This window comes from Paenibacillus sp. FSL R7-0302 (assembly GCF_038006885.1).
In the GTDB taxonomy this organism is placed as follows: domain Bacteria; phylum Bacillota; class Bacilli; order Paenibacillales; family Paenibacillaceae; genus Paenibacillus_AQ.
The window spans coordinates 2,017,737-2,940,482 of record NZ_JBBOWB010000001.1 but is presented as its reverse complement, the minus strand read 5'-3'; the positions used below and the strand labels follow the sequence as shown (position 1 = coordinate 2,940,482).

Annotated in this window: 835 protein-coding genes, 1 tRNA gene, 5 pseudogenes, 2 riboswitches and 1 other annotated feature (1 of these 844 cut by a window edge); of the genes and pseudogenes, 347 read left to right on the top strand and 494 right to left on the bottom strand. The window is 52.1% G+C overall.

Features of this window, described 5'->3' with window-relative positions; all coding sequences use genetic code 11:
* The first annotated feature begins 4 nt into the window (after positions 1-4).
* From MKY96_RS12800 to MKY96_RS12780, 5 genes are all read left to right on the top strand, one after another.
* On the top strand, positions 5-1,792 hold the full coding sequence (locus MKY96_RS12800; RefSeq protein WP_340940839.1) for a cache domain-containing sensor histidine kinase: 1,788 nt from the start codon (positions 5-7) through the stop codon (positions 1,790-1,792).
* A 1-nt stretch (position 1,793) separates the two neighbouring features.
* Positions 1,794-3,395: a response regulator gene (locus tag MKY96_RS12795; protein WP_340940837.1), complete on the top strand. Its 1,602-nt coding sequence runs from the start codon at positions 1,794-1,796 to the stop codon at positions 3,393-3,395.
* An 11-nt stretch (positions 3,396-3,406) separates the two neighbouring features.
* On the top strand, positions 3,407-6,217 hold the full coding sequence (locus tag MKY96_RS12790) for a glycoside hydrolase family 2 TIM barrel-domain containing protein (RefSeq protein ID WP_340940835.1): 2,811 nt from the start codon (positions 3,407-3,409) through the stop codon (positions 6,215-6,217).
* A 361-nt stretch (positions 6,218-6,578) separates the two neighbouring features.
* Complete coding sequence (locus MKY96_RS12785; protein ID WP_340940833.1) at positions 6,579-7,985, top strand: transposase; 1,407 nt, start codon at positions 6,579-6,581, stop codon at positions 7,983-7,985.
* A 318-nt stretch (positions 7,986-8,303) separates the two neighbouring features.
* The gene (locus MKY96_RS12780) at positions 8,304-9,710 is read left to right on the top strand and encodes a transposase (protein WP_340940833.1); all 1,407 of its coding nucleotides are present in this window, start codon (positions 8,304-8,306) and stop codon (positions 9,708-9,710) included.
* A gap of 136 nt (positions 9,711-9,846) precedes the next feature.
* Here the strand turns inward: MKY96_RS12780 and MKY96_RS12775 are convergent, their stop codons facing one another.
* Positions 9,847-10,749: a LysR family transcriptional regulator gene (locus MKY96_RS12775; RefSeq protein ID WP_340940830.1), complete on the bottom strand. Its 903-nt coding sequence runs from the start codon at positions 10,747-10,749 to the stop codon at positions 9,847-9,849.
* Positions 10,750-10,906: 157 nt separating this feature from the next.
* On the opposite strand from MKY96_RS12775, the gene MKY96_RS12770 reads away from it, so the two are divergent.
* From MKY96_RS12770 to MKY96_RS12730, 9 genes are all read left to right on the top strand, one after another.
* Entirely contained in the window at positions 10,907-11,701 is a 795-nt protein-coding gene (locus tag MKY96_RS12770; protein ID WP_340940829.1) for an SDR family oxidoreductase, read from the top strand.
* 407 nt (positions 11,702-12,108) lie between these two features.
* Positions 12,109-12,816: a response regulator transcription factor gene (locus MKY96_RS12765; protein WP_340940828.1), complete on the top strand. Its 708-nt coding sequence runs from the start codon at positions 12,109-12,111 to the stop codon at positions 12,814-12,816.
* Positions 12,794-14,218 carry a sensor histidine kinase gene (locus tag MKY96_RS12760; RefSeq protein WP_340940827.1) on the top strand — a complete coding sequence of 475 codons (1,425 nt, stop codon included), beginning with the start codon at positions 12,794-12,796 and terminating at the stop codon, positions 14,216-14,218. Before MKY96_RS12765 ends, MKY96_RS12760 begins: the two co-directional genes overlap by 23 nt.
* Before the next feature lie 24 nt (positions 14,219-14,242).
* On the top strand, positions 14,243-14,830 hold the full coding sequence (locus MKY96_RS12755; protein WP_340940825.1) for an AAA family ATPase: 588 nt from the start codon (positions 14,243-14,245) through the stop codon (positions 14,828-14,830).
* 130 nt (positions 14,831-14,960) lie between these two features.
* Positions 14,961-16,034 (top strand): hypothetical protein, encoded by a 1,074-nt coding sequence (locus tag MKY96_RS12750; protein ID WP_340940823.1) that lies wholly within the window; start codon positions 14,961-14,963, stop codon positions 16,032-16,034.
* A 188-nt stretch (positions 16,035-16,222) separates the two neighbouring features.
* Positions 16,223-16,567, top strand: a complete 345-nt coding sequence (locus MKY96_RS12745) for a YojF family protein (protein ID WP_340940821.1) — start codon at positions 16,223-16,225, stop codon at positions 16,565-16,567.
* A gap of 23 nt (positions 16,568-16,590) precedes the next feature.
* On the top strand, positions 16,591-17,307 hold the full coding sequence (gene bshB2, locus MKY96_RS12740; RefSeq protein ID WP_340940820.1) for a bacillithiol biosynthesis deacetylase BshB2: 717 nt from the start codon (positions 16,591-16,593) through the stop codon (positions 17,305-17,307).
* Between the two features lie 42 nt (positions 17,308-17,349).
* On the top strand, positions 17,350-17,892 hold the full coding sequence (locus MKY96_RS12735) for a GNAT family N-acetyltransferase (RefSeq protein ID WP_445671481.1): 543 nt from the start codon (positions 17,350-17,352) through the stop codon (positions 17,890-17,892).
* A gap of 266 nt (positions 17,893-18,158) precedes the next feature.
* The gene (locus MKY96_RS12730; RefSeq protein WP_340940818.1) at positions 18,159-18,467 is read left to right on the top strand and encodes a hypothetical protein; all 309 of its coding nucleotides are present in this window, start codon (positions 18,159-18,161) and stop codon (positions 18,465-18,467) included.
* Positions 18,468-18,607: 140 nt separating this feature from the next.
* Here MKY96_RS12730 and MKY96_RS12725 read toward each other — a convergent pair whose 3' ends face one another.
* Complete coding sequence (locus MKY96_RS12725; protein ID WP_340940817.1) at positions 18,608-20,005, bottom strand: MFS transporter; 1,398 nt, start codon at positions 20,003-20,005, stop codon at positions 18,608-18,610.
* 111 nt (positions 20,006-20,116) lie between these two features.
* On the opposite strand from MKY96_RS12725, the gene MKY96_RS12720 reads away from it, so the two are divergent.
* The 3 genes and pseudogenes from MKY96_RS12720 (at position 20,117) to MKY96_RS12710 (ending at position 22,337) form a co-directional block, all read left to right on the top strand.
* The gene (locus MKY96_RS12720) at positions 20,117-20,989 is read left to right on the top strand and encodes a LysR family transcriptional regulator (protein ID WP_340940816.1); all 873 of its coding nucleotides are present in this window, start codon (positions 20,117-20,119) and stop codon (positions 20,987-20,989) included.
* A 22-nt stretch (positions 20,990-21,011) separates the two neighbouring features.
* Positions 21,012-21,698, top strand: a complete 687-nt coding sequence (gene bshB2 / locus MKY96_RS12715; RefSeq protein ID WP_340940815.1) for a bacillithiol biosynthesis deacetylase BshB2 — start codon at positions 21,012-21,014, stop codon at positions 21,696-21,698.
* Positions 21,699-21,726: 28 nt separating this feature from the next.
* Positions 21,727-22,337, top strand: a pseudogene (locus tag MKY96_RS12710) (sugar O-acetyltransferase).
* Positions 22,338-22,375: 38 nt separating this feature from the next.
* Here the strand turns inward: MKY96_RS12710 and MKY96_RS12705 are convergent.
* From MKY96_RS12705 to MKY96_RS12695, 3 genes are read right to left on the bottom strand one after another with little or no spacing between them, the layout of a single operon-like run.
* On the bottom strand, positions 22,376-23,074 hold the full coding sequence (locus MKY96_RS12705; protein ID WP_340940813.1) for a LutC/YkgG family protein: 699 nt from the start codon (positions 23,072-23,074) through the stop codon (positions 22,376-22,378).
* Complete coding sequence (locus MKY96_RS12700; protein WP_340940811.1) at positions 23,071-24,498, bottom strand: LutB/LldF family L-lactate oxidation iron-sulfur protein; 1,428 nt, start codon at positions 24,496-24,498, stop codon at positions 23,071-23,073. The genes MKY96_RS12705 and MKY96_RS12700 overlap by 4 nt, the downstream gene beginning before the upstream one ends.
* Positions 24,495-25,232, bottom strand: coding sequence for a (Fe-S)-binding protein (locus tag MKY96_RS12695; protein WP_340940810.1), 738 nt, complete (start codon positions 25,230-25,232; stop codon positions 24,495-24,497). The genes MKY96_RS12700 and MKY96_RS12695 overlap by 4 nt, the downstream gene beginning before the upstream one ends.
* 191 nt (positions 25,233-25,423) lie before the next feature.
* Between MKY96_RS12695 and aldA the strand changes: the two genes are divergently transcribed.
* From aldA to MKY96_RS12655, 8 genes are all read left to right on the top strand, one after another.
* Complete coding sequence (gene aldA / locus MKY96_RS12690; RefSeq protein WP_340940808.1) at positions 25,424-26,869, top strand: aldehyde dehydrogenase; 1,446 nt, start codon at positions 25,424-25,426, stop codon at positions 26,867-26,869.
* Between the two features lie 278 nt (positions 26,870-27,147).
* Positions 27,148-29,793, top strand: coding sequence for a glycoside hydrolase family 2 protein (locus tag MKY96_RS12685; RefSeq protein ID WP_340940806.1), 2,646 nt, complete (start codon positions 27,148-27,150; stop codon positions 29,791-29,793).
* Positions 29,786-31,891: an alpha/beta hydrolase family protein gene (locus MKY96_RS12680; protein WP_340940804.1), complete on the top strand. Its 2,106-nt coding sequence runs from the start codon at positions 29,786-29,788 to the stop codon at positions 31,889-31,891. The genes MKY96_RS12685 and MKY96_RS12680 overlap by 8 nt, the downstream gene beginning before the upstream one ends.
* A 141-nt stretch (positions 31,892-32,032) precedes the next feature.
* A complete protein-coding gene (locus tag MKY96_RS12675) occupies positions 32,033-32,965 on the top strand; it encodes a carbohydrate ABC transporter permease (protein WP_340940803.1) in 933 nt (310 codons plus the stop codon).
* A 5-nt stretch (positions 32,966-32,970) separates the two neighbouring features.
* On the top strand, positions 32,971-33,855 hold the full coding sequence (locus MKY96_RS12670) for a carbohydrate ABC transporter permease (protein WP_340940801.1): 885 nt from the start codon (positions 32,971-32,973) through the stop codon (positions 33,853-33,855).
* Between the two features lie 139 nt (positions 33,856-33,994).
* Positions 33,995-35,422: an ABC transporter substrate-binding protein gene (locus tag MKY96_RS12665; protein WP_340940800.1), complete on the top strand. Its 1,428-nt coding sequence runs from the start codon at positions 33,995-33,997 to the stop codon at positions 35,420-35,422.
* Between the two features lie 79 nt (positions 35,423-35,501).
* Positions 35,502-37,964 (top strand): alpha-L-rhamnosidase-related protein, encoded by a 2,463-nt coding sequence (locus MKY96_RS12660; protein WP_340940799.1) that lies wholly within the window; start codon positions 35,502-35,504, stop codon positions 37,962-37,964.
* 50 nt (positions 37,965-38,014) lie between these two features.
* Positions 38,015-39,010 (top strand): cache domain-containing protein, encoded by a 996-nt coding sequence (locus tag MKY96_RS12655; protein WP_340940798.1) that lies wholly within the window; start codon positions 38,015-38,017, stop codon positions 39,008-39,010.
* Positions 39,011-39,088: 78 nt separating this feature from the next.
* Here the strand turns inward: MKY96_RS12655 and MKY96_RS12650 are convergent, their stop codons facing one another.
* Complete coding sequence (locus MKY96_RS12650) at positions 39,089-40,855, bottom strand: cache domain-containing sensor histidine kinase (protein WP_340940797.1); 1,767 nt, start codon at positions 40,853-40,855, stop codon at positions 39,089-39,091.
* Complete coding sequence (locus MKY96_RS12645) at positions 40,848-42,092, bottom strand: response regulator (RefSeq protein ID WP_340940795.1); 1,245 nt, start codon at positions 42,090-42,092, stop codon at positions 40,848-40,850. The genes MKY96_RS12650 and MKY96_RS12645 overlap by 8 nt, the downstream gene beginning before the upstream one ends.
* A gap of 310 nt (positions 42,093-42,402) precedes the next feature.
* Here MKY96_RS12645 and MKY96_RS12640 point away from each other — a divergent pair, with 310 nt between their 5' ends.
* The 14 genes from MKY96_RS12640 (at position 42,403) to MKY96_RS12575 (ending at position 62,886) form a co-directional block, all read left to right on the top strand.
* Positions 42,403-44,583 (top strand): beta-galactosidase, encoded by a 2,181-nt coding sequence (locus MKY96_RS12640; RefSeq protein ID WP_340940794.1) that lies wholly within the window; start codon positions 42,403-42,405, stop codon positions 44,581-44,583.
* A 69-nt stretch (positions 44,584-44,652) separates the two neighbouring features.
* Positions 44,653-46,818: a GH92 family glycosyl hydrolase gene (locus tag MKY96_RS12635; protein ID WP_340940793.1), complete on the top strand. Its 2,166-nt coding sequence runs from the start codon at positions 44,653-44,655 to the stop codon at positions 46,816-46,818.
* Positions 46,819-46,881: 63 nt separating this feature from the next.
* A complete protein-coding gene (locus MKY96_RS12630) occupies positions 46,882-47,988 on the top strand; it encodes a peptidylprolyl isomerase (RefSeq protein ID WP_340940791.1) in 1,107 nt (368 codons plus the stop codon).
* 25 nt (positions 47,989-48,013) lie between these two features.
* Complete coding sequence (locus MKY96_RS12625) at positions 48,014-52,963, top strand: S-layer homology domain-containing protein (RefSeq protein WP_340940790.1); 4,950 nt, start codon at positions 48,014-48,016, stop codon at positions 52,961-52,963.
* A gap of 185 nt (positions 52,964-53,148) precedes the next feature.
* Entirely contained in the window at positions 53,149-53,523 is a 375-nt protein-coding gene (locus MKY96_RS12620; protein ID WP_340940789.1) for a BlaI/MecI/CopY family transcriptional regulator, read from the top strand.
* Between the two features lie 3 nt (positions 53,524-53,526).
* On the top strand, positions 53,527-54,969 hold the full coding sequence (locus MKY96_RS12615; protein WP_340944545.1) for a M56 family metallopeptidase: 1,443 nt from the start codon (positions 53,527-53,529) through the stop codon (positions 54,967-54,969).
* Between the two features lie 225 nt (positions 54,970-55,194).
* Positions 55,195-55,899 carry a class I SAM-dependent methyltransferase gene (locus tag MKY96_RS12610; RefSeq protein ID WP_340940788.1) on the top strand — a complete coding sequence of 235 codons (705 nt, stop codon included), beginning with the start codon at positions 55,195-55,197 and terminating at the stop codon, positions 55,897-55,899.
* Positions 55,900-56,238: 339 nt separating this feature from the next.
* A complete protein-coding gene (locus MKY96_RS12605) occupies positions 56,239-57,477 on the top strand; it encodes an FprA family A-type flavoprotein (RefSeq protein ID WP_340940786.1) in 1,239 nt (412 codons plus the stop codon).
* A gap of 16 nt (positions 57,478-57,493) precedes the next feature.
* On the top strand, positions 57,494-58,705 hold the full coding sequence (locus MKY96_RS12600; protein WP_340940784.1) for an NAD(P)/FAD-dependent oxidoreductase: 1,212 nt from the start codon (positions 57,494-57,496) through the stop codon (positions 58,703-58,705).
* Positions 58,706-58,736: 31 nt separating this feature from the next.
* Positions 58,737-58,919 (top strand): rubredoxin, encoded by a 183-nt coding sequence (rd, locus tag MKY96_RS12595; protein ID WP_076075525.1) that lies wholly within the window; start codon positions 58,737-58,739, stop codon positions 58,917-58,919.
* Between the two features lie 40 nt (positions 58,920-58,959).
* Positions 58,960-59,670, top strand: a complete 711-nt coding sequence (locus MKY96_RS12590) for a Crp/Fnr family transcriptional regulator (protein ID WP_340940782.1) — start codon at positions 58,960-58,962, stop codon at positions 59,668-59,670.
* Positions 59,671-59,833: 163 nt separating this feature from the next.
* Positions 59,834-60,925, top strand: a complete 1,092-nt coding sequence (locus tag MKY96_RS12585; protein ID WP_340940781.1) for a PRK06851 family protein — start codon at positions 59,834-59,836, stop codon at positions 60,923-60,925.
* A gap of 234 nt (positions 60,926-61,159) precedes the next feature.
* Entirely contained in the window at positions 61,160-61,930 is a 771-nt protein-coding gene (locus MKY96_RS12580; protein WP_340940780.1) for an endonuclease/exonuclease/phosphatase family protein, read from the top strand.
* Between the two features lie 44 nt (positions 61,931-61,974).
* Positions 61,975-62,886 (top strand): glycerophosphodiester phosphodiesterase family protein, encoded by a 912-nt coding sequence (locus MKY96_RS12575; protein WP_340940779.1) that lies wholly within the window; start codon positions 61,975-61,977, stop codon positions 62,884-62,886.
* 207 nt (positions 62,887-63,093) lie between these two features.
* Here the strand turns inward: MKY96_RS12575 and MKY96_RS12570 are convergent, their stop codons facing one another.
* Entirely contained in the window at positions 63,094-64,269 is a 1,176-nt protein-coding gene (locus MKY96_RS12570; protein WP_340940778.1) for a serine hydrolase domain-containing protein, read from the bottom strand.
* Between the two features lie 209 nt (positions 64,270-64,478).
* Between MKY96_RS12570 and MKY96_RS12565 the strand changes: the two genes are divergently transcribed.
* Both MKY96_RS12565 and MKY96_RS12560 read left to right on the top strand, forming a co-directional pair.
* A complete protein-coding gene (locus MKY96_RS12565; protein WP_340940777.1) occupies positions 64,479-68,009 on the top strand; it encodes a glycosyl hydrolase 53 family protein in 3,531 nt (1,176 codons plus the stop codon).
* 149 nt (positions 68,010-68,158) lie between these two features.
* Positions 68,159-68,383, top strand: a complete 225-nt coding sequence (locus MKY96_RS12560) for a hypothetical protein (protein ID WP_340940776.1) — start codon at positions 68,159-68,161, stop codon at positions 68,381-68,383.
* On the opposite strand, the gene MKY96_RS12555 is transcribed toward MKY96_RS12560, so the two are convergent.
* Positions 68,340-69,302, bottom strand: coding sequence for a helix-turn-helix transcriptional regulator (locus tag MKY96_RS12555; protein WP_340940775.1), 963 nt, complete (start codon positions 69,300-69,302; stop codon positions 68,340-68,342). The genes MKY96_RS12560 and MKY96_RS12555 overlap by 44 nt on opposite strands.
* Before the next feature lie 97 nt (positions 69,303-69,399).
* On the opposite strand from MKY96_RS12555, the gene MKY96_RS12550 reads away from it, so the two are divergent.
* Complete coding sequence (locus tag MKY96_RS12550) at positions 69,400-69,885, top strand: GyrI-like domain-containing protein (RefSeq protein WP_340940774.1); 486 nt, start codon at positions 69,400-69,402, stop codon at positions 69,883-69,885.
* Between the two features lie 26 nt (positions 69,886-69,911).
* Entirely contained in the window at positions 69,912-70,376 is a 465-nt protein-coding gene (locus MKY96_RS12545) for a phage tail protein (RefSeq protein ID WP_340940773.1), read from the top strand.
* Between the two features lie 116 nt (positions 70,377-70,492).
* Here MKY96_RS12545 and MKY96_RS12540 read toward each other — a convergent pair whose 3' ends face one another.
* Together MKY96_RS12540 and MKY96_RS12535 are read right to left on the bottom strand one after the other, a co-directional pair.
* Complete coding sequence (locus MKY96_RS12540; protein ID WP_340940772.1) at positions 70,493-71,743, bottom strand: MFS transporter; 1,251 nt, start codon at positions 71,741-71,743, stop codon at positions 70,493-70,495.
* Positions 71,740-72,576, bottom strand: a complete 837-nt coding sequence (locus MKY96_RS12535) for a TrmB family transcriptional regulator (protein ID WP_340940770.1) — start codon at positions 72,574-72,576, stop codon at positions 71,740-71,742. Before MKY96_RS12535 ends, MKY96_RS12540 begins: the two co-directional genes overlap by 4 nt.
* Before the next feature lie 232 nt (positions 72,577-72,808).
* On the opposite strand from MKY96_RS12535, the gene MKY96_RS12530 reads away from it, so the two are divergent.
* The 5 genes from MKY96_RS12530 (at position 72,809) to MKY96_RS12510 (ending at position 83,818) form a co-directional block, all read left to right on the top strand.
* A complete protein-coding gene (locus tag MKY96_RS12530; protein ID WP_340940768.1) occupies positions 72,809-73,432 on the top strand; it encodes a lysozyme inhibitor LprI family protein in 624 nt (207 codons plus the stop codon).
* 489 nt (positions 73,433-73,921) lie between these two features.
* On the top strand, positions 73,922-79,561 hold the full coding sequence (locus MKY96_RS12525; RefSeq protein ID WP_340940767.1) for a rhamnogalacturonan lyase family protein: 5,640 nt from the start codon (positions 73,922-73,924) through the stop codon (positions 79,559-79,561).
* 631 nt (positions 79,562-80,192) lie between these two features.
* Positions 80,193-81,464 (top strand): BNR-4 repeat-containing protein, encoded by a 1,272-nt coding sequence (locus MKY96_RS12520; RefSeq protein ID WP_340940765.1) that lies wholly within the window; start codon positions 80,193-80,195, stop codon positions 81,462-81,464.
* A gap of 192 nt (positions 81,465-81,656) precedes the next feature.
* A complete protein-coding gene (locus MKY96_RS12515) occupies positions 81,657-82,430 on the top strand; it encodes an ABC transporter ATP-binding protein (protein WP_340940763.1) in 774 nt (257 codons plus the stop codon).
* Positions 82,431-82,561: 131 nt separating this feature from the next.
* Positions 82,562-83,818 carry a peptidase G2 autoproteolytic cleavage domain-containing protein gene (locus MKY96_RS12510; protein WP_340940762.1) on the top strand — a complete coding sequence of 419 codons (1,257 nt, stop codon included), beginning with the start codon at positions 82,562-82,564 and terminating at the stop codon, positions 83,816-83,818.
* 107 nt (positions 83,819-83,925) lie between these two features.
* Here the strand turns inward: MKY96_RS12510 and MKY96_RS12505 are convergent, their stop codons facing one another.
* Positions 83,926-85,224, bottom strand: a complete 1,299-nt coding sequence (locus MKY96_RS12505) for an alpha-glucosidase/alpha-galactosidase (RefSeq protein WP_340940760.1) — start codon at positions 85,222-85,224, stop codon at positions 83,926-83,928.
* A 181-nt stretch (positions 85,225-85,405) separates the two neighbouring features.
* Here MKY96_RS12505 and MKY96_RS12500 point away from each other — a divergent pair, with 181 nt between their 5' ends.
* From MKY96_RS12500 to MKY96_RS12435, 14 genes are all read left to right on the top strand, one after another.
* Positions 85,406-86,302 carry a helix-turn-helix domain-containing protein gene (locus MKY96_RS12500; protein WP_340940758.1) on the top strand — a complete coding sequence of 299 codons (897 nt, stop codon included), beginning with the start codon at positions 85,406-85,408 and terminating at the stop codon, positions 86,300-86,302.
* On the top strand, positions 86,299-87,048 hold the full coding sequence (locus MKY96_RS12495; RefSeq protein ID WP_340940757.1) for an AIR synthase related protein: 750 nt from the start codon (positions 86,299-86,301) through the stop codon (positions 87,046-87,048). Before MKY96_RS12500 ends, MKY96_RS12495 begins: the two co-directional genes overlap by 4 nt.
* Before the next feature lie 1,360 nt (positions 87,049-88,408).
* On the top strand, positions 88,409-89,371 hold the full coding sequence (locus MKY96_RS12490; RefSeq protein ID WP_340940756.1) for an NAD(P)/FAD-dependent oxidoreductase: 963 nt from the start codon (positions 88,409-88,411) through the stop codon (positions 89,369-89,371).
* 74 nt (positions 89,372-89,445) lie between these two features.
* Positions 89,446-90,870, top strand: coding sequence for a spore germination protein (locus MKY96_RS12485; RefSeq protein WP_340940755.1), 1,425 nt, complete (start codon positions 89,446-89,448; stop codon positions 90,868-90,870).
* Between the two features lie 34 nt (positions 90,871-90,904).
* The gene (locus tag MKY96_RS12480; protein WP_340940754.1) at positions 90,905-92,008 is read left to right on the top strand and encodes a GerAB/ArcD/ProY family transporter; all 1,104 of its coding nucleotides are present in this window, start codon (positions 90,905-90,907) and stop codon (positions 92,006-92,008) included.
* 18 nt (positions 92,009-92,026) lie between these two features.
* Entirely contained in the window at positions 92,027-93,205 is a 1,179-nt protein-coding gene (locus MKY96_RS12475; protein ID WP_340940753.1) for a Ger(x)C family spore germination protein, read from the top strand.
* Positions 93,206-93,251: 46 nt separating this feature from the next.
* On the top strand, positions 93,252-93,470 hold the full coding sequence (locus MKY96_RS12470; RefSeq protein ID WP_340940752.1) for a hypothetical protein: 219 nt from the start codon (positions 93,252-93,254) through the stop codon (positions 93,468-93,470).
* Positions 93,471-93,607: 137 nt separating this feature from the next.
* Positions 93,608-94,558: an ABC transporter permease gene (locus MKY96_RS12465; protein WP_340940751.1), complete on the top strand. Its 951-nt coding sequence runs from the start codon at positions 93,608-93,610 to the stop codon at positions 94,556-94,558.
* Positions 94,552-95,457 (top strand): carbohydrate ABC transporter permease, encoded by a 906-nt coding sequence (locus MKY96_RS12460; RefSeq protein WP_340940750.1) that lies wholly within the window; start codon positions 94,552-94,554, stop codon positions 95,455-95,457. Before MKY96_RS12465 ends, MKY96_RS12460 begins: the two co-directional genes overlap by 7 nt.
* A gap of 97 nt (positions 95,458-95,554) precedes the next feature.
* Positions 95,555-97,177: an extracellular solute-binding protein gene (locus tag MKY96_RS12455; RefSeq protein WP_340940749.1), complete on the top strand. Its 1,623-nt coding sequence runs from the start codon at positions 95,555-95,557 to the stop codon at positions 97,175-97,177.
* Between the two features lie 102 nt (positions 97,178-97,279).
* Positions 97,280-98,746, top strand: coding sequence for a response regulator transcription factor (locus tag MKY96_RS12450; RefSeq protein ID WP_340940747.1), 1,467 nt, complete (start codon positions 97,280-97,282; stop codon positions 98,744-98,746).
* A 140-nt stretch (positions 98,747-98,886) separates the two neighbouring features.
* Positions 98,887-100,554 carry a sensor histidine kinase gene (locus tag MKY96_RS12445; protein ID WP_340940746.1) on the top strand — a complete coding sequence of 556 codons (1,668 nt, stop codon included), beginning with the start codon at positions 98,887-98,889 and terminating at the stop codon, positions 100,552-100,554.
* 428 nt (positions 100,555-100,982) lie between these two features.
* Positions 100,983-104,105, top strand: a complete 3,123-nt coding sequence (locus tag MKY96_RS12440) for a family 43 glycosylhydrolase (RefSeq protein ID WP_340940745.1) — start codon at positions 100,983-100,985, stop codon at positions 104,103-104,105.
* Between the two features lie 20 nt (positions 104,106-104,125).
* A complete protein-coding gene (locus MKY96_RS12435) occupies positions 104,126-105,838 on the top strand; it encodes a hypothetical protein (RefSeq protein WP_340940743.1) in 1,713 nt (570 codons plus the stop codon).
* Positions 105,839-105,930: 92 nt separating this feature from the next.
* On the opposite strand, the gene MKY96_RS12430 is transcribed toward MKY96_RS12435, so the two are convergent.
* From MKY96_RS12430 to MKY96_RS12420, 3 genes are all read right to left on the bottom strand, one after another.
* Positions 105,931-107,073 carry an alpha/beta hydrolase gene (locus MKY96_RS12430; RefSeq protein WP_340944544.1) on the bottom strand — a complete coding sequence of 381 codons (1,143 nt, stop codon included), beginning with the start codon at positions 107,071-107,073 and terminating at the stop codon, positions 105,931-105,933.
* A gap of 18 nt (positions 107,074-107,091) precedes the next feature.
* A complete protein-coding gene (locus MKY96_RS12425) occupies positions 107,092-107,751 on the bottom strand; it encodes a TetR/AcrR family transcriptional regulator (protein WP_340940741.1) in 660 nt (219 codons plus the stop codon).
* A gap of 142 nt (positions 107,752-107,893) precedes the next feature.
* Entirely contained in the window at positions 107,894-108,871 is a 978-nt protein-coding gene (locus MKY96_RS12420) for a biotin--[acetyl-CoA-carboxylase] ligase (protein WP_340940740.1), read from the bottom strand.
* Positions 108,872-109,097: 226 nt separating this feature from the next.
* Between MKY96_RS12420 and MKY96_RS12415 the strand changes: the two genes are divergently transcribed.
* The 30 genes from MKY96_RS12415 to MKY96_RS12270 all read left to right on the top strand — a co-directional run bounded on the left by MKY96_RS12415 (position 109,098) and on the right by MKY96_RS12270 (position 144,175).
* Positions 109,098-109,649 (top strand): biotin transporter BioY, encoded by a 552-nt coding sequence (locus tag MKY96_RS12415; protein WP_340940739.1) that lies wholly within the window; start codon positions 109,098-109,100, stop codon positions 109,647-109,649.
* A gap of 7 nt (positions 109,650-109,656) precedes the next feature.
* Positions 109,657-111,147 carry a class I adenylate-forming enzyme family protein gene (locus tag MKY96_RS12410; protein WP_340940737.1) on the top strand — a complete coding sequence of 497 codons (1,491 nt, stop codon included), beginning with the start codon at positions 109,657-109,659 and terminating at the stop codon, positions 111,145-111,147.
* Positions 111,144-111,986 (top strand): ATP-binding cassette domain-containing protein, encoded by an 843-nt coding sequence (locus MKY96_RS12405; RefSeq protein WP_340940736.1) that lies wholly within the window; start codon positions 111,144-111,146, stop codon positions 111,984-111,986. The genes MKY96_RS12410 and MKY96_RS12405 overlap by 4 nt, the downstream gene beginning before the upstream one ends.
* Positions 111,938-112,810, top strand: coding sequence for an ATP-binding cassette domain-containing protein (locus MKY96_RS12400; protein ID WP_340940735.1), 873 nt, complete (start codon positions 111,938-111,940; stop codon positions 112,808-112,810). Before MKY96_RS12405 ends, MKY96_RS12400 begins: the two co-directional genes overlap by 49 nt.
* Positions 112,811-112,814: 4 nt before the next feature.
* Positions 112,815-113,567 (top strand): energy-coupling factor transporter transmembrane component T family protein, encoded by a 753-nt coding sequence (locus tag MKY96_RS12395; RefSeq protein WP_340940734.1) that lies wholly within the window; start codon positions 112,815-112,817, stop codon positions 113,565-113,567.
* Between the two features lie 11 nt (positions 113,568-113,578).
* Positions 113,579-114,778, top strand: coding sequence for a phosphoenolpyruvate hydrolase family protein (locus tag MKY96_RS12390; RefSeq protein WP_340940733.1), 1,200 nt, complete (start codon positions 113,579-113,581; stop codon positions 114,776-114,778).
* Positions 114,779-114,852: 74 nt separating this feature from the next.
* Positions 114,853-116,070: a Tm-1-like ATP-binding domain-containing protein gene (locus MKY96_RS12385; protein ID WP_340940732.1), complete on the top strand. Its 1,218-nt coding sequence runs from the start codon at positions 114,853-114,855 to the stop codon at positions 116,068-116,070.
* A 25-nt stretch (positions 116,071-116,095) separates the two neighbouring features.
* Complete coding sequence (locus tag MKY96_RS12380; RefSeq protein ID WP_209990660.1) at positions 116,096-116,926, top strand: phosphoenolpyruvate hydrolase family protein; 831 nt, start codon at positions 116,096-116,098, stop codon at positions 116,924-116,926.
* Positions 116,927-117,113: 187 nt separating this feature from the next.
* Positions 117,114-118,505 carry an erythromycin esterase family protein gene (locus MKY96_RS12375; protein WP_340940731.1) on the top strand — a complete coding sequence of 464 codons (1,392 nt, stop codon included), beginning with the start codon at positions 117,114-117,116 and terminating at the stop codon, positions 118,503-118,505.
* A gap of 333 nt (positions 118,506-118,838) precedes the next feature.
* A complete protein-coding gene (locus MKY96_RS12370; RefSeq protein WP_340940730.1) occupies positions 118,839-120,161 on the top strand; it encodes an ABC transporter substrate-binding protein in 1,323 nt (440 codons plus the stop codon).
* A gap of 133 nt (positions 120,162-120,294) precedes the next feature.
* Positions 120,295-121,176, top strand: coding sequence for a carbohydrate ABC transporter permease (locus tag MKY96_RS12365; protein ID WP_076075377.1), 882 nt, complete (start codon positions 120,295-120,297; stop codon positions 121,174-121,176).
* The gene (locus MKY96_RS12360) at positions 121,176-121,994 is read left to right on the top strand and encodes a carbohydrate ABC transporter permease (protein WP_081751222.1); all 819 of its coding nucleotides are present in this window, start codon (positions 121,176-121,178) and stop codon (positions 121,992-121,994) included. The genes MKY96_RS12365 and MKY96_RS12360 overlap by 1 nt, the downstream gene beginning before the upstream one ends.
* A gap of 18 nt (positions 121,995-122,012) precedes the next feature.
* Positions 122,013-123,749 carry a protein O-GlcNAcase gene (locus MKY96_RS12355; RefSeq protein ID WP_340940729.1) on the top strand — a complete coding sequence of 579 codons (1,737 nt, stop codon included), beginning with the start codon at positions 122,013-122,015 and terminating at the stop codon, positions 123,747-123,749.
* The gene (locus MKY96_RS12350) at positions 123,742-125,271 is read left to right on the top strand and encodes a DUF4127 family protein (protein WP_340940727.1); all 1,530 of its coding nucleotides are present in this window, start codon (positions 123,742-123,744) and stop codon (positions 125,269-125,271) included. The genes MKY96_RS12355 and MKY96_RS12350 overlap by 8 nt, the downstream gene beginning before the upstream one ends.
* Before the next feature lie 378 nt (positions 125,272-125,649).
* Positions 125,650-126,357, top strand: a complete 708-nt coding sequence (locus tag MKY96_RS12345; RefSeq protein ID WP_340944543.1) for an N-acetylmannosamine-6-phosphate 2-epimerase — start codon at positions 125,650-125,652, stop codon at positions 126,355-126,357.
* Positions 126,344-127,177: a MurR/RpiR family transcriptional regulator gene (locus MKY96_RS12340; RefSeq protein WP_076075369.1), complete on the top strand. Its 834-nt coding sequence runs from the start codon at positions 126,344-126,346 to the stop codon at positions 127,175-127,177. Before MKY96_RS12345 ends, MKY96_RS12340 begins: the two co-directional genes overlap by 14 nt.
* Before the next feature lie 140 nt (positions 127,178-127,317).
* The gene (locus MKY96_RS12335; protein ID WP_340940725.1) at positions 127,318-127,467 is read left to right on the top strand and encodes a hypothetical protein; all 150 of its coding nucleotides are present in this window, start codon (positions 127,318-127,320) and stop codon (positions 127,465-127,467) included.
* 362 nt (positions 127,468-127,829) lie between these two features.
* A complete protein-coding gene (locus MKY96_RS12330; RefSeq protein ID WP_340940723.1) occupies positions 127,830-128,747 on the top strand; it encodes an ROK family protein in 918 nt (305 codons plus the stop codon).
* Between the two features lie 27 nt (positions 128,748-128,774).
* Positions 128,775-130,361 carry an FAD-dependent oxidoreductase gene (locus MKY96_RS12325; protein WP_340940722.1) on the top strand — a complete coding sequence of 529 codons (1,587 nt, stop codon included), beginning with the start codon at positions 128,775-128,777 and terminating at the stop codon, positions 130,359-130,361.
* 217 nt (positions 130,362-130,578) lie between these two features.
* Positions 130,579-132,135, top strand: coding sequence for a stalk domain-containing protein (locus tag MKY96_RS12320; RefSeq protein ID WP_340940720.1), 1,557 nt, complete (start codon positions 130,579-130,581; stop codon positions 132,133-132,135).
* Between the two features lie 192 nt (positions 132,136-132,327).
* A complete protein-coding gene (locus MKY96_RS12315) occupies positions 132,328-133,860 on the top strand; it encodes a methyl-accepting chemotaxis protein (protein ID WP_340940719.1) in 1,533 nt (510 codons plus the stop codon).
* A 176-nt stretch (positions 133,861-134,036) separates the two neighbouring features.
* Positions 134,037-134,534 carry a DinB family protein gene (locus MKY96_RS12310; protein WP_340940717.1) on the top strand — a complete coding sequence of 166 codons (498 nt, stop codon included), beginning with the start codon at positions 134,037-134,039 and terminating at the stop codon, positions 134,532-134,534.
* A gap of 166 nt (positions 134,535-134,700) precedes the next feature.
* Positions 134,701-135,378 carry an MBL fold metallo-hydrolase gene (locus MKY96_RS12305; protein ID WP_036726939.1) on the top strand — a complete coding sequence of 226 codons (678 nt, stop codon included), beginning with the start codon at positions 134,701-134,703 and terminating at the stop codon, positions 135,376-135,378.
* 29 nt (positions 135,379-135,407) lie between these two features.
* Complete coding sequence (locus tag MKY96_RS12300; RefSeq protein WP_340940715.1) at positions 135,408-136,373, top strand: acyltransferase domain-containing protein; 966 nt, start codon at positions 135,408-135,410, stop codon at positions 136,371-136,373.
* A 143-nt stretch (positions 136,374-136,516) separates the two neighbouring features.
* The gene (locus MKY96_RS12295) at positions 136,517-138,337 is read left to right on the top strand and encodes a sensor histidine kinase (RefSeq protein WP_340940713.1); all 1,821 of its coding nucleotides are present in this window, start codon (positions 136,517-136,519) and stop codon (positions 138,335-138,337) included.
* On the top strand, positions 138,334-139,179 hold the full coding sequence (locus MKY96_RS12290; RefSeq protein ID WP_340940711.1) for a response regulator transcription factor: 846 nt from the start codon (positions 138,334-138,336) through the stop codon (positions 139,177-139,179). Before MKY96_RS12295 ends, MKY96_RS12290 begins: the two co-directional genes overlap by 4 nt.
* Before the next feature lie 255 nt (positions 139,180-139,434).
* The gene (locus MKY96_RS12285) at positions 139,435-140,730 is read left to right on the top strand and encodes an ABC transporter substrate-binding protein (RefSeq protein WP_340940709.1); all 1,296 of its coding nucleotides are present in this window, start codon (positions 139,435-139,437) and stop codon (positions 140,728-140,730) included.
* A gap of 85 nt (positions 140,731-140,815) precedes the next feature.
* Positions 140,816-141,700 carry a carbohydrate ABC transporter permease gene (locus MKY96_RS12280; protein ID WP_340940705.1) on the top strand — a complete coding sequence of 295 codons (885 nt, stop codon included), beginning with the start codon at positions 140,816-140,818 and terminating at the stop codon, positions 141,698-141,700.
* A 12-nt stretch (positions 141,701-141,712) separates the two neighbouring features.
* Entirely contained in the window at positions 141,713-142,540 is an 828-nt protein-coding gene (locus tag MKY96_RS12275; protein ID WP_340940701.1) for a carbohydrate ABC transporter permease, read from the top strand.
* A gap of 24 nt (positions 142,541-142,564) precedes the next feature.
* Positions 142,565-144,175: a bifunctional metallophosphatase/5'-nucleotidase gene (locus MKY96_RS12270; RefSeq protein ID WP_340944541.1), complete on the top strand. Its 1,611-nt coding sequence runs from the start codon at positions 142,565-142,567 to the stop codon at positions 144,173-144,175.
* Between the two features lie 363 nt (positions 144,176-144,538).
* Here the strand turns inward: MKY96_RS12270 and MKY96_RS12265 are convergent, their stop codons facing one another.
* Positions 144,539-145,471 (bottom strand): IS3 family transposase, encoded by a 933-nt coding sequence (locus MKY96_RS12265; RefSeq protein WP_340940700.1) that lies wholly within the window; start codon positions 145,469-145,471, stop codon positions 144,539-144,541.
* Between the two features lie 5 nt (positions 145,472-145,476).
* A complete protein-coding gene (locus MKY96_RS12260; RefSeq protein ID WP_340940699.1) occupies positions 145,477-145,791 on the bottom strand; it encodes a helix-turn-helix domain-containing protein in 315 nt (104 codons plus the stop codon).
* 429 nt (positions 145,792-146,220) lie between these two features.
* On the opposite strand from MKY96_RS12260, the gene MKY96_RS12255 reads away from it, so the two are divergent.
* The 9 genes from MKY96_RS12255 to MKY96_RS12215 all read left to right on the top strand — a co-directional run bounded on the left by MKY96_RS12255 (position 146,221) and on the right by MKY96_RS12215 (position 155,853).
* Positions 146,221-146,649: a GntR family transcriptional regulator gene (locus MKY96_RS12255; protein WP_445671480.1), complete on the top strand. Its 429-nt coding sequence runs from the start codon at positions 146,221-146,223 to the stop codon at positions 146,647-146,649.
* A complete protein-coding gene (locus tag MKY96_RS12250) occupies positions 146,642-147,331 on the top strand; it encodes an ABC transporter ATP-binding protein (RefSeq protein ID WP_340940695.1) in 690 nt (229 codons plus the stop codon). The genes MKY96_RS12255 and MKY96_RS12250 overlap by 8 nt, the downstream gene beginning before the upstream one ends.
* Positions 147,328-148,140, top strand: coding sequence for a hypothetical protein (locus MKY96_RS12245; protein WP_340940694.1), 813 nt, complete (start codon positions 147,328-147,330; stop codon positions 148,138-148,140). The genes MKY96_RS12250 and MKY96_RS12245 overlap by 4 nt, the downstream gene beginning before the upstream one ends.
* A gap of 14 nt (positions 148,141-148,154) precedes the next feature.
* Entirely contained in the window at positions 148,155-149,417 is a 1,263-nt protein-coding gene (locus MKY96_RS12240; protein WP_340940692.1) for a hypothetical protein, read from the top strand.
* 119 nt (positions 149,418-149,536) lie between these two features.
* A complete protein-coding gene (locus MKY96_RS12235; protein WP_340940690.1) occupies positions 149,537-150,526 on the top strand; it encodes an alpha/beta hydrolase in 990 nt (329 codons plus the stop codon).
* A gap of 256 nt (positions 150,527-150,782) precedes the next feature.
* Complete coding sequence (locus tag MKY96_RS12230; RefSeq protein ID WP_340940689.1) at positions 150,783-152,276, top strand: N-acetylmuramoyl-L-alanine amidase; 1,494 nt, start codon at positions 150,783-150,785, stop codon at positions 152,274-152,276.
* Between the two features lie 126 nt (positions 152,277-152,402).
* The gene (locus MKY96_RS12225; RefSeq protein ID WP_340940687.1) at positions 152,403-153,647 is read left to right on the top strand and encodes an MFS transporter; all 1,245 of its coding nucleotides are present in this window, start codon (positions 152,403-152,405) and stop codon (positions 153,645-153,647) included.
* A gap of 265 nt (positions 153,648-153,912) precedes the next feature.
* The gene (locus tag MKY96_RS12220) at positions 153,913-154,797 is read left to right on the top strand and encodes a CPBP family glutamic-type intramembrane protease (RefSeq protein ID WP_340940684.1); all 885 of its coding nucleotides are present in this window, start codon (positions 153,913-153,915) and stop codon (positions 154,795-154,797) included.
* Between the two features lie 300 nt (positions 154,798-155,097).
* Entirely contained in the window at positions 155,098-155,853 is a 756-nt protein-coding gene (locus MKY96_RS12215; RefSeq protein ID WP_340940683.1) for a MerR family transcriptional regulator, read from the top strand.
* A gap of 43 nt (positions 155,854-155,896) precedes the next feature.
* On the opposite strand, the gene MKY96_RS12210 is transcribed toward MKY96_RS12215, so the two are convergent.
* Entirely contained in the window at positions 155,897-158,188 is a 2,292-nt protein-coding gene (locus MKY96_RS12210; protein ID WP_340940681.1) for a helix-turn-helix transcriptional regulator, read from the bottom strand.
* Between the two features lie 261 nt (positions 158,189-158,449).
* Here MKY96_RS12210 and MKY96_RS12205 point away from each other — a divergent pair, with 261 nt between their 5' ends.
* From MKY96_RS12205 to MKY96_RS12025, 37 genes are all read left to right on the top strand, one after another.
* Positions 158,450-159,418 (top strand): ABC transporter permease, encoded by a 969-nt coding sequence (locus MKY96_RS12205; protein WP_209870926.1) that lies wholly within the window; start codon positions 158,450-158,452, stop codon positions 159,416-159,418.
* A 15-nt stretch (positions 159,419-159,433) separates the two neighbouring features.
* Positions 159,434-160,303 (top strand): carbohydrate ABC transporter permease, encoded by an 870-nt coding sequence (locus tag MKY96_RS12200; protein ID WP_340940680.1) that lies wholly within the window; start codon positions 159,434-159,436, stop codon positions 160,301-160,303.
* A 43-nt stretch (positions 160,304-160,346) separates the two neighbouring features.
* A complete protein-coding gene (locus MKY96_RS12195) occupies positions 160,347-161,915 on the top strand; it encodes an extracellular solute-binding protein (protein ID WP_340940679.1) in 1,569 nt (522 codons plus the stop codon).
* A gap of 85 nt (positions 161,916-162,000) precedes the next feature.
* A complete protein-coding gene (locus MKY96_RS12190) occupies positions 162,001-165,051 on the top strand; it encodes a CBM96 family carbohydrate-binding protein (protein ID WP_340940678.1) in 3,051 nt (1,016 codons plus the stop codon).
* A gap of 153 nt (positions 165,052-165,204) precedes the next feature.
* Positions 165,205-165,981 (top strand): 6-phosphogluconolactonase, encoded by a 777-nt coding sequence (locus MKY96_RS12185; protein ID WP_340940677.1) that lies wholly within the window; start codon positions 165,205-165,207, stop codon positions 165,979-165,981.
* A complete protein-coding gene (locus tag MKY96_RS12180; RefSeq protein WP_340940676.1) occupies positions 165,978-167,141 on the top strand; it encodes an N-acetylglucosamine-6-phosphate deacetylase in 1,164 nt (387 codons plus the stop codon). Before MKY96_RS12185 ends, MKY96_RS12180 begins: the two co-directional genes overlap by 4 nt.
* Before the next feature lie 503 nt (positions 167,142-167,644).
* Positions 167,645-169,534 carry a DUF4838 domain-containing protein gene (locus tag MKY96_RS12175; RefSeq protein WP_340940675.1) on the top strand — a complete coding sequence of 630 codons (1,890 nt, stop codon included), beginning with the start codon at positions 167,645-167,647 and terminating at the stop codon, positions 169,532-169,534.
* Between the two features lie 30 nt (positions 169,535-169,564).
* Positions 169,565-171,124 (top strand): glycoside hydrolase family 3 protein, encoded by a 1,560-nt coding sequence (locus MKY96_RS12170; protein ID WP_340940674.1) that lies wholly within the window; start codon positions 169,565-169,567, stop codon positions 171,122-171,124.
* 173 nt (positions 171,125-171,297) lie between these two features.
* Complete coding sequence (locus MKY96_RS12165) at positions 171,298-173,175, top strand: beta-L-arabinofuranosidase domain-containing protein (protein ID WP_340940672.1); 1,878 nt, start codon at positions 171,298-171,300, stop codon at positions 173,173-173,175.
* A 157-nt stretch (positions 173,176-173,332) separates the two neighbouring features.
* The gene (locus MKY96_RS12160; protein WP_340940671.1) at positions 173,333-173,947 is read left to right on the top strand and encodes a TetR/AcrR family transcriptional regulator; all 615 of its coding nucleotides are present in this window, start codon (positions 173,333-173,335) and stop codon (positions 173,945-173,947) included.
* A gap of 20 nt (positions 173,948-173,967) precedes the next feature.
* Positions 173,968-174,720: a (S)-benzoin forming benzil reductase gene (locus MKY96_RS12155; RefSeq protein WP_340940669.1), complete on the top strand. Its 753-nt coding sequence runs from the start codon at positions 173,968-173,970 to the stop codon at positions 174,718-174,720.
* A gap of 653 nt (positions 174,721-175,373) precedes the next feature.
* The gene (locus tag MKY96_RS12150; protein ID WP_340940667.1) at positions 175,374-176,783 is read left to right on the top strand and encodes a transcriptional regulator; all 1,410 of its coding nucleotides are present in this window, start codon (positions 175,374-175,376) and stop codon (positions 176,781-176,783) included.
* 208 nt (positions 176,784-176,991) lie between these two features.
* The gene (locus tag MKY96_RS12145; protein ID WP_340940665.1) at positions 176,992-177,207 is read left to right on the top strand and encodes an aspartyl-phosphate phosphatase Spo0E family protein; all 216 of its coding nucleotides are present in this window, start codon (positions 176,992-176,994) and stop codon (positions 177,205-177,207) included.
* The gene (locus MKY96_RS12140; RefSeq protein WP_340940663.1) at positions 177,182-177,859 is read left to right on the top strand and encodes a response regulator transcription factor; all 678 of its coding nucleotides are present in this window, start codon (positions 177,182-177,184) and stop codon (positions 177,857-177,859) included. The genes MKY96_RS12145 and MKY96_RS12140 overlap by 26 nt, the downstream gene beginning before the upstream one ends.
* A 29-nt stretch (positions 177,860-177,888) precedes the next feature.
* Complete coding sequence (locus MKY96_RS12135) at positions 177,889-178,866, top strand: sensor histidine kinase (protein WP_340940661.1); 978 nt, start codon at positions 177,889-177,891, stop codon at positions 178,864-178,866.
* Positions 178,867-178,957: 91 nt separating this feature from the next.
* The gene (locus tag MKY96_RS12130) at positions 178,958-179,671 is read left to right on the top strand and encodes an ABC transporter ATP-binding protein (RefSeq protein ID WP_340940659.1); all 714 of its coding nucleotides are present in this window, start codon (positions 178,958-178,960) and stop codon (positions 179,669-179,671) included.
* Positions 179,668-180,453 (top strand): ABC transporter permease, encoded by a 786-nt coding sequence (locus tag MKY96_RS12125; protein WP_340940658.1) that lies wholly within the window; start codon positions 179,668-179,670, stop codon positions 180,451-180,453. The genes MKY96_RS12130 and MKY96_RS12125 overlap by 4 nt, the downstream gene beginning before the upstream one ends.
* Positions 180,450-181,199, top strand: coding sequence for an ABC transporter permease (locus MKY96_RS12120; RefSeq protein WP_340940656.1), 750 nt, complete (start codon positions 180,450-180,452; stop codon positions 181,197-181,199). The genes MKY96_RS12125 and MKY96_RS12120 overlap by 4 nt, the downstream gene beginning before the upstream one ends.
* A 157-nt stretch (positions 181,200-181,356) precedes the next feature.
* Positions 181,357-182,586: a sensor histidine kinase gene (locus MKY96_RS12115; RefSeq protein ID WP_340940655.1), complete on the top strand. Its 1,230-nt coding sequence runs from the start codon at positions 181,357-181,359 to the stop codon at positions 182,584-182,586.
* Positions 182,576-183,223, top strand: coding sequence for a response regulator transcription factor (locus MKY96_RS12110; RefSeq protein WP_340940654.1), 648 nt, complete (start codon positions 182,576-182,578; stop codon positions 183,221-183,223). Before MKY96_RS12115 ends, MKY96_RS12110 begins: the two co-directional genes overlap by 11 nt.
* A gap of 114 nt (positions 183,224-183,337) precedes the next feature.
* Complete coding sequence (locus tag MKY96_RS12105; RefSeq protein ID WP_340940652.1) at positions 183,338-184,639, top strand: alpha/beta hydrolase; 1,302 nt, start codon at positions 183,338-183,340, stop codon at positions 184,637-184,639.
* Positions 184,640-184,958: 319 nt separating this feature from the next.
* Positions 184,959-187,205, top strand: a complete 2,247-nt coding sequence (locus MKY96_RS12100; RefSeq protein ID WP_340940650.1) for a hypothetical protein — start codon at positions 184,959-184,961, stop codon at positions 187,203-187,205.
* Between the two features lie 279 nt (positions 187,206-187,484).
* Positions 187,485-189,209, top strand: a complete 1,725-nt coding sequence (locus MKY96_RS12095; RefSeq protein WP_340940647.1) for an ABC transporter permease — start codon at positions 187,485-187,487, stop codon at positions 189,207-189,209.
* A 9-nt stretch (positions 189,210-189,218) separates the two neighbouring features.
* A complete protein-coding gene (locus MKY96_RS12090) occupies positions 189,219-190,502 on the top strand; it encodes an ABC transporter ATP-binding protein (protein WP_340940644.1) in 1,284 nt (427 codons plus the stop codon).
* A complete protein-coding gene (locus MKY96_RS12085) occupies positions 190,495-190,887 on the top strand; it encodes a GNAT family N-acetyltransferase (protein WP_340940642.1) in 393 nt (130 codons plus the stop codon). Before MKY96_RS12090 ends, MKY96_RS12085 begins: the two co-directional genes overlap by 8 nt.
* Before the next feature lie 179 nt (positions 190,888-191,066).
* Positions 191,067-192,656, top strand: a complete 1,590-nt coding sequence (locus MKY96_RS12080; RefSeq protein WP_340940641.1) for an ABC transporter ATP-binding protein — start codon at positions 191,067-191,069, stop codon at positions 192,654-192,656.
* Between the two features lie 150 nt (positions 192,657-192,806).
* A complete protein-coding gene (locus MKY96_RS12075) occupies positions 192,807-193,553 on the top strand; it encodes an SDR family NAD(P)-dependent oxidoreductase (RefSeq protein ID WP_340940639.1) in 747 nt (248 codons plus the stop codon).
* Between the two features lie 43 nt (positions 193,554-193,596).
* The gene (locus MKY96_RS12070; protein ID WP_340940638.1) at positions 193,597-193,944 is read left to right on the top strand and encodes a winged helix-turn-helix transcriptional regulator; all 348 of its coding nucleotides are present in this window, start codon (positions 193,597-193,599) and stop codon (positions 193,942-193,944) included.
* 155 nt (positions 193,945-194,099) lie between these two features.
* Positions 194,100-194,936, top strand: coding sequence for a class I SAM-dependent methyltransferase (locus tag MKY96_RS12065; RefSeq protein ID WP_340940636.1), 837 nt, complete (start codon positions 194,100-194,102; stop codon positions 194,934-194,936).
* A 116-nt stretch (positions 194,937-195,052) separates the two neighbouring features.
* Positions 195,053-196,063, top strand: a complete 1,011-nt coding sequence (locus MKY96_RS12060) for a hypothetical protein (RefSeq protein ID WP_340940635.1) — start codon at positions 195,053-195,055, stop codon at positions 196,061-196,063.
* 167 nt (positions 196,064-196,230) lie between these two features.
* Positions 196,231-196,815 (top strand): GNAT family N-acetyltransferase, encoded by a 585-nt coding sequence (locus MKY96_RS12055; protein WP_340940634.1) that lies wholly within the window; start codon positions 196,231-196,233, stop codon positions 196,813-196,815.
* A gap of 172 nt (positions 196,816-196,987) precedes the next feature.
* Positions 196,988-197,176, top strand: a complete 189-nt coding sequence (locus MKY96_RS12050; protein WP_340753538.1) for a hypothetical protein — start codon at positions 196,988-196,990, stop codon at positions 197,174-197,176.
* Positions 197,177-197,289: 113 nt separating this feature from the next.
* On the top strand, positions 197,290-198,846 hold the full coding sequence (locus MKY96_RS12045) for a glycine betaine uptake BCCT transporter (RefSeq protein ID WP_340940631.1): 1,557 nt from the start codon (positions 197,290-197,292) through the stop codon (positions 198,844-198,846).
* Between the two features lie 135 nt (positions 198,847-198,981).
* Positions 198,982-199,734: an ABC transporter ATP-binding protein gene (locus MKY96_RS12040; protein ID WP_340940629.1), complete on the top strand. Its 753-nt coding sequence runs from the start codon at positions 198,982-198,984 to the stop codon at positions 199,732-199,734.
* Positions 199,718-201,322, top strand: coding sequence for a hypothetical protein (locus MKY96_RS12035; RefSeq protein WP_340940626.1), 1,605 nt, complete (start codon positions 199,718-199,720; stop codon positions 201,320-201,322). Before MKY96_RS12040 ends, MKY96_RS12035 begins: the two co-directional genes overlap by 17 nt.
* Positions 201,323-201,499: 177 nt before the next feature.
* Positions 201,500-202,963, top strand: coding sequence for an alpha/beta hydrolase family protein (locus MKY96_RS12030; RefSeq protein WP_340940624.1), 1,464 nt, complete (start codon positions 201,500-201,502; stop codon positions 202,961-202,963).
* A gap of 103 nt (positions 202,964-203,066) precedes the next feature.
* Positions 203,067-203,234: a hypothetical protein gene (locus tag MKY96_RS12025; protein ID WP_340940621.1), complete on the top strand. Its 168-nt coding sequence runs from the start codon at positions 203,067-203,069 to the stop codon at positions 203,232-203,234.
* Here the strand turns inward: MKY96_RS12025 and MKY96_RS12020 are convergent.
* Positions 203,231-204,130 (bottom strand): AraC family transcriptional regulator, encoded by a 900-nt coding sequence (locus tag MKY96_RS12020; RefSeq protein WP_340940619.1) that lies wholly within the window; start codon positions 204,128-204,130, stop codon positions 203,231-203,233. The two genes, MKY96_RS12025 and MKY96_RS12020, sit on opposite strands and share 4 nt — an antisense overlap.
* Before the next feature lie 262 nt (positions 204,131-204,392).
* On the opposite strand from MKY96_RS12020, the gene MKY96_RS12015 reads away from it, so the two are divergent.
* The 6 genes from MKY96_RS12015 to MKY96_RS11990 all read left to right on the top strand — a co-directional run bounded on the left by MKY96_RS12015 (position 204,393) and on the right by MKY96_RS11990 (position 211,211).
* Positions 204,393-205,814, top strand: coding sequence for an MDR family MFS transporter (locus MKY96_RS12015; protein ID WP_340940618.1), 1,422 nt, complete (start codon positions 204,393-204,395; stop codon positions 205,812-205,814).
* 33 nt (positions 205,815-205,847) lie between these two features.
* Positions 205,848-207,020 carry an FAD-dependent oxidoreductase gene (locus MKY96_RS12010; RefSeq protein WP_340940615.1) on the top strand — a complete coding sequence of 391 codons (1,173 nt, stop codon included), beginning with the start codon at positions 205,848-205,850 and terminating at the stop codon, positions 207,018-207,020.
* A 54-nt stretch (positions 207,021-207,074) separates the two neighbouring features.
* Positions 207,075-207,761, top strand: coding sequence for a TetR/AcrR family transcriptional regulator (locus MKY96_RS12005; RefSeq protein ID WP_340940613.1), 687 nt, complete (start codon positions 207,075-207,077; stop codon positions 207,759-207,761).
* A 37-nt stretch (positions 207,762-207,798) separates the two neighbouring features.
* Positions 207,799-208,224: an SRPBCC family protein gene (locus tag MKY96_RS12000; RefSeq protein ID WP_340944539.1), complete on the top strand. Its 426-nt coding sequence runs from the start codon at positions 207,799-207,801 to the stop codon at positions 208,222-208,224.
* 163 nt (positions 208,225-208,387) lie between these two features.
* Positions 208,388-208,954 (top strand): dihydrofolate reductase family protein, encoded by a 567-nt coding sequence (locus MKY96_RS11995; RefSeq protein WP_340940611.1) that lies wholly within the window; start codon positions 208,388-208,390, stop codon positions 208,952-208,954.
* Positions 208,944-211,211 carry an excinuclease ABC subunit UvrA gene (locus tag MKY96_RS11990; protein WP_340940609.1) on the top strand — a complete coding sequence of 756 codons (2,268 nt, stop codon included), beginning with the start codon at positions 208,944-208,946 and terminating at the stop codon, positions 211,209-211,211. Before MKY96_RS11995 ends, MKY96_RS11990 begins: the two co-directional genes overlap by 11 nt.
* A gap of 8 nt (positions 211,212-211,219) precedes the next feature.
* Here the strand turns inward: MKY96_RS11990 and MKY96_RS11985 are convergent, their stop codons facing one another.
* Positions 211,220-212,983 (bottom strand): sensor histidine kinase, encoded by a 1,764-nt coding sequence (locus tag MKY96_RS11985; protein WP_340940607.1) that lies wholly within the window; start codon positions 212,981-212,983, stop codon positions 211,220-211,222.
* The gene (locus MKY96_RS11980; protein WP_340940606.1) at positions 212,980-213,705 is read right to left on the bottom strand and encodes a response regulator transcription factor; all 726 of its coding nucleotides are present in this window, start codon (positions 213,703-213,705) and stop codon (positions 212,980-212,982) included. The genes MKY96_RS11985 and MKY96_RS11980 overlap by 4 nt, the downstream gene beginning before the upstream one ends.
* A gap of 209 nt (positions 213,706-213,914) precedes the next feature.
* Between MKY96_RS11980 and MKY96_RS11975 the strand changes: the two genes are divergently transcribed.
* Positions 213,915-214,955 carry a M23 family metallopeptidase gene (locus MKY96_RS11975; protein ID WP_340940605.1) on the top strand — a complete coding sequence of 347 codons (1,041 nt, stop codon included), beginning with the start codon at positions 213,915-213,917 and terminating at the stop codon, positions 214,953-214,955.
* Positions 214,956-214,960: 5 nt separating this feature from the next.
* Here the strand turns inward: MKY96_RS11975 and MKY96_RS11970 are convergent, their stop codons facing one another.
* Positions 214,961-215,935, bottom strand: a complete 975-nt coding sequence (locus MKY96_RS11970; RefSeq protein ID WP_340940603.1) for an MBL fold metallo-hydrolase — start codon at positions 215,933-215,935, stop codon at positions 214,961-214,963.
* A gap of 185 nt (positions 215,936-216,120) precedes the next feature.
* On the opposite strand from MKY96_RS11970, the gene MKY96_RS11965 reads away from it, so the two are divergent.
* The 10 genes from MKY96_RS11965 to MKY96_RS11920 are packed head-to-tail and all read left to right on the top strand — an operon-like array spanning position 216,121 to position 225,211.
* Entirely contained in the window at positions 216,121-216,531 is a 411-nt protein-coding gene (locus MKY96_RS11965) for a PaaI family thioesterase (protein ID WP_340940602.1), read from the top strand.
* Between the two features lie 38 nt (positions 216,532-216,569).
* Positions 216,570-218,132, top strand: a complete 1,563-nt coding sequence (locus MKY96_RS11960) for a class I adenylate-forming enzyme family protein (protein ID WP_340940600.1) — start codon at positions 216,570-216,572, stop codon at positions 218,130-218,132.
* Positions 218,129-219,109 (top strand): zinc-binding dehydrogenase, encoded by a 981-nt coding sequence (locus MKY96_RS11955; RefSeq protein WP_340940599.1) that lies wholly within the window; start codon positions 218,129-218,131, stop codon positions 219,107-219,109. The genes MKY96_RS11960 and MKY96_RS11955 overlap by 4 nt, the downstream gene beginning before the upstream one ends.
* Before the next feature lie 23 nt (positions 219,110-219,132).
* Positions 219,133-219,960 carry a VOC family protein gene (locus MKY96_RS11950; protein ID WP_340940597.1) on the top strand — a complete coding sequence of 276 codons (828 nt, stop codon included), beginning with the start codon at positions 219,133-219,135 and terminating at the stop codon, positions 219,958-219,960.
* Positions 219,961-219,996: 36 nt separating this feature from the next.
* Entirely contained in the window at positions 219,997-220,794 is a 798-nt protein-coding gene (locus MKY96_RS11945) for an ABC transporter permease (protein WP_340940594.1), read from the top strand.
* A gap of 37 nt (positions 220,795-220,831) precedes the next feature.
* Positions 220,832-221,971: an ABC transporter substrate-binding protein gene (locus tag MKY96_RS11940; protein WP_340940593.1), complete on the top strand. Its 1,140-nt coding sequence runs from the start codon at positions 220,832-220,834 to the stop codon at positions 221,969-221,971.
* 28 nt (positions 221,972-221,999) lie between these two features.
* A complete protein-coding gene (locus tag MKY96_RS11935) occupies positions 222,000-222,779 on the top strand; it encodes an ABC transporter ATP-binding protein (RefSeq protein WP_340940592.1) in 780 nt (259 codons plus the stop codon).
* 44 nt (positions 222,780-222,823) lie between these two features.
* Positions 222,824-223,516 carry an SDR family oxidoreductase gene (locus MKY96_RS11930; RefSeq protein ID WP_340940591.1) on the top strand — a complete coding sequence of 231 codons (693 nt, stop codon included), beginning with the start codon at positions 222,824-222,826 and terminating at the stop codon, positions 223,514-223,516.
* 40 nt (positions 223,517-223,556) lie between these two features.
* On the top strand, positions 223,557-224,012 hold the full coding sequence (locus MKY96_RS11925; protein ID WP_340940590.1) for a MarR family winged helix-turn-helix transcriptional regulator: 456 nt from the start codon (positions 223,557-223,559) through the stop codon (positions 224,010-224,012).
* Between the two features lie 41 nt (positions 224,013-224,053).
* Entirely contained in the window at positions 224,054-225,211 is a 1,158-nt protein-coding gene (locus MKY96_RS11920) for an amidohydrolase (RefSeq protein ID WP_340940589.1), read from the top strand.
* A 430-nt stretch (positions 225,212-225,641) separates the two neighbouring features.
* On the opposite strand, the gene MKY96_RS11915 is transcribed toward MKY96_RS11920, so the two are convergent.
* Positions 225,642-226,058, bottom strand: a complete 417-nt coding sequence (locus tag MKY96_RS11915) for a VOC family protein (protein ID WP_340940588.1) — start codon at positions 226,056-226,058, stop codon at positions 225,642-225,644.
* 170 nt (positions 226,059-226,228) lie between these two features.
* Between MKY96_RS11915 and MKY96_RS11910 the strand changes: the two genes are divergently transcribed.
* Positions 226,229-226,897 carry an MBL fold metallo-hydrolase gene (locus tag MKY96_RS11910; RefSeq protein WP_340940586.1) on the top strand — a complete coding sequence of 223 codons (669 nt, stop codon included), beginning with the start codon at positions 226,229-226,231 and terminating at the stop codon, positions 226,895-226,897.
* 118 nt (positions 226,898-227,015) lie between these two features.
* On the top strand, positions 227,016-227,792 hold the full coding sequence (locus MKY96_RS11905; RefSeq protein WP_340940585.1) for a type I 3-dehydroquinate dehydratase: 777 nt from the start codon (positions 227,016-227,018) through the stop codon (positions 227,790-227,792).
* Here MKY96_RS11905 and MKY96_RS11900 read toward each other — a convergent pair.
* Entirely contained in the window at positions 227,781-228,665 is an 885-nt protein-coding gene (locus tag MKY96_RS11900; protein ID WP_340940584.1) for a LysR family transcriptional regulator, read from the bottom strand. The genes MKY96_RS11905 and MKY96_RS11900 overlap by 12 nt on opposite strands.
* 266 nt (positions 228,666-228,931) lie before the next feature.
* Between MKY96_RS11900 and MKY96_RS11895 the strand changes: the two genes are divergently transcribed.
* From MKY96_RS11895 to MKY96_RS11865, 7 genes are read left to right on the top strand one after another with little or no spacing between them, the layout of a single operon-like run.
* Entirely contained in the window at positions 228,932-229,222 is a 291-nt protein-coding gene (locus MKY96_RS11895) for a putative quinol monooxygenase (protein ID WP_340940583.1), read from the top strand.
* Between the two features lie 37 nt (positions 229,223-229,259).
* On the top strand, positions 229,260-230,150 hold the full coding sequence (locus MKY96_RS11890) for a sugar phosphate isomerase/epimerase family protein (RefSeq protein WP_340940582.1): 891 nt from the start codon (positions 229,260-229,262) through the stop codon (positions 230,148-230,150).
* Entirely contained in the window at positions 230,147-231,166 is a 1,020-nt protein-coding gene (locus MKY96_RS11885) for a zinc-dependent alcohol dehydrogenase (RefSeq protein ID WP_340940581.1), read from the top strand. The genes MKY96_RS11890 and MKY96_RS11885 overlap by 4 nt, the downstream gene beginning before the upstream one ends.
* Before the next feature lie 57 nt (positions 231,167-231,223).
* Positions 231,224-232,132, top strand: a complete 909-nt coding sequence (locus MKY96_RS11880; protein WP_340940579.1) for a Nif3-like dinuclear metal center hexameric protein — start codon at positions 231,224-231,226, stop codon at positions 232,130-232,132.
* Between the two features lie 37 nt (positions 232,133-232,169).
* Positions 232,170-233,201, top strand: a complete 1,032-nt coding sequence (locus tag MKY96_RS11875) for a tripartite tricarboxylate transporter substrate binding protein (protein WP_340940578.1) — start codon at positions 232,170-232,172, stop codon at positions 233,199-233,201.
* A complete protein-coding gene (locus tag MKY96_RS11870; RefSeq protein WP_340940577.1) occupies positions 233,140-233,712 on the top strand; it encodes a tripartite tricarboxylate transporter TctB family protein in 573 nt (190 codons plus the stop codon). The genes MKY96_RS11875 and MKY96_RS11870 overlap by 62 nt, the downstream gene beginning before the upstream one ends.
* 18 nt (positions 233,713-233,730) lie before the next feature.
* On the top strand, positions 233,731-235,251 hold the full coding sequence (locus tag MKY96_RS11865; protein WP_340940576.1) for a tripartite tricarboxylate transporter permease: 1,521 nt from the start codon (positions 233,731-233,733) through the stop codon (positions 235,249-235,251).
* Positions 235,252-235,373: 122 nt separating this feature from the next.
* Here the strand turns inward: MKY96_RS11865 and MKY96_RS11860 are convergent, their stop codons facing one another.
* Entirely contained in the window at positions 235,374-236,978 is a 1,605-nt protein-coding gene (locus MKY96_RS11860) for a M4 family metallopeptidase (protein WP_340940574.1), read from the bottom strand.
* Between the two features lie 350 nt (positions 236,979-237,328).
* Positions 237,329-237,572 (top strand) — a binding site (T-box leader).
* Between the two features lie 73 nt (positions 237,573-237,645).
* Here MKY96_RS11860 and MKY96_RS11855 point away from each other — a divergent pair.
* Together MKY96_RS11855 and MKY96_RS11850 are read left to right on the top strand one after the other, a co-directional pair.
* The gene (locus MKY96_RS11855; protein ID WP_340940571.1) at positions 237,646-239,511 is read left to right on the top strand and encodes an alanine--tRNA ligase; all 1,866 of its coding nucleotides are present in this window, start codon (positions 237,646-237,648) and stop codon (positions 239,509-239,511) included.
* A 229-nt stretch (positions 239,512-239,740) separates the two neighbouring features.
* Positions 239,741-240,280, top strand: a complete 540-nt coding sequence (locus MKY96_RS11850) for a hypothetical protein (protein ID WP_340940570.1) — start codon at positions 239,741-239,743, stop codon at positions 240,278-240,280.
* A 361-nt stretch (positions 240,281-240,641) separates the two neighbouring features.
* Here the strand turns inward: MKY96_RS11850 and MKY96_RS11845 are convergent, their stop codons facing one another.
* On the bottom strand, positions 240,642-241,271 hold the full coding sequence (locus MKY96_RS11845) for a FadR/GntR family transcriptional regulator (RefSeq protein WP_340940568.1): 630 nt from the start codon (positions 241,269-241,271) through the stop codon (positions 240,642-240,644).
* A 261-nt stretch (positions 241,272-241,532) separates the two neighbouring features.
* Here MKY96_RS11845 and MKY96_RS11840 point away from each other — a divergent pair, with 261 nt between their 5' ends.
* The 9 genes from MKY96_RS11840 (at position 241,533) to MKY96_RS11800 (ending at position 252,138) form a co-directional block, all read left to right on the top strand.
* Complete coding sequence (locus tag MKY96_RS11840) at positions 241,533-242,489, top strand: sugar kinase (RefSeq protein WP_340940567.1); 957 nt, start codon at positions 241,533-241,535, stop codon at positions 242,487-242,489.
* A 30-nt stretch (positions 242,490-242,519) separates the two neighbouring features.
* Complete coding sequence (locus tag MKY96_RS11835) at positions 242,520-243,191, top strand: bifunctional 4-hydroxy-2-oxoglutarate aldolase/2-dehydro-3-deoxy-phosphogluconate aldolase (RefSeq protein WP_340940565.1); 672 nt, start codon at positions 242,520-242,522, stop codon at positions 243,189-243,191.
* Positions 243,188-244,336 carry a galactonate dehydratase gene (gene dgoD, locus MKY96_RS11830; protein WP_340940563.1) on the top strand — a complete coding sequence of 383 codons (1,149 nt, stop codon included), beginning with the start codon at positions 243,188-243,190 and terminating at the stop codon, positions 244,334-244,336. Before MKY96_RS11835 ends, dgoD begins: the two co-directional genes overlap by 4 nt.
* Before the next feature lie 148 nt (positions 244,337-244,484).
* Positions 244,485-244,940 carry a GNAT family N-acetyltransferase gene (locus MKY96_RS11825; protein WP_340940562.1) on the top strand — a complete coding sequence of 152 codons (456 nt, stop codon included), beginning with the start codon at positions 244,485-244,487 and terminating at the stop codon, positions 244,938-244,940.
* Between the two features lie 114 nt (positions 244,941-245,054).
* Positions 245,055-245,639 (top strand): TetR/AcrR family transcriptional regulator, encoded by a 585-nt coding sequence (locus MKY96_RS11820; RefSeq protein WP_340940561.1) that lies wholly within the window; start codon positions 245,055-245,057, stop codon positions 245,637-245,639.
* Between the two features lie 169 nt (positions 245,640-245,808).
* Positions 245,809-247,746 (top strand): bile acid Fe-S flavoenzyme BaiCD, encoded by a 1,938-nt coding sequence (gene baiCD / locus MKY96_RS11815; RefSeq protein WP_340940560.1) that lies wholly within the window; start codon positions 245,809-245,811, stop codon positions 247,744-247,746.
* A 205-nt stretch (positions 247,747-247,951) separates the two neighbouring features.
* Complete coding sequence (locus MKY96_RS11810) at positions 247,952-249,118, top strand: sensor histidine kinase (RefSeq protein ID WP_340940559.1); 1,167 nt, start codon at positions 247,952-247,954, stop codon at positions 249,116-249,118.
* An 11-nt stretch (positions 249,119-249,129) separates the two neighbouring features.
* The gene (locus tag MKY96_RS11805; protein WP_340940557.1) at positions 249,130-249,783 is read left to right on the top strand and encodes a response regulator transcription factor; all 654 of its coding nucleotides are present in this window, start codon (positions 249,130-249,132) and stop codon (positions 249,781-249,783) included.
* 168 nt (positions 249,784-249,951) lie between these two features.
* Positions 249,952-252,138: an MMPL family transporter gene (locus MKY96_RS11800; RefSeq protein ID WP_340940556.1), complete on the top strand. Its 2,187-nt coding sequence runs from the start codon at positions 249,952-249,954 to the stop codon at positions 252,136-252,138.
* A gap of 17 nt (positions 252,139-252,155) precedes the next feature.
* Here MKY96_RS11800 and MKY96_RS11795 read toward each other — a convergent pair whose 3' ends face one another.
* Positions 252,156-252,716 carry a TetR/AcrR family transcriptional regulator gene (locus MKY96_RS11795; RefSeq protein ID WP_340940555.1) on the bottom strand — a complete coding sequence of 187 codons (561 nt, stop codon included), beginning with the start codon at positions 252,714-252,716 and terminating at the stop codon, positions 252,156-252,158.
* Positions 252,717-252,888: 172 nt separating this feature from the next.
* Here MKY96_RS11795 and MKY96_RS11790 point away from each other — a divergent pair, with 172 nt between their 5' ends.
* The 5 genes from MKY96_RS11790 (at position 252,889) to MKY96_RS11770 (ending at position 262,278) form a co-directional block, all read left to right on the top strand.
* Positions 252,889-254,406, top strand: coding sequence for an NAD-dependent epimerase/dehydratase family protein (locus MKY96_RS11790; RefSeq protein WP_340940554.1), 1,518 nt, complete (start codon positions 252,889-252,891; stop codon positions 254,404-254,406).
* 90 nt (positions 254,407-254,496) lie between these two features.
* Positions 254,497-255,591 carry a helix-turn-helix domain-containing protein gene (locus tag MKY96_RS11785; protein ID WP_340940553.1) on the top strand — a complete coding sequence of 365 codons (1,095 nt, stop codon included), beginning with the start codon at positions 254,497-254,499 and terminating at the stop codon, positions 255,589-255,591.
* A 171-nt stretch (positions 255,592-255,762) separates the two neighbouring features.
* A complete protein-coding gene (locus tag MKY96_RS11780) occupies positions 255,763-257,238 on the top strand; it encodes an MFS transporter (RefSeq protein WP_340940552.1) in 1,476 nt (491 codons plus the stop codon).
* 45 nt (positions 257,239-257,283) lie between these two features.
* Entirely contained in the window at positions 257,284-259,653 is a 2,370-nt protein-coding gene (locus tag MKY96_RS11775; protein WP_340940550.1) for a glycoside hydrolase family 3 C-terminal domain-containing protein, read from the top strand.
* A 33-nt stretch (positions 259,654-259,686) separates the two neighbouring features.
* Positions 259,687-262,278 carry a family 78 glycoside hydrolase catalytic domain gene (locus MKY96_RS11770; protein WP_340940548.1) on the top strand — a complete coding sequence of 864 codons (2,592 nt, stop codon included), beginning with the start codon at positions 259,687-259,689 and terminating at the stop codon, positions 262,276-262,278.
* A gap of 216 nt (positions 262,279-262,494) precedes the next feature.
* Here MKY96_RS11770 and MKY96_RS11765 read toward each other — a convergent pair whose 3' ends face one another.
* Together MKY96_RS11765 and MKY96_RS11760 are read right to left on the bottom strand one after the other, a co-directional pair.
* Entirely contained in the window at positions 262,495-263,346 is an 852-nt protein-coding gene (locus tag MKY96_RS11765; protein WP_340940547.1) for an oxidoreductase, read from the bottom strand.
* Positions 263,347-263,427: 81 nt separating this feature from the next.
* On the bottom strand, positions 263,428-263,796 hold the full coding sequence (locus MKY96_RS11760; protein ID WP_340940545.1) for a MerR family transcriptional regulator: 369 nt from the start codon (positions 263,794-263,796) through the stop codon (positions 263,428-263,430).
* 269 nt (positions 263,797-264,065) lie between these two features.
* On the opposite strand from MKY96_RS11760, the gene MKY96_RS11755 reads away from it, so the two are divergent.
* From MKY96_RS11755 to MKY96_RS11710, 10 genes and pseudogenes are all read left to right on the top strand, one after another.
* Entirely contained in the window at positions 264,066-264,299 is a 234-nt protein-coding gene (locus MKY96_RS11755) for a DinB family protein (protein ID WP_340940542.1), read from the top strand.
* A 227-nt stretch (positions 264,300-264,526) separates the two neighbouring features.
* Positions 264,527-264,945 (top strand): annotated as a pseudogene (arsC, locus tag MKY96_RS11750) (arsenate reductase (thioredoxin)).
* Between the two features lie 179 nt (positions 264,946-265,124).
* Positions 265,125-266,075: an aldo/keto reductase gene (locus tag MKY96_RS11745; protein ID WP_340940539.1), complete on the top strand. Its 951-nt coding sequence runs from the start codon at positions 265,125-265,127 to the stop codon at positions 266,073-266,075.
* A 16-nt stretch (positions 266,076-266,091) separates the two neighbouring features.
* On the top strand, positions 266,092-266,478 hold the full coding sequence (locus MKY96_RS11740; RefSeq protein WP_340940538.1) for a MerR family transcriptional regulator: 387 nt from the start codon (positions 266,092-266,094) through the stop codon (positions 266,476-266,478).
* A 244-nt stretch (positions 266,479-266,722) separates the two neighbouring features.
* On the top strand, positions 266,723-267,688 hold the full coding sequence (locus MKY96_RS11735; protein ID WP_445671436.1) for an ABC transporter permease: 966 nt from the start codon (positions 266,723-266,725) through the stop codon (positions 267,686-267,688).
* A 13-nt stretch (positions 267,689-267,701) separates the two neighbouring features.
* On the top strand, positions 267,702-268,583 hold the full coding sequence (locus MKY96_RS11730) for a carbohydrate ABC transporter permease (protein WP_340940535.1): 882 nt from the start codon (positions 267,702-267,704) through the stop codon (positions 268,581-268,583).
* Positions 268,584-268,621: 38 nt separating this feature from the next.
* Positions 268,622-270,115 (top strand): extracellular solute-binding protein, encoded by a 1,494-nt coding sequence (locus MKY96_RS11725; protein ID WP_340940533.1) that lies wholly within the window; start codon positions 268,622-268,624, stop codon positions 270,113-270,115.
* A 60-nt stretch (positions 270,116-270,175) separates the two neighbouring features.
* Complete coding sequence (locus MKY96_RS11720; RefSeq protein ID WP_340940531.1) at positions 270,176-272,029, top strand: sensor histidine kinase; 1,854 nt, start codon at positions 270,176-270,178, stop codon at positions 272,027-272,029.
* Entirely contained in the window at positions 272,010-273,638 is a 1,629-nt protein-coding gene (locus tag MKY96_RS11715; protein WP_340940530.1) for a response regulator, read from the top strand. The genes MKY96_RS11720 and MKY96_RS11715 overlap by 20 nt, the downstream gene beginning before the upstream one ends.
* Positions 273,639-273,679: 41 nt before the next feature.
* Positions 273,680-275,029 (top strand): FAD-dependent oxidoreductase, encoded by a 1,350-nt coding sequence (locus MKY96_RS11710; protein ID WP_340940529.1) that lies wholly within the window; start codon positions 273,680-273,682, stop codon positions 275,027-275,029.
* Positions 275,030-275,113: 84 nt separating this feature from the next.
* On the opposite strand, the gene MKY96_RS11705 is transcribed toward MKY96_RS11710, so the two are convergent.
* Positions 275,114-275,857: a suppressor of fused domain protein gene (locus MKY96_RS11705; RefSeq protein WP_340940526.1), complete on the bottom strand. Its 744-nt coding sequence runs from the start codon at positions 275,855-275,857 to the stop codon at positions 275,114-275,116.
* A 424-nt stretch (positions 275,858-276,281) separates the two neighbouring features.
* Between MKY96_RS11705 and MKY96_RS11700 the strand changes: the two genes are divergently transcribed.
* From MKY96_RS11700 to MKY96_RS11585, 24 genes and pseudogenes are all read left to right on the top strand, one after another.
* Entirely contained in the window at positions 276,282-277,646 is a 1,365-nt protein-coding gene (locus tag MKY96_RS11700; protein WP_340944535.1) for an MFS transporter, read from the top strand.
* A gap of 69 nt (positions 277,647-277,715) precedes the next feature.
* On the top strand, positions 277,716-278,942 hold the full coding sequence (locus MKY96_RS11695; protein WP_340940525.1) for a macrolide family glycosyltransferase: 1,227 nt from the start codon (positions 277,716-277,718) through the stop codon (positions 278,940-278,942).
* Between the two features lie 56 nt (positions 278,943-278,998).
* Positions 278,999-279,445 carry a DUF4259 domain-containing protein gene (locus MKY96_RS11690; protein ID WP_340940524.1) on the top strand — a complete coding sequence of 149 codons (447 nt, stop codon included), beginning with the start codon at positions 278,999-279,001 and terminating at the stop codon, positions 279,443-279,445.
* 346 nt (positions 279,446-279,791) lie between these two features.
* The gene (locus MKY96_RS11685) at positions 279,792-280,325 is read left to right on the top strand and encodes a 3'-5' exonuclease (protein ID WP_340940523.1); all 534 of its coding nucleotides are present in this window, start codon (positions 279,792-279,794) and stop codon (positions 280,323-280,325) included.
* A gap of 267 nt (positions 280,326-280,592) precedes the next feature.
* Positions 280,593-285,920 carry a sugar-binding protein gene (locus tag MKY96_RS11680; protein WP_340940521.1) on the top strand — a complete coding sequence of 1,776 codons (5,328 nt, stop codon included), beginning with the start codon at positions 280,593-280,595 and terminating at the stop codon, positions 285,918-285,920.
* Positions 285,921-286,186: 266 nt separating this feature from the next.
* The gene (locus MKY96_RS11675) at positions 286,187-287,335 is read left to right on the top strand and encodes an AMP-binding protein (protein ID WP_340940518.1); all 1,149 of its coding nucleotides are present in this window, start codon (positions 286,187-286,189) and stop codon (positions 287,333-287,335) included.
* On the top strand, positions 287,328-287,609 hold the full coding sequence (locus tag MKY96_RS11670; RefSeq protein WP_340940516.1) for a phosphopantetheine-binding protein: 282 nt from the start codon (positions 287,328-287,330) through the stop codon (positions 287,607-287,609). The genes MKY96_RS11675 and MKY96_RS11670 overlap by 8 nt, the downstream gene beginning before the upstream one ends.
* Positions 287,610-287,632: 23 nt before the next feature.
* Positions 287,633-287,908: an acyl carrier protein gene (locus tag MKY96_RS11665; RefSeq protein ID WP_340940515.1), complete on the top strand. Its 276-nt coding sequence runs from the start codon at positions 287,633-287,635 to the stop codon at positions 287,906-287,908.
* A 1-nt stretch (position 287,909) separates the two neighbouring features.
* A complete protein-coding gene (locus tag MKY96_RS11660) occupies positions 287,910-288,869 on the top strand; it encodes a DUF6005 family protein (RefSeq protein WP_340940514.1) in 960 nt (319 codons plus the stop codon).
* Entirely contained in the window at positions 288,820-290,193 is a 1,374-nt protein-coding gene (locus MKY96_RS11655) for a glycosyltransferase family 4 protein (protein ID WP_340940513.1), read from the top strand. The genes MKY96_RS11660 and MKY96_RS11655 overlap by 50 nt, the downstream gene beginning before the upstream one ends.
* The gene (locus MKY96_RS11650) at positions 290,180-291,976 is read left to right on the top strand and encodes an ABC transporter ATP-binding protein (RefSeq protein WP_340940510.1); all 1,797 of its coding nucleotides are present in this window, start codon (positions 290,180-290,182) and stop codon (positions 291,974-291,976) included. The genes MKY96_RS11655 and MKY96_RS11650 overlap by 14 nt, the downstream gene beginning before the upstream one ends.
* Positions 291,973-293,517: a class I adenylate-forming enzyme family protein gene (locus tag MKY96_RS11645; protein ID WP_340940508.1), complete on the top strand. Its 1,545-nt coding sequence runs from the start codon at positions 291,973-291,975 to the stop codon at positions 293,515-293,517. Before MKY96_RS11650 ends, MKY96_RS11645 begins: the two co-directional genes overlap by 4 nt.
* Entirely contained in the window at positions 293,501-293,758 is a 258-nt protein-coding gene (locus MKY96_RS11640) for an acyl carrier protein (protein ID WP_340940506.1), read from the top strand. Before MKY96_RS11645 ends, MKY96_RS11640 begins: the two co-directional genes overlap by 17 nt.
* A complete protein-coding gene (locus MKY96_RS11635; RefSeq protein ID WP_340940505.1) occupies positions 293,755-294,897 on the top strand; it encodes a hypothetical protein in 1,143 nt (380 codons plus the stop codon). The genes MKY96_RS11640 and MKY96_RS11635 overlap by 4 nt, the downstream gene beginning before the upstream one ends.
* Positions 294,898-294,914: 17 nt before the next feature.
* Positions 294,915-295,907, top strand: coding sequence for a hypothetical protein (locus MKY96_RS11630; protein ID WP_340940504.1), 993 nt, complete (start codon positions 294,915-294,917; stop codon positions 295,905-295,907).
* On the top strand, positions 295,897-296,763 hold the full coding sequence (locus MKY96_RS11625; protein WP_340944533.1) for a sugar phosphate isomerase/epimerase family protein: 867 nt from the start codon (positions 295,897-295,899) through the stop codon (positions 296,761-296,763). The genes MKY96_RS11630 and MKY96_RS11625 overlap by 11 nt, the downstream gene beginning before the upstream one ends.
* On the top strand, positions 296,763-298,049 hold the full coding sequence (locus MKY96_RS11620) for an ATP-grasp domain-containing protein (RefSeq protein ID WP_340940502.1): 1,287 nt from the start codon (positions 296,763-296,765) through the stop codon (positions 298,047-298,049). Before MKY96_RS11625 ends, MKY96_RS11620 begins: the two co-directional genes overlap by 1 nt.
* Before the next feature lie 2 nt (positions 298,050-298,051).
* Entirely contained in the window at positions 298,052-299,317 is a 1,266-nt protein-coding gene (locus tag MKY96_RS11615) for a hypothetical protein (RefSeq protein ID WP_340940500.1), read from the top strand.
* 30 nt (positions 299,318-299,347) lie between these two features.
* A complete protein-coding gene (locus MKY96_RS11610) occupies positions 299,348-300,403 on the top strand; it encodes a hypothetical protein (protein WP_340940499.1) in 1,056 nt (351 codons plus the stop codon).
* Positions 300,404-300,528: 125 nt separating this feature from the next.
* Positions 300,529-301,287, top strand: a pseudogene (locus MKY96_RS11605) (IS4 family transposase); the annotation flags it as partial.
* A 132-nt stretch (positions 301,288-301,419) separates the two neighbouring features.
* The gene (locus MKY96_RS11600) at positions 301,420-302,271 is read left to right on the top strand and encodes a hypothetical protein (protein WP_076074982.1); all 852 of its coding nucleotides are present in this window, start codon (positions 301,420-301,422) and stop codon (positions 302,269-302,271) included.
* 1 nt (position 302,272) lies between these two features.
* Complete coding sequence (locus MKY96_RS11595) at positions 302,273-303,751, top strand: hypothetical protein (protein WP_340940498.1); 1,479 nt, start codon at positions 302,273-302,275, stop codon at positions 303,749-303,751.
* A 308-nt stretch (positions 303,752-304,059) separates the two neighbouring features.
* Complete coding sequence (locus MKY96_RS11590) at positions 304,060-304,572, top strand: hypothetical protein (RefSeq protein ID WP_340940497.1); 513 nt, start codon at positions 304,060-304,062, stop codon at positions 304,570-304,572.
* Between the two features lie 975 nt (positions 304,573-305,547).
* On the top strand, positions 305,548-306,123 hold the full coding sequence (locus MKY96_RS11585) for a dihydrofolate reductase family protein (protein ID WP_340940495.1): 576 nt from the start codon (positions 305,548-305,550) through the stop codon (positions 306,121-306,123).
* A gap of 254 nt (positions 306,124-306,377) precedes the next feature.
* Here the strand turns inward: MKY96_RS11585 and MKY96_RS33910 are convergent, their stop codons facing one another.
* The 4 genes and pseudogenes from MKY96_RS33910 to MKY96_RS11570 all read right to left on the bottom strand — a co-directional run bounded on the left by MKY96_RS33910 (position 306,378) and on the right by MKY96_RS11570 (position 311,676).
* Positions 306,378-307,595, bottom strand: coding sequence for a response regulator (locus MKY96_RS33910; protein ID WP_445671479.1), 1,218 nt, complete (start codon positions 307,593-307,595; stop codon positions 306,378-306,380).
* Positions 307,596-307,838: 243 nt separating this feature from the next.
* Positions 307,839-308,990 (bottom strand): annotated as a pseudogene (locus tag MKY96_RS33905) (CHASE3 domain-containing protein); the annotation flags it as partial.
* A gap of 294 nt (positions 308,991-309,284) precedes the next feature.
* Positions 309,285-309,758: a C40 family peptidase gene (locus tag MKY96_RS11575; protein ID WP_340940494.1), complete on the bottom strand. Its 474-nt coding sequence runs from the start codon at positions 309,756-309,758 to the stop codon at positions 309,285-309,287.
* A gap of 124 nt (positions 309,759-309,882) precedes the next feature.
* Positions 309,883-311,676 (bottom strand): glycoside hydrolase family 2 protein, encoded by a 1,794-nt coding sequence (locus MKY96_RS11570; protein ID WP_340940492.1) that lies wholly within the window; start codon positions 311,674-311,676, stop codon positions 309,883-309,885.
* Positions 311,677-311,806: 130 nt separating this feature from the next.
* Here MKY96_RS11570 and MKY96_RS11565 point away from each other — a divergent pair, with 130 nt between their 5' ends.
* The gene (locus MKY96_RS11565) at positions 311,807-312,586 is read left to right on the top strand and encodes a helix-turn-helix domain-containing protein (RefSeq protein WP_340940491.1); all 780 of its coding nucleotides are present in this window, start codon (positions 311,807-311,809) and stop codon (positions 312,584-312,586) included.
* A 23-nt stretch (positions 312,587-312,609) separates the two neighbouring features.
* Here the strand turns inward: MKY96_RS11565 and MKY96_RS11560 are convergent, their stop codons facing one another.
* Both MKY96_RS11560 and MKY96_RS11555 read right to left on the bottom strand, forming a co-directional pair.
* Complete coding sequence (locus tag MKY96_RS11560) at positions 312,610-313,167, bottom strand: GNAT family N-acetyltransferase (RefSeq protein WP_340940490.1); 558 nt, start codon at positions 313,165-313,167, stop codon at positions 312,610-312,612.
* Positions 313,168-313,455: 288 nt separating this feature from the next.
* Positions 313,456-313,659, bottom strand: a complete 204-nt coding sequence (locus MKY96_RS11555) for a hypothetical protein (protein WP_340940489.1) — start codon at positions 313,657-313,659, stop codon at positions 313,456-313,458.
* Between the two features lie 174 nt (positions 313,660-313,833).
* Here MKY96_RS11555 and MKY96_RS11550 point away from each other — a divergent pair, with 174 nt between their 5' ends.
* A complete protein-coding gene (locus tag MKY96_RS11550; protein WP_340940487.1) occupies positions 313,834-314,415 on the top strand; it encodes a TetR/AcrR family transcriptional regulator in 582 nt (193 codons plus the stop codon).
* Here MKY96_RS11550 and MKY96_RS11545 read toward each other — a convergent pair.
* The gene (locus MKY96_RS11545) at positions 314,412-315,365 is read right to left on the bottom strand and encodes an NADP-dependent oxidoreductase (protein ID WP_340940486.1); all 954 of its coding nucleotides are present in this window, start codon (positions 315,363-315,365) and stop codon (positions 314,412-314,414) included. The genes MKY96_RS11550 and MKY96_RS11545 overlap by 4 nt on opposite strands.
* 204 nt (positions 315,366-315,569) lie before the next feature.
* On the opposite strand from MKY96_RS11545, the gene MKY96_RS11540 reads away from it, so the two are divergent.
* Positions 315,570-315,932, top strand: coding sequence for a ribosomal protein L7/L12 (locus tag MKY96_RS11540; RefSeq protein ID WP_340940483.1), 363 nt, complete (start codon positions 315,570-315,572; stop codon positions 315,930-315,932).
* Between the two features lie 97 nt (positions 315,933-316,029).
* On the opposite strand, the gene MKY96_RS11535 is transcribed toward MKY96_RS11540, so the two are convergent.
* The 5 genes from MKY96_RS11535 to MKY96_RS11515 form a co-directional block, all read right to left on the bottom strand.
* The gene (locus tag MKY96_RS11535) at positions 316,030-316,668 is read right to left on the bottom strand and encodes an ABC-2 transporter permease (RefSeq protein ID WP_340940481.1); all 639 of its coding nucleotides are present in this window, start codon (positions 316,666-316,668) and stop codon (positions 316,030-316,032) included.
* Positions 316,661-317,530, bottom strand: a complete 870-nt coding sequence (locus tag MKY96_RS11530) for an ABC transporter ATP-binding protein (protein WP_340940478.1) — start codon at positions 317,528-317,530, stop codon at positions 316,661-316,663. The genes MKY96_RS11535 and MKY96_RS11530 overlap by 8 nt, the downstream gene beginning before the upstream one ends.
* Complete coding sequence (locus tag MKY96_RS11525; RefSeq protein ID WP_340940476.1) at positions 317,527-317,907, bottom strand: GntR family transcriptional regulator; 381 nt, start codon at positions 317,905-317,907, stop codon at positions 317,527-317,529. The genes MKY96_RS11530 and MKY96_RS11525 overlap by 4 nt, the downstream gene beginning before the upstream one ends.
* Positions 317,908-318,007: 100 nt before the next feature.
* The gene (locus MKY96_RS11520) at positions 318,008-318,688 is read right to left on the bottom strand and encodes a succinylglutamate desuccinylase/aspartoacylase family protein (protein WP_340940475.1); all 681 of its coding nucleotides are present in this window, start codon (positions 318,686-318,688) and stop codon (positions 318,008-318,010) included.
* Positions 318,689-318,955: 267 nt separating this feature from the next.
* Positions 318,956-321,502: a diguanylate cyclase domain-containing protein gene (locus MKY96_RS11515; RefSeq protein WP_340940474.1), complete on the bottom strand. Its 2,547-nt coding sequence runs from the start codon at positions 321,500-321,502 to the stop codon at positions 318,956-318,958.
* 212 nt (positions 321,503-321,714) lie between these two features.
* Here MKY96_RS11515 and MKY96_RS11510 point away from each other — a divergent pair, with 212 nt between their 5' ends.
* Positions 321,715-321,837: a hypothetical protein gene (locus MKY96_RS11510; protein ID WP_340940472.1), complete on the top strand. Its 123-nt coding sequence runs from the start codon at positions 321,715-321,717 to the stop codon at positions 321,835-321,837.
* 216 nt (positions 321,838-322,053) lie between these two features.
* Here MKY96_RS11510 and MKY96_RS11505 read toward each other — a convergent pair whose 3' ends face one another.
* Positions 322,054-322,581 carry a GrpB family protein gene (locus MKY96_RS11505; RefSeq protein WP_340940471.1) on the bottom strand — a complete coding sequence of 176 codons (528 nt, stop codon included), beginning with the start codon at positions 322,579-322,581 and terminating at the stop codon, positions 322,054-322,056.
* Between the two features lie 96 nt (positions 322,582-322,677).
* On the opposite strand from MKY96_RS11505, the gene MKY96_RS11500 reads away from it, so the two are divergent.
* The 4 genes from MKY96_RS11500 (at position 322,678) to MKY96_RS11485 (ending at position 324,980) form a co-directional block, all read left to right on the top strand.
* Positions 322,678-322,848, top strand: coding sequence for a hypothetical protein (locus MKY96_RS11500; protein ID WP_200869561.1), 171 nt, complete (start codon positions 322,678-322,680; stop codon positions 322,846-322,848).
* Between the two features lie 147 nt (positions 322,849-322,995).
* A complete protein-coding gene (gene murI / locus MKY96_RS11495) occupies positions 322,996-323,811 on the top strand; it encodes a glutamate racemase (RefSeq protein ID WP_340940469.1) in 816 nt (271 codons plus the stop codon).
* A 17-nt stretch (positions 323,812-323,828) separates the two neighbouring features.
* Entirely contained in the window at positions 323,829-324,581 is a 753-nt protein-coding gene (locus MKY96_RS11490; RefSeq protein ID WP_340940468.1) for a GNAT family N-acetyltransferase, read from the top strand.
* Between the two features lie 30 nt (positions 324,582-324,611).
* Positions 324,612-324,980: a DUF4190 domain-containing protein gene (locus MKY96_RS11485; RefSeq protein WP_340940467.1), complete on the top strand. Its 369-nt coding sequence runs from the start codon at positions 324,612-324,614 to the stop codon at positions 324,978-324,980.
* A 371-nt stretch (positions 324,981-325,351) separates the two neighbouring features.
* On the opposite strand, the gene MKY96_RS11480 is transcribed toward MKY96_RS11485, so the two are convergent.
* The 17 genes from MKY96_RS11480 to MKY96_RS11400 form a co-directional block, all read right to left on the bottom strand.
* Positions 325,352-326,554 carry a response regulator gene (locus MKY96_RS11480; protein WP_340940466.1) on the bottom strand — a complete coding sequence of 401 codons (1,203 nt, stop codon included), beginning with the start codon at positions 326,552-326,554 and terminating at the stop codon, positions 325,352-325,354.
* A complete protein-coding gene (locus MKY96_RS11475) occupies positions 326,551-328,338 on the bottom strand; it encodes a cache domain-containing sensor histidine kinase (RefSeq protein ID WP_445671435.1) in 1,788 nt (595 codons plus the stop codon). Before MKY96_RS11475 ends, MKY96_RS11480 begins: the two co-directional genes overlap by 4 nt.
* Positions 328,339-328,429: 91 nt before the next feature.
* Positions 328,430-329,254, bottom strand: a complete 825-nt coding sequence (locus tag MKY96_RS11470; protein ID WP_340940463.1) for a carbohydrate ABC transporter permease — start codon at positions 329,252-329,254, stop codon at positions 328,430-328,432.
* An 18-nt stretch (positions 329,255-329,272) separates the two neighbouring features.
* A complete protein-coding gene (locus MKY96_RS11465) occupies positions 329,273-330,163 on the bottom strand; it encodes a carbohydrate ABC transporter permease (protein WP_340940461.1) in 891 nt (296 codons plus the stop codon).
* A gap of 195 nt (positions 330,164-330,358) precedes the next feature.
* Positions 330,359-331,735, bottom strand: coding sequence for an extracellular solute-binding protein (locus MKY96_RS11460; protein ID WP_340940459.1), 1,377 nt, complete (start codon positions 331,733-331,735; stop codon positions 330,359-330,361).
* A gap of 93 nt (positions 331,736-331,828) precedes the next feature.
* On the bottom strand, positions 331,829-332,290 hold the full coding sequence (locus tag MKY96_RS11455) for a GNAT family N-acetyltransferase (RefSeq protein ID WP_340940457.1): 462 nt from the start codon (positions 332,288-332,290) through the stop codon (positions 331,829-331,831).
* 213 nt (positions 332,291-332,503) lie between these two features.
* The gene (locus MKY96_RS11450) at positions 332,504-333,133 is read right to left on the bottom strand and encodes a hypothetical protein (RefSeq protein WP_340940456.1); all 630 of its coding nucleotides are present in this window, start codon (positions 333,131-333,133) and stop codon (positions 332,504-332,506) included.
* 156 nt (positions 333,134-333,289) lie between these two features.
* On the bottom strand, positions 333,290-335,491 hold the full coding sequence (locus MKY96_RS11445) for a DEAD/DEAH box helicase (protein WP_340940455.1): 2,202 nt from the start codon (positions 335,489-335,491) through the stop codon (positions 333,290-333,292).
* Positions 335,488-336,807: an ATP-binding protein gene (locus MKY96_RS11440; protein WP_076085734.1), complete on the bottom strand. Its 1,320-nt coding sequence runs from the start codon at positions 336,805-336,807 to the stop codon at positions 335,488-335,490. Before MKY96_RS11440 ends, MKY96_RS11445 begins: the two co-directional genes overlap by 4 nt.
* 10 nt (positions 336,808-336,817) lie before the next feature.
* Positions 336,818-338,590 carry a TerB N-terminal domain-containing protein gene (locus tag MKY96_RS11435; protein ID WP_340940453.1) on the bottom strand — a complete coding sequence of 591 codons (1,773 nt, stop codon included), beginning with the start codon at positions 338,588-338,590 and terminating at the stop codon, positions 336,818-336,820.
* A 609-nt stretch (positions 338,591-339,199) separates the two neighbouring features.
* On the bottom strand, positions 339,200-340,819 hold the full coding sequence (locus MKY96_RS11430) for a response regulator (protein WP_340940451.1): 1,620 nt from the start codon (positions 340,817-340,819) through the stop codon (positions 339,200-339,202).
* Positions 340,816-342,630: a sensor histidine kinase gene (locus MKY96_RS11425; RefSeq protein ID WP_340940449.1), complete on the bottom strand. Its 1,815-nt coding sequence runs from the start codon at positions 342,628-342,630 to the stop codon at positions 340,816-340,818. The genes MKY96_RS11430 and MKY96_RS11425 overlap by 4 nt, the downstream gene beginning before the upstream one ends.
* A gap of 30 nt (positions 342,631-342,660) precedes the next feature.
* Positions 342,661-343,509, bottom strand: a complete 849-nt coding sequence (locus tag MKY96_RS11420; RefSeq protein ID WP_340940447.1) for a carbohydrate ABC transporter permease — start codon at positions 343,507-343,509, stop codon at positions 342,661-342,663.
* A 3-nt stretch (positions 343,510-343,512) separates the two neighbouring features.
* Positions 343,513-344,421: a carbohydrate ABC transporter permease gene (locus MKY96_RS11415; protein ID WP_340944530.1), complete on the bottom strand. Its 909-nt coding sequence runs from the start codon at positions 344,419-344,421 to the stop codon at positions 343,513-343,515.
* A 61-nt stretch (positions 344,422-344,482) separates the two neighbouring features.
* The gene (locus tag MKY96_RS11410) at positions 344,483-345,826 is read right to left on the bottom strand and encodes an ABC transporter substrate-binding protein (RefSeq protein ID WP_340940444.1); all 1,344 of its coding nucleotides are present in this window, start codon (positions 345,824-345,826) and stop codon (positions 344,483-344,485) included.
* 187 nt (positions 345,827-346,013) lie between these two features.
* Entirely contained in the window at positions 346,014-347,231 is a 1,218-nt protein-coding gene (locus MKY96_RS11405; protein ID WP_340940442.1) for an MFS transporter, read from the bottom strand.
* Positions 347,232-347,313: 82 nt separating this feature from the next.
* Entirely contained in the window at positions 347,314-348,081 is a 768-nt protein-coding gene (locus MKY96_RS11400) for a DUF1836 domain-containing protein (protein WP_340940441.1), read from the bottom strand.
* Between the two features lie 115 nt (positions 348,082-348,196).
* Here MKY96_RS11400 and MKY96_RS11395 point away from each other — a divergent pair, with 115 nt between their 5' ends.
* A complete protein-coding gene (locus MKY96_RS11395; protein ID WP_340940439.1) occupies positions 348,197-349,519 on the top strand; it encodes a hemolysin family protein in 1,323 nt (440 codons plus the stop codon).
* A gap of 302 nt (positions 349,520-349,821) precedes the next feature.
* Here the strand turns inward: MKY96_RS11395 and MKY96_RS11390 are convergent, their stop codons facing one another.
* The 4 genes from MKY96_RS11390 to MKY96_RS11380 all read right to left on the bottom strand — a co-directional run bounded on the left by MKY96_RS11390 (position 349,822) and on the right by MKY96_RS11380 (position 352,299).
* The gene (locus MKY96_RS11390; protein WP_445671478.1) at positions 349,822-350,775 is read right to left on the bottom strand and encodes an IS3 family transposase; all 954 of its coding nucleotides are present in this window, start codon (positions 350,773-350,775) and stop codon (positions 349,822-349,824) included.
* Positions 350,697-350,999: a transposase gene (locus tag MKY96_RS33900; RefSeq protein ID WP_445671425.1), complete on the bottom strand. Its 303-nt coding sequence runs from the start codon at positions 350,997-350,999 to the stop codon at positions 350,697-350,699. The genes MKY96_RS11390 and MKY96_RS33900 overlap by 79 nt, the downstream gene beginning before the upstream one ends.
* Before the next feature lie 353 nt (positions 351,000-351,352).
* Positions 351,353-351,859, bottom strand: a complete 507-nt coding sequence (locus MKY96_RS11385) for a GNAT family N-acetyltransferase (protein WP_340940438.1) — start codon at positions 351,857-351,859, stop codon at positions 351,353-351,355.
* Positions 351,860-351,939: 80 nt separating this feature from the next.
* Positions 351,940-352,299 (bottom strand): VOC family protein, encoded by a 360-nt coding sequence (locus MKY96_RS11380; RefSeq protein ID WP_340940436.1) that lies wholly within the window; start codon positions 352,297-352,299, stop codon positions 351,940-351,942.
* Positions 352,300-352,447: 148 nt separating this feature from the next.
* Here MKY96_RS11380 and MKY96_RS11375 point away from each other — a divergent pair, with 148 nt between their 5' ends.
* Positions 352,448-353,800, top strand: a complete 1,353-nt coding sequence (locus MKY96_RS11375; RefSeq protein WP_445671434.1) for a TrkH family potassium uptake protein — start codon at positions 352,448-352,450, stop codon at positions 353,798-353,800.
* A 328-nt stretch (positions 353,801-354,128) separates the two neighbouring features.
* On the opposite strand, the gene MKY96_RS11370 is transcribed toward MKY96_RS11375, so the two are convergent.
* Positions 354,129-354,410: a hypothetical protein gene (locus MKY96_RS11370; RefSeq protein WP_340940432.1), complete on the bottom strand. Its 282-nt coding sequence runs from the start codon at positions 354,408-354,410 to the stop codon at positions 354,129-354,131.
* 162 nt (positions 354,411-354,572) lie between these two features.
* Between MKY96_RS11370 and MKY96_RS11365 the strand changes: the two genes are divergently transcribed.
* The 4 genes from MKY96_RS11365 (at position 354,573) to MKY96_RS11350 (ending at position 357,781) form a co-directional block, all read left to right on the top strand.
* Positions 354,573-355,817 carry an aminopeptidase gene (locus MKY96_RS11365; RefSeq protein WP_340940431.1) on the top strand — a complete coding sequence of 415 codons (1,245 nt, stop codon included), beginning with the start codon at positions 354,573-354,575 and terminating at the stop codon, positions 355,815-355,817.
* 51 nt (positions 355,818-355,868) lie between these two features.
* A complete protein-coding gene (locus MKY96_RS11360) occupies positions 355,869-357,098 on the top strand; it encodes an aminopeptidase (protein ID WP_340944529.1) in 1,230 nt (409 codons plus the stop codon).
* Between the two features lie 128 nt (positions 357,099-357,226).
* Positions 357,227-357,505, top strand: coding sequence for a hypothetical protein (locus tag MKY96_RS11355; RefSeq protein ID WP_340940429.1), 279 nt, complete (start codon positions 357,227-357,229; stop codon positions 357,503-357,505).
* A 99-nt stretch (positions 357,506-357,604) separates the two neighbouring features.
* Positions 357,605-357,781 carry a hypothetical protein gene (locus tag MKY96_RS11350; RefSeq protein WP_155991496.1) on the top strand — a complete coding sequence of 59 codons (177 nt, stop codon included), beginning with the start codon at positions 357,605-357,607 and terminating at the stop codon, positions 357,779-357,781.
* Between the two features lie 159 nt (positions 357,782-357,940).
* Here MKY96_RS11350 and MKY96_RS11345 read toward each other — a convergent pair whose 3' ends face one another.
* The 5 genes from MKY96_RS11345 to MKY96_RS11330 form a co-directional block, all read right to left on the bottom strand.
* Positions 357,941-358,633, bottom strand: a complete 693-nt coding sequence (locus MKY96_RS11345; RefSeq protein WP_340940428.1) for an AlkZ-related protein — start codon at positions 358,631-358,633, stop codon at positions 357,941-357,943.
* 88 nt (positions 358,634-358,721) lie between these two features.
* On the bottom strand, positions 358,722-359,006 hold the full coding sequence (locus MKY96_RS11340; RefSeq protein ID WP_340940427.1) for a hypothetical protein: 285 nt from the start codon (positions 359,004-359,006) through the stop codon (positions 358,722-358,724).
* A gap of 23 nt (positions 359,007-359,029) precedes the next feature.
* Positions 359,030-359,389 carry a HesB/IscA family protein gene (locus MKY96_RS11335; protein ID WP_340940425.1) on the bottom strand — a complete coding sequence of 120 codons (360 nt, stop codon included), beginning with the start codon at positions 359,387-359,389 and terminating at the stop codon, positions 359,030-359,032.
* A gap of 29 nt (positions 359,390-359,418) precedes the next feature.
* Positions 359,419-359,751: a winged helix-turn-helix transcriptional regulator gene (locus MKY96_RS33895; protein WP_445671433.1), complete on the bottom strand. Its 333-nt coding sequence runs from the start codon at positions 359,749-359,751 to the stop codon at positions 359,419-359,421.
* Positions 359,708-361,114 carry an MFS transporter gene (locus tag MKY96_RS11330; RefSeq protein WP_340940423.1) on the bottom strand — a complete coding sequence of 469 codons (1,407 nt, stop codon included), beginning with the start codon at positions 361,112-361,114 and terminating at the stop codon, positions 359,708-359,710. Before MKY96_RS11330 ends, MKY96_RS33895 begins: the two co-directional genes overlap by 44 nt.
* 167 nt (positions 361,115-361,281) lie before the next feature.
* On the opposite strand from MKY96_RS11330, the gene MKY96_RS11325 reads away from it, so the two are divergent.
* On the top strand, positions 361,282-361,941 hold the full coding sequence (locus tag MKY96_RS11325) for a helix-turn-helix transcriptional regulator (protein ID WP_340940422.1): 660 nt from the start codon (positions 361,282-361,284) through the stop codon (positions 361,939-361,941).
* Positions 361,942-361,978: 37 nt separating this feature from the next.
* Here MKY96_RS11325 and MKY96_RS11320 read toward each other — a convergent pair whose 3' ends face one another.
* The 6 genes from MKY96_RS11320 to MKY96_RS11295 form a co-directional block, all read right to left on the bottom strand.
* Positions 361,979-362,563, bottom strand: a complete 585-nt coding sequence (locus MKY96_RS11320) for a TetR/AcrR family transcriptional regulator (protein ID WP_340940421.1) — start codon at positions 362,561-362,563, stop codon at positions 361,979-361,981.
* On the bottom strand, positions 362,556-363,284 hold the full coding sequence (locus tag MKY96_RS11315) for an MBL fold metallo-hydrolase (RefSeq protein WP_340940419.1): 729 nt from the start codon (positions 363,282-363,284) through the stop codon (positions 362,556-362,558). The genes MKY96_RS11320 and MKY96_RS11315 overlap by 8 nt, the downstream gene beginning before the upstream one ends.
* A gap of 301 nt (positions 363,285-363,585) precedes the next feature.
* Positions 363,586-364,362 (bottom strand): phosphate ABC transporter ATP-binding protein PstB, encoded by a 777-nt coding sequence (gene pstB / locus MKY96_RS11310; protein WP_076079259.1) that lies wholly within the window; start codon positions 364,360-364,362, stop codon positions 363,586-363,588.
* Positions 364,363-364,413: 51 nt separating this feature from the next.
* Positions 364,414-365,310, bottom strand: coding sequence for a phosphate ABC transporter permease PstA (gene pstA, locus MKY96_RS11305; RefSeq protein WP_340753431.1), 897 nt, complete (start codon positions 365,308-365,310; stop codon positions 364,414-364,416).
* Positions 365,307-366,140 (bottom strand): phosphate ABC transporter permease subunit PstC, encoded by an 834-nt coding sequence (gene pstC / locus MKY96_RS11300; protein WP_442792645.1) that lies wholly within the window; start codon positions 366,138-366,140, stop codon positions 365,307-365,309. The genes pstA and pstC overlap by 4 nt, the downstream gene beginning before the upstream one ends.
* 165 nt (positions 366,141-366,305) lie before the next feature.
* Positions 366,306-367,253: a phosphate ABC transporter substrate-binding protein PstS family protein gene (locus MKY96_RS11295; RefSeq protein WP_340940417.1), complete on the bottom strand. Its 948-nt coding sequence runs from the start codon at positions 367,251-367,253 to the stop codon at positions 366,306-366,308.
* 259 nt (positions 367,254-367,512) lie between these two features.
* Here MKY96_RS11295 and MKY96_RS11290 point away from each other — a divergent pair, with 259 nt between their 5' ends.
* Entirely contained in the window at positions 367,513-368,430 is a 918-nt protein-coding gene (locus MKY96_RS11290; protein WP_340940416.1) for a LysR family transcriptional regulator, read from the top strand.
* 37 nt (positions 368,431-368,467) lie between these two features.
* On the opposite strand, the gene MKY96_RS11285 is transcribed toward MKY96_RS11290, so the two are convergent.
* From MKY96_RS11285 to MKY96_RS11250, 8 genes are all read right to left on the bottom strand, one after another.
* Positions 368,468-369,304, bottom strand: coding sequence for a class I SAM-dependent methyltransferase (locus MKY96_RS11285; protein WP_340940414.1), 837 nt, complete (start codon positions 369,302-369,304; stop codon positions 368,468-368,470).
* A gap of 73 nt (positions 369,305-369,377) precedes the next feature.
* A complete protein-coding gene (locus MKY96_RS11280; RefSeq protein WP_340940413.1) occupies positions 369,378-370,292 on the bottom strand; it encodes a DMT family transporter in 915 nt (304 codons plus the stop codon).
* Positions 370,293-370,493: 201 nt separating this feature from the next.
* On the bottom strand, positions 370,494-371,312 hold the full coding sequence (locus MKY96_RS11275) for a VanW family protein (protein ID WP_340940412.1): 819 nt from the start codon (positions 371,310-371,312) through the stop codon (positions 370,494-370,496).
* A 168-nt stretch (positions 371,313-371,480) separates the two neighbouring features.
* Positions 371,481-372,203 carry a 7-carboxy-7-deazaguanine synthase QueE gene (gene queE / locus MKY96_RS11270; RefSeq protein WP_340940410.1) on the bottom strand — a complete coding sequence of 241 codons (723 nt, stop codon included), beginning with the start codon at positions 372,201-372,203 and terminating at the stop codon, positions 371,481-371,483.
* The gene (locus tag MKY96_RS11265; protein WP_340940409.1) at positions 372,196-372,678 is read right to left on the bottom strand and encodes a 6-pyruvoyl trahydropterin synthase family protein; all 483 of its coding nucleotides are present in this window, start codon (positions 372,676-372,678) and stop codon (positions 372,196-372,198) included. Before MKY96_RS11265 ends, queE begins: the two co-directional genes overlap by 8 nt.
* Positions 372,678-373,343: a 7-cyano-7-deazaguanine synthase QueC gene (gene queC / locus MKY96_RS11260; RefSeq protein WP_340940408.1), complete on the bottom strand. Its 666-nt coding sequence runs from the start codon at positions 373,341-373,343 to the stop codon at positions 372,678-372,680. The genes MKY96_RS11265 and queC overlap by 1 nt, the downstream gene beginning before the upstream one ends.
* A gap of 45 nt (positions 373,344-373,388) precedes the next feature.
* Positions 373,389-373,889 (bottom strand): preQ(1) synthase, encoded by a 501-nt coding sequence (gene queF, locus MKY96_RS11255; RefSeq protein ID WP_340940406.1) that lies wholly within the window; start codon positions 373,887-373,889, stop codon positions 373,389-373,391.
* A gap of 82 nt (positions 373,890-373,971) precedes the next feature.
* A riboswitch (PreQ1 riboswitch) is annotated at positions 373,972-374,015 on the bottom strand.
* 72 nt (positions 374,016-374,087) lie between these two features.
* Entirely contained in the window at positions 374,088-374,828 is a 741-nt protein-coding gene (locus MKY96_RS11250) for a ZIP family metal transporter (RefSeq protein WP_340940405.1), read from the bottom strand.
* A 174-nt stretch (positions 374,829-375,002) separates the two neighbouring features.
* Here MKY96_RS11250 and MKY96_RS11245 point away from each other — a divergent pair, with 174 nt between their 5' ends.
* A complete protein-coding gene (locus MKY96_RS11245; RefSeq protein ID WP_340940404.1) occupies positions 375,003-375,338 on the top strand; it encodes a hypothetical protein in 336 nt (111 codons plus the stop codon).
* Between the two features lie 96 nt (positions 375,339-375,434).
* On the opposite strand, the gene murB is transcribed toward MKY96_RS11245, so the two are convergent.
* From murB to MKY96_RS11160, 17 genes are all read right to left on the bottom strand, one after another.
* Positions 375,435-376,349 carry a UDP-N-acetylmuramate dehydrogenase gene (gene murB, locus MKY96_RS11240; RefSeq protein WP_340940402.1) on the bottom strand — a complete coding sequence of 305 codons (915 nt, stop codon included), beginning with the start codon at positions 376,347-376,349 and terminating at the stop codon, positions 375,435-375,437.
* Positions 376,350-376,516: 167 nt separating this feature from the next.
* Positions 376,517-377,326: a (2Fe-2S)-binding protein gene (locus MKY96_RS11235; RefSeq protein ID WP_340940400.1), complete on the bottom strand. Its 810-nt coding sequence runs from the start codon at positions 377,324-377,326 to the stop codon at positions 376,517-376,519.
* 43 nt (positions 377,327-377,369) lie between these two features.
* Positions 377,370-378,176 (bottom strand): ABC transporter ATP-binding protein, encoded by an 807-nt coding sequence (locus MKY96_RS11230; protein ID WP_340940398.1) that lies wholly within the window; start codon positions 378,174-378,176, stop codon positions 377,370-377,372.
* Positions 378,177-378,218: 42 nt separating this feature from the next.
* Positions 378,219-379,253, bottom strand: coding sequence for a FecCD family ABC transporter permease (locus MKY96_RS11225; RefSeq protein ID WP_339257239.1), 1,035 nt, complete (start codon positions 379,251-379,253; stop codon positions 378,219-378,221).
* Complete coding sequence (locus MKY96_RS11220) at positions 379,250-380,311, bottom strand: FecCD family ABC transporter permease (RefSeq protein ID WP_339257241.1); 1,062 nt, start codon at positions 380,309-380,311, stop codon at positions 379,250-379,252. Before MKY96_RS11220 ends, MKY96_RS11225 begins: the two co-directional genes overlap by 4 nt.
* 151 nt (positions 380,312-380,462) lie before the next feature.
* Positions 380,463-381,488, bottom strand: a complete 1,026-nt coding sequence (locus MKY96_RS11215) for an ABC transporter substrate-binding protein (protein WP_339257243.1) — start codon at positions 381,486-381,488, stop codon at positions 380,463-380,465.
* A 174-nt stretch (positions 381,489-381,662) separates the two neighbouring features.
* Positions 381,663-383,480, bottom strand: coding sequence for an APC family permease (locus MKY96_RS11210; protein ID WP_209873826.1), 1,818 nt, complete (start codon positions 383,478-383,480; stop codon positions 381,663-381,665).
* Between the two features lie 128 nt (positions 383,481-383,608).
* Positions 383,609-383,768: riboswitch (cyclic di-AMP (ydaO/yuaA leader) on the bottom strand.
* A gap of 226 nt (positions 383,769-383,994) precedes the next feature.
* Positions 383,995-384,429 carry a disulfide oxidoreductase gene (locus MKY96_RS11205; protein ID WP_339257246.1) on the bottom strand — a complete coding sequence of 145 codons (435 nt, stop codon included), beginning with the start codon at positions 384,427-384,429 and terminating at the stop codon, positions 383,995-383,997.
* Positions 384,426-385,190 carry a DsbA family protein gene (locus tag MKY96_RS11200; protein WP_340940395.1) on the bottom strand — a complete coding sequence of 255 codons (765 nt, stop codon included), beginning with the start codon at positions 385,188-385,190 and terminating at the stop codon, positions 384,426-384,428. The genes MKY96_RS11205 and MKY96_RS11200 overlap by 4 nt, the downstream gene beginning before the upstream one ends.
* A gap of 93 nt (positions 385,191-385,283) precedes the next feature.
* Complete coding sequence (locus MKY96_RS11195; RefSeq protein ID WP_340940394.1) at positions 385,284-387,203, bottom strand: sensor histidine kinase; 1,920 nt, start codon at positions 387,201-387,203, stop codon at positions 385,284-385,286.
* 161 nt (positions 387,204-387,364) lie between these two features.
* Positions 387,365-388,681, bottom strand: a complete 1,317-nt coding sequence (locus MKY96_RS11190) for a hemolysin family protein (RefSeq protein ID WP_340940392.1) — start codon at positions 388,679-388,681, stop codon at positions 387,365-387,367.
* Positions 388,682-388,996: 315 nt separating this feature from the next.
* Entirely contained in the window at positions 388,997-389,398 is a 402-nt protein-coding gene (gerQ, locus tag MKY96_RS11185) for a spore coat protein GerQ (RefSeq protein ID WP_340944527.1), read from the bottom strand.
* A 147-nt stretch (positions 389,399-389,545) separates the two neighbouring features.
* Positions 389,546-389,968 (bottom strand): cell wall hydrolase, encoded by a 423-nt coding sequence (locus MKY96_RS11180; protein WP_340940390.1) that lies wholly within the window; start codon positions 389,966-389,968, stop codon positions 389,546-389,548.
* A 239-nt stretch (positions 389,969-390,207) separates the two neighbouring features.
* On the bottom strand, positions 390,208-390,606 hold the full coding sequence (locus MKY96_RS11175; protein WP_036695387.1) for a DUF2500 domain-containing protein: 399 nt from the start codon (positions 390,604-390,606) through the stop codon (positions 390,208-390,210).
* 174 nt (positions 390,607-390,780) lie between these two features.
* Entirely contained in the window at positions 390,781-390,957 is a 177-nt protein-coding gene (locus tag MKY96_RS11170) for a hypothetical protein (RefSeq protein WP_179090460.1), read from the bottom strand.
* Positions 390,958-391,186: 229 nt separating this feature from the next.
* Positions 391,187-392,434, bottom strand: a complete 1,248-nt coding sequence (locus MKY96_RS11165) for a WD40/YVTN/BNR-like repeat-containing protein (protein ID WP_340940386.1) — start codon at positions 392,432-392,434, stop codon at positions 391,187-391,189.
* A gap of 85 nt (positions 392,435-392,519) precedes the next feature.
* On the bottom strand, positions 392,520-393,905 hold the full coding sequence (locus MKY96_RS11160) for an APC family permease (RefSeq protein WP_340940383.1): 1,386 nt from the start codon (positions 393,903-393,905) through the stop codon (positions 392,520-392,522).
* A gap of 199 nt (positions 393,906-394,104) precedes the next feature.
* Here MKY96_RS11160 and MKY96_RS11155 point away from each other — a divergent pair, with 199 nt between their 5' ends.
* Positions 394,105-395,028 carry an L-lactate dehydrogenase gene (locus tag MKY96_RS11155; protein WP_340940382.1) on the top strand — a complete coding sequence of 308 codons (924 nt, stop codon included), beginning with the start codon at positions 394,105-394,107 and terminating at the stop codon, positions 395,026-395,028.
* A 282-nt stretch (positions 395,029-395,310) separates the two neighbouring features.
* On the opposite strand, the gene MKY96_RS11150 is transcribed toward MKY96_RS11155, so the two are convergent.
* Positions 395,311-396,240: a tyrosine-type recombinase/integrase gene (locus tag MKY96_RS11150; RefSeq protein ID WP_340940380.1), complete on the bottom strand. Its 930-nt coding sequence runs from the start codon at positions 396,238-396,240 to the stop codon at positions 395,311-395,313.
* Positions 396,241-396,275: 35 nt separating this feature from the next.
* Positions 396,276-397,187, bottom strand: a complete 912-nt coding sequence (locus tag MKY96_RS11145; protein ID WP_340940377.1) for a LysR family transcriptional regulator — start codon at positions 397,185-397,187, stop codon at positions 396,276-396,278.
* A gap of 120 nt (positions 397,188-397,307) precedes the next feature.
* On the opposite strand from MKY96_RS11145, the gene MKY96_RS11140 reads away from it, so the two are divergent.
* Positions 397,308-398,582 (top strand): APC family permease, encoded by a 1,275-nt coding sequence (locus MKY96_RS11140; protein WP_340940374.1) that lies wholly within the window; start codon positions 397,308-397,310, stop codon positions 398,580-398,582.
* Between the two features lie 663 nt (positions 398,583-399,245).
* On the opposite strand, the gene MKY96_RS11135 is transcribed toward MKY96_RS11140, so the two are convergent.
* Both MKY96_RS11135 and MKY96_RS11130 read right to left on the bottom strand, forming a co-directional pair.
* Positions 399,246-400,622, bottom strand: a complete 1,377-nt coding sequence (locus tag MKY96_RS11135) for a DUF4179 domain-containing protein (protein WP_340940372.1) — start codon at positions 400,620-400,622, stop codon at positions 399,246-399,248.
* The gene (locus MKY96_RS11130) at positions 400,619-401,155 is read right to left on the bottom strand and encodes an RNA polymerase sigma factor (RefSeq protein ID WP_340940370.1); all 537 of its coding nucleotides are present in this window, start codon (positions 401,153-401,155) and stop codon (positions 400,619-400,621) included. Before MKY96_RS11130 ends, MKY96_RS11135 begins: the two co-directional genes overlap by 4 nt.
* Before the next feature lie 137 nt (positions 401,156-401,292).
* Here MKY96_RS11130 and MKY96_RS11125 point away from each other — a divergent pair, with 137 nt between their 5' ends.
* Complete coding sequence (locus tag MKY96_RS11125) at positions 401,293-402,243, top strand: alpha/beta hydrolase (RefSeq protein WP_340940368.1); 951 nt, start codon at positions 401,293-401,295, stop codon at positions 402,241-402,243.
* A 140-nt stretch (positions 402,244-402,383) separates the two neighbouring features.
* On the opposite strand, the gene MKY96_RS11120 is transcribed toward MKY96_RS11125, so the two are convergent.
* Together MKY96_RS11120 and MKY96_RS11115 are read right to left on the bottom strand one after the other, a co-directional pair.
* Positions 402,384-402,740, bottom strand: a complete 357-nt coding sequence (locus MKY96_RS11120) for a hypothetical protein (RefSeq protein WP_051478104.1) — start codon at positions 402,738-402,740, stop codon at positions 402,384-402,386.
* A gap of 121 nt (positions 402,741-402,861) precedes the next feature.
* Complete coding sequence (locus tag MKY96_RS11115) at positions 402,862-404,082, bottom strand: aminotransferase class I/II-fold pyridoxal phosphate-dependent enzyme (RefSeq protein ID WP_340940367.1); 1,221 nt, start codon at positions 404,080-404,082, stop codon at positions 402,862-402,864.
* Between the two features lie 319 nt (positions 404,083-404,401).
* Here MKY96_RS11115 and MKY96_RS11110 point away from each other — a divergent pair, with 319 nt between their 5' ends.
* Positions 404,402-404,575: a hypothetical protein gene (locus tag MKY96_RS11110; protein ID WP_340940365.1), complete on the top strand. Its 174-nt coding sequence runs from the start codon at positions 404,402-404,404 to the stop codon at positions 404,573-404,575.
* A gap of 72 nt (positions 404,576-404,647) precedes the next feature.
* Here MKY96_RS11110 and MKY96_RS11105 read toward each other — a convergent pair whose 3' ends face one another.
* Positions 404,648-406,432, bottom strand: coding sequence for an ABC transporter substrate-binding protein (locus tag MKY96_RS11105; RefSeq protein ID WP_340940364.1), 1,785 nt, complete (start codon positions 406,430-406,432; stop codon positions 404,648-404,650).
* 145 nt (positions 406,433-406,577) lie between these two features.
* On the opposite strand from MKY96_RS11105, the gene MKY96_RS11100 reads away from it, so the two are divergent.
* A complete protein-coding gene (locus tag MKY96_RS11100) occupies positions 406,578-407,819 on the top strand; it encodes an MDR family MFS transporter (protein WP_340940362.1) in 1,242 nt (413 codons plus the stop codon).
* A gap of 413 nt (positions 407,820-408,232) precedes the next feature.
* Here the strand turns inward: MKY96_RS11100 and MKY96_RS11095 are convergent, their stop codons facing one another.
* From MKY96_RS11095 to MKY96_RS11060, 8 genes are all read right to left on the bottom strand, one after another.
* Entirely contained in the window at positions 408,233-409,582 is a 1,350-nt protein-coding gene (locus MKY96_RS11095; RefSeq protein ID WP_340940361.1) for an FAD-dependent oxidoreductase, read from the bottom strand.
* A 13-nt stretch (positions 409,583-409,595) separates the two neighbouring features.
* The gene (locus MKY96_RS11090; protein WP_340940360.1) at positions 409,596-410,444 is read right to left on the bottom strand and encodes a carbohydrate ABC transporter permease; all 849 of its coding nucleotides are present in this window, start codon (positions 410,442-410,444) and stop codon (positions 409,596-409,598) included.
* The gene (locus MKY96_RS11085; protein ID WP_340940359.1) at positions 410,428-411,342 is read right to left on the bottom strand and encodes a carbohydrate ABC transporter permease; all 915 of its coding nucleotides are present in this window, start codon (positions 411,340-411,342) and stop codon (positions 410,428-410,430) included. The genes MKY96_RS11090 and MKY96_RS11085 overlap by 17 nt, the downstream gene beginning before the upstream one ends.
* Positions 411,343-411,360: 18 nt before the next feature.
* On the bottom strand, positions 411,361-412,053 hold the full coding sequence (locus tag MKY96_RS11080) for a hypothetical protein (protein WP_340940358.1): 693 nt from the start codon (positions 412,051-412,053) through the stop codon (positions 411,361-411,363).
* Positions 412,054-412,139: 86 nt separating this feature from the next.
* Positions 412,140-413,429, bottom strand: a complete 1,290-nt coding sequence (locus tag MKY96_RS11075) for an ABC transporter substrate-binding protein (RefSeq protein WP_340940357.1) — start codon at positions 413,427-413,429, stop codon at positions 412,140-412,142.
* Positions 413,430-413,559: 130 nt separating this feature from the next.
* Positions 413,560-414,327 carry a response regulator transcription factor gene (locus MKY96_RS11070; protein WP_340940356.1) on the bottom strand — a complete coding sequence of 256 codons (768 nt, stop codon included), beginning with the start codon at positions 414,325-414,327 and terminating at the stop codon, positions 413,560-413,562.
* Positions 414,320-416,110: a cache domain-containing sensor histidine kinase gene (locus tag MKY96_RS11065; protein ID WP_340940355.1), complete on the bottom strand. Its 1,791-nt coding sequence runs from the start codon at positions 416,108-416,110 to the stop codon at positions 414,320-414,322. The genes MKY96_RS11070 and MKY96_RS11065 overlap by 8 nt, the downstream gene beginning before the upstream one ends.
* Before the next feature lie 243 nt (positions 416,111-416,353).
* On the bottom strand, positions 416,354-417,310 hold the full coding sequence (locus MKY96_RS11060; protein ID WP_340940353.1) for a helix-turn-helix transcriptional regulator: 957 nt from the start codon (positions 417,308-417,310) through the stop codon (positions 416,354-416,356).
* Positions 417,311-417,426: 116 nt separating this feature from the next.
* Between MKY96_RS11060 and MKY96_RS11055 the strand changes: the two genes are divergently transcribed.
* Positions 417,427-418,374, top strand: a complete 948-nt coding sequence (locus MKY96_RS11055; protein WP_340940351.1) for a Gfo/Idh/MocA family protein — start codon at positions 417,427-417,429, stop codon at positions 418,372-418,374.
* Between the two features lie 528 nt (positions 418,375-418,902).
* Here MKY96_RS11055 and MKY96_RS11050 read toward each other — a convergent pair.
* From MKY96_RS11050 to MKY96_RS11030, 5 genes are all read right to left on the bottom strand, one after another.
* The gene (locus tag MKY96_RS11050) at positions 418,903-419,391 is read right to left on the bottom strand and encodes a flavodoxin domain-containing protein (RefSeq protein WP_340940350.1); all 489 of its coding nucleotides are present in this window, start codon (positions 419,389-419,391) and stop codon (positions 418,903-418,905) included.
* Positions 419,392-419,402: 11 nt separating this feature from the next.
* Entirely contained in the window at positions 419,403-420,302 is a 900-nt protein-coding gene (locus MKY96_RS11045; RefSeq protein ID WP_340940349.1) for a hypothetical protein, read from the bottom strand.
* A 1-nt stretch (position 420,303) separates the two neighbouring features.
* Positions 420,304-420,936, bottom strand: a complete 633-nt coding sequence (locus MKY96_RS11040; RefSeq protein WP_340940348.1) for a TetR/AcrR family transcriptional regulator — start codon at positions 420,934-420,936, stop codon at positions 420,304-420,306.
* 189 nt (positions 420,937-421,125) lie between these two features.
* Positions 421,126-422,148 carry a hypothetical protein gene (locus tag MKY96_RS11035; RefSeq protein WP_340940347.1) on the bottom strand — a complete coding sequence of 341 codons (1,023 nt, stop codon included), beginning with the start codon at positions 422,146-422,148 and terminating at the stop codon, positions 421,126-421,128.
* A gap of 72 nt (positions 422,149-422,220) precedes the next feature.
* Positions 422,221-422,730, bottom strand: coding sequence for a GNAT family N-acetyltransferase (locus tag MKY96_RS11030; protein ID WP_340940346.1), 510 nt, complete (start codon positions 422,728-422,730; stop codon positions 422,221-422,223).
* A gap of 135 nt (positions 422,731-422,865) precedes the next feature.
* Between MKY96_RS11030 and xerS the strand changes: the two genes are divergently transcribed.
* From xerS to map (MKY96_RS11010), 4 genes are all read left to right on the top strand, one after another.
* A complete protein-coding gene (gene xerS, locus MKY96_RS11025) occupies positions 422,866-423,960 on the top strand; it encodes a tyrosine recombinase XerS (RefSeq protein ID WP_340944526.1) in 1,095 nt (364 codons plus the stop codon).
* Positions 423,961-424,008: 48 nt separating this feature from the next.
* Positions 424,009-424,875, top strand: coding sequence for a pentapeptide repeat-containing protein (locus MKY96_RS11020; protein ID WP_340940345.1), 867 nt, complete (start codon positions 424,009-424,011; stop codon positions 424,873-424,875).
* Between the two features lie 142 nt (positions 424,876-425,017).
* On the top strand, positions 425,018-425,644 hold the full coding sequence (locus MKY96_RS11015; protein ID WP_340940344.1) for a TetR/AcrR family transcriptional regulator: 627 nt from the start codon (positions 425,018-425,020) through the stop codon (positions 425,642-425,644).
* 43 nt (positions 425,645-425,687) lie between these two features.
* Positions 425,688-426,437 (top strand): type I methionyl aminopeptidase, encoded by a 750-nt coding sequence (gene map, locus MKY96_RS11010; protein WP_340940343.1) that lies wholly within the window; start codon positions 425,688-425,690, stop codon positions 426,435-426,437.
* Between the two features lie 637 nt (positions 426,438-427,074).
* Here the strand turns inward: map (MKY96_RS11010) and MKY96_RS11005 are convergent.
* From MKY96_RS11005 to MKY96_RS10970, 8 genes are all read right to left on the bottom strand, one after another.
* Positions 427,075-428,421 carry a molybdopterin molybdotransferase MoeA gene (locus MKY96_RS11005; protein WP_340940342.1) on the bottom strand — a complete coding sequence of 449 codons (1,347 nt, stop codon included), beginning with the start codon at positions 428,419-428,421 and terminating at the stop codon, positions 427,075-427,077.
* 172 nt (positions 428,422-428,593) lie between these two features.
* A complete protein-coding gene (locus MKY96_RS11000) occupies positions 428,594-429,100 on the bottom strand; it encodes a DUF4178 domain-containing protein (protein WP_036695414.1) in 507 nt (168 codons plus the stop codon).
* Between the two features lie 41 nt (positions 429,101-429,141).
* Complete coding sequence (locus MKY96_RS10995; protein ID WP_036726501.1) at positions 429,142-429,552, bottom strand: DUF350 domain-containing protein; 411 nt, start codon at positions 429,550-429,552, stop codon at positions 429,142-429,144.
* Positions 429,553-429,678: 126 nt separating this feature from the next.
* The gene (locus MKY96_RS10990; RefSeq protein ID WP_340753376.1) at positions 429,679-430,347 is read right to left on the bottom strand and encodes a PspA/IM30 family protein; all 669 of its coding nucleotides are present in this window, start codon (positions 430,345-430,347) and stop codon (positions 429,679-429,681) included.
* A 68-nt stretch (positions 430,348-430,415) separates the two neighbouring features.
* A complete protein-coding gene (gene lpdD, locus MKY96_RS10985; protein ID WP_340940341.1) occupies positions 430,416-430,766 on the bottom strand; it encodes a prenylated flavin chaperone LpdD in 351 nt (116 codons plus the stop codon).
* Between the two features lie 87 nt (positions 430,767-430,853).
* Positions 430,854-431,786, bottom strand: coding sequence for a dihydroorotate dehydrogenase (locus tag MKY96_RS10980; protein WP_340753374.1), 933 nt, complete (start codon positions 431,784-431,786; stop codon positions 430,854-430,856).
* Positions 431,779-432,483, bottom strand: a complete 705-nt coding sequence (locus MKY96_RS10975) for a dihydroorotate dehydrogenase electron transfer subunit (RefSeq protein ID WP_340940340.1) — start codon at positions 432,481-432,483, stop codon at positions 431,779-431,781. The genes MKY96_RS10980 and MKY96_RS10975 overlap by 8 nt, the downstream gene beginning before the upstream one ends.
* Before the next feature lie 86 nt (positions 432,484-432,569).
* Positions 432,570-433,610, bottom strand: a complete 1,041-nt coding sequence (locus tag MKY96_RS10970; RefSeq protein WP_340940339.1) for an NADH:flavin oxidoreductase/NADH oxidase — start codon at positions 433,608-433,610, stop codon at positions 432,570-432,572.
* 173 nt (positions 433,611-433,783) lie between these two features.
* Here MKY96_RS10970 and MKY96_RS10965 point away from each other — a divergent pair, with 173 nt between their 5' ends.
* A complete protein-coding gene (locus tag MKY96_RS10965; protein ID WP_340940338.1) occupies positions 433,784-434,680 on the top strand; it encodes a polysaccharide deacetylase family protein in 897 nt (298 codons plus the stop codon).
* A 116-nt stretch (positions 434,681-434,796) separates the two neighbouring features.
* Here the strand turns inward: MKY96_RS10965 and MKY96_RS10960 are convergent, their stop codons facing one another.
* The gene (locus tag MKY96_RS10960) at positions 434,797-435,465 is read right to left on the bottom strand and encodes a 3D domain-containing protein (protein WP_340940337.1); all 669 of its coding nucleotides are present in this window, start codon (positions 435,463-435,465) and stop codon (positions 434,797-434,799) included.
* A gap of 299 nt (positions 435,466-435,764) precedes the next feature.
* Here MKY96_RS10960 and ppk1 point away from each other — a divergent pair, with 299 nt between their 5' ends.
* Positions 435,765-437,885, top strand: coding sequence for a polyphosphate kinase 1 (ppk1, locus tag MKY96_RS10955; protein ID WP_340940336.1), 2,121 nt, complete (start codon positions 435,765-435,767; stop codon positions 437,883-437,885).
* Here ppk1 and MKY96_RS10950 read toward each other — a convergent pair.
* The 4 genes from MKY96_RS10950 to MKY96_RS10935 all read right to left on the bottom strand — a co-directional run bounded on the left by MKY96_RS10950 (position 437,833) and on the right by MKY96_RS10935 (position 441,797).
* Positions 437,833-439,359, bottom strand: a complete 1,527-nt coding sequence (locus MKY96_RS10950) for a Ppx/GppA phosphatase family protein (protein WP_340940334.1) — start codon at positions 439,357-439,359, stop codon at positions 437,833-437,835. The genes ppk1 and MKY96_RS10950 overlap by 53 nt on opposite strands.
* 109 nt (positions 439,360-439,468) lie before the next feature.
* On the bottom strand, positions 439,469-440,191 hold the full coding sequence (locus tag MKY96_RS10945) for an amino acid ABC transporter ATP-binding protein (protein WP_340940333.1): 723 nt from the start codon (positions 440,189-440,191) through the stop codon (positions 439,469-439,471).
* Positions 440,178-440,837, bottom strand: coding sequence for an amino acid ABC transporter permease (locus MKY96_RS10940; RefSeq protein WP_340940332.1), 660 nt, complete (start codon positions 440,835-440,837; stop codon positions 440,178-440,180). The genes MKY96_RS10945 and MKY96_RS10940 overlap by 14 nt, the downstream gene beginning before the upstream one ends.
* A gap of 135 nt (positions 440,838-440,972) precedes the next feature.
* Positions 440,973-441,797 (bottom strand): transporter substrate-binding domain-containing protein, encoded by an 825-nt coding sequence (locus MKY96_RS10935; RefSeq protein ID WP_209873716.1) that lies wholly within the window; start codon positions 441,795-441,797, stop codon positions 440,973-440,975.
* Between the two features lie 283 nt (positions 441,798-442,080).
* Here MKY96_RS10935 and MKY96_RS10930 point away from each other — a divergent pair, with 283 nt between their 5' ends.
* Positions 442,081-443,844: an alpha-glycosidase gene (locus MKY96_RS10930; RefSeq protein ID WP_340940329.1), complete on the top strand. Its 1,764-nt coding sequence runs from the start codon at positions 442,081-442,083 to the stop codon at positions 443,842-443,844.
* Positions 443,837-444,208, top strand: coding sequence for a nuclear transport factor 2 family protein (locus MKY96_RS10925; protein ID WP_340940327.1), 372 nt, complete (start codon positions 443,837-443,839; stop codon positions 444,206-444,208). The genes MKY96_RS10930 and MKY96_RS10925 overlap by 8 nt, the downstream gene beginning before the upstream one ends.
* Before the next feature lie 81 nt (positions 444,209-444,289).
* Here MKY96_RS10925 and glgA read toward each other — a convergent pair whose 3' ends face one another.
* On the bottom strand, positions 444,290-445,726 hold the full coding sequence (gene glgA / locus MKY96_RS10920; RefSeq protein ID WP_340940325.1) for a glycogen synthase GlgA: 1,437 nt from the start codon (positions 445,724-445,726) through the stop codon (positions 444,290-444,292).
* A 46-nt stretch (positions 445,727-445,772) separates the two neighbouring features.
* On the bottom strand, positions 445,773-447,689 hold the full coding sequence (gene glgB / locus MKY96_RS10915; protein ID WP_340940323.1) for a 1,4-alpha-glucan branching protein GlgB: 1,917 nt from the start codon (positions 447,687-447,689) through the stop codon (positions 445,773-445,775).
* A 216-nt stretch (positions 447,690-447,905) separates the two neighbouring features.
* Here glgB and MKY96_RS10910 point away from each other — a divergent pair, with 216 nt between their 5' ends.
* Positions 447,906-449,129 carry a glucose-1-phosphate adenylyltransferase gene (locus tag MKY96_RS10910; RefSeq protein WP_340940322.1) on the top strand — a complete coding sequence of 408 codons (1,224 nt, stop codon included), beginning with the start codon at positions 447,906-447,908 and terminating at the stop codon, positions 449,127-449,129.
* A gap of 100 nt (positions 449,130-449,229) precedes the next feature.
* Here the strand turns inward: MKY96_RS10910 and MKY96_RS10905 are convergent, their stop codons facing one another.
* From MKY96_RS10905 to MKY96_RS10885, 5 genes are all read right to left on the bottom strand, one after another.
* Complete coding sequence (locus MKY96_RS10905; protein WP_340944525.1) at positions 449,230-450,663, bottom strand: sensor histidine kinase; 1,434 nt, start codon at positions 450,661-450,663, stop codon at positions 449,230-449,232.
* Complete coding sequence (locus MKY96_RS10900) at positions 450,660-451,358, bottom strand: response regulator transcription factor (protein ID WP_339314724.1); 699 nt, start codon at positions 451,356-451,358, stop codon at positions 450,660-450,662. Before MKY96_RS10900 ends, MKY96_RS10905 begins: the two co-directional genes overlap by 4 nt.
* Positions 451,351-452,658 carry a hypothetical protein gene (locus MKY96_RS10895; protein ID WP_340940320.1) on the bottom strand — a complete coding sequence of 436 codons (1,308 nt, stop codon included), beginning with the start codon at positions 452,656-452,658 and terminating at the stop codon, positions 451,351-451,353. The genes MKY96_RS10900 and MKY96_RS10895 overlap by 8 nt, the downstream gene beginning before the upstream one ends.
* 33 nt (positions 452,659-452,691) lie before the next feature.
* A complete protein-coding gene (locus MKY96_RS10890; RefSeq protein ID WP_036726471.1) occupies positions 452,692-453,417 on the bottom strand; it encodes a phosphonate ABC transporter ATP-binding protein in 726 nt (241 codons plus the stop codon).
* An 89-nt stretch (positions 453,418-453,506) separates the two neighbouring features.
* Positions 453,507-454,667, bottom strand: coding sequence for an MFS transporter (locus MKY96_RS10885; RefSeq protein WP_340944522.1), 1,161 nt, complete (start codon positions 454,665-454,667; stop codon positions 453,507-453,509).
* A 160-nt stretch (positions 454,668-454,827) separates the two neighbouring features.
* Here MKY96_RS10885 and MKY96_RS10880 point away from each other — a divergent pair, with 160 nt between their 5' ends.
* The 3 genes from MKY96_RS10880 (at position 454,828) to MKY96_RS10870 (ending at position 457,369) form a co-directional block, all read left to right on the top strand.
* The gene (locus MKY96_RS10880; RefSeq protein ID WP_340940319.1) at positions 454,828-455,745 is read left to right on the top strand and encodes an ArsR/SmtB family transcription factor; all 918 of its coding nucleotides are present in this window, start codon (positions 454,828-454,830) and stop codon (positions 455,743-455,745) included.
* A gap of 24 nt (positions 455,746-455,769) precedes the next feature.
* Entirely contained in the window at positions 455,770-456,522 is a 753-nt protein-coding gene (locus MKY96_RS10875) for an HAD family hydrolase (protein ID WP_340940318.1), read from the top strand.
* A 109-nt stretch (positions 456,523-456,631) separates the two neighbouring features.
* Positions 456,632-457,369 carry a DsbA family protein gene (locus MKY96_RS10870; protein WP_209873688.1) on the top strand — a complete coding sequence of 246 codons (738 nt, stop codon included), beginning with the start codon at positions 456,632-456,634 and terminating at the stop codon, positions 457,367-457,369.
* Positions 457,370-457,453: 84 nt separating this feature from the next.
* On the opposite strand, the gene MKY96_RS10865 is transcribed toward MKY96_RS10870, so the two are convergent.
* From MKY96_RS10865 to MKY96_RS10855, 3 genes are all read right to left on the bottom strand, one after another.
* Entirely contained in the window at positions 457,454-459,733 is a 2,280-nt protein-coding gene (locus tag MKY96_RS10865; protein ID WP_340940315.1) for a type IA DNA topoisomerase, read from the bottom strand.
* A 103-nt stretch (positions 459,734-459,836) separates the two neighbouring features.
* A complete protein-coding gene (locus MKY96_RS10860; RefSeq protein WP_340940313.1) occupies positions 459,837-460,250 on the bottom strand; it encodes a hypothetical protein in 414 nt (137 codons plus the stop codon).
* 64 nt (positions 460,251-460,314) lie between these two features.
* A complete protein-coding gene (locus tag MKY96_RS10855) occupies positions 460,315-462,045 on the bottom strand; it encodes a proline--tRNA ligase (protein WP_340940312.1) in 1,731 nt (576 codons plus the stop codon).
* A gap of 523 nt (positions 462,046-462,568) precedes the next feature.
* Here MKY96_RS10855 and MKY96_RS10850 point away from each other — a divergent pair.
* Entirely contained in the window at positions 462,569-464,569 is a 2,001-nt protein-coding gene (locus MKY96_RS10850; protein WP_340940311.1) for a methyl-accepting chemotaxis protein, read from the top strand.
* A gap of 115 nt (positions 464,570-464,684) precedes the next feature.
* On the opposite strand, the gene MKY96_RS10845 is transcribed toward MKY96_RS10850, so the two are convergent.
* From MKY96_RS10845 to pdhA, 7 genes are all read right to left on the bottom strand, one after another.
* Positions 464,685-466,172 (bottom strand): glutamate synthase subunit beta, encoded by a 1,488-nt coding sequence (locus MKY96_RS10845; RefSeq protein ID WP_340940310.1) that lies wholly within the window; start codon positions 466,170-466,172, stop codon positions 464,685-464,687.
* A 156-nt stretch (positions 466,173-466,328) separates the two neighbouring features.
* Positions 466,329-466,820 carry a dihydrofolate reductase gene (locus tag MKY96_RS10840; protein ID WP_339309993.1) on the bottom strand — a complete coding sequence of 164 codons (492 nt, stop codon included), beginning with the start codon at positions 466,818-466,820 and terminating at the stop codon, positions 466,329-466,331.
* Entirely contained in the window at positions 466,817-467,611 is a 795-nt protein-coding gene (gene thyA, locus MKY96_RS10835; protein WP_340940307.1) for a thymidylate synthase, read from the bottom strand. The genes MKY96_RS10840 and thyA overlap by 4 nt, the downstream gene beginning before the upstream one ends.
* Positions 467,612-467,861: 250 nt before the next feature.
* Positions 467,862-469,274, bottom strand: coding sequence for a dihydrolipoyl dehydrogenase (lpdA, locus tag MKY96_RS10830; RefSeq protein WP_076079331.1), 1,413 nt, complete (start codon positions 469,272-469,274; stop codon positions 467,862-467,864).
* A gap of 3 nt (positions 469,275-469,277) precedes the next feature.
* Positions 469,278-470,930: a 2-oxo acid dehydrogenase subunit E2 gene (locus tag MKY96_RS10825; RefSeq protein ID WP_340940306.1), complete on the bottom strand. Its 1,653-nt coding sequence runs from the start codon at positions 470,928-470,930 to the stop codon at positions 469,278-469,280.
* A 106-nt stretch (positions 470,931-471,036) separates the two neighbouring features.
* A complete protein-coding gene (locus tag MKY96_RS10820; RefSeq protein WP_036726449.1) occupies positions 471,037-472,014 on the bottom strand; it encodes an alpha-ketoacid dehydrogenase subunit beta in 978 nt (325 codons plus the stop codon).
* Positions 472,015-472,029: 15 nt separating this feature from the next.
* Positions 472,030-473,097 (bottom strand): pyruvate dehydrogenase (acetyl-transferring) E1 component subunit alpha, encoded by a 1,068-nt coding sequence (gene pdhA / locus MKY96_RS10815; RefSeq protein WP_340753349.1) that lies wholly within the window; start codon positions 473,095-473,097, stop codon positions 472,030-472,032.
* A gap of 265 nt (positions 473,098-473,362) precedes the next feature.
* Between pdhA and MKY96_RS10810 the strand changes: the two genes are divergently transcribed.
* Positions 473,363-474,094, top strand: coding sequence for an alpha/beta hydrolase (locus MKY96_RS10810; RefSeq protein WP_076079333.1), 732 nt, complete (start codon positions 473,363-473,365; stop codon positions 474,092-474,094).
* A 135-nt stretch (positions 474,095-474,229) separates the two neighbouring features.
* Here MKY96_RS10810 and MKY96_RS10805 read toward each other — a convergent pair whose 3' ends face one another.
* On the bottom strand, positions 474,230-474,703 hold the full coding sequence (locus MKY96_RS10805; protein WP_340944521.1) for a low molecular weight protein-tyrosine-phosphatase: 474 nt from the start codon (positions 474,701-474,703) through the stop codon (positions 474,230-474,232).
* A 165-nt stretch (positions 474,704-474,868) separates the two neighbouring features.
* Between MKY96_RS10805 and MKY96_RS10800 the strand changes: the two genes are divergently transcribed.
* Positions 474,869-475,510 (top strand): thiamine diphosphokinase, encoded by a 642-nt coding sequence (locus tag MKY96_RS10800; protein ID WP_340944519.1) that lies wholly within the window; start codon positions 474,869-474,871, stop codon positions 475,508-475,510.
* A 281-nt stretch (positions 475,511-475,791) separates the two neighbouring features.
* Positions 475,792-476,331 carry a C40 family peptidase gene (locus MKY96_RS10795; RefSeq protein ID WP_340940304.1) on the top strand — a complete coding sequence of 180 codons (540 nt, stop codon included), beginning with the start codon at positions 475,792-475,794 and terminating at the stop codon, positions 476,329-476,331.
* A 76-nt stretch (positions 476,332-476,407) separates the two neighbouring features.
* On the opposite strand, the gene MKY96_RS10790 is transcribed toward MKY96_RS10795, so the two are convergent.
* The 18 genes from MKY96_RS10790 to MKY96_RS10705 form a co-directional block, all read right to left on the bottom strand.
* Positions 476,408-477,166, bottom strand: a complete 759-nt coding sequence (locus tag MKY96_RS10790; RefSeq protein ID WP_340940302.1) for a winged helix-turn-helix domain-containing protein — start codon at positions 477,164-477,166, stop codon at positions 476,408-476,410.
* A gap of 133 nt (positions 477,167-477,299) precedes the next feature.
* Positions 477,300-477,605 carry a Dabb family protein gene (locus tag MKY96_RS10785; protein WP_340940301.1) on the bottom strand — a complete coding sequence of 102 codons (306 nt, stop codon included), beginning with the start codon at positions 477,603-477,605 and terminating at the stop codon, positions 477,300-477,302.
* 16 nt (positions 477,606-477,621) lie between these two features.
* Entirely contained in the window at positions 477,622-478,665 is a 1,044-nt protein-coding gene (locus MKY96_RS10780) for a ThiF family adenylyltransferase (RefSeq protein ID WP_340940300.1), read from the bottom strand.
* A 79-nt stretch (positions 478,666-478,744) separates the two neighbouring features.
* A complete protein-coding gene (locus MKY96_RS10775) occupies positions 478,745-480,304 on the bottom strand; it encodes an ABC-F family ATP-binding cassette domain-containing protein (protein WP_340940299.1) in 1,560 nt (519 codons plus the stop codon).
* Between the two features lie 145 nt (positions 480,305-480,449).
* Complete coding sequence (locus MKY96_RS10770) at positions 480,450-481,970, bottom strand: serine/threonine protein kinase (RefSeq protein WP_340940298.1); 1,521 nt, start codon at positions 481,968-481,970, stop codon at positions 480,450-480,452.
* A gap of 127 nt (positions 481,971-482,097) precedes the next feature.
* The gene (locus MKY96_RS10765; RefSeq protein ID WP_340940297.1) at positions 482,098-483,135 is read right to left on the bottom strand and encodes an SAM-dependent methyltransferase; all 1,038 of its coding nucleotides are present in this window, start codon (positions 483,133-483,135) and stop codon (positions 482,098-482,100) included.
* Complete coding sequence (locus tag MKY96_RS10760) at positions 483,132-483,914, bottom strand: ABC transporter ATP-binding protein (protein ID WP_340940296.1); 783 nt, start codon at positions 483,912-483,914, stop codon at positions 483,132-483,134. Before MKY96_RS10760 ends, MKY96_RS10765 begins: the two co-directional genes overlap by 4 nt.
* Positions 483,914-484,237 carry a thioredoxin family protein gene (locus MKY96_RS10755; protein ID WP_340940295.1) on the bottom strand — a complete coding sequence of 108 codons (324 nt, stop codon included), beginning with the start codon at positions 484,235-484,237 and terminating at the stop codon, positions 483,914-483,916. The genes MKY96_RS10760 and MKY96_RS10755 overlap by 1 nt, the downstream gene beginning before the upstream one ends.
* 2 nt (positions 484,238-484,239) lie before the next feature.
* Positions 484,240-485,091 (bottom strand): deoxyribonuclease IV, encoded by an 852-nt coding sequence (locus MKY96_RS10750; RefSeq protein WP_340940293.1) that lies wholly within the window; start codon positions 485,089-485,091, stop codon positions 484,240-484,242.
* Entirely contained in the window at positions 485,081-485,896 is an 816-nt protein-coding gene (locus tag MKY96_RS10745) for an Fpg/Nei family DNA glycosylase (protein WP_340940291.1), read from the bottom strand. The genes MKY96_RS10750 and MKY96_RS10745 overlap by 11 nt, the downstream gene beginning before the upstream one ends.
* A gap of 45 nt (positions 485,897-485,941) precedes the next feature.
* On the bottom strand, positions 485,942-486,730 hold the full coding sequence (locus MKY96_RS10740; RefSeq protein WP_340940290.1) for a TIGR01457 family HAD-type hydrolase: 789 nt from the start codon (positions 486,728-486,730) through the stop codon (positions 485,942-485,944).
* A 293-nt stretch (positions 486,731-487,023) separates the two neighbouring features.
* Positions 487,024-487,974 carry a ribonuclease Z gene (rnz, locus tag MKY96_RS10735; RefSeq protein WP_340940288.1) on the bottom strand — a complete coding sequence of 317 codons (951 nt, stop codon included), beginning with the start codon at positions 487,972-487,974 and terminating at the stop codon, positions 487,024-487,026.
* A gap of 184 nt (positions 487,975-488,158) precedes the next feature.
* On the bottom strand, positions 488,159-491,536 hold the full coding sequence (gene metH / locus MKY96_RS10730) for a methionine synthase (RefSeq protein WP_445671432.1): 3,378 nt from the start codon (positions 491,534-491,536) through the stop codon (positions 488,159-488,161).
* 169 nt (positions 491,537-491,705) lie between these two features.
* Complete coding sequence (locus MKY96_RS10725; RefSeq protein ID WP_340940285.1) at positions 491,706-492,086, bottom strand: FixH family protein; 381 nt, start codon at positions 492,084-492,086, stop codon at positions 491,706-491,708.
* Positions 492,087-492,598: 512 nt separating this feature from the next.
* A complete protein-coding gene (locus tag MKY96_RS10720; protein ID WP_340940284.1) occupies positions 492,599-493,384 on the bottom strand; it encodes an HAD family hydrolase in 786 nt (261 codons plus the stop codon).
* 35 nt (positions 493,385-493,419) lie between these two features.
* Positions 493,420-493,947 (bottom strand): hypothetical protein, encoded by a 528-nt coding sequence (locus tag MKY96_RS10715; RefSeq protein WP_036695464.1) that lies wholly within the window; start codon positions 493,945-493,947, stop codon positions 493,420-493,422.
* 47 nt (positions 493,948-493,994) lie between these two features.
* Entirely contained in the window at positions 493,995-494,204 is a 210-nt protein-coding gene (locus MKY96_RS10710; RefSeq protein WP_036695465.1) for a DUF896 domain-containing protein, read from the bottom strand.
* Positions 494,205-494,313: 109 nt separating this feature from the next.
* Positions 494,314-494,730 (bottom strand): LysM peptidoglycan-binding domain-containing protein, encoded by a 417-nt coding sequence (locus tag MKY96_RS10705; protein WP_340940283.1) that lies wholly within the window; start codon positions 494,728-494,730, stop codon positions 494,314-494,316.
* A gap of 197 nt (positions 494,731-494,927) precedes the next feature.
* Here MKY96_RS10705 and lexA point away from each other — a divergent pair, with 197 nt between their 5' ends.
* Both lexA and MKY96_RS10695 read left to right on the top strand, forming a co-directional pair.
* Positions 494,928-495,554: a transcriptional repressor LexA gene (gene lexA, locus MKY96_RS10700; protein ID WP_036695466.1), complete on the top strand. Its 627-nt coding sequence runs from the start codon at positions 494,928-494,930 to the stop codon at positions 495,552-495,554.
* A 187-nt stretch (positions 495,555-495,741) separates the two neighbouring features.
* A complete protein-coding gene (locus MKY96_RS10695) occupies positions 495,742-496,080 on the top strand; it encodes a L,D-transpeptidase (protein ID WP_076079347.1) in 339 nt (112 codons plus the stop codon).
* Between the two features lie 79 nt (positions 496,081-496,159).
* Here the strand turns inward: MKY96_RS10695 and MKY96_RS10690 are convergent, their stop codons facing one another.
* The 4 genes from MKY96_RS10690 to MKY96_RS10675 all read right to left on the bottom strand — a co-directional run bounded on the left by MKY96_RS10690 (position 496,160) and on the right by MKY96_RS10675 (position 497,426).
* Positions 496,160-496,378, bottom strand: a complete 219-nt coding sequence (locus MKY96_RS10690) for a hypothetical protein (protein WP_036695468.1) — start codon at positions 496,376-496,378, stop codon at positions 496,160-496,162.
* A gap of 111 nt (positions 496,379-496,489) precedes the next feature.
* Positions 496,490-496,711, bottom strand: coding sequence for a hypothetical protein (locus MKY96_RS10685; RefSeq protein WP_036695469.1), 222 nt, complete (start codon positions 496,709-496,711; stop codon positions 496,490-496,492).
* A gap of 91 nt (positions 496,712-496,802) precedes the next feature.
* A complete protein-coding gene (locus MKY96_RS10680) occupies positions 496,803-497,162 on the bottom strand; it encodes a hypothetical protein (RefSeq protein WP_340940282.1) in 360 nt (119 codons plus the stop codon).
* Between the two features lie 15 nt (positions 497,163-497,177).
* Positions 497,178-497,426 (bottom strand): hypothetical protein, encoded by a 249-nt coding sequence (locus MKY96_RS10675; RefSeq protein WP_340940280.1) that lies wholly within the window; start codon positions 497,424-497,426, stop codon positions 497,178-497,180.
* Positions 497,427-497,640: 214 nt separating this feature from the next.
* Here MKY96_RS10675 and MKY96_RS10670 point away from each other — a divergent pair, with 214 nt between their 5' ends.
* From MKY96_RS10670 to MKY96_RS10660, 3 genes are all read left to right on the top strand, one after another.
* Positions 497,641-497,766, top strand: coding sequence for a hypothetical protein (locus tag MKY96_RS10670; RefSeq protein WP_340940277.1), 126 nt, complete (start codon positions 497,641-497,643; stop codon positions 497,764-497,766).
* A 363-nt stretch (positions 497,767-498,129) separates the two neighbouring features.
* A complete protein-coding gene (locus MKY96_RS10665; RefSeq protein WP_340940275.1) occupies positions 498,130-498,717 on the top strand; it encodes a GNAT family N-acetyltransferase in 588 nt (195 codons plus the stop codon).
* 739 nt (positions 498,718-499,456) lie between these two features.
* Positions 499,457-499,774, top strand: coding sequence for a hypothetical protein (locus tag MKY96_RS10660; RefSeq protein ID WP_340940273.1), 318 nt, complete (start codon positions 499,457-499,459; stop codon positions 499,772-499,774).
* 484 nt (positions 499,775-500,258) lie between these two features.
* On the opposite strand, the gene glnA is transcribed toward MKY96_RS10660, so the two are convergent.
* The 16 genes and pseudogenes from glnA to MKY96_RS10580 form a co-directional block, all read right to left on the bottom strand.
* Positions 500,259-501,587, bottom strand: a complete 1,329-nt coding sequence (glnA, locus tag MKY96_RS10655; protein WP_036724635.1) for a type I glutamate--ammonia ligase — start codon at positions 501,585-501,587, stop codon at positions 500,259-500,261.
* Between the two features lie 29 nt (positions 501,588-501,616).
* Positions 501,617-502,027, bottom strand: coding sequence for a MerR family transcriptional regulator (locus MKY96_RS10650; protein ID WP_019910684.1), 411 nt, complete (start codon positions 502,025-502,027; stop codon positions 501,617-501,619).
* A 276-nt stretch (positions 502,028-502,303) separates the two neighbouring features.
* Positions 502,304-502,837 (bottom strand): AAA family ATPase, encoded by a 534-nt coding sequence (locus tag MKY96_RS10645; protein WP_076079351.1) that lies wholly within the window; start codon positions 502,835-502,837, stop codon positions 502,304-502,306.
* Between the two features lie 28 nt (positions 502,838-502,865).
* Positions 502,866-504,119, bottom strand: coding sequence for a methionine gamma-lyase family protein (locus tag MKY96_RS10640; protein ID WP_340940271.1), 1,254 nt, complete (start codon positions 504,117-504,119; stop codon positions 502,866-502,868).
* A 202-nt stretch (positions 504,120-504,321) separates the two neighbouring features.
* The gene (hflX, locus tag MKY96_RS10635) at positions 504,322-505,611 is read right to left on the bottom strand and encodes a GTPase HflX (RefSeq protein ID WP_340940269.1); all 1,290 of its coding nucleotides are present in this window, start codon (positions 505,609-505,611) and stop codon (positions 504,322-504,324) included.
* A gap of 32 nt (positions 505,612-505,643) precedes the next feature.
* Complete coding sequence (locus MKY96_RS10630; RefSeq protein ID WP_209880048.1) at positions 505,644-506,618, bottom strand: AAA family ATPase; 975 nt, start codon at positions 506,616-506,618, stop codon at positions 505,644-505,646.
* 90 nt (positions 506,619-506,708) lie between these two features.
* Entirely contained in the window at positions 506,709-507,365 is a 657-nt protein-coding gene (locus MKY96_RS10625; RefSeq protein ID WP_340940267.1) for a YdcF family protein, read from the bottom strand.
* A gap of 3 nt (positions 507,366-507,368) precedes the next feature.
* Positions 507,369-507,923 (bottom strand): DUF402 domain-containing protein, encoded by a 555-nt coding sequence (locus tag MKY96_RS10620; protein ID WP_076079356.1) that lies wholly within the window; start codon positions 507,921-507,923, stop codon positions 507,369-507,371.
* A gap of 158 nt (positions 507,924-508,081) precedes the next feature.
* Positions 508,082-510,733 (bottom strand): transglycosylase domain-containing protein, encoded by a 2,652-nt coding sequence (locus tag MKY96_RS10615; protein WP_340940264.1) that lies wholly within the window; start codon positions 510,731-510,733, stop codon positions 508,082-508,084.
* A 139-nt stretch (positions 510,734-510,872) separates the two neighbouring features.
* The gene (hfq, locus tag MKY96_RS10610) at positions 510,873-511,112 is read right to left on the bottom strand and encodes an RNA chaperone Hfq (RefSeq protein WP_036724623.1); all 240 of its coding nucleotides are present in this window, start codon (positions 511,110-511,112) and stop codon (positions 510,873-510,875) included.
* Positions 511,113-511,131: 19 nt separating this feature from the next.
* The gene (miaA, locus tag MKY96_RS10605) at positions 511,132-512,112 is read right to left on the bottom strand and encodes a tRNA (adenosine(37)-N6)-dimethylallyltransferase MiaA (RefSeq protein ID WP_340940260.1); all 981 of its coding nucleotides are present in this window, start codon (positions 512,110-512,112) and stop codon (positions 511,132-511,134) included.
* Positions 512,102-512,881 (bottom strand): class I SAM-dependent methyltransferase, encoded by a 780-nt coding sequence (locus MKY96_RS10600; protein WP_340940257.1) that lies wholly within the window; start codon positions 512,879-512,881, stop codon positions 512,102-512,104. The genes miaA and MKY96_RS10600 overlap by 11 nt, the downstream gene beginning before the upstream one ends.
* 41 nt (positions 512,882-512,922) lie before the next feature.
* The gene (gene mutL, locus MKY96_RS10595; RefSeq protein ID WP_340940256.1) at positions 512,923-515,028 is read right to left on the bottom strand and encodes a DNA mismatch repair endonuclease MutL; all 2,106 of its coding nucleotides are present in this window, start codon (positions 515,026-515,028) and stop codon (positions 512,923-512,925) included.
* Between the two features lie 846 nt (positions 515,029-515,874).
* The gene (gene mutS, locus MKY96_RS10590) at positions 515,875-518,733 is read right to left on the bottom strand and encodes a DNA mismatch repair protein MutS (protein WP_340940255.1); all 2,859 of its coding nucleotides are present in this window, start codon (positions 518,731-518,733) and stop codon (positions 515,875-515,877) included.
* A gap of 1,552 nt (positions 518,734-520,285) precedes the next feature.
* Positions 520,286-521,091 (bottom strand): annotated as a pseudogene (locus MKY96_RS10585) (putative amidoligase domain-containing protein).
* A gap of 583 nt (positions 521,092-521,674) precedes the next feature.
* The gene (locus tag MKY96_RS10580) at positions 521,675-521,863 is read right to left on the bottom strand and encodes a hypothetical protein (protein ID WP_340940254.1); all 189 of its coding nucleotides are present in this window, start codon (positions 521,861-521,863) and stop codon (positions 521,675-521,677) included.
* Here MKY96_RS10580 and MKY96_RS10575 point away from each other — a divergent pair.
* Positions 521,862-522,014: a hypothetical protein gene (locus tag MKY96_RS10575; protein WP_340940252.1), complete on the top strand. Its 153-nt coding sequence runs from the start codon at positions 521,862-521,864 to the stop codon at positions 522,012-522,014. The genes MKY96_RS10580 and MKY96_RS10575 overlap by 2 nt on opposite strands.
* 366 nt (positions 522,015-522,380) lie before the next feature.
* On the opposite strand, the gene MKY96_RS10570 is transcribed toward MKY96_RS10575, so the two are convergent.
* From MKY96_RS10570 to MKY96_RS10545, 6 genes are all read right to left on the bottom strand, one after another.
* On the bottom strand, positions 522,381-522,938 hold the full coding sequence (locus MKY96_RS10570; RefSeq protein WP_076085230.1) for an outer spore coat protein CotE: 558 nt from the start codon (positions 522,936-522,938) through the stop codon (positions 522,381-522,383).
* 260 nt (positions 522,939-523,198) lie between these two features.
* A complete protein-coding gene (locus MKY96_RS10565) occupies positions 523,199-524,218 on the bottom strand; it encodes an HD-GYP domain-containing protein (RefSeq protein WP_036699042.1) in 1,020 nt (339 codons plus the stop codon).
* Positions 524,219-524,354: 136 nt separating this feature from the next.
* Positions 524,355-525,344, bottom strand: coding sequence for an aromatic acid exporter family protein (locus MKY96_RS10560; RefSeq protein ID WP_340940250.1), 990 nt, complete (start codon positions 525,342-525,344; stop codon positions 524,355-524,357).
* Positions 525,345-525,439: 95 nt separating this feature from the next.
* The gene (locus MKY96_RS10555; protein WP_445322071.1) at positions 525,440-526,192 is read right to left on the bottom strand and encodes an ABC transporter permease; all 753 of its coding nucleotides are present in this window, start codon (positions 526,190-526,192) and stop codon (positions 525,440-525,442) included.
* Positions 526,193-526,272: 80 nt separating this feature from the next.
* The gene (locus tag MKY96_RS10550) at positions 526,273-527,052 is read right to left on the bottom strand and encodes an ABC transporter ATP-binding protein (protein WP_340940249.1); all 780 of its coding nucleotides are present in this window, start codon (positions 527,050-527,052) and stop codon (positions 526,273-526,275) included.
* 14 nt (positions 527,053-527,066) lie between these two features.
* On the bottom strand, positions 527,067-528,077 hold the full coding sequence (locus MKY96_RS10545) for an ABC transporter substrate-binding protein (protein ID WP_340940248.1): 1,011 nt from the start codon (positions 528,075-528,077) through the stop codon (positions 527,067-527,069).
* Between the two features lie 82 nt (positions 528,078-528,159).
* On the opposite strand from MKY96_RS10545, the gene MKY96_RS10540 reads away from it, so the two are divergent.
* Positions 528,160-528,309 (top strand): hypothetical protein, encoded by a 150-nt coding sequence (locus tag MKY96_RS10540; RefSeq protein ID WP_340940247.1) that lies wholly within the window; start codon positions 528,160-528,162, stop codon positions 528,307-528,309.
* Here MKY96_RS10540 and MKY96_RS10535 read toward each other — a convergent pair.
* Positions 528,306-528,950: a hypothetical protein gene (locus MKY96_RS10535; RefSeq protein ID WP_340940245.1), complete on the bottom strand. Its 645-nt coding sequence runs from the start codon at positions 528,948-528,950 to the stop codon at positions 528,306-528,308. The two genes, MKY96_RS10540 and MKY96_RS10535, sit on opposite strands and share 4 nt — an antisense overlap.
* Positions 528,951-529,134: 184 nt before the next feature.
* Between MKY96_RS10535 and MKY96_RS10530 the strand changes: the two genes are divergently transcribed.
* Complete coding sequence (locus tag MKY96_RS10530; protein WP_036699054.1) at positions 529,135-529,374, top strand: hypothetical protein; 240 nt, start codon at positions 529,135-529,137, stop codon at positions 529,372-529,374.
* Between the two features lie 141 nt (positions 529,375-529,515).
* On the opposite strand, the gene MKY96_RS10525 is transcribed toward MKY96_RS10530, so the two are convergent.
* Positions 529,516-529,653: a hypothetical protein gene (locus MKY96_RS10525; protein ID WP_179090468.1), complete on the bottom strand. Its 138-nt coding sequence runs from the start codon at positions 529,651-529,653 to the stop codon at positions 529,516-529,518.
* 327 nt (positions 529,654-529,980) lie between these two features.
* Between MKY96_RS10525 and MKY96_RS10520 the strand changes: the two genes are divergently transcribed.
* Positions 529,981-530,607 carry an FMN-dependent NADH-azoreductase gene (locus MKY96_RS10520; RefSeq protein ID WP_340940244.1) on the top strand — a complete coding sequence of 209 codons (627 nt, stop codon included), beginning with the start codon at positions 529,981-529,983 and terminating at the stop codon, positions 530,605-530,607.
* 524 nt (positions 530,608-531,131) lie between these two features.
* Here MKY96_RS10520 and rsgA read toward each other — a convergent pair.
* The 5 genes from rsgA to MKY96_RS10495 all read right to left on the bottom strand — a co-directional run bounded on the left by rsgA (position 531,132) and on the right by MKY96_RS10495 (position 534,771).
* Complete coding sequence (rsgA, locus tag MKY96_RS10515) at positions 531,132-532,235, bottom strand: ribosome small subunit-dependent GTPase A (protein WP_340940243.1); 1,104 nt, start codon at positions 532,233-532,235, stop codon at positions 531,132-531,134.
* Between the two features lie 40 nt (positions 532,236-532,275).
* Complete coding sequence (locus tag MKY96_RS10510; RefSeq protein WP_340940242.1) at positions 532,276-532,563, bottom strand: hypothetical protein; 288 nt, start codon at positions 532,561-532,563, stop codon at positions 532,276-532,278.
* Between the two features lie 194 nt (positions 532,564-532,757).
* A complete protein-coding gene (locus tag MKY96_RS10505; protein WP_340940240.1) occupies positions 532,758-533,429 on the bottom strand; it encodes an HAD family hydrolase in 672 nt (223 codons plus the stop codon).
* A gap of 158 nt (positions 533,430-533,587) precedes the next feature.
* On the bottom strand, positions 533,588-534,055 hold the full coding sequence (locus MKY96_RS10500; protein ID WP_076085209.1) for a DUF3939 domain-containing protein: 468 nt from the start codon (positions 534,053-534,055) through the stop codon (positions 533,588-533,590).
* A 119-nt stretch (positions 534,056-534,174) separates the two neighbouring features.
* Complete coding sequence (locus MKY96_RS10495; protein ID WP_340940239.1) at positions 534,175-534,771, bottom strand: DUF2087 domain-containing protein; 597 nt, start codon at positions 534,769-534,771, stop codon at positions 534,175-534,177.
* Positions 534,772-534,969: 198 nt separating this feature from the next.
* Between MKY96_RS10495 and MKY96_RS10490 the strand changes: the two genes are divergently transcribed.
* Both MKY96_RS10490 and MKY96_RS10485 read left to right on the top strand, forming a co-directional pair.
* Positions 534,970-535,956, top strand: coding sequence for a YpdA family putative bacillithiol disulfide reductase (locus tag MKY96_RS10490; protein ID WP_340940238.1), 987 nt, complete (start codon positions 534,970-534,972; stop codon positions 535,954-535,956).
* A 20-nt stretch (positions 535,957-535,976) separates the two neighbouring features.
* Positions 535,977-536,420: a DUF441 domain-containing protein gene (locus tag MKY96_RS10485; RefSeq protein ID WP_340940236.1), complete on the top strand. Its 444-nt coding sequence runs from the start codon at positions 535,977-535,979 to the stop codon at positions 536,418-536,420.
* A gap of 105 nt (positions 536,421-536,525) precedes the next feature.
* On the opposite strand, the gene MKY96_RS10480 is transcribed toward MKY96_RS10485, so the two are convergent.
* Positions 536,526-538,274: an ABC transporter ATP-binding protein gene (locus MKY96_RS10480; protein ID WP_340940234.1), complete on the bottom strand. Its 1,749-nt coding sequence runs from the start codon at positions 538,272-538,274 to the stop codon at positions 536,526-536,528.
* A 119-nt stretch (positions 538,275-538,393) separates the two neighbouring features.
* Between MKY96_RS10480 and MKY96_RS10475 the strand changes: the two genes are divergently transcribed.
* Entirely contained in the window at positions 538,394-538,909 is a 516-nt protein-coding gene (locus tag MKY96_RS10475; protein WP_076085194.1) for an ADP-heptose synthase, read from the top strand.
* Between the two features lie 133 nt (positions 538,910-539,042).
* On the opposite strand, the gene MKY96_RS10470 is transcribed toward MKY96_RS10475, so the two are convergent.
* On the bottom strand, positions 539,043-539,345 hold the full coding sequence (locus MKY96_RS10470; protein WP_339310032.1) for a HesB/YadR/YfhF family protein: 303 nt from the start codon (positions 539,343-539,345) through the stop codon (positions 539,043-539,045).
* 519 nt (positions 539,346-539,864) lie between these two features.
* On the opposite strand from MKY96_RS10470, the gene MKY96_RS10465 reads away from it, so the two are divergent.
* From MKY96_RS10465 to MKY96_RS10455, 3 genes are all read left to right on the top strand, one after another.
* Positions 539,865-541,613 (top strand): ABC transporter ATP-binding protein, encoded by a 1,749-nt coding sequence (locus tag MKY96_RS10465; protein WP_340940232.1) that lies wholly within the window; start codon positions 539,865-539,867, stop codon positions 541,611-541,613.
* A 22-nt stretch (positions 541,614-541,635) separates the two neighbouring features.
* The gene (locus MKY96_RS10460; protein WP_340940231.1) at positions 541,636-543,729 is read left to right on the top strand and encodes an ABC transporter ATP-binding protein; all 2,094 of its coding nucleotides are present in this window, start codon (positions 541,636-541,638) and stop codon (positions 543,727-543,729) included.
* Positions 543,730-543,912: 183 nt separating this feature from the next.
* Positions 543,913-545,232, top strand: coding sequence for a winged helix DNA-binding domain-containing protein (locus MKY96_RS10455; RefSeq protein WP_340940230.1), 1,320 nt, complete (start codon positions 543,913-543,915; stop codon positions 545,230-545,232).
* A gap of 378 nt (positions 545,233-545,610) precedes the next feature.
* Here MKY96_RS10455 and MKY96_RS10450 read toward each other — a convergent pair whose 3' ends face one another.
* The 5 genes from MKY96_RS10450 to MKY96_RS10430 all read right to left on the bottom strand — a co-directional run bounded on the left by MKY96_RS10450 (position 545,611) and on the right by MKY96_RS10430 (position 549,626).
* Positions 545,611-546,075, bottom strand: coding sequence for a hypothetical protein (locus tag MKY96_RS10450; protein ID WP_339310040.1), 465 nt, complete (start codon positions 546,073-546,075; stop codon positions 545,611-545,613).
* 249 nt (positions 546,076-546,324) lie between these two features.
* Complete coding sequence (locus MKY96_RS10445) at positions 546,325-547,011, bottom strand: hypothetical protein (protein WP_340940228.1); 687 nt, start codon at positions 547,009-547,011, stop codon at positions 546,325-546,327.
* Between the two features lie 20 nt (positions 547,012-547,031).
* Positions 547,032-547,976: an ABC transporter ATP-binding protein gene (locus tag MKY96_RS10440; RefSeq protein WP_340940226.1), complete on the bottom strand. Its 945-nt coding sequence runs from the start codon at positions 547,974-547,976 to the stop codon at positions 547,032-547,034.
* Positions 547,977-548,181: 205 nt separating this feature from the next.
* Positions 548,182-548,529, bottom strand: coding sequence for a four-helix bundle copper-binding protein (locus MKY96_RS10435; protein WP_340940225.1), 348 nt, complete (start codon positions 548,527-548,529; stop codon positions 548,182-548,184).
* Positions 548,530-548,624: 95 nt separating this feature from the next.
* Complete coding sequence (locus tag MKY96_RS10430) at positions 548,625-549,626, bottom strand: CobW family GTP-binding protein (RefSeq protein ID WP_340940224.1); 1,002 nt, start codon at positions 549,624-549,626, stop codon at positions 548,625-548,627.
* Positions 549,627-549,808: 182 nt separating this feature from the next.
* Here MKY96_RS10430 and MKY96_RS10425 point away from each other — a divergent pair, with 182 nt between their 5' ends.
* Together MKY96_RS10425 and MKY96_RS10420 are read left to right on the top strand one after the other, a co-directional pair.
* On the top strand, positions 549,809-550,324 hold the full coding sequence (locus MKY96_RS10425) for a molybdopterin-binding protein (protein ID WP_143803890.1): 516 nt from the start codon (positions 549,809-549,811) through the stop codon (positions 550,322-550,324).
* Between the two features lie 109 nt (positions 550,325-550,433).
* Complete coding sequence (locus MKY96_RS10420; protein WP_081751113.1) at positions 550,434-550,649, top strand: hypothetical protein; 216 nt, start codon at positions 550,434-550,436, stop codon at positions 550,647-550,649.
* Between the two features lie 106 nt (positions 550,650-550,755).
* Here the strand turns inward: MKY96_RS10420 and MKY96_RS10415 are convergent, their stop codons facing one another.
* From MKY96_RS10415 to miaB, 11 genes are all read right to left on the bottom strand, one after another.
* Positions 550,756-551,355, bottom strand: a complete 600-nt coding sequence (locus MKY96_RS10415) for a DUF1349 domain-containing protein (protein ID WP_340940223.1) — start codon at positions 551,353-551,355, stop codon at positions 550,756-550,758.
* A complete protein-coding gene (locus MKY96_RS10410; protein WP_340940222.1) occupies positions 551,355-552,077 on the bottom strand; it encodes an MFS transporter in 723 nt (240 codons plus the stop codon). The genes MKY96_RS10415 and MKY96_RS10410 overlap by 1 nt, the downstream gene beginning before the upstream one ends.
* Positions 552,017-552,355, bottom strand: coding sequence for a hypothetical protein (locus MKY96_RS10405; protein WP_340940220.1), 339 nt, complete (start codon positions 552,353-552,355; stop codon positions 552,017-552,019). Before MKY96_RS10405 ends, MKY96_RS10410 begins: the two co-directional genes overlap by 61 nt.
* A gap of 247 nt (positions 552,356-552,602) precedes the next feature.
* Positions 552,603-554,909, bottom strand: coding sequence for a thiamine pyrophosphate-dependent enzyme (locus MKY96_RS10400; protein WP_036724568.1), 2,307 nt, complete (start codon positions 554,907-554,909; stop codon positions 552,603-552,605).
* Positions 554,910-554,935: 26 nt separating this feature from the next.
* Positions 554,936-555,946, bottom strand: coding sequence for a 2-oxoacid:acceptor oxidoreductase family protein (locus MKY96_RS10395; RefSeq protein ID WP_036724606.1), 1,011 nt, complete (start codon positions 555,944-555,946; stop codon positions 554,936-554,938).
* A gap of 395 nt (positions 555,947-556,341) precedes the next feature.
* The gene (locus MKY96_RS10390; RefSeq protein WP_340940219.1) at positions 556,342-557,571 is read right to left on the bottom strand and encodes a glycosyl hydrolase family 8; all 1,230 of its coding nucleotides are present in this window, start codon (positions 557,569-557,571) and stop codon (positions 556,342-556,344) included.
* A gap of 356 nt (positions 557,572-557,927) precedes the next feature.
* Positions 557,928-559,379, bottom strand: coding sequence for a nicotinate phosphoribosyltransferase (locus MKY96_RS10385; RefSeq protein WP_340940218.1), 1,452 nt, complete (start codon positions 559,377-559,379; stop codon positions 557,928-557,930).
* A gap of 18 nt (positions 559,380-559,397) precedes the next feature.
* Entirely contained in the window at positions 559,398-559,946 is a 549-nt protein-coding gene (locus tag MKY96_RS10380; RefSeq protein WP_340940217.1) for a cysteine hydrolase family protein, read from the bottom strand.
* Between the two features lie 48 nt (positions 559,947-559,994).
* Complete coding sequence (locus tag MKY96_RS10375; protein WP_036699096.1) at positions 559,995-560,765, bottom strand: NUDIX domain-containing protein; 771 nt, start codon at positions 560,763-560,765, stop codon at positions 559,995-559,997.
* A 142-nt stretch (positions 560,766-560,907) separates the two neighbouring features.
* On the bottom strand, positions 560,908-561,360 hold the full coding sequence (locus MKY96_RS10370; protein WP_076086829.1) for a RicAFT regulatory complex protein RicA family protein: 453 nt from the start codon (positions 561,358-561,360) through the stop codon (positions 560,908-560,910).
* A 24-nt stretch (positions 561,361-561,384) separates the two neighbouring features.
* Positions 561,385-562,935 carry a tRNA (N6-isopentenyl adenosine(37)-C2)-methylthiotransferase MiaB gene (gene miaB, locus MKY96_RS10365; RefSeq protein ID WP_340940216.1) on the bottom strand — a complete coding sequence of 517 codons (1,551 nt, stop codon included), beginning with the start codon at positions 562,933-562,935 and terminating at the stop codon, positions 561,385-561,387.
* 175 nt (positions 562,936-563,110) lie between these two features.
* Here miaB and MKY96_RS10360 point away from each other — a divergent pair, with 175 nt between their 5' ends.
* The gene (locus tag MKY96_RS10360) at positions 563,111-563,896 is read left to right on the top strand and encodes a MerR family transcriptional regulator (protein WP_340940215.1); all 786 of its coding nucleotides are present in this window, start codon (positions 563,111-563,113) and stop codon (positions 563,894-563,896) included.
* A complete protein-coding gene (locus MKY96_RS10355) occupies positions 563,889-564,365 on the top strand; it encodes a hypothetical protein (protein WP_340940214.1) in 477 nt (158 codons plus the stop codon). Before MKY96_RS10360 ends, MKY96_RS10355 begins: the two co-directional genes overlap by 8 nt.
* Positions 564,366-564,477: 112 nt before the next feature.
* Here the strand turns inward: MKY96_RS10355 and MKY96_RS10350 are convergent, their stop codons facing one another.
* From MKY96_RS10350 to MKY96_RS10315, 8 genes are all read right to left on the bottom strand, one after another.
* A complete protein-coding gene (locus MKY96_RS10350) occupies positions 564,478-564,717 on the bottom strand; it encodes a hypothetical protein (RefSeq protein ID WP_340940213.1) in 240 nt (79 codons plus the stop codon).
* A gap of 241 nt (positions 564,718-564,958) precedes the next feature.
* A complete protein-coding gene (locus MKY96_RS10345) occupies positions 564,959-565,198 on the bottom strand; it encodes a hypothetical protein (RefSeq protein WP_340940210.1) in 240 nt (79 codons plus the stop codon).
* Between the two features lie 176 nt (positions 565,199-565,374).
* A complete protein-coding gene (locus MKY96_RS10340) occupies positions 565,375-566,580 on the bottom strand; it encodes a BclA C-terminal domain-containing protein (RefSeq protein ID WP_340940208.1) in 1,206 nt (401 codons plus the stop codon).
* A 223-nt stretch (positions 566,581-566,803) separates the two neighbouring features.
* Positions 566,804-567,898: an NADH:flavin oxidoreductase gene (locus MKY96_RS10335; RefSeq protein ID WP_340940206.1), complete on the bottom strand. Its 1,095-nt coding sequence runs from the start codon at positions 567,896-567,898 to the stop codon at positions 566,804-566,806.
* A 117-nt stretch (positions 567,899-568,015) separates the two neighbouring features.
* Positions 568,016-568,861: a rhamnulose-1-phosphate aldolase gene (gene rhaD, locus MKY96_RS10330; RefSeq protein ID WP_340940204.1), complete on the bottom strand. Its 846-nt coding sequence runs from the start codon at positions 568,859-568,861 to the stop codon at positions 568,016-568,018.
* Between the two features lie 87 nt (positions 568,862-568,948).
* Entirely contained in the window at positions 568,949-570,205 is a 1,257-nt protein-coding gene (gene rhaA, locus MKY96_RS10325; protein ID WP_340940202.1) for an L-rhamnose isomerase, read from the bottom strand.
* An 11-nt stretch (positions 570,206-570,216) separates the two neighbouring features.
* On the bottom strand, positions 570,217-571,692 hold the full coding sequence (gene rhaB / locus MKY96_RS10320; protein ID WP_340940201.1) for a rhamnulokinase: 1,476 nt from the start codon (positions 571,690-571,692) through the stop codon (positions 570,217-570,219).
* Between the two features lie 29 nt (positions 571,693-571,721).
* Complete coding sequence (locus MKY96_RS10315) at positions 571,722-572,873, bottom strand: iron-containing alcohol dehydrogenase (protein WP_340940200.1); 1,152 nt, start codon at positions 572,871-572,873, stop codon at positions 571,722-571,724.
* Between the two features lie 264 nt (positions 572,874-573,137).
* On the opposite strand from MKY96_RS10315, the gene MKY96_RS10310 reads away from it, so the two are divergent.
* Positions 573,138-573,893 carry a DeoR/GlpR family DNA-binding transcription regulator gene (locus MKY96_RS10310; protein WP_340940199.1) on the top strand — a complete coding sequence of 252 codons (756 nt, stop codon included), beginning with the start codon at positions 573,138-573,140 and terminating at the stop codon, positions 573,891-573,893.
* A gap of 39 nt (positions 573,894-573,932) precedes the next feature.
* The gene (locus MKY96_RS10305; RefSeq protein WP_340940197.1) at positions 573,933-574,988 is read left to right on the top strand and encodes an ankyrin repeat domain-containing protein; all 1,056 of its coding nucleotides are present in this window, start codon (positions 573,933-573,935) and stop codon (positions 574,986-574,988) included.
* A gap of 31 nt (positions 574,989-575,019) precedes the next feature.
* On the opposite strand, the gene MKY96_RS10300 is transcribed toward MKY96_RS10305, so the two are convergent.
* From MKY96_RS10300 to MKY96_RS10260, 9 genes are all read right to left on the bottom strand, one after another.
* Entirely contained in the window at positions 575,020-576,312 is a 1,293-nt protein-coding gene (locus tag MKY96_RS10300; RefSeq protein ID WP_340940196.1) for an L-cysteine desulfidase family protein, read from the bottom strand.
* Positions 576,313-576,412: 100 nt separating this feature from the next.
* Complete coding sequence (locus tag MKY96_RS10295; protein ID WP_340940194.1) at positions 576,413-576,631, bottom strand: hypothetical protein; 219 nt, start codon at positions 576,629-576,631, stop codon at positions 576,413-576,415.
* A gap of 80 nt (positions 576,632-576,711) precedes the next feature.
* On the bottom strand, positions 576,712-576,951 hold the full coding sequence (locus MKY96_RS10290; RefSeq protein WP_340940191.1) for a hypothetical protein: 240 nt from the start codon (positions 576,949-576,951) through the stop codon (positions 576,712-576,714).
* Positions 576,952-577,503: 552 nt separating this feature from the next.
* On the bottom strand, positions 577,504-577,680 hold the full coding sequence (locus MKY96_RS10285; protein WP_340940189.1) for a hypothetical protein: 177 nt from the start codon (positions 577,678-577,680) through the stop codon (positions 577,504-577,506).
* A gap of 166 nt (positions 577,681-577,846) precedes the next feature.
* Positions 577,847-578,740: a phosphogluconate dehydrogenase (NAD(+)-dependent, decarboxylating) gene (gnd, locus tag MKY96_RS10280; protein ID WP_340940187.1), complete on the bottom strand. Its 894-nt coding sequence runs from the start codon at positions 578,738-578,740 to the stop codon at positions 577,847-577,849.
* Positions 578,741-578,808: 68 nt separating this feature from the next.
* Positions 578,809-580,347 (bottom strand): glucose-6-phosphate dehydrogenase, encoded by a 1,539-nt coding sequence (gene zwf / locus MKY96_RS10275; protein WP_340940186.1) that lies wholly within the window; start codon positions 580,345-580,347, stop codon positions 578,809-578,811.
* 189 nt (positions 580,348-580,536) lie between these two features.
* A complete protein-coding gene (locus MKY96_RS10270) occupies positions 580,537-580,767 on the bottom strand; it encodes a hypothetical protein (RefSeq protein WP_340940184.1) in 231 nt (76 codons plus the stop codon).
* A 6-nt stretch (positions 580,768-580,773) separates the two neighbouring features.
* Positions 580,774-581,997, bottom strand: coding sequence for a Ger(x)C family spore germination protein (locus MKY96_RS10265; RefSeq protein ID WP_340940182.1), 1,224 nt, complete (start codon positions 581,995-581,997; stop codon positions 580,774-580,776).
* A gap of 1 nt (position 581,998) precedes the next feature.
* Positions 581,999-583,507, bottom strand: a complete 1,509-nt coding sequence (locus MKY96_RS10260; protein ID WP_340940180.1) for a spore germination protein — start codon at positions 583,505-583,507, stop codon at positions 581,999-582,001.
* Between the two features lie 177 nt (positions 583,508-583,684).
* On the opposite strand from MKY96_RS10260, the gene MKY96_RS10255 reads away from it, so the two are divergent.
* Positions 583,685-584,785, top strand: coding sequence for a GerAB/ArcD/ProY family transporter (locus MKY96_RS10255; protein WP_340940177.1), 1,101 nt, complete (start codon positions 583,685-583,687; stop codon positions 584,783-584,785).
* Between the two features lie 9 nt (positions 584,786-584,794).
* Here the strand turns inward: MKY96_RS10255 and MKY96_RS10250 are convergent, their stop codons facing one another.
* Positions 584,795-586,402: a glycoside hydrolase family 43 protein gene (locus MKY96_RS10250; protein WP_340940176.1), complete on the bottom strand. Its 1,608-nt coding sequence runs from the start codon at positions 586,400-586,402 to the stop codon at positions 584,795-584,797.
* A 162-nt stretch (positions 586,403-586,564) separates the two neighbouring features.
* Here MKY96_RS10250 and MKY96_RS10245 point away from each other — a divergent pair, with 162 nt between their 5' ends.
* Positions 586,565-587,425 carry an AraC family transcriptional regulator gene (locus tag MKY96_RS10245; RefSeq protein ID WP_340940174.1) on the top strand — a complete coding sequence of 287 codons (861 nt, stop codon included), beginning with the start codon at positions 586,565-586,567 and terminating at the stop codon, positions 587,423-587,425.
* A gap of 102 nt (positions 587,426-587,527) precedes the next feature.
* A complete protein-coding gene (locus MKY96_RS10240) occupies positions 587,528-588,634 on the top strand; it encodes a glycoside hydrolase family 88 protein (RefSeq protein ID WP_340940172.1) in 1,107 nt (368 codons plus the stop codon).
* Positions 588,635-588,898: 264 nt separating this feature from the next.
* Here MKY96_RS10240 and MKY96_RS10235 read toward each other — a convergent pair whose 3' ends face one another.
* Positions 588,899-591,016 carry a glycoside hydrolase family 52 protein gene (locus MKY96_RS10235; RefSeq protein ID WP_340940170.1) on the bottom strand — a complete coding sequence of 706 codons (2,118 nt, stop codon included), beginning with the start codon at positions 591,014-591,016 and terminating at the stop codon, positions 588,899-588,901.
* Between the two features lie 176 nt (positions 591,017-591,192).
* On the opposite strand from MKY96_RS10235, the gene MKY96_RS10230 reads away from it, so the two are divergent.
* A complete protein-coding gene (locus MKY96_RS10230) occupies positions 591,193-592,179 on the top strand; it encodes an AraC family transcriptional regulator (protein WP_340940168.1) in 987 nt (328 codons plus the stop codon).
* A 45-nt stretch (positions 592,180-592,224) separates the two neighbouring features.
* On the opposite strand, the gene MKY96_RS10225 is transcribed toward MKY96_RS10230, so the two are convergent.
* From MKY96_RS10225 to MKY96_RS10200, 6 genes are all read right to left on the bottom strand, one after another.
* Positions 592,225-593,055, bottom strand: a complete 831-nt coding sequence (locus MKY96_RS10225; protein ID WP_425355134.1) for a carbohydrate ABC transporter permease — start codon at positions 593,053-593,055, stop codon at positions 592,225-592,227.
* A 7-nt stretch (positions 593,056-593,062) separates the two neighbouring features.
* On the bottom strand, positions 593,063-594,001 hold the full coding sequence (locus MKY96_RS10220; protein ID WP_340940167.1) for a carbohydrate ABC transporter permease: 939 nt from the start codon (positions 593,999-594,001) through the stop codon (positions 593,063-593,065).
* 82 nt (positions 594,002-594,083) lie between these two features.
* Positions 594,084-595,436: an ABC transporter substrate-binding protein gene (locus MKY96_RS10215; RefSeq protein WP_340940166.1), complete on the bottom strand. Its 1,353-nt coding sequence runs from the start codon at positions 595,434-595,436 to the stop codon at positions 594,084-594,086.
* A gap of 240 nt (positions 595,437-595,676) precedes the next feature.
* The gene (locus MKY96_RS10210) at positions 595,677-597,002 is read right to left on the bottom strand and encodes an ABC transporter substrate-binding protein (RefSeq protein ID WP_340940165.1); all 1,326 of its coding nucleotides are present in this window, start codon (positions 597,000-597,002) and stop codon (positions 595,677-595,679) included.
* Between the two features lie 37 nt (positions 597,003-597,039).
* On the bottom strand, positions 597,040-598,815 hold the full coding sequence (locus MKY96_RS10205; RefSeq protein ID WP_340940164.1) for a cache domain-containing sensor histidine kinase: 1,776 nt from the start codon (positions 598,813-598,815) through the stop codon (positions 597,040-597,042).
* Between the two features lie 21 nt (positions 598,816-598,836).
* Positions 598,837-600,435 carry a response regulator transcription factor gene (locus tag MKY96_RS10200; protein ID WP_340940163.1) on the bottom strand — a complete coding sequence of 533 codons (1,599 nt, stop codon included), beginning with the start codon at positions 600,433-600,435 and terminating at the stop codon, positions 598,837-598,839.
* A gap of 234 nt (positions 600,436-600,669) precedes the next feature.
* Between MKY96_RS10200 and MKY96_RS10195 the strand changes: the two genes are divergently transcribed.
* Both MKY96_RS10195 and MKY96_RS10190 read left to right on the top strand, forming a co-directional pair.
* A complete protein-coding gene (locus MKY96_RS10195; protein ID WP_340940160.1) occupies positions 600,670-601,422 on the top strand; it encodes a YdcF family protein in 753 nt (250 codons plus the stop codon).
* 60 nt (positions 601,423-601,482) lie between these two features.
* Positions 601,483-602,298, top strand: a complete 816-nt coding sequence (locus MKY96_RS10190; RefSeq protein ID WP_340940157.1) for an aminoglycoside phosphotransferase family protein — start codon at positions 601,483-601,485, stop codon at positions 602,296-602,298.
* A gap of 46 nt (positions 602,299-602,344) precedes the next feature.
* Here MKY96_RS10190 and ybaK read toward each other — a convergent pair whose 3' ends face one another.
* The 4 genes from ybaK to MKY96_RS10170 form a co-directional block, all read right to left on the bottom strand.
* Complete coding sequence (gene ybaK, locus MKY96_RS10185; RefSeq protein WP_340940156.1) at positions 602,345-602,821, bottom strand: Cys-tRNA(Pro) deacylase; 477 nt, start codon at positions 602,819-602,821, stop codon at positions 602,345-602,347.
* A 12-nt stretch (positions 602,822-602,833) separates the two neighbouring features.
* On the bottom strand, positions 602,834-603,106 hold the full coding sequence (locus MKY96_RS10180) for a YolD-like family protein (protein ID WP_340940155.1): 273 nt from the start codon (positions 603,104-603,106) through the stop codon (positions 602,834-602,836).
* A gap of 85 nt (positions 603,107-603,191) precedes the next feature.
* Positions 603,192-604,616 carry an aspartate ammonia-lyase gene (aspA, locus tag MKY96_RS10175; RefSeq protein WP_340940152.1) on the bottom strand — a complete coding sequence of 475 codons (1,425 nt, stop codon included), beginning with the start codon at positions 604,614-604,616 and terminating at the stop codon, positions 603,192-603,194.
* 239 nt (positions 604,617-604,855) lie between these two features.
* A complete protein-coding gene (locus MKY96_RS10170) occupies positions 604,856-606,529 on the bottom strand; it encodes a hypothetical protein (RefSeq protein WP_340940150.1) in 1,674 nt (557 codons plus the stop codon).
* A 224-nt stretch (positions 606,530-606,753) separates the two neighbouring features.
* Between MKY96_RS10170 and kduI the strand changes: the two genes are divergently transcribed.
* Genes kduI through kduD form a run of 3 tightly spaced genes read left to right on the top strand, consistent with a single transcriptional unit; the run spans position 606,754 to position 609,171 of the window.
* Positions 606,754-607,587, top strand: coding sequence for a 5-dehydro-4-deoxy-D-glucuronate isomerase (gene kduI, locus MKY96_RS10165; protein ID WP_340940149.1), 834 nt, complete (start codon positions 606,754-606,756; stop codon positions 607,585-607,587).
* A 34-nt stretch (positions 607,588-607,621) separates the two neighbouring features.
* Entirely contained in the window at positions 607,622-608,377 is a 756-nt protein-coding gene (locus MKY96_RS10160; RefSeq protein ID WP_340940148.1) for a DeoR/GlpR family DNA-binding transcription regulator, read from the top strand.
* 38 nt (positions 608,378-608,415) lie between these two features.
* On the top strand, positions 608,416-609,171 hold the full coding sequence (kduD, locus tag MKY96_RS10155; RefSeq protein ID WP_340940147.1) for a 2-dehydro-3-deoxy-D-gluconate 5-dehydrogenase KduD: 756 nt from the start codon (positions 608,416-608,418) through the stop codon (positions 609,169-609,171).
* A 65-nt stretch (positions 609,172-609,236) separates the two neighbouring features.
* On the opposite strand, the gene MKY96_RS10150 is transcribed toward kduD, so the two are convergent.
* Both MKY96_RS10150 and MKY96_RS10145 read right to left on the bottom strand, forming a co-directional pair.
* Positions 609,237-610,661 carry a hypothetical protein gene (locus tag MKY96_RS10150; protein ID WP_340940146.1) on the bottom strand — a complete coding sequence of 475 codons (1,425 nt, stop codon included), beginning with the start codon at positions 610,659-610,661 and terminating at the stop codon, positions 609,237-609,239.
* Entirely contained in the window at positions 610,658-611,407 is a 750-nt protein-coding gene (locus MKY96_RS10145; RefSeq protein ID WP_340940144.1) for an ABC transporter ATP-binding protein, read from the bottom strand. The genes MKY96_RS10150 and MKY96_RS10145 overlap by 4 nt, the downstream gene beginning before the upstream one ends.
* A gap of 169 nt (positions 611,408-611,576) precedes the next feature.
* Here MKY96_RS10145 and MKY96_RS10140 point away from each other — a divergent pair, with 169 nt between their 5' ends.
* Genes MKY96_RS10140 through MKY96_RS10130 form a run of 3 tightly spaced genes read left to right on the top strand, consistent with a single transcriptional unit; the run spans position 611,577 to position 612,901 of the window.
* Entirely contained in the window at positions 611,577-611,798 is a 222-nt protein-coding gene (locus MKY96_RS10140) for a helix-turn-helix transcriptional regulator (protein WP_340940141.1), read from the top strand.
* Positions 611,785-612,237, top strand: a complete 453-nt coding sequence (locus tag MKY96_RS10135; RefSeq protein ID WP_340940139.1) for a hypothetical protein — start codon at positions 611,785-611,787, stop codon at positions 612,235-612,237. The genes MKY96_RS10140 and MKY96_RS10135 overlap by 14 nt, the downstream gene beginning before the upstream one ends.
* 28 nt (positions 612,238-612,265) lie before the next feature.
* Positions 612,266-612,901, top strand: coding sequence for an NUDIX hydrolase (locus MKY96_RS10130; protein WP_340940138.1), 636 nt, complete (start codon positions 612,266-612,268; stop codon positions 612,899-612,901).
* Between the two features lie 106 nt (positions 612,902-613,007).
* Here MKY96_RS10130 and MKY96_RS10125 read toward each other — a convergent pair whose 3' ends face one another.
* Positions 613,008-615,086 carry a beta-galactosidase gene (locus MKY96_RS10125; protein ID WP_340940137.1) on the bottom strand — a complete coding sequence of 693 codons (2,079 nt, stop codon included), beginning with the start codon at positions 615,084-615,086 and terminating at the stop codon, positions 613,008-613,010.
* A gap of 190 nt (positions 615,087-615,276) precedes the next feature.
* Here MKY96_RS10125 and MKY96_RS10120 point away from each other — a divergent pair, with 190 nt between their 5' ends.
* On the top strand, positions 615,277-616,149 hold the full coding sequence (locus tag MKY96_RS10120) for an AraC family transcriptional regulator (protein WP_340940135.1): 873 nt from the start codon (positions 615,277-615,279) through the stop codon (positions 616,147-616,149).
* A 173-nt stretch (positions 616,150-616,322) separates the two neighbouring features.
* Here the strand turns inward: MKY96_RS10120 and MKY96_RS10115 are convergent, their stop codons facing one another.
* Positions 616,323-618,062 carry an ABC transporter ATP-binding protein gene (locus MKY96_RS10115; protein WP_340940134.1) on the bottom strand — a complete coding sequence of 580 codons (1,740 nt, stop codon included), beginning with the start codon at positions 618,060-618,062 and terminating at the stop codon, positions 616,323-616,325.
* The gene (locus MKY96_RS10110; protein WP_445671431.1) at positions 618,059-619,804 is read right to left on the bottom strand and encodes an ABC transporter ATP-binding protein; all 1,746 of its coding nucleotides are present in this window, start codon (positions 619,802-619,804) and stop codon (positions 618,059-618,061) included. The genes MKY96_RS10115 and MKY96_RS10110 overlap by 4 nt, the downstream gene beginning before the upstream one ends.
* A 155-nt stretch (positions 619,805-619,959) precedes the next feature.
* On the opposite strand from MKY96_RS10110, the gene MKY96_RS10105 reads away from it, so the two are divergent.
* Positions 619,960-620,829 carry a LysR family transcriptional regulator gene (locus MKY96_RS10105; RefSeq protein ID WP_076078711.1) on the top strand — a complete coding sequence of 290 codons (870 nt, stop codon included), beginning with the start codon at positions 619,960-619,962 and terminating at the stop codon, positions 620,827-620,829.
* Positions 620,830-620,995: 166 nt separating this feature from the next.
* On the opposite strand, the gene htpG is transcribed toward MKY96_RS10105, so the two are convergent.
* A complete protein-coding gene (htpG, locus tag MKY96_RS10100) occupies positions 620,996-622,879 on the bottom strand; it encodes a molecular chaperone HtpG (protein WP_340940132.1) in 1,884 nt (627 codons plus the stop codon).
* Between the two features lie 221 nt (positions 622,880-623,100).
* On the opposite strand from htpG, the gene MKY96_RS10095 reads away from it, so the two are divergent.
* Both MKY96_RS10095 and MKY96_RS10090 read left to right on the top strand, forming a co-directional pair.
* The gene (locus MKY96_RS10095) at positions 623,101-623,328 is read left to right on the top strand and encodes an AraC family transcriptional regulator (protein ID WP_340940131.1); all 228 of its coding nucleotides are present in this window, start codon (positions 623,101-623,103) and stop codon (positions 623,326-623,328) included.
* Between the two features lie 119 nt (positions 623,329-623,447).
* A complete protein-coding gene (locus MKY96_RS10090) occupies positions 623,448-623,711 on the top strand; it encodes a hypothetical protein (RefSeq protein WP_340940130.1) in 264 nt (87 codons plus the stop codon).
* A 152-nt stretch (positions 623,712-623,863) separates the two neighbouring features.
* On the opposite strand, the gene MKY96_RS10085 is transcribed toward MKY96_RS10090, so the two are convergent.
* Positions 623,864-624,760 carry a LysR family transcriptional regulator gene (locus tag MKY96_RS10085; protein WP_340940129.1) on the bottom strand — a complete coding sequence of 299 codons (897 nt, stop codon included), beginning with the start codon at positions 624,758-624,760 and terminating at the stop codon, positions 623,864-623,866.
* A 119-nt stretch (positions 624,761-624,879) separates the two neighbouring features.
* Here MKY96_RS10085 and dapA (MKY96_RS10080) point away from each other — a divergent pair, with 119 nt between their 5' ends.
* A complete protein-coding gene (dapA, locus tag MKY96_RS10080; protein WP_340940128.1) occupies positions 624,880-625,785 on the top strand; it encodes a 4-hydroxy-tetrahydrodipicolinate synthase in 906 nt (301 codons plus the stop codon).
* Between the two features lie 112 nt (positions 625,786-625,897).
* On the opposite strand, the gene MKY96_RS10075 is transcribed toward dapA (MKY96_RS10080), so the two are convergent.
* The 19 genes from MKY96_RS10075 to sleB form a co-directional block, all read right to left on the bottom strand.
* Positions 625,898-627,427, bottom strand: coding sequence for a DEAD/DEAH box helicase (locus tag MKY96_RS10075; protein WP_340940127.1), 1,530 nt, complete (start codon positions 627,425-627,427; stop codon positions 625,898-625,900).
* Between the two features lie 220 nt (positions 627,428-627,647).
* Entirely contained in the window at positions 627,648-628,220 is a 573-nt protein-coding gene (gene pduL, locus MKY96_RS10070) for a phosphate propanoyltransferase (RefSeq protein WP_036692683.1), read from the bottom strand.
* Positions 628,221-628,381: 161 nt separating this feature from the next.
* Complete coding sequence (locus tag MKY96_RS10065; protein WP_340940125.1) at positions 628,382-629,368, bottom strand: dipeptidase; 987 nt, start codon at positions 629,366-629,368, stop codon at positions 628,382-628,384.
* A 159-nt stretch (positions 629,369-629,527) separates the two neighbouring features.
* Positions 629,528-629,788: a stage V sporulation protein S gene (locus MKY96_RS10060; protein ID WP_019910496.1), complete on the bottom strand. Its 261-nt coding sequence runs from the start codon at positions 629,786-629,788 to the stop codon at positions 629,528-629,530.
* Between the two features lie 204 nt (positions 629,789-629,992).
* The gene (locus MKY96_RS10055; RefSeq protein WP_036724768.1) at positions 629,993-630,787 is read right to left on the bottom strand and encodes a TIGR00282 family metallophosphoesterase; all 795 of its coding nucleotides are present in this window, start codon (positions 630,785-630,787) and stop codon (positions 629,993-629,995) included.
* A 224-nt stretch (positions 630,788-631,011) separates the two neighbouring features.
* Complete coding sequence (gene rny / locus MKY96_RS10050) at positions 631,012-632,553, bottom strand: ribonuclease Y (RefSeq protein WP_036724766.1); 1,542 nt, start codon at positions 632,551-632,553, stop codon at positions 631,012-631,014.
* Between the two features lie 309 nt (positions 632,554-632,862).
* Positions 632,863-633,600 (bottom strand): regulatory protein RecX, encoded by a 738-nt coding sequence (locus tag MKY96_RS10045; RefSeq protein ID WP_340940123.1) that lies wholly within the window; start codon positions 633,598-633,600, stop codon positions 632,863-632,865.
* A 116-nt stretch (positions 633,601-633,716) separates the two neighbouring features.
* Positions 633,717-634,781 carry a recombinase RecA gene (recA, locus tag MKY96_RS10040; RefSeq protein WP_076078685.1) on the bottom strand — a complete coding sequence of 355 codons (1,065 nt, stop codon included), beginning with the start codon at positions 634,779-634,781 and terminating at the stop codon, positions 633,717-633,719.
* Between the two features lie 297 nt (positions 634,782-635,078).
* A complete protein-coding gene (locus MKY96_RS10035; RefSeq protein ID WP_340940122.1) occupies positions 635,079-636,368 on the bottom strand; it encodes a competence/damage-inducible protein A in 1,290 nt (429 codons plus the stop codon).
* A 59-nt stretch (positions 636,369-636,427) separates the two neighbouring features.
* Positions 636,428-637,015, bottom strand: a complete 588-nt coding sequence (gene pgsA / locus MKY96_RS10030) for a CDP-diacylglycerol--glycerol-3-phosphate 3-phosphatidyltransferase (protein ID WP_036724758.1) — start codon at positions 637,013-637,015, stop codon at positions 636,428-636,430.
* A gap of 149 nt (positions 637,016-637,164) precedes the next feature.
* Positions 637,165-637,656: a YajQ family cyclic di-GMP-binding protein gene (locus MKY96_RS10025; RefSeq protein ID WP_036724757.1), complete on the bottom strand. Its 492-nt coding sequence runs from the start codon at positions 637,654-637,656 to the stop codon at positions 637,165-637,167.
* A 231-nt stretch (positions 637,657-637,887) separates the two neighbouring features.
* Entirely contained in the window at positions 637,888-638,049 is a 162-nt protein-coding gene (locus MKY96_RS10020; protein ID WP_179090467.1) for a hypothetical protein, read from the bottom strand.
* An 83-nt stretch (positions 638,050-638,132) separates the two neighbouring features.
* The gene (locus tag MKY96_RS10015; protein ID WP_340940121.1) at positions 638,133-639,080 is read right to left on the bottom strand and encodes a RodZ domain-containing protein; all 948 of its coding nucleotides are present in this window, start codon (positions 639,078-639,080) and stop codon (positions 638,133-638,135) included.
* A 48-nt stretch (positions 639,081-639,128) separates the two neighbouring features.
* Positions 639,129-639,911 (bottom strand): DUF3388 domain-containing protein, encoded by a 783-nt coding sequence (locus MKY96_RS10010; RefSeq protein ID WP_036724755.1) that lies wholly within the window; start codon positions 639,909-639,911, stop codon positions 639,129-639,131.
* 132 nt (positions 639,912-640,043) lie between these two features.
* Positions 640,044-640,304, bottom strand: coding sequence for a DUF3243 domain-containing protein (locus MKY96_RS10005; RefSeq protein ID WP_036692667.1), 261 nt, complete (start codon positions 640,302-640,304; stop codon positions 640,044-640,046).
* Between the two features lie 132 nt (positions 640,305-640,436).
* The gene (gene ymfI / locus MKY96_RS10000; protein WP_036724753.1) at positions 640,437-641,204 is read right to left on the bottom strand and encodes an elongation factor P 5-aminopentanone reductase; all 768 of its coding nucleotides are present in this window, start codon (positions 641,202-641,204) and stop codon (positions 640,437-640,439) included.
* Positions 641,204-642,484, bottom strand: coding sequence for an EF-P 5-aminopentanol modification-associated protein YfmH (gene yfmH, locus MKY96_RS09995; protein WP_340940120.1), 1,281 nt, complete (start codon positions 642,482-642,484; stop codon positions 641,204-641,206). Before yfmH ends, ymfI begins: the two co-directional genes overlap by 1 nt.
* A 2-nt stretch (positions 642,485-642,486) precedes the next feature.
* The gene (gene yfmF, locus MKY96_RS09990; protein ID WP_445671430.1) at positions 642,487-643,767 is read right to left on the bottom strand and encodes an EF-P 5-aminopentanol modification-associated protein YfmF; all 1,281 of its coding nucleotides are present in this window, start codon (positions 643,765-643,767) and stop codon (positions 642,487-642,489) included.
* A gap of 145 nt (positions 643,768-643,912) precedes the next feature.
* Positions 643,913-644,764, bottom strand: a complete 852-nt coding sequence (gene sleB / locus MKY96_RS09985) for a spore cortex-lytic enzyme (protein WP_340940119.1) — start codon at positions 644,762-644,764, stop codon at positions 643,913-643,915.
* A gap of 172 nt (positions 644,765-644,936) precedes the next feature.
* Between sleB and MKY96_RS09980 the strand changes: the two genes are divergently transcribed.
* Positions 644,937-646,913: an AraC family transcriptional regulator gene (locus MKY96_RS09980; RefSeq protein ID WP_340940118.1), complete on the top strand. Its 1,977-nt coding sequence runs from the start codon at positions 644,937-644,939 to the stop codon at positions 646,911-646,913.
* Positions 646,914-646,982: 69 nt separating this feature from the next.
* Here MKY96_RS09980 and MKY96_RS09975 read toward each other — a convergent pair whose 3' ends face one another.
* From MKY96_RS09975 to MKY96_RS09585, 79 genes are all read right to left on the bottom strand, one after another.
* Positions 646,983-649,655, bottom strand: a complete 2,673-nt coding sequence (locus MKY96_RS09975; protein WP_340940117.1) for an FtsK/SpoIIIE family DNA translocase — start codon at positions 649,653-649,655, stop codon at positions 646,983-646,985.
* 97 nt (positions 649,656-649,752) lie between these two features.
* A complete protein-coding gene (locus MKY96_RS09970; RefSeq protein WP_340940116.1) occupies positions 649,753-649,968 on the bottom strand; it encodes a YlzJ-like family protein in 216 nt (71 codons plus the stop codon).
* The gene (locus MKY96_RS09965; RefSeq protein WP_340940115.1) at positions 649,965-650,759 is read right to left on the bottom strand and encodes a ClpP family protease; all 795 of its coding nucleotides are present in this window, start codon (positions 650,757-650,759) and stop codon (positions 649,965-649,967) included. The genes MKY96_RS09970 and MKY96_RS09965 overlap by 4 nt, the downstream gene beginning before the upstream one ends.
* A 181-nt stretch (positions 650,760-650,940) precedes the next feature.
* Positions 650,941-651,960, bottom strand: coding sequence for an anti sigma factor C-terminal domain-containing protein (locus MKY96_RS09960; RefSeq protein WP_340940114.1), 1,020 nt, complete (start codon positions 651,958-651,960; stop codon positions 650,941-650,943).
* Entirely contained in the window at positions 651,957-652,454 is a 498-nt protein-coding gene (locus tag MKY96_RS09955; protein ID WP_340940113.1) for an RNA polymerase sigma factor, read from the bottom strand. The genes MKY96_RS09960 and MKY96_RS09955 overlap by 4 nt, the downstream gene beginning before the upstream one ends.
* 153 nt (positions 652,455-652,607) lie before the next feature.
* A complete protein-coding gene (locus tag MKY96_RS09950) occupies positions 652,608-654,293 on the bottom strand; it encodes a ribonuclease J (RefSeq protein ID WP_036724742.1) in 1,686 nt (561 codons plus the stop codon).
* 624 nt (positions 654,294-654,917) lie between these two features.
* Positions 654,918-655,793 (bottom strand): 4-hydroxy-tetrahydrodipicolinate synthase, encoded by an 876-nt coding sequence (gene dapA / locus MKY96_RS09945; protein WP_340940112.1) that lies wholly within the window; start codon positions 655,791-655,793, stop codon positions 654,918-654,920.
* 16 nt (positions 655,794-655,809) lie between these two features.
* Positions 655,810-657,030, bottom strand: coding sequence for an aspartate kinase (gene dapG, locus MKY96_RS09940; RefSeq protein ID WP_036692638.1), 1,221 nt, complete (start codon positions 657,028-657,030; stop codon positions 655,810-655,812).
* 218 nt (positions 657,031-657,248) lie between these two features.
* Positions 657,249-657,845, bottom strand: coding sequence for a dipicolinate synthase subunit B (locus MKY96_RS09935; protein ID WP_340940111.1), 597 nt, complete (start codon positions 657,843-657,845; stop codon positions 657,249-657,251).
* Positions 657,846-658,742, bottom strand: coding sequence for a dipicolinate synthase subunit DpsA (gene dpsA, locus MKY96_RS09930; RefSeq protein WP_340940110.1), 897 nt, complete (start codon positions 658,740-658,742; stop codon positions 657,846-657,848).
* A 199-nt stretch (positions 658,743-658,941) separates the two neighbouring features.
* Complete coding sequence (gene dut, locus MKY96_RS09925) at positions 658,942-659,394, bottom strand: dUTP diphosphatase (protein WP_036724736.1); 453 nt, start codon at positions 659,392-659,394, stop codon at positions 658,942-658,944.
* Positions 659,366-660,631, bottom strand: coding sequence for a M16 family metallopeptidase (locus MKY96_RS09920; protein WP_340940109.1), 1,266 nt, complete (start codon positions 660,629-660,631; stop codon positions 659,366-659,368). The genes dut and MKY96_RS09920 overlap by 29 nt, the downstream gene beginning before the upstream one ends.
* 79 nt (positions 660,632-660,710) lie before the next feature.
* Complete coding sequence (locus MKY96_RS09915; RefSeq protein ID WP_340940107.1) at positions 660,711-661,697, bottom strand: polysaccharide deacetylase family protein; 987 nt, start codon at positions 661,695-661,697, stop codon at positions 660,711-660,713.
* A gap of 263 nt (positions 661,698-661,960) precedes the next feature.
* On the bottom strand, positions 661,961-664,063 hold the full coding sequence (gene pnp / locus MKY96_RS09910) for a polyribonucleotide nucleotidyltransferase (RefSeq protein ID WP_340940105.1): 2,103 nt from the start codon (positions 664,061-664,063) through the stop codon (positions 661,961-661,963).
* Between the two features lie 224 nt (positions 664,064-664,287).
* Positions 664,288-664,557, bottom strand: a complete 270-nt coding sequence (gene rpsO / locus MKY96_RS09905; RefSeq protein WP_019910460.1) for a 30S ribosomal protein S15 — start codon at positions 664,555-664,557, stop codon at positions 664,288-664,290.
* A gap of 149 nt (positions 664,558-664,706) precedes the next feature.
* Positions 664,707-665,654: a bifunctional riboflavin kinase/FAD synthetase gene (locus MKY96_RS09900; protein ID WP_340940104.1), complete on the bottom strand. Its 948-nt coding sequence runs from the start codon at positions 665,652-665,654 to the stop codon at positions 664,707-664,709.
* Between the two features lie 36 nt (positions 665,655-665,690).
* Entirely contained in the window at positions 665,691-666,605 is a 915-nt protein-coding gene (truB, locus tag MKY96_RS09895; protein WP_340940103.1) for a tRNA pseudouridine(55) synthase TruB, read from the bottom strand.
* Positions 666,602-667,579: a DHH family phosphoesterase gene (locus MKY96_RS09890; RefSeq protein WP_340940102.1), complete on the bottom strand. Its 978-nt coding sequence runs from the start codon at positions 667,577-667,579 to the stop codon at positions 666,602-666,604. Before MKY96_RS09890 ends, truB begins: the two co-directional genes overlap by 4 nt.
* A gap of 26 nt (positions 667,580-667,605) precedes the next feature.
* Positions 667,606-667,953 (bottom strand): 30S ribosome-binding factor RbfA, encoded by a 348-nt coding sequence (gene rbfA / locus MKY96_RS09885; RefSeq protein ID WP_036692621.1) that lies wholly within the window; start codon positions 667,951-667,953, stop codon positions 667,606-667,608.
* Positions 667,954-667,971: 18 nt separating this feature from the next.
* Positions 667,972-670,629 carry a translation initiation factor IF-2 gene (infB, locus tag MKY96_RS09880; protein WP_340944514.1) on the bottom strand — a complete coding sequence of 886 codons (2,658 nt, stop codon included), beginning with the start codon at positions 670,627-670,629 and terminating at the stop codon, positions 667,972-667,974.
* Positions 670,622-670,945 carry a YlxQ family RNA-binding protein gene (locus MKY96_RS09875; protein WP_036724725.1) on the bottom strand — a complete coding sequence of 108 codons (324 nt, stop codon included), beginning with the start codon at positions 670,943-670,945 and terminating at the stop codon, positions 670,622-670,624. The genes infB and MKY96_RS09875 overlap by 8 nt, the downstream gene beginning before the upstream one ends.
* Positions 670,938-671,246: an RNase P modulator RnpM gene (gene rnpM / locus MKY96_RS09870; RefSeq protein WP_036692616.1), complete on the bottom strand. Its 309-nt coding sequence runs from the start codon at positions 671,244-671,246 to the stop codon at positions 670,938-670,940. Before rnpM ends, MKY96_RS09875 begins: the two co-directional genes overlap by 8 nt.
* Positions 671,247-671,276: 30 nt before the next feature.
* Positions 671,277-672,374 (bottom strand): transcription termination factor NusA, encoded by a 1,098-nt coding sequence (nusA, locus tag MKY96_RS09865; protein WP_036692613.1) that lies wholly within the window; start codon positions 672,372-672,374, stop codon positions 671,277-671,279.
* A gap of 26 nt (positions 672,375-672,400) precedes the next feature.
* The gene (rimP, locus tag MKY96_RS09860) at positions 672,401-672,868 is read right to left on the bottom strand and encodes a ribosome maturation factor RimP (protein ID WP_340940101.1); all 468 of its coding nucleotides are present in this window, start codon (positions 672,866-672,868) and stop codon (positions 672,401-672,403) included.
* 191 nt (positions 672,869-673,059) lie between these two features.
* Positions 673,060-677,391: a PolC-type DNA polymerase III gene (locus MKY96_RS09855; protein WP_340940100.1), complete on the bottom strand. Its 4,332-nt coding sequence runs from the start codon at positions 677,389-677,391 to the stop codon at positions 673,060-673,062.
* Positions 677,392-677,556: 165 nt separating this feature from the next.
* Positions 677,557-679,005 carry a proline--tRNA ligase gene (proS, locus tag MKY96_RS09850; RefSeq protein WP_036724718.1) on the bottom strand — a complete coding sequence of 483 codons (1,449 nt, stop codon included), beginning with the start codon at positions 679,003-679,005 and terminating at the stop codon, positions 677,557-677,559.
* 94 nt (positions 679,006-679,099) lie between these two features.
* Positions 679,100-680,374, bottom strand: a complete 1,275-nt coding sequence (gene rseP / locus MKY96_RS09845) for an RIP metalloprotease RseP (RefSeq protein WP_076078643.1) — start codon at positions 680,372-680,374, stop codon at positions 679,100-679,102.
* Between the two features lie 147 nt (positions 680,375-680,521).
* On the bottom strand, positions 680,522-681,661 hold the full coding sequence (locus tag MKY96_RS09840; protein WP_036724716.1) for a 1-deoxy-D-xylulose-5-phosphate reductoisomerase: 1,140 nt from the start codon (positions 681,659-681,661) through the stop codon (positions 680,522-680,524).
* Positions 681,662-681,684: 23 nt separating this feature from the next.
* Positions 681,685-682,488, bottom strand: a complete 804-nt coding sequence (locus tag MKY96_RS09835) for a phosphatidate cytidylyltransferase (RefSeq protein WP_340940099.1) — start codon at positions 682,486-682,488, stop codon at positions 681,685-681,687.
* Positions 682,489-682,508: 20 nt separating this feature from the next.
* A complete protein-coding gene (locus tag MKY96_RS09830) occupies positions 682,509-683,276 on the bottom strand; it encodes an isoprenyl transferase (protein ID WP_340940097.1) in 768 nt (255 codons plus the stop codon).
* A gap of 78 nt (positions 683,277-683,354) precedes the next feature.
* The gene (frr, locus tag MKY96_RS09825; RefSeq protein WP_036724711.1) at positions 683,355-683,909 is read right to left on the bottom strand and encodes a ribosome recycling factor; all 555 of its coding nucleotides are present in this window, start codon (positions 683,907-683,909) and stop codon (positions 683,355-683,357) included.
* Positions 683,910-684,638, bottom strand: coding sequence for a UMP kinase (pyrH, locus tag MKY96_RS09820; RefSeq protein ID WP_076078638.1), 729 nt, complete (start codon positions 684,636-684,638; stop codon positions 683,910-683,912). It lies immediately after the preceding gene.
* 102 nt (positions 684,639-684,740) lie between these two features.
* On the bottom strand, positions 684,741-685,391 hold the full coding sequence (gene tsf / locus MKY96_RS09815; RefSeq protein WP_036724710.1) for a translation elongation factor Ts: 651 nt from the start codon (positions 685,389-685,391) through the stop codon (positions 684,741-684,743).
* Between the two features lie 145 nt (positions 685,392-685,536).
* Entirely contained in the window at positions 685,537-686,238 is a 702-nt protein-coding gene (gene rpsB, locus MKY96_RS09810; protein WP_036692565.1) for a 30S ribosomal protein S2, read from the bottom strand.
* 161 nt (positions 686,239-686,399) lie between these two features.
* Positions 686,400-687,002 carry a hypothetical protein gene (locus MKY96_RS09805; protein WP_340940096.1) on the bottom strand — a complete coding sequence of 201 codons (603 nt, stop codon included), beginning with the start codon at positions 687,000-687,002 and terminating at the stop codon, positions 686,400-686,402.
* Entirely contained in the window at positions 686,999-687,571 is a 573-nt protein-coding gene (locus MKY96_RS09800; protein ID WP_340940094.1) for a hypothetical protein, read from the bottom strand. The genes MKY96_RS09805 and MKY96_RS09800 overlap by 4 nt, the downstream gene beginning before the upstream one ends.
* A gap of 68 nt (positions 687,572-687,639) precedes the next feature.
* Positions 687,640-687,948: a hypothetical protein gene (locus tag MKY96_RS09795; protein WP_340940093.1), complete on the bottom strand. Its 309-nt coding sequence runs from the start codon at positions 687,946-687,948 to the stop codon at positions 687,640-687,642.
* 69 nt (positions 687,949-688,017) lie between these two features.
* Positions 688,018-689,421: a DUF342 domain-containing protein gene (locus MKY96_RS09790; RefSeq protein WP_340940092.1), complete on the bottom strand. Its 1,404-nt coding sequence runs from the start codon at positions 689,419-689,421 to the stop codon at positions 688,018-688,020.
* 30 nt (positions 689,422-689,451) lie between these two features.
* Positions 689,452-690,240 carry a FliA/WhiG family RNA polymerase sigma factor gene (locus tag MKY96_RS09785; protein ID WP_339310136.1) on the bottom strand — a complete coding sequence of 263 codons (789 nt, stop codon included), beginning with the start codon at positions 690,238-690,240 and terminating at the stop codon, positions 689,452-689,454.
* 78 nt (positions 690,241-690,318) lie between these two features.
* A complete protein-coding gene (locus tag MKY96_RS09780) occupies positions 690,319-690,729 on the bottom strand; it encodes a hypothetical protein (protein ID WP_340940091.1) in 411 nt (136 codons plus the stop codon).
* A gap of 2 nt (positions 690,730-690,731) precedes the next feature.
* Positions 690,732-691,229, bottom strand: a complete 498-nt coding sequence (locus MKY96_RS09775; protein WP_036724701.1) for a chemotaxis protein CheD — start codon at positions 691,227-691,229, stop codon at positions 690,732-690,734.
* Complete coding sequence (locus MKY96_RS09770; RefSeq protein WP_339310138.1) at positions 691,222-691,848, bottom strand: chemotaxis protein CheC; 627 nt, start codon at positions 691,846-691,848, stop codon at positions 691,222-691,224. The genes MKY96_RS09775 and MKY96_RS09770 overlap by 8 nt, the downstream gene beginning before the upstream one ends.
* 3 nt (positions 691,849-691,851) lie before the next feature.
* Positions 691,852-692,313: a chemotaxis protein CheW gene (locus MKY96_RS09765; protein ID WP_036692546.1), complete on the bottom strand. Its 462-nt coding sequence runs from the start codon at positions 692,311-692,313 to the stop codon at positions 691,852-691,854.
* 27 nt (positions 692,314-692,340) lie between these two features.
* Positions 692,341-694,431, bottom strand: coding sequence for a chemotaxis protein CheA (locus MKY96_RS09760; RefSeq protein ID WP_339310139.1), 2,091 nt, complete (start codon positions 694,429-694,431; stop codon positions 692,341-692,343).
* Positions 694,432-694,465: 34 nt separating this feature from the next.
* Positions 694,466-695,857 carry a protein-glutamate methylesterase/protein-glutamine glutaminase gene (locus MKY96_RS09755; protein ID WP_340940089.1) on the bottom strand — a complete coding sequence of 464 codons (1,392 nt, stop codon included), beginning with the start codon at positions 695,855-695,857 and terminating at the stop codon, positions 694,466-694,468.
* Between the two features lie 35 nt (positions 695,858-695,892).
* Complete coding sequence (locus MKY96_RS09750) at positions 695,893-696,774, bottom strand: MinD/ParA family protein (protein ID WP_036692542.1); 882 nt, start codon at positions 696,772-696,774, stop codon at positions 695,893-695,895.
* Positions 696,771-698,189 (bottom strand): flagellar biosynthesis protein FlhF, encoded by a 1,419-nt coding sequence (gene flhF, locus MKY96_RS09745; RefSeq protein ID WP_340940088.1) that lies wholly within the window; start codon positions 698,187-698,189, stop codon positions 696,771-696,773. Before flhF ends, MKY96_RS09750 begins: the two co-directional genes overlap by 4 nt.
* Entirely contained in the window at positions 698,186-700,219 is a 2,034-nt protein-coding gene (gene flhA / locus MKY96_RS09740; protein WP_340940086.1) for a flagellar biosynthesis protein FlhA, read from the bottom strand. The genes flhF and flhA overlap by 4 nt, the downstream gene beginning before the upstream one ends.
* A gap of 20 nt (positions 700,220-700,239) precedes the next feature.
* Entirely contained in the window at positions 700,240-701,334 is a 1,095-nt protein-coding gene (gene flhB, locus MKY96_RS09735) for a flagellar biosynthesis protein FlhB (protein ID WP_339310144.1), read from the bottom strand.
* A gap of 22 nt (positions 701,335-701,356) precedes the next feature.
* Complete coding sequence (gene fliR / locus MKY96_RS09730) at positions 701,357-702,148, bottom strand: flagellar biosynthetic protein FliR (protein ID WP_339310146.1); 792 nt, start codon at positions 702,146-702,148, stop codon at positions 701,357-701,359.
* A gap of 4 nt (positions 702,149-702,152) precedes the next feature.
* Complete coding sequence (gene fliQ / locus MKY96_RS09725) at positions 702,153-702,422, bottom strand: flagellar biosynthesis protein FliQ (protein ID WP_036692523.1); 270 nt, start codon at positions 702,420-702,422, stop codon at positions 702,153-702,155.
* A gap of 22 nt (positions 702,423-702,444) precedes the next feature.
* Positions 702,445-703,209 carry a flagellar type III secretion system pore protein FliP gene (gene fliP, locus MKY96_RS09720; protein ID WP_036692519.1) on the bottom strand — a complete coding sequence of 255 codons (765 nt, stop codon included), beginning with the start codon at positions 703,207-703,209 and terminating at the stop codon, positions 702,445-702,447.
* Positions 703,206-703,736, bottom strand: a complete 531-nt coding sequence (locus MKY96_RS09715) for a flagellar biosynthetic protein FliO (protein ID WP_339310149.1) — start codon at positions 703,734-703,736, stop codon at positions 703,206-703,208. Before MKY96_RS09715 ends, fliP begins: the two co-directional genes overlap by 4 nt.
* Before the next feature lie 9 nt (positions 703,737-703,745).
* Positions 703,746-704,111, bottom strand: coding sequence for a response regulator (locus MKY96_RS09710; protein ID WP_036692515.1), 366 nt, complete (start codon positions 704,109-704,111; stop codon positions 703,746-703,748).
* 26 nt (positions 704,112-704,137) lie between these two features.
* A complete protein-coding gene (gene fliY, locus MKY96_RS09705; protein WP_340940082.1) occupies positions 704,138-705,472 on the bottom strand; it encodes a flagellar motor switch phosphatase FliY in 1,335 nt (444 codons plus the stop codon).
* On the bottom strand, positions 705,462-706,460 hold the full coding sequence (gene fliM, locus MKY96_RS09700) for a flagellar motor switch protein FliM (RefSeq protein ID WP_036692509.1): 999 nt from the start codon (positions 706,458-706,460) through the stop codon (positions 705,462-705,464). Before fliM ends, fliY begins: the two co-directional genes overlap by 11 nt.
* Before the next feature lie 39 nt (positions 706,461-706,499).
* Positions 706,500-706,967, bottom strand: a complete 468-nt coding sequence (locus MKY96_RS09695; RefSeq protein WP_340940080.1) for a flagellar basal body-associated FliL family protein — start codon at positions 706,965-706,967, stop codon at positions 706,500-706,502.
* Positions 706,964-707,188: a flagellar FlbD family protein gene (locus MKY96_RS09690; protein WP_036724671.1), complete on the bottom strand. Its 225-nt coding sequence runs from the start codon at positions 707,186-707,188 to the stop codon at positions 706,964-706,966. Before MKY96_RS09690 ends, MKY96_RS09695 begins: the two co-directional genes overlap by 4 nt.
* A gap of 111 nt (positions 707,189-707,299) precedes the next feature.
* A complete protein-coding gene (gene flgG, locus MKY96_RS09685; protein ID WP_340940079.1) occupies positions 707,300-708,118 on the bottom strand; it encodes a flagellar basal body rod protein FlgG in 819 nt (272 codons plus the stop codon).
* Between the two features lie 123 nt (positions 708,119-708,241).
* On the bottom strand, positions 708,242-708,625 hold the full coding sequence (locus MKY96_RS09680; protein WP_076158282.1) for a TIGR02530 family flagellar biosynthesis protein: 384 nt from the start codon (positions 708,623-708,625) through the stop codon (positions 708,242-708,244).
* Positions 708,622-709,155 (bottom strand): flagellar hook assembly protein FlgD, encoded by a 534-nt coding sequence (flgD, locus tag MKY96_RS09675; protein WP_340940075.1) that lies wholly within the window; start codon positions 709,153-709,155, stop codon positions 708,622-708,624. The genes MKY96_RS09680 and flgD overlap by 4 nt, the downstream gene beginning before the upstream one ends.
* A gap of 27 nt (positions 709,156-709,182) precedes the next feature.
* A complete protein-coding gene (locus tag MKY96_RS09670) occupies positions 709,183-710,655 on the bottom strand; it encodes a flagellar hook-length control protein FliK (RefSeq protein ID WP_340940073.1) in 1,473 nt (490 codons plus the stop codon).
* Positions 710,656-710,677: 22 nt separating this feature from the next.
* Complete coding sequence (locus MKY96_RS09665; RefSeq protein WP_340940071.1) at positions 710,678-711,556, bottom strand: MotE family protein; 879 nt, start codon at positions 711,554-711,556, stop codon at positions 710,678-710,680.
* 87 nt (positions 711,557-711,643) lie between these two features.
* Positions 711,644-712,087 carry a flagellar export protein FliJ gene (gene fliJ, locus MKY96_RS09660; RefSeq protein WP_340940068.1) on the bottom strand — a complete coding sequence of 148 codons (444 nt, stop codon included), beginning with the start codon at positions 712,085-712,087 and terminating at the stop codon, positions 711,644-711,646.
* Positions 712,088-712,093: 6 nt separating this feature from the next.
* A complete protein-coding gene (gene fliI / locus MKY96_RS09655) occupies positions 712,094-713,407 on the bottom strand; it encodes a flagellar protein export ATPase FliI (protein ID WP_036692488.1) in 1,314 nt (437 codons plus the stop codon).
* Positions 713,400-714,248: a FliH/SctL family protein gene (locus tag MKY96_RS09650; protein WP_340944512.1), complete on the bottom strand. Its 849-nt coding sequence runs from the start codon at positions 714,246-714,248 to the stop codon at positions 713,400-713,402. The genes fliI and MKY96_RS09650 overlap by 8 nt, the downstream gene beginning before the upstream one ends.
* Positions 714,241-715,257 carry a flagellar motor switch protein FliG gene (gene fliG / locus MKY96_RS09645; protein WP_036692485.1) on the bottom strand — a complete coding sequence of 339 codons (1,017 nt, stop codon included), beginning with the start codon at positions 715,255-715,257 and terminating at the stop codon, positions 714,241-714,243. Before fliG ends, MKY96_RS09650 begins: the two co-directional genes overlap by 8 nt.
* Positions 715,258-715,261: 4 nt before the next feature.
* Positions 715,262-716,851 (bottom strand): flagellar basal-body MS-ring/collar protein FliF, encoded by a 1,590-nt coding sequence (fliF, locus tag MKY96_RS09640; RefSeq protein ID WP_339310157.1) that lies wholly within the window; start codon positions 716,849-716,851, stop codon positions 715,262-715,264.
* 34 nt (positions 716,852-716,885) lie between these two features.
* Positions 716,886-717,194 carry a flagellar hook-basal body complex protein FliE gene (gene fliE / locus MKY96_RS09635; protein WP_036724654.1) on the bottom strand — a complete coding sequence of 103 codons (309 nt, stop codon included), beginning with the start codon at positions 717,192-717,194 and terminating at the stop codon, positions 716,886-716,888.
* Between the two features lie 29 nt (positions 717,195-717,223).
* Positions 717,224-717,670 carry a flagellar basal body rod protein FlgC gene (gene flgC, locus MKY96_RS09630; RefSeq protein WP_036692480.1) on the bottom strand — a complete coding sequence of 149 codons (447 nt, stop codon included), beginning with the start codon at positions 717,668-717,670 and terminating at the stop codon, positions 717,224-717,226.
* Positions 717,671-717,676: 6 nt separating this feature from the next.
* Entirely contained in the window at positions 717,677-718,084 is a 408-nt protein-coding gene (flgB, locus tag MKY96_RS09625; RefSeq protein WP_036724652.1) for a flagellar basal body rod protein FlgB, read from the bottom strand.
* 376 nt (positions 718,085-718,460) lie between these two features.
* Complete coding sequence (hslU, locus tag MKY96_RS09620; protein ID WP_036724651.1) at positions 718,461-719,861, bottom strand: ATP-dependent protease ATPase subunit HslU; 1,401 nt, start codon at positions 719,859-719,861, stop codon at positions 718,461-718,463.
* A gap of 33 nt (positions 719,862-719,894) precedes the next feature.
* Positions 719,895-720,437, bottom strand: a complete 543-nt coding sequence (gene hslV / locus MKY96_RS09615) for an ATP-dependent protease subunit HslV (protein ID WP_036724650.1) — start codon at positions 720,435-720,437, stop codon at positions 719,895-719,897.
* A gap of 40 nt (positions 720,438-720,477) precedes the next feature.
* The gene (gene trmFO / locus MKY96_RS09610; RefSeq protein WP_340940067.1) at positions 720,478-721,866 is read right to left on the bottom strand and encodes an FADH(2)-oxidizing methylenetetrahydrofolate--tRNA-(uracil(54)-C(5))-methyltransferase TrmFO; all 1,389 of its coding nucleotides are present in this window, start codon (positions 721,864-721,866) and stop codon (positions 720,478-720,480) included.
* A gap of 23 nt (positions 721,867-721,889) precedes the next feature.
* Positions 721,890-723,986: a type I DNA topoisomerase gene (gene topA, locus MKY96_RS09605; RefSeq protein WP_340940066.1), complete on the bottom strand. Its 2,097-nt coding sequence runs from the start codon at positions 723,984-723,986 to the stop codon at positions 721,890-721,892.
* Positions 723,987-724,085: 99 nt separating this feature from the next.
* Positions 724,086-725,204: a DNA-processing protein DprA gene (dprA, locus tag MKY96_RS09600; protein WP_340940064.1), complete on the bottom strand. Its 1,119-nt coding sequence runs from the start codon at positions 725,202-725,204 to the stop codon at positions 724,086-724,088.
* 199 nt (positions 725,205-725,403) lie between these two features.
* Positions 725,404-726,333 carry a succinate--CoA ligase subunit alpha gene (gene sucD, locus MKY96_RS09595; RefSeq protein ID WP_036692470.1) on the bottom strand — a complete coding sequence of 310 codons (930 nt, stop codon included), beginning with the start codon at positions 726,331-726,333 and terminating at the stop codon, positions 725,404-725,406.
* Between the two features lie 35 nt (positions 726,334-726,368).
* On the bottom strand, positions 726,369-727,526 hold the full coding sequence (gene sucC, locus MKY96_RS09590; RefSeq protein WP_340940063.1) for an ADP-forming succinate--CoA ligase subunit beta: 1,158 nt from the start codon (positions 727,524-727,526) through the stop codon (positions 726,369-726,371).
* Positions 727,527-727,938: 412 nt separating this feature from the next.
* Positions 727,939-728,409 carry a MarR family winged helix-turn-helix transcriptional regulator gene (locus tag MKY96_RS09585; RefSeq protein ID WP_340940061.1) on the bottom strand — a complete coding sequence of 157 codons (471 nt, stop codon included), beginning with the start codon at positions 728,407-728,409 and terminating at the stop codon, positions 727,939-727,941.
* A gap of 148 nt (positions 728,410-728,557) precedes the next feature.
* Here MKY96_RS09585 and MKY96_RS09580 point away from each other — a divergent pair, with 148 nt between their 5' ends.
* Positions 728,558-728,986, top strand: a complete 429-nt coding sequence (locus MKY96_RS09580; RefSeq protein WP_340940059.1) for an organic hydroperoxide resistance protein — start codon at positions 728,558-728,560, stop codon at positions 728,984-728,986.
* 103 nt (positions 728,987-729,089) lie between these two features.
* Here the strand turns inward: MKY96_RS09580 and MKY96_RS09575 are convergent, their stop codons facing one another.
* From MKY96_RS09575 to MKY96_RS09525, 11 genes are all read right to left on the bottom strand, one after another.
* A complete protein-coding gene (locus tag MKY96_RS09575; RefSeq protein WP_340940058.1) occupies positions 729,090-730,787 on the bottom strand; it encodes a YifB family Mg chelatase-like AAA ATPase in 1,698 nt (565 codons plus the stop codon).
* A gap of 210 nt (positions 730,788-730,997) precedes the next feature.
* On the bottom strand, positions 730,998-731,507 hold the full coding sequence (locus tag MKY96_RS09570; RefSeq protein ID WP_340940056.1) for a phosphoesterase: 510 nt from the start codon (positions 731,505-731,507) through the stop codon (positions 730,998-731,000).
* A gap of 33 nt (positions 731,508-731,540) precedes the next feature.
* On the bottom strand, positions 731,541-731,759 hold the full coding sequence (locus MKY96_RS09565; protein WP_340940053.1) for a hypothetical protein: 219 nt from the start codon (positions 731,757-731,759) through the stop codon (positions 731,541-731,543).
* 331 nt (positions 731,760-732,090) lie between these two features.
* Positions 732,091-732,477, bottom strand: a complete 387-nt coding sequence (locus tag MKY96_RS09560; RefSeq protein ID WP_340940051.1) for a YraN family protein — start codon at positions 732,475-732,477, stop codon at positions 732,091-732,093.
* Complete coding sequence (locus tag MKY96_RS09555; protein WP_036692460.1) at positions 732,474-732,776, bottom strand: EscU/YscU/HrcU family type III secretion system export apparatus switch protein; 303 nt, start codon at positions 732,774-732,776, stop codon at positions 732,474-732,476. The genes MKY96_RS09560 and MKY96_RS09555 overlap by 4 nt, the downstream gene beginning before the upstream one ends.
* On the bottom strand, positions 732,773-735,028 hold the full coding sequence (locus tag MKY96_RS09550; RefSeq protein WP_340940050.1) for a DNA ligase: 2,256 nt from the start codon (positions 735,026-735,028) through the stop codon (positions 732,773-732,775). The genes MKY96_RS09555 and MKY96_RS09550 overlap by 4 nt, the downstream gene beginning before the upstream one ends.
* 167 nt (positions 735,029-735,195) lie before the next feature.
* Entirely contained in the window at positions 735,196-735,828 is a 633-nt protein-coding gene (locus MKY96_RS09545; RefSeq protein WP_340940049.1) for a ribonuclease HII, read from the bottom strand.
* A gap of 349 nt (positions 735,829-736,177) precedes the next feature.
* Positions 736,178-737,041, bottom strand: coding sequence for a ribosome biogenesis GTPase YlqF (ylqF, locus tag MKY96_RS09540; RefSeq protein ID WP_340940047.1), 864 nt, complete (start codon positions 737,039-737,041; stop codon positions 736,178-736,180).
* 38 nt (positions 737,042-737,079) lie between these two features.
* Positions 737,080-737,700: a signal peptidase I gene (gene lepB / locus MKY96_RS09535; RefSeq protein ID WP_036733573.1), complete on the bottom strand. Its 621-nt coding sequence runs from the start codon at positions 737,698-737,700 to the stop codon at positions 737,080-737,082.
* A gap of 256 nt (positions 737,701-737,956) precedes the next feature.
* Complete coding sequence (rplS, locus tag MKY96_RS09530; protein ID WP_173133107.1) at positions 737,957-738,301, bottom strand: 50S ribosomal protein L19; 345 nt, start codon at positions 738,299-738,301, stop codon at positions 737,957-737,959.
* A 146-nt stretch (positions 738,302-738,447) separates the two neighbouring features.
* Positions 738,448-738,741, bottom strand: coding sequence for a hypothetical protein (locus tag MKY96_RS09525; RefSeq protein ID WP_340940046.1), 294 nt, complete (start codon positions 738,739-738,741; stop codon positions 738,448-738,450).
* A 279-nt stretch (positions 738,742-739,020) separates the two neighbouring features.
* On the opposite strand from MKY96_RS09525, the gene MKY96_RS09520 reads away from it, so the two are divergent.
* Positions 739,021-739,968, top strand: a complete 948-nt coding sequence (locus tag MKY96_RS09520) for a hypothetical protein (protein ID WP_340940044.1) — start codon at positions 739,021-739,023, stop codon at positions 739,966-739,968.
* A 75-nt stretch (positions 739,969-740,043) separates the two neighbouring features.
* Here MKY96_RS09520 and MKY96_RS09515 read toward each other — a convergent pair whose 3' ends face one another.
* Positions 740,044-740,301, bottom strand: coding sequence for a hypothetical protein (locus tag MKY96_RS09515; protein ID WP_076078592.1), 258 nt, complete (start codon positions 740,299-740,301; stop codon positions 740,044-740,046).
* 228 nt (positions 740,302-740,529) lie between these two features.
* Here MKY96_RS09515 and MKY96_RS09510 point away from each other — a divergent pair, with 228 nt between their 5' ends.
* Complete coding sequence (locus MKY96_RS09510) at positions 740,530-740,724, top strand: hypothetical protein (protein ID WP_340940043.1); 195 nt, start codon at positions 740,530-740,532, stop codon at positions 740,722-740,724.
* 102 nt (positions 740,725-740,826) lie between these two features.
* Here the strand turns inward: MKY96_RS09510 and MKY96_RS09505 are convergent.
* The 10 genes from MKY96_RS09505 to MKY96_RS09460 form a co-directional block, all read right to left on the bottom strand.
* A tRNA-Pro gene (locus tag MKY96_RS09505) sits at positions 740,827-740,900 on the bottom strand.
* Between the two features lie 548 nt (positions 740,901-741,448).
* On the bottom strand, positions 741,449-741,574 hold the full coding sequence (locus MKY96_RS09500; RefSeq protein WP_268748501.1) for a hypothetical protein: 126 nt from the start codon (positions 741,572-741,574) through the stop codon (positions 741,449-741,451).
* Positions 741,575-741,821: 247 nt separating this feature from the next.
* Entirely contained in the window at positions 741,822-742,622 is an 801-nt protein-coding gene (gene trmD / locus MKY96_RS09495; RefSeq protein WP_340944511.1) for a tRNA (guanosine(37)-N1)-methyltransferase TrmD, read from the bottom strand.
* On the bottom strand, positions 742,622-743,146 hold the full coding sequence (gene rimM, locus MKY96_RS09490; protein ID WP_340940041.1) for a ribosome maturation factor RimM: 525 nt from the start codon (positions 743,144-743,146) through the stop codon (positions 742,622-742,624). The genes trmD and rimM overlap by 1 nt, the downstream gene beginning before the upstream one ends.
* A gap of 104 nt (positions 743,147-743,250) precedes the next feature.
* Positions 743,251-743,481, bottom strand: a complete 231-nt coding sequence (locus MKY96_RS09485) for a KH domain-containing protein (protein ID WP_020432321.1) — start codon at positions 743,479-743,481, stop codon at positions 743,251-743,253.
* Positions 743,482-743,503: 22 nt separating this feature from the next.
* Entirely contained in the window at positions 743,504-743,776 is a 273-nt protein-coding gene (gene rpsP, locus MKY96_RS09480) for a 30S ribosomal protein S16 (protein ID WP_036701203.1), read from the bottom strand.
* Positions 743,777-744,120: 344 nt separating this feature from the next.
* Complete coding sequence (gene ffh, locus MKY96_RS09475) at positions 744,121-745,512, bottom strand: signal recognition particle protein (protein ID WP_036701200.1); 1,392 nt, start codon at positions 745,510-745,512, stop codon at positions 744,121-744,123.
* Positions 745,513-745,533: 21 nt separating this feature from the next.
* Entirely contained in the window at positions 745,534-745,890 is a 357-nt protein-coding gene (locus tag MKY96_RS09470; protein ID WP_036733556.1) for a putative DNA-binding protein, read from the bottom strand.
* 170 nt (positions 745,891-746,060) lie between these two features.
* Positions 746,061-746,708 carry a PAQR family membrane homeostasis protein TrhA gene (trhA, locus tag MKY96_RS09465; protein WP_340753144.1) on the bottom strand — a complete coding sequence of 216 codons (648 nt, stop codon included), beginning with the start codon at positions 746,706-746,708 and terminating at the stop codon, positions 746,061-746,063.
* 159 nt (positions 746,709-746,867) lie between these two features.
* Positions 746,868-748,385 carry a carboxypeptidase M32 gene (locus tag MKY96_RS09460; protein WP_340940039.1) on the bottom strand — a complete coding sequence of 506 codons (1,518 nt, stop codon included), beginning with the start codon at positions 748,383-748,385 and terminating at the stop codon, positions 746,868-746,870.
* Positions 748,386-748,616: 231 nt separating this feature from the next.
* On the opposite strand from MKY96_RS09460, the gene MKY96_RS09455 reads away from it, so the two are divergent.
* The 3 genes from MKY96_RS09455 to MKY96_RS09445 all read left to right on the top strand — a co-directional run bounded on the left by MKY96_RS09455 (position 748,617) and on the right by MKY96_RS09445 (position 750,103).
* Positions 748,617-749,180 (top strand): beta-class carbonic anhydrase, encoded by a 564-nt coding sequence (locus MKY96_RS09455; RefSeq protein ID WP_036733547.1) that lies wholly within the window; start codon positions 748,617-748,619, stop codon positions 749,178-749,180.
* A 201-nt stretch (positions 749,181-749,381) separates the two neighbouring features.
* Positions 749,382-749,816: a hypothetical protein gene (locus MKY96_RS09450; protein ID WP_340940038.1), complete on the top strand. Its 435-nt coding sequence runs from the start codon at positions 749,382-749,384 to the stop codon at positions 749,814-749,816.
* A gap of 20 nt (positions 749,817-749,836) precedes the next feature.
* On the top strand, positions 749,837-750,103 hold the full coding sequence (locus tag MKY96_RS09445; protein WP_340940036.1) for a YxcD family protein: 267 nt from the start codon (positions 749,837-749,839) through the stop codon (positions 750,101-750,103).
* 121 nt (positions 750,104-750,224) lie between these two features.
* Here the strand turns inward: MKY96_RS09445 and MKY96_RS09440 are convergent, their stop codons facing one another.
* Genes MKY96_RS09440 through MKY96_RS09430 form a run of 3 tightly spaced genes read right to left on the bottom strand, consistent with a single transcriptional unit; the run spans position 750,225 to position 753,632 of the window.
* Entirely contained in the window at positions 750,225-751,184 is a 960-nt protein-coding gene (locus tag MKY96_RS09440; RefSeq protein ID WP_340944509.1) for a pectinesterase family protein, read from the bottom strand.
* Between the two features lie 47 nt (positions 751,185-751,231).
* The gene (locus MKY96_RS09435; protein ID WP_340940035.1) at positions 751,232-752,734 is read right to left on the bottom strand and encodes an extracellular solute-binding protein; all 1,503 of its coding nucleotides are present in this window, start codon (positions 752,732-752,734) and stop codon (positions 751,232-751,234) included.
* A gap of 40 nt (positions 752,735-752,774) precedes the next feature.
* Positions 752,775-753,632, bottom strand: a complete 858-nt coding sequence (locus MKY96_RS09430; RefSeq protein ID WP_445322072.1) for an ABC transporter permease — start codon at positions 753,630-753,632, stop codon at positions 752,775-752,777.
* Positions 753,633-754,012: 380 nt separating this feature from the next.
* On the opposite strand from MKY96_RS09430, the gene MKY96_RS09425 reads away from it, so the two are divergent.
* Positions 754,013-754,897 (top strand): carbohydrate ABC transporter permease, encoded by an 885-nt coding sequence (locus MKY96_RS09425; RefSeq protein ID WP_340940032.1) that lies wholly within the window; start codon positions 754,013-754,015, stop codon positions 754,895-754,897.
* 132 nt (positions 754,898-755,029) lie between these two features.
* Here MKY96_RS09425 and MKY96_RS09420 read toward each other — a convergent pair whose 3' ends face one another.
* The 3 genes from MKY96_RS09420 to MKY96_RS09410 form a co-directional block, all read right to left on the bottom strand.
* Positions 755,030-757,285 carry an AraC family transcriptional regulator gene (locus MKY96_RS09420; RefSeq protein WP_340940031.1) on the bottom strand — a complete coding sequence of 752 codons (2,256 nt, stop codon included), beginning with the start codon at positions 757,283-757,285 and terminating at the stop codon, positions 755,030-755,032.
* A gap of 181 nt (positions 757,286-757,466) precedes the next feature.
* Positions 757,467-757,835 carry a hypothetical protein gene (locus MKY96_RS09415; protein WP_340753135.1) on the bottom strand — a complete coding sequence of 123 codons (369 nt, stop codon included), beginning with the start codon at positions 757,833-757,835 and terminating at the stop codon, positions 757,467-757,469.
* 180 nt (positions 757,836-758,015) lie between these two features.
* Positions 758,016-758,855 carry a DegV family protein gene (locus tag MKY96_RS09410; protein WP_340940029.1) on the bottom strand — a complete coding sequence of 280 codons (840 nt, stop codon included), beginning with the start codon at positions 758,853-758,855 and terminating at the stop codon, positions 758,016-758,018.
* A gap of 151 nt (positions 758,856-759,006) precedes the next feature.
* On the opposite strand from MKY96_RS09410, the gene MKY96_RS09405 reads away from it, so the two are divergent.
* A complete protein-coding gene (locus MKY96_RS09405; protein ID WP_340940027.1) occupies positions 759,007-759,234 on the top strand; it encodes a hypothetical protein in 228 nt (75 codons plus the stop codon).
* A gap of 184 nt (positions 759,235-759,418) precedes the next feature.
* Here the strand turns inward: MKY96_RS09405 and MKY96_RS09400 are convergent, their stop codons facing one another.
* The gene (locus MKY96_RS09400) at positions 759,419-760,288 is read right to left on the bottom strand and encodes a phosphotransferase family protein (protein WP_340940025.1); all 870 of its coding nucleotides are present in this window, start codon (positions 760,286-760,288) and stop codon (positions 759,419-759,421) included.
* Positions 760,289-760,434: 146 nt separating this feature from the next.
* On the opposite strand from MKY96_RS09400, the gene MKY96_RS09395 reads away from it, so the two are divergent.
* Positions 760,435-761,244 (top strand): alpha/beta fold hydrolase, encoded by an 810-nt coding sequence (locus MKY96_RS09395; protein WP_340940024.1) that lies wholly within the window; start codon positions 760,435-760,437, stop codon positions 761,242-761,244.
* A gap of 101 nt (positions 761,245-761,345) precedes the next feature.
* Here the strand turns inward: MKY96_RS09395 and MKY96_RS09390 are convergent, their stop codons facing one another.
* Positions 761,346-762,032: a metal-dependent hydrolase gene (locus MKY96_RS09390; RefSeq protein WP_340940022.1), complete on the bottom strand. Its 687-nt coding sequence runs from the start codon at positions 762,030-762,032 to the stop codon at positions 761,346-761,348.
* A gap of 225 nt (positions 762,033-762,257) precedes the next feature.
* On the opposite strand from MKY96_RS09390, the gene MKY96_RS09385 reads away from it, so the two are divergent.
* A complete protein-coding gene (locus MKY96_RS09385; RefSeq protein ID WP_235192109.1) occupies positions 762,258-763,025 on the top strand; it encodes a PaaX family transcriptional regulator C-terminal domain-containing protein in 768 nt (255 codons plus the stop codon).
* 48 nt (positions 763,026-763,073) lie between these two features.
* Here the strand turns inward: MKY96_RS09385 and MKY96_RS09380 are convergent, their stop codons facing one another.
* Both MKY96_RS09380 and MKY96_RS09375 read right to left on the bottom strand, forming a co-directional pair.
* Positions 763,074-765,176, bottom strand: coding sequence for a thioredoxin domain-containing protein (locus MKY96_RS09380; protein WP_445671429.1), 2,103 nt, complete (start codon positions 765,174-765,176; stop codon positions 763,074-763,076).
* Positions 765,177-765,345: 169 nt separating this feature from the next.
* On the bottom strand, positions 765,346-767,121 hold the full coding sequence (locus tag MKY96_RS09375) for a copper amine oxidase N-terminal domain-containing protein (protein ID WP_340940020.1): 1,776 nt from the start codon (positions 767,119-767,121) through the stop codon (positions 765,346-765,348).
* Positions 767,122-767,423: 302 nt separating this feature from the next.
* On the opposite strand from MKY96_RS09375, the gene MKY96_RS09370 reads away from it, so the two are divergent.
* Together MKY96_RS09370 and MKY96_RS09365 are read left to right on the top strand one after the other, a co-directional pair.
* Positions 767,424-767,642: a helix-turn-helix domain-containing protein gene (locus tag MKY96_RS09370; RefSeq protein WP_076160374.1), complete on the top strand. Its 219-nt coding sequence runs from the start codon at positions 767,424-767,426 to the stop codon at positions 767,640-767,642.
* 68 nt (positions 767,643-767,710) lie between these two features.
* A complete protein-coding gene (locus MKY96_RS09365; protein WP_340940018.1) occupies positions 767,711-768,028 on the top strand; it encodes a hypothetical protein in 318 nt (105 codons plus the stop codon).
* A gap of 23 nt (positions 768,029-768,051) precedes the next feature.
* Here MKY96_RS09365 and MKY96_RS09360 read toward each other — a convergent pair whose 3' ends face one another.
* The 7 genes from MKY96_RS09360 to MKY96_RS09330 form a co-directional block, all read right to left on the bottom strand.
* Positions 768,052-768,615 carry a DUF4304 domain-containing protein gene (locus MKY96_RS09360; RefSeq protein WP_340940016.1) on the bottom strand — a complete coding sequence of 188 codons (564 nt, stop codon included), beginning with the start codon at positions 768,613-768,615 and terminating at the stop codon, positions 768,052-768,054.
* 64 nt (positions 768,616-768,679) lie between these two features.
* Positions 768,680-770,074, bottom strand: coding sequence for an ADP-ribosylglycohydrolase family protein (locus MKY96_RS09355; RefSeq protein ID WP_340940012.1), 1,395 nt, complete (start codon positions 770,072-770,074; stop codon positions 768,680-768,682).
* A gap of 1 nt (position 770,075) precedes the next feature.
* The gene (locus tag MKY96_RS09350) at positions 770,076-770,714 is read right to left on the bottom strand and encodes a hypothetical protein (protein ID WP_340940010.1); all 639 of its coding nucleotides are present in this window, start codon (positions 770,712-770,714) and stop codon (positions 770,076-770,078) included.
* A 3-nt stretch (positions 770,715-770,717) separates the two neighbouring features.
* Positions 770,718-771,131, bottom strand: coding sequence for a hypothetical protein (locus MKY96_RS09345; protein WP_340940009.1), 414 nt, complete (start codon positions 771,129-771,131; stop codon positions 770,718-770,720).
* Between the two features lie 18 nt (positions 771,132-771,149).
* Positions 771,150-771,479, bottom strand: a complete 330-nt coding sequence (locus MKY96_RS09340) for a hypothetical protein (protein WP_340944507.1) — start codon at positions 771,477-771,479, stop codon at positions 771,150-771,152.
* 32 nt (positions 771,480-771,511) lie between these two features.
* Positions 771,512-772,225, bottom strand: coding sequence for a hypothetical protein (locus MKY96_RS09335; protein WP_340940008.1), 714 nt, complete (start codon positions 772,223-772,225; stop codon positions 771,512-771,514).
* Between the two features lie 26 nt (positions 772,226-772,251).
* Positions 772,252-773,172: a helix-turn-helix transcriptional regulator gene (locus MKY96_RS09330; RefSeq protein ID WP_340940007.1), complete on the bottom strand. Its 921-nt coding sequence runs from the start codon at positions 773,170-773,172 to the stop codon at positions 772,252-772,254.
* Positions 773,173-773,277: 105 nt separating this feature from the next.
* Between MKY96_RS09330 and MKY96_RS09325 the strand changes: the two genes are divergently transcribed.
* Complete coding sequence (locus MKY96_RS09325) at positions 773,278-773,760, top strand: GyrI-like domain-containing protein (RefSeq protein WP_340940006.1); 483 nt, start codon at positions 773,278-773,280, stop codon at positions 773,758-773,760.
* 129 nt (positions 773,761-773,889) lie between these two features.
* Here the strand turns inward: MKY96_RS09325 and MKY96_RS09320 are convergent, their stop codons facing one another.
* The 4 genes from MKY96_RS09320 to MKY96_RS09305 all read right to left on the bottom strand — a co-directional run bounded on the left by MKY96_RS09320 (position 773,890) and on the right by MKY96_RS09305 (position 778,251).
* The gene (locus MKY96_RS09320; RefSeq protein ID WP_340940005.1) at positions 773,890-774,750 is read right to left on the bottom strand and encodes a DUF1648 domain-containing protein; all 861 of its coding nucleotides are present in this window, start codon (positions 774,748-774,750) and stop codon (positions 773,890-773,892) included.
* Positions 774,751-774,966: 216 nt separating this feature from the next.
* Positions 774,967-775,893 carry a hypothetical protein gene (locus MKY96_RS09315; RefSeq protein ID WP_340940004.1) on the bottom strand — a complete coding sequence of 309 codons (927 nt, stop codon included), beginning with the start codon at positions 775,891-775,893 and terminating at the stop codon, positions 774,967-774,969.
* A 129-nt stretch (positions 775,894-776,022) separates the two neighbouring features.
* Entirely contained in the window at positions 776,023-776,715 is a 693-nt protein-coding gene (locus MKY96_RS09310; protein ID WP_340940001.1) for a metallophosphoesterase family protein, read from the bottom strand.
* 54 nt (positions 776,716-776,769) lie between these two features.
* Positions 776,770-778,251, bottom strand: coding sequence for a serine hydrolase domain-containing protein (locus MKY96_RS09305; RefSeq protein ID WP_340939999.1), 1,482 nt, complete (start codon positions 778,249-778,251; stop codon positions 776,770-776,772).
* A gap of 241 nt (positions 778,252-778,492) precedes the next feature.
* On the opposite strand from MKY96_RS09305, the gene MKY96_RS09300 reads away from it, so the two are divergent.
* The 3 genes from MKY96_RS09300 to MKY96_RS09290 all read left to right on the top strand — a co-directional run bounded on the left by MKY96_RS09300 (position 778,493) and on the right by MKY96_RS09290 (position 781,123).
* Positions 778,493-780,343, top strand: coding sequence for a hypothetical protein (locus MKY96_RS09300; RefSeq protein ID WP_340939997.1), 1,851 nt, complete (start codon positions 778,493-778,495; stop codon positions 780,341-780,343).
* A 106-nt stretch (positions 780,344-780,449) separates the two neighbouring features.
* A complete protein-coding gene (locus MKY96_RS09295; RefSeq protein WP_036733455.1) occupies positions 780,450-780,770 on the top strand; it encodes a MazG nucleotide pyrophosphohydrolase domain-containing protein in 321 nt (106 codons plus the stop codon).
* A gap of 32 nt (positions 780,771-780,802) precedes the next feature.
* Positions 780,803-781,123 (top strand): VOC family protein, encoded by a 321-nt coding sequence (locus MKY96_RS09290; protein ID WP_340939995.1) that lies wholly within the window; start codon positions 780,803-780,805, stop codon positions 781,121-781,123.
* Between the two features lie 3 nt (positions 781,124-781,126).
* Here MKY96_RS09290 and MKY96_RS09285 read toward each other — a convergent pair whose 3' ends face one another.
* From MKY96_RS09285 to MKY96_RS09260, 6 genes are all read right to left on the bottom strand, one after another.
* The gene (locus tag MKY96_RS09285; RefSeq protein WP_340939994.1) at positions 781,127-781,534 is read right to left on the bottom strand and encodes a VOC family protein; all 408 of its coding nucleotides are present in this window, start codon (positions 781,532-781,534) and stop codon (positions 781,127-781,129) included.
* Between the two features lie 411 nt (positions 781,535-781,945).
* Positions 781,946-782,851 (bottom strand): restriction endonuclease, encoded by a 906-nt coding sequence (locus MKY96_RS09280; RefSeq protein ID WP_340939992.1) that lies wholly within the window; start codon positions 782,849-782,851, stop codon positions 781,946-781,948.
* 26 nt (positions 782,852-782,877) lie between these two features.
* Positions 782,878-784,056: a hypothetical protein gene (locus MKY96_RS09275; protein ID WP_340939991.1), complete on the bottom strand. Its 1,179-nt coding sequence runs from the start codon at positions 784,054-784,056 to the stop codon at positions 782,878-782,880.
* Between the two features lie 263 nt (positions 784,057-784,319).
* A complete protein-coding gene (locus MKY96_RS09270; protein ID WP_340939990.1) occupies positions 784,320-785,015 on the bottom strand; it encodes a hypothetical protein in 696 nt (231 codons plus the stop codon).
* A gap of 298 nt (positions 785,016-785,313) precedes the next feature.
* Positions 785,314-785,598, bottom strand: coding sequence for a DUF6809 family protein (locus MKY96_RS09265; protein WP_340944506.1), 285 nt, complete (start codon positions 785,596-785,598; stop codon positions 785,314-785,316).
* Positions 785,599-785,858: 260 nt separating this feature from the next.
* Positions 785,859-787,145: an amidohydrolase gene (locus tag MKY96_RS09260; RefSeq protein WP_340939989.1), complete on the bottom strand. Its 1,287-nt coding sequence runs from the start codon at positions 787,143-787,145 to the stop codon at positions 785,859-785,861.
* A 78-nt stretch (positions 787,146-787,223) separates the two neighbouring features.
* On the opposite strand from MKY96_RS09260, the gene MKY96_RS09255 reads away from it, so the two are divergent.
* Positions 787,224-788,219, top strand: a complete 996-nt coding sequence (locus tag MKY96_RS09255; RefSeq protein ID WP_340939986.1) for a MerR family transcriptional regulator — start codon at positions 787,224-787,226, stop codon at positions 788,217-788,219.
* 62 nt (positions 788,220-788,281) lie between these two features.
* Here the strand turns inward: MKY96_RS09255 and MKY96_RS09250 are convergent, their stop codons facing one another.
* Positions 788,282-789,010 carry an SDR family oxidoreductase gene (locus tag MKY96_RS09250; protein WP_340939985.1) on the bottom strand — a complete coding sequence of 243 codons (729 nt, stop codon included), beginning with the start codon at positions 789,008-789,010 and terminating at the stop codon, positions 788,282-788,284.
* 133 nt (positions 789,011-789,143) lie between these two features.
* Positions 789,144-790,040, bottom strand: coding sequence for a helix-turn-helix domain-containing protein (locus tag MKY96_RS09245; RefSeq protein WP_340939983.1), 897 nt, complete (start codon positions 790,038-790,040; stop codon positions 789,144-789,146).
* A 276-nt stretch (positions 790,041-790,316) separates the two neighbouring features.
* Between MKY96_RS09245 and MKY96_RS09240 the strand changes: the two genes are divergently transcribed.
* Positions 790,317-790,670: a hypothetical protein gene (locus MKY96_RS09240; protein ID WP_340939981.1), complete on the top strand. Its 354-nt coding sequence runs from the start codon at positions 790,317-790,319 to the stop codon at positions 790,668-790,670.
* A gap of 253 nt (positions 790,671-790,923) precedes the next feature.
* Positions 790,924-791,829 carry a serine protease gene (locus tag MKY96_RS09235; protein ID WP_340939979.1) on the top strand — a complete coding sequence of 302 codons (906 nt, stop codon included), beginning with the start codon at positions 790,924-790,926 and terminating at the stop codon, positions 791,827-791,829.
* A 93-nt stretch (positions 791,830-791,922) separates the two neighbouring features.
* On the opposite strand, the gene MKY96_RS09230 is transcribed toward MKY96_RS09235, so the two are convergent.
* Together MKY96_RS09230 and MKY96_RS09225 are read right to left on the bottom strand one after the other, a co-directional pair.
* Entirely contained in the window at positions 791,923-792,054 is a 132-nt protein-coding gene (locus MKY96_RS09230) for a hypothetical protein (RefSeq protein WP_340939977.1), read from the bottom strand.
* 161 nt (positions 792,055-792,215) lie between these two features.
* Positions 792,216-792,794 (bottom strand): TetR/AcrR family transcriptional regulator, encoded by a 579-nt coding sequence (locus MKY96_RS09225; protein ID WP_340939975.1) that lies wholly within the window; start codon positions 792,792-792,794, stop codon positions 792,216-792,218.
* 169 nt (positions 792,795-792,963) lie between these two features.
* Here MKY96_RS09225 and MKY96_RS09220 point away from each other — a divergent pair, with 169 nt between their 5' ends.
* Complete coding sequence (locus MKY96_RS09220) at positions 792,964-793,950, top strand: NADP-dependent oxidoreductase (RefSeq protein WP_340939973.1); 987 nt, start codon at positions 792,964-792,966, stop codon at positions 793,948-793,950.
* A gap of 39 nt (positions 793,951-793,989) precedes the next feature.
* On the opposite strand, the gene MKY96_RS09215 is transcribed toward MKY96_RS09220, so the two are convergent.
* Genes MKY96_RS09215 through MKY96_RS09205 form a run of 3 tightly spaced genes read right to left on the bottom strand, consistent with a single transcriptional unit; the run spans position 793,990 to position 795,882 of the window.
* Positions 793,990-794,466 carry a DUF6756 family protein gene (locus MKY96_RS09215; protein WP_340939972.1) on the bottom strand — a complete coding sequence of 159 codons (477 nt, stop codon included), beginning with the start codon at positions 794,464-794,466 and terminating at the stop codon, positions 793,990-793,992.
* A gap of 60 nt (positions 794,467-794,526) precedes the next feature.
* Positions 794,527-795,144 (bottom strand): CPBP family intramembrane glutamic endopeptidase, encoded by a 618-nt coding sequence (locus MKY96_RS09210; RefSeq protein WP_340939971.1) that lies wholly within the window; start codon positions 795,142-795,144, stop codon positions 794,527-794,529.
* A gap of 30 nt (positions 795,145-795,174) precedes the next feature.
* Positions 795,175-795,882, bottom strand: a complete 708-nt coding sequence (locus tag MKY96_RS09205; protein ID WP_340939970.1) for a MerR family DNA-binding transcriptional regulator — start codon at positions 795,880-795,882, stop codon at positions 795,175-795,177.
* 150 nt (positions 795,883-796,032) lie between these two features.
* On the opposite strand from MKY96_RS09205, the gene MKY96_RS09200 reads away from it, so the two are divergent.
* The gene (locus MKY96_RS09200; protein ID WP_340939969.1) at positions 796,033-796,911 is read left to right on the top strand and encodes an alpha/beta fold hydrolase; all 879 of its coding nucleotides are present in this window, start codon (positions 796,033-796,035) and stop codon (positions 796,909-796,911) included.
* Between the two features lie 504 nt (positions 796,912-797,415).
* Here MKY96_RS09200 and MKY96_RS09195 read toward each other — a convergent pair.
* Together MKY96_RS09195 and MKY96_RS09190 are read right to left on the bottom strand one after the other, a co-directional pair.
* Positions 797,416-798,642, bottom strand: a complete 1,227-nt coding sequence (locus tag MKY96_RS09195; RefSeq protein WP_340939967.1) for a glycoside hydrolase family 5 protein — start codon at positions 798,640-798,642, stop codon at positions 797,416-797,418.
* Between the two features lie 577 nt (positions 798,643-799,219).
* The gene (locus tag MKY96_RS09190) at positions 799,220-801,799 is read right to left on the bottom strand and encodes a glycosyl hydrolase (RefSeq protein WP_340939966.1); all 2,580 of its coding nucleotides are present in this window, start codon (positions 801,797-801,799) and stop codon (positions 799,220-799,222) included.
* Between the two features lie 196 nt (positions 801,800-801,995).
* Between MKY96_RS09190 and MKY96_RS09185 the strand changes: the two genes are divergently transcribed.
* The gene (locus MKY96_RS09185; protein ID WP_340939964.1) at positions 801,996-802,133 is read left to right on the top strand and encodes a hypothetical protein; all 138 of its coding nucleotides are present in this window, start codon (positions 801,996-801,998) and stop codon (positions 802,131-802,133) included.
* Positions 802,134-802,274: 141 nt separating this feature from the next.
* Here MKY96_RS09185 and MKY96_RS09180 read toward each other — a convergent pair whose 3' ends face one another.
* The 7 genes from MKY96_RS09180 to MKY96_RS09150 all read right to left on the bottom strand — a co-directional run bounded on the left by MKY96_RS09180 (position 802,275) and on the right by MKY96_RS09150 (position 810,004).
* Positions 802,275-802,832 (bottom strand): hypothetical protein, encoded by a 558-nt coding sequence (locus MKY96_RS09180; protein ID WP_340939963.1) that lies wholly within the window; start codon positions 802,830-802,832, stop codon positions 802,275-802,277.
* Positions 802,833-802,949: 117 nt separating this feature from the next.
* Positions 802,950-804,347, bottom strand: a complete 1,398-nt coding sequence (locus tag MKY96_RS09175; RefSeq protein ID WP_340939961.1) for a M56 family metallopeptidase — start codon at positions 804,345-804,347, stop codon at positions 802,950-802,952.
* Positions 804,348-804,373: 26 nt separating this feature from the next.
* Positions 804,374-804,733: a BlaI/MecI/CopY family transcriptional regulator gene (locus tag MKY96_RS09170; protein ID WP_340939960.1), complete on the bottom strand. Its 360-nt coding sequence runs from the start codon at positions 804,731-804,733 to the stop codon at positions 804,374-804,376.
* Between the two features lie 107 nt (positions 804,734-804,840).
* Positions 804,841-806,601, bottom strand: a complete 1,761-nt coding sequence (locus tag MKY96_RS09165; protein ID WP_340939959.1) for an ABC transporter ATP-binding protein — start codon at positions 806,599-806,601, stop codon at positions 804,841-804,843.
* Entirely contained in the window at positions 806,598-808,340 is a 1,743-nt protein-coding gene (locus tag MKY96_RS09160; protein ID WP_340939958.1) for an ABC transporter ATP-binding protein, read from the bottom strand. The genes MKY96_RS09165 and MKY96_RS09160 overlap by 4 nt, the downstream gene beginning before the upstream one ends.
* A 281-nt stretch (positions 808,341-808,621) precedes the next feature.
* A complete protein-coding gene (locus tag MKY96_RS09155) occupies positions 808,622-809,716 on the bottom strand; it encodes a radical SAM/SPASM domain-containing protein (RefSeq protein WP_340939957.1) in 1,095 nt (364 codons plus the stop codon).
* A 9-nt stretch (positions 809,717-809,725) separates the two neighbouring features.
* Complete coding sequence (locus tag MKY96_RS09150) at positions 809,726-810,004, bottom strand: PqqD family protein (protein WP_340939956.1); 279 nt, start codon at positions 810,002-810,004, stop codon at positions 809,726-809,728.
* A gap of 243 nt (positions 810,005-810,247) precedes the next feature.
* Here MKY96_RS09150 and MKY96_RS09145 point away from each other — a divergent pair, with 243 nt between their 5' ends.
* Together MKY96_RS09145 and MKY96_RS09140 are read left to right on the top strand one after the other, a co-directional pair.
* Positions 810,248-811,000, top strand: coding sequence for a LytR/AlgR family response regulator transcription factor (locus MKY96_RS09145; protein ID WP_340939954.1), 753 nt, complete (start codon positions 810,248-810,250; stop codon positions 810,998-811,000).
* Positions 811,001-811,002: 2 nt separating this feature from the next.
* Positions 811,003-811,701 carry a sensor histidine kinase gene (locus MKY96_RS09140; RefSeq protein ID WP_340939952.1) on the top strand — a complete coding sequence of 233 codons (699 nt, stop codon included), beginning with the start codon at positions 811,003-811,005 and terminating at the stop codon, positions 811,699-811,701.
* Between the two features lie 51 nt (positions 811,702-811,752).
* Here the strand turns inward: MKY96_RS09140 and MKY96_RS09135 are convergent, their stop codons facing one another.
* A complete protein-coding gene (locus MKY96_RS09135; RefSeq protein WP_340939951.1) occupies positions 811,753-812,916 on the bottom strand; it encodes an MFS transporter in 1,164 nt (387 codons plus the stop codon).
* A gap of 130 nt (positions 812,917-813,046) precedes the next feature.
* On the opposite strand from MKY96_RS09135, the gene MKY96_RS09130 reads away from it, so the two are divergent.
* The gene (locus MKY96_RS09130; RefSeq protein WP_340939950.1) at positions 813,047-813,964 is read left to right on the top strand and encodes a LysR family transcriptional regulator; all 918 of its coding nucleotides are present in this window, start codon (positions 813,047-813,049) and stop codon (positions 813,962-813,964) included.
* 30 nt (positions 813,965-813,994) lie between these two features.
* On the top strand, positions 813,995-814,834 hold the full coding sequence (locus tag MKY96_RS09125) for an Rpn family recombination-promoting nuclease/putative transposase (RefSeq protein ID WP_340939948.1): 840 nt from the start codon (positions 813,995-813,997) through the stop codon (positions 814,832-814,834).
* A gap of 102 nt (positions 814,835-814,936) precedes the next feature.
* Here the strand turns inward: MKY96_RS09125 and MKY96_RS09120 are convergent, their stop codons facing one another.
* From MKY96_RS09120 to murQ, 5 genes are all read right to left on the bottom strand, one after another.
* Positions 814,937-815,788 (bottom strand): MurR/RpiR family transcriptional regulator, encoded by an 852-nt coding sequence (locus MKY96_RS09120; RefSeq protein ID WP_340939946.1) that lies wholly within the window; start codon positions 815,786-815,788, stop codon positions 814,937-814,939.
* A gap of 61 nt (positions 815,789-815,849) precedes the next feature.
* Positions 815,850-816,155, bottom strand: a complete 306-nt coding sequence (locus MKY96_RS09115; RefSeq protein WP_340944504.1) for a DUF871 domain-containing protein — start codon at positions 816,153-816,155, stop codon at positions 815,850-815,852.
* 21 nt (positions 816,156-816,176) lie between these two features.
* Entirely contained in the window at positions 816,177-816,902 is a 726-nt protein-coding gene (locus tag MKY96_RS09110) for a MupG family TIM beta-alpha barrel fold protein (RefSeq protein ID WP_340939945.1), read from the bottom strand.
* A gap of 28 nt (positions 816,903-816,930) precedes the next feature.
* Entirely contained in the window at positions 816,931-818,349 is a 1,419-nt protein-coding gene (locus tag MKY96_RS09105; protein ID WP_340939944.1) for a PTS transporter subunit EIIC, read from the bottom strand.
* A 26-nt stretch (positions 818,350-818,375) separates the two neighbouring features.
* Positions 818,376-819,263 (bottom strand): N-acetylmuramic acid 6-phosphate etherase, encoded by an 888-nt coding sequence (gene murQ, locus MKY96_RS09100; protein ID WP_340939943.1) that lies wholly within the window; start codon positions 819,261-819,263, stop codon positions 818,376-818,378.
* A 296-nt stretch (positions 819,264-819,559) separates the two neighbouring features.
* Between murQ and MKY96_RS09095 the strand changes: the two genes are divergently transcribed.
* Together MKY96_RS09095 and MKY96_RS09090 are read left to right on the top strand one after the other, a co-directional pair.
* Positions 819,560-819,850: a helix-turn-helix transcriptional regulator gene (locus MKY96_RS09095; protein ID WP_340939942.1), complete on the top strand. Its 291-nt coding sequence runs from the start codon at positions 819,560-819,562 to the stop codon at positions 819,848-819,850.
* Between the two features lie 86 nt (positions 819,851-819,936).
* Positions 819,937-820,071 (top strand): hypothetical protein, encoded by a 135-nt coding sequence (locus MKY96_RS09090; RefSeq protein ID WP_340939941.1) that lies wholly within the window; start codon positions 819,937-819,939, stop codon positions 820,069-820,071.
* 22 nt (positions 820,072-820,093) lie between these two features.
* Here the strand turns inward: MKY96_RS09090 and MKY96_RS09085 are convergent, their stop codons facing one another.
* Both MKY96_RS09085 and MKY96_RS09080 read right to left on the bottom strand, forming a co-directional pair.
* Positions 820,094-820,453, bottom strand: a complete 360-nt coding sequence (locus MKY96_RS09085; RefSeq protein WP_340939940.1) for a hypothetical protein — start codon at positions 820,451-820,453, stop codon at positions 820,094-820,096.
* 210 nt (positions 820,454-820,663) lie between these two features.
* Positions 820,664-821,581, bottom strand: a complete 918-nt coding sequence (locus MKY96_RS09080) for a hypothetical protein (protein WP_340939939.1) — start codon at positions 821,579-821,581, stop codon at positions 820,664-820,666.
* Positions 821,582-821,720: 139 nt separating this feature from the next.
* Between MKY96_RS09080 and MKY96_RS09075 the strand changes: the two genes are divergently transcribed.
* A complete protein-coding gene (locus tag MKY96_RS09075) occupies positions 821,721-822,086 on the top strand; it encodes a GNAT family N-acetyltransferase (protein WP_340939938.1) in 366 nt (121 codons plus the stop codon).
* Here the strand turns inward: MKY96_RS09075 and MKY96_RS09070 are convergent.
* The gene (locus MKY96_RS09070; RefSeq protein WP_340939937.1) at positions 822,038-823,630 is read right to left on the bottom strand and encodes a PucR family transcriptional regulator; all 1,593 of its coding nucleotides are present in this window, start codon (positions 823,628-823,630) and stop codon (positions 822,038-822,040) included. The two genes, MKY96_RS09075 and MKY96_RS09070, sit on opposite strands and share 49 nt — an antisense overlap.
* A 132-nt stretch (positions 823,631-823,762) precedes the next feature.
* On the opposite strand from MKY96_RS09070, the gene MKY96_RS09065 reads away from it, so the two are divergent.
* Positions 823,763-824,548, top strand: coding sequence for an acetoacetate decarboxylase family protein (locus MKY96_RS09065; RefSeq protein WP_340939935.1), 786 nt, complete (start codon positions 823,763-823,765; stop codon positions 824,546-824,548).
* A 13-nt stretch (positions 824,549-824,561) separates the two neighbouring features.
* Positions 824,562-825,326, top strand: a complete 765-nt coding sequence (locus MKY96_RS09060; protein ID WP_340939933.1) for an SDR family NAD(P)-dependent oxidoreductase — start codon at positions 824,562-824,564, stop codon at positions 825,324-825,326.
* 93 nt (positions 825,327-825,419) lie between these two features.
* Here MKY96_RS09060 and MKY96_RS09055 read toward each other — a convergent pair whose 3' ends face one another.
* Positions 825,420-826,037 carry an HAD family hydrolase gene (locus MKY96_RS09055; protein WP_340939932.1) on the bottom strand — a complete coding sequence of 206 codons (618 nt, stop codon included), beginning with the start codon at positions 826,035-826,037 and terminating at the stop codon, positions 825,420-825,422.
* Between the two features lie 353 nt (positions 826,038-826,390).
* Between MKY96_RS09055 and MKY96_RS09050 the strand changes: the two genes are divergently transcribed.
* On the top strand, positions 826,391-827,506 hold the full coding sequence (locus MKY96_RS09050; RefSeq protein ID WP_340939930.1) for an amidase domain-containing protein: 1,116 nt from the start codon (positions 826,391-826,393) through the stop codon (positions 827,504-827,506).
* Positions 827,507-827,558: 52 nt separating this feature from the next.
* Here the strand turns inward: MKY96_RS09050 and MKY96_RS09045 are convergent, their stop codons facing one another.
* From MKY96_RS09045 to MKY96_RS09025, 5 genes are all read right to left on the bottom strand, one after another.
* Positions 827,559-827,939, bottom strand: coding sequence for a hypothetical protein (locus tag MKY96_RS09045; RefSeq protein ID WP_340939929.1), 381 nt, complete (start codon positions 827,937-827,939; stop codon positions 827,559-827,561).
* A gap of 195 nt (positions 827,940-828,134) precedes the next feature.
* Positions 828,135-828,380 (bottom strand): hypothetical protein, encoded by a 246-nt coding sequence (locus MKY96_RS09040; RefSeq protein ID WP_340939927.1) that lies wholly within the window; start codon positions 828,378-828,380, stop codon positions 828,135-828,137.
* A gap of 21 nt (positions 828,381-828,401) precedes the next feature.
* Positions 828,402-829,013, bottom strand: coding sequence for a pyridoxamine 5'-phosphate oxidase family protein (locus MKY96_RS09035; protein WP_445671428.1), 612 nt, complete (start codon positions 829,011-829,013; stop codon positions 828,402-828,404).
* Between the two features lie 62 nt (positions 829,014-829,075).
* Positions 829,076-829,468: a VOC family protein gene (locus MKY96_RS09030; RefSeq protein WP_340939924.1), complete on the bottom strand. Its 393-nt coding sequence runs from the start codon at positions 829,466-829,468 to the stop codon at positions 829,076-829,078.
* 36 nt (positions 829,469-829,504) lie between these two features.
* Positions 829,505-829,969 (bottom strand): hypothetical protein, encoded by a 465-nt coding sequence (locus tag MKY96_RS09025; RefSeq protein ID WP_340939922.1) that lies wholly within the window; start codon positions 829,967-829,969, stop codon positions 829,505-829,507.
* 368 nt (positions 829,970-830,337) lie between these two features.
* Between MKY96_RS09025 and MKY96_RS09020 the strand changes: the two genes are divergently transcribed.
* Entirely contained in the window at positions 830,338-830,709 is a 372-nt protein-coding gene (locus MKY96_RS09020) for an iron chaperone (protein WP_340939919.1), read from the top strand.
* Positions 830,710-830,776: 67 nt separating this feature from the next.
* Here MKY96_RS09020 and MKY96_RS09015 read toward each other — a convergent pair whose 3' ends face one another.
* The 4 genes from MKY96_RS09015 to MKY96_RS09000 form a co-directional block, all read right to left on the bottom strand.
* A complete protein-coding gene (locus MKY96_RS09015; RefSeq protein WP_340939918.1) occupies positions 830,777-831,274 on the bottom strand; it encodes a YcxB family protein in 498 nt (165 codons plus the stop codon).
* Positions 831,275-831,348: 74 nt separating this feature from the next.
* Positions 831,349-832,272 (bottom strand): DUF7638 domain-containing protein, encoded by a 924-nt coding sequence (locus tag MKY96_RS09010; RefSeq protein WP_340939916.1) that lies wholly within the window; start codon positions 832,270-832,272, stop codon positions 831,349-831,351.
* A gap of 16 nt (positions 832,273-832,288) precedes the next feature.
* Positions 832,289-833,467, bottom strand: coding sequence for a PTS transporter subunit EIIC (locus MKY96_RS09005; RefSeq protein ID WP_340944503.1), 1,179 nt, complete (start codon positions 833,465-833,467; stop codon positions 832,289-832,291).
* Between the two features lie 62 nt (positions 833,468-833,529).
* Positions 833,530-835,086, bottom strand: coding sequence for an ABC-F family ATP-binding cassette domain-containing protein (locus MKY96_RS09000; protein WP_036733209.1), 1,557 nt, complete (start codon positions 835,084-835,086; stop codon positions 833,530-833,532).
* 735 nt (positions 835,087-835,821) lie between these two features.
* On the opposite strand from MKY96_RS09000, the gene MKY96_RS08995 reads away from it, so the two are divergent.
* From MKY96_RS08995 to MKY96_RS08975, 5 genes are all read left to right on the top strand, one after another.
* Positions 835,822-836,460, top strand: a complete 639-nt coding sequence (locus MKY96_RS08995; RefSeq protein ID WP_340939915.1) for a hypothetical protein — start codon at positions 835,822-835,824, stop codon at positions 836,458-836,460.
* Positions 836,461-836,725: 265 nt separating this feature from the next.
* A complete protein-coding gene (locus MKY96_RS08990) occupies positions 836,726-837,445 on the top strand; it encodes a hypothetical protein (RefSeq protein WP_340939914.1) in 720 nt (239 codons plus the stop codon).
* A 31-nt stretch (positions 837,446-837,476) separates the two neighbouring features.
* The gene (locus MKY96_RS08985; RefSeq protein WP_340939913.1) at positions 837,477-837,899 is read left to right on the top strand and encodes a hypothetical protein; all 423 of its coding nucleotides are present in this window, start codon (positions 837,477-837,479) and stop codon (positions 837,897-837,899) included.
* 155 nt (positions 837,900-838,054) lie between these two features.
* The gene (locus MKY96_RS08980; protein ID WP_340939912.1) at positions 838,055-838,438 is read left to right on the top strand and encodes a hypothetical protein; all 384 of its coding nucleotides are present in this window, start codon (positions 838,055-838,057) and stop codon (positions 838,436-838,438) included.
* An 86-nt stretch (positions 838,439-838,524) separates the two neighbouring features.
* A complete protein-coding gene (locus tag MKY96_RS08975) occupies positions 838,525-839,049 on the top strand; it encodes a GNAT family N-acetyltransferase (RefSeq protein WP_340944501.1) in 525 nt (174 codons plus the stop codon).
* Positions 839,050-839,141: 92 nt separating this feature from the next.
* On the opposite strand, the gene MKY96_RS08970 is transcribed toward MKY96_RS08975, so the two are convergent.
* The 5 genes from MKY96_RS08970 to MKY96_RS08950 form a co-directional block, all read right to left on the bottom strand.
* Positions 839,142-839,954, bottom strand: a complete 813-nt coding sequence (locus MKY96_RS08970) for an ABC transporter permease (protein WP_036733200.1) — start codon at positions 839,952-839,954, stop codon at positions 839,142-839,144.
* On the bottom strand, positions 839,951-840,973 hold the full coding sequence (locus MKY96_RS08965) for an ATP-binding cassette domain-containing protein (protein WP_340939910.1): 1,023 nt from the start codon (positions 840,971-840,973) through the stop codon (positions 839,951-839,953). Before MKY96_RS08965 ends, MKY96_RS08970 begins: the two co-directional genes overlap by 4 nt.
* 182 nt (positions 840,974-841,155) lie before the next feature.
* Positions 841,156-841,674, bottom strand: coding sequence for a hypothetical protein (locus MKY96_RS08960; RefSeq protein ID WP_340939909.1), 519 nt, complete (start codon positions 841,672-841,674; stop codon positions 841,156-841,158).
* A gap of 142 nt (positions 841,675-841,816) precedes the next feature.
* Complete coding sequence (locus MKY96_RS08955) at positions 841,817-842,437, bottom strand: immunity protein Imm33 domain-containing protein (RefSeq protein ID WP_340939908.1); 621 nt, start codon at positions 842,435-842,437, stop codon at positions 841,817-841,819.
* A 107-nt stretch (positions 842,438-842,544) separates the two neighbouring features.
* Positions 842,545-843,426, bottom strand: coding sequence for an AraC family transcriptional regulator (locus MKY96_RS08950; RefSeq protein WP_340939907.1), 882 nt, complete (start codon positions 843,424-843,426; stop codon positions 842,545-842,547).
* A 192-nt stretch (positions 843,427-843,618) separates the two neighbouring features.
* On the opposite strand from MKY96_RS08950, the gene MKY96_RS08945 reads away from it, so the two are divergent.
* Entirely contained in the window at positions 843,619-844,152 is a 534-nt protein-coding gene (locus MKY96_RS08945) for a CDP-alcohol phosphatidyltransferase family protein (RefSeq protein WP_340939906.1), read from the top strand.
* Here MKY96_RS08945 and MKY96_RS08940 read toward each other — a convergent pair whose 3' ends face one another.
* The 7 genes from MKY96_RS08940 to MKY96_RS08910 form a co-directional block, all read right to left on the bottom strand.
* Positions 844,153-844,665 carry a DNA topology modulation protein gene (locus MKY96_RS08940; RefSeq protein ID WP_340939905.1) on the bottom strand — a complete coding sequence of 171 codons (513 nt, stop codon included), beginning with the start codon at positions 844,663-844,665 and terminating at the stop codon, positions 844,153-844,155.
* A gap of 38 nt (positions 844,666-844,703) precedes the next feature.
* Positions 844,704-845,444: an N-acetylmuramoyl-L-alanine amidase family protein gene (locus tag MKY96_RS08935; RefSeq protein WP_340939904.1), complete on the bottom strand. Its 741-nt coding sequence runs from the start codon at positions 845,442-845,444 to the stop codon at positions 844,704-844,706.
* Positions 845,445-845,522: 78 nt separating this feature from the next.
* Positions 845,523-845,879, bottom strand: a complete 357-nt coding sequence (locus MKY96_RS08930) for a DMT family transporter (protein ID WP_340939902.1) — start codon at positions 845,877-845,879, stop codon at positions 845,523-845,525.
* A gap of 2 nt (positions 845,880-845,881) precedes the next feature.
* Positions 845,882-846,205 (bottom strand): DMT family transporter, encoded by a 324-nt coding sequence (locus MKY96_RS08925; protein WP_340939901.1) that lies wholly within the window; start codon positions 846,203-846,205, stop codon positions 845,882-845,884.
* A gap of 13 nt (positions 846,206-846,218) precedes the next feature.
* Positions 846,219-846,752 (bottom strand): TetR/AcrR family transcriptional regulator, encoded by a 534-nt coding sequence (locus MKY96_RS08920; RefSeq protein ID WP_340939900.1) that lies wholly within the window; start codon positions 846,750-846,752, stop codon positions 846,219-846,221.
* A 131-nt stretch (positions 846,753-846,883) separates the two neighbouring features.
* On the bottom strand, positions 846,884-848,020 hold the full coding sequence (locus MKY96_RS08915; protein WP_340939898.1) for a GDSL-type esterase/lipase family protein: 1,137 nt from the start codon (positions 848,018-848,020) through the stop codon (positions 846,884-846,886).
* Positions 848,017-848,271 carry a hypothetical protein gene (locus MKY96_RS08910; RefSeq protein WP_340939897.1) on the bottom strand — a complete coding sequence of 85 codons (255 nt, stop codon included), beginning with the start codon at positions 848,269-848,271 and terminating at the stop codon, positions 848,017-848,019. The genes MKY96_RS08915 and MKY96_RS08910 overlap by 4 nt, the downstream gene beginning before the upstream one ends.
* A gap of 180 nt (positions 848,272-848,451) precedes the next feature.
* Between MKY96_RS08910 and MKY96_RS08905 the strand changes: the two genes are divergently transcribed.
* On the top strand, positions 848,452-850,332 hold the full coding sequence (locus MKY96_RS08905; protein ID WP_340939896.1) for an LTA synthase family protein: 1,881 nt from the start codon (positions 848,452-848,454) through the stop codon (positions 850,330-850,332).
* 88 nt (positions 850,333-850,420) lie between these two features.
* Here MKY96_RS08905 and MKY96_RS08900 read toward each other — a convergent pair whose 3' ends face one another.
* Positions 850,421-851,296: an alpha/beta fold hydrolase gene (locus tag MKY96_RS08900; RefSeq protein WP_340939894.1), complete on the bottom strand. Its 876-nt coding sequence runs from the start codon at positions 851,294-851,296 to the stop codon at positions 850,421-850,423.
* Between the two features lie 170 nt (positions 851,297-851,466).
* Here MKY96_RS08900 and MKY96_RS08895 point away from each other — a divergent pair, with 170 nt between their 5' ends.
* Positions 851,467-852,264 carry a lipase family protein gene (locus MKY96_RS08895; protein WP_340939892.1) on the top strand — a complete coding sequence of 266 codons (798 nt, stop codon included), beginning with the start codon at positions 851,467-851,469 and terminating at the stop codon, positions 852,262-852,264.
* Positions 852,265-852,288: 24 nt separating this feature from the next.
* Here the strand turns inward: MKY96_RS08895 and MKY96_RS08890 are convergent, their stop codons facing one another.
* The 7 genes from MKY96_RS08890 to MKY96_RS08860 all read right to left on the bottom strand — a co-directional run bounded on the left by MKY96_RS08890 (position 852,289) and on the right by MKY96_RS08860 (position 860,884).
* Entirely contained in the window at positions 852,289-854,046 is a 1,758-nt protein-coding gene (locus tag MKY96_RS08890; RefSeq protein WP_340939890.1) for a glycoside hydrolase family 2 protein, read from the bottom strand.
* A 153-nt stretch (positions 854,047-854,199) separates the two neighbouring features.
* Entirely contained in the window at positions 854,200-855,123 is a 924-nt protein-coding gene (locus MKY96_RS08885; RefSeq protein WP_340939888.1) for an ArsR/SmtB family transcription factor, read from the bottom strand.
* Between the two features lie 293 nt (positions 855,124-855,416).
* Positions 855,417-856,142 carry an MOSC domain-containing protein gene (locus MKY96_RS08880; RefSeq protein ID WP_340939887.1) on the bottom strand — a complete coding sequence of 242 codons (726 nt, stop codon included), beginning with the start codon at positions 856,140-856,142 and terminating at the stop codon, positions 855,417-855,419.
* A gap of 257 nt (positions 856,143-856,399) precedes the next feature.
* The gene (locus tag MKY96_RS08875; protein WP_340939886.1) at positions 856,400-858,343 is read right to left on the bottom strand and encodes an ABC transporter permease; all 1,944 of its coding nucleotides are present in this window, start codon (positions 858,341-858,343) and stop codon (positions 856,400-856,402) included.
* Positions 858,340-859,095 carry an ABC transporter ATP-binding protein gene (locus tag MKY96_RS08870; RefSeq protein WP_340753012.1) on the bottom strand — a complete coding sequence of 252 codons (756 nt, stop codon included), beginning with the start codon at positions 859,093-859,095 and terminating at the stop codon, positions 858,340-858,342. Before MKY96_RS08870 ends, MKY96_RS08875 begins: the two co-directional genes overlap by 4 nt.
* A 98-nt stretch (positions 859,096-859,193) precedes the next feature.
* Positions 859,194-860,198 carry a sensor histidine kinase gene (locus tag MKY96_RS08865; protein ID WP_340939883.1) on the bottom strand — a complete coding sequence of 335 codons (1,005 nt, stop codon included), beginning with the start codon at positions 860,196-860,198 and terminating at the stop codon, positions 859,194-859,196.
* Positions 860,195-860,884 carry a response regulator transcription factor gene (locus tag MKY96_RS08860; RefSeq protein ID WP_340939881.1) on the bottom strand — a complete coding sequence of 230 codons (690 nt, stop codon included), beginning with the start codon at positions 860,882-860,884 and terminating at the stop codon, positions 860,195-860,197. The genes MKY96_RS08865 and MKY96_RS08860 overlap by 4 nt, the downstream gene beginning before the upstream one ends.
* A 131-nt stretch (positions 860,885-861,015) precedes the next feature.
* Here MKY96_RS08860 and MKY96_RS08855 point away from each other — a divergent pair, with 131 nt between their 5' ends.
* From MKY96_RS08855 to MKY96_RS08845, 3 genes are all read left to right on the top strand, one after another.
* Positions 861,016-861,264 (top strand): DUF6199 family natural product biosynthesis protein, encoded by a 249-nt coding sequence (locus MKY96_RS08855; RefSeq protein ID WP_340939879.1) that lies wholly within the window; start codon positions 861,016-861,018, stop codon positions 861,262-861,264.
* A gap of 83 nt (positions 861,265-861,347) precedes the next feature.
* Positions 861,348-861,929, top strand: coding sequence for a LysE family translocator (locus MKY96_RS08850; RefSeq protein WP_340939877.1), 582 nt, complete (start codon positions 861,348-861,350; stop codon positions 861,927-861,929).
* A gap of 16 nt (positions 861,930-861,945) precedes the next feature.
* The gene (locus MKY96_RS08845) at positions 861,946-862,722 is read left to right on the top strand and encodes an AraC family transcriptional regulator (RefSeq protein WP_340939875.1); all 777 of its coding nucleotides are present in this window, start codon (positions 861,946-861,948) and stop codon (positions 862,720-862,722) included.
* Between the two features lie 101 nt (positions 862,723-862,823).
* Here the strand turns inward: MKY96_RS08845 and MKY96_RS08840 are convergent, their stop codons facing one another.
* The 5 genes from MKY96_RS08840 to MKY96_RS08820 form a co-directional block, all read right to left on the bottom strand.
* Entirely contained in the window at positions 862,824-868,343 is a 5,520-nt protein-coding gene (locus MKY96_RS08840) for an S-layer homology domain-containing protein (protein ID WP_340939873.1), read from the bottom strand.
* A 159-nt stretch (positions 868,344-868,502) separates the two neighbouring features.
* Positions 868,503-868,658 carry a hypothetical protein gene (locus MKY96_RS08835; RefSeq protein ID WP_340939871.1) on the bottom strand — a complete coding sequence of 52 codons (156 nt, stop codon included), beginning with the start codon at positions 868,656-868,658 and terminating at the stop codon, positions 868,503-868,505.
* A gap of 346 nt (positions 868,659-869,004) precedes the next feature.
* Positions 869,005-869,685, bottom strand: coding sequence for a hypothetical protein (locus MKY96_RS08830; protein ID WP_340939868.1), 681 nt, complete (start codon positions 869,683-869,685; stop codon positions 869,005-869,007).
* Between the two features lie 183 nt (positions 869,686-869,868).
* The gene (locus MKY96_RS08825) at positions 869,869-870,423 is read right to left on the bottom strand and encodes a hypothetical protein (protein WP_340939866.1); all 555 of its coding nucleotides are present in this window, start codon (positions 870,421-870,423) and stop codon (positions 869,869-869,871) included.
* 101 nt (positions 870,424-870,524) lie between these two features.
* On the bottom strand, positions 870,525-870,809 hold the full coding sequence (locus MKY96_RS08820) for a hypothetical protein (protein ID WP_340939865.1): 285 nt from the start codon (positions 870,807-870,809) through the stop codon (positions 870,525-870,527).
* 449 nt (positions 870,810-871,258) lie between these two features.
* On the opposite strand from MKY96_RS08820, the gene MKY96_RS08815 reads away from it, so the two are divergent.
* Entirely contained in the window at positions 871,259-872,206 is a 948-nt protein-coding gene (locus MKY96_RS08815; RefSeq protein ID WP_340939860.1) for a serine hydrolase domain-containing protein, read from the top strand.
* Here MKY96_RS08815 and MKY96_RS08810 read toward each other — a convergent pair.
* The 5 genes from MKY96_RS08810 to MKY96_RS08790 all read right to left on the bottom strand — a co-directional run bounded on the left by MKY96_RS08810 (position 872,199) and on the right by MKY96_RS08790 (position 877,952).
* Complete coding sequence (locus tag MKY96_RS08810; protein WP_340939858.1) at positions 872,199-873,272, bottom strand: GerAB/ArcD/ProY family transporter; 1,074 nt, start codon at positions 873,270-873,272, stop codon at positions 872,199-872,201. The two genes, MKY96_RS08815 and MKY96_RS08810, sit on opposite strands and share 8 nt — an antisense overlap.
* A gap of 35 nt (positions 873,273-873,307) precedes the next feature.
* Positions 873,308-873,532, bottom strand: a complete 225-nt coding sequence (locus tag MKY96_RS08805) for a hypothetical protein (RefSeq protein ID WP_340939855.1) — start codon at positions 873,530-873,532, stop codon at positions 873,308-873,310.
* Positions 873,529-874,731: a Ger(x)C family spore germination protein gene (locus MKY96_RS08800; RefSeq protein WP_340939852.1), complete on the bottom strand. Its 1,203-nt coding sequence runs from the start codon at positions 874,729-874,731 to the stop codon at positions 873,529-873,531. Before MKY96_RS08800 ends, MKY96_RS08805 begins: the two co-directional genes overlap by 4 nt.
* A 2-nt stretch (positions 874,732-874,733) precedes the next feature.
* Positions 874,734-876,233 (bottom strand): spore germination protein, encoded by a 1,500-nt coding sequence (locus tag MKY96_RS08795; protein WP_340939848.1) that lies wholly within the window; start codon positions 876,231-876,233, stop codon positions 874,734-874,736.
* 960 nt (positions 876,234-877,193) lie between these two features.
* Positions 877,194-877,952, bottom strand: a complete 759-nt coding sequence (locus MKY96_RS08790; protein ID WP_340939846.1) for a CPBP family intramembrane glutamic endopeptidase — start codon at positions 877,950-877,952, stop codon at positions 877,194-877,196.
* A gap of 167 nt (positions 877,953-878,119) precedes the next feature.
* Here MKY96_RS08790 and MKY96_RS08785 point away from each other — a divergent pair, with 167 nt between their 5' ends.
* On the top strand, positions 878,120-878,488 hold the full coding sequence (locus tag MKY96_RS08785; RefSeq protein ID WP_340939843.1) for a hypothetical protein: 369 nt from the start codon (positions 878,120-878,122) through the stop codon (positions 878,486-878,488).
* A 134-nt stretch (positions 878,489-878,622) separates the two neighbouring features.
* On the opposite strand, the gene MKY96_RS08780 is transcribed toward MKY96_RS08785, so the two are convergent.
* From MKY96_RS08780 to MKY96_RS08770, 3 genes are read right to left on the bottom strand one after another with little or no spacing between them, the layout of a single operon-like run.
* Positions 878,623-880,617, bottom strand: a complete 1,995-nt coding sequence (locus tag MKY96_RS08780; RefSeq protein WP_340939839.1) for a chemotaxis protein CheA — start codon at positions 880,615-880,617, stop codon at positions 878,623-878,625.
* A gap of 15 nt (positions 880,618-880,632) precedes the next feature.
* Positions 880,633-881,058, bottom strand: a complete 426-nt coding sequence (locus MKY96_RS08775; RefSeq protein ID WP_036700854.1) for a chemotaxis protein CheW — start codon at positions 881,056-881,058, stop codon at positions 880,633-880,635.
* A gap of 23 nt (positions 881,059-881,081) precedes the next feature.
* A complete protein-coding gene (locus MKY96_RS08770; protein WP_340939836.1) occupies positions 881,082-882,671 on the bottom strand; it encodes a methyl-accepting chemotaxis protein in 1,590 nt (529 codons plus the stop codon).
* A 307-nt stretch (positions 882,672-882,978) separates the two neighbouring features.
* Between MKY96_RS08770 and MKY96_RS08765 the strand changes: the two genes are divergently transcribed.
* Positions 882,979-884,316, top strand: a complete 1,338-nt coding sequence (locus MKY96_RS08765; RefSeq protein WP_340939833.1) for an MFS transporter — start codon at positions 882,979-882,981, stop codon at positions 884,314-884,316.
* Positions 884,317-884,542: 226 nt separating this feature from the next.
* Positions 884,543-885,298 carry a PIG-L deacetylase family protein gene (locus tag MKY96_RS08760; protein ID WP_340939831.1) on the top strand — a complete coding sequence of 252 codons (756 nt, stop codon included), beginning with the start codon at positions 884,543-884,545 and terminating at the stop codon, positions 885,296-885,298.
* Between the two features lie 439 nt (positions 885,299-885,737).
* Here MKY96_RS08760 and MKY96_RS08755 read toward each other — a convergent pair whose 3' ends face one another.
* A complete protein-coding gene (locus MKY96_RS08755; protein ID WP_340939829.1) occupies positions 885,738-886,568 on the bottom strand; it encodes a GNAT family N-acetyltransferase in 831 nt (276 codons plus the stop codon).
* Positions 886,569-886,705: 137 nt separating this feature from the next.
* Here MKY96_RS08755 and MKY96_RS08750 point away from each other — a divergent pair, with 137 nt between their 5' ends.
* The gene (locus MKY96_RS08750; RefSeq protein ID WP_340939827.1) at positions 886,706-887,743 is read left to right on the top strand and encodes an asparaginase; all 1,038 of its coding nucleotides are present in this window, start codon (positions 886,706-886,708) and stop codon (positions 887,741-887,743) included.
* On the opposite strand, the gene MKY96_RS08745 is transcribed toward MKY96_RS08750, so the two are convergent.
* Together MKY96_RS08745 and MKY96_RS08740 are read right to left on the bottom strand one after the other, a co-directional pair.
* Complete coding sequence (locus MKY96_RS08745; protein ID WP_340939826.1) at positions 887,740-889,119, bottom strand: sensor histidine kinase; 1,380 nt, start codon at positions 889,117-889,119, stop codon at positions 887,740-887,742. The two genes, MKY96_RS08750 and MKY96_RS08745, sit on opposite strands and share 4 nt — an antisense overlap.
* 29 nt (positions 889,120-889,148) lie before the next feature.
* A complete protein-coding gene (locus MKY96_RS08740) occupies positions 889,149-889,856 on the bottom strand; it encodes a response regulator transcription factor (protein WP_340939824.1) in 708 nt (235 codons plus the stop codon).
* 157 nt (positions 889,857-890,013) lie between these two features.
* Between MKY96_RS08740 and MKY96_RS08735 the strand changes: the two genes are divergently transcribed.
* Complete coding sequence (locus MKY96_RS08735) at positions 890,014-890,685, top strand: hypothetical protein (protein WP_340939822.1); 672 nt, start codon at positions 890,014-890,016, stop codon at positions 890,683-890,685.
* A gap of 96 nt (positions 890,686-890,781) precedes the next feature.
* Here MKY96_RS08735 and MKY96_RS08730 read toward each other — a convergent pair whose 3' ends face one another.
* From MKY96_RS08730 to MKY96_RS08715, 4 genes are all read right to left on the bottom strand, one after another.
* On the bottom strand, positions 890,782-891,423 hold the full coding sequence (locus MKY96_RS08730) for a cupin domain-containing protein (RefSeq protein ID WP_340939821.1): 642 nt from the start codon (positions 891,421-891,423) through the stop codon (positions 890,782-890,784).
* Between the two features lie 105 nt (positions 891,424-891,528).
* On the bottom strand, positions 891,529-892,395 hold the full coding sequence (locus tag MKY96_RS08725; RefSeq protein ID WP_340939819.1) for a methyl-accepting chemotaxis protein: 867 nt from the start codon (positions 892,393-892,395) through the stop codon (positions 891,529-891,531).
* A 64-nt stretch (positions 892,396-892,459) separates the two neighbouring features.
* A complete protein-coding gene (locus MKY96_RS08720; RefSeq protein ID WP_340939818.1) occupies positions 892,460-897,883 on the bottom strand; it encodes a diguanylate cyclase in 5,424 nt (1,807 codons plus the stop codon).
* A 12-nt stretch (positions 897,884-897,895) separates the two neighbouring features.
* Entirely contained in the window at positions 897,896-899,062 is a 1,167-nt protein-coding gene (locus MKY96_RS08715) for a small-conductance mechanosensitive channel (protein WP_340939817.1), read from the bottom strand.
* A gap of 350 nt (positions 899,063-899,412) precedes the next feature.
* Between MKY96_RS08715 and MKY96_RS08710 the strand changes: the two genes are divergently transcribed.
* Positions 899,413-899,838, top strand: coding sequence for a VOC family protein (locus MKY96_RS08710; RefSeq protein WP_340939816.1), 426 nt, complete (start codon positions 899,413-899,415; stop codon positions 899,836-899,838).
* 213 nt (positions 899,839-900,051) lie between these two features.
* A complete protein-coding gene (locus MKY96_RS08705) occupies positions 900,052-900,456 on the top strand; it encodes a CBS domain-containing protein (protein WP_340939815.1) in 405 nt (134 codons plus the stop codon).
* Positions 900,457-900,546: 90 nt separating this feature from the next.
* Here the strand turns inward: MKY96_RS08705 and map (MKY96_RS08700) are convergent, their stop codons facing one another.
* The 10 genes from map (MKY96_RS08700) to MKY96_RS08655 form a co-directional block, all read right to left on the bottom strand.
* Complete coding sequence (gene map, locus MKY96_RS08700; protein ID WP_036733023.1) at positions 900,547-901,293, bottom strand: type I methionyl aminopeptidase; 747 nt, start codon at positions 901,291-901,293, stop codon at positions 900,547-900,549.
* Between the two features lie 212 nt (positions 901,294-901,505).
* Positions 901,506-902,594, bottom strand: coding sequence for an RNA-guided endonuclease InsQ/TnpB family protein (locus tag MKY96_RS08695; RefSeq protein ID WP_340939813.1), 1,089 nt, complete (start codon positions 902,592-902,594; stop codon positions 901,506-901,508).
* Entirely contained in the window at positions 902,566-902,964 is a 399-nt protein-coding gene (gene tnpA, locus MKY96_RS08690) for an IS200/IS605 family transposase (protein WP_340752970.1), read from the bottom strand. The genes MKY96_RS08695 and tnpA overlap by 29 nt, the downstream gene beginning before the upstream one ends.
* A 253-nt stretch (positions 902,965-903,217) precedes the next feature.
* Positions 903,218-904,933, bottom strand: coding sequence for an assimilatory sulfite reductase (NADPH) hemoprotein subunit (cysI, locus tag MKY96_RS08685; protein WP_340939811.1), 1,716 nt, complete (start codon positions 904,931-904,933; stop codon positions 903,218-903,220).
* A gap of 33 nt (positions 904,934-904,966) precedes the next feature.
* Positions 904,967-906,820 carry an assimilatory sulfite reductase (NADPH) flavoprotein subunit gene (locus tag MKY96_RS08680; protein ID WP_340944500.1) on the bottom strand — a complete coding sequence of 618 codons (1,854 nt, stop codon included), beginning with the start codon at positions 906,818-906,820 and terminating at the stop codon, positions 904,967-904,969.
* A gap of 250 nt (positions 906,821-907,070) precedes the next feature.
* Entirely contained in the window at positions 907,071-907,535 is a 465-nt protein-coding gene (gene lspA, locus MKY96_RS08675) for a signal peptidase II (protein ID WP_340939810.1), read from the bottom strand.
* A 262-nt stretch (positions 907,536-907,797) separates the two neighbouring features.
* The gene (locus MKY96_RS08670; protein WP_340752967.1) at positions 907,798-908,772 is read right to left on the bottom strand and encodes an aldo/keto reductase; all 975 of its coding nucleotides are present in this window, start codon (positions 908,770-908,772) and stop codon (positions 907,798-907,800) included.
* Positions 908,773-909,501: 729 nt separating this feature from the next.
* Entirely contained in the window at positions 909,502-912,789 is a 3,288-nt protein-coding gene (locus MKY96_RS08665) for an ATP-binding protein (protein ID WP_340939809.1), read from the bottom strand.
* Entirely contained in the window at positions 912,776-913,147 is a 372-nt protein-coding gene (locus MKY96_RS08660) for a response regulator transcription factor (protein WP_076079258.1), read from the bottom strand. Before MKY96_RS08660 ends, MKY96_RS08665 begins: the two co-directional genes overlap by 14 nt.
* A 49-nt stretch (positions 913,148-913,196) precedes the next feature.
* A complete protein-coding gene (locus MKY96_RS08655) occupies positions 913,197-914,831 on the bottom strand; it encodes a GGDEF domain-containing response regulator (protein WP_340939808.1) in 1,635 nt (544 codons plus the stop codon).
* A gap of 234 nt (positions 914,832-915,065) precedes the next feature.
* Between MKY96_RS08655 and MKY96_RS08650 the strand changes: the two genes are divergently transcribed.
* Positions 915,066-915,335 (top strand): ACT domain-containing protein, encoded by a 270-nt coding sequence (locus MKY96_RS08650; RefSeq protein WP_036700808.1) that lies wholly within the window; start codon positions 915,066-915,068, stop codon positions 915,333-915,335.
* Between the two features lie 23 nt (positions 915,336-915,358).
* Positions 915,359-916,717 carry a PFL family protein gene (locus MKY96_RS08645; RefSeq protein WP_445322016.1) on the top strand — a complete coding sequence of 453 codons (1,359 nt, stop codon included), beginning with the start codon at positions 915,359-915,361 and terminating at the stop codon, positions 916,715-916,717.
* Between the two features lie 125 nt (positions 916,718-916,842).
* Here the strand turns inward: MKY96_RS08645 and MKY96_RS08640 are convergent, their stop codons facing one another.
* The 3 genes from MKY96_RS08640 to MKY96_RS08630 form a co-directional block, all read right to left on the bottom strand.
* A complete protein-coding gene (locus tag MKY96_RS08640; protein ID WP_340944498.1) occupies positions 916,843-917,739 on the bottom strand; it encodes a sigma-70 family RNA polymerase sigma factor in 897 nt (298 codons plus the stop codon).
* Positions 917,740-917,834: 95 nt separating this feature from the next.
* Positions 917,835-918,281 (bottom strand): carboxymuconolactone decarboxylase family protein, encoded by a 447-nt coding sequence (locus MKY96_RS08635; RefSeq protein WP_340939807.1) that lies wholly within the window; start codon positions 918,279-918,281, stop codon positions 917,835-917,837.
* Between the two features lie 206 nt (positions 918,282-918,487).
* Positions 918,488-919,942, bottom strand: coding sequence for an MFS transporter (locus MKY96_RS08630; RefSeq protein ID WP_340939805.1), 1,455 nt, complete (start codon positions 919,940-919,942; stop codon positions 918,488-918,490).
* A gap of 167 nt (positions 919,943-920,109) precedes the next feature.
* Between MKY96_RS08630 and MKY96_RS08625 the strand changes: the two genes are divergently transcribed.
* Positions 920,110-920,592 (top strand): MarR family winged helix-turn-helix transcriptional regulator, encoded by a 483-nt coding sequence (locus MKY96_RS08625; RefSeq protein WP_340939804.1) that lies wholly within the window; start codon positions 920,110-920,112, stop codon positions 920,590-920,592.
* 9 nt (positions 920,593-920,601) lie between these two features.
* Here the strand turns inward: MKY96_RS08625 and MKY96_RS08620 are convergent, their stop codons facing one another.
* Positions 920,602-922,080: a response regulator transcription factor gene (locus MKY96_RS08620; protein ID WP_340939803.1), complete on the bottom strand. Its 1,479-nt coding sequence runs from the start codon at positions 922,078-922,080 to the stop codon at positions 920,602-920,604.
* A gap of 337 nt (positions 922,081-922,417) precedes the next feature.
* A protein-coding gene (locus MKY96_RS08615) for an SMP-30/gluconolactonase/LRE family protein (protein WP_340939802.1) crosses the window boundary here: on the bottom strand, positions 922,418-922,746 show its final stretch. Its footprint extends 547 nt past the window's final position; 329 of the gene's 876 nt are visible here — the last part of the coding sequence; its start codon lies beyond the right edge, outside the window; it ends in the stop codon at positions 922,418-922,420.

Genomic DNA, 922,746 nt, shown 5'->3' with positions numbered 1-922,746 from the left:
CCATATGATCAAACAGAGCATAGAGAAAGCAATTATTCGTATGACCCGGTCCATGAACCTGAGAGGCAAAATTGTCCTGTTCTACGGCCTGATTGTATTCCTTCCGACGGTCCTGCTTGCAGCGGGAGCAGGCTACCTGATGCTGCAGACCGTCCGGGCCAATTATATTCTGACCATCAGGGAAGCGGTACGCCAGAGTGCGCAGAGCATTGAGTTCCGCAAGCAGAGCTATGACCTTCTAGCCACTAGGACAGCGACAGATGGTGAATTGATCTCAAGAATAACGCGGGATTATACGGATATCACAGAACAGCTTGGCACCGTCAATTACGTGGACAGATCCTTCCTGTTTACCAGCAAATACCTTCCGGGTATCGAGAACTTCCGCATCTACCATACCAATGATACGCTGGTGCAGGATGGCGGCCTATTGTGGAAGCCAGAGGGGCGGATGCTGTCCGGACAGCGTGAGCAAGACTGGTATGCAGAGCGGCTATCTTCTCCGGATAATCTGGTATGGACCAATGCCAAGGATGACAGGAACAAGCTTGTCGTATCCCACAAAATCCTAGACAGCAACGGGGAGGTACACGGGCTGGTCTATCTGCTGCTGGATTATAAAAGCGTGTTCGCGGAATCCTTCGACCATCCCTTTGACGGCGCCGGGGAAATGTATATCGTTGACGGCAGTGAACGCATCATCGCCTCCTCAGAACCGTCGGAGATTGCTACTTCGTTATCCTCCTCCTCGTTAAGTGAATACTGGGGCAGCGCTGACGGAACTACCCGGACGAACAACGGAACGGTACTGATTACACAGGAGATCAAATCCGGCTGGCGGGTTGGCGCACTCGTGCATCTGGACCGCCTGGAGGAGCAGTCCAGACGGATTCTGTATTATATCGCAGCGGGAATTGCGTTCTTCCTGCTGCTGTCAATTTTCCTGATTATGGTTGTCCTGAAGAATATCATCTGGCGGATCCGCAAGCTGGGGAACCGGATGACAGATATATCCGAAGGATACTTCGAAGTAAAGGTGAAGAACCGTGACAAGGATGAGCTGGGGGAGCTGGAGGTACTGTTTAACTCCATGTCCGGGCGGCTCGGGAAGCTGGTTGAAGAGCATACGGAAGCGCTGCTTAAGGAGCGTGAGCAATCCTTCCGGGCGCTGCAGGCACAGATTAATCCGCATTTCATCTATAATTCGCTCAGTCTGATCCGCTGGCGGGCGCTGGATCTGCAGGACGAGCTGCAAATCCGCACGATAGATGCGCTGACGACTTTTTACCGGCTGGCACTGGGCAATCAGGTCAATGTTACCCGGCTGCGCGATGAGCTGGAACATGTGAAGGCGTATATAGATATCCAGCAGCTCCGCTACCCAGGCCAAGTGTCGGTGGAATGGGAGGTGGAACCAGAGATCCTTAATCTCTATACCATCAAGCTGATCCTCCAGCCGATTGTAGAGAACTGTTATCTGCATGGCGTCATTACAGCCAGGGAGCATGCCTTTATTCAGATTACGGCTGAACGCAGAGGGGATGAGGTGCGCATCCAGGTGTTTGATAACGGGCAGGGGATTGGCCGGGAGAAGCTCGAAGAGATACGCGCCGGTACCTACAGGGGCAGCAGGAACGGGTTCGGCATGAACAATATCAGGGACCGTCTGGCGCTATATTTCGGCACCCAAGGCCGCCTTGAAATCGCCAGCGCAGAAGACGAATGGACGGCGGTAACCATCCACATTCCGGTCTGCATAGAACGTCCCGAGCTGAAGAGGAAGGAGGGGTAACATGCGTGCATTGATTGTTGACGATGAGCCTATGCAGATTCAAGGCCTGCTCAAGCATGTCCGCTGGGAGGCGCTTGGCTACACGACTCCGCTGACCGCCCGTTCCGGGATGGAAGCGCTCGCGGTATTGCAGGAGTACAAGGTGGATGTGCTCATTACCGATGTGGCGATGCCCGGGATGACCGGAATCGAGCTGCTCGCCAGAATCCAGGCTGATTATCCGCAGCAGTCCATGCAGACGGTAATCATCAGCGGCTTCGATGAATTTGAATTCGTGCAGGAGGCGATTCAGCTTGGGGCTAAGGCCTATGTGCTGAAGCCGGTCAAGACGCAGGAGCTGGAACAGAAGCTGGAGGCTCTCCGGGCAGCAGCTGAGAAGAAACAACGGCTGGAGCAGGAAACAGCCCTGCTCAGAGAGAAGGTTACAGAGAGCCGGGAAGTGCTGTTGGAGCGCTTCATTAAAGATCTGACCGGAGGCTGGATTCACAGTGATGAGCTGCTGGATTCATGGCGGCGTCTGCTGGATCTTCCGGCAGGCGAGTGGCAGGCGACATTGTTCCTGTTCGACTGTGACAGTCTGTACCTGCATCATAGCCATGATGCCAAGGAGCAGATTCTGCTGGGTGAAGCATTGCAGAATGCGGTGAAGCTTGGGCTGGACGGGTTCTCCGGCGCTTATATCGGGAAAGCGGGAGCAGGCGAGACTGCGGTGCTGGTGCTGGAAGCGGTTCCGCAGGTGCGGGCCAGGCTGGAGAAGCAGTTAAGGTTCATTCAGGAAGTGCTTCAGGAGCAATATGATGCTTCCGTTACGGTCGGGGTCAGCAGAGAGGCCTGCGGCTGGACGGAAATTCCGCTCCTGTATAAAGAGGTACGGCATATGATTGCCGATGCACGGCTGGCCGGATACGGGCAGATTGTCTATTGTGACCGGCATCTGATGAACGAATACCAAGACTTCCGGCTGCGTGAGGAGTATATTCCGGAGATCGTCAGGCTGCTGGAGCTTGGGGAGAACGGCAAGGCGTCGGCTTATGCAAGCCATGCTTTTGAGATGATGCTGGCCGGAGAGCCTATCTCCTTCTCTTACGTGCAGGCGTTCGGCATGGGACTGCTCAGCGAGCTGGCACGCAAGCTTAAGCGGAATCAGGATACGGATACCGAAACGAACATTCTGATGTGGCAGCGCTTAATTGACTGCACCGGAGTGGAGGAAGTGCGGAAGACTGTTCTGGAATATCTCGTCTATTATACACAGCATAAGCAGAAGGAGCAGACTGCACAGCAGCATCATCTGATCCGGCAGGTCCGGCAGCATCTGGCCGATCATCTGCAGGAGAATCTGACGGTGAAGCAGCTGGCTGAGCTGTATCATCTGAATTCAAGTTATTTAAGTGTGCTGTTCAAAAAAGAAACCGGCCAGACGATCTCCGAATATGTCCAGGAAACGCGGATGAATAAGGCCAAGGAGCTGCTCCGCGATCCTGGCATTAAGGTCTATGAAGTGGCGGAGCAGGTAGGTTTTCAGACGGCGGCCTATTTCACCTTCCTCTTCAAGAAGACCACCGGTACCACCCCGCAAGAGTATAGAGATTACCATTATTAGGAGTGATAATTGTGCTGTCAAAGATCAGCCTTGAAGGCGAATGGAAGCTGCAGCTGGAAGAGAAGGGTAAGGGACTGGTATTACCTTTTACCGATGCAATCATGCTGCCGGGAACTACGTCCCATGCCCGTAAAGGGCCGAAGAACAACGAAATTCTCGCAGGTGCACTAACGGATGAATATCTGTTCGAAGGACCGGTCTGGTACTCCAGAGAAGTTGTGATTCCAGAAGAGCTGGCGGGTAAGCGCTGCTGCTTATATCTGGAACGCACCCGGTTAACCACCCTCTGGGTGGACGGCGATGAGATCGGCAGCCGTGACAGCTTGAACACTGCGCATGTATATGAGCTGCCGGAGCTGCAGCCCGGGAGTCATACGCTTACGATCCGGGTGAACAACACCGGCTATCCGACCAAAGGCGGGCATATGACCTCGCCGGACACCCAGACCAACTGGAACGGGATTACCGGCCGGATGGAGCTGCAGTTCTATGGGGAAGCCCGGATTAACGGCATCCGGCTGAAGTCTGATCTGTCTGCACGTTCGGTGCGGATCTCGGCAACGCTGGAGAGCATGCAAGGTGCCACACTCGCGGTATCTGCCAATAGCTTCAATAGTGAGACAACACATTCCGTAGAGGAAGAGGAATATGTCATCGCACCGGGTCCGTTCACTATAGATTATGTCCTTGGTCCCGAGGCGCTGCTGTGGAGTGAATTCGCTCCCAATCTATATACCGTCAGCCTTGTGCTCAAGGGCAGCGATGGAATTCCCGTTGACCGGCAGGAGGTGATCTTTGGGTTCAAGTCATTCCGGGCCGAAGGCGATAAGTTCACCATTAACGGCGAGCAGACCTTCCTGCGCGGCAAGCATGACGGCCTGATCTTCCCACTCACTGGTTATGCTCCGACCGATGTGGAGGAATGGGTACGAATTCTGGGGCTCTCCAAGTCTTATGGGATCAATCATTACCGCTTCCACACCTGCTGCCCGCCGGAAGCTGCGTTCACCGCTGCGGATCTGCTCGGAATCTATATGCAGCCGGAGCTGCCGTTCTGGGGCACGATTACAGTAGAGACAGATGAAGGGCATAATCAGGCGGAGCAGGACTATCTGATCAGCGAAGGATATGCCATCCTGCGGGAATTCGGCAATCATCCTTCCTTCGTCATGATGTCGCTAGGCAATGAGTTATGGGGCAGCAAGGAGCGGATTGATTCATTCCTGAAGGACTACAAGGCATTCGATGACCGGCCGTTATACACCCAAGGCTCCAATAACCATCAATGGGTGCCGGAGGTGCTGGAGCATGACGATTTCTTCAGCGGTGTGCGCATCACGCGCGACCGGCTGTTCAGAGGCTCCTATGCGATGTGCGATGCTCCGCTCGGCCATGTCCAGACCTCGCTGCCAAGTACAATGAAGGATTATGACGACCAGATTGTTCCGCCGGATTTCCTGAATGGAGAGGGTGAGGCTGAGGCAACAGGCGGTGAAATTCAGATCCAGTACGGGACCGAAGCCAAGACTGTGCAGGCTGGCGGTGAATCCGGTGAATGGATACCGCAGGTTCCGGTAATTTCGCATGAGATTGGACAATATGCTACGTTTCCTAATTTCACGGAGATTGAGAAATATACGGGCCCGCTCAAAGCGGAGAATTTCATCCTCTTCCGCGAACGGCTGGAGAGCAAGGGGCTTGGCCATCTGGCCGATGCATACTTCAAAAGCTCAGGCCAGCTCGCTGTCGCTTGCTACAAGGAAGAACTAGAGGCTGCCTTCCGTTCCCGCCGGCTTGCAGGCTTCCAGCTTCTGGATCTCCAAGATTTCAGCGGCCAAGGCACAGCGCTGGTAGGTGTTCTGGATGCCTTCATGGATTCCAAGGGGCTAATTAGCCCGGAAGAGTGGCGAACCTTCTGTAATGATGCCGTGCTGCTGGCAAGATTCCCCAAGTATAACTACGGCGCAGGTGAGACCTTCGAGGCCCATGTGGAGCTGAGCTGCTTCCGCAGCGGCATGCCGGAATCCATCGAGCTGCACTGGGAGCTTGCGGTAGAAGGGGGAGTTCGGACAACGGGCTCAGCCGGAGCCTTTATTCCTGCCGGAACCCATTACATTGACATATGCGATCTGGCGGTTGAGCTTCCGGCGGTTGACCGGATGAGCCGTGCGGAGCTTGCGCTCCGGGTCCAAGGAACGGATATCCGTAAGAGCTACGACTTGTGGATATATCCTGAGCTGAGTGATAACCCGCTTGAAGTTGAAGGTATCCATGTATTCACAGAGCTGTCTGAGCAGGCAGTCTCCCTGCTGGAACAAGGCGGCAACGTGCTGCTGATGCCGGAGCCGGAATCGGTTCAGAACGGAATCGAAGGCTACTATTGTACAGATTTCTGGTGCTACCCGATGTTCCGCTCGATCTCGGAGAGCATGAACCGGCCGGTTCCAATTGGTACGATGGGCCTGTTGATCGATAACGGGCATCCGGTACTGCGCGATTTCCCGAGTGAAGCGCACTCCACCTACCCTTGGTGGACTATCGCCCAGCATTCCAAATCGCTGATCATGGATGAGGCGGACCGCAGTTGGAATCCCATCGTACAGACGATCGATAATTTCGAGCGTAATCATAAGCTAAGTTTCCTCACGGAGTGCCGGGTGGGCAACGGTAACCTGCTGCTGTGTGCACTGGATGCCGCTAAGGTGAGCGGAACCCCTGAAGGCAGACAATTCCTGACCAGTATAGCCGGTTATATTAATTCTGCTGATTTCCAGCCGCAGTATCAGGCAACGGTTGAAGAGCTTCGGACTTTGATTCGTTAAAATGACCTAATAGAGCTGCCCCCTACCGTGAAGCGGTGGCTTGGGGCGGCTCTTTATTTTTGATATTTCGCCAGAATCCATAGGCTTCGCGCTATAAATTGTAGGCCGGAACGATAGTAACTGCATTTTGTACAATGGAATGCTGTAAAAAAGGCTTTGAAATAGAATCTATTGTATTCTGGAGACAATTTCATAATTCAAAACCCTTGCTATACCTGGTTTTTTTGAGCATAGAAAAAGGAGTACCTCCCCAAATTCTCGAAGTTATAGGCGACGAAACCAACACCCGAGAAGAAAAGAGGTAATCCCCATCTATTCTATTCGACAAGAAGAACTGTTTTCCTTCGAGGAATTGCTCCAAATGAGTCCAGAAGATAAATACAGCCAAATCTTTGAACACTTACATTTAGCTCCAGTTCTGTTCGCACTAGGGAAAAAGAACCATCGCGGACGGCCTGAAAAATTAAACGTACCTGCCATGATCTACTCGCTGCTGATTGCAAAAATGGAGAACATCGAGTTTGTCTCTGCCCTGGTCCGGCGACTGAATCATAGCAACGAATTTCGAGTCCAGTGCCGGTTCACCGGCTCGGATAACATTCCAAGTCAGGCCTCCTATTCCCGTTTGATTCATGCGCTGGAGCAAACGGGAATGCTGGAACAACTTCAGGATCGCCTAGTCACGTCTGCCCTAGAAGAAGGCTTTGTGAGCGGAACCCATCTGGCTGTGGATTCCTCCATGGTCGAGGCTTGGGATTGCCAATTTAGCGAATCGGCCTCCAAGCGTCGTGCAGCTCGCCGGGGGCAAAAGGAAGGCGAAGCTTCGGTGGCCGAGCAAATTCAGCTCGAACATCCCGAGCCTGAGCCTAAGGTGGCGAACGAGCCGCTGAAGAAACCCAGATATAGCAAGCCCGGCCGTCCATCCCAGGCGGAAAAGGAACGTCGGCGCGAGGAAATGGAAGCCTATGAACAAAGTCTCGGACCGTTCCAGAAAACCATTGAAGCGATGTTGCCGTACCCGTACGATGAACTACTGACCGCGTTGCCCCGGCATGCTGCGCGTTGTGACAAGAAAAATACGAAGGGCCGAATGACCAGCTATTACGGGTTCAAGGCGAATCTGCTGGTCGACACGGACAGCCAGTATATCCTCAGCGGCCTCTTTAGTTCGGCCAATCCGAATGACCAGCGTATGGCGGTCGTCCTTCTCAAAGGCCTGCTCCTGAAGTTTCCGATGCTAAAGGTCAAGCATATCTTGGGCGACAAGGGGTACGATTGCGCGGCGGTCTACCAGCTGATTCATTCGCTCGGCGCCTATCCTGCGATTTCCCTGATTCACCACAAAGACCCGCCTGCGGGAATGAATCTGGATTACACGCCGGTGTGCGCTCAAGGGCATGCGTACCGTTACGACAGTTTTGATGCCAAATATGAGACCCTGAAGTACACCCGGCCTAGTGAATGCAAAGGCTGTGCGCTTTCCGGTACCGAATGCCAAAAAGTGTTTAAAATTCGAATCCAAACGGATTTGCGTTTACACACCTATCCCGCCAGAGGTAGCGAAAGTTTTACAACACTGTACAAGAAGCGTACGGCCGTGGAGCGTGTATTTGCCTATCTCAAAGAGTATTTCGGGATGAAGCGCACACGCCACCGCGGTGTCCGGGCAAGTGTCGATTTCCAGCTCAGTACGCTCGCGTACAATTTGAGTAAGTTTGCGTTAGACAAATTGAACCAGCAGTTGAGGAATTCCCAGCAAATCGCCTGATTTTTTAAAAATGTGACCTTAGATTTTGGCCTAATCTTGCTATTTAACAAATTGAATTATGAAATTGACTCTTCTGTACAATTGAATATTGAAAAAAGGCCCTTTTTCGCCCAAAACCCAACATTCTACTGTATGAAAGAGACAATTTCATAATTCAAAACCCTTGCTATACCTGGTTTTTTTGAGCATAGAAAAAGGAGTACCTCCCCAAATTCTCGAAGTTATAGGCGACGAAACCAACACCCGAGAAGAAAAGAGGTAATCCCCATCTATTCTATTCGACAAGAAGAACTGTTTTCCTTCGAGGAATTGCTCCAAATGAGTCCAGAAGATAAATACAGCCAAATCTTTGAACACTTACATTTAGCTCCAGTTCTGTTCGCACTAGGGAAAAAGAACCATCGCGGACGGCCTGAAAAATTAAACGTACCTGCCATGATCTACTCGCTGCTGATTGCAAAAATGGAGAACATCGAGTTTGTCTCTGCCCTGGTCCGGCGACTGAATCATAGCAACGAATTTCGAGTCCAGTGCCGGTTCACCGGCTCGGATAACATTCCAAGTCAGGCCTCCTATTCCCGTTTGATTCATGCGCTGGAGCAAACGGGAATGCTGGAACAACTTCAGGATCGCCTAGTCACGTCTGCCCTAGAAGAAGGCTTTGTGAGCGGAACCCATCTGGCTGTGGATTCCTCCATGGTCGAGGCTTGGGATTGCCAATTTAGCGAATCGGCCTCCAAGCGTCGTGCAGCTCGCCGGGGGCAAAAGGAAGGCGAAGCTTCGGTGGCCGAGCAAATTCAGCTCGAACATCCCGAGCCTGAGCCTAAGGTGGCGAACGAGCCGCTGAAGAAACCCAGATATAGCAAGCCCGGCCGTCCATCCCAGGCGGAAAAGGAACGTCGGCGCGAGGAAATGGAAGCCTATGAACAAAGTCTCGGACCGTTCCAGAAAACCATTGAAGCGATGTTGCCGTACCCGTACGATGAACTACTGACCGCGTTGCCCCGGCATGCTGCGCGTTGTGACAAGAAAAATACGAAGGGCCGAATGACCAGCTATTACGGGTTCAAGGCGAATCTGCTGGTCGACACGGACAGCCAGTATATCCTCAGCGGCCTCTTTAGTTCGGCCAATCCGAATGACCAGCGTATGGCGGTCGTCCTTCTCAAAGGCCTGCTCCTGAAGTTTCCGATGCTAAAGGTCAAGCATATCTTGGGCGACAAGGGGTACGATTGCGCGGCGGTCTACCAGCTGATTCATTCGCTCGGCGCCTATCCTGCGATTTCCCTGATTCACCACAAAGACCCGCCTGCGGGAATGAATCTGGATTACACGCCGGTGTGCGCTCAAGGGCATGCGTACCGTTACGACAGTTTTGATGCCAAATATGAGACCCTGAAGTACACCCGGCCTAGTGAATGCAAAGGCTGTGCGCTTTCCGGTACCGAATGCCAAAAAGTGTTTAAAATTCGAATCCAAACGGATTTGCGTTTACACACCTATCCCGCCAGAGGTAGCGAAAGTTTTACAACACTGTACAAGAAGCGTACGGCCGTGGAGCGTGTATTTGCCTATCTCAAAGAGTATTTCGGGATGAAGCGCACACGCCACCGCGGTGTCCGGGCAAGTGTCGATTTCCAGCTCAGTACGCTCGCGTACAATTTGAGTAAGTTTGCGTTAGACAAATTGAACCAGCAGTTGAGGAATTCCCAGCAAATCGCCTGATTTTTTAAAAATGTGACCTTAGATTTTGGCCTAATCTTGCTATTTAACAAATTGAATTATGAAATTGACTCTGAAATACAATAGAATCTCAATTTACGGTCAGCTATGCGTTTTCTATTGCAGAAAATACAATCAGCTACTTCAATTTAGGTGCAGTCTCCCGAATATACTCCATGAATCTTCTGGCTGCGGGGGACAGATAATGGTCCCGGCGCCATTGCAGGCCCACCTCCCATTCCCAGCCCGGTTCCTGGATGGGAATCCAGACCAGACCGTCAAGCATCAGTCCCAGCGTCTGCGGAAGCACAGAGACGCCGAGTCCGGCTTTGATGAACCCTGCCACAGTAATCAGATCCTCAGCATAATAGGTAGAGGCCAGCTCGAAGGTAGAGGCCAGCTCGAAATTAGTATTTTGGAAGAGTGAGGTGATGGTGTGCTTGAGTCCGCAATTCGTCTTCAGTCCTACAAATGGCTCACCCGACAGCTCGAACAGACTCAGCGAGGAACGCGAGGCGAACCGGTGGGAACTGGAGACCACAATATAAATCGGTAATCTGCGAAACACCATCCATTCCTTATTCTCCGCCGTAGTCTCTTTGGACGTAATCAGCATATCTGAGGTCCCGTTATCCAGCGCTTCGTCAATGTCCCCGTGATTCCCCTGATACAGATCGAACCGCACCTTCGGATGGTCTGACTGATAGTCTCTGATGAGCGATGGGATCAGGTCCACCCCAAGAATATTCAGATAAGACAGATGAACGGTTCCGCTCTCCGCATTGGACGACTCCTCAATCTCCCGCACCCCATTCCTGATATTGCGCAGCGCTTCTTCGACCCGTGAACTGAACATAACCCCATAGCGGTTCAACTGGACATTGCGGCCCTTACGCTCAAATAAAGGAACCCCCAGCTCACTTTCCAGTTTGGAAATGGCATGGCTCAGGGCAGGCTGCGTAATTCGCAGCGCTTTGGATGCAGAGGTCATATGCTCAAGCCGGGCTACGTTCAGAAAATACTCCAATTGTGTAAGCTCCATGCAGACAGCCTCCTTATATATTACTATTATTAATGAATTTAATGAAAATAATAAATTAGACGCTCATATTAATCAAGTCTAATATATAGATATAGACCTTAGATGGCTCGACTTCCAGCCTAACCTGAGGAATCCTTAATGAAAAGAGGCTGTAACGATGGCTATAACTTATGCAAGTCCGCTGACAGAGTACGAAGGTAAAAGAATCCTGGTAACAGGCGGTACCAAGGGAATGGGACAGGCAATCGCTGCCCGGTTCACAGCGGCAGGAGCTGAAGTTATGACTACTGCCCGGACACTTCCGAAGGAAGGGCCCGCTTCGGATTTGTTCGTCCAGGCCGATCTGTCCACTCCTGAAGGCGTGGAGCGAGTCATTGCAGCAGTCAAGGCCCGGTTCGGGCGGCTCGACATTCTGGTGAATAACGCTGGCGGCAGCTCAACACCAGCTGGAGGATTTCTCGCAGCATCCGATGAACACTGGATGGATGCGCTGAACTTGAACCTGCTGGCAGCCGTCCGGCTGGACCGGGGGCTGATTCCTCTGATGCTGAAGCAGGGCAAGGGTGTAATTATCCATATCTCTTCGATTCAAAGAGTGCTGCCGCTGATTGAATCGACCATCCCCTATGCAGCCGCCAAAGCCGCATTAAGCAATTACAGCAAAAGCCTGTCCAAGGAGTTCTCTCCCCAGGGTATCCGGGTAAACCGCGTAGCCCCGGGCTTCATTCAAACTACAGCAGCCGAAGCCTTCTTGAATAATATTGCGGAGGTGACAGGCAGTGTGGAAAGTGCGCTGCAGTCGGTAATGGACGCGCTGGGCGGCATTCCCATCGGCCGTCCCGGCTTCCCAGAGGAGGTGGGCGAGCTGGTAGCCTTCCTCGCTTCCGACCGGGCAGCATCCATCACGGGTGCCGAGTACGTGATTGACGGGGGAACCGTACCTACGGTGTAAGGTGAAGCTAACCCTCACCGGTAATTGTTGCTTAAGTGATCCTCTCCCTAATAGAACAGTCGGTTCAGCCATTTATTGGCTGTACAGCTGTTCTTTTTGTATTGTTCGGTTATTGTTTTTTACGAAAAGCAAAAAGAAGCGGAGGGGGAATTTGGAACTGGAGGAGCGAATGCGACCGCCTTTGTGTTTGGATTTCTACCGCGAGAAGCGGTTATATTCAGGAAATCCAAACACAACAGCGGCCGGAAGTCCAAATGTTCACCGCAGCGACGACCAGGCTTCGAGTTATAATGTCAGTTGTAATAATTCTTTATCTTTTCTTTAGATTTGGTTTAGACTGGATTAAGAATGGCAGGCTATAGTTACAAAGAGCGCGGCTTGCATGACAAGATAGAGGGGGATTCACCATGTATACCATTCTCATAGCCGATGACGAATCGGAGATTGTTGAGCTTCTGCAGCTGTATCTGGAGAAGGAATATAACATTTTGACGGCAGAGAACGGAATCGAAGCCTTGAAGCTGATGCAGAATAACAAGATTGACCTGGCGATACTGGATATTATGATGCCGGGGATGGACGGACTGCAGCTGCTGAAGCGGATTCGGGAGCACGAGCATTTCCCTGTACTGTTCCTGTCCGCCAAGAGCCAGTATCATGACAAAATCCTGGGGCTTGAGCTCGGAGCGGACGACTATATCGCTAAACCTTTCAATCCGCTGGAGATTGTGGCGCGTGCCGGGGCCATGCTGCGGCGGGTGCATCAGTTCGATGCCAAGGCAGCGGAGGAGGAGAAGCCGAATGAGCAGATTGTGCTCGGCAGGCTGACACTGGACCGGAGCACCTGTCAGGTTGAGGTGGCCGGGGAGGCCGTCGCTCTGACTTCTACCGAATACAAAATCCTGGAGCTGCTGATGCAGCAGCCGGGCCGTGTGTTTACACGCAAGAAGATATATGAGACTGTCTGGGAAGATTTCTACGTCTACGAGGACAACAGCATTATGGTGCACATCAGCAACATCCGCGACAAGATCGAACGAGATTCCAAGAGACCGGAATACCTGAAGACGATCAGGGGATTGGGGTACAAAATTGAAGCACCCGTGGAAAAGTAGAGATAACCGCCCGCTGCAGACGTCGCTGACCATCGACTTCCTGCTGTTCAACTGCATGCTGCTGATGCTGGTGTTAGTGGTCTACCTGTTCGTACAAAAGGATATCGCCCAAGTCATCCGGGACCGGATGACGCCAGATCCCAATCTGTCCGTGGAGGCCGGGACGTACCGGGAGGAGCTGGGCCAGGGGCCGGAGAGTGAGCGTCTGCTGAAGAGCGGAGGCTGGCTGGAGCTGCTGGATTCCGGCAAGCGGGTGATTCAGGTCATTGGTGAGAAGCAGGATGATATTCAAGCTTATGAAGAGGACATGCTGTATCTGGGACTGGAGAACCGCAGCGACCAGCCCTTTTACTATTCCATCACGAGTGTTACGGAGCAAGACAGCGGGGCAGCCTGGATGTTGCTTAAGATTCCCCGCGATGTAATTAATATCTCCATTAACAACGAGTTTTTGGTCTCCTATCTGAATCATTCAGTGTTCTTTTATGTATTCCTGGTCAGCGGGTTAATTCTGTTGCTGATTTTTGTCTACAGCTATTGGGTCTCCAGACGGATCAAGAAGCCGCTGCGGGTGCTGAATCTAGGCTTGAACCGTATGATGGAAGGGCATTACAACACCCGGATCGCCCTCTATGCGGAGACGGAGTTCCTGCGGATTGGCCACAGCTTCAACTATATGGCTGATGTGATCGAGAAGACCACCGAGGAGAAGCGCCTGGCTGAGAAAAGCAAGCAGCGGCTGATGGTCGATCTGTCGCATGACCTGAAGACTCCGATTACCAGCATCCAAGGGTATGCGCAGGCCCTTATCGAAGGACGCGTGACCGACCCGGAGCGGCAGACCAAATATTTGAATTACATCTACACCAAGTCCGTGCAGGTCACCAAGCTCATTACGCATATGCTGGATCTGCTTAAGCTGGACTCACCGGATTTCATCCTGCGTATAGAGCGCCTTGAGCTGGGCGACCATCTGCGGGAGATTATTGCTGACACCTACGGCGAGATTGAGCAAAAAGACTTCGAGCTTCACCTGCAGGTGCCCGAAGAAGAGGTCTATGCCCGTTATGATCCCGAGCTGTTCGCCAGTGTCATCAACAACCTGATCGGCAATGCGCTGGCCTACAATCCCGAAGGGACGCGCATCCGGGTATCTGTGATTCCCGAGGACACGCAGATCAGGATCGAAATTGCGGACAATGGAGTTGGTATTCCGAAGGAGCTGTGGTCTACAATCTTTGATCCGTTTGTTCGCGGTGATGAGGCGCGGACAACGGCCAGCGGAGGAACTGGACTGGGCTTATCCATCGCCAAGAAGAATGTGGAGAAGATGGAGGGCACGCTGCTGCTGGAGAGCAGGGAAGGGGAGCCGACGGTATTTGTGATCCGTATCCCGAAGTAAGTATTTTTATGATGAGGTGCTAAAATGATCGTTTGGATAAATGGAGCCTACGGCTCCGGCAAATCGACTTGTACCTATGAATTAAACAAAAGACTGCCTAATTCATTTGTATATGATCCTGAGAACATAGGCTATTTTATCCGTAAAAATATACCTCTCGACTTACATGAACCCAATTTTCAAGATCATATTCAATGGCGGATATTTAATTATGAGATGTTGAAATATTTGTCTTCAGCCCACCAGGGTACTATTCTTGTACCTATGACATTGATCAAGCGTCAATATTATGATGAAATAATTGGTCGCCTAATTATGGACGGAATACAGGTAAATCATTTCATTCTCTATGCTGAAAAGGAAACTATTGAGAGACGACTCAAGAAACGGCTTGAACGGGGGACCTGGGCAAAGTCACAGATTGAACAATGCATATATGCTTTTAATCATATTATTACAGAAGAAAAAATAACAACTGACGATAAGGGCATTGATCAACTGGTTGAGGAAATAGCATATCGATGTAATCTGGACTTAATTAAGGATAGCAGAGGTGTTTTCAAGAAAATAATGGATAGATATACAACAACCTTAAAGCAAATAAAATTCTAAGACATTCTCTGCCGCTTAGTCCGTGTAAATAGAGGAAATAATTAACTTCTTGTCGAATGTACTGATCTGGAAGATTCCGGCACCTTGCCGGGACACCTAACTTACATCGGGGGAAGGAATTAGAACATCTATGAAAAAACTTGCATTACTGCTCACCACTCTGCTGCTTGCGCTCGGACTGGTCTATCCGGGAGGCGCCGGACAGGCAGCGGCCGCAGCCGCACCGGCGTACAAGGAGATTGCTACATTTGTCGAAGGCAACCTTCTTATTTCGCCAGTTAAATCTGTACTTGTGAACGGCTCTGCCTATGTACCGGTTAAGCTGGCCGGGCAGATTCCCGGTTTCACTGTGGCGGCAGATGCTACTGGCGTAACGCTCACAGGCAGCAAAGGAAGTACCAAGCTGAACAAGGATAACTCCATCTTGTATAAGAACACCAACTACGTGGCCTTCAAAACCCTTCTGAAGCTCGGAGCGATCGACGGCAAATATGCCTCCAGCGCCATAGCGTTGTTCGTCTGGAGCACAGAGGATGGCAAAAATAAGAGCAACAGTATGCTCTACGCCATCAGCAAGCTGCCAGGTACCATGGGTATTGTGCTAGGCAAAAAGGTTTATTTATATGGGCACCCGGGAAGCCATTGGGTGAAAAGTGTACAGTACGTTGATGATTACAACCAGAGCTTTGTGATGCAAAATGAAGCCGGAGCCGAGTGGGTCCTGGACTTGAACGATTTTGTGGACAATACCATGTACACTATGGAGAATATTGATTATTTGAAGTATTACTATAATGGACAAACGGTGTGGACCCGGAACGCCAAGATTAGTGATAGTCCGTTCAAAAACTTTGAAAAAACGACCATCGCTAACTTCCGCTCCAATCCTGTAAACGGGAATTTAGAGATGATCATCCGCCGGGCCAACGGACAGGAGATTCCGGTGGAGATTGATCCAACTGCGGGTGATTATGGTGATTACGTCGAAGACATCTTATATTTCAAGAATCCGCAAACGGCCTTCAAGATCAGCGATAAAATGTGGAAGGCCATCCGTGAAGAGCGGGCGGTCAGCGGCATGACGATCACAGAGCTTCTGCTCTCCTGGGGAGACCCGGACGAGGTTTATGACGGGTATGTAGTGTACGGCAACCAATATGTCTATTTCATCAATGATAAGGTCTTCTCTATAGTTAATTTGTAATTCAGCGTGGAAAAGCGGCTTCCCGTCAGCGGGCCTGCACAAGGAATTCACAGAATTCCTTATGCAGGCTCTTTTTCTGTTGCTTGGACAGGTTAGCAGGTGTAACTGTTCCAGTTTGGAGCTTCAGTGATTTCATGTATAATGAATGAACTGGAACCAGCTATTCTTTTACACTCTAGGAGGACATTATGCAGCTCATTAAGCCCCAGGCCATTCAGACTCGAATCGACAATTTCGTCTCTGAGGATCTATATATCCATCTTGAACTTACTAACGGAGCTTACGCCAGCCATTTCGACAGCTCTCGTGCTCCGGGCTCGGTGTTCATCAGCAATGCCGAGATCCGTTACACCCACGGCTCCATCTCAGGGACAGGACCTTACCGGGTCGGCCTGAAGACGGAGCAAGGCTGGATTTACGCCGAAGGACTTACCCATGTGGATGAGCACGATACGGAGCGGCTGATTCTGGCCGGGCATGACAGTCAGGGCAAGCTGATTGTGGCGTTGCAGCTTAGCCGGAGCCCTTTTTAATGATACTGGAGGAGTAAGCAGACATGAGTAATAAATCTATGGACCATGAAAGAATTCTGGTGGTGCTTCCCCATCCCGACGACGAGGCCTACTTCGTATCCGGGACACTGGCGATGTATATCGCAGCAGGTGCAGAGGTGACCTATGCCTGCCTGACACTGGGAGAGATGGGCCGGAACATGGGCGTTCCGCTGATTGCAAACCGCACGACCCTGCCGGCCATCCGCCAAGCGGAGCTCGAAGCTTCCTGTAAGGCCATTGGAATTCAAGACCTGAGGATGCTGGGCTTCCATGACAAAATGATTGAGTTCGAAGACCCGGCGCTTCTGGATCAGCGGATTGCATCGCTCATGAAGGAGCTTGCGCCGTCGCTGGTTATTACGTTCTACGCCGGATATAGCGTGCACCCGGATCATGATGCCACCGGTGCTGCGGTGATCCGTACCATTGCCCGGCTGCCCGCAGCGGAACGTCCGGTTGTACATAGTGTGGCTTTCTCGAACGGCCATCAGCAGCGGATTGGAGCAGCCGATGTAGTCATCGATGTTACGCCTTTTATCACTGTCAAAATCAACTCCATTCTGGCGCACCGCACCCAGTTCCAGGCAGATAAAGTGCTTGGCGGCCTTAAACCCGCCGATCCGGCAATCTGCGGCAAGTACGGTACGGAACGCTTCTGGACCTATCCGTTCCCGGAATGCAAGGAACAGCCGGAGGAAGCGGCATTGTGCTGTAAGTGAACAATTATAATGTATACTATTGAGCGGATTGGAGATATTCAGATGACAGAACAACGGGTATACATCCGGTTCCCCGAGGCGGGAGATGCCGCAGAGCTGACGGAGATGTATTTGCGTAACCGTAAATTTTTTGAAGAGCATTCGCCTGACATTGGTGAGGAATTCTATACCGTAGAGTATCAGCGCGAGCGGATTGCACAATATGAAGAGGATCGGGCAGCAGACGAGCGCTACGACTTCCTGGTCATTCACAAGGCAGACCGGCGGATCATCGGCAGTGTCAGTCTGTCTTTTGTGGTGCGGGGACCGCTGCAGAGCTGTATGATCGGGTACAGCCTGGACAAGGATTATAATGGTAAAGGTTATATGACGGAGGCGGTGCAGCAGGTCGTGCGCTATGCCTTCGAGGAGCTGAAGTTCCACCGGATTACGGGGGAAGCCTCACCGGATAATCCCGGCTCCATCCGTGTGCTGGAGCATGCAGGCTTCCACAAGGAAGGCATTGCCCGGCTGAACGTGAAGATCCGCGGGGTGTGGAAGGACCATCAGATTCTCGCGATTATCAACCCGGCCGATATTAGTTAATGGAGTTAACACACGGATTATTATATAGATTGAACAAAAAAATTAAGTTAAAGGAAAAGTGGCGGAGGGGAATTTTGGAACTGGAGGAGCGGTAGCGTCCGCCTTTGTCTGCGGATTTCAACCGTTAAAAACGGGATGAATTAAGAAATCTGCAGACAACAGCGGCCGGAGGTCCAAAACTTCTCTGGAGTCACGGCTAATCCTAAAACCTGAAAATCAATAGTTCAATTTATTAGCTTAAATATTAACATTGTGGAGGATCACCAATGAGCCAGCGTTTACGAATTACCCGTTCCATGCAGGAAGAGAATGCAGAGCAGGCGCTAACCCTAGAGGAATGCAAGAAATACTTTGCCGATAAATCCGGCTTCAGCTATTCACAGGTCTACACTGTACAGGGTGCGGAGAGTACGATGTCGATCGAGGGGGATTTTTTCATGTGGAGTCATGAGGGCGCGGAGTACCCGTTCCGGCTGTATATGGGCGATCTGTACGTGGCCTTGTCCATGGAGGCGATTGTGCCTGTGATTCTTGAGATTGCCACGGACCTGCGGGCCGATGTGGTGGAGGGGTAGGGAACCAGAATGAATACATATCAGAACAGAATATGAGAGCTTCACACTCTGCTGACCCGCTTTATGGAGAATGGACCGTTTACCGGATTGCAGGGATCGTTAGTAATAATGAGAATTCAGATCCGTCTTCCAGAGGCTCCCTAGCGGTCATCAAGACTGTGATAGGAGCCTTTGGTTAGTGATCGCCGCCGGGACATGAACACCAGGCACAGGGCAATCCCGGTAAGGACGATCCCCAGAAAGCGGAATCCGCTGAAGCTGAACCGGTCGCCCATGATGATTCCAATCAGCAGGGAGGACAGGATCGTCCCGAAGTATCTGGACGTACTGAATAAGCCGGAGGCTACCCCGATGATCTCTTTCGGCGAGTTGTTGAACAAGGCCGCTTGCATGGCGACATTGTTCAGTCCGTTGCTGATTCCAAAGGCAGCCAGGGCCAGTATAATGCCCATTAAAGGCGATGCCGGATTCAGCATCACGATCCACACCGACCCGACGGTCATAAGGATGGCTGAGACTGCCTGAGCAGGCCGGGGACCTGAGGCGTTGATCCATCTTCCGGCGATTGGAGACACGGCGAGCGAGCATAGACCCAGGCTTAACATCAGTAGCCCCGTGTGGAATTCACTGACCTGACGAACGAGCTGCAAATAAGAAGGAAGACCGAAGAAGACGGAATAGAATAACAGATTAACCAGCATAAATTCAATATTGACCCGGATCAGCCCCGGATACCTGGCGAAGGTACGCAGAGGAATGAAGGGCATCGCTGCTCTTAACTCATGTCTTACGAAGACCGCAAGCAGGATGAGCCCGGACAGGCCGATGATTACATTGAATAGGGAGACATGACCGGAGGACTTGGCGGACAGCAATTGCGCAAGCACAGCCACCAGCCCCGTGGCGAACAGCAGAATGCCTGGCACATCTATCCGGTTCATCCATTGCCGCAGGGACGGCTTGGGTAATGCGGCTGTGGACGGCTTGTCTTGCGGGATGGTCCTCCAGGCTAACAGGAAGCTCGCCGTTACGAACGGCAGGTTGATGTAGAAGATGGAAGACCAGCCCCACACATGGATCAAGACCCCGCCGATGAACGGTCCTGCCGCTGCCGCTCCCGATGTAAACATGGACAGCACGGACAGAGCGGAAGCCTGCTTGTCTGTAATATTCACCCGGATGATCGCCATCCCGACCGCGACTACCATACTGGTTCCAATGGCTTGGACAATCCGCAGAACGATGAGTCCCCCGAAGCCCGCAGACCAAGGCGCGAGCAGGGAGGCTGCAAAGACGATCACCAGTCCGGCCAGGAAAATCCTCCTGCGGCCGAAGATGTCGCTGGCTCTGCCCATGACAGGCTGAGCAATAGCGCTGCCAATATAGAATGAAAAAATAATCCAGGAGACAACGGTGAACTCAAGCTTGAATGCTTGCTGCAGCCTGGGAATCGCCACAGCCACCATCGAAGAGTTAAGCGGGTTAAGCATCATTCCCAGCCCAACGGATATCATTAACCACCAGCTGCGTGCATTCATTGTTATTCCCCCTCAAGTACTGTACAGTTATCGTACAGGATAAGAGTTATTTACTCCAACGCATTTCATGTTATGATTTCATAGACTTGAGGGAATGAATGGAGGCGGGATATGGAGCTTCTTCAATTACAGTATTTCATCGCGGTTGCCCGCCTGGAGCATATGACCGAGGCCGCACACAAGCTGCATGTTACCCAATCCTCCCTGAGCAAGACCATTCAACGGCTGGAGGAGGATCTCGGAGCTTCATTGTTCGACCGGAGCGGGAGGAAGCTGCGGTTAAACGAGCCGGGACGCAGATTTCTTCAGCGTGCAGAGAAGGCGCTGTTTGAATTGGAGCAGGGGAAGCAGGAGCTTAAGGACCTGTCCAGCCTGGAGTCCGGCACCCTTGAATTAGCAGTAACCACCGCAAGCACATTGCCCGCTATCCTCCGGGCGTTTCGCCTCAAGCAGCCGGACATCCATTTTCACGTGCAAATGCTGCCTATGCAGGAGATGATTACTCTTCTACAGAGAGGAGAAGTTGATTTCTGCTTGTCCTCTCCTCCGGTAAGAGGGGAGGATATTGAATGTCAGGTGGTCTGTAACGATCACATTTACCTTGCCGTTCCAGCCGCTCACCCTCTTGCAACCCGCAAGAGCCTCTCTTTGAGAGAGCTTAAGAATGAGTGGTTTGTGGGTGTCAAACAAGGCTATGGGATTCGTGATTTGGTGGATTCCGTCTGCCAGGCTTCAGGCTTCATGCCGCGCTATGTGTATGAGGGAGACGAACCGGCCCGCTTGATTGACCTGGTGGAAGCCGGGATCGGCCTGGCCTTCATACCGGGTACGGCGAGGAATGCGCACGATCATATCCGTCTGATTCCGCTGGAAGACGAGGGGCTGGTCAGGGAAATCGCCTTGTTGTGGCATAAGAACCGCTATATTTCACAGGCGGGCTTGATTTTCCGTGAGGTTGTTATCGAGTATTTCGCTAAGCTATAATGTCACCGGGAGGAATGAACCTATGAACCGTACACAGCATATAGAACATCCGCGCATTCTGGTGGTGTTCCCGCATCCTGACGATGAAGCCTTTGCTGCCGCAGGCACACTGGCACAGTATATAGATCGAGGCGCCGAAGTGACCTATGCCTGCCTGACGCTGGGGGAGATGGGGCGTAATATGGGGATTCCTCCGTTCGCGAACCGGGTTACGCTGCCAGAGATCCGCAGGGAGGAGCTGCGTGCTTCCTGCCAAGCAATTGGGATACAGGACTTAAGGATGCTGGGCTTCCATGATAAAATGATCGAGTTCGACGACCCGCGCCTGCTGGAGGATACGATGCTGTCCTTACTCCGCGAGCTGACTCCGTCCCTCGTGATCACGTTCTATCCCGGCTACAGCGTGCATCCTGACCACGATGCCACCGGAGCGGCGGTCATCCGGGCGGTCCGGCAGCTGCCGCCTGCGGAGCGGCCGGTTGTTCACTGCGTCGCCTTCGCCATCGGCCATGAGGAGCACATCGGCCTCCCGGATGTGCATGTCGATGTCACCGCATACCTGGACAAGAAGATGGCTTCTATCCAGGCACACCGTTCCCAATACCAGGCGGCGGAGCTGGTCGGTAACCAGGAGCTGACGGCGGAGGATATTCAGCTCCGCTTCGGGCAGGAAGCCTTCTGGACCTACCCCATGAACACACAACACTAAGAGAAGGCAGGAATCACCTATGAATCTAATGAATCAAAAAGATAGAATGCTCGCAGGATTGCCCTATAAAGCGTGGCTGGACGGATTAACCGAAGAGCGGACAGCCGCCAGGCTGCTGGTTCACCAGCTCAATTCACTTTCTCCAGACGCTCATGAGGAGAGAGACGGGCTGATCCGCAGGCTTTTGGGCAAGACGGGGGAGCTTGTGCATATTGAGACTCCCTTCCGCTGCGATTATGGATCGAATATCACTGTAGGGAATAATTTCTATGCCAATTTCAACTGTACGATTCTCGATGTAGGCAAGGTGGTCATCGGCGAGAATGTTATGTTCGCTCCGAATGTATCGCTTTACACAGCGGGCCATCCATCCATCCCGATTCCCGGAATTCAGGCTATGAATACGGGATTGCCATCACCATCGGCAACAATGTGTGGATCGGCGGCAATGTCATTGTGAATCCGGGCGTAACCATCGGGAACAACGTAGTCATCGGGGCAGGCAGTGTGGTGACCAAGGATATCCCCGATAATGTGATCGCCGTAGGCAGCCCGTGCAGAATTGTCCGTGAGATCACGGAGGAGGACCGGAAATATTATTACAAGGATAGAGAGTTTGACGTCACGGACTACGTGTAGAATCGCTGCTATACCGTCCTTAAGGGACAGAATTCGTTCTAAATAAGCACATAAGTAGCCCTCAGCGGTCCATGCACCCCGACCACCAGCTTCATTTCAATATCTGCGGAATTGGAGGGACCGGAGATGAAATTAATCGATGAACCCACCGGTTCTCCCGCCTGAATTCTACGGTTAAACGCTGCGGCGGCATCCGTTGAGCGAAGCACCAGCCGTTCACGTTCAATCACCGCAATATAATGGGCGGGGAGGAAATGGAGCGACCGTCCCTGATCGGGGCGGCTCTCCACCACAACCGTTCCAGATTCCGCAAGTGCGCAGTCGGCGAAGACAATGGCTGTATTCGCCGATTCAGCACGCCTGATATTCTCCGCCCGTCCCGCCGCTTCCTCCCATACGGCAGCATCCGGAAAGGCCAGCCCGTACTCCCTGAACCGGGGATCACCGGAAGTCATCACGTTCCCGCCGCCATTTGCCTCTAACAGATCATCTAACGTTCTCTGCAGCAGCTCCCGCGTCGTTTCGATTACCTGAGTGTGGATGAAGAAGCATTGCTCCTTAAGCATCTCTACAAGATCCTCCTGGGTAAGCGCGCCGTAGCTGTCAGGAATGAACTCCTGGATCGCAGGCCGCTGAACCTCTGACTTCCGTGCCCGGCCCAGTTTGGCGGCAATGGTATTCAGAAAAGCCTCCTTATTCGTATTCATCTTCATATTCGTGTTCGCGGATGCTGTCATTGCTCTGCCCCTCCTTTGCGCTTCTCCAACCACACCCGGAAGCTGTCCTGCGGCTTGACGGGCTGCTTCAGGTCGCGCGAATGAATCCACCCCTGAATAATTGCCGGCCCCCGTACAATACGTCCGTGCTTGCTCATGATCCGGCTGGCGGAATGAGCTAGTCTGAGGGTTTTGCCGAACAAGGCAGGGGAGGAGAGCAGCTTGGCGGCTGCCTTCATCTGGAATCGGTCAGCAGCGCCGGTTCTCTTCTGCTTCACTATGTTCTGACGGTGCATAATGAGCTGCTCATGCAGCGGGATTTTTACTGGGCAGACATCGGTACACGCCCCGCAGAGACTGGACGCATACGGAAGCTCCTTATAATCGTCATAACCGCCAAGCAGCGGGGTTATGACTGCCCCAATCGGCCCCGGATAGATCGAGCCGTAAGCATGACCGCCGATATGACGGTAGACCGGACAGACATTCAGACAGGCACCGCAGCGGATACACTGTAAGGCTTCGTTGAATTCACTCCCGAGAATATCGGAGCGGCCGTTATCGACGACCACCAGATGGAATTCCTCCGGCCCGTCGGTCTCACCCGCCGCTGAGGGACCCATGACCGTGATATAGCTGGTCAGCTTCTGGCCGACAGCACTGCGGCAGAGCAGATTATCCAGGATCTCCATTTCCTCCAGGGTCGGCACAATCCGCTCCATGCCCATAACTGCGATATGCGTCTTGGGGATCGCAGCGGTGAGATCTCCGTTCCCTTCATTCGTGACGAGATTAATTGCGCCCAGGTTGGCGATGGCGAAATTACAGCCCGTAATCCCGACCTCCGCATCCAGGAACTTCTGGCGCAGGACGGTGCGGGCGAACCCGGCCAGTTTCTCCGGCGTCTCGTCGCCGGTATATCCGAGCTTCTCTGCGAAGACGCGTCTGATCTGCTCCCGGTCTTTATGCAGTGCAGGGGCTACGATATGGGAGGGAGGGTCCCAGTCATCCATTTGCAGAATGTACTCTCCCAGATCGGTCTCAATCAGCTCGCAACCGGCTTCAAGCAGCACACGGTTCAGTTCAATCTCCTCAGTAACCATGGACTTGGATTTGACGATTCGCGTCGCCTGCTTGCGTACAATAACATCCCGTATATAACTGCTGGCCTCTTCCTTGGTTGCGGCAAAATAGATATGTCCGCCTTGCCGCTCAATATTATCCGCAAGCTGCTCCAGATAAAAATCCAGATTCGCCAGCGTATGCTGACGGATAAGCTGGCCGACCGACCGCCACTTCTCCCAATCTCCTAATGCGGTAGCCGCGGTCAGCCGCCTAGTCTTAAGGCTGTCCTGTGCCGCCCCCACGGCACTGCGCATGAAGGAATCCCCAAGGCCCTCCGAGGTCCGCTCGCTGAAGTTACGTGAATCCGTTTGCAGGCTCAAGTCAGTTCCCCCCTTTGCGTATGCTGGTTCAGCACCTCTGCAATATGCATCACCCGTACCGGCTCACCCTTGCGGGACAGGCGCCCGCCGATGTTCATCAGGCAGCCCATATCTGCACTGATCAGGATATTCGCTCCGGTATCCAGCACACAGCCGCATTTCTCATCGGCCATCTGCCCGGAGATTTCAGGCATCTTCACTGCAAAAGTTCCGCCGAATCCGCAGCAGTTGTCGCTGTTCTTAAGCGGCTCAAGCTTCAGTCCCTTCACCTGCTCCAGCAGCTGGAAGGGAGTCTCCTTCTCGCCCAGCAGCCTCGTCATATGGCAGGAGCGGTGGTAGGTGGCCGTACCTTCGAGCGTGGCACCGACATCAGTGACACCCAGCACTTTTACAATGAACTGGGTGAGTTCATACGATTTTTCTTTTAGCGCAACCGCTTTCAATTCCCAGTCCGGGTCACCGCTGAAGATCTTCGGATATTCATGAAACATAGCGATGCAGGAACCGGACGGACCTACAACATAATCCGAAGCCTCGAAGGCCAGCATCATGTTCTGCATAGCAAGCTTAGATTCCTGCAAGTAACCGCTGTTGTACGTAGGCTGGCCGCAGCAGACCTGTGAAGCGGGGTAATCAATCTCGCAGCCGAGCCGCTCTAGCACCTCCACCATGGCAATACCGGCGTTCGGAGCCATAAGATCTACCAGACAAGTGGAAAAAATACTGACTCGCACTCCCATCCCTCCCATCAATGAAAACTTATACTCACAGCTTAACTCAACAAGTCAATGAAAAACAACACAAAAACAAATAAAAAATGTGAAACTTATTGACAATAAATATTGATAGCGTTTACACTATGGGTGGGTAATTGGAGAAATGGAATAATCTACAATGGGATAATCTACCTTGAGGGGGATGAACAGTGACCAAGCATTTGATGTATATCAACGGCCAATTTACGGAATCCGAAGGCAAAGAGTGGATGGAAGTGACCAATCCGGCAACCGATGAAGTCATCTCACAGGTTCCTAAGGCAACCAGAAATGATGTTATACGTGCCATTGATGCAGCGGAGCAGGCCCAGGCAGCGTGGGAGGAGACTCCGGCGGTAGAGCGCGGCAAGTATTTGCATGCGATTGCTGACGGCATTCGGGCAGAGGCGGACAGCATCGCCAGGCTGATCTCGGAGGAAGTCGGCAAGACCCTGGAATTATCCACCGTAGAGGTTCATTTCACTGCGGATTATTTGGACTATATGGCGGAATGGGCACGGCGTTATGAAGGGGAGATCGTGCAGAGCGACCGTGATAATGAGCATATTTTTGTATTCAAAAGAGCGATTGGCGTCACCACGGGCATTCTGCCCTGGAACTTCCCGTTCTTCCTGATCGCGAGGAAAATGGCCCCGGCGCTCATCACCGGCAACACGATTGTCGTGAAGCCCAGCGCGGAATCTCCAAACAATGCCATGGCGTTCAGCCGGATCGTGGATCAGGCCGGATTGCCTAAGGGGGTATTCAACCTTATTACTGGCAGAGGTACGGAAGTGGGCAACGAGCTGTCCAGTAATGCCAAGGTAGGCATGGTTAGTCTTACAGGCAGCGTACCGGCAGGGCAGAAGGTTATGGAGGCGGCGGCTGAGAATATCATCAAGGTCAGCTTGGAGCTGGGCGGTAAAGCGCCTGCTATCGTAATGAAGGATGCCGACCTGGAGCTGGCTGTTCAGGCGATTGTGGCTTCCCGGGTCATTAATACAGGTCAGGTCTGCAACTGTGCGGAGCGTGTCTATGTCCATGAAGAGATCAAGGAGGAGTTCACCACTCGGCTGGTTGAAGCGATGAAGGCCGTGAAGTACGGAGACCCGCTTAAGGACACGGACATCCAGATGGGACCGCTCATCAACAAGGCGGCGCAGGAATCGGTGCAGCAGAAGGTGGACCGGGCCGTTCAGGAAGGGGCTAAGATTGCCCTGGGCGGTAAAAAGGTAGAAGGAACCGGCAGCTTCTTCGAGCCGACAGTGATCACAGATGCTACGAATGAGATGGAGATTGTGCAGGATGAGATTTTCGGTCCGGTCATCCCCGTCATTTCATTCTCTACCCTGGATGAGGCGATTGCCCTCGCGAATGACAGTGAGTTCGGCTTAACCTCATCGCTATATACGCAGAATCTGAATGTTGCCATGAAAGTCATCAAGCGGCTGAAATACGGGGAGACGTACATCAACCGCGAGAATTTCGAAGCGATGCAGGGCTTCCATGCAGGCTGGAGAAAATCGGGCATCGGCGGCGCTGACGGCAAGCACGGCTTGAACGAGTACCTGCAGACGCATGTCGTCTACCTGCAGTATGATAAGTCGGTTAACTGAGTGACTTCATAATTAACGCATATAAGAGAAATGCTCCCATGCAGTTTGGGAGCATTTTTTTGTGTGAAGGTAAGAAGTTATAGGTTTGTCCGCAATTGAGCAGATTCACAAACGATTTCACAGATTTGGGGGCCTTCGGATTCGGGAACCCGGTGCTATCATTGGTAATGAAACGGTGAGCATTGTGGATTGTAAGCGCATTAACGGGCTGGCGCCAGAGCCGTTCTTGGCTATACACAGCGCCACATTATCAGGGTTTGGGGGGGACGGGAGAAGCTATGAAGGAAATTCTGCTGAATGAAATGAACTGGGAAGTCAAAGGATACTGGCCTTGGGTGCCGCTGAAGGGTACAAGTATGGAGCTTGGCCAGGAATTAATGGGGGTCACCGGCTGGATGCCGGCAACGGTGCCGGGGGGAGTTCATTACGATCTCTACAGACAGGGCTTGATTGCCAATCCCTATGAAGACTTGAACAGCTTGAGCTGCGAATGGGTAGAGAATCGCTGGTGGGTGTACCGTACGACCTTGCAGCAACCAGAGTTGAAGGGGGCGAGAGTGGAGCTGGTCTTCCAGGGACTCGATTATGAAGCAGCGGTATACGCTGATCATATCCTGCTTGGGGAGCATACGGGAATGTTTGAGCCGGCTGTGTTTGATGTCACAGAGCTGCTCTCCGTCCGGGAGAACCTTGAAATTTCCGTGCTTCTGAAGCAGGCGCCCGATGAAATGGGGCAAATCGGCAAAACCTCGGCCACCTTCACGCAAAAGAGCCGTTTCAATTATAAGTGGGATTTCTCTACCCGGCTGGTTAACGTTGGAATCTGGGATGATGTGTTGCTAAGGATACATGAGGATTACTCGTGGGGCGAAATGTCCATCACAACCGATGCTGAGTTTGAAGAGGACGGCAGCACTCAGGTTACTGGCAGGATTGAAATACAGGCAGCCGTCCCATCCTTGGCTGGAGTTGAATCTGCCCGGAAACTGACGGCGAATATCACCTGCTCTGATCCCGGAGGTAATCTGCTGCTGATGCAGACGCATCCCGTCTGTGCTGGAGCGATGCTCAAGACCGCGCTGGATATCCCTGAACCGGAGCTATGGTATCCGAACGGTTACGGAGCGCAGCCGCTCTACAGCCTTGAACTGAAGCTGCTGGATGAAGCCGGGGAGGAGCTGGATACGCGGGTTATAAGAACCGGAATCCGCAAGCTTGATTATATCCGCAACGTTGACAGTCCTGACAATGCTCTGCCCTACACGGTGGTAATCAACCGCCGCAGGATCTACATGAAAGGGGTGAATATGACCCCTCTGGACCATCTCTACGGAAATGTATCCGTTGAACAGTATCAGCTGATGGTCCGTTTAATGAGAGCGGCTCATGTTAATCTTGTCCGGGTATGGGGCGGCGGGATCATTGAGAAGCAGGTCTTCTATGACCTATGCGATGCGAACGGCATTATGGTCTGGCAGGAATTCATCCAGTCGAGCTCGGGAATTGACAATATTCCTTCCAAGCAGCCGGAGTTCCTTGAACTGCTGCGCAGGTCCGCCCGCTCAGCACTCAAGGCGAAGCGCAATCATGTCGCCATGACGATATGGAGCGGCGGCAATGAGTTAATGAGCGAGCCGAATAAGCCTTCGGACTTAAGCGATTCCAATCTGGCGATGCTGAAGGAACTGGTCGAGCAGTATGATCCGCAGCGGCTGTTCCTTCCAACCTCGGCTTCGGGTCCGGTGGAGTATATTACCGAGACTAAGGGCCAGGGACATGATGTTCATGGTCACTGGAAGTACATGGGTAACCCGTATCACTACGAGTTATACGGCAGCAACGACAATCTGCTGCACAGTGAATTCGGGGCAGACGGGCTGAGCTCACTCAAGAGTCTGGAGAAGTTCCTGGGGGCAGACAGCCGCCAGCCGGTCTCCATGGAGAATAGTGCAGTCTGGAGACATCACGGGGAGTGGTGGGATACGCTGAGCCGGGATGAAGAAATATTCGGCAGCCTGACGGATCTGGCACAATTCTCCGCCTGCAGCCAGTGGATTCAGGCGGAGGGCATCCGCTTCGTGCTGGAGGCCAACCGGCGGCGCAAGTTCCGGAACAGCGGAAGTATTGTCTGGCAGCTCAACGAACCCTGGCCGAACGTGTCCTGTACCAATCTGGTCGATTATTATGGTGAACCGAAGATGGCCTACCACTGGATGAAGATAGCCTTCCGTCCACTGCATGTATCGCTGGACTACCGGAGTCTGCTGCTTACACCCGGTACCGGTTTCCACGGAGATGTATATGTACATGGCTGGGAAGGGGACAGGTTTGAAGCGGATGCGGAGGTCTTGGATGCTGCGGGCCGGAGCTTGCACCGGCAAAAATTCGTAATCCGAGGAGACAGAGACCGGGCAGTCTGCGCCGGGAGCCTGAATTTCACAGTACCTGAGCAGGAGGACCGGTTATATTTCGTCAGATTGTCCTTCGTGAACTGTGAAGAAGAACCGCAGCAGAATGTATATGTATTCTCTACCGCCAGGCAGCATCTGTACGCATCAGCGTTAACGCTTACAGGCGGCAATCTTCAGGTACGCCAGGAGAATAGATGGCTGCCCGCTGTTACTGGAGAGCCGAATCTGCAAGCCAGCTTCACGGTAGCTAATACAGGCAGTGAAGCGTTGCTGCATGTACATGCTGAAGAGGAGGGGAACCGCTACTGGCTGGAAGCAGACGAGCAGTTCCTGACCTTGTTCCCGGGTGAGGCAAGAACGGTGACGGTGACCTGTACGCCGAAGCAGGCGGGAGGATTCCTGGCAGGGGAGAATCACAGCATCTCCGATGACCTGCCGGATATTCAATTCAAATCGTTCCTGAGTGCCCAGGGCACAAGCAAACCGGATGGAGGACAGGAGAATCATGAGTAAACCATTGTGTTTTGTACCAGGGCCATTCGTACCGCTAAGCCGGTACGTTCAAGCCGGCGGGCATGAGCCCGTCACCATTCCGGTAAGCCGGGCAGTGGCGGAGTATTTAAGACGGCATCACTCCATTCTGAAGCTGGCCTGTCAGCGCAGCGGCGAGGTGACCTACCTTAACGCAAAGTGGTCCACCCTGTATGAAGATACCGTTGAAGTTGAAGCTGAATCAGCAGGGAACAGCAATACAGCTGAAGGCGTGTTCGTACTTGTCAGCCCGCTGCTTACCAATATGTTTCCAGTCGTATCGCACTGGGATAACCATTCAGCAGAGGGAGGAGGCAGGTTCCGCTATGGAGGAACAGACGGCATTGGAAAGCTGCGCATGGACGAAGCGGGGGAGCAGGTTATTTCCGAGCATGTAAGGCTATATAACAGCGACGCGGACAGCCCTTATGTATATAACACTGAAGATTATGAGCTGTTTGGGGAAGGTGAAGCGGAGAAAACACTGAAAACTCCCCAATTCGAGCACTACATCGGGGACCGCTACAGTCTCTATGCAGTCGATGATTTGGTTGCGGTATCCTTGAGTGACCGTATGCTCAAGACCTTCGGATATCCTGTGGTCTTCATTAATGAATCCAGAGAAGAAGGGGCACTGGTAGATGATGCACCTGTATTCCAGCTGATCAGCAACAGTCTGCTGGTTTCGGAGAACCGCCATAGCCTGGCTTCCTATCTTCTCCCGCCTTATTGGAATCGGGCGAACGCCAAGAGGTATCCGCTGCTGTTCAATGGTTATTACGACGCCAATGAGAACACCTTCAGTACCGTGGGACCTTCCTTTCTGGAGATCATAGGCAAGACGCTGGCCAGCACGGGCCAGGGAGTGGTTGGCATTCTCTGGAACGGGGGAGGCTACATCGGAAGCCGTTCCCTGCAAGGCTCAATCTATGGAGGGATCGGGGCGGCAATTGCCAGAGCCCGGGACCACTATGGCGGTGATGCAGACCAGGTAGTGGCAGTAGGAGGTTCACGCGGCGGATTGACAGCACTGCTGGCCGGAGGCAACCCGCACCGGCTGCCTTACCGGGTACGTTACACACTATGCTATGCACCGCCGCTGATTCTTAACGGACTTACCCGTGAGTATGCGGAAGGCGCCTGCCCGCTGATCTGGCATGTAGCAGAGGTGGACACCGGTTACCGCGATATCTGGAAGGATAACTGGAGGCATCCGGAGACCGGCAGTACCGCAATTGAGACTCTTCTGTGGACACTTACAGGCGAAAGTGACCCTGGCCGTCTGAAGGAAACTGCCGGACTGGAATCCGAGTTCTTCCTGTCGGGGCTGAAGGCGGGCGGTACGAAGCTGCTGATCAACCACGGGACACATGATGCCTTCACTCTGAGCCGGTTCAGCTTTGCTTTTGCCGCACAGGTCCGAAGCTATGGCATTCCGCTGCGTCATGAGATTGGCTACCGTTTCGGCCATAACAACTGTACGGATCTTTACGAACAGGCAGCCCTATGCCTGAAGGCTCTGCTGCAGGATCAGGAGCTTGACTTCACCGGGACGGTGCATTACCGCAGACGCAGTCCGGCTGCAGGGGAATGGGAACAGGCTGAACGGTTCAGTCCGGCCCATCAGCCGGTTTTTCTGGAGGCACCGAAGTTAGTACCCGCAGGCAGTCCGGTAGCTTGGACACTGTATGGAGAGCAAGGCATGGAATACCGGCTGGAGCTGGAGAGCCTGGATCAGCAGGCATGGGAACAGAACAAGCAAGTGATCATAAACAAGCGCATCACCCTTGCGTCCGGGGTATTGCCGGACAAGCGGCATCCCCTTGAAGTCTGCTCATGGCAGGAGGGGATAAGCCCATCCACTGACGGATTAAGTGCAGGTTATTATCTGTACGGGCTAACCTACAGGCTGAGGGGCGAACTGGACTGGACCGAAGTCTCACCTTCTCGGGTGCCGCAGCCGGGTGTAGAGCCGCAGTCGCTTCTCCGCATTCTGGAGGAACAGCCTAATCCGGCTAGCGAGGCCTTCCGCGCGGAAGCGGCTGTGCTGTGCATCAGCTCCGGGCTGTCTGAAGCCTGAGTAATACGTAGCTTTACAAACGCTTTCGCAGGGTTACCGGATTTCAGGTTTCAGGAGGAAGCGCTATCATTTAGGTATAACACCGATACAACGCCTGACCCGAGTGAATCAATAGCTTCGGGAGGAAGGAAGGACAGGAGCATGATTGGAAGAATCACTGAACCACAGCCTTTTATGGCTAAGAAGAAGAACGGGAATCCTGTGCGGCGTCTGCTCAGAGATTGGTCATCCTGGATACTGATAGTGCCAACAGTGTTTGTCTTTTTCTTTTTTTCCTGGCAACCGCTCGTCAAAGGGATTGTGCTCTCTTTTTTCAACACCGAGGGTTATAATGCCGTTAGTTTTGCCGGACTGCAGAACTACAAGGATGTGATTCAGAATTCGGCATTTCAGCAGACGCTGACCAATTCATTTATGTATGTGATCTGGTCGCTGCTGATCGGCTTTGCCGTCCCGATTGTAGTCGCTGTTGTGATTAATGAACTCAGACACGGGAAGTCATTTTTCCGTTTTTCCGTCTTTTTTCCAAGTATGGTTCCCGGTATTGCCGCTTCAATGTTATGGATGTTCCTGTTTGAGCCCGGAGAAGGCGGTCTGCTGAATAGTATGCTCAGTGCCTTGGGCTTCCCGGTACAGCAGTGGCTCCAGGACCCGAAGATGACCATTATGCTGATTATATTCACAATCACCTGGCGGAATTTCGGAGGGACGGTGCTGCTCTATCTGGCAAGCCTTCAGAGCATCAATCATGATCTGTATGAAGCAGCTTCGATCGACGGGGCCAATGTATGGCGGCGCTTCAGAAGCATTACCCTTCCGCAAATCTCCAGCATGATCGGACTGATGATGATTCTGCAGATCAGCGGGGTATTTCAGATCTTCAATGAACCGCTGGTCATGACTGAGGGCGGACCGAATAATGCCTCAATGACGTTGATGCTCCAAAGCTATTATTATGCGTTCCGGAGTTTTGAAGCAGGCCATTCCATGGCGCTGGGGGTTATTACTTTTCTTATCCTGATGGTGCTTACCGTTATTTATTTCAGGCTGGATAAGAAATTGAACAGGGAGTAGAAGCCATGAAAACAAATGAAGCTTACGGCATTATCGGCAATATTGAATACAGATCACCCTGGGTGCGACTGCTCTACTGGAGCTTGTTCCTTCTGATGCTTGCGCTCGCCGCCGTCTGTATCCTGCCTCCCGTCTGGATTATGGTCTCAAGCCTGAAGGACATTAAGGAGTTCTATGCGATTCCGCCTACCTTGATTCCCCGCACCTTTGATATCAGCAAGCTGTGGGAGACCTGGCAGGAGTTCAATTTTCTCAGTTACTATCTGAATACCGCTTACCTGGCTGCCGGTTCTGTACTGTTCTGTCTTACCTTTAACGGGCTGGCCGGGTATTTCTTCTCCAAGCTGAAGCCGCGCGGGAGCGCGCTCTTGTTCGTGCTGATTGTATGGACGATGATGGTTCCGAATACGGTGGGAATGGTGCCGCTGTTCAAGAACCTGATTGATTTTCCGCTGCTGCATGTGAATCTGACCAATACCTTCTGGCCGATGTGGTTCATGGCTGCTGTGAATCCGGTGGTGATTCTGATCTTCAAGAACTTCTTCGACTCTATTCCACAGGCACTGCTGGAAGCGGCCAAGATAGACGGAGCGAGCACCATCGGCATCTTTATCCGGGTGATCCTTCCGCTCAGCGGCCCGGTCATGGCTACGATTACGATCCTTACGATGAATAGTGTATGGCAGGATTTCTTCTGGCCCTTCATGGTACTGAAGGATAAATCGACCTGGTCGGTCATTGTGGCCATCTATAATTTGAAAGCGACATTACCGCAGGACATTCAGTTTATTGCCCTGACGTTTGCTATTCTGCCGCCGATTCTGCTGTTTATTTTTTTCCAAAGGTACATTATGAACGGGCAAGCCTTCGGCGGCAGCATCAAAGGTTAATGTCACCCGATCACAAACCATTTCACAGTTTTGCCCCGTAGGGCGCTCTAAAGGGCGCATGGTAAGATGATCTCAGAATTAAAGAAAGCGCTTTACAAAATGCAGAATTGCTATAAGAATAATTCTAGGGGGAATTACATTGAGAATGGCACACACCAAGAAACTAACCGCAACACTGGCGCTCACACTGCTGCTTACTGCCGGACTGGCCGGCTGCGGCGGCTCCAATGAAGGGAAAACAGGCGGGAGCGGAAATGCAGCAGCCGGCAAACAGGTTACGATTAAGGTCAGTAACTGGCCGAAGCCGAATGAGGAAGCCAAGATCGCCCAGTATGAACAGCTCATGGCGAAGATGAAAACTAATTATCCGAACATTACGGTGGATAAGGATGAATGGGGCTACGACGTCAGCTCGTTCCTGCCTAAAGCTGCGAGCGGGCAGCTTCCAACGGTATATGAGACCTTTTTCACCGAAACAAGCAAAATCATCAAAGCTAATTACGCAGCGGATATCACGGACATGATGAAGAAGTATGGATATGACAAGGCCATTAACCCGGATCTTCTAAAAATGGTGACCAAGGACGGCAAGTATTACGGGATTCCGAAGGACGGCTATGTCATCGGCATGCTCTACAATGTGAATCTTTTCAAGGAAGCGGGCCTTCTGGATGATAAGGGGATTCCGAAGTTCCCCAAAACATATGAGGAGCTGGCGGAAACTGCGCAGATCATCAAGCAAAAGACCGGCAAAGCCGGAATGTTCCTGCCGACGAAGAGCGGCCAGGGCGGCTGGATGTTCATGAATATTGCCTGGGCTTACGGTGCGGAATTCGAGAAGCAGGTTGACGGTAAATGGAAGGCTGTATTCAATTCTCCCGAGGCGGCTGCAGCTCTGCAATATGTTAAGGATTTGAAATGGAAATACAATGTGCTGCCGGATAACAATCTGGTGGATGTGACCAATGACATGTTCCGTATGCTCGGCACCGATCAGGTTGCCATGAGCTTCGGCACCAACGACTGGCCTCCGGTCATCCAGCAGCAGACCAAGATGTCCAAGGACAATATTGCCATGTCAGCACTGCCTGTAGGACCGATTGGACAACCTGTTACCCTGCTGGGGGGCGGCCTGTATATGTTCTCGCCGAATGTAACACCAGAGCAGATTGATGCCGGATTCAAATGGCTGAAGACCTACGGGTTCACACCAGAATCATCAGAGGAGGCTCTGACCGGCTGGGATATCGAGAAGAAGACACTCAGCGATCAGGGATTGATCGTCGGCCCTTACGGGCTGCGGATCTGGACCGATGAGAAGCGTATAGGTGAGGAACAGAAAATTCTCGACAAATACAACAACGTGAATCTGGACATGTTCCGTGATTATATGGACAACGGCAGCAAGGGGATGCGGGCGGAGGAACCCGTCAATGCCCAGGAATTGTATCAGAAGCTGGATGTCGTGCTGCAATCCGTGCTAACAGATAAGAATGCAGATCCGCAGAAGATCCTGGACAAGGCGGCTGAAGAATTCCAGCGGGATTATCTCGATAAGGTAAAATAAAACGCAGTCAAACACCGGCGCCGTCCTTCTGAAGGGCGGCGATGCCGTTTATATGAAGGTGAAGGGAGATAGGGATAACATGGCAGCAAAAGAATGGGGAGACTGGAGCGCCCGCTGGATCTGGCTGCAGGAAGAGCAAGAAACTACGGACAGGGAAGCGCGGCATGAGCGGGTATATTTCCGCAGAGTGTTTGAGCTGCCAGCCGGTACCGGGAAGGCTTACAGTATGAATGTGGCCATTACCGCAGACAGCCGCTACAGGCTGTTCGTCAATGGGCAGCGCCAATGGGCCGGTCCTTGCAAGGGCCATGAACATGTACACTATTATGAGGAATACAGCCTGGAGGGCGTCCTGCAGCCGGGAATCAATGTGATTGCTGTTACTGTGGTTCATTATGCCGGGACCGCTCCCTTTGAAATGGGGGAAGACGGTCCTTTATCGGTATGGCGTTCAGAGCAAGGCGGTCTGCTTGTAGAAGCGGAGATTACAGCGGACGGGCAGCTTGTGCAGGAACTGCCTACAGATACCTCCTGGAAATGTATCCGGGATCACGGCTACCGGCTCCGCCCGTTTCCGATGATGCGCTGGATGGGCGGATTGGAGGAGACCGCAGGGGACACAGCACTCCGGGACTGGATGCTGCCGGAATATGATGACAGTGCCTGGAGTGCTGCCCGGGTGGTGCAGCCGGTAAGGGATGAATACGGTCAATTAACCCCCTGGCAGCTGGCCCGGCGTCCGGTTCCGCTGCTCTATGAGCAGGAACAATGCTTCCTGAAGCTGATGCGCAGCAGCTGCGGGGAGGGGGATGCCCTCTTCACGGCCGGGCATAGCCTGGAGCTGAAGAATGGAGCCGGATGCACTTCCTCTTCTATTGTAGTGCCTGCTCAAGGTGTACTTGTCCAGGCGGGAGAGCAGCTCTGGCTGGAGCTGGATGCAGCCGAGCTGACGACAGGTTATCCGCAGCTTAAGCTCCAGGGTGGCGGAGGCAGCCTCATTACACTCCAATACGCCGAATGCTACGAAGAAGAGACAGGGGATGAGGAAATCCGCCGCAAAGCCGTCCGCGATGAGATGAGGGAGCAGGTATTGCGGGGCGGTTACGACAGCTACCGGCCAGCCGGTTACGGTACAGAAGACCAGCCCGAAGTATATGAGCCTTTCTGGTTCCGTACCTTCCGTTATGTGAGGCTGGAGGTTCATGCCGGACACGAACCGCTGAGGATAACCGGACTCAGCTACAGGGAGACCGGTTATCCGCTCCAGCTGCAAGGAAGCTTTCACTGCTCGGATGAACGGTATAACCGCCTCTGGGAGCTGAGTGTGCGGACGCTCAGGCGCTGTATGCACGAGACCTATGAGGACACTCCCTATTATGAACAGCTGCAATACACTATGGATACCAAGCTGATGATGGAATTTACGTACCTGCTGTCAGGAGACGACAGGCTGGCCCGCAGGGCTATGGAGGATTACAGAGCCTCACAGCTGCCAAGCGGGATGCTGCAAAGCCGCTACCCCTCAGTGCTGCCCCAGGTCATTCCTTCCTTCTCTCTGTACTGGATCGGAATGATACATGATCACTACAGGTCCTTCAGGGATGTGGCTCTGGTGAAGCATTACCGGCCAGCCATGCTCTCAGTGCTGGATTGGTTCGATCAGCGGCTGACTCCGCAAGGACTGGTCGACCGGACTCCGCGCCAGTACTGGAATTATTACGACTGGGTAGAAGAATGGCCGCTCGGCGCACCGGATTGCACGAATCAGGCACCTGCCACCCTTATGAGTCTAATGTATGCTTTTACGCTGGGGCAAGCGGCTGAGCTGCTGGAAGCCAGCGGCTGGACACAGATTGCCGTTGAACTGCGCCAGCGCAAAGCCGCAGTCAACGCTGCGGTATTGGACAACTGCCGCCAAGCGGACGGTCCGTTCTTCCGCGACAGCCCGGAGGCAGGACCAGAGATACAGCTTAGCCAGCACACGCAGGTCTGGGCAGTGCTGGCCGGAACTGTGTCTGCTGCGGAAGGAGAGACTCTGCTGCAAACGGTACTGACCCATACGCCGATGGCTAAGCTCTCACTGCCGATGAGCTATTATCTGTTCCGCGCGCTGGAGCTTAGCGGAATGTATGACCAGTCTTTCGGGCTATGGGCACGCTGGTTGAAGCAGCTGGAGCTGGGGCTGACCACGCTTCCCGAGATCGACTCTGCCGACACCAGAAGCGACTGCCATGCCTGGAGCGCACTGCCGATTACTGAATTCACCAGAGGAATATTGGGGGTCCGGCAGGAAAATGATGGCATCGTCTTGCAGCCTCATTGCGGAGGGCTGCAAGACGCCAGCGGAGCCGTAAGCACAGAGCTGGGGCTTATATCCGTGAGCTGGGAGATCACTAGCGAGGCAGAGATTGAAGTGTTCCACTTGGAAGCCGTCTGGACAGCCGGCTCAGCCATTACTGTTATTCTGCCGAATGGAGAGGTACAGAAGACGGATGCCGGTTTGCTTGAAGTAGAGATCGACATTAGCGGCTTTAACTGCTAGTCTTATTTCAGCTCAGTACACTCTAACACCGGAAGGGGATGGGGAAACCTATGTTCAGATCGTTCGGCCGCAACATCCGCCTCGTCCTGGTGTTGTTCATTACGGTCTATATCTCTGCTTCAAGCTTCATTCTGTTCCGCAATATGGAGCACCGGAGCCTGGATATGCTCAGGCAGTTGTCCGTCCAGTACACCGGCCAGCAGCATAAGAATACACTGCTGTTCATGAACTGGCTGGAAGAGACCTCCAAGCTGATCTCCAATAACCAGGTGGTACAACAAGCGCTGAAGAAACCAGCGTATGACGGGGCCATCTCACCGATACTGGAAGGGATACGTTCTTCCAGCAGTGATATACTCGGCATTTACATTTGGGGGGAAGCAGGCGCAGCTTATTCTTCCAGCAATGTGTCGGGGCTGCTCCCGTTCACCGAGATCAAGAAGGACCCGGGAATGAAGCAATTCCTGGGAGATCGTGAGCAGACCTTACGCTGGACGGTCCTGAACCGGGAACAGCTGATGAATGCGCCTACGGATCTGCGTGACCGTCTGCTGCTTGAAGTGAAAATTCAGGATGCGGGAGGACGGGTCCTTGGTCTGCTCTCCCTTGAAGTGGAGATTGGCAAGCTGTACAGCTTCTACCTGTCAGACAAGAATTCGATCTACGGGGAGAATGAGGTCTACCTGCTGAAGGGGAACGGGGAGCTGCTGAAGGCAGCGGATATGCCCCTGATACGTCTTAAGGAAATCGGAGCAGCGCTGGCCACACCGGGGAAAAGCAGCCTGAATGAAACGGGCTTAAAGGAGCGCGAAACAGCAGACGGCCTAATTCTGCTCTATCCGCTGCCCGACTCAGAGGATCAGATTGTCACCTATATCTCTGCTGACGGCATGAACGCAGAGCTGCGGGCGTTCAAATATATCATGCTGGCATTGAACACCGCAGTATTCCTATTGTTCTGGCTGCTGATTTCTATGCTGAGCGGCAGTATTGTCAATCCGTTGAACCAGCTATATCTGAAAATCAATTCAACAATGAAAGAGTAAGCCCTTTGTTTTTGAGCAGGATTCAACTTAAGCGCGCTTGGGTGGATGTTGATCCTGCTTAAACACACTGCCCTGATCTCATCTGGACAATTCCTTCTTCAAGCTGATGGTCACGGTGGTGCCTTGCCCGGGAGTGCTGGAGATACTAAGCCCATATTGGGGACCATATTCCAGCTTAATGCGTTCGTCCACATTACGCAGACCGTAGCCGCTCTGGAACAGCACATCCTCTTTGGCCTGGCTGAGTGTTGCCCCATTTGCGAATCCGACTCCGTCATCCGTCACGGTGAACCGGATCTCTTCCCCCCGAAGCTCCCCCTTAATCCAGATTCGGCCTGCGCCGCGCTTCTCGCTGATGCCATGTTTGATCGCATTCTCTGCAATAGGCTGGAGAATCAGCTTCAATATGCGGACGCCTTGCAAGGATTCATCAATCTCATATTCCACTCCGAACTTATCCGGGAACCGCATTTGTTCGACCGTCACGAAGCTCTGCACCAGACGGATTTCCTCTTCGACCGTGACGAACTTGTCCCCTTTATGCAGGCTGATCCGAAAAAAAGTGGCCAATGAGGAAATCAGCCGCTCAATGTCCGGCTGCTTCTTCAGCCGGGCAATCCAGGCAATCGCATCCAAGGTGTTGTATAGGAAATGGGGGTTAATCTGCGATTGCAGCGCAGTTAGTTCGGCCTTGCGCTGCTTTTCCTTCTCCTCATCCTTTTCCAGCATCAGTTGGCTGATCCGTTCCACCATTTGGTAATAGCTGTTCTCCAGTTGGCTAATCTCATCTACTTGTCCCCGTTGGTCATAGACAGCGGCCAGATCTTTTTTGCCGAAGAGCCCCAGCTTCTTCTTCAATTTCAGCAGCGGACGGGTAATTTGCGCTGCCAGATAGAAGGACAGCAGGAGCAGCACGATGAAGGTTACGCTGGCGAACAGGAGCGCATTGCGGTTGCCCTTGACGATTCCCGCGAACAGCTTGTGGCTGGAGATCACGCTGGTGAATTCCCAGCTAACCCCAAGGGACTCCAGCCGGGGATTCAGCGGATAGGTCGCAATGATATAAGTGTTGCCATTCTCCGACCAAGTGCGGTAGCCTTCTTCCTTACCCGGACGAAGCGGTGCGCTCTCCTCCAGGAAATTGCCCAGAAGCCGTTTGTCAGGGTGGGAAATAATCCGGTTGCCGGACGTCAGGAAGGAGTAGCCGATGCCTGTGAAGCTGGAGGAATACAGTGCCGCCAAGGCGGACTCTCTGACATAAATAATCACGACACCGATATTCTGCCCCGTATTGAAGTTGCGGAACTGCTGTCCGAAGGGAATGTAGGCATTGCCTTCGCCATCCCGTTTGATCTCACCAACCACAGGCATACTGCTCTCTTGAATACGCTTGATGAACAGGGCTTCAGGAACCTCCAGCATCTGCTGCTTGGTCTGATAAGAATAGAGTACATTGTCATTGGTCTGGATGATAACATTGCCTGCCAAGAAGTTATCGGCCAGCATATCGTCAATAATGGCTCCGATTCGCGATTCCTTGTCTGCAGCCGGGAGGTGGTCATTATTGATGATCTGATAGATGTCACTGTTCACCAGAAACCGCAGGAACAGCATCTGGATGTCATCAGCCATCAGCTCCACGCTCAGTCCAATCTGGCGCTGCGTCTGAACGACATGACGGTACAAGTCTTTTTGCAGATAGGTATAGGAGTAGAAATTGAAAATAACCAGCATCAGCACCAGATGCAGAGACAGGCCCGCTAACAATACAATCACAATCCGGCCCTTGATCTTGAACCGCCGCAGCCGGGAATTCATCCATTTCTCCAAATGTAGCTTAACCATAGGTTTTCGCATATTCACTTGGCGGGATACCGGTCATTTTCTTGAAGATCTGACTGAAATACTTGGAATCGGTAAAGCCGACCTGATTACCCACCTCATAGACCCGGTACATCGGATTACGCAGCATACGCTTGGCTTCCTCGATGCGGTATTCCGTCAGACACTCGTAGAAGGTCTTATTCAGATCCTTGCGGAACAGATGCATCAGATGGGTCGGACTCACGAATACCGCCGAAGCGACCCGCTCAACGGTAATATTCCCGGCATAATGCTCACGGATAAAAGCGAGTGCTTCCCTGATTTCACGCCGGCAGCGCGCTCCGGCTTCTTCCCCGGCATACAGCACACGTTCAACACCTGTCAAAGCCCGCTGTGCGGCAAGAACAGCCTGCCGGTATGAGTCTGCGATCCTGTACCAATCTTCTGTAGGCTTGCCTATACCTATACTGAGCGGCTGCCCGAAGTGCTGCTGGCTCCATTCGGACAGCTGTTTGCCCAAGCTGCGGGCATAGTCAATGGCATGTACTAACTCTCTGGTCCGAAGTACCATAACCCACTCCAGATGGCTGTCCCGGAAGAGGCAGAGCTGCTCCAAAGAATGCGCTTCCATCAAGACTGCTGCGGCATCCTCCAATGCTCTCGTTCCCTCCGCACTGCTCTCTAGGCCATTGTCAGGAGGGAAGGCGAGAGATAGAGGAAGGATAGCCTCTCCGGGTTCGAGCTGAAGATTCAACAGCTTTAACTTACCGGCTACAAATTCCTCATCATGCAATTGCCCGTGCAGCAGATCCTGCCAGAATTGCTTGGAGATCGAAGCGATTTCCCCGTTCAGCTGTGAGTACCGCTTGGAATGCAGCTTCTTCTCCAGAATTTCATTTCCGACACAGCGAACCGTATCAGCGAGTTCTTCTATATTGATGGGCTTCAGTAAATAGGTGGAAGCGCCATAACGCAGAGCTGCCTGCGCATATTGAAATTCATCATAACCGCTAAGAACGACAATGCCCACCAGCATGTCCTGTTCGCGGATTTTCTCTATAAGCTCCAGACCATTCATGAACGGCATGCGGATATCGGTGATAATCACATCCGGACGGTGCTGCAGGGCGAGCGCCAGGCCTTCTTCGCCATTGCTGGCTTCTCCAATGATCTCAACGCCGTATTCTGCCCAATCAATAGTTTGTGTGATGCCCATGCGTACCAGGTATTCGTCATCGACTACAAGCGCTTTCAACATTAGCTTCACCCCGTAGTAGTTTTCTGTGTCTTACAGTCATTATAAACGTGAATTGTCTTTTAGAGGAGCAGTAAATAATCAGGTGGTCAGGATCACAAACGATATCGCAGCATCTTACCCCCACGGTTCTGCCTATTAACGTCCGTATAGCGGCGACTGGTTCCATTTAAACAGGTTCGCAAACCGTTTCATAGGATTCTATCCTAACTTTCGTAAAATACACTGTGATAGACTTTAAGCGTGAATAAGCAGTAAGCGCTTTTATAAGTGGAAGATCATCGAAATTGAACGCTGTAGGAGGAGTTTCTTCATGCAAGATCCATTTATTCCATTCGGGTTTCAATATTACCGTTCCCCAACCCCCTTCCGGGATCAATGGGAGCAAGACCTCGGCAATATTGCCGGGCAGGGGTTCAATTGTGTGAAGTATTGGGTCCAGTGGCGCTCCAGTGTCTCCAGGGAAGGGACATTCGTGTTCGATGATATTCAGGAGCTGATGGATATAGCTCACCGGAATGGGCTCAAGGTCATTTTGAATGTGATTTTCGATGTAGCTCCGGCCTGGTTCTATAGAAAATATCCGGATTCCAAAATGGTCACGGCCGACGGTTCCATTCTGGAGCCAAGAGCGATTAACTGCCGCCAGATTGGCGGAGCACCCGGACCTTGCTATCATCATGCGCCAGCCGCTGCGGAGAAGGCACGCTTTCTGGAGGAGACCGTCAAGGCCTTCAAGGATCATCCGGCGCTCTGGGTCTGGGATTTGTGGAATGAGCCGGAGCTGACTACGGGGATTAAGCGTAAGCTGTCTTTTGACAACCAGGTCTGTTATTGCAGGCATTCGCTGCCCGCATTTCATGAATGGCTGATCCACAAATATGGTTCTCTGGAAGCGCTCAACGAATCGTGGCAGCGGACTTACGGGGGCTGGGAGGAAGTGGAGGCACCGCGGGGCCAGGGCATCTTCAACGATCTGGTAGACTGGCGGCTGTTCATGTCGGACACCCTGACAGAGGAGCTGCGGAGCCGGGTACAAATAGTGAAGTCGCTGGATGTGCAGCATCCGGTTATGGCCCATACGGTACCTGCGCCAATCTTCAATATGATTACGGCTGGTTCGGATGATTTCAAGCTGGCAGAGCCCTGTGATCTGACAGGCAACAGCCTGGGGTCTTCGGCGTGGTCGGCTGATCTGCTGATCTCGGCGGCCAAAGGCAAACCGATTATTAACTCGGAAATTCACGCGCTGCCGGGCAATACAGCGATGAAGCCGCGCCAGCCGGATCTTCTGGAGATGAAACGGCATATTCTGACCCCGCTTGCCCGCGGCATCACCGGATATCTATTTTGGCAATACAGGCCTGAGATATTGGGTCAGGAAGCCCCGGCCTGGGGCAGTGTCTATCTGGACGGCAGCGCAGCGCCCTGGTACAGGGACATGGCACAGCTTAACAAGCTGGTACAGAGCAATAAGCGGGAGCTGATGCTGGCCAAACGCCGCGGGGACGGGATTGCCATTCTGTTCAGCCCGGAGAATCAGATTGCCAACTTCGCAGCGCATGATCATCTGGATACCTACAACGACTCCATACAAGGCGCCCATAAGCTGCTGCATGAGCTTAATTATAAAGTAGAGTTCCTGCATGAGTCTGATATTACAGAGGAGTCTCTGAAGCCATACCGCTGCCTGTGGATGCCTTATCCGCTCTACCTGAACCGCAAATTGTGCGCCATCCTGCGTGGGTGGGTCGAGAACGGCGGGATTCTGATCTCGGAATGCTCCTTCGGTGCTCTTCAGGCAGAGAATGGCTGTCACAGCTATAACGTTCCGGGATATGGATTCGATCAAGTGTTCGGCGTCCGCGAGACCTGGATTCACTCCGCCGAGAATCTGGATCACAGCTATCATCAGGTGGCCTTCGAATCCCGGACGGCGATCCCGCTGCGGAATGTGATGGGGCATAGCGGGGAAGAGGAGCCTGCCGCAGGCGGTCTGGCTCATGGTTCCTACTACAAATCAGATATTGAGTTGGAAGGACATGTGAAGGTACTGGCCCAATTTACCGAAGACCTCATGCCTGCCTTAACCTGTGCTGATTACGGCAGCGGACGGGCTGTATGGTTAGGCACCTTGCTTGCAGCTGCCTATTGGAAGGATAAACATCCCGGTACGCTTCAACTGGTACGGGAGCTACTGCAGCAGGAGCTGAAGCTGGAGACTTATGTGCAGGCCAGCGGTAAAGTCCGTGCCGATCTGTCTGAATGGGGCGAAGGTGAAGGAACAGACCGGGGTGCGTTTCTATATGTGCATAATGAAGGGAAAGAGGACATCGCGACTGAAATTAAGCTGTGTGCTGTGTATACCTCAGCCGAACCCTGGTTTACCGGCGGACACGCCGATATTCGGCCGGCGGATCAGAAGGAGCCTTCAACAACCCGTCTGAGTGTACGGATACAGGCCGGGGATGTTCAGGTATTCCGCTTAGCTTAAGACGGCAGAGCGTATTACCGGATATTATAGAGCCGGCCGGTGAGATCCGGCCGAAGGGAGTGTATTGGTGTGAAGTTAGTAGATTATGTTAATCCCATGCAGGGAACAGAATCGGATTTCCGGTATTCCAACGGCAACACGCTGCCGCTTACAGCGATGCCGTTCGGTATGGCAGCCTGGTGTCCGCAAACCCATGAAGCGGGCGGCACCTGGTTCTTCCATCCCCGCCACCGCCACCTGGAGGGTATCCGACTGACCCATCAGCCCAGTCCCTGGATCGGGGACTACGGACATCTGACACTGCTGCCGCAGACAGGGCCGCTGCTGCTCAGCCCCGGCGCACGCTCCTCCTCCTTCAAACCGGAGGAGATGCAGGTAGCCCCCCATTATTTAAGCGTTTCCTTGCAGCGTTACCGGACCCGGCTGGAGTTGACACCGACCGAGCGCTGTGCGGCGCTGAGAATAACTTATGATGAGCCGCACCAGAACAGGCTGATTATAGCGCCCCTGAAGGGGGAGTCACATTTTGTCTTCCAGCCGGAGATGCGCAGAATTACCGGCTATACCAGAGGCCATACCGCCGGGGTACCCGATAACTTCGCCATGTATTTCGTCTTCCAGTTCGATACAGACCTGATCATGGAGGAGTCGGGCATCTTCAATGGAGATTATCAGCAGTTAGGGACGTATGAGGGAACCGGAGAACGGCTCGGTGCCTATGCAGGATTAGCCCTGCCAGCATCCGGCATTGCAGGGGTTAAGTGCGGCACCTCCTTCATCAGCGGGGAGCAGGCTCTGCTGAATCTGGAACGGGAGACCGGTGAGCGCAGCTTCGGGGAGATCTTAAGCACAGCAGAGGCAAGCTGGGAAGAACGGCTCAGCCGGATTACTGTTGAAAGCACAGATGAAGAGAATCTCCGCACCTTTTACAGCTGCATGTACAGGGTCTGCCTGTTCCCCAGAACATGGCATGAATATAACGAGCAGAGCGAACAGATCCATTACAGCCCATTTAACGGCGGCATTTGCCAAGGTCCAATGTATTCAGATATCGGTCTGTGGGATGTATACCGTACGAGCCTCCCGCTGTACAGCGTTCTGTTCCCAACTCTACTGGGCGAGATTATGCAGGCGTGGACGCTGGCTTATGAAGAGAACGGCTGGCTGCCGAAGTGGCTGTCTCCGGGTGAACGCAGTGCGATGCCTGGGACACTGATTGATGCGGCAGCTGCGGATGCCATCGTCAAGGGAATCGGAGGCTTCAATGCGGAGCTGCTATATGCGGGCCTGCTGAAGCACGCGGACCATCCGGCTGCGGATGAGAGACTGGGCAGACGCGGACTTGAATTATATTTGCAGCATGGCTATCTGCCGCATGACCGGTTCCATGAAAGTGTGAGCAATACACTGGATTATGTATACGGGGATTTCTGTATTGCCCAGATTGCCAGGACACTTGGCAAGATGGACGACTATGAGCGCTTCATGAGCCGTGCGCAGAATTACAAGCGGTTATTTGATCCGGAAGTCGGATTCATGAGAGGCCGTAACGAGGACGGCACCTGGCAAGAGGCCTTTGATCCGCTGCAATGGGGCGATCCCTTCTGTGAAGGCGGTGCCTGGCAGGGGAGCTGGGCGGTCCCCCATGACTTCCCGGGGCTGGCCGGACTGATGGGAGGAGAGCAGGCATTCGTCCGCAAGCTGGACCAGCTAATGGCTGAAGAACCGGTATTCAAAGTAGGCTCCTATGGACAGGAAATTCATGAAATGTCGGAGATGGCTTCGGCCGGACTCGGGCAATTTGCCATCAGCAATCAGCCCAGCTTTCATATCCCTTATCTATTCTCCAGACTCGGAGCACTGCCCAAAACACAGTACTGGGTCCGCAAAACCATGGCCGGACTGTTCAGCAGCAGGATGGACGGGTTGCCCGGCGATGAGGATAACGGCAGCATGGGGGCCTGGTATATTTGGAGTGCCCTCGGCCTGTATCCGCTAAGTCCCGGAATTCCTGAGTATGTACTCGGCAGCCCTCTGTTTGACAAGGTTACGATCAAGCTAGAAAATGGGCGGCAATGGGTCATTGAAGCGGAGAATAATAGCCCCTCCAATATATATAGTGCATCGGTTCACTGGAACAATACGCCGTGGGAGGATCACTCCTTGCCTCATAACGAGATTATGAGAGGCGGAGTCTTAAGCTTCAGTATGTATCCGGGGCCTGCCCCGCTATAAGAACCAGGCGAGGCAGTCGGTGTTGAAAGCGCTTAACATTAATGCGGAGAGGAGAGATTAACAATGGCTCAAAGGTTTCATTCCAAATGGAAAACGCTTGCCGCTATGCTGGCTGCATTGACCGCCGGAAGTCTGATAATGATTGGGGCAATGAGCATGAATACGCCCGGGGAAGCACCTCCGCTTCTTATCGTCAATGGTCAGGAGACTTCAACCGCGGAGTTCAACTGGCATCTTCAGCTGAACCGGGCGCTTACTGCCGATTACTTCATGCAGACTTATAATGCCGGTTATTCTGAGGACTTCTGGTTGACCGATTATTCCGGCGAGATTCCGTTGCAACGATGGATCAGGGACGCTCAGACTCAGCTATTGACCAAGCAAGCAGAGCTGCAGCTTGCAGAGGAAGCTGGAGTGATATCAGACATCAGCTTTGAGGCATTCCTGATTGGAATGGAGCGCGAGAATATACGGCGGAGTCAGGCGGCAGTGAACAAGGAGGTGGTGTATGGTCCTAAGCATCTGGATGGACAGGCTTACTACAGCTATTACATGAGCAATCTTGAGGATGCAACGATTGATGCGATGCGCCGCAATGGCTCTATCGTCATCACTGCTGAACAGGAGAGGCTGGAATACGAAGCCAATTTGGCCGCGAAATATTCCAGACAGGGAACTACCCGTGTGGAATGGGTGACGCTGCCTTACGGACCGGAATCAGAATACAAAGATCAGAGCGGGGCCATGGACAGAATGAAAGAGCTCCAGGCAGCAGTAACAGCGGGAAGGGAATCTACCGGAACAGAGCTTACTGGAACAACTCTCCGTGAACAGGCAGAAGAGTTGGGAGTATATACCCGCGAGCTAACAGTTACCAGCACCTCACGGCGGACAGCAGCTCTGGAGAATCCGTTGGTATTACTTGCTGCGGAACAGCTTGCACAGGGACAGATGAGCAGCTTGATTGTGGAGAATGGGGCTGTCCACCTCCTGTACTGCCTGTCCGAAGCTGACCCGGAAGCTCTGCCGCTCGATCAAGTCAAGGATCGGATTGCACAGGAGCTGGCACAGCAGAAGTTCCGAGCTCTTGTGGATCACAAGCGGTCCGAAGCCGTTGTGGAATGGAATAACCAGATGGCTGAGGATCTGGCACGGCAGGCGATTCAATAACAATTCGAGGAGGAATAACGCAATAATGTTGAAAAAACTGACAATAACCATACTTGCGCTGGTGATGATCTGCACGGCGATGCTCCCCGCAATGGGCGTTTCTGCCCATACCGAAGAGACGGTGACCAATGAGTTCTCGACCCTTCCGGCAGGCGAGTTGCGCTCGGAGAATTGGGTGATTGACAGCAGCAATCCTCAGTTTTTCAGCGGAGATGCTGACAGGATGGTCAGAACCTCCACCGATACCGGATATGCAGTCTATCAGATGACAGGCGTCCAGTCGTTCTCGCTTCAAACGTATTATTTCTCCGGCTCAACCGCCGTAGTGAAGTTCTATGGATCAGCGGATGCGGCAGACTGGACGGAGCTTCCGGCCGTCAATGACAGTCCGGCAGCGACCGCCTCGGGCTGGTACGGAACCATGTATACACCATCAGGTGCATTGCCGGATAGTGTAAATTACCTGAAGATTGAAGTCAGCGGCGATCTCGATACCTGGATGACGCAGCTCGGAAGCCTTAAGCTCTCCAATGTATCCATAGCTCCGCTAACGGTGAACGATGAGCTGGACGATGTCTCACAGCTCTCTGCATACAGCGATAACTGGACCATGGATACAAGCAATCCCGATTATTTTGGCGGAGATGCTTCCCGGGCGGTAAGAACGGCAGAATCCGCTGAATTTATCGTATACCATCTGCATAACCTGCAGTCCTTCAAAGCCCGCCTGCATTCCTTTGCCGGCTCCAGCGGAAGCATCAGGTTCTACGGTTCGGCGGATGCCTCGGCCTGGGCGGAGCTGCCCGCTGTTCAAGATGCTCCCCAGTCCACGGGTGATGGAGCTTGGACAGGGAGCAATTATACGCCTGCAGAGGTTATTCCACCTGGTATTCATTATCTGAAAATCGAACTAAGCGGTGATTCCGCCCCCTGGCAAATGCAGCTAGGCTCGGTCTCCTTATCCAATAGAACGCAGGGAGGCGGCGGTAGCAGTGGCGGAGACGGGGATTATTACGTCGATGCCCTTACAGGCAGCGACAGTAATGACGGGCGAACACCGGAGACGGCGTGGAAGACATTTAGCGTGGTCAATCAGACTACCTTTGAGGCCGGTGACCGGATCTTGCTGAAGAAGGGCGGCATCTGGAACGAACAATTATATCCCAAAGGCAGCGGAACGGACGAGAAATTGATCACTATCGGTGCATATGGCACCGGAAGCAAGCCGGTTATTAATGGCGGAGGTATGGCTGGCGGGGCCGTGTATTTACGCAATGCCTCGAATTGGATGATCCGGGATCTGGAGGTTACCAACTATGCCTCCGAGAGGGGAACGGTCTACCGTGAAGGTATTATGGTAGAGAACGCCAATGGAGGAATCTTAAGAAATATACACATTAAGGATAACTATGTGCATGATGTATCCAGCAGCTTCCGCTATCCTACCGTATCCGGGGCTGAAGGTGGCCCACATGCATTCGGTGGCATCTCCGTATATGTAGGAGGAACAACGGGTACAGACAAGTTCGACGGAGTATGGATCGAAGGCAACACGGTGGAACGGATCGGTCGTACCGGGATTGTGGTATGGGATCAGCGGTTCAACGGAACGGACTATGCTACGGTCAATGTCACCATCCGCGGGAATTATGTCAAGCAGGCGGACAGCGACGGCATTCTTACCTTTGGTGTGAATGGGGGATTGATTGAACATAACATTGCAGAGGAGGGGGGGAACTATTCCGAGGAGGGTGAATTTAACGGCTCCGCCGCGATCTGGCCGACCCGGGGCCGGAATAACGTTGTACAGTTCAATGAGTCCTTCAATACGAACAAGCCGGAGGGCGACGGGCAGGGCTTCAATCTGGATATTGATACCATAGACAGTGTGGTTCAATACAATTACAGCCATGGCAACAAAGGCGGATTCATGCTTTTCGTTGATGCGCGCTTGACTCCGGGGGTGCTGACAGGCTCCTCTAATAATGTGGTACGCTACAATATCAGCCAAAATGATCTGACGCATACCTTTAACTTCGCAGGCGGGGTTACGCCGGATACACAAATCTATAATAATACGATCTATATCGGAGCAGGGCAGAACACCAGAATTATCGACCATGAATGGGATGACGGCGGCAATATCAACGCTCCCTATTCCTTCAAGAATAATCTGGTCTACAACCTTGGACAGGGAGGGTATAATCTGCCGGGAGTGAATGGCACCTTCGATCATAATCTGCTGTATGGCAATCACCCTGCAAGCGAGCCGGAGAACGCTAATTCCATCACAGCGAATCCGCTGCTTGTTGCCCAAGGCAGCGGCGGCACCGGCTGGAATACGGTGGACGGCTACAAGCTGAGAGACAACTCGCCTGCACTCGGAGCGGGAGCTGTTATTGCAGACAATGGCGGACTGGATTACTGGGGCAATGCCGTATCAGCGGATGCTCCGCCGAATATCGGAGCATATAACGGTCCCGGACTTGATCCGGCAACGCTGCCTGAAGCACCAGTAGATGATCTGCGGCTGTATTATGAAGGCCTGAAGATTGTACCGCATATTAAGGATGGAAGCAGCGGTGATCTATCGCTTCAGCTTCAATTCACGAATAGTTCCACCGCAGATCCTCTGGTCATTAAGAAGATTACCTGGACTGTAGGTGAAGGCAAAGATCAGATTAGCGGCAGCGAATCGCAGTTGTCCGGGATCGCACCGGGCAACAAATTCCCTTATTCCATTCCACTGCCGGGATTCGCTGAAGGCGTTAAGTATCCGCTGGAGCTGACGGTTGATCTGGAGGGTTACGAGGATGTCCACATTAAGCGGAATATAGATATTAACCGGATGCCGAATCAGTCGGATACAAGCAGTCCGGCGCTGATTGATCTTGCGGACGGAACGCCTCTACTGACGGGTTACAATGGTGTTGATGATATCAGTGGAACTGCGCAGCTGCGCTGGGATAAAGATCAGTTATATTTGACAGCCGATATCCGTGATGATGTATTCACTCATAAGGCTTCCGGGATTAATATCTGGCAGAATGACAGCATCCAGTTCAGCCTTGCTCCCGGTGTGCCGGGAGACAGCCAGTCCTGGTATGAATATGGGATCTCTCAGACGCCGGAGGGGCCGCAAATTTACCGCTGGTTGTCCATGAAGGGGGCAGCCACCGGAGTGTTGACCACAGGAACGCTCAAGGTGACCAGAGATGAGCAGAATAAGGTAACCTCATATGCCCTGGCACTGCCCTGGAGCGAAGTGAGCCCCGTCCGGCCAGCGGCGGGTGAAGTCTTAAGCTTCTCGATGCTGGTCAATGACAATGACGGAGCAGGCCGCAAGGGTTATATCGAATGGGGCTCAGGCATTGGCGGTGTGAAGGACCCGACTCTCTTCCGCACCTTTCAGCTGATGAATACCGGCAAGGGCGAAGAGCCGGAGCTGAGCAGCAATGCCGCTTTGAGCCGGTTGAGTATTGACGGTACAGATATTTCAGGGTTCGGGCAGGATAAACTGGATTACACCATCAACCTTCCTTTTTCCAAGACTGAGGTGATTGTAACAGGGACACCTGCTCATGCCGGGGCGACAGTGACAGTAACAGGCGGGAGCGGGCTTAAGGTAGGAGACAACAGGATTGATGTCAAAGTTACTGCTGCCGATGGAGCTACTTCCAAGACTTACACTGTACATGTGGTTCGGAGCGGTGATAACGCGGGGACGGATACGCCTGAACCTACGCCCGGCAGCAATAACGGCAACAATAATAACAATAATAACAGTGGCGGCAGTGAAGGTACTCCCGGCACAGTAGGTGGTGAGATCATTACTCATTCACCGGGACTCCTTCAGGTACAAGCTGAACCGGGAGCTGATGGAATCAGTCACGCACAGCTTCGGGACGGAGAGATCCGGCAAGCCATGGATGGTGTGCAGAGCGGAGCACTGGTGCTTAAGCTGGCAGCGGAGAATGCTATGTTCAAAGGAAGTGCTTTTCAACTACCGGTTAAAGAGCTCAAGGATCATGTAACCTCGCTTACAGTACAAGCTGGCGGAGTGACCCTAACGATTCCCGTGGCTTCTCTGATGGATAGTATTCCGGAGGATTCCCGGCAGCTGGAGCTTTCCGTTCATATTGCAGATGCTTCACAGCAGCCTGCGGCCATGATTAAGAAATGGACAACATATTCCATGCACCGGATCTCTCTGGCCGTGGACGGACAGCAAATTGAAAGGTTAAGTCGCTCTGCATCCATGAAGGTATCCATTGCACACAACTTGAAGCCGGGAGAAGCGCAGCATCAAGCTATCGCCTATTCCATTACTGGTGGAGGGCAAACCGAAGTGGTTAAGCATTCTAAATATGTATCAGGAGCAGGCAGCGTTACGTTTACAACACAGAACTTTGGCCTCTATGGCACTGCAAATGCAGATGTTCACTTCTCCGATACGGATTCAAGTAACTCCATCATTCTGGAGGCATTGGCTGCCCGTGACCTGGTTCGCGGTACAGGAGAGGGCAAATATGAACCTGACCGGCAAATCACCAGGGCAGAATTCATTCAGCTGCTGGTGTCCGCTCTGGAGCTTCAAGGCGGGAATAATCAAGGGATTTTCAAGGATGTCACTCCAGGGGCATGGTATTACCAAGCAGTTATGACGGCTCAGGCCGCAGGTGTTGTTAATGGGCGCAGTGAGAGCTTCTTCGGTGCAATGGAGCCGGTTACCCGCCAGGAGATCGCTGTTATGCTGTTCCGCGCTATGCGTCTGAACGGACCGCAGCCGGAGACTTCTGGCCCTGCCGCAGCCTTTACGGATCACAAGCAAATCGGAGCGTACGCTCTGGAGCCGGTTAACTATCTGCGGCAGACCGGTATCATCAATGGTTATGGTGACGGTACTTATAAACCGCAGGGTTTGACCACGCGTGAAGAGGCTGCAGCGGTAATATACAGAATCATGGGATTGTGATTTCATTCTAGTGGAGGCTGCCGGGATTTCCCGGCGGTCTTTTACTGCTTCAGTTCAATTTGATAAGCTCTAGACGGATGGCAGCTATACATTTGACTAACCACTACATTATGTAGTAGATTATAACTACTACGTAGTGTAGTAATAATGTTATGGACGCATAACGAAATGAAGAGGTGTTCACGGTGAGCAAGATTCACAAGCTATCGGATACAGAATTAGAGCTAATGGAAGCCATTTGGGCGAGTACGCCGCCAGTAACTTCAACGGAGCTGCTGAACCAGTTTGCGCACAAGGGACGTGACTGGAAGGCGCAGACGATCTCCACCTTTCTGTCACGGTTAGTGGATAAAGGGTTTCTGACTGCCACCAGGCATGGCCGGTTAAACAAATATACCCCGGTGATTTCGCCTGAAGAGTATAAGCTGGTCGAGACTCAGCATGTCCTGGACGGGCTGTATCAGGGCTCTGTCAAGAATCTGATCTCAGCCATGTACGATGGCGACAAGCTGTCGGACCAGGATATTGATGAGCTGAAGCACTGGTTCTCGGAAAAGTAGGTGATGACGATGAAGACCTTACTCGATATTCTAATCCCGCTAACCGTTGCCGGAAGCGTAGTTACACTCAGCATTCAGGCACTGGGGAGGTTCTCCCCCGGACATTTCCCGGCCCGATGGCGTTACGGACTCATTAAGCTGTCCTTAGTCTTTTATTTGATCCCTATAGCTCTGATCCTGCCGTGGTTATCCCAACACCTAAGCGCACCGCGCGTAGCCACAAGTGTACAGAATCCCCAAAGTGGGGGGCTAACCGGGTATGTAGCGGAATCTCTGCAGCCTGCTCTAGCCCTTTCCGAAAGTGCCGCATATATCCTGTTAGGGATCTGGGCAGCGGGAGCCATCATTTTTGCCGCCTGGCAAGGATATGCGTACCGCAGGTTTACCAGAGTACTTAAGCGTAACCGTACCATGGTACCGGAGAATAGTGAGCCAGCCAGCATGCTAAAGAGCATCAAGGAGGAGCTTGGCCTCACATGTAGCGTGAAGCTCGCGTACAGTTCTGTCGCACGCAGTCCTTTTCTGGCCGGTCTATGGAGACCGTCGATCTATTTGCCTATACAGAGTCATCCCAATCTGGATATGGAGATGGTCCTGCGCCATGAATTGGTTCATCTGAAGCGGAAGGATCTGTGGATCAAGGCTGCACTGCTTGCAGTCCGTACATTACATTGGTACAACCCGCTAGTTCACACCGTTCGTCATGAGCTTCATACCTGGAGCGAGCTGACCTGTGACCAGGAAGTGGTGCAAGAGATGTCTCATGCCGACCGCAAACGTTACGGCGGGACAATTCTGAATGTCATGGCAGGGCCCACCAGTCAACCCGGAGCTTTCTACGCCTTATTATCCGGTGACGGCAAACAATTACAAAGGAGATTAACCCATATGCTTAACGTCAAAAAACTAAACAGACAGACCCTCTTCCTATCGGTTACCGCAGCCCTGTTAATTGCAGGGATCGGCACCTCTACGGCGGCATTGGCCTCCAAGATGACACCGCAAGTAGTCGCCGACTCGGAGTATACTTCTTCTGATAATGCCGCTTCCGAAATTGCGGCTTCTACAGTGCCTGAAAGTAAAATAACCGAGCCAGCCAAAGGTTCTGGAACCCAGCCTGCCGAGAGCAGCACCATCCCCGCCCAGGAGTATAAAGCAGGACAACTTGTTGCTGGGCCAGCTGAATCAGCTGATTCTGTAACGGTTCCCGCTGAGCAGTCTCCAGGATCTGCTCAAGCAGAAATAATTGCCCAGCCGCTGCCTGAGCTTGTAGCAGCCCCTGAGGAAAGTGCTCCAGTAACAGTACCGAAAGCAAGCGCAGCCCAATCGGATTCCGGGCTTGCCCCTGCGCCGGTCCCTGCCCAGGAAGAGGCCATCGCAGAGGCGCTTCCGGAGCTAGTGCCGGCTCCGGCTCCTGCTGAAAGTGTTCCCGCGCCTGCCAAGTAACATAAGACATTCAGTGTAATTTGATGCGAATTAATATTAACAAGGACAGGAGCAGTTCCCATGTGGGGCTGCTCTTGTTTTATGCTATTACCTGTTCTATCTAGGTGATGAAGGGTTGTGATGTGATTTGCTGCTGACTAAGTTTACAGAGATATGTTACAATTCTCTCGGCTGCGCTCCTTGGAATCTTCTCGGACGGAGCATTTGAAGTTTGGGGGCGGACAAATGGACAGGTTAACCAGGATCAGATCCGAAGAGAAGATATATCATGATCAATGTTATGATAGCAGCAAGCTATTTGAGCCAGGCTCCTGGCTGCATAGACCCGTTACTACAGTCATTAATCTTATCAATCAATATAAGGATCAAGAATACATAAATGTACTGGATCTGGGAGCTGGAGTTGGCCGGAACAGCATTCCGATCGCCGAATCGATTAAGCATAGGAACGGAACAGTTGTATGTGTAGACCTGCTGGAATCAGCCATAGCGAAGCTGAAGAGTTACAGTCAGCAATTCGGTGTCGAGCCTTACATTGTACCCATTTTATCTGATATCGAGCACTTCTCTATTGAGCCAAATGATTATGATGTGATCATCGCTGTATCCTCACTGGAACACCTGAGCTCGGCACAGGTACTGGAGCAGAAACTGAGTGAAATGAATGCCGGGACAAGAGCAGGCGGGGCGAACTGTATTATAATCGCATCCAATATCCGTGAAGTGGTGCTAGAGAATGAGCATGAGCTTGATCCTATGTTTGAATTGAATCTGTCTACTGAAAGTATGACCGAACTGTTGAATCGGCAGTTTGGCGGATGGGAGACAGAGCAGCTGACCGTGAAATCCTTAGCGTTTGAGATTAACAGAAACGGGCAGCCCGTCAAGCTGACCTCTGATTGTATAACCTTTGTTGCCAGAAAAGGCTGATCTTATAGAGATCGGCTTTTTTTGATAGCGATGGAGATAAGGTACTTGATGTGCCAACCTTGTCAGGCAAACACTATTTAAATTGAACTTGAAAATATACGAAAACCTACAAGTACGAACTAGATAGCAGTTGCTTAAATCCACTTAAATTAGATTTCCACCCCCGTCTGTGACCACACGCACCACATCTTCTATGAATTAGGCTACATTAAGAGTATACCTAATGAAAGGTTTCACAAACTTCCGAAATTTGATTTGAATCCTCCTTTTGCAGCGGCTGGCGTAATAGAATGAGGTTGCTGATAAGGATTATCAATCAAATATTGGAGGCTAACACTAATGAGTACACAAACCAGACAAATCGCTGAAGACATCCACTGGGTAGGCAAAATAGACGACCGTCAAGTTCCGTTCCACCGCCTGATTCTCGCCAAAGGAACCACTTATAATTCCTATCTCCTCAAAACCGGCAAGCCGACCGTAATCGATACTGTGGATATGGAATTCGGCCGCGAATATGCCGAGTGTCTCGCCGGAATGATTGATCTTATGGATATTCATTACATCGTTATTAACCATACCGAGCCTGACCACTCCGGCGGACTGGCGGCACTGGCGGCACAGGCTCTGAATGCTACGATTGTCTGCACCGAGATCGCTGTGCCGGAGCTGCAGGAGATGTATAAGCTGCACAGCCGCAACTTCCTGGTGGTGAAGGACGGAGACACCCTGGATATCGGCGGCAAAACCCTGCTGTTCAAAGAAACGCCGTACCTCCACACCGCAGAGACGATGATTACGTACTGTGTGGAAGACAAGATCCTGTTCCCTTGCGATATTTTCAGTACACATGTAGCAGTCAATGAATTGTTCAGCGATGAAGCAGGCTTCGATATCACTGAAGATTACAAAGGCTATTATGCAGCCATTATCCATCCGCACAGAAGATATGTAAGAACGCTGCTGGAAGCGGTGAAGGATCTGGAGATCCGCATGATTGCACCCTCCCACGGATTCCTGATCCGCGAGGACATTCCTAAGTTCATCGGGCTGTATGCCACCATGAGCCGGGAGACTACCCAGGGCAAGAAGGCTGTCATTGTCTACACCACCATCAAGAACAGCACGAAAAAGATGGCCGCGATCATTGAGAATTGCCTGAAGGAGAACAATATTGAGACCGAAGTCTGGAACGCAGATAAAAGCAGCACCGCAGACATCCTCCACAGCATCGAATCGGCAGACGCCGTCTTCATCGGCAGCTCCACGAAGTATGCAGACATGATCGGGAACCTGGAGGAAGTGCTGAAGGGCATGCAGGAGATGAACCTGGAAGGTAAGCTTGCCACGGCGTTTGGCTCCTACGGCTGGAGCGGAGAAGCGATCGAGGTGATTCAGGATTACCTGAACGGAACGAACATGATTGTACAGAGCACCTCTGAGGTGATCAAAACCACCGGCATGACCCATGTGGAGTTCCCCGTCCGGGTGAGATTCTCTCCAAGAGAGCCTGAGAAGGTCCAGAAGATTAAGCATGCAACCGAATTTGTCTCGGATCTGCTGCTCAGTTCAATCTAGGGAGGAGGAAGCGAACATGACGAAGCATTATGTAATTGTTGGCGGCGGTGTAACCGCCGTCCATGCCGCCAAAGCGATCCGCGATCAGGACACGGACTCGGAAATCTCCATCCTCGGGGAAGAGAGCGGCCTGCCGTACAACCGGATCAAGCTGACCAAGGGCCTGTTCACCGATCTGCATAGCGAGAAGGTTCTGATCAAGAAGGAGAAATGGTACCGCGATAACCGCATTACTGTGCATTCGTCCACCCGCATCGTGTCCATCCACCCGGAGCGCCAGACGGTAGAGACAGAGAGCGGCCAGTGTGTGGAATACCATAAGCTGCTGCTCTGCATGGGGGCGAAGAACCGTGCATTAACCATCCAGGGTGCCGGACTTGCCAACGTACACAGCATCCGGGAGCTGGCTGACGCAGACCGGCTGAAGGACAGTCTTAAGGAAGGCAGCCGCGTAACCGTCATCGGCGGAGGGGTGCAGGGGATTGAGACCGCTTGGGCGCTTCACGAAGCAGGGTATACGGTAACTGTGGTTGAATACGCACCTGCCCTGATGGGCAGACAGCTCGACAGCTACTCTTCCAAGCATCTGCAAGAAACCCTTGAACAATCCGGGGTGAAGGTGATTCTTCAAGCGGGTGTGGCTTCCATAGAGGGGACAGAGGTTGTCACTGGGGTTACGCTGAATGACGGCACGAGCTTCCCGTGTGACCATGTGGTCTACTCCATTGGGATTGTTCCGAATACTGCTCTGGTTGACGGCTCGAAGATTGAGGTCCGCAGCGGCATTATTGTGGATGAATATCTGCAGACGAGTGCTCCGGATATCTATGCAGCGGGTGACGTTGCCGAGTTCGGCGGGCTGGTGGAAGGCCTGTGGGGCGGAGCGATGGAACAGGGCAGGATTGCAGGGAGCAATATGGCCGAAGCCCGGAGTGTATACCGCAGAGTGGTTCCGGTGACCTTGTTCAATGCGTTCGGGGTGTCGTTGTTCTCCATCGGCAACACCGATGAGCGGAATTGCGATGAGTCGGTATGCGGTGAAGAGAACGGGGCGTATACACGGATTTTTGTGAAGGATCATGTCATTGTCGGGGTGTTGTCCTGGCAGGGCGCTGCGGCTTCGCTGGCTTACAAGGCGGCTGTTGAGCAGGGCGTCCGGCTGAGCGGGAGTGCTGACGGCAAGAGCATCGAAGACATTATAGCGGAAACGCAGTCTGTTCTGAACTGATTAACTACTAAGAATATAGGAGATGAGTATGATGAAAAAGTATATCTGTACCCCTTGCGGCTACATCTACAACCCGGCGGTAGGCGATCCCGATGAGGATGTAGCTGCCGGAACAGCGTTCGAGGATCTGCCGGAAGATTGGGTCTGTCCGGTCTGCGGTGAGGACACCAGCCATTTCGTACCCGTTGAGGAAAAGAACACAATTGCTCATTAGTGGATTAAGGCTTCACATTTCACATTACAGGGGGAACGGTATGAAAGAGCATTCCTGCCAGCACGCCGCAGAACCTTGTACACGCAAGGTACCGATTTTTGCCGCGCTGACTGATGAGGATCTTACCCGGATCAGCGCGATGATTAAGCACCGCAAATTCACCAAGGGCCAGCCGCTAATTCTCGAAGGCGCGCCGTCCGATACGCTGTACATTATTCAGCAGGGACATGTGAAGTTATCCAAGATTACGCCCGAAGGAAAGGAGCAGATTCTGCATATCCTGACGAACGGGGATTTCTTCGGGGAACTCAGTATCTTCAACAGCGACGAGCTTAGCAACTTCAGTGCGTATGCGCTGAAAGACACCAATATCTGCCTGCTGACCCGCAGCGATATGGAGCAGTTAATGACCGAGAATCCTGACATCTCCCTGCGCTTGCTCAAAAGCTTAACCAAACGGCTCGCCCACACCGAGAATCTGGCGCAGAGTCTGGCGACCAAAGACCCGGAAATCCGGATCGCGTATATGATCATGGAGCTGAGCGAGAAATACGGCAAGCCGCGCGGCGGACGCGTACATATCGACCTCCCGCTGTCCCGCGAAGAGCTGGCCAGTTATGTCGGAGTGACCCGCGAGACCATCAGCCGGAAGTTCTCCCGATTCGAGGACTCCGGTCTGATCAAGCTGATCGGCAACAAGCAGATGGTGGTCATGGACCCGGCGGGTGTGGAGCGGTTCATGGGAATATAAGGGGAGTAAAATATAGAATAAGCGGCATTTCTGTCATTTGATGATGGGGATGCCGCTTTCACGTGGACTGGACGTAATTCCCGCGCCAGGCACCTTACAAATACCTCACGCATATTGTATGGTTATAAGCCTACCAGGCGACAACGGGAAAGGAAGTGGGTGTATGGCTGCGAAGATTTTAAGATATTTTGCAGACGGCAATACGGCTCTCGGCTTCTACAGTTTGTTCGAATCGAATCTTCAAGGGCTCCGGCGGATATTCATACTGAAAGGCGGTCCCGGTACCGGGAAATCCTCCCTGATGAGAGCAATCGGTACGGAATGGGCGGAGCGGGGATACGATATTGAGCTGATCCATTGTTCATCCGATAAGGATTCCATTGACGGGGTGATTATTCCGGCGCTTGGCGCGGGCATTGTTGACGGGACTGCGCCCCATGTGATCGAACTCAAGGCTCCCGGAGCGGCGCGAGAATACGTGAACCTGGGCGAAGCGTGGGACTCGGCAGCACTTACCAGCCAAAGGGAGAGCATTAAGGAGATCAATCAGAAGGTTGCTGGTGCCTATGCGGCGGCGTACAGCAGATTTGCGGAGGCCCTGAGCATTCATGACGAATGGGAAAAGATTTACTTCGGGCATATGGACTTCGGTAAGGCGGATCAATTAACGGCCCTGATGCTGGAACAGCTGTTTGGTGAAGCTCATCTTCAGAGAAGCGCTGACGTCAAGCACCGGTTTCTGGGCGCAGCAACGCCTGCAGGAGCAGTTGATTTTGTCCCTAATCTGACCGAAGGGCTGTCCAGACGCTTCTTCCTCAAAGGCCGGGCCGGAACAGGCAAATCAACGATACTCCGCAAAATCGCCGCCGAAGCGGAGAAGAGGGGCTTTGATACGGAAATCTATCATTGCGGATTTGATCCCCACAGTCTGGATATGGTCATTGTGCGTGAGCTTGGTTTTGCCATCTTTGACAGCACCAGCCCGCATGAATATGACCCGGAGCGGGAAGGAGACGTAATCATCGATACGTATGAAGCCATTGTTGCACCGGGAACAGATGAACGCCTCGCCGGGCCGCTAGAGGAAGTAAGCGCACAATATAAAGCCACAATGAAAACGGCGATAGCTGCACTGGCAGAGGCCAAGGTGCACCGGGATGAATTAAAGGAAATTTATATTGCCGCGATGGATTTTAGCGTGGTGAATGCCGCCAGAAACCGGATATCTGCTGAACTGGATAGTATGCGGGAGTAGCGTTTAATAGGATCTGAGCCAGTCTCGGGGCTTATCCTGCGGAGGTATTTGCTATCCGCAGGGTAAGGCCTTTTTCCGCTTAACCGGATTCTTTAACAAACGGATATGGCTGCAGGCCCGTGTGGTGCGCTCCTGCCGGTTGACGCGTTCTTCATCAAGGTATAAACTTATAACCTTAAATATGTAACCAGAGATCATTAAAAACGTTTACATTCCAAAGGGGAGAGAATATCAATGACTACTTACGAAGTGGCTTCCTTTAATATCCGCCTTGACAATCCGGCAGACGGAGAGAACCGCTGGGCGTTACGCAAGGAGCATATGCTGCGCCTGATCAGGCATTACCGCTGGGACGTCTTCGGACTGCAGGAGGCGCGGGGCAATCAGCTGAAATACCTGGCGTCACTTGAGGATTATGAGGTGGAAGGCATCAGCCGTGATCATGATCCTGATAGTGAGCACTGCCCGGTTTTTTATAACAAGTCGGTATTCACCAAAGAAGACGGAGGCACCTTCTGGCTGTCGGAAACGCCGGAAGTTCCTTCCAAGTCCTGGGACTCAGCGTACAACCGGATCTGCACCTGGGTGAGGCTGCAGGACACAAGAAACGGGAACCGGATTCACTTTGTGAATACCCATCTGGACCATATCAGCGAGGAAGCCAGATACCGCGGTGCGCTGATGATTCTGGACTGGATTCGTAATCAGGGCGGGGATCTTCCGATTGTACTGACAGGGGATTTCAATGCCATACCGGACGAACGATGCTACCGGGAGATTACAGCGCAGCTGACTGATACCCGCAGGGCGGCTGAGGCACATTATGGCCCTTGGGGTACATTCACCGATTTTCGCTACGATATTCCATGGGATGAGCTGATGGAGATCGATTATATTTTTACGGACAAGCAGGTGAAAGTACTGAAGACTCGGACAGTAACCGACAGCTTCGACCGGAAATACCCTTCGGATCATTATCCTGTTACAGCAACTTTGGAAATCTGACGGGCGAAGCCCGGATATAATCACACACAAATGGGGACAACGGCATGATGAGGATCTTCAGACATAAGGGTTATTTTATCGGAGTGCATATTGTATTGTGTATATCCTTGTTCTCCACACTATATGCGTACTCTCCGGTCATCCGGGTGAAGGTGAAGGAGATCATCGAACCGGCAGACAAAGTCTATACGATTGCCCACCGCGGCGCGTCCGGTTATGCTCCTGAGAACACGATACCGGCCTTCGAGCTGGCGCGTGAGATGAATGCCGACTCGATTGAGCTCGATATCCATCTGACCAAAGACCTGATTCCGGTTGTGATTCATGACGAGACGGTTAACCGTACTACGAGCGGCAAGGGCTTCGTGAAGAATATGACCCTGGAGCAGATCAAGCAGCTCGATGCAGGCACCTGGTTCAATCAGGACTACCCGATGTTCGCCAGAGATCTCTATATTGGGCTTACCGTCCCCACGCTTGCAGAAGTATTCGAGAGGTTCGGCAAGGACATGAACTATGTGATCGAGATCAAGGAGCCTGCCCCGAAGTTCGGGATAGAAGCGATCCTGAATGAAACGATATTGAAATATGATCTCGCCAAAAGAGTATCCGTTCACTCCTTCAGCGCAGCCAGTCTGCGGGAGCTTCATGCGATCAACCCGGATATTCCGCTATATCAGCTGGTATGGAATGATTATGCGGCTACGAGGGTGACTCAGTCCTATCTCGATACTGTGAAGACCTATGCCGTAGGCATCAGTCCGAATTTCCAGGGAATCAGCGCGGCTTATGTAGCTCAGGTGAAGAGAGCCGGGCTCAAGATCATCCCGTACACGGTGAACTACCAGCTTAATATGGATAAAGCCTATTCTTGGGGAGTAGACGGAGTGCATACGAATTATCCCGACCGCTTCCTTGAAGTGATTGCCGCCAACAGGGCAAATGCCAAATGGTAGGAGTGGCGGCTGGGGGGGGGACAGACCGCTCATTTACTATAAAAGGCCAGAAGAAGGGTCCAGTTCTTGTCCGATACCCGGATATGAACTGGACCCTTAGCGAAATATAAGAATTTATAGGTTGCACACGATAAATTATCCTTCTATTTCTCGCTGAAACGGTACCGTCCTTTAAAAGGACGGCAATGCCGTTTCCACTTGTTGTGCTTAAAATGCGCTTAACACGATATTCCGCAGCTTGCGCGTAATGGGCAGGGTACCGGCATCCTTCTTCTGGATCATGAACAGGATGGTCAGACGTTCCAGCGGACAATTGGCAAAATAAGCGCCCAGCCAGCCGTCCCAGCCGTATTCACCCAGGCCGCCAAGCCCACCGGCTTGACCGGGATCGGTCAGGATGCGCATCTGATTGCCATAGCTGTAGCCTTGCAGCGAATGCCACGGATTGAAGCCTTGCTGCTGCCAGCTGGTCAAGCTGGCCGAGGTCATAAACTGAACGGTGCGGGGCTTCAGCAGCTCCACTCCGTTCAAGCTGCCCTGATTGATCAGCATGGTGGTGAATTTGGCGGCATCCTCAATGGTCGAGACCAGCCCGGCTCCGCCTGCTTCATAAGCTGCCTCCCGGTCCATATGATGGTTAACGCCCAGGTGACTTGCCGAATACCGGGTCAAGCCGCCTTCGCCGTCATCCTGGTAGACGCAGGCAAGCCGGTCTCTCTTGTCTTCGGGCAGCCAGAAGCCGGTATCCTTCATTTGCAACGGACCGAAGATCTCCTGCTGCAGGAATTCGCCGTACCGCATGCCGCTGACGACTTCAACTAATGCACCGAGGACATCCGCAGAGGTGCCATACTGCCAGGATGATCCCGGCTGGAAGGACAGCGGGCCTTCGCCCAGCCGATTGGCGAATTCCTGTGTGCTCATCGGATTATCGCCCAGCAGACGGCTGTCGAGTTCCCGGAACAATGCCTCCGTATACTGACCCGCCAGGTCTTCTCCGCCGTAGACCAGACCAGAGGTCATGTTCAGCAGGTCATTAATATCAACCTCCCGGCTCACGGGCACAAGCTCGCCGTTCTTCTCTACCTTCTGATTTTTGAATCCGGGTATGTACTGGCTGACCGGATCGAACAGGTCGATCTCCCCGCGCTCCAGGAGCAGCATAACGGCTGCGGCGGTAACCGGCTTTGTCATCGAGTATAGCCGGAAGATCGAATCCCTGGACATCTTGCGTCCAGCTTCAATATCGGCATAGCCGTCTTCGTGATACCAGCTTTCTTGTCCATCCTGAAGCACCATGAAGTTCGCACCGGCGATTTCCTTATTGGCAATGCTTGCGCTTAGCGCTTTGGTAATTAGGCGGGTTGTGTTTGAATCCAGCATCTCTAGGTCTCCTTTGGTATGAACCGTTATCTATATTCCAGGGGGAATAGCATTTCGCATAGAGAATATTATACGTCTTTCAGAGTGGAATGTAAGCGCATTTCAGTGAAAAAATTGAATAAGTATAGGTTTTCGTTGCTTCGCTTAATTCAATGTTACCTTTCTGGTCGTCTATACTAACGGTGAGACTATCACAGGGAGGTAATATTTTGAAACAGAGAACAAGATGGCTTGCGGCGGTTCTTACTTTTACAATGCTAATCATGTCGCTGACTGCACTTGGATTACCGGCACAAGCTGGAGCGGTTCCTATTCCGCAATCCTTCGCCAAGGGCGCAGATGTCAGCTGGCTGCCGCAAATGGAGGCTGAGGGCTACAAATTCTATAACGATCAGGGAGACGAAGAGGACCTGCTCCAGATTCTGAAGGATCACGGAATCGATTCGATCCGTCTCCGGGCTTTCGTCCATCCATCCGATGATCCGATCAACGGGCATAACAGCACCGAAGAGATGGTTATGCTGGCCTCCCGTGTAAGCGCTCTCGGATTCAGGGTAATGGTCGATCTGCACTACAGTGATTCCTGGGCCGATCCCGGGAAGCAGGTTACTCCGGCAGCCTGGGAGAGCGATAATCTGGAGCAGCTCAAAGCACATGTCTCAGAGTACACCACAGAGGTCATGCAGGCGCTGAAGGACGCGGGGGTAACCCCCGAATGGGTGCAGATTGGCAATGAGATTAATAACGGGATGATGCACCCGCTGGGCAGCTATAGTAATACGGCGAATCTGGTGCAATTGATTCAGGCGGGATCACATGCGGCCAAGGCTGTTTTTCCTGAGACCAAAATCATTATTCACAGAGCCAACGGGGCAGACACCGGTGTAGATCCGTTCTATGCAGGTCTGGTCGAAGCGGGGCTTACGGACAGCGATTATGACATCATCGGGTTATCGTATTACCCGGATTCGATCTTCACTTCTTCGATTAATGAATTGTCCTCCAATATGAACCTTTTGGCTGCAAAATATGGCAAAGAAGTCATGGTCGTTGAGGTTGGCGGCGATGTGAGCAAGAATGTGGATAATGTATACAACATGCTAGTTGCTGTGCAGGATGGCGTGAAGGCTGTACCTGGAGGCCAGGGAACAGGTGTGTTCTATTGGGCACCCGAGGGCGTCTACTTCGGTTATGGGCTGTCTGCCTGGAAACCGGACGGAACGCCTTCCTTCGCGATGGATGCTTTTATTGACGGTGCTTCGGCAATCAACCGGGTACCAGTTCAGTCGGTAAAAGTAGAGAAGCAGACCGCTATCCTAGAAGTAGGCGGAACCGGCAGCGTCAAGGCAACGATCAGCCCGGGGAATGCAACCTATAAGGGGCTAATCTTCACCAGCTCTGATGAAGCCATTGTCAAGGTAGACAAGTATAAAGGAACGATCTCCGGGCTATCTGCGGGCACCTCTACAGTAACAGCGGTTACGTATGACGGCGGATTTACAGATTCAACGGAGATTACAGTCTCGCCAAGCACAAGCTTCATTCAGAATCCCGGCTTCGAGGACGGGCTGAACGGCTGGACCGTAAGCGGCGACAGCGCGGCGGTCAATGTGGAGTCGGATGCCCATTCCGGTTCGGCTGCACTGCACTACTGGAGCTCAGGGGCTGCGGAATTCCAAATCTCCCAGACGGTCACAGGACTAGAGAATGGAACCTATCAGCTATCCGCATGGGTCTCGGGTAACGGCGGGGAAGAGACCGCTGAGATTTTTGCGGGCAATCAGAAGCAGCAGTTCGTCAACACAGGCTGGCAGCAATGGAGTAATCCAACCATCGATACCGTTGAGGTTACAGATGGAACGCTGACACTAGGCGCTAATCTGAAATCTGCGGGAGACAAGTGGGGGAATATTGATGACTTCAAGCTGGTCAAAAAAGCCGGAGCCGTCAGCACCGATCATCTAACGGTCAACGGCGCTAAGTCCGACTGGTATCTGAGCGGTTCCAAGCCTGCTACCTTCGGTGACAGCAATGCTTCAGGCGGCTTCGATTACGGGGATGACAAGCCGATTAACTTCAACCTTACTCATGAAATGACCGGACTTGCGCCCGGAACCTATACCCTCCAGGCCAAAATCTTCGGGGACAAGGGTGAACCTTCTCCCGGTTCGGTAATGTATGTGATCTCCGAGGGACAGACGTATTCGGTGCCTGTTACCTATTCAGGCAGCGCCTGGCTGAAGCCCCGGACTCTGACGCTAAAGCATGTGCACATCGGGGAAGACGGCAGCGCATCGCTGGGCTTCAAGGTCATCACGGACTCGGATAATCATTACGGCTATCTGCAAGAGGTGACCTTCGTGCGCAATAGCACAACTACACCTGAGGTTCCTGGTGAACCAGGTGAACCGAGTGAACCAGTAACACCTCCAGTAACGGAGCCTGTAACACCCCCGGTAACAGAGCCGGTGACACCTCCGGTAACGGAACCGGGAACAAGCCCGGAAGAGAATCCTGTACCAAGTCCGGCAGCCAGCCCGGCACCAAGCCCGACTACGGCACCAGGAACGGACTCCGGTTCAGGCTGGACAGCACCGCTGGCAACAGCTCAAGCGTCAGCTACACCGCCAGCCACGCCGCAGCCGGAGATTCTGACTGTAACTGAGCCGAAGGTGAATGCACAGAACCAGATTGTGATCCCACTGGCTGAGGGTCAGAGCGAAGTAAGAATACCCGCTGACGCCGCGGCTCTTAAGGGAATAGCCGGCCTGAAGGTGGAAGGCAAGACGGTGGCTGTAGAGATTCCAGGCAAGGTTGTTGAGCAGCTTCAAGCGTTGGCAGGACAGCAGCAGAAGGGCTCGATGATCTCTGTCGTGCTTGAGCCATGGTCCCCAGAGCAGAAGACGGCCTGGACACTTCAGGCTAATACCAAGAGTGAGGCTGAACTGAGAACAGCCGGAGAAATGTTCAATCTCAGGCTGTCTGTGCTGAATCAGCAGGGAGTGAAGACTCCGCTGGTCTCGTTCGCGGAACCTGTTACGCTTCGCTTGAAGGTTCAGGAGAACGGGAACCCGATGCTTGCAGGTGTCTATGCGGCCGCAGACGATGGAACGCTTGAATATGCAGGCGGAACCTGGGAACAGTCCGTATTGACTGCACAGGTACGGCAATCCGGCAATTATGCTGTACTGGAGTATGACAAGAGCTTTGCAGATGTGAGTCCGGCGGATTGGGCCTACTCAGTGATTAAAGAGATGGCTGCCAAGCATATTATCGAGGGCGACCGGGAAGGACGCTTCGCACCGAAGAGAGAAGTGACCCGGGCCGAATTCGTTACGATGCTTGTCCGTGCCCTTGGGCTGAAGGCGGAAGGCCTGAGTTCGTTCGCTGACGTAGACAGCAGCAAGTGGTATGCGGGCGATGTCGCGGCTGCTTTTGCAGCCGGAATCGTGAAGGGCGATGCGGCCGGCCGGTTCGCAGCAGAAGCGCCGGTCACGCGCCAAGAGATGGCGGCGCTGCTTGTGAGAGCCTACGAGCTGCGTTCTGGAAGCAAGGCTCCGGCAGGTTCCTTGCCAGCTTTTGCCGATGCCGCCAAGATTGACAGCTGGGCTAAGGAGGCCGTGAGTGCCGCCGGTTCACTAGGCATCATTACAGGGACTCCGGGCGGATTCCTCAAGCCCCAGGCCAATGCGACGCGTGCAGAGTGTGCGAAGGTATTGAGTTTGCTGCTTAATCTGTAAGCAAGAGGATAAGAGTATATGTAGAAGTAGAAGTAGAAGTAGAAGTATAGCAGCGATCTTCCTGTAATGGGGGCGCTGCTCTTTTTACTGGCATGGGATAGTATGGTTGAGAAGGAGCTGGGCCAAGTATAATCGGAAAACCGATCACATTGGGCAGCAAGAAGGCAAACGGGCGCAGTGTAATCGGAAAACCGATCACAATGGGCAGCTGGAAGGCGAACGGGCGAAATGTAGTCGGAAAACCGATCACATTGGGCAGCTGGAAGGCGAACGGGCGAAATGTAATCGGAAAACCGATCACATTGGGCAGCTGGAAGGCGAGTCTGCTTCCTAAGCGTGGAACAGGCCGGTTCGCGCTTGCAGCTCTTTTCTAACTTCATCGGGCATTTCCTTCATCTTAAGGTCATCACCCAGGAACAACAGCCAGTTTGTGACTTCCTTCAGCTCCTCCGTGCGGTTCACCTCGACTTCCATTTTCAGGATAGCGGTAGTTTGGTAGGGGTTAGTATAGGACAGCGCCACCCTGAACGGGTGATATTTCCGGTATTGGGCAATGGCCCGGGGACCGAGCTCCAGGACAAGGTTGTTCTTTACCTGCTGCTTGCTTAGCTTCTCCTTGATTTTTTTCGCGCTCAGTCGTTTGGACTCCGGGTAGGGGATGACATCAGTAAGCAGGTCAACCGGGATGATCCGTTTTCTGGACTCGTTCAGGTCGAAGCACTCGATGAGCCACAGGCTTTTCTCCTGATAGAGACGCAGTAGATACACAGAATAGGACTTGTTCGTCTGTTCTTCCTGACAGGTAATTTGCAGATAACGGTCCGCCAGCAGGAGCCGGATCAGCTTGTCCAGCATAGGGTGGGGGAGATCGGACAGGTCCAGCAGATCAGGATTGCCCGGGTGGGTGCCCTCAAACAGCAGGATCTGATTGAGTAGAACAAGCTCCTCCTGCTGATTCTCCGAGATGAGCGCCAGCAATTTCTCCGTCAGCGACTGGCGGCTCCTGAGATAAGGAAGCTGGCCGTTTCTGGTCGCCATGAATGCAATGAACAGCGCTTTGACCTCGTTATCCGTGAACCGGACCACCGGAAGGATAGAGTTGCGCATAACGGAATACCCGCCATCCCGGCCCACCTCAGCGACCAGCGGCATTCCGAGCGCCTCAATCTCCCGGATATCCCGCTGAGCGGTTGAACGCGAAATATTGAATTCCCGCATGATTTCCGTCAGCGTAAAATGGGCACGATTGTTAATGTACCGCATGATGATGTTGATCCGTTCTACTTTTTTCATGGCGGCTCCTAAACAGGTTCATTTTTTGACATGATTCAAGGTTATCATATACATAGCAGGTGAGGAACACAAATAGGAATAAAGGCGGGATATAACAATGGCAGGGTATACTATTGCAGAGAAAGACAGCTTTACGGTGATCGGGCTGGGGGTCGAGCTGAAGAGTGATTACACGGATTATGCCGGGATTTATAAGGAGAAAGCGGATTTTTGGCAGGCGGTCAGTGAAGATGGCAGGCTCGGCTTGTTAAAAGGGATTGCGGCGAATAACTATGTGTTTGTGGTGAACGAAGCGGTGAACGGCAAGATGATGCATTACGCCGGGGTGATGGCAGCCGCAGGTGCACAGATTCCGCAGGAAGCCCGGGTGATTCAATTCCCTAAGGGGGAATACCTCGTAGTGGCAGGCGAAGGAGCGACAACGGAGGAATTAAGCAATACCGTGACGGGCGTGGCCTTCGGACAAGCCTTGCCGCAAGCAGAAGGATACGCGTACGTAGGAGGGCCGAATGCGGCTGTGGAGATGGGCAGCCGGGATCGCTCGCTGTATGGTGAAATGTGGATTCCTGTCGTCAGAAACTAAAGTAATGTAATGGAGGATAACTAACTATGGCATATACAGTTGATTTCAAAGAGGTGTCTGTGCAAGGTCTGGAGTCGTCGCCTGTTGCTGAGGCGCTGGCAGGACTGCGTGCGAATGAAGCGCGTTATTTCATGAACAAGTATAAGCATGAATTCACAGTCGTTCCGGCCAGTGAAAGCCAGGAGACGCTGGATTACGTGAACGGGATTCTGAGCAAGGAGCGGGGCCTTGAGTTTGCTGCCAAGCCACTCCAAACGTCGCAGTTCCAGGTGGAGAATATCCGGTTCGCCTACGTTTTCTATGAGGATGGTCTTGCGCTTAACGTGATGTACACAGTGGATGATCCCAAGAAGCGGGCAGTCGGATTCAAGCTCTCGGAGGGGATGGAGATTCCGAAGGAGCTGGAGGACAAGTTCAAGTTCGCGCGGCAGAAGTCGAAGCTGGCCGGTACGATCCGGGGATCATTTTTTGTGATTAAGGGAGAGTACTAATAAAAATCCCCACAAAGTGAAGTTTAAGCTTCGGAGTTTACTCGGGTACTTTGCTGGACCGCAAAACATATAAGTACTTAAAGAGGGGCTGCCAACTGGCAGCCCCTTATGGCCGTTCAGATCTCCTCCGCTGTATACGTCTTTTGGGTGCGGAGGACCGGGAAGAACCGGTACATCCAGAGCACGGTAATAATCAGGGTGCCAACTCCGCCGATCACTGTTGCGGGCACGGCCCCGACCAGCCCGGCCATGGTGCCAGACTCGAATTCGCCAAGCTGGTTCGAGGTGCCGATGAATAACGAATTCACTGCGTTCACCCGGCCCTGCATCTCCTGCGGCGTGTTGACCTGCACCAGTGTCGAGCGGATAACGACACTCACGACATCCGAGCCGCCGATCAGAACGAGCGCGAACAGGGACAGCCAGAAGCTGTGGGAGATGCCGAACAGCATCGTGGCCAAAGCGAACACGACCAGTGAGGCGAACAGCATCCGGCCGATGGCGCGTTCTACCGAGTAGCGGGTCAGGATCAGCGAGACGATGATCGCGCCCACCGCCGGGGCGGAACGCAGCAGGCCAAGACCGAGCGAGCCGGTCTTCAGAATATCCTCGGCGAAGATCGGCAGCAGTGCCGTGGCCCCGCCAAGCAAGACAGCGAACAGGTCCAGCGAGATTGTACCCAGGATAATCTTGCGGGCGAAGACAAACCGCAGGCCGCTGAGGAAGGTGTCCATGCTGACTGCGTCCAGCTTTTTGACGAAATGAACAGTCTTGACGAAGAAAATCAGCACAGTCGATACCAGCAGCGCGGCAAGTGAGGCGATATAAGCGGCAGCCGTACCCCAGACCACGAGAACACCCCCGAGGGACGGGCCGACGATCATCGCCGTCTGCATCGCAGACGCGGACCAGGCCGCTGCCTTCGGCAACTGCTCGCGGTCCACGATATCGGGGACCAGCGCCGCCGAGGCCGGACTCTCGAAGGTACGGCACGCGCCAAGGACTGCTGCGGCTGCCAGCAGGTGGACTGCGCTGAGCCAGTCTTCGATGCTTCCGAGGACGAGCAGCAGCACGATGAGGCACTCTGTAAGCTGGCACAGGAACACAATGGTTCGGCGGTCATAGCGGTCTGCCGTCTGTCCGGCAGGCAATGTCAGCAGCAGCATGGGCAGGAATTGGGCCAGCCCGACCAGTCCAAGCTGGTAGGCGCTGCCGGTCAGCGCATACATCTGCCAGCCAATTGCCACCGATAGCATCTGGAAGGCACTGGTGGAGAAGATCCGCGCGATCCATAGGCGCAGGAACGAGCGGTTATGCAGTACAGACGAGCGTGGAGTATTCCTATCCGGTGTATTCAAAGTATTCAAAGGGTGTCATCCTCCAAGCGATCAGAATCGGTTTCAGATGCGGGCTCCGGCTTTCGCCCGCGCATCTCAGGGTGTTCCTGGAATATTAAGGAGTAATTCTTGCCGTAACGCGCCTCCAGCTCCTGGGCGAAATCCTGCTCTATGCGCATCATCACGACATCGTGATAATAAGACGTCTGAAGCACATCCAGCACAGCCGGATGGTTGCTCTCCAGCGCCGAAGCCTGCGAATGGCGGGTGAAGCTGCCCAGAAGCGAGGTCTCCTTATCCAGCAGGAGCGAGAAGTTCCGGGCGGCCTTCGGCCCGCCTGCCGGAACACTATGCACAGTGACACGCGACAGCGCTGTAGGTATGTCACCTATCACCATCAGGTGAACGGCAATGCCCCGTTCTTCGGCGGCAAGCAGTGTGTCTTCTATCCGGTGCAGATCCTCCGCCCAGATATCTGCCAGAATCTCTGCGCTGGCATTGGCAGCAAGCCGCTTTACCGCCAGATCCACCTGCGCGTCTCCCTTCCAGTTGCTGAAGAAGGGCGGTGCGGCAGGCAGGTGGGTCAGCACGTTCTCCAGCAGACGGGCGGTGCGCTCAAATTCTGCCTGAAGCAGCTTGACGACCTGCCGGACCGGAATTGCAGCGAAGGTAACCGGCTCGCCTTCGACTGTCCGGCAGACTCCTTTATCTACCAGACTGCGCAGCGCGGCATATACATTGGACCGGGACACGGACACCTGCTTGGCGACCTCATAGCCCGAGGAGGGGGGCTGGCCGTGCAGCGCCAGGTAGCAGCGGGCTTCCAGATCGGATAAGCCGAGCTTGCGTAATGCTTCAATCATGGGTGAACCGCCTTTCTCTTAATGAATAATGCTTCGTTGTATGTAGAAGTATTTCAAAATACTACTCCGATCCTAAAGGGCTGTCAAGCAGCAATATCCGGCCATCCGCAGCACCGAGCTTCTCACAAAAATGATTACAGTCGGGTGAAATCAGGTAATAACTCTCAAGACGGCTTTAAAAGCCGATATGCAAGAGAGTCTCGACTATAAACCAATGACAGGATGAGGACTTATGCGAAAAGCAATTCTGACTACCATGCTCATCTCCAGTCTGTTAATGGCTGGCTGCGGCAATAACGAGGCGGCAAATGGCGGTACAGCAGCTACTCCAGAGACCGGACAGGCAGCGACGGCAAGCCCGGAGGTTACACCCGAGGTCACGCCGGAACCGGCAGCTGAGGCTACCGCAGAGCCCGCACCGGAAGCTACGGCACAGGCACCAGCGCAGACGACCGCACCGGAAGCCACGCCGAAGGCCAGTGCGGCGGCGGGGGATTCGCAGCGGCAGACGTATTTTGACAAGCTGGATAAGATTGAAGAGGGCCTTGGCGATCTGAAGGCAATGTCAGACAGCGGGGTCATGACTGATATGAAGGAGGCCGCCTCCAAGGAGCATGAGCGCTGGGACAAGGCGCTGAATGAAATCTACCAGGAGCTTAAAGTGCAGCTTCCCGAGGCTGATATGGCAAAACTGAAAGATGAGCAGCTAAGCTGGATTAAGGAACGCGATAAAGCAGCAGAGGAAGCTGCTGCCAAGTATAAAGGCGGAACGATGGAGGGGCTGGAATACGCGGCTACCTTGGCCTCAGTGACGAAGGAACGTTGTTATAAGCTGGTTGAGCTGTATATGAAGTAATCAAAAAGCGCAGTGACTCTCGTAAGGAGGGCCGCTGCGCTCTTTTTTTGACCATTTGTATGACTGAAGAATTGATAAGTGTATTCTGTACAATTAAAAACCGCAAAAAGGAGGGATTTCGTCTTCTAACTGTAGTCTGTACAACTAAATCTGCCCGAATGGCGTAGAATCAGGTATAGAAGAAAGTTTAATTGTACGAAATGCAGATAGGCGGATATTAGGCGGTAAATTATACGATTTAGTTGTACGAAATGCACTACACATGCACATATTGGAACTCTTCGTGCCCGTTATAACAGTCGATTCTAGGCTGAAAGTGCTTTTTTTTGAGCAGAACGGATCCCTATTATTTGTTACGCTCCATATGAATGTTACCAGGAAAGGAGGCGGGGGCGCTCAAGCTCAAGCTGGAAGACAACTAGGAGAGCATCTGCACAAGTTTCCCCTGATTTCTAAATTGATTTTAGAATACTAGGAGGAGTTAAGCCCATGGGTAGAAAAAAGAGGTCTGTTCAGAAAACATTGCTCACATTCTTATTATCCTGTCTGCTGGTCTTACCGCTTGCTCTCCCGCCCGCACCGGCACATGCAGCTTCTACCGGAAATCATCCCGCCCGTCAGGCAGAATATCTGGAACGTGGCTTGGTGGCAGTTCTGACGGATGGCGGCGTGTTTGTGAGCTGGAGGTACTTGAATACGGATTCAGATGAAATCGCTTACAATGTCTATAAGAACGGGATGAAGGTGAACGCGGCACCCATTGTAAACTCCACGAATTATGTGGACACATCGGGTGCGGACAGCTCGCAATATCAGATTTCTACGATTGTTGCGGGGAAGGAGGAAATGCAGCCCGGGCGGGCGGCGGTGTGGCATAACGATTATCTGCCGATTCCGCTGGATAAACCTGCCGATGGCCGGACCAAGGACGGGGGGACGTATTCCTATTATGCCGGGGATGCCTCCGTTGGCGATCTGGATGGGGACGGGGAGTATGAGATTGTTTTTTTGTGGAGCCCCAGCAATTCGAAGGATAATTCACAAGCCGGTTATACCGGGAACGTCTACATCGATGCGGTCAAAATGGATGGCACCAAGCTCTGGCGCATTGACCTGGGCGTGAACATCCGGGCCGGGGCGCATTATACGCAGCTTATGGTGTATGACCTGGACGGCAACGGCAAAGCTGAGGTCGTGGTCAAGACAGCGGACGGCACCAAAGACGGGCAAGGCACAGTCATCGGCGACGGAACCAAGGATTACCGAAATGACGGCGGATATATCCTGGACGGGCCGGAATATCTGACGCTGTTCGATGGCCAGACCGGCGCTGCGGTGTCCACCGTGGACTATGATCCGCCAAGAGGCAATGTAAGCGCGTGGGGAGACGGATATGGCAACCGTGTAGACCGGTTCCTGGCCGGGATTGCTTACCTGGACGGCGCGAAGCCAAGCGTTGTGATGGCCCGTGGCTACTATACAAGAACAACGCTTACCGCATACGATTACACGAATGGCGCGTTGGTGAAGCGCTGGAACTTCGACACGAACGAAGCTGGCGCACAATATGAAGCACAGGGTAATCACAACCTGAGTGTGCTGGATGCAGACGGTGACGGCCGGGATGAGATCATGTATGGTGCGCTGGCGATTGACGATGACGGCACACTGCTCTACAGCACCGGACTTGGACATGGAGATGCGATGCACGCAGGGAAGCTTAATCCGAACCTGGAAGGGTACCAGGTCGTCAGTGTGCATGAGCATAAAGATGCTGCTCACGGGCTGGAGATGCGCGATGCGGCAACAGGTGAGATTCTCTGGGGGCAATTTACCGGAAAAGACACCGGGCGGGGAATGTCCGCAGATATCGATCCGGAGCATCCCGGCTACGAGTCTTGGGCGTCCACGATTGTGAACGGGCAGATGGACCCGTTATCCCGCGGCTACGCAGCTGACGGACAAGTGATCTATGAGCAGAATGAAGTGCCGCGAAGCGCGAATTTCGCCATCTGGTGGGATGGGGATCTCCAGCGGGAGCTGTTTGACCACGACTGGAACAACACTACAGCACAAGGCATTCCGCTGATTTATAAGTGGGATTACCGGAATAAGCAGCTGAAGGAGATTTTTCGGGCGGCGGGTACACTGACCAATAATCATACCAAAGGCAATCCGGCCCTTCAGGCAGATCTGCTGGGCGATTGGCGCGAGGAGCTGCTGCTGCGCAGTGAAGATAGCACGGAGTACAGACTCTATACCACTACGATTCCTACAACCTACAGAATTCCGACACTTATGCAAGATCCGGTGTACCGGCTGGGGATCGCCTGGCAGAATGTGGCATACAACCAGCCGCCGCATACGGGCTTCTATCTGGGAACGGAGGCCACCGCTTTTCCCAAAGCCAATCTGACACTGACCGGTGCGCCGCAACCGCTGGAGCAGGTCTACCACTTCGGGTTCGGTACAGAGCCACCAGCCGGAACAACTTCTGTGCAGGCTACGCCATACACGGAGGGAACAGGATATGGTTTCGAGAGCATAAGCGGAATCACCCTGGGCGCGGGCCACGCTTCTCTGCCGGAGAACACCAAGTTTGCGGTGGACCTGCCGGATGCCAATTACAAGGTGACGCTCAAGCTGGGCAGCGGAGACAGAGATTCAAGTGTAGGGGTCAAATCTGAATTTGTGCAAAAGCTGGCGCAAACCCAAATCCATGCCGGCACACCACTGCTCTATTCCTATGACATTGCGGTGGTGGACGGCCAGTTAGAGTTTATTTTCTCCGGCACGGCAGCCGATGTGCAGGAGATTAAGATCGGGAAATACCCGCAGAAGGTCCCGGGAAGCGGAACAACCATCTATATGGCTGGCGACTCGACGATGCAGTCCTACAGCGGAATGCAGGCTCCGCAGGAAGGCTGGGGCCAGCAATTCAGTAAATACTTCAGCAGCGGAATAACGGTCCAGAATGATGCCATCGGCGGCAGAAGCAGCAAGTCGTTCATGGTGGATGGCCGTCTGGATAGTATCCTGCAGCGGATCAGACCGGGCGATTATTTCTTCATCTCCTTCGGCCACAACGATGCCAGCGCGGGTATTCCTGACCGTTATGCCTCTCCGGCAGATTATGCAGCGTACTTGACCCGCTACGTGAACGGAGCGAAGCAGCGCGGGGCCACTCCGGTTCTGTTAACGCCGGTAGGACGCAGGGACTTCAATACGGTCACTCAGGAATTCAACGTAAGCTTTCCGGAATATGTGAAGGCGGCAAAAGAAACAGCGGCTGCGCTGAACGTGCCGCTGATCGATCTGAGCCAGCTCAGCATTTCGGAGTATAACCTTGTCGGGTTGGCGGCTACGGAGAAGCTTTTCCTCTATGCTAATCCAGGGGAGTATCCGAAGTACCCGAACGGGGTCAGCGATAATACCCATTTCAGCACCTATGGCGCGCAGGTCATTGCCGGTCTGGTAGCGGGCGCAGTGAAGGAAATGAATCTCAGCATATCCCCGTTCGTGATTGATCCCGGTATTACCGGGCCGGAGCCAGAGCCGGAGGTGCAGCAATATGCGGAGGACTTCGAGGGTGATCCGGCCGCAGTACAATATTCGATGGTGAATGCTACGGGCACTGCCGGAACTATGGCGGGCACGGTGACAGAAGAGAACGGGAACAAGGTATTGTCTGTGACGGGCTCCGGCTCCGGCAACCGCGCCAAGGTATTCCGCCTCTTCGATGCGGTGAACGGCGATATTGTGAAAGTCGATTTCAACTGGCATTCCGGCAATGTGGGCGCTGTCCCGTCGGAGGGGCATCTGACTCTTCAGGATGCGAATGAGAACCAGATTTTCACTCTGTTCACCAAGACTGGAGCGGCAAGCCCGAATACGAACATTCATTATTTCACCGGCCCGTACACACCAGACTATGGTACCGGCACCACTGCCATTCCAGGGGGCGGAACCGCTACGACTATTCCTAAGAATCAGTGGGTGAATGTCAAGCTGAAGATTGATTTTACCGGAAAAACCCTTGATCTCACCTTGACCAGTCTCGCTAACCCGAGTGTCACCCAGACGATCCGCGATATTCCGCTGAGTCCGGGGGGCTATGACAATAACGTCAGGGGCTTAAGGTTCCTGGGTACGCGAAAAGGAGGAGGAGGCACGCTGAACTGGACCACCCAGATCGACAACGTGAAGATTGAGGGTACGAAGCTTCCGGTGGAGGCAGGCGATATGGCGGCATTGATTGCGCTGCATCAGGAGGTGAAGGCGATTGATCTGGCACCGTATACGGAGGCTTCAGCAGCAGTGGTGCATAGAGCCTTGAACGCTGCCGAGGCGCTGATCGGGACAGCGGCCACGCAGGCGCAGATCAATCATGCGGTGAATATGCTGACTGTTGCACGCGACTCACTGACTCGTGAGCCTGCTGGGGATATTAGCGCGTATTCCTTTGATTTTGGCTCGGGCAGTGCAGCAGACGGCTATACGAAGGTGGATGCCAAAAGGGCCTACGTGGAAGGGAACGCCTACGGGTTCGCCGACACCGCGCTGGTACAGGACGAGAACCGGGGAACCGGCAACCCGCTGACAGAGGACTTCACCCGTGTAAACGGGACCTCTTTCGTAGTGGAGATGAAGCCGGCGAATTACCGTGTAACGATGACCATCGGGGATGCGCAAGAAGTGACCCAGACGGGTGTTACGGTGGAGCAAATGAACAAGCTGCCGGCCACCACCATCCCCGCAGGGGAATTCAAGGAAGTGACGTATGATATCGCCCTGATCGATGGTGTATTTAACTTCAGCTTCTCCGGCAGTACACCGAAGATCAATGCGCTGAGAATTGAGCGCCTGCCGGAGCAGGGAGCGGCCGATAAGCCAACTCTCTATCTGGCGAGTGATTCCACAGTGGCCAATTATGCGGAGAGCTACCGTCCGCAGGCGGGGTGGGGCGAGACGTTGGGCCGTTATTTTGACCCGGAGAAGATCGGTATTGATAACCGGGCAGTCGGCGGCCTAAGCAGCAAAACCTTTCTGAACAGCGGATATCTCAATGATATTCTGCTCGGTATTCATGAAGGGGATTATCTGTTCATGCAGTGGTCGCATAATGATTCCACGCCGTCCCGGCCGGAACGTTATCTTACCCCGGAGCAGTTCAAGGTGTACTTGAAGGATTACATTAACGGTGCTGTGCAGAGAGGTGCGATTCCAGTACTGGTTACACCAGTGAACCGTAGGGATTTCAGCGGAGAGGTACTGAACAAGAGCTTCCCGGCATATGTGCAGGCGATGAAGGAAACGGCGCAGGAGACGGGTACTCTGCTGATCGATCTGAATCAGGCAAGCTGGGAGTATTTTCAGGAGCTGGGTACAGAGGGGACCAAGTCCATCTTCATGTGGACGGGTACCACTGAGGATAATACACATCTGCAGATGAACGGTGCCATTAAGGTCTCAGAGCTGGTGGCGGGGCTGGTGAAGGAGTTGAACATTCCGCTGTCGGCATGGGTCACCTTGGGTATACCGCTCGCGGACGGCGCTCCAGGCATGCCGGAGCTATCGGATAATAACGGGCATGATACGGGGCTGCGGGATGGCGATTATACAATTACGATGAATCTCTGGTGGGGGAATAACGGTACCCGCTTCAAGCTCTTCGAGAACGGCGAAATGATCGAAGAAGGCGCTCTGACAGACCAGTCGCCGTCGGCCCAGTCGGTGCAGATCGATATTACCGGCAGACAGAATGGAGCTTATGTCTATACGCTGGAACTCAGCAACCCGCACGGTTCGGTGACAAGTGCACCCTTAACAGTAACGGTCACCGATGCCTCTCCGGGGCAGGCAGTGTTATCGGGCGATAACTGGGACGAAGACGGCAGCTATTCGGTTACGATGAATATGTGGTGGGGGACGAATGCGGCGGAATACCAGCTGTACGAGAATGGCGAATTGGTCGATACCCAGACTCTACAGGCGCATACCCCGGATGCCCAGTCCGCAGTCACGGCAATCTCCGGCAAAACCCCCGGAACCTATGAATATGAAGCCGTCCTGCTCAACGCGGCAGGCGAGTCCAGATCCGCGAAGATGACGGTAACGGTGGGGGAGTGAGCGGCTGGCTGAAGAGTGGATGATGCGCTTGATGGTTTGAAATTTCTGCTGGAAAAGCCCGGGAAACCGGGCTTTTCGTGCTGCATGAGATACATTTCATAGCTTGGGCAGAATGTGGCTGGAGGCTAGCCATGAAGTGCATTAATACCCCTGAATTTACCGAATATGAGCCAAATGAGCCAATGGAGTGCATTAATACCCTTGAATTGAGCGAAAGTAGGCGGCGAGCGTAAATGAAGTGCATTAGTACCTCTGAATTCAGTGAATGCGGGTCAGACGGGAAACTGTAGTGCACTAGTGCACCTGAGCTACAGCAATCTTGCAATTGTACAGTAACATTCCTTTTGGCAGCGTGCTATTCTTGGGCCAGCAACATTAGCAGTAGAGCACGAAGCAGCACATATCACATTAGTTCCGAACCTAGCACACGGCAGTAACCAGCTCACTAATATCAGTACATTTGTTCAAAAGGGAGGCGGGGCTGAAGAAAAATGTATGCGTTTACACTCAAGCGAGTTTGGATTCAATTTTTATTCGCTTAAGCTCCATTCAGCAGGCAGGTAATACGTTCACATTGCTACCCTGTATCTATTTATGTGCGTAAGGTCATGAGATGAAGGAGGCTTAATAAATGAAGCAGATCAAACATTGGATGCTGGCTCTAATTATGACACTGCTGCTGACTGTAGTGCCTGCGGGGGCTGGGAGCGCGGCGGCTGTGCTGGAGGAGGTGCCTTTTCCGATGGATTCCAGCAATCAGGCGGGTTGGTGGTCCCCTATTGCCACTTATGGGCTTGGCTATGAGTATGCCTATATGGCCTATAACGCCCCAGGATCGATACCCGGTAAGCATACAGTAGCTATTGCAAGAAGAGACAACGACGGGGGATGGAGCAAGCTTCCACTCATGGATGGGACAACCCCTGCGGAATATCTGGACGATCTCGGGCATAACCAGCCTTCTATGGCGAGAGACGGAAGCGGGCGGTTCCACGTATTTGCTTCTATGCACAGCAATGCCTGGCGCTATTACCGCTCAGATACCGTGGGCGGGATTCCGCAGAATCACTCGGACGAGCTGCCCGCAGGCATGACGGTAACCTATCCGGTTGTGACGACTGCTCCGAATGGAGATCTGTATTTGCTGGTGCGTGCTGACAAAGACCCCGCCGGCAAAAGAGAGGCCGTTCTGCTGCGCTGGAACAATTCCGATTCCGTATGGACTCAGGTCAAAATCATTGCGGCGCACCTCAACCGGTCTGTCTATCCCGATGACCTAGTCTTTGATGCGAACGGCGATCTGCATATCTTGTTCGAGTGGGCGTACTTCGCAGCCAGCCCGCTGCGCCATCAGTTGTCCTATCTGAAGTACAGCCCGTCCACGGGTGTATTCAGCAAAGCCGACGGAACTCCGGTCACAGCACCGGTCTCCCTGACTACTGCGGACATCGTGCAGCCAATGGCTCCAAGCGAAGCCTATGTGCAGAGCGGCAGTGACTCCGGCGGTCCGGGCGTACAGAGCGCTAAGATGACGCTTGACTCTGCGGGTCGTCCCGTAATCGCTTACCGTTACCGTGAGGAGGGCAGCACAAGCTTTGCGGTGAAGCAGGCCACATACGGTGCAGGCGGCTGGAACTTACAGACCGTCTATAACGCTGCTCCCACGAATGCGGCGATCGATGTGACCTGGACCGGTACAGGAGCAAGAGTCTATTATGTCAAAAGCAGCGGAACTGACCGTGCGTTCATGGCAGTGAACAGCGGCGGAGGCTGGACCGAGACCTCGCTTGCACCGGGTATCCCGGTTGAACGGCTGGCGGTAGACCGCAGCCCGAAGGGGATTGATACCTTGTATCTGGTAGACGTAACGAACCTGAAGTTATACTACGGACGAAATAACTAGGCCAGGTAAGGGGATTTACACAACATAACTATCTACAAAAGAAAGAACCCGGACATTCGACATTCGTCCGGGTTCTTTCGTATTGCATATATACATACACGCGCTTGATCCCGTACAGCAGGAAGCGCAGAATACATTGTGCTGCTATAATGATCGAAGAAGACTATTGCAGGCAAGGAGGAGCAACGGAACATGATTATATCGCTTGAAAATGTATCCTGGCGGCGTGAGCAGACGATGATTCTGCAAGATATGAATTGGCAGGTGGAGAAGGGACAGCACTGGTGCATAGTCGGTCTGAACGGATCAGGCAAGACGACGATGCTGAATGTCGTGAACGGCTATATCTGGCCGACCCAGGGTCAGGTGGAGGTGCTGGGCCACCGCTTCGGTGATGTGGACCTGAGAGAGCTGCGCAAGCGGATCGGCTGGGTCAGCACCTCTTTGCAGCAGAAGCTGTACGGCCATCAGACGGCGCTGAACATCATTCTGAGTGGCAAGTTCGCCACGATCGGGCTATACGACAAGACGGAAGAAGAGGACCTGAAGCAGGCAGCGGAGCTGCTGGAATTCCTGGATTGCTCGGTCCTGGCATCGCGCACTTATGATACCCTGTCGCAGGGACAACGCCAGAAGATTCTCATTGCACGCGCACTGATCGCCAATCCCGAGCTGCTCATTCTGGATGAGCCTTGTACGGGACTTGATATTTTTGCGCGGGAGCAGCTGCTGCAGATGATCGAGAAGATCACCAAGCAGGAAGGCGGCCCCACCTTGCTCTATGTGACCCATCATATCGAGGAAATTACGCCGTGCTTCACGCATACCCTGCTGGTTAAGAAGGGGGAAATCTATAAAGCTGACGAGACGACGGAGTGCCTGAAGTCAGAGGTGCTCAGCGATTTCTTCGATACCCCGGTTGAGGTGCAGGAGCATCATAACCGGAGATGGCTTACGTTGGGTTGAATAAGAGGCGTTGCAGGCATCCATCACAAATAGTGTTTTGTACCCGGGAGACATGCCGTGTCCATTCCATCAAGTCCGCAATATTGTGTAGGGTAGGACCATAAAAACCACAATATTAGGAGGAATGGCTTATGGCAGATGAAGGATGCAATCAGACCGCTTCCGGAGCTTGCTCACATGCAGAGGGAAACTCCACGACCGCCAGCGGGTTTGCTTCTCACGCTGAGGGCTATGAGACAACAGCCAGCGCTTCTGCGGCACATGCGGAAGGCTACCAGACCATTGCATTTTTGGACACGGCCCATGCCGAAGGGAATGGGACACTTGCTACAGCACCAGCCGCACATGCGGAAGGCTACAAGACCTATGCAATCAGTGACGCTGCCCATGCTGAGGGAGGTTTAACTGTTGCTTCCGCACCTCAATCTCACGCTGAGGGTGCTCAGACGACTGCTTCGGGTGTGGCTTCACACGCAGAGGGCAATCAGAGTACTGCAAGTGGAGAATATTCCCATTCCGAAGGCTACCTGACTGTAGCAGCTGGTGATGCTGCTCATGCAGAAGGCTTCTCAAGTCTGGCCAATGGGCTTTCTTCTCATGCGGAAGGTTCCTTCACTGAGGCCAATGGAACCTTTTCCCATGCAGAAGGTTTGTCTACAATTGCAGGTGCTCAGAACTCTCATGCTGAAGGGAACAGTACGGTTGTTCTTCCAGATCACCTTGATGCTCATATTATGGGTGTTTTTGGTGAAACACTGTTTCCTGCATCTTGGCATTTAGCCAATGGTAATCCATCCACATCTAGCTTGGCTGCTGCGCTTGAGGGGTCAACCGGAAATTTATACCTTCAAGGCACGGTAATGAATTTTGGGGCGGATTATGCCGAAATGTTTGAAACGGTAGATGGATTGCCGATAGAGCCGGGTTATTTTGTGACCACGGATGGGGAGCGGGTAAGAAAAGCAACGCCAGCAGACAAATATATCTTGGGGGTGGTGAGTGCTACCCCTTCTGTCCTTGGAGATGCAAGTCCCTTGAACTGGAAAGGCAAATACGAGAGGGATGAATGGGGCAGGGTTAGATATGAAGACCGGGAAGTGAAGGCGGTGACAGACAGCAAGGGCAAAGTTCTGGCGCCTGCGTATACTGTGAAAGCTGCTGTGATTAATTCCCAATTCGACTCTTCCCAGACTTATGTCTCACGGATTGGCCGTCCGGAATGGGTGGCTGTAGGAACCATGGGCAAGCTTCTGGTCCGGGATAATGGAACCTGTCAGGTGAACGGATATTGTATGCCTGATGAGAACGGAGTGGCGACTGCTTCTGCCGAAGGGTACCGCGTTCTTGCGAGAACCGCACCGGATCAGATTAGAATTTATGTGAAATAAATGGTTCTGCAAGCGGGCGCAGCTCAAAAATATAAAGCAGCGATTCTCCTGTTAACGGAGGATCGCTGCTTTTGTTATGGAGGTATGCCTAAAATATAGCCTGGAATTTATTGATACTTCGGCAGCCAGTCACCATGAGCCGCGATCAGATCGTCGCACATGCTGACAATGTCGTCCATCGACAGCTCGGCGGCGGTGTGCGGGTCCAGCATGGCGGCGTGGTAGATATGATCCTTTTTGCGAGTCATAGCGGCTTCTATGGTCAGGAGCTGGGTGTTAATGTTGGTCCGGTTCAGCGCTGCGCACTGCGGCGGCAGATCGCCTACAAAGGTTGGCGTTACGCCGCTTCTGTCTACCAGACAAGGCACCTCGACACAGGCTTCACGCGGCAGATTGGTGATCAGGCCCGTGTTCATCACATTACCGCCGATCTTGAACGGTACATCCGTCTCCATGGCTTCCAGGATGTAAGAGGCATATTCATGGGAACGCTCATGCGTCAGATCCTGATTGTTCACCAGCTCCCCGCGCATCTGCTCCCACTGCTTAATCTGTTCCACGCAGCGGCGCGGATATTCATCCAGCGGAATCTGGAAGCGTTCGATCAGCTCCGGGTAGTTCCGCTTGATGAAGTACGGATGATACTCGGCATTGTGCTCGGAGGATTCCGTAATATAGTAGCCGAATTTCAGCATCATCTCATAGCGGACCATATCGTAGTGAGGCTCAAGCTGCTTCTCGGCCGCACGCCGTTTGATCTCCGGGTACAGGTCCTCGCCGTCTTTGGTGACTTCAAGCAGCCAGGCCATGTGGTTGATGCCGGCGATTTTGGCTTGAACCCCTGTCTTGTCAATGCCGAGGTGGTCGAATAATCCAGGAATACACTGCTGAACGCTGTGGCAGAGTCCAATGGTATTCACCCCGCCGTAAGTGTTCATGACATTCGTCAGAACAGCCATCGGGTTCGTATAGTTCAGGAATAGCGCATCCGGGCAGACCTCACGGATATCCGCTGCAAAATCCAGCATAACCGGAATGGTACGCAGATTGCGGAAGATGCCGCCGATCCCTACCGTGTCCGCAATGGTCTGGCGCAGGCCGTATTTCTTGGGAATCTCAAAATCCGTAATCGTACAAGGATCGTACCCGCCGACCTGAATGGCGTTCACCACATATTTGGCCCCGCGCAGCGCTTCCTTGCGGTCAGTATACGTATTGACGGTACAAGTGCTGCCGCTGCTTTTCTTCAGATTCTGGAGCATGCTCGCCGAGTCGTTCAAGCGCTGAAGATCGATATCATATAGGGCAAGCTCGAAGCCCTGCAGAGCGGGCGTAGCCATGATATCTCCGAGGACGTTTTTGGCGAATACTGTACTTCCGGCACCGATAAATGTAACTTTAGACATAAGAGTCTAACCTCCTGTGGGTTGCTGAAAATGCTTCTGTCCTTCAATGATTTTGAAGGAACGTCTGGCAGAAATATGAGGTTTCAGAAGCTTTTTTCGCTTGTTTCTTCTATAATCACTATAGAATAGAACCGAAGGCCCGCCTATGGAGAAAGACAAGATAGATATGGAGGAATGTTGCATGAATCCGGATCATTACGAGTTCACTCTGGCCATTAACCTCACACCGGAGGAGCAGGATTTGTCAGTGCTGTTCAGCGGCGAGGGGAGACCGCTTCCCGGACATACGATTGGACCGTCCGTACATGATTTCTATTTAATACATACCGTTCTGGAGGGCGGAGGCCTGTTCGAGTGCGGGACGTTCGCGGCGGAGTGCCGGGCGGGAGACACCTTCGTGATTATCCCCGGGTCATTGTTCAGCTATAAGGCCGACCTGGACACTCCATGGCATTATGCGTGGGTTGCATTGCAGGGCATTGGGGTACTGGATCTCCTCAGAGCTGTCGGGATCACCAAGGATCAGCCCTTTATCCGTTCCGGCGAAGGTAACGCCGCTGAGCTGCATAGCTTGTATGAACGTATCCGGCAGGCGTTCAAGCAATCTGCGTATCCGCGGCTGGAGAGTCTGGAGGCGTCGGGCTGGGCAAGGCTGCTGCTGCATCAGTTAGGGCGGAATAATCTTGCAGCCTTGCCGCCGAATCCGTCCGGGATGCCGGAGATGATCGACCGGCAGATCGACCAGGCGATCCGCTGGATTACACTGCAATACCATCAGCAGATCAGCATCGATCACCTCGCGTCCTCGCTCGGCTATCACCGGGTTCATTTATCCAAGGCGTTCAAGCAGCGGACCGGAATGTCACCGAAGCAGTATCTGCTCAAAGTCAGAATGGACAAGGCCAAGGAACTGCTCGCAAGCCCGCTGACCATTGAACAGGTGGCCTCTTCCGTCGGCTTCAATGACGCCTTGTATTTCTCCAAGCAATTCCGCAAAGCTACCGGCATGCCGCCGAGCGAGTACCGGGCAGGACTCAGGAACGGGAATGAAAAAGAGACAGGGGGATCAAACATATGAAACCGCAAGTTCAGCGAATCCGGGATCTGACCATAGTACGAAGAGAGGGAGGGCGCTTGCTGGTCATCGGCTGCGATTCCAGCGCCAGCATCGGGAATAAGCCGATGGATGCGGTGAAGACACCCCCTGCTGTTGCAGGCTATTATGCTGCCAGAGTTGCAGTAATGGAGGTGCTGTCTGTGGGGGCGGAGATCTTAACGGTCATCGATACCTTAGCGGTAGAGAAGGAGCCTACAGGGAAGGAGATTATAAGGGGCATCCGCAAGCTGCTTCAGGAAGCCGGACTGAATGCCGCCCATGTGAACGGCAGCACCGAGGATAATTTCGTGACCTGTCAGACCGGTATCGGAATCACTGTGATTGGTGAGGTGGATGAGACGCAGTTGAAGGTAGGGTGTTCACAGAGCGGAGACTGTATTGTGATGCTGGGCGAACCGCTGGTCGGAAGCGCTGTTCTGGAGCAGGAAGCAAGCCAGTGTACCCTCCGTCAGCTCCAGCTTCTGGCCGCTGCTCCTGAAGTCCATGACATTCACCCGGTCGGCTCGAAGGGAGCAGGGTATGAAGCGGAGCTGCTCGCGGAGTTGAACGGCTGCGGCTTCCAGCCGGTGCCTGGAATAGCGGATAAGCTACAGTCATCCGGTGGGCCGGCGACAGCGGTGATTTTTGCGGCTGAGGAACGTAGCCTCAGAGAGCTTCAGTCCAGAATAGGCGGAAGGATGGAATTGATCGGTTATTTGCAGGATTGAACAGCCTGCGGAAGGTGAATACAGCGCTAACAAAACGGCTTTGATTGAGCCAGATATGGCTTGCCGGTGAACAAATGAAACGTATCTTAATTTCCTGCTTTCTGCGGGATTAAGTGCAAAAACAGGCCCATACGTTCCACAGTAAGTGGAGGAAATCCAACTAGTAGAGCAACAGGTTTAAATTAGTGAAAACCGTTTTTTGCAGCGCCCCGAGTAGCGTACCCACTCATAGGCGATAGGCTTAATTGTATTTTGTACAACTAAAACGCCTGGTTTGCTCCCCAGTATACGTTTAGCTGTATTTCGTACACTTAAAATCCCCGCTTTCCCGAGTTTCCACCCGTTGGGGCAGATTTAGTTGTACAGATTACAGCTATAGGGGACAAGCCTTCTTTTTCACTGTTTTTAAGTGTACATTCTGCAACTATCCCTGAATGTCTACTTGGAACTACACGCCATAAAGCACTGCATGGTTGAACTGCATTAAAACTGTAGGAATGAGTCTCTGAGTTCTCCCCTTGACTAAAAGTAACTACATTCCAAGACGTGCGCGCATTAGTTGAAGCTCTCCCGCCAACCCAATGTTCTGTTGCACCAAATAACCAACTGATTGTATTTACTGCAATGGAAGCCTCATATTTTGCTGTGAAATGGGATTCTACTGTATTTCGTACAGCAGAAAGTTGCATTTCAGGTGAAAAATAGCCATTGCTCGAGATTCAACTGTACAGAATACAATAGAGCCTAGGTGATAGCCATTTTTACAGCATTCTATTGTACAAAATGCAATTGCTATTGTTCTAGCTAGTACAGCATCAGATGTTTAGCTACAAGAATGAAGCCTTCGCGTGATAAGGTCTGATCATTGTCATATTCACAAGATTAGCTCTGATGATGTACTAGCTTCGCTCCCGCAATGCACACATCTCGGGCTCATCCGCTATCCTAGCGCCAAGAAGCGGCCGAATTGACATCTTTCAAATTCAAAGTTATTATAGACACACATAGTCCCTAATTAGGGCGATGCAGATATGTATTACAGATTGTTGATGCAGATTGGACGATGTATATGTGCAATACAGATTAGCAATACAGATTAGCGATGCAGATGAGCGATAGAACTGAGCGATGGAGAAGAGGAGGAAGTGTTTAATTTTTTGAAATATAAGAATTTATATGTTGCACACGATAAATTATCCTTCTATTTCTCGCTGAAACGGTACCGTCCTTTAAAAGGACGGCAAAGCCGTTTCCACTTGCGGAAATAAAAGACTACAGAAGTCCCTAATATCCGCAAACAACCCCGTCGTCACCCGCCTATACCGAACTCACCACAACCACACACAAGGAGGATTTACAAATGAAGAACCTGGAAAATACTGATGCCGCAAATGAACTTAATGCTGATGCCGCAAATGCAGATGTAATAATTATCGGAGGAGGGCCTGCCGGGCTTAATGCTTCGCTGATGCTGGGCCGTGCACGCAAACGGACGATTGTTATAGATGCCGGGCAGCCGCGCAATGCGGTCACCCGGGAAGCCCATGGCTTCCTGACCCGGGACGGGATCGCTCCATTCGAACTCCGGCGGATTGCCATAGAACAGCTTGGCGCTTATCCATCCGTTTCACATATTGAAGATACAGTAGTGTGCATTACCGGGGAGGATGGGGCCTTCCTGCTGGAGACCGCTTCAGGGCTTAAGCTGACCAGCAAGAAGCTGCTGTTCGCCGCAGGCATGAAGGACCGCAGGCTGGACATTCCGGGGCTGACCGAGGTCTACGGGAAGAGCGCCTTTGTCTGCCCGTATTGCGATGGCTGGGAATTAAGAGATCAGCCGCTGGTAGTCATCAGCAGAGGAGCAGCACTCATGCATCTGGCTCCGTTGTTATATGGGTGGACTAAGCAATTTGCGGTCTGCACGAATGGACCCGATGAGCTGACAGAAGCAGAACGCGCAGAATTGCGTGCTCATGCTATTCCGTTATTCGATACTCCTATTCGCGAGATTGCATCAGATGAAGGCATGGTTAACCATGTGAAGCTTATGGATGGAACAGAAATTCCGTGTACAGGCATCTTCTTCAAGCCGGAGTTGGTTCCGGGAACGGATCTGCCGCATTCCCTGGGCTGCCGGATATCCGAGCAGGGTATTCTTGAAGTCGGCGAGACCGGTCAGACCAGCGTGCCCGGAATCTACGCCGCAGGGGATGCCGCCTCCATGATGCATCAATCCATCGCTGCTGCCGCATCAGGCGCGCTGGCCGCTGCGGCACTGAATGGTGAGCTGAACCGGGAAGCCTGGAAGGCTGGGCTTGCATAATTCTTCCCCCAATAGCACAGGATAACATGACTATGAATATGAAATTCAAAGGGTAGAGCAGGGAGGGAGTACAGATGAATACTGCAACGGAAGCAGAACCGGAGACCCAGCTGACCCGGCGGCTGGCAGAGAATGAACAGGTGCTGCGCGGAGTGTTTGCGGGCTGTGAGGATGTGGTGTTCCATCCGTTCCAGACGGTTCATCGTACTTCCGCGCTCTGTGTGTATTGTACAGGATTATGTGATACGGAACGGCTGGAGCAGCAATTGCTGGCACCTCTGGAGCAGACCGGCCTTGCAGTTGAACCGGCTGTGGAAGGGTCTGCTGAGGTTCCGGTCGCCTCGATTCACCAGATTATGACCGTAGAACAAGCCGTTACAGCGATCCTGGACGGCGAAGCTGTGCTGTTGATGGACGGCCTGGCTTCGGGTAAAGGCTATCCGCTATACAAGGTGCCCACCCGGACCCCCGAAGAACCGGCGGCTGAATCCACTGTCCGCGGTGCCCGTGACGGATTCACGGAAGCTCTGGCTATGAATCAGTCTTTATTGCGTATGCGGCTTAAGACGCCGGCGCTGAAGCTGCACTCCAAGACTATTGGCGAGTATAGCCATACGAAGGTCACCCTCGCTTATGTGGAAGGAATTATTCAGCCGGGACTGGTCACTGAAGTCAATAAACGGCTAAGCCGCCTGAAAATCAAGGATGTGCTGGAGAGCCAGTATATTGAGCAGGGCATCATTGACCAGCCCTATTCGCCGTTTCCGCAGATGATTGCCACGGAGCGCCCGGATGTGGTGGTATCCAATCTGCTGGAGGGCCGGTTTGCGCTGCTGATTGACGGGACTCCCTTCAGTCTGATTGCCCCGGTCAATATGTTCTCCATGCTGCAATCCCCCGAGGATTACTACGAGAACATTTACATGAGTATTTTTGTCCGCTGGCTCAGATACATCTTCTATGCTCTGTCGCTCCTGCTCCCCTCGGCTTACGTCGCCATTACCACCTTCCATCAGGAGATGATCCCCACCGTGCTGCTGCTGAGTATTGCGCGGGCGAGAGAGGAGATTCCTTTTCCGGCCCTGGTGGAAGCGCTCATTATGGAGATAGCCTTCGAGGCGCTGCGGGAGGCAGGCGTCCGGCTGCCGAAGCAGATAGGTTCCGCCGTCAGTATCGTGGGCGCGCTGATTATAGGCCAGGCTGCTACCACTGCTGGAATTGTCTCTGCACCGATGATCATTATCGTGGCCATCACAGGCATCGCTTCCTTCATGGTTCCGCGTTATTCCGCCAGTATCGCAACCCGTCTGCTGCGCTTCCCCATGATGATTCTGGCAGGCACGCTGGGGCTGATCGGCGTCATGCTCGGCATCATCCTGGTGGTCATTCATCTCAGCAGTCTGCGTTCGTTCGGCAGGCCCTATCTGTCACCGGCAGCTCCGACGTTCAGCAAGGGCTTGAAGGATGTATTGTGGATCTCGCAGCCGCGGAGCAAATGACGGCAGCCGGAGTTCACCAGAGAAGAGGATTCTTATGTTGACTGACAAAGGGAAAATATCTGTTACCCAGCTGGCCTTTCTTGTTTTCCCCTCGATTCTTGCCACCGCTATCCTGTCTGTTCCCGGGATCACCATGCATTATGCAGGACATGATATGTGGTTATCGCCCATCCTGGGCTCGCTGATTGGAGTAACGGTTATAGGGATCTCGCTTGGACTGAACCGTCTTTATCCCGGCAAGACCATTATGCAGTCCAGTCTGCTGATCGCCGGGTGGCTGCCGGGCAAGGTGATCGGGCTGGGTTTTCTGCTCTTTCTGCCCCATTTGAACGGCCTGATTATTCTGGAATACGGCGAGTTCATTGTGAATAATGCACTTCCCAGAACGCCCCTGCTTGTCATTATGGGGTCTATGGTTGCAGTCTGCGCAATTAATGTGAGACTGGGCATTGAGGTGGTCAGCCGGACTGCACAGGTGTTCGTTACGCTGCTGGTGGTGATGCTCTGCCTGATCTTTGTGCTTCTGATCCGGGAGCTCCGGCCTAGCGAGCTGCTTCCGTTCATGGAGAATGGGCTGGTGCCTCCCATTAAGGGCGCGGTGGCCCCGGCGGCATGGTTCAGCGAATATATTGTGCTGGCCTTCCTGCTGCCCTACGTCAACAGCAAGAAACATCTGGGCCGGACGATGCTCGTCTCGCTGGTCGCAACAACACTGGCCATGACCGTGACCAATCTGTTCTGCCTGCTGCTGATGGGAGATCTGACGGACAGCTTTGCTTTTCCGGTGATGATTGCTGCACGTTACATTACGATTGCCGATTTCTTGCAGCATATTGAGGCTCTCATTATTGCGATCTGGATCTTCGGGATCTTTGTCAAAATCTCTGTCTTTCTCTACATCTTCGCCACCTCAGCCGCCGAATGGTTCGGGCTGGACGATTATAGACCGCTGGTGATTCCGCTCGCCTTCGTAAGCATGGTGTTCTCTTACTGGGTAGTGACCGGCGCTGCGGGTGTGGCTGCGCTTATCAGCGCTTCGGCTAACATATACACAATGATGTTCCTGGTGGGGCTTCCCGCCGCAATCTATGGACTGGCCCTGCTGAAGAAGGGGCTGAAGCGTCTGAGCAGAGGATGATCATAAGGAGGGAGGGCAATGCGGGGCTTCAGAGCCATGATTATGCTTCTGCTGAGCAGTATACTGCTCAGCGGATGCTGGGACCGGACGGAGATTAATGACCTGGCGATCGTGCTCGCCACCGGCGTGGATTATAAGGACGGCCAGGCGCAATTGACGGCCCAGATCTTCATTCCGCGTAAAGGAGGCGGCGGCTCAGAGAGCGGCGGGGCAGGCGAAGGCGCAAGCGGAGTCACCATGACCCGCACAGCTGAAGGAGTGAACATTGCGGAAGCCTTGAACCGGCTGCAGCGGAAGGTCGCCCGCCATATGTTCTGGGGCCAATGTGAGGTGATTGTAATCAGTGAAGAGGCAGGGAAGCAGGGGCTGCGCGAATTTGTTGATTTCTTCCTTCGTTATCCGCAGTTCCGCGAACATGCGTATATCTTCTCCAGCAAGGATTCCGCCAAGAATATTCTTGCCCTGCTGGACCCGCTGGAGCGCAGCTCCTCCGAATCCCTCCGGGAAATGGCAAATATGAACCTCGGCACGCGTGTGACCCTGCTGGAATTGTCCCAATCCCTCCAAGGGGCCAGCGGTTCGGCCATCCTAACCCGTATCCTGATTGCTCCCCCGGAACCGAATGATGGTCCGAATGCGACGACTCCCTCACTCAAAGGGTTAAGCCTGTATAAGCAGGGCCGTTATACACTTACTGTCAAAGAACCGGTAAGCCTTGGAGTACTGCTCATGATTAATGAGCTTAATAATATTATTATGCCGGTAGCTCTGGAGGGGGAGGAGGGCTCCTTCTCGATTCTGTCTAAACAAATCACCACCATGCCGACTCCAAGCATCGTCAACGGGGAATGGATGATGAAGATCCGGATTGTGGCGAGTGGAGAGGTGGTCCTGAATACAACCGATGCCAACCTGACTGATCCGTCGAAGGTGATGGCGCTGAAGAAGGCGTGGGAGAAGAGGCTCAAGGAGGCTGCTTATCAGGCACTCCACATGTCGCAACAGGAGCAGAAGACCGACTTTTTCAGATTCGCCGATGCCTTCCGCAGACATTACCCGCAGCAGTGGAAGGCGAAGAAGGAGCAGTGGGAGGCTATGTACCCCGGGCTGCAGGTGGAGGTCTCCGTCAAGACGAGTATTACCGGGAACGGAAGAGCAACCGGACCCCAAGGCATACCGGAGCAATCGGCCAACTGACGGAGGGTATGCCTGAATTCCAGCAACCATACAAGGATGTGGTAGCATGAAAATGGCAATGATCCTAACGATTCTGCTGCTGTCTGCCGGGATCATTATTTTTGAATTCCGGGGCAGTAAGGACAAGAAAGCCAGAAAGGTTATAGCAGGCATTACGTTTGCGGCGGCGGGGCTTACCATTCTTCTTTTATTTCAACCAGGCCTGCCGGGTCCTACAGAACTGGTGAAGCTGTTGTTCGGCAGAATCGATCTGATTATGAAATGAAGCTTAAGGCAGCTCCTCCGGGGGCTGTCTTTTAAGTTTTTACCAAATTCATTTAAGCGATTACATTTTCTTATCTCCCCGGCTGACTATAATGAAAAACAGGAGAGCTCCTTAATACAGCCGGAGGGATGGGAGAAATGAAAGCGGTTTTAGACAATCAGCAAGATCAGATCGGATTAGTCCGAAGACATACCTTTTGGCTCAGAATCAGGAGGGACGCCCTGCTTTATGTCCTGTTGCTGCTGCCTTTGCTGTACATTGCCATTTTTAAATATGCACCGATTTACGGCTTGATTATGGCCTTTCAGGATTACAATATTTTTAAGGGCACGAGCGGAAGCGAGTGGGTCGGTCTCGATGTGTTCCGCTTTATTTTTCAGCAAGACAGTTTCTATCGTGCCCTCAAAAATACGCTGGTCCTCAATGTGCTGGATTTAGTGGCAGGCTTCCCGGCCCCGATTATCCTGGCGATTCTGCTTAACGAGGTCCGTATGGCAAGGTTCAAGAAATTAACGCAGACGATTCTCTATCTGCCGCACTTCATGTCCTGGGTAATTATCGGCGGGATTGTCTACCTGATGTTCTCGAACAGCGGGATGGTTAATCTTTTCCTGGATAGTCTGGGCCTGGCGAAGATTGAATTCCTGTCACAGAAGGCCCCATGGCTGGCTACTTATATTACTGTAGGGGTATGGCAGAATATCGGTTGGGGCACGATTATTTATCTGGCGGCCATCACCGGAATTAACAAGGAGCTGTATGAAGCGTCCGATATGGACGGCTGCAGCAGACTCCGCAAAATGTGGCATATTACACTGCCGGGCATTAAATCTACGATCAATATTCTGCTGATCCTCCAGATTGGCCGAATGGTATCGATCGGGTTCGACCGCCCGTTTGTGATGGGGAATTCACTGGTCAGCGAATATTCCGATGTCATCAGTACCTTTGTGTACAGAGTGGGCATCAGCTCGGGAGACTTCTCCCAGGCAACAGCCGTTGGACTGTTCCAGTCTGTGGTAGGGCTGACTCTGCTGATTGGTGCCAACTATATTGCGAAGAAATTGGGTGAGGATGGGATATGGTGAAAGCGTCAGGGATTATACGAACAAGACGGATTGGCCGGAAAACAAGTGTGGCAGATATCGCGATTATCGTCTTTATTGTGGCCTTGTCGTTCACCTGCATTGTTCCATTCTTATATATGATAGCGCTATCATTTAGCTCCAACGAAGCGATTATCTCGCAAAAGGTAGCGTTATGGCCGGTTGACTTCACGCTTGAGACGTATAAGACGATTTTGAGCGATGTCGACATGCTGTACACGCTTGGCTACAGTATTGTGCTTACGATTTTTTACACGGCGGTGTGTATGTTCCTGACCATCTGCGCAGCTTACCCGTTAACGAAGAGACGGCTGTGGGGCAGAAACTTTATTCTGTCGGCTCTCGTCTTCACCATGTATTTCAGCGGCGGTCTGATTCCCTCCTACATTCTGGTCAAGAACCTGGGGATGATGGATACGGTATGGAGTCTGGTGCTGCCGGGCGCGATGAGCGTATTCAACCTGATTATCCTGAAGACCTTCTTCAGCTCTCTTCCCGAGAGTCTGGAGGAATCGGCGTCGATTGACGGGTGCTCGGATCTGGGGATTCTCCTGCGGATTGTACTGCCTCTCTCGTTGCCTTCGATTGCCACCTTAAGCCTGTTCTATGCGGTAGACCGGTGGAACGGATTCCAGGACGCGCTATTCTATATCACCAAAAAAGAGCTTTATCCCATGCAGCTTAAGCTGTACCAGATCATCTCAGCCAACCAGCAGCTGGACAGCCAGCAGGGCGGCGAAGGCAGTGTCGGCTCGTTCATTGTGCCGGAGTCGCTGAAGGCTGCAAGCGTCATGTTCACCACCATTCCGATTCTGCTGATCTATCCCAAACTGCAGAAGTATTTCGTTGACGGTGTAATGACGGGCGCGATCAAGGGCTAAAGCGGGTATACTCCGGGGAAAGGAGGGGGGCCGGCTGGCGAAAGTTGAAGCGGCCGGGGCAAGGAAGCTATAATCTGGATTACTATCATGATAAGGTATGAAAGGGTGGTATACCGTGAAGACAGGCATCAAGAAAATATCGGCCGTTCTGTTCAGCACCGTGCTGCTGACAGGCGTTGCAGCAGGCTGCGGAGGCAATGACAAAGAGAGTAAAGAGTCCGCCGCGCCGGAGTCGTCAAATGCAGCAAAGTCCCCTTCTGATCCTCCTGCCAAACTGACGGTAGAGGTGTTCGACAGAGGGGTTCAGGGCCAGCCGGATTTGAATAATAATACCTGGACGAAATACGTCAATGAGCACTTCGGCAAGCCCAATAACGCCATTGTTGAATATGTACCGGTTCCCCGGTCCCAGGAGGTTGATAAGCTGAACGTATTAATGGCTGCGGGCCAGGCTCCGGACATCTCGTTCACCTATGACGGGGCACTGGTCACCCGCTTTGCCAAAAGCGATGGCCTCCACACGCTCGACGAGCTGCTTGAGAGCCAAGGCCAGCAATTGAAGGCATATCTCGGAGAGAACGTTCTGTCTTACGGCCAATATAACGGCAAGCAGGTATCGATCCCGGGCAAGCGCACCCTGCTCGCCTGGAACGGGATGTTCATCCGTAAGGATTGGCTCGACAAGCTGGGAATGCCGCTCCCGACCAATAGGGATGAGCTCTACAATACGCTGGTGGCCTTCCGCGACAAGAACCCGGGCAATGTGAACGGCGTCATTCCCTGGGCAACGGCGGCAGCCGGCATGAACTATACCTTCGGCAACCTGGTTCAATCCTTCTGGGGTCAGATGTCAGAGGAGGAATTCGTCACCACGCCGAACTGGCTGAAGCCGGGCAACAAGGACGCCTACAAGTGGCTGAATAAGCTGTATAATGAGAAGCTGATCAGCCCGGATTTTGCCCTGGACAAAACCACCAAGCAGGCGGATGCCGATGTCACCAACGGCAAGGTAGGCTTCTATGCCGCCAACTGGGATTATCCGATGACCCAGAAAATCCGTGAACCGCTGAAGCAAAATGCGCCGGACGCCAACTATATTCCGATTGATACCTTCAAAAATGCCGAAGGCAAATACATCAAAGAGGTATATAATGAGAATGGAATATTCTCCTTCATCCCTAAAAGCAGCAAGAACGCAGAGCTGGCTATAAAATATCTGAACTGGATGGCGGACCCGGAAGTGATGTTCTTCCTGCAGTTCGGTGAAGAAGGCGTTAACCATACGCTGAAAGACGGCATCCCGCAAGGGATTTCACAGACCGGCGAGAATATGATGACGAGTAATTTGAATATGGACTATACCGTGATTGTGAACGGCGCTGAGCTGGGCGATACGGAGAAGAACGTCAAAACCTATGCCGCAGCCCTGGCCTCCGGGGATAAGCAGTATGAGGCCCTCGCTATGGAATCCTACAAAATCAACACGACAGACGGCTATTCATCCTTCTATTACGGGGTGCCAAACGAAGCTAATATCAAATACGGCAAGACGCTGGGCGATATGAACAAGCAGATGATTGACCGGCTGGTGGTGGCCAAGGAGGCCGAGTTCGACGCCTTATACGAGAAGCTGGTGAAGGAATATATGGATGCCGGCGGTAAAGCGGTTCAAGATGAGAATGTGAAGAACTACAGGGAAGTTAAAGCGAATACCAAATAAGTCTTGAAATACGGATAAACCACGAGGATGATTATAAGTGGTTTATCCGCATTTCGTTTACGGGGTAAGCCCAGATGAATTCACAGGTTCAGGAGGATATCCATGTACAAGGTCATTATTGTAGATGATGAGTCGTGGGCGATTAGAGGGATCAGCAATGCCTTTGACTGGGAGCAGTATGGCTTTGAAATCTCGGGACAGTTCACAAGTGCGTACAAGGCGTGGGAGGCCATCGCCTCGCAGGAGCCGGATTTGGTAGTTACGGATATCCGGATGCCGGAGATTTCCGGACTCGATCTGATGAAGCGGGCCAAAGCACATGGAATAGATACTGAATTCGTCATTATCAGCGGGTATGCGGAATTTGAATACGCCCAGGAAGCGCTGCGCTTCGGGGCACTCGATTATTTCCTGAAGCCGCTTGATGTGGATATGGCCGATACGTTCCTGGAGAAGCTCGCCTTGCACTTCTCCCGGCGAAGTGCTGCGCGCAACCACCTCTTGCTGGATGCGCTTACCTCGGCAGATGAAGAAGAGATCAGGCGCTACCTTCCTGCCGGCTCGAATGCCGGGTGCTGCCGGGTGCTTGCCTTTCACTATGAGGAAGACAGGCCGAAGCCCGCCGGACTGCTGAAGCTGGACGGGCTGCCGGTTCGGCTGCTGGAAGTGGAGACCGGAACGAGCACCCTGCTGGCTGTTCTGATGACAGAACAAAAGAGTGAGCTGGAAGGAATCACGGAGGAATGGCCAGCTGGCGCCAGCAGTCCGGCGCTTCCTGTTGTGGGGATCAGCAGCATCGGCAGCGGGCTTAAGCAGATCAGCAAGCTGATCAAGGAAGCGGATCTCGCGGCCTCCAGAGTATTTGTGGATGAGGTTTCCGGCGCCGTTCACTATAGTCCGAAGCTTCATCTGGTGAAGCCCTGTATAGATGAGCTGCAGACTATAGTTCATGGGAATCAATATGACAGCATCGAGACATACACTCTTGGTTTGCAGGAATACTTCAGGCTTCATGAGCTGGGAATGAGCGAGGTTGTCTACTTATGGAATCAGGCTGTCGGACTTCTGATCAGCGCCTATCCGGAGGAACTCAGGGACATGGAGCTGGAATTCCTGAATTATGCCGAGCTGAAGGAGCGGTTCGAGGACCTGGAGTCGCTGTGCAGCTTCCTGCATGACGTTCTTACCGTGCTCCGGCAAGGGAATAGCCGTGCTTTGCAGGAAGGGGATATTCTATCCTGCTTCAACCGGATGGTCGCCTATATTGACCGTAATTATGAGCAGAAGCTGTATCTGAAGGAGCTGTCGGTCCAATTTTTCATCAATCAGGTGTATTGCTGTCAACTGTTCAAGAAGAATCTGGGCAAAACCTTCTCTGAATACGTGGCTGAGCTGAGGATCAGGAAAGCCCGCGGGCTTTTGAAGCAGACAGATCTGTCCATTGAGAACATTGCCATCCAGTCCGGGTATGTAGATTACTATTATTTCAATAAGGTGTTCAAGAAGCACTGCGGGATGACGCCCGCCAAATTCAGAAAAAGGGAAGCCGAACGGAGCAGCAGGCCATGAAGACCCGCAAGGTGAAATTGAAGCATCAGCTATGGCTATTCTTCTGTTGCTCTATTGTTATATTCACGATTATGGAATTTTACTTTTTCTATAGTTTCTCTAATCTTACGCAAAAGAGAGCTGTTACTTACAGCAACCAGATGATAGAGCAGACCCGCCGCAAAATTGATTCGGTGTTCAATGATATCCGGGTCAGCACCGGCTTTGCGGTCAACAACAAGCTGATTCAGGAATTCACTCTAGCGGATGATGATTACAAAAGAGCGTTCGACAGCGCACCCTATGCACTGGATCTGATGGAATATATGCGGTCCTTCAATTCGTATGTGAACGGAATCATGGTCAATGACCTCCAGGGTAGACGGCTCTCCAGCGAGGATTCTGCAAGCGGCGATATTTTTTATATTAATCCGTATGAGACCTTTATCCGCCCGTACAAGAACGATCCTGCGCTCCGGCAAAAGGGGAAGTTCACTGCCATTCTGAGAGATGACCGGACAGGGACAGAACAGTTCTTCTATATCGCACCCATTGTGGAGTCCATCGGAGGCGTCCACTTCTCACAGATTACGGGTTACTGCATGGTGATGGTCAATATGGACAAAATGCAGGGGCTGGTGGCGAATACGGAATTAACGCAGAACTCCACCTTGTATATTCTGAATAACCGGGACGAGGTGGTGGCATCCACCAATTCCTATGCGCGGGGCAATGTGATCAAAGATGTGCTGTCCATGGATAAGAACCAATTGCTGAACGGGGTAAAAGCAACGATCGGCGGCCAGGAGGTTCTCGTCCAGGTGAAGGGGCTGGAGCAGGCTGACGGATGGCGTGTGGTCAGTATGATCCCGGTGCAGGAGCTGACTGCCGACATGATCCCCATGCGGAAGGTTAGCATTATCGTGGGGATTGGCATTATTGTCAGCATGATACTAACCGGCAGTTTTTTCATGAGTAATCTGATGCGTCCCCTGATGGGACTGGTCATGGACATGAAGAAGGTGGCAGGGCGGGATAGGGGCTTCCGGATTAAAGTCCGGTTCACGAACGAGGTAGGCCTGCTGGCCCAGGATATTAACCGGATGATGGACGAGATGGACGAAATGACCCGCGAGATGTTCAATACCCAGGCCAGACTATACGAATCCGAGCTGAGCCAGAAGCAGGCGGAGTTCTCTGCCCTGCAGAGCCAGATTAATCCACACTTCCTGTATAATACGCTGAATTGTATCAGCAGCATCGGACTGGAGTACGGAAGCCGGGAGATTGCGCAGATTACGTACTGCATGTCCAAGATCTTCCGCTACAGCATCAAGAAGGATGATCTTGTGCAGATCCGGGAAGAGGTGGACTGCATTCAGGCCTATATGAAGATCATCCTGATCCGCTACGAGAATAAATTCTCTCTGGCGCTTGATGTGGAGGAGGGCTTGCTGGAGCTGCAGACGCCCAAGATGATCCTCCAGCCCATCGTGGAGAATTCGGTCTATCACGGGCTGGAGCGGATGGATCAGGGCGGACAGCTTCAGATTACAGGGAGCTTGGATGAGCGCGGGGATGTATGCTTCTGTATTACGGATACCGGCAGGGGAATGGAGCCGGAGGAGCTGGCCGCCCTTCAGGCCAAGCTTGGACTGGAGCATAAGGAGCTTGCCCTGACCGGGCAGTCGGCGCAGGGCATCGGGCTGCTGAATATTCATAACCGGCTCCGCCATCTGTTCGGAGAAGGCTACGGACTTACCGTTGACAGCCGGCTGGGCTATGGGACAACCGTGAACGTGAAGATTCCGAAGCTGCCAGGGGGCTGAAATAGCAAGTGAGTGTGAGTAATGAGGGGCATTAGTGCCCCTCTTTGGCGTACGCTCTCCCTGGGGGCAGGCGGAAGGGGAAACAGTTGGATTTAGTCCACCTGCTGATGGAGATATGGCCCGCTTGGGCGCAGTAGTTGGATAAACAACACTTAATCAAGCGCTATTTACTTAAAGTGCCTGAATCCGTGAGCAGCAGTTGCCCTTTTTCCACTTGTTCCCCGGTTATCTTCAATAGTCGGGAAATTAAGCTACGTTTATCCAATTGTTTGTTTACCGGGCCTGGGCTTGTCGTCAAGCTGTAAGTATTTACAACTAAAACGGTTACAAAAACATTTTAAGATAGTACATTTTTTTAATGCTTCCCGGAAGGTATTATGAGTACGCTAGCCGGAGTCACCATTCAAGCGAAAAGGAGATGAGAAAAAATGAAAGCGGTTAAATTCGCCGGGGAAGAAGTGCAATTGTCCAAGAAAGGCTTCAAAGCTCTGCTGCTAAGTCTCGTAGTACTGCTCATGCTGCCGCAGTGGGGAGGGAGCGCTGCTGCGGAAGAACCGGGGCCGGTCCAGCCGGAACCGGTAGTGGCTGTACAAGGAGGGAAGAACGTGAATGACTTCTACAATGTCATTATGCAGACAGGGGCCGATCCCTGGGTATACAAGCACACGGACGGCTATTATTACAACACCTTTGTTAATGCCAGCGGAGTGATGATCCGCAGGTCGAAGACCATCACCGGCATTGAAGCAGGCGAACGGAGTCTGGCTTGGTCGCCGGTTAAGGGAACCATGTACAGCTCCAATGTGTGGGCGCCGGAGATGCATTACCTCAAAGATACGGACGGCCAGTACAAATGGTATATCTACGTTGCAGCCGATAACGGAACCAATGCTAACCACCGTATGTATGTGATGGAGAATACCAGTGCCGATCCGATGACCGGAAGCTGGACCTTCAAGGGCAAAATTACCGATGCCACGGACCGCTGGGCCATTGACGGCACTGTGCTGACGATCGGTAACCAGCACTACTTCATCTGGTCCGGCTGGGAGGACACTGATGGCAGCTTTCAGAATCTGTACATCGCCAGAATGAGCAATCCATGGACGATCAGCTCGCAGCGCGTGCTCCTGTCTACACCGGAGTATGACTGGGAGACCTCCCCCGGCCGGATTAATGAAGGCCCGCAGATTACGATCAAGGGGAACAAGATCAATCTGGTCTACTCCGCCAACGGAAGCTGGACAGACAGCTATAGTCTCGGCTTGATCACCGCCAGCACCAGCGCCGATCTGATGAATCCCGCTTCCTGGACCAAGCGTGATCAGCCGCTCTTCTCCAGCGCGAACGGTGTCTATGGCCCGGGCCATCACAGTATCGTGACTTCACCGGACGGGACCGAGGACTGGATCATCTACCATTCCGCCCGCTGGCCGGGCTCAGGCTGGACCCGCAATGTACGCGCGCAGAAGTTCTCCTGGAACACAGACAACACGCCGAACCTGGGAGAGCCCGTTAATCCGAACAATCCGATAGCAATCCCATCAGGCGAGCCGGCCCGAATTCGTTATGAAGCCGAAGAAGCTCTGCTTGTAAAAGATCCGGCGGGCACTTCGTCCCCGGCGGTCCGGCGCGAAAGCTCCGCCTCCGGCGGGATGAAGATTACCAACCTCGCGAACGCCAACGACTATGCCCAGTTCAGTGTCGATGTGCCGCAGGCGGGCTTCTATGTTCTGTCCGTGCGTAACAGCAACGGCTCAGCGAATGCGGGGGAAGCCTCCCATATCCTGTCGGTCAACGGCGAGCCGGGAGCGTCGATGAACATTGTCTATTCCGGCGCGAACCGCTGGGGAGCCTCCACGGCGAAGATCTATCTTCAGCAGGGAGACAATGTTCTCCGCTTCACCAAGGGGAACAATCTGGCCGACATCGACAGCCTTGATCTATCCCGGCTGAATAGCTCGGAGCTGCTGTTCGGGACTCCCGGATATACGCTGGGTCTTAACGAGATCCGCAGCCTGCCCCTCTATACAGTAACAGGCACTACTTATTCTGCTGTCGCGGCAGGCGTGGTCCTGAGCTCGTCCGATACGAACGTAGCCATGATTCAAGCAGGGAATCAGGTGAAGGCCGCCGGGGCAGGAAGTGCAACAATTACTGCCGCCTACAACGGCCGGACTGCTACCGTGGCAGTTAACGTCAAGGCAGATCCCAGAACGGTACAGTCCTTGGCACTCACCGGACCAGAGGCTGTGCTGAACAGTGGACAGACCAGCTCCCCGCTGCGGGCAACAGCCCATTACAACAATTATGAGGTTCAGGATGTAACCGGGAGTGCGCAGTACACCAGCAGCAATCCAGGAGTGGCGGCCATCGACCCGGCCACCCATACAGTAAGTGCTGTTCAACCGGGCACGGCGCTAATTACTGCGTCATACGGGGGCAAGCAAGCCACCTACCGCGTAACGGTTATTGCCGCTTCAGATGCCGTTCAAGTCACTACAACACTGAAGACGCCTTCAGGAGTGGTTCCCGCGCTTCCGGGCGTGGTGAATGCTGTCTACCATAACCAGCCGGTGCAGGCCGAGGTTGTCGGCGGTGAGCTCGCAGGGCTGGACTTCAGTACCATTTGCACGGTTCAGGTACCGGTGACCCTCAAGATGGGCGGCCAGGAGTTCTCTTCCACGATTTCTGTAGAGGTTGTGCCGGGTTATGGCCTGGATGAGCTCGTGAATCAGCTTCGCAGCAAGCTGGATAATTTCTCCTATCCGCTTGGAAGCGGGGCAGGCAATTATAGCGCAGCCAAGTATGCTGACTTCGTTGCTGCCGTGGATCATGCGGAGGGGCTGGCCGGTAATGCAGAGCTGACGCAGGCGCAGTTCAATGCAGAACTGAATGCGCTGGCTGAAGCGGAAGCCGCCCTGCTGAATTCGCTGAATACGACACAGAACGGTATAACCTATAAGGCATACCGGGATTTCTCCGGCGATACGACCGGCAAATATCCCTATGGCATTACAGCACAGGATCTGACGAATGGTGCTGCCGCTGCGGTCCGGGAGGAAGCCGGCAACAAATTCCTGCGGCTGACCACAACCGCGGTAGCGGGCAAAGCCAACCTGTTCCTGCCTTATGCGGGAGAGGTTAATGCTGAGGGGAATCAGCGCATTGTCATCGAGTATCGTGTCCGGTTAAACAGCAACTTCCAGTATGCCAACGGCGCCATGGTGAGAAATGACAGCGGTACCGGCAACTACTCTATGGTGACGGCGTTTGATTCGGGTAAAATCCTGGTGCAAAACGGCGGCTCCAACAAGGTCAAAGTGAGAGACTTCACGCTGGGCACATGGTATACCATTAAAATGGTCGCGAACTGGGATGCCAAGACGTACAGTGTCTATATCAACAATGAATCTGTTCCGGCCGCTACAGATTTCGCCTTCCGCCATACCGGCGGCAGCACACTGACCGGACAGCTGTTCGGCGTTGACGGCTATGCGAACGCGTCTATCGACTTTGATGATTTCAAGGTCAGTGTTACCGGAGAATAAGCAGCGGAGGGAAAGACAACATGTCAAGTCAAGCTTACGAAAAGTTCACGCCGTTACACAATGCCAAGCTCGTTCTTGGTTATCTGACCTCTATGGTGGATGAGCAGGAAGACAATCTTCCATATTGGCTTGTATTGCCGCATAAGAAGCCAGCCGAAGCTGCCCATTGCCGGGTGGATGATGCGGAGCTGGTCGGCTCCTGGTATGAGGCGATAGACGCAGTGCGCAAAATGCTGAAGACGGAGGAAGGTGCTCAGGTGCAGCAATCCTTTTACCGTCATCTCATGAAGTCCTGGGGGGAGCACGGCCTGCGCTTTCATGAGCCTTATCCGTGGACGCATACGAACCATAGTTCTTTTCACGAAATGGGCTATATTCTTCCTGCGCTGAACCGGATGCTGGAGAACAATCCCGGGGATGAAGAGGCGGAGAAGAGGGCGGCCGGGCTGGTGAGGGGAATGCGCTCCCTGGTAATTGAGCGGAAGGTCCGGACCTTCTGGTCGGGGGATTATGAGGAGCAGGAGCCCCTGTACGAATTCCCCAATGATGTGTACCTGAAGGACGGCGGCTTCGATCTGTCCAGACATACCGGGCGGGGGGAGCAGGCGATCCGCAATGCCATTATCCTGCATTCTCTGGTGCGCAGATATGAAATCACCGGAGATGAGGCGGCGCTGGATCTCGCTACAGGCATCGCCAATCACCTGCTCGGACCTTCGCGCTATTTCAATTACAGGATGGAATTCTTCGGCCATGTCCATTCCGCAGGCTGGGTAGCTTCCGGTCTGGTGCGGTTGGGCCGGGTTACAGGCAAGGAGCGGTATATTAGCGCAGGCAAAGGAATCTATGACTATATCCGCAGCCTGTCCTCCTCCTTCGGCTGGGTGCCTGAGTATGCCCAGTGGCATCCGCCGCATGAGGAGCATTGTGAGACCTGCTGCATTAAGGATATGATTGAATGCGCGAATGAGCTGATTCTGGCCGGGTATGAGGAATATTGGGAGGATATGACCCTGTTTGCGCGGAACCAGCTGGTGGAGAATCAGCTTAAGGTATCTTCCTACGTAGTCACAGACAACACCCGGCCTGACGAAGCAGGCATAACCTACAGGGAGATTGATACAAGAATGATCGGAGGCTTCACCGGAGGCTCGCTCGTGAATTCCATGTCGTTATCCAAATTCCGTTCCATTGCGGGCTGCTGCGTCGGCATGGCTCCGGTGGCCCTGGAGATCGTATGGAACCGGGCGGTGGAATTCCATGACGGAACGGTAATCGTCAATATGCCGGTGGATAAGGAAACGGAGGAGGCTGCCGTCACCATGAGCTATCCCGACCGGGGCTATATGTCCATTACAGCCAAGCAGCCGTGCGATGTTGCAGTACGGGTCTATGACTGGATGGGACAGAACCTCAGCATGAAGATTAACGGAGCCTTGTGCACACCCGAGAGGGAAGGAAATCTGCTTGTTATCCGTAGTATAGGAGCAGGGGACACTGTAGAGCTGGAGCATCAGCTGGAAACGCTGACTGTGAAGGAGACAGTGCGCGGTGAGGAATACAAGGTATACTGGAGAGGCTGTGATGTCGTGGATATCTCTCCCAGAGGAGAGCACTTGCGGCTGTATCAGCGGGATTTGTGCATTCCGAAAGTGTATCCCACGCCGGAAGATGTTCATTTCACCGGAGCGGCGAATTACGGGCCTACCCAGCAAGCACAGGGGAGTAAGTGATTTCAGCACTGGAGCATTAAGCCGCAATTGAAAAACCGCACCCCACAGGCGTTGCTTGCGGGGTGCGGTCTATTGGCGCGTATTTGCAGGGCTCATTTGTTCCTGGTCTTCTTGACCAAGTCCACGCCATCATATGCCAGACTGTCCACACTTGCCGACTTCTGCCGTATATAATGATCAAAGAAAGTTCTCGTATAATCTGTAACCACATTTCGCATCTCCATCGCATCCCGTTCGCCTCTGAGTACTTCATTAGCACTGGTGAAAACAATGTCGCAGTAATCTAAATGCGCAACCCGGTCAACAGAGAAATAATAGGTTTCCCTGCTATTGTTAGCACCAATGACCGCATTCATGTTGTAGTTGGGTTCACGATACAGCAGGAGGAAGGGCTTCTTAAGGTCGCTGTCCAGAAGACCGAACGCACCGCTATCCAAGCCAATTCCGCAGGTGAACCGGTCGTCATCCCGGCAGACCATCGCCGTCGTAAGCCCTCCATAAGAATGCCCGACGATACCCATGCCGGTGTCAAAGAGCAGTCTGCCATTAAAGATAGAATCCAGCTCTCCAGCGTCCAGTTTATACAGATGATCGGCTACAAACCGTATATCTTCCGCCTGTACTTCACTATACTCTGTTACCTTGGCAATTACCGGGAGTGCAAGCACGTTACGGCACATCTGAACGGCTGTATCATCGTCAGGCCGCATTTCCATTTTACCAGCCAGCGCCTGCATCTCCGGATCTTCAGACAACGCTATGATAGCATCCGAAAAACCCATGGATACATTATACAGACGTCCGTCTTTACGCTTATACATTGTACTATTTGGATGGCCGATGCTTACCACAACATATCCCAGGCTGGCCAAGTCTGTACAGAGCACTGTGCCCCATTCCGGTGAACCGCCCCCGCCGCAAACATAGAATAACACCGGATAGCGCTTGTCCTTTGCGGAGAGAGCAAGATCGTCGTAACACCGGGTCTTGAACTCTATAGAGAAATAACCCCCTGTAAGATACCCGGTAACCAGTGGCTGATCCTTTAACATCTCGTAGACTTCAGGAAACATGTATGCTGATGTAGCTTTATCTTCGCTGCTGTCGGACGGATAGTACACGAACACCGTCAGTTCTCTTATGGAATGATCCGATGCTGTGTACTCCAAATCCATCTGGGTACGACCAACGGTATAGCTGCCAACAGGTGCAGGAAAAACCTCATAAGTCTTCATATGCTTGTTCATACACTTCTACTCCTTTGCTTTTTTAATATCGCTAACCAGCTCGGAATATTTATGATCTTCAAGCAGACCATGACCCATAAAGTCAGCAAAGTATTTGCTAAGTTTATGCTGCATCTGAGAATCCTTAATACCGAATTCCCTGTAAAACATGACTAAATTAAACTGCATAGATTCGAACATAAATGAAATCAGGTCGTCGTCAATATCAGGCCGGAGATATCCGTCAACCCTCAGCCGCCGTATAATGTCCTTGATCAAGGGGAAGGACTCGCCCTTTAGCACGTTCAGATATACTTTCAGCAGTATGTCCTCGGGAATGTGTAAAAAAGTTTCAGTAAGCTTGATCTCCAGCTCATTCAGCGGCTCGGCCGCAGTGCCATTCACGTTACCAAATAAGCCGGTAAGGAAAGAGCGGAAAAGGGAATCCTCAGTACTGTTACTAAAATACGCAGCTCTTTTCCGGGTCACATTACGGATTAAGTGACAATACAGGTCATCTTTGTCTTCAAAATAACGGTAGAAGGTTCCGGGGTGCATGGACAAGCTATCCAGAACCATCTTCATCGATATATCCTCATAAAGATGATCCACAAAAAGCTGCATAGCCCTGTCCGATATTTCCTCGCGCCTTGCTTCATCCAATCGAAAGAACGTATTTTTCGGCATCGCTTCCTCCTTTAATACGGGGTGTGAACTCATTCACACTATATCGATAATTGATTCACATGTCAAATATCAGGGCTGGAACAACGGCATATTAAAAAACCACAACCCGCATGTAACTCTTGCGAATTGTGGCTTCTAAGCGTTAGAGCAGAATACGAACTTCGCCGCTGGACAGATATTCCTCATCACCATTCGGATACCGGACCTTCAAGCGGCAGTCATTGTCGATACCGACAGCGGTGGCCTCCTGCTGCTGATTCTCCTTAATGACCATGACCGTCTTGCCCAGAGACATCATGCGCTGCCGGTAGTCCGGCAGGAACAGCCGGTCCTTGAGCTGATCATAAAAGCCTAAGAAACGGTTCAGCACTTCAGCGGCAAGCCGGTTGCGCAGATCGCCTGGAGGCTTGTCCTCCTTGTATACAGAGGTTGCAATCTCAGACAGTCCGGCGGGGAAGCCCGCTGCGGGCAGTGCCACATTGATCCCAATCCCGAGTACGGCATAATCCAGCCACTCATTCTCCAGGGACAGGGAAGCCTCGGTGAGGATTCCGCACACCTTTTTACCGTTCATGAAGACATCATTCACCCATTTGATCTGCGTGCTGAGGCCGGACACACTCTCGATAGCCAGAGCGACCGCAACGGCAGCAGAGGTAGTCAGAAGCGTAGCATCCGCCGCCGACAGCCGGGGACGCAGCAGAATGCTCATATAGATGCCCGTCCCCGCAGGGGAAAAGAAAGGCCGGCCTTTCCGGCCCCGCCCGGCGGTCTGCTCTTCCGAGAGGATGACTTTGCCCTCCGCTTCTCCGCCGGAAGCCAGCACCTTCACCAGCTCGTTCGTGGAAGCCACGCTCTTGAAAACTTCAAGCCGCAGCGTTTGCCCCCTGGCATTCAGGTATTTGGCGACTGCGGCGGCGGACAGAATGTCCGTCTGGGGGGAGAGGGAATATCCCTTATTGGTGACGGCCTGAATGGAATAGCCGTCACTCTGCAGCGCTTTGATGGCCTTCCACACTGCGCTGCGCGTCACGGATAACCGCCCGGCGATGTCCTCGCCGGAGAAGTATTCACCCTTATTGCTATCCAGTAAGGCCAGGATATGTTCTTTGACTGTCATGCCTATAACCCTCCACAAGTATAACGTTCCGATCTCATCTCTATAAGTATATTAACATGCTTAGGATCATTAGAAAAATCAGGCATACTCACATCTCAATTGTGAACCAGAAAATAATTAGTGGTTTACAATAGAGTCATCCTCCACTATAATTCAGCTTGTTGGCCGGACTCCCTGACCGGAAGGCCGCCCAATTCCTGTATCTTATCTTGTGGAGGTTATTGAATTGAGAATCAAAGAGTTGGTCTATGCGGCCTTATTCGCCGCGCTTATCGCGGTGCTGGGCTTGATTCCGCCCGTATCGCTAGGCATTATTCCTGTACCTGTCACTGCCCAGACGCTTGGCGTCATGCTGGCCGGCTGTTTTCTGGGCTGGCGGACAGGCGCACTCAGCCTGATTATTTTCCTTATCCTTATCGCGTTAGGCTTGCCGGTATTACCAGGCGGACGCGGCGGGCTGGCCATACTCGTCGGACCGACAGCAGGCTATCTGTTCAGCTGGCCGCTGGCCGCCGGGCTGATCGGCTGGTTCGCTGAAGCGGTCTGGCCGAAGCTCCGGGCCTGGAAGCTGTTCGCCGTTAATCTGATCTTTGGCGTTCTGCTGGTGAATCTGATCGGTGCTTTTGCCATGGCCTGGATCACGAACACTCCGCTCTGGACCGGACTTGCCGGATCTGCGGCTTTTCTGCCCGGAGATCTGATCAAGGCTCTGCTGGCCGCCGTCATCACCATGCAGCTCCGGGCGTTCAGTCCGGTTGAGGAGAAGAGGGGGGCGTGAGATTCCGGTGAATCTGGCAGAATACATTCTGGAACGTGCCGCACTCGTCCCTCACCGCATCGCAATTTCAGATGGACACGAAGAACGTACCTATAAGCAGCTCACGAAGCGGGTTCAGCAGGTTGCCAGCAGTCTGCGGTATGACGGATACACGAATCAGACCGTTGCGGTTCTGTCCGGTAACCGGATGGAATTCGCCGAATTTGTCCTGGGTGCCATCTATGCAGGCTGCACTCCCGTGCTGCTGGACCCGAAATGGTCTCCAGCAGAGCTGGAGCAGGTCATCCGGCAATGCGCTCCCGCGCTGATTGTCAGTGAAGCAGGCTTCGCGGCTGATCTGAGCCATGATTACAGTGAAATTCCCCAGCTATATTTCGGCAGGAAACAGACCTCCGGCAGCTATGAGGCTTGGGTGGCAGGCTTCGGGCCGGAGGCTGAAGCCGCAGATAGCCCGGAGCTGCTGTTCATCGGGTATACCTCCGGCACTACAGGTATCCCGAAGGGGTATATGCGGACCCATCAGTCGTGGTTCAGCAGCTTGGAGGCTACAGAGAAGGCGTTCAGCCTGAACCGGATGCAGCATGTGCTTGCGCCCGGGCCGTTCGTGCATTCGCTGTCGCTGTTCGCCCTGCTGCAATCCCTGTACAGCAGAGCCACGTTCCATCTCCTTCCGGAATTCGATGCAGAGCGCGTACTCACTCTGTGCTCCCGTGTACCGGATATGATTCTGTTCGTTGTGCCCGCTATGACCGAGGCGTTATTGCGCCATGCGGAGTCAAGCAACGCCGGGGTTTCCATCCAGGCCTTGATTAGCTCCGGCGGCAAATGGCCTGTGTCTTCTATACCTAAGTGCCGCGAGAGGTTCAATGGGGTTAGGCTCTATGAGTATTACGGCTCCTCTGAAGCCAGCTACATCAGCTATCTGGAGCTTACCGGAGCGGAGCCGCAGGACTCTCTGGGCCAGCCGTTCAGCGGTGTAGAGCTAATGATCTGCGATGAACAGTTCCGCGAGGTTCCTCAAGGCACTGTGGGGGAGCTATACATCCGCAGCGATATGATCTTCTCCGGGTATCATCTCCTGCCGGAGGAGACGGCGCGGGTATTCCGGGACGGCTGGCTGCGTACAGGGGATTACGTATATCAGGACCGGCAGATGCATCTGCGCCTGGCCGGGCGCGCGGGCAGCATGATCAAGAGCGGGGGGCTCAAGGTGTTCCCGGAAGAAGTGGAAGCAGTGCTGCTTCGCCATCCGGATATCCGGGAAGCGATGGTGTTCGGCATACCGGATGAACGCTGGGGGGAGCAGGTAACGTTACTGATACAGTGGCAGGGCCGGGAACGGCTTACACTCGATGAGATCAGGAAGTATTGCCGGCCCTATCTGGCCAGCTATAAGCTGCCTAAGAAGCTGATTAACGTCGAGGAATTCAGCTACACCGGTTCCGGCAAAATCGCCCGCCAACTCATGAAGAGCCGCGCGGTAGAGGGGTTGACATGATGAAGGCCGTGCAGGAAGAAGCTTCGCCCATGCTCGCTTTTGACCAGGTAGATTTCGCTTACCGGAGAGGGCAGCCGGTGCTCCGTCAGCTCAGCTTTGACATTCGCCAAGGCGAATTCGTTGCCATCATCGGCGCGAATGGCAGCGGTAAATCCACCATCGCCAAGCTAATGAACGGATTGCTGCTGCCAAGAGCCGGAGAGGTGAGGCTGGGAGCGCTGAGTACCTCGAACCGCCAGAATCTCATAAGCATCCGTGAGCAGGCCGGACTGGTCTTCCAGAATCCTGACGATCAGTTCATTACGGCTTCCGTGCTGGATGAGGTGGTCTTCGGGCTGGAGAATCTGCGTGTCCCGAGAACTGCAATGCTCAGCCGGGCAACCCGTGCACTGCAAGCCGTTCATATGGAACACTATATGGACGCCGCTTCGCATCAGCTGTCGGGCGGGCAGAAGCAGCGGGTTGCCGTGGCAGCTGTTCTGGCAATGGAGCCCTCCATCCTCATCCTGGATGAAGCCACCTCCATGCTTGATCCGCAGGCCAGGCAAGACCTTCTCCAGGTGATGCGCACGCTTCATCGGCAAGGGCTGACGATCATCCACATTACACATCATATGGATGAGGTACTGCCTTCTGGCCGCGTGCTGTTGCTCAGCCAGGGAGAGCTGGCTTTTGACGGGACGCCCTCCAGCTTGTTCAGCAGTGTAAGCATGACAGAGCATCAGCTTGCGCCACCTTTTGCCGTAAGATTATTTCAGACGCTTGGGCTGGACGCCCAGCTGCACGCAGAATGGAAGGAGACGGTCAGAAGCTTATGGTCTACGCATTGCAGGATGTAAGTGTAAGGCTGAACGGGCGGGAGATTCTTGAAGCCGTAAGCTGCACGCTTCAGGAGGGGAAGTGGATTTCGGTGATCGGTCAGTCCGGGGCCGGCAAATCCACCCTCGCCAAGGTATTAAAAGGGCTGCTGCCGGTCAGCAAAGGCGAATATACGTATCGCGGGCAGCCGTTGCCAAAGGATCAGCAAGGCAGACTGAAGGCTGTGCCGCACATCGGTTATGTCTTTCAGTATCCGGAGCAGCAGCTATTTGCGGCAACTGTGAATCAGGAGCTGGCTTTTGCGCTAAGAATGAAGGGGGAATCCCGGGCGAACGTGGTGCAGGCGATAAGTCAGATTATGGAGCAGATGGGTTTACCCGCAGCTCTGCTTCAGCAGCATCCCTTGCAGCTCAGCGGGGGGCTTAAGCGGCTTGTGGCTATCGCTTCTGTGCTCTTGGCCGGGCCGGAGCTGCTTATTCTGGATGAACCAACCGCAGGACTTGATCCCGCGAACAAGAACGACTTGCTCAGGAGGCTAAAAAGATGGCAGGAGGAGAACAGGCGGACCGTGCTGTTCCTGTCCCATCAGCTGGAGGATGTTGCCGAATACTCGGATGAGGTGATGATTATGGGACAGGGCCGCTTGTTAGGATATTGGGAGGTAAATGAACTGTTCCTGAAGCATGCGGAGCATATGGAACAAGCCGGTCTGCCTGTGCCGGAGCCGATTCAGCTCTTGAGAATCATCGGGGAATGTTCTGGAGCGAAGCCGCAGCCTGCAAGCTGCAGGGAAGCGGAGATTTTTCGAACGGTGAGTGCTATCTGGCAGGCAAAGGGTCTCTGAAGCGATGACGGATACAATTATACTCGGGCAGTATGTCCCCTCAGACTCTGTCATCCACCGGCTTGATCCGCGAACGAAGCTGCTCCTCCTTGTTGCCTTTACAATGGGCAGTATGCACCTCCAGGCGCCCTCTGGATATATTGCAGCGACAGTCCTCACCGGGGGGCAGGTCCTATTCTCAAGAATTCCTCTTCGTATGCTCTTACGGGCATTGCGGCCGATTCTGTTCATCCTGCTGCTGCCCATGCTCTATCATCTCCTGTTCAACCAGGAAGGACTCAGGAACGAGCTCTTCGCACTGTGGCGGATTCTGCTCCTGGTCTCGCTTGCTCTCATCCTGACATTAACGACGAAACCGCTCGATCTGGCCAAAGGTCTGGAACAGCTCTTCAAGCCGTTAACCCGTCTGGGCGTTCCGGTAGAAGCGCTGGCCTTGACGGTCATGCTGGCTATTCGTTTTATCCCCACCATTACCCAGGAGCTGGACCGCATTCTTGTGGCACAACAGGCCAGAGGGTATGATATCAAGGATACCAAAGGCCTTAACCGGATACAGGCGTACATCCAATTAGTGATTCCGCTGCTCGTCACCAACCTTGCGCGGGCGGAGCAGCTGGCGATGACGATTGAGGCAAGGGCTTACGGGAACGGGAAGGGACGGACTTCCTATCGGGTGCTGAAATATGCACGTACGGATTATGCAGCAGGCGGGATTATGCTTGTGTATGTTCTGCTGGGAATTCTGCTAGAGAGATGAGGAGATAGAGCTTGAACAGAACAGCCATACTGGAGCGGCTTCAGTCAGAGCTGCACGAAGGGAACCATATTATCGGTGTCTCTACAGGCACGGGAATTACAGCCAAGGTTGCCGCTGATAGCGGAGCTGACTTCATTCTAATGCTGAACTCCGGCAAGTTCCGGCAGATGGGGAGAAGCTCGCTGGCGGGGTTCCTGCCCTTCTGCAACAGCAATGAGATGGTAATGGATTTTGCCTCGAAGGAGATTGTGCCGCTGGTTAGAGACACTCCGGTGCTGTTCGGGCTGAATGCGAATGATCCAACGAGAGAGATGTCCCTTTATATAGAAGAGATCAAGAACAGAGGCTTCGCGGGAGTGAATAATTATCCGACAGTCGGCTTGATCGACGGGGCATTCAGAGAGGCATTGGAGGAAGACGGCATCAGCTATGACAGGGAGGTGGAGGCAATAGGTCTGGCTCATCAGCAGGAGCTGTTCACGGTTGCTTTCGTCTTCGACGAAGCCCAAGGCGTCCAGATGGCCGAAGCGGGGGCGGATGTGATCTGTGTGCATCTCGGCCTGACCGTGGGCGGATTGCTGGGGGCGCGAAAAGTGGTCTCCCTGGAAGCTGCCAAGGCGAAGGCGCTGCGTATTCTCGCTGCCTGCGGTGAGGTTAAGCCTGAAGTCATTAAGATGATCTACGGCGGCCCGGTCAAGACTCCGGTTGATGTCCAGTATATGTACAGCAGCAACACGCAGATTATGGGCTACATTGGCGGCTCTGCCTTTGAACGGATTCCCTCCGAGAAGTCCATTACGGCCATTACCCGCGATTTCAAGCGCCTGGGCAAGCTGGATGAGGATGATCTCATGGTCAAAATGCTCAGCGGCATCACCCGGCATTACGATTACGTAGAATTCGTCAAAGAGTATGTCGCCCAGAACTACAGCGAGGAAGTAGTGTTCGCGGATCTGGCCAAGGTGGCGCATGTATCGCGCAGTTATTTGAGCAGCTTGTTCAAAAAGGAAGTCGGGTGCAGCTTCCAGAACTATCTGGTCGGCTTCCGTATGCAAAAGGCTGCCATACTGCTCCAAGCCCCGCACCTGCAATTATCCGAGGTGTCCGCAATGGTCGGCTATCCCGACTATGCCCAGTTCAGCAGAATGTTCAAAAAGCTCATGGGCTGCTCGCCCAAGCAGTACAAATCTAACCTAAACACAAAAACATAGGACATAAAAGCGTTTTCATCCATAAAAATGCCCGGTATGATGAATCTATGATTCGTATACGAGGAGGCCACAGAATGAAGACGATCGCCATAGCTGGAACGTTTGATACGAAGGGTGAGGAGTACCTGTACATCAAGAAGCTTGCAGAGGAGCTGGGCCTCAGAGCCCTGATGATCCATACCGGTGTATTCGAGCCAGCCTTTCAACCCGATGTGTCTAACCGGGAGGTCGCAGCCGCCGCAGGGATAGAGCTGGACGAGCTTGCCGCGAAGAAGGACCGGGCGTTAGCTACAGAAGTGTTGTCCAAAGGACTAGAGCAGCTCGTTCCCCGGTTATACCATGAGGGGAAATTTGACGGCATTATCTCCTTCGGGGGTACCGGCGGAACTTCACTGGTTGCCCCTGCGATGAGAGCCTTGCCAATTGGCGTACCGAAGGTGCTGGTATCGACAGTAGCATCAGGAAATACGGCTCCTTATGTCGGGACCAGCGATATTATGATGATTCCGTCTGTCGTGGATGTCTCAGGCCTCAATTCGATCTCGACCAGGATCTTCAGCAATGCGATGTTTGCCATCGCGGGCATGCTCCTGTTCGAAGCAGACTATGAACCGGAGAAAAAGCCGCTGGTCGCAGCCACCATGTTCGGAGTAACCACGCCGTGTGTGACTGAAGCGCGCAAATACCTGGAGGAGCGCGGCTACGAGGTGCTGGTATTCCATGCTACCGGAATCGGCGGACAATCGATGGAGGCGCTGATCGAAGCGGGCTTCATTGAAGGGGTGCTGGACTTAACCACCACCGAATGGGCAGATGAGCTGATCGGCGGCGTCTTGAACGCAGGACCGCACCGCCTGGAGGCCGCAGGCCGCAACCGCATTCCGCAGGTCGTCTCGGTAGGCGCCCTGGATATGTGCAACTTCGGCCCCGCAGATACTGTACCGGAGAAGTTCAAGGATCGCAAATTCTATCATCATAACCCGACCGTTACGCTGATGCGGACGACCGTGGAGGAGAATGAACAGCTCGGCAGGAAGCTGGCCGAGAAGCTCAATAGGGCAACGGAGAGTACGGTGCTTATGCTGCCGCTTGGCGGTATTTCGGCGATTGATGTGGAGGGTCAGCCCTTCTACGGCCCTGAAGAGGACCGGATGCTGTTCGATACTCTGCGCCGGCAGGTGGACCGCTCAAGAGTTGAACTGATTGAAATGGACGAGGCGATCAACGATCCGGCCTTTGCCGGGGCAGCAGCCCGGAAGCTGATTGACCTGATGCAGGCCGCGAAGGCCTGAACCCCACACTAAGGAGGAGCTACTAATGAATAAGCAGACCAGAGCTGAGATTATGGATAGATTCAAGCAAGAGGTGAAGGCGGGCAAGATTCTTCTCGGTGTCGGGGCAGGCACGGGGATTACCGCCAAGAGCAGTGAGGCAGGTGGAGCGGATATGCTGATTGTCTACAATTCCGGCCGTTACAGAATGGCGGGACGCGGTTCGCTGGCAGGCTTGCTGTCTTATGGAGACGCCAATCAGATTGTGGTGGAGATGGGCTCGGAGGTGCTGCCTGTCGTCAAGGATACGCCCGTTCTGGCAGGGGTATGCGGCACCGACCCGTTCCGGGTGATGGAGGTATTCCTGAAGCAGCTGAAGGAGCAGGGCTTCAGCGGTGTGCAGAATTTCCCAACAGTTGGGCTGATCGATGGCGTATTCCGCCAGAATCTGGAGGAGACAGGGATGGGCTACGGCCTTGAGGTCGAAATGATCCGTATCGCCCATGAGCTGGATATGCTGACCACCCCGTATGTGTTCGACCCTGAACAGGCACGGGCCATGGCAGAGGCGGGCGCTGATATTCTGGTCGCCCACATGGGCCTCACTACCAAGGGCACCATCGGCGCAGTAACCGCGTTGACACTGGACGATTGTGTAGAGCGAATCGAGGCGATTATCGAAGCCGGACGGGCGGTCAACCCGGAGATTATGATTATCTGCCACGGCGGCCCGATTGCCGAGCCGGAGGATGCGGCTTATGTCATTCAGCGGACCAAGGGCATCCACGGATTCTTCGGCGCATCAAGCATCGAGCGCTTCGCCGCGGAGCAGGGAATTACCCGCCAGACCGAGTCGTTCAAAGCAATTCAGCAATAAGCGCAGGCGTACGGCATTACAGCCCTTGATACTTTCAAGGGCTTTTTTGGGGTTCAACCGTATGCAAAAAACCGAATACATTGGGCCACAGCTGTCCGGCTTTAAACTAATTTTAAACAGGGCAGTACGCTCGATTTAACCTTCACCTGATAAGCTGATGTACATATACAAAGGGAGGGTTAACATCATGAATCCATTGCTTCGCAAAGCAGTTTTGTCAGCAGTCTTGTGCAGTTTCACTCTAATTACCGTTAGGGGAGCTGTGCATGCGGAAGGGGCGCCTGCAGCTGACGTTAAGAGTACGATGTCCGCAGAGGCCGGCTGGAAGGATAACGTCCGGGCTACTTCGAACATCATCACAACTGTTAAGGCTGAGAAGGGCGACACTTATTCCGATCTGGCGTTTCTTCAGCCGATTCTGGCGGATAAACGGATTGTGAGCCTGGGCGAAGCCTCGCATGGAGCCGCCGAATATAACACGGTGAAGGTCCGGCTGATTAAGTACCTGCATGAGAAGCTCGGATATAACGTCATCGCCTTCGAGTCCAACCTGGCGGATGCTGCCGCAGCGTATACGCAGGTGCAGCAGCTGAAGCCGCAGCAATTGATGGAGAACTCCATCTACGGCGTATGGCAGGTAGAAGAGAATCTGCCGCTGTTCGAGTACATAGCGGAGCAGAGCCGTACAGATCATCCGCTGATGCTGACCGGGTTTGACTCCCAAGCCACCACGGACTTTTTTATTACATTTATTGAACAATGGTTTGCCGGGGTGGACTCTTCTAAAGCAAAAGCGTTTACCCGGACGGAAGAATGGTATTTGAAGCTTAATATGATTGATGATATCGGAGAGTTTACAGCCCAGAAGGATGCAATCAAGAGCAAATATATGATTTTCCAGGCATTCGTGAAAGAGCATAAAGCTTCATTAAGCAAAGTCTATCCCAAACAACCCAAGCTGGTGCCGACTCTTGAGCGTGTGCTCCAGAACAGGATCGATATGCTGGATTATTACCATCCTCATATTGTACAGCTGCTGGCCGGGACAGACCCGGATAAGCACGTTAAGCAGGGGAGCTATGAGAGAGATCGCGTGATGGCAGGGAATGTGGCTTGGCTCGCAAACACAGCCTATCCGGGGGAAAAGATTATTCTGTGGGGACACAACTACCATATCCGCAAACACAATTCTACGATGATTACCGAGCATAATGGATTCGGTTATGATCAGACACCCTATCCTACGATGGGGGAGCTGCTGCCTTGGTCCCTGAAGCAAGATAACTATGTGATCGGATTATATGCTTATGAAGGAAGTGCGCACAAGAACAACGGTAAGGTGGAGCAGATTATGCCGCATGACAAGGGAAGTCTAGAAGAGATTATGGGTGCAGGAGCAGGCGCTGCGCAGTTTATTAACTTAAGAGATAACACGTTAAGCGCCTCCACGGAATGGATGTACACCCCGCGTACTGCCAAGGCATGGGGAGTCCTCGATGAGACAATGATCCCGCGCGAACAATATGACGGAGTATTGCTCATCCAGCAGCTTCACCCTTCCACACCGGTAAAAGATTAGCTCTCGCAGCAGATAATGGCTTCTATATTAGCGGGCTGGTGAATACAACATTACCGGCGCGATGGTGATGGGCGTAACCGATGTGGTGGTGTAATCTATTCTATTATATTCTATGCACAGCCTCCGCTTGCCGGGAAGATGCTTCCGGTGTTGGCGGGGGCTATTTTGCGGGCATAAAAAAGAAAAATTATTTCTTTTTTTAATTTATTTTAGGAAAAATACTTCATTTAATTAAAATTTCTGCTATACTCATTGCAAAGAGGGAGCAATAAGTCAGGAATCCTGACGCGGGAAGGGCGCTCGCCTTACACTTAATCTGAGGGGGAATGTGGTGTGGGAACTAACAGAAAGGGCTTCACAGTATCGCTGCTGCTGACCATGTCTATGCTGCTTGCGGCTTGCGGAGGAAATGGCAATACGAAGGGGACACCGGATGCCGGAAGCACCGGAGAACCCGGCACGGGCGCTGAAGCTACAGCTGCGGCGGAGCCGGTGAAGCTTGAATTCTGGACGATTGCACTTCAGCCGACGTTCAACGATTACTTCAATAATCTGATCACTCAGTATGAGAGCAGTCACCCCGGAGTAACGGTGGAGTGGAAGGACTATCCCTATGACGCCATCTCGCAGCGGCTGTTGACCAGCACGGCCAGCGGCAAGAGCCCGGATGTCGTGAATCTGAACACCGAGTTCGCCAGCCAGCTAGGCAGCAAGGGAGCGCTGCTGAATCTGAGCGAGTATCTGACGGATGAGCAGGCGAAGAGTTATTTCGAGGGCATTTATAATTCCACTGTATTCGATGGCAAGGCTTATGCACTTCCCTGGTATACTGGCACCGAGGTGCTGTTCATGAACAAGAAGCTGGTGGAAAAGGCGGGCCTCGACCCGGCCAGTCCGCCGCAGACCCGTGAGGAGCTGGTGGAGTGGGCGCGTCAGGTTCATGAGAAGACCGGAGCAGCCGGGTATGCCCAGCAGCTGGTCTCCAAGCTGTTCCCCATCGACGGCATCTCAATCCTGAATGAGGACAAGACAGCCGCTGCCTTCAATACGCCGGAAGCAGAGGCGATGATTATCCAGATGCGCGACCTGATGAAGGAAGGGGTAGTGCTGAAGGAGGACGCGGATTTCAGCAAGCAGATTCAGTATTTCTCCGGTGAGCAGGTAGCCTTCCAGTTGTCCGGGCCAACGTTCATCAACTTCATCAAGACCTCTGCGCCGGATGTCTATAAGAATACCATTGCGGTCCCGCTGCCGACAGGCAAGGCGAACCTGCGTCTCTCCAATTCGATGAATCTGGTCGTGCCGCAGAAGTCGAAGAACCCGCAGCAGGCGGTGGAATTCGCTGCCTTCCTTACGAATGCCGAGAACCAGACAGCCTTCTCCAAGGCCGCCAACACGCTGCCATCGAGCAAGGCGTCCATTCAGGATCCGTTCTTCACCGAGTCTGACGGCTCTCTGGAAGCTGAAGCGAAGGTGGCTTCCTCGCAGAGTCTGGATAAGGCTACCGATTACATGGTCGGCGTTCCAAGCGCCGCAGATATCAACTCTGCGCTGGCGCGGGGATTGCAGGAGATTCTGATGAACGGCGCGGATATCAAGGAGACGCTGAACAAGGTGGAGAAGGAAGTCAATACTATTATCAGTCAGGGCTCCTAAGCTGCTGAAGCATAGCTGGATGGGGGGGATTACTCCCCAATGAATAGATAATCGGTCCCCGCAAAGTACCTGAGTCAACAGCGAAGCGAAAGCCTCACTTTGCGGGGGATTGAAGGAGAGGGAGGTGTAGCGGGTGTACAAGGGGTTTCGGTCTGAATCTTTTACCGCATGGGCGTTTATGGCGCCGGGGCTGCTGTTTCTGGCGGTGTTTACCTTTTGGCCGATTATTTACGGCATACCACTCTCGTTGACAGATTATTCTGTCATTACAGAGACGAATTATGTAGGTCTGGATAACTTCACCCGGGCCTTCCAGGATCATAATTTCCTGATTTCACTGTGGAATTCACTGGTATATGTGCTGATTGTGCCGGTGATCCAGATCATTTCGATCTTAATGGCGATTCTGGTCAACAGCCGGATTCCTGGAGTCAAAATGTTCCGGGCCGCCTACTATATACCGGTCGTGACCTCTATGGTTGCGGTGGCGCTGATCTGGAGCTGGCTGCTCGGCAATAACGGAGTTGTCAATTACCTGCTGCTGAAGGCAGGGATTATCAGTGAGCAGGTCTCCTGGCTATCGACGAGCAGCACGGCGCTGTATGTTCTAATGTTCATTACGATGTGGAAGGGCCTCGGCTATTACATGATGCTCTATCTGGCCGGGCTTCAAGGCATTCCTGCAGATCTGTATGAGGCCGCAAGAGTGGATGGTGCAGGGCCGCTGCGGCTGATTGTACATGTGACGCTGCCGCTGCTGCGCCCGCATATTCTGTTCTGCACGCTGATCTCTGTGATGGGTGCGATCCGGGTGTTCGATGAGGTCTACATTCTGACCAAGGGCGGACCGGGGACGTCTACATTAACTTCAAGCGTCTATATTTTTCAAAAAGGGCTGGAGCAGTTCAACTTCGGCTATGCCTCGGCGCTCGGGCTGATCGTCAGTGTGATGGTGGGAGCGCTTAGTGTACTCGTATTCAGACTGAACCGGAAAGGCGGGGTGAATTCCTATTGATGCCGCGTAGCTTGCGTGTTCTAATCACTTATCTGCTGCTGATCCTGCTTGCCCTGTTCATGATGGGGCCGTTCCTGTGGCTGCTCAGTGTCTCGCTGATGCCGGGGCGCAACGTGTTTGCGAACCCGCCGGCCATTCTGCCCACCTTTATTGCGTTCGACAACTATGTGCAGGTGTGGAACTTCATGAATTTTCCGCGTTACATTCTGAATACGGTCATCATCACGCTGCTGGGAGTCGTGTTCAACATTATTCTATCCTGTCTGACGGCGTATCCGCTGGCAGCCTTCCGGTTCAAAGGCCGGAACCTGGTCTTCACGCTGCTGATCTCGACCATGATTATTCCGTCGGCAACCGCTATGATTGTGCATTATCTGACGATTCAGGCTTTTCAGCTGGGCAATACGTTCTTCGGCGTTGTTCTTCCGGCAGCGGTGTCCGTGTTCAATATCTTCCTGATGCGGCAGACGTTCCTGGGCATTCCGGCAGACATTCGGGATTCGGGTAAAATGGACGGGGCTTCCGAGCTGCGCATCTTCATTCAACTGGTCATGCCGCTCGTCAAGCCGGGGATTGCGGTGATTGGATTACTGGAGGTCATGGCGTTCTGGAACAACTTCCTGTGGCCGATTGTCGTCCTGGAGGACCCGGAGAAGTATCCGCTCGCTGCGGCGCTTACGTATCTGAACGGGCAATTCTCCTATAACTTCGGCTGGATTGCCGCCGGAACCATGATCTCGGTGCTGCCGATCATCCTCGTGTTCCTGTTCACGCAGAAGTATTATATGGAAGGGATTGCCGGCGCGATAAAAGGCTAACTAAGGAGGCATAACTCAATGGGAATTTCGTTACGGGACTGCCAATATCTGTTCCGCGACTATTATACGCAAGGGAAAGAGCTGGTGGTAGAGGGCCCGCAGCTGCGCTGTGAGCTGGCTTCGCGGTATGCGATGAATCAGGATGTAAACGGGCTGCTTACTGAAGGCGTAGGAATTGTAATTCTGGAGCCAGCCGGACCGGGCGTAGCCACCGCCGATAAGGGGAATGCGCAGCTGATGCTGGAGTATGACGGCGGGCTTGCTGCGGACGGATACCGCCTGGTGATTGGAGAAGATGCCAAGCTTGTTGTTGCTGCGTCTAACCGGCGGGGGCTGAAGTACGGGCTGGATGCGCTGACAATGCTCCTGACCGTGGAGGAGGATTGCTGCCGCCTGCCGGTGGTTACGGTGGAGGATGAGCCGTCTTTTCCGGTGCGTGGAATTATTGAAGGGTTCTATGGCGTGCCTTGGAGCTTCGCGGACCGGATGGATTCGGTCAGATATATGAGCGGGCACCGGATGAACGCCTTCATGTACGCGCCGAAGGATGATCCGTATCACCGGGAGCTGTGGCGTGAGCCGTATCCGGACGACATTTTCGCCGGGATTCATGACCTTAAGCAGGAATGCGACAAGCATCTGGTGGATTTCTACTATTGTATTAGCCCGGGCAATGATCTGGAATTCCGCAGCAAGGAGGACTTCGCTAGGCTGGAAGAGAAGCTGGCCGCGATGATCGCGATTGGAGTGCGGCATTTCGCCCTGCTGATGGATGACATAGATTATGTGCTCCAAGGCGACAACAAGCAGTTCCTGGAGCGCTCCGGGACCGCCCATGCCTATGTGACGAACCGGATCTATGATTACTTAGCCGGATGTCTGCCGCACTTCACCCTGGCTATGTGTCCTTCGGAATACTGGTCGTATTGGAATACGGAGTACAAAAAGGATATCCGGGAGCAGCTTCATCCCGCTGTCAAAGTGTTCTGGACCGGCTATTTCGTCTTCGCTCCGGAAATTGGCCGGGGGCATGCGGAGGATAATTACAGTTTTTACGGGCATGAGCTGTGGCTGTGGGACAATATTCCGGTGAATGACTGCGATAAGGACCGGCTGTTCCTTGATCCGGTGCGCGGGCGCAGCTCCCGGCTCGGCAATTACGGGCATACAGCGGTCGTTGCCAATCCGATGAATCAGTGGGAATGCTCCAAGATCACGCTTCACACGATGGCCCATTATATGTGGAACAGCGAGCGTTACATGCCGGAGCTGTCCTGGGAGCTGTCCGTGCGCGAATTCGCCGGAGCGCTTGCGGAGGACATGATGTTCTTCTGCCGCCAAAATCTGAACAGCCGCCTGTATTCCGGCGGCTACCCGGAGCTGGACGATGCGCTGGAGGAGCGCGATCTGGAGCGGCTGGATGCTTATTTCAGCAGGCTGGAGCAGACTGCGGTACGGCTAGGCAGCTTAGACAATGCCAAGTTCATAGAAGAGGCGGGCCCGTGGCTGCGCCGGGCCATAGCGGATGCTGCGCTGTGGCGGGCTGTGCGCAGACAACTGGAGAATACGCAGGAGCCGCTGGCTGGGAAAGATGTGCTTAAGTGCCTGGAACGCTGCCGCAGTTATGGTGTACGGCTCGGCAGTGATCCGGCCGTGCGTGCGGCTGAGGCGCTGGGGATCGGGCTGCCTGAGATGGAGAAGGAGACCACAGCTGAGATGAAGGCAGAGACAAAGGAGGGGGACCAGTATGTCTAAGCACCATAAGCTGATTCTGGTTCCGCTGGATGAGCGGCCCTGCAATTATGAATTTCCTTATCTGCTGGCTCAGGGAACAGATTATACAGTAGAACGTCCGCCTGCCGGGATTATGGGCCTGAAGAAGCGCCCTGGAGATGTGGAGCAGCTGTGGTCGTGGTTCGAGTCTGCCTGCGAAGGGGCGGACGGTGCGGTGGTCGCGCTGGATACGCTGCTCTACGGCGGCATTATTCCCTCGCGGCTGCACCAGCTGGAGCTTGAAGTGCTGGCTGCACGCCTGGAGCGGCTGCGGGAGATCAGGCGGCGTTATCCGCAGCTGAAGCTGTATGCATTCCAGCTGATTATGCGTTGTCCGCAGTACTCGCTCTCGGATGAGGAGCCGGATTATTATGCCGACTGGGGCAGGGAGCTCTTCCGCAAGGGCTTCATCGGCCACCGGCTGGAGCTGGGCATCGCCACCGATGAGGAGATTCGTGAGCTGGCCGATATCGATCTCCGGCTCCCGCCAGAGGTGCTGCAGGATTATCTTAGCCGCCGGGCGATTAATATTGAAGCGAACAAGCAGGCGCTGGAGCTGGTCCGGGACGGGGTGATCGACTTCATGATTGTGCCGCAGGATGATTCCGCGCCGTATGGGCATACCGCCAAGGATCAGGAGAAGGTTCGCTCTCGGATCACAGCGCTTGATCTGGAGCTTAAGGTCTATATGTATCCGGGAGCAGATGAGGTAGGCTGCACGCTGCTTGCCCGGATGCTGAACAATTCCGAAGGACGGAGGCCGCTGATCTACCCGCGTTTGTCCGCTGTGCAGGGGGCATTCGTGACGCCGCTGTTCGAGGACCGCTTTTTCTATGAGACGCTGAAATATCAGATTCTGGCCGCCGGGGGGCTGATCGCATCCAGTGCTGCCGAGGCAGACCTGGTTCTGCTGGTCAGTACGCCGGGTGAGACGATGGAGGAGGCGGTGTCGCAGAAGCATGCTTTTCACAGTTATGACGTATACCGGAACCTGATGGAACTTGTAGAGTACGGGGAGTATCTGCTTCTTGACCGGAAGATACCGGTGGCTGTAGCAGATGTGGGGTATGCCAATGGCGGTGACCAGAAGCTGGTTAAGATGCTGCGGCAGAAGAACCTCCTGTTCGATCTGGCCGGATATGCAGCCTGGAATACCAGCTCCAATTCGCTTGGAACCGTAATCTCGCAGGCGATGATCTATCTGATCTACGGACGTACACAAGGACATCTGGATTTCCTGGCGCTCCGCTATGCCGAGGATGTATGCTATTGTTCAGTAGTGCGCGGAGAGCTCAGTGAAGGACCCGTGCAGGAGATGGGGTATGGCAAATATGAGCTGGACGGACCGCGCGGCCGTGTGGCTGCCCGTGTACAGGAACGGCTGAGTGAGGAGCTGACTGTACGGATCGACAGTCCATCGGGAAGCGTTAAGATTACCGACTGCTATATGCCATGGAACCGGATGTTCGAGGTGGGCTTAACTGTGCAGTATGTGCCATCGTGAGGGCAGGTTGGCTCTATCCATTGAATGGTTCATTTACAATTGAAGCGAACATTCAGAGATAGGTGTATTCTGTGCAATTAAAAACAATGAAATAGAAGGATATACTCCTCTAAATGTAGTCTGTACAACTAAATTTCCCAAATGAGCCAAAACACAGGCGCTGCAGGCATTTTAAATGTACAAAATACAGCTAAACGGATCATAGGCCGAACATCAGATGATTTAATTGTACAGAATGCACTTAAGCATATCGCGTGTACCTTACACGGGGCATCGCAAGCCCTTGGCATGCGGCTGGTTACAGTAATTCTTACTAGTTGAATTCTGATGTTGTACTTGTTCAATGGATATAGAATATAAGGAGAGAGGGTGGGGACCCTGAGCAAAAATATACTGGAAAAACTGCATCTGGGGCTGATTGTATCCTGCCAGGCGCTGCCTGACGAGCCGCTGCACGGGCCGGAGATTATGGCCCGGATGGCGGTGGCGGCAGCGGAAGGCGGGGCCATCGCCATCCGGGCGAACGGGGCGGCAGATGTGCGGGCGATCAAGCAGGCAGTTGCGCTGCCGGTGATCGGTATCGTGAAGCGCAATTACCCGGATTCGGACGTCTATATTACCCCTACGCTTAGAGAGACTGAGGAGTTGCTGGAGGCGGGGGCGGATATTATAGCTTTTGACGGGACCCGGCAGACCCGGCCGGGGAATTGTACACTGGAGCAGATCATAGACCTGCTCACGGCAAGCCCGGCGGCTTCCATGGCGGATATCTCCACTCTGGAGGAAGCGCTATACGCTGAGTCGCTTGGAGTCAGCTGCGTCTCAACCACCTTGTCGGGATATACACCGTATTCCCGCCAGCAGGAAGGGCCGAATCTGGAGCTGCTGGAGCAGGCTGCACAGCAGCTTAAGATTCCGGTGATTGCCGAAGGCCGGATCAGCCAGCCCGCCCAAGTGGAGGCAGCACTGGACCTGGGGGCCTATGCGGTGGTGGTAGGCTCCGCAATTACCCGGCCGCAGCTGATCACCCGGCCGTTCGCAGCAGCGGCGAGAAAAGTGAGGATGAACCGTAATGGAAATGAATGACCGGATCAACACGTATTACCCGTCCATGACCAAGTCTGAGCAAAAGGTAGCCCGGTGTGTGCTTGAGCATCCGGATAATCTGATCTATCTGTCTGTGACTGAGCTGGCGGATTTTGCCGGAACGGGCGAGACCACGGTGATGCGCTTCTGCCGCAAAATCGGCTTCAAGGGCTATCAGGATTTCAAGCTGATGCTGGCCCAGGGCCTGCCGAAGCGGCAGACTCTGGCGGATGGCGAGCAGGGGGCAGGCGGAGGGGATTACGCCGACCACCTGTATGACTTAATGGTGGGTGTATTGCAATCGAGCCTGGGCATGCTGGACCGGGAGCAGCTGCAGCAGGCGGTAGACGCTCTGGATCAGGCCCGGTATGTCCAGTTCTTCGGCGTAGGCTCTTCCGGGATCACGGCACTGGACGCCAAGAACCGCTTCCTGCGGATCGGGCGGCGTGTCGAAGCCAATTCCGACAGCCATATTCAGTCGATGATGGCGGTGACGATGGGAGCGGGCGATGTGGCATTTGGCATCAGTGTATCAGGCAGCACACTGGATACGAATGACATGCTGATGAAGGCCAAGCAGAACGGAGCCAAAGTCATTGCCATGACTAACTATGCCAAGTCTCCGATTGCTTCCATTGCCGACATTGTGCTGCTGACGGCCGGGAAGGAATCCCCGCTGGAAGGCGGCTCTGTAGGGGCTAAGGTCTCCCAGCTGTTCATTATCGACCTGCTCTGCCAGGGACTGGAGCAGCTCCATGCCGAAGAGACCAAGAGGATGAAGGAGGTGACCGCCCGGGCGGTCATTGACCGGATTTACTAGGTTGCGGGGGAAATGAAGCGGTAGGGAGAAATGAAACGACTGGGAGAAATGAAGGGATAGTGAATTATGCATTACATTCCGGTTAAGGGAACAGCGTGGGTGATATAGGGGGCGTTGAGTTCGTCTGTCGAGGTAGGGGTATGAGAAAGAGGCGTGCAGGCGGAAAACCGAACACATTGGAGCCTGGGGCGGCGTGTTGGTCGAATGTAATCGAAAAACCGATTACAATGCGCTCGCGAGAGGGCGGACGGCGGAATGTAATCGGAAAACCGATTACAATGCACTCGTGAGAGGGCGGACGGTCAGATGTAATCGGAAAACCGATTACAATGCACTCGTGAGAGGGCAGACGGCCAGATGTAATCGGAAAACCGATTACAATGCACTCGTGAGAGGGCGGACGGCCAGATGTAATCGAAAAACCGATTACAATGCGCTCGCGAGAGGGCAGATGGTCAGATGTAATCTGAAAACCGATTATAAGTGTATTGTTACTCAGGGATTATGCTCTATGCCGTCAGATAGCAGGCGAATGGAGATATATGAGGTGTCACTTATGAGCTGAAACTTAAGCCCTAAAACGGTACCTATCCTACAAGGATGGCAGCGCCGTTTCCGTGTGGTACAGACGCAGTAGTTGGAGGTGGTGCGAATGCGGCAAGTCATAGGTGTGGACATCGGGGGGACAGGCATCAAGGGGCTTGTGACCGATGAAGCGGGAACGATTCTGGCGGAAGCCGGGCGAGACACGGAGGCCCGGCTGGGCCGGGAGGTTATTCTCGGCCAGCTCCACAGTCTGGTGGAGGAACTGCTGGCTGGTCATCCTGCGGTGGAAGCGCTGGGGATTGGCTCGGCGGGCAGGGTGAATGCGGATACGGGCGAGGTGGTCTACGCCACCGATAATCTGCCCGGCTGGCAGGGGATGCAGCTTACGCAGTGGGCAACGGCTGCGTTCGGACGGCCTGCGGCGGCCGATAACGATGCCAACGCGGCGCTGCTGGGCGAGGCCTGGCTGGGCGCGGGACGCGGCAGGGCGAGCCTGGTCATGCTGACCCTGGGCACCGGGGTCGGCGGGGCTAATCTGGCGGAAGGCCGGCTGCTGCGCGGAGCCGCCTGGAGCGGTGGCGACTGGGGGCACAGCGTGCTGGTGCCGGGAGGTCGCCCCTGTAATTGCGGCAAGCGCGGCTGCGCGGAGCAATATGTGTCCGGCCAGGCGCTGCTGCGGCTGGCACGGGAGGAGACCGGCCGGGCGTATGCGCACGGGCGGGAGATTATGGCGGCGGCGGAGCAGCGCGACGCGTCAGCGCTGGCGGTGCTGGAGCGCTTCACAGCGGATCTTGCGCTGGTGACAGCTAACATCGGGGCGGCGGTAGACCCCGAGCTGATTATTATCGGCGGCGGGGTCGTTCAGAGCCGCGCGGTCTGGTGGCCGCTGCTGGCCGGGCAGGCGGGCGGCAGTTTGGCCGCCCGGATCGTGCCAGCAGAGCTGGGCAACCGGGCAGGCTGCTTCGGCGCGGCCCGGCTGGCTCTGGAACGGCTGCGCCGGGACGAAGGCGAAAGACAGATCTAACTGCTGAGGCAGGGAGGAGATGGAGAGATGGCTGGCGAACAGGAGAAGCGTTCGGATGTAGTAATTATCGGCGGCGGACTTGGAGGAACGGCGGCGGCGCTGGCCGCAGCCAAAGCCGGGCTGCGGGTGCTTATGACAGAGGAGACGGACTGGCTGGGCGGGCAATTGACCTCCCAGGCCGTGCCGCCGGATGAGCACCGCTGGATTGAGGAATCGGGCAGTACCGCGTCTTACCGGGAGTTCCGCAGCAGAGTCAGGGAGTATTACAGGCGGAATTATCCGCTTACAGAAGATTCCAGGAGCAATCCTATACTGAATCCCGGCAACGGTTGGGTCAGCCGGCTGGCACATGAGCCGAAGGTAGCACTGGCTGTTCTGCAGGAGATGCTTGCCCCGTATGTGAATACCGGGCGGATTGAGGTGCTCTATCATACGGTGCCAGTCGCGGCCGATACGGAAGGGGATTATGTTACTGGAGTCACCGTTCGGCAGGGAACAGGCAGTGACCTGATCAGGCTGCGGGGAGCCTACTATCTGGATGCCACGGAGTGTGGCGATCTGCTGCCGCTGGCCGGAGTGGAGCATGTCAGCGGCGCTGAAGCCCGCAGTGAGACAGGGGAGCCGCACGCCCTGGAAGCCGCAGACCCGCTCGACATGCAGTCGATTACCCACGTGGCGGCGGTGGACTATGTGCCGGATGGAGACTATACAATCCCGCGTCCAAGAGATTATGATTACTGGCGCGAATATGTCCCATCGTTCTCGCAGTATCCGATCTTAAGCTGGTTCGCTTCGGATGCAGACGATACTAGCAAGCTGAAGCAGTTCACGATGTTCCCGAATGAGCAAGGGATTGTCTCCCTGTGGGATTACCGGCGGATCGTAGACCCGGCCATCTGGACGGAGCCGCTGAATGACGGCGAAGTCACCCTGCTGAACTGGGCACTGAACGATTACTATGCCGGGTCAATTATCGGCGTATCGCCGGAGGAACGGAAGCGGCACCTGGAGGGGGCGAGACAGCTTACCCTCTCACTCGTGTATTGGCTCCAGACCGAAGCGCCCCGCCTGGACGGCGGGCAGGGCTATCCGGGCGTGCGCCTGCGCGGAGATGTGCTCGGCACAGAAGATGGGCTGGCCAAGGCCCCCTATATCCGGGAATCCCGGCGCATCCGCGGATTGTACACGATAGCAGAGCAGGATGTGAGCAAGGAGCTGCGCGGACCAGCCGGGCCTAAGCGTTATGAGGATAGCGTAGGGGTAGGCAGCTATCATCTGGATCTTCATCCCACGACAGTGAGCCAGCGTACCTTTTATATCCCGAACCATCCTTATGAGATTCCTCTCGGATCATTGATCCCGGTACGGGTCAAGAACCTGCTCCCGGCTTGCAAGAACATATCCATGACCCAGATTGCGAACGGCTGCTACCGCCTGCATCCCACAGAATGGAATATCGGCGAAGCGGCGGGCACCCTCGCGGCCTATGCCAGCAGGCAGCAGGTCGAACCATCGGCAGTCAGGGAATCAGCGGAACATCTAAGGGCCTATCAGCAGCAATTGATTGCGCTCGGTGTTCAGCTGCACTGGACCCCGGAGGAGCTGGAGGTGTAAGCGCACCTTCTCCGGTAATTCAATCTATCTCAATAGTCTATAATCTCACATTCAAGGTAAGGTGCCTCGTCAGCGGGGTGCCTTTTTGGGTGTGGTCTTCTTAGTAGATGATACCTGTCAAAGGATACTTTGTAGAGTAATCCCTTATACTCTTTAAAGGAAATGGTAGACAAATGTCGAATCAAGTCACTATGACATTTCAAGGAGTGAATTTATTTTGTGTAAGATAATCAAACTTGTATCCACCACTGTACTCGCTTTCCTGCTATGCTTCGTTTCTATTCCATCCGTATTTGCAGAAGCCGCACTAATCTCAGACAAGAATCTGGAACAGGCAATTCGTGCCGAGCTGAAGAAGCCGGCCGCTCCCCTTACCAAAGAAGATCTGCAGACCTTAACCTCCCTCTATCCTAGTGATCCTGAGCAGAAAATTAACAGTCTTAGCGGACTGGAGCACGCTGTTAATATAAAAAGCTTAATGCTCCCAGGGCTGGGCATTACCAACATTGAGCCCCTTCAAAATCTACATAAAATTACCTTCCTGGCTCTGAATGACAATCAGATCACTGGGCTTGAACCGCTGCAAGCACTATCCCAACTGAAGCAGCTTAATCTCGATGCAAACAACATAGAGAAGCTTGATGCACTAGCAGGGTTAACTAATTTGAAAGACTTGTTAGTCAGCAACAACGAGCTGAAGGACCTGTCGCCCATTCAATCGTTGGTCAAGCTGAATTGGTTAATGATCAGCGATAACCAGATCCAGTCGCTTGAACCGCTAAGAAATCACCCGGAACTGGAGCATCTGTACTTTGATAATAATCTGGTCGAGGACATTAGCGTCTTAACCACTCTTCCGAAGCTTAAGGAGGTTTCAATCAGCAATAATCCTCTGAATGCAGGAGCAAAGAAAATTCTGACCGAGCTCGCTGCCAAAGGCGTCGAAGTGCTTGATGAAGATACCCAAGAAGCCACACCGCCTGCAAATCCTGACGAAATCATGGTGCAGTTAAATGGCGAGAGTATTAAATTCCAAGCTCCACCCATCCGGCAAAATGGATCTGTAATGGTTCCATTCCGCACTATTTTTGAAAAATTGGGACTGAAGGTTGAATGGGATTCCACAACGCAAACAATCAGAGGAAGCAAACCCGGTACGCTGATCAAGCTTAAACTGGGTTCAACTACTGCTGAGATTAATGGCAATCAGAAAAAACTGACCGTAGCTCCTGCTAACATCAAAGGCAGCACTTACGTTCCATTGCGTTTCATCGGCGAAGCCGTGGATGCGAAGGTGAACTGGCTCGCGGAGATTCAAACCGCCATAATATCTACTAAGCAGCCTTTTACAACGAAGGATAAAAAAATCCAAGTCACAGGCTATAGTGATTGGAGTGACGTAACTTCTTCTGGAGAGAATGCAGTAGATCACCAGTTGCTCTTAATCTCACCCGAGAAGATTATGCTGGTTATTAGCCATTATAGTAAGAGTGCGTTAGATATGAACTTCGAACAATATATTAGCTTTGTCAAAAAAGATATAACGGACAAGAATACATCGAAAATCACGGAACAGTCCGTAAAGGCAGGAAAAATCAATGCGAAGCAGTTAACCTATACTTTGAGCGATGCAGATGAAAAACTCATTTTTCAAATGATTCTATTCGAGAAAAACAATGAAATCTATACCCTGCTATCAGCTTTTCCAGCAAAGATTAGTCAACAAGCCAAGGCGGAATTCAATGAAATATTGAAAAGCATACAAGTGAACTAACTCAACCGGAAACCGGGAAACGTTTAGTCAAATAACAGCGGCAGTCTGAGGCTTTTTGTCAAGTCTTATTCTGCCGCTGTTTTATATTAAATTTTAAATATAAATTTATATATTAAATCTCATACGTGTTATATACTCATTCTAGTCTTCCCGATGCAGTTGACACCACTAGATGAGGAGAAATGAAATTATATGTCCATTCTGAACAAATTCAAAGGAATTACCCCCGCAGGTGCGCCCCCCCAAACAGACCATCAGCTGATCGGACTATTAAAAAACTATGTGGAGCGGGCTGAACGGGGGGAAGAAGCGTTATCCGATACATCTTATGATGCAGCCCCAGGTGAACTGCAAGCATTGTTAACGCGACTAACGTCCGTGATACATAAGCGTGAGGACTATTACAAGGTTCGGTTGGAGATGATCACTGAAGCGATTGAGATCTCCCTGTGGGAAATGGATGTGTATGAGGGGGATCCGGTGAATCCGCTCAATGAGTTCAGGTGGACCGATGAGCTGCGCCGGATGATCGGCTATACGGATGAGCATGATTTCCCCAATGTGCTGGAGAGCTGGTCCAATTGCCTTCATCCCGAGGATAAAGAGGGCGTACTGCAGCTGTTCGCAGATCATATGCTGGACCGGACGGGCACGATCAAATACGACATTGAATACCGGCTCAAGACAAAAGCAGGCGAGTACAAATGGTTCCAGGCGACGGGCACAACCGTACGTGCCGCTGACGGATCACCTATTATGGTAGCCGGAGCTTTGCTGGATATTCATGATAAAAAAATCAAGCAGGACGAGCTGGGCGCCCTGGTGGTCCGCTATGATCTGGTGAACCGCGCCCTGGTGGAAGCACCTTGGGATATGGTGGTTATCGCAGGCGATCCGGTCAACCCGGATAATGAGTTCTGGTGGTCGGAGCAATTCCGCAGAACGATTGGTTTTGAAGGCGAGCATGATTTCCCGAACCTGTTAAGCAGCTGGAGCAACCAGCTACACCCCGAGGATCTTCAGCCCACGCTGGACGCCTTCGCCAATCATCTGAATGATTACACCGGGCAGACGGACTATACAGTGAACTACCGCTTGCGCTCCAAAAATGGCGAGTATCGCTGGTATCACGCAGGCGGTGAAACGATCCGGGACAAGCAGGGTATCCCTCTGCGGGTAGCAGGAACGATTCGTGATATTACGCAGGAAATCAATAAAGAGGATACAATTAGGCGGGTAAACCTGCAGATGGAAGGCTTGCTGACTGCGATTAACGAGATTGTTCACGGGATTGTATCGGTAACAGAGCAGGCACAGGATATCGCCGAAGTCCAGGAGCAATCCTACAAGGCTGCAGTAGATGTGAAAGAAAAAACGAATGAAACCAAAGAAATCACCAAATTCATCAGCGAGGTCTCGAATCAGACCAGTCTGCTCGGGCTGAATGCTTCCATTGAAGCTGCTCATGCGGGGGAGTATGGCCGGGGCTTCTCTATTGTGGCAAGTGAGGTGCGCAAGCTTGCAGACCACAGCAAGATGGCTTCGAATAATATTGAGAAAACTACGCAGGAGATGAATGACCGCATCGATCATATTATCAGCACCATTAACGGCATGTCCAGCTTGACCGAAGCACAGGCTGCTTTGACACAAGAGGTCAATGCTTCTGTAGAAGAAGTAAGCAGAATGTCGGAGGAGCTGTTAGGTATTCTGCGTACTTTATAAGCGTTAACTGGAATGGAACACCATAGCCTGAGATCAAAAAGCGGAACGGAGCTTCAAGCGTTTCGCTTTTTGTGCTGCAAATTAGATTCGATATCAGCATTGACAAATCGTTAGAATCCGGCTATATTTGGTTTCCATAAATTATATTTCGCGCAATTAATAGGAGGAGCATACTGATGTCCGAATCCAATCATGCTTTTGGTCAAGCGCTGGTGAAATCTCTGGTGGGAGAGCGCGGGCATATTCCGATCGCCCGGGCCTTGCCGGATCTGACACTGGAGCTTGCAGTTTATACAATAGAAGGAATTCCTTACTCCATCTATCAATTGGTGAAGCATATGGGCTACTGGCAGGACTTCATGCTGACCCATCTGGAGGGCGGCCGCCCGCAGCCGCCTGCAAGTGCACAGGAGAGCTGGCCTGCGGAGAAGGCTCCAGCAGATGAGGCGCAGCTTCAAGAAGCGATTACACATCTGCTGGAAGGGGTCGATAAGGCGGTTGCCATTGCTCAGACCGTCCAGCTTAACGAGGCGTTAGCCCATTTTCCAGGGGAGACCAAGGGTGGCCTCCTGCGCAACATTGCCTCTCATAACTCCTACCATCTGGGGGAGATTGTTCTGCTCCGCCGTCTGCAAGGGGCTTGGCCTCCGCCAGGGGGCGGATATCCTGCTTAAAGAGAATAATCCGAAATGTGGAAAAGTCTGCAATCTCAGGTTGCAGACTTTTTGGTATGGAAGCAATAACATTCATTGACAGTTCGTGAAAAAGTAGATGATAATTTAGTAGATTCATCCTGTAAATTATGGTAATTAGATCTATCAAATCTTCAAGGAGGCGGGCATGGAAGCAACCTATGATCTGTTTACGATTAAAACGCATTGCATGAATTTTTTGAACTACGCTTATCTCGGTATTGACAAGACTTCCCGCAAAGCTTTTGTAGTTGATCCATCCTGGGATGTATCGCAGATGATCCGTATTCTGGATTCGCATGAGGCCACAGTCACGGCTGTTCTGCTGACCCACTCTCATTTTGATCATACCAATATGGTGAAGAAGCTTGAACTGCTCTACCGTCCCACTGTCTACATCTCCAAAACCGAGGCAGATTACTATAAATACCGCTGCAACCGGCTCCGAACCGTCGAAGACATGGACCTCATTCGTATCGGTGATTCACGGATTACCTGTCTTGTGACGCCCGGCCATACGCAGGGAAGTGTCTGTTACTGGGGGCAAGACCATCTGTTCTCCGGGGATACGGTATTTATTGAAGGCTGCGGCTTATGCGACAGTAGCGGAGGCTCGGCTGAGGATATGTTCAACAGCATCCACCGGCTCATCCGGCTGATTCCTCCCAGCACCCGGGTATACCCGGGACATTCCTTCGGCGATCCGCCAGGCAAAGAGATGAGCTATCTCTACAAAAATAATCTGTATTTCCAGATTGATGATATCAATCATTTTGTGAAATTCAGGAACCGTAAGAATAATGCCCGGCTGCTTGATTTCAAATAAGCCGCTCTACAATCAGGGGGGGGACGGAAATGCACTGCGAAATCGTATTTATGTTCTCCGGGCAAGGCTCGCAATATAATAAAATGGGGCTTGAATTGTTCGGGAAGCAGCCGGTATTCCGGCAATCGATGGAACGCCTGGACCGGATTGTTCATCAGCTGACCGGCAAGAGCGTGATCCAAGAGCTGTATCAGAACTCACGAGGTAAGGGCGCCAGCTTCGATAATATTGTCTTTTCCCATCCTGCAATCTTCATGGTGCAATACGCGCTCGTGGAGACTCTGGAGGCTGAGGGAATAACCCCACGCTACACGCTGGGAGTCAGTCTCGGGGAGTATGTTGCGCTGGCGGTGGCTAAGGTGCTGACGCCTGAACAGGTGCTGGAGCTGATTGTGACGCAAGTACGGCTGCTAGAGGATACCTGCGACAACGGCGCGATGATTGCTGTTCTGGATCATGTGCAGCTCTATCACCGGAACGCCGAGCTGAACACCCGCTCCGAGCTGATCGCTGTGAATTTCGACAAGCACTTCACCATCGCCTGCAGAAGCGGGCATACCGGCGAAATCCAGCAGTTCCTCAGAGCACAGGGTGTAGCCAGTCTGAAGCTGCCTGTGAACTACGCCTTCCATTCCGCATTCATCGATGAACTGGAGAAGCCTTACCGTACATATATGCAAAAGATCGATTACAAGACACCTGCTCCGGGAGTGACACTGGTATCGGCCATGACCGGGGAAAATGTGCAGACGGTGGATGAATCCTTCCTGTGGGATGTGGTGAGGAAGCCGATGAATTTCCGCAGAGCCCTGGAGGGTCTGACTGCCGGCGGGCCGCGGCTGCTGCTCGATCTGAGCCCGTCGGGTACCCTGGAGAACTTCAGCAAGTATATTCTCGGCAAGCCGCTGGCCCATATGGTCCGCTCAGTGATTACGCCGATGGCCAGCGAGCTGAAGAAGCTGAATGAGATTGTGAATGCTACCTTAGAAGTCTGAGGAAGCCAAATCCCCGCAAGCAGAGGTTCTCTAAGTTATGGAGAGCCGCTGCTTTTCTGTTGTTGTAATTTGTGTATAATACATGTACAACCATACATATAACGGAGGGAACGATGAAGCGGTTCATGCCATATCCATCCCTCTTGAAGAGGTTAAGGGCGCATATGCCCTTTCTATTCAGCGGAAGTATGCCGCTGCGGCGGAAGATTCTGCTAAGCAACCTCCTGATTGTCCTGCTGGCACTGGTGATTTTCATGGTCAGCATTCAGCGGATTGTCTTCAATCAGACCCTGGAGAGAACCACGGCAAGCTCACAGCAGGAAGTGAGACTGGTCAAGCAGTCGATGGAGACGGTGTTCCAGTCGGTCCAGAATTTCACCAAGTTCGTGCTGATCAATCAGGACACCCAGAAGCTGCTCAGCAGCGATATCGGTGCCGGCAATGATGTTGCTGCACTGAAGTCCATCTACAATACACTGGCAGCGATGCTAGTAACCGAGCCCAATATTGATTCCGTAATTATAGAATCCTTGAGCGGCAATCTCTATTACACCTCCAATCTGACCGGCGTGACCCGGGAGAGTCTGGGGATCTACCCCAAAGCGGAGATCGATGCAGCCAGAGGCGGGGCAGTCTGGGCAGATTCGCTGAAGCCTGCCTTTTTGTCCGGGATGAAGCATAAGAATATGATCAGTGTGGGCAGGGTCATTAAGAGCATGGAGAAGGGGACCCCGCTTGGCTATATCTATGTCAACATTGACGAGCGGACACTTGCCCGCCTCTATCATAATGAACAGAACCCGGAGAGCGCTACGCTGGTCATTAACCGGTATGGAAGAATCATCTCTGCGAATGAAGCCTCAAGGGTGAACCAGCCGGTCCCGGAGGAATCCCTGACGGATTGGGTCAAGTCCATCTCACAAGGGACCAGGACCCAGGAGATCGCCGGAGACCGTTATTTAGTATCCATGCAGAGTCTCGCTCCCTATGACTGGAAGGTAGTCCAGCTGGTGACGATATCGGAGCTAACCTACGGATACTGGAAAATCGCCCTGCTGCTGGTCGGGTTCGGCCTGATCAGCATCCTGTCGGCAGTGCTTCTGTCTATTCTGTTCGCCCGCCGGCTGACCCGGCCTCTCAGCCAGCTTAGTGAGGTAATTGTCGAGGTGGGCAGCGGGAATCTGGAACGGCGCGCCGCCGCCGATTCTGAGGATGAGGTCGGGCGGCTCGGAGCTACCTTCAATGAAATGGTGGAGCGCATCCAGGGCTTGATGGTTCAGGTGGAGACAGAAGAGCAGACTAAGCGGCTGCTGGAGCTGCGGCTGCTCTATTCGCAGATCAAGCCGCATTTCCTATACAATACACTGGATACGATCCGTGCAATGGCGGTGATGTCGGGGGCGAAGGACATCAGCAAGATGCTGAAGGCGCTGGGTGAGTTCTACCGGATATCACTTAGCAACGGACAGGAACTGATTACGGTGGCCCAGGAGCAGAAGCATCTGGAGAGCTACCTGTATATTCAGCAGATCCGTTTCCCTAAGCTGAACTACCGGATAGGGTTCGAGCCGGGGCTGGAGTCCTGCCTGGTGCCGACCATGCTGCTTCAGCCGCTGGTCGAGAATGCGATCCACCATGGCATTAGAGGGATGGCGGACGGAGGCTGGTGTGAAATTACCTGCGAAGCGGAAACCACGAATGGACAGAGCCTTCTCTGCTTCACTGTCCGCGACAACGGCAAAGGCATGAGCGAAGAGCAGCAGCGGAGGATCTGGTCCGGGCATGACAGTGCAGACAGGTACAGCTTCGGACTCCGAAATATTCAAGACCGCATCCGCCTGCGGTTCAGCGGAGCCTATGGAATCCTACTAACCTCTGAGCCGGGCAAGGGCGTAGAAGTGAAGCTGCGCTTGCCGCTGCTTAAGCAGACGAACGAACAGGAAGAGGGGACAGTCAGACTATGAGTACAGCACCGATAGCCCGCGTCCTGATTGTGGATGACGAATATTATTTCAGGCAGCTCCTGATCCGTCTGGTGGACTGGGAGGCCGCCGGGTTCGAGGTGGCCGCAGAAGCGGATGACGGCACGGCCGCATTGCAGATCATCGGGGATCAGCCGATTGATCTTATCATTACGGATATTGAGATGCCGAATATGAACGGGCTTGATTTCATTCAGGAGGTCCGGAAGCTGAATTCGGCGGCCAAGCTGATTTTCATCACCAGCTATGATAATTTCTCATATGCCCAGCAGGCCATATCGCTTGGAGCGGACCATTACCTGCTGAAGCCCGTGGATGAGGATGCTGTCGAACAGGCCCTCCGCACGATCCGGACGCAGCTGACGGAGAAGTGGGAGGCCGAGCGCTACATCAACCGGCTCAGAATCAAAGCCGGGGATGTGCAGGAGCCGCAGGCAGGCGATGTCCGTACGCCGAAGCGGCAGAGCAGCGGCACTGCCTTAATCGGCAAGACCATTGCCTATGTGACGGAGCATTATGCTGAGGACACATTGTCACTCCAGAGTACGGCCAGCGCCCTGTTTGTGAATCCCAGCTATTTAAGCCATGCGTTCAAGAAGGAGACCGGCGAGTCTTTTGTGGAATATGTGACGAACGTCCGTCTTGGCGAGGCCATGAAGCTGCTCAGCCAGGGGGCCTCCGGGGAGGAAGCCCCGGCACCCAAGATTGCGACGATTGCCCGGCAGGTGGGCTATAAAGACCCGTTCTATTTCAGCAAATGCTTCAAGAAACGCTACGGAATGACTCCGAATACCGTATACGGCGGTTCCTATTCGGATACTTAAAGAGCAGCTATACTTAGAGTCCGGTGTTTTGCAGCCGGGCTTTTTCGTTTGAATAACTTTTCACTGATTAAAGTTAACCCTGTGTAAAGCTGCCGTTAACATGGGAACGCCCCGTAAATTGAGTGTAAAGTTACCTAACACACCTAAAAATTTTACTGTTAGAACCAATATATCTCCATTCGTACACGGCGGTTCACTTGTTAAGATGATACCTGTAAGTCAAAACCCGAAATATTGAAAGGTGGTCCAACACAAATGTTCGGAAAAAAGCTTGGGGTAGTTGCTGCATCCATCGCGCTTAGCAGTGTAGTGCTTAGTGCTTGCGGAGGAGCTAACGGTAACGAAGAGGCAACTCAGAATCAGGATGCGAAAGCGGCGGAAGGCAAGGAATCTGTCTCCTTATGGATGTTCGATGCAGATCCGATGTATCAGGCTGCTGCTGAGGCTACCGCAGCGGAAGTCGGCGTGGATTTGAATTATGAGTACATACAGGATGAGACCTACAAGACCAAAATCAGTGTTGCGCTGGCTGCCAATGAGCTGCCGGATGTCTTCCAGCAGCATGCCGGGAAGTCCTACCGGACACCTGTTCTGCAATCCAAAACGGTAGCTCCTCTGAACGATACCCTGGATTCTACGGGACTTGGCGCGAAATTTCTGGACAACCAGCTGGTGAAGGAGGAAGACGGCAATATCTATTCCGTTCCTTCCAACATCAGTACAACCCTGGTCTTCTACTATAACAAAAAGCTGATGAGCGATCTCGGCGCTACGCCTCCGGCAACCTGGGACGATCTTCAGGCGCTTGTAACCAAGGCCGATGATAAAGGGATCATCCCGATCGCCCTGGGCGGCAAGGAAAGATGGCAAGGCGATCTGCTGTACAACCTGCTCGTAGCGCGCCAGGACGTTAACGCCTTCGACAACGCGCTTAAGGGCGATGCGAAGTTTACAGATGCTCCATTTGTAGATGCAGCGAAGCAAGTAGCCACCCTGGTAAGCAGCAATGCCTTCCAGAAGGGCTTCCTCGGCTCGGCTTACCTGGATGCCCAGGAGCTGTTCAAGAACGACAAGGCTCTGATCTGGATTGACGGCAGCTTCAACTTCGGCGCGCTGTCGAAGGCCATGGGCGATAATCTCGGATATATCGCTTTCCCGAAGACTGGTGCAGAGGATGTCTACAGTGCAACGATCGGCTTCCAGAACTCGGCGGCTCCTTACTCCTTGTTCGTGAACAACAGCTCCAAGCATCTCGACAAAGCCAAGGAATTCGCAATTAAGCTGTCCCTTAAGCTCAATGATGAGTTCGTACGCAAAGGCCTGCCAGGCTATGCTGCCAGCGAAGTGAAATCGGAGTCGCAGAATGAGCAGCTCTCCGCTTATGCTTCCGATATCAGCAAAACAGCCAAAACTCAAGCGATGTGGTTCGGCCTGCTGTCGGCAGATACAGGTCAGGAATACCGCGATATGACGCAGCAGCTCTATGGCGGCAATCTGACGCCTGAGGAATACACGGCCCAGCTGGAAACCTTGCTCCGTTCGGCAGAGTAAGACAGGTTTTACAAATATAATAGGGGAAAGGCGATGCAGTCTCATGGACCGCATCGCTTTTCTGCACTCTGATAGGTGGATAGTGATGGAAAGAGCGCTCTCGGATAAGAAATTAATCGCTTTGTTTCTAGTACCCGGCTTAACCGTGTTTCTGGTCTTCTACTTCGTGCCGATCCTCATGACGGCGTATTACAGCTTCCAGAAGTGGGACGGAATTAACCCAATGGCCTTCGTAGGCCTGGATAATTACACCAAGATGTTCACCGCAGATAAAAGCTTTTGGAAGGCGGTATGGAACAGTGTGGCCTTCCTGCTGACGGGCGTGTTCGTCCAGCTTCCGCTCTCGTTCGGCCTGGCGCTGCTGGTCTCCCGCAAAATGAAGGGACGCAAATGGTTCCGCAATATTTACTTTTTCCCGGTGGTTATGTCAACGACGATGGTCAGTCTGCTGTGGGTCAAAATCTACGATCCGAACATCGGAATGCTGAACACGCTGCTGGAAGCCGCTCACCTCGGCAGTTGGGCTCAGGCCTGGCTTGGAGATACCAAGACGGCACTCTTGTCAGTCCTGATCGTAACGACCTGGCATTATGTAGGCTATAACATGCTGATCCTGTTTGCCGGTATCCAGGGTATCTCAGAGCAGTACTATGAGGCCGCGAAGCTGGACGGAGCTGTCGGCTGGAAGGCCGTCCGTTATATCACGCTTCCGTTATTGTCTGATGTGCTGCGGATCTGTGTCGTGCTGAACGTGATTTATGCGCTCAAGACTTTTGAAAGTGTGTATGTGATGACGAATGGCGGACCGCTGCATTCCACGACCATGATTGCCCTGAAAATGTTCCAGGAAGCGTTCCTGAAGCAGAACTTCGGCTACGGCAGCGCACTTGCCGTGTTCATGGTGCTGGAGTGCCTGATTATTGCTTGGGTGCTCAATAAAGTGCTGACCCGTGAAAAAATTGAATATTAAGGAGGACCGGACATGCTGAAGAGTACCAAAAACACTGGCATCTATCTACTGATGGGCCTCATTGCCGTCCTCCAGTTGTTCCCGCTCTACTGGCTTGTGGTAAGTGCATTTAAGGATAATTCGGAGATTATCGGCGGAGTGGTCTGGGCGCTGCCCACAGAATGGCGGTTTAGCAATTTCACAGAGGCCTGGGTAAGCGCCAAGGTGAATCAATACTTTTTCAACAGTGTATCTGTTACGCTGATTACCCTCTTGTGCGTGCTGCTGTTCGCTTCAATGATGGCTTATGCGCTGACACGGATGAGATTCAAATATAACGGTCTGATTCTGTTCATTCTGCTTATGGGGGTCATGGTGCCGATTCATGCTACGCTGATCCCGCTGTTCATGATCCTGAAGAATCTCGGCCTTCTCAGCTCGCGGCTGTCGATTATTCTACCGTACATCGCTGTGAATCTGCCGATTGGTGTCTATATGCTGTCGGCGTTCCTGCGGAGTATGCCGAAGGAGCTGGAGGAGGCTGCGTTCATCGACGGCTGCGGGGTGGTGAAGTCCTTCTTCAAGGTCGTGCTGCCGCTGCTGAAGCCGCCGCTGGCCTCGGTTGCCATCTTCGTGTTCCTCGCCGTATGGAATGAGCTGCTGATGGCGGCAACCTTCATCCAGAAGGAGACGCTGCGGACGCTGCCGCTCGGGCTGATGAACTTCAGCGGGCAATACAGCATTAGCTGGGGACCGCTGGCCGCAGCCATGGTGATCTCTACGCTGCCGATTCTGCTCGCTTATGTGCTGTTCAGCGACCAGATGGAGAAGAGCTTCACCGCAGGCGCAATTCTGAAATGAAGAGACGGAAGAAGGGTGAACGAGATGATGGAACCGGCAGCAAGCCGTAACCTGCGCAAGATCGTGATTATCGCAACCTCGGATGTTCATGGCAATCTGTGGGGGTACCGTTACGAGGACGGACTTGATACCGTAAATGACGGGCTCGCCAGAGTAGCCGCATATGTCCGGGAGCTTAGAGAGAGCGGGACGGAGGTTCTGCTGATCGATAATGGAGACATTTTCCAGGGGAATATGCTGACTGACGATGTCTACAATAAGCGGCCGGAGGACAAGCATCCGGTCGCGTCAGCACTTAATGCCATGGGCTATGCTGCGCTGACTTTGGGCAACCATGAGTTTAACTTCGGCCTTGGCCTGATTGAACGAATCAAGCAGGAGCTGAGCTTCTCGGTGCTCGCTGCGAATGTCTGGGACGCAGAAGGCAGACCCTTCGCAGAGCCATATGTGATCCTTGAGCAGCAAGGTATCCGGATTGCGGTCATCGGCCTGACGAATCCCAACGTTCCGCGCTGGGATGGAAGCAAGGTTGAAGGCTTACGATTCGGACATATGGCCGAAACCGCGCAGACTATTGCGGCCTCGCTACGCACGGAAGGGAAGGCGGACCTGATTGTGATCAGCGCCCATGCGGGCATGGTTGCAGAGTTCGATGAAGAGGGCGGCTCGGATGCCGCCGGACGGATTGCGGAGCTGGTTCCTGAAGCAGATGTGCTGCTGGTCGGCCATATGCATATTACCGTGAACCAGCGGATTGGGAGTACGGTCATTGGAGGACCGCGTGACCGGGGAAGGGAAGTTGTACGCTTCGACCTGACGGTTGAGGTAGATGGCGGACAACCCAAGGTTGTGAGCCGCGAGGTCACGGTGGTAGACATGAGCGGCTGGGCGCCGGACCCGGAATTGCGCAAGCTGATCGCAGGGGCGCATGAAGAGACCCTCCGGTTCATCGCCGAAGGCGGCGGAGGCTCTTCGATAGAGGGGGAGGGCGGCATTCTGGGCTATGCGGCCGCCGATTTCCAGCCTGAAGAGACTGCTGCCGGTCTGCCGGCGGGGCGTGTGCAGGATACGGCGGTCATTACCTTGATCCAGCGGGCCATGCTGGAGGCCAGCGGAGCGGATGTTGCCGCCACCAGCCTGTTCAACGACAAGGCGGATCTGAAGCAGGGACCGCTGACGTATGCAGATGTCTACCGCATTTATCCTTTTGACAATGTGCTGTATGTGGTTACCGTCACCGGCAAGGAGCTGAAGGCTTATACGGAAGCTTCCGCTGCCCATTTCCGGCAGTGGCAGCCCGGGGATACGGAGATTGCCGCCGATCCCGAGGTGCCGAGCTACCTCTACGATATGTTCGCCGGGATTAATTATCAGATCGATATCTCGCAGCCTGTTGGCCAGCGGATCATCCATCTGGCCTACCGGGGCAGAACGCTTGCCGATACAGATACGTTGCAGCTTGCTGTCAACAATTACCGGTATAGCAGCATGTTGAAGGCTTCGGGATTGGTCAGCGCCGTCAAGCACTGGGAGTCGGACTGCAGCGTCCGCGAGTTGCTGGTCCATTACATCCGGGAGCGCCAGACGATCATACCGGAGGTCGATCATAACTGGTCTATTGTGGGGATGGATTGAAAAGAGCAGCACCTCTCATTGATGAATGGTCAATGAGGGGGCTGTTCTTTTTTTATTGTATAGGAAGCTATAGTTTCCTTCTGCTGTGGAAAAGGTGTGTGTAAATTTGTGGATACGAGTTCTTTGAAAGATTCGTAGAAGGACTTTGATGCTGAATGTGACTGAAGGCTGAGGGTATGCTTACAACCGAATACAATGGGCTGTTACAGTGGAATATGGACCCAATGTATGTGAAAAACAGCATACATTGTACTCGCAAGCAGGCATATGGACCAATGTATGTGAAAAACAGTATACATTCGGTGCGACCCCCTTATCCCGGAGTCCTCCATATAAAATCAGCACTTGTCGTACATATGCTCTTTATTTCGCTTTTTCTCTCGGCCAGAAGAAGCGGGAGCGGTCTTCTAGAGTCTGGACCCACTCCGCAAAGGTAGCTGGCGGCATGTTCCGAAGGCTCGTATGCATTCTGCGATTGTTGTAAAAGTCCATGTACCGGTCCACTGCTTCATAGGCCTCTTCGAACGTGTCGAAGGCCTCTTTGCGGAACAAATCCCGATCAATATTACTGTGGAACGATTCAATAAAAGCATTGAAATCCGGCGTTCGAGGCGGAATACGTTCATGGGTCATTTCCCAGCTTTCACACATGTCGCCAAACAGGTGGCTGACGAACTGTGGACCGTTGTCGGTGCGGATCACCGGGCGTGCGCTGTCAGGGGCGCAGTGTTGCTCCATGGCGCGTCCCAGCGTCTGGCAGGCGTGCTTGGCCTCACACGACGATCCTCGGTGGTAGCCGACGATAACACGGGTAAACACATCGATAATGCTCAGGACAAAGAAATGCCGGTCACGGCCCGCCACGTACCCGTACTTAATGTCCATCTGCCAGAGCTGGCCCGCCCCGGTAATGACTCGGTTCTCCGGCAGCTTCCGGGGGTGCTTAAAGCGCTTGTGGCGCTGCGGCTGCAGGATATCCAGCGCCTGACACAGCCGATAGCTTTTCTTGTGATTGAGCCTCAGCCCGTGCTGGTTCCATAAGCACTTGGCCAGAAGTTTGTATCCGTACACATGCTCTTCTCCAGTGATTAATTCCAGCAGCCATTCCTGGATTTCCTCGTCGCTAATCTTCTCTCCAGACTCGGTCAGGGAATAGCCGGGTACGGGTCTTCCGCGCCCCTGGGATACGGCCTGTGCAACCTGCTTCTTGCGTTTCTTACGGTCGTAATACGTAGACTCTGCTAGCCCCACGAGACGTAGTACCAACGCTGCGGTATTCCCCTGCTTAATGAACATGTCGGCTACCTCGATTTTTTCGGATAAGCAGGGGTTGGCTTTTTTAGCAGTTCACGTAGAATCTCGATCTCTAACTCCTTTTCGCCGAGGATCTTGACGGCCTTCTCGTATTTCTGCTCCACTTCCAGGAGGCGCTTCAGTTCCTCCACCTGCTCCTGGGGATACGGATGATCTTGTTCCCCATGGGTCTCTCGGTAGTCCCTCACCCACTGATTCACCGTCGATGGGGTCACCCCATACTTTCGGGCAACCACCGCTGCCTTAATGCCTGACAACACCTCTTGCGCAGCCTTCTCTCTTGTTCCTGTTAAGTGTCCCATACCGTTCATCCTCCTCCTATATCTAGTCTACATTTTTGTGGGGGAGGACTCCAACTTCTTTAGGGGGCTGTGGAGCATTGTGCTCGCAAGCAGGCATATGGACCAATGTATGTGAAAAACAGTATACATTGTGTTCGCAAGCAGGCACACAGCCTGAATATATGTGAAAAACAGCATACATTATACTCGCAAGCAGGCATACGACCTGAATGTATGTGAAAAACAGCATACATTGTGTTCGCGCGAAGGTAATCTTATTCATCCTTTAGGATGATTTTTTTCTGTTCACTTATTTTCAGATATTAACCAACTATTGACAATCTGATGTATTAACACCATAATACACCTTATAGTGTATTAACCACTTAGTACATACACTTGTGAGTATAAGGGGTGTCAATATTGAACACAGTCAACCAATGGGCAGGTATCTCCTTCAATAGCCGTGATCCTGTTTATTCTCAAGTCGTTCGCCTTTTCAAAGAAAAGATCGTAACCGGTGTTATTCAGTCTGGACAGACCATACCTTCCAGAAGGGAGCTGGCAGCCCAGTTAAAGATAAACCCAAATACGGCTCAGCGGGCATATAAAGAAATGGAAGATCAGGGATTGATTGTAACAGAGGGTAACTCCCCCAGCCGCGTTACTTTGGATCTGGATGTATTGGCACAGATCCGGGCGGAGCTGCTCGGCTCAGCCGTTGAGGCCTTCGTGGCTTCCATTCGTAACATTGATGTTCCTCTTAACGAGCTGCTGCATGTGGTTCAACAGGTATATACAAAGGCGCAAACGGAAATCAGTCAGAAATCCCCGGAAGATTCTTGTGATAGTGTAAGAGGAGGAAAGAACGATGATTGAACTTATACGTGTTAGCCAAAAATACAGAACCAGACAGGTTCTTAAAAATGTCTCATTCACTGCCGCGAAGGGAGAAATCACTTGTCTGATCGGGGTTAATGGAGTGGGTAAATCCACTGTACTAAAAACGTTAATGGGGCTTACACCGATTCAGGGAGGAAGCATTCTGATTGATGGCGAGCCAATTAGCCAGGGTACTTATGAACAGATATCCTATATCCCGGACCATTTGGCAATTCCGGCATCCATGAAGCTCTCTGATGCACTTCGGTTCATGGAAGACTTTTATAGCAGTTGGAACATAGGGAGGGCGAACGAACTTATGAGTTTCTTCGATCTTGATTATAAGGAACGGGCGGGACGCTTGTCGAAAGGAACCGCCGCCAAGTTCAATCTGGTACTCGGCTTGGCTCAGGATTCCGATTATGTGATTATGGACGAGCCCTTTGCCGGGATTGACTTGTTCAACCGGGAGAGAATCGCAGAGGTGTTATCCAGTGAACTGGTCGGTAACCGCGGTGTACTCCTGACGACACACGAAGTGAGAGAGATCGAGCATCTTATCGACAAAGCTGTTTTGCTGCGTGATGGAGCTGTAGCCCGTAGTTTTGAATGCGAACAGATCCGAATTGAGGAGAACAAATCTGTCGTTGACATCATGAAGGAGGTCCTCCTCCCTTGAATCGATATCTTAAGCTTGTCCATCTGGAAGTTCACCGCTTCCAATATGCTATCTTCAGCCTGATGTTTTTGACGGCTACTATTCAAATTATCGGACTTGTGTATACTACCCGGCATAGAGTTAGAGGCTGGAAAGAAGCAGCCCGCCTCACAGAGCATTCTCCACGAAACTTTTCATTTGCCGATATCATCGGAGATTCTCAGTTCTTGTTCACGATACCTGTTTTAATCAGCCTTATCGTATTGGGATTGTATGTCTTTGGAATTTGGTACCGTGACTGGTTTGGTAGAGATAAGTTTGCCTACCGGTTGTTCACCCTGCCGACGGCAAGACGACACGTATACATGGCCAAAGCCACTGCAATCTTCATATTTGTCTTTGCTATGGTTTCAATCCAAGTGCTGCTGCTGCTGCTCGAACGCCAGTTATTTGACTGGATGGTTCCCTCCGAATATAGGATGTCCTCGTTGCTGGCTGAAGCGGTAGCCTCTAACCTGGTTTTTGTACAATACTTGCTGCCGCCAGACGGAATGCAATTTATCATCTATTACGGAACAGGGATTCTGGCTGTCTTTGTGATCTTTACGGCAATATTACTTGAGCGAAGCTACCATCTGGCCGGTGTAATCTATGCAATCTTGTATGTTGCTTCATGCGCGGCGGTAATCGGATTCGCATTCTCCCTACATCCGTATGTGTATTTCTATCCCCGGGAGATAACAGTCATCCGTTTGTGCATTTATATTGTTGTCATGAGCCTTACACTCACGCTTGGCTTCAGGCTCGTCTCGAAGAAGATCACCGTTTAGGGAGTGAATGACTAGTGAAACGTTACACGATTACGGGCGCGCTTGTTCTGTTAATAGTGGCTTCGCTTGGAACTTATTATGCTTATGGGGCAGAGTTGCGCCTGCCGGAATATCAGTTGCAGACACTGGAGGGGGATTCGGCCGAAGCTGCCCCTGTGAATCTGATTGGGAGCTATGTGGGCGGGAAAGGCTCTTATGCCATTGAAGTGTCCGCATCGGGCAGCAAGAGAGTTGGGCAGACATTCCGGGATCAATGGATGACAAGCAAAGGTCCTTCAGATGTGCAGACTTATTCAGAGTTCAATGCGCTGTATGAGGAGCATTCAGGATTTATGAGAGGGAAGAAGGGGACGAGCGGCTATTACCGGGATCAAGACACACTCATTTTTGCCAAGTCGGCTTCTATCGGTTCAACTAACTTGAAACAGGAGGGCAAGATTCGCTGGAACATCGATGTGCTGGATCTGGCCACGCGAAAGCAAGTCCATTATACGGATGAGCAACCCTATTCCGCACAATACGCCAGCGTGGAAGACGTACAGAAGGCTGGGTCAGAAATTCATGTACTTACTAACGTTAACAAGGTGAACCAAGATCATGAGATAATCGATAACGTGTATAATGCTCAGACGGGTTCACCGATCCGCAGTGTCAAACTGCCCTTAGGCACACCCTCCGGAAAGGATCGCGGGCTGGAGATACGGATCATCACTGAAGCAAAGCAGACAGCAGCCAACAGCAGAGTGCTATTTCTGGTGAAAGAGATCGGCAAGATCTGGACTGATGGTACACCAGCGGCAACCGACACTTTTCCTGTTGTGTTCTCTAAAAGACTTTTTGAATACCAATATGCTTCTGGAGAAGTGAATGAATTGCCGCTAGCTGCCAAGAGGGAAGAAGAACGAGCGCCAGGGCCTTGGACCCATTATATCCTGGAGGGAGATACGCTCACTACACTTCACATAGCAGAGGAGGCGGTGACACTCAACCGCTATGACCTGTCAACCAAGACGGATCACCCCCAAGTGACTATAAATGCGAGCCAACTCGGCAAGGGGAAAATCAGTCAAGCCCAGGCGGCGAACGGCCGGGTGTATCTGCTGCTGCAAACCGGGAGCGGTGTTATCAGCAACAACAGCATGCCAATTACAGCGGTAGCTGACATAACTGACGGCCATATTCTCTACAAAGGTATACCTGCGCTGGTCAAAGCCAATGGGAGACCCGTTAACCAGTTGGATGATGTCAGCTTATTGAATATAAGTATTACGCGATAAAGTATCCCCCTGTTCATACTCCGTTCATATTCCCGTCACGAAGAGGACATCTTAAGCAGGTACACTCTACCTATACCGCTAAGGCGAATCTACAGATAGAAGAACAGGAGAAGATGGACATGGCAGGAACCGCTGAAATAAATAAACCTGAAAAGGGACGCAAGAAACGGAAATTATGGTTGAAAATATTAGGTGGCATTATCGGAGTGCTCGTGCTGTTCATAGGCATCACCTTTATTGTTAATGTTATCAGTACCGGAATCGAGAAGAAGAAGATCGAATCGTACGGGCAGTACGTTAATGTAGAAGGCAAAAAGATGAATGTGCTGATTCAAGGCAGCGGGGAACAGACCATAGTTCTGCTGCCGGGGCAAGGAACCGCTTCGCCTGTGCTTGATTTCAAGCCGCTGATAGATCAATTGACGCCTTCGTACAAAGTCGTAGCCATAGAGCCTTTCGGCTATGGCCTGAGCGATGGGACAGATAAAGAAAGAACGACAGAGAATATTATCAGTGAAATTCATGAAGCTGTGCAGCAGCTCGGGCTGAAGCGTTACATTCTGATGGGACATTCCATTACAGGACTCTACTCCGTGTCTTATGTGAATGCTTATCCGGATGAGGTTCAAGCCTTCGTAGGGATTGACAGTAGTGTGCCCAATCAGCCAGGCATGGATGTGAAATTGCCGCTGAAGGCCATGAAGTTTGCCAAGGATTCTGGTGTGATGCGGCTGCTCCAAAAATTGGGCGGAGATTCGTTTAAATCGCTTGACTATGATGAGCATACCAAAGAGCAGATGAAACTGATCACCAATGTACACGGCAATAACTCCACACTGATGAATGAACTCAGCCACCTTGGCTCCAATTTCAAAAATGCCGAAAAGCTGACATACCCGCAGGATTTGCCGGTATTGCTGTTCGCGCAATCCAATAACGAGCGGAACAAGCAGTGGATTCCGCTGCATGAGGAGCAGGCGAAGCAGTCTGCACAGGGTAAATTGATCCCGATGGTAGGCTCCCATTACTTGCACCATACGAAGTACAAAGAAATCGCCGAGGAATTCAAGGAATACATGAAGACCGTTCAATTGAAGCAAGCGAAGTAGGGAGAATGGAATAATATAGTGCGGCGCCCCTAGGGGTGCCGTTTTTTTGTAGAAAGATAAGAATTTATATGCTTCGCGCTATAATTATCCTTCTATTTCTTGCTGAAACGGTACCGTCCTTTAAAAGGACGGCAAAGCCGTTTCCACTTGATATAACTAATTATAAATACTCAATTTCGCAACCTATTCCAATTACTGGAGTCTAATTTAAGAATCAGCAATTCTACAAATTAGATGAAATGGATGAGATGCAAGTATGAAAAAATGCAATTGGTTCCTCCTGTTCGCCGTCCTATTCTTATGCTTCCCGCTCAGCGGGCAGGCCAGTGCCGCCGTGAAGACAAGTCCGACCATCATACTGGACGGGCAAGCCATTCCTATGCAAAAGAAAGACAAGGTTGAATTGATTAACGGCAGTGTGATGGTTCCCTTGCGGATCATTGCGGAGAATATGGGAATGGGGGTCCTCTGGAATCAACAGGTTGGAACCGTAACCATCCCTAAGGAATCTGGCAGCATAGTGCTGACGATTGGCCAAAAGAAAGCCCTCATCGATGGGGCTTCCCATTCGCTGGCCACCGCTCCCCGGAACCGTAACGGAACCACGCTGGTGCCGCTGCGATTCATCAGCGAAGCCATGGGTGTCCAGGTGAGCTGGGACAACAGCCGCAAGGTGGTGGGCTTGACTTCAGCTCCGCTTGCGCCGGTGCCGCCGGTTTCACCGGCGGCTCCAGAGCCGGCTGTCACTCCCGCTCCGGTCAGCCCTGAAGGCCCGGAACAGCCGGTGACCCTGCCCGCCCCAGCCGCGGCGGCTTCCACCGTCCATAGTCTCAGCTTCAGCGATGACCGCCTGATGCTTGCTTTTACCGGCAATGTCCAGCCGTCTGTACATACCGGAAACGAACCTCTGCAGATTGTGGTGGAGCTGCCCCGAACGGCCTTTTCCGCAGATTTCTTACAGACGGTGTCATGGGATAGCCGCACCCAATCGGGCGAGCAGACTGTTACCGGCGTTCCCAATGTCAATAAGCTGTATTACGGACTTTCGGGAACGGACGCCGCCACCGTGCGGATTGTGATTGCGCTCTCAACGGATATGAAGTATACCAGCTACATCGAGGAGGATGCCGCCTCCCGGCTCCTGGTCGTCGACCTGAGCTCTGCCACAGCCGAGCTGCCTCCGGTAGAGCCGGTTCAGCCGGGCAACGGGAAGAAAACCGTTGTTATTGATGCCGGCCATGGGGCTGCGGACCCGGGAACGATCGGCATTACGAAGAAGCTGGAGAAAGATTTTAACCTTAGCGTCGCCTTGAAGATAGAGCGTCTGCTGCTGCAGGAGCCGGCGTTCAATGTGGTGATGACTCGCCGCGACGATACCTATCCGCCCAACAAGCGACGGGCAGAGATGGCCAACGAGCTGCAGGCCGATGCCTTTGTCTCCATCCATGGCAATTCTGCCACGGGGATGCCCAATGTCCGGGGAACCGAAACCTACTACTACAGTCAGGAGAGTAAAGCCTTCGCCGGTATCATGCATAAGCACCTGCAAGGGACCACCGGCTTTCCGGACCGCAAGGTTAAATACAACAAATATATCGTCTTGAAATATTCCAATATGCCAGCTACGCTGCTGGAGGTTGGTTTCTTATCCAATGCCGTCGAGGAAGCCATCCTGTTCTCCGACGATTTCCAGAACCGGGTAGCGGCTGCTATCGTAGCGGGCCTGAAGGAATATTTTGGGGTCGCTTGACCCCGTCTGCTCCTGCATTTATAGCTTTCAAGATCGCGGTCCGCTCCTTATAATATAGAGAGTGAGAGGAGAACCCCGCCTTAAGAAGCTGAGCGTATTTTGTAAATAAACAGGAGGTTGAGAAGATTGAATCCGCATGAACAAAGCGCGAATACGCCTAGCTTGTTCCGTAATCGCTTTCTGCAGACGATTCTGTTATCCAGCGTGCTGCTGCAGATCGGGATCTGGGTGCGTAATTTTGCTATTCTGCTCTATGTTGCGGAGAGGACCAACAATGATCCCTACGCCATTTCGCTGATCAGTGTAGCTGAATTTGCACCTATCTTTGTATTTTCCTTCATTGGAGGAACCTTTGCGGACCGGTGGCGGCCGAAGCGGACGATGATCTGGTGTGATTCCCTGTCAGCGGTATCGGTATTCGCCGTTCTGCTCAGCATTCACTTCGGTTCGTGGGAATCCGTGTATCTGGTCGCGTTCATCTCGGCCATTCTGTCGCAGTTCTCCCAGCCTTCGAGCATGCGGTTATTTAAGTTCCATGTGCCGGAGGAGCAGCTGCAGCAAGGGATGGCACTCTTCCAGTCGCTGATGGCCATCTTCATGGTTCTCGGACCGATGCTAGGTACTTTCGTATACAGCACCTTCGGCCTTGAGATCTCCATTGCCGTAATGGGCGTTGCTTTTCTGCTGTCGGCACTCGTGCTTATCCGTCTGCCGGAGGATCATATGGAAGCCGGGACAGTTGCCGAGAAGGGGCAATTCCGTAAGGACTTCACCGAAGGCTTCCGGTATGTCTGGCAGAGCCAGGTGCTGCGGATGCTCGGACTTGCGTTTGTACTGGCCGGACTTGCTGTGGGTGTATCCCAGGCACTGAATCTGTTCATCGTCACAGAGCAGCTTGGCCGAAGCAAGGAGTTCCTGCAATACATGCTGATGGTCAACGGTGCAGCCATGCTGATCGGGGGAGGGCTCGTGGCCGCTTTCGCCAAAAAGGTTCCGCCCCAGCTGCTGCTCGCCATGGGGATGCTGGCAGGTGCCGTATGTACCACTATCGTCGGGTTCTCAACAAGCGTTCCGCTCACGCTGACCGTGCAGTTCCTGAACGGGCTGATGTTCCCGTGCATTCATATCGGAATCAGTACCATGATTCTGAGGTGGTCGCACAGCGCTATTGTCGGCCGGGTCAACGGTGTGCTGAATCCGATGTTTGTCGGGATGATGGTCGTGTCCATGTCGTTCGCAGGTGCGTTGAAAAGCGCCTTCTCCCTGAGTACCATTTATGGCGGGGCTGGCATACTGTTCCTCCTAGGCGCCTTAATGATGCTTCCCATCATGAATCAAAAAGCGCCGGAGCAGGCACAGGCTGTGCAATAACATAAATATATGATCTAAACAGATAGAACACTTCTGCTCGTTAACTGAAACCATATCCCCTGAAAAGCCGCTGGTTAGCGGCTTTTTGTCGTTATACCAGACAAGTAGGTTAGAGCTCCACGCATGGGCATGACTAGGGGCGTGATGTACGGTTAGAGGAGCGGCGGAAACAGCTGAATTTGGATTTCCCTATGCTCAAAGATAATCCCAGGCTTGACCCTGACGTATACTGGAGGGTTTACAATGGCAGCAGGAGGGATGCACAATGGATAGAATAACATCATCTGCAAAGCACAACGATGGCCGGGAATCATCCGGGAGATGGCTGGCGATTACAGCGCTTGGATGGTTGGCCATGACGCTGGGGCTGTTCACCGCCACGGTTGCCGGGAACGCTGTGCGGGCCTCCGGCGGGGCGGACAACACCATTTCTGTCGTCCAGGCTATGACCGCAGCGCTGCTCATTGTACCTGCCGTTTATCTCATTCAGCGCCGGTTCCGGCTGACCGCCAAGCTGCTGCCATTGACTCCGGCCGCATTCCTGCATTTGCTGGGCGGCGGCGCATCTGCCTTGCTGATGGGGGGAATAGGCTTAATGATTACTGGGGCGCTGGGCTGGACCACCATTATTGCCTGGCATTTCTCCGTGGACCTGTTGCTGGCAGTAGCCTTCAGTACATGTATCGCTTTTCTGTACGAGGCGATGCCGGAGGAATTGTCGATGAGAGGAATCGTATACAGCGGCTTGCGGCTGCGGCTGCCTGCCTATGCTGCATATGGCGCTCAGGTGCTGCTGTTTGTACTGGTGCCGGTCACTGTAAACCAGCTGCAAGCCTGGAGCGGACAGGGCCGCGGAAATAGCATTAATGCAGAATATGTGATTATGCTGCTCTGCTTCGGCACGGTGCTTCAGCTATGGCGCAGCTTGACCGGATCGCTGTGGGCTTCCATCGGCTTTCACCTGGCGTATCTGGCAATGGCGCGGTTTGTCATTCTGCAGAGAGATCAGAGTTTACTAACGTACAATGAGCTGGAGGCAGGGACAGGCCCGGTTGTCATCCAGTTCGGAGTTGTGATTGTCGGCACCGCAGGACTGCTGTTACTGTTCAACCTGTGGCGCCGGCGTCGCCGGCGGACAGCCTCTCAGTAATAAACGATCATTCGGCATTGGCATGGCCGGATGAATTACTGTGCCAAACCTTCTATATAAGAAGCATTCAAGAAATTAACAAAAAAGCAAAAGAAGCGGAGGGGAAATTTGGAACTGCAGGAGCGTCAGCGACCGCCTTTAGGTTTGGATTTCTACCGCATTCAGCGGTATAAATCAGGAAATCCAAACCTAACAGCGGCCGGAAGTCCAAATGTTCACCGCAGTGACGATAAAGCTTCAAGTTTAGCTCTTAAGTGCTTCTTATGTAGCCAATAATATACCTATTTTGGAGGGAAGCCGATGTATACTGTAGGGCAATTGTCCAAGCTTACTGGTGTTTCTGTCCGCACCTTGCATTATTATGAGAAGCTGGGCCTGCTCCAGCCGGACAGGAAGACCGGCAACCAGTACCGATCTTATAGTGAGAATGATATTTTAAGGCTGCAGAAGATCGCTGTGCTGAAACACATGCATTTTAAACTGAGTGAGATCAAGATTATCCTCGACAACGGTGAAGTAGCTCACAATGATGTTGCCGTATGGAGCCGGGCCCTTACGCAGCAGATGGCCTTCGTGAAGCAGCAGCAGGACAAATTGCAAGCGGTAGAGCATTTGCTCTATTCTACCCTATACGCCATGCGGGCAAGCGAACAAGTAAATATAGACGAGATGCTTGAATTTATCCGTGAGCTTGAACAGCCTCCGCAAGGCAAAGCACTACGGCAGCAGTATTTCTCACCAGAGGAACTCGAGCTGCTGCCGATCAACGATGTAAGCAATCCGCTGACTATGGAGTGGGCCGATATTCTCAGGCGGGTTAAGGGACTGCTGGCAGAGCCGCCCGATTCACCGGCAGCGCAGCAGCTTGCGTCCTCTATTATAGAATACGCCGATACAATGTTTGGCGGAGATGAGCAGCTCATCCAGAAATATTGGGACTACATTACTCCGCAGGAGGGCCAGAATACGCGAGTGTACGGGATGACCACCGAAGTCATGCAATATATGGATGCGGTTATCCGCATTTATCTGGGTGAGGAAGATCCCCGCCCTTAATCGTTGTTCCATGAAGCGTGCCACCATCCGGGGCACGCTTGTTTCATTCCTCCCCCGCCACCGAACCCAGCTCCTGATTATCCCCGCCAGCCCGCTTACGGTACTCACCCGGGGTCAGGCCGGAGGCACGCTTGAACATGCGGATGAACGAGTTCACGTTCTGGTAGCCGACCTGAAGTGCGATATCCTGGATGCGCAGGTCGATGTTCATCAGCAGCTCCTTGGCCCGTTCGATCCGCAGCGTGTTGAGATATTCGCTGAAGTTAATGCCGGTCTTCTCCTTGAAGATGCTCGACAGATAGCCGGAGGTCAGATTCAGCTTGTCGGCTACAATGTTCAGATTGATATCCTCACCGTAATGCTTCTCCAGATACTCCAGCACGAAGCTGATGACCGGGTCCCGGGCCTCCGAGCCGCTGCGGATCGCCGCAAGCACCGGTGTCACCAGCTCCCGGAGCCATTCACTATACTGGTGCGTGGAATAGAAGGCGGCGAACGGCTCACCGGACAGGGCCGCGACCAGCCCCATTTCAAGCTCCGGCAGATTCAGCTTCATGACGGTCTTGCTTGTCTGTTCTGCCACCCCCGCAGCAAAAGCCCGGAAATCCTCCGCAGCGGCATCCTTATTCGACAGTTGCTCCAGTTGGCGGTCTATCCAGCCGAAGACCGCCTCTTCGCTGCCGGACTGCAGCAGGTTATGCAGCTCTTCCCCATGGGTGACCTTCAGATGAAACGTTTTGGCCGACGAGGCCCGCGGCTCCACGATGATCTGTGTCTCCCCGTTCAGTCTGCGTTCCTTCAGCAGCTCCGACAGGTTGTGGTAAGCATCGGTGAACGGGGTTTCCCACGAATACACCGGGCTGACCGCTATCGTGAGGTAGAGGGAACGCTCCTCTGCCAGCAGCTCCTGGAGTGTACCCAGCACCTGAAGTATGCCGCTCTGCGGACCGGGATCGAAAAGCAGCAGCAAGAGCAGATCCTGCTCCGGCTGCAAGGCGACGTTCTCGGATTCCTCCCCGGTGAACAGGCGCTGAATCAGCTGCCATAAGGCCAGCGTATGCTTCTCCGGATCCTCCGGGAGGCGGGTGAAGCTGAGCTTGAACAGGATGGAGGCATACGGCCGTTCGGAATGCAGCGCATCCTCCAGTTCGCTCAGACTTGCGTTCAGCGGAATGTTTTTCACCTTATGGGTATACGCATACTGGCGGACCAGCGAATTCTTGTGCGCCAGATCGTTCTGGATGAACCGGTTGTTCTCCAGGATGGAGCTTAGTCGGTCGCCGATAATGGCGAACTCCTTGACGCTGCTCACCTTGCCGGGGGCGCTGCCCGATTTGCGGTCGAACGCGGCGATCAGGCGCTGGAGCGGCTGGTTCAGCCGGTAGCTGAACAGGAGGGAGAACAGTAGGCTGACCAGAACCGCAGCAGCGAGCAGAACCGCGAGCAGCAGCCGCATGCCGCGCAGCCCGCTCGCGATGGCGGCAACCTCGGTGACCCGGACGTAGGTGAAGCCGGTCTGCGCCCCTTTTTGATAGAAATAATAGTTGTCCCCGATCCGCTCATGTGAGCTTGTAGTAACGGCATATTCCAGCGCTGGCAGCTCCGTCTCTGCGGTGGAGAAGAGCAGCCGGTCCTGCGCATCCATTATATAGAAGGGATTCTTCCCGGCATCCCCGTACGCCTGCTCCAGCCGCTGCGGATTCAGCATCACAATGCCGTAGACCTCTTCATAAGGAATCGCCTTGATCATGACCGGCATCAGCCGCCCGAGCGCACGCGAGGAGCTCATTGTTGTTTCCGTAAAAGAAGCAGCAGGGAGGACCTTCAGATACTGGTTGTCCATGGTCTGGCCGCTCCAGAAGTCCGCCGGATACTCCCCGCTGTAATAATATTTGCCGAACATGTCGGCCGCGGTACTCAGCCCCTCTTTCTCAAGAACATAGTCCTCCGCCTTGAAGTACAGAATGAAATTCTCAATATGCAGAAAAGGATTCCCGTACAGCGTCATCAGATCCGACTTGACCTCACTGAGAATATCATACCGCCGGTTCTCCTTCAGATGGCTGAGAATGCCCAGGTTGGCTGTCCACGTATCCGACTGGGTCAGCGCCAGAATCATATTCTGCGTCAGCCGGAAGTGATTCTCGTACCCTTCCACCGTCTGCTTCAGGCTCTGCTCGTTCTGCCGGACCACCTCCTGATAGACCTTCCCGCTAAGATATAGATGAGAGAACAGATTGAATGAAGCCAGCAGCAGGATGACGCTCAGGAAGCTGAGCATGAGCTTAACGAACAGGCCGCTAAGGGCAAATTGGCTGGTAAGCGGTCTCTTCATATGTATTCCCCCTTCAGGTGCAGCCGCTTGGTTATCGTTTTATCCTATCATAGCGGCCCAAAGCTGACACGCACAATATGCACTTTTGCTGATTTATACGCTATTCTAGGGAAATACGCAAATAAGGCGAAAAGATATATAACATGCTGATAGCGCTTCCCAAAGACTTGCCGCTATAATTCGGAGACAAACCCCGGAAACAGAGGGGAAGTTAGCTGACATTCAGCGAGCTGCATCATTAAGAACAAGAGGGGAATGCCTATGGCTCAAACGAGTGTAGTACAAGACAACTTGCGAAAGGAAATGAAAGATCCTTACCGGCGTCAAGGGCGTCTGCTGCGGACCTGGAACCATAACAAAACGCTATGGCTGCTGTTCCTGCCGTGCCTGCTGTACTATCTGATTTTCCGGTATGCGCCGATGTTCGGCCTCGTCATTACGTTTAAGGATTATAATCTGTTTAAAGGAATCTGGGCCAGCGATTGGGTGGGGCTGAAGTATTACCGGATGTTTTTTGAGAATCCTGACTTTTGGCCGCTGATGAAGAACACCCTGCTCCTGGGTCTGTACAAGCTGGTGTTCGGTTTCCCTGCCCCGGTGATTCTGGCCATTCTGCTGAATGAAGTCCGTAAGGCCGCGTTCAAAAAGTTCGTGCAGACGGTCAGCTATCTGCCGCATTTCATCTCAAATGTCATTGTGGCGAGCATGGTCATTATGTTCCTGTCGCCGACAGGCGGCCTGATTAACAATCTGCTGGGCACGTTCGGGATCGGACCGGTTAACTTCATGAATGAGCCGGGGATGTTCCGGGGGATCTATGTCCTCTCGGAGATCTGGCAGCATATCGGCTGGGAGACCATCATCTATCTGGCGGCATTAACGGCGATTGATCCCCAGCTCTATGAAGCAGCCGACATGGACGGGGCTAGCCGGATGCGCAAAATATGGCATGTCACGCTGCCCGGCATCTCACCGGCGATTGTCATCACGCTGATTCTGAATATCGGCAAGGTGCTGGAGATTGGCTTCGAGAAGGTGTTCCTCATGCAGAACCCGGCGATCTACGATACGGCCGACATCATCAGCACGTACGTATATCGGGTCGGGATGGAGCAGGGGAACTTCAGCTATGGCGCTTCGATCGACCTGTTCATGGGCATCATCAGCCTGATCTTCATCTATAGCGCCAATTACATCAGCCGCCGGGTCAGCGAGACAAGTCTATGGTAGAGAAGAGGTGTGGTGATGAGATCACCGAGAATATCCTTGTTTAATGTTGTCAGCACGTTCTTTCTGCTGATCGTTGTGGTGATTACGCTCTATCCGTTCCTGCACATGCTGGCGGTGTCTCTGAGCAGCGATATCAATGTCATCAAGAACACGGTATCGTTCTGGCCCAAGGGCTTCAATGTGAAGATGTACGAGCTGGTGCTTGGAGACCCGAAGATCTGGACGGCATATAAAAACACGCTGATCTACACTGTGCTCGGCACGCTGATCTCGCTGGTGGTTACGTCAACCGGGGCTTACGCGCTCTCCCGCCGGGATATGGCGCTGCGTAAGACCTTCACAATGCTGATCGTCGTGACGATGTTCTTCAGCGGCGGGATGATCCCGACCTTCCTCGTGGTCCGCTCCCTGAATATGGTGGATACTGTATGGGGCATGGTCCTGCCGGGCGCGGTCAGCACCTGGAATCTGATTCTGATGCGCACCTTCTTCTCGGGCATTCCCAAGGAGCTGGAGGAATCCGGGCGCATCGACGGGTTGAATGATATCGGGATATTCATGCGTATTATCATTCCGCTGTCGAAGGCTTCCTTCGCCACTATTGCTTTATTTTACGCAGTGGGCATGTGGAATAACTTCATCTATCCGCTCCTGTATCTGCGCACCCCGGATTTGTTCCCGCTCCAGGTGCTGCTCCGCAATCTGGTGCTGGCGGGCAGCGCAAGCTCGGGGGATGTGACCGGGATCGGTGGAGACAACCAGGTCGTTGAAGAGTCACTCAAATATGCAACGATTATGGTCTCTACGCTGCCGATACTCACGGTATATCCGTTTGTTCAGAAGTATTTTGTCAAAGGCGCCATGATCGGTGCAGTGAAGGGCTGAACCGGCCCTGAACCATAACTACTACTTAAGGGAGAGATGAGGAATGAACAAATGGAAGTCTGTAATGCTGCCCCTCGCGGCAGCGGCAATACTGGTGAGCGGCTGCAGCGGGGGCAATAACAATTCCGCTTCGCCTGCGGCTACGGCTGCACCTGGAGGAGAAGCTTCTCCGGCCGCTTCGGAAGCGAAGCAGGCCCACACCTTCACCGCCCTGCTGGACAACAATGCCACCTTCCCATATTCCAAGGACTGGCCGGTCTGGGGCTGGATCAAGGATCAGACCGGCGTCACTCTGGAGGTGCAGACACCTTCCGGGAAGCTGGCTGAAGCGTTGAACCTGGCGGTGGCTTCCAATGCGCTGCCGGATCTGATGTATATGCCCAACCGCAAGGAATCGAACAAATTCGGCCAGCAAGGCGCACTCGTAGACCTGATGGAATACATGGACAAGCTGCCGAATCTGACCGCCTGGATGAAGCAATACCCGGATGAGGCGAAGGCCGCACTCTCCGCTGACGGCAAAATGTTTATGTTCCCGAACCAGGGCTTCGGAGAGACGAACCGGATGATCTGGATGTACCGCCAGGATGTTTTTGAGAAGGAGGGCATTCAGGCCCCCAAGACTTATGATGAGCTGCATACGGCTCTGAAGACGCTCAAGACGAAATACCCGGACAGCTACCCGCTGTCGCTCCGTTACGGACAGATCCCCGATGAGATGAACACGAATATGACGGTCAACTATGGAACAGGCGAAGGGGCGTACTACGATTTTGATACAAAAGAATGGCGCTATGGGCCGACAGAGGACAGCTACAAGGAAATGGTAGGCATGTGGAAGCAGTTCTACGATGAAGGGCTGATTCCGCCGGACTTCCTCTCGCTGCAGACCAAGCAGTGGCAGGACATGGTGTCTACCGGCAAGTCTTTTGTAACCGTGGATTATATCAGCCGTGTGGACTTCTTCAATAATGCGATGCGCAAGGAGAATCCTGAATTCAATATGCAGTTCTTGGCTCCTCCCGCAGGGCTTGAGGGCGGCAAACAGCTGAATCCTTACTTCCATTACATGGAGGGCGGTCTGACGGTTGCTTCGACCTCCAAGAATATCGAGGATATCATGGCATACATGGACTTCTTCTATTCGGAGGACGGCCGGACGCTCAGCAGCTGGGGTGTGGAAGGTGAGACGTATGTGAAGGAAGGCGATACGATCAAGTTCAAGCCGGAATATACCGATGTGATTGAGATGCGGAAGCAGACGGGACTTCAGACCAGCGGAACGTATACGTGGATTGACTTCAACGCCCATCTGTCCCTGTTCTCGGATGACCTGAAGCACGCTTATGAAGAGGCTGTCAAATACGATCCGGCCAACATGCAGCCGCGTCCGGCCTTCACCGAGAAGGAGAATGAAGTCATCTCGATCACCGGACAGGCGATCAAGAAGCACCGCGATGAGAGCTTCGCCAAGTTCGTGACCGGTTCCCGTAAGCTGGCGGACTGGGATAAGTATGTCGAGGAGATTAACAATCTCGGAGTAGACAAGCTGCTGGCGACATATAAGGAAGCTTACGACCGCGTTCAGAATATTCAATTAGGCAGCAAGTAACCGGGTGCGGACCGCAAAGAAGAACCGCTGAAGCACAGGCTAGGCAATCAGGGTATTCGCTTGACCATTAAAGGAGGCGGCGCTTATGAAGCAAAGGCTGCAAGGTTCTGGTAAACGGCTTGGATGGATATTGCCCTTGATCGGTCTGATTATTGTGATAATGGCAGTTCCGGGCACTGCCCGGGCCGCAGGCACCATTACACTGGATGAACCGCCCGGGGGATATGTATCCTCCGGCGGGCCGGTGGAGATCAGCGGCACCTATACCGGACTGTATGATGTCCGGTTGTATGTGAACGGGACAGCGCAGTTCGAGGTGCTGCTGGATGACCCGGACGGGGATGACAGCGGCAGCTGGTCTTACACCCTCGACACCTCACGTTACAACGGTTCGGTGGAGCTGGTGGCCCGCGGGCTGGATACTTCCACCCGCTACGGGGTGTGGAGTCCGTCCGTCACCCTTGAGGTGAACAACCCCACAGGCGTTGCGCCAGTGGTGACGATTACCGGCCCGGACGAAGGAATTGCTGTGACCGGACAGGTGGCGGTAACCGTTCAGGCAGAATCGATTACGCCGGTCTCGGCCGTGCAGGTCCGGGTGAACCGGGGACCGTGGCAGCAGGCCGCTTATAACGGCACGGAATATGTATATGCCTGGAATACGGCGGGCATCGGTGACCGCACGATCAGCCTGGAGGCCCGGGCCACGAATGCTCCCGGACGCTACGGCTACAGCCCGACCGTCTATGCGCAGGTCGGTGCGGGCACGCATGAGCCGGCGCTTCCTCTGCCGGATCAGGACCGGGCCATGTGGATCTGGGAGCCGGAGAGCTATAAGCTGCTGCTGAATCCGGGCTCGCGGGAGGTGCTGGAGTCCTTCGTTACGGACACCGCAACCTTCGGATCAGAGCCGGTGACGACGCTGTATCTGGCTGTGGGCAACTACGCGGGCTACCGGGCGCTGGAGGAGCAGGAGGATGAGCTGCGCTCCTTCATGCGCTGGGCGCATGCGCGGAATTTAAGCGTCCATGCCCTTGTCGCAGGCGGAACCTCCCCGGCTTATATGGGTGCTTATGAGCGCTACCATAGTCATGCCGTACGGGAGATCGAGCAGATTATTAACTACAATCTTGCGGCGGATGCGGATGAGAAGTTCGATGGAATCAATGTGGACATCGAGCCGTATATCTCCCCGGACTTCAAAGACCCGAGCAAGTTTCTGCAAAAGGAGTACCTGGATGGCCTGCGCAAAATGATTGACCGCCGGGATACAGCCGGTATCCGGCTGCCCTTCGGCCCTGCTGTCCCTAAATGGTATGATTCCTCCGAGCAGGGGGCGAATATCCAGTGGAACGGCACGACGAAATGGCTGTCCGAGCATATCCAGGATATCTCCGATTACATCTCGATCATGGATTACCGCGATTCCGCAGACGGAACCGCAGGCATCATTGCCGGCGCAGCTGGAGAGCTGACTTATGCCGAGGCGATCGGCAAGCCGAATTCCGTAGTCATCGGGGTAGAGACGCTGGACATTGCGAACAGCGGTGACCCGGAGACCATCACCTTCCAGGAGGAAGGCCGCAGCCACATGGAAGCAGAGCTGGACAAGGTCTATGCCGCTTCCGGGCAGAGCAGCGCCTTCGGCGGAATCGCTGTCCATCACTATGATTCCTACCGGGCCCTGCCTTCGTATTGGGGACCAGGCGGTGTCATCTGGACAGCACCGGAGGATCAAGAAGCACCGTCTGCACCTGCGGGCACTCCGTCCGCCGTTGCCAGCGGCTATCAGAGCATAAGGCTGAATTACGGAATCGCTACTGACAACTTTGAGGTAGACCGCTACATTATCTACCGCAGCACGGTCTCCGGCTTCACGCCAACCTCTGCGAATATTGCCGGTCTCGCCCGGGGCCTGAATTACCAGGACAAGGGACTGCTCCCGGATACCACTTATTACTACCGCATCGCCGCCCGTGATCTGGCGGGTAATATCGGGCCGCTCTCCAGCGAAGTGTCTGCGGTCACCGGTAGCACAGCGCTGAAGCCGATGATCGTGACAGATATGCAGCTATCATATACTGGAACCGCTGCGGCAGCTTCCATGAAAGTGCGTGACTATACCACAGGGGCGGTACTCGCAGGGGCGGCTATAGAAGGACGGTTCACCTATTCAGCAGGCCGTTACGCGGCGGCAGTAACAGGTGCGGACGGTCGGGCAGCCTTCACTTCGGAGGCTATTCCGTCGGGGCGTCAAGCCGGATTCGAGCCGAGGAGAGTTCAGGCTGCCGGATATTATTATGCCAGCGCCCATGACCTGCCACACACTACGGCGTTGCTGCCGCACGGCGGACTCAGCGGATTAACGCTGTCGGCAGGAGAGTGGGACAAGCCTTTCGCTTCGGGTGATAAGGCCTATACCTTAACTGTCAGCAGCAACGTAACGGCGCTGCAGGTCACACCGGTTACCGCCAAGGCCTCGGATGCAGTGCTTGTAAATGGAATGCCAGTGGCATCGGGAACAGCCGCATCCGTTACGATCGGTTCAGAGCCTGCGGATGTGCCGGTCCTGGTGTACCACGAAGACGGAACCGCAGATCTCTATCTGCTGAATATCGAGAGAAGTGCTCCGGCAGATCCGGTGATCCCGGTCACCATGGATGCCTATGTCCATGAACATGAGCCCTCAACTAATTACGGGCAGGAGCCTGTGCTGGAGGTTGCCGATCTTCCAAATGCACAGGGAGGAGGAGATCGCATTGCCTTCATGAAGGCGGAACTGAATCTCTCTGGAACAGAGGTGCAGTCCGTAACGCTTAATGTCTATGTTACCGCTGCTCCAGTTTCTCCGGTTACACTTGCACTAAAGGGCTACACCGGAGCGCAATGGACCGAGAGCGGCATCACCTGGAATAACCGGCCCGTCAGCGGCGGAACGAATCTCGGAACGGTCCGGGTTACCGGGGCCGGCTGGTACAGCGCGGATGTGACCGCTTATGTTATCGCGGCAGCTGCGGCTGGACTTACGCCGACCTTTCAGTGGAGCGATCCTAATACTACGGGAATCGTTGTAACGCTGGCCAGTTCTGAGAATTCGGATAACAAGCCATATTTGATGGTGAGTAGCGGGTTGTAACCGAGTGGATGCGCTAAGCAGAGCGTGACTGGAAGAGTAGAACTGGATGAGTTTAGTGAAAGAGAGTAACGAGAAGATCGTAATTGGATGAGTGTAACAAGCAGGGGCGGCCCCCGTCCCTGCCACAACCCAATAAGGAGGGATGACGTAGCTATGAATGAAAGTATGGCTCCGGCAGATGAGCATCAGGTGGAACGTATGCGTGTTCTGGTTTATCACCACCGCAGTGAGATGGGAGCGGCGGCGGCAGGAGCAGTTGGGCAGCGAATCAGAGACTTGCAGGGGAATTCCCAGGCTCCGGTTCGCATTGTATTTGCCGCAGCTCCGTCACAGAATGAGCTGTATGAGGGGCTGGTGCAGGAGCAGGGAATTGATTGGTCCCGGGTGCATGCTTTTCATATGGATGAATATATCGGCCTGACGGAAGACGCGCCACAGCGCTTCGGGAACTACTTGCAGGAACGGCTGTTCAGCAGAGTCAATCCCGGACGGATCGAGCTGCTGGGCCGGACGGGCAATATTGAAGAGGAGTGCCGGAGATACGCAGCGCTGTTGAATGAAGCTCCTATTGATATCGTCTGTCTCGGCATCGGGGAGAACGGGCATATTGCGTTCAATGATCCGCCTGTAGCCGATTTCGCCGATCCGCTTCTTGTTAAAGCGGTCGAATTGGACGAAGCCTGCCGGACGCAGCAGGTGAATGACGGCTGCTTCGCCAGCCTGGACGATGTACCTACTCATGCGCTGACGCTGACCGTCCCCGCCTTGATGGCAGGACATCACCTGTTCGCCATTGTTCCCGGCACGGCCAAGCAAGCCGCATTGCAAGCGGCGCTTCATGGCCCGCTCAGTACCGTGTGCCCGGCGAGCATCCTACGGACCCATCCCGCCATTGAGCTGTTCACGGACCGGGAAGCCTTCGGCTCATGAACGGTGTGATCTCGGGAAGACATTACAGAACCGGCCTGCCGCTTGAGGTCCACGTTAACGGTGGCGTTATTGAAGCGGTTCATACGCTGGCCGAGAGTCCGCATATGGCAGATTGGCCCTGGCTTGCGCCGGGGCTGGTCGATTTGCAGGTGAACGGCGGCTGGGGACTTGACTTCAATACGCTGCCGCTTGCGCCGGAGACTGTAGCCGGACTCTCGCGCCGCCTGCTGGCCCGGGGAGTCACCTCTTATTGCCCGACCCTGATCACCAATGGGCCGGACCAGCTCGCCCAGGCAGCATCCGTGATTGCTGAAGCCATGCGGACACAGCCGGATATCGCCGGGCTGATTGCAGGCATCCATCTGGAGGGGCCATTCTTGTCCCCAGAGGACGGTCCGCGCGGGGCGCATCCTCTGGAGCATATCTGCCCGCCCGATTGGGAGGCCTTCTGCCGCTGGCAGGAGGCGGCGGAGGGGCTGATCCGGATCATTACCGTGTCCCCCGAATGGCCGGGAGCCGCAGCCTTCATCTCCAGATGCACCGCTTCCGGCGTCAGGGTCTCCATCGGACATACGGCGGCCTCACCGGAGCAGATCCGGCAAGCAGTGGCCGCAGGCGCGGTGATGTCCACGCATCTGGGCAACGGCACGCATCTCACGCTCCCGCGCCATCCCCATTATCTGTGGGAGCAGCTGGCTGCCGATGAGCTGTATGGCTGCATGATTGCCGACGGCTGTCATCTGCCGGATGCGCTGCTGAAGGTGATTCTGCGGGTGAAGCAGCGCCGGGCGATTCTGGTCAGCGATGCCGTCTCGCTGAGCGGCATGGCGCCGGGTGCCTACCGGCTGCATATCGGCGGCGATGTGGTGCTGACGCCGGAAGGGCGGCTGCATCTGGCCGGCCATCCGCAGCTGCTGGCCGGATCGGCCATGATGCTGGCGGACCAGGTGGCCTACCTGGCCCGGGCCGGGCTGGCACCGCTGGAGGAGGCGCTCGACTGTGCCTCTCTTCACCCGGCCGGGCTGCTGGGGCTCCCGCAGGCTGCCGGGCTTACCGCAGGTGCGCCTGCGGATCTGATCGGCTTCCGCAGGGACGGCGGAGCGATGGATATTCAGGCGGTGTGGAAGAGCGGCCGGATTACAGCGGCTGGTAAGGATTAGGAGGGCATCAGAATTAAAGAACTGATGCCATTTCATTAACGCGATAGGGCAGAACGTTGCATTCGTCGCGAACAACCACCGACCATTTTCGGACCGGGCGCGGCGTGTTGACCAAATGTAGTCGAAAAACCAACCACAATCGGACCAGAGGCGGCACGCGAGCCAAATGTAGTCGAAAAACCGATTACATTGCGACCGGGAGCGGCGCGTGAGCCAAATGTAATCGAAATACCGATTACATTCGGACCGAGGACGGCGCATAGGCCAATTGTAATCGAAAAACCGATTACATTCGGACCGGGGACGGCGCCATAGGCCAATTGTAATCGAAAAACCGATTACATTCGGACCGGGGACGGCGCGCTGGCCAATTGTAATCGAACATTCGGACCGAGGACGGCGCATTGGCCCAATGTAGTTGAAAAACCGACCACAATTGGACCAGAGGCGGCGCGTAGACCAATGTAGTTGAAAACCTGACGTTGTAAGAGGAGGAGAGTGCGATGCTTAGCTTAATACCCGAGCCGAAGCAGGTGAGGATTACAGACAAGAAGCCATGGCAGGCAGGCGGGGAAGTCCGTCTGCAACTGGCTATGGAAGTGGAAGACCCCCGGCTGGTGCTTCATTGCCGGCGGGCTTTTCCCGGCCGGGAAATCACCACGGCCTACCCCGGAGCAGGCGAGAGATACTCGCTGCTGATTGAGGAGATTGTGAGAATCGAGGGAACCGAGGGGACTGAGAGCACTTCAGCGCAGGCATCGCCTGGAGAAGCCAGCCTGAATAACGGCAAAGGTTCGACTTCTAAGCCTGCTGAGGCCGACCTGTCCGTGCTGAAGGGCCGGGCAGAAGGCTACATTCTGGAGGTTAGCGCAAGCGGTGCAGCGATCCGCGCCCTGGACGCTGCCGGACTCTATTACGGCTTGCAGACACTGCTGCAATTGCAGAGTCTGCATGGCGGTGGCGATATTCCGGCGTTGTCCATTACCGATTGGCCCGATACGGAGCTTCGGGTGATGAACTTCGATCTGCGCCAGACCTTCTCGAAGCCGGAGCGGCTAATCCAATACCTGGCGGAGTTCTCCCGCTACAAGACGAACGCGGTGCTCATTGAATACGAGGATAAGTTCCCGTTCAGCATACACCGGGAATTCACCCATCCGCAGCACGCGCTTAGCCGGGAACAGCTGGAAGCGCTCCAGGCTGCGGCCCATGAGCATTACATCGAGATTATTCCGCTGCAGCAGAGCTTCGGCCACTTGGAGTATGTACTACGCCATGATGCCTGGAAGCATCTGCGGGAGACCGAAGAATCCACCGGCGAGATTTGCCCGTCCCATCCGCAGACGTATGAACTAATCACAGGCCTGCTTGGAGAGATGATGGATGCCCATCCTGAATCACGTTATATTCATCTGGGTTGTGACGAGGTGTACAGCCTGTGCGAATGTGAAGCGTGCCGGAAGGAATTCGGCGGCGTACGGGAACGGGCCTTCATCTCCTTCCTGAACCGCCTGATAGAATTCACGGCCAGCCGGGGACGCCAGCCGATCTTCTGGCATGACATGCTGGACAAATGCCCGCCCGAAGAGCTGGCGAAGCTTGATCCGCGAAGCGCAGCGATGATCTGGATCTATAACGGCCGCAACATACAAGAGGAAGTAACTTCTCTAACCAATAAGTTCAGGGCACTGGGCATTGAGGTGATGGGTGCTCCTGCGGTCCGCAGCTTCGACTGGGCGGAGCATCAGAACTACCCGGTCATTGATAACCGGACCGACAATCTGCTGCAGTGGGCAGAGACCGCCGAGAAGCTGGATATCCGCTGTATGGTCGCTACGAACTGGACCGGGCCGTTCAGCCTTGGCGTTCCTTATGGCGTATTCGAGACCACCTGGTATCCGATGCTGCTTCATGCCGATCTCTCCTGGAACCGGCGGGCAGATGCTGGTATGTTCATCGACCGCTTCCTGGAGCTGTTCCATGGTATAACTCCAGAGACGGGGCATGCGCGGCTGGGAAATTACCAATTAGAGGATTACTACGATATCATCTGGAAGCTAAGGGAGCATGTGCAGAGGAACAAGGATTACGCCGGGCTAATCGCAATTATGCATGATTTCGAGGTAGCAACCGACCGCTCCAGGGCGATTCACAAGTATGCCTACCGCTGGGAGCTGTACCCGGGCGACAGCGCGGAATGGCGCTCGCTGCGGAATAATTACACGCGCAACCACAACGGGCGGGAAGCCGTCCGGCCCCGGATGCTGGAGGCTCTTATGCAGTATCAGCCCCGCGATATGGCCGAGCATTTCGTGCGATCCCGGTTCTATCTGCATGATTATCTGGAACGGACGCTCTATCAGGAGCTGGGCCTTGTCCACAGCGAGAGTTAGCAAACAAACCGACAGGAGGATGGAACAGATATGCAGCTGAATGAAGTGAATTCACCACAAGCTCCGGCAGCCATGAGTCTGGAGGACAAAATATCCCTGATGTGTGTGGTCGGAACCCCCTCCACAGCAGCAGAGCCTGACTTCCGTCAACGGATGTCTCAGAACCGGTTCGGGGGGATCGGCTTGTTCCCCCATAATGTTAAGGATGAGCAGCAGACGCTGAAGCTGATGGCGGAGGTGCAGGCCATTGCCGGAGACTCCGGCATTCCGCAGCCTTACTATGTATCGATTGATGAGGAGGGCGGCACGCTCTCCAAGTTCAAGACCTTCTATCCATACATTCCCGGTAACCGTGCTGCCGGATTAAGCCTGGATGCTGAGACCGCCTATCTCCAGGGTAAAATCATCGGCAGCCAGCTCCACGCGCTCGGCATCCCGATGAACTGGGCGCCAGTGCTGGATGTGAATACGAATATTGACAATCCGGTTGTCGGGGTGCGCTCGTTCGGCGAAGACCCTGAAGTGGTGGCAGGCTTCGGCAAGGCATATATCCGCGGAATGCATGAGGCAGGCGTGGCGGTCACGGCCAAGCATTTCCCCGGCCATGGACAAGTCAGCGGGGATTCCCACGTTGTCCTGCCAGAGTGCGAACTCACAATGGAGGAATTAATGAACGGGCCGCTGTTGCCATTTATCGCTGCCATCGAAGCCGGGGCCGATTCAATCATGATGGGACATCTCGTATTTCCTAACATTCCCGAGTCGGCAGGACTGCCTGCTTCACTGAGCCCCTTCTTTGCCGGAGACTTACTGCGCAGCAGGCTGGGCTTCGAGGGTATCATCTGCACGGACGATATTGAGATGGGCGCGATCAAGAAGAATTTCAACCCGGATGAGGTGGGCGTACTGGCTGTGCTGGCCGGCAATGACATGATTCTGATGTGTCATACGCCGGAATTCCAAGAGCGGGTCATCGCTGGCATCCGAAAAGCTGTGCTGGACGGCGTCATCGAAGAGTCCAGAATTGACGAATCGGTCAACCGCCTCCACCGCCTCTATGGGAAATTCCAGCAATACCAGGCGGCAGCCCGGCCTATTCCGCGGGAGGGCTGGAAGGAGGAGGCCCTGCAATATGCACGCCGCACGGTCAAGATCAGCCGCGATCCGCAGCAATTGCTGCCACTGTCTCCATCGCGCCCATATCTGCTGATCTTACCGCGCCAGGAGCAGCTGACCATCGCCGACAACTCCGGCGGCAATGATATCGCTCTGTCCGCGCTGCTGGAAGCCCGGGGCATGTCCGTACAGGTAGAGTATTGCAGTATGAAGCCTGAAGCTGCGGAGATTGCAGACTTGTGTGCCAAGGCTGCCGGACATACCGTGATTCAGGGAACACTGAATGCCCATCTGTTCAGCGGACAGCTTCAGCTTGCTGAGCAGCTTGCCGCCGCCGGACCGCTGCTGAACCTGGTGCTGCGTAACCCGTATGACGATGCTTACCTGCCGCAGAACGCCGGAAGCATTCTGCTGTGCTCCACCTCCGATTATTCGCTTCAGGCTCTAGCGGAAGTGTTGGTTAGACAGGCTTAATAACTCACTCAAGAGCAGACTCTCATGCCATACATGAGGTCTGCTTTCATTTGTGTTGATAGAATAACTCGGTATGGATCAATTTTATCGTTGTATCCATCATTGGTTTGCGGGACGGGCTGCTTTATAATTTCATTGTGCAAGCAATGTCATTCCATTAAGGGGCTGCAGCAATGAGAGAACTGAAGGGCAAACAGGTCATTCTTCAAGATCATGATTTGAGACGCAGAGAAGAGGCCAACCGCCGGTATCTGATGAAACTGACAAATGACAATCTCCTCTTTAACTATAAGGTGGAAGCAGGAAGATATGACGGCAGGGAGATTCCAGCGGATGCGCACGGGGGCTGGGAGACGCCGGTCTGCCAGATCCGCGGACATTTCCTGGGACACTGGCTGTCTGCGGCAGCGATTCGGTATCACGAGACCGGGGATCTGGAGATCAAGGTGAAGGCCGATCTCATCCTGGACGAGCTGGCTGAATGCCAGAAGGACAACGGAGGACAATGGGCCGCACCGATTCCCGAGAAATATCTGCACTGGGTGGCCCAAGGCAGGGCAATCTGGGCACCGCAATATAACATTCATAAGCTATTTATGGGTCTTGTCGATATGCATCATTTCACCGGGAGCCGTAAGGCGCTTGACATCGCGGACCGATTCGCCGACTGGTTCGTCGATTGGAGCAGTACCTTCACCAGAGAGAAGTTCGATGACATTCTGGATATGGAGACAGGCGGTATGCTGGAAGCTTGGGCTGATCTGCTGGAGCTGACCGGGAACGATAAATACACTGTTTTGCTGGAACGGTATTACCGCAGCCGACTGTTCCGTCCGTTATTGGAGAATAAAGACCCGCTGACCAACATGCACGCCAACACGACCATTCCCGAGGTACTCGGCTGCGCCAGAGCTTACGAGGTCACCGGCGAGCAGCGCTGGATGGATATTGTCACGGCTTACTGGAAATGTGCGGTCACAGAGCGGGGAATGCTGGCTACCGGCGGCAATACGGCGGGTGAAGTATGGATGCCGAAGATGAAGATCAAGGCCCGCCTTGGAGATAAGAATCAGGAGCACTGTACCGTGTATAACATGATCCGTTTGGCAGAATTTCTTTTCCGGCACACTTCGAATCCGGCCTATGCGCAATTTATCGAATATAATATGTACAACGGAATTATGGCGCAGGCCTATCACCAGGAATACCATCTGACCGGCAACAAGCACAGTGATCCGGCAACCGGACTGCTCACGTACTTCCTGCCGATGAAGGCCGGGCTGCGGAAGGACTGGAGTACGGAGACGGATAGTTTCTTCTGTTGTCACGGAACAATGGTCCAGGCCAATGCGGCGCTCAACAGAGGCATCTATTATCAGGAGCAGAACGATATCTATGTCTGCCAGTATTTCCGTTCGGAGCTGACCACCGGGATCCTCGGAGAGAGCGTGCAGATTCAGCAATCCCAGGATCATATGAGCGGAAGCATGCTGAACTCCTCGAACACGGCCGGGCAGCAGGAGCTGAATGAGATTACAGCCCTGCACGAGAACATGCCGGATTACAGAAAATATGACTTCACCGTCCATACCGCCTCTGCCCGTGAATTCGCCATCCATCTGCGGATTCCAGACTGGATCATGTCAGAAGCCGTGATCTATGTGAACGGCGAGCTGCACGGGAAGTCTGCGGATCACTCCGCCTTCTACACGATACTGCGGAACTGGCAGGACGGCGACCGGATCAGCATCATTCTGCCCGTAGGCATCCGGTTCATCCCTCTGCCCGACGACGAGCAGACCGGCGCGTTCCGCTATGGCCCGGAAGTACTGGCTGGCATCACCGAGAACGAGCGGATTCTATATACTCCGTTAGGGGATGCAGCAGGTGAAATCATCATGGAGAATGAACGGGAGTGGGGGAGCTGGCGTTATTTCTTCAAGACCACCCGTCAGAACCCGGGCATTCAGCTCAGAAGAATCCGCGATATCGGATACGAGCCTTATCAGGTGTATTTCCCCGTAGAATCCCCCCACAAAGCCGGGTTTTAGCTTCGATGTCTATTCAAATAAGCATAGGCGATATTTAGTAGAACAACCACTTGCATCCTTGCAGGTGGTTATTTTATGTGTAAATATATTTTTTGAACGATCGGTCGTTAAATTATTGACATTTCATTAGGTTAATCCTTATAATGACATTAATTCAATGGAAGGGAGCCTGAGGGTTATCAAGAAAAGAGAGATTACATCCAGTCATATCATCCAGGCAGCATTTGAGCTTTTTGCTGAGTATGGAATAGAGAAAACGAGTTTGGGCTTGATTTCCAAGAAGGTGGGGATCACCAAATCCTCTATTTATTATCATTTTGCGACAAAAGAAGAGCTGATCAGCCGGACCTTTGAGCATATTTTCCGGGATCATCATTTTACAGCTTACTTTGATACGGTATCCGTTGACAAAGACGATTTTGCAGAAACATTAATTAACGGCGGACTAAACATGCTGCCAAGCAGCGACGCAGAGTATCGTTCAACATTAAGGGTACTTAGCGAGTTCACGATGCTGGCCGAGCGTGATGAGCAATTTAGAGCTCCGCTATTGAAAATTCAACAGGATTTTGTTAACGGTTTTGTTCAACTTTTATCCAAGGGCGCTGAGTTCGGGCTTATTGCACCTTCAACAGCCGGGGTTAGCGCTACAATTCTTGCCCTCCTTATCGATAATTTATCCAGATGCAAGATGATGAAGATGGACCTCGACTATGAGCTGATTTGGGAAGAGGCTGTCCGAAGAATGATACTTCGTGAAGATCACCAATAACCTACAGGGGGCAGATACACTTGAAACATATTATTATTACAGGTACATCCAGAGGAATCGGTGAATCCTTGGCGAATCAATTAATCGACCCGTCCCACCATCTGATATGTATATCCAGAACGGCTAACCAAGGACTCATGGAGCGTGCGAAGCAACTGGATTGTCAAATGGATTATTTCCATTATGATTTAACGGATATTAGGGGTATCGATCAGCTTTGTGAAGATGTTTTCAGCCGAATTGATCTTCCTTCCAGCGATGAAGCCGTCTATCTGATCAATAATGCCGCCATGTTGACTCCTGTAAGCCCGATTGAGCGGTTAGAAACGGAGCAGATCCTAGAGAACCTGCATTTGAATCTGTTAGCACCGATGGTAATCACCTCCAACTTTTTACAGCTTACTAAGCATATGAATGTGGACAAAAGAATCCTGAATATCTCCTCAGCTTCTGCAAAGTACATATTACCTTCACAAAGCGCCTACAGTACTGCCAAAGCTGGTTTAGACTCTTTTACCAAGTGTATAGACATAGAACAGAAGCTGGCTGCCTATCCGGCAAAAGCAGCAGCAGTATATCCCGGCATGATCGATACAAGCTTGCAATCGGAATTACGGTCTGTATCCACTGAGCTGTTCCCCTATGTGAATGAATTCATTCAGCTATCTGAAGAAGGGAAGCTGCAATCGCCGGAATACACGGCGTCTAAATTAATTGAGATTCTTGTCAGTGAAGATTTCGGAAAGACTGTTCTTATTGAAACCATCATTTAATGTTGAGAGAGAAGTGAGCACGGCCGCAGCCTGGATGTCATGATCTTCTTCCTGGATGCGTTATATTCATAACAAATAAAGAAAAACCACCGATGAAGGGCTATCCCTTATCCGGTGGTTTTTTGCAGATAAACGAACTCCTGCCATGACCCGCCTACAAAAAGTAGATCAAATGGAAATTCAATTGCCATTTTTGTGCGCATCTGCACGTTGATTAGAGTATTTCCATTCATCTACTTCACGGGGATCAACACCACACAAGTGACTGATTAGAAGCGCCAATGTAACGTTCGGGAGTACAACACCGTACTCAATATTCTGGTAGTTGCGCAAGGTGCATTTCATGGTGTCATTAATCTGATGTACGATGGATTCTTGGGTATACCCTGCGGCTTTCCGTGCATCCTTTATCCTCAAAATGCAATATCTCCCTCAACTTTTCGGTATGTTTTTATGATAGGGGAGGAAACAAGTTAATTTAACGATTTATAATACACGAAATATATTGCGTAATTTGTTTTTCGGTATATAATAATAGATGTAAACGGGATAAATAGTAAAATATACCTTTGTATTGACCACCGTTTGATTCAAGCTTAGTATCAACTACACGTATGCTTTTCATCCTATTTTATGGAAGGAGGTGTATTGGTTTGGGATCGGTCAATTCGATTCGGGAAGAACTGCTCGCGTATATGAACAGAAATCAAATGATACATTCACATTTTTCGGAGTTATCAGGTATCAATTCAGGTACACTCAGCCGGATTTTAAAAGGCAACCATCCAATCTCTATGGCACAACTTGTTGCAATTACTGCTGGAATGAAGCTGCCGGAAGACTATTTTTTTGAATACTATGTAGATGAATGCTTTTCTTTTGTAGTGTCCATGCGGCGGATACGACCCTTTATTTTCCGGTGTGCAGAGCTGGCTCGTTTGGATTGTCTTGAACAGATTGTGAACCGTCTGCTGGAGGATCTATCATATGCAGCTGTGCTTTTTGAATTCGCTGAACTTTTTTATCGGGATAATAAACGCCATGCTGCAAGGATATTGTATCAGGGTGTGAGTGCAGCCGAAAAGTATCAGCATTCCGAACGGTTAGCATTATGCCAGTACCGTATATTTCAGATTGAATTAGAAGAACAACAGGATCTGGAGGAGAAGTTACGTGCAGCCACTCAATTTGAGTTGTATGTCAACCGCTTAGACGCAGCCGATCAGCTCGATGCATTAAAAGAACTCATGCATATTTATGGTCTGGTACACAAGTGGAAGAGAGTGGATGAACTCGCTAAGGAAATGCACCGGATTGCATCCGTTCACTACGAGCTGGAAGGCCGCCGGTCAGACACAATAGAAGAAGGGTTGAAGTATCCTGAGCGTCCTTTTTACTATTATATCCTATATGCATACTTAGCCAGATCTACTGCCAGCGAAGAGTGCGGCGACTACAAGAGGGCATTATCCTTTGTGAAATTGTATGCAAATGGTGAACGCTGGGTTCAGGAGAACGATGAAGAATCCCGGCAGATCATTGCACAATTTACGGAATGGGCCGTGGCTAACACCTATCTGTACCGGTTAATGTCCGGAGATTTGGATGTAATACATGAGTACGCAGACTATATAGCTATTCAAGAGGATGAGATATTTGTGGCATTGCGTTATATGGTTCAAGCGGCGAATGTATTTAAGCTTAATATCGACAGTATCTTAGAGCGGTTCGCGGCATACATACCTTATGAATCCAACAAGACAGATTTTGGCGGTTACAAGCAGGCCATCCTGCAAGAGAGCTATGCGCAATTCCTCATCGAGCTGGCAATCTATCTTGTCAATCAAAGGAAGAGTATTGAGAACGCTCTAAACACTGTACTGAAAGGCTTGGAAATATCAATTACGATCAATAGCAGCCGAAATATGATTGCTTGTATGACTCTTTTTGAGCAGTATAGGGATTTCGCGGATCAGGAACTGCAGGAAAGATTCAAAAATCTATCAAGTGAGGTGTATCGGCTCAATGCGAAAAAAAGTCTTGTTCTTCTTGACGCTCTGTAGCGTTTCAGTTGTAATTTCTACGACGTTAACCTTGGTGACTACACTGGGACATGGTTGGGGAACTTAATCATTTTCGCGAAAATATACAGGGGTGCTCCTGACATTTCGGGGGCGCCTTTTTTGTGATGCTCTGAAGTTATTTTGTGCAATGTAAAAGATATCCTATTATCTGTCATAAAACCCTAAGATAGCATAAAGGGAGGATTCTATGGTGAACAGAAATATGCTCGTGCAGGTCCGGATTGAACGTGCCCGGAACCGGCTTCACTTTCTGGCGGAGAAACATCATGATCTTCAGCATCCTGCGGTCCTTAAGCAATCCATGGTATTGGATGAATTGATTAACCAGTATAATATGAAGGGAGAGCAGCAGAGATTAATAGAGAGCAGGAAATCACTTGAGAACAAACATACTTTATATTGAAGATAATGAGAAAATCGGCACTTGGGTCAAAGAGGAGCTGGAGCAGCGGGGATATTCGGTACAATGGCTGCAATCCGGTGAGGGTGCCGAGGCTGAGGTTACGCAGGTTGATGTCGTGATTCTGGATATCATGCTACCGGGCTTAGATGGATTCACTATAGGGAAACGGTTAAAAAAGGCGGCACCCGCCGTTCCAGTGCTGCTGTTGACCGCCCGGACCTCCATAGACGATAAGGTAGAAGGCTTACAATTCGCGGATGACTATCTAACGAAGCCCTTCCATACCGATGAATTAGTGGCCAGACTGGAGGTATTAATCCGCCGCAGCGGCGGAGTTCCTTCGGACCGTATTACACTGGGCACTCATATCGAAGTGGATATGAAGCTCCAGACCCTCTACGACAAGCGTACAGGAGAAGAGATTATATTGACAGGGAAGCAGCATCAGATCCTGATGTATTTCCTGCGCCATCCGAATCAGGTTCTGCCGAAGGAACAGCTCTATGAAGCCGTCTGGGAGGAAGCCTATATCCCTGGCGACAAGACCTTGCTGGTACATCTCCACCGGCTGCGGCACAAGCTGGAACGTGACCCGGAGGCCCCGGAGATTATTGAGACGCTGAAGGGAATCGGCTACCGGGTGAAGCTATGAAGCAGCCCCGCTCCTTGTTCCGGCATTTTTTGAAGCTGCACTTTCTGTTCATCCTGCTTCCGCCTCTTGTGCTGATGGTCTTCTCATCGTTCTTCGGAACTACCGGGTCTGAGGCAAGGTTCAATACGCTGAATCTGTTCTACATTACAGTACTTCTGTTCACTTGTATCATTGTGGCGTTCGTTGTTCTATCGTGGCTGTTCTTCTGGAGACTCCGCAAGCGTCTGACCCGCTTACAAGAAGCAATGTCCGCTGCTCCCGCTGCTGCGGATTCTTCGCCTGAGCCTGTCCTGATTCAAATGGACCGTATGGATGAAATAGACCAGTTAGGCGGTTCCTTCAACCGGATGATCCGGCAGCTGGAAGACAGCCGCAGGCGGGAGCGGGAAGAGGCCGGGCTGCGGCAACGGCTCATTGCCAACATGTCCCACGACCTGCGGACACCACTGACCATCATGCGGGGACATGTCACCCGGCTGAACAAAGAACCTATGAGTCCAGAAGGACAGAGCTCCTTAGCCGAGATCAACCAGACCATTACCCGGACCGGAGAACTGATGGATGATTTGCTCTCGTATACCTTGCTTACCTCGGGAAAATATCCCTTCGAGCCTGCCCCCACAGACATGGGACGCCTGGTAAGAGCCTCGGTTGCTGCGTGGTATCCGGTTTTTGAAGAACACGGCATTCAGGTCGATGTTGATTTACCGGCAGAGGAGACCTTCCACTGGACAGCAGATCCTGGGTGGATGACCCGGGTGCTGGATAATCTGTTTCAGAATATCATCCGCCATGCAGCGGACGGGAAATATGCTTGGATCGCTGTGGATGTGCAGCAGGAACGGATTCTTGTCGCTGACCGAGGCCCGGGTATGGATCATTCCGCATACGGCGGCGGGGCGGGAATAGGACTATCGACCGTACAACACATGCTGAATACAATGAACCTGAAGGCCGTATTCAACTCAAGCGGACAGGGGACGAGGGTAGTCATTAGCAGAATGTAACCTGAAATTAACCCGGAAGTAAACAGCCTGCCCACCGGGATGTAACCTTGCAGCTGTATACTTAGCACCATAACGAAAGGATGTGTTATGGTTGCTTACCATCAATAACTTAGTCAAACGCCGCGGTACGCAGGAGATTCTATCGGGGATCACCTTCGAAGCCAGACCGGGAAGGGTCACGGGATTCCTGGGACCCAACGGGGCCGGCAAAAGCTCTACACTCCGTATCCTGCTCGGACTGGATCATGCCACCTCCGGAAGCGCCTTGATTCATGGCAAGCCCTTCGCAGAATTGCAGCATCCGCTGGCCGCCGTAGGTGCCGCACTGGACGGTTCTGGAGCTCACCCGATGCGGACAGGACGGGCACATCTGCGCTGGATCGCTTGCGCCGCCGGTCTGCCCCGTTCACGTGTCGATGAGGTGCTGGATATTGTCGGTCTTACCACGGCAGCGGGCACTAGAGTCAAGCGATATTCTCTCGGCATGGGGAGAAGACTGGGAATCGCAGCAGCGCTGCTTGCAGACCCGGAGATTCTGATTCTGGATGAACCTGTGAACGGGCTCGACCCGGAAGGCATCCGCTGGATCCGGACATTTCTGCGTAAGCGGGCAGAGGCCGGGAATACGGTGCTGCTCTCCAGTCATCTTATGGGGGAGCTTGAAGAGACGGTGGACGATGTGGTGATTATTAAGCAGGGGAGAATTGTCGCAGACGGCACCTTGCAGGAGGTAACCGGCAGTCATTCCACGCTGGAGGATGCCTTCTTCGCCCTGACCTCTGAACAGGCAGGTGATGCCTGGTGAAGGCATTCCATGCGGAAATCTCGAAATTGCTCTCGCTGCCGGGAATCTGGCTCGCCCTGCTTATTGGAGCATTGGCTCCTGCGGTGGTGGCAGCCATCGATAGTCTGGCCCAGAAGGAGGACATTCTGGCTGGCGTCAGCACACGGCTCCCGGAGGTTGGTTATATCGGGTTAGGCTTTGGTATACAGGGCGTTATTATCCTTGGCGTGCTTGCAGTCAGCAGCGAGTTCCGGACAGAGAGCAGTGAAGGGGCCGGAGGGCAGCAGATTTCCACAAGTCTGATGGTTGTGTCATCGCGGCTTCAGTTGTTTCTGGTAAAAGCAGTCGCTGTATCTGTTATCAGCATCCTCCTGTGTATCCTTGCTGTGATTCTGATTGTGCCAACCACACGCTATATATTAGGTGACTATGCCCCGCTACTTGAATGGACCCGGCTTGCCGGTGCCGTCTGCTACTGGACCTTCACTGCACTGTTGGCCTTCGGGCTGACGCTGCTGACGAAGCAGGGCATGATCCCGCTTACCGTGCTCATGATTAATTCATCGCTGGTATCCTTCAGTGTCCTGCTGGCCAAGGTGACGAAGCTGGCATTCTATTTGCCGGACCGGGCCGGCTTAGAGATGTTTATGTTTACGAAGGACGGCGTAGCGCCCGCGGCTACAGGCAGTGTGTTCGACAGCTATCACACCCCGGTTACCGGCGGTTTGATCATGTTTGCCTGGGTAGCCGTGCTGCTTGGGACTGCAGCCATTGTCTTCCATAGGAGGGATGTGGCGGCATGAGTGTCTCATCCGGCAGGAAGACTATACGAGTCCTTAGAGCTGAACTGGACAAGCTGATGACATTGCCATGGACATGGACTGCTGTTACGGTTACATTTCTTGTTCATCTTCTTTTGACTGCGGCCTTCACTTCCGCCTCTCTGCAGGAAGGAGCCGCAGCGCCCGAAATCCTGAATACAGGACTTGCCTCGATGAGCTATCTTCAGGCAGGGTTCATTATTCTGGGGATCTTAGCGGCTTGCTCCGAGTATACGGGCGGACAGATCCGCACAACGTTAACGGTAATCCCCTGGCGCGGGCGCCAATTATTCATGAAGCATCTGGCACTCACCTTGATTACGATTCCCGCCGCACTTATCCTTACGGCCTCTGGTGTCTTATATGCGGGCTGGAGGCTGGGCGGTCATGCAGCAGGGGTTGAACCTCATGAAATCATACAAGCATTGCTGGGGGCAACGGGCTATCTGACCTTGACCACACTGCTTAGCGCGGCGATAGGGGCTTTATTAAGAAGAACCCTTCCGGCCCTTGTGATTCTGCTTGGCTATTATTTCATTATCAGTCCGTGGTCGCGTGGGCTTCTGCCGGCTTACTTCCCGGATACGGCTGGACGCTACATGTACCTGCCGCCTTCCTCTGGCGAACTGAATATCCTTACACCTGTGCAGGGGGCCGGTATTGTAATGATCTGGACAATGTCCCTTGTGGCAATAGCGATTGTATTCTACCGTATACGGGATGCCTGAGGCTAAGCGGAGGGTCACGAGGGTGACGGGCTGGACTTAAAGACGTTAAGTATATTACCATAGAGGCAATGAGTCATGAGACGGTACAAGAATGTACCGTTTTTTGGCGTCCAGGAAGATTGTATTACACCAAAGTACCCGACAGAGGTGATCCCGCATGAATGATGTACGACCGGATCGGCCAGATTCCGGCACCCGGCCGGAGCTCCAGCAGGTACTGCGCGATTCCCGTCTGCCTGCGTTAATCTGGGTGATTCTGATTTACGGATCGGCCCTCTATTCTCAGCTTCCGCGGATTGCCGCGTGGTCTGAACTGAATCTCTTTACCGCGCTCATTCTGATCCACCTGCTGCTGCACGGGTATGCCGGATCGATTGCCGCCCGGACGCCCTGGCTGTATTTCGTGGCACAAGGCTTCATCGTCTGGTGCTGCGCGTTAGCGTTGCCTAGTGCGGATTCTATTATCGTGGTCAGCTTATTGACAGCCCTGGCCGGGCAAAGTATAGGGGTGTATCCGCAGCGTATGAAGGTGCTCCGGGTATGTATCTTTTACGGGATTTTGTTTACGGCTTCCCTGATCTGGCGCGGAACGACCGGGGATTTGCCGTCCATTCTGCCTACCCTCTTGTTCATCCTGCTCTTCGTCATCGGCTATGCCTCTTTATTCTATAAGCAGGTCCGGGTCAAATTGCGGACCCAGTTGTTCCTGCACGAATTGGAGCGGGCACACCGGAAGGTGGAGGAACTGACCCTGGCGAATGAACGCCAGCGGATGGCCCGTGATTTGCATGATACCCTGGCCCAGGGACTGGCCGGTCTTATCATGCAGCTCGATGCGGTGGATGCGCATCTGGAGAACCATAACAGCCAGCGCGCCCACGAGATCGTCAGGCTGTCACAGTCCCAGGCCAAACGCACGCTTGCCGAGGCGAGAAGCGCCATTGACGACCTGCGTTCATCCGGGGCCGAGGTCATGGATCTTGCGGAAGCGGTGCAGAAGGAGGCGGAACAATTCTCGCATATGACAGGAATCCGGGTCTCCACCCGGTTGCCGCTTCCCCATCCGGTGGTCCCGAAGCTGATCCTTGAGCATAGCTTACATATCCTCCGGGAAGGCCTGGCCAATACAGCCAAGCATGCGCAGGCTACAAGCGCCCAGATCACCGTTTCTGCAAGCGGCAAGGAAATCGGGCTTACACTGACGGACAACGGGATAGGGTTCGACACCCGGCTGATCAGGGAAGCCTCCGGCAGCTACGGCCTGATGGGACTCTATGAACGGGCCCGGATTATTGGCGGGGAGCTTGACATTACCAGCGGGCAGCAGGGAACCCGGGTCTCTGTCCGAATTCCACTACATCAGGAGGACACCACCTATGACCATTAAGATTCTGATTGCAGACGACCATCTGGTGGTCCGGGAGGGACTGAAGCTGATCCTTGAGACCAATCCGAAGTATGCGGTAGTTGCCGAAGCCTCGAGCGGGGTAGAGGTGCTCCGGCAGGTGGAAGCCTGCAAGCCGGACCTGATCCTGCTGGATTTGAACATGCCCGAAATGGACGGCTTAGCAGCCATGACTGCACTCCGAGCACAGGGCATCGATATTCCGGTTATTATTCTGACCACCTACAACGAGGATGAAATGATGATCCGCGGGCTGGAGTTAGGAGCCAAAGGTTATTTGCTGAAGGACATGGGCCGGGAGATGATCTTCCGCTCCATGGATGCAGCGATGCGGGGCGAGACACTCCTGCTCCCGGAAATCTCTGAGAAGGTATTCGCCGCAAGGACGTCCGGTAAGAACAAGGCCCCATCCTCCGTGAAGACCATGCTTACAGACAAAGAGCTGATGGTGCTTCAAGCAGTGGCCCGCGGGTCCCGAAGTAAGGAGATCGGCTCCGATATGGGCATCTCCGAGCGGACAGTGAAGGCTCATTTAACCAGCATTTACAATAAATTAGGGGTAGATTCAAGGCCGCAGGCTGTCGCCGTCGCCGTGGAGCGCGGAATTCTGCTGTTATGACGGGCGCTTCGCCCGGATTGCCCGATCGTACATAAGGGGGCTGCCCTTTTGTACGATTTTTTATTTTTCTCCTCCGGTTATGATAGTTCCATCACTGATATTGGAGGAGAGACAATGATGAAACCACTCAAAATGCTTCTAGCCGCAGCGCTCCCGCTGACCCTGCTGTCTGCCTGCGGTAACAATAGTGAAACTGCCGCACCCGTGGAGTCTCCGAAGACGGAGGCCGTTAGCACTACTGCACCTGCCACTTCTGCGCAGCCGGAGGCTACCAGCATCACCGCACCTATGGAATTCCCGAAGCCGATCGGAAAATATACCGTCGGACGTACACAGATGGACTTCAAGTACACCGCATCTGACCAGTCGGAAAGAGACCTGACGGCGTTATTCTTCTATCCGGCCGACAGCAATGAAGGCAAGCCCGCCGCTGAATATGCCTTTCCCGAGTTTCAGGCTCTGAGGGATGAGCTTCTGGTGAAACTGGGCGCTCCGGCAGGGGCAGAGGTACTGTTCAATCCCAACTTCAAAACATGGGTTTACGAGGATTTGGCCTTGTCAGGTAAAGAGAAACAATATCCGGTGATATTCTATGTTCACGGTGCAGGCGCATACCCGCAGCAAGGCACTCTGTATGCTCAAGACCTCGCAAGCTCCGGCTATATTGTCGTATCCATCGGGCATCCGGGAAGCGGAGTGTACAAGCTCAAGGATGGACGAACGGCCGGCATGTCTGAGAGCTTCATGGACGACTTGGTGAAATACGGCATGGAAGCAGCCACCCTGACGACACCCCAATTAGTGACCGAGAAGCTCGGGGAAGAAGAGGCCCTCAAGACTTCCCGCCAATTAACTTCGGCACCTGAAGCTGTGAAATTCGCCAAGTATGCCAATCTGCAGAGTGAGGATGTCAGTTCGGTTGCAGATCGTCTATATGAGCTGAATACCGGGGACATCGAGTCCATGTTCAAAAACAAACTGCAGCTTGATCCCGGCATTGGGATATTCGGACATTCCTTCGGCGGAACTACAGCTGCTCTTGTCAGCCGGGACGATGACCGCTTTGTCGGCGCAGTTAACCTGGACGGCAACATGCTAGGGGCCTTGGACAGCGACCTGAAGAAGCCCTTCCTGCAGCTCGGCACCGTGCTTGCCTATAATACGAACGCCTTCCTGCTGGAATCCAACAGCCGGGACACCTACTTTGCCATTATTGATAATGTAGTTCATGCGGATTTCTCCGACTCCTTATTTACCGCTACAGGTACATCCGCCAGAGGAACCCGCGACGCCCTGGATCAGCGCAATATTATTACCACGTACACCAAGGCGTTTTTTGACAACTATTTGTTGAAGCAGGCCACGGACCTTGACAGCCTCACCTTTGACGGGGTAGAGATGATTAAGAAGCCTTAAATAGAGGGCTTGAAGAGGGCTTGAAAAGATCTATAACAGGTTTTATTGAAGGATGCCATGAGCAGTGGCGTCCTTTTGTGCGTTCTTGAGCAAATGGATAATCATGACGAAGCAGTCCCTCCCGGCGGTGACAAACACAGCATGATCTCAACAAGATCTTTGCAGTATAAAGACTCTCTCCCGATTCATGCTTGAATCTTAAGGTGAAGGGTATGTAAGATGATGTGTATCCAGGGCGTATTTACGCCGATTACGCTACAGACGTTTCAGTTTACGACGTATTTACGCAGCTTGAAACATGCAGAGGAGCGAGAAGCGGATGAGAAAATCATTTATATCCTTATTTATTCTAATATTCTGGATTCCTGCAGTGATCCTTGGCTTCCTGGTCTGGAACGATTATTCCGGGTCAGTCCGCAGTACAGCGGATCGCCTGCTCCCTGTCAAGGCGCTGTACTATCTGGACCAGGGCAAGAAGGTGCTTGCCCTCACAGACAGCAGCAACGGGTTAATGGCGACGCTGTATGATACAGGCACTCATAAGGCTGAGCAGGAGATCGAGCTGCGCTCCGACATCCACCGGCAGCGGCTGGTCTCTTATCAGGCCGGTAAGCTGGTGATCGCAACCAAGGATACAACAGGCCTGCAGGTGAATGTTATCGATCCGGCGGGGGGCACGAAAGAGCTGGTACAGGGAAGCTTTAATCTCCCGACATTTCTGAGCTCGGATGGACATGAATGGCGGGGCCGGTTACTGTTCGCGGGAGCGGACAAAAGCTCGGCGGTCCATGTGGCGGAGGTCAGCCAGGCGCAGCTACACTACGTGAATCTGAACGGATCAGCCGCTCTTCCCGCACGGCCGGTCTCGATTCGGGAAGCCTCCTTCAGCTTCCAGGATGGTTATTCCCTCCCTGTCTATGAAGTAGGACTTAAGGATGGGCGCACCGCCTATGCTTCGTCCCTCTTCGGTAAGGACGGCACACCGCTCCTTGCACTGAAAGGAGAGCAAGAGAGTGCGCCCGAAGCTCTGAAGCGGATAGGGCAGGAGTTCGCCGGGCCATTCGGACTGGACATTACCCGGCTACTGAGGGTAGGCTCCGAATATCCAAAGCAGGTGCAATATTACAACGGGGCTGCGGGTGAATGGGGAGAGCCCGTCAAGACGCCGGAGCCGGTCTATCAGGCCAGGCTTTTCCCGCTGAACGACCAGGAGACGCTGATTGCCGGGTCCACCGCTGAAGACGAGATCAAGGGTACCTTACGCGGGTATTTGTATCATGAGCAGACCGGGGAATTCACGAATGTCACTGCCGCGCTTGAGACCTTATCCTACGATAAGCTGCAAGATCCGAAGCTGAGCTTTTATAAAGAAGCCAACAATGATACACTGTACTATTCAAGTCCTGACTCATTAGGAGGCTGGCTGCAGGTGAAGGAAGGGCTAAGCGGCCAGATCACCGCCGGGGAGCTGCAGCAGTGGCAGATGGCCGCCGGAGAGGACCAAATATCTGCTGCGACCTTCAAGAACTATGTGCTGCAGTGGAATGCATTGGTCGTGAACTGGGTGATCTGGCTCTTTATTCCCTTACTGATGGTAACGGGAATGGTCTTACTGCCACGGTTATTCACCCGTAACCGGCGGCGGAAGCTGGCCGAGGGGGTTCTGATTCAAGGCACGGTTATCAATCTGACCGAGACCGGAATGCTGGTCAACGAACAGCCGCAGGTCCGGCTCACCGTCCGTTTTACGGACCAGGGCCAGAGTAAGGAAGTGCAGATCCGTCAGGTCATCTCTTATCTGAACCCTATCCGCCCGGGGGATAAGGTGATGATCAGCTATAACCGGGGCAAGCATAAGGCGATCCTGGTGCGGGACAGCGAGCTTAAGGATCAGCCACCTCCCCGGATCATTCAAGATGCGGTACTACGGCAGATTGAGTCCTGTGGACCCGTGAACCGCGGGGAAGCACTGCTGCTGCATTTTGAAGCAGCCGGTCAAACCTACAGTGTACCTGTAGTGCAGCCCTCCGGCTTCGTCTACCGTGCCGGAGAACGGGCAGATCTGATCGTTAGGGACAGCATAGTCAGATTGTTGCGGTATGGTCCAGCGGAGCGGAGGGACCAGGCCAGTCAGCTCACCTTAGAGGCTGAAATTACAAGCATTCAGAAGTTCCCGGTGAAGCTTGCCGGCCAGCAGCTGCTGCTGCTTGAGATTGTGATGATGCACGGACAGGAACGTCTGCGCAAGGTGAACAGCCAGTTCGTGCCGGAGCATCTGGAAGTCTCCGTAGGTGCGGTGGTTCCGGTGAGTGCCAAGCCGGAGGAGATTGCAGAGCAAACGCGGCTGCTGCAAGGTAAGCAAGGCAGTGCGAGAGTGCGGTCCGTAGACTACCGGGGAACAACCGGCGACCGGCCGCTCGCCACCATCACCGTGGAACGCGGCGGACAGAGCTACCGGATCAGGCAATCCATAGAACCGGTGTATGGCGTTGAAGCTGGCGATGAAGTATGGGTCGCCTATGATGAGCGGACCGGGGAAGCCACAATTGTTAATTACGCCACGTAAGCACAGTCAAGGATTGGTAAATTCATTTAACGAAGGGAGGGAACTGGAGATGGACAGCAGAAGCCGAATAAGCAATCTTACGAACCTATGGTCGTGGTTAAGCAGGAAGCACCCCCTTCCCCCATTGCAGTATAGGTCTATTGTATTCAGTCTGTTTTCAGGCCCCCTGAATGACTGAATCGGAATAGCCTTGCAGCTCTCGTGAATGAAGGAATGTGTAGCTCTCCCTGCTGATGCAGAGGAGAGTTTTTTATTTGGAGCAGATTGGAGTTGTAGACGATGCAATTGAATTATTTCAATAACGGGAACCAGCGCAGACCCTTCGGCTGGGCGGATATTCTCGTCATATCCTTGTTGTTATCCATCCTGTATGCCGCGGCAAAGTTAGGCTCAGGGATGCAGGTGCCTTTAGATCCAGAGGAGCTGTCCTCGCTCAGTCTGGACCCTAAGTGGCTGCCTTACTATGCAGGCCGCTCGCTCCTGCGCATGTTTATCGCTTTTGCAGCATCCTTGATCTTCACCTTTGTGTACGGCCGCATTGCGGCGTATAACCGGACAGCCGAGAAATTCATGATTCCCGCCATTGATATCCTGCAATCCGTTCCGGTGCTTGGATTTCTTTCGGCCACTGTCCTGGCTTTTATGGCCTTGTTTCCGGGGAGCCTGCTGGGGGTGGAAATGGCTTCAATCTTCGCTATTTTCACCAGTCAGGTCTGGAACATGACACTCAGCTACTATCATTCCCTTAAGACGATCCCGCGCGATCTGAAGGAGGCTGCCGCAATGAATCAATTGGGCAGATGGCATCGTTTCACGAAGCTGGAAGCGCCATTCTCGATGATCGGCCTGGTCTGGAACAGCATGATGTCGTTTGGCGGAGGCTGGTTCTTTCTGGCGGCCAGTGAATCGATCAGCGTGCTGAACCAGGATCTGCATTTACCCGGCATCGGGACGTACATGGCCTTGGCCGCAGATGAAGGTAATATTAAGGCCTTGATCTATGCGATCCTGGCGATGGTGGTGCTGATTGTGATGGTGGACCAGTTCTTCTGGCGTCCGGTTATTGCCTGGAGCCAGAAATTCAAGAATGAACAGACAGAAGCAGGCGAGGCGCCAACCTCATGGGTGTTGGAGCTTCTGAAGCGGGCCGGATTTGTTCATGCTCTGAACCGTAAGCTGCGCGGTGGGGTTCATGACGGATTCTTGCGGCTCTCCGCCACAAGCTCACAAGTGAAATTGCCGCATGTCCCGTCACGGGTCAAGACAATCTTCAAATGGCTAATCTTGCTTGCGGCCGCTGTACTTATGCTCCGATATTTGTATTCGGGGATTCTGGAGATTGCCCGCTTAAGCTGGAGCGAGCTGATTCATGTGGTATTCCTCGGTCTGCTGACCGGGTTACGCGTTGTCGTTTCGACACTTCTGGCTGTAATCTGGACGCTGCCTGTCGGGGTGTTCATTGGAACGAGTCCCCGGCTGTCACGAATTGTTCAGCCTGTTGTGCAGGTGTTGTCTTCTTTTCCGGCGAACATGGCATTTCCGGTATTCACGATTCTGTACTTGAAGTTCGGGATCTCGATGGAGATTGGGGCAATTCCGCTGATGATGCTGGGCACACAATGGTATGTATTATTTAATGTGATTGCCGGTGCGATGGCCATTCCTTCCGATCTTAAGGAAGCTGCGGTAACTTTGAAATTGACACGCTGGCAGACTTGGAAAAAACTAATTCTCCCCGCCGTCTTTCCATTTCTTGTAACCGGCTGTATTACGGCAAGCGGAGGCGCCTGGAACGCCAGCATTGTCTCGGAAATTGTATCGTGGAAGGATCAGGATCTTCAAGCAGCCGGGTTAGGTACGTACATCGCTGAAGCCACTACGAACGGCAATTGGCCGCAGATCATCTGGGGAATATTCGTCATGTGCCTGCTCGTTGTAATTGTGAACCGCCTGGTATGGCGCAAGCTGTATGCATTAGCCGAAAATAAATATCACTTGGACTAGAGGTGCCCTATGATGAACAAAACTCTGATTGAGTTAAAGCAGATCAGCAAACGTTATGATCAGCCGAAGCAGGCAAATGTGAGCATTATGGAGGATATTAATATCAAGATTAAGGAGGGAGAGCTGGTATCTATCCTGGGACCTTCAGGTTCAGGGAAATCGACTCTTCTGCGCATCATTGCAGGTCTTGTCCCTCCTTCACAAGGCTCGGTGCTCTATAATGGACGCGAGATTGCCGGTACTAATCCGGGTGTGGGGATGGTATTCCAATCATTTGCATTGTTTCCTTGGCTTACAGTCCTGGAGAATGTGAAGCTGGGCCTGGAGAACAAACCGTTACGCGAAGCCGACAAAATGCGTAAAGCCCTCTCGGTCATCGATATGATTGGGCTTGACGGATTTGAAGGGGCGTACCCCAAAGAATTGTCCGGAGGGATGCGCCAGCGTGTCGGTATCGGCCGGGCGCTCGTTATGGAGCCGGATATTCTCCTGATGGATGAGCCGTTCTCCGCCCTTGACGTATTGACCGCAGAGAACTTGAAGCGCGACCTGCTGGAATTATGGACGGAGAAGCAAATCCCTACCAAATGCATCATTATGGTCACCCACAGTATTGAGGAAGCCGTCTATATGTCGGACCGGGCTATCGTCCTCTCCAGGGACCCTGCCCGTGTAATCTCCGATATTCCCATTCCCATGCCGCACTGGAGGGATAAACAAGATCCGCAGTTCACATCGCTTGTGGACCAAATCTATTCCATACTGACCCAAAGGGAAGTGAAGCCTGCCGGTCCGGCCGAAGAAAAGCAAAATACCATCGAGAAAATACCACCGGTTCCGGCTGGCGCCCTGACAGGCTTCATTGAACTGATTGACGATCTGGGTCAACAAGTGGACTTGTACAAGCTGGCCGATCAATTAAGTCTGAAACTGGAAGATTTCCTGCCCATCGTCGAGGCGGTGGAAATGCTGCAATTTGCAACGGTTCTGCATGGAGATATCGAGTTGACAGAGCCAGGACGCCAGTTTGCCAATGCAAGTGTTCTCTCCCGGAAAGAAATTTTTAAAGACCAGGTGCTGGAGCATGTTCCCATCATGGAGAAAATCATCTGGATTCTGCAATCGAAATCAAATAATAAAATGGAAGGGGCCTTTTTCGTGGAGATTTTCGAAAAGCATTTTGAGACGGAGGAAGCCGCACTTCAACTGGATATCCTAATCGACTGGGGCCGGTACGCGGAACTGATTGCCTACGACAAAAAAGCAAAGGTGTTGTATCTGGAAAATGATTGAAATCAACCTGGACATTCGGGCGGAGGAAGTTCCTGGTCTAAGAGAAGCCGTGGGCTGGGCAAGAAGAGACTTTGACTATCCCGCCCTGTTTCAGCGGTGCAATTTCTGGGCGGGAGCCAGAGATCACGCAGGCAGACTCATTGCCTTTGGCTACGTTGCCGGAACCGGCCTGGAGCACGGGTATATGGAGGACATTATCATCCATCCAGAGTATCAGAGGCGCGGAGTGGGGCAGCAGCTTGTTAAGGAGCTATTGAATGAGTCTATTCGATGCGGATTGACCATAGTAACCCTCACTTATAGCCGTGAGCATAAGGAATTCTATGAAAAGTGCGGATTCTCCTCTACAGCGGCCGGGATCTGGCGGGCGGAGGAAGGAAAGTAATGCATACAAGAACTGAGAAGCCAGCGAACCCTTATGAACGCTGGCTTTTTGGCGACCGTAAACCGACAGTAATTCTATAATATGTAAGGTGATTTACTATCATTAGGCAGGTTAATTCCATCTTCCCGATCCGGTATGATTACATAAGCTCTGCTCTTTGAAGGAGGTTCTGTGGGCTTATGAATCCGACCCGTACGCTGATTAAGGAAATACTGTCTAATAGTAAGGGTATCCTTGCTATGATTCTATTCTTCAATATAGTAGCCGCATTCGTCTCGACTCTTCAGCCCCTCCTGTTCAAAGACTTATTCGACGACATCCTGCCAGACAAGCAGATCGGGACGGCTGCATTCTATATGCTCCTGCTTATTCTAATTCCCGTAATCTACGCCGCCTTAAACAGCGTCACCTCTTATTACAATAATGAGCTGGGCAACCATTTATCCAAGAATCTGCGCCTGCGGCTGTTCTCTGACGTACTCCAGACCCGGCCAAGAGATGTGGACAGCATCGGCAAGGGGGAAATCATCAATCGGATCACCTTGCAGGTGGGGATGCTGTGTGAAATTTTCGTGGTAGACACCCTGATGTCCATAGTCTCGAATGCTATTCTGCTGATCGCGACCCTGTGGATCATGTTCTCGATGAGTACCGAGCTTACACTCGCGGCCATCCTCTCATTCCCTCTATGTATGTACGGCTTCAAGCGCTTCAGGAGCAAGACAGAGCGCCTGGATAAGCAGTATCATGGTATTTTGGATAAGGGCATGAATTATTTGAATATCATTTCCATCATTACGGGCATCATTTACGGCTACAGTCTGTTCCTGATTCTGCGAGGCCGCATCTCACCAGGCACATTGCTGGCCTTCATTGTGATTCTTCCAAGGCTGTATAGCATTTTCAAGTCACTGTTGACGCTGAACATCGATAGGAGCCGGATGACGGTCATTATTAACAACCTGAATGACATCCTTGAACTGGAGAAGGTCGGATCGGGAGCTAACGCTCCTGACTATGGCCGCGTCCCCCTCCTGCAGATGAGGAATGTCTCGTACCGGTACGCTCCGGCAGATTCTTTTGGGATCACTGACTTTAATCTGGACATTCAGCCAGGAACCTTCGTGGGGATTGTTGGATTAAGCGGCTCAGGGAAATCTACGATATTCGAGCTGATTCACAGGTTCATAGAGCCGGATGAAGGGGAGATCTCCCTGGACGGCGTTCCGATCCAAGAACTGGACATTCATGAACTAAGACGATATGTCGGCTATTCCCCGCAAAAGGGAGTGTTATGGAACAAGTCCATTCTCGACAACATCATTTACCCGCTGCAGAAGGAAGACATGAATGAAGAGACATGGCAGAAATTCAGCACTGCTGTTGAGCTTGCACATGTGGACCCATTTGTTCTAACCATGCCTGAGCAATATGACAAGAAGGTGGAGGGCCACGGAGACAATCTCTCCGGTGGCGAGATCCAGCGGATTCTATTAGCTAGAGCCTTCATGGGTGAGCCCCGTATCCTGATGCTGGATGAGTACACCTCGGCCCTGGACGCCTTGACGGAGAGTGACCTGAACGACACCCTGCTGAGCCTGAAGGGGAAGCAAACGATTCTGGTAATCGCACACCGGTTATCCACCGTGAAGAATGCAGATGTCATCCTGGTCGTGGATAAGGGCCGTATTGTAGAGCAGGGCAGCCCAGCCGAATTACTGGCCCAAGAGGGAATGTATTACAAGATGGTGGAGAAGCAGAGAATTTAGCGCTTCAGCAGCATAATCCAGCCTTAGGCCGCCTCAATTATCACCTTTTGGTGACTATATCACAAAAAAGTGGGTACTGTTTTTCTTGTAACTTTTCCCCCATACTAGCGTTCATAGCAACTACAAACCACAAAAGGAGTGTATAATAGTATGGGCAGATTTGACGGGAAGGTAGCAGTTGTAACCGGAGGAACAAGCGGCATCGGGCTTGCGGCGGCACAGCAGTTCGTAGAAGAAGGGGCTTACGTGTTCATCACAGGACGCAGACAACGCGAGCTGGATGAAGCCGTACAACAGATCGGTAAGAATGTTACAGGCGTTCAAGGTGACATCTCAAAGCTGGAAGATCTGGATACCTTGTTCGACACTGTACAGCGGGAAAAGGGGCACTTGGACATTCTTTTTGCCAATGCCGGACTTGGGTCGTTCCTGCCGTTAGGCGAAATTACGGAAGCACATTACTACAAGACTTTTGATGTCAACGTCAAAGGAACTATTTTCACTGTACAAAAGGCATTACCCTTATTCCCTAACCAAAAAGGTTCCATTATCCTGACAGGCTCTACGACCGGATCAATGGGGGTCCCAGCGTTCAGTATCTACGGCGCTTCCAAGGCAGCGATCCGACAGCTCGTCCGCAACTGGATTCTGGATACGAAAGGGACGGAGATTCGGATGAATGTCCTTAGTCCGGGTTCGGTCGTCACACCGGCGTACGATGAATTATTTGGCTCCGAACTTGAGAATTACCTCGAACAGGCCAAAATAGATATCCCGCTCGGCAGAGTTGGACAGGTAGAAGAGATCGCAAATGCTGTCATGTTCCTGGCCTCTAATGAGAGCAGCTATTTGAACGGCATTGAATTATTCGTAGACGGCGGAGTGGCTCAAATCTAAATCGCTTAACGTTTTGTATCAACTCGGGAGATGATGGATTGTTATGAAAATCTTTCACTGTGAACTGGAAGTTACACTAGAGGTGATCGGAGGGAAGTGGAAGGGGCTTGTTCTGTACTATTTAATCAAAGGACCCAAGCGGACAGGGGAGCTTAAACGGCTTGTTCATAATATCTCGCAAAAGATGCTGATCCAAACGCTCCGGGAACTGGAGACAGACGGATTAATCCGCAGAACCATGTACAATCAAGTACCGCCTAAGGTGGAATACTCAACGACAGAGCTGGGCCAATCCCTCGAACCGGTTTTGAAACTGCTGTGTAACTGGGGAGAGAATTACGCAGAACAATCCTACGCTCCGGGTGAGATTGAGATTTTAAATTTGGAATGAGCATGGGAAATTTAGGATGCCAAATGAGCCGAGGCTTAGTATAATAGGTGCAGACGGATTCCAAGGAGGAGGTGGTTGTATGAGTGCAGGCGATATTAGCGACATTAGCGGCATTACTCCGATGTTCCAATTGAATATGAAAAGGAGAGGCTTTCATGAGCTACAACCCCGAAATCCCGAGAACCCGGTATGACACCTATGGTGACCGTGAATGGACACGGCTTACGAAGGATGGTCCAGGCGAGCTTTTGTATCAGGTGCATCTGGATATTCTTCAGCGTTACACTAAGCCTACAGATACAGTGCTAGAGATTGGCGCAGGTTCAGGCAGGTATACTAAGGACCTCGCGACCATGTGTTCCGAGTTGACCGTTGCTGATCTATCGAGCCATCAGATAGAATTCAATCAATCCAAAATGCAAGAGCTGTCCCTGATGGATAGAATCAAGGCGTACCATGTGTTAGATGTGCTAGATATGAGTGTATTTGAAGAGGCTTCGTTCGACACTGTGGTATGTATCGGCGGTGTAATTAATTATCTCTTGGACAAAGAGACGGAAGGTATCCGTGAGCTGCTGCGGGTATTGAAGCCAGGCGGTATACTGGTGGTCGGTTCCATGAGCTTCATTGGCTCTTCGCTGTATTATCTGGATGGCATCCGGTATGAGAAGGAACAGTTCGGGATTGAGGCTACCCGGTGGATCATGAACACAGGGATTCAAGATGAAGAACATTATCCCGTGCCCAGCAAGCATTACATCCACATGATGAGAAGCTCTGAATTAGATGCTTTATTTGCCCTTTTTCCGGTTAATATTCTGGAGAGAAGCTCTGCCGGACTATATACGCAAGCGGGAGACGCTGCCTTGGAGAATGCCCGTAACGATCCGGAATTCTGGAAGCTCATGATCAAAAAAGAAATTGCGTTCACCAAATTACCAGGCACCCTGGACTGCGGAATGAATATCATCTACGTGGTGCGCAAGTTATAATCGCTGCCGCTGAATAAGCATGGCTTGGTCGAAATCCCGTCTGCCACAAACAGGCGGGACTTTTTGTATATCCGAAGGAACGGGGGATCACGGGAATGGGAGTATGGACTAGCTCAATGAATGGTGCACCTTGGACCAAAAGTAAAATGAGTACAGCGGTGAAACAATTGCGCGAGCGGGCGCTTATTTCGTACGTCATTGATATAGACAAGCCTCAGGATCTGCAGGAATTAGATCAGCATGTGTTTGCCGAACGCCCGGATCTGGTCTTGTCGATTAGCCAAGCGGACAAGAACGGACGATATACCAAGGAATTGCTGCAGACGATTGCGGAGTTACAGCACATTACGGCCTTGCAGCTCAACCTGAATCATAGCATTGATCTGAGTGTTCTCGGAACGCTGGAGCGGTTGCAGTATCTATCCATTACGGCCAAAAAGCCGGTGGACCTTAGCTTCCTCGCAAGCTTCAAGCAGCTGCAATATCTCTCTGTCCATGGGAAATTTCATGACTTAACGCCGATTGGCGAAGCTTCCAGCCTGGATACTTTAATCTTGCGGACTACGATTCATGAGCTGGAATTTGTCCGCCGGTTACCGAAGCTGCTGTGCCTCTTCATTCACGACTCCATCTTGAAAGGGTCATTGGATGCTCTTGCAGACGTTACCGTCCCCATGCTGAGTCTGGCGGCTATCCGCAACTTAACGAAGGTGGATGCCCTGGAGTCCATGAGCAATCTTACATACCTGCACTTATCCTTGCCGAAGCTAGAGGCTTTGTGTGACTTTTCGAATATGCCGGGTCTCATACAGCTTGAACTCGATCAGATGAAATCCCTGGAGGATATTGACCCTTTATGGACCGCAACGCAGCTTGAAATGTTACAGCTAAGAGAGATTTCAGCAGCCGTGACCGCTAAGGAGTTAGAGCCTTTGACCGCAATGAAGCATCTGAAGCAGGTGGACTTCCAGTTCCTTGATCTCAAAAAAGGAAGGATCGCAGCCTTACGTGAGTCGTTTGCGCAGGCAGGCAAAATCCATCTTCTATATGAGAATATTGCCGAAGCCCAGCGAATAAAGCCCTTGTCGTTAGTGCATTTACGCAAGCATATGGGATTAGTTCAATAAATTAGCGGACGTTGCCATTTATCTGATTGGACTAGCGGAGATTCTGGGGATTAACCTGGAACAAGAGATCATGAGCAAGATCGAAAAAAATGAAAGCAGAGTCTATGAGAATAGGGATGGAGTGCTTGTGAAGGTGAAGGAATAATCTGAAACTAAGGAGTGCATCCATGAAATATTATAAGAAATTAACCGGAGCGAAGTGTTACTTAAGCACGGTGGCTCCAGACGATGCAGAAGCCTGGACCCGCTGGTTCAATGATCTGGAGGTGACAGCGCCGCTTGGAAATGAAGCTTATATCCTAACGTCTTTGGACAAGGAGCGTGAAGGAATAGATCATGCTCTCAAGTCTGGAGCACATATGTTCAGCATTGTGGACCTGGAGAGTGACATGGCCATTGGACGGTGCCTGCTGTTTGATGTCAATCTGGTCGACCGGAATGCCAAGGCAGGAATTTTTATCGGCGATAAGGAGTTTTGGGGCAAAGGATTCGGCTCTGATGCCATGAGACTGCTGCTTGATTACGGATTCAATCTGCTGAATCTGAACAATATTATGCTGGGGACGTTCGCCTTCAATCAAAGGGCCATTCAATGCTATAAGAAGGTCGGATTCAAAGAGATTGGCCGGAGAAGACAGGCACGCATTATCGGGGGCGTGAAATATGATGCAATCCTGATGGATATGCTGGCCGAGGAATTCGAATCGGTATTCGTGAAGCCGATTATCGCAGGCTCGCAGGTAAGTCAATAGGGTAGCTGTACAAGACAAAACACCGCTAAGGCACCTGGCGGTGTGTTTTGTTTTTTTCCGGCATCTATAAATGCATTAGTGGCGAGCTTCGTGCATAAGCACCCCGATGGTATGGAAAAACTTATATAGTGCAGATAAACAGCATGATTAGATTTCTTAGGAGGTTAGCATAATGACAACTCAGGACCCGAAGGAGCTTTTGAAGCGTAAACATGAGCAGGACGAGGAGAAAAGACAGTTCACTAACTTTGCCCGGGCTGTATCCGAAGACGGGGAAGTAGAAGCAGGCCAGGAATTCAGTCATGACCGGCTGCCTGACGACCAGAACCGGATGAAATCGGTGGAGAACAGACAGAACTGAGCAGGACCCTGACAGAAAAGTACAATGGATGGACCCTCAGGAAGCCTTCCATGCGTTCCTGAGGCTTTTTTTGTTTATTATTGTATACATACACTACTCATGGAGGTTCATTTATGGTTTTTATCATCTCAATTACCATCGTAGCCATTTTTGCATTATGGGGAGCTGTAGCGCCTGATCAGATGGCAGCTACAGCTAATGCTGCGTACAATTTCTCCATCCATAATTTCGGCTGGTTCTATTTGCTGGCTACTTTGTTCTTCCTGATCTTCACTTTTTATTTAGCCTTCAGCAGATTCGGCAGTATCCGGCTGGGAGACGATGACGACGAACCGGAATATTCCACGATATCCTGGCTGTCGATGCTATTCAGCGCAGGAATGGGGATCGGGCTGGTCTACTGGGGAGTGGCTGAACCACTGTCCCATTATTTATCTCCGCCGGAGGGCGTAACAGGAGGGACGACAGAAGCAGCGCGGATCTCCATGCGCTATTCTTTTTTCCATTGGGGACTGCACCCATGGGCCATCTATGCCGTCATCGGCTTGACGCTTGCTTATTTCCAGTTCCGCAAAGGGTACAAAGGCTTGATCAGCTCCGCTTTTATCCCTCTACTCGGGGAGCGGCTGGTATCCGGCTGGCTGGGCAAGGCCATCGATATTTTGGCGGTGATTGCCACCATTTTTGGAGTAGCGACTTCGCTGGGTCTCGGGGCTCTGCAGATTAACGGAGGTCTGCATTATTTATTCGGACTTCCGAACACCGTAGCCGCTCAGATTGCAATTATTGCGGTAGTGACCGTGCTGTTCCTCATCTCCGCTACCAGCGGTCTGGACAAGGGAATCAAAATTCTCAGCAACACCAACCTAGTGATCGCCGTTCTTTTGATGCTGTTCGTATGGATAACGGGTCCGACCTCGTTTATCTTTGATACCTTTACAACCACATTAGGCAGTTATCTGCAAAACATCGTCAATATGAGCTTGAGGTTAACGCCTTTTTCCAAGGGAACCTGGGTCGGGGCGTGGACCTTATTCTATTGGGCCTGGTGGATTGCCTGGGCACCCTTTGTCGGAACATTCATTGCGAGAGTATCCAAAGGAAGAACAATCAAGGAATTTGTCATTTGTGTGCTGATTATACCGAGTCTGTTCGGCTTCATCTGGTTCTCGGTATTTGGCGGAACGGGCATGCAAATGGAGCTCTTCGATGGTGTCCAGCTGGCTGAAGCCGTTAAAGGAGACACGACCACCGCCCTGTTCGTCATGCTGGAGCAATTGCCCTTAGGCACCATAGTATCGTTAATAGCTACGATCCTGATTATGATCTTCTTCATTACATCAGCCGATTCGGCTACCTTTGTACTGGGCATGCTGACGTCAGACGGCAAGCTGAATCCCAGCGCAAGAGTCAAACTAACCTGGGGCATTCTGCAATCCTCCATCGCTGTTGTGCTGCTGATTAGCGGCGGACTGGGCGGCCTTCAGACCGCTTCCATTGTAGCTGCGCTGCCTTTTGCCATTGTCCTGATCGGCATGTGCTTCTCCCTGCTTAAAGCGCTCAAGGAGGAGGACAAAGAGCGCCGTCAACGGGAAAAGCGCCAACGTCAAAAGCTGAAGCGGCTGCTGGAGGAGCATGAGGCAAGTGATTTAAAGGAGTTACTACAGTAGTAACACTTAATTAAAAAAAATCTCTACAGGCCCTGCTCCATGAACAGTGTTATCCTTAATACACATAAATTTAAATATTTAAAAGGGTGTGTGTTAAAGATTACAACGAATAACCTGATAAAGGAACATACAGGGATGGAGCTAGTAGTAGAGAACTTATTAAAAGATTTCGGCGATAAGCATGTGTTGACGGGTGCGGATTTTGTGTTTGAGCAGGGGAAGATTTACGGTCTGCTTGGCCGCAACGGGGCCGGGAAGACGACATTGTTCAATTGCTTAGGCGGGGAAATGCAGGCGGATCGCGGAAGCATGAAGCTGGTACAAGGCCATTCCAGCCGTGATTTGCAGCCTGAGGATGTCGGTTATGTCTATTCACTGCCCATTTTGCCGGAATTTCTAACCGGATATGAGTTTATCCGTTTTTATATTGATGTGAATCAGGCAGCGATTGCAGACCGGGGAGACGATATAGATGCGCTATTCGACTTGATGTCTATTGAGGAGAGCGACCGCCACAAGCTGATTAAGCATTATTCGCACGGCATGAAAAACAAGCTGCAAATGCTGCTTTTCCTGCTAATGAAGCCCCCGGTCATTCTGCTGGATGAGCCGCTGACCTCATTAGATGTTATCGTGGCCTTAGAGATGAAGAAGCTGCTGCGGGAAATGAAGAATGAGCATGTGCTGATTTTCTCCACGCATATCCTGCAGTTGGCCGCCGATTTATGCGATGAGCTGGTGGTACTTCATAGAGGCAAGCTAACGCGCGTATCGGCAGAGGTGCTGAAACAGCCGGATTTTGAGCAACAGGTGATTGAGTTGTTGACTGAAGATGACGCCAGCGAACCCGGGATAGGGAAGGAGGACGCCTATGCCGGAGATGCTTAATACTATGGTCCGCATCTGGCAGCTGCAGATTGCAGTCTTTGTGAACAAGCTGATCTTTTATACCCAGCGTCTGCCTCTAATCGGGAGGTTGATTACAGAGCGGGCGTATGCGGCTGTACAGGCCAAGCGGAGGTCGGGTGTTGTCGCTGTCGTTCTGATCCTTTTGGGCGGTTTAGCCGAGAGCCTGCTCTACTTCGGAGTACTGCTCGCGCTACCCATTGCTCTGTGGACACTCGACTGGGCGGCGGATGAACGGCTTGATTTGTTTATGCATATATATTTCTGCATGAGTGTCTTGCTGGCAGGGGTATCAAGTGCGAAGGTGCTGGAATCGAATAAAATGAAATATACTGCGGTCCGGCTGATGCGGATTGCGCCTACAAGGTATATGCGGGCAGTACTGGTTAACCGGTATGCAACCTTTCTGGTGTACCAATGGATTGCCATGATGATGACTGCCGGCAGCTTAGGCCTCTCGGCACAGCAGGCACTCTTGCTGGTTGGGGCTGTGACAATGTGGAGGATCTTATGTGAACTGCTGCATTTGAGACTTTTCCGGTATTCCACAATTATACTGGTGAAGAAGACAGGGCTCGTCTCACTGGTCATGCTGGTCTCACTTGCTGCGGCTTATCTGCCATTCACAGGGTTGATTGATGTGCCTCTGTTCGGTGCCGCAGTCCTTGGGCAACCGCTGCTGCTGGTATTGCTGCTGCTCAGCGGTCTGGCCGCCGGATATATACTGCTGCTCAGAACGAATTATACGGATGCGGTAAGAGCGGTGACCAGCTTCGATGATCCGCTGCTAAACATGGAACGGATGCTGCTGGATCTTCAACAAAAAAGTGTACAAACGGACCGCACAGACAATAGCGGGGTTCTTCCTGCTCAAGACAAGAGGGGGTACGCCTATTTGCACTCTGTGTTTGTTAAACGGCATAGGGGACTTGTAGCCGCACCTTTTCATAAAAGGTTAGTAATCATCAGCATAATCGGCGTTCTCTTAGCGCTTTCCTCGCTGTTTTATAAGGAGTCTCTGAATGTAACACAGCTTGAACGGTATGTATCCTTTATCATTCTGGCGATGTTTCAACTGACAATGGGCAATCAATGGTGCAGAGCACTGTTTCGCCATTGTGACCTGCCGCTGATGCGGTATTCCTTCTACCGGAAGGATGCGCTGCAGCATTTCCGCTTGCGCCTCCGCTGGCTGCTGGGTAGAAATATACTGATTGGAGGGAGCCTGGCGGCTGTTCTGAGTGTATTTATCCTGATCGTCGCGGAAGGAAGGTTCCATCCGATCCTTCTTCCAATATGGCTGTTAACGCTGGCGCTGGCAGTGATTTTCACAGTACATCATTTACTGCTGTATTATCTCCTCCAGCCTTACACCCCGGATATGACTACGGGTAACCCCTGGTTTACATTGCTAAACAGTCTGGGTTCGATTGGTTTCCTTGCAGCATTCTTGCTGCGCCCGACCCCCTGGATATTAGCTGTCACCATCGCCTCGCTCACTGTCGTTTATTTAATCAGTGCATTCCCGCTTGTCTCACGGTACTCATGCAGCAGATTCAGCCTGAAATAATTAATATACAATGGATGAACCCTCAGGAACGCGATCCTAGCGTCCTGAGGGTTTTTAGCTTTTGTTTCATTTCTTTTGTCCGTTCATATTCAGTTCATATTGACGTCACGGGGAATACACTTTCATTGGTTAAGCTTACATCTTAGCAAAAGAAGAAGTAGAAAGAGAGGGAGTCAAATGAGATTATTTGAGATACTTTTAGTTCTATCCTGTTTCGCGCTACTCGCAGATCTATTGTTTATCAGAAGAGGTGCAAAGACAACAGGGCTGGTTTTGGGGATCGGAAGCAGCGTTATATTGGTGGTTCAATTATTGGTAGAGGGATACAGATGGCAGTTGCTTTTGGTATATATGATGACGGCGTTACTCATACTCATCGTTATACTCAGGCATTTAGGTAAGATAGGGAATATAGGGAATATAAAAGCAGGGAAGCTGTTGAAATATAGTTCATCTTCCATCATCGTCATTCTGCTTGTTATATCTACCGCCCTGTCTGTATACTTGCCCGTCTTTCATTTGCCGAAGCTTGAAGGCCCTGAGAAAGTGGGGACTCAAACCTTTCATTTTACGGATCAGAACAGAGATGAAATCTTAACGGAAGATCCAGGCGATAAGAGGGAACTAATGGTTCAAGTCTGGTACCCTACTGGGAATAGCAATAACCACAAGAGTGAAGCACTTTTTCCAAAAGACAAAGAAATGTTCAAAAAATATATTCAGACCTACTCTGATTCTTTGAGTCTGCCGGATTTTGTATTCGATTACTGGAAGTATAGTAAAACCAACTCCTATGAAAATGTAGAAATATTACCTTCTACAAGTCCTTATCCCGTGGTACTGCTATCCCATGGTATGGGAACCAGCAGAGTTCTACATACCTCGCAAGCCGAGAATCTGGCCAGTCACGGGTTTATCGTGTTCACCATCGATCATACGTATAGCACCTTTGCTACCATTTTTCCGGATGGCCGTGTAACGGACTATACAACAAAGATGACCACCGTAGCAGACCGCAAGGAAATAGGTAATATATGGACGGAAGACGTGGAGTTTGTCATCAATCAAGTGGATAAGCTAAATTCAGGTGCAATCGAAAGTCAATTTAAAGGAAAAATTGATCTAAATCATGTAGGCGCAATGGGGCATTCTTTCGGGGGGGCAACAGCGTTTAATACTACTTATCTAGATCCTAGAATCAAGGCCGGGGTCAATATGGACGGGTCATTAATCGAAGTGGACAATAGAGATGATCTAAACAAGCCGTTTATGTTCATAAGATCCGGAGTTTTTAAAGACTGGTTGACAGATTTCAAGAAAGGTACCAATCCGGATAACGAAATAACGAAACAACTTTCAGATGAGCTGCACATTATGCAAAATGTGATCAATCAAGGGGGGCTTGCGATTTATGTGGAAGGTACCCAGCACTTCAATTTCACCGACCTTCAATTCTATTCTGAGCTGATTAAGCTGACTGGAATCACAGGCGACATTAATGGTAAACGAGGATCAGACCTCGTAAATCAATATGTCCTCGATTTCTTCAATAAGCAGTTGAAAGGAGAAGGCGGACAACTGCTCGAAGGTCCAAACGACAGCTATCCCGAGGTGAAATTTATAAAGCCCGAAGACCTTTAATATGAAACAATATACGATTTTGATATAATTACAAACAATTTCGGGAGCAGCACTCCCTTCTTTATACTATTCTGAGAATAGAAATAAGAAGGGGGTGCTGCTTATGATCGTTCAGGCTGCGATAGGAATTCTGTTGATTCCATTCCTGTTTTTCGGTATACGGGCTATAGTTCATTCTAAATGGTGTGACAAACTAGCCAGACAGCAGGATAAACGGTTCACTTATTATATCAGTCAAGAATACGTTGACGGCAAGGAATGCCGCCGTTAAGAATCGATGCCGGCAGCAGCAGATTGCTTGCGGAAGTCTTGCGGGATCTGACCTAATTGTTTACCGAACACATACGAAAAGTAACTTGCCGTTTGAAACCCGCAGGCCATGGCGATCTCTCCAACAGGCATTGTAGTCTCTTTCAGCATCTCACAGCTTTTTTGAAGACGATAGCGGGTCAAATAATTATTGGGTGTCCAGCCAACATGCTTTTTGAATAGCTCACAACATCTGCTTCTGCATACTGAACCGGCGGCGGCAATTTCATCAATGGTTAGTTTAGCGTCATAATGCTGGTGAATATACCCGGTCATTTTACGAATCGTCATCCATATCTGTTCATCATTCGGATTGCCCTCTGCCTGCTGTATATGATCGGCTATACCCGCACATATGGACACAGCCTGGGATATTAACCGGAGCAGGTTCCCTTCATTGCTGTGCACCTCATCATATAACGTAGTTAGTGCAAGCAGTATTTCATGCTGCCAAGGCATTTGGGAAGATAATAATAAGAAATCGTCGGTGCCGGAACCGAATTTTTCTTCAAGATATGCTTTTCCCGCAAGCGTGTTTTCGCCCAGTAGTGCAGGATGAATGACGATGACCAGAAAAGTACAATCGCTTTCCTTAGCAGAGAAGCCATAGTGAAGGCGTTTACTGTTAACAAAAATTCCGTTCCCTTTACCGAGCTGGACCGTTTGTCCGTTCACATAATAATCCATTGTGCCATCCAGCACTAGGATGAATTCCAGGTCCGGGTGCCAATGATAAGCGGCCGCGAAGCGGTCGAATTGATGCAGTGCTCCTTTTTTAGCATACAGCGGGAAACCCGGCAGATTATAATTCAGTCTTTCGGATAAATCAGAGAATACCTCAAGGACGAATTTATCCATAGCTACACCTCATTAGTTGAATATACGATTTTGACATAATGATAACTGATTCGGGAGGGGAAAACAAAAAAAACGTATCTCTAACTCAAAAACAAGGGGTATCTCAAGCAGCCTTTTCATGGCTTATGGGATCCCCCTTTTATTTTAAGAAAAACGCCTAACCAATAACGAACATCGTTCTTGACGAACAGTGTTCGTTATGTTATAAATGTATCAGCTTAACTAATTCATACGCTTATTTAAGGAAAGGAGGAGAGCGTTTATGTCAGATACAAAGGATAGCCGCAGTGTTCAAGCAGCCTTTTCCTTAAAACAGATCCTGCCCATACTTCTCGCTGTTGCTTCAGGGATGTTCCTGGTGATATTAGACAGCACCATCATGAATGTAGCTGTTCCGAAATTAGTAAGTGCCTTCGATACCAATCTTAGTACGATTCAGTGGGTCATCACGGCGTATACCTTGTCTTTATCGGCAGTCATTCCGTTAGCCGGCTGGTTCTCTGACCGTTTCTCGCCCAAACGGATGTTTATGATTAGTATTGTGTTATTTGTACTCGCTTCTGTGCTGTGTGCAATGGCCACCACTCCTAGTCAGCTTATCATTTTCCGTATCATTCAAGGTTTGGGCGGAGGCATGGTGGCTCCCATCGGAATTGCCACTGTATTCATGGTCGCTCCACCTGATAAAAGAGGTTCTGTCATGGGCATCCTCGGGATCCCGATGCTGCTTGCTCCTATTCTGGGCCCCTTATTGTCGGGCTGGCTGATCGAGTACATCAATTGGCACTGGATCTTTTTCATCAACGTACCGGTTGGCATCTTGGCTTTATTCATGGCCTGGAGGTACTTACCTGCATCGGATGCACAAGCCAATAACAAGCTGGATGTGACCGGTGCGCTTTTGGCTCCTATTGCCTTTACTTCAATTGTGTTTGCCGTACATCAAGCAGGAGAGAAGGGGTGGTCCAATCTATGGACGTTAGCTCCTCTGGCCTGGGGCTTGGTTATACTGGCCATCTTTATATGGAATGAGCTGCGGCAAAAGCATCCGCTGCTGGAGCTACGAGTATTCCGTTCGCCTACCTTTGTGCATGGCATTTCTGTCGCCTGGCTGAATCAGATCGCTTTGTTCGGAAGTATCCTTTTGTTCCCGCTGTATTTACAGCAAGTGAGAGGGCTAACTCCTCTTGAGGCTGGATTATATGTGATCCCGCAAGCCCTGTTATCTACTGTCGGGATTAACGCAGGCGGCCGGTTATTTGACCGTTTCGGTGTTCGCCCGGTAGCCATCATGGGTATTCTGTCCCTTTGCGGGTCCTTGCTTGCTCTGACGCAGATTGATGCCCATACCAGTTCTCTATATATCATTTGCAGCTTTGCTTTTGCAGGGCTTGGTCAAGGATTAACGATGATGCAGATTAATACACATGTCCTCAGATCAGCTCCCAAGGAATTAATCAGCCGCGTTACGCCCATAACCACTTCAGCACAGCAAATCATGTCCAGCTTCGGCGTTACCATCACGATGGCTTTTCTGGCCAAACAAATCAGGGGACTTCCCGCACAGCATTCACCCGATCAATTAGGTCATGCCTTCGGATCAACCTTCTGGATTACTTTGGGCTTTGCAGTGATTGCATTGGTTTTATCTTTGTTTTTTGCAGGTAAGAAGCAAGATTCTTGAGAAAATACTATCAAACAAAGGAGATGTCTACACATGACAACTGTTAATTCTACCGAACAACGCCGGATCGCCATTATTGGGGGTGGACCAGGAGGGCTAACGCTCGCCCTGATTCTGCAACAGCATGGTATTTCCTCGACGATTTACGAACGTGAACATGAGGACCTTAGCCATGAACGCGGAGGCTCCTTAGATATCCATGAAGAATCCGGGCAACTCGCTTTGAAGGAAGCCGGATTATATGAAGCTTTTCTGCAGGCAGCAAGGTTTGAGGGCGAAGACTTCCGGCTCATGGATAAGACGGGGACTATATACCTGGATGAAGTGGCCGATGAAGAGATCTCGGAAGGGCAGAGACGCCCGGAGATTGACCGTGGTGTGCTTTGTGACTTGCTATTAAACAAATTAGATCCGTCTACCATTCAATATGGGTATAAACTGGAGAAGGTTGTATCTCTGGGCGAGGGTAAGACGGAGCTTCATTTTGAGAATGGACATATCGCTGTGGCAGATCTTGTCATTGGTGCGGATGGCGCCTTTTCCCGCGTTCGCCCTCTGCTTACCGATACAAATGTGGAATATTCAGGTCTGACTATGCTGGAGCTTAACGTTATTGCAGCCGATCACCCGGATCTGGCAGCATTCAACGCACGTGGCAAGATGTTTGCACTGGATGATCACAAAGGGATTCTGGGCCAGCTGAACGGCAACGGACGGATCAAAGTATATGCGAGTTTCAAGGTAGAGCGGGACTGGTTAGACGATATCCGGAACGATAACCCGCAGGAGATAAAGGCAAAGCTGCTTGAGCTGTTTCACGATTGGAGTGAACCGCTCAAGAATTATATCCGGTATGCGGAAGATGCTGTTGTGCCCAGACGGATTTACATGCTGCCTGTCGGCTTTCGCTGGGAACGGAACTCTGGTGTCACGTTGATCGGGGATGCTGCACATGTCATGTCTCCTTTTGCCGGAGAAGGGGTGAATCTTGCAATGCTGGATGCGCTGGAGCTGGCTCTTGCCATAGTAAGGAACAAGCAGACATCAGTGGCCATTGAAGAATATGAGGAGAAAATGTTCCAGTATGCCTCAGAGAAAGCATATGTCTCTAACGAAAATCTCATCCTGAGCTTCTCACAGAATGCAGCACCAAAATTTGCCGAACTGATACAATCTTACCAAGTTCAGGCTGATCAGCTGGGATGAGGTTATCTTCCGCTATGTATTTACTATTGTCTTCCGGCATGTTATAAGAAAAGTATGATGAAACCAAAACGTGAAATTGTGAGCCGCCGCAACCGGCCAGCCAAAGACCCCCTCAGTCATGAACTAATTGTCAAAACCGCGTATGAGCTGCTGAAGCAGGAAGGGACCTCCGGTATGAGCATGAGGAAGGTTGCCAAGCAACTGGACACTGGACCTTCCTCCCTGTATGTTTACGTCAAAAATTTGCAGGAATTGAGTTCTTATGTGCTTGACCTTGGTCTCGGTGAGTTGAACCTGCCGGAGCTGACGGACGATAACTGGAAGGAGCAGTTATTTCAAGCACTGCATGCTTATGCGGAGCTGCTTATCGAGCAACCCGGATTAGCTGAGCTGTCTCTACAGACGATTCCTATTGGGAATCATGCTTTTCGTCTGAATGAGTATTTACTTACCGTCCTCCAGAAGGGAGGAATCACCTCAACGTCCGCTGCTTGGGGAACGGACCTGTTGCTCCTGTACGTGTCTTCCATTTCCTTGGAGAAGGCAAAGAGAGCAAACGAACTGATGGAAACTGCCCAGAGTTACTATAATGAAGCAGATCCGGTACGGTTTCCGTTGATGAACAGTCTGAAGACTGATTTATTCTCGGGAGATACTGCCTCCAAGGAGAGGTTCTTCTGGGCCATTGAAGTAATACTTCAGGGGATATTGCACAAACAGTTAGGAGACAATGGTAAGTAATCAAGCGACGAAGATCATGAGAGAGGTGTCTATTGAAATGGAAGCGAATCAACCGACGAAAGTAACTGTACAAGCCGTGGTTCAAGCCCCTATCGGGAAGGTATGGCGCTACTGGACCGAGCCGGATCACATCACGAAGTGGAATCAGGCGTCCGAGGACTGGCATGCGCCGAGAGCCGAGAACAATCTGCAGGCCGGCGGTACCTTTCTGACACGGATGGAAGCGAAGGACGGCAGCATGGGCTTTGATTTTGGCGGCGTATACGATGTCGTGAATCAGCACGAAGTGATCAGTTACACCATAGAAGACGGAAGAAGAGTGGAGATTACGTTCGTCGATCAAGGGAATGAGACGAAGATCATTCAAACATTCGATGCGGAAAAAGCCAACCCCGTCGAGCTCCAGCAAGCAGGCTGGCAAGCGATCATGGACAATTTCAAAGCGTATACCGAGCACAATTAACTATCAAAGAAAGGCGCCTGGGATCCCAGGCGTTTTTCTTTTTGAAGCCTTAGTAGGAGCATACTCTTCGTTCAAAGAAGGAGAACAGATGTTTTAAATATGACATAAGGTGACATGATTAAGCTTTATAATGATATTAAATCAACGAGAGGAGCAATAAATCATGAGCAGAAGAATCATTTTAGACTTGGCAGTTACTTTGGATGGTTACATTGAAGGGAAGAATGGGGAAGTGGACTGGTGCATTATGGACCCTGAGCTGGAGTTCACTCAATTTTTGAATCAGGTGGACACCATATTTTATGGAAGAAAAAGCTATGACCTATTTGGACAATACATTCCGAAGGATGAAGATTCGGATGCTGACAAAGAAATTTGGGCACTAGTTCATAGTAAAGAGAAATATGTGTTTTCCAGGTCGCAGCAGGGGGAGGGTCATGAAGCTATTTTTATAAACGACCATATTCTCGAAGAAGTAAACAAAATCAAACAGAGACCCGGTAGAGACATCTGGTTATATGGCGGAGCAAGTCTGATTACAACGTTTATCCAATTAGGGCTTGTGGATGAATTCAGATTATCCGTACACCCTGTAGTTCTAGGAGAAGGAAAACCGCTGTTTGCGGATATCAAAGAACGGTTGAATTTGAAATTGGCTCATACCAGAACCTTCTCCTCCGGACTTGTTCAGCTCATATACCATTGGGATGGTGAGCTTGATGCACGCTAATGATATCGTCATTAAAGGCGCGAGAGAGAATAACCTCAAAAACGTAAATGTCCGCATTCCGAAACGGAAAATCACGATCTTCACCGGTGTCTCAGGTTCGGGCAAATCTTCGCTGGTCTTCGACACTATCAGTGTCGAAGCTCAGCGGCAGCTTAATGAGACGTTCTCCGCATACATCCGCAACCGGATGCCCCGGTATAGTCAGCCAGACGCCGATCTTATCGAGAACTTGTCTACGGCCGTTGTCATCGATCAGAAAAGACTCGGCGGCAACTCCCGTTCGACGGTTGGCACGATCACGGATATCAATGCTATGCTCCGGCTGCTGTTCTCCAGAATCGGCAAACCGTTCATTGGCAATTCGCATGTATTCGCCTTTAACGACCCGGCCGGTATGTGCCCGGAATGCTCGGGAGTGGGGCAAATGGTGCAGTTCGATGTAGAGAAGCTGCTTGACAGGTCCAGGTCGCTGAATGATGGCGCGATTCTGTTCCCCGCTTTCAAAGTGGGGGGCTGGTTATGGAATACATATGCCCATTCCGGACTATTCGACAACGATAAGCGGCTCGCTGACTACACACAGGAAGAGATGGATGTCCTCCTGCATGGCAAAGAGAGCAAGATCGTGTACAACACCAAGGGCGGAGCCATCGAATCGGATTACGAAGGTCTGCTGCCCAAGCTCACACGCCTGTATCTGAAGCGGGACAGCAGCGAGCTGTCCGAAGCCAAACGCGAATCCATTGACCGGTTCTTGTCCTACAGCGAATGCAGCCTGTGTAAGGGGAGCCGGCTTAATCAAGAAGCCTTAGGCTGCCGGATTAACGGATACAACATCGCTGAGTGTGCGGCTATGGAGATTGGCGGGCTTATTTGTATCATCGAAGCCATTCAGGAACCCGTTGCCGGGCCTATGAAGGAGGGAATCCTGACCCGGTTGAATCATCTGGTCTCGATCGGGCTGGAGTATCTCAGTCTGGACCGGCAGACCTCAACGTTGTCGGGCGGGGAGTCGCAGCGCATTAAGATGGTCCGCCATCTGAGCAGCAGTCTTACCGACATGATCTATATCTTTGACGAGCCAAGCGTCGGGCTGCATCCGCGGGATGTTCATCGTCTGAACGGCATGCTGCGCCAGCTCAGGGAGAAAGGGAATACGGTGCTTGTTGTTGAACATGACCGCGAAGTGATGGAAATCGCTGATTATATTATTGATGTAGGACCTCATGCAGGTGCCCGTGGCGGTACAATCGTCTATGATGGTGACTTTGCAGGCTTACTCCGTGCGGATACGTTAACGGGACGGTACTTGAAGCAAAGTCTGCCCTTGAAGACATCTGTCAGAGTGCCAAAGGGACGAATGAGCGTAGCCTGCACCAGCTTGCACAATCTGAAGGAGGTGAGTGTTGATATCCCTGTTGGAGTACTGACTGTGGTAACGGGAGTTGCCGGCTCAGGTAAAAGTACGCTGATTAACGGAGCCTTCCTGTCCTCACATCCGGAAGCCATCGTCATTGATCAGTCGGCTGCAGGCACATCCATCCGCTCTAATCCGGCCACCTACACGGGAATAATGGACGACATCCGCCGGCTGTTCGCAGCCGCCAACAAGGTTAGCGCTTCCCTGTTCAGCTTCAATTCCAAGGGAGCCTGTGCCAACTGTCAGGGTCTAGGCATGATCTACACAGATCTGGCGTTTCTCGAGCCCATACGGACGACTTGTGAAGTGTGTGCGGGCAGGCGGTTCAGCGATGAAGTATTGACCTATAGACTCAATGGACAATCCATCAGCGACGTCCTGGCTATGACCGTGCGGGAGGCTTCGGAGTTCTTCAGCAAGAAGGAGCTGCTCCGCAAGCTGCAGACACTGGAGGATGTGGGACTTGGGTACGTAACGCTGGGCCAGCCTTTGAGCACCTTGTCGGGCGGTGAGTGCCAACGCATCAAGCTGGCTGAAGAGCTTCACAAAGAGGGCAGCCTATATGTTATGGATGAGCCGACAACCGGACTGCATATGTCCGATATCTCAGGGCTGATGGACATCATGAACCGCCTCGTCGACAGTGGCAACTCCGTGGTGGTCATCGAGCATAATCTGGATGTGATCAAGAGTGCAGACTGGATTATTGACATGGGTCCCGAAGGCGGACACCGGGGTGGGCAAATCGTATTCGAGGGCACACCTCCCCAGCTTGCCGCTGCTGAACATTCTATAACAGGTACGTATCTGCGCAAGGCTATTCATTCTAATTTATAAGAGTAACCTTATAGCAATCTTGAATGAGCATCCCATATCAAACGTATCTTCGTTCCCTCTTCAGGATTCGAGTGAACCTCAATTCGCCCTTTCATAGCCTCGATCAAGCCTTTGGTTACCGCCATACCCAGGCCTGAGCCGACATCGGGTGCCGCTGTATCTGTGCCGCGATAGTAACGTTCGAACAGCTTCCACACTGTCTCCTGATCCATTCCGCGTCCATTATCGGCAAATTGAACAATGAAATCGCCTGCCTCTTTACCTGGCTGCACACTTACAATCAGCTTCGCGTCCGGCGGATTATGGAGCAGGGCATTGGCGGTCAGATTATCAATGATCCGTTCAAAGGAGGGAATGTGTACATAACCCTGTACCTGAGCCGGGGCAGGCTGGAACGTAATGCGGCCCTCACCATAAGCCGGGTTACGCTCAGCACGCTGTACCAAATCCTGAAGCAGAGCATTGATATCCGTTAGCTCAACAGGGGGCTGGTATCCGCCACTGCGCAGACGATAAGTCATGGCCAGGTCGCTTACCAGCCTGTCCATGTACATCGACTTGTCTAACATAATGCCCGCGAATTCCCGTACTTCATTAGAAGCCCACTCGTATCTCTCTGCTTCCAGCATATGTGCATAGCCCTGGATGGAGGACAGGGGTGTCTTTAGATCATGGGTGATTCCAGCAATCCATTCCTCGCGAAGAGAGTCGGTCTGTCTGCGGAGTTCTTTATCCTGTTTCAGAGTATCGGATAACGTCTGGATGGAACGTAACACTTCCGTATATACCCGATATTTCCGCCGCCATTTCCCGTTCTTCTTCTGGCTAAGCGGCCTGCCGCGGGGGCCGGCCGGCTCCTCATATTGTCCTCGTTCCAGCCGCTGCAGCCATTGGAGCATATGGAGCATAGGATAACCGAACAGGTTGGCATACCAGACAGCAAGCAGGATCAGCAAGCCGATAATAGATACCAGAAGTGCAGCCAGGGCTGGACCAAAAATAAATCCGAAGGGGTTCTCATTGCTCCCCGCCGGCTTGCTCCCAAGTGGAACACTAAGCATCCAGGTAGAATGGTTCTGCTCATCATAGCTGGTCACTGCAGTCATTCCATACCGGGCGGGGTAACGTGTACGCAGAATCAGATCCTGGATGCTGTAGCTGTCCGGAATCCCTGCTGCGGGCTTGTTGAATGAAGCCATCTCCTGCCCCTGTTCGTCCAGAATCTGAAGATAGGCATCCGCCGCGCGGATGATGTCCTGCTGCCCGGATGCCAGTTCAAGCTTGTTATTTGCATAACGCCCCCCGTTATATGCTTGCTCCAGTATGGTTACGGCCTGGTTGTTCTCTCCATACAGCAGGGTGAAATTGATCCCTTGTCGTTCCCGGATAAGCAGATATAGCTCGTAGGGAAAGGGCTTTTGTCCTTGCCAATAGGATATGAGCTCTCCAGGTTTATAGTGATTCGGCACATCAGGAGGAGTATGAAAAGCATCCAGCACACGGCCTTGCTCATCGAGAATCTGAAGCCAGCCGTTGTTCTCTTCGATTCGCTTCAGCAGACCGGGATCATACTTAACACTGCCGTCCGGCAAAATATCGGCTGTACTGATTAGCTGGTCGAGCCCGACAGTGGCGAAATCTTCAACAAGGCTAGCCTCATTCAACTGCTGAATGACCCAGTAAGCTATACTCCCGCCTATGATCAAGATCAGAATCACCGTACCCGCAAGCAAGCCAATGAACCGCGTCATTAATCTGCGTCTTATACTCATCGCCCAGGCCCCATGTCGGACTGAATGAGCTTATACCCTAGCCCGCGAACGTTCACCAATAGTTCAGGGTTGGAGGGATCTGCCTCAATACGCTCACGAATCCGGTGAATATGCACCATGACGGTGTTATCATCACGAATGGCCTCCGATCCCCAGACCCGCTCATACAATTCAGACTTGGTGAAGATACGATTGGGATGTTTGCAAAAGAACAGCAGCAACTGGTATACCAGCGCTGGGCAGTTCACGGGCTGGCCTTCTACCCTAAGTTCACCGGCTGGCTCCACGACCTGAAAGCGTCCATAATCATAAATGCCTTCCTGTGGCACCTGTTCTGCTTCCGTCTGTCTGGGCAAATATCGTCTCAGCAGGGATTTGATCCGTGCGACTACCTCCAGCGGGTTAAACGGTTTAACGACATAATCGTCTCCTCCAACCGCAAAGCCGGTCAGCTTGTCATAATCGGTAGTTTTCGCAGTCAGAAAGAGAATAGGGGCATCTGTAATTTGACGCAGAAAAGGGCAGACTTCCAGCCCGCTTCGGCCTGGAAGCATTACGTCCAGCACGATGCAGTGATAGATTTTCTTTTCACATGCCGCAATCGCCTCTTCACCGGTAGTGACCGTATCAATATCCAGGAATTGCTCTTTGAGCAATACCGTTCGGAGCATATGCAGAATCGCCTGTTCATCATCAACAAGCAAAATTGAAACTTCATCCATGACGAAATAGAGCCTCCCAGCTTTTTATACAAGTATCATACCATTCTGAAGCACTGTGTTGCGTGCCGGCAACCTTAACGGATGCTTAATTTTGGAGATAGAACACGCTGCAAAGTTAAGATAGACGTAAGAGTGGGTTAGACGGCAGATAAGATTGATTTCGTACACTGAACTGGAAAGATATCGTGCTAACAAAGGAGTGCAGGGAAATGACTAGAGTATATTCGAAAAGCTGGAAGCTGCTTGCCGTAGTGCTGGGTACGTGTGTGATATTATCTGCCTGCGGCACCTCGAAATCAGCTGAACCGCAAGAGCAATTACCTGTAGAACAGACATCCAGTCCATCCCCATCTGAGGAAGCTGCGAACGGAGCTGGGGAGGGCACAATGATTACACCTGACAATTTCATGGATACCTTAATGAAGGGATCGAAGGAGGACATCTACAAGCAGATGAGTCCGGAGCTACAGGGAATCATATCGCTGGACGAATTCAAGACGACTGCCGATAGCTTTATGGAAGGCGTTGCTTCATGGGAGAAGGTTACGGAGTTTAAAATGAACAATCTGATTGAAAGCTCATGGAAGGATCAGACGGGGACTAAGGGGATTCAAGCCTCTTTCGCCGAAGATTACCAGATTGCGGGGCTGCTTATTCAGCCGCTTGAAGCTCATGAAGCAACGGATAAGGCGTTGACCAAGACTGCATTCCAGTTTCCGCTGAAGGGCGAATGGTTTGTGTTCTGGGGCGGGAACGATGTGTTATCTAACTATCATTATGCTCATGAAACCCAGCGTTACGCACTCGACATTATCCGCACTCAGGATGCTGCAAGCTATGAAGATAAGGGAACGGACAACGAGAACTATTATGCTTTTGGTGAACCGATCTATGCAGCAGCAGATGGAAGGGTGGTTGAAGTCAAAAATGACATCCCGGATAACACTCCGGGCGTGATGAACGCTGAAGAACCGGCCGGGAATGTTGTGGTTATTGATCATGGAGACGGGGAGCACAGCATCACAGCACATCTCAAGCAAGGCAGTGCAGCCGTCAAAAAAGGGGATAACGTTCAGCAGGGAGATCTTATCGGACATCTTGGTAATTCAGGGAACTCCAGTGAAGCACACTTGCATTTTCAAGTATCAGACGGGCCTGACATCTTTACTTCGCGTTCGCTTCAGATCCGCTGGGCCGATCAGAGTCAGAACCTGACACGGGGGAATTCTTTTCAGGGACTGCCCGATTAATTGCGTCAGTTTTTATAAACGGCATACTTTCCAAAGGACTCTTGCACCCGCAAGAGTTTTTGCCGTTCCAAGTAACGTACATGTGCTGAGGTCTCCCCAAGCGCAAACCGCGCGCTGTCATTGTCAAAAACCTTGGAGAACAGTCTCAGGCTAATGTCATATATCGTCAAACCGGCGCTTCCAGCCTCCTGCACAATGTCCAGGACATGATTGAGCCGCTCCTTATGATGGGCGATCACAGATTCAAAAAAGCCGGTCTGCGGCTGAAACACCGGTCCGTGTCCAGGCAGAACGGTGCGGATATTCCGTCTTTGCAGCGCGTGCAATGTCTTAAAATATGACGCCAGCGGATTATCCTCATCGTCTTCGTACTGATAGGTGATATTGGGCGTGATTGTCTGCAGCAGCAGATCCCCGCCAATCAGCGCCTGACGTTCCGCATTCCAGAACCCCACGCTGCCCTCAGCATGGCCACCGCCGAGCACGATCTCATACGGCTCCCCGGCGAGCGTGATCGAGTCCCCTTCCAGCAGGTTTACCTTCGTTCCTGTAATTGGGGAAATTTGCTGGAGCAGCTGCGAATCCAGCACAGCTACCTCCTGAGCAAGCACCTCCGGCATTCCGCTTTTTAAATAAAATTGGAGATTTCGCTCTCCCTGCTCTTGGCTATAATAGTGCTCCGCCAAGGCATAAGTCTCGCGGCTTGCGAGCACCTCAGCTCCTGCCCAGCGCTGCATCTTACCGGCAAATCCATAGTGGTCAGGATGGAAATGCGTAATGTAAATGTTGCGGATCTCAGAGGGCTTTATATGGAGCTGATGCAGCGTCTGCACCCATGATTTCTCGGTAATTACGGTGTCCAGCCCGGGATCGATAACACTCCACCAGGCCCCGTCCTGAACAAGATAGCTGTTCACGTGATTGAGCCGAAAGGGGAGCGGGATGCGAATCTGATAGATTTGCTTCAGCGGTGTCTCCATGTATTGATCTCCTCTTTATGTAAATCGAAGTTTAGTGAGAACTATAGATCAATGCAGAGCCTTTCGTCAATGGCTTATAGATTTTTTTGTTGTGATATAGAAAAATTCAATTAGACATTCAATGCCTATCGGTTTAGTATGAATAAAAATGTTTCATAGGCAAACAAAAAGGAGATGAACATCCATTGGCCGCCGTTTTAACTAGAGAAGAAATAGAGCCGGTTCTGACCGGTACAAAGTTTCATCAGTTTCTGGGCATCCGGTTAGAAGAAGTGAACGATCAGTCCCTTACCATCCGGCTGCCCTATAATGAGCTCTTCTATACCTCCGCCGATGGATATATCCACGGGGGGATTCTTGCCACTGTCATCGACATCGCCGGATATTTTGCCGTGTTCAGCCAACTGAACCAGCCGGTACCGACGGTCGATCTCAAAATCGACTACTTGCGTCCCGGGAGGGCGGGGGATCTGCTGTTTACCGCTTCCGTAGTTAAGCTGGGAAGGACCGTCAGCATCGCCGATATCGTGGCAGCCGATGAATCCGGTAAAGCCGTTGCAATTGGAAGAGGATTGTTCAGCTCCAAACAGGAGTAAGAAACTAACAATATTCAGAAAACGAGGGTGGAGCAGCGATGAACGCTTACAATTTTGCAGAAATCATTCGTTCCTCTGCAGCCCGTGCTCCCCAAAGTCCGGCAATCATTGCCCAAGGGAGAACGATAAGCTACGGTGAGCTTCAGAGCCGTACCAACCAGGCGGGCCATTTGTTTGCCGGACTTGGGATTGAGCCGGGAGACCGGGTGGCCGTGCTATTCATCAACGACTTCAGGTTTTTGGAAATCTGCTTCGGACTGATGACCATAGGAGCGGTTCCGGTGCCGATGAATTCAAAGCTTGGCGCAGATACACTTACTTATATTTACAAGGATAGCGGCAGCCGCTTGCTGGTCTACCATTCATCGATGGGGGACAAGGCTAAGCTCATCCATCAGGAGGCGGATGTCACTGCGAGCATCATCTGCACCGCGGAATCACATCCGGACGATCCCGGACTGAATTCATTGGATTATGATGAAATACTGTCGTCACAGGATACCCGGTTGGACCTGTATCCGACCTGCGGCGGTGATCTGTGCCTGCTTCCGTACACGTCCGGATCTACGGGAAATCCCAAAGGCTGCCGCCTCACTCATAGCGGTCAGCTGTGGAACGTCACAGCGATTGCCGGCATCCGCGGCTTGCAGCCGGGAGACCGGGCCGTGCTCTCCCTGCCTCTGTATCATAAGAATGCAATGCTGTCCATGAAGGCGGTGTTCTACTCCGGGTCATCGGCCGTTATCCTTCCGGCGCCTGAGCCTGCGGCTATTTTTCAAGCCATCGGGACGCATCGGGCCACTTATATTTCCGGCGTTCCGGCCCTGTACCGGATGCTGGTAACTCACCTGAAAGAGTCCTCCGCTGCTTATGATCTCAGCTCACTGAAGTATGCGATCTGCGGATCGTCTGATACGCCGGTTGAACTCCTGGAGGACATCAAGCAGTGGATGAACATCGAGGTGTATGAAGGCTACGGCCTTACTGAAGGAGGACCGGTTGTGCTGGAATCGCGCAAGGGCCTGCACAAGCCGGGATCAGCCGGCTTCCCGCTGCCGGGATGCTCGATTCGGATCGTGGATGCGGCTGAAGAAGATGTCCAGGAAGGAACGATCGGCGAATTGTGGGTGAGTAACCCTGGCGTAGCCGACGGCTATTGGAATCTGCCGGAGGTGACACGCAAACGGATCACCTCAGACGGCTGGCTCAAAACAGGAGATATGGCCTGGCAGGACGATGAGGGTTATGTCTACATTGTTGGACGCAAGGACGACATGATCAACGTAGGCGGCGAGAATGTCTATCCGAAGGAAGTCGAGAACATCCTGCTTCAGCATCCGCATGTCGAGGATGCCTGTGTGCTTCCGGTTCCTCATGAACTTAAAGGTGAGGTGCCTGTAGCATTTGTCGTATTAAATCATCACACGGGTCGTGAGGAAATCAAGCGGTTCTTCATCGAGCGGGGACCGGCCTATGCGCATCCGCGCGAGATTTACGAATTGGATGCTTTTCCGCTGACCGGTCCGGGGAAAGTGGACCGGACGCGGCTCAAACAAATGTTGGCTGAACAATTACAAAAAGGAGTGGGCAAATCGATATGAAAGCAGCGCTGATTCTTGAACATGGAGACCGAAGCAATGTAGTGGTGGGGGATTATCCGAAACCGGAAGCCGGTCCTGGAGAAGTTCTGGTCCAAGTCAAGGCGGTATCCCTGAACCACCTCGATATTTTCGTCAGAAGGGGAATTCCCGGAAGAAAGCTGGAGCTGCCCCATATTTCGGGCGGAGATGTCGCCGGCGTTGTTGAAGAGATCGGAAGCGGGGTGACGAACGTGCAGCCTGGCGACCGCGTTCTGATCGATCCGCATATCCAGGGCAAAGGGGCGCTCGGCGAAGATACGACGGGTGGACTGGCGGAATACGTAAAGGTTCCGGCAATCAATTTGATTCCTCTTCCGGAAGACATCAGCTTTGACGAGGCGGCAGCACTGCCAATCGCTTATGGAACGGCCTGGCGGATGCTGATTACGCAGGGCAAGCTTCAGGCCAACGAAACGATTGTTATCTTGGGGGCCAGCGGCGGCGTAGGGAATGCTGCAGTGCTGATCGCCAAGCTGGCAGGAGCACGCATTATTGCAGCAGCCGGATCAGACAGCAAGGCGGAGAAGCTGAAGGAGCTTGGAGCGGATCATGTGATCAATTACAGCAAATCCGATTTTGCCAAGGAAGTATGGGCTTTGACGGACAAGCAGGGTGCGGATATTGTAGTGGATTATACCGGCAAAGCCACCTGGCCGCAGAGCATCAAGGCGACACGCAAAGGAGGGCGGATTCTGACCTGCGGAGCGACGACGGGCTTCGAAGCTGTGACGGACCTCCGGTACGTATGGGTTCGCGAGATTTCGATCATCGGCTCCAACGGCTGGGGAGAGGGAGATCTGCATACGCTGCTGGATTTGGTCAGCCGTAAAAAGCTGAAGCCGGTCATAGACCGCGTATTGCCGCTTGAGGATATCAGGGAAGCGCACCGTTTGATCGAGGAACGGGAATTTTTCGGCAAGATCATTATTCATCCTTAACTGAGGACAAGGAGGAGCGGACCATGGGAGTTCAATTAACGTTTGATCATGCCGTACATTTCGTGAATAAACCTGAGCAAATGCTGGCAGAGCTTGCAGAGCTGGGGGTTCATACAGTGAACGGCGGAAGGCACGAATTGATCGGAACGTATAACGCACTGACGTATTTTGATCTGCGCTATATCGAATGGATCGGAATTTTTGACCCGAAGCTGCTGCCTCCCCACCAGGATACTGAGCGTTACGGGCTCGTGGATACGCTGGCAGGTGACGGTTTTGTCGAAGGGCTCAGCCGGATCGCGCTGCGGACGGAGCAAATTGAAGCGTTGGCGGAGCAGCTAGCCACCGAGGGTTATCAGGTAATCGGTCCTGTGGATTGCTCCCGCAGAAGGCCGGACGGGAAACTGCTGGAATGGAAGCTGTTGTTCGCAGGCTTACCTGAAGAAGGACTGCCGCTGCCCTTCTTCATCCAATGGAACGAGGCCGATGAGGACAGGAGGGCCGGGCTGACGGCAAACGGCACCATAACGGATCATGCCCGTGGTCCCGTGACACTGGATTATGTGGCATTTACGGTTCGCGACTTGGGAGCGACGGTCAGCCGATGGACGAGATGGCTCCACTTAGAGGCCGGGGAAGCTGTCTATGATGACTATTGGAAGGGCAAGAAACAAGTCATTTCTCTGGGCTCGTTCCAACTGGTATTTTTGGAGCCGGATCATGAGGGACCCGCAAAAGAGTATTTGCAATCCAGGGGAGAACGTCCGTTTCTAGTCGGATTGAACAGCGGTCAGGCAGGCTCACCCGAGCAGTACGTCAACCTTCACGGTTCTTTCTATCATTTGAAATAATCGTAGGGGACGCCTGAAGGAAAGGAGAGGCATCACATGGCGTTACGCACCAAAAAAGACACTAAAGCGAAAAACCTATGGATTCTATGCGTACAAATCGCATTTGTAGTCATCCTGCTGGCGGGTATGCAGCTAGCGGTGTCCAACGAGTGGGTGAGCCGGGTATTCTTGGCCTCCCCGTCCCAGATTGTACAGGAGTTCGTGTATATGCTCCAAGAAAACACACTTTGGCCGCATTTGTCCATTTCCCTGCAAGAGGTTGCAGTAGGATATCTTATTTCGGCGGTAGCAGGCATCGGGCTTGGTGTGTTATACGTCTCATTTCCGTTATTGGAAAAGCTGATTGATCCGCTGATGGCCGCGATCATGGCGATTCCGAAAACGGCGATCATGCCGCTGCTCATTGTATGGTTCGGCATCGGCTTCAAGAGTAAGGTCATCCTGGTCATTCTTTTCTGCTTTTTCAACATTTTGTATAACACCGTTACGGGCTCCAAGCAGACCCGGACGGAGCATTTGAAGCTGGCCAAAGTGTTTAAGGCGAGCCGGGCGCAGACGGTATTCAAGGTTTTACTGCCTTCCGCGCTCCCTTCCATTTTCAACGGGCTGCGTGTGACGGCGGCGACGGCGATCACTGGCGTCGTATTTGCCGAGATGGCAGCAGCGAAGAATGGGCTTGGTTTTCTGCTTAATGAGTCCCAGGCTGTACTAAATACGCCAAGATTGTATTTGGTCATTATTGTGGTGACGGTGTTATCCGTTCTGTTCGTCGGGCTGATCAACCTGATCGAGAGATTGGTCTGCCGCCGGTGGATGCCGAGCCGCGTGGCCTGATTAAGATTTGCACATTATATACGGGGGGAAGAGACACATGTACTCAAATCAATGGTTAAGCAAAACAATTAGCGGAGTGATCTCCATATCCCTGGTTCTCACGCTCGCCGCTTGCGGCTCGTCCGCCAAGGATGCTCCTGCTTCCTCCAACTCCACGGGTTCTGCGGAAACCGGTAGCAGCACAGAGGCAGCTTCAAGTACTCTGGACAATACAACCGTGGATATCGCTTCAGGGATTCCGCCATGGAAAGGGCGGGACAACAAAGAGGTCACCCTGACGGCCGGTTTCTCCAAAGGGATGACCGGAATTGCCAATCAGTTCGCCATCGACAAGGGCTGGTATGAGGAGGCTGGCATTAAGCTAGACTTTGTCGATACGATTAACCCGGTTGCGGCGTTCGGAGCCGGAGAGGTCGACATCGCCGACGGGGACCCCGGAACCTATATCCCTGCCATTGTGAACGGTGTGAAGATTAAAGTCGTCAGCAATATGTGGAGAAGCCGCGGGGCTTACTGGATCATTGCCAAGCCGGAGATCAAGACGTTCGCTGACTTGAAGGGCAAGAAGATTGGTTCTGCGCAGCCGATCGGCGGTATGCCGCTCACCTTGATGGAGGTGCTCACACAGAACGGCATCGATCCGAAAAGGGATGTTGAGCTTGTGCCGAACGGTGTGTATCAATCGGCTTATGCGACGTTTGAATCGGGCGAAGTTGACGCCACTATTATTCACCAGCCGTTCGCCACGATTGCGGAGCAAGCCGGTAAGGGGAATGTACTGGCCAAGACTTGGGAGTTCATGCCGAAATACCAGACCGGTGTGCTGGTAGCCAGCGAGAAGCTGATTAATGAGCAGCCGGAAGTAGTGGAACGAGTACTCGAAGTGTATTTCTATGCCAACGAATACGCCAAGACGCATCTGGATGAATTCCTGCCTTGGGCGGCCAAGTATTTGAACCTGGATGAGAAGACGGCGCGTACCGCAATTGAATCGGAAATCGTCCTCTGGGAGAACGACCCGATTGTCGATAAAGACCGCTTGCAGGTGACCGAGGATCTGCTGAATGAATACGGCATGCAGCGGGACAAAATCTCGGTTGACGGCACCTTCGACAACACGTTTGCGGAGAACGTAGCCAAAAGGCTGAAGCTGGGCAAGTATAAGGCGGACAAGTAAAAGGTAAAGCGGGAAAGGAGCTGATCTCATGCCCACAATCGAGCTTCGGCATATTACCAAGGAATACGAGAATATCGATGAAGCGCAAACCTATGCGCTGCAGGACATTAACCTCACGGTGCAGGACGGGGAATTTGTATGCGTGCTGGGACCAAGCGGCTGCGGAAAAAGCACGCTCCTGGAAATTACCGCAGGTCTGCTATCCCAAACGAGCGGAGAGGTACTGCTGGATCAGGTTCCGCAGGCCGGAGCCAGCCGCGACATCGGCGTCGTATTTCAGGATTCCGCGTTGTTCCCTTGGCGGAGCATCCGCCGCAACATCGAATTCGGCTTGGAGATTGCCGGCGTCAGCCGCGAGGAGCGGCGCGCCAAGGTGCAAAAGACGATCGAGCTTGTAGGCTTGGCTGGCTTCGAAGACAAATATCCGCATCAACTCTCCGGGGGCATGAAGCAGCGCGCCGGGCTTGCCCGGACGCTGGTCGCCGATCCGCGGGTCATCCTTATGGACGAGCCGTTCAGCGCGGTGGACCATCTGACGCGGCTGACCTTGCAGGACGAAATGATCCGTATTTGGGAGAAAGAGAAGAAGACGATCTTTTTCATCACGCATGATGTGGCTGAAGCCGTCTATCTGGCGACCAGAATTGTCCTGCTCAGTCCGCGTCCCGGCCGCATCCAGCAAATCTTCGACGTACCGTTCGACCGGCCGCGTAACCGGAACGATATGGAGCTCTTAAGCATCGTGGAGAAGATTTATATGGCAATCAACAACCCGGTCCAGAGCAAAGACACCGAATATTTTATTTAACCCGATGAAAGGGACTACAGACTGGCTGATATAGGGGGATTTCGATGAGAGTCATCATTACGGGGGGCAGCCGGGGGATCGGACTTGCGATTGCCCGGCAGCTGTCCATCGCCGGTCATGAACTGCTGCTGGTGGGGCGCAGCGGAGAATCCTTAGCCGAAGCGCGAACCGCGCTTGGCGGGAAGGCACTGGTGTTCACGGCAGACCAGACAAGCGGGGATTCAGCGGATCGGCTCCTTTTATATATGAAGGAACAGCAATTTCAACCGGATGTGCTCATCCTGAACGCTGCCGCATTCTTTGATGACACCCGTTCCGTTACGGAGCCAAAGGGTGAAACGCTGGAACGCCTCCTGCTGGCCAATGTCGTATCCAACTACAATTGGGTGCGGACGTTGCTGCCGCTGATCCGCCAAGGTACATACCCGCGCATTCTGGTCATCGGATCGACAGCAGGACTGCGGGCGGATACCTCACTGTACGGGATTTCCAAAGCGGCGCTGCGAAATTACGTGCTCGGTCTGCGGGAGGAGCTGAAGCCTGCCGGAGTCGGTGTGACGCTGATCCATCCCGGCGGTACCTTCACCGAACGGCGCGTTCCCAATGAGCAGACAGCTACGGACCGGCTGCTGGAGGGCAGCGACATCGGTTTGCTGGTTGCAGCCATCCTATCATTAAGTCCGCAGGCGGTCGTCGAAGAGCTTACTGTCCGGCCGATGCTGGGTGACACTTTTTAGCCGATATAAGCTGGGATTGGACAAGGGAGGAGCGGTTGTATTGGATCAGTTTCATATTCAAGTGGACCTGGCCTTGGGACGGATGTTTGAAATATATAATATTCTGAATAAAAAGCCAAAGGAATATGTGTCCGGCATGCTGCTGTATTATTCAGAAATCCATATGATTGAAGCCATTGGAAGACATCACGACTCTAATCTGACAGAGCTTGCCGGCATACTGAGCATCACCAAGGGAACCGCCTCCAAGACGATCGCCAAGCTGGGCTCAAAGGGGCTCATCTGCAAGTTCCAGCGGGAGGATAACAAGAAAGAGGTCTATTTCCGGCTGACGGAGCTTGGACAGCTCGCATTTGAAGGCCATTACCGCTATCACGAGTCCCGAAGCTCGGATATCGACCGGGACTTCGACAGTTATTCCCCGGACGAGCAAAAGCTGATCTTGCACTTTATTGAGCGTTACACCGAAGAATTAAGCCGCTACCTTCAAGAATGACAAGGTTGCCCTACATCATCAGAGTTAAAGGAGGCATTCGTATGGCCAATCCCGGTTTAACTGCGGAGCTGCAGGAACGCTTGGTGGGCATCCGCCGCAATCTGCATCTGGAGCCCGAATTATCCAATGAGGAGTTCGAAACGACGCGAAAAATTAAAGCGTGGTTACAGGAAGCCGATATTGAAATTCTGGATTTACCCAGCCTGAAGACAGGAGTCATTGCGCAAATAGGTACAGGCAGGGAACCGGTTATGGCTCTGCGGGCGGATATCGATGCGCTACCGATCGACGAGAAGACGGACGTTCCGTTCCGATCGAAGGTTGCGGGAAAAATGCATGCGTGCGGTCACGATTTTCATACTACCGTCGCCTTGGGAGCCGCCTATCTATTGAAGGAAAAAGAGCAAGAGCTGCAAGGAACCGTACGTATCATATTCCAGCCGGCTGAAGAGACTGGACACGGGGCTAAAGGCGTGGTGGACTCTGGCGGACTAGCAGGCGTATCGGCGATCTTCGGCCTTCACAACTCGCCGGAGCTTGCGGTAGGGGAGCTGGGCACCTGCGCAGGCGCCATCACTGCCGGCGTTGACCGGTTCGAAATCGTCATTAACGGAATTGGCGCCCATGCGGCAACGCCTGAGAAAGGGACCGATGCGATCGTTGCCGCCTCCCAAATCATCCTGGCTCTGCAAACGATCGCCAGCCGCCGGGTCAGTGCACTCGATGCCGTCGTGGTCAGCATCACCCGAATCACAGGCGGGAACACATGGAACGTCCTTCCAGGGACAGTGGAGCTTGAAGGGACGGTCAGAACGCTTGATGTGGGAGTGCAGCAACGTATTCCAGACACGATCCGGCAAATTATTGACGGAATCGGAGCATCGGCAGGAGTGTCAGCCGAGTTGAAATGGTACCCCGGACCACTAGCCACGATTAACGACGCGTACTGGGCTAAATTCGCCAGCGATACGGCGGAGGCATCCGGGTATGTCACCAAAGTGCTCGGGCCAAGCATGGGGGGAGAGGATTTCTCCTACTATCTCCAGCACATTCCCGGCGCATTTGTGTTTGTGGGGTCTAACTCGCCCTATGCGCTGCATCATCCGAAGTTTAATCCGGAAGAGGACGCGCTGCTCCCGGCTGCGGAATATTACAGCCATCTGGCGGTGCGCTGCCTTAACGAATTGAATACCCGGTAAGACCCATGTATGCGGAAAACAGCATACAATCCTGCACGAAATGCAACAATTCCAGCGCTAACTTGCTCTAAACACTGAAATTTGTGCAAATAATGCAACAATGTAGCGCTGCCCATAACATTTATAGAAGAAATCCTGCAAAATGTGCAACATTGCTACTCCTTACAAGTGGCCGGTGATAGGTGGCACTAGCACATCCTTCACCCGCAGGTTTAGTTACTATAGATCCTGGACAATTTCAAAGCCTGAACCGAACACAACTAATGATCAAAATAACCCCACAAAGTGGGGCTTTAGCGTAGGTGATGACTCAGGTACTTTGCGTGGACCCCAAAACATATAAATTCGTATCTATCAAAGAAAGACGCCTGGAAAGATGCCCGGCGTCTTTCTTTTGGAATCTTAGTAAGAACACTTACTCTTCGTTAGCTCAACCTTTTGCCGCATCCGTGTTCATGCAATTAATCGCCCACAGATGGCCGTCCAAATCCACGAAGCCCCAATGATACATGAACCCATGATCTTCAGGTTCAGCGTGCAATTTCCCGCCTAAGGAGAGAGCGGTATTTACGATTTCATCGACCTTTTCCCGGCTTTCGAATTCCAAAGCAATTGTCAGCTGCGCATACTTGCCCGTATCGACGGATTGCTTCTCCGTGAGTGTATTGAAGAAGACTTGATCGATCAGCATGACCTGCAGGTTGTCGCCGATCAAGAGGGCTACCGAAGTCTCGTTATCAGGATATTGCGAGTTGAGCTCAAATCCGAGTCCGGTGAAGAACGCTTTCGATTGTGCTACGTTTTTAACAGGCAGGTTGAGGCTCGTGAATGCGGACGTTAATGCCATGTTCCATACACCTCTTCGTCATATATTTGCCAATGGTTCTTATGATTATATCACATCAAACATATTTGTTATCATCGATGAAAATGAGGATAATATAATAGAGTGATCAACGAGAGGACTGCGTTTATCTCGATTGTTCTATTTTTGAAACAGGAAAGGATGATAAAGGAATGTCCATGTCTCGACCAAATAGCGGAATTAAAGCGATAGAGCTGCGAATGGGCTCTTTTATTGTATATCCGACATTGTTGTGGGATGAACGCCATCTTGTACTTGTGGATACTGGCATTCCCGGGCAATTGGATAAGATTCGTGTGTTACTTGAAAGGGAAGGCTTTGGACTAGATGAGCTGACGCATGTCATCATTACGCATCAAGACAGCGATCACATTGGCAGCCTGCCGGAGCTCATTCGGGAAAGGGGAAACGAGTTGACGGTGCTCGCACATGAGGAGACTGTACCCTATTTGACGGGAGCCATTCCGCTTATTAGAGGTACAACTTTTGCACCGTCCGTGCACGTTCATACGGCACTGAAGGATCGGGACATTCTGCCTCTGGCCGGCGGCATTCAAGTCGTCTTTACCCCAGGACACACGCCAGATCATATGTCGCTCTATCATATCCCGACGCAAACGTTAATTGCCGGCGATGCCTTAAACTCAAAGGATGGTAAGCTCCTGTCCTGCGACAAATATTACACGTTGGATCACCCTACTGCACTGAAGTCGATTGCCAAGCTGCTGGAGCTGGATATTAAAAAAGTGATAACCTATCATGGTAACGAAGCTACACAACGAATCAAGGAATCTCTCCAGAAAATAGTAAATGCAAGATGAAGCCGCCATTTTGGCGGCTTTTTCCAATGGATATTGCTATAGGTTTCATTGGAATAAGTTATTGGACAACTCATTTTTATTAAACTAGAGTGATGTTTATAGAAATGAGGGGATTGGATTGGCGAGAGACAGGGCACAGTTACGTGTAGGGGAAATCGTTTTTGGCGGGGAAAAATACCTGATGTGTGTTCCGCTGGTGAGCAAAACTATGGACCGTCTGGTAGAGGATGCAACGGCTGCAATGAAATTCGCACCTGATCTATTCGAGTGGAGAGCGGACCATTTCGAAGCTTATCCTGAACCTGAAGCCATCCTTGCGGGTCTCACAGCATTACGGGCAGCTGTCGGGAATATTCCTATTCTGTTCACTACCCGTCACTTCCTTGAGGATGGTGCGAGCGATATTTCTGATAGTCAGAAATTCGGGCTGATCGATCACATCAGCAGTACAGGAATGGTAGAGCTTGTAGATATTGAACAGCGTTACGGACAAGAATGCTTACTGGCGTGGAGCCGGAAGCTGCATAGCCGCGGCATCAGGTTGATCATATCCCATCATAATTTCAAACGAAAAATGAATCGCACTGAAATTCTGAAGGTGCTGCAAGCTGGACAGGACTGGGGCGCAGATATTAATAAAATGATCGTCAAAGCAAGCAGCTTCAGTGAACTGGCCGATTTCAGCGATGTGATCCATGAGGCCAGGAACAGCTTCCTGAAGATTCCTGTGATTGCCGGTGCCGTAGGCAAGGCTAGTCCGCTTATGCGCGTGTTAGGTGACTACCTCGGCTCTGATATGACCTTTGTGGCGGCTGGAGATAGCCGTTCCCATACATCACAGATCCATATTAATGAAATGAGACGGTTTCGTGACCGTATTCATTTAAGCCAGTAATGCAGTTTCCTTAGTGATAAATGTCTTGAATTGCTCAGCAGCAGGACTGAGAGGCCTGCTTTTGGAATGGGCCAGATAGTGGTAGAAGTTGCTCGACTCATTGGTCAACCGGATTTTCTTAACATTGTACTGGTTAATATGCTCTGCCTCAGGTGAAAGCGCAATTCCGAAGTTATTGGCTACCAGCGAGGCGGTAAAAGTCACACTTTCGGCTTCAAGCGCGACCGGAGGCAGAGCACCGATTTCGGCAAACATTTTCTCAAAAATCGTCCACATCCCTGTGATTTGTGCCGGATAGATGAATTTATAAGAGAGGGCTTCTGCGATATCAATCTGATCGTAGGCTGCCAACGGGTGGGACTCTGGCACAATTAAGCTGACCTTTTGCTTGAAGATGGGAACATATTCAAAATCATCCTGTTTGCTTTTGCTTGAACAAACGATTAGATGACACAGATTGTTTCTTAAGGCTTCGAAGGATTCGGGTGTATGCCGCTCATAAATGGAAATCCGTATGTTCTGATGGCTGGGCTGATTAAGAAACCCGGTTACATATTTAGAGAACTCGGATCTCGGATGCGAGTGGACCGAAGAAATTACAATCGTTTCAAGCGGGTCTTTCGGCTGCAGCTCGATGGCCGCAGCATCAATTAATTCGAACGCCTGCTGAATTTTATTGTGAAAAGCCCGACCAGACTGCGTTAAAAACACATTTCGGCCGCGTTTTTCAAACAAGGAAATGCCCAAATCTTTTTCGAGCCGCTTGATGCTTTGGCTTAGACTGGGTTGTTCAATGTGCAGCTGCTGCGCGGCTTTTCCAAAATGCTCTGTCTCGCCCAAAATTTTAAAATAATATAAGGAATTATAATTCATGAGGCTCTTCCACCTTTGATGTAGGTTGCAATATGCTGAAGTTGAGAGGCTGGAAATGGTTTATTTGATACTACAGTAAATAGGTCGGAATATCAAGGGATTATCGCAGCTGAATGAATTTTCCATAGATTAATCCTATAGATTACTAGACAAATAGAATGAGTCAAAATCCTATTCTTCCACTATACTAAGAACAAGTGATAGGGAAGCAGACTACGTAGCGAATTAATTCCTAGTAATCCAATTATATTAAATGGAGGAAGCTCATGCTGAAGATTGTGGCCAAGAGAACGCTCATCGAAGGTAGTTTGGAGAAGTACACGGCTGTAGTTCAGGAGCTGGCGGATCAGTCAAGGCAAGAACCCGGCTGTGTGGAGTATGTGCTATATGTGAACCGCGAGCAGAATGTAGCGGCAATCATCGAAACATGGGAGAATCAAGAATACTTGGATGCCCACCTGAAGTTAGTTGAAGCTGGCGGATACCGCGAAAGATTGAATGCGTATGCCAAGCCCGGCCAGCCTGTGCAGGTGGAGAAATATGAGTTCGTTTATTGAAATCAAATACATTTCATAGATAATGGAGCCGAAAATCATGGGACTTAAATTGGGAGCAATACCATCGGACATCTGCGGCCCGGACGGGGATTTCGAACATGCTCTGGCTGTTATGCAGCAGGACGGTCTGAAATACGCGGATATTGAGTGGGTATGGGGAAAGCGTGTCGGCACACACACCGATGAAGAGCATCAGGCAATCAAACAACTGCTGATAAAATACGATATCCAGGCCGCTGTGGTAGGCGGGTTTGCCTTCCGGGATCAGTCTGCACAGCATATTGAACTTGGCGATGCAACTTATCAAGCGAATATAGAAGAGATTAAGGCACAGATTGAACTTGCTAAATATCTGAATTGCAGTCAAATCCGTTGTTTGACCTTTTCCAGACAAATGGCGATTTGGGGATATCATGGTGCAGATGTGCGAAATGCCTACCATAACCGGACCTGGCCCAAGATGCTGCGCTTATTCGAAGAGCCAGTGCGGCTGGCAGAAGATCATGGGATTGACCTGCTGATTGAGACAGGAGTAAACACTCTGCTGACCTCAGCTTATCTTACCCGAAAATTTGTAGAAGACATGGGCAGCAGCCGTTTCAAAATCCTGTGGGACCCGGCTAACACTCTTTTTCACAGTGAAACTCCTTATCCTGATGCCTATGAGGAGCTGAAGGATTATATTGGCCACATTCACATCAAGGATGGCAGTGTTGATATCCGAAAGAGTATAATCACCTCAACCAATGTAGGGGAAGGCGCTATGGCACCTTTTATGGAGAATATTGCGGAGGCTCTGACCAAGGATAACTATTCCGGTGTGGTCTCCCTGGAGAACTTCTTCGTGCCGGATGGGGGGACGCTGGAAGAAGGTTACCGCCAATCAGTCGTCGGGTTCAAGAAGCTGTTCGGGGGTGAGCAGCGATGAAGACAGCCGTTATTACCATGAAGCACCGGGTAGAGATTCTAGACGCTCCTGTACCTTCACTACAAGATCATGAGGTGTTGGTGAAAGTTGAATATGCAGGAATCTGCGGCTCGGATATTCATTTATTCCATGATGAACACCCCTTCCGCAAACCGCCGATGATTCCGGGTCATGAGATGTCCGGTGTGGTTGCAGAAGTCGGAGCTTCTGTTACACAGTACAAGCCAGGGGACAGGGTCGTTGTAAATCACGCCATTCCCTGCGGCAAATGCCGCTTTTGCCAAGCTGGCCAGATTAATATTTGCCCCGACAAGATTGTGGCCGGCAGTGACAAGATGATGGGATTTTTTGCCGAATATATTAACGTGCCTGAGAGTACCCTCTTCAGTATTGCCGATGGAATATCGCTGGAATCTGCTGCCATTGCGGAGCCGCTCTCCATTGGCTTCCATATCATGAATCGACTGAAGCATGCAGGCAAGGGACCAATCGCCATCCTCGGTACCGGCACGATTGGTCTGGTTGCCCTGATCGCCGCCCGGAGCCTTGGTTACAGCGAAATCTATTGTATTGACCCGATCGATTATAATCTGGAGGTGGCCTTGAAGCTGGGAGCGACCCGGGTCATTAATCCGCTCAAGGTCAATGCGGCAAAAGAGATTCAGAACTATACCGGTTCTAGCGGAGTGTGTGCTACTATTGTTACAGCTACCGCACAAGAGATTATTACAGATGCCTGCGCTATGACCAGCTTGAACGGCACTATCATATTGCTTCCTATGACCTCCCGGATTCTGGAGGGGAACTTTTACCGGCTGGTAGCAGGAGAACAGTCGCTCATCGGCTGCAGAGGGATCATTCAGGGTGATTTCGAGAATGCGGTAAACCTGATTAACAGCGGTTTTGATTTCAGTCCGTTGATTACGCATATTCTGCCTATGGCACAATCGCAATACGGCTTTGATATGATGGTCTCCAGGCAAGAGCCGGTAATTAAAGTACTGGTGCGGCCTTAAAACCAAGTAATACCATTTGATTAGTATATATCTGCGTCAGCAAGAGGAGTGAGCACAATGGCCACATGTGAGCAAGTCATGAGTGTCTTAAATACGATCGTACCCTTTGCGTGTGTAGCCGCCAGGGATAATTCCGGACTTATTGTCGGGGAGCCTTCCTTGAATGTCGATACCGTGCTAATGGCTGTAGACCTGACGGAAGCAGTTATAGAAGAGGCTGTTAACCTGAACTGCGGCATGATCGTAACCCATCATCATATTATGGGCAAAGGGGTCAAGCGGATTACACCGGATACCTTCGAGGGCAGAGCGGTCCGCAGGTTAACCCAGAATAATATTGCATTTGTGGTCTGCCATAACAATCTGGATTTTTTAACCCATGGTACAGCAGACACGCTAATGCGGGCAGCAGGAGCCGCCGAGTCAAGAGCTCTATATGAGGGTTATGCTTTTCTCGCCACCACTCCTGCGGAAGTCAATGCAGCAAGCATACCAGTGCCAAAGGGAGAGGGCATCGATCCTGATCTGGAGGCAGGCTTTGGCAGAGTGGGTAAGCTGGCTGTCCCTTGTACACTGATTGAGCTGATTAAGCGGTTAGAAGGAACGGTTACCGGTCCGGTAAATGTTGTAGGTGCGGATGACCGTCTTATTCGGTCGGTTGCTGTACAGGTAGGGGCAGGTGAACGTTCCGATCTGGACCAGGCCAAACGCATGGGAGCCGATCTTCTGATCTCCGGTGATGTAAGACATGACAACCGCCTGTATGCAGCCGAAATCGGCATATGTCTGCTTGATTTCTGTCACTACGAGGTGGAGCTGCCCGGGATACTCAGTCTGATGAGCCGTTTGAAGCAAGGACTTGACCGGGGAGGATACGAGGTACAGGTGAAGCTATCCCAGGCGGAAGCGCCGGTCAGACATATGGTTATGCCGGATAGGATCAATATGGAATCATTTGGTTTGTAGCATAAACTTACTACATCAGAATATGGGAGTGTAAACCATGAAGTTGAAGAAATTGATATCCATCGTTCTCCTGGCCGCAAGCGTATCTATCGTAGCAGCCGGATGCTCGGAAACTGCGGCCCGCAAGAATGAATATCCTAACGCCAATATTAACGGCATTGTTCCCTGGGCTGCAGGAGGAGGTACGGATCTGGTCTCAAGGACTGCCGTCATCGCTGCCGAGAAAGCACTTGGTAAAAGTATTGTGATTGTCAACAAGCCCGGGGCTTCCGGCACCATAGGCCAGCAATATGTCTATGACCAGAAGGCAGACGGCTACAATCTGCTCTTTAACACTGGAGACGGTACGCTGTACCCTGTGCTTGGACTATCCGATTTAACCTACAAGGAATTTACGCCAATTTACATTTTCTCCAAAATTGCCGGCGTGATTGTAGTAAGCAAGGACTCTCCCTATAATACAATCGACGATCTGTTAAATGCCGCTAAAAGCCAGCCTGACAGCATTTCATTAGGCGTTGGCGGTGTAGGCACCTTGCCTTGGGTTGCATCTATTATGCTGGACAACCTGTTTGGGGCTACATTCAAATCGGTTCCGTTCGAGGGTGATAACCCGCTAATTACAGCACTGCTGGGCAATCAGATCGATGCTACGGTGCTGTCGGCGGGATCGGCCATTCAATATATTAAGAGCGGGGATTTTAAAGGCCTGACGGTTGTCTCCAACGATCCTGTGGAGTCCATTCCTGATGTGCCGGCCCTTGGAGCAATCAAGCCTGAAGCCCAGCCGATGCTCAAGACTACAGGACCATGGTTCGGTGTTTTTGTCAAAAAAGAAACTCCTGCGGATGTGGTACAGACACTGACGGAGGCGTTCAAGAAGGGCTATGAAGATCAGCAGTTCCAGGCTTTCGCCAAAACCAATGGCTATACTCCTCTGGGCCTGACAGGTGATAAGGCGTGGGAATATATTAATGCCTGGCAGTCGCAACAGGCCTGGTTGATCTATGATGCCGGCAAAGCCAAAGAATCACCGGAGAAGTTCGGCATTCCAAGACCTGGACAATAAGCAGCACACAAGGAAGGGTGCTTTCACCTTCCTTTTGCCAATTAACCACAAAAAAAGGGGTGAGCACATGTTGTCCGATCGTATCGGTGGCGTAATCACAATGTTTTTTGGCGCATTAGCGGTATCCGAGTCCGTGAGATTATATCCTGCCCGAGAGAGTACGTATGTCGGAGATCACCTCATGCCGGGAGTGATCGGTGCTGCCATGCTTCTGTTTGGCTTCATCCTGCTGGTCAAAAAAGGGGAGCGCTTCAAGGTGCAGTTCCCCGACAGATCCACTATGCGCCGAATGCTAGGGGTTGCATTGACCCTATTTGCTTATTGGGGCTTGATCAGCTATTTGGGTTATACCCTTAGCACGTTTATCATTTCTATTGCTTTATTCAAAATCATCGGTTCCTATCCCTATGCAAAAGCTGCGTTATATTCAGCGGTTCAGACTGCAATCATTTATTTCATCTTTGTATATTGGCTCCGGTTGCCATTCCCTGCAGGTTACTTCAATTTCTAGGCAAAGGAGTCGTTCACAATGGAAGCACTGAATATGCTGTTGTCCGGCTTCGGAGCAGCGTTGACACCTATGAATCTCTTAATGGCATTGTGGGGGGCGTTGATCGGAACATTGGTAGGGATGCTGCCTGGACTTGGCCCCACATCTACCATTGCCATTCTGCTCCCGTTCTCGATGTCGCTGGGGCCAACCGAAGGCATTATTATGCTCGCAGGCATCTATTACGGGGCCATGTATGGGGGCTCGACTACGGCCATCCTCTTGAACATTCCGGGAGAGGTGTCTTCCATTCCCACCAGCCTGGACGGATATCCGCTGGCTAAACAGGGAAGAGGCGGAGCAGCACTTGGGATATCCGCTATCGGTTCATTCATTGCCGGTACAATTGGGGTATTTGGACTTGTATTCTTCGCACCGCTTCTGGCCGATCAGGCCTTAAAGTTTGGTCCTCCCGAATATTTTGCATTAATGCTGCTTGCGCTGACGGTTATCGTTAATCTGGCAGGCAACTCTCTAATTAAGGGATTAATTATGGGGTTGTTTGGTTATTGGCTCTCCATGGGAGGAATGGGGTTCACAGGAGGGCAGATCCGTTTTGCCTTCGGAATCGAACCCTTGAGAGGCGGAATTGAATTAATCAGTGTAATTACCGGCCTGTTCGCCATTACCGAGGTGTTCAAAGGGCTGGAAGAAAAGACAAAGACCATCGCCATTAAAAATATCGGCAACGTCTATCCCAAGTGGGCGGAGATCAGGCAAACCCTGAATTCCATGTTCAGAGGCGGGCTGGTCGGCTTCTTTATGGGTCTTTTGCCGGGATGCAATGCAGGAGTTACGACCTTTATGGCCTACGATTTGGAGAAAAAAGTGTCCAAAACACCAGAGAAGTTCGGTCACGGAATGATGGAGGGCGTCGCCTCTCCGGAAGCTGCCAATAATGCCACCAGCTCCTCCGGGTTTATTCCGCTGTTCGCGCTCGGAATTCCGGGCTCGCCTCCGCTGGCCATCCTGCTGGCCGGACTCATGATTAACGGGCTCACGCCGGGACCGATGCTGTTTAAGGATCATGGACCCTTTGTCTGGACCGTCATTGCCAGTATGTTCATCGGGAATGTGATGCTGCTGGTGCTCAATCTCCCTTTGGTTGGACTATGGGCCAAATTAACTTTAATTCCTTACGGAATTATGGCCCCTGTAATTTTGATTCTAAGTCTGATTGGCGCATATTCCATTAACAACAGCATGTTTGATGTATTTACCGCCCTTGTTTTCGGAGTAATCGGTTACTTTCTACATAAATACCGCTGGCCCGTGACCCCGTTGCTGTTGTGCTTCGTGCTGGGACCGATGTTCGAGAAATCATTCATCCAATCCATGGCTATGTCTTCAGGCAGCTTTGCGATCTTCTTCCAGCGTCCCATCTCCTTGACGATTATTATTCTTGCCTTGCTGCTGTTTATCTTCTCTCTATTCATCATCCGCCGCACCAAACGTCAGGTGAAGGCAGCGGTTGGCGAGAATCTGGAGCTTGCAGATTAAAGCTGAAGAGATAGGAGGTCTTAATGGATTGATTTCCCCCCAAAAAAGCAAGAGAATTGGCTGGTGTTGATTTACATCACACAGGCCAATGATCCTCAGGATCATTGGCCTGTGATTCTGTTTTAGTAGACGCCTACCGCATTGTAAGCTTTGGTTACAGCAGTTACTTGAGCCGAGCCTGCTCCAAACAATTCAGTAGCCGATTGAATGACGGCTGTACGTGCAGCAGAGAAGTTGGATGAGGTTGTAAGGTAATATACAAGTGCATTGTAATAGATTTGAACGGCATCCTCACGGCCAATACCTGTGACCGTTACACCGTTAAACGTACCGCCTTGAGCAGCCAGATAGAAAGCTTTGTTATTGATGCCGCTGTTCGTATGCACACCGCCTTCGTCAGCGGTGCCGGTGTACCGGTCGCTGTATTTATCAGGCTGACCGTACAATGGCGGATTAGCTAGTGAGCGTAGTGCGTCCCCCGCTATACCAGGTGTATATATTTTATCACCAATCAGCCAGTTCGCACCTTCAATTGAATTTCCGATGATGTCGGAGAAGGACTCATTGAGTGCCCCTGGTTCTCCGTAGTATTCAAGATTGGAAGTTTTCTCAGTCACACCATGCGTCAGCTCGTGGCCTACCACGTCCAAATCACCGGACAGCAGTGTAAAGGTAGACCCATCCCCATCACCGAAAACAATCTGCGTACCATTCCAAAATGCGTTGTTATAGGAAGTGTAGTAATGAACGGTTGAACGGATCTGCAGTCCCTTGTTGTCCAGACTGTTGCGGCCGAAATGCTGGAGATAATAATCGTAGGTTCTCTCAGCATAGGTGTGGGCATCAACTGCGGCTTTGTCTGTCCAGACATTGTTAGTGCTGGTTAAGAGCGTCCCCGGAAGAGAGGTTTTGTTCTTGGCGGTATAGGTCACAATGCCCTTTCCGCGGGTGCTGTCATAGAGCTGGTAGGTTGAGCCTGAGAGGCGTGTCTCGAACGTCTTGGTATCTCCAAAAACTCCAGTACCCGTACCCGTCAGGTTCTCTAAGATATTATATTTGAACAGTACGCTGCCATTCTCCGCAGAAATGAAGTACCGTATCCGCAAAGGCTCGGGTTCCAGAACGTTCACTTCCGTTTTATAGACTAATTTAGGTTCTCCGTCAACGATAAAATAATACAAATCCGCTGTAGGAGTAACTTGGGGCTCACCTAGCGGTCCATGCTCCAGCGTGGCATCCTGGCTGGCTGCCAGGATGGCATCTGCTCCGGATATGGTTTGGAGTTGAATCAGCGGCTGTGGAATGGTCTGGTACACATCTTCAACTACACTTCCCAGCAGGGAGGTAACATTGCCGTCTTTGTCGATATGCAGGGTCTGATCAGCTCCATATACCGGTATTCCTGAGATATACTGGCTTAACCGGTAATGCTGGCTGCCGGTCTTGCTGCTTATGGTTTGCTCTGTAATTTTAAATTTTCCCCGAATATCCTCCTTAGCCGAAAGATGCAGGTTCCCTTTAACACTTTCAAGATATCCCCATACTTTGTCCTCAAAAGCGGAGCCTGCTGGAGCTTTCCAGGCTTGGCCCGTAATCGAAATGGGGGAAGAGCCTGAGAAGAGCTCGGCAGGCTGATTACGCTCGTTGTTTTCAGCGGCAGCGCCCACCGAAGCAAAGGAACCTAGTGCTACAACACCTACAAGAAGTGAAGCTACAGTCTTTTTCATAATTAATACTCCTCCGATCAAATTGGTAGGTTTTAAGTCAAGCCTGTGTACTTACCCAAGCTGCGATCTGGGGTGCAAGGACTAAGGCGGCGAACAACCTTAATGTACGGAGGGAGAGTGTGGAGAGGGCAAGACCCCTTTCGTGAAATTTACAACTACATCATTATTCACAGATCCCAAAATGGATATAAATGATAAAAATGTAATTATAGTGTTTTCAGTATATTTAGGTTTTTGGATATCAACTATGATCAGAATCACAATTAATGCAATAAAATTAGTAGGCAATAATTGTGCAACATAAATTGACGAAGAAAGTTAATTGTGCTAGCATTGCTGTAACTTAAAACAAAAAGGCTATGATGAGAAATAGTAACTATTAAGGATCTCACAGAGAGAAGATGGTTGGTGCGAATCTTCATTGATCTAATAGTGAAGCAGTCTCGGAGCTGTGAACCGAACAGAGCAATCTTAGTAGGCTTCAACGGAGTTCCACCGTTATTCAGGAAACAGTATCGGAGAAATCCCGTACTGATAGAGCGCAGAGCAATCTGAAGTTAGGTGGTAACACGGACATAATCGTTCGCCCTAAGTTGACAAGAAACATGTCAGCTTAGGGCTTTTTTGTTTTATTAAGCATAAATAATATTTGATGGAGGGATTGAGCATGGTGAGAATGACACCAGATGGATTAAGACGATCATATATTGATTTTATGAAAGGAATAGGGGCCAGCCAAGTGCCCTCCGCAAGCTTGTTACCGGAGAATGATCCCTCGACGTTGTTTACAGGAAGTGGAATGCAACCTATGGTTCCTTATTTATTGGGGGAAAAACATCCGACCGGCAATGAGATTGCTAATATTCAGAAGTGCTTGAGGACAGTGGATATTGAGGAAGTAGGAGATACGTCACATCTGACATTTTTCGAAATGATAGGCCGGTGGGAGTTCAAAGCAAATGAGCATAACTATAAGCAAACACAAATCGATGCCATTTGGAATTGGCATATTATCGAATTAGGAATGGATCCGGGCAGGCTGTATATCAGTGCTTTCGCAGGAAGTGACGAATTGAATATACCGAAAGATACGGAAGCCATTGGGCTCTGGTCAGCAAAATTCAAATCCGTTGGGATAGATCCCATCATTGAAGAGGATCCCTGGCAATATGGGGTATCTAGAGGCGGGAAAATATTCTTATACGATGAACAAGAAAACTGGTGGAGCCGGGCCGGAAGTCCGCTCCATATGCCGGTGGGTGAACCGGGTGGACCTGATAGTGAAATGTTCTATGATCTTGACCCAAGCGGTGATCCACTGGATCATCCTGCTTCTGAAAGCGACAGATTCCTGGAAATTGGGAACAACGTATTTATGTGTTACACCAAAGAAGACACAGGATTCGTAAAAATGCAAAATCCCAATCTTGATTATGGAGGCGGATTAGAAAGGGTTGCAACAGCCCTTAATGGAGACAAGGATATTTATAATACGGCTTTCTTCCTTAACCCCAAGAACAAGTTGATGGAACTGAGCGGTAAATCCTATACTGACGATCTAAAGTCGTTTAGAATCATACTGGATCATGTAAGAGCAGCTACTTTCCTCATTAATGACGGTGCGGAGCCAGCTAATAGTGATGCAGGATATATAACAAGAAGGCTATTAAGAAGGGCGATTCGTGCAGGTAAAAAAATAGGGATACAAGGAAGCTTTGTGGGTCTGTTGTCTGAAGTTTATATAGATGAAGCAACAGCTTATGAAGATTTGTTCGGCAATAAAAAGAAAGTTATCGAAATCGTAAATAAGGAAGAAAATCTTTTCTATAGAACGTTACAGCAAGGAGAAGTTGAAATCCAAAAACATCTTAAGTATAAGGGTAAAGTTACAGGTGCAGATGCCTTTTATTTTTACGAAACCTATGGATTCCCCTTGGAGTTGACAGAAGAGTTTCTAATGGAAAGTGGATATAGCATGGAGGACAAGGCGTCTTATATAGAGGCGGCAAAAAAACATGCTGAAAAGAGCAGAACTGCTTCTGCGGGTAAATTTAAAGGTGGCTTAGCTGAACACTCAGCAGAAACAACCGCGCTGCACACGGTATCTCATTTGTTACTTGCGGGGTTAAGGGAAGTGCTGGGTGATCATATTCACCAACAAGGAAGTAATATTACTTCAGAACGGTTACGGTTTGACTTCAACCATGATGAAAAACTTACACTGGAGCAAATAGCTGAGGTGGAGAAGTATGTGAATGATGCGATTGCATCCAAAGCAGTTACCTATATTTCAGAGCTGCCTAAGCTTGAAGCGAAAGAAAGTAATGTGGAAGGGAACTTTTGGGATAAGTATCCGGATATCGTTAAGGTATATACCATCCAAGATCACGAAGGGAAAGTATGGAGCCGGGAAGTATGTGGAGGACCTCATGTAGCAGATACAACAACCATAGGAAGGTTCAGGATTACAAAAGAACAATCTTCTGCTGCTGGAGTCAGAAGGATTAAAGGAGTCATTGTCATTAGACAATAACATAGTCCCAAACCTGCACAAGTTGCAGGTTTTTTTCGGTTGAGAGGAGGGAATGGCAATTTAAGAGCCAACAAATTAATTGACCATAGGATGGAAAAGACTTATTATTGTAATAAAATGGTCTGTAAGGAGTGAATTAGGAGTTGTTGGAACTTGATGGTATGGATGCCGACTCGTTAATAGCTATGCTAAAAGCTTCATTCACCTTAGACAATTTGACGAAGAGTCATTGGAAGAAATTGAATATTATAAAAATACCGCTAGAGCCAACGCTTTCGTTCTTGACTTACTTGAGGGAAAAGAGGAAGTATTGCCTGAATACGTGAAATTTCTAAAGATGGGTGCTAGGGAAGAGTTGACCGCTGGTTTGCTAAATATCTTGGACTCCGCATTAAGATACAACTATCCGGTGGACTGGGCATTGGAAGAACTGCAAAGTGATGTCGAGAAAATTGATGATACATCACCAGCTGTATACGTTAGGTACTACATAGAATATATTCATCTATTATCAATTTATTGTTTTAAACGGGGAAAGTCAGCTATTGCAATAAACCTAACTCTGGAAAATATCATATTAAGTGGTAAACTATTCGATAGAGCAGGCTTTAGAAAATCTATTGCTTTTTATGAGCTTGTTAGAGCTGAGGCCAATATTTCACAGTTACAAGAGTATCATGCAATCATGCGAAATATTTTAGAAGGGGAGTTCAATGATGAAAATTATGAAAAAGAAGCTTTTGTTATTGACAACCGTATTGCTGATTAGCTCATTAACCATTTTGACTGCCGCAAGCGCTGAAGATGTCAGTGCATTACAGACCACAACAGTGACAACCAATAGCCACGGCATGGGCCACTGATTTGTCTGAGATGTATTAATTTCAATCTTTATTAAGGGAAGACTCTGTCGTCAAGATAGAGTCTTTTTAATTTGGTTCCCATGGTCTACAGCCAGTAACTTTTCAAAAGAAATCCTGCAAAATGGGCAACAATACTATGTTCATTGCAGAGAAACCCAGGTCTTTTAAAGACTCTGGGTTTCTTTTGTATCAAACCGGTCTCTAATATACGGGTATACTTGTCTGGTTTTCGTTTCATTTCGTCCTGGCTGCATGAGAGATCTCCCTCTACTGCTTAAGGGTGGTCAACATACTCTGAATATGGCTCTCCATCAGCTGCCGTGCTGTTTCGCTTTGCCGTTCCTCGATGGCAATGGCGATCAGAACATGGTAATTAGATGCCTTGGTCCGCATATTGGGCAGCGTATTGGTCTGTTTGCGTCCTTCGGCCAATAGTGGAAGAATCGATTGGAGCATTCGTGCCACCACCGGATTGGCTGCCCCTTCGGCGATTAATTGATGGAAGGCAAGGTCTGTCTCGAAGAAGGAGCCGCCTTCCTCCATTTGCTGCACCATCCGATCCGCCAGCACCCGCAGCCGGCGGATCTGATCCTCATTGGCCCGCTTCGCGGCTAGAGCGGCAAGCTCAGGCTCAATGAGCAGTCTGGCTTCCAACAGATCCACGATCGAAATGTTGTCTAATTCCTCTAAGGCGACCGCTGGATCATCCAGCAGCAGCGGATCGTTCCGTACATACATCCCTCGCCCGTGTTCAATGCTGACATTCCCCTGACTCTCTAATATCCGCAGCGCCTCACGTACTGTTGTGACACTAACCGAGAAATCAACGGCCAGCTGCTGGAGAGTAGGGAGCCGGTCTCCCGGAGCCCATTCCCCATCGAGAATTTTCTGCTTCATAAGCTCTATTGTAGATTGAAACGCAGTTTGTTTATTCTGTTTCATAGTTAGCCGTCCCTTTAACCTGGAATACATTCATTCTAGCATAAGAGCTTCGTGACAATAAACTGAGACCTCTGAGTGTTGATTTAGTGTTGACTAGCGAAGAGCAAGATAATATGATCTTATCGTAAAGATCATATCTATATTAAATAATTAACGATAAAGATACGATCTTTAAAGAGAGACCCGATTAGTGAACAAGCAGAAGGAGGAGGGGCAATGGAGGTCGTAACCTTTGGGGAAACCATGGTGCTTCTGGCACCGGACCGGATGGTTCCCCTTGAGTATGTGAACGGTTTTCACAAGCATGTTGCCGGAGCTGAGACTAATGTGGCCATTGGGCTCGCCCGGATGGGGCATACCGCAGGCTGGTTCAGCAAGCTCGGAAATGATCCGTTTGGCCGGTATATCAGGCAGTTCGTAAGAGGACATGGCGTTGATGTTTCCGAAGTCAGGGTTACTGCTGAAGCGCCGACGGGAGTGTTCTTCAAAGAACAAATCTCCCCGGACAAAATTCAGGTGTACTACTATCGCAAACAATCGGCGGCCAGCCTGATGCAAGAAGATGAGCTTAGTGAGGCATATGTTGGAGGTGCCCGCATCCTGCATGTTACTGGCATTACGCCAGCTCTTAGCCCGGAATGCAGGCAGTTAACCTTTCGGGCCCTCGAAGCGGCCAAAAAACACGGTACGGCCATTGTGTTCGATCCCAATATCCGCTGGAAGCTGTGGAACCGAGAAGAGGCTTATCGTGTTCTTAACGAAATCGCGGCTCTTGCCGACTACGTGCTGCCCGGCATGGAGGAGGGGCAGTTTCTGACAGGATGTAATGAGCCTGCAGAGATCTCAGAGCGATTGCTGAAATCCGGTGCAGGTGCTGCCGTAATCAAGCTTGGCGCGGACGGTGCTTATTACAGTAACGGACGAATCTCTGGAACTGAGCCAGGGTTTCCCGTGAAGAGACTCATTGATCCGATGGGTGCCGGAGACGGTTTTGCCGCAGGCTTTATAAGCGGTTTGCTCCAGGGAGAGGACCTGCCTTCTGCCGTGCGGCGCGGCAACGCTGTGGGTTCCATTGTTGTCGGGGTAAGCGGCGATGTGGAAGGTCTCCCGGCCCGGCATGATGTGGATCTTCTCTTGGCCGGGGGAGCCGGCATGGAAGATATTATCCGGTAAGTGAGTGCATTTCCAAGGAGGAGGAAGGACATGGACAAAGCTATGCAGATTGAGCGGCTGATAACTTCCGGACTGGTCGCCGTTATTCGCAGACCACCGCCTGAACGGGTAGATCACATTGCCGCAGCACTGGCAGACGGTGGTGTCGGAGCGCTGGAGATTACAGCAGATACCGCGGAAGTATACAGGCTGATCGCGGACATGAAGGCGAAATATGGAGATCGCCTGCTGGTTGGAGCGGGTACCGTGCTGAAGCTGACACAGGCCGAGCAGGCGATCGCGGCGGGAGCCGATTTTATTTTCTCCCCAAATTTGAATGAGGCGATTGTAGAACTGACCTTGCAGCACGGGCGAATCTCGATTCCAGGTGTAATGACACCGACCGAAGCGGTCAGAGGGCACGACGCTGGTGCAGACCTGCTTAAGGTATTCCCGGGCGGTTCACTGGGTGCCTCCTACATTAAGGAACTGCAGGGGCCCCTTGGTCACATCCGCATGATGCCGACAGGAGGCGTGACACTCCAGAATGCCGGAGCCTTCATTGCCGCCGGAGCCGTTGCCGTCGGTCTTGGAAGCGCTCTCGTCAATCGGGAAGCGGTGGAGCAGGGCGACTATGGGAGAATCACAGAGACGGCCCGCCAATTCGCCAAGGAAGTCCGCAAGGCCAGAATGAACAACAACAAAGGAGCAAAAAAACCATGAAAATAACCGGATTCGAGACCTTTATCGTTCCTCCCCGCTGGCTGTTTCTGAAGATTGAAACCGATGAAGGTATATCCGGCTGGGGGGAGCCGGTGGTCGAAGGCAAGGCGCATACGGTGCAGACCGCAGTGGAAGAGCTGATGGATTATTTGATTGGGCAGGACCCCCAGCGGATTGAAGATCTATGGCAGCTCATGTACCGGGGAGGCTTCTATCGTGGCGGGGCTATTCTGATGAGTGCGATAGCCGGGATCGATCAGGCCTTATGGGATATTAAAGGGAAAATCTACAATGCGCCTGTGTATCAGCTGCTGGGCGGCGCTTGCCGCAATTCCGTGCGGGTGTACTCCTGGGTCGGCGGAGACCGTCCCATTGATGTTGTTAAGGCGGCACTGGAGAAGAAGGCCGCCGGGTTCACGGCGATTAAGATGAATGCCTCGGAAGAAATGCAGTTCATTGATACACATGACAAGATCTATGCTATCGTCGAGCGGGTCGCCGCCATTAGGGAGGCCTGCGGACCAGAGTTCGGGATTGCTGTTGATTTTCACGGACGGCTGCACAAGCCGATGGCACGGGGACTGGCCAGAGAGCTGGACCCCTACCGTCTGATGTTTATAGAAGAGCCAGTGCTGCCGGAGAACAACGAAGTACTGCGGGAGATCGCACATCATACCAGCACTCCGATCGCCACGGGTGAGCGCATGTACTCGCGCTGGGAATTCAAGAATCTGCTGAAGGATGGGGTGGTTGACATTATTCAGCCCGACCTGTCCCATGCCGGAGGGATCACGGAATGCAAGAAAATATTCGCAATGGCCGAGGCGTTCGATGTCGCAGTCGCGCCGCATTGCCCGCTTGGACCGATCGCTCTGGCCGCCTGTCTTCAGGTGGATGCAACCTCTTATAATGCGGTCATTCAAGAACAAAGCCTGGGCATCCACTATAATCAAGGCAATGACCTGCTGGATTATATCACCGATCCGTCCGTCTTTGCCTACAGTGACGGGCATGTCCAGATTCCTTCCGGACCGGGCCTTGGCATTACCGTGAACGAGGAGTATGTGCGGAAGATGGCGGAGGACGGCCACCGCTGGAGAAATCCGGTATGGCGGCACCGCGACGGCAGCATTGCGGAGTGGTAAGCTTAAGCAAATATAGTCCTATTGAAGCCGCTATTATAGCGGTTTTTTTATTTTAGATGTTGTCAGAAAACCTGCCATGGGAGTAATATGAAATACAGAAGATTAACAGGTATAATTCATACTTAACATTAACGTAGGAGTGGTTGCAGTGAAGATTCTTATAGATGATTTGAGCGGGGCACAAGTGATTGAATTAATTGCAGAACATCTGCAAGGAATGGCAGAGGACTCTCCGCCAGAGAGCATTCATGCCCTTAATCTGGACGGGTTGAAGCAGCCGGAAATTACCTTCTGGTGCGCCTGGGAGGATGAAGAGCTTCTGGGCTGCGGGGCGATCAAGGAATTGGACACAGAGCATGCAGAACTCAAATCGATGCGGACTGCCAAGAAGCATTTGCGCAAAGGTGTAGCCAGAAATATTCTTGCTCATATTATTGAAGTAGCCATAAGCCGCGGATATAAACGGATCAGCCTGGAGACTGGCTCCATGGATTCATTCATCCCCGCCCGCAAGCTGTATGAAGATTTCGGCTTCACGTATTGTGAGCCATTTGCAGATTATATCCCAGATCCGAATAGTAGTTTTATGACGAAGGAACTGTAGTTTAATATATTACACTACTCTGGGTTTCTTTTGTATTTCAACTACAAGCCGTAATTGCTGCAAGATCCCCGTGTAAGTATAATGTCATAAGAGAGAAGTAATGGAGGGGATCCTATGAGAGAGCTAAAAAATATTGAGGAACGTATACTGGACCGTGCACTGTACCTGATGGGAAAAAATAAAAGCTGCAATATCGCGATCCGGGCCATTGCCAAGGAAGCGGATGTAAATGTGAGTGCCATCAATTATTATTTCCGAAGTAAAGAGGAAATGCTCAATCTGGTTAAGGAATTCTACATCCAGAATATCCTTACTGTATTGTCAATCTTACGAGATGAAGCCTGCAGTCCAAAAGAGAAGCTGCTGCTGGCCGCCAATGAGATTATGGAATATTCGCTGCGTTTTCCCGGTAACAGAGTAATCTACACACATTCCTTAGAATGTTCAGATGATGATAAAACTTCAAGACGGGTTATCGATCTGTCAGAGGAGATTGGCAGCCTGCTCAAAGCGTGCTTTCGGAAGCTCGTATCAGGAGACGATGCAAGCTTCAAGTTCAAATACTTAATTTTCACTTCATCTGTTAATTATCCCACGGAATACGAAGGGATTACGGAAACAGATGGTTTATTCCTGACTGACAAAGAAGCGCGTACAGAGTACCTTAACCTGTTGATTCATTCGTTATTTTCCGGTTAACAGACCTCATGAATAGTGACGCAAAAAATTCAAACATTTTGTTTTAAACATATTGTAGCAAATCATTCTCTCAGGTATATTTGAGGTGTCAGTGATCAGGTCGAACTGATTATGTGAAATTTATTACAATGTTTCGGACCTTGAAAAAGAATGTGAAGGAGAATGTATTATGGCTTATCCGGCTTTGTTCAGTCCTATTCAAATCAGAGGGTTAGAGTTGAAGAACCGTATTATCTTTCCGGCCATGGGAACCAAAATGCCTACTGAGGAACGCTTCGTTACCCGGCAGCTTATCGATTACCATGTAGCCAGAGCAGAAGGAGGCTGCGGTTTAAATTTCACTGAGGTATGTTCGGTATATGGGCCAGCTGCGCCTAAGAAGTTCCTGGCCATCTCTGATAATAAATATATTCCCGGTCTTCAGCAGCTTACAGATGCAATCCACGATGCAGGCGGCAAGGCAGGAATTCAGCTGTGGCTGGGTGGGTTGGCCGTTGCGAGTGATCCGGAGCAGATGATTATTATTCCAAGTCCCGTGCCTGTGCCTGGTACAGAATATACCATTCCGGGAGCCGAAATCGCGACCTTGCAGGCGGCAGCCAAGGCCTTCGGAGAAGGAGCACGGCGGGCAGTCGCAGCCGGCTTCGATGCCATTGAATTTCATGCAGGCCATAACTATACCCCGCATTCTTTCCTGAGCCCCTTTTTTAACCGGAGAACCGATGAATACGGGGGAAGCCTGGAGAACAGAGCCAGATTCCTGATTGAATGTATTACGTCTATCCGTCACAACATTCCGGCAGATATGCCGCTGTTTATGCGTATTGACGCTCATGATGATTATCTGGAGGGCGGGCTGAGTATAGAGGATGTTATCGCATTCTGTAAGTTGGCACAAGCTGCCGGAGTGGATGCGCTTGACGTCTCCAGAGGAAACTTCTCTTCTGCGGCAATCAAATATGAGGTGCCTCCTATCGATCTGCCAAGAGGATTCAATGTCGATAATGCAGCCAGAATCCGCCGGGAAACCGGAATGCTGACTGTAGCGGTAGGACGTATTAATGCTCCTGACCAGGCAGAGGACATCCTCGCGGACGGCAAAGCAGATATGGTAGTGATTGGACGTGCCCAACTAGCAGACCCTGAATTCTGCCTGAAGGCAGAGTCCGGCAACAGCAACGATATTGTAGAGTGTGTCGCTTGCAATCAGGGCTGTTATGACGGATTTGTCTCAAGTGAAGTGCCGTTCATCACATGCTTAAGAAACCCGGCTTTGGGCAGAGAAGCGGAATACAAGCTGGTGATGACAGATCATCCCAAGAAGGTCGTAGTTGCCGGTGGCGGGATCGCCGGTTTGGAAGCAGCGATGGTCCTGAAACGCAGAGGACATCAGCCGATTGTATGCGAGGCGGCAGGAGCACTGGGTGGCCAGTTTGCCCTGGCTGGGGAAGCGCCAAGAAAAGAAGAGATGAAAGCTGCTGCTATATCCCGGGGAGAACAGGTAATCAGAGAGGGCATTGAGGTCAGACTGGATAGCCCGGTTACGGCGTCGCTCCTGGAGGAACTCCAACCGGACGAAGTGATTGTGGCTATAGGCGCAGCTCCCATGGAGCTGAGAATTCCCGGAAGCCAGTTGACCAAGGTTACGAATTCGCATGATGTACTGTCTGGAGAAGCCATGGTTACCGGAGAAGTCGTTATTGTCGGCGGGGGACTCGTTGGACTTGAAGTTGCCGAGTATCTGCATGGTAAGGCTTCTAAGATCACTGTTGTCGAGATGCTGGATAAAGTGGCTAAAGACCTGGGTGAACTACGCTCAATCTGTGTCATGGAAAGCCTGCATGAATCAGGGGTCCAGCTTATGACCAACACCAAATGCCTAGAAATTAATGAGTACGGAGTTGTTATTGAGAGCAAGGGTGAAGTTTCTTCGTACCCGTGTAACTCCGTTGTTGTCGCCATCGGGGCGAAGTCACGGAACTATGAGGGGCTTCAGCATTTTTGCAATGAGCATGATATCCCTGTTCATGTGATTGGTGATGCTTTACGTGCCCGCAGAGCGTTAAATGCCGTCAGCGAAGCGCATGAAGTGGCGAGAATGATCTGACAGAACAGCAAATGAACCGAAAGTCCAGGGGCTTTTTACATTAGAATTAAGAGGGCGTTGTAGGATTACTACAATGCTCTTTTATTTTAACGTGTACTAGAATTCTCAGTATGAAAGGGCTGCCAGGTATATCCCTTTCCCTTTCGTACGATTCTATAATTATTGATCTATAGTACAATCAAGTAAATGTGGATGGGGGGATGAAATGAGAACGTCCAGAGTAGATGAATTGATGGTTGCGCGGGTACCTATTCTTATCTGGGTTTCTTTAGTCTACGTCGCTTCCATGATTCTGCAAAGTACCAGTGACCTGGTCTTTTTGAATACTATAATTTTCACCATAATTTATATTCTCCATGGCGTTCTTCATTGGAGCCTGTACCGGATCTCCCTCAGCCAAACTTGGGCTTATTTCATCGTACAAGGAATATTCATCTTCACTTGTGCTTTACTGATGCCCATTAGCTCACCTGCTGTACTCATTGGCTTATTTCCTGTACTCATCGGACAAAGCATTGGGTTGTATTATCAGAAGCGGAAAATAGTGCTGGTTTGCCTATACTCTATTTTGATGTTCTTCTATGCGCTATTCTATTTAGGAAACGAATATGATCCGGTACTACTCGTTCTATTATTCCTCTTAATGCTTATTATTGTGGGTGCATACGCCTCTTTGTTTTTTCGGCAGGTACATGCCCGGGTTCGGACCCAAGTCTTTCTGGAGGATTTAGAAAAGGCACACCAAAAGGTCGAGGAGCTAACTCTTGCTAATGAACGGCAACGTATGGCACGTGATCTGCATGACACCTTGGCTCAGGGAGTGGCGGGTCTGATCATGCAGCTTGAAGCAGTCGATGCGTATATTTCACAAGGGAAGGTCCAAAGGGCGCAAGAATTTGTTGAGATCTCCATGCGTCAGGCACGGCGGACACTTGCGGAGGCTCGTCTTGCAATTGATAATCTTCGGGTGAAATCCGCTTCCGGGATCGATTTCACAGAAGCAATTACAGATGAAATACGAAGATTTAATCAAGCAACGGGAATTGATGTTATTCACCAGATTAACATTAGCTCGCTACTGCCGGGAACAATCAAGGAGCATAGTCTGCAAATCATTAGTGAAAGCTTAATGAATGTAGCAAAGCATGCTAAAGCTAATAAGGTATGGATAAGTGTTCTGGAGCAGAATAACCGGATTCAGCTTGTTATTAAGGACAATGGTGCGGGCTTTGATACCAAACTTGTCGGGAAAACCACCGGACATTACGGCATACTGGGCTTATATGAGCGTGCACGTTTAATCGAAGGTGAAATCAATATTGTGAGTCTGTCCAGCGGTACCAGCATCCAAATAGAAGTTCCATTGATCTAAGGAGACGGGATATGCAGCCATACCAAATACTTATCGTAGATGATCACTTAGTGGTACGGGAAGGATTGAAAATGATTTTGGAGACCGATCCGCGCTTTAGCATTGCCGGTGAAGCGGAGAATGGTCAGATTGCTCTTCACTTAGTGGAAACACTTGTGCCCGACGTGATTTTGTTGGATTTAAATATGCCTGTGATGAGCGGACTTGATACCCTAAAGGCTATAAATGCTAAGCAATATAATATTCCTGTAATCATCTTAACAACCTATAATGAGGATGAATTAATGATCAATGCGCTGGCCCTTGGAGTAAAAGGCTATTTACTGAAAGATACAAGCCGGGACGAATTATTCCGGACCATTGAATCGGCAATCCGGGGGAGTACCCTATTACAGGCTGATATCGTAACTAAAGTGTTAGCAGCCAAGGAACGGTCAAAAGTTGCCGGGGCAAAGGATACAGAGCCTGTTAATCTTACAGATAAGGAACTACTCATTTTGCAGCTTGTGGCCCGGGGGTTTAAAAGTAAAGAAATTGCCTTTGATATGGGCGTTACGGAGCGGACAATCAAGTCGCATTTGACCAATATCTACAGTAAGCTTGGAGTAGAATCACGCGCCCAGGCCGTAGTTACTGCCATAGAACAGGGCATTCTTCATATCTAGCAAGCAGGCATTATCCAGACATTCCCTTTTGGGCTATGCCGGGATAATGTCTTTTTCTTTAGCTGTCCGTTCCTTCCCAAAAGTACATGTCCACGCCTTCCCCTTGGTACGATTCGTCTTTTACCGTTCTCCTATACACTAAATGCATAGAGAATAAACAACAATAGGATGTCGGGAGGACACGAAATGGCAAAATATCTATACCGTTTAGGTCATTGGTCAGCAAGCAATGCGAAATCAGTGATGTTGGGGGGATTTGCAGTTTTAGTGGCATTTGCAATACTTGCGCTGAGCTTGGGGCCAGCGTTCAATGACAACACCTCTATTCCAGGGCTGAAATCCCAATCAGCGATTGATCTGTTAAATAAAGAATTTGCCGGACCACAGGAAAATGGGGGACAAACCCGGCTCGTCATGAAAGCCCCGAGAGGTCAAACCTTGTCCTCTGAAAGCTCTCAAGCGGTCATGCAGAAAACACGAAAAGAGATTATGGAAGATCCGCAAGTGAAGTCCGTAGCCGGGCCTTATGATAACCGGTCGCTGAATGCCGACAAGACGATAGCCTACATGGACATCACCTACAAAATACCTGCCGGTGAAGTCACAGAAGCTTCCAGAGAACATATCACAGCTGTAGCTGAAAACATGCGCTTCTCAGACTGGCAAGCTGAACTGACGGGGTCTGGTTACGTCCAGATGAAAATTATGGGTCCGTCCGAAGTCATTGGTGTACTGATCGCTTTCCTGGTTCTGTCTATCACCTTTAGTTCCTTCCTGCTCGGAGTATTGCCCATTGCAACTGCAGTGGTAGGCCTAGGGATTGGCTTGCTCGGTGTAATGATTGGCTCCAATATGCTGGATATTCCCTCAACCTCCATGGCGCTCGCAGCTATGCTTGGGTTGGCGGTGGGCATAGACTACGCGCTATTTATTGTCTCCAGGTTCCGTCAACAATTGGCCGCGGGCTATAGCAGCAGGGAATCTATAGCAATCGCCAATGCTACAGCAGGCAGCTCCGTAGTCTTCGCAGCCATTACGGTCATCATCGGACTGGCCGGTCTGGCTGTCGTGAACATTCCGTTTCTGACAGCTATGGGGCTGGCAGGTGCATTCTGTGTACTTTTAGCCATGCTCACCTCGATCATCCTTGTTCCTGCTGTGCTCAGCGCGGTGGGGAGCAAGGTCACTGCTTCAAGCGGAAACAAGTGGCTGCAGCCCCGTAAACGGATGAACGCAAAAAAGAACCGTCTGGGGCATTTTGTAACAAATAAGCCTTGGACGATAGTTATTCTGGGAATGATCTTGCTGGGTGTAATTGCCTTACCTTTCTCACATCTGCAGTTAGGGAGTTCCGATGACGGGGTGAAATCAACGGAAAAAACGGAGCGCCGGGCGTATGACCTGCTCTCGGAAGGGTACGGCGAAGGCTTTCACAGTCCGCTTATTGTTCTGGCCGTTGCCGAATGGGAAGGAGACTTCATGACCAATGTATCAAGCGGGTTAAAGGAACTGGAGACTATTCCCAATATAGGTACGGTATCACCGGCTATTCCCGGACCGTCTGGAAAAGTTGCACTGATCAATATTATCCCGGCGACAGGGCCGCATGATACAGAAACGACTAAGCTTGTCGAAGCCATCCGAAATCAGGCTCCTGACATTCTAGAGAAGAACCATGTGGAATTTATGGTTACAGGCAGCACAGCCGTTAATCTTGAGATTTCGCAGAACCTGAGTGATGCGCTGCCTAAATTCTGCCTCATCATCGTCGGACTGGCGTTTCTCCTGCTGATGGTCGTATTCCGTTCGCTGCTGGTGCCGGTGAAGGCGGTACTGGGTTTTATTCTCTCCCTTGCAGCAACCTTTGGATTTGTCGTCTTCGTCATTCAGGATGGACATCTGGGCAGCATCTTCGGCTTCTACGGTACAGGTCCGGTTCTTAACTTTCTCCCCATCATCGTTGTAGGCATCCTGTTCGGCCTTGCGATGGATTATGAGGTCTTCCTCGTTAGCCGGATGCGTGAAGAATTCAAACATACAGGGGATGCCAAGCAAGCCGTACTGGCGGGAATGGGCCACAGTGGCGGTGTAGTAACGGCAGCGGGTCTGATTATGATCTCCGTATTTACCGGCTTCATGCTGGCAGAAGATCCGATTATCAAGTCGATGGGCTTCGCACTTGCCTTTGGTATTCTCTTCGATGCTTTTGTAGTAAGGCTGCTCATCGTTCCGGCTGTAATGACCCTAATGGGTAAATCTGCATGGTATCTGCCGAAATGGCTGGACCGTATTTTGCCTAATCTTGACATTGAAGGGGAATCGGTAATGAAAGAGCTGAAGCGTAGTGCTGCTTAGAACATTTAATAAACTACTTACTTCTCTTCTAGCTGTGTAATCGCCACTAAGGAATGGTCGGCCAATGTGAAGATGAGCTCCGCCAGTTCATTACTGGAGAGGATAAACCCTTCTTGTATCCATTCTTGAATGATCGCCAGGCTTCCATTGACCAGGTAAGAATAAGTATACCGTTTCAATCGTTCAGGTACGTTGAGTTGAAGCTGGCTATCAATATTCTTGAGTATTTCACTAAGAAGGCGTTTGGGAAATAACACGTTTTCATTGGAGGTGAGGAGCATGACAGTGAATAGCTCCTCATCTTTTTTAATGTACTCCAGAAATGCCAGGATATAAGTAGTACCGCTGTTTCCCGCTTCAATTTTATCCAGATAGGCACTCGTATTATTAATAATCTCCTGTTCAAGATTCTCAAGCAGGTCGTAAGCATTGGCATAATGTAAGTAGAACGTGGAGCGGTTGATGCCTGCTGCGGTGCACAATTCCTTCACGCTGATTTGGCTTATATTCTTCTCTTTGAGCAAGCGGATTAAGCTCTGCTTCAACAATAGCTTCGTTAACCGTTCACGTTGATTCATGGTCAAATCATCTCCAAGCCATAAAATTTCTATAAAAATAGACACTGTGATCTCAAATGTCTAAATTACATCAAAGCATAAAACAACTGATGGTTGTTAAATAGACACTGTGTCCGTAGTATGAAGGTAGACGAATGACTTGTCAATAAACTAATGATGCAGGTGAACAATAATGAAGAAAAAACGGATCATGATTACAGGTGCAGCAGGCAATATGGGTGGAGAGACATTAAAGCTGCTGATAAACGATCTGGCGAAATGCGAACTGCTGCTCTTTGATTTAGACAGTCCGAACAGCCGTGAGAAGCTCCAGCGGTATGAAGGGCTGAACGGTGTGGAAGTAGTCTACGGTAATTTGTTGGATCGCAGCCTGGTGGAAGAATGTGTGAAGGATGCCGACATTATTCTTCATATCGCTGCTTTTGTTTCCCCTGCAGCTGATGAGTTTCCCGAACGGGCGATGCAGGTTAACTATGGTTCAGCCAAAAACATTGTTGACGCCATTAAGAAATGCGGCCATGCAGGGATAACGCGCTTTGTAAATATCGGTACAATCGCTGAGACAGGTGACCGTATGCCGCCTATCCATTGGGGGCGAGTAGGAGATCCTCTCAAACCAAGTGTGTATGATTACTATGCTGTATCCAAAATCGCTGCCGAGCGTATGGTGATTGAATCCGGACTCAGCTATTGGGTGAGTCTCCGCCAGACCGGAATAATGGGCCCTGCGATGAGCAAGATTCAGGACCCGATTATGTTCCATAACTGTCTGGAGAATGTGCTGGAGTATGTGTCGGACCGGGATTCAGGACGATTAATGCGCAACCTGTGCATCCAGGATATTGACGGAGAGCTTGATCAGGCATTCTGGCAGCATATTTACAACATTGGCGGAGGCGAAAGCTGCCGGGTGAGCACGCTTGAGATGTACCAGGTGCTGTACGGCAAGCTTGGCATTACCAATCTGGATCATGTCATCGATCCGAAATGGTATGCCACCCGGAATTTCCATGGACAATACTATCTGGATTCCGACAAGCTGGAGGATTATTTCCATTTCCGCCGGGATACGATGGAATACTTCTATCAGAGCTACCTCGATAATCTTGGCGCACTCGTCCCCGTAGCGAAAGTCATCACGAAGCTCCCGGGAGGGCAAAAATTCATGGGGTCTATGATTAAACGTACTCTGAAAAAGCAGGCTGTGAAAGAACGCGGAACGCTACGCTTTATAGAGGATAACGATCTGGAGAAAATCGATGCTTATTGGGGAAGCAAGGCAAACTGGGAGGCGATTCCGGAGAAGCTGTCCGAGATGAAGAAATTCTCCGATTGGAATAAAGTGATCAAGCTTGACCATGGTTACGATGAGAATAAGCCTGCCTCAGAGTTAAATATTGAAGATATGAAAGGGGCTGCAGCCTTTCGCGGTGGCGAATGCCTGTCTACAGAGATGGAGACGGGGAATTGGACGGATAAGCTTGATTTCAAATGTGCATTCGGCCATACCTTTAATGCCAGCCCCAAACTGGTTCTGGAGGGAGGACATTTCTGCCCGCAATGTGAGCGCGAAACCTGGAATTACAAAGAACGTGCCAAACGCGAGCCGTTTTTCGCCCAAGTGTGGAACCCTATTCAAGGCAAGGATGATGGCCGGGAATATGCAAAAATTGTTTCTGAATTACCTTAAGGAGGAAAACTGCAGGGAGGAACACAATGCACAGTCTTAAAAGTCTGGAACTGTGACAATGGACGAGGTGATGGCATGCTCTCGAAGAATGTGAATTTTCTAATGGATTCCTTCTATAATCTTACAGGTCTGCCGATTCGCTACTACTTGGATAATTCGCTTATACGGATGTTGCCTGATGTTCCTTCGTTCATTGATCCTGGCGTTCAGATGCAGCAGCAGCTCCTGCCAGATCAGCAAGCAGTATATTACCGTGTGACGGACGAGATTATGTTCTATGGTGTAGTATCGGAAGAAGATGGAGGGGGGATGTTCGTCATTGACCCCGGATGTATCCCGTTAATTACCTTCGAGAATTTTTTGAGTGCGCTCTGCTTCTTTCATTTCGCACTGAACCAGAAATGCCTCACTGTCGAATCGCTCCTGCTCTCCGGCAACAAGTTCCAGCGCTTCGAACCGGGAATTCAATCTAATTTGTCAGAGGCGCTGTACGAGGCTGACGGGGAGCCCCCAGTCCATGACACCTACAACCTGGAGCGCCAGATCATGTATTATGTCCGAGGCGGTTCTACAGATAAGCTGAATGAGCTATTCGAGAATGCTGTACGTGCTAGGGCAGGAACTATGTCGAAGGACGCGCTGCGCCAGGAGAAGAATATTTTCATTTCCACAGCCACACTTGTAACCCGGGCGGCCATCGAGGGCGGACTGGATGTGGAGATGGCCTACCATCTCAGTGATCTGTATATTCAGCAGGCAGAAAGCCTGACGCGGTTAGACCTGTTGTCCCTGCTCCGGCAGCAGATGGTACTGGATTGTGCCAAGCGAGTGGAGGAGAATAAGTATCCTGCAGACGTCTCCTCATTAACAGAGAGCTGTATCCGTCTGATTCGCAAAAGAATGAACACAGCCATTCTGGTTCGGGAGCTGGCACGCGAGCTAGGTGTCAGCGTCTCCTATCTCTCCCGGATCTTTAAGCGCGACCTGGGAGTCAGCCTGAACGACTATATCAACCATGAAAAAATCGAGGAATCCAAGCGCCTGCTGGCCTTTTCGGGCAAGCCGCTCAGTGAGATCAGCAGCCATCTTTGCTTCTCCTCTCAGAGCTATTTTCAGAATTTGTTCAAAAATGAAACCGGGCTGACTCCCCTCAAGTATCGGAATGCTATGCATCATCAAGAATGAGCTGGAACAGCTAGATAAAGTAAGTTCCCCCAAAGTCCTGCGTTCATAATTGAATGCGGGACTTTTTTTAAGCATGTTCAACAAAACGAAATTAAGGTCATGTTTCTACAATACATTTGTATACAGCTACTCTAAACTGAGGATAAATCACAGAAAGAATGGAGTAGCATAATGAATCATATGAAAGCGTTTTTCCAGTTGCGGTGGCTGAACTCACGGATTACCAAGTCTGAAACCACAGCCAAGGAGCGTTGGTTCGGTTATTTAATCGGTCCTACCGGAGCACTCCTGCTAAATGCGGTACTGGCCTCTTATCTTAATGTGTATTATACCGATGTTCTAGGATTAACCTCCGTTGCCGGCGGCGCCTTCCTGGTCTTGTTTCCGATGCTGTCCAAGATTCTGGACGCAGTGGCCAACATTGTTATGGGCTATGTCATTGACCGGACCCGGACGAAACAGGGCAAGGCCCGGCCGTGGCTCCTGTTGTCCGCTCCGCTGATGATGATTGCCGGGATACTGCTGTTCCTGGTGCCTCAAGCAGATACGAAGATTCAGGTGATCTGGATTATTGTGTCGTATAACCTGTATTACTCGATTGCCTTTACCTCCTATAATGTGGGTCACAATCTGATGGTCCCGCTGTCGACAAGAGATAGTGCACAGCGGGGGAAGCTGTCCGTGTTCAGCCAGATTTCGGTGATTATGATGAGCGGAATCATTGTGGCCCTGATCTTCCCGATGCTCATCCTGCCTGTTATCGGGGTAGACAAGAGCCGCTGGATCCTCGTGATGTGCATCGTTTCGATCCTGGTGCTGCCGCTAACCTTACTGGAGTATTTCTTCACCAGGGAAAGAGTCACCGCCGAGAGCGCAGAAAGGGAAGAGCAGGAAGGCGAGGTTAAGCTCCCGTTCCGCACCCAATTGAAAGCGGTTGTAACTGACCGCTACATGCTGGTTATTCTGCTGTACTTCCTAATTTATACCTTTGCAGTTTGTCTAAAAAACCTGAGTCTAATCTATTATTGCAATTATGTGCTTGGGAGCTATAACGACGGTATAACCCAGACTCTGATTTCCCTGATCGGCGGCATTCCGCTGGGGATTGGCATTGTGATTGTCTGGCCGCTTGCCAAAAAATTCGGCAAGCGCAACATCACCGTAATCGGCTTCATGCTGGTCGCTATCGGCAGCGGACTATGTTGGCTATTCCCGGCCAGTATGCCCGTGGTACTGACCGGCCAGTTCATCAAGAACATGGGGCTGTTGCCCAGTGCATATATCTTCATGGCGCTGTTCGCTGACACACTCGACCATATGGAGTGGAAGAACGGCTTCCGCTGCGACGGGACTGCGATGTCGATTTACACGACGATTTCCGTTACAATGGTGGGCCTCTGCACCGGAATATTTAACGGGCTGCTGTCGGAGGCCGGCTACGCCGCACCTTATTACAATGCTGCAGGAGATCTGATCTCCACTCAAAACAGTGCTGTTCAGCAGGTAATCACCTTCTCCTTCGTAGGTCTGGAGACGTTAACAAGTCTGATTCTGATTGGGCTGCTGGCATTCCTGAGTGTGGAGAAGAACCTGAGTCATAAGCAGCAGGATATACGTGAACGCCATTCATCACAACCATTACATTAAAAAGAAAGCAGGAGCTAGATGGATCAACATACCATAATCAAATTAATGAGTCTGGAAGAAAAAATAGCTTTGTGCTCAGGGGCATCCTTCTGGATGACCAAGGCTTTTCCACAATATGAGATCCCGGCACTGTTCCTGAGCGACGGCCCGCATGGCATCCGCAAGCAGGAGGGAGAAGCAGACCATCTGGGACTTAACGCCAGTGTCCAGACGACCTGCTTCCCCACAGCGAGTCTGCTTGGTGCGACTTGGGATGAAGCTTTGCTTACGGAGATTGGTGAAGCGCTAGGCCGGGAGGCTATTCAGGAGGATGTAAATGTAATTCTGGGTCCTGGTGTGAATATGAAGCGCAGCCCGCTGAGCGGACGGAATTTCGAGTATTTCAGTGAAGATCCCTACCTGTCGGGCAAGCTTGCCGCAAGCTGGATCAAGGGTGTCCAGCGTACCGGCACTGGTGTGTCTGTCAAGCATTTTGCGGGCAATAGCCAGGAAGCCAAACGAATGAGCAGCGATTCATTGATTGACGAACGGGCCCTACGCGAATATTATTTGCCGGCCTTTGAGATTGCGGTTAAAGAAGCACAGCCTGCTACGGTGATGTGTTCCTACAATAAGCTTAATGGCACCTACGCCAGTGATCACCGGGAATTGCTGACAGATATATTGCGGGAGGAATGGGGCTTCACAGGTGCGGTAATAACCGACTGGGGTGCAATGAATAACAGAATTGAAGGGTTCAAAGCAGGACTGGATTTGGAAATGCCGGGAAGCAAGGGAGCCTTCGATGAGCTTGTCCATCAGGCTGTGCTCTCCGGTCAATTAAGCGAAGCTAATATTGACCAGTCAGTGCTGCGTATCCTGCAGCTGATAGAGCGAACTGCTAACCACCCAGAGAAGCAGGGAAATGCACAGCAAATGTACAATCAGCATCATGAGCTTGCCCGCAAAGCCGCACAAGGCGGTGGTGTCCTGCTGAAGAATGAGAATAGCTTCTTGCCGCTAAGCAAGGACCAGCGCCTGTCTGTCATCGGGAAGCTGGCCGAACAGCCGCGGTATCAGGGCACAGGCTCCTCACTGGTCAACCCCACGCAGATCTATAGCTTTCTGGACGGCCTGGAGCAATATGGTGCAGACTTCAGCTTCTTCGCAGGGTATGAGCTTGAGGATGCCGAGAATGAGGAGCTATTGGAGGCGGCCATTGCAGGAGTCGAACAGGATGCAACAGTCATCGTGGTCATTGGCCTGACCGAGATTTACGAAAGCGAAGGCTTCGACCGCACCACGCTGTCCATTCCTAATAATCAGATTAGGCTGCTCAGCAGATTGGCGGAGACAACCGGTAATGTGATCGCCATCATGGTTGGAGGCTCAGCAGTAGAAACACCATGGATGGAAAAGGTGAGGGCCTGTCTCCATATGCAGCTGTCCGGACAGGCCGGGGGGCTGGCGGCGGCAGACCTGCTGTATGGGACGGTCAACCCTTCGGGTAAATTGACAGAGACCTTTCCGCTCCGGCTAAGCGATGTGGTGAATGCTTCCTATTATGGTGTAGATCCTAAACAGGTTCCGTACCGGGAAAGCATGTTTACCGGTTACCGCTATTTTGACAAAGCAGGCAAGAATGTGGCTTTTCCCTTCGGCTTTGGCCTAAGCTACACTACATTTGCTTATGACCAGCTCCAGGTAGAACGTCTGAAGGACAATGAATTTGTGGTTCGGCTTGAAGTAACGAATAACGGCCCCTCAGACGGGGCGGAAGTTGTTCAGCTATATGTATCCAGGCAAACGCAAGGAGCCTACGGGCCGCTCAAAGAATTAAAAGGATTTGCCAAGTTATTTCTCACCAGCGGCGAACGGCAGAGCGTGGCTCTCCAATTGGATAAGCGCAGCTTTGCCTTTTATGACCCTGACTCCCGGGATTGGCTAGTTGAACAAGGGGAGTACAAAATACTGCTCGGCAGTTCCTCCGCTGATATCAGACTGGAATCGTCAGTGCATCTTGAAGGGATTACACCGGAAAAGAGCGCAGTGAATGAATGGTACTATACGCTGGAAGGGATTCCTTCCCTGAAGGATTTCAAATCTGTGTACGGGGATTTCAAGCCGTTTATCATGCCGGGTAAAGGCAGGTTTACGGTGGAATGCTCTGTCTTTGAGATGAAGGACCATAGTTTTATTTTCAAGCAATTCTATAAGGCCATTGAACGGGTCATTGCCAAATCAACTACGGCAGACGGGAAACCGGACTATGCCAATGTGCATTTCAAAATGCTGATGGCATCGGCCAGCGATAATCCGATCCGGACCATGGCGCTGCTCAGCCCCGGCTTTTTGACCTTCAGACGCATTCAGCTGCTGGTGGATTTGGCCAACGGACATTGGATCAAGGGATTTCGCAGATTCTTTACTAAATAATGCAGTTGAGCATAAGACAATGGAGGAGAATGCATGATTACAGCAGCTAAATTAAGAACGGAATATCTGGACAATCCGCTTGGCATTGACATTACCCGGCCGCGCTTCTTCTGGATTCTGCAGGGGGATTCCAATGATCAAACCGCCTACAGAATTGAAGTGCAGAATGACCGCCAAGAGCTCTACTGGGATTCGGGAAAGGTGGCCAGTGAAGATTATACGCACATTCCATACGGCGGCAAGGCATTACAGAGCCGGGATGCCCTGTCCTGGCGGGTGAAGCTGTGGGATGAAAGGAATATCGAGGGGGAGTGGAGTCTTCCGGCAACCTTTGAGATGGGACTCTTGAAGGAGGAGGATTGGAGTGCTTGCTGGATTACCGGCGATTATGAGGTGCTTAAAAAGCAGCGCTATCCCGCAGATTATTTCCAGAAGACGTTCATGGTGGCGGAACAGCCGCGTAAAGCACGTATCTATCTTACCGCTTGCGGCCTCTATGATGCCTATCTTAACGGCGAGCGCATTGGTGACCAACAATTTGCTCCAGGTGTGACAGATTACCGCATACGGCTGCAATACCAGACCTATGATATATCGGAACATCTGCGCGTGGGTAATAACGAGCTTATGATTATCCTGGGCGACGGCTGGTACCGCGGACATGTAGGTGCCTTGAGCTTCAGCAACGTGTTTGGCGATGAAACGAAGGTACTGGGACAATTGGAATATATTACAGAGCGGGGAGCACTGGAAACGGTCATCACCGATGGAACCTTTGACTGGACCAATAAGGGGCCGATCCGGGAGAATGATCTGAAGGACGGAGAGCGGGTGGATTCGCGCCTTGTACCTGCATTTAGCCATAAGGCTAAAATAACCGCCTGTAGTACACCGAAGTCCGCTTCCAACAATGTGCCCATCCGGGAGAAGGAAATATTCACACCCAAGCTGATCACGACCCCTGCAGGCAAAACAGTGCTTGATTTCGGCCAAAATATTGCCGGATATATCTCCATAAAGGTTCAGGGAGATGCCGGACATGCCGTTACCATCAAGCTGGGAGAAACGCTCGACAGCAAGGGTGAATTTACACAGCGGAACTTTCAGATCGAAGATGAAGCTCATGCACGCGGCAAAAAATACATCAAGCAGCAACTCGAATACATCTGCAATGGCCAGGAATCGACCTACAAGCAGCGCTTTGCAATCTCCGGCTTCCGTTATGCCTATCCCGAAAACTGGCCAGGCAAGCTTACAGAGGACAGTGTGACAGCGATTGCTGTTTATTCCGATATGGAGGAGACAGGCAGGCTTGCTGCGAGCGACCCCTTCGTGAATCAACTGGTGGCCAATACGCTCTGGAGCATGAAGGGCAATTTCCTGGATGTTCCAACCGATTGTCCTACCCGCGAGCGGGCAGCGTGGACTGGCGATGCGCAAATTTTCTTCAATACCGGCAGCTACCTGATGAATACCGCCCCTTTCTTTCGCAAATGGCTGAAGGATTTAACAGACCGGCAAGGTAAGGATGGAAAAGTGCCCAATATTGTGCCGACCGTAGGCAATGAGGGCTATCTGAAGGCCGTAGACGGCTCTGTAGGCTGGGGAGACGCTTCAATTATCGTGCCGCATCACTTCTGGAAAAAATATGGGGATCACGCGTTGCTGGAGGCGCATTATCCATCCATGAAGGCATTCATGGAGTTTGAGATCAAACGTGCTTCCCGGACGTTTCCGACCCGGCTGTTCAAGAAGAATCCTTACCGGAAATATACGTATGACACCGGTCAGCACTTTGGGGAATGGCTGGAGCCGGAAAAATATGAAAATTTCATTATAGGTATGATTCTTCCTCGTCCGGAGGAATCCACCGCCTATCTCTCTTACGATGCCTCCTTGATGGCAGCGGCAGCGGCTGAAATGAACGATATATCGGCCATTGCGCGTTATAGGGAGTATGAAACCGGGGCAAAGCAGGCGTATAATTATCTGTTTGTGAAGGAGAAGGATATTCGGGCAGACCGGCAAGCTAAATTGGTGCGTCCCCTGGGACTGGGGCTTCTGGAGGGTGAGACCTATGACCGGGTGATGAAGCGTCTTGTGGACAACATTCGCAAGCGGCAGCATACGATTGGCACCGGCTTTCTGTCGACACCATTTGTCTTGCCCTTGTTGACCGAGAATGGCTATATAGAGGATGCCTATACCATGCTGAAGCAGGACAAGGCACCAGGCTGGATGTATCAGATCAAGAAGGGGGCGACTACCATTTGGGAAACGTGGACCGGGCTTAATGAGCAAGGGGAAGTGAATGCTTCCTATAATCACTATGCGTTTGGCTGCATTACCGAGTGGCTATTTGCTTATGCAGCAGGCATTCAAGTCGCAGGTCCCCGGAGCTTCACCATCAGACCTTTTCCCGGAGGCGGGCTGAATTACCTGAACTGCTCCTATGACAGCATCTATGGCCGTGTATCCAGCAATTGGCTAGTGGTTAATGAGACTTGCGTGTTAAAAGCAGAAGTGCCCAAAGGGACAAAAGCCCGGATTATACTGCCGAGCGGAGACAAGGCGGATGTTGGACCTGGCGAGCATGAATTTCAGTGGAGATTGGGGGACCTTTAAATGAATATATCCCCCTTTTGCGAGCTGGCGATGTGAGGGAACCATTTATAGCTCCTCGTAGGACCCGCATTCCAAAGAAGTTATCAAGGGTGCTGGAGAGAGGAAGTATCGAATGATTGATTTCTTGAGCTTTCCGTTTTAATTCAGGTTAAAAACAAGTGAGCCCAATAATTTATGTAGGCTCACTTGTTCTTAAAGGTACCCTAACCTATACATTTATTGCTTATAATCTGTGTTTACCGTTACTTCTTTCCATTGTTCTATGCTGGCAAGCAGGTTATTAAATTTATAGGTTGCTGCTTCATAGGCTTGTTGTCCAAGCAACAAACGAAGAGGCGGCTCTGCTGTTTCCACAACTTTAATCACTGCTGCAGCAGCCTTTGCAGGATCTCCAGGTTCTTGACCCGCAGCGAGCCCGATTCCTTTCAGCATTTGTCCGACGGCGGATTCTTTCAGCTCAGGGATGCTTGTCTCTGTTTTGACAGAAGAGCGGCCGCCCCAATCGGTGCGGAAGCCGCTTGGCTCTATCAAAGTCACATGAATGTTAAAAGGGTGCAATTCTTGGGCGAGACTCTCGGATATGCCCTCCACAGCGTATTTTGTAGCATGATAATAGCCAAGGGTCGGGAAGGAAGTCAGACCGCCAATGGATGAGAAGTTTATAATGTGACCACTTTTTTGTGATCTCATATGAGGAAGAACAGCATTGGTTACATGCATAAGTCCCCAGAAGTTAACCTCGAACATCTTACGCGTTTCTTCCTCTACGCTTTCTTCAACGGAGCTGAAATATCCGATGCCTGCATTGTTCACAAGCACATCAATACGGTTAAACCGCTCAATCGTGCGGTCAACCACATTACGGATCTGCTCTGGATTAGTGACGTCCAGTGGAAGAGCAATCACCTGATCCTCATGCCCGGCGGTAAGATCGGTTACCTGCTCAACATTCCGTGCGGTCACGACAACGTTATAGCCGGCTCCAATCGCTTGCTGCGCGATGTGCCGCCCAAATCCTGTTGAACATCCTGTAATGAGCCATACTTTTGCTTCAGACAATGTAATCACTCCTTCAAGGGTATAACTTCACTATAAATCTTAAAGTTAACTTGAAGTCAATACTATTTTTAAAATATGATTCCTCATAGACTATTTCATCTTCTTATACATCAAAACCTCATAGAGTGCTATCTTGCGGATAATCTTCTCCAGATGAAATTGAGTCTGAGCCATACTGCGTTCCACTTTAGTTTTATGCATAAGCAAAAATTGTTTTCTGGCCTCCAGAGAGGGATCACCTTGCCGGATCAGCTCTGTATAAGCCTTAATATCTTCAATGGACATTCCCGTATCTTTCAGAGCGATAACCAGTTCAAGCCACTCTAAGACCTCGTCCGAATATTCTCTTCTGCCTGAAGCATTCCGTTCAACCTGTGGCAAGATGCCTTCTTGTTCATAATAGCGTAGAGTGGAGGGACGTAAACCTGTGATCTTCTCAATTTCACTGATACTGTACATGCTAAAGTACTCCTTTCATAGTTAAAGCTAGCTTGAAGTGAATTATACCTTTTTCATGAAGCACAAGCGAACTTGTTATATCTTTACTTTAAGTATGAGCCTTGAAATTATGAAATATAATAGTTATTATAGACACCTAAAGTCCTTCGTTATTGCGAAACGATGTCCCCCACAGATTATGTGAAAGAAGTAGAAAGCTTTGGCGGAGCTTCTATTTGCAGTCACCACTTCCCAAAGTAAATCCGAAGTCCGTAGACACTTTACAGAAAATGCGTGAATTGTTTAAGAACACGGATGAACTGGTTTATGAATTTCTAAATGACTTTAAAACCAAAGGAGATCCTCCCCCTTCAGCATCCTGGCAGAGTGACAGTGTAGAGTTAACCGAATTATGGTTATTTACGCACACCATCACCCACGAATTTCATCACAGAGGACAAATTGTTAAAATAGGCAGGCAACTCGGGTACATCCCGCCGAAAATGAACCTCGCTAAACTTTAGTGATCATATTAGCCCAATTTGGCAGCGGATAAAGTCACTTGGGCCTTTTCGTATTTTGGAGATTATAGCAGCTTCTCCATAATCATCACATCAATGAACGCTCCGTCCATTATTCCTTGCCTCTCAAATACACCAACCTGCTGTAGTTATAGCTCAATTAATTGCAAAGTACAAATATTTTTTGAATAGTTGTTAATTCATTTTAAACTCAAAGGAGATTGCAGCACATGAATAAGAAAACCATTTACTTCTTATGTACAGGAAACTCCTGCCGGAGCCAGATGGCGGAAGGCTGGGCCAAAAAAAATTTTGAACAATGAATGGAACGTATACAGTGCCGGTATTGAGGCTCACGGTTTGAATCCGAAAGCTGTTCAGGCGATGAATGAAGCGGGTATAGATATCTCAGATCAAACATCAGATATTATTGATCCGCAGTTGCTCAATAGCTCCGATCTAGTTATTAAATTGTGTGGAGACGCAGCTGACAAATGCCCTATTACGCCGCCTCAGGTGAAACGTGTGCACTGGGGATTTGGATCCGGCGAAGGCCCAAGGAACAGATGAGGAAAAATGGGCGGTGTTTCAGCGGGTTCGTGATCAAGTGGGTGAGCGCATCAAACGATTTGCTGAAACAGGTGAATAGTCTTTATATCCAGAAACATAATTATTGTCGCTGGACAATAACACAGTCCTGTAAGATCCCGCGCCCAGCGCGGTTTTTTTCTTTTAAGGGGGAGAGGGTTGGAAAATGGATTAGTAGTATTGACTTAGAGTGCGCTTAAACTCGTATACTGGCTACGTATGATGAAGGGAGGATATCGTGTGAAGCATTTTCCGTTGGGGAATACAGGAATGCTGGTAAGTTCTTTTTCTTTAGGGTGTCTGAATTTTGGATCGCGAACCGACAAAAAAACCTCTTTCCAGCTGCTTGATCATTTTTTTGAAGCAGGGGGGAACTTTCTGGATACAGCCAATAATTATGCGATATGGAACGAAGGCTGTGTTGGCGGAGAAAGCGAGTCTTTGCTTGGCGAATGGATGAAAGAAAGAAAAAACAGACATCAGATCATTGTAGCCACCAAAGTGGGAGCAAAACCGGTAGTGCCGAAAAGCGAAAAAATGGAAGGCTTAGGCCGCCAAGCGATTGAGAAGGGGATTGACGAAAGTTTGCTGAGGCTTGGTACAGATTATGTAGATTTATATTATGCTCATGTTGACGATAACGAAACTGAGCTTGAGGAAACCTTGGAGACTTTTGATTCCTTGGTCAAAGCTGGTAAAGTAAGAGCTATAGGCTGCAGTAATTACCGGTTTTCCAGGCTCCTTGAGGCCAAGGCGATTAGTATGTCAAAAGGATGGGAGTCCTATTGCTGCCTCCAGCAGCGATATACGTATTTGCAGCCTAGAGCAGATGCGGATTTCGGAGTGCAGGTCAGTGCGGATGAGGACTTACTTGCTTACTGCAGTCAACACGATGATTTTACGCTCTTGGCTTATTCCCCCCTCCTTGGAGGCCTATACAACAAAAAGGAAGCTGTCCTGCCCGATACATACCGGAGAGAGGATCAGATGACCCGATTGCATACGCTAAGGAAGGTTGCTGGAGAGCTGGGAGCGACACCGAATCAGCTTGTCCTTGCTTGGATGCTGCACAAGCATCCGAGAGCTCTTCCTATTGTTGCTGCAAGCGCTCTAACGCAATTGGAAGAAAATTTGGGGGCACTTCAGCTACAAATTAGCTCAGAACAGCTTGATCAATTAAACGGATGCTGAAAGGAGCGGACTCATTATGACCGGTAAAGAACTGACCATTCAGCAGGCTGCTGAGATGACAGGGTTAAGCGTACATACCCTTCGCTATTACGAAAGGATCGGTCTGATGGACCCTATACCTCGTGCCGAGAATGGTCATCGGATATATCGGGAGCATGATTTTGAATGGATCGTATTACTCGCAAAACTTAAAACTACAGGAATGCCAATCGCACTTATGCAACAGTTCGCTGATATGATGCGGCTTGGCAATGAGGGCATACCCCAGCGCAGACAACTTCTTGAAGAGCATGAGCGGAAATTAATCGAGCAGGCTCAAACGATTCATCAGACTTTGGATATTCTGCGGGATAAAATTGATTACTACCGTTCTTGGGAAGAGGATACCAGGCGAGAGGCCTGAAAGAACAAGAGATAGACTAAGTATACTGGGTAGACTAGAAGCTGGCATATTCGCCAGCTTTTTTCTTTATGTAAAGTAGCGTAGATGGTGAGCTTGGGTGTGGAATATGGTTGTTCTCGGCCAAGTGGTCAAGAAATTCACCTAAAAGGTCATGCAAATGGCCTTAAAGCAAATGCCAAACGGCAGGTACAATGAGGATGTCACACGGATAAGAGATTATGACTAAGGGTAAAGGAGGTATCCTATGGATTCAGATTTGGCAGCGGCGGACCGGCAGCCTGAGAACCATCCCGTTCGTACGGTCAAGCCGGAGCGGTTTCAGGCCCTGAAAAAGTACTGGGACTTATACCTGATTATGCTGCCGGGACTCGCGTATTTTATCATTTTTAAATATGTGCCAATGGGAGGCATCATCGTTGCCTTTCAGGATTTCAGCGCCTTTGCCGGCATCCGCGGCAGCGAATGGGTGGGACTTGCGCATTTTAAAAATATGTTTACGGACAGCGAGTTTTACACGGTATTCAAAAATACGCTGCTGATCAGTTTATACAAGCTGATCTGGGGATTTCCGGGTCCGATCATCCTGGCCCTGATGCTGAATGAAGTCCGGCACATGCTGTATAAGCGGGGGGTCCAGACGCTTGTCTATTTACCGCATTTTCTGTCCTGGGTCATCATCGGAGGCATTCTGGTCAACGTGCTGTCCCCGGCAACGGGGATCGTCAATCAGTTTCTCGGGATGCTCGGTTTGGAGCCGATCTTCTTCCTGGGCAGTCAGGAATGGTTCAGAACGGTGCTTGTGGTCAGCGATATCTGGAAGGAAGCGGGATGGGGGGCCATCATCTATCTGGCTGCGCTGGCATCGATCGATCCGCAGATCTACGAGGCTGCTGTCGTAGACGGCGCAAGCAAATGGAAGCAGCTGATCCATGTTACCCTGCCATCGCTCATCGGGACCATCGTGATCCTGTTCGTACTGCGCCTCGGGAGCGTTCTGGATGTCGGGTTCGAACAGATCTTTGTGCTCTACAATCCGCTGGTATACAATGTGGCCGATGTTATCGAGACTTATGTATACCGGACCGGAATCACGCAGGGCCAATTCAGCTTTACTACCGCTGTCGGGTTGTTCAAATCGGTCATCAGTCTGATATTGGTCGTCCTCGCCAACAAAGCCGCCAGAAAGCTTGGCCAGGACAGCTTATGGTAGAGGGGGTGAATCTATGAGACTTACTAGGGGGGAACATCTGGCATCGAGGCTTAATTACCTGGCCCTGGGTTTCATTGCACTGCTTGCGCTTCTCCCATTCCTGCATATCGTGGCCCAGTCTTTCAGCAGTCATCAGGCGATAACCTCCGGCAGGGTGACGTTATGGCCGGTGGATTTCAGTTTCGAAGCGTATGTGAAGGTACTGCGCGAACAGGCCTTTATGAATGCCTTCAAGGTCAGTTTGCTGCGCACGGTTATCGGAACGCTGTTGAATGTGGTGATCACTTCTATGTTGGCCTATCCGCTGTCCAAGGCTTATATTAAAGGACGATCAGCTATCATGTTCCTGATTGTGTTCACGATGCTGTTTAACGGGGGCATGATTCCAACCTTTCTGGTCGTGAAAGCGACCGGGCTGCTGAATTCCTTCTGGGTCTATATCATTCCTGGAGCGGTTAGCGCGTTCAATGTTATTATTATGAAAAATTTCTTTCAAGGCGTGCCGCCTGAATTGGAGGAATCAGCCAAGATTGACGGCTCCTCCAATATCGGAACGCTCATCCGGATTGTTGTTCCGTTATCCATGCCGGTCATTGCAACGATTACCTTGTTCCATGCGGTCGGACATTGGAACGCCTTCTTTGACACCGTCCTGTATGTGACGGACCGGAATCTTTTCCCGCTGCAGGTGTATCTGCGTGAGCTGATCATGTTCAATCAATCGAACATCAGCAATAACAACGGGTATTCCGCCAATATTGACAGCACCCTGCTGGCCTTGGAGTCCTTAAAGGCTGCGGCGCTGATTGCCAGCACGGTTCCGATCCTGATCGTGTATCCGTTTCTGCAGAAGCATTTTGTCAAAGGGATTATGCTTGGATCCGTAAAAGGCTAGAACGGCATGTAACATGAGATAAGAGAGGGGATTGTTATATGAAAGTCTCAATCTTTATAAAAAGATCCGTATCCATCCTGGCGGTGACCTCCATGCTGCTGGTGTCTGCGTGTTCATCCGGCACGAAGGAGGGAGGGGCCGAAGGGAAGGAAGAACGCCAGGCCATTGATATCGTATTAAGCAATGCCGGACGGAAGTTCCCGCCGGGCATGGACGAGAACAATAATCCTTATATTGATTACATCCGCGAGAACACGGGCCTGGACATCAAGCTGATCACGCCTCCTGCGGACGGTTACGGGGATGCCCTGAACGTGATTATGGCCTCCGATGATCTGCCGGATATGCTCCTGTCCTATGATGCCAATTGGTTCGAAAGCTATGTCCGGCAGAAGGCCCTTACCCCTCTGAATGATTTAATCGACGAATACGGACCGAATTTGAAGAAAAGTATCCCGGAGGAAGCCTGGAAGGTTGTCACCGTGGACGGAAAGATCTATGCGATTCCCGGCCTGAACCCGATCCCGGGCAATGAAATCATGTTTGCACGCAAGGATTGGCTGGACCGTCTGGGGCTCAAACCGCCGGCAACGCTGGAAGAATACAAACAGGTGATTCGCGCTTTTGCACAGGATGATCCGGACGGAAACGGCAAAGACGATACGTTTGGCCTGATCCTGCAGGAAAACCTCGGCAGAGTAGCTCCGTTTATCGGGGCATGGGGAATCCAGCGGGGCCAATGGACTGAACGGGACGGGCAATTGGTGAATTCCAGCACACTGCCGGAAATGAAGGAAGCACTAAGCTATCTTGCCGATCTCTATAAGGAAAAGCTGATTGATCCCGAGTGGGCTTTAAATAAGATGGCCAATGTTGACGAGAAAGTCGCCAGCGGCAAAGTGGGCCTGTTCTCCGGGAACTGGTATGATACCCGCGGCCCGATCCTGACCAACCAGAAAAATGATCCCAATGCCGAGTGGATTACCCTCGAATATCCAACCGGACCTGACGGGAAGCAGGGAACCTGGGGCAATAGCTATGTTTCCGGATTTAATGTGATTCCGGTTACGAGCAAACATCCGGAGGCTGTGATTAAGATGCTTGATTTCATGATCGGAGACGGATACCGCACACTCATGCTCGGATTTGAGGGCGAGGTATGGAATATGGAGGACGGAAAGGTGGTTACGAACTTTGATGAGCACAACAAGCATATTTACCGGCTCACGCTCGGCGAAGCGATTGTACCGTTTAATTCTGAAGTATCCAGAGAACGTCTGGACTCGCTCGGTATGGAGTTTAAGCTGAATGAGATTGTCGACAAGATTAACAAGGTTGCCATCCGTAATCAATATCTGGGCGTACCTACGCCTGGAATGGGTAAATACGGGCCTAAGCTGTCCAAAATGGAGGTCGAAGCCTTCACGAAAATCATCATAGGCCAGCAGCCGGTAGACAGTTTTGATCAATTTGTTGAAGACTGGAAGAAAAACGGCGGCGAGGAAATGACGAAGGAGGTCAACGGGCAATGAACAGGACGGATAACGGGGTCTAAGCTATAATGAAGGCAGCATGAATCCTGGAGGAATCGTATGAAGTGGCTGACGCAATTCCGCAGCGTTTTGAAGCAGTCGATTCAGTTTAGGCTAACCTGTTATTTTCTTCTCATCCTGCTGCCGCTGGTGGCGTTCAGCATGTTTGCCAATGTAAAGTCTCAGCGGATTTTGGAGCAGGAGCTTGGCGAGCGCACGCTCAGTGCCATGAACTCCGCTGTGGAGTTTGTTGACCTGACCTTAAAGAGCATCCATAATCTGTCCACCTTGATCGCAACCGATACTAATTTATCCACCCTGCTGTCTCATCAGGAGAAGACCCTGACCTCCGGGGCGATTATGGACTTCACGCGTGTCATGGAAGAGATTACGAATATAACCATGGTCAATGAATATTTAAGCGACGCCATGATTTATCATCGTCCTTCCAACTCGCTGATCGCAACCAAGCTCGGGCTGCTGCACCGTGAATCCCAAGGTCCTGAACCATGGTACGATGAGGCTCTGAAGGCAAATGGTGCAAGCATATACTACTTGTCAGAACGCCATGAAGAAAATTTGTCTGGGCACCCGGATCCTATCTATAACCGGAATCAGCTTATTATGATGAGACTTATGGATTTCTATCGCTCCGAAAAAGGCGAAAATGTCCTCATGCTGTCGATTTCGAAGAATCAATTGCTCCGCTCGTTGTCCCATTTGCTGGCGAACAGCAGCTCCAAGGTCTATCTGTTTGATGCCCGGGAGCGGTTGATCGTATCGAATGCTTCTACAGAAACGTTGTCTTTCGAATGGAGAGACGTCCAGCCAGGCAGTGTTTTTGTCCGGGACACCCCGGAAACGGATGAGAAAAATTTGATTCTGCGGGTGACTTCTCCCCGAAGCGGATGGTCGCTGCTGCTGATCCAGCCCGAGCGTGAGATTTACAATAAGTCGAGGCCGCTGCAAATTTTTGCGTACTGCATTATTGCACTCAGCGTCGTGCTTGCCGTCTGGATTGCCTGGTTTATCTACAGCGGAATTGCTTCTCCGATATCAAGACTGGTGTCCGGCATGCGGCAGCTGCGTAAAGGCAATCTGAATATCAGGCTGGAGAACGGGCGGCAGGACGAGTTGGGGTATTTAACGGATGCTTTCAACGAAACGGCGAGTCAGCAGCGTCATCTGATCAAGGATATCTATGAGCAACAGCTCAGAATGACCAAGACGGAGCTCAAATTTCTGCAGGCTCAGATTAATCCCCACTTCTTGTACAACACGCTGGATTCGATTTATTGGACGGCCAAAAATTATGAAGCGGAAGAGATCAGTACAATGGTGCTCAACTTGTCGAACTTCTTCAGACTGAGTTTGAGCAAAGGGCAAGAGTCGTTTACGGTGGAGGAAACGTTCAAGCACCTTCATTACTATATTCGAATTCAGCAAATCCGTTTTGCCGACCGGTTTACGGTGGAGTACTGCGCTTCTGAGGATAGCCATCATTTGCATATTCTGAAGCTGCTGCTTCAGCCGCTGGTTGAGAATGCCATATTGCATGGATTGGAGAAACGAAAAAAAGGCGGAGTATTAAGCATTCGCACCGATGTGTCTAATGACCGGCTGATCATCCAGGTAACCGATAATGGAAGAGGGATTCCAGGGCAGAGGCTTATGCAGATTCAACAGGCCTTGGTAAGAATCAGATTCGGGGATTACACGACACCCCCCGAGAAGAACTCCGAGTTTTTTGCGCTGCTCAATGTCCAGGCTCGAATCGCCATTTACTATGGGGAGACGGCGGAATTGAAGATCGTCAGCGGGGAAGGGAACGGAACGGTGGCGGTCATCGATTTACCAGCAGACCGCTGCCGGGAGGAGAGAGGGGAAGCGGAGCATGAATCTCATGATTGTTGAAGATGAAATTCGGATTTTGAATAGTCTGGCCAACAATATACCGTGGAATGAGCATGGCATCGAAGTAGTAGCGCTTGCCGAGAACGGCTTAGAAGCGCTGTCCATGATCGAGCGCAGGAAGCCGGATATCGTGCTGCTCGATATCGAGATGCCGGAGATGGACGGGTTGACCTTGGTGAGAACGGTGCTGCAGCAGGAAACGCACATGAAATTCGTGATTTTAAGCGGCCATGACGATTTCCCGTATGCGCAGGCTGCTGTGGGGCTTGGCGTCATGAAGTACTTGCTGAAGCCGGCCGGAGACGATGAAATTTTGAAGGCTATTCTTGCGGCTGCGGAAGAGATTCGAGAGGAACTGCTGGAAAAGCACAGTATGATTGAACTGGAGCGGAAATGGCATGACCGCCTGCCTCAACTCCAGGATGATTTTTATAGAAACTGGATACAGGGCCGGTATGCGGACTGGGAGCTCAAGAAGCATATGGAGGAGCTGAATCTGGAGCTTGCCCTCTATACTTGGTTTGCTGTAGCCGTATGTGAAATCGATCCGATTCACGAGCAAGGAGAACGATTTACCTCTTCGGATCAAGCGTTGCTGCAGTTTTCGCTGGAATGCATAGCGGCTGAATGTTTACAGCATGAAGACTGCCGGGTCTTTAATGATGCGGACGGAGCAACCGTGCTGCTCTTTTTGGGACAACCGGAAGAATCGGTTCCCGATATCATCCAGCGGATCAATGTCCACGTTCCCCGACTCTTCAACATTGTTAAAGAGTGTCTGAAGCTTACAGCCAGCGCCGGACTCGGGACCCCAGGCTCATGGGATCATGTTTCGCTGTCCTACCGGCAGGCACGCCGTGCGCTGCAGGAACGGGCCATTTACGGACATGAGGTGTTCGTTCCTTACCTGGACGTAACCAACAAGGAGCAGCCGTTTCATTATGACGCTGAGTTCGAAAAGCAGCTGGAGATTGCGGTTCATACGGATCACGCGGCAGCGGTTGCTGAACTGATAGACTGCTATTTCAAGGACGTATACTCCCAGGCTGTCTCAACGCAAAAGGTATACGAGCATTTGCTGTATTTGAGCAGCTTATTTACACGTATGATTCAATCGCGGGGCTGGTCGATGCAGGAGGTGCTGCAAGAGGATTATTCGATGTTTCTGTCTTTTGAATCCCTGCTCTCCAAAGAGCAAATCGTAGAATGGTCCAAAAGAGTGGCCAGCCGCATTACCCAATACCGGGAACGCGAGCGAAAGCATTCAAGCCATCGGCTCGTTAAACAAATGATCGAGGCCGTGGAGGAAATGCTGGGGAAAGAAGAACTGACCTTGCACACGCTGGCCGAAAGATTATATGTCAATCCCTCTTACCTTAGCCGGCTGTTTAAGCGGGAGGAAGGGAAATCCATTTCAGAATATCTGCTAAAGCGGAGTATGGAGCATGCCAAAGAGCTCTTACACAGCGGCGTTAAGGTGTATGATGCAGCAGAAGCGGCAGGATATCGTGATGTCAGCTATTTTGCCAGAGTGTTTCGTAAATACTGGGGCGTAGCCCCGAGTGAATTAAAAAAACAAGAGCGTTCGGTCTCACCGCGATTGATGTAAGTTGAAGCTGTAATGGAAGAAATCAGGTGGAGGTGGTCAGAATGACCGATATGGCACTAACCGTTAAAATACCCGAGCGCGATATTCCTGTCTACACGGAAGTGGATGTTGTCGTTGCCGGAGGAGGACCGTCAGGAGTAGCGGCAGCGCTCGCTGCGGCAAGAAACGGGGCATCCGTATTGCTGATAGAGCAAAGAGGATACTTGGGCGGTATGGCGACGGTCTCTCAGGTTCCTGCATTTTGCCCGTATACCGATCAGGTCAAGCCGGTCATCCGTGGGATTGGGCTGGAAATTCTGCTTGATATGAAGAGCAAGATGGAGGAGAGGTTTCAGGAAGCATGGAAGGACCGGCTGGATTGGGTGCCGATTGATGCGGAAATTCTAAAGCGCCTATTGGACGAGAAGATGATGGAGGCTGGCGTTAAAGTGCTGTATCATACGTTCGTCGGTCAAGTCCTTCAGCAGGACGGCATCCTTGAAGCGGCGGTCATTACCAACAAGACCGGAACCCAGGCGGTGAAGGGGAAGATATACATTGATGCAACGAGCGATGCAGATCTCACCTATCTTGCGGGCGGGCAATTTGCCAAAGGCGGAGATGATGGAGAACTTCAGCCAGGGACGATGTGCTTCGTTCTGAATAACCTGGACCGGAACAAATTTCTCTCAAGTGCTGAGACGCACAGTCACGATCTGAAACATGCGATCAACAAGGCGAAGCGTGAAGGGCGGCTGCGCGTCGCAAGAGATTGGGCAGGTATTTCCTGGCTAAATGATCATACGGCAGGCTTCAATTTCGGGCATGTATTCGGGATTGACGGTTCAAATACAGATGATCTGACCCGCGGAGCAATCGAAGGCCGCGCGCTTGTTGAACACATTACCGGTTGGCTGAGGGAAGCGATTCCCGGATTCGAAAACGCTTTCCTGACGTTGACGGGCGAACAGATCGGCATTCGGGAAACCCGCCGGATCATCGGCGATTATATCGTCACCGCCGACGATTTTCTGGCGTGCCGTTCATTCCCGGACGATATTGCCCGAAATGCCTACTTTATTGATATTCATATGGCAAAGCCTACGAGCGGCATGACGATGGTACGTCTATCGCCGGGAGAGTCCCACGGCATTCCTTATCGCGCCTTGCTTCCGGCCGGTATCCAGAACGTAATCGTAGCCGGCAGAGCGATATCAACTGATAGAGCGGCCCAAGGCTCCACCCGGGTCATGCCGAATTGCTTTGCAATGGGCGAAGCCTCCGGTACAGCCGCGGCGATTCTGGTCGAGAAGGGCACGCGGGAAACGCGCAGTATCGACATCACGGACTTGCAACGCAGACTTGTCCGCCAAGGCGCGTGGTTAGGAGAGCAGATTAATGAGCGGTACTAGGAAATAAGAAGGCTGAGCCCAAAGTCATATCCTTGACTTAGGCTCAGCCTTTTAAAGCTGTTTCTAACCCGTTCTTCCGGGCAGTTATTTACACGCGTTACGTCTGTTCGGATTCAGAACGAGGAAATCCTCTGGAAGCTCGAACAGCTTGTCCATCAGCTCGTCCATCCCGGACTCCAGCTTGAACTCCATTTCTTCCCGGAATAGCGGAACCAGGAAATAAACCTGAACCTGATTGCCGTCTTTCGTATGGACGGTGCTAACCTCTTCCGGCAGAGCATACAGGATCACGCCAGACAGCCCAGTGTTATCTGCATATGGCTCGTAATCCTCCGTATTGGGGATCGTATGTCCATATCCAAGCCACGTCTGATACATATGCGGGAACCGGGCAAGCATCTTCATCAGCCGGATCGGCCAGTAGTTCTCCTCCGCTTCAAAATCCTCCTGCGTAAGCGGCCAGTCCGCCGGTAAAAACATCATCAGCTCCGCGCATTCCAGATGCTTGTACTCTTCACGGATCTCCTGCGGGAGGGTCATCGGCAGATCGCTCATCCCATTGGTGTACAGCACCCGGTATGGCTCATCTGGTGTAGCCTCCATAATATTCACATCAATATGTACGATGTCTGAAATCAGTTCATGGAACACGCCGGTTTCCCGGTTGGGAAAGACCTGATTGAAATGGTCGTTTAAATCTTCCATGTACAAAATATTGGAGGGAGGGGTAATCTGCTGCTCATCCAGAGCGTCATAACCATAAATGGTGGTACCGTCTTCCGATTGGCCCATTGCATTGCCGCCAAACAGCTTTTTGAAAAAGTTCATGTCTTTGCGCTCCTCTGTGTGGGTTAAAGTGCGAAATGAATATAGATGGTTTGAAGCCTCACTTGAAAGTATAACAAAAGGCATAGCCCCGGATCGATGGGTCTATCGATTCGAATTACAAAGGATATGCATGCACAATGGTCGTGTATTAACCAGAGAGTTTTTATGTACCAGGACAAGAAACGCTGTACTCGGATTCCGAAAATCATTGAATGTGATACAACGTTGAATGATTACAACAGGGATATTTAAATAATTTACTTTTTAAACAATTTACTTTACAAAGTATAACGGGTATTGTATATTTAGATCATAAAAAAGGTTATTTTTACCATTATGCTTATCCTTTATGGAGGTGTAGGAGACAAACAACAATCAGATTGGGATTTTTGACAGGCAACATAGGGCGTTGACGATTGGTATTATGCTGGTTCTAACCACCGTAGCTTTCGAGGGGCTCGCTATTACGACTATTGCTGCGACAATGGCACAAAGCTTGCAGGGAATACATTTATACGGTTGGATTTTCAGCGCATTTTTGTTATCCCAGCTTATTGGAACCTTGGTTTTAGGGCAATTGGTTGACAAGCGCGGCGTTTTCATCTCCTTGCTCGTGTCGTTTAGTATTTTTGTGCTGGGAACCGTGGTTGCGGCTGTTTCTTTGGATATGCACATGCTTATTGCAGGAAGAGCCCTTCAAGGCTTTGGAGCGGGAGCTCTGATCACATGCATTTATACCTGTGTGACGCTGCATTATTCGGATGCTTTGCGTACTCAGATTTTAGCAGCATTCTCCATGGCCTTTGTGCTGCCTTCCTTAATAGGACCTTACCTGGCAGGTCTAATTGCCTCCTATATGTCATGGCGATTTGTTTTCTGGATTGTTTTACCCCTGATTGGCTTGGCGTTGAGTCTCACATTCCGCGCTTTCCGTGCACTGCAACTTCGGCAGGTGCTGACGGGTCCGTCGCAACAAGCAGACTCGAAGACTCTTCACGCGATCGTGCTTGCCATTGGAACGGGGCTATTACTTACAGGACTCGGGATGATAACCGATTGGACAGGAATTCTACTAACATTGGGTGGTTTAGTCGTCATGATCCCACAAATGCGGATACTTCTGCCTAAGGGCACTTTTGCGGTGAAAAAAGGATTGCCAGCTACATTGGTTTCCAGAGGGTTGTATGTGGCTTGTTATTTTACAACGGAGAGTTTTGTAATTTTGGCACTAACGGAAGTAAAGGGGGTATCAGCTGATCTCGCCGGCCTCATTGTAGCAGCAGGTTCTCTGAGCTGGTCCGCCGCAGCGTGGCTGCAGGCGAAGCTTGATGTACGGGATCAAGGCTATGGCCGAAAGGGCAGAGTTATGGCAGGTATCGGGATTATGATCGCCGGGACTGTACTTGTGATCCTGGCCCTTATGTTGTCGGAAGGTGGAATTATACTCATCCTGCTCTCGCAAATGATTACCGGCTTCGGTGTTGGATTGGCTAATCCCACAACTGCAGCCATTGCTTTACAACATGCGGCGCCTGGGAAAGAGGGAGAAATGTCTGCGAATCTGCAATTTGTGGATTCCTTCTATATGGGAGTAAGCATAGGAGTGGGCGGCGCTCTAATCGCCTTGTCAGAAAATTTACAGTGGGGCCTATCGACAGGAGTGGTGATGGTGCTAACACTCCAATTAGTATGGGTCTTATTCAGTTTCCTGGCATCTCTACGAATCACCGGACTCGTTCATCAGGAACATCATCCGATCAGCCAGTCGAAAGAGAACCTTCCCTTGTAACGGATGACCATCACGTCGCTAAACACATCACGAAGAACGGAGGATAAATTGCATTGGGAGGTAGATAAAATGGCACGTGTATTAGTGGTCATTACTCCGGCTGAAGGCCATGTGAATCCGTCGTTAGGATTAGTTACCCAGTTGATTGACAGTGGAGAGGAAGTTGTCTATGTGTGCGTGGAGGAGTATCGTTCCCGAATTGAACAAACTGGAGCCCTGCTCATAACCTATCCATTTCCGCAAGATGCCTTTTCTCATGATCCCGTGTTGAAACCGCAGGAGTACAGTCATCCATATCAGTTCATTTATATGATGGTAGCCGGTATCATTCGGAGGATTATACCCGAGGTGCTTCGAGTGATCGGCGATCAAAAGTTCGATTATTTGATCTTTGATTCACTGATGGGCTGGGGAGGGACTATTCTTGCCGAAAAACTAGGGATTCCCGCGGTATGTTCGATTGCCTCCTTTGCTTTCGTTGATCCGTTGGGGACTGGCGGAGGCATGAATGAGAAGGAGATGGATACGAATACGAAGGAGCTGTATGAGGCTGCGATGAAGATAACACGGGAGTTAGCGCAAGAGTATCAAGTGAGTATTCCCGCCATGGAAGAGATTCCGGCACATACAGGCCGTTTAAAGCTTGTGTACACAAGCCGTTATTTTCAGCCACATGCAGAAAAACTGGACGATCGTTTTATTTTCACAGGTCCTTCGATCATACCGCGTCAAGATGCTGAGCCCTTCCCGTTTGAGCTGCTTCGTGAACGTTACCCCCATACCGTGTACATTGCTATGGGTACTATTTTAAATAAAAACCTTGATTTCTATCGGCTTTGCTTTGAAGCATTTGGGGATATGCCGGTGAATGTGGTTCTATCTTCAGGAAGATACACGGATATGGAGCCGCTGGCAGATCAAATTCCTCCTAATTTTATCGTCATGCCATACGTTGCACAGCTCCATATGCTACAGCATACGGATGTTTTCATCACACATGCAGGAATGAATAGTACGAGTGAGGCGCTATATTACAACGTTCCGTTGGTAATGATTCCATTAACGTCGGATCAGCCTCTTGTAGCCAATCGGGTACAGGAGCTGGGGGCGGGTATCACTTTAAATAAACTTAATCTCAGTGCAACTGATATGAGAGATGCAATGTCAGAAGTCCTAAGCAATCCATTATATAAACAGCAGGCTTGCCTCATCGGTGAATCTTTACGGCAGTCCGGCGGTTATAAGCGGGCCGCCGCAATGATTATGAGTCATATGGCTGTGATTGCTAATATTTGACGCGCATTGGACACGCTCCATATAATGAAGAGACGAGAGTGACAGGGGGGAATTGAATGGGAGCATGGAGAATCAAAGCATTGGAAAGCGATGAAGGGCTGGATCTGGTGGCAGCGATCGAGGACTTGCTTACTCGTGACACGTTGGATTTGGGTGAGTTGATGGCGAAGTTTGGTGAGGATGATTTTCTTTATGACGGAACAGTGCTCGCCCTCGCGGAGCTGTATATCGAGTTTCAAGAGAATGGCAGATTGGATTACGATCATGAGGAGGAAGGACGCGCCTTGACGCAAGTACGGGCGTTCACGGCCGATCATTCCGCGCTGAGGGCTTTGCTCGAGCATTTGAACGTGATTTGGACTGACATTGAGGGGGAGTGCGAGGGCGATTTGGCGGAACTGTGGCGGGAATCGTCAAGCTGGGACGAATGGCGGGCACATGTGCAGCATCTGATTTCCAAGTTGGAAGCGCGGCTTGCCAAAGAATCGAAGCAGGGTGATTGAATGAGGACAAAAGCGCGGCAATCCGTATGATAGGGTTGCGGCGCTTTTGAGTCTAATAGGAGAGAGGAAAGCCCGCTTCATCATAAGTAGCATCCCTATTGGAGCATTCACAGACTTACCCGGCAAATTTTTTTCTAGCTTCATGGTCACAAGGCGTGCAATCTCCTGTACTGAAAGATCTGCAATTTTCCTTGAACTACCATGCCTTTGCCTGTTCCAATATGACCAGACAGTGGCTGCTCAGTGAACCGCACGTTACTCCTGAAGAACAGAATTACCGAACGCTCAGGGCCATGCCGCAAATGTTGCATGATGAACTGAATTGTTATAGAGAAAAGGAGCAGGTATGAACTACATCATTTTTGATCTGGAAGCCACTTGTTGGGAAAATGACCACAAAAGGCAAAACGAAATTATTGAAATCGGAGCCGTAAAACTCAATGAAGGCCTGAAGACTGTGAGCGATTTTCAAATTTTTGTAAAGCCCGCATTAAGCCCGCAGCTTTCTGATTTTTGTAAGCGGCTTACCTCTATCTCTCAGGCGGATGTGGATGCTGCAGTGTATTTTCCCCAGGCAATAAGTCAATTTCAAGAGTGGATAGGCAATGAACCTCATGTCCTCTGCTCCTGGGGATTTTATGATAAAAACCAGTTGCAGAAGGATTGTGCACTCCATCAAATCGCAAGTGAATGGACGGATAACCATATCAGTCTCAAGCATCAGCACGGGAGGATGATTGGCAGGGAGCGGGGCGTAGGCATGGAGAGAGCCTTGACTATGCTTAAACTGCCGCTTGAAGGTACTCACCATAGAGGTATCGATGATGCCAAGAACATTGCGAAAATATTCGTTAAGATTTTTGACCAATTGAAGTTTTGAAAACTAAAAAATAATTAAAAGAACCCTTAAACATTTTAAAGGTTCTTTTTTTATTATCAGGAGAGGATAAACATTCGATAACAACACTGTAGATTGATACTTGAATAAATTGTGAAATTCTACATAGGGTGAAATAACAACTAATTTATGGAGGAGGAAATTATGAAAGCGCTATATATCCGCTGCGATGAAGCAAGCTGTTGAAGCCTTGGTGTTTACGATAGGGGTAAGCCGTGGGTGCACGGATCGAAAAAAGGAGGATTTTCAATGATGTCAAAACGATTTAGCAGAATGCTCGCGTTCCTCTGTTGTTTGCTAATGGTGGCGTCACTAATGCCTGCCAGCTTTGCCGCCGCCACTGACAACAACGAGTATACAGAAGCACTTAATAGCGACAGCAGTTCTACAGCTCTTACAAGCTTGCAGACAAATGAAACGCCGACCGCCATTTATGGAACTCCCGAACTCGGGTCAAACGACCCGCTGTGGGCCCTGACCATGGAGCATCTCATCAACAAAAGCACTGTGCCCGGCGACCCCAGGCCCCATTCCACAGGCACAGCCAGGATCCTTTGGGACCAAGACTACCTGTATGCCCGTGTAGTCGTGGAGGACAGCAATCTATATCAGGGACCCGGCAATGATTATCAGTACGACGGCCTGGAGTTTTATGCCGGCGCTGGAACCCAAGGCGCGAATCAATGGCGCATCAGCGCGGCAGGCGTGTTTTCAGGGCAAAACGCTCCGGGCAGAGCCGCGTGGACTGAGATCACGGACACAGGATATATCGTGGAGATGAGAATACCTAAAAGAACCTTGAACTTGCAGGCAGGCCCGTTTACCTTTGAAGTTTATATCAATAACTCGTCGGAAAAGGGCGGTGACCGCTATGAAGTCGTTTCCTGTTTCGGAACTCCGGACGCGGCTTACAACAATGCTGCTTCTTATACAAACAGCCTGAATCTCATTGCCGCCAATGAAGCAGACGACAGATTCTCAATCACCGCCACGGCGGAATCGGGCGGCCGAATAACGCCGAACGCACCCGGCAATGTTCTGAGATTAGCTAGCGGCTCAGACCAAACCTTTACGGTTACCCCCGATTACGGCAAAATTGTAGACACCGTAAAGGTAGATGGAGAGGACGCAGCTCTATCCGATGATGGCACTTATACCTTTTCAAATGTTGCCGCTAACCATACCCTTCAAGTGACATTCAAAAATGATTCGACCGCGGAGTTGCTCCCTTTTATTGTATGGAATGACAACTTCGCCCGCGGCGAGTACACGACGGCTATCATCATTGACTTAGGCGAAGGGAAGGCAGTGGAAGGCTCCAAGCTTAATCCGGACTTGTTTACCGTCTCGGCCAGGAACACGACCCTGAACGGCGACTCGGTAACCTTTGAAGGGACGCGCAAGATCACTAGGGTATACGCCAATGACGAACCGAAGGTACGCGGCTATCTGGGGACGGTATGCCGTTCACCGGATTATCAGGACGGACTGGAACGCGGCCGTTACATCGTAGTTGAGCTCGAGTTCTATTCAGAGAGCGGCGGCAATATAACACTGGATGGCAACATGAACTCAACAAAACAGGTTTACAGCGTCGTCCAAAACGGAGAGCTCGTGCTGACAGAAGGGGAACCGCTTAACTACGTGGTTTTTGAACAGGAAAAAGTTGTGAATCCGATCCTTGACCAATTTACAGCACCTACGGGGAATTCGGTCAATCGCGCGCTCTACCTTCACAAGGATGGAAACGGTGAGGTGTCGCAAGGCTTGCCGCTGTATGTCTATACCCACGGCATGGGACGCGGCGGCACAAGTGCTGCGGCTGACCCCAAAGCGGCCATGAAATCCGCCAACGGCTCGGTCGCTCTGATGAAGAAAATGGAAAAATATCCTGAGAAATATGCCAGCCATATCCTGAATATTTCCTACAATGGCACGAGTACTCCCTCCACAGCCAATGTTAAGAAGGTTATCGATGACCTGGTTGCCAGCGGTGCAGTAGACCCCAACCGTATTTACGCGGCGGGCTTCTCATGGGGCGGCCAGTATACGAACAGCTTAGTTAACGCTTATCCCGGCTTTTTTGCGTCTGCCGCACCTATGTCTCCGGTAAGCGGCTCACCTAACGCGAACGCCAACTACGTTCACACCAACCTGGCCTATTGGATGTTTATCAATGAGCATAACGTTGGAGGATACCAGACTAACCTCGCTAACTTCATAACCGTCAATATGCCGAAAATGATCAATGCGAGAGCTTCGCGCTTTGAGAGCAATGAGGCTCTTATATGGCCTTACAATCAATTTGATCAGCCGAATCAGAAACCGAATCCGAACCATTCACCTGTCCTGAGTGATTCAGTGGCGCACGAAGTTGAAGCGGCGGTTCTTTACAACGACATAACGATGGGGACTTGGAGCATAGCGCCCACAGCGCAGTCCTCTAACTTGCCGGCTTGGAACAATGACTACACTGACGTCTTTGATTGGATGTTCGCGCAGACCGCAGCAAACAATCGGCCTGTTGCCGGATACGGTTCACCTGTATTGGGCACAAACGACAAACTGTGGGAACAAGCTGTGGAGTTTGACATCAACAAAAGTAGCGCACCCGACCAGAAGATAGGCCCCAAGGCTACCGGCAAAGCCAAAGTATTTTGGGACGAAGACTTTCTGTATGCACGCGTTGTGGTTACAGACCCGAATGTGTGCATCGGTCACACGCCTGGCACTGAGTACATGACCGACAGCGTGGAATTTTATGTCGGTGACGGAAAAAGTGGCTCAAACCAGTGGCGTATTGGCGCAAGCGGTATTTTCTCAGGTCAAGCCGCTGCGGGCCGCGACGGTTCGGTTAAGCGAACGGACACCGGGTATATCGCGGAAGTGAAGATACCTAGAAGAACCGTTGAATTCACGAGCAATTCCCCGATTACGTTTGATGTGTACATCAATAACTCAACGGGTGCGGGGAATGACCGTTATGAGGTTGTATCCGCTTTAGGTAAGCCCGACGCGGGTTATGGCAGTTCTGATAGCTTCAAGAATAGCTTGCTGCTGCTTGGGGGCTCCACGGTATCCAGGCACTCCGTTAACGCTACGGCAGGATTAAACGGCACCATCTCGCCATCCGGTTTGATTCGGGTAGCTGACGGCGGAAGCCAATCCTTTACATTCACTCCGATCAGCGGTTATGTCGTGGATACCGTAACTGTAAATGGTGCATCTGTAGAGATTGCAAATAATACCTATACCTTGAAAAACGTGAACACCGATGACAAGGTAATCCATGTTACATTCAAACCCGATCCGGCCGCAACGTTACTTAACTTTATCGTATATAACGATAACTTTGCCACCGGAGAATTTACCACAGCCGTTATCATCGATCTGGGTGCGGGAAATGAAGCTGCGGGTGCCGACCTTAGTTCAAACCTGTTTACAGTCTCGGCGAGGAATACTCTGCTGGACGGTAACCTGGCATATCAAGGCACACGCACCGTTAATAGAGTATACGTCAATGACGAACCTAGACCCAGAGGGTATAAGGGTGTAAACCAGAACTCCCCTGATTATCAGGCTGGACTAACTAAAGGCCGCTACATCGTTGTAGAATTGGAATTTTGGACATTAACCGGCGGACAGTCCACTTTGGAAGCATCCAAATCCACCATCCAGAATTACAACATTGTATCTAGTGGCGATATCAAGCTTGATGGCAAGGCTGCCATTGTTAAGTCGTCTTTCGCACAGTCAGGTACCGTCAATGAAATCATCGACAAATTTGAAGTGGGTCCCAAAATTGACAACGCGGAAGCGATGCAGTATGGACTCTATATTCATAAGGACGGCAACGGCGTTCCGGTAAAAGGGCTTCCCCTTTACATCTATGCTCACGGTTCTACCCGCGGCGGTACACAGGACGGGGATACCTTTGCGCCCATCAGGTCCGCCAACGGAGCCACCGCGCTTATGAAGAAAATGGAGAAGAACTCTAAATACGCCAGTCATATAATCGCTTTGCGGGCGCAAAACAACGTTCAGGCAACACCTGCTACCTTAAAGGCTTATATCGATGATCTGGTAAGTAAGGGACTTGTTGACCCCAACCGTATTTACATGGCTGGCTTCTCTATGGGATCCGCTTATACGAATACTTTCCTGACGACATATCCCGATTTGCTCGCAGCCGCAGCGCCTATGTCTTTTCCACCATCAATCAACGCGAAACAAGCCGAAACGCTTAAAAACTTTGCATACTGGTCATTCGTTAACACAACTGATTCTTCAACAATAAAAACAGGGGCGGAAACTTATATAGCGAATATAATGCCCCTATTGGAAAACGCCAGGCACACGTTCATCGACAGAAATGAAATATTCGTTTGGCCTTATGACCAATGGACAAAGGCGGAAGCACCTGTTAATGGAACCAATTGGATTCCTTCCGGCCATGAGATGGAAGCTTCAGTTCTGTGGAACAATATTTCAGGCTACACGGATACTTTGTCCAATGTAGGTTCCAACAAGGAGTGGAGCCTTAGACCTACGGCGCAGTCCTCTAAGTTGCCGACTTGGAACAATGACTACACTGACGTCTTTGATTGGATGTTCACGCAGAGAAAAACGAGCGTACCCAATCCTTCTGGTGGCAGTACGGGCAATACCGGCAATACCAGCAATACAGGCAATACCAGCACCGGGACAGTCACTGGATCGTTGAAGCCGACCTACACAGTGAACACACCGAAGGATAAGCCTGCGGTCACGGACAAGAACGGCAACACCACCCTGCCCGGCGGCGGCGAGATTGTGACCAAGGGCGGGACGAAGATTAAGGTACCCGAAGGTACGACTATAGACTCAAAAGGTAAGGTGACCATTCCGGCGGGCAAGAGCGCCGAAGTGACACTACACGGCGGCGCGAGTGCCGGCTTAGACAAAGGCATGTCGCTGAACATCCATGAGGGTACGGAATTTGTGTTCGATGACGACACCCTGCTGGGCTTCCTCGTGATGTCTGGCAATCCATTCAGGGATGTCAACATGGACGACTGGTTCTACAGCTACGTAAACTCCGCCTACACATACGGTCTTTTCAACGGCACGACGTACACGACGTTCTCACCGGGCACTTCAATGACGCGTGCGATGTATGTGCAGGTACTGGCCAATCTTGAGAACGTAGACCGCTCCGGCTACACGAATTCCCGCTTTAGCGACGTGGCGAATGGGCAGTGGTACACGGCGGCAGTCGAGTGGGCGGCCGAAAACGGCATAGTCAACGGTATAAACGCAGACCTGTTTGATCCCCATTCACCGATGACACGCGAGCAGATGCTGGTGATGCTGTACAATTACATGAAGTACAAGGGCTATGAGATACCTGAAAGCCAATCTAAATCCTTCGCGGACGAGAGTCAGATCAGCTCATGGGCGTTGAAGGCCGTTCAGGCACAGCAGGGCATCGGAATTGTATCAGGCAAGCCGAACAACTTCTTTGCCCCCCAAGCTACCGCCACCCGCGCTGAAGTAGCTGCTATCTTTATAAAGCTCATCGAATATCTGGCTAAGTAAAAGCTTAAACAGAAACATGCGGACCCTTCCGGCTGGGCAAGATCCAACCGGAAGGGTCTTTTTCAGCAATCCTGATTACAAGAGAAGGAAAACGTCGATATGTGGCGAAAATACCTAAAGAAGTAAATAAATCTCATGGGAAAGGAGACCCCATGTTCATAGTTAATAAAGAACATTATGACCAGAATGAACTGGAACGTCGAATAAACGCGATATACGCATTATTGGGTTCCTCGGTTTGGAAGGAACGGCGGACAGCTGTATGCATGAAGGAACCGGCGAATATTCTAGCCGCCACGGAGCTGATTATCAGGAATGAGGGTTCGGTGCTTCTGATCAACGGCGACACCCCGATTGAAAGCGCTCTCCGTCAAGCCGAAGACGCAGGCTGTACGGGTCTGCTGACCGACGCAGGAGGCAGCGCCGTCTTTCACCCTCTACACTCACGCCTGGATCGGATGAATGGGGAGCCGTCCTTGCTTCAATTCAGCTCCGGCACGACCGGCGCTCCCAAGCTAGTTGAACGGTCTTGGTCTCATGTGCAAATGGAAATTGAGGCCTACAACAAGCTGCTGCCCTGCAGCGGGGAGGATCAACCGATCATTCTGGTGCCCGTGTCCCATTCCTTCGGATTCATCACAGGCACGCTCTCCGCACTTAAGCGCGGAGTCGAGCCGGTTATCGTGACGGACAAGAACCCCAAGTTCGCCCTGCATCTCATGCAGCAGCATGATCGCCATGTGGTGTATGCGGTGCCCTTCCTCTTTCAAATTCTGCTCAGTCTGATGAGAGAGAAGGTGCTGCTTAGAAAGCTGGTATCCTCTGGTTCCCCGATGTCCGCAGCACTGCTGAACAGGCTTGCGGGTGCAGATGTACAGGTGATCCAGCAATACGGGTGCTCTGAGGCCGGCTGTATCTCGCTTGGCGACCGGCCCTCCGATTCCACGGATGTCGGGATGTTGCTGGAGCACATGGCAATGGAAAGGCCCGGAACCCGGGATCAGCCGGATGAAATCATCATTGCCACAGGCGGACGCCGGATTCATACCGGAGACATGGGATATTGGCTCAGCGGCAGGCTTCATGTCCAGTGCCGGATGGATGATCTGATTAATGTGTCAGGACTGAAGGTAGCTCCCTCCGAGGTGGAGGATGTCATCCGGAGGCTGGACGGCGTTCAGGAAGCTGTCGTGCACAAGGCTCCGCATCCCGTCTGGGGGGAAGCGGTCAAAGCTCGAATCGTCCGGAAGGGCGATGCGCTGTCTCAGGAGGAGGTGAAGAGGTGGTGCGCGCGGTTTCTGCCTGCTTATAAAGTTCCGGGCTTTATTGCTTTTACGGAGGACATTCCGAAGACGGGTACAGGGAAGGTTATGCGAAAACAATTGGTAGAAGAGGAGTATGGTATTCATGGATAAGATACAAACGGTATCTCAATTGAGGCAGCTCATGTCCGAACAATTGGAGCTATCTCTCCCGGACGTCATTAAAGAGGGAGACCGGCTGTACGAAGACTTAAACGTAGATTCGATCATGGTACTCCAATTGGTGGTATACATCGAGGAAGTGTTCAACGTAACTGTGCCCGAGGAGGAGATGGACCCTGCCGTCTTCCAAACGGTCGGTTCTTTAGTCGATTTCATCCACGCCCTTAAGAGGGAGCACATCGCCCAAGTGGAAACCAAATCTTAAGATCATAGAAAAGGATGGATATGATGACTAACGTGAATGAACAGGATATCGTACAATTCGTGATTGACCGGGTGGCCGATTTGACCTCCAGACCGGAGCTGGCGGAGGAATTGAATGGGGACGCACCGCTAGAGGATGCAGGCGTGGATTCGGTGCTGCTGGTTAACCTGATGATGCAGATTGAACAGCAGTATGAGATTTTTTACGAGGACGACGAGCTTCTGCAGGAGAACTTCGCCACCGCGCGCTTGATCTCACAACGCATATTGGCCAAACGGGCCGTTAAAACCGGGGTTTGACGTGAAGCAAGCCCATTGCTTTCTGAACGGACTCGGTTATGGCTTGGAGCAAGCCGGATGGGATGATCGTCCGCTCTATATCGGTGCTTGGGACGCGCCATTCAGCGTTACGGAGGACGGCAAGCTGACCTATTTCTCAGCGGACATCACACCGTCCGAATATTTGCGGCTGTTCACCCGCCTGTACGGGGAAGGAGCCGTGGAGTGGTATGCTTACGGGGCCGAAAAGCTCGTCAACCTGAAGAAGTTTCTGGAGGTCCTGCGGCGTCATCCGGAGATTCCTGTTTTGGTACAGCTTGACCTGTTTCATATGCCCTATCAAAAAAGAACGTTTCAAACCATGCATCAGCCCCATTTTGTCATCGTACACGGAATGCGGGGCGGTCAATTCGTGGTATACGACCGCTATTTTGAATGGGAAGGGTTAGTGGCCGCGAGCCATGTACACGATGCTTTTCTGAGCAATGAGCTGGGCGGGGGACTGCTGCTTCATCCCGAATGGCTCCATGCGCCGGACGCTCACGAGGTGGCGGGAATCTTCGAGGATACGATAGAGACCGATCCGGGTGAACGATCGCTAACCGGCATGGTGAGGCGGAGGATTATGCAGACGGTGGAGTCGCCGGGTATGTATCCGCCCGGGACCTTGAAGGATTCTTTATCCCAGCTCGGCATCCTCGCCAAACGCAAATACAGCTACGGGCTGCTGTATCAATATTTTTCGGAAGCGCTTAATCAAGGTACGGCGCTGTATCAGGAGCAGCTGGAAGGATTCATAAGAATGTGGAGTACGCTCGCCTACCTGGCGATCCGTACGTCCATGCCGGGACGAACCGGGGAAATCGGACTGCTGGTGGATAAGGTGGAGCAGCTGCACAGGACGGAGCAACAGCTGAAGGAGGAATTGATCGATGTCTATCACCGCTGGAAACCCCGATTTGCATGCGGAGTGCAGACCTAGGGTGGGCTGCTTCGACGGCCATTCCCCCCGGTTGAACGAACGGGTGATTGATGACCAGTGGACAGGGTATCTGGCTGAATATACGGAGCTCATCCGCATTCCGCCGGTACGCTTCGCCAGGATCTTCGGGGGTTCGCTTCGCCAGTTCTCCAAGCAGCCGATGTCTTCGCTTCCGCAAGCCTCGGAGCGGCTGGCCCGATTATGCGAGGAATACGGAATCGATACGCTTTATGTGAACGCTCCTTATTTCATGCCTTTCCTGATGCTGGTCCGGAGCTTCGCCAAGCTTCCGCTTCGCTTCATGGTTATCGCCCATTCCGTCGCATCCGCCCGTTGGCTGACAACTTGGCTGTCCTGTGCGCCTTGGATTACAGAACAGGATGTGCTGCTTGCCAGTACGGAATCTTGCAGACAGGCGCTGGTTAATCTCTCACCCCGGTATGCGCATGCCCATAAGATCCCGTTATGCATCGACACCTTGCTGGCTGCGGAGCCGGTTCGGCCGCTTGCCGGTAAACGTCTGTTATCCATCGGCCGGCTGGAAGAGGTGAAGAACATTCATGTGCTCTTAGAGGCTATGGCGGAAATAAAGCAGCGTGTCCCGGACACTGTATTGACGATTGCCGGAGAATATACGGGGTCTTTGCAGGAAGCGGACCGGTATAAAGAACGGCTTGAAGCCATCGTAGCGGAATATAGACTGGAGCAAACCGTGGAGTTTACAGGTCCCGTCCACGGGAGTGAGAAAGACCGCCTGTTCCGGGAATCCAGGCTTCTGGTCAACCTCTCTACCGATCCGGGAGAGACGTTTGGCTTCAACCTTCTGGAAGCGAAAGCCCACGGTCTTCCTGTGGTCTGCACCCACTGGGACGGCTTCCGGGAGCTGCTTGTTGACGGCGAGGACGGTTCCTTCGTCCAGGTAGATTGGTCCGGTGAACATCCGAAGATAGATCTGGACGGGCTGGTCCGCAACTGCACCGGGGTTCTGCTGGATGAGAAGCTTCACGGCAATCTCTCGCAAGGAGCGCGGCGTGGCGCTCTAATGTACGACTATCGGACCATCATGCCGCAGATCAGAAGGCTCCTGAATGCTCCCCTTGGACAGATAGCGGTTGAGGCGGAGGAGACCGCCCTGCTGGAATCTTCTATGAGAACGCTGAACGAAATCTATCATTGCAGCTTATTGGAAGCGACAGGCTGTTTGAGTGAATCGCCGCTGTCGGTTCTGGATTGGCAGCCGCAGGGTGACACGGAGGAATGGATGCGCAGGGTGAAGCCGCTTATTCAACATTTTGCCGGGAGGAACCATCATGCACACGTTTAAACTGTTCCGACGTCTTGCTCCCTACGTGAAGATCAAATGGAATTTAACCTTGATTGCTTATGTTTGCACGTTCCTGCAATTGGGACTCGTCATGCTTCAGCCCTTAATCTTCGCCTATCTGATCGACCACGTGCTGATTGGCGAAAACCGTAAGCTGATTGTCCCGCTACTTAGCCTGTCCTTGGGAATAGGTGTTCTCTCCATCGTGTTCCTGTTTATCCGGGTAGGTCTGTTCCGCTATCTGGGCATCTGTAATATGCTGGATATCCGCAACGAGCTGTTGAAGCATGTCCGGCAGATCCCCATTCCGGATATTCAGAAGGAAGGACCCGGGAAATTCTCGGCCTTGCTCGGGATGGATACAGCTACGATGGGAAATTTCCTCAACCACATCCTGGTCGAGATTACCTCACAGCTGTTTATGATGCTGATATCCCTCGGAATCCTGTACTCTATGGACTGGCGGCTTGGCATCGTTGCGACGCTTAGCATCCCCTTCCTCTTATGGGTGCCAGGGCTGTTCCGCAACCCTGTGGCGCGTTATTCGTCCGCCGTTCGAACCCATAATGAAGAGATCGGAACCTATCTTTATGAAGCGATCGAAAGTTCGCAAGAAATCCGGGCTTTAGGACTAGAGGGATGGGAACGGAAGCGGAATGAAACGATGTACAAGGGGCTGGTGAAGGCCAGCACCCGGGAAACGCTATATGCCGTTATGTCGTTTCAAATCAGCGGTTTCGTGATTAGCCTGATCCTGGCTGCCATCTATTGGATCGGCAGCGATCAGGTGCTCCACCAAATGATGACCGTTGGCATGATGGTTGCTTCCGTAACCTATCTGCAAAACGCTCTGAATCCGGTACAGCAGATTAACAACTTTTTCAGAGAGCTTCAAGGCGCGGAGGTTGCCATGGGCAGAATTGAGCAATTTATCCAGACCCCGATCGATCCCTATTCGGAAAACGAGAGGAAGCAGGCTTCGCCTGCAAGGGAGCCTCAGCTTGAAGCAACGCCGTCCGGTATCGAAGTGTGCAGTCTGCGCGTCGGGTACGGTGGAACGGAAATCTTGAAGAATCTATCACTGTCGCTGTCTCCGGGCAAGATGTATGCTTTCGTCGGGCGGAGCGGGTCCGGGAAATCCACCCTTTTCCGCGCGCTTATCGGGATGATGCCCGTTCTCGAAGGTGAAATTCGAATCGGCGGACAGAATCTGGAGGAGATGACCCGCAGTGCGATCAGCCGCAAGGTTGGCATCGTGTTCCAGGAGCCTTACTTGTTCCGGGGCACCCTTATGGAAAATATTGCTGTCGGGAAGCTGGACGCGACGGAGGAGATGGTCAGGCAAGCAGCCCTGAATGCGCGGCTCGGAGCTCTGCTGGAGCAACTGCCGGAAGGACTCAACACGAAGATTGACCATAAAGGCTTCCAGCTATCCGGCGGACAGCGGCAGAGGCTGGCTATTGCGCGTGCCCTTTTACACAATCCCGATATTCTTATCCTGGACGAACCGACCTCCGCCTTGGACCAGCTTACGGAGAGTGAACTCATGGATTCCATACGCCGCGCCATGGCGGGCAAGACGGTTCTGGTAGCCACCCATCGCCTGCAAACCATTATGAACGCGGACCGTATTCTGGTGATGGAGAACGGTTGTCTGGTGGCGGAAGGCGACCACGAAGAGCTCATGAAGCAATCGGCTGAGTATTATGCTATGGCATCGACCTTCGAGCGCGATACCTCTGTGGCCGGACAGGCATCTTATAAAGAGGGGGTTCCGGTATGAATGGCACAGGCACCCTCAGGGAATTGTTTCAACGTGCACGAAGGCATGACCGGGGAATCACTTACGCGGCACGAACCGGCGAGTCCGATTGGACAAGCTATGCGGAACTCGGAAACCGCATGGACCTTCTCGCTGAACGGCTGAAGCAGGAGCAGCTGCGTCCGAATTTTATCGGGGCCGTCTGGATGGCTCCGACGCCGGAGTGTCTGGCTGTCATTGGGGCAGTCATTTTGGCGGGAGGCATTCCGCTCCCCATCCACAGCTACATGCCAGGACAGGACATGCTTCGCCTCATCCGCAAATTTGAACCCGAAGCGGTGTTCGTCTCTGAAGAGAAGCTTCCCATCCTTGCGGAATGGAACATGCAAGGGGAAGAGTTGCCATTCTGCCTGTATGCAGGTATGGCAAGCGGACCGGTTGCAGGAATCAGCGCCGCTCCGCGGCCGGTACGCCGGTACACGCCGCCAGAGGCCGTGCGTATGATATTCCTCTCCTCCGGTTCGACGGGAGAGCCGAAGGGGATCATGCTGAGCGACCACAACATGCTGTCCAATGTGGACGCAATCCTGGAGTACACGACTCTGTGCGACGAGGACATCGTTCTGCTCTCGAAGTCCCTGGGGTATTGCTCGACAATTGTTGGGGAATGGTTAGCAGCCATGGCCTCTGGAGCCAATCTTGTTCTAAGCGGGGGCTTCGTGCATCCCTTCGAGATGATCCAGTGCGTCCGTACGAATACGGTGACCTTCTTATGCACTGTGCCGTCTGCGATCCTGCCTCTAATCCATTCCGCCAAATGGGCGACGGAGGATCTGCTCACGCTCCGGCAGATGCTCATTGTCGGCGGCCCGATGCCTGCCGTCATGCTGCTTCGTTTGGCTGACCGTCTGCCTCACGTGCGGCTGACGCCCTCCTATGGACTGACCGAAGCCTCTCCGCGCGTCTCGTATTTGCCCTACACTCAGTTGAGGACGAAACCGCAATCCGCCGGGATACCCATTAACGGCGTCGAGCTGGCCATCGTTCAGGACGGAAGGGAGGCAGCAACAGGGGAGAGTGGAGAGGTGGTCGTTCGGGGGCCGAATGTGATGATCGGCTATTATGACGATCCGGATCGCACCCGCGAGATCCTAGGCCCACTCGGCCTGCATACCCGGGATACCGGGTATCTGGACGAGGATGGATATTTGCACTTGACCGGGCGAACCGATAACGCTCTCCTTGTCGGGGGACACACGGTGTACCCGGAAGCGGTCGAAAGCGTCCTATTAAGCTTGCCTGGGGTGGCAGACGCTGCGGTGTCGGCCGTAGAAGATCTTCAATGGGGACACCGTCTGATTGCCGTGGTAGTATCCGAAGCTTCCACAGAGCCTGTTAAGAGCCCGGAGCTGCATGCCTGGTGCGTAAAGCGGTTATCCCCGGCCTTGCGTCCTAGGGAATTCCGCTTCGTTACGGCTCTGCCCAGAACAGCCAGCGGAAAGCTGGACCGCAAAGCCCTGAAATCTATGGTGAAGGAGGAAGAGCATGTCCATAGAGCATGAAGATATACTCTTTAAGGTGAGAGAAACGATAGCCGCTGTGGCCAAGAGGCAAACAAGCGAGGTCGAGCTGGACCAGGCTTTGGTAGATGATCTGGGAATCGACTCCATTCAAATCCTGGAGCTTCTGTCGGCTCTGGAGGATACATTCGGCTTTGAGCTGGAGGTGGACGATATTCGCCCGGAATCGTTCCGAAGCGTCCAGGCCGTATTGCATTTTGTAGAACGCAAGGTGGCTTCATGAAGGTGTTCACCCCGGCCCATTTGCAAGAGCTGGCCGGCGAATTGCGCCGGACGTACCCGTTTTATAACCCTTATACGGACGTTGATTTCCATCAGCTGCCGATTACAGACAAACACTTGATCGCAGGCAACCGCGCCCTTTTCGAACATCCCGGTGCGGGACGGGTGATCGAGTCGTTCACCTCGGGAACTACCGGAGTGCCGTTCCGCTGCGTGAAAACCCCGGAGGAGATATGGACACTCTCGCTGACCCTGTATAAGCATAGAAAAAAATGGGGGCTGCCGTCCAGGCACCGGATGCTGCTGCTGAGCAACCGTCTGCTGGCGGAGCCCAGGTCCCTTAGACATTATGCAGAACGGATGATCAGGGAAGATCCTCATTTTATCCAAGGGAGAGCTTCCGCTCTCTGCACGTTGGCCGAATATATGCGTGACGGGGGATATTCGTTGCCGTCTTCCCTCATGTTTACCCAGAACTGGGGCGAAACGCTGCATGGCTCCCAGAAAGAACGGATCGAGGAGGTGTTCCGCGTTCCATGCGTAGACTATTACGGTTTGGAAGAGTTCTGGTGTATCGCGTTCGCCAATCAGAGCGGCCAACTGGAAATCGATGAGTCTGCCGTATATGTGGAAATTATTGATCCGGCCTCCGGACTCCATGTAGAGGAGGGGGAATTCGGAGAAGTGTTGGTCACCTCGCTGATCATGAGGAGTCTGCCTTATGTCCGTTACCGGACAGGGGATGTCGGAAGTATTCGCAGGGACCCTGAAACCGGCCGTCTCCTTCTTGGGCTGCTTCCCGTTCGAACATCCCAGATCCGGCTGCCTGGAGCGCAGGTGCATTCCGCCGTCTTCCGGTATTTGGACAAGTTTTTTTGGGAGCTTGCTGCAGCCAGAGGAGTCCGCCAATTTCAGATCGTGCAGAATACATTCACCTCTTTTTCCGTCCGGCTGGCGACTGATGCCTCGCCAAGCGAGTTCGAGGACGTGCAGACCAGGCTATCCGCTTTTCTTCACCAAGCGGCGGGCAAGCCGGTGAAATTGTCCATAGAAACTGTCTCAAGGCTCGAAGCCGATCCTGTCAGCGGCAAAATACCGTCCTTTGTTTGCCGTATTTCCTCAAATGAAGAAGGAGAATGAAGAAGGAGAATGAAGAGATGACGTCTCATACGGATACGCCGGATGCCAAGCCGGAAATGATGAAGCTGGCGGCGATGGAATGTGCAGCTTCCTGCATCTTGACCCACTTATACCGGTCCGGGGCCAACCCTGATCTGTTTCTGCTGGATTACTGGAATGTCAATTATGTATCGCGTATTATTACGGCGAGCCAGCATGTGCGATTGAACAAAAGCTTGCCTTTCCTGTACGGCATCCATCTGGTTTACAAGGGAACTGGACCTGAGGCGCTAAAGCAGTCTGTTCAGTCAGGGAACCGTGCGGTAGTGAAATGCCGCCCATCCGATCTGGATTTTTTCCCTCCCAATATGCTGAGCATGGCGGAGAGCGGATTCGAGCATTATATCCTCGCAGACTGCTTCGATGAAGCGCGTAACGCCTTCAGAGTATTCGACCCCATTGTCGGTTTCAACGGATTCCTGACCGGAGAAGAGCTTATGCGGGCATCGGCGGAGCCGGAAGAGGAGGACATCATTTTCTACGAGCTTCAGCCGGATCAAGAAGGGAAGGGGTTCGAGTCTCCCGACAAGCGTGATATCTTCGCGTATGCAGCCAAGCGAAACTACGACATGTATGTCCGTTCTCAATACAGTTCGGGTACCGCCGCACTGGACAGCTTTGCCCGGGATTTGCAGGAATCTCTAGCTTTAAGCCCGGAACAAACCTCGAACTGGTTGAGTCAGAACTCGATCGCCATTGCTTCCTTAACCAAGCTCCGATCTTCCATATGGAATAGCTTTGCCCAGCTGGGCGTGATGGACAAGGGGCAGGCGCTGGAAGGGACGAACCGGATCAGCGGGATCGTGAAGCTATGGACGACACTGAATTTCCTGCTTGTGAAATACCGCAAGCACATCGGGGACGAAGCGCTGCTGCGCTCGGCTCTTGCCAGGCTGCGGGAAGTTCGGGATGCGGAGCTTCAATTCCTGACCTGGATGAATGGAATAGGCGGTGATCTGACTGCGGTATAATCTATGTACGATTTCTTTTCGGCACGAACTGGTATCCTTCCGGGAGCTGCTCCGTTATGCTCATGATACGGGCTTCAACGGTATAGAACTGTGGGGCGTGCATGCCAAGGCTTTGCTTCGCCAACGGGGACAGGAGCTGGGAGGTATGCTGGACGAAATGTTCAGCTACGGGCTCGAAATCAACATGCTGAGCGATTATATCCCTCTCATGGGGAATATCCCAATGGACGTTCTGCTTAAGGAATGGCAGGAAACCGTACAGGCGGCCAAAGCATTCCACACAGATAAGCTGAGGATTTTCGCCGGAAACCTGAGCAGCCAATCTCTTGATGAGAAGGACTGGGAGCTTTGCACTGAACGTCTAAATATCCTGTGCGCCGTAGCAGAGAGGGAAGGGGTCTATACAGTGGTTGAGACTCATCCGGGAACCGCTGCCGACGGCTTAGATTCCACACTTCAGCTGCTCAGGCAAACCAGCCACCCTGCCTTGAAGCTGAATTTGGACTTTCTGCACATGTGGGAATCGGGCGCTGATCCCCTTGCCGCCTACGAACGCTTGAAGCCATGGATTGTCAATATCCATCTGAAGAATGTGGAATCCCGGCAATGGCTCGAAGTATTCTCTCCTGACAATATATATTCTCCGAGCGGCAGCCGCAGAGGTATCGTACCCTTGGCCGATGGAGAAATGGACTGCCAAGCCATAATGAAGCGCCTTATCTTGGACCCTACCCGAGCCCCGGTATCTCTGGAATGGTTCGGAGCCATACCCTTTGAAATCTTAAAGTCGGAGCTAGGCTGGCTTAAAGGGCTGGAGTCCGATCACAAGCTGGAGAATGTGGAGGTGACGGGATAATGAATAACGCACCTTATATGGAGCATCTGACAGGAACGCGTGCACCGAAGCTCTGGTACTCCAATATTAATTGGGAACAAGGAAAAGCCGCGCAAGAGCTTCGCTTACCCCATATTAACAATGCGTCCGGAGATCGGCTCGTATCGCAAATGGATCTCTACCAGATTTATTTGGCTGACCGGGAGGATCTTGTTCTCCTGAAAGAGACTCCGGACCCTGAATTCCTAGCTTATTTGGAAGAAAAGAAGATAGCACTACCATCAATCGCGATTGGCGCACGGTCTGAATATACGGGTGAGTTCCGCAACCGGATTGCTGTTCCTTACTTGATGGACGAGCAGGAGGAGCAGTTTCTCAAGGAAAACGGAGGGAGCTGGATCGGCCCGCCAGCCCGATTGTCCGTAGAACTGAACAGCAAGATCGCAACGCGTAAATTATGCGAAGATATCGGATTTCCAGTCAGCGACGGTAGGATATGCGAGGGGCTTGATGCGATCCGCCATACTTGCGCCGAGTTGGAGGAACGGCATCCTGGAGCCCGGCTGGTTGTAAAAACCGCTTACGGTTCTTCCGGTAAAGCGCTGTTCCATATCCATCGGGGCGCGGATTTGGAGATGCTGCTTGGATATTTAGAGAGGCAGATCTCGCGGGGAGGCGGGCAACCGGTTGTGACGGTGGAACGCTGGCATCAGGTCGAGCGCCATCTGACGGCACAGCTCTGGCTGGGGGGAACCGATTGCGAGATCCTGGCTATGACCGAGCAGAGGATTACGGATGCAGGAGTATACAGGGGGAGCCTTCTGCACCCAGACCTGCCTGAAGCCTTGATCGCGGCCTATACCGAACAGCTGCAACAGCTTGGTAAATCTTTATATTCCCGGGGCTACGAGGGTTTCATCGGGGTAGACTCCATACTGGATGAAGACGGTACTTTAATACCGGTTATTGAGATCAACGCCCGTCTTACCATGGTTACGTATTTGCTAAAGATTCGCAAGCACTTGCTCGAACGCGGGTTTCCTAGAATGGAGACCCAATCCTATGATTTCAAGCTCCACCCTGGAGCCACATTTGCAGAATTTGCTGAAAAGGTGACATCGATAAGGATCTCTGCCGAACAAGGAGGGGCATTCGTGTATGGTTTCCACCAGGATGGGGAATCGGCAGACCGTATCCGGCCTTGCAGGGTCTCGACTCTGAGCTGGGGTGTGGACGATGAAGCTGAGAAGCTTGCCCGTCAAGGGCTGGAGGAAGCCATCATGGAATGGAGGGGAGCTGTCATATGACTATGGCTTCACAACGACTGTCTAATCAGCAGGAAGTGGGCCAACCCTTTTGGTTGGAAGCAGCCAAGCCGTTTGGATCACCCGTTTATGTATATGACGAGGGAAAGCTGGCCTCCGATTATTTTTCGCTGCGGGACGCTTTACCCAAGGATGTGACGCTATATTATTCCATGAAAGTCAACCCCAATCCGGAGGTATGTCGTCTCATAAACGGCTGGGGTTCGCCGATTGAAGTTGCATCGGTTGGGGAGTATGAGGTTGCCCGCTCTAACGGGGTAAATCCGCACAGCATCGTGTTTACCGGACCGGGCAAAAGCGCGGACGAGATTCATCATGTGCTTCGTCATGGGATCTACGCGATTAATGCGGAGTCCATCCCGGAGCTATTCGTCATTCACGATGAAGCGGTTGCGCTTGGTATTGCCGCTCCCGTTATGTTAAGGGTCAATTTGTCTATTGGAGCCAAAGGCTCGCGGATGTCATCGGTCGGACTTGCCTCCCAGTTTGGCATCGACGACAGTGACATTAATGAAGCGGTGCAAACCGCCATTAACCTTGAAGGGCTAGAGCTGATCGGATTGCATACGTACCAGGGCACGCAAAATTTCCACCTCGACTTTTATCGGGAGAGCGTTCCGATGATGTTCGGTCTCACCCGGCAGGTGCGCAACCAATTCGGCCTGCAGCTTCGATGCTTAGGGCTCGGCGGCGGTTTCGGCGTTCCCATGTTTGAAGGCGATGAGCCGTTTCCTGTCGAAGCTTTCGGGGCGTATCTTGCCGGGGAGTTAGAGCGTAACCGGGATCTGGAACTCAAAATGGTATTCGTAGAATCAGGGCGGCGAATTGCCGCAACGATGGGGATTTATGCGGTCAGAGTGCTGTACACCAAGCTCTCCAAAGGCAAAGCCTTCGCCATTGTCGATGGGGGGACTCACCATCGGGCTTTTTCCAGCCTGATGGGACGAAGCTTCAAGCAGCCTCTGCCGCTTCAACTTTGGAAGGCGGGGGAGCGCAAGCTATACGAATCCGGTGAAGGAGAGGGGCGAGTCTCCTACAATGTTTGCGGTAAATTGTGCACTCCCGCAGATGTGCTGCAAGGCAGCGTCATGCTCCCGCCTCTAGAGCCGGGGGATTGGATCGCGTTTCCCCATATGGGGGCCTATGGCTTAACCTGCGGCAATGTTCATTTTCTGTCTCATGCTCTTCCGAAGGAAGTTATGCTTCGCCCTGACGGTACGTTGAATGATGTGAGCTGGCTATCCACCTAATAAGTGAGTTCATCATAGGGAGTTGACCATGTGACACCTACCGATCGGATTTTGCCTTATAATGACATATGGCTTGATTGTGTCAATAATAACTTGATGTCGATTCTCATTAGTCATCATTCATCGTTCGAGAAGCTGCCGCTGACTTTTAAAACGCAGTACTGGAAAAAACTCATCCACCAGACATTCCCCGAAGACAATTTTGAAAGCTTGCTGCATCAAGGATTAATGCTGCCGAAGGTTCAATATGACACGGAACAGCTCTATCATTATCTTCGCTTTGAGGATCAGCTTCTTGAGCAATCAGATATCCCTTTGCTGGATGAGATGATTCAAGGCGCTTTAGACAAGAAGAAATATGTCTTTCTCGATGTGGACCGTTTTTTTTATTCCAGTGGAAGAGAATCCGGTAAAATACATTTTATCCATCCGACCTTTATTCATGGGAAATGCGCGAGTGGGGGGGCATACACAGTAATTGAAGATTGCTTATCTCCAGGGCGAATGCACGATTATCAAACTCCACTTGAAGTCATTATGGAATCTACCCAATATCTAATGACAAGCGGCAAAAAAGTCAGATTCATAATGGTTTCTGTGCATGAAGGATCGATCAGGAATTTTAACCATGAATTTTCAGTACGGGACTCGTTTATCTCAGAACTCAGAAGCAATCTGTTGGATGATAAAGTCGTTTTTCTTGAGCAATATGGTCTTAATTATCAGTTGGGACTACAAGCGTTGACCGATTATGTAGAGGAATTCGAAGAACTTGTAGGTCATTTGAACGATACCAGCATATTTGCCTTGAGAAGCAGTTCTTTTGCACAGAATCATAAGAAGAATAACAGGCTTTTTAAGCTACTGGAAGATCAATCGTCCCATACAAATCTCTATAAGAAGTTAGCAGAACAAAGCGTGGAACTAAGTCGTTTATGGGAAATTTATCGAACGACAGTTATTAAAATGATCGCATCTAATAATCATGTTCATGATCAAGCTATCGTAAAACTCGAAGAGATTGTGAAGAAAGAATATCACATGGTCCAGACGATGAAAATGGCAACTGAGGTTAGTAACGCTTAGAAAAAAGGCCGCCAATTGGCCAATGTCATTAAGTTAAGGCGCAGGACCAAAGATTAACAAAAAAGCAGGTTATCGAAAAGATAGCCTGCTTTTTTGTGTGAAAATAAGAGAAAAACACAGCCACTTCTTCTGCTTTTGTCCAACAGAGAAATAAAATCTTGCCGTCTGCATTGGCGTATTTGTTTCAAAAATTTACGCAATCCTATACGGATCTCAAGAACTACCGAGGGTATCGGTTACTCGCCATTGACGGTTCGGATTTGCATTTTGCCACTGACCCTGCGGATACTGACACCTATTTTCAAAGTCAATCGGAAGCAAGAGGCTATAATCTGCTCCATTTAAACGCCACCTATGACCTTTGCAACAGACTTTACGTGGATGCGATTGTTCAATCACGGAGATTAAGTAATGAGAGAAAAGCGCTAGGGGATATGGTTGACCGTTCCTCCATTGAGGGAAAAACGATTGTCATTGCCGATCGAGGTTATGAAAGTTACAACAATTTCGCGCATATTGAACGCAAGGGGTGGAACTATGTCATTCGAGTAAAAGATCTGGCCTCCAGTGGTATTCTCTCGGGCTTGCGTTTGCCCAATAGCGGTTCGTTTGATCAGGAGATTCATCGGGTGCTTACTAAAAAACAAACCAAAGAGGTCAAAGCTCATCCCGAAATGTACAAGTTCGTCCCTTCTACGTCTACCTTTGATTTCTTAGATCTGAAGGAGCAACTGTACTACCCCATATCTTTTCGGGTAGTTCGGTTCGTCCTGCCAGGTGGCGCTTATGAGACCGTTATTACGAATCTGTCTGAAGCAGAATTCCCACCCGATGAACTCAGGTCCATCTATAACATGCGGTGGGGGATTGAAACTTGCATTTAGCAAGAAAACAGAGATAGGTCTAACGCCATGAATACAATGATATTCTCCCGACAATATACGACAGACGATCAGGATGAAATATATTACTATGTAAAAAGACCCGGATTGATATAAAAAAAGGAGTAATCTATCATGCTAAACAGCTCTTTAAAGAAGGAAGCTATCGAGAATCTGAAATCGGCACTGCGCAAATATGAGGTTTCTTCTGAAAAGGTAAAAGGAAATGCAATCAAATTACATAATGTTCGCACTTACGGCACCGATGTTATTAAAAAAGTGGAGGCTTATATTAATACACTTGCCAACACGCCAAAGGAGTTTGCCAAAAGCATTGAGCAGGTTCGTGTTAATCTGGCCAGCTTTAAGGCGTTAAGTGAAATTTCCTATGATGAAAAAACAATGATTAAGCTGGCCGGAGGTGGCGCGGCAGCAGGCGTAGCAGCTGGTGTAGCAACAGCAGCACTAGCACCGACGGCAGCGATGGCAATTGCGACTACCTTCGGCACAGCTTCAACAGGCGCTGCTATCTCCGGACTGACGGGAGCAGCAGCAACTAATGCGGCTCTAGCCTGGTTGGGCGGCGGTGCACTTGCCGCGGGCGGCGGTGGTATGGCAGGCGGCAGTGCCCTTCTTGCCTTGGCAGGACCGGTCGGCTGGGGCATTGGCGCTGTGAGTCTTGCAGCTGGCGGTTTCCTTGCCAGCAAGAAGAACAAGGATGCAGCGATCAAAGCGGATAAAGAGCGGGTGGAGATTGTTAAAGCCACTAGGGTGCTGGAGGCTACTGATGCTGAGATTGTACACTTGAAGGAATCCACGCAGAAGCTGGCAATCGGTCTGGAACAGAGTCTGATGACCTTTACCGGTACTGCCAGATCGATCCGGTCCTTTACCGAGTTCACCCAGGACCAACGGGATATCCTGCGGGCGATCATTAATAATACAGAAAGCCTGTCAGCGTTGTTCATGAAGGAAGTTGGCAAATAAGATGGCTTCACAGGTATGGAAGAACCAGATAACTGCTGTCGGTATTGGCGCATTTAATGACTGGAAACATGAAGCTGCGGCCCGTAATATTGATCAGACTGTCAGAGATGTGCTGGCAGCTCAGGGAGAACAAGAGTCTTTTTTTGAAAATGCCTTGGGTCATATGCAAAAAATGCGCCAGTTCCTTGCAAAGCCGGATAATATCTTGGGGTCCGGGCAGACGAAGCATGGAGAAGTGGCGGAACAAATGGAAGTGCATGTGCGCAATGCCCGGGCAGCATTGCACGGCAACCCGGAGGTAGCTACCTTTGAAGGGGTTGGAAGAACAGCGCCGGAGGACTTTATTCTAAAAGGCGTTAAGGTCCAGTCGAAGTTTATCAACGGTACCAATAATACACTCAAGCATGTGCTGGAGCATTTTGATAAATATGAAAATTTATCGATGAACTACTCGATTCCGAAGGATCAATACGAGATTATTCAGACTATCCGCTCCGGCAGTATGCCGGCAGGCTTAAACGAGAAATCTGTCCGGGCCATTCTTAAGAAGGTGGAGGAACTTGAACAGCGTACCGGCCGGAGCTTCCAGAATGTAGTTAAGCCTTCTATCTCGGAATATAGTGAAGTCCAGCTGGGTAAAGCAGGCGGGACGGTCACCAAGGTTCAGGACCAGCTTGTGGATGAGAATCGGCGTATCCAAAAAGACATCCGTCAGGACGGGAAAGAAAAAGTGAAGCAGATTGAAGCGCAAAAGTCGCCTTCCATCAGGGAAGGAGTCAAAGCAGCGGGTACGGCTGCTGTTGTTTCTGCTTCCTTATCCGCAGTTACCGCCATTTACCGTAAGGTGAAGGAGGGGAAGAAGCTTCAGGAGTTTGAACAGGAGGATTGGCAGGAGATCGGGCTTGATGGAGCGAAGGCAGGCGTTACGGCCGGAACGATTTATGCACTGACCAATCTGACGTCACTCTCTGCTCCATTCGCCGGAGCAGTCGCGAGTGCCATGATGGGATTGTCTTCCTTGATGGCTGATCTAGAGCAGGAGCAAATCTCCATGGACGAATTTGTTACACAAGGACAGGTACTCTGTATCGAAGCGGGCATTGCGGCAACAGGGGGAGCTATCGGCCAGATGCTGATTCCGGTTCCGGTGCTGGGTTCCATTATCGGAACAGTAACAGCTAACCTGGTGTGGGGTTTCGCCAAGGGGAAGCTTGAGGCAAGGGAGCAGGAATTAAAGTGTATGCTTGATGCTTACACAGATTCCATACTGGCAAAAGTCGATCAGGCATATCTGGAGATCATTACCCGGATTAACCAGACTTACAGCCGTTATCATTCACTTATTGAAGCAGCCTTCGATGTGAAGGCGAATTCGGCAGTACTGGCCGCTGCTTCCGTGGATTTGGCAGTGGAGCTGGGTGTGGAGGAGTCCAGAATTTTGCGGACTGATGAAGATTTGTTTGAGTTTTTTATGGGATAACGTTGTATACAGACAGCAAAGTGAACATATGTAATGGAGGCGGCACAATGTCTCGTCTCTTTTAACATTTGAAAACATAAATAAGTTGCATATTCTCCCATTCTCTGCAAACACCAACCATGGGGGATGGCTAATGAAACAGCAAACTGTCAAAAGAAAATAAAGTATTAGACTTCCAGTGTTTCATTAAGCTAACGGGCAGGATAGCATAATGATTTCGCGAATACTGTACATAATGGCTACTTCCAATGTTTTGATTAAAAGAGAACGTGGTGGTACGCTATAAAAAACTCAATAGGAGCTTAATGATGAGCGAATTTAGTGCAAGTTATCATTTGCAGACAAGCGATCAGCAAAAAGTCGTTGAATTAATTAGAGCTTCAAACAATAAAGGATTTGTTTTCCCTGAGTCTAATGGTTGGGTGACTTTTATTGTTAAGGGACCGGCATTTGGTATCCGTAAATCGATTGTATCATTAAATACAGGCTTATTAGTTCATTATTCATATATGGAAGATCACGGATGGGAACTATCCATTTTTGAGAAGGATGAAATCATATCTACATATAAGTGCGATTGGACTGATGAACTAATTATTGAGAAAGATGGGTTTGATATGGTTCTACTTAGAGAATTAATTATGAAGCAGGGTAATTCAATTGAAGACGTGGAAAAAGCTTTTGATTTAGTGAAATATGTTGGTGAAGAGCCGCCAGCTTATTTTATCGCAAATAAACTAGGATTAAGCTATTTTGAATGGTTGTCCGCTGATAACATCGGCGATGGCTCAAATTATGAAAACTTAGTAATTGTGGATTAGTCGAGAAAGAGAAGATTAAAGCCCATGAAGGTTCGCGAAGGTGGGAACGCTACTCAATTGGTATTTCCAAGTCATTGCGCTAACGGGAAACGCTAGTTCAACACGCACCAGTTGATTATTAAAACCTCTCCTTAGAAGCAAACTAGATTTAATCGCTTCTAATGGGAGGTTTTGTTATGCAATTAAGTAAGTTGTGGAGGTTATATGAAGCTGACAAGCGTATTCAAGAATTCAGTACGAGAACTTTAAAAGCATACGCCCTTCAGCACAAAATGTTGATGCAAGCGCTCGGTAATCTCGATATCACAGAGGTAATTAGATTGTGTAGTACCAAACTCCAAAGATTTTCCCTTGGAAAGAGTTAATAAGGGGACTTTGTGTCAATCAAACAAACAACACAGACATGTAGGCCAATAACAAGAGATCGTCTTATACATATGTACAAAATACGGGTTTTGTGAAGAAGTAGTAAAATCAATATTCATTAGGAATGTTCTTCAATCAAAATTCAGAAATTCTTAAGAATTTCCCTCTAAAGTTCTTCAGAGTTTATCTCTATTATGGATACATTGATTTTCATTAAAATGATGATCCGTTTAGGAGTTGAACGTTTGAAGCTTATGAAACCATCCACAAAATCAGCTTATTTATCTTTGCTGTGGCTTGCTGCGATTCCAAGCTTGAATGTTTTCTTTTGTTACCAGCGTTTATCATTCCATATATTCTGTGGTATCCATTCATTACAGGTGCTTTACAGGTGCTTTGATTACACTTGCTTTTATTGACAGAAAAACTTATTTTCAGACGCTGATTGCACTTTGCTGCGGATTGGTGATTTCTTACATTTTCTTTTCATTATTTCAGACTGGAATTGACCGACCGGATCTTCAGGGTCTCACCAACAAGTTGGTGAGGTATAATGAGTTATAATAAATACTTGAACAAACCTAACTACACATTGGAGGATCAATGAAGATGAGAAAGCTCGTTCTATTTCTGCATTCATCGCTTGACGGTTTTGTTGAAGGGCCGAACGGCCCCATGGATATTAGCTGGGTTGCCTATGATGCTGATCTGGAGAGACACGCAAGAGAAATTCTGAGTACAGCGGACACGGTTCTTTGGGGACGTGGAACTTATCAGATGATGCACAGTTATTGGCCTTCCGTGCCAGCAGATCCCTCCGCTTCCCAACATGAACGGGATCATGCGGAATGGATTGAGAAGACAGCCAAAGTTGTCTTTTCCACAACCCTGGAGAACGTCGAATGGAATAATTCCAGACTGGTCAAATCAGACGTCGAGGAAGAGATCAAGCGCCTCAAACAGCAGCCAGGCCAGGATATCGTTATCCTCGGCAGTCCCCGGTTCGCCCATACTCTTATGCAGCTTGGTCTAATCGATGAGTACAAAATTACGGTCTCTCCCGTCCTGATTGGCAGCGGGCTGCCGTTATTCCAAGGGTTTCAGGAGAAGACTAATCTGAAGCTTATCGAGAACAAAACATTTGATTCTGGAGCGATAGGCCTCGTATACCAGACCGTTAGATGATCTAGTCACTTATATGGCTGCTTTTAAGCGCATGGGCCTGGGGGCCTTCGGAGCCGGCTTGTTCGGGTCGGTCCTGTTATCCGGGTTAGGCTTCCTGCTGGTGAAGGTCTTGGTATGACTTTCAATTCATATCTATTTGGTTTAACCCAGACAAAACAAATAATCAACCCGCATCCACGGGCTGATCATCATCTCAACATTTCAACATTCTGTTATATATTCATTTCTGTTATATATTCATTAATGATTTACCTTCATTTATCAGTTATCAACATCTGCATAAGCGCCAGCAACTGATCCATATTGATCGGCTTGCTTAGATACTCCGTAGCTCCAGCCATAATTACACGTTCCCGGTCTTCTTGCATGGCTTTGGCAGTCAAAGCAATAATCGGTACATCCTGGTGGCCGTGTAGCTCCTTGATCTGCTTAATGGTCTCATAGCCGTTCATGACGGGCATCATGATATCCATAAGGATGAGATCAAACGATGCGGAGTTCTGCAATGCCTTAAGCGCATCTTCTCCATTGTGTGCTGCCGTGATGTCCAGTCCTTTTTGAGACAGGATTGTGGTTAGCGCATATAAGTTACGTTCATCATCGTCAACCAGCAGCACTCTTTTGGAAAATAAAGGATTATGATTGTCTTGAGTCTCTATATCATCAATAGATTTATCCAAATCGACAGAAGTATATACTTCTGCGGTAACCTGCTCATCCTTCTTCTGCTCTTGATGTACCGGGAGATACACACTGAATGTACTGCCCGCCCCTTCTGCACTCACTAGCTTAAGCTGGCCGCCAAGCAGCTCTGTAAGCTCTTTGGAGATCGATAATCCCAAGCCGGTTCCTCCGTATTTACGCTCCGTATCACCTTCCGCCTGCTGAAAGGCGTTAAAGATAAGACCCTGTTTGTTCTTGGCAATGCCGATGCCGGTATCAGTCACACTGAAAACAATGCAAGGCCCTGCCGCAATCCCTTCCAGTTCCAGAAGCTCTTCAGCAGATGCCATGCGTATTTCCAGAGTTACCGTGCCTTGAGCTGTGAATTTGAACGCATTGGATAACAGATTTATAATAATCTGTCTTAAGCGGTGAGGGTCCGTGTATAGGATATCCGGCAGTTCGCCGCTTAATTTCACCTGCAACGGAATGCTTTTCTTCTGGGACAGTTGGCCAAAATGAAGGGATGCTGACTCCGGAATTTCGGATATATTCACTTCTTCCATGGTAATGTCCATCTTCCCGGCCTCGACCTTGGACAAATCCAGAATGTCATTGATCAGTGCCAGCAGATCCTGACCCGACGAATGAATCGCCTGGGTAAATTCAAGCTCCTCTGCATTCAGTGAGCCCGACGGATTCTCCATCAGGAATTCGGAGAGCAGCATAATCCCGTTCAGAGGCGTCCGCAATTCATGCGACATATTGGCCAGAAACTCCGATTTGTATTGTGTGCTCCGCTTCAGCATTTCGGCATACTGGGTCAGCTCCTCACGCGCATCTTGGGCTTCCCGGCTCTTTTGCTCAGCGATCGCGTTCTGATCTTCCAGCTTCTTGTTGGTGATCAGCAGGGATTCGGCCTGAATATGCAATTCTTCGGATTGCGTCTGCAGCTCTTCTGAATACACTTGCAGCTCCTCATTCTGACGCTGGGACTCTTCAAGTAACCGGTCAATTCTCATGCTGCTGACGGTACTGACAATGGCGGCTCCGAATTGTGCGGCAACCGACTCCAGAAACGCGATATTCGCTAAGGTCAGCGGTGCAAAAGAGGCAATCTCAACGACCGCCACCACTTCTCCCAGAAAACTCACCGGCAGCAGCAGCAGATGCTGCGGCGAAGAGGCCCCCAAGCCGGAACGGATATGAATATAATTCTCCGGGAGCGGAGCAATATTCAGGGTGTGCCCTTCTTTGGCACATTGTCCGATGAGACCTTCCCCATAGAGAATTCTCTCCTGCTCCGTATCCACGCTGCTCCCTGCAAACACCGCAGACCGGGTCAGGTAATCCTCCCCGCATTCCTGAGAACGGATATACAGCGTGCCATAGGGATAACCGATCATTTCTGCCGTCTTGCTGAGGAAGATATCCCCCAGCTTCGCAATTGTGGTAACACCCTGATACCCTTCCATCAAGCCATTGGCCCGCTCCTGGAACCATTCACGCTCCTGCTGGCTGTTCAGCAGCTGGTTCGTCGCATGACCGAGATCGCTGACTTCATCATTAGTGGTCATCGTCAGACGGGTATTCAGATCCCCGGTGCGGACAAGAGCCGTTAAGGTCCCGGTAATTTTCCGCACAGTCGCCGAGATAGAATGAGCTATGATCCAGGAGGCAGATATTCCTGCTGCGGCGATCAGGAACCAGACGATATACAAGATTTGCAGCAGAAATTGGTTGCGATCCGCTTGCTTATCTATCAGCAGGTTAGTATTCTCATTCATCGTCGCCCGATACCCGCTGATTTGGCTGCGAATCCGGTCCATCTGGTCTATGCCTGCATCCGTATTGAAGATTTTTAGGATCTGCGCATCCTGCCCCTCTTTTTTGAGCTGAATGACCGGGTCTCCGGTGGCCGCAATCCATCGATCTACATTCTCCTTAATACTGTGCAGGCGGTTAAGCTGAAGGGCCCCGGCATTCGTTAGCGCAGCCAGTTGGTCGTAATTGCTGTCCAGGGAAGCCTGTCCCTGCCGGTAAGGCGCCAGATATTTGTCTTGCCCGGTGATAACATACCCCCGCTGTCCCGTCTCCATGTCCAGTATATTTTTTTCAAGCTGATTCGTTAAATTGGTCATTTCCCGGTCTTGTTGGGTAATGGAGTTAGTCGCTTGCTGTAAGGAATGAATGCGTCCGTGCACTACAATTACAAACGCCAGTAAGGCGGAAACAATGAGTACAGTGATAGATAATATCTTAAGTTGAACGGTAAAACGAATTCTCCGCACAAATAACCTCCGCTCTGTCTGCTCTATGGATGGATAGAATCCTATTCTACACGTTTATCAGAAGTTAATATAGCTTTATTGTCATAGATGCGAAGGTTTAATGTCTCTATCTGCAGCTGGTGTGATTGTCCTGCCCTGCAGCATAGATCCATAACAAACAGCTAGAGCCTCTAGAAGTTCTAGAGGCTCGTAGTAGTATTACTATATTTAGTTGCCAGTCATCTTCTGATACATACTCTCCGAAATAGTTCTTCTGGCAGTTACATATCTATCCTTATAGTAGCTTGAAGACAGCTTGGTGATGGTTACTCCATTATTGCTTGAGGAATGTGCAAATTTGTTGTCGCCCACATAGATGCCTGCATGCGAGATGCCGTTGCCTCCGGTGTCGAAAAAGACAAGATCTCCCGGACGTAGATCGGACTTGGCTACATATTCGCCTGCACTTGCCTGCGACTTGGATGTTCTCGGAAGATCTAAGTTGAACTTGCCAAATATGTATATTATAAATCCGGAACAGTCAAACCCTTCAGATGCCTTGGTGCCCCCCCATTTATATGGAGTTCCCATAACCTCATTAACCTCTTGGTCAAGCCTGGAGCTGTCATCCGCAGATGCTCTTTCAGATCCAAACGATAGCAATAGTACAATCCCCAGTAGCCACACGATCCCTTTCTTCAAAAAGAACTCAGTCTCCTTTCTTGCCGGCTAATGCTGCCTGACATATATTAATTTTTTGTAACTATTATGAATGATAGTGTAATAATCTCCGTTCGTCAACCCCTTCGGCGCTTTTTGAAAGAGTTTACATTCCCAGGCCCAGGTTAATCTCCCGGATTCTCGCAAGCGGCACCTTCGGCTCACGTTCCGCAGTCATTAAGCCGTTGACCTCATCCTGAACGTCCGTAACCTGCGTATAACAGTAGCCGGAGATGAACGGAATGGCCTGAATTGCCCGGGTCAAGCTGCCGAACCGCTCCAGAAAAGCTTCCTCGCTATCCACCTGCTGGCCATACCCCCAGCCGTGCTCGCTCTTGAAGGCAATCCCCCCATACTCGCTGATGATAATCGGCTGCCCCTTATAGCTATACCCTTCTGCAAAAGCAAACTTCCATTCGTTATACGTGCCGCTGCCGCCGGTAATAGAATCTTTATCCTTATAGGTTTCATATAACGCTTCGCCCCGCTCCACATAATCATGCAGGGTCAGAATGTCGGACACCGTGTGCTCCCACCCGTCATTCGTGATCACCGGACGATAAGGATCGATAGATTTGGTCAAATAATAGATACCCTCAGTGAATGTCTGCTGCCGGACGTCATGAAGAATATTCTGCACGCCCCACGATTCGTTAAAAGGCACCCAGGTGATGATGCACGGATGATTATACTGCTGCTGCACAACCTCCAGCCATTCTTTAGTGAAACGCTCCAGCGCCTCGTCGTTATATTCATAAGCGGCCGCCATCTCTGACCAGACCAACAGCCCTTTGACGTCACACCAGTACAAGAAACGGGCGTCCTCCACCTTCATATGCTTGCGCAGACCGCTCCAGCCCATCTCCATAATCGCCTCAATATCTTGAATCAGCGATTCTTCTGACGGCGGGGTCAAATGAGTATCGGACCAGTAGCCCTGGTCCAGGATCAGTCTTTGATACAGCGGGATATTGTTCAGCAGAATCTGGCCCCCCTTGATCGAAATGCTGCGCATGCCGAAATAAGAGCCTACCCGGTCAATCTCCTGTTCACCCGCATACAGCACGAATTCGATGTCAAAAAGGTTCGGATTCCCCGGTGACCACAGGTTCTGCAGCCAAGGGCCGTTAATGCCTTCCATCATGCTGACCTCCACAGTCATGCTTGATCTGTCCACTGGCAAGCTAAGCTTATTTACTCGCTCCCCTTGAAACGTAATTTCCGTCTCCAGCCGGAGATCCTTTTCTTCCGGGAGGCCGTGTACGCGATAATCCAGCCGGAGCATTTGGCGGTTAATGTCGGGCGTCATTTTCACAGAATCCAGCCGGGTAGCGTGGACATGCTCCAGCCAGACGCTTTTCCAGATGCCGGTGGTCTGCACATAGAATGAGTCGTGGTTCCGGCCCGCCCAGCGCTGCTTGCCCCGGGGCTGGAGACAGCTGTCGCTGTCGGTCACCATCAGTACGATCTCGTTCACGCCATCCTGCTTAAGCAGATCGGTAATATCGAAGGAGAACCGCGCATACGCCCCCTCATGCTCTCCTGCGAAGCCGCCGTTCACCCAGCAGACCGCCTTATAATCCACGCCTTCAAAATGCAGCACCGTCCGCTTCCCTTCTACCGCCGGGGACAGGACGAGTTGCTTGCGGTACCAGATCCGTGGATGGAAGGTCTCCTCACCGATGCCGCTGGCCGCTGTCTCGTAGGTGAATGGAACGTTGATCGTATGTGTGGCCGGAAAATGGTCCATCCAGCGCTCCGCAACGCCTGCATTATCATCATCGAAGCTAAAGTCCCATTCTCCGTTCAGATCCAGCCACTGGCTGCGGACCATTTGGGGTCTCGGGTAGTTAGGGGTATAGAATTTCGTAGCTGGCTTTGTAGTTGCTGTAGTAGACATCTCGAACCATCCTCTTTCTCATCACTGAAGTATTCTCTATTCACTATCACAGAGTACTCCCTTGTCCCGGGAAAGAAAATGAATTATCCTATCTATTGACTGATCTATTATCTAAAAGGTGGAATTGTGTATGATCACCCTGAAGCGGTGCGGTGCGAATGTGATTCATCCGGAGGGCATGACAATCGACCGCCCGGAGGGCTCCGGCGATTATGTCTTCGTATTCTTTCGAAGCAAGATGGAGCTGAGGCTTCAATCGCGGAGCATGTATGCTGAACCGAATACTTACATCATCTATAACAGAGACAGCCACTATTACTACAAGGATGCGGAGCTGCCGCTGGTGCATGACTGGTTCCATTTTGAGCTGGAGAGTGCGGATACTTGGTTTGACCGCTTGAAGCTGCCGCTGGATACCTTAATGAAGGCCCATGACCCGCTCTATATCACCAGAAAAGTAAATGAGCTGCACTGGGAGAATCTGCAGAACGGCAGCTTCCGCCAGGAGATTATCGACTCCATTATGAGCTGCCTGTTCATGAAGCTTAGCGATATGCGGCATCACGTAGAGGCCAGCCATAGGGTCAGCAGATACTATGATTCGTTCCTGATTCTGAGAAATAAAGTACTCAGTTCCCCCTCCATCTGGTATTCTGTCGAAGCACTGGCAGAGCGGATGAACATGAGCCCTTCCTATTTCCAGCAGATCTACAAGCAGATCTTCAGCATCCCGGTCGTCAGCGACATCATTCAGAACCGGCTGGGGCACGCGTCCTATTTACTGAAGAGCACCACGTATAGCGTCAGCCAGATTTCTGCGATTTGCGGCTATGAGAACGATGTCCATTTCATGCGGCAGTTCAAGAAGTTCATAGGACAGACGCCGAGTGAATATCGAGGGAAGGGCTGATGGCGAAGGAAGGCAGACCGGGGTTATTGGCTTGGATGAGCGGGATTAACGATTCCGTAATAAACCAAATCCTCATACGAATTAATCTTATGTATTTGATCTTTCAATGTGCCTTCATAGGTCATTCCGCACTTCTGCATAATTCTTCCTGAGGCCGGGTTGGAGGCGAAATGCCGGGCATAGACCTTGTGATACTTCTTTTCGGTAAAAGCAAATTCAATAACCACCCGGGCAGCCTCGGTTCCATAACCATGCCCCCAATGGGCTTCGCCGATCCAATACCCGATTTCACCGTTATGATGGGACAGATGATTAGATAACCCAATCGCTCCATATAACCGGCCGTCTGCCTTGTCAGTGATAGCGAAGTCATACATCTTATCCAGGTCAAAGTTCTGTTCATGGTTCGCGATCCAGTCCACCGCACACTCTATTGGATAAGGATACGGAAGCGTCAAAGTACTCTTGAATATATTGTAATTGTTACAATGATAGCTGACATCCATTGCATCCGTTGGCTTAAACAAGCGCAGCAGTAACCGATCTGTTTCAATCGCCCGCTCGGTTCGGTGATATATCATTTAACTTCTCTCCCTATCAATTCATTTGGAGTTGTTATGTAAGATGCAATTCAGAAGTTAACAAAAAAGCAAAAGAAGTGGAGGGGAAATTTGGAACTGTAGGAGCGTAGCGTCCGCCTGAAAGCTTTCCGCAGGAAAGCTCGCATCGGAAGCAAAGGCTGTATTTGGATTTCTACCGCAAGAAGCGGTTCTAATTATGAAATCCAAATACAACAGCGGCCGGAGGGCCAAATGTTCACCGCAGCGACGACCATGCTTCAATTGCTAATCTTAAGTGCTTTTTTATAATCAAAAAATCCACATGATCACAACAACAATCAAAGCAATAACACCTACTGCAATTAACAGATCAGAGATCTGCCGCCAGAATCCCAAAGGCCCTTCACGATGAAGCTTCTGCTCATTGACGTCATGGTTGGCCTTGTGCCCGCCGGGATCATTCGAATAGATAGAGGGTCCAGGGTGTCCACCGCCAGTAGGGAATTCAGTCATCAGAATCACCTCCCTTTTCATAATTATACACCATTTAATCTCATTTATGGTAAACGAAAAGAATTTGATATAGCTTACATTTGAATTTTAGTTGGAAATATCCTAATTTAAAAAGATAGAGTTTCAGCAGTTAACGGAAGAGGTGAGCGTAGCGTGGCGGAAATACATGAATTGATGTCAAAGGGAACCCGGGCTTTGATCGAGGATAACTTCCTCCAGCTCATGGAGCAGGAAGGATTTCACAAGGTGAGCGTACGCCAGCTGGCGCTTAGAACACATATTAACAGGGGAACGTTCTATCTGCATTTTACGGATAAATACGATCTGCTGGAACAGCTGCAACGGGAAATACTGACAGGTCTGGAGCAGGTGATGGTTGTCAAAATCGTACGCGAAGAGATGTCCGGGCATTATCTGAAGGGCTTGCCCTATCCGCCCTTGGTGCATATCCTTGAGTATCTGCACCAGCACGGCGAGCGAATCCGCTTATTTCTCGGGGCCAAAGGGGATGCGGCATTTCCGGGGCAATTCAAGGAGGTTATCAAACGCAGCTTCTACCGGAAGCTGGAGATGAATGGCGTATTTGCCGGCCACCCGGCGGTTCCTCCGGAGTATCTCGCTGCGCATTCCGCATCCATTTTTCTCGGAATTACGGAAGAATGGCTGCACAGCGGGATGCCTTATACTCCGGAGGAGCTGGCGGTGATCTATAATGAAGTGTTATTCATGCAGTCGACTCTGATCGCTAAGGGTTAAATTGTAATCAGTACCTTACCACGGATCTTACCGGCCTCGCTCATGGCATGTGCGGCAGCCAGCTCGGCCAGCGGCAGACGGCCGGTAATCCAGAGCTTCAGCTTGCCCGCATCCACCAGCTCTGCAACCCGCGTCAGCAGCGTGCGATCCTCTTGTGCAAACAGCCGGTGTGCCTTAACGCCAAGCTGCGCTGCCAGCATTTCGTCCGCAGGATTCACCGCCGAGATCAGCGCTCCTCCCTCTTTTAGCAGCGGCAGCCATGTATTAAGTACCTCTGTACTCTCAGGGGACAGATTGAGGATCAGATCCACCTTGTCCTTCAGCTTGTCCGTGACGCTCTCCTTGGTGTAATCAATGATCTCGTCAATCCCCAGCTCCTGAAGCATCGGCACACTGGCCGCTGAGGAAGTCCCTATGACATACGCCCCATGCTGCTTGGCGAATTGCACCGCATAGCTGCCTACCCCGCCAGCGGCTCCCGCAATCAGCACACGCCCGCCCTGCGGCAGATTACCATGATCGAATAACCCCTGCCATGCGGTTAAGACACCAATCGGCAGCGCAGCTGCATCGGATAACTCCAGTGAGGCTGGAGCGAACGCAGCATGATGCGCTTTGGTGACCACATATTCTGCGGCAGCACCGTCCCGGGACATATCGAGCGCAGCATAGACCTTGTCCCCCGGCTGAAAGTCCGTAACCTCTGCGCCTGCTGCTTCCACCGTACCTGACACCTCAAAGTTAGGAATGTAAGGAAATTCATGCGGGAAAAAGGCTTGCAGGTAGCCCTTGCGGATTTTGACATCTGCCTGATTGAACGCGGTCCCTGCCACCTTAATCAGAATCTCGTCCGCTGCGGGAACGGGAATCGGCGCATCCTCATACTTTAACTCTTCCAGCCCTCCAAATTGATGTATCCGAATCGCCTTCATATGTGTGGCTTCGTTCATTGCGATCACTCCTATGGATGAATTGGGAATCCGCGTACCGTTGAAGCAATAGGTGTACTGTTCCTGTAACTCATTGTAGAGTTCAGCCCAAGCGGATACAATCAACAATCAGGCCTCAAGTGTTCATTCTTCTCTCTAAGGGGTAGTAGAGTATAATGGCACAGGCATCCTTGATGATAACCTGCTACTGAAAGGAGACTACCTATGGACTATATGGATACGATCGATCTCGTTGCCATTCTGGCGCTGGTGCTGGTATTACTGCTTATGCTTAGCGTGTTCAGCCTGAAGCGGCGTGTGAACGAGCTGGAAGCCCGGCTCAACCAAAGAGATCCTTACGGAGAAATGCCCGCTGACCCCTCCTTCAGCCGAACCGCACATATTCCTGCGCCCATGTTCGTGCAGAACCCGGAGCTGGCACCGGATCTGGAGCGGAGGATCCGCCTGCTGTTAGCCGAGGGCAAGAAGATTCAGGCAATCAAGGTCATGCGCGAAGCGCGGAACCTGGGCCTGAAGGAAGCCAAGGATTACGTGGAGAACCTGGAACGGGGCGGGAACTTCCGCTGAGTGAACCATGAGTGAATGATCAAGAATGACCTCAGACTGCCACGGGATTGTGGAAGCTGAGGTCATTCTTGGGATGAAGCTCATACCGGCAATGAAGCTAAATATCCTTGTGCATATAAATTCGCGACGAAATCAGATAGGAGCTATAGATAATGATGAGGTATGCCAGCACGCCGATGAATACGAGCAGCATATTGTCTATTTTACCGTCCTGAACCCATTGAGCAAGAGCCGGAAATTCCTTATTCAGGCTTCCAAATGTAGTGAAACTCAGCATAATTACCATCATAAAGATGAAATTAACGATCTGCATCCCTTTTTGCCCCAGCCAGTAATATAGCGGCAGGTAGAAAGCGGCAAGCAGCGGGATAACAGCTGTAATCAGTCCCAGCTCTCTCCAGCGCAGCGGTTCGTCCAGCTTGCCCATCTGTACAGCAACAAAGTACATCACGAGGGTACAGATCAGGCTGAACAGGGAGAGTGGAATGATCGTCAGATACTTGGCTTGAATCAGTCGCTGCCTTGGCACCGGCAACGTGGCCAGAAACTTCTGGTTGTTATGCTGCATATCAATCGTACAGGCGTTAATCAGTAACAATAGTGCCGGCAACAACGAGAATACCGTATAGGCTTGTGCATTGGAATATAACATAAGCACAAAATAGGGAATCAGCAGCAGAGCGAACTTCCGGGTAAGCATGAAGTCTTTGCGGATTAGCGCAATAGAATTATGCATGGGCTTCGTCCCCTTTTACCGTATAATACATAATCTCTTCCAGCGTAGGTGTCTCGCAGATTGCGGTGTCCCTGAAGTAACGTTCGCCCTCCGCACGGTTGCTGATCAGCCCCTCGAAGCCCAGCCCGTTCTCCCGCAGCCCCACGAACCACCGCCGGACATCCCGGTCCAGCAGCTCCTTCCCGCCTTTGACCAGCAGATAGCGCTCGCTCAGACTCTCCTTCATCTCGTTGAACACAATCCGTCCCTCATTAATGAATACAATATAATCGGCAATCCGGTCCAGATCCGTAGTGTTATGAGTGGAGAACAGAATCGACTTCTTCTCATCCTGGATATGCTCGCTGAGCAGCTCCAGCATCTCCCGGCGAAAAATCGGATCAAGCCCCGAAGTAGGCTCATCCATAATCAGCAGATCGGCACCATGGGACAAGGCTACGGCGAGTGAGAATTTGATTTTCATCCCCTTCGACAAGTCCTTAATCTTCTTGCCTGGAGACAGCTTGAACTGCTCCTGAAATCTCAGATATGTATCGTTGTTCCAACCGGGATAGAACGGAGCAATAATATTCTTCATCTGCTTCACGGTCATATGCTCATAATAGAAGCTCTCATCCGAGACGTAGCCGATCCGCCCCCGAATCGCAGCCTGCTCCTGACGGTTGTTCTGGCCGAAGACCCGGATGTCCCCTTGATCCTGCGAGATTAAGCCCATCATCAACTTGATCATTGAGGTCTTGCCTGCACCATTCGGGCCGATCAGCCCGGTAATGTAACCCTCCTTAATCGATAACGAAATATCCTTCAGCTCAAAACGGTCGTAGCTCTTCGTTACATGGTCCAGCTCAATTACAGTACTCATTCCTGTTCCTCCTCATAGAGCAGCTTCAGCATCTCCGCGAGTTCAGCGTATTCCATGCCCAGTTGTCTGCTCTCGTCAATAATATCCTTCAGCTTGCCCTCTACCATCCGCAGCCGCTGTTCCCGGATATATTCCTGATCGGCCCCGGAGACAAAAGACCCCTTGCCGACAATCGAGTTGATCAGCCCCTCCCGCTCCAGCTCCTCATAAGCCCGCTTGGTGGTAATGACGCTAATCTGCAGCTCCTTCGCCAGTAAGCGAATCGATGGCAGGGGCGTACCCGAGACCAGCTCGCCTTGGAGAATCATCTGGCGGACCTGTCCCACAATCTGGGCGTAGATTGGTTCGCCAGATGTACTTGATATCACGATATTCATGCAGCAGCATCAGCTTCCTTTGTGTTTGTTGTAACTAGTGTATATATGTAATATATACACTATGTCCAGTTGTGTCAATCCCTTAATGTCATACCCTTAATTAGCCGATCATTCCCTGAGACCGCAGAAAGTGGTATACGATCTCGCTCTGCAGCCTTACTCTTAAGGCATAATCCAAGCTCCAGCAGGTCTCTACGGTCACCGCCCGGGCACCGAGCAGGCGCTGGAAGGCCATCCGTGAAGTTCCTGCACGCTCCCTATGCCGTATGTTGAAGCGGTAAGCTCTATTCGTGATCGTCTGATTCATCCGCATCACAATTTGCTTCGCCAGTCCATGCGCCCGGCTGACCGGGCTGATGATCAAGGTCTGGCCGACCCGCTTCGGATTCAGCTCGGACAACCCGTTCGCCTCATGCAGATCCAGTACCCACGAGGGACGGTAGCGCAAGGCAAGCTGCCATACGGCTGCCGACAATGGATGACGGGCCGGGGCGCCTTGTCCGCGCGGGAAGGTACGGTTCAGGTCGGGCTTCCCGCGAATCCCCTTGCGCCGTGCGATTTGATTCACCAGCGGGACGATAATCAGCTTTCCTGAACGCAGCATCAGATCTCCCCGGCTGAACCGGCTGGCGATGCCTTGCGCTGCACGGCTGCTCGCCGGCTCATTGCCATGAACACCGGAGATGATCATGAATACAGGTCCGGGAACGCCGCTGCTAATTACATAATAAGGTGTGGCATAGGGCGTTCCTGCCGCCAGCGTATGCTTCTCTACAGACAATGTGGTTCACCTCGCTCTGGATGATGCGGATCATGTGGATGATGGTATACAAGATTCTGGACAGCACCAATGGTTACTCTGTAATGTATGCGGATTACCTGTGGAGGATTGGACGAATAGGACAGCAAAATAACCCCACAAAGTGGAGCTTTAGCGTAGATGATGACTCAGGTACTTTGCGGGGGCCCTCAAAACATATAAAGCCGGACAAGTCCAATATGGACTCATCCGGCTTGATCTCTGGATGCACGCTAATACTAGCGTGTGTTAATAAAATACGACCTGGTTCTTCCCGGCGGACTTTGCTTCATAAAGAGCCTTCTCCGCCTTGGCAATGAAGTCAGACGGGCGGTCAGAGGGAACAGGTACCTTCAACAGGCCGCCTATGCTTACAGTGACCACACCCTCCTCTTCAAACCGGTCACGGGGAATCTGCAGATCAGAGACACCTTGACGGACGGATTCGGCTAATTGCTCCGCCTGGGAGGCGGACGCACCCGTCATTGTGAGGATGAAGTTCGCCCCGCTGAAGCGGGCCACGAAGGTGCCATGCGTGATGCTGATGATATTCAGCACATCGGCTACCGACTGGATGCAAAGATCGCCGCCCTTCAGCCCGTGTACCGCATTATAGGAATGGAAATCGTCGATATCAATCGACAGCAATAGCAAGGGTTCCCGGGTATTCAGCGTATCCTCCCAGCGCTGATCCAGCTCATGCACAAGGGCCTGGCGGTTCGGCAGATCGGTTAGTGAATCGGTCGTCAGATAGCTTTGCATCTGATTGGCCGCATCGGTATAGGCTTCGCCCTTCGCCTCTACACCGGTTCCTGCATTAAGGACCGCCATAATGGACGGTCTGCCGCCATGAATAACCGAAGCCAGACTCAGGCTTATCTCCAGCACTTGCCCGTTCCCGCTCATGAATTGGCCCTGATCGGATACGAACTGGGTCACATTCTGGCTCAGGTCTGAGAAGTGCTGCTTCAGATTTGGCCGGTAGGACTCCTGCACATAGTTCAGGAACGGCTGCCCGATGAGTGATTTGCCCTTCTCTTCACCCATCAGCTCTACTGCGCGGTTATTGCAGTAGGCAATCACATCATCGGTAATCATGAAGAAGGCTACGGGAGACAGGTCCATCAATTGCAGATACCGCTGTTCATTATGACGCAGACTGCGGGCGTTCTGCAGGGCCTGCTCTTCCGCCTGACGCAGCTGGTTCTCGGTCTGTCCGCGCAGAATAGATTTGAGCTGCGGCAGAATGTTAAGATGCTGTTCTCTCCATGGAAGTGAGGTGGACTGAACTACCTGCCGCCATTTCTCAAAGGACTTGCGGGGAGACAATCGCAATCCGTCATTCTCCTGAATGACAGCCTTAGCCGGATCTCCGGCCCAGTCCACTATCTCCACCACCTCAGGTCTGAACCAGATCATGTAATTCTGATGTCCTGGAGTGAGAGCGAGATAGATGACACCAGAGGCTTTATTCTTGTAAGCTTTGGCTGATTCATATTCCAGACTGAGCCTGGAGGTGCAGTAGGTGTAATCCTTCGACTTCCCTGCCAGCCAGCCAGCAAGCTCCCGCACCTGCTCCTGGGAGGGTGCTACTCCGAACAGCATCAGCTTGTCCTGATAACACACGGCTGCGCCGGAAGCCTCCATCATCCCCAGTAGCGTCTGCTCTTCATCTCCGAGCTGTTCAATCACCCGGGAAGAGCTGACGTTACCTGTGAAAATATCGACAATTCTCATCGCCTTGGTCCGCAGCTCCAGCTCTGTCTGATAGTTGTCGAGCTGCTGACGCTGGTACAGCTCACTAGAGAAGAAGGCGCCCAGGAAATTACACAGATTACGGATACGGTGCGGGACATACTTGGGGGAATAGTGATGACAGGTGATCAGTCCCCAGAGCTTGTTATTATTAATCAGCGAGATGGTGGTCGTTGCGCCTACCCCCATATTCTGCAAATACTCGATATGGAGCGGAGACACACTGCGGAGGATGGACAAGCTGAGGTTCAGGGGCTTACCGGTAAGCGGCTGCAGCACCGGGGTGATCGGAACCGGAAGATAGTTCACATCGACGATCGTCCGCAGCCAGTTGCGCAGATACAGCTCACGCGCCTGCTTCGGAATGTCAGAGGCAGGATAATGATGGCCGAGGAACGGCTCCAGTCCGTCTTCCTTGGCTTCGGCGATCACCTTGCCGTTCCACTGTTCATCGAACTCGTAGATCATCACCCGGTCATAGCCCAGCATCTCCTTCACCTGCTCTGCGGCGGCCTGGCTGGCTTCCAGCCGGTTCGCCGTATGCTTCAGCCGTCCGAAGAACGTGCGAATCCAGTCGAAGTCATTGGAGCTGTCGCTCTGATCGATGGAGGCAGGCTCCAGTTCAACGATCATCAGACCTTCACTTTCGTGAATGATGCAGAAGAAGTCCTGCGGCTCACCCGCGACTTCAATCTGTAAGACAATATATTGCAAATCGGCAGTTTCTTTCGCATTTACGCTGCGTTTAAGCAGCATCTCCAGCTGATCCGGGCCTACCAGGTCAGCCATAGGCGTGCCTAACAGTGCTTCGGCAGCTGTTCCCAGTAACTTATCTGTATTCAGACTGGCCTGGACAATTCGATGGGCTGTGTCCTGAGTTACGGCCAGCAATACACCATGCGGCTGAATAAGCCCCGGAATATGGATGGGCTCCTTCTCACAGTTATTAAGATCTACGGGTTCCTTAGGGTCCACTCCCGCTTCGTTCAGCAGGGTCCGGTTCAGCGGCTGATTCTCATGTTCTATATTAAAATCTGACATAGGTGCAAAGCCTCCATTGAAGTAAATGATTTCTAAGCTGTTTTTGCGTAGATTTATTCTAACTTACTTTGGGCAGCAATAACAAACATAAGTTTGGTCTGCACAGCCTGTTTTGTCTTGTATTACAGACTTGGAATAATTATGTATAATATGAATGGCTAGAGCATAACCTGTGACGGCTATTCCATTCCTAATACTCCGAGGTGACCGTAATGCGGCGAACCAAACGTTCAGGTAGAGAGATTGTTTCTTTTCTGCTAAGCGCCTTCTCCATACTGATCATTGCCTTCTTCATCATCCGCTATGTGCTTCAGACCGTTTCATTCGCACCTTAAGCCTGCCCACGCAAAAAGGAGCATTTGGGGGAAATGCTCCTCTTCGGCTTGCATATACCAAGGATTAGATTGCACTTCCGGAAGAATTGTAATCCGAAAGTCATACCAATAATTTACCTTAAAAATCACAATAATACAAGTATTTCCTTCTATTCCAGTGAAAATGTGACTAATTCATGACTGCGCTTCGCCGCTTGGCTGCCCGGTAGCTAATCCTTACTCTTGCTGCTGTAACACCCTCTGCAGAATAGACTGCACAAACGCGGTCTTCCCGTCACAATACGCATCAATGTCATAACGGTACTCTTCAGCCAGCCGCTGCTTGACCGCCTGATATTCCTCACGGGCAGCGGGATGGCTGCGCAGATAATCTCGGAACAGAATATGCTCCACGTAACCCTTGCCGTCCTTGGGACATACATAGAGATGGTATTTCATGAATCCGTCATCCTGGTTGCTCTTGAAGGCTTCCCGGCCCTCGATGCCCAGATTGCCCTGATGCTCATAACCGGACGCCTGAAGTCTGCGGATGATCTCCGGCAGCTGGTCATAGCTCTCCATCACCAGATCGATATCAATTACAGGCTTGGCCCACAGGCCTTCAATCGAGGTGCTACCCACATGCTCTGACCGGATAATCAGATCTCCGGCGATCTCCAGCATCCGCGCCTCAATTCTGCGATATTCCGCCTTCCAGGCCGGATCATATGTAACCACTTCTACAACCTTGGTCTTCTCGGCCATAATCCCTCTCCTCCTTCAGCTATAACCTAAACTCGCCACTGGAATAGAATACAAACCACTATCTCATACTAACCCACAGAGACGGAGGTGAACAGTATGCCCAAGAATAGTGCGGACCCGAAGCATGACCGTGCAGATAACCGTGCCGATTCCAAAAACAACCAGCAGAACCACGCCAGCATCAGCGAAATCCCCCAGATGGTAACTCCTGATAAAGCGGCAGATGTCGTGCCGAGCCTTAACGGGGTGACCAAGAACGAGAGCTGATTTCCGGTTTGTTCTGCCCGCAGACCAGGCTTCTCCCTCCGGCAACAGAGGCGGAAGTCCGGTCTTTTGTCCATGCGCTATAGTTCTACATTAAGTCTAATGATAGAATAATAGAATCCTATTAATAATGACGGAAAGAGTGGACATATGCGAATTGGATTTTTTGACTCCGGAATCGGCGGGTTAACCGTGCTTCATCAGGCGCTTAAGCTCCTGCCGCATGAGGACTACCTCTTCTATGCAGATACAGACCATGTGCCCTATGGGGAGAAGACGAAAGACGAGGTCAGGGAATACATCCTGCAAGCGGTGGAATTCATGGCCCGGCAGCATATCAAAGCGTTGGTTGTCGCTTGTAACACAGCCACCAGCATTGTGATCGAAGAGCTGCGGCAGCGGTATGACTTCCCGGTCCTCGGGATCGAGCCGGCCGTGAAGCCTGCGGTTGAACAATCGGAGGGCAAGCAGAAGAAGGTGCTGGTACTCGCCACCCGCTTAACGCTGCAGGAGAAGAAGTATCATGATTTGGTGCACCGCATCGATCACGGGGAGATTGTAGACAGTCTGCCGCTGCCCGGGCTGGTTCAGTTTGCGGAGCATTTTGATTTTGACGAAGAGAGAATTATTCCCTATCTGAAAAGTGAGCTGGCCCACTTGGACCTTAAGCGGTACAGCACAGTGGTTCTTGGATGTACCCATTTCCCCTACTTCGAGGGAAGCCTGCGGAAGATATTCCCGGATACGGTTGACTTCATCTCGGGCAGTCTCGGAACCGCCAGACATTTGAAACAGCTCCTTGAAGCGGGGGGCCGGATCAACGAGGGGACGGGCGATATCCTTTTTTACAGGTCCAGTGTCCCGGTAGATGATCCCGCAATGTTATCTGAATATAAACGTCTGTTCCAGCGTCTGGATGACATTGAACAATCTATGAATCTTAGCAAAAGGAGTGATCCCGCATGAGTCACTATACAGCCCTAATGGAAAGATTACGCCGGAATCCGCTGAAGAATGTTACGCTGCTCAAAATGATGACGGCTTATCATGCACAGATCGACAGCGTGCTGATTGAACAGCAGAAGGAGTGGGGCGTGCTGCTGCTTATTCCTGCCAATACCTTCGGCTATGATCACCGGACCTACCCGGAAGCTGACACCGTTGTGCTTATGGACTACAGTAGCCCCGAGGTCTTCCCTGCCCTGTTGAAGCGGTTGCCGCGGGACGCCAATCTGGTCTTCAAGCTTCAGGAGGAGGCGTACCGTCAGGCGCTGGAACCGTATTTCGCACTGCGGCGGGTCCGTAGTCTCTACTCTTATTCTTCGGCCGAAGGCCAGAGGTTCAGCGCAGATGAGGCCTGCACAGTCAGTGAAGCTATCGATGAACGGCTGCTGCCGCTGTGGATGGCGAATGATTATTCGCTAGAGGAGATCACGCAGTATTTTGCAGACGGGGCGTTCGCTGTGACGTTATTTGACGGGGATACGCCACTCAGTACATGTATGGTGTACCGCAATGAGGAGCGAATCTGGGAGATTGGCGGTGTGCGTACCATAGAAGCTGCTAGACAGCGGGGATTGGCACAGCGCGTAGTCCGCACAGCAGTCTTCCACACCCTGCAAAAGGGCTACATTCCAAGATATCAGGTGCTGGAGAACAATCCCGCCTCCATCCGTCTGGCCGAATCGATCGGCCTTACCCGCGCTGTTACGCTGGAGCACTGGGTTAATTATTGACACTAATGATGAAGGAGGCAACCTATGAACATGAACTATCAACCTCCGCCTTACGGAGAACAGGATCATTTCGGACAATATCCGAAGCCCCCGCTGGAACGGATGAATAGCAAAGCTGTTGCAGCACTGGTACTGGGTATTCTCTCCATCGTAATACCTTACGTCGGCATCATCTTCGGTATTACCGCAATCATTCTGGCTACACTTGCCTTCAGAGAGATCCGTTACAGCTATGAACAAGGCCGTGGATTGGCGATCGCCGGGCTGGTCTGCGGAATAGCCTCCACCTTTATTTACACCATTCTCATCATAATGTTTGTTTTAACTATTCTGTTATTTAATCATGCCTACACTGCTGCGGCGTATAACTTGATCATTGCTGATAGTCTCTTAGTCTAGACCGGATGGCGCTTTAATGTGTGTGTTTATCGCTAATCTCATGTAAGTGATAGGTAGCGCAGAACCACTTAGGGACATTAATTGGATTTTCAACACTTATTAACCATGCGATTGCTTATAGATTGACCGTAAGTGGATTTATAGCAACTAATTCTGTGCATTTCCGTAAATCTCATATTTTCAGCTGAATTAGGTGGATTTTTTCCAACTGCTTGGCTGGAAAGTGAGATTCTCGTCTTATTAAATTACGTTTATCCACCTATTTTCCGGCGGGCTGGACGGGGTAAACGGGGTGGCCGAGGTGATTGGGTGGCGGATGTGGGCTGACACCGGTTTCGATAACCGGACCAGCCCCATTGTACAACTCTGCATCACAGAGTACCCTTGCTCCTAAGAATGCTGATGCTTTCCTGCTGGCGGTACTCCGTCGGGGTAAGGTTGTATTTCTTGCGGAACATTTGGGTAAAATGGCGCATGTCCTGGTATCCTACCCGCTCCGCGATATCGGCCAGCTTCAGCCCCGGATTCAGCAGTAATAGCTTCGCCTGCTCCAGCCGCAGCGAGGTGACATAGTCCTTGTACCCCTGCCCTGTCTTCTGCTTGAACAGCTGGCTGAAATACGCCGGATTCAGGAACACCACCGAAGCGATTCGCTCCAGCGACAGCTCCTCGTAGAAATGCTCCTTAATGTAGTGCAGCGCGACTTCAATCGCCTTCTCTCCACTCCCCTTGAGCGGCTCAAGCGGCGGCCCCTGGAAGGCCGAAGCTTCCCGCATCCGTTTCACGATCTGCGGCACCGTATGGAAGTCACAGCTCAGCCCGGAATAGATGATCTGAAAAGGGATTTTCAAATAATGCGTCAGATGCGTCTTCACCTCCTCCTGGAACTGCTCTACCCGGACATTCTCGCCCGGTGTGATCAGGCCCAGCAGATTCTGCCGGTCATAGTTGACCACGAAGCCCCGCCCATACCGCTCGATCAGCTCGGAGAGAACATTCTCGACAATGAAATGCTCCAGCCGGGCGCTCTGATCCCCCGCCTCCAGCTGAACCATCACCAGATAGAAGGAATGATAATCTTCAATGAACGCGTCGATGTCCAGATTCCCGATATCCAGCCCGGAGGCCAGGCGCTGAAAAACCCCCTCGCGCAGGAACCGCAGACTAGCCTTCAGCCGCTCGCCTTGCCGCGAGATCTGGTTGTCCTGCTGAATTTCGGTCATCAGGCTGTCGATCAGCTCGGTCAGCTTATGCTTGCCGATCGGCTTCAGCAGATAGTCGCGCGCACCCAGCCGGACCGCTTCCTGGGCGTAGGAGAACTCGCTGTGGGCAGAGATGACAATCCATTTCACATACGGATACCGGCGTTTCGAGATTTTCATGAATTCCAGCCCGTTCATGCCCGGCATCAGAATATCCGTCAGCACGATATGGATGTGCTGCTCCTCCAGAATCTTCACCGCTTCCTCCGCCCGGTCGGCCACGAACACCTGATGCTCTGCACTAATCTGCTTAATCGTACGCTTGATCCCTTCACGGATGGCCCGTTCATCATCGGCTATAAGAATATTCATCCCGGCATCTCTCCTTCCACTGGAATAGGCAGCACGATCGCCACCTGCGTCCCCTCACCGGGGAAGCTCTGAATCTGCAGACCATAGCCCTCCCCGAACATGAACCGCAGGCGGCGGTGCAGGTTCTGGAGTCCGATCCCGCTTTTGCCGCCTTCTCTGCCACTGGAGCCCGAACTATCCGGACTATCCACATTCAGCGACTCCTGAAGCCTTGCAAGCTGCTCCCTATTCATTCCGTCTCCGTTATCCTCCACGATTAGCTCAAGGTGGTCGCTCTCTTGCCGGGTGTATACCTTAAGAATCCCCTGACGCGAGAGCGGCTCCAGTCCATGCTTCACCGCATTCTCAATGACCGGCTGCACCGTCATCTTCGGGACCCTGATGTTCAGCCAGCGTTCATCGATATCTGTCACGATTACGAGGCGGCCCTCCAGACGGATCGAGATAATCTTCAGGTAATGCCCGATCTGCTCCAGCTCCTCACTCAAGCTTACATCGGCCCCGTCCTCCCACTGGCTGCTGTAACGGAACATAGATGACAGCGACAGCACCAGCTCGCCAAGCTGTTCATTGCCCTCTTCATCCAGCATCCAGTAGATCATATCCAGCGTATTGTAGAGGAAATGCGGGTTCACCTGAGACTGCAGGGCATGCAGCTCCGCATTTTTTTCGCTGACCGAAGACAGCTTGACCCGTTCAATCAGCTCCTCGATCCGCCGGACCATCCGGTTGAAGGAAGCGACCAGAATGTTAATCTCCTGATACGAGGAGACCTTGACCATGCCGCGGAAATTCCCCACCTCTACCTGGCGCATCTCGCGGATCAGCTTCTTCAGCGGCGAAGAGATAGTCTGCGATACGATGGAAGCAATAAGTGTGGAGACCAGGATCAGCGCCGAAATCACGATCAAGAGATAACGCTTCATCTCCACCAGCTCCACATTCAGATCCTTGTCCGGAGTAATACTCATCACCCACCAGCCCGAGAAAGACAGCTTAGACGCCACAACCAGTTGGCCGCGCTCCTGCTGAACCATCACATGGTCCGAAGCGGGGAGCTTAGGCAGACGGGCAGCGTCCGGCTGCGGATCTGTGGCTGAGGTGACAAACCGTCCATCCGGGGACATCAGGTAGACCTGACTGTGCGTGCCAAGCTTCAGATTCTCCAGCGCATCCAGCACCGGCTGCGGGTCCGTCTCATACAGCACGATCCCGATCGGCTTATGCTCATTCAGATCATAGAGCTGCCGTCCGAAGGCGAAGACCGGGCTGTCCTCCACCTGGTCGATCAGGGAGTGCGGGTACACCCCGAGCCAAACCATTTTCCCCGAGGAAGCCTGCAATTGCCGGTACCAGTCCTCCTGCCTGTAATTCGGATCGACCACATTCATATAGTTGCCATAGTTGTAGATCTTGCCGCGGTCCGTGATCACATGGATGCCCACCAGATCATCCCGCGAATAAAAAATCGAGCCGATGATATTCGTCACCGTCTGCTCATTGATATAGGCCACCGCCGGCCCGTCCGTCTTCTCATTAATTAAGCGGATCATCTCGAAGTTATTGCTGAGTGACTTGGACAAGGCGTCATACCCCTTATAGAGAAGCGTGAATAGGCCTGCGCTCTGGGCGACGTTTTTTTGCGACAAATCACCGATCTTCTCATGCAATTGGTCTGTAGTCCGGTTATAGTACAGCAGGCTGACAATAAGCAGAATACTGGACATGCAAAAAAGAAACAGCAAGAACAACCGATGATGAATGGAATGAAAGCCGAGCTTCATAAGACTCTCCCCTTTACGCACCCTGTTCTGCCGTTTCCTATTATAAAACTTATCCATTTTTATGCAATGAGGGAATTCAGCACACCTTACCCTACCCCTTAACCGCTCCGGCCACCATCCCTTTGGTAATCTGATTCGACAGGAAGAAGTAGATCAGAATGACCGGCAGCGCGCCCATCACCAGGAAGGCTCCGATATTCCCGTAGTTGACCGAATACTGGCTCACAAAGGTATAGACCCCGAATGGAAGGGTTTTGAGCTTCTCTGACGAGATGAACGTAGCGGCCAGGATGTACTCGTTCCAGATGTTGATGAAGGTTAAGATACATACGGTCATGACAGGCGGAATCGACACCGGCAGAATAATGCTGCGGAAGATCCGGTACACGCTCGCCCCGTCGATGAATGCCGATTCTTCGATCTCATGTGGAATAGCTCTCATGAAGCCGCTCAATATGAACACAGCGATGGGCGTCGAGAACGCGATGTACGGCAGAATCAGCGACCAGTGGGTGTTGAGAATATGCATATTTTTGAAAATAATCATCAGCGGCAGCAGCGTGGCCTGCATCGGAATCATCATCCCCATCAGGAAAATGGTCATCACGGCATTGCCGTATCTCCACCGGAACCGGGAGATCGCATAGGCCGCCATCGAAGCCAGCAGAATGACACAAATCATCGTAAGCGCGGTAACGAATACGCTGTTCGACAGGTACTTCAGATAACTGCCCGAGGTGTAGGCCTCGTAGTAGTTGTGCCACTGCAATTTTCGCGGTAAAGAAAAGAAGCTCCCGTCCAGAATCTCCTCATTGGTCTTCAAGGAATATAACAGGAGCCACAGCAGCGGGTAGAGCTGGGTAATGACAGGAATGGCAAAAAGAAGATACACGATTCCTTTTTTAAGCATACGCATGGTCCGCGCACTCCTTTCCTATTCGAATTTTCGCTCAAGCCGGTTGAAGATCATGTTGATGATGCCGGTAAAAATGAGACAGACCACTACGAGGAAGGTCGCAATCGCGCTGCCGTAGCCATACTTGAAGGACAAGAAGGAGCTGTTATACATATGGGTGGAGATGACATCTGTGGCATGCGCCGGACCGCCGCCAGTCATGACCATGACCAGATCGAAGGCTTGCAGGGACCCGATGAACGCCAGAATAATCGATATTTTGAAAATCGGAATGATCAGCGGAAGCGTAATGTAACGATCCGCCTTGAAGCCGTCAGCCCCGTCAATTCTGGCCGCTTCGTACAGCTCGTCGGGAATGTTCTGCACCCCGGTATATTGGATCAGCAGATGGTAGCCGAAATACTGCCACAGGGACACCAGATACAGAGAATACATGGCGATATTAGGCTCGGTCAGCCAGTTATGCGTCCAGCTCTCCAGCCCCAGGGACACCAGCACACCGTTCAGCATGCCCCCCATCGAAGTAGGGTTATAGATGGTCTTCCAGAGTTGTCCAATAATAACGACTGATAAGATGACCGGCGTGAAGTAGATCGACACCAGTGTGTTGGCTCTGCGCAGATAACGGTTCAGCAGGATCGCCATCCCCAGACAGAGCGGGATTTCCAGCATGGAAGCCACGGCGTACAGCAGCGTTCTCCGCACAGAGGGCCAGAACACCGGGTCATTCCAGAACATATTCTTGAAGTTGCCGAAGCCGACGAACTGAGAGGTCGTTAGACCGTCCCACTTCAATAAGCCAGTGTACAACGAGACCAGTATGGGAACGAATACCAGGCACACATAGAGCAGCAGACATGGCAGTATGAAGACGGCGATTGTGCGTGCCGGCACCTTAAGGACTTTCATATTTCCCGCCTCCTAATCAAGCAGATTCTTCTTTATCTACTGATTTATATCATTAATGATTAATGCTATTAACTTTAAAAAGTGCATGATAAACCCGATGCGAAGCAGCCTGAATCAGCTGGCTTCGCATCGAGCAGAACGGCTATACGATTGCAGGGAATGCGTTAGATTGGGCGAACCACTAAGGACTTAAGCTTATTTATTGGCTTCAAATGCGGCCTGATGCTCTTTGGCTACCGCCTTGGAATCCATCTTCTGGACGAACAGGTTCTGGATGCTGCTGAGGTGGACCTGTGCGGTTGCAGGGTTCATGGTGTTATCGAACGCCAGGTCGCCGCCCTTCACTTGGTTGAACAGTCCGGCAATGTTCACTGCCAGATCGGAATAACCGGCAGCCTTGAGGTCGCCGTCCACCTTTTGGCCGATCCCTACAGCGTTCTTCAGCTCAAATTGCTTCTTGGGATACTGGGTGCCGAAGTAGTTGAGGAAGTCCTTGGTTTCCTGCAGATGCTCGCTGTTCGCCGATACCGCGAAGGCGCTGCCGGGGGCCAGCATGAATTCGTTAGGTTCGCCTTTGCCGTTCACCGTCGGGAACTGGAAGGCTCCCACTTTACCGGCTACCGGAGAAGCATCAATGGCACCGGTCTCCCAGGAACCGATGGACCACATGGCAGCTTTGCCTGTTTTGAAAATATTCCCGCCCGCATTGGCGTCAATAGAGGTGGCACCGTCAGGGAAAGCACCCGCTTGAACCAGCGCCTGGAACGCGTCAACCGCTTCGATGAACGCAGGATCTTCAAAGGTCTTTTTGCCGTCCAGCACATCCTTCAGGAAGCCAGGGCCGCCGTTGGTGCGCAGCAGAATGTTCATGAACAGGAACGATCCGGTCCAGGAATCCTTTTCGCCGATCGCCAGCGGGGTGATGCCCTTGTCCTTCAGGATCTTCACATCCTTCAGCATCTCCTCGAAGGTAGTCGGAGGAGCAGCAATGCCGGCCTGGGCGAACAGGTCTTTATTGTAGTAGACGACTTCAATGTTGTTGCCGTCGGGGATGGCATACACATTATTGTCGAAGCTGTAGTAGTCGAGGAGGCCCTTCTGGTACGTGTCCTTCAGGCCATTCTGATCAAGCATATCGTTCAGCGGAGCGAACAACCCTGCATCGACGAACGGTTTCATTTGTGCTGCCGGGTTCACGATGGTGATGTCCGGCACTTCTTTGGACGCCGCCTGTGTCTTCAGCTTCACCTTCTGCTGGTCCGTGTTCAGCGTGTCCAGTTCAATTTTCACATTGGGATGCTCTTTCATGTACGCGTCGGTCAGTTCACGGATCATTTTGTAATTGGGCGTTGCGGGATCGGGGTAGATGTTCTGGAAGGTAAGCGTTACCTTTTTATCGCTCGGTGCGTCTGTTGCAGCGGCATTTCCGCTGCCTGTGGCGGCGTTCGGTGCGGCGGTGTCCTTAGCCTTGGAATTGGCGTTGTTGTTCGAGTTCCCGCATGCGGCAAGGCTTACTGCCATTAGCGCGGCGAACGCGACGGTGACGGTTTGCTTCATTTTTCTGTTGACCATTCATTAATGCCCCCTCTGTCGTGATAAGCTAATTATCATCGCGTAGAGCGCTTCCGGGCAAGGTGGGAACTGCAGAAATGAGGTTTGCTTTTTCTAGGGTATGCTTGGGCGGGCTTCATTCGTCAGCTCTTTATCTAACATCTGCTCATCGTCTTTCACATAGCCACAATCTTCGTAGGTCCGAATAGCCGCAGTGTTCCTTCTACCCGTCAATACCTTGACCCGTCTCACTCCGCGCAGCCTAAGCTCATCTTCCAGACAAGTAATGATAGCTCTGGCAGCTCCCTTTCTTCGGGCGGTATCTTGCACATAGAGTTCTGTAATTTCTCCATAGGGCTCCTCATAGCAAAAGGAATACAGGCTTTGAGCGCAGCCAAAACCCACGATGCTACCGTTCAACTCGGCTACGGCGATACATTCGTTACGGTTCGTATGTAGATGTTCAATAATTTGGGCCGGGGGTCTGTGGACGCCGCGGTTGAACTCTTGATTGAGTCCCGACAGTGCCTCAGCATCTGCTATGGACGCTAGCCTAACAGTTATAAGTGAATTCACATGGAGTCACCTCGTCTATTTATATTTTTATAAAAAGCACTAAAGAATTGAACTCTAAGCTTGGTCGTCACTGCGGTGAACATTTGGACTTCCGGCCGCTGCCCATCCCCAGATTTCTTCATCTAATCCGCTGTTCGGAGTTGAAATCCGGTGACAGCTTATGCTTACGAGGTAGCTACCGCTCCTACAGTTCCAATTTCCCTCTCCGCTGCTTCATAATAACGCTAATTCTTGAAGAACTTCCTTTACGTCACAGCTGGAATTCAAGATATGGATCATCTCTTCCGTAATGGGGACATCATCGTAGATTTTTGCAACAACCTCTAAGGATAGGGATAATTCAAAGTAACCTGTTGCAAATTCCACAAAATCCTCTGGTGTATGGAATATACAGCCCAATAAAAAATCAGAACCATCGCTTGTACCTTCTGGAATCTCAACGTTTCCTTTGTGCCAGCTAGTGTCCCTGTTTTTACGCCAAATACAAAAAGTCACATCTTCTTTTTCAATTGCATCATCTTCAAGTAATGATAATAATTCCTTTGGGACATCATCATAAATCCCTTGCCATACTTTATGTTCATCTTGTGCATATGGGCTTAATTCAGATTCGTGATCGAAGCCTTTTATTATGGAGCCTTCAGGAGAAAACAAAATAAATAAATGATCCCCTGCTCCATTATCTATTTTCGCCATAGAAACACCCTCATTCCAATCTTGAACATAGCTATGGTAACGAAGCCATTCCTCCTTACAAAGAATAATATTCAGTGAAGCTTGGATTTTCATTAGCTTTTGTAACATTGTTGGATCCGGTAAACGCTCTAACGCTTTTGCTTCCATAGAATCCTCACCCACCATATAATATTTTTCTAATTATACCGTAGTTCTTTGTATAATTTCCGTGGTTAAACAAGAAGCAGCTGATCACGATAGGATCGACTGCTTCTTGTTGAATAAGCGAGATACATCTCCGCATATTGGCCATCGCTATATTAATTATGCCGGAGGCTGCTTCCACTGCTTGATCACGCTGATCAGTCCAGGGACATCGAGGCCGTCGAGCGAAAAGGCTTTGCGCAGCAGGTCATGCGGGATGAATTCATCGTATTTGCCGAGGTAAGGGGCTTCATCCGGCTTCAGGAGCGTGAGTGCATCGGTAGCGGCAGCGGTCTCGGCGATGATCTCATCCTCCAGCTTCTCTGCATCCACTTTACCGGCGACTACCATGTAATACGGTTCCATCGGCACGACCGAGCGTAAGCCAAGCGGCTCCTTCAGATTGTTCTTGAGCAGGCGCTCCAGCGTACGGAACTGGCGGCTGCCTGCCCACGGAAGGATGAACATGGAGTCTCCCCCGGCTGGCAGAACCGAACGCGTCAGCAGTCCGCTCTCCTTGGCGAGCCTGCGGGCCCGCTCCAGTCTGGCGGCTGCGCTTGGCGCAAGGTAAGGGTACAAGGCCGTAGATCCTAGTACCTCGCGGATTTTCGTCATAATTCGGGTATGGACATCTCCGCCTGCGCCGAGCCATAAGGTATCCACTTTACCGCGTGAGCCTTTGACATAGACGGCCTTATGGCGGTTGTCCACCTCTTCGACCTTCCATAGCTTGCCTGCCAGTGTGAAGCAGTAGCCCGGAGGCGGAACGGTGGTAATGGACCCGATCTCCTCGGTTCCGTTATAGACGACATGCTCTTCGTCGTCCTTAAATACCGCATAGAAGCGGAAGTTGTTGACGATCTTCTCGCCAGCCATTCCAATTAGCAGGCTACCCTCATCCATCTTCTCGATATGGCCCATACCCAGCATGTATTCCATGAAGTCATCATAATCCGCAGGATCGATGCTGCGGAAGGACGGCAGGCTCAGCACAGCCTCCTTCAGCTCCTCCGGCTCTGCTTCTCCCATGCTCTTCAGAATGCTCATCGTCTGATGATACAGGAGACCGACCGGCAGCTGGCGCACGGCCAGCGGCTCTACCCACTTCTCGCGTACGTACAGCTCGATGACGGCAATGGCCCGCAGCAGCGTCCACGGCATGCGCGCCGGGAGCTGCGCCTCCTCGTCCTCCTCCTCGGGCGTGACGAAGATCATCTCGGAGGCGGCGTCCCCGCGCCTGCCCGAGCGGCCCAGCCGCTGCACGAAGCTCGCGCAGCTGTAAGGCGCGCCGAGCTGGAGCACCCGCTCCAGCTCGCCCAGATCTATCCCCAGCTCCAGCGTCAGCGTCGCTGCAGCCACAGCCGGCCCCGCGCCCTCACGGAGCGTGGCCTCGGTCTCCTCGCGCAGCATCGCGGAGATGCTTCCATGATGCACATGGAAGACATCCCGCTCGCCGCGCTTAGCGGCAATGCGCCGCATCTCCAGAATGGCCTCTTCGGCATCGGTGCGGCTGTTTGTGAAGATGAGCGCCTTCTTGACATGCGTGTGATCATAGATGAAGCCATAGTAAGCCTGGCGCGCCCGCTCCAGGTGTTCGGCCTCCTCTTCATTCCGCGCATCCGGGAACGAGAAATGCTCCACGCTCAGCCGCAGCTTACGCCCGCCCTGGGGTGCGCTGACCTCCACGCTCTCGCGCGTGCCCGCCGCCAGCCACTCCGTGACGGAGGCGTAGTCGCTTAAGGTCGCAGACAGGCCGACCCGCCGCGGATGACAGCCCGCCATCCGCGAGATCCGCGCCAGCTGGCTCAGCACCTGAATGCCGCGGTCCGCGCCCATGAAGGCATGAACTTCATCGATAACGATGAAGCGCAGATCATGGAACAGGGCCGGGATCGCATTCGGGCGGTTCATCAGCAGGCCCTCCAGCGATTCAGGCGTAATCTGCAGCACCCCGGAAGGGTTCTGCATCAGCTTGGTCTTGTCCGCCTGCGGCACATCGCCATGCCAGTGCCAGACCGGAATGTTCCCTTCACGCAGCAGATCATTCAGCCGCGTGAACTGGTCGTTAATCAGCGCCTTAAGCGGCGCAATATACAAAATGCCTACAGATGCAGACGGACGCTCGTGCAGCTCCGTTAGCGCCGGGAAGAAGGCCGCTTCGGTCTTGCCTGAAGCCGTCCCTGAAGCGATCAGCAGATGATGAGGCGTGTCAAACAACACACGGCACGCATCGACCTGCGCCTCGCGCAGCGTATCCCAACGGTTCTTGTAGATGAATTCCTTGATGAACGGGGCCAGCCGGTAGAACGGATTATCACTCATAGGTCGAACTCCGCCAGGAAGCCGTCCAGCTCATTCTGTTCCGTCTCGGCAGGCCGCGAAGTCCGCTCCCCGACCAGTTTCTCGAATGAAAGCTCCGGATGCTGGTGCAGGGTATGCAGCAGATCCATGAAGTCCCGCACGACCTCGCGTGCGGTGAGCAGTTCATCAGCTCCCAGCCGGTTGACCGCCTCCTCCATGAAATGCACCAGCTGCTCCTGTGTCAGTCTTGCTTCATATCCGTAGTGCAGCGCGTGGATATCCCGCAGCTTCTGGAGCAGGATCAGAATTTCTTCATGGGACAGCATGTCCAGCGCGATAATCGGCCCTGTGTAATTGTTCAGCCCGCTGCCTGCATACCGTCCGGCCACCAGCCGGGAGCGCAGCGCCTCATAGCTGAACAGTCCGCGCCGGTGGTCCTCCACGAACTGCGGCGTACCGCCAACGAAGATGCCCAGCCGCTCTGCTTTGCCTTGCATCGTATCATTGAACATGGTCAGCAGCTTCTCGTAATTGCTCTGCCGCGAGATGCTGTTGGTAATCTTGTAGAGGTTCACCCCTTCATCGATGAACAGCAGCAGACCCTTATAGCCGATGGCTCCGGTGAATTCCGCCCACAGCTTCATGTAGTCGTACCAGTTGTCATCATCGATGATGACCCCAACGCCGAGCGCCTTCCGCGCTTCCGTGCGGGTCGGGAACTCTCCCCGCAGCCAGCGCAGGGCATCCTGCTTCAGCCCGTCATCGGCCAGCTTGTGCCCGTTCCAGTAGGAGGCCAGCACCTTGGCGAAGTCGAAGCCATGCACCAGCCCGCGCATCTCGGAGGCCACCGAATAGATGCGCTGCCCGACCTCATCGCCAAGCTCCGGCGCATCAGGGCCATAGCCCTTATCCTGCATCACCGCCTGCTGCAGCGTCATGATCCACTTCTGCAGCATAATCTCCAGCGCCCCTCCATCCGGGCGGGTCCGGGTCGAGAGATGGCTCATCAGCTCACGGTAGGTGGCGAGTCCCTGGCCCTTCGTGCCGACCAGCCGCCGCTCCGGCGACAGGTCAGCATCGGCAACCACGAAGTCACGGTCCATCGCATAGTTGCGGATGATCTGGAGCAGAAAGCTTTTGCCGCTGCCGAACTTGCCTGTTATCAGCTTGAAGGCAGCTCCGCCATCGGCGATATTCTCCATATCGCGGAGAATTGCCTCCACCTCCGGCCGGCGGCCGACGGCGATATGTTCAAGACCGATCCGCGGTACAACTCCCGCTGTCAGTGAGTTGACGAGCGCGGTGGTCATCCGCTTCGGTATTTTGAGTGGGTTCATTTTACGAATTTCACCTCTTTATATAGTCCAGCATGGATAGACATTCTTCGGTCAGCTCTTCCCCGTCAATAATGAGGTCTCCCAGACTGTCCATTGCCAGCTCATTAATCTCATCGTAGAGCAGCTCTGCCATCGTTCCTGCTCCCGCAGCCAGCCGCTGCACCTTCGCAGAACCGTCCTGCTCGGCCAGCGTCAGCACGGCCTCCCGTTGCAGCGGGGTCAGCTCTGAAGCGAATAATGTCCAGCGGTCTGCTTCGCTATCAGCGGCAGGAGGCTGGGAAGCAGTAAGCTTCTGTCCGGCAGACGGCTGGTTCCCTGTAGGCTCTTCAAGACCCCGCTCGATCCGCTTACCACCAGCCATCCGGCCTGCTTGCTCTTCAGCTTTTGCAGAACTATCGGAATCACTTTCTCCAGCGCTATTCACATCGATTGTCCTAACTTTCCCAGCCGCGTTCGCATCACTTTTCTCGCCCGCTGATCCGGCCCTTCCAACCGCATCCACATCAGCTCCAATACCGGCAAATCCGGCTTCTCCATGTGCTCCTTCAGACTCAATTATCCACTCCGCGTCATCTTCATGACCCGGCTCCCCGGTGTCTTCCACCGTAAGCAAGGAACGCACCACCTCGGAGTCGCTTGCCAGCTGCTCCAGCTTCTGCTGGTCAATGACCACTGCCGGTCCCTTCTCTTCCTGCTCCGCCTTGCGCAATTCACGCTCCAGGAACCGGGTGACGAGATCATCCATATCGGCATCGACCCGGACATCCTTCAGTCTTCCCCGGTAGCCCATCAGCGCCCGCAGCTTATTCTCGGTCAGCCGGAACAGCCGGGTAATCAGACTTCGCAGCGGTGGAGACTTGCTGACCCGGATAACAGGCACAAGAACAGAATAGCCATACAGGGAGATATCGTATACCGCGCTGCGGAACAAATAACGCTCACGGACGACAGGCGGGGCGGGCGGAAACATCGTGATCAGATTCGAGCCGTGCTTCCGCGCGACATAAGCATCAATTAGGGCTACAACCTGGGGAATATAACGGTCCGCAGCGATTTTACCCTCGCCGGTATAGAATTTCGACTTGCTGATATCATAGTCCGACATCACACTCAGCACCTCGATCCTAAGCTGCTCCGGGGCAGCCGACAGGCAGCGGACCAATTCAAGCTCAGCCAGATCCCCGGCTAGCCCGCGCGAACGGGCCACAATCTCCGAGAACGGGATATCCAGCTTATGGACAAAAGAGAAATCCGCAATCCACCCGCCAAGATACTGATCCAGACGTTTGTAATTATCACGGTAGGCCTCCCACAGCAGACTGAGCTGACGATAGCCTTCCAGAGGTTTGTCCCAGCCCACACCGTTAATCAGCTCATAGATATGCAGGAAGATGTATGAGAGATCGGTCTTCGGGTATCTCCCCTGCCGGACTTCATCCCGCCAAAAGAAATACCATCTGCTCTGCGCGCCGGTCATATGCCCGTAGGTGGGCCAATAGCTCTTGAACGGGACGAACAGCGCCGCAGGCTCCTTATGTTCTACAAGCTCACGTGCACGCTGGACGAACTCGCTCTCTGTAGTGGTTACCGGCTCCACACTCTCTTCCATATCCCAGAGCTTAAGCTGGACTGTATCGTAACCGGACGTTGTCTTCTTAACCGGCTCTGACTTAGGCTTCCGGCTGCCTTCATCTACAGTACCGCGCGGCGGAATCGCCACATTCTGCTCCGTACTCTCCCAGACCAGCTCCGAGAAATGCAGCCCCTGCCTGTCTTTAGCCATGCTTCATCGCCCCACCCGTATGTCTTGGTAATTCTCACATTATATCATATACCCTATGCAGCGGATGCAGCCGTTCCAGTCATGTGCAGGTACGCTTAATGCGGCTACTCTTGCTGCTACTTCCTGCTACTATTACTCCCAAGTTATCTCTGCAGGACTGAGAATCCGTTATTCTGAACAAATCCGGCAAATGCGAAGCCAAGCGGACTCAGAATCCCTTAATTAGACAATATCGTCTCATTTCAGGGCCGAATAACCCAAATAAGCGCTTCTCAGTCCGCTCAAGCCTCATGAAATAGCTTTTTGAAGATATAACGGATTCTCAGTCCGCATCACCGCTAAAATATCCAAAACCGCTAAATATCCGAAGTGCCTGTCTATGTAGTCGCACAATCGCACAGTAGGAAGGAATTCACCCGCCCTCCATCGTCCCGCCATAAATCAATAAAAAGACCTTGAGAGACTAACTCCTCAAGATCTTGGATGAGAGCGCCCATCACCGCACCGAAACTTGATGTAACCTGCCGGGCAATGAGAACGTTCGTTTGTGTCTCCATAAGAATATACTATACTCACCCTGCGGGCTGCAATAGCGGAGATCGGAGAGAGTCACCCCTTCAAATAATCACTCGGGCTGCGCCCGGTAATCATCTTGAACACCTGACTGAAATAGGCAGGGTTGTTGAAGCCGACCATTTCACTGATCTCATACACCATATGCTGGCCGGATTGCAGGAATTCGATGGCCCGGTCCACCCGGTACTGATTCAGGTAGCTGACGAAATTCTCACCGCTGATCCGTTTGAACAGCTGGCTGAGATATTTCGGATGTACATGCAGCTCCTGCGCGAGGCCCATGAAGCTGATCTCCTGGGTATAGTGGGCTTCCACATAGCTTTTGACGCTCTCTACCAGACGGTTCTTCTTGATATTCATCTCGGTGAACGCTGCGGTCAGGAAGGCCGGAATCATCTGCCCCATCCACTCCGTCAAGCTTCTCCAGGTATAGTATCCCGTCACCGCCTGCAGGAATTCGGACATGCTCATAGGGGGAGTGCGGCCCGGGCAGCAGGCATTCCAGTAATACATCAGCGTAGTGAACAGCCCGACACACACCGTCTGTATGTCCTGAATATTATTCTGGTCCTCCTGCCGGAGCCTGCCGAAGATGATCTCCCAGGTCTCCCATACTTTTGAGGAATCCCTGCACAGCAGCACCTCATTCCACTCTTGGAGCAGCCGGGAATAGTCCTCCAGCGTCCACGGGTTGGTGCTTTTGCACGGCTCATAGGCGTAGATGGGACTGGTCTCCTGAAACTCCGCAGAAGCAAGCGCCTCTCTGCTCTCCAGATAAGAATCGATCAGTTCATGGATGGCAGATTTGACCGAACCAATGCCGGCATAGGCCTGAAGCTGAATGTAATTCCGGATCTTATCCATCGTCTCCTGCACTACTTCCTTCAGAACCGGGATTGGCTCTCCCGCCTCACGGTCCAGCAGCAGCACCACCAGCAGATCGTCGGAATAGTCCAGCACATGACCCTGCACAGAGGGATGTCCGGCAAGCTTGTGCTGGAGTGTCTCCCGGCAGATATTACCCGCTCCGAAGCGGAGCAGCTGCCATTCTCGCTCCTTCAGCTTATGCAGCGGCGAAGGCCGGTTCAGCTGGATGCTGGCCGCCGCCAGCCGCTGCGGGCGGGTAATCTGGAGATATCCGAGCCGCTCCTCGGAGCATTCCTCCGCACTGTAGCGGGTGGTTAGCAGCTCCATTAGCAGGCGTTCCCGCAGAAAAGGAAGCGTGCGGCCGATTTCCTGCTGATAACGCTCCTCCAGCCGCTTCTTCTGCTCTCCGGCATCCAGATCCAGCAGCACAGCGCGAAGCACTGCTTCGATCTCGTCTACCCGGGCCGGCTTCAGCAGGAAATGGCTGACGCCCCAGCGCATCGCCTGCCGGGCATTCTCGAATTCCTCGTAGCCGCTCAGGATAATAACCGGCAGCTCCGGGGCCAGCTCCCTCAGCGCCTCTGTAAGCTCCAGGCCGCCCATGCCCGGCATATAGACATCGGTCATCACCAGGTCGGGGGAGAGCCTGCGGAACAGCTCCAGCGCTTCATGGCCGTTGACCGCTGTTCCAGCCAGGGTCAGGCCCAGCTTCTCCCAGGCCACATGTCTCGTAAGGGCTTTCAGAATATGCGGGTCGTCATCCACCAGCAGTATAGAGCGGCTCATATCTGATCGCGCAGCAGCCGCTCCAGCTGCTCCTCCGTCTCAATGACTGGCAGTGTAATCATAGCCGCAACCCCTCTCTCCGGCCGGTTGGCCAAGTATAATCCGTACGGTTCCCCGCAGTACAGCTGAATCCGGCTCATCACATTCCGGGTGCCGATGCCGCTCACCTGCTCCATCGACCAGCCTTCCGCCAAGCCCCGGCCGTTATCCAGCAGCGTGATTTGCAGGTAAGGCTGGCTTCCCGGCGTCTTAATCTCCCGCACCTCCAGATGAATCTGCAAAGGGCCGGAGCCTGGCTCCCGGCTGCCATGGATAATTGAATTCTCAATCAGCGGCTGGAGAATGACCTTCGGAATGAAATAACTCCGGACCGCCGCGTCCACAATCGACTCCGTATACTCAATGGCAATCGGCAGCCGTTCCTGCTGGATGCTCACATAGCACCGCGCATGCTCCAGCTCGTCGCGCAGACGAATGAGCATTCTGCCGCCGCTCAGGCCGATGCGCAGCATTTTGCCAAGCTGGGTGATCATGTAGCTGATATCCTGGGCGTCGTAATCCATTGCCTTCCAGTGAATCATATCCAGTGTATTGTACAGGAAATGCGGCTTGATCTGGGCCTCGAGCAGCCCTGCCTGCGCCTCCCGCTTCGCGGCGCTTGCTTCCCGCTCACTCTGCACCAGCTCCTGCAGCCGGTTCACCATGTGGTTGAAGCCGTAAGACATCTGCGTGTATTCCTCTGTCAGCGACTCACTCATACTGGCCCGGAAATCACCGCGCTCCAGCTTCCGCATCTCCTGAATCAGCCTGCGTACCGGACGGATCATATTGCGGATGAAGAAGTACGCCAGCAGCGCCGACAGGAGCAGGCAGAGCAGTCCGATCCCGATCACCTGCCTGTCCGCCTTACGAACCTCCTGCAGCAGCTCACGCGTAGGGATGACCTGGACTAACCGCCAGGAGATGGTGCTCGGTCTGGAGAACAGGACGAGATAGGACTGGCTGTCCTTGTTCAGCAGCTCATAGCCTTCATTGCCCTCATACGTATGCTGGTAGAGCCAGTCCGCATCCAGTACAGTTTTGCCGGCAGAGCCTTCCTCCTTGTTCACCAGCAGCAGCAGATTGCCGCTTGTATCCACCAGATGAATCTGGCCGTCCGACACCGCCGGAATATCCTTGAACTGCTTCAGGATATCGTCTGCGGACAGCCGGATATAGAGGTAGCCGATCGTTTTGCCTTCATTGCCGAACAGATGCTGGATATGGCCGATCAGATAAGGCTCGTCATCGCCGCCGCTGCCCTCCAGGGGAACCCAGAGTGAATCCGCCTGCTTCAGCCGGGGATACCAGCTCTCGTTCTTAATCGAAGAGACCGGAAAGACAAGATCCGTCGAGCTTTGCGGCACCCCGCTGAACAAATCACTGTAAATCTCAATCGAGCTTACCCCTTCGTTCAGCACCAGCGAATGCTGGAGAATCTCCGTAATTTCCCGCCTTCTGGAGATCATCTGATACTTGGAGGCAGGCGTAGTCTCCAGCCCCTCAATCACGCTCTTGTTCGCTGCAATGGAGTAGGCGGTGCCCGACACATTGGTCATGAAGTCGAAGCCGCGCTTCGTGCTCTCATTAAGCAGCGCAAGCCTGGTGGTGCTGATCTCCCTGAAGGTTACATCGGAGAAGGTCCGGTACGCCAGCAGGACTATGAACCCGAGAAAGATCAGATTGAACGTAATAATACTGGCCGCCATCAGCGTGGAGAGCTTGCTCCGCCTGATCCGCAGCAGCCAGGTGCCGAGCATTCTTTTTTGCATCTGCCCCATCCCTATGCTTTTCCCCAGATTCTATCCTTTCAGGCCGGATGTCGCAATTCCTTCCACGAAATACTTTTGCAGCGTGATGAAGAGAATGAAGCACGGCACCAGCGACAATACCGACATGGCGAACATCGGGCCCCAATCCGACTGCGAGCTGGAGTCCAGGAACAGCCGCAGGCCGAGCGGCACGGTGTATTTCCCGATATCGCTAAGGAAGATGAGCTGGCTGAAGAAATCATCCCAGGTCCACATAAAGGTGAAAATCATCGTCGTGATCAGCGCAGGCAGCGCCAGCGGAATAATAATCCGGCTGAAGATTTGCACCGGCCCGCAGCCGTCAATCGTTGCCGCTTCGTCCAGCTCCTTCGGCAAACCCCGGATGAACTGGACCGTCAGGAAGATAAAGAAGCCGTCCGTCGCCATCCACTTGGGCAGAATCAGCGGCGCGAAGGTGTTCACCCAGCCCAGGCTGTTGAAGAGGATATAACGCGGGATAAGAGTCACATGCAGCGGGAGCATAATCGTCATCAGCATCAGCGCGAAGCCCAGTGCCTTGAACCGGAAATTCAGCCGCGCGAACGCATAAGCCGCCATGGAGCAGGTAATCACATTGCCGAGCACTGCCCCCAGAGAGACCAGAGCCGAGTTTTGCAGGAACCGGGCGAAGGAGCTGCCCTGGAAGCCGAACCAGCCGCTGACATAATTATGGAAATTCCACTGCCGGGGCCAGAACCAGATTTCCGAGAAAATCATATTCGCCGGCTTGAACGAGCTGCCTACCAGCCACAGCACCGGGTACAGCATAACAAAGGCGATCAGACAGATGATGAAGTGCTTGAGCCATATGGCACTTTTCGATGTGCTGCCTGTATCCATAGCTTATTTCCCCCCATCTTCATAATGCACCCACAGCTTGCTGCTGCCGAATAGCAGGAGTGTAAATAGCCCGATCAGCAGCACCAGTACCCAGGCCATCGCCGAGGCATAGCCCATCTGGAAGAAGGAGAAACCCTTCTTGTACAGGTACAGGGAATACATCAGGGTGGAATTCACCGGTCCCCCGCTGCCGTTACTGATAATGAACGCTTGGGTGAACGACTGGAAGGCGGTGATCGTCTGCATGATGACATTGAAAAAGATAACCGGAGACAGCACCGGCAGCGTAATATGCAGGAATTGCCCCACTTTGCCTGCACCGTCCACCGATGAGGCGTCATAATATTCCGGCGGCACCTGCTTCAGCCCGGACAGGAAGATGATCATCGACGAGCCGAATTGCCATACCGACAGCAGGATCAGCGAATACAGCGAGTATTTGGGATTCGATACCCAGTCAGGCGCCTGTATCCCCGCCATGGCCAATAGCTGATTCAGCAGCCCATCGCCGCCGAGCATCTTGCGCCACAGCATCGCAATAGCAACACTGCCTCCAAGCAGCGTAGGGATGTAATAGACCGTCCGGTAGATGCCTAAGCCCCGTATCCCTTTGTTAAGAAGCAGGGCGACCGCCAGGGCAAACATCAGCTTCAGCGGCACCGACACGAATACGAAGATAAATGTCACCTTAAGCGACTGAACAAATAACGGATCTGCAGTGAGCATGGTGGTGAAGTTATCCAATCCGATCCATCTGGAGCTCTCCAGAATACTGTAATCTGTAAAAGAAAAATAGAGTGAGGCCGCCATCGGCCCCAGGGTCAGGCACACCAGCCCCAGCAGCCAGGGCGACAGGAACAGGAGGGCAATCCCGTTCTGATTGTAGCGCAGCTTTGTTTTACGCCGCTTCATGCCTGCTGGTCTATCTACTGTCATCAGATCTGCACTCAATGGCTCTCTCGCTCCTCTGTATTTATTTGGCCTTGTCCAGTATGGCGTTAGAACCGGAGATGAACTGCTCGCTTACCTGCGGAATGCCGGCCTGACCGAAGGAGATCTGCTCGCTGGCGCTCTTGAAGTTCTTATCAATCTCCGAGAAGCCCTGCGGGTAAGGCGGGTCAATATCACTGGAATGCTTGGAGACCACATCGATAAAATCAAAGATTAACTGCTCCTCGGCGGTAAGCGACGGCTTCAGCTGCTCCCGCACTGCGGAATTGACCGGAACTCCCCGTTCAGCACCCAGAATAGCGGTGCCTTCCGGATCATTGACCATGAAGTCGATCAGCTTCGCCACCTCCTTGGGATACTTGGTCTTGGCATTCCCGGAGATGAACTGGCCGGGCTTCAGATATTCGCCGATCTTCTGCTCCCCTTCCATATGCGGAATCACCTGCATCTTCAGCTTCTGGCTCTGATCCTTCAGCACATTCTGATAGGTAATCAGCTGGTTGGACCAGGCAAAATCAAGGGCAGACTGGCCAACGGACAGCGGCCGGGTCTCCAGAGCATTCGTCATCGCGGCAGTTACTTCTGCCGTTGTAGCGCCGCCGCTGTCCCGCAGCTCCTGCCAGTAATTGAACCATTCATCGATGACCTCCCGGGAGACCCCGAGCTTATTCCCGGCGAACAGGCCGCTCCCGTTCTGGCGCACGAATACCTCGAAGATGTTCGTAGTGCCCGAAATATCCGGCGTACCATAGTAGCCGTCGCCTTTCTTCTTAGCAATCGTATTCGCCATCTCCGCAAAATCCTTCCACGTCCATGACTCCTGCGGCTCCGCAATTCCCAGCTCCTGAAGCACGGAAGCATTATAGACAACGCCTGGAGCGTTCACTCCAAGCGTAACGGCGTACAATTTGCCGTCAATGCTTCCTGCCGAGAGCATGCTGCTGTCATGGTCCTCCGTCCGCAGCGTTCCATCCCGGGTATAAGGCGTCAGGTCAAGCAAGGTGCCGCGCTTGGCATAATCGGACAGGAACGCATAGTCCATCTGAATGATGTCCGGAGCATTCGAGCCTGCCACCTGGGTAGACAGCTTATCGAAATAGCCGTCCCAGCCGGAATATTCCGGCTTAATCGTGATGCCCGGATTCTTCTCCTCGAAGCGCTTGATCATCTTGGTAGTCAGATCGTGGCGTGTCTGCGAGCCCCACCAGGTCATACGCAGCTCAATTGCAGGTGCCGAACCCTCAGTCTTGGAAGAAGCCTTAGCGCCGTCCGGTGCATTCGATCCGCCGGATGAGCATGCAGCCGTAGTCATCAGCAATATGGAGCTTAGAAGCAGTATAAGTCCTTTGGTCCCCTTGATTGTCATCTGTTGCCTCCTCGAATTTGTGAAGTAAGCGGTTACATGAATGATTATACGGAACGCCCTGCATAGGGTAAATCCAGAAAAGTAAGGGGTTATATCAAATAAGTAAGACAAAAGCCAGCCGGAATCTTCCGGCTGGCCTGTTAATCCTGGTTAGTTCTGTTAAGTATGAATCTATTCCGTAAGCAGTCTACTCTAGCTCCAGTCCCTTCGTTTCTTTCCCCAGAAACAGGACCGCCAGAGCGCCGATTACAATCGTGACGAAGAAGATCATGAAGATGGAGCCGATCCCGACCGCCTTGCCGACCAACAGGCCGACCAGCGTGGGGGCAATAATGCCGCCAATCCGTCCAAAGGAGGTGGCGAGTCCGGCACCTGTAGAACGGATCTTAGTTGGATACAGCTCAGGCGTGTAAGCATACATCCCGCCCCAGGCTCCCAGGTTGAAGAACGACAGGCAGATTCCGGCAGCCATCAGCATGCCCTCGGTCGTGGAATTCCCGAACCAGGCAGCACTGACGGCAGTCAGCAGCAGGTAGATGACCAGTACGAACTTACGGCCGTATTTCTCGATGAAATAAGCGGCGGTGAAGTACCCCGGCAGTTGGGCGAGTGTCATGATCAGCACATACTCGAAGCTTTTGACCAGACTGAAGCCCTTCAGCACCATTACCGTCGGCAGCCACAGGAACATGCCATAATAAGAGAAGACTACGGTGAACCACAGAATCCACAGCATGATGGTCGAGCGGCGGTACTCTGCCGACCAGACTGCCGCTACACGCTTCTTCAAAGGCACTGGAGGAGCTTTCTTGATCTCCGCGAACTTCGGGGAGTCATCGATCGCCCTGCGCAGATAGAGCGCATATAACGCCGGTACCGCCCCGATGGCGAAGGCGATCCGCCAGCCGTAATCCGGAATGACGAAGTAAGCAATCAGCGCCGACAGAATCCAGCCCACCGCCCAGAAGCTCTCAAGCAGCACAACAGCACGGCCTCGTTCCTTGACCGGCATGCTCTCGGATACCAGCGTAGAAGCCACCGGCAGCTCTCCGCCCAGCCCGAAGCCGGCAATGAAGCGCAGCACACATAATACTGCATAACCTGCGGCGAATGCCGACAGTCCGCTTGCAATCGAGAAGATCAGCAGCGTCCAGAGCAGCACCGATTTGCGGCCGAAGCGGTCCGCCATAATTCCGGCTGCGGCTGCACCGACCGCCATCCCTACCGAGTTAATGCTGGTTAAATAGCCGATCTTTTCCGGTCCCAGCGACCATTCCTTGGCTAATGCAGCCACGACGAACGAGATCATCCCTACGTCCATTGCGTCGAACATCCAGCTTAGACCTGCACTGAAGAGCAGCTTCCGCTGCTTCCGATTCTGCAGCAGCGACATTTGATTCCACATGACTTAAGGCCCCTCTCCCCTGATTCCGGCTAATCCAATAATTCCTGATTAGTATCACTTACACATTCTAGAAGCGGATGATTCAAAAATCAAGGAATAACACCGCATTGAAATATTGCCGGGCCATCGCCTGAAAATAACAGGTCTGCACCGAGATCGCAGCGATCAGCAGCATATTCTGCACCGCATCCCGCTGCCCTCTGCTCAGGTGGCTGAGCCGCTTCATCATTCTGTCCATGGCGGACTTGATGGCGCTGTCCGATTTCCACAGGTATTCCTTCTGATTTCCGGTTAGAGCCTGTCCTTGCGCCGGAAGCGGGGAACGGGTCTTAATCTCCTCGAACAGCTCGGCATACCCGTGATACAGCTGTGCCGGCTCCACGAGATCATCGTCATCACGCTCAGGCGCCAGGAACAGCATACGAAAGAGTTGTCTGATGCTCTCGAAATCAAGCGCAGCCTTCAGATCATCTATTATAAATAGAATAGCCGCCTGATTAATGGAGTACTTCTTCCCTTCACGCGGGGACCCGAGATATTCCTTGAAATCGCGCTTCACCCAATTCTGCATAGCAGAGACGGATAAAGTGGAATACTCAATCAGACCGCCAAGCGAAGCAATTTCACCCAGGGACAGCCCTTTGACGCCGCCGCCTTTGATCAGCTTTTGCAGAATCGGGGGGATATCCGTAGACAGAAAAGCGGGCAGGCTTGTCCCCTCCCGCACCTCGTCACGGTGGAACTTGGTCCAGGCTTCCTGCAGAATATGGAGCGGCTTCCGCTCCGAGTTTGGCCCTAGAGACAGTAATAGTCCGGACATCTCTATCCGGCTAAGTGTAAAAGCTTCCATAGCTGGCAACCCTCCACCATTTGATATTTCACTGAAAAGTTCGTACAATAGGTTCATATGAACTCATAATATGAGTATAACCTATTTTAGGGACGAAAGGGATGGTAAAGATTATATGGGTATAGGACTTAGTTTGACGCTCGTGGCAATTTTGATTATTTTAACCGCATTTTTTGTAGCGACGGAGTTTGCAGTAGTGAGATTACGGGGAAGCCAGGTCAGCCAAATGGTGCTGGATGGCAAGAAGAACGCACTGGCAGTACAGCGGGTAGCCGCTAACCTGGACGGATATTTGTCCGCCTGCCAGCTCGGTATCACGATTACTGCACTCGGGATCGGGGCATTGGCAGAGCCTGCTTTTGAGCAGCTGCTCATTCCACTGTTTGATCTGGCTGGTGTGAGTCACAACGTTAGTAAGCCCATTGCTTTTGCATTGGCCTTCATTATCGCCACCTTCCTCCACGTCGTGGTCGGAGAGCTTGCACCGAAGACCGCCGCTATTAATATTCCGGAGAAAATTGGTCAGATTACCGCACCGCTGATTATTTGGTTCTACAGAATATTGTACCCTTTGATTTGGTTCATGAACGGTTCCGCCAACCTGCTCGTCCGTATGTTCGGCATGAAGCCTGCCAGTGAACACGGCGACGCGCACAGCGAAGACGAAATCCGCCTGATCCTGTCCGAGAGCTATGAGAGCGGCAAAATCAACAAAGCGGAATATGGTTATGTTAACCGGATTTTCACCTTTGATGAAATGCTCGCTAAGGAGATTATGGTTCCCCGGACAGACATGGTCTGCCTGTTCACTGACCATTCGCTGCAGGAGAATATCGCGATTATCCGCAAGGAGCAATATACGCGTTTCCCTGTGGCCGACGGCAGCAAAGACAATATCATCGGCATGATCAACACCAAGCAGCTGTACCTGCAATATGACAACAACCCGGATTTTGATTTCAAAAGCCTGATTCTTCCGATTCTTACCGTATCTGAGGTTACACCGGTGAAGACCCTGCTGACCCGTATGCAGAAGGAGCGTGTGCATATCGCCCTGCTGCTGGATGAATACGGCGGTACCTCCGGTCTGATTACGATTGAGGACATTCTGGAAGAAATCGTCGGCGAGATCCGCGATGAGTTCGACGGGGATGAACGCAGAAATGTCGAGAAGCTGAGCGAGACTCATTATCTGTTTGACGGCAACGTGTCTCTCCTGGAGATTAAGGACCTCACCAAGCTTGATTTCCACGATGAGGAAGTCACTACCATCGGCGGATGGCTGTACAGTCATCTGGAAGAACCTGTGGTCGGCAAAAGCCTCACTTATGAGCATGTCACCCTGACCGTCCGCGAGATGAACCGCCACCGTATCCGCAAGGTGGAGATCCTGATTGATCTTCCGGTCTCTGAAGATTCTGCTGTACGCAGCGAGTAACCATATGCTGTAAAGGAAAAGGCGCTTCCCGTGAGTTATCGGGGAGCGCCTTTGTTCTTATTTAGGAAATTATAGTTTCTTTCTGCTGTGGATAAGGGAGGCACAAAGACCGGGTGCGCCACCTAAGCCGAATGTAATCGAAAAACCGATTACATTCGGACCGGGGGCGCCGCGTAGGCCGAATGTAATCGAAAAACCGATTACAATTGGACCGGGGGCGCCACGTAGGCCAAATGTAATCGAAAAACCGATTACAATTGGACCGGTGGTCATACCCCTGTCAAGTAGACAGATGAAAAAAGCTAAGCAGCCAGCGCGTGTCGATACTCAATCGGCGCGCGCTGTTTCAGTTTCGCCTGAAAACGTTGGTAATTGTAAAAGTAGATATACTCCTCAACGGCTTGATGAATCTCTGCTTCTGACTTACACTGGTGAAGGTACAACTTTTCTGTCTTCAGATGCGAAAAGAAGGATTCGATGCAGGCGTTATCCAGGCAGGTTGCTTTGCGAGAGTGGCTGCCCTTGACGCTGAATGCCTCTAATCGTGTGTTGTACGCCTGAGACGTGTACTGAAAGCCTTGGTCCGAATGGAGCACGGCCTCAGACACGTCTCTTTTCCGTGTCCACTGTTCAACCGTATCCAAGACGAGGTTTACGTCGTTTCGCTCCGAGATCTGCCAAGCTACAATTTCATTGTTGAAGAGGTCCTGAATCGCAGACAGATAATAAAAACGGGTGCCGTCTGAGATATACGTAATGTCCGTTACTAGCTTCTGCTGAGGTGCTGTCGCATGAAACTTACGCTTTAATCGGTTCGGGTAGACCACGGAAGGAGTAGAGCCCGCACGACTCCTTTTCTTGCGAATGACAGACTGGATCGATAGCTCTTTCATGAGCCGCCATACCTTCTTGTGGTTGACGAGGTAGCCTGCCTCCCGCAGGGCTGCCTGCATTCGAGGGTACCCGAAATAGGGATGAACCAGGTGAATCGCCACCATATGCTCTTTCATGGCGTGCTCTTGCTCATGGGCATCCATTCGTCGAACCTCTGCACCTCGCCACTTGTAGTAATTTGCCCGCGATACCTCTGCAATGGCTAATAGGCGGGTGATGCCATGTTGGTCACGTAGTTCTTCAATTACGGCGTATTTGTCATGCAGTCCAAGCTTCCCTCCCTTTACAGATTTGGATACCGCTTTTTTAAGTAGTCCACCTGTGCCTTTAAGTAATCTCGTTCTTCTTCTATACTGGCAAATGTAGAACGTGGACGTCCTTTTAAAGGGCTTGTTGCCCCTTTTGGTGTATCGAGTGGCTCCCCATTCCGATATTTCTTTACCCATACTTTAAGCTGGGTACAGTTCACAATCCCCAACCTGTCGGAGACGACCTTATAGCTCTCCCCTCCTGTAAAATAGGCTTGAATAGCCTCTTTCTTGAATGCCTCCGTGTACGATTGAAACACTTGTCCCTTTTTGGCCATACCAAAATCCCCTCCCAGTTCACTCATTTCCTCATGTTAACACATGAGGTTTTTTCGAGTGTCTACTTAAAGGGGATAATACCACCGGGGGCACCACGTAGGCCGAATGTAATCGAAAAACCGATTACAATTGGGCTGGTGGCGCCACGTAGGCCGAATGTAATCGAAAAACCGATTACATTAAGCAAATGAGGGGTACTCCTGCCCCTGAATTCACCGGATGCCCCTTGAAGTGGGCGGATGGGGAAGGACGGTCTGACCAGATGAGTTGTGTGGGCCGCATAACTTCTTACATCATTCACCCGCAGGGTGATTTTGTTAGTGTAGACGATTTATCCATATAGTTAATGCAATTAATTATAGATCTTACCCATATAATATTCGTCCACCCATTGTCCATCCACCAGCAGCGACTTTCTCTTCAAGCCCTCAATTTCAAAGCCCTGCTTCTTATACAGCGCAACCGCCTGTTCATTATGCTGCATCACGGTAAGCTCCAGTCGCATGATGCCGCTGCGTTTGACCCACAATTCCATCTCACGGAATAATCCGCTGCCGATTCCCATGCCCTGATAAGCCTTAAGAATGCCTATAACAATATAGGCACTGTGTTTGTTGCGGCTGAAGCTCCCTCCTTGGACTGACAGGTATCCTACAAGCTCACCGTCTGCTTCCGCTCCCAGAATAAGCGAGTTCTCTGCTTGGTGTAAGCCTCTAATCATCTCTTCCACCTGGGAAATGCCGCTCTTTCTCTCGCCCGGGGCCAGCAGCATAAAGGAGGTTTCCCCGTCCAGACGATCTTGGAGGTTCAACAGCGCCGCTGCATCCCCCGGGAGCAGTTCCCTTAGTGTTACGTTCATTTCCATGCCTCCTGCAATAAAGAGCGGTATGTTATCCTTGTATAATTAATATGATTAACAAATATAATTAACCCAATTAACTAAGTGACGGAGCGGCAGATCATTAACACGTTTCCGTCAGGGTCCTTGAAGTTAAACCAGTGGTCATTCTCAATATCCGTAAGGATCTCTGCCCCGCTGGCTTTGACATAATCATAGGCGGCATCAATATCATCGGTAAGCAGATGGAAGGACGGCACCTTCAGCACGGCTTCGGCTGTGAATATTTTGCTGTCCAGTACGATCCCCGGCCCCTGCATCGGCACCTCATACAGATGCCCGAATAACACTTCACCGTCAAGCGGCAGTCCGAGCAGACTGCAATACCAGTTCTTGGACCTTTCGATATCACTAACCGGGATGAAGACAGCGCCAATCTGATTGCGTATCGGACTTGTCACAGCAGTATAGCCTCCTCATAGAGTGCAAGTTGTTGAATCCTACAGCCTTTAATGATTTCGATAAAATATGTCAATTTCCTGCCTGTTTAGGGATGAGAATATAAGTTATGCTATAATCTTGTCAGATCCTATCCCTATTGTCAGGAGAATGAACTTGGCTAACCTTTTCTTTGGGCATTTGAAGCTGACGCCGCCCAAAATACTATCGCTCGGCTTCGTGCTGCTGATCGCTGCCGGAACCCTGCTGCTGTCCCTGCCTGCCGCTTCTACGGGCGGAAGAATCTCGTTCATTGATGCGCTGTTCATGGCGACCTCTGCGACCTGTGTAACCGGACTTGCCGTCATCGATACGGGTACGCAGCTCTCGACCTTTGGACAGATCGTGCTGCTGGTGCTGTTCCAGTTCGGCGGTCTTGGATTCGTAACGATGGCTACGCTGATTACGCTAGTGCTGAACAAACGAATCTCATTGAAGGAACGCCTCTTGCTGCAGGAATCCATGAACCAGAATTCCATGCAGGGTATTGTGAAGCTGATCCGCCGGGTGCTTATCTATTCCCTCGTGATCCAGTTGACCGGTGCCATTCTGCTGGCCGCAAGATTTATAGTAGATATGCCTATAGGCAAAGCAGCTTATTATGGACTTTTCCATAGCATCTCCATCTTCAACAATGCGGGTTTTGACTTGTTCGGCGACGTTCACGGGCCATTCAGCGGTTTAACACGCTATGTGGAAGATCCTATTGTGAATATTACCTCCATGCTGCTGATTTTCCTCGGCGGTATCGGCTTCATTGTATTGTCCGATGTGATCGATTATCCCAAGCGCAAGCGGCTGACACTACATTCGAAGGTCGTGCTCGCAACTTCAGCTGTGCTGATTCTGGTCGGAGCCATAGTCTTCTTCTGGCTGGAGCTGAACGCTACACTGAAGCCGCTGCATGCCGGAGGCAAGATTATGGCCTCCTTCCTGCAAGCTATTACGCCCCGTTCCGGCGGAGTGACAACCATTGAGATTCCGCTGCTGCGGGAATCCACCCAATTCCTGATGATTCTGCTGATGTTCATCGGGGCGGCTCCCGGCTCTACCGGCGGCGGAATCAAGATTACCACCTTTGCCATTCTGGCCAGCACCGCCTACGCCAAACTAAGGGGCAAAGAGGATATCGTCATGTTCCGCCACCGGATCTCGAAGGAGAATGTATACAGGGCTATTACCATGACGCTGCTCTCCCTAATGCTGGTGGTCATCTCCACCATGCTGCTGTCAGTCACAGAGAGCGCAGATTTCCTGAGCGTATTGTTCGAGGCGGTGTCCGCTTTCGGCACTTCAGGCATCACTATGGGACTGACCACAGAGCTGACCACGACCGGCAAGGTGCTGGTAATCATTCTTATGTTCGTGGGCCGGACCGGACCGCTTACTCTGGCCTATGCGCTTAAGCCGAAGAACAGCAAAGAGTTATACCGTTATCCGGAAGGCAATATCACCATCGGCTAAGGGCAGCGACTATTAAGAACAAAATCACCCATACGGGTGAATGAGATTACCTTCGCGCCAGCAGAATGTATGTTGTTTTCCGCATACATTCGGGCCATGCGCCTGCATGTGAGCACAATGTATGCTGTTTTCCGCATACATTCGGGCCATGCGCCTGCATATGAGCAGAATGTATGCTGTTTTCCGCATACATTCGAGCCACACGCCTGCACGCCACTTATACGTAACAGAAGAAAATCATAATCTCCTCTACTATTAAAAATGCGACCCTGCCCGTCCAAGGCAATCAGCCGGGACGGGGGTCGCATTGTTATATCCGCAAGTAAGCTTAAGCTTCCTCTTCCGGGATCTCTTGGGTATCCAGCGCTGCATCCAGCAGCTGATTATACAGATCATCGTCATTCTCCAGCAGCGCATCCACTTCCAGGAACTGCTCCTCACTCCCCGACTCCCCGGCGAAGCTCAGGCTGTAATCCCATTCGGTTCCACGGGAACTGTAGAAAGTAATCTCATAAGGGGAACGGTGATTCTCTAATGTAAATACCGTTCTCCCCACAAAACTTCTATCCTCTACGCGTTTCATTTCTGCTTTGGTGATTTCCAGGTTCATCCTCTTTCCTTCCTTTCATCTGATCATGCCCACAATATTCAGTATAACATTGATATGTCAGCATTTCTCTTTCCTTTTGCGCTGTAATTGACTTTTTTCATCCGGCGGTTAATAATTTAGTACAATGCTTATATAGAGCTAAAAATAATGGTAATGGAGGAAATGTCAATGACTGAAACAGAGCTTCAGGACAAGCTAAGTAAATATGCTGATTTGGCGGTTCAAATCGGTGTGAATGTTCAGCCGGGACAAATCCTGGTCGTGAACGCACCGATCACTGCGGCTGAGTTCGTCCGCCTGATTACGGCCAAGGCGTATGCCATCGGCGCCAGCCAGGTTAAGGTGAACTGGAGTGACGAGTTCATCACCCGCCAGCAGTTCGAGCATGCGTCGCCCGAAGTATTCACCAAAGCCCCAACCTGGTTTGCCGGTGAAATGACTGAGCTTGCAGAGAATGGTGCCGCCTTCCTGTCGGTCATTGCCGAGAACCCGGATGCCCTCAAAGGCATTGAGCCTGAGCGGATTGCGAACTTCCAGAAGACCCGGGGCGCAGCGCTTACGAAATACCGTGAATTGCAGATGTCCGACAAGGTTAGCTGGAGCATTGTAGCGATTCCTACCCAGCCTTGGGCAGACAAGGTGTTCCCTGAAATTCCTGCTGACCAGCGTGTAGACAAGCTGTGGGAAGCCATCTTCCATACTGTCCGTCTGGACCGTGAGGACCCTGTTGCCGCCTGGCAGGAGCATCTCGACACGCTTGAGTCGAAGGCTAATGTTCTTAACGCGAAGAAGTACGCCAGCCTGCATTACATAGCACCTGGAACTGACCTTAGCATCGAGCTGCCTGAAGGCCATTTATGGGCGCAAGGGGACAGCATCAATGCCAAAGGTCATTCTTTTGTCGCCAACATGCCAACGGAAGAAGTGTTCACAGCTCCGCTGAAAACCGGCGTTAACGGTACGGTCCGCAGCACGAAGCCTCTCAGCTACGGCGGGAATGTAATTGACGGCTTCTCGATCACTTTTGAACAGGGCCGGATTACCAGTGTGAGCGCTGAGCAGGGCCAGGAAGCCCTCGAATATCTGATCAGCCTGGATGAAGGCGCCAAGTATCTGGGGGAAGTTGCACTTGTGCCACATCAGTCGCCGATCTCGGAATCAGGAATTCTCTACTTCAATACCTTGTTCGACGAGAATGCCTCTAACCATCTGGCTATTGGCACCGCCTATGCCTTCTGTCTGGAAGGCGGCAAGGAAATGAACCAGGATGAACTGACCGCCCGCGGCCTCAACAACAGTGTAACCCATGTCGATTTCATGATTGGCTCAGCCGAGATGGATATCTACGGAATTACCGCTGACGGTACGCGCGAGCCGGTCTTCCAGAAGGGCAACTGGGCCTTCTAGACCCCTTATAAGTTATTGCATTTCATTAGATGATGAATGGAGCTGAAGCTATTGCTGGATTTCAACCAAAAGCTGGAGAATTACGCACTGCTCGCTGTAAAGATCGGCGTTAATATTCAACCCGGCCAGACCCTTGTCGTGAATGCGGATATCGTATCGGCTGAGCTGGTCCGCCTGATTGTACGTCAGGCCTATGAAGCAGGTGCGAAGCTCGTCAAGGTTAACTATTCCGATGAATTCGTCACCCGTACCCGCTATGATCTGGCGCCGTCCGAGAGCTTCCTGGAGCCGCCGAAGTGGCAGGCCGATGAGCTGGAGGATCTGGCAAGGGGCGGAGCGGCATTCCTGACAATCATCTCCGCGAATCCGGACTTGCTGAACGGAGTAGATGCAAGCCGCATTGCGGACCATCAGAAGACCGCCGGTCAAGCTATGGCTCCGTACCGCGAGATGCTGATGGCTAACCAGGTCAGCTGGACCGGCCTCGCCTTCCCATCCGCCTCTTGGGCCGCGAAGGTGTTCCCGGACGCTGCACCTGAGCAGCAGATCGAACTGCTCTGGGACGCCATCTTCAAGGCCGTGCGCGCAGACCAGGAGAATCCGGTGCAGGCCTGGAGTGTCCATCTGGCCGGCTTGAAGCAGCGCTGTGAACTGCTGAACGCAAAGAAATACCGCAAGCTGCACTACACGGCTCCGGGCACCGATCTGACGATCGAATTGCCTGAAGGCCATATCTGGTGTCAGGCCGGTGCGGTGAACAGCCGCGGCATGTCCTTCCTGGCGAACATTCCGACCGAGGAAGTATTCACTGCTCCGCTGAAGACGGGTGCGAACGGCACGGTCCGCAGCACGAAGCCGCTCAGCTATGGCGGCAACATCTTCGACCGCTTTAGCCTGACGCTGGAGAATGGTAAAGTTACGGACTTCACCGCTGAAGTGGGCCAGGAAGCCCTCGCTTCCCTGCTGGCCATGGATGAAGGGGCCGCCTACTTCGGTGAAGTGGCGCTTGTACCCTTCCACTCCCCGATCTCGGAGAGCGGCATTCTCTACTACACTACCCTGTATGACGAGAATGCTTCCTGCCATCTGGCACTTGGCGCTTCCTATGCCTTCACCCTGCAGGACGGCATTAATATGAGCAAGGAACAGCTTGTAGACAAGGGCATGAACCAAAGCCTCACCCATGTGGACTTCATGATGGGCTCCCCGGAGATGAATATCGACGGAATTGCCGATGACGGCTCCACCGACCCGATCTTCCGTAATGGAGACTGGGCGTAAGCTTAATCCTTGTACTATGAATGAGACCCCGCTATCTCCTCTTGAGGAATATGGCGGGGTCTTTGTTTTTACCAGGGGACTTTTCCCCTAAGAATGCTATGCGATGAGAGTGCTATGAGATTTAATGAGTGACAAAGTGGCTGATTGCACTTTCTGCAATAGAATTCACGGAAACTACGGTTAAAACACCTTCTGCTGTATTTCGTACAACAGATTTCTGGATTTCAGCTCAAAACCCCCGTTTTCTCAAAATTCTAGTGTATAAAGTGCAAGAGATTCATTTTATCGGCGAAAATAGCGCTCATCTATTGTATAAAGTGCAACCGAAGGTGAAGTTAAGTGGGTCAAAGCAACTCAAACAGCCCAAATGTGAACATTCAGTCAAAGAATTTTCACAATATTGTTGAAATTAGTTCACAAATATGTCACAATACAATTATAGATAGTGTTTACAGTTCCAAAAGAGGAATGTTTTAGTCCATGAATAATCTAAGGAGGGAATTCTGATGAAAGAAACTTTCACTCATGACAACACGGATTCTATGGAAACAGAACGTCTGGAAGTCCAGGCTCCCAAAGACTTAAGTATCGTTGCCTCCGACGCTATCAAGTACACCGCCTACATCATGCTGCTGTTCGGATTCCTGTACTTCCTGGTTGCCTACCTTGGCCCTATGCTGTAAGGCTGCTTCAATATACACAAGATACGTAGGACAATCACATATTCGTAAGCGCTTACGGCCGGTCTCCTGCGGGAATGAGATTAGCCGTTTTTATTTGTCTCCCCTGTCAAAACGCCAAAAACGGCAGCCCTCTTCATATGAAGGACTACCGTTCTTTGTCTATTTCCAGCCCAGCGCCTTATTGATCCAGGCAACCGCCTCCGGTGCCCACGCCGCTTCCATACGTGAACGCAACCAGGCTATCGCCTCTACTCTCGATCCCTCAAAGGGCAGAATGCCCGCTTCATGCATCCAGTGCCTCGAGGTTTCAAAAGAGGTGCTGTTCCAGCCATTCGGCTCTCCGTCCGCATTCACCCGTTGCTTCACGCCGGAGATTACGATATCCAGAGACCCTTGCAGCTCCGTTACTGCATTGTCAAAAGCCGTCTTCTTCTCCTTGGCCTTCATATCAGCCATTGACCGCAGCTGGCGTGTCTCAATTCCCTCATTCGCCCGGATAATCTCCAGCAGAGTCAGCGCTTCTCTCGTGGCCAGGCCGCTCTGATACCGCTCTTCCAGAGACTGCCGAGGCCCGGACGCTGCCAAGTAAGCCGGAAGCCACTCGCGGGATACGAGCACGGCTTTTTTCTTGATGAATTTTCCATAGCCGGCTAAGCCTTCTCCGGGAAATCTGACCCGCCAGCGCCAGGGGTCCAGCTCTGTATCGGTATGCCAATTCTCCGCCAGCGTCAGCCCGTTCACAGACGGATGCTCCGGGATCAGAGGTGCCAGCGGCACAATCCCCAGTCGGGCGACTACCTCAGCCATCTCTTCAAAGGTGGTTACATTCTCTTGCTTACCTGCTTCGCCCACGTAATTCAGCCTCCTAAGTCAATCTGGCTTGTACACCAAATTAAGCTTATCATTATAAATGAGCAAATTCACTTCCTGCATATGCTCATTAGGAGATTTTGTTTAAAAATATACCATTTTCATTACAGCCAATCTGAAAATGTTCATCCTGTAAAATCCAGGCATCTGTTTTTTCAACAAAGAAATGAAAGCCTCCGATAGATTGAACCAATGCCGGATCGATCGGTGTAGCACTTGCATTTAGGCCAATCGCAAAAGCATCTGAGCCGCCACCTGCATATTTTGCATAAATTCTTACATATTGGGCCTCTGTCAAACCCCATTCATCCTTAAAAGAATCAATAGCTTGTTCCGTTACTTCAAATGATATCATCCCTGTTCTCTCCTTCCCCCAGGTTAATCACATTTTTTAACTTCCCCCCGATAGTTAGCCATCCGAAAACTGGCCCCGCATCCACATGAGGCTTTGGCATTAGGGTTATTCATGGTGAATCCGCCTATCATTCCGCTTTGTTCATAGTCAATTTCAAGACCGTCAATATATGGAATACTCTTCGTGTGAACAACTATACTGAACTTATCTTTATGGAATACCATATCCTCCTCTGTCTGCTGCTCATCCAAGACAAGGGTATAAGATAATCCGCTGCATCCCCCTTCTTCAACACCTACTCTAAGAAAAGAGTGCCGGGTATCAGCGGTTAATAAGATTTCGGTGATTTTCTCTGCTGCGATCTCACTGACCTCAATGTTCATCTTCATTCCTCCTCGTTTACAAGCTTAATTTAGTTTTGGCTACCCCAGTCCATTAAACAAGGTATGAACGTAGCGAGAGCCGCTCCTTTTGGTGTAAGTTCATACATGGTTTTTATAGGGCGCTGCGGACTGGTTCTCTTGACCAGATTATGATGTTGAAGCTCCTTTAAACGCTGGGAAAGGATTCTTTGCGTAATGGAAGGGATACTCCGGTTGATTTCACTAAATTTCTTCGGACCGTAAGAAAGAGTGAATAAGATGTGGATCGTCCATTTAGACCCGATGATGTCAAAGGCTATAAGAAGTTTCTCCCTATCCTCATTGGACAATGACCGGCACACCCTCTTTCTTAGGATCAGCATTCTTGATGGATTGCGGTGAGATCCGGGTGCTGGCAATGATACTTATGACGATCAACAAGAGATGGAAGCCCATGGCTACAATTAAACCGGATTGCAGTGACATTCCGCCAGCCTGACACACGACGAGGATGGAACCGCCAATCCCGATAACTACGCCGGGTGTAAAAGAATCCGCGAATTGCAGATTTGCCGAGGTTTGGCCCACGCCGCCTTCCCCTGTTTGGGAAAAGGCTACAACACCGCTAATCGGATGCGCCAATCCAATACCAACTCCTGCGATGATCTGACCCATAACTGCAACGGTAACGGACACAACCGGTATCCAGAATACGATGGCAATCCCGATGGCAAGCAGCAATACCCCAAGAATAATTCTCATATGACGTCCACGGCCCTGATCTGCCGCATCCCATCGTCCTTGCAGATACGCAATGATACACCAGCTTAATGCAGCACTCGCTACGATTAAACCGGCCTGAGAAGGTGTAATTCCTTTCACATTAATTAGAGCCAATACCAGGAAATTCTGTGTGCTGGTATAGGCAGCGAAGAACAACCCGCGTGTTGCCAGAATCGCCGGCATCCCTCTTCGTAGCGTAAGCGTTCCCTTCGGCAGCAATTGACGGAGCGGAAATATCATACATGCGAGGCCAATCATGACCAATACAAATCCCATCATACCCGGAAGCATACCTAGACCAACCAGGAAAAGACCTGTACCCATCGTTAAGAGTAACGCCATCCAAGTGGATGAAGATCCGCTATCTCCTCCCGTCTTCTGCACTTTCAATTTCCTGAACGCAGGTAAACTGAGCACTGCTGAAACAGCCAGCACAGGTAATATCCCCCAGAAAACAAACCGCCAGGACCACTGGTCTGCTATAAGACCTGCTACATATGGACCGAGCATGGACGGAAGAACATAGGCTGTACCAAATGCTCCAAGGATCTTGGCACGTAACTCATCCGGGTAACTTAAGGATATGGCTGTATACACACAAGTCATCATAGCTCCGGCACCCAAACCCTGCAGGGCCCGTGATCCTATCATGATATACATATCGCCTGCTGTTGCGGCAGCGACCAATCCTGCGATAAACAACAGAAGTGCATAAGTGAATGGTGCTGCAGGTCCTCTTTTATCTATGATTCGACCGACGACCAGCGTTCCGATAATCTGCGCAAGGAGGTACGTACTGAATATCCATCCGAACAGGCTAAGCCCGTTCAAGTCTCCGGCAATCGAAGGAGCAATGGTGGTTACGGATAGACCTTCGAATCCAACGGCCATCACGGACAGGATAATCCCTATGGATAGTGCAAAATAACGCGGGCTGAAAATACTTTGATGATTAGACGACATGAATGGTGACCTCCAAGGAAATTGGTATGTATACATCGTATCCGGATACTTAGTAAACATTTTTGTTTATAAAGTCTAGGCTACAGTCCGGCTTTGACTTTGTCAACATTTTTGTTTAAAATGTAGGGAGTGATGTAGCTTCATTAGCTGCAAAAAGGAGGTGCACCATGAGCCGGAATGAAATCAAAAAGGATGTCTCCACCCGTACCCGAAGAGCGATCATTGATCTGTTAAAGGAGCGTGGGGGCATGGATGTTATGACCCTCTCCGCTCATTTTTCGCTGTCTGGAATGGCTATTCGCCAACATTTGAATGCACTGAAGGAAGAGGGATTGGTTACGAATGTGGAAGAGGCCCGTCCCATGGGCCGGCCCACCAAGCTATGGATATTAACACCAGCAGCTAATCGTTTTTTTCCAACCGGATATTCGGATTTATCCATCAGCCTCATTAATTCTATGAAAGAAGCTTTTGGCAATGAAGGGCTGGACAAGCTGCTGGATGTTCGAAATAAAAAGATGCAGGCACAATATCTTCAGCATCTTGGCGATGCATCGGATGTTAGAGAGAAATTGGAGAAGCTGGCCGAGATTCGAACCAATGAAGGTTATATGGCCGAGGTTAAGACGCAGGAGGATGGCAGTCACTTGTTCATCGAGAAACATTGTCCGATCTGTGAAGCTGCTGCTGTATGTACCGGGTTATGCAAGAATGAGCTGCATTTATTTAAAACGGTGCTAGGAGATGATGTTCATATTGAGCGAGGGGAGTACATTTTAGCGGGAGGCAGAAACTGCAGCTACACCGTTAGGCAAAATAAGCCGTGACAACAAGAGCAACCTCACTTGGAGATTGCTCTTTATTTCATTTGACGCTGTCTGCGTCCGATCCCATACAGCGGACTCCCGCAATATAGGTGTTAATCAGCCGGGTGAGCGTGACATTCAGGTCCAGCGGCATTCCAAATCCGCCCTGGTGCTCCAAGGTGGAGAATCCGTGCAGTATACTCCGCAGTCCACGGACGGCATGCAGATTGCCTTCCTCCTCCAAGCCGAATGCGGATATCACCTGGATGATGAGCGACAGGATCTTCCCTCCCGCCGCTTCCAGAGCGGTGTCTCCTTGTTCGGGTGCTTTTAGCGTCGTCTGGTACAGCCCCGGGTGCGCTCTGGTGAATCCGATGTAAGCCTGACTCATGGCATGTACTGCAGCCTCTCCGCTTAGCCCCTCCGTTGCCTCCGATATGACCTCATACAGCTGCTCCAGACCATATACCGCCATCAGTGTACGCAGCCCCGCAAGCCCGTTGATGTGATTATAGAGTGACGGGGAACGGACATCCAGCTTCGCGGCAAGTGCAGCCAGCGTCACTTCTTCAATCCCGTATTCATCCGCCAGCTCTGCGGCAGCCAGCACCAGCGTGTGCGTGTCCAGACCTGCTCTAGCCATGTACTCTCTCTCCTCCCTTTAACTGTCCTTCAGCCTCCGAAGCCGCCCGCTTCATCGCCTCCACCGGAGCTATAAGCAGATCACCATGTCCTACCGCCAGTACAGAAGGGGCAAGATCAATCAGCCTGTAAGCACTCACCAAGGCCTGTTCGGGGCTCCAAGTCGCCATAGCCGGAAAAGGAAACCAGGCAACCTTCTTGCCGGACACCGCCGTGGCCCGGAAGGTCTGGAATGCATCACCAACGATCAGCGCTCCACTGCGCCGGTCCTGAAAAGACATCGATCCCGGCGTATGTCCGGGAGTGCTGAACGCTGTCAGCGAGCCGATGCTATCGCCGTCATGCAGCAGAATGTCGGGGCGGGTCACTATTTTGGCGGGTACACTGCCCTTAATAGGAGTCTGCAGCTCACCGGCTCTGAGCGAGCGGTCACCAGCCAACAATGCAGCATCCCGCTCCGAGATATAGACCTTAGCCTCCGGCACCTGCTTCTTCAAGGCATCAAGCGCTCCGACATGATCCATGTGGCCATGCGTCAGGATGATGCGGGTCAGCGGCTTACCAAGCTTGGCGGCCTGACTCAGAATACCTTGCAGGCTGTAGGACATTCCCGCGTCAATAAGTGTAAGCTCCTGTTCTTCCTCGATCAAATAGCAATTCACTGGAAAAATACGCGGCAGCCACGTAAGCTGATGCAAATGGCCTTCTCGTGTCACTCTCATTGTAAAGCCCTCCTCAAAACTAATCTTATTAGTTAAAATATAAACTAATTAGATTAGTTTTGCAAGAGATATTTACTCATACAAAGGTGAAGGGCTTAGGCAGGGGTGTGGCGACATCCAGTCTCTGCTCCTCGCTCCGCGCAATGTGATCGGTTTTTCGATTACATTGGGTCCGTCCCCCTCGCGGCCCATTATCTCCTGAACAGCCAAAAACACCACCCGCTAGTGGATGGTGTCCTGAACGATCAGTGTGATCGAATTTGTCTATTCCCTTCTATACGCGTCCCGGCCCGTCTCCCAATCAGCCAAACCGGCCCATAATGTACTCCTGCGTCATCTGGTTCTCAGGGTTCGTGAAGACCTTCTCGGTCTTGTCGTATTCCACCAGGGAGCCGAGATAGAAGTAGGCGGTATAATCCGAGATCCGCGCGGCCTGCTGCATGTTATGGGTGACGATCACGATGCGCAGCTCTTCCTTCAGCTCCTTGATCAGCTCCTCCACCTTACCGGTTGATACCGGGTCAAGGGCCGAAGCCGGCTCATCGAGCAGCAGGATCTGCGGGTTGACCGACAGCGCCCGCGCGATACACAGACGCTGCTGCTGTCCGCCGGACAACGCCAGTGCGGAATCCTTTAAGCGGTCTTTGACCTCGTCCCACAGGGCGGCGCGGCGCAGACTGCTCTCGACGATTTCATCCAGCGCCTGCTTGCCCTTGATACCATGATATTTCGGGCCGAAGGCGATATTGTCGTAGATCGATTTGTAGAACGGATTGGGCTTCTGCCAGACCATTCCGATCTTTTGCCGCAGCTTAATTACATCCGTGCCTGTAGCATTGATATCGACACCGTCAATCCAGATGCTGCCCTTGGTCGTAGAGCCGGAAATATCGTCATTCATCCGGTTCAGTGAACGGAGAAAGGTTGATTTCCCGCAGCCCGAAGGGCCGATCAATGCGGTCACCGTATTCTGGGCAAAAGGAAGGCTAATCCCCTTCACCGCCTCATAAGTTCCATAGAATATACTCAGATCCTCCGTTTGAAACGACTCGCGTACGACTGGCTCTGCTATTCCCATCTTAGTTCCTCCTACAGACTCTTTTTGAAAAGCGGATTGCCTTGTCTATTCTTAGCTCATTCTCTTGGATGCGGTAAGCTTGCGGTAGATGAATCTTCCGAAGTAACGGGCCGCCAGATTGAAGATTAATACGGTCAGCACCAGGACGGCTGAAGCACCCGCTGCGATCTGAAGTGCATCCGGTGCCAGGCCTTCACTGTTGACCTTCCAGATATGCACCGCCAGCGTCTCCGCCGGACGGAACGGGTTCAGCGGCGAGGAAGGGCTCAGCGGATTCCAGTTGCTGAAGTCCAGGCGCGGGCTGCTCATCCCTGCGGTGAACATCAGCGCGGCTGCTTCACCGAACACGCGGCCGGCCGACAGGATCGTGCCGGTGATAATAGTTGGCAAAGCTACCGGAAGCAATACCGAGGTGACAATCTTCCACTTGGATAATCCGAGCGCGAAGCCTGCCTCCTTCTGCTGCTTAGGCACTGTGCGGAAGGCTTGCTCCGTAATACGTACCATCAGCGGAAGGTTGAAGAAGGTTAACGCGAGCGCACCCGAGATCAGGGAGAACCCGAGATTGAAGGTGTTTACGATCAGCAAGAGACCGAACAGTCCCACGATAATCGACGGGAAGGACGACAATACCTCCACGACCAGACGGATGAAGTTGGTCAGCTTGCCGGGACGGGCATACTCTGCCATGAAGATTCCGGCACCCAGCCCCAGCGGCACGGTGATGATCAAGGTCAGCACCAGCAGGAACAATGAGTTGAACAGCTGCGGCCCGACGCCTCCGCCTGCGCGGATCTTTTGCGGCGCCGAGGTCAGGAAGTCCCAGCTAATATGACTCATGCCGCGGATCAGGATATATCCGAGTAAGCTAACCAGGATGGCTACGATCAGCAATGCAAAGGTAACGATAACGACAGTGGCTATTTTATTCGCAGTTCTCGGCTTCAAATTTTATTTCTCCTTTCGAGCATTCTCACCAGCAGGACGAATACGAAGGTCATCAGCATCAGCACCAGCGCCATACTCCACAGCGCATTGTTCTGCGGTGAACCCATCGTGGTATTCCCCATGCCCAGCGTGATGACACTGGTAAGGGTGGACGCGGACTCGAACAGGGAGTGAGGCACGAACGGCGCGTTACCGATAACCATCTGCACGGCAAGAGCCTCGCCGAAGGCGCGGGCCATACCAAGCACTACACCCGTCATAATCGCCGGGAAGGTCGTCGGGAGAATGACCCGGGAGATCGTCTGCCAGCGTGTGGCACCGAGCGCAAAGGAGGATTCTTTCAAGTTTTGCGGCAATGAAGCAAGCGCGTCTGCAGCCACGCTGGTAATCGTCGGCAGAATCATGACCGACAGCACTAGCGCGCCTGCAGCCACCCCGATGCCCTGTCCGGGCAGCGTATCCCGCAGAAATGGAACAATGACGCTTAAGCCTACGAACCCGTAGACAACAGATGGAATGCCTGACAGCAGCTCGATGACCGGCTGCAGCAGCTTTTTACCCCAGCCCGGCACAATCTCTGTCATGAAGAGCGCAGCGCAGATACTGAGCGGACTTGCGATAAGCGCGGCCAGCAGCGTGACCAGGAAGGAACCCGAGATGAACGGGAAGGCTCCATAGGAAGGTGTATCTGCTTCAGGCGACCACTTCGTGCCGAACAGGAATTCTGAGACCTTGACCTCACCGCTCACGAAGTTAGCCACGCCTTTGGAGGCTACGAAATAGACCATGGATATAATGATGACAATGAGCAGCAGCACGCAAAAGGACATATAAATACGTCCGATTAAATTTTCTATATGATGTTTTTCCAGCCGCTTGTTTGTTGGTTGTCCCCTCAAGATGCTCCCTCTTTCTAAAGTGAAAAGAGAGGCAGAGTTTATCCGCCTCTAATCACATTAAAGTTGAAATCAATTAACCTTGCGAACCGGTGAAGCTTATTTAGGTGTTACAGTACCTGCAACATCACGCGATACCTGCATTTTGGAAGCCGGGATGTAGCCAAGCTCAACCACATCGCCAGTCTGTACTTCATCCGTCAGGAAGTAATCCAGGAAGGCTTTTACAGTCTCATTGGGTTCACCGTTAGTGTACATGTGCTCGTAAGCCCATACCGGATATTTACCGGCCACTACGTTGTCTACCGAAGGCTCAACGCCGTCATAGTTTAATGTTTTCACGGAATCATCCAGGTAGGACAGTGCCAGATAACCGATAGCTCCCGGTGTTTCGCCGATCATTTTCTTAACCGTACCGGAGGAATCCTCCTGGATCGAGCCCTTCAGATCCTCGGTCTTGGTGCCAAGAGCGAAGCTCTCGAAGGTAGCACGGGTACCTGAGCTTGCCGGACGGTTGATGATCTGGATGGCCTGGTCTGCACCGCCGACCTCTTTCCAGTTCGTGATTTTACCTGTGAAAATATCTACCAGCTGCTGCTTGGTCAAGCTGTCTACGCCTGCTGCCGGGTTGCTTACTGCCGCAATCGCTACAACCGCCACCTGATGATCTACCAGCTCAGCCGCCTTTGCAGCATCCTTCAGCTTCTCTTCGGCGAATACGTCCGAGTTCCCGATATCGACTTGCTTCTCGGAGACCTGAGTCAAGCCCGTTCCGCTGCCGCCGCCCTGAACCTGAATGTCCACGCCTGCATTCGCATCCATGAATTTCTCAGCTACCTGCTCTACGAGCGGCTGAAGTGCTGTGGAGCCTGACGCCAGAACCGAACCGCTTAGCTTCGCACCGCTGCTGGTTTCTGTGTTTGTAGCAGCCGGTGTATTCCCTCCGTTATTGGTTGTTGCCTTATTTCCCCCGTTGTTGCCGCATGCTGAAAGTGCCAGTACGCTGGTAAGAGTCAAAGCCATGATCCACGATTTTTTGAATTGCATTGTTTGTTTTCCTCCTAAAGGTTTTGTGAGTGTCTGCTGCGTTCCTTCTGCTTCGTACAAAACTCACTCGGGAAGCATTATTGTGTGTCTATCAGCTTCTCTTCTGACTCTTCTTATTCTAGGACCCGTTCGTTAGATAAAAGTACTGAGTTTGTAAACCGAAGGATAAAAGTTATAATATAAATTGAATAATTAAATAGATAAAATCTATATCGAAACAACAATAGGGGTCTTTTTGCCCCCTCCCGGAGGAATCTTCATGAACCTTGTAAAGCTGCAAATCTTAGTTCTCATTGAAAAATATAAAAAAGTAACGGATGTAGCCGCCGAGATGAACCTTAAGCAGCCTACCGTCTCCTTCCATATGAAAAGTCTGGAGAGTGAGCTTGGCGCTTCCCTCTTCCAGTACCGGAGCGGCAGGGTCCTGCTGACGGATGCCGGTCGCGCCTTGTATCAATATGCGGTCCGCATTGTCTCGCTGAGCGCGGAGGCCGAGCGGACGGTCAAGCAGTTCACCTCGCTCGCCTCGGGGAATCTGGAGCTTACCGCCAGCGATATCCCTGCCAGTTATCTTGTGCCCAAACTGCTGTCCCAATTCACACAGCATTATGACGGGATCGATGTCTATTTGTCCGTGCTGCCGGATGACGCCATCCGGGAACGTCTGCGCAGCCGGGAGATCCAGCTCGCCGTGCTGCACAGTACAGAGGGCCAAGACGATACCTTCCATACGCTAGTGATTGCTGAAGAGGAGACGGTGCTGGTCTTTGCGCCGCAGCATCCCTTTGCGGGGGAGCAGGAGCTGACCGCCCAAGCCGTAGCACGCGAGCCTTGGGTCCAGCATGAAGCCGCCTCCTTCCTGCGCGGAATCTCCGACCAGTGGGCACAGCTTAATAACGTAAGGGTATGGAACCATGCGGTGCTGGGCTCGCCGGAAGCAGTCAAGGGGATGCTCTACACAGGCAGAATGGTGGGCGTGTTCTCCCGCTCCGGGATTGAGGGTGAAGTATCGGCAGGCCGTCTGGCCTACGCCAAGCTGCCGGGAATCCTTCCGGCTAACGGGTCTTTTGTGCTGGCTTGGCGCAAGGACTATACGCTGTCTCCGCTCCAGCAGGCTTTTGCCGGGATGGCGGCGGATTCAGCAATAAAAAACGGTATCCCCGGAGCGCCTGTGTAACTGCGCTAACGGGGATACCGTGTGATGGTGAACCTTATTATCTTTTGACAGCAACCAGGGTGAAGGTCTTGGGAATTCCCTTATCGTACACATCCGACGACAGATTAGGCTCCTCCACCAGCTCCTTAATCACCAGTCCGCTGGCAGCGGCAGCAGTAACCAGCTCGCCCAGCGTCCAGCGCCGCCAGTAGACGACATTCGGCTTGTCCGCCTCCGATGCTGCTCCTGAGGAAGGCATGTATTTGGAATAGGACACCTGCTTCTCTTCAAGCGCCGTATCGAAATAATCCCCGCTCACCTTATGCTTACGCACCTTGGCCGTCGACCCCTTGGAGGAGATCAGCTTAGTCGTTACCGGATGGAAATCCCGCAGCACGAACGTCCCGCCCGGTGCCAGCAAACGGTAGGCCGTAGCCATGAACGGAGCCAAATCCGTAAAATAATGAACAATCCCCATTTCGGCAAAAACCGTATCATAAGAGCCGTTTAGATGCGCTTCCGGCAGCTCCAGGACATCCGACACTATATATTCTAGCTGCACCCCGGCCGCCTGCGCGAGTTCTCCGGCATAACGGGCATTGGCCTCCGAGAAATCCGCTACAGTCACCTCAGCCCCCAGCAGCCCCAGTGCCACCGCCTTCATGCCGTTAGAGCCCATCAGATTCATGATCCTCCGGCCCTTCACTTCACCGAGATAGGTGTTCAGCGGATACAGCTTCCCCGCAGGGTCCTTCGACAGCTTCTCCGCAGCCTCCGCAGGGGTTCCGAACCGGCGGGTCCAGGCGGCATAGGTATCCTCATTCCACAGCTCCTCACTGGTAGGGGCCGCCTTCTTATTGAGGCCATCCGGTTCATTCTGATTAGGTTCATTCATTGCTTTCGTTACCCCTTTATCTAAGTTCTATAAAATGCAATCAAGTGTGCCTCACGGGTCTGTCCGCGTATAGCTATGAAGCGTTCGGCAGAGACTGCCGGAGCTTCATAGCTTTCCTGCGCCCGGCATACAGATAGACGCCCAGCCCGGCCATGACCAGCACCCCGCCCGCCCACTGCAGGCCGCTAAGCTGCTCACCCAGCAGCAGGAATGCGAGAATACTTGCGCCAACAGGTTCTCCCAGGATATTCATGGAGACGGTAGTCGCCGACGTATATTGCAGCAGCCAGTTGAACAGGATATGGCCGAAGACGGTAGGTATCACCGCCAGCAGGACGAAGATGCCCCATTCGCGGGCCGGATAATCGAAGAACGGTGTGCCGGTCACGAGATTGTAGACGGCAAATACGGCGGCCGCAGCGATAAATACAATCAGGCTGTACAGATAGGACGGCATACGCGCCACCAGCTTTTGTCCAAGCAGCATATGTGCGGCTACCGCTACGGTTCCGCCAACTGAGAGCATGTCGCCCTTCAGATTCTCAGCAGACAAGCCAATGTCTCCCCAGCCGATAAAAGTAACGCCGAAGATGGCAATCGCCATCCCCAGGATAGCAAAGACCGAATTACGCTCTTTATACAGTATGTACGCACCGAGCATAATGAATAACGGCTCCAGCGCCATAATCATCGTCGAGCTGGCTACCGAGGTATAATTCAGCGAACCCATCCACAGCAGAAAATGCAGGGCAAGCATGACACCGGACACTCCCAGCAGCAGCCAGTCCCTCCGCCGCAGCTGAAAGAGTGCCCCGCTATAGGGACGGGCGAACGGCAGCATCAGCAGCGAGGTGAACAGCAGACGGTACATCCCTTGGACCGATACAGGCGCGGAGGACCATTTAATAAAGATGGAAGAAAACGAAATGGCCACAATTCCGATTACCATCAGGAGAGGCACGGGAACGGGCGGTTTATTGGTACGCATGACAGAACGCCCCTTCATAGGATGTAAGACTCATTATGTTAATTTAACGTAAATCGCCGAAAAAAGCAGCATTTTTTCAAAATATAGAATCTATATGTTGCTATTCAGCACAAAAAAAAGGCACAGAATCCGCCTCTGACGGGTCCCATGCCTTATTCTTGTTCTCCTTATACTAGGGTATAAACCCCAACTCCACCGGATTTATCCGTGCAGCAGCGGAGAATACATCATCAGTGCGTGGTTCTCGGCCACTGCTTCGTCACCTGCCAGCTCCCCGCTAAGCGTAAGCACCCTGCGGCGGATCGCATTGCGCCGGATATACCCACCCCACGGCTCCAGGCTGATGCGGTGGCCGTCTTCATAGATCTCATAACGGTAGAGCTGCTGTCCCTCACAGCGCCATTCCCCGTGCAGATGCGTCTCATCCAGATGCAGCTTAAGCTGATAAGCGTGCTGTGTATCATTGCGCAGCTGCAGATCCAGATAATTATACGCACAAGTAGCCCCGCTGCCAAAAGGCTGGGTCCGCTGCTCATCGGGAAAGACATCATAGCTGTGCCGGTGCCGTTCGGTAACCGTCAGCGGGGTATGCAGCGTCATCCAGTAGATCAGATTGGACAACTGGCAGAGCCCGCCGCCTGTGCCGGAACGGAACCCGCCATAATGGAGCACCATTCCGTCCAGGTAACCTTTTCTCCGCGTGGGCTTGCCGATCCTGCGCCAATAGGAGAAGCTCTCGCCCGGTTGAATGACAAGCCCGTCCAGCTTCGCCACCGCGAGCCTCAGGTTCACGATTTTGTTGTGCTGGAGCTGCATATCGACATTGCGCAATTTGCGCAGCAGCGGTGTAGCATGACTGGCCGCCTCATACGGCAGGGCTTCACTGCGTTGCTCTGTAGCCAGACGTCCGCTGGCTGTGATCCATTTCCAGTATCTTTTCCAGGTGAAATACCGCTTGCCTGCAAATAATCGCAGCTTGGACCGCCGGATGGGCTTCATGTTGCTGATTACCGAATTCATGGAATGATTTCCTCCCTCTCCCACATCATTGTTCAATTATAGTACAACTGAACCGGACGGAGGCTACAATTCTGTCCCATTTCTATTACAGCAAAAGACCGGAACTCCCCTGTAACGGAAGCCCGGCCATCAGTAACTCTATTCGGATTCATCCCGGCAGCGGGCGCGCTATTTCCCCCGCTTATTATGCCAGATCAGGGCATGCAGCTGCGGCAGCACCCGTGCGCGGTTCATCTGCGGATCGGCAATGACCAGGCCGAACAGCCATTCCAGCCGCCCCAGCAGACGGCCTGAGATGTCACCTTCCTCGGTGACGTTATCGTTGCCCGGCTGCAGGAACAGCGGGACCTCAGGGTGCCTGAAGTGAACCTTTCGGGCATACTCATAATCCTCCTGGTTAAAAACAACCACCTTCAGGCTATGCGCAGCCTTGCCGTTATCAGCGACTCTATTCATGATTTCATCCAGCTTATCCCAGTCCGTCTGCATCCCGGAGCTGGGCGGTTTGGGGCTGATCGTCAGCGCATCCACCTCATGGAACCAGTCCTGCCAACGGCTGCCCTGCGTCTCAATCGCCGCCTGGATGCCCCGCTCGTGGAGGAGGGAGATGAATTCGCCCATCGCCTCCCCGATCAGCGCCGGGTTGCCCCCGGAGATGGTCACACAATTGAAATTCTCCCCCGCCAGCTCCAGCAGCCCCGCGAGAATCTCCTGCGGCGACAGCATCGTTACTTTATCCTTAGCCGAGCCGTCCCAGGTGAAGGCGGAATCGCACCAGCCGCAGCGGTAGTCGCAGCCGTAGGTGCGGACGAACATCGTTTTGACGCCAATGACCGCCCCTTCCCCCTGGATTGTCGGGCCGAACATTTCAATGACCGGGATTCTACTCATTATCGCAGCCTCCATACAGCCGGTAAGCCGGTCCCTCCTCGGGGATATCTGCTGCCAGCACCTCAGCCCAGGAGGTCGGAGTCTCCCATAGCTTGACCGAATACACCGGCAACGCCGCTTGCTTCAGCTCATAGGCAATATAGGCAGACAGATTCTCCGCAGTGGTGCGGAAGGAGAGCATCGCTACCTTGGAGCCGGTCGCCTTCAGCGTCTCCAGCACAGGCTCATTGCCCATCGCCAGAAAAGCATGATCCAGACGCCCAACCACTGCCTCCTGCACAGCCGCCTTAATATCGCTGAAATCGATGACGAACCCCTCATCCGACTGTCCTTCCTGAACGGACGGCACACCTTTCAGCACTACCTCCAGCCTGTAAGTATGCCCGTGCAGATTACTGCATTTCCCCTTGTGTCCGATTAGCTGATGGGCAGCGTCGAAGGTGAATATTTTGCAGACGGCTACTTCGCCCCGCATTATAGTCCCGCCTCCTGACGCTCTGCCTCATACTGCTCCAGACCCCGCTTACGCAGAAGACATGCCGGACAGGTGCCGCAGCCGCTGCCGATGATTCCGTTATAGCAGGTCAGGGTCTGCTCCCGGACATAATCGAACTGGCCCAGCTCGTCTGCCAGCTTCCAGGTTTGCTTCTTGTCCAGCCACATCAGCGGGGTATGAATGACGAACTCCACATCCATGGACAGATTAAGCGTGACATTCAGCGACTTCACGAACACATCGCGGCAGTCCGGGTACCCGCTGAAGTCCGTCTGGCAGACCCCGGTGATAATGTTGGAGTAGCCGAGCTGCTTGGCCAGAATGGCCGCGAAGGACAGGAACAGCAGATTACGTCCATCCACGAAAGTGCTGGGCAGCTCTTCCCCTTCACCTGCGGTAATGTCAATATCATCCCGGGTCAAAGCGTTCGGAGCCAACTGGTTCAGCAGCCCCAGGTCCAGAATATGCTGCTTCACGCCGAACCTTGCGGCTATCGCCTTGGCGACTTCAATCTCGGCCGCATGGCGCTGACTATAATTGAACGTGACCACCTGAACCTCCTGGAATTCCTGCAATGCCCACGCCAGGCAGGTCGTGCTGTCTTGGCCGCCGCTGAAGACGACTAATGCTTTTCTATTTACCATACTGATCTCTCCTCCTGATTGCTCTGCGAAGCTGGCTCCTGCGGATTAACGGTTGTCCACTTTCTCGGGATACAGATCATGATTCATCAGCCGGTGCTCGGCCATCGCCTCATATTTGGTTCCCGGACGCCCCCAGTTGCAGTAAGGATCGATGGAAATACCGCCGCGCGGCGTGAATTTGCCCCACACTTCGATATAACGCGGCTCCATCAGCGAGATCAGATCATTCATAATAATGTTGACACAGTCCTCATGGAAATCCCCATGATTGCGGAAGCTGAACAGATAGAGCTTCAGTGACTTCGATTCCACCATTCGGATATCCGGAATGTACGAGATGTACATCACCCCGAAATCCGGCTGACCGGTCACGGGACACAGGCTGGTGAACTCGGGACAGTTGAATTTGACGAAATAATCACGGCCGGGATGCTTGTTATCGAACGCCTCCAGAATTCCCGGATCATAGCCGAACTTGTACTGTGTGCCTTGGTTGCCCAGCAGGGTAACCCCCTGCATTTCCTCTTGCATTCTGCCTTCTGACATGACAAAAAACCCCTCTCTTTTCCCTAGGCCCCTGGCCTGAACTGGAAAGAAGAACGAGATTTCGAAAACCTGGCTCTACTAAGATAGCTTAGTTTTTTATAGAGGGAGTTCGCGAACCTCTCCTGCGCGCGGCGCAGATTCCTTCTTTAGCTTGGTGCGTCTTGAACTATACCATGATTGCAGCGGGCTTGACAACCCTCACAGCTGATCCAGAATCAGCGAGCACAGCAGTCCCATCGCAGCGATGAACCCTGTTAGCGGCCCCCCTTCTTCGTAGGCTTCGGGCATCATGCTGGAGGACACCATAGCAATAATCCCTCCTCCGGCAAAAGAGGCAATCAGCGCTTCCGTATACCCGCTTGCGTGATCCATGAACGCATATCCCGCCCCTGAGGCCAGTGTGGAGATAACGAGTACGCCGAGCCACAGCAGCATAATCTTGCCTTTGCCATAGCCGTCCTGCTTCAGTCCAGCCGTGCTGGACAAGCCTTCGGGAATATTGCTGATGAAGATGGCAATGACCAGCAGTACGCTAACGCCTTGACCCGCAATGAGACTTGCGCCGATCATGATCGATTCAGGAATCGCATCCAGTACCGTTCCGGCAAAAATAGCCAGCCCTCCGCCCTTGGCATCGCTCTTCCCTGAAGACGCTCTGGCTGAGCGCTTGCGTCCGGCTCCCCCTTTACACGAGATCAGCCAGTCGAACACGGTGAACACCAGCGCTCCGGCGGTGAAGCCGATAATCGTCGGGGTCAGACCGCCGTCACTGGCAGAATCCTCTAACAATTCATACGCCGCCGCGCCGATCAGCACACCGGTCCCGAACGCCATAATGAAGCCGATCAGCTTGCTTTGAATCCGTAGGAATAAGGCCAAGAGCGCGCCAATCATGACCGCCGAGCCGGAGACTGCGCCCCATAGCAATGCATTCCCCATCCGATTCACCTTCTTGTAGGATATTGGCATCATTACAATGCATAAGAATAGTTTACACACGAATGAAGAACGGCAAACACCTTGCATAGTTCAACTAATTTGCACGGATTCATTTGTATGGAAAGGGGTAACTTAGAATTAACAATCTCTATTAACCGAAGGATGGGATCATCTATGGAAGCAAACGTACAGAAGCTTATCGATTGGCTGGAAGCCCGGAAGGATACGACCCTTGTTATCGAAAAACGGGAGCTGGAGGATCTGGACACCGTCCACTTCAAGCTGGAGACCGTTGACTACCGGAACGCTGACGATGTCATTGATGATTATCTGGACAGTGCGGTCATTCTGCGCGGCACAGGCAGTACCCTGAATGCGGACGGAGAGCTGGTGCCCCTGCCGCAGCCGGGATATGAGCTGGCAGTGAGCGGTCTGCAGCTTCATGAAGTATCCGAAGCCAAGGTGGATCTGCAGACTAGCCGGGCGAAATATTCGCTGGCTGTAAGCTGATTATCCGGCGGCTCCGGCCGTAAGAATCTAAAGAGGGTGCAGTGATAAGCCAACATCCCGGCTTAGAGCTGCACCCTCTTTTTCCACAATTATCGCCTATAACTCTTCCCCGATAATCTCCACTTCCGTCTCCAGCTCCACATCGAACTTCTGCTTCACCGCTGAACGTACATGCTGGATCAATCCGATATAATCACTTGCCGTTGCATTGTCGGCGTTAATAATGAAGCCCGCATGCTTGCGTGAGACCTCAGCGCCTCCGATGCGCGTGCCCTGAAGACCGCTCTCCTGAATCAGCTGCCCCGCGAACCGGCCCGGCGGCCGCTTGAATACACTGCCGCAGGACGGATACTCCAACGGCTGCTTCGATTCCCGCAGATAGGTTAATTCATCCATGGATGCCTTAATCGCGGCAGGATCGCCTGGAAGAAGCGCAAATCTGGCCTCCAGCACGATATACTTTCCGCTGGAGAAGATGCTTTTGCGGTAGCCCCATTGAAGCTGGTCGCTGTGCAGGGTCACAAGCTGGCCGTCCGGGTCAACGACAAGCGCACTGTGCAGCACATCCTTCACTTCCCCGCCGTAGGCTCCGGCGTTCATGTAGAGTGCCCCGCCTACCGTGCCGGGGATGCCGCAGGCGAATTCCAGACCGGTCAGCGCCTGCTCCAGCGCATAGCCCGAGACATCGATAATCTTCGCCCCGCACTGCGCATAGAGCAGGCCGCCACGGATGCCCATCTCTGACAGATCGGAGGTCTGGAGCACGATGCCCCGGATGCCTCCGTCCCGGATAATGACATTGGAGCCGTTCCCCAGAATCGTAAGCGGGATCTGATGATCATGGGCATAAGCAGAGATGCTCCGGATCTCTTCATATGTAACAGGGGCCGCCAAGATATCTGCTTCGCCGCCCATGCGGGTATAGACCAGATCCTTAAGGCTCTCACGGCGTTTCAGTGAGCCTGCTGTAATGAGCGGCTGCAAATCCTCATATATGTTGTCAATATTCATTCTTCATGCTCCTAACTCTATGAACAAGATAATAGTGGTACATATCGCCGGGCAATCACGCTTCAGCAACCACAACTTTAACAACGAACAGGCTCCCTTGTCAATGACAGGAGCCTGTTAAGAAGCTGCATACAGCATTATTATGTTTCGAAATTCCCATTTATACCCTATTCGCCTGCTGCTGCACGCTCGGAGCGGAATTCCTCCCGCCGTGCGGACCGCTCCTCCTCCTTCATCCGGGGACAGGTATAACACAGCCGCCCGCCCTCTGTCCGGTAATACATACAGCAGCGGTTGCGCATCTGCACCGTCTGCTGCGGGTCCGCGAGCGACTCGATTCTCCGCACCTTCACCTGGAACGGATTGCGCAGCATCCCGAATACGGCAGCAGGCAGCTCATCCTTCAGATAGGCGTAATCCTCCTCCAGCCGGCGGAGCAAGAGCGGATCTGTAAGCCCAGCGGCAAAGGCTTCCGCATAATAATTGAATTTGGTCGGCATCTGTCCCCAGATCTCCCCAAGCGAAAGGCCGCTCACTTGTGAAGCCATGCGTATCAGCGGTCCGGCTGTACTCTGATAGAAGCTCGTGAGCACCTCATTGCGCCAAGCCTTGCGGCCAGGCTCATCTGCAGGAGCTTGTCCCATCCCCCATTCACGAAGCGAGAAGGCAACACGGCAGTAGCCATCTGCCGGAACAAGATGCAGCCGCAGATTTCGTAAGCTGAAGTCCGGTACGCATAAGAAGCCGGTCACGGAATATTGGACAGCGAGTGCAATAATGCTTAAGTAACCGCCGAAATATGCACCAGCGGCTTTATCATCGAGCGCCTTCATCAGCGGACGGTAAGCCTCCATGAAGGTCCTCATCCCCGCCTCTTCTGCCAGTTCAGCAGCGGCGAAGGAATGCACGGTTCCCTCTGGTACTGTAGAATGGAGATCGAACTTGGAGCTATATTCTTGCATCAGATGTTCATTCATGCTGCTGTCCACTCCCCGCTTGCACAATTCTGTATCATCCAGCCTATAACCCTACTGCCTTATATGCCGCCAGCTCATAAGGCAGACAGAGCGGCACACCTGTACGCGGATCAGGTACAATATCTGCCTCAATACCGAATACCTCGCGCAGCACCGCCGGTGTCATTACCTCATTCGGAGCGCCTTCGCTGATCACATTACCGGATTTGATCGCTACCATATGCTGCGCGTAACGCGAAGCATGGTTCAAATCATGGACAACCATAATAATCGTCCGGCCTTCCTGCTCATTGAGCTTCTGCAGCAGCTGAAGCACCTCCAGCTGATGGGCCATATCCAGGAAGGTCGTCGGCTCGTCAAGGAACAGAATATCCGTCTGCTGGGCCAGCGCCATGGCGATCCAGGCCCGCTGCCGCTGTCCGCCGGAGAGACGGTCAATCGGCCGGTCACGGAATTCATTCATGCCGGTCAATTCAATCGCCTCGGCAATAATGCTGCGGTCTTCAGGCGTCAGGCTGCCGAAGCCCTTCTGATGCGGATACCGTCCATATCCTACCAGCTCAGATACCGTTAAGCCATCCGGGGCAGTAGGATTCTGCGGCAGAATCGCCAGCTGGCGGGCCACCTCTTTGGTGGAGAGATTGTGAATGGACTTCCCGTCAAGCATTACATTGCCGCTCTTCGGCTTCATGATCCGGGCCATTGTCTTCAGAATCGTGGACTTCCCGGAGCCGTTCGCCCCGACGAGCGCCGTAATCTTCCCTGTCGGAAGCGACAGATTCAGCCCCTTTACAATCATAGTCTCCGCATATCCGATGCTCAGCTGCTCTGTATTTAAACGTTCCGACATGATAAACACTCCTTAGATTTTTTTATTATATACATCCCTGTACTACGCTTTCGATGTGGCCAAAAGATATAAAAAGTACGGTGCTCCAATAATCGCTACTACGATACCAGTAGGTACCTCCGCAGGCTGCAGGATCCAGCGACCGATCGTATCTGCCGTAAGCAGCAGCAGGGCTCCGGTCAGGGCAGCCGCAGGCAGCAGAATCTGATGGCGCGGGCCGACCAGCCTGCGGGCCAGGTGCGGCGCAATTAGCCCGACAAAACCAATGCTGCCGCTTACCGATACACAGGCTCCTGCCAGCGCAACAGCCGCAGCCAGCAGCCACCGCCGTTCCCGTTCGAGCGGCAGGCCCAGTCCCTTGGAGAGCTCATCGCCCAGATTCAGTACGTTGAGCACCCGGGCTTTGTAGAATGCGAAGGGCAGCAGGATCAATATCCAGGGCAGCAGGGCCAGCACAAACCGCCAGTCTCCGCCCCAGATTTTGCCGGCCAGCCAGATGGCTACGAACTGATAATTCTGCGGGTCGAGTCTTAATGACAAAATAAGCTGAAAAGCGTATATCCCGGCACCCACAGCAATCCCGATCAGGATCAGCCGTGTCGGCGAGAGCCCATCCTCCCTCCTGTAAGACAGGAAGTAGATCAGTGTTGCAGTAAGCGAGGCCCCTGCAAGCGCCAGTAGCGGAAGCACGAGGATCGGAGCTGCTGTAGTAGCCGGTACAAAGGAGATAAAGATCAGTACAGCGAATCCGGCTCCGGCATTGATCCCCAGGGTGGAAGGCTCAGCGAGAGCATTACGCGACAAGCCTTGCAGAATCACTCCGGCTACCGCGAAGCCTGCACCAATCAGCAAGGAGATCACGATCCGCGGCAGCCGGAAATCAAACAGAATCAGCTGCTGCTGCTTGGTGCCGTTGCCGGATAGGGTATGTAGAACTTCGAGCGGTGACAGACGCATTAAGCCGGTATTCATACTGACCAGAAACAGAATGACGATAAGCACAGCAAGCAGTGTCAGAATACCAGCCTCTCTGGAAAGGCGCGGCTTGGCCGGGGGGAATGAGGTGGAACGGTTCATTTCAGCTCCCCCTTGCGTTTGCTGGCCAGATAGATGAAGAACGGTACGCCGAATACTGCAATTAAGGCACCTATTGGTGTTTCGTATGGCGCATTAATCATCCTGGCCGCAATATCGGCCACCAGGACCAGAATGCTTCCAAGGACTGCGGAGCAGGGAATAATCCAGCGGTAGTCAACCCCAACGAGGTAACGCGTAATATGCGGAATCATTAATCCGACAAAAGCGATCGGCCCCACCGTGGAGACTGCCGCTCCGGCGAGGATGACGACAATAATCATCCCTGCAGTCTGTACCAGACCGGTGCGCTGTCCGAGACCTGCTGCAACATCCCTGCCCAGGCTCAGTAGCGTAATCGAACGCGACAACATCAGCGCACCGATCAGGGCCGCCGCGACCCAAGGAGATATTACCTGCAGCTGCTTCCAGCTCGCTCCGCCAATCCCCCCGGCCATCCAAAAGGCGATATCCTGGGAGAGGCTGAACAGGATAGCAATGCCCTGGCTGACCGCCAGCAGCATGGCGCTTACTGCCGCACCGGCGAGGGTCAGCCGAAGCGGGGTCAGTCCGCTATGGGAGAGCGAACCGATCCCGAATACCAGCAGTGAGGCCACAGCCGCTCCAAGGAAGCAGTACAGCATGATGTAAGCGAAGGATAATGTTGGCGCGAAGGCAAAAGCCAGGGCCAGTCCAACGCCCGCACCTGCATTAAGACCAAGCAGTCCGGAATCCGCCAGCGGGTTGCGGGTCATCCCCTGCATAATCGCACCGGCAACGGCAAAACATGCGCCGACCAGCGCTCCTGCGGCAGCCCGGGGAATCCGCAGCTCCCGAATGACCTGATGCTGGGGCAGCTCCGGATTGAACCGGAACACCGCCTCCCATACGGTAGCCAGCCGGATATCCGCCGCACCGACCGATACGGATACCATCAGGCCGAAGACAATCGCTGCTATTCCCAGCACCAGAATAACAGCAGCGGCAAGCGGCCGCGACCGGACAGATGTGTTCCCTTCAACAGAAGGAGCTTGTAGAGCAGAATCTGTGGATGAAGCCATATGCCGTCTCCTTATCAGGATTATTAGGGAAATATAGATGATTATGATTCTCATTATCGCAAAGATATGAATATTGTTCAACTTAAAAAAGAGGCAGGCTTCTATATCCTGAGGATATAAAAGCCTGCACAATTCTCCGGCCGGTAAAGACCTATTTCACAAAACTGCTCAGAATATCATCGATGGTCTTGGAATTGGCTATAGGGCCGCTATACAGCCAGCTGGTATCTTTGCCGAATTCATGAACATTCCCTGCCTTAACGGCCGGAATTCCCTTCCAGACTGCACCTTCTGTAATCTCAGCTCCGCTTGCCTTGTCACTGTTCACCAGAATGATATGCTCTGCAGTTAGCTCAGATAATTTCTCCAGTGAAATCGGGTTCCACGGTGCTCTGGACTCCGCAGGAATATCGGTCACAAGATTCGGGAGCTTCACTCCAAGATCGCCATACAATACTGCACCGCTGCTGCGGGTCTCATCTACAATGAAGAAATTCTTGGACACCAGCCACAGAACCGCTACTGAATCATCGCCGATTGCCGCAGATACAGCCGCTTTGGCTGAAGCCGCTTTCTGGTCATAGTCTGCAATAGCCTTCTCCGCTTCCGGTGTCTTATTGAGCAGCTCTCCGATCTTGAGCAAGGCTGCACGCCAGTCACTGCTGACCTCATCACCGAGTACATAGGTTGGTGCAATCTTATTCAGCTGGTCATAAAGACCGTTCTGAACCGAGCCCTCCGACTGGACGATGTGAAAATCCGGCGTGAAGCTGGTGACGGCTTCAAGCGGCAGGTCATAGCTGATCGGCGGAACGTCCTTAAGCTCAGCAGCGAGGTAAGCCTGAGTACCGTTCTTCGTAGACCACTGGGCAACCGGAGTCACACCGAGTGCTACCAGATAATCCTCCAGATAAGAAGCAATTACACGCTGCGGATTAGCGGGAACGGTCACCTTATGTCCCATTGCATCCGTTACGGTCTTCTCCACAGCGGGTGCAGCAGTTGCTGCAGGTACCGCAGTCGCTTCTGCGGTTGCCGCAGGTGCGGTGCCTGCTCCACCGTTACTGCCTGCGTTGCTATTATTATTTCCGCAAGCGGACAGCAGCAGTGTTGTAGTCATAAGTCCGGCCACCGCCAGCTTCCCGCTTCTTGATCCTTGCAGGTTGAACGAAAACATTGAATACCCCTCCTGTATGTTACCCTCATGATTGGCAAAAGCTCTGTTACCTTCATCTTGTCTATACTGATGATATTGATTCTCATTCTCTATGTCAACCAATAACTTATAATAACGTAAAAACGGCCGCCTCCGCATTAAGCAGAAACAGCCGTCTTCCTATAATCTTCTATATTATTTATGCAGATGGAAAGGAACCGTGGCGATGACAATGTCCTTCTGATTCATCAGATAAGAGCGGATGAACAAGCTGGTCTGATTATGCAGCACCGCCTGCCACCAGTGCTTGGTCACGAATTGCGGAATCAGGACGGTAATATGATCCGTTGAAGAGGTCTTCCACTCTACTGTATCGATGAACTTCACCAGCGGGCGGATAATGCTGCGGTAGCGGGAGCGCAGGACGATCAGGCGTACGCCGGGGTTCCACTCCTCCCACTTCTGCTCCATCTTGTGAATCTCTTCTTCATCGAAGCCTACATATACAGCGACCACATTATCTGTCAATGACTTCGCATAGCTGATCGAATGTAGTACAGCGCGAGTCACACCGGCGACCGGAACGACTACGGTGCTTCCTTTGATACAAGGCTTATCGGTAGCCGGACAGATCCGCAGCTGATCGGCAATATTCATATAATGGCGGTGAATCCGGTGGAACACGATGATAACAGCCGGTAGGAAGATGAAGGCCATCCACACGCTGGAGAATTTAGTGATTATGAAAATCAGGGTGATCGTTAATGTAGTGAGCATCCCCACCGTATTGACGGCGAACTTGCTCTGCCAGCCTTTCGGCTTCGTTCTGTACCATTGGACCATCATGCCCAGCTGCGACAGCGTGAACGGAATGAATACCCCTACTGCATATAATGGAATGAGTCCTTCCGTATTCCCGTGAAACGCCGCCACCAGCACAGCCGACATGACACCGAGGAAAATAATACCGTTGGAGAAGCCCAGCCGGTCGCCGCGCACCATGAAGGCATGGGGCAGATATTTATCTTTGGCGAACATGAACGCCAGCAGCGGGAAGGCCGAGTACGCCGTATTGGCTGCCAGGAACAGGATAACCGCCGTAATCCCCTGAATGAAGAAGTACAGTCCGCCGCGGCCGAAGGTAGATTCGGTAATCTGTGAGACCACGGTGGCCTTCTCATCAGGCATGATACCGTACCAGTAAGCGAGCAGCGTAATACCTGTGAACATTACCCCGAGAATGAGGCCCATGAGCATCAGCGTTTTGGCTGCATTTTTCTCCGCGGGCGCTTTGAAGTTAGGAATGGCATTGGAGACCGCTTCTACCCCGGTCAGAGCCGAACAGCCGGAGCTGAAGGCCTTCAGCAGCAGGAACATACTCACGTTCGATACCGCCGAGCCAATCTCAGGAACATGGGCATGGGCGCCGCCGGTCATATATTTGAAGACCCCCGAGATGATGAGCACGAAGATGGAAACCACGAACAGATAGACCGGGATAGCGATGAAGGAGGCCGATTCGGTCACTCCCCGCAGGTTAACAATCGTTAAGAGCACGATAACAGATACCGCTATGAGAACACTATGATTATGCAGACTTGGAAAAGCTGAAGTGATTGCATCCGTCCCCGCCGAGGCGCTTACCGCCACCGTCAGAATGTAATCCACCAGAAGAGAGCCGCCGGCCAGTAAGCCGGTATGCACCCCTAGATTGCTTTTGGCGACAATATACGCGCCCCCGCCTTGGGGATAAGCGAAGATCGTCTGCCGGTAGGACAGAATCAGAATAGCCAGCAGGCCCAATACGGCTAATGCAATTGGCAAGGAGTACCAGATAGCGGTGAACCCGGCGGCCACCAGTACAATCAGAATTTGTTCTGTTCCGTAGGCTACAGACGAGAGCGCATCAGAAGACAGGACAGCCAGTGCTTTCACCTTGGATAACTTTTCATGATCGAGTTCGTTCGACTTCATCGGACGCCCGATCAATAGTCGTTTTACCTTGCTTACCATTGTAGTAACAGTTCCTCTCTTGGTTAAGTTGAAACGGGTTTCCCTGCGCTGTTTTCATAAGTGGATTTCATAAATGCAGGCACCAAAATAAGCATACGGAAATGATCCGCATGCCTTAGTGTGCATGGTCATTATCCCACTAGTGGCTTACGAGGTTAGCTGGCGGATTCGGACTGTGGTAGCCCTACGGTTACAGGTCAAGTAGCCTGCTCCGATTCACCCCTTTTGGCCTTAGCCAAAGTGTGGTTCCCCCGTTTTTCCTTCCGGAAAATTCAGCGCATATTCAACTTCTCACAAGGACTAATATTAAGCTACAACACGTCTTCCGTAAAGCGTGGAAACAAATGAAAAAAGAATGAAAAGCACTCAAAACAACCAAATTCATCATCCGGTATGTCTTGATCTTTCATTCTCTTTCATTATCCCTTTACCACGTGATTTTACAGGGTTTTTGCATATTATTTTTTACTAAAATTAAAGGTATTCTCTTCTCTTCCTTCTGCCCGTCAGCTTCTTACTCCGCAGGCTCCTCTTTGCGTCCTGTCCAGAGCAGAATCGAGATTAAGGCAAAGGCTATAAGTGCAAGCAGAGGGATCGTTATAAATCCGAACCAGTTCAGATAATCCTTGTTGCACGGTACGCCGATGGTACAGGGAAGCACCTTGCTGAGCGCCGGAATTTTCTGCTCCGCATAATGATAAATAGAGATGCAGCCGCCGATCAGACTAAGGGGAAGCACGTATGGAATGATCCGCTTGTCCGCCCGGTAGGTGGCGATCCCCAGCAGGAACAGCTGCGGATACATGAAGATCCGCTGGAACCAGCACAGCTTACAGGGCTCGTAATTTAGGACCTCACTGAGATACAGGCTTCCTGCTACAGCCACCACACAGACGAACCAGGCCAAGTAGAGACAGTTACGCCGGCAGAAGGCAGAGAAGACGGTCATTGGGCGGTCCCTGCTCCCGCTGCTGCTGTTGCTGCCTGAATCTGGGCGTCAATCGCCTCCATATTGAAAGGCTCCTTCACCTTGATGCCGTTCACGTACAAGGATGGCGTATTCGTTACACCCGTATCGGTGCCAAGCTGAATATCCCGCTCCAGCTCGCTTACGTAGGTACGCTCGTCAATGTCCTTGCGCAGCAGGTCGTAATCCACCGGCAGCTCCAGCTGCTTGGCGAGACTCACCAGGAAGTCAGGCGTAGCCCATTCCTTCTCTTCATTCCCCTGATTGGCATAGATCGCATCGAAATACTTCCAGAACGCTTCCTGGTTCTGATGATAGACCGATAGCGCTGCCAGGGAGGCCGTTCTGGAATCCTTGCCGATGAAGGCCAGATTCACGAAATAGAAGGCTGCTTTATTCTGATCTACATAGCCCTGAACGATCTGCGGCTTGATGACACCGGTGAACTGGGCGCAAGCCGGACATTTAAAGTCGCCGAATTCCACTATTTTGACCGGAGCATCCTCCTTGCCAAGCCGCATCATTTCACTGTAATTGAAGGCAACCGGCGTACTGTCTGTGCCGGCAGGCGAAGAGTCCTTGGAAGCAAGCATGAATAAGCCTACAAAAATAATAACGACGATGGCCACCGTACTCACGATAAGAATTCTCGTTTTCTGCTTCTGCTGCTCCTGCTCTGCCCTGCGCTTCTCCTGCTTGCTCATCTGGGGAGCCGTGACATTGTTCTTTTTTGTTTTGCTCAAAGAGAGTTCCTTTCCGTCCTCAGGACTATCGTGATAAAAGAATAGTTACTTTCAAATTATATAATGTTAACTCTCTTGTTGGCAATCGCTGTCTTATACGGCTTCATTCTCCTCTGCTGACTCCCCTTCCCCTGTATCCTTGCCGAAAAATACCTCCGGGGAATGCTCCTGCGACTGCAGCTTAATTCTGAAGAAGAATTGTGTGCCGCCCCCTTCTGCCGGTTCTGCCCAGATTTCTCCTTGCATCAGGTCCACCAGCTTCTTGCAGATCGCCAGGCCCAGACCCGTGCCGGGGTACTTGCGGGTATGCGACCCGTCCACCTGCGAGAAGGACTGGAAGAGCAGCTGCAGCTTATCCGGTGAGATGCCAATGCCGGTGTCGCGTACCATGAATTGCAGCGCCTGAGCGGTCTCCCTGACGCCATAGGACTCCACTTTAACCGTTACCGTGCCGGATGGCGTGAATTTCACCGCATTGCCGATCAGGTTGATGAGAATCTGGCGGATACGCGCAGCATCCCCGGTGAACTTGTCGGGAAGTCCCTCCTCGATCAGAAGCTCAAGAGATAACGGCTTGTCTTGTGTGCTCACCATGAACAGGTCCATACAGCCCTGGAGCAGCGCCTTCAGCCCGAAAGTATCCTTGTTCAGTGAGAGGCCATCCGCCTCCAGCCGGGAGATATCGAGAATATCGCTCATCACATGCAGCAGAGCGTGGCTGCTTGTACTCTGAAGCCGCAGGAGCTCCAGATGCTCAGGATTGCTGATCTCCTCGGACAGCAGCTGGTTGACACCGATAATGCCGTTCAGCGGCGTGCGGATCTCATGGCTCATGGTGGCGAGGAACTCGCTTTTCATCGTCACAGCACTCTCCGCAGCATCCCTGGCCTCCAGCAGCTCATACTGATACTTCATCAGGGCAGTCACATCCTCGGCCACAATATAGACCCACTGCTCCGTATGATGCAGCAAAGGAAAGACAGTGACACTACAGATCAGCTGCTCCCCGCCTTTGCTCCGTACCTTCAGTTCCAGCTTGGAGGACTGCCCCCGTGAAGCGCGCGTTATGGCATCCCGTACGGCCGCTTCATCCCGTTCGCTGTATAGTATCGCCTTATAATTCCCCAGTTCTTCGCTGCTATATCCGGTAATGTCCCGCAGAGCAGGATTAGCACTGATTATCTTCTTGCGAGCAGGATCAATGCAGATCACCATATCAGGGTTATGCTCGAACAGCGCAGTATACCGCTGCTCATTGAAGGCAGCTGACTGGAGTACCCGCTGCCGGTCCCTGTACAACAGGGCAAGGACGATCGACACAATGAACAGGAAGGAGCCGCAGAGGATCATTCCCAGTATCGAATCCTGCAAATAGAGCACGTGCGCGGCTGCACTGGACGGTTCTCCTAAAGGGAAGGAAGCGCCCGCCATGGCAGCGTAATGGATGCCTGTGAACGCGCCGGTCAGGGTCAGGACAAGCAGCAGCTTTTTGAAGCTGAACATATTGTAGGCCTGCTCCAGCCACTTCGGATCGTAGGATGCGGTGATCACCGGGATGATCAGGGCGAACAATACCGCCAGAATAATGGAAAAGGCGCCTTGCTCATACGTTGCCGTAAGTCTCATCGACAGAATGCCGCTGAAATGCATAATCAGGATGCCGCTGCTGAACAAGAGGCCGCCCAGAGCCAGATAGACCCTGCTGCGGGTCTGCGGGTTATTCAGCATAGCTAACAGCATATAAGAAGCTGCTACGGGAATTACTAGAGAGAACGCCAGTAGTGGCAGATTATACGATACCGGAACGGCCATATCCATTGCGCGCATCCCGATGAAATGCATGCTCCACAGGCCTGTGCCAAGCACCAGGGAGATGAGCAGGATGAACCGGGAGCTCCGCTGGCCGCGAAGCAGACGTTCCGTCAGATCGAGCGCCGTGAAGCAGGAGAGAAAGGCTATCGCAACCGACAAGAGGACAAGCAGATCATTGTAATTGTTGTGAGGATGTTCCAACGCTCCCGCCCCTTTCTTGAATCGGATATATTACATGTATTTACACTTCCTTACCCGCCTTAAATCCGGCCGAATCGGAGACAGGTCAGAACCATTCATCCTTATAATGACAAAAAAGCACAGCGCTGTAGTAGCGCCATGCTTATATTGTATGCAGCAGCTTATGCTCCGGCTTCTTCCGTCAATAACTGCAGCTTCAGCAGCTTGATCCGGGAAATCCGCTTATTATCGGTTTCTTCGACCACGAATAAATGATTGTCGAACTCAATGGACTGGCCCTTTTGCGGCGGATTGACCTCCAGCTTGGAATACAGCCAGCCGCCGATCGTATCATAATCATCAGTCTCCATATGGATTCCGAGCTTGTCGTTAATCTCTTCAATCAGCATCAGTCCGTCAACGGAGAACTCATCCTCTCCCAGCTTCTCAATGCCGGGCCGCTCCTCGTCGAACTCATCCTGAATCTCACCGACAATCTCTTCCATAATATCCTCCAGTGTAACCATCCCCGAGGTACCGCCGTACTCATCAATAAGAATGGCGATCTGGGTCTTGGCACGCTGCATGACCTTCAGGAGACTGCTGATCTGAATCGATTCCGGTACCGTCAATATCGGACGGATCAATTCATTATAGCTCGGCGCCTTCTCCCGGATCATATCCTTAATATGAATGAAGCCAAGAATATGGTCCTTGTCTCCGTCACAGACCGGATACCGGGTTCTCATTCCATCGAAGGCAATCTCCAGATTCTCCTCCGTCTCCAGATGCGTGTTCAGACAGATCATCTCGGTACGCGGAATCATAATCTCCCGGGCCATCGTGTCCGCAAATCCAAAAATATTATCCACCAGCGTCATTTCTGTGTTGTCGATGAGGCCGCTTTTGTTACTCTCCTGCATCAGGATGCGGATTTCTTCCTCCGTATGCGCAGTAGCCAGCTCGGAAGCCGGTGTCAGACGGAAGATCCGCAGCAGTCCCCGGGCCAGCCCGTTAACGACCCAGATGAATGGAAACATGATCCGGTAGAAAACGTTCATCGGTCCCGCAGTTAACAGAAGCACCGCCTCAGCCTTATTCACAGCAATGGTCTTCGGTGCAAGCTCGCCGAGTACGATATGAAGAACCGTGATGAACATGAAGGCAATAATCAGGGAGATGACAAATACAGTAGTTTCATCAAAGCCCAGACCCCTGACCAGCGGCCCCACAATCGTGGCCACGGCCGGCTCTCCGAGCCAGCCCAGTGCAAGTGAAGCAAGGGTTACCCCAAGCTGGCAGGCCGACAGGAAGCCATCCAGATTATGGACGATGTTCCTTGCGGCCAGCGCTCTCTTGCTGCCTTCCTCAATCAGCGATTCAATGCGCCCGCTGCGCACCTTCACCATCGCGTACTCCACCGAAACGAAAAAACCGTTAAGCAGCACCAGCAAAATAATAAGTCCTACATGTAATATACCGGGTAAAGGGTCGCTCAATTTATACTCCTATCCACCGTAATCTGTACGGCTGGATAGGCCCACCTCCTTCGTTTGCTCAAAATGTCAGACTCGATTACGCTAAGAGAAACCTTGCGTATCAATTCCCCAATGCCCTCATCTCCTATACAAAATCACGGATTATAAATAATACTTTCATTATATAAATATATTAGGTGAAACAGCAAGCATGCGTGTCCCCTCGAAAAATACAGCATATGTACGTACGGGAGCATAAGTAACGGCTGACCGCCTCAAACCAAGGCGGACAGCCGTTTTTGGATGATTCTATGGATAAATGGCCGGAAAAGCGGATTAGCAGCTGCGCACTCCAAGCGGATTCCCGACAACGCCCGGATATTGATAGACAAGCGGCTCTTCGAAAGTAGCGTAATCAAAGTTAACCATCAGCAGCACCACCCGCTGTCCGGTAGCCCGGTCGCTGATAATCAGGTGGTCACGGCCCGCAGCTTCCAGCACCCCGGTATAGACCTTGGCATTCCAGTCCTTGTTGTTCTCATATGTGAAATAGAAGGTGCCCACCTTGCCCAGGTTCAGGCGAAATATATTCTCCACATAGGACTGTTCGTACACGGGCGCGGCTGTGGAGATCACGGTGCCGCCGGGCATCATGGGACTACCGCTGCTGACCTGAGGCGGCATGGCGGCCATGGTGCCCATGTTTCCCATTTTCCCCATATTCCCGATGTGCCCCATGTTGTTCATGTTATTCATGTTCTCCATATTATTCATATTGTTCATGCTGCCTGCTGGATTGCTGCCCATCATATAAGGAACTGGGCGGTACGGTTGAACGATCATGTACGAATTACCTCCTAAATTATAATAATGATTCTGTCCTGCTTAGTATACTGCCGGACAATCTCCCTGTGTCGGAGTGAAGAAGCAGTGAGCCTTGTAGCGTCCGGTATTCTGCTGATTGTACCAGGTCCCCGGACAGTCGCCGACAGGGCGGAAGAACCAGAGCGCATTCGAGGCCGGCCAGGTTCGCTCCCCGGCAATCGCACGTTTCGCCAGCCGGATATCGGCTTCCCGCGCCCGTTGATAGAAGTATCCCTTCTGCGGGGCTTCGAAGCCGCCGGGGCTCTGGTACACCATGTCGTTCACACTGCGGATGTTGTTGAAATCCAGACAATTGCCAAGAATCCGGTTCACTCCGACATTGCCGACCATCAGCATGCCTGACTCTCCATCCTCTTCAGCCTCTGCCCGCATCAGCCGTGCAAGCACTCTTACGTCCTCCGAGTTTGTTTTGATGACAGCCACGCGTTCTCCTCCTTACATTCATTTCATAGACGGGTGAAGCTATGCAGACTATGTGATTCTCCGTTGTTCTTTTGCTGCTCGCTGTATTGTATGTGTATTCGCCCAGGAGGTGACAGTCTGCGCCCAATTTCCTGTTTCCTCTTCTTCCGTCTCTATGCCGGATACACGCAAAAACCCCCTTGCTCCACAGCGGGAACCAGGGGGGTCCTATCACCATCTATAATACATTGCCATCTTAGCTACTCCGCCGTGGAGTAGTGAGGACGCCGCTGAAAGCCATGATACCGTGTCCCCTGATACGTCAGTATGCCTTGATCCCCCTCAGCGCTCATCCCGTATTCCTGTCCCTCCACCTTGAATTCCCTGCGCACCCCATCCTCAGCTTCATAGGTCAGATAGTAGGTGGTGCTGGTCCGGCTGGAGAGACTATCCTCCTGGGACTGCTGCTGGCGCACTTCGGTCCGCTTGCTCACGATACGGGCGGGAATGGACTGCAGGGGGGCTTTATTGTTCCGGCTCCACTGAAGCAATCCCCGGCCCGCAGACACAGCGATGATCCCCACGACCAGAGCGAGAAAGACCGGCAATACCGTTCCTGTAAAATCGAACAGCCAGGATGGATCACTCCCCGTTCCCATTGTCTCTTCCCCCTTATTCCCAAGTAGTTAGCACACCTGCCCATATAGGCTTCTCTACATGTATATGCCTCTTGTCTGTCTGGCAGCACCGGTACACACGGCAAAAAGACCATTCAGGCTCCGGTACTTCCGGGAACTTAAATGGTCTTCTATAATACCCGATTGGCGGTTACATTAAGCATGAACGAGGTCTAAGAGTTGTCTGGTTTCGTTCGTTTCTTCCGGCATCATACCGTTCTCTGCCCAGCAGGCTTTGCATTGTTCTTCAGTCTGGCACAGATGAGCGTCATCGCAGTTGTAGCACAGTTGCATCAGGTTTCTAGTCATATAATCCGTTTCAAAAGTTGTCATTGTAATCTCTCCTCTTCGGGTTGGAAGTTTGTTTGAAAGTTTGTGAAAAAAGTAACTTGTTCTCTATGTGTTAAATATATCACAGGATTCAAAATTTGTCATGTGATTTTTTTCACATTTTTAAAGAAAATTTTAAATAAGATTTTTCCTTATATTGTAGAGGCCTTTAAACAGATTTAATGTGAAAAAAAGAGGCTGTCCGTCAGAACGGACAACCTCTTGTACAGTATTACATTACACGCCAGCTCTCGCCGCCGTTAGTGGTCTGAAGCAGGATCGACTTGCGGTCCTCCTCCTTCGAGATCAGCAGCCAGCCGACATCACTTGAAATGAACTGCAGCTTCACTACCTCCGGATACTCCAGGAGCTTGGATTGAAGCACCGTGCTGGCCGGGAGGGCCGTCCAGGTCACTCCTTGATTCACCGTCTTATAGAGCAGATTACCTTCCAGCGACCAGCCTGTCATAGAATTCAGGAAGTCAGGTGCCACATTCCGGTTCATGCCGGACAGCGCCGGCCGTCCGAATGTGGTGAATTTCCAGTTCTCTCCCCCATTGGCAGTAAAATAGCCGTTAAAGGTCATGCTGCCTTCCTTTTCCTTCTGACAGCCGACCGGCATCCAGCCTCCCTCTGCATGTTCTCCGAAGAATTCAGGGACACCCGTAACCACCCGGTCACATCCGGCAAAGCTGTCATTGACCAGGAATTCCGAACCCGATACCCAGGTCGCCCCTCCGTCCCTGGTCATATAAATCTTGGGCAGAGCGCCGGTCTGCAGCATAACAAACCCCCGGCTCTCGTCATTAAAGATCATCCCGGTTGTTACCCCCGCATGCGGAATGGAACTAGTCGGCAGATTCGGATTATACTGCTCATTCTGCATCACCAGATTCCAGGTGGCTCCGCCATCCTTGGTAGCGTACAAGGCTTTGCTCTCTTTGGTTGCACTTGCATCCCACTTGGTCATCAGCCAGCCGCTGCGGCTGGAGCTGAAATAGATGGAGGACAGCTTGTTGGAATCGGGGAACGCTGAGATCTGCCAGCTGTGTCCACCGTCTGTGGTACGCAGCACCACGGTCTCGGTGGAGCCGAACGAGCTGCGGATGATCCAGCCATGCTCGGGGTCGGTGAAAAAAATCTCTTTGCCGTAGACCGGATTGCTTAGAAATTGTACATTCGTAGCTGGAGAGATATTCGCCCAAGTCTTGCCGTTATTGAGCGTCATGTACATTCGAAGCTCGTTGCGCGTTACCCCCCAGGCTAGTCCTGCTGAGGGGTTGAGCAGCCGGAAATCGGTCAGCCGTGTCTGAATCTGGTATTTCTTTGCATTTTCGGGTTCGACATTCTTGTTATCCGGGGTAATGACTGTAATCATCTGCCCTTCTTCCGGCGCTTCAGTCGGCTGAGGAGGCCGGGTAGCCTCCGGCGGAGGGGCGGACGAGCAAGCCGAGAGAATCAGCAGAGTCATAAGAAGCATCAACGCCACTCTTAGAACCTTGGAACATGAAGCTTTGGCTGACAATGCTCTCTCTCCTTTTCTGCATTAATGAGTATTTAAAAGATTATTTCTTCGTATTCAGATTACTGCGTTTGTAGCCGTACAATGAGTAAATTACCAGTCCGAACGCAACCCAGATGATGAAGCCAATCCAGGTCTCTCTGCCGAGATTATACATTAAGTAGCCGCAGGCTGCCGCACTAAGGAGTGGAACCAGCGGAACCCAAGGAACCCGGAAGCCTCTGCGGAGATCTGTCTTCGTCCGGCGGAGCATAATGACCCCGAGAGACACAACCAGGAAGGCAAATAAGGTGCCGATACTCGTCAGATTCGCCAGCCTGTCCAGCGGTACGAAGCCGGTAAGCACAGCGATCAGGCTGCCCACCATCCAGGTACTGCGCACCGGGGTATGCGTTGTGGCGCTAACCTTGGACAAGCTCTTCGGCAGCAGGCCGTCTCGCGAGATAGCGAACAGCAAGCGGGTCTGGCCGAACAGCATAACCAGCAGAACGGTCGTCATTCCGGCAATCGCCCCGATGGAGATCAGTCCGGCAATCATATTCTGGCCCACGAACCGCAGCGCAAAGGATACCGGATCGCTGACATTCAGGCTCTGATAAGGAACAATGCCCGTCAGGACCAAGGATACGGCGATATATAAAACTGTACAGATAGCAAGGGATGAGATAATCCCGATTGGAAGATCGCGCTGCGGACGCTTCACTTCTTCTGCGGCGGTTGAAATGGCATCAAAGCCGATATAGGCAAAAAATACAGTGGCCGCGCCGTTCATCACGCCATGAATCCCGAACGGCAGGAAGGGCGTCCAGTTCTCCGGCTTCACATAGAAAATACCGGTGATGATGAACAGCAGCACCACGGATATCTTAATGGCGACCATCACTGCGTTGAAGCGGGCGGTCTCCTTGACCCCCCGTGTCAGCAGATAGGAGATCAGCAGGATAATGATGACGGCAGGCAGATTGATGAATGTTCCCTTATCCGCATTATACGCTCCAGACAAAGCTGTGGGCAAATGTATCCCGAAGCCCTCCAGCAGACCCTGGAAATAACCGGACCATCCGCTGCTTACCGCTGCGGCGGCAACCCCGTATTCCAGTACAAGATCCCAGCCGAGCACCCAGGCCAGCAATTCGCCGAAGGCCACATAGCTGTAGGCATAGGCGCTGCCGGATACCGGCAGGGTCGATGCAAATTCAGAGTAGCACAAGGCGGACAGCACACAGGCAATCCCCGCGATGATGAAGGACAGCACCAGTCCCGGTCCGGCATGCTCCGCAGCAGCCACACCTGTCATTACAAAGATCCCGGTGCCGATGATGGCTCCTACTCCAAGCATCGTCAAATCCAAGGCGCCCAGTGTCTTGCTAAGCTTCTCCGCTCCGGCATTCTGGGGAATAGCCAGCGGTTTTTTGCGGAATAAATCCATACTTCAGTTCGCTCCTGTCAAGTGGTTGAGTGGATAACAGAAAAATCGTTGTTAGCTTACCCTATTTCGGGTAATGGATGAAATACGGACAGCTTGAAAACACTATCCCTAGCGATTATGATGGATAAGATTGGACAGCAAGTGGAATGGCTCTGCCTTCCTTATATTACCAAAATACAAATGCTGGAGGAGATTTAACATGGCCCCATTTAAGCCCAATCGTGTTGTAGTCATCGGTACCGGTGCAGTCGGAACCACTACAGCCTATACGCTGCTGCTGCGTAAGCGCATGCCCGAGCTTGTACTGATCGATGTGAACCACCAGAAGGCGCTTGGTGAAGCGCTGGATATGAACCATGGTATGCCTTTTGTAGGAGGCGTGAAGCTTTGGGCCGGTACCTATGAGGATTGCCGCGAAGCCGACATTATTATCGTCACTGCCGGAGCCTCCCAGAAGCCTGGTGAAACCCGGATCGACCTGCTCCGCAAGAACATCTCGATCTTCAAAGATATCATCCAGAAAATCACGAAATACAACCATCACGCGATCCTGCTGATTGCGACCAATCCGGTCGATATCCTGGCGTACGCCACCCTGAAGATCAGCGGCTTCGACCGCAGACGGGTTATCGGCTCAGGAACGGTACTGGACAGTGCCCGCTTCCGTTACCTGATCGGGAAGCACAAGGAGATTGACCCGCGCAGCATCCATGGACAGATCATCGGGGAGCATGGCGATTCCGAGCTGCCGGTCTGGAGTCTCGCCAATGTCGCCGGGATTGATCTGGGCTTCGATGAAGACGAACGCAAAGAAATCTTCGAGGATACGAAGAATGCCGCTTACGAGATTATCGATGCCAAGGGATCGACCTCCTACGCCATCGCGCTTGCACTGGACCGCATTGTATCGTCCATCCTGAACAATGAAGGCTCCGTTCTGAATGTATCTACATTACTGAACAACTACAACGGAGTCTCTGATGTGTTCCTCGGCGCTCCGTGTGTTGTGGACCGCTCCGGTGTGCGTGAGGTGCTTGATCTTCCGCTCAGCGAAGAAGAACAGAGCTTATTCCAGCAGTCCGCTGACAAGCTCAAGAGTGAAATCGCCAAGCTGGAGCTATAATTCCAGCCGGAATGAGCCGGCCGCCAATCCGCAGGGATTGGCGGCCTTTTTTTTGAAATCTAAGCATTGAAATCTGAGCATCCAAGCATTTACAAGCCGCGAAGACGCGTTAAGCGGCTAAAGCGAATGTTGCGGTTGATTTCATGCCCCCGTTTTTCCCTTTCTCATGGTAGCAATTCAGAGACAAGTTGTCATCATAAAAATGCACATTCCATGTAATTTATGCGTTAGGGTTTGAACAAAAGTTCATAGTTCAAGTGATAATATTGCTAGACAGACGGATTACAGGCTGCCGCTCAGCTTATCAGCACTGCTGATTTGCAGTCTGGACATCGCCTCTTCCTTCTCCCGGCTCGTGATATGCGTATAGACTGTAGTTGTCTGAATGGAAGAGTGACCCAGCAGCTCCTGCACCGTCCGCAGATCCGCGCCCTTGCGCAGCAGCATAGTGGCGAATGAATGCCGCAGCTTATGGCTCGAATAGGCACGCTGCTGGGAAGAGGGCAGCTCACTCTGGAAGCGGCTGAAGGTATCCGCAGCAATGCCCTGAATTCCCCGGATCGACAGTCTGCGGCCCTTCTGCGAGATGAACATGGCCTCTTCTTTGCTGCGCCAAGGGACCAGCCGGTCCGCAATCGCCTGATCGAGATACGGGGCTACATCCTCCGGAACCGGTATGCCCCGCCATTTGCGCCCTTTGCCGAAGACCCGCAGCGTGCGCCGGTCTACATTATAATCACTCAGATTCAGCGTATGTACTTCCCCTACCCGCAGCCCCATATAGGACATAAGCAGGAAGACCGCCAGATTGCGGCTTCTGTACTTGCCGTCCACCGCCGACAGGAACCGCCCCAGCTCTTGCTCCTCCAGATAGACCGGCTCACGGTTTTTGTCGGTCTTGGATTTCTTGATCCCTGCCGCCGGGTTAATAGATAACAGCTCCAGCTCGGACAGTGCCTTGAACAGACAGTTAACCGAGGCGTGCTTGCGGTTACGGGTGGCATCGCTGACTCCCCGCTCACGGACCGAGGTCAGGTAGGACACCACATGCAGCTTCTTCACCGCTCCCAGCTCCTTGCCGTTCAAATGGTCCAGGAATTCCCGCACATCCGCAAGGTAGGATTTCTGGGTATGTGCTGTATAACCGGCATCCTTCATCCAGATCAGGAAGGCCTCCAGCTCTTCTTCGTATGTTAGTTCCAGCTCATTCATGATCTGTCCCCTCCCTCTTAAGTACAACTATTATATCATTCCTCCGCAGTAGCTTCCCTCCATCCGGCGGCATGCTTCTCTACCATTCTGAGGAATTCACTGAGCGCAGGAGACTTCCATTTCTTGTTATGGTAAGCGATCTGGGTGGCCACCCGCTGCGACTGGTCATTCCAGTTCAGCCGGCCCAGCTTGCCTTCCGCCAGCTCGCGCTTCACCGTAATCTGCGGCAGAAAAGAGAGACCGAGTCCGGCCATCACGCACTGCTTGATTGCTTCAATGCTCCAGAACTCCAGATTCGGATCAGGAAACACACCGTGGCTGTTCAGATGACGTTCAAACAAGGTGCGGTAGGTGCAGCCCGCTTCGGTATGCAGAATCGTTACGTTCTTCAGCTGATACGGCTCCACTTCAGCAAGCTCCAACAGCGGATGATCCAGCGGAGCCACCAGAGCCATGGCTTCATGGATCAGCGTCTCACAGTGCATATCCTTATACTCTGTTTCCGGCTGCAGCAGGAAGGCCAGATCCAGCTCCCCGGAGCGGATGAATTCGGTCAGCTCCCAGCAGGCCCCCGGCTTCAGGGTAATCTGCACCTGCGGATACCGGCTGCGGAAATCCTTGATAATTCCCGGAAGCCGGAAGGCCGCCAGAGATTCCGGTGCACCAATCCGCAGCGAACCGGCGATTTCGGTCTCAGACCGGAGGGCATTCTCAGCCATCGTGTGCATCTTGGAGATTTCCTGGGCATACGGCAGCAGGCGGCGGCCTGCATCCGTGAGCATAATCTTTTTGCTGATCCGGTCGAACAGCGGCTGCCCCAGCTCTGCTTCCAGAGCCTGAATCTGTGCGGTAATGCTGGACTGGGCATAATCCAGCTTCTGCGCAGCGCGGGTAAAGCTTCCGGTCTCTACCACAACGAGAAAGGTGAACAGATGCTTCGATTCCATAGCGGACCTTCCTTTGATCCATCGGTTTTTTGAATGGATGTTATTTGATAATTCCGTTTTTCCAATGGATCTATTATCTGATACTCTAGAACTAAATACAAGGAAAGCGGGATTATACATATGAAGAAACACACCTCGTTACAACGTACCATCGGCATGCCTCAGGCCATTGCCTTATACATCGGGGCTGTCCTCGGTTCGGGGGTATTAATTGTCCCCGGGCTGGCAGCCGAGATGGCTGGCCCTGCTTCGCTGCTGGCCTGGGGCTTCATGACCCTGCTCATTCTTCCGCTTGCCTTATCCATGGGCCTGCTCTCTGCCAAGTTCCCTAACGCCGGGGGCGTCTCCCACTTCGTTACTCTAGCCTTCGGGCCGAAGGCCGGGGCCCTTGTCGGCTGGTTCTTCCTGATGTCCGTTCCGATCGGCGCACCAGTCGCTGCATTGACCGGTGCAGGATACATGACGGCAGCGATGGGCTGGGGCGATCCGGCCAGAATCGCCCTTGCCGCCGGGATGCTGGTGATCGGACTCCTAACGAACTGGATAGGTATGCAGGTCGCCGGTAAAGTGCAAATTGCTGTGGTGATCGCTATTATTGCCGTACTGGTCTTCTCTTTTGCCGCTGCGCTTCCGGGGATGGAGCGTGCCCACTTCACTCCGTTTGCGCCGCATGGCTGGATGAGTGTCGGGCAGGCGGCCGCTATCCTCTTCTGGTGCTTCATCGGCTGGGAAGCCGTCTCGCATCTGTCCGAAGAATTCAAGGAACCTGAGCGGGCTGCAGTCAAGGGTGTGACTATCGCGGCTGTAATTGTCGGCGTCCTGTATTTCCTCTCGGCACTTGCTACCGTAGGTACGCAGAGCTATCTGCACGGCGGGGCAGATAGCTCCCTGCTCTGGATCATCAGCCAGCCGCTGGGGGTGTGGGGCGGGTTCATCGCCGGACTCACCGGTCTCTTCATCTGCACGGCGACGATCATTGCCTATGCTGGCGCAGCTTCACGCGTGGCGTATGCGTTGTCCCGGCAAGGCTATGCTCCCGGCTGGATGGGCCTTGTATCCAATCGGTATCAGACGCCTGTAGGGGCCATCGGCTTCCTGGCGCTCTGCTTCACCTTGATATTATCGCTCTACGGCAGCGGGGCGCTCTCGATTACGACACTGATCACCTTCCCTAATGCCACCTTCATTCTTACCTATATTGGGGGCTGCGCAGCCGGAATCCGCCTCTTGCGCGGTAGCCGTGCAGGCGTAACAATTAGTTGGATTTCTTTTGCCGCTACACTGGCCGTGTTCCCGTTCACAGGCTGGGCAATTCTCTACCCGCTGCTGATTACGGCGGCATTTGCCGGAGTGGACTATTGGAGATACGGGGTAAGGCGTGTGGGGGAGCGGTGAGGGGATTTTAATGCTACATACTTAAGGGCTGGACTCGAAGCTTGGTCGTCGCTGCGATGAACATTTGGCCCTCCGGCTGCTGTTGTATTTGGATTTCCTGATTATAACCGCTCTTCGCGGTAGAAATCCAAATACAAAGGCGGACGCTATCGCTCCTCCAGTTCCAAATTTCCCCTCCGCTCCTTTTTGCTTTTCGTATTTCTTAAGTGCATTAAACAAAATAACCTGTGGGCTGTGCTTCCAGCCCTTGTACCTGCATGCCTGCAAATTGTATACTGTTTTTCGCATACATGGCCCACAAACACCACCGCACCGATTGTATTCGGTTTTTCGCATATATCCGGCTCGCAGTCTTCATACCAGCACATTGTATTCGGTTTTCCACATACATTCGGCTCGCAGTCTTCATATCAGCATATTGTATTCGGTTTTTCATATACATTCAGCTCAAAGTCCTCGTGCCTGTACATTGTATTCGGTTTTTAGCATACATTGGGTCCAGGCTATCGAGCAGAACAGATATTTTACCTTTTCAAGACTTATGCAGCAACAAAATGACCATACGAATCATTCAAAGTCACTCCTCCCAATCACAAACAGGCCACGCCCGTCCCTGGCAGGACAGTCGCGGCCAATACTTTTATAAACGTTGAATTTCAGCAGCTATTTGGTCCACTGAACCGGAATCCGCAGACGGAATTGCTGTATATCCTCTGGATAGGAGAAGGAACGGGCCATAATCTCAAGCTTATCAGAGGGCTGTACGGGCGGGAAAACAAGCTTAAATGCCAGTTTATCCCGGCTAATCCGCATCGGCTGTCCTGTTTGTGTGATTGGCTGATTTTGTCCTTGAAGTAAGGTTAGCTCGGTTAACTGGCTCATCACCTGACTGACCTCATAATATACGACCGTCTGCTTCTCCTCATAATCAACAGCCGTAACTGTAACCGTTCCTCCCTGAATTCCTCTCAAAGTTAGAGGATATGACCCATTCAGGCTCTGGCGATCTTCATGTAATTTAATTTGCGAATTCCCTAGTCTCCCAGAGACGATCAGTGTCATATATTCCGGCTTGGGGTTCAGATCAGTCAGCGGCGAGAAATTGAAATAATAGTAATCAGCAGTCGCCCCATCTCCACCTTTGTCAATATATATGGTGCCAATATCATCTTCGAGCATTACATTAAGCCATGGATAAGGATAACTTGTTGTAACAATCACTTGCGAAGTTACAGGACCGAGAGTAAGCTTGTCTACAGTATATAGTAAGTTATTGTATGTGAAATTCAGATCCTTGGGATAGATGGTAGTGCTTAGCGCAGCACTCTTCCCCCTATCCAGCAGGACAGATACATCCCAGTTCCCCCTCGTTGTCCCGATACAATCAATACTCATATTAAGCCTAAGCTGATCCGGCAGGTCCTTGTCCCCGAAGCTTAGGCGGGTTGTACCTACGAAGGTATGATCTCCTGTAATCGTAAAATCATGGGTCGATATACTTTGCGGTTCATACCCTTCGAAGTTAAGCTTATAGAAGACTGCCGCTTCCTTGCCGGAAATGGGCGCTGACGATGATGGATAGGTCACCTCATAATTAAGCACCAATGAAATTCCGTCATAGTATTCCTCTACCAGATTGAAGGTGATGCCTTTATCTGCAATGATCGCACCTGCCGGATTACTGAGATGCTTCTCTTCAATCGGCTTCAATTCCCCGCGGTCGACTCCTTTAGCATACAAGTAATCGAAAAACGGAATCACACGCAGCGCTTCAGCAACCGGAGGCGAGACGAATCCGATCCCAATAATGGATCCGGCTGTAACAGCTAGCGCAGCTGTGGCGCCGATGACCCACTTCCTGTACGATGATAACCGGTGTCTGTATCTTGGGGCTTTCCCTACTCCTCCAGTATGTAGCTGCCACAATTCATCAAAATCAACAGAAGAAGGCATACTGTGTATCATGTGTTCAGCTTCCTTTTGTAATTGTGCGGTTACTGCTCCGGATTCAACATCCAGCCTGTCCTTAGCTGTCGTCATTTCAGTCCCTCCTTCATCATCAGTACACCGGGGTCAAGCTCGCCGCATTCTCTCAGCTTGCGCAGTGCCGCATGAAGCCTGGATTTGCAGGTTCCCAGCGGAATGCTTAATACCTCTGCGGTCTCAGGCAGCGATAATCCGGCATAATAGTGCAGGGTGATCACTTCGCGCAGCTTCGCGGACAGACGGCTGACCGCCTGCCATAATTCCAGCTGATTCTCACTATGCAGGGCGAAGCTCTCGGCGGAGTGCTCTTTTCCCTCTATAGTGACGCCTGCCAGGAGTTGTATCCAGGTCTTCCTGCGTAACAGATTACGGGACGTATTGACGGCAATCCGGTACAGCCAAGGCCGAAGCGGCCTGGAGGGATCGTACAAATGATATTTTGCAAAGGCACGCAGAAAAGTCTCCTGGGTAATATCATCGGCCAGCACCCGCTGCTTGGTCATCATAAGGGCAATCCCATAAATATAAGCGGAGTGTGCTTCAAACATGTCCTTGGCCTGCTGCTCTGTAATGGGATAATTCTTCAACGCTCGCTTCCCCCCTTTCTTACTGGATATACGCTTTGACCCGGGCGATCCGTTCGCTTTACGTTTCAGAAACTTGTCAGGCGGTTATGGATGAGGAGAGCTTGACCTAATCTGCTAGAAGAAGGAGACTGTAACCTATGTCTGATCATAAAAGAGTTATTCTTGAACCTGCAGCTCAGAAATTTGCCGATGATAATGCCAAGCCTCCCTTCCTGCCCGATCTGGGTCCGGAAAAAGGCCGCGAAACGGTCAACACCGTCCAGGCTGGCGATATCGAAAAACCCGAGGCAGATCTTCAGGATCTGACCGTAGCCGGCGGCCCCGGCGGTGAAGTGAAGGTCCGCATTGTCCGTCCGGTAGGCACCTCCGGCACTTCCTTGCCGGTCATTCTCTACATTCATGGAGCAGGCTGGGTATTCGGCAACAGTCACACGCATGACCGGCTCATCCGCGAGCTGACTGTGGGTACAGGCGCTGCCGTGGTATTTCCAGAATACAGCCTGTCCCCGGAAGCCAAATATCCTACGGCCATTGAAGAAATCTATGCGGTACTGGAATGGATCGCCAGTGAGGGCTCCACGTATGGACTCGACGCCTCCAGGCTGAGTGTCGCTGGGGACAGTGTCGGCGGTAACATGACTGCTGCCATCACCCTAATGGCCAAAGAACGCAGCGGTCCGGCCATCTCTAAGCAATTACTTTTCTATCCGGTTACAGATGCTTCCTTCGATACGGAATCGTATCATCAGTTCGCAGAAGGATATTTCCTCCAGCGCGAAGGCATGAAATGGTTCTGGGATCAATATACCACCGATCCTGAGGAGCGGGCACAGATTACGGCATCTCCGCTGCGGGCCAGTCTGGACCAGCTTAGCGGTCTGCCGGAAGCCTTGATTATCACTGGTGAAGCCGATGTGCTTCGTGATGAAGGAGAGGCCTATGCGAATAAGCTTCGCGAAGCAGGCGTTCCCGTTACGGCTGTGCGCTTCCAGGGCATTATCCACGATTTCGTGATGCTGAACGCGCTGGCAGACACTAAGGCTAACCAAGGAGCATTGCTGCTGGCAACGGCTTGGTTGAAGCACTAAGTCCCTGGAATATAACTATGTAAAAATAAAGCAAGCCCGTACCGGTGAATTCCAGTGCGGGCTTGCTTACATATATGAGGTTGCCAGAACCGGCAGCAGTGCGGTTTAGACTACCTGCCTCAAACCAACCTACGGTCCATCTATTTCCGCTGGGAATAGAACTCCGCTGCTTTGATCAGCATATCCTTCAGTGAACCGAAGGAAGTAGTCTTCGCTACATGCTCATCAAGCTGATCCGACGGGAGCGATTTTATCTCCTCTGCTGATCCGGCAGAGAAACCCCCTTTTTGCAGCAGATCCTTCAAGGACTCGAACGGAGTGAACTTTTGCAGAAAAGAACTAGATAGCAGTTGCTCCAGCGGCAGCTTCTGCAGCAGTTGCTCGACAGGCAGCTTATCTAGCGGTAATTTCTGCAGCAGCTCGTAGGCACGGCCTTCTTTGAGGGAACCGACTACTCCTTGTATTTTATCGCCTAATCCTCCAATGTTAAATCCCATAAGGTCAACCTCCTGAAAATCTGTAGTTGATCCTTATTACCCCGAATTCAGATCAGCGAATTACAGTGGTTGACATAATGTTGATTATGTTACTCAATGACACTTCTCACATCCCACATTCTCATCTCTCCGAACGCAGAAACTTCCCGATCCTCCGGGCAGCTTCCAGCAGACGTTCTTCCTCCTCTACCAGTGCAATTCGCACATACCCTTCCCCCTGGCTGCCAAAAGCATCTCCCGGAATGACCGCTACTCCGGTTCTCAGCAGCAGGTCATGCGCGAAGCGGCGCGAACTTCCGGCTTCCCCCCTACTCCCATAGGCATCCGGCAGCCTCGCCCAAATAAACATAGTAGCTTCCGGCGAGGGCACCGCCCACCCTTCAAGATGCAGCGCCTCTACCAAAAGATTCCGCCGCCGCTCATACAGCTCAGCCACCCCTTGGTCCGGCCCGGAGTTCATCGCTTGCTCCAGCGCCACAACCGCCGCTTCTTGAATCGGCTCGAAGACGCCGTAATCGACATTGCTTTTCAGCTCCCGCAGCGCCCCGACGGCCTGAGCATTGCCCGTCATGAAGCCGATGCGGCAGCCGGCCATGTTGAAGCTTTTGGAGAAGGAATGAAATTCAACGGCGGTGTCCCGCGCCCCAGGTACCTGGAGGATGCTGATCGGCCGGTATCCATCGAACCCCATCTCTGAATAAGCCAGATCATGCACGACCAGCACCTCCCACTTACGGGCAAGCTCCACGAGCCGCTCCATATAAGCCATATCCACAGTAACCGAAATCGGATTGCCGGGAAAGCTGAGCAGGATAAAAGATGCTTCCCGCCAGACCTCCTCAGGAATTCGCTCCAGATCCGGCCGGAACGCATTCTCCTCCAGGAGTGGCAGCGGCCAAGACCTAACCCCTGCTATTGCGAGCGCCCCTGAATAAATGGGATAACCGGGGTCCGGCACAATCGCCAGATCACCGGGATTGCAGATGGCCAGGGCCAGATGCGAGAGTCCGTCCTGTGAACCCATCAGGGACACGATTTCCTCCTCCGGATCTACCTCCGCGCCGAAACGCCACTGCATCCATCTCGCCGCCTGATTGCGCAGCGCTGCACTTCCCTTGGACGACGGATACGCATAGCTATCCTCCCGCAGTACTGCTTCACTTAATACCTGACGGATCTCGGGCAGAGGCGCCCGGTCCGGACTGCCGATTCCAAGATCGATAATGTTAAGTCCCGCTTGCCGGGCTTCTGACTTCCATGCCGACACCTCGGCAAAGATCGATGATCCCAGATGAGACAGCTTGTCTGATCTCCATTTATGGTGCTTGCTGCTATGAATCAATGGACTCCCTCCAGCGTATGTTTTTCAATAGTATAGCATGGGTCAGGAGACTCGAAGCAGAGAAAGAACAGACGAATGTTCGAAATGGGCATTAATTCCATTATTAATATATTATTCTACTAAAATCACTCTATTTAAGGTGACAACTAGTGCGGGAAGTGATATAGAAATCGATATGAAGAGAAACAGCGTATAATTTATGTTATACGCTGTTTTTTAGAGGCGATTTTGTTTGTTATTAAGGAATATATGCCTCCGTCGAATCGCCGCTGCCACCCGGGCATAGGATAGAGTATTACAGATGAAAGTAGGAAAACACATGTCCAAGAATAAGCGCGGCAAAGCACTTTACATTACCCCCTCCCGGGCCAGGGGCACCTGTCCGATCTGCGGAAGCACCCGGATCAAGCTTTTGTATTTCGGCAAAGGCCCGGAGGGTGAGAAGCTGACGGTCTGCAAGAAATGTGACGGTAAGCAGCAGCAAGCGGTCTGAATCAAGTTGTAAGGTTATTGCACAAAAAAACGGCCTGCTCTCCCCTTCAGGAAAGCAACCGTTTCTTTGTGCCTACTCAAACCCCGATTTCACCCACAGCTTGGAGATATCCAAAAATCCGAAGGAGCCGGGCTCCAGTCCGAACAGATTCTGACTTAATTGCGCTTTTTTATTCATGTGACAGCCATACAGTACCCAACCGTTATCACGCAGCTTGCCTTCGGCCAGCTCCAGTACCTCTGCCCTCTCCCCGGCGGCCAGCCGGGCGAAAGGCATCAGTAGCTCTGTCAACTCAGATTTCTGGCTGTCCAGCAAGAGGTGATGCAGATAATTCGACTCATTGCGAAAATAATTAATCATCCCCCACTGCCAGTCATCCTCCAGTACTTCTTCGCAGATCACAAGATCCGCTTGGTTCATCAAGTCCGGCAGATCATACTCCCCTAAAGGATACAGCTCAAGCTGTAATCCAATTTCCCTGCTGCGCTCCTGCAGCCAAATCGCCTCATCCTGATCCTCTTTACAGGTCCGGTAGGCCAACTTCACTGCCTCTCCTCTGTATCCGCCTTCCTCAAGCATCGCCCGCGCTTCCTCCAATTGTGGCTCAGCGAACTCATACTTGCTGCTCTGCCAGGGAAGGAAGCTGCCTGCCGGCATAATCCGGTTGCCTCCCAGCTCACGAATCAGGGCAAGCTGATTATAGAGGATACGCATGGCCTGCCGGAGCGCGGGATGATGGTGTACGCCTTCTTTTCGAAAATTAAACAGAACGTACCTGCACCCGACAGCCGGATAATCGATACTGTGGCTCCTTCCCTCCTCTGCTGCGGCCACACTGCTCAGACTGGTACTGGCACCCGTCAGCTGATATTGACGTATCCCCGAGGCCAAATGCGGCAGGTACCAGATCTCGACCCTGTCCAGCAGAGGACGGATTCCGTAGTAAAGATCGTAAGCGCTGAGTACAAGCACATCCTGGCTCAGATCCGCTACCTGATAGGGCCCCGTGCCAACCGGATGCACAGCGAAATCCACATCGTAAGGAACAATCGACATATAGATCGAGCTGAACAGATGCAGGAAGAAGAAATTAGGCTGCACCAGATCGAACCGGATACGGTAGTCCCCCTCCAGCTCCACATGAATGATATCCTCAAAATGACAGATCGCCGGACTTCTAAGTCCGATCAGACGTAGGAGGGTTTCTTTTACATCCCGGGAAGTCATCATGCGGCCGTGGTGGAACCGCACCCTCTTGCGCAGATAGAACAGGTAGCTTGTACTGCTCTCGTTAGCCTCCCACGTGTGGGCCAGCCCCGGCAGGAAAACCCCGTTCTGTGCATCATAAGTAATCAGGGTACTGCAAATATGCCCCAGCAAATAGGTCTCAAAAGCGGTGTATACGGTGGCCGGGTCCAGCTTCTCCATCGCACGGTTACGGGAGATTCGCAGCACCTCCTGCCCGGATGTGGAGCCGGGTTCGCTCCAGAAGCCCATTTGCTTATCGAGAACTGCCAGCAGGCGTTCTTTGAGCGGCTCGTTAACCGGGTATTGACCAATCAATTCGACGGCAGGCTTAATCCGGCCTTTGGAGACTAACTCCTGAAATCTCTCCTCCAGCACCTCATCTATATGACGTAAAAAAGTCATCTGCGAGCGATTCCCTCTCCCTCTTCCGGGTATCCAGGCAATCAGCTGCTGCTCCTCCAGCTTCCGCAGAATAAACTTCACATTGCGCGGTGTGCAGCACAGGATACCGGTCAACTGCTCAATCGTCACCGGAACCGGCTGCTGGAGGTTATATGCCGGAGCCAAGGCTGCGGCCAAACAGAGATAATGCGTGCTGCTGGTGTCCATATGATCAACCCCCTTTTAAAAGGTGAAAAGTGACATATAATTCTTACACTTTTATTTCCCCCTTTGTTCTATACAATTATACATAATCATTCGATAAGAAGTATGCTTCATATTCAAAAACATGGACTAGGAGACGGGGATTCAAATGAAACAACATCTGCGCCACATTCACCCGCTGGCCTGGACCATCATCATTGGAACGATGTTCGGCCGGCTGGTTACTTCAATGAGCATTCCTTTTCTCTCTATTTATCTCACGCAGGTGCTTGGCGCATCCGCTACCCAGACCGGGTTCACCGTGGCCGTCAGCTCGCTGGCAGGGGTAATGATCAGCTTCTACGGCGGTTATATCTCGGATGTGATCGGGCGCCGGATCGTCATGCTGGTCTCCGTGTTCGGCTGGGCCTGCGTATTCTTCGGCTTCGCTGCAGCGCAGCATTTATGGGTCTTCTTCCTGGTGAACACGCTCAACGGACTGTGCCGCGCCGTATTTGAACCAACTTCACGGGCATTATTGTCAGATATCACCCCGCCGGAGCAAAAGCTGCTGGTCTTCAATCTGCGGTATGCGGCGGTGAATCTGGGTGTGGTCTTCGGTCCGATTATCGGCCTCCAGCTCGGCTCCGCCAAGTCCACCTTCCCGTTCGTAATCGCAGGGATCGTCTATATCGCCTATGGACTTGTTCTGTTCCTGCAATTCTCGGTGCACCGTGCCAGCCTGCCTGTGCATGGAGAAGCCCGGACGCCGAAGCTGCTCGATGCGCTCGCGGTCACCGGAAGGGATAAGGTATTTCTGCCCGTTCTGCTGGGAACCATCTTCTGCGTCCTCGGGTATGGCCACTTCAGCTCTACACTGGCGCAATTTCTGGCGATGAACACCCATTTCAGCAATGGCAGCCAAGTCTTCTCTTATATGCTGTCGCTTAATGCAGTGACGGTGCTGGTCGTACAGTATCCTATCGTGCGTGCAGCCAGCAAGTTCGCGCCGATTATCCCGCTCATTCTGGGCAATGTCTGCGTAGCCCTTAGTCTGCTGCTGTTCGGAATGCCTGGAGGGGTGCCCCTGCTGATGTTCAGCGTGGTTCTGTTCACTGTCGGGGAAGTCCTGCTCTTCACGATGATGGATATGCTGATTGACCGAATCGCCAAGCCGGAATGGAAAGGCACCTACTTCGGTACGATTGGCTTCAATAATCTGGGCAGTGTAATGGCTCCTATCCTTGGAGGACTGCTGCTGGATCAGTTCGGCGCTCTGAATGGCCCTGCGGTGTTCGTACCGCTTGCGCTGACCACGGCGCTCGGCCTTCCTTTCCTGATTACCGCGCATAAAAGACTCCGCATCCGCGAGGCCGCCGAAGCAAGTGAAGCAAGGCGGGTTGGCGCTTGAGACGTTGAACACATTAATAAACCCCAGACCTGCTGTAAAGCGGGTTTGGGGTTTATCAATATATACTTATCATTGTTTTTAACTCTTGTGATCGTTAATAGGTTAACATAATAATTGTTATGTTGCAAAGTAATGATTATACTGCAACTAAACGCCGCTACACTAGCCCGATGTAATCGGTTTTCCGATTACATTCCACCCACGGACCCTCCCAGTGCCTAATGTAATCGGTTTTCCGATTACATTCCGCCCACGAACCATTCCAGTGCCCAATGTAATCGGTTTTCCGACTACATTCCGCCTACGAACCATCCCAGTGCCCAATGTGGTCGGTTTTCCGATTACATTCCGCCCACGGACCCTCCCAGTGCCCAATGTAATCGGTTTTCCGACTATATTCCCGCTCCGCAGCTCTATAAAACTACCCCATCCCGCTTTAGCTGCTCCTGCAGCTGCGGGATATCGAGCGCCTGCGGCTTTACTCCTGCGGCCGCCGCGAGCGCCGCTGCTGTTCCGGCCGCCTGGCCCGTGGCCATGCAGCTTGGCGTCAGGCGGGTCGTGGCCAGCGCTTCGTGCGAGGTCGAGATGCATCTGCCTGCAGCCAGCAGATTGGACACATTGGCGGATAGCAGACAACCGTACGGAATGTCGTAAGCGCCGTCTCCGGCGATGAAGGAAGCCGTTACCCCCTTGCCGGACGGATCGTGAATGTCGATCGGGTAGCCGCTGCGGGCAATGACATCACTGAACTTCCGGCCTTCTATGACATCTTCTTGGGTCAGCTGGTAATAGCCTTTAATCCGCCGCGATTCGCGGATGCCAATCTGCGGTGCAACCGCTGAGATCGAAGCCCGTTCGAAGCCCGGAACGTCGCGCTTCAGAAACTCGGCCATGAGCAGCACCTGCTTGCGCCCCTCCTGCTCCGCCAAGGTCAGATCCTCCGCATTCGTTGCGTCCAGTCCCTGGACGCGGGTGCAGTTGATCAGCACCTCATCATCTGCCGGACCGGCAAAGAACAAGACCTGATCGCGGTTAATCGGCACCTCGGCCCGCTTCCATTGCGAGTAGAATCCGCTTACCCCGGTGAGCGGCAGGTCCGGCAGTTCAGCGATCGGTGTTTTACTGTAGAACTCTTCGGGATGGCTGATCATATACGCTTTGACCTTGTGCAAATCAACGCCGCGCATTCTGAACTTCATCGTCATCGGCTGGGAACGATTATCCCCCTCCCGGCCCTGCAGCGTTTCAGCCCCGGACAGCTTCGCTACGTCGGCATCTCCGCTGCAATCCACGAAGATGCGCCCCGTTACAGGCGTACGCCCGGATTTATTGGTCACCACGACATGTTCAATCGCGCCGTCACTGACCAGCACCTCATCCACAAAGCTGTGCAGAAGCAGCTTCACCCCAGCTTCATGCAGCATATCTGTAGCTACCACTTGATAAATCTCAGGATGGTACGGCGTCAACGTATGCACGAAGCCTACCGTATCCCGGAGATGGCCCGGCGAACCGCCGTTTGCCTGCAGCCGGTCTACGATTTCCTGGGCGATGCCCTTGATCACCTGCTCGCCGCTATCGGTATGAAAGGTCATCCACGGATAGACCATAGCAGCGGTAGACATCCCGCCCACGAACCCGTAACGTTCAATGAGCACGGTCTGTGCCCCCAGCCGTCCGGCAGCAATGGCCGCCGTGATTCCTGCCGGGCCGCCCCCCACGATAACGACATCTGCCTCTATTGCAGGATTCATATCATCCACTCCTTTATGTGTGCTATTCCTTCAGCCCTGTCATGGCTACGCCCTCGATGAACCGCTTCTGCGCCAGGAAGAAGACGATCAGCAGCGGCACGGTGGCCATGACGGTGGCGCTCATCAGATAATGCCAGGAAGTGCCCACTTCATCTGTAAACAACGATAATCCCAGCGGCAAAGTCATCAGCTCACGCGTATTAATGAAAATAAGCGGGTCGAAGAACTCATTCCAGATGGACACGAACGTGAAGATCGTCAGTGTCGCCATGCCGGGACGGGCAATCGGCAGCATAATTGTCCAGTAAATGCGGAACCGGCTGCAGCCGTCGATCATCGCCGCCTCCTCAAGCTCCGTGGGTACAGTAATGAAGAATTGCCGCATGACGAAGATTCCGAACACGCCGCTTGCACCGAAGATCGGCAGCAGAATCAGCGGCAGATGCGTGTCGATCCAGCCCAGGTCGCGCATGAACAGGAACATCGGGATCGCCGTCACTTCATGCGGGATCATCATGGCGCTGAGCAGCACCAGGAACACGGCATTTCTGCCGGTGAAGGGAATTTTGGCAAACGCATAGCCGGCCAGCGAAGCGAAAAATACCGTTCCCGCCACGACGACAAACGAGATATAGACACTGTTAAAATAGAAGCGGTGAAACGGGATCAGCGTAAAAACATCCACATAATTCTGAAACTGGAATACCGGCGGAATCAGCTGCGGCGGGTAGGTGAAAATATCCTGCGGCCGTTTGAAGGAGGTGGACAGCATCCACAGGAACGGAACAAGCATAATCAGCGATACCGCCGTTAATGCAGCATACACTCCTGCTACAGACCACTTTTTGCTGTTGTTAGGCGTCGCCTTCATTGAATACCCACCTCTTTCGCAGCTGCCACTGCAGCAGAGTCAAGATCAACACGACAAAGAACAACACAAATGCCAGCGCCGAAGCGTAGCCCATCTGGAACAGCTTGAACGCTTTTTCCCAGATGTAATAGACCAGCACCTTGGTGCTGTTACTCGGTCCGCCCTGGGTCATGACATAGATCTGGCCGAACACCTTCAGCGAGCCGATTACGGTCATCACCACGGTCAGAAATACGGTGGGCGTAATCATAGGCAGGGTCACGTTGAAAAAGGTTTTGGTCTTGCCTGCCCCGTCCAGCTCAGCCGCCTCATATAATGAACGCGATACCTGCTGGATCGCAGCGATGAAGAGCACCATGTTCAGCCCCACGTTCTTTAGCACACTTGTCACAATAACGGCTGGCATCGCCAGTCTCTCATCATACAGCCAGGCGGCCCCTTTAATGTTGAACAGCATCAGCAGCTGATTGATCAGCCCGGAATCGGTGGCGAACATATACTTCCAGACGATGGACCATACGATCAGCGAAGTCATCACGGGAACGAAGATCGCGGTGCGGAAGACGCCGATGCCCTTCAAGCTTCTGGATAACAGCAGCGCCAGCATCAGAGCCAGCACAATGTTAAACGGCACCAGACCCAGCGTGAAATAAGCCGTATTGCCGAAGACCTTCCAGAACAGCGGGTCCACCGCAATATCCTTGTAATTATCCAGACCGACGAACCGGTGCTCACCAAGCAGCGGCCAGTCATTTAGGCTCATATAGAGCGCTTTCCCCATCGGAAATAACAATAATAACGTGAAACCAAGCAGCATTGGCGATATAAAAAGCCATCCGGTCACCTGTGCCTCGCGGGCAAGCGGACCCTTGTTTCGTCTCTTGACCTTTCTGTTCATGCCGGAATTCACCGCCCCCTAGCTCAATTTGTCTATTGCACCACGGAACGAGCTAACCGCACGCCGCAGCTCATCTTCTGTCTTGCCCGTCACCACCGCACCTAACATGATCGCCTTCACTCCGGCACGCTGCAAGGCAGGAACATCTCCCTCTACCAGCTTGCGCTGGGAAGGCACCAGCACGGGAAGACCGGAATGGTCGGCCAGATACCGGTATTTCAACAGGTCTGCGAAGCTGAGGGCCGTACCGTATTCGCTGCCAGGCACAATGGAAGCTTCAAGCGCCGTGATCCCGAATTGCGCCCCCGCCTGAACCTGACTGAGATCATAGGTGTCATTAATGGCAAAGGTCCGGTCCAATCCATGGTCCTCCAGCATAAAGGATGGCAGATGATGGGCATAGATCGAATAGAAATCGAACCCGAGCGGAGCAAGCCGCCTGATCTCTTCTTCCGCCACACCCTCTAAGCTGCCGGAGGGCACTACCCCAAAGGGACCGTCAAAGGCAGACCGGATGTCACTAAAAATATCCTCATAGCTGTCAAGCGGACCGAAATGAGTACCACTGGCCCGGTGGCCGACATTAAAATGAACCTTCAAAGCATCCGCGCCTTCCTCAAGCGCTGCCTTCGCCAGTCTTACATCATTGGCAGGAAGGCTGATGATCAAGGACAGGACGTTTTGCTCCAATCTTTGCTTCAATTTACCCATTGTATTTCGCTCCCTGTTTCGGGCAGTCCGTCAAGCCGGACGCTGCTCTCTGCTGAGCGCCGGTTGACGGTCCCTTGCCCGGAGTCTTATTTCAAAATAGCCTCGACATCAGTCTGCATCTTCGCCATATTGTCCTTGGCGGACGCCGATTGGCCGAACAGGCGGTCAAAGCCTTGCAGCACCGCATTGTCGATATCCTGCCAGCGGATGTGGCCTGGAATGATGCGCGCCTTCGGCATTTCATCGATAACAGCTTGCACGATGTGCTCGGCTGGCGGGTTGTTCGGCTGATTCAGGAACGCATCGGAACTCAGCACCGATGTACGCGGCGGCACGAAATAAGTGGATGTCGCTTCGATCCCCGACTGGCTGGCGAACAGTTTGAGCAGCTTTTTGGCTTCCTCCGGATGCTTGCTGTCCTTGAACAGCGTATAGCCTGCTTGACCCAGCATCGGAACACTGCCTGCGGAGCCGGACGGCATCGGCGCAATGCTCCATTCAAATCCTGTAATCTCACGCGCTTTCGAGACATAGCTGTAGTTGTCGAAGAACATGCCCAGATTCCCTGCATCGAAGCTAATCTGTTCGCCTGCTTTCGGGTGGGATTCGTCCTCATACATCATCCTCTCCAGCAGCTCCATGGTCTCCACGCCATACTGGTCATTCCAGGTGAACGCGGTCAGATCCTCATTGAACGGGCCGCTTCCATAAGACCACGAGTACGAGGACAGAATGGCCCAGGTCTTCCAGTCACGGAAGAAGTTCGCGCCATACACCCGCCCCCCAGCATCTTTGACAGCAATCGCTTTGGCCGATTCCTCAAAGGTCTTCCAGGTCCATTTCCCTGCGGAAGCCAGCGTATTCGGGTCCGTCAGATTCGCCTTGTCGAACAGCGTCTTGTTGTAGAACATGACCACCGGCGGTGTCGAGAACGGCAGGCCAAGCAACTGATCCCCGTCCCGGAACAAATCTAGCGTGCTCGGAATATAATCGTCCAGGTTAAAGGAAGCATCGTCCTTGAAGGAGGAGACATCCGCCAGAATGCCGTTGGCCTTGAACTGCGGGATCATCCGCTCCGAGACCCAGGCGATATCCGGAAGGGATTTCCCTGCGGCCAGCACCGATATTTTCTGCTGGTAATCGGTGAAGGGAACCGAATCCATAGTCACCTTGATGCCCGGATTGTCTGCTTCAAATTGGCTGATCAGCTTGTTGTACACATCCATATGCCCTTGATTGCCCCACATTAGAAACTTTAACTCCACATCTTCCTGTTTCCCGGGACTCTCGGCATTTCCGCTTGCTGCGGGCTTGGCACAACCTGCCGTCAAGCCCAGCAGCATGGCTGAAAGAAGCACTGCTCCTGCTTTTTTCATGAACATCCCCCTTTGATATGTTAGTTTTAATGACTCTTTTAGTATAAAGGAGACGTATTCGGTGTAGAAATCATCCAAAATACAGGAATGGTTCGTTATATTTATGTTTTACGTTAGATTAACTAACACTTCACTCTTGATTATTAAATTGATTACGGTATTCTCCCCCCGTCATCCCCGTCTGCTGCTTGAACACAAGCATGAAATGCTTCGGGCTTTGATGGCCGGATAACCGGGCCACATCATATATTTTGAGCTGGGTATGGCTGAGCAGCCATTTCGCACGTTCCATCCGGGAATCGGTTACATAGTCTGAATAATTGCAGCCCGCCTCTCCCTTGAACAGCTGGCTCAGATACGTAGCGTTCAGATTGACATGGGAAGCTACCGTCTGCAGCCGCAGATCACCGTCAATATGCAGTCTGACATATTCCTTAACATCCCGTATGATCTTGCGTGTATCTCCTCCGCTCTCCACCCGCAGCGGGCCTGGCGTCTGTTCCAGGGAAGTTATGCCATGACGCTTATCGAGCAGCAGCCGTGCTTTTTCCATCACGCTAACCAGCTCATGGCGTTCTACGGGCTTTAACAGGTAATGAAGAACTCCGTATTCTATAGCTTTTTGGGCATATTCAAATTCGCCGTATCCGCTCACAATGATGACCAGCAGCCCGGGATACATCGACTTCACCTTCCCGGCCAGCGCCAGTCCGTCCATTTCCTTCATGCGGATATCGGTAATCATTACGTCCGGCAGCTCGGACTTTAAGTACAGGAGCGCCTCCCGTCCGCCCGGCATTTCAGCGGTCACCTCGAAAAAGGGCGCCGACCTGCTAATTAGCTCGCGCATCCCTTGTCTAATCACGATCTCGTCCTCTACGAGCAGCACTTTATACATTCTCTTCTCCCCCTGATTCCGGTATCGTTATCGTAATAGTCACAGCCAGCCCTTGTCCCGGACTTCCGTCAACCGTGAGGCTCCCGCCTTCCCCGTACAGCAGCTTGATCCGCTGGCCGATATTGCGCAGCCCCAGACTCTCCTCCTCGCTGCGCCGGAGCGAATCCATGGAAGGATCTTGTTCGATCTCCCGGTTCAGCGCCGTGAGTTCCTCCTCCTCTAAGCCGTTCCCGTCGTCACGCACCGTAATCAATAGCTCGTTGTCAAAACGCAGCGCTGACACCCAGATCGTCCCTTCTTCTCGCCCGGCGATCCCGTGATCGATGGCATTCTCCACCAGCGGCTGAATGGTGAGCTTCGGAATGCGCAAATGCTGCACATCCTCTTCAATCTCGTTATGCACCGTCAGCTTACCGCCAAAGCGGATCTGCTGGATACGGACATAGGAGTCCACGAACGCGATTTCCTCCCCCAGCGATACGAGCCGGCCGGCCTTGTCAATCGTATAGCGAAGCAGCTTGCCCAGTGCGGATACCATATCCGATACCTCATCATGCCTGCGCTGGACGGCCATCATATTGATCGATTCCAGCGTATTATAGATAAAATGCGGGTTAATCTGACTCTGCAGGGCGGACAGCTCAGCCTCCTTTTCCCGGAGTCCAATCACGAGTACCTCATGAAACAGGCGGTTGATTTCGTCCATCATCTTATTAAATCCGCGCCCGAGCTGCCCGAATTCATCTCCCCCCAGCGGACTGACCCGCATGTTGAAATCCCCCCGCTCCACCCTGGACATATTGCTCTTGAGCTCCACCAGAGGGAGGGTGATCCGGTACGATACCGCATAAGCGAGCAACAGCACCGTCACCAGGCAAAAAAGGGCAAGCCATAACGTGAAAATCATCATCGCGCGCGATTCCTTCAGCATCACTCCAATGGGAGTCAGGCCGATGACGGACAAGCCCGAATACGGAGACTTATGGCTGACAAACAAATAATCTGTGCCTCCCAGCCTCTCCCGCTCCCCGCCATGCAGGTCCTTGATTCGCCCGGAGCCCATCAGCTCGCCGTAGGCTGACTGCCCGTTATCCGGCTTTTGCTCATACAGCAAGCGCTGGTCTCCGTCAATGATCATCAGGTTCGTGGATTGTTCAATCTTCAGCTTAGAGAAGACGGAGCCGAAGGCTGACTGCTTAGCGTCGATGAGTATGTAGCCCAGACGCCTCAGTGTTCTGGGTTCCTTGATCACCCTGGCTACCGAAATATAGGCTGAGGGGTCGGTTCCGGCATAATAAGAGGGATGATGCGGGGGAAGAATGATCCACTCGCCGTCCGACTGCTCCAAGGCGCTGAACCATTCGTCATGCCTGCCATCCCATGAGGTGTTGACCGCCAGCGGCTCCACGTTGGAGAACAGGGTTCCGCTGTTGCTCAGCAGATGGATCCCCCGGATTTCCGGACGGTCGTAGGCCTGTGCAGAGGTATATAGCTTCATTTTCTGATAATCATCAGACAGCGCCCATGTGCCTGAGCCCATAGGACCATCGTATTTAGCCAGAATAGATAACACCTGCTCGTCATACAGTGGCATCAGCGACAACCGCTCCAGATCCTTCAGCAGCCTGTCCAGATTGGCGTTGGCCTGTCCGGCGACATCCACCGTATATTGCTTTGTTTTCTCGTTCAGGGTGGAGGAGAAATGACGGTACGTCACCATTCCCTGCACACTTAACGGCAGCAGCGTCAGCATGGTGAACAGGAGCAGCAGTCTGGTGCGCATTTTACTTCTTCTCAACCGTAGGATCAGCCCCCGCAGCATCTCAAGCCCTCCTTTTGTTAAGTAAGCTGACATCTAAACCTCTATACAGTTTATCGTATAATGTTCCGTAATTGAATTCTATCCTCTTATATTTGGAAAAGGTACGGTTCAACAAAGTCAATAAACCCCAAACCTGCTGAAAAGCAAGGTCTGGGGCTTATTATTTTCACTCTTCGATTGTTGAAACAGTTAACATAATACCGATTATGTCTCCTTGCTGCGATTATACATTTTATCCCACACTCGCACTTGATTGCTGACGTACTCTCTCAGCTCTGGCGGCCCCACAATTTCAGCATGAACCAGTAGCGGCAGCACCCTTGCACAGGCCGAGCTATAATCGTACATATTTACAGTAAAAATCCAGGCATCTCCATCAGATCCGGTATTCATGACCTCCAGCCCCTGCAACATCTGCTCATGCTTAACACGGGTACGGATGACCACCGGATAGAACTCCCGCGCTCTGCTGTTCTGAACGAAGGCTTGCTCTGCATGTTGCCAGTAATGCTGCAGGGAGAACTGCTCAGGGATGGCATAGGTCTCCTCCAATAAAGTAACAGCTGTGAACCGTTCGCACTTGAATGTCCGCAGATTCCCGGCGCTCTCGCAATAGGCGGCAAGATACCATTCCCCCTGCTTCACGATGAGTCCATAAGGCTGCAGCTTCCGCTGCGAGCTCTCCCCATTCACCTTAAGGTACTCTGCCGCAATCTTCCGTCCCCGCCACACTGCAGTGCGCAGAATCTCAAGATACGGCACCGCTACCTGACCGCTCCACCACGGCGTATCATCGAACAGAAACCGGCGCTGCGCGGTACGGATATCCTCCTGATAGGGAGCGGGCAAGCTTGCTTCCAGCTTCAGGAGCGCATTTTTGAGCAGCAGACTGGTCTCTCCTGAACCGCCCGCCGGCATTCCCATCCCGGTCAAAAAGAGCTGGACCACCTCTTCCCCATGCATTCTCCGCAGACTCACAGTATAGCCTTCCATGAGCGAAATCCCGCCGTTCGGCCCGGTGGTGGTGACCAGCGGAATTCCCGATTCCGCCAAAACATCGATATCTCTGTAAATGGAGCGGACGGACGTTTCGAGGGCGATGGACAGCTCGTTCGCCTTCATCCGGCCCCGGGATTCAAGCAGTAAAAGTATAGCAATCAATCGGTGCAGCCGCATGCTTCTCCCCCAAACCTTCTTATTCGTCAACTATTCTTGCCACTCTGTTGTCAACAATACTGCGTTAAGATGAATGTATCAAAATCAAGGAGCTGCTGCAAATGAATATTGGCATATTAGGAACTGGGTTCGGGGCGTATCACGCCTCTCTTCTGAAGCAAATGGAGTTCGTGAACAGGATCGTCGTCTTCGGGAGAAATGAGGACAAGCTGCTAAAGCTGAAGGAAGAGCTGGGGGTAGAGATTACGATGAATGCTGAGGACATTCTGTCTGATCCCTCGATTGACGTAGTGGATATCTGCCTGCCGTCTGCGCTACATAAGACCTATGCGGTAGAGGCGATGAGACGGGGCAAACATGTTTTTTGCGAGACGCCGGTTGTTCTGGAGCCGGAAGAAGGGCGGGAGCTGCTGGACGCCGAACAGCGGTATGGCCGCAGAATCCTGGTCAATCAATTCATCAAATTCGATTATGCCTATGAATACCTGGAGCAGTCCGCCCGTGAATCCACCTACGGCCAACTGCTGCATGTCAGCTTCCGCAGGGAGACCGCCCCGGTGTGGGGGGATCTGGGCCTGTCCGCGATCGCTGCCAATCTGATGATTCATGATCTGGATGCTATCGCGTGGCTGCTGGACACCCCTGTACCCTCTTCCGTCTGTGGGACCTCTGGAGGTGTGGACGGTCAGGCGCTGGTTCATGCTACTTTCACTAACGCTGGTGTTAGCGCGCACATAACCGTCTCTTCACAAATGCCGGAGGCGTACCCGTTCACGGTTGGTTACGAAGCGTATTTTGAGCGCGGCAAGCTGGTATTCCACGAGACTAATGCTGCGAACGGAGAGGTTGAAGCCAGGCTAACCCGTTATACTTCTGCGGGCAAGACGGCTATCCCGGTGACCCCGAACAATCCTTATGAGAAAAGCCTGCGGCATGCCTTATTGTCTCTCCGGGACGAGACGGACTCCTGCCTGGCGCTGGAACATGCACTGAAATCCGTGAACCTAGCCTTCCAGTTGACGGATCAGCTTACAGTAGCCCCGGTGTAACGGGCTTTTGGATGGAGTACGGGAAGAGTTGGATTTGCTACACTTGCTAATGAACGAACGGCCCCTGCTGGGGCAACAGTCTGAAAAATGGCACTTACTTAGGCGTATTCTCAGTAAATCTGCAAAATCGCCTCCAGCAGGTGCTGTTTTTCCAAAGCCTACTGACCCCCATAAGTCCATGTCAATAACGAAACCTCGCCCGGACGGTTGTCAGCGAAGCCCTGCTTTGGCAGGTTTGGGCCTCACTTTTTCCTTTGTTAATGGCTAAGTCCTTCAAGCGTATGGGTTTGAGTGATGTGGTAAGGGGAGCGGATATTTTAGGTTTTCCTATTGTGAATTTTTCATATGTTGAAATTATGTAATTAAGGAGGCGGGAAAGGTGTGTTTTTCATGCTTTTTCATACTACTCATTGTTTATGGTTAACATAATTATTTTTATGTCACTTCTATACCCCGACGTTATAACGCGTTGCCGCTACAATATAGTAACGTTTATTTCCGTTGCCGACACCCTTGGTTCCCGCCCCTCTACTCCCCTGCCGACATCGTATGCGCAAAGCGCTCCAGCTTATCCATGGACAGCCCGCCTCCTGTCTTGTTCTCCTTACCTTTTACCATCCGCAGAACCCACTTATCGAGCGCAGATATCCGGTCCGGGTAGATCTCATCGCCCATGATCTCCCTGGCAAGCGCCTTGTTGTAGAGGATCTCAGGATAAGCCTGCTTAAGCTCCTGCTCTCCCTTCTCCCCTGTCATTCCTGCACAGATGAACAGTCCCAGCCGTTTGGTTAAAAGCTCCTGCTTGTGCTGGGCTGTGAATGCAGCCATCTCCTTACGGATTCTGCCATAGTAGATGGAGCCGCCTAGGATTACTGTGTCATAGCCAGTTAGAACCGGCAACTTGCCAGTTCTCAGATTCACCACTTTGGCCGCGTTCAGCCTGGCTTGCAGCAGTAATGCGGCTTTTTCGGTGCATCCGTATTTGCTTGCATACACGATCAAGATCCGATTGCTCATTAGGTCCGCCTCTATTCTATAGGTAATGGTCTTGCAGGGGATGCGGGTTCCTGCGCGTTGCGCAGTACAAGAATGAGACACCAGATGACTGCCAGATTGAACATTGGAAACAGGATCAACTCTACCATGGAGACATGAACTCCTGCCCTTAACATTCCAATCATCATGGAGGAGATGGAGGTCAGCAGGGTTGCAGCTTTTACCAGGACAACAGGAGCCAGAAGGTAACCGTAAGACTGTCTGCGGACGAGCAATGCCCCTGTTAGCACCATGAGCGGAAGCAATACAGCTAAATCAAGTGCCTGAATCACCAGCGTGGTGTAATGCTCAAGCAGAGCAGGCGCGGTTCCATTCCGCCAGCCGCCGGCAATCCGGCCCAGCCATAGCATGATAATCAGGAAGGCGATCAGCAGCAGGATGAAGCCAATGCTTTTACCCGGAAGCTGTGTTGTCATTAATACCCCCTCCCGCTCCACCGAGCGAAAGACCAAAATAAATGCAAATAAGCTGCCCGAGAACAGCAAGACGTAGACCAAAAACAGATCATTATACATAGCCAGAAAACAATATGAAGCATAGGTATAGGTGAAGTATCCGAGCGCTCCAGCAAGCAGCAGCCGACTCCGTATTGTTCCTCTGAGACTCAGCAGTAGGGATACAAGCAGCAAAGGAATGCCCACCACTAAAGTAACGCCATCCTGAGCGATAGCCTGGGCTGCTGCGGACAAAGAATCATTCTTGTAGATTCCGCTTCCGTACAATTCAATCTGTTCTCCCCGGATGGAGGTGAAGATGGGATGGCTCCCCTCATTCTCAGATCCTTCACCTGAAAATAGCCCGATGCCTGACGCAACAACACCGAGCATGATCACCATCCACGTTAAAAAGGTAATGGCTCGTCTATGTCTCATCTTAATCCTCCGATCCTTGTGCAATATGCACCATGGCTTCTATGTGCCGGGTAATCAGAGCCTCCTTCTGCCCCTCAGGCAGATTCCCCTCCACCATCAGCCTCATAATCAGCCCGAAGGCTGCGCTCCAGATGATTTGGGCAGTGAGTTCAAGCTCCCTTTGCTCGCAGGAGGCCATCCCGCTGAATTGACGGAGCGTCTCACAGAGACCCGCGATCCCGCTGCGTTCCAGGGCTGCTCCCTGATGCAACACCCCGGTGTGGCTAAGCACGGACGGCGAATCATTCAGCATCATACTCCGGTACTGTGAGCCTTCAACGGTTGTGACCTTAATGAACTGTCTCAGCGTGCGTCTTAAGCGCTCTTCTGGAGATTCTTCATCCGGTGAGGCCTCCGATCCGGCAATTAGTCCGCCCATTAGCTCCCGGTAGCCCCGCTGAAGAAGCTGCTCCACAATCTCCTCTTTTCCTTGAAAATAGTGATAAATAATGCCGGCCGAATACTCCATCCGTTCCGCGATTTTGCGGATCGACAGCTGCCTGATCCCCTTCTCCGCCAGCAGCTCGCCCGCCGTAGTGAGAATCAGATTACGCATCGCTTCGCGCTCCTGCTCTTGTCTCTCTGCTTTGCCCATGATCGTTAGACTCCTTCTGTCAGAGTGTTGCTGTTCCGCTGGATTGAACACTGTAATGTTTTTGAACATCGTTCAACTTAGATTATAGCCGCCGGTACTTGGAAAGGTTGTGATCATTTATACATTACGGCAAAAAAGCCTGAAACCCCGCAGGTGTCTCAAGCTTTCGAACTTCGGAAGGTGCTCTGCCTAATCAATACTAGCGATTTTCCACTCTCCCTGCTTATTCAGCAGCAAGGAGATCTCATTGTTGCTCTCCGTAATATAGCCCTCAGAGGTCATCTGCGTAAACTCCACATAGAAGGCCGCCCGTTTGGCTCCCTCGACAGGAATTCCGACTACGGTCAGTTTATGGAAACGGTAAACATTCTTATGATCCAGCAAGTACTGTAAGTTGTCATTAAGCAGCGGTGAATACATCGTGGCAGCGAACTTCTCTTTGTCTCCGGCGGCCCAGGCTGCAATACAGTCCAGTGTCTCCTGGAGCGCTTGCTTGTTGCCCGGACTGGAGCCTACATCAGGGACCTTGAAGAAGACTCCCGGCTTAATTGACGGTTGCTTCTCCATATATTCAATACTACTCAGCATGGATGTGAAGAGTGGAAGCAGCGCATCCCGTTGCTCATCTTGAATATGAATTTCGGCCTGGTAAGAATCCTTGTGGGCTGTGAAAATAAATGCCTCAACCCTCCGGTCCCCCTCCACCCTGCTCCCTTCATATTCCTTGAACTTCAGCAGTCCCGGGTCTGTACCGGGTTCGAACTTCCCGCCTTTTGTACCATTCTCAGAGCTTAGCTTAATCAACGTAATATAATTATGCTTGTCCGCAGTCCCCCATGCCGTTCTTCCGTCCTGTTCAAACCGGATCATCGTCTCCGACAAAAACACCCCGAGCGGTAAAGTCGGGTCTGCGGAGTAATCCGCTTGAACATTGACGCCATCCAGCTCGTAGCCCCTGCCACTCCCTGAATAGTCCCGTACTTCGGGAATCAGCGACACGGATTTAACAGCAGGCGCAGCTGTTGCAGTCGGAGTAGGAACCGCGGTCGCAAGAGCAGCTATTGTAGCCGTAGCGGCCGCGGGCGTTGCTGACGGCTGATCCGTACGCTCTGCACCCGAAGAACTCTGATCCGCCCCATTGCTGCAGCCTGTGCTGATTGCTATTGCAACCGCTATACAGCCCGCTGCCCATAAGCTTATTTGCTTGGACAATCTAATCACCTCAGTTACCAGACGCCGGATACGATCCAAAGTTGCGCTGAAGTCTGCCAGGAACAGGTAAATTTATTTCTTAACTCTATTAGTGTTTAATGTACTGAAGTATTGACTCGGATTGCCTTGGCGGGAGTTGAACCGCTCCTGGAAATCACCGCCGGTGTAAGCTCCGATGACCCGGTGCCAGAAGTCCCGCGCAGGGGTGTTGGCACGAATCTGAGACACCTTCCAGTTGCCGGGGAACATGTCGAACAGCCGGTGTGCCGCCCAGGTCCCTACGCCGCTGCGCCGGTAGCGCTGCATCACAAAAAACTCCGTCATATAGAACTCGCCCTCCGGGTCGCGCAGCAGACGGTCGATCAGGGCAAAGCCTGCGACATTGCCGTCTACGGTGAGCAGGTAGGCAAATTTATTTTTACCGCTGTTCCAGTAAGCCTCCAGACCGGGATAGGAGGGGAACAACCCTTCACGGTCCACCTGCAGCTCCAGGTAGCGGGTAAAGTCATACAAATAGAATTGCATCAATCTGCTGATAATCTGCTTCTGCTCTTTAGGAACCAGCTCGATTCCAAGTTCCATTAAGGTTCACCTCTGCCGTTTTCGTTTACTACCCATCATATAACTTTGTCTCATCAGGAGCAAGGTTTGCCAGAAACATGGTAAGATAGAAGGACAGCCCTCCCCCTTGGGGAAACTATAAAGAAGGTGAAGCTCATCAGTATTCAAAAAGCGACCGACCGGGCAAACCTGGATCAGCGGCTGCCGCAGATGCCCTGGTTTGTCCAGCAGTTTATCGACTATAAACGGCCGGATTTGTCCCCCTCCACGCTGCTGGAGTATATCCGGGACTATGAATCCTTTTTCGGCTGGCTGCGGGGTGAAGGTCTCTCTGTTGCGGCCAGCAATGCTGACATCACCCTGCTTGAGCTGGAGACGCTGCATATGGACAGCATTGTCGGCTACCGTCTGCACTTGACCACCCGGGCTGAGAATGCCAATTCGCGGGTGACCGTATCCCGTAAGCTGTCTGCGCTGCGCTCGCTGTTCCATTATCTGAGCCAGATTGCCGAGGATGAGAACTTCTACCCGCTGCTGAAGCGTAACATTATGGCGAAGGTTGAGATCAAACGCATTCACAAGCCGAAGGATACCGCCGCCAAGCTTAAAGGTAAAATTCTGGAGGACGAGGAGCTGCTGGAGTTCGTTGGCTACATCTATGAAGGATATGGCACAGCTGTGGAAGCCAATAAGCAGGCTTATTATTCTTGGCAGCTTAACCGTGAACGGGATGCCTGTATTGCCAGTCTGATTCTGAATTCCGGCCTGCGCGTCTCCGAGGTGGTCAACCTGAACGTGGATGATCTGGATGTCAACAATAAGCTGCTCTATGTCTTCCGCAAGGGTCATAACGACGAGACCTTCAAGACCCCGGTCTATTTCCGGGAACAGTCGAAGGATGATCTCAGCTTGTATCTAAGCCTCCGCCAGAGCAGGTACAAGACGCCGAAACGGGAAAAAGCGCTCTTCATCGCCCTGCCCAACGGCAGCAAAGAAGGCAAACGGATGACCAAACGGGCGATCCAGGAGATGATCATCAAATACGCCAAACGGTTCGGCAAGCCTTATCTGACCGTGCATAAGCTGCGGCACTCTTTTGCCACCGATTATTACCTGCAGAATGACATCTACCGGACGAAGGAACAATTGGGCCATGCCTCTACTGAGACTACCGAGATCTATGCCCATCTCACAGATAAAACGATGTCGGAGGCGATTGAACGCCGTATGGACAATGAACCGCCGCAGTAAGCTGCATGACCGCTATGTTAATCTCATTTATTTTTTGGAGGAATACGTTTGTTAGACAATCATTCATCTACTGAATTCCCTACGAATCCCGGACTGCCGGAGCTGCAATCGGATTGCCTGAACTGCTTCGGGCTATGCTGCGCAGCGCTTCATTTCTCTGCTTCCTCAGACTTCGCCATAGACAAGCCTGCCGGACAGCCCTGTCCCAATCTGCGGGAGGACTTCCTCTGCGGCATTCATACTGAGCTAAGAGAACGCGGCTTCCGGGGATGTACAGTATACGACTGCTTCGGGGCCGGGCAGAAAATCTCTAATCTGACCTATGGCGGACGCGACTGGCGTCAGGCTCCCGAGACTGCAGGACAGATGTTCGAGGTTCTTCCCGTAATGCGCCAGCTGCATGAGCTGCTATGGTATCTGCACGAGGCACTCACGCTGCGCGGGGCCGAGACCCTGCATGATTCGCTTATCAAAATGCTGGAGCAGACGCAGACTCTCACCCTGCTCAGCCCGGACAAGCTGCTTCAGCTCGAAGTGCCCCTGCACCGCGCTGAAGTCAACGAGCTGCTGCTGCGTGCCAGCGAGCTGGCGCGCACCGCTGCCCGCAAGCAGCTCTCCCCGGCTCCGAAGCGCCAGAAGAATTATGGCCGCGGGGCCGATCTGATTGGGGCCAAGCTGCGCGGAGCCGACCTCCGCTGTCTCAGCTTACGGGGCGCGTATCTGATCGCTGCAGATCTCAGCGGCGCTGACCTGCGGTTCGCCGATCTGATTGGCGCGGACTTCCGTGACACGAATCTGCGCGGAGCCGATCTGCGGGGCAGCCTCTTCCTGACTCAGGCGCAGCTGCAAGCTGCGCAAGGCAGCCCTTCCACCAAGCTGCCGGAATCCTTAAGGCATCCGGAGCACTGGGCTTGAGGAGCATAAACCGGATGATGTTCTATCCGGTTTTTTTGTGACGTCCAGAGGGTTGGTTCAACGATTTTCCCTTGCCATTTGCCTGCCGATGTTTTATATTGACATGACAGCAGGTCTAAAATAAATGAGGTGAACGGATAAGATGACTCCCCGCACGAAGGAACAGAACGAAGATATCCGGCTGCGGCGGCTGGTGCAGATCCGCAAAGCAGCAGCGGACGTATTTTTGAATAAAGGGCCTTTATTAGAAATCCGGGATGTGGCTGCGGAGGCCGGTCTCGGTTATGGTACGGTCTATCATTATTACAGCAATAAGGGTGATTTGCTTCACGACTTGTTATGGGATGCGCTCGACCGGGCCGGGGAATGGCTGAAGTCCCCGTCTATGGCAGAGCCCGGGCTACCGCTAAAGATCCCGCTGGAGGGTTCTGCCGCCGGGGTGCGGCTATTGCAGCTATGGGCGGAGGATCACGCTATCTATCTGCTGTGTAAGCAGGCTGGTGAGGGATTCCCTTCCCTGCCTGAAGCCCGTTCTTCCCCGCTCACTGCCGAGTTCCGGCGGGAGGTACTGACCCCGCTGTCCATGATGCTTGGCACTGGACTTACGGAGGAATCACTTTCTCCTGGAGGGACAGTAGTCGATGCGCCGTCTGGATTACAATATACAGAGATGCTGTTAGCCGCTCTGGTTGGCTGTGCTGCTTTGTCCCTCCGGCGGGGACAGCTGAATGAAGTGGCACCGGAGATCGTCAGGGTTCTTAAACTATAAAAGATTGAAACTATTAAAGGATGAAGGAGCGGATACACACAGCATGATTATTCTTAAATCCCCCAGAGAAATTGAAGAGATGAAGCAAGCCAGCCAAATTGTGGCCGACTGCTACCGTGAGGTGTCCAAGCGGATTGTACCCGGAATCACTACGCTTGAAATTAATGATTTGGTAGCCAAGCATATCACCAAGCTAGGCGGCAAGCAGTTCACCAAAGGCTACAACGGATTCCCTGCGGAGACCTGCATATCCATTAATGATGTGGTAGCACACGGCATTCCATCCAGCAGACGGGTCGTGAAGGAAGGCGACTTGCTGAAGCTGGACATCGTTGCGCAATACGGGGGTTGGTTCGGAGATTCATGCATGAGCTACGCTGTCGGTGAGATTGGGCCGGAGGCGCAGAGATTAATGCAGGTAACGAAGGAGTGCCTCGATCTGGGGATCGCCCGGGCTGTTCCGGGAGGACGGCTGGGTGACATCACATCGGCCATACAACAGCATGCCGAAGTACATGGTTATTCGGTCGTACGCGATCTGCTGGCGCATGGCATCGGAAGAAGCCTGCATGAGGAGCCGAGCTACGTGCATATCGGCACCGCCGGCAAAGGCATCCGTCTCAAAGAAGGCATGGTATTTACGATTGAGCCGATGATTAACGAAGGCACATACCAGATCACCATCGACGATGATGAATGGACAGCGAGAACGGCGGACGGCAAGCTGTCCGCGCAGTATGAGCACACCATTGCCATCACTGCAGATGGACCGCTGATTTTAACAGCCCAGTAAACATTGTAGTAGAACGTTAACACATAGGTTAGATTTTGTTGTTTCCTTACGAACCCTAAGAACCCTCCCGTTTCTGTCTAGGGACTGTCCCCTATTAGAAAACTGAAGGGTTTTGTTTGTTACCCTTGTAACCGGGTTTTGCGGTTACGGCGTTGGATGCTGTCGCGCGATTGGGTGATTCTGTTTGTTGGCTGCTGGTTAGTGTTTTGGGGTTAGGTTTTGAACTTACTATTGTGAATTTTTCATGTATTGAATTTTTAACTAATTTTGAGTTCAAAGCAGCAGTTATTTAGGTGCTTTAGACGACGGAACGACAGCAAATGTATTTTGTACAATAGAACGCGGTAAAAACGGCTTCGAAAAAGAATCTATTGTATTCGGTACAATTGAATGTTGTACCAAGGCCCTTTTTCATCCAAAACACAACATTCCACTGTATGAAATACAATAGAATCTCATTTCACGGTCAAGTATGTGTTTTCTATTGCAGGAAATACAATCAGCTACCGGTATCCAGATAAATGACCGGGTTTTGCGGTTCTATTATGAATTTTTCATATGATGAAATTTAATAATCAATATATAGGTGGTTAGTCCTTTGACTTGTCGGTTTGCCGGCCGGTCGCTACTAGAAATACTAAGCCTTGCCGTGCTGCTCCCCTCGAATCTCACCCGGCAGCTTCAGCACAGTTACCTTGTCACCGGCAGATAATTGTCCGCTGTCCGGCGGGATGACGATCAGGCAATCGCTGTCTTTGATCGTAACTGTGACGGATGACTCGTCCACGGCGGCTGGATAAGCATAGAGAACTGCTTCGCGGATCTCTAGACGGGCGCGGACATAGCGGGTGAAGCTGTTGGCCCGCTTATAATCTTCACCCAGCACCGCTGTCCACTCCGGCAGATACGGCTGTACTGCACCCTGCATCAGCCCGATGACCGGACGGGCAAACAGCTGGAATCCTACGAAGCAGGCGCCCGGATTGCCGGATAAGGCCAGCAGGATGCTCCCGCCGCGAGCAGCAGCTGTAGTGACGCTGCCGGGACGCATGGCTATTTTATTGAACAGCATCTCTCCGCTCTGCTCACGGACCAGATCCCCCATAATATCATAATCCCCTACGGATACGCCTCCGGTAGTAATCACCAGATCATAGCTCTCCAGTGCCATCTGCACCTTACTCCGGGCCAGCTCCAGATCATCGATAATCGCACCAAGCATCACGGGCTCCCCGCCCGCTTCCCGGATTAGCGCCTCCAGCATGGGGGAGTTGCTGTTGCGGATTTTGCCCGGGACTAACGGCTCGTCCACCTCCAGCAGCTCAGTTCCGGTAGCGAAGACCGCCACCTTGGGCCTGCGGCGTACAGGAACCTCCGGCACTCCAAGTGCTGCCAGAACAGCAATTTCGCCAGCGCCGATTAGCGTCCCTTCAGGAAGCACTGGATCACCTGTACTAAGCTCCAGCCCGCAAGGGGTAATATGCTGCCCCCGCTCTTGCGGCTTGCGGATACCGACATAAGTGACTCCAGCTTCCATCCGGTTCTCCGTGGCTTCCATCATAATCACTGTATCTGCGCCGTCTGGAATCTGCGCTCCCGTCATTATGCGCGCAGCAGTGCCAGCCGTAATCTCTCTGGAGGCTACTGCGCCGCAGGGTATGACATCGACGACTTCAAGCCACACCGTGTCAGGGTCTCCTGCCGCTACAGTATCTGCCGCAATCACGGCGAAGCCGTCCATGCTGGAGCGGTCAAATGCCGGAAAGGGATGTGGTGCATGGGCAGTCTCAGCCAGATAACGCCCGCTGCTGAGATGCAGGGATACAGCTTCCGGCGCAAGCAGCGCAGCATACGGCTTCAGCCTGCTTTGAGCTTCTGCAACCTGAAGCGCTGACCGCTGAAATTTATCATTACTATAATCATTACTGTATTCGTTGTTAGAATCTTTGTTATATTCCTTGTTATGATTCTCTCGGTTAGTCACTATTGAATTCACTCCTTCTGCTTCTCCGGTAGATTGCTGCTCATTAAACCAATTACGCCCTATTCTAACATGAAGGCATGGCAAAAGGGATGCACAGGCCTGTAACAAGCGCATGCATCCCTTATTCCATTCCGATGTCAGCAGCGCAGCCGCAGCGCTGCTTCAGTTCAGCTTAAGATGCGCGGATCACTCTTACATCAGCCGAAAGGACACTTTCACCCTCATAGAGCATGAACCGTCCATTCTGCCATTCCACGCGCAGCAGCCGCGAATCATCTGACTGGTATTGCCAGACATGCTGCTCCCCGCCGTTCATATAAGGCGTCTGCCCGGTAACGGCGGCATATCCTTCATATTCTTCCTCCAGATAAAAGGTCCGGTCATCCAGCTCAAGGGTAGCCGGAACCTCGGAGGGACTGTCCAGACGCCCGTCTATCGGGTGATACAATCTGTATTGCAGCTCTTCCCGCTCTTCTATATACAGATAGGCGATCCGGCTCCCGTCGCGCAGCGTCAGTACAACTGCATTACGGCCGCTTGTCTTCGTCCGGCCCGTCACTTCATAAGTGACCAGGGAGACCTCACAGATATCTCCGGGAGACAGGGTCAGCATGCTTGCGGGCGCTTTAGGCGCCTCCGGCTTCGAGAACAGATTGCCGATTCTTTTCCAAAGACCCAAAGCCATCATCCTCCTACAGATTGGTACGCTATTCCTTCTTCTTATCCGCGAATAAAGGCCGCAATAATCAAGGCTCCCGTCACATGCAGCGAGCCTGCCATCAGCCCGTATCCGACCTTGCCAAGCTGGGTGCCGTGATCCAGTTCAAGGTTCCCCCACCGGCTCAGCAACTGCTCTACCGTCTTCTCCAGCACGAATAACAGGATAAAAGAGACAATTGAGACGATCAGGGCGGTCCCGAGCCGGTTCGCCGCAGCAATGGATGCCGATAAAATATAGCCTTGTGACAGCAGCTTCAACACCAGCCGGGTAGTCACGGCCATATTTCCTGCCTTCAGCTCTTCCATATCATTATAACGGGTAAACAGCGAATCCACGAGCATCAGCACACACAGCAGTACTGCGCCGCTGACCGTCCATACTACCATGGACACCAGGGTATCGAAATCCATTACTCCAGCCCCCGCTTGTTCATATTTCACAACTGGTAAGACAAACATAAAGCGAAGGAGAAACCGCTGGTTCTGTCTCCCCTTCGCCTGTGGACAATTGCCTAAAGTCCGGCTTATGCCAATATGTTATTGTTTCTCGTATTGCTTCATCAGCGCAGCCAGCTCATCTTCAACCGCCTGGTCTTTGCCCAGCTTCTCGAACTCATCATCGAGCGACTTGTTGCCCGAGCTCATCTCGTTGCTGGCTTCCGCCTGTGCTTCGGCCTGCAGCATCTTGTCTTCCATCCGTTTGAGTCCGGCAGAAGCAGAGTCGGAGCTGAAGCCGCTCATCGCTTTGTTAATTTCGGTCTGTGCCTTCGCAGCGTTGTAACGGGCAACGAGTGTCTCCCGCTTGTTCTTCATCTGGGTAAGCTGTTTGCGCATTTCGTCAAGCTTGCCGCGCAGGTTGTCTGCGGAAGCCTTGTTCTGGTCGAAGCTGGTCTTGTACTCTACAAGCTTGGCTTCTGCCGATTTCTTCTCTTCAAGGGCACGGCGGGCCAGATCGGCGTTACCGGCTTGAGCGGCTGCATGAGCCTGTTGATTACGCTTGTTCACGAGCGCTTCCTGCTCTTCGTACAGCTGTTTGAATTTCTTCTCAATAGCGATCTGGGCAGCTACCGCTTTCTCAGCATCCTCCAGATCCTCCGTCATGTCACGAATGTACTGGTCGGTCATTTTAACCGGATCTTCCGCTTTATCGATAATCGCATTCACATTGGACATGGTCAGATCACGCAATCTTTTAAATATAGACATCGTTCATTCCTCCAAAAGTAAAGTTAGTTGTTCAATGGTATCTTTTACGCAGGGAGACGGGGATCGTTTCAAAAATTTGTGTCAGCCTTCTGTACTAAATATTGCTCCACCTTATCATTCACAATATTTACGACCGCAAGAATGCCCTCTTTGCTCAGATCGTCATAGTGAATGCCCATCACAACCGTGACTGTCCGGTTCAATGCGGCAGCAGCCTTCAGCGCAATGGCTTCACTGATCGTATGCTCCTTATGATGGGGAACGGCAGAGGTCATCACCCGCGCGAATTCTCCGTCCATGTACGCCGTGCTTGCGGCACCGATATGGCGCACTCCCCCGGTAATCAGCAGCAGCAGATCACGGCCCACCTCGGTCTCGGACAGCACAATATCGTCAGGATGCACCAGATTCGTTGTCAAGCAGAACACCCCTCCCTTTATATTAACCATAGGCTGTAGAGATCTCTCATTCTACGGCAAAAAGATCATTGCAAACCGGCTTGCTGCCTATACAATACCACGGATCTCATCCAGTGAGGAAATATTCTCTTCCTTCATAAACTGCTGCAATTCTTCTACAAGCGTGCTGCCGGCCCGCAAATTCATGAAATTGTAGGTTCCAACCTGTATAACAGTCGCTCCCGCCATAATAAATTCAATAATATCCGTGGCCGAAGTGATGCCGCCCATGCCGATCACCGGAATAGTTACCCTGCGGGATACCTGATGCACCATACGCAGAGCTACCGGCTTAATCGCTGGTCCGGACAGTCCCGCATAGAGGTTATTGAACACACTGCGGCGGCGGCGAACATCAATCTTCATCCCGGAGATCGTGTTGATCAGAGAGACGGCGTCCGCGCCTTCTGCTTCGCACATCACAGCCATCTCTGCGATATCCTCAGCATTCGGCGACAGCTTCACGGCCAGCGGCAGACTTGTAGCCGCCCGTACCGCACGGACCACTTCCTGGGCTGCCGGAGTCTTCACACCAAAAGCAATCCCGCCCTCCTTCACGTTCGGGCAGGAGATATTCAGCTCAATCATATCCACGGCCGGCTTCCCGGCCAGAAGACGGGCATCCGCGTCCCGCTGGATCAGCTCCGCGCCCAGTACGTAATCCGCCAGCGTATTGCCGCCCAGATTCACGATACGTGCGGTATCCAGCGTCTCCCAATACGGCAGCTCCTTGGCCAGAAAGGCCTCTACTCCCGGATTCTCAAGCCCTACGCTGTTCAGCATACCGGAAGGCGTCTCATAGACGCGGATTCCTGGATTCCCGGCTTTGGCATGAAGCGTAAGTCCTTTGCCGGAGATTCCGCCCAGCAGGGACACATCGTATAACCGGCCATACTCACGGCCGAAGCCGAAGGTACCGGAAGCCATCACAATCGGGTTCTTGAAGGACACACCGGCAATCGTTGCAGTTGTATTAATCATGGAACAGTACCTCCTCAGCCAGGAAGACAGGACCGTCTGCGCAGGCTTTGCGTTGCCCGTCCTTGCAGGAGACGCTGCAGACCAGACAAGCGCCGATTCCGCAGGCCATCCGGTTCTCCAGTGACAGATAGACGTCAGGGTGCTTACCCGCAGGATCTGGAGCGCTGCCCTTGAGCTGTGCAGCCTTCAGCATCGGATGCGGGCCGCAGACGAAGATATGGTCATACGCCGAGAAATCCACGCTGTCCAGAATCAGTCCGCCTACATCAACGGTCAGCTCAGCAGCCAGAGGACGGAAGGCTTCTGTACGGAACGGCTCGCGGCTGAAGCCGAGATAGATATCACTCCCTGGAAGCTTCTGCGCACAATAATACAGCGGAGCAATTCCGATCCCCCCGCCCACTAACGCTACCTTACCTTCGACCTGCGGGAAGCCTGTGCCGAACGGTCCCTCCAGCTCCAGCGGATCGCCCGGATTCAGTCCGGCAAGGATCTCTGTTCCTTCACCTACTACGTGATACAAGAATTCAACACCGTTATCATTCACCTGATGTATGCTAAGCGGTCTGGACAGCAGCGGATAGGCTCCCCATGCCCGCAGCATGTAGAACTGACCCATCTCCCCGCTGTTCCCCCCTTCAACTGCCAGGTGGTACACTCCTTCAGCCAGCCGCTCATTACTAATCACCGTCGCCACGTTATCAAGCTCCTTCAAATTTAATCTTATTAACCATGCCTTAGAAGGAACTTAAAATCTGTGACATTATTCACAAATGATGCCCTCTATTTCTTATTCCAGATTCCGCGCAAATAAGGTACGGGCAGATCGGACGTATTAATTCCGCCCAGCGCCTCCGCAGCATGAAGTGCCCAGTACGGGTCACTGAGCATACCTCTGCCTACAGCTACCAGCTCTGCCTTCGCTTCCGTAATCACCGCCTGCGCTTCCTCATACGACTCCAGACGCCCGACTGCGATAACAGGAACCTGTAATCCGCTGCGTATGTATTCGGCAAGCCCCACCTGATAAGCAGGCCCGGCATTAGGGCCTCCATTCGAGCCTATCGGCCCTTCCCCGCCCGAGGATACATGGAACAGGTCTACCCCTGCCTCCTTGTAGCGGCGGCAGAATTCCAGCGCATATGCTTCATCATAACCGCCCTCGACGTATTCCTTGGCGGAGACCCGCATGATTAGCGGCATTTCAGCCGGCAGCACCTCACGCACCGCCTCCACCACTTGTTCCCCGAACAGGATAGGATCTTGGCCGTACTCATCATCCCTGACATTGGAGAGCGGGGAATGGAACTGGTGAATGAGGTATCCATGGGCTCCGTGCAGCTCGACGGTATCGAATCCCGCTTCAACCGCACGGCGCGCCGCTTCCCGGTAGGCGGTGATCAGCCCGGCGATCTCTTCACGGCTAAGCGCCTTGGGCATTGCATAGTTGCTGTCGAACGGAATCGCTGAAGGAGCAACCGGCGGGGCGGCATCAACAGCTTTGCGACCGGCATGACCGAGCTGAATCGCTATCTTCGCTCCATAGGCATGAACGGCCTCCGTCAACTGCTTGTACGCCGGAATCTGTCCATCGTCCCAGATCCCTGTGTCCTGATTCGAGATCCGTCCGTCCGGATGAACCCCGCTCATCTCTACAATAATGAAGCCTGTTCCGCCGACCGCACGGCTGACATAATGCACATGATGCCAATCCGTTGGAATACCGTCCTGCTTCTCAACCGCATACTGACACATTGGCGGCATAACCACGCGGTTCTTCAGGGTCAGAGCCTTCAGTTCATAAGGTGCAAACAAATCGGTCATTCTTGTCTCCATCCTTCCCGTATCTATGATCCATTTCAGTATACAACGATTTGCGGATGTGATAAATCTTTGAATGCTCCGCGGCACGTAGGGCATAAATTCACGGCTGCATGGAAATAACAACCTTATATTCTAAACTAACCGGACCCGTGGTTGGAGGAGGCATCGTTCCGATGAAACTGGTAAAATTCCGCCGCATTGTGCTGCTCATATCCGTCATTGCCCTGGCCCTGTCTGCACCGGCTGCGGAGCTTGTGTCTGTCTCTGCTGCAGCGGCAGATAGTCCTGCGCCAGTGCCGGCACAAGAGATCCTGCCATCTTCCCGGCCACAAGCTTCTATTGAAGAGGAAACGGCGGTACCGGCGGGATCAGCGGCCTCCCAATCTTCAGTAAAGCGCCATAAAAAAAGCAAAGGCCTCTCCCTCAGCCAGCTGCTGCGCAAATACCCGGAGACTCTCAAGACCCAGGGTCCCCGCCGCAAAATGATCGCTCTCACTTTCGATGATGTGCCTGATCCGCGTTTCACCCCGCAGCTCCTGGATGTGCTGCGCAAATATAAAGTCAAAGCTACATTCTTCGTGGTCGGCAGCCGTGCGGAGAAGCATCCCGCCCTGGTAGCCCGGATGATCCGCGAAGGTCATGCTATCGGCAATCACTCCTATAATCACCCCCAGTTCAGCAAGCTGAGTATGAATGCCTTCCGCATCCAGATTATCCGGACGGAGAATATTCTGCAGCTGCTGGCCGGATACAAGCCGAAGCTGATCCGCCCGCCGTATGGCGACATCAACGAGCCGCAGCTTAAATGGGCGAAGGCGCATGGCTATAAGCTGGTGAACTGGAACGTCGACTCGCTCGACTGGAGAGGGCTGTCCAAAAATCAGGTCAAGCATAACATCCTCTCCCGGGCCGGCAGAGGGGCCATCATCCTTCAGCACGGGGGCGGCGGCAGGGGCAGTAATCTTCAGGGAACATTGCAGGCCTTGCCCGAGATTATCAGCAATCTGCGCCAGCGCGGATACAGCTTCGTAACCGTTCCCCAGATGCTCCAGGTCAGCAAGAGCAAATAGCCGCTTGATAAGCAGGGTAACAAAAAAGGAAACAAAACCGGCGGAAGCTGCCTGGTTTTGTTTCCTTTTCATTAATACTTGTTATGCTTGCAGTGGTGCAACTTATCATTATCGGTTTATTCAATAATATATAAATGTACATACTGATAACCGAAATTGGCTACAAAGCTCTGGCTGCCCGGAATAAAGATATCGATCCTGTTGCCCTTGATCGCACTTCCCATATCCGTGGCTGTAGCTACGAAGGCTTGCTTCGGAAGGCCCGGATGGGTATACCCGGTTACGAGCACCTTCGTCCCCAGCGGAATCACGCTCGGGTCAACGGCGATGGTTCCGAGCTTCAGCGTATTGCCGAAATAATCGACTGCGCCCCACTTGCCATTCTCGCTGGCTGCCGAGGAATAGGCGGAAGCCTTGACCTGCAGCACTTTGGCATAATTGAATTCTTTGCCCCAGGCTTGAACAGTGTTGGTTGCCGGCTGCACACTCAAGGCTTGAACTTCTGCAGCGTCCACAGCTTCTACTGAAGCTGCTGCCACAGTCTTGGCTTGAACATCACCCGGAATGGTGAATTTCAGCCCGGGATAGATATTTAGCGCTGAAATCTGCGGGTTCGCATTCATAAGCTCTTCTACACTTATGCCATAATGATTGGATAGAGTATAATAGGTTGTAGTCTCTCCAGCGATATGTACGCTGTCGGCTTGAACGGGAGCTGCGTGAAGCAAGGTGCCGAGTCCCAGTACGGCCGCCAGGGCGGTGATGGCTCTGATCTTGAGTTTCATGAATTGCCTCCTTCAATGGTGACGAGCGGTTTGTAAACTAACAGTAATGAATATATCACAACTTTGTAACCATTGGCTATGTTTTTGTGGATATTGGAAATAATTAGCCCTAATAAAGCGTTATCAAGGATGCAAATATTACATATTCTTAATCATTATGAAGAGACTCTGCAGAATTATGCCATGTTTCCTGAATATTCGCAAAAATTTTACACAGTTTTAACATTTCTCGCTTAAGCAAATAGTAGAATGAAAGAATACGATATCTTAACTAGACATTGAAGCAACTTGGAGGGTCCATGAACGTGAATACAGATGAGAAAAAAATCAACAATATCAGTCCTGCAACAGCCTATCTTAACCGTGACCTCAGCTGGATCGAGTTCAACCGTCGGGTGCTCGGCGAGGCACAGGACCCGGAGAACCCGCTGATTGAGCGGGCCAAATTCCTGGCCATTGTGTCCAGTAACCTGGATGAGTTCATCAGTGTCCGGGTAGCGGGCATCCAGGATCAGATCCGGGCGGGATATACCAAAAAAGATTTTACCGGCTACACGCCCTCCGGCCTCTATAAACGCCTCAGCAAACGGGTGACCAAAATCGTCGCCGACCAGTACCGCACCTTTAAGGATATTTCACGCAGCCTGCACAAAGAGGGCATTGTGTTCGTTGATTATGAAGACTTGACACCGGCACAGGAGCTGTCGGTTGAGGAATACTACCGTGATATTATTTTCCCTGTGCTGACTCCGATGGCTGTGGACCAGAGCCGTCCGTTCCCGCTGGTTCACAGCCAATTCATCTATCTGGCTGTCGTGCTGACACGCAAGGACAGCCAGGAGGATGAGCCTTACTTCGCCATTCTGCAGATTCCGTCCAATCTGCCACGCTGCATTCCCTTGCCTCACCGCTCGAACAGCAAAAAAAGGCAATTCGTATTCATTGAAGATGTGATCCGCCATCATATTCAGACCTTATTCAGCGGTTATGATCCGGTAGCTGTCAACGAATTCCGCCTGACCCGCAACTCCGACCTGACGATAGATGAAGAAGGCGCGGAGGATCTGCTGGAGGAGATTGAGAAGGAGCTCCGCAAACGCCGCCGCGGCGTGCCTGCCCGTCTGGAGGTCCAGAAAGGCATCCATCCCTATGCACTGGAGCAGCTTCAGGCTGAATTCGAGCTGGAGGACTTCCTCTTCGAGATTGAGGGTCCGCTTGATCTAGGGTTCCTGCGCAGCTTCACCAGCAGTCTGAAGGGCTTCAGCTATCTGCTCAATCCGCCTGTCGAGCCGATGTATCCGGCAGAATTCGATGAGAATGAGGATTTCTTCGAGGTGCTGAGCAGCCGTGATGTGCTGGTCTATCATCCGTACGAATCCTTCGATGCGATGACGGATTTCATTATCCAGGCCTCCGAGGATGAGCAAGTGATGGCGATCAAAATGACGCTGTACCGGGTCAGCGGCAATTCTCCGCTGATCACTGCCCTTGCCAACGCGGCCGAGTCCGGCAAGCAGGTTACGGTGGTGGTGGAGCTGAAGGCCCGCTTCGATGAGGAACGCAACATCGCCTGGGCGCGTAAGCTGGAGCAGTCCGGCTGCCACGTGGTCTACGGTCTCGTCGGCCTCAAGACCCATGCCAAGGTGACGCTGATCGTCCGCCAGGAAGGCTCGGAGCTGCGCCGTTATGTTCATGTAGGAACAGGCAACTACAATGACAGCACGGCCAAGGCCTATACCGACCTTAGCCTGTTCACCGCCAATCATGAGATTGGCCTGGATGCGTCAGAGCTGTTCAATCAGATGACAGGCTACTCTGCCAATTACAACTGGAACTCCTTCATCGTAGCACCGACCAATATGAGTCTGTCGCTCCAGAAGCTGATTCTGCGTGAGGCGGAGCATGCCGCCGCAGGCCGGCCTGCCCGGATTATCGCCAAGATGAACTCCCTGTCGAACCAGGAGGTTATTGACTATCTGTATAGCGCTGCCCAGGCTGGAGTATCTATAGATCTGATCGTCCGGGGAGTCTGCTGTCTGCGTCCGGGAATTGAAGGCCTCAGTGAGCGCATTACGGTCCGCAGCATTGTGGACCGCTTCCTGGAGCATTCACGCATCTATTACTTCGAGAACGGCGGCGATCCCGAGGTCTACCTGTCCAGTGCCGACTGGATGACACGTAACCTGACCCGGCGGATCGAGCTGATGTGTCCGGTGAAGGATAGCAGTATCCGCGATCAGATTGTCAAGATTCTGGAGCTGTCGCTGATGGACAATGTCAAATCCAGCTTCCTTCAGCCCAACGGATATTATGAACGGATCGACGACAAAAAGGCCCCGCTCCGGAGCCAGTTCGCCGCTATGGATGTTACCCGCTGGAAGGGAAGCCGAGCTTTACCTTCACCGACCAAGCATTCCTGAAGGCTTTGAGTGCATTCTCAATGTCCTCCAGGCCGATAAGCACTTGTCCGCCCTGAAGCTCCAGATCCAGCGTATGATTATGCAGACGGGACTTCAGCCCGCTGACAATGCCGATCTCGGTGCTGTCCAGCGCAATGCTTAACTGCACTAATGTACCCAGCTTATGAATCCATTCCTCGTCGGAAGGCAGCAAAATGTCCTTATGCATCAGGGACAGCTTCTGCTTCCGGCTTTTTGTGCTGTAGGAAGCGATGTACGCGCTAAGAATCAGCTGGCGGTGCGTCAGTCCCCGGATGGGTGAATTCATCAGCCAATAGTGCGTGTGCCGCTTGGATTGATAATAGTTAATGTTAGAGCCTGTCCGGTGCAGCATAATCGCCACATAGACCAGCATCTCCTGCTCCTCCCGGTTCCCTTCCCGCTCAAAGGCCCCCAGCAGACTCAGCGCCAGCTTGTTGATATGGTCGAGATGCCGCTTGGAGGTTCGGATATCGAAGCGGATAATCGTATCCAGACTGTACTCCAGCGCGCTGTCACGCACCGGCTGCTCCGGCTCCAGCAGATCATGCAGCATGCCCTCACGCAGGCCTTCGCCGCTGATCAGCGCCCGGCTGGCACCAATGTAATGATAGACGGTATGGAAAATAATCAGCCCGGACACGATGATATCCGCCCGGCTTTTGGACAGCCCGTCCAGGTCCTTGCGCTTCTCAAACGAAGTAGCAGGCAGAACCTCCATGAACCGTTCGATCGTCTCGTGCTCCAGCGCGTAACCATGGGAATTAGGCAGCGAATAATCGCGGTTCCTCTGATCGAGCTTAGCCAGTGAGCGAAGCGTTCCTCCCAGCCCGTATAGCGGAAGTCCTGTGCCCGTCGATAGCCAGTCATGCTCCACCAGCCTGCCGGTTACGTATAATTGCAGCTTGCGGACCTGATCCGCATTCCAGTTGCCGCCCTGGCTGAACATCTGATTTGTGTTGACCGCACCGAACGGGAACGAGATACTCTGCTGATAACGCCGTCCGCGGAATAAGGTAACCTCGGTACTGCCCCCGCCGATATCAATCACGAAGCCATCCTGGACGTCAAAAGCATTAATCACCCCAAGGAAGCCGAAGTACGCCTCCTGATATCCGCTGACCACCTCAATCCGAATCGACGAGGCCTCTGACAGATAGCTGATGATCTCCGCTGAGTTCGCTGCATTCCGGATGGCGGCGGTGGCGCCTGCGCGGATTCTCTCTACTTCAAAATCATCACAAATCTCCTTGAACTGCTGAAGAACAGGTATGATCGTATCCATATCCTTCTTCTCCAGCCTGCCCTCCTTCGTAATCTTCTCGCTCAAACGGGCAGAGTACTTACATTCCTTGATGATTTTGTAGCCGCCTGCCTTCGTCGTGTCATAAATTACAAGCCGTATAGAGTTGGAACCAATATCAATAATGCCGATCCGGCAAAGATCATCTCTCATCTGTATGTACTCCTTTTCAAGTAGATTGATCATTTGTATACTATATCACCCATTGTGCACTCCGCCAAAATAAAATAACCCCATATGGTGGGGTTATTTAACCAGCCTTCTATAATACCTTGCTGAGAAAATCGCGTGTGCGGGCATGCTTGGGATGACCGAACACCTCTGCCGGTGTCCCCTGCTCCACAATCACTCCGCCGTCCATGAACAGGATCCGGTCCCCCACTTCACGGGCGAAGCCCATCTCGTGCGTTACAATCACCATCGTCATACCGCCCACGGCCAGCTGCTTCATAACCTCCAGCACTTCACCGACCATCTCCGGGTCCAGCGCCGAGGTCGGCTCGTCGAACAGCATGACATGCGGCTGCATGGCCAGCGCCCGGGCGATTGCGATCCGCTGCTTCTGTCCGCCGGAGAGCTGGGCCGGATAAGCATCGCGCTTGTCTTCAAGGCCTACCGTCCGCAGCAGCTCCATCGCGTACTTCTCCGCCTCGGCAGCCTGCTGCTTCTTCACCTTGAGCGGGGCGAGCATAATGTTCTGCAGCACGGATTTGTGCGGGAACAGGTTGAATTGCTGGAACACCATCCCCATTTTCTCACGGGTCACGTTGATGTCATGGCGCTTCGCGGTAATGGATTCACCCTCGAAGCTGATCTCCCCGCCTGTGGGCTGCTCCAGCAGGTTCAGGCAGCGCAGAAAGGTGCTTTTACCCGATCCGCTGGGACCGATGACAACAACGACCTCTCCCTTGTGAATATTCAGCTCAATGCCCTTCAGGATCTCCAGCTTCCCAAAGCTCTTCCGCAGGTTCTTAACCTCGATCATCCGTGTTCAGCCTCCGTTCCAATATACCCAGCAGCTTGGATAGTGTGAATGTCATGACAAAATACATGATTGCAATGATAACATAGGGCGTTAGACCCTCATACGTAATCGTTGTAATGGTTTTCGCCTGAAAGAACAGGTCTGCTACCCCGATCATAGACACGATTGAAGATTCTTTGATGATGGTAATAAATTCGTTGCCAATAGCCGGCAGCACATTCTTAATTGCCTGCGGCAGCACAATGTAGCGCAGCGTCATCCCCTGCTTCATTCCGAGTGAACGCGCCGCTTCAACCTGACCGCGGTCCACCCCCTGAATCCCCGCACGGAAAATCTCCGCCAGATAAGCAGAACTGTTGATGGTTAATGTAATCGCCCCCGACTGAATGGGTGTGAACTCAAGTCCAAGCTCCGTCAACCCGTAGTGAATCAGGAACAGCTGTACCAGCATCGGCGTCCCGCGTAAGAATTCCACCCATGCGGTGGCAATAAAGCGCAGAATTCTCCATTTGGACATCCGCAGGAGCGAAACCAGGATGCCTAGTACGAAACCGAAGAATACCCCCAGCACCGCAAGCAGCAGTGTGTACTGCAGACCGGATAAGAATAAATTGCGGTACTCATAAGCCATGTCGAATATATTCATTGCCCTCAAACCCTCCTCTTCTCAAAAAAATAGAAAACGGCGGATCACCGCCATTTTCTGCATGGTAGAGCATGATCCCGCAGCCGGCTGCGGGCTTATCTTGATCTCCGCTAACCGTATATGCGGCTTCGCGTGTTATTTGCTCTCAGCAAGCTCGCTTGCTGCCGCTACGAATTCATCAATCTTGCCTTCGGAGTTCAGGCGTCCGAGTGTCTTATTCACTTGATCGAGCAGCTCGGTGTTGCCCTTCTTCACACCGATGACATAGCCGTCATCTTCAACCTCCGGCTTGGCATCCGTGATCACGAGGCCCTTGACGTTCTTCACAAAGGACTTGGCAACAGGTCCTTCCATGATGGAAGCATCCACCCGGTTCGACTGCAGCTGCAGGACGATTTCGGAGATTTTGCTGAGGGAGGTCAGCTGTGCGCCTTCGATCCCCTTGGCAATCCCCTCCTGGATGGAACCGGTCTGAATTCCGATCTTGGCGCCCTTCAGTGCGTCCATGCTGGCGAATTTGTCCTTGTCGGCTTCACGCACTACGACAGCCTGCTCTGCCTTATAGTAGATGTCCGAGAGACCTACAGCTTCAGCGCGTTCCGGTGTCGGGCTAAGTCCCGAGATCACCATATCGATCCGGCCGCTCGCCAGCTCATTCAGCAAAGAGTCGAACGGAAGATCCTTAACCTCCAGCTCCTGGCCCAAATCAGCGGCGATCTCCTTGGCAATCTCGATATCGAAACCAACAATCGTATCTGTACCTTCAACCATCTTGTGGAATTCATATGGAGGAAAGTCTGCGCTTGTACCCATAATCAGCTTCTTGGCAGGAGCCTCTGTGCTTGCTGCTCCGCCATTTCCGCTTGCTGCGGTGTTGTTCTTATCATTATTGGAGCCGCATCCGGCCAAGAGTCCTGCTGCCAGCAGCAGCCCCATAGAAAGTTTACCCCATTTGTTCATTTGTTCCGTCTCCCTTACTCTATTTATATTCTATCTCTAATCTGTCCCAATGACTAACTGACCGATTGACCGATTTATTATAAAACACTTCGCATGAATATGCAAAGACGAATTTGTGACAAAAACCTGTTACGAAGACAAAAAAATGCACATCCTATGAAGGTGGTATATAATACTATCTACTATAGATTATCTCCAATTGCCGCACGAATCATTACACTGGCGTATATAGGAAGTATCGCATGTTTCTCAAGCTTCCACCCAACTTACAGGAGGTGCTACTATGCTGCTTGAAGCGATGTACCATGTTCCCCGTGACAAATGGGCCTATGCCTATGATACTGAAACGATTCATCTGCGTGTGCGCACCAAACGTGATGATGTGGACTACGTAGTTGCCCTGACCGGCGACAAGTACGATTGGCAGCATACCTCTTATGATATTATCATGGAGAAGGCCGCCTCCGATGACAAATTCGACTACTGGGAAGCGGCGGTCCGGCCCAAGTATAAGCGGCTTAGCTATACTTTTCGCGTGAGTAAGGGGATGGAGACGGTCTATCTGCTTGATAACGGTATTCGCTCTGAGTGTCCCCCGCCGCCGAATCACTTCTACGAATTTCCTTATATCCACGGGATCGACTTGTTCCGGGTTCCTCCCTGGGCAAAGGATGCCGTGTTCTACCAGATCATGACCGAGCGGTTCGCGAATGGCAATCCCCTGATTAATCCGGAAGGCACGCAGCCTTGGGGCGGCAAGCCCGAGCTGAATAATTTCTTCGGCGGCGACCTTCAGGGTGTGCTGGATCATCTGGATGATCTGCAGGAGCTGGGCGTCAATGCCCTCTACTTCACGCCGCTGTTCGTCTCCCCTTCCAACCATAAATATGACATTGTGGATTACCGGAGAGTCGACCCGCATTTCGGCGATAATGAGCTGCTGAAGCAGGTCGTCGAGGAATGCCACAGGCGGGGCCTGCGCGTCATGCTTGACGCGGTGTTTAACCATTGCAGCGACCAGTTCCCGCCCTTCCAGGATGTTCTGGCCAAAGGGGAGTATTCAGTCTACCGGGACTGGTTCCATGTGAACTCTTTTCCGGCTGAGATTGCGGACGGTATTCCCACCTATGACACGTTCGGCTTCTACGGCAATATGCCGAAGTTCAACACCGCCAATCATGAAGTAAAATCTTATCTGCTGGAGGTGGCCGAATACTGGATCAAGGAGATCAAGGTGGACGGCTGGCGGCTGGATGTGGCCAACGAGGTGGACCATCACTTCTGGCGCGATTTCCGCAAGGTGGTCAAAGCCGCGAACCAAGATGCCTACATCGTCGGCGAGGTATGGAGCGACTCCTTAACCTGGCTGCTCGGCGACCAGTTCGATTCGGTGATGAACTATCCCTTCTCGGGGACGGTGCTGGAATTCTTCAACGGCGGGATGGACGGCATCACCTTCGGTCACCGGATCGGCGGCCTGCTCATGCGTTATCCGCAGCAGACGAACGAGGTGGTCTTCAATCTGCTCGGCAGCCATGACACTCCCCGCCTGCTCACTGTGCTTGGTGAAGACAAACGGAAGCTGAAGCTGACGGTCGTCTTCCTGTTCACGTTCATGGGCACCCCCTGTATCTATTACGGCGATGAGATTGGCCTGACCGGCCACGAGGACCCGGATTGCCGCAAATGCATGGAATGGGACCTGGATAAGCAGGACCGTGAGCTGTATGGCTTTTACCGGATGATGATTAATCTGCGCAAGGAGAATAAGGCGCTTCGTGAAGGCCGCTTCCGGATTCTTCAGGCTTGCGAGCATGACCCGTGCATCGTCTATGAGCGTGCAGATGAGCTGATCCATTTCACGGTCTGGATGAACAATTCGCCGCAGCCCCGCACGCTCAGCCACCCGATGGAGACCAGTGACTGGCTGGATGCGCTGACCGGCGAAGCAGTAGCCCCGGAACGCGGGATGATGAATGTGGCGCTGGAGCCGTACGAGTACCGGATTCTGTTCCGGCATATTGTGGAGGTGGGATCTAATGATTGAACGTGAGCAGCGGATCAGACAATATTTCGATTCATGGATTAACAAGGACAACTCTATATTAAGCACAATCTTCGATCCGAACATCGTGTATACCGAAAGCTACGGTCCTCAGTATAGGGGATTTGACACTCTGTTATTGTGGTTCGAGGACTGGAATACGCGTGGCACGGTATTGAACTGGACGATCAAGCAATTTATTCATCAAGGCCATATGACTGTGGTGGAATGGTACTTTAAGTATGAGTATGATGCAGTGAACGATGCGTTTGACGGAGTCTCCTTAATCGAATTTAATCCCGGGAACCAGATCGTGAGTCTAAAAGAATTTCAATCGAAATTACCGCATTCTTATCCTTATACTTGAGCTTACACCTAAACACAAAAAGGCACTCTCCTGTTCAAGCTGATCGGGTGAGTGCCTTTTTTTAAAGCAAAATCAATAATACTATTCCTCAGCAGCTACAGTAATCTTGTTATAAATATCAATATACTGCTGAGCGGATACGTTCCAGCTGTAGTCGCCGGAGAATGCGTTTTTGGCTACTTTTTTCCAGTGCTCGGGCTTGTGGTAGAACGATACGGCGCGGCGGAGCGTATGCATCATATCATGGGCGTTGTAATCCTTGAAGGTGAAGCCATTGCCCTCTCCGGTATATTCGTTGTACGCCTGCACGGTATCGTTCAGTCCGCCTGTCTCACGGACCACCGGAATGCTGCCGTAACGCAATGCCAGCAGCTGGCTGATGCCGCAAGGCTCGAATTTGGACGGCATCAGGAAGATGTCGCTGGCGGCGTAGATTTTGCGGGATAAGGCATCACTGAAGGTAATCTGTGAGGACAGCTTGGTCGGATAACGCCACTGTGCCTCGCGGAACCAGCGTTCGTAGACTTCATCCCCCGTCCCTAACAGCACGAACTGAATGTCATCATAGTACAGCAGCTCATCCAGCACACGGGTCAGCAGATCCAGTCCTTTGGAATCCACCAGACGCGTAACCATCGCTACCATAGGAATGTAAGGGGCTACCGGCAATCCAAGCTCCTGCTGGAGTCCCAGCTTGTTCTCGGCTTTCTTAGCCAGGTTGGAACGGTACTTGGTGAAGATTGCACTGTCACTGGACGGATTATAGCTCTTGGTATCAATTCCGTTAACAATGCCGCTCAGCGCGTCAGAACGCGCAGTCAGGAGACCATCGAGACCATACCCGTAGTACGGGGTCCGGATCTCATCAGCATAGGTCGGGCTGACGGTGGTGACATGGTCACTGTAAACAATCCCGCCCTTCATATAATTCACATTCCCGTAATACTCCACGCCCAGGAAATAACTGTCGTCCAGACCCAGCAGCTCTCCCAGCACCGTATACGGGAAGACTCCCTGATACAAGAGATTATGTATGGTGAATACCGTACGCATCTCACTGTAGAACGGATTATGCCGGTAATGCGCCTGCAGCAGCAGCGGAACTACCGCAGCATGCCAGTCATGGCAATGGATTACATCCGGCTGGAAGCTAATGGCCGGCAGGCATTCCAGCACCGCCCGGTTGAAGTACGCGAACCGCTCGCCGTCATCCATATAGCCATAAATCCCGTCACGGCCGAAGTAATACTCATTGTCGATGAAATAGACGGGAATCCCTTCAAATACCACCTTCTCGATCCCGCAATACTGATTGCGCCAGCCAATCGGGACCTCCAGCGTGGCGACATGCTCCATCTGTGCGGAATACTTCTCAGGAATGCCTTTGTATTTGGGCAGAATCACCCGGACATCGACCCCGGCCGCCTTGAGGGCCTTCGGCAAAGCGCCGATGACATCGGCCAGTCCGCCTGTTTTGATAAATGGATGGGCTTCCGCTGCGGCAAATAATACTTTCATTCCATTCTCCCCCTTATATAGTTGCTTACTCGGACACTTCCTGCGTTTAAACGGTCTTGCGGCCTGACTTCTTAAGCACCACGAAGCTAAGCGGCGGCAGGGTCAGCTCTACACTGTTCACCTGATTATGCCACTCGGTCTTGGTGCTCTTCAGCGGCTCGTTGTGGAAGCCTGATCCACCGTATTCGCTGTTCTCTGAGCTGAATAATTCCTCATATATGCCAGGGCGCGGTACGCCAATGCGGTAATGGCGGCGCTCCACCGGCTGGAAGTTGATGATAATGAGCAGCGTATCCACCGGACGTTTGCCTCTGCGCATATAGGATACAACACTCTGCCCGCTGTCGTCGGCATCGATCCACTGGTAGCCTGCCATGTCATGGTCCAGCTCCCACAAGGCTTTTTCGGCAAGGTATAGCTTATTCAGTGCAGCCGTATAGGCCAGCATCCGGCGATGGCTCTCATAATCCAGCAGCAGCCAGTCGAGCTGATCCTGATCCTTCCATTCAATGAATTGCCCGAACTCTCCGCCCATGAACAGCAGCTTCTTGCCCGGATGGCTGATCTGATATCCGAGAAGCTGGCGCAGACCGGCGAATTTCTGCTCATAGGACCCCGGCATTTTGTCCAGCAGCGACTTCTTGCCGTGCACCACTTCGTCATGCGACAGCGGCAGTGTATAGTTCTCGGCATACGCATAGCATATCGGGAAGGTCAACAAATTATGATGATAAGGGCGCGAATCGAAATCCCGTTCTATGTAGCCTAAGGTGTCATTCATCCAGCCCATATTCCATTTGTAGTTGAAGCCCAGGCCCCCTTCATGCACCGGCGAGGTGACGCCCGGCCAGGCACTGGATTCTTCCGCCATCATGAGCGCCTTCGGATAATACCGGAAGATCGTCTGGTTGAGCTGCTGAATGAACCGGATGGCCTCCAGATTCTCCAGCCCGCCATGCTCATTCGTCCGGTACTGATGGGGTTCCTTCTCGAAATCAAGCCGCAGCATACTCGTAACCGCGTCCACCCGCATGCCGTCAATATGATACTTCTCGAACCAGAACAAGGCATTGGAGATCAGGAAGGATGAGATTTCCGGCTTGCTGAAATCGAAGGACAAGGTGCCCCAGCCCGGCTTCTCCGCCAGCATCGGATCGGCATACTCATACAGCGGCGAACCGTCGAACAGGCGCAGACCATGAGCATCCTTGGCAAAATGGGCCGGAACCCAGTCCAGAATGACTCCGATGCCTGCCTGATGCAGCTGATCGATCAGATACATCAGATCCTGCGGCTCTCCGAAGCGGCTGGTAGCAGCAAAATAACCGGTTCCCTGGTAGCCCCAGGACAGATCATAAGGATGTTCAGCGAGCGGCATGAACTCCACGTGGGTATAGCTCATCTCGCTCAGGTAAGGAATCAGCAGACTGCTGATCTCCCGATAAGTGTAGAGCTCGCCGTCCTCCTTCTGACGCCAGGTGCCCAGATGCATTTCATAAATATTCATGGGTGCCTGATACGGACCTTTACTCTTCCGCCGCCAAGCAGCATCCCCCCATTTGTAGCCGTCCAGATTCGCTACAACGGATGCAGTGGCCGGACGCACTTCCGCGTGGAAGGCATATGGGTCTGCTTTGAGGAAGCTTGTCCCATCTGCTCCTGTAATCCTGTATTTGTAAAAAGTTCCCGGCTCCATTTCCGGGAAAAAACGACTCCAAAATCCTGAATCGGGTATCTTATATAACGTATCAAGATCGGATGTTCCATCCCAGCTGTTATGATCTCCCGCCAGTCCTACATATGCCGCATGAGGAGCCCACACGGTAAAGCGAACGCCGGCCTGCCCTTCTTGGACGGCAATGTGCGCGCCAAGCATCGTATAGCTGCGATAATTCGTGCCCTCATGGAACAGATAAATATCTTCAGCGGACGGGAGGTTTTCTGTTTTTGGTAAATCGGCCAAATCATCACCACCTTAGGATATATGATGCACCTATTACATTACCCGAATATATAGATTTTGAAAATGATTTTGAGCGAAGGCGGGGCAATTTCTGAATATTGAAAATAAAAATGTAATTTTTGCAGATATGCAGCAATATAATTCACCTATGCCGTTTCAAGCGCCCAGCTTGCGTGTATATTACAAGCATTGACAAAAAAATGGGAGGGATAACACATGAGTAAGAAAGAATGTATCGCTATGCTTCTTGCAGGCGGGGAAGGCCGCAGATTGGCCCCGTTGACTTCCAGCATGGCTAAGCCTGCAGTCCCTTTCGGCGGACAGTACAGAATTATTGATTTTCCCCTCAGCAACTGTGTGAATTCCAAGATTGATACTATCGGAGTACTGACTCAGTACGAAGCAGAGTCCTTGCATCAGCATATCGGTGAAGGTGAGCCCTGGGGGCTGCACAGCCGCAGTGACCGGGGTGTAAGGCTGCTCCCTTCAGGGATTGAAGGAAGAGACAGCTATACAGGCACCGCCGATGCTATTTATAAGAATATTGAATATATTGACAGTCAGAACCCGGAGCATGTACTTATTCTGTCGGGAGACCATATCTACCACATGGACTACCGCAAAATGCTGGATTATCACATCGCCAAGTCTGCGAAGGCAACGATATCGGTTATGGAGGTTCCTTGGGATGAAGCGAGCCGCTTCGGCGTGATGAACGTGGATGAAGATTTCAAGATCTCTGAATTTGCCGAGAAACCGAAGGCGCCGAAGAGCAACCTGGCTTCCATGGGTATTTATCTGTTCGAGTGGGCGTATTTGAAGGCTCATTTGCTGCGGGATGCTGCAAATGCGGAGTCCGGTCATGACTTCGGTAAGGATGTCATTCCATCCATGCTGGATGCGAATGATGAACTGTTCGCTTACCGCTTCGAGGGCTACTGGAGAGATGTAGGTACTGTTGGCAGCCTCTGGGAAGCTCATATGGATCTCTTGCAAGAAGACGGCTTCCAGCTTGATAACTCACGCTGGCCGATGTACAGCCGTGCACAACGCACCAAGCTGGCTGCGATCAGACCCCGCACTCAACAAGCTGCTTCAGCAGATTGCCTGATTCACGAAACCTGCCAGCTCGAAGGCAGCCCTCAGCGCTCGGTCATCTTCAGCGGTGTAGAGATCGGCAAGCTGAGCAGAATCAAGCAGAGTGTGGTAATGCCCGGTGCGCGTATTGGACGCGGTGTTCTGATTGAACACGCCATTATCGGCGAAGGGGCTGTAATCAAGGATGGTGTTGTGATCAAAGGCAGTGCAGACAACATCGTAGTTGTCGGCCCGCATGAGATTGTCGCCGCCAAGCCGCTGGTTCGTACCCAGCCTGCCCGCCTGCTTCAAGAGGTCTATGAGAAGGCCGGCCGTCTGCGTGCGGAAGGAATGCCTTCATAACATTCGTTCAGCACAATCGTTCAGCCCTTAGGGCTGCTACATACAAAGGGATACAGCTCCGGTCTGTCCGGATGAATGCTGTATCCCTTTTGTATGCCTTCTATGAAGTTACCGGTGAGTTGCCGGGACGGGTATTCCCCTGCTGGCTGTCATCCAGCGGCAGAATGACGGTAACCTGAGTGCCCTTGCCCAGCTCACTGTCCATTTCCAGCTTGCCGTTATGAAGCTCTACGATCTGCTGGGAGATCGCCAGCCCCAGGCCCGTGCCTCCGTTCAGGGCATCGACCTGGAAGAAGCGGTCCCGTACTCTGGACAGATGCGCTTCACTAATGCCAATACCGCTGTCACGAACAGTAACCGCCATCTCCGTACCGGACAGGCGTTCCGCCGACAGCACGATGCTAGAATCCTCGGGCGAGAACTTCACCGCATTATCCACCAGATTGAGGAAGACCTGCTTCAGGCGGTTGGCATCCCCCTTGATGAAGATCGTCTCCTCACATTCCAGCAGCAGGTGAATCCGTTTCTTCTCGGCCTTAGCCCAGATATTGAGCAGCGTCTCCTGCAGCAGAACCTTAATATCCACCTGCCCCATCGACAGCTTCATTTCGTTCTGCTGCAGCTTCGAGAAGTCGAGGATTTCTTCCACCAGCCCGATCAGCCGGTCACTCTCCTTGGAGATAATTCCGACCCCCAGCTTGGTCTCTTCAGGATCATAGCCCCCGGAGACCAGAGTCTCGCTCCAGCCCTTGATGCTGGTCAGCGGAGTGCGCAGCTCATGGGAGATCGAGGAGATGAAATCATCCTTAATCTGATTACTGCGGACAATCTCGTCCGCCATATAGTTCAGCGTTGAAGCAAGTGCCCCGATCTCATAACGGTAATCGCCTTTGATCCGGGTCGTGAACTTGCCCTTCGCCATCTGTGCTGACACTGCCGTAATATTATTCAGCGGACGCACAATCGAATTGGCGAGACCGAAGCTGAGCAGCAGAACAATCGTCAGCACTGCTACACCGATGGCAATGGAGAGCAGAGTCAGATTAAGCAGATTACTGTTCACGCCCTCCATAGATGTCAGATAACGCAGGACATAGGTGTCATGAGCGTTGATCTGCACCATCTTGGATACCGCCATAACATTCTCATTAGTACCGGCCTGACGGCCCACCCAACGGCCGATATTGCCGCCTACCGCCTCGGGGACATCACTGGTGGTGATCGTCCGGTCCGGCTGGAACCCGGTTGAGCTGGTAATAATATCCCCTTTAAGCGTCAGGACCTCCAGCTCGGTAAACTCCACATTGAATAACTTAAGCAGCTTCTCCAGTTGGGCCTGCGACTTGTCATCCGGGATTTCATATTTCACAAAAGTCTCAGCCACACTGATATGCGTGGTGATTTTGCTGTAAATACTGTTGTAATAATAGGTGCGGATCGCCAGCAGGAAGATCGTCTCAACGAGGAGAAGCGCTACAAAGACTACTAATATATAGTGCAGTACGATCTGTCTGCGCATCCCCTTCTTGATCATTGTACCTGACCTTTCCATTTATAGCCGTGCCCCCACACCGTCTGCAGGAATTCAGGCTCCGATGGATTGTTCTCGATTTTTTGGCGCAAGCGGCGGATATTGACGTCAACGATCTTAGGGTCCCCCATATATTCCTTGCCCCAGACATGATCGAGCAGGGAATCACGGCTGAGCGGCGTATTCTCCTTCTCCAGGAAGAACTGCACCAGCGAGAACTCAGTAGGCGTAAGCTCAATCGCTTCCCCGCTCCGCTTGAACTGCTTGGAGATCAGATCCAGGGTGAATGGACCCGATTGGAACGATACCTTGGCTGACTGCTCGCGGTGAACATTGACCCGGCGCAGCAGCGACTGGATACGGGCGATCAGCTCGGTTGGACTGAACGGCTTGCTGACATGATCATCTGCCCCTACGGACAGCGCATAGACCTTGTCCTGCTCCTGCACCTTGGCCGTCAAAAAGATAATTCCCAGCCGTTCATTGGTCTCCCGGATACGTCTGCATACTTCAAAGCCGTCGATGCCGGGCACCATCACATCCAACAAGGCGATATCAATGTCATGGATTGTGCTCAGCTTATGCAGCGCCTCATGGCCATCCGCCGCCTCCAGCACCTCAAAGCCGTTGCGCTTCAGGTTAATGACAATAAAACTGCGGATGGATTCTTCATCCTCCAGTATCAGTACTTTACTCATCGATTCCCTTCCTTTCAATAGAGGATTTAATTCGTCCGTCCTCTCCTCCAATTGTACTTTGTTCCAGTTCTCCCCGGTATCCGATCATTTTATCCAGATCCCGTCCGAGCAGCTTCCAGCCGGTGTTCTTCACATTGTCCCATTCTGCAGGCGAGAAGAACGTTACTTCAGCGACGGTCTCCCCGGTATCCGTCATAATGAATTTGAGCGATTTGTTCTGAACCGACTTTGTGTCCACCGTCACCCGCTCCTGCCATTCGGGGGCGAAGTTAATGGTGAACCGGTCCAGCGGATCATTATAGAGCTGGGTACTGAAGGTCAGGCCGTTTTTCCCGTCCCATTTGTAATAGGAATTGAAATACGGAATGGTCTCAGGATCGAAATATTCCCAGCCCTTGGGAGGAACCAGCATGCCAATCTCAATAATGCCGTCCAGATCAATATCCTCGCTGACAATTTTGCGGTCCTTGAAGGTGCTGGCATCCCCTGGAACCACCACACGCAGCTTGTTATTCTCCATTACAACCACTGTTGTATAGGCTGACCGCGAATCCACAGCAGAATCCAGAACTATACCTTCTTTATTCGCAGCTACTTTTCCTGAGACAATATTGTAATAACTATTGAAATAAGGGTCCAGGTCGTCAAGCTCATCCAGCACCTTGAAGCTGTCATTGTACTGGTAGGTAGTTATTGTAGCGAATTCATTACGCTTGAAGTATACCACGGTAATATCTGCAATCCCGTCTTCATTCAGATCATCGATGATATATTTGGTATACGGCTTGGTTAGAATCTCTTCCAGCACTCCCCCGGAATAGCTGTAGACAACCATGCCCTTCACGCCCTTCTCTTCCCCGCGGGAATAGCCGGTCACAATATTGAGCTTGCCGTCCCCCGTTACATCTCTGAGCTCCACAGAATCCAGCATGGTGCCGTCGCCGTCGAAGGTCAGCTTCTTGACCCAGGTATCCCCCTGCTTCTCCAGAATCATCCCGTGCATCACCACAGCTTCATTCTTCGTCTGGTAGAACACAAGCGTCTCCATCACGCCGTCACGATCCAGGTCCTCGGTGAAAATCGAGCTGTTATCCGCATTGGCTGGACGGGTTAAAGTGCCATCCAGTGCCTTCAATGAAGAATTAATCGCTGCCATCAGCGAAGCCTTGTCCGCAGGCAGCTGGGGCACCCTCATCTGGGATACCGGATCGCTGATGAAGGTGCAGCCGGGCAGGGTAAACAGCGACAGGGCGGCTGCGGCAAGTCCTCCCAGCACACGCATACGCATATTCAACTTCATTTACGCTCTCCTTACTGAACGCCTTGCCTTACTTCACAGATGCAGCCGCTCCTGTGAGGTCAGCCGGCGTCCTTTGACATCATGCTTAATTCTTCCGTCCTCCAGCACCCACAGACGGCTGGCATAACGCTCGGCCAGCTCGATCGGCAGCACCGTAAGCACGGTAAGGCCTGTCTCCTTGCACAGATTGCGGAGGGTCTCCAGCACATTCTCCGCAGTCTTGGGGTCAAGGCCTGTCACCGGCTCATCCGCCAGGATGACCTTGGCGCCGTGGACCAATGCCCGGGCAATGGCTACACGCTGACGTTCACCGCCGCTGAGCTGGCCGGACTTCAGCTTGGCCTTGTCCAGCAGGCCAAGCAGATCAAGCTGGTCCATCGCCCCCATATAATCATCTGAGCGGACCATGCCTGTAGCCATCCGCCACAGCGGCGTCTGGGAGGCCTGTCCGATCAGCACATTCTTCAGTGCAGTGCGGTTCGGATTCAGCTCCGCATTCTGCTCCAGATAAGCCCATTCCCGGCGGATCTTACGTTTGCCGGCGAAGGGGCTCTTCATAATATCCTGCCCATCTACCCTGAAATTCCCTCTGTCCCACTTCTCACGCAGCGCAAGGCAGCGCAGCAGTGTGGATTTCCCGCTGCCGCTGGCTCCCAGCAGCGCTACAAATTCTCCCGGTTCTAATTGAAATCCGATATCCTGAAGCACCGGTGTTTTATCTTCCCCGACCGCTTTGGCCAAATGTTCAACTGTAATCATAGGTCAGCCTCTCCTGTCTTCGACTCTACTCTATAGTGTACTCTGAAAGCGGGATCAAATTCCATGCGAGCATTCGTTCTTATTCTACCTCATATCGTCTTCCGTGGCGAGAACAATAACCCTGCCAACCCAAATACAATATACAGGCCGCCCATTACGGCAAACACACTGCCGCCCCAGCCGAATTGCAGCAGCAGCCCGCCGATACCCGGACCCGCAATACTTCCCAGACTATAATGGAAGGAAGCGACTACATTGGCAGCCGGAAGCAGCTTGCGCGGCAGGATATCAGCGGCATAGCTTAATCCTAGTGAGAAAAAGGAGCCGACAAGTCCCCCGGCCGCCATCAGCACCAGCAGGGTGAGCAGGAAATGGTCGCCGGTAAGCGGAAGCAGTGTGAAGGCCAGGCCGCCTCCTGTCCCCGCAGCAATCAGGATGGCCTTGCGGCCATAACGGTCGCTCCATATGCCGAGCGGCAGCTGGAGGAGCAGGCCTCCAATGCCTGCAAAGGGCAGCAAAGCGGCAATCTGGTCTGCACTGAATCCGGTGCGCAGCCCGTATACCGGGAAGCTGCTGTTCAGGCTGGCTTCCATATAGCCGTATAGCAGCGCCGGAATCAGCGCATACCAAGCAAGCCGGTAGCTCCGGCCGAATCTGCTCGCCTGGCCTTCGCTGTGATCCATTGCTTCCGGCCGCGAGTCAGGCAGCTTGAAGCCCACAATCAGCAGCACGATTACGAACAGCAGGGCTGTAATCAGGAACGGTGCGGGCTGCCCGAACCGCAGCAGGCTGATGCCCAGCGGTCCGAGGCTGAAGCCCAGTCCGTAGGACATCCCGTAGAGCGACAGGTTCCGTCCACGGTGCTCCGCCGGTGTCATGAGCAGCACCCAGAGCTGCGCGGCGTAATTCACCGCCGAATCGCCGATCCCGACCAGCACGCGGAGCACGAACCAGATTTTCACGCCGGTAAGTAGCGGGAACAGCAGGAGTGATACCAGCACCAGCGCGAGACCCGCGGCGATTAGCTTCTTGAAGCCGATGGCGCCAAGTACCCTTTCTGCAATCAGGGTCATGGCAAATGAGCCTACATACAAGGCGGCCGCGTTAAGTCCGTTCAGCGAGGACGATACGCCTTCCTGCTCCAGCAGAATAGATAAGACCGGCAGCAGCATCCCCTGGCTCAGCCCTGCCAGAATAATCACGGCAATCAATATCGAATAATTCATTCTACCGCTCTGTCCATGCGGCATCGGTGTAGAATCTGACACAAATAAATCCTCCTATGTAATTCATTGATGTGCGAACCTGATGTCCATGCAGGCAAACACCGAACATTATAGTAGACAACCCTCTTCAAAACAAGAGATAATATATAGAAGTGACTGATTTTCTGGAGGTGACCCGGCTTAAATGAAGTATGAACTTAACATTGATGTTTCCCCCGTATACGAACTGCTGGACAGTTTCATGTTATATGTAACCAAGAAATGGACCTCCAATCTGGACATCGGCACCGACTGGATCCGGGATGTGGATGGCCGCTTCACCCCCGCACAGCTGGCTGCACTGAAGCAGGCCGCCGAGTGGCCGTTCGAAGATTATGATGTACTCTACGCCTGGGCCTACAGCCGGGGCGAGGCTTCCAAGGTGCTGCAGTTCCTGGCTGAGCTGGAGAGCTCGTCTCTGGAGGATTGCCTCCGGCGGACCGAGCCGTTCTTCCACAGCTTTACGGCCGAGGAATGCGCGCGGATCAAGAACGGATACACGCCTCTTTTGCGGATATGGTATGAGCATTATTTCCGCCATGTGGAGCATACCCTGCTGCCGCTGCTGATTGAAGACGCCTCTGAGAAAAAAATGCTGGAGAGCAAAATGGACATGGTCCCGTTGATCGAATATGCTTCCGGCGGAATTGTCATTGAGGACATTCCCGGGCTGAAGACGATTGTGCTGCTGCCTACCGTGCATAACCGGCCGATCAACACGTATTGCTTCTACAAGAACCTGATGCTGGTGCAATATCCGGTAGATGTCCCTTCAGACAATGAGGAGGAGCCTCCAACGGTGCTGCTTCGTTTAACACAGGCTCTCTCTGATCCTACCCGGCTGAGACTGCTGCGCTTCGTAGCGAACGAACCGAAGACACTGTGGGAGATGCAGTCTGAGCTGAGCCTGTCCCGGGAGATGCTGATGCATCACCTGCTTAGTCTAAGAGTCGCCGGACTTCTGCGGGTCCATTTGCGCGGTGAAGGCACCGAACGCTACAGTATACGTCCTGACGGGGCCTCGGAGCTCCAGATGTTTCTGGAGTCCTACATCCGTATCTAACAGACCAACTTAGGAGTGAACCTCATGAAGTATTTGACCCAACAAGTAATCTTTGATCTCGACGATACTCTGGTGCATTGCAATAAGTATTTTGACCTTATCCTTGGACAGTATTTCGAGCTGATGTCTGACTGGTTCAGCGATTACCAGCCTACCATCGGCGAACTGCGCAGCAAGCAGGTGGAGATCGATGTCGAGACTGTTAGCACAAGCGGCCTGGCCAGCGACAATTTCCCGAAATCACTGATTGCCACCTACCGTTACTTCTGCAGCAAATATAACCGCAAGCCGGATGCCTTCGAGGAGCGGCAGCTGATGAAGCTGGGAATGAGTGTGTACGACCAGGAGGTGGAAGCTTATCCCGGCATGGTAGAGACGCTGGATACCCTCAAGCAGGACGGCCATTCCCTCTATCTCTATACCGGCGGCGACGACACCATCCAGCAGCGCAAAATCGCCCAAATGAAGCTTGACGCCTATTTCGATGACCGCATCTATATCCGCCAGCACAAAAATGTGGAGGCGCTTGAGAATATCCTGACCACCTATCCGTTCGACCGCAAAATCACCTGGATGATCGGCAACTCTCTGCGTACGGATGTACTGCCCGCGCTGACTGCCGGGATCAATAGCATCTACCTGAAGCAGCCGAATGAGTGGCTCTACAATCTGATTGAGCTGGAACGGGAGATGCAGCAGTCCGTCATGACCATCTCTGCCATTCACGAGGTGCCTCCGGTGATCCGCACCGCTGCGCTGCGGGAGCATCACGGCTGATGGACATGCATCATCAGAATCGGGCAATTGTTACAAATGGCATAGGCAGCCTGCCGCCGGTATGATTATACTATTTGAGTAGATTTTCACATCGTGCAGGAGGCCGGCCATGAATAACAAAGCTAACCGTTCCAGGAATACCCCGAATCACGGGCGTCTGCTCCCTATGCTGCTTGCAGTGATTGCCGTGCTGCTGATTGCCCTTCTTGCCTTCTTCCTTACGCAGGGCAAATCGTCCGGTACTGAGGCGCTCGATAATCTCCCCAACTACACCGATGTGAAGGGCAAGATCGTGGTGGACGGGCTGAAATACGAGAAGCAGCCGCATCTGGGCAGCGAATCCGCCAAGGTGAAGGTGATTGAATTCGCCGATTTCAAATGCCCTGCCTGCAAAAATTGGACCGCCTCCTACCTGGATACGTTCATCAAAGACTACGTAGACAGCGGGAAAGTCCAGTTCTACTTCATGAACTTCGCCTTCATTGACCGGGACTCTTATCTGGCCGCAAGTGCCGGGGAAGCTATCTATCAGCAGAATAATGAGAAGTTCTGGGAGTATCTCCACAAGCTCTACGAGAGCCAGGGTGATGAGAGCAAGATCTGGGCAACCCAGAAGTTCATCCTTAAGTTCGTGAAGGACAATATTGCAGGGATTGACCAAGAGCGGTTCGAACAGGATCTGAAGAACCATACGTATATGTACGATGTCAAAGAGGATTTCAAAATCGCCGGAGCCTACGGCGTCAACGGCACACCGAAATTCATGGTGAACGGCGTCCTGCTGCCGGATTCCTCCTATGAAGGCTTAAGTGCCGCCATTGAAGCAGCTTTGAATGAATCCCCGTAATCTTGCTTGCAGGTGAAGCTCATCATCCTATAACAAAGCGCCCCGCCATGAAAATTTGGCCGGGGCGCTTTTGGTATTTAGGAATTATGATTCCACGGCCAGCTGGCCGGTATCCTTATTCTGCAGCACCAGCTTGCCTTCAAGCGGCGCGCCGTCTTCACCTGTCAGCTTCAGCTTCCCGGTTCGGCCCTTCTCAATCAGGGCCTTCACCTGGGTGTCGGTGAGCATGCGTCCGTGATTCTCCTTCCAGATCACGAAGGCGCAGCCCTCCTTATAATGGGAGCAGCCGTAGCCCTTGCGGCCCATGAAGATCATACCGCCGCAGCCGGGACGCGGGCAGCTGCCGATAACCTTCGGCCCGGTATCCCCGCTCTTCCCGGCCGCGGCAGACACCGCGCTGCGCGGTTTGGCCGTTGCCGGCTTGCGTTCAGCCGCTTTGGATTCGGCGGGCTTGCGCGACCCAGCAGCCGGGCTGCGGCCCTTGCCGCCGCTATTCAGCGAAGGTGTATCCCCTTCGAAGGAGGTCTTGGCGGCGCGCGACTGCACCCGGACCTTGTCCACAATCATCGAAGCGAACCGCTTGACGTTCTCCATGAATTGTCCGTCCGCTGCGGTGCCGCGGGCAATTTCATTGAGGCGGCGCTCCCACTGCCCGGTCATTTCCGGGGAGGTCAGCAGCTCCACGCCTGCCCCGCGGATCAGCTCAACCGCCGTCCGCCCCTTTTGGGTGATGGCAATCTTTTTCCCCTGCATCTCCACATAGCCGACATTCTTCAGCCGTTCAATCGTAGCGGCCCGGGTCGCCGGAGTGCCCAGCCCTGAATCCTTCATGGCATCGCGCAGCTCTTCGTCCTCAATCTGCTTGCCTGCGCTCTCCATCGCCTTTAGCAAGGTCCCTTCCGTGTAATGCTTCGGAGGCTGGGTATCCTTCTCTTTCACAATGGCATCGCTGCAGAGCACCTCACCGTCCGCGTTGACCGAGAACGGCTCGTTCACCTCAAGCTCCTCTTCCTCGTCGTCCTCCTTGCCTTTGCCCTTGGCCGGCTTGGACTTATCCTTCTTCTGGTCTGCGTAGATCACCTTCCAGCCGAGGCTGAGCAGCTCCTTGACTGTAGTCTTGAACTTCTCGGCTTCCACTTCAGTCATCACCGTATGCACCTTGTATTCCGCAGCCGGATAGAACTGGGAGAGGAAGCGGCGCACGATCAGATCATAGAGCTTGGCCTCATCCGCACTCAGCCCGTTCGCTCTGCGGTTCGTCGGCAGAATCGCATGGTGATCCTCCACCTTGGACGGATTACAGATAAACTTATTGCCCTTATGAACCAGGTTCCGGTTCGCACCCTTCACCCAATCGTCGTACTGCGTCCCTTGAAGGGCCGACAGCGTCTTGTGCATTTCAGGAATATTCTGCTCCGTGACATAGTTGGAGTTGGTACGCGGGTACGAGATTACCTTATGCTTCTCATACAGCGCCTGGGCGATGTCCAGTGTCTTCTTGGCGGAGAAGGCATATTTCCCGTTCGCCTCACGCTGCAGCAGCGTCAGATCGTACAGCTTGTTCGGATATTCCTTGGTCTCTTTGACCTCATAGAGAACAATCCGGGCGGGCTTGCCTTTGACCTTGGCCGCAAGCGCCTCTGCCTTCGCACCCTCCGTTAACCGGTCGCCCTGCCACATTCCCTTATACGTCAGCTCATTCTGGGTGAAATGTCCTTCCACCTCAAAGAACTTCAGCGAGGAGAATGCTTCAATGGTCTTCTGACGGTCATAGATCAGCGCCAGCACCGGGGTCTGCACCCGGCCTACAGAGAGCAGTACATTATGCTTGGTGGTAAAAGCGCGCGAGCCGTTCATTCCGATCAGCCAGTCCGCCTCGCTGCGCGCCCGGGCCGCTTTGGTCAGATTCTCGTATTCCGATCCGTCCTTCAGCTCCTGGAAGCCCTTGCGGATCGTCTCCGGCGTCAGATCGGAGATCCACAGCCGCTTCACCGGCTGGTTCAGCTCCAGGTAGCGCTGGATCAGCGAGAAAATATGCTGGCCCTCACGCCCGGCATCGCAGGAGTTCACCAGCAGATCGCTGCGCTTCGCCAGTTCCCCGATCACCTTCAGCTGATCCATGGTGCGTGCATTGGGCAGCAGCTTGAACTCCTCGGGGATGATCGGCAGATCATTAATGTTCCATTTTTTATATTTATTGTCGTAGGCTTCGGGCTCTGCCAGGCCAATCAGATGCCCGATCGCCCAGGTGATGATGTACTGCTCCCCTTCCAGATAGGAACGGTAGTTTTTGGCCTTCGGTTCTATTGCGGCGGCGATATTCCGCCCCATGTCCGGTTTCTCCGCAATAATGAGTGTCTTCAACAATAATCGCTCCTTACCCTCGGTTCATTACAAAAGTTGTCCAGTAGTCTATTATACCATTCCTGGACCCCAAAATCCGCTGCTCATTATTGAGGCCTGCCGCTTAAGGGCGAAATACCGCCATCAGAATGAGCAGCGCCCCGATGATCAGGCTGAACAGCTCAAGCACATCTCCCCTGGACCAGTGCTTGCGGAAAAATACGATTGCAGGCTGGGCAAGCCCCGCGATCACATACAGAACAGCCAGCAGCAGACCAAAGGAAAGTATGGTGAAGACGGGCGCATTACTCTGCGGTCCCCCCAGGAAGGTAATCAGCACAATAAGCACGGTCAGAAAATACAGAATACACCGGAAGAAGATAATCCACGGCCCGGACTTTGCGGGTGCAGGTGCAACCGGGGCTTGCTGTTCCCTGGCCCGCTCTTCCAGTAGACGGCGGATCTCCTCAGGATGCTCCTTACGCATTTTCTGCATCTGTCTGGCATTGTCAAGCCTGCGCCTCAGGCGTCCAAACATGCATTTCCCTCCTCTCCAAGGCGGCAATTCATGCGGTATTCCCCTATTTTACCAGAGCTTCAATTCAAGCAAAAGCAGTATCCGGTGCGGACCTCAGACTGCTTACGCGCAGCACGGCCTCGCCAATATCAATTACTTCCTTGTTACCCGTTCTGCGGTCCATGTATTCAACCCTCTGCTCAGCGGCCAGCTTGCCGACCACCAGCGCAACCGGTATACCGATCAGTCCGGCATCCTTGAATTTGACCCCGGCCCGCTCATCGCGGTCGTCCAGCAGGGTATCGATGCCCAGGGCGGTCAGCCGTGCATACAGGGCTTCGGCCAGCTCACGCTGCGCTGTATCTTTGACCGACACCAGAAGAATATGAACTGTATATGGAGCCAGACCCGGCGGCCAGATCAGCCCCTGGTCATCGTTGTTCTGCTCAGCCACTGCGGCCAGCAAGCGGGAGATTCCCATGCCGTAGCAGCCCATTACCATAGACCGGTTGCGGCCGTCTGCATCCAAATAATCTGCCCCCAGCTTCTCACTGTAGACCGTGCCCAGCTTGAAGACATGCCCAACCTCGATGCCCTGCTGGAAATCCAGCTCGCCTTCGCCGCACTGCGGACATCTGTCGCCGGTAACCGCATTACGGAAATCCCCCACCTGCGTCAGCGGAAAGTCCCGGCCGGGCACCACTCCACGCAGATGGTAATCCTCTTCCCCCGCGCCTGTGACTGCTTCTGTCATGGCTGCAACAGCAGCATCCACCAGGATAGGCACGGACAATCCGGCAGGACCGACATAACCGCTTCCGGTTCCGGCAGCCTCCTGCACATGCTCAGCATCAGCCAGCGTAATGTCAACGCAGCCGAGGTACTTTTGCACCTTCAGCTCATTCACCTCATGATCTCCACGGACCAGCACAGCAACGGTCTTGCCTCCGCCCGTGAAGATTAATGTCTTGATGATCTCCTGCGGTCTGAGCTGACTCTCCTGCTCCAGCTGCTGAATAGTCTTCTGGGCAGGCGTATGGAATCGCTCAGGGGCAGGCCGTCCGGCACAATCTTGTATATGCGTTACGGCCTCGCTCTGCACTTCCGCCTGCTCCAGATTTGCGGCATATCCGCACAGGGAGCACACAGCTATCGTATCCTCACCTATCTCTGACAGGGCCATGAATTCATGATTCTGGCCTTTGCCGCCAATCGCTCCGGCATTCGCCTGCACCGCCCGGTACTTCAGGCCGCAGCGGTCAAAGATCCGCTCATAAGCGCTGTACATCACCTGATAGGCCAGATCCAGGCCCTCCCAGTCGGTATCAAACGAATAGGCATCCTTCATCAGGAATTCCCTGCCCCGCAGAAGCCCTGAGCGCGGACGACGTTCATCCCGGAACTTCGTCTGAATCTGATAGACAGTCACCGGCAGCCGCCGGTAAGAGCTGATCTCTGCGCGCATTAGCGCTGTAACCACTTCCTCATGGGTCGGACCCAGCACGAACTCACGGTCGTGACGGTCCCGGAGCTTTATCAGCTCTTTGCCGTACACCTCATAACGTTCCGATTCTCTCCAGAGCTCTGCCGGCTGCATCGAAGGCATGAGAACCTCCTGCGCACCGGCTGACTCCATCTCCTGGCGCACGATCTGCTCCATCCTGCGCAGCACCCGCCGTCCGAGCGGCAAATAGGTGTATACCCCGGCGGCCACCTGCCGGATATATCCGGCACGCAGCAGCAGCTGGTGGCTCCTTGTCTCTGCTTCGGCAGGAGCTTCGCGCAGAGTGGTAACTAATAGATTGGTTTGACGCATACAGATCAGCCTCTTTCGTCGAAAAGTGTGTACAGCTCCAGAACATTTCGCTGCCATAATGAGAACGCAAAAAAGACGCATCCGTCAGGGACGAATGCGCCGTGTTACCACCCTGTTTTAACCCCAAGACTATCCAAGCCTGCGGTCCTCTAATCCGGATAACGGCCGGTTCCGGCAGACGTATGCCCCTCTTCAGCATAAGCTGCAGCTTCCAAGGCAGGATTGGTGTCTTACGCACTCGGGGGATCTTTCAGCCGGTGAATCCCCTCTCTGCTTCCGGCGCTTACGGATACCAGGTCCTTGGTCAACGCTGTTACGTTATAAATGTTGGTTCTTAATCTATACGATATTCGAGGCCGCGTCAAGCAGGCGATGAATAGATTGTGAATGCAATTAAATATTTTACATCAAATCCTTAAGATATGAAAAGAATGTGTCGATAAACCGAATAGGAGTTGAGGTATTTAGAGAGAAACGGCTAGCTACCAGCCGATTTCCATGTACCAGAGGGGGAACCGTTCCAATGTTCAAGTCAGTCAACCGCTTCACCGGCAAGCTCAGATCACGATCAATGCAAAGACAAATGATGATGCTGTTCACCATTATGCTGGTGATCCCGATCCTCTTGGTCAGTTATTTCTCCTATTCCAGTGCGAAACGGGAATTGGAGCTTAAGATGCAGAAAGCCACGCATTCCAGTGTCGATCTGGTCGCCGGGACCATCCAAGAATATGTATCCGCTGCAATGCGGAATGTAGATTTGCTCAGCCGCCAGATTGAGTCTTCCGGGCTCGATGTGAAGGCTCCCGCAACACGTGCACTCATCGATGAGTTCATGAAGGCACATCCCGAGCTGGAGATTCTTACGGCGGGTAACGAACAAGGTGCCTGGATGAAGGCCCCGGACCCCGGCCAACAGGATTATGATCCGCGTACACGGGACTGGTATAAGGCGTCCATGCAGAATGCCGGTACCACTACAATCATTGATCCCTTTGTCTCCGCAACAACCGGCAATTATACGCTGTTCATCTCCCATTCGCTGGAGGATGGCAAAGGAGCTGTGACCACCAGCCTCAATCTCAAGGCAATGAGTGAAAGAATCCATACCACCCATCCAGGTGAGACCGGCTACTTCTACATTGTGGACCGTAATGATAAATTCGTCTCTTATCCCGGCAAAGCAGCAGGTGAAGATGTAGCAGATTATATAGTGAAAATGCTGGCAAACGACAGCGGGGACCTGCACTATACCAATCCGGACACGGAGATGGAGATGCAGGGTTATTATACAACGGATCCGAATACAGGGTTCAAAATTGTCGGCATCCTGCCTACCCAAGAATTTTCGGATGCCTCACAGCCCATTATCTATACAGGACTGATGGTTCTGGCTGTTGCCCTGCTTGTCGCCCTAACCCTGATGTACCTGATTGTCCGCTCCATCACGAAGCCGATCCGCAGCCTGAACCGTTCTGCACAGCGGGTAAGCGAAGGCTATCTGAATGAGCAGATTCAGATGAACCGGGTGGATGAGATCGGTCAGCTGGCACAGAATTACAACCTGATGGTAGGCTCTCTGCGCGGCATCGTCTCGGATATTTCGGACACCTCGGGACAACTCGCTGCCTCCAGCCAGCAATTAAATGCCACAACCGAAGAGAACTCCAGAGCCACCGCTTACGTGGCTGAACTGGTGCAGGACTCCTCCGAGGGTGCGCAGACACAGACCTCGGCCATGGCAGAGACCTCGCGCGCGATGGAGGAAATGTCCTCCGGTATTCAAAGGATCGCCGAAGCCGCCGCCTCCATCGTCGATTCTTCCGCAAGCACTGAAGCAGATGTGCGCAGCGGCAGCCGGAAGATGGAACAGGTCAGCCAGCAAATGGATGCCATCCGGACCTCTACCCACCACTCTTCGCAGCTGATCGGGCAATTAAACGGCCTGAACGATGAGGTGTCCGCGATGAGCAGTGCGATTACGGCGATCGCCGTACAGACGAATCTCCTATCGCTGAACGCCGGCATTGAAGCGGCCCGGGCCGGAGAGCAGGGCCGGGGCTTCGCCGTCGTGGCTGCTGAGGTGCGGAAGCTGGCCGATCAATCGAAGAATACCGCCGGAGATATTCAAGATACCCTCCAGCAGATGACCCGGTTGATCGACCAGACCTATGAAGCGATCCGGCATACCGTCGCAGCTGATGTTGAGCTGGGTATTCAGGTCACCGCCGAAGCCAAGGAATCCTTCAACAGCATTGAACAGTCTACGGCCAAAATCAACAGCCAGCTGCATGACATCTCGGCTATTACCGAGCAGATGTCAGCGGGAGCGCAGGAGGTCGCCGCTTCCGTTCATGAGATCTCCGGCATCTCCCGTTCTACTTCTGACGCCTTCCAGAGTGTAACGGCAGCTACACAGGAACAACTCGCTTCCATGGAAGAGATCTCCGCCTCCTCTACGGAGCTGTCCAGGATGGCGGGCGATCTGCAGCTTAAGATTGAACGGTTCAAGCTGGAAGACTAGCTCCCGTGATCTTTTGGGCATAGAAGGCCATTCAATGGTATAGCAGCATAATAAGAGCATAATAAAAAGCCGTCTCTCAGCAATGCTGAAGGACGGCTTTTTCGTACATATAGAATTAAGCAAGTACAGTCGAACCCATCAGGTATTTATCCACTTCACGCGCTGCTTCGCGTCCCTCGTTGATAGCCCATACCACCAGACTCTGTCCGCGGCGCATATCTCCGGCTGCGAATACTTTATCCACATTTGTGTTGAATTTGCCATAACGGGCCTTCACATTGGTACGGCGGTCCGTATCCAGCTTAAGCTCCTCAATGATATCCTGCTCCGGTCCGTCGAAGCCAATCGCAATCAGTGCCAGCTGGGCCGGATAGACAGCCTCGGTGCCCGGAACCGGCTGGTAGATCTTCCGTCCGGTCTCATCCACCATACGGCGGATCTGCACGGTGTGCAGCTCCTTCAGGTTGCCTTCATCATCACCGACAAATTTCGTCGTCATGATCGAGAACTCGCGCGGATCTTCACCGAAGACTGCCTTGGCTTCCTGCTGGGCATAATCCAGCGTATAGACATTCGGGAATTGCGGCCAAGGGTTGGCAATCGGATCACGCGTAAGCGGCGCTTTGTCATGCGTGCCGAATTGGGTAATGCTGTTGCAGCCATGGCGCAGGGAGGTCGCGACACAGTCAGAGCCGGTGTCGCCTCCGCCAAGTACGATGACATCCTTGCCTGCGGCGGATACGTAATTGCCATCCTCCAGATTGGAATTCAGATAGCTTTTGATCGTGCCGTTCAGGTAATCCATGGCATACATAACCCCTTTGAGGTCATGACCCTCCACATTGAAGCGTCTTGCCTTGGTCGCGCCGCCGCAGAGAACAACGGCATCATATTCATCCACCAGCTGCTGCGCCGGAATGTCTTTGCCAATCTCAGTGTTAACCACGAACTCGATACCTTCTGCAGCCAGCAGATCGACGCGGCGCTGTACGACACGTTTGTCCAGCTTCATCGTCGGAATGCCGTACATCAGAAGGCCGCCGATCCGGTCACTGCGCTCGAAGACCGTTACCGTGTGACCCGCCTTATTCAGCTGCGCTGCTGCGGCCAGTCCTGCCGGACCGGAGCCGACAATGGCGATCCGTTTGCCTGTACGCTTCTCCGGCGGACTCGGGACTACCCAGCCCTCTTCAAAGCCCTTGTCCACAATGGCCAGCTCGATCGTCTTAATCGTAACAGGCTGTCCAATCAGACCGACGGTACAGGAGCCCTCGCAAGGTGCAGGACAGATGCTGCCGGTGAATTCAGGGAAGTTATTCGTCTTGTGCAGGCGCTCCAGCGCTTCCTTCCACAAGCCCCGGTAGACCAGGTTATTCCACTCCGGAATCAGGTTATGCACGGGACAGCCTGAAGTACCGCCGCTCATATCCATGCCAGTGTGGCAATACGGTGTGCCGCAATCCATACAACGGGCACCCTGGGTCCGAAGCTCGTCCTCGGTCAGATGCTCGTGGAATTCTTCCCAATCCTTCACGCGCTGCTCGGGATCGCGGTCCCCTGGGAGCTGGCGCTTATACTCCATAAATCCAGTAGGTGTAGACATATATACGTTTCCCCCATCCGTTCTCTTCGTGTTGATGTATAGTACACCATTTCTAATTTTAATTATATTAGCATTCAATACTTTCGCACTGTAATGGACTAATCTGCTGATTATTTGTACTATTTCACATCTTGTGTCAGAGAAAACGCTTCATTGTCACTCCTTGCGGTCGTACACCATAAAACGATAATCATACGGATTCTGCTCATTCTTGAGTCCCGGTGTATTGGAAACTTCCTTCCACTGGCTCCAGTCTACCTCAGGGAATCTCGTATCGCCTTCAATCTCCGCCTCTATCCGTGTAACACGCAGCTTGTCGGCATACGGCAGCATCAAGCTATAGATCTCGGCTCCGCCGATCACCATCAGCTCATCCTCCTTGCGCCCCTCAGCCAGCGCCTCAGCCAGCGTATGGATGACCTCAGCCCCTTCGGGTGCGAAGCTCTTATCGCGGGTCAGAATCAGGCTGGTACGGCCCTTCAGCGGTTTGCTGCCCAGCGACTCCCAGGTTTTTCGGCCCATCAGCATCCGCTTGCCGAGTGTCTCTGCTTTGAAATAAGCGAAATCCAGCGGCAAATGCCAGGGCATGTCATTATTTTTGCCAATTACGCCATTTGAGGCCATCGCCCATATCATGGTAATACTCATATAGCAACCGGTGCCTTGATTCCCGGATGATAGACATAGTCGGTAAATTCAAAATCCTCAAAGGTATAATCAAAAATACTGTCCGGTACTCTGCGGATGTTAAGCTTCGGCAGCGCATAAGGCTCCCGTGCAAGCTGTGTAGCCACTTGTTCCATATGATTTGTATATATATGCACATCTCCGCCGGACCAGATGAATTCTCCGACCTCAAGCCCCGTCTGCTGGGCCACCATATGGGTAAGCAGCGCGTAGCTGGCAATGTTAAACGGAAGCCCAAGGAACGTATCCACCGAACGCATCGTAAGCATGCAGGAGAGCTTGCCGCCCGCTACATAGAACTGAAACACGAAATGGCAGGGCGGAAGCTTCATCTGCTCAATCTCGCCTACATTCCACGCACTGACGATATGACGCCGCGAATCGGGATTATGCTTAATCGACTCAATTACTTTCGCAATCTGATCGATATGCTGCCCGTCCTTGCTCTCCCAGGCCCGCCACTGCGAACCGTATACCGGTCCCAGCTCCCCGTTCTCATCGGCCCATTCATCCCAGATCGAGACGCCATTCTCCTTCAGATACGTTGTATTGGTATCCCCTTTGAGGAACCATAGAAGCTCATGTACCACCGACTTCAGATGAATGCGCTTGGTGGTCATCAGCGGGAAGCCCTTCGACAGATCGAAGCGGAGCTGACGCCCGAAGACGGACACTGTACCTGTACCTGTCCGGTCGCTCTTAGCTGTACCGTTGTCGAGAATATCCTGCAATAAATCCAAGTAATTACGCAAGCCGTATCACACCCCACTCTCTTTTTTCTTCTATCAGTTTACCATGAGCTGACGGTCGTTGTAACTTCCCTAACGATAAAAAAACGCAAAAAAACAAACATTTATCTACCCGAATTGGGCTGGCTGCCAGCTATTTCCGAACGTTCCTGACAGAGACTTCAGGCATTATCTAAAAGAGGATGTTCCCTGACCATCTGCATGGCTTCGGAAACATCCTCTTGGATTCTTACCGCATAAGCTTAAGCGGTTATTATTTCATTACGTGGATCGGGTGGCCTTCTACCAGCTCAGCCGCTTCCATAACGATCTCGCCAAGGGTTGGATGCGCATGGATGGTCAGTGCGATATCTTCAAGCGTTGCACCCATTTCAATCGCCAGACCCAGCTCAGCGATCAGGTTGGAAGCTTCGATACCGACGATTTGCGCGCCAAGCACCTGATTGTTGTCGCTCTTCGCTACAATCTTGATGAAGCCTTCAGGAGCATTCAGGGACACGGCACGCCCGTTGCCTGCGAACGGGAACTTGCCGGCCTTAACCGCATAGCCCTTATCCTTCGCTTCTTTCTCAGTCAGGCCTACGCTGGAGCATTCAGGATCTGTGAAGACTACAGCCGGCATTACCTTGTAATCCACAACCGATTTGTGTCCGGCAATGGCTTCCGCAGCAATCTTACCTTCGTAAGAAGCTTTGTGCGCCAGGGCAAGACCCGGAACGATATCGCCGATGGCGAAAATGTTAGGAATGTTAGTCCGTCCCTGATGATCTACCTTCACCAGACCGCGGTCATCCAGCTCAACGCCGATCAGATCCAGGCCCAGCTCGCCGTCAGTATTCGGACGGCGTCCTACGGTTACCAGCAGGTATTCGGCAGTCACTTCTTTGGACTCTCCGCCTACGGAGTACTTCACAGTAACTTCCTTATCGTTCTGAACCGCAGATTCCGCTTTGGCGTTAGTCACAATTTCAATGCCGGTCTTAGCCATATTCTTGGCAACCAGACGGGTCATGTCTTTGTCGAAGCCAGGCAGAACAGTATCCAGACCTTCAATGATGGTAACCTTGGTGCCGAATTTGGAGTACATCTGACCCAGCTCCGCACCAATGTACCCGCCGCCGATAACGATCATGCTCTTAGGGATTTCAGGCAGATCCAGCGCTTCCGTGGAGGACAGGATGCGTCCGCCGAACGGGAATGGCTTCAGTTCAATCGGACGGGAGCCCGTTGCGATAATGCAGTTATTGAACTTATAGCGCGGGGATTCATGATCATTGAACAGACGGGCTTCGTTTGTGCTGATGAACATAGCTTCTCCGCTGAATACCTCGATCTTGTTGCCCTTCATCAGGCTCGTAACGCCGGAAGTCATTTTCTTGACTACGCCGTTCTTGAAGGCCTGAGTCTTGGACCAGTCCACCTTGACGTTCTCGGCAGTAACACCGAATACTTCACCGTGCTGGGCAGCCTCGAATTGATGTGCGGCCGAGATCAGGGCCTTGGAAGGAATACAGCCGCGGTTCAAGCATACGCCGCCGAGTTCCGATTTATCTACAATGATTACCTTCTGGCCGAGCTGGGCGGCACGGATTGCCGCCACATACCCGCCGGGACCTGCACCAATTACCAATGTGTCGATTTCGATTGAAGCGTCTCCGACTACCATTAATTACACCTCCATAACTAACATATCAGGATTTGCAAGCAGGGTCTTAATGTAATTCATGAAATTCTGTGCTGTTGCGCCGTCAATAATCCGGTGGTCAAAGCTCAGGGACAGAGCCATTACAGGTGCTGCTACGATTTCGCCGTTCTTCACAACAGGCTTCTCAGTGATACGTCCGGTTCCGAGAATAGCAACTTCAGGGAAGTTGATAATCGGAGTGAAGAACATACCGCCGGCAGAGCCGATGTTGCTGATCGAGATCGTGCTGCCCTTCATTTCATTCGGAGCCAGCTTGCCGTCGCGTCCGCGTACAGCCAGATCTGTAATCGCGCTTGCGATCATCCAGATACTCTTACGGTCAGCGTCCTTGATGACAGGAACGATCAGGCCGTTGTCTGTATCTGTAGCAATACCGATGTTGTAGTACTTCTTGTAGACAATTTCGTTCGTAGCTTCGTCAATCATCGCGTTAAGCGCAGGGAACTGACGGGAAGCGGCCACGAGTGCCTTCACGATGAACGGAAGATAAGTAACCTTCACGCCCTTCTTCTCTGCTACCGGCTTCATGCGGGCACGGAAGGCTACAAGCTCCGTAACATCCACTTCGTCCATAATGGTAACATGCGGTGCAGTGTAAGCCGATTTAACCATAGCATTGGCAATCGCTTTACGGATACCCTTGAATGGTACGCGTTCTTCTTCCAGGTTAGCATTGCCGGAAGCGGAAGCTGCTGGTGCAGCTGCTGCCTTAGCTTTTGGCGCTTCTGCTGCTGCCGGTGCAGATGCTGCAGGAGCCGCTGCTGGTGCTGCAGAGCCGCCCTTCAGGAAGGCTTCCACATCTTCAAGTGTGATCTTACCGTTCTTGCCGGAACCGTTCACCTTGGAGATATCTACGCTCTTGTCACGGGCATATTTACGCACGCTTGGTGTTGCCAGCACTTCACGGTCAGGAGCTGGAGCTGCCGCCGCTGCCGGTGCAGTACCTTGGGAAGGAGCTGCTGCCTGGGCACCGGATGCTTCAGCGTGGCCGCCCTCCTGCTGAGGAACATCGCCTTCTGCAGCAATGATAGCCACAACTTCACCTACACGGCAGATCTGGCCGTCTTTGGTGAACACTTCGACTACAGTACCGTTGACTGGGGAAGGAACTTCCACCACCGCTTTATCATTCTGAACTTCCATAATGATATCGTCGTCGGTGATTTTGTCTCCAACCTTGATGTGCATCTTGATGATTTCCCCTTCATGCAGGCCTTCGCCCAGTTCAGGGAACTTGTATTCGAAGTTCGTTGCTCCGCCAGTAGCCGGGCTGCTGGTTGCCGGAGAAGAAGTAGTATCCGCTCCGCCCTTGGCTGCATCAGCTTCCTGGGAAGCCTGCTCTGCCGGATGGCCACCCTCTTGCTCAGGGATGTCGCCTTCTGCATCAATAATGGCTACAACTTCCCCTACACGGCATACTTGGCCGTCCTTGGTGAAGACTTCAAGCACTGTGCCGTTGACCGGACAAGGAACCTCTACTACCGCCTTGTCGTTCTGAACTTCCATTACGATATCGTCATCGGTTACTTTGTCGCCGGCTTTGATATGCATTTTGATAATTTCGCCTTCATGCAGACCTTCGCCCAGCTCAGGGAACCGGTACTCAAATTTTGCCACCTTGATAACCTCCTATAAATTATGTTGAGTTATTCCAACAGCTCTGTTTGGTAGAAGATAGAAACGGCTGCCGCCCTTTATACAAGGACGGCAAGGTCGTTACTTCCTAGAATTCCATGACTTTCTTAACTGCCGTGATGACACGTGCAGGGGTAGGAATCCAAGTATCTTCGATTTGAGCAAACGGGAAAATTGTATCTGGACCTGCTACACGAAGCACAGGGGCTTCCAGGTGCAGCAGAGCTTTTTCATTAATCTGGGCAATAACCTCAGCGGCTACGCCGGAGCTCTTCTGAGCTTCTTGCACAACAATCGCACGGTTAGTCTTCTTGATGGAAGCCACAATGGTGTCGATATCAATCGGGCTAACGGTACGAAGGTCGATAATTTCGACTTTGATGCCTTCTTTTTCGAGCTGGTCGGCCGCTTTGGTCGCTGTATGTACCATTAGACCGTAGGTAATGATAGATACATCCGTACCTTCGCGAACTACATTCGCTTTGCCGAGTTCAACGGTATATTCACCTTCAGGCACCTCTGCACGGAAAGCATGGTACAGGTTCAAGTGCTCCATGAAGAATACAGGGTCATTGTCGCGGATCGAAGCAATCAGCAGTCCCTTCGCATCGTATGGGTTAGAAGGAATAACTACCTTGATACCAGGACTCTGGGCAATCAGGCCTTCCAGGGAATCGGTATGCAGCTCGGCTGCCTTAACGCCGCCGCCGAATGGAGTGCGGAAGACTACAGGAGCATTGTACTTGCCCCCGGAACGCCAGCGCAGACGCGCTGCCTGAATAACGATCTGATCAAGCGCTTCGAAGATGAACCCTACGAACTGGATCTCAGCGATCGGGCGGAAGCCCTGGACGCCAAGACCGAAAGCCAAACCGCCAATGGCGGACTCTGCCAGCGGTGTATCGAATACGCGCTCCTCGCCAAATTCCTTCTGCAGCCCTTCCGTTACACGGAATACGCCGCCAACATTACCAACGTCTTCTCCGAAGATAAGAACATTGGGGTCACGAGTCAGTTCAACGCGCATTGCGTCACGAATTGCTTCTTTCATATTCATCTGTGCCATTGCCTGATATCCCCCTTATTCAAAATCGGCTTTTTGTTCTTCAAGATGTTTCGGAGTTACCTCGAACATGCTGTCGATCAAGCCGGGAATGGTCATTTTTTCGGTCTGTTCTGCTTTCTTAATCTGCTCGTTAACCGTTGCTTTCGCTTCTTCTCTTACGCGCAGAGTGTCCTCTTCTGTCCAGAGGCCTTTCTTCTCCAGGTACTTGGCGAGACGGGCAATCGGATCTTTCTCATTCCATTGGCCTTCTTCTTCCTTCGTACGGTACTTACTGGCATCATCGGACAGGGAATGCGGACGGAAACGGTAGGTTACCGCTTCGATCAGTGTGGCGCCTTCGCCTTTGCGGGCACGTTCAGCAGCCTGCTGTACAGCAGAGATTACTGCAAAGACGTCCATACCGTCGATCTTGATTCCGGGAATCCCTGCGGCAACCGCCTTGTGGGCGATGGATTTCGCTGCTGTCTGCTTTGAGAACGGAGTAGTGATGGCATAGCCGTTGTTCTGAACGAAGAAGATCACCGGCAGCTTATATACTCCTGCATAGTTAAGGCCTTCGTAGAAGTCGCCTTCAGACGAACCGCCGTCACCGGTATATGTGATTGCAACGTTCTGCTGTTTCTTCAATTTGAAGCCCATAGCAATACCGGTAGCATGAAGGATCTGTGCTCCGATAATGATCTGAGGCATCAGTACATTCACGCCATCAGGAATCTGTCCGCCATGCTGATGTCCGCGGGAATACAGGAACGCCTGATATAACGGAAGGCCATGCCATACGAGCTGTGGAATATCACGGTAGCCCGGGCAAACGAAATCTTCCTTCTGCAAAGCGTACTCGCTGCCGATCATTGTAGCTTCCTGTCCGGATACCGGAGCGTAGAAGCCTAGACGGCCTTGACGGCCCAAGTTAACAGCACGGTCATCCCAGGTACGGGTAAATACCATACGGTACATAATTTCTTTCAGTTGGTCATCAGTAAGGTCAGGCATCATTTCCTTGTTGATAATTTCTCCATCCGGGGAAAGAACCGTAAGGGCTTCAACGTCCTCTGTATACACTTCATAAGGAACTCTAGTCATTATCTTCACCTCAATAAAAAAATTTGAATATCAGTGGTCTCTGTTATAGAATTATTATACACCTGTTGTATCTGTTTCGTCAAAGAAATACGCATAAAATTTATGTTTCCATAAATTTTGTATGTATAACAGGCGTTAAAATATCCTATAACAGATTAAAGGATATTTATCAAGTAAATGATATATCCCACATTTGCCGCTTGGCTAATTTTAACGCAACACTAAGTCTTAAGCAAAATTCGACATGAAGGGTGACGATTTGACAATGAGCGAACCTGTTTTTCTGAAACGTACAATTGTAAAACAAACACTGTGGAGCGAACACCTGCAGGAAGAGCGCAAGCTGCGTATCTATCTTCCCCCCGGATATAATGAAGTACTCAGCTATCCTGTCGTCTACTGCCAGGACGGTGAAGAATTCTTCAACTTTGGCCGGATTGCCACCTTGGCTGGTCAGCTGATTCTGGAGCAGGATGTGGAACCCTTCATTATAGTGGGCGTCGAAGTGAACGTGGCAGTCCGCACCGCTGAATACGCACCGTTCGGCAGCCGCTTCAAGCAGTACCTTGCATGCTTCGCCGAAGAGATTATTCCCTTCATTGAACATAATTATCCTGTCCGGCGCACACCGGAGGAGCGGATCGTAGCCGGTGATTCCCTGGGCGGAAGTGTCTCACTCCACCTGGCGCTGGCGTATCCGGGATTATTCAGCCGTGTGCTCAGCCTCTCCGGCGCATACTATCCCGAGACCCGCGAGCTGCTATCCCAAGAGGAGGATCTCTCCTGGCTTCAGATCAACATGGTTGTAGGGCTTCAAGAGCGCGACTACAAGACCGATACCGGCGTCTATGATTTCGTGGAGATGAACCGGGAGACCAAGGCTATGCTTGAAGCCAAGGGGGCCACGGTGTCCTACCGCGAGAAGGACGGCCAGCATCTTTGGGGTTTTTGGCAAAAAGAGCTCCCGGAATCATTACTCTATTTCTTCAGCTCCTGAAACAGCAAATAGAACCCCAAAAGTGAACATCTTACGAACTTATGTATGCAGCATCATTGACTGCGCTTTCATCACGAATCGGACATACGGTGCCGTTCCTTAAATTATAAGGACGGCAACCGGTCCGGCTGTACACTATGCCTGCTGTATCTTCTCCTGAATAATCCGTTCCAGCAGCACATCACAACCGGCATTGATTAAATCATAGACCTGCTCGAAATTACCGGTGAAATACGGGTCAGGCACTTCACGCAGCTCCTCATCCGGCAACAGATCCATGAAGAACAACAGCTTGGACTGCTCACCGCCGGGAATTTTGCGCACATTCTCCCCGTTGGACTTGTCCATGCAGATGATATATTCGAATCTCCCGAAATCCTCACTGGCTACCAGCCTTGCTCTCATATGCTCATAGCTGATGCCGTGCAGATCAAGGATACGCCTTGTCCCTTCATGCGGCGCTTTCCCGATATGCCAGTCTCCCGTTCCTGCAGAATCCACTGTAATCTGATCCGCAAGCTGACGCTGTTCAATCTTGCTGCGCAGCACAGCCTCCGCCATCGGCGAACGGCAAATATTCCCCAGACATACAAACAACACATTAACGATCCCTCTCACCTCCTGCGCTCAAGCACTCCTAATCATCCGTAAGGGATGGTGCGGCGAACCGCACTAACCCTATTTTAGCGTCAGCGGGGCAATTGTACAACTTTTGAAACTGCTATATACTGTTCAGGATGATGAACTTAATTGAACAACAAGGAGGGGGAGCTATTGCCATCCGGGCGTATTGTAATTGTTGCAGGCGGTGAACTGACCGTGGAATGCCTGCGCTTATTAGATGAAGAGGATTATATTATCGGTGCTGACCGGGGAGCGCTGTTCCTGATTGATCATGGCTTCACCCCCCAGCTTGCCGTTGGTGATTTCGATTCTGTCTCTCCTGAGGCACTGGGGCGGATTCAGGCGGGAAGCAAGGAGACTATAAGCTGTGATCCGGTCAACAAAGACCTCACCGACAGTGAAATGGCCCTGGATCTTGCCCTGAACCTCCAGCCACAGTCTATTCTGATGATCGGGGTAACGGGTACGCGCATGGACCATACGCTGGCCAGCATTCAAATGATGACAAGAGCACTGCAACGGCAGGTAGCCTGCTCTATTATGGATGCGAACAACTACATTACGCTTACCGGCTCTCAGGCGGTTGTAGAGGAACGGGGGTATTCCTATGTCTCCTTGCTGCCTCTGACTCCCGAGGTAACGGGCATCACCCTTCAGGGCTTCCAATATCCTCTGGAGAACGCCACCCTCAAGTTAGGACAATCCCTGGCCGTGAGCAATGTGCTGCTGGAGCAGAGCGGGACCGTTCAGATTGAGAGCGGACTTCTGCTGATTATTCAGAGCAAGGACTGAATACATAGATTTCTGGAGACATCGCTGTAACCTTTGTTTCAAAATCGAAAAGCCGGGATTCTCCTTGATGCTCAAGGGATTCCCGGCTTTTTTTGTTGAGCAAGATAGCTAAATATTAATATTTTGTAACTTTTAATGCGATTTTAATAAAACGCTTACATTGTATATCCCGCCTGCATTTAGCTCATCTCTTCCATAATTTAGGCCTGTCATAACCTGCTATACTACGAATCAGACGAACGAAACTACTAGAATTCATTACAACCTTGGAGGTATACAACATGAATAAGCAACAATGGTTCAAGCAAGCAATGACAATCGGTCTGTGCACAACAATCGGGTTCAGCGCCTTACTCGCAACCGGAGCAGGAACAGCCCCTGCTGCCGCTTCAGCTGTATCCGCCGATTCTGTAAGTGCCGATTCCGTATCCGCATCTTCCACCGGCTCCAAAGTGGTCAGCTTCGGTAAAAAGTATCTGGGGACGCGTTACCAGTTCGGTGCCTCCACTTCAACTACACGTTATTTTGACTGCTCCTCCTTTACTCAATTTATCTTCAAAAAATATGGTGTGGATCTGCCCCGTACGTCCGTAGCCCAATCTAAAATGGGTAAATCGGTCAGCAAAGCCAATCTGCGTGTCGGCGATCTGGTGTTCTTCTCCAGCGGAAGCCGGGCCAACGGCAAGAACGTAACCCATGTAGCGGTATATGCCGGCAATGGCAAGATCCTGCACACTTACGGCTCACCCGGCGTGACCATTTCCGATCTGAATTCGGGCAACTGGAAAAAAACCTACCTGAAATCACGCCGCGTACTATAACAGCGGAAAGCTTAATTGTAGCTTGTACCAAGAGAGTACAAGTTCTAATAGCCGGAGAGCTGCTTCGCAGCGGCCGTCAGCTTGTGGCCCCGCTCTCCGGTGCCCGCAGTACATATCCGGTTCCACGCACCGTATGAATCAGTTTATTCCGGCGGCCTTTATCCACCTTCAGTCGCAGATGCCGGATGTAGACATCCACCACATTGGTGTCCGCATGAAAATGATACCCCCATACCTGCTGTAATATCTCAGCACGGGGACAGACTTCACCCAGATGCTCTGCCAGATAATACAGCAGATCGAATTCCTTGGGGGTCATCTTCAGCTCGGCTCCATCCCGGCTGACCTGCCGGCGCCCGGGATCGAGGAGTAATCCGTCCACCTTAAGCAGCGAGGCCGTATCTCTGCGGCGGCCTGTCAGCTTAAGTAAATTCAATATTCTGCATTTGAACTCACCGGTATGTACAGGCTTCTCCATGTATTCATTGCCTCCGGCATCGAATACGGAGACAGCCGCTTCCCCCTTCACTTCAGGTGCCCCCCCGGATATGACCATCACCGGCAGAATCATCCCCTCCTTCCGCGCCTCCGAGACAGCTTCCCAGCCCGCCCAGCCTCCGGGTTCCTCCAGCTCCGCGAGCAGAAGCACAGGCTCACCGCCTGAGAGCAATAAGCGAAGACTATCCAGGTCTTCGCTTATTGCTGTTCTTATACCAAGGCTATGAATAGCCTCCTCAAGCCCGATATGGCCGGCAGCCCTATCCTCTCTGTCTGCATCAGCTTCATGGCTATCCGGGCGCGGACCGGGTATATACCATGCTATCTTTTCATTCACCGGGATAGTCCCCCTGTACCAGTCTTGCACCGGCTGTGCCGCCGCAGATAATACCTAGAATTCCCGCAAAACAAAGAGACCATTCGGGGGAATGGTCTCTTTGCGGTACTAATCGTGTGAAACCTATAATTTCTTATATTTGTACGAAATCGATCTCCTGGAATGCCGCTACCTGGGTGTCCCAGCGCTCTGCTACAAAAGCCTGGTGCGCCGGATGACTATTGTAAGCATCATAAGCCGCCTGATCGGCGAACTCCATCGAGAAGCCGTACTGATGCTCACACTTGGCGCTGACCTGACGCAGCACCTCGAAATTCTTCACCACCGGAATCCCGCTAAGAATCTCAGCTCCATCCCGCAGGAAAGCTCTGGTCTCCTGCGAATCCGGAGCGGATTTCAGTGTGAATACAGCCATATGACGGATCGTTCCTTTGTTCATCGCGTTTCTCCTCCATTTAACCGAAATACCGGTGATAATAGCTGCGGGCGGCAGCGATATCACTGGTTCCATGTATTAAGGCTCTCCCGTCTGCGAACACAACCATCCGGTACGGCTCCTCTGTAAAAGAAACCAGATACGGGTTGCGCTCCACCTTGCCGCTGCCGAGCCTGGACAAGCGGGCAGCCGTCTCCTCCAAGTCAAGACTTCTACGGTGTGCCGGACGGATCTGCACCGTATCCCTGCCGCAGAGCACATCACTGCGCTCTGTGTTAGAGGCAGACAGATACGGATAGCTCCGTGATTCACCACAAGAGGGACAGTCGTTCTTCTTCGCCGCCCTCACGCCAATCTCCTGCTGCTCGTTATGCCAGATATCGAAGGTCAGCAGCTTGCCGCGCAGCTTGTCCTTGAAACCGCCGAGCAGCTTCAGCGCCTCAGCCGTTCCGTTCGTAGTCACCATCTGCACGGCTTGCGGAAGAATGCCGGCTGTGTCGCAGGTATCCCCGCCCAGCGGAATCGTGCCCAGCAGACAATTCAGACAGGGGGTTTCACCCGGCAGAATCGTATACGTAATGCCGTAACTGCCGACACAGGCTCCATAGATCCAGGGAATGCCGTGCTTTTGCGCCAGGTCGTTGATAATCAGCCGGGTATCGAAATTATCGGTCCCGTCCATAATCAGATCCACGCCGGGGAGCAGGCTCTCCAGCTCCTCTGCACGTACATCAAGCACATGAGCCTCGATCACAATCTCCGAATTGACCGCCATCAGCCGTGTACGGGCTGCAGCCGCCTTGGGCGTGCGCACACTGGCATCATCTTCCGTATACAACTGCTGGCGTTGCAGGTTACTCCATTCCACATAGTCACGGTCAACAAGGATAAGCCGCCCAACCCCGCAGCGGGCCAAAGTCTCGGCGATGCCTGTTCCCAGCGCCCCCATGCCAACAACCAGCACACAGGAACGTCCCAGTCCCTGCTGTCCTGCTGCGCCGAACGGCGCGAAGCGGACCTGTCTTGAATATCTGCCAACCGGCGTGTTTTGATCAGGACCCATCTCTGAACAGCCCCCTATGTATGTAGGTTTTTGGTAAAAAACCGGGAAAAGCGCAGACCTCCACTTTTCCCGGACTCCATTAGTATACGGTCTGCGCGGACCACTGCTCCACATTCCAGACCTTCGTCACCCAATCCTCGTAAAACTCCGGTTCATGGGACACCAGCAGAATCGTTCCCTTGTATTCCATAAGCGCCCGCTTAAGCTCAGCCTTGGCCACAATATCAAGGTGATTCGTAGGCTCATCGAACAGAATCCAGTTGCTCTCACGCATCATCAGCTTGCACAGGCGGACCTTAGCCTGCTCGCCGCCGCTCAGCATGTTCATCGGACGGGTGATATGCTCGTTTTTGAGACCGCAGCGGGCCAGATGGCCGCGCACTTCATTCTGGGTCAGACCGGAGAATTCATTCCATACGTCTTCAATCGGCGTGATATTCTCTGCTTTCAGCTCCTGCTGGAAATAGGCTGAACTCAGGTAGTCTCCCAGGTAGGTTTTGCCGCTGTACGTAGGGATGACACCCAGGATGGTTTTGAGCAGCGTCGATTTGCCGACCCCGTTGTAGCCGACAATCGCAATCTTGTCCCCGCGTTCTATGATCATATTCAGCTTGCTTGGCAGCAGCGGACGGTCATACCCGATCTCGAAATCAACGCCCTCGAACACCGTCTTTCCGCTGGCCCGGCTCTCCTTGAACTGGAACACAGGCTTCATCGCCTCTTCCGGCTTATCAATCCGCTCCATCCGTCCAAGCTGCTTCTCCCGGCTCTTGGCCCGGCCTGAGGTGGAGGCACGCGCTTTATTGCGCTGGATGAAGTCCTCCTGCTTTTTGATGAAATCCTGCTGCTTCTCGTACGCATCAATATGCTGGGCCTTGTTCATACCCGCCATCTCCAGGAATTTCTCGTAATTGGCCGTATAGCGGGTCAGCTTCGAGAACTCCAGATGATAGATCACATCGACCACTTTGTTCATGAATTCCGTATCATGGGAGATCAGCATGAACGCATACGGATATTGCTTCAGATAATTCGTCAGCCAGTCAATATGCTCCACATCGAGATAGTTGGTAGGCTCATCGAGCAGCAGTACATTCGGTTTCTCCAGCAGCAGCTTCGCCAGCAGAACCTTGGTCCGCTGTCCCCCGCTCAGGGAAGTGACATCCCGGTCCAGACCGATCGCCGTCAGACCCAGTCCGTTCGCCATCTCTTCAACCTTCACATCAATAAGGTAAAAGTCGCCGATATCGAGCTGCTCCTGAATGTCGCCCATTTGCTCAAGCAGCAGGTCCAACTCCTCGGGACTCGCCTCCCCCATCTTATCGGTAATCGCCAGCAGCTCATGCTCCAGCTCCAGCAGCGGCAGAAAGGCATCTTTAAGTACATCGCGCACGGTTTTACCGGCGGTAAGCAGGGTGTGCTGATCCAGATATCCGTAACGGACCCGCGGCGTCCACTCCACCTTGCCGTTGTCCTTCAATAATTTGCCGGTCAAAATATTCATCAGCGTCGATTTGCCCACGCCGTTCGCACCCACGATTCCCACATGCTCTCCATCCAGCAGACGGAAGGAGACATCCTTGAACAACACCCGGTCCCCGAAATTATGGGAAACGTCTTCCACACTAAGTAAACTCATAAATTCTCTGCAAGCTCCATTCTATATTGTAAATACCAAGAGGTTCAATCATTATAGATATCGCTCCATTCTAGCACACCTGCACCCTGCACTGAAATAGAAATAAAGCCCGATTTCTGAAAAACTGTCAAAAAGCTCTGAGCGTTCAGCTCTTTTTCTGAAACAATCTAATATTCTTTGCAGGAAAACGGGCACCCTTAAGCGGTCCAATCAGCCCCCTAATGGCCTGAACCAGCTTTCCTTTACTCTGAAAAGGGTCCTGCTGAAGCGGCAGGCTGTATACGCTCGCAGGTTCAAGCAGGGAGGCCAGCAGACCCACGGTATGCTCCCCGGCCAGCGGCAGGCAGATCCGCCATTCCGGCCGGGGAATCAGGCCTCTGCGGCGCAGCCAGTGCAGGGTATCCTCCAGCCGCCAATCCGCAGCGGAGGCAATCAACAACGGGAAGCTGCTGCCTGTGAACGCTTCCAGCGCCCCCTCACCGCCGCCGGTTCCAAGATCCATGACGATGTAAGCATAGGCTTGCTCCGGCACCTGCGGGAGTCCCTCCGAAGGGAGCAGCCTCCAGTAGTCCACTCCCATCCAGTTGAACGGTTGCACCTGTGTCCCCTGAACACCGTTTATTTCAGGGCTCCCCGCCATTTCCTTCATGCGGTTAAATACCTGCGAACCGGGATTACAATCTACCCATGCCGTCCGTCCGGAGGACGACAGGCAGCGACTGACAGCAAGCGAGGTATGCGTGGTCCCAATCCCGGGGGACACTCCTAATACTGCCACTACCACAGGCGATTGCTGCGAGTGTAGGTCATCCGCAGCCTTGCGTATGTTCGTCCGCTCATGTCTAGCTTCCCCCGCACCGCCAATCTTCAGCTGCTGGAGGACCCTCCTTACCTCCTCAGCACTGCCATACCGTTCCTCCGGGTGATGCCGCAGCAGCCGTCTGATGACCGGAATCATCCGGTCCGGGAGCTGACCCTGCAGCTTCCGCTCCATCCCGGGCTGCCAGGCGCTGAACTCCCCGCCGGAGGCCATATACAGCAGCAGCGCGCCAAGCCCGTACAGGTCCGACACCGGGCAGCTCTGCCCGCCGCCGTATTGCTCCGGGGCTGCGAACCCGGCTGTTCCAAGCTTCTCCGTGTCCTCACCGGAGCCGCCTCTCAGCCTGCGCGCAATCCCGAAGTCAATGAGCTTCAGCTCATGCTCTCCAGTCAGCATGATATTCGAAGGCTTGAGATCCCGGTAGACGATCGGCGGCTCATGGCTGTGCAAATAATGCAGCACCTCCAGCAGCTGCCGCGCATAGCTTAGGATTCGCTCGCCCGTCATTGAAGTAGACTGCTCTGCCATATACTGATGCAGGGTGATGCCCTCAATATAATCCATCACCAGATAGGTGTAGCCGTCAGCGTCCGGCGGAAAGAAATCCGCAATCTGCGGGAGCAGCGGATGACGTAGCGAGATTAACAGCTCCGCTTCCGCCTGAATGGCGCCCGCACCATAACTCCCCTCCCGGATGACGCTCTCTTTAATGGCCCGCAGCATACCCGGCAGCCGCATATCCTCCGCCAGATATACCCGGCTCATTCCGCCTGTCCCGATCAACCCGGTTACATAATAACGCCCTCCCAGAATCTGTCCGGGACTTAACTTTCCTGTGAATTCCATCTCTTCCCCGCCTGTTCATATAGAATGTTGTATAACGCAAAAAAAGCCCCCACTGCCCGCACCGGAACCGGCAAGAAGCCGGAGGTGCAGACTGCGGGATGCTTTCCCATAATCCTGCAAATATGAATTAATACTTAATCATATAAAGTGTAATCTCGTCCCGGTTGTGGAACAGCTGCTTCGCACGCTGGACCTGCATCCGCTGGCCTTCAAACATGGTGATGATCTCCTTGATCACCGCCATGGGCTTCTTGTGCATCAGCTTCACGGTAACAATCGCGCTGCCGCCCGGTGTCAGGCTATGCAGCAGCTCAGTGACCAGCTTCGCCATCAGCTTGGGGCTCCAGCTCATATCGCAGACCAGCAGGTCAAATTCGTTCTCACGGAATTTGACCTCTCCGGCATTTTTGCGCAGAATCTTGAGTGCCGGATTCTTACGTAAGGACTCGTGCATCAGCGCCGGATCAACAGCAGTAACCTTGAGGCCGCGCTCCAGCAGGAATGAGGTCCAGCCTCCCGGAGAAGCGCCGATATCGACCGCATTCTTGAAGCTGTAGAACGGAATGGCGAATTCCTTCTCCGCCTCCATCAGCTTGAATTTGGCCCGCGAGATCTGTCCGTCCTCCTTGCGGAAGCGGATCATGCCGCCATTCCAGCTGGACAGGTTCGCCTCCGGCCGGGATACCCCGGCATACAGCGCGTCACCGTCCGCATAGACGGAGATCACCCAAGCGGGCTCCTGCACGGTGAACTCGGCGTCCAGGCTGTCAAGCCTGCCCTGCAGCCATTCACGCAGCTCGCCGGGACTCTGCTCCCAGAAGGAGGACGGGCCTTTGCGGACATGCAGCGACACCTTCTCGCCTTGCAGCTCCGAACGCCGGCTTAAGTATACCGCCAGCCGTTCCAGAGCCGGCAGATCGCCGGTGTCCTGGAAATCTACTGGCTGAATGTGGCGCAGGAAGACCGGCAGGTTCTGTGCCAGCCGCTGCGCTACCTCCTCCGGCTCCTCCTCAAGCGTGGCCAGGAAGATTTCTCCCGGCAGCAGCAAGGTGCTTTTAACCGCTCCGAACAGGCGTCTTAGCTCCTCCTGTGCATAGGGGGCGAAACCATGATTCGCCGTGCAGATATATCTTGAAATACTCTTGTCTTCCGTAACATCGTTCAAATCGCTTTGCCTCCAGAACTTATTTTTATCCAGGGACGTCCGTTATCCCATTCAACCTTGACCGGAAGATCATAGGTAGCCATCAGCATCTCCTGTGTCAGCACCTCTTCCTTGGGACCGGCTCCTGCCAGCTTCCCGTCACGGATCAGCGCCACGTGAGTGAAGAGCGGAACAATCTCCTCCACATGATGGGTAACATACACCACTCCAACATTATGCTGCCGCAGCTTGTCGATCTCGGCGAGCATTTTCTCCCGTTCATATAAATCAAGACCGGCGCAAGGCTCGTCCATAATCAGCAGCTTAGGCTCTGCGATCAGGCAGCGGGCCAGCATAGCCTTCTTGCGCTCCCCTTGGGATAACAAGCCGAACGGATGATACGCCAGTTCGCCGAGGTTCATCTCCTCCAGAAGTTTAAGCGACCGGTCCTTCACACTTTGCGGAATCTCCTGATAGAAGCGTAAATACGCATAGGCACCAGTAGCTACAACCTCCCAGACCGGGTCGGTTAGCGAGAGCTTTTCCATCAGGGACGGGCCGATATAACCGATTCGCTTGCGCACCTCGCGCAGATCACATTGACCATACTTGTACCCCAGCACTTCAACAGAGCCCTTGCTGGGGAAAAGGTAGCCGGTCATCATTTCCAGCAGGGTGGTTTTGCCGGAGCCGTTACGCCCGAGAATGACCCAGTTCTCCCCCGGCTTCATATCCAGCGATACATCGTCAAGAATCAGGCTCTCCTCCCTGCGCAGGGACAGGTGTTGTAATGATATCATTATGATGTCACTCTCCTTATGAATGCCAGCACCCGTTCAACAGAGTGAATGGAATAGATGATGTCAGGTTCAGCGCTGCGGTCAGCAGATACGGCCAACAGAGCGGGCACACTTGAGATTTGATAGGTGTTCACCAGATCAGGAAGCCTATTGACATTCCCCTCAGCAATCAAAAGGCCAGGCGGAAGCAGATGCTCCGCCACCTCAATCATCCGCCGGGCTGCCTTACAGGTTCCGCATAGCGGGGTATACAGGAACAGGACAAGCGGCTCACCCTTCGTGGCCAGCAGCTCCAGCAGCTCCGGCTGATTCATTTCCTTCATTCTCAATCCTCCCCCGCCTCAAACCAGGTCCTCACAGCAGCAATCTCCGCTCTGTGCGTGCCATCCGGTCCCTTTTCTGTTTCCATAACGATCACTTTATCAGCCAGGGCCTCCATCTTCACAAGCTGGCTTAGCGCCGCTCCCCCGATATATCCGCTGCCGATTCCGGCATGTCTGTCCCGCCGGGAGCCGTAGGGAAACCGGGAGTCATTCAAATGCACAGCCGCCAGATTCGCCCAGTACCCCAGCTTCTCACCGCGTGCGATAAGCTCCTCCGTCTGCTCCGGGTTCCAGATGCCCGCAGCGAAAGCATGGCAGGTATCGAAGCAAAAGCTGATCTTCTCCGGGTAGCGGCTCAGCTCACGGACCTTGACCAGCTCTTCGGGCGTCATGCCTTCATGCCCATGATTCCCTGCCATATTCTCAAGCAGCAGCTTGGTTCGTCCCGTCCAGTCTGCCAGTACCTCGTTCATGCATTGTATAATTTTTTGATAACCCTGTAACGGCTCCATCCCGGCAAAATGTCCGAAATGCACCACAATGCCCACCGATCCGCACGCCTCGGCAATCTCCAGATCGTTGCGCAGGGAGGCAATCATCACCTCTCTGTCGCCCGGGCCGGCAGCCAGATTCGTCGGATACGGGGTATGGGCAATGGAAGCCATTCCCTGCTCCCGGCAGTATTCTGCGCAGCTGCTTGCATCGCGGTAGTCTACCGGCTTCAGCTTCAGACTGCGCGGATTCTTCGGAAAATACTGAAAACATGTAGCACCGCTCTCCCTGGCGGACCGGGCAGCCTGCCCGTACCCGCCGCGTATGCTGACATGTGCCCCTATGAAGGGGCTATGCGTCATGCTGGCAATCCGGGCAATAGAACACCTTGCGTCCGGACAGCTCTGTCTTCACTATGGTTCCCCCGCCGCGCAGGCAAGGCTCGCCTTCACGGTCATACACTTTACAGGCATCATTATAAGAACCGGTCACCGTATCGCCGGTCATGAACGGCATTTCCATATAACCGCCGATTTCAGTGGCCTCCGTTAACACCTTACGCACGCTGTCGTACAGCCGGGTCACCGCTTCCGGTGACAGATTCTGAACCAGCGTAGACGGAAGCAGACGGGCTTCATAAGCAATCTCGTCAGCGTAGCAGTTGCCGATTCCAGCCATAACATGCTGGTTGACCAGCAGACTCTTCAGCGCACCGCGCCGTCCCTTGAGCAGTCCGGCGAAGCGTTCGGCCGTCATCCGGCGGTCCAGCAGCTCCGGTCCAAGCTTCCCCATTGCCGCTTCACCTTCCTTAACAGACAGCAGATGGAGATACCCCAGCCGCAGTCCCATGAAGTAAAGGATATGCTCACCGAACGCAAGCTCAACCTGTGTAGTACGGTCAGGACGTTCTTCCTCTGTACCATAGAACAGTAGTCCGCCCAGCATCAGATGCAGCAGCAGTCTGCGGCCGTCATGCAGGTGGAAGAGGATATGCTTGGCGCGGCGTTCCACGAATACAATTCGTGCCCCGACCAGCCCTTTCACGAATTCTTCAGTCTCCATATTGATGGTCTTTTCTCTATTTACGGTTACCCCTGTAATGGGTACGTTTATTAGATGCTGGCTAAGCAGCTTTCTGTAATTCTCCATTTCCGGCAATTCCGGCATATTGTCATCTTCCCTTCTTGGATGGTCAAATGGTCACCTTTGTCATTATACACCGAGCAGTACCATAAGTTCAGCTAAATCAGCACAAATTTCATCAGGCTTGACTCCGGTCAGCTGCTGGTAATGCTCCAGATTATCCCGGGTTGTAAGTCCCGTAAGCACCAGCACAGTCCGGCAGCCTGCATTGGCACCCGCCAAGATATCCGTTCTCATATTGTCACCCACCATCACCGCATCCTCCGGCTTGATGCCGAGCAGAGATGTCGCATATGTCACCAGGTGCGTCTCGGGCTTGCCGATGACCACGGGCGCCACTCCGCTGGCTGCTTCAATAGCTGCACCTATCGTACCTGCACCGGGCATCACTCCGTCATCGGAGGGAAGCATCAGGTCGGGATTGGTCAGGACGAATCTGGCTCCTTCACGAATCCAACGCGAAGCGCGGGCCAGTGCTTCATATGTAAAAGAACGGTCGATCCCCTGCACGACAACCTGCGGATGCTCGGAAACCAGGGTTAACCCTGCCTCTGTGCAGGCTTCCACCAGCCCCTCTTCTCCAAGTATCGCCACGGATGCTCCCGGAGATTCTCCGGCAATGTAACGGGCGGCAGCCAGCGATGAAGTGCAGACCTCCTCGGGCCTGGCTTCAATGCCCATTCCGCGCAAATGCGCAGCTACACTCGCCGGTGTTCTTGAAGAATTATTCGTCACATACAGGAACGGAATCTCCGCCGCACGAAGCGCTGCTATCAGCCGCTGGGCCCCGGGAATCATTCTGCCGCCATGATACAAGGTGCCATCCAGATCAATTAACAAGCCTCCGATATTGTTCATAACTCCTCCTGCCGATTCGAATTAAGTGGTTCATCTTATTTATTATTAACCCTATGAATTATAATTCAGAGCAGCGGCAGCTTCTCCGGGAAGCGCGCTGCGAATGGATTTATTGCCCGCCTGCCTGCGATTTTTAGCCGCTTCGTTTCGGCATTTTCTCTACTGCTTCGTACGCTTAATCCTCAGCTTTTACTTTAAATTTAACGTTCTTCGTCGAACGCTAGCGAACTCCTGCAGCGCCCGGCTATTTTTGGCACAGCCCTGTCATTTCCTGCGCTTTCCCGGAAAATAATTCAGTCCTCAGCGTCATTTCCCGGGGTTCTCCGGTAGACCGGGAAGGTGCAGAATTCCTCTGCCAGCAGTGTATTCGGGAAGATCTCCTGCGCTTCCTTCAGCAGCGGAGCGAGCTCCTCCTGCGAAGTGTAACGCGAGCTGAAGTGGGTCAAGATCAGCTCAGCCCCGCCTGCATCTCTTGCCAGTTCCGCAGCCTGCTGTGCCGTGCTGTGATGATATTGATGAGCCATATCCGCCAGGCCATGGGCAAATGTCGCCTCATGAATAATCAGATCGGCATCCTGCGCCAGCGGCAGTGAGCCCGCACAAGGCCGGGTATCTCCCAGAATAACTACGATGCGTCCGCGCTTGGGTGCATGAATCACCTCGGCCGCCCGGATCAGCACGCCTTCATCAGTAGTGATATCCTCGCCTTTTTTTAACCGGCCATATAGCGGTCCCGGCTTCAGTCCATAGCTCTTTAACAGTTCCGTATTCAGGTTACCCGGACTGTCCTTCTCCGTTACCCGGTAGCCATAGCTGTCAATTCGGTGCTCCAGCAATCCCGCTTCCACCTTGAAGGTCTCATCCTCAAAAATTAGCCCGCCGCTGTGCTCCACAATCTCCAGCTTATAAGGAATGCGGGAATGGCTTACAGACAGCGATATGTCCAGATATGCCTTGAGCCCGGGAGGTCCGTACACCGTAAGCGGTGAAGTCCCGCCCTGGTAGCCCCTGCTGGAGATGAGTCCGGGCAGGCCAAACAGATGATCACCGTGCAGATGGGTGATAAATAGCTTCTCCAGCTTGCCCAGCCGCAGCGGCGAGCGCAGAACCTGATGCTGTGTCCCTTCCCCGCAGTCGAACATCCAGAAGGTTCGCCGTTCTTCAAGCAGCCGGAGTGCAACCGACGTCACATTGCGCTGCAGCGTCGGCACCCCGGCATTCGTTCCGAGAAAATAGATTTCCATTATGCCCCTCCCCTCTCTCGCTCTGATGTCTTCATTATTTTTTGTGATCTTGTCTGTTCTTATGACAAGAATTCTACTCTGTTTTTGCTGCAAAAGCATCTTTTGCAGCAAAAAACCTCCCGGTAACGGGAGGTTCCGAAAAGTCGGGGCATAGCCCCTTCTGACCGGTAAGCATGCGGAAGGCTCAGAGCTTCTCCACATTGAAGTACTGCGCTTCAGGGTGGGCAAAGACCATCGCCGAGACCGAAGCCTCCGGCTCCATCATGAAGCCCTCGGTAAGCTGCACGCCGATGTCCTCAGGCTTCATGAGCTTGAATAACGGCCCCTGATCCTCCAGATCCGGGCAGGCCGGGTAGCCGAAGGATACACGGATGCCCTGGTAACGCGCGCCATGTCTTTGCTTCATAGTCATATCTGCCGGGTCCGGGAATCCCCAGGTATCGCGCATCATATGATGGACACGTTCAGCCAGACCCTCCGCGACCTCAAGAGCGACTGCCTGCAGAGCATGGGAACGGAGATAATCACCCTTATCCTTAAGTTCAGTCGATAATTCACGGACACCATGTCCCGCAGTAACCACCAGGAAGCCCACATAGTCCATGACTCCGCCCTCCACTGGCTTCAGGAAGTCAGCAAGGCAGAGATACGGCTCCACATTCTGGCGCGGGAAGGTGAAGGTATGCAGCACCTTGGCCTGATCCTGCGGATCATAGATCAGAATATCATTCCCGCGTGACTGGGCCGGGAAGAACTGATACATCGCATGCGGCACAATCGTGCCTTCCAGCATCGCCTGATGCAGAATATCGTCCACGGTCTCTTTCAATTCTACCGTACGCGGGTCCCGCGCTGCCAATTGCGCCTCTACAGAGCCGCGCAGACCGAGATGATGGCCAAGCAGCATCTGCATATTCACATAAGGAATCACATGTCCCAGCGGATAATTCCGCAGGACATGACGCTCCAGATCAGGCGGGATGAACACCGGGGCATCAGCCGAGATCTTGGAGCGGACTGCGCGCGTAAGCTCGGGCAGCGGCGCTTGCGGAGCGACAGCTACGGCAGCCTCAGCCTCCTCGCGGACCTCCTCCTCAATCTTCACCCGCTCCAGCGGGTTCATCAGCCGGTTGGCGATATCCAGACCGTCCATGGCATCCTTGGCATATAAGACGAGCCCGTCATACTCCGGACGGATTCGGGTCTTGGTGAATTTGCGGGTCAGTGCCGCACCGCCCACCATAATCGGCACATCAATCCCGGCGGACCGCAGATCCTGCGCAGTCAGCACCATCTGCTGCGCCGACTTCACCAGCAGTCCCGACAAGCCGATGGCGTCAGCCTTTTCCTTGCGGAAGGCTTCAATAATATTCTCCGGCGGAACCTTGATCCCCAGATTGACGATCTCATAACCGTTGTTGGAGAGAATAATCTCGACCAGGTTTTTACCGATATCATGTACATCGCCCTTGACGGTCGCAAGCATGATTCTCCCCTTAACCGAGGTCTCATCCTTCTGCATGAACTGCTCCAGATGGCTTACAGAGGCCTTCATGACCTCCGCACTCTGAAGCACCTCTGCCACGATTAATTCATTGTTATTGAACAGCCTTCCGACCTCAGACATCCCCGCCATCAGCGGTCCATTAATAATCTCCAGCGGAGGCGAGGTCTTCAGCGCTTCATCCAGATCCGGGATCAGCCCCTCCTTAGTTCCTTCTACCACATAGGAAGCTAAGCGCTCCTCCAGGGAGAGATTGGAGATCTTCTCCTTCTTCTCGACCTTTTTGCCGCGAAAAGCCGCCACGAACGCTGACAAGGTGTCGTCATTCGTATTATAGATCAGCTCTTCTGCGAGCTTGCGCTCCTCTTCAGGGATCGATGCGTACCGCTCCACCTTCTCGGTGTTCACAATGGCATAATCCAGACCGGCCTTGGTGCACTCGTACAGGAATACTGAGTTCAGCACCTCGCGGCCGGCTTCCGGCAGACCGAAGGAGACATTACTGATACCGAGAATCGTGTGAACAGCAGGCATAGCCTCCTTGATCAGACGGATGCCGTCAATCGTCTCCTTGGCGGAGCCGATATACTGCTCATCCCCGGTTCCAACAGGGAACACAAGGGTATCGAAGATCAGATCCTCGGGAGCCAGACCGTATTTGTTGACAAGCAGATCGTAGGAACGTCTGGCAACCTCAAGTTTGTCCTTAGCCAGTATAGCCTGACCGGTCTCATCGATGGTGCCTACTACAATCGCTGCTCCGTATTTATGAATCAGAGGTGTGACATGCTCGAATTTCTCTTCACCATCTTCAAGGTTAATGGAGTTAATGATCGCTTTACCCTGACAATACTGCAAGGCCAGATCAATGACCTTCGGGTCCGTCGTATCGATCATTAACGGCACCTTGACCTTCTTCACCACCAGCTCCAGGAACCGCATGATGTCTTCCGTCTCATCCCGGTCCGGGTCCTGCACGCAGACATCAATAACCTGTGCGCCGCTCTTCACCTGGGCACGGGCTATCTCCGAAGCTTCCTCATATTTCCCCTCGACGATTAGACGCTTGAACTTCCGGGAACCGAGGACATTGGTCCGTTCACCGACCATATACGGACGGTTCTCACTCTCCACGTACACCGGCTCTATCCCCGACAAAGCCGGAGGATGCTGGCCGTCAAGCTTACGCGGCGGGTAAGCCGCCATCACTTCAGCCATCGCCCGGATATGATCAGGAGTCGTTCCGCAGCAGCCGCCGGCAATGTTCAGCCAGCCCTTCTCAGCGAAGCCGCCCAGCTTACGGGCCAGAGAATCCGGGGATTCATGATAATTCCCGTTCTCATCCGGCAGACCTGCGTTCGGGTAGCAGCTGACGGCCGCTGAAGAGATCGCGGACAGCGAACGGATATGATCCCGCATGAACTCCGGTCCGGTAGCACAGTTCAGTCCGATGGACACCGGCTTCAGATGCTCCAGCGAAATATAGAAGGCTTCTATATTCTGACCGGCAAGTGTAGTTCCCATTGGTTCAATCGTTCCTGAAATCATCACCGGCAGCGTAATTCCGCTCTTCTCGAAGGCGTTACGGATGCCAATGCTTCCAGCCTTCACGTTCAGGGTATCCTGGGATGTCTCCAGGAGCAGCGCGTCCACCTTGCCGTCGATCAGGGCAACAGCCTGTTCTTCATAGCTGTCTATAAGCTCCTTGAAGGTGACTCCCCCGGTAACGGAAAGCGTCTTGGTGGTCGGTCCCATAGCTCCTACAACATAACGCGGGCGCTGCGGTGTATCATATTTATCAGCGGCATTACGTGCAAGTCTGGCGGCCGCAAGGTTAATCTCCCGGGCACGGTCCTGAATATCATATTCGGCAAGCACCACTGAAGTGGCACCGAAGGTATTCGTCTCAATCAGATCTGCACCGGCCTCCAGGTATTTCTCATGAATGTCCTGAATAACCTCCGGCCGGGTCAGGACCAGCATTTCATTACAGCCATCCAGGTCATCCCCGCCGAAATCCTCACCGGTGAGCGGCACCTGTTGAATCATGGTACCCATAGCTCCATCTAGTATCAATATGCGCTGCTGCAAGCTCTCAGCAAGTGTGTATTTAGCCACTTTCCATCCCCCCAGTGAAACATTAGAGTAATTTTAGCAGAATAAAGGGATTTCGGAAAGCCTTCCTTTCCACCCTGCATTATTTGTATTTCCATTGATTTTATTTCTTTTAAGGCGCTACCACCAGTTGCTTGCTTGGCATGGAATGCTGCGTCCGGGCAGTCACATGTGAAGTGACACTGAATTCGCCTGCCTCTTCAAAGGTATATTCCCCGACATAAGCCCCTTCTCCAGCACTTTCACCCGTGATTTCAACCTTCCGGGTCTTATCCGCTGCCTCGTTGACTTCAAACATTACTTCTCTCGCATCATCAACCGGTTCACCGTCCTGTGTCACCACAGCCTTGAAGCTAACTGCCGTACCTGCGGTTACTTCCTCCGGGGTCCAGCTCAGCTCCACCTTAATCGGTGACATGGAGGAATTGGCCGCAGCATGCATCTGCATCTCATCTTCCTTATTTCCCGAGCATCCGGCTAGCGTCATCCCCATTATAATGCATATAAGTCCCCTGCGTATCCTTGGCTTCATCATCTGAAGTCCTCCCGGTTCATAGGTAGATTCTTCTTCATCCACGAACATATCAATTCTATATTACAATGAAAGTCAGATCACTACTCTTCTTATTATACACATTTTATTCAATTTGCCTTAAAGAAGCTGTATGATTCACTCGTTAACATGAGAATAGTCATATCTTTGATGGTGCGCACATGGGTGAACGCTACGCGAACGGACCGATGTTCCAATCGCTGTGCTCTCCAGATTTTTTTTCATTCATGTGGTGAAAATCCGGAGACTGCTGATGCTTCCGAAGCGAGCTTTCCTGCGGAAAGCTTTCAGGCGAACGCTATCGCTTTTCCACATTCGTTCCGTCCTCTCCGCTGTTTAAGCGGGATACGAAAATACTTTTCAAATAAAAAAATAAAGAGCAACAATTCTCCAGTGACGGGAGGACCGTTGCTCTTTGACCTTTTACAATTTTAAAAACACAGATGTTTCAATTATAGGGAGTCTACCAGCGGCAGAAGCTCTGAAAGATGACTGATCTGGTAATCCGGCGTAATCTCCGGGTCCGCAGCTTTTGCGTTGCGGTTGATCCAGACCGTGGTCAATCCGGCAGACAAGCCGCCAAGAATATCTGTCGTAAGCTTATCGCCCACCATTATCCCTTGCTCTGGAGTAATATCCAGCAGTCCGAGCGCATGCTCGAAGATTCCCTTGTCCGGCTTGCCTTTGCCGAAGCTTCCTGAAATTACAATGTGGTCAAAATACGGAGTAAGCTCCGGCACACCATCCAGCTTCTCCTGTTGAAGTGCCGGGCAGCCGTTCGTCAGCAGCAGCAGCTTCACCTTACCGCGCAGTTCGTTCAGCACCTGAAGTGTCTCTTCATAGATGTAGGGACGGCTACGGCGCTCAGCGGCGAACTTATCAGCCAGCTGTGCAGCCAACGCTTCATCCTCTACCCCGAGTGCGGCGAGGCCGCGGCGCCAGGATTCCTTGCGGTAGACGGGGGCAAGCTGTTCCAATTGACGGAACTCCGGCTGCTCACCGGCAGTGAAGTTCGCCCACAGCGCTTCAAATGGGTTAATTCCGATCAGCTTCGTGAACGGATACGTCTCATAGGATTCATAGAGGGCACGGGCTTCTCTGCGTACAGCAGCTTCCAGCTCCTGCGGATCAACGGAATCTCCAGCAGCCTCACAAGCATAGCGGAAGGCTTCTTCCACGCTGCGGTCATCCCACAGCAGAGTATCGTCAAGGTCAAATAGTACGGCGGTAATCGGCATTAGTTCTCCCACTCCCTATATGCTGGTCTGTCTTCCTATTCGTGCACTAGTTCAATATTATTGTTCTTGGCGAACTGCTCCAGTCGTTCCCCCATCGCAGCGGTGTCATAACGGTTAATCAGCTTGGAGAAAATCCACTGCTTGCGCTTACCCTTATACTTAATGGTAACTACACTGCGTGATAAGGTGATCTTCTCAATATCCGCCGCAGCCAGGAAGCGTTCGCGGTTGTATTTAATAGTAGAGATACGCGCACGCTCAACCTTAAGGAATGGACGGCGGAAGAACAGCAGCGCAGCGAGCAGGAAGTACAGCACTACCCCCAGCCAGTTGGCCAGAATCCCGCTTCCTTTAGCTTCGTCAATCGAGCCGACCACCCAGAACATGATGCCAAGCAGCATCAGTACAACGGGGAATACAATATTCCGGCCTTTGAAAATATCGATGCTTTTCGCGGCAGTCTTTGTGCTGGAAGTGTAAATGGAATCCTTCCCCTGCTTCTTTCGCTGCTGGTTAATTTGCTTGGTGTTGCGTTGAACCATTCTTTCCCAAGAACGGGCCATGTAAGTTCCCCCTAGTCATCCTGTATTATCTATGAAAAGGCAACAGGCTAATGCTTAAGTCCGTTATTGCCCTCTTCATGCTCCGGATTGTCCACAATTTCGATAGTATCAAGCTGGGCCCGAAAGTTAGTGCGGATATTCCCCAGGTAAATCTCACGGAGCTTGGCACGTTCAGCCAGTTCCTCTTCATTCAGGCCGCCGTTCTTAGCTTTGCGTGCCAATTCATTGATGCGTGCGACCAATTCGTCAATATTCAATACGTTTCCCTCCCTCTAAATTCATTTTAACTTTGCCATGAGAAAAAGAGCTTGTCAAGGTCTACCCCCTGAAAGCTCTCCAAGTCGATCACTAGCCTGCTGCATTCCTTCAGTATAAAGGTAAAGTCAGAATATCTCCGGCCTTAATGAAGCTGTTCTCCAAATGATTACTCTTCATTATTCCTTCTATATATACGGCTGTCTTCATGTCCTCAGGCTTGTTGCTTAACGCAATGCTCCATAAGGTATCTCCGCGTTCGACTACGATCCGCTTATCCGGCTTCATTGAAGAGACCGAACCGGCAAAAACATTCCCCACCACAGTGAATCCCGAAATAACAAGCATTAGCACCAGAAGCAGCTTCATCAGGCTGACCTGACGGAATAGTGATGATAGCGCAGAGAGACTATGAAGAATCGCGCCCTTGATCTTGGTTACATTACTATGAGCAGTTGGATTACCGGGAGCGGACACCTTGATATCCTCATTATTGTAAATGCTGTTGTATGTACTATACTTTAACATGATCATCATCCTCCAAACACATGTTCTTGCTTTCGAAAATAATATAACACGAACATGTGTTTCGATCAATAGTTTTTTCGGAACGTTTGTTCTCTATTTTTTCGTTCTCTTATTTTCCTCATTTTAGAACTTATGTTTGTACGAACGGAAGTTCTATGTTATAATTTTCCCAAACATAGTATATGGGGTTGATACCGATGTCAAAGATTTCTAGTCGTCAGCTGGCGATCCTGGAATTTATACGTAATGAAGTCCGCAGCAAGGGTTATCCTCCGTCCGTCCGCGAGATTGGCGAGGCTGTCGGACTGGCCTCCAGCTCCACCGTGCATGGTCACTTGGACCGGCTTGAGAAGAAGGGCCTGATCCGGCGTGACCCAACGAAACCGCGTGCCATTGAATTACTCGGTCAGGAAGATTCAGAGAATGTGCATCAATTCGTCCAGACCGTTACCCGCATCCCGGTAGTGGGTAAGGTTACAGCTGGTGTTCCTATTACAGCTACAGAGAATATTGAGGATTACTTCCCTTTGCCTGCTCATTATGTAGGCGATAACAAGGTATTTATGCTATCTGTTCTTGGTGACAGTATGGTGGATGCCGGAATTATGAACGGGGATTATGTCATCGTACGCCAGCAGCAGACTGCCGACAACGGCGATATTGTTGTAGCGATGACCGAAGAAGATGAAGCAACTGTCAAGACCTTCTACAAGGAACGGGATCATATCAGGCTGCAGCCGGAGAATCCGGCATATGAGCCTCTTCGCCTTAACCGCGTTACGATTTTGGGACGGGTCATCGGATTATTCCGCGATATCCACTAATCTACTCCCCGCTTAAGAACAGGCTGCTCCGCACCATGCGAAGCAGCCTGTTTTCTGTTCATTTCACTTTGTATAATGGCCAAAAAGTCGAATGCAAACATTTGTTCGCACTCGGCTTTTTGGCCATTTTTCTGCGAACCGCTGCATAGCTCCGCACATATCCTGTTACAAAGGAGTGCTGATCTGTATGCCCAATTACCGAATTATCGTCGATCTGTCACAGCGCATGCTGTACCTGCTGGATAATGACGTTGTCACCAGAGGCTTCCCTGTCGGCATCGGCAAAATGTTAACCGTCTCGCCTGTAGGCGAATACACCATCATTAACAAGCAGCCCAATCCGGGCGGCCCGTTCGGTGCCTTCTGGATGGGACTGTCCAAGCCGCACTACGGCATCCACGGAACCAATGACCCCTCCTCCATCGGCCATATGGTCTCTCACGGCTGTATCCGTATGTACAATGCAGATGTTCTGGCTCTAGCCGCCCTCGTACCTATAGGTACCCGTGTCACCATCCGGGAATAGGAACGTCACAAAAACCCTTGAGACGCCAGATTGCGCCCCAAGGGTTCCTGTGACTCCTATGAATTAGAGAGGATACAGACTACAGCACACTTCTCAACAGACGGATAGCCACCGTATTCAAACGAATGGCCTCGCGGATCGATTCTCTGGCTGCCAGTAGCTCTCTTCTGGCCCGCGAACCTCTAGGCACTCTGCGCAGATTCTCATTGATTTCTTCCAGTCTCTCCAGCAGGACAGCCCGCTGTGTCAGCAGGACATTAATGGCTCTGCGAATCCGGTTACGTTCTCTTTGGCTCATCTTTACACCTCTTTTACACTTGGATAGTATAAGAGATGCCAAGAATGACTCCAAAGATTGTGTGATTCGGCAGTAATGTTAGAGCCGCAGACAGCGGGTAGCGAATTCTGCTCACTTCTTGTTCAATCGTACCCGGAATTCAAATTCATCGCGTCTATAAGTCATTCCGGCCAGCACTATGTACTCCGGTGTCCATTTCTGTACAGGTCCGGCATAATCAGCAATCACATGCGGTTTGCCATCAACCAGCTGAACGACGTAGACCTGTACCTGTGCCAGTGCGGCAGCGAAGAGATCAGCATCACTGGACAGAACTTTATAAGCCGTATTCAACTTCGTTCCTCCTTGTTCCACAACCATATTAAAGATTCCGTCTCGAATCTATTCAATTATACCGGGTTATGGAACAATATGTAAACCATATTTACAGCTTAATAAACAGGATTTTGAACAATCCGATATACTTCTTCGTGGCCCCGCCATCCCGGGTAAAAAAATTGGTATTCTTAAGGTCCGGTACACTGAATACAGAGAACAAAATGTAGTTATCCCTCTTGGTCAATGACTCAATTACAGGCTGGGCCACCAGTTTGGTAATTCCGTCGCCTATTTCCTGATCAAGCGTATTCTCCAGATTCTTTACAGAATATTCACTGAATGCTTCCTTTCCCGGATTCGTAACCGCCATCACAATCAGAACTAGGATAAGGACCAGTAACGACTTACCGCCCGATCTCCTGCGGACTCTGCGTGCAGGGATTGGCGTATCATAAAGCGAATTCATTCTTTTCCCCCTCTACTACAGAATATATAGTATCTCTTGCAGCATGACCCCCAGCGGATTCAACATCATCCGGTACACGAACAGCATCCCACTGCTAATACCACTGCCCCCGACATCCATGCTGCTCCAATCCCACACCGGCAGAGGCGGCGCATCCAGCCCATATTGCTCCATAAGCCTCGCTTGGGTCTCCGCTGGCACAGCCGCTCCTTCCGCCCCAGCCACCGGACCTATCAACGCCAGGATGAGCATCAGCGAAAGCATAATCTTATATGTATTCTTCATCATCCGCTCCCATGTCTGCCACTAGGATTCTCTTCTGGTTAAGTATATAGGAGATGGAATAGTATGTAAAATGGATTGATCTGAAGTTATAATTCCTTTATATTATGATGTAAGGGCTTTGCTCAGTCGTCATCTTCACTCCTCTCCCCCATACTAAAAATCGGGAGAGTTTTTTTAAGTAGGAGATAAATGTATGAATGGAAATAAAGTTATCCTCATTCTTCTGTCCATATCCATACTGGGTGTAATCCTTTACTTCGGAATAGCTTATGGACTGCTATGGTATGCCTTCCGGTCCCCGGTTCCCATTGAAGAATAATCTATAAAACCTGGGAGGGAACGTGAATGGATTTTCGCTTAAGGCTATGCCGCTCATCCAAGGTGTTCTGATCAGCGAATATTCGCCAGAGATCCTCCCTACGATCAACCAACTTACAAAGCAGCTAGGCACATACTACGCTTGGTGGTAGTAGGCGCCTTTTTTATAAACATACTTCGGAATAACTTATATACTAATGTAGCAGATCTTCCGCCCCCCGTTTGACTTTGAACAATAATCTTAGAACTACACCATCTAAGTAATGTCATCATGTTAAGATTACTTATAATCAAAAAGCACCTCCAAAATATATATTTCATGAGATAAACTTATAGAATCGTGATATTATTTGGAGGTGTACTTATGCGAAATATAGATTATACAAACTATTATTGGCAAGATGATGAAATTAGATTGCGTTCAATAGAGGCTGAGGATTGGGAAAGTATATATTTAACTGCATTCGATACCCCTGCCCGTCGTTTTCTGGAATGTACTATTGAATTGCCGCCTACAATCTCGGATGCGAAGAAATTCGTTGAAGAGAACGTTGAATTTTCATCCACTAATGGCCGAATCATGTTTACTATTGAAAATATGAATGGTGAAACGGTAGGTGGTATTAATCTAAACAGCATTGACGAGAGGAATGGTACTTTCAGCATAGGTATTGTAATTGATCATCCCTATCGAGGTAAGGGTTACGGTACCAGGGCAGTGCACATGCTCTTAAAATATGCATTTTTCGAGCGTAGACTTAATAAATTTAATGATTATGTTCTGGACGCAAATAAGGCATCGGCTGCTATGCTTAGAAAATTAGGATGCGTTCAAGAAGGAGTCCGACGTCAAATCTTCTATATCAATGGTAAATATCATGATTCTATGTTGTTTGGTTTAACAAAGAATGAATATAGGGATCTTCATCATAAGGATCACCAAAATATATAATCATACATTAACCTAATCAGAGACGTTCAGTTCCATATACCAACAGCAGTCCGGGATTTATTTCTCGGTAAAAGAGAGCTGTTGGTTTTTTATATTAGAGTTTGTTGAGGTGATCAAATTGAAGAAATACAACAGATCTGAAAAAGTCATTATTGGAGTGCTGCTTGGTATGACTGCTGTGCTAGCTTTAGGAAGCCTGTTCTTTTGGTATGTCTTCAGCACAATATAAAATAATCTCCTCGCTGCCGCCAATTGTATTCGGTTTTTTGCATACATTGGGCCTGGTCGTCTCCGTGACACCCATTGTATTCGGTTTTTCGCATACATTTGGCCCTCATGTCCTCGCCACTGTCCAATGTATTCGGTTTTTCACATATATTTCGCCTTGTCGCCCCCCGGCGATCCATTGTATTCGGTTTTCCGCATACATCTTGGCCCCCACATACGTAAGAGCACTAGATCCCCGGACAGATGTAAATCATACTCTCTAAAAAAATATAAAAAGCCCCCAGCGTGTATAGCGACAGGGGCTGCTTGTATCCTAGTAAAGCGTCATGTACTGATCTCTTTCATTTTTTACGATTATTTTTAATTATCCTATAGCTTTCTATTTTATGGATTGAGCTTTCATTTATCTATTTTTGATAGTTTTGTCTGTTGTAGCATTAGCTTGCCTACCTGGTACCTCTTTCGCAGATAATGCCCAAGCCTCTTTCTCAAAACAAAAGCTATAACCATAATGGGTGACGTATTTAATAGTTGGGATACGTACTTATTAAGTTCCGTCGAAACGTACACATTTAATTATGATAAAAGTGATGGAAGCTTTTTGAGATTTTATTTGGGAGACAAAAACCACAAAGGAATGAAAATAATATATTCGCCTAATGGTTCGGTTTATTTTAATGGGCATACTACGGCAAGTAACGGTTATCAAGTTTACAAAGAAGGACCTGCCGGGCCAGCAGGAGTCTATACCATTAAAGTTTCATCAGATAATGGAGCTACTAGATTCGATTATCAATACGGAATCGCAGCTAGAGAAATCCACCGGTGACTGGCTAAATCCGAATTAACCCAAGAGTTCTCCACCGCTCCTGTCCCCGCAAAAAGAGGCAGTGGCTCCAATTCCCCTCTAATTTGCAGGGGCTTGGTGGGGATTGAACAATTTTCGAGGAGAGGTTGGTTAATCCGCCCCTTTATTGAAGTGTAGTAACTACGTCCACTCCATATTGATCCCAGGAACATATTCTGTTATATGTCAAATCAATAGGAGGCAGCTACTATGTCTTGCCCGAAGCATCGAAAAGTAATTGTCGTAAAACTGCACCCGGGTCAAAAAGCGATTATCGTTTGTAAGCATAAAAAACGCCGGCGGCATTGCTAAGATGAATTACAAGGGGCTGTTCCAAAAGCCATGAAATGGCTACTGGGACAGTCCTTTATTTTGGAGTAGAACATCGTTAAAAACAAAAAGAAATCCTCCCGCGTCCACATACAAAAAAGCCCCCTGCGTTTAGAGCGCCGGGGGCTACTGTATCCTAGTAAAGCGTCATGTACTGATCTCTTTCCCACTCGTGGACCTGGGTCCGGTAGATATCCCATTCGATTTCCTTCAGCTCGTAGAAGTGGGCCAGGGCGTGTTCGCCGAGGGCTTCAGTGATCACGTGGCTGCGGATCATTTCGTTCAGGGCTTCCTTCAGATCGGCTGGCAGACTTGGGATGCCTTCTTCGATCCGCTCTTCTTCGGACATCACATAGATGTTACGGTCGATAGGAGCTGGAAGATCGAGCTGACGCTTAATTCCATCCAGACCTGCCTTCAGCATAACAGCCAGTGCAAGGTAAGGGTTAGCCGCAGGGTCCGGGTTACGAACCTCAACGCGTGTGCTAAGTCCTCTCGAAGCCGGAATACGGATCATTGGGCTACGGTTACTTGCAGACCAGGCTACATAACAAGGTGCTTCATAACCAGGCACCAGACGCTTGTAAGAGTTGACAGTCGGGTTAGTGATCGCTGCAAAAGCACGTGCGTGCTTCAGAATCCCCGCCATGTAATAACGGGCAGTCTTGCTAAGGCCCAGCTTATCGCTCTCATCGTAGAACATATTCTCTTTGCCTTTGAACAGGGATTGGTGAGCGTGCATACCAGATCCGTTCATACCGAACAGCGGCTTAGGCATAAAGGTTGCATGCAGGCCGTGATGGCGGGCTACCGTCTTCACGACAAGCTTGAAGGTCTGAATCTGATCCGCTGCCTTGATGGCATCGGCATATTTGAAGTCAATTTCATGCTGGCCGGAAGCCACTTCGTGGTGGGAGGCTTCAATTTCAAAGCCCATCTCTTCCAGTGTCAATACGATTTCGCGGCGGCAGTTCTCCCCAAGATCCATTGGCGCCAGATCGAAATATCCACCCTGGTCATTCAGCTCTGTAGTCGGATTGCCCTTCTCGTCTGTTCTGAACAGGAAGAATTCCGGCTCCGGTCCAACATTCATAGCTGTAAAGCCCATTTCTTCCGCTTCCTGCAGACAACGCTTGAGGATACCACGCGGGTCTCCGGCAAACGGTGTGCCATCCGGCATGTACACATCACAAATCAGACGTGCCACACGGCTGTCAGTCACCCAAGGGAAGATCACCCAGGTGCTCAGGTCCGGATACAGATACATATCGGATTCTTCAATCCGCACATAACCTTCGATGGACGAGCCATCGAACATCATTTTATTGTCGAGTGCTTTTTCAAGCTGGCTTACCGGAATCTCTACATTCTTGATCGTTCCCAGCAAATCGGTGAATTGCAGGCGAATAAACCGGACGTTCTCGTCCTTGGAAATGCGCAGAATATCCTCTTTAGTAAAGCTCACGTTACCCTCTCCCTTTCAACAGCTCTATATTATTTATTAAAAAACCGGGATAGCTCACCTTGGATTAGAGACACTTGTCCCGGTCTTTTACCGGAAACCAGCTCCTGCTTCAGCAGACGGTGAAGCTGCGAATCAGACAACTCTCTACGTCTCACCTCTGTGTCAGGGGTAATAACCGTAGCTTCTTCAGATTCCTTCGAGACAGGATTCATCACCTGCTTGATGCCGGCAATATTAACACCCTTCTCAATCAACGCCTTGATCTCAAGCAGACGTTCCACATCATTAAAAGAGAACAAACGCTGGTTGCCGGAGGTACGCGCAGGTACGATCAGGCTGTGCTGCTCATAATAACGAATTTGTCTGGCGGATAGATCTGTTAACTTCATTACGATTCCAATCGGAAATAATGCCATATTTCTGCGGATTTCATCACCCATGACTCATCCAACCTTCCAATGATCTTTTTCTCATCTCATTGTACATTTCCTTATATGGCGTGTCAATGGTATGTGAGTTTTTCTCACAAGATTTCTTTCACCCATTGTGAGATTAACAGATCAAAGTGTCCGATGCATGGGATTTGGTTCCCCGAAGTATATCACAAAGAGCAATCCGCAGGCAAAATCCGCCCACATAACAGGGCTTTAGTTCCGATGACGAAATAGATGCTTTGCGGGGGCCTTAAAGGCTTACTGTACATGTTTCATGGCATGTCACGCTTCAACGACCCATTCCCCTTCTCCAGCCGGAGTCTCGAATCCGTTCAGGAAACGGGTCAGAATCTCCTCGGTAATGGTGAATGCCGCATTGGCATCCATCCGCTCGCTTCTTAACAGGAGCCGCCGCCGTAGCTCTTCAGGCTGTACCTTGAGGAAGATCACAGCCCATTTCCCGCCATACTCCCCGATCAGCTGCTTGTAATCATCCCGGCGCTGCCGCTGCCAGAAGCTGAAATCCACCACCACATGACGCTTCGCCTGAACCAGCTGCACCAGCTCTTTGCGCAGCTTGCGTTCCGACTGTTCCTTCAAGGATTCGTACTCCTCCTCAGGATAATCTATCCCGTAGCGGCCATATGTACTCCAGATATCCTCATCGATGGACAGCCGGACGAACCCCTCATGCTCCAGCTTAAGCGCAAAAGTCGTTTTGCCCGAACCCGCTACTCCGCACATCATGACGACTAGTGGAGCCTTGTCCGCACTCCTTTTCTGCAACAATCCCTCGATTGCTTCTGCTTCGTACATCGGCCTCTGCCTCCTATGTGTTCGAGAACTACAGCAGCTTGCGCTCCCTCATGCTCTGAAGAGCCATTAATACCCCGTATTTGACATGAGAATAGGTTAATCCGCCTTGCATGTACCCGATATACGGTGCGCGAATGGGCGCGTCGGCTGACAGCTCCAGGCTTCCGCCCTGGATGAAGGTCCCGGCAGCCATGATGACTGGATGCTCATATCCCGGCATGTCCCAAGGCTCAGGCACGACGTGGCTGTCTACCGCTGCTGCGCGCTGGATGCCTTGTACGAAGGCAATCAGATGCTCGGGTCCGTCAAAAGCCACCGCCTGAATCAGATCCGTACGCGGCTCATGCCAGGCAGGCTTGGTGGTGAAGCCGCAGCGCTGGAATACCGCCGCTGCGAAGATACTTCCCTTCACAGCCTGTCCCACCGTATGCGGGGCCATGAACAGGCCTTGATACAGGCCGCGCGTCGTGCCGAGCATCGCTCCTACCTCACCGCCGATTCCAGGGGCAGTCAGACGGTAGGCCGCCAGCTCCACCAGCTCTGCACGGCCGCAGATATAACCGCCGGTCTCGGCGATTCCGCCGCCGGGATTCTTGATCAGCGAACCGGCTACCAGATCAGCGCCAACCTGCGGCGGCTCCAGCGTCTCGGTGAACTCACCGTAGCAATTATCCACGAATACGATCACATCCGGCTTAATGGCTTTTACCCGCGCTGCCATCTCGCCAATCTCAGCGACCGTGAAGGACGAACGCCAGTCATAGCCGCGCGAACGCTGGATTCCGATGACCTTGGTCTTGTCATTTATTGCTAAGGCGACCTCCTCCCAGTCAACCTTTCCCTCTTCTGTCAGCGCTGTCTCCCGGTAGCCGATGCCGAAATCTGCCAGAGAGCCGCTCCCGTCTCCTGGCTTCCCCACCACCTTGTGCAGCGTATCATAGGGGCGTCCTGTAATGTACAGAAGCTCATCTCCGGGCCGCAGCACACCGAACAGAGCGGTTGATATGGTATGAGTTCCTGAAGCGAAATGCGGCCGGACTAGCGCCGCTTCCGCACCGAATACTTCAGCATAGACCAGATCCAGCACCTCACGCCCCCGGTCATTGTAGGCATAACCGGTAGAACCTGCGAAGTGAAAATCACTCACATGCTGACGCTGGAAGGCTTCGATCACCTTCCACTGATTATGATCCACAATCCGGTCCAGCGCCTTGACCGCACCTTCAATTTCAAGCTCTGCAGCTTCCGCTGCCTGTAATAAATCCTCTGCAAATCCTGCCATGTCCCCTTCATCTCTCCTAACATTCTGTATAATGATGCCCCGCTTCCGCAAGTGATGTACAGTCTGATAGGCATCGATTCCCGGAAAACCCGCACAACAAAGCCTGCCTGGATCAATATCCGAAGCAGACTGTTGCTATGCGGGCTATGAATGCTTCCTATCTTAGCGGTTCATGCCAACTCCCAGCGGGTCAGATAAGCCATTATTGCGGCTCCACGAATTCAGCCAGCTTGTAGCTCCATTTATCGTAATCCTCTTTATTCAGCCTCACGTTATAGAGTACATCGCTTCCGTCATAATCCTGTTCAAGCACCTCGCCCACCCGGTAGAGCAGAGAGGACAGATCCCCGCGGTCACCGGGAATGCGGAAGATTAGAGTATCCCCGGCCAGCTGATCGCTGATGATCTCCGTGATCCGTGAGAGGTCCTCCTCATTAAAAGCACTGATCTTCAGGAAGCCCTCACCGGTCGGGAGCATCTCCAGCTGCTCCGGCTGACACAGATCGATTTTGTTGAACAATACGATCTGCGGTTTGCCTGCCGCGCCCAGATCCTGCAGAATACTCTGAACGACCTCCATCTGCTCCTCACGCATCGGAGAAGAGGAATCCACCACATGCAGCACCAGATTGGCTTCATTCACTTCCTCCAGCGTAGCGCGGAAGGAGGCTACGAGATCATGCGGCAGATTCTGAATGAAGCCGACGGTGTCTGTAAGCACGACCTCCTTGCTGCCCGGAAGCTGAAGCACACGCGAGGTCGGGTCAAGGGTAGCGAACAATTGGTTCTCGATGTACACATCGGCATCGGTCAGCTGCTTCAGCAGCGTGGATTTGCCCGCGTTGGTATAGCCTACCAGTGCCACCTGAACCGCACCGCTCTTGCGGCGGTGTTCACGGTGCAGCTCACGGGTCTTGACCACCTCATCCAGCTGGCGCTTCAGCTCGGTAATCCGCTCACGGATATGCCGGCGGTCCGTCTCCAGCTTGCTCTCTCCGGGACCTCTCGTACCAATTCCGCCTCCCTGACGCGACAGATTCTTGCCTTGCCCGGACAGGCGCGGCAGCAGATAAGACAGCTGGGCCAGCTCTACCTGGATGATCCCTTCACGGGTCTTCGCGCGTCCGGCGAAGATATCAAGAATCAGCTGTGTGCGGTCAATGATTTTGAGATCCAGCGCCTCTTCCAGATTACGCACCTGCGCCCCGGACAGCTCCTGATCGAAGATGGCAGTATTCGCGCCAAGCCCGTCAGCGGCCATCCGAAGCTCTTCCACCTTACCCTTACCGATAAACCACCTGGAATCGGGGGTCTCCTTATTCTGCCGCAATACATCCAGCACCTCTAGCCCGGCGGTCTCTGCTAATTGTACCAGCTCCTGGAGCGAGAGCTCAGGGTCGATCCCGGTGCGTTTGATCTTGTCAGTCACCAGACTGACCAGAATCGCCCGGTCCTGCACTTCTGTCTCTGTGTCATGTGTTGTAGTTGCCATTCATTCCATGCTCCTCATCTATTCTTCCTGGACTATCCTTTGAAATCCTCGGTCCGCAGCGTCATCAGCTCCTGCTTGCCCGGACTTGTACTCTCATACTGGTTCAAGAGCCGCACAGCCTGTGCGCGTACCGCCTTCTCAATACTGTTGCGTACATACCTTGCATTGCTGAAAGCATGCAGACTCTCTGTCTTCTCCATAAGCAAATGCTGCTTGAGTCTGAGTATGGCCTGCGGCATCAAAATATAATCACGGTCCTTGGCCATCAGCTCGGCAATCTGCAGCAGCTGGTCGATGGTATAATCGGGAAATTCAACCTGGATCGGAAACCGCGAGGGCAGACCCGGATTGCTCATCAGAAAATAGTCAATCTCGCCGGAATACCCGGCCAGAATCAGGACAAACTGGCTGCGGTGGTCCTCCATCGATTTCACTAGCGTGTCGATGGCCTCCTTGCCGAAATCCTTGTCTCCGCCGCGGGCCAGACTGTAAGCTTCATCGATGAAGAGAATACCGCCGAGCGCTTTTTTCACCAGATCCCGCGTCTTCTGGGCAGTATGTCCGATATATTCGCCTACCAGATCTGCGCGCTCTACTTCAATCAGATGCCCTTTGCTGAGCACACCCATCCGCTGGAACAGCTTCGCCACAATCCGTGCAACCGTGGTTTTGCCAGTCCCCGGATTGCCCTTGAATACCATATGGTAGGCCTGGCCTCCGGTGGCAAGTCCGGCTTCACTGCGCATCTGGGCCACCTGCAGCAGGGCATAGATCTCGAAGACCAGCTCTTTGATGTTATCCAGACCTACAAGTGCATCCAGCTCCCGGCTCAGCTCCTGGAACAGTCCGCTATGGCTGCCGGGCTTGGGAGCTGCCGTGCCGCCTGCGCTATCAGCCGGCAAGCCGGACACCGGGGCCGGAGCCTGATTATTCAGCACAATGTTAATCTGCCTGGACGGTCTGCGTTCTTCCCGTCCGCTGCTTGCCGCCGCTACATGTCCGTTCACCTAGTTCACCTCATTATACAGGTCTGACTTGCTCTAACCAGTCTATTCCAGTATAAAAGGCGTTATTAGCAGTTTTGGAAATTAGCAGATTTACAGCGACAGCTCCTGCAACTTCCATTTGGTGTAGGCCAGAATCTCGCGGGACTTATACTTAAGCATCGACATCACTTTAGACTCTGCGACACCAAGCTCCGGGTTCTTGTACCCCAGCTTATGCGCAATTTCCAAGGCGCGGCGGCCATGGAAATCATGGGTAATCACGACGGCTGAAGACAAGCCCTCCTGCTGCATGACGGTCTTGCTGAAGAGCAGGTTCTCGTAAGTGCTGGTAGACTGGTCCTCCAGATAGATCACCTTATCCGGTACTCCATGGGCAACCAGATACCTCTGCATGCCTTCGGCTTCCGTGTACTTATACTCCGGCTGATCCAGCCCTCCAGAGACAACAAAATGGCTGAATGCACCGGACTTATACAGCTCAAGCGCATAATCCAGCCGTTCCTTCAGCCCGGGACTCGGTTCATCCCCCCACATCGACATCCCCAGAATAACTCCGGCGTCCGCCTTCACCATGGGTGAGGTAGTTGCTGCACTGTTAATTCTGTTAAAAGCTACTCCGCACCAGATGAATCCGGCCACAATCAGTACCAGCAGCGAAACCGCCAGCACCCGCTTTGTACGGTGATGGCGCTTGCGCGACACTTTACGTATCGGGGATGAACCCCGATGATAGACATACCAATCCATGATCTACTTCCTCCTAAATTCTCCGTGATGAAACAATTCGGCACGATGCTTCAGTGAAAGGGAGAAATACGGAAAGGCATGAGCGTCTATCGCACGCAGTATTGCATTGGCTGTTGACCAGGCTAACTGGTAATCACTGTCCGTGATATCTTCCCGCTCCAGCGCTTCCTCCAGCTCATCCTCATCCAGCAAAAACACTTCACCATTCCACAGTACGACAACATCCAGATACAGATCGTCGAACCAGGGAACCCCTTGATCGGTCACACCCTGGACCTTGCAGGTATCAATGTACCACTGCACAATATTTTGCCGTTCATCAAACATAGCCGTCACAATATAGTGGCTGTCCTTGGGAAAATACTGCAGCCATGAATACCCCTTGTCCGCAATGCGGTATGTATGCCTGCCGTAACTCTTCCATAGCGGCTCCTTCAGCCCGTATATAGTGTAGAGTGTGATATAACCGCTGAACTCCCGGGTCTCCACATAGCGGCAGGCAAAATGGCGGCGGGTAATCCTGCGCCAGTTGGCCCGGTCTCCGAATTTACGTTTCATATGAATAACCCTCTTCTGATAATGGTGCATTCAGCTTAACACATTTTGCAGAGACACTCAAAACAAGAAAACCCCGACATCCGGCAATTCTGCATCGCGCAGAGCTCCCGGAGCTGTCAGGGTAATCGTTCATGCTATGAATTTGACTTCAAGTCAGTCTAATGCACATTGCCGGGCCCTTCGACAAAACCGCTGCCCGGATCACTTGCCGGATCGGTTCCGGCATTCGGGTCAGGGATGATTCCGGGATCAACCGTACCGGTTGTCGCCTCCGGTGTCGGTAACGGCTCTGGCGTGGCAGCCGCAGGCGGCGGTGTCATCTCAGGCGGGGTTGTGGCTGCTCCGCTGCCGTTATCCCCTCCTCGACCGTTGCCGTTATTACCTGGACCGTGATTACCTGGACCATTATTACCTGATCCGTTATTCCCAGGTCCATTGTCTGGCGGATTGCCGCCGTTCTCTCCAGTTCCGGAATCGCCGCCGTTATCGGGGCTATCCGTAGGCAGAGTCGGGTCAGGCGTCATCTCTGGCTCAGGGGTCTGAAGCTCATCCTGAACGGACACCGTTATAGTCTCAGAAGGCTCGCTCTCCTGATCTAGTTCCTGATAATATGCAGTAACATAATATTCGTAAGACAGTCCCGGCATCGCACTGATGTCCCCGATATTCGAGGCCATGGTGTTCATGAGCGGGGTGAAGTCTGCTTCAGACGTCTCGCGGCGGTAAATACGGTATTCTACCCCGCTGGCCGCAGCAGGATTCCAGCTCATATTGACCGTCATCGTGGATGGATCATACGCAGCCTGGAAGCCCGTTACCGCCGATACCGCTTCAGGCGTCGGCGTAGCCTCTACCTCTGGAGCAGCGCCCTTCGGTACCGGGAACTGCTTGGCAGGTACACCTTCGAGCGCCTTCTCCATGACCTTGCCCCAGAAGGCAGCGGCCAGCGGACTGCTGTTCTTCAGCAGATGGGTCTTGCTCGGCTTGTCGTAGCCCATCCATACCGCTGCCGTCCATTCCGGCGTATAGCCGACGAACCAGACATCACGGTTCGAGCTGATGCCCTTATATCCGCTTTGTGTTGTACCGGTCTTACCGGCTACCGGACGGTTAATTTTCGCTTTTTTACCTGTACCGTCCTGTACAACACGCTGCATCATCTCTGTCATCTGATAGGCCGTCTGTTCACTCATCACACGGTCTGCCTTGGTGTTCGCCTTGTAGACGGTCTTGTCATCAGCGTCAGCTATAGACTTGATCGAGTATGCCTCCCGCAGTTCTCCCCCGTTAGCAAAGGCACTGTAGGCCTGGGCCATCTCCATCGTGTTCGTTCCCTCACTCATCCCGCCGAGGGCGAGCGACAGGTTCTTGTCTTCATCCTTCAGGTTGATGCCAAGCTTCTTGGCGAACTGGAAGCCGGTATTCACACCGATCTCATTCAGCAGCCAAACCGCCGGAATATTCTCCGACTTCGTCAGCGCATCGCTCATACTGATCGACTTCGAGTACCCGTGCAGATTGTTCGGACAATATTTGCCGAAGCACTGCTTCTCATTGCTCAGCATGGAATCATTCGTGAATTTGCCGGATTCCAGTGCCGGTGCATAGGATACCAGGGGCTTGAAGGCAGAACCCGGTGAGCGGCGGCTGCCGTCGATCCGGCTATAGCCTTTTTTCTCATAATTACGTCCGCCCATCAAGGCTACAACGCTGCCGTTCTCCTGATTCACAATGGTCATCGAGCCTTGTACCAGCTCATCGTCCACACTTTTCTCAAAGTTATCACTGTCGGCAAAAGCATCCTCAATCGTCTCCTGGGCATGCTTATCCATAGTTGTGTAAATCTTATACCCGCCGATGTTGAGATCATCCTCGGTCAGCCCGAATTTGTCCTCAGCCTCACCAATCGCATAATCAATGAATGCCTGGTAACGCTGCTTCTTCTCAGGCGGCTTGTAGTTGTAATCCACAGCCTTCGCCTCGTCCATCTGCTCCTTGGTAATCAGCTTCTGCTCATACATGAGTTGAAGCACTACGCCCCGGCGTTCCTTCGACAGCTCGGGGTTACGCAGCGGATTATAGCGGGACGGCCCTTTGGGCATTGCAGCCAGGGTCGCTATCTGCCACAGCTTAAGGTCATTCAGATCGCTTTTCCCAAAATAACGGATCGATGCTGCCTTAATCCCGTAAGTGGTTCCGCCGAACGGAATCCGGTTCAGGTACATCGTGATAATACTCTCTTTGGATTCTTGCTTCTCCAGTGCAACGGCAATCGACACCTCGGTCGCCTTACGGAAGAAGGTCTTGTCGCGGTTCAGAAAGATGTTCTTCGCCAGCTGCTGGGTAATTGTACTCCCGCCTTCTACCATACTGCGGGCCGCAATATCCTTGACCGCCGCGCGTCCGATGGACCAGAGGTCCACCCCGTTATGCTCGAAGAACCGTTTATCCTCGGTGGCTACGAATGCTTTAACCAGCATCTGGGGAAGATCCTCATATTCCACCGGATCGCTTTTCTCCAATGACAGCTCGCCGATCAGGTTCCGGTTCCGGTCAAAAATCTGTGTCGGCGGATTGATCGTCAGCTTATCCCTGTTCTCCTCCAGCAGCTTCTGCCCGTTCAGCATGATGAACAAATAGCCGCCCAGCGCACAAAAAATAGCCAGCGCAACTGAAAAAAACAAACTCCACAGCACACGTTTTTTGGTTAAGAATCTTTTCTTTTTTTTCTTCGGCTTCCCTTGGGAGCTTGGCGGCTGACTTCCTCTGTTTCTGTTACCGCCGCTCCGGGTTAACTGGTCTCTGGACATGCTGCCTCCTGACTCCCTTAACGGAAAAAACATAAATGATGTTCACGAATGAAAAGAACAACCTTCGCAGGTTGCTCTCTCGCACTCTCTATTCAAACGATTTATAAACAAAAAGGTTTCGCTTCAAGACGGTAAAATCTTAATTCTCGCTGTTGTTGTCCTGCATCAGTGATACGCTCCGCTGCGGCGTAAATGTGGAGATCGCATGCTTGTACACCATCTGCTGGCGCCCGTCACTGTCGATGACAATGGTGAAGTTGTCGAACGCTTTGATAATTCCCCGGATTTGAAAGCCGTTGGTCAAATATACTGTAGCAGGGATATTCTCTTTGCGCAGCTGGTTCAAGAACGTATCTTGAATATTAATGGACTTGTTCATATGACGTACCCCCAATGGTTCAATTAGATTGTTCAGAAGTATATTCAAGACCTGTGAGAAACTTTCCTGCTATTATACCATTTAATTTCGCAAAATTCTCAGAAAAGTTTTGGCACTCCAGGACGTCAATCCACTGAATCTCCTTCATGTGGCGAAACCATGACAACTGCCGCTTGGCAAACCGGCGGGTGTCACGCTTCAGCAGCACCACGGCTTCCTCAAGCGTCATCTCCCCCTCCAGGTAAGCGGCAATTTCCTTGTAGCCCAAACCCTGCATAGACACAAGACTCCTGCCGTAGCCTTGATCCAGCAGCCGCTGCACCTCAGACACGAGGCCATCCGCTAGCATCTGATCGATTCGCTCTTCAATACGTTTATATAGTATTTTCCGGTCCATTGTCAAACCGATCAGGCATAATTCATAGGGAGACTCCTTCTTCTGGACGGCCAGCGAGTCGGATAACGGGACGTTCGTCTGGTGATAAATCTCCAGCGCGCGGATGATCCGCCTGCGGTCATTGGGATGCAGCCGCTCCGCGCTGGCCGGGTCTACCGCTGCCAGCCGGGCATGCAGGGCATCAGCCCCATGCTCCTCGGCGTAGGCCTCCTGCTGCTCGCGGAAAGCCTCGTCAGCCACCGCTTCGGAGAAGCGGAAGCCGTAGCATAACGATTCAATATACAGTCCAGTACCGCCCACAATAAAAGGCAGCTTGCCTCGCGCGCTGATCTCCTCGATCAGCCGCGCCCCCTGCTCCTGGAATTCAGCCGTGGAATACGCATCCTGCGGATCATGAATATCAATCAGATGATGGGGGATGCCCTTCATCTCCTCCGGCGTAATCTTGGCGGTACCAATATCCATCCCGCGGTAGACCTGCATCGAATCCCCGGAGATGATCTCGGCTCCGTGGGCCTCGGCCAGCTCCAGACTCAGTCTGGTCTTTCCGACCGCTGTCGGACCCAGCAGTACAAGCACTTTGCGTTTCTTCTTAGTTGTCAATGGTAATCACCCCGTACGATGTTTTGGCATTGGCCCGCAGCAGCTCCTTGAAGCCGAGGCGGGTGAATTCTCCGCTCAGCGCCTTCTCCTTGAGCAGCACGGTCTTGCGGGCCACCCTGGTGGCCTCAGCCACGCTGTCAGCCGATAGCGCAGCCGGATTGGCGAATTGCCGCAGCGGCGAGATCGCCGCCGAATCCGTCAGCGGCACCCGGAACATCGGGTCGAAGTAGACAATGTCGATGCTCTTGTCCGGCTGGGCACGCAGATATTCCAGGTGATCCCCGTGCCGCACATCAATACGGCGCAGGGCTTCGTTCACCTTCACCTGGCCGGATACATAGCCGCTCATCCCTTCCAGCAGGAGGGCGTACAGCGGCAGCGAGCTCTCCAGCGCCGTCACCTTGGAGGTCTCCCCACCGGTGACGGCGAACAGCAGCGAATCCGCTCCGAGTCCGGCCGTGCAGTCCAGCACGCTATCACCGGGGAGCATGCCTGCGGCATCGATCATAGGGTCGGGCTCGCCTCTTAAGATTCTTTTGGCGCGGACGAACCCCATGCTGGGATGGAATTCCATCGGCGGCATTCCCGGCGTAATCAGCCGGACGGCCTCCTGCAGAACCACCAGAACCTGTTCGTCCCCGTAATGCTCCACCAGCTTGCCCATCGAGAATTTCGCTCTCGGAGCATAGGCGCAGCCTGTGCGGTCCGCAAGCTCCCGGGCCCGGGCCACCACTTGCGGTATCGGGTCAAAGCCCGTAGTTATAATCATGTTGCCTCCGTTCTGCACTCTATAAATGTACAATATAGCCACTACATAACGCGCTTAAACAGCTTCTCCAGATCATAGGCCGAGAACGACACAACGATCGGGCGTCCATGCGGGCAGGTATAAGGCTGACGGCAGGCCGCGAGCCTGGTGAGGAGCGATTCCACTTCCAGCTCTGTAAGCTTCTGGTTGGCTTTGATGGAAGCCTTGCAGGAGCAGAGAATGGAGGATTTCTCACGCAGCTTGGCGAGGTCAATCGACCGTTCGCTTAAGACCCACTCCGCCATCTCTTCGATGACCGCCTTCTCATCCCCTTCCGGGAACCAGTACGGCAAGGAACGGACCAGGAAGGTCTGCCCGCCAAAATGCTCAAGCACGACCCCCGCCTGCTCGAACCAGTGCAGCCGTTCGCTAAGCTGCCTGCTCTCCGAAGGCGTGAACTCCAGCGTAATCGGCAGCAAAAGCTCCTGTGAGGCATCTTCAGGCTTGCCGAATTTCTCATAGTAAAATTCATAATTCACCCGCTCATGCGCAGCGTGCTGGTCAATCAGGTACAATCCGCTGTCATTCTGGGCGATAATATAGGTTCCGTGATGCTGGCCGATATAATTCAGCTCAGGAAACTGCGGAAGACCAGTGCCGGTCTGCTCCGCAGGAGCATATAGCTCCCCGGCCGCCTGCTGCTGCCCCCGGCCAGCGATGGCTGCCGGAGGGCGGTAGCTGTCGCGGGGGCCGGAGGACGGCTGGCGGTATGAACCCTGGGCGGTGTTCCCGCCGCTGTAAGCAGCAGCCGTCTCTCTGGCCTGCTGCTGCTCCTGTGCATTGCTGCCGCTATAAGGCCGGGTATTCCCGGATGCTTGGGAAGCCGCATAAGGGCCTTCTGCGGCTGGAGCGGCAGCGTCCGTTAATGGACCAGCGCTGCCGGAGAACGGAGCGCCGCTCCCTCCGCTGGAAGGCAGCTGGTTGCCCCCTCCGCCGCTGGAAGCGCCAGGCATTCCCTGGCCCTTGCTGCGCGGAGCTGCTGACATATCCGCACCGCCCGCTTCCGTGCCTTGCTGGATATTGCCCGGAGCCGCGCCTTTGGAGAAGGCGAATTGCTCCTGAATGAAGGAGCTGCTGTTCTTGCCGCCGATGATCTCCTTGGTAGGGCGCGGAATCAGGCTCTGGCCCATCAGCAGCGAGCGGAGCTGCTGTTCTATGAAGCCGTACAGCTCGGGTTCCTTGCTGAAGCGCACTTCAAGCTTGGCCGGATGCACGTTGACATCCACGAGTGACGGGTGCATCTCCAGCTTCAGGACCAGCAGCGGATAACGGTTAATCGGCAGCAGCGTATGGTAAGCGCGCATGATCGCCGCGTTCAGCCCGTTGCTGCGGATGTAACGTCCCCCGACCAGCGTCGTCACCGCATTGCGGTTCGAGCGTGTCCACTCGGGACGGCTGATATAGCCGGAGATCCGGAAGTCCGGATCTTCCGCCGACACAGGGAGCATGGCCTTAGCCGCTGAGGTGCCGTATACAGCAGCAATCACCTGCAGCAGGTCTCCGTTGCCCAGCGTATGCAGCAATTGATTGCTGTTATGCTGGAGGGTGAAGGAGATATCCGGGTGGGCCAGCGCCATCCGGTACATGGCATCCGAGATATGGCCCAGCTCGGTCTGGATGCTCTTCATATACTTCAGGCGGGCAGGCGTATTATAGAACAGCTCCCGCACGGTAAGGTCACTGCCTTGGCCGGAAGCTGCATCTTCATTACGGATCAGCCTGCCGCCCTCAATGTCCAGTACCCGTCCCTTCCCGTCGTCTCCGCTTGCGGTCAGCAGCGTCAGCTTCGATACCGCTGCGATACTCGCCAGCGCTTCTCCACGGAAGCCGAGACTGGTGATCAGGAATAGATCACGGCCGCTGGCAATTTTGCTGGTCGCATGGCGGTAGAAGGCGGTCTCGCAGTCCTCCGGCTCGATCCCCGAGCCGTTATCCTTCACCCGGATGCTCTGCAGTCCCCCCTCTTCCACAGAGACTTCAATGCGGGTGCTGCCCGCATCGATCGCGTTCTCGACAAGCTCCTTCACTACAGAAGCAGGACGTTCCACTACCTCCCCGGCAGCAATCTGGTTGGCAATATGCTCATCCAGCACATGAATTTTAGCCATATTCGTTCACCCCGCATGTATTTATTTTATTGATAATATTGATCATTAACGGTCTGTAAAAGCCTTATCCGGACAAGTAGAAACGGCTTTGCCGTCCTTTGCGGTCCTTTTAAAGGACGTACCGTATCAAAGAGATAATCATTCTAACGGATGAATAAGATTACCTTCGCGCGAGCACAACGTATGCTGTTTTTCACATATATTTAGGCCATATGCCTGCTTGCGAACACAATGTATATTGTTTTTCACATACATTCAGATGTGTGTCTACTTGCGAGCACAATGTATGCTGTTTTTCACATACATTCGGGCCGTGTGCCTGCTTGCGAGCACCATGTATGTTGTTTTCCACATACATTCGGGCCGTGCGCCTGCTTGCGAGCACCATGTATGTTGTTTTTCACATACATCGGGCCGTATGCCTGCTTGCGAGCACAATGTATGCTGTTTTTCACATACATCGGGCCGTATGCCTGCTTGCGAGCACCATGTATGTTGTTTTCCACATACATTCGGGCCGTGTGCCTGCTTGAGAACACAATGTACGCAGTTTTTCACATATATTTAGGCCGTGTGGCTGCTTGCGAGCACCATGTATGCTGTTTTTCACATATATTCGGCCGTGTGGCTGCTTGTGAGCACCATGTATGCTGTTTTTCACATACATTCGGGCCGTGCGCCTGCTTGCGAGCACAATGTATGCTGTTTTTCACATATATTCGGGCCGTGTGCCTGCTTGCGAGCACAATGTATGCTGTTTTTCACATATATTTGCTACTTATTCCGCTGTAACAGCCAAACGTATTTGGTTTTAAGCACGCCTTCAACGGCAGCAGTTCCGCTGAACTACAGCTCCCTTGCCTTCAGCTTCAGCTCATTCAGCAGGCCCATCGCCTGCAGCGGGGTCATATTCATCAGATCCGCGCCTTGCACGGCGGTGATTAGCTCTTTGAGCAGCGGATTGTCTTTGACGGCAGGTGCCACGGCTCCGACCTTGCGGTTCTTGCGCGGCTCTTCCTCGCCAAAGATAGACAGCTGCACCACTTCATTGTCCTCTTCCTCTACAGGAGAAGCAAGGGTAACGGCAGCTTCACGCTGTCCGGCAGCCATAGAAGCGGCGGCTTCGGAAGACGGGTCCGAATGGGCTGAAGCTTGGGTGGTGCGTTCAGCCGAATAGGACTGGCTGACTGGGGCAGCTCCTTCTCCGGCATCCGGCGTCTGCGCAGCGGTAGCCTGATGCTCCTGTATAACCGTTCCGCTCCCGCTCCGGTCACTGTAACCCGTGCCGTAATTCAGCGATGTACTGCCCGGCGGAGAAGCCTGTTCGATGCTCTGGAGCAGCCCGTAAGCCCGGTCAATAATTCCTTCAGGCAATCCAGCCAGCCTTGCACAATAGATCCCGTAGCTGCTGTCCGCAGCTCCCGGCACAAGCTTACGGAGGAAGTTCACCTTGTCGCCGCTCTCCTGTACCGCCATCGAATAATTCCGCAGCCCCTCAAGGCTCTGCTCCAGATGGGCCAGCTCATGGAAATGTGTGGAGACCAGTGCCTTGCAGGCAATGGTATCATGCACATATTCGATCACCGCCTGGGCAATCGCCATCCCCTCGCTGGTTGAAGTCCCCCGGCCCAGTTCATCGATGATGATCAGGCTGCGGGCGGTGGCTTTCTCGGTCATGACCTGAATATCAGCCATCTCGACCATGAACGTGCTCTGGCCGCCGATCAGGTCATCCGCTGCACCGATCCGCGTGAATATGCGGTCGATCAGCGCCACCTCGGCGCTGGCTGCAGGCACGAAGCAGCCGATCTGGGCCATGATGCAGATGAGCGCCACCTGGCGCATATACGTGCTTTTGCCGGCCATGTTGGGTCCTGTAATCAGCAGGATATTGCCCTCGTCCTTGCTTAGCGTGCTCCCGTTCGCAATGAATGCCGAATCCTTCAGCACCGCCTCCACAACCGGATGGCGTCCACCTTCAACCCGCAGATCATAGCTGTCGGACAGCTTGGGCTTCACGAACCGGTGCTCCGCACTGACTGCTGCGAGGCACTGATACACATCAATCTCTGCCACCTTCTCGGCCAGCGCCTGCAGACGCGGAACCTGGCTGCTGATCCGCTCGCGCAGCTCGGTGAACAGACTGTATTCCAGATCTGTCATCTTATCCTGGGCCTCCAGGATCAGCGCTTCCTTCTCCTTCAGCTCCGGGGTGACATACCGCTCGGCATTAGCCAGTGTCTGCTTGCGCTCATAGCGGCCTTCCGGCAGCGCGGACAGATTGGAGCGGGTGATTTCTATATAATAGCCGAAGACTTTGTTGTAGCCGATCTTGAGGGATTTGATCCCGGTCACCTGGCGTTCCTTCGCTTCAAGCTCGGCAATCCAGCGCTTGCCGCTGCTGCTGGCTTCCCGCAGCTCGTCCAGCCGCTCATGGTAGCCCGCGCGGATGATTCCGCCGTCACGCACGGACACCGGTGCATCCTCCACAATCGCCCGTTCAATATCCTCACGAAGCTCCGCACATTCGTCCATGGACGCGCCGATCTCCCTTAAGGTGGACGAGCCAGAGGTCAGGCACATCTCCTTCAGCGCAGGAATCTGGGCCAGGGACAGCCTCAGTGCGTTCATATCGCGCCCGTTCGCGCTGCCGAAGGCAATCCGCCCGACCAGCCGCTCCAGATCGTAGATCTCCTTCAGCGCCCCGCGCAGATCCTCGCGGACGATGAACTGGTTATACAGATAGTCGACGGCTTCCAGACGGCGCTCAATCGGCGCGCGCTGCAAGAGCGGCTTATCAATCCGGCGGCGCAGCAGGCGGCCGCCCATCGAGGTCTCGGTGCGGTCCAGGAGCCAGAGCAGCGAGCCTTTTTTGGAGCGTTCCCTCACGGTCTCGGTCAGCTCCAGATTCCGCCGGGTGAACGGATCGAGAATCATATAATTTCCCGGCTCGTAAGGTGAGATCTGGGTAAGCTGTCCGAGTGAACGCCGCTGGGTCTCGCTGAAATAGGAGATCAGCAGCGCCAGCACACGGCCGCGCTCCTTCTCCAGCCGGACCCAGGCCGCTTCGCCGAACTGGCGGCGGGCCAGCGCCTCCTCCTGCTTGTCCCACGGCGTATAGACCACAGGCTTGGCCAGCAGGGAAGCTTCACTGCGCAGCTCCTCCAGCAGGGCCGAATCCCCGATAATCTCTGCAGGCTCGTAGATGCCGATCTCGTCGCGCAGCCACTCGGTGCTTGCGAGTACCGATGTGACATACAGCTCACCTGTCGTTAAATCGCAGGCAGCCAGCGCCATCATCCCGTCTTCCTCTGTTACGCAGACGAGGTAGTTGTTGCTTTTGTCCGAAATAATCTTACCGTCCATCACGGTACCCGGTGTTACGACCCGGACGATATCGCGGCGGACCATCCCTTTAGTCACGGCAGGATCATCCAGCTGCTCGCAGATCGCGACCTTGTAGCCCTTCTCGATCAGTCGCTGTATGTACCCCTCGGCGGCATGATACGGTACACCGCACATCGGAATCTTTTCCCCGATCCCGCCATCGCGGCCTGTTAATGTAATCTCAAGCTCTTTGGATGCAAGCAGCGCATCCTCGAAGAACATCTCATAGAAATCGCCCAAGCGAAAGAAAAGGAAAGCGTCTTTAGCCCCTTCCTTGACTTTGAGATACTGCTGAATCATCGGCGTATAGTTTGCCATCGTCTACCTCCATACCTACTTCATACTGTTCTCTATTATAGCAGAAACTCCGCTCCCCGGGTTACCCCTGGCACGCCCGCAAAGGTTCCTAAAAGTTGGTGGGAGTATTCAGGGGGATGTCGGGCGGGCTGGCGCTTGGGGATTAGGGGTTTGTGGGGGGAGGCTTGAATGTGATTGTGTGAGATATATTAGTTGGGGGGTGGGTGTAAGGGCGGGGTGAGACGGAATGCGGGACTGTGCGGGGATGTGGGGAGCGTGAGTAACTTGGGGGGGATGCGAGTGTTAGGGGCTGAGTGAGGCGGAGTACGGGGCGGGGCAAGGATGTGGGGAGCGTGAGTAACTTGGGGGCGAGTGTTAGGGGCTGAGTGAGGCGGAGTACGGGGCTGTGCGGGGATGTGCGGAGCGTGAGTAACTTGGGGGGATTCGAGTGTTAGGGGCTGAGTGAGGCGGAATGCGGGGCGGGGCAAGGATGTGGGGAGCGTGAGTAACTTGGGGGATGCGAGTGTTAGGGGCTGAGTGAGGCGGAGTACGGGGCTGTGCGGGGATGTGGGTGAGCAGTAAGAGCGGCTGAGAATGTTTGGTCAGAGTGCGGGCTATATGTGGTGGGAATCCAGGTGAGAATACTTGGTCCAGATGCGTATACGCGAGTGCGAGTGCGGAGTGGCAAATGCGGATGCTTGTGTGAGTGCGAAATATGGTGACGGAGGCTTAGGCAAGCATAGTCAGGTATGGTGATGAGAGTTCCTGGCAGGTTTTTTATTCTATTGTAGTTTGTGCATTAGATGGCCCTGTAATTGTCTGAAAAATAGGATCTGTTGCACTTCGTACATTAGAAATCCTTAAAAGGAGAGTTTTCGGACCAAATCCCAGAAATCTAATGTACGAACTACATCAGAATGGATCTCAGCGCTGGCAAACGGCGATTCTGCTGCAGTAAATGCAATCACTCAGATAATCAGCTTTGTTAATCACTTCGTTAATTACTTCAACAGACCCATATAGCTGCGATAGCGGGATTAGAATAGTAACTTGCACTGGTAAGAATACGTCAGATTTTTATTAGTGGAAGTAACGAACAGCAGTTTGACCAACCGCATCTTGAGGTTCTTCTGTGTCCCCTTTATATACAAGCTACAGTGGTATACATAATTGTAATTTGTACAACTAAAATGTCCGATATTCCACCGACTATCCGTTTAGTTGTAGTTTGTACATTTAAAAATCCATCTGTACTCGGGTTCACGCCATTCGGGCAAATTTAGTTGTACAGACTACACTTAGAAGAGAAAAAGCTTCTTTTGGAGTGTGTTTAGTTGTACAGAATACACCTATGGCTGAATGTTCACTTCGAACGAAACTTCATGAATGGGCGCACGTTTGAAGGGAGGATTGGTTGAGTAACTTAGGTAATGGAGAGTAAGCCAGAGTAATTGAGAGTACATGAGTACGATTGTTTGTTTAAAAATATAGCCGCCATAGCTACAGCTTCCCACACCTGGCGGTGCAGTCAAGCTGTAACTGGCGGCTATCGGGACTTGACGGGCGGCGGGCTCTATTGATATGCATCCGCCCGCCCGGAAGGCAGCGCCCCGGAGTCCGGCGGGGCGCTGCGTACCCAGGAGCCGCGGATATCCCGCGACTCATCCCAGCTCTGCTGCTCCGCTATGGCGCGCAGCAGCGGATCAATCCACCGGGCGGCGGCTGCGTAGCCGCCCAGTGCGCGCAGCTGCGCCTCCAGGGGAGGCCAGGCTGTGCGCAGAGGAGATTTGCAGCCGCTGTAGAAGGCGGCATGCAGGTCTTCCCGGTCGAGCGGGCGCAGCGGCAGGTCTTCATAATGGCTCACGATCAGGTGAGCCAGACAGACCGCGCCTTTGGCGATGACCGGGGAGACCAGGAAGCTCGGCAGGGTCCGGTACTCGAAGCCGCCATGCGGCTGCCGCCGGAAATCGCCGAGCACGCCATAGCGGGGACGCCGGGCCGCAGCCCGGATGTCCTCCAGCAGGAACAAGGGCAGCGCTAGATAGTTATCTAGCGCGCGCAGGAGCGGCGCACACAGCGTGACGCCGCTGAAGTGCAGGTGGCCGCCGAGGGCCCAGCCCCGCAGCGGCATACCTCCCGCCCGCCAGCGGAGCGAGCGGTCGGCAATGAGCCGGTCCGCCTCGCGTGCGGCGGACATCAGCTGCGCCAGCAGCGCGCGCGGTTCCCCGCGCGGCGCAGGGCGCAGCTCCGCCACCGGGAACACGCCGCGCGTTCCCGGGGTCCGGCGTCGCAGCCCGCGACGCCGTCCATGGGCAGGTACCGCGACGCCGGCACGACGCGGCCCGAGGATTCCCGGAGCAGCAGGAACTCCGGGTCCATGCCCATGAGCAGCCCCGGCCGGCCCGGCTGCTCACTGTCAAGCATCCGCGCAAGCGCTGCGGATGCTGACCGGTACGGCTCAGGCAGCGCTCCTGCGGGATCAGGCAGCACCGGAGTGATGCCTGTCACCATATACCGCCGCCCGCCCATGGCCCGCAGCTCCACCTCGCCGCTATCCAGTCCCAGGCTATACAGCGCCCGCACCGCAGTAGTCCGCAGAACCCCCGCAGAACCCCGCAACTCACTTCCCCCGCCACCTAAACTGCCAAACGCTTCCTCTCCATTCCCATACTCCTCCTGCCCCCAGCTCCTACTCCACCACTCCCATACTCACCCTGCCCCCCAGCTCCTACCCCGCCACTCCCATACTCACCCTGCCCCCCAGTTCCTACTCCACCACTCCCATACTCACCCTGCCCTCCAACTCCTACTCCATCTCTCTCATTCCCGCCTTGCCCCCCAACTCCTCCCCCGCCACTCCCATACTCTCCCTGCCCCCCAGCTCCTACCCCACCACTCCCATACTCTCCCTGCCTTCCAACTCTTCCACCACCACTCCCATACTCTCCCTGCCCTCTAGCTCCTACTCCACCACTCCCATAATCACCCTGCCCCCCAGCTCCTGCTCCACCACTCCCATCCCCACCCAACCATCCAGCCCCAAGCCCCCCGCCCATAGCCGCCCCCGCTCCAAGGGGCTGGCAGTCCAGCACGGCCAGATTGAAGATGAGCACACGGTAGTGCTGTCTGTAGCTTTCGGAGTCTTGTCCATGCGACTGGGTACGGATGTCTCTTGTATCTTGCCGCCGCGACCCTCTGCCGATAGAATTGGAGTCGGCCTCAATCCCGCAGCGCCGGAGCCTGCGTTCGATCTGCTCCGGCGCAAGCTGCCGGAATACGTTCAGCCCTTCATTCATGTCTAATGCCTCCGCCCATACGAAAATTCCTCAGGGCCATATCCCCCCGCGCACCGTCCTGTACCGGACAATACCCTTTGAGCGATAAGCCGCTGAGGAAGCCTGACCCCCAATTCATTTCGAAATCGCAATGACGCTATCATGTTACAGCCAAAGCCCACAGACAGTGGCTGCCGCTCCTCCCGCTCCAGCATCCCTCTCCGCTTCATTTCGCCTTGAAGGATAATGCTCAGCGTGAAGCATACATTTAACGTTCAAAAAATTATTTTGCATTTTTAAAAAAAAGAGGGCATTCGCCCTCTACGCCGCTGCCCTCTCATCATATAATGGATCATAACCCACACAGTACTTCAGGCAGCGGCGCATTCCTTCCTAGAGCTCATCATCCAGAGCGTCAGGGTCCATATCATCGTAATCATAGTTCTCGCCTTCAAAATCATAATCCTTGTCTTCCAGATCGTCACTCTGATCACTGACAAACACGCGGAGCTTGGTCTCAGCCACCAGTTCCGCATCGAACTCGCGTTCCACCCGGAGTGTCACACTGCCTCCGCCCGGCGATACCCCGGCTTCCACACAATTGGGTTCCTGCGTTGCCTCCGCAGAGACCTGTGCCGTGGAAGCACGGTGTCTCGGGTCGAGGTACGACAATGGAATAAGCTCCACATAGGAGACCGTTTCCTTGGCAACCTCGGTCTGCTTGTTTTTGTCGTACGAATACCAGATGTTCACATCATAGGTACCGATTACTTCGATTCCGTTCCCGGCGGCAACCGCTTCGTACTGGTGGTTAATGATCCAAGCCCCCAGAATACTAGTCGGATGATGTGGCGGAGTCACGGTATGGGTTGCTGTAGAGAACTTACGACCTTTGCCGCAAATTGCCTTCGTAATGATCTCCCTTGTTTGACGTTTATGGCTTAATGACATCTTTGAACCTCCTCCATACAATCATTCACTATCAAGTGTATGCACGTTCTGGGCATTTGTTGATTGTTAGAGTAGAAATAAATTTGGGTAAGCCCTCAGATGCCGTAACTGAAGCCCTTTGCTTCATTTTATTGCCGGATTTAGTCCATTATGAGTCTCCTGACCTGAAAAACAACAAAAGTAGCGGCTCCCCCAAACCGGGAAAACCGCTACTTTTTATTGTGCCAACATCTTAAGCTGGGAAGAGCAGAGGCCCCCTGCTAGGAAAGTACACGTACGATGCCAAGCTGCCGGTGGCGGCTGAGATCGATGAAGTCCTCACCGATGTTCACCAGCGGACGCAGCGGGTCATGGGCCAGAATCATAATGATTTTGCCGATCTGCCCGTCCGTCAGGAGCACCTCATTGCCGATCATCGACTGCATCAGCTTATTAATGAATACACTGCAGATATACGGGTCCAGCTTGCCGTAGACGTTCTCGTCCATCTGCTTGAGCACCTCATACAGCGGCGCGGCTGTACGGTAGAACCGGTCCGAAGTCATCGCGTGGAAAATATCCGCCACCGCCACGATCTTGCTGAAATCCGTAATCCGGTGGCCCAGCACGCCGAAGGGATAGCCGCTGCCGTCCATCCGCTCATGGTGCTGCAGCGCCACAAGCGCCTGCATATGATTGGTGCCCACCGTATCGCGGATCATCTCATAGCCATAGGTGGTGTGCTTTTTCATCAGGGCATATTCATCCTCACTCAGCGGACCCGGCTTGGTGAGGATCTCGGCCGGAATCATAATTTTGCCGATATCATGAAGCGTCGCAGCAATCGTCAGCATGCTCAGCTCGTCCGGCTTCAGCTTCAGCCATTTGCCGAGCAGCGTAGAGATGATGCCCACCGCCACATTATGCCTGTATGTATAGTCATCCTTAGTCTGCAGCGCAGACAATATTCCGAAGAAATCATTCTTCTCGCTCACCTGCTGGATGAACGGGATCACTTCATTCCTGAGCTCAATCATCGGCAGACGCTTCGTCTTCGTATAACGCAGCTGCTCAAAAATACTCTCCATCGCCGCCGTACAATCATCCACAGCCAGCTGATAGAATGCAGCGCTGTCGACCTGGACCACATCCTGCGGCTCCAGAACGATCTTGTGCTGCGTAATCAGGCGGATATGCTCTCCGGTGAGCAGGGTCAATGCCGGCAAGACAAATACACCGCTATGATTAAAAAGGTTCGCTACCAGCTGTTTGCCGATATATTGATCATTGCTGTTATTCATATTCCTCACCTGCCAGACCAAGATTCTTGGGTTTTGGACATAACTTAAGAGACAAGCTCACTTTGGGTGCTTATGTTTCTTATCGTTATTTTACACCGGAATGTGAATACCTGACACCTAAATTACATGGATTTGCTTATGCTTTGCCTTTCGCAGGCTGCTTGTCCTTAGCCGGACGCAGCTCCACCGGGCTCTTATAGCGCTTGGCAATCTTAAGATACAGCGCAAGCTCGCGGCATAATTGCAGAATCGCGGAGCGGATCTCGAATTCCTCGCGCGAATCCGGCAGCTCCATCTCCTGGAACTCCTGCTGCAGCTCCTCCAGCAGCCGCTCGGTCCGGCCGGTATATTCCTCAGCCAGCACATCGCCGCTAAGCTGGTCGAACAGCTCTGCCACCATATCCCCATGCGGCAGCTGGCGGTACACCTGCGAGAGCAGCTGCATCATATTCTGGATGGACTCCAGCTGCTCTTTACGCATATAGAAGTACACGTTCCAGGCTTCATCCGGATGAATCACATGATTCTCCATTTCCCTGGAAGCCGCGCTCAGCCCCTTTTGCACGGTCTCCCCTGCCCCGATCAGCTCTTTCCCGTCCCAGATATAGCCGGGATCACGGAGCGTCCTGGCCATCTGCCGGAAGATCACCGAGAAGTAGCCGTCCACCTCCTTGCGGATGCCTGCAATCATCCCGCCGGTCTCCGGCATATAGATGAAGTTCACAAGGCCGGCCGAGCCAAGGCCGATAATCAGCAGCTCCACCTGCTGCAGCAGGATATGAACCGTGATATCAGCTTGTCCAAATACGCGGAACACAATTACCGAGCTGGTGACGATCCCTTCCTTGAAGCCGGCTTTGACAATCAGCGGGAAGCCGAACAATACATACAGTCCGAGTACCCAATAATGAAAGCCCAGGGCGAAGAATAGAATACAGCCCAAAAAGAGTCCCACCAATGAGGCGAAGAAGCGCGCCGAAATCGTGCGTAGACTCCTTTTACGGGTCGTTTCCACCCCGAGAATGGCCAGCAGTCCCGCGCTTTGCGCATTAGGGATACCAGCGGCGGCTGCCAGCAGAATAGACAGCAGAGTTGCAGCCGCCGTTTTAATAATACGAAATCCCATGTGAATATCTCTCCTACACCGTTAAGCTTCATCATTCAAATAAAGATATAGTCATGGTACAAGATTTTGCCAAGAGACACAATATGACATGATTCTTACCGCCTCGACAGCAGCAGCTTCTCCACATACACCACCAGCTGGTACATGGCCGTAGCCACAGCCGCAATAATGAGCAGACTCGACATGACCAGGGTGAAGTTGAACACCTGAAAGCCGTAGATGATCAGATACCCCAGCCCCGATTTCGCCACCAGAAATTCACCGACAATAACGCCGACCCAGGACATGCCGACATTCACCTTGAGGGTGGAGACCACCGCCGGGAACGACGCCGGGAGAATGACTTTGCAGAACTCCTGGCTTTTGGAGGCACCGAAGGAGCGGACCACCTTGACCAGATTCGGGTCCACGCTGCAAAAGCTGTTGTACACCACCAGAGTCGTGATAATCACGGTAATGGATAAGGTGGTAATGACAATGGCGGTGAAGCCTGCCCCGAACATTACAATGAAGATCGGCCCCAGCGCCACCTTCGGCATACTGTTGAATACGACCATATAAGGGTCCAGGACGGCGGACAGAAAAGGTGACCACCAGATGACGACAGCCAGCAGCGTCCCGATTAAGGTGCCCAGAATAAAACCCACTGCGGTCTCGCCCACGGTCATTCCCAGATGCGGCCACAGACTGCCGCTGACCATGTCTTCCCAGATCTGACCGAAGACCTTCGTCGGATAACTGAACAGCAGCTCATCGATCCAGCCCATTCTGGCCCCGGCTTCCCAGAGCACGAAGAACACCAGCAGCAGGCTGCTCCGGACCATAAGCACCTGACTTTTGCGGCGCAGCTTCTTCTTCCTGTAATCCGCATGCTTCTGTTCGAGCCACTGCGCACGGGAAGCCGTCTCACGGGGCTGCGCTTCTGTATTCACATCTCTTCCCTCCCTGCCAGCTCCATTTCCTTCCATACCTCGTGAAAAAGCCCGGCGAAGCCCGGCAGGTCCCGCGCATACAGCGGCGGTGTTCTGCGAATCACTTCCGGAATCTCAAAAATCCTGCGGATTCTGCCCGGATTCGGCTGGAGCAGAATGACCCGGCTGCTGACCGCAATCGCTTCAGACAGGTCATGCGTAACCAGAATCGCCGTGGTTCCCCGGCGCATCAGCGTCTCCGAGACCAGATCCTCCAGCTGCAGTTTAATCTGGTAGTCCAGCGCCGAGAATGGCTCATCGAGCAGCAGCAGGCCGGGGTCTGTAGCCAGTGTCCGCACCAAAGCGACACGCTGGCGCATCCCTCCCGAGAGCTGTGCCGGATAAGCCTGCTCCTTGCCCTCCAGCCCCATATCGGCCAGCAGCTGCAGCGATTTGGCACGCGAGCTTCCGGTGAGCCTTCCGGTCAGCTCCAGCCCGAGCAGCGCGTTATCCTCAATCGTCCTCCAGGGGAAGAGATAGTCCTGCTGGAGCATATAGCCGACCTCCGGCGAAGGTCCTGCGGCCTTACGTCCGCTGAGCAGCACCTCACCGCGTGAAGGCTGCAGCAGCCCGGCGATGATCGACAGAATCGTCGTTTTGCCGCAGCCGCTCGGTCCGACCAGGCTGACGAACTCGCCTTGGCCGACGCTGAGATTCAGATCCTCTATCGCAAGCGAAGCCTCGCGGTCTCCCAGATAGGCGTGCGTGACTTCCTTCAACTCGACTACTGGAAGCATAGTGGTCGGCCTCCTCACTCCTTAATGGTGCTCTCTGCCTGCTCTGCAAAGCTGTTATTCACAATCTTAGCGGCTGGAATCCGTTCCTTCAGCTCACCGGCCTGGTCAATGACATCCAGCAGATTATTCCATTCCTTGTCATCAATTACCGGATTCACCGCATAGGTATCCTGTTCCTTATAACGGCTGATGGCAGAGACTACAATGCCCCGGTCAATCTTTTCAAAATACGGCATGACCGCGTCAGCAATCTCCTCAGGATTATGAGCCTTCACCCATAACTGGGCACGCTGGACCGCATTGGTGAATTTCTGCACCGTGTCCTGATTCTTAGTGATGTAGCTCTGCTTGGACATGAATACCGTATACGGCAGATAACCGCTCTCTACCCCGAAGGAAGCGACCACCTGGCCCCGGCCTTCACTCTCGAAGATCGATGCCTGAGGCTCGAACAGCTGCACATAATCCCCGGTCCCGGAAGCAAATGCACCGGCAATATTGGCAAAATCAATGTTCTGGATCAGCGTCAGATCCTTCCCCGCATCAATCCCCTTGCTGCGCAGCGTGAATGCGCCCGCCATCTGCGGCATGCCCCCTTGCCGTTGCCCCAGGAAGGTCGAGCCCTTCACTTTGTCCCATGTAAAATGGCTGTCCGGTGTACGCGCGAACAAGAAGGTTCCATCCCGCTGCGTAAGCTGCGCAAAATTAATTACAGGATCATCCGCCCCCTGCTGGTACACGTAAATGGAGGTCTCCGAACCGACCAGCGCTACATCGATTGCCCCTGAGAGCAGGGCCGTCATGGTTTTATCTCCGCCAGGTATCGTCTGCAGCTCCACATCCAGCCCTTCATCCTTGAAAAAGCCCTGCGATAAGGCCACATATTCAGGCGCATAGAACACGGAACGGGTAACTTCGCCGATCTTCACCTTGACATTAGCGGATTTACTGCCGCAGCCTGCAAGAACAGAGCCAAGCACAAGCATCAACAAGAACGGCAATGACAGTTTTTTGAACCCTTTCATCCTCTCCACTCCTTTCCTTCCGGGTCTTTCGCCCTTGCTCTATGCATATGCGGGAGTCTATGGAAAGGTTAAAGTGCAATATATGAAGCGCTTACATTATATTCAGTTCGTCAACCCAGCCCGCTCTATGAATGATCGCAGCGCCGTATTCACGCTGTACCGGACCAGCGAGCCGGACTCGTCAGAATGGGGCGGTGCTTCCGCCGAGGTTATTTTGCAAGAACAATCTTAATAGAGCAGCCATTCCCCAAAAGCTTGACACAGCTCCGCCCGGGTCAGCGGGAACGCAATGATATAACCGTCTTCCTGCTCACTGCTGCTGCGCATTAGCCATCCGCCCGAAGAAGCTTCAATGTAAGAAATCTCCTGCAGGGTCCAGCCTTCCCCATTCCTCGCACATAACCGCAGTTCACCGGACGCTGTCCGGTTCTTAAGCACTTTAGCCAATTCGGCAGAGCTGTCAGGATCACCTGTCTCCGCTTCCAGTGAAGCCGCCAGCACACACAACGTCCATGTTCCGGCCTTCTCATGAATCTCCTCATAACTCCGTCTGGACAGGAATACCGCAGGAGCGGACGGCTTCCTGGGCTGCGCACGCTCGAAGCAATTGAACAGGTAATAGCAGGCGCGCTTCATCTCTGCCGGCTCCTTCAGCTCGTATCTGAAATCGTCCTCTTCCGTTAACCCCGTCAGGAGGATCTTATCCTTATGTACTTGCAGGCATACATCCTGCGCATATTCACGCTCATTGAATTTCATTCTGCAGATCCGCTTGGAGCCGGAGGCTGTGTGCAGGAGCTCTGCCACCACTCTACGCCGGGTCTCACCCGGGAATAAATACTGTGCCAGACAGATACAATCTTGCTTATTCACATTCTTTATCCCTTCCTTATTAGGCATACATGTAAGTATAACTGTAAATGAGTGGCTTTCAAAAAAACTGCAAAACTATAAAACTTGCAATCTTTATGTTATCATAAGCTAATTTTAAGGTAAAATTAAGAAACACAGGGTAAGATCAATACCATGAAATACTTTTAGCGAGGTGGTTTTCAAAATGAGAATGCTCATCACTTTTCAAAACAAGCTTGTCCCTGTATATTTCACAACAGAAAACAAACAGCCGACCCAAAAAGTACTTCGACTGCTCAACAGCACCCTTGAACTCAAAATTCAAAAAGGCAAAAACGCCCTGCAGACCTGTTTGAATTCCCTGATCAGTATCGAAATTAAAGGCTCAGAAGCTATATTGCACAGTTACAGTGAAAATGATTCATTGGCCTTATCCCTCTATTAAACAGAGGGATATTTTTTTGCCTGAATAAGTACATACTTGCATAAATATAAAGGTACACAACAAATAAGCACATACCCGCATGTTGAGGGGATGCGCTTAGTTTATAGGATGGTAGGCGCTTAGCAGTAATTATACCGTCACTCAGCCAATCCGTAGGTTCCGGTTCTCCTCTTTCTCCGCCTTTTTAATTCGCAATTTGAACAACTTCACCAGGTTACGCCGGGTATGCTCTTCGTGACAGCTGTCCAGCTTCTTCAGGATGAAACGGTCGATGGACATGTCAATCGCTCCTTTAAATGGGGGCTTAGTCCCGTGATCTGGAGAGGGAATCATTTCCTCTTCTCCTTATATCACCTATATAACCGGACCGCTGATCCCCTAAACTTGTCCTGATGCGCACCTGCACCGCTTGCGAAATTAGTCAAACTACATATGGGCCTTTCAGCGGCAAATTAGGAATCCGTTATAGAAGATATGGTACATTTGCGAAGGATAGCAGCTTCTGTAAGCAGAAAAAAAATTTATCCGACGGATATTTACAAACTAAATATTAAATGCTATATTATCGATAGTTAATATTAAATGTATACCTAAGGAGAAATCATAATGTCGAATGTACTGTTTATCAAAGCCAATAACCGCCCTGCCGAGCAATCCGTAAGTGTTCAGCTCTACAACGAATTCCTGTCCAGCTACAAGGAGACTCATCCGCAGGACCAGATCACTGAACTCGACCTGTTCGCTGAACAGCTTCCTTACTACGATAACACACTCATCACTGGCGTATACAAAGCAGCCCAAGGCTTCGAAGCCACTCCTGAAGAAGCAGCAGGCGCTGCACTTGTTAAGAAATATCTGGACCAGTTCCTGGCCGCTGACAAAGTAGTCTTTGCCTTCCCGCTCTGGAACATGACCGTTCCGGCTGTACTGCACACTTATATCGACTACCTGAACCAGGCTGGAACTACCTTCAAGTATACTGCTGAAGGTCCTGTAGGACTGTTGACTGGCAAGAAAGCAGCTGTTCTGAACGCCAGAGGCGGTGTGTACTCCGCAGGCCCGGCAGCAAGTGCTGAAATGGCCGTGAACTTCATCATGGGCAACCTGAACTTCTGGGGCTTCAAGGAAACTACACAGGTCATCATCGAAGGACACAACCAGAACCCGGATAAATCCGCTGAGATTATCGCTTCCGGTCTGCAACTGGCTAAGACAGCAGCAGCTTCGTTCTAATCTGATCATAAATAGCTTTTTGAAAGTCTCCGTAGGGAGACTTTCTGAGAGCATATGAAGAGCTGTCCCAAATGCCATGAAGTGGCTGCTTGGGACAGCTCTTTTTTTTGGAGTTAGATCAACGTGAGCGCTTGGGTGGACGCTCCGTGAACGGACCGTTGTTACAGTCGCTGTGCTCTCCAGATACCACTGCTATAAAAGTTGCTGAAGCAGGTGGATTTTCTCCACTTGCTATCGAACAAGAGACCTCAAGCTAGAGAGCAGTTGGAAAAATGGCACTTAATCTCCTCCAACTCTTCCCAATCGAGGCTTTTACGGTGTAACAAATGACGTTTATCCAACTAATTTCCTCTATAGCTCCCGAACCACCAAATTAAGATACGTTTTTCCAACTACTCCAGGTGGCGTAGCTCCTGCTTACACAATGCTTAGCATCCAGTAAGCTTATTCTGTTATGCAAACTTTCATCCCTATTCCCATGCTCGCTTCTATGCTTCTACAACGCCTTGGGATTTCATCGCCGCTCAATATTCGTCCAGCACCCGCTGCCAGCTGTTGCCCTTGGCACGGGGCGGGGTGCTTTTGGTGGAGGCGGCGGCTGTCTTGCGCTTCTGTCGCACTTCCTTGCTGTTCTGGAATTGCAGCTCCTTCTGTGTCTTGTGGTAATTCTGCAGCCGCTTCCCGTCCAGCACGCCGCTCGCGGCAGCCGCAAGCACGGCGCAGCCTTCCTCCCGTGTATGAGTACAGTCACTGAAGCGGCATTCCGCCGCAAGCGTACTGATCTCACCGAACGCCAGGTCCAGTCCGCCGTCATCCTCCCACAATTGCAGCTCGCGCATTCCCGGCGTATCGACGATGATTCCGCCATCCGGGAGGACAAACAGCTCGCGGTGTGTGGTCGTATGACGTCCGCGGCTGTCCCCTTCCCGCACATCCTGGGTGAGCTGCAGATTCCGGCCGCTGAGCCAATTGACCATCGTCGATTTGCCGCAGCCGGACGAACCGGTCAGGGCTACCGTCTGGCCGAAGCCAATATAAGGCTGCAGCTCCTCCCGCCCGTCGTTCAGCAAGGCACTGACCGCATGGACCGGGACACCGGGAGCCGCCTGCTGCATTTCGGTCATTTTCAGCTCCGCATCGGTGCACAGATCTGCCTTAGTCAATAGAATGACGGGATTCGCCCCGCTGTTCCAGGCCATAATCAGATAACGCTCCATCCGCCGTACATTGAAATCATCATTCAGTGCACTGACCAGGAATAAGGTATCCACGTTGGAAGCCACAATCTGCTCCTCCTGGGTCGGGCCCGCCACCTTGCGCGAGATGACGCTGTGACGGGGAAGCACGCCATGAATCACCGCATGCGCTCCCCCATCCTGCATCGCCAGGATCACCCAGTCGCCTACCGCCGGATACTCGCCGGACCCGCTCAGCGAATGCCGGAACTTGCCTGACAGCTCGCCCCATATTTCACCTGCTGCGGTAATCACCTTGTATTTACTGCCGAAATCTCCGGCAATCCGCCCCGCTGCATACTCCCTGTCGTCCAGCAGCCGCAGCTTATCTGTCCATTTTCTGTTCCATTCTTCATTCCAGCCGTACTGTTCTAGCTTGATATCGATATTCATGCATTTCCTCCTGAATGGGTTATTATCATACATCCGCTTATCACATCATCCATGTATCTCCGGGCAGCATCGGCTCGTCACGACACACAAAAAAACCGCCGGAACCCAAGGTTCCGGCGGCAGAGACAGACTCGGCTGCGGTCCGGCTTTTGCTGTTGTACAGCAAAGAACCGTCCGCTGCGGGCAGAGTCAGTCCAGAATAGCGGGGGCTACTCACTCTTAAGAAGAAGGAGCAGACACCGCTATTTTGGGCGTGATGCAGTGGATCTGCACACGCAAAAAAGCCGCCGGAACCGATACGGTTCCCGGCGGCTCTAGAAGGCATCATAGAGCTTACCTGCGAAGCTGGGGATCAATTATTACTCCACAGCCGCATTTCCCGGAAGACACGTATCCACAACAGTAGCAACCAATCCTGAACCGCTAGTATAAACTGCCATTTGACATCGTCTCCTTCCGAAATAATATGTTGTTATAATATACGGCCCGGATGCCGTTTGTCAACAGCAGGCCCTAACTTTCTCAAATAATGCCCCGCAGCTCATCCAGCTCCTGAATAACCGCAACCGGCTTCACATTCAGCGATTCATCCCAAGGGTGGTTGCGCTTCAGCCAGATCGTATCCATCCCGCTCTGCGCCGCCCCCCAGATATCATTCACCGGATGATCGCCGATGAATATAGTCTGCTCCGCCGTGGAGCCCAGACGTTCCAGAGCTAACCGGTAGATCGCCGGATCAGGCTTGCTGATCCCTGCTTCGCCCGAAATGACGATCGTGCGGAAGTAGCCGCGGAGTCCGAGCAGATCGATTTTGCCATATTGAATATCCCTGCCGCCGTTCGTGACCAGTCCCAGCGGATATCCCCGGTCCCGGCAATACTCCAGTGTCTCCACCGCATGCTTCATCATCGCCCCGTGGCGGATATAGGTCTCGTCATAATAGGCCCGGATGTCCGCAGCGGTCAATGCCTGCTCCCATGGAAGAACCTCGCTAAGCTCCGCGAAGAACCCGTCCTTATCCCGGTATCCGTCGGCATCCCTGATAATCATATCCTCCACCACCTGCACGGCCTGCTCTTCGCTAAGATGTCCCAGGTGATCCTGCACAAACTTCATGCTGAAGCTGCGGAAGGTCTGATCCCGGTCCATCAGGGTATTGTCCAGATCAAACAGCAAAGCTTGTACCTCTCTCATGTCTATGCTCCCCTTTCTGTCGTCCATTTCTGCGGTCTACGCACCAGATGCTTATTGTACTACGCTCCCGGGCGCAAAATAAAGACCATTCCGCCAGGAAGGACAACCTCTCCTTCGTCAGAATGGCCTATATAGGGGGAATCAGGTACGTAGAGCTTTCAGGATTCAAAATGTTCAAAATGCTCTGCGCGATGCGTAAGCATCATTTCCTCATCGGTAATGTAGAGCGGGAACGGCGGTGTCTCCTTCAGATAACGCTCGGTGGACAGCAGCCGGTAATGAACCTCAGGGAGCCAGGCGTCTTCGAGCAGCGGCAGCTTGCCGGTGTCACTGATATAATTGTCTACCGCCGATTGAACCATGTCGAGGTAGTAAGGCACCAGCTTGTCAGATTCTTCAAAAATCTCAAAGGTCTCGCTGGACATATAGAATTTCTGCTGCGGAACTCCGCCTAAATAACGTTTGAGCCGGTTCAGGTCAATGCTCTTATCTTCCTGGATCAGAGCGGTACGGTTAATGGGAGCGGGCATATCTTCTTCAAATTGCCTTACAGCCTGCTTGATCTGCGGCAAGGTAACGGTCGGATGAACGGGTTGCAAGTTTTTTTTGGCACGTTTGAATATCATACTGAAGGTCTCCTTTCGAAGTTATGTCAGATAACGCTTACAATTCCATTTTATTCGTTATTTGAACAATTAATCAGCAGTTTCGCACTTGTCATAAAAAATCCCCATTTATTAGATCATTATTTGACATTTTCCCAGTGAGTCCACAGCTCCGGCGGGTTAAGCTCGTACTTATCATTCTCCCGGTACATGAACTGGTGCATAATGAACTCGCGGCGGATGGTGGCATAATCATCGTGGAACGGCTTAATGAACTCGTTGATCTCTTTCTCCGAATAGACCACACCCGGTTCAAGCTTCTCCACCATATATTGCAGCGCGATTAATTTCTTCTTGTATTGTGCGGGAATCTGGCGCAGGCGTCCGTCTTTGGCAAAAAAATTACGGAGCACCGACTCCTTCAGACTGTGTTCAGGCGACTCTTCCTCCATCTCCTCCACCCCCTTTGCAAAAATAAATTTCAGCGAGGCCTCAGAGCCTGCCTGGATAAACTCGGGATTCAGCTTGAAATATACAGTGTTCTTGTCTCTGCGCTCCAGGATCAGTGCGGCTTCACGCAGCTTGGCTGCATGATGGGTCACCGTAGGCTGTGACAGATTCAGCTTCTCGGCCAAGGCATGACCGTGAACCTCGCCCCGGGACAGGAGCAGAAGAATACGCAGCCGGGTGGGATCGGATAAAGCTTTGTGATAGGCGACAATTTTGTCTAACTGCAAGCGGGATCACGCTCCTACGGATATTCGTAAGGCAGTCTGGGGGGCTGCCAATTTACATTTTAGATATATATCTAATTATATACCCATCTTGTCATCTGATCAATCCCCAATTTGCGGAATTCACCGGCCATGGCAAAAAACAAAAATATAAGGTACCATTTACTGAATAGAATACTACCTTAGGAGGACATAGATATTATGCTAGACGTTATTATTATCGGCGCCGGTCCCTGCGGACTGTCTGCAGCCATCGAATGCCAGCGCCAAGGACTCTCCAGCCTGATTGTGGAAAAGAACTTCATTGTCCATTCCATCTACCTGTATCCGACCAACATGCAGTTCTTCAGCACCACCCCGCTGCTTGAGATTGGAGATGTGCCCTTCACCTCTCCGAATGACAAGCCCTACCGCCATGAGGCGCTGGTCTACTACCGCCGTGCGGCCGCGCAGCATCAGCTTGAGATTGCCGCTTATGAAGAAGCGTTGTCCGTTCTGCCGCAGGAGGATGGCAGCTTCGTTGTACATACGGTCAACAAGCGCGGCGAGGAGCAGCAGCGCTACGCTGCGAACGTAGTCATCTCTACCGGTTACTTCGACCAGCCTAATCTGATCGGGATTCCCGGGGAGGAGCTGCCGAAGGTCACGCATTATTTTGGCGAGGCTCATCCGTATTCCGGCATGAAGGTAACTGTAATCGGGGGCAGCAATTCAGCGGTGGATGCCGCGCTGGAGCTGCTGCGGGTAGGCGCCAAGGTGGATATGGTCTACCGGGGAAGCAGTATCTCGGACAATATCAAGCCCTGGGTGCGTCCGATCTTCGAGAGCATGGTGCAGAAGGGGAGCATTACATTGCATCTGGAATCGCGCGTCACGGAGATCACCCCGGCCTCGGTGCGGGTAACCTCCTCCGTGAATGGGGATATTACCGAGCTGGACAATGACTTCGTGCTGGCGATGACCGGCTTCCGCCCGAGCAGGGCCCTGCTTACCTCTGCCGGGGTGCAGATGGATGACTCTATGGATAAACCAGCCTTTAACCCCGCCACAATGGAGAGCAATATACCGGGCATCTACGTCGCCGGGGTGATCGCTTCCGGACGGAACGCCAACGAGGTATTCATCGAGAGCGGGCGGGGGCACGGCAAGCTGATTGCCGATCATATTGTGAGCACAAGGCTTACTTAGAGAAGGAGTGTATCCAGGTTATGGATATAACCTCGTTATTGCTGCTGGGTCTGGCAGCGCTCGGTGTCGTCAGCAGCAACTCGCCGATAACCATTGCCATGGTCGTGCTGCTGCTGATCCGTGTGCTGGGACTTCAGCAGGCTTTTCCCTGGCTGGAGAAATACGGGCTGACCGTCGGCATTATCATCCTGACCATCGGAGTCATGACGCCGCTGGCCAGCGGGAAGATCTCCCTCCAGACCGTCGGCCAGTCGTTCCTGCACTGGAAATCCCTGGCCGCCATCGGAGTCGGCGTCCTGGTCGCTTACCTGGGCGGACGCGGAGCCGTGCTTATGGGCAGCCAGCCGACCATCGTCGCCGGGCTTCTCATCGGAACCGTCCTTGGCGTGGCTCTGTTCAAAGGCGTTCCCGTGGGACCGCTCATTGCCGCCGGCATCCTGTCGCTGCTGATTGGCCGGATGTAAGCCGGTAGCCACCTCAAGACCCAGGCAAGACGAAACAGGCTGCAAGTCCACCTAAGCGGGTGGACTTGCAGCCTGTTTCTTTTGACTAAGAATAGTATAGCCGTGTTATGCATCCAGCCGCTGAACGTTGAACAGCCGGGCGTAGCTCCCCGCAAGTCCCATCAGCTCCTCATGGGTGCCGCGTTCGGTGATCTCCCCGTTCTCCAACACGATAATCTGGTCGGCATGGGTAATCGTGGACAGTCGGTGGGCCACAATCAGCGTCGTCCGCTCAGATGCCAGGGACTGCAGCGCCTGCTGGATGAGATGCTCGGACTCCAGATCCAGCGCGGAGGTCGCTTCGTCCAGAATCAGCACCTTGGGGTCCTTCAGGAATACCCGGGCAATCGCCACGCGCTGCTTCTGTCCGCCGGACAGCTTCACACCCCGTTCTCCCACTTCGGTATCATAACCTTCAGGCAGCTGCATGATGAAGTCGTGGGCATTTGCAGACACCGCCGCCTTCATCACCTCCTCTTCCCCCGCTTCCGGGTTCCCGAACCGGATATTGTCGCGTACCGAACCGCTGAACAGGAAATTATCCTGCAGCACCATGCCCACCGTCCGCCGCAGACTTTCCTGGGTCAGCCCGCGGATATCGTGGCCGTCCATGCGCAGACTGCCTTCGCTGATATCATAAAAGCGCGGGATCAGGCTGATCAGCGAGGATTTGCCGCCTCCGCTCATTCCGACAAAAGCCACCGTCTGGCCCGGAGCAATGCTCAGATTAATGTCCCGCAGCACCCACTCGTGCTCGTCGCTATACTTGAACCACACGTTGTTGAATTCGATCTTCCCGGCTGGCTTCAGCAGCGGCTTCGCGCCCGGTGCATCGACAATATCATACGGCTCATTCAGCAGCTCCAGCACACGTTCAAGCGATGCCGAAGCCTGGGTCAGCACGGTCGAGGAGTTGATCAGACGGCGCAGCGGCGCATACATCCGGTCCAGATAGCCGAAGAAGGCCACAAAGGTCCCGAGCGTCAGATTGCCCTGGATGACCTGGTATCCCCCGTATCCGATTACAAGCAGCGGAGCAATATCGGTCAAGGTGTTAATTATCGCGAAGGTGAAGGCATTCCACCGCGTTTGCGCCAGCGCTTTTTGCAGAAACTTGCCGTTGATCTCCTCGAACTGCTGCAGGTCTACCCGCTCCATCGTGAAGCTGCGGATGACCGCAATCCCCTGAATCCGTTCATGCAGATAGCCCTGAATGACGGCAAGTGCCTGTGACCGGTCTTTGGTCAACACCTTGAGACGCTTGTACAGCGTATTAACAGCAATGCCATACAGCGGCAGAATCGCAATCGCTACCAGCGTCAGCACCGGATTCAGATAGAGCATGAAGCCCAGGGCGAAGAGCAGGGTGAACATATCCAGCCAGACATTCATCATTCCGACCTCAACCAGGTTCTTCGACTGCTCGACATCGTTAATGAACCGGGAGATGGCCTCGCCCACCTTCGTATTCTGGTAATAACGCAACGACAGCCGCTGCAGATGCCCGTAGAGCTTATTGCGCATATCGAATAGCACCTTGCTCGTAATCAACTGGGCGAAATACTGGCGGTAATACTCCACCGGCCCGCGGACAATCACGAACAGTATCAGGCCCCCGCCTATCACTGTCATCAGCTTCGAGACCCGCTCCGCTATCGTCAGTGCCGGATTACCCAGCAGCTCATCGACCACATATTTCAGAATCATCGGCAGCGTCAGCGGAATGCTGAATTTGACCATCCCGATGATCAGAGTGAGCACAATCCATTTCATATACGGCCGAACAAAGGTATAATAAGATTTCCAAGGTTTCACAGCGTGTCAGGTCCTTTCCAATTCATTCTTCATCAGGGTGCAGTTGACATTTGCGCGCTGCAGTGTTTTATTATTTTTAAACAGTTACGGTTGCAGTACCGAAATTCAGGAGGATAATGATGCCCAGACAATTTGTGACGGAAGCCGTCATGATGGCGATTTACGGCCAGCTTCTCATCCCGCGGAGCCCTGTAGAATATATAGTCCCTTATACCACAATTATGGAGCTTTACGAGCTGCGGGACAGCGATGAGCCGGTGATGAGCCAGGCGGATGATGACAAGCATGTCAGACTCAGAATCCGCGAGCTGATCAACTATTTCGAGGAGCCGCTGAATGCCAAGAAGATCAACCGCTGCCTGAACGTCCCCTGGGCCAAAAGCTCCGGTATCCTCCTCGGCGGACACGCGCAGATCACCATTATCAACAGCGTTGACAATGCCTCCTACGGAGAAGCATTCGATCCGATTGAGACAGAGCTGCTGCTGGCGTCCCAGCGTGAGAAGGTGCCGATTCTGACCGACCAGTTCGAGCTGATCCAGCGCATCATCGAAGGCGGAGTTCCCGTCCAGGTGTATGACATTGATGATTTCGAGTTCGCCATGGAGGAAGAGACCTTCCGCAGCTCGCACTGATCGCGTCACCTGAGCAGCGGGCAGCTTCGTTGGCCTTGGGGCATATCCCCATGTAAAAGCCCTTGCCTCACGGCAAGGGCTTGTTCCGCATCCCCGGCAGTGCCGGGATCTGCCCTTTGCTGCAGCTCTCCCTTTATGCCACCGGCACAGGCTCATACTTATACTCGATGTCATCCTCCGCCTGTGAATAGACAATCGACAGATTGTACCCCTCCATATACCACAGATCCTGCTCTTCCATATAGAAGGTCAAGCCGCCCTCCATGAACTGCACAGCAGGACGTCCAGGCTGCTCGGTGGCAATGCCCAGCGAGAAGCCGGGATGCAGGCCTCCGCCTGAGCTGTACCGGGGAAACAACCGGATATATGCACCCTCCTGGAGGCTCAGTTCTCTTTTGAACCAGGCGGCTGCTTCCGGACTAATTAATATGTTCATCTCTCCACTCCTCCCCTCTACCCCAATCATACCCAAAAAACTTCAATTCACCAAATCGAAGCGGTATTACGGCAACATGCCGTCTCCGCCACAAAATTAAATTTGACAATTCTTAAAGTGTGATGATAAACTCGGAACATAACGAAACGTCTTCAAGTTATTACCAAAATGAAGAAAGGGTGATCTCGGTGTTTAACATTGATATGGTATACCTCGCCACTATTGTAGAAAACTATACCCAACTGAATACCGAAGCAGCCCGAGCAGTGGAGAATTCCTGAGGTTCATGCGTATTACGCGTAACGTATGAGAACAGGCTTAACTTATCTCTCACATGTCTCTGTGCTGCTTATAGCACCGTGGACATGATAACCGCAATTACAGGCGTATCATCCGTTTTCGGATGGTACGCTTTTTCGCGTGCTGTGAGAGTGTGATCCGCTGCCCAAGTGTCTATGAATGTTCCGTTAACCAAGCCAACTTAGTAATTACTCCAAGCACGAAAGGAAGGGATTCATCTTGTTCTCCGTACTCCGAAATCTCGGCTGGTTCTTCCGCCGGGAAAAAAGGCGCTATACTATAGGCCTTATTCTTCTTATCGTGGTAGGTGTGCTCGAACTGCTGCCTCCACGCCTGCTGGGCAACGCCATTGACGAAATCGTCACCGGTGCCATCACTGCAGGTTCACTGATGAAATACATTGGCCTGATCGTACTTATGCTGCTGATCATTTACTGGATCACCTACATATGGATGCATAAGCTGTTCGGGGGTTCGAATCTGGTGGAGCGCCTGCTGCGCTCGCGGTTCATGAATCATCTCATGACGATGACCCCCGCCTTCTTCGAGCGTAACCGCACCGGCGATCTGATGGCCCGGGCCACCAACGATATCCGCGCCGTCTCCGCAACCGTAGGCTTCGGGATGCTCACTCTTGTCGACTCCACCGTATATCTCACGGTCGTCCTGTTCGCCATGGGGTTCCTGGTCAGCTGGAAGCTGACACTGGCTGCGGTCATCCCGCTTCCGATGATTGCGGTAGCCATGGTGTTCTACGGCAAAGCGATCCACGACCGCTACAGTCTGGCGCAGGATGCCTTCGGTGACATGAATGACCAGGTACTGGAATCCGTATCGGGTATCCGTGTCATCCGCGCTTATGTGCAGGAGCGGCACGATGAGAAGCGCTTCTCTGATATTACAGATGATGTGTACCGCAAAAATATGGCGGTCGCCCGGGTCGATGCCTTCTTCGAGCCGACGATCCGCTTGTTCGTGGGTCTCAGCTATATCATCGCCCTGACCTACGGAATCTATCTCGTATTCCGCAATCAGATTACGCTGGGCGATCTGGTGTCGTTCAACATGTACCTCGGGATGATCGTGTGGCCGATGTTCGCGATCGGCGAGCTGATTAATATCATGCAGCGCGGCGGCGCTTCACTGGAGCGGATCGACGAGACGCTGAATGCGAAGCCTGATGTCAAGGATGTGCCTCAGCCGGTTAAGGTAGCCCAGCCGACCACCATCGAGCTGAAGAATGTGACCTTCCGGTATCCGACCTCTACCATCGATAATCTCAGCGGAGTCAGCTTATCCCTCTCCCAAGGCCAGACGCTTGGCGTGGTCGGACGGACCGGCAGCGGCAAATCGACGCTGCTGAAGCAGCTGCTGCATGAATACCCGGCGGGCACAGGCGAGATTCTGATCTCCGGTGTGCCGATCACCCAGATCGCCCTCGACCAGCTTCATAGCTGGATGGGCTACGTGCCGCAGGAGCAGATCCTGTTCTCTAAGTCGGTTCGCGAGAATATCCAGTTCGGATACTCCGGGGCCAGCGATGAGCGGATCATGCAGGCCATTACCGCAGCAGCCTTCCAGAATGACCTCGGCACCCTATCCGACGGGCTGGATACAATGGTTGGCGAACGCGGCGTCTCCCTCTCCGGCGGGCAGAAGCAGCGTGTCTCCATCTCGCGCGCCTTCATTGCGAATCCGGACATTCTGATTCTGGATGACGCCTTGTCTGCTGTGGACGCGCGGACAGAAGCGAAGATCATCGAGAACATCCGCGAGGAGCGCAGCGGCAAAACCACGCTCATCTCCACCCACCGCCTCTCGGCGATTGAGCATGCCGATCTGATCGTTGTTCTCGAAGACGGGCATATTACAGAGCAGGGTACGCACCATGAGCTGCTGGAGCTGAACGGCTGGTACCGTGAGCAGTTCGACCGCCAGCAGGTCGAGAATAATCTGACGAATGAATAACCCCATACAGGAGGTGTCACCGTTGACACAGAGTACAGGCAAACGTCTGCTGCAATATGCACTGACCGCCAAAAAGACCTTCATCGCCGCCCTTCTGCTCCTGACCATCGGAGTAGCGGCTGAGCTGGCGGGGCCTTTTATCGCCAAGAGCATGATTGATAATCATCTGCTTGCGATTGAGAAGCCCTATTTCCAGACAGCCTCACCGGAAGGTGCCGCTGAATATAACAACACTTATTACAAACGCGGTGACAAATTTGCCGCTGACGAAGCCAAGGGCCAGGAGGTCCGCCTGCTTCAGGCGGGCAGAAGCTTCTACTTCATCAATGAAGCGGTAGCGAAGGCCGAAGGCGAGCGGAGCTTCGCGGACGGGAAGCTCCAGATTAAGTACGGTGAGCAGACGACGGCTTATCCGGCCGTCAAGCTGTCGGCGGGTGATCTGTTTTCCTTTTACAAACCGGAGCTTCCTGGTATCTATCAGTTAGTCGCTCTATACGCCATGTTCCTTGTGATCTCCATTATTGCTGAGTTCGGCAAAACCTACTGGCTGCAATCGTCTGCCAACCAGGTCATCCGCAAGCTGCGGACCGATGTCTATGCCCATATCCAGCGCCTGCCGGTCTATTTCTTCGATAATCTGCCTGCCGGTAAGGTAGTGTCCCGGGTTACCAACGATACGGAAGCAGTCAAGGATCTCTTCATTGCCGTGTTATCCAACTTCGCTACAGGAATCATCAATATCACCGGTGTCTATGTGGCCCTCTTCCTGCTCGATGTGAAGCTGGGACTGGTCAGCTTGTTCATCGTGCCGATTATTATTCTCTGGATCGTGCTGTACCGCAAAATCGCTACCAAATACAACACGATCATCCGCTCGCGGCTCAGTGAGATTAATGCCATTATCAACGAATCGATTCAGGGGATGTCGATCATCCGGATTTTTCGCCGCCAGAAGCAGAGTAGCGCTGAATTCGAGCAGCTCAATGACGACTATCTGAAATATCAGAACAAAATGCTCAACCTGAACGCCTTCACCTCCCACAACCTGGTGAACTCGCTGCGCAGCCTCTCCTTCGTGCTGGTGCTGTGGTACTTCGGCTTCGGCAGCCTGGACGGGTCGACCTTCGTATCCCTTGGTGTCCTGTATGCCTTCGTCGATGTGCTGGGCCGGATGTTCCAGCCGATTACGGGGATGGTCAACCAGCTGGCGAATCTGGACAGCTCGATGGTCTCTGCCGGCCGCGTGTTCACGCTGATGGATGAGCCTGGAGAGCCCGTCACAGACGGATCGATGCCGCGTTACAAGGGAAATGTCGTGTTCAAGGATGTCTCCTTTGCTTATAAAAAGGACTTCGTCCTGCGCGATATCTCCTTCGAGGCGCGCCCGGGCGAGACCGTCGCCCTTGTGGGCCATACCGGCTCCGGCAAAAGCTCCATCATTAACCTGCTGTTCCGCTTCTATGATCCGCAGCAAGGAAGCATCACGATCGACGGGCAGAAGGTCAAGGATCTGCCGAAGCAATGGCTGCGCAGTCATATGGGCATCGTGCTTCAGGACCCGTACCTCTTCACCGGAACCATTGCCTCCAATGTCAGTCTGGGTGACGAGCGGATCTCTAGAGAGCGTGTCGAACGCGCCTTGCGTGAGGTAGGGGCCGATAAACTGCTGGCTCATCTGCCGCAAGGCTTCGATGAACCGGTGATTGAGAAGGGCAGCACCCTGTCCGCCGGACAGCGGCAGCTGATCTCCTTCGCCAGAGCCTTATCCTTCGATCCGGCGATCCTGATTCTGGATGAAGCAACGTCCAACATCGATACCGAGACTGAGAGCATTATCCAGCAGGCGCTGGAGGTGCTGAAGAAAGGCCGGACCACCTTCATCATCGCCCACCGGCTGTCGACCATCCGCAGTGCGGACCAGATTCTGGTGCTGCACCGGGGCCAGATTGTCGAACGCGGCAGCCATGATGAGCTGATGGCGCAGGGCGGAAGGTACTTCCGCATGTATCAGCTTCAGCTGGGTGCAGGAGCCGGGAACGGCTCAGGCGAGCCGGCTCCTCTATCCGAGGGCCATACTGCTTCCGCTGTACTCCGGCCATCGCTGGAACAGCTCTAATCCAGTTGCTTAGGGCAGGCTGCTTAAGTCCGCGTGCGGGCAACCGCTTGTACCGCTCAGATCGTTAATAATTCGTACCAAGAACACCCCTTGATGCTTACAGGCGTCAGGGGGTGTCTTATACTTGATATCAGAACATTTGTTCTGTATAATGAAGCAATACATATTATGGGTGAGGTGAAGATGATGATAACCTACAGTCTTAGCAAGCGGCAAGCCCGGCTGTTCCTGCTGCGCCATCAGCGGCTCGTCCCGGACGGATTACCCGGCGGCAAGCAGAGCATCTATGACTTCGTCCGGCATGTAGGCTGTATCCAGTATGATCCGCTCAGCATAGCCGGACATAACCACGAGCTGGTGCTTCAGGCGAGAATCCCCGGCTTCGTGCCCGAGATGGCCAATGAGCTGCTATATAAGGACAGGCTGCTGATTGACGGCTGGGATAAGAACATGTCGATCTACTGCACGGAAGACTGGCCGTATTTCCAGCGCCGCCGGGAAGCTGCCGCCAGGCATCAGCATAACGAGGCCATGGCGGGCATGATTACCCATGTCCGTGCTGAGCTGGATGCACGAGGGCCACTCTCGTCACTGGACCTGGAGAGTACGGAGAAGATCGACTGGTCCTGGGCTCCGGCAAGACTCTCCCGGGCCGCCATGGAGAGCATGTACTTCTGGGGCGAGCTATCCATCCATCACCGGGTGCACACCCGGCGTTATTACGACTACACGGCCAAGCTGCTGCCTCCTGAACTGCTAAGTGCAAGCGATCCTAACGAGACGCTGGAGCAGCATCACGATTGGTATGTGCTGCGCCGGATCGGCAGCATCGGCCTGCAATGGAACCGGTCCGGGGACGGCTGGCTTGGCATCGCAGGCCTGAAGAGCAAGGAACGGACAGCGTCCGTGCAGCGGCTGCTGCAGAAGGACCTGCTCCGCGAGGTACAGGTGGACGGCCTGAAGCTGCCGCTATACATCCGCACAGCAGACGTCCCTGAGCTTGAAGCTATATTGCTTCAGGATGATACTGCGGGCGCAAATGAATCCGCAGCCGGGCCGCAGGCTGGTAATGAGGGTGGGGCCGGTCATGCTGGAGGAGCGGCCTCCTTCGCGGCGGCACTGGCTCCGCTGGACAATCTGCTGTGGGACAGAGAGCTGATCCTCCAGCTATTCGGCTTTCAATACCGCTGGGAGGTCTACAAGCCTGTGCTTGAACGGGAATACGGGTACTATGTCCTCCCACTCCTCTACGGTGACCGCTTCATCGGTCGGCTGGAACCGGTGATGAACAAGAAGACCGGCGTACTAACCATCGTCCGCTGGTGGTGGGAGGCCGGAGAAGCGCTTGAACGCTCCATGCTCCCCGCTCTCACCAGGGCCTTCTCCTCGCTGCAACACTCGACCGGAGCCTCCTCAATCCGCTTCGCGCCGGATGTCGTTCGATCTTGCAGGCTGCAGGAGCTGGAGGAGGCCCTGTCTGCCAATGCGGTAAAAACAAATTAATCCGATTATCTGATAACCCTGCGGGTGGGGGTTGGAAGGACTTATGCGGTCGTCCGCCCACTTCTGGGGCAATCGGCGAATTCAGGGGCACTAGTGCTCTTCATTTGAGCGTTTGGCTCGTATTCGCTGAATTCGGGGGCACTAGTGCCCCTCATTTGGGCGTTTGGCTCGTATTCGTTGAATTCAGGGGCACTTCTACCCCTCGCGGCTCTCCGTCAGCCCACATAACGCCTCTCCAGCACATTGTACTCGGTTTTCCGCATACATCCGGCCCACTATTACGCTCAGCTCGTATAACCAAAGAAAACTCCGGCTGTCGCAGTCTTACTGCGAAAGCCGGAGTCTTCTTGTAAGTGTAACTATATTTCATTGATTACCTTATTGGATATGCTCTTCCTCAAGGCCAAGCTTGCTGTACATCTCAGTACAATAGCCCTGCAGCTTAATCTCCAGCCGGCTCGCCTTGTTCTTGAAGCGTTTCAGTTCACGAATCATATGGGCCCGGCCGGCCGGGGTGAAGGTCTCTTGAATCCGTTCCTTGAAGTAATCATGGACAATATGATTGCGTTCCTTCCATACGGCCTGCAATTGACTCGTCTCTTCCTCAGAGAAGGGGAAGTGATGCTGGATTTCTTTGATGAGTTGGCCGAGTGAATTGCTAAGCTTGCGTTGATACAATTCTGCGATTTCGGCGTCAGTTGGCGTCTTGCCCCGCGACAGCTTCGTCAGCAGCAGCAGATTCGTTAATTGCTGCTCCAGCGCCTGGCAATAGTAGACAGCCAGCCCGAAATAAGCAAATAGCTCTTTGGACTGTTCACTCTCCGGTATTTGTGTATCCTTCATCGTTCCTCCCGTTCTTGATCTGGTTATTTGATTTGTGTGTAGATTGAACTTTTCGTTCTATTTCGGAATGGCCGTTGCTGCGGTGAACATTTGGACTTCCGGCCGCTGTTATGTTTGGATTTCCCGATTCAAGCTGTTAGCCGCAGTAGGAATCCAAACATAAAGGCGGACGCTACCGCTCCTACAGTTCCAAATTTCCCCTCCGCCACTTTTTTCAAATTGTAAATCATCAAGGTCAAAGGACACAGCTCAGTTTGTTTTGTTATAGTCCATACGGCCGGTACGGTAAATGTAGAACCCGGCAAGCAATATTATGTACGCCAACGCGTGGGCATAGGCTCCTAGCACGGAGGACACTGGCAGAGTCTCTGCATTCATCATCCTGTCCATGACCGGGTATACCGGGGGCAGGAGAATAGATACAACAGGCCCCGGCACCACATCAGCCACTTTACCGGCGCTAATAGATAGAATGAGGAGGATCAGCATCATTCCGGCCGCATATCCAGCCCGCGGTACCCACGAGGATTGCAGGTACAAGGAGAGTGTAATCCCTAATAACCCCATTAGAGCATGTCCGGCCAAACCAAGCAATATCCGCTGAAGTCCGGCAGGTTCATGGAAGCTTCCGGTCAAGACGGGGTACATAACAATGATGACATCCAGCAGCAGCGTAAGCAGGACCAGGGTCAGCAGACCGCCGATACTGTAGCGGCGGGCACTGCGGAGCTGAACGATAACCACCTGCTTCTGCACCGCCTGCTCATGGTTAAGGAAGCTTAAGCCGAGCCACGCACAGGCTATGAATAGAAAGACTGCCGTAGCCGAGTAGCTGCTCATGACCGGATTAGGCTTATAGGAATAGAGAATTAATACCGCAATTATTACACCGGCAACCGGTCCGAAGAACCGCTGGGAGACTGTATAACTGTGCAAAAAATAACCGATTAGCCCTTTCACCCGCGTCCACTCCCGCTCTGATCCTTGGGGTCCATCCACTCGGCCAGGTCACTTAATCCCCCGAGAGGCTTCACTGAAACTATGGAACCGCCCGCAGCAAGAATCTGCTGCAGGCAGGTATCTGACATTTTCTGTTCTACAGTCAACCCTGTACACGCTGTACCGGCGAAGTCCGGCTCCGGCAGCACGCGGATGACTCCAGGCAAGGCTTCCAGAGCCCGCTGGGCTTGTCCCGGCAGTGCTGTATAGACGATATCCACTACTGGAGCACTCTTCAGCTTCTCCGCTCCATGAATCGTCCGGAGGGTCTGCCCTTCATGTAATACATATACTGTATCCGCGACAGCTTCGATGATCTGCGGTTCATGAACGGACAAGACGAGTGCCGTCCCCTCCGCCTTCAGTTCCAGCAATATTTCGATAAGCGTATCTTGTGCGGGCAGATCCAGTCCCGACATGGGCTCGTCAAGCAACAGCAGCTGCGGCCGGATGAGCAGGCTCTGGATCAGGTTGACCTTCTGCAGCATTCCCTTGGAGAAGCCTGCCAGCTTGCGGCTGCGGGAGGCTTCGAGACTGAACAGCTGCAGCAGTTCGTTAATCCGGGACCCCGAAGCCTCTTCGGAGAGTCCGGCAATCCGGCCCATACAGCGCAGATAGTCTTCGGCGGTGAGCTTCAAGCCGGGAAATGCCTCAGGTGCATAACCTGTGGTTATCGCCCGACGGTCACAGATAAGATCACCGGAGGACAGCTTCAGCAGCCCCGCGAGGATGGATAACAGCGTACTCTTGCCGGACCCGTTACGGCCGATGAGAGCCGTGGCCGTGCCGGGAAGAACCGTCATCGATATTCCGGTCAGAACCGGGCGGCTTCCATATCGCTTGCTTCCTTCGGTAATTGTAATTAGAGATGTTGCATTCGTGGCTTCCAGGCCTCCTTCCATTCGTGCATGCCTCTGGGCCGCATCGAACGGCAGCCTGATTGTTCTCTTATGTAACATTCGCCGGAATGGCTTTATTCTCCTTTTTATTTTCGTGAATCCATGAATTTCACATTGAAAAAAACCAGAACTGTGCAGAAAAAATCCGCACCCGCCCTGGTTCCTGTTAAGTATTCAATGCTATATATGTTAGTCCTAATGGGTGATGTCAGGCGTAGACTTCAACAGCTTCACTGACCAATCTGCAGGCCATGGCTGCATTGCGGCAGGCATCAATGCAATCCTGGCAATGGTTATGCTTATGACGGCTACTTGTGTCTGCGCAGCGGTCACAGATGTCAGCACATAATTTGAGGATTTCGGCCACGAACGGGCTTTGGCGGGTCATCGCCTGAATAGCGAAGGAACAGATATCTGCGCATTCACGGTCCAACTGGATGCTCTCCCGCAGATCGGCCAGATCATATTCCTTTAGGCTTGAGACATAGCTATAGTTACAGGCATCCATACATTTAATCAAAGCATTAATGCATTCCTGATATTGAATTCGGGTCATAGCCTTACAACCTCCTGCAATTAGTATAGGGTATGCCTATGTATTAACCTGCAAGAATAAGAACGAACCATTCATAAGGAACTGCAGATTGTTAACTATAGGCTTCGTTTGACCGCTGCGGGTCTGGACAGCAGACGTCCCTCCAGGCGCAGAAGTTCCCTGCGCAGCTCACCGGAGGAGAAATGCTCACCTATGAAAACCGCAACATCCGGCACCTCGCCCTGGGGCGTAATTCTCATAAAATCCGCTTCTCTGTAGGCGTACTGAAACAGAAACCGGCTGGAGGTATCGGTAAAAGTTACGATCCCCTTGGCCCGGTACACATCACGTGGCAGCTCCTTCACAAACCGTTCGAATTCCTCGCTGTTCACGGGATTCTGGAAATAATGCGTGTAAGCCATCACATGATCATGCGAAGCATGCATCGCCCCTTCAGCTCCGCCCTCCGTATGCTCCCCGCCCTCAGGCCGGTCTTCCCTATGAACGGCTCCCACACTGCCCAGCAGCACTTCCGGCTCCAGTTCACAGCGTACCGCCGGCAGAATCTCCGCGTACGCATTCCACTTACGCAGCACCTCCGAGATCTCTGCAATCTCTGCGGCTTGAATGCGGTCTGTCTTGTTCAGAATCAGGACGGATGCACAGCGGATCTGCTCCTGCATCAGACGGTAGGTAGCCCCTTGCTGGGAGCGGTACAGCTCCAGCAGATGGGCAGCATCGACGACGGTAATCAGCCCCTTCAGCTCCACCTGCTGATATAGCGAGGTCTCCGTTACTGCATCCACAATCTCCAGCGGGTTGGCTGCGCCTGTAGCCTCGATGATAACAACATCCGGCGATTCTTTTTTGACCAGCGTGGTCAGCTCCGTGCTTAAGTCCCCTCTGCTGGTGCAGCAGATACAGCCGCCCAGCATCTCTGCCATCGGCACAGACTGCTCCACCAGCAGGCCGTCCAGATTCACCTCACCCAGCTCGTTCATAATTACGGCCGGACGGAGGCCCTGAAGCTTCCAATGATCCAAGAGACGCTGCAATAATGTTGTCTTGCCGCTGCCGAGAAATCCCGACAAGATATATACTGGTAATGACTGTTCCAAGTTTGCTCTCTCCCTGCCTCAATCGGTTATGGTAGCGAGTGTACTACAATGACCGCCTCTGTGCAAGGCGGCACTGCCAGGTGAGGCATACATCAGCTTCCCCGGAGCTTGTTATTGCCGCTTCCATCCCCTATCATGGGAAATATAAGCTGCACAGCAGTTACAAAAAGGAGCTGGTTCGTATCTCATCCGTCGAAGAACACCGGAGCGAAGCCCCGGATTCAGTCGCTTGCTACATCATAACGGTCTCGGACACCCGGACCATCGATACGGACACCGGAGGGCCGCTGATCCAGAGTCTGCTGGAAGCTGCCGGTTATACCGTGACCGGCCGCACCATCGTCAAGGATGATTATGAAGATATCCGGGAGCTGGTCTACAAAAGCTCCGTCCATTCCGGCATCGAAGCTGTGCTTCTGACCGGAGGGACCGGCATTTCCCCCCGTGACACCACCTATGAGGCCGTAGCCTCTCTGCTGGACAAGTCGCTGCCGGGCTTCGGGGAGATTTTCCGGCTGCTGAGCTTCACGGAAGATATCGGCTCTGCCGCCATGCTTAGCCGGGCCATTGCCGGGACGATCGGCAGTACCGCTGTCTTCTCCATGCCCGGCTCCACCGGTGCGATCAAGCTGGCCATGGAACGGCTGATCCTGCCCGAGCTGCGCCATGTCATGCGCGAGATCTACAAGCGTTCGTGAGACGCAGCATGGCCGGACACCTATTTTGCCGGAATCTAGACGAATGAACAAGCAGGCTCCTGCATAACGCGTATACTGGCATAAGTCCACTGCGAAGGAGCTGAGTGTAATGAGAAATTGTCCGAAATGTCCTGCTGAAACGGTTACAGATCCCACACAGGTTGTATATGAAGATTACTATCATCCCCAGGTGGTCCAGGTGGTCCACCATGTCGAGGTCGTCAGACGCCACCACTGTGTTCCGGTCCCTCACCATATCTACACTTATTCCGTCCGGGATGAAATGTGCGGGCCTACCGCAATGGTGCGCAGCAGAAAAAGATAGTCTAGTCTGCCTCTCCGGTCTATAAGATAGTATATTGTAAAAGGCAAAACCGCCGTCTGCGCGTGAAAGATACGCGCAGCGGCGGTTTTGTCTTTTCCGGGAAAGTCTATACAATTGGCGGGTCTGTATGAACGTCTGCATCGGGTGCTGTAGCCGCCCAGCGTGTGAAGGTGACCTGAAACCCGGCCCGCGTTGGAGCACACAGGAAGGGTCCCGCCTGACTGCCAGTCTCATAAGGAAACCGGGCAACGCGGATAGTCCGCCAGGGATGATTCTCTGTTCGCGCTCTGAGGATTACCGCATCCTTCATCCGTGAAGCCCGCAGGGTAATTACTTCGCCCTTCCACTCGGGCACAGGGGACAATGACCAGTCAGAGTAACCGTCCGTCACGACTGCACCTATATGGGGAACACCGTCATTCACCTCAATACCGGCTTTGATCCATTGCTCACCGCTGTGCCATAGCATAATACCTGCCTGGTCGTACAGCTCCGTGAACCCGTCCAACGCAAAGCTGATCTCTACCGCTTCTGCCTTATCCCAAGGGGCAAGCAGCGCATGACCATTGTCATGCTGGAAGCCGTACATCGTCTTTTCCCAGTAATCACTGCCCTTCGCTGCATGGGCCACCAGTTGACCGTCTGCGGTCCTGCTGGACACCGGTTCATTGCTCCATACTCCATCCTGCCATTCTATGAATCTCATTACAGCCTCACCTCTCCTTGTCGTTTGCTCATCATCCGGTTAATGATTTCAGAGCTTACTATCATCACTATGATATACCCAATCATTGCCGGCGGGAGAATCATGAAGGTGCTCCGCGCCGCCGCCCAACCCAACAGTGGAGGCAGAAATGCACCGCCGGTGTAAGCCAAGGCCATCTGATACCCCATAATCTTCTGCGAATGCTCCGCTCCGAACCGGGCGGGCGTCTCATGCAGCATGCAGGGGAAGATCGGTGCTGAGCCCAGGCCAATCAGAATAAAGGCGACCAGTGAATACACATCCGGCAGCGGCAAGGCCAGCAGCAGCGAACCAGCGAGTGAGATCGCCAGCCCGCCGCGAATCAGCGTACGGTTGCTGAACCGGAAGGTAATGAAGCCAGTAATCAGCCGCCCGGCCGTGATTCCGCCATAATAGAGTGAGACCCATCCGGCAGCCGTTGCCGGGGATACCTCCTTGACGTTCACCAGATAACTGCTGCCCCATAGCCCCACTGTAGCTTCCACTCCGCAATAGAACAGGAAGGTGAGCATCGCCAGCTTCACGCCCGGGATGCGGAGCACCTTACCCTCAGCGGGAACGGCCGGAGGCCGGGAATCTAACTTCTCAGACCTCTCTACAGGCTTCTGGCCGCCCCGTTTGCTTACCTTTGTCCACAGCGGCAGACTGAAGAACAGTACCACGAGGCCAGCAGAGCCACCCACACGACGGAAGAGGAATAAGAGAAGCCTAGCAGGGCCAGAGCGGTTACCGCCACGCTGATAAAAGTAACCATCCCCGTCCCGAGCCGCTTCAGCACCACACTGCTGGCCAAGCTTGAGATAATCGTCCCGGCGACTACTATCATCGACAGCAGTCCGGCCAGCTCAACCGGCGCCCCGAAATCCAGCCGGATAATCGGCCAGGCTGACCCAAGCATCGAATCCGGCAGTCCCAGGCTGATGAACGCCAGATAAATAATGATTAAGAATACCGTTGCCATGTTACTCCCGCCTAACCTTTCATTGTAGGTGAACTATCCCATCGATAGAGTTGCCAGCTTCTTGGAAGCGACTTTTTTCATTTGCGTTTCCCCTCGTTACTATATCATGTTACATAATTATTTTATAATATTCTTCCGGGCTAGTTACAGCTGCAAAATAGCCCGGCAGAGTGACTCTGCCGGGCGGGTACTAACTTTAGCTATTGCTTGCTTTTATGAATGCTAAGACTCCAATAGACCTTACACCTTACAAGTCTGGATGCTCATGCTTCGCCTTGAGGCGGCTCCAGCGGCGCTGTACTTCACCCTCAAAGCTGCGCAGGGCCGGTTCATTCTCCGGCTTCAGCAAATGGCGGGTCTTGCCCATTGTCTTCAGCCAGGCGGATACTTCTATCCGTTTGTCCTTATCTTCCGGGTTATAGGTGATACTCGTAATTCCCTGCTCTACTTCATAGAGCGGGAAGAAGCAGGATTCGACAGCCAGGGACACGATATCTGTGCCGTCCTTGTCGTCGCTCATCCAGTTCAGCGGACAGGCAATGAGAATCTTGCCGTAGACCAGACCTTCATTTTGCGCATACCACTGGGCCTTCGCCGCCTTCTTCAGCATATCCTGCGGATAAGCTTCACAGCCGGTAAAGACATAAGGAATATTGGTAGCCGCCATAATCTGCGCTGTATCCTTGTGCTGGGTCACCTTGCCCTGCTGGGTTTTGCCGATGCTTGAGGTGGAAGTCCGGTGTCCGAGCGGTGTCGAATAGGACTGCTGCGCCCCTGTATTCATATATCCTTCGTTATCATATTCCACAATGATCATCTTGTGGCCGCGCAGCGCTGCACCGATTGCAGGTCCCATCCCGATGTCCATCCCGCCGTCGCCGGTAACCATAACGAACGTGAAGTCTTCCTTCAGCCCCAGCCCGTCAAGCTCACCGCGGCGTTTGCGTTCCCAGAACATCTCAACCACACCGGACAGCGTAGCTGCGCCATTCTGGAACAGATTGTGGATGAACGTCGATTTATGGGAGGAATACGGATATCCGGTAGTCGTTACCATCGCGCAGCCGGTGTGGTAGAGCGCTACGATATCGCCTTCGATCCCTTTGAAGAACAGCTCCAGCCCGGAGAAAATCCCGCAGCCCGGACATGCCCCATGTCCTGGAGACAGGCGTCTTGGCTTCTTCATCAGCGAACGAACCGGCGGAACTCTGACACTCAGCTTGCCGGTCTCTTCGTTCCGGGTTACCGTGATCAGGCCGGTCTTCAGCTTATCGAAGTCCATCGGCTTCAAGAGGCGCTTCGGCGCATTCTCCGGCGCTCCCGGATTATGGCCATAGTAATCGAACGGAATCTCTACACGGTCCGCAACAACAGCATCCATAGCCAACTGGAAGAAGTGATGTCCGTCTTCGGCATAGAAGTCTTTACCGCCCAGACCGTAGATCCGGCTAATCACCTTAGTCGTTGTATTGCCGTAAGTGAACAGTGCAGCCTTAATCTCGTTCACCATGTTACCGCCGTGTCCGCCAACCGAATCGGCACGGTCACCTACAGTAATGGCTTTGACATGCTTCAGCGCTTCGGCAATCTGCTTCTGCGGGAACGGACGGATCATGTTCGGGGAGATTGCCCCTGCCTTGATTCCCTGCTCACGGAGCTGATCCACTACGTCCTTAATGATCTCCGAAGCCGAGTTCATCAGGAAGACAGCAACATCGGCATCCTCCATCCGGTACTGCTCGATCATCTCATAATGGCGTCCGGTCAGCTCTGCGAATTCCTGGGCGATTTCTTCAAAGACTTCACCCGCATTGTACATCGCAACGGATTGCTGATAGCGGTTGTTGATGTAATCCGGTTCATTCATGTAAGGTCCCACAGTGACCGGATTATTGCGGTCCAGGGTATCGGTGAAGCCTGCAGGCGGTTGTTCGCCAACGAACTTGTGAACATCCTCACGGTGGGCAAAAGCCTGTACCCGGCGCTTCTGGTGCGAAGTGAAGTAACCGTCAGAGGCTACCATCACCGGCAGCCGGACTTTGGCGTGTTCCGCCAGCTTCAGCGCCATCAGGTTCATATCATAGACCGACTGCGGATCACGGCACATCAGGATCGGCCAGCCGGTGTTCAGGGCGAAATACAGATCGGAGTGATCTCCGTGAATATTCAGCGGTCCTGAGATCGAACGGCAGACCAGATTCATGACCATCGGCATCCGCGTACCTGCTTGTACAGGCAATTGCTCCAGCATGAACATGTACCCTTGAGCGCTGGTTGCGTTGAACACACGGCCGCCTGCCGTCGAAGCACCGTAGCAGATCCCGGCGGAGCTGTGCTCGCCGTCGGACGGTACCAGCATAATATCGTGCTGGCCGCTGGCTTTCATCGTATCGAGGAACTGAGCCACCTCAGTCGATGGGGAGATCGGGAAATAACCCATGACATGATAGTTAATCTGATGCGCGGCATAGGCCGCCATTTCATTACCGGACTCGTATAGGAATTTCTGCTCCACCTTGGCGGAGCCTAGTTCTTTTTCATAATCAATAGCCACAATGTATTCCACCTTTCTTCCGGGTTTTAGACTGGAGTTACCAGATCGAACTGATGCTTAACGGCATGGCTGTCCGCATAGCCTTCCTTCTCCCTCATGCTGGATAATGCCGAGGTCGGGCAGGCACCGATGCATTTCAGGCAGCCTTTACAGTACTGGTAGTCAATACCGAGCAGGAACATCTGCGAACGGCCCTTGCGGTCCAGGCGCTCTTCCCACACGAAGCATTGGTCAGGACATACCGTGTCACACTGTGCACAGTTGATACAGGACTCGATCTCAAATGCCGGAAGCATACCGGAACGGGAGATGCTGAGATTCTTCAGGAAGCTGCTGCCCGGGTTCGTGATCGTACCGCCCATCGGCTGAGTCTCGTAACCGAGAGCCGAGATATCAGAACGGACATATTCCGGCATGCTGTCGCCGGCAGCCAGCTCGAACTGCATGAATTTCACTTCATTGTAGCCGCGCTCAAAGGTGGTGATTGCCGACTGGACGGCCTGCGGATATTTTTTGCCGAGCGACTTCTCAATGACGCCCTTCATAATATCTGTATCCAGGAACGGGCAGAGCCGGAACAGCGCTCCGAGCATGGCCATGTTAACACGGTTCTTCTCCTTGAGTGCGATGCTGGTAGCATCGATTACCGCAATCGTGCCGGCCTTCATCTTCAGCAGCTCTCTGAGTTCTTCCGGCGTCTTGGCCGAGTTCACAAGAACGGTGCTGTGTTCATGAATTCCGCTGGTTACATTAACGGTCTTGGCAAGTGCTTCGTGAAATACGCCGACAACATGCGGACGCTCGACCGGTGAAGTATCGCGGATATGGGTATCCATATCACAGAAGCGGATGTGAGCCTTAACCGCAGACCCCTTCTTCTCCGAACCGTACGATGAGAAGCTGACGCCGTTCAGCCCTGCGCCGACCACTCCTGCTTCCGCCAGCATTTTACCTGCCAGGTTCGCGCCCAGGCCTCCAATGGATTCCAGACGAATCTCAAAGAATCCCAGTTCATTTACTATTGGCAATTGTACCACCGACATAACCCCTTTCTTAGTACATCCTTTTGACTTTTTCAACGATTGTAACTTGATTTTGCAAGCCGCGAAGTGACATATCTTGCATTTTCCACGCTCAGGAAATCACAGTTCTTTATAGATTTATGCAGGTTTCTTTATACGCGACAGTGCGGTGTTATTTCAATAGAAGGAAAGCTTCCATGAAAACGACAAAATGTGAAAATCCTGTGTAATCCCGCACTCTCCCAAGCAAACTGTGGATGAGATGTCATCCTTAATTTAGCAATAAAATTAAAAATTAAGATGTTAAAAATATCACAGAAATAATGATATATATCACAGGTGCCTGCTGCCAAAAGAAAGAAACTCCTGTCCATTCAAGGAAGGAGTTCCATCTTCATTGCTATAACCTTTTAATAGGCCCACCAGTTGCCTGACATGACAATCATCGAGAACAGCTTGAGGCTGTCTTCATAATAGTCCTCTGCTGCGCTGTTCGCCGTATGGCTCCAGAGGGAGTTCAGCCAGCTCTGGTTCGCGGATGAGGTCATTGCGCCTACACCGAAGGGGCCGTAAAAGGCTCCGCTGTTGTAGCTGCCAAAGGTGGTTCCGTCCAGCTTGTAGCCATCCTTGATATTGCCCGGCGTGCCTCCTGTCTTGGCCTTAATCCAGGTGTTGAGCTGGTTCAGCTGGGATAAAGCGCGGTTATCACCGGTGAGCAGATAATCGGTGGTAATCCGCCATGGCACCCGGCAGGAATTATAGTTGTAATCCCCGTCACGCTGAGATTCCAGGAAATTCGCGGCAGCAGGCTTATAGGTATTGTTAGAATAGACTACGAAGTCAGGAAGCAGACCGGTTGCAGAGCTATAACCCGTATAGAGGCTGTTGATTAAGGTGTAGGTCTTGTTCGTTACATTCTGCCAGCGGGCATCCCCGGTAGCGGCCTGGAAGGCTTTGAAATGGTTCACCATGAAATCTGACGGGCGGGTGGCTGTGTTATAGGAGCCGCTGGTCGCCCAGTCTCCGAGACGGATCGTCCACTGGGACTGATTGATGTCATTATTCATGATGGCATTGATGATATTGGTCGCAGCCTGCAAGTAGTTAACGGTCCCGCTGCTTCCCCATTGCTTGTGGGCGAGCAGCAGGGAGTAGGCAATATCCATGTCGCCGTCTGTAGCCGAATTCTGGCCTTCGACATTCTGGAAGCTGCTGTTCTGCTTCCAGGACATCAGGTAAGGATTAATAGAGCTCGGGTGTGCGGTGTAATAATTATAGAGTCCATTATAATAGTTCTGCGCGTTAGCGTCATAGCCGGCCATCAGGACGGTGAACAGCATCCCGTAGCCCTGAGCTTCCGATACGGTCTCCCCGGCTGAATTATATTTCACATAATACTTGCCGGTGCCAGCCGGTTTGAGGTATGCGCCTTTCCATGCGTCCCATTTGGTCTTAACGGCGTTATCCATGACTGTCTGCGTGACATTGTTCGGCTTGATGGTTCCGCTCGTGTAGGTCGTGTGCTGCGGGAACGGCTTGTTGACTGCTGCGAAGGCGGACCCGGCAGGCAGGATGAACATGGCCACACATAAAAGCATCAGACTTGTCAAATGCAGCTTGCGCCTCGCTGGTTTGTTCATAACTCTATCACTCCTCATAAGTTTGGTAGATGCCGTATTGATTTGCTGGTTAAGTGAACAGACAACTGCGGAAAAGCTCACCTCCTCCTTCGAGTGTGGCGGCTACAGTAGATAGCGTAGCGGTTATCATGAGCTTGAGGACGAATTTTAAAGCGCTTATACTTTCGTTGCAAAATCAGGTATCTTTCTTCCAAATCTGTAAAACCTAACATATTTAATATATGATTTCATAGACTTGCTGTCAATGAGCAGATGGTCACTCACACGAAAAGCCCTCTCAGGCCTACCGCCGAGTTCACACGGCAGGCCTGAGAGGGCTGACTATATTCCGGTTCTAATGAAATTCATACCAGGTACTACTCTACATCCGTAATCATGTGCTCCGCAATCAGCTGCTGCTTGCGGTTCCATAGCTGTTCGCTGAGATTCACGCGGAAGACTTCCGGGTTCAGCTTACGCAGGTACTCCGGCCAGAAGAGGTCGAGCTGCTCCTCATGGTAACGGCGGATCTCCGCCAGCTCCGGCAGGGTATAGACCTGGAACCCGTTCACCACAATCGGCTCCAGCATCCGCACCGCGTCGTAACGTTCCACATGCTTCTTCATATAAGGATGCAGCGGATTGAACAGCTTCAGCCGGACACCGCTGCGGGGTGCAGGCTCATCGGCGAAGCTGATATAATCAGCCAGCGCCTTGCCGTTCTGGCCGATAATGCGGTAGACTTCCTTTTTGCCGGGCGTAGATACCTTCTCGGGATTCGAAGAGATCTTGATCGTAGGGATCATCTCGCCGCTTGGCGCTTCGATCTCGACCAGCTTGTAGACGCCGCCCAGCGAAGGCTGGTCCGCAGCGGTAATCAGCTGGGTTCCGACCCCCCATGTGTCAATTGCCGCCCCCTGTGACTTCAAGTTCATGATGGTGTTCTCATCCAGATCGTTGGAGGCCACAATCTTCACATACTGCAGCCCGGCTTCATCCAGCATCTCGCGTGCCTTGCGGGACAGATAAGCAAGGTCACCGCTGTCCAGCCGGATGCCGTTCATCCGTTTGCCCTGTGCTTCCAGCTTCTTCGCCGTGTTGATCGCATTCGGCACACCGCTGCGCAAGGTATCGAAGGTATCCACCAGCAGCGTCACGCCGTCCGGCATTACTCGCGCGTAAGCGTCGAACGCCTCCTGCTCGCTCGGGAAGCTCTGCACCCAGGAATGGGCATGGGTGCCCTTCGTAGGAATGCCGAACTTTTTGCCGGCCAGCATGTTAGAAGTCGCATGGAAGCCGCCGACATAAGCGGCTCGAGCGCCCCAGACTGCGGCATCCGCTTCCTGCGCGCGGCGCGTTCCGAACTCCAGCAGCGTATCATTCGGGGCCACCTGCTTGATCCGTGACGCCTTGGTAGCAATCAGCGTCTGATAGTTCATGAAGTTCAGGATCGCAGTCTCGACAAGCTGCGCCTCCATAATCGTGCCTTCGACCCGGATCAGCGGTTCATCCTGGAACACCAGGGCCCCTTCCTTCATGGAATGGAGACTGCCCTGGAAATGGAACTGCAGCAGCTCCTCCAGGAAGGCCGGCGCATAGTTCTCTTCCTGCTCCGACAGGTAGCGGATATCCTCTTCCGTGAACCGCAGCTCCGCGATATACTGGGCGATCCGCTCCAGCCCGGCGAACACGGCGAACCCGTTGCCGAACGGCAGCTTGCGGAAGTAGGCTTCGAACACCGCCCGGCGCTTGTGTGTACCATTCATCCAATGGGCATACATCATATTTATCTGGTATTTGTCTGTATGTAGAGCAAGTTCTCTCCTCAAGTCCTCATCTCCTAGTCGTTACACTGTTGTATTTGTGACAACCTTCGCGCCAAGACTGCCGCGGAAGTGTCCAAGCGCCCACACGTGGCCGTCCGGGTTGAAGCTGGCTACGGCATCCTCATGCACCGTAATCCCGAAGCCGTGGTTGTAGGCATCCACTGCCGTATGCAGCACACAGATATCCGTGCATACCCCGATCAGATGCACCTCGGTAATGCCCCGCTCACGCAGCTTCAGCGCAAGATCCGTGCCGCAGAAGGCGCTGTAACGCGTTTTATCCATCCAATAGATGGCTTCCCGGTTCGCCTCGTAGACAGCCTTCAGGCTGCCGTACAGCTCACGCCCCTCGCTTCCCCGCAGATTATGCGGCGGAAACAGCTTGGTCTCCGGGTGGTACGGGTCATCGGCTTCATGCAGATCTACAGCCATCACCACATAGTCCCCGCTGCGCACGAATTGCTCCGTCAGTTCACTGACTCGGGGTGCAATATCGATGCCGGGCTGGCCGACAGGCAGGTTCCCGTCAACGAAATCATTCGTGAAATCAATTACAATCAGTGCTCTCATGGTAGGATAGCCTCCTAAAAGGTTAATGGGCCTGCACTTCCCGGCAGCTTAAGTATAAATCGATAATAACGGCTCATGGTCTGTGAACATATAGAGCTGTGCCGGGCGCTGGGAGTATTGATTGGAGCTGAGCGGATTCCCCGCTTCATCGCTCACTTCTTTTAATATACCCTGACGGCTGCGTGTTGACGTAATTTTGCGGATAAAATTCGGTTCTTTGAATTCGGGCACCACCGTCTGGATCACCTGGTACAGCTCGCTCAGCGTGAAATGGCGCGGCAGAAACTGCCGGGCAATCGTCGTCTGCAGCATCTGCTGCTGAATCCGCAGGTAGGCATCGGTAATAATATCATGGTGGTCAAAAGCCAGCTCCAGCTCCTCCAGCGCTTCCTGCAGTGTGAACAGGCCCACCTCGCCTGCATCATCCGAGGCCTGCCGCTGCTCCAGCATCCACTCTTCCACCAGTGCAAAGAAGGCATGGCTGATAATCCAGCCGCGCGGATCCCGGCCCGGCTGGCTGTAGACGCCGAGATATTCCAAATGCCCGCCGTCCACGCCGGTCTCTTCCTTCAGCTCGCGCGTAGCGGCATCATAGATCGATTCATCCTCCTGGCAAAAGCCGCCCGGCAGGGCCCACATGCCAGCACACGGCCATTTTTTGCGCCGGACCAGCATCACCTTCAGCTCGCGCAGCGGCAGCGTCTTCGTGACGGTCTTCCGCTCGCGCTTGGTCAGTGTAAACATGACAATATCCGCCGGAACGCCATCCGGAGTGCGGTACTTCTTGGCGTTATAGGTTTGTTCCGCGTTCTCAGTCACTATAGATCATCCTTTGCCGCAGCTATTGTTTGTTGTTCGTATCTTTTAATGTACCAAACCTGTCCGCCCAAAATCAACCGGAGCCGGCCCGCTGACTATGTAAAAAGGGACGGATTCACATCCGCCCCCGGGGTGTTCTGCCTTAATCTCCGCATGTAGAGGGCGGCGCTTCAGTGCCTGCTTCCACATTGATTTTATCCGAAACGGTATCCCTGATCACTGAAATCACCATCTGCAGCAGATAATTGATATCGCTCTGGCTCTGCTGGAACTCGTTCACGACCGGGATACTGTCGATTTCATCCTGCAGCTCTTCAATCTCACGTTCAATCTTCGCGACCATCGCCTGGTTCTTGAAGCTCTCGAACGCCACGATCTCCTTCTGCTTCTTCTTAATCGTAGCAATGAGTCCCTGCACACGCTCGTGATTCAGAATCTTCTGCTCGGCCTGCTGGAAATGGCGGACCTCCTCACTGGTGGAGATGAGTGCAGCCAAGTCCTTCGCCTTACCCATAATATCTTCACGGACAATTAAATCCCGGGTATTGTGGGTCTGCATGCCATATTCATTCAGTCGTGCTTCTTCCTGGCTCATTCTTCTCGCCTCATTTCTCTATAATTAGAGGACCGCTGCGGCTTCCGCCTGATAGTCCCCCTGGATGTACCAAGTCTTCGCGCCGGTAATGCTCACCTGCACCAGCGTGCCAATCAGGGAGGACGGGCCTTCAAAATGCACCAGCTTACTGTCACGGGTACGTCCGGCCAGCATCCGGGCATTATTCTTGCTCGTACCTTCCACCAATACCTCCACCCGCTGGCCCAGCATCCGCTCATTCCCCAGACGGCTCTGCTCCTTGATCAGATCATTCAGACGCTGGAGACGCGCGCTCTTGACCTCTGGCGGAACATTATCGTCCATCCCGGCTGCCGGAGTCCCTTCACGCGGAGAATAAATGAAGGTATACGCCATATCATACCCTACTTCGCGCACCAGGGACAGTGTCTCCTCGAACTGCTCCTCCGTCTCACCGGGGAAGCCGACGATAATATCGGTAGTCAGCACCGCATCCGGCACGCCTGCCTTAATCTTACGGACCAGCTCCAGATAGGCTTCACGGGTATATTTGCGGCTCATCCGCTTCAGCACGGCTGTACTTCCTGACTGCACTGGCAGATGGATATGCTCCACCAGATTGCCGCCTTTGCCCAGCACATGAATTAATTGTTCGTCAAAATCACGCGGATGCGAGGTCATGAACCGGATACGCGGAATATCAATCCCCCGCATGTCGTCCATCAGGTCGCCGAAGGTATAATCAATGTCCGTAAAATCCTTGCCGTAGGCGTTCACGTTCTGCCCCAGCAGCGTTACTTCCTTGAAGCCCTGGCGGGCCAGCTCCCGCACCTCGGCAATGACATCCTCCGGACGTCTGCTCCGCTCCTTCCCCCGGGTGAACGGCACAATACAGTAGGTACAGAACTTGTCGCAGCCATACATAATATTCACCCAGGCGCGCAGACCCTCCCGCTTCTTCGGCAGATTCTCAATGATGTCGCCTTCCTTGGACCAGACCTCAATAACCAGCTCGCGGCTGAACACTGCTTCCTTAATCAGCTGCGGCAGGCGGTGGATGTTATGTGTGCCAAAGATCAGATCCACGAAGCCGTACCGGCTCATGATCCGGTTGACCACGCCCTCCTCCTGGGACATACAGCCGCAGATCCCCAGGAGCAGGCCGGGCTTCTCGAGCTTCAGTGTTTTGAGATGGCCCAGCTCTCCGAATACCTTATCCTCCGCATTCTCGCGGATCGCGCATGTATTAAGTAGTATAATATCAGCTTCGCTGCGGTCTTCAGCCGCCCGGTAACCGAGCTGCTCCAGCATTCCCTTCATCGTCTCCGTGTCATGCTCATTCATCTGGCAGCCGTAGGTGGTAATATGATAGCTCTTGCCTGCACCGAAATCCGCCATCTCCGGCGGGATGTCGAAATGATACAGCACTTCAATCTCTTCCTTGCCCCGCCGCTTGCCTTCCTTGTAATCGGGCTGGCTGTTGATCTGTACGTTTCTGCCTTTGATCCGGTAGGTGGTCTTGCCTTCAGTCTCGCTGATGATCTTGGCATCCGTGAAATCGAAATACTGCCCGTAATCCTTACTCCCCTTCGCCATGCTACTAACACATCCTCTGCTGATGTCCCCGTATTTTCAGAGCTTTTCTAGTGTAAAATTATATCATAAGAATCCCAATAGATACCATTCTATGTCCGGGGTCAAGTTGGATTTAAATGCTTTACTATAACGTATACGTTATCGTTTATAGTGTTGTTGAGGAGGGAACGTAACTATGATCCGCATTGGGGAGTTGGCGAAGACCGCAAATATCAGCAAAAGAACCCTGTATCATTATGAACAAATTGAATTGCTGCAACCCGCACATATCTCAGAGAACGGATATCGCTATTATGATAGTCAAGCCATCCTTCGGCTGCAAAAAATTCTTTTACTGAAATCGATTGGCTATACCTTAGAACAGATTAAAGGGCTGTTGGAGAATAAGCATTCTGCGCAAGAAGATGATCATTGGATCGCTTCATTAAACGAGCAGATAGAGCTGATAGAACAGAAGAAGGAAGAGCTAAGCCGCAAGCAGTATTATCTCCGGTCAACCATTCATGCCATCCGGCTCAAGGGAACGGAGAATTTGCAGGATCTGACGCACATCATTAGTGCCATGAATAACCGCCCTTTGAGCGGAGAAATCATACCTGCCGAATTCACGGAGGACTCCCCCTTTACGGCTAAGGAAACCGGGATTCTTCAGCATCTCCCTGTGCTTGGCAGCAACAGCCAGCGATTGGAGGAGCTTGTAGACATTATGGGACAGGCAGCAGGTATGATGTCCTCCTCCCCCTATTCTTCTGAAGCTCAGGCTCTGGCGGGCCGGTTGTACGACAAGGCACTGGAGCTATTCGAGGGTGATGCCAAGCTGCTGGATAAGTATTGGGAGCAGATTAGACCCGCTGACGGGGCAGAGCCTGTCGTGATGGGCATGGATAGCGCAATGATGTCTTTTATAGATGAGATGATCGGATATTATCTTGGGCATAGAGAGGAGAACCGGCATGAATAAAGCTAAACAAATAGAGATGATGATCAGGAAAATAGGAAGGACAGCGCTGCTGGCCAGTGTATTGCTTCTATTATCGGCCTGCGGAATAACACAAGAATCCAAGGATGGAATGATCGCTGAGCCCTCCCCAGTACAGGCTGAACCGGATGCAGGTGCCATACGCGTAGAGGTGCTGATTAAAAGTGACAGCGATTCGGCAGTTAATCTGGAGGTGGACATCGACGCCCGGAAGCACCCGGAGAGTGTATACCTGGATACGATTGAACTTCCATATCGAGAGGAATTTAACGTCCCCAAGGACACCTTCATCCCGTTGAATTCCACCAAGGTGCTGGCAGAAAAGGATGAAGCGGCCACTTGGATCAGCTGCACCATTCTGTATGACGGAGAGGTAGTCGCAACTCACAAATCCAGAGGGGATAAGGCGAAGGCCGTTTGCGAGAAGAATTTCCGCCTGGGGCCGGGATAACGAACGGATAAGATATCAGGCTTCCCGGACAAAAAAGAACACCCCATGCCCGAAGGCATCAGCGAACAGGCTGATGACGGGTGCACAGGGTGGTGGTGTTGACCTCTATCTATTAGTACAAAGTCTTGGTCGCCGCGGAGATGAACGGAATAATCTCATCCGTCTTGCCTGTCTGCACTTTGGCAGGCCATGCGGGATCGCTGATCAGCGCCCGGCCTACTGCTACCAGATCGAATTCGCCCTTCTCCAGGCGTTCCAGCAGACGGTCGATGTTATCGTCCTCATTCTTCTCCATAACCGCACTGGTGAATGCGAAGATATCTACCCTGGCATTGTTGAGCGGGGTCAGCAAACGGGCCAGATACTCCAGCGTCTCCTCCAGTTTAGCGTCGCAGGCCCTGCCCTTCCACTGCGAGAAGCGGAGTACGATCGGGAAATCCCCAGATTTAAAATAACTTCATTGCTTAGAGCTTCAGTGTGAAGCACGCAACTCAGGAGTATCTCCAGCGCAACAAAATCACCCTTCGGGTGGATGAGATTACCTGCGCGGCAGCAAATGTATGCTGTTTTTCGCATACATTCGGACCACAAGCCTACGCGACAGCAAATGTATGCTGTTTTCCGCATACATTCGGGCCACCAGCCTGCGCGCCAGCAAATGTATGCTGTTTTCCGCATACATTCAGGCCACCAGCCTGCGCGACAGCAAATGTATGCTGTTTTCCGCATACATTCGGGCCACCAGCCTGCGCGACAGCAAATGCATGCTGTTTTTCGCATACATTCAGGCCACAAGCCTGCGCCAGTAAATGTATGCTGTTTTTCGCATACATTCTGAGCTCTTCATATACTCATGCGGCCTCCGGATCATCCAAAGAGTACTTCTCCCCACGCGATGCCCCCTTATCCACAACAGAGGGATAATATAATCTCCTATACGACAAAAAAGCCCGGCCTAAAATGTAAGGTCCCGGACTTATTTATTACAACCAGCTTGCCACCGGACGTCCTAATCCCCAAGCCTATAGATCAAAATCGATGCGTTGGAGTTGACCTGCGTTCCTCCGGCTAAGGTCTGTAAATTGATTGCAGCGGCACTGGAATGGTTCCTTAAAGTGATTACATCGCCGGGGACTACAGAGATAATCACCATCCCGGGGTTAGGCTGTGTTCCCGCTCCTGAACCATAGACACTGCCACCAACAGGTGCACCGTTCAGATACAACGTGAACTGATTCGGTTCCACTGCGGTGACAATAAAGATTACCGCATAATCTCCTGCATTCTCAACATTAATCTGAGCTGTATTAGGGGTATGCGAGAAGCCGACAAGACTCTCATTGCTGTCAAAAGTAACATCTGCTTCCGTAGCCACGGTCTGGGCCCCCGTATTGAATATATAGGCATAAGATGACGCCAATACGCCCGTCGCTCCCGTGGCTCCTGTTGCGCCCGTCACTCCCGTTACTCCCGTCGCACCCGTGGCTCCCGTCACTCCCGTTGCTCCCGTCGCCCCCGTTACTCCCGTCACACCCGTTACTCCCGTCACACCCGTTGCACCCGTCACTCCCGTTGCTCCCGTTACTCCCGTTACTCCCGTCGCACCCGTAGCCCCCGTTACTCCCGTCGCACCCGTAGCCCCCGTTACTCCCGTCGCCCCCGTTGCACCCGTCACTCCCGTTGCACCCGTCACTCCCGTTGCACCCGTGGCTCCCGTCACACCCGTCACTCCCGTCGCACCCGTTGCACCCATCGCACCCGTGGCTCCCGTTACTCCCGTCGCACCCGTGGCTCCCGTTACTCCCGTCGCCCCCGTTACTCCCGTTACTCCGGTAGCTCCGGTGACTCCTGTTGCCTCTTCTCCCAGCAACTCCTGCGAGACCAGCCGGTGTGCTGTCACCAACTGCCCGCTGGTATTTTGGCCCCATAGGGACACCTGCGCTTCGGAGACCGCCGTTCCTGTCGTGTTGAACACGAATTCAAAAGCATCCAGGTCTGCATAGTAAATTTTGGTAACCACTTGGGAGGGGGCCACACTGATCTCCTCCTGCACATATAAGGTGCGTATGCCGTTCAGGGTATAACCCGAAATAAGCATATCGAAGAATCCGGTTATATTGCGGCCGTCTATTTTGAGTGTTACCCTTTGCGTCGGGCGGGTCCCCGTATCGCTTGCAATATTATTCTCAATCGGTCCTGTTGATAAAATTGCCATTTCCAGCTCCCCTCTCAACCTAAATCAAGCTATATTAATAGCAATATTCGAGAGAAAACAGAAGAGTGTTGGCAAATTGGCATTATTATAAGAAATAGTCATAATCAGTACATCTTCAAAGATTCACCCGCAAAAAACACCCCATGCGGGCAGCCATGAGCTGATAGACTTGAAGTCTAACCTAATGGCTTGGCACAGGGTGTTACAGATCAAGCTCTATTGATTAAAACAATGTCTTGGTAGACTCCGAGGTGAACGGAATAATCTCGTTAATCTTGCCCGCCTGCACTTTGGCAGGCCATGCGGGATCGCTGATCAGCGCCCGGCCTACTGCTACAAGATCGAATTCGCCCTTCTCCAGGCGTTCCAGCAGACGGTCGATGTTATCGTCCTGGTCCTTCTCCGTGACCGCACTGGTGAACGCACTATCCAATCCCACAGAACCTACTGTAATGGCAGGCTTGCCCGTGATCTTCTTCGTCCAGCCTGCCAGGTTAAGCTCCGAGCCAGCGAATTCCGGCTCCCAGAACCGCCGGGTCGAGCAGTGGAAGATATCCACCCCGGCATTGCTGAGCGGGGTCAGGAAGCGGGCCAGGTCTTCGGGAGACTCGGCCAGCTTAGCATCATAGGCCCCGGCCTTCCACTGCGAGAAGCGGAGTACAATCGGAAAATCCGGTCCTACCGCGCGGCGGCAGGCATCGACCACTTCCACCGCGAAGGTGGTGCGCGCCTCCAGGTCACCGCCGTATTCATCGGTGCGGCGGTTGGTCTTCTCCCAGAAGAACTGGTCGATCAGATAGCCATGGGCGCCGTGCAGCTCAATGCCGTCGAAGCCGATGGCTTTGGCTGCCTTCGCTGCCTTGGCGAAGGCACTGACGATGGCCTGAATCTCGCTCTTCGTCATCGGCTCCGTCACCTGCTCACCGGCCAGATTCAGCCCGGACGGGCCAATCGGCAGCGCCGAAGCGTTAGGCTCCTCACCGATCTTACGGGCCATGCCGACATGCCAGAGCTGGGGCATAATCTTGCCTCCGGCGGCATGCACCTCGCGCACGACCTGCGCCCATCCCTCCAGAGCGGCTTCGCCATGGAAGTTCGGGATATCCTGATGGCTGACTGCCGCCGGATGATCGATGGCTGTGCCTTCGGTAATGATCAGGCCCACCCCGCCTTCCGCGCGGCGGCGGTAATACGCCGCCACCTCAGGACCAGGTACGCCTCCGGGAGAATATACCCGGGTCATCGGGGCCATCACCACACGGTTACTGAGAGACAAGCCCCCGTATTCAAAAGGTTCAAACAATGTAGCAGCATTCATAATTCACTAGCCTCCATTTCATACGATGATTACTTGATGATTACTTTAAGTAAGCATAGTATGACGCTTCCCGGCGGCAAATGCAAATGACTGCCAGTCTAAGCGGTTTGATAAATCTTATAAGTCCAGCACTCCGGCTTTTGGAGTCACCCGGAAGGCTGCGGCCAGATCTGCCAGCTGCTGATCAGTGATCTTCTGCCGAATTTCTCTTCCGCCGATCAGGTTATAGACAATCGCGGCCTTTTCAATCGTTTCAACCAGTCCGAAGGTGGCATCCATCGTCGCCCCGGTCACAAAGATCCCATGCTGCGGCCAGATGACTACGCGGTACTCCTTCATTTTATCCGCGGTAGCCCGGCCGATCTCGCTGCTCCCCGGCACCATCCAGGGAATGACGCTGACGCCATCCGGGAAGACCACCAGACATTCCGTGCACATCTCCCACAGCGTCTTGGTGAATTTCAGCTCATCCAGATCATGGGTGAAGGTCATGGCAATTACATTCGTTGCATGGGTATGCAGCACAATCCGGTGCGCCGGATCTACCTTCAGCCGTTCGATATGGCTCATGAAGTGGGAAGCCAGCTCACTGGTCGGAACAGCGCCGCCCCTCAGTCCCCATAACACCTCTACACTCTCGCCGCTGCTGCTGACACGCAACACACCCAGATTGGCCTCCGGGTCCTTGATCACATTACGGAAATACTTGCCTGATCCGGTAACAATGAAGTATTTGCCCGCCAGCTCGGCTACAGGGAAGGTAAGGCTGATCGTGCGCAGCGGCTCGCGGATATTAATATACTTGGCTACCTCTTCTTCATCCAGGAGGTAACTGACATTGCCCCCATTCAGCTCATCCCAGCCCAAGGACCACATGTGATGGGTAATTTCAGACATTTCCTCGATAAAAGGCGCGGTGACGCCGGAGATATACCCTTTGGATTCAATTACGGAAGTACTCATATACTCTCTCCTTCTATATGCACCTTCAGTGCTCGGGTACTTGTTATTTATTATTTCAGCAGTCATTGTAATTTCAGCAGCCTGATCTTATCTTAAAGCCAATACATCCTGTTCATAGCGCTTCACTTCAGCCAGCCATTGCTCGCGGACCGGGGTCCCCTGTGAAGCGCAGTAGTAGTCCCAGACAGCACCGAACGGGTAGGACTTGAATTCTTCCATCAGGGCCAGCCGTGAGGTGTAATCTCCGGCCCGTTCAATGTCCCGAAGCTCCTCTACCGGCTCCAGCATAGCGCGCAGCAGCGCCTTGATCGTATTGCGCGTGCCGATTACCCAAGCTGCCAGATGATTGATACTGCCGTCGAAGAAGTCGAGCCCGATATGCGTACGCGGCAGCAGATCCCCGCGAACCAGCTCGCGGGCAATCTCCAGCAGCTCATCGTCCATCGTGACCACATGATCGCTATCCCAGCGGACCGGTCTGCTGACATGCAGCAGCAGCTGCTCGCTGAACATCAGGATGGAGCTGAGCTTGTTCGAGATCACTTCCGTCGGATGGAAATGCCCGGCATCCAGGCAGATTGCCTTGCCGCGTGTAAGGGCGTAGCCCATGTAGAACTCATGTGATCCGACCACGTAGCTCTCCGAGCCGATGCCGAACAGCTTACTCTCCACGGCATCGATAGTATACTGCGGATCCATCTCCTCGCTGAAGATTTCATCCAGCGATTCCTTCAGTCGCATGCGCGGTGCCAGCCGGTCTACCGGAGTATCCTTGTAGCCGTCAGGCACCCAGAAATTCGTCACACACGGCTGGCCCAGCTCGCGCCCGAAATGCTCGGCAATGCTGCGGGAAGCCTTGCAATGCTTAATCCAGAAGCTCCGGATCTCTTCGTCCGCATGGCTCAGGGTGAACCCGTCCGCCGCCTTCGGATGCGAGAAGCAGGTCGGATTGAAATCAAGGCCTAAGCCCTGCTCCTTGGCCCATTCCACCCAATTCGTGAAATGGCGCGGCGCGAGCTCATCCAGATCCACCTGCTCCTTCGTATCGGCATAGATCGCATGCAGATTGACCTTATGCTTGCCGGGAATCAGCGAGAGGGCCTTCTCCAGATCCTGACGCAGCTCATCCGGTGTACCGGCCCGGCCGGGGTAGCTGCCGGTCACGGCAATGCCGCCGCTCAGCTCTTTATCCTTGAACAGGAAGCCCCGTACATCATCGCCCTGCCAGCAGTGCAGCGATACTTTGATCTGCCCCAGCTTCTCCAGTACCTCATCCGTATGAATCCCATGGGCTGCATATAATTTCTTGGCTTCGTTGTAGCTGTTAATGATGCTCTGATCCATGCTGTCGCCTCCTAATACGTATTGTGAACATCCGCTCCCGGATGAAGCTGCTCCCAGCGGACCAGCAGCTCCGCCAGCTGAGGAACCGGCTGCGGAAGATAAGACTGAATCGCGAAGGACTGAGAGATGATCTGCCGGGCTTCATGAATATCTGCCATACGGCCCGCCTCAACCATCTGCACAGCCAGATTACCCAGGGCTGTAGATTCGGTCGGTCCGGCCAGCACTTCCCTGCCGGTAACATCCGCCGTCAGCTGGCACAGCAGCCCATTGTTAGCGCCGCCGCCGACAATCTGCAGCACTTCGGTACGCTTCCCGGTGAGATCTTCCAATTCAGCCAGATGACTGCGGTAGGATAATGCCAGACTGTCAAAGATACAGCGGGCCAGCTCGCCCGTAGTCTGCGGCACAGGCTGGCCGCTCTCCAGGCAGGCCCGCCGGATCTCCTGAATCATATCCCCGGGCTTAAGGAACAGCGGATGATTGCAGGGAATCAGGCTGCGGAAGCCAGAGCATTCCCCGGCCTGCTCTGCCAGTTCCGCGAAGCTAAATCTTCCGCCGTCCAGTCTGCGCACTTCCTGAATCAGCCAGAGGCCCATAATATTCTTCAGGAACCGGTAAGTCCCGTAAGCGCCCCACTCGTTGGTATAATTGGCGGCCATCGCTCTGCTGTTATTGAGCGGGTGATCCAGTTCTACTCCCAGCAGAGACCAGGTTCCGCTGCTAAGATAGGCTGACGCACGGTCCTTCTGAGCAGGCACACCGAGCACCGCAGATGCTGTGTCATGCGTAGCCACGCAGATCAGGCGGCACTCCGGCAGATCATACTCCGCGCGCAGCTCCTGCGTAATGAAGCCGAGCTCTTCCCCAGGCTCGGTTAACGGAGCGAACTGTTCACGCCGCAGACCCAGAAATTCCAGCAACTCAGGATCGTATTCACGGGTCGCAAGATTCAATAGCTGTGTCGTGGATGCATTGGTAACCTCGTTCATCTTACGTCCGCCGAGCCGGTAGTACAGATAATCCGGCACCAGCAGGATCTGATCGGCCGCCTTCAGCTCTTCCCGGTCATGCGCATATAGCTGATACAGCGTATTGAAGGTAAGCTGCTGAATACCCGTTTTGGCGTAGACCTTCTCTGGCGGAAGGAGCCGCCCGACTTCTTCCATCACCCCGTCGGTCCGGTGGTCACGGTAGGCATAGACCCCGCTTATCCGCTTGCCTTCGGCATCCAGCAGCACATAATCTACCGCCCAGGTATCAATGCCGAGGGTGCATTTGTGAATGCCTCTTAGCTTCGCCTCCTGCAGACCGTTAATAATTTCATTCAATAAATAATCCATGTCCCAGAAGCAGGAGCCTTCCTGTTCCGTGAAGCCATTGCTGAAACGGTGAATCTCCTCTAGACGGAGGCTCCCGTCCACGAGCTGTCCGAGCACCAGCCGTCCGCTGGAGGCGCCGATATCGACGGCGATATGATAGGTCATAGGGAATCTCCTATTCTATGGGAGGTGATTTACAGAATTTTGCGGAATAACGCGATTACTTCATCTTTGGCAGGAATAAAAGGATTACCGGGCGCGCAGGCATCCTTCATAGCGTTCTCAGCCAGCAGATCAAGATCTACTTCCGCTACACCCAGCTCGGACAGCTTGGCAGGTATGCCAACCTCCTTCGACAGGGCCTTGATCGCCTCAATGACGTAATCCGCACATTCCTTGTCGCTGCGCCCTTCAGTCTGCATACCTGCCGCTCTGGCAATCGCTCTGAACTTCTCCGGCACATACTTGGCATTCTCTTCCTCCACGTAAGGCAGCAGCATGGCATTACATACGCCGTGCGGCAGATCATACACCCCGCCCAGCTGATGGGCCATGGCATGCACATAGCCTAAGCCTGCGTTATTGAAGGCCAGGCCGCCGAGGAAGATCGCATAGACCATCTGCTCACGCGCTTCAATATCTCCTCCGTTCGTTACCGTCCGTGCCAGATTAGCGAAGATCAGCTCCACCGCAGCCAGTGCCGTAGCATCGGTTACCGGATATGCGCCTGGAGTGACCAGCGCTTCAATCGCATGCGTCAGTGCATCCATGCCCGTAGCTGCCGTCAGCGCAGCAGGCTTATCGACCATCAGCTCCGGATCATTCACCGAGATGGTGGCGATACTGTTCTTGTCTACCATGACCATCTTGATTTTGCGCTCTTCATCTGTAATCACGTAGTTGATCGTCACTTCACTTGAAGTCCCGGCCGTCGTGTTCACCGCGACAATCGGCAGAGATTTCTTCTTGGATTTGTGAACGCCTTCATAATCGGCAATATGCCCCCCGTTGGTGGCCACAATTCCGATGGCCTTGGCCGTATCCTGCGGCGAGCCGCCGCCGATGGAGATCAGATAGTCACATTCGTGCTGCTTAAGGAAGTCTACGCCGTCATGAACATTTTTGCAGGTAGGGTTCGGCTTCACTTCATCATATACCACATACTGAATCCCCGCCTCCTCCAGCACAGCCAGCAGCTTGCCAGCGATTCCGCTCTTCATCAGGAACTTGTCTGTGACCACAAGCGCCTTGTTCAAATTCAGCTCTTGAATGTACGGGGCGATGTCCTTCAGACAGCCCTTCCCCATAATGTTGATTGACGGTACATAATAGACATGGGTACTCATTGCTTAACCAGCCTCCCGGGCACATGAATAATGAATGAACACTGTAAGCGTACATCTACCTGTTGACCTTCTCATCGTATAGCCGTTAATCTGTGTTGTCAACATTATAAATACAAATAATGTTGTTTTTATTTGTTTAATGTACGTTTCGTGGAAAACAAACGATCATTATTGTGGGTTTCAGAGCAAATCGGGTTCATAATGTTGTACAACACAGAAATAACAGTCTATATTAAGACTATCAACTCTGGAAAGGTGATACGTATGCTCGCTGCCGAAAGACGCAAAAAAATAATCGACCTTGTCCATCAGGACAAGCGGGTGCTGGTGTCCGATCTGAGCCGGATGTTCGAGGTGACAGAGGAGACGATCCGCAGAGACCTGGAGAAGCTGGAGAAGGATGGCATTGTAAGCCGGACCTACGGCGGAGCCATGCTGAACAGGCATACCAATGAGGACCTGCCTTTTCTGACCCGGGGAGCGCTCAATACGGATATCAAACGCGCAATAGCGATCCAGGCGCTGGATCTGATTAATGACGGGGATACGCTGATGGTCGACCCCAGCTCGACTTCGTTTGAATTCCTGAAGCTGCTGGGTAATAAAAGTAATCTGACGATCATCACCAATTCGATCAACATTCTCCATGAGTTCGCAAGTTCGAGCCACAGCATTATTTCTACAGGCGGCTCACTCCGCCACCGTTCCCTGTCGCTTGTCGGCCCCGTAGCCCATGAGACCATTCAGCGCTACAATGTGGACACCGCTGTAATCAGCTGCAAGGCCCTTGATATGGACCGCGGGGTCACCGATTCCAATGAACCGGAATGCGAGCTGAAGAAATACATGCTGCGCCAAGCCCACAAGGTAGTCCTTCTGGCTGACCATACCAAGTTCGACCAGACAGCCTTCGCGAGGCTCGCAGAGCTAAGCCGGATCGATGTGCTGATTACCGACCGCAAGCCTTCGGAAGCGTGGCTGAAGCTGTTGTCCGGGAAGAATGTGGAAGTATTGTATTAATATCACAAGAGATCATTTTGAGAGGGGATAAGTTTAGATATGGGCACAAAGAGGAAAACCTTACCCGCCGATTTCCGCGAGCTGGTTAAAACAGGGGATATCGATCTACTTAAGGCTGTTTTTGAGCAATGTGAATGGAATGCAACCTTGGGCTACTCCAAAGAACCTGCACTCAGCATCCGGCAAATTCCGGATGAGCTGGCCCGCTGGCTGGTGGAGCAGGGTGCTGACATTAACGCCAGGGATAAATATCAGCGTACCCCGCTGCATTCACAGGCCGGAAACTGGTCGGGTAATATCCCGCTGTTCCTTGAGCTTGGTGCTGAGCTGGAAGCCCTGGATTATCAGGACGAGACCCCGCTGCACGCCGCTGTCAACTACTACCGGACTGGGGCGGTCCGTGATCTTATCGCTCACGGCGCCAACATCCATGCTGTGAGCAAGCGCGGGAATACCCCGCTGGCAAAAGCCTTGATCAATTGCCGGAATGCCGATATCACCGGCATGGCTGAGATCGCGCAGGCAATGCTTGCAGCCGGAGCAGAAGCTACACCGGAGATGAGGGAATCCGTGAAGAAGATCGGCAAGAGCTTTGAATTCGCCCGCTCCAATTTCAATAAAGAGCGCTTGAGTGAAACCGCAGCTGCACTCGAATCCCTGTACAAGCTGTTCGATGTAGAGCCTGTAGCAGCGCGGGTGATGCATGACGGCGTTTCCAAGATCGAGGTAAACAGCACAAGATGGCAGGATCAGCACCAGGAGCTATGGGAATTACTCGTCCCGGCGTCAGGGCATGCGTTCACCGTGCAGGGAGAGGTCATTCGCATCACCGGCCGGATCTCACATGAAATCATGAATAACGGCGGAGGCAACTGGGATGCCGATTTCCGTAAAATGCTGAATGCGCTGCTCCGGCACTTCGCCTCGGGCACACCTCTGGACCCTGCGCACCTCAAGGAAGCGGCGGAATTAGCCGGTTACCTGCGCCATGGCAACGGCAATGATGAGCCGGCCAGATTATGCGAATTGGCCGTGAATTGGGTACTTGCCAATCCACAGCCTGTTTCGTTGCCGCAGCCGGATTACAAACGCTAAATGCTGAGACATCCAGCACTTGTCCTGCTCCCTATGAAGAAGCGGCTCCCTTGGAGAGCATAATATTCAGAATCGCCTGGTCTGTGGCGGCAAGCCCTTCCTGAACCAGGGTCTCCATATTCTTGATCGTATCCTCCACCTTCTCGAAGATGACACCGTCACTCGGACTAGCGGAAATATTGTTCATGGCGAGAGTAGCAGACTGAATGGCCGCATTGGTGGCCGTTGAGATTTTGAGCGCACAGGTTGGCTTGGCACCATCGCAGATCATGCCGGAAGTAGAGGCAATCGTATTCTGGATGGAGTGCTTGATCTGCGCCAGCGTCCCGCCCATCAGATAGACAATGCCGCTGCCCGCCCCCACTCCACCGGCAATGCCTGAGCCGCAGAGCGGGGACAGACGGCCAATGTAATGCTTCACATGGATGGTAATCAGATTGCTGAGCGCCATCGCTCTTGCCAGGGTCTCCTCATCCTTGCCGAGGAGCTCGGCCAGGGCAATGACCGGCATGGTACAGGCAATCCCCTGATTGCCGCTGCCCGCCGTCGTCATTACCGGCATGGCACTGCCGTCCATCCGTGCATCGGATGCGGCTGCCGTTGCGGCAATGATCCGGTTCGCCACATCCGCGCCGAACAGATTGAGGGCGGATTGCTGGCTCATTTTCCGGCCCACCTGAAGGCCATACTCCCCGCGCAGCCCTTCCTCCGAGATCGCCTTATTCATAACCGCTCCCTCCAGCAGGAAGCGAAGATCCTCGAACGGTGTATTCTGAACGAAGGCATAGATATCTTCGAGTGAGACCGAGTATACCTCAGGGTCCAGACTAAGCGGGTCACCGCAGTCGGCCTTGTCCAGCTTCGGCTCAAGCCGCTGGCCATCCTTCGCCAGAAACTGCACATTCGTGTGCTCTTTTTCCAGGATCGCTGTGGCGGTATGGTTCTTGCTGTGTACTCTCGCTTCAATATATAGCTTCTCCGGCGTATCCTTCAGCTCAACCTCCAGCAGCTTACGCTCCAGCAGTCCCTCTGCACTTGCCAGCTCCTCCGGGGTCAGCCCGGACAGAATCTCCAGCTTCCGCTCCGAGCGGCGCACCACCGCACCCAAGGCAGCCGCTATCGGCAAGCCCGTCTGGCCTGTACCAGGAATCCCCACACCCATCGCATTCTTGATGATATTGCCGCTGAGGAATAGCTGAATCGCCGTAATCTCCTCTTCCACCAGTTCAGCGGCCAACGAGACGGCATAAGCTACCGCTATCGGTTCGGTGCAGCCTTCTGCCGGCATAATTTCTTTGTGTAATACTTCCAGTAGGTTAACCATCTATGCATCACCATTCCCTCTGTCTGTCGATCTATGTCTATATCTGTTTCTTTATATAGTACATCAGATAGACAGTCCGGGGAATCCCCGTTATTACCCATCACCCGCCCAGCTTCACCAGCCGCTTCAGCCCTTCCGTACAGGCCCAGCCTCCGGCACCTGCCAGAATCGCATTATGACAAATGTTCAAAGCCAGCTTATACGTCATACTGCCGATAATGATTTCGACCACAATGAACCGTAAGATATCTCTTTTCGTGATCAGATAAACTCTAAATTCCTGATTATGGGACACCGCTATCTCCCCCGTCCAATTCATGTTTCTGTACTTATATGCCGCCTGCGGGTTGTCTGATTCTCTGTGCCAGGCATAACAAAGAGCAGTACTTCTCCATTGGGCTACATTGGTGGAAAAGTACTGCTCCATTGGCTTGATTGCTCGGCTGGCGGGCAGTCGGCGGATTCAGGTGCACTAGTGCTCTTCATTTGCGAGGTTGGCGGGTATTCGGTGAATTCAGGTGCACTAGTGCTCTTCATTTGCGAGGTTGGCGGGTAGTCGGCGGATTCAGGTGCACTAGTGCTCTTCATTTGCTCGGTTGGCGGGTAGTCGGCGGATTCAGGTGCACTAGTGCTCTTCATTCGCTCGATTGGCGGCTATTTGGCGGATTCAGGTGCACTAGTGCTCTTCATTCGCTCGATTGACGGCTATTTGGCGGATTCAGGTGCACTAGTGCTCTTCATTTGCTCGGCTGGCGGGTAGTCGGCGGATTCAATGGGGCTGTCTCAAAAGTCATGAAATGGCTGCTTGTGACAGCTCTTTATTGCGGAGTGGGACCAACATGAGCACTTAGGTGGACGCTCTGCAAACGGACCGTTGTTCCAATCGCTGTTGTGTCCAGATTTTTTTCATTCCCCTTAGCGGTGAAAATCCGGACACAAAGGCGACCGCTTCCGCTTTTACACAATCGTTCCGTCCGCACCGCTGCTTAAGCGGGAAACCACTCATCCATGCTAAAAAAGAAACAAAAAAATCGCTCAGAGGGCGTTCGGCAGTTGCGTAAGGAGGTGTTGCCTTAAAAGACGACCCATTAGCTGTACGCTGAATGACAGAACCGGAAATTGCTTGGACACCTGAAGAACAATAGAGGCTTCCGGGGATTTCTGCAAGTGGCTGTCATCGCTCATAGAAAATTACTTTTGGGACAGCCCCTTCATTTCTCCATCTGGCCCGTTTCCGGCCAATTTAATGGGATTAATCCCCTTCATTTCCCCATCCGGCCCGCTTCCGGCCAATTTAATGGGATTAATCCCCTTCATTTCCCCATCTGGCCCACTTCCGGCCAATTTAATGGGATTAATCCCCTTCATTTCTCCATCCGGCCCGCTTCCAGCCGATTTAATGGGATTTATCCTCTTCATTTCCCCATCCGGCCCACTTCCGGCCAAATCCGAAACAGAAGAGGCTGCCCAAACAGCCATTACATGGCTATGGGACAGCCCCTTGATATCACCGCTTCAGCCTAATTGCTGCTGCTTATTTCGACTCCACCGCATGGCCGCCGAATTCGTTACGCAAGGCGGCGACGACTTTGCCGGTGAAGGTGTCGGTCTCCAGCGACCGGTAGCGCATGAGCAGAGCCATGGCGATAACCGGAGTCGCTGCCTGGAGGTCGAAGGCCGTCTCCAGTGTCCAGCGTCCCTCCCCGGAGGAATGCATGACTCCCTTGATGTCCTCCAGCTTGGCATCCTTGGAGAAGGCCCGCTCGATCAGCTCCATCAGCCAGGAGCGGACCACCGAGCCGTTGTTCCAGACGCGGGCCACCTGCTCGAAGTCGAAGTCATATCCGCTTTTCTCCAGCACCTCAAAGCCTTCGCCGATCGCAGCCATCATCCCGTATTCAATCCCGTTATGCACCATCTTGAGGAAATGTCCGCTTCCGGATTTGCCGGCGTACAGATATCCGTTCTCTACCGCAGTATCACGGAACAGTGGTTCAACCACTGCCCACGCTTCCTCATCGCCTCCAACCATATAGCAGGCCCCATTGCGCGCGCCTTCCATTCCGCCGGAGGTTCCTGCATCCAGGAAGTGAATTCCGTGGGCACCCAGCTCCTCATGACGGCGGATCGACTCTTTATAATGTGAGTTCCCGGCTTCAATGATAATATCTCCCTTGGATAATAGCGGCGTCAGTTCAGCAATCACTGAATCTACAAAAGTATGGGGAACCATGATCCAGAGAACGCGCGGGGAATCAAGCCGGCCCGTAAGCTCCGTGAGGCTTGCTGCCCCGGACGCACCGCGTTCGGCCAGTTCCTGCACCGCAGCAGGATTCACATCATACGCTACCACTTCATGGGCATGCTCCAGCAGGTTCTGGCCCAGATTGAAGCCCATTTTGCCAAGTCCGATTAAACCGACTTTCATTACGAATCCCTCCGAATTGTGTAGTCATATATAAGCTAACTCTGTCCGCTTGCTGTTACCGCCGCCGCTTACGCTCCCGGCCGGATGACTTCCGGCTCTATCCCGGCTGTCCGGTGAACGCGTGCAGGCTCTGCATTCTCCGGCTCATCCAGCCACCAGTGGAACTCGCCAAGGAGCTGATCTGCCGCCGCCGGGCCGTTAGATCCGGCAGGATACTGGTGCAGCGGCAGGCTGCCTTCTGCTGTTGCTTCGATTATAGGCTGAACCCACTGCCAGGACAACTCTACTTCCTCCCAGTGGGCGAAGAACGTAGCATCGCCGAGCATAGCATCATAGATCAGATTCTCATAAGCCTCCGGCACATCGGGATTGCCCGGCTCATGCTTAATGCTGACCGGCTCAAGCTCCCCGTGCTGAAGCGGATTCTTGGTGTTAAGAGTCAGGGAGATGCCCTCATGCGGGCCAATATCAATCACCAGCAGATTAGGGTCAAGCGGCAGCTTGTTACGGTTCTTGTTATGCACATCATTAAACGGCTCTTTGAATTCTATAACAATCCGCGTGGATTTCTCCTTCATGCGCTTACCTGTACGAATGTAGAACGGCACATCATTCCACAGCGGATCTTCAATCCATAGGCGTGCTGCAATATACGTCTCATTCTGTGAAGTGGCTGCGATCCCCGGTTCAGCGGTATACGCAGGCACTTGCTGTCCGCGCATCTCCCCCGCTGCATACTGGCCGCGCACTACATGCTGAGCCACCTCTTCGGGCAGCAGCGGCCGGACGGAACGGATGACATGCCGTTTTTTGCTGCGGACGTCTTCTGGTGTACTGCCCTTCGGAAGCTGCATCGCCATCATCATGAGCAATTGGAGCATATGGTTCTGGAACATGTCGCGCAGCGCACCAGCCTTATCATAGTATCCCGCCCGCTCTTCCACCCCAACCGTTTCACTGGCAGTAATCTGGACATTTGCGATATACCGGTTCTGCCACAAAGCCCGCAGCACAGGGTTAGAGTATTTCAGCACCTCCAGGTTCTGCACCATCGGCTTGCCGAGGAAGTGATCAATACGGAAGATTTCCTCCTCTGCAAAAGCTGCGCTCAAGCTCTCATTAAGCACACGCGCCGACTGCAGATCCCGTCCGAACGGCTTCTCGATGATCAGACGTTTCCAGCCCTTGGTATCCCCGAGTCCGCTGGCATTGATATTACCGGCAATCTCCCCGAAGAATTCGGGACCGACCGACAGATAGAACATCCGGTTCTGCGGAAGCCCCAGCTCTTCCTCCCGGCGCTGTACATGCCCAAGCAGCTTCACATAATCCTCAGGACGTCCGACATCCAGCACACTATATTCAAAGGCCTGCAGGAAATTCTGCAGCCCCGTTGTATCCTCTACCGGACGGCGCGAGAAGGTGCGCAGGGAATCCAGCACCTGACGCTGGAACGTCTCGTTAGTGAGCTCCCTTCTGCCCAGCCCAATGACTGAGAGAGGACCCGAAAGCTTGCCATCAGTGAACAGGTTGTATAGAGCGGGGAAGATTTTCCGCTTCGCCAAGTCCCCGGTTGCGCCAAAAAGTACAAATGTAGATGATTCCACTTTCATTCCTCCCGTTGTTATCATTTTAATATATAGTTACTTATTATTACTCAGAAACTTTATAACACACATCATACGACGATAAAATCAATTCGTCAATCTCAATTCGACATTTACGAAAATTAACCGGTGCATGACAAAAAGCAGGCCTTCTCGTTGAAGACCTGCCGGGTTGTTCCGAGCCCATGATCAGAACCATGAAGATACCAGATCATTGATCGGCTTGTAGATGAATATAATCAGCAGCAGCGGGCTGGGAACCTGAATTTTGAGCAGCGTGCATATCGTGGCAGTCATTCCGCCGATCCAGAGCAGACCCCACACCACACGATCACGCCGCTTCTGCCTGCCCTTCAGGGAGGACAGATCCATGGCTGCACAGCCTGCGGCAATCAGAGCAAACATCAGCACCAGCAGCATACAGGCTCACTCCTTAATATCTTCATAAAATGAATTATCAATCGTACCGATCCGGTTGATCGTTACACTGGCCTCGTAATGGACTGGCAGGGTCTTAAGATAGCCTTCTCCCCTCCGTGCCTTCAGCCTCTCCCACTCCTTGGGGCTCTTACGGTAAATGGATTGGCCGAAGCCGAAGATATCCACATTGAACTGCTTGCTGATTCCCTCTACAGCATCTTTCATCCGCTTGACAACCCGTTCCTCTGTCTCCTCTTCCAGTGATTTGATTTTGGCCTCCGTATCCAGCGTATCCGCGCCTTCAACTTCCTGCACATTGCATAGTGTTTCTGCGCTCAAATATATATGCGGCTCGCCGTCTATGATTTTCACCTTCCGGCTGGTAGTGGAGGTAAGCGCCTCTATAATGATCAGGCCTCCGGCTTCGTCTTTGAAATGCCCCGTATTTTTGGTGACATTATCAGTGACATAATTGAAGCCAACCGTTAGATCATCTTCTATCCAGCCAACCAGCTTATCCTTTTTGAATATGGCAACACTCTCATACCGGAGCTTCGTTCTGGGGTCTGTCTGTTCCACATTGCTTTTCTCACTGCCAGCCTCGGGATCACCCTGCACCACCACTCCGGTCAACACCGGGCTCTTGCCCTGGTAGAGCAGATCCTCGATGAATTTGTCCAGCGTGACCGCGACGGTCTTGGATGAAATTTTGTAGGATTTATCCAGGGAACTGAATAATTTAGTCGCCGGCAGCCGGTCCAGCGGGGTCAGCACCTTCAGAACATTCTCGGCGGTCGTCTTCCGTGCAACCATCACATAGAAGTCCATGCGCGGCTCCCGGCTTCTTTTAATCACATCCAGCGTCTTGCCCACCCCTTCCCGCGCCAGCTCTTCTCCGATCACCAGCACCCGGATATGGCCCAGATACGGAGAGCGGGAGCTGATCAGATTGAACTTACGGAGGGATTCATAGACCGTGGGCACTGTAAAATTATACTCAACCACGGGAACCCCGCTTCCCCCTGTTCCTCCCGCATTCTGTGAAGAGATCGAAGAGGGTATGACCACCTGCATCGTTACGTTGTAGCCATTCTCCGCTTTATCGAGGCCCATCGCCAGCACAAAAGCCAGTTCATTCAGCTCCTTCCTCTCCCAGCACCCGCTAAGCAATAGCGAAAGCAGCAGCAGGGGAAGGCAAGCCGCGGCAGCTCTTTTTATTCTGCCTGCCATATCAGGAACCCCCGCGTCTGGATCTGTTCTGGCGGTGCAGATTCTGTGTTCTATTCTCTTGCGGTCTTGTTCTCAGGAACGGCCAGGGGAACCTGAAGAAAGAATCCTTAAGGTCTGCCGGCCTGAAGGGCCCCAGCGGACTCATATAAGGAACGCCGAAGGAGCGCAGGCTGACGAGATGCAGCACCACTAAGAATACTCCGCACAATATTCCGTACAGTCCCATGAACCCGGCCAGCGCAATCAGGAAAAACCGGATAATGCGTGCAGCAATGGACATCCCGGCCTCGGGAATCACAAAGCTTGAGATCGCTGTAATGGATACAATGATAACCATCGCCGAGGAGATGAACCCTGCCGCAACCGCCGCTTGCCCGATGACCAGTGTTCCGACAATGGATACAGCCTGACCTACATTCTTAGGAATCCGTACCCCTGCTTCACGCAGAATCTCATAGGTTAATTCCATCATCAGCGCTTCGACAAAAGTCGGAAACGGTACCGTCTCCCGCTGGGCCGCCAGACTGATCACCAGATTGGTCGGGATCATCTCCTGATGATAGGTTGTGATAGCCACATAGAACGCAGGGGCAAACAAGGTGAGAAAAAAAGCCAGAAACCGGATGAACCGCAGCAGGGTAGAGATATCCGCACGCTGATAATAATCCTCCGCCGACTGAAAGAAGGAGACAAATACGGTCGGGGCCAGCAGTACAAAAGGGGTTCCGTCAACCAGGATAGCCACCTTCCCTTCCAGAATCCCCGCCGCGATGGTATCCGGCCGGTCACTGTTATAGATTGTCGGAAAGGGTGTCGCCACCTTGTCCTGAATAAATTCCTCGATATAGCCGCTCTCCAGAATACTGTCCGTATCAATGCTGTTCAGGCGCCGCTTTACCTCCTGCACCAGCTCTTTATTCGCAATGTGGCTGAGATACATAATCGAGACACTGGTCTGGGTGACACGGCCGATCTGCATGGTTTCCAGCCACAGCTGGCTATCTTTGATCTTGCGCCGGATTAACGCGGTGTTGGTCCGCAGATTCTCGCTGAACCCCTCCATAGGTCCGCGGACCACAGACTGCGAGCTGGGCTCACTTACCCCTCGGTCTTCCCAGCCGGGCAGCCCGATTCTCAGTGCTGACATCGTCCCCTCCACCATCAGCATCACGTTGCCGGATAACAGGTCGTGTACGAACTGGGCGTAATCCTGAACCAGGGTAAGATCACCGGCCATTAGGACACGGTTCGTCAAGATTTCCAGTTTCTTATCGGGGTCCTGTTCCTCCAGCAGAGCCGAGGTCCGCCCCTCCTGAAGCGAATACAGAATTGAATTATGCAGCAGCTGATTATCTATCAGACCATCAATATAAAAAATAGCCAGCTCCGTATGCTCTCCCAGCTTCAGTTGCTTTCGCACCAGGTCAGTGCTCTCGCCCAGCAGCTTGTACAGCTGTTCATTATTGACCTCCAGCCGGCTGGACAACTTACCCTCAACCGTACTCTTCATCCGGGCCACCTCTCCTTCCCGTGAACATTCTATTCAGGTTAGTTTGGTAGCATTGCTTGATAATTATTCCTAAAATGAGATCCGTGCCTGATTCACATAATTCTGGAAGGGGATGCCATACTAAGAGGAATTCCGGGTTAATAGGCCCTGGCGGTCACAAGTAAATGGGGGATAGAGATGAGTATTGAAAAAGATCGGATCAGTACGGCACAGTTGGTAATCCTCGGTCTTTTTACCTTTATCGGAGACATGGCTCTGGTCTATCCGGCAGCCATGACTGCAGAAGCCCATCAGGATGCCTGGATCGCCGCCTTGTTCAGCATTCCTCCGGGAATTGCACTAGTGTTCCTGTTTGTCACAGTCGCTAATATTAATCCGGACAAAAATATTATTGAAATCAGCCAGCAGGTGCTGGGGAGATGGCTTGGCAGCGCGGTAGGCGGGTACTATCTGTTCTTCTTCATCATCGCGGCCTCTACGTATGTCCGGGAAATTGAGGATTTCATGTGTACCCAGATCTACGAGGGAACTCCCGGCGGAGTGATCCGGTTCATGAGCATTGTTCTGCTGGTGTACGGTCTGCGCCTGGGGCTTGAGACGGTCGGACGGGCAGCGCAGGTGTTCTTTCCGCTGTTTGCCTTATTTCTGGTGGCCCTGATGGTGCTCTTATTTCCGCAGGTCCGGCTGGATCGTGTCTATCCCATGATGACTACACCTTTACCGGATATGCTGCATTCGATCATGATCGGTGTGTTTTACCCGTTCGGGGAGATCTGCGTGTTCTTCATGGTCTATCCTTACACCCGTAAGAACAGTAAAATTAACCGTGATATCTTCATCGCGCTCTGTATAGGCTCTGTAGGCCTGAACCTGATTCTGTTCCTCTCGCTGACTGTTCTCGGTGTCTATTTCTCCGAGCATAATTTCTATGCCGCCTATATCCTGGCCCAAAAAATCAATATCGCCAACTTTTTGCAGCGGCTTGAAGCACTTATGGCTACAGCCTGGATTATCACGACCTATTTCAAGACAGCACTCTACTTCTATGCCTTTGTACTCGGAACCGCGCAAATATTCAAGCTGAAAAGCCACCGCCCTCTAATCTTTCCTGTCGCCTTCCTGATTTACGGGCTTTCACAGCTCATCTCCAAGGATATCATCTTCTACGTCAAAGAAATCCCCCCCTACTGGGTGGACTGGAATTTAACCTATTCGCTCGCACTTCCACTTGTGATCCTCGTAGTATACAAAGTGAGGCAGCGCGCCGCTGCCTCATAAGCTGTAGAGCTATACGCTGTGCGGGGCTGATACGTCCAGACCTGTATATTCGAAGTAGTCAAAATATGCCGCCTTCGCCTGCTGGTCCAGATCCTGGGCGCAGATCCCGGCATAAGAGCCGGTAAAGCCCAGCTTGCCGCCGTGCTCATCCGAGAGAGTGCCGAAATCAAGTGGTGTACACATCGCTGTCCAGACCTCCCCGTCCCGCGAAGCGTAGAACATAATATCTCTGCCATGAATCTCTGCCTTCAAATAGTAACGCTCCCAGTCCTTCACCGATATCTGCATAGAGGAAATTTCCCCGTATTTGCCGGCCTGACACATTACGACCCCTAAAGCTACCCCTCTGAGTTCATCCGCTGTTACGCGCAGATAATAGTAATCCTTGTCATCATAGTAGAGCACCAGTCCAGCCATCTGCATGAAGCTGTCTGGCTTGTATTCCAGGCAGGTAGTCACGGTGCAGGCAAAATGCTGAATCGGCCTCCCGATCAGACTCTGGTCAAACAGCGATGCCAGGGATTCCCGGCCGCGGAGCCGCAAGAATCCGGGACGCTCCTGCAGGCTCACCCATGATTCATCGAACGGTACACGCAGACTCTGGTAGGGATAACCCAGCACACGGCCGTCAAAATCATCCCGCTCCGGCAAGGCATCGAACGGGTGCGGGGGAAGCTCCGGCGCTTCGGTCCGCAAGGCCGGCAGCTTCCCGCCGTGTGCCAGGCGCAGCCAGCCGTCCTCCGTCCATACGCAGCGCTGGATGGCCGTCTCCCGGCCCAGCGGATTCAGCTTGCCCGTTCCCGGGATCGGCCGGGTGCACAGATGAGCCATGTACCATTCCCCCGACTGCGTCTCCACCAGTGAGCCGTGCCCTGCCTGTTGGAAGGCATAGGTCAGATCATGAGCCGTAGTCATGACCGGGTAATCGGGATCGGTCTCATAAGGTCCGGTTAGGCTGCGGCTGCGCGCCATCGTGACCATATGATTCACTCCGGTGCCCCCTTCGGCAACCAGCAGATAGTAATAATCCCCGCGCTTGTACAATTGCGGTCCTTCCGTTACTCCTGTAGGAGTCCCCTGGTATATTTCATGAATAGGGCCGCTCAGCCTGCCGCTCTCAGGGTCATACTCCTGCATCACGATGCCGGAAAAATTGCTGTGATTCTGCCGGAAATCCCAGCGCATATTCAGCAGCCATTTGCGTCCGTCACTGTCATGAAACAGGAACGGGTCGAAACCGCTGCCGTTCAGCCGTACCGGCGGGCTCCAGGGTCCTTCAAGACTGGCAGCAGTGATCAGGTAGTTATGCAGATCCTTATATACACTTGAGCGGGACTTCACATCCGTAAACAGCAGGTAATATAAGCCGTTATCCCAGGAAATTGCCGGTGCCCAGATGGAGCCGGAGCTTCCGTTGCCGCGCAGATCCACCTGTGAGGTCGCGGTCAGCACTCTGGTAAGCGTATGCCAGTGCACCAGATCACGGGAATGATGAATCTCCACACCGGGGAACCATTCGAAGGTGGAGGTTGCGATATAATAATCATCACCCACCCTGAGGAAAGACGGATCAGGATGAAAGCCGGTCAACACCGGATTGACAATGGTTGAAGCCATGAATGTTACCCCCTGCTTGATGTAAGTTACAGATTGAATTGTACCTCTTGGATTCTATTGAAGAATCCCCGCTTTTATTGTAGCGCGTGAGGGAGCAGAAAGTTATAATGGGTTATAATAAAATGTTTGTATTTTGTCTTGTTGGAGGCTTCATAGAGTGATATGAAACAGCTATTCGAACCTGTTCTGTTTGCGAACCGGCAATCTCTGATCTGGGACTACCGCATCTATACCGACGACCATTACAAGGGATATTACCACTGGCATCAGTGCTGTGAGATCATGTTCGTGCATGGCGGGCAGGGCAGCATTGTTGTGAATCAGCAGATGTATGATATCCGGCCGGGCATGCTTTTCTTTTTCCAGCCGTATCAGCTGCACCGGATCTATTCAGAAGTATCACCAGCTTGTCCATTCGTACGCACGATCTTCTATCTCGATCCCCATATTGCCGAGAATCTGCTGCAGGGCTTCAGCAAGCGTAAGGCATTATTCTCTGCTCTCTGGCAGGGGGACAACCCGTATTGCGGCTTTGATCTTCGGGACCGGATTGAAGCCATAGAATGGTTTTATCAGAATTACAATGAGTTAAGGATGAAATTGTCCGAGGAAGACCCTGAGGATATCACGATGCTGCTCCTGCAGCTGCTAAGCTGCCTGGGAACAGACGGGCAGTCTCTGATCCCTGCCGGAGAACGGCGGAATCTCCGGTATTCGGAGCAGATCATGAACTGGATAGAGGCTCACTATCAGGAAGAGGTGAATCTGGATCAGCTTGCGGAGGAGACTCATCTCTCGAAATCCTATGTCTCGCGGATCTTTCATCAGGAAACTGGCGGCCGACTGGTCGACTATCTTACCGCCCGGCGGCTCAAGCAGGCCTGCCGGCTGCTCGGAACTACCGATATGCCTGTAGAGCAGATCGGCATCGCCGTCGGATTCCCGAACGCCTCCTATTTCAACCAGCTGTTCAAGCGGGTCCTCGGGACCACTCCGCTGAAGTACCGGAAAGGGAACATGTAGTTAAATGACAATATAACAATATTTCTTCATATCAAAGTGCAACTTTATATAACCATAGAACGCTATACTGAGGCCATATTCTAATTATTGGAGGCATCAGTGATGAGTACAGCATATTGGCAGGAAGTTATGAACCGGCTGGATACGAAGGTTACGCGGATGATCGAGCAGATCGGCGGGAAATGTCCGCATTTCGCCGGAGAAGACGGTAAGTTCGATGATATCGCCTCCGACTGGTGGACAACCGGCTTCTGGCCGGGGATGCTCTGGATTATGCATGATATGACCGGCAAGGACCACTATAAGGATGCAGCCTGGCCCTGGGATGAGACGCTGGAGCAATGGTTCGTTAAGCCGACCGTGGAGCTGCATCATGATGTTGGTTTTCAGTTCCTGGCTACAGCCGTAATCAAGAACGTTCTGACCGGGGATGAGGATGGCTTGCGCCGGGGACTTGAGGCCGCTAATTTCCTGGCCGCACGCTATAATCCGGTTGGCAGGTTCATCCGCGCCTGGAATGAGGACAAACACGGCTGGGTGATTATCGACTGCATGCTGAACATCTCCCTCCTGTTCTGGGCAAGCAAGGTGACTGGCGATCCGCGCTATAGACATATTGCGGTCAGCCATGCGGAGACTGCGATGCAGTATGGTGTACGGGAGGATGGATCGACCAAGCATATCCTCTCCTTCGATGCCGAGACTGGCGCATATATCGAGAATTTCGGCGGTCAGGGCTATTCCGCGGAATCCTGCTGGAGCCGGGGGGCTGCCTGGGGACTGTACGGCTTCATTAATACTTACCGCCACACCGGAGATGAACGTTTCCTGAATACTTCGAAGCGGATTGCCCATTATTTCATCTCTGCCCTTCCGGAGGATCATGTGCCTTACTGGGACTTCCGGCTGGCAGACGACAAGCGGATGTTCAGAGACAGCTCCGCTGCATCCATCGCGGCATCAGGCTTACTGGAGCTGGCTGACATCGTGCCGCTTGGCGAGCAAAGCCTCTACGCTAATGCCGCAGAGCGGATTCTGCGTTCACTGACCGAGAACTATGCCACCTGGGACCAGCCGGAGCATGAGGCGATTCTGCTCCATGGTGCAGGCAGCGGTGACTCCTTCATCGATGTATCGCTGATCTACGGTGACTATTACTATGTCGAAGCTGTCGCTAAGCTGAACGGCTGGAAGCATCGTATTTTTTAGTCTGGTTATGGCATAACAACAAACAGCGGGCCTCCCTATCCTTGGGGATTAGCACATAAAACAAACAGCGAACCCCCGCCATGGGAGATTCGCTGTTTGTTTTTTTAAACTTATGATTCTTAAAAGCTCAAAGATTTGCAGGTAGGATTCCTGCATTTCATGCAGCAATCTTCACGAATACACAACTATTCGGATTCAAAGTTCTAATACATGCAACACTTATAATGTTTAACACGTTCCCCCGCTTATGCGGCGTACGAATGCTTATCCCCGCTGCTCATCCAGCCACAGAATAGCCGTCACACCGCGCGGATAATATTTGCTGCCGGTGATCTCGCCAGAGATAATCTGGTCGCTCCAGCTCCAGACCGAGAGCTGCGGATGCGTAAGCCAGCTTACATGTGCCGAATCGGCTGCATGGCCCTTGTCCCCCCACTCCAGACCGAGAATTTGTCTGGCGATGAACTGACACAGATAAATCTTGCTCAGCCAGCTGTTGTTGCTGGTGGAGGAGATTTTCCAGCCACCGTCTTCGAACAGGCAGACTCCCTCCACAAGCACAGCCTTCAGATGAGTGTCAAGTGCCCCGATATATTCACCGAACCGCCCCCCGCGCTCCAGAGCTCCCTTGCAGCCGGTGAAGTAAGGGAACACGAGGCCTTCAATCGCCGGAATAATCTTCGAGTCATTGCCTTCTCCGATTACTGCCGGGATATAGCCGCCTTCGGTAACACTGCCCACGATGGTTGCTGCGCAGAGCTCGGCCTGTCTGCCGGCAGTCTGTGACAGCTCCGTATTGCCGTTATCGCGGAAAATCTTCTCCATCGCCAAATATGCTGCCCAGCACTTACCCGCCAGATAAATATTGTTGCGCGCCTGGCCCAGTGACACATCCAGACTGTCGTACGTAGTAATCTCCGCACCGCCCATGGTCCGTGAGCTGTCGAGCGCCATCACACCGTTGCGTTTCGCCGGGTCCGGATGATCCCGGTTGAGCATACTTTGCAGGCAGCTCTCCAGTACCGTCAGATTGCGCTCCATCCAGCTGCGGTCGCCCGTGTGCTCCACATAGGTTGCTGCAGTGAGAATCCAGTTGACCAATTGCTCGTGGGTCATATGCGAGAAGCAGCCGTCAATGCCGTACAGCTCATAGGAGGAATACCCCGGACGCGACACGGCGTTGGCTACTCCCATATCATGCGTGAAGCTAAGTCCGCCCGGATATTCGGTGCTATCTCCCGGGAAACGGACGGTGTCCACATAACTGAACCGGTCCACGAACATATCCAGCTCATTGCGTACGGTCCACGGGTTCATCTTCAGCTCGTAGAACAGCTGGTCAACCGTAAGGTCGAAGGTGTTCATCATCCGGTATTCGCCTTCGTTGACGACCCAGAATGGCTGGCCTTTGTACTCCAAGAGTTCGGTGGAGCCGTAATAGCTGCGGATGGCGTGAGCAAGCATGAAGGTCTGATCTTCGCTGAGCCCTGTTCCTTCCAGCATGGAGTTAGCCTGCATGGCCTGCTGCTTCAGCTGATCGAAATGGGACAGCGCATATTCCGCTACCGCCTCTACATTGCTGTAATAACGGTTATAGTAATAACTGGCATCCATCCCCGAGGTCACATAGCCCGACCGGTGGAAGCAGACTGCGAAGCGGTAGACCTTCCGTTCACCCGCAGGCACATCCATGACAAGTGCACCCACTTGACCCAGTCCGAAGGTCCAGTTCTCCTCCAGCTCCGCAGTGAGGATATCCTCCATAGTGAAGTGCATGGCGGACTTGACGCTTCCCTGTTCAGCGGCGATCGCCAGGAACCGGCCCTGGCCGACACCGGTCAGATTCTCCTTGCCTCCATCGAATCTTCTAAGGGCGCTATACGGGTCATTCCCCTGGAAGCCGAAGAAAGCACGGCGCGCAGAGCTGCCCGCTGTGTTATCGACTTCAAGCTCTACCAGCACGGCTGGCAACAGCACTTCCTTCAGCTCTGCATCCGAGGCCGTCTCCGGGTCCGGCACCGGCCGCACTGGTGACAGAATGCGGAAGGTCAGATCGCCTGCCTGCCAGCTGTCGGCGGTAAGCCGGAAATCGCGCGTAATCTCGTCTTCCCCGAAGTGAAACAGTATCTGCGGCTTATCCGGGCTCGGGTCCGGGTTCTCGATGTCATAGCGCTTGCTCTCATCGTCACTGCCCTGCTCATGGAAAGGCAAGGTATCGAAGCCGCGGCCGTCCTTACGTTCCAGGCCAATATATACGTTCTGTCTCGGCGGCTTACCCGCTTCCAGATCGAAACCGCCGGACGCTCCCTTGAACCCCAGAGTGAAGCTGGAAAAAGAACCAATCGGTGAATGATGGGCATTGAAAAACGGATTTGTCGGCATAACGTAAATGCACTCCCTCCAGACTGTGTCCCGGCACTACCGGGATCATAGCTCTATGTTAGCGCCGGCCCGGCTTATGTAACAGGCGTAAAGCGGCCAATTTTTTGGACAAATCAATCGGACGCGGCAGCCTATGTTATAATAAAGCCAACTTTTAGTGAAAAAGAGGCATGCGTATGAACGTTTTAGAACCCGGTACACAGCATTCCATGGACGGCCGGATGTCCCCGGATATACAGGCTGCCTTCCATATATTCGCTGCCCACTGGCGCAAGGTGAACAGGGAGTGGCAATATCCGGCGCACACCCATCCGATGTTCGAGATCAATATCGTCCTGCAGGGTTCGCAGCAAATGACCGTAGGCGGGCAATCTTACATCCAGCACAGCGGCGACATTCTGTTCATCCGCCCAAGTGTCCTGCATTCCAGTCTGGGTACGGTTTCAGAGGATGAGATGACCTATTATTGCCTGCATTTCGACATTGATGATCTGGTCCTGCGCCGTTCCCTGATGACGATGGACACTGTCAGCCTAAGCGGTGACACTCCGGAGCTGCAGGCGATCCGTTCTTCGCTCGATGCAATTATCAGCTCGACGATCCTCCCTGATGCCAGCGATACCCAGCGGGGCCGGCTGGTGACGCTCAATGCTTCGCTGCAGTTGTTCACCGCACTCAGCAGCTGGGTGCTGGCTGCATTGCCCTCCCCTGCCCGAAGCACCCTACCGGGCGTTACGGAGAAAACCGTTGCCCTGGCGAATGCCATTGAAGGACTGCTGCAGGAATCCGTATTCACCGCTGCGGCAACCGGCAGCCGGGGCGGAAGCATCGAAGACATAGCCGCAAGGCTTGGCTATAGCCCGAGTCACTGTAACCGCGCCTTCCGGCAAATCTACGGACTGCCCCCGAGGCAGTATCTCTCTGACCTGATTATCCGCCATGCCAAGCTGCTCCTGCTGGATAACAGCCTGTCCGTGGAGAGTATCGCCTACAGGCTCGGCTACCGTGATGTCTCCCATTTCAGCAAGCAGTTCAAGCGCTGGACCGGCCTGCCGCCCATGGGCTACCGTCAGCTTACGGAGGAACCGGGGAAGACAGACGGCAATGCGTTATCCGCTACTGCGCAGGGAATTATAACAAAAACTCCGCAAACCATTATATAATGGCCTGCGGAGTTTTTTTATTCTCCCCCAGAAGACACACACCTATTACCCCTTGGTGGCCCCTGACGCAATCCCCTTAACGAAATACTTCTGCAGGAAGATAAACACGATCAGCACAGGCACGACCGACATGGCGGTTCCGGCAAAAATCATATCCCAGCGCGAGGAGAATTCCCCGATATACCGGTAGATTTCTACAACCATTGTCTTAGCCTGGCCTGAAGGCAGAACCAGCATCGGCATCAGGAAGTCATTCCAGATCCCCAGACCGTTCAGCACCACCATACTTGCCGTAACCGGCCCGAGCAGCGGGAAGACGATCCTCCAGAAAATCCCGTAGCGGGAGCACCCGTCAATCTCTGCGGCCTCTTCGATCTCCCGTGGAATACCTTTGACGAAGCTGGTATAGAGCAGGCATCCGAAGCCTACGGCACCGGCGACATAGATCATGATAGGTCCCGCCAGACTGCCGTACAGGCCGAGTATTCTCAGCTCTTTGAACAGCGGAATCATATACGCCTGGAACGGAATCATCATCCCGGCCAGGAAATAGATGAAGACCAGCCGCGTCCAGCGGGCATTTCTGCGTTCAATCGCGTAACCTGCCATCGGAATAATCAGCACCTGGGCGACAATCGCCACTACGGTCAGAATAAGACTGTTAAGGATCGCACGCGGAAATTCGGTCTCCGTAAGCAGATATTTGAAGCTGTCTAAATACAGTGTCTTCGGAAGAGCAACCGCATCGCGCATAATCTCGGCGTTGCTTTTGAACGCGGACATCAGATTAAAGAAAATCGGGAAGAAAAAGATAACCGCTACCAGGAGCGTTATGACAAACAGGACAATTTCAGTGATTCTCCGCTTGGTCTGCATCGTCATCTTAGAGCTGCACCTCCCGTTTCTGCAGGAATTTAACCTGGATGACCGTAATGATGAGAATAATCAGGAACAGGACCATGGCCAGAGCAGTGCCGAAGCCTTGTCTCAGCTCCCCGAAGCCTACTTTGTAGATAATATAAGTTAATGTCTCTGTCTCAAAGCCCGGGCCGCCGTCGGTCATTACGGCAATCTGGTCAAATATCTTCAGCGCACTGATCATAGAGAGCACCATGCACACAGTCATCGAACCCGCAAGCAGCGGGAACGTAATATGCCGGAACTGCTGCCAGCCGCCTGCACCGTCAATGCTGGCCGCTTCATTAAGCTCCTGCGGAATGCCCTGCAGTCCGGCCAGATAAATGATCATATAATAACCCGCGCCTTTCCAGACCGTTGACAGAATAATCGACAGCATAGCGTATTTCGGATTACCCAGCCAGTCCACGATATAGTCGCCTAAACCGACGGAGGTCAGGATCTGGTTAAACACGCCGAAGTTGTAATTCAGAATCATTGCCCAGACAAAGCCCATGACGATCCCGCTGAGCAGGGTCGGGAAATAGAAGATACTTCTGAATAAATTGCGGAACCAGCGTACCTTGTCGACCATTAAGGCCATGGCGATTGCAGCAATGTTCTCAAGCAGAACCAGCGTAATTGTCATAACTAAAGTGTTCTTCAATGCGTTCTGCACCCGCGGACTCTGGAAGATCTCGACGAAATTGGCGAATCCGATATACCGGATATCGCTGCTGATCCCGTCCCATGATGTGAAGCTTAGGTAGACGCTGCCTGCTGTAGGGACAATGACAAACAGTGTGTATAAAAGGAATGACGGCAGGATGAACAACAGCGCGTAGGACTGCCATCTTTTCTTTTTCTTACCCGGCTTCTCTGCGGCTATCAATGACTTGTCTGTATTCACGATGGATGTAGCCATGGTTCCTCTCCCCTCCCTGGGACGCGCTTGTTCAGATAAGGGAACCGCTGCCGGAGCAGAGGTTCCCTTCCGGCGCTTTTATTTACAGTGAATTGGCTTTGACCTGATTGTCATATTCGGTATCGGCCTTCTTCATATATTCCGTGACGTCCGCATCGTTCACTACCATATCCTGGAGCAGCTTATAGTACCAGTTGCGGAATTGCGGAGGAATCAGGTTATCGCCCCACCAGTTGTTGATGGCCAGAGATTTGGTTACGTTCGTGTCGGCAATGAGATCAAGTGCAACCTGCATTTGCTCGCTGGTCTCATAGGTTACTTTCTCTTTGGTGGAAGGAATGGCATTGATCGAAGCCAGATAGACCGAGTACTGTTCCGGTTCAAAGAAGAAGCGGATGAAGTCTTTGATCGCTGCCGTCTTATCGGCATCCTTAGCGGCATCCGCGGATAACGACCAGCCGGCCGGTGACGGCAGACCGATAACATTCACTTTACCTTCGCGGTCCGGGATCGCGTAGAAGCCGAATTCGAAGCCTGGATCAGCTTCAGCAATCTGGGTAAACATCCAGGTGCCGGAATACAGCTGTGCGGCTTTGCCGGATACCAGAATCGAAGCGGTCTGATTATCTGCGGTGCTCAGCCAGCCTTTGTCCACATAGTTCTTGAACAGCTCTTTGAAATCAGTCATGGCCTGAACTACAGCAGGATCTGCGAAGCTGACGGTCTTAGCCGTACGCTTGGCGTTCCAGTCCGGGTCTTTGCTGTAGACATCGTCAATCAGGAATTTATTGACCCAGAAGCCCATATGGAAGATATCCTTACCGCCTACTACCAGCGGGGAGATACCTGTTGTTTTCAATTTTTCCTGGATGGCAATGAACTCGTCATAGGTCTTGGGAAGCTCGGTGATCCCGGCGTCCGCGTAGGCTTTTTTGCTGTAAATGATCCCTTGCGGTGCGTTGACCTGCATGGGAGCGTTCCATACTTTGCCGTCCACCTGCGGCGGCGATTCGAACAGATCCAGCAGATCGGCTGGAAGCTCTACAATTTTGCCGGCATCTGCGAATACCTGGGTGTCACGCATTTCCACCAGATCCGGGAATTCTCCAACCGCATCCTTCGTCTTCAGCCAGTCCAGATAAGCCGCCGATGAGGTTTCACTTAAGTCTTTGATGGTGACGTTAGGATTCGCTTCCATGAATTTCTTAACGGTATCGGCTATGGCTTTCTTGGTCGCCGGATCACCTGACGCATAACCGATGGTGAAGCTGACGTCCTTCTTCGCAGAATCAGTAGCTGCAGCATTCCCTGCCGGAGCTTCAGTCGCGGCTGCGTTGCCGCCGCTGGCCTTGTTATTGTTATTTCCGCCGCATGCGGTGAGTACAGTGGTTGCTGCGAGCAGCATGACGGATAATTTCGTAATGGTGTTCTTCATATCTTGAGTAACCTCCCCTTGGGTATACAGCCCGGAAGCTGGCGGCCCGATGTGCGCATCATCGCCCGTAAGCGTTTCCTTATGCTCCAAGAATAGCATTCAGCCCTCAGGGTTAGAATGAACTAATTTAAGAGGGAGGTGCGGTAAATTTAAGAAGATGTGCAACATGTAACTTCTTATATTCACAGAAAAAAACGAAGGTCCGCTGACCTTCGTTCTTGCGCGTGCTATAGGGTAATGTCACTGCCAGTATTCCGCTACCTGTCTGTCATATTCAGTATCGGCCCGCTTCATATATTCCAGTACATCCCCGTCCTTAACAACCATTTCCTGCAGCAGCTTGTAGAACCAGTTACGGAACTGCGGAGGAATCAGGTTCTCTCCCCACCAGTTGTTGATCATCAGGGATTTGGTAACGGAGGGATCAGCCATCAGATCAAGCACCACCTGCATCTGTTCACCGGCTTCCCGCCTGAACTCCTGCCTGGTCGAAGGAACCGAATGAATCCGGCTCAGGAATGCGCCATAAGGCTCCGGTGAGAAAAAGAAGCGGATGAAGTCTTCGATCGCCTGCTTTTTGAGCGGCTCCTTGGCCGCCTGGGCAGACAGCGACCAGCCGGAGGGCGACTGCAGACCGACCACATTCAGCTTCCCTTGACGGTCCGGCACAGCATAGAAGCCAAATTCGAAGCCCGGATCGGCTTCCTGGATCTGTGAGAACATCCAGGAGCCGGAGAACAGCTGGGCCGCCTTGCCGGATACCAGAATCGATGCCGTCTGGTTATCCCCTGTGCCCAGCCAGCCTGTATCCACATCATTCCTGAACAGCTGTTTGAAATCAGTCATGGCCCGGACTACATTCTCATCGGCGAAGCTAACCTCACCGGCCGTCCGCTTCGCGTTCCAGCCGGGATCGGCGGCATATACCTCATCTATCAGAAATTTATTAACCCAGAAGCCCATATGAAAAATATCCTTGCCGCCTACAACGAGCGGGGTGATCCCGCTTGCCCGCAGTCTGTTCTGGATCTCCAGAAACTCCCCGTAGGTTGCCGGAAGCGTCTTAATGCCTGCCTCGGCATAAGCTTTCTTACTATAAATAATGCCCTGCGGGGCAGAGACAAACAGCGGGGCATTCCACACCTTGCCGCCGATCTGCGGCGGCTGATCGAACAATTCCGCCAGCTCATCGGGGAGCGGAACGATCTTTTCCGCACCGGCGAAGGCCTCGGTATCCCTCATCTCTACCAGATCGGGGAACTCGCCCACGGCATCCTTAACCTTTAGCCAGTCCAAATAAGCAGAGGAGCTTGTCTCACTGACATCCTGGACGATTATGTCCGGATTCGCCTGCATGAAGGCCTTAATGGTATCCCCGATAGCCTGCTTCGTCGCCGGATCACCGGAGGCATACCCTATAGTAAAGCTTATTTTACCGCTCCGGGCTGTATCCGGGTGGCTCTCCTGATTGGCCGCCTGGCTCCCGCCGATTCCGCCTGATCCCGTTTTGCCTCCACAGCCGGACAGGATCAGCGCGGCCGCAAGCGACACTATTGTTATTTTCATACCTGATATCCTCGGCATTTGCACCCCTGTGACCTCCTCATTCTGTGATAACCGGGAATGTCAGCGTAATAGAGGTCCCGACATGCTCTCTGCTGTTCACAGACAGGCCATACCCCTCCCCGAAGCTGGAGCGGATACGCTCATGCACATTTTTCATGCCGACATTCTTGCTTGGAGCCTCCGGGTCTTCCAGAATCTTATTCATGCGGGACAGCGTCTCCCTGCTCATCCCCACGCCATCATCATATATCGTTATCGCCAGCACTTGCTCTCTCCGTTCAACCGTAATGCCGACGGTTCCTTTTCCCTGCCCCCGCAGCCCATGCTGAACTGCATTCTCCACCATCGGCTGCAGGGACAGCTTCAGGATGGGCCAGTCCAGGTTAACATCTTGGGCAATATCCAGATGCAGCTCGAAGCGGTTCTCATACCGCACAGAAATGATATAGAAGTAATTCTGCAGATGGGCGAGCTCGCTGGCAAGGCTTACACGGTCTTCCCCGTAATCAATGACATACTTCAGCTCATTGGATAACGCCAGAATCATATCCGCCACCTCGCCTGCTTCCTTATCCACCGCGTTCATCCGGATCACCTCAAGGGTGTTGTACAGGTAATGGGGCCGGATCTGACTCTTCAGTGCATTCAGCTCGGTCTGCTTCTGCTTGATCTGGGCCACATAGGCCTCATCAATGTAGACCTGCAGCCGTTCCACCATCCGGTTGAATCCGTGGGCCAGCCTGCCCATCTCATCATTGCTGTTCACGGAGAGCTGGATATCCAGCTTGCCCGATTCCACCACGGCCATCTGCCGGATCAGCTCCCGGATGGGAGCGGCGAGACGTCTGGAGAACCAGGCCCCCATTACAATCATCACAAAGGCACACATGCCGATAGCGATATATACCGTTGCCCGGGCCGACAGCAGCTGCTCGAACAGGTTGCCACGGTGGATTTTGGCGATAACCTGACCATTCAAAAAAGGGATCGGCTCACTGAGCACAATCATCTCATTGTTAGTTAGCTCAGCAGCTCCAGCTCCAGCCCCCGCCGCACCGGCAGGCTGGTTGCTGAAATACGTCCGACCCTCTCCGTCCAGCAGGTACAGCTCATCCTTCTCCCCGAGACTCAGCTCACGGAAGAACTGCTGGAATAACGAGGTATCAATATCGAGGAAAAGCGTTCCGACTACCTTGGGATCTTTGGTCACGCGCCCGGAGGTATCAATCAGGCTGCGCCCGATCGTGAACACCCGGCGGTCCGAGCCATAGAAATAACTGTCCTGATGGGTCGGGAAAATAGCCACCTTCGCAGGATCACCTGCCATGGCGGACAGCCACTCCGCATTCGGAACCGTCTCCATATTCAGCGACCGGTTGCCGCGCTCCTGAACATACAGCTTACCGTCAGACTGGCGGATAAACTGGACACTGGATATATAAGAATCACTGAACAGAATCGTCTTCAGGAAGGATTCTATCGGAATGGTGTTGATTCTCTCCAGCTCATTCACATTCTGTGTCTGATTCTGCGAATAGCTCTCGATGAACCCTTCATAACGCCCTGTATACATTAATTTGGATACTTCATTATACTGATTGAACGCTGAATTCAGATTATAGCTCATATAGAGCACCATTTGCTGCAGATTGCTGGTGGTATACCGCTCCACATAGCCCGAGAAGGTCTGTACGGAGAAGAAGCTCAGCGCAAACAGCGGAATCAGCCCGACCAGCAGGAAGGATGCAGAAAATTTAACAAAAATACTCTTCGGTCCCCGTCCCCAGACCGGCACAGGCCATCGTCTTATCACTCTATGATCCCCCCAATCCGCTTAGCTCCTGGCCGATTGCTTGTATTCCTGCGGCAGCTTGCCGAATTGCTTCTTGAACATGTCGCTGAAATGCCGCGCGTTGTTGTAGCCGACCCGGTCGGCAATCTCGTAGACCATCAGATCACTCTGCAGCAGCAGCCGCTGGGCATGACCCATCCGCACTTCAGTAACATAATTCTTGAAGTTCTGGCCGGTATGCTTCTTGAAGAAGCTGCTGAAATAATAAGGATTCATATACACCATGGCGGCTATGGACTCCAGCGTAATATTCTCGGCATAATGCTCCTCCACATAGGTTTTCACCTGCGCAAGCTGCGGCATTTCCTTGCTGGAGATCCGGCAGATCAGCTGCTCAGACATTTTGGACAGGACCGCTTCAAATTCCTGCTGCAGTGCGCCGAAGGTCGGGGCATCCGCCAGCTTTTCCAGCAGCGGCTTCTCTCCCTGATTCAACAGCCCCGCATCCGCGCCGAAGTCAGCCATATCCTGTTCAAGCTGGATCACGGCATTATACACATAGGACACCGCCTGGTTCCGGCTTTCTCCAGAGAGCAGCCGCACGGTCTTCAGCAGCTCGCCCGTTAATGCCGTTAGCCGCTCCTTGTCGAGTGATTTGAGCGCTTCCGGCAGGCTACTCTGGATGGCAGCAAGTGCAGATACAGGTACAGCAGCCTCCAATGACTCTTCGGGATAGGGAATTACCCGGTTCAATCCGGCGAAATATCTGAATCTTAGCGCTTTCAGCGCAGACTGGTAAGAATCCGCCGCCTCTTCAATGCCGCTGGCCGGGCGGCCGATGCCTATTGAGACCTGCAGCTTCAGAAAGCTGTTGATTTTGTGATGCAGATCCTCCATTAATTGCTGCGGTTCATTCAGATGCTCATGCTGGAGCAGCACCCCGAAACGCTCTCCTTTTCGGAACACATACCCGTTGCCCCTGCTGTCCACCGTCTCCTTGATGATATTCAGCAAAGCGAACTCCACCAGCTTGCGTTCCCGTTCCTCCCAGCGTGAAGGCTGGCCGCCGTATTCATCCGTCTCGATGACGCACACGCTGGCATAGCGGGTAATTGCCGTGTTGCCCATCCGGGCAAGCGTAGCTGCCGCCGCCTTATTGCCATCGGTCAGCTGCTCCAGCTGCTCCTCCACCGTAACAGACAGGTTCTTCCGCTCATAGGACTTGAGCATTTCCTTGTTGCGCTCTTCCTCGGATTCCTGGCGGATTACCGTAGCTGCGCGGATCACTACCTGCTCCAGCTGGCCCGTATTCACCGGCTTGACCAGATAATCCAGCGCCCCGTATTGTACCGCTTGCCGGGCATAAGTAAATTCCTGATAGGCGCTGATAAAGACCACCTTGATCGGACGCCCGGAATGATGAATTTCACGGATAATATCTATACCCGAATAACCCGGCATACTGATGTCACTGATAATCAGATCGGGATGACAGCTGTCGATCATCGCCTTCAGCTCTATCCCGTCACATGCTTCCCCTACTATATCAAGCCCGAGGCTCTCCCAGGCTATGAGCTTCTTCAGCCCGCGCAGAATAACCGGCTCGTCGTCCGCGAGCAGCACCCGTATGGTTCTGTTCATTGCTGCACCTCCGCATGGTTGTCATTGATATATTATTACAGGATTGCGGCCGTTTCAGTCTGTATTCATTATTGAAGAGATTCATCCAATTATACTGTATCATGACACCTCCGGCAGCCGGGTGAAGCTTTTTAAGAGGAAAGCGCAGTTTTTTAAGACAATTGTGTAGCTGGGAACTCCTGCCGGACTCGTGGTACAATATCTGATATGATCCTCGAAAAAGTTGGTGAACTCTTGATCTATCTCATTAAATTCGTATACAGCTTTGTCCTGCCGCCCGGGCTATTCGTCCTGCTGCTGCTGGGCATGGTGGTCTGGCTGTGGAAAAATAGCCGCCGTCCCGCGGTCGTGCTGCTGGCGGTCACACTCCTGCTCTATCTGTCGATGACCTCTGCTGTCGCTGACACTCTGATCGGGAGCTTGGAGCGGAAGTACCCTCAGCCTGCTTCCGCAGAGGGGGATGTGATTGTAATCCTCGGCGGCGGCGCCACCTCCGGCACCCCGGATCTGGACGGGCAGGGCAATATGTCCGGTCCGGCAGCGAACCGCCTGCTGGCGGCTGCGCGGCTGTACCGCGAGACTGGCCTGCCGATTATTTTCTCCGGGGGACAGGTATTTGCCGACAGCGGCAATGAAGCGGATATCGCCCGGCGGCAGCTCATCGGCCTCGGCATCCCCGCAGACGATATTCTGCCGGAGAACCGCTCGCTCAATACGGAGCAGAATGCGGTCAACACCGCGAAGCTCATGCAGGAGCATGGCTTCAGCCGTCCCGTTCTGGTGACCTCCGGCTTCCATATGCCGCGCAGCATGCTCCAATTCGAGCATGCCGGACTTACGCCGCAGGCTTTTCCGGTCGATTTTCAGGCCAGCCGTCCCATGTCACTCTATGTAAGCAAATTCACTCCGTCCGCCGGAGCCGTCTCCACAACCGGGCTGGCGCTGAAGGAGTATCTGGGGGTAATCGCCGCGAAGCTGCTGCCTTGACCCCTGCAGCTGGCTGCACGCGGCCGGACGCTCATCCAAGAAAGCGAGGTGCCGTAACCAGTGAACCCCTATGATGAAGAGAAGTTAACCGGCGGAAATGTAAACGAGATTATCCGCAAGGCAAACACCGTCCGCCGTCCCACAGGGAGCTGGAGCACAAGTATTCATGCACTGCTACAACATTTGGAGCAGCAGAATTTCGCAGGAGCACCCAGATTCCTGGGTGTAGATGAAGCTGGGCGCGAAATCCTATCCTTTCTTCCCGGCGAGGTTCCGGGCAACGCTTATCCTGAGCTGGAGCCGTACATGTGGTCGGAAGAGACCCTTACGGGCCTGGCGCGCCTGCTGCGCAGCTATCATGATGCAACGGTGGGCTTCGTACCGAATAGTATACATACGGAGTGGCAGCTTCCCTATGCCGATCCTGAAGCACATGAAGTGATCTGCCATAATGACGCGGCGCTGTACAACGTGGTCTTTCAGCATGGTTCGCCCGTGGCGCTGATTGATTTTGATATGGCTGGTCCAGGCCCGCGCCTATGGGACATTGCCTATACCCTCTACACCTCAGTTCCGCTCGCCGGTTTTGCACCCGACTATCTGACAGGCTCCACGGTACCTTATCAGGCAGACCTGCATGCGGCAGACCGGCAGCGGCGGATTGAGCTGTTTTTCGAAGCCTATGGACTCGCTGTCCCGGAAGATCTGCATATCTGGCTGACCCGGCGGCTCATGGCTATGTGCGATACGCTGAAGAAGGAGGCCGGGGCGGGCAACCCGGCTTTTGTCACAATGGTGGAAGAAGGCCACCTGGCCCACTACGAGCGCGAGCTGCAATTCATAGCGGAGCATTACAGCGAATGGACTACTGCTTGAAGCAAAAGCCGGAACCCTACACATATAGGAGTTCCGGCTTTATTCGTTACACTTCCTCTTTAATCAACTCTGTAAAAACCGCAGACACTGCTTCGCCCAGCAGCTTCGGCTCAAGCTCCATCTGAACGCCGATCCGGCCTGCGCTGACCGCGATTGTCTCAAGCTCCGCCGCACTGCTGTGAATGAACGTAGGGTAGAGCTTCTTCATCCCAACAGGGGAACAGCCCCCGCGGACATATCCCGTGTGCTTCAGCAGGTCCTTCAGCGGCAGCAGCTCAATCTTCTTCACTCCGGCGGCTCTGGCGGCTCGCTTCAGATCCAGCTCCTCAGCAACCGGGATCACATAGACATACGGCTGCGGTCCGCTGTGTGCGACCAGTGTCTTGAATACTACCTCAGGAGGCAGGCCAATCTTCTCAGCAACCGCTGTTCCGTGAATCAGCCCGTCCTCATTGTCGTAGCTATGAATGGTGTAGCTTATCTTCCTTGCATCCAGTATGCGCATGGCATTTGTTTTGTTCATCTGCCGCTCCCCCTAATCCCGGCGATAATTGATTTGCATAATGTCCATGAACGGCACCTTGATAATCTCTTCGTTATTTCTGACATGCACCCTGCCGGTACGCGAATCCATCTCTACAATCACCCCGCGCACCTCTTCTTCCTTCCCCCAGACCGTCAGCAGAATCTCGGAATCCTCCTGCTTCGCCTCTACCAGCTGGTTGCCCAGCTCCTCAAGCACGAATTCGTCGCGGGTGGGACGTTTTGCCACTTTTGCCTTCGCCACACTTTGCCTCCAGTAAGCCATTACAGAATATAGGATCATGCCCGGTGTAAATGCTCGTGTCTATTATACCATGAGAGGAAGCCTGATTTTACACAAATCACGATTATTATTCATGATTCAAAAGTGCGGCCCCCGCGATGCCGGGATGGGTCATTTCATACGGGTCCAGAATCAGGTTCAGCTCTTCCTCGCTAAGCACATTGTACTTCAGACACAAGGCCCGCACCGATTCTCCGGTCAGAATGGCTTCCCTGGCAATCCGCGAGACGACCTCATACCCCAGATGCGGGTTCACGGCGGTAATGATACCGACGCTTCTCTCCACCTCACGCGCAAGCTTCTCCTTGTTGGCTTCAATCCCTGCCAGACAATAGTCGGTGAACACCCGGAAGGAATTGTTCATGATGCTGATCGACTGAATCAGATTGAACACCATCACCGGCTCCATAACGTTCAGCTCCAGTTGACCGGCCTGAGCAGCGAGGCAGATCGTATGATCATTGCCAATCACCTGAAAAGCCACCTGGTTAATCACCTCGGCCATCACCGGATTCACCTTACCGGGCATGATGGACGATCCCGGCTGGCGGGCCGGCAGCGTAATCTCATTGAAACCGGAGCGCGGGCCGGAGGCCATCAGCCGCAGATCGTTGGCGATTTTGGACATATTCATCATGCAGACCTTCAGCGAGGCCGAGACTTCGGTATAAGCATCCGTGTTCTGCGTAGCATCCACCAGATGCTCCGCGCTGACCAGCGGCAGACCGCTGATCTCGGCCAGCAGCTCGACGACCCGCTTGATGTACCGGGGATCGGCGTTCAGTCCGGTACCTACGGCGGTCGCGCCCATGTTCACCTCATACAGATGGCCGCGCGTATGCTCGATCCGCTGAATATCACGCTCCAGCACCCGGCTGTACGCCTCGAATTCCTGTCCGAGACGGATCGGCACCGCATCCTGCAGGTGGGTCCGCCCCATTTTAATCACGGAATCGAATTCAGCCGCCTTCTGCAAAAACACACCGTGCATCGTCCGCATCGTAATCAGCAGCTGCTCCAGCAGCGATAGCGTGGCAATATGAATCGCCGTCGGAAAAGCATCGTTCGTCGATTGCGCCATATTCACATGAGTGTTCGGACTGAGCTGTAAGTAATCCCCTTTGGCCTTGCCCAGCAGCTCCAGCGCACGGTTCGCAATCACTTCATTGGCATTCATATTCAGCGAGGTACCCGCGCCGCCTTGAATCGGATCAACGATGAACTGCTCATCCCATTTCCCCGCAATCACCTCGTCAGCCGCTTGGACAATGACCTCACCCAGACCCTTATAGAGGCGGCCGATTTCCATGTTGGCGAGCGCAGCGGATTTTTTGACAATCCCCATCGCCTTGATTAATTCATGATGCACACGGTAGCCGGTAATCGGAAAATTCTCCACCGCCCGGAGGGTCTGTATCCCGTAATAGGCTTGATGTTCCACTTGCTTGCTGCCCAAAAAATCCTTCTCCAGCCGATATTCCGTCTCTGTCATCCTGCTCTCCCCCATGTTTTCAGTAGTAGATCCTCTGCTGCAAATTAGTTAACTTATTCTTTCCTTGCAGCGTTAAAGATATTACCTTCATTGCTGCGCCATGCTCAGGGCCTATGCGGGTAGCGCAAAGAACCCGGCAGCCATTGCTGACCCCCGGGCTCTATGTCATTGTAGCTTAAAATTTGAGATAGTTCCAATCCGAAAAAATCTTAAGTTTCCCAGCGAGCGAAGTGTCCCGTTTAGACCATATAATGTTCAAATGATACCGGTTTGCCGTTAATTAGCGATTGTATTCCCGTATGCTTATTGTCTATGCTGAGCTGTAAATGCTCATTGCCGCTCCAGGCCGTATACGCTGCCGACAGGATCTCTCCCTCCGTAAATTCCGGTGCCCGCTGCATAGCGGCTGCGGCAAATTCCTCAAGACTGTGTACCCCCAGCTCCGCCGCCTGATCTGTGCTAAGTGCTTCGACTACGACGCCTCCCGGCATGTTCTTAGACGTTACCTCAAGATAGGATGGCCGCTCCAGAAGTTCGTATTCATGCGATACATAGACGGCAAAATACACATTGCCCGCATGTCCAAGCAGCGCCTTGGGCTGCCTGATCCATTCGCCTAACGGAAGCACCCCGACGATGGCCGTATCCTCTCCTTCAGGCACCGGGAACAGCGACAGGATCGTGTTCCGGTGATACAGCACCTCCATATAAGGACTCTGGTGCCGGGGATCGCCCGGCTGATAGCCTTGACCCGGATGGAAAAAATAAAGCCGGTTCACGCCCCCCGCCGCCGGAACCGGGAGCGAGAAGGCCCAGCGCAGCTGCTCATTGTCGAATTCCTCCACCCGCTCCCACATCCCGCCTGCCGCGTAATCCTTGCAGATATAGGCGTAAGAATGCAGCGCCGGCTGGCGCTCCGGGGAACCGGCAACCACCTTCTCGGTCTTCTTGCAGACCTCTGCCGGTAACTGGCGGTTCAAGGCAGCAGAGCGCACCTCTTCCGGCGCTTCATAATAGAGGAACCCTGCATATTCGGTACGGGGCATCTCCGCAGACAGAGCGAAATCCCCGAACTGCACATAGTCATGCAGCACATTGCCGTCTGCCGGAACATCATGCGGCCAGCCCCGGGAATGCGCGCCCGCCCAGGCCCCTTGCAGGTACCACTGGCTCCGCTCGGTCCACAGGAAGTCCAGCATCTCGCCCAGCGTCTGTTTGATCCCGTTGTCCTCTTCCAGCTCCCAGGCGCAGGTGAACGCCTGCACCCAGTGCCAGAACCACGGCAGGCTGCCATATTCCGGCATGCCCTTCGCACGGATATGCGCCAGAGTCAGCTCCAGGCTGTGCCGCCCGTCTTCCCTCAGCAGATCATCCTCGAACAGCCTGCCGAAGATCAGCTTGGCGGCCGTATATTTGGCTTCATGATGGCCGAAGGTCGCTACCTGCTTACGGAAGAAGGCGCTGCGGTAGATATGGCCGATAGCCGTATGGAACGCCACCCGCAGTCCCGCGCTGAACCGGTCGGAATATTGCCGGTTGAACCAGACCATCAGGCTGCCCATAATCTCAACCGGCAGCTCATGCGGTGCAGCCTCTCCGGGAGTAGGATGCAGCCCCAGCGGCCAATGTCCATACAATGGGGTCCCTGGCATCCTGTTCTGGAGTCTAACTGTTTCTAATAGTACAGACTCGGCTTTCCGCTTGGCATCCTCCTTGCCAAACGGTAGCTCCAGGGTGTCATCCACCGCAGCGGCAAACAGATAAGACGCATAATAGAAGTTGTTCCGCACATCATCATGGAACCAGAGTCCGCTGTACAACAGCGGGCGGCGCTCCGCCTCCACCGCGATAGCGGATATAATCTGCCTTTGGCGTATTTTAGAAGTCGTCTGTTGCTGAGGCATATCTGCCATCTCGTTCACCCTCCGTAAGTATGAATTCCATATTTTTAATCCTGAATAAATTCCCGTACTCCAGCTCTATTGTGCACGCTTTCAGTTCAGATGGCAATCTTATCGCTGAATAAATAAACTAAAATAAACGTACTAAAAAAGATTATGCTTGATAAATGAACGTAAATGGATTAAATTGTACCTATACGAACGAAAATATGTTTTCTAAGGAGACTGAATATTCGATGGAAAGACGTTTTGCATCACATCCGAATGAAGTGAAGCAGTTTGACACTGAGCGCCTGCGTAAGGAGTTCCATATCCCGGTTATCTTTGCACCAGATGAGCTGAAGCTTGTCCTGACCCATGAAGACCGCATGATCGTTGGCGGAGCGAATCCGGTGAACGGCGAGGTGGCTCTGACCACGGACCTTAAAGAGCTTGGGGTAACCTATTTCCTGGAACGCCGTGAGCTGGGCGTTATCAATGTCGGCGGCAAGGGTTCGGTTGTTGTGGACGGAACTGAATATGAGGTTGATTTCAAGGAATGCCTGTATGTGGGCCAAGGCTCGAAGGATGTTATTTTCAAGAGTGCGGACAGCGCCAAGCCGGCCAAATTCTATCTGAATTCCGCTCCGGCACACCAGTCTTACCCGACTACGAAGACTACGCTGGCTGAATCCGAATCCGGGGCCATGGGCGGTCTGGAGAATTCCAACGAACGGACGATTCACCGCTTCATCCACACGAACGGTGTGCAGAGCGCACAGCTTGTCATGGGCATGACTCAGCTGAAGCCGGGCAGCATGTGGAACACCATGCCATCCCACACGCATCCGCGCCGGATGGAAGCCTACTTCTATTTCGATCTGCCGGACGATTCCATCGTCTTCCACCTGATGGGCGAACCGACCGAGACCCGCCACATCGTCATGCACAATGAACAGGCTGTCATCTCGCCGAGCTGGTCCATTCACAGCGGCGTAGGTACCCATAACTACACCTTCATCTGGAGCATGGCCGGAGACAATAAGCGGTATGATGATATGGACCCCGTAGGGATGAAAGAATTACAATAGTAGCAAATCAACTACGGAAAGATGAGGCAGGCGGATGAACCCGATACGGCGGCACGAGATGATTATGGAAGTTATGCTGAACCAGAAGGATGTAACCGTGAACGAATTGAGCGACAAGCTCCAGGTCACCGGCAAAACGATCCGCGAGGACTTAAGCAAGCTGGAGGAGCAGGGACTGATTATGCGCGTCCACGGCGGTGCCGTGCTGGCACAGAGCGATCAGTTCGGCATTCTGCCCCTGCGCAATCCGCTGGATAAATACGCTGAGGAGAAGACGGAGATTGCCCGGCGTGCGCTGGCGCATATCGCTCCGGATGATATCATTGCCCTGGACGGCGGAAGCACAACGCTTGAGATTGCCCGGCGGCTTACGAATATGCCTCTTACGGTCATTACCAATGATGTCTACATCATCAGTGAGCTGGTCCAGAGAGATAACATCCGTCTGGTCGTACCCGGCGGCTACCGTGTCCGCAATATGCTGGCCGGTCCCGAAGCCGTATCCTATGTACAGAAGCTTAATATTCAAAAAGCCTTTCTCTCGGCCACAGCCGTTCATATTGAACATGGCCTGTCCATCTATACCGGCGATCTTATAGATTTCAAACAGGCGTTAGTCTCCACGGCCCGTCAGGTGTTCGCCGCATGCGATCATCACAAGTTCGGTCAGACCGCGCTGCGCACCTTCGCTTCCCTGCAGGAGGTCGATGTGCTGCTGACAGACAGCGGGCTTGCCCCGGAGACCGCCGGGCTGTTCCGCAAGGCCGGCATCAACATTGAATGCGGATAATTATACAATTCAAATCGCTCAAAGGAGAGAATAATCATATGTCATCTTTATTCAGCTTGGCAGGTAAGACAGCAATCGTAACAGGCGCAGCACAAGGTCTTGGACAAGGCATTGCCATCGCCTTCGCAGAAGCCGGTGCAGACGTAGTCTCCGTATCACTTAATTCCAGTGACGAGACCGTAGCTGCTTGTGAAGCTTTTGGCGTCAAAGCACTGAGCATCGCCGCTGATCTCAGCGACCATTCCAAGCTTCAAGCCATGTTCGATGAAGCCGTTGCCTTCACCGGCAAAGTAGATATCCTGGTGAACTGTGCAGGCATGATCCGCCGTACTCCAGCCAAGGACCACAGTGAGAAAGACTGGTTCGACGTGATTAACCTTAACCAGAACACCGTCTTCCTGCTGTCCCAGATCGTCGGCCGCCACTTCCTCGAAAGAGGCAATGGTAAAATCATCAACATCGCCTCCATGCTCTCCTACCAGGGCGGCATCAACGTGCCGGGCTACACCGCAAGCAAGCATGCCGTAGCCGGTCTGACCAAAGCCTTTGCCAATGAATGGGCAGGCTCGGGCCTTAACATCAACGCAATTGCTCCAGGCTACATGGCTACAGAGAACACCGCTCCTATCCGTGCGGACCAGAGCCGCTCCGACTCCATCCTTGACCGTATTCCAGCCGGACGCTGGGGAACTGCCGATGATGTGAAGGGCCCTGCCGTATTCCTGGCCTCCGCAGCCTCCGACTACCTGAACGGCCACATTCTGAATGTGGATGGCGGCTGGTTGGCTAGATAAGGAACCCATACGACGAACCCCCGGTTGCTTCTTAATGAAGCATGGCCGGGGGTTTTGTATGTTCCTTATAGTCTGCTCATGAGCTGAGGACGGGTTATGTTGTCCGAAATTCTTTTGAGACAGATTAGATTGCCAATTCCAAGAACCGCCAGATAGATCAAGGACCCCATAAGCATGTTCGGAGCCAGGTAGATGACCGCTAATACCGGGAATACAAACAGAACCGACAGAAGGCTTGTCACATATAAGCCCTGACGCGGCGTTCTGAGCCGCAGAGAAAGAATAGCTGCTATGAACATCATGGCTGTGGATGAGAGCAGACTAACGGGAAACAGCAGGATAAGCTGTGCCGCTGTATAGCCTTGGAGGGAGACAAGATCAGGCATGATCAGTGCTGCAATAGTTACGCCCGCCAGCGTCAGCACAGATGAGAGGGTCAGCATGACCGCCGTTACAAGCACGGGAATCATACATTTGGCCAGAAAGACCGGACGGATCTGCAGAGGTGTAGATAATAAGGCTTCCCCTGTCTTATATACTTTCTCCCCGCCTATGGAGTACGCTATTAAGTTGGTCGGCACTCTCGGTATCATTAGCACGGTTAGCAGGACGGCATAACTCAGGTCAAGCGTTCCCGTAAAATACAGCAGCAGACACACCATCGCAACCGGCGAGAAGCACAGCAATCCAAAGCTCAGGAGCATCCTTTTCAAGGTCATCAGCATCTTCCATTCCAATCTTAAAACCATGCCAAATTGAGATTTCGGCAGAGTTAGTGATATACGCTGCTGATGCACTCTCTCCGGCTTCTGGATGGTGATGGGCTGGAAGAAATCCGGCTGCTTCATCCTCCAGATCTTCGCTGCGAACATCGAAATAACCCAAAGGTAAATCAATGCACAGATACAACTTATGATCAGCGCCGATAACAAGTCCACGGTTCCTATAACCGACAGACAGATGACAAATAGAAAGCTCAGAGGATAAGCCATTAGCGACACCCTCTGGTTGGCAGCCCGCAAATCCCCTGATGTGGAGGAAGCATACACCCCGCCCATGCATATTGCACTATAATTCAATGCAGCCACTACCATGATGCACATCCATTGCCAAGGATTCAACGCCGCTCCGCCGCCGGCAAGATAGCTCGTGAACACAGAGCAGAGGACGGTTATAATGAAGTAGCCCAGCGCAAATAAGAAGCAGAATTCAAACTTCCTCCAGAGCATGCTTTTCCCGTGGATTGGACTGGACAGGAGTGTCTCCAAAGTGCGGTGCTCCCGTTCTCCCGCGATGCTGCCTGATAACATGGGCCTCAGTAAGATTGCCGTAAGTAATGCTGCGGCGGTTAAGGAGACTTCTACCCCGTGCATGAATAGTGGAACGATTATACCGGTAATGCCGATAGCTAGGCCATAAAAGAAGAGCATCCCTTTGTCACTTGTAAACTCCGCGCACTGAATACGAAAAACGGGATAGGATCTATTCATCGCCCTCCCCCCTGCTCCATATCCATATACAGCTTTTCAAGACTGAATTGGCCGTTCTCCAGGTAATGATTGCTGTCTTGAAGCATTGAAATGGAATCGGTAAAAATATTTCGCCCGTGCCGCAGAATCGTGACTCGATCGCATAGCTTCTGGACCTCTTCCAGATGATGTGTGGTCATAATGACAGTGGTCCCCTCCTCCTTCGCCAGCCGCGATAACATCTTCCTTAGATCGGTTGTGCTGACAGGATCAAGCCCATTCGTAGGCTCATCCAGGATCAGAAGGCGCGGTTTATGCAGCATAGCCCGGAGCAGGGCAACCTTTTTCTTCATGCCGGTAGACAAGCCCTTAATCATTGTTCGTTTCTTGTCATGAAGTTCAAATGTCCGCAGCAGCTCGTCAATACGGCTACTAGATTCTACACGGCTCATACCATAAATGTCAGCGTAATACATCAGGTTATCCCAGACGGTCAAAGACTCGTACAGCCCTGTATCTTCGGATAATACTCCGCACAGCCCGCGCACGCTATCCCCCTCCTGTATAGGATTCCGCCCAAAAACAATGACCTCCCCTTCGTCCGGCTTAAGCAGACCCAGCAGCAAGCGAAGCGTTGTGGTCTTCCCCGCTCCATTATGCCCAAGCAGTGCGTACACCTCGCCCTCCACAATACACAGATCCAGGCCGTTTACGGCAGCGACATCGCCAAAGGACTTTCTGACACCTTCGAACCGTATATTCTCCATGCTCCCCGCACCATCCTTTAGGTTATCTTATGTATAGCTTACTGCACATAATTAGTGTAGTCAACTATACATAAATGGTGTAGTTAACTTGACTAAGCTTGTATCTGTGCAACATAATAACAGAAGAGTTGAGGCGCAGAAGCATTACTTCAGGGGAGGTGGCCGATTAGTGAAGACAAGAATACGCGAGCTGCGAAAAGAGCGGCGGATATCCCAAGAGGAGTTGGCTAAGGCACTGCGCGTCACACGCCACACCATCACTTCCATTGAGAATGAAAAGTACATCGCCTCCCTCCCGCTTGCCTATAAAATTTCAAAATTTTTCGGTTTGCCAATCGAGGATATTTTTGATTTTTCAGATGTGGAGGAGATCGACTATGAAGTCTTTTGAACAGGAGCTGCGGCGGAGGATCGTTATCAATTCCTTCTACGCGGCAGGTATGGGGATAACCGTTATTTTGGCGTTTATACTCAAAGCTTTCGTGTGGGACAGGCTCGACAAGCTGGACAGCTGGGATATAGGGATTCTCGCCGGTTTATTGTTCGGTTCGTGGATTTCTGCCGCTCTCCGTATGGCCAGGCTCCGCAAGGTGCTTAAAGACCCTGAATTGTTAGAAGCGTTACATATTGCCGAACAAGATGAACGAAACCGGATGATCGCCTTAAAAACGGGCAGGGCTGCTATGCGTCTTTTCCTTCTTGTATTGTCTCTTTCTGCTGTCGTCGCCTCTTTGATTAACCAAACCGTATTCTTAACGATTGCTGTTACGTTGGTTACACTTCTGTTGTTATACCTTCTGTTATCGGCATACTACTCCCGGAAAATTTAACTTACTGGGGGCAATGGAGGAAAATTGCATGAACGAGGAATTATTAGCTTCGTTTGACGAGCAAGGGAACCGGACCGGAACCGCTCCCCGCGATGAGGTCCACAGGCAGGGGCTGTGGCATGAGACCTTCCACTGCTGGTTTGTCCGCAAGGCTGACAGTGGGCTGAGGATCTGCCTCCAGCTGCGCAGTCCGGAGAAGCGGGATTATGCCGGGCTGCTCGATATTACGGCTGCCGGACATCTGCTGGCTGACGAGACCGTTATGGACGGTATCCGCGAGGTGCAGGAGGAGCTGGGGCTTGAGATTGCTTTTGACGAGTTGCAGCCGCTGGGGGTCATCCCCTACCAGATGGACTCCGCCGGATTCATGGACCGTGAACGGGCGCATGTATATGTCTATGAGAACCGCTATGCACTAAGTGAATTCACCCCGCAGGTGGAAGAAGTGGCTGGAATCGTAGAGGCCCGCTTCGCTGACTTCCGCAGCTTCATCTCGGGAGCAGACAGCAAGCTTCATGTGCAGGGCTTCCAGGTCACCGTGAACGGGGAACGAATCGGCATCGACGAGCTGGTGGACTTCACGAACTTTGTCCCGCATGAGCGTGAATACTTCAGGCGGGTAATTGAGGGGATTGAGCGGTTGTACGGTCCAGCCACAACCTAAGGCATACTTAAAAGGCAGAACCCTGCGATGGGGTTCTGCCTTCTTTTGTAACTCATTGTATCTATGCCGATACTTGTAACTATATTACGCGATTTAGCTGCATCACTTATGCTGTAGCCGCTGCGCGCTTCAGAATTGCAAGTCCGTTCACTGCCAGCTTCAGCTCGGCCGGAGCCGCAGCGCCGGATTCAACATCGGTGTATGCTTGTCCGTCCAGTGTCACTACTTGCTCGGAGCCGCTGAAATTCTGCACGAATACATACTCATGCTCGCCATCGGAACGCAGCTGGGCGGTTACTCCGGTCGGAAGCTCACTGTTCAGGGTGCGGCTGATCCGCTCTTTCCCGGTAATCGCGGCGTACAGGTCCACATAGAACTGCGCATCCTTCACGCGTGTTGCCAGATGATAAGCCTTACCTGCTCCCAGCTTGTTCACTGTGAGTGCAGGACGCCCGGCGTAGAAGTCGCTGCGGTAATGGCCCAGCGCCTCAGCGCCTTCCAGATGAATCAGCTCGGCGATCTCATGTGCATCGTATTCACCGCTCAGCTTCAAGCTGTTGCCGGGGTCCAGCACCAGACCGTTCAGGTCACGGCTGTGCAGCCCTTCTGTCTCTTCGGCCCAAATACCCAGTGTTCTGCGCAACGGTCCAGGGAAGCCGCCCAGGTGACACAGATCGGTCTCGCCGACCACTCCCGACCAATAGGTGGCCAGGAAGGTTCCGCCCTGCTCCACATACTTCTCAATCCGCTTCCCGTTCTCTTCACTGATCAGGTACAGCATCGGAGCAATCACCAGCTTATAGCCGGACAGGTCATCGCCTGAGCCTACCACATCCACCGGAATTCCCAGCTCCCACAGTCCCCGGTAATGCTGAAGCACAGTCTCTTCATATTTCAGGCCGGAATTGCGGATACCTTGGGCATCCTTCACCGCCCAGCGGTTATCCCAGTCGAACAGAATGGCTGTCTCAGCAGGAGTTGTAGTACCTACAACTTCCTCCAGTCCCGCCAGGGTACGGCCTACCTCAGCTACATCCTTAAAGACACGGGTCTCTGTATGTCCGCTATGGTCGATCACCGCGCCGTGGAATTTCTCGCTGGAGCCGCGGCTTTTACGCCACTGGAAGTACTGTACAGAATCAGAACCATGCGCAACTGCCTGGAGTGAAGACAGCTTGTGCATCCCCGGACGCTTCAGCTTGCTGACAATCTGCCAGTTCGTGAGGGAAGGCGTGCTTTCCATAAGCAGGAACGGCTTCTTTTTGAAGCTGCGGTACATGTCATGATGCATCGCTGTCCAAGCGGCCAAGCGGGCGTCATCATCGTCCTCGGTATATCCCCAGTCCGGGTAAGCGTCCCATGATACCACATCAAGAATTTTGGCCATGTTGCGGTAATCCACACCGTCAATCATATGCATGTTAGTGGTCACCGGCAGGTCAGGGTTAAAGCCCCGCACCGCGTCAATCTCATGCTGGCAGAAGTTGATCGTCTGATCGCTTACGAACCGGCGCCAGTCCAAGTTAAGCCCGTGAACCTGCATTTCACCATGCGGAGCCGGGGACTCGATCTGATCCCAGGAGGTATACGTATGGCTCCAGAAGGTCGTCCACCAGGCATGGTTCAGCTCATCCAGATCATTATTGTACTTCGCCTTGAGCCAGTCTCTGAAGGCATCCTGACAGTAATTACAATGGCATTCGCCGCCGAATTCATTAGAGATATGCCAGCCGATCACTGCCGGGTGATGCGCATAACGCTCAGCAAGCTTGGAGTTGATCAGCGCAGTCTTTTCACGGTAGACCGGAGAAGTGAAGCAGTGATTATGACGGACGCCATGCAGGTTGCGCACCCGGTTCCGTTCTACCCGCAGCACTTCAGGATACTTCTCGGACATCCATGCCGGACGCGCACCGCTCGGAGTAGCCAGGAAGGCATAAATGCCATTCGCCGCAAAACGGTCCAAGAGCTGGTCCATCCACTCAAAGTTAAATACCCCTTCTTCGCGCTCCAGGGAGACCCAAGAGAAAATCCCGACAGACATGACATTACAGCCTGCCAGCTTCATCATGCGGATATCTTCTTCCAGCACCCCCGGATATTTCAGCCATTGCTCGGGACTATAGTCGGCGCCATGAAGCATTACAGGAGCCTTGCTGCTGATTGCAGGAACTTTGCTGCTCATATAATTTCATCCTCTCGTTTATGTGTGATGGTAGATGTCAGGATGGGACTTTTCACTGATACAATTTCCTTTGTGGCTCTGTCCCTCTTGCTTGTTACGATTTATACTATTTATAATAAAGGATAATCTGTGATCAATGGTAGGATAATAATAGCGTTTGCATAGCACAAAATGAATATGAGGTGTTCGTATGCTCCCCTTCTCTCTGATTGAAATGCCGCGTGACCTGAATGCTTTCCCTCTCTATCCATACTCTGTCGGCCGTCATATCCAGTATCACCATGTGCGTCCTGCCGGATTCCCGGTGCATCAGATTTTTCTGATCCGCAGCGGCAGCGGGCGGTTCCGTGACCTGGAGGACGGCACCGAAACGGTGCTACAGCCTGGGATGGTCTATACATTTCCGCCTGACCGCGGGCATGAATATCATCCGTTATCCCACGAGCCGTGGCATGTCGGCTTCATTGGATTCCACGGCAGCCAGTCTGCCTCCGTTCTGGAGGGTCTCGGCCTGCTGCCTCCGGCCCCGTTCCGCCTCGAACGGTTCGAAGAATGCTGGGAGATGCTGGGCGGAATCTGGCACACGGTGAATGGGAACAGCTCGTCGCGTCAGGAGGAACAGCCGATGCAGGACTTGTCGGTGACGCTGTACCGGCTGCTGCTGATGCTGCGCAGAAGTGAAGTCTCCTCAGGTGCAGCGACCCGGCTGGAGAACGAGAACGTCCGCAATGATGCACTGAACAAAGCAGTCAGCCTGATCAACGAGCATTTCACCGAGCCGCTGCTGATCACCAATCTGGCGGCGGCTGTCGGTTATTCCGTCCAGCATTTCCAGCGTCTGTTCCTGCAGGAATACGGGGTCACTCCGCATAAGTATCTGCAGAACCTCCGGCTGCAGCGCGCCATGCAGATGCTGACCGAGGACCCGGAGCGTCCCGTGCAGGATATCGCCCTCAACCTTGGCATGGAGACCAATTACTTCATCCGGGTCTTCCGCAAGGCCCATGGAGTAACTCCCGGAGTAATGCGCAGCCGGCTGCATCCGGGCAAGGATCACTCTTGAGCTCACTGGGCAAGTGAAAACGGCTTTGCCGTCCTGTTAAAGGACGGTACCGTTTCAGCGAGAAATAGAAGGATAATTATAGCGCGAAGCATATAAATTCTTATCTTTCAAAAAAATAGCTGCCGCGCACTTCCGGAGAAGTTCTGCCGCAGCTGTTCAAGCTAACCGTATGCCTACACCGCCGTAAACTGGCTGTTGTACAAGCGGGCGTAGTAGCCTCCGCTCTCCAGCAGTTCGTCATGCGTTCCGCTCTCCACGATATCTCCATCCTTCATGAACAGGATGAGGTCTGCCTCGCGGATCGTAGACAGCCGGTGGGCAATGACGAAGCTGGTCCGCCCGGTGATCATCGCCAGGAAGGCCTTCTGTATCCGCGCCTCTGTCAGCGTATCAATGCTGCTGGTCGCCTCATCCAGAATGAGCATCGGCGGATCAACCAGCATGACGCGGGCAATGGTGAGCAGCTGCTTCTGACCCTGGGAGAGATTGTCGCCCGAGGTGCTGATCCTGGTGTCATAGCCTTCAGGCAGGCGCTTGATGAAGCTGTGCGCATTCGCGGCCTTGGCGGCCGCAATCACCTCCGCTTCGGTGGCCTCCGGCTTGCCGTAAGCAATGTTGTCGCGGATGGAAGCCCCGTACAGCCAGGTCTCCTGCAGCACCATGCCGAAATTGCGCCGCAGACTGTCGCGGGTGATGGAAGTAATATCTACGCCGTCAATCCGGATCGTTCCGCTGTCTACCTCATAGAAGCGCATCAGCAGGTTGACCAGCGTGGTCTTGCCTGCCCCGGTCTGGCCGACGATCGCCACGCGCGTGCCCGGCTTCACCTCCAGGCTGAAATCCTTGATCAGCGGGCGCTCCGGTGTATAGGCGAAGCTTACCTTGTCGAAGGTGATCGTTCCCCGGCTGTTCTCCATCACGTAGGCATCCGGCTGGTCCGGGGCCTCCTGCGGGAGATCCAGAATGGTGAAGATCCGCTGCGCCGAAGCTGTGGCAGACTGCAGCTGTGTGATCACACCAGTTATCTCATTGAACGGCTTCGCGAACAGACTGGAGTAGATCAGGAAGCTGGACAGATCCCCTACGGAGAACAGGTCTCCGATAACAAGCACACTTCCGATCATCGCAATCAGCGAGAAGGTGATATTATTAACCAGCCGCGTAGTCGGGTTCGAGAGCGAGCCATAGAACTGCGATTTTGTCCCTGTCTTGTACAGCTCATTATTCCGCTCGGCAAAGCCTGCAAAGGAGCGGTCCTCGTAATGATAAGCCTGCACCACCTTCTGCCCGCCGACGATTTCCTCGACATAGCCGTTCAGCCCCCCGAGAATCTTGGCCTGCTCACGGAACAGCTGCTGGGAGCGCATCGTAATGAACCGGGCAACGAAGAAGGTTGCCGGGGCAGACAGCAGCACCACCAGCGTCATTACAGGGCTGATATAGAGCATCAGCCCGATGGCTCCGGCGATGGTGACAAGCCCAGTCAGGAGCGTGGAGAAGCCCTGCAGCAGCCCGTCAGAGACGGCATCCATGTCGTTCACGAACCGGCTGATGCTGTCGCCCTGGGGATGGTTATCATGGAACTTCAGCGGCAGGGCGTCCAGCTTGTCAAACAGCTCGCGGCGCAGGTCATAGACCGTACGGAACGCCAGCTTATTCGTATAATAAGTGAGCAGCCAGCCGAAGAAGCTGCCGACCAGATACACACTGCCCAGAATCAGCAGCAGGCGCAGAATTTCCGGGAACTCCACCCGATCCGGTCCGATCATATGGTCGATGGCGCGGCCAATCAGGAGCGGCCCGATCAGGCTGGCAACCACGCTCAGGATGGCGCAGAAGATAGCTCCATACGTTATTTTCCGGTACTCACGGGTATATTGAAACAGACGTTTCCAGGTCATTGTACTGTTCATTGTAGTGCCTCCTCGCTTGAGAGCTGTGACATGCAGATTTCCTGATAGACTGCGCAGCTCTCCAGCAGTTCCTCATGCGTACCGATTCCGGCAATCCGGCCTTCCTCGAAGACGATAATCTGATCGGCCTGCCTTACTGTGCTCACCCGCTGGGATACAAGCAGTACGGTCATATCTGTACTGTTCTTGCTTAGAGCGCGGCGCAGTGCCGCATCCGTTGCGAAGTCCAGCGCACTGGAGGAATCATCCAGGATGAGAATCGGCGGACGTCCGACGACAGCGCGGGCAATGGTCAGGCGCTGCTTTTGGCCACCGGACAGGTTATGCCCGCCGCGTACCACCAGCGTATCCAGCCCTTCCGGCAGCCGGGTGATGAACTCCTCAGCCTGGGCTACCGCCGCTGCGGCCATGATCTCGTCCCGGGTAGCAGACGTCTTCCCCCAGCGGATATTCTCGGCAATCGTGCCGGTGAACAGCACCGCCTTCTGCGGCACAATGCCGATTCTGCTGCGCAGCTGCTCCAGGCGGTAGTCCCGTACATTTACACCCTCGACCCTAACCTCCCCTTCCATAGCATCATAAAAGCGCGGAATCAGATTCACGAAAGTGCTCTTGCCTGAACCGGTACTGCCGATTAATCCAACCGTCTGCCCCTTGAGGATATCTACAGAGATATTCTCCAGGGCCAGTTCACCGGTCGTGTTATAGCCGAAAGAGACATTGCGGAAGGAAATCACCGGCGCTGCACCGTCCCTCTTCGCAGCAGGGGCATGAGCAGGCACTTCAACAACCGAAGCTGTCATCGCCAGCACCTCATTGATGCGGCTGGCAGACGACGAAGCTTTGGTGAACAGAATGACCAGATTGGAGACTACGATCAGGGCCAGCAGGATCTGGGTTACATAGTTAATGAATGCAATAATCTCACCCTGCGACAGACTCCCGGCTTCAATGTGAATGCCGCCTGCCCATAGAATGGCAATAATTGCTGCGTTCACTACCAGTGTCGTCATCGGCCCCAGCCAAGCGGAGATCCGTCCGACACGGATGGCCGTCTGCGTCAGATCCTCAGAGGCTTCATTGAAGCGCTGCTTCTCGCGGCGGCTCTCGGCGAAAGCCCGGATCACCCGGATGCCCGAGAGATTCTCGCTGAGCACCAGCGCAAGACGGTCCAGCTTAGCCTGATATTTACGGTACATCGGTGAACTGCGCGTAATGATGAAGTACAGAATAACACCGAAGACCGGAGTGGCGGCAATCAGGATCAGCGACAGGCGGAAATCCAGAATCATCGCCATAATAATAGCCCCGATACAGATGAATGGCGCACGGATGACCAGCCGGATGAGCATGGCTACTGCCAACTGCAGCTGGTTAACGTCGTTCGTGATCCGGTTGATCAGCGAAGGCGTGCCGATGACATCCAGCTCGGCATACGACAGCGAAGAGATGTGCTTGAACATTTTGTTGCGCAGCGTGGTGCCGAACCCCTGTGAGGCCCGCGCCGCATAATATTGACATACCATGGAGCAGCCGAAGCCCAAAATAGCCATCAGCACCATCAGGGACCCCATCCGGTAGACATAGCTGCTATCCTGCTTGCCAATTCCGTTGTTGATGATCAGGGCTACAATCGTCGGCAGCAGCAGCTCGAGAACCGCCTCCAGCAGCTTGAAAATCGGCCCGATTGTCACTTCTTTCTTGTATGGTTTTAAGAAAACTGCAATTTTGCGCACATTCATCCTCACCTAACTTAGCGTAGTATGTAATCCTTCTTGAAAAAAATAAAAGACCCGTTATGATTATGTCATACCTGCTTATATATTCATAATATTGGTTTCGTATCTATCCCATATCTATAACGTATGTCATAACCTTAACAAATGGAGGCTATACCATGGATATCCGCCAATTAAAATATTTCCTGGCCATTGCCGAGGAAGGACAAATTACATCCGCAGCCAGGAAGCTGCAAATGGCCCAGCCCCCGCTCAGCCAGCAGCTGAAGCTGCTGGAGGAGGAGCTTGGAGTCAAGCTGGTAGAGCGCGGACCGCGCAGCATCCAGCTGACGGATGCCGGAATCATTCTGCGTAACCGCGCCCAGCAAATCCTGGAGTTAACGGACTCCACCGCCCGGGAGATCAGCGACTATGCGAAAGGGCTGAAGGGGAGCCTTACCATTGGAACGGTCTCTTCATCAGGCGCTACCCTGCTGCACGAGCCGCTGACAGCGTTCCATAAGCGCTATTCGGGCGTAACCTTTGAGATTCATGAAGGCAATACGTTCATGATTATCGACCTGCTGAACAAGGGCATTGTTGAGGTGGGCATTATCCGCACCCCGTTCAACACCAGCAATCTGGAATGCCTGTATTTCCATTCGGAGCCGATGATCGCGGTGATGACCGCTGATTATGACTGGGCCCCCAGCCAGAGTGCTGCCCAGCTGGGCGAGCTGCAAGCCAAGCCGCTCATCATCTACCGCCGCTTCGAGCAGCTCATCCGCGAGACCTGTCTGGAGCACGGCTTTGAGCCACAGATCTTCTGTATGAACGATGATGCCCGGACCACGCTGCTCTGGGCCAATGCGGGACTCGGGATCGGCATCGTGCCCAAGTCGGCGTTCGAGCTGGCTAATCACAGCAACCTGATCTACAAAGAGATCCTTTGCGAGAGCCTGCGCACCCGCGTAGCCGCCGTGTGGATGAAGGATAAGTATTTGTCCACCATGGCTACCAAGTTCATCGAGACGTTCAAGTCGCTATGAACACGCCCCGCTCAGTCCCTCCCTTCTGGAGGATGTCCATTATCTGCGCCGGTCATCCTGCGGCTGGACGCTTTCCATATTCGCACCAAAATACCCCGCACCGGCCTAAGCCAGTCGCGGGGTTTCATAATCAGTCAAGGTCAACAGCCCGGCGGCAGCGCCGGTATTAGACCATGATTTTACAAATATCGTTCGTGAACTGCACCGGATCATTAACCTGCAGTCCTTCGATCAGGAGCGCCTGGTTGTACAAGAGGTTGGTGTACAGACCCAGCTTCTCCTTGTCGCCTTCGGCCGCAGCCTTCAGGGACTTGAAGACATCATGGTGAATGTTGATTTCCAGCACCTTGTCCGCTTGCACATCCTGGCCGCCGTTAGGCATAGCCTTGAGGATTTTCTCCATCTCGATCGTCAGCTCGCCTTCAGTGGACAGGCAGACCGGATGGGATTTCAGCCGCTTGGAGGCTTTGACTGCCTTCACTTTGCCGGATAGAATGCCCTGCATGGCTTCGAACAATCCCTTGTTCTCATTCTCTTCCGCTTCGGATGGCTTATCCTCGGCACTCTCTTCAATTCCTAAGTCGCCGCTGGAGACATTTCTGAACTCCTTCTCCTTGTACGCCATGATCATCTTGATTGCGAATTCATCGATATCATCGGTGAAGTAGAGAATCTCGTAGCCCTTGTCCAGTACCATTTCGGTCTGCGGCAGCTTCTCGATGCGCTCTACCGATTCACCGGAAGCGTAGTAGATATACTTCTGGTCTTCCGGCATTCTCTCTACATATTCAGCCAGCGTCACCAGCTTCTTCTCCTTGGAGGAGTGGAACATGAGGAGATCCTGCAGCGTTTCTTTTTCCATACCGTAGTCGTTATAGACCCCGAACTTCAGCTGTCTGCCAAAAGACTTGTAGAACGTCTCATACTGCTCGCGCTCATCCTTCAGCAGGCTCAGGAGCTGGCTCTTGATCTTGCTCTTGATGTTCTTCGCAATCATTGTAAGCTGGCGGTCATGCTGCAGCATCTCACGGGAGATATTGAGCGACAGGTCCTCGGAATCGACCATCCCCTTGACGAAGCTGAAGTAATCCGGCAGCAGGTCGGCACATTTGTTCATAATCAGCACACCGTTGGAATAGAGCTCCAGGCCCTTCTCATATTCCTTGGTGTAGTAGTCGAACGGAGTATTCTCCGGGATGAACAGAATCGCGTTGTAGACAACTGCGCCGTCGGCACTGATGTGGATGTGCTTCAGCGGCTTGTCGAACCCGTAACGCTTCTCTGCATAGAAGTTGTTGTAATCTTCATCAGTCAGCTCTTTCTTGTTCTTGCGCCAGATCGGCACCATGCTGTTGACCGTCTGCTCTTCCGTCACATCGATGAATTCATTCTCGGCGCCCTCTTTAGGCTGTCTGCCGGTAATGTCCATTTTGATCGGGAAGCGGATGAAGTCCGAATACTTCTTAATGATGGATTTCAGACGGTATTCTTCGAGGAATTCATCGTAGTTATCGTCTTCGGTGTTCTCTTTGATCTTCAGCGTAATTTCGGTACCGACCGTATCCTTCTCACAAGGCTCAATGGTGTAGCCGTCCGCACCCTGGGATTCCCATTTGAACGCCTGCTCGCTGCCCAGCGCCTTACTGATTACGGTCACATCGTCCGCCACCATGAATGCGGAATAGAAGCCGACCCCGAATTGTCCGATGATGTTGTGGCCATCCTTGGCTTCATTATCCTTCTTAAAAGCAAACGAGCCGCTGTTCGCGATAATCCCCAGATTATTCTCCAGCTCTTCCTGCGTCATCCCGATGCCGGTATCGGCAATGGTTAACGTGCGGCTTTCTTTGTCAGCGGTTACTTTAATGTAGTAGTCCTCTTTATTGAACACCAGACTATCATCGGCCAGTGCCTTGTAATAGATTTTATCGATGGCATCACTTGCATTGGAGATCAGCTCCCGCAGAAAAATCTCGCGCTGCGTATAAATGGAGTTAATCATCATTTCCAGCAGTCTTTTGGATTCAGCTTTAAACTCTTTTTTAGCCATGAATAAATAAATCTCCTTTCAAAAGTAACCTTCGGATTGCGGAGCATCGTTTAGCACTCCACTCACTTGAGTGCTAACACTCCCTTTTATATACCATATTCTAGTTTTTGATGTCAACATCTTACCGCCCAGGGAGCCCACAAAAAAAGAAATGCATTCTATTTTAGTCCATGTTAGCATTCGGGTTGTACTCCATTTGACCACAAAAAGGATCATGAACAATGATGAACATTCAACTCGAAAGCATTCCGGCAACACGCATAGCTTATGTACGGCAGACAGGCCCCTACGGCCCCGCCAACGTTCAGGCGATGGAACAATTGAAGGGTTGGGCGCGGGAACAAGGCTTGCTTCAAGGCTCGGCGGTGCTGTTCGGCTTTCCGCAGGACAACCCTGAGACCACCCTGCCTGCGGAGTGCAGATATGATGCCTGCATGGCATCTTTGTGAGCTTTGTTTTCCTGTGCTTGAGTAAGGGAAGGAAGGCGCTTTGAAAAGCGGCTGTCCCGAAATCCATAATATAACTACTTGGGACAGCCTTTATATTGGAGCAGGATCAACATAGGCGCTTGGGTGAAAATCAGGAGACCAAGGCGACCGCTATCGCTTTTTCACGGGTCGTTCCGTCCGCTTGCTTGCTTGGAGCCTCATTGTTGCACATTTTGCAGGATTTAACTAAAAAAGTTAGTGGCTGTGGTACATTGTTGCATCATTTGCAGGAATTCCGGGGATTAGAGCAAGTTAGCGCTGGCTTTGTTGCATTTCATGCAGGATTTCAGCACCGGTCGTTTCTATTGGTCCGTATTGTTGCATTTCATGCAGGATTTCACTAACAATGTTACAGGCTGCGGAGCATGGGGCGCATTCCTCATCGCAGCAGCACGATTGTATTCAGATTTCCGTATACATGTGGTCCGATTACCTTCGTAGTTCTAGTGGTATGCTTCTCCTAGACTGAGGTTATCCGTTGCCCCGTACGTTCCTTTCACAGCGCGGCCGTCTTCGCCTTGGCATCCTCCAGCAGCATCTGAATCAGCGACTGGAGCGGCAGGGACTTCCACTTCTTCGGATGCAGCAGCAGCTGCAGATCGAAATGAATCTCCGGGTGGGCAAAAGACAGCTCGGACAGGTTCCCCCGCTCGATCTCCTCCTCCGCCACAATCCGCGGCAGCAGCGCTATGCCCAGGCCATTGCGTACACAACGCTTGATCGCTTCCAGATTCGACAGCTCAAAACCAATCCGAAACACGATTCCGTGGTCCCGGAGCAGGTTCTCGAACAGGCTGCGGTAAATGCAGCTCTCCTCGGAGACAATCAGCTCGCAGTTGTTCAGATCCTGAAGGGTTACCTGCTCCAGCCGGGCCAGCGGATGGCTGGCTGGTGCCACGAGGACAAGCGGCTCCTCACGGATGATCATCCGCGTAAGCGTGCTATCCACCGTGCTGCGGTCCAGCAGAAGGCCGATATCGACCTCGCCGTCCCTGATCTTAGAGATCAGATTGGCCTCCTGCTCGGTCTGCAGATGAATATTCAGACCAGGGAACATCGTCCGCAGCTGCTGCAGGAATGGCGGCAAATAGAAGGCTGCGAGCGAATCAATCGTTCCTATAGTAAGCGTTCCGCCGATCTGCTGGGCAATCGTTTCCTTGGAGCGGTCATAGAGATCCAGAATCTCCACGAACAGCTTAAGCAGCTCTTCCCCGGGCGGAGTCAGGCGCAAGGCGCGGCCATGCCGTTCGATAAGCGGTACTCCGTATTCCTTCTCAATCTTCTGTATCTGCATCGTGACGCTGGACTGTGCATAGCCCAGCTCCTCAGCCGCACGCGTGAAGCTCTGCCGCTTGGCCACTTCGCGGAAGGTCCGCATATACGTTAAATCCATCGTCTCACCCTAACATCAATATTATTGATAACCCACATCATTTATTATAGCTAACAACGATGCAATAATCCATGGTACAGTAGAACAAACGGATTTTACATTTTTGGAGGACGATATTCATGTTAACAGAAGAACAGATTTATGGAATTTATGTTCCCGTGGTCACCCCGTTCCACGCTGCCGGTGAGCTTGATCTCGAATCGTATCAGCGTTATGTGAACAACATCATCAAGAACAATATTCATGGTCTGGTCGTCAATGGAACCACTGGAGAATCGCCGACAGTCAATATACAGGAATTACAGACACTCGTGGATACCTCACGGGAACTCTTGAAGTCCAGCTCCATCCCGCTCGTGGTGGGCACAGGTACGAATGATACTTACTCTACCGTGGCCCGTACTGAGCTGGCGGCCAACGCAGGCGCCGATGCCGCACTGGTGGTTGTCCCTTATTACAGCCGTCCGTCTCAGGAAGGCATCATCGCTCATTTCCGCAAGGCGGCAGAGGTGGGTCTGCCCATTATGGCTTACGATATCCCGGGCCGCACAGGGGTCGGCATGACGCTGGACACCGCCCGTACGATTCTGGAGATGAATAATGTCGTAGGGTTAAAAGACTGCTCCGGCTCCCCCCTGCTCGTCTCCGAGCTGTCTAAGAGCGGCGGCAAGCCCGTGCTCTGCGGCGACGATCTGCATTTCTTCGACATGCTGGGCTACGGGGCCGCCGGAGGCATGCTGGCCTCAGCCAATGTACATACCGGCCGCTTCCTCAGCATCTACGAGCAGTACAGAGCCGGTCAGATTGAGGCTGCACAGGCTGCGTATGATCAACTGGTGCCGCTGATGAAGCTGCTGTTCAAGGAGTCCAACCCGGCCCCGATCAAATGGCTGCTCAGCGAACTCGGAGAGCTCTCCTCGGATGCGCTCCGCTTGCCAATGACTTCCATTAGCGCCGCTCTGCGCGAGGAGCTGGGCGCCTACCTTGCAGAGGAAGCTGTCAGCGGCAGACAAGAAGCGATGTAACAGATAAGAGGACGTGTAACAGACAAACACCCGCCATTTTCAGTGAGAACCTGAGAATGGCGGGTGTTTGTGTTAGACACGGTCAAGCATTACTGCACGTTACAAAATCGAATTACGAGCGGCCCGCTTTAGCCGCTGGACGGCTGGACGGACGTCCGCTCTGACCGCCAGGTCTGCTGCCCGAAGGGTTTGAACGGCCGTATGAGCCGCCAGACGATTTCTGGCTCTGGCTGCCGCCTGGACGCCCGTTGGCATTAGCCTGGCCCCCCGAAGCACCTCTCGCTCCACCGCCAGCATAACTGCTGCCCGATGCGCTTCTAGCCCCACTGCCTGCATGACCGCTTCCAGAAGCGCCTTTAGCGCCACCTGTGTTGCCGCCGCTCTGCTGTTTGCCTTGCGCGAACCATTCCGACTTCGGCTTGCGGGGCGGATTCGTCTTGGCCTTCTGCGACGGTTTGACCGGCGCTTTGCCGGGACGGTCTGCCAGCAATGCCAGATTGCTCTTAGACATCGGATACGCATGCTCCTTGATCTCGGGAATCGTCTTGCCAATCAGCTTCTGGATATCCTTCAGATACGGAATTTCCTCCGCTTCGCACAGCGAGATGGCGATGCCGCTCATCCCCGCACGGCCGGTCCGGCCAATACGGTGAACATAGGTTTCCGGGATATTCGGCAGGTTGAAGTTGATAACATGGGACAGCTCATCAATATCAATTCCGCGCGCAGCGATGTCTGTAGCTACCAGTACGCGGGTCGCTCCGCTCTTGAAGTTTCTTAGCGCATTCTGGCGCTCATTCTGTGATTTGTTCCCGTGAATGGCCTGTGCTGTAATATTAATGCGGGTTAAATCCCGGGTTACCCGGTCCGCGCCGCGTTTGGTGCGTGTGAATACCAGCGCCGATACAATCGAAGGGTCCTGCAGCAGACGGTTCAGCTGATTCTGCTTATTTCCGTTCTCCAGCAGATAGATCGACTGCTCAATTCTGTCTACCGTGGAGGAAACCGGAGTAATCTCGATTTTCACCGGATTGACAAGCAGTGTTTTCACCAGCTGCGAAATCTCCGCAGGCATAGTCGCTGAGAAGAACAAGGTCTGCTTCTTGAGCGGCATCTTGGCGATAATCCGCTTTACATCATGAATGAAGCCCATGTCCAGCATGCGGTCCGCTTCATCCAGCACGAGAATCTGCACATGCTGCAGATCCACACGCTTTTGGCTGATCAGGTCGATTAGACGGCCCGGTGTAGCAATCAGAATGTCGGCACCGATGGCAAGCGCCCGCTCCTGCGCCTTCTGTGATACTCCACCAACAATGGCTGTCGAACGGATGGTTGTGAACTTGCTGTAAGCCTGAATGTTCTCCTGAATCTGCAGCGCCAGCTCGCGGGTAGGCGTAAGAATCAGGGAACGGATGCGCTTGCCTCCGCCGGTTCTGCCCGGCTGCTGGCTCAGCAGCTGAATAATCGGCAACGAGAAGGCCGCCGTTTTACCGGTACCGGTCTGTGCACAGCCCAGGATGTCTCTGCCGGCTAATGCCGCAGGAATAGACTCTTCCTGGATCGGGGTCGGGGATGTATAGTTTTCCAGGCTAAGCGCCTTAAGAATCGGGGGGATCAGGTTCAAATCGTTAAATGTCATTTTATCTCCTTCATTGGGCATACATATATTGGTGAATCCTTAATTCCGTTACTGTATATTCCTTTTGCGGCGTCTCCACATAGCGCTCAGCAAAGTCATAACACATAATGATACCACATAAAAGCGAATATGAAAACTTTCATTTCTTTCTTTTCAAAAAAATCTACATCAAAAAAGCAGAGGAAGGGTCCCCTGCTCTTGTCTTACCTATTATAAAATACTAGTCTAGGATTTCAGCGGTATCGCCATTATTGGCACCGGCAGCGTTAGCTTCATCGGTATCGATGTGCATGTCCAGCTTGAAGCTGTCGGATACGCGTGCAATTACGTTCTCCAGCACCAGGCCGCGTTCGCCGCCCAGACGTACCTTCAGGAGCTGCTTATCGGCAATGCCCCAAGCTTCTGCTTCGGAAGTATGGAAGTGGATATGGCGCGCTGCTACAATAACACCAGTCTCCAGCTCAACTTCACCGGCAGGTCCTTTAATTGTAATTCCTGGTGTTCCTTCAATATTGCCGGATTCACGGACAGGTGCCTTCACGCCGAGGCTGAAGGAGTCTGTGCGGGATACTTCCAGCTGCGAAGCCGGACGGGCAGGTCCGAGGATTCTTACTTTGTCGAACTTCCCTTTCGAACCAATGACAGCCACTTGCTCATTCGCTGCGAATTGTCCGGGTTGGGACAGGGGTTTGAACTCGGTCAATTGATAACCAGGGCCAAACAATGCTTCTACGTGCTCCTGCGTAAGGTGAATATGCCGGGCCGACACACCTACGGGTACAGTCTTGCTCATTTTTAAGTCACTCCTTGTATTTTCTCTAGTATCTGTACAAGCCACTGAACATTATACATCTTATTACCCGAAAATAAAAAGACCCGCATCACAATGCGAGGCTTTTTTCCGGGCATATTACGATTCTGTGAATGCTCCATCCTTATTTTTCCAATTCATAGTCACTTCCTGGTGAGCGAAGAGGTTAAACCTGCGGAAGAAGGCAGCTGCTCCCTCAAGAACCCCAGCGTATTCTCATACAGCCAGCCCCGTACATCAGCTTCGGGATAGTATTTCAGCAGCATCTCGGCGAACTCCGTGTATTGCCCAGGATGCTCCAGCCCTTCTACCCACGCTTCAATTCCGTCAAAATCCGAGCCGAACATCAGCTGTCCGCTCCCGCCAAGACCACAGACATGCTCAATGTGCCTCCGCATATCCTCCCGCCGGGCCGCTCCTTCATCCCGCACGAACCAGGGGACAAAGGTAAGCCCGATTCGCCCGTCCCTTACAATCAGTGCCTTCAGCTGATCATCACTCAGGTTGCGGGGATGACTGCACACCGCTGCGCAATTCGAATGCGAAGCAATGAACGGACGGGTACTGTGCTCCAGCAGCTCCCAGAAGCCTGCCGGGGCCAAATGCGACACATCCAGCAGCATTCCGCTCCCGTTACACCAGTCGATCAGCTTCCGGCCATGCTCAGTGAAACCGCCGTTCCGCCGCTCCAGTACACCGTCCGCCGCCCAGTTAGCATAGTTCCAGGTAATCCCCAGGCAGCGCACACCCAGCTCGAAGCATAACTGGGCATAGAACAGATTGCCCTCCAGACCGTCCACGCCCTCCAGAGAGAGCATTCCATAGGCCGGTGCAGTGAAGCTGCCTTCCTGCGCTTCTTCCTTCCACCTCAGCCACTGCAGCCCTCCAGGACCGGTAACCTTTTGATGGAAGCACTCGATTTGCCCCAGAATATCCTCGAACTTTGCCCTTCCGCGCACCGCAGACAAATAGATGGCAAAAACCTGCAGTCCGACATTTCCCTCTGCCAGCCGCGCTGCGGTCACATCCAGCCGGGGATCATTCTTGAAGTCTATCCCTGGATTCGCCTGCAGCTTACTCAGAGCATCACAATGAAAATCCGCCACCTTCAGCTTCCTGTTTCCCACCATAGGTCAGCTCTCCTTCTTCCTTCACCTGCTGAATATTTAAATGAACCGTTGACGGTCCAGCGTCTATTTCATGTATATGCACCTAACTGAAGCGGCAGTCAGCACAGCAAAAAGCCTGTTTACAGTGTAAACAGGCTTAATCTAAATGATTCACTTGAGTTATCTAGGTTCCACAATAAGTTTGATTGCCGTCCGGTCTTCCCCATCAATCACTATATCCGTAAAAGCCGGAATACAGATCAAGTCCACTCCGCTAGGTGCGACAAATCCCCGGGCGATGGCAACGGCCTTCACGGCCTGGTTCAGTGCTCCTGCTCCAATAGCTTGTAGCTCGGCCGATCCACGTTCGCGAAGAACACCTGCTAATGCGCCAGCAACGGAATTTGGATTGGATTTAGCTGATACTTTTAATACATCCATAGTAAGTACCTCCCCTGGGAAAATGATGGTGTTCTTCTTCCACTACAGTAGATGTTATTCGCTTCAGAAGAATTAATTCCTTCTTTTTGCGGACCTCTCCGGAGAAAATAGTTCAAAAGATACTCTTTTTCGATATAATAAATATCACACTTCACCCAAAACAAAATGAGTATTACCTAATTACCTATTTGTATGAAAACCCTTCTAGCTCATCACCCATTCATCCTCACGCAGCCGGATCTTCTCCAGTCGTGTCGCTCTGCCTGTAGCTTCATCAAGTTCTGCGAATAGACCATGCAGCTGCCATTTGCCTTCGTCGACTACAAACCGGGAGGGAAGCTGAGTTGTAAATTTATAGATGATCGCATCCTTTTCCATACCCAGAATCCCTTCTCTTGAACCAACCATACCCGCATCTGTAAGATACGCCGTACCTCCAGGCAGGATCACATCATCATTACTCTGCACATGAGTATGTGTGCCGACTACAATCGAAGCCATTCCATCCATAAAATAGCCCATAGCTATTTTCTCGGAGGTTGCTTCCGCATGGAAATCCACCAGAATGCACTTATGCTCTCTGCGCAGTTCCTCCACAATCTCCTCGCCTACCCGGAACGGGTCATCGATCGCCGGAAGAAAGGTACGGCCCTGCAGATTCACAATCGCCAGCTGCTTGCCGTTCCCCTTAACAACGGTATAGCCCCGGCCCGGTGTCCCCGGCGGAAAGTTAGCCGGACGGATGATCCGCGGCTCGTCGTCGATGAACTCGAAGATATCCTTGTTGTCCCAGGTGTGATTGCCCATCGTAATACCGTGGATACCCCAGTTAAAGAATTCGTTAGCGATAGCAGCGGTGATCCCTCTGCCGGCAGCGGCATTCTCACCATTGGCAATGATGATATGCGGCTGATATTTGCTTTTCAGGGAAGGCAGCATTTCACGCAGCGCTTTTCTGCCTGTATTGCCTACAATGTCTCCGATAAATAAAACTTTAATAATCTTCTCCTCCTAAATTTTTGGTTTGTGTATGCTCTGCCAACCATATATCGCTGCTTAAGTATAATTTCACCTATTCTGCTTCATTCCAAACTCCAAGGTGCATGCGGCACAGGGTAGAGCATATCAGATGAATTCAGCAGGCTCCAGTGTGAATGGATACATCAGCGGCTCATAGCTTTCACGCAAGAAAAAAGGCCCCGCAAGGGGGCCGATTTCCTTATTTATTTCGCATATTCTACAGCGCGTGTCTCGCGGATTACCGTAACCTTGATATGACCCGGATAATCCAGTTCACTCTCAATCATCTTCGTAATATCGCGGGCCAGACGGAAGCTTTCGGCATCATCAATCTTCTCAGGCTGTACCATTACGCGAACCTCGCGGCCCGCCTGAATGGCATAGGATTTCTCGACACCCTCGAAGGACTCCGAGATCTCCTCCAGCTTTTCCAGACGTTTGATGTACGTTTCCAGGGTCTCACGGCGTGCACCTGGGCGGGCAGCCGACAAAGCATCAGCAGCACCAACCAGCATAGCAATAACCGAGGTAGCCTCGCAATCTCCATGGTGGGACGCGATACTGTTGATAACCACCGGATGTTCCTTGTACTTCTTCGCCAGTTCGACGCCGATTTCAACATGCGAACCTTCCACTTCATGATCAAGCGCTTTGCCGATATCATGCAGCAGTCCGGCACGTTTTGCAAGCACGATGTCTTCCCCAAGCTCACCGGCCATAAGTCCAGTCAAATAAGCAACCTCCATGGAGTGCTTCAGTACGTTTTGACCGTAGCTCGTGCGGAATTTCAGGCGGCCCAGAATTTTGATCAGATCCGGGTGGAGACCATGAACGCCAACCTCGAAGGTAGCTTGTTCACCGTATTCGCGAATCCGTTCATCCACTTCTTTGCGGGATTTCTCCACCATTTCTTCAATACGTGCAGGATGGATACGTCCATCTGCCACCAGCTTCTCCAGTGCCGTACGGGCCACTTCGCGGCGGATCGGATCAAATCCTGACAGAATAACTGCTTCCGGCGTATCATCAATAATAAGATCAATCCCGGTCAGAGTCTCCAGCGCACGGATATTGCGGCCTTCACGACCGATAATCCGGCCCTTCATCTCTTCATTCGGCAAGGTAACGACAGATACCGTAGTTTCCGCCACATGATCAGCCGCACAGCGTTGAATCGCCAAGGTGATAATCTCACGGGCTTTCTTGTCCGCTTCTTCCTTAGCCTGCTGTTCGATTTCCTTGATCATCTGAGCAGTTTCATGGCGAACTTCCTGTTCTACATTGCTGAGAATGATACTTCTGGCATCATCGATGCTCAGATTGGAGATACGTTCCAGTTCAGTAACCTGATTCTTGTAAATAACATCAATTTGCTGTTGGGTTTCATCAATTCGTTTCTCTTTGTTAGCTACTTGTTCTTCTTTTCGTTCAAGCGATTCCATTTTTTTATCCAGCGATTCTTCCTTTTGCAGCAAACGTCGCTCTTGCCGTTGGATTTCATTCCGACGTTCACGAGTTTCTTTCTCAGCTTCGGTACGGATTCTATGAACTTCGTCCTTAGCCTCAAGTACCGTTTCCTTCTTCAGCGCCTCCGCCTCTTTCTTCGCGTTCTCCACGATGACTACGGCTTCTTTCTCTGCGCTGGAAATCTTAGCTTCTGCAAGGGATTTACGAATAAAATAACCGAATCCAAAGAATGCTGCAGCTACAACGAGAACGACTATGACCCAGATCAATGGATCCATCTGTTCACCTCCTCGTTGATATCCTCCAAGGCTCTTCCCTTGGGTATTTGTGCAGTTGTTAAACTATCCGTTCATCACCATACAAAAAACCGGTAATACACCGATTGCCATACTGCACATGCTGCACATGCACATTGCCCGCCTTATCCGGCGATTACATTTCATATGAGTTGTACGCGAACCGGAACATAAGAGTCTGCTTTTTGGGAAGGAAAAAGGAATCTTAGTTTATGCCGATTCATGTTATATTTTATTATTTATAAAAAGACCTTGTCAAGAGAGTCGATAACCGCAATTAAGTCAAGAGAATCAATCCGGGAAGTAAAACTCCTCTTCTTCCCCCTCAGAATTCTCCTCTTCACGCAGAATCCCGATCACCTGGCGCACCATTTCACCCGAGAATCCCCGGCGCATGAGGAACGCCCCTGTCTTCCGCCGTTTGTCGTTCACTTCTCCCCGGATCGTATTCCATTTCTTCCGTCCGGTCAGCAGCGCGCTCTCCAGCTCCTGCTCGGGTGTGATCTCATCCAGCGCTTCCGCAATCAGCGACTTATCAATTCCTTTCTCCCGCAGCTCCTGCCGGATCCACATCTTGCCCTTACGCTGATTCACAATCCGCTGCTCCGCCCACTGCTTGGCGTACAAGGGATCATCAAGCAGACGTTCCTCCTGCAGGCGGAGCAGAACTTCGGCAATAACAGTCTCCCCTATTTCCTTCTCCCTTAAACGGCGGGCCATCTCCTGTGCGGTTCTGGGCTTGCGCTCCAGATACCTAAGCCCCTCCACATACGCCCGCTGGCGCTCGTCTGCGGCAACAATATCCTCCAGATCTGCTTTTACAAAAGTACTCCCGGTAATCATCCGGTATTTAATCATGACATCTTCATGAACAGTCATGTTGTAGTCTCCGAAATGGATTAGATAACGAAAATTAGACTTCTTAAGCCGCTCTACCTTTGTAATTACCAGCTCTTGATCTGCCGGGAAATCCGCCAGCACCTGCTGCTCATCCTGTTCTTCGAATTCCTCATCCAATTGTATAACCATCCTGCCGATCACCTGCTTAAGCTGAAATATTTGCGAAAAGGCACCCTGTAATATCCTCCACAGGGCGCCTATCCATCATGACTTCATTATTCAATTAGAAGTAGAGGAGTACTTAATTACTCGATCTCAAGCAGCAATTTCTCTTCTTCCTCTTGCTCCGCAACCACATCTGCTTCAGATGGTGCCGCTACCAGAGTTGTCAGATTACTTGCCTCACGGATCTTGTTCTCAATCAGCAGAGCAATATCCTGATGTTCCTTCAGGAACTGCTTGGAATTCTCCCGTCCTTGACCCAGACGTTCGCCTTCATAAGAATACCAGGCACCGCTCTTGTTGACAATATCCATCTCCGTACCGATATCCACAAGGCTTCCCTCTCTGGAGATTCCTTCGCCGTACATGATATCTACATCCGCTTGCTTGAACGGAGGCGCTACCTTGTTCTTCACAACCTTGATCTTCGTACGGTTACCCACAACATCGTTACCCATCTTGATACTCTCTACCCGGCGCACATCCAGACGGACGGAGGAGTAGAATTTCAGAGCGCGTCCACCCGGAGTGGTCTCTGGGTTACCGAACATTACGCCAATCTTCTCACGAAGCTGGTTAATGAAGATCGCAATGGTGTTGGATTTGTTAATGGCGCCTGACAGCTTCCGCAAGGCCTGAGACATCAGACGGGCCTGCAAGCCTACGTGGGAATCACCCATGTCGCCTTCAATTTCCGCCTTAGGTACCAGTGCTGCTACAGAGTCAACTACAATGATGTCTACTGCTCCGCTGCGTACAAGCGCTTCAGCGATTTCCAGGGCCTGTTCACCCGTATCAGGCTGGGACAGCAGCAGCTCATCAATGTTAACGCCAAGCGCCTTGGCATACTTGGGATCAAGCGCATGCTCAGCATCGATGAAGGCAGCTTGTCCGCCCTGCTTCTGTACTTCAGCGATCGCATGAAGTGCAACCGTCGTCTTACCGGAAGATTCCGGTCCATATACTTCAATAATACGTCCTTTGGGAAGTCCGCCAATACCTAGTGCAATATCAAGTGCCAAAGATCCGCTAGGTACAACTTCCACTTTCATGTGAGTGGATTCTCCCAGTTTCATTACCGAACCTTTACCGAATTGTTTTTCTATTTGACGAAGCGCCATATCAAGCGCTGCACGACGATCTGACAATCAGACCACTTCCTTCACTGTTTATAGTATTATAATAACGTGTTTTGAAGGGCTTGCCAAGTCTTTTTTAGAACATACATTCGTTTTTTTTGCTCCCAGGGATAATACTCCCTTTTATTGTAAGATGCAGGCCTCCTTCCGGATGCAAAACTCAGCAGGTGCTTCTCTTCCGCTTCTTACGTTAACAGGAACAGCCATAGGATAATTTGTTATACCTAATATAAAACAAAAAACCGCAGCATGATCGCTCAAGCCACGGTTCTTCCGTATACATGAATTATATACCGGCACGTACAGTTATTGCAAGGCCGAGCCTTCCAATGGAGTGGCAACCTTGCGTTCTTCCAGGCGGCGCCACAATCGGTACAGCAGCGCCTTGACGGTGCGCAGGCGGATGTTGTCACGGGTGCCCTTCAGATTCAGCTCATATACCTCTGTCTTGCAGCCCCGCTCAGCCAGTCCTACGAACACAAGACCCACCGGCTTACGCTCGGAATATCCCGGTCCGGCTACACCGGTAACCGATAAGCCGAAGTCCGTGTCACCGATCATACGCACCTGCTCAGCCAGCACCTCCGCAACCTCGCGGCTCACCGCTCCCGGGGCATCCGGGCCTTCAAGCATGGCGGAAGGCACATTCAGCAGTTTCTTCTTAATATCATTGGAATAACACACGATCCCCCCGGCAAACATGGAGGCGCTGCCCGGAATATTCGTAATACTCTCCATCAGCAGACCGCCCGTACAGCTCTCGGCAGCACTCAGCGTGAGTCCCGCATCCGCCATCCAGTCCACAATCAGCTGCTCCAGCGGCACATCGATGTTAGCATACAGATGCTCCGGCAGAATGTCAGCAATCGTCTTCTCGAGAGCATCGAGCTTGACCATAGCTTCCCGCTCGGACGGCGCCTTGGTGGAGATGCGCACGGTCACTTCGCCTTCCTTGGCATACGGGGCAATCGTTGGATCGCTCTGGCTGCGGATCAGCTCAATCAGCTTGTCCTCCAGCAGCGACTCGCCAATCCCGGCGAACTTCAGCATCTTCGAGTAGAGCGGCATTTCACCAGTAAGAGCATGCTGCTGAAGCCATGGCTTGGCCTTATCCGTGAACATCGGCTTCATCTCCCGGGGCGGGCCGGGCAGCACGATATAATATTTGTCTTCTTCTGCAAAAGCAATCCCTACCGCAAGGCCGGCATCATTGGACAGAGGAGTCGTCCCTTCAATGACAAGCGCCTGCTTGCGGTTATTCTCAGTCATTACAATCTTGCGGTCATCGAAGAAGCGCTGCACATGATCCATGGCCAGCTGGTCGATATGCAGGGTCCGGCCAAGCGCCGCAGCCAGCGCATCCTTGGTCAGGTCATCCTCGGTCGGGCCAATCCCGCCCGTGAACAATATAACATCCGCCCGGCTCTGAGCAATCCGGATCGCTTCCAGAAGGCGGCTTTTGTTATCTCCCACAACGGTCTGAAAATAAACGTCAATGCCTAATGCAGCCAGCTCGACTGAAAGAAACTGGGCATTGCTGTTCACGATTTGTCCAAGTAAAAGTTCTGTTCCAACGGCAATAATCTCTGCTTTCATAGCTGACGTTCTCCTCCTGATTGTAGGTATCCTGCAAGGTTCAGCCTGTTCTTAACGTCTCAGGCTTTGTTCAAATCCAGCAGATCCTTGTTCTTCACGAAATAATCAATGCCAGAGTAAATGGTAATGATGGCTGCCGCCCAGATCGCAATGTCATCCACAGGGATACTGACGAACTGGAACGGGAAATTGTTAAGCAGCAGCAGGGAAATGGCAACAATCTGAATCACTGTTTTTACCTTTCCCCATTTGCTTGCAGCCACTACCTTCCCTTCCAGCAGTGCCACCTGGCGCAGGCCGGTCACAGCAAACTCGCGGCTGATGATGACAATGGCAATCCAGGAATCGCATCTTCCCAGCTCAACCAGCGAGATCAGCACGGCCGAGACCAGCAGCTTATCCGCAAGCGGATCGAGCAGCTTGCCCAGATTGGTGACCATGTTATATTTTCTGGCTATGTAACCGTCAATTCCATCGGTACTGGCTGCCAGCAGAAAAATAACCGCCGCGACCAAGTGATTAATTGAAAGCTGAAAGGAGCCCCAATGTATCGGTTCCGGATAGAAGCTGAAGTCCACCAGCAGAAAAAACATCATGATTGGGATAAGGCAAATACGTGCTAATGTGATGCGGTTGGGTAAATTCACTGAAGGTTCCTCCCCTAGTCCATACGAATCCGGTATTCCAGCATTTTCTTCAAAACTGCTTAGCTAGTATATTATAGCCATAAATAAGTGTCAAAAAAACATGAAGCACCCCGCAAGTAAGGTAAGTATACACTGCGGGGCACATGATCTTACTTTAAATTGTTAAACTGTAAATCAAGCGGCAAATCAGCCTTGCGCAAGAGCTGGATAATCTGCTGGAGATCGTCGCGGCTTTTGCCGGTCACGCGGATCTGATCACCCTGGATCGTGCTCTTAACCTTCAGTTTGGAATCGCGGATCAGAATATTGATCTTCTTCGCGTTCTCCTGGTCTATCCCTTGCCGCAGTCCCAGCCGCTGGCGCACCGTGCCGAGCGAAGCCGGCTCCACTTTGCCGAAATCCATATTCTTCAGCGTGATTCCCCGCTTCACCATCTTGGTCTGGAGGATATCAATCACTGCATTCAGCTTGTATTCATCCTCTGAGGCGATGACAAGCGCATCCTTCTCCAGCTTCAGGCTGCTCTTGCTGTTCTTGAAATCAAACCGGTTATCGATTTCCTTCTCGGTCTGATGAACCGCATTGGTCAGCTCCTGCATATCCATCTTGGATACGATATCAAATGAACTTTCTGAACTCATGGTTCCACATCCTTTACTTACAATTAGTCTGTTCCTATTATATGAGATAGGGGCTCTTAAGTCTAATACTGGAAAAGAGTCAGGTGGAAACGGCATTCCGTCCTTTGTAAGGACGGTGCCGTTTCAGCGAGAAATAGAAGGATAATTTATAGCTTAAACATATAAATTCTTATATTTGCACCTAAAAACACGCCTCCCGGAACCTGTCCGGGAGACGCTCACCTCTAAATATTATCTGCTGCGTGCAGGAGCCCGGAACATATCCAGAATCCCCAGCAGAACATGTGCCAGTCCAAAGCCCAGAATACCATATCCCCAGGCGCCCGGTGTCAAATAATACCCCAGGAGACTGACAATAATGCCAAGCCCTGTTACAATCCAGCTGACGGTCATGAGAGAATACACCTCACTTTGGCGTAAGAACTGTTAAACACTTCTAGGTTCTCCATTCTGCCAAAGACTATACATCGGGTGTACTATTCTCCTGTAGTGCTACCGTCAGTAGCGCCGTCCGTCCCGCTATCCAGTTCAAGCAGCAGGCGCGAGGAGGTTTTGCCGTCGGTGATAGCCTGTCCGTTGACCGAAATCGCGGTAGCCGGTGAATATCCCGATTTGATATACATTCCGCCGCTGTCCAGTGTAAAGCTCAGATTCTCACCGGCCTTGGTGTTCCCGAAGCTGAGCTTCTCCCCCTTGGAGTTCTCGCCCTTGTACACTTCAAGCCAGCTGACTCCGGTAGCGGCAATCTGTACCTGAACCGGGGTTCCGGCAGGTGCAGAGACCTTGTAAATGGTCGTCTTGCCCGATTTACGGTCCTGAGTAACGGTGACAGCACCCGGAGAAGCCGATGGAGACGGCTCTGGAGTTGCAGTAGGCGCAGTGGTTGCCGCGGCTCCAGCATCAGGCGTAGCTGCCGCATCCGCTGTCGCTGAAGGCACTGCACCGCCTCCAGCGGCAGTAGGAGAAGGCTTCACCTTCGCCGGATCTTGCGTGGCAGTCGTCAGGTTTGCATTATCCGCTTTCTCCGGCGAATCATTATTCAGCGTGGAAGAGGCATATAAGTAGATGACCACCAGGATCAGCACCGGGAAGGTCCACATCAGCAAGGTCGGGAGCCACTTGGCGTTACGCTCCGTTTCAGGCTTGCGGCTCCGCTTCTGAATCACGGTCTCCATGGTAGTATCGACAGGAGCAGCAGGCACATTGCCGTGCTCCTCCATCAGCTCATCCGGGTTAACCCCGACCGCCTCGGCATAGGTTTTGATAAAGGCCCGGACATAAAAGCTGCCCGGAAGCACTTTATAATCCCCTGCTTCGATGGCTTCCAAATATTTTTTGCGGATCTTTGTTACTTCCTGGACATCATCAAGACTCATCCCCTTTTGCAGACGAGCCTCCTTCAAATGCCGGCCCAGTTCCGACATACCATCACCTCCTGAATGTTGTGTGAGCAATGCTCTTAATGAAATATATTAAAGATCTTCACTGTAGCTTGTCGTAAACGACTCGTACAATATCTCTTCGTTCGGTGAATTGCGCAGCTCAATAATAATATCGAAGTCATCGAAGGTGAATTCGGATTCCCGTACAAAAATATCAGGATGCTCAATCACCTTGGTGCTTGCCATACTCATGACATTCTGCAGCAGGTTATAATGCTTCTCGTTCGAGCGGATGGTGCTGACGATCCCGTCAATGATAAATACATTATGCGGATTCATCTCGTCTTCGGCGAGCTGGCTGCGGACGGTCTGGCGCAGCAGCGTAGAGGAGACAAACGTCCAGCGCTTCATCGCACAGACGCTGCCGGCAATAATCGATTCTGTCTTGCCAACCCGCGGCATACCACGTAGTCCTATAACCTGATTGCCTTCCCTCTTAAACAGCTCGCCCAGGAAATCGACCAGCAGCCCGAGCTCATCGCGGGTGAAGCGGAAGGTCTTGCGGTCATCCGAATCCCGGTCGATATACCGTCCATGCCGGACGGCCAGCCGGTCCACAAGCCGCGGTGTACGGAGTGCCGTAACCGTTATATTATCAACTTTCTTGAGCATTTCGCCCATCAGCATGATCTTCTCATCGTCGCTGGTTTCCAGCAGCATTCCGCGCGTCTTGCCTTCCACGCCGTTAATCGTCAGAATATTGACTTCCAGCATCCCCAGCATCGAAGCGATGTCGCCTAACAGACCGGGTCTGTTCTTATGTATCTTATACTCCATATACCATTGTTTATATTCCACTTGTGCGCACCTCATAGATTCCTTTTCCCTGCATGTTGTTTCAGATACACGGGTCATGTTAATGATATATAAAAAAAAATTGAAAGGCAAGGACACGATTGTAATAATTGCAGAAAAGCTCCCGCAAGGGGAGCTTCTTCCGCGTACCTATGCGTTTTTCTTCGCCAGTTTGACCATGAGTCCGGCAATGGTATGCTTCTCATCATCCGTCCCGACATCCCACAGCTCTTTGATGGCCCGGTTGGAATAGTTGCCCGGATCGACCTTCTTGTCGAGGAATTCCCCGATTTCGAACGCCAGCTTGGTGATGGTCTCGTCGCTCATCCCCATTTTTTCGGCCTGAATGACCCGGTCGCCCAAAAAGCTTTTCCAGGTATCAAAGTTCTTCACTACGGAATCTGTTGACATCTTAAATCCTCCTCAGGTTTGTAATGATATTGAGATTTAGAAGCAACAGTTATAATATGTCTCAAGCCGGAAGGTCTTATGCTGGAGCATTTCTCCAGAGCAGGCTCATGGTTCCTGGCATTATACCGGTTATTACGTAATCCAGCCGCCGTTCGGACTGATGACCTGACCCGTAATATAACCGGACTCAGGCAGCGCCAGAAAATAAACAAGCGAGGAAATATCCTCAGGGGTAGCCAGCCTCCCCGCAGGGATCTCCTCCTCCAGCATTTTCAGTTCATCCGCCTGCAGATTGGACAGCATGGCCGTGTGAACTGCTCCAGGCGCTACAGCGTTCACAGTGACCTTGGAGGGGGCCAGCTCCTTGGCGAGCGCCTTGGTAAAAGCATTCACTCCGCCCTTACTGGCCGAATACGCCACTTCACAGGAGGCACCCGAGATCCCCCACACCGAAGACACATTAATGATCCGGCCGTAACGCTGCGTGACCATATAAGGCATGAAAATCTGGCTGCACATGAAGGTGCCCTTCAGATTCACTGCCATGATATCGTCCCACTCCTCCTCGGTCAGATCGGCTAACATGCCATAATGAGCTTTCCCGGCATTATTGACCAGGATATCCGGCATCATGCCGCTGCTCTCCAGCCTTTCGGCCATGCGTACGAGCTGACTGCGGTCTTTCATGTCCGCCGCTACGGTCATTACCTTCGCCCCCAGCGCCAGACAGCGCCGGGCCACATCATTTGCCGCTTCATGCGAATTCATATAATGGATCACAATATTCATCCCCACCGAAGCAAAACGCTCAGCGATCGCGCCGCCGATTCCCCCGCTGCCCCCGGTAATGAGCACTGTCATTTCGCCAATCGGTTTGCTGTCCTCTCCCGGTAACATCATTAAGGACTCACCACCAGCGACACGGCCAGCTGCTCCCAGTTCACATGGGCATGGAGCCGGGCATTCACTTCCTCCAGAGTGATCGATTCATACAGGGGAAGCACTTCAAACAGATCTCCTCCACGGAACTGGTAACGAGTGAACTCATGGGCAATGCTCTCCGGCGAATTCAGCATCCGCAGGAAGCCGCCGATTTTCTTTTTGCGGGCCCGTTCGAAATCCTTCTCCGCGAAGCCCGTCTCCAGAATACGTCCTACCTCTTCCTTAATCCGTTCAAGCAGCAGCCCCGGATCTTTGGTATCGCCGCCGATCGCCGAGAAGGCATACTCCGATGAGCTGTTAAATTCGTGACCGAAGCTGTCCGAGATCAATTCCTCGTCATAGAGCTTCTGATACAATGCCGTACTGCTGCCAAACAGCAGGTCCAGCATCAGCTTCGTGGTCAGATCACGGCGCACCGCCGCTTCACCGCTCAGACCATCCACCTTTTCCTTGAAGCCGAACATCATTTTGGGGATGGATACAGCGAGCCTGCTCTCCACATGCTTGGAGGCTACCTGCTCAGGCTCCTCCGCGAAGATACGCGTAATTTCACCCTGCTTCTCATAGCTCTTGCCCTGCTGATTGCTGCGGATCAGTTCAAATACCTGCTCAGGGTCCACTCCGCCGACAACGAACAGCAGCATATTGCTGGGATGATAGAAGGAATTGTAGCAGGTGTACAGCGTTTCTTTGGTGATGGTTGAGATCGACTCAATAGTACCGGCAATATCGATGTGAACCGGATGGGTAGCGTACATCGCTTCAATCAGCCCGAAATAGACGCGCCAGTCGGGATTGTCGGCATACATATTGATTTCCTGCCCAATAATTCCCTTCTCCTTCTCCACGTTCTCATCGGTAAAATAAGGACGCTGCACAAAATCAACAAGCGTGCTTAGATTCTGCTCAATATTCTCCGTGGCCGAGAAAAGGTAGACCGTCTGGTCGAAGCTGGTGAAGGCATTCGCAGACGCACCATTGGAAGCAAAAGTGGCAAAAATGTCGCCTTCCGGCTCCTCGAACATTTTATGCTCCAGGAAATGGGCAATTCCGTCAGGTACTGTAGTCTCCTCACCGCCCGCCACCTTGAAGTGATTGTCTACCGAACCGTATTTCGTGGCAAAGGTGGCGTAGGTTTTGAGAAAAGCCGGCTTCGGCAGCACATACACCTGCAGTCCGTTATCCATAACCTCATGATAAAGTGTTTCTTGAAGCCGTTCGTAATGGAGCTTCTCCATCCCTATTCCTCCTTCCCTGTCAGGAAATAAATCGTATCCAGCTCAAAAGTATCCGCCGCAGCCTTCACTTCAGCCGCCCCCATGCCGTCGACCTGGTCCATCAGCTCCTGGGCAGAACGGTCTTTGCCGGATAGCTGGCGGTTGAAATCAAAGGAAATCATCTCAAACGCCGAATCCTGAATCTCGGACAGCAGGTTGCGGATCATCGCCTTCGTCTGGCTAAGCTCCAGGTCAGTGATATTGCCGGCCTTCAGCTCATCCAACTGCTTGCGGATAATATCAACGGCTTTGCCGTAGTTCTGGGCCTCGATCCCCGATTGAATCGTCCCGATGCCCTTATGCCCGTCATAACGGGAGGAGGCGTAATACGCCAGACTCTCCTTCTCGCGCACGTTGACGAACAGCTTGGAATGGGGGTAACCGCCAAGAATACCATTGTACATCAGCGCGGAAGCATACCGGTCATCCTTGTAGGTAATCGAGGTCCGCAGCCCCATGTTCAGCTTGCCTTGATTCACATCCAGCTTCTCCTCCACCGTCCGCACTTCCGTAACCGTGACTGGCGTGAAGTCCGAGGTGTAGCCTCCGGCTTCGGAGTGATGGGCCCGGCCAAAATGAGCTGTCACCAGCTTCTCGACCTCCTCAGGTGTGGTATCGCCCACAACATACAGATCAAGCGTAGCCCCATTCAGCCAGGAGGTATAGCTCTGGTACAGCGTCTCAGGCGTGATAGCATCCAGATCGGCCCGTTGACCGAGGGGATGAAGACGGTAAGGCTCGTTGCGGCACATTTCCTCAATGCAGCGTTCTGCCGCGTAGCGGATTTTGTCATTCACAATGGATTCCAGCTTCTTGCGGATCGTCTCGCGTTCTGTAGCTACATAAGAAGCCCGGAAGCTTCCATTCTCAAGCAGGGGACGGGTCAATACCTCTCCCAGAAAAGCAAAGGATTCCCCAAGCAGGCTCTCCTTGCTCTGCACAAAGGAATCATTGATCGTATCCATCCGGAACTGGACAATCTGGTAATCCCCGCGTTTATAAATATCGAAGCCGAAGCCGGCACCGTACAGCTCCTCCAGACGCTCGCGGAATTGGGTCGTCTCCGGGTAGGACGCTGTCCCCCGGCGGAGGACAAACGGAACCAGTGCGGTAGAGGTCACTGTACTTTCTTCAAGCGGAACGCCTGCATACAGTGAGATGGCGAATGTCTTGAACGCCTTGGTCGGCAGAACATGTATGCGCATGCCTGCGGCATGGCCATGTTGAAATCCATTATTAGTCAAGTCCAAAACTCCTTTGCAGCGTGGATGGATGCTCTATAACAAGTTTATGAAGTATTATCCATTCTAAACCATTCCAAAGTAAGGAAGCAACCGGAGGACAGCGTACCGGTTGCTCTTACGGAGGGTTGTATACAGACTCAGTAAGCTACATGCAGAAAATATGCTGGCCGATCGTCTTCACCTGCGGACGGGACCAAATCCACTTGGAGGTCGCCGTCTTGGGATTGAAGTAATAGATACAGCCGCCCGACGGGTCCCAGCCGCTCAGAGCCTGCTGCACTGCCTTGCGTGCCTGTTCATTAGGCTCCAGATAGATCTGGCCGTCAGCTACGGCGGTGAAGGCTCCCGGCTGGAAAATGACACCCGAAGGCGTATTCGGGAAGCTTGGGGATTTGACACGGTTGAGAATGACTGCGGCCACAGCCACCTGTCCTTCAAAAGGTTCGCCGCGAGACTCGCCGTAAACCGCGTTAGCCATGATCTTCAGGTCGTTTTCGGACAAGCCCATGGTATTGCCGGAGGACAGCTCAGCCGTATTGGTTTTGGCTGCAGCTGCGCCGGAGGGCGCTTTCTTCTGGGCGGTAGACGTCTCGGGCGCTGTCGGCTTCCAGGCTGTAGTCGCATTGTATAGCTTAAGCTTCGTCTTGGCCCCGACTACCCCGTCGGATTTCAGGCCGAATTTCCACTGGAACCAGGTGACAGCATTCTTCGTCTTGGTCCCGAACTGACTGTCAATCTTGCCGTTAAAATAACCAAGATGCTTCAATCTTCCCTGCAGCTCATAGACATCCTGCCCGGAGGAGCCTACCTTAAGCGGAGTTGTGCCGAACACGGGCATGGCTTCCTCCCCTTCATCAGGGTGATCTGCGGCAACCTGTTCTGCTGCATATGGCTTGGCATAGATCAAATCATGATCTTTGAAGACTGCACCTGCAAACGGCGCAGCGGCAAGGGCAAGGGTAACGGCGGCAATGATCCACTGCTTATGTTTTGTCATGGGATTCGCTCTACCTTTCTCTTGGAAGTTCTGCATGAATGGCTAAAGTTATTATGACGACTGGCAGGGCTTCCTATGCATGACCGCAAATCAAGGAAACGTAAATCCATTGCAACTGAGAACGATTATCAACTATACTTGGGTTATGAAACAACAGGAGTTGAGAAGAAACATGGATTTTAAAGACCATATTGTACTGTGGAACCATGCTGCTGTAGAAGTTATCGATATCCGCAAGGCCTCATTCACTTCTGGACAACCTCCGCTGAACTATCGCCTTCCGGCTAGTACATACCTGTATATCGTTCGCGGCAGCGCAAGTCTGCTTATAGATGACAGCCGATATGAAATCAGCGGCGCAACTGTCTTTCACGGGGGCAAAGGCACTACGATTAAATTGCTGAAAACACATGAAATTCTGGATTATTACCTTATTATGTACCGTTCAACATTAACGCTGCCTGCCCGGCGCAACCTGACAGCGGTTCTGGAACGCAGCAAGCCTTTTACCGGAATCTATCACTTCACTCCTGTCCATCCCCTGCTGCTGTATGAGATTCTAGACCAGATGTATGGGGATTGGCAGACACGCCGCGCCCTGGAGCATCTGCATGTCAAAGTCCTGTTCTATCAATGGGTCCATGAGCTGCTTCATCAGATGCAGGAGCAGGAGCTGCACCCGCTTAGAGCAGATGTGCTCGACCAGGCTGTACGCTATATGCATGATTCTTACAGCAGGCCGTTCACCCTGGATACACTTGCCGACACTTTGGGCACCAGCCCGAGGACATTATCGAGGCTATTCCGCATGCGGCTTCAGACCAGCCCCGCCCAATATCTGGTTCAGATTCGCATGGATAAGGCACGTGAGCTATTGCTGGGCACAGAAGCCACACTGCATGATATTGCAGCTGCTGTGGGCTACCCGGATGCGTATTCTTTTGGAAAAATGTTCAAAAAGCACTTCGGAAACTCGCCAGTGAGGTACAAAAATTCTGAGCAGGCCGCTTTCCCTTGGCAGGATATGATATCTGCGCTGTCTGCAAATGACATTGCCCGTGAAGGCACTCTCCGATATATTGATGATGATAATCATTATCAATATGATCTAAAAGGAGCGTCATCCATGTTCAGAACGGCCAAGCCATCCCTAATGTTAACCTTGTTGTTATGCTTCACCATAGTGTTAAGTGCCTGTTCCTCAGGAAATACCACTACAACGACGGCGGGCAACGGCAGCAATACGCCTACCTCTTCGCCTGCTGCGACGGCATCCTCTACAACGTCCCCTGACAACACTGCAGCCGAGGCACAGACCCGGACGATCTCTACGGTAAAAGGAGATGTCGTGGTGCCTGCCGATCCTCAGCGTGTCGTGGTGCTGTATCTGCTGGGCGATGTGCTGGCTCTCGGCATCAAGCCCATAGGGGTATCTGATGTATCCGAAGGCGCTGCCTTTGAGAATGAATTGAAGGATGTACAGAAGCTGGGCACCTGGTTCGAGGCTAGCCCTGAGGTTGTACTGTCGCTTGAGCCCGATCTGATCATTGTTCCTTCTGAGGAAACCTATCAGGCATTGCATGACATCGCACCGACAGTGCTGGTCCCTTATGAGAAGATGACGACCGATGAACGGGTAGGATTCATTGGACATATTTTCGGCAAGGAAGAACAGGCTACCAGCCTTCTGAACAATTTCAAGGCGAAAGTGGAAGACAGTAAGCAGAAGCTGCAGGACGCGGGAATCCTCGGTTCAACGGTCTCCATCATGGAAGGCGGCTCAGACCGCAGCATGGTAGTGGTGATGAGCAAACAGTACGGCCGGGGTTCACAGGTCATTTATGAATATCTCGGAATGAAGGCGCCTGAGCTCCTCCAGCAAAAAATTGATTCCAAGACCGATATGGGCGGTGATTCCGTATCCTTTGAAGTGCTGGCCGACTACAGCGGGGATTATATCTTCCGCTCCTCCTATGAAGGGATGGCTGATCTGACGGAAGACCCGCTCTGGAACGGCATCCCTGCAGTCAAAGAAGGCCGGTTGATGAATATCGACTTCGGATTATCCTATTACAACGATATTTACTCCCTGAACGCACAGCTTGATTTCATTGTTGAGCATTTGCTTGCAGCACCACGGGTGAAGTAATATTGTTGCCCCTGCAAAATAAAAGCTGTCCCGTAAGCCATTGATGGCTTGCGGGACAGCTTTTTGCATTTAAGAACTGAGTCTATTATGCTGATACTGCTCCAGCGACATCAGCACCTCACGCGGCTTGCTGCCCTCGTAAGGGCCGATGACGCCTCTGGCCTCCATAGAGTCGATCAAGCGTGCGGCACGGGTGTAACCGACGCGCATACGCCGCTGAAGCAGCGATACAGAAGCCTGCTTGGCTTCCAGGACAATCTGGACGGCCTGTTCGTACAATTCATCCTGCGGCTCCTGATCCTCGCTCATGGTATCGTCCACCTCAGGCACAAGCGACTCGTCGTAATTCGCTTCCCCCTGGCTGCTGACATACTGCACAATCGTCTCTACTTCCTGATCGCTCATGAAAGCGCCCTGAACACGGATCGGCTTGGAAGCCCCCATCGGCAGGAACAGCATATCGCCGCGTCCGAGCAGCTTCTCGGCACCCGGCATATCCAGAATGGTCCGGGAGTCCACATTCGAGGAGACACCGAAAGCAATCCGCGAAGGAATATTCGCCTTAATCAGGCCGGTGATCACATCTACCGAAGGACGCTGTGTGGCGATAATCAGATGAATTCCCGCCGCCCGCGCCATCTGGGCCAGCCGGCAGATCGCATCCTCTACATCATTCGCAGCAACCATCATCAGATCGGCAAGCTCGTCCACGATGACAACGATATACGGCAGTACTGCTGCCGGATTATCCTTCATCAAGTTGTTGTAGCCCTCCATGTTACGTGTGCCTGATTTGGAGAACAGCTCATACCGCTTCTCCATCTCCACCACAATCTTCTTCAAGGCCAGACTGGCACGCTTAGGGTCTGTAACTACAGGAGCCAGCAAATGCGGAATGCCGTTATATACATTCAGCTCGACCATCTTAGGGTCAACCATAAGGAATTTCACTTCATTCGGCTTAGCCTTATAAAGAATGCTGGTAATAATACCGTTGATGCAGACCGATTTACCGGAGCCGGTTGCTCCCGCTACCAGCAGATGGGGCATCTTGGCGAGATTGCCGATAATCGTCTGGCCGGAGATATCCCGCCCGAAGGCAATGGATAACCGCGAATCCGCCTCCTGGAAAATCTGTGTCTCCATCACTTCGCGCATGGTGACGACCGAGACCTCCGAATTCGGCACTTCGATGCCGATGGCTGATTTGCCGGGAATCGGCGCTTCCATACGGATATCCTTGGCAGCCAGTGCCAGCGCGATGTCATCGGTAAGATTGACAATCCGGCTGACCTTCACGCCGATATCCGGCTGAATCTCATACCGGGTCACCGCCGGTCCGCGAACCACTTCCAGCACCTTCGCCCTTACACCGAAGCTCTCCAGTGTAGCCTCCAGCTTGCGTGCCGTCTGCATATAATCATTCTGATCGCCCGCCTTAGCCCCGTTAATCGGTTTAGCCAGCAAACGGAAGGACGGCAGCTTGTACGGCTTGGGCGGAGGTGGAGGCGGAATAATCGGAGCCGCCTCGCCCTCCTCTGCCGTTCCCAGCAGCGCGTCCAGCTCTACAGGCAGTATACCCTCCCCGGATTCCCCTGACGGAGCAGAATCTGCTCCCGCTCTCGTAAGCCCAGCAGCACCTGTTCCGGTGGCAGCACCACCACGTGCCGCTGGTGAGAATTCGCTCCATTCCTCCCGGTCCTCGGCATTCAGCCCTTCAGAGCGGATATGCTCGAAGAAATCCCGGATGATCGGCGTTACAGGCTCAAGCTCCTCATCCGGGAAGTCCTCCTCGCCATACTCCTCCAGAGGAACACCTCCCGCTGCTGTCATTCCGGAGATGACCGGACCACCCCGCGGATCCGTAATGATGATATCCGTCACTTCATCCTCCGGGTCACCCATGACTTCCGGCTGACTCTGGCGGGCAGCCCCGCTGAACCAGCCGGTTATTCTGCCCAGCAGCTTCGACTGTCCGCGTCTTGGCAGCTGCTGATCCGATCCGTCATCCTCTTCAAAGTAATCGTCATCATCCGCAGGTTCCGGCGTTGTAACTCTGCTGGCTCTAGCCGGTCTGCTGTTCACCACTGGAACGGCAGCCGGGCGGTTCGCCGCCCGTAGCTTAATTCCTTCAATCAGCTTGACGGCCCTTACCCGGAGTAAGGTAAACAGCTCTACATAGGAGAGATTGGTAATCAGCATGAAGCTGATGGCCAGAAGTACAATCATCAGCAGCTTAGCACCCAGATTGCCGAACAGCCATAGGAGGGCAGCGTATTCAAGCGCGCCGATGTACCCCCCGCTGATATCCTTGCCCAGCATGTATACGCTGCTGTCGCCGGCGCCCGGTGAGAGGGCGCCGGATAAATCATTATGTATTTGAGACAGCACATTGCCTGGATGCAGCATCCCGAGCGGACCCAGCTTCTGCTGCATTGCCGATATGGTACTCATCAGGCACATGGACAACAGCAGGAGCAGGCCGCCGGTATAGCGGCTGTTCCAGGTGGACGGCCATTTCCTGTGAATCATTACCATCAGCCCATAGAAAATTCCGGCCAGCGGCAGCACAAAATAGAATCTGCCAAGTAAATACCCCGCCATGCTTGAGAGCGAGCGGCCGACAGCCGCTTCCCCCGACAAAGCAATGACGGAAATCGTAATCAGCAGAATTCCGTAGATTTCATATTTTAAAACACTGCCCAGCAGCGCTTTCTTCTTCTTTCTTCTCCGTTTAGCCACGCCAGCCACCCCCGAGTCAACATTATACCATATAATGGCGTGGCGTACCTATGTTCTCTTTTGTCAGAATATGCATCTTTAGGCTGTTTGTTCGCACTTAGCGGTCCAGCTGAACGATTGCACCCGGGGAGAAGGCCGCATCCAGATATTTATCCAGCGGACACTGCAGCAGCCGGATCACCTTCGCCTGGCCTCCATCCAGCAGTTCAACCTGCATCAGCATGCCCTGAATAGTCATCTCCTGTACGGGAGAGGCATAACTCAGTGCCCCCTCGAATACCTGCTCCATCGGAAGAATGGTATAGAAGGTCATTGGGTCAGCCCTCCTGGCGTAAGCGTATCGTTCGTCTGAGAAGGAGCAGCGGCAATCATCCGGTTCAGATGGGCCAGTGCGGCACCGATCCCGCCTACCTCATCCATCAGGCCGAATCTGACGGCATCCTGGCCGCCCACTGCGGTGCCGATGTCCCGGTTCAGCTCTCCGGTCTTGAACATCAGATCCTTGAACTGTGATTCCGTGATGCGGGAATGAGAGGTCACGAACTTCACCATCCGCTCCTGCATCCGCTCCATATATTCGAAGGTCTGCGGCACGCCGATCACCAGGCCGTTCATCCGGATCGGATGAATCGTCATGGTTGCACTTTCGGCAATAATGGAATATGTGGAGGATACCGCTATAGGTACGCCGATGCTGTGACCGCCGCCGATGACTACCGTTACCGTAGGCTTTGACAAGGACGCGATCATCTCGGCAATGGCCAGTCCAGCCTCTACATCCCCGCCAACCGTATTGAGAATAATCAGCAGCCCCTTGATGGTCTTATTCTGTTCGGCGGCAACAAGCTGGGGAATAATATGCTCGTATTTCGTGGTCTTGTTATGCGGCGGCAAGACGAAATGCCCTTCAATCTGTCCAATAATCGTCATACAAAAAATATCCGGCTCCCCGGTCGGAACCACTGTCTGTCCCAATTCCTTCAGCACCCCCACAGGTCCCGGCATTCCTGGAGGAACCGGATCATTCACCGCTGGTTTAACCTCGCCTGGCAGGATCTCTTCGTTACGCCCTCCGCCCGCCTTGCTTGCTTCTGTGATTTCCATCGTACACAGCGCTCCCCTTCTGCCTGCAACACCCGTCCGTGTGCTTCAGGATTCTGATTTCTATTAGTATGACATTCCGGGGGACTTCCTTATGCACCATATCAATTGCACTTGTTTTTTCTGCTGCTAATTCAAGAGGCCGGGCCCTCTCATTAACGGGCCGCCCTCAGTATTTCTTATTTTAATATTTGTCCACCACTGCTCCCAGTACTGCTCCGCGCACGTAGGTCTGACCTTTCAGGCTCTTTAACCCGTCCGCCGTCCCGGTCACAACTACGCCCAATATCCGGATATCACCGGCTTCCGGCGCCGCCTTGTCCTTTTTCAAATAATTGAAGATGCGCTGATACTCACTGTGGTGATTGTCCTTCTTGTCTACCCCAATCTGTACTGCGCCGATGAAATCCTCGGGCTTCGCCTGATTCCACTCCGGCTGGATGCCGAAACCGTAGACTCCGTAATTCGCACTCATCGGGGTCGGATAGTTCATTTTGGCGGGATCATTCTCATTAGGAAACGGCTTAAAGCCGAACCCCTCGCGGTCATCATACGTATCGACCCAGTACCAGACCTGTTTTATGCCTGTAGGCAGCAGGCTCTTCGCCTCTTCAAACGAGTAGTCCTTGTCAAAAGATACCGCCAGCTCCACCCGCTTATCTCCGTTCATCCGGTCCAGCTCGGAGAGATCATTGATAATTTTTCCGTTGTAATCGACTCCCGGGATATAGAAGGCCATTTCTCTTTGTCCATTGTCGGAATTGTAATTCCGGTAATACTCGTACCCCTCCTGCTTCATACGCGGATCTTCTACGTTCAGGTTATTTGCCCCTCCGTATGCACCCGTTGTGAAGGGGGACCACCAAGGATTGTAATTGAGCCATCTGGTTTTCCAGGGGATAGGTACGTCATCGACAATCTTGTAGGTATTCATTTCCAGGACGCCTGACAAAAAGCCGCGGTTATCCTTGTAGCCGGAATCGAATTCATTGGGACTGCTGATCCTCATATACTGCTGCTCGCTATAGTGGGCATTCATGGATAGATGACCTACAAGCTGCGCTGCTCCATAGAATACGATCAACAACGTAAGTATACTGACTCCGAGTGAAATCAGGATACTGCGGATCATACTCTTCCGTTTGGTTTTTTTCAGGGTGGTCATAATATTCTGGTCTTCTGCTTCTTCCCATGGGGCAGTCATTCGCCCTCACCTCCGTATAATTGTTGAAATTGCTGCCGCGCCCGGTAGAGCGTAGCCTTCACTGTTCCTTCCGTGATGCCAAGCATGGCGGAAATTTCCTTGTAGGACAGCTCCATTTCATATTTCAGCAGTATCAGCTGCCTGTTGGCTGGAATCATACCGGCCAGCACCTCTTCAATCTTCTCCTTGCGCTCCCGCCGCAGCAGCACCGCTTCCGGGAGCTCCTGCTCAGGCGCAGGATGAACCTCCACTTCCTCGCTGTATTGAAACTTCTTCTTCCTGCGGCACAGGTCAAAATACCGGTTGATTGCAACCTTGTATAACCAGGCGCTGAATTTGCGCTCATCGATCGCTTCCAGATACAGCAGCGCCTTGTACACAGTGTCCTGCACAATATCCTCTGCATCTGAGGCCCCGGCACCGAGGCGGATCAAGTAGCGGCGGATCTCCGCCAGTTTGGGTTGGAGCACCTTCTCCAAGTCTCTTGGCTCCATGCTGCACCTCCTTGCCTGTATAACGGTCAGGTTGCCCAAATGTTGTTTTGTGCAGTGAAAAAAAACATAAAAAAGCCCCTTCCCCAGGAAACCGTCCAATATTTCCGGGAAAAGAGGCTATTGCCAAAGCTATATTGTTAAGAAATGCTTCTCTTATACTTCCATAATAATCGGCAGGATCATCGGTCTGCGGCGGGTCTGCTCATAGAGGAAACGGCCGAGCGAGTCTTTGACACTGGTCTTCAGGGAAGCCCATTCATTGACCTTCTCACTCATCAGACGCTGCAGCGTACCCGCAACAATCCGGTTCGCTTCGTCCAGGAGACCTTCCGATTCCCGCACATATACGAATCCGCGTGAGATGATGTCAGGACCGGAGACAATCGCTCCGTTCTGCTTGCTGAGGGTAACCACAACCACCAGGATACCATCCTGCGACAACAGCTTACGGTCACGCAATACAATGTTGCCTACATCGCCGACACCCAGCCCGTCGATCAGTACGTTACCTGCAGTTACCTTACCCGCTCTGCGTGCAGCTCCACCGGAGATCTCAATCACTTCACCCAGCTCGGTGATGAAGATATTGCTTGGCTCTACGCCAACAGATTCCGCGAGAAGTGCATGCTTGCGCTGCATCCGGTATTCACCGTGAATCGGCATGAAGTATTTCGGCTTCATCAGGTTGAGCATCAGCTTCAGCTCTTCCTGGCTGCCGTGACCGGATACGTGAACGCCGGAGTTGGAGCCGCTGTAGATAACATTGGCACCCAGACGGAACAATTCATCAATGGTACGGCCTACATATTTCTCATTACCCGGTACCGGTGTAGCCGCAATAATAACGGTGTCGCCCGGCATAATGTCTACCTTGCGGTGGCTGGAACGCGCCATGCGTGTCAGCGCAGACATGGGCTCGCCTTGGCTGCCTGTGCACAGTACTACCACACGGTTGCCTGCCATTCTGTTCATCTCTTCAGGCTCAATGAGCATGCCGTCAGGGATATGCAGATAGCCAAGCTCGGAAGCAATGGATACTACGTTAACCATGCTTCGTCCAATAACGGTAATCTTACGTCCGGTTGCTTCAGAAGCGTTCACTACCTGCTGAATACGATGCACGTTGGAAGCGAAGGTTGCTACTACCACACGTTGTTCAGCTTTGCGGAAAATATCTTCCAGCACGATGCCGACATTCTTCTCCGAAGGGGTGAAGCCCGGCTTCTCGGCATTGGTGCTGTCTGACAGCAGGGCCAGAACGCCCTTCGATCCGATCTCAGCCATGCGGTGCAAATTGGCAAATTGACCGTTGACTGGCGTGTGGTCGAATTTGAAGTCACCGGTGTGGACAACGTTGCCCTCTGGCGTCTCAATGCATACCCCGACAGAATCCGGAATACTGTGATTCGTTCTGAAGAAGGTTACCTTAAGCGATGTGCCCAGTTCAACCTCGGAATCCTCGTTAATCAGAATCCGCTTAGTTTCACCCAGCAGGTTCGCTTCCTTGAGCTTGTTCTCCACAAGACCCAGGGTAAGTCTTGTTCCGTATACCGGAACATTCAGGTTCTTAAGCACATAAGACAAGCCGCCAATGTGATCCTCATGGCCGTGCGTAAGAACAATCCCTCTTACCTTGTCACGGTTCTCGGTGAGGTAGGAGATATCCGGTATTACGATATCAATACCCAGCATATCTTCTTCAGGGAATTTCAGACCGGCGTCTACGACTACAATGTCGTTACCGTACTGAACTACGTACATGTTCTTACCAATTTCACCGACTCCGCCAAGTGCGAATATCGTCAGTTTGTCGTTGTTGTTATTGTTTTTTTTGGACAAATGAATCTAACCCTCCTATGATGTTGGACGTCATACTTTTTATTTGTTAACAATGAGCTTCAATATTTCAGCGGCGCTGTAATATACATCAAATTGCTGTTAACTCCTTATTTCGACAAGGAATTCCCGGTAAGTCTGTATACTTGCGCAGGTCTAAACTCCCGAATCCGGGCAGTAATATCCTCTTGAAGCGGGCAAATGCCCTCAAAATTCCACCACCGCGCCCCTCGCGCGTAAATCCGGCATATTTAGCACAGACTTATTCAAGGACCTATCCTGTCTTACAATGCAACAAATCCGCATTGCCGGAAGATTACCGCATATTCAATTAACCGCACCAAGTCACTTAAGTTCATTATACATGATTTTTTTGGCAAAAGACAAGTCACCCTGTACCTGGTCCTATTCTTTCCTTAACAAACAGCCAATATTTAAGGAAAAGACAAGCAAAAAACGCTGCAACGCCTGACTTTTTTAACATAGAGTTAATCCTGGAGAAATAATTACCATATGCGATCTGCGGCGGCTGGAAGTCCGTAACGTAAAAAACCGGCCGCTCCATCAGAGCGGCCGGTTGCCGTTGTACCTATCTTCGCCTATTCATTTATCCACGCCTGGACTATTTTATCTTAGCAGGGCAGCAATGAAAGCCGCCTCTTCTTCCGTAGGTGAAACCAGCGGCAGGCGGACCGAGCCGACATCCAGCCCGCGCAGCCCCAGCGCATACTTCACGGCAGAGGGGTTAGGCAACGGCTGCGGACACTCGAACAGCCCCTTGAAGACCGGAAACAGCTGCCGGTGAAGCTCGCCTGCACGGCGGACATCCCCGGAGGTGAAGGCCTCGATCATCTCTGACATCTGCGCTCCGACAACATGGCTGGCCACACTGATGATACCGTGCCCTCCCACAGCAAGCGTTGCGAGGCCGGCGGAATCATCTCCGGTGTAGACATGGAAGTCTTCAGGACAAGCTGAGGCAATCCATGTAATCTGGTCTACCGAAGCACATTCCTTCGTAGCCACAATATTAGGAATCTCCGCCAGACGCAGGGTGGTTGCTACACTCATGCTTACTGTCGTTCGTCCTGGCACATTGTACAAGATGCAGGGCAGCGAGGTCGCAGCAGCAATTGCAGAGAAATGCTGGTAGAGCCCTTCCTGATTCGGTTTATTGTAATAAGGGACGACCAGAAGCACACCGTCCACGCCGATTTTCTCGGCTTCCTTAGTGAGCTCGATGGAATGTCTGGTGCTGTTGCTGCCGGTACCGGCAATAATTTTACAGCGTCCGCCTGCTTGCTGCTTCACGAAGGAGAACAGCTTCAGCTTCTCCTTATCGGTTAGGGTCGGCGATTCGCCGGTGGTTCCGCAGACTACGAGCGCAGCGGACTTTTGTTCCTCGATCAGATCATCGACCAGCCTTGAAGTTGCTTCCCAGTTGATTTCTCCTTCCCCGTCAAACGGGGTTACCATTGCGGTGATCAGTCTTCCGAAATCCACTTTGAATTCCTCCTTGTCAGCGGTGCAATTCAAACTTGGCATGCAGGGCGCGAACCGACTGCACCATATCTTCTTTTTTCACGAGAACCCAGATGGTTGTGTTGGAATCGGCAGACTGCAGAATCTGGATGTTCTGCGAGCTGAGCGCCTCGACGATATGCGCCATGATTCCCGGAACGCCGTTGATGCCCCCGCCGATGACGGAGACCTTGGCACAGCCGGACAAGCTCTTGGGACGCAGGCCCAGCTCCTGCAGCGCAGCAATCGCCTGCTCCGATTTGTCATCGAACACCGTATATACGGCCTCGGTCGGTGTCACATTGATAAAGTCCACACTGATCCCGTTATCGGCCATGCTTTTGAATATCTGCAGCTGCACGCCGGTTCCATTGCCCTCCGGGCATTCCACCGAGATCTGCGTAATATTGCTGACATAGGCAACCCCTGTGACGAAACGGTCCACGACTCCATGGGATACATCACTGAAGCCCTCGGGATGGGTCACCAGCGTCCCCTCCGCTTCGGAGAAGGTCGAGCGTACACGCACCGGAATCTGGGCCTGCATGGCAATCTCCACAGCCCGTGGATGAATGACCTTGGCTCCCTGATACGCCATGTTGCAAATCTCGGTGTAGCTGACATAAGTAAGCTGCCGTGCATCTTCGACAATCCGTGGATCAGCGGTGAGTATTCCGTCAACATCCGTATAGATATCTACCATATCCGCACGCAGAGCGGCTCCAAGTGCTGTAGCCGAAGTGTCGCTTCCGCCGCGGCCGAGAGTGGTGAAATCACCAGCTTCCGTCTGACCCTGGAAGCCGGTTACTATTACTACTTTATGCTCACGCAGTTCCCGTAGAATGCGTTCTGTGCGCACATCCAGGATTCTGGCATTGCCATAGCTGTTGTCGGTCAGGAATCCGGCTTGCGCCCCTGTCAGCACCGTCGACCGAATGCCCTCCTGCTCCAGCAGACCGCACAGATTGGCCGCCGAGATAATCTCCCCGCAGCACATCAGCAGATCCCGTTCCCGGTCCGGCAGTGAATTCCCGCTCTGAACCGCCAGATCAAGCAGTGTATCGGTAGCATAGGGCTCCCCCTTGCGGCCCATAGCCGAGACTACGACCACCAGGCTGAACCCGCTGGCCAGCTCCCGTTTGACATGACGGATTACGTGTTCTCTAGCCACTGGTGTGGAGAGTGAGGTTCCGCCGAATTTTTGCACCAAAATACCCATGTATAATTCCTCCATTGCTTCTTTCAGCAGACTTACTGAACCCTACGTGAAATAAATCACCCCGCGAGGCAGAAGTGTTCGTAGCCGCGATAACCTGACTCTTATTATAGCGTAAAATTGTTCGTGCCGCCCCCGGGATGAGGACGGCAGAAATGAAGCTTATGGGTCCGTCAGCTAAAATTCGCTCTTCCGGGCCAATCCTGTACTGATTATATAAGCTATGCAGTATGAAATCGTTGTACTAACATAGGCTGTAACTGGTGACCCTGCAGGGCGGCGTAACAGGCTTCGGGAATGAGATCCATTTGCGCCACCAGCGAATTCGGCTTCCCCTCGGGATTATCCTGTCCGAACGGGACGAAATAAATATGTTTGGCTACCAGGAGCTTCGCAATATTCGCAGCGTTAAGACCAAGTCCGTCATTCGTCGAGATCGCCAGCACCAGCGGACGCCCGTTGCGCATCTGCGATTTGGCTGCCATCAGCACCGGACTGTCCGTCATCGCGTTCGCCAGCTTGCTGGTTGTGTTCCCTGTGCAGGGAGCAATCGTCAGCACATCCAGCAGCTTGGAAGGACCCAGCGGCTCCGCTTCAACAATTGTAGAAATGATATCATTCCCTGTTATATCTTTCAACTGTTTTAACCAATTTTCCGAGGTTCCAAAGCGGGTGTCCGTGTTCAGTACCGAAGCAGACACAATCGGCACCACATTCGCTCCTGAGTCCATGAACCGCTGAATCTGCGGCATCACCTCAGCGAAGGTGCAGTGTGAGCCGGTAATGGCATAACCTACTGTTTTTCCGTGCCAATCCATTCATTCATCCCCCCTGATTAAAGTCTCGTCCGATATCGACTGTACCAGCGCACCTGCCATAATGATTCCGGCGCTCTTGGGGGCAACAATCCCGGGCAGGCCCGGTGCCAGCATCGCCTTGATCCCGCGCTTCTCGGCATAACGGAAGTCGCATCCGCCCGGTGCGGACGCCAAATCGATGATCACGCAGTGCGGCTGAAGACGGGACAGGACCTGTGCGTTGATAATCATAGCGGGTATGGTGTTGAAGATCAGATCCGCCTCAGGCGCATGCAGCAGCAAATCGTCTGTCATAAAAGGCTTCCAGCCCATTTCCTCTGCCCTTGCAAAGTGCTCCTGCTTTCTGACGCCTACTTTGACCGTGGCCCCCATTCCCTGGAGGGTTCTGGCCATGGTGAAGCCGGTCCGGCCCATCCCCAGCACCATCGATGTGGAGCCGTGTATGGTAAAGTCAGTGTTCTGCACGGCCATCACCAAAGCTCCCTCCGCTGTCGGGATAGAGTTGTAGATCGCCACATCGTCCCTGTTCAGCAGCTCCACCAGCTTCAGCGAATGTCCGGCACACAGGCCGCGCAAATAGCTTTTAGCCATGCCGGTGTATACCAATGCCCGGGAAGGCAGAGCCGCGATATGCTCCTCCCGCAGCTGGAGGCGTTCCGAAGAATACAGCGCGTTAATGTTACCCTCATCATCGCAGCCGACCGCCGGCAGCACCAGCACATCCGCTTCACTTAGCAGCTCGGGCGACAACAGTTCAAGGCTTACCCCCGGGCATGGGGCATCCCATGTATCGAATCCGGCAACGCTTACGGCCGCATCCAATTCCACACATTTCCGAATCACTTCAATTTGTCTCGCGTCCCCGCCCAGGAACACGATCCTGATGCCAGTAAGCATAGGGATGACGCTCCTTTCCACAACCACATTCGACTATAGAGCATCTTATGCCGGAAGCCGCCGATGGGTGAAGAGCGGAGAGGAATTCTAATTACCAACAATACCTATGCACTTAACTAAACTAATAAAAAAAGCTTGCGGCTGCACCCGAAGGTACAATTTCCGCAAGCTTATGTGGTATATCTATGAACATAAAGTCTTATTTGCCAGTATGCCCGAAGCCGCCGGCTCCGCGGGCCGTGTCAGACAGCTCATCCACTTCCACCAGAGTCACTTCCGGCACAGCCTGGAATACCATCTGGGCGATCCGCTCGTTGCGGGCAATTGCAAACGGCTCCTGCCCCAGATTGATCAGCAGCACCTTAATTTCGCCCCGGTAATCCGCATCGATGGTGCCCGGTGTATTCAGACAGGTGATGCCATGCTTCAAGGCCAGCCCGCTGCGCGGACGGATCTGCGCCTCCAGCCCGCCTGGCATCGCCAGAGATATGCCGGTGGGGATCAGTGTCCGCTCGCCCGGAGCAAGCACCACAGGCTCTCCTACAGCGGCATAGAGGTCATACCCCGAGGCCTGCTCGGACATTTTGCAGGGCAGCAGCACATCCTCATTCCCCGGAAGCTTGTTAATTTGTACGTAATGAGGCAAGATCATCTCTCCTAACATTGGCTATCGCTTTATCGGTGGAGCCTACCATCGCCAGGGACAACGGCTGTGCGAACATAAAGTCCAGCAGAGCATTGATGTCCTCCATGGTTACAGCTCCGATTTTGGCTATCATTTCATCCAGCGTATCCTGCCGGCCGAGCATCAGCTCATTTTTGCCCATCCGGTTCATCCGGCTGCCCGTGCTCTCCAGACTGAGAATCAGGCTGCCCTTGAGCTGCTCCTTGCCTTTACGCAGTTCGTCCTCGCTCAGGCCGTTCACCGCCAGATCGCGCAGCATCTCTTTGATCAGCTCTGTAACTTCCTTGGTCTGCTTTGGCGCTGTCCCGGCATAGACCGTGAACAAGCCGCTGTCAGCCTGGGCGCTGTGGTACGAGAAGACGGAATAGGCCAGACCGCGCTTCTCGCGGATCTCCTGGAACAGCCGCGAGCTCATGCCGCCGCCGAACGCATTGTTGAGGAGTGCCATCGGATATTGCAGCGGTCCGCCGCTGCGGACGCCCGGCAAGGAGATGCAGATGTGATTCTGCTCGGTCTTCTTTTTGTGGAACACCAGCTCCCCCTGATATGCAGGCTCAGTCAGCTCCGGCGCTTCACCATGATTCGTGAAGGAACCGAAATGCTGCTCCAGTAGCGGGATCAGACCGTCGTTAATATTACCGGCTACGCTGATCACTGTATTCTCGATAGTATACTGCTCCTTCATGTACGCACGCAGATCATCCGGCGTCATCTCCAGCAGGCGGTCCTTCAGCCCGAGGATCGTATAAGCCAGCGGGTGCTCACCGTAGGCGGCGGCACACATCAGTTCGTGGACAAGATCATCCGGCGTGTCCTCGCACATGGCGATTTCCTCCAGGATTACATTCTTCTCCTTGGCCAGCTCCTCGGCATCCATCCGTGAGCGGAAGAACATATCTGCCAGCACATCCACGGCAATCGGCAGATGCTCATCCAGCACCTTCGCATAAAAGCATGTATATTCCTTCGAGGTAAACGCATTGACGTTCCCGCCAATGGCATCGAACTGTTCGGCAATATCCTTGGCGCTATAGCGGTCAGTCCCCTTAAAGAGCATATGCTCGATGAAATGGGAAATCCCGTTGTTCAGCGGGTTCTCATTGCGGGAGCCCGTCTTGACCCAGATTCCGAAAGATACGGACCGGCCGGTCGGGATCTTCTCGGTCACCACCCGGAGTCCGTTCGATAATAATATTTTGTCCAATGTGTAATCCTCCTGGCACAGCCCCTGGTTCTGTCTGTATTTGTTATTCGCGCCTCTTATCCTATCAGAAATAGGGCGTTCACTCAACTTCCGCAGTCACGATACGCTCAGGAGAGAGCGTCTGACTGACGGTTCCCAGCTGCAGGCCCTTGGCTCTGATCCCCCGGATCATCCCTCTCAGCGCTTGCGAGGAGGATGCCGTCGGATGCATCAGGATCAAAGTTCCCGGCTCTACCCGGCTGCTGATCTTGGCAACAACTGATTCGGGGGACGGATTGCGCCAATCGACCGTATCCAGCGTCCACAGCACCGTCTTCAGTCCCAGTGAGGCGGCGATCTCCACCGTCTGCTGGTTAAAGTCGCCTGACGGCGGAGCAAACCACTTGTTCGTCACACCCAGGCTTTCCTTCAGCAGCTTCTGCGTCTTCTCAATCTCGGCAGTAGCACGTGTCCGGCTTAGAATACTCATCTTAGGATGCGTATACGCATGGTTCTCCACCTCATGCCCGCGCTTCAGCATCTCTGCTGCAAGCTCCTTGTTGCGGCTTAACCAGCTTCCGTCCAGAAAAAAGGTAACCTTCACCTTCTCTGCATCCAGAATGTCCAGCATCGGACGGATATACTCATTCCCCCAGGCCACATTAATCATCAGCGAGGCCATCGGCTTCGCCGGATTCCCCCGGTAAATCGGCTGCGCTCCCAGATCATCCAGTGATACCTTAGGCTTAATCTGGCGGTACAACAGCTTAAGGCCTGCTTCGGGTCCCCACAGCAGCGCGCTCCGGTAGGTTGCCTCTACATCGACCTCCAGCCCGTTATACCCTGGTATGGCTTTCCATACCCGGTCAACTACAGCATTCACCGGCTGCGCATTCAGCGCCTCGGCCCGGCGGGTAATCTGCGCCCGCAGATCATCCTCCGCCTGATTCAGAGCATAGCTCATCACCGCTGCATCCGCCTGAGGCTTAAGCCCGGCAATCATCTCTTTCACGGGTCCGTTCGTACTACCGATTCCGATTACTACTGCGATGCAAGCCAGCACAAGCGCCGCCTTGTCCGTCTTCATGACGTTATACCTCCCCGGCACAAACGGTCTGTTCCGTCTCCGCACCAGGGTCAAGCCGTGCGGGGACGCTTTGTCCCAGCCTATGTATGAAGGGTGAAAATTATGCATACTGCATAGTTGCCACCTTCAAGCGGGTAAGGTATAGCCGTCCTGTCAGGACCTTACCGTTTCCCCATACTTGTCCAAAAAAAAGAGCCAGAACTGTACTGCTTCTGTCTCTTCTTATCTATAGTCAGGATAGCGGTGAAGCGGCAGCGTAATGCTTACGCCTTCGCTCCGCTCTCTGAAGTCAGCACCGCTTTGCGCGACAGGTTGACGCGGCCCTGCTGGTCGATCTCCGTTACCTTCACGGTAATGGTGTCGCCAATCGCCACAACATCTTCCACTTTGGCCACACGCTCAGTGGACAGCTGGGAAATATGCACAAGTCCGTCTTTGCCAGGGATCAATTCAACGAATGCGCCGAATTTCTCAATGCGTCTAACCGTACCCACATAAATCTCACCAACCACTACTTCCTTCACAATTCCTTCGATGATGCCACGGGCCTTCTGGATCATAGCTTCGTCAGAAGAACCGATAAATACGCGGCCATCCTGTTCGATGTCGATCTTCACGCCGGTTTCTTCAATGATCTTGTTGATGATTTTACCGCCGGCACCGATCACATCACGGATTTTGTCCGGATTGATATTGATGATAATGATCTTCGGAGCATATTTAGACAGGCTAGATCTTGGAGCAGCAATCGCTTCATTCATTTTACCCAGAATGAACATCCGGCCTTCTCTTGCCTGCTCAAGCGCCTCCTGCAGAATTTTGCGGTCGATGCCGTCGATTTTGATATCCATCTGAATCGCCGTTACGCCTTCTGCTGTACCTGCTACCTTGAAGTCCATATCGCCGAGGTGATCTTCCATGCCTTGAATATCGGTCAGGATGGACACATGCTCTCCGTCCTTGATCAGACCCATCGCTACACCGGCTACAGGCGCCTTGATAGGTACCCCTGCATCCATCATCGCCAGAATACTGGCACAGATGCTTGCCTGGGAGGTGGAGCCATTGGATTCAATCGCTTCGGATACCAGACGGATGGTGTACGGGAATTCAGTCTCACTTGGAATCACCTTGGACAATGCGCGTTCACCGAGTGCCCCGTGGCCGATCTCGCGGCGTCCCGGTGCTCTTAGCGGACGGGCTTCCCCTACGCTGAACGGAGGGAAGTTGTAGTGGTGCATGAAGCGCTTGGTTTCAGCCGGATCAATACCATCCAGAATCTGCACATCGCCCAGTGCACCCAGTGTACATACGCTGAGAATCTGTGTCTGGCCGCGTGTGAACAGACCGGAACCGTGCGTACGCGGCAGCAGCGCTGTATCACATTCGATCGGACGGATCTCGTCCAGCTTACGTCCATCCGGACGAACCTTGTCATGCGTGATCAGTCGTCTGACTTCATCCTTCACGATATCATGCAGGGCTTCCTTAACATCCTTAAGAAGCTCTGGGGTTTCTATGTATTTCTCTGCGAAATACGCCACCGCTTCGTTGTTCACCAGATCGATAGCATCCTGACGGGCATGCTTCTCGGCAATTCTTACGGCTTCTACCAGACGGCTCTCAGCAAAAGCACGAACCTCTGTATTCACATCCGCATTAACCGCATGCAGCTTCACAGCCATCTTCTCTTTACCGGCAACGGCTACGAGCTGTTCAATCACAGCCACAATCTTGCGGACCTCGTCATGTCCGAACATGATCGCTTCAAGCATCACTTCTTCAGTCACTTCATTGGCTTCCGCTTCTACCATCATGATGGCATCCTTCGTACCGGCCACAACCACATAAATATCGCTGATTGCCTGCTGGGCTTGATCAGGGTTGATGATGAATTCTCCGTTAATCCGGCCGACAGCCACGCCGCCGATGGGTCCGTTGAACGGCACATCGGAAATACTGAGCGCAGCGGAAGTACCGATCATGGCAGCAATATCAGGCGCACAGTCCTGATCCACACTCATTACCAGGTTCAAGACTTGAACGTCATTGCGGAATCCTTCCGGGAACAATGGACGAATTGGACGGTCTGTCAGACGGCTGGACAGAATCGCTTTCTCGCTCGGACGTCCTTCACGTTTGATGAATCCGCCAGGAATTTTGCCTACTGCATATAATCTTTCCTCATAATTCACTGTAAGCGGGAAAAAATCCAGATCTTTAGGCTCACTGGATGCTGTAACCGTACACAATACTGAAGTATCTCCGTAACGCACCATCACGGCTGCGTTCGCTTGTTTGGCCAGACGGCCTGTTTCCAGCACAAGGCGTCTTCCGCCCAGCTGCATTTCCACACGTTGTTCCATAAAACCCCTCCTTGAATGGTAATAATACGTTCCTGTATGTTCTACAAGCAAAAACGGCTTGTCCTCCGCAGAAGTGCTATAGCCGTTTTTGCGAATGCTATCCACTTGTCAACTGTAAAAGTTTACCCTAAATTTTCAAAAAGCAACCCGGCTGTCCCGCTGTCGCTCGTAAGAAGGACATACGGTATACAACCAGGCTGCTTTTGGGCTTAACTTATGGAAAATTAACGACGCAATCCCAGTTTTTCGATCAGGGCGCTGTAACGTCTGATGTCTTTGTTCTTCAAATACGCCAGCAGTTTACGACGTTGTCCAACCATCTTCAGCAGTCCGCGGCGGGAATGATGATCCTTCTTGTGCGTACGCAAGTGGTCAGTCAAATTAACGATGTTCTCCGTAAGGATAGCAACTTGCACCTCAGGGGATCCAGTATCGGATTCATGAGTTTTGTGCTCGTCAATCAATTGGTGTTTACGTTCTTGAGTCAATGCCATCCTGTTCACCTCCTTCATTATAATCGCCAGTAGCCTCGTCACCGTCGGTGAGAACAAGTAACCAAGCTAAGGTTCACATGCTGTCATTCCAGCAACGTTAATCAGTATAGCACCTTCACAGGCAAAAGTAAACGGCTTGTCCGGAAAGATTAGGAATGATATCCCAGCATCCCTTTGGCCGTCTCAGCATCTGCTCCGATCTGTGCAATTAAGGCATCGATGGACCCGAACTTCCGCTCAGAGCGGATATAAGAGACCAGTTCCACCTTAAGTTCCTGCCCATAAATATCTGAGGCAAAATCAAACAGGTGAACCTCAAAGCTCGGAGTGGTCACGCCTTCGTGAAATGTTGGCTTCACGCCCACATTCATCACCCCGTACAAGACCTCGTCCCGGTAAAAGACCTTGACGGCGTATACGCCCTTGGCCGGAATCACATAGCGGTCTTCGAGCTGCAGGTTCGCGGTCGGAAAGCCGATGGTCCGGCCCCGCTTCTCCCCGTGACCGACGATACCGCGCAGGTGATAACAACGTCCAAACCAGGCATTGGCCTTACCCAGTTCCCCGCTCAGCAAGCTCTTGCGGATACCCGAGCTGCTGACCTTCTCTCCTTCAAGCAGGAACGGGGCGACCGTCTCTACCTTCATCGCACCCTGTCCCAGCTCCGAAAGCGTGTCCGCATCTCCCTCGCCCCTGTAGCCGAAGCGGAAGTCGAACCCTACAACTGCAGTTATAATCTGCAGCGGAAGCAGCATTACAGAGACAAAATCCGCCGGACTCACCCGGGAGAGCTCTTCATTAAATTCAATGATATATAAAAGCTCAACACCCATCCCGGCAAGCAGCTCCTGCTTATCCTTAGAAGGGGTCAAATATCCCTCATAATCCCCCTTGCCCATAACATCCTTGGGATGGGGGTAGAAGGTCATCACCGCAGCGGGTACACCTGCCTCGCGGGCAAGAGCAACGGCTGATGTGATGACACTGGCATGCCCGAGGTGCAGTCCATCGAACTGTCCCAGAGCAACTACTTGAGGCTGCGCGTACTGTGCTGCCGCCTCAGGCAGCATCGGATAGTTTAACGTTACGGTTCTCACGCTGTTTCTCACCTACATTCGCAAATAAATTAAAGTTTAGACCTGGGCAAAGACCTTGACAGGTGCAATAGCTCCGGTAGCCTCCAAAGCATAAATACCAAGGAACTCCCCTTGCTGATCATAAAGACGGAAATCTCCGGCCTGCTTCACTTCCGGCATTACAAACCGGGTCGACAGACGCTGCCCCTGCAGGGCTGCTTTCTTCTTCTCTGCCGCAACGGTATGTCTGGGCAAATGTGAAATCGCCTCGTCGGCAGCAATCAGATGCTCATCCAGTGTGCCGCCTTCCTTGTGCTGCGCAATTTGCTCCAGAGTCAGGCAATGACTGGCCGTGATCCCCGCCGACATCGTCCGCTCCAGCTTCACCATCACACCGGGAAGACCAAGCTTACGTCCGATATCTACACAGAGGGTGCGGATATAGGTTCCCTTGGAGCATAACGCCCGGAAAGTGATCTCCGGATAATTGCCGTTCCAGACCATTTCCTGCATCTCAATCTCATAAATCTCCACTTCACGGCTCTTGCGCTCTACGGTCTTGCCTTCCCGGGCCAGCTCGTACAGACGCTTGCCGTCCACCTTCACTGCGGAATACATCGGCGGCACCTGTGAGATCACGCCCTGAAAGGAGTTCAGCACAGCCAGTACTTCGGCTTCTGTGATATGAACCTCCTCCACAGATTCCGTAATCGTGCCGGTCAGGTCCTCTGTATCGCTGGCCATTCCCAGCCGCAGTGTGGCAACATATTCCTTGGGCAGCTCCTGGATATACTCCACTACTCTAGTAGCCCGGCCCAGACAGAGCGGCAATACTCCGGTTACCTGAGGATCAAGTGTCCCGGTATGTCCAATCCGCTTCATGCCCAGAATGCGCCGCGCCTTGGCCACAACATCATGTGAAGTGAACCCTGCCGGCTTATATACAGCCAGAACTCCTGTAAGCTCACTCATAAATGACGTTTGACCTCCTCAAGCACCTGTGCCACAGCTTCTTCCAGACTTCCATTAATACGCGCGCCCGCTGCCCGGGTGTGTCCGCCGCCGCCGAAGGCTTGCGCAAGCAGCGCCACATCCACCTTACCTGCTGAACGCAGGCTGGCCTTCACCGCATGGTCATCAATGACCTTGAACAGAATGCCTACCTCTACCCCGCGGATATTCCGGGGATAGTTGACAATCCCTTCAAGATCCTCATTGGCCGCTCCAGAGTCCAGCATATCCTGAGGTGTAACATACACCCAGGCTATATCTCCTTCAGGACTAAGCTGTAATGTGCTAAGTGCGCGGTTGAGCACCTTAACCTGGGGAAGCGTCATCTCTTCCAGCAGGGTCTCTGCCAGGTCCGGTCCATTCACGCCCAGTGCCAGCAGCTCGGATACCGCCGCCATCACTTTAGGAGAAGTATTGCTGTAACGGAAACCGCCGGTATCCGTTAACAGCCCTGTATAAATGGCTGTGGCAATATCAATATCCCACTTGAGTTCAAAGGTCTTCAGCAGATCGAACAGAATCTCTGCTGTCGCTGCCGCATCCGGCTTGATGAGATTCACCGCGCCGTAGCCGTTGTTCGTTGGATGATGGTCTATATTCAAGATCAGGGCATCACTGGTGAAATGCTGCTGGGTCAGCCCTACACGCTGGAAATCAGCACAGTCCACACATATCACATGGCTGTACTGGCGGGGCAAAGAACCTTCAGACAGATTGACAATCTGATCGGCATGCCATAAGTATTCCATCCGCTGCGGAATCTGGCCTTCATTCAACATCAGATATTTTTTGCCCAGACATGAGAGAAGCCAGCCCACCGCGAGGGTGGAGCTGACTGCATCTCCGTCCGGCTGAACATGCGACACTACAAGATAATCGTCGTGTTCCAGCAGAAACTTACGCGTCTGCTGGAGACTTTGTTCATAGCTCTGCATTCGCCGTCTCCTTTATGTTCCGTAGCCTATTCGTTTTTGCCGATTTCGCCGAGCAGCTTCTCAATATGACTTCCGTAAGCAACGGATTCGTCAATCTTGAAGATCAGCTCAGGTGTATGGCGCAGGCGGATCGCTTTGCCCAGCTCCGAGCGGAGAAAGCCATTGGCCTTCTCAATCGCTCTAAGCGAGTCTGACTTCTGCTCCTCGTCCCCGAATACGCTCAGGTATACCTTGGCCTGTGACAGATCGTTCGTCACATCTACGCCAGTTACGGTTACGAACCCGACACGCGGGTCCTTCAGTCCGCTTTGGATGAGCTGGCTCAGCTCTTTCTTAATCTGCTCGCCAACCCGTCCGGCTCTGATTTTAGACATCTTCTTTCACCTCTTCGCTTAGCGCTCTACCGTTTCCATGATGAATGCTTCGATGATGTCGCCTTCGGCGAGATCATTATAGCGTTCCAAAGTTATGCCACATTCATAACCCTGTGCCACTTCTTTTGCATCATCTTTGAAACGCTTCAAGGTGTCGATCTTGCCTGTGAAGACAACAATACCGCTGCGGATCAGGCGCATTTCAGCATTGCGGGTAATTTTGCCGTCAGTAACCATACAGCCTGCGACACTGCCCACTTTGCTGATTTTGAATACGTTGCGCACTTCGGCATGGCCGATAACGTTCTCTTTATAGATAGGATCAAGCATGCCCTTCATGGCACTTTCAATCTCTTCAATGACGTTGTAGATGATGTTATGCAGACGCACATCCACCTTCTCCTGCTCAGCCGCAGCTTTCGTCTGGGCATCCGGACGAACGTTGAAGCCAATCACGATAGCATTGGAGGCTGCTGCCAGGGTAATATCGGATTCCGTGATCGCACCGGCACCGCTGTGAAGAATCTTCACGCGTACGCCTTCCACTTCGATCTTGGCCAAGGAGCCCTTCAGCGCCTCTACCGAACCCTGTACGTCACCCTTGATAATTACGTTGAGATCCTTGATCTCACCGTCCTTGATGTGCTTGAACAGATCATCCAGCGTAACGCGGGTGTTCGTGTTCAGCTCGGACTGGCGCTGCGTAGTAGAACGTCTGTCAGCGATCGCCCGTGCTTTGCGCTCATCTTCGAAGGCCATGAACGGATCGCCCGCCTGCGGCACTTCGGTCAGACCGGTAATTTCCACTGGAGTGGAAGGTCCCGCTTCCTTGATTTTGCGTCCCTTGTCATTCACCATGGCGCGTACGCGGCCGAAGCAGTTACCTGCTACGAATGCGTCTCCGACCTTCAATGTACCGTTCTGCACGAGAATACGGGCAACCGGTCCACGGTTCTTGTCAAGCTCAGCTTCTATAACAGTACCGCGTGCCCGTTTGTCCGGGTTCGCCTTGTACTCGTTCACTTCGGCAACGAGCAGAATCATTTCCAGCAGCTCTTCCAGGTTAATGCGCTGCTTAGCGGACAGGTTGACGAAGATTGTATCGCCGCCCCACTCTTCCGGCACCAGCTCATAGTTGGTAAGCTCCTGCTTCACCCGGTCAGGGTCTGCACCCGGCTTATCAATCTTGTTAACTGCAACAATGATCGGAAGTCCGGCTGCCTTGGCGTGGTTAATCGCTTCTACGGTCTGAGGCATTACGCCGTCATCTGCCGCTACGACGATAATCGTCATATCTGTGACCTGGGCACCACGGGCACGCATGGCGGTGAACGCTTCATGGCCCGGAGTATCGAGGAATGTGATTTTCTTATGATTAATCTCAGCCTGGTAGGCACCGATATGCTGCGTAATCCCGCCTGCTTCACCGCTTGAGACATTCGTGGAACGGATGGCATCGAGCAAGGTTGTTTTACCGTGGTCAACGTGACCCATAATCGTTACAACCGGCGGCCGTGTCATCAGATCGTCTTCGGAATCGTTCTCTTCCACGGTCTCGAAGCTGTCTTCGTCAACCGGAATCTTCACTTCTACTTCTACGCCGAATTCGCCGGCCAGCAGCAGAATCGTATCGATATCAAGCTCCTGGTTGATGGTGGCCATAACCCCCATCGAGATCAGCTTCTTAATCACTTCCGAAGCATCCTTGTGAAGCAGCTTCGCGGTTTCACCCACGGTCATGCTGCCACGGACAATGATCTTCTTAGGTGTGTTGTCAATCTTCTCACGATATACGGTCGGCTGGTTTCTGCCGCGGTTGTTCTTGCCGCCACGGCCGCGATAGTTGCCGCCCTTGTTGTCGTCGTAACGTTTCTGGCCGCTGTTATTGCCGCCAGGTCTGCCGCCAGTGGTATTCTTCTTAGGGCCGTCGTTGCGAGAGAAACCTCCGCCTGCATTGCCTTGACCTTGCGGACGGTCACCTGTACGTGGTGCGCCGCCTTGTCCTTGCGGACGGCTGCCAGTAGAGCTGCCCTGTGGGCGGCTTCCGCTAGTTGAGCTGCCTTGTGGACGGCTTCCGCCAGTCGAGCTGCCTTGCGGACGGCTGCCAGTGGTGGAGCTGCCCTGTAGGCGGCTTCCGCCAGTAGAGCTGCCTTGCGGGCGGCTGCCAGTGGAGCTGCCTTGCGGACGGCTGCCAGTGGAGCTGCCTTGCGGGCGGCTGCCAGCCGAACTGCTTTGTGGACGGCTGCTGCTTGAACTGCCCTGCGGGCGGGAATTCTGAGCGGAGCCTGATGTTTGTGTTCTGCGGGAATCTTGTCCGCTTTGGGGCCTTGGGGACGTCGTCGATTGGTTGTTGTTTTGGTTACTGTTCATACCTACCTGCTTTTCCGATTGAATTTTGTTGGTATTCTGAGCACTGCGTACTTCGGCGGTTGCCGCACCGGTAGTGACTACCGGACGGCTGCTGGTGCCGTTGTCCCGCTTGGCTGCAGCGTTTGACTTGATGTCCTTGAAGAACTGTTCAACTTTGTTCACGGAGCCATTCTCCATGACACTCATATGATTATTCACCGGGACATCCAAACGCTTCAGAATGGTAATAATTTCTTTACTGCTCATGTTCAAAGACTTTGCGTATTCGTATACGCGCAGCTTATCCTTATTATCTTCTTTAGTCAATAACTCCACCTCCGACAGTATCTCCAAGCGTTCTGGAGATCATTTCCGCGAATCCTTTATCCGTAACGGCCAGCACCACGCGCTGGTCCTTACCAATACTTGCACCGAGTTCATCCCGGTGAAATGCGATTACTAGTGGAATATCGTAGGTTCCGCATTTATCGCGGAACTTCTTCTGGGTATTATCTGAAGCGTCACCTGCCAGGACGACCAGCTTCGCCTCTGAAGACCGCACTGCCTTAAGCACAGCCTCATCGCCGGTGACAATCTTGCCTGCTCTCATCGCAAGCCCTAAATAAGAAAGTGTCTTACTCATTGTCCTCACTATCCTTCGCTGCCAAAAACTGCTCCTCCACGGATGCAAAATCCCGGGCAAGCTGGGCATAGATTTCAGGACTGACCTGACATTTCAATGCCCGGTCAAGTGCTTTGGTCTTCTGTGCTAGCTTAAAGTATTCCAGTTTACCGCAGATATAAGCGCCACGGCCCGACTTCTTGCCTGTCAGGTCGATCAGCACCTCGCCTTCAGGCGTTCTCACCACGCGAATCAGCTCTTTCTTGGGCATCATCTCCTGGCTGGCAACGCATTTACGCAGCGGCACCTTTCTTTGCTTCATAACAAAGCACCTCCCGTCAGTCAGCATTCATTAATCGATGGAGACGGAATCCTGATGCATTTCATCATTGGACGATCTGGGTCTGCCGTATTCCTGCTCCGCCTGCGTCTCGCTCTTGATATCGATCTTCCAGCCGGTCAGCTTGGCGGCAAGACGGGCATTCTGCCCCTTGATGCCGATAGCCAGCGACAGCTGATAGTCAGGAACAATGACGCGGGCCATCTTCTCAGGTTCAAAGACTTGAACCTCAAGCACCTTGGACGGGCTAAGCGCATTGGCTACGTACTCCTGCACCAGCTCGGAATATCTGACGATATCAATCTTCTCACCGCGAAGCTCAGTCACGATGGTCTGTACACGCGTGCCTCTCGGCCCTACGCAGGAGCCCACCGGGTCCACTTCAGGATTGCGTGAGAACACGGCGATCTTGGAGCGGAAGCCGGCTTCGCGGGCAACGGAACGAATCTCCACCACCCCGTCAAAAATCTCCGGCACCTCCAGCTCGAACAGACGCTTCAGGAGACCCGGATGACTGCGGGACAGCATGATCTGCGGTCCTTTGGTCGTGTTCTCCACCTTGGTGATATAAGCCTTGATACGCTCGCTCTGCTTGAACTTCTCTCCAGGCATCAGCTCGCTCAGCGGAAGAACCGCCTCGATTTTGCCAAGATCCACATAGATGTTACGCATATCCTGACGCTGTACAAGGCCGGTTACAATATCATCTTCCTTGTCAATAAAAGCGTTATAGATCAGGCCGCGTTCCGCTTCGCGGATACGCTGGGTAACCACCTGCTTCGCAGTCTGGGCGGCAATGCGGCCGAAATCACGCGGCGTGACTTCCTGCTCGGCGATGTCCTCCAGCTGGAAATGCGGGTTGATCTCCCGGGCAGCCAGGAGCGAGATCTCGGTCCGTGCATCGAGAACCTCCTCCACAATCAGCTTGCGGGCAAACACCTTGATTACGCCTGTGTTGCGGTTCATATCCACACGCACATTCTGCGCCGCATTGAAATTGCGTTTATAGCTGGAGATCAGCGCCGCTTCGATGGCTTCGAACAGCACATCCTTGCTGATGCCTTTCTCCCTTTCCAGTTCATTCATAGCTTCAATAAACTCCATACTCATGAAATTCCGGTCCCCCTTTCAAGACGTTAAAAAATAATGGCCAATCTCGCACTGGCGACCTTGGCGTACGGTACCACATGTTCTTTTTTGCCCGCGGAGATGAGCAGTTCCTCGTTCTCGAACGAGAGCAACCGTCCTTCGAATTCTTTGAGTCCTTGAATCGGCTCATAGACCGTTACATATACGTCCTTGCCTACTGCCTTGGCGACATCCGCGGCTTTCTTGAGCGGACGCTCAGCTCCCGGCGAGGAGACTTCAAGGAAATATGCTTCGGAGAACGGATCATTCTCATCCAGCTTCTGGCTGATATATTCGCTGATGGACCCGCAGTCATCGATATCGATGCCGCCCTCTTTGTCTACGAATACGCGCAGAAACCAGTTGGAGCCTTCCTTCACGTATTCAACGTCCACCAGTTCGAAACCATTGTCCTCGAGATAGGACCCGAGCAGCTGCTCTACCGTTTGTTTAATTTTGGATTTGGGTGTGCTCAAAAGAAGATTACCTCCACGAACTTGTCTTTTGCTATATACCAAAGATAAAGAGTGGGTTTCCCCACTCTTTACACAACGGACTTATCTCATTATTACCAAAAAAATTATACCATAGTGAGGCAGCACTGACAAGTACCAGCCCTTGACTCCCCTTTTTAAAGGACTATATATGCTATCACTTAAGCCGGTTGTCAGAACAGTGAAAGCTGGTTACTCTCCGGCAATCCCCGGAAGCAGCCCATTCCCGTGAGCAGCTCAATCACCGTTTTACTGGCCTTGGATTTCTGCTGGAAATCCTCAATGGAGAGGAATTCTCCTGCGTCCTTGGCAGCGGCGATATTAATCGCAGCATTATCCCCGATTCCCGCAAGCGAGGAGAATGGAGGAATCAGGCTGGTACCGTCTACCGTAAATTTGGTAGCGTCCGAGCGGTACAGATCAATGTTCTTGAAGGTGAAGCCGCGTGCGGTCATCTCCAGGGCCATCTCCAGGACCGGAAGCATGGCTTTTTCCTTAGGCAGCGCCTGGAAGCCCTTGGCTTCGATCTCTACCAGCTGGCGCGCAATGGCTTCGTAGCCTTTGCAGCACAGCTCGATATCGAAATCCGCCGCGCGGACCGAGAAGTAAGTCGCATAGTATTCTATCGGATGATACAGCTTGAAGAAGGCTGTCCGCACCGCTGAAATAACATAAGCCGCAGCATGGGCCTTCGGGAACATGTACTGGATTTTGAGACAGGAATCAATGTACCACTGCGGCACCTTGCAATTCTTCATCTCGTCAATCCACTCCGGCGGCAAGCCCTTCCCTTTACGCACGCTCTCCGTAATTTTGAAGGCCAGACTGGCATCCATGCCCGCCTTATAGATCAGATAGAGCATAATATCATCACGGCAGCCGATTACCGTCTTAATGTTGCAGGTGTTGTTCTTGATCAGCTCCTGGGCATTTCCCAGCCACACGCCGGTTCCATGGGACAGCCCCGAAATCTGTAGCAGATCGGCAAAGCTGGACGGCTTGGCTTCGACAAGCATCTGGCGGACGAACTTCGTCCCCATCTCCGGCACTCCATAAGTGGCTACCGGGGTGCGGATCTGATCCGGCCTTACCCCGAGCGCATCCGTAGAGTTGAACATGCTCATCACCTTCGGATCATTCATTGGAATGGTCGTCGGGTCGACGCCAGTCAGATCCTGCAGCATCCGCATCATGGTCGGATCATCGTGGCCGAGAATATCGAGCTTCAGCAGGTTGGCATCGAAGGCGTGATAGTCGAAATGGGTGGTCTTCCACTCGGCTGTAACATCATCCGCCGGGAACTGCACCGGAGTGATATCTTCGATCTCCATGTAGTCCGGCAAAACAACGATACCGCCGGGATGCTGCCCTGTACTGCGCTTCACACCGGTACAGCCGGCGGCAAGCCGTCCGACCTCCGCACCGCGCCAGCGCTTCTGGTGATGCTCCTCATATTTCTTGGTGAAGCCGAAGGCAGTCTTCTCCGCCACTGTACCGATAGTTCCCGCGCGGAATACATTGTCCGGACCGAACATTGTTTTGGTAAAATTATGGGCGTTCGGCTGATACTCCCCGGAGAAGTTAAGGTCGATATCGGGAACCTTGTCCCCTTTGAAGCCCAGGAAGGTCTCAAACGGAATATCCTGTCCTTCTCCCTTAAGCTTGCCGCCGCAATCCGGGCAGTCCTTATCCGGCAAGTCAAAGCCGCTCGGCACACTTCCGTCCAGGAACCATTCACTGTGCCTGCATTCGGGATTGGTGCAAATATAGTGAGCCGGAAGCGGATTAACCTCCGAGATGCCCAGGAAAGTAGCCACCACAGATGAACCTACCGATCCACGGGAGCCGACGAGATAACCGTCCTGGTTCGACTTTTTGACCAGCCGTTCCGAGATCAGATAGTTGGCGGAGAACCCGTATTTAATAATCGGGGCCAGCTCCTTCTCCAGACGGGCAACCACTACTTCAGGCAGCTCCTCGCCGTAGATCGATTTGGCTGTGTCATAGCAGGTATTGCGGATCTCATCATCCGCCCCTTCAATAATAGGCGTGAAGAGATCGCTTGGGAACAGATCGTATTCCTCGAACCGCTCAGCCAGCTCAACAGTATTCGTGACCACGACTTCCTTCGCTTTGGCTGCACCCAGATATTCGAACTCGGCCAGCATCTCATCGGTTGTACGGAAGTGGGCATCCGGCTTGTTCTGGTCCTTCAGCGGACTGAATCCGGTAATCCCGTGGATCGTAATATCGCGGAACAGCTTATCGCGCGGCTCCAGATAGTGCACATTCCCAGTGGCTATCACCGGCTTGTTTATCTGCTCGCCAATCTCACAGATTTTGCGTACAACTCCCCGCAGGTCCTCCGGACTCGCTACGAACCCTTTATCCACCAGATGCATGTACATGGTCAGCGGCTGGATTTCCAGCACATCATAGAACTGGGCAACCTCAATCGCCTCTTCCACGGTCTTGTTCAGTACAGCCTCGAAGAACTCGCCCCGCTCACAGCCGGATATGACAAGCAGTCCGTCACGATGCTCTTCAAGCTTCGATTTGGGAATGCAGGGCACCCGCTTGTAGTACTCGGTATGCGACATGGAGATCAGCTTGTAGAGGTTCTTTTTGCCGATGGGATTCAGTGCATAGATGCCGCAGTGAAACGGCCGCACATTCGACAGGTCATTGCCTACATAGTCATTCAGCCGGTCCAGCCGGGTCATCCCCTTCATCTTCTCCGCATCGGCCAAGAGACCGTTCAGAATCCCGCCCAGTGCTATCGTGTCATCCACCGCACGGTGATGGCTCTCCAGCAGTACCTTGTACTTGTCAGCAAGCGTATTGAGCCGGTGGTTCTTCATTTTGGGGAAGAGCAGACGCGCCAGCTCCAGCGTATCCAGTGAAGGATTCGGCAGCTCCGGCTGCCCCAGCTTCTTCAGAGAAGCTTGAATGAAGCCCATATCGAACCGCGCATTGTGCGCAACGAGAATGCTATCTCCTACAAACTCTACGAACTCCTCCAGTACCGGCGCGAGATCCGGGGCATCCTTGACCATTTCATCCGTAATGTTCGTCAGCTGCTGGATGTGGTAGGGGATTTTCTCATGCGGATTCACGAAGGTGGTATAACGGTCCAGCTCCTTGCCTTCGCACATCTTGATCGCCGCAAGCTCCGTGATGTTATTGCGTGTGATGGACAGCCCCGTGGTCTCGATGTCGAAGACGACATAGGTTGCGGTCTTGAGCTCCAGCGGCTGTGCATTCTCCACGATATTGACCGCATCATTGACGACATTGGCCTCCACACCGTAGAGCATCTTGAGCTTATGCTTATGAGCGGCATGATTCGCATCCGGGAAGCTCTGAACATTGCCGTGGTCGGTAACTGCAAGTGCCGGGTGGCCCCATTTCGCAGCTGTTTTGACATAGGCATCAATCGGTGCTACCGCATCCATCGTGCTCATAGTCGTATGCAGGTGGAACTCCACGCGCTTCTCCTTGGCATTGTCCTTACGGGCAGGCGGCGCCGACACCTCGGTCAGATCCGAAGGAATCATCACCAGCTCGGGAATCTGCATGAACCGGTCATACTCCACTTTGCCGCGCGCACGGACCCATTTGCCGTTAGCCAGCTGGCCCATGATCTTCAGCTCTTCCTTGGTTTTGGCGAACATCTTCATCTGCAGGGAATCTGTAAAGTCTGTGATGCAGAAGGTGAACAGCGTATTCCCGTTACGCAGCTCCTTGCTGTCCAGCCCGAAGATCGTCCCCTGGATCGTAATCTTCTTCTCTTCATCCTGAATCTCCAGAATGGAGACGGCCTGCTCCTTAATGTCATTCCCGATCTGAAGCTTAATGACCTCGCCCGGGTCCCCGGCTTCTTCAGGCTCGTCCGGCTCACTGTTCATCATCATCAGCTCTACCAACTCACGCTGCTCCTGCTGGAGCTTCTGCTGGAATTCCTCATAGGCATCCGCTTTGTTCTTGGTCTCATCCTCAGACATCTGCAGCTTGACCTTGAGCGGGAGCGCGAAGTATTTATCATAATATTTAATAATGGCGGCTTCGATACCCTTTTTGCGGGCCAGTTCGAGCGACATCGAATCGTTCAGGCTAAGGATGAGCGTGCCGTCCTGCAGCTCCTGGCTGGAGCGCGTCAGCCAACCGTTGACGGACGGAATCTCACGCTGGACCCACTCCAGGAACATGCCCCAGTACTCCTGCACAATATCGGCTCTGCTTACAGTATCATCATATAGGAACAAGAAGCTGACCTTGGCAATATGCTGCAGCTTCTCACGCATTCTAAGGATAAATGCCCGGTAGGTCTGGGCGGGAATCAGGGTTGTCTTCGCAATCACGATATGCCAGTCATGGTTGCCGCGGCTAATCTCCACCCGTTCAATCTGTCCGTCTACAAAATAAGGATCAATCATGGCAGGCGGAATCTCCCCCTGCTTCATCAACAGCTCAAATCTCTTTCTTCTCTCCACGTTCTGCTCCATGCATTCCCCACCTAACTCGGCAATAATTGGCGTAAGACTTCGACGTCATTCTAATACTCTATTGTAAGAAAAAGCCTCCGGCTTAAAAAGCATTGGGTACTTGCGGCCCGCCGACTCCTCTCGCCAGAAGCTGATATAATAAATGAACAAATATAAGGTTACCGATTAATATGCTTTGGCAAATACAACCGTATGCTGAGCAGGCTTGCCGCAGCAAATACAGGTCTCTTTCGTTTCTGACGGGTGGAACGGAATATTACGGCTGCCTGCGCCGGTCTCTTCCTTGACCTTATCCTCACATTCCTCAGAGCCGCACCAGCCTGCAAGCGCAAAGCCGCGTTTCTCCTCCATGGAATCCTTCATCTGCTCAAGAGTGTCTACGGAATAGAAATGATCCTCACGGAATTTCAGTGCCCGCTCGTACATTTCCTGGTGGACCTGCGCAAGCATCGCATTCACTTCTTCAACCAGGTTCTCCTGCTGAATGACCTTCTTCTCGCCGCTGATCCGGGATACGAGCACGCAGACGCCATTCTCCATATCACGCGGTCCAAGCTCCAGACGGACAGGGACGCCGCGCATTTCATATTCATTGAACTTCCAGCCCGGAGTTACATCCGCACGGTCATCCACACGCACGCGGATTCCGGCGCTCTTAAGCTCACCAAACAGTTCGTCGGTACGTCCGATAACCGCTTCGCGGGTCTTAGGCGGTCCGATTGGAATCATAATGACCTGCGTAGGTGCTACCTTCGGCGGCAGAGCCAGTCCGCGGTCGTCACCATGCACCATGATGAGGGAACCGATCAGACGCGTGGTAGAGCCCCACGAGGTGGTGTGTGCATGTTCCAGCACATTCTCCCGGTTCAGATATTGGATATCAAAAGCAACCGCGAACTTGGTGCCCAGATAATGGGAGGTAGCCGCCTGAACAGCCCGTCCATCCTTCATCATCGCTTCAATGGAATACGTATCCACAGCACCGGCAAACCGCTCGGATGGCGTCTTCTGTCCGGTCACTACCGGAATAGCCAGAAAGGTCTCCACGAAGTCGCGGTAGTTATCAAGCATCTTCATCGTTTCTTCGCGTGCTTCCGTCTCATTCTCATGCGCGGTATGGCCTTCCTGCCAGAGGAATTCTGTCGTACGGATGAACGGCAGGGTACGTTTCTCCCAGCGGACCACGTTGGCCCATTGGTTGATCAGCACGGGAAGGTCGCGGTAAGACTGAATCCACTTGGAATACATATGGCCGAACATGGTCTCGGACGTAGGGCGGATCGCCAGACGTTCTTCCAGCACATCGCCTCCGGCCTCAGTGACCCAAGGCAGCTCCGGGTTGAAGCCCTCCACATGTTCCTTCTCCTTCTGGAAAAAGCTCTCGGGAATGAACAGCGGGAAGTAGGCGTTCCGGTGACCGGTCGCCTTCAGGCGGCGGTTCATTTCCTCCTGGATATGCTCCCAGATTTCATAGCCGTCCGGTTTGAACACGATACAGCCGCGGACCGGCGAATAATCCATCAGGTCCGCTTTTTTGATAACATCGATATACCAGCGTGAGAAATCCTCGCCCTGCGGCGTGATCTCTGTAACGAACTGCTTGTCTTTGGCCATGTGAAGAAATCCTCCTATTATTCGCCCCTCAGATTGCACATTAGCTATGAAGCCCAATCAAATGCATCACGGGATAAAAAAGATATGACATCCGTCAGCCGCTTATGAGGCGTAAAATATCATTATACGTAACAGCGATCATCACCAGGAACAGCAGGGCAAAGCCTACAAAGTGGACCATGCCTTCCCTGCTCGGGTCCACCGGCTTGCCGCGCAGTGCCTCAACACCCAGGAATACAAGCCGGCTGCCATCCAGTGCAGGAATCGGCAGAAGATTGAAGATCCCTAGATACAGGCTGAGAATAGCCGCCCAATAGGTCAAATACTGAATCCCCTGCTGGGCAATCTGCCCGGTCAATTGGAACGTGCCTACCGGCCCGGAGATATCATCCATATTAAATTTGTTGATCAGCTGCTTGAAGCCGATAAAAATCAGCTTGGTGGTGTCGACCATCGCTGTACCGGACTTGGTAATTGTCTCCCCCACTCCGGCCTTGCGGGTAGGAAGCTCCGGCGTAATTCCAACCTTGCCGCCTTGCTCCCCTTCCATTCCACGGGGAATCATGGTCACATTCAAGGTCTCTTCGCCGCGCTTCAGCGTCCAGTTCATTTCTTTGCCTTTGGAGGCTGAAGTCAGCTTGATCATCTTCTGGTAATCTCCGCCGATGGCCTGCCCGTCCACAGTGACGACGATGTCGCCCTTCTGAAGACCTGCTTCCTGTGCAGGCATTCCTACGCTGACGTCACCGATCTTCACATAGGTCGGATTCTCCACCGGGATTCCGGCCATCTGCAGATGAAGTGCAAATAGCACAAACGCCAGAATGAAGTTCATCACCGGTCCGGCCAGGATCGCTATCGCGCGCTGGCCGACGGTTTTGCTGCCGAACTGGCGGTCCTTGGGCGCAATTTGCGTCTGCTGGGTGCCTTTGATCATCATCGCCTGCGGATTCACATCATAGGTGGTCACTTCACCATCGACATCAAGGCGGATTTTCAGTTCATTCTCCAGATCCGTGAACTGCGCTTCGCCGCGGATAACATTTCTGCGCGTATCCAGGGAATCAAGGTAAATATTCTTTACCTTGTTATCCTGGCCCAGCCGGACAGCAATGGTCTGCCCGGGGCCGATCTCAACCATCTCCGGGTCTTCGCCGGCCATACGGGCGTATCCCCCGAAGGGCAGCAGGCGGAGCGTGAACTGGGTTTCACCGCGTTTATAAGAGAACAGTTTCGGACCGAAACCGATCGCAAATTCCCGTACAAGAATTCCGGCGCGTTTGGCAAAATAATAATGTCCCCATTCATGGACAGTCACCAGAACAAAGAACATAAACACCGTTAAAAAAACAACTCTTACCATCTCCATAGCGCAACATTCCCCCTTAAGGTGTAAGACCGAAGTATGTCCTCTTAATTTATCATTATTCCAAGGCAGGGCACAAGAGAATCAACAGTCCACACCTATTTTTCAGGGTACAGCCATATTCACCGTTTCCAAAGGCCTCTTATCCCTTTACAGGACAGCCGCAAGCTCCCGGGAAGCTATATCGCTACTGTGAATCTGTTCCAGACCGGGGTTCGCTTCACCCTGATGACGCTGAAGCACTTCATCAATAATCTCATCAATCCGCAGGAAGGGAATCTCACCGCGCAGGAAGCGGGCCACGGCGACCTCATTGGCTGCATTGAAGGCTGTTGTGAATGTGCCGCCCGCTATGCCGCAGTCAATAGCCATCTTCAGCGCCGGATAGCGCTCATAATCCATCTCCCGGAAGGTCAGGCTGGCTACCTGAGCCAGAGACAAACGCTTCGCAGGAGACGGCCAGCGGTCGGGATAGGTGAGCGCATATTGAATGGGAACCCGCATATCAGGAGTCCCAAGCTGAGCAATAATGCTGCTGTCGCAGAACTCCACATAGGAGTGAATGATACTCTCCGGATGCAGCACCACATCAATCTGCTCATACGGAAGGGCGAACAAATGGTGGGCTTCAATAACCTCCAGGCCTTTGTTAACCATGGTTGCCGAGTCAATAGTAATCTTGGCCCCCATGCTCCAATTGGGGTGACGCAGTGCGTCCGCTACGGTAACATTCGTAAGCTGTTCACGCTTATAATCACGGAATGAACCGCCCGAGGCAGTAATGGTAATTGAAGCCACATCCTCACGGTTCTCCCCGTTTAAGCATTGGAAAATCGCCGAATGCTCACTGTCCACTGGCAGCAGCTTCACGCCTTTGCGTCCAGCCAGCTCTGTAACCAGATGTCCGGCGGTCACCAGTGTCTCCTTATTAGCCAGTCCAATATGTCTGCCGGCTTCAATCGCCGCCAGCGTAGACTGAAGTCCTACACTGCCTACAAGCGCAGTTACGACTGTCTGTGCATCGCCTCCGGCAGCAATCTCCACCAGACCTTCACTTCCGCTATACAGCTCTACACCGGCAGGCAGACTGGATCTGATCTCCTCTGCAAGCTCCTTCGTGGATACCGATACACGGCGAGGCTTGAAACGGCGGACCTGTTCCAGCAGCAGTGAAGTATTACTTCCCGCCGCCAGTCCATCGACTTCAAAAGCTTCCGGATGCATAGCTACCACATCCAGCGTCTGGGTACCGATGGAGCCCGTGGAGCCGAGAATACTAATTCTTTTCACAGTTGCTTTCCTTCTTCCTGTCGTTAATAGTAAGGCATCAGCATTACGATATGTACGAAAGGAAATACGATGATCCAGCTGTCGCAGCGGTCCAGGATGCCACCGTGACCCGGCAAGAGTGAGCCTGAATCCTTAATACCGTACACCCGTTTATAGGCAGATTGTACAAGATCTCCAAGCTGACCCAGCACAGCGCAGGCAATTCCAATCAGCAGCGCGCGTCCGATAGTCAGCAGATCAGGAACCAGTATAGCAAACACAATCGATATGACAGCAGAAATCAATACTCCGCCAAGCGCGCCTTCTATAGTCTTATTAGGACTGATCGCAGGCCACAGCTTGTTCTTCCCGAAGCTTCTGCCAACAAAATAGGCTCCGGCATCACTGCCCCATATACAGCACAGCAGCAGGATCGTCCAGAAGAGGCCATGGCCATCTCCCGCACCGCGGGCGATTCCCATATACGAGAACCCCATTCCTATGTAAACAATGCCAGTGAACATCATCGCGGTCATTTTGATATCAAGCTTATTCTTACTGAAGACAGTGACCAGCAGGAACAGCAGCAATACCAGCCATATCCCCTGTTCCCAGGAGAATAGCTTATTCGTTCCCAGGAGATCCCAAGGAATCATAAAGCCTACTACAGAGGCATAACCAAATACAGCAGTCAGCCCGAAGGTGGCTGTACCTGTCATTTTCACAAATTCATAATAGCCGATGAGGGCCATCGCAGTCAGCAACAGCTGATACGGCCAGCCTCCCCAATAGCATAACCCTAAAAACAAGGCCCCGGCAACAATTCCGGTGATCAATCGCTGCTTCAAAGAATCCCTCTCCCATCAGGCTACTTCAATCCACCATAACGGCGTGTGCGGCGCTGATATTCAGCCACAGCCTGCATCAGATGCGACTTGTCGAACTCCGGCCAGTACGCATCCGTAAACCAAAATTCACTATAGGCGATTTGCCACAGCATAAAGTTACTGAGCCGCATCTCTCCGCTCGTACGGATGAGCAGGTCAGGATCGGGTAATCCGCTGGATGACAATCTGTTGTCAATCAGCTCTGAAGTGATCTCTTCAGGAGACAGAATTCCTGCCTGGATATCCTTGCCCAGAGCGCGCATACAGTCCTCAATCTCTTTGCGACCGCCGTAGTTCAGAGCAAAATTAAGTATAAGTCCGGTATTGCTTAGTGTGCGGGCGACCGCTTCTTCCATCGCCTTGCGGGTATGGGAAGGCAAAGCCTCCGTGTTGCCCATTACGCGCACCTGTACATTCTTCTCAATGAGTTCATCCAGTTCAATAGCCAGGAATTCTACGGGAAGGCGCATCAGGAAATCCACTTCATCCTTCGGCCGGGTCCAGTTCTCCGTAGAGAAAGCGTACAGAGTCAAAAATTCTACTCCGAGGTCATTCGCTGCAATGGTAGCACGTTTGACTGCCTTCATCCCGTTCTGATGGCCCACAACCCGGGGCATACCGCGCCGTTTCGCCCAGCGCCCGTTGCCATCCATAATTATCGCTACGTGCCGGGGAATATTATCCGGTGAAATCTCGACTGGCTCCTGCCTGTCTTTACGGCTCAGCCATTCTTGAATCCGTTTGATCATTTCCGTTTCCTCCAAGCTCTTATCAGAAAGAGACAAACCCCACCATTAACGGAGGGGCCTGAAGTCTCATGAATTTCGTTATACTTCCATAATCTCTTTTTCTTTGGACAAGAGCACTTTGTCGACTTCAGCTATGAACTTATCCGTTGATTTCTGGATATCTTCCTGATGTCCATGTGATTCATCTTCTGAAATGCCGTTCTTCTCCATCTTCTTGATGTCATCGTTGGCATCGCGGCGGATGTTGCGGATCGCTACCTTAGCTTCTTCACCGAACTTCTTGGTGAATTTCACCAGCTCAGTGCGGCGTTCTTCGGTAAGCGGAGGAATCGACAGGCGGATAATCGTACCGTCATTGGCAGGTGTAATCCCGATGTCGGATTTCATAATCGCCTTTTCGATGTCTGACATTGAAGTTTTGTCCCACGGCTGGATCAGCAGGGTCCGGGAATCCGGTGTGCTGATGTTAGCCAGCTGATTGATCGGAGTTGGAGCACCGTAATACTCAACCTGGATGCGATCCAGCAGCGACGTCGAAGCGCGTCCTGCCCGCAGTGTTGCCAAGTCGCGTTTCAGCGAGAGAATTGCTTTTTCCATACGCTCTTCGGCATTCTTCTTAACCGATTGTGGCATTTAATTTACACTCCCTTTAACGATCGTCCCGATCTTTTCGCCGAGAACGACGCGTTTAATATTGCCTTGCTCTGTAATAGCAAACACAATGAGCGGTATATTATTATCCATGCAGAGTGAGGAAGCGGTAGAATCCATAACCCCCAGGTTTTTGTTCAGAATATCCATGTAAGTAAGCTGCTCGAACTTAACGGCTGTGCTGTCCTTGAACGGATCTGCTGAGTAGACGCCGTCTACCTTATTCTTGGCCATGAGGATAACCTCGGCTTCAATCTCGGCTGCTCTAAGTGCTGCTGTAGTATCTGTCGAGAAGAACGGATTCCCTGTCCCTGCGGCAAAAATAACTACGCGGCCCTTCTCCAGATGCCGGATCGCCCGGCGGCGGATATAAGGCTCAGCAATCTGCTGCATGGCGATAGAGGTCTGAACCCGGGTAGGGACATCGATCTGCTCCAGAGCGTCCTGCAATGCCAGCGAGTTCATCACTGTTGCCAGCATTCCCATATAATCGGCTGTTGCCCGGTCAATACCGCTTGCACTTCCGGCGATTCCGCGCCAGATGTTGCCACCGCCGCATACAATCGCAACCTGAACTCCAAGCTCCACGACTTCCTTGACCTGCTCTGCAATAGAGATGATCGTATCGGCATCGATGCCATAGCCATTCTGTCCGGCGAGCGATTCACCGCTTACCTTAAGGACTACTCTCTTAAATACCGGTTGTTCCAATTATATACCCTCACTTTCTACAAAAGACGGAACACTACTTGTATGTGTTCCGCTCTTTTGATGCTTGCCTGTATTCAGTTCTTATTCAATGTCATGCAGTTATTATTGTTTTACTTGTGCCATAACTTCTTCTACGAAGTTGTCGACTTTCTTCTCAAGACCTTCACCCAGTTCGAAACGAACAAAGCGGCGGATGGTGATGTTCTCGCCAATCGTGCTGATTTTTTCATTCAGCAGCTGGGAGATTGTCTTGTCCGGGTCTTTAACGAAGGATTGCTCCATCAGGCAGTATTCTTCATAGAACTTGCTGATGCGGCCTTCCACCATTTTTTCAACGATCTTCTCAGGCTTGCCTTCGTTCAGCGCTTGTGCCTTAAGAATTTCTTTTTCCTTCTCTACGTCTGCAGAAGGTACTTCTTCACGGCGGACATACAGCGGGTTCGCTGCTGCGATTTGCATAGCGATGTCGCGCGCGAATTCTCTGAAGGAATCCGTTTTGCCTACGAAGTCAGTTTCGCAGTTGATTTCCACCAGAACGCCAATACGGCCGCCAGCGTGGATATAGGATTCTACAGTACCTTCAGTAGCAATACGTCCGGCCTTGTTCGCTGCTGCGGACAGACCTTTTTCACGAAGCAATTCTGCTGCTTTGGTGATGTCGTTGTTTGCTTCTTCCAGCGCTTTCTTACAATCGAGCATTCCTGCCCCTGTTCTTTCACGAAGTTCCTTCACTGCTTTTGCATCTACTGCCATTGTTATTCCCTCCAGGGTCATAGTCGTTGTCATACGCGGGCATAAAGCGGTACTTGCTTGCATTTTAAAAAAAGGGCAGTGAGAGGTTATCCACCTGCCAACCACCCTTTTCATTTAAGTTTATGTTTTATGTTCCGGTTACTACTTAAGCTGTAGTTGTGTCTTCGCCCTGATGAGCTTCAACAACAGCATCAGCCATCTTACCAGTCAAGAGCTTCACGGCGCGGATTGCGTCGTCATTGCCTGGGATTACGTAGTCAATTTCATCCGGATCGCAGTTAGTATCAACGATAGCTACGATAGGAATACCCAATTTGCGAGCTTCTGCTACTGCAATGCGCTCTTTACGCGGGTCAATGATGAACAGCGCGCTTGGAAGACCTTTCATGTTCTTGATACCGCCCAGGAATTTCTCAAGACGATCTTTCTCTTTGCGGAGAAGGATAACTTCTTTCTTAGGCAATACTGCAAAGGTACCGTCTTCTTCCCAAGCTTCCAATTTCTTCAGGCGGTCAATACGCTTCTGAATAGTCTGGAAGTTAGTCAGGGTACCGCCGAGCCAACGCTGGTTAATGAAGAACATACCCGAACGTTCAGCTTCTTCTTTTACGGAATCCTGTGCCTGCTTCTTTGTTCCTACGAATAGGATTGTGCCGTTGTCGCCAGCGACGCTCTTTACAAAGTTGTAAGCTTCCTCTACCTTCTTGACTGTCTTTTGCAAGTCAATAATGTAAATTCCGTTTCTTTCAGTGAAGATATAACGATCCATCTTTGGGTTCCAACGACGAGTCTGGTGACCGAAGTGTACCCCAGCTTCGAGAAGCTGCTTCATGGAGATTACTGCCATCTTCACACACCTCCTAAGTTTGGTTTATTGTGTGTCTCCTCCGCCGCGCGTCATCTTTCAGCAAGACTTTCTTCAGAAGAAAGCACCCCTTGTCGAAATCAACCGGCGTGTGTTTTAACACCGTCAATTAATATATCATATTAAAACAGCCTATGCAACGATTACTTTTTTACGGTAATCAGCTTGTCAATAATGGAGTTGATGCTCTCTCCCTTGGTGAAGCTGTAGCTGCCGTATTGAATGATAGTGTTCACCTTACGGCTGTTTGCCGTCTGGAGGAACTTGTTCTTATCCTCGATAACCCCGGCTTCCGCAAGCAGATCTGCCGTCTGGGCGAGCGTAATTCCAGTGGGAATCTTAAGAGAGATTACCCCGTCCACCGCAGCCACAGGCGCTTCAGGTGTAGCCGGAGCCTCTGTAACAGGCTCCGCAGTGTTCTGCGGCTGCACAGGTGCCGAAGGCTTGCCCGGTGTCGCTGCGGCGTTTGGCGTTGCAGCCGGCTTGGGCGGGACAGCAGGCGTAGCTGCCGGCGTTGCTGCTGGCGTCCCGGAAGCCTGGGCCTCGGCCGCTTCCTCCGGGGACGGCGTTGCTGTTGCAGCAGCTTCTGCCGGATCTACAACAGTCAGGTTCAGGCTAGCCGCTTGCCGGATCAGCTCTTCTTTGGTCAGAGGCGCCGTCCGTCCGGCTATCATCAGCTGCAGCAGCAGCGCGCCGGCGATCAGTCCGATCCCTAGTCCCAGCATAAAGAACCGGTTCTTCATCATACGGATTCCTCCTGCTGCGCAAGCTGCAGGATCAGCTGCACCTCGCCCCGCTGCAGACCGGCGGTCTTGGCGATAGAATCAATTGATTTCCCTTGCTCATGCAGCTCGAACAGCCGGGGATACCGCAGCTTGATGGAGCTGACGGGTCTTGGCTTAACAGGAGGCACTGCCTCGGCAGCCTGCTCCCTGCCCTGGGGCTTCTCCGCGTGTCCGGACGAGGCGTCCCGCGAGAAGGTTGCTGACAGCTGAAGCAGTCCCTTCTCTTCTGCGGTCAGCCGCGCATCCATCAGCAGCAGGCTCTTCTGCAGCTCGCCCACCTGCTCCCGCAGTACACCGATCTCTTCCTGCAGGGCCGCCTTATTGCTCTGTGACTGTGTCTTAATACTGCCCACCAGCTTCAGCAGCTCGGAGTTCTCATGCTCGATATCGGCCATGTAGAGCTCCAGAGCCGCCTCCGTCTCCTTCAGGCTCTTCTTCTCCGAGTCTTCCTTACCCGTCCTGGCCGGCAGCCGCAGGGCATAAACAATAGCAACTGCGCCTACCAGCACGATGTATACCCATGGTTCCAAGTGTGTAATCTCCTTCTGCGTTTAATTCATAGGATGCCTTAACTGCATTTGCGGTTATTCTGTCCCAATCAGAGACTGAAATCTATACGGTGCCCTTTATAAGGATGTTCGGCATCATGGGTGTTCTCCTGCTTATCCGGCTTGCGCGGATGAGGCTGACTGCCAGAGCCGCTCCCCTTGCCGCCATCCCGCAGCGCCGATTCTGCAGACTCGTCAACCTCAGTGCTGCGCAGCGAGATTTCCTGGCTATGCTTGATATTCTGGCCTGCCAATTGCTGCTGGTCGAGTGCAGGACGCTGCTGAAGGTTGTTCTGAACTTTGCCCGCATCATGGGTACGGGGCAGCGCAATTTGCAGTTCCACCGGTTTCAGACTCATAAGATCCCTCTTCTCCACTCATTGGTTACAGAATCAAGGAATAGCAGGCCGCCTCGGCTGCCTGCCTGATTATACATACGGTATTATGGATATATCCCCTTCACTGTAAATGAAGGATACCCGCTCCGTCGGGTCCTTGACGAACCTGGTATATCTGCCGATTACGATCTTAGAGCCTCCATAGATTGTCTTGACGACATCAACCTTAGCTCTGCCGGTGTCCTCCAGCATGCGCTCGATCTCCAGCACACGCTCTTTAATTCTCTTTTCATCACGCATATGGGATTGCTTGGTTGCATTAAGCTTGACGCGAAGCGCCACCTTATCTGGCGATAGCTGGCCATTGTTCGCCAGCTGATTAAGCAGATACAGCGCCTTATTGGTCTTGTCCTCATTCTCAAGAAGCTGCCGGAGCTCCTGGCGCAGTTCGTTGATCTCATTTCTCAGCTCGGGAACAACGCCCACTTCAATCGCTGTAGCTGTAGACATGGTATTGCCGATGGTACGGGCGATCACACGCTCGCCTGCCTGTACGATTCCGCCGACGATTAAGCCTTTGGCCCCGTTACACAGTACATCTCGGCCAGCCCGGATGCTGGAATGCATAATGCTTTGGGAGACGATAATATCCTCACCGGCCATAACATTGCCATCCTGGATGAACGAGACCTTAACATTTTTACCGGCGCTGACGAGGCCTTTATTATATCCGATGATGCCGCCCGTAATCTCGATGGACCCGCCCGATATCAGCTCGGCCCCCTCTACCCCGCCGACCACCCGGATATCTCCTGCGGATTTGACGGTGAAGCCGGTAAGCACATTGCCGCGGATGACCACCGTGCCCACGAAATCAATATTGCCTGTGCTGTAATCCACATCACCATTGATTTCATACACCGGAAATACATTGATTTTGCCCTTGTCTGTCAGCGTGACCAATCCGTCAATCGCCGAATACATGGAGGTCTCTTCCTGATCCACCACCACATTCTTGCCTACCTTGAAATGAGCCTCCTTCCCTGCCCGGAACGGAAGCTCCTCCCCGGTTACCGTTCTGCCGCTCACACCGTTCTCTGCCGGAATAACCTTGGCAATAAGCTGGCCCTTCCTTACATTATGCAGCCGGACCAGCTCTTTGTAATCCACCCTGCCATCCTCTTTCTCCAGAGGCTTGCGGTCCTCCTCCATATCAACGGTCAGCACAATGCGGCCATCCTTACCGTTGACAGCAGGCTGTCCAATCGCGATCGGCACCCGGTTCCAGAAATATTCTTCCGGGTTGCTGCTAATCCGCTGCACAATATCATGCTGGATACCGAAACGAATATTGTGACTGGACAGGAAGCTCTCAAGGTCCTCGACCGAACAGGTGAAATTCTCATCCTTCTTGGTGAACTGAAGGTAAGCAATCCCCTTATCCTCCGAAAAAGTAATGCTCAGGTATTGGCTCAATACATATTGACCGATCAATTTCTGCTCCCCCTTGTCACCGTCACCCGGTTAATCATTTTGCATTAGAAGGTCCCGGTTCTTCTCAAGTGTTCCTCTTAGCCGCAAAATAGCTTTGGAATGAAGCTGGGAGATTCGCGAAGGAGACAGTGACATCACTTCCGCAATCTCGCTTAAAGATAAATCCTCATAATATAAAAGGGACACGACGGTCCGTTCTTTCACTGTTAGTTTCTCGATGCCTTTGGTTAGCGTATCCCGCAGGTAGAACTCATTCACTTTACGGTCCGGATTCTTGGCCTTGTCATCTACCAATATGGACATTCGTGTCTCTGATTCTTCTTCACGTATAGGATCTTCGAGTGAACAGAGCGACATTACTGCGACATCCTGCAGCATCGTCTGAAACTCCGTTTCCGAAATATTCAGATACTTGCTCATTTCATCGTCACTTACCGATCTCAAATACTTCTGCTCCAGCTGCTGGTAGGCATCCTCGATTTTTTTCGCTTTTTCGCGTACGGATCTGGGAACCCAGTCACTTTGCCGCAGAGAATCAAGGATCGCTCCCCGAACCCGCCACGATGCATAGGTCTGGAATTGAAGCCCCCGCTTGTAGTCGAATTTTTCGATCGCATCAATGAGTCCCATGACACCGTTGCTGGCCAAATCGTCCTTGGAGACGTTTTTGGGCAGCCCTACTGCCAGACGGCTGGACACGTAATCAACAATATGGAGATAACTCTCAATCAGCTTTTTTTTAGCTTCAGGATCGCCGTGCTCTTTCCACTGCTCCCAAAGCAGGTCTGTTTCCGACTGAGTTGCTTTACGCTCGTTCAACGGCTTTCACCCTTCCCAAAGTTTAGTCAGCGGGCAAACATGCGGCGCAAGATGACGGACTTTCGCCGCAGCACTCGCTTATTCTTCTTTCAGGTGACGAACGGCCTTGGCCAATTCTTCAGGATCTTTCATAGAGACTAGCTTCGGAGGCTGCAAAGGCGTGAACCCCCCGGGCTCTTCACTGACCGCCTCCCGTTTTGGGGTTAGCAGGTCTTTGAGCTCCTGATCCTCTTCAGGTGTACTAATATCAAGCTTCCCGCCAAGAGACTCTCCGTTATCGAACAAACCGGCTTCCGGGTCTGAGGATTCTTTTCCGATAATAAAACCCAATACCCATCTCAGGAAGAAAGCAAGCACAAACCAGATAATAAATCCGTACAGGCCCCGGATCAGGCTGGTACCCAGCAGGTTCTGTCCGTTGTTCGCAAGGAAGGTTAGTACAAATCCGATCAGTCCGGCCACAATATTCAGTAATAGTTTCCTGTTCATGGCTAAATTTCCTTCGGGCCTTTTTGAACGCTGCGGATAAAAATCACTCCGGTATTGCAGGAGATTTCTATCGTGCGCCCATAATTGCCGCCCGTGTCCTCCGCGATAAGCGGAATATGAAGGCTCTCAAGAGCAAGCTTGCAGGATTCCACATTCCGAGGCCCGATCCTCATGGTGTCACTCCCTCCGGCAAAAGCAAACATCTGCGAGCCTCCGGCCATCTTGGCCACAATCCGGCTTCTAACCGCCCCCAGCCCCAGCAGGCGGGCCAAAAGCTCAGGCACAGCAGTATCAGCGAACTTGGCGATATTCAGCTGTCCCTCCCTGGCAATCTCTGACGAGGGCAGCATGACATGAGCCATCCCCGCCAGCTTTTTACCGGGATCAAACAGAGTCAGACCTACGCAGGAGCCGAGACCGGTCGTACGAATAAGGCTGTCCTGGCTGCCTACGTTCAGATCCGCCATACCTACTTTAATGATGCTCTGCTCTTCAATCATTGTCGAACGGTACTCCTAAAGCCTTGAATATTTTGGGGAACGATTCCGGATCGGGAATAAGGAAGAATTGTCCTTCAATTTCATTTTGGCCTTCTAAAAAAGTCGTATCGATCAGCAGCGCATCATCGCCCATCTGACCGAACTGCAGCAGCCCGTAGCCAAGAATCGCTCCGGCCATATCCATTGCAAGCGCCGGCACGGTCGGATACATGGTCAGGGAGGTGAAGTCCGCCAGGGAAGAGAGATAAGAGCCGGCCAGAATATTGCCGATCTCGCTTAGTGCGGATAATTCCATCTCACTCAGCTCACCGCCGCCTGAGACTTCAATGCCGGCAATCCGGCTGAGCAGGTTGCTTGCCGCCTCCGGGGTAAGAATAAAGAACAGGTTGCCCGGGGCTTCACCTTCCACACGCAGGAATACAGCGTATACCAGCTCCTCCGCTCCGCCCACCTTATCAGTGATCTCCTCGAAGCTGAGCAGCTGTACCTTAGGCACGGCCATGTCAATCGGCTTATTGAGCAGCTGGGACAAGGCAGTGGCCGCATTACCGGCACCAATATTCCCTACTTCCTTAAGCACATCCATTTTGAAGTCTTTGAAATTCTTGAATAGCTCCATAGGCTAGCCCTCCAGGCTTTCCAGCTGCACGATTTCACTCTTGTTCAGCACTTCAGACAGGTTAAGCATAATCAACAGACGGTCATCCCCAATTTTGGCTACCCCATCCAGATACTTCGCCTTGATACCCCCTACAACATCCGGCGGTACATCGATAATGTCACGGTTCAAGTCGATGACATCATTGGCTGAATCGACAATGAAGCCTACTTCCATCTCATTCACATTGACGATAATGATCCGGGTCTGGTCGGTGTGCTCCGCTTCTTCGATACCGAATCGTCCGCGCAGATCGATAACCGGAATCACAACACCGCGCAGATTGATCACACCTTTGATAAAGGAATAGGTCTTCGGTACGCGGGTAATCGGCATCATACGTTCAATCGTCTGGACCTTCTCTACTTCAATGCCGTATTCTTCAGTGCCAAGCTTGAATACAATTACTTTGATATCTTCAGCCATGGAATGACCCTCCCTGTTCTAACCTGATTATTTGATAAAAGCATTCGGATCGATAATAAGCGCTACCTGTCCGTCTCCAAGAATCGTGGCTCCGGAAATTCCCTGCACCTCTGGGAGATACTTGCCGAGATTCTTGATTACAATTTCGTTCTGGCCAATGAAGTCCTGCACAGCCAAGGCAACCAGCCGTTCTCCCTTGCGGACAACCACGATCTCCGTCTCCTCTTCCGTGCTTTCATCATAGTCCGGAATGGAGAAGATCTTGCTCAGGGAGACCAGCGGAATATGGCTGCCCCGGAACTCCAGCATTCGGTTGCCGTGAATGGTGCGGATCTGGGATTGCTTCACAATTCCAGTCTCCACGATGGAAGAGAGCGGAATGGCATATTTCTCTGAGCCAAGCCGAACCAGCATCGCTGCAATGATCGACAGGGTCAGCGGAAGCTGAACGGAGAAATTCGTGCCTTTGCCCGGTGTGGAATAGATGGTGACGTTACCGCCCAGGGAAGAGATTTTGGATTTGACCACATCGAGACCCACGCCCCGGCCCGATACATCAGAGATGACCTCAGCTGTACTGAATCCAGGCGCGAAGAGCAGCTGGTACGCTTCGTCATCTGTCATCGTGCCCGCCTGCTCTTGGGTAATCACACCCTTTTTGACAGCAGAGGCTAAGACATTCTTCGGATAGATGCCCTTGCCATCCTCTTCAATCTCGATGAACACATGATTGCCGCTATGGAAGGCCCGGAGCTGGACGGTCCCGGTCTCCGGCTTCCCGGCCGCAATCCGGTCTGCAATGGATTCAATCCCGTGGTCAACCGCATTGCGCAGCAGATGCACCAGCGGATCGCCAATCTCATCAATCACCGTACGGTCAAGCTCTGTATCTGCTCCAGTGATGATTAAATCCACCTTCTTGTCCAGCGATTTCGCCAGATCGCGGATCATCCGCGGGAACCGGTTAAATACGGTGTCTACCGGAACCATGCGGAGCTTCATGACGATATTCTGCAAATCGCCGCTCACCCGGCCCATATGCTCGACCGTTTCGGTAAGATCGCCGTTCTGCACCTCTGAGGCCAGTTGCTCCAGCCGGACACGGTCAATCAGCAGCTCGCTGAACAGATTCATCAGCACATCCAGCCGCTCAATATCCACACGGATGGTCCGGGAAGGCGACGGCGCTCCTCCTGCCCGGGCCGGGGCAGCTTTGCCGTTCTCTTCCTTGGGATGCAGAGAAGCCGCAGGGGAAGCATTGCCGGCAGCAACGGGAGCAGCTTCCTGCACCGGAGCCGGAGCGGGCGCTTCGGCTGTAGCTGCCGCAGTGTCTTGTCCCATTTGGCGAAGTGACTCCTGATCAAGCGCCACAGCGGTAACCGCTTCGATCTCTGACAGATTCAGAATCATCTTCTGAATCTCACTTGCATCCTTTTGGGTTATGTAGTAGAGGGAGAATCCGTAATCGAATTTCTCCTGCTCTATGTCCTGAACCGAAGGGAAGGATTTCACGACTTCTCCTGAACGCTCCAGAAGGTCGAAGACCATGTAGGCACGTACGGCTTTGAGCTGACAGTCCTTGCGGATCGCCACATCCACATACAGCACCTGATGGCCTTCCTGAAGGGATTGCTCCAGCACGGAGTACTGGAATTCATCCAGGAACACCTGGGCCGCGCTGGCATTGCCGGACGCAGCGGCAGTGACTTCAGCAGAAGCATTGCCGGCAGAAGGGACCTCTCCGCGTACGATGGCCTGCAGGGAAGAGACAATCGCTGTTACATCGGCCTTGCCCGCTCCCCCGCCGGTGATATCCTCCACCATGGATTCCAGCGCGTCAATACTTTGGAACAGGGTATCAAAAATGAAGTCCTGCATCCGCAGTTTGTTATTGCGCACCAGATCGAGCACGTTCTCCATTTGGTGCGTAAGCGAAGCCAAATCTTCAAACCCCATTGTAGCCGCCATACCTTTCAAGGTATGGGCGGAGCGGAAAATCACCTGAACAATACTCAGATCCTCCGGATTCGCTTCCAGCCCCATCATGCTCTCGTTCAAAGACTGCAGATGATCATTTGACTCATCAATAAACATGGATAAGTATTGGTTCATGTCCATGAGCGGGTACCTCCCCTTCGAGTTCGCTATTCCATTATTTAACGGCTTGTACCAGCCTTGGAGCAATTTCTTGCAAAGGCAGGATGTGTCTTACACACTTCAACTCTACTGCAGACCTCGGCATTCCGTATACCACACAGGTTTCTTCACTCTCTGCAAAGGTTGATGTCACCCCCGAATCATAGAGTGCTTTCATCATACGGGCCCCGTCGCTGCCCATCCCCGTCATAATGACGGCATGACGTTCCAGCGAGGTAAGCTGCAATACCGATTCAAACAGTGTATCTACAGAAGGACGATGTCCATTACGGACCTCTTCCTTAGTAAGCTCTATCATGTATTGGCCGCCAGGCGCAGGAACCACTGTCAGGTGATAGCCCCCGGGGGCAATATACGCCGCACCCTGCCGGAGAATCATACCGTGCTCCGCTTCCGCGACCTCCAGCGCGCTGAAGGTATTCAGACGCTGGGCCAGCGACTTGGTGAAGTTAGGCGGCATATGCTGGACAATGACAATCGGTGCCGGGAAGTCACCGGGAATGTTCTCCAGGAACGCCTTCAGCGCTCTCGGACCTCCGGTTGAGCAGCCTACAGCAACCAGCTTGCGCACGCTCCGGCTTCCGCTTGCCTGGCCTCCTGTTGCTGCAGGAGGTTCTGCGAACGAGCCTGCAGCAACTTCAGCAGCCGCCCGTTGTCCAGCCCATCCGGCGCCCGGCGCCTCCTGGGAGCGGCCTTTGAACCTCTCGGGAGCCGGTTTAGGCACTGCCGGCGCTGGCTTGACTACCCGCTTCGCAGTGGGCGGCTCAGTGCGGGCTTCCGGCTTCCGTTTGTCAGCAGGCGGTTCAAGCGGCGCCCTGACCCTCGGCTTCTCCGTGCCCAGAAGCGGTGCTTTATCCGCTTCTTTCTTGGACGGCTCCAGCTTCCTTCTTACCGGTTCCACAACAGCCCGCGGAGCAGGCGGTTCAGCAGCGGGAGGAGGAGGCTCAGGCGATTTGACGGCGGAAGCGCGGGCTTCACGCCGCTCGCGCGCCAGCATCGCTTCCTTCATCTGCTCCCGGAGGGACACTCCGACAGCGATGATATCCTGGGAGTTTGAAATGGACGGCTTTCGGATGAAATCGAAAGCCCCCCACTCCAAGGCCAGAATCGTCTCCTTCATCCCCTCTTCATTGATGCCGGACAGCATAATCACCGGGAGCGGACGCTGGGCCATGATACTTTTGAGCGCCTCCAGGCCATTCATCTCAGGCATCTCCACATCCATGGTTACGAGATCCGGACGAAGCTCGTTAACCTTCTCAATCGCCTCGCGTCCGTTGGCAGCTGTCGCTGTGACTTGAAAGTCGGCATCATTCTCTATTAAATCGGAAATGATCTTGCGCATGAATGCAGAATCATCAACAACCAGAACTTTATATGGCCTCATAGCTTTTCCACCTCTGTGCCTCAAATTCAGAACAATTATCTGTTTCGTTTCAACCACTTGCTGATGAATCCCTTGATGCCTTGAACTTTAGCGGTTTCTACTGAATCCACAGCCAGATAGCTCTGCGCAAGCCTCTGCACATCCCTGGCTGCAATACTGTTCGGAAAAGCCACTGAGAATGGAATTTGTTTCTTAACGGCCTGTACTACATGCGGATCACTGCTGATGTAACCGAGGAAGGGAAGCTCAAGCTGCAGGAACCGGCTGGCCGCCATCCGGATTTTGTCACTGGTGGCCCGTGCCTCCCGTTCATCCCCTGCCTGATTGACAATCAGCCTGAACGAAACCTCAGGATGCGAATTATGAACAACCTTCATCAGCGCATATGCATCTGTAATTGCGGTAGGCTCAGGCGTGGTCACCACCAGGCAGTCATCGGCAGAAGTGATGAATTTCATCGTTTCCTTGGACAGCCCCGCCCCTGTGTCGAACAGGATGAAATCCATGGTATCGGCAATGCTTGCAATCTGTGTGGTAAAGTAATTCAGATCCGCCTCCGAGAGTGTGAACAGCTCGTCCATCCCGGAGCCCCCTGCAATGAAGGGCAACGCCTGCGGTCCGAGCTGAATGATCTGTCCGATATCCGCTTCCCGCTTGAGCAGGTGGTACAGATTGTATCTGGAGGAGACACCCATAAGGACATCAATATTGGCCATGCCGATATCGGCATCGAACAGAAGCACTCTCCGTCCCATGGCCTTCAGTGCAAGCGCGAAGTTAAGGGTGAAATTCGACTTTCCGACTCCCCCCTTCCCGCTGCATACCGTGATAATCCGGGCGGAGGCACCGCTTCCGGGAGCCTGCCTTGTATCCTGGCTGGAGACCAGCCGTCTTAATGCCTGCGCCTGGTCCATCACCCGCCCCCTGTTCCCAGCAGCATGCCGCCAATCTGCTCCCCTGTGGCCATAAGAAGATCATCAGGAACATTCTGTCCGTTGGTAATATAAGAGAGCTTCAGCGGATAATCATTCAGGACATTGAACAGCGGGCCGTAGCTCCCCGTTTCATCCAGCTTCGTGAATACAACCTTATCCAGCTGGTATCTGCCGAAGTGCTCCGCGATCTTTTTCATATCGCGGCTCTTCGAGGTCAGGCTCAGCACCAGCAGGGTCTCGCTCTTAAGCTCCTTGGCCAGCAGGCTCTGCAGTTCTGCCACCAGCATTTCATTGCGGTAATTCCGTCCGGCGGTGTCCATTAACACCAGATCACAGCTCTCCAGCCGGAACATCGCCCGCTGCAGATCACCCGGCGACTGGACAACCTCCAGCGGCATGTTGAGAATGGAGGCGTAGGTTCGAAGCTGTTCAACGGCCGATATCCGGTAAGTATCCGAGGTAATCAGCCCAACCTTGCGGCCCTGCTTGAACAGCTGCTCCGCTGCCAGCTTGGCAATCGTTGTCGTCTTGCCGACCCCAGTCGGCCCGGCAATATATACAATCCGGGTATCCGGGGCAATACCGCCGGCAATGCGTCCTGACAGAAAACCATCAATCTGCTCTCTGAGCACAGCCTCGAATTGCTCCGGCCCCCAGCTGCTTCCTTCCTCACGGTAACGCTCCAGAACATGTCCGATCCATTCCTCTACGAGAACAGCGTCAGTCTCCTGGTCAATCAGGCGGCTGCGTAAGGATTCCAGCGCATCAGGCAGCTCGGCTGCCCCTGAGGAATAACGTGCGATACGTTCCATCCATTGCTTCATATCCCGGATCTCCCGCAGAACATCGCTTTCAGTGGGAGCAGTATGCTCAGGTTCAGACTGCTCTGTTGCAAGCGATTCATAGATCGCTGCAAGCTTCTTCCGGTTCTCCTCCGGCTGCGGTACAGACGACTGGCCTGCTGTAATATCCTCAGTGCGGATATCCGGCGGCTCTGTCTTGGTCAAAGGCGGCATCACAGCGACGCCTCCGCCCTGCTCCAGCGGATCAGCCAGCGCTGCGGCAATCTCGGCAAACGACTTGGCTGCTGCCGCATCTCTTACCGTCACAGGCGGCGGGAGAGGAGGAGCAGCGGCTGAGGCAGCCTTCTGATAGGCCTCTGGCACTGCATTTCGCGGTACATTCATGGGCGGTGCAGGAATCTTCTCCTGCGCGGCCGCCTTTGTACCGTTCTCCACAGCAGCCACAACCTCAATCTTCTTTTTCGTGAACATGCCCATGAATCCGCCGACCTTTATTTCTTTGGTGCTTAAAATAACGGCATCGCTTCCAAGCTCGCTGCGGATCGAATGCATGGCGTCAGGCATCGTATCGACCACATAACGCTTCACTCTCATAAGTTCACCACCCCGACGCTTTGAATTTCAATGTTTGGCTCCAGCTCGCTGTAGGAGAGCACCGGGATATCCTGCATGGTTCGCTCAATCACCTGGCGCAGATACATGCGAATCGTTGGAGAGGTTAGTACAATCGGCTGCTGGCCGGATTGCAGGAGACGGTTGATCTGCTCCGTAAGCCGCTGATAGACGGTTTGGGTAGATACCGGATCGAGCGCCAAGTAGCTGCCCTGCTCCGTCTGCTGCACGCTCTCGGAAATTTTTTTCTCAAGTCCGGGGCCTACGGTAATGACACGCAGGGTCTCCCCCGTCTGAGAGAACTGCTGGGTAATCTGTCTGGAGAGGGATTGCCGCACATATTCAGTCAGAATGTCAGGGTCCTTGGTATACGTGCCGTAATCGGCAAGCGTCTCGAAGATGGTGACCAGATCGCGGATGGATATTTTCTCCCGCAGCAGCTTGCCCAGCACCTTCTGAATATCCCCGACGGCTAGAATAGAAGGGATCAGCTCGTCCACCAGCACAGGATAATTCTCCCTGAGGTTGTCGACCAGCTGCTTCGTCTCCTGACGGCCCAGCAATTCGTGTCCATATCGTTTGATCAGCTCGGTCAGATGTGTGGCTACAACGGAAGGCGGGTCAACTACGGTATAGCCGGATAATTCAGCCCGCTCCTTCACCGACTCATCGATCCATAGGGCAGGCAGCCCAAAGGATGGTTCGATAGTCTCAATCCCGCTAATCGACTCATCATCATAACCGGGGCTCATGGCGAGATAGTGATTAAGTAATAATTCACCGCCGCCAACGTTATTTCCTTTAATTTTGATGACATATTCATTCGGTTTTAGTTGAATATTGTCGCGAATACGAATAACCGGCACGACAAGACCCATCTCCAGTGCACATTGCCGTCGAATCATGATGATACGGTCGAGCAGATCGCCGCCCTGCCCCGTATCCGCCAAAGGAATCAGACCATAACCAAATTCGAATTCGATCGGGTCCACCGTAAGCAGATTGATGACACTTTCGGGACTTCGCACCTCTTCGATCTGCTTCTCCTCGACCAGTTGTTCATCGGCCATCTGCTGCCTGCTGGCCTTCTGCCCCATACTGTAAGCCGCGTAAGCCATCAGCCCTGCCAAAGGAAGCGTGGACATAATCGTAATCGGGGTAAAGAAACCCAGAAACGCAATTGTCGCAGCCACTATGTATAGAAGCTTCGGATAAGACAGCAATTGTCCGGTCAGATCCTCGGCCAGATTGCCTTCCGAAGCCGCCCGGGTAACGATCAGACCGGAAGCCGTGGAGATCAGCAGGGCCGGAATCTGGCTGACCAGACCGTCACCGATGGTCAGTACAGAGTAGGTTGAGAGTGCTGTCTGGAACGACATGCCGTGAACGGTCATACCGATAATGAAGCCGCCGATCAGGTTGATAATGAGGATGATGATACTGGCAATGGCGTCACCTTTGACGAACTTACTCGCACCATCCATGGCTCCGAAGAAATCCGCCTCGCGTTCGACATTACGGCGGCGTTCCCGTGCCTGCTGCTCATTGATCATCCCCGCATTCAGATCCGCATCAATACTCATCTGCTTACCGGGCATCGCATCCAGTGTGAAGCGGGCGCCTACCTCGGCCACGCGCTCAGAACCCTTGGTGATAACAATGAACTGAACCACAACCAGGATCAGGAAGACAATGAACCCGATCGCGATCTGTCCCCTGGCAATCCAGCTTCCGAAGGTCGCTACGACCTCCCCGGCATGGCCATCAGCCAGAATCAGCTTGGTTGTGGACAGGTTCAGCGCTAAGCGGAACAGCGTGGTGATCAGGAGCAGTGAAGGAAATATTGAGAACTGCAGCGGATCTCTGGTATTCATAGCGACCAATATAATGGTCAGGGCTATCGAGATATTGATAATTAACAGTACATCCAAAAGCCAGACAGGGATGGGCAGAATCATCATCAGCACGATACCGATAATGCCCAGTAGAACTGTTAGATCTTTAGCTTTCAATGTCCTTAACCTCCCCCGGCTTATCTCCTCTTGCCTTTAAGCTTGTATACATAGGCCAGCACTTCGGCAACTGCCTGGAACAGATCAGCCGGCACTACATCACCGATCTCCGCTCTCTGGAACAATGCCCGTGCCAGCGGCTTATTCTCCATCGTTACAACACCATGCTCCTTGGCCAGCTCCCTGATGCGGAGTGCCACATAATCCTGGCCCTTGGCTATAATCTGAGGAGCCTCCATTGTGGAACCGTCATACTTCAGGGCGACTGCAAAGTGGGTCGGGTTCGTGATGATAACATCGGCCTTGGGGACCTCCTGCATCATCCGCTGCATCGCCATTCTGCGCTGACGTTCCCTGATCTTGCCTTTGATGATGGGGTCGCCCTCCATCTTTTTGTACTCATCCTTAATGTCCTGCTTGGACATCTTGAGACTCTTCTCATGCTCGTATTTCTGATAGATATAGTCCAGTACAGCCATTATAAAAAGAGCCGCTGCAATCTTGATGCCCAGGCTCATGGTCAGCTTCGCAACGAAGCTGTATGTCCCTTCCGCATCGACATGCGAGAGACGTGAAAAGCTCTCCTTCTGTCCCCAAAGCGTACTGTAGACCAGATAGGCAATCAGGATGAGCTTGAAGACAGATTTGAGGAACTCTACTACGGAACGCATGGAAAAAATATTTTTGAAGCCTTTGATGGGGTTAATCTTGCTGAACTTAGGCGTAATTCCTTCGCCCGAAGCCATAAAGCCTACCTGTGCGAAATTTGCCACAAGCGCCAGCAGGAAGGTGATGCCCAGCAGCGGAGCGAGCAGAATGAGGATCTGCAGCCCGTACTGGTTGAACAGTGCCGAGATATTCTCCGGTGTTACCTCAAGCATCATCCGGTTCTGGAACACATCTGTATACAGCTTGATAAACCGTTCTTTCATGAAGCCGCCGAAGACGCTCAGTGACAGCAGCGCCGAGAAGAGGACCACTGCACCTGACATTTCAGCACTTTTGGCAACCTGCCCCTTCTTGCGGGCATCCTGCCGTTTCTTCGGAGTGGCCTTCTCTGTCTTATCTCCCCCGAACAGCTGAAGGTTCAGTTTGTATCTTGCCTGTTTTGCCAAGACGATCTCTCCTTACCGTAGCCTAAGGGCTCTTCCCAATGAGGCCAAGCAGATTGTGCATGGACTCGAACATAATCTCGAAGAGATTCTGGAACAGCGCAGCCAGCCCCGGCATCAGTATAAGAAGCAGCGCCAGACCGATAATGATTTTGAGCGGAACACCGATGACAAACACATTATATTGCGGAGCCGTTCTCGCCAGGAAGGCCAGGCCTACATCCGTCAGGAACAGTGCAGCGACCAGCGGAGCCGACATTTGGAAGGCCAGCATAAAGGATTGGGCAAAGGTGCGGATCAGAAACTCCGACAAGCTTCCGCCGATCATTTTGAGGAACAGATCATTATCTATCGGCACCCATTTATAGCTGTATACGATAGCATCCAGCAGGTAGTGGTGGCCATTCATGCTCAGGAACAGCAGCAGTGCAATCATATACTTGAAGTTGCCGATAATCGGTGCCGAAGCCCCGGTCATCGGGTCAATGACGTTCGCAATCCCGAACCCGATCTGAATATCGATAAAAGAGCCCGCAGTCTGAATCGTCATAAACATCAGGTAGGCGATAAACCCAAGCAACAGCCCGATTAATGCCTCCCTGATAATCAGGAGGATAAACCCCAGATCCTGCGGAACCGTAATATTCATGCTGCCTGAGCTGAAGATGACCATGGACACAAAAAAAGACAAACCGATTTTGAATGTTGCCGGCACGCTTTGTGACGAAAAGACAGGAACGACAACAAAAAAGGCGGTAATTCGACAAAAAATCAACAGAAAGACAGGAAAACTTTGCAGCAGGGTCTCTATATTCATAGTCTCAACCGATATACATATAGAGACTGCCCAGAATTTGACTGGTGAAATCCACCAGCTTCGTTATAATCCACGGACCGAACAGCAGTAGAGCAAGCAGTACGGCAACGATTTTGGGAACAAACGCCAGGGTCTGCTCCTGAATCTGGGTCGTGGCTTGAAAAATACTGACGATCAGTCCTACCACCAGACCAAGAATCAGCATGGGGGCGCTGGTCTCCAGCACTAAATATACGGCTTGGCCGGCCAGACCGATAATAAACTCCGCATTCATCCCATGTGCCTCCTCTTACAAGTCAGGTGTTAAAACTCAGCAGCAGTGATTTGACTACTAGGTACCAGCCGTCCACCAGCACAAAGAGCATAATTTTGAAAGGCAAAGATATCATGACCGGCGGCAGCATCATCATCCCCATGGCCATCAGGGTGCTGGACACCACAATATCAATAATAAGAAAAGGAATAAAAATCATAAAGCCCATGGTAAAAGCCTTCTTCATCTCGCCGATTGCAAAAGCAGGTACCATTACTGTTAAAGGAATATCATTATAGCTGGCTGGCTTCACTGTAGCGTTATTGCCGGTATAGTTCATGAACAGCAGCAGGTCCTTCGTGTTCGTCTGCTTGAACATAAACTCCTTAATCGGCTCCTGCGCTTTGTTCAGTGCTTCGCTCTGGGTCAGGGTGCCCTTCATATAGGGCTGTAAGGCCGTCTCGTTCACGGTTGCCAGCGTCGGCGACATAATGAACAGGGTTAAGAATAGAGCCAGCCCTACAAGCACCTGATTCGGAGGCATCTGCTGTGTACCAAGTGAGGTTCTTACGAACCCAAGTACGATCACGATCCGCGTGAAGCTGGTCATCAGCACCAGGAATGAAGGAGCAATGCTAAGCACCGTTACCAGCAGCAGGATGGAGATGGAGCTTGTCCCTCCGCTTGGAGCATCGTTGTCCCCCACCGAAATATTGATATTAGGAATCGGGTCAGCATGAACCGGATGCAGGAGCAGCACACTGAAAATACCAAGCAGCAAAAAAGAAAGAATCAGCTTTTTTTTCATAAATCCTCCGACTCTTTCCTGAGATCCTCATCCCTGCGCAGTTCCTCCAGCTTCTCTTTGCGCTCTGGCGCCAGGGCAAGCTTGGATTGCAGCGTCTCATAGAAAGACGAAGTCTCATGAATCTCAATTTCCTGGGACGGCACCTCACCGCGCAGCTTGGACTTGATTTTGGCGATAAGCGGTGCCATGAAGTTGTCCGTTCCTGAGGCCTGGTCTTCAAAAGCGGATATAATCAGCGCTACCTCTGCCGGATCGGTGATCTTATCCATCATGGTGATGTCCTCGCCCACTCCGATCAGATAGAGGCTGCCGCCCAGCTCAATGACCTGAACCGACTTATTCGGACCCAGCCCCAGCGCACCCAGCGTACGGATGGAACGGCCGCTCATCAGAGTCTGATTGCGGCGTCCCAGAAAACGGATCAGCAGCACGATAAGAATAACAATGACTGCCAGAAAAAAAACAACCTTCAATAAATTCAGCAGGGCATTACTACTGTCTCCGAGCGTTCCGGAAGCAAATAACATACCTCTTTCCTATATACCCAGCGTTTTATTGATGGCTTCAATGACACGGTCTGCCTGGAAAGGCTTCACAATAAAGTCCTTGGCACCGGCCTGGATTGCATCAATAACCATAGCCTGCTGACCCATGGCTGAACACATAATGACTTTGGCATTGGCATCTACTTTTTTGATCTCCTTAAGGGCGGCGATTCCGTCCATTTCAGGCATGGTGATATCCATCGTGATCAGATCCGGGCGCAGTTCCTTAAATTTCTCTATAGCCTGTGAACCGTCCTGGGCTTCACCCACTACCTCAAATCCGTTCTTCGACAAAATGTCCCGGATCATCATTCTCATAAATGCTGCATCGTCCACGATTAGAATTCGGTTAGCCATTTTTACAAAATCCTCCCTAAGTATGCTTATTGTAATTTTTGTATACGGTCCCACTGGCTGACGATATCCGTAACGCGGACACCGAAGTTCTCGTCGATAACTACGACTTCCCCCTTGGCAATGAGCTTGTTGTTAACCAGAATGTCAACAGGCTCACCTGCCAGCTTGTCCAGTTCAATAATTGAACCTTGCGACATTTCCAGAATATCTTTGATCTGCTTCTGGGTCCTTCCTAATTCTACGGTTACCTTCAGTGGTATGTCCATTAATAAATTTAAATTATTTTCGTCAATATTGCCAAAAGCCCCTGCACTCAGATTCGCAAATTGCACAGGCTGCACATTTACATTACGGCCCTGTGCCGGATTCTGCGGCTGAGCCTGCGGATAGGGCGTGCCTTGCGGCGGCATTCCGTAAGGCGGCATGCCCTGCATCCCATACGCCGGCATCCCTGCCGGAGGATAATAATATCCCCCTTCCGGCATTCCCGGATAAGGCGGCATGCCCTGACCCTGCGGCGGATATTGCGGCGGGTACCCTCCCGCCTCCGGCGCTGGCATCTGCTGCTGAGCTGCAGGCGGCGCCTGCGCTGGTTCCGGTGCTGGTGCTGGTGCGGCTGCCGCAGCCGGAGGCGGTGTAGCTTCCGCAGAGGAGACTGCCGCTTCCTGGTCAGCCTGGCTGACATCGCCTAGCAGCATGGTCACCATATCCTTGGCGAATTGTACAGGCAGCAGCTGCATGATCGTGGAATCAATCAGATCACCGATCTTGAGGCGGAAGGAAATCTGGATCAGAGTCTCATCATCCGGCAGGCTGCCTACACCTTCTCCGCTGGACATGTTAAGAATATCAATGCCAGGCGGAGAAATGTTGACGAATCTGTTGAAGATCGTTGACATTGAGGTAGCGGACGAGCCCATCATCTGGTTCATCGCTTCCTGCACGGCACTGATATGAATCTCGTTCAGTTCCTCGTCTTTGGGATCTCCTTCCCCGCCGAGCATCAAGTCGGCAATGACCTGTGCATCCCGGATCTTGATCACCAGAGAATTAATTCCCTGGAAACCGTCAACATACTGTACGTGAACAGCTACATGAGGTTTGGGAAAGGCTTCCTCGAACTCTCCGCGTGTAATAATGGATACCTTAGGGGTAGTAATGTCTACCTTCTTACCCAGCAAGGTGGAGAGTGCGGTTGCCGCACTTCCGAAGGTGATATTGCCGATCTCTCCCAATGCATCCTGTTCAAAAGGTGTTAAGTAATCATCCACGGTCTTCGGTGAAGGAGCCAAATTGCCTTCCGCAGACTGTCTAAGAAGAGCATCTATCTCTTCCTGGGACAAATAATCTTTACTCGTCAAACTCTTCAACCCCTTCGCTGACAATCTCGTCTATTTGCACAGCCACACGTTCTTTGATCATCCCCGGACTTCCAATGAATTTCAGCTTGTCCCCCACCTTAATCGACAGACCGGAATCCACCGTCTTGTTAAGAGAAATCACGTCGCCGATGCTGAGCCCGAGAAATTCAGCAATGGATAAATTCGATTCGCCCAGCTCAGCCACGATGGGAAGCTGCGCCCGGTGCACTCTTGCCCGGATGGCTTCGAGCTCTACCTCATCCCGCACCTTTTTCTCAGAGACAAACCACTGGTGCACCGAGAGTCTTGACATAATCGGCTCCAGCACAACGTGCGGGATACAGAGATTGATCATCCCCGTTGTGTCTCCTATTTTGGTACTGAGGGAGATCAGGGCAATCGTTTCATTAGGCGATACAATTTGCATAAACTGCGGATTCGTTTCCAGCGCCTCCATCCGGGGATGGATATCAAGCACCGTCTTCCAGGCTTCCTGCAGACTTTCAAAGCATCTGCTGAAAATCCTCTCCATAATGGTCGTTTCGATTTCAGTCAACGCATTGATTTTGGAGGGTGCCGTTCCGAAGCCGCCAAGCAGACGGTCCAGCATGGCAAAAGCAATATTCGGATGCACCTCCATCACCATCCGGCCCTCCAGCGGCTCGGCCTCAAAAATATTCAATATCGTCATTTTGGGAATGGAGCGGATAAACTCGTCATAAGGGAGCTGCTCTACTTGAACGACATTGATCTGCACGAAGGTGCGCAATTGGGCCGAAAAGTACGTTGTAAGGTAGCGGGCAAAGTTATCATGAATCCGGGTTAAGCTGCGGATATGATCTTTGGAGAAGCGTACGGCCCGTTTGAAATCATAGGAGCGGATCTTTTTAGTGGTTTCTTCTTTTTTAAGTTCGTCGGCATCCATTTCACCGGATGAAAGTGCAGCAAGCAGAGCATCAATTTCGTTTTGTGATAGTACATCAACCAATTCAATCACCCCCCTATCAAAGAATAGACCCGCCTGCAGCTACATAGATGCCAGTATAAATTTGGTGAATTCAATCTGGGTGATAGAACCTTCAGTCAAATTCTTATTGATGATGTTCACCAGCTTGCTGCTGAACTGATCTTTGCCGCTGGCCCCATTCAGCTCCTCGGGTTTGGCATCGGCAATCGCTTTGATGATCAGCGGTGTTATTTTAATAGATTTTATCTTTTCGAATTCTTCCTTGGACGACGCCGAATCTAATTGCAGCGCGAGGTCAACTGAAAGGATGTAATCGGGATCGGCAAGATTAGTTTTGATATCATTGATTTCGGCCGTCATCTCAACAATTTGATCAGCAGTCATCTTCTTCGTCTCCACGTTCTGGACAGCCTTGTTCACTTCATTCCCGTCACCCGGGAAAAATCTGTCCATCAGCAAGAATGCAGCGACTACGATAAGTGTAACGGCCAGCAATATCGTGATGAGCCATGGCAGCATCTTTTTCATGAAAGCTCCTCCATTGACTGGACTTTAATGGTGGCAGCGTGTGTGCCTATGTCCCTGTTATATTCCTTGATCTTGCTAATGACTTCATCGGCCTTCTCAAGCACGATCAGCCTTTTGCCGGTTACCAGCGTAATATACGTGTCCGGTGATTCTTCAACCATTTCAACCAGCAGGGCATTCAGCCACATCCCCGCCCCGTTCAATCTTGTTACCGAAATCATGACAGGCCTCCTAACCTAAATAGGGGGAGGAGCTCCTCCCCCACGACTGCAATAACATTCCGCTGCAGGCAAAATGTTATTATTCAGCAAGTTACATATTATGGTTCAGGCTTAACGCTTCAGATTAACTACTTCCTGTAATACTTCATCGGAAGTGGTGATAATCCGCGAATTCGCCTGGAATCCACGCTGGGTAACAATCATTTCTGTGAACTCACCGGTCAGATCCACATTGGACATTTCCAGCTGGCCGGAAACGATAGTACCTGTTCCGGCTTCTGGATCATTGGCAGTTGTCGGTTCCAATGCTCCTTCAGCATTTGCATTTAAGGACATACGGTACAGGTTGCCGCCGATCTTCTCAAGCCCCTGAGGATTGCTGACTTTACCCATGCCAATCTGAACACCGGATTCAGTAGTGCCGTCCGCCATCGTCTGCACAATCGTTCCGTCACTGGAGATGGAGAATGCCGTAACATCGTCACCGATCTGAATGGGTGCGCCCCCGGAGTCAACGACATGTAAGCCATCCGATGTAATCAGATTGCGGCTGGCGTCCACATGGAAATCTCCTGCACGGGTCAGGAACGGTACTTCCTGGTCACCCGTAAGCTTCACCAGAAAGAATCCGTCTCCGTCGATCCGCAGATCTGTGGGGTTATTCGTTGTCATCGCACTACCAGCTGTGTGCATAGTATCAACGGAACCGATGGATACGCCAAGACCGATCTGCTTAGCATTGACCCCGCCTTGTCCCTCTTCCCCGGGTGCCGTAACCCCGGAGACAGTCTGGCTCATAATATCCTTGAACATCACGCGCCCTGACTTGAAGCCGATAGTATTGACATTCGCAATATTATTACCAATGACATCGAGCTTAGTCTGGAATCCGCGCATACCTGAAACCCCTGAGTACATAGATCTTAACATTATTAATCGTCCTCCCGGTTATAGAGTCTTCTGACTCTTAAGAATTGAAAGATGAAGCTGGAGCGGTGGCCGCGTCAGTCGGTCGGCAGCCACTTTCGGCTCTCCAGTAAGGACCAGCCGAGGTCAAGATATAATTACCGCACTGTCAATCTGCGTGAATACATTGTCTTTCATTGAATTGCCGTCCATCGCAGTAACCACTGTCCGGTTCTTTACACTTACAATCAATGCCATGTCCTTCATAAGAATCAGAGATTCTTTGCTGCCCTTAGCGGCTGCTTTGTCTACCGCCGAGGAGATCTGATCCAGCTGGCGGCTGCCAAGCTCGATTCCCCGCTGCTCCAGACGCTTCGCTGCATGATTGCTGAACTTCAGCATATTCTTCTGCAGCACACTCTCGAACGACGCTTCAGGACTTGAGGAGCCCTTAACAGATTGCTGACGCTGCAAGGCGGAAGGATGTACAGCTGCCGGATATAACTGTCCGATAGTTATTCTGTCACTCATGTTGCTTCCCCGCTCTCCCCGTTTGCCCCAGTCTCGCTAGCCGCTGGAGTCTCACTGGACGCTGGAGTCTCACTGGCCCCTGGAGTCTCGCTACCCGCTGCAGGTGTAGTGCCGGCATTCTGAATTTGCGTAATATCCGTCAGAGCAATCCGCTCCTTGCCTACCACTGCATATTGCACACCGCTGCTGACAACAATCGATTCGACATTGCCTGATTTCGGCAATTTCGTCTCGGCATCCGTCCAGGTGATATCCTTCCCGATCAATCCTGACACAGAGCCAAGGGACTGATTCAGTGCTGTAAGCTGGGTGGATATGTTCATAAGCTGCTCTACAGATGAGAACTGAGCCATTTGAGCGATGAATTCCTTATCCTCCATCGGCTGCATCGGGTCCTGGTTCTGCAGCTGGGTAATCAGTATTTTCAAGAACTGATCCTTGCCCAGTGTAGAGTTGCCTGTGGTCTTGGGTGTCTTATCATTCGCTACATAATTCCATTGGTTGCTGTTAGACACGGGATTCGTTGCCATATCATTTCACCTCGCTTATCCTGTCGATCAAATCTTGGTTGAGAATCCGCCGCTCTGGTTACTGTCCTGCTGAGCTGCTGACACCCAGTCCTTCCATTCCCCATTAAGCTCTGCGGCAAGCACGGCATCTGCCGATTCTTCCTGGCGTTCCCGTGAACGTCTGCCTTGCTGCTGTCCGCCCGCGCCTGTCTGCTGACCCTGACCTCCGGTCCACTGTGACTGAGGGGAGCTGTTGTTCTGCGTCACTTCGAGGCGCTCTACTTGAAGTCCCTGGGACTGCAAGGCCAATCGAAGCTGACTCATCTGCTGCTCAAGCATATCCTTGGTTCCGGCATGCTGGGTCATGAACTGTGCCACCAGATTACCGTTTTGCATGGAAATCTTCACATCCACTTGTCCCAGATTCTCCGGGAATAAGGTAATCGTAGCTTCAGCGACTCCGCCCTTCTTGACAATCTCAAGCTTGCCGCTGATGAAGGTGTTCATCTCCTGGGCGAATTGCTGAACCGGCACTGGCGCGGCTTCCGCCTTGAGCGGTGCAGTAATTCCGTGCCGCAGGGATAATTGGCCGGCCGTTACAACCTCCGGCTCCGCGGTTGCTGCTTCGCCAGCGGGCAAAGCCTCCTCGGCTGATACGGTCTTCTTCATCGAAGCTGCCATTCCTGCGAGAACAGGAGTGGAGCCCTCATCTGCAATTACAGCTTCGGCGGTACTGGCTGCTGCTGCATCCAACATGGAACGAGTGCTAGCTGAAGCCCCCAATAACCTACGGACATCCGTTGCCAAATCTGCTTTGCTATACATTTCCACCTTGGGCTCGCTTTCCGTTGCCTGCTTAAGCGGCACCGCTGGAGCATCCACAACTGCTGGAGCCTTGTTAGCCATGGACTTGTGATTAACAGGCGCACTCTCCGCCATAATAGCCGAGAATTGATTCAGAAGCGCCGCTCCTTTGGCAGCAGTCTCCTGATCCCCGCTGACAGCTGCCGTCTGAACCTGTTGAAGCAGGCTGTTCAGTTCATCTTGAACGGCAAAGCGCAGGGTTTCAGGGTTCTTGGCAAGCGGCGACAAGCTGATGGATGTATCAGCAGCAGTAGCCGAGGCATCCTGTGAACCTGTAGAGGGATTGCCGGACACAAAAGCAGATACTTGAAGCAGCCAGCCTTGAAGCGCTGCAATCAGCGCCGGATCAGCCGCAAGGCTGGTGTCCAGCTTCTCAATATCCTGCACAAGACCTTCCAGCAGATTCGTTTGCTTGACATCTGCGCTGCCTGTCTCTTCTCCCTTAGCCTGAACAGCACTCAGGAGTCCCTGCAATAATGAAGCCAAATTACCGGCTGCAGGAGTCTCAGTGCCTTTGACAGCGGTAACTCCCACCATGCTTTGCACAAGCGTCTGGGCAAATGGCGTCGCCGGATTAACCGTTCCGGTTGTTCCCTGCGTTGTGCCGCCGGAAGCAGCCAGATTGCCTGCGGTTAAGGTTTGTAGAATAATACTCATCTTTTTCACCTCCCTTCAAAGGTTATTTCCCGCCCATCAGACGGTTGACAATTTTGGCTGTCTGTTTGCTGTCTTTCTTGGTCATCTCCCCCAGAATCGAGGAGCGGACCGAATCACTGACCGTATTCAGCACCGTGATAACCTTATCCGGACTAAGGCTGTACATGGAGCCAAGCAGCACTGCCGCATCCGCAGCGGGCATACTGGTAAAGGTCTGGCCTAGCTTCTCCTGATCCAGATTAGCTGAAGGCTTGGGAGTAGCGGTACCCGCCTCCTGCTTCAGCCGGGATTGCAGGGCTGCAATAGCCATATCGGTTGAATTTGTGGTTTCTTTTAGCTTTATGGAGACATCTGCCGCTTTTTTGGCATCCATTTTTTCCAGGATGGCCGTTTTGCTGGCATTACTCATGACACTGAAGATTTGAACCATCTCATCGGTAGTCAAATTCTCCATAATCGGTGCCGCTTTGGAGGCCTTCATGCCGGCGTAGAGCTTGGCCAGATCCGTCACTTTCTTCAGATAAGGATCTTCCTCTTCCTCAGTGGCTGCAGCCGTTTCAGCGGCAGTCTTTAACTCTTCAACCTGCTTTTGAAGCGCTTCAGCCTTGGTGGTCTCCGCCGCCTTGTCTTCCTCAGCCTTCTTCAGCTTCTCCTCCTGGGCGGTAAGCTGTGCTTTGAGCTCTTTGATCGTGCTCGCGGAGCTGGCGGCTTGCTCCTTGCTCTCAGCCGGCGGATTCTCTGCGGCTTCACCCGGCGCTGCCGGGTCTGGGGGCGGATCAGGCACCCATTTCTCTATAACAGGAATTTTGTTGGCAATCGCCAGCACGTTGTTACGGATATCCATATTAAATAGGGTGAGCAGTACGCCAAGCAGTACAAGCGTGAAAATGATTGGAATCATCAAGAACAAAAAACGCTCTAATTTGCCTGCCGACCCTTCATCTTCAAATTCCATCTGATTATTTGCCACTGGCGGAAACCTCCCGGGTTAGAGGGATTTCATCGCGAAGCGGACGGTAGCCATCTCATCCAGTTCGTTTTGTTCCCGTAAACTCATATTCTGCAGAAATGCGGTTTGTGCTTTGTCTTTGGCCTTAAGCCATACCTTCTCATCCAGAACCTTAGTACTCAGGTGATCCTGCTTATTCTGAACCTCAACATGTGCCCGGCTGATATCGGAATGCTTGCGGGCAATGCATTTGTCGAGATAATCTACGTAATCCTGCATTTCGCGAAGCTTAGCCATCGGTGTCTTCTGCTGTGCTGCACTTTGCAGGGACAACATCAGCGTGCTGCGCTGGCCGATTAATTCATCAAGGCTTTTTTCCTGTGCCTGCAGTTCTCCGAGCGCGCTTGAGAGCATCCACTCTGCCTGTGTTTTTTCGTTACCCTTCAAGTCCACCACTTTTTGAAAAGTATAATGGAATCTCATGATCAATCAACTCCTCGAGAACTGTGAAATTAAAGTCTGCTGCACTTCGCTAAGGGTTACCTTCTCGTTCACTTTTTGCTTGGTGAAATCCCAGATACTGTCGATGTAATGCATCGACTCATCGATTTGCGCGTTAGAGCCCCTCTGGTAGGCTCCGATGTTAATCAGATCCTCGGAATCCTTATACACCGCCATCAGGCGCTTCACATTCTCGGCTGCTGCAATCTGCTCCTCCGGGGCGATATCCTTCATCACCCGGCTGATGCTTGCGAGAACATCGATCGCCGGAAAATGTCCTTTGTTGGCTATATTCCGGTTCAGAACAATATGTCCGTCCAAAATACCGCGTACAGCGTCTGCTATCGGCTCGTTCATATCGTCACCGTCAACCAGCACCGTGTAGAACGCGGTGATTGAGCCTGTAGGACCCGTCCCGGCCCGTTCCAGCAGCTTAGGCAGACTGGCGAACACAGAAGGTGTATACCCTCTCATCGCAGGCGGCTCACCGACAGCCAGTCCCACCTCGCGCTGCGCCATCGCATAACGCGTTACCGAGTCCATCATGAGCATGACATTCAGACCACGGTCACGGAAGTACTCGGCAATCGTAGTAGCGATCAGCGCCCCCTTGATCCGGATCAGCGCAGGCTGATCGGAAGTAGCCACAATGACTACCGAACGCTGAAGGCCTTCAGGTCCCAGATCACGCTCAATGAAATCAAGCACCTCTCTGCCCCGTTCACCGATCAGCGCAATCACATTGACATCTGCCGAGGTGTTGCGGGCAATCATCCCCATCAGGGTACTCTTCCCCACACCCGAGCCGGCAAAAATCCCCACACGCTGCCCCTTGCCGATCGTCAAAAGTCCATCGATAGCCCGGACTCCAATGCTGATCGGCTCGGCGACCCGCGGGCGGTTAAGCGGATTGGACGGAATGTTGAAGGTAGAGCTATGCGGCATTCTGGCCGGTATCAGCGAACCGTCCAGCGGCTGACCCAGACCGTCGAGAACCTTCCCGAGCAGCTCCGAGCCGACTTGAACGCTCAGCGGCTTGCCGGTGCCCACCACATCACAGCCTGGCCCGATGGCCTGCAGTTCGCCAAGCGGCATTAACAGCACCTTGTTATCACGGAAACCCACAACCTCTGCCTGAAGCGGCTTACTTCCTTTGGCAGGATAGATATAGCACACATCACCGATGCTGGCGTCAGGCCCTTCCGACTCCACCATCAGCCCGATAACCTGTGTAACCTTACCGTTAATCCTTACCGGATCGAAGTTACGCAGCTGATCTTTGTATCTTCTGCTGTCAAGCATCGTCGTCCCCATTTCCGTGTTCTTCCGAGTCCAGAGCGATTCTTAGCAGCTCTTTTTTAATTTCGGCAAGCTGGGTATCAACCCGGGCATCGATACTGCCGAAGGAAGACCGGATCACACATCCCAGATCTCTGACTGTTGAATCCGGGAGGATCTGCAGTTCAGCCTGAGAGTCCACAGCAAGCGAGAGTTCTTCGCGGGCCGCATTGACAAAAGCAAACTGTGCAGGAGACACACAGAGTGAGATCAGCCCCTGCTCGCGTTTGCGGGCCAGGTTCTTACGGATCAGATCCATCGCAAATTGCGGTTCAACGGTCAGCTGCTTGTCCACGATTTTCTCAGCAATATCGCAGCTTAGCTCTACAAGAAACGGTTCCGCCTCCTGAATAATTACATCTCTTGCCCGGTAGGCTTCCTGAAGCACGGTCCGCGCTTCTTCCATCATCTCGGCGAGACGCCGGGACATCTCCTGCTCTGCTTGAGCCAGACCTTCCTGGTACCCTTGCTGATAGCCCTCGGATTTGACGGCTTCGATCAGCAGCTCATCTTGTTCTCTGCGCTCGCGCCACCATTCTTCAGCTTCCGTCCGTGCTGATTCCACAATATTCTCCGCTTCCTCGGAGGCGCTGCGGACTTGACTCTCCGCGAAATCCTGAGCATCCTTCAGCATTTGCTTGCGTGACTGCTCCGCTGCCTCTCTCGCGGGGTCCTGGTAGTGTACTTCACCCGGAGGCTCTTCAGGAGCCGGCTCTTCAGTCAGACCTGCATGATGCCTGGCCTGTTCAAGACGCTTCAGCACATCTACCGGAATATATTGAGAATGCTTGATCAGCTTAGACAATAATGTCATCTCCTCCGCCACGGGCGATGATAATTTCACCAGACTCTTCGAGTCTGCGGATCGTGCCTACGATGCGGGTCTGTGCTTCTTCCACATCACGCAGCCGCACAGGTCCCATGTATTCCATTTCCTCGCGGAAGGTCTCGGCCATACGCTTGGACATATTGCGGAAGATCACATCCCGCACTTCCTCGCTGGCCACCTTGAGCGCAAGCTGCAAGTCCGCGTTGTCGATATCCTTGATAATCCGCTGAATCGAGCGGTTGTCGACATTGACGATATCCTCGAAGACGAACATCCGCTTCTTGATTTCCTCGGCCAGCTCCGGGTCCTGAATTTCCAGGGAATCCAGAATGGTCCGCTCTGTACCGCGGTCTACGCCGTTCAAAATCTGTACAATCGATTCGATACCGCCTGCATTCGTATAATCCTGGGTGACTGTAGCAGACAGCTTCTGTTCCAGTACACGTTCGATTTGGGTGACCACCTCTGGAGAGGTGCTGTCCATAATCGCTATTCTTCTGGCCACCTCCGCCTGCTTCTCCTGAGGCAGGGAAGACAGAATGGAGGCCGCCTGTTCAAATTGCAGATAAGAGAGTACAAGTGCAATAGTCTGTACATTCTCGTTCTGGATGAAGTTGAGAATCTGGTTCGGATCAGCCTTACGGGCAAAATCAAAAGGTCTTACCTGCAGCGTTGCCGTCAGGCGGTTGATGACTTCGAGCGCCTTGGCCGAGCCGAGAGCTTTCTCAAGAATCTCCTTGGCGTAATTGATACCGCCCTGTGAGATATATTCCTGTGCGAGACAGATCTGATGGAATTCGGACATAATCGACTCTTTTTCCCCGCTGTCCACCTTGCGTACATTCGCAATTTCCAGCGTCAGCTGTTCGATCTCCTCATCCCGCAGATGCTTAAATATTTGTGCCGATACTTCAGGCCCTAGTGTGATAAGCAGGATCGCCGCCTTTTGACGGCCGCTGAGTCCCTGCTGGCTAGCTTTTGCCATCTCTTCACCTCTGTTCTTCAGCAAGCCAGGTGCGGAGCAGATTCACGAATTCATCCGGCTTCTTCTTCGCCAGACTTTCCAGCTGCTTACGGACCTGACTTTCATTCGTCACGCTATCCATATTAATTGAAGGGAACTCGGTAGGAACCTGCAGCGGAATATCTTCTTCGACCTCTTCCTCCTGCTTGTTCTTGCGGCTGCGGTAGATCAGATAGCCTCCGCCTGCACCGACCAGCAGAGCAGCCGCACCGATGGCCCAGATCATCCAGGTTGCCAGTCCGCCGGATGCGTTCTCGGCAGTGGCACCTCCAAATTGTTGCGAGAATACCGAAACTTTTTTGGTCAGGTCTGCGTCTGTATAAGTGATACCTGAATCTGCCAGGGACGCGCGGACAATGTTGACCAGAATGTTCTGTATCGCTCCTGAAGTAGCCTCGTCCAAAGTTGTTTGTCCTGCAGGTGGTTCAACCGCGACATTTATGGTTAAATCTTTTACAGTATATGGACTTGCGATAATATCTTTAGTGATTCTAGTAACTTCATAGTTCCTTGTCTCCGATGATTCCTCAGAAGAAGAAGCACCTGTGTCAGCCCCCGCAGGATAACCTGCAACATCTTCAGATCCTGTACCTGCGACTCCTCCGGAAGTGTTCCCTTGGCCCGAGAATGTTTTGCTGATAATCTGCGAGCTGATCTCAATCCCCTTCATATTCTCAGCATCCACCGGTACTACGACATCTTCCTTTCTGTTCTCCTTATCGAAATTAAGCTTGGAGAACACCAGGACATCGACCTTATCGGGACCTGTGAGAGTACTCAGGAATTGCTTCACATCTCGCTTCACATCATCTTCGAATTTTTTCTTGAGTGCGAAGTTCTCTTCAACCTGGCTGGAGATCCCCGCCTGGCCGCCCTTGGCCGTCGGTTTCAGCTCCACCTCGTTGTTGGTGATTGTAATGTTGTCGATGGGAAGATTCGGGACAGCGGTCTTCACGAGATTGAAGTAGCCGTCAATATTCTCCTGGGAAGGTCTGAATCCCGGATCAAAGCTCATCACCACGGAAGCCTGCGCTTTCTCCTGATCCTCCTGTGAGGCGAATACTGTCTCCTTCGGCAGGGTAATGAGAACCTTGGCGTCTTTGATCCCCTGCATCCTTCTCATCAGCTGTTCAACTTCACCATTAAGCGCATTGTTGTATTTAACATTGAATTCACTGTCTGTAGTACCGATCATGGACGAGGATTCATTGAATACCTTGTACCCGATTGAGCCTTGCTGAACGATTCCCTGAGAACCAACAGCTATCTTGATACGTGCAGCGTCCGTACTGGGAACTGAGATACTTTTACCATCCGGGCTTAAACGGTAAGACACCCCTGATGTATCCAAATAACTCATAACTCCCGCTGAATCGGTACTGTCCAGGTCCTGAAAAGCAACCTCGTATTCCACCTTCGATAACTGCATGGTCGTAACTACGATTATTATAATGATAATAAACAGAGTGGAGAAAAATAATATCTTCTGTTTACCGCTGAATCTGTTCCAATACTGGGTTATCTTCTCCCGGTACTGGGCCAATCTTTCATTCACAGTGTCACCCCATCCGAAACGTAGCTAGGATTATTTAGATTTGAGTTCTCATAATTTCCTGATAGGCTTCAATCACTTTGTTCCGGACTTGTGTAGTCAGCTGCAAACTCAGCAATGCCTGTTGGGACGAAATCATAGCCTCATCAATGTTGACCTCTCCCAGTACAAATTTGTTACTCATGTCTTTCGCCTGCTGTTCCTGATCTGCTACCTGGTTAAGCGCATTCTCCAGATATGAACCGAAGCTCTGTCCCGGCTCTTGCACGGCTGAGGATTCTGCAGCTACGGATTTCATAGCCAGCGGCTGAACCGCCTGGTTCCCGATCAATAAATTCTGTATCAATTCTTCTCCCCCTAGACAGTCAATTCATTCTACCGGCCGATTTCAAGCGCCTTGGTCACCATGGATTTGGATGCATTCAGCATCGTAACATTCGCTTCGTAAGAACGGGAGGCAGACAGCATGTCTACCATTTCCTTGGTCACATCCACATTCGGCATATAGACATAACCGTCAGCGTCCGCATCAGGATGGCTCGGATTATACACCGGCTTGAGCGGAGAAGAATCCTCGATAATTGATTTCACCTTGACGCCATCATTACCGCCGCTCATCTTGGAGCCCAGTATATTCGCGAAGCTGTCAGCCTGGGTAGTTTCCAGAACTGTGAGCTTACGGCGGTAAGGTACGGCTTTGCCGTCCACCACGGAGGCTCTTGTGGTCTCGGCATTGGCGATATTGGAGGAGATCACATCCATCCGCAGTCGCTGGGCGGTTAAAGCCGAGGCGCTAATACCAAAGCTGCTGCCAAAGTTCATTATTCATTACCCTCCCTGTACAACTGTACGCATCATTGTGATCTGACTGTTCAGCTGTTCAACATAGGAGTTGTATCTCAGCTGGTTCTCGGCGCTCAGTGCCTGTTCACGATCCATATCCACATTGTTGCCGTTGTTATTCATAGATGTAGTCTCATCGGTACTGACCACAGCGGCCGGCATGCCGGTCACTGTCCCGAAGCGGAAATGACGGGAGTCTGATACTTTCGCACCCAGCGTGGCTTTAAGTCCGCTCTCCTGATCTCTCAGGAAGCTCTCAAAGCTGACATCTGAACGTTTAAAATTTGGTGTATCATTATTTGCTACATTATTAGCCAGAACACTTTGTCGTTTGGTGGCGGCATCTAGGCCTCCTTGTAATCTTTGAAAACTGACACTGTTCAGCAAACCCATAGTAATCCCCCTTCCAAACCTATCATAATGAAAAGAATTCCACAACTTTGTTCAAATCCCTGCTTATTTTCGACAAATAAAGTCATTTTTTTCACAACATATTCGTCTCAAAGTCGAACCATGTCGATGAATGATTCTTATGTCAATCTCACATACATTGATTCTCTTAGAATTTGTATATTATTACAATAAGAAATAAGCCCTATCTTTTCTGAAAAGAGAGGGCTTAAAGCATGTTTTTACAATTATTTTCCTTTTATATTACATTTTATGTTTTATTATAGAATTATTTAACTTTTTATGCATGAATTTAGAATCAAATTTGTATAACCATAATTCGAATTACCTATATTAATGATTTTATAGCTCTGCCTTCTCACAGAATATATTGGCTTAAGTCGCGGTCCTGCGCGATTCCTGCCAGTTTTTCGCGAACATACTCCGGAGTGATGACCATTGTGTCGAGCGTCAGCTCAGGCGCCTCGAACGATAGATCCTCCAGCAGCTTTTCCAGGATCGTATGAAGACGCCGTGCCCCGATGTTCTCCATATTCTGATTCACGGAGGCCGCGATCTTGGCAATTTCCTGAATGGCTTCCTTCTGGAACTGGATTTCAATGTTCTCCGTCTGCAGTAAATGCACATATTGTTTCGTAAGTGCGTTCTCAGGCTCCGTAAGAATAGATACAAAGTCCTCAAGTGTCAGACTGCTCAGCTCTACACGGATCGGGAAGCGCCCCTGAAGCTCAGGGATCAGATCTGAAGGCTTGGCAATATGAAAAGCGCCTGCGGCGATGAACAGCACGTAGTCTGTCTTCACAGGCCCGTATTTGGTCATGACTGTCGATCCCTCGACGATGGGCAGAATATCGCGCTGCACGCCTTCGCGGGATACATCGGGACCGGAGCCCTTGCCCTGGCTGGCCACCTTGTCGATCTCATCGATGAAAATAATCCCGGATTGCTCGGCGCGGGCTACCGACTCCTGAATCATATCGTCCGTGTCAATCAGCTTGGCCGCTTCGTCCTGAATCAGCACCTTACGGGCTTCACGGATCGGCAGCTTGCGCTTCTTCGTACGCTTCGGCAGCAGGTTCCCGAACATCTCCTGCATGTTCATACCCATCTGGTCATTGCCCTGCCCGGCGAACATATCCATCATCGAAGGCGTCGTGTCCTCGACATCAATCTCAATGACGTCATCCTCTAACTGGCCGGCGAGCAGCTTGAACTTGATCCCTCTGCGGCGTTCGCTCAGGCTTCCGTCCTCCGGCTCTTCCTTGGATTCTTCCGCACCGCCGTTGTTCCCGCCAAAAATCATCTCAAACGGATTGCGCTGCGATTTCCCTTTTGAGGAGGAAGGGACCAGAATGGCCACAATCCGGTCATTCGCCAGCTCTTCTGCGCGGTCCTTCACCTTTTCGGTGCGCTCCAGCTTCACCATACGGATAGAAGTCTCTACCAAATCACGGACCATCGACTCCACATCACGCCCCACGTAGCCGACTTCCGTGAATTTGGTCGCTTCGACTTTGATAAACGGGGCATTAACAAGCTTAGCCAGACGCCGGGCGATCTCTGTTTTACCTACACCGGTAGGGCCGATCATCAGGATATTCTTTGGCACAACCTCATCCCGCAGCTCCTCGGACAACAGACTGCGCCGATACCGGTTGCGGAGGGCAACGGCCACTGATTTCTTGGCCTGCTTTTGACCTACGATATATTTGTCAAGCTCTGTTACGATCTGGCGTGGCGTAAGCGATTGATTCACCATTGTGACTTCCTCCCTTTATATATGGCACCTTGCCTATAACTCTTCGACAATAATATTGGAATTGGTATATACACAGATCTCGGAGGCAATTTGCAGCGCTTCTCTGGCAATGTCACCGGCACCCAGATGGGAGGCATGGCGCTTGAGCGCCCGCCCGGAAGCCAGCGCAAAGTTACCGCCGGAGCCGATCGCCAGTACATCATCATCCGGCTCGATAATTTCACCATTGCCGGAGATCAGCAGCATGCCTTCTTTATCCATTACAATCATGAGCGCTTCCAGCTTGCGCAGAATGCGGTCCTGGCGCCAATCCTTGGCCAGCTCCACCGCTGCCCGCTGCAGATTGCCATGGTGCTCCTCAAGCTTCCCCTCGAACTTCTCGAACAGCGTAATCGCATCAGCTACAGAGCCTGCAAAACCGGCAATGACCTGACCTCTGTACAGGCGGCGGACCTTCTTGGCCGTCGTCTTCATAATGACACTCTCTCCGAATGTAACCTGGCCGTCACCGGCAATCGCCGCATGGCCGTTATGTCTTACCGCACAAATCGTAGTTGCATGAAAACTGGGTAACATGATGGGCACCCTCCTCAGATTAGGTAATGCAGGTCTGAACCTATTGTGCCGGTTGTGCAGAACTATCCGCTTCTGCCGGATCAGCATCCACCGGCTCCGGCTCAGCATACTTCAATTCATGGGCTGCAGCATAAGCAGCAAGGCTGTCGAGCGCCCGGTAAGCCAGACGTTCATTCTTCTCTTTTTTGCTGCGGAACCGCGTCTCAAGCTTCGGCAGCAGGCCAAAATTGGCATTCATCGGCTGGAAGTGTTCAGGATCTGCCGAAGTAATATAGGCGGGCATGCTGCCCAGCACCGTATCCTCGGGGAAGATCAGGCTCTCTTCGCCAAGCGCTGCTCTCGCTGCGTTCATACCGGCGATCATACCGGAAGCCGCAGATTCTACATACCCTTCCACCCCGGTCATCTGGCCGGCAAAATACAGTCTCTCCCGGCCCTTCATCTGGTAAGTGGGCTGCAGCAGCTTGGGGGAATTAATGAAGGTATTGCGGTGCATGACCCCATAACGCACATATTCCGCCTGCTCCAGGCCCGGAATGAGTGAGAATACGCGTTTTTGCTCTCCCCACTTCAGATGGGTCTGGAAGCCAACCAGATTATACAGCGTACCGGCAGCATTATCCTGACGAAGTTGCACAACCGCGTAAGGCAGTTTGCCTGTATGAGGATTCATCAGTCCTACAGGCTTCATAGGGCCGAACAGTGCCGTCTGCTTGCCGCGTCTCATCATAATTTCAATCGGCATACAGCCTTCAAAGTAAATCTCTTTCTCAAAATCTTTGAGTGCAGCCGTCTCAGCCGAGATCAGCGCATCATAAAAAATATCGAATTCCTCTTCCGTCATCGGGCAGTTCAGATAGGCGGCTTCGCCTTTATCATAGCGGGAGGCCAGATAGACCTTGCTCATATCGATGCTGTCTTTCTCTACAATCGGAGCCGCTGCATCATAGAAATAAAAATACTCTTCGCCAAGCAGTCCCTTGATCTCCGAAGACAGGGAGGGTGAAGTCAGCGGCCCGGTGGCAATAACAACAATCCCTTCCTCCGGTATATGCGTAAGTTCTTCGTTTATGACTTCCACCAGAGGGTGGTTATGCAGCATGGACGTAATTTCACCGGAGAAGCCGTCACGGTCAACGGCAAGAGCGCCTCCCGCCGGAACGGCATGCCTGTCGGCTGCACCCAGTACCAGAGAGCCCAGACGCCGCATTTCTTCCTTGAGTACACCCACTGCATTTCCGAGGCCATTCGCCCGCAGTGAGTTGCTGCAGACCAGCTCGGCGAACTGATCTGTATGATGCGCCGGTGTCTTCACGACCGGACGCATCTCATACAATCTGACGGGAACTCCGCGCGAAGCGATCTGCCAGGCGGCTTCACTTCCGGCCAGACCTGCTCCGATAACGGTTACTTGTGCTTTTTCTGTCAATTTCCGTTCCTCCTGTAGCCCTATTATTCTGCTAACTCATCGCTTTCGATTACAGCCTCTGTATGATCGCATGAAGTGCACTGCAGCTTGGTTCCCTGCTTGTTGCGCTTCTCTATCATCCAGGAGCCGCAAGCCGGACATGGCTTCACTGACGGCTTATCCCAGGAGACAAAGTCACAGCCCGGATATTGGTCGCAGCCGTAGAAGACACGCCCCTTCTTGCTGCGCCGCTCCACTACCTTGCCTTCATGGCATTTCGGACAGCTTACACCGATATCCTTAATGATCGGCTTGGTGTTGCGGCATTCCGGAAATCCGGAGCAGGCCAGGAATTTGCCGAACCGGCCCAGCTTATAGACCATCGGCTTGCCGCATTTCTCACACAGCTCATCGGAGACTTCATCTTCAATCTCGATTTCCTTCATTTCTTCTTCCGCATATAGGAGTCTTTTCTCAAAGGATTCATAGAACTGGGCCAGCACCTTCACCCAATCCTCCGCACCTTCCTCCACATGGTCAAGGTCCCCTTCCATATGGGCGGTGAATTCCACATTGAGAATTTCCGGGAAGAACTCTTCCATTTGCTCTATGATTAGTTCTCCAAGCTCGGTCGGCATGAACTTCTTCTCTTCAATCGCCACATACCCGCGCTTCTGGATCGTCTCCAGGGTCGGAGCATACGTACTTGGACGGCCTATACCCAGTTCCTCAAGCGTCTTGACGAGACGGGCTTCTGTATATCTTGGCGGCGGCTGGGTGAAATGCTGCTTCGGCTCAATCTCGCGCTTCTCCAGCTCATCGCCCGCCTTCAGCTGCGGCAGGAACTTCTCTTCGTCTGTTGTGCCGTCGTCATTGCCTTCCACATACACCTTCATGAAGCCCGGGAACGAGACCTTGGACCCTACCGCTCTGAATATCGCTGTACCGGCTGTAATATCTACCGACAACGTATCCAGCAGCGCGGAAGACATCTGACTGGACACAAAACGCTCCCATACCAGCTTATACAGCCGGAATTGATCACGGCTCATGAATTCCTTGACCGTATCCGGCTCACGCAGTGCAGAGGTCGGACGGATCGCTTCATGCGCGTCCTGGGCGCCCGCAGCCTTCTTGGAATATTGACGCGGCGTCTCGGGAATGAACTTCTCACCGTATTTGGATTGGATCAGCTCCTTGGCTTCATCCTGGGCCGTAGTGGATATACGCGTGGAATCTGTACGCATATAAGTGATTAACCCGACAGTGCCTTCCTTGCCCAGCTCCACTCCCTCATAGAGCTGCTGTGCAACAGACATCGTCTTGGACGCGCGGAAGCCCAGCTTACGGGCAGCCTCCTGCTGCAGTGAGCTTGTCGTGAACGGAGCGGATGGATGCCGCTGTCTCTCCTTCTCTTTCACTTCTTTGACCTGGAAGGCCGCGTTCTTAATTGCTTCCAGCACTTCCTGCACATCGCTCTCTTGACCCAGTTCCTTCTTCTCGCCGTTCAGCCGGTGGAACTTGGCTTCGAATTCAGAATCCCGAATTGCTAGCCGGGCAGTAATGCTCCAGTATTCTGTAGGAATGAATTCAGAAATTTCATTCTCCCGGTCCATAACAATCTTGACCGCTACCGATTGTACCCGTCCGGCGGAGAGGCCTTTTTTGACTTTCTTCCATAATAGAGGGCTAATCTTGTAACCGACAAGCCGGTCCAGAATCCGCCGCGCCTGCTGGGCGTTCACCAGATCCATATTAATCTTGCGCGGTGTCTTGAAGGCATCCTTCACCGCCTGCTTGGTAATTTCATTGAAGACCACGCGGCATTCCTGTGTGTTGTCCAAATTCAGCGCATTTGCCAAATGCCAGGCAATAGCTTCCCCTTCGCGGTCCGGGTCAGCTGCGAGATAGACTTTTTTCACTTTTTTGCTTGCATCCTTAAGTTCCTTCAAGATAGAGCCCTTGCCGCGGATCGTTATATATTTGGGATTAAACTGATTCTCCACATCCACACCGATCTGGCTTTTTGGCAAATCTATGATATGCCCCATTGATGCCTTAACAATATATTTGCTGCCCAGATATTTACCAATCGTTTTCGCTTTTGATGGTGATTCTACAATAACCAACGCATCTGCCATAGGTTTTCCTCCCAAAAGTTCGTAAGCAGATCACCTCCTGAACCAGTCCTCGGACCCGGCTGTACCAGGAAGTCTATGCTTACCACAGTTACTTCTATATTAAATTACCTTATAAATTGCACCCGGTAATTGTGTTACCGCTTTTTTTATGATTAAAGATAACAGAACTGAATGCAAATGTCCAAAATCCCACCTCGTTGACGCGAGCAGCTCATCGAGTGTAAACGGGCCTTGATGCAGTATATGGTAAAGGTGCAGCTCCTCACTTGTCAATTTCTTTTCCATCAGACCGGCTGGACTCTCCTGCTCTACTGCTCCTGTTGAAGCAGATGCAGCCCCCTTGGAAGGCAGGCAGAAGACGTATTCTTCCACAATATCTGAGGCGCAGGTTACCAGCTTCGCACCTTGCTTAATCAGCTCCAGTGCCCCTCTGCTCTTGGGGGAGGTCAGCGGCCCCGGCACGGCAAACACATCCCGGCCTGCTTCAAGCGCAGCATCGGCGGTGATCAGGGACCCGCTGCGGCTGTCTGCCTCCACCACCAGTGTTCCCAGCGTCAAGCCGGCGATAATCCGGTTGCGCTGCGGGAATAATCCGGGATGACTCGGAGTTCCGATAGGATATTCGCTAAGCACCAGCCCGTTCCGCGAAATCTGCCGCTCCAGTTCACGGTTATCCGGAGGATAGACCTTATCCAATCCGGTTGCCACCACCGCAATGGTCCCTCCTGCTCCGCCTAGCGCCGCTTCATGACAGACACTGTCAATCCCCCTCGCCAGGCCGCTTACAACCGTGAGACCGGCTGCACTTAGCTGTCCCGCCAGCATCTCCCCCACCTTGCGCCCATAAGCGGTAGGCACCCGGGTCCCCACCATAGCAACAGAGGGACGGGAAGCCAGCTCCAGACGGCCTCGGTAGTACAATACCCAAGGCGGCTGAGGGGTTTCCCTCAGCTGTACAGGGTAGTGATCATCCAGAATAGTGACCATCGCTACACCGCTTTCTTTCATTAAAGAGAGGCGCCTCTGCACCCATGCATCGTTGAAGTCTGCCGCCAGCCGGGCGGATATTACACCGCTGATTCCAGCAAGCTCCCATTCCTCAGCAGAACAGGAGAAGACAGCATTCGTCAAAAGACCTGCCCGGCGGATCTTGTCGATACTTTTCCAGCCAATCCCTTCCATCTCATGCAGACCGAACAACAGCTCCCGAATTTCCATATGTATTCTCTCCCCGTGTGGAAGGTCCAGCCTTCCATATAGTCTTAAACAAAATTGTCTTAAACCAAAAAAAGCAACCTTTCATCCGCGTCATCCGGGACAAAAGGTTGCTTACCTTCGATATACATTATACCTGCTTCAGCAGGAAAAGCTGTGACAAAACAACCCCAAAACATTTCGAACTAGCGTAAGAAACGCTCTAGTGGGTGGTGAAGGCATTCAGGATGCCGCGTTCCTCAAGCACGCTGACAAGAGTAGAGCCCATTTCAGCAGGTGTTGGCGCTACCTTAATGCCGCAGGACTCCAGCACAGCGATCTTCTCGCTCGCCGTCCCTTTACCACCTGAAATGATTGCTCCCGCGTGACCCATCCGTTTGCCTGGAGGTGCCGTAACCCCGCCGATGAAGCCCACTACAGGCTTGGTCATGTTCTCTTTGATCCACAGTGCAGCTTCTTCCTCCGCCGTCCCGCCGATCTCACCGATCATAATGACAGCCTTGGTGCCCGGATCTTCATTGAAAAGCTTCAGGATGTCGATAAACTCCGAACCCTTCACCGGGTCGCCCCCGATGCCTACCGCTGAGGATTGGCCGATTCCGCGCTCCGTCAGCTGATGTACGGCCTCATAGGTCAAGGTTCCGCTTCGGGAGACTACACCGACATACCCCGGCTTATGAATATAACCCGGCATAATGCCGATTTTGCATTCTCCAGGTGTGATGACACCCGGACAGTTGGGACCGATCAGCACCGTGGAGCGGCCCTCCATGTATCTGGACACTTTGACCATATCAAGCACCGGAATGCCTTCTGTGATACAAATGACCAGGTCCATCTCCGCATCCACCGCTTCCATAATCGAATCTGCGGCAAAAGCAGGCGGTACGTAAATGACACTTGCAGTTGCACCAGTGGCTGCTTTGGCGGCAACAACCGTGTCGAAGACAGGCAGACTTTTCTCCGTGCCGTTGTCCAGGGTAATCTGAACCGTAGTCCCCCCCTTGCCCGGAGTTACACCGCCAACCATCTGAGTACCGTAGTCCAGCGCACCTTTTGTATGAAATAAACCCGTAGCGCCGGTAATTCCCTGGGTAATGACTTTCGTATTTTTATCTACAAGAATGCTCATGCGATAGGTCACATCCTCACTTTTATTGTCGAATATTACACCAGAGCAACGATTTTGCGGGCACCGTCCGCCATGGAATCAGCAGCAACGATATTCAGTCCGGAGCCGGCGAGAATCTCCTTGCCCAGTGCCACATTCGTGCCCTCAAGACGTACGACCAGCGGCTTGGTTAAGCCAAGCTGTCTTGCCGCTTCGACTACACCGGTAGCGATGACATCACAACGCATAATACCGCCGAAAATATTAACAAAGATACCGTTCACCTTGTCATCGGACAGGATGATTTTGAAAGCCTCCGTTACCTTCTCAGTCGTCGCACCGCCCCCTACATCCAGGAAGTTGGCCGGTTCGCCGCCATAATATTTAATGATGTCCATAGTCGCCATCGCCAGGCCCGCCCCGTTCACCATACAGCCGATGTTGCCGTCAAGTGCGATGTAGCTGAGGTCGAATTTGGACGCTTCGATTTCTTTGGCATCCTCTTCGTCCAGATCGCGCAGCTCCAGGATATCCTTGTGGCGGAACAGACTGTTGGAATCGAAGTTAAGCTTGGCATCAAGCGCCATCACATTACCGTCTGCAGTAACGACCAGCGGGTTGATCTCCGCAATTGAGCAATCTTTATCCACAAAAGCCAGATATAGCGCTTGCATGAACTTGACCGCTTTGTTCACCAGTTCGGGAGGAATGGCAATGCTGTAAGCCAGCTTACGCGCCTGGAAGGTCTGAAGCCCCACCGCCGGATCAACGATTTCCTTGAAAATCTTCTCGGGATGTGTAGCCGCCACCTCTTCAATCTCCGTACCGCCCTCTTCGGATGCCATCATGACGACCCGTCCGGAAGCGCGGTCCACAACCAGACCGATATAATATTCTTTGACAATCTGACAGCCTTCTTCAATCAGCAGCCGCTTCACTACCTTGCCTTCGGGTCCCGTCTGATGGGTCACCAGTGTCTTGCCGAGGATCTCGGATGCAAAGCTGCGGACCTCATCACTGTTCTTCGCCACCTTGACGCCGCCGGCTTTGCCGCGTCCGCCAGCATGAATCTGCGCTTTGACTACAACCACAGGTGTACCCAGCGCTGCGGCAGCTTCCACTGCTTCGTCCACTGTATAAGCAACTTTTCCGTTCGGTACGGCTACGCCATACTTCTTAAGTACTTCTTTTCCCTGATACTCGTGGATATTCATTCCGGAAGCCTCCTAAAGTGTTGCGGTGACCTGTGCAGGCAGCCTGCGGTCATTCCGCATTCCGTTTTGATTGTCCAAAGCCGGGTCCAGACCGGTTGTTAACCGGCAATATCCCGGTACAAGCAGAGCGCCTGCGCCTGAAGCATATGCTGCAAACGGTACGGTCCTCTGCCAGTAGCATATAGTTCCTATCACATAGTGATATCTATAATTACCTATATGCCAGAATGTGAAACCCAGAATATTGTAACATGTTTTAAAAACGCTTTCCTTAAAAACTTTCACTATTTATACATACATTTTCGCTCGGTTTCATGCCGGAATGCGAACGATTGCATTGACATCCATGCTGAAACGGCTTTACCGCCCTTATTCAGGACGGCGAAACCTATACCCTTATATGTGAGTGAGACTACGATTTCGAATTGCTAATGTTAGCTTCGTGCACCCGGTCCAAGAGATTTTTGAACTGTCCCAGCAAATCTATGAACTCTACCGGGGAGAGCTTCGTACCTTCTACCATTTTGCCGGGAATGTCCATAGCATTCTGCTGTAGCGACAAGCCTTGGGGTGTTAATGATATCAGCACCTTCCGCTCATCCTGCAAAGAACGTTCACGCAAAATTAGTCCTGCAGCCTGCAGCCGCTTGAGCAGCGGAGTCAGTGTGCCTGAATCGAGGAACAGTGCTTCACCCAGCTCCTTGACTGTACATTGCTGTCTCTCCCACAGGACCAGCATAACCAGATACTGCGAATACGTTAATCCGATCTTATCCAGATGAGGCTGGTATAGCTTCGTAAATTCACGTGAACAGGCATAAATCGTAAAGCAGAGCTGGTTCTCCAGCATAAGCTCAGGGGTTGTAGTGGATTCTTTTTGCATTTCTTCTTCACCTGCCTTTGTGACATTAGTTTATCACAATTCATCCATAATATCATGTTAATAGTGGAAAATAGATTGACTTTTATTTTAATTGTGTTAAATTAAGTTGTGTACAATACAATTTGAAAACGAACGGGAGCGATTTAATATGATGACCATCCAACAGAAAATGTACGAAACAACAGTAAAAGCCGTAGGCGGCAGACAGGGTTCTATCGAATCCGACAGCCCTAAACTGAATCTTGCGATCAGCACACCACGTGAAATGGGCGGCGCCGGCGGTGAAGGCACGAATCCTGAGCAGCTGTTCGCAGCCGGATATGCTGCTTGCTTCGACAGCGCGCTGAACATGGTTGCACGTATGGGCAAGGTAAAGATTGAAGGCTCTGAAGTAACGGCTACCGTCAGCTTCGGTAAAGTGGAAGACGGCGGCTTCGGCATTGCCGTGAAGATGGATGTTCTGGTCAAGGGCGTTGACCGCGAGACCGCTGAACGGCTGGTACAAGAAGCTCATGGCGCATGTCCTTACTCCCGTGCTACCCGTGGTAACATCGAAGTAGAATTGAACGTGCTGTAAGAATAGCTTCACAAGTAGAAACGGCATTGCCGTCCTTTTTAAGGATAGTACCGTTTCAGCATCCAACCCCTGCCCGGCGGCCCCGGACGGGGGTTTTGGCGTGTCAGGCTTCCTCCTCCACTATGACCTGCCTGTCCAGATTACGGTATTGGACCGCTTCGGCCAGATGGGCAGCGCCAATCTCCTCCGTGCCTTCCAGATCGGCAATCGTGCGGGCCAGCTTAATAATCCGGTCATGCGCCCGCATGCTGAGTCCGAGACTCTCGAGAATACTGCTGAGCAGCATCTCCTCTTCCGGCCGCAGTGCAGCATAACGGCGAAGCGCCGCCCCGGACAGCTCGCTGTTCCAGGAAATCGGCAGAGTCTTATATCGCTCCGCCTGAATGGCCTGAGCCCGCAGAACCTCAGAACGCATCTGTGCCGTCGAGACCGGAGGTACACTCCTGTCGCCTGCTCTTGGACGCGGTACATCAACCTGCATATCCATCCGGTCCAGCAGCGGGCCCGAGATTTTGCCCCGGTACTGGGCGATTTTGGCCGGACTGCAGCTGCACCGCTGCTCTGTACTGCCATTGCCCAGAAATCCGCACATGCAGGGATTCATGGAGCAAGCGAGCAGGAACTGGGCAGGAAAAGTGAAGGATGCCCGTGCCCGGCTGATGGTGACAATGCCATCCTCCAGCGGCTGGCGGAGCACTTCAAGCACGGTCCGGGAGAACTCGGGCAGCTCGTCCAGGAAGAGAATGCCGCGGTGGGCAAGGCTAACTTCCCCGGGCTTCGGAATTCCGCCCCCGCCGATCAATCCGGCTGCTGAGATGGTATGATGCGGTGAACGAAACGGGCGCTCGCGCAGCAAGCCGCCTCCGCCGTCCCTAAGCTTCCCGGCAGCACTGAATATCTTCATCACCTCAAGCGACTCTTGATCGTTAAGATCGGGAAGAATTCCGGGTAACCGCTTAATCAGCATCGTCTTACCCGTACCTGGAGGGCCGATCAGAATAATATTATGCATTCCCGCTGCCGCAATCGTAAGGGCACGCTTCACATGATTCTGGCCGATAACATCGCTGTAATCTTCATTCATTAGCTGCTTCACCCCAAGCGGGGAGGGAATATTCTCCGCTGGCTCAGAATGGTATCTCAAATGGTCCAGGGACAACGCCAGAACGGGCGGACGCTTCCTGGAGGACGCTTCAGCACTCACAGATACAGATACCGGAAACGGCAAATCAGCCTGCGGCAAGGGCAAGTCTGATCCGGCTGCTTCAGACTGTTCAACCGGATTCGGCGGAGGAAGCTGATCGGGCTGAGGCAGCTCCCGCAAATGCCCGGCAGTGTACACCTTCATTCCCGCGATCAACGCAGCTTCAGCCGCATTGCCGGGCGGCACCAGAACAGCATGAATCCCGGCCTGCCGCGCAGCCTGGGCCATGGATAATACCCCATTTACCGGCCGCAGACTTCCATCGAGCGCAAGCTCACCAATCAGCAGCATCTGTCCGGCTTCCGGCATAACAAGCTGGCCGCTGGTCGTCAGTATTCCCAGGGCAATCGCCAGATCAAACGCCGAGCCCTCCTTGCGCAGGTCCGCCGGGGCCAGATTAATCGTCACCCGCTGTTGGGGATAGCTGTAACCGCAATTCTTGACGGCGGACCGTACCCGCTCTACCGCTTCCCTGACTGCCGAATCCGGCAGGCCGATAATATGGGTCTGCGGTAAGCCGTTAGCCAGATCCACCTCCACTCCGATCATTACACCTTCAATGCCATATAGGCATGCGCTATGCATTTTTCCGTACACAAATAAGCACCTCTTCTCCAGAAATACACCCGCAACGGGCGTTCGTTTCCAGGAAAAAAGGTGCTTCCTCTTTTTCCGTAAGCTCAATTAAACTCAGTATACCTAAAACCCTACACAACATGCAAGGTTATTGCGCATATAGCGCTGCACAAAAATCGGTTTTCAATCGTCTTGCATAAATATGCAACTATGACCAAAGAATCATTTTAATCAGCCTTCTTCACTGGCTACCACCGAATCCCTTATCTGTTCAAAGGACAGCGGGGTGTAATTCCAGTGCTCCACACAAATATTAAAGTGATGATTGCCCTCATATTTCTGTCCATGAATATGACCGTGCACATTCACGTAAGGCATATGCTTGTTCATATACATCGGCTCATGCGAGAGCAGAAAAAACTCCTTGTATATCAGCGGATACTCACTGACCTCATCAAATCCGGCTTCCAGCCACCAGCCCCGTCCGCGTCCACGGTCATGATTGCCAAGAATCAGTATTTTGTACCCGTTCAGGGCAGCCACAATGCTCCGGGTCTCCTCTTGATTCCTGAAAGAAAAGTCCCCCAGATGAAAAATCGTGTCCTCCTCTCTTACGACTGCATTCCAGTTCGCAACCATCACCTTGTCCATCTCTTCCGCACTGGCAAAAGGCCGCGATTCAAAATCAATGATCAGCTTATGGCCAAAATGATGATCTGAGGTAAAAAATTCGTTGGACAAGATCGCTCCCCGCTTTCGCTAAGTGCTTGTTGCTTATTCATTCCACTTCCGTTTGGCTCCGCGCCGGTTCACATCCATTTGTATTAATTCCGCCACCGGCGGACCTTCCTCATGCTCGATCAGCCATTTGCGCATTTCCTTAATGGCCTCCACTTGCCCGTTACCCTTGTCGCGCCAGGTCAGCAGCTCAATCACATTGATGACCAGTGACAAGAGGCTGCTGTTGCTGTCTTGGGTTTTCTCAGCACGCATCTTGTGGAATAACGCTTCATTCTCCCAGTCAATCAATATCTCTTCCGCTATTGCAGGCCGCATAACGGTGAATGTCTTATTACAATTACTGCAGCATACAACGGATAAGGGCTCTGCGCCAAGTTCCGCTACTATATTATGCTCACAATTTTGGCAAGTAAAGCTTACCTGTATATTCATTGATTGATTCCTCATTCCGGCAGCCCTCCTCATGGTGGCATTAAAAGTTACACTAATGTTTACCCACTTCTTTTGAGAAATGACCCATGAAGTCCGGCATCTGTCAAGGATAATTGTTAAATTCTAACCTGTTTTTGCAAAACAGAGACAGCTAAAAGGCTTCCCGGAGATGGCGCAGGGAGGCGATGCTTAAATCCGGCTGAAGCTGTACAGCGATCACATCGAAGGCAATCGCAGCCGGCTGCAGTCCCTGCATGTGCAGGTAGACCCGGGCTGTCTCTCTCACCTGACGAATTTTGTGTGCATCAACCGATTCCTCCGCAGTGCCCTGCACGGTTGAGCCGCTCCGGCTGCGCACCTCAATGAAGACCAGAGCGCCTTCATACTCCGCGATAATATCCAGCTCTCCGCTGCGGCAGCGCCAGTTATAATCCCGGATGAGGTAGCCCCGCGAAGTCAGATACATTCGGGCCGCCTGCTCGGCAGCAGCGCCTTTCTCCTGACGGGTGTAGGTTCTGCCGTCTCCGTTATGGCTCACTTCTGTCTCCGTTCACCAGCTGTCCGGTCACTCTGGTATACATAGCTGAGAATTTCAGCCACCAGCTGATAGAGCTGAGGCGGAATCTGCTGGTCGAGATCCAGCTTCGACAGCACCTCTACCAGCGCCGCATCCTCCTGCACCGCTACTCCGTTTTCCTTTGCCTTTTGCAGGATGATGTCTGCAACCGAGCCTTGCCCCTTAGCGACAACCACCGGCGCTTCGCTCTGGCCCGGAATATATTTGAGCGCCACTGCCTTCTTGAGGTTCTGCGGAACCTTCTGCTCAGACTCACTCATATGCGGTAATCCACTCCTTTGTACTCCTGAGGAGCATAATCGGACGGCTTCACCGCAGCAGCGGCCACACTCCGTTCCGGCAATGCCTCCGTACGCAGGCTGGACAGCTGATAGCCTATGCCTTCGACAGCCGCTTTCATCTCCTCGCGGCGGCCCTCCAGCAGCTCCAGTACCCATGGTTCATCATTATGCAGCTTCAGGCTGACGATGCGGTCGACCACCTGCACATCGACCATCGTCTGGCCGAGCTGCTTCATGTCCAGATCGAACCACAAGCGGCAATTCGCCGCGTCGAGTTCCCCTTTGCTGCCGCGCCGCGACTGGATCTGGACGGAGGCCGTCTCCCGGCCATCCGGACCATGCAGCGGCAGGAACATCGTCACCTGCGCGAACGGCGCGGTGCGGTCTGTATTCAGCAGCAGCTGCTGGCCTGTCAGCTGCTGCACCAGCTGGCCCGCGGCTTCCTTCACCGCGGGCGGGGTCTCGCTGCTGCCCAGTACCTGCAGCAGCACGCCCTTGAGCGTACCGGCGGCATCTTCTGCGCCGCCGGACGCTGCCTGCGCGGCGGCGGTGTGCGCCCCGCCGCCGCGCAGGATCTGCTGCTCGTGCTCCGCACCGAGCAGCTTCAAGATCCGCCCCACCCAGGGGTCTGTCCCCTGGGTGGCGGCGGGTTCCCCCTGCGGCGGCGCAGCCGAAGGGGTTGCACTGCCGCCCGCCGCGCCGGAGGCGGGCGGCGCTTCGGCGAGCTGCGGCAGAGTGCCGCGCAGCTCGGAGAGCACGCCCTGCAGCTTCGCGAGCAGGGCAGGCCCCGCAGCGCTCTGCGCCTGCGCGGCAACGCCCGCGCCCTCACGCACCCCAGCTGCGATTCCCGCACCTTCACGCGTTCCTGCCGCGTTCCCTGCGCTTTCTCGCACTCCAGCTGCGATTCCCGCACCTTCGCGCGCCCCTGCCGCGTTCCCTGCGCTTTCTCGCACTCCAGCTGCGATTCCCGCACCTTCGCGCGCCCCTGCCGCGTTTCCTGCGCTTTCTCGCACTCCAGCTGCGTTCCCCGCTCCTTCGCCACGCGTTCCTGCCACGTTCCCTGCGCTTTCACGCGCTCCAGCTGCGTTCCCAGCGCCGTCACGCGCTCCAACTGCGATTCCCGCACCTTCGCGCGCTGCTGCTGCAATTCCCGCACCTTCACGCGCCCCTGCCGCGTTCCCCGCTCCTTCACCACGCGTTCCCGCTACAGCACCCGCACCTTCACGCGCCCCTGCCGCGTTCCCCGCTCCTTCGCCACGCGTTCCCGCTATAGCCCCCGCACCTTCGCGCGCTCCAGCCGCGTTCCCCGCTCCTTCGCCACGCGTTCCCGCTACAGCACCCGATCCAGCCGTATTCCCTGCGCCTTCTCGCGCTCCAACCGCATTCCCGCTTCCTGCAGGCTCCGCATCTCCCGCCGGTACTAATGCAGCTTGTCCATTGGCACTGCCAGCAGCCTGCGAAGTACCCGCATTACCGGTTACTCCTGCCTGTGTATTCACCCCGGCAGCTCCTCCCGGAAGAGCACCGGCTGCTGGAGTATTAACAGCCAGACCGGCATTCGCTCCGCCTGTCAGCAGCCCTCCCGCATGTCTGCTATTCCCCGTTCCTTGACCTGATCCGTCGCCGTCCGCTCCTTGCTGCACCCAGACGTTCAGCGCAGTCTCCAGCTTCGACAGCAGATCATGCAGCTTCGGTCCGAATACAGCCTGCTGCAGCCCTTTCACCGTCTCAGCCGTTACAGGCAAGCCGCGCTTCACTGAGATTACAGCCGCCTCCAGCCACTCTGAAGCAGGGACACCTGGAGGCTTGGCATTCATAACTGCATCCAGCTTCGCTGCAGTCTCCTTGGTGAAGGCCAGCCCTCCGGCCTGCATCGCTTGAACAATCTCCCGTCCCGCCTTGGAATTGGCAAGTCCAAGCGACTCCAGCGCCTCGCCCATACTCTGCGGCGAGACCATAGCCGCCTCCCCCAGAGAGACCGGCTTAAGCACCGGCAAGCCGCCTTCTCCTGGTGCACCCACCTGCAGGTTCAACGTCTGACCGGCTGCCAGCGGTGTTTCCAGTTCAGCCCGTACCGGCGTTCCCTGAATCTGCACCACCGCTTCTTTTCCGGAATCGGATACGCTTAGCACAACGCCGCGAACAACCTGACCTTCCTTAAGCTCTACAGATTTGGCCTCCCCCGCCTTGCTGTCGCCAAGCAAACCGCGAACCAGTGATCCGATGTTCATGTTGTCCGCCTCCCTTCTTTCTATTTATATCGGTATTTCGCCTTCATTTGTGATTATCGGGATGATACGCCAAGTGGAAACTGCTATGCCATCCTTTTAGAGGACGGCACCGTTTCAGCGAGAAATAGAAGGATAATGTAGATGTGAAACTATACATTCTTATATTTTTAGAATAAAGACAACTGTTCCTGCTCGGCAAGAATATTGCCGATGAAGCTGCGCCGGTGCATCGGAGTTACACCCAGTGCCTTGATCTGTTCACGGTGCAGCTTTGTCGCGTATCCTTTATGTACTTTGATCCCGTAATCCGGGTATAATTCCTCCCACAAGCCCTCACAGAGCCGGTCACGTGTCACCTTGGCTACAATGGATGCGGCAGCAATCGACTGGCTGTTGGCATCCCCTTTAATGATGGCACGCTGCGGCAAGGGCAGGTCCACCTTCTCCGCATCAATCAGCATATAGTCCGGCTGCTGGCTTAATCCTTCTACTGCCAGGCGCATCGCCAGACGCGAAGCCTGCTTAATGTTAATTTCATCGATTACCGCCGCCTCCACATGCCCTAAGCTTACCGCCAGCGCCTGCTCCATAATGGTCTCATACAGAGCATCCCGCTTTTTGGCCGTCAGCTTCTTCGAGTCATCCACACCCTCAATAATCAGCCCCACCGGCAAAATTACCGCTGCAGCCACCACATCTCCGAACAAACAACCCCGCCCCACTTCATCCACACCTGCGATGTGACGGAAGGATTGCCCCCAGCCTTCTTTTTCGTACCCAAGCATATCTATCTCACTCATCATCTCTCCACCTGCCCACTAAAATTAAAATAAGCTACATCTATGATCAACCAGCGAATATATGACTTACCGCGAATCCCAAAGATACTTCAGGACTTACCCATTTCCATACAATCCCAGTCTCCGAATCTTAAAATTCTGCACTAAATACAACAATCCCTTCATTAATACTGCGTAAATCCAAAAAAGTTGTATGAATAACATCATTTCTCTTCCCACAAGCTGCCTTAACGAGGACATTCCTGCATTTCATACAACACTTTTGCTACGCCGCCCCATTCCCCGCTTACACGCAAAAAAGAGCCACCCCACATTCACGGATGGCTCTTCCATTCCATACAGTATTCTACTATTCAGGTGTCTCCAGGGTGAAACGTCCAAGCTTCCCTGCACGAAGCTCATGCAGCAGCGCGCGTGAAGCCTTCTCCAGATCCACCCGGCCGCCGCTCATCAGACAACCGCGCTTACGCCCTACTGCTTCCATAACGGCCACGATTTCGTCCGGGTTCTCTAAGTCCTCCGGCAGCTTATTGATATCGAAGCGTTCCTGGAACCGGCTTCCGTAATCCTTTACCAGATACTTCACCGCATAATAAGCGATATCCTCAATATTCAGGATTTCTTCCTTAATAGCCCCGGTTACTGCCAGCTTATAGCCTACCGTCTGATCCTCGAACTTCGGCCAGAGAATCCCCGGCGTATCCAGCAATTCCAGACTACCGCCAGTCTTAATCCATTGCTGGCCCTTGGTAACCCCCGGACGGTCACCGGTAATCGCAATATTTTTTCCAGCCATCCGGTTAATGAGAGTCGATTTGCCTACGTTGGGAATGCCCACAATCAGTGCCCGCATCGCACGCGGATTCATGCCCTTGGCAATTTGCCGGTCGATCTTGTCCTTCAGCAGCAGCTTCACCTGCTCGGGAATCTCTTTTATCCCGGTGCCAGTAGAAGCATCTACCGGATAGGCAACATGACCCTGCTGCTTGAAATAAGCCAGCCACTTGCGTGTAGCTTCCGGATCGGCCAGATCTGCTTTGTTTAGAATAATCAGCCTTGGCTTGTCCCGCAAAATATCGTCAATCATCGGATTACGGCTCGAGATCGGCAGACGGGAATCAAGCAGTTCTATTGCAACATCAATCAGCTTCAGCTTATCCTCGATTTGCCGTCTAGCCCTCGTCATATGACCAGGAAACCATTGAATGGCCAATGCCGTCACCTCCTTTGACTTCTGTCAGCTTAAAATAATTAATGATTTATTAATGAGATATTCTTCACCGGCCAGAAAATAAGGTCTGCACGGCCGACAATATCCCCCAGCGGCACATAACCGATCATCCGGCTGTCCGTACTGTCAGAGCGGTTATCCCCCATTACGAACACATGGCCTTCCGGCACCTTGTTGTCCGTAAACTGCTCATTCGGGAAGTTCTTATTGTTGTACAAAATGTTGTTATTATGTGCATCATCAATCGCGCTCTGGATATACGTCTCGTTCACAGGCTCTCCGTTAACTGTAACGACATCCCCTTCAACTGTGACGGTGTCGCCTGCCACACCAATGACACGTTTAATGAAATCCCGGCCCTCAGAGGGCACATGGAACACAATGACTTCCCCGCGCTCCGGCTTGCGGATATCGTAGAGAATTTCATTAACAATCACCCGTTCGCCGGTATGGAAGTTAGGCTTCATGGAAGGACCGTCTACGATAAACGGTTTGAACAAAAGCCAGCGTATTAGAATAACCAGAACCAATGCAATCGCTATCGCTTTAATCCATTCCAGGACTTCATTCTTTGGCTTCCGTGGGCTCTGGCCGTTAGAATCAATCACTTCGCCTTGCCCTTGCTGCAAATCCTGCTGCATAGTTCACCGTCCTCTCCAATAATTGTTATCTCCACTATACAATACAAAAAAGCTCCTGCCAAAAACTCCCCCGCGATTACTCCTTCAGGAGGCCTTTTCGGAGAAGCTGTTCCTAAGGCACATATGTCTAAAAACCCACAAAGTAAGACTTTAACTTCGATGCTTACTAAGGTACTTTGCGGGGATCCACAATTCTGTAATCACAAGAAATAAACGAAAGGGGCTTGAATTCAAGCCCCTTTCCTTTGTCACTATTCTAGCGACGAATTTCTTTAATTCTTGCAGCTTTACCGCGCAGGTCACGAAGATAGTACAGCTTCGCACGACGTACTTTACCACGGCGAGCCACTTCGATTTTCTCGAGTTTAGGGGAGTTGACTGGGAATGTTCTTTCCACACCAACACCATAAGAGATTTTACGAACCGTAAAAGTCTCACCGATACCGCCGCCGCGACGTTTGATTACAACGCCTTCGAACAGCTGGATACGCTCACGAGTTCCTTCGATAACTTTTACATGCACCTTCAAAGTGTCACCCGGGCGAAAACTCGGGATATCTGTACGAAGTTGCTCTTGTGTAATTGCTTGTAGGATATTCATTAAGGACTTCCTCCTTCCGTACAGGTGTTCTTGCCTCTTCCGGAGAGCCATTGCTCTCCCTCATTATCCGCAGAGGACCACCGTATTCCACACAACAGAAGTAATTTTATCATAAAAGACAGGCTCATGCAACATATATTTATTCTTTAAAGCGGCAGCATATCCCGTTTCTTCGCCTTCACCTTGCAATCCTTGCAGAGTCCGACCACACTTCCGTCATCCTGGGCATAAAAAACCAGCTTGCCGTTCTTCTTCTTACAGGAGGAGCACTGCTGATCCGCAGCATTCTGCTTGGCCATACGGTGCCCTTCCATAGAAATCACATTACTGGCCTTCCCTTGCTTCGGCGCTTCAGACTGATCTTGGCTCATCCGGCTGCGGTACACGGTATAGACAACTGCACCCACCAACACAACGATCAGGAATGCTGCATACTGCATTTGGCTCCTCCGCCCCTCTGACTTGTTCAGTCAAAATAGTAAACAGACCGTCTCCCGGGTCTGCTTCCGTGCCGGCCCTCCAGCTGTCACATTTCATTCTTCCGGTCCTTCATCTAACGACAGTGTACCATAATGCCTCTCTAAAATGTAGTAGCTAAGCTTACTGGACTATAGTCCAGTAGAACAACCCGCCGCCAGGCTGTTATCCAGTGTTTTCCCATAATATATAATACTGAGTATACATAAGCAAATAATCATGCCTTTAGGAGGGCCTATATAATGAAGAAACATCACAGCACAGCAATTATTGCAGCAATGGCCGTATTTTCTATTGCACTTACCGGTTGCCGGGAGCTTCCCGGCAAGGAAGCGGCGGATAACCAGCTGGAGCAGACGATCTCCGGCAGCTTCACCCAGGAAGCGGCAGAAGCTGTGAAGCAAAGTCTCAGCGATGCCAGTGCTGCTGTCGGTGACGCCACCCTGAACATAGCAGGCAGGATTGAAGAGCAAATAAACAGCAACGGAATCAGCCGCGAGTTCTCCACCTCGCTGCCTATTGCTTCAGCTTCCGTCCTTAAGCTGGATAATGCGGTGGGGGAAGTCGCAGTAGCGCCCGCTTCAGGTGACGAGATTACTGTCCAGGCCACCGTCATTGTCCATGAGCAGACAGGCCACAAGCTGATATCCGGTGTGCTGGATCATACTGAGATTTCTATTGAACATAAAGGAGACGCTCTAATCGTCTCTGCTCATGGTGAAGGCAATTCGAAGAGGAATCTCTGGGAATGGGCGCAGCATGAGTATGGTGATTCCAACTTCAGCATTAATTATGTAATCGGGATTCCAGAGACCGTTGACCGGTTTGAGATTGATAATAATGTAGGCACCGTCCAGCTCCGCGGGCTTGAGGGGACTTTTGAGATTAACAGCAATGTCGGCAGCATCATCCTTCAAGACACCGTGTTCACAGGCAAGTCCAGTGTGCAGTCAAATACGGGGAGTATTGAGCTTGGGGTATCCAGTATGACAAAGGGCAGCAGCCTCAAGGCCAAGAGCGATATTGGAAGAATCTCCGCCGATCTGTCAGCATCAACCGCATGTACGGTCAAAGCCAGCAGTGAGCTCGGCCACATCTCCGGCGCCGACAACGGTACACCCAAGGATTATAACGGCGGCGGTCCGCTGGTATCGTTAACCACGCAGATCGGAGCCATATCTGTTAAGTAGATCATTCTATAGTCACGCAAAAAGCGGGCCTTCCTGACTTCCAGGAGCCCACTTTTTGTGTTGTTCAGGCTATCGTCAGATTAACGCAATTGCCAGAAGCGTGAACAGGCTTAAGGTCAGGATCTGGCTGCCGTAGCCATAGTATCCGCCATAATAGTTACCTGCGCCGCCCGGATAGAAGGCCGAAGTTTGCATTCTGCCATTGCCCTTTGTTTTCAGATACACATTATTCCGGTCCACATCCACGATAATTCCTTCATGGCGTTTACCGTCAGTAGTCATAATGCGTACACGCTTATCCTTGCAATGGAGACAATTATAATAAGCTTCCATCTGCTGTTTCCTCCTTAATCGTGGTTCTGTATCTTATGAGGGGAGGGATAAGCCGGTAACGGCTATCGTCACGCAGCAATTGTCTATATGTAAATTAGTTGTGAAATGAAGAACTTGTGAACATTGTGTATCAATTTTGTGTAAAAAGGGGTAATATTAAAGTAACAAAATTAATTAAACGCTTACGGTTGTGAACAATCTTCTACAATCCAAAAGGAGGCAGGAATCATGAGTACAGCAGGCAGACGTTTTATTAATGAAGGAGTACTGCGGATCGCCTGGTTTATCATTTTCGCTTCGCTCACCTACACGGTGCGCAATTATACTTGGGCCATTGTATTGCTTATGGTTGTTGCCTTGTATTCACTGGTCACGGGAGTTATCATGCTTACCCGCCGGGATGGAGACAGGGGCAGGTTTTAGCTTAACCGCACACACGGGCCTTATCACCTAAATAAAAACACTTCCTACAGAGCGTGATGCGCTGACGGAAGTGTATTTTTGCGTTACACGAAAACGGGAAAATCGGAGTAACAGGATTTGAACCTGCGACCTCACCCACCCCAAGGGTGCGCGCTACCAGGCTGCGCTATACCCCGATATTGCAAATCAACCCATTACTTCATACTTACGTTTGCCGCATCCCTACGATTAACATACGTTCATCTAATGCATAATATGCCGGTAAGCGGTTACTTACCGTTATACTATAAATATACCTCACTAGTTCAGCAGTTTCAAATAGAGTTTACTATTTTTATTGAGTTCAATATTTTTTTCACATCCCATTAAAATTTAATGGATTTTCCGTAAAGGCTGTGCTATACTCTTGGCACAAGGAAAGGAGGTGCGTTCACATCAAGCATGACATGCTGAACGTATCCCTTACCCGGACCAACGGCTGAATGATTAAGTCTTGGTGGCGCGGGATACGGATCAAAGTTACAAACTAGCGCCTCGGGTAGAGAGACCGTCTTCGGACGGTCTTTTTTTGTTTGCCCGCACTCTTCGCACCCGGTAAACAAATAACCGCCGAAGCCAGCGAACCTGGGGTTCGTCTGTCTTCAGCGGTTATTTGTGGAATTTGCTGTATTACTGAGCCTATTGAACCTGCTTCCAGGTCTAATTCATTTCTTCGATTATAAGATTACGATTTACGATTCTTATAAAAATCAATAATATCACTTACCGTGCGGAGCGGCTCCGCCTCCTTGTGGACAGTGTCCACGGCTGGCTTGAATGATTCATGCGTATTCGTAGTCACTTCAGTCATTCCTTTCGATAATTAAGCTAGCTGCGTCTATAGCTGCATGTCTACTTGCGGCACCTCTATTCATTACCCTAGAAAAAGGGTATTGACGCACATCTGCTCGTATTTATTTCGCTGGCAAAACTTCTTCTATGCCTATCCGTTCTCGTTCGTAATTCCCGTTCCCGGTTCTCAGTACACAGCAAAAAACGCCTCCCTTACGTAATATACGTTAGAAAGACGCCAGCTATGACTCTATTCAGGCCCAAATTTACAGTTCATTCTTCTTAAGGCTTGTCTGCTCCTGCAGCCGCTTCAGCGTCTGCTTGTCCTTCACTGTCAGCTCCGCTGTCTCCAGCAGATCCGGTCTGCGTTCGAGGGTACGCTGCAGCGCCTGCTCACGCCGCCACACCTCGATATTGGCATGATGTCCGCTGAGCAGCATGTCCGGCACTTTCCAGCCCCGGAACTCTGCCGGGCGGGTATAATGCGGGTACTCCAGCAGCCCGGTGCTGAAGGAGTCGGAGATGGCAGAGGTCTCATTGCCCAGTGCCCCCGGCTGCAGACGCACTACCGAATCTATTACTGTCAGAGCGGGCAGCTCACCGCCGGTCAGTACATAGTCGCCAATCGACAGCTCGTCCGTCACCAGATGCTCACGGATTCGCTCGTCATAGCCCTCATAATGACCGCAGATGAAGATCAGATGCTGCTCCTGTGCGAGCTCTTCGGCGATCTGCTGGTTATACGTCCGGCCCTGGGGGCACATCAGAATAATACGCGGCTTCACCGCCTCTGTGTTCTCAGTGTCTGTGTCCCCTTGCTCACCGCCAGCGTTACTCTGAGCCAGCACATGCTCCACCGCTGCGAAGATCGGGTCAGGCTTCAGCACCATGCCTCCCCCTCCCCCGTAAGGCGTATCGTCCACGCTGTTATGCTTGTTGCCCGAGAAGTCGCGGAAGTTCACTGTATTCAGTGAAGCAATGCCTTTCTCACGGGCCTTACCGAGAATGCTGGTGCCGAACACGCCCTCACACATATCCGGGAACAGCGTCAGCACATCGATGCGGATCATGGAAGCAGCCCTTCCATAAGGTGCACGGTGATTTTTTTGGCTGCAATATCGACGTCCAGTACTACATCGTTAATAACCGGAATCAGAATATCCTGGCCCTTCTTCGGCTTCACTACCCAGACATCATTGGCCCCGGGCTGCAGAATCTCCGTAATCGTTCCCAGAGGCTGGCTGGCATCTTCATCCGTATAGACCTCGCAGCCTACGATCTGGTGGAAGTAATACTCGTTCTCCGGCAGCTCAACCAGATTATCACTAGGCACCTTGAGCATGCTGCCTTTGTATTTCTCAACCTCATTAATGTTCGTATACCCCTTAAGCTTGGCGATATACATCCCTTTATGCTCTCTCGCCGATTCGATCGTCACCTCGAATTTCGGGCTTCCGTCTGCGGGAATCAGCAGCAGCTTGTTACCGGCCGCGAACCGCACTTCCGGGAAATCGGTATGCGACAGGATTTTGATCTCCCCGCGAATGCCGTGCGTATTCACCAGCCTGCCTACGGTTAACTCTTCTGTCATGTGTTCATCTCCTTCACGTTGATTGCGTACAACCTATAAATTCTTATATTTTCAACAAAAAGGAGCCGGGATATACTATCCCTAGCCCCTCCTTGTGCGCATCCTTAAGATAAAATATCCACGGTAACGCGTTTATCACTTTTGACTGCTGCAGATGTGACTACGGTACGAAGCGCTTTGGCGATCCGCCCCTGCTTGCCGATGACCTTACCGACATCATCAGGATGCACGGAGAGCTCATAGACAATCAGGTGATCCTTCTCCACGGTCCGTACGGCCACATCCTCCGGATGATCCACTAAAGCCTTAGCAATAACACCAACTAATTCTTCCATAGAGGACCCTCGCAATCAGTCATTATTTCTGAAGCTTTGACTCATGGAACTTCTTCATCACGCCAGCTTTGGAAAGCAGGTTGCGGACGGTATCAGATGCTTGTGCACCTGTCTGAAGCCATTTAAGAGCCTTCTCTTCGTCAATCTTAACGACTGCCGGTACTTCGATCGGATTATAATAACCGATTTCCTCGATAAAACGGCCGTCACGAGGAGACCGGGAATCGGAAACCACTACACGGTAGAAAGGCGCTTTATGTGCTCCCATTCTTTTCAAACGAATACGTACTGCCACGAAATTCACCTCCTTAAAAGAATATCGTTATCGATCCCTCCCAAACCCTCCCTTCCCGAAGGGAGGGCCCCAAGGGCTCTGCCCTCTGGACACCCGCTAAGTGCAACTAGCGTAGGCGTTCAGACTGGCGGGACTTGGGATAGGTTCGGCGAAAGACCGCTTTTCCTCCCTGCGGGATACGCTTGACTGGCGGCGTTCCCTGGTAACAGGGGGAAAAGATTTAAACATTAAGATCAAGGTCAAAAGACTAAGATCAAAAGATTAAGGTCAAAAGACTACTCGATCTTCTGATGTTGTACTATATCAGATCTAGGGGGAAACCTTACAAGATACAGTCTAATAACTTAACGGAAAGGGAACTTCATTCCGCCTTTACCGGCGAGGCCCTTGAGCTGCTTCATGGCGTTCTTCTTGCCGCCCTTACCGCCTCCGCCGCCCATCATGCCGGAGAACTGCTTCATCATCTTGCGCATTTCATCGAATTGCTTGATGAGCCTATTCACCTCGGCGACGTTGGTTCCGCTGCCTGCTGCAATACGCTTGCGGCGGTTGTGGTTGATAATCTCGGGCTGGGCTTTCTCGGCCTTGGTCATGGAATGAACAATGGCTTCGACGCGGCCCATCTGCTTATCGTCCACCTTCAGGTCCTTCATGCCCTTGGCCTTATTCATGCCAGGCAGCATATCCAGAATCTGGTCGATCGGTCCAAGCTTCTTCACTTGATCCATCTGCTCCAGGAAATCATCGAACGTGAACTCTGCGTTACGCATCTTACGTTCCATTTCCTTGGCTTTCTCGGTATCGATATTGGCCTGAGCCTTCTCGATCAGCGACAGCATGTCGCCCATGCCAAGTATCCGCGAAGCCATCCGCTCAGGATGGAACGGCTCCAGCGCATCGATCTTCTCGCCGAGAGCGGCGAATTTGATCGGGCAGCCGGTGACCGCCTTGACGGATAATGCAGCACCACCACGGGTGTCGCCGTCAAGCTTCGTAAGCACTACGCCGGTAAGCTCCAACTGCTTGTTGAAGCTGTCCGCCACATTCACGGCATCCTGACCGGTCATCGCATCGACTACCAGCAGCACTTCATCCGGAGTTACTACGTTATGGATCTGCTTCAGCTCTTCCATCAGCTCTTCATCAATATGCAGGCGGCCTGCGGTATCGATGATGACATAATCCAGGTTATTATCCTTCGCATGCTGAACACCTTGTCTGGCAATCTCTACCGGACTCGTCTGATCACCCAGCGAGAAGACAGGAACTTTAATCTGTTCTCCGAGCACCTGCAGCTGCTTGATTGCAGCCGGACGGTAGATGTCGGCGGCTACAAGCAGTGGGCGGTGGTTACCCTTCTGCAGCAGCTTCGCCAGCTTACCGGAAGTGGTCGTCTTCCCTGCGCCCTGCAGACCGGTCATCATTATGACCGTCGGCGGCTTGTTCGACTTAGCCAGCTTCGCCTGGCTTCCGCCCATCAGCTCCGTCAGTTCCTTGTTAACAATATCGATGATGACCATGCCTGGCGTGAAGCTGTCCATCACTTCCGTGCCAACAGACTTCTCTTTCACCTTGGACACGAAGTCCTTGACGACCTTGAAGTTAACATCGGCTTCCAGAAGGGCCAGCCGCACTTCACGCATCGCTTCGTTTACGTCATCTTCGGATACTTTCCCTTTGCCGCGCAGTTTGCTGAACACATTCTGCAATCTTCCGGTTAATCCTTCAAATGCCATAGGCGGCTCGCTCCCTTCTTCCTACTCTAACCTCTGCAGCCGGTCCATGATTTCCATGAATTGCTGCTTATATTGCTCCGGCAGCATTCCACTGTCCGGGAATCTGCGCAGTTCTTCTAAGTACTTATTGCGGTCTTCATGCTTGGACAGGAGTCCAAGCTTCTCTTCATAATTCTCCAGCACTTGCTCCGCCCGCTTGATATGCTCGTACACAGCCTGGCGGCTAATTTCAAATTCCGCTGCGATCTCCCCCAGGGAGAAATCATCATGGAAATAATATTTGAGAAACGTCTGTTGCTTGTCAGTAAGCAGCCGTTCATAGAAAGCAAATAACAGGTTGATCCGGTTGGTTTTCTCGAGCCTATTCTCCTGACTCATTAAGGGCACTCCCTTCGTCAAGGAAAAACACTTTACAGCTTCACAACGTCCCTTATGATACCGAAAACAAAGAAAGATGTCAAGTCTTTTTACTTGTCATCTTTTTCTTTGCCCAAAACCGGCATTCCCGCCCTGAAATCCAGCACCAGTACTGCCCTATATCTCCCGCATTAATGAATAGGGAGAATGTATAACAATACAACGAAGAAGTGTAGAACGGTTCCCGCAAGCACGAATAAATGCCAGATCGCATGATGGTACGGGAAGCCGCGCCATACATAAAACACGGTGCCCAGAGTGTACAGCAGTCCGCCAATCATCAACAGAGTCATCCCGCCGCTGGCGACGGCCTGGGACAGAGGGCTCCAGGCGATTACGATCATCCAGCCCATCGCAATGTAGAAGACGGTGGACATGAACAGGAATTTTTTGACGAAAAAAGCCTTGAAGAAAACACCGAATACCGCCACTCCCCAAGCGATGCCGAATAACGTCCAGCCCAGCGGTCCGCGGATCGCCACCAGCATAAACGGGGTGTACGTTCCGGCAATGAATAAGTAAATCGAAGAGTGATCAAGGAATTCAAAGAAGTCCTTCGCCTTGCCGTCTCTGAGACTATGCACCATCGTTGAATTAAAATACAGGATCAGCATAGTAGCGCCGTAAATGGAGAAACTGACTACATGCCAGGCTGTGCCGTTCTGAACAGCATATACGACCAGCAGAACCAGCGCAGCAATACTTAATAGAGCGCCGATCCCGTGTGTAACCGCATTTGCTACTTCTTCCTTGCGGCTGTAAGTGTGAGTATTTGCCATACCACGATTCCTTCCGTTTGCGGTTTCCTTCTATTATAGCCGTTTCTCCGAAGTCCTTCCAGCTTGAAGTACGCCGCAGGCAGGCCGCTGCTGCACCATTCAGTCGCTTTAAGAAGCCATTATTCGCAGCTGTGCTGTTGCAGCAGGGTTCTTCAAGACTTATAGCTTGTAGAGCTCGGTATACTTCGCTTCCAGATAATCCGCCAGATAATCGGGATTCAGCGGTTCGCCTGTGACTTGCTCGATAATCTGCGAAGGGGTCAGGCTCTGGCCGTAGCGGTATACCTTGTCAGTAAGCCATTCTTTGATCGGCAGCAAGTTACCGGCGGCAATCAGCTCTTCGAATTCCGGAAGTTCCTTACGCAAGGTGTTCAGCATTTGGGCCGCATACATGTTACCCAGGGAATAGGAAGCGAAATAGCCGAAGTCTCCACCGGACCAATGAACGTCCTGCAGTACGCCAAGCGCATCCGTAGGCGGTGTAATACCTAAGTATTCCTGATACTTCGCGTTCCAGGTCTTAGGCAGATCCTTGACTTCAAGCCCTTCATTGAAAATCAGCTTCTCAATCTCATAGCGCACAATAATATGCAGGTTATACGTCAGCTCATCGGCTTCAATCCGGATGAAGGAATTGCCTACACTATTGATCGCCCGGTAAAAGTCTTCCATCTCCACGTTCGCAAGCTGCTCCGGGAAATGCTGCTGCAGATCGCCGTAGTAACGCTGCCAGAAGGCCCGGCTGCGGCCGATCATATTCTCCCACAGTCTGGACTGGGATTCATGAATTCCCATGGAGGCGCCCTGTGCCAGGGGTGTACCGATCAGCTCTTCACCGAAATTCTGCTCGTACAGGGCATGTCCGCCCTCATGCAGCGAGCTGAAGATGGAGCTGGTCACATTGTCCAGCAGATAGTTCGTTGTAATGCGGACATCGCCGGGGTTCAGCCCTGTAGCGAACGGATGTACACTCTCATCCAGACGTCCTGCCTCGAAATCATAGCCCATCTGTTCGAGTAAGAAGAGGCCGAATTTCTCCTGCTGCTCCTTAGGGAAGATCTGGCTCAGGAATCCGGTGTCCGGCTTGTTCGGCGAAGCATTGATCGCTTCGGCCAGCGGCACAAGACGGCTGCGCAGACGGGTGAAGATCGCATCCACCTTCTCAACGGTCAAATCGGGCTCGTACATATCCAGCAAAGTGTCATAACGCGAGCCTTGCACACCCCAATAATCAATGAACTCTTGTTTGAAGGCCACAATCTTGGTCAGATAAGGCTCGAAGGAGGCGAAATCATTATCATCCTTAGCCTCTTCCCAGATCGTCTGCGCATGGGCGGTGAGCACCGAATATTCCTCGAAGGTCTTGGAGGGAATGCTTTTGCTGCGCTGGTACTCCTTGCGGGTATCCTTCACAATCTTATTCTGATTGCTGTCCAGCTGCTCCGCTACTTCCGGGCGGCTGAAATACGCTGTGAACGCCCCGATCTCCTCCGATACCTGGAGTCTGAATGCTTCTGCACTCAGCATACCCAGCGTGGCGGAACGGATCTCTACACCTTTGCGGGGCGCGCCTGTACGCAGATCCCAGCCCAGAAGTCCAATTGCTTCATAATAGCCTTTGATTTTAGATAATAGCTCGCTGAATTTATCCCATTGTTCCCGGACCTGCTGTTCCATGTCTGAGCACCTGCCTTGTCATTTTTTTCTACTCCTCTTGATGATACTTTTTATAATCGCTATAATCAAATTCGGGCTGTATCTCTTCAAATTTGAAGTAGTTAACGGCTCACAGGCGCGGAGACAGACTCCGCTTAGATTTTGCAATATTTGATTACAGGAAGCCCTTTATGTTCGCGGCAAGACGCAGTACAATGGATTACAGTTTAATCTTAAGGAGGCACATGGCTTATGAGTCAGGTTACAGACATTTTAGAGTTCAACAAGCATTTTGTAGAGGAAAAAGCATATGAGAGCTATCTGACCAGCCGCTTCCCGGATAAAAAAATGCTGATCATCACCTGTATGGACACACGGCTTGTTGAGCTTCTGCCCAAAGCAATGAATTTCAAGAACGGTGATGTCAAAATCATCAAAAATGCCGGAGCCATCATCTCCCAGCCGTTCGGGAGCGTCATGCGCAGCGTAATGGTTGCGCTATACGAGTTGGACGCTGACGAAGTGATTGTCGTCGGCCATTATGAATGCGGCATGGCTTCCCTGAATGCTGACCATATGATTAACTCCATCAAGGAACGCGGCGTGTCCGAGGAAGTACTCAGTACCCTTGAGAATTCAGGGATTAAGCTGACCAAATGGCTGCGCGGGTTTGACAACGTAGAGGAAGGGGTAATTCAGACTGTGGAGCTGATTAAGCGCCATCCCTTACTCCCCCCAAACGTACCTATTCACGGCATGATCATCGATCCGGCTACCGGAGCGCTTGAGCTTGTCTCGGACGGATACGCGGACTAAGGCAACTCTCTGATACTGCTGTTTGCGCGGGTCCCGGACCCGCGCTTTTTTTTGTGTCCGGGGGTCCGGGCCAATGCCGGATGATAACATTTATATTTGTGATAATTAAAAATTGAAACCTTAGCCTCCGCTCTGCGTATTACCGGGCAACAGCCAGGTAAACTGGGTGTTACCAATACTTCTAGGAGGTTCTTGTACTCAATGAAACCAATGAAACGTGTAATGATGATTGTTATGGCCTTCACACTGTTCTTCGCCGTCACTGTTCCTGACTTCGCAGATGCCCGCCGCGGCGGGGGCTTCAAATCAGGAAGCCGGGGCTTCACGACGACCCCGAAGAAATCAACCACTGATAATGTGAAAAAAAGCGATAGCACCAAAAGCAACACCAACGGAACTGCAGCGAACGCGAACCGCGGCTTCTTCAGCGGCGGCGGACTGATGAAAGGCCTGATGATCGGCGGAATCGCCGGCTTCCTCTTCGGCGGCATGTTCGCCGGAATGGGCGCTTTGGGCAATATTATCGGATTCATGATTAACATGCTGGCCATCTACTTCGTCGTGATGCTGATTATGAACTTCTTCAAGCGCAGACAAGAAAGACGCCGCCTGGAAGAAAGAGACGGACGCTACTAATGGGTGTTACCGTTCTTAGTATGGACGAGATTATCAACGCGATCTGCCTGCATATGGCGGAACGCAAAGCCGTACGGGTCGAGGAAGTCCAGGTTGAGCTCAGCTGGGACGAGGACACCGGCTACACCGCAGAGGTCTGGATACAGGGAAGAAGCCAGTATCTGGTGGAGTCCAACATGATTGAGTCCATTCTTCGCTACGTCCACAGCGAATACGGCATCCGTGCTTATCGTGAGGATGTACGGCTTGCGCTAGACGAAGAAATTACAGCGGTTGTGAACACGTAAGCATTGCAAGACTTGATCGAATAAAGGGCTGACCCCGGGGTAGCGGGGTCAGCCCTTTTATTGTAACTGCCTTTTATCGTGACTGCCTTTTATGATCATTGCCTGATAATCACAAGATAGCTTATTCTTCTGCTGTCAGGAATCCGGCCAGCACATCGTCTCTGCCTGCCCGAGCTGCGCCGCTTCCATGCAGCTCAGCCCAAGGCGCACGCTGCTGCCGCAGAATCGCCGCAGTTCCTTCAGAAGTGTACTCCGCATACCTGACCGTCTGCTCACCCCCAGGCTCGCCCCAATGAGCCCAGCCTTGGGGGTGGATATGCTGGCCCATCCGGCAATCCACAAAGACTGTCTTGGCATGCTCCCGCCATGGACGTCCCAGGTATACCGGCGCTGTTCCCGGCTCAGCACTCAGATAACATTGATTGAATACATAACCGAAGGCTTGCCCTTCAGGAGTGGAGGCAGCCGTGATGTAGCCTGCATGGCCTCCGCTATTCCGCAGGCTGTGCAGCGTACAATGCTCGAAGTAGGCCGTTGCTCCGCCAAAGATATAATCTACCGTTCCCTCAATATAACAGTGCTGGTACAACTGGCGGTACTGCGCATGATGCTGCCGCAGCGGAACGCCGCCGAACAGCAGGCGCTCTCTGGGGGCCGGAGGCAGCGGACCGGTGAACAGCGTGTCCTGATGACCCTTGAACGTACAATTTCGGAATACCGTCTCATCACAATGGGCGTACACCGCCACAGCCTGCCCTACCTCGCTGCCTTGTCCCGCTGTATTGGAGACGGTCAGATTCTCCAGCACCAGCTTCCTGCCGCCAAGGAACAGGGTGGGAGTGGCAAAGGTCCCGATCTCTTCCCCCTGCTCATCCAGCTCCCGGGCATAGCGGTTCATCGTGATCTCCACTTGTCCGATGCCGATGATACGGAGACAGGAGCGGTAGACCCGCACCTCCTCCTTGTACACTCCCGGCATAATGTAGAGCGTTGCCTCTGTGTCCGGGTCCAGCCCTTCCAGGGCATCGACTGCCGCCTGAATGGTAGAGTAATCGCCTAAGCCCTCCTTGCCCACCAGCATCCCTTTTCCCATCCCCTCTCAGACTCTGGCCTCCGCTTAAGGCTTGCTTACTTCTGTGTCAGTTTGTATGCAGCTTCGTATTCCTCGGTGATCTTTGTTCCGCCGGAATCCTTCCAGGTCTGCACGGCTTTTTTGAAGGCAGCCTCATCTGATTGGCCCATGATATATTTGAAGGTAGCATCTGTGATGATCTTTTGCAATTCCGTTCCCTGCTCATTATTGGTAGCCGAATCCAGCGGAACGGTGGGGTCAAGCACAGCGAACTTATCATTCTCGCGGATCAGCTCATTGGCCAGCTGCTTCTCAGGGTTCGCATCCTTAAGCGTATAGGCAATCTCACTAGGTCTACTGGAGGAGAAAGGCTGCACATCCGCCTGCCACAGCTCGGTGTTCAGAATCTTGAACGCGCCGTTCTCATCATATTCATAGTGGGTGCCTTCGATTCCGCCCGTCATCAGCATGAACGCCTTCTCATCGATCAAGTCATTGACGAACTTCAGCAGCCGCTTGAGCTCTGCTTCAGTCTTCACCTCTGATTTTGGAAAAGCCATCAATCCGCCGATCCCGCTGCCCTCGGACCAGATATGATACTGTCCATCCCCATTCGAGATCTTGTTCACCGGCACCAGCTCCATGCCCGGCTGCAGATCCTGCGCCAGTGTTCTCAGACTGGAGATGTCCACCATCCCGGTATAGATCCCGGTCTTCCCCTGCGCGAATTGCTGCTGCTGGTCCGTTTTGGCTGTAACTGCGAAATCCTGCGCCAGGTATCCGTTCTCATAGAGCTTTTTGGAGAAATTCATCGTGTCCATATATTCCGTTGTATCGAATTCAGGGATGAACTTGCCGCTATCGTCCACCTTCCAGCCATTGGGCGTGCCAAAATAGGAGCTTAGTGTTTTGAAGCTGCTGTATTTCAGCTCTGATCTGTCTCCGAAGCCTGTCGTGTCCTTCACACCGTTGCCATCCGGGTCATCCTCTGTGAAGGCTCTGGCCACTTCATACACCTCATCCAGCGTCTTCGGAACCGGCAGACCCAGCTTATCCAGCCAGTCCTTGCGGAAGATCAGGCCGGAACGCGCCAGATTCTTCTGGAAGGGAACGCCGTACAGGACGCCTTCAATCGAAGCCGCTTCCTTCAGCTCAGGAGCAATCTTCGCCAGATTACTGAACTCTGAGAGATAAGGGCCCACATCCCAGAACAGCCCTGATTTCAGTGAGCTTCTAACCGATGAATTGGTCATCATGGTCAGGGTGACAATGTCTGCAAGCTCCCCCGAGGCCAGCGCCGTTGTGATCCGCTCTTCCTTGGAAGCATCGGGTACCCAGTTGAAGGTGATTTTGCTGTTGGTATATTCCTCAAGCAGCGATTTGATCGTATCGGTTGGCGGCGAAGCGGTGTGCAGAATATTCAGCCAGGTTAATTCAAGTGTCGAATTCAGATCCTCTGCAGCGGCAGTCTTCTTCTCTTCCTTGTCTCCGCCGCAAGCCGAGAGCATAGTGGTAGCCATTGTAGCGATTGCAATTAGCGTGACCCATCTTTTGTTCATAACACTTCTCCTTTGGTAGATGAAATAGTTAGTCTTAGCCTTAATACACGCCGTCTTCGCCCATCTTCTTAGCCAGCTTATTGGAGAGCATCACGAGAATTAACCCGACAACGCCCTTGAACATGCCTATCGTGGTGCTGAAGCTTAATTGCCCGTTCTTGAGGCCCGCCGTATAGATATAGGTATCGAAAATCTCGGCGACACTGCGGTTCAGCGAATTCAGCAGCAGATACATATGTTCGAAGCCGAGATCCAGCGTGCTGCCGATTTTGAGAATCAGCAGGGTAATAATCACGGGACGGATGGCCGGCAGTGTCACATGCCAGGTCTTGCGCAGACGGCTTGCCCCGTCCATCTCGGAGGCTTCATAGAGCTGCGGGTCCACTACAGTAATAGCTGCCAGATAGATAATGGTCGACCACCCCAGCTCCTTCCAGATAATCTGCAGGATATAGATCGTCCGCAACCACTCCGAAGAGGTCAGGAAGCTGATTTTGGTGCCGCCGAGACTGGCGATCAGCTCATTGATAACCCCGCCATCCACCGTCAGGAACACATACGTAATAGAGACAATAATGACCCAGGACATGAAGTGCGGGATGTAGATAATCGTCTGAATCCAGTTCTTGAGATAGCGTCCCTTCAGCTCGTTCAGCATCAAGGCTACAATAATCGGCAGCGGGAAGAAGATCACAATGTTCATGGCAAACAGAATCAGAGTGTTACGCAGCAGCTGCATGAACGTAGGCTCCGTAAATAATCGGATGAAATGCTTCAGGCCGACCCACTCACTCCCGGTAATTCCCTGGAACGGCTGATAATTCTGGAATGCAATGATCAGCCCGCCCATGGGCAGATATTTGAAGATGATGAAATACAGCAGCCCGGGCAGGATCATCAGATACAGCAGCTTGTATTTGTTCAGAGCCGTAAGAGCGCGTGCGCCTTTCCCCTTTTCTATGGTCAGATTTGGTGTTGCGGTGATGCTTGTTGCTTTCACATGTCAGCCTCCTTTGCTCGTTCCTGTTACGGTCTCAGCGTAAGAAATTTCTTACATTACGTATATAATCATTATGTGATAGCGTTTACAGAACCTGCGTGGCTGCGGGGTTAATGCCCATCAGATCTCCTCTGAGGATTACCTGCCTAGGCTAATGATTATTCTTCGGAGACGGGCTGCACAAGGCAAGTCTGCGAACACCTCATGCCCGGATTATATACGTAATTTCTGCTCCTTGTTACAGTGAAGAGGTACTGAAAACCGAGGAGGATCACAGAATGAACCCTAGCTCACGTAGAAAAGAATCGGTCGGCGGAAGGATCTTCACCTTCGTTAATACAGCCATACTCGTTCTGATTGCGCTTGTCTGCTTATTGCCCTTCGTTAATATCATTGCCAGCTCCTTCGCGACTACCCAGGAGGTCATGGCCAAGCGGTTCATCTTATTCCCTACTACCTTCTCCCTGGATGCGTACCGCTACATTCTCTCAACGCCTACCATCTTCCGGGGACTCGGGGTATCCGTAGGTGTCACCGTTGCAGGAACCGTAGTCAGTATGCTGCTTACCGCGCTGATGGCCTACGGCTTGTCCAGGAGATACCTGCCTGCCCGCAATACCATTAACTTCATCGTCGTCTTCTCCATGCTGTTCAGCGGCGGAATGATCCCTACCTTCCTGGTTGTCAAAAGTGTCGGCCTGATCAACTCGTACGGTTCCCTGATCTTCCCGGTTGCCGTCAATGCCTTCAACATGATTATCATGCGCAACTTCTTCCAGGCGCTGCCTGACAGTCTGGAGGAGTCCGCCAAGATCGACGGGAGCAATGACTTCGGAATCTTCATGCGGATCATGCTGCCGCTGGCCCTGCCTTCCATCGCCACCATCTCCCTGTTCTATGCGGTTGCTTACTGGAATACGTACATGAATGCGATCCTCTACATGAATGATTCGGCCAAATGGCCGATCCAGGTGCTGCTGCGCCAGATCGTTATTGTGTCCAGCGGGATGCAGGCCGAGGGAACCTCGGTCGATATTGTGCCGCCGGCCCAGACGATCAAAATGGCGGTCATTGTCATCGCCACCGTACCGATGCTGGCCGCTTATCCTTTTGTACAGAAGCATTTCACCAAGGGCGCCCTGCTCGGAGCAGTCAAAGGCTGACGGCCCGCCGTTCTTCTTCCTTCCGAATCCAAAGAGCATATACAGAAACGGTACCGCCTTGAAGCAAGGACGGTACCGTTTCTGCATGAACCCCTGATCCAGGCTCTCTCCTGAACCAAGCCCCTATTCCTGCTAAAATATCTGCTGCTCCCCCTGCTTCAGCTTCCGGTAAGCGCCAGGCGTAACCTGCTCCTTCTTGCGGAAGGAGCGGATGAAATTCTGCGGATTATGATACTGCAGGCGTTCGGCAATCTCTTTGATCGTCATATCCGTCTCTGTCAGCCACCGTTTGGCCATCTCCAGGCGGTAGTTCATGAGGTATTCGCTGAAGGCGGTGCCGTACTCTTTTTTGAAGATGCTGCTTAGATAATTCGGATTGTAATGAAGCCGTTCGCCGATCCCCTCCAGCGTAAGCTCACGGTCATATTCCGCATGCACAATGTCGGTGATCTTATCCGAGAGACAGCGGAACTGCTTGCTGGTCTTGTCCTTCATGCTGTACATCATGGGGTAAATAACCTCCTGCACCAGCATCCGCTCCATCTCTTCGGGATTGCGGATGTCCAGCAGGCGGTGATACAGCTTATTGTTATCCTGGGTCAACAGGACGCTAACCCCCAGATGCTGCTCCAGCTGGATCAGATTATTCACGAGCCGCACCAGCATGACCTCGAATTTCAGGGTGCTCTTGTTCTTGCCCATCAGCTCCGCCAGGAACGGATAGAGCGCAGCCGTAACCTGCTCCTTGTCCCCCAACCGGATGGCATTGAACAATTGCGTCTCCAGCTCTGCCGGATAATGCAGCGACACCGGACCGGAGACGACCATGGAGATATCCTCATAGAAGATAATTGATTCCTTACCCAGATTCAGCCGCTGATGCAATGCCTGCTTGCTCATCTCCCCGGCTTCCTTACTCTCTAACAGATTGCTGTAAAAGTTGCTGATGCCGATGCTGATCGACACCTTCAGATAATCGCGTACCGCCTTCAGCAGAGCTGCCGCATAATCCGTCACTTCCTTATTCATCCCGGCATCGCTGTACCCGGCGAAGGTCAGGATCGTAGCCTGGGTATCATCGTTCAGGATAATAGGCTGTAATCGCTGCTGTGCCGGGATAAGTTCCTCCACCATCTTATTGACGGCCAGCAGCAGGACATCCTTGTCCGAGGCCTCCCGGCCGCCCAGACTGTCCAGCTGAATCAGCATCGCCGCATAACGGTGCTTCTCTGACAGGTTATACCCGAACCGGAGCAGACTCTGCTCCAGCTCCTCGGCCGAGACGCGGCTGCGGAACAGATTAAGGATCAGCTGCGTCTCCAGCCGGGGCATTTCCGATTCGATCAGACTCTCAAGCGAAGCCTTCTCCGAGATAATCGTATCAATCGAATGCCGGATATATTCCAGCTCATTCCTGGAGTTCACCTGCGGAATAACGGGCAGGCTGCGCTTAAGCTGCTCAATCGGCTTGGTGAAATATTGGGAGATCATATAAGCCACCACCCAGATCAGGAGAATCAACAGCAGCCCCATCGCAGAGATCCCGAACTTGGTCATCTCCAGCGAGCGGGTAATCTCCGCCTGATCCAGCACGGTCAGATAGATCCAGTTATTATACGAAGACTTGGCATAGATTAGCTTCAGACTGTCACGGCCGGAGAACTTCTGCTGTACCGTCCCTTTGTCCTCCATGGCATTGATCGTCCCGGCAAGCTGGCCGAACTGCTCCGGGGCTAACAGCCCATTGCCGGGATCAGATTCATACATCAGTTCACCATGCTTGTTCAAAATGTAGACGGCTGCGTCTTCCCCGCTGTTTATCGTGGCATTCAGGGTATGTAATGAAATGTCGGATAAGGCAATCGCCTGTTTCTTACTGGAGAACACCGGCAGTGTATTCACGAACCGGATGCCTTTGTCCGTCTTCATCCAGAAGAGGCTCTGCTCCTGATTCTCAATATACTGCTCCCGGAGCTGCTGGACCTCCCCGGCAGTGAGATTGCTGAGCTTCTCATTCAGGATCTGCCAGTTCTGCACCAGACTGATTAGCGAATATTCCGTCCCTTCAGCCGCCATGGAGGCGATATAATTCAGCTGCGAATTCACATTCCGGTAGGCGATGAAGTCTTGCACGGTAATCGGATGGGTCACGACCTCCTGAAAAGAGCTGGTGGTGCTATAGGTGTTGAACGCGTATTCTATCGTTTGGATTTTGTGCTCCAGATTGTTCTTGATCTGCTCGATATAGCTCTGCTTGCTGCTGGAGAACCGCTCGACCACTGAATCGATGGTACTGATGTAGATATAGCTTCCGAAGCCGACCACCAGTCCCACGCCAAGAATTAATATAGGTATAAAGATGCCGTAGAACATTCTTCCTTTGCTCATTGTGTTTCCCCTTTGATTTGATAGACTCCATTAAATTATAGCGCTTTCATGAATACGGTTCCATGATTATTTTCACGTGTGCAATTTGCAGACTGCCCGGTTAATACCAGGCGCGCAGCGAAAAACCGGACCAGCGATAGGCTGATCCGGTCTGTTCACATCCTGGGGCTATGAGCCTTGCTTAGAGCAAAGAAATCGTCAGCAGCTCGAACAAGACCAGCGGCATAATTACATTGCTGTTCACCGTACCGGGATATGGGTAGCCCGGGCCCGGATATCCCGGACCTGGATAGGGCTTGTAATAAGGATTGTAATATCCGCGGCCCATATCTGTGGCTATGGTTACAACCAGGTACATATTCTTACTGTCCATACCGGCAAGCGTGCCCTCATGCATCTGACCGTCAAGGGTCTGCACCTGCACTTGGTGATTCAGATACGGCTTACAGGACTGGTGAAGGGAATCGCGGACCCCGTTCAGATGCTGGACCACCGCCGGGTCTGCCTGATAGATCACCGGCGTCTGCGTGCCGGAAGAAGTTGTCGACATAGGTGTATGACCTCCGTGTAATTGGATTTGCTTCATACTATGCACCTGCCCAGTCCGGTGTGCCTAGCCTGCTCCCCGCCGTTCATTCGATCCGCATACACAGACCAAACAGCCGTACACCGGAAAGTCCGGTATACGGCTTAATTTTCACTTTTCTACAAGTGCTGTGCGTTTATATTTTTAAAAAGCCACGCCAATCCCGCCCTGGCCGGCATAGGTTCCCATTACAGGTCCCATCGTGGACAGCAGAACCTCCTTGAAGGGATGCTTCTCCAGAATACGCCGCTTAATCTCCAGCGCCAGTGTCTCACAATTGCTATGCACAATCGCGATTACCGCCTGCTCATAATCATGCTGCTTCTGGTCCAGCTTAGCCAGCAAATGGGTCAGCGCCTTAGGCAATCCGCGCGTCTTCTCGACTACTTCAACGATTCCCTCGTCACTGATCTTCAGCAGCAGCTTAATGTTCAGCACGGAAGCCACCGCGCCGGAGATCCGGCTCAGCCGTCCGCCCTTGATCACATTCTCCAGGGTGTCCAGCGTGAAGTACGCGGTCGTCTCTTCGACCTTCTTCAGCACTCTGCCCTTCAGTTCAGCCAGACTTGCTGCGGTGAGTGACCATTTGGCCGCCATGGCGACAATCAGGGTCAAGCCGCCGGAGAACAGCTTGGAATCTATAATTTCAATCGCATTCGGATGTCCTTCTTCCTCGTACATCTCCTTGGCAATCATTGCGGTCTGATAAGTACTGCTAATATTAGAGGACATGCAGATGACCAGAATGTCAGTGCCTGCTTCCACTTGCTTGAAGCTGTCCAGGAAGGTCTGCGGACTCGGGCTTGCAGTCGTCGGCAACTCCTTCGATTCATGCATTTTGTCATAGAAATCTTTGGCATTCATATCATCCGGCATCAGCTCATGGCCGAAATGAACCGGCAAATGAACAATGGAGATGTCATACTGCTTCGTGTATTCAGGGGGTAGATCCGAACCGCTATCCGTAATTATCTTGATGGGCATCAGAATGCTCTCCTTTCAATTCTATACCATTATAGTTACCCTTTCCGGAGATCAATAGTACAATTTATAACTTGTCAAAATCGGAGTTTTGTGCTTAGTCCTATTTATGTTATGGTTGAAGCATATGGTTACAGAAATGGAGTGTATTAAGATGAGCAAGAACAGAGTATGGAACCGGGGCAAGCATAATGGCGCCGGTCTGTCCAAGAAAGCACCGGCTGCCGCAGAATCCGAGGGTGTGGCCGAGACCGCTGCGTCAGAGGACCACAGCGCCGAGGTAATTAACGAGCGGATTGATACCGTCAAGCCGATGAACCGCAGCAACTGGGTCACCCGGCCCGCCCGCGTGAAGCCGCAGAACCCGGAGCGTAAGAATTAAGCAGCTTAACAACTGACATGCTTCGCATTCTATGGAAGCACAATTCCCCCACAACCTTGCTTATCATGCAGGCACAAACGGCTACGCCGTCCTTAAGAGGATGGCGTAGCCGTTTCTGCTTGCACTAGTCGGCCGGAGAACGGTGAGCTTGTTAGAACTGGTACCATCCAAGCGGGGTATCCCGCTACAAGGATTCAGTCAGACTATCCGGCACGTACCGGTTCTCACGCATTAGCGTCCGGATTACCTTCAGCGTGTTCCGCTGAACCGGGACACCCGTTGTCCGGTGCAGCTGAAGCCAGCGCAGGGCAGCCAGTGCCTCGAATCGCTCCAGCTCAGCCGGGCTGTAGCTGCTTTGGTCGATAAAGGCCGACCGGTATACGCCAGCGAACCGCTCCCCGGCGTATACCCGGAAGAGCAGTATAGACCACGCTATATCATACCTTGGATCGCCAAGCTGAACATTCGTCCAATCGATAATGGTAAATGCCCCCGCAGCCTCCAGAATATTGCCCAGATGATAATCACCATGAATCAGCTGGTGTGCGGTAAGCTCTGCCCGCTCCGCCAGCTCCAGCGCCAGCGTTCGGATCTCCGGCTGCTCCGCCCAGGCAGGGAAGAAGTAATCTGCGAAATCATAACGCGGTACCTTCAAGCCGCTGGATGAATCGATCTCCAGCTTATGTACATCAAGCAGATTAGCGGCTATGGCTGTAAGGCTGGCGGCATTTACCTTCTTGACTGGTATACCATCGAAGCTGGTTAACAGCACCTGATGATCCTCCGAGTCCAAGCCCCAGGCATACGGCCGTGAGACTGCGCAGCCCTGCCGGAGCATCTGCTCCAGCACCTGATACTGAATAGAGACATCCGGCCGGGACTCGCGGTTCCATATTTTCAGCACAAGCTTCATTTCGGGCAGTGTAATGCCGCACACCTCCGCTTCCAGTCCCCCCTTCATCGGGGTTACGGCCGCCTCTTCCAGCCTTGCCAGCAGTCCTCCACTATCTTCACCCTGCTCTTGCCAGCGGATATCGCTCAGAACATTATTCATAGTTATAATTCCCCTCTCCAAGGAACGATCTGCTGCTCATTAGGCTGCTCCGAATCCCTCAGACCATATTCTAGGCATCCTCCCTATTCCAATGAATAACATATTTCAACTATACAAATCAATAACAGAGAATTGAGGGATGCGAAATGGAACATTGGATTAGAGTAGAACCGAATGTGAAGGTGTATGTGAATGATCTTAACCCGCTTGCCACCAAAACGATACTCTTCATTCATGGCTGGCCAGCAAATCACCAGATGTTCGAATACCAGTACAATCAGCTAGTGCCCATGGGCTACCGCTGCATTGGAATGGATATGAGAGGCTTCGGCCGGTCTGACAAACCGCTTGGCGGTTACGACTACAACCGTCTCGCAGATGATATCCGCTGTGTGATCGGCGCCTTGGGACTGCACAATATTACACTCGGCGGGCACTCTACCGGCGGAGCTGTAGCGATCCGGTATATGGCCCGGCACAAGGGATATGGTGTCTCCAAGCTGGCCCTGTTCGCTTCGGCAGCCCCCAGTCTGATTCAGCGGCCGGGCTTCCCTTATGGCACGACCAGAGAAGCTATAGAGCAGATTATCCAGTCCACCTACAAGGACCGCCCTAAGATGCTGCATGATTTCGGCGATATTTTCTTCTATCAGCCGGTATCACAGCCGTTCTCGGACTGGTTCTTCCTCTTGGGACTGGAGGCGGCAAGCTGGTCCACTATCGCAGTCTCCAACGCCTGGCTGGCCGAAGAGTTGTTCGATGATCTCCCCCGGATACAGGTGCCTACCCTTATTCTGCACGGGGTTCATGATCAGGTGTGCTTCTTCCCGCTGGCCGAAGCGCAGCATCAAGGGATTAAGCATTCGGTCCTTATTCCCTTTGAGAACAGCGGCCACGGATTATTCTATGACGAGCGGGACCGGTTCAACCGGGAGCTGGCGGGGTTCGCCGGGTAGATTTTCCGCACAGCCAGAACAGGACTGCCCGAGAAGAAATAGCTTCATGGGGCAGTCCTGTGTTGATTCGCAGGCGTAGGTGCGTGTGCGAATGAGAAGCACTACAGCTCCAGCGTCTCTCCATATGCAAGCGCCGAGCCTCGGATTCCTGCCTCCTCCAGCGCCTGAACGAAGGCCCCGGCATCCTGCTTGATCGGCGGGAAGGTATTATAGTGAACCGGAAGCACCTGCCGGGCACCCAGCCACTTCGCCGCGATAAGCGCATGCTCCGGCCCCATGGTGAAATGTCCGCCAATCGGCAGAATCGCGAGATCGATGTCATACAGCTCACCGAACATTTTCAAGTCACCGAACAGCCCTGTATCCCCTGCATGCAGTACCGTGTGTCCGTCCGCCTCAATAATAAAGCCCGCCGGTGTGCCGCCATAGATACTCTGTCCGTCTTCTAGTGTAATGCTTGAGGTGTGGAATGCATGAATCATCGTCGCCTTGGCAAAGCCCAGGTCCACCGTCCCCCCGATATTCATCCCAATCGTCTGTGCCCCTGTGGATTCAAGGTAACCGGCCAGCTCCACGATGGCTACAATCGGCGCGTTATTGCTCTTGGCAATCGGCGCAGCATCCAGCATATGATCCATATGGGCATGCGTCAGCAGCACCGCTTCTGTCTTAATATCCTCTGCTGTCGTCACCGCAGCAGAATTACCGCTAATGAACGGGTCGATAATCAGCGATTTGCCGTTCACCTCAATTTGAACACAGGAATGGCCGTGGTAGGTAATTTTCATAGATATCCTCTCCTCTTCTTGATTAATTTCAATAGGTACTAAGGAATGAATCGTGCAAAAACCCAAGGTTTACGATACAATGACAGCAAGTTGCTCTAAATCCAAATCCAGCAGTGCGATTGACGAATATAACATAAATTATTACGTTCGTTGTTTTTTATGATATATCTATTCCTGCCAGCTGTCAAGAGAGGTGTGAAGAAGTTGCTGTCCGTTGAGAAAACAATGCTGTTTCTGTTATCTAAGGTGAAGCAGATGGGCGCCCAGCAGTTTGTCGAGATCTATGAGCAAAGGGGGTACACCTCCACCTATATCCGCAATGCCCTATCCCGCTTGAAAAAAGAGGGCTATATCGCTTCCCCGGCACGCTCCTGGTATAACGTCACTGCCGAGGGCCTCGCCTACATTAAGGCGATTAACAGCAAGCCTGCCCGTTATCAGGAGCAGTGGGATCATACCTGGGATGTGGTGATGCTGGAGGTTCCCGAATCCGAACGCAAGAAACGCGATCTGTTCCGCACAGCACTCGGGCAGCTGGGTTATGGGCTTTTATATAACAGTGTGTACATCTCACCATGGAACTATCAGGACGAAGTCGCAGCCCAGATCCAGAAGCTGGAGCTGGAAGGCAAGGTGTCGATCCTCCAAGGCCAATTTCAGGAAGGCACCATTACACCGCTCAAAGCGCGGGCCATCTGGCAGCTGGACGACATTGAAGCCTTATACCAGAAGAAATCAGTCTGGCTGAAGGAAGAATTCGCTCCGCGATTGGCGGATACCCTTCAGGCGGGGCAGCCGTTACAGCTCTTCCTGCTATATTTGCAAATGGGAGAGGAGTTAAGCGGATTGTTCATGGCTGACCCCTATCTCCCGGATGAGCTGCTGCCGGACCATTGGCCGGGCAAACGGGTCCTCTCAGACATGAGTGAATACATGGTTAGAGCCGCTCAGGCGATACCTGCGGATTCTTCCTATGCGCCCTTCGTCCAATAAGGTATGGCAAAGAGCAGCCCGGACTCCGGGCTGCTCTTCGTATATGAACTACTCCTCACGGCTGCCGGAAGCCAGCAGCTCCCGGACCGCTTCCTTATTCGTAAGCGGGGCCCGGCAGGCGAAGTTACGGCAGACATAAGCGGTCGCTTCGCCCCGGATGGCCGGTTTATCAGCCAGATGCGGCAGCAGGCGGAGCATCTCTCCTCCGTCCCCTTCCCAGTTCACGATGAGCGCCGCATCCGGCAGGTAAGTCTGCTGGACCTGAGCGAGCATGGCGTGCAGCGCGGGATCTTCTTTTTTGCCGGAGAGGACCCATTCTCTGCCGCCAGAGACCATCCCCAGATGGGCCTGCAAATACATCGCATACCCCGGCGGATACTCCGAAGCAGCGGAAGCAAGCACCGCAGCGGTGCGCTCCGCAATCTCTTTTAACTCCATATCCTGGGTAATAACCGACAGCTTCCACAAAAGCTTCGCCGCCACCGAATTCCCGGACGGAATCGCTCCATCATACAATTCCTTCGAGCGGACCGGCAGCTTCTCCCCGTCATGCCCGGTGAAGAAGAACCCGCCTCCTTCGGTATCTAGGAACAGCTCCAGCATCCCATCCTTAAGCACCAGCGCCCGTTCCAGATAGACCGCTTGACCTGTAGCTTCATATAATTCGCTGAGTCCCCAGATCAGGAAGGCATAATCATCCACATACGCCGGGATCGCCGACTCCCCGTCACGGTAACGGGCCAGCAGCCGTCCATCTTCACGCCGCAGCTTGTCCCAGATGAAGTCCGCTGCACGTTCGGCGGCCTTGGCATATTCCGGCTTCTGGAGGGCTTTGGCCCCCAGGGCCAGCGCAGCAATCATCAGCCCGTTCCACGAGGTCAGCACCTTGTCATCCTTAAGCGGATGAATGCGCTGCTCCCGGTACTCGAACAGCTTCGTACGCCATTCCTCCATCCGGGTCCGCAGACCAAGCGGATTCATGCCCATACGCTCCGCCATCTCTTCCGGCAGACCGTGAAGGAGATTCGGAATATTTTCCCCTTCGAAGTTGCCCTCCGGCGTAATCCCGTACACATTGCAGTAGGAATGCATATCCTCCAGCCCAAGCGCTTCCTCAATCTCCTCACGGGAGAAGACATAGAACTTGCCTTCCACCCCTTCGGAATCGGCATCCTCCGCAGAGTAGAAAGCGCCTTCCGGTGAAGTCATATCACGCAGCACATACGTGAAGATCTGCTTGGCAATCTCCGCATACAGCGGCTTCCCCGTAAGCTGGAAGGCTTCCAGATAGACATTCGCGAGGAGAGCGTTATCGTAGAGCATTTTCTCAAAATGCGGCACAAGCCACTCCCGGTCTGTTGAATAACGAGCGAAGCCGAAGCCGACATGATCATACATGCCGCCCTTGTACATCGACTCCAGCGTATGCTCCACCATCCGCAGCGCTTCCGGCTGATCATGCAGCTGGCTGTACGCCAGCAGGAAGGACAAATTATGCGGCGAAGGGAACTTCGGCGCATTGCCGAACCCGCCGTACTCCTCATCGAACTGCCGCCGGTACAGCTCATAGGCCTCATGCAGCAGCTCTGCGCCGGGAATACCGCCCGCAGCTTCAGGATTGTACGCATTCTTGCGGTCAAGCGTATGCAGCTCCGCTAGCAGGTCGTCGCCCAGCTTATCCAGCGCTTCGCCGTCCTGTTCCCACTTCGCATGAATCTGCTCCAGCACATCCATCAGCCCGATCCGCCCGAACATCTGCCGCTTCGGAAAGTACGTCCCGGCATAGAACGGCTTCTTCTCCGGCGTCAGCAGCACCGTCAGCGGCCATCCCCCGCTCCCCGTCAGCGCCTGACACACCGACATATACAGCGCATCGATATCCGGCCGCTCCTCGCGGTCTACTTTGATGGCTACGTAGTGATTGTTGAGGAGCTGGGCGACTTCGGTATCCTCGAAGGATTCTCGTTCCATTACGTGGCACCAATGGCACGTCGAATAGCCGACAGATAAGAAGATCGGCTTGTTATCCGCCTGCGCCTTGGAGAAAGCCTCCTCTCCCCATGGATACCAATCCACAGGGTTGTGGGCGTGTTGCAGCAGGTAGGGCGATTTTTCGTTCGCTAATCTATTGGGTGTATTATGAGTCGTCACCAGGCTTCCCCTCATTTCGGATGATTTGGGTAAAGTACGTATAGGGTTAGTTTACCCAATTTGGTGGGGGAGGGCTCAGGATATAAAAAAGACTACAAACAACGAGAAGTATTTATTAATGATCCGGAAATTCTTGGCCATTAGGGTTTCGGACTACATCGACATAAACCTATAAATCGAAGTCACTGATCTTCCATTGACCGTCTTTCATCCGATTAATTGTAAAATGATTTGTCATTACTTTATCAAGTATGGCTTGATTCTCTTGCAAATATTGTTGATTTCGTTGCACAGTTTCCACAATCATTTCATCTTTACTAACGGCTTTAACAGAGATTGATTTTAGATCATATATTTGTTTGAAACTGTGATGAGTTCCAAGAAGTTTTGCAACTTTCAAATTCAAATTATTACTTGTAACTAAGGAATTCTTTATCTTTATCTCATCCCCCTGTTCAACTTGAAGCAAGAATCGTTCAACTGCGTTTTGTGCAAGACTAGCTGCTGTGCCTAATCGCGCTTCTTTTATACTTGGGTCCCATTCTATTTCCAACCCTGATACTTCAGCAACGAGTTGAAGTGGGATATAAGTGGTTCCATTGTGACTCTCAGCACCAACAGCAGGTCTCCGTTGTTTACCATTAAGATATACAGTGGTATCTCCTGGCTTAAACCGAATTTCCTTACTTTCCATTTTCCCGGTGATTTCGAGTGTTTTCTGGTTCTCTACTACTTTGAACCCCAATCTTTCAAGTACATTGCGATAGGGTACCAATACAACTCCACTTTTCACAATAGGCGGGTTAGTGAGCTTGAATAACTCTCCATTAATACGCATTGAAGCTTTCCGCAAACCTATTTTAAAAATACCTATATTATCTGTGATTCCGATTAAATCGCCCTCATTGTCCACAAGTAATTCAGTGAGGGTCAGCCCTGAATTATTACGTAATAAACAGAACATCTCATTTCCCATCTCATCTAATCCATAAATATTACCGTTAACATCCGAAAAAAACACATGTCCTTTAGAATTCGCAACAATATTTTCAGGTGGTCCATATTTCCTCAATTTATAGCTCCATTTTATTTTTCCCGATAAATTTTTTGCGATGAGAATTGCACCTTCACCAGCTTCATAAGAGCCACCTTTCCATTGATTGGTATCATCATTATTTGTGAATGAGCTTTGTAAATTCCCCGCTATTTTCTCGCTATTAACCGGTTTGCCTTGATCATCCAATATAATCTTCTTATTGCCTATTTCAACAATGAGATACCCGTTTAAATCAGCAAAATAAATATCGTTTACATTTGTTGTGGTGCCAAAAAGACGATCCTCCGAAACCAAAATATCTATTCCATAGGTCCAATTTTTCTGTCCAGTTTTATTGTAAGAAACTATTCCCGTTTGTTCCAATACAATTATATTCTCATTATTATCCAACCAATAAATTTCTGAGAAAGGACTATTAGGTTTTACAAAGTTTAGAATTGCCCGAACTGTTTCATCTGAATTGTATATTTTTATATATCCATGCTGAGTAATAGTTCTTGGTTCTTCATCTATAATCTGAAGGGTGCTTGTTTGATCATAAAATGTAGAAATAAGCGTCCCCTTCGCAGTGCGAGATATATTTGCCCGTTCGTCAAAAAACATCCAGTTTCTCTTTCCCTCTCCATCAACTGCTGTATAAATGTCATTAAAGTCCTTATAATAAACCATATTGTCCGAAAATTTATCAAAGCTAAATTGGTGTGCACTGCGAATCGTCCATTTCCATTCATATGTACCGTTGGTCAGAAAATTCAACGATGTGTTTGTCTTCTCTCCAGAACTATCATAAAGCGTTACTGGAGGTACGGTACTCTGTTCCTTGGTTAAATATTTTAATTTTGGGCTGGCTTCTGAAATTCCCATCTCTGAAAAACTAATAAATATCATGCAAAAAATAAGCAATCCTATTACTTTCCTCATAAATAATCGTCCCTTCAAAGTACTTCTTATCACTTCACTTTTTCTATTCGGGGAAACAAGATGAGCTGCTTTCAAGCCAAATGTATCACTAATTTCCAGATACTCTCCTCCCTATATAATTGGGTATTCCTTCTCATGAAGGATAGCATAAATCTATTTGTCAGTGGTATATTTTTTACTCTATTGTCATGTTTTGTTTATAAGATGTTTCAAAAGTCCAAACTAGCGAATAATTCGCTAAGATATACTTGCGTTGGAGGTGTTCAAATGTGTATCAACGTATCCGGGATTTACGCGAAGATAAGGATTTGACGCAAACTCAAATGGCGGAGTATTTGCAATGCAGCCAGCGAATTTATAGTAATTATGAACGCGGTGATGTTGATATCCCCACTGCTATTCTCATCAAGCTGGCAGACTTTCATATGACGAGTACTGACTATTTACTTAACCGAACAAACCAAAAGAAACCTTATCCCAAAAGTTAAACTAATTTTCGTAAGCGCCATAAACTAAGTTTATAGCGCTTACGAAAAACTCCGGAGGACTTAATGAAATGAAGAAACTTCTGTTTATTATATCTGTTTTCTTTCTTTTATTAGGATGCTCAAATGACAAGGTTACAAGCAACAATAATATGTCCAATAGCGATCCCGTCACTTGGCTCACAATTGGTGGAAACAAATACTACTACACCACTACTTATGACAGTATGGATGAGACCACACTAGTTGATACGGGAAACGTAACTGATGAGGAAGATGGAATTCAACTTGGTCTTAAAATCTACAAAAGCACTGTCTTCGAGGACCGTTACTTCATAAAAAGCCAAGATTATGAAAAGGCATGGCGGGAATATAAATTACGCGATTAGCATTGTTCATATCAACACATGTTTTACACTTCCAGCCCTAACCGCAAAGCCAATCCTGCGGAGAATTCTTTTTGTGACTCCAGTTGCAATTCATTATACACTCTGGTCATACGTGCCTGTGCTTGTTCCATATCACCTGTTAAGCGATAGAGTGCAGTTAAGTGATGCGGGTTCTCGTATGTTCCAGCTTTCTCCCTTAGCTCCATTACCCGAATGACATCTTTAACCTTTTCAAACTGCTGCAGGTGAGGAAGTATATACTCTGAAATGTCTTTCGTTATTCTTCGTTTATGTTCCTCAACGCTCGGATCAGGGGTCAACTTATACCAATTATCGTTGTTCGTTAGCTCAGTACCGCGAATCTGCAGAACTGAACTCACGACTGTTGGAAAAGCTGGTTTCGGGTATAAAAAAACTTTTCCGAATAATTCCTCCATATAGATTCCAGTATTGAAACAGAATTCAATCTCATCTTGTGTGTTCCACTTGGATGCCTGAATGTTCGCTGTCACCGAGAAGTTAGGTGTAATGCGTGCAAAATTATTGCCCCGCCTCATAAACCCTTCTTTTTTTAAACAAAGGAGCAATGGCCTCTTTTATAACATCCTTAAGTACTTCCTGCATTCCCACTCCCCCATCCCCCAAAACAATTCAAATTCCCAAATTCTCATTCACATACAGCTCGCTAGGTTGAATTCGATGCTTACCTGTGTGCAACAGCTCTGGCAAACGTCCTACGCGCTCAGCCAAGCTGGATAGTTGTTGCTCATGAAAATTAGATAAGCCCGTATGAATCCGGTCCTGGAAAGGCTCAAGCCATCTCGCATCCAAGCTGTCCGGGCCGAAATACACCCCGAGCAGCGAGCCTGCTGTTGCTCCGAAGCTGTCGGTATCGTTGCCTTGCATGACCTGCTTGCATATTCCGTCTCCGGCATTCTCAGCAAATCGAAAGGTATTTATCAAGGTGCCGATTTCCTGGTACACCTGACAGTGGGAATGATTCGCGTACTTCTGATGAATGCCCTGATAAGCCTCCAGCCAGTTATCTGCATTCGCTACGATCTGCAGGCAATCCGCAGTAATCTCATAGAATCGGCTCCTTCTAGGGACAAATTGCAGTGCAGTACTTATGATTTCAAGGGGATCGCGCAGTACGTGTGCGGCAGCTATTGCGGCGGCAATGAACATCGTGGCATAAATCCCTGTCCGGCGATGTGTAAAACTGGCATCACGCCAAGCCAGCTCAGCCGCAAGAGCAGGTTGACCGGGACAGGCATAACCGTAAGCATCTGCACGAATCGCTGCCCCGCATAATTCTGTATCTTGCACCAGGAAGTCGGGCCAGGCCTCAATTTCAGAATGATTGAATAGTTCCCGGTCATGCTCCAAATAGCTAATCCCCGACCGGACCAGGATGGCCCTTTCCGGGCCCCAGGTTGTACTTATCGGAAGATGATTTATCCATAGGTCTCTTAAATTCCTTTTCGTAAAACCCTTGCCAAATTGCTCCAACGCCATCATTCCCATTAAGGTGTAGTTGATATCATCGTCAGGTGCCACATAGCGAATACGCCCCCGCGTCGTCTCGAACCAGGACCAATGACGGCGATCCAACGCATGGAGAGCTTTTTCCGAAATATAATCATTCAACGGCCATTCCCCTACAGCGGTTAACGCTTGACGTAACTCCGACAAACTGGGATTGACCTCGATCGGCTTGCCCAGCATTGAACCACAGACTGAAGCGAGGAAGCCTGCCTCTACACGCTTGGCGCTGTCCTTCAGATTCAAGACTCCCATCTGCCCAAGAGGTCTGTCCTGATCGCATTCCCACCATATCTCCTCCAATTCATTCGGCTCATAGTAAGGCCAATTGTCCCGCATTGGAAGATCAGCCATGCTATGGGCGAATTCCAGATAAGCATCATAGCTTGCGGGAAGCTGTTCCAATCGGGCTAAATAACCGGAGGTCTGGTGCCCCTGTGCAAATTTATTACGTAGAACTCCCTCTAATTGATGTTTTAGAAACGCAAGTGACGGTAGCATGTTATGCCTCCTTTGTTCTGATAAATGCCAATAACTTTGAAAAATAAACAGATTTTATAATCTCACCGTTTATCGCTTCAATTTCCTTAATGAATTCAATGATTTTAGCTCTTACCTCATTTACAAAATCACTTTTAGGTATTCTAATATTTGCAAATGACCCGTAAGGTACATTTTCTAGTAATCTTTTGTCCATATGAATTAAATATCTATAAGGTATTTCACCGTTCTTCTCGCTTAAGATTAAAATCTCATTCTCCACTTCTATCTCTAACCAGGTCCAGCTATTTTCAACATATTTTAAGGCTATGTACTTATGCATACTTAAGGAGTTGCAGCCATCGACAAGCAGATCCAAATGAGTCAGAATGAGTTCAGAAAAAGTGTGCTTAACGGTTAAAGGCATATTGGAAGTAGGATAAGAGATGAACTCATGACCGCCTATAACCAGAGTAAATGCCCCATAGATCTGGTGCCACTCTTTATCAAATGTCGCTGTATCCACCGTTCTCAGTTCCTCTATCTGATCTTCAAACACCTCATACTTAATCTCAAATGTTGGGCGCTTTTCCTCCGATACCACAATCAAATCATTGTGCATTTCAGACATTAACTTCATGATCCTTTCTTCGAAACTCAAACATCATAACATCAGCTCATTGTTATATTTCAATTTGATAGAATCAGGCAGTTGATTATAAATATGCATTGGTAATCCGAAATCTTTTTTTAACACTTTTTCCTGCCCCTCCAGATACCCGCTAAGGAAATCCCAGTAAACAATAAATAAACCATCTTCATGTATAAACTCCATCCACCCATCAGCAACTAATTCTTGATTAGCATTAAAAACCATGATGTTTGAGAAGTTTTCTACTTCACCATCTAAATACTTGGTTCGATGTCCTTCTATACAACAATCAGACCAATCAAATCTATAATCATCCTGGATGAGTCCATACCACTTCAAATCCTTAATTAACTGTCTCTCTACTTCAGCTTTTAATTGAATCCCCATACAGTCGGCGAAGCAGAACTGGGAATGCTCTGATGCCATCTGAGTTCCTCCCAACTATTAAGCCAGATCAATATGCTCCTCTTCACACCTGCTAAACACCACTTCAAACTCACCACTCATTATTAAATGTGAAACCACCTCTTCAATCCGCTTACGGCTGCACTCATCCACAAGCACCATGTCACTTCCCCACAAATACTTGCCGTGCAAGCACTCACCCGTCTGTTTATTCTTGTCAGCCAGCGTCTGTATGTTCCTGTATGTAAAAAATGAAGCCACCCACCTGGAACCATCTTCAAAAGTTACTATGGCATCCGTGTTATCGTCATCTATGTTCCATTGTCCTTCCACCCATTCTTCAGCTTCAATCCAAATAGAATACTTCATTTCATTCACCCTAGCCCCTCCCCAATCCTGCCTCACAAAATAAACACAACCGCAATCAACACATAAGAATACCGCACATTCTTTCTCAACATTATGTATATCGTTCCATATAAAATGGACATAAAGAACGCATAAATCCCTGTCGCCCCGCCTTGAAGCAGAATATGGATCAGGCCCCAGGTGAGTGCGAGGAACATCCCGCCATAGGGCAGACCGTCTCTTTTGAAGAGGGTTTCACCGAACTTTTGACCAAACGCAATCGTCAGCAGGATTAGCGCAGCTTCAAACAAGTAATAAACATTCTGAAAAACGAATCTCACCGCATCCTTGTACTCCTGAACCGGCTTAAAGCCCTCCCATACTATAGTTGTCGCTGCAATGGCGATCACCGAAACCACAATCGCGAGTAGCCATCCCCTGGCTTTTGGCTCCGCATTTAACTTCATCATGTCAAAATCATATTTGCGCTTGGAGAGCCTGATCAGGAATAGGGCCATACTTCCCCACAGCAAGCAGGTAATTCCCCAGTGTATACATTGATGAAGCAGCGTATATTCAGAGCTTTTAACTCCTAAGATCAAAGGTAATACCATCAACAATACCACTTCCAGCCCAAACCCTGCAAACGCATACAATGCTAAAGACAGATAATCGCTGGCTCCAACCTTTTTCTCTGCCATCCCAGTGTTCCCCATGGCCCTCACCCTCCAGTTCAATTCACCTTCATTTGCCAAAAGCTCATCCATCCCGCCACACTCACCAATCTACATCACTAATCCCCCTCATACTTCCTCATAATCCCCCGCACATATTCCTTGAACCCGCTGCGGATCTCGGGAGGCCCCAGCACTTCACACTTATCTCCAAAAGCAAGCAGCCGGTCGTAGCCATAGTCATTCGCAATAATGGGATACTTGGCCCAGCAGTGGTGTTCATCCACCCGCAGGATATGGTCAGCACCGAAGCGTTCGATTACCCGATCCATAACGGAGCGTTCCAGCCGGATTGTCACGTCCACCCAGCCCTGGTTCAGCCAATCGCCGCCGTCCATCGGGAGAGGGGTGAACGCTTTTGGAACGAACTGCTCCTTCGTCACCTGGAGACCGCTCATTCTGGCCAGCTTGAAGATCCGGTAGTCCTGCTTATCCAGACAATAGGCTTGCAAGTACCAGCTACTCTCCTTGAAAACCACCTGATACGGCTCCACCCGCCGTTCACTGATCTGCCCCCGCGCATCCGTATACGCAAAAGTGAGCACACAATGCTCCATCATCGCCGTCTCCATCATCCCGAACAGGCTGCGCAGCGACTCGTTTCCTTGATTCAAGGACAGATCCATGACGAACGGCGCATTCGGCTGACGCTCTGCGTTGTCCGGGTATAGAGCGTTCAGCTTCTCTGCTGCATACACCAGTTCCCTTCTTCCAAAAAGCTGCTTGTAGCTGTGCAATCCATTCTGCAGGTTTTGAATTTCTTGCGGGGTGAACAGGGTTTTGCCCACTTTGTAGGATTTCATCAGCCCGACACCGCCCCATGCTCCCATGAGCGTATAGATGGGCAGGCCGGCTCTATTCAGCGTATCAATATCCCGGTAAATCGTTCGTTTGCTGACTTCGAGCCGCTCCGCTAACTCGCGCGCACTAATCTGCTCATGCTCCAGCAGGATCATAATGAGCGCAATCAAACGATCCATTTTCATCATGACCACCTCAAATCAAGTATGCCATACAGATGTCACAGTTGGTAGATTATGCTTGCTTGGAATACACCAATCCCACGATCCAGGAGGTACATTGTCATGATTTCGACCAGAATTGAAACGAAAGCAGCATTCCGCATCATCGGGTACAAGACGGCTATAAGTGAAGGTGGAACGGTGCACGATCCGGCGTATTCTCCGCTCAAAACGGCTTTTTTCAAAAGCACGCTGGAGAGCGGCTCCATGTCCGCCCTGCGTCCCTTGTCTGAGAGTCCCTACGGCTTCGCCGCGATTGCCCAGGAGGATGGAAAGATCCTGTATATTGCAGGCGTTCAGTCGTCGAGGCCCCAGCCGGAGGCTGCGGGTGAAGTGCTTTTTCCGGGAGGAGAGTATTTGGTGTTGTCAGGCCAGGGCGGGTTGTCGCGTCTCGCATTTGACCGGCTGGAGGACGAGGCATTCGGTGATATCCTGAACGATAACTATGAGTATGTGTATACCGGACACCCGATCGCGGAGGTACTCACCAATGGTAATCCTATGGATGCCGAAGTCGAAGTATGGGTGCCGGTGAAGAAGCGGTAGGCGGATTGAAGATTGTTTTTGAGGAAATAAAGTAGGGTATATGTAAAAGTGGCTTCGTTGCGATGTAGCGCGTTGGATCAGCGGCACTCAGAATTTGAGGTGTGGCTGATCCAGCGCTCAACCATCTGCTCAGGGGTTTCGGCTTTCGCGCTGACCAGCCCAGTACGTTAAGGCGCAGGCATATAGGATGATAAAGGCAATTATGCTTAGGACAACTGGGATAACAAAATTAATATTAAGCAGAGACATCATATTTAGCTGTACTACGGATAACAGGATAACGAACAAGAAGCTTGCTGTAATCATAAAATTCGACCAGGCACGGCGGTAAGTTTCGTCTTCTCTAAACTGCTTCTTCCCTCTGCGGATACTCCAATACTCAAATATGAACAGAAAGGTTCCTAAGACCTGCATGATCGCAGGTATAAACACGATACTATAAGATTTATCTACATAGCGGTCTACGGTCCAACTGCCGTTGAAATGGACGGGAAGCTGGTCAGGAATCAGATCGTAGTTACGCAGCACTGTTACAATACTAACCACAATAATAACAGCATGAATGAGGAACCAATGACTGGGCAGGCCAACATTTCCGTTCCGCAATCCAGGTTCCATGACCGATGATTCGGGAGCAGCAGGCAGCGTCGGCAGTACGCTTTTCATTTTCAAATGATACCTAAAGTTAATAACCAGGGAGATTACGAGCATGGCGAGTGTATAGGAGATAATGATCCAACTGACTTGCTTCGAATGTTCATCACTGTAGATTAGGCATAGAATGCCAACAATGAATAGGATGGTATGTAAAATAGCACTAATTCTAGCATATGACCTCCGCATCTGGCGCAATGGCTCACTGTGGAATTGTTCAGCGCTGACAGTGACACCGAAACTAATCGTCTCTTTTGAGAAATAAGGCATCCTCACGATGATTATAATGGAAGGAACAAATACTAGGATAAATACGATAACAGGCAGCATCGTCATATCATTCACCTCATTCTACATGAATTATTTCACATAATCCTCTCTCGAAATTGTAATTTCCGCACAATGCAATAACCCTACCATAATATAGTATATTTGTCACATCGCACTCCTATCCATTATTTAGACAAGCCGGTGCTGCTTACCTCAGGAAAAAGGGCTATAACAAGTCACTCTTTCTCTACCCGTTACAGCCCCTATAAGGTACCCGCACCATCAGAGCAACTCACTAACCGATACCTGATACAACGTATCATCTGCACAGAACAGCACGCGGTCTTCCCGAAAATCTTGCGTCACGGGTACAAGCGGCTCGGATTTTTCATTCAGGAACCGTATCTTATGCCCTTTGGTCAAGCTTGATTGTTCAAGTTTTTTGAGATAATAGTCTCCGTGTTTGCCGTAACCGCCATCGAACAAGAAGTGACAACCATCCGTGCAGAACCCGGCCGAACCGGAAATCTCAGGATTCACAAACGTAACCTTGGGCTGACCGGGTCCGCCTGAGATGCAGCCGAGCAGAAAGTCTGTATAATAATAAAACCAGACCTGCTCTTCACGGACAACATTCAAAGCGTAACAATCAGCAATATTAGATACATGATCTTCGTATAACTTGTTCCCATGCTCATCCCAGGCCACAAGGCCGTGTTCACCGACAGGCTGATCCCACCCGTTATTCCCGAACACGCCTTCGTCAAAATAACTGGTCCAGATGGTGCCTTTCTCCGTCACTTGAACATTCTGAATCCCGTCTCCAAGCAGGAACTCACGGACGGTACGTCCTGTATAGTCACACACTTTGGCGTTCAGATCATATTTACCTGCACCATAATACGAGCAGCGTGCTCCAACCAGCAGCAGATGTCTGCGAAGCGGCTGAACATAATGATAATTGAAATGCTGATCCGGAAATGTAATCTCATCGATATAATGTTGACTTTCTACCATCAGAACCTTGTAGGTATGCGGTTGCTTCAAAGCCGGTTGGACGAACATTCCTCGTTTCCGTTCCGGGATCTGGTTAATCAGCAGGACATATACGCAGCCATCTCCACCTAATTGAGCCGAGACGATCTTGAACCCTTTAGTATACATCGAAATATCTGCAAAAGGCTGCAGCGTCACCGTTTTATGAAACATGCCAATTCCTCCTTAGGGCTGGTGTAAAACCATCCTCTGTTCTATTACCGTATTATGGCAGAGTAGATGGAACCAGAACATGGCGGAAGTATGGCGAAGCTTAGACTTCATCTCTTTCGTTATACTCTGTTACACAATCCTCACCCTATCCTCATACAGCAACACCTGCTCCTCCGGCAGCTCTGCATTATGATGAAAATGCCCAAAGAACCATTTCCCATAGTCCAGTTTGAACTTAATTTCGTTGAAATATATATGCATGGGATCTGCTTCCACATTCGTATTATAGCGCCCTTTGATCCACTGAAGAGCATCATAGGAGCAAGTGTGGGTCAATACATAGTCCACTCTCCACTGGTTCTTTTCCAGATTGCGGATGCCTTCCTGGTATTCTTCCAGGCTTGGCATTTCGCGTTCCCACCAGGATACACCAGCCTTCCTGTACTCCTTGTCATGTGAAGCCGCCCCGCCAAAGGTGAAAAAGCTCTTGCCTTCAATCTCAAAGACTTGGCCGCGCATTAAATGAATGATACTAGGAGTAATGTGATGCACCCGACCGCCGTTCCATTCGGATACGGGATAGGATTCAAGCAGATCAAAGTTCTCATGATTCCCATCAATGAACAGGGTGGTCCATGGTTTCTCAGTCAGCCATTTTAGCCAAAAGCGATCCTCCGCATCATCTGCCCACAACAAGCCGAAATCGCCGACAATAATAACGTAATCCTGCTTCGTCAGCGTCCTGCCTTCGGGGAAGTTCCTGGAGTTAAAGCGGCTGGCCACGCTGATCGAACCGTGAATGTCACCAGTGACATAGATCATAGGATCTGCTCCTTTCGTGTGAGTAACAGTCTCGTAAACGGCTGGCAGCTCCGGTCACCGCCAATTCCTGCCTGCCAGAATCATCGACAACACGCAGCTAAGCGAAGCCAGCCCCATCCACAGCAATACGGAATAGGACATCCATACACTAATCATAGTGTAATTATAGTTTACCAATAAAGGCCAGCCTAGTACCAATAGTAACAACAGCGCTCTGATAAGAATCGTAACACGTGCCTTAATTTTTTGACGGCGAATCCCCTTGTCTGTGGCAAAATCGCTTCTCCCTCCTGCCAGCCGAATGAGCTTAAAAGCAATACCGATCACAGTTAACACAACGAAAAATGAAGCTATCCCATCCATTAGGATATACGTATCGTCATACTTGAAGGTCTTCATCGGTTGTCCGTGCATCTGATCATAGATATTCTGGGCAATGAGGGTAGGTGCGGTAGAGTTCACATTAGCCAGCACGAACACCCCCTCCTTCCGCTGCGGATCGATGATCGCCTGTGAGGCATAATTCGGGTTACTTCCACTATGACGGATCACCTGCGTATCCCGTTCCTGACTCCAGCCGAAGGCATAGCGCAGGTCCTCGCTTTCATGTCCCGCTGTACGGAGGTCAGGCTCATGCGATTGCTGAATGGCCTTTTTTAGCTCATCTGGAATGTCGCTGGTCCCCATCTGAGCGTTGACCCAGTGCTGCAAATCGTTCAGATTCGTCACCAGATACCCTGCGGCTATATTTCCGTAGTATCTTGGAGCATCATATGTCATACTTTTGCCAAAAAACACCCGGTACCCCTGCGCAAGCTGCTCCGGCTTCCGTTCCTGCCCTGTCGAGAAATAGCTGTCGTTCATCCCCAGCGGCTTCAGGATGTGCTGCGTCACATAATCCTGATAGCTCATCCCTGTAACCTGTTCAATGATTGCGGCCAGAATATCATAATTCACCGTTGCGTACTGATAGGCGCTCCCCGGATCGGTATCTAACTTAAGGCTGGACATCTTATGTATGGTTGCTGCAAGCTGCTCCTTATCTGAACCTTCAGGGATCAGACGGATGCTCCAGGACGGTATTCCGCTGGTATGTGAGAGTAGCTGGTTAATGGTGATTTTAGCCTTTTCACCTTTATAGGTCGGAGCAAACTCTGGTAGGTAATTCGAGACATCGTCGGTAAAAGCCAAGACCCCCTGGTGGTTATGCAGCATAATCACTGCCAGAGCCGTGAATGCCTTGGTCGTTGAGCCTAGCTCAAACAGCGACTCCGCTGTGACCTCCTGCCCCTGCGCCTTATCGGCGTAGCCGTAGGTTTTGAATTCGGTTTTGCCTCCTTTGGCGGACAGGATCGCTATACCTGGAGTCGCTGTCTTGTCCATGATGCTCTGCACCATAGCGGACTCACTGTCAACCTTCCCTGAAGCCAAAAGAGTTCCAATCTCATGCCAACATGCAGCCGTAGCAAGGACTACGATCAGCAGCATCGCAATGCCTTTTAGCAGCAATTCTTTTCTTCGCGTTGTCTTCTTCATTATTAAGCTCCTTCAAGATCTGTCGTCTGGTTCAAGATGTACTTAACTAGTAAGACGTATTGACGCAGCCGTTCCCTGCACAACGAGGGTAAATCCCAAAGCTTCCGAATAAAACGCTACTGCCATATTTAATTTCTCTCCCTGCCTTGACCTTGAAGTATACTTCAACCCTTATAGTGAAATATAGTTAATGGTAGACTTAAAAAACGGGCAAATATGCTTTTAACGAAAGAGGTATATTATGAGAAGTCAATTAAAAGGAGAACTGTCGGGGATTCTATTCCTGATTCTAGCGATTGGTGCTTCTGTATTTATCGGGAAAGAAATGTTGTTCGCTGTAGTAGCAATAATCTTTCTATTGGCACAATTAGGTATTTATACTCTTCTCCTCAAGAACAGAGGTAAAGTGTTTTGGGTCTTTGCAGTTGCCTTGGTAACCGAGATTTTATTCTTAGTCACTAAGGAGTTTTGGATATACGCACTTGCTATTTTACTGCTAATCGCAGCAGGGGTATGGAATGTGTTTTTTGCTGGTGAAGTGCGTAAGAGCGGGAAGGTTTTGCTAGTAGTTCGGAGAGTGTTGTACGGTATTGTGGCTTTAGTTTCCAGTGTGATTTGGATCGTTAACCTATATGCTCAGCCTATTACGAGGTCTGTTACTCTGCCTGCTGAACTGAATGTTGAAACAAACAATGACCAGCTTGATTCTCCAGCCCTCATGTTGGAAAACATAAAAAAAATGAATTCTTTTGGCAGCCGTACAACGGGCTCTGAAGGTCACAATCGGTTCATTGCCTGGTTACAGCAGCAGGTGACGGATATGGGGCTTACTGTGTACCGTGATAAGTATACTTTTGACCGCTGGGAAGAGAAGAACAGCTCTGTGATCATTGATAACGAGGAAATTCATGTATCTTCAGCGTTTCCTTACTCTGGGGAGACCGATAGCAATGGAGTAACCGGAGAGCTTGTCTATACTAAACCTGGTAAATATGAGGAAGCCAAGGGCAACATAGCGGTCGTTGAAATCAAGAACCTTAAGAATTTCCCTATGGCACTGGTTATGAACATACGCGATACATTTCGAGCGCCGGGCGGAGTTCCTTCAGATGAAGGCGATCTAGTCCTGACCACAGGTTTGAAGCATGCAAAATTGGAAGAAGCCAAGGAACAGGGCGTTAAAGCAGTCATTATCGTCTGGGATGGCGTTTCAGATGACAAGGCTGAAAAGCAATACCTCCCATTCACCGAGCATTATTTCGGAATCCCGGCAGTCTGGGTCAATAAAACAGAAGGACAGAAAGTGATCAATGCAGCTAAGGAGCATAAAGCGGGCACAGTGATTTTAGAGGCAGAAAAACAGGAACATGCGCCGACAGAATCTTTTTATGTGAAAATTGAAGGAAAGAACAAAAAGGAATCGATCATTATAAATACGCATACCGATGGTATAAATGTGGTAGAAGAAGACGGTGCGATCGGCATGCTCTCTATGATTCGGTACCTGCAGCAGCAGGAGCAGCCAGAACGGACTATGATCTTCACCTTCGTAACAGGACATTTCCGATTGCCTGAATTCAAAGGTACCTCGCAGGCAACCTCAACCTGGATGCAGGCTCATCCTGAGCTGTGGGATGGTAAGGATGGACATTTGAACGCCGTGGCAGGACTCACTGTAGAGCATCTAGGCAGCTTGGAATGGAAGGACAATGCTTCCGGTGAATATGCACCGACTGGAGCAATAAGCACAGAATTCACCTATGCAGGGAATGAAATAATGGAAGCTATTTGGATGAAAGCTGTTGAAGATAGAAGTAACACCCGGACAGTAATCTTGCGCGGACATAATAAGTTTCAATTCGGTGAGAGTCAGCCCCTGTTCAATGCCGGGATTCCAATGATTGGACTGATCCCCATGCCGGATTATCTCCTGGTAGATAGCGCAAATAGAGAAATGGATAAGTTCGATGTGAATCTGATGCGCGAACAAGTCGGGTCTCTATTGAAGGCATTACAGCTTATTGATCGTACAGAGACTACTGAGTTGGGGGCGGCAGATCGGTATTCGTTTTTCTTTGGGCGGACGAAGTAGTTGAATGGTAACAGCTAACACTGATGCCACAGGATAATGAGTGTAATTATGGTATTATTATATTCGAGTTTTTGAGTCTATCAATCTTCTTATACCGGAGGGAAACATGGATATCACTGAATTTCAACAATGGGTTAGGGAATATTACAAAAATCGTAACTGGTCGGACTTAGATATATTTGTTCGTATTGGATTTCTTGCTGAAGAAACTGGGGAAGTCGCCCGCGCAATTCGTGCGTTAGAGATTGGCAGGGATCGTCCAGATGAGGTTGCAGGCACATTTCAAGAGAATAAAGCTGAATTAACAGAAGAACTTGGAGATGTTCTAGGAAATCTCATTGTCATCGCCAATAAATATGATATATCGCTTGAAGATATCTTGATATCGCATAAACAAAAGCTTCAGGCACGCTATTCAGAAAATTAAAATAAATGCAAAAATAGGAAGAAGGTATACATATGAAGCTTTGTGGAGTCTGTATCCTCACTGACAATGCGCCGCGTCTCGCTGCTTTTTATGAAATCGTGCTCAAGGAATCTCCGGTTGTTGAAGGGCAGCATTACGGATTCGACAATGCTCAGCTTGCGGTCCACAATCCGGGCCAAGTGAACGTGGTCAATGACAAGAATATGTCACTAATGTTCTATGTTCATGATGTCTTGGCTGAATATGACCGTCTGAAGCAAGCCATCCCCGGTATCGGGATTACCTCTCCACCTGAGCGCAGACCGTGGGGCGCTACTCCTTCTGGTTCCTTGACCCCGACGGCAATACGGTGAGCTTCATTGAGAAGAAGGATCTACCGTGATATACCAGTACACGCCGTACTTATCGACGACTTCAGCACAGCAGGAGCTCCAGGGAAGGGCGCCTAACGGAAATAACACCGTGCCGCCCTTCGCTAGCATTTCGTATGCCTTGTTCACTTCTTCTTCACGCTCAAAGTTAATCCCATAACTCATAGTTGGATGTGATCCCTCTAGTGATGATGAGAGCATGATATTAACCAAGTTATCATTGTGTGATTCACTGACAGCAAATATTTCTTGTCCATCTCTAAGTAATGATGCGTGCATAAATGTTCCATCCGGAAATCTCTCATGATAGCCCAGGGTAAGTCCAAAGGCTTCTGAATAAAATGCTACAGCCTCAATGGTATTCTTAATGTATAAGGTTGCTCCTAGTTTCATCCTGTAGACTCCTTATTATATTTAACTTTTCTCCCGCCAAAGACCTCAATCATCATTAACACACCTATCTTGTAGCCATGGGTAAAAGATAATGCGGAATGCAGCGAACATGTGCCAACTATAATAATTCACCAATAGTCCTTACGTATTCTATTATCCATAAGTATCGCAAACAAATATGACGGAGCTTGAAGATGTTGTAACGGCACCGTGTTATCAAGCGGAACATGTTTTAATGCTTCGACGAAAACATTCTTAGAGAGTATTCTATTCGTTCTACTTAGTTGTATAGAATTTCCCTTTATCTCATAAGTAAACTCAGCACCTCTAATCTGCTTAAAAACTTCACCTTCATTTTCACGTATCCTCTTCCAAATACTCTCTATCATCTTAACACCTCAAAAGAATTTTCTACTCTTCAAAGAAATCTAAATCAATTTTTTTAGTGATATATATATCTTCATTCGATACACCTATATTATAGGTGAACATCAAATCCGTAAGTTCTTGCCCATCAATTAGTATTACTCGCTTATCAATTGATTCTACATAGTTTCGAGCATCTTTTGAAAACTTAGTTGTTGTAATAAAAATGCCTTTTGATGCTTTTTTCCCAACCAAACTTCCAACAAATTTTTGAATCTCAGGACGAGAAACTTTAGAATCTAAGTTCCATCGTTTTGCTTGTAAATAGATCATGTCCAAACCTAGCACATCTTCTTTAATAATCCCGTCAATCCCTTCATCACCTGATTTGCCTATTGCTTTGCCCGCCTCTTTTACAGAACCACCATAGCCCATAGCAACAATCAAATCGACCACTAATCGCTCAAAAAATGCAGGTGAACATTCCAATATCTTTTCTAAAATCATATCTTGTAGTTCATTTTTTAAAATATTATAATTTTGCTCAATAATTTCCCAAGGAGTTCTGTTATTCTCTACAACATCAGTATTTGGTTTATCCACATTTTTATTTATAAACTGGTTAAAACTCTGATATCTACTTAGATACTTATTATCGATTCTATTGACAGATGTATCTGCTAATACTTTCAATCCCTCATCTGTAATATTAAATACAGCTCTTCTCAGTACTTTAATTAACCCTGCTTTTGATAAATATGTTCTTGCCCATCCAATTCGGTTATGTAACAAGGTTTGTTTTCCACTTGGAAGAAGTTCCGTAATATCGTCATCTGTTAAACGAAAATGCTTTGCCAGTAGAACATATATTTCTTGTAATTTATACTCTTTTCCATCCTTCATCTGGTTCAAAAAAGGATACATAAAATCTTGGTAACCTGGTACTGCCATTTGATCATCTCCTACATTTAACTTCGTTATTTTATTACAATATAATCTTTTTCAGTCTTAAATCTATTAAATTGATTTTGACCTTCTTCAAACCGTTGCCAAGTATATGTCAATGCTTTTTCATGGGATAGAATTCCTTTATCAACATTTAAAATCCAGTTATCAAAGACCCATGAAATATCGCCTGCGTTATAATATGCTACCGATTGATATTTATTGATTCCAGCAGATTTAATATTCTCTTTCAGGATGTTAAAGCCCTCGTCCCCTTCTGAACTCTTAACCATCGTAAGCTCATCATTATGAATATACCAATAGCTAACCGTACTAAAATTAGAGCTTTCGCAGGTTGAAACCGCGAATAAATCAGGCTTCCCTTTAACAATAAAAACTTCTTTGTTATCATAATTAATCTGACGTTCACCAATAGAATAGAATTTCACATCTGTTGTTCCCTGTTTTACAGTAGCTATGTCATAAATACCGCTGTACAGTCGATCTCCTTCCATCGCGCAAGCCCATGCCAAATCATTAGTTTGAATTTTTTCAGAATTAGAAAACAAATAAACGTCATAACTCTGCTGAGCACTAGAATCAGACATCTCAAATTTATAAACATTGTTCTTAATGGCAAAAGCCAGTCTCTTTTGTTCCTCTTCGTGTACACTCTTTTGCTTTAAAGTCTCAGACATCAGCATCTGTGCTTCAACTGAATCCACCATACTCTGCGAAGTCTCAAAATGCTTAAGTGCTTCATCAAATAATTGAATTTTCAGTAGTTCCTTTCCTTCAGCAATTTCTTTGCCCGCCAAGGAGTTTTTATGTAACACATCAAGCTGAGCAATCTCTTCAGTAAAACTGGCCTCATACCCTAATAGGGATACTTTGATGTCATTAATTACCTTGATAGACTGGTCCCATTCCTGCTTATCTATGAATGCTTTGTGATTTGTAATTGCTATAGCAATCTCATTTCTAATAGCTTGCTTCTGAGCAGATTGAGCTTGGTGTAACAACTCCGATGAATCCGTTTTTTTAGATTCAAGCTCAGATGCTTCCTGGAAATCATTAATCGCTTTCTTGTAGTCCTTAGCTGCCATTGCTTCTTGCCCAGACTTGATTCTGTCTTTGTATTCTTGTGATGTACATCCTACAAGTAACAGCATAAAGCAAGCTAATACATATAAATAATTCTTTTTTCTCATAAACGCCCCTCTTTATCAATATGCACAATAATCCTTTTCTTAACTAACTGTAGTGAACCAATACAATTCTCTTTTAAGCCTCCTCTGATTAAAATGGATGGTATTAGCAGAATAATCATAACCGAGAGCCTTAATCTTATGTATCTTTCAAAAAAGTGAATACACCATCATAAAATCATAATATACCATTATATTCCATCAATAATATTCTTGCTATTATTATAGGAAATCCATTGGAACAATGGATTTGAATGGTTTTAATATCATTCTACTTTCATCCATAAAGCATTCTGCCGATCATCAGGACTTGACAAAACTATCATTCCGGATTGATGACCTTCGGGGATTAAAAATCCAACCCAACCGTTAAAAGGTTTCCCTTCAGATACACTGGGAGAATATTTGAGGAACATAACAGAAGGAATTCTCTTTAGAGTTACTGAATCAATATATTCAAACCTAGAATTATTTATTGACAGCAATGCCCCCGGTTTTTCAGATGCTAAGATATGAAGGTTCACTTTTATAAGAACATAGGAATAACCGCTTGGAGCAAGTTCTTTTTTCTCCTGAAGGACTTTCAGAGCATCCTTTCCTGTGCTCGTTTCTTCAATGGAGACTGATCCAATGAATTTATTAAAATTTTCATTCATTTCAAAATATGCTTTTGAACCAGAATGTAATGGATTGGACTCGGTGTACCCGCCATACATGCTTATGTCCCTTCTCAAAATACTGATTGTATTCGACTCCGGCATGACATGATATGACCCATCCATCCCTTCAATAACTGTGCGCAAAGGTACATACGTCACTCCATCAATAACCTTTGCTTCCCCTTTAATTGCAGTCCCATTTACCCTTAAAGAGAAACCTGTAGTTGCCGCATAGACCGTAATTGATAGACATCCTACTGAAAACATAATAAGAAAACTAGATATCACTAACTTTTTGTTCATAATTGACACACTCCTTGACCTGAAAATATCCTTCCTTACCCTGAACTATTATTAACAAGCGCGTACTCCATCCTCTTTTTTAATATTCGACAAGATACCCATCCCCCCTTCCAAAAGAACTAAATTTCTCCATGTGTAATGAACACTGGTGTTTTTTCAGAAGTTGTTCAATCCTCACCTGCCTTCATCGCGCTCCCCTAGATGGTGTATTGCGAGATTAATTCCACTCATAATTTCCTCACATAAAAACCGAAGCAAAATTACGCCCCGGTTCCTTTACTACTAAATTTATGCCTCTTTAAATAGAGCTTTTGTCCTCGCCAAACACCTCAATCATCATTAACGCACCTATTTTGTAGCCTTGAATAAAAGATAATGCCGAATGCAGCGAGCAGGATTCACTATGTAGCTCCAGTAATTTCTCGATCTGATCAAAATCTTCTTCGGGTAGTCTCTCTCTAAGCATCTCTAATGAATCAATAATCCGCTGATTAATCCTTCGCGATTCAGGATCGTTTGGCTTCATCCGTTCATTGGGACGCAAACTCCCATAATACAAATCCTCCAAAATAATGATTATCACTCCCTTTCTATGTGCCGCGATACTTGTACACAATAGTGATCCACACTTCCAAGTTTACTTGATATAGTGGGTATATATTGTTTTTTATGCAGTATTCGCATATAATCACAACCTCTACAAAAACAAGCCCATATGCCGATGTTAAAGAAAATAAAGTACTAGACTAGCGAGGACGCTTCGTTAAGCAAACGGACAGTCTAACGCAACAAAATCAACGAAAAACGCGGACATTAGCTGCCCGCGTTTCTAGTAATTAGGAATTAAATGCCTCCAACGATACGCTTAGACCGCAGCGATACTTGCTCCAATAACTCGTCTTCATCAATCGTGAGCAGTTGACGGCCTTGCATTAAGACTTTTCCGTTAACGATGGTGGTGTCCACGTCCGCACCGTTAGCGCAGTATGCGAGCAGTGAATGGAGGTTGTGTATCGGCTGCAAGTGGGGTTTTCTCATATCAATCAAGATGATATCTGCCTTCTTCCCGATTTCGAGCGTGCCCACCTCATGGGCGATGCGGAGCAACTGCGCACTTCCAGCCGTCGCCATGCGAAGAGCACCCATTGCAGGAAGCTTCGTGGGGTCCCCGTAATCCAATTTTTGCAGCCATGTTGCCGCCCGGATCTCCTCGAACATGTCTAACGTGGTGGCGCTGCCCGCCCCATCCGTGCCTAAGCCTATCGTAATCCCTTGGTCAGCCATATCCTTGATCGGCGCTATGCCGCAGCCAAGCTTGAGATTGCTCACTGGATTATGGGATACTCCGCCCCGCATACTTTTCAGATAACCGATATCACGGCGATTTAGATGCACGCTATGTGCGAGGAGCACATGCGCCTGTTCAAACAGACCGAGGTGATACAAATATTCGGTTGGGGTCTGATTATACTTTTCCCGAATCTGAATGACTTCCTCTTTCGTTTCGGCCAAATGAGTATGTAACGGTATGTCCTCCTGCTCCGCTAATTCGATAAGCTCTCTAAATGGCTGCGGAGGAACAGTGTAAGGGGAATGCGGACCTAGCATGGTCGTGATTCTGCCTTCCGCTGCACCGCTCCAGTGACGAACGAGATCAAGCGCCTCGGACATTCGCCGCCCTCCGTCATTTTCGAGGAAGGTGAGCCCCCGTGTTAAAGAAGCCCGCATACCGGCCTCTTCTACCGCTGCCGCGATTTCATTCATGTGAATGTACATGTCGGCGAAGGTTGTCGTACCCGATTTAATCATTTCCGCCATCGCGAGCTTTGCTCCCCAATAAATATCCTCTGGAGTCATGCGTGCTTCAGCAGGGAGCATTTTCTGGTTCAACCAATCCATAAGCTTCAAATCGTCGGAAAATCCACGCAATAAGCTCATAGACGAGTGTTGGTGGGCGTTGATCAGCCCGGGCATTGCAGCCATCCCCCCGCCATGAATGATCACATCCGCCCCAGTAGATATAATGGACTGAATGTCCGCTATGCGGTCCCCGTCGATGAGAATATCCCCGATATAGGGTTCCTCGATTCCCATGGTTAAGATGGTCGCGCCTTTGATTAACGTCTTCATCGTGACAGCCTCCTTTTCTAGGGTTTATACTAAACCTTGACGTTAAGTGAGGGTCAAGAACATAAAGGGGTCTAGCTCATGAAAATAAAAGAAGTCGCTGATATGCTGAAAATATCGCAGCGCGCGATTCGGTTTTACGAAGCCAAAGGTCTCATTGCTCCTTCCAAACAACCTGACAATCAGTACCGGAGGTTTGACGAAGAAGATATTTGGCGCTTGCAGACGATCATTGCACTCAGGGAATCAGGAATGCCGGTTAGTGAGATTCGGACTGCACTATTGGATATTGAAGCCAAAGGAAACAGTCAATTACGATATTTGTTGGAACTCCAGCGATCCGTCATGTTCACCAAGTGGGTCGAAATGCAGCAGATTATCGAGACAACAGACCAAATGATTGAAACCCTCAAGAATGACCATACCCTTCCGCTTGACGACATTTACATTCTGGCAGAGGGTTCGAGAAGACTGAGGGAACAACGGACATGGAAGGATAAGTGGGGGTATGACCGCTTAGCCGGCGTTCACGATCAGTTGGTTCAAGAGGACACACGGAAATATGGGGACTATGATGAGGCGCTGCGGCTCGTTGTGAAGTGGGTCTCGCCCATCCTTGGTGATAGGGGTTTGGACATTGGAACGGGTACGGGAAATTTAGCCGGCCGACTGATCCATGAAGGCGCGGTGATGGCTGGGGTGGATCAGTCCAACGAAATGTTAAAAGAGTGCCAGCGCAAATTTCCCGAGATGGAGACCAAGCTTGGCAATTTCCTGGCACTTCCGTACCTTGACGGGAAATTTGATTTTATTGTTTCAAGCTTTGCCCTGCATCATCTGACGAGCGGCCAAATGCTGTTAGCTGTTCAGGAGATGCGCAGGGTATTAAAACCTCACGGAAGGATCTGCATCGCGGATTTGATGATTGACGGGGAAGGAAGCACAGCGCATGAAGGTGATGAGGATTCTCTTCTACTCCCCAAGCTCATTGATTTATTAGAGGATAGCGGATGCATCACGAAACACCTTAAAGTAAACAAACTGTTGCATGTTGTTTTAGCAGTACCTATCCGGTAAAAAAACCTTACCCCTGCGTCAAGGTTCACCGTATTGAATGTGATTTACAACAACGCCCCTTTTTACCAAGCCACAACTCCATGCTCATCAAAAAAGCCGCCAGTTGGACCATCACTAGCTATTGTGGCAAGCTCCACTACAACGGAAGCTGCTTGTTCGACTGAACGATAGCCACTATTACCATTTAAATCGGTAGCTGTAAATCCAGGGCAAACGGAGTTGATTTTAATAGGAGAATCACTTAATTCTTTAGCAAAGGAAACGGTTAAAGCATTTACAGCCGTTTTAGAACTATTGTAGGCGAGTGAATTCGCCTTATAAAATTCCGACGTTGAGTCTGAATTCAAGGTTAAGGAACCTAATGCGCTGGAAAGATTAACGATTCTTCCGGCAGAAGAATTTCTGAGCAAAGGAAGCATTGCTTTAGTGACAGAAAATACACCAAAAACGTTTGTCTCATAGGTATTCTTGAGAATAGACAATTCCAGTTCAACGGGAGAGGTGTTTTCTTCGAAAAACACACCTGCATTATTAATCAAGATATCAAGCAATCCATACTCTTGCTCAATCCATTCTGCTGCGGAGAGAACGGAGCTGGGGTTCGTGACATCAAGAACCACTGTTTTAGCTTTAATTTTCTCCTTTTCCAATAACGTTACGGCCTCATGTCCTTTATTTTTGCTTCTTGCTCCTATTAAAATCTCGTATCCCATATTTCCCAATTGTCTTGCTGTCTCAAAACCGATACCTTTGTTTCCACCTGTAATTAATACGATCTTAGATTTATTCATAAAATTGCCTCCCTACGTTCTTATTTTAATACGGCTGCGTTTACCGCATGAGATAAGAATATCAGGGAGACGAATACATTTCTTTGCCTACAAGCTCATTCTATTTGTCTATTTAGCTCATTTTTTAGCCCCTTTAGGCATCCTTCTTCAACCTCAGCTGCCGTCTAAACTCTGACGGTGGAAGTCCGAATCTTGCCTTGAATACTTTGGAAAAGTGAGCGATATTTTCGAATCCGGTTGAAAAACAGATATCCGTAACAGATAACGCTGTTTCCGCTAACAGTTCCTTGGCTTTAACCAGTCTTCGATTGCGAACCCATTTGAGCGGGGAGGTGTTGTATATTGCTTGAAAATCCCTTTTGAACGTCGCCAGGCTTCTGCCGGACAAATAGGCCAGGTCGTTAAGGGAAACGGGATTCATGAAGTTCTCCTCCATGATCTTTGTGATGCTGCCACTGTACTTGCTTATGGGTTGTATCATTTGATGCAACAAACGATCATTCGAATCTGCTATGTGAAACAGCAATTCCATCAGTTTCACACGAACCAGTCCATCTTTGACTTCGTTAGGGTGCTCGAAATAGGGTTTTAACGACTCGATATAGCTTCCAATGCGGTCATTGATCGGAAAGACTGTTATCGGAACAACCTCATTCACGGGACAAACCGGTTTTAAACCGGCGAATTTGAGGAATTCATCTACTATCTTCTCGTTCAGGAAAAACATCATATAGTCGAGGATGTAATCGGAATCGGGTTCACCCGCTTTCTCGTATTCGACGCCCATTGATTTATGAATAAACATCATTTCGTTGCTCCGCATCGTATATTCTTGATCACCGAAGCGAACTGTATAGACACCCGACTTGATGATTAGCAGAAGATGATCCTGCAAAAAAAAGGTTCCTTTTATGCCTTGCGTGTAAAAGCAGAGTTCGATAACGGACATCCCATCCAGCTTCAAGCTCCCTTTTTTATTCGGAAACTTTACCAGTTCATTAGGCACCTTGACTATTTTGCTTGATCTCATAGTCATGGACGTCCCGCCCTGCTTGTACCTGCGATTGCTCTAGTTTCCATTTCTTGATCATCCTTTCGGTTATGCCAGTCTGCGCTTACGTTTCAACACTTATCCTTTTAGTATAACTGGAACCCGGCGCGAATACTTTGCTGAAAAGCTCAAACGACTTGTTCATTTAGCTCCAGACGAGCAAGTGCTAAAATAGAATGAAAATAAAGGATTAGACTGTGAAAATGTGGGTATGTATTGTTATCACTAACCAGCACAAAAGGGGAGAAATAAAGCATGGGAGTTTCTGTTTATTACACTTGTACGAGAAATCATAACCTTACGGGCAGTGAGGAGCAGGAGATCAGGGCCATCATTGATAAATACAATGCGGGTTTTGAATTGAAGGATATTGGAGAAACATTTTATGTTTATGACTATGATCAGGATGAACCAACGGTGATCTTTGCAGGTTCGACAAAGCTGCCCCTTTCAAATGATTTTGAAGATACATTGAATGTGCTGTATTATTGGTTGGCCTGTTTGACGGATATTAGAAGAAGTATTTCTAGTGGGGATTGGCATGTGCATCTAGATGATACGGATGCTATTTGGGATGAGGAGACGGGTTGGCAAATGCCCGGCGATTAGTATTCTTAGGTGGAACAATCCTTTATTACCCAATCTTTTCCCCACAGGACTCTATTTAATGATTGTTATCCCATCAATATTTATTGCTACGGAAGCTGGAAGAGTATAATTTATCCCCTTTTCTTAAGAGACGAAATGCGATTGGAGTCAAAATCGTGTTTCGTCTTTTTCGTATGCAATCTTACATATCCGCAGACTGACCGTCACAACATGTCTCACTCCTCAATAGTATAAAACTAAAGGGGGAGTGATTATGACTCGGTGGGTTAGCAGATTCCTCTCGTGCCTACTGGCTGTTGCGGTTCTAACATTTGGCATCCATATCGCCGCAGCTTTTGCTGTCAGCAAAGTGTCCATTACATCCACAACGGTCACCAAGTCCGGGATCAAGGTCCGGCCTTACACCAGCAACCCGGCATTATCCAAGGAACAGCAAGCCAAAGCCTATCGTAATTACAAGAATCTGACACGTGTTGTTATGATAGACAAGTATGTACTGTCCGGTCAAGGGACCAAGACAAAGATTGGCATTGGTGCAGGCTTCATGTTACCCGGCGGATACATTGTCACTAATAATCACGTGGCTCCCTCCAGTTATAATGGGAAGAAATTACGATTCCAAATTACCTTTTATGCGCAAAAATCGGACGGGTATCTGCTTGGCACATTAGTGGCAACAGATCTTAAGGAAGACCTCTCACTGCTGAAGATTGACGCTAACAAAATCCCAAAAACCTATCAGGACAGCTATTTCAAGGAGTTCAATCTTAAGCCATTGCCCAACGAAAAGGTGACGGTCATCGGACATCCTACCAAGCCAATAAGTAATTCAGATACTGGGAATACCAAGAGGTACCCCTGGACACCGCTCTACGGAACATTCACCGCCGAAGATGTGGCCGTTATCCGCAAATCAAAAAATGCTTCAACACCCGATGTGTACACCCACTCCATGGAATTCAACGTACAGACCTGGCCCGGAAATAGCGGCAGTGCTGTCATAGATTCGAGCGATAAAATAGTGGGGGTAATCTCCTCCACTATCCTGGGTGAACCCCGGTCCTTTGCCACCAGTTCGAAGCTTATCTTGCAGTTCATAGAAAACAACGATTTGTCTGAAGCCATTTTTGGACACGCCGCTGGCGGAGATTCTTCCTGAAACAACCCTGTGCACTGGATAAAAGCGGGACTCTTCATGAGCCCCGCCTTCTGAGTTATACGTATGTTGCTGCGCTTGTGCACGTTATTTGCGTTATAAAATGTGAACGGTGGCAACGTCCTTGCCTGCCCACACATTGAAGCTGTACCCCGGTTCCCACAAATGCCAAGGTGCTTCGTCCACAATAAAAGCCACATCCGCGTACGTATCCCAAGTACCCTCCACTTGACTTGTAATTCTGACCAATACAGTCCAGGTCCTCCCTTGCATGCCCCCACCTATGGTCTCTTCATAGTCAACAACGATATCGCGTATCCATTCATTTCTTGAAAAATTGCTCGGGTCCCGATGCCAGGTTATTAGAGCTTGCGCGTGTCTTATCTCGTTCATAGGGTTACCAGCCCCAGACCGTTCATTACATAGGGACGAGCAATGTCTGTAAGTACACCGGTCCCGCTCTTCTCCCCGGCATTTAACCAATAATGCGCAGCGCCATAGATGGCTGAACCTGTCATAGCCGCCATGATTTTTATATGATGAACATCCACCCTATGACGGTCCTCCCCTTTAAGAAAAATGCTCTCTATGGTTTGCTGCAGCATTCTCTTAATTTTGTCATCGACCAGCTTAGCCATCGGATTGGAATCTATTCTGCAGATCCGATAAAAATCTATGATGTATTGGTGCGTCATGATGATCAACTGGTCACAAATATCTTCCGTAAACTCCTCTGCATTCACCACTTGCTCCGGAATCCTCTCATGAAAAGCCTGTTCTGTGACTTCGTCCAGCAAAGCATATTTATCTTCAAAATGGGCATAAAAGGTGGCGCGGTTAATGGTTGCTTCCTGAGCGATATCTTTGATCGTGATTGCATCAAAGCCTTTTCTCTGCAGCAAATCTCTGAACGCTGTTCTAATTAACTGTCGTGTGCGCAACACCCTCGGATCTTCCTGATTTATCATCCCTTTATCTCCTTGTTAAACATCAATGTTCTCAATGTGTTGCCTATGCAACTTTCCTCGAACTCTGCCGGTTGAACTCTCAAGCACGCAATATTATTATCTTATCAAACAGGTGTTGCTTAAACAATCTGTGAATCATACTTATGTTCAATTTATGAGGAGGATCATTATGAAGGCTATTGCTTTGACAAGCTTTGGAATTCCCGAAGCGCTAGAAGAACTGGAAGTCCCCGTTCCCGCAATCACTGACACACAGGTTCTCGTTGAAATGCGCGCCTCATCCATCAATCCCGCAGATGTTCTATTTCGCAGCGGCGCAATTCTTGAGGGTCCGTTGGCCGATAAATTTCCGGATCAATTTCATTTGCCGCTTGTTCTGGGTAATGAAGTAGCCGGCATTGTTAAAGAGGTTGGCGGGAAAGTCCGGCATTTCAAGCCGGGAGATCGTGTCATGGGCATGATTCCGCGGGGTTCCTACATGGACTATGTTGCCGTAGAGGAAGATCTATTGGCCGTAATTCCTTATAGTCTTTCCTTCGAAGAGGCAGGCGCCGCGCCTGCCGTTGCCCTGCCAGCCTGGCAAGCGCTGTTTGAGCATGGCCAGCTTCAACCGGGACAACGCATCCTTATTCAAGCCGGCGCTGGAGGAGTGGGACATGCGGCAGTTCAGTTGGCTAAGCAGCATGGAGCATATGTTATCGCAACTGCGAGGGACTACAACCATGATTTTGTAAAAGGACTTGGTGCTGACGAGGTAATCGATTATACGAAAACCGACTTCGCCACCCAAATCACAGAGCCTGTTGATTTCGTGTTGGATGCCGCTATGGACTCATCTACTTTCGGTACCGGGTTACCGGGAGACATCGGAAGGAAGAACTACTCGGTCATCAAGGATGGCGGGACCTATATTTCAGTGGTGGCATTCGCGCTCAATGAATACCCGAAGGTCCGCGGTATTAACGCCTATTTCTTCCAAGCAAGAGCTAACCGTACTGATTTTGAAGCCATTGTCCGCCAGATGCAAGAGAATAAATTGAATATCCATATCCATGAGGCTTACCCCTTTACTGCTAAAGGTCTGCTCAAGGCGTATCGCCAAAGCGAAGAGTTGCCCAAGCGGGGGAAGATCGTCATATCGAAACATCTTGGATAAACGCCATGACTAGGGAGTGCGTGAAGAAAGCCCCATCCTCTAAGGATTAGGGCTTTCATATCTCATCCATCGCTCAATGATCGGCTGGCCGCTCAGGTGGAGCATATCATGGTGATCTTCGCAGAGGAGCCATTGAAGCTTTTTGGAGATCAGGTAGTATTCATTCAGATGGCATAACTCTGGGATCAATTGGAGAATTGTTGTTGTCTTGCCCTCATAGAGCCACAGCTTATCATACCGGTCCTCGGCAATGAACCAGATGAATTCATCTTGGATGATGCCTCTTAGTTTGGAATAGTTTTTGTCTGCGAAGCTGGCGCTATACCGGGGTTCCTGCAGCCGGTTCCAGCCCCAGTGTAATCCCTGTGTATAATGGGTCTTCACCAGAAACCGCTCCTCTATTTCACTCAACATGCGTCTCCACTGGTCTTTGCGGACTTCAAATACCCCGCTCCGGTCCAGCTTCAGCGTCTTGATTAATTCTTCGATCTCTATTCGGACAGATAGGGAATCCACAGGTTCACCTCATTTTCAGATTCATAATGGATTTAGACAGCCGTATTGGTCTCCATCCTGCTATCCCTTCTCCCCTCTCATCTGAATAATCTTATATTTAAACAGCAGCGTAATCCCCAAATTCATGAAAAAATGCACAAGGATCGGGACCAGCAAATTATGCGTCTGCACATACACCCAGCCGAAGACCAGACTTGGGATGGTGATGTTCAGCAGCATCAGCGGCTTGCTGTAGTACTGGACATGCATTCCCGCGAACAGCACCGTGGTGATTCCGATGGCGAGCCAGGGCTGGGAAAGGTAGAGATTCAATACATTTTGTATAATTCCCCGGAACAGAAGCTCCTCAAATAAAGCCCCTGCCAATGTAAAGGATACAATCGCAGCGAGCGAATAGTTCTGATAGCTCTTATTCGTCTCGTCAATATAGCTGGCAGGAGTGAGTAAGGTCAGGATGACTCCGAACAACAGCAGGCTGATTGTGGGAAAGACAACGTACAGCACCATTTTCAGCGGATGCTCAAAGGATAGCAGGTCCTGCAGGGTCAGGACCCTGTAGATAACAAGGGCAAAGATAACGGCTGCGCTGATCAGGGCGAAAGCATAGAAGACCAGCACGGCGTCTTTCGGATTGAATTCTTTTTTGGCTGGTGGCAGGGTCTCCGTTGGACGATTCATAACTTAGCTTCTCTCCTTGTCTTCCAGGTTCTACTTCTCTAAGGACAATAGGTTCATATACTTCATCACTTCTGCAATTCCCATGCACTGAAGCGTGAGCCGGGTGTTCAGCTTCTCCAGCGCAACCTGGAAGGAGCGTTCGATCTCCTGATGATCCTGTGTGTCCAAAGTACTTAAAAGACTCCTCATATTGTCTATGTAATAGACAGTCTTCCGCAAGCTGCTGATCACAAGGATCTTGCGCAGTTCAGCTAGGGAGAACATCCGGAAGCCATTCTCCGGGTTGCGCTCGGAACGGATCAGTCCCTCGGCCTCCCAGTGGCGGATCGCTGAAGTCTTCACGCCCGCTAGGGCAGCAGCTTCTCCTATATTCAACGGCTCTTTCCATTCCGTATTAAGGGTTCTGGGGATATCCGTATGTCTGATCATGGCAAGGATGTCTTCGACCCGCTTTTTCTCCAGATGGATTTGGTATTGCTGCTCATTCATCATCCATAACGCCTGTTCGGCCTGCCCCTGCTTCAAGCTTCTCATCACTTCATAGGCGACAGGAATATCATACCCTTGTAATAGAACCCGGATCGTCGTAAAAGCCTGAGCATGCACTTCTCCATAGTAACGGTGGTTGCTTGGCGTTCTTGGTACAGTTGGAATCAGATCCTGTTCCTCATATCTTCTCAGGGTGGTGGTGCTCACCTGGAGCATACCGGCAATCTGGTTAGGGGTATATCTCTCCATCTGATGAGCCCCTCCTTCAAGTCTAACCTTCAAGTGCTACGATAACATATCTGAGATATAATGCCTATTCCGTATAGGCCCGAATCTCCCAAGCCGGAAGATTGCATGAATGTTATATGCTTACTATATAACCAATTAGGGAGTGAAGATATGGATAAAATGATTACACTATCAGACGGATCGGAGATAAAGGCTGGCCTCACAGGGCCTCCCGGCGTTCCAGTTCTCATGCTCCCGGTAGCCAAAGCTTCTGTATACGGACAAGAAGCGGATCACCTTCGCCTATGGGGCGTTGATCCTGAGCTGGGAGAACATTTCGTAGATGGATTGCGAGACAAATTTCAGGTGCTGTATTTCGATTACGAGGGCCACCGGCTGCACCAGCCCAATCCGCTTAACCTTACCGCTTCAAGTATCGCCCAAGACCTGTTGACTATTGCCGATAAAATGAATGTTAGCAAGTTCAGTTACTATGGCTATTCCTGGCTGGCCCTGGCCGGACTGCAATTGGCGATCCGCACGGATCGGCTGGAGAGCTTGGTGATGGGCGGTTTCCCACCCTTGGACGGTCCCTATACAGAGATGCTGATCGTCACCAACCATACGTTCCAGATGGCACTAAACCAACCGGCTCCAGCTGATCCCGTAGAGCAGGAGGCCACTACTCCCGAGGCGACCGATTGGGACAATATCCAGATCCAAATGGTCCCGGAGCAAACCAGGCAGTTCGTTACACTGTATGAGAGTCTGTCCGATTTTAGAGATCATGACATTCAGCATCTGCTGATGATGCCGAGACTGGCTTTTGCCGGGGAGCAGGACAAGATTGTCTACGGGGACAACTTCGGAGGCGTAACGGTGGATATTGCCGGTAAGCTCTTAGCCCGCCAATCTCTTCTGGAACAGCTCGGATGGGAAGTAGCCATTCTGAAGGGAGACAATATGGACCATACAAAAGCGATGCAGCCCGAGACCGTTCTGCCCGTTCTGAAGCCTTGGCTGATCCGAAATGTACTACGGGAGAGCTAAGCCATCCGCTCGAACATACTTTGGCGGAACAAAATCATCCTAACGGATGAATAAGATTATTCAAGTGAACACAATGTATGCTGTTTTCGCCATACATTTGGTCCATATGCCTGCTTGCGAGCGCAATGTATGCTGTTTTTCACATACGTTTGGTTCATATGCCTGCTTGCGAGCGTAATATATGCTGTTTTTCATATACATTCAGACCGTATGCCTATTGCGACCGCAATGTATGCTGTTTTTCACATACATTCGCATTTGGTCTTTATGCCGCGCTGTAACATCCAATTCTATAGGTTCTAAGCCTAATTTCCGCCACATTCAGCTTAAAAGTCACTCTACGAATCATTCCAAGAACTCTTTTCCACATATCTACACACACCTTTTCCACAGCAGCACGAAACTATAGTTTCTATACGTCAAAAAAGCTCCCGTGATCGCCACAGGAGCTTTCCTTCTTTTTTTTGCAGATAGAATGTGATCCGCCGCTTCACGCTGAATAGCTTATTGCATCCCCTGCATAATGGCATTGATAATGCCTTGCTGGGTGACGGTGTTGTTATAACGGTTGAATAGGGCGAAGCCGTGCTGTCCGTTATAGCCATTGTCCCAATAGACGGGGACGGCCTTGTACTTCTTGGCGGTTGCGGTTACAGCTTTGGCATAGGCGGCGCGGTAAAGATTATTGCTTGAATCATAGGAAGATTTGTCGATTGAACCGAACTCTCCGATCACCACCGGATAGCCTTGGGTCGTGAATTTATTGTACATGGATTGGAGCTGCGAGTTCAGGTAATCCTCCTGTCCCCAGGTGGATTTCTTGGCAGGGTTCGTCGCTGACGCTCCCCACTGCGTGATATTCCCTGATTCCTCACCGGCAAAATCCCAAGGGGAATAGTAGTGGGCGGAGATCATGATTCTTTTTTCCGAGCTGGGTATAGTAGATGATCTGTAATTGTCGGTAGGAAGTACGAAGCCGTAATTGCCCGCCGTATAGTCGATGTTCGTATTCCAGCCCGGAATCAGCAGCCATCTGGCACTATTGTTGCCGCCTGTCTGTCTGACCGTATCCACGAAGATCTGATTATAGGCGTTCAAGTTGGCATAGTAAGCCAGATTCGGATTGTTGTAGTTGCCGTCAAACACCTCGTTCATCGATTCCAAAATCAGCCGCTCCCCATAATTGGCGAACTTATTCGCGATCTGCTGCCAGACCTTCTGGTACTTCTGCTTAATGGCCGTCTGATTGCCGCTGTTGACCAATAGCCAGCTGCCTTGAACGGAATTGAAGCCGTCCCCGTGAATATTAATGACGACATACAGGCCTTCATTGTAGGCGTAATCCACGACTGCTTTGACACGGTCCAGCCATGCCGAGTTAATCGTATAATTGGGAGCGCTGCCGATATAATTCAGATAAGAGACCGGGATGCGGATCGTTTTGAAGCCTGCTGCCTTGACTTTTTGGATCAACTGCGGCGTAATGGTTGGGTTATTCCAGGCAGTCTCGCTGGGAATCCCGTTCACCGAAGCTTCGAGCGAGTTGCCCAGATTCCATCCTGCACCCATCTCGCTGACGATCTGTGAAGCCTGCAAAGATCTGAAGTCCGAGGTCAGCGCGGCTGACGCCTCTGCCGCAAATGCGCGTGAACCCGTACTGCCGAGCAACGTGGAAGCCAGTAATACTAATGCTAGGCTGTAGACTCCGCATTTTTTGATTTTGGCTAACATATTAGAACCTCCGTTCCTTAGATTGAATTCTAACGATCAGGCAAGACACAAGCAGCGCTATGGAAATCCCGAAAATCAAAATGTATCCATTATAAAACAGAGTATTGGTATACTGATTAACCCAGCCGAAACGAAAGACTACGGAATCTTTATCATTTGTGAAGCCGTTTAAGTTTTGTTTTAATGCACTGATTTTGTTTAGTTCACCAAATATCATGAGCACTAAAGTGACAAGCGAAAGAAATGGAATAACTATTGTTGAGAATTTCCTGGGCAGGTTTCTTAGATAGTCAATAGATTTCAAAACCAGGTGTATGAGGAAAATCGCAAGCAATATCAGACTCAGGATCAGAACTACTATTCCGGGATTCCCGTTGCCTGATGTCCCTTTTCCAAGTCTATATTTAATAGTAGTAATATCGACCGCAAAAATACAAAGTACGTTTAACGCCAGCAGTATTATTGTTGACCTATACCTTCTTTTCAGAATAACACCTCCGGTATAATGTACTCCCCGCCAAATAACCTAATTTCATTAATTAGCGGAGAATGGGTCAACAACTGCGTTGGAGGGCGCTTAAGGCTCCATCCCCCACACCAGCTGCCCGTTCACATACCCAGTAATCTGCTCGTGATCGGCGAACTGGGTACCGGCGGAGCGGAAGGAGTAGTCGTTGGCCTGATTGTAATTGGACCAGTCTTGTTTAGAGAAGCGGGTCTGGAGCTCGGCGCTCTGGCCGGGGTTCAGGGTGCCCGCAGCGCTGGTGAAGCCAATCTCCAGAGCATAATCCGCACCGGCGGCCGGGGTGTCCAGCTTCACGAAGGTCCCGGTAACGTTGGCATTTCCGATGCTGGCCCAGTCGGTCCAGAAGCTCTGCTGCTGCTCGCCGTCAATCGTGTAGTAATACCGGAGCTTCACATCGCTGAGCTGGACCGGTGCATTCCCGGTGTTGATTACTTTGAATTTGGGAGCGATTCCATTGGTCGAGGCACCGGTGCTGCCGTTGTAGGCCTGAATGGTCAAGTCGCCTGAAGGGAGCGGAACGCTGCTATCCTCTACGTTCACAGTAAGCACAACCTCTGCTCCGCCGCTAAAATGAAAAGTGATCGCATGCGGGCCGAGCGGCAGCGTGGAGAGATAAGCTTTGCTCAGAACAACCGCAGTGTCAGTGGCCGTGTAATCCTGGCCGGAGACAAGGCTGTAACTGCCTCTCTTCAGGCTTGTCAGCTGGTGCCCGTGTAAGGTAAGCGCTACAGATATGTCCTGTGCGAGATTCGCCGCCCGGTCAAACACCGCATGGTCTGGTGAGATGGCAACGCCTGGTGTAGTATCGATGACTTTTACTTTTAACACGGGATCTTGGCCCTGATTGAAATCCAGAACGATCGAATGCTCGCCAACAGGAAGCGTTGCCAGGAACGCCTTAGTGAGCAGCAGGGTGTTCCCGCTTAAGGTATAGTCCTCGTTCTCAGTCAAAATGGCGGTACCAGAACGAAGGGCCGTTAACGTGTTGCCGTTCAGGTTCATGGTGACGGTCTGGTCGGTCTGATGAGCCGGGGCTTTGTCAAATTCGACCATGGATGGTGTAATGGATGCACCCGGATGAGGGTTATTCCCCTTCAGATCAGGCAGCTCGTCGAGCGTAATGACATAATCACTCTGGTACAGAGTGGTCAGCGTAGCCGGATAATTGAAGGCCGTACTCATCAGATGCTCTCCGTACCACGGCAGGAAGTAGAGCCAGCCCGCTTTTTCATCGGTCAGATTCTGCACACTGGGAACGGTGTCGTTCTCGGTCATGGCTACCATCTTCTTGCCGCCAGTCAGATCTACCAGCTGATAAAAGGTCGAACTAATCGCATCCTCATTCGGCACGCCGGACAGTCCGTCATAGCGGTTGTAGATGGTGTTGTATTTATCGTAGCCGACAATATCCACCTGATCATCCCCCGGATACCAGGCCGGAGAAGTGCTGTACACATAACTATTATAGGTCCAGATCAGGTTGTGCAGGCCGTAGGTCTCCGTAAGCTCGGTATAGAGCTGATCCCAGAGCTGCTTGTACACCTCTGCGCCTGCCGAAGCCCACCAGAACCACGCGCCTTCCCCGTTCAGCCCGCCGTTGCCTTCTGCCTCATGATAAGGACGGAAGATCACAGGCACGTTGTTGTCCTGCAGAATCTGCAACTGCTCTGCCAAGTCCTTGATCGCCAGCTTCAAGTATTTGTACTCCTTGGTTCCGGGAATCACAGCATTGGCGGTGTTGAAATTGGTCTCGGTTGGCTTGTAGGTGGCTTCCTTCCAATCCACAAATTCCCCAAGCTGGTAGCTCGTGAAGTCGCGCGGAACCGTAAGATGCCAGCTATTGGTCGCAATCCCGCCCTTGGTATTCACCCAGTCGATCATACGGGCCGTAGTGCCGTCCTCCCAGCCATACAGCGGATTATAGTTCATGAGGTCAAACCCGCGGACTGCCGGATACTTGCCGGTCAGATTATGAATCCAGTCGAACTCCAGCTCAGAATTGCCGTCATTCCCTCCGCCGTAGATCTCCTGCTGGCCTGAGAGCATATGCTTCCCGTACACCTGGGTCAGATAATTCATCAGGAGCTGGGTTTCGGGCGTGGCCTGAGCGTCAGAGAGAACGGGCTGCACAATCAGAGGATCGAGCTGGGCATGGTCCACCGTGAAGGTGTCGAAGTAAGCGAAGCCCCAGCCTGCTTTTACCTGAATAGTATTGCTGCCTTGCTTCAGCTTGTGATAGCCGAAGTTGAAATCCTTCCACGTAGTGGTGTAGGGCAGCATATACGAACCCTTCGCAGCACCGTTAACGATTAATGCCTGCTGTCGGCCATCCGGGCTCAGCTCCTGCATATAACGGGTCGAGATCGTATACATGCCGGTTGCCGGGACAGTTACGGTGTAGGTTAGCGTACCGGAGTTCTGCATCCAGACAAAACCGCTTCCCGAATAGCCGGGCTTCGGCGTTCCGTAAATCTGGGTCGTCACTTGCAGATCCGGGGTGAGCTGGGCATCCTCACTTTCGATGGTGATCAGTGCAGGGTCAGCGCGGGCCGCAGGCGGTGCAGCCAATCCTCCAAGCAGCAGCGTACAAGCCAGCAGCATTGTTCCTGTTCTTTTGAGCCAATTCTTCATTTTCTTCCTTCCTCCCCATGAACAAAATGGTAAAACCTTGGTTAACCTATCAGATCATGGTTGCGCTTTCATAGCTAAGATAGCATGTATCCCATAATTTGTAAATACAAATTAGCAAGTGTGCTCAACGGTATGAATTGCAGGAGGGATGGAATGTTAAGTTCATCGTGCGGTGAGAGAATGGGGAGGGAATCTAGTGGAAAAAGTACAACAATTTGAGCGCCCATGGCGTACTTGGAGGGAGCAGTTGGATAAACTACACTTAATTTGTCCAGATTCAGCTGATTTCATAGAATACGTGGAATTAGGTGCCTTTTTTCCAACTGCTTCTTGAAAAGGGAGCAGTTCAGCCGAAACAAGTGCTCTTTATCCAACTGCTGTGTTCTCTAGTGAGTCGTTGCAGGGAGGGCATTTGTCCGGCAGCACTCCGCGATTCTAACGGAAGCTCGTCCTACCAGAATCAGCCCTCCCCTGCTCAAGGTGCAAAAACCTCCGGGTTGTCGCTCGTCCAGGCTCCGATGCAGCCGATCAGGCAGGCTGTGCAGCTTCTCAGCACCCGCCCGCGCAGGCTGTCCTCATACTCTAAGACGATATTGATGCCCTGCCCCCGCCAAGCGAGAATCCGGCCGGAGAAGCCGGGCCACTCACATTCCTCATCCATCGCGGGCTGGCCGTATGCCGCCATCGCCTGTACCGGAGAGGAGCTCATTGCAAGGCTCCCGGGAAGCAGCCCGGGATAAGGAGTCTTGATCCGGTCATCCGCTCCGGGCGCGAGGAACTGAACCGAACCGATAATCCATTCTTGCGGGTCCGGATGCTGGAGTCCGGTCAGATTCTCCAGCTTGGGCCCGCGGTACAGATCAATGCGTAGGGATGATTTCGCAGTCCAGATGATATCGTCGTTGAAATAGCTTTTTGGCACGGGCGGCAGTCTCCGGACACCGTAAGGCTTCAGCAGGGCCTGGATACGCTTGGGATCATACGGCTGGCCCAGCATTTCCACCAGTTGCTCGGAGGGTTCGTTCGTGGTCATACCTGTCCTCTCCCCTTCACTTGTTCTTCTGTAATCCGCTCTTATTATAGCAAAAGCGCACTCCCAGATGAAGCTCAAGGAAGCGCGCTTACTTGCAGGTGCCATCCTAACGAAGGCTTAGTTGGCATTGCTGAATTTCAGCCCCTCCTTGCCCAGTTCAAAGCCATATGCCTGGGCCAAAGCCTGAAGCTCACTGTCATCCAGCAGCTTAATCTCCTTAACGGCATTGTCTTTGTCTCTGATGACCCGGAAATCAGCCGAGCCGTTCCCGTCATAGTAGAATTTGTTGAACTTGCCTTCATGCTGAAGGTCCGGGTCCATGAACAGGCGGATATGCTTGCCGTTGTAGAGGAAGCGGTCCTGGGCCTTGTCATACGTTAAGCCGTAGACTACGTAGTCCTTCAGTGCATCGTAATTGAAATCGGTGAGAGCTCCGCTTCCATCCGACGAAGCCGCGGCCGCATCGGGCCCGCTGCTGTCTCCAATCTCCATTGCGCTCATTTCCGCAGCGCTGTCTGGTTGCACACCGCTCACGGCTCCGCTGGACTGCTCTGCGAACGCGGACACCGCTCCTGCGATCAGAATGAGTGAAATGGCCGCCGTCAACACGGTCAATTTTTGCAATTTCATAATCGACACGATCCTTTCTTTGGTCGCATTCTTACTGAAGCCTGTATACAGGGGCGTGAACCCCCTCTGCTCTTCCGCCACCTCCAAGAGACATAACGCATAATCCGCCTTGTGCTCTGCACCCAGCTTACGGATGACTCTGGCATCACAGACCATCTCCAGCTCCCGGTTCAGATAGAAGACCATCAGCCAGACCAGCGGATTGAACCAGTGCAGGCATAGAGCCACGGACGCTGCCAGCTTCCATACCGTATCGAAATACCGGATATGCATATATTCATGGGTGAGAATATAATCCATGGCCTGTGCGTTCCCGGTATTCAGGGTCGTAGGCAGAATAATCTTCGGACGCCAGATTCCGCACGTTACCGGCGTATCCATCCGGTCAAATGTCAATATGGCAAGCTTACGCCGCAAGGGATGCCGGGCACACCAGGCCTCAATGACAGGCTCCCGCCTCTGCAGAGGCAGTGCAGTCCGCAGCTCTCTCTTGCTTCTGTAGAAGATTACCGCCAGGGTCATAAACAGTAGCGCCGCGCCGCCAAGCCATATGGCACCGAGAAGCTCCGGCCTCAGGAACGGCTGCTCCGGCTCCCCGGCTGAGAAGGCCGTGAACGCTATATCCCGGGCGAACATCCCTGTGTGCAAGGCAGAATGTTCCGGCAACTGAACTACGGCTGCTGTGTGCGTATTCACCTGATCGAGCGCAGCAGCAACCTCTATCTGAGATGATAGGTGCGGAAGAACAGGCACAGAACCCGGAATCAGCAGTCTGGCGATGACAATGCCCCACAGGACCAGGAACAGCTGTCTGGGTAATTTGTGCAGGGTCACAGACCGCAGCGCGATCACAAGAACGATTAGCACGCTTGCTGAAATACTCATCTGTAGAATATCCATCATCCCTCGCCTCAGCGCAAGCTTTCCACGATTTGCCTCAGCTTGTCGATATCCGCTTTGCTGAGGTTCTTCTCATTGAGAAATGCCGACAAGAACATCTCCGCTGAACCGCCGTACATTTTGTTGATCAGCTCCTTGGTCTCATACGTCTGCACTTGCTCCTTGGCAATCAGGGCTGTGCAGACAAACCCGGGATCTGTCCGCTCGATGGCGTCCTTGGCAATCAGCTTCTTAATTACCGTATAGGTCGTATTCCTGTTCCAGCCTGTCTCCTGGTTCAGAATGGCGGCCAGATCCCCTGCGGGCAGCTTGCCTTCCCTCCATAGAATCTCCATGACCTTCAGCTCGGAATCATACAGCTTAATCTCCATGCACCAGCCTCCCTTCGTTTGACTACTGCAGTAGTCATACCTCAATACTACTCCAGTAGTCACCTAATGTCAATTATATCCTTTTACTCCTTGTTTATTCCATGTCATTAGGCATACAAATCACTCTGAGCTGTGTACATCTCATAATATTTCCCCCGCCGGTTCATCAGTTCGGTGTGCGAGCCTGCTTCACAGATCTCCCCCTGGTCGAATACATAGATGATATCGCAGAGCCGGGTCACTCCCAGACGGTGTGAGATCATGATCGTCGTCTTGTTCTCACACAGCGCCGAGAACTCTTCATAGATCTGCGTCTCCACCTTGGGGTCCAGGCTGGCTGTCGGCTCGTCCATAATCAGTATCTCGCTGTCCGCCCGGCTGAGCGCCCTGGCAATCGCCAGCCGCTGCCATTGTCCGCCCGACAGCTCCAGATCATTGTTCTCCAGCTGGCCAAGCTGGGTGTCCAAGCCTTGGGGCAGGTGATCAATGAAGGCATCCATATGGAAGATCCGCAAGGACTGCTTCTGGAACGCTTGTCCGAAATTCCCCGCCCGGATATTATCCGCGACTGAGAACTGGTATTTAATGAAATTCTGAAATACACAGACCGTCTTCCTCCTGAACGAATCAATGACGTCAGCCAGCGGGTCTCCTCCGATCAGCACCTCGCCTGAGGAGGGCTTGTACAAGCCTAGCAGCACATGAATGAAGGTGGTTTTACCACTGCCGTTTTCGCCCACTAAGGCAATTTTCTCTCCTTTATGAATCGTTAGTTCAATATGTTTCAGTGTAAGGTTCAAGCTGCCAGGGTATTTGAAATCCACCTGCTTGAACTGAATAGTTGATGCATCTGCAAGCGTCTTATGCCCCCCGCCGGCATCCTCGGGGAGGTCCAGGAAATTCAGCATATCTTCCATATATAGCGTGTAATTGTTCATGGAACTGATTTTATTCACCATACTGCTCAGAGCACCCGTTATGGCCTGCATGGCTGTAATCACCAGCATAACATCGCCTATACTCATTCGATTATCTATAACGCCCAGGCAGGTGATGAGCAGACAGATACCCAGTGCAATGTTCCGCAACAGATCGACGAGCGCTCCGCCCAGCGTATAATGCAGCAGCAGCCCGAACTTCTCTCTCCATACCTCGCTTCGGATCTCTTCCGTGCGGTCATTGAAATAATCAATCAATCCGAACATACGGATCTCCTTGGCATATCTTCTGCTTGTCAGCACATCGTACATATAGTTCAACCGCCGCAGCGGCTTGCTCTGTTCAACCGCCTGGAAGTAGCTCCGCTTGCCCTGTGCATTCATCAGCAGCAGATAAGGAATGGTGGCAAGCACCGCAATTATGGGGAAATACCATTTAATATTCAACAGCAGCACTATAAAGGAGAACATGGAGAAGACGGGAAGCACGACAGACAAGGAGTTGTTGACGTAAGCCAGAATCCCCTTGTTCACGTTGGACTGGACCCGCTCCAGCAGATCATAGACGGCCGGGTTCTCCAGCTCTTCCATATCAATAACAGACAGCTTCTTGTTCACCTGTCTGATGAATTCACGGTTAATGTTATACTTCAGGCGATTATTAACATGCGCAGTAATATGCTCTATCCCTTCCAGGGCAATCTTCAGCACGGTATATCCAGCGATAAGGATCAGCAGCTTGTGCGTTACGGCAGATGCGGACTGGACGATAGCGAGGCCATCGATCAGGAGCTTATAGAGCCAGGCTCCAAGCGGGGCCAGCAATGCGCTGAGCGCCATAAGCGCCAGTGACAGGTACAGATCTTTGGTGCAGAACAGCTTAATGATCAGCTTGAGGTTGCGGACATGAACCAGCATTTTCGTTGTCATATGACCTGATCTCCCGTATCGTACCATTTGGCCTGATTCCTGAAGAAGCTGCAATATTCTCCCTTCAGCTGCATCAGCTCAGCATGGGTGCCTACTTCCACGATCTCTCCCTGCTTCATAAATACGATTCTGTCGGCGAGCTTGGCAATTCCGATCCGGTGGGAGATGAGTACAACACTTTTGCCGCGAAAATATTTGCCGATATTGCGGAACTGCTGAATCTCCGACAACGCATCCAGGGAGGCAGACGGTTCATCGAAGATAATAAAATCGGCCTCGCGCATGAACGCCCGGCTGATCGCCACCTTCTGCCACTGGCCTTCCGACATCTCAATTCCGTCCGCATCGAATTTTTTGCCCAGAATCGTGTCCAGTCCCTTGGGATATTGCTGGATGACCTGGTGAATCTGGCCTTTCATCGTTGCTTCTGTGACTCTATCGTTGTCGTTGATACTCGCTACATCGCCCAGACCGACATTATCCCGGACCGAGAATTCGAATTTGGCATAATCCTGAAAAGCTGCGGTCGAGGTTTTACAGTAACTGTGGACGCTGCCTTCCGTCGGCTTCAGCAGACCGGCCATAATTTTGGCCAGAGTACTCTTGCCGCTGCCGTTCTCACCGACAAGCACAATGCTCTCCCCTCTGCCGATGTGCAGATTAATATGTTGTAACACTGCGGACGAATTACCGTATGCAAAAGAGACATCATGCAGCTCCATCGCCATCCTGTTTCTGGTTAACACCGAAGAAGGCTGGTGAGGAGTCTCTGCTGCTTGTATCTCCGGTGTTATCAAATCTCTGAATTCCTTGATGTAGATGGTATTCTTGCGGGCTTCGGAGAAGAACTCGGCGAAGGAATTGACTCCCTCAATGATCTGTCCCTGCCCTTGAGTTAATACGATCAGCTGATCCAGGCTCAGCGTTGTCAGCGCCACAGCATAACACATCACCAGCAGCGTACTGTTCTCCAGGCCCAGCATCAGCCCGGACCATATACAGCCAATCACCGTCCATTTCAGGCTGAAGGCCATATTCATGTCTCTGATCTCATCGAATTTGGAGAGCCGCTTCGACTCCAGCCACTCAAAAATCTGAAAGCTCCTAATCTCCTTCTGGTTGCTCCGGTCTTGCATGAGACGGCTCAAATAATTCAGCTTGCGGTCCTCATGCTCCTGCCTCTTCGTTACTGCAATATGTTCCTCCGTGTTGCGCTTCACAAAATAGTTATAGAGCAGCCCAAGCACAATAAAGGCCGCTACATACATAGCCCCCAGCCTGACAATAATCCATACAGACATGCAGAAGCCGGCAATGGACCCGAAGAAATGGAATACATCGTTAACGGCATTCGTGAGCTTATACCATAAGGTGTCCTTCGCCCGCTCGATTCGAAGCAGATAATCCGCCTGATCCAGCTTGTCTAAATCGGCCTGGGCAATAGCGGTGAACATCTGTCTTTGCAGCAGTGCGCCGACCTTATTCTCCAGCAATTCTATGAACAGCAGCGAAAAGGAATATTGGATATTCTTCAAGGAGTATACGAGGATATAGGCAATAATGAGGATGGCAATAGACATCACCCCGGACGGATGCCCAAGGCTGACGATGATCCGCCCGATCAGAAGCAGCTCTAAGGGCTGCAGGGCGTACATTAGGATATAGAGCAGGAGGATGGATACCATCGTTACCGGCTGTTGTCTGAAAAAGATGGACAGAACCCATTTATATTCCTTCAAGCGCTCCCCCTCCCTTTGTTAGACAAGAACATGATTATATGAAATAACCATGTTCTTGTCGGGTAGTATTGAACTTGTTAAGTATGCCGAGGATCAGGGTTTACCAGTTTCCGCATTTAAAGTTTTTCTTACAGGAGTAGCTTCCGCAGTTAAAGGTTTTCGGGCAGCTGAAGCCATTAGTACACGCAGCAGGAGTGATCATAGAATCAGTGCTTGCTTTTTCAATCATAGGTCTGATATAGCTCATGTTCTCACCTCCCTTCAAGTCGCTGTCTGCCGGATTACTGCGGCACTAGTGCCTTTCTGTTCTTCTTCAGCTCAGAGACATAATATTTCGTTCTTACCTTGCAGCAGCCGTCCGTATCCTGAATCGAGCCTCCATTGGCTACTGCGAGCGCTACACACCCCTTGCCGCAAGTCCCATTCCATATACAGCTCTGGCATTGGTTCATATAATTCTGTCCCACTTGAAAGAACTTGACCAGGTTCACGAGTTCCTGAGATTCAAGCATGGAGGACAGGCTCGTCTGATTGACATTGCCGATGGCATACTGCGCGTCCGTGAACAATTGGCACAGGAACACATTACCGGAAGAATCTATTCTCGGTGTTAACGGAATCCGGTCAGCGTCTTCGGTCACTCCATTTAACAACGGGCAGGCTCCTGTAAAATCATCGGGCAGTGTGATCTTCATACCGCTGTCCATCAGCTTCACAATCTCTGGTTCCCGCTCCAGACGCTCCACCAGTGCCGACTTCTCCAGAATGTCCAGGTATAGGTTGTTCCGGTTATCTTCACTGCGGCCCAGGTTACTGAGGCTTGCGATCTCAGCCTGGGGAATCTTAAGCTCAGCGACCATCTTCAGCAGATGAACGATGTCATCCTTATTGAAGCCCGTAAGCACGCTGCGGATCAGGATACGTTCGCTCATGCCGGCATCGAGTAAATGCGTAAGGCCCCGCATCGTCTGGTTAAAGCTGCCGCGTCCGCATAATTGATCATGAATCTCCGAGCGTGAACCATTCACACTTAGCTGTATGGCCACTTTGCAGGCCGCGAATTTCTCAGCAACCTCCCGGGTGATATAGGTGCCGTTCGTGATGACCAGCACCATGCCGAACTGCTTCTTCTGCAGTGCCTCCATGAAATCCCAGAATTCAGGATGCGAGGTTGGTTCTCCCCCGGAGATGGTGATGCTTGTATCGGGATGATCCGGCAGATCATTAATGATGTTCATGAAGGTCGGCATATCAATCTGATCCTGCAGGACGCCGGATTCGTTATAGCAATGCAGGCAGCGCAGGTTGCAGTTTGAAGTGATCTCCAGGTAGCAACCGCCTAATCGAAAGCTCTTGGCTGGGGATAACAATTCCACACAAGCACCTCATTTCCTTATTTTCACGAAACCTCTCTGCTCCAGTTCTTCAAATGCGCCAATACAGTCCGTAATAATATCGCTTAATTCAAGCTGGTCCTTCTCCAGACAATGGTCATGGAGCATACCGGCAACCTCTGATACCGTTCTTCCATTGCAGTGCTCCCATAAATACTTGGCGGTCTGATTCAAGAAGAACATCTCATGATTACGGTCCATCACCAGTGATTCCTCACCAAGATCCTCATGGATAACATTGACTTTTGACAATAACGTACTTGCGTTCATTCACTCACATCCTTACGGGAAATAACGGATTGTGTTGCTGGATAGCCACGGCATAACGTGATTTGTTTCACATTTGAATCTATCATTGATCTCTTCCATCTCTTCTGAATTCAATATAACGCATCCTTTCACTTTATGGAACATTATGTATGTTAATGGTATAATAAGGCATGCAAACGCATTCCCTGGTTCATTTTATTGCTAGTCTATGAGGGATAACGACATTTAAAAGGAGAGATCGAATTGTTTCATGTAGGCGTGTGCGATGATGATGCCGAGGTTCTGAGCAAGGTGAAGCAGTATTTCAAGCTGCTGTCGCTGTCGACCAACTATTCATTTGATGTCCACTGCTTCTCTTCCGGCGAACAGCTGCTGCAGCATTATAAAGCCATGCAGGGAGAATACACCTATCACCTGTTGATTCTGGATGTGGAAATGTCCGGGATCAGCGGAATTGAAACCGCTCAGGCTATCCGGTCTTTGCCTGACCGCGATGTGCAAATTATCTTCCTGAGCAGCTATCCTGAATACATCATGGACAGCTTCGACGTTCAGACCTTCCAATACCTGCTCAAGCCAGTCCCCTATGAATTATTCCAAGACAAAATACTTAAGCTGTGCAGCTATATTCATTCCAGCCCGAACCGCTTCTTCACCATTAAGGTAGAGGATGATCAGGTGGTGCTGCGGCGGCCCGATATTATTGCTATTGTCAAAATCAAGCATTCCCTTGCCCAAAATAAGCTGAAGCTCATCACTGCCTCCCGGGAGTACCTCATCAACGGTACCTTGCAGAGCTATTCGGATAAGCTGGGCAATCCGTTCCTGCTGATTCACCGTTCCATAATTGTCAATCTGGAGCATGTCCGCAGATTCAACGCGAATTCCGTGGTTATGTCCAGTGATGAAGAATATCCTATTGGACGTTCCCAGTCGAAGGCCTTCAAGGATGTCTATGCCGGGTATGTGCTGGAAGAAATTCAAGGGAGAGGATAACGATGGTCTTATGGTTCAGGAGGAGGAATGAGGCTGCCCGGCTGGCGGAGTTGAATGGCCGTCTGCACAGACAGCTTGAAGCCCAGGAGCTCAGCTATCAGGATACCTTACATTCCTTCATGGACATCAAGCGAATCATTCATGATATCAACAAGCAACTGGTATACATACGCGCCTGTATTGAAGCAGGTCAGGCGGCAGAGGGCGCAGATCATATTAACGGGATTTTGCAACAGATCGAGGCCTCCTGCAACACCATCACTACCGGCAACCTGGCGGTGGATGCCTTGGTCAGCCATGCGCTTAACCTCGCCTCTGACCTGAATATTGCCATGCAGCATAAGGTACAGCTCTCCGGTGCACCTGTTAACATTGAACACTACGATCTGTGCATAGTACTTGGCAACCTTCTGGATAATGCCATAGATGCTGCGAGACAGGTCCGGCCGGCTCAGAACAGATCCATTCAGCTTCATATCCATTCGAACAACAATGCCCTCGTTATCTATATTGGCAACTCCATGGCCGCTCCCGCCAGCACAGCAGCGCCATGTCGCCGGGCCCATCCTGAAATGCACGGAATTGGCTTAAGTACTATTCAACAGGTTACGGGCAAGTACGGCGGGCACCTGAGAACCACCGTCAAGCCAGGGAAGTACGAAACGGTTGTTGTTCTGCCTTATGCGAATACCGGAAGCTAAATACAGGTTGCCGCGCCGACTCGTATGGATCAAGAAGCCCGCACCGTCAGCCTATCCGTTCCTTAGAGCGTTGCCCTCGCGTGAGCTTCTGCCTATCATCAGTTGTACCGCGATCATAAGTACAGTAACCACAGCCATGCCGATCAGCGCGGGCTGGAAGGAACCCGAGGCATCGTAGATACGGCCAACCGCGAGCGGTCCCAAAGCTCCGAGAAAATACCCGCCCCCCTGATTAAGCGACGACCAGGAGCTGGCCTCTTCCGCCCGCTCCGTCATTAAGAGCGGCAGCATTAGAGCCAGCGGGAATAATCCGCCGGCGCCAATGCCGAGCAGCACTGCGCTCAGCAGCGGTGAGGCTGAGCCCAGAAGGAGCAGCAGTCCGCTTAGCTCGAACAGACTGCACAGCACTAGCCATAACGTGCGCCGCTGGAATCTGGCCACAAGGATGGGCACGAGGATGCTTACCGGAATCTGTATCAAGGTGAAAAGTGTGAGCAGATTGCCCGCTTCATGCTTGCTATACCCCATGGATGCGGCCATCGGCGCCAGCCAGGCAGTCAGCGAATAGAAGATGCTCGCCATAAGGCCGAAGAATATGGTCAGCAGCCAGGCTCTGCCGTTAGCCAAGGGCAGCCGGGCATGTGCAGTCTGCTCCTTCAGCGGCTTGGACCGCGCGGCAATCCTCCACCAGACAGGGAGAGCGGCAAGCGACAAGACTGCCCATACCGCCAGGGACAGCTGCCAGGAATTGTCCAGCCAGGTATAGACCGGAACAGCCAGCCCGGCTGCGAGTGAAGCACCCATCACCATTGAGGCGGAATACACACTGACCATAGCCGAGCGGCCGGGAAAATGACGCTTAATGAAGCCGGACAGCAGCGGTCCGGCAATTCCGATCCCTACGCCTGCTGCCAGCGCCGTCAGAATGAGACCAGAGGATGAAGACAGGAACCCGCGTGCGGCTGTCGCCGCCCCGATCAGCACCATAGCCCCGAAGATCGTGCGCTCCAGACCGAAGCGCCGGCTGATGCTCACGGCAAGGGGGGCGAATATTCCCATACACAGGACTGGCAGTGTTGTCATCAGACTCGCCTGCAGGCTGTTCATCCCCAGATCACTCTGAATGTTACCCAGCAGCGGTGAGACCGAAGTGATTACCGGACGCATATTTAATGAGGCTGCCAGCAAGGCAACGAATAATAGTAAGAAAGGCATTTCCATCACTCCATATCAGTATTTTGTATTTAGCCTGAGTATACGGCGATGTCATATATTGATCAATACTATTGTTTATATTATTATAATAGTAATTGACTATGATCTTATCCTGAAAGGAGTGAATTCCATGGAAACCCGCCACCTGCACTATTTCATGGCCGTCTGCGAAGAACTGCATTTCACACGCGCCGCTGAGGGACTGGGCATCAGCCAACCGACACTAAGCCAGCAGATTAAAGTACTGGAAGGTGAAATGGGCATGCCCCTGTTCGACCGGATCGGCAAAAAGATTGCCCTTACCGAAGCTGGTGCCCTCCTGAAGGACTACGCAGCCCGGATGATTCAGAATGAGCAGAATGCCAAGGCAGCGATTAATGAGCTGCGCTCCGACAACCGCGGCATGATCCGGCTTGGGGTGCTGCCCTCTGACCTGGACTACCGCCTAACTCCGATGCTGGTTAAATTCCATTCCGATTTTCCGAATATCCGGCTCCAGGTCTTCGCTTCAACGCTTATTCAGCAGGAGGTGCTGGAGAACAAGCTGGACATCGGCATCTGCCTTCCGGGTCCGCGTGATTCCATGCTGACTCAAGTGGACCTGGGCTGGGAGCCTTATCATCTGATTGTCCGCGAGGATCATCCTTATGCCGCCAAGAGCCACATTGAGCTGTCATCACTTCAGCAGATCCAGCTTGTAATGTACCCGCGCACCTACATCGGCAGAGAGCTGGTGGAGAATACCTGCCGGGAGGCAGGCTTCGAGCTGGAACCGATCATGGAGACCGGATCAGCCACCTCGCTGCTTCAGCTGGTCAAGGCCGGGATTGGCGGCACCATACAACCGCGCGGACTGCTTGAGGGCATGGAGAACAGCGGACTGTGCTCCATTCCGATCCTGAATACCGCCCCCTGCCGCAACCTCAGACTGATCTACCGGGCCGACCGCTACATCAGCCATGCCACCCATACCTTCATCAGCAGCCTGCGCCAGTTCCTGATCGACAATCTCCGGCTTGAGGACGGGCTTCGAACCCTTGAACAATGATATAATAATATTGAATGGAGTTGATGGCCGATGGAATTACTGGACCCGCGTGTGGATTTTGTATTCAAACGGATATTTGGCAGCGAGAACAACAAGGATGTACTGTTGGCATTTCTTAACCGCATTTTCACCGAAGCTGGCGAGCCGCCGTTGACTGAGATTATTTTAATGAATCCATATACGGATAAAGACGATCCACTGGATAAACAGTCCATCTTTGATGTTTATGCCAGAACGTCAGAAGGTAAACTGATTGATATAGAGATGCAGCTGTTTAATAAGTACGACATAGAGAAAAGAACGCTTTTTTATTGGAGTAAACGATATGCGAGTCAACTCAGCGAGGGTGAAAAGTATCCAGAATTGAAGAAATGCGTAACGATCAATATTTTGAATTATTCGTTCTTGAAGAATAAGCAATATCATAACGTATTTCATTTGCGGGAAGACCGGACAGGGATATCCTTGATTGACGACATCGAGGTTCATTTCTTGGAATTACCGAAGCTTGATGAACTTAGTGTGCCAACTGAAGGTGGACTGATCAATTGGCTATTGTTCCTGAAAGGTGCGGATACATCACACTGGGAGGTGCTGAAGATGAATGAGCCGGGATTAGAGAAGGCGATGGATACTCTACAATATCTGAGTCAGGATTCAGAGGCCAGACGATTGTATGAAGCGAGACAGAAGTATTTGCATGATGAGGCCTCCATGCTGGGAAGTGCCAAATTGGCAGGTATGAAGGAAGGTATCAAGGAAGGTATCAAAGAAGTAGCGAAGAATATGCTGGACTTGAATCTGGACATAATGACCATTGTAAAGGCCACTGGATTAACAGAGCAGGAGATCCATTCTTTGAGAAAGTAAGGAATGAGCGTCCACACGTTGATGCTACTTACCAAACAGGGGCCATCCCAAGCAGCCATTTCATGGCTTTTAGGACAGCCCCTTTTATAGAGAGGTTCAACATTAGTCATTCAAAACTTCAATCATCTGCCTTGTCTTCGCCAGCTGCTCCACAGTTAAATCATGCTGGGCAGAAGCATATACGCTAAAGACAATATCAAGCACAAATAATTGGGCGAATCTTGAGCTGGTTGCCGCACTGCGAAGTGTGGCTTCCGGGGCACGTGATGTAAATAAAGAAACATCCGCCAGCTGGGAAAGCTTGTTATTTCCAGGACGGGTAAGGCTGATTGTTTTGATCCCGTGCTCCTTGGCCCGTTTGGTTAATTGAATGACCTCGCCCGTCTCCCCGCTATACGAAATTCCCCAGAAGACAGCGTTCTCTGATTTCGTAGCCATAGCTGCCGCCAATAAATGACGGTCTGAAATAGCATATACATTTTTGCCGAGCCGAAGCCATTTCTGTGCGGCATCCTCTGCAATAATGAAAGAAGCCCCTATCCCATACACATAAATAACCTCTGCCTGTTGTAACAGGCTCACGGCCTGCTCAATCGAATGCGCGTCCAGTTGACTGGCTGTATTCTGAAAGGTCAATATGGTATTGGACAACATTTTATCAATGATAGAATGCACCGTCTCGTTGGATTCAACGTCAAAGTAGCCGACATAATTCGTATTCTCTACTTCTGCGGATAAACGGATCTTCAGGGCGGGGAAGCCCTCGATGCCCAATGAACGGCAAAAACGGACAACCGCCGCACTGCTTGCCTCCGCTTTAGCCGCTAACTCATGTATGCTCATATGCATCACTTCTTTAGCATTGGCAAGAATGTACTCCGCAACTTTTTTTTCGGATTCCGGCAGTTCATTTAATACCAGTTCAATTTGAGAAATCATACTTCCTGCTGCCAAGTTCTAAACTCCTCTCCTCAGTCTATTCTCCTTATTGTAACAAAATAGAAGGGAGTAATCATTAAGTAGCAGCCGTGAAGCTGAAGCTCCTTCCGCCTTGTCTGACGTAGTCCAATAGAGGAAGGTCCTCTTCTATCACATGACCAATCACATTAACAGCCTCATGCGCCGGCAGATCTCTTAGTGTGATCTGTAGCTCATGTTCATAGCGGCCATACAAATAATTATCGACGGTAATCGTCCCTCTAGGCCGCTTGTTCATATGCATAGGCGCAATCCTTCGGCTCATTCCAAAACGCTCCTGATCTGTCCGTGCCGTCTCAGAGCGAATCACATCACGGGCAGCGTCAAGGCGGTTCCGGTGGATTTTATCCCATAAGGCATAAGGTTATTCTTGGGTTACCCGCAAAGGAATAACCCCTTCCTCATACCGCTGAAATTGAATCTGAGATCCTTCTGAGAGGGTTAAATCGCCAACGAAAATTTTGTCCACTGCACAATCTTGCTCTAATTCCAGGTAGGCTAGAAAAGAAGATTGATTCCGGTGCTTCTCCAGGGTAGGCAAGCTTTGAAATAACGGTTTTCTCTTCAGCCCGTCTCCCGGAATAAAGGCCATCGTCGTAATCCCTTCCGCTTGCAGCCACCTGTTCTTCGCTATGAACGGTTCCTTATCCAGACCTGTCTCCGGGCGGGGATAATAATTATGCCAGGCTTCAATGTTCTCAAGACACATCGGATGCTCCTTCAATGCGGCTAAGAATTCCGGGGTTAAGGTGCTGGCATTTAAGGCGATTCTCATTTTGTTGGAGTAGGCGGCAATGTCACGGGCTTCAAAGCCGAAATCCATCCGCAAACCTGTAACACCAGCCTCTAGTAGAAAGGGTAACGAAAAGTTCTCCAATGCCTGCCCGGAGATATCCGCCATCAGGTCCATTCCTAACCGCCGGGCAGCCTTTGCGGTCTCCAGCAATTTCTCCTTCAAGGGTCCGAACTCATCCTCCGGCATATGAAGAGAGGTGAATATTTCGGTACAGCCTGCAGCCTTCATGTGTTCCATATACTTCACATTGTCTTCTAACGTGCGGTCCGCCACAAAAATTGAAATTCCGAGCACTGGAATCACCTCAATATCTCAGGGTCGCTTAATTCTGTTCTGCCATAGCCTCTTTGGGGGTACCGAAGAGATAAGTGGCGATAAATCCGCCAGCGTAAGCTGCAATTAAGCCTATTACGTATTTCAGCCATAATCCACCCGCAATCAAGGGAATTAAGGCAACTCCGGAAGGACCAATAGCAATGGCTCCAACGTTGCCGAATAAACCAATGACCGCACCACCAATCCCGCCTCCAATACAAGCTGTAACAAACGGCCGGCCTAGCGGTAAAGTAACCCCGTAAATCAATGGCTCACCGATTCCCAGAATCCCCACCGGAAGAGCACCTTTAATCATGTTCGTCAATGATTTATTCTTCTTGCAGCGAATCCATAAGGCGATGGAAGCCCCAACCTGGCCTGCACCGGCCATAGCCAGCATCGGCAGCAGCAGCGTCATCCCTGAATCATTGATCATCTCAATGTGAATCGGCGTCAACACCTGATGCAGCCCTAACATAACAAGCGGCAGGAACGCAGTTCCTAACACAAAGCCTGAGAATGCTCCGCCCACTTCTAACGTCCAGTTAATCGCTCCGATTAAATTGCTTGAGATGAATCCGGCGAACGGCATGATGAAAAAGATGGTTACCAGCCCTACAGCCAGCAAGGCGATTGTAGGTGTAACGATAATATCAACCGCATCAGGAATCACTTTACGCAAATATCTCTCAACGATGGACAGAATCCATACGGCGATGAGAACGCCGATCACCCCGCCTTGCCCCGGTGTCAGAGGTGTACCCGTAAATATATTAGTAATGGTCAGGTCTGCTGTAACCCCTGTTAACAGTGTTACCCCGCCGATTACTCCCCCGAGAGCAGGCGTAGCTCCGAATTCTTTGGCAGCGTTAATACCGACATAAATCACCAGGTAACTGAAAATCGCATTTTTGATGACATTTAATATCGTCACATATTGCTGCCAGGTTGCTGTGTCTAAATTACCCGCTGTAATATTGTTCGCCAGAATAGAGCCAATACCCGCAATTAATCCGGCCCCAACGAATGCAGGGATAAGCGGGATGAATATATTTCCGATCTTCCGCAAAAAGTTTTTGAACGGCGTATCATTCTTCTTTTTTAGCTGCGCCTTCATTTGTGCGCCTTTGGCCTGTAATTGTTCAGCCGAAATTGTACTTTCGCCCGCTGAAGCACTTTCTTCAAGCACTTTACCGAATTCTTCAGCTACCTTGGTCACGACCCCAGGTCCGAGAATGACTTGATAGGTTTCATCATCCACTACTCCCAGAACCCCATCAATTTGCTTCAACTCTGCTTCAGCGATCCGGCTACGGTCCACAACAGTTACACGAAGACGAGTCATGCAATGGGTGTACTCGGATACATTCGCACGGCCACCGATGGCCCCTAATATTTTGACCGCTAAATCATGATATTTACTCATGTTGTAACCCCCTTCTTCTTATCGTATTATTGAATCGCCTGACGGACGAAGCCTTGTGATGCTTCCAGCCGCTGCACAGCTTCTTCCTTAGTTAGCCCCGCAAGAATCATCACAATGGCAATCTTCGGTTTCTGATCTGCCTGCTTCAGAACACGCTCCGCCGTTTCAGCGTCACACTCTGTCGCATCCATCACAATCCGTTTGGCACGTTCTACAAGCTTTTCATTGGTCAGCTGTACATCCACCATTAAATTTCCATATACTTTGCCCGTACGAATCATTGAAGCGGTTGATAGCATATTGCAGATTAATTTCTGCGAACTCCCCGCCTTCAAACGTGTTGACCCGGTTAATACCTCCGGTCCATTTACGACTTCAATCGCAATCCTGGCAATTCTGCCAATCGCTGAATCTTTGTTGCAGCTCACAGCTACAGTGGGTGTTCCAATAGAATTGGCATATTCTAATCCGCCGATCACATAGGGTGTGCGTCCGCTGGCGGCAATGCCGACGACAACATCTTTCGCTGTCAGCTTAATATCCTGTAGATCCTGCACCCCTAATTGTTCATTGTCCTCTGCGCCTTCGACGGCTTTGATAAACGCCCTCTCTCCCCCGGCAATTAGCCCGATGACCTCCTCAGGTGCTGTTCCAAAGGTTGGCGGACATTCAACAGCATCCAGCAGGCCGATACGCCCGCTTGTTCCAGCCCCCATGTAAATTAAGCGTCCGCCTTGTTTGATCGCCATTGTAATCACTTCCACAGCTTGCGCAATTTGCGGAATGACTTGTTTCACAGCTTGTGCGACCTTGTGATCTTCTTCATTCATCACTTCCAGAAGCTCAAGCGGTGTTAACTCATCCAGGTTCATGGTCTTCTTATTGCGGGTCTCCGTTGTCAAATGCTCTAACATGATTTCCATCATCCTTTTCCGTTTATGAAATCGCTCTCTAAATGCAGAATACCATTACTGAAATATTATTTCAACATAATTATTATTTTATTAAAATTAAATATCAATAAGGAATTGAACACATACAAAAACAAACCCCTGCGATGCACGCAGGAGCTTGTTCATGTATCCTTCTTCTATATTTCCCCTTTACGCCTCCATCAACCCTAACGCTGAATCGCCCCTTTTGTCATCAGCTATTGTTAGTCAGGAACCGGACTTCAAATAGCAAAATGGGATAATATGCTGGCTATGCTATGGATGCTGCGGTCCGGCAAAAACTCACTGCCGCACAGATTGCGGACAGTCTGGAGATCAGCGTCCGTACCGTGTACCGGTATATCGACGCGCTTGGTGCCAGCGGTGTACCGGTGGTTGCGGAATCCGGGCATGACGGCGGAGTGTATATTCTGGACAGCTTCAGCGAGACCCCTCTGTTCTTCAACGCATTAGAGCTGAAGGCTACTTCCGCAGCCAAGCGGAAGAGGAGCGGGAAGAAGCCGGCCCCCTTGCGGTTATCCGCATTGAAGGGGAGCCTGATACGCTGAACAAGCTATGCAGCAATTGGCATCTGCGTCACTACTTAACGGAACGGACCGACCGGGAGGCGCAGTTCCTGCTCGATGTTCCGTCCATGAACAAGTACCTGCCCAAGTATCTGCTGTCGTTCGGTACAGCGATCCGTATCCGGGAGCCGCTTGCGCTGAAGCTTCTGATTCAGGACAGAGCCCGCGAGATCAGCAGGCATTACATGGACGATGCCGATTGAACTTCACTGACAAGCGGTTTGTTTAGACCTTAAACAATATAATGATCTCGGTAAGCAGAACGAGCCCGGCGGCCGATACACCCAGCGAATTAATAATCGTCAGTGCATCCGGGTAGCTCTCTTTGCGGAACTGGGAGCACAGGGAGACCGTCCATAATACGCTGAAAAATAGTCCGGCTGACCCGCAGCCCTGCTCGTTCAGAACCTGTCTTCTTCGCCGAAAGAATCTGCCGAGTCCGGCAAAGGTGAACGCCATATAAATAATAAGCTCAGCCGATGAAATGGCGATGACCTCGCCTGCAGAAAACAGATGCATCAAGGCGTACTGAATGCTAAAACCCATAATTACAAGCATGTTAAAGGAAACCTTGTGAATACTCAAGCTTCTTCCCCCTCCTACGTAAAAACGTACACAGCATTTAGATAACGCTTACATTATAATTGTAATCGTTTTCCTTTTCTGTGATTAATGACGCTTCGGGCCTATAGGAAGATATGCTTTGCGGGTCTTTGCGCCCGGGTTCTGCGCAACAAGAACCCGGGCTGCTTCGGCAACAGCCCGGGTTCTGCCACAAGATGTAAGTGGTCTTGACTACATAGCTTCCAGATAATCCATCACAGCCTGAGTCTTCTTATCGCCATTCTGCTCCACAAGCAGCAGGAAATCATCCAGCTGAGTCAGCAGCCTGCTGGCCTCAATCTGCTCAGGACCTGCCTCAGAAAGGGTATTCTCATACGCAATTGCCGCTTTTAGAAGGATGACCTGGGTCTTCTTGTCGAACAGCGGTGTGTTGGGGGCTCCGTTAAACACAATCTGCTTGGAAGCTTCAAAGGCTTCCTTCATGGCGGCGGCACGGTTAGAGGTCTTATACGTCTGCACAAAGGCTTCATACTGCACCGCCCGTTCCACGACCTGGTACCAGTCCACCTGTAACGTTCTGTTGATCACAGTGGGTTGCTCCGACTCTGCGGCCATCAGGTCGATGTATACCTGCAGATCTTTGCTGAGGTACGGCTTGAATACCTTAAAGCTCTTGTATTGAATGACCGGAATAAACCCGCCGCCGCCCCTCTCCAGCTTATAGTTCATGGCCGTCAAGTCTTGCAGTACAATCCGTGACTCGGACCGCTGCACCTTGGAGCGTGCCAACGCCATGGACATGCCCGGGGTGTATATATTTTTGATATCCAGTTGAACGACAGGCGCATTCATACGTTTGGTTGCTGTAGGAAGGTAAGCCTTTAGTGCATTCTCCAGATGCAGCACCGCCAGATTCGCTTCGAGCTGCGTCATCTGGCCGATCCGGTTAACCAGCGTAGCTTGGGCCAGGCCAATGGAAGACGGCTTTTGCAATCTCTGTTCGAATAAAGCGAAGGCTGTTGTAGGCTTCACCGCCGCTGCCTCGATCTTCTGCGGGAAAGCGCCAAGAACGGTAATTCCGGCACCCGTGAACAACATTGCAGATGCAAGTGCGGCTGCCAGGTTTTTAGTTAATCTCTTCGGCCTCATAGGCACACCCCTTCAATAAATAGACGTAGTGCTTATATTTTACCATACATTAACAACCGGGTTCACGTTCATAGACAACCCGATTATATGATCGCATAATAATAGTATGAAATATTGCCCATGAATAGGAGAATCATCAATGAACTTATCCGAACCTTTTACAACCAGCCGTCTGCACTTCCGCTTACTGAATCAATCAGACACCGATGCCGTCTACAAGCAATTCTCGGACCCGGACATGTGCAGATACTTCAGTGAGCCGCCCTGCGATTATAACGAAGCTGTGGAGATTATTGAGCATTACGCCCAGCCTGAAGGCAAAGACCATCACCGCTATGGGATGTTTGACCGGGAGACCGGTTCCTTCATTGGCACCTGCGGCTATCATTACTGGGACGCTGAGCGGAAGCAGGTGGAGATCGGTTATGACATCTGGAAGGACTATTGGGGGCAAGGTTATATGTCGGAGGCCCTGCTCCCTCCCCCATTGAGCTTTTCCAGATAATCTGTCATTTGATAGGACATATATAGCCTTAGTACCTGATCGATCTGGCGCAAATCAAGCTGAATCAGTTCGTCGATCTGGCGTAAGCGGTACCGCAGGGTGTTGCGGTGGACGAATAGTTCGTCGGCGGTCTTTTGCAGCTGCTGGTTGTTCTTCAAATAGCAATAGAGGGTATGATACAAGTCGGCATGATGCTTCTCATCGAATTCACGCAGGACTGTAAGCGCCGGATGGGTGACATCCCGGGAATCATGCTGCGCATGCGGGGATAACAGGTCATACAGCTGCACATCTGCATATAGCACACGCGGCTCCGCAGGCCAGACGATCCGCCCGATCTCCAGCGCCTTGAGCGCCTGCAGATAATATTTGCGGCAGTCCGTAAGGTCGGTGAATTCCCTGCTGATCCCCAGACGGAGCTGATGGCTGACGAGAAATTCCCGCAAGCTTGGATCATACTCTCTTGACCTGGACGATGCAGTATCACCCTCACTGACCCCTACCATATATTCATGGTAAAAAATCAGGCGCTCTTCCCCGAAATGCAGGTGCAGCTGATCCCTTAAATAACCAGTGTGTTTGCCGGAAGCGGAAGCCTCATACCCCGTAAGCTCCAGCACCAGAATAGACAATCTGCCCTTAGGCAGATGCACTCCGCTCTGCAGGCTCTCCTGAATAAGTACCGGTCCGTTCTCCTCATTCTCCAGCAATTCATAGATCAGCTCTTCATATTCCGCCTGGCTTGAATTCCTGTAAAAGCTGTTCTTAGCCAGCTCCGCTGCCACCAGCCCGGCCGTAAAACCCGCCAGCTCATGATCCTTCTGTTCAATCGGGCGTGTGTCGCCCAGCACAATCACATTCCCGACAGGCTTGCTGCCGATCCTAATCTTGGCGACCAGCTTGGTCACCCGGCTTCCGCTGCATTCCACTTCGTAAGCCTCCAGCGACTCTATGCCGGTCTGCACACTCTTCAGTTGGTGGACGGCAGCTATGAAATCATAGGAACAGTAGCCTTTGTGCAGATTATCGCTCCAGATGGGATCGCTAACCCCGCTACAATCCGAAGAAGCCAGAACCTTATAGCTTACATCGATGATAATTACCGGATTGCCCATCAGCTCTGCCGCCGCACAGACGATTGCATCCAGTCCTTTGCCGGCGACACAGGCCTCAAGCATCCGCCCCTTAGCCTGCTCCCGTTCAGCCTCTTCCAGGAACAGCCCCCGGATCTGATTATAGAGCTCGAATACATCTTCCCCTGCCCCGAATTCCATACGGTTCTGTCTGCTATATATCTGCTGATGCTGGCCTGAAGCTGGCTCCACAGTATCATTAATCAGCATCAGGCTGGCCTGCTCCAACCCTTCTGCGTGATCCGGTAATCCGGACCGGTAGCCTACATAAATAAATTCAGGCGCAAAATGCGTCAGGCTCTTCGTAATCAGCATCGTATCTGAATATGCTGTCGTTATTGCTTTGTTCCACTGGATATGTAGGGCTTGCTTACTAAATTGTCTGCTAATCTGTTCAAAGGTTACATTCATCGCTCTCCCCCCTTGATTATTATAGTGCGCCGCGCACAATATTCCCATTTATTTTTATATTTTCCATATATATAATCACTGGAATAGTCATGTTACATTATTCGTGACCCTATATCACAGGAGGAGATTCAGATGAGCAGCTTCGTAAAAGATGTGAATGAGATTACCAAAAGAATCAATACACCTACGACCTTCTATAATGCCGAGACACTAACTGTCTATTGGGAGACTTCGCCCGAAGTGATCCGCAGAATTCTGCCCGCCCCGCTTACGCCGGGTCCAAGACCGCTTGTGCATGCTTTTGTAGCTAACTATCCCCGCACCAGCTTCTGCGAGCCTTACCGTGAAGCTGCGGTCTTCGTTCTGGCATCGTACAACGGGCAACCGGGCACCTACTGCCTGTCCATGCCGATCAGCGATGATATCGCGATGGGCCTGGGGCGTGAGATTTACGGCTTCCCCAAGAAGATGGCCGACATCGGTCTCCAGAAGGAGGATCACCATATAGCAGGCAGCGTCTCACGGCGGGGCACTGAATTCTTCCATGTAGAAGCTGCACTTAGCGGTAAAATGAATGCCGTAGACGGACAGCGCATCATTACTGAGCATTATGGTGATGGCCTGCCTGTCTTCAATATGAAGTATTCTAAGTCTCCAGATGGACGCGGATTTGATCTTGGGCCGCTGCTGATCCGGCAGACAGCCTCAATGGATATCAGTGTGCGCACAGCGGCAGAAGTTGAGATTCACCTGCATGACTCTCCGCATGATCCTTGGGCCGAGCTGGAAGTCGTTCGTATGCTGGGCGGCATCTACACGGTCAGCAATACCGTCCTTGAACGCGGTGAGGTTCTGACTGCTGTAGATCCTGAACAGTTCCTTCCCTACTCCAACTTGCGCTGGGATTGGTGGAATTAATGGAGGTGTGCCTGTGAGAAATCCATTTGATTTGAGCGGAAAAGTAGCAGTGGTGACAGGCGCAGCCGGGGGAATAGGAGTGGAATTGGTCCAAGCTCTGGCCGGGCAAGGGGCGGATGTTGCCCTGCTGGATGTAAGAGTGGACGAGCTGGAAGCGGCGCGGCAACAGATTGAAGCCCAGGGCCGCCGGGCGCTTCCGCTCCAATGCGACGTAACCCGCAGCACGGATATTGAATCGGCGGTAGCAAGCATTCTGGAGCATATCGGACGGATAGATATCCTGCTGAATAATGCCGGAGTCGCCTCCGTTGGCTCGGTCGAGGAATTGGCAGAAGCGGAATGGGACCGGGTGATGGATACCAATGTGAAGAGTATGTATCTCATGTCCAAAGCTGTGATCCCGGCCATGAAGGCACGCAAAGCGGGCCGCATTATCAACCTTGCTTCCATCTGCGGTGTGAAGGGCAGCAAGCTGGCCGCCCTGCATGCCTATAATGCCTCCAAAGGCGCTGTCGTGAATCTGACCCGCGGCATGGGCGCGACCCTTGCTCCTTACGGAATCACAGTGAATGCGATCGGACCCAGCTTGTTCCCCAGCCGGATGACCCGCGCACTGTACCAGGACCAATTTCTGGAGCAGTATAATACGCTATGCCCCATGGGCCGGCCCGGCAACCCCGATGAATTGAACGGCGCTGTCCTCTACTTCGCCTCGGATGCTTCCAGCTACACGACAGGCCAGACGCTGTATGTGGACGGGGGCTGGACAGCCGTCTGATCCTAGCATAAAGAGCTGTCTTCCTAGCCTTGGAATGGCTGGAGGGCAGCTCTAGCTTTTACAGAAAGGGACGTCCCTTATATGGAGGGCGAATCAGAACAAATCCAACATCCCATCCAGCCAGTCAATCACGTAATCATGACTGCTCACTTCACCGAAGCCGTATCTTGCATATACAAAAGGAATCCCCGCGAACCTGGCCGCCTTCCTATCCCCTTCTGTATCGCCTACATAGACAGGACTCATCAGATGATTTCTGTCCATGACCAGCTTGATATTCTCTCCCTTGGACAGTCCGGTTCTCCCCGGATTCTCGTAGTCTGTGAAATACTTCTGCAACCCATGATACGCATAAAAAGCCTCAATGTACCCCGCCTGACAGTTGCTTACAATGAACAGCTTATATTTAGCTGATAATGCCTGAAGCACCTCTTCCACCTGTTCGTATAATCTTCCACCTTGTCTCGCCAGCACATCACATTCCATGTCACAGCAATCATCCAGCATCCTCTGCCGGGTATCCTCATCCGTATCAGGGAACAGCCTTCGGCCAACCTCCGGCACCGGCAGACCCATAATTCCCTGTAAATCTTCTATAGTTACTTCATTCGCAGCTCCATTGTAGCTGTTAATCACATGATTCCATCCTGCTACTACAGTCTCCGTCGGGTCCCATAACGTGCCATCCAGATCAAAAATAATACTATCCATTTCGCATTCCCCTCACCTTTTGCGCAGCCTTAATAAGGCTCAGAATACTATCAATTGTACTCCGATCAAGTCCCGATAACCAAGTAATCGTATCATGCTCTTCTCTTGTTACGCTTCAGCCAACCAACTCAATAGCTGAAGAACTAATACCTTTAGGGATAACAAAAACATTCTCTTTTAGCTATCCGTAAAGGTATACCTTTACGGATAGTGTGTTGCATATTGAATTGTACGAATATCTCAAAAATATATCTTTTTTAAAAAAAAGTTAAAATTTCAAGGAACCTTTTCCCTTTTTTGGCGTTTATAACTATGAACATCATTACAAAATATGACAATGGGAGAGTGGCAAATTGAACTTCAAGAAGACTTGGTTGATTGTCGGAACGTTCGCTCTAGGCTTCAGCTTAGTAGGAAGTGCTGTTTCCGCCGAGACTTATTCTGAGAAGAATGCTGATATTCAAATTAAATCTGGTGATATCCAGTTTTACAATGTGCTTCCTGGAAAGTCAGCAGAGGTGAAGGAAAAAGCTCTTATTGAACACAAAGATGCTATCAACTTGGTTGAAAACCAGTTGAATAAAGATACTATCGCTATCAAAACAGACTTAGACAATGTGGAATATCAAAAATATGTACTCTCATTAGGAACTTCTTTTGAATTATTCTCTGCTGAGGATATGAAAAAGATAGTAGAATATGTAAAATTTATCGATTGGTATGAAAACTATGAACTTAATGTACAATTGAAAACATATCAAAATAAGCTTAAAAACAACATAACACTCTCCAATGCAGAACTTACTGAATTAAATGGTCTTTTACCGATTCCTTCAGATGCTCCTTCTACTGCTCCATCTACAGCCAATAGCGAAACAAACTTTGATTCTTTCGCAACAGACGAGGTTAGTCCACTAGCCGTTTCCGCAAATGGATATGACAACATAGCAGCCCGTGACTATGCTTATAGTTGGTGGAACAAAAGAAATCCCACGTATTCAACATATTATGCTGAAAAAGCAGGCTGTAATGTAGCGAATTCATCTTGTTGGTCGCAATGGAATGATTGCACTAACTTTGTATCCCAAGCGATTTATGCAGGAGGGATGAAATTTAGAACAGGTTCCCACGTAACTGCTGATGATGCTTGGAGGTTCGGACCTCTTATGCCTACTCACACGTGGGGAGGAGCGCAAAACTTCTATAAACATTGGAGTCAAAGAGCTGGCGTTGCATCAAGTGTGACCGCTCTACAAACAGGTGATGCCGTAAATGCGGACTTTGGAGCTGATGGACATGTCGATCACACTGCTATAATCACAAAAAATACAGGCAACAACAATAATAATAAATTCTTAACCCAACACACAACTGACAAAAAGGAAACTAGCACACTCCAAGATTGGTTTAGCGCTGGCTATAGTGTATATGGATACGAAATGGACAAAGCTAGTAACACTGGTAACTAAGTACAACGTAAAACAACGCCCCCTTTACAAAGTAGGGGCGTTGTTTTCTTGTCTAGTCCTCAAGGTTCGCAATTCCAGCATTCAAACTATATATAATATAAAAATGATTCCATTGCTGCGTAGTGACTATTTCTTCCCTACCGTCTTTCTTAAAAAAATAACCCGATCCCTCCTGTTGAGTATATACCCACCCTTCTCGTTCCATGCGTGACTTTAACAGTTCCTGTGGATCGCCCTCTTCTTTCGTGAGATAGCGCTCTCGGCCAGGCATATCGCTATCTATCCGAATAACAGATTTACCGGTTGATTCTAAACGATACATGTGTTTCACATTATTATATCCAACGTTATTGACGTATAATGCTCCTAACGTGGCTAAAAGGACAATAGCCCCAATAAAGCTAAATAAAATGATCTTCCATTTCTTCTTCATCCGTTCCCCTTCCCCTTCCCTCTTAAAAAATTGATTTCATCATATTTATAAACGGAAGCGGGCATCACTTAGTTACCAAAAAAAATCGATTAGTCCTCTCCTTCCACGTTCTCATACAACTCCGTCAATAAGAAACCCTGAACGCTCCAAAGCCAGTTTAAAAGCGTCTGAGCTGAAATTTAGCGGCTCATCAATCTATTTCTGTTTGACCTCCAGCAACGCCCATTTTCTCGGGAAAACAATAATTCCGTTGATCGCTTGAACAGGAATAGACGTATCATAAGTAATGATCATAGTTGTTGTTCTAGAGGCCCCGCCCAGATCAAATGCACCATATTCAGCGAATAGCTCTCTGCTCTGCGGATCTGCATCCCCGACTCCCGGACCAGTCCGAGAATATCCCGGGTCTGATGGCATCCGTATCAGCCGCTCTGTATCCATCCCCGCCGTTCACTCCCCTTCTTAATACAGCCGCTTCTCATAGCTCTCCTCTATCCCGCGCCGCACCACTTCCTCCGTGAACTCCGCTGCATTCACATGAGCGGCGATGATGGCCGGAGCAGACGGGAGCGTGGCTTCAGCAGGCCATGTGCCAGGGTCCCAGACCTGCGATCTTTTGAAGGCCTTGGCACAGTGCATATAGCATTCCTCCACCTTCACCCCGATCCCCAGCGCAGGCCGCTTGCCTCTGGCTCTCATCCGATCCAGAATAGGCTCATCCTTAATGATATAGGCTTGCCCGTTAACCCGCAGTGTCTCTTCAAGTCCCGGGATCACAAAAATCAGACCGATATGCGGATTAGCCAGGATATTCAGCAAAGAGTCCAATCTGCGGTTGCCCGGACGTTCAGGAATGACCAGATGTCCTTCATCCAGCACCAGCACCGAACCGGGCGCATCCCCGCGCGGAGAGACATCGCATGAGCCGTGTTCATCTGCTGTGGACAGAAATAATAGAGGGGACATCGCTATATAATCACGGCAGTGATGATCCAGCTGATGGATCGCTTTGCGCTTCACCACTTCACTCGGGTAGCCCAGAAGCTCTCTAAGCTCATTTTCCGATGTCAGCATGTCATGAAAAGGTTTATTCATCCCGCACCCCGCTTCTGATTATTATGTTAACCGTACTCCGCCTAACGCCAGACCTTCATCCGTTCATCCAGAGTGGAAGTATGCAGCTCCAGCTGAATCCCATCCGGGTCCAGGAAATTCACCGACCAGCCGGTTCCCCGCTGAACAGGTCCTCTGACGATCTCAACGTGATGCTTCTGCAGGATGTCTACAGCATCATTGAAATCTTCCTCTGCGATATAAAAAGCTACGTGATCCATCCCGGCGAATTCGTCTAAAGGCTCCTTGGTAACCGTTCGTTCAAGCAGACATACCCAGGCGCTGCCCCACTCCAGATAGGCATCTATCCGGCCGCGGTGTCTGACATTCATACCCAGAATGCCCTGATAGAACTCCAGAGATGCCTTAAGATCGCGTACCTTAAGTGTGATGTGACTGAATCCGGTGACTTTCATTTGATCATCTCCTCCTATCATACGTTCCTTAGTTCACTACAACCATCTCACAAACTTCTTATGTACTACTTCGATCTGATGCCGATCTGCCCATTCCTTTAGCGCCTTTATCCCTTGATCTTCCTGCTCCGGGAAGCGAAAACAGTATTTGTAAGGAACCAACAGGTGCGCTTTAGGCTTTACTGCGATCACGGGCATGAGGTGTCCTTTAATGAAAATCTGCTTAATAGCAGAGGCTTCAATCTCTACATTTTTGATCTGCATTACTTCCGGCCTTATCCCTATGTTGAACACTCTGCTGAAGGTCAGCAAACGATAGATCATAATTCCTGCAACGGCGGTTGCGATTCCGACGACGAGATAGACCCAAAAATACTCCAGCGGAGTAGTTCGGTCAAAGCGAAGGAAATAGCATATCCAGAATACCATAAGGGCCACCACGCTTATAGTCGCCGGCAATTCAGCAGGACGTTTACCCTTGAACACGATCCTCTTCTCCATCCCTATCCCCCTTCTCATTTATCCTGAAGAACAACAAGCTTCTTCTATCATACAGGGAAATGCTGGAATGAGGAAGGGTAGGAGGGCTGACGACATTTATCAAGCCCATATATGCTTTTTTAGCCACACGATCAGAGTCTAAGGGTTTACACTCTCATCGACCACTTTTATTAAGCAGCATTGTTGCATTTCTTGCAGCAATTTTCTAAACAACAATGAATGAGAGCCATCTGCCACAGGATGTTCCCTCATTCATACTCTACTCTCGCAAAGTACACTAAAATTTATTCATTAAAATTTTTGACTATCCTGCGGCTACAAGATATTATGGAGGGCATAAGGGCTGACATAGATCAGGAGGACGAACCATGGATGTGTTTGCAGAGTATCTGGCGAAAATCGATAATCCGGTCCATCGGGCAACGGTGGAGGAAGTACTCGCCTGGGTGTTGCAGGAGTTCCCGCAGCTCGAACCGAGAATTGGCTGGAACCAGCCGATGTTCACCGATCACGGAACATACATTATCGGCTTCAGTGTAGCCAAAGGGCATATGGCTGTCGCCCCGGAAAAAGCAGGCATGGATCATTTCGAAGAGGTCCTGAAGCAAGGCGGAGTAGATCACACCAAGCTGCTGATCCGCATGAAATGGACGAACCCGGTGGATTACGGCCTGCTGAGACAGCTAATCGAGTACAATATTGCCGACAAGGCGGATTGCACAAGCTTTTGGCGGGTATAGCTGCAGCTAGTTATCCGCTCCCGGATACAGAAAAGGACATGCGCGGGTAGCATGTCCTTCTTTTTTGTCACCAAATCACGCCACTGACAATCTTGCGGTGATCTGACACATACGTTCTGAATTTATGCTCCTGTGCGGCATCCTCGAACGATTGCTTGGCAACGAACCAATATTCTTGTGGCCCATTGAACAGCAGATAGTAGCTCTGGTTCTCCCATACCCGGGTGAAAGAGCCCCATGTCATGACGGAAGCGTCCTTCTCCGGACTGAAATTGATCCCCTCTGCATCGAACAGATATTCAAAGTCCTTATTGTACCTTGTATCTGCCGACAATATCTTCGGTAAAAGCAAGGTTCGCATCACAATTGACATTCCCATGGTCAGAACCAGCGTAATCGATATGCCGAGCAGAATAACCGATTGGTTCTGAGTATACAGAATCATGCACACCGCTATAAATACCGCTTGAACGCCAATGGACAGTATGGATTTCCACGAGTGGAAATATAATGCCCGTGCCACCTTGGAAATATGCCGTCCATAATGAAAGCTGATTGTCTCCATCCTGCCACCCTCTATCTCTTCACTTCATCACTTATAGTAGTATAGCATCCAACGCGTAGAAAATCCTGTCCTGTTCACACTTCGCGTGTCTCTTCGGGATGATACAGGATTCGCTGGTAATCCCAATCCTTCGTATCCATATCGCCCAGATACATCCGTTCATGCTCCGGCACAAGCTCATATTTGATTCTAAGCTGCTCCCGGTAGTATTCACTTGGATTCTCCAGATAAGCATAATATGCCGCCCGGCACGCTTCATGCGCCGTTTGCCCGCCGTTTAGCTGCTTGTGGAGGTTGTGCAGCTCTTTGAGCTTCTCTTCCGCATCGGCAGAATACAGCGAAGCGCCAAGCGTCACCTCGCCCAATTGCAGAATACGGACTGGAGTGGAAACATTCAGGGTAGTAAAGAGCGTCCCGTCTGCAAAAAGCCCGTCCAGCTCCTCCAGCGTATATTCTGCTTCAGCAGGCAGGTTATAGACCGCTACCTTTCCGTCTTTGTACACCACTACATCGACCAGGTATACTGCACCGCTATGCTTCATGAACAGATGGACACTTTTGCCCTCCGTCGTCTGGTAGAACAATTCGCTGTTGACATAGAATTCCGTGGCTGTTGGCGAAAGGGCGATCCGGCGCGCCTCATTGCGCTGCTGCTCACTAAGAGAAATGTCATAGATATTCGTAAGCTCAGGATTCAGACGGGCCACCGTATCCTTCACATGCTGGTAATAACCCGCTTCATTGTAAGTCCACTTCGCCGACTCTACCGTATACGCACCCAGTCCATGAATGGACAGCTGCTTCCCGGAGGGGACTGCCGGCGTTAACCAGCCTGAATTTATTTTGCCGGATAAACCCTTAAGATCTGTAAGCTCCCAGCAGTTGACCATGCCGTCTTCGTACACATCTACATTAATATAGAAGTAACTTCCTCCGTTATGGATGATTCCGGGAATGGAAGTCCCTTCCACCGTCTTGGTTCTTCTAATCGCCCTCATGTGAAACCCTCCTTAGCTAGGACTTGGCAAGTGGTTCGACGGCTGGGTCCGGTCCAAGCTTCACGCACAACGTTGCAATCAGGGATATCAGGAACCCGGTGGTACATGCGATCAGGAAGCCGCCGAAGCCTTCCCCCAGATAAGCAGGCAGCGTAGCCAGCCCCGGAAAAGCGAATGAAATTGCAGACGAGCCGAACATCCCGACCATCCCGCCGCCAATCGAGCCTGCAATGCAGACAATAATCATCGGCTTACGCAGCGGCAGATTGACCCCGAACATTGCAGGCTCGGTGACACCGAACAAGGCCGATATCGATGCTGACAGGCTTAAGGTGCGGAACTGCTTGTCTTTGGCTTTGATGAATACCGCCAGCGCGGCTCCCGCCTGGGCAAAAGCGGCAGGACCCATCAGCGCGAGGATCGTGTCTGATCCGCCTGTGCTGATGTTATTGATCGCCAGCGGCACCAGACTCCAGTGCAGTCCGAAGATGACCATCGGCTGAATGACCGCCCCCAGCACCATTCCGGCGCCGACTGAGCTGAGATTATACACTGTACGGTACCCGTCTGCCAGGGCATCCCCGGCCAGCGCCCCCATTGGTCCGAATACCAGCAGCGTCACCGACGATACCACGATCACGGAGATCAGCGGAGTGAAGAAGCCGCGGATGACCTCCGGCAATATTTTGACACAGAACCGCTCGACATAGACCAGCAGGCCTACCGCCAGAATGATGGGAATAGCGCTTGCAGGATAATTCACCGGCTTGATGCTCATGCCCATAAACTCAATGACTTCGTTGTTCGCAAATAGTGTAGTCAGACTGGGATATAGCATAACCCCGCCTATAACAACCGCCGTAAAAGGATTCGCCCCGAATTTACGGGCTGCCGTAAACGCCAGCAGCAGCGGAAGGTAATGAAACAGACTGTCCGCCATAGCATTCAGCACCGTATAGGTGCCTTCCGTCTTGCTTAGAAGCTCCAGCGCCACTGCACCAGCCAGAAGCCCTTTCATGATTCCTGCCGCGCTCAATATATTAACTATGGGAAGAAAAATACCAGAAATGCCGTCAATAATGATATTGACCAGACTGCGTTTGGATGGCTTCACGACTGTCTCCTCATTCACTACGTTCATATGATCCCCCTGCATTCTTACTCCACTGTAATACGAATGACCCGTAAGAGTCACTTTTCGCAAAGTACCCTCCTACGGGTCAAGCTCAACACCGGCGTTATTGCCGGTTCGGTTCTCTAGAAGACTTTGGTCGTCCATGATTCGCAGTTCCAGGTATCGGTCACGATATCACGATAGAATTCAGGCTCATGCGAGATCAGCAGAATGCTGCCTTTATAGGCTTTGAGTGCACGTTGCAATTCTTCCTTCGCATCGACATCGAGATGGTTGGTAGGCTCATCGAGTACCAGCAGATTGCTCTCCCGGTTAATCAGCTTGCACAGACGTACCTTGGCCTTTTCGCCACCGCTCAGGACAGCAATTTTGCTCTCAATATGCTTGGTGGTCAGGCCGCATTTCGCCAGCGCTGCACGAATCTCGAATTGGGAGTAGGAAGGGAATTCGTTCCAGATCTCCTCAATACAGGTGTTATAATTGGATTCCTTCATTTCCTGCTCGAAATACCCGATCTCCAGCAGATCGCCAAGACGGGCTGTGCCTGAGATAGGCTGAATCTGGCCGAGAATACTGCGCAGCAGCGTGGTTTTACCGATACCGTTCGCACCGACGAGAGCAATCTTCTGACCCCGCTCCATGCTCAGGTCCAGCGGACGCGACAATGGGGAATCATACCCGATCACCAGATCTTTGGTCTCAAAAACCATTTTGCCGGAGGTCCGCCCCTGCTTGAAGTTGAATTGCGGCTTCGGCTTCTCCTTGGCAATCTCGATGACCTCCATCTTATCCAGCTTCTTCTGGCGGGACATTGCCATATTGCGGGTCGCTACGCTCGCCTTGTTGCGTGCTACGAAGTCCTTCAGATCGGCAATCTCCTGCTGCTGGCGCTTGAACGCGGATTCCAGCTGTGACTTCTTCGCTTCATACACCTGCTGGAAATATTCATAATCACCCACGTAACGCGACAGCGACTGGTTCTCCATATGGTAGATCAGGTTGATCACGCTATTCAGGAACGGAATGTCATGCGAGATCAGAATGAAGGCATTCTCATAATCCAGCAGATAACGCTTCAGCCAGTTGATATGCTGTTCATCCAGATAGTTCGTAGGCTCATCGAGCAGCAGAATGTCCGGCTTCTCCAGCAGCAGCTTCGCCAGCAGCACCTTGGTCCGCTGACCGCCGCTGAGGTCGTTGACATCCTTGTCCAGACCGATGTCGGTTAAGCCGAGTCCACGCGCGGTTTCATCGATTTTGGCATCGATCATATAGAAGTCCTGGCTGGTCAGCATGTCCTGAATCGTTCCGACATCCTCCAGCAGCTGCTCCAGCTCTTCAGGGGTCACATCCCCCATCTTGCCGTACATGTCGTTCATCTCCTGTTCCATATCGAACAGGTATTGGAAGGCCCCGCGCAGCACATCCCGGATGGATTGCCCCTGCTGAAGCACCGCATGCTGATCCAGATAACCGGCGCGCATCCGCTTCGCCCATTCCACCTTGCCTTCATCCGGCTGCAGCTTACCGGTAATGATATTCATGAAGGTGGATTTACCTTCACCATTGGCACCAATCAGACCAATATGCTCGCCCTTCAGCAGACGGAAAGAGACATCTGTGAAGATGGCCCGGTCGCCGAAGCCGTGACTTAGCTTTTCTACATTTAATATGCTCATGAAGTTACACCTTTTCCTTTATTCTATATTCTCGTCATATTATAAAGGCTAACGCGCCACAACTCCAGAAGGTTTATGAAAAAAGCGGAAAACAGTTACATAGAGTCCTTTCCGGTAGAGCTATTTCATAGTCATTAAAAATCGTTCACCATCCTGATTTATCCATATATTTTTTGCACTGCGATTTTATGGAAGTCGAGTTTCTTATAGACATGCCGTGCTCTAATATTCTTAAGATTGGTGTCGAGTACAATCTTGGGGATTCCCTGAGTTTTAATAAATAGCGAATCAGTATCCCCAAAAACTGCGCCACTTTATTCAGTTAAAGAAACCCATAAATCTTGACACCCATCTCTGCCACATCTTCTGAATTGTGCTGAAGGTTAGTTGGAAGACTATTTTCAACCTATTAGTTAATAACTCTAACGACTCACTACTCCTGCTTAATAGTAATTGCATAGCTATAACCTGTCCTATTATTTATGCATTAGATGTAAGCATATCTAAATGGAAAGGAAAAACAAAAATACTTTTATAGATATAAATATATTATTGATTGACATCTATAGTATAATAATGGTATTTTTATTGATGTAAGGTGTTTATATTTTCTATATTATTATTTATATTACCAATTTTCCCGAAAGTAGGTGGTTTATCAATTTAGTTAGATTCAAATTAAAAGTTAGTCTTGTCCACAAAAAATTGATACAAAGAGAAAGGGTGCAGTTGATAATGAATAATTCAATAAAAAGAGGAAATGCTCCAGTTACTAAAAAAATCTTATCGGTACTAATGGCATGTTCTTTATGTTTCGGACTAAGTTCTACAGCCCTTGCTTCCTCAGAATATAATGACACTATTACAATTAACGAAGATGGCGCAGTAGAAACATATATCGGTAATTATGCAACCAAAAGTATTATTACATCTGAGCTAGACGACACTCTTGCAAATGACTTAAGTGTAGATAAGATTTCTCCACAAGCTACATATTCTATCTCTAATATTAGTCAACCAAGCAGATGGAATTTATTTTCACCTGTCTCAAGTTATGTAGCTTATCCTCTCTCCGTTTCAGCCGCACAGGGAATTACAACAACTGTTAACGCCTCTGTTACAGGCGGTGGAGGAGTAGATATAAAGTTCTTGAAGGCTAACATTGCAGCAACCATTGGTGCAAGTGTGGCATTTACAACAACCCAAACCATTAGTTATCCCAATTCTACTCCAGGTACCAAAGGAAGAATCGTCTTAAGATATTCGCAAAATCAATATACGTATACTATCACTAAGTTAGGCGTAAAATACCCAGGTAGCGCTTTCACACAAGCGTACGATGAGTATTACGCTTTACAAACCGTATCACTTTAATTAATTTATGATGATTAATTGTTACAAAAAGTAGAATTAAGTAATGAATTAAAAATGAGAGTGAATACTTACTATTCACTCTCATTTTGTATTACTACTAGAAGGGTTGCGGAAATATATGAGGAAGTCTGCAATTATTATACTTATATTCTTTATCACATTGATATCAGGATGTGAGAATAACAACACAGATATATTAACGAAAAAGTTAGATTTTAACCAAGCTATCGGAGTATATACTATTGATCTAGAGCATTCGAAGGACATGACTCCTTCAATTTTATTGGTTGGGAAAACAAACAAATTGAGAAATGATGAGCTTAACGAATTAAATAATCAAAACACTTCAATAACCTTATTAAATGAAAAAAAAGAATCCATAAAATTCAATACAGAAAATATAAAATGGCAAATTTATGATCCTAAATTGTTAGAAGAAGGATTTTCTGTAAGACTAGTTTCTAACAATATATTAGATTTAAAAGAATCATTACTTAATAAAGTTTTAATTGAACACAGAGATAATAAAAAAATAAAAAAGAATATCAATCCAATTTATTTACAATTTTATTCTGGCAAGCAAAACGGTCTCTCTATAATGGAATCACCATTTGCACCCAAAAACAAAATAGAAATAGGAAAGGAATACTCTTACGCATATAAAATTTTAGATTCTAATAAAATTATAACTAATGATATTCGATCAGAAATTATTTATCCTGATGAAGCAAGAGAATTTATTGAGATTATTAATGTTAATGTTAGTCGTGATGAATATTCAGAGGATCAAATTAAAGAGGAATTTAAAGATAGTGTAGATGAAAAAAAATTAGAAAATATTGCAGTCTATGAAGTTCTATGTACATATATTATTAAGAAACGAGGAAATATTGTTTTCCAACCAGAAATCAAGCTCTTTTTTGATCAAAAAGAACAGAGTTTGGCCCCTTTTGAACCAATTTGTTTTTTTAATTTTAATGAATAATCAAAATAAAATAAAATTGGAGAAGATAAATATGTCATTTATTAAGAAGTTTTCTATAATTTTAATATCTTTAACATTGTTTTCAGGGTGTGAAGGTAAAAACTCTGATTCACCAAATAATAAAACTTTAAATGATGAAGAGTATAATTTGACAATTACTAATAACAGCCCATTATTTTTGAAAAGTGTAGTTGTGACTGTAGATGAAAAAGACGACACACACATTAATTCTCAAATTGATAGTAATATTAATGTTGGTGAAGTCGCAAAGTTCAGGATCAAAAATGGAAATCACAGTTTCAAGATTACACTCAATCCCAAAAAGAACTACTCTGTAAGTAAAGAGGTTAGTGATAAATTCGAACAAGGCAAAGTAATTAATTATCAAGTAGAAATCGATAGAAATGAAGTCACTATTAATAAACAAACCGACAATGGGACATCTGGAGAATAACCCAAGTTAGCGGAGGTAAGAATGTTAGAAATCAAAGGAATAGGAATCAGTGTAGTTAAATACGCACTCCTGAATTTTGTTCTGGTCATAACAAACTTATTGTTATATGATTCAGGACCAAATGGGGGCGGAACCGGGGACCGGAGGAAGGGCTGATGTTCTATCAGATGTACTTGATCTGCCTGATTGCGGGATTTGCCATCTATGGGGTATGGTCCATTACAGCAGGTAGATATGAGAAAAAAACAAGAGGTCTAACTGCTATTCCTGTGTTATTATCCTCAGTTTTTATCACCAGTGTATTAATTTATGCTAACCGTAGGTACAAGAACCTGTATGATGGCGAGTTTGTGAATGACGCAGGGTCCAAGGTCCTGACACTCTACGCCGACACTTCCCTGTACCTCGTGTACTTCCTTCTGCTCTTCGCTGTTTGCATCAGCGTGCTTGGAATTGTTAAGCGGAACAAATTATCTATACTGGGGCTGCTGCTGAATCTATCGCTGCTAATACTCATAAACCTAATACAATTTGTATAAAACAATACTCTCCATTCTCGCAGAAATCATGGCATGCTACGATGAAGCTATGATGATCCGGAGTCATGGAGGTGTACAAATTGTATATGGAACAAGGAAACTTGGTTATCCGGGATGCAACTGTGGCCGATGCAGAGCTGTTATGCAACTGGTGGAACGACGGAGAAGTCATGGCGCATGCCGGATTTCCTGAGGGCTTAGGAATCACTGAACAAGAGGTGTTAACCCAATTGCAGACCGGGACAGATTCTGAATGTAAAGGACGTCTGATTCTGGAAATCGATGGTGCCCCTGCAGGTGAAATGAGCTACAGGGCAGTTTCAGAACATGTGGCAGAGATGGGTATCAAAATCTGTGATTCTAGCCAACAAAACAAAGGGGCAGGCACACGATGTTTAGGATTGCTGATCCGTTATTTGTTTGAAGCACAGGGGTTTCACATGATCATTCTGGATACGAATCTTAAGAACACCAGAGCACAGCATGTGTATGAGAAATTCGGCTTCCGTAAAATAGCGGTACGAAAGAATGCCTGGGCAGATCAGCATGGGGAATTACAGACTTTTGTTGACTATGAGCTATCCCTAACGGAATGGACTCAAAATTCCTGAACGTGACTGGTCACGTTGTGTTCGGTTTTTCGCATACAAAAAAACGCCAACAGATGCATCCCTGCATTCGTTGACGTATTACCGAACCAGACTTACGTCCGGCGCATATACGCACGCACGGTAATCGGAGCGAAGACCGCCACAATCACAGCGGCTCCGATCAGCGAGTAGACCAGATCACTGCCTACCGTTCCATGGTTGACCAGTTCACGGACAGCAGTGACCAGATGCGAGATCGGATTGTTATTCACGAACCACTGAAGCCATTTCGGCATCGTATCAACCGGCACGAAGGCATTCGAGAGGAACGTTAGCGGGAATAACACAATCATTGAAATCCCCTGTACACTGGAAGCCGTGCGGGCGATCACACCGAAAAAGGCAAAGATCCAGCTGATGGCCCAGGAGCATCCGATGACCAGAACCGCTGCCAGGGCAACCCCGCCGATGCCGCCTTCCGGCCGTAAGCCCATGATGTAGCCCATTACGAAGGTGAGTACCGTAGCAATCGTGTAACGTATAGTATCTGCTAACAGTGCTCCTGCGAGAGGGGCAATCCGGGCAATCGGCAGCGATTTGAAGCGGTCGAACACCCCTTTCTCCATGTCCTCCCGCAGCTGGACACCGGTGACGACAGAGGTCGTGATTACGGTCTGCACCAAAATTCCCGGAATGATTACCGGCAGATAACTGGCCACATCACCGGCAATCGCCCCGCCGAAAATATACGTGAACATCAAAGTGAAAATAATCGGCTGAAACGTGACGTCAAACAATTGCTCCGGTGTACGCCGGATCTTGAGCAGTCCTCTGTAGGCCATCGTAAAGGAATTACGTACCACTTGGCCGAAGCTGGTATGGTTTTTCAAATTACGGTCTACACCCGGCTTAATTAAAGTACTCATGCCATTACTCCCTCCTTCTTCTGTGCGCTATCCGTGACAAACCCCGCATCTTCCTTGACGCCATGACCGGTTAGGGTCAGGAATACTTCATCCAGCGTTGGCTTCTGTACACTCATCTCAAGCAGCGGTATGCTTGCTTCACGAAGTGCGATCAAGAGGTCGGTTACCCGGTCCACGTTCCCCATCGGTGCGATAATTTTGGCTGCTTCTGCGGACAGGTTAGAGCGTACCTGAAGCACCTGCTCCACAATCTGCCGCGCCTTCAGTAACTGCTGCGGTTGGACCACCTTCAGGTGAAGTGAGGAGTTGCCCACCGAGCTCTTGAGTTCATCAACTGTTCCCTCTGCAACCACCTTACCGGTATCAATAACGGCAATCCGGTCCGCCAGCTGATCTGCTTCTTCAAGATATTGGGTCGTCAGCAGGACCGTTGATCCCGTATTCACCAGCCTGCGGATCGTCTCCCACATCTGATTGCGCGTCCGGGGATCAAGCCCCGTTGTCGGCTCATCCAGGAAAATGAGCGGTGGCTGCGCAATTAGACTGGCCGCCAGATCCAGCCGCCGGCGCATCCCTCCGGAGAAATTCTTCAGCGGGCGCTTCGCTGCTTCCGTCAAGCCGAATTCCTCCAGCAGGTCGGAGGCCTTGCTGCGCGACTCCGCACGCCCCAGGCCATGCAGCCTGGAGAAGATCACCAGGTTCTCTGTTGCACTAAGCGATTCATCCACCGATGCATATTGACCCGTCACTCCGATTAACTGACGCACGATCTGCGGTTCTTTTGCCACATCATGTCCGAAGATACGCGCCGAACCTGCGTCAGGCCGAAGCAGGGTCGCCAGCATGCGAATTACGGTTGTCTTCCCGGCACCATTGGGACCCAGCACCCCATAGATCATTCCTGTGCCTACTTTGAGATCCACACCATCCACGGCCCGGTTGCTCCCGTAGATTTTGACCAATCCTTGCGCTTCAATGGCGTAGCTGCCGCTCTGCCCTGCTGATTGTGTCTGCTTCATGCTTTATTCCTCCTTGGTTGCTGAATCTATAAGGATAGTAACCGACATATTTAAACTGTATTTAAACCTCCTTCTACTCTGTCCGGTTGCTGTTACCCTATCCCATTAAACCAAAAATCCGATCCTTTGGGATCGGACTTGCGGAGTACGCTTGCAGTCGTACACTCTATATGCTGTTCTCCTTAATCATAGCCGCCTTCAGCTTCGGGTAATGCCTGGTACTCTTCTTTACCTGCTACAATGTCTGCAATGAAATTCCGCAGCTCCAGCAGCTGCTCTGCATCTTCCGTTAGCTCACAATTCTCGCCAGACCAGGACCAATTCCGTGTGAAGCCGTTGACGGTGATCCTCCAGCTGTCTTCCTGGTAAGGTACCCTCGCGCAGCTCTGCTTGAGGGGCACAAGCTCCAGCTTCCCCATGATGTGGATGCCTCTCATCCGCTCATAGATGCTGCGCATTTCATCTTCAGTCAGCGTAATATCCGCCGTGGCCGTTCCGTTCATGATCAGATCTTTGACCACGGTATCCTGATACGTATTGATCTCATTCTTGGTGACCTCCCCATACCCGTAACGGACGAGAAAATCGAAATCCGCAGGCATCTCTTCAGGCATTTCTCCCAATACCTCCGGCTGCTCCGGAGCGGGTTGTGCATCCTTATTGGTGCTACAGCCAGCTATGAGCAGTACGGCCAGCAGCAAGTAATATATGGGCTTCAGGTTGGTCACCTCCAATATGTCTATTAATACTGTATGTAATTAACAGAATGATTACGAATTAAGCTTATATGGCAAAAAAGCCGGGGCCACAGTCACCTGTGTCCGCCAGCCTAGTATATCATGCTCACCGCCAATTCTTCACTTCTACCCACGCGGCACCCGGTCCGCTCCGTTCAAACGCTGTACCCACAGCTCCTTTAAAAGGCTCCAGCAAGCTCGGGTCCCGGTCGATCAGATCATACACATTCATGATGGCCGTATTCTTCGGGTCGCTCAGATAAGCGTTATCTTCTTCTCCAGTGAACAGCCGCCAGCCGCTGTCCTCCTCACGGGTAGGGGCCTCCCGGTACATCCAGCGCACACCGCTGCCTGGCGTCAGGCATTGCCTGGTGACCATAGCCGCCTTCTCTCCGGCTTCCACCCATGCAGGGTCTCCTTGTCGAAGGATGGTCTGCGCGATATGTCTGGGTTCGAACTCCACCGGATCTCCAAGCTGCAGCGACTGGATCACCCCGGGTGTATTGGTCAAAAGGCCTGTGTACCGCCCGGTAACGTGATCTCTCCCGGTGATCTCCACCCACATCCGTTCTGCGCGCGGCTGCCCTTCAGCCGGATGGGTCAGCATGAAGTGCAATCGCACCATTCTCCCCGTGCCCTGCGCTTCCCGCTCCTGTCTGGAGGGAATAAAAAACGACTCAGGATGCAGCCTGCTCGTCTCTTCCACATCTTCCAAAGTCCATTCCATGAAGTACGCCTCCTAGTCAGTTATACTAGACTACCATTACCCGATTGTAGGAGGCACTATTCATTCTGACTGAAAGCCCCGTCCGCTATGGCTGTATACCTGCACCGTTAACGGCGCACTGCTTCCCGCACCGGGATCCATATTTCACTTTTAAAGGTTGGTGAGTCGGTATCCTTGCTTTCATTCCACAGAAGCTCCGGTCCTTCGACCTGCTCATAATTGGAAGAGGGGAACCATTCGGAATAGATCCGGCCCCAGACATTCTGGAGCGTACCCGGAAAGGGACCTACCACTTCGAACACGGCCCATGCAGATGCTGGAACCTCAAGCTTGGCGTAGGACGGCGGGCATTCCTGCGTGGTAGCTACTCCGATATAATGATCCAGCTCCCCGCGTTCATCCATCCGTCCTTCCGAGAAATTCACGGATGCGCTGATCATCCCGGCCGGAATGATATTCGACAGCCCCTTCAGCTCCGCGATCATCTCCATGCTCAGACTCTGCCACATGGCAGCAATCTCCGGGTTCACCCCGCTGAACTGGATAGCTACCCTTTTCTGGAGTCCAACGATCCGGAAACTCTCTTTCTCCTCAATACGGTAATTCATTTCACTGCCTCCTCTGATGGTTAACTGAAAAGTCATTCGAGGAAAGGCCTTCAGGGGTGTCCCTGCCGTTCTTGCTTCTGAAGGCGTTACGCCATGAAGCTGCTGAAAGGCTTTTGTGAATGCATCCGGCGAAGTGTATCCATACTCCAGGGCAACATCAATAATCCGGTGCTGGCTTCCCTGCAGCTTGAAGGCAGCCAGCGTAAGACGCCTGCGGCGGATATATTCCGAGAGCGGGATACCGGCCAGGAAGGAGAACATCCGTGTAAAATGATACTCCGAGCATAATGCGTAACCCGCAGCCACTTTTACATCGATCTCTTCCTCCAGATGCTCTTCAATGTAGAAGAGTGCAGCATTCATATCTTCCAGCAGGTTCATCGTGCACCACCCTTTCCTCCCCATCAGATTAACAGCTACGCAGGGAATGCATCCGACAGTTCCTGCACCATATTAACGGGTACTTTCTTATTTAAAGACAATCCGCAAATTTAGAGGCATAATGAAGCATAGAATATATACGAATAAGCTAAACAGGAAATCCCCATTACATGGTTAAAAAGGGAGGTTGCCATGAAGCTTGTCCCCAACTGCATCACGCTCAGCCGGATCGCACTGGCTCTTCTGCTGCTGTACCTGGCGCCGCTGGGCACGGGCTTCACTATAGTCTACCTCCTGTGCGGAATTACCGATCTGCTGGATGGCCCTATTGCCCGAATGACCGGTACGGATAGCAACCTCGGTGCCAAGCTCGATTCCGTGGCCGACATGACACTGGCAGGCACTGCACTCTATACCTTATATCCGTTCCTTGGTCTTACCCTCGGCCTCATCCTGTGGGTCGTGCTGATTGCCGTCATCCGGGGAACCTCCATCCTGACCGCGCTGTGCAAATTCAGCACCTACGGCAGCATTCATACCTACGGTAACAAGCTTGCCGGATTGCTGCTATTCCTTACACCGATGCTGCTTACCTATGTGAATCAGGCGATCTGGACAATAATTGTATGCTTAGTGGCCACTCTATCTGCAATCGAGGAACTGATCCTGCTTCTAATCTCAAGTGAGCTGCAGCTGGACCGCAAGGGACTGTATGTGCGGCGTTGATTAGCATTCTGCATAGCGATGAAGCAACTCCTTGACCTGCCGCCTTGTATTTACGATCAGCACTTGCTGGTGAGCTCCGGCCTGCTTGAGCCTCTCCAGGGTAGTAGCACGGCTACGTGCCTTATAGTTCCAGACCCATTTCACAAAAGCCCAATCCAGCTTCTCTGGGCAGCCTTCATTCATATCCGGCCGGGTCTGGTTATGGTACATGACACGACGCTTCACAATCCGGTACATACATAATAAACGGGGTAAATCCAGAAAAATAATGACCTCCGCACGCCTCAGTCTGCTATCCATGGTCCTTGAATAATTACCATCTATAATCCATTGCTCCTGATTTGTATATTGCCGTACCAGTTCATCCCACTCTTCATCCGGCTTAGGGACCCAGCCCGGGTTCCAGAAAAGGGTATCCAGATGTACAACCGGCAGATGTAGAAGAGCACCAAGCTGACGGGCCAGGGTAGACTTGCCTGATCCTCCTGATCCGAGAATTAAAATCCGGTTCATAGGCTTCTCCTTGTGCATTTTGACATCATAGTGATCCATCACTCCAGCCCCAGATACTCCCTAACGGCATCCACAACAGCAGAGGCCACGCTCTCCTGGAACCCGGAGGTCCACATCTTCGCCTCGTCGCCGGGATTCGTTAAATAGCCCAGCTCCAGCAGCACCGACGGCATTACCGTATCGCGCAGAACGAAGAAATTCCCTTTCTTCACGCCGCGGTCTTTGAGACCGGTAGCTTGAATGACATGCTTATGTATCGTCTCGGCCCAAGCCAAGGATTCTTCATGATAATAAAAGGTTTCTGTACCCGATGCTGATGCCTCCTCATAGGTATTGCCATGAATGGAAATGAACAGGTCTGCGGGCAGATTATTGGCGAACTGGGGCCGAAACAGCTCTTGTGAAGAGATAAAAGCATCCCCGGTCCGGGTAAGCCGGATCTCAATCTGCGGGTCCTGCTCCACCTGGGCTGCAATTTTCTCTGACAGGCTCAGATTGAAATCCTTCTCCAGCCGTCCGCTGACGGAGACTGCCCCGGGATCTTCCCCGCCGTGTCCCGGATCTACCACAACCTTAAAGACCCTGCCGAGGTAGGGTTGGCTGCTGCTCTGCGGTTGACCCGTACTTCCGGGTACACGAATGACCGAATCCTCTGCCGGGGCTGCACTTAGGCTGGTATCAGCAATCTTCCCGCCAGAACCGCTGCCGGCGCCATCGCTACATGCCGCCAGCAGCAATAGGCTGAGCCATATGGCGGCTATCAGGTACGTTTTCCTCATTCCGGTTGCTCCTTCTCGCTCACTTCCTGCACGTTGCCTACTTCCATTTCAGCATACCGGAGGCTTGATAAGCAAGACCTAATTCTCCGCAGCTTCAGGGGCGTTATCCCCGCCAGCCTTATCCGGTGAATTCAGCAGCACCAGCCCCCCGATAATGATCAGCAGACTTATGCCGGTGAGCAGATTGAACGGATCATTCCAGATCAGGATGCCGATCAGTGCTGTCAGCGCTGTCCCCACGCCAGACCAGATGGCATAAGCCAGGCTCAGAGGTATGGTGCGAAGACTGATCGATAAGCAGTAAAAAGCCAGGCCCATTCCAAGCACTACTCCGATCGACGGCAGCACACTGCTGAATCCATCGGAGAGCTTAAGCATAGTCGTACCGAAGATTTCTGAAATAATAGCAATGCTTAGCGCTAAGTAACCTCTCATCTCTACACCCCCGTTGACAGCTTCAGCAGAACCACACCGCCAATGATGAGGATTAAGCCTGCTATTTTTCGCACATTCAGACGTTCCTTATAGACCAGCACGCCAACCAATGCAGTTAACGCCGTTCCCACGCCAGACCAGATGGCATAAGCTGTCCCGAGCGGGATTTCTTTCAGCGCCAGTGACAGATTGAAGAACGCCAGGCCCATGCCAGCGACCACCGCAACGGAGGGAAGCAGCTTTTTGAACCCGTTCGATGCCTTAAGCATAGAGCTGCCGAAGACCTCACTCACAATGGCTAAGGATAGTAACACATAAGCATTCAATGGGGTTGCCTCCTTAATGAATCATTTCATATAATTTCCGGATGACCTTATCACGCATGTCATCGCTGATCTCGCCGATCCCGAATACCTCCGATAACCACAGGCCGTCTACAGCCAGCCGGACAATGGAGCCAATTACCGGGTCCAGCCCATCATTCTCGATGTTCTCTTGCCAGACGGTGTAATGCTTCCTTAATTCATCCAGCAATTCACCGTTTGTAAAAAGCGCTGCGTTAAGAGCAACATTCATGTCCTGCCCATCCTGATCAGCTTCCACGGTAGACTGCAAATAAGCACGGCTCCACTTCCCTTGCTCCCGCGTATCCTGGGCCGCCCTCTTCTGGACATCTGCAACGAAATCATTTGTGATGCCCGAAACCATACTGTAGATTAATGCGTCTTTACTCGGAAAATGGTGCAGCAGACCGCCCTTGCTCACTCCTGCTTCAGCAGCCACCGCTTCAAGTGTAAGCTTCTCAATTCCGCTATTCCTAACAATCGTTGAAGCTGCAGCCAGAATCAGACTGCGTTTGGAATTACTGTTCACAATCATCACCTCGTCATTTACTATACCGTCCAGACGGTTTGTTTGTCAAGCAGATGAATTGCAGCACAAAGCGCTCATCAGCTGATGAGCGCTCCCGCAACTTATACTGTTCAATGGATATGCCGTTACAGTTATGACCCTGACAAAAGTCCCCGGATATAGCCGCTTAACTCCAGGGCAGTCTGCTCGTGCGCCGGCAAGCCCGGATGAGTCCGCGCGCCCATCGTCTCATTCGTCACATTCGGCAGCTGGAACACCGACACATCCTTGTCTCCCGTAGTCCTCATGTATCCATCCACCGCGCGGTGGATCGCCGGCATCAGGGAGAGGCCCAGCATTCCATACACCCAGAGAAGATGCGCCCCGGGGTTATAGCTTCTGAGCTTCGCCAGGAACCTCGTGACTGCGGCCTCGAAGGCGGCCAGATCCTCCTCATGATAGCTTCCGTCTTCATTCAGCCGCTGCTTATAGATACGTCCGGTGTCCTCATCCAGCCACTCGGGGGAGTTGAACGCGCCGTCATCATTGGTACCCAGATTGACTACTACCACATCCGGCTGCCAGGCCGCAAAATCATTCATCGCATGCGCCCCAAGCGCTTCATTACGGGGACCGGTCAGCAGACCGCAGACCTGCTCGTAGATATCAGGGATATTGCCTCGCGGATTGTTGTCCCAGCTGGAGAGCACGCCCCATCCGCTCTGTGAGATCACCCGGAATTCGGCCTGCACAGCCTCGGCAGTGATCGCTGTATAGTTATGCACGCCGCTGAACCAGGCGGGAATCCAGTCCTCCTCACTTTTGGCACCAATGACGCCCTCACCTGATGTGATGCTGTCACCGACGAACTCCAGCCGGTACGGCTTGTCTTCAACAGGCAGGAAGCTGCCGTCTGTGCGGACCGCATGGAACTGAAGATAAGCGCCGGGGTCCCCGCTCATCGCCTGGACCTCTTTTACAATCCGGATATTCTTCACCCGCTCAGGGTTCATTCCTCTGAATACGCAGACCCAGTGCCTTCCGGCATTCACCATCTGTCTGCTGACGGGAACGGAGTTAATCAATATACTAATCCAAGACTCGTGATGATCGTAACCGGACTCCACTTCAAGCCACAGCTCAGAGGCCTGGAGGTTCACCTCTATCGCACTGCCCGTCCAGAATAACGTCAGGGGGTTAAGCGCTCCGGTCGTTCTGCCATGAATCTTCAGATGCTTGATCTCTGTCAAAGGCTGTACCTGTAACTGCAAATGGGAATAGCTGCTCATTCTGATCCCTCCTGTTTGGCGGCAATCGAGAAGCTGCGGACCTTCATCCACTTCCCGCCTACCCATTCGTCAACGGTGCCCTTCCGCGTTCTAACACAGAACTTATGCGAGGTGCCGCGGTCAAAGCCCGTTGCTTCATATAACAGGTCTTCTCCCTGCTGTCCCTTGAAATACACCTGCTTCAGGCCGAGTCTGTTCAATAATTCCTGCTTCACACTGTCTGTATATTGGCGCGAGAATTCTTTTGTCATGGTTGTTCCTCCTGCTTCGTTTATCAACGGTTCAACTTCCCGGATGCTTCTTAGAGAATAACGTATATGCGGCGAATTTTCACCTTTATTTTTCACCAAACTGCCCTTAAATCCGGTTGATTTTGAACTCGGCCCTGTAATAGAATTAATGGATTATATAGAAAAGGATGCGCATACGCAATGCCTTACAAGGAATCACGTCCGCTTCGAAAAAGGTCGATTCTGTTCTTCTCGCTGATCATGCTGGTGAAGAGTTATTTCGCCTGGTATTACTTATTCGAGGACGGTCCAACCTGGACCACCTGGCTGAAGGAAATCCCATTCGTGCTGCTGCTGTTCTGCCTCATCGAATGGTTCGCCACGAAGCACAAGGTCGCGATCTATCTGCTCGTCAATCTGCTCATTACCGTCCTGTTCTTCTCTCTCATCGTCTATCATAATCATTTTGGGATGATCGCTACGTCCCAAGTCTTCGGTCAGGTCAAGCAGGTAGGCGCCGTCAAAAAAAGTATATTCGCTGTCGTGCATCCGCAATATATGCTTATCTTCGTAGACATCATTATCATCAGCCTGATCATGCTCAGACGGAAGAAAGCGCTGGCCTGGAAGCATTCCATGTCCCGCCCCAGCAACCGCAAGGCGGTAGCTATCCTGTTCTGTATCTCGCTTACGCTGTGCATGATGAATATCTTCCCCAATAAAGCCAGTATGAACGAGAATGTCAAGGCAGAGCAAATGGGCATTCTCAATTATGAAGCTTACGCCCTGCTGCGTGAACCCGCAGAGGAGCCTATGGACCCTGCGCAAATCTCTCAGGCCGGTATCGATAGGACAAAGGGCATTCAGCAGAAGGCTGATCCGGTCCTGTTCGGAGCTGCCAAGGGCAAGAATCTGATCATTCTGCAGATGGAGTCGCTCCAGAACTTCCTGATCAACCTGTCGGTGGACGGAACCGAAATCACGCCGAACCTGAATAAGCTGGCTGGCGGGAGCTACTATTTCCCCCGGTTCTTTCAGCAGGTAGGCCAGGGCAATACCTCGGATGCCGAATTCATCGTCAACACTTCCTTTTATGTGCCGCCGGACGGTCCAGCCACAGATAAGTATGCTCCGAAGGAGCTGCCGAGTCTGCCGAAGCTGCTGGAGGCACAGGGGTATGATACCGCGACTTTTCATACCAATAATGTAGAGTTCTGGAACCGCGGGGAGCTGTATAAGGCGCTGGGCTTCAATCAATATTACGACAAAACCTACTTCGGTGAAGAGGATGCAGTCTTCTACGGCTCATCGGATGAAGTCCTCTACCGAAAGACCTCTGCCGAGCTTGCGCGGATGGATCAGCGTGAACAGCCCTTCTATGCCCATGTCATCTCGATGTCGTCACATAATCCGTTCTCGATCCCGGAGAGCAAATACAAGATGACCTTGCCGGAACGGTATGAGGGGACACTGGTCGGCGACTATATCCGGGCGGAGAATTATGCCGATTATGCCCTCGGCCAGTTCATAGAAGAGCTTAAGGGCAGCGGGGTATGGGACAATAGTGTAATCGTACTCTACGGCGATCACCGGGGACTGCCGATTTTCTCACTGAAGGAAGAGGATAAAGTCCTGCTGCAGGAAATCCTGGAGCATGAGTATAATGAGCGTGACCTGATTAATATACCGCTGATCATCTCAGCCACCGGCGTTACGGCACCGGCACTGAAGGAGCAGTTAGGCGGCCAGGTGGACATTCTGCCGACCGTTGCCAATCTGCTTGGTGTCCCGCTGGACTATCATATCCACTTCGGACAGGATCTGCTTAATCAGACGGCGTATAACCTGCTGCCGCAGCGCTATTACCTGCCTACGGGTTCATTCGTTAATAATGAAGAGCTGTTCCTGTCAGGCAGCGGGTTCGAGGATGGCCAGCATTATACGTTATCCGGTGACGGGACGGATCTGCTTCAATCGACAGAGGATGAATTCACCCGGGCGCTGGAGCTGCTGCGCATGTCCGACAGTTATGTTACTCAGCTGCCTGACCGGGTAGTTGAAGATCCGCCGGAGGGCGAATAAGAACTGATAATAGGTATCATCCTTCACACAGCAAAGCCCGGTTCGGAGTCCTGTCTCTGAACCGGGCTTCTTTATATGCTTGGTAGGGTTAGCGCTGCTTGTCCAGAAAATCCCGCACAGCCTGACCCGCCTGAAGCGGAAGCTGCATCCAGACATACGCATGAAGCGAATCCGGGATCAGCACAATTTCATAGCTGTCCAGCAGCTCTGCGAAGGCATTCAGACTGCTGCGGACCCGTTCATCGTTCCCTTCCGCTTCGCTGGGCAGGAACAGGACCGGACATTGTATTGTCTGATAATAGTGTTCAAAGGACAGCTCCCAATACTTCTCTATGTATTCGATTCTGACACGGTTCGGACAACAATAGATATACTTGCCGTCTGGATGCTGCTCCAGACTATGCGTATAGAACGCACAGAAATATTCATTCCACAGGCCCTCCGCTGTCAGCTCATCCCTCTGCCCGGCTACATAGGATTCAAGGCTGTCATAGCACGGTTCCTTCCATTCCTCCAGTTCTGCCCGGAGCTGCGCTTTCTTCTGATTCATCTCTTCCGCCGTACCGTTAAATATACCGTATTCTCCAAATTCGTTATTCAGCGCACCTTCACACACCAGGGACGCTACAAGCTCCGGATGAGCTGCTGCCAGACTGACCGCTACCTGCGCTCCCATGGAGCTTCCTACTACGTGGCACTTCTCCACCTGCAAATGCCTCAGTAACTGATACATATCTTCTGCCATCTCGTCAATATGATAGCCAGTCTCCGGCTTGTCCGAGCGGCCATGCCCCCGGAGATCCGGTGCAAGGATGCTGTAGTCCTGCTCCAGTTGCGGGAGAACTCCATCCCACATATGCAGGTTCCCGCCGCTGAAATGAAGCAACAGGACGACAGGCTTGTCATTTAAAGAAAACTTGGCGTTTATGCTTGATTTCTTCAAAGGAATACGTTCCTCAATCATTTCCATTTCCTCCTCCATTCCCGCAATCCCTTACGTTTGCTTTACCTTATATGTATTTGGCAGACAATGGATTAATTATATACGCGGTCCGTCTATGCTGTCACCATACGAATAGGCACCAATCCCGCCTTCTGATCATACACAGATAGAAAAGAAGGGCGGGATGCGGAATGAATAACAGGACAGATGAAGAAGAGTGGGCGATCTTCCTGGCGGCTGTCTGCGGACAGACCTACACTCAATTTGCCAATGCAGAGGGTGCATTCGTGGTGCCGGCGGGGTTCTCGGCCGTGCACAGCTTCCAGGCGAAATCGATGGGCAATGTCTGGGAGCTGTTCGGCTTCATTCTGGAATCACAGCAGGAGATCATTGTGGCCTGGCGTGGCAGCATCTCCACAAATGATTGGCTCTCCAACATGAATGCCGCGCAAAAACCGTTCCAATACCTTAAAGAGCCCTGCCTGACCCATCGGGGGTTCACGGATATCTATGCATCCGCTCGGGATGCCATTCTCTCCGTGCTTGGTACTCTGTCCCCGGAGAAGACGCTATATGTAACAGGCCATAGCCTTGGCGGGGCACTGGCCACTCTGTGTGCGCTGGATGTTGCTGCCAATTCTGCCTTCACCGCCCCGCGGCTGTATACCTACGGGTCTCCGCGTGTCGGGGACCCGGATTTTGCCAAGGCCTTCAGCCGTTACGTGCGCAGCAGCTACCGCTATGCCAATCTTTTTGACGTCACAACGTATGTTCCGCCAACCGTCTACAAGCTGCCCAAGCAGAAGACCAAATACTATTACACTCATGTCCAGACCCTTAAATCCCTCTCCTTCCAGAATGGCAGCCCTGAGCTGAACCATGTCATCCGTAGTTATTTCGCTGTGCTGAGGAAAACCCGGCCAGACTTCACCACTGCTCTGTGCGCTGCGAACCCCGGGTTCTGTCCGGTCCCGGAGCTGGTCACCTGATCTCCGCTCTGAGGATAGACCTTTCTACCGGTTGATCTTACGAATCTCGTCCAGCGGAATCTTCGGGGTCCGGTCCGCATTCAGCAGTCCGTTCACTTCCTGCTGCACATCCGTAACCTGAGTGTAGCAGTATCCGCAGATGTACGGGGTGTCCTTGATCGCCTGCGTGATGCTGCGGAACCGTTCAATGAAGGCTTCCGTGCTGCTGACCTGCTCCCCATAGCCCCACCCTTCGCCGGTGTCGAAGGCAATGCCGCCGAATTCACTGACTATGACAGGCTGACCCCGGTACTCGTAGCCCTGGGCCATCGCGAATTTCCAGTTATTGAACGAGGAGCTGCCGCCAAGCACGCTGCCGGAATCTGCATAACGCTCTAGCAAGACCGCTCCACTCTCCTCATAATCATGCAGGGTAATAATGTCGCTGACCGTATGCTCCCAGCCGTCATTCACAATAACCGGACGGTTCGGGTCGATGGCCTTGGTCAGATGATAGATGCCTTCCGTGAATTTCTGCTGCCGCTTGTTCGTGTAGATCTGCGGGATGCCCCAGGATTCGTTGAAAGGCACCCACGTAATCACCGAAGGATGGTTATATTGCTGCCGGACAATCTCGGTCCATTCCTTCGTGAACTGCTCCACTGCCTCATCATTGAACTCATAGGTGGCCGCCATCTCCGACCAGACCAGCAGCCCCTTCACATCACACCAGTACAGGAAGCGCGCATCTTCAATCTTCATATGCTTGCGGACACCGTTGTAGCCCATCGCGAGAATCGCGTCAATATCGGCAACCAGCGCCTCCTCCGAAGGCGGAGTCAGGTGGCTGTCCGGCCAATAGCCCTGATCCAGAATCAGCTTCTGATACACCGGCGTGTTGTTGAGCAGCACCTTGCCTTGCTCGATGGAGATTTTGCGGAGGCCGAAGTAGGAATAGACCTGGTCGATCACCTTGTCCCCTTCGTACAGAACGAACTCCACCTCATACAGCACCGGCGAAGCGGGCGACCACGACTGGAGCTTCCACGGGCCATTCGCTTCATGGGTCAGCTCTACATCCAGCTGCTGCCAAGACCGGTCGATATGCAGCGAGACCTGCTTGAAGGTCTTCTCCTGCGTGCTGATCCGGGTCTCCAGGCGAAGATTCGGGGCTGCCACCTGGGCCTCGTATTCAAAGCGGACCGAGCGGTTATCGAGATCCGGGGTGATTTTGACAGACTTGAGATACGAAGAGGATACATACTCCAGCCACACACTTTGCCAGATTCCCGTCGTCTGCACGTAGAAGCACTCGAAATTGTCATCCACCCAGCGCTGCTTGCCCCGGGGCTGTGTGCAGCTCTGGCTGTCCTCTGCCTTGACGGTCAGACGGTTGACTGCTCCTGTACCCGTGTTCAGATAATCGGTAATATCCAGCGAGAACGCCGCATACCCGCCCCGGTGCCCCCCGGCATAGCTGCCGTTCACCCACACCTTCGCCACGTGGTCTACCGCCTGGAAGTTCAGCAGGACCCGCTTGTTGCCCATGCCCTCTTGCAGCTGCAATTCCCGCTCATACCATACATACGGATGGAACACGGTCTCACCGATTCCGCTGGCCTCCGTCTCATACGTGAACGGAACCTGAATCTTCAGATCACCCTTCAGCGCCTCGTACCACTTCTTCCGTTCACCGGCGTTGTCATCGTCATACCGGAAATCCCATTCCCCGTTCAAGCTCTGCCATACATCACGGACGAACTGCGGCCGCGGATAATCCTTGATATAGTGCCGGGTTGTCATGGTAATACGCACGCTCCTTATGAACAATAATTTTGTTTTAATACAATATATATGTATTAATTATTACAGAATCCGCTGAGATGTCAATGGCGGCGCAAAAAAAGAACCGAAGCCAAAGCTCCAGGTTCTTCGCTAATCCCTATGTTATTCATCCTAAGGCTCCACGCTATAAAAAATCTTCATCACCAGGTCCTGCTCATAATCGCCGAACTTTTTGCCGAACAGGTTCATGCCGCCCTTGAAGACTGCATTCTCCTTCACGCCCAGCCGCAGATCCACGTGGTTCTGCCTTGTGAGACCCAGCTGTTCCAGATTAACAGCGGATAGCTCCTGGTGGTCGATGGTACTGCGTGTGTCATCTACACTCCAGGTCTTGAGTGCGCCGAACTGGGTTCCCGTATCAATCCACCACGAGGGATTCAGCTTCCCGCGTCTGCCGCCGAAGTCGCCGGGCGAGGTCCAGGTCCCCACCTCCACCTGGTTAATCCAGAGCGTAATATCCGAAGGCCAGTCATTCTCGTAATTCGGTGCCTCCGAGCAGATCTCCATGGAGAACTGAATCCGGTGAAGCACCGCTCCTTGAGGAATTTCCAGCGGATAGCGGTATTCGAGATAACCTTTGCGCAGCCAGAGCAGCTGGGCCTGTACCCGGTCCGGATGAAAAAATCCCGCCGGTGAGTCCTCCGAAATAATTGGACCGTTCTCACTGACCATCCCGCAGGTAGGCGCCACTTCGCAGGCGGTGAAATTGCCGATCGGCATGGATATCTCATAGCAATATTCGCCTTGACCGGCTTGCAGGCGGCGCTGCGGAGCATTGATCGTGATCTTGATGTCATCATAAATCCGGCTGCATACCTTCATCGCCCCGCGTGAAGCGGGCAACAGCTCCGTCTCAATCAGCCCTGCCTGCTCCAGCACCTTCACATTGGAGGCTGCCGTGGATACCGGAATCTCCAGCGCCTCCGCCAGCTCCGCCACATTCATTCTCCGGCTGTTAAGCAGCGCCAGCATTCTGAGTCTTAGCTCCGTAGAGAGCGCGTGTGTCACCTTCACCAGCTCATCCGCATGATCCATAGACAACTCCAGCATATCTTTCACCCCATTTAGCTGTCCGTAATTACATATCCTGCACGAATTGCAACATTCCCCGGATCGAACTCCCGCTAATCCGAGAATATTGCATAAAATGCAGCAATTCCTTCGCATAAGGCAGTTATTCCGGACAATTCCTGCAATCTGTGCAACAATTCTCCCAACGGTGCCGCTGCTGAGATATCAAAGTTGTAAAACTTACAACATTATAGTCGCTAAAGACATTATGTAGGTGACCGCTCATCTTTGGCAAGAGCGTAGGGCTTCTGTCCAGCTTAGCTATCCAGCACCACTACCTGATCGCCCAGCCGGACCTCTCCCGGAGTGATAACGGAAGCGTAGACGCCGAACTGCTGCTTAAGCTCTTTGTATACTTGCTTCAGCAGCGAGCTGTCCCGCTCCAGCGTATCCGGGTCGGTCGTAATCATCACGCAGCGCTCACAATAGCTATCCACTTGAAGCACTGTACTGCCAATCGACAGACGGCGGCCGAGCCACTCTTCCTCTCCGAGCGAGTCCTCACTCACTTCCACGAGGAAGTTGCCCCGGAAGCGGCGCTGGTCTACAGGCTTTCCCCACATGGCTTCAAGGTTCTTCAGACTCTTATCGGTTACCAGCAGAATGCTGGCCGCGTCTACAGACAGCAGCTGAGGATACTGTTCCTCCGGGTGCGGCGCCTTAAGCGCTGACATCGTAATTTCCGTCCGGGTCAGACTCTGAATTTCCCTAAGCAGCTCCTGGTCCCAGCCGAACACCCGGCCATCCGCAGCCGTTACACGGATATCCTCCTCCGTATACTCCGCTTTATAAGACATCATCTTCGGAATCTTGCGGGCAGTGATATACTGGGACCAGTCTTTTTTGGTCATATCATAAAAGGAACAATACCGGTCCCCCTCCACTCCGTAAGATACAACCTTACAGGCCTCCAGTGCCTCTCCTGCAAAGGATTTTACCGGATAACGGTTAATCGATTTAATCTCCCCAACTGTAACTGACACGCCCCCACCTCTTCTGTCTGTAATCTGATAGCTCTGCTACTTTTACTGTAGCGGCTTTAACTTCTGAATCTCTTCTACGGAAAGCCCTGTTGCCGGGCGATAACATTTGGTCTGCTCCGTTTCGGTCTTATTATACCATTATCGCTGCCTGTTTTGCGTAAGGCAAGAGCTGAACCCTTATGAACTTGCAACAATATAATTACATACACGCAAAAAGAAAAGGACAGCCCCAAGGCTATCCTCATCATTGCATATAATTACAGGGATTCCCGGATTACCCGCTTGTAATACAGGACCGACAGAAGGCCGAAGATGGAATACAGCACGGTATACAGCCCCATAACGACGAACATCGGAGTAAGCATCTCGGTCCCGAAGAAGAACCAGCCGGATTTTACCGCAAAATAACTGTGGCACAGGCCGATTACCAGCGGAATACCGAAATTGAACAACTGCTTGAACCGGATGCCGCTCAGGAGATCCCCTTGGGTGAAGCCCAGCTTGCGCAGGATCGTATATCCCTCCCGCTCCTCCTCGCTCTCATCCATCTGCTTGAAATAGAGAATACAGCCGGAGGTGATCAGGAACGTCAGGCCCAGGAATCCGACAATGAACATAATGAGGCCCATATTGGTCCGCTGGTTGAACTCAAATTCATATTGCGAGAAGCTTTGCAGCTCCGGCTTATGCTGCGTATAAATCTCATAAGCCTGCTTGGCCTGCGAGGACCCGGTAAGATTGATACCGTAATAGATTCCTTCGCCGCTCACTCTTTTTTGCTCATCCGGATCTTTATGCTGAAGCAATTCCTGGAAGACTGAATCATCCACCACGAACACCCCCAGGATCCCTCCGCCAAAATAATACGGCAGCACAGACTGCTCAGACAAACCTGTAAGCTGCTGCTTAATGACCCCACCCTTGATATACAAGTCCAATTCACCGCGATCCTTCAGCTTCAGCATGGTTTGCTTCGTAGTTGTGTAACCCATAATCCGTACCTCGCCCGGCTGCAAATCCATGTTTTTCAGACTGCTCTCACTAATCACGGTAGCCAATAGACTGGTGTCATTGTTGGAGAAATTTTTAGTATCCACGACCTCCTTAAGATCCACCTCTACCTGCACCGTTGGAATCTCCAGCGTGGTATAACCTATGCCAGCCTGATCCAGCGCCTCCCGGAATCCTGTCTCATCGGCCTTCTGAAGGAAGCCGTAATCATGCGGCGAGCTCTCGCGCGCGGAGGACTCCACCGAATAATATGAGATATAACTCAGAGAGAGCAAGCCGATCGCCAGCGCGGATACCGTAGTGATGACCGTCAGCAGCAGGGCATTCGATTTCATCCGGAACATAATGGAAGAGAGTGATAATACCTCCCGAATGGACAGGTAGCCCTTCTTCCTGCGGCGGATGAGATTGAAGAGAAAGCTGACTGAGCCTTTGTAGAACAGATAGGTTCCGATAATCACTAGGGCGAGGATGGCAATCATTGCGTACATCAGCCCGTTCAACCCCGTGAATCTGCCGCTGAACAGCTCCCCGGACACATAATACCCTCCGCAGATGCTGCCAATCCCGAGCAGGCCGATCACAACCTCCCACAGCGACATTCTCTGAATACGCGTCTGGGAAGTGGCCGTAGCCTTGAACAGCGACAGAATGCTCTGGGCCCGGATGAAGGTGTAATTCATGATCATAATCAGCACGTACACAGCGGCAAAAACAAGCACCGTCCGCTGCAGGGCCTCGGGGGAGAAGCGCAGCGCAGCGACCTGATCGACCTCCAGGATTTTGAACAGAATCATCAGGATCAGCCGTGACATCACGAACCCTGCACCGATCCCCGCGAACATCGATCCGAAATATAGAATCAGATTCTCGGCGCTCAGCAGCACGAAGATTCTGCTCTTGGTCAGCCCGATCAGCTGGAACAGCCCGATCTCCTTACTGCGGCGCTTGATGAAGATGGTGTTCGCATACAGCAGGAAGATGGCCACAATCGCAACCAGCAGGACGGAGGACGCGCCGATGGCAGCCCCGCCTTTGATCGAACCGCTAACCTCGTGCATGGCCGGGTCGAACTGCAGCGTCACGAAGGAGAAGTACAGGGCCACACTGAAAATAAGCGCGAACACGTAGAGATAATAGTTCTTAATGTTCTTTTTGAGGTTGCGCAGGATAATATAATTCAGACTCATTGTGTGACACCGCCAAGTACGCCCTGAGTGCTGATAATATCACCCAAGAAGGATTGCCGCGATTCCTCCCCCTTGTTCAGCTGGGTGTAGATTTGCCCGTCCCGGATGAAGACGACACGGCTGCAGTAGCTTGCGGCCACAGCATCATGCGTAACCATGACAATGGTGGCTTCACGCTTGCTGTTCATGGCGGCCAGCTTGTTTAGCAGATCGGACGCAGATTTGGAATCCAAGGCTCCTGTAGGCTCATCGGCAAAAATAATGCTCGGATCATGCACGAATGCCCGCGCCGCCGACGTACGCTGCTTCTGCCCGCCGGAGATTTCCGCCGGATATTTGTCCTTCAGCTCGTAGATTCCCAGCTCGCCTGCCACCTGGTCGAATTTCTGGTGCGCCTCCTTCTTGGACATGCCTGTAATCGACAGCGGCAGCATGATGTTCTCCTTGACGGTCAAGGTGTCGAGCAGATTGTAATCCTGGAAAATAAACCCGAGATGATGCTTGCGGAACTCGGCGAGCTGCTTCTCCTTCATCCCGGTGAATTCCTTGCCCTCAATTTCGATTGTGCCCTTGCTTACCCGGTCAATGGAGGACAATACGTTCAGAAGCGTCGTTTTGCCGGACCCGGACGGACCCATGATTCCGACGAATTCGCCCTTGTCCACCTGAAGATCAATGCCCCTCAGGACTTCCTGTTTATTGAATTTGTTACCATAGGTTTTATAGATTTTGTTAGCCTGCATAATAAGCATCTGTTCCCCACTCCTTTTCTATAGCTCTATCATAAGCGGGTGGATGATTATTCTCCTGCGCTTCGCCGAACAAATGGAACAGGCATGTGACACTATTGTCACATACCTGTCAGCCGCTGAAAGTCATTTTCCCTTGGAAAAGTCAGCGTAAATACACTCCCCTGCCCAAGCACGGAAGCAGCGTGAAGTCTAATCAGCAGCGGCTCCGCAACCTGCCGGGTCAGGTACAGCCCCATGCCGGTAGCTGCCCCCTCCTGGCGGAATCGCGATGAGGTGAAGCCCTTATCGTAGATCCGCGGCAGATCCCTGGGGTCAATTCCCTGTCCGCTGTCTTCAATGACAAGCACAACATGGCCGCCCTCCTCACTGCTCCGGATGAAGATATCGGAGGCTTCGCTGTATTTCACAGCATTGGTCAGGAGCTGCCGCAGCATGAAGGCCAGCCATTTACCGTCTGTCAGTACCGTTTCAGCTTCAAGCTCCACATCGAACCCGATGCGTTTGGAGATGCACCAGGATTTCAATGCCCGGATCTCCTTATTAAGAATAGGAGCAAGACCGACCTTCTCAATGAACAGATCATTGCGGATGAAGGGAATCCGCTTCTGGTGCAGCTGCTGGTCGAGCAGATGATGAATCCGCAGCCATTCGTACATCATCTGTCTTTGCAGGGTCTCGTCCGGCAGGCGCTCTATCATCAGCTGCATAGCAGTCAGCGGGGTCTTGACCTCATGTATCCAGGCCAGCAGCTCGTCCTTCTCCGATTCCAGCAGCCCGACATTCACGGAGGATTCGCGCTTGTAACGGTCCGTCTGGGCGCTCACCGCCTCGTGGACGAGCCGCTCCATCGGACTGCCCGGCTCCAGGACCGCCTGCAGCTCATAGATCTGATCCCAAGAGGCAAGGCTCTTGTAGAACCGGGTCTCCCGGGAATACCTCAGGAAGACGAAGGCCAGGCAAAGCAGCGTATTGAGGAGCACAATGTACAGGACCGGCAGCAGCGGGATGGCAGAATCAATATAGGCCACGAATATAATAATCAGCTGGAGGGCGGCCAGCAGGAGCAGCCAGCTCCGCTTCTCGGTGATGTATTTCCTTATCATTCTGCCGCCTCTTCAGTCGCCATATACCCTTGCCCCACCTTAGTCTCTATGTAGGCATCCAGACCGAGCGGCTCCAGCTTCTTGCGCAGCCGGTTCACATTCACAGTCAGCGTATTATCGCTGACAAAATGCTCGTTGTCCCACAGGCTGGTGATGATCTCCTCACGCTCTACAATAGTGTTTTTGCGCTCCAGCAGGATTTTGAGAATCAGCATCTCATTCTTGGTCAGCAGAGCCGCTCCCCCGCTGCCCGTGACTGTATTCTTCACGAACTCAATTGCCGCTCCGCGCCAGGTCTTCAGCTCCGTGCCTTCCTTGGCATAATTATAGACCCGGCGGAGGATGGCCTGAATCTTGGCAATCAGCACCTCGAAGTGGAACGGCTTCTGAATGAAATCATCGGCCCCAAGCTGCATCGACATCACCATATCACTTGGATGGTCCCGGGAGGAGAGGAAGATAATCGGCACCTTGGAGTGGCTGCGCAGAATCCGGCACCAATGGAAGCCGTCGAACTGCGGCAGCTGGATATCAATCACCACCAGATCGGGCTTTACCTCCGAGAACTCCTGCAGTACCTTACCGAAATTTGTAATTCCGTACACCTCATAGGACCATTGGGCAAGCCTCTCCCTGATCTCCCCGAACAGGGTGATATCATCTTCGATTAGCATTATTTTGAACACAAAGGACTCTCCTTCAGAAGAAATACTATCGGACTATTATACTTCACGTTTATTATATTTGTGAAACCTCCCCTTAACCAAGTAACGTATTAGATACAAACGGCGGCAAATTTGAACCTACCGAGGAGCTGATGATCATCGAAACTTTTAGCGCAATCTTCATCTTGTTATTTGGAATTGCAGTTAACTTATTTAGCTTATATGTGCGCAAAAACCCTACCTTCACCTGGCAGGCGAGTGAAAGCTGGAAAATGAAAGGTGATAGTGAACCCAGTGACGCCTACATCAGCTCCATGCGCTTCAGAGGGGCCGTGGGCTTATGGATGGGATCATTCGTGATGGTGATGGGTATATTGACACTGTGGAGTTCTCTTAGTTAAAGGAATAGCGGACTGCAATAATGTACTATAGCGATTCGCTGCCCCGGTGTATATTCATGGAACTACTTTCACCGGAGGTCATCATGAATATCCTTTCCTTTATCATCTATTGTATTGTGGTTACCTTCACACCCGGCCCGACCAATATTGTGATCCTCTCCTCTGTGCAACACCATGGGGCCAGGAAAACAATGGGATACGTCCTCGGAGCCACACTCGCCTTCGGACTGCTCCTTGCCGCATCCGCTCTGCTGAACCGCTTGCTTGCTGACATCCTTCCGCATATTCTCGGTGTCATGCAGATCATCGGCAGCCTGTATATGCTCTACCTCGCTTATCAGGTGTACAGGATGGGCCGTTCTGAAGCGGCAGGCCAGCAGGCCTCAGGCTTCCTCTCCGGGCTGCTGATGCAGTTCGCCAATCCGAAGGTGCTGCTGTTCACGCTGACGGTTATCCCGGGTTATGTCATGCCCTACTATAGCTCGCCCGCAGCTTCCTTCATCTTCGTCATCGTCATTACGGTGATCGGTTTCCTGGCTTTCACAGCCTGGGTCGTCTTCGGCTCCGTATTCAAGAGCTTTTTGGAGCGGCATCAGATGCTGATGAATAGTATAATGGCTCTGTTTCTAGTATACTCTGCTGTAATGGTATCCGGAATTTTATAGAACGGCGGTGGTCAGGATGGAGCAATTCAATTACAGGAAGTCTGCCGAGATCCTCGCCTTATCGGCCAGCATGACGGATTTCACCTACAAAAAACATTGCCACGAAGAATACGCCGTCGGCGTTACCCTGCGCGGCATTCAGCAATATACACTGGACGGCACCCGGCAGGCTTCGCACAGGAATGGTGTCATGCTGTTTAACCCGGAGCAGGTTCATGACGGCAGCTCTTATGACCGGGCAGGCATTGACTACATCATGCTGTATATCAAGCCGGACCTGATGACAGAGATTGTGGGCCAACAGGAACTTCGCTTCGCCACTCCTATCGTCTATGACAGGGAGCTGGCGCATTGTATCTGTAATCTCAGTCACGCTGTCCAGAGCAGTGCCGATGAGTCACTTAGCAGCGAACTGCTTATCCAGCTCGCCAACCGCTTGTCCCATACGGAAATACAGACCGCACGGCGGATGAACAATGCTTTTGCCACCAAAGCCAAAGAAATGATGTACTGCAGCCTGGACCATGTACTGAAACTCGACGATCTCGTGCGCGAGTTCAATCTATCCAAATACCAGTTCATCCGCGAGTTCAAAGCTCATACCGGAACCTCGCCCTATCAATTCTTCCTGAACTGCAAGGTCGAGCATGCCAAGCAATTCATCGAGAAGAATAAGGATATCTATGCCGCTGTGGCCGAATTCGGCTTCACGGACCTGACCCATCTGAACCGGCATTTCAAAAGTGTGTATGGCATCACGGCCCATGAGTATAGGCTGCATCTGCAAAATTAAGCCGGAGCCCATACGAAAGATCATATGATGAAGCATTCCAATAAAAGAAGGGCTGCCCCCGTCATCCTCATGACTTGGACAGCCCTTCCTTATTTATTTATTTATGGCTTGATCATCATCTCGCCGCCTTCCGGCCGGCTTGTGTAGTTATGATCCCGTGAAGCTTCCTCAATCTGATGGAACGCCCAGTGGATCATCGGCACATCGGACCATACTGGCACGGTCTCACCGTACAGCGGCCCTCTTTCCAGAATCCGGTTGAACACAGTTACTCCCTCGGCACGGGTCAAGGCTTTGTCCGGCTGGAAGCTGCCATTCAGCATCCCTTCCATATAACCGGCCTCTTTCGTTTGGCCGATTGCCTTCTCCGCCCAATGGCCAAGAGCATCGTTATAGCTGTGTTCTCCTGTACCTGAGAGTGCTTTCCAGCGCGCAATGATGACTGCCATTTCCGCTCTGGTGATACTCTGCTCCGGTCTGAAGCTTCCGTCTGTCATGCCCTTCATTAGTCCGGCACCTGTAACCTGACGGATAGCTTCTGCTGCCCAGTGGCTGCCTGAGACATCCGAATATGGGGCTGCGTCTGCACCTTGCAGCGCCAGCACCCGGTAGAGAATCATGGCTACCTGCGCTCTGGTCAGCGCGTTCTCCGGCTTAAACGTTCCGTCCGGCATACCGACCATATAAGCGCGGTGGCTTCCGTCTGCTCCGTTGTCCAGATTAAGAATAGTGAAGGTGCTGAACTTCCCGATTGGGAAAGTCAGGCCCAGCTTGTTGTCCCCGTAAGCTACAACTGCGGGCTTCACCAATTCCCGTTCTCCGTCACTGTGCTCAATGAACACAGCCAGCTTCGACAGATAAGCATCTCTTGCACGTGCCTCTGCCGGTACATGACTGCTGTCGAGCGGCAGGGTGATTGTTACCGGGCGGCTTGTCATATTGGTTTCAATCGTTATTGGACGATCTACCACATAGACGTTGCCATTGTTCAGTGCCTTGCGGACAATCTGCTCCGTTCTGGCCCGTTCTTCTACCTGTTTGCGCTCGCTTTCCTGTTTGACAGGAATCAGGTGGAAATACAGGTTCGGATTCAGGCCGCTGAGCGAGGCATTCGGAATGGTAATCATGCCGTTATCCGTATAGATTTCCAGGTTTAGGCCAGCGTCTTGTACAGCCTTCACTGCCGCATCCGGCAGCTCCACACGGACATCTTTTACGATATCCTGTTTGTCCGGAATAAGAATACGTACGCTTGGCGATTGGGCTGCCAAGGTCTTTTCAACCGCTTCAAGAGCTTTGGCCGTTGTAAACGTCACTTTATCGCTCTTGCTGCCATCATTATTTGTAGTTCTTTCAATTTCTGTTTTGGCAACAATTCCATAGCCTATGGCCTCAACATCTACAGTTATTCTCTCTATTACCGGTAGAGCCGGTGTAGGTGTATTAGAAGGGACATAAGGTGTCTGAGAAGGCTCATTAGGCGCGGATTGGCGTCTCACGGTAACCGTGTACGTTTTTTCGCTGCCATCCGTTTCCCGAACTACGATGGTTACGGTATTATCGCCTACATTCAGTGTCACCGCAGCACTTGCTTGCCCCGTCCCGGCCGCCTGGCCGTTAACCGTAATGGCTGCGTCCGGATGAGCGGCTGCCAATGTCAGTTGAAGCTCGGAGACCTTGTACTCCACATTTAGACTGTATTCGTACACGCTCGCCGTCACATTGGGTTGAATCGCACCAGCCGATGGCGTAATGCTTGCCAGACCGCTCTTGGGAACCAATGCCCGGTAAGCCGCCTGCAATGCTTCCAGTGCAGCGTCCACCTCCGCCTGCGTGGCAGTAGCGCTTGCCAGTACTGCTTGCGCGTCGGTCAGCATGGACTCGTAGCTCGTCCAGCTTGCTGGCGTGTAGGTCTCCTTGTCCAGAATAGCGGACAAGTCCACTTCCGCTTGCAGCTTGCTTTTATCCACTACTGGTACCACAGGCACTTCCACCAGCGCTTCACGCGCTGCAGTTAGCTCTGCCAGCGCCGTGTCCACTTCGGCTTGTGTAGCCGTGGAACTCGTAAGCACCGCTTGCGCAGTGGTCAGCTTGGACTCGTATTCCGTCCAGCTTCCAGGTGTGTAGTCTTCCTCATCCAGCGTGGAAGACAAGTCCACTTCCGCTTGCAGCTTACTCTTGTCTGGCTTCAGCACCAGCGCTTCACGCGCTGCGGTCAGCTCTGCTAGCGCCGTGTCCACTTCGGCCTGCGTGGCCGTGGAGCTCGTAAGCACCGCTTGCGCGGTAGTCAGCTTGGACTCGTAATTCGTCCAGCTTCCAGGTGTGTAGTCTTCCTCATCCAATGTGGAAGACACATCCACTTCCGCTTGCAGCTTACTCTTGTCCACCACTGGTTTCAGCACCAGCGCTTCACGTGCTGCGGTCAGCTCCGCCAGTGCCGTGTCCACTTCCGCTTGTGTAGCCGTGGAACTCGTAAGCACCGCTTGCGCGGTAGTCAGCTTGGACTCGTATTCCGTCCAGCTTCCAGGTGTGTAGTCTTCCTCGGCCAGCGTGGAAGACAAGTCCACTTCCGCTTGCAGCTTACTCTTGTCTGGCTTCAGCACCAGCGCTTCACGCGCTGCTGTCAGCTCCGCCAGCGCCGTGTCCACTTCGGCCTGCGTGGCCGTGGAGCTCGTAAGCACTGCTTGCGCAGTCGTCAGCTTGGACTCGTAACTCGTCCAGCTTCCAGGTGTGTAGTCTTCCTCATCCAACGTGGAAGACACATCCACCTCCGCTTGCAGCTTGCTCTTGTCCACCACTGGCTTCAGCACCAGTGCTTCACGCGCTGCCGTCAGTTCTGCCTGCGCCGTGTCCACTTCCGCTTGTGTAGCCGTGGAACTCGTAAGCACCGCTTGCGCGGTAGTCAGCTTGGACTCGTAATTCGTCCAGCTTCCAGGTGTGTAGTCTTCATCAATCAGCGTGGAAGACAAATCCACTTCCGTTTGCAGCTTACTCTTGTCTGGCTTCAGCACCAGCGCTTCACGCGCTGCGGTCAGCTCTGCTAGCGCCGTGTCCACTTCCGCTTGTGTAGCCGTGGAACTCGTAAGCACCGCTTGCGCGGTGGTCAGCTTGGACTCGTAATTCGTCCAGCTTCCAGGTGTGTAGTCTTCCTCGTCCAACGTGGAAGACACATCCACTTCCGCTTGCAGCTTGCTCTTGTCCACCACTGGCTTCAGCACCAGTGCTTCACGCGCTGCGGTCAGTTCCGCCAGCGCCGTATCCACTTCCGCTTGTGTAGCCGTGGAACTCGTAAGCACCGCTTGCGCGGTAGTCAGCTTGGACTCATAACTCGTCCAGCTTCCAGGTGTGTAGTCTTCCTCATCCAGCGTGGAAGACAAATCCACTTCCGCTTGCAGCTTACTCTTGTCTACTACAGTAATTGTTTTGGAGGCCATGTTGGTTTTTCCGTTTTTGGCCGAAGTCACTTCTACCGTGTATTTGCCATACGGCAGTGCCGCTTCCGGCTTAAAGCTCCATGTGCCATCCGCATTCACAGTAACTGTGGGAGTTCCGATGGTTTTATCGTCCTCATCTTTGATGACTGCCGTTACTGTAGCCCCAGGATCTGTCGTTCCCTGGAACTCCGGCTTGGGATCGGTTACCGTCTCTCCGCCCGGAGCTGTGATCTCAATTGCGGGCACCGGAAGATTAACCGTAATCCCCTTGGTGGCAACTGCAGATTTCACACCTTTGGTTGCTGTCGCCTCAACGGTGTACTTCCCATCGTGTAAGTCGCTGCCCGGGGTGAACGACCATGTCCCGTCTGCTTCAACCACAGCATTTCCGCCTGCGCCAGTTACGATCTGTCCATCTTTATCCCTGATTACAATTGCTACGGCAGAACCCTCTTCAGCCTCTCCTGTAATCTCAGGTTTAGGTACATTGACCGGACTTCCCGCAGGCTGGGTGATCTTAAGTGAATCAATGAATTGATCCCTTGGACTGACCGCAAACGGCTTAGCAGGGGCTCCGTAAGTGCTCTTGAGCGAACCCGTGCCATCATAGGACACGTTCACCGTTTTCCCTTTAACATCCGTTCCCTCAGGCAGCGTCAAAATCAGCTTCTTGGAATCGGCAGAGTCCACTCTGTAGGTGAGGCTGCTTATAGGCACGGCTGTGCCTCCAACCTCAACAATGAAGCCTGCCAGATTGTCCGTGGTCATCTCCTGGTCGAAGGCCAGCACGATCTCATGTCCATCCTGCGCAATTTGTTCCAGCAGAGAGTTCTGAAGCTCAGGAGCCTCTGCCGCAAAAGTGAAGTATTGCCCATCCTTGAGCGTCACCTTCGCAGCATAGTGAGCTTTATTGGCAAGTGTGATTGAACTGAGCTCATACTCAGTGGCTTGTGCGAAGTCCGTGTCCGTATCGCTCACCAGCAGCTTTACGGCTCCCGGGGCAGCCGATGCAGGAATGGCGATTTCCACCTCTCCTACAGTCCCGTTATTCTGAACCTTCCAGATCCGCTGGGCCAGATACCAATCCGTCGAGCCAAGCTGTTCAGTGAATTTAACAGGTTTGCCATTATCGCCCCAGATGAGGTATTGCTTATCCGCAAGCGCAGCCGTATTTCCGCTGTTTGCTTCAGCAAGTCCGCCCAGACCGATTGCGACTTGTGTGTCTTTATTAATGCTTCGGCTTTGCTTCTGGTCCAGCTCCTCCAGAATGTCTTTGCCAAGGCCCGCCACATTGTGATGATACGCCGCGTTGGCCGTCTTGCTCCACAGGAGAGTACCATCCGTACCAATGTAGTCATGGTCTAAAGTGATGCCGTATTTTACAGCAAGATATGTCTCAATCTTCGCTGCATCAGCACTTGTGATGGTGTCATATAAAATAATTTCCGCTACTTCCGCATTCAGACCGGACCAGTTATACTGGGCAGGCGCATTAGTCGCTCCAATAGACGGGGTGAAGGAGAAGGCTGGAAAAACACTCCTTGTAACAGTTGTATTTTTCCCGTCAATACTGGCGGTATGGCCCGGTGCTCCTATTTGATAATTTACAAGCTGGTGCCTATCCCGAATCGTCGAAGCGACATAAGTGTATACATTTGTTTCACCCGGACCTGTACTTACACTGTTACCATAGCCGCCCATAACAATTACACCGTTGGAAGACTTTTGATCCGAGCTGCCAACGAGAGCCCCTGCACTTCCATCCTCCGGCCATTTGTACACCGTATACCCTGACCGGAATGTAATCGCTTTGTCACCCAGCAGCTTCGCCGACGAACTATAATGATACGCGCCTAAAGGATTGGCAAACTTCACACTCGGATTAAAATTCACTCCGCTTTCATTGTACTGCGGAACTTTTGCCCCATTAGGAAGGTCGAGCGTGAACGCCACAGGGTTAGGAGAACGATCCTGCCAGCCTGTCAATCCTCCATTTGCAGCCGCTGCGCCATCATCCGCCTTCAGCCATAATACCGGCGCCTGAAGACTTCCGCCTGGAGTTCCGCTGGCCGCGTGCACCTTCGATGTCACAACTGCCGAAGAGAAACCGCTGGCCACCAGTGTCAGCGACAGCAAGACCTTTGCTGGCCTGCTCCACCATCCTTTACGTTTTGCATGAGATTCCATCTTTCACCTTCCGCCCCTTCTATAGTCCTTGTTTGAAACTCGAAGAGATAAAAAGGCAGACGGTTCCTTTGTGTTAATCGCCATCTCGAGCTCCAAACAGAACTCTTTGTAGTAGTAAATACAAATCCGGCAACTTCAACTCTGCTAACCTCTGAATCCTTACAGCAAGCTCAGCGTTCTTCCGTCCATGGCAATACCGCCATGCTTCAGCAGCAGCACTTCAAGATCGCTCTGATGAATCCCTCCTTTGACCTGCTGTTTTAAGAACTGCTGACAATGGGTCAGACTGCTCAGGGGAAGAACGCAGACGGTCACACATGCATTTAACTTAACCCGTTCCCGGACCTAAGCCATACTGGCACACAGAATAGTGCCTCCAATCATGTTAATAAGCGCATGTGAACAAAATCTGAACATTTTCGACAAATTGGTGATTTTTTCATACAAAAATCTCGTATCCCCCTATAAAATATGCGCTAAAACACTAGGCTATGGTTCGAATTTTATTTTCGTCATTTATTTTTGTCACATCTGCTGATAAAGCTTTTTACAGACAAAAACTCCGGCAGTCCGCATAAATGCAGAGCCGGAGTCTTCGTCATTCTTCCATATCATAAATACCAGAGCTAATCACTCTACGCCAATCCTATACATGAATTGTTCACTTGCTTGAATCTATTGTCCCGCTGCCCCGGACATCTGTAATAACCTTGGTAGCAATAATCTTCCCGGACTGATCCAGTCCTTCGATTTCGAACGGAACGCCCGCCGTCGCCGCTTGAAAAGCAAACCAAATCGTCCGGCCCTGCGACGTCTGAATCAGCTTTGCCTCGGACTTATCGGTCCCGGTCTGCTTTTGCTGAACGATAATCTGCTGAATAGACGGGTCCAGCACCTCACCGAACACCATAGGAAACGGAGTGGAGATTTGCTCCAGCTCAGGCAGCCTCATATAATTCATTGCCGACAAGGAAGGGTCTCCGTCCATCCCGTAGCCCGCCCCCCAGACCCACTTCCAGCCGATCCAGGTTTTGCGGACATATTCGACTTGAAGATTGCTGCGGTCCTGATCACCCGAACGGGTCAGAAAAACAAGCTTCCCCCTGCCAACAGTCTCCTCATGTACCACCGTCATAGAATCAGTCTCACGGAATAACCTTACGGCCTCCTCCGGACTTGAGCCCAGAGGAATCTGGAGCGACTGATTCATTCCCAATGAGCGGGACATCCGCTGGTCCGACCACCCGCCGGGTCTTTCATACATATATAACAATAAATAGAGTACCGCTACAGAAGCCAGAATCACTCCCGCAGCCATCCCCCATCTCCGTGTAGTTTTCATGAGTGCATCTCCCGTCCCGATTGTTTGCGCTTACAACAGCTTCCATTTAACTATAGATGATTTCGGTCCAGATTACAAAATCCCCCCATACCATATAAAAAGCCTGTAGCGCAAGCCCCTCCGGGACCCTGTCTACAGGCGGTATTTCCTTATAGTAATTGAATGGATTCCAATATACTTATTTTATTTAACTTCTGTAGCTCCAGTTACTTTACCTTCAAGCACAGCCGTTGCCTTCACATCTTCGCTGGAGAAGTACAGGTTGCCGTCGATTGTAGCATCCTTATACAGGTTGAAGCCGTTAGCTTCTACATATACATCACCTTTGATCGTACCGCCTTGAACGCGGAAGTTCTCGCTCTGTACAGTTACTTTTGGTGCTGTAAGGGTGTAAGTAGCTGTAACTTTGTGGTCTGCATCCTGTGCGTACAGGGCCAGCTTACGATAGATTGGCTTAGCTGTATCGTTCTTGTCGTGGAATTCACCTGCTACCACTACATCCTTGTCCACAGTCAGATCATTCAGAATAGCAACGATCCAGGTACCTTTGTCGCTCACTGCACTAATGAAAGCATCTGCCTGGTTCACGATTGAAGCGGAGGTAACTGCATCTGCCTGTTCTGTTGCTGGTGCAGTTGTAGCTGCTGCCCCTTTATCTGCATTGTTTTTATCCGATCCACAACCCGACAACAAAGCTACCGATACCCCTGCTACTACTAATACTTTAAATAATTTCATTTTAATTCCCCCTGTTTCTTTAAGTTAACTTTATTATATATTAAAATTTTATGAATACAACGTGATAATTTTCACGAATTTGTGTCTTTTTTCACAAACATTCATATTTGCTCTCTCAACATATCCTCCCACTCCTCTCTAAGCAGCCCCATTCGGATAGAATCATAGTATATTCCGCCCTCAACTTCTATTACCCAATTGTTCACACAGCCAATAATTTCGGCTCGCTTCCTGTAATACGTCTCCCATGTAATTCGTTTGTGTTCATAATAAGGCGCATCCCATTTCTTCCATTCCGGCGCTTCCTCTTTATATGCGAGTTCCCATAGCCTGTGTAGATCCCCTTTAGCTATTGGGCGAATCTGCAGTTCATGATCCTGAATCATACAATCCCTCCGTAACAGTTAATATGTTGCCAACTAATCTTATAATAACTGACTAGAGGAAGCCCCGGCTGGTAATGAATGTGTATAAGCAAATTGGACATCCCGGCGGCAGATTGAGATAATACAGGGAAATTCAACGAGCGAGTACACAGACATTCAAGTCATAAGTCATAGTTGTATTACGTGCAATTAAAAACAGTAAAAAAGACGCCTTCACACTTATAATTGTAGTCTGTACAACTAAATCTTCCCTAATGGGTTCGAACTAAAGCAGGTAGGGCATTTTAATTGTACGAAGTACAGCTAAACCGATCAGCGGTGGTAAAAGGAGCGTTTTAGTTGTACAAAATACAATTAAGCCTGCCGCATCTACCATAATCGTTAGGGGCACGGCCACTATTCACGTTTTGGCCGTGCCTATATACGTATAAACAGAAAGGATAATCCCAATGAACCTGTCCACCCTATCGGCCTCGCTTGCGCCGTTGAATCTGCGGAGCTGCCTGATTCAGCAGCAAGGCAGGCTGATCTTCGAATATTATAGAGATCCGCGCACGGCCTCCGAGCTGGCGAAGATCAATTCCTGCACCAAGAGCATCCTCTCTGCCCTGATCTGCATCGCCATGGACCAGGGGCTGCTGCCCGGCCCTGAGGCTCCGCTCAGCGAATTCTTCCCGCAGCTCCGGCGCGATAAGGATGCGCGGAAACAGGACATTACGCTCGAACAGCTGCTGACCATGTCAGCAGGCTTCCGCTGGACGGAATTCGGCGGGGCCAATTCCTTCCCGAAGATGACCCGTTCCCCCCACTGGGTGAATTATGTGCTGGAGCAGCCGGTTGCGGATGAGCCGGGTACCCGGATGGAATACAATTCGGGAATCTCGCAATTGCTGTCTTCGATTCTGGTACAAGCCACAGGACAGAGCACAGCCAGCTATGCCGAACAGGTTCTCTTCGGACCGCTCGGCATCCGGGACTATGAATGGGAATCGGACCCCCAGGGCATCCATACCGGCGGCTTCGGGCTGAAGCTGCGGCCTGTAGACCTGCTGAACTTCGGACAGCTCTTTTTGCAGCAGGGGGTATGGAAGGATTCGCAGATTATCTCCGGCAGTTGGGCTGCACGTTCGGTACAGCCAGTCATGCACACAGAGCCTCCCCGCCACGGAGGGTATGGCTGGCATTGGTGGACCGATGCCCTGACCTGCAGCTCAGCCGCCGGAGAATCCAGTCTGGTAGACTACTATTACGCCCGCGGGTATGCCGGACAATTCATATATGTAGTGCCGGAGCTTCAGCTTGTTATTGTGCTGACCCAGGATAACAAACGCGGGAAGAATAATCCTCCGGTGGATGTGTTCCGTGACTATATCGTGCCTGTACTGGGATCTATTTAAGCTTGCTCCTGACCCTGCTGGCAACATACCACAAGAGCGGACACAACAAGTTGAAGAAGAATACATTGAGATACCAGACTTCATTCAGCTCGGCAACCACTGAGGGATTATCCCAGACATTCATCGCTAAGGGTATGGAGACCAGCGCCATGGGGATCAGCAGTCCCTTATAATGCTTAATTCCGAACAATTCAGCGCAGCCATGAGCTGAGACGAAGAGGGTAAGAATCAGCCGGTAAAAAATGACCATGAACCAGATGATCGTAACGATTGTCTCAATCCGCTCATAGAATCCGCCTATCGTTACCGTTTTGGCCGCGAACTGGCTGACATAAGGCATATTGGGCGGCAGGCTTTCTCCCAGCACCGCAATAATCAGCACCGTCAGCAGGAGCAAGGCGACACAGGTAATCCAAGTGCTGTGGACGAGCGCTTTTTGATAAGAGGCTTTGTCCTTAATGAATGGAACCAGGAACAAGCTTAAGGCCACCTCGCTGCTTGGATAACCCAGGAACATAACCGTGCCCTGGAATACGGGCTGAACCCCCTTCTCAAAGAGGGGCAGGAAGTTGGACCATTCCGCACCGTACAGCAGGGACAGCAGGAACAGCAGCAGCAGGAACATTGCAACCGGGAACGTAATTTCAGCAGACCGGCCGACCGCAATAATCCCTTTATACAGACAATAGACCAAGGCGAACAGAATCAGGACATATATTGCAGATGGCGGAGTCTCTATAAAAAGGTCGTTGCTGGTAAAGTCCCCGAGGCTGCGGAGCGTCAGGACAAAGATGAGAAAGGGGACACAGAATATATACAGGGCCAGCATGATTTTACCGCCCGCCTTCCCCAGAATACGGCTTAGAAATTGTCCCAGAGAATCGCCGCTCATCTGGGTGTATAGCGCCACGAATAACCGGATGATCAGCAGTTGAACCAGCATGCCCAGCAGGATTGGTGCCCAGGAATCCCTACCGGACAGCCCGATGACCATAGAAGGCAGCCCCAGCAGCGCACTTCCCCAATAATGCAGCGTCAGCAGCATCATTAACTGGCGGGAGCTCATCTGTCCATCCCCTCCTTTATTAAGTCTACCCCCAGTTAGCCTAGAATGCCGCCCGGCTTCAAGAATTGCAGCAGGTTAATGAACGGCCGCAGCAGATCCGGGGTGAACCCGTCTTTAGCCGACACAATATTTAAGCCCAGTGCTATCGCGTACAGAGCATACACCAGCGTTTTCTCCCGGAGTCTGCCCCGTTTCTTGCGGTACCGGCTGAATTGCCACATCCATAACAGCATATTGATTGAGATTAGAAAAGCATTCATGCATCCGGTTCCTTAAATGGCGGATTTACGATTCTTCCTCTGCCCTTAATGATGTATTCCACAACCACCTTCACATCCATCCTGCTGAATTTCTCATTCCATTGATCCTTCCATTGACTCCAGTACCGGGGATGCTTCTGATGGAATTTGGTGCCGAAGCCAAAAATATCGACACCAAAATGGTTCTGCACATCCCTGATTCCAGTCGCAATCAGCGCCTCCGTCCGTGCAATAGCCATCACCTTCATCTTCTCCAGCGTCTCCCGGCTGTTCAAATCAAGGTTACATCCCACCTCTCCCACATTCGCCTCAATTCTTACCTTGACAGTGGCCGAGGGCTCCCCGTTTCGCACCTCAGGCTTAATGGAGGTCTTGGCATCCAGTACCTCCATTACAAAATCCCCGTCCATGTCCGGGCAGTCCACCTTACCCACTGTCGATTTCACTTTACCCGTCACATAGTTATAGGCTTTGCTGTCTCCTTCATTCAGCCAGCCTAGCAGGATGTCATCCTTCAGCACCCCGATGCCCCGATACTCAAATTTGAGCGGGCTGTTAATGGAATCTACATTTTCCTTCGTCTTCCCCTTCTCCAGATCGCCCACCAGTTTCAGACCGGTCAATACAGCCTCCTGGCCATCCAGATCAAACCATTTCATCAGATCAAGCAGGCGTACCGCCGAAGTCGGTGCCCAATTCTTCTGCGACCCGTTCAGCGAATCATAGAGGTCTCTGGCCGGCAGCCGTTCCAGAGGTGTCATGATCGACAAGGCATCGTAAGCTGTTCCCTCCCGGACGATGGCCACATCGAAATCCGGCCGGACCTCGTGATCCCTGAACAGGAAATCCAGCGGCTTGCGGATGCCTTCCCTGGCCACAGCCTCGTCCAGCAGCAGCATGCTCAGATGGGATAGATAGACCTTACGCGGCAGCATGGTGGTCAATTTACGCAGAGCTTCCATAATCGTTGCCGACTCCGTGGCAACGACAAGGGCAGGCGGTCCTCCCGCGCCGCCGCTGCTGGCAGCCGCCAGACTGGGCGCAACAATCTGGACGGTTACCCGGTAGCCCTTGTCCGTACGGTCAATGCCAAGACCGATGGCGACCGCCAAATCGCCCAGCTCCTTGCGGCTCCAGCAGCCCGTTAACGGCATACTCATCAGAACCAGTGCGCAGATCAGGATGACCGTCCTTCTCATGGCTAGGCCCCATTCCTGGTGCGTTTATTCCGCGAGCTGGACCAATAAGGACTTCGGAAGACACCGTCTACCTGTTCGTTCTTCAGATAAGGCGCATAAGGCCGCATGTATGGGACTCCCGCAGACTCCAGGCTGCAGATATGCACGGTCAGAATGACGAACCCTACAGTAATCCCGTATATGCCGAACGAAGCCGCCGCACCCATGAACAGAAACCGGATGAGCCGGATGGGGATCGACATATTATAGGCAGGAATGACGAAGCTTGAGATCCCGGTGATCGCCACCACGATAACCATCCCGGCGGAGACAATCCCAGCGTCTACCGCGGCCTGTCCCACAATGAGAGTTCCCACAATGGATACCGCCTGACCGATGTTGCGGGGCATGCGGATTCCCGCTTCGCGTATGATTTCAAAGGTGATCTCCATCAGCGTTGCTTCAACGAATGCCGGGAACGGCACCCCCTCGCGCTGGAACATAATGCTCAGCAGCAGCCGGGTGGGCAGCAGATCCTGATGGAAGGTTGTAATGGCGATATAGAGCCCGGGAGCAAAGATACTGACGATTACAGCTGTAAGCCGCAAGATCCGAATCAGACTGGAGAACAGATAAGGCTGATAGCTGTCCTCTGCCGACTGGATGAAATCCAGGAACAGGGAGGGAACAATCATGACAAAGGGGGTTCCGTCCACCATAATGGCTACCCTGCCTTCTGCCAGCCCTGCCGTGATGCTATCCGGACGTTCCGTGTTCAGTACAGTCGGAAACACCGTGTATTTATTGCTCTGCAGATATTCTTCAATGAATTCGCCTTCCAGTACGGTCTTCAGTCCGATCTGATCGAACATCTCCGAGACCCGGTTCAGCACCTGCTGATCGGCCAGCCCTTCGATATAGAGGATTGAAATATCCGTCTGCGTGACCTGCCCTACGGTGCGGGTTACAATTCTCAGACGCTCATCCTTCATTTTCCTGCGGATCATCGTAATATTAGTGCGCAGATCATCCGTGAAGCCTTCCTGCGGCCCCCGGATCACCGTTTCCGTCTTGGTTTCGTCGATACTCTTCTTCTCATACCCCTGGATGGCAAGCGCAAGCGCCTCTTCGCAGCCGTCAATCAGCACCAGGACACAGCCGGATAAAATATCCTTGACCGCTCCGCTCAGGTCCCCGGTCGTTCGGACCTGTCCTGCACTCAGGATGTGGTTGCTGAAATAGTCCAGCAGGCTGAGCCCGTCCGGGGCGGGCTGTGCGGACTGTATCGCCGGAATGAACGACTCCTCCAGGACCTGATTGTTCACCATCCCGTCCAGGAAGATTAACTGAATAATTGTTTCCTGCTGTACACCGGCCCAATCCAGACGAAGCGACCGGACGCTAACATCCGAGCTATTTCCCAGTCTGCGGCTGATCAGCTCCGTATTGATGTGAGACTCCCGGCTCAGTCGCTGTGGATGCTCATTATCCAAGTGACCGGGATGTTGTTCATGAAATTTCATGTGTAGTCTCTCCCTGCTGTATCGTCGCATAGTTATGTATCCAGTGTTGCCTAAGTGGGTTTATTTCTAAACCACGTAGCAGCGGCTTTTCCAGTCAAAAAAAAGCCCCTTCCCCTGGCCAAGAGAGAAAGAGCTTATTATGTACAGACGCACAAATCCCCGCTGCCTGATTGCTTAAGGCCCGGGGATTCATGTGTTGATTACGCTATTCAATTCAATCATTTCCTCCAAGTAACAAAAGCCATATCCCTGACATGGTGATTGTTCTCAATTTCATGTTCACTTCATGCTTCCGTGTTGCCCGTTCGCTCCATTCCGGAGTGTTGCTCCATGTCCTGCATATGGGGTGGATTCCCGCGTACACGATTTCACGAAAAACGTTTTCACGGACGTTTTCCCTACTGTGAGGAATCGCAGTTGTACGCTTCGCTAACCTTTTTCATTGGAATCACGCTCTTTCTTCCGCAAGAGACTTCTCCTGCTTGAATGATAAGCTTCGTTCTTCTTCTAAAAAAGATTTGTTCCTGGATTCCCGCATACCCACGATCTGCCAGAAGATGTTATCATCCACCTTCTTCATCAGCAGCCGATTCCGGCATGCTTCGCTAACGCTAGTACATCGGGGCTCTCTCCTTTCCTTCATTCATTGCTAAATTTAGGAATGAGACCATCACCTGCGGTACCACTTGTAATGCTTGGGGCTCTTGATGCTGTGGTTCCTGTGGTGATGTCTACATTATACCTGAGAAACGCTTAAAATTAAACTTTCAAAAACCTGCATATCCCCGCAGAATCTGCGATATTCCAGTAGGATTGCAAATAAAATGCCTATCTCTAAACATTGCTCCGTTTACGGATTATTTGCTCCCGTTAGCTGATCTTTTTCATGTATGCGCTATCATTTCACATGAAAATGAATGGCCAGCCTGAGGAATTCCTTCCCCGGACTGGCCGGTGTGTCTACAGGGTGAGACTATGATTTCTATGCTTGCGGCTGAATACCACCAGCAGATAAATTCCATAGAGCAAATACAGAATATTAAGAATGGAGACGATGAGTACCTCATGCTCGAGATTCTCATTGCTGACCATGGCCAGTGCATCGTAGATAAAATGGAACGCGATCAGCGGAACAATATTCCGGCCTGTCTCCATCAGCAAGGCGAGCACACAGCCCAGCAGCAGCGCATTGATAACCTGGAGAATCGTATGTATGATATCATTTCCGCCAAAGGCGTTGGCCATATGCAGAACCCCGAAGAAGATGGAGGAGAACACAATATAAAAGACCGGCCCTTTGGATTTCAGAACATTCCAGATCACACCTCTGAAAATAGCTTCCTCGGTATAGCCCACCAGCAGGGTCATAATGACGATACTGATGATTTCAGGCGCTCCCAGTTCAACGTTGATTCCATTCATCAGCGGCTGGGCCACCGCAATAATAAGCAGCGGGATGTAGAACAGCACCGCCCGGGACGGACCGGCCTCAAGCCTGCGGAAGCCGAAGCTGACGAGCGAAGAATCCTTTCTTTTCATATAAAGGGTTACAATAATGCCCATAACCAGGAAGGCGCAGGCCTGGGCATTCCGTATCCCCATATCGCCGAATTCCATAATCGTGGCTACAGCGGAGGCAACGGATACAGCCAGAGTCAGGACCACTCCCCATACCAGCGAGTATACGAGCGGATGTCCTTGTGCAGCAGTGTTTTTCATTTCAAATCTCCTTTATAGTAGGCTAACGTATTGCCGCTTCAGGACAATAATGGTCTAATTGTATGCTATGATGCCAAATTATACGATATCTATATAATCTTCCAGTGGGCATTGCGGTCTGTACATGCTATAATCTCTGAATCCTGCAATGAGAATGGAACAACAACATGAACAGTCCTATCAAGATCTTCAAAGTGACCGTGCAGCTGGAAAAGGATGAATATGGTCTTGAGGTCAGCCATTGGCGTCTGCTGGTGGAAACGAACCGCTATTACGAGATCAAGCCGGAGAGCGGACCGGTTAAACGGATCTACAAAGAAAAATTGAATACGGTAATGGATGACACCAAATCCTATACAGACGGCTATCTGGCCTGTTCAGCGTTCTGTAACGAGGACCGTATAGATGATATGCATACTGAAATGCTGCATGCGCTCCAGATGAAAATCAAGGCGTATATGGCGGAGCTTCATTTGAACCAGCAGGCCATAGAGCTGCAGTTCAAGAGTCCAAGGTCTATCAGAAGCTGGAAGTAGACACCTGTCTCGCCTTCGTCTACAACACAAAATACCGGAGAAGTCCGCAGGCTACTGCAACTTTTCCGGTTTTTTGGCCTTGCTATTCCGTTACAGCAGTCCTGCGTTCTTCATCGCGTGTTCCCAGCTAGTAATCAATGGCTAACGAGATAAGAAGCATCCAGAATCAGGGCGACCCGGCCGTTGCCCAGGATCGTTGCCCCGGACAGATGATTCATCGTCCCCAGATACGCGCCCAGGGACTTGATGACCACCTCCTGGTTGCCGATGATCTCATCGACTGCGAACGCAGCGATCCGGTCAACAGATCTTACAATTACGAGCGGAATCGTCTTGGAACGCCGCTCTGTGCGCGGGTAATGCAGCTTGTCTCTGAGCCAGGAGAGCGGAACAATCCGCCCGTGGTTGATAATCGCCTGCTCCCCTTGAACGACCTGTATCTCTTCGGGGGAGATCCGCACAATCTCAGCCACATTATACATCGGTAGAATCAGAACACGCCCGGACACCTTGACCAGCAGCCCCTTGATAATAGCCAGTGTAAGCGGCAGACGGATTGTAAACAGAGTCCCTGCCCCCGGCTCGGTCTGAATATCTATGATTCCGTTGAGACGTCCAATCTGACTGCGGACAATATCCATCCCCACACCCCGCCCAGACACTTCACTGACCTCGGAGGCTGTGGAGAAGCCTGGCTCGAAGATCAGACTAACGGCTTCCTGCGCGGTTAAATACCCTGCCTGCTCTTCTGTAATGATCCCTTTGCTGAGCGCAGAGGCTGTAATCCGGGCGGCATCGATGCCCTGTCCGTCATCCTCCAGACGAATCACGACCTGGTTCTCCTCATGAAAAGAAGTAAGCGTAATTCTGCCCTTCGGAGCCTTGCCCTGCTGCACGCGCACCTCTGGACTCTCGATTCCATGATCGGCGCTGTTACGGATCAAGTGGATTAGCGGATCACTTAGCTCTTCAATGATCATCCGGTCCAGCTCGGTCTCGCCTCCCTGAATCTGCAGCTCAATGTCCTTGCCCAGCTTCTGGGCCAGATCTCTGACCAGCCGCGGGAAACGGTTGAACAGCTGGTCGATCGGCAGCATCCGGGTCTTCATGACCCCTTCCTGGAGCTCCTTAATAATCCCGCCCATATGATCCGATATAGAGCCGATATCAGGCAGAACCTTGGCGGGATCCGTACGTTGTCCATTAGCGCTCAGATCGGCCAGAGAGGTCTGCTCGATCAGCAGCTCCCCCACCAGATTCATCAGATGGTCCAGCCGCTCCACACTCACCCGGACGGTTGACTGTACCTCATGGGATTTCCCCTTGCCTGGAGTAGAGGACGGAGGTTCTGCAGACACCGGTCCGGCCGTGGCCTGGACGCCAGTTCCGGCAGCAGGTGCGGGCACGAATGGCGTAATGACAATGCTCTCGACATCGGTCTCCCCTGCCAGCTGCTCGGACACCTGCCGGAGCTCGCGCGGGGAAGCAGCGACTACAGCAAATTGGCTGTAGCGGGCGTCTTCATCGGCTCCCGGCGCCGCCGGGGGTGCCAGGGCAGCAGCAATCACCGGCCCGCAGACCTCTTCGATACGCTGCAAGAGGATATAATGCCGGGCCGCCTTCATCTGGCAGTCCTCTCTCAAGGTGACTACCAGAGCCAGCAGCGAGTAGCCCGCTGCCACGGCCTCTTCCGCCTGAAGCAGCTCCGCTGCATTTAAGACCGGAAGCAGCACCGGCTGAAGTTCAGCCGGCTTATTAATCAGCGCCTTGATCTCCGCAACCACAGCTGAGCAGTCTGTAAAGCTCTCCCCGCTGACATACTGAGTGCGCAGCAGCTTCATCGCATCCAGCGCCCGGAAGAGCGTATCAATCAGATGGCCGGTAATCTCCGGCTTCTTCTCCCGCACCCACTCCAGCGCATACTCCACCTCATGCGTGAGATCGCTCATCTCGCGGAAGCCCATCGTGGAGGCTGAGCCCTTGATCGTATGGGCTGCGCGGAAGATCGTCTGAATCAGCTCAGCGGTTGGAGCATGCTCCAGCGCAAGCAGGGACTGGTCGATCCGCTCTAATTGTTCGTTCAGCTCTTCTATGAATATATCGCGGTAAGCCGACAGTTCCATCATCATTGCTTGTTCCCCTTTTTACCCGCCCAATATTTCTTCGAGCTTCAGAATACCGATCAGCTGGTCATCCCGCTGTCCCACTCCGTGGAACACCGCATCGCGGCTGCGGTTATGTCCGCCTGCCGGCGGATGAATCTCGGCGTACGTAGTCACCTTGTTCACCTTATCTACAATCAGTCCGACGAATTCCTCGCGGTAGTTAACCACAATAATTCTTGTGCTCCGGGTATAAGGCTCATCCGCCATTCCCAGCAGATTGCGCAGGCTCATGACACAGACCACCTTGCCGCGCAGATTGACTACACCTTTGACTTCATTCCGGCTGAAGGGGATATCTGTAATGCTGAGCATTTTGATAATCTCATGAATCTCTTCAATCCGGATGGCACAGGTCTCGGCTCCTACCGCAAGCTCGATGTATTGTTCCTTCTGTAAGGATGACATGGCTTCACCTTCCGTCTGTTGAATTAATGGGTCTTGAATGCGGCAGCGGACTTGGCCAGATCCTCGGATAACAGCGCCAGGGCCTGGCAGGTAGCCGCCGTCTCTTCAGAAGCCGCTGCTGATTCCTCGCTGGAGGCCGCAATGGATTGAACCGAGTCCATCACCTCAGCAGCCTGTGCTGATTCCTCTTCGCAGGCGGCAGCAATCTCGTTGACCTTGAGTGAGGAGGTGTTGACCATCTTAATAATCTGCTCGAAGGCCTGGCTGGTCATCGAAGACTGCTCTACGCTCTCAGCGACCGCCCTCACACTCTGCTTCGTATTCTCCTGCATGACCTTGATAATCTTCGTAATCTCCTTCGTGGCATCGCTGCTGCGTTCGGCCAGCTTGCGGACCTCGTCCGCCACCACGGCGAAGCCGCGCCCCTGTTCTCCGGCACGCGCCGCTTCAATCGCTGCGTTCAGGGCCAGGAGATTGGTCTGCTCGGCGATATCGTCGATCACTTCGATGATATCCCCGATTTTGCTGGAATCGTCTTCAAGCTGCTTCATCTGGTGATTCACCGTCTGCATTCCTTGCAGCGAAGTCTCCACCACATATCCGCCTTCCCGGGCGGTCCGCACGGTATCGTTGGAGAGCTCTGCCGCTTCCTCGGCACTGGAGGCCACAGAATCAATCGCCAGCGACAGCTCCTTGAACAGCTCGGTGATATTGGTCGCTGCCGCCGACTGATTGGTGCTGGTGCTCGCAATCTCCTGGGTGCTGGCTGAGATCTGTTCGGAAGAGGCTGCAACGCTCTGTGAATTCATCACAATTCCATTGATTAGATCCTTCAGGTTATGAACCATCCGGTTCAGGGCTGTGGCAAGCTGTCCGACTTCATCCTTAGTAGATATATCCGCTTGCTGCGTCAGATTTCCATTAGCCACTTCTGTAGCTACATGCAGCATCTGCATCAGGGGTCTGGAGATCGATCTTGCGATCAGGTAGCCGATCATAATACTGAGGATAACCGCCGCAATGACTACCGAGATTGTAAGGATGAACGCCGAGGAATAAGCGGATTGTGAATGGTTGTTCGCCTCATCTGCCAGCTCAACATTCACTTTGATCAGACCATCCAGATTGTTCAGCACATTCTGCCCCTGGACGGTCAACTGTGTAGTCAGAAATGTATTGAAAGCAGCCGCATCATCTTGCTCCGCCAGAACCAGCGCCTGATCGAACAGCTTCTCATAGCTTGCATACTCCTGGTCAAACGAGGCCAGCAGCTCCTTTTCACGGGCAGTGGTCGCCAGCGGACGGTAGTTATCCACCTTCTGGACAATTTCCTGACGGCCTGAGGCAATCTTTTGTTTATAATCGGTAATTTTATCTGTATCTGTTGTATTGCTCATATCCCGTGTATAGACCCGGTTAAGCTGATAGCTGATCTCGGCGGCAGACAAATCTCTGACCGAGATCAGGTTATTGCTGTACATTTCCTTCATATTCTGATTGCTGGTGCGCAGGGATAAGACCGAATAGACTCCAAGTCCTGCCAGGATTAAAGAGACGATCAAAAAAGCGGAGACGATCTTTGTAGCTGTTTTCAAATTCCCGAACCATTTCATAGTGCTTCCCCCTGTAGTTACAACATCGTGTCCATCTTGTCGGCGGTATTCTAACACTCCCCCATCAGCCGGCGGGACATCATTAGCTATATTTCGACATTTTATATCAAAAAAATTATATTCTAATTTGTGTTTTTCATATTTTTTTCATCAAACTCAGTGCAATCCTCCTCTTCACAAATTGAAATGTTCACTATTCCGTAGCTTGATGCAGAATCCGCTTGACAGAACATAGAAATAAGTTATAAATAGACATAATTAGCAATCGATTCATTCCCATTTTATCCCCCGCGAAAAGAGGCTTGTCATGTCAGCAAAAGTACCTGTGGCCGAAAAACTGGTGTACTCAGGCGGTCTGCTGGGCCAGAATATGCTCTACAGCTTCATGTCGATGTACATCCTGTTCTTCTATACGGATCTGCTGGGAATTCCGGCAACCACCGCCAGTGTCATTCTGGTCGCAGCAAGTATTATCGATGCTTGTCTTGATCCGCTCATGGGCATGATTACCGACAAAACACGCTCCAGATGGGGGAAATTCAGGCCTTATCTGCTGTTCGCCCCTTGTCTGATCGCGCTGGCAACCGTCCTCTGCTTCTGGGACTTCGGCGGTTCCCGGACTGTGACTCTTGTAATCGCTACCGTCTCTTACCTGCTATGGGGAATGCTGTACACGGTCTGTGACACGCCGCTCTGGGCCTTGTCGTCCGTAGTCTCCACCGATCCGGGGGAACGCACCTTATTCGTCACACTGGGCAAAATCGGCGGGACGCTCGGCGCGGTCGTTATCACCATCGGCGGTATCCAGCTTCTGCTCGCCTTCGGCGGTGAACGGAATACGCAGGCTTATCTCTACTCGGCAATCATTATCGGGGTCATCGCAGCGCTGTCGATTGTCCTGACCGGGATGCTCACCAAGGAACGGGTCGTCCCTTCCGCTGAGAAGATCTCATTCCGCCAGAACCTGCAAACGGTGTACAAAAACAAGCCGCTGCTCACCCTGCTCGCCTCTCTCCTGATTATCAACCTGGTGAACGGCATCCGGCAGAGCATTCAGCTCTATTATGTGGTCTATGTCTGGGGGGACGCGGGGTATGCCACGCAGGTCGGGATCAGTCTGGTGGCCGGTATGCTGCTGGGGATGATCGCTACGCCGCCGCTGCTGCGCCGCTTCGCCAAGAAGAAAGTATTCATTGTCTCCTGCATTCTTGGGAGCGTAGCCTGCATCCTGCCTTATCTGCTGGGTGACCATAATGTATTGAACACCCTGGTGTTCTTTGGGGTCAGCTTCTTTTTCTCGGGCATGACGACGATTGTCAGTACCTCGATGCTGCTCGATACGATAGATTATTCGGAATGGAAGCTGGGCTTCCGGGGCGAGGGCATTGTGTTCTCAACGAACACTTTCATTACCAAGTTCAGCGGAGCGGTATCGCGGATGATTATCGGAGCCAGTCTCGGCCTGCTCAGCTATGTGGAGAATCAGCCGGCGACTCCGCAGCTCCAGCACGGCCTTAGCTTCGTGATGTTTCTGCTGCCTGCACTGTGCTTCCTGGCCGCTATTCTGCCGATTCTCTTCTATAATATAACGGAGAAGCAGCGGGTGCAGATCCTGAGCGATCTGAATCACAGTCGGTCATTGTAGTGGGGCTGTTGGGAGGATGCTTTTCCCTGATGGAATCGTTCCTGGTCAGGGTGCGGCTGGGTGTAACGGACTCAGTTGCGCTTATTTCTGCCAAAAGCTACGATTGGTGCAACTTACGGACTCTATTGCCTTTATTGCCGGATTTTCTGCGCCGTAACATTGATTATGGAGCGAATAAGGGTGCCTCAGTACCCTTACCACAGATTAATAAGGAGGTATTTGGATTATGGATATATCCACACTAGCGGCGTTGATGTCCCCTCCAGATCTTAGCGGGTGCCGGAAGGTATTATGTATACAGCCGCACCCGGACGATAATGAGGTGGGCATGGGCGGCACGATCGCCGCCTTCGCCGAGAGGGGCTGCGAGATTCACTATCTGACGATCACGAACGGGGATTTGGGCGCGGTGAACGAGCAGGTGTCTTCCGTCGAGATCGCTGCCATCCGCGCGCTCGAACTGAAAGCCGCCGGACAAAAGCTGGGAGCTGCCGTATTCCACCAGCTCGCCCACGGTGACGGCACGCTGGAGCATATTCCGGCGCTGGCGGGAGAGATTGCTGAGGTCATCCGTACCGTGCGGCCGGATGTGATCTTCTGCCCTGATCCGTGGCTGAGCTATGAGGCTCATTATGATCATATCGTCACAGGCAGAGCCGCCGCCCAGGCGCTTCTGTCGTCCGGTCTCCCCCTCTATCCGAGGGGGACAAGCACCCGCCCCTGGCAGCCGCAAGCGATTGGGTTCTACTTCACCTCCAAGCCGAACACGGTAATAGACATTACCGCCCACTTCGAGCAGAAGTTCGAGGCCATGGCTCTGCACCGCAGCCAATTCAGCGAGGAGATTCTGGCCATGTACCGGATCTATTTCCGCGAGCAAGGCCGTCAGCTTGCCGAAGGCAGGGGCTTCGAGCTGGGGGAAGGCCTGAAGGTGTTGTCACCGCTGCACCTGCACTGCTTTGTGGATGCCCGGCGGATATGAGGGGAATTAAGCGGGAATCTCCGGTCGAGGGAACGGGGGCGGGGATCGCTGAGGCACGCGCGCCCTTCCATTCATAAAACAAGTGGAAAAACGTATCTTAGTTTTGCGATTTTCAGCATTTGCAGGCAAACAAGTGGAAAAACAGCATCTAATTTCATTGTTTTTTCTATTTTATATAATTTGCGTTTAATTAAGTGCTGTTTTTCCAATTGTTGTCGTGACAAGCCTTTTCCGTTCATCAGCAAGTGTACAAAATCCACCTATTTTTTCTTTCCTGTATTTTGCAGCCAACGGGCTTATCGCTATGCCCCCACATACCGGCCTAAAGCATACTCGCCCAATCCGATTCAGTACTTATCCGCAACGGTTCAAACTAATACTGCCCCTTCTTTACAAAAATAGCAGCAAGCCCTCATCTACGGGGATTTGCTGCTCTTTCTTAAACGGGAAGCTCGGACAAACGGTAGTAGGGGATGTTCAATAGCGGCTTGAAGCCCAGCTTCTGCGCCAGTCTGTAAGAGCCCACATTCTCTTGGCGGCAGCCCCATACCGGCTCCAATCCCTGCTCCAGACAGTAATCGATTAACTTACAGCACACTGAGAAGGCAAAATGCTTCCCCCGGTAACCCGGTGCCGATTCGATTCCAATCTCTAGCATATCCGCTGTCCGGTAAGCCGAGAATGCGCTGGAGGCCTGCTCTCCCTCCCACAATATAGTGTATCCTTTGCCTGAAGCCAGGAAATGCTCCGCGTCACGCCAGAAATACCGGGGAATGACCGCACCCTCCTGCTCACCGAATCCTTCACCGTTCATCTGGACCATCTCAGCATCCTGCCGGAACCATTGCGCCTTCGCACGGTTATAGACCTCCGGGTCGAACGTGAAATTCACCCGGGTCTGTATGTACATTCTGCGTGAATCCGCCGCATCAAGCCGTGCATTATGCTCAGTAAGCATAGCTTCAATCAGCGGGTCCCAGCCCCCTGCCGGATCAGCCTGCAGCCATTCTGCTGAATGCCGGTGCCCCGTCTTGTTCGTAATATAGTCAGATAAGCTCCGGTTAAACTCCTCATTGCCCGAATCCCCATAGACCAGCGACATCCCGTATTCATGAGCCACATAGAAGCTACGGGGGTCATTTACAGAATCCACATACACACTGCCGGTCGTCTGCCCGCTCAGAACTCCTTCAGCGAACAGCGTGTTGATCTTGACTTCCTTTAACAGCGGCCAGGCAAGAGTGTAATCCCGGCTGTCTAGCTTCAGCATGCTTATCTCCTCCCCTCCCATTTATATTTCCCACTTATTATACCTTACTATGTCGCCCATAGAGGAATGAATGTTATAATACATTCAATGTCATGCGAATGACTTGAATCCTGGCTCAACCTGAAAGGAAACGACCTATGATGAATACCATTCCCGAAGTGAATTTCGCGGCTTCCCCTTACTATAATCCCGGCCTCAAAAATGTAGTCATCCTCGCCACCGGCGGTACGATTGCCGGCAGCGGCGAAGCCCATAAAACCTTGAATTACGAGCCTGGCGCTCTGCCCGTGCAGGATCTGCTGGATAGTGTGCCGCACCTGGAACGGCTGGCGAATTGCGCCGGGGTTCAGGTCAGCAATCTGTGCAGCGCCGATATTACAAGCCAGCACTGGCTTACCCTGGCAACGTACATTAACACGCTCGCGCTCAGGGAGGATGTGCACGGATTCGTCATTACACACGGCACCGACACCCTGGATGAGACGTCCTACTTCCTGAACCTGGTGATCAAGACTGACAAGCCGGTAATCATTACCGGATCTATGCGCCCGGCTACTGCAATCAGCGCCGATGGTCCCCTCAATCTGTATCAGTCCGTAGCACTGGCGGCGAATCCCGAGGCTTCCGGCCAAGGCGTGATGGTTGTCTTCGCTGAAGGCATCTATAGCGGGCGGGATGTGCAAAAGGTGAACACCTTCAAGGCCAACGCCTTCGATGAGCGCGATTTCGGCTGCCTGGGATATATGCGTGACAGCCACGCTTTCTTCTATACGCGCACCCTGAAGCGGCATACCACTGCAACCCAGTTCGATGTATCTGTGATTCAGGAGCTGCCGGAAGTGTCCGTAGCTTATTTCCATGTGGATGCCAATCCCGGGATTCTGGATTATCTGGCTACGGTCTCCAAGGGGATTGTCATTGCCGGAGCAGGCGGAGGGATCTACAGCAAGCCTTGGATTGACAAGGTGGGTGAGCTGAAGAACAATAACATCCCTGTAGTCCGCTGCTCGCGGATTTCCAGCGGAATTACACTTAAGGATTCCTACATTGATCTGTCTGCCAATTCTATTCCCTGCAACAGTCTGGTCCCGCAAAAAGCCAGAATCCTGCTCTCCCTCGCGCTGACGCAAACCACCGGCTATGATGAAATTGCCGCAATGTTCAACGAGTATTAAACGCTGCCCGCAGCTGACGGGAACTCAAAGGTGAAGACTGCACCGCCCTCCGGGCGGTTCCGGGCACTAAGCTCTCCGCCGCAGCGTTCCACAATAGCACGTGCGATGGCGAGTCCCAGCCCGGATTCGCCATTTTTCCCTTTGACGAACCTGTGAAACAGGCTGGGCAGCAGCTCCTGCGCAATGCCCGCACCATCGTCAGCGACCGTCAATGTAATCCGTCCTCTGCTTGAATGCACCTGTACATCAATTCGCTTCTCTGCATAACGGACCGCATTGGATAATACGTTCAGCAGAGCTTGCAGCAGCTTATCCCGGTCTGCTCTTACCATCCCCCCATGGTCCCCGGAGACTGCCGGATACAACGACAGCTTCCTTGCCGCCAGCAGCGGATTGACCCGCTCCACCGCCTCGCTCAGCAGCTCCTCCAGATCCGTATCCGCCGCCTGGTAAATATCCTCTTCACTGTCCAGCTTCGCCAGGAGGGTCATTTCGCTGACCAGATCACGTAAGCGCCCGCTTTCACTCAGAATAATATCCAGTCCTTTACGGACGCCCTCTCCTTCAAATACTCCATCCTTAATGCCCTCCGCATAACCGGCTATCGACATCAGCGGAGATTTCAGCTCGTGCGAGGCATTCTGGAAAAACTGCTTCTGCACCCGATTGAACTGGTGCAGCTCACCGGCCATCTCGTATACCGCCCTGGCGACAGAACCGATTTCACCGCCCGCCCGGATCAGATTCACCTCGGCAAACCGGCGGTTTTTCACTTTCCCCAGCTCCTGACGCAGGCTGATAAGCGGATCAATCAGCTTCCGCGTAATGAACAGGCTGAACAGGAGCATCGCTGCCGCTCCCGCAGCAAAGACAAGGATCAGCCGTTTCAGCAGCGACTGCTCAATGGCCTTGATTCTGCTGACAGGAGTCAGCAGGGTGAGCTTGCCTTGGGGAAGCGTGTTGACCTGCACCAGATAACGCGGGTCATTGCCATCCCATAAGCTCTGCAGGCTCCCATGCTCCACAGCTGAGATATCTACCGTTACCCCGGACTCCATTGGCAGGGCCGGGAGAATTCCCGAGACCACATTCCCCTGCTGGTCAGTCACGATGGCCTGTACTCCGCTGGAGAGCGTAGGATATGGAGCCGTAAGCGGCTCGCTTTTTCCCAATGAGAATGCCCCCCCTTCCGCGAATGGAGGCTGCTGCAGAGTCGCGGTCAGGGAAGCGCCAAGCGTCCTTAATCCCTCTTGCTCCGTGCCGATGAAATGATCCATCAGCACATAGTGGATCATCACTCCCGTGATGGACAGGACCAGCAGCAGAGACAGCCCAAAAGCAACGTTGATCTGATGCACCAGCTTCAGCTTTTTCATCCGCAGGTTTAGCCTTTCCGCCATCCTCTTCATTCCTGCACCTCTCTCATACGGTAGCCGTGGCCCCAGACCGATTCCAGCGGCAGGCCGTCCATTTTTTTGCGGATGCGCTTGATCAGATGGTCGACAGCACGGTCGCTGCCGAAATAATCCTCTCCCCAGACATGGCCCAGCAGCTCTTCGCGTGTAAAGGCCCGGTTCGGACTTCCCGCAAACACCATCAGCATCAGGAATTCCTTGCTGGTCAGCTCCACTTCAGCTCCTTGCCAGAAGGATCTTCTCTCCTCGGGATGCAGCAGCAGACTGCCCAGCTCTATCCCTGAATGCACAGCAGGCAGAACAGCCGCAGACCGGGAAGAGTGAAGGCGTTCCCACCGTTTCAGCTGGCGGTTAATCCGGGCTACCAGCTCACGGGGACTGAAGGGCTTGACCAGATAATCGTCGCTGCCCAGCTCCAGACCCAGGATTTTATCCACTTCATTATCTTTGGCAGAGATCATAATAATCGGCACCTCCGCCTCATCACGGATACGCCTGCACAGCTCATAACCGTCCATTCCCGGAAGCATAATGTCAAGCACCCACATGGCGGGAGGATCATTCCTCCATAAATCCCACGCCTCCTCGGCACTTCCAAGGCCAACTGTCCTGTAATTCTCCTTATGTAAATAAGCTTCCACCAGATTGCGTATATTCTCGTCATCGTCCACAACAGCAATGACCGTTTGATTGTTCATCCAGGTAACCTCCGTGATTTGTCTCTTCACCATTATAGCAAGCGGCGGAGCGGGATAGGGCACTGCCATTGTTTTTCCACATTGCTGACCCTCTCCTGCCACAGAAGCCCGCTATAGTGAGAGCTGTAAGACAAACCACCTGAAGGAGTGTTCGTACATGAATCGTCTAATCGTAAAAAGAATGGCTCTATCCACCCTGCTGCTGTCCAGTATCGCCACCCCGGTCTTCGCGGATACGGGAATCACTTCGCCCCCAGTACAGGGACCCACTGCCACTATAAGCACGGCCGCTGCATCCACAAATGGCAGTGAGCTGCTCCCCTTGCTTGAACCGCAGGTTCTGGCACTGGTGAACAGCTATGCACCGGAAACATCCCAGGACTGGCGGGATACGCTCAGCCGCTACCACGATTTGACAAGTACGAAGGCGCTTAACGTGGTTCTCACCACGCCGATGTCCGCTGCTCCATGGACAGAACAAGCTGGCTTTGTGGATGTGCAATTAGCCATGCCTGGAACATTGACGGACGCAGAAACGACTCCCCTTACAGCTGTGACGGCATCCGGAATAACAGGGGTCCAAGCTAAGGCAGTCCCTTTTGAATTAGGAGCCGTAAACCTCACATTAGCGGGGCTTAACCATCTGGAATCCGGCAAGCTTGCCAATGTGGTAACCTTACATGCATCGTATATCGACGGCTTATTCAAAGAGCAGGCTGCACTGGCAGAGGCTGCACAATCCGCAGATGCAGCAGCCATTAAGCAGGCACTGTCCGGACTGCTGAGACAGTATAAAGACCTTAACCACAAGCTGGAAGAAGCGAAATAAACCGCGCATACCCTGTATCCATTAGAAAAGCAGGCCAAGGAATTCCTCCCTGGCCTGCTTTTTCTTTTTAGATCATTAATATAATGTAGCCGACGCCTACCGGCGGGGATACATCGGATAAGGATAGAAAGCTGCGGCGGGCTGCTGGGCTGCGTAGGCGGGCATGCTTTTGGCGGGCGGGCCTATGTTCATTCCCCCGGCAGACCCTGCCACGGTGCAGCCCGGAGGCGGTCCAAGAATAATCGATTCCTTCAGCGGAGCCACGGCCTTGGCATACTCCTCTTCATTGATGCAATAGGCGCGCTGGATGACCTCTGCGGGAACAGCCCGCAGGAAGTCTGAACCATACACAATATCCGGTGTCGGCGCATCGAAGATCGCCAGGAAATGGGCCTGTTCACTCTCGGCCAGAATCCAGTGGAACCAGCCCTGCGGGAAGACAGCAATTTGTCCGGCCTTCAGATGATAGGTCATCAGCTTTTGGGTGAACGGATCGAACACGGAAGCAATCAGCTCTCCGCTAATCACGAAGATCATCTCTGTCACGTTCGTGTGCCAGTGCGGCTGGACAATGAAGCCCTTGCTCATATGGGCATTGAAGAACCCGTTACGTATCGCCGGCAGCTGCTCGGCAAAAAGCTGGGTAATATAATTGTTCGCATCCCGCTTATAATTAAGCACCTGGTTAGAATCGGCGGCAAGCTTCAGGTCCGGTGCCTGCAATACTGGATCTAGCATGATTTGTTCCTCCTCAGACTGGATTGTAGCCTTAAGTAACACTGGGCATTCGTCCAGATACTATATGCGGAGGAGGAACCCTTTGACACTAGAGTCAGGTGCGGATTAGATCAGGCGAGCGATACTCTCAATCTCCACGGCGGAGGCTGCAAGCTGCTGCATCGAGGCGGTGATCTCCTCTGTGGCTGCGGCCTGGCGTTCGCTTTGCGCCAGACAATCCGTAAGCACGGCATCCATCTGGTTAATCTTCTGCTTGATCATCTGCAGAATGCCGGCAATATCCTTCGCCGATGAAGCACTGGATACCGACATTTTGCGGATCTCCTGGGCCACGATGCCGAAGCCCCGTCCATGCTCAGCGGCATGAGCCGCTTCAATCGCTGCATTCAGCCCGAGCAGATTGGAGTTGTCTGCCACCTTGCGGATGAAATCGAGAATCTCGTCCGTCTGCTGCAGATCCTCAACCACCTTCTGGCCCAGCTCTTTCAGATCCCCTACAGTATTCGCCAGATCCGAGGCCGTTCCCGCAATCTCTACCGAGGTCGAGCTGATCTCGTCGGAGGTTACCGCCAGGGCATTCGCTGCATCGCTGAGCGTTACCTGATTACTGAGGCTGATTCCGATCGTGAACACACCTGTCACCACCCCGTTCCGGTCCCGGATCGGCATGGATGACGATTTAAAAGGAATCCCGTAGATCTCTCTTGGAATCGTAGCGCTGACTTCCTCCCCGCTCTCCAGAGCAGCCCGGATTCCTCCGCTGGGCGGTACTGGAGAACCCAATTCAATCTTGGCTTTCAATTCCTTCCCTTGCAGATAATAAATGAACTTGTCCCGATCTGCCAAAGCAAACATGACATCCAGCGGGAAAAGCCGCTGCACCAGGGGCAAAGATACTTCAAGCGCCTTCCGCAGCTGGTCCATTTCTGATTCTTGTCCGGATTCGTGTTCGGATTCGTGTTCGGTATTCATTGCTTCAACAGCTCCCTAATCCTATTTATTTATTTATTTATGTACATCTTTTATCGCTTAAATCTTATCGCTCGAACAATGTAACACAGTTGCGCCCTTCCGCCTTGGACTGATACAGTGCATCGTCACCCAGCTTGTAGATATCCTCCTCGCGCAGACCGTCCACCAGCACGGCGGCTACGCCGATAGAGACGGTAATTCTTCCGTATTCCGGACTTAGGTCATGTTGTATCCCCAGCTCCGCAATGCTTCGTCTGATCAATTCGGCGAACACACGGGACTCTGGAGGGGTAAGTCCGGCGGCCACAATGCCGAATTCTTCACCACCCAACCGGAACGCGGTTCCATCCGCCTGTTCAGCCAGCTCCTTCAGTACCCCGCCGATTCTGCGCAGTACCGTATCGCCTTCATAATGTCCGTAGGTATCATTGAATTTTTTGAAATAATCAATATCTAGCATCAGGTAGGTTAAATACCGTTTGCCTGCAGCAGCCTTGTCCACCTCATCCAGGAACAGCTTATTGAAGTATCTGCGGTTGTACAGCCCGGTTAATTCATCGGTGATCGAGATCTTTTCAATCAGTCCGATATATTTGCTCAGCTCCCCGTTGTTGAACTCCAGCTCCTTCGTCCGCTCGGCTACCAGTTCCTCCAGATGCTCCTTGTGGCGCCGCAGCTCCTCCTCCGCCTTCTTCCGCTCGGTAATATCCTTGATCGTTCCCTGAATCGCCGGCTTATCCTGATACATAATCCGGACAACCTTGTGAATGACGATAACTTCATGGGACTTATCCTTATGCAAAAGCCTAGTCTCATACTCTTCCGGTGCCTGCTTGCCCTCGACTCGTCTGGCATAATAATGCATCACCTTCTCCCGCTCCGGCGGCGTTATGAAATTCCCGAAGGGCTGCTCCAGCATCTCGCCCGGCTGATAGCCGAGCATCTGCTCCAGAGCCTCATTCACATAGACACAGCGCATATCCTGGACCACGAACACCCCGTCCTGCAGGTTGTTGACCAGTTGGCGGTACTTCTCCTCAGAGCGCTCAAGCTCGTTATACAGACTGGCATTCTCAAGCGAGAAAACCATCTCTCTGGACAGCAGATTGATAATCTTCATCCGTTCCTCGGTGAATACGCCGGTCACCAGATTATTCTCCAGATAGATGATCGCAATCGTCTTATTCTGGTTAATCAGCGGCATACAGACCATCGATTTCGGCTGCTGCCTCACAATATAAGGATCATTCACGAATGGAGTCTCGGAATAGGCATCATTGTAGATCAGACTCTCCCGGCTCTCCTCCACCTGCCTGATGATCGCAGCAGGCAGATTGTCCAGCTGATGCGACTCATGAATCGCCACAGAGATCCGGTCTGTGTCCGCTTTATATTCTCCTTCGACCAACAGATTGGCCTTGGAGGTCATCAGGATACAGCCCCGCTGCGCCCCGGCATTCTTGATCACAATCTCCATCAGCGCTTCCAGCAGGTGGTTCAGCTCAATTTCTTTGGAGATGGCCTGTGAAGCCAGAATGATGGAATTCAGATCAATGCTCTCAGTATAATCGGTCACCGTCCGGCCGTGCATGAACTCCTTGGTGCTGATTTTCTGGTCCAGAGCAGGGTATCGCTCCTTGATGAACACGATCTTCTCCTTGGCGCCCCAGACCGAATAATAGTATTCGGATTGTCTGAGCAGATAGGCAGCGAACTCGTTGAAGCCCTTGTCCATATAGTACCGGGCCGCCAGCTCGTTGCAGAGTGCCTTATAGCGGACGAAGCTTCCCTGCTCGCTGGCCTCAATTGCCAGATCATAATAATAGCCTGCGCGCGTGCTGTTCCCGGAGATCCGGGCCCATTCGGCCCTCATCAGATATTCATGCTGGCGGAAGGTTCCCGGTGCATTGCTGGCCCATTTGCGTACCCGGCCGAGCTCCTTGCGCATTTTGGACCTGGCCTTCCGCTTGCCGTTCACACCCAAACCCTTGTAAGCATAAGCGAGGTTCAGGAAGGTGTAGAGCGCAAATTCTTCCATAAAAGCCGAACCGGCCAGCGTCCCGATAATCGGATAGGCCCGCTCGATATAGTCCAGCGCTTCATCATGCTTCTCGTAGAGAAACAGCAGCTTCATTTTGTAAATATAATAGATCGCAATTCCCGAGTAATACCTCGCTTCCTGCAATTCGTGCAGATAGACCTCTTCACTGAAGGCTTCATTGTTGAAAGAGGTGCGGTCCGGCAGCTCTCCGGCAAGACTGAGATAATACTGGCGGGCCAGCTGTGCTGTGGCAAGCGACTCCCTGTACTTCGTGTTCTCAATCATAGAGATCGTACGCTCGCTCTCCTGAAGCAAAGCCGGGATGTCCATCGACGGATTCCAGAGATTCACATAGAAGGCGGAATGGGCCAGATAGAGCAGATCGCCTGTCCGCAGACTGGCTTCAATAGAGGTGCCGAACCAGTCCTGCAGCGTATCCCAAGGCTCGGTCCAGGCATGGCTGAACAGCGTATACAGGACATGCGCCGCACCTTTCCATTGCAGATCATTGAATTTATCATTAATTCTGATCCCGAGACGTCCATAAGCGAAGGCCCCCCGGGTATCGCCGAAGCCGGACAAGAGCATGGCATAGCCGATAAAAGCGAGCGCCGACTCCGGGGAGTTGCCGTATTTCAGCGTCAAGCCCACCTTCTTCAGCACCACCAGACCAAACAGTGAGGTCTCCCCGGAGATAAATGCAGGCGGTATAAAGTTAATCAGCAGCCGCATCACCAGCTTCATCTCCGGGTCCTGCATCTCCGGCAGTGCAAAAATCGTCTCCGGCGTTCTCCCCCGCAGTGCAGCCTTAATGACTAGCAGCTCCTTAAGGACGGCGGGCATTCCAACCTTAGCCGGAATCTTAATTCCGAGCGCCTTCAGCCCCCGTCTCCCCGAAGCAATCGACTCGGGCATCATGCCGAGGTACATATAATGATTGGTCTGCATCTCATAGATTTCAGCAATAGCCATCCGCTCCGTAGTTTGCTCCAGCAGCAGACGGCAAGCCTGGTCCCCCTGACCGATATGATGAGTGAGATAGCTGCATTCCGCATACAGCCTGTAGATCTCCGCCGCCTGCCCCGGGTCTGTACTCCAGATCTGCTCCGGGAGCAATTCCATTGCCGCTTCAAGCAGTAAGAAGGCCGAATCATACCCGTATCCTGCTTTGGCCTTATAGGCTGCCCTCAGATTCAGAGCGACGATCTCACGCGCCTCCGAGCTATCGGTGATTAACTCCAGCCCTTTATTAATATGGGTGGCGATATCGACCAGCTTGTCCTCGATTTCCTCCTCTTCAAGATTCCGCAGCAGCAGCCGGCCGATACTAAGATGAAGTCTCTTCCCCCGTTCAGGATCGAGCAGCTGATAGAAGGCCTGCTGAATCCGGTCATGGGCGAATTTCAGCCGGATGCCTACCTGCGCAGCCTCGCGGCCGGATTCAGCAAGTGTAGCCGAGAATATGGCGTACTTGTGGTCAGCAGGGACGATATATTCTTCCTGGACCGCCCGGGTAACCGCAGCCGCAATCACCTCCGGCGCTTCTTCTCCGATCAGCGTCAGCATCCCGTAATCGAACACACTGCCGGCCGCCGAGCTGAGCATCAGAATATGGCGGACCTCCTCCGGCAGATGCTGCAGCTGTCCAACCAGGAAATCCACCACACTGTCGTGGACCGGCAGCGCCTCCAGCTCCTCCAGGCTCCAGCTCCATTCCCCGTTCCGCTTATCGAAATAGATAATCCCGCGCCGGTGAAGATCCTTCAGCATTTCCGTCAGGAAAAAGGAATTCCCCTTGGACCGCTTATATAACCGTCCGGTAATTCCTTCAACGCGTTCCATGCTGCTGTATAGCGTGTCCGCCACAAGGCTTTGTACATCTGTTTCTTGCAGCGGCTGAAGATGAATACGTCCAACCTCACGGTTTTTGCCGATCTTGGCCATCGCGGCGAACAAGGGATGACCTTCATGGATCTCATTCTGCCGGAAGGAGCAGATTACAAACATCCGCTGCAAATGGTTATCCAGCACCAGCTTCTCCACCAGCTGCAGGCTGGAATAATCCGCCCACTGGACATCATCCAGGAAGAGAACCAGCGGCCGGTCCGGATACGTTATGGCCTGCACGAACTTGGCAAAGGTCAGGAAGAACCGGTTCGTCTCCTCAGCCGGACTCAGCGGTTCCGGCTCTGGCTGAATCCCGATCCAGGTAGCCAGCTCAGGGATCAATCCCGTAATCACACCGCCGTTGCCGCCAAGCAATCGGGTAAGCGAACGGCTGATCTCACGCTTATACTCCTCATCCGGGCCCTCCAGCAGCTGGCTGACCAGCCTGCGGAAGGCCTGAATAAGCGCACTGTACGGAATATTCTTATTGTACTGGTCGAACTTCCCTTCAGCGAACAGCCCCTTCTCCCGGCTGATCGTCCGGTGCAGCTCATGGACCAGTGCTGTTTTGCCAGCACCTGCATCACCGGAGACCAGCATAACCTGTGAACTCCCGTTAACGCTGCTGCGGAAGGCCGCCTCCAGGGTGGACAGCTCCTGCTGTCTGCCCACTATTTTTTGCGGAATGCGGAAGGTGTTCAGGAGGTCCTCCGTTCCAATCACGAAATCCGTCTCCCCGGCCAGGCATCTCTTCAGATCGGCCTTAATGCCGTGAGCGCTGCGGTACCGGTCCTCCGACGACTTCTCCATCAGCTTCATAATGACCGCCGACAAGCCCCTGCTAACCCTGCCTCCGGTTGCATTGTAAGGAGAGACGGCTTCCTTCGCAATAATGGAATAGATCTGCTCCAGCATCTCGGACGATGGATACGGCATAAGGCCGGTCATCATCTCGTACAGGACGACACCCAGTGAATAGTAGTCACTCCGGTAATCAATATTCCGGTTCATCCGGCCGGTCTGTTCCGGTGAGATGTACAGCAGACTGCCCTCCAGCACGCCGCTGTTCTGGAAATCCCGTCTCTCCTTGGACAGCTTCACTGCAAGGTCGAAATCAATCACCTGAACAATATCCCGCTCCCGGTTCCAGATGATATTCGACGGCTTGATATCCTTATGGATCACGTTCTGCTCATGTATGGAGCCGAGAATATCCACAACCTTGACCGCCAGTCTCAGTAAATCCTCTTCCCCCGGCTGCTCTTCCGCCAGAATCCGCTTCAGCGAACGTCCGGCAATATCCTCAAGAACCATGACATAGAGGCCGTTCTGCTCCTCGAGCCTCAGGGGACGGATAACCCCTTCTGTGGTGGTGCTAAGCTCAGTAAGCAGCTTATATTCCTGCTTGAAGCGCATCACCGCTTCGGTTCCGGCAAACTCGGATTTCAACACCTTGAGAATGACCGTTTCCGCAGAGGAAGCCTCCGCGCACCGGTATACGGCTTTTATAGGATTATCTGAAATGGTCTCCAGGACCTGATAATGGTCATTAGCAATCATTGTACTCCACCTTTAGCCTTGTTCTCCCGTAACTTCAATATCGGCATCGAATTTAAATACATAGGCAGCGATCAGCCAGATAATCCAGCAATTCAGCCCAAAGAACAGATAACCGAAATAGCCCAGAACCGGCATCTCGGAGAAAATATGAAATTTGTCCAGATAAGGCACCGAGTATTTCCAGTAATTCGGATTGGTAGGGGCATCGTCATGGAACCACTCACTGCCAAAGTTCCAGAACTCCCAGAAGAAGCCGTTGAACAGCGTAGCCAGCCCCACCAGAATCACCTTGGACCAGTCTCCGTTCTTCACCGGGGTGAAGGGGGTCCAGTAACCGGCAAGCGCCATCGCTGCGGACAGCATCGGAACCAGCGCAACCCACAGCACCCAGAACAGCAGGTACGGATAATAGCCCATGCCGAAGGCCAGGATCAGCCCCAGAATATAATAGATGATCAGCCACAAGCGTGATATCCTCAGCTTAGGCCCATGGCTATAACGGTTGCGGAACAGACGGAAGGTCTTGAGGAGTAAGTACCATTCGAAGATGGCCGGAAGGACAGTGGTATAAGATAAGGAGAACCAGAACACATTGCCGAAGTTAGAGAACACTTCATTATTAGGGTAATACCAATTCTCCAGGACGAAGAAATTCAGGTATTCAAAAGCAAACCAGCTGAAGCAGGACACCACCGCCAGCAGTTGCATCACCCGGGGCTTGCGCGAGATGATCGAGGCTCCATGATTTCTCCGGTAGACCAGCCCGTCCAGAATCAGAATAAAGGACCACCAGAGGGGAACAAATGTGTAATGCTCCAGTGAGATAAACAGCTTCACCCGGGCCCACATCAGGAACCAGCTAAGCGCAAACACCGGCAGGCTCCACCAGAACCAGACAGGGAAAGGGGTGACCGCCCCCGCCTTCCGGGGTGCCTCCTCCGTCTTCTTGAAGCCGAACCATCCGGGGAATACCAGGACCAGTGTGATGATCAGGGCCACGACGCAGGCGAGCGAGAAATAGAGCAGGCTGAACCCGGGATCAGCTTCGACCTTCTGAGCAGGGAAATCCCCGTAACCGGGCGGCATCCCCTTCCATTTCGCCAGACTGCCGAGTAAAGGAAGCAGAAAGATAAGTCCGAAGGTAACGATCAAGAATGCTGTCTTTTTCCATGTTTTCATTGTGCAAAACCCCGCTTATGTATGTAGTTGAAAAGTCGAAATTTGTTGATAATCGCTAATATTCGATAACACTCCAGTTTATTCCTGCTGGCCGCTCACAAAAAAATGCCCCACCGTCCACTTCCATGACGTATGGAGCATCTGTGCGGGGCTGTGCGCCGAATAATTGGCGGCAATATGTATATCAAACGCCTCCCGGATCAAGGGAGTGATCCGCACAAGATGTGGACCGGCACAGCACCCCCCCCCCCCCCCCCCCCCCCCGAATATTTGTAAATGCACAGGCACATGATACAATGTGACCGTAACGTGGTGCTTGTCCCATAATTAACTCTTGAGGAGTGAAGGCTGTGGCAATTGATGTGTACTTGAATTTCAATGGCAATACCCGGGAAGCGGTAGAGTATTATGCAGAAGTATTCGGTACAGAAGCTCCGCATATTATGACATTCGGCGAAGCTCCGCCTGATCCGTCCCATCCTCTGCCCGAGGAGGCCAAGTCTCTTGTGATGCATGCCAGACTGCAGATTGCCGGCAGCACGGTGATGTTCTCTGATGTGTTCCCCGGCATGCCGTTCACGGAAGGCAATAATATCAGCCTGTCGCTGCTTCATACGGATGAAGCGAAGATTACGGAATGGTTCAATAAGCTCAAAGAAGGCGGTACTGTGAGCATGGAGCTGCAGCAGACCTTCTGGAGTAAGGCCTACGGGAACCTGAAGGACAAATTCGGTATCCACTGGCAGCTCAGCCATGACAACGGCCAGAACGGCTGATTTCCTACCCTTTTCTAATACACAAAAGTGACTCAGGATATGACGGTTCTTCCCCTGAAAGGACCGCATATCCTTTTTTGTATGGCTTCCTAACCGCAGCCTAACCGTAACATTTCAAAGTTGTAACCTGATTTTTAATGCGCTTACATCCTGTTCTATGTTTTAATTGTAATAACGTTATGTACTTCATCCTACTGTAAAGGAGACTAACCTATGGAAATTTCCTCATTTTTGCTGCCCAAGGATCAGGTTGCGTACATCACCTCCTCGATCTCCATGCGGGAAGCGCTGGAACAGCTGGAGAATCATTATTATTCGGCCATTCCGATTATTGACGATGCCGGTAAATATGTTGGGACCTTGTCGGAGGGCGATCTGCTATGGAAGCTGAAGAACACCGACGGTCTAAGCTTCGCGAATATGAACGAGGTGACCGTCGGCACCATTCAGCGTCATGTGCATAACGAGAGCGTCGAGATCCACGCGCAGATGGAGGATATGCTAACCCTGGCAGCAGACCAGAACTTCGTTCCGGTAGTGGACGGCAGCGGAATCTTCCTCGGTATCATCCGCCGCAAGGACATCATCGAGTATTACACACGCAATATTACGGATTAACTCAGGCGAAGCTGCAGCAAAGGCAGGACTGTCCTCCATGGACGGCCCTGCCTTTGCTGCGTCAAGCGGATCTGTATCCACTCAAGCCATTTACAGCTCTGTCAAAATAATCGTGCCCTGCGGGGTGACCGCCAGCGTATGCTCATACTGGGCTGACAGGCCTCCGTCAATAGTGCGTGCAGTCCATCCGTCGGCATCCACCTTGGTCCGGTAGCTGCCAGTATTGAGCATCGGCTCAATGGTGAACACCATGCCTTCTTTAATCCGCGGGCCTTTGCCTGCCGGGCCGTAATGAGGCACTTCAGGCGCTTCATGCATCTCGGAGCCAATTCCATGGCCGATGAAGTCCCGGACGACGGAATAACCGTTAGATTCGGCATAGACCTGGATAGCATGCGCTACGTCGCCTATGCGGTTGCCGGCTACAGCCTGCTCGATGCCTTTGAACAGCGATTCCTTGGTCGTCGCCAGCAATTTCTCCGCCTGCTCACTAATCGTACCCACCCCGTAGGACCAGGCCGAATCTGCCAGCCAGCCGTTCAGGTTGACTACCATGTCAATCGTTACAATATCTCCATCCTTCAGCTCCTCATGCTTCGGGAAGCCATGGCAGATGACATCATTCACAGACGCGCAGGTGGCATACGGGTAACCGTGATAGCCTTTTTGCTCCGGGGTTGCTCCTTGGGAGAGAATGAACTTCTCGGCAAACTGGTCGATCTCCCAGGTCGTAATTCCCGGCTTGATCAACCCGGCAATCTGCCGGTGGCATTCCGCCAGTATTTTGCCGGCTGCCCGCATCTTCTCAATCTCTTCCATCGATTTCATAATGATCATTCAATTCGCCTCTTCTGTACAGAATCCATTACTCACTATATATAATGGCTCTTGATTATAATGGTGTGTTGCTACTCTATATTATTTGAACTTCCACACCCTTAAAGGGCGGGATTCTTAGCTAGTTAGCAGGCGCATCCGTTTCCGCTTTGCCCTACTGCTAAGTTAAGGGCGAGTTCATTCGCCCATCCTAGATCAGAGCTTATAGCTATCTAGGCTGGTAGACTGTTACCATCTGCCACAGGTTGACGCATGATGTTGATGGCACCGACTCGATCCCGATGTGCTGTATAACCGCAGTCGCACTGATACGTTCGATCCTTTGCTTTGTTCCGCTGTCCACAAGAGGGACAGGTTTGCGAGGTGTATGCCGGATTCACTTCAACCACTTGGATTCCAGCAAGTGCCGCCTTATATCCGATGAACATTTGCAACTGATAGAACGACCATTGATGCAGATTTTTAGCGTTTTTACGACTTGTTCTTGTCGTCTTACGAATTTTAGTCAGTTTCTCCAGCTTGATGACAGACACCTTTTCTTGAATCGCCATATTCACGATCTGGCGGCTGATTTTGTGATTCTGATCTTTCATAAAACGACGTTCCTTGTCGTTCTGTTTACGGATCGCGGATAGCTTTTTAAGCTTTCCTAATTTGCGGCGATAGCTACTGTACTTACGGCGAACAAACTTGTTTTTACGTCCGTTTCCGCAAAATGTTGTCTTCCCGCTAGAAGTTACGACAACAGCAGGCACTTTCAAGCCTAAATCAACTCCCATCACTTCATGACCATCGGCTGGCTTAGTGGGGCATTCGATTGAAATTTGAACAAACCATTTCGCTGATTTTTGAACCACGCGCAGAAGTCCAAGCTTCCCATTCGAAAGGATGTCTCGCTCCCGATCCGAAAGAAGCGCAGGAACCACAAGACGTTGTACTTTTCCATCCAGGATTACTGGGAACGAAATGTTGTTGCCCCAAATCGTATAATTTTGATTGTTCACGTAGTACACCCTCTTTTGGAGAAGAGGTCGCTTCTTCGTTTTCTTGAACCGCTGAAATAGGCTTTTGGCGTCTCGAATCACTTGATTCTTTACGGCAGAGGGTAGATTGGCATGAACGGTTTTTGAAGTTAGTTTCGGAAACGTTCCAGACCTTTCAGCTTGCTCCGTTAATTCGTTGACGGTTCGAATATATTCGCCCCCCATATCTACTAATATAGACGGACGGGGTGGAAAAATGCGGATTTGAATCGTTACGGTTTGCAGGGTCTCACCCCCTTGTTTTTTGTCCCTCAACATATCGTTTGATCGTTTCGCTTGAAAAGTTCCCTGCCGTACTAACCAAGTATGAACGAGTCCAGAGGGATTGCAAGTGGTTCAAGTGCTTAAATTGTTCACGGAGGCGCCGGGAAGTGATTCCTTTGAGTTTCGCCATCAGTTCTGCAGGAGAATCGGTGGGCAGTGCGTTTAGAAAAATATGCACATGATCAGGCATGACTTCCATTGCTAATAGCTGCCAATCCTGTTCGGCACATATCTCTGTAACGATTTGCTTAAACTGAATCTCGACTTGATCGACTAGCACTTTACGTCTGTATCTAGGGCAAAAAACAAAATGATAGTTAATGAAGGATACGGTTGTTTTGGTATTTCTGTAAGCTTGTCTCATACCTAGATTGTAGCATTTAAACAATTTAACTGCTACAAGAACACGCGCTCATTTAGTACAATTTTTACAACATAAGGATGTTTATTGAACAAAGACGGTTCATCCCAACCCTAAAGGAGTGGGCTTTCTCGACCAATTTCTGTAAGGAAATTGCCAAAAATCCAAATTCGCACAACAATTAAGCCTGTCTTCCGCCAAAAAAAAGCAGAAAACAGGCTCATGCCTAACGTTCTTCCTCAATACGCGGCTGCGGTCAGTCGTGGAAATTGAGTCCCGAGGTAACCGCCTTGACATATCCGCTGCGGATCACATAATCCCCGAAGTGTTCACCAGCAATGCGTTCCTTGGCATAACCATGAATAATCGGCCCGAGGGTGTCTAGAATCTCCTGCTCGTCAATGTTCTCCTTGTACAGCTTGTTCAGCCGGTCTCCGGTAAAGCCTGCTCCCAGGTACATATTATACCTGCCCGGACCTTTGCCGATGAACGCAATCTCGCCGAGCGCCGGTCTGGCACAGCCGTTAGGGCAACCGGTCATACGGATGATAATCTCTTCATTCCGCAGCCCGGCTTCATCAATGATAACCTCCAGCTTATCCAGCAGGTGCGGCAGATAACGCTCCGCCTCCGCCATGGCCAGCCCGCAGGTCGGAAGCGCCACACAGGACATCGCACTTCTGCGAAGTGCGGAATGATGGGCTCCGTCTGTCAGCCCGTATTGCTTGGCAAGCTCCGTAATCTTACGCTTCTTCGCCTGGGTCACTCCGCCGATAATTAGGTTCTGGTTCGGGGTCAGCCGGAAGTCTCCGCTGTGAATCTTGGCAATCTCGCGCAGGCCGGTCATCAGCGGGTAGCCCTCCTGATCCTGAATCCGTCCGCTCTGGATATAGAGCGTCAGATTCCATTTGCCGTCCATCCCCTTCACCCAGCCATAGCGGTCGCCATTATGATCGAAGTGATAGCCGCGCGCCGGCTCCAGCGTCCAGCCCAGCCGGTCGTGCAGCTCTCCCTTGAACCAGTCCAGCCCGTGCCGGTCGATCGTGTACTTGAAGCGGGCATTCTTGCGGACCGAACGGTTGCCGTAATCCCGCTGGATCGTCACCGTCTTCTCCGCCAGATCAATCATCTGCTCCGGACGGCAGAAGCCGATGATCCGGCCCAATTGGGGATACGTATTCGTATCGCCGTGTGTCATGCCCATACCGCCGCCGACCGAGACGTTGAAGCCAGCCAGCTTGCCGTCCTCCAGAATGGCGATGAAGCCCAGATCCTGGGAGAATACATCTACATCATTGGACGGAGGCACCGCCAGGCCAATCTTGAATTTGCGGGGCAGGTAGACCGGGCCGTAGATCGGCTCAACCACCTTGCTGTCCACGACCTTTTCGCCGTCAAGCCAGATCTCATGATACGCGCGGGTACGCGGGGCAAGGTGATCGCTGATTTTGTTGGCCCACTCTTGAACCTCGGCATGAACCTCCGACTGATACGGGTTCGGACCGCTCATCACATTCCGGTTCACGTCACCGCAGGCCGCAAGTGTGGTCATCAGGGTGTCGTTGATCGTTCTGATCGTCTTCTTGAGATTCCACTTGAGCACCCCATGCATCTGAAAAGCCTGCCGCGTCGTCAGTCGCAGTGTCCCGTTGCCGTACTTATGGGCCAGCTCATCCATGACAAGCCACTGTGCCGCAGACGCCACACCGCCGGGCGCTACTACCCGCAGCATGAACTGGAAAGCCGGCTCCAGCTTGGAGCGTTCCCGCTCACTGCGCAGATCGCGGTCATCCTGCATGTAGCTGCCGTGGAATTTCAGCAGCCGGTTGTCATCCTCCGGCAGACCTCCTGTAATCGGATTGCTGAGGGTCTCGACAAGCGCCCCGCGCAGATAATTGCTCTCCAGCTTGATATGTTCAACATCACTCGGTGGTCCGCCAATCGGCTTCACCGCTGATTCATTGTTTGCCATTGCTGATTCTCTCCTCTTCCGCTTAAGTCCCGCTTAATAGACATCCCGCTGGTAACGCTGCTCCTGCTGAAGGGTCTCCAGATAGTCGGCAGCCGCTTCCGGGCTTAGTCCGCCTTCCTCCTGGATCACTGTAATCAGGGCGGAGTGGACATCATGGGCCATATGCTTCTCATCCCCGCATACATATACATGCGCCCCTTCCTGCAGCCAGCGGTACAGTTCCTTGCTCTGCTCCAGAATACGGTGCTGTACGTATACCTTCTCCTCAGTGTCGCGTGAGAAAGCCACATCCAGCCTGCTGAGGACACCGTCCTTCAGCATCCGCTGCCAGTCCGTCTGGTAGAGGAAGTCTGTAACGAAATGACGGTCTCCATAGAACAGCCAGGTTGGACCCTCAGCACCCTGCTCTTCACGCTCCTCCAGGAAGGAACGGAACGGGGCAACGCCCGTACCCGGACCGATCATAATGACCGGTACACTGGAATCAGCAGGCAGCTTGAAGTTCGGATTGTTCTGGATATATACCGGCAAGGTGGCACCCGGCTGTACACGCTCAGCACAGTGTACCGAACATACGCCGTAACGCTCACGGCCATGTGACTCATAACGCACAGCCCGCACCGTGAAGTGTACTTCATCCGGGTTGGCATTGTAGCTGCTGGCAATGGAATAGAGCCGGGCCGGAAGCTTGCGCAGGATGGTCACGAAGAGACTGGCCGGAGCCTCCCAGGGTCCGTAGTCTTGAATAAGATCCAGCAGATCCCGGCCCTGGATATATTCCTTCAGCTCCTGCTGCCCCCCGGGGGTCAGCAGTTCCTTAAGGGCAGGTGCGGAGGTAAGCCCGGCAGCCAGTTCCAGAAGGGGCTTGGTCAGCACCGTGATTTCGTAATGCCGCAGCAGCGCCTCCTGTAGCGTGCCTTCTTCCCCCTTCTTGTTCAGCGGAACACGTTCATTCGCATCCCAGCCCATAGCGGCAATGATATCTTCTACCAGCTGCGGGTGATTCTCGGGATAGACGCCAAGAGAATCACCCGGCTCAAAGGTAATATTCGATCCGGCAAGCGACAGCTCCAGATGGCGGGTCTCGCGGTCTGAGCCGCGGCCGTTCAGATTCAGATTCTCCAGTACTTCGGCATGGAAAGGATGATTTCGTGAATAGGCGGATTCCAGCGACTCTGCGCTCTCCGCAGCCTGAACCGCTGCATCCGCAATTCCTGCAGCATTCTGCGCACCGTTAAGCGCGCTGATGACCTGGCCGAACCAGTCGGCCACCGGCTCATCATAATCGAGGTCGCAATCTACACGCGGGCTGAGCCGCTGTGCGCCCAGCTCTTCCAGCTTCTGATCGAAGTCTTTGCCGGTCTGGCAGAAGAATTCATAGGAGGTATCGCCCAGCGCGAGTACCGAGAAGCGCAAGCCTGGAAGCTGCGGCGCTCTTTTGCTGTAGAGGAATTCATGGAAGGCACGGGCATTATCCGGCGGTTCCCCTTCGCCATGGGTGCTGACCAGCAGCAGCAGGTTCTCTGTCTTCTTCAGTCCATTCGGCTTGAAGCTGTTCATCGCGGACACCGTGACCTTGAAGCCCTGCTCCTCCAGCTTGCGGGAGAGGCTCACCGCCAGCCGCTGGCAGTTGCCGGTCTGGGAGCCGAACAATACGGTCACTTCACGCGATGCTTGCTGCGAAGCGGCTGTTGCCGGCTCTGCTGCTACTGCTGGAGCAGCGGGGGATACGGCCTGAACGCCTGATCCCTGGTTACCCTGCAGCGACAGGGCAGATAAGTACCCGCTTAACCATACCTGCTGTGAAGGTGTCAGCGTGGGCAGAAGCTGATTCAGCAGCTCTGCCTGGTTCTCATTAAAAGGACTGTTTGTAACTTGTAGTTGCAACAATATCGACCTCTCCTTAGCGTGCAATCTTCTTTCCTCTTAATATCATGAACTCAGGCTAACACAATACCGGCAATCGATCAACGAATCTTATAACAGGCATCATGTTCTTTAAAAGGTAAATACTTGCATAAAATGCACAAAACCCGGCTAAATCATAGTAAAATGCTCTGATTTAGCCGGGTTCATTACTAATTATGATAAGTTGCATTAGATAAAATGATAGACCGGAGACGTCTTTGCCTGCCATTTATAATAGTCTGCGGGTTGCTCTGTGCCGGAAATGGTCCACAAGCAGGTAGATTAGAATGAGAAGGCCTCCGGCATTGATCGCCAGATCGGCCAGATTCATAATCCCGCCACGATTCCCGAAGGCCAGGAAATCTGTAACCTGGTGGTAAACTGCCCGGTCGATGGCATTGCCGATTGCCCCGCCGACCAGAAAGCCGCTGGCTGCTTCGAGCAAGGGGCCGCGGATTTTGCCCTGGCGCCGGTAATAGAAGATTGCTGCTACAAAAATCACGGCCACAATCGCAAAATACTTCCCGAACCCCTGGAATGAGCTGAAGGCCGCGCCGCTGTTCTCATAGTATATAAACCGCAAATGCGGCGTCCAGGAAGGAAGCATCTCCCCAAGCTCCATATGGGTACGCACTATCCACTTGGTCGCCTGATCTAGCATCAGGACGAGGACAGCTATCAGATAAAAAAGCATCGGCAGTTCCCCTATCTTCTCTAGTTGTTCAACTCATGATCAGGGTCATAGTCATAGTCAAGGCCGTGGTCAAGGTCACTATTTGTCACAGAATCAGTCTACCACATTCATCTGGATACTTACAAAAATATAGCCGGACCATCCCATCAGGGACAGTCCGGCCGTTATTGGTTAGATGATTCCGTATCATTCAGCTGCTGCGGGATGTGCTGGGTTCCAAACCCTGCTTACCACAGGCATGGTTAACATTCGTTGGCTTCGCTTACCAGGCGTACGCTTCCGGTGCCGGCTTGCCCGGTCCCGGGAAGATCTCGTCCAGCTTCTTCAGCGTGGCCTCATCCAGCGTAATCTCGGTCACCCGCAGGGAGTCCTCGAACTGCTCCATCGTACGCGGCCCGATAATCGGTGCGGTCACAGCCGGATTCGCCAGTACCCAGGCCAGAGCGACCTGATCTTCATGCTCGCCCAGCTCCTTGCAGAGCGCGGAGAACTGCTCCAGCTGGCTGCGGTGCTGCTCCAGCTTGGCCGAACGGGCGCTGCGCACCCCGGTCTTGGCGAGCGCATTGCGTCCCAGCAGGCCTCCGGCCAGCGGACTCCACGGAATGACACCCAGGCCCAGCTCCTGTGAGGCTGGCAGCACTTCAAGCTCCGGCGTCCGTTCCAGCAGGTTGTAGAGATGCTGCTCGGAGACAAGACCTAGGAAATGGCGCTCCTTCGCCTTCGCCTGGGCAGCAGCAATATGCCAGCCTGCGAAGTTGCTGGAGCCGATATAGTCGGCTTTGCCCTGGGACACCAGGATCTCGAAGGCGCCCCACAGCTCGTCCCACGATACGTTCCGGTCGATATGATGCATCTGATATAGTTCAATATGATCGGTCTGCAGGCGCCGCAGCGAGCCTTCGAAATGCCGTCTGATCTTGTAGGCAGACAAGCCTGAGCCGGAATTGGGACCGTCCTGCTCGTCGAACATGTCATTGTAGACCTTGGTGGCCAGCACTACCTTCTCGCGCCGTCCGCCGCCCTGCTGAAACCAGCGGCCGATAATTTCCTCTGTCCAGCCCCGCCGGTCCTGGCCGCCGTACACATTCGCCGTATCGAAGAAATTAATTCCCGCATCGAGGGCCGCATCCATAATTCTGAAGGCTTCCTTCTCCTCCGTCTCCGGTCCGAAATTCATCGTCCCCAGACACAACTGGCTGACCTTTAACCCCGATTTACCCAAATAACTGTACTTCATCGCAATTCCTCCCTTTCACTCCTGCTAGATTGGCTGCTTCATATTCACTATAAACCTTAGAGTCCACTCTAAAGCAAGTTTTCCTGGGATACTTAAGACTAGAACTCAAAGCTTTGTCGTTGCTGGGGTGAACATTTGGCCCTCCGGCCGCTGCCCAGTTTGGAGCACAATGTCTGCTGTTTTCCACATACATTTAGACCACGTGCCTCCACCCGGTCCATTGTAATCGGTTTTCCACTTACATTTGCTCCACGTGCCCCAACCGAGCGCATTGTAATCGGTTTTTCGATTACATTTGGCCTAAACGCCCCCACCCGGCCGATTGTAATCGGTTTTCCACTTACATTTGAACCATGCGCCTCCACCCTGCCCATTGTAATCGGTTTTCCGATTACATTCGGCACATACGCTGGCACAGCAGCAAATGTATGCTGTTTCCCACATACATTCGGCCACGCGCCTTCCTCCAAGCACATTGTGGGTTTTTTCGCATACATTTAGCCCCGTCCCCTCGTTCGCCCTTTCACTTCCCATCGTCTCCTTCCCCCACCCGGGAGAACACCCAAATATACAAAAAACAAGCCCCCCGAAAGAGACTTGTTCCGCTATAACTTTAATCAATCGTATTATTGCGCTACCCATGTACTCACTAAGCACTCACTATACGCTCACTCTAGCTCTCACTCAGCACTTACTCAGCACTTACTCAGCACTTACTCAGCACCCACTCTAACTCTCACCAAGCGCCGACCCATGCCCGGCCTCACCGTTATCCGGGAACAGCACCTCGCCTGTCTTCAGCTGAATGTCCACAATCTCCTGAAGCGTACCCGACAGCTCGCCTGGCGGATAGGGCTTGGTCAGATATTTCTGCACATTATCCATCATGCTCTTATCGTCCTTGTCCAGCGCCGAGGAGATGACAATAGGCACCTTCTCGGTCCGGGGATCGTTCTTGAGCATGCGGATCAGATCCCAGCCGTCCAGCTCATCGCCCAGCATCAGATCGACAATGATCGCTACGAAGGGCGTTTTAACAGCCTGGTCAAAAGCTTTTTGCGGATGATAGTGATGTGTGACCCGGAAGCCCTTGCCCTTCAGCTCCTCCGAGAGCAGCAGGGACAGGCTGTAATCATCCTCCACAATCATCACATCCGGCTTCTGCTCCTTGCCAGCGCTCCATCTTAACGAATGTTCCTCCTCCGGGTGGCCGGTCTCCGCCTGCATCAGCGGAAGACGGAACCAGACCGTCGAGCCTTCGCCCTCCACGGATTCAATCCCGATCGTTCCCTTCTGCTTCTCTATAATCTCCTTGCAGATGGCCAAGCCCAATCCCGTACCGCCAATCCGCTTGGATGCACTATTGTCCACTCGGCGGAATTTCTGGAACAGTTGCCCGATCTGATTCCTCGGAATCCCGAGTCCGTGGTCCTGAATCCGTACCATAATCGATCCCGGTTCGTTATGAAGCATGACCTTCACTTCACCTGCGCCCGGCGAGAACTTGATCGCATTGCTCAGCAGGTTGGTCAGCACCTGGATAATCTTATCCTTGTCTACTTCAACCTCGGGATTCAGCGCCTCGTCCTCCAGCAGAATATGGTGGGTACCGCTCAGCTTGTACTGATCGATGACACTCAGGACCGTCTCGCTAAGGTTGACCTTCTCCACATTATACAGCTGTGTGCCGGACTCCATCCGCTGCAGGTCCAGGAAGTCGTTAATCAGCTCCGTCAGACGCTTGGCTTCCTTATGAATCGTCTCCAGATATTTCAGCTGCTTCTCCGGCTTCATGGTTTTGGACAGCAGCAGCTCCGTGAAGCCCAGTACACTCGACAGTGGCGTCCGCAGCTCATGGCTGACGGTGCTGACCAGCTCCGACTTCATCAGATCCAGCTCATACTCGCGGGTAATGTCCCGGTGGACGAACAGCGTCCCCACCCGGACCTCCCGGCGGAAGACCGGTATGGCATAGGCATCCACATGCTTCATATTTTCCTTGCCGATAGAATACTTCATCGCACTGGACTCAACAGTATGCTCAGACATCGCCTTCTGGTAGAAGCGCCCCAGCTCTTCCGATTCATTCACCCGGAGGGTGAAATGCTCCATCCAGCGCTCCTTGGGAATCAGCATGCCTTCCGTCCAGTCCTCATAGCTGAACAATTGGCTCAGGGCCTTGTTGATATGCTGAATGACACCGTCCGTGCTGACGAACTGGATGCCCTCATTGACATTGTTCACAATATCCTGATTCAGCTTGCGGCCATTCTCAATCTCCTCGTACATGAACAGGCGTTCAATGGCCAGGGCGACCCGGTTCATCATCCCCTGGATTTCGCTGGTCTCTTCCTCCGTGAACGGATGCCCGATACGGGTTCCGCAGAAGACCGCCAGAATCTCATCCTCAGCATTCACCACAGTCGTATAGTAGTCGTAACAATACACCTCATTGGCGGAGATCCCCTGCTCTCTGACCGAGCCCACCCGCTTCACCATATACGACTTTTCCACGCTCAGGCGGTACAGAATCTCCTTGCTGCCCTCACCGATGTACCGCTCCACATTCTCCGGCGGAACCCCTTTGACCACCGCTATCTTATCCTTGACCAGCAGGAAAAGACTGGAGTCGAACGAGTACAGACGGTTCATGAATTTGTTGAACTTGTCGGCGAATTCCTGCTTGTCCAGCGTATAGGTGATCTCATGGTTCAGCTGATTGTTAAGCTCCAGCATCATGGATGTCTGCTCCGTGCTTTTCAGCGTCTCCGCCAGCTCCTGCTGCACATTCTTCATCGAGGTGACATTATTAGCAATCAGGATATACTGGTAGATCTGGCCTTCATCGTTCAGATAAGGCATGATTGTCAGCTGCAGCCAGAGCGGCGAACCTTCCTTGGCCTTCAGCTCCGTCTCTCCGCTCCACACTCCGCCGGTCGATAGCTTGCGGATCATCTGCTCCACCTGTGATTCCGAAATATTATGCAGCTCAAACAACCGGTAGGTGTATCCGATTACCTCGGAGCTCTTGTACCCTGTGTAAACGCTCAGATTATCGTTCGCGTAAGTGAACACGCCTTTGTTCGACAGAATGCCGACGGCAGAGGTCTGATTCAGCGCCTTCATCATGCTCTCGATTTCACTGAGTGACCGCTCCAGTCTGTACTGCTGATCCTGCAGCTCGTCCTGCTGGGCGTGCAGCTCTTCATTCTGCATCATGAGCTCTTCCTCTTTGTCCTGGATGCTATGGGCCATATTCAGAAAGGCGTCATAGAGCCGCCCGATCTCATCCTGCTTATGCAGCTTACCGAGCAGAACCGCATCACCGGCCGCCAGCGAATTCGTTGCTTCCTCCAGCTTCACAATCGGATCGATGATAATTTTGAGCATCTGCCAGATCAGCAGCGTGAAGAACAGCAGCAGCAAGGTGCTAAGCAGAAAAGCAACAAAAGTGAACGTATCCGCCTGCCTGATGGAGCGGGAGTTCAGCTCATTCAGCAGCGCATCCGAATTGGCTTTGAATTGCTTCGTGTAGCCCAGGAATTCATTCACAGCCCGGGTACTGCCGCTCTGGGACAAGTTCCGGATTCCCTCGTAATCATTATTCTTCACTAAGAGCATCACTTCGGGCAGGGTCTGGCTCTTGTACTGTTCATAGAACACCTTGAGGTCATCTCTGTACCGGACTTCTTCTGGCGACAGCTTCAGGGAGGCGTACTGCTCCAGAATGCCGTCAAGCCCCTTAAGCGCAGCGTTCAGCAGCGCAAGCTCATTCTCACTCTGAGTAGCCACATAACCTCTCGCCCGGAAAAAGACCTCGCTGAGCGTCACCGCCAGCTCGTTGATCGTCGCCGTCTTATGTTGCAGCACTTCACGTTTCTGATCCAGCTGTTCCTGCTGGACATTGATATAGAAGACAAGCCCGATTCCTCCGGCCATAATGGCAACGAACAGCAGCAGAAGAATCCGGTAATATTTCGTTTTGATGCTCCGGTCGGCAACCTTAAGGTTTCTCACTCAGAATGTCCTCCACGAGCTGCAGCAGCTCCATCGGGCTGAACGGCTTAGGCATGAAATAACGGGCTCCCGCCTCCCTGGCCCGGTTACGGTCCATCTCCTGTGCCTTGGCGGTCAGCATCATTATCGGCGTCCGGCTCTTCAGCTCCCCATCCAGCTCGCACAGCACTTCAATCCCGGTCATGACGGGCATCATGTAATCCAGAATCACCAAGTCGTAAGGCTCTGCCGCCAGCCTGGCGAGCGCCTCGCCCCCATTCTCGGCGGTATGGGTCTCCACATTCTCGAGATCCTCCAGCGTATCCTCAATCAGCATGCGCAGAACCTCTTCATCATCTACAATCAGTACCTTTTGCACCATAGCTCACTCTCACCTTTCAGTCATCCCTGCTTGGGATGCATTGCATTTAGAACAGAAACCGGTGGGCCAGACGCTCAATCCGGGTCAGCAGCTCCGGCAGATGGAACGGCTTAATGACATAATCGTCCGCCCCCATCTGCAGCGCATGGATAATATCCCGCTGGTTATTGCGGCCGGTCAGCATGATCACGAGAATGTTCACCTCAGGATAGCCGCTGCGGATCTTCTCCAGTACCTCAAGCCCGTCAAGCCCCGGCATGACGCCGTCCAGCAGAATCACATACTTCTCTTCAGGAGCATACCAGTCCGATTTCAATAAAAGCGCGCCGTCCGCGTAACTCGCAACCTTCACTCTGGCGTTAGTCCCGGGCTGCCAGGCAGCGAAGTGGGTCGTCACCATTCTGCGGATCAGAGGATCATCATCCACAATAATGACATTCAGCAGCGTCTCGCGCTGGCCCAGCAGCAGATCCTGGCTGTACAGGGTGCTCTGGTTCCTGCCGTTATGCTTGCTGGCATAGAGCGCCAGATCCGCTTCCTCTACCAATATATCGGCATCCTGCATCTCTCCGTTAACCTCGGTCACTCCGCAGGAGAAGGTCACATGGAAGCTCTCACGTTTGGCCTGGAACTCCCGGGCGGCGAAGACCTCCTGAATCCGTTCCATCACAAGCAGCGCCTGCTCCGCGGGGGTATTGGGCATGAACAAGGCAAACTCCTCGCCGCCGTAGCGGCAGAAGGTATCCTCCGTACGGATGGACTGCTTCACCACCTCCGAGAAGCTCTGCAGCACCTCGTCCCCCATCAGATGCCCGTAAGTGTCGTTAACCTGCTTGAACAGATCCAGGTCCAGCAGAGCGAGGGAGAAGGTCCGGCCTGTCCGTCTGAAATCGGAGATCAGCTGCTTCATCGTCTGGTTGAAGTACTTGCGGTTGAACGCCCCGGTCAGCTCGTCGACAATGATCGATTCCTGCCACTCCTTTTTCAGCTCGAAGCGGTTCTTGATCAGAACCAGGAACAAATCGATATCCACCGGCTTTTGTATGTAATCCATAACACCCAGCGAATAGGCATACTTCTGAACCTCTATCGAATGCTCGCCGCTGATCATAATGATCGGAATCCGTTCTTTCTTAGCCTTGCCGATAATCTGCTTCAGCACATCAATCCCGCTGCGGTCCGGCAGCAGAATATCAAGGAGAATCAAATCCGGCTTGTTCTCATAAAAAAGCTTCAGTCCGCGTCCTGCCGACAACGCAATGCTGACATAATAGGACTCCCGCTCCAGCGATTCCCGCAAAAAAGCAACCAGCTCCACATCATCGTCCACGATCAGAATCTCATACTGCTGGTGGACATTGCAGTGGGATAATGCAATCCCGGGAGTCAACGGCGGCACCGCGCCCAATGATTCCCGCTCCTCGAACAGCTCCAGCACCGGATAGATATAATCGCCCCATTCTGCTTCCGTCCAGCTTCTATGGTGATCATCCGAGAAATAGAGCAGCGCATTGCCCGAGAAAGCCTCTACGGTATCGAGACCCACAGTGCCCGAGGTGCCCTTCAAATTATGCAGGAAACGATAAATATCCTTCTCCTCGACTGCTGACTGTTCCGACCATTTCTGCAGAGTTTCTCTCGTGCGCTCTTCAACCAGCTCTTTATATTTTCTCGTTGTCATAATAGCTCCTTATATCCAGCTTATCGTTCAAAACTCAAATAAATCATATTTCACATCAAGTGTCAACATTATTATACGCTCAGGAAAATGCAGGCTCAAATCTCTGATCAGCCCCGACACAAAAGCTTTGGTTGATAACCTATCCTTGATTTGACATAATAATTAAAATCGTTCATTCCGTTAATGCGGCAATGAGCGAAGATTTCAGACCATGGATAACGGGAGGCTTTTCAATTGAAGGGGATTATTACGGTACTCGGAAAAGACAAGGTAGGCATTATCGCCAAAGTGTGTACATACCTCGCAGAGCACAATCTGAACATTCTGGACATCTCCCAGACGATTGTGCAGGATTATTTCAACATGATGATGATCGTGGACATCTCTGCCCCCAGCAAGTCCTTCGAGGAGATTGTGGAGGAGCTTCAGCAGGTAGGGGAAGACATCGGTGTGGAAATCAAGCTGCAGCATGAGGATATCTTCAATATTATGCACCGGATTTAACCGGCGAGGGAGGAGCAAGGCTAGTGATCTCGATAGTAGAAGTTCAGGAGACGAATAAAATGATCCGGGAAATGAACCTGGATGTCCGCACCATTACGATGGGCATCAGCCTGATGGACTGCGCCCATACCGATATGAAGGTGTTCAATCAGAAGGTGTATGACAAAATCACCCGCTCTGCCGAGAAGCTCGTGAAGACGGGTGAGGATCTGGAGCGCCAATTCGGGGTGCCGATTGTCAACAAACGGATCTCCGTAACGCCGATTTCGATTGCTGCGGGAGCTGTACATACCGATACCTACGTGCCTGTCGCCCAGATTCTGGACAAGGCTGCCAAGGAGGTAGGCGTCAACTTCATCGGCGGGTATTCCGCGCTGGTGCAGAAGGGCTGTACGAAGGGCGACCGGATTCTGATTGACAGTATTCCGGAAGCGCTGGCGGTGACCGAGCGAGTCTGCTCCTCCGTCAACGTCGGCTCCTCGCGCAGCGGCATCAACATGGACGCGGTGAAGCTGATGGGCGACATCATTCTCCAGACGGCGGAGCGCACCAAGGACCGCGACTCCATCGGCTGTGCCAAGCTGGTTGTATTCTGCAATGCGGTCGAGGATAACCCGTTCATGGCCGGTGCCTTCCACGGGGTCGGCGAGCGGGAGTGTGTGATTAACGTTGGCGTGAGCGGTCCGGGTGTGATCAAGCGGGCGCTGGAAGAGGTCAAGGGACAGGACTTCGAAACCCTGTGCGAGACGATCAAGCGTACTGCCTTCAAGGTCACCCGTGTCGGCCAGCTGGTCGCACAGGAAGCCTCCAAGCGGCTGAATGTGCCCTTCGGCATCATCGACCTGTCGCTGGCCCCTACGCCCGAGATCGGCGATTCTATCGCAGAGATCTTCCAGGTCATGGGCCTTGAAGAAGCCGGGGCTCCCGGCACCACAGCAGCACTCGCCATTCTTAACGACAATGTCAAAAAAGGCGGAGTCATGGCCTCCTCCTATGTCGGCGGCTTAAGCGGCGCCTTCATCCCGGTCAGCGAAGACCACGGCATGATCCAGGCCGTCCAGCGGGGTGCGCTGACGCTGGAGAAGCTCGAAGCCATGACTTGTGTCTGCTCGGTAGGCCTGGACATGATTGCCATTCCCGGTAGCACCAGCAAAGAGACCCTCGCAGGCATCATTGCCGATGAAGCCGCCATCGGCATGGTCAACAACAAGACCACAGCGGTCCGCGTCATTCCGGTTATCGGTAAGGACGTCGGTGAAATAGTCGAATTCGGCGGTCTGCTCGGATATGCTCCAGTCATGGCTGTCAACCCGTTCAATTGTGCGGGCTTCGTCAACCGCGGCGGACGGATTCCCGCGCCGATTCACAGCTTCAAGAACTAAGTGAGTGTGCTTAATGTGACATATGTACCCCTGAATTTCACTGGGAGTTCTTCATTTCAACTAATAAAGACACGTTGCCTTCCCGCTCAGGGAGAGTAACGTGTCTTATTGGTTCTTGCTGGCCCTCAGCGCTGGGGCAGCTCCGGCGGTACGGTAATATGGGACAGCTTCGCAGGGTCCATCAGAAGATACAGGCTCTGAATCCGTTCCCCGCTGGAATCCGTACTCAGGCAGAGCACGCACTTCACGGCTCCCTGATCGGTGAAGATCAGACCCGGCTCGCCGTTCAGCAGCCCGCAGGAAGGCTTCCACTCCCGCAAATAGTGCATAACCCGCTTCGAGGTCAGCAGTGCAGTCACTCCCCGGCGTCCGGTCATCGGCCGGAGTATGGTATGCACCTCACGGCCCCCGCCATCAGTAACCAGTACCGGATGCTCGGCCAGCAGCTCCAGCATGCCGCCCACATCGTAGGAGGTGAACGCGGCAGTGAAGCGCACCAGCAGATTCTCAGTGACTGCTCCATAGCTGAGCGAGGGCAACCGGGAAGCCGGCTCTGTCTGCAGGATACGCTTGGCCCGGCTGAAGATCTGCCGGCAGTTGCTGCCCGACTTGCCTACCATTCCGGCAATGGCTTCATAGTCGTATTCGAAGGCTTCCCGCAGTACGAATACCGCACGCTCCGTGGGAGACAGACGCTCCAGCAGCACCAGAAAAGCATACGACAGATTATCCTTGCGTTCTGCCGCCGCTTCCGGGCCGTCATATCCCTCGCTTACCGGCTCAGGCAGCCACTCCCCGATATAAGTCTCTCTGCGGCTGCGTGCCGAGTTCAGCAGATTGAGGCAGCGGTTGGTCACGCCTTTAGCCACATAGGCTTTGATATTCTGAATGCCGCTCCGGTCCCGGTGCTGCAGCTCGGCGAACATATCCTGCACCGCATCCTCTGCATCGGCAATCACGCCAAGCATCCGGTAGGCAATGGAGAAGGCATAGCCTTTATAGCTCTGATACAGCTCCTCCATACCGGGATTCTCCGCTGCCGGTGTCTCGGCCTGAGTCCTTATTTTCCCCCTGTCCACTTCATGCCGCCCTCCTTCCTTACACTCTATCCTCTTCCTTAGCCGAAGCAGCCCGGGAACATCCCGGTCGTGATGGCAATCCGGTTCCAGCTGTTGATCGTATTGATCGCCATAATCCAGTCTACCAGCTCCTCTTCGCTAAAGTGCGTAAGCATCTTATTGTACAGCTCCAGCGGAACGCCAGCTTCGCTGATCAGCGTGACCTGCTCGGCGAATTCCAGCAGCACACGTTCCTTGGCACTGAACAACGGCGCTTCGCGCCACACACTCAGTAGCAGAATATGATCGGCATAGTTGCCCAGCTTCATCAGATCCTTGGCATGCATATCCAGACAGAACGCACAGCCGTTAATCTGTGAGACCCGTATTTTAACCAGTTCATACAGTACCTTATCCTTACTGCGGCTTCCTGCATGCTGCTCCTGCGCCATCATTGCCCGGAATGCCGGGCCGTTAACCTCACGATAATTCATTCTTAGACTCAAATTAGGTCGCCTCCATTATGGTTGTATTGCTCTTCATAACTGTAGACAAGATAGGGACGGAGATTGTGACACAACATCCCCACAAAGTGAAGCTTTAACTCGATGATGAGTCAGGTACTTTGCGGGGGGCCCCAAAACATTGAAATTCTTTTTAACAAAAAAAGAGCAGGACAGCGAAATTCCGCAGCCCTGCCCGTCTATTCAAGTTATGCGCTCAGACTCTTCGCCCTGCGCGAGGAGAACAGCCGCCAACCGGTCAGGAGCGCCGATAACAGGCAGATCCCGGACGAAGCCAGGAAGACTGCATGCATCCCCGAGAGGAACAACTCCGGACGTCCTTCTACCAGCCCGGTTACCCGGTAGCCGGCCTTGCTGCTCATTACATTGAACAGAATCGAGGTGGCTAAGGTAATTCCGACGACCATCCCCACATTACGGACCAGCGAATTCACGCTGCCTGCCGAGCCTAGCTGTGTTCGCGGCACCGTGGACATAATCAGCGAGTTGTTCGGTGAGCCGAACATCCCGCTGCCGATGCCGAGCATGGCGATCCAGACGCCGACCAGCATAACCGGACTGCCTTCATGCAGCCGGGCCAGCCCGAACTGGGCAACCACCATCACGATCAGCCCTGCGAAGGTGAGCAGCTCCGAACCGATTTTGTCCGACAATGCCCCGCTTAACGGAGCGACTATCACCATGCAGATCGGGTAGAGCATCAGCAGGAAGCCTGCATCAAAAGGGGACATGTTCAGCATATTCTGCGCATAAAACGGCGCGATAATATTGAAGCAGAAGTTCGAGACGAACACCAGAAAAGCACAGAATATACTCAGTGAGAACAAGGGATTCTTGAACAGGCCCAGTTGAAGCAGCGGCTGGGCGCTGCGCAGCTCCACGATCAGGAAGACGATGAAGGTAATAACCGCAGCGGAGAGAGCGGCAATGATCCGGGTATCCCCGTATCCAAGCTGCTGGCCGAGCAAAAGTCCGGCGAACAGAGAGACAATGAAGACAGCAAACAGCAGGCTGCCGGGAGCATCAATCCCTGACTTCACGCGTACCAGATCCTTCGGCAGTACCTTCCAGCCCAGCGCAATCGCCAGAATTCCAATCGGCACATTCACCCAGAAAATATACTCCCAGCCCATCGACGATACGATAATTCCGCCCAGGCTGGGCCCCGCTATACTGCCGAGGGACACGAAGGTTCCGATCAAGCCGAGAGCCTTGCCGCGTTCCGTAGACGGGAAAATATCCGTAACAATGCCCTGGCTGTTCGCCATGGTCATCGAAGCGCCGACCGCCTGCACTACACGCGAAGCAATGAGCAGCGGCAGGCTGTGGCTTAATCCGCAGAGCAGAGAGCCGATGGTGAAGACGACCATGCCCAGCTTGAACATCTTTATTTTGCCGGCGATGTCCCCCAGCTTCCCGAAGAACAGAATCACTGAACAGATCGCCATCAGATATCCGGTTGTCACCCACTCCACCTGGGCTACCGGCAGCCCCAGCTCCTTCACCAGCACCGGCAGCGCAATATTCACAATGCTTCCATCCAGTGTAGACATAAAAGTAAACAAGTTAAGAACGATCAGAATCAGCCAGCGCTTCTTCTGTATCCCGGCATCCTCCTGATAGGTCGCCTCTAAGCTGCTCATCCGCTAACACCCTCTTGGTTCAAATGTAATCTAGTTGCACACGCAACAAACTAATCCTTCACAGTGTACTGCAAATTAGTTGCGCGCGCAACAAAATTACGGTAAGATCTGAGGCAGGGCGCTATGCCTTAGGGCTGGCAGCCGTTATAATCCTCAGCGAGGTGTCCATGGTGACTTCAAATAGAGAACCGGTTAGAGAACCAATCAGTGATCCGATCAGAGAACCAATCGGGAAGCTGATCTCCCATCTTCACCGTCAGAACCAAAAAATACTGGCCAAGGAGCTGCTTCCCTACGGCATCGGCAGCGGCGGCCAGCATAGCTTCTTAAAGCTGGTGCTGAGTCATCCGGGGATCACCCAGGATCAGATGACCAGCCGGATTAAATGCGATAAAGCGACAACCACCCGCTCCGTGAAGCTTCTGGAGGCCTCGGGATATATTGAACGCCGGACTGACCCGAAAGACCGCCGCTCCTTCCTGCTGTATCCGACCCCCCAGGCGCTTGAATTCGCTCCGGTCTTCCAGGCGCTGCTCGATGATTTCAACCGTAAGCTGTCCATGGACCTTACCGAGAGTGAGCTGGATACGCTGACAGAACTGCTCCACAAGGTCACCCGCAACTCAGACCGGCTGAACGGGCAGAGCTGATTGTATTGATTAAGTGGAGAAAATCAGGCTGTCCTTGCTGTCCTTGCTGTCCTTGCTGTCCCTGTGTTCAGCCGCAAAGTGGACAGCTTGAAGCTGGCCTTCTGCGCGGTATTCACTCGGCAGCTTGCCGACATGCTCCCGGAACAACTTGCTGAAATAACGCTCATCCCCGAAGCCCGACCGGCAGGCAATTTCACACACCGGTACACGGGTCTCCAGCAGCAGCGCTTTCGCCAGCTCCAGCCGCATGCGCCGCAGGCATTCCCCGAAAGTCTCACCGGCAAAGCGGGCGAAGCACCTGCTGAAATAGCCGCGGCTCATATGGATGGCAGCGGCAACATCGCCCTGATTGATTTTATCGCCGGCATGGCTCTTCATATAACGCACAGCGCTGATCAGGCAGAGCATCACCTCTTGGCTCAAGCCCAGCTCAATCATCCGGCGCTGGACATGCCCCGTGAACTGATGCAGCCAGACTTGCCAGTGCCGCCAGTGCCGGTTGCACTCTGCCGCCAGCGCGAGCTGCTGCGCTTCCTCCGCTGTAAGCAGCAGGCCGCTCCAGCCCTGAAGCAGCTCTTGGCCAAAGTCCGCCACTGCCGCAGGGTCCGGCTGCTGCATCGCAACCCCGCTGAGGAACAGGTCCCATTCTCTCCGCTCCAGTGTCCAGCGTAGATTCTGCGCCTGTACCAGCGCGGAAGGGACGCCCGTCTCCGGCCGTTGCCGCGCGGCCAGCGCCTGCAGTTCACCATAGTGCAGCCTCGGGAGCGCCTGGCCGCCCGCCGCATAGAACAGCGCCTGCCGGGCCGACTGTTCCAGCACCGCAGCAATTCTCTTCAGCGGCTGACCGCGCACCCCCTCCAGCAGCGCCGCTGTCCAGCTTGTCCCAAGCGCCGCTCCCAGCTCTCCTCCGATCCGCGCTGCATCCACAGGATACGGCAGCGGAGACAGCCACATCCCCGGCACAGCATGCAGCGTGGAATTTCTCACCAGAGACAGTGCATACAGCTGCTCTTCCTTCAGTTCCGGCGTAAGCGGCACATAGAGCAGCGCGTTATCCTCAGCGATCACCTTCTGCTCTGCCTTCGCAGGGTTGCTTTTGTTCCTGTCCTCCCACCTGATCCGTTCCACCAGTCTGCGGATGATTTTATCGGCATTCTCCGGCTCCAGCAGCGTTTTGACAATGTAATCTACCGCTCCCAGCCGCAGCGCCTCCTGCACCTCATCGAATTCATGATGGCAGGTCAGCACCACGCACCTTACTGCCGGATACCGCAGCCTCACCTCCCGGATCAGCTCGAACCCGGTCATCCCCGGCAGCGACAGATCCACGAACAACAGATCCGCCTCTTGCTCGCGCAGCAGCTCCAGTGCCGCATGCCCGTCTCTGGCCTCTCCGGTAATCACCACCCCGAAGGACGGCCAATCCAGCAGTGAGATGAAACCCTTGCGCACCAGACGCTCATCGTCTACGACAACAGCCTTAATCATCGAAGTCCTCCTTGCTTTTGATAGGAATAATGATGGATACCGGGTTCCGTCTTTCTCACCGCTCTTTGTGAAAGCGTTTCAATATATAGATACAATACCATATTTTGTTTATTCTGAAAATAAAAAGGCATGCACTTAAAGCTTGAACTCGATGCTTGGTCGCCGCTGCGGAGAACATTTGAACTTCCGGCCGCTGTTGTCCCCGGGTTACATGATTTTATGCAACATAAAAAGAGCTGCTCACAGGCAGAATATCCGCCGTATAAACAACTCCGTTTCTGCTATTAGGTAATAGTAGAGCATCAGATTTAAAATGGTTGAGTCAGGGCTCCCCTCGTTAAAAAGCCACCCGGTTAGCCTCCCAGCCCCTCACTCCAGGCTTGAACCGGAACAATCCGCCCGCCTGCGGCCAGCGTTCCAGCTCTTCTGCACTCATGTATCCGCGTGCTGTAGTGATGTACAGCTCGTCCAGATTCCCGCCGCCGAAGGTACAGGAGGTTACATAATGCGCCGGGACCTCAATTTTCTCCAGTTGTTCCCCCGTATGAGGATTCCAGCGTGAGATACAGCCCCCGCGCCAATGGGCGACCCAGAGCATGCCTTCACTGTCGATCGTCATCCCATCCGGCCAGCCTTCGCCTTCCGCCAACCGGATGACTGTCCGGC

Coding starts and splice junctions, on each gene's coding strand:
- hfq (WP_036724623.1), bottom strand. CDS start 511,112: ATGAACAAGTCCATTAATATTCAAGATACGTTCTTGAACCAGCTGCGC.
- flgB (WP_036724652.1), bottom strand. CDS start 718,084: ATGGGTTTGCTGAACAGTGTCAGTTTTCAAAGATTACAAGGAGGCCTA.
- MKY96_RS09280 (WP_340939992.1), bottom strand. CDS start 782,851: ATGGCAGTACCAGGTTACCAAGATTTTATGTATCCTTTTTTGAACCAG.
- MKY96_RS12630 (WP_340940791.1), top strand. CDS start 46,882: ATGGCTCAAAGGTTTCATTCCAAATGGAAAACGCTTGCCGCTATGCTG.
- MKY96_RS10260 (WP_340940180.1), bottom strand. CDS start 583,507: ATGAAGAGTACGGTTGAGGGTAAGTTGTCCAGCCGGCTGGAGGTCAAT.
- MKY96_RS11740 (WP_340940538.1), top strand. CDS start 266,092: ATGACCGGTAAAGAACTGACCATTCAGCAGGCTGCTGAGATGACAGGG.
- MKY96_RS12775 (WP_340940830.1), bottom strand. CDS start 10,749: ATGGAGCTTACACAATTGGAGTATTTTCTGAACGTAGCCCGGCTTGAG.
- MKY96_RS11550 (WP_340940487.1), top strand. CDS start 313,834: ATGTCAAAGGGAACCCGGGCTTTGATCGAGGATAACTTCCTCCAGCTC.
- MKY96_RS11975 (WP_340940605.1), top strand. CDS start 213,915: ATGACTAGAGTATATTCGAAAAGCTGGAAGCTGCTTGCCGTAGTGCTG.
- MKY96_RS09525 (WP_340940046.1), bottom strand. CDS start 738,741: ATGCAGTATGCAGCATTCCTGATCGTTGTGTTGGTGGGTGCAGTTGTC.
- MKY96_RS10210 (WP_340940165.1), bottom strand. CDS start 597,002: ATGAAAATAACAATAGTGTCGCTTGCGGCCGCGCTGATCCTGTCCGGC.
- MKY96_RS12290 (WP_340940711.1), top strand. CDS start 138,334: ATGAGTACAGCACCGATAGCCCGCGTCCTGATTGTGGATGACGAATAT.
- MKY96_RS11790 (WP_340940554.1), top strand. CDS start 252,889: ATGAAGAAAAAACGGATCATGATTACAGGTGCAGCAGGCAATATGGGT.
- MKY96_RS12575 (WP_340940779.1), top strand. CDS start 61,975: ATGATGAGGATCTTCAGACATAAGGGTTATTTTATCGGAGTGCATATT.
- MKY96_RS10130 (WP_340940138.1), top strand. CDS start 612,266: ATGAACGAGGAATTATTAGCTTCGTTTGACGAGCAAGGGAACCGGACC.
- rseP (WP_076078643.1), bottom strand. CDS start 680,374: ATGGAGATGGTAAGAGTTGTTTTTTTAACGGTGTTTATGTTCTTTGTT.
- MKY96_RS10690 (WP_036695468.1), bottom strand. CDS start 496,378: ATGAGCCAAAGAGAACGTAACCGGATTCGCAGAGCCATTAATGTCCTG.
- MKY96_RS09450 (WP_340940038.1), top strand. CDS start 749,382: ATGAAACCAATGAAACGTGTAATGATGATTGTTATGGCCTTCACACTG.
- MKY96_RS08945 (WP_340939906.1), top strand. CDS start 843,619: ATGAAGCTTGTCCCCAACTGCATCACGCTCAGCCGGATCGCACTGGCT.
- MKY96_RS12045 (WP_340940631.1), top strand. CDS start 197,290: ATGGTTTTTATCATCTCAATTACCATCGTAGCCATTTTTGCATTATGG.
- dapG (WP_036692638.1), bottom strand. CDS start 657,030: ATGGGTATTTTGGTGCAAAAATTCGGCGGAACCTCACTCTCCACACCA.
- MKY96_RS12730 (WP_340940818.1), top strand. CDS start 18,159: ATGAGCCAGCGTTTACGAATTACCCGTTCCATGCAGGAAGAGAATGCA.
- MKY96_RS12220 (WP_340940684.1), top strand. CDS start 153,913: ATGGATAGAATAACATCATCTGCAAAGCACAACGATGGCCGGGAATCA.
- MKY96_RS10820 (WP_036726449.1), bottom strand. CDS start 472,014: ATGGCACAGATGAATATGAAAGAAGCAATTCGTGACGCAATGCGCGTT.
- MKY96_RS11140 (WP_340940374.1), top strand. CDS start 397,308: ATGAAGAAACACACCTCGTTACAACGTACCATCGGCATGCCTCAGGCC.
- MKY96_RS11595 (WP_340940498.1), top strand. CDS start 302,273: ATGGCTTCACAGGTATGGAAGAACCAGATAACTGCTGTCGGTATTGGC.
- MKY96_RS11695 (WP_340940525.1), top strand. CDS start 277,716: ATGGCACGTGTATTAGTGGTCATTACTCCGGCTGAAGGCCATGTGAAT.
- MKY96_RS11855 (WP_340940571.1), top strand. CDS start 237,646: ATGGTGAGAATGACACCAGATGGATTAAGACGATCATATATTGATTTT.
- MKY96_RS12250 (WP_340940695.1), top strand. CDS start 146,642: ATGATTGAACTTATACGTGTTAGCCAAAAATACAGAACCAGACAGGTT.
- MKY96_RS10345 (WP_340940210.1), bottom strand. CDS start 565,198: ATGTATGCGAAAAACAGCATACATTTACTGGCGCAGGCTTGTGGCCTG.
- pstC (WP_442792645.1), bottom strand. CDS start 366,140: ATGTCCTTTTGCGTGCTGCTGCTCATTGTCATCATTATATCCATGGTC.
- MKY96_RS11490 (WP_340940468.1), top strand. CDS start 323,829: ATGGAAAGATTACGCCGGAATCCGCTGAAGAATGTTACGCTGCTCAAA.
- MKY96_RS11465 (WP_340940461.1), bottom strand. CDS start 330,163: ATGAAAGTCCTTAAGGTGCCGGCACGCACAATCGCCGTCTTCATACTG.
- MKY96_RS11120 (WP_051478104.1), bottom strand. CDS start 402,740: ATGGGATTTAACATTGGAGGATTAGGCGATAAAATACAAGGAGTAGTC.
- MKY96_RS10695 (WP_076079347.1), top strand. CDS start 495,742: ATGCCCAATTACCGAATTATCGTCGATCTGTCACAGCGCATGCTGTAC.
- MKY96_RS12010 (WP_340940615.1), top strand. CDS start 205,848: ATGACAACTGTTAATTCTACCGAACAACGCCGGATCGCCATTATTGGG.
- MKY96_RS33910 (WP_445671479.1), bottom strand. CDS start 307,595: ATGCTGAAGCGGAGCACACAATACAAATCGGAGTTTCTGGCCAATATG.
- MKY96_RS08885 (WP_340939888.1), bottom strand. CDS start 855,123: ATGGATCATGCGGATGAGCTGGTGAAGGTGACACACGCGCTCTCTACG.
- MKY96_RS12670 (WP_340940801.1), top strand. CDS start 32,971: ATGAAAACAAATGAAGCTTACGGCATTATCGGCAATATTGAATACAGA.
- MKY96_RS09435 (WP_340940035.1), bottom strand. CDS start 752,734: ATGAACAAAAGATGGGTCACGCTAATTGCAATCGCTACAATGGCTACC.
- MKY96_RS11165 (WP_340940386.1), bottom strand. CDS start 392,434: ATGCTTCTTATGACTCTGCTGATTCTCTCGGCTTGCTCGTCCGCCCCT.
- MKY96_RS11725 (WP_340940533.1), top strand. CDS start 268,622: ATGAAAGTCTCAATCTTTATAAAAAGATCCGTATCCATCCTGGCGGTG.
- MKY96_RS12335 (WP_340940725.1), top strand. CDS start 127,318: ATGAGAAAGAGGCGTGCAGGCGGAAAACCGAACACATTGGAGCCTGGG.
- MKY96_RS08840 (WP_340939873.1), bottom strand. CDS start 868,343: ATGGAATCTCATGCAAAACGTAAAGGATGGTGGAGCAGGCCAGCAAAG.
- MKY96_RS11215 (WP_339257243.1), bottom strand. CDS start 381,488: ATGTTTTCGTTCAACCTGCAAGGATCAAGAAGCGGGAAGCTGGCGGTG.
- MKY96_RS09460 (WP_340940039.1), bottom strand. CDS start 748,385: ATGGAACAGCAGGTCCGGGAACAATGGGATAAATTCAGCGAGCTATTA.
- MKY96_RS08850 (WP_340939877.1), top strand. CDS start 861,348: ATGAATATCCTTTCCTTTATCATCTATTGTATTGTGGTTACCTTCACA.
- MKY96_RS11230 (WP_340940398.1), bottom strand. CDS start 378,176: ATGTCGGAACGTTTAAATACAGAGCAGCTGAGCATCGGATATGCGGAG.
- MKY96_RS08620 (WP_340939803.1), bottom strand. CDS start 922,080: ATGATTAAGGCTGTTGTCGTAGACGATGAGCGTCTGGTGCGCAAGGGT.
- MKY96_RS09250 (WP_340939985.1), bottom strand. CDS start 789,010: ATGAATAAATCTAAGATCGTATTAATTACAGGTGGAAACAAAGGTATC.
- queE (WP_340940410.1), bottom strand. CDS start 372,203: ATGAGTAGAATCCCGGTCATTGAAATGTTCGGCCCGACAATCCAGGGG.
- MKY96_RS10235 (WP_340940170.1), bottom strand. CDS start 591,016: ATGCCGACAAATCCGTTTTTCAATGCCCATCATTCACCGATTGGTTCT.
- MKY96_RS12770 (WP_340940829.1), top strand. CDS start 10,907: ATGGCTATAACTTATGCAAGTCCGCTGACAGAGTACGAAGGTAAAAGA.
- MKY96_RS09310 (WP_340940001.1), bottom strand. CDS start 776,715: ATGATCTATGTCACTGGTGACATTCACGGTTCGATCAGCGTGGCCAGC.
- MKY96_RS11930 (WP_340940591.1), top strand. CDS start 222,824: ATGAGAGTCATCATTACGGGGGGCAGCCGGGGGATCGGACTTGCGATT.
- MKY96_RS12350 (WP_340940727.1), top strand. CDS start 123,742: ATGTCTAAGCACCATAAGCTGATTCTGGTTCCGCTGGATGAGCGGCCC.
- gerQ (WP_340944527.1), bottom strand. CDS start 389,398: ATGGGGCACATCGGGAATATGGGGAAAATGGGAAACATGGGCACCATG.
- MKY96_RS09080 (WP_340939939.1), bottom strand. CDS start 821,581: ATGAGGCCGAAGAGATTAACTAAAAACCTGGCAGCCGCACTTGCATCT.
- MKY96_RS11840 (WP_340940567.1), top strand. CDS start 241,533: ATGGAGGTCGTAACCTTTGGGGAAACCATGGTGCTTCTGGCACCGGAC.
- MKY96_RS08810 (WP_340939858.1), bottom strand. CDS start 873,272: ATGAGCTCCCGCCAGTTAATGATGCTGCTGACGCTGCATTATTGGGGA.
- MKY96_RS11525 (WP_340940476.1), bottom strand. CDS start 317,907: ATGAATATCGTGATATCAAGTACATCTGGCGAACCAATCTACGCCCAG.
- MKY96_RS12025 (WP_340940621.1), top strand. CDS start 203,067: ATGATCGTTCAGGCTGCGATAGGAATTCTGTTGATTCCATTCCTGTTT.
- MKY96_RS11235 (WP_340940400.1), bottom strand. CDS start 377,326: ATGAATGAACATCTGATGCAAGAATATAGCTCCAAGTTCGATCTCCAT.
- MKY96_RS11800 (WP_340940556.1), top strand. CDS start 249,952: ATGTCGGGAGGACACGAAATGGCAAAATATCTATACCGTTTAGGTCAT.
- murQ (WP_340939943.1), bottom strand. CDS start 819,263: ATGTTAGAGCATTTGACAACGGAGACCCGCAATAAGAAGACCATGAAC.
- MKY96_RS09150 (WP_340939956.1), bottom strand. CDS start 810,004: ATGAACGCAAGTACGTTATTGTCAAAAGTCAATGTTATCCATGAGGAT.
- MKY96_RS12785 (WP_340940833.1), top strand. CDS start 6,579: ATGAGTCCAGAAGATAAATACAGCCAAATCTTTGAACACTTACATTTA.
- MKY96_RS12720 (WP_340940816.1), top strand. CDS start 20,117: ATGGAGCTTCTTCAATTACAGTATTTCATCGCGGTTGCCCGCCTGGAG.
- MKY96_RS11730 (WP_340940535.1), top strand. CDS start 267,702: ATGAGACTTACTAGGGGGGAACATCTGGCATCGAGGCTTAATTACCTG.
- MKY96_RS10180 (WP_340940155.1), bottom strand. CDS start 603,106: ATGGCTTACTGGAGGCAAAGTGTGGCGAAGGCAAAAGTGGCAAAACGT.
- MKY96_RS10505 (WP_340940240.1), bottom strand. CDS start 533,429: ATGAGAGAGGTACAAGCTTTGCTGTTTGATCTGGACAATACCCTGATG.
- MKY96_RS10270 (WP_340940184.1), bottom strand. CDS start 580,767: ATGCTGCTGGTGCTGATGTTTGCTCTGATTGCCGCAGGCTGTGCAGCC.
- MKY96_RS08805 (WP_340939855.1), bottom strand. CDS start 873,532: ATGAATGCTTTTCTAATCTCAATCAATATGCTGTTATGGATGTGGCAA.
- MKY96_RS10725 (WP_340940285.1), bottom strand. CDS start 492,086: ATGGGGATGACGCTAGCCGGATGCTCGGGAAATAAGGAAGATGAGATG.
- fliR (WP_339310146.1), bottom strand. CDS start 702,148: ATGAATATAGAGACCCTGCTGCAAAGTTTTCCTGTCTTTCTGTTGATT.
- MKY96_RS11410 (WP_340940444.1), bottom strand. CDS start 345,826: ATGACAATCAAGGGGACCAAAGGACTTATACTGCTTCTAAGCTCCATA.
- MKY96_RS09040 (WP_340939927.1), bottom strand. CDS start 828,380: ATGGATACAGAGCGGCTGATACGGATGCCATCAGACCCGGGATATTCT.
- MKY96_RS09390 (WP_340940022.1), bottom strand. CDS start 762,032: ATGAAAATTACCTACCACGGCCATTCCTGTGTTCAAATTGAGGTGAAC.
- MKY96_RS12340 (WP_076075369.1), top strand. CDS start 126,344: ATGGAAATGAATGACCGGATCAACACGTATTACCCGTCCATGACCAAG.
- MKY96_RS11760 (WP_340940545.1), bottom strand. CDS start 263,796: ATGTACAGTATCAGTGAAATTGAGAAGATCACAGGTTTACGTCCCTCC.
- MKY96_RS11565 (WP_340940491.1), top strand. CDS start 311,807: ATGATCACCCTGAAGCGGTGCGGTGCGAATGTGATTCATCCGGAGGGC.
- MKY96_RS12750 (WP_340940823.1), top strand. CDS start 14,961: ATGAAAAAACTTGCATTACTGCTCACCACTCTGCTGCTTGCGCTCGGA.
- MKY96_RS12015 (WP_340940618.1), top strand. CDS start 204,393: ATGTCAGATACAAAGGATAGCCGCAGTGTTCAAGCAGCCTTTTCCTTA.
- MKY96_RS10785 (WP_340940301.1), bottom strand. CDS start 477,605: ATGAACAAAGGAACGATCCGTCATATGGCTGTATTCACACTGAAATCC.
- baiCD (WP_340940560.1), top strand. CDS start 245,809: ATGGCTTATCCGGCTTTGTTCAGTCCTATTCAAATCAGAGGGTTAGAG.
- MKY96_RS08745 (WP_340939826.1), bottom strand. CDS start 889,119: ATGAAAAAGCTGAAGCTGGTGCATCAGATCAACGTTGCTTTTGGGCTG.
- MKY96_RS10845 (WP_340940310.1), bottom strand. CDS start 466,172: ATGTCTACACCTACTGGATTTATGGAGTATAAGCGCCAGCTCCCAGGG.
- MKY96_RS10150 (WP_340940146.1), bottom strand. CDS start 610,661: ATGAATAGATCCTATCCCGTTTTTCGTATTCAGTGCGCGGAGTTTACA.
- MKY96_RS10020 (WP_179090467.1), bottom strand. CDS start 638,049: ATGACCGTCAGCTGGATTGTAACAGGGCTTGGCATTATTGTCAGTCTC.
- topA (WP_340940066.1), bottom strand. CDS start 723,986: ATGGCAGATGCGTTGGTTATTGTAGAATCACCATCAAAAGCGAAAACG.
- MKY96_RS11860 (WP_340940574.1), bottom strand. CDS start 236,978: ATGAAAAAGACTGTAGCTTCACTTCTTGTAGGTGTTGTAGCACTAGGT.
- mutL (WP_340940256.1), bottom strand. CDS start 515,028: ATGGCTAAAATTCATGTGCTGGATGAGCATATTGCCAACCAGATTGCT.
- MKY96_RS09970 (WP_340940116.1), bottom strand. CDS start 649,968: ATGACCTTCTATACCATTCTTCCGATGGAGCAGGTATTCGAGGGGGCA.
- MKY96_RS12385 (WP_340940732.1), top strand. CDS start 114,853: ATGAAGACGATCGCCATAGCTGGAACGTTTGATACGAAGGGTGAGGAG.
- MKY96_RS10860 (WP_340940313.1), bottom strand. CDS start 460,250: ATGTTTGGACGCCTGAGGCGCAGGCTTGACAATGCCAGACAGATGCAG.
- MKY96_RS10510 (WP_340940242.1), bottom strand. CDS start 532,563: ATGATGCCTTCTAGAGCCGCCGGGAACCGTATCGGTTCCGGCGGCTTT.
- MKY96_RS12660 (WP_340940799.1), top strand. CDS start 35,502: ATGGCAGCAAAAGAATGGGGAGACTGGAGCGCCCGCTGGATCTGGCTG.
- MKY96_RS12435 (WP_340940743.1), top strand. CDS start 104,126: ATGTCAAGTCAAGCTTACGAAAAGTTCACGCCGTTACACAATGCCAAG.
- MKY96_RS09210 (WP_340939971.1), bottom strand. CDS start 795,144: ATGAATCGTCCAACGGAGACCCTGCCACCAGCCAAAAAAGAATTCAAT.
- MKY96_RS08760 (WP_340939831.1), top strand. CDS start 884,543: ATGGATATATCCACACTAGCGGCGTTGATGTCCCCTCCAGATCTTAGC.
- MKY96_RS09010 (WP_340939916.1), bottom strand. CDS start 832,272: ATGAGGGCGATTAGAAGAACCAAGACGGTGGAAGGGACTTCCATTCCC.
- MKY96_RS10305 (WP_340940197.1), top strand. CDS start 573,933: ATGGGCACAAAGAGGAAAACCTTACCCGCCGATTTCCGCGAGCTGGTT.
- MKY96_RS09980 (WP_340940118.1), top strand. CDS start 644,937: ATGGATTTTAAAGACCATATTGTACTGTGGAACCATGCTGCTGTAGAA.
- MKY96_RS09345 (WP_340940009.1), bottom strand. CDS start 771,131: ATGGCATCAGAGCATTCCCAGTTCTGCTTCGCCGACTGTATGGGGATT.
- MKY96_RS11875 (WP_340940578.1), top strand. CDS start 232,170: ATGAAGTTGAAGAAATTGATATCCATCGTTCTCCTGGCCGCAAGCGTA.
- MKY96_RS09090 (WP_340939941.1), top strand. CDS start 819,937: ATGAACAAGTACCTGCCCAAGTATCTGCTGTCGTTCGGTACAGCGATC.
- MKY96_RS11615 (WP_340940500.1), top strand. CDS start 298,052: ATGGCTTCACAACGACTGTCTAATCAGCAGGAAGTGGGCCAACCCTTT.
- MKY96_RS10355 (WP_340940214.1), top strand. CDS start 563,889: ATGAATAAAGCTAAACAAATAGAGATGATGATCAGGAAAATAGGAAGG.
- MKY96_RS10255 (WP_340940177.1), top strand. CDS start 583,685: ATGAGTATTGAAAAAGATCGGATCAGTACGGCACAGTTGGTAATCCTC.
- MKY96_RS11775 (WP_340940550.1), top strand. CDS start 257,284: ATGAGTCTGGAAGAAAAAATAGCTTTGTGCTCAGGGGCATCCTTCTGG.
- MKY96_RS10475 (WP_076085194.1), top strand. CDS start 538,394: ATGCCCAGACAATTTGTGACGGAAGCCGTCATGATGGCGATTTACGGC.
- MKY96_RS08985 (WP_340939913.1), top strand. CDS start 837,477: ATGTCATTTATTAAGAAGTTTTCTATAATTTTAATATCTTTAACATTG.
- MKY96_RS12020 (WP_340940619.1), bottom strand. CDS start 204,130: ATGGATAAATTCGTCCTTGAGGTATTCTCTGATTTATCCGAAAGACTG.
- MKY96_RS10450 (WP_339310040.1), bottom strand. CDS start 546,075: ATGAAGGATACACAAATACCGGAGAGTGAACAGTCCAAAGAGCTATTT.
- MKY96_RS09935 (WP_340940111.1), bottom strand. CDS start 657,845: ATGGATTGGCACGGAAAAACAGTAGGTTATGCCATTACCGGCTCACAC.
- MKY96_RS10295 (WP_340940194.1), bottom strand. CDS start 576,631: ATGAATTGGACGGGGGAGATAGCGGTGTCCCATAATCAGGAATTTAGA.
- MKY96_RS11970 (WP_340940603.1), bottom strand. CDS start 215,935: ATGGAGACACCGCTGAAGCAAATCTATCAGATTCGCATCCCGCTCCCC.
- MKY96_RS12105 (WP_340940652.1), top strand. CDS start 183,338: ATGATGAAACCACTCAAAATGCTTCTAGCCGCAGCGCTCCCGCTGACC.
- MKY96_RS12640 (WP_340940794.1), top strand. CDS start 42,403: ATGCAAGATCCATTTATTCCATTCGGGTTTCAATATTACCGTTCCCCA.
- MKY96_RS11720 (WP_340940531.1), top strand. CDS start 270,176: ATGAAGTGGCTGACGCAATTCCGCAGCGTTTTGAAGCAGTCGATTCAG.
- MKY96_RS12655 (WP_340940798.1), top strand. CDS start 38,015: ATGTTCAGATCGTTCGGCCGCAACATCCGCCTCGTCCTGGTGTTGTTC.
- MKY96_RS09965 (WP_340940115.1), bottom strand. CDS start 650,759: ATGGAAATCACAGAAGCAAGCAAGGCGGGCGGAGGGCGTAACGAAGAG.
- MKY96_RS11250 (WP_340940405.1), bottom strand. CDS start 374,828: ATGGGGAATGCATTGCTATGGGGCGCAGTCTCCGGCTCGGCGGTCATG.
- MKY96_RS10530 (WP_036699054.1), top strand. CDS start 529,135: ATGAGAATGCTCATCACTTTTCAAAACAAGCTTGTCCCTGTATATTTC.
- MKY96_RS10285 (WP_340940189.1), bottom strand. CDS start 577,680: ATGAAGGGGATTAATCCCATTAAATTGGCCGGAAGTGGGCCAGATGGG.
- MKY96_RS11510 (WP_340940472.1), top strand. CDS start 321,715: ATGCGGCGAACCAAACGTTCAGGTAGAGAGATTGTTTCTTTTCTGCTA.
- MKY96_RS12070 (WP_340940638.1), top strand. CDS start 193,597: ATGAAAATCTTTCACTGTGAACTGGAAGTTACACTAGAGGTGATCGGA.
- MKY96_RS10990 (WP_340753376.1), bottom strand. CDS start 430,347: ATGTCTATATTTAAAAGATTGCGTGATCTGACCATGTCCAATGTGAAT.
- MKY96_RS09385 (WP_235192109.1), top strand. CDS start 762,258: ATGCTGTTTCTGTTATCTAAGGTGAAGCAGATGGGCGCCCAGCAGTTT.
- MKY96_RS10960 (WP_340940337.1), bottom strand. CDS start 435,465: ATGAAACTCAAGATCAGAGCCATCACCGCCCTGGCGGCCGTACTGGGA.
- MKY96_RS11085 (WP_340940359.1), bottom strand. CDS start 411,342: ATGAACAGAAAGGTCAAGAGACGAAACAAGGGTCCGCTTGCCCGCGAG.
- MKY96_RS11845 (WP_340940568.1), bottom strand. CDS start 241,271: ATGAAGCAGAAAATTCTCGATGGGGAATGGGCTCCGGGAGACCGGCTC.
- MKY96_RS11945 (WP_340940594.1), top strand. CDS start 219,997: ATGGCGTTACGCACCAAAAAAGACACTAAAGCGAAAAACCTATGGATT.
- MKY96_RS11655 (WP_340940513.1), top strand. CDS start 288,820: ATGTCTATCACCGCTGGAAACCCCGATTTGCATGCGGAGTGCAGACCT.
- MKY96_RS09220 (WP_340939973.1), top strand. CDS start 792,964: ATGAAGGCTATTGCTTTGACAAGCTTTGGAATTCCCGAAGCGCTAGAA.
- MKY96_RS08800 (WP_340939852.1), bottom strand. CDS start 874,731: ATGAGAAGGACGGTCATCCTGATCTGCGCACTGGTTCTGATGAGTATG.
- ppk1 (WP_340940336.1), top strand. CDS start 435,765: ATGAACGTGAATACAGATGAGAAAAAAATCAACAATATCAGTCCTGCA.
- MKY96_RS08975 (WP_340944501.1), top strand. CDS start 838,525: ATGGAACAAGGAAACTTGGTTATCCGGGATGCAACTGTGGCCGATGCA.
- MKY96_RS09325 (WP_340940006.1), top strand. CDS start 773,278: ATGATTTCGACCAGAATTGAAACGAAAGCAGCATTCCGCATCATCGGG.
- MKY96_RS10405 (WP_340940220.1), bottom strand. CDS start 552,355: ATGGCAACGGTATTCTTAATCATTATTTATCTGGCGTTCATCAGCCTG.
- MKY96_RS12470 (WP_340940752.1), top strand. CDS start 93,252: ATGAAAATGGCAATGATCCTAACGATTCTGCTGCTGTCTGCCGGGATC.
- MKY96_RS10560 (WP_340940250.1), bottom strand. CDS start 525,344: ATGGGATTTCGTATTATTAAAACGGCGGCTGCAACTCTGCTGTCTATT.
- MKY96_RS10925 (WP_340940327.1), top strand. CDS start 443,837: ATGATTGAACGTGAGCAGCGGATCAGACAATATTTCGATTCATGGATT.
- MKY96_RS10770 (WP_340940298.1), bottom strand. CDS start 481,970: ATGGAATTCACAGGAAAGTTAAGTCCCGGACAGATTCTGGGAGGGCGT.
- MKY96_RS12285 (WP_340940709.1), top strand. CDS start 139,435: ATGTTCGGAAAAAAGCTTGGGGTAGTTGCTGCATCCATCGCGCTTAGC.
- MKY96_RS11960 (WP_340940600.1), top strand. CDS start 216,570: ATGAACGCTTACAATTTTGCAGAAATCATTCGTTCCTCTGCAGCCCGT.
- MKY96_RS12505 (WP_340940760.1), bottom strand. CDS start 85,224: ATGTCTAAAGTTACATTTATCGGTGCCGGAAGTACAGTATTCGCCAAA.
- MKY96_RS12525 (WP_340940767.1), top strand. CDS start 73,922: ATGGGTAGAAAAAAGAGGTCTGTTCAGAAAACATTGCTCACATTCTTA.
- MKY96_RS12375 (WP_340940731.1), top strand. CDS start 117,114: ATGAATCCATTGCTTCGCAAAGCAGTTTTGTCAGCAGTCTTGTGCAGT.
- MKY96_RS11990 (WP_340940609.1), top strand. CDS start 208,944: ATGCACGCTAATGATATCGTCATTAAAGGCGCGAGAGAGAATAACCTC.
- MKY96_RS12570 (WP_340940778.1), bottom strand. CDS start 64,269: ATGCTGGATTCAAACACAACCCGCCTAATTACCAAAGCGCTAAGCGCA.
- MKY96_RS08820 (WP_340939865.1), bottom strand. CDS start 870,809: ATGATTCAGGATCATGAACTGCAGATTCGCCCAATAGCTAAAGGGGAT.
- MKY96_RS11795 (WP_340940555.1), bottom strand. CDS start 252,716: ATGAATCAACGTGAACGGTTAACGAAGCTATTGTTGAAGCAGAGCTTA.
- MKY96_RS12330 (WP_340940723.1), top strand. CDS start 127,830: ATGCGGCAAGTCATAGGTGTGGACATCGGGGGGACAGGCATCAAGGGG.
- MKY96_RS08780 (WP_340939839.1), bottom strand. CDS start 880,617: ATGATGATGGAACTGTCGGCTTACCGCGATATATTCATAGAAGAGCTG.
- MKY96_RS10855 (WP_340940312.1), bottom strand. CDS start 462,045: ATGCGTCAAACCAATCTATTAGTTACCACTCTGCGCGAAGCTCCTGCC.
- MKY96_RS11090 (WP_340940360.1), bottom strand. CDS start 410,444: ATGAAGGCGACGCCTAACAACAGCAAAAAGTGGTCTGTAGCAGGAGTG.
- MKY96_RS11835 (WP_340940565.1), top strand. CDS start 242,520: ATGGACAAAGCTATGCAGATTGAGCGGCTGATAACTTCCGGACTGGTC.
- MKY96_RS12455 (WP_340940749.1), top strand. CDS start 95,555: ATGAAAGGGTGGTATACCGTGAAGACAGGCATCAAGAAAATATCGGCC.
- MKY96_RS11995 (WP_340940611.1), top strand. CDS start 208,388: ATGAGCAGAAGAATCATTTTAGACTTGGCAGTTACTTTGGATGGTTAC.
- MKY96_RS10795 (WP_340940304.1), top strand. CDS start 475,792: ATGAATAAGCAACAATGGTTCAAGCAAGCAATGACAATCGGTCTGTGC.
- miaB (WP_340940216.1), bottom strand. CDS start 562,935: ATGGCGAAGGGGAGTAAGGATTACGGGCAGTATTTCGATTTCACGGAT.
- MKY96_RS10215 (WP_340940166.1), bottom strand. CDS start 595,436: ATGAAGAACACCATTACGAAATTATCCGTCATGCTGCTCGCAGCAACC.
- MKY96_RS09875 (WP_036724725.1), bottom strand. CDS start 670,945: ATGAGTAAGACACTTTCTTATTTAGGGCTTGCGATGAGAGCAGGCAAG.
- MKY96_RS12175 (WP_340940675.1), top strand. CDS start 167,645: ATGCTTAGCTTAATACCCGAGCCGAAGCAGGTGAGGATTACAGACAAG.
- MKY96_RS10065 (WP_340940125.1), bottom strand. CDS start 629,368: ATGGTGGGAAACAGGAAGCTGAAGGTGGCGGATTTTCATTGTGATGCT.
- MKY96_RS11225 (WP_339257239.1), bottom strand. CDS start 379,253: ATGAACCGTTCCACCTCATTCCCCCCGGCCAAGCCGCGCCTTTCCAGA.
- rd (WP_076075525.1), top strand. CDS start 58,737: ATGAAAAAGTATATCTGTACCCCTTGCGGCTACATCTACAACCCGGCG.
- MKY96_RS10340 (WP_340940208.1), bottom strand. CDS start 566,580: ATGGCAATTTTATCAACAGGACCGATTGAGAATAATATTGCAAGCGAT.
- MKY96_RS11150 (WP_340940380.1), bottom strand. CDS start 396,240: ATGAATGAGCTGGAACTAACATACGAAGAAGAGCTGGAGGCCTTCCTG.
- MKY96_RS10660 (WP_340940273.1), top strand. CDS start 499,457: ATGGGTGACGTATTTAATAGTTGGGATACGTACTTATTAAGTTCCGTC.
- MKY96_RS12395 (WP_340940734.1), top strand. CDS start 112,815: ATGACGGATACAATTATACTCGGGCAGTATGTCCCCTCAGACTCTGTC.
- MKY96_RS10105 (WP_076078711.1), top strand. CDS start 619,960: ATGGATATCCGCCAATTAAAATATTTCCTGGCCATTGCCGAGGAAGGA.
- MKY96_RS09065 (WP_340939935.1), top strand. CDS start 823,763: ATGAGCAGCTTCGTAAAAGATGTGAATGAGATTACCAAAAGAATCAAT.
- MKY96_RS11100 (WP_340940362.1), top strand. CDS start 406,578: ATGAAACAACATCTGCGCCACATTCACCCGCTGGCCTGGACCATCATC.
- MKY96_RS10650 (WP_019910684.1), bottom strand. CDS start 502,027: ATGGGTGATGAAATCCGCAGAAATATGGCATTATTTCCGATTGGAATC.
- MKY96_RS12510 (WP_340940762.1), top strand. CDS start 82,562: ATGGCAGATGAAGGATGCAATCAGACCGCTTCCGGAGCTTGCTCACAT.
- MKY96_RS12325 (WP_340940722.1), top strand. CDS start 128,775: ATGGCTGGCGAACAGGAGAAGCGTTCGGATGTAGTAATTATCGGCGGC.
- MKY96_RS08915 (WP_340939898.1), bottom strand. CDS start 848,020: ATGAGCAGCTATTCCCATTTGCAGTTACAGGTACAGCCTTTGACAGAG.
- MKY96_RS12205 (WP_209870926.1), top strand. CDS start 158,450: ATGGCTCAAACGAGTGTAGTACAAGACAACTTGCGAAAGGAAATGAAA.
- MKY96_RS10625 (WP_340940267.1), bottom strand. CDS start 507,365: ATGGATTGGTATGTCTATCATCGGGGTTCATCCCCGATACGTAAAGTG.
- MKY96_RS09755 (WP_340940089.1), bottom strand. CDS start 695,857: ATGAGGCCATATAAAGTTCTGGTTGTTGATGATTCTGCATTCATGCGC.
- MKY96_RS10240 (WP_340940172.1), top strand. CDS start 587,528: ATGAGTACAGCATATTGGCAGGAAGTTATGAACCGGCTGGATACGAAG.
- MKY96_RS12215 (WP_340940683.1), top strand. CDS start 155,098: ATGTATACTGTAGGGCAATTGTCCAAGCTTACTGGTGTTTCTGTCCGC.
- MKY96_RS12400 (WP_340940735.1), top strand. CDS start 111,938: ATGGAAGGAGACGGTCAGAAGCTTATGGTCTACGCATTGCAGGATGTA.
- MKY96_RS12755 (WP_340940825.1), top strand. CDS start 14,243: ATGATCGTTTGGATAAATGGAGCCTACGGCTCCGGCAAATCGACTTGT.
- MKY96_RS09015 (WP_340939918.1), bottom strand. CDS start 831,274: ATGGAGACAATCAGCTTTCATTATGGACGGCATATTTCCAAGGTGGCA.
- MKY96_RS12100 (WP_340940650.1), top strand. CDS start 184,959: ATGAGAAAATCATTTATATCCTTATTTATTCTAATATTCTGGATTCCT.
- MKY96_RS11685 (WP_340940523.1), top strand. CDS start 279,792: ATGAACTACATCATTTTTGATCTGGAAGCCACTTGTTGGGAAAATGAC.
- MKY96_RS10200 (WP_340940163.1), bottom strand. CDS start 600,435: ATGAACAGAACCATACGGGTGCTGCTCGCGGACGACGAGCCGGTTATT.
- MKY96_RS11450 (WP_340940456.1), bottom strand. CDS start 333,133: ATGGAAGCAAAAGCGTTAGAGCGTTTACCGGATCCAACAATGTTACAA.
- MKY96_RS12590 (WP_340940782.1), top strand. CDS start 58,960: ATGAAAGAGCATTCCTGCCAGCACGCCGCAGAACCTTGTACACGCAAG.
- MKY96_RS10875 (WP_340940318.1), top strand. CDS start 455,770: ATGAAGTATTTGACCCAACAAGTAATCTTTGATCTCGACGATACTCTG.
- MKY96_RS11395 (WP_340940439.1), top strand. CDS start 348,197: ATGGGTATAGGACTTAGTTTGACGCTCGTGGCAATTTTGATTATTTTA.
- hflX (WP_340940269.1), bottom strand. CDS start 505,611: ATGGCAACTACAACACATGACACAGAGACAGAAGTGCAGGACCGGGCG.
- MKY96_RS10010 (WP_036724755.1), bottom strand. CDS start 639,911: ATGAGGTGCGCACAAGTGGAATATAAACAATGGTATATGGAGTATAAG.
- MKY96_RS10335 (WP_340940206.1), bottom strand. CDS start 567,898: ATGAATGCTGCTACATTGTTTGAACCTTTTGAATACGGGGGCTTGTCT.
- MKY96_RS11365 (WP_340940431.1), top strand. CDS start 354,573: ATGTCAATGACTGAAACAGAGCTTCAGGACAAGCTAAGTAAATATGCT.
- MKY96_RS12475 (WP_340940753.1), top strand. CDS start 92,027: ATGCGGGGCTTCAGAGCCATGATTATGCTTCTGCTGAGCAGTATACTG.
- tnpA (WP_340752970.1), bottom strand. CDS start 902,964: ATGAGACAAGCTTACAGAAATACCAAAACAACCGTATCCTTCATTAAC.
- MKY96_RS09955 (WP_340940113.1), bottom strand. CDS start 652,454: ATGGAGCCAAGAGACTTGGAGAAGGTGCTCCAACCCAAACTGGCGGAG.
- MKY96_RS11265 (WP_340940409.1), bottom strand. CDS start 372,678: ATGCGGGGCGAAGTAGCCGTCTGCAAAATATTCACCTTCGACGCTGCC.
- MKY96_RS08875 (WP_340939886.1), bottom strand. CDS start 858,343: ATGAGTCTGAATTATATTATCCTGCGCAACCTCAAAAAGAACATTAAG.
- MKY96_RS08870 (WP_340753012.1), bottom strand. CDS start 859,095: ATGCTTATTATGCAGGCTAACAAAATCTATAAAACCTATGGTAACAAA.
- MKY96_RS11315 (WP_340940419.1), bottom strand. CDS start 363,284: ATGAGAGTGACACGAGAAGGCCATTTGCATCAGCTTACGTGGCTGCCG.
- MKY96_RS12680 (WP_340940804.1), top strand. CDS start 29,786: ATGAGTAAACCATTGTGTTTTGTACCAGGGCCATTCGTACCGCTAAGC.
- pnp (WP_340940105.1), bottom strand. CDS start 664,063: ATGGAACAACGTGTGGAAATGCAGCTGGGCGGAAGACGCCTTGTGCTG.
- ymfI (WP_036724753.1), bottom strand. CDS start 641,204: ATGATGTTACCGGGAGAGGACAGCAAACCGATTGGCGAAATGACAGTG.
- MKY96_RS10755 (WP_340940295.1), bottom strand. CDS start 484,237: ATGAAGGAAATGAATCAGCCGGAGCTGCTGGAGCTGCTGGCCACGAAG.
- MKY96_RS10245 (WP_340940174.1), top strand. CDS start 586,565: ATGAAACAGCTATTCGAACCTGTTCTGTTTGCGAACCGGCAATCTCTG.
- MKY96_RS12040 (WP_340940629.1), top strand. CDS start 198,982: ATGGAGCTAGTAGTAGAGAACTTATTAAAAGATTTCGGCGATAAGCAT.
- rbfA (WP_036692621.1), bottom strand. CDS start 667,953: ATGTCTAAAATCAGAGCCGGACGGGTTGGCGAGCAGATTAAGAAAGAG.
- MKY96_RS10440 (WP_340940226.1), bottom strand. CDS start 547,976: ATGGAAGGAGGCCTGGAAGCCACGAATGCAACATCTCTAATTACAATT.
- MKY96_RS09420 (WP_340940031.1), bottom strand. CDS start 757,285: ATGAGCAAAGGAAGAATGTTCTACGGCATCTTTATACCTATATTAATT.
- MKY96_RS09170 (WP_340939960.1), bottom strand. CDS start 804,733: ATGGAGATTAAGCTGTATGATTCCGAGCTGAAGGTCATGGAGATTCTA.
- MKY96_RS11425 (WP_340940449.1), bottom strand. CDS start 342,630: ATGCAAAAAAGAATGCTCGGCACCTGGCTGCTGCGGATCAGGCGGAGC.
- MKY96_RS09270 (WP_340939990.1), bottom strand. CDS start 785,015: ATGAACAAAAAGTTAGTGATATCTAGTTTTCTTATTATGTTTTCAGTA.
- MKY96_RS11320 (WP_340940421.1), bottom strand. CDS start 362,563: ATGGCTAGAGCAGGTCTGGACACGCACACGCTGGTGCTGGCTGCCGCA.
- MKY96_RS10230 (WP_340940168.1), top strand. CDS start 591,193: ATGAACGTTTTAGAACCCGGTACACAGCATTCCATGGACGGCCGGATG.
- MKY96_RS10970 (WP_340940339.1), bottom strand. CDS start 433,610: ATGACCGATTTGTTTGCACCTTATGAACTGAAGGCTCTGACCCTGAAG.
- map (WP_036733023.1), bottom strand. CDS start 901,293: ATGATCATTATGAAATCGATGGAAGAGATTGAGAAGATGCGGGCAGCC.
- MKY96_RS09290 (WP_340939995.1), top strand. CDS start 780,803: ATGAAGCTTTGTGGAGTCTGTATCCTCACTGACAATGCGCCGCGTCTC.
- MKY96_RS08895 (WP_340939892.1), top strand. CDS start 851,467: ATGAATAACAGGACAGATGAAGAAGAGTGGGCGATCTTCCTGGCGGCT.
- MKY96_RS09235 (WP_340939979.1), top strand. CDS start 790,924: ATGACTCGGTGGGTTAGCAGATTCCTCTCGTGCCTACTGGCTGTTGCG.
- MKY96_RS09400 (WP_340940025.1), bottom strand. CDS start 760,288: ATGAATAATGTTCTGAGCGATATCCGCTGGCAAGAGCAGGGTGAAGAT.
- MKY96_RS11735 (WP_445671436.1), top strand. CDS start 266,723: ATGGATTCAGATTTGGCAGCGGCGGACCGGCAGCCTGAGAACCATCCC.
- MKY96_RS12310 (WP_340940717.1), top strand. CDS start 134,037: ATGTCCGAATCCAATCATGCTTTTGGTCAAGCGCTGGTGAAATCTCTG.
- MKY96_RS12030 (WP_340940624.1), top strand. CDS start 201,500: ATGAGATTATTTGAGATACTTTTAGTTCTATCCTGTTTCGCGCTACTC.
- MKY96_RS11885 (WP_340940581.1), top strand. CDS start 230,147: ATGAAGACAGCCGTTATTACCATGAAGCACCGGGTAGAGATTCTAGAC.
- MKY96_RS12355 (WP_340940729.1), top strand. CDS start 122,013: ATGGGAATTTCGTTACGGGACTGCCAATATCTGTTCCGCGACTATTAT.
- hslV (WP_036724650.1), bottom strand. CDS start 720,437: ATGTTACCCAGTTTTCATGCAACTACGATTTGTGCGGTAAGACATAAC.
- MKY96_RS09195 (WP_340939967.1), bottom strand. CDS start 798,642: ATGTTAGCCAAAATCAAAAAATGCGGAGTCTACAGCCTAGCATTAGTA.
- MKY96_RS10485 (WP_340940236.1), top strand. CDS start 535,977: ATGGATATAACCTCGTTATTGCTGCTGGGTCTGGCAGCGCTCGGTGTC.
- MKY96_RS12090 (WP_340940644.1), top strand. CDS start 189,219: ATGATGAACAAAACTCTGATTGAGTTAAAGCAGATCAGCAAACGTTAT.
- kduD (WP_340940147.1), top strand. CDS start 608,416: ATGTCATCTTTATTCAGCTTGGCAGGTAAGACAGCAATCGTAACAGGC.
- MKY96_RS09680 (WP_076158282.1), bottom strand. CDS start 708,625: ATGAGTGACAGAATAACTATCGGACAGTTATATCCGGCAGCTGTACAT.
- dut (WP_036724736.1), bottom strand. CDS start 659,394: ATGATCTTGCCTCATTACGTACAAATTAACAAGCTTCCGGGGAATGAG.
- MKY96_RS11335 (WP_340940425.1), bottom strand. CDS start 359,389: ATGAACATTGAGGTCAGTGAGATCGCAGCAGAGAAAATCACCGAAATC.
- MKY96_RS09305 (WP_340939999.1), bottom strand. CDS start 778,251: ATGAAGAAGACAACGCGAAGAAAAGAATTGCTGCTAAAAGGCATTGCG.
- MKY96_RS10600 (WP_340940257.1), bottom strand. CDS start 512,881: ATGATTATAACTACGGGCTTTGACCCGATACCGCAAGTGGTGGCCCGG.
- MKY96_RS12170 (WP_340940674.1), top strand. CDS start 169,565: ATGCAGCTGAATGAAGTGAATTCACCACAAGCTCCGGCAGCCATGAGT.
- MKY96_RS11780 (WP_340940552.1), top strand. CDS start 255,763: ATGAATCATATGAAAGCGTTTTTCCAGTTGCGGTGGCTGAACTCACGG.
- MKY96_RS12675 (WP_340940803.1), top strand. CDS start 32,033: ATGATTGGAAGAATCACTGAACCACAGCCTTTTATGGCTAAGAAGAAG.
- MKY96_RS08640 (WP_340944498.1), bottom strand. CDS start 917,739: ATGGAGGAGCTGTATCAGAGCTATAAAGGCTATGCCTTCTCCATTGCC.
- MKY96_RS09095 (WP_340939942.1), top strand. CDS start 819,560: ATGGATGCTGCGGTCCGGCAAAAACTCACTGCCGCACAGATTGCGGAC.
- MKY96_RS08865 (WP_340939883.1), bottom strand. CDS start 860,198: ATGATAAGGAAATACATCACCGAGAAGCGGAGCTGGCTGCTCCTGCTG.
- MKY96_RS09550 (WP_340940050.1), bottom strand. CDS start 735,028: ATGAACATCGGATCACTGGTTCGCGGTTTGCTTGGCGACAGCAAGGCG.
- trhA (WP_340753144.1), bottom strand. CDS start 746,708: ATGGCAAATACTCACACTTACAGCCGCAAGGAAGAAGTAGCAAATGCG.
- MKY96_RS11895 (WP_340940583.1), top strand. CDS start 228,932: ATGCTGAAGATTGTGGCCAAGAGAACGCTCATCGAAGGTAGTTTGGAG.
- MKY96_RS09565 (WP_340940053.1), bottom strand. CDS start 731,759: ATGCGTGCTGAGAAAACCCAAGACAGCAACAGCAGCCTCTTGTCACTG.
- MKY96_RS10315 (WP_340940200.1), bottom strand. CDS start 572,873: ATGAGTACCCATGTCTATTATGTACCGTCAATCAACATTATGGGGAAG.
- MKY96_RS12490 (WP_340940756.1), top strand. CDS start 88,409: ATGAAGAACCTGGAAAATACTGATGCCGCAAATGAACTTAATGCTGAT.
- MKY96_RS10890 (WP_036726471.1), bottom strand. CDS start 453,417: ATGATTACAGTTGAACATTTGGCCAAAGCGGTCGGGGAAGATAAAACA.
- MKY96_RS12145 (WP_340940665.1), top strand. CDS start 176,992: ATGGTGAACAGAAATATGCTCGTGCAGGTCCGGATTGAACGTGCCCGG.
- MKY96_RS12055 (WP_340940634.1), top strand. CDS start 196,231: ATGAAATATTATAAGAAATTAACCGGAGCGAAGTGTTACTTAAGCACG.
- MKY96_RS10740 (WP_340940290.1), bottom strand. CDS start 486,730: ATGAACAATATCGGAGGCTTGTTAATTGATCTGGATGGCACCTTGTAT.
- MKY96_RS09025 (WP_340939922.1), bottom strand. CDS start 829,969: ATGGAGAAGAGGATCGTGTTCAAGGGTAAACGTCCTGCTGAATTGCCG.
- rplS (WP_173133107.1), bottom strand. CDS start 738,301: ATGAATATCCTACAAGCAATTACACAAGAGCAACTTCGTACAGATATC.
- MKY96_RS12080 (WP_340940641.1), top strand. CDS start 191,067: ATGAATCCGACCCGTACGCTGATTAAGGAAATACTGTCTAATAGTAAG.
- MKY96_RS08755 (WP_340939829.1), bottom strand. CDS start 886,568: ATGCTGAAGCTAGACAGCCGGGATTACACTCTTGCCTGGCCGCTGTTA.
- MKY96_RS11175 (WP_036695387.1), bottom strand. CDS start 390,606: ATGGGAACGGGGAGTGATCCATCCTGGCTGTTCGATTTTACAGGAACG.
- MKY96_RS10290 (WP_340940191.1), bottom strand. CDS start 576,951: ATGAAGAGCACTAGTGCACCTGAATCCGCCGACTACCCGCCAACCGAG.
- MKY96_RS08965 (WP_340939910.1), bottom strand. CDS start 840,973: ATGAAGCAGACACAATCAGCAGGGCAGAGCGGCAGCTACGCCATTGAA.
- htpG (WP_340940132.1), bottom strand. CDS start 622,879: ATGGCTAAAAAAGAGTTTAAAGCTGAATCCAAAAGACTGCTGGAAATG.
- MKY96_RS10110 (WP_445671431.1), bottom strand. CDS start 619,804: ATGAATGTGCGCAAAATTGCAGTTTTCTTAAAACCATACAAGAAAGAA.
- MKY96_RS09355 (WP_340940012.1), bottom strand. CDS start 770,074: ATGCTACCGTCACTTGCGTTTCTAAAACATCAATTAGAGGGAGTTCTA.
- MKY96_RS12735 (WP_445671481.1), top strand. CDS start 17,350: ATGACAGAACAACGGGTATACATCCGGTTCCCCGAGGCGGGAGATGCC.
- MKY96_RS12190 (WP_340940678.1), top strand. CDS start 162,001: ATGAAGCAAAGGCTGCAAGGTTCTGGTAAACGGCTTGGATGGATATTG.
- MKY96_RS09405 (WP_340940027.1), top strand. CDS start 759,007: ATGAGCAAGAACAGAGTATGGAACCGGGGCAAGCATAATGGCGCCGGT.
- sucD (WP_036692470.1), bottom strand. CDS start 726,333: ATGAGCATTCTTGTAGATAAAAATACGAAAGTCATTACCCAGGGAATT.
- gnd (WP_340940187.1), bottom strand. CDS start 578,740: ATGAAAGTCGGTTTAATCGGACTTGGCAAAATGGGCTTCAATCTGGGC.
- MKY96_RS09430 (WP_445322072.1), bottom strand. CDS start 753,632: ATGATCCTGCCCGGGCTGCTGTATTTCATCATCTTCAAATATCTGCCC.
- MKY96_RS12545 (WP_340940773.1), top strand. CDS start 69,912: ATGGCATATACAGTTGATTTCAAAGAGGTGTCTGTGCAAGGTCTGGAG.
- MKY96_RS10705 (WP_340940283.1), bottom strand. CDS start 494,730: ATGTTAAAGTATAGTACATACAACAGCATTTACAATAATGAGGATATC.
- MKY96_RS11820 (WP_340940561.1), top strand. CDS start 245,055: ATGAGAGAGCTAAAAAATATTGAGGAACGTATACTGGACCGTGCACTG.
- flgC (WP_036692480.1), bottom strand. CDS start 717,670: ATGAACTTTGGCAGCAGCTTTGGTATTAGCGCCTCGGCTTTAACCGCC.
- flgG (WP_340940079.1), bottom strand. CDS start 708,118: ATGTTAAGATCTATGTACTCAGGGGTTTCAGGTATGCGCGGATTCCAG.
- MKY96_RS09140 (WP_340939952.1), top strand. CDS start 811,003: ATGGTCTTATGGTTCAGGAGGAGGAATGAGGCTGCCCGGCTGGCGGAG.
- kduI (WP_340940149.1), top strand. CDS start 606,754: ATGGAAAGACGTTTTGCATCACATCCGAATGAAGTGAAGCAGTTTGAC.
- MKY96_RS10085 (WP_340940129.1), bottom strand. CDS start 624,760: ATGGATTTAACGTATATGCGGACCTTCCGCGAAGTGGCCAAGCGGCAG.
- MKY96_RS12075 (WP_340940639.1), top strand. CDS start 192,807: ATGGGCAGATTTGACGGGAAGGTAGCAGTTGTAACCGGAGGAACAAGC.
- MKY96_RS08825 (WP_340939866.1), bottom strand. CDS start 870,423: ATGAAATTATTTAAAGTATTAGTAGTAGCAGGGGTATCGGTAGCTTTG.
- rpsB (WP_036692565.1), bottom strand. CDS start 686,238: ATGGCAGTAATCTCCATGAAGCAGCTTCTCGAAGCTGGGGTACACTTC.
- MKY96_RS11585 (WP_340940495.1), top strand. CDS start 305,548: ATGAGAAAGCTCGTTCTATTTCTGCATTCATCGCTTGACGGTTTTGTT.
- MKY96_RS11900 (WP_340940584.1), bottom strand. CDS start 228,665: ATGAATTATAATTCCTTATATTATTTTAAAATTTTGGGCGAGACAGAG.
- MKY96_RS11040 (WP_340940348.1), bottom strand. CDS start 420,936: ATGGGCAAAGCAGAGAGACAAGAGCAGGAGCGCGAAGCGATGCGTAAT.
- MKY96_RS09485 (WP_020432321.1), bottom strand. CDS start 743,481: ATGGAAGAATTAGTTGGTGTTATTGCTAAGGCTTTAGTGGATCATCCG.
- hslU (WP_036724651.1), bottom strand. CDS start 719,861: ATGGTGAATCAATCGCTTACGCCACGCCAGATCGTAACAGAGCTTGAC.
- MKY96_RS09285 (WP_340939994.1), bottom strand. CDS start 781,534: ATGAAACTAGGAGCAACCTTATACATTAAGAATACCATTGAGGCTGTA.
- MKY96_RS09055 (WP_340939932.1), bottom strand. CDS start 826,037: ATGGATAGTATTATTTTTGATCTGGATGGCACGTTATGGGACCCGACG.
- MKY96_RS10075 (WP_340940127.1), bottom strand. CDS start 627,427: ATGACATTTAACGATTTGAACCTGATCCCCCCGATTCTTAAGGCGCTT.
- MKY96_RS11275 (WP_340940412.1), bottom strand. CDS start 371,312: ATGAATTCGGTAATCAGCAACATGAAGCCCATCCGGCGGTCCAAGCTG.
- MKY96_RS12260 (WP_340940699.1), bottom strand. CDS start 145,791: ATGGGACACTTAACAGGAACAAGAGAGAAGGCTGCGCAAGAGGTGTTG.
- MKY96_RS12795 (WP_340940837.1), top strand. CDS start 1,794: ATGCGTGCATTGATTGTTGACGATGAGCCTATGCAGATTCAAGGCCTG.
- MKY96_RS08730 (WP_340939821.1), bottom strand. CDS start 891,423: ATGCTAGATCCAGTATTGCAGGCACCGGACCTGAAGCTTGCCGCCGAT.
- MKY96_RS09105 (WP_340939944.1), bottom strand. CDS start 818,349: ATGAGTAAATATCATGATTTAGCGGTCAAAATATTAGGGGCCATCGGT.
- MKY96_RS10500 (WP_076085209.1), bottom strand. CDS start 534,055: ATGATATTCAAACGTGCCAAAAAAAACTTGCAACCCGTTCATCCGACC.
- MKY96_RS10905 (WP_340944525.1), bottom strand. CDS start 450,663: ATGATCAAGAAGGGGATGCGCAGACAGATCGTACTGCACTATATATTA.
- aspA (WP_340940152.1), bottom strand. CDS start 604,616: ATGACAGAGACGGAATATCGGCTGGAGAAGGATTTTTTGGGCAGCAAG.
- MKY96_RS10095 (WP_340940131.1), top strand. CDS start 623,101: ATGATGAACATTCAACTCGAAAGCATTCCGGCAACACGCATAGCTTAT.
- MKY96_RS09365 (WP_340940018.1), top strand. CDS start 767,711: ATGAAGAAACTTCTGTTTATTATATCTGTTTTCTTTCTTTTATTAGGA.
- MKY96_RS10850 (WP_340940311.1), top strand. CDS start 462,569: ATGTTCAAGTCAGTCAACCGCTTCACCGGCAAGCTCAGATCACGATCA.
- MKY96_RS12460 (WP_340940750.1), top strand. CDS start 94,552: ATGGTGAAAGCGTCAGGGATTATACGAACAAGACGGATTGGCCGGAAA.
- MKY96_RS11865 (WP_340940576.1), top strand. CDS start 233,731: ATGGAAGCACTGAATATGCTGTTGTCCGGCTTCGGAGCAGCGTTGACA.
- MKY96_RS10120 (WP_340940135.1), top strand. CDS start 615,277: ATGCTCCCCTTCTCTCTGATTGAAATGCCGCGTGACCTGAATGCTTTC.
- MKY96_RS10935 (WP_209873716.1), bottom strand. CDS start 441,797: ATGAACAAATGGGGTAAACTTTCTATGGGGCTGCTGCTGGCAGCAGGA.
- MKY96_RS09805 (WP_340940096.1), bottom strand. CDS start 687,002: ATGATGAAGAACCGGTTCTTTATGCTGGGACTAGGGATCGGACTGATC.
- MKY96_RS12465 (WP_340940751.1), top strand. CDS start 93,608: ATGAAAGCGGTTTTAGACAATCAGCAAGATCAGATCGGATTAGTCCGA.
- ffh (WP_036701200.1), bottom strand. CDS start 745,512: ATGGCATTTGAAGGATTAACCGGAAGATTGCAGAATGTGTTCAGCAAA.
- rny (WP_036724766.1), bottom strand. CDS start 632,553: ATGGATCCATTGATCTGGGTCATAGTCGTTCTCGTTGTAGCTGCAGCA.
- MKY96_RS11700 (WP_340944535.1), top strand. CDS start 276,282: ATGCTGGTTCTAACCACCGTAGCTTTCGAGGGGCTCGCTATTACGACT.
- MKY96_RS09130 (WP_340939950.1), top strand. CDS start 813,047: ATGGAAACCCGCCACCTGCACTATTTCATGGCCGTCTGCGAAGAACTG.
- MKY96_RS09395 (WP_340940024.1), top strand. CDS start 760,435: ATGGAACATTGGATTAGAGTAGAACCGAATGTGAAGGTGTATGTGAAT.
- nusA (WP_036692613.1), bottom strand. CDS start 672,374: ATGAGTATGGAGTTTATTGAAGCTATGAATGAACTGGAAAGGGAGAAA.
- MKY96_RS11880 (WP_340940579.1), top strand. CDS start 231,224: ATGGCCACATGTGAGCAAGTCATGAGTGTCTTAAATACGATCGTACCC.
- MKY96_RS09320 (WP_340940005.1), bottom strand. CDS start 774,750: ATGACGATGCTGCCTGTTATCGTATTTATCCTAGTATTTGTTCCTTCC.
- MKY96_RS11560 (WP_340940490.1), bottom strand. CDS start 313,167: ATGATATATCACCGAACCGAGCGGGCGATTGAAACAGATCGGTTACTG.
- MKY96_RS10310 (WP_340940199.1), top strand. CDS start 573,138: ATGCTCGCTGCCGAAAGACGCAAAAAAATAATCGACCTTGTCCATCAG.
- MKY96_RS11545 (WP_340940486.1), bottom strand. CDS start 315,365: ATGAACGAAGCCACACATATGAAGGCGATTCGGATACATCAATTTGGA.
- MKY96_RS08740 (WP_340939824.1), bottom strand. CDS start 889,856: ATGAACAATCAAACGGTCATTGCTGTTGTGGACGATGACGAGAATATA.
- MKY96_RS10300 (WP_340940196.1), bottom strand. CDS start 576,312: ATGGTTAACCTACTGGAAGTATTACACAAAGAAATTATGCCGGCAGAA.
- MKY96_RS12625 (WP_340940790.1), top strand. CDS start 48,014: ATGTTGAAAAAACTGACAATAACCATACTTGCGCTGGTGATGATCTGC.
- MKY96_RS12600 (WP_340940784.1), top strand. CDS start 57,494: ATGACGAAGCATTATGTAATTGTTGGCGGCGGTGTAACCGCCGTCCAT.
- MKY96_RS10570 (WP_076085230.1), bottom strand. CDS start 522,938: ATGTCATTAAGCCATAAACGTCAAACAAGGGAGATCATTACGAAGGCA.
- MKY96_RS09200 (WP_340939969.1), top strand. CDS start 796,033: ATGGATAAAATGATTACACTATCAGACGGATCGGAGATAAAGGCTGGC.
- MKY96_RS10360 (WP_340940215.1), top strand. CDS start 563,111: ATGATCCGCATTGGGGAGTTGGCGAAGACCGCAAATATCAGCAAAAGA.
- MKY96_RS11935 (WP_340940592.1), top strand. CDS start 222,000: ATGCCCACAATCGAGCTTCGGCATATTACCAAGGAATACGAGAATATC.
- MKY96_RS10550 (WP_340940249.1), bottom strand. CDS start 527,052: ATGCTTCCAGTAGTCGAGTTGAAGGAAGTCACGCACGCCTATCTGGGA.
- dgoD (WP_340940563.1), top strand. CDS start 243,188: ATGAAAATAACCGGATTCGAGACCTTTATCGTTCCTCCCCGCTGGCTG.
- MKY96_RS12800 (WP_340940839.1), top strand. CDS start 5: ATGATCAAACAGAGCATAGAGAAAGCAATTATTCGTATGACCCGGTCC.
- MKY96_RS12650 (WP_340940797.1), bottom strand. CDS start 40,855: ATGGTTAAGCTACATTTGGAGAAATGGATGAATTCCCGGCTGCGGCGG.
- MKY96_RS12485 (WP_340940755.1), top strand. CDS start 89,446: ATGAATACTGCAACGGAAGCAGAACCGGAGACCCAGCTGACCCGGCGG.
- proS (WP_036724718.1), bottom strand. CDS start 679,005: ATGGCCAAAGACAAGCAGTTCGTTACAGAGATCACGCCGCAGGGCGAG.
- MKY96_RS11330 (WP_340940423.1), bottom strand. CDS start 361,114: ATGTCGTCTAATCATCAAAGTATTTTCAGCCCGCGTTATTTTGCACTA.
- MKY96_RS11125 (WP_340940368.1), top strand. CDS start 401,293: ATGTCTGATCATAAAAGAGTTATTCTTGAACCTGCAGCTCAGAAATTT.
- sleB (WP_340940119.1), bottom strand. CDS start 644,764: ATGACAAAACATAAGCAGTGGATCATTGCCGCCGTTACCCTTGCCCTT.
- MKY96_RS11665 (WP_340940515.1), top strand. CDS start 287,633: ATGACTAACGTGAATGAACAGGATATCGTACAATTCGTGATTGACCGG.
- MKY96_RS11985 (WP_340940607.1), bottom strand. CDS start 212,983: ATGAGTATAAGACGCAGATTAATGACGCGGTTCATTGGCTTGCTTGCG.
- lepB (WP_036733573.1), bottom strand. CDS start 737,700: ATGCAGCAGGATTTGCAGCAAGGGCAAGGCGAAGTGATTGATTCTAAC.
- MKY96_RS12580 (WP_340940780.1), top strand. CDS start 61,160: ATGACTACTTACGAAGTGGCTTCCTTTAATATCCGCCTTGACAATCCG.
- MKY96_RS10060 (WP_019910496.1), bottom strand. CDS start 629,788: ATGGATGTATTAAAAGTATCAGCTAAATCCAATCCAAATTCCGTTGCT.
- MKY96_RS08995 (WP_340939915.1), top strand. CDS start 835,822: ATGAATAATTCAATAAAAAGAGGAAATGCTCCAGTTACTAAAAAAATC.
- MKY96_RS12615 (WP_340944545.1), top strand. CDS start 53,527: ATGACGATGAAGACCTTACTCGATATTCTAATCCCGCTAACCGTTGCC.
- MKY96_RS10950 (WP_340940334.1), bottom strand. CDS start 439,359: ATGAGAGATGATCTTTGCCGGATCGGCATTATTGATATTGGTTCCAAC.
- MKY96_RS09300 (WP_340939997.1), top strand. CDS start 778,493: ATGAGAAGTCAATTAAAAGGAGAACTGTCGGGGATTCTATTCCTGATT.
- MKY96_RS12555 (WP_340940775.1), bottom strand. CDS start 69,302: ATGAAAAAAGTAGAACGGATCAACATCATCATGCGGTACATTAACAAT.
- MKY96_RS11600 (WP_076074982.1), top strand. CDS start 301,420: ATGCTAAACAGCTCTTTAAAGAAGGAAGCTATCGAGAATCTGAAATCG.
- MKY96_RS10760 (WP_340940296.1), bottom strand. CDS start 483,914: ATGATATCATTACAACACCTGTCCCTGCGCAGGGAGGAGAGCCTGATT.
- MKY96_RS11445 (WP_340940455.1), bottom strand. CDS start 335,491: ATGAGTGATAATCCGTTCTACCGGCTGGCCCCGTTCATCAAGGAATTC.
- MKY96_RS10435 (WP_340940225.1), bottom strand. CDS start 548,529: ATGACCCGAATTCAATATCAGGAATGCATTAATGCTTTGATTAAATGT.
- MKY96_RS09275 (WP_340939991.1), bottom strand. CDS start 784,056: ATGAGAAAAAAGAATTATTTATATGTATTAGCTTGCTTTATGCTGTTA.
- glgA (WP_340940325.1), bottom strand. CDS start 445,726: ATGAAAGTATTATTTGCCGCAGCGGAAGCCCATCCATTTATCAAAACA.
- MKY96_RS11805 (WP_340940557.1), top strand. CDS start 249,130: ATGCAGCCATACCAAATACTTATCGTAGATGATCACTTAGTGGTACGG.
- MKY96_RS08775 (WP_036700854.1), bottom strand. CDS start 881,058: ATGTCATCCTTACAGAAGGAACAATACATCGAGCTTGCGGTAGGAGCC.
- MKY96_RS12195 (WP_340940679.1), top strand. CDS start 160,347: ATGAACAAATGGAAGTCTGTAATGCTGCCCCTCGCGGCAGCGGCAATA.
- MKY96_RS10035 (WP_340940122.1), bottom strand. CDS start 636,368: ATGAAAGCAGAGATTATTGCCGTTGGAACAGAACTTTTACTTGGACAA.
- MKY96_RS10125 (WP_340940137.1), bottom strand. CDS start 615,086: ATGAGCAGCAAAGTTCCTGCAATCAGCAGCAAGGCTCCTGTAATGCTT.
- MKY96_RS11705 (WP_340940526.1), bottom strand. CDS start 275,857: ATGAACTTTTTCAAAAAGCTGTTTGGCGGCAATGCAATGGGCCAATCG.
- MKY96_RS08630 (WP_340939805.1), bottom strand. CDS start 919,942: ATGAGCAGCTTAGAGGCGACCTATCAGGAGGATGCCGGGATACAGAAG.
- murB (WP_340940402.1), bottom strand. CDS start 376,349: ATGAATATTGACAACATATATGAGGATTTGCAGCCGCTCATTACAGCA.
- MKY96_RS09135 (WP_340939951.1), bottom strand. CDS start 812,916: ATGCCTTTCTTACTATTATTCGTTGCCTTGCTGGCAGCCTCATTAAAT.
- MKY96_RS08935 (WP_340939904.1), bottom strand. CDS start 845,444: ATGAGGAAAACGTACCTGATAGCCGCCATATGGCTCAGCCTATTGCTG.
- MKY96_RS12165 (WP_340940672.1), top strand. CDS start 171,298: ATGAGAGAACTGAAGGGCAAACAGGTCATTCTTCAAGATCATGATTTG.
- MKY96_RS11145 (WP_340940377.1), bottom strand. CDS start 397,187: ATGGAATCGAAGCATCTGTTCACCTTTCTCGTTGTGGTAGAGACCGGA.
- MKY96_RS10145 (WP_340940144.1), bottom strand. CDS start 611,407: ATGGAGAATATACGGTTCGAAGGTGTCAGAAAGTCCTTTGGCGATGTC.
- MKY96_RS09225 (WP_340939975.1), bottom strand. CDS start 792,794: ATGATAAATCAGGAAGATCCGAGGGTGTTGCGCACACGACAGTTAATT.
- MKY96_RS09545 (WP_340940049.1), bottom strand. CDS start 735,828: ATGAGTGAGATAGATATGCTTGGGTACGAAAAAGAAGGCTGGGGGCAA.
- sucC (WP_340940063.1), bottom strand. CDS start 727,526: ATGAATATCCACGAGTATCAGGGAAAAGAAGTACTTAAGAAGTATGGC.
- MKY96_RS09510 (WP_340940043.1), top strand. CDS start 740,530: ATGAGTACAGCAGGCAGACGTTTTATTAATGAAGGAGTACTGCGGATC.
- MKY96_RS09855 (WP_340940100.1), bottom strand. CDS start 677,391: ATGGAGCAGAACGTGGAGAGAAGAAAGAGATTTGAGCTGTTGATGAAG.
- MKY96_RS10910 (WP_340940322.1), top strand. CDS start 447,906: ATGAGTAAGAAAGAATGTATCGCTATGCTTCTTGCAGGCGGGGAAGGC.
- MKY96_RS12210 (WP_340940681.1), bottom strand. CDS start 158,188: ATGAAGAGACCGCTTACCAGCCAATTTGCCCTTAGCGGCCTGTTCGTT.
- MKY96_RS10675 (WP_340940280.1), bottom strand. CDS start 497,426: ATGCTTTCGCTGATGCTCATCCTGGCGTTGATAGGTCCGGTGGCTGGG.
- dapA (WP_340940128.1), top strand. CDS start 624,880: ATGTTAACAGAAGAACAGATTTATGGAATTTATGTTCCCGTGGTCACC.
- MKY96_RS08830 (WP_340939868.1), bottom strand. CDS start 869,685: ATGAAAACTACACGGAGATGGGGGATGGCTGCGGGAGTGATTCTGGCT.
- MKY96_RS10390 (WP_340940219.1), bottom strand. CDS start 557,571: ATGAACAAACCAGCGAGGCGCAAGCTGCATTTGACAAGTCTGATGCTT.
- MKY96_RS08940 (WP_340939905.1), bottom strand. CDS start 844,665: ATGAACCGGATTTTAATTCTCGGATCAGGAGGATCAGGCAAGTCTACC.
- MKY96_RS09960 (WP_340940114.1), bottom strand. CDS start 651,960: ATGACTGCCCCATGGGAAGAAGCAGAAGACCAGAATATTATGACCACC.
- MKY96_RS12235 (WP_340940690.1), top strand. CDS start 149,537: ATGGCAGGAACCGCTGAAATAAATAAACCTGAAAAGGGACGCAAGAAA.
- MKY96_RS08950 (WP_340939907.1), bottom strand. CDS start 843,426: ATGAACCTGCTGGAAGATATGAATGCTGCACTCTTCTACATTGAAGAG.
- MKY96_RS11645 (WP_340940508.1), top strand. CDS start 291,973: ATGAATGGCACAGGCACCCTCAGGGAATTGTTTCAACGTGCACGAAGG.
- MKY96_RS11755 (WP_340940542.1), top strand. CDS start 264,066: ATGCGTGAATTGTTTAAGAACACGGATGAACTGGTTTATGAATTTCTA.
- MKY96_RS11400 (WP_340940441.1), bottom strand. CDS start 348,081: ATGGAAGCTTTTACACTTAGCCGGATAGAGATGTCCGGACTATTACTG.
- MKY96_RS12095 (WP_340940647.1), top strand. CDS start 187,485: ATGCAATTGAATTATTTCAATAACGGGAACCAGCGCAGACCCTTCGGC.
- MKY96_RS12745 (WP_340940821.1), top strand. CDS start 16,223: ATGCAGCTCATTAAGCCCCAGGCCATTCAGACTCGAATCGACAATTTC.
- MKY96_RS09295 (WP_036733455.1), top strand. CDS start 780,450: ATGGATATCACTGAATTTCAACAATGGGTTAGGGAATATTACAAAAAT.
- MKY96_RS10380 (WP_340940217.1), bottom strand. CDS start 559,946: ATGAGAGCACTGATTGTAATTGATTTCACGAATGATTTCGTTGACGGG.
- MKY96_RS08705 (WP_340939815.1), top strand. CDS start 900,052: ATGGAAATTTCCTCATTTTTGCTGCCCAAGGATCAGGTTGCGTACATC.
- MKY96_RS10170 (WP_340940150.1), bottom strand. CDS start 606,529: ATGGCAGATATGCCTCAGCAACAGACGACTTCTAAAATACGCCAAAGG.
- MKY96_RS11435 (WP_340940453.1), bottom strand. CDS start 338,590: ATGGCTAAAGACAGGCAGGGGCTGCATTTCTCGGAGCTGGTCTGGGAG.
- MKY96_RS10370 (WP_076086829.1), bottom strand. CDS start 561,360: ATGAGCCAGGAAGAAGCACGACTGAATGAATATGGCATGCAGACCCAC.
- MKY96_RS09330 (WP_340940007.1), bottom strand. CDS start 773,172: ATGGATCGTTTGATTGCGCTCATTATGATCCTGCTGGAGCATGAGCAG.
- MKY96_RS11620 (WP_340940502.1), top strand. CDS start 296,763: ATGAATAACGCACCTTATATGGAGCATCTGACAGGAACGCGTGCACCG.
- MKY96_RS12445 (WP_340940746.1), top strand. CDS start 98,887: ATGATAGAGCAGACCCGCCGCAAAATTGATTCGGTGTTCAATGATATC.
- MKY96_RS12530 (WP_340940768.1), top strand. CDS start 72,809: ATGCGAAAAGCAATTCTGACTACCATGCTCATCTCCAGTCTGTTAATG.
- bshB2 (WP_340940820.1), top strand. CDS start 16,591: ATGAGTAATAAATCTATGGACCATGAAAGAATTCTGGTGGTGCTTCCC.
- MKY96_RS08765 (WP_340939833.1), top strand. CDS start 882,979: ATGTCAGCAAAAGTACCTGTGGCCGAAAAACTGGTGTACTCAGGCGGT.
- fliQ (WP_036692523.1), bottom strand. CDS start 702,422: ATGAATGCGGAGTTTATTATCGGTCTGGCCGGCCAAGCCGTATATTTA.
- MKY96_RS12645 (WP_340940795.1), bottom strand. CDS start 42,092: ATGTTGAAAGCGCTTGTAGTCGATGACGAATACCTGGTACGCATGGGC.
- MKY96_RS09770 (WP_339310138.1), bottom strand. CDS start 691,848: ATGGAGCTATTCAAGAATTTCAAAGACTTCAAAATGGATGTGCTTAAG.
- MKY96_RS10225 (WP_425355134.1), bottom strand. CDS start 593,055: ATGCAGACCAAGCGGAGAATCACTGAAATTGTCCTGTTTGTCATAACG.
- MKY96_RS09795 (WP_340940093.1), bottom strand. CDS start 687,948: ATGAGTCTGAAACCGGTGGAACTGCAAATTGCGCTGCCCCGTACCCAT.
- MKY96_RS11325 (WP_340940422.1), top strand. CDS start 361,282: ATGAGCCGGAATGAAATCAAAAAGGATGTCTCCACCCGTACCCGAAGA.
- MKY96_RS11430 (WP_340940451.1), bottom strand. CDS start 340,819: ATGAGCCGCTCTATACTGCTGGTGGATGACGACCCGCATATTCTGAAA.
- MKY96_RS11870 (WP_340940577.1), top strand. CDS start 233,140: ATGATGCCGGCAAAGCCAAAGAATCACCGGAGAAGTTCGGCATTCCAA.
- MKY96_RS11440 (WP_076085734.1), bottom strand. CDS start 336,807: ATGAACCCACTCAAAATACCGAAGCGGATGACCACCGCGCTCGTCAAC.
- dprA (WP_340940064.1), bottom strand. CDS start 725,204: ATGGAAATTCGGGAGCTGTTGTTCGGTCTGCATGAGATGGAAGGGATT.
- MKY96_RS11915 (WP_340940588.1), bottom strand. CDS start 226,058: ATGGCATTAACGTCCGCATTCACGAGCCTCAACCTGCCTGTTAAAAAC.
- MKY96_RS08625 (WP_340939804.1), top strand. CDS start 920,110: ATGGTGACTTCAAATAGAGAACCGGTTAGAGAACCAATCAGTGATCCG.
- MKY96_RS11590 (WP_340940497.1), top strand. CDS start 304,060: ATGAGCGAATTTAGTGCAAGTTATCATTTGCAGACAAGCGATCAGCAA.
- rsgA (WP_340940243.1), bottom strand. CDS start 532,235: ATGAATATCGATATCAAGCTAGAACAGTACGGCTGGAATGAAGAATGG.
- MKY96_RS12420 (WP_340940740.1), bottom strand. CDS start 108,871: ATGACAGTCAAAGAACATATCCTGGCCTTACTGGATAGCAATAAGGGT.
- flhF (WP_340940088.1), bottom strand. CDS start 698,189: ATGAGAGTGAAGCGTTATGTGGTCGATACGATGCCTGACGCCATGCAT.
- MKY96_RS11375 (WP_445671434.1), top strand. CDS start 352,448: ATGAACTTGGCTAACCTTTTCTTTGGGCATTTGAAGCTGACGCCGCCC.
- MKY96_RS11910 (WP_340940586.1), top strand. CDS start 226,229: ATGTCCATGTCTCGACCAAATAGCGGAATTAAAGCGATAGAGCTGCGA.
- dpsA (WP_340940110.1), bottom strand. CDS start 658,742: ATGCTTACTGGCATCAGGATCGTGTTCCTGGGCGGGGACGCGAGACAA.
- rimM (WP_340940041.1), bottom strand. CDS start 743,146: ATGACAGAAGAGTTAACCGTAGGCAGGCTGGTGAATACGCACGGCATT.
- MKY96_RS09555 (WP_036692460.1), bottom strand. CDS start 732,776: ATGAGTGAGTCTGAGCAGAAGGTTCCGCAGAACCTCAAGAAGGCAGTG.
- MKY96_RS09425 (WP_340940032.1), top strand. CDS start 754,013: ATGAACCCTAGCTCACGTAGAAAAGAATCGGTCGGCGGAAGGATCTTC.
- MKY96_RS09180 (WP_340939963.1), bottom strand. CDS start 802,832: ATGACCACGAACGAACCCTCCGAGCAACTGGTGGAAATGCTGGGCCAG.
- MKY96_RS11530 (WP_340940478.1), bottom strand. CDS start 317,530: ATGAGTACTGTAATTGAGCTGGACCATGTAACGAAGAGCTACGACCGT.
- MKY96_RS08770 (WP_340939836.1), bottom strand. CDS start 882,671: ATGAAATGGTTCGGGAATTTGAAAACAGCTACAAAGATCGTCTCCGCT.
- lexA (WP_036695466.1), top strand. CDS start 494,928: ATGTCAAAGATTTCTAGTCGTCAGCTGGCGATCCTGGAATTTATACGT.
- MKY96_RS10930 (WP_340940329.1), top strand. CDS start 442,081: ATGCTGCTTGAAGCGATGTACCATGTTCCCCGTGACAAATGGGCCTAT.
- MKY96_RS11890 (WP_340940582.1), top strand. CDS start 229,260: ATGGGACTTAAATTGGGAGCAATACCATCGGACATCTGCGGCCCGGAC.
- MKY96_RS09190 (WP_340939966.1), bottom strand. CDS start 801,799: ATGAAGAATTGGCTCAAAAGAACAGGAACAATGCTGCTGGCTTGTACG.
- MKY96_RS08750 (WP_340939827.1), top strand. CDS start 886,706: ATGATGAATACCATTCCCGAAGTGAATTTCGCGGCTTCCCCTTACTAT.
- MKY96_RS09035 (WP_445671428.1), bottom strand. CDS start 829,013: ATGCTGACATCGGAAAATGAGCTTAGAGAGCTTCTGGGCTACCCGAGT.
- MKY96_RS10045 (WP_340940123.1), bottom strand. CDS start 633,600: ATGGTTATACAATTGGATGAGGAATTCGAAGAACAGGATGAGCAGCAG.
- MKY96_RS10645 (WP_076079351.1), bottom strand. CDS start 502,837: ATGTACGAAGCAGAAGCAATCGAGGGATTGTTGCAGAAAAGGAGTGCG.
- MKY96_RS11045 (WP_340940349.1), bottom strand. CDS start 420,302: ATGAGACATAGACGAGCCATTACCTTTTTAACGTGGATGGTGATCATG.
- MKY96_RS11050 (WP_340940350.1), bottom strand. CDS start 419,391: ATGAGCAATCGGATCTTGATCGTGTATGCAAGCAAATACGGATGCACC.
- MKY96_RS10640 (WP_340940271.1), bottom strand. CDS start 504,119: ATGGCAGGATTTGCAGAGGATTTATTACAGGCAGCGGAAGCTGCAGAG.
- MKY96_RS11030 (WP_340940346.1), bottom strand. CDS start 422,730: ATGGAACTTGGAATCGAGCTGGTTCCTAAAGAGCAGAAGCAGATTATC.
- MKY96_RS09125 (WP_340939948.1), top strand. CDS start 813,995: ATGGAATTACTGGACCCGCGTGTGGATTTTGTATTCAAACGGATATTT.
- cysI (WP_340939811.1), bottom strand. CDS start 904,933: ATGGCAAACAATGAATCAGCGGTGAAGCCGATTGGCGGACCACCGAGT.
- MKY96_RS12405 (WP_340940736.1), top strand. CDS start 111,144: ATGATGAAGGCCGTGCAGGAAGAAGCTTCGCCCATGCTCGCTTTTGAC.
- MKY96_RS12500 (WP_340940758.1), top strand. CDS start 85,406: ATGAATCCGGATCATTACGAGTTCACTCTGGCCATTAACCTCACACCG.
- MKY96_RS11280 (WP_340940413.1), bottom strand. CDS start 370,292: ATGCGTACCAATAAACCGCCCGTTCCCGTGCCTCTCCTGATGGTAATC.
- lpdA (WP_076079331.1), bottom strand. CDS start 469,274: ATGGTAGTCGGAGACGCTTCAATCGAAATCGACACATTGGTAATTGGT.
- MKY96_RS10025 (WP_036724757.1), bottom strand. CDS start 637,656: ATGAGTTCAGAAAGTTCATTTGATATCGTATCCAAGATGGATATGCAG.
- MKY96_RS09830 (WP_340940097.1), bottom strand. CDS start 683,276: ATGATCAAACGGATTCAAGAATGGCTGAGCCGTAAAGACAGGCAGGAG.
- MKY96_RS09690 (WP_036724671.1), bottom strand. CDS start 707,188: ATGATTTCGGTAACAAGATTGAACGGGGCGGGGATGTGGCTGAATGCC.
- fliG (WP_036692485.1), bottom strand. CDS start 715,257: ATGGCAAAAGCTAGCCAGCAGGGACTCAGCGGCCGTCAAAAGGCGGCG.
- MKY96_RS12780 (WP_340940833.1), top strand. CDS start 8,304: ATGAGTCCAGAAGATAAATACAGCCAAATCTTTGAACACTTACATTTA.
- MKY96_RS08670 (WP_340752967.1), bottom strand. CDS start 908,772: ATGAAGTACAGTTATTTGGGTAAATCGGGGTTAAAGGTCAGCCAGTTG.
- MKY96_RS12535 (WP_340940770.1), bottom strand. CDS start 72,576: ATGATTGAAGCATTACGCAAGCTCGGCTTATCCGATCTGGAAGCCCGC.
- MKY96_RS09165 (WP_340939959.1), bottom strand. CDS start 806,601: ATGACAACGAAAATGCTGGTTCATGTCCGCAACCTCAAGCTGATCATT.
- MKY96_RS10885 (WP_340944522.1), bottom strand. CDS start 454,667: ATGCCGCATGGACAGAGCGGTAGAATGAATTATTCGATATTGATTGCC.
- MKY96_RS10265 (WP_340940182.1), bottom strand. CDS start 581,997: ATGGCAGGCAGAATAAAAAGAGCTGCCGCGGCTTGCCTTCCCCTGCTG.
- MKY96_RS12380 (WP_209990660.1), top strand. CDS start 116,096: ATGAATAAGCAGACCAGAGCTGAGATTATGGATAGATTCAAGCAAGAG.
- rnz (WP_340940288.1), bottom strand. CDS start 487,974: ATGGAAATCTATTTTCTCGGAACGAATGCCGGGGTGCCGACGCTGCAG.
- MKY96_RS08905 (WP_340939896.1), top strand. CDS start 848,452: ATGCCTTACAAGGAATCACGTCCGCTTCGAAAAAGGTCGATTCTGTTC.
- MKY96_RS11630 (WP_340940504.1), top strand. CDS start 294,915: ATGACGTCTCATACGGATACGCCGGATGCCAAGCCGGAAATGATGAAG.
- MKY96_RS09335 (WP_340940008.1), bottom strand. CDS start 772,225: ATGGATGAGCTTTTGGCAAATGAAGGTGAATTGAACTGGAGGGTGAGG.
- fliJ (WP_340940068.1), bottom strand. CDS start 712,087: ATGAGATTCCATTATACTTTTCAAAAAGTGGTGGACTTGAAGGGTAAC.
- MKY96_RS10720 (WP_340940284.1), bottom strand. CDS start 493,384: ATGCCGATTACCGCCGTACTATTTGACCTTGACGATACTCTGCTGTGG.
- MKY96_RS09375 (WP_340940020.1), bottom strand. CDS start 767,121: ATGATATTTATTAGTTTTTCAGAGATGGGAATTTCAGAAGCCAGCCCA.
- MKY96_RS10750 (WP_340940293.1), bottom strand. CDS start 485,091: ATGACGCATAGCCCCTTCATAGGGGCACATGTCAGCATACGCGGCGGG.
- map (WP_340940343.1), top strand. CDS start 425,688: ATGATTATTCTTAAATCCCCCAGAGAAATTGAAGAGATGAAGCAAGCC.
- MKY96_RS11540 (WP_340940483.1), top strand. CDS start 315,570: ATGGACTATATGGATACGATCGATCTCGTTGCCATTCTGGCGCTGGTG.
- MKY96_RS11640 (WP_340940506.1), top strand. CDS start 293,501: ATGTCCATAGAGCATGAAGATATACTCTTTAAGGTGAGAGAAACGATA.
- MKY96_RS08900 (WP_340939894.1), bottom strand. CDS start 851,296: ATGATTGAGGAACGTATTCCTTTGAAGAAATCAAGCATAAACGCCAAG.
- MKY96_RS10775 (WP_340940299.1), bottom strand. CDS start 480,304: ATGAGTTTACTTAGTGTGGAAGACGTTTCCCATAATTTCGGGGACCGG.
- MKY96_RS09255 (WP_340939986.1), top strand. CDS start 787,224: ATGAAAATAAAAGAAGTCGCTGATATGCTGAAAATATCGCAGCGCGCG.
- MKY96_RS10900 (WP_339314724.1), bottom strand. CDS start 451,358: ATGAGTAAAGTACTGATACTGGAGGATGAAGAATCCATCCGCAGTTTT.
- MKY96_RS09760 (WP_339310139.1), bottom strand. CDS start 694,431: ATGGACATGAACCAATACTTATCCATGTTTATTGATGAGTCAAATGAT.
- MKY96_RS12110 (WP_340940654.1), top strand. CDS start 182,576: ATGACCATTAAGATTCTGATTGCAGACGACCATCTGGTGGTCCGGGAG.
- MKY96_RS09455 (WP_036733547.1), top strand. CDS start 748,617: ATGAGTCAGGTTACAGACATTTTAGAGTTCAACAAGCATTTTGTAGAG.
- pdhA (WP_340753349.1), bottom strand. CDS start 473,097: ATGACTAGAGTTCCTTATGAAGTGTATACAGAGGACGTTGAAGCCCTT.
- MKY96_RS12000 (WP_340944539.1), top strand. CDS start 207,799: ATGGAAGCGAATCAACCGACGAAAGTAACTGTACAAGCCGTGGTTCAA.
- MKY96_RS10160 (WP_340940148.1), top strand. CDS start 607,622: ATGAACCCGATACGGCGGCACGAGATGATTATGGAAGTTATGCTGAAC.
- MKY96_RS11285 (WP_340940414.1), bottom strand. CDS start 369,304: ATGAATGAACCTAATCAGAATGAACCGGATGGCCTCAATAAGAAGGCG.
- MKY96_RS10880 (WP_340940319.1), top strand. CDS start 454,828: ATGAAGTATGAACTTAACATTGATGTTTCCCCCGTATACGAACTGCTG.
- MKY96_RS08720 (WP_340939818.1), bottom strand. CDS start 897,883: ATGATTGCTAATGACCATTATCAGGTCCTGGAGACCATTTCAGATAAT.
- MKY96_RS11680 (WP_340940521.1), top strand. CDS start 280,593: ATGATGTCAAAACGATTTAGCAGAATGCTCGCGTTCCTCTGTTGTTTG.
- MKY96_RS09340 (WP_340944507.1), bottom strand. CDS start 771,479: ATGAAGTATTCTATTTGGATTGAAGCTGAAGAATGGGTGGAAGGACAA.
- MKY96_RS08790 (WP_340939846.1), bottom strand. CDS start 877,952: ATGAAAAACACTGCTGCACAAGGACATCCGCTCGTATACTCGCTGGTA.
- MKY96_RS11415 (WP_340944530.1), bottom strand. CDS start 344,421: ATGAAGCGGCGTAAAACAAAGCTGCGCTACAATCAGAACGGGATTGCC.
- MKY96_RS10870 (WP_209873688.1), top strand. CDS start 456,632: ATGAATAACAAAGCTAACCGTTCCAGGAATACCCCGAATCACGGGCGT.
- MKY96_RS11385 (WP_340940438.1), bottom strand. CDS start 351,859: ATGAACGTAACACTAAGGGAACTGCTCCCGGGGGATGCAGCGGCGCTG.
- MKY96_RS09665 (WP_340940071.1), bottom strand. CDS start 711,556: ATGATTCCAATCATTTTCACGCTTGTACTGCTTGGCGTACTGCTCACC.
- MKY96_RS08735 (WP_340939822.1), top strand. CDS start 890,014: ATGAATCGTCTAATCGTAAAAAGAATGGCTCTATCCACCCTGCTGCTG.
- MKY96_RS10005 (WP_036692667.1), bottom strand. CDS start 640,304: ATGTCAACAGATTCCGTAGTGAAGAACTTTGATACCTGGAAAAGCTTT.
- MKY96_RS12550 (WP_340940774.1), top strand. CDS start 69,400: ATGGCAGGGTATACTATTGCAGAGAAAGACAGCTTTACGGTGATCGGG.
- MKY96_RS11220 (WP_339257241.1), bottom strand. CDS start 380,311: ATGGCTTCATCCACAGATTCTGCTCTACAAGCTCCTTCTGTTGAAGGG.
- MKY96_RS12280 (WP_340940705.1), top strand. CDS start 140,816: ATGGAAAGAGCGCTCTCGGATAAGAAATTAATCGCTTTGTTTCTAGTA.
- MKY96_RS10015 (WP_340940121.1), bottom strand. CDS start 639,080: ATGTCGGAACTGGGCCGGCATTTGAAGGAGGCTCGTCTGCAAAAGGGG.
- MKY96_RS12585 (WP_340940781.1), top strand. CDS start 59,834: ATGGCTGCGAAGATTTTAAGATATTTTGCAGACGGCAATACGGCTCTC.
- rhaD (WP_340940204.1), bottom strand. CDS start 568,861: ATGAGTACTTCCGTAATTGAATCCAAAGGGTATATCTCCGGCGTCACC.
- yfmH (WP_340940120.1), bottom strand. CDS start 642,484: ATGGAGAAGCTCCATTACGAACGGCTTCAAGAAACACTTTATCATGAG.
- MKY96_RS11500 (WP_200869561.1), top strand. CDS start 322,678: ATGCCCAAGAATAGTGCGGACCCGAAGCATGACCGTGCAGATAACCGT.
- MKY96_RS11405 (WP_340940442.1), bottom strand. CDS start 347,231: ATGTGGAATCAAATGTCGCTGCTGCAGAATCGGAAGCAGCGGAAGCTG.
- MKY96_RS10995 (WP_036726501.1), bottom strand. CDS start 429,552: ATGGATTTCGATACCCTGGTGTCCATGGTAGTATGGACGGTCAGCGGC.
- queC (WP_340940408.1), bottom strand. CDS start 373,343: ATGGTAAATAGAAAAGCATTAGTCGTCTTCAGCGGCGGCCAAGACAGC.
- MKY96_RS09410 (WP_340940029.1), bottom strand. CDS start 758,855: ATGCCCATCAAGATAATTACGGATAGCGGTTCGGATCTACCCCCTGAA.
- MKY96_RS11155 (WP_340940382.1), top strand. CDS start 394,105: ATGGCCCCATTTAAGCCCAATCGTGTTGTAGTCATCGGTACCGGTGCA.
- MKY96_RS12685 (WP_340940806.1), top strand. CDS start 27,148: ATGAAGGAAATTCTGCTGAATGAAATGAACTGGGAAGTCAAAGGATAC.
- MKY96_RS10250 (WP_340940176.1), bottom strand. CDS start 586,402: ATGGCTTCAACCATTGTCAATCCGGTGTTGACCGGCTTTCATCCTGAT.
- MKY96_RS11475 (WP_445671435.1), bottom strand. CDS start 328,338: ATGAAGCTCGGCTTTCATTCCATTCATCATCGGTTGTTCTTGCTGTTT.
- MKY96_RS11690 (WP_340940524.1), top strand. CDS start 278,999: ATGGGAGCATGGAGAATCAAAGCATTGGAAAGCGATGAAGGGCTGGAT.
- MKY96_RS10670 (WP_340940277.1), top strand. CDS start 497,641: ATGAATGGAAATAAAGTTATCCTCATTCTTCTGTCCATATCCATACTG.
- MKY96_RS09030 (WP_340939924.1), bottom strand. CDS start 829,468: ATGAAAGTCACCGGATTCAGTCACATCACACTTAAGGTACGCGATCTT.
- MKY96_RS12035 (WP_340940626.1), top strand. CDS start 199,718: ATGCCGGAGATGCTTAATACTATGGTCCGCATCTGGCAGCTGCAGATT.
- MKY96_RS09710 (WP_036692515.1), bottom strand. CDS start 704,111: ATGGCTAACCGAATTCTAATCGTGGACGATGCAGCATTTATGAGAATG.
- MKY96_RS12230 (WP_340940689.1), top strand. CDS start 150,783: ATGAAAAAATGCAATTGGTTCCTCCTGTTCGCCGTCCTATTCTTATGC.
- MKY96_RS12430 (WP_340944544.1), bottom strand. CDS start 107,073: ATGAAGACTTATGAGGTTTTTCCTGCACCTGTTGGCAGCTATACCGTT.
- MKY96_RS10665 (WP_340940275.1), top strand. CDS start 498,130: ATGCGAAATATAGATTATACAAACTATTATTGGCAAGATGATGAAATT.
- MKY96_RS10945 (WP_340940333.1), bottom strand. CDS start 440,191: ATGATCGAGGTTAAGAACCTGCGGAAGAGCTTTGGGAAGCTGGAGATC.
- MKY96_RS08890 (WP_340939890.1), bottom strand. CDS start 854,046: ATGACAACCCGGCACTATATCAAGGATTATCCGCGGCCGCAGTTCGTC.
- MKY96_RS11920 (WP_340940589.1), top strand. CDS start 224,054: ATGGCCAATCCCGGTTTAACTGCGGAGCTGCAGGAACGCTTGGTGGGC.
- MKY96_RS12185 (WP_340940677.1), top strand. CDS start 165,205: ATGAATGAAAGTATGGCTCCGGCAGATGAGCATCAGGTGGAACGTATG.
- fliP (WP_036692519.1), bottom strand. CDS start 703,209: ATGAAAAAAAAGCTGATTCTTTCTTTTTTGCTGCTTGGTATTTTCAGT.
- MKY96_RS11940 (WP_340940593.1), top strand. CDS start 220,832: ATGTACTCAAATCAATGGTTAAGCAAAACAATTAGCGGAGTGATCTCC.
- MKY96_RS11370 (WP_340940432.1), bottom strand. CDS start 354,410: ATGAACCTGGAAATCACCAAAGCAGAAATGAAACGCGTAGAGGATAGA.
- MKY96_RS09470 (WP_036733556.1), bottom strand. CDS start 745,890: ATGAGTCAGGAGAATAGGCTCGAGAAAACCAACCGGATCAACCTGTTA.
- MKY96_RS08695 (WP_340939813.1), bottom strand. CDS start 902,594: ATGTTGAGGGACAAAAAACAAGGGGGTGAGACCCTGCAAACCGTAACG.
- MKY96_RS12050 (WP_340753538.1), top strand. CDS start 196,988: ATGACAACTCAGGACCCGAAGGAGCTTTTGAAGCGTAAACATGAGCAG.
- MKY96_RS11955 (WP_340940599.1), top strand. CDS start 218,129: ATGAAAGCAGCGCTGATTCTTGAACATGGAGACCGAAGCAATGTAGTG.
- MKY96_RS11485 (WP_340940467.1), top strand. CDS start 324,612: ATGAACTATCAACCTCCGCCTTACGGAGAACAGGATCATTTCGGACAA.
- MKY96_RS11290 (WP_340940416.1), top strand. CDS start 367,513: ATGAACCTTGTAAAGCTGCAAATCTTAGTTCTCATTGAAAAATATAAA.
- MKY96_RS08930 (WP_340939902.1), bottom strand. CDS start 845,879: ATGAGAGGTTACTTAGCGCTAAGCATTGCTATTATTTCAGAAATCTTC.
- MKY96_RS12200 (WP_340940680.1), top strand. CDS start 159,434: ATGAGATCACCGAGAATATCCTTGTTTAATGTTGTCAGCACGTTCTTT.
- MKY96_RS09315 (WP_340940004.1), bottom strand. CDS start 775,893: ATGTTTCATAAAACGGTGACGCTGCAGCCTTTTGCAGATATTTCGATG.
- MKY96_RS11295 (WP_340940417.1), bottom strand. CDS start 367,253: ATGCAATTCAAAAAATCGTGGATCATGGCTTTGACTCTTACCAGCGTA.
- MKY96_RS11070 (WP_340940356.1), bottom strand. CDS start 414,327: ATGTATAAAGTGCTGCTCGTAGAGGACGAGATCGTGATTAGACAAGGG.
- MKY96_RS08655 (WP_340939808.1), bottom strand. CDS start 914,831: ATGACAACGAGAAAATATAAAGAGCTGGTTGAAGAGCGCACGAGAGAA.
- MKY96_RS11350 (WP_155991496.1), top strand. CDS start 357,605: ATGAAAGAAACTTTCACTCATGACAACACGGATTCTATGGAAACAGAA.
- MKY96_RS11210 (WP_209873826.1), bottom strand. CDS start 383,480: ATGGTAAGCAAGGTAAAACGACTATTGATCGGGCGTCCGATGAAGTCG.
- MKY96_RS10745 (WP_340940291.1), bottom strand. CDS start 485,896: ATGCCGGAATTGCCGGAAATGGAGAATTACAGAAAGCTGCTTAGCCAG.
- lspA (WP_340939810.1), bottom strand. CDS start 907,535: ATGCTTTTTTATCTGATAGCTGTCCTCGTCCTGATGCTAGATCAGGCG.
- MKY96_RS11715 (WP_340940530.1), top strand. CDS start 272,010: ATGAATCTCATGATTGTTGAAGATGAAATTCGGATTTTGAATAGTCTG.
- MKY96_RS12440 (WP_340940745.1), top strand. CDS start 100,983: ATGAAAGCGGTTAAATTCGCCGGGGAAGAAGTGCAATTGTCCAAGAAA.
- MKY96_RS09075 (WP_340939938.1), top strand. CDS start 821,721: ATGAACTTATCCGAACCTTTTACAACCAGCCGTCTGCACTTCCGCTTA.
- MKY96_RS12160 (WP_340940671.1), top strand. CDS start 173,333: ATGGAAGGGAGCCTGAGGGTTATCAAGAAAAGAGAGATTACATCCAGT.
- pstB (WP_076079259.1), bottom strand. CDS start 364,362: ATGGGAATAGCAGAGCCAGTCGTACGCGAGTCGTTTCAAACGGAGGAT.
- MKY96_RS11080 (WP_340940358.1), bottom strand. CDS start 412,053: ATGGGTAAATTGAAGCAAAGATTGGAGCAAAACGTCCTGTCCTTGATC.
- MKY96_RS09695 (WP_340940080.1), bottom strand. CDS start 706,967: ATGAAAAAGATGCTGCCATGGCTCATCACGATATTGCTGGCCGTTACA.
- MKY96_RS12725 (WP_340940817.1), bottom strand. CDS start 20,005: ATGAATGCACGCAGCTGGTGGTTAATGATATCCGTTGGGCTGGGAATG.
- rhaA (WP_340940202.1), bottom strand. CDS start 570,205: ATGGATCAGAGCATCATTAACAGCTACAACGAAGCCAAGAAATTATAT.
- queF (WP_340940406.1), bottom strand. CDS start 373,889: ATGTCAGAAGGCAGAATGCAAGAGGAAATGCAGGGGGTTACCCTGCTG.
- MKY96_RS10965 (WP_340940338.1), top strand. CDS start 433,784: ATGAAACTGGTAAAATTCCGCCGCATTGTGCTGCTCATATCCGTCATT.
- MKY96_RS10540 (WP_340940247.1), top strand. CDS start 528,160: ATGAAGCGCTTACATTATATTCAGTTCGTCAACCCAGCCCGCTCTATG.
- MKY96_RS10220 (WP_340940167.1), bottom strand. CDS start 594,001: ATGGCTACATCCATCGTGAATACAGACAAGTCATTGATAGCCGCAGAG.
- MKY96_RS11470 (WP_340940463.1), bottom strand. CDS start 329,254: ATGCGTATGCTTAAAAAAGGAATCGTGTATCTTCTTTTTGCCATTCCT.
- MKY96_RS10940 (WP_340940332.1), bottom strand. CDS start 440,837: ATGAATATATTCGACATGGCTTATGAGTACCGCAATTTATTCTTATCC.
- MKY96_RS09440 (WP_340944509.1), bottom strand. CDS start 751,184: ATGCTGGTGGGCAAGGAGGGCTTAGGCGATTACTCTACCATTCAGGCG.
- rpsO (WP_019910460.1), bottom strand. CDS start 664,557: ATGGCATTGACTCAAGAACGTAAACACCAATTGATTGACGAGCACAAA.
- MKY96_RS08955 (WP_340939908.1), bottom strand. CDS start 842,437: ATGGAATGGACTTTGGAAGATGTGGAAGAGACGAGCAGGCTGCATCCT.
- MKY96_RS09260 (WP_340939989.1), bottom strand. CDS start 787,145: ATGAAGACGTTAATCAAAGGCGCGACCATCTTAACCATGGGAATCGAG.
- MKY96_RS10525 (WP_179090468.1), bottom strand. CDS start 529,653: ATGTCCATCGACCGTTTCATCCTGAAGAAGCTGGACAGCTGTCACGAA.
- MKY96_RS10840 (WP_339309993.1), bottom strand. CDS start 466,820: ATGAGTATTACCATGATATGGGCGATGGCCTCAAATGGCGTAATTGGC.
- MKY96_RS08910 (WP_340939897.1), bottom strand. CDS start 848,271: ATGACAAAAGAATTCTCGCGCCAATATACAGACAGTGTGAAGCAGGAA.
- MKY96_RS11480 (WP_340940466.1), bottom strand. CDS start 326,554: ATGAATATTCTTATAGCCGATGATGAACGGGCCATCCGTGAAGGGATC.
- mutS (WP_340940255.1), bottom strand. CDS start 518,733: ATGGCAAACTATACGCCGATGATTCAGCAGTATCTCAAAGTCAAGGAA.
- MKY96_RS09585 (WP_340940061.1), bottom strand. CDS start 728,409: ATGCAAAAAGAATCCACTACAACCCCTGAGCTTATGCTGGAGAACCAG.
- flgD (WP_340940075.1), bottom strand. CDS start 709,155: ATGGCAACGAATCCCGTGTCTAACAGCAACCAATGGAATTATGTAGCG.
- MKY96_RS33895 (WP_445671433.1), bottom strand. CDS start 359,751: ATGCTGATCCTAAGAAAGAGGGTGTGCCGGTCATTGTCCAATGAGGAT.
- MKY96_RS11420 (WP_340940447.1), bottom strand. CDS start 343,509: ATGGATACAGGCAGCACATCGAAAAGTGCCATATGGCTCAAGCACTTC.
- MKY96_RS12275 (WP_340940701.1), top strand. CDS start 141,713: ATGCTGAAGAGTACCAAAAACACTGGCATCTATCTACTGATGGGCCTC.
- MKY96_RS12085 (WP_340940642.1), top strand. CDS start 190,495: ATGATTGAAATCAACCTGGACATTCGGGCGGAGGAAGTTCCTGGTCTA.
- MKY96_RS11555 (WP_340940489.1), bottom strand. CDS start 313,659: ATGACTGAATTCCCTACTGGCGGTGGACACCCTGGACCCTCTATCTAT.
- MKY96_RS11675 (WP_340940518.1), top strand. CDS start 286,187: ATGAAGGAACCGGCGAATATTCTAGCCGCCACGGAGCTGATTATCAGG.
- MKY96_RS10980 (WP_340753374.1), bottom strand. CDS start 431,786: ATGATTAATACAACTGCAACGATTGCCGGTGTGTCCTTCAAGAACCCG.
- MKY96_RS09915 (WP_340940107.1), bottom strand. CDS start 661,697: ATGAAGACGGACAAGGCGGCGCTTGTGCTGGCTTGCATCGCAGTAGTA.
- MKY96_RS10780 (WP_340940300.1), bottom strand. CDS start 478,665: ATGGGTCCTGATCAAAACACGCCGGTTGGCAGATATTCAAGACAGGTC.
- MKY96_RS11980 (WP_340940606.1), bottom strand. CDS start 213,705: ATGGATGAAGTTTCAATTTTGCTTGTTGATGATGAACAGGCGATTCTG.
- ybaK (WP_340940156.1), bottom strand. CDS start 602,821: ATGAACAAAACAAATGCCATGCGCATACTGGATGCAAGGAAGATAAGC.
- MKY96_RS11105 (WP_340940364.1), bottom strand. CDS start 406,432: ATGGACACCAGCAGCACGCATTATCTCTGTTTGGCCGCAGCCTTGGCT.
- MKY96_RS12300 (WP_340940715.1), top strand. CDS start 135,408: ATGCACTGCGAAATCGTATTTATGTTCTCCGGGCAAGGCTCGCAATAT.
- MKY96_RS09045 (WP_340939929.1), bottom strand. CDS start 827,939: ATGAAGAAGAAATGGAAGATCATTTTATTTAGCTTTATTGGGGCTATT.
- MKY96_RS12060 (WP_340940635.1), top strand. CDS start 195,053: ATGAATGGTGCACCTTGGACCAAAAGTAAAATGAGTACAGCGGTGAAA.
- MKY96_RS10580 (WP_340940254.1), bottom strand. CDS start 521,863: ATGGACAAGACTCCGAAAGCTACAGACAGCACTACCGTGTGCTCATCT.
- MKY96_RS12005 (WP_340940613.1), top strand. CDS start 207,075: ATGATGAAACCAAAACGTGAAATTGTGAGCCGCCGCAACCGGCCAGCC.
- metH (WP_445671432.1), bottom strand. CDS start 491,536: ATGGGTACCATGATTCAACAGGTGCCGCTCACCGGTGAGGATTTCGGC.
- MKY96_RS11055 (WP_340940351.1), top strand. CDS start 417,427: ATGAATATTGGCATATTAGGAACTGGGTTCGGGGCGTATCACGCCTCT.
- MKY96_RS11770 (WP_340940548.1), top strand. CDS start 259,687: ATGATTACAGCAGCTAAATTAAGAACGGAATATCTGGACAATCCGCTT.
- MKY96_RS10715 (WP_036695464.1), bottom strand. CDS start 493,947: ATGGCCCGTTCTTGGGAAAGAATGGTTCAACGCAACACCAAGCAAATT.
- MKY96_RS11160 (WP_340940383.1), bottom strand. CDS start 393,905: ATGGATTTATTCCGCAAAAAACCGCTGGCTATTCCCCAGAATGCCGGA.
- MKY96_RS11950 (WP_340940597.1), top strand. CDS start 219,133: ATGGGAGTTCAATTAACGTTTGATCATGCCGTACATTTCGTGAATAAA.
- rhaB (WP_340940201.1), bottom strand. CDS start 571,692: ATGACCTATCATATCGCCGTCGATATCGGCGCCTCCAGCGGACGGCTG.
- MKY96_RS10135 (WP_340940139.1), top strand. CDS start 611,785: ATGAAGTCTTTTGAACAGGAGCTGCGGCGGAGGATCGTTATCAATTCC.
- MKY96_RS11205 (WP_339257246.1), bottom strand. CDS start 384,429: ATGACCGTCTTCTCTGCCTTCTGCCGGCGTAACTGTCTCTACTTGGCC.
- MKY96_RS12515 (WP_340940763.1), top strand. CDS start 81,657: ATGATTATATCGCTTGAAAATGTATCCTGGCGGCGTGAGCAGACGATG.
- MKY96_RS11110 (WP_340940365.1), top strand. CDS start 404,402: ATGTCCAAGAATAAGCGCGGCAAAGCACTTTACATTACCCCCTCCCGG.
- MKY96_RS11810 (WP_340940559.1), top strand. CDS start 247,952: ATGAGAACGTCCAGAGTAGATGAATTGATGGTTGCGCGGGTACCTATT.
- MKY96_RS09070 (WP_340939937.1), bottom strand. CDS start 823,630: ATGAATGTAACCTTTGAACAGATTAGCAGACAATTTAGTAAGCAAGCC.
- MKY96_RS10575 (WP_340940252.1), top strand. CDS start 521,862: ATGCGACTGGGTACGGATGTCTCTTGTATCTTGCCGCCGCGACCCTCT.
- MKY96_RS11515 (WP_340940474.1), bottom strand. CDS start 321,502: ATGTCAGATTTTAATATAGAACATGAGAATCAGCCGCTGAACCGGACC.
- MKY96_RS09670 (WP_340940073.1), bottom strand. CDS start 710,655: ATGAGTATTATTCTACAAACCTTAACCGCAGGCAATCTGGCTGCTTCC.
- MKY96_RS12265 (WP_340940700.1), bottom strand. CDS start 145,471: ATGTTCATTAAGCAGGGGAATACCGCAGCGTTGGTACTACGTCTCGTG.
- MKY96_RS09765 (WP_036692546.1), bottom strand. CDS start 692,313: ATGGCTGAAGATATCAAAGTAATTGTATTCAAGCTTGGCACTGAAGAA.
- tsf (WP_036724710.1), bottom strand. CDS start 685,391: ATGGCAGTAGATGCAAAAGCAGTGAAGGAACTTCGTGAAAGAACAGGG.
- MKY96_RS12480 (WP_340940754.1), top strand. CDS start 90,905: ATGTTGACTGACAAAGGGAAAATATCTGTTACCCAGCTGGCCTTTCTT.
- MKY96_RS08815 (WP_340939860.1), top strand. CDS start 871,259: ATGAACCTGTCCACCCTATCGGCCTCGCTTGCGCCGTTGAATCTGCGG.
- MKY96_RS10615 (WP_340940264.1), bottom strand. CDS start 510,733: ATGTCCAGAGACCAGTTAACCCGGAGCGGCGGTAACAGAAACAGAGGA.
- MKY96_RS08970 (WP_036733200.1), bottom strand. CDS start 839,954: ATGAGTACTTTAATTAAGCCGGGTGTAGACCGTAATTTGAAAAACCAT.
- MKY96_RS12495 (WP_340940757.1), top strand. CDS start 86,299: ATGAAACCGCAAGTTCAGCGAATCCGGGATCTGACCATAGTACGAAGA.
- MKY96_RS09205 (WP_340939970.1), bottom strand. CDS start 795,882: ATGGAGAGATATACCCCTAACCAGATTGCCGGTATGCTCCAGGTGAGC.
- MKY96_RS09780 (WP_340940091.1), bottom strand. CDS start 690,729: ATGAACAGGAAACTATTACTGAATATTGTGGCCGGACTGATCGGATTT.
- MKY96_RS09715 (WP_339310149.1), bottom strand. CDS start 703,736: ATGTTATTTGCTTCCGGAACGCTCGGAGACAGTAGTAATGCCCTGCTG.
- MKY96_RS11650 (WP_340940510.1), top strand. CDS start 290,180: ATGCACACGTTTAAACTGTTCCGACGTCTTGCTCCCTACGTGAAGATC.
- MKY96_RS09520 (WP_340940044.1), top strand. CDS start 739,021: ATGAAGAAACATCACAGCACAGCAATTATTGCAGCAATGGCCGTATTT.
- MKY96_RS12425 (WP_340940741.1), bottom strand. CDS start 107,751: ATGCCGAAAAATACGTTCTTTCGATTGGATGAAGCAAGGCGCGAGGAA.
- truB (WP_340940103.1), bottom strand. CDS start 666,605: ATGAGTGAGCTTACAGGAGTTCTGGCTGTATATAAGCCGGCAGGGTTC.
- MKY96_RS10520 (WP_340940244.1), top strand. CDS start 529,981: ATGTCGAATGTACTGTTTATCAAAGCCAATAACCGCCCTGCCGAGCAA.
- MKY96_RS09580 (WP_340940059.1), top strand. CDS start 728,558: ATGATGACCATCCAACAGAAAATGTACGAAACAACAGTAAAAGCCGTA.
- MKY96_RS12610 (WP_340940788.1), top strand. CDS start 55,195: ATGGACAGGTTAACCAGGATCAGATCCGAAGAGAAGATATATCATGAT.
- MKY96_RS10895 (WP_340940320.1), bottom strand. CDS start 452,658: ATGAAGTTGAATATGCGTATGCGTGTGCTGGGAGGACTTGCCGCAGCC.
- MKY96_RS11670 (WP_340940516.1), top strand. CDS start 287,328: ATGGATAAGATACAAACGGTATCTCAATTGAGGCAGCTCATGTCCGAA.
- MKY96_RS12065 (WP_340940636.1), top strand. CDS start 194,100: ATGAGCTACAACCCCGAAATCCCGAGAACCCGGTATGACACCTATGGT.
- rnpM (WP_036692616.1), bottom strand. CDS start 671,246: ATGAAGCAAAGAAAGGTGCCGCTGCGTAAATGCGTTGCCAGCCAGGAG.
- MKY96_RS12180 (WP_340940676.1), top strand. CDS start 165,978: ATGAACGGTGTGATCTCGGGAAGACATTACAGAACCGGCCTGCCGCTT.
- MKY96_RS12120 (WP_340940656.1), top strand. CDS start 180,450: ATGAGTGTCTCATCCGGCAGGAAGACTATACGAGTCCTTAGAGCTGAA.
- MKY96_RS11340 (WP_340940427.1), bottom strand. CDS start 359,006: ATGATATCATTTGAAGTAACGGAACAAGCTATTGATTCTTTTAAGGAT.
- MKY96_RS11505 (WP_340940471.1), bottom strand. CDS start 322,581: ATGGCCGAGAAGACCAAGGTTGTAGAAGTGGTTACATATGATCCGGCC.
- MKY96_RS10490 (WP_340940238.1), top strand. CDS start 534,970: ATGCTAGACGTTATTATTATCGGCGCCGGTCCCTGCGGACTGTCTGCA.
- MKY96_RS09500 (WP_268748501.1), bottom strand. CDS start 741,574: ATGACTGAAGTGACTACGAATACGCATGAATCATTCAAGCCAGCCGTG.
- MKY96_RS10420 (WP_081751113.1), top strand. CDS start 550,434: ATGAGAAATTGTCCGAAATGTCCTGCTGAAACGGTTACAGATCCCACA.
- MKY96_RS12305 (WP_036726939.1), top strand. CDS start 134,701: ATGGAAGCAACCTATGATCTGTTTACGATTAAAACGCATTGCATGAAT.
- MKY96_RS11065 (WP_340940355.1), bottom strand. CDS start 416,110: ATGCGCACCAGACTGCTGCTCCTGTTCACCATGCTGACGCTGCTGCCG.
- MKY96_RS09775 (WP_036724701.1), bottom strand. CDS start 691,229: ATGATTGAAGAGCAGAGCATCATTAAAGTAGGTATGGCGGATCTGAAC.
- MKY96_RS08715 (WP_340939817.1), bottom strand. CDS start 899,062: ATGAAAACATGGAAAAAGACAGCATTCTTGATCGTTACCTTCGGACTT.
- MKY96_RS12765 (WP_340940828.1), top strand. CDS start 12,109: ATGTATACCATTCTCATAGCCGATGACGAATCGGAGATTGTTGAGCTT.
- MKY96_RS11570 (WP_340940492.1), bottom strand. CDS start 311,676: ATGTCTACTACAGCAACTACAAAGCCAGCTACGAAATTCTATACCCCT.
- MKY96_RS10620 (WP_076079356.1), bottom strand. CDS start 507,923: ATGAAACGTAAATTCGGAGACCGGGCCAACTGGCGCAGGATTACCCGC.
- MKY96_RS11170 (WP_179090460.1), bottom strand. CDS start 390,957: ATGACAACTTTTGAAACGGATTATATGACTAGAAACCTGATGCAACTG.
- MKY96_RS12360 (WP_081751222.1), top strand. CDS start 121,176: ATGCCGCGTAGCTTGCGTGTTCTAATCACTTATCTGCTGCTGATCCTG.
- MKY96_RS10545 (WP_340940248.1), bottom strand. CDS start 528,077: ATGAAAGGGTTCAAAAAACTGTCATTGCCGTTCTTGTTGATGCTTGTG.
- MKY96_RS08990 (WP_340939914.1), top strand. CDS start 836,726: ATGACTCCTTCAATTTTATTGGTTGGGAAAACAAACAAATTGAGAAAT.
- murI (WP_340940469.1), top strand. CDS start 322,996: ATGCGAATTGGATTTTTTGACTCCGGAATCGGCGGGTTAACCGTGCTT.
- MKY96_RS09000 (WP_036733209.1), bottom strand. CDS start 835,086: ATGAGCATATTAAATGTAGAAAAGCTAAGTCACGGCTTCGGCGACCGG.
- MKY96_RS33900 (WP_445671425.1), bottom strand. CDS start 350,999: ATGGCCAAAAAGGGACAAGTGTTTCAATCGTACACGGAGGCATTCAAG.
- MKY96_RS09515 (WP_076078592.1), bottom strand. CDS start 740,301: ATGGAAGCTTATTATAATTGTCTCCATTGCAAGGATAAGCGTGTACGC.
- MKY96_RS12520 (WP_340940765.1), top strand. CDS start 80,193: ATGAAGCAGATCAAACATTGGATGCTGGCTCTAATTATGACACTGCTG.
- MKY96_RS12450 (WP_340940747.1), top strand. CDS start 97,280: ATGTACAAGGTCATTATTGTAGATGATGAGTCGTGGGCGATTAGAGGG.
- pduL (WP_036692683.1), bottom strand. CDS start 628,220: ATGAGCAAGACTGTACCCGTAGGTGTGTCGGCCCGGCATATTCACCTT.
- MKY96_RS08795 (WP_340939848.1), bottom strand. CDS start 876,233: ATGAAATTTCATGAACAACATCCCGGTCACTTGGATAATGAGCATCCA.
- MKY96_RS11075 (WP_340940357.1), bottom strand. CDS start 413,429: ATGAAAAAAGCAGGAGCAGTGCTTCTTTCAGCCATGCTGCTGGGCTTG.
- MKY96_RS09020 (WP_340939919.1), top strand. CDS start 830,338: ATGGATGTGTTTGCAGAGTATCTGGCGAAAATCGATAATCCGGTCCAT.
- MKY96_RS08845 (WP_340939875.1), top strand. CDS start 861,946: ATGGAGCAATTCAATTACAGGAAGTCTGCCGAGATCCTCGCCTTATCG.
- MKY96_RS08785 (WP_340939843.1), top strand. CDS start 878,120: ATGAACAGTCCTATCAAGATCTTCAAAGTGACCGTGCAGCTGGAAAAG.
- MKY96_RS10115 (WP_340940134.1), bottom strand. CDS start 618,062: ATGAACAGTACAATGACCTGGAAACGTCTGTTTCAATATACCCGTGAG.
- MKY96_RS09175 (WP_340939961.1), bottom strand. CDS start 804,347: ATGAGTATTTCAGCAAGCGTGCTAATCGTTCTTGTGATCGCGCTGCGG.
- MKY96_RS11635 (WP_340940505.1), top strand. CDS start 293,755: ATGAAGGTGTTCACCCCGGCCCATTTGCAAGAGCTGGCCGGCGAATTG.
- MKY96_RS11245 (WP_340940404.1), top strand. CDS start 375,003: ATGGAAGCAAACGTACAGAAGCTTATCGATTGGCTGGAAGCCCGGAAG.
- MKY96_RS10470 (WP_339310032.1), bottom strand. CDS start 539,345: ATGAACATATTAATTAGTCCGGAAGCAGCCGCCTGGTTCAAAAGAGAA.
- frr (WP_036724711.1), bottom strand. CDS start 683,909: ATGCCACAATCGGTTAAGAAGAATGCCGAAGAGCGTATGGAAAAAGCA.
- bshB2 (WP_340940815.1), top strand. CDS start 21,012: ATGAACCGTACACAGCATATAGAACATCCGCGCATTCTGGTGGTGTTC.
- MKY96_RS11015 (WP_340940344.1), top strand. CDS start 425,018: ATGACTCCCCGCACGAAGGAACAGAACGAAGATATCCGGCTGCGGCGG.
- MKY96_RS09445 (WP_340940036.1), top strand. CDS start 749,837: ATGGACGAGATTATCAACGCGATCTGCCTGCATATGGCGGAACGCAAA.
- MKY96_RS10415 (WP_340940223.1), bottom strand. CDS start 551,355: ATGAGATTCATAGAATGGCAGGATGGAGTATGGAGCAATGAACCGGTG.
- MKY96_RS08725 (WP_340939819.1), bottom strand. CDS start 892,395: ATGAATACCGAACACGAATCCGAACACGAATCCGGACAAGAATCAGAA.
- MKY96_RS11535 (WP_340940481.1), bottom strand. CDS start 316,668: ATGCATAATTCTATTGCGCTAATCCGCAAAGACTTCATGCTTACCCGG.
- MKY96_RS10455 (WP_340940230.1), top strand. CDS start 543,913: ATGATGATAACCTACAGTCTTAGCAAGCGGCAAGCCCGGCTGTTCCTG.
- fliI (WP_036692488.1), bottom strand. CDS start 713,407: ATGCTTGACAGCAGAAGATACAAAGATCAGCTGCGTAACTTCGATCCG.
- MKY96_RS12315 (WP_340940719.1), top strand. CDS start 132,328: ATGTCCATTCTGAACAAATTCAAAGGAATTACCCCCGCAGGTGCGCCC.
- MKY96_RS09415 (WP_340753135.1), bottom strand. CDS start 757,835: ATGTCGACAACTTCTTCCGGCACGCAGACGCCGGTGATCTATCAGGCA.
- MKY96_RS11135 (WP_340940372.1), bottom strand. CDS start 400,622: ATGACGACAGCTAAGGACAGGCTGGATGTTGAATCCGGAGCAGTAACC.
- MKY96_RS12705 (WP_340940813.1), bottom strand. CDS start 23,074: ATGACAGCATCCGCGAACACGAATATGAAGATGAATACGAATAAGGAG.
- MKY96_RS09240 (WP_340939981.1), top strand. CDS start 790,317: ATGGGAGTTTCTGTTTATTACACTTGTACGAGAAATCATAACCTTACG.
- MKY96_RS11710 (WP_340940529.1), top strand. CDS start 273,680: ATGACCGATATGGCACTAACCGTTAAAATACCCGAGCGCGATATTCCT.
- MKY96_RS10810 (WP_076079333.1), top strand. CDS start 473,363: ATGAGCGAACCTGTTTTTCTGAAACGTACAATTGTAAAACAAACACTG.
- MKY96_RS10680 (WP_340940282.1), bottom strand. CDS start 497,162: ATGAATTCGCTTTATGATACGCCAATCCCTGCACGCAGAGTCCGCAGG.
- MKY96_RS09245 (WP_340939983.1), bottom strand. CDS start 790,040: ATGAGATCAAGCAAAATAGTCAAGGTGCCTAATGAACTGGTAAAGTTT.
- MKY96_RS09890 (WP_340940102.1), bottom strand. CDS start 667,579: ATGCAGAGCTATGAACAAAGTCTCCAGCAGACGCGTAAGTTTCTGCTG.
- MKY96_RS10565 (WP_036699042.1), bottom strand. CDS start 524,218: ATGAATAACAGCAATGATCAATATATCGGCAAACAGCTGGTAGCGAAC.
- MKY96_RS12115 (WP_340940655.1), top strand. CDS start 181,357: ATGAATGATGTACGACCGGATCGGCCAGATTCCGGCACCCGGCCGGAG.
- MKY96_RS12605 (WP_340940786.1), top strand. CDS start 56,239: ATGAGTACACAAACCAGACAAATCGCTGAAGACATCCACTGGGTAGGC.
- MKY96_RS11460 (WP_340940459.1), bottom strand. CDS start 331,735: ATGGTCAACAGAAAAATGAAGCAAACCGTCACCGTCGCGTTCGCCGCG.
- MKY96_RS12270 (WP_340944541.1), top strand. CDS start 142,565: ATGATGGAACCGGCAGCAAGCCGTAACCTGCGCAAGATCGTGATTATC.
- MKY96_RS08855 (WP_340939879.1), top strand. CDS start 861,016: ATGATCATCGAAACTTTTAGCGCAATCTTCATCTTGTTATTTGGAATT.
- MKY96_RS08980 (WP_340939912.1), top strand. CDS start 838,055: ATGTTCTATCAGATGTACTTGATCTGCCTGATTGCGGGATTTGCCATC.